General features: G+C 60.4%; 824 protein-coding genes, 15 tRNA genes, 3 rRNA genes, 1 other RNA gene, 16 pseudogenes and 3 riboswitches (1 of these 862 cut by a window edge). Of the genes and pseudogenes, 502 read left to right on the top strand and 357 right to left on the bottom strand.

What is annotated here, in order from left to right; genetic code table 11:
* The 7 genes from ispG to GH769_RS19660 form a co-directional block, all read left to right on the top strand.
* Positions 1-539 carry the end of a flavodoxin-dependent (E)-4-hydroxy-3-methylbut-2-enyl-diphosphate synthase gene (gene ispG / locus GH769_RS19690; protein ID WP_153649877.1) on the top strand. The gene continues 571 nt to the left of window position 1, outside the view, so 539 of the gene's 1,110 nt are visible here — the last part of the coding sequence; the start codon falls outside the window, past its left edge; its stop codon occupies positions 537-539.
* A gap of 23 nt (positions 540-562) precedes the next feature.
* Positions 563-1,852, top strand: coding sequence for a histidine--tRNA ligase (hisS, locus tag GH769_RS19685; RefSeq protein WP_032903674.1), 1,290 nt, complete (start codon positions 563-565; stop codon positions 1,850-1,852).
* Between the two features lie 41 nt (positions 1,853-1,893).
* Positions 1,894-2,535 carry a YfgM family protein gene (locus tag GH769_RS19680; protein ID WP_014719816.1) on the top strand — a complete coding sequence of 214 codons (642 nt, stop codon included), beginning with the start codon at positions 1,894-1,896 and terminating at the stop codon, positions 2,533-2,535.
* Complete coding sequence (gene bamB / locus GH769_RS19675; RefSeq protein ID WP_032903676.1) at positions 2,528-3,679, top strand: outer membrane protein assembly factor BamB; 1,152 nt, start codon at positions 2,528-2,530, stop codon at positions 3,677-3,679. The genes GH769_RS19680 and bamB overlap by 8 nt, the downstream gene beginning before the upstream one ends.
* A gap of 139 nt (positions 3,680-3,818) precedes the next feature.
* A complete protein-coding gene (gene der, locus GH769_RS19670) occupies positions 3,819-5,288 on the top strand; it encodes a ribosome biogenesis GTPase Der (RefSeq protein ID WP_005791167.1) in 1,470 nt (489 codons plus the stop codon).
* A gap of 134 nt (positions 5,289-5,422) precedes the next feature.
* Positions 5,423-6,571 (top strand): pyridoxal phosphate-dependent aminotransferase, encoded by a 1,149-nt coding sequence (locus tag GH769_RS19665; protein WP_020301376.1) that lies wholly within the window; start codon positions 5,423-5,425, stop codon positions 6,569-6,571.
* Positions 6,559-7,350: an amidohydrolase gene (locus tag GH769_RS19660; protein WP_014719813.1), complete on the top strand. Its 792-nt coding sequence runs from the start codon at positions 6,559-6,561 to the stop codon at positions 7,348-7,350. The genes GH769_RS19665 and GH769_RS19660 overlap by 13 nt, the downstream gene beginning before the upstream one ends.
* Before the next feature lie 167 nt (positions 7,351-7,517).
* Here the strand turns inward: GH769_RS19660 and leuA (GH769_RS19655) are convergent, their stop codons facing one another.
* The 4 genes from leuA (GH769_RS19655) to GH769_RS19640 all read right to left on the bottom strand — a co-directional run bounded on the left by leuA (GH769_RS19655) (position 7,518) and on the right by GH769_RS19640 (position 12,725).
* On the bottom strand, positions 7,518-9,197 hold the full coding sequence (leuA, locus tag GH769_RS19655) for a 2-isopropylmalate synthase (RefSeq protein ID WP_014719812.1): 1,680 nt from the start codon (positions 9,195-9,197) through the stop codon (positions 7,518-7,520).
* 425 nt (positions 9,198-9,622) lie between these two features.
* On the bottom strand, positions 9,623-10,444 hold the full coding sequence (locus GH769_RS19650) for a M23 family metallopeptidase (RefSeq protein WP_014719811.1): 822 nt from the start codon (positions 10,442-10,444) through the stop codon (positions 9,623-9,625).
* Between the two features lie 3 nt (positions 10,445-10,447).
* Complete coding sequence (gene xseA / locus GH769_RS19645) at positions 10,448-11,827, bottom strand: exodeoxyribonuclease VII large subunit (RefSeq protein WP_032903678.1); 1,380 nt, start codon at positions 11,825-11,827, stop codon at positions 10,448-10,450.
* Positions 11,828-11,837: 10 nt separating this feature from the next.
* The gene (locus GH769_RS19640; protein ID WP_032903679.1) at positions 11,838-12,725 is read right to left on the bottom strand and encodes a LysR family transcriptional regulator; all 888 of its coding nucleotides are present in this window, start codon (positions 12,723-12,725) and stop codon (positions 11,838-11,840) included.
* A gap of 102 nt (positions 12,726-12,827) precedes the next feature.
* Between GH769_RS19640 and GH769_RS19635 the strand changes: the two genes are divergently transcribed.
* The 4 genes from GH769_RS19635 to guaA all read left to right on the top strand — a co-directional run bounded on the left by GH769_RS19635 (position 12,828) and on the right by guaA (position 17,513).
* On the top strand, positions 12,828-13,595 hold the full coding sequence (locus tag GH769_RS19635) for a sulfite exporter TauE/SafE family protein (protein ID WP_032903680.1): 768 nt from the start codon (positions 12,828-12,830) through the stop codon (positions 13,593-13,595).
* Between the two features lie 137 nt (positions 13,596-13,732).
* Positions 13,733-14,281 (top strand): hypothetical protein, encoded by a 549-nt coding sequence (locus GH769_RS19630; RefSeq protein ID WP_005791157.1) that lies wholly within the window; start codon positions 13,733-13,735, stop codon positions 14,279-14,281.
* A 104-nt stretch (positions 14,282-14,385) separates the two neighbouring features.
* Positions 14,386-15,855 carry an IMP dehydrogenase gene (gene guaB / locus GH769_RS19625; protein ID WP_014719807.1) on the top strand — a complete coding sequence of 490 codons (1,470 nt, stop codon included), beginning with the start codon at positions 14,386-14,388 and terminating at the stop codon, positions 15,853-15,855.
* A gap of 80 nt (positions 15,856-15,935) precedes the next feature.
* A complete protein-coding gene (gene guaA, locus GH769_RS19620) occupies positions 15,936-17,513 on the top strand; it encodes a glutamine-hydrolyzing GMP synthase (RefSeq protein ID WP_014719806.1) in 1,578 nt (525 codons plus the stop codon).
* 154 nt (positions 17,514-17,667) lie between these two features.
* Here the strand turns inward: guaA and treR are convergent, their stop codons facing one another.
* The gene (treR, locus tag GH769_RS19615) at positions 17,668-18,372 is read right to left on the bottom strand and encodes a trehalose operon repressor (protein WP_020301373.1); all 705 of its coding nucleotides are present in this window, start codon (positions 18,370-18,372) and stop codon (positions 17,668-17,670) included.
* A 254-nt stretch (positions 18,373-18,626) separates the two neighbouring features.
* On the opposite strand from treR, the gene treP reads away from it, so the two are divergent.
* From treP to GH769_RS19590, 5 genes are all read left to right on the top strand, one after another.
* The gene (gene treP, locus GH769_RS19610; protein ID WP_032903682.1) at positions 18,627-20,069 is read left to right on the top strand and encodes a PTS system trehalose-specific EIIBC component; all 1,443 of its coding nucleotides are present in this window, start codon (positions 18,627-18,629) and stop codon (positions 20,067-20,069) included.
* 122 nt (positions 20,070-20,191) lie between these two features.
* Positions 20,192-21,838: an alpha,alpha-phosphotrehalase gene (gene treC / locus GH769_RS19605; protein WP_032903684.1), complete on the top strand. Its 1,647-nt coding sequence runs from the start codon at positions 20,192-20,194 to the stop codon at positions 21,836-21,838.
* 165 nt (positions 21,839-22,003) lie between these two features.
* Positions 22,004-23,224: a carbohydrate porin gene (locus tag GH769_RS19600; protein ID WP_019817230.1), complete on the top strand. Its 1,221-nt coding sequence runs from the start codon at positions 22,004-22,006 to the stop codon at positions 23,222-23,224.
* Between the two features lie 209 nt (positions 23,225-23,433).
* A complete protein-coding gene (gene ptsP / locus GH769_RS19595; RefSeq protein WP_032903685.1) occupies positions 23,434-25,968 on the top strand; it encodes a phosphoenolpyruvate--protein phosphotransferase in 2,535 nt (844 codons plus the stop codon).
* Between the two features lie 2 nt (positions 25,969-25,970).
* Positions 25,971-26,249: a PTS transporter subunit EIIB gene (locus GH769_RS19590; protein ID WP_019817232.1), complete on the top strand. Its 279-nt coding sequence runs from the start codon at positions 25,971-25,973 to the stop codon at positions 26,247-26,249.
* Positions 26,250-26,385: 136 nt separating this feature from the next.
* Here the strand turns inward: GH769_RS19590 and mltF are convergent, their stop codons facing one another.
* Entirely contained in the window at positions 26,386-27,846 is a 1,461-nt protein-coding gene (mltF, locus tag GH769_RS19585) for a membrane-bound lytic murein transglycosylase MltF (protein WP_020301369.1), read from the bottom strand.
* 286 nt (positions 27,847-28,132) lie between these two features.
* Between mltF and purL the strand changes: the two genes are divergently transcribed.
* From purL to GH769_RS19560, 5 genes are all read left to right on the top strand, one after another.
* A complete protein-coding gene (gene purL / locus GH769_RS19580) occupies positions 28,133-32,029 on the top strand; it encodes a phosphoribosylformylglycinamidine synthase (protein WP_014719797.1) in 3,897 nt (1,298 codons plus the stop codon).
* Between the two features lie 4 nt (positions 32,030-32,033).
* Positions 32,034-32,345 (top strand): NIF3 1, encoded by a 312-nt coding sequence (locus tag GH769_RS19575; RefSeq protein ID WP_014719796.1) that lies wholly within the window; start codon positions 32,034-32,036, stop codon positions 32,343-32,345.
* Positions 32,346-32,820: 475 nt separating this feature from the next.
* Complete coding sequence (locus tag GH769_RS19570; protein WP_153649876.1) at positions 32,821-33,087, top strand: DUF6124 family protein; 267 nt, start codon at positions 32,821-32,823, stop codon at positions 33,085-33,087.
* A 32-nt stretch (positions 33,088-33,119) separates the two neighbouring features.
* Positions 33,120-33,368 (top strand): DUF6124 family protein, encoded by a 249-nt coding sequence (locus GH769_RS19565; RefSeq protein WP_153649875.1) that lies wholly within the window; start codon positions 33,120-33,122, stop codon positions 33,366-33,368.
* 86 nt (positions 33,369-33,454) lie between these two features.
* Positions 33,455-33,652 (top strand): DUF6124 family protein, encoded by a 198-nt coding sequence (locus GH769_RS19560; RefSeq protein ID WP_256590743.1) that lies wholly within the window; start codon positions 33,455-33,457, stop codon positions 33,650-33,652.
* A gap of 115 nt (positions 33,653-33,767) precedes the next feature.
* On the opposite strand, the gene nagE is transcribed toward GH769_RS19560, so the two are convergent.
* From nagE to GH769_RS19525, 7 genes are all read right to left on the bottom strand, one after another.
* Positions 33,768-35,465 carry an N-acetylglucosamine-specific PTS transporter subunit IIBC gene (nagE, locus tag GH769_RS19555; protein WP_014719794.1) on the bottom strand — a complete coding sequence of 566 codons (1,698 nt, stop codon included), beginning with the start codon at positions 35,463-35,465 and terminating at the stop codon, positions 33,768-33,770.
* 26 nt (positions 35,466-35,491) lie between these two features.
* Positions 35,492-38,002, bottom strand: a complete 2,511-nt coding sequence (gene ptsP, locus GH769_RS19550) for a phosphoenolpyruvate--protein phosphotransferase (RefSeq protein ID WP_032902705.1) — start codon at positions 38,000-38,002, stop codon at positions 35,492-35,494.
* Between the two features lie 30 nt (positions 38,003-38,032).
* Entirely contained in the window at positions 38,033-39,055 is a 1,023-nt protein-coding gene (locus GH769_RS19545; RefSeq protein WP_014719792.1) for an SIS domain-containing protein, read from the bottom strand.
* A complete protein-coding gene (nagA, locus tag GH769_RS19540; protein ID WP_014719791.1) occupies positions 39,036-40,142 on the bottom strand; it encodes an N-acetylglucosamine-6-phosphate deacetylase in 1,107 nt (368 codons plus the stop codon). The genes GH769_RS19545 and nagA overlap by 20 nt, the downstream gene beginning before the upstream one ends.
* Positions 40,143-40,152: 10 nt before the next feature.
* Positions 40,153-40,911 carry a GntR family transcriptional regulator gene (locus tag GH769_RS19535; RefSeq protein ID WP_003193978.1) on the bottom strand — a complete coding sequence of 253 codons (759 nt, stop codon included), beginning with the start codon at positions 40,909-40,911 and terminating at the stop codon, positions 40,153-40,155.
* Positions 40,912-41,173: 262 nt separating this feature from the next.
* Positions 41,174-41,677, bottom strand: a complete 504-nt coding sequence (locus GH769_RS19530; protein ID WP_014719790.1) for a murein L,D-transpeptidase family protein — start codon at positions 41,675-41,677, stop codon at positions 41,174-41,176.
* A 36-nt stretch (positions 41,678-41,713) separates the two neighbouring features.
* Entirely contained in the window at positions 41,714-42,262 is a 549-nt protein-coding gene (locus GH769_RS19525; protein ID WP_003193976.1) for an NUDIX hydrolase, read from the bottom strand.
* Positions 42,263-42,409: 147 nt separating this feature from the next.
* On the opposite strand from GH769_RS19525, the gene GH769_RS19520 reads away from it, so the two are divergent.
* The 5 genes from GH769_RS19520 (at position 42,410) to purT (ending at position 45,649) form a co-directional block, all read left to right on the top strand.
* Positions 42,410-43,012, top strand: coding sequence for a CoA pyrophosphatase (locus GH769_RS19520; protein ID WP_014719789.1), 603 nt, complete (start codon positions 42,410-42,412; stop codon positions 43,010-43,012).
* A gap of 35 nt (positions 43,013-43,047) precedes the next feature.
* Entirely contained in the window at positions 43,048-43,569 is a 522-nt protein-coding gene (locus tag GH769_RS19515) for a gamma carbonic anhydrase family protein (protein WP_014719788.1), read from the top strand.
* The gene (locus tag GH769_RS19510) at positions 43,566-43,781 is read left to right on the top strand and encodes a DUF1289 domain-containing protein (protein ID WP_032902707.1); all 216 of its coding nucleotides are present in this window, start codon (positions 43,566-43,568) and stop codon (positions 43,779-43,781) included. The genes GH769_RS19515 and GH769_RS19510 overlap by 4 nt, the downstream gene beginning before the upstream one ends.
* 148 nt (positions 43,782-43,929) lie before the next feature.
* Positions 43,930-44,397, top strand: a complete 468-nt coding sequence (locus GH769_RS19505) for a preQ0 transporter (protein ID WP_014719786.1) — start codon at positions 43,930-43,932, stop codon at positions 44,395-44,397.
* 70 nt (positions 44,398-44,467) lie between these two features.
* Entirely contained in the window at positions 44,468-45,649 is a 1,182-nt protein-coding gene (gene purT / locus GH769_RS19500; protein WP_032902708.1) for a formate-dependent phosphoribosylglycinamide formyltransferase, read from the top strand.
* Between the two features lie 121 nt (positions 45,650-45,770).
* On the opposite strand, the gene GH769_RS19495 is transcribed toward purT, so the two are convergent.
* The 3 genes from GH769_RS19495 to GH769_RS19485 form a co-directional block, all read right to left on the bottom strand.
* Positions 45,771-47,081: an MFS transporter gene (locus tag GH769_RS19495; RefSeq protein ID WP_003193968.1), complete on the bottom strand. Its 1,311-nt coding sequence runs from the start codon at positions 47,079-47,081 to the stop codon at positions 45,771-45,773.
* Positions 47,082-47,446: 365 nt separating this feature from the next.
* On the bottom strand, positions 47,447-48,685 hold the full coding sequence (locus GH769_RS19490) for a transporter associated domain-containing protein (RefSeq protein WP_003193967.1): 1,239 nt from the start codon (positions 48,683-48,685) through the stop codon (positions 47,447-47,449).
* 12 nt (positions 48,686-48,697) lie between these two features.
* Complete coding sequence (locus GH769_RS19485; protein WP_003193966.1) at positions 48,698-49,510, bottom strand: inner membrane protein YpjD; 813 nt, start codon at positions 49,508-49,510, stop codon at positions 48,698-48,700.
* A 232-nt stretch (positions 49,511-49,742) separates the two neighbouring features.
* On the opposite strand from GH769_RS19485, the gene ffh reads away from it, so the two are divergent.
* The 6 genes from ffh to GH769_RS19455 all read left to right on the top strand — a co-directional run bounded on the left by ffh (position 49,743) and on the right by GH769_RS19455 (position 53,811).
* Positions 49,743-51,119: a signal recognition particle protein gene (gene ffh, locus GH769_RS19480; RefSeq protein ID WP_003193965.1), complete on the top strand. Its 1,377-nt coding sequence runs from the start codon at positions 49,743-49,745 to the stop codon at positions 51,117-51,119.
* 251 nt (positions 51,120-51,370) lie between these two features.
* On the top strand, positions 51,371-51,622 hold the full coding sequence (rpsP, locus tag GH769_RS19475) for a 30S ribosomal protein S16 (RefSeq protein ID WP_003175899.1): 252 nt from the start codon (positions 51,371-51,373) through the stop codon (positions 51,620-51,622).
* A 5-nt stretch (positions 51,623-51,627) separates the two neighbouring features.
* The gene (gene rimM / locus GH769_RS19470; protein WP_003175898.1) at positions 51,628-52,164 is read left to right on the top strand and encodes a ribosome maturation factor RimM; all 537 of its coding nucleotides are present in this window, start codon (positions 51,628-51,630) and stop codon (positions 52,162-52,164) included.
* Entirely contained in the window at positions 52,146-52,919 is a 774-nt protein-coding gene (gene trmD / locus GH769_RS19465; protein WP_153475158.1) for a tRNA (guanosine(37)-N1)-methyltransferase TrmD, read from the top strand. Before rimM ends, trmD begins: the two co-directional genes overlap by 19 nt.
* A 45-nt stretch (positions 52,920-52,964) precedes the next feature.
* The gene (rplS, locus tag GH769_RS19460) at positions 52,965-53,315 is read left to right on the top strand and encodes a 50S ribosomal protein L19 (RefSeq protein WP_003175895.1); all 351 of its coding nucleotides are present in this window, start codon (positions 52,965-52,967) and stop codon (positions 53,313-53,315) included.
* Positions 53,316-53,397: 82 nt separating this feature from the next.
* Positions 53,398-53,811, top strand: coding sequence for an acyl-CoA thioesterase (locus tag GH769_RS19455; protein WP_003193963.1), 414 nt, complete (start codon positions 53,398-53,400; stop codon positions 53,809-53,811).
* Here the strand turns inward: GH769_RS19455 and GH769_RS19450 are convergent, their stop codons facing one another.
* Positions 53,812-55,620, bottom strand: coding sequence for a sodium:proton antiporter (locus tag GH769_RS19450; RefSeq protein ID WP_020301361.1), 1,809 nt, complete (start codon positions 55,618-55,620; stop codon positions 53,812-53,814).
* Positions 55,621-55,727: 107 nt separating this feature from the next.
* Between GH769_RS19450 and xerD the strand changes: the two genes are divergently transcribed.
* The 6 genes from xerD (at position 55,728) to GH769_RS19420 (ending at position 65,769) form a co-directional block, all read left to right on the top strand.
* A complete protein-coding gene (gene xerD, locus GH769_RS19445) occupies positions 55,728-56,624 on the top strand; it encodes a site-specific tyrosine recombinase XerD (RefSeq protein WP_014719783.1) in 897 nt (298 codons plus the stop codon).
* A 148-nt stretch (positions 56,625-56,772) separates the two neighbouring features.
* Positions 56,773-57,504: a thioredoxin fold domain-containing protein gene (locus GH769_RS19440; protein ID WP_005791088.1), complete on the top strand. Its 732-nt coding sequence runs from the start codon at positions 56,773-56,775 to the stop codon at positions 57,502-57,504.
* Positions 57,505-57,632: 128 nt separating this feature from the next.
* Positions 57,633-58,937, top strand: a complete 1,305-nt coding sequence (locus tag GH769_RS19435) for a homoserine dehydrogenase (RefSeq protein WP_005791086.1) — start codon at positions 57,633-57,635, stop codon at positions 58,935-58,937.
* A gap of 67 nt (positions 58,938-59,004) precedes the next feature.
* Entirely contained in the window at positions 59,005-60,414 is a 1,410-nt protein-coding gene (gene thrC / locus GH769_RS19430) for a threonine synthase (protein WP_032902709.1), read from the top strand.
* Positions 60,415-60,678: 264 nt separating this feature from the next.
* The gene (locus GH769_RS19425) at positions 60,679-64,251 is read left to right on the top strand and encodes a transporter substrate-binding domain-containing protein (protein WP_032902711.1); all 3,573 of its coding nucleotides are present in this window, start codon (positions 60,679-60,681) and stop codon (positions 64,249-64,251) included.
* Between the two features lie 273 nt (positions 64,252-64,524).
* Positions 64,525-65,769 (top strand): EAL domain-containing protein, encoded by a 1,245-nt coding sequence (locus GH769_RS19420; RefSeq protein WP_014719780.1) that lies wholly within the window; start codon positions 64,525-64,527, stop codon positions 65,767-65,769.
* On the opposite strand, the gene GH769_RS19415 is transcribed toward GH769_RS19420, so the two are convergent.
* Positions 65,738-66,400 carry a response regulator transcription factor gene (locus tag GH769_RS19415; protein WP_003193955.1) on the bottom strand — a complete coding sequence of 221 codons (663 nt, stop codon included), beginning with the start codon at positions 66,398-66,400 and terminating at the stop codon, positions 65,738-65,740. The two genes, GH769_RS19420 and GH769_RS19415, sit on opposite strands and share 32 nt — an antisense overlap.
* A 207-nt stretch (positions 66,401-66,607) precedes the next feature.
* Between GH769_RS19415 and GH769_RS19410 the strand changes: the two genes are divergently transcribed.
* Entirely contained in the window at positions 66,608-66,892 is a 285-nt protein-coding gene (locus tag GH769_RS19410) for a DUF3509 domain-containing protein (protein WP_020301357.1), read from the top strand.
* Positions 66,893-67,064: 172 nt separating this feature from the next.
* On the opposite strand, the gene GH769_RS19405 is transcribed toward GH769_RS19410, so the two are convergent.
* Positions 67,065-68,264 (bottom strand): CaiB/BaiF CoA-transferase family protein, encoded by a 1,200-nt coding sequence (locus GH769_RS19405; RefSeq protein WP_032902712.1) that lies wholly within the window; start codon positions 68,262-68,264, stop codon positions 67,065-67,067.
* A 137-nt stretch (positions 68,265-68,401) separates the two neighbouring features.
* Between GH769_RS19405 and GH769_RS19400 the strand changes: the two genes are divergently transcribed.
* Positions 68,402-68,944, top strand: a complete 543-nt coding sequence (locus GH769_RS19400) for a YaeQ family protein (protein WP_003193952.1) — start codon at positions 68,402-68,404, stop codon at positions 68,942-68,944.
* A 157-nt stretch (positions 68,945-69,101) separates the two neighbouring features.
* Positions 69,102-70,811, top strand: a complete 1,710-nt coding sequence (recJ, locus tag GH769_RS19395) for a single-stranded-DNA-specific exonuclease RecJ (protein WP_014719777.1) — start codon at positions 69,102-69,104, stop codon at positions 70,809-70,811.
* 135 nt (positions 70,812-70,946) lie between these two features.
* On the opposite strand, the gene GH769_RS19390 is transcribed toward recJ, so the two are convergent.
* From GH769_RS19390 to GH769_RS19375, 4 genes are all read right to left on the bottom strand, one after another.
* Entirely contained in the window at positions 70,947-72,227 is a 1,281-nt protein-coding gene (locus GH769_RS19390) for a virulence factor family protein (protein ID WP_014719776.1), read from the bottom strand.
* The gene (gene mprF, locus GH769_RS19385; protein ID WP_014719775.1) at positions 72,227-74,869 is read right to left on the bottom strand and encodes a bifunctional lysylphosphatidylglycerol flippase/synthetase MprF; all 2,643 of its coding nucleotides are present in this window, start codon (positions 74,867-74,869) and stop codon (positions 72,227-72,229) included. The genes GH769_RS19390 and mprF overlap by 1 nt, the downstream gene beginning before the upstream one ends.
* Positions 74,870-75,149: 280 nt before the next feature.
* Positions 75,150-75,226: transfer RNA gene (locus tag GH769_RS19380), tRNA-Met, on the bottom strand.
* 166 nt (positions 75,227-75,392) lie between these two features.
* Positions 75,393-75,469, bottom strand: a tRNA-Met gene (locus tag GH769_RS19375).
* A 278-nt stretch (positions 75,470-75,747) separates the two neighbouring features.
* On the opposite strand from GH769_RS19375, the gene dinB reads away from it, so the two are divergent.
* Complete coding sequence (gene dinB / locus GH769_RS19370; protein ID WP_032902714.1) at positions 75,748-76,806, top strand: DNA polymerase IV; 1,059 nt, start codon at positions 75,748-75,750, stop codon at positions 76,804-76,806.
* A gap of 129 nt (positions 76,807-76,935) precedes the next feature.
* On the opposite strand, the gene GH769_RS19365 is transcribed toward dinB, so the two are convergent.
* The 4 genes from GH769_RS19365 to GH769_RS19350 form a co-directional block, all read right to left on the bottom strand.
* Positions 76,936-77,889, bottom strand: a complete 954-nt coding sequence (locus GH769_RS19365; RefSeq protein WP_032902715.1) for a hypothetical protein — start codon at positions 77,887-77,889, stop codon at positions 76,936-76,938.
* A 20-nt stretch (positions 77,890-77,909) separates the two neighbouring features.
* Entirely contained in the window at positions 77,910-79,625 is a 1,716-nt protein-coding gene (locus tag GH769_RS19360; RefSeq protein WP_014719772.1) for a proline--tRNA ligase, read from the bottom strand.
* 197 nt (positions 79,626-79,822) lie between these two features.
* The gene (locus GH769_RS19355) at positions 79,823-81,355 is read right to left on the bottom strand and encodes an AmpG family muropeptide MFS transporter (RefSeq protein WP_014719771.1); all 1,533 of its coding nucleotides are present in this window, start codon (positions 81,353-81,355) and stop codon (positions 79,823-79,825) included.
* Positions 81,356-81,398: 43 nt separating this feature from the next.
* The gene (locus GH769_RS19350) at positions 81,399-81,713 is read right to left on the bottom strand and encodes an MGMT family protein (protein ID WP_020301352.1); all 315 of its coding nucleotides are present in this window, start codon (positions 81,711-81,713) and stop codon (positions 81,399-81,401) included.
* A 193-nt stretch (positions 81,714-81,906) separates the two neighbouring features.
* Here GH769_RS19350 and GH769_RS19345 point away from each other — a divergent pair, with 193 nt between their 5' ends.
* From GH769_RS19345 to groL, 5 genes are all read left to right on the top strand, one after another.
* Positions 81,907-82,914 carry a DUF481 domain-containing protein gene (locus GH769_RS19345; RefSeq protein ID WP_014719769.1) on the top strand — a complete coding sequence of 336 codons (1,008 nt, stop codon included), beginning with the start codon at positions 81,907-81,909 and terminating at the stop codon, positions 82,912-82,914.
* A gap of 102 nt (positions 82,915-83,016) precedes the next feature.
* A complete protein-coding gene (locus tag GH769_RS19340) occupies positions 83,017-83,748 on the top strand; it encodes a HugZ family protein (protein ID WP_014719768.1) in 732 nt (243 codons plus the stop codon).
* A 66-nt stretch (positions 83,749-83,814) separates the two neighbouring features.
* A complete protein-coding gene (locus GH769_RS19335; protein WP_003193941.1) occupies positions 83,815-84,291 on the top strand; it encodes an FxsA family protein in 477 nt (158 codons plus the stop codon).
* Positions 84,292-84,538: 247 nt separating this feature from the next.
* Positions 84,539-84,832: a co-chaperone GroES gene (locus GH769_RS19330; RefSeq protein WP_003193940.1), complete on the top strand. Its 294-nt coding sequence runs from the start codon at positions 84,539-84,541 to the stop codon at positions 84,830-84,832.
* A 50-nt stretch (positions 84,833-84,882) separates the two neighbouring features.
* Positions 84,883-86,529, top strand: a complete 1,647-nt coding sequence (gene groL / locus GH769_RS19325) for a chaperonin GroEL (protein WP_014719767.1) — start codon at positions 84,883-84,885, stop codon at positions 86,527-86,529.
* Between the two features lie 342 nt (positions 86,530-86,871).
* On the opposite strand, the gene GH769_RS19320 is transcribed toward groL, so the two are convergent.
* Positions 86,872-87,597, bottom strand: coding sequence for a phosphatase PAP2 family protein (locus GH769_RS19320; RefSeq protein ID WP_019817329.1), 726 nt, complete (start codon positions 87,595-87,597; stop codon positions 86,872-86,874).
* Positions 87,598-87,647: 50 nt separating this feature from the next.
* Complete coding sequence (locus GH769_RS19315; protein ID WP_032902717.1) at positions 87,648-89,597, bottom strand: LTA synthase family protein; 1,950 nt, start codon at positions 89,595-89,597, stop codon at positions 87,648-87,650.
* Between the two features lie 201 nt (positions 89,598-89,798).
* On the opposite strand from GH769_RS19315, the gene colR reads away from it, so the two are divergent.
* From colR to GH769_RS19290, 5 genes are all read left to right on the top strand, one after another.
* On the top strand, positions 89,799-90,482 hold the full coding sequence (gene colR, locus GH769_RS19310) for a two-component system response regulator ColR (RefSeq protein WP_003193936.1): 684 nt from the start codon (positions 89,799-89,801) through the stop codon (positions 90,480-90,482).
* Positions 90,472-91,752 (top strand): HAMP domain-containing sensor histidine kinase, encoded by a 1,281-nt coding sequence (locus tag GH769_RS19305; RefSeq protein WP_032902719.1) that lies wholly within the window; start codon positions 90,472-90,474, stop codon positions 91,750-91,752. Before colR ends, GH769_RS19305 begins: the two co-directional genes overlap by 11 nt.
* A 188-nt stretch (positions 91,753-91,940) precedes the next feature.
* Positions 91,941-92,621, top strand: coding sequence for a class I SAM-dependent methyltransferase (locus tag GH769_RS19300; RefSeq protein ID WP_003193934.1), 681 nt, complete (start codon positions 91,941-91,943; stop codon positions 92,619-92,621).
* A 4-nt stretch (positions 92,622-92,625) separates the two neighbouring features.
* Positions 92,626-93,345, top strand: coding sequence for a lipopolysaccharide kinase InaA family protein (locus tag GH769_RS19295; protein WP_019817333.1), 720 nt, complete (start codon positions 92,626-92,628; stop codon positions 93,343-93,345).
* Entirely contained in the window at positions 93,342-93,569 is a 228-nt protein-coding gene (locus GH769_RS19290) for a hypothetical protein (protein ID WP_003193932.1), read from the top strand. The genes GH769_RS19295 and GH769_RS19290 overlap by 4 nt, the downstream gene beginning before the upstream one ends.
* A 211-nt stretch (positions 93,570-93,780) precedes the next feature.
* Here GH769_RS19290 and GH769_RS19285 read toward each other — a convergent pair whose 3' ends face one another.
* Genes GH769_RS19285 through GH769_RS19275 form a run of 3 tightly spaced genes read right to left on the bottom strand, consistent with a single transcriptional unit; the run spans position 93,781 to position 97,416 of the window.
* Positions 93,781-94,878, bottom strand: coding sequence for a DUF1513 domain-containing protein (locus tag GH769_RS19285; RefSeq protein WP_032902721.1), 1,098 nt, complete (start codon positions 94,876-94,878; stop codon positions 93,781-93,783).
* A 2-nt stretch (positions 94,879-94,880) separates the two neighbouring features.
* The gene (locus GH769_RS19280; protein WP_032902722.1) at positions 94,881-95,945 is read right to left on the bottom strand and encodes an imelysin family protein; all 1,065 of its coding nucleotides are present in this window, start codon (positions 95,943-95,945) and stop codon (positions 94,881-94,883) included.
* Between the two features lie 31 nt (positions 95,946-95,976).
* Positions 95,977-97,416 (bottom strand): di-heme oxidoredictase family protein, encoded by a 1,440-nt coding sequence (locus GH769_RS19275; RefSeq protein WP_020301347.1) that lies wholly within the window; start codon positions 97,414-97,416, stop codon positions 95,977-95,979.
* A 140-nt stretch (positions 97,417-97,556) separates the two neighbouring features.
* On the opposite strand from GH769_RS19275, the gene GH769_RS19270 reads away from it, so the two are divergent.
* On the top strand, positions 97,557-98,120 hold the full coding sequence (locus tag GH769_RS19270; protein WP_003193928.1) for an NAD(P)H nitroreductase: 564 nt from the start codon (positions 97,557-97,559) through the stop codon (positions 98,118-98,120).
* Between the two features lie 135 nt (positions 98,121-98,255).
* Here the strand turns inward: GH769_RS19270 and GH769_RS29490 are convergent, their stop codons facing one another.
* The 8 genes and pseudogenes from GH769_RS29490 to gap form a co-directional block, all read right to left on the bottom strand.
* A complete protein-coding gene (locus GH769_RS29490) occupies positions 98,256-99,011 on the bottom strand; it encodes a methyl-accepting chemotaxis protein (protein WP_371921767.1) in 756 nt (251 codons plus the stop codon).
* Between the two features lie 102 nt (positions 99,012-99,113).
* Positions 99,114-100,253, bottom strand: a pseudogene (locus tag GH769_RS29485) (HAMP domain-containing protein); the annotation flags it as partial.
* A gap of 279 nt (positions 100,254-100,532) precedes the next feature.
* Positions 100,533-100,934 (bottom strand): YbaN family protein, encoded by a 402-nt coding sequence (locus GH769_RS19260; protein WP_014719757.1) that lies wholly within the window; start codon positions 100,932-100,934, stop codon positions 100,533-100,535.
* A gap of 169 nt (positions 100,935-101,103) precedes the next feature.
* A complete protein-coding gene (locus tag GH769_RS19255) occupies positions 101,104-101,712 on the bottom strand; it encodes a biliverdin-producing heme oxygenase (protein ID WP_014719756.1) in 609 nt (202 codons plus the stop codon).
* Between the two features lie 137 nt (positions 101,713-101,849).
* Positions 101,850-104,414: a TonB-dependent receptor gene (locus tag GH769_RS19250; protein ID WP_032902726.1), complete on the bottom strand. Its 2,565-nt coding sequence runs from the start codon at positions 104,412-104,414 to the stop codon at positions 101,850-101,852.
* 115 nt (positions 104,415-104,529) lie between these two features.
* Positions 104,530-105,498, bottom strand: a complete 969-nt coding sequence (locus GH769_RS19245; protein ID WP_019817338.1) for a FecR domain-containing protein — start codon at positions 105,496-105,498, stop codon at positions 104,530-104,532.
* 74 nt (positions 105,499-105,572) lie between these two features.
* A complete protein-coding gene (locus GH769_RS19240) occupies positions 105,573-106,091 on the bottom strand; it encodes an RNA polymerase sigma factor (protein WP_003193922.1) in 519 nt (172 codons plus the stop codon).
* 221 nt (positions 106,092-106,312) lie between these two features.
* Positions 106,313-107,314: a type I glyceraldehyde-3-phosphate dehydrogenase gene (gap, locus tag GH769_RS19235; RefSeq protein ID WP_003193921.1), complete on the bottom strand. Its 1,002-nt coding sequence runs from the start codon at positions 107,312-107,314 to the stop codon at positions 106,313-106,315.
* Positions 107,315-107,535: 221 nt separating this feature from the next.
* On the opposite strand from gap, the gene edd reads away from it, so the two are divergent.
* The 4 genes from edd (at position 107,536) to GH769_RS19215 (ending at position 112,647) form a co-directional block, all read left to right on the top strand.
* Positions 107,536-109,362, top strand: coding sequence for a phosphogluconate dehydratase (gene edd / locus GH769_RS19230; RefSeq protein ID WP_014719752.1), 1,827 nt, complete (start codon positions 107,536-107,538; stop codon positions 109,360-109,362).
* The gene (locus tag GH769_RS19225; protein ID WP_014719751.1) at positions 109,359-110,315 is read left to right on the top strand and encodes a glucokinase; all 957 of its coding nucleotides are present in this window, start codon (positions 109,359-109,361) and stop codon (positions 110,313-110,315) included. The genes edd and GH769_RS19225 overlap by 4 nt, the downstream gene beginning before the upstream one ends.
* Positions 110,316-110,453: 138 nt before the next feature.
* Positions 110,454-111,188, top strand: a complete 735-nt coding sequence (locus tag GH769_RS19220; RefSeq protein WP_032902728.1) for a response regulator — start codon at positions 110,454-110,456, stop codon at positions 111,186-111,188.
* Positions 111,178-112,647, top strand: a complete 1,470-nt coding sequence (locus GH769_RS19215; RefSeq protein ID WP_014719750.1) for an ATP-binding protein — start codon at positions 111,178-111,180, stop codon at positions 112,645-112,647. The genes GH769_RS19220 and GH769_RS19215 overlap by 11 nt, the downstream gene beginning before the upstream one ends.
* Positions 112,648-112,770: 123 nt before the next feature.
* Here the strand turns inward: GH769_RS19215 and GH769_RS19210 are convergent, their stop codons facing one another.
* Entirely contained in the window at positions 112,771-113,700 is a 930-nt protein-coding gene (locus tag GH769_RS19210) for an AraC family transcriptional regulator (RefSeq protein ID WP_003193916.1), read from the bottom strand.
* 327 nt (positions 113,701-114,027) lie between these two features.
* Here GH769_RS19210 and GH769_RS19205 point away from each other — a divergent pair, with 327 nt between their 5' ends.
* Together GH769_RS19205 and GH769_RS19200 are read left to right on the top strand one after the other, a co-directional pair.
* The gene (locus GH769_RS19205) at positions 114,028-114,369 is read left to right on the top strand and encodes an antibiotic biosynthesis monooxygenase family protein (RefSeq protein ID WP_032902730.1); all 342 of its coding nucleotides are present in this window, start codon (positions 114,028-114,030) and stop codon (positions 114,367-114,369) included.
* A gap of 41 nt (positions 114,370-114,410) precedes the next feature.
* Positions 114,411-114,656 carry a hypothetical protein gene (locus tag GH769_RS19200; RefSeq protein ID WP_019817340.1) on the top strand — a complete coding sequence of 82 codons (246 nt, stop codon included), beginning with the start codon at positions 114,411-114,413 and terminating at the stop codon, positions 114,654-114,656.
* A 125-nt stretch (positions 114,657-114,781) separates the two neighbouring features.
* On the opposite strand, the gene GH769_RS19195 is transcribed toward GH769_RS19200, so the two are convergent.
* Positions 114,782-115,414: a flavin reductase family protein gene (locus tag GH769_RS19195; protein WP_014719748.1), complete on the bottom strand. Its 633-nt coding sequence runs from the start codon at positions 115,412-115,414 to the stop codon at positions 114,782-114,784.
* Positions 115,415-115,591: 177 nt separating this feature from the next.
* Between GH769_RS19195 and GH769_RS19190 the strand changes: the two genes are divergently transcribed.
* Positions 115,592-116,347 carry a hypothetical protein gene (locus GH769_RS19190; protein WP_019817341.1) on the top strand — a complete coding sequence of 252 codons (756 nt, stop codon included), beginning with the start codon at positions 115,592-115,594 and terminating at the stop codon, positions 116,345-116,347.
* Positions 116,348-116,487: 140 nt separating this feature from the next.
* On the opposite strand, the gene GH769_RS19185 is transcribed toward GH769_RS19190, so the two are convergent.
* The 4 genes from GH769_RS19185 to GH769_RS19170 all read right to left on the bottom strand — a co-directional run bounded on the left by GH769_RS19185 (position 116,488) and on the right by GH769_RS19170 (position 123,360).
* Positions 116,488-117,807 carry an MFS transporter gene (locus GH769_RS19185; RefSeq protein ID WP_014719746.1) on the bottom strand — a complete coding sequence of 440 codons (1,320 nt, stop codon included), beginning with the start codon at positions 117,805-117,807 and terminating at the stop codon, positions 116,488-116,490.
* A gap of 269 nt (positions 117,808-118,076) precedes the next feature.
* A complete protein-coding gene (locus GH769_RS19180; protein ID WP_014719745.1) occupies positions 118,077-119,402 on the bottom strand; it encodes a sigma-54 dependent transcriptional regulator in 1,326 nt (441 codons plus the stop codon).
* Positions 119,396-121,162: an ATP-binding protein gene (locus tag GH769_RS19175; protein ID WP_032902732.1), complete on the bottom strand. Its 1,767-nt coding sequence runs from the start codon at positions 121,160-121,162 to the stop codon at positions 119,396-119,398. Before GH769_RS19175 ends, GH769_RS19180 begins: the two co-directional genes overlap by 7 nt.
* A 674-nt stretch (positions 121,163-121,836) precedes the next feature.
* Positions 121,837-123,360, bottom strand: a complete 1,524-nt coding sequence (locus GH769_RS19170) for a fumarate hydratase (protein WP_003193907.1) — start codon at positions 123,358-123,360, stop codon at positions 121,837-121,839.
* Between the two features lie 216 nt (positions 123,361-123,576).
* Here GH769_RS19170 and GH769_RS19165 point away from each other — a divergent pair, with 216 nt between their 5' ends.
* Entirely contained in the window at positions 123,577-124,518 is a 942-nt protein-coding gene (locus tag GH769_RS19165; RefSeq protein WP_020302719.1) for an iron-sulfur-binding ferredoxin reductase, read from the top strand.
* Positions 124,519-124,731: 213 nt separating this feature from the next.
* Here the strand turns inward: GH769_RS19165 and pyk are convergent, their stop codons facing one another.
* The gene (gene pyk, locus GH769_RS19160) at positions 124,732-126,183 is read right to left on the bottom strand and encodes a pyruvate kinase (RefSeq protein ID WP_003193904.1); all 1,452 of its coding nucleotides are present in this window, start codon (positions 126,181-126,183) and stop codon (positions 124,732-124,734) included.
* A 173-nt stretch (positions 126,184-126,356) separates the two neighbouring features.
* Here pyk and GH769_RS19155 point away from each other — a divergent pair, with 173 nt between their 5' ends.
* Both GH769_RS19155 and GH769_RS19150 read left to right on the top strand, forming a co-directional pair.
* Complete coding sequence (locus GH769_RS19155) at positions 126,357-126,731, top strand: tol-pal system YbgF family protein (RefSeq protein WP_003193903.1); 375 nt, start codon at positions 126,357-126,359, stop codon at positions 126,729-126,731.
* 221 nt (positions 126,732-126,952) lie between these two features.
* A complete protein-coding gene (locus tag GH769_RS19150; protein ID WP_019821226.1) occupies positions 126,953-127,312 on the top strand; it encodes a PilZ domain-containing protein in 360 nt (119 codons plus the stop codon).
* A gap of 52 nt (positions 127,313-127,364) precedes the next feature.
* On the opposite strand, the gene GH769_RS19145 is transcribed toward GH769_RS19150, so the two are convergent.
* From GH769_RS19145 to GH769_RS19120, 6 genes are read right to left on the bottom strand one after another with little or no spacing between them, the layout of a single operon-like run.
* A complete protein-coding gene (locus GH769_RS19145; protein WP_032902734.1) occupies positions 127,365-128,696 on the bottom strand; it encodes a DUF58 domain-containing protein in 1,332 nt (443 codons plus the stop codon).
* A gap of 7 nt (positions 128,697-128,703) precedes the next feature.
* The gene (locus GH769_RS19140) at positions 128,704-129,699 is read right to left on the bottom strand and encodes a MoxR family ATPase (RefSeq protein WP_032902736.1); all 996 of its coding nucleotides are present in this window, start codon (positions 129,697-129,699) and stop codon (positions 128,704-128,706) included.
* Entirely contained in the window at positions 129,696-130,853 is a 1,158-nt protein-coding gene (locus GH769_RS19135; RefSeq protein WP_014719739.1) for a DUF4350 domain-containing protein, read from the bottom strand. The genes GH769_RS19140 and GH769_RS19135 overlap by 4 nt, the downstream gene beginning before the upstream one ends.
* On the bottom strand, positions 130,850-132,379 hold the full coding sequence (locus GH769_RS19130; protein ID WP_032902737.1) for a DUF4129 domain-containing protein: 1,530 nt from the start codon (positions 132,377-132,379) through the stop codon (positions 130,850-130,852). Before GH769_RS19130 ends, GH769_RS19135 begins: the two co-directional genes overlap by 4 nt.
* Positions 132,366-133,346 carry a stage II sporulation protein M gene (locus GH769_RS19125; RefSeq protein WP_019821231.1) on the bottom strand — a complete coding sequence of 327 codons (981 nt, stop codon included), beginning with the start codon at positions 133,344-133,346 and terminating at the stop codon, positions 132,366-132,368. The genes GH769_RS19130 and GH769_RS19125 overlap by 14 nt, the downstream gene beginning before the upstream one ends.
* Positions 133,343-134,035, bottom strand: coding sequence for an RDD family protein (locus GH769_RS19120; protein WP_014719736.1), 693 nt, complete (start codon positions 134,033-134,035; stop codon positions 133,343-133,345). The genes GH769_RS19125 and GH769_RS19120 overlap by 4 nt, the downstream gene beginning before the upstream one ends.
* 167 nt (positions 134,036-134,202) lie before the next feature.
* On the opposite strand from GH769_RS19120, the gene sbcB reads away from it, so the two are divergent.
* A complete protein-coding gene (gene sbcB / locus GH769_RS19115; RefSeq protein ID WP_019821233.1) occupies positions 134,203-135,630 on the top strand; it encodes an exodeoxyribonuclease I in 1,428 nt (475 codons plus the stop codon).
* 90 nt (positions 135,631-135,720) lie between these two features.
* Here sbcB and mvaT read toward each other — a convergent pair whose 3' ends face one another.
* Positions 135,721-136,095, bottom strand: coding sequence for a histone-like nucleoid-structuring protein MvaT (gene mvaT / locus GH769_RS19110; protein WP_019821235.1), 375 nt, complete (start codon positions 136,093-136,095; stop codon positions 135,721-135,723).
* Positions 136,096-136,446: 351 nt separating this feature from the next.
* Here mvaT and purU point away from each other — a divergent pair, with 351 nt between their 5' ends.
* Entirely contained in the window at positions 136,447-137,295 is an 849-nt protein-coding gene (gene purU / locus GH769_RS19105; protein ID WP_019821236.1) for a formyltetrahydrofolate deformylase, read from the top strand.
* Positions 137,296-137,418: 123 nt separating this feature from the next.
* On the opposite strand, the gene GH769_RS19100 is transcribed toward purU, so the two are convergent.
* The 5 genes and pseudogenes from GH769_RS19100 to GH769_RS29475 all read right to left on the bottom strand — a co-directional run.
* On the bottom strand, positions 137,419-138,528 hold the full coding sequence (locus GH769_RS19100) for a lysylphosphatidylglycerol synthase transmembrane domain-containing protein (RefSeq protein WP_020302714.1): 1,110 nt from the start codon (positions 138,526-138,528) through the stop codon (positions 137,419-137,421).
* The gene (locus tag GH769_RS19095) at positions 138,516-139,268 is read right to left on the bottom strand and encodes a DUF2334 domain-containing protein (protein WP_020302713.1); all 753 of its coding nucleotides are present in this window, start codon (positions 139,266-139,268) and stop codon (positions 138,516-138,518) included. Before GH769_RS19095 ends, GH769_RS19100 begins: the two co-directional genes overlap by 13 nt.
* Complete coding sequence (locus GH769_RS19090; RefSeq protein WP_014719730.1) at positions 139,261-140,382, bottom strand: glycosyltransferase family 1 protein; 1,122 nt, start codon at positions 140,380-140,382, stop codon at positions 139,261-139,263. The genes GH769_RS19095 and GH769_RS19090 overlap by 8 nt, the downstream gene beginning before the upstream one ends.
* A gap of 227 nt (positions 140,383-140,609) precedes the next feature.
* Entirely contained in the window at positions 140,610-141,374 is a 765-nt protein-coding gene (locus GH769_RS29480) for a methyl-accepting chemotaxis protein (protein ID WP_370694806.1), read from the bottom strand.
* Positions 141,375-141,467: 93 nt separating this feature from the next.
* Positions 141,468-142,499 (bottom strand): annotated as a pseudogene (locus GH769_RS29475) (cache domain-containing protein); the annotation flags it as partial.
* A 205-nt stretch (positions 142,500-142,704) separates the two neighbouring features.
* On the opposite strand from GH769_RS29475, the gene GH769_RS19080 reads away from it, so the two are divergent.
* Positions 142,705-144,183 (top strand): helicase HerA-like domain-containing protein, encoded by a 1,479-nt coding sequence (locus tag GH769_RS19080; protein WP_014719728.1) that lies wholly within the window; start codon positions 142,705-142,707, stop codon positions 144,181-144,183.
* A gap of 4 nt (positions 144,184-144,187) precedes the next feature.
* Here GH769_RS19080 and GH769_RS19075 read toward each other — a convergent pair whose 3' ends face one another.
* Positions 144,188-144,643: a DUF721 domain-containing protein gene (locus GH769_RS19075; RefSeq protein ID WP_032902738.1), complete on the bottom strand. Its 456-nt coding sequence runs from the start codon at positions 144,641-144,643 to the stop codon at positions 144,188-144,190.
* A 306-nt stretch (positions 144,644-144,949) separates the two neighbouring features.
* On the opposite strand from GH769_RS19075, the gene secA reads away from it, so the two are divergent.
* The 3 genes from secA to GH769_RS19060 all read left to right on the top strand — a co-directional run bounded on the left by secA (position 144,950) and on the right by GH769_RS19060 (position 149,991).
* Complete coding sequence (gene secA, locus GH769_RS19070) at positions 144,950-147,685, top strand: preprotein translocase subunit SecA (protein WP_014719726.1); 2,736 nt, start codon at positions 144,950-144,952, stop codon at positions 147,683-147,685.
* Between the two features lie 124 nt (positions 147,686-147,809).
* Positions 147,810-149,027 carry a bifunctional glutamate N-acetyltransferase/amino-acid acetyltransferase ArgJ gene (gene argJ, locus GH769_RS19065; protein WP_014719725.1) on the top strand — a complete coding sequence of 406 codons (1,218 nt, stop codon included), beginning with the start codon at positions 147,810-147,812 and terminating at the stop codon, positions 149,025-149,027.
* Between the two features lie 19 nt (positions 149,028-149,046).
* Positions 149,047-149,991 carry a Nudix family hydrolase gene (locus GH769_RS19060; protein WP_032902739.1) on the top strand — a complete coding sequence of 315 codons (945 nt, stop codon included), beginning with the start codon at positions 149,047-149,049 and terminating at the stop codon, positions 149,989-149,991.
* 140 nt (positions 149,992-150,131) lie between these two features.
* Here the strand turns inward: GH769_RS19060 and GH769_RS19055 are convergent, their stop codons facing one another.
* From GH769_RS19055 to GH769_RS19045, 3 genes are read right to left on the bottom strand one after another with little or no spacing between them, the layout of a single operon-like run.
* Positions 150,132-150,710, bottom strand: a complete 579-nt coding sequence (locus GH769_RS19055; RefSeq protein ID WP_014719723.1) for a cob(I)yrinic acid a,c-diamide adenosyltransferase — start codon at positions 150,708-150,710, stop codon at positions 150,132-150,134.
* 2 nt (positions 150,711-150,712) lie between these two features.
* The gene (locus tag GH769_RS19050) at positions 150,713-152,749 is read right to left on the bottom strand and encodes a PAS domain-containing sensor histidine kinase (protein WP_014719722.1); all 2,037 of its coding nucleotides are present in this window, start codon (positions 152,747-152,749) and stop codon (positions 150,713-150,715) included.
* A gap of 46 nt (positions 152,750-152,795) precedes the next feature.
* Positions 152,796-153,713: a putative 2-dehydropantoate 2-reductase gene (locus GH769_RS19045; protein ID WP_014719721.1), complete on the bottom strand. Its 918-nt coding sequence runs from the start codon at positions 153,711-153,713 to the stop codon at positions 152,796-152,798.
* 123 nt (positions 153,714-153,836) lie between these two features.
* On the opposite strand from GH769_RS19045, the gene GH769_RS19040 reads away from it, so the two are divergent.
* A complete protein-coding gene (locus tag GH769_RS19040; RefSeq protein ID WP_003193880.1) occupies positions 153,837-154,322 on the top strand; it encodes a YajQ family cyclic di-GMP-binding protein in 486 nt (161 codons plus the stop codon).
* Positions 154,323-154,458: 136 nt separating this feature from the next.
* Positions 154,459-155,301, top strand: coding sequence for a mechanosensitive ion channel family protein (locus GH769_RS19035; RefSeq protein WP_014719720.1), 843 nt, complete (start codon positions 154,459-154,461; stop codon positions 155,299-155,301).
* 183 nt (positions 155,302-155,484) lie between these two features.
* Here the strand turns inward: GH769_RS19035 and GH769_RS19030 are convergent, their stop codons facing one another.
* The gene (locus GH769_RS19030; RefSeq protein WP_014719719.1) at positions 155,485-156,783 is read right to left on the bottom strand and encodes an OprD family porin; all 1,299 of its coding nucleotides are present in this window, start codon (positions 156,781-156,783) and stop codon (positions 155,485-155,487) included.
* Between the two features lie 740 nt (positions 156,784-157,523).
* On the opposite strand from GH769_RS19030, the gene GH769_RS19025 reads away from it, so the two are divergent.
* Positions 157,524-157,949, top strand: a complete 426-nt coding sequence (locus tag GH769_RS19025; protein WP_020302709.1) for an HIT domain-containing protein — start codon at positions 157,524-157,526, stop codon at positions 157,947-157,949.
* Positions 157,950-157,952: 3 nt separating this feature from the next.
* Complete coding sequence (locus GH769_RS19020; protein WP_005790924.1) at positions 157,953-158,159, top strand: SlyX family protein; 207 nt, start codon at positions 157,953-157,955, stop codon at positions 158,157-158,159.
* Between the two features lie 73 nt (positions 158,160-158,232).
* On the opposite strand, the gene GH769_RS29300 is transcribed toward GH769_RS19020, so the two are convergent.
* Positions 158,233-158,835, bottom strand: a complete 603-nt coding sequence (locus GH769_RS29300; RefSeq protein ID WP_003193875.1) for a cold-shock protein — start codon at positions 158,833-158,835, stop codon at positions 158,233-158,235.
* 427 nt (positions 158,836-159,262) lie between these two features.
* Here GH769_RS29300 and GH769_RS19010 point away from each other — a divergent pair, with 427 nt between their 5' ends.
* The 23 genes from GH769_RS19010 to GH769_RS18900 all read left to right on the top strand — a co-directional run bounded on the left by GH769_RS19010 (position 159,263) and on the right by GH769_RS18900 (position 180,465).
* Positions 159,263-159,736 (top strand): Dps family protein, encoded by a 474-nt coding sequence (locus GH769_RS19010; protein ID WP_003193874.1) that lies wholly within the window; start codon positions 159,263-159,265, stop codon positions 159,734-159,736.
* A 181-nt stretch (positions 159,737-159,917) separates the two neighbouring features.
* The gene (locus GH769_RS19005) at positions 159,918-160,271 is read left to right on the top strand and encodes a ribbon-helix-helix domain-containing protein (RefSeq protein WP_019821251.1); all 354 of its coding nucleotides are present in this window, start codon (positions 159,918-159,920) and stop codon (positions 160,269-160,271) included.
* A 162-nt stretch (positions 160,272-160,433) separates the two neighbouring features.
* A complete protein-coding gene (locus GH769_RS19000; RefSeq protein WP_003193872.1) occupies positions 160,434-160,655 on the top strand; it encodes an FmdB family zinc ribbon protein in 222 nt (73 codons plus the stop codon).
* A 108-nt stretch (positions 160,656-160,763) separates the two neighbouring features.
* Positions 160,764-162,539: an aspartate--tRNA ligase gene (aspS, locus tag GH769_RS18995; RefSeq protein WP_020302707.1), complete on the top strand. Its 1,776-nt coding sequence runs from the start codon at positions 160,764-160,766 to the stop codon at positions 162,537-162,539.
* A 135-nt stretch (positions 162,540-162,674) separates the two neighbouring features.
* Positions 162,675-163,421, top strand: a complete 747-nt coding sequence (locus GH769_RS18990) for a YebC/PmpR family DNA-binding transcriptional regulator (protein WP_003193870.1) — start codon at positions 162,675-162,677, stop codon at positions 163,419-163,421.
* A 171-nt stretch (positions 163,422-163,592) separates the two neighbouring features.
* Positions 163,593-164,117 carry a crossover junction endodeoxyribonuclease RuvC gene (ruvC, locus tag GH769_RS18985; RefSeq protein ID WP_019821257.1) on the top strand — a complete coding sequence of 175 codons (525 nt, stop codon included), beginning with the start codon at positions 163,593-163,595 and terminating at the stop codon, positions 164,115-164,117.
* Between the two features lie 70 nt (positions 164,118-164,187).
* On the top strand, positions 164,188-164,799 hold the full coding sequence (gene ruvA / locus GH769_RS18980) for a Holliday junction branch migration protein RuvA (RefSeq protein WP_003193868.1): 612 nt from the start codon (positions 164,188-164,190) through the stop codon (positions 164,797-164,799).
* Positions 164,800-165,858: a Holliday junction branch migration DNA helicase RuvB gene (gene ruvB, locus GH769_RS18975; protein ID WP_003193867.1), complete on the top strand. Its 1,059-nt coding sequence runs from the start codon at positions 164,800-164,802 to the stop codon at positions 165,856-165,858. It abuts the gene before it with no gap.
* Between the two features lie 139 nt (positions 165,859-165,997).
* Positions 165,998-166,453 carry a tol-pal system-associated acyl-CoA thioesterase gene (gene ybgC / locus GH769_RS18970; RefSeq protein ID WP_014719714.1) on the top strand — a complete coding sequence of 152 codons (456 nt, stop codon included), beginning with the start codon at positions 165,998-166,000 and terminating at the stop codon, positions 166,451-166,453.
* Position 166,454: 1 nt separating this feature from the next.
* Positions 166,455-167,150 (top strand): protein TolQ, encoded by a 696-nt coding sequence (tolQ, locus tag GH769_RS18965; protein ID WP_003193865.1) that lies wholly within the window; start codon positions 166,455-166,457, stop codon positions 167,148-167,150.
* Positions 167,151-167,173: 23 nt separating this feature from the next.
* Positions 167,174-167,626 carry a protein TolR gene (gene tolR, locus GH769_RS18960; RefSeq protein WP_161793227.1) on the top strand — a complete coding sequence of 151 codons (453 nt, stop codon included), beginning with the start codon at positions 167,174-167,176 and terminating at the stop codon, positions 167,624-167,626.
* Positions 167,626-168,699: a cell envelope integrity protein TolA gene (tolA, locus tag GH769_RS18955; RefSeq protein ID WP_003193863.1), complete on the top strand. Its 1,074-nt coding sequence runs from the start codon at positions 167,626-167,628 to the stop codon at positions 168,697-168,699. The genes tolR and tolA overlap by 1 nt, the downstream gene beginning before the upstream one ends.
* Before the next feature lie 17 nt (positions 168,700-168,716).
* Positions 168,717-169,997 carry a Tol-Pal system beta propeller repeat protein TolB gene (tolB, locus tag GH769_RS18950; RefSeq protein ID WP_032874245.1) on the top strand — a complete coding sequence of 427 codons (1,281 nt, stop codon included), beginning with the start codon at positions 168,717-168,719 and terminating at the stop codon, positions 169,995-169,997.
* Positions 169,998-170,052: 55 nt separating this feature from the next.
* The gene (gene pal, locus GH769_RS18945) at positions 170,053-170,553 is read left to right on the top strand and encodes a peptidoglycan-associated lipoprotein Pal (RefSeq protein ID WP_003193861.1); all 501 of its coding nucleotides are present in this window, start codon (positions 170,053-170,055) and stop codon (positions 170,551-170,553) included.
* A 6-nt stretch (positions 170,554-170,559) separates the two neighbouring features.
* Complete coding sequence (gene ybgF / locus GH769_RS18940; protein WP_014719713.1) at positions 170,560-171,390, top strand: tol-pal system protein YbgF; 831 nt, start codon at positions 170,560-170,562, stop codon at positions 171,388-171,390.
* Between the two features lie 164 nt (positions 171,391-171,554).
* On the top strand, positions 171,555-172,202 hold the full coding sequence (gene queE / locus GH769_RS18935) for a 7-carboxy-7-deazaguanine synthase QueE (RefSeq protein ID WP_020302705.1): 648 nt from the start codon (positions 171,555-171,557) through the stop codon (positions 172,200-172,202).
* Positions 172,203-172,325: 123 nt separating this feature from the next.
* A tRNA-Lys gene (locus tag GH769_RS18930) sits at positions 172,326-172,401 on the top strand.
* A 583-nt stretch (positions 172,402-172,984) separates the two neighbouring features.
* A complete protein-coding gene (leuA, locus tag GH769_RS18925) occupies positions 172,985-174,679 on the top strand; it encodes a 2-isopropylmalate synthase (protein WP_032902740.1) in 1,695 nt (564 codons plus the stop codon).
* A 1-nt stretch (position 174,680) separates the two neighbouring features.
* Positions 174,681-175,421 carry a helix-turn-helix domain-containing protein gene (locus GH769_RS18920; protein WP_032902742.1) on the top strand — a complete coding sequence of 247 codons (741 nt, stop codon included), beginning with the start codon at positions 174,681-174,683 and terminating at the stop codon, positions 175,419-175,421.
* Between the two features lie 284 nt (positions 175,422-175,705).
* Positions 175,706-177,208, top strand: a complete 1,503-nt coding sequence (locus tag GH769_RS18915) for a TolC family protein (RefSeq protein WP_032902744.1) — start codon at positions 175,706-175,708, stop codon at positions 177,206-177,208.
* Complete coding sequence (locus GH769_RS18910; RefSeq protein WP_032902745.1) at positions 177,205-178,377, top strand: HlyD family secretion protein; 1,173 nt, start codon at positions 177,205-177,207, stop codon at positions 178,375-178,377. Before GH769_RS18915 ends, GH769_RS18910 begins: the two co-directional genes overlap by 4 nt.
* Positions 178,370-179,917, top strand: coding sequence for an MDR family MFS transporter (locus tag GH769_RS18905; protein WP_020303026.1), 1,548 nt, complete (start codon positions 178,370-178,372; stop codon positions 179,915-179,917). The genes GH769_RS18910 and GH769_RS18905 overlap by 8 nt, the downstream gene beginning before the upstream one ends.
* Positions 179,918-180,003: 86 nt before the next feature.
* Positions 180,004-180,465: an SRPBCC family protein gene (locus GH769_RS18900; protein WP_014719706.1), complete on the top strand. Its 462-nt coding sequence runs from the start codon at positions 180,004-180,006 to the stop codon at positions 180,463-180,465.
* Between the two features lie 36 nt (positions 180,466-180,501).
* Here the strand turns inward: GH769_RS18900 and GH769_RS29185 are convergent.
* The 4 genes and pseudogenes from GH769_RS29185 to GH769_RS18885 form a co-directional block, all read right to left on the bottom strand.
* Positions 180,502-180,588 (bottom strand): annotated as a pseudogene (locus GH769_RS29185) (outer membrane lipoprotein carrier protein LolA); the annotation flags it as partial.
* A gap of 46 nt (positions 180,589-180,634) precedes the next feature.
* The gene (locus GH769_RS18895; protein WP_032902746.1) at positions 180,635-183,058 is read right to left on the bottom strand and encodes a hypothetical protein; all 2,424 of its coding nucleotides are present in this window, start codon (positions 183,056-183,058) and stop codon (positions 180,635-180,637) included.
* A 482-nt stretch (positions 183,059-183,540) separates the two neighbouring features.
* Positions 183,541-188,496, bottom strand: coding sequence for a hemagglutinin repeat-containing protein (locus GH769_RS18890; protein ID WP_032902747.1), 4,956 nt, complete (start codon positions 188,494-188,496; stop codon positions 183,541-183,543).
* A gap of 106 nt (positions 188,497-188,602) precedes the next feature.
* A complete protein-coding gene (locus GH769_RS18885) occupies positions 188,603-190,270 on the bottom strand; it encodes a ShlB/FhaC/HecB family hemolysin secretion/activation protein (protein ID WP_239688376.1) in 1,668 nt (555 codons plus the stop codon).
* A gap of 517 nt (positions 190,271-190,787) precedes the next feature.
* Here GH769_RS18885 and nadA point away from each other — a divergent pair.
* Positions 190,788-191,846 (top strand): quinolinate synthase NadA, encoded by a 1,059-nt coding sequence (nadA, locus tag GH769_RS18880; RefSeq protein ID WP_003193840.1) that lies wholly within the window; start codon positions 190,788-190,790, stop codon positions 191,844-191,846.
* A 135-nt stretch (positions 191,847-191,981) separates the two neighbouring features.
* Here nadA and GH769_RS18875 read toward each other — a convergent pair whose 3' ends face one another.
* The 12 genes from GH769_RS18875 to arcD (GH769_RS18820) form a co-directional block, all read right to left on the bottom strand.
* On the bottom strand, positions 191,982-192,470 hold the full coding sequence (locus tag GH769_RS18875; RefSeq protein ID WP_032902749.1) for an RDD family protein: 489 nt from the start codon (positions 192,468-192,470) through the stop codon (positions 191,982-191,984).
* A 94-nt stretch (positions 192,471-192,564) separates the two neighbouring features.
* Positions 192,565-192,786 carry a cold-shock protein gene (locus tag GH769_RS18870; RefSeq protein ID WP_014719702.1) on the bottom strand — a complete coding sequence of 74 codons (222 nt, stop codon included), beginning with the start codon at positions 192,784-192,786 and terminating at the stop codon, positions 192,565-192,567.
* 392 nt (positions 192,787-193,178) lie between these two features.
* Positions 193,179-194,303, bottom strand: coding sequence for a glycine cleavage system aminomethyltransferase GcvT (gene gcvT, locus GH769_RS18865; protein WP_032902750.1), 1,125 nt, complete (start codon positions 194,301-194,303; stop codon positions 193,179-193,181).
* Between the two features lie 39 nt (positions 194,304-194,342).
* Positions 194,343-195,719: an L-serine ammonia-lyase gene (locus tag GH769_RS18860; protein ID WP_014719700.1), complete on the bottom strand. Its 1,377-nt coding sequence runs from the start codon at positions 195,717-195,719 to the stop codon at positions 194,343-194,345.
* A gap of 160 nt (positions 195,720-195,879) precedes the next feature.
* Positions 195,880-198,717, bottom strand: a complete 2,838-nt coding sequence (gcvP, locus tag GH769_RS18855) for an aminomethyl-transferring glycine dehydrogenase (RefSeq protein ID WP_032902752.1) — start codon at positions 198,715-198,717, stop codon at positions 195,880-195,882.
* Between the two features lie 10 nt (positions 198,718-198,727).
* Complete coding sequence (gcvH, locus tag GH769_RS18850) at positions 198,728-199,111, bottom strand: glycine cleavage system protein GcvH (protein WP_014719698.1); 384 nt, start codon at positions 199,109-199,111, stop codon at positions 198,728-198,730.
* A 406-nt stretch (positions 199,112-199,517) separates the two neighbouring features.
* The gene (locus GH769_RS18845) at positions 199,518-201,026 is read right to left on the bottom strand and encodes a sigma-54-dependent transcriptional regulator (protein WP_032902753.1); all 1,509 of its coding nucleotides are present in this window, start codon (positions 201,024-201,026) and stop codon (positions 199,518-199,520) included.
* 173 nt (positions 201,027-201,199) lie between these two features.
* Positions 201,200-201,562: a DUF5064 family protein gene (locus GH769_RS18840; protein ID WP_032902755.1), complete on the bottom strand. Its 363-nt coding sequence runs from the start codon at positions 201,560-201,562 to the stop codon at positions 201,200-201,202.
* A gap of 18 nt (positions 201,563-201,580) precedes the next feature.
* Positions 201,581-202,510 (bottom strand): carbamate kinase, encoded by a 930-nt coding sequence (gene arcC, locus GH769_RS18835; protein ID WP_014719696.1) that lies wholly within the window; start codon positions 202,508-202,510, stop codon positions 201,581-201,583.
* A gap of 136 nt (positions 202,511-202,646) precedes the next feature.
* Entirely contained in the window at positions 202,647-203,657 is a 1,011-nt protein-coding gene (locus GH769_RS18830) for an ornithine carbamoyltransferase (RefSeq protein WP_014719695.1), read from the bottom strand.
* Positions 203,658-203,669: 12 nt separating this feature from the next.
* Positions 203,670-204,926: an arginine deiminase gene (gene arcA / locus GH769_RS18825; protein WP_014719694.1), complete on the bottom strand. Its 1,257-nt coding sequence runs from the start codon at positions 204,924-204,926 to the stop codon at positions 203,670-203,672.
* 24 nt (positions 204,927-204,950) lie between these two features.
* Positions 204,951-206,378, bottom strand: coding sequence for an arginine-ornithine antiporter (gene arcD / locus GH769_RS18820; RefSeq protein ID WP_014719693.1), 1,428 nt, complete (start codon positions 206,376-206,378; stop codon positions 204,951-204,953).
* 398 nt (positions 206,379-206,776) lie between these two features.
* Here arcD (GH769_RS18820) and arcD (GH769_RS18815) point away from each other — a divergent pair, with 398 nt between their 5' ends.
* Together arcD (GH769_RS18815) and GH769_RS18810 are read left to right on the top strand one after the other, a co-directional pair.
* Complete coding sequence (arcD, locus tag GH769_RS18815; RefSeq protein ID WP_032902757.1) at positions 206,777-208,204, top strand: arginine-ornithine antiporter; 1,428 nt, start codon at positions 206,777-206,779, stop codon at positions 208,202-208,204.
* Entirely contained in the window at positions 208,201-209,064 is an 864-nt protein-coding gene (locus tag GH769_RS18810) for a DNA-3-methyladenine glycosylase (protein WP_032902759.1), read from the top strand. The genes arcD (GH769_RS18815) and GH769_RS18810 overlap by 4 nt, the downstream gene beginning before the upstream one ends.
* An 88-nt stretch (positions 209,065-209,152) precedes the next feature.
* Here the strand turns inward: GH769_RS18810 and GH769_RS18805 are convergent, their stop codons facing one another.
* The 6 genes from GH769_RS18805 to GH769_RS18780 all read right to left on the bottom strand — a co-directional run bounded on the left by GH769_RS18805 (position 209,153) and on the right by GH769_RS18780 (position 214,336).
* Positions 209,153-210,502, bottom strand: coding sequence for a CoA transferase (locus GH769_RS18805; protein ID WP_153649873.1), 1,350 nt, complete (start codon positions 210,500-210,502; stop codon positions 209,153-209,155).
* Positions 210,503-210,539: 37 nt separating this feature from the next.
* On the bottom strand, positions 210,540-211,886 hold the full coding sequence (locus GH769_RS18800; RefSeq protein WP_014719689.1) for a HAMP domain-containing sensor histidine kinase: 1,347 nt from the start codon (positions 211,884-211,886) through the stop codon (positions 210,540-210,542).
* Between the two features lie 64 nt (positions 211,887-211,950).
* Positions 211,951-212,409: an LTXXQ domain protein gene (locus GH769_RS18795; RefSeq protein ID WP_014719688.1), complete on the bottom strand. Its 459-nt coding sequence runs from the start codon at positions 212,407-212,409 to the stop codon at positions 211,951-211,953.
* A gap of 251 nt (positions 212,410-212,660) precedes the next feature.
* On the bottom strand, positions 212,661-213,338 hold the full coding sequence (locus tag GH769_RS18790; protein ID WP_014719687.1) for a response regulator transcription factor: 678 nt from the start codon (positions 213,336-213,338) through the stop codon (positions 212,661-212,663).
* 100 nt (positions 213,339-213,438) lie between these two features.
* Complete coding sequence (locus GH769_RS18785; RefSeq protein ID WP_014719686.1) at positions 213,439-213,738, bottom strand: YciI family protein; 300 nt, start codon at positions 213,736-213,738, stop codon at positions 213,439-213,441.
* A gap of 1 nt (position 213,739) precedes the next feature.
* The gene (locus GH769_RS18780) at positions 213,740-214,336 is read right to left on the bottom strand and encodes a septation protein A (RefSeq protein WP_014719685.1); all 597 of its coding nucleotides are present in this window, start codon (positions 214,334-214,336) and stop codon (positions 213,740-213,742) included.
* Positions 214,337-214,423: 87 nt separating this feature from the next.
* Between GH769_RS18780 and GH769_RS18775 the strand changes: the two genes are divergently transcribed.
* The 6 genes from GH769_RS18775 to rluB all read left to right on the top strand — a co-directional run bounded on the left by GH769_RS18775 (position 214,424) and on the right by rluB (position 219,353).
* Entirely contained in the window at positions 214,424-215,287 is an 864-nt protein-coding gene (locus GH769_RS18775; protein WP_020303140.1) for a PHP domain-containing protein, read from the top strand.
* Between the two features lie 13 nt (positions 215,288-215,300).
* Positions 215,301-215,930: an L-threonylcarbamoyladenylate synthase gene (locus GH769_RS18770; protein ID WP_003193796.1), complete on the top strand. Its 630-nt coding sequence runs from the start codon at positions 215,301-215,303 to the stop codon at positions 215,928-215,930.
* Positions 215,931-216,050: 120 nt separating this feature from the next.
* Positions 216,051-216,749, top strand: a complete 699-nt coding sequence (locus GH769_RS18765) for a ScpA family protein (protein ID WP_164365898.1) — start codon at positions 216,051-216,053, stop codon at positions 216,747-216,749.
* Between the two features lie 12 nt (positions 216,750-216,761).
* The gene (scpB, locus tag GH769_RS18760) at positions 216,762-217,682 is read left to right on the top strand and encodes an SMC-Scp complex subunit ScpB (RefSeq protein WP_014719683.1); all 921 of its coding nucleotides are present in this window, start codon (positions 216,762-216,764) and stop codon (positions 217,680-217,682) included.
* A 126-nt stretch (positions 217,683-217,808) separates the two neighbouring features.
* Positions 217,809-218,000 carry a DUF1289 domain-containing protein gene (locus GH769_RS18755; RefSeq protein ID WP_014719682.1) on the top strand — a complete coding sequence of 64 codons (192 nt, stop codon included), beginning with the start codon at positions 217,809-217,811 and terminating at the stop codon, positions 217,998-218,000.
* A gap of 144 nt (positions 218,001-218,144) precedes the next feature.
* The gene (rluB, locus tag GH769_RS18750) at positions 218,145-219,353 is read left to right on the top strand and encodes a 23S rRNA pseudouridine(2605) synthase RluB (protein WP_014719681.1); all 1,209 of its coding nucleotides are present in this window, start codon (positions 218,145-218,147) and stop codon (positions 219,351-219,353) included.
* Between the two features lie 194 nt (positions 219,354-219,547).
* Here rluB and GH769_RS18745 read toward each other — a convergent pair whose 3' ends face one another.
* Positions 219,548-220,507 carry a hypothetical protein gene (locus tag GH769_RS18745; RefSeq protein WP_014719680.1) on the bottom strand — a complete coding sequence of 320 codons (960 nt, stop codon included), beginning with the start codon at positions 220,505-220,507 and terminating at the stop codon, positions 219,548-219,550.
* A 73-nt stretch (positions 220,508-220,580) separates the two neighbouring features.
* On the bottom strand, positions 220,581-220,718 hold the full coding sequence (locus GH769_RS28870) for a hypothetical protein (protein ID WP_003175756.1): 138 nt from the start codon (positions 220,716-220,718) through the stop codon (positions 220,581-220,583).
* Positions 220,719-221,365: 647 nt separating this feature from the next.
* Between GH769_RS28870 and GH769_RS18740 the strand changes: the two genes are divergently transcribed.
* Positions 221,366-222,784, top strand: a complete 1,419-nt coding sequence (locus GH769_RS18740) for an amino acid permease (protein WP_014719679.1) — start codon at positions 221,366-221,368, stop codon at positions 222,782-222,784.
* A gap of 107 nt (positions 222,785-222,891) precedes the next feature.
* Positions 222,892-223,305, top strand: coding sequence for an alternative ribosome rescue aminoacyl-tRNA hydrolase ArfB (gene arfB, locus GH769_RS18735; RefSeq protein WP_003193787.1), 414 nt, complete (start codon positions 222,892-222,894; stop codon positions 223,303-223,305).
* On the opposite strand, the gene GH769_RS18730 is transcribed toward arfB, so the two are convergent.
* Positions 223,302-224,498: an MFS transporter gene (locus GH769_RS18730; protein ID WP_014719678.1), complete on the bottom strand. Its 1,197-nt coding sequence runs from the start codon at positions 224,496-224,498 to the stop codon at positions 223,302-223,304. The two genes, arfB and GH769_RS18730, sit on opposite strands and share 4 nt — an antisense overlap.
* A 103-nt stretch (positions 224,499-224,601) precedes the next feature.
* The gene (locus GH769_RS18725) at positions 224,602-224,784 is read right to left on the bottom strand and encodes a hypothetical protein (protein WP_014719677.1); all 183 of its coding nucleotides are present in this window, start codon (positions 224,782-224,784) and stop codon (positions 224,602-224,604) included.
* A 14-nt stretch (positions 224,785-224,798) separates the two neighbouring features.
* Between GH769_RS18725 and GH769_RS18720 the strand changes: the two genes are divergently transcribed.
* Positions 224,799-225,137 (top strand): hypothetical protein, encoded by a 339-nt coding sequence (locus GH769_RS18720; protein WP_019819373.1) that lies wholly within the window; start codon positions 224,799-224,801, stop codon positions 225,135-225,137.
* Between the two features lie 10 nt (positions 225,138-225,147).
* Here GH769_RS18720 and GH769_RS18715 read toward each other — a convergent pair whose 3' ends face one another.
* Positions 225,148-225,459 (bottom strand): DUF962 domain-containing protein, encoded by a 312-nt coding sequence (locus GH769_RS18715; RefSeq protein ID WP_014719676.1) that lies wholly within the window; start codon positions 225,457-225,459, stop codon positions 225,148-225,150.
* A gap of 160 nt (positions 225,460-225,619) precedes the next feature.
* Here GH769_RS18715 and GH769_RS18710 point away from each other — a divergent pair, with 160 nt between their 5' ends.
* Positions 225,620-226,678: an AraC family transcriptional regulator gene (locus GH769_RS18710; protein WP_032902763.1), complete on the top strand. Its 1,059-nt coding sequence runs from the start codon at positions 225,620-225,622 to the stop codon at positions 226,676-226,678.
* Here the strand turns inward: GH769_RS18710 and GH769_RS18705 are convergent.
* The 7 genes from GH769_RS18705 to GH769_RS18675 all read right to left on the bottom strand — a co-directional run bounded on the left by GH769_RS18705 (position 226,635) and on the right by GH769_RS18675 (position 234,216).
* Positions 226,635-228,089, bottom strand: a complete 1,455-nt coding sequence (locus GH769_RS18705) for a TrkH family potassium uptake protein (RefSeq protein ID WP_003193780.1) — start codon at positions 228,087-228,089, stop codon at positions 226,635-226,637. The two genes, GH769_RS18710 and GH769_RS18705, sit on opposite strands and share 44 nt — an antisense overlap.
* A 303-nt stretch (positions 228,090-228,392) precedes the next feature.
* A complete protein-coding gene (locus GH769_RS18700; RefSeq protein ID WP_153649872.1) occupies positions 228,393-229,730 on the bottom strand; it encodes an imelysin family protein in 1,338 nt (445 codons plus the stop codon).
* Between the two features lie 126 nt (positions 229,731-229,856).
* Positions 229,857-231,908: a bifunctional diguanylate cyclase/phosphodiesterase gene (locus GH769_RS18695; protein WP_014719673.1), complete on the bottom strand. Its 2,052-nt coding sequence runs from the start codon at positions 231,906-231,908 to the stop codon at positions 229,857-229,859.
* A gap of 185 nt (positions 231,909-232,093) precedes the next feature.
* The gene (locus tag GH769_RS18690; protein WP_032902765.1) at positions 232,094-232,282 is read right to left on the bottom strand and encodes a hypothetical protein; all 189 of its coding nucleotides are present in this window, start codon (positions 232,280-232,282) and stop codon (positions 232,094-232,096) included.
* A 152-nt stretch (positions 232,283-232,434) separates the two neighbouring features.
* Positions 232,435-233,031: a superoxide dismutase gene (locus GH769_RS18685; RefSeq protein WP_014719672.1), complete on the bottom strand. Its 597-nt coding sequence runs from the start codon at positions 233,029-233,031 to the stop codon at positions 232,435-232,437.
* A gap of 178 nt (positions 233,032-233,209) precedes the next feature.
* Complete coding sequence (locus GH769_RS18680; protein ID WP_014719671.1) at positions 233,210-233,809, bottom strand: LysE/ArgO family amino acid transporter; 600 nt, start codon at positions 233,807-233,809, stop codon at positions 233,210-233,212.
* Positions 233,810-233,814: 5 nt separating this feature from the next.
* On the bottom strand, positions 233,815-234,216 hold the full coding sequence (locus GH769_RS18675; protein ID WP_014719670.1) for an ACT domain-containing protein: 402 nt from the start codon (positions 234,214-234,216) through the stop codon (positions 233,815-233,817).
* A gap of 97 nt (positions 234,217-234,313) precedes the next feature.
* Here GH769_RS18675 and GH769_RS18670 point away from each other — a divergent pair, with 97 nt between their 5' ends.
* From GH769_RS18670 to GH769_RS18625, 10 genes are all read left to right on the top strand, one after another.
* A complete protein-coding gene (locus GH769_RS18670) occupies positions 234,314-235,207 on the top strand; it encodes a LysR family transcriptional regulator ArgP (RefSeq protein ID WP_003193773.1) in 894 nt (297 codons plus the stop codon).
* A gap of 52 nt (positions 235,208-235,259) precedes the next feature.
* Complete coding sequence (locus GH769_RS18665; RefSeq protein ID WP_032902766.1) at positions 235,260-236,258, top strand: NAD(P)-dependent oxidoreductase; 999 nt, start codon at positions 235,260-235,262, stop codon at positions 236,256-236,258.
* Positions 236,259-236,385: 127 nt separating this feature from the next.
* Positions 236,386-237,210, top strand: coding sequence for a hypothetical protein (locus GH769_RS18660; protein WP_020303134.1), 825 nt, complete (start codon positions 236,386-236,388; stop codon positions 237,208-237,210).
* 148 nt (positions 237,211-237,358) lie between these two features.
* On the top strand, positions 237,359-238,618 hold the full coding sequence (locus GH769_RS18655) for an AGE family epimerase/isomerase (RefSeq protein WP_014719667.1): 1,260 nt from the start codon (positions 237,359-237,361) through the stop codon (positions 238,616-238,618).
* Positions 238,619-238,722: 104 nt separating this feature from the next.
* A complete protein-coding gene (locus GH769_RS18650) occupies positions 238,723-240,009 on the top strand; it encodes an ABC transporter substrate-binding protein (protein WP_003193767.1) in 1,287 nt (428 codons plus the stop codon).
* A gap of 169 nt (positions 240,010-240,178) precedes the next feature.
* Positions 240,179-241,087, top strand: a complete 909-nt coding sequence (locus tag GH769_RS18645; protein WP_003193765.1) for a carbohydrate ABC transporter permease — start codon at positions 240,179-240,181, stop codon at positions 241,085-241,087.
* A complete protein-coding gene (locus GH769_RS18640; protein WP_003193763.1) occupies positions 241,080-241,925 on the top strand; it encodes a carbohydrate ABC transporter permease in 846 nt (281 codons plus the stop codon). The genes GH769_RS18645 and GH769_RS18640 overlap by 8 nt, the downstream gene beginning before the upstream one ends.
* A 2-nt stretch (positions 241,926-241,927) precedes the next feature.
* The gene (locus GH769_RS18635) at positions 241,928-243,088 is read left to right on the top strand and encodes an ABC transporter ATP-binding protein (RefSeq protein WP_014719666.1); all 1,161 of its coding nucleotides are present in this window, start codon (positions 241,928-241,930) and stop codon (positions 243,086-243,088) included.
* Positions 243,089-243,173: 85 nt separating this feature from the next.
* Positions 243,174-244,520 (top strand): carbohydrate porin, encoded by a 1,347-nt coding sequence (locus GH769_RS18630; protein WP_032902767.1) that lies wholly within the window; start codon positions 243,174-243,176, stop codon positions 244,518-244,520.
* 97 nt (positions 244,521-244,617) lie between these two features.
* Positions 244,618-245,463 (top strand): D-hexose-6-phosphate mutarotase, encoded by an 846-nt coding sequence (locus GH769_RS18625; RefSeq protein ID WP_032902786.1) that lies wholly within the window; start codon positions 244,618-244,620, stop codon positions 245,461-245,463.
* 113 nt (positions 245,464-245,576) lie between these two features.
* Here GH769_RS18625 and GH769_RS18620 read toward each other — a convergent pair whose 3' ends face one another.
* Positions 245,577-246,437, bottom strand: coding sequence for a MurR/RpiR family transcriptional regulator (locus tag GH769_RS18620; protein WP_169856377.1), 861 nt, complete (start codon positions 246,435-246,437; stop codon positions 245,577-245,579).
* Positions 246,438-246,657: 220 nt separating this feature from the next.
* On the opposite strand from GH769_RS18620, the gene zwf reads away from it, so the two are divergent.
* Genes zwf through GH769_RS18605 form a run of 3 tightly spaced genes read left to right on the top strand, consistent with a single transcriptional unit; the run spans position 246,658 to position 249,507 of the window.
* Positions 246,658-248,124, top strand: coding sequence for a glucose-6-phosphate dehydrogenase (zwf, locus tag GH769_RS18615; RefSeq protein WP_014719663.1), 1,467 nt, complete (start codon positions 246,658-246,660; stop codon positions 248,122-248,124).
* Positions 248,111-248,824: a 6-phosphogluconolactonase gene (pgl, locus tag GH769_RS18610; protein ID WP_032902768.1), complete on the top strand. Its 714-nt coding sequence runs from the start codon at positions 248,111-248,113 to the stop codon at positions 248,822-248,824. Before zwf ends, pgl begins: the two co-directional genes overlap by 14 nt.
* 17 nt (positions 248,825-248,841) lie before the next feature.
* Complete coding sequence (locus tag GH769_RS18605) at positions 248,842-249,507, top strand: bifunctional 4-hydroxy-2-oxoglutarate aldolase/2-dehydro-3-deoxy-phosphogluconate aldolase (protein ID WP_019819350.1); 666 nt, start codon at positions 248,842-248,844, stop codon at positions 249,505-249,507.
* A gap of 205 nt (positions 249,508-249,712) precedes the next feature.
* Here the strand turns inward: GH769_RS18605 and GH769_RS18600 are convergent, their stop codons facing one another.
* Both GH769_RS18600 and GH769_RS18595 read right to left on the bottom strand, forming a co-directional pair.
* On the bottom strand, positions 249,713-250,888 hold the full coding sequence (locus GH769_RS18600) for an aminotransferase class V-fold PLP-dependent enzyme (protein ID WP_032902769.1): 1,176 nt from the start codon (positions 250,886-250,888) through the stop codon (positions 249,713-249,715).
* A gap of 11 nt (positions 250,889-250,899) precedes the next feature.
* Entirely contained in the window at positions 250,900-251,136 is a 237-nt protein-coding gene (locus GH769_RS18595; RefSeq protein ID WP_008056784.1) for a DUF3820 family protein, read from the bottom strand.
* Positions 251,137-251,340: 204 nt separating this feature from the next.
* On the opposite strand from GH769_RS18595, the gene GH769_RS18590 reads away from it, so the two are divergent.
* Positions 251,341-251,808: a PA2169 family four-helix-bundle protein gene (locus tag GH769_RS18590; protein WP_020303130.1), complete on the top strand. Its 468-nt coding sequence runs from the start codon at positions 251,341-251,343 to the stop codon at positions 251,806-251,808.
* Positions 251,809-251,942: 134 nt separating this feature from the next.
* Here GH769_RS18590 and GH769_RS18585 read toward each other — a convergent pair whose 3' ends face one another.
* Together GH769_RS18585 and GH769_RS18580 are read right to left on the bottom strand one after the other, a co-directional pair.
* Positions 251,943-252,413, bottom strand: a complete 471-nt coding sequence (locus GH769_RS18585; protein WP_003193747.1) for a MaoC family dehydratase — start codon at positions 252,411-252,413, stop codon at positions 251,943-251,945.
* A 56-nt stretch (positions 252,414-252,469) separates the two neighbouring features.
* Positions 252,470-253,414 (bottom strand): alpha/beta hydrolase, encoded by a 945-nt coding sequence (locus GH769_RS18580; protein WP_032902770.1) that lies wholly within the window; start codon positions 253,412-253,414, stop codon positions 252,470-252,472.
* A 219-nt stretch (positions 253,415-253,633) separates the two neighbouring features.
* Here GH769_RS18580 and fadD2 point away from each other — a divergent pair, with 219 nt between their 5' ends.
* On the top strand, positions 253,634-255,322 hold the full coding sequence (gene fadD2, locus GH769_RS18575) for a long-chain-fatty-acid--CoA ligase FadD2 (RefSeq protein WP_032902772.1): 1,689 nt from the start codon (positions 253,634-253,636) through the stop codon (positions 255,320-255,322).
* A 383-nt stretch (positions 255,323-255,705) separates the two neighbouring features.
* The gene (gene fadD1, locus GH769_RS18570; protein ID WP_014719656.1) at positions 255,706-257,397 is read left to right on the top strand and encodes a long-chain-fatty-acid--CoA ligase FadD1; all 1,692 of its coding nucleotides are present in this window, start codon (positions 255,706-255,708) and stop codon (positions 257,395-257,397) included.
* A 163-nt stretch (positions 257,398-257,560) separates the two neighbouring features.
* On the opposite strand, the gene GH769_RS18565 is transcribed toward fadD1, so the two are convergent.
* Entirely contained in the window at positions 257,561-257,938 is a 378-nt protein-coding gene (locus tag GH769_RS18565; protein WP_020303128.1) for a hypothetical protein, read from the bottom strand.
* 201 nt (positions 257,939-258,139) lie between these two features.
* On the opposite strand from GH769_RS18565, the gene GH769_RS18560 reads away from it, so the two are divergent.
* From GH769_RS18560 to def, 3 genes are all read left to right on the top strand, one after another.
* The gene (locus tag GH769_RS18560) at positions 258,140-258,325 is read left to right on the top strand and encodes a CsbD family protein (RefSeq protein ID WP_003193737.1); all 186 of its coding nucleotides are present in this window, start codon (positions 258,140-258,142) and stop codon (positions 258,323-258,325) included.
* A 180-nt stretch (positions 258,326-258,505) separates the two neighbouring features.
* Positions 258,506-259,456 carry a YihY/virulence factor BrkB family protein gene (locus GH769_RS18555; protein ID WP_014719655.1) on the top strand — a complete coding sequence of 317 codons (951 nt, stop codon included), beginning with the start codon at positions 258,506-258,508 and terminating at the stop codon, positions 259,454-259,456.
* Positions 259,453-259,992, top strand: coding sequence for a peptide deformylase (gene def, locus GH769_RS18550; RefSeq protein WP_014719654.1), 540 nt, complete (start codon positions 259,453-259,455; stop codon positions 259,990-259,992). Before GH769_RS18555 ends, def begins: the two co-directional genes overlap by 4 nt.
* 20 nt (positions 259,993-260,012) lie before the next feature.
* Here the strand turns inward: def and GH769_RS18545 are convergent, their stop codons facing one another.
* Positions 260,013-260,441 (bottom strand): GNAT family N-acetyltransferase, encoded by a 429-nt coding sequence (locus tag GH769_RS18545; RefSeq protein ID WP_019819336.1) that lies wholly within the window; start codon positions 260,439-260,441, stop codon positions 260,013-260,015.
* 302 nt (positions 260,442-260,743) lie between these two features.
* On the opposite strand from GH769_RS18545, the gene GH769_RS18540 reads away from it, so the two are divergent.
* The 4 genes from GH769_RS18540 (at position 260,744) to GH769_RS18525 (ending at position 264,165) form a co-directional block, all read left to right on the top strand.
* Positions 260,744-261,673, top strand: a complete 930-nt coding sequence (locus GH769_RS18540; protein WP_014719652.1) for a fatty acid desaturase — start codon at positions 260,744-260,746, stop codon at positions 261,671-261,673.
* A 9-nt stretch (positions 261,674-261,682) separates the two neighbouring features.
* Positions 261,683-262,474, top strand: coding sequence for a phosphate/phosphite/phosphonate ABC transporter substrate-binding protein (locus GH769_RS18535; RefSeq protein WP_014719651.1), 792 nt, complete (start codon positions 261,683-261,685; stop codon positions 262,472-262,474).
* 108 nt (positions 262,475-262,582) lie between these two features.
* Positions 262,583-263,104, top strand: coding sequence for a sigma-70 family RNA polymerase sigma factor (locus tag GH769_RS18530; RefSeq protein WP_019819328.1), 522 nt, complete (start codon positions 262,583-262,585; stop codon positions 263,102-263,104).
* A gap of 110 nt (positions 263,105-263,214) precedes the next feature.
* On the top strand, positions 263,215-264,165 hold the full coding sequence (locus GH769_RS18525) for an aliphatic sulfonate ABC transporter substrate-binding protein (RefSeq protein ID WP_032902776.1): 951 nt from the start codon (positions 263,215-263,217) through the stop codon (positions 264,163-264,165).
* Between the two features lie 112 nt (positions 264,166-264,277).
* Here the strand turns inward: GH769_RS18525 and GH769_RS18520 are convergent, their stop codons facing one another.
* The 6 genes from GH769_RS18520 to GH769_RS18495 form a co-directional block, all read right to left on the bottom strand.
* Complete coding sequence (locus GH769_RS18520) at positions 264,278-264,739, bottom strand: hypothetical protein (protein ID WP_020303124.1); 462 nt, start codon at positions 264,737-264,739, stop codon at positions 264,278-264,280.
* Between the two features lie 132 nt (positions 264,740-264,871).
* Complete coding sequence (locus GH769_RS18515; RefSeq protein WP_032902779.1) at positions 264,872-266,287, bottom strand: MFS transporter; 1,416 nt, start codon at positions 266,285-266,287, stop codon at positions 264,872-264,874.
* A gap of 218 nt (positions 266,288-266,505) precedes the next feature.
* A complete protein-coding gene (locus GH769_RS18510; protein ID WP_020303122.1) occupies positions 266,506-266,925 on the bottom strand; it encodes a hypothetical protein in 420 nt (139 codons plus the stop codon).
* 153 nt (positions 266,926-267,078) lie between these two features.
* The gene (locus GH769_RS18505) at positions 267,079-267,711 is read right to left on the bottom strand and encodes a glutathione S-transferase family protein (protein WP_032902780.1); all 633 of its coding nucleotides are present in this window, start codon (positions 267,709-267,711) and stop codon (positions 267,079-267,081) included.
* Positions 267,712-267,901: 190 nt separating this feature from the next.
* The gene (locus GH769_RS18500) at positions 267,902-268,141 is read right to left on the bottom strand and encodes a DUF6124 family protein (protein WP_014719643.1); all 240 of its coding nucleotides are present in this window, start codon (positions 268,139-268,141) and stop codon (positions 267,902-267,904) included.
* 391 nt (positions 268,142-268,532) lie between these two features.
* A complete protein-coding gene (locus tag GH769_RS18495; protein WP_161793224.1) occupies positions 268,533-269,564 on the bottom strand; it encodes a LacI family DNA-binding transcriptional regulator in 1,032 nt (343 codons plus the stop codon).
* 225 nt (positions 269,565-269,789) lie between these two features.
* On the opposite strand from GH769_RS18495, the gene GH769_RS18490 reads away from it, so the two are divergent.
* Positions 269,790-270,323, top strand: a complete 534-nt coding sequence (locus tag GH769_RS18490; protein WP_014719641.1) for a gluconokinase — start codon at positions 269,790-269,792, stop codon at positions 270,321-270,323.
* 84 nt (positions 270,324-270,407) lie between these two features.
* A complete protein-coding gene (locus tag GH769_RS18485) occupies positions 270,408-271,760 on the top strand; it encodes a GntP family permease (protein ID WP_032902782.1) in 1,353 nt (450 codons plus the stop codon).
* Positions 271,761-271,913: 153 nt separating this feature from the next.
* Here GH769_RS18485 and alaC read toward each other — a convergent pair whose 3' ends face one another.
* Positions 271,914-273,125 carry an alanine transaminase gene (gene alaC / locus GH769_RS18480; RefSeq protein ID WP_032895593.1) on the bottom strand — a complete coding sequence of 404 codons (1,212 nt, stop codon included), beginning with the start codon at positions 273,123-273,125 and terminating at the stop codon, positions 271,914-271,916.
* Between the two features lie 195 nt (positions 273,126-273,320).
* Here alaC and GH769_RS18475 point away from each other — a divergent pair, with 195 nt between their 5' ends.
* Positions 273,321-273,803, top strand: coding sequence for a GyrI-like domain-containing protein (locus GH769_RS18475; protein ID WP_032902784.1), 483 nt, complete (start codon positions 273,321-273,323; stop codon positions 273,801-273,803).
* A gap of 66 nt (positions 273,804-273,869) precedes the next feature.
* Here GH769_RS18475 and GH769_RS18470 read toward each other — a convergent pair whose 3' ends face one another.
* Positions 273,870-274,361: an N-acetyltransferase gene (locus GH769_RS18470; RefSeq protein ID WP_014719637.1), complete on the bottom strand. Its 492-nt coding sequence runs from the start codon at positions 274,359-274,361 to the stop codon at positions 273,870-273,872.
* 145 nt (positions 274,362-274,506) lie between these two features.
* On the opposite strand from GH769_RS18470, the gene GH769_RS18465 reads away from it, so the two are divergent.
* Genes GH769_RS18465 through GH769_RS18450 form a run of 4 tightly spaced genes read left to right on the top strand, consistent with a single transcriptional unit; the run spans position 274,507 to position 277,032 of the window.
* A complete protein-coding gene (locus tag GH769_RS18465) occupies positions 274,507-274,926 on the top strand; it encodes a nuclear transport factor 2 family protein (RefSeq protein ID WP_019819316.1) in 420 nt (139 codons plus the stop codon).
* 42 nt (positions 274,927-274,968) lie between these two features.
* Positions 274,969-275,322 carry a YciI family protein gene (locus tag GH769_RS18460; protein WP_032902785.1) on the top strand — a complete coding sequence of 118 codons (354 nt, stop codon included), beginning with the start codon at positions 274,969-274,971 and terminating at the stop codon, positions 275,320-275,322.
* 25 nt (positions 275,323-275,347) lie between these two features.
* Positions 275,348-275,824, top strand: a complete 477-nt coding sequence (locus GH769_RS18455; protein WP_020303118.1) for an SRPBCC family protein — start codon at positions 275,348-275,350, stop codon at positions 275,822-275,824.
* Positions 275,821-277,032, top strand: a complete 1,212-nt coding sequence (locus tag GH769_RS18450; RefSeq protein WP_014719633.1) for an RNA polymerase sigma factor — start codon at positions 275,821-275,823, stop codon at positions 277,030-277,032. Before GH769_RS18455 ends, GH769_RS18450 begins: the two co-directional genes overlap by 4 nt.
* A gap of 109 nt (positions 277,033-277,141) precedes the next feature.
* On the opposite strand, the gene GH769_RS18445 is transcribed toward GH769_RS18450, so the two are convergent.
* Complete coding sequence (locus GH769_RS18445; protein WP_014719632.1) at positions 277,142-277,996, bottom strand: LysR family transcriptional regulator; 855 nt, start codon at positions 277,994-277,996, stop codon at positions 277,142-277,144.
* An 88-nt stretch (positions 277,997-278,084) separates the two neighbouring features.
* Between GH769_RS18445 and GH769_RS18440 the strand changes: the two genes are divergently transcribed.
* Positions 278,085-278,522 (top strand): multidrug/biocide efflux PACE transporter, encoded by a 438-nt coding sequence (locus GH769_RS18440; RefSeq protein ID WP_014719631.1) that lies wholly within the window; start codon positions 278,085-278,087, stop codon positions 278,520-278,522.
* Between the two features lie 11 nt (positions 278,523-278,533).
* On the opposite strand, the gene GH769_RS18435 is transcribed toward GH769_RS18440, so the two are convergent.
* The gene (locus tag GH769_RS18435; protein ID WP_014719630.1) at positions 278,534-279,292 is read right to left on the bottom strand and encodes an SDR family NAD(P)-dependent oxidoreductase; all 759 of its coding nucleotides are present in this window, start codon (positions 279,290-279,292) and stop codon (positions 278,534-278,536) included.
* A 106-nt stretch (positions 279,293-279,398) separates the two neighbouring features.
* On the opposite strand from GH769_RS18435, the gene GH769_RS18430 reads away from it, so the two are divergent.
* Positions 279,399-280,295 (top strand): LysR family transcriptional regulator, encoded by an 897-nt coding sequence (locus tag GH769_RS18430; protein WP_020303117.1) that lies wholly within the window; start codon positions 279,399-279,401, stop codon positions 280,293-280,295.
* On the opposite strand, the gene GH769_RS18425 is transcribed toward GH769_RS18430, so the two are convergent.
* Positions 280,292-281,209 carry a LysR family transcriptional regulator gene (locus GH769_RS18425; RefSeq protein WP_014719628.1) on the bottom strand — a complete coding sequence of 306 codons (918 nt, stop codon included), beginning with the start codon at positions 281,207-281,209 and terminating at the stop codon, positions 280,292-280,294. The two genes, GH769_RS18430 and GH769_RS18425, sit on opposite strands and share 4 nt — an antisense overlap.
* A gap of 249 nt (positions 281,210-281,458) precedes the next feature.
* Between GH769_RS18425 and GH769_RS18420 the strand changes: the two genes are divergently transcribed.
* From GH769_RS18420 to GH769_RS18410, 3 genes are read left to right on the top strand one after another with little or no spacing between them, the layout of a single operon-like run.
* Positions 281,459-282,217 (top strand): 5-oxoprolinase subunit PxpA, encoded by a 759-nt coding sequence (locus tag GH769_RS18420; RefSeq protein ID WP_014719627.1) that lies wholly within the window; start codon positions 281,459-281,461, stop codon positions 282,215-282,217.
* A gap of 56 nt (positions 282,218-282,273) precedes the next feature.
* The gene (locus GH769_RS18415; protein WP_020303116.1) at positions 282,274-283,152 is read left to right on the top strand and encodes an allophanate hydrolase subunit 1; all 879 of its coding nucleotides are present in this window, start codon (positions 282,274-282,276) and stop codon (positions 283,150-283,152) included.
* A complete protein-coding gene (locus GH769_RS18410; protein ID WP_014719625.1) occupies positions 283,149-284,123 on the top strand; it encodes a biotin-dependent carboxyltransferase family protein in 975 nt (324 codons plus the stop codon). Before GH769_RS18415 ends, GH769_RS18410 begins: the two co-directional genes overlap by 4 nt.
* Before the next feature lie 464 nt (positions 284,124-284,587).
* On the opposite strand, the gene GH769_RS18405 is transcribed toward GH769_RS18410, so the two are convergent.
* The 3 genes from GH769_RS18405 to GH769_RS18395 all read right to left on the bottom strand — a co-directional run bounded on the left by GH769_RS18405 (position 284,588) and on the right by GH769_RS18395 (position 287,280).
* Positions 284,588-285,607 (bottom strand): transporter, encoded by a 1,020-nt coding sequence (locus GH769_RS18405; protein ID WP_014719624.1) that lies wholly within the window; start codon positions 285,605-285,607, stop codon positions 284,588-284,590.
* A 145-nt stretch (positions 285,608-285,752) separates the two neighbouring features.
* The gene (locus tag GH769_RS18400) at positions 285,753-286,058 is read right to left on the bottom strand and encodes a PepSY domain-containing protein (RefSeq protein ID WP_014719623.1); all 306 of its coding nucleotides are present in this window, start codon (positions 286,056-286,058) and stop codon (positions 285,753-285,755) included.
* Positions 286,059-286,152: 94 nt separating this feature from the next.
* On the bottom strand, positions 286,153-287,280 hold the full coding sequence (locus tag GH769_RS18395) for a glycerophosphodiester phosphodiesterase (RefSeq protein WP_014719622.1): 1,128 nt from the start codon (positions 287,278-287,280) through the stop codon (positions 286,153-286,155).
* 232 nt (positions 287,281-287,512) lie between these two features.
* Between GH769_RS18395 and GH769_RS18390 the strand changes: the two genes are divergently transcribed.
* On the top strand, positions 287,513-287,836 hold the full coding sequence (locus GH769_RS18390; RefSeq protein WP_014719621.1) for a DUF2025 family protein: 324 nt from the start codon (positions 287,513-287,515) through the stop codon (positions 287,834-287,836).
* Positions 287,837-287,966: 130 nt separating this feature from the next.
* Here the strand turns inward: GH769_RS18390 and GH769_RS18385 are convergent, their stop codons facing one another.
* Positions 287,967-288,287, bottom strand: coding sequence for an antibiotic biosynthesis monooxygenase (locus GH769_RS18385; protein ID WP_019819298.1), 321 nt, complete (start codon positions 288,285-288,287; stop codon positions 287,967-287,969).
* The gene (locus GH769_RS18380; protein WP_032902791.1) at positions 288,284-288,991 is read right to left on the bottom strand and encodes a CTP synthase; all 708 of its coding nucleotides are present in this window, start codon (positions 288,989-288,991) and stop codon (positions 288,284-288,286) included. The genes GH769_RS18385 and GH769_RS18380 overlap by 4 nt, the downstream gene beginning before the upstream one ends.
* An 80-nt stretch (positions 288,992-289,071) precedes the next feature.
* Between GH769_RS18380 and GH769_RS18375 the strand changes: the two genes are divergently transcribed.
* Positions 289,072-289,956: a LysR family transcriptional regulator gene (locus GH769_RS18375; protein ID WP_014719618.1), complete on the top strand. Its 885-nt coding sequence runs from the start codon at positions 289,072-289,074 to the stop codon at positions 289,954-289,956.
* Between the two features lie 25 nt (positions 289,957-289,981).
* Here the strand turns inward: GH769_RS18375 and GH769_RS18370 are convergent, their stop codons facing one another.
* The 3 genes from GH769_RS18370 to GH769_RS18360 form a co-directional block, all read right to left on the bottom strand.
* On the bottom strand, positions 289,982-291,301 hold the full coding sequence (locus tag GH769_RS18370) for a PAS domain-containing methyl-accepting chemotaxis protein (RefSeq protein WP_020303112.1): 1,320 nt from the start codon (positions 291,299-291,301) through the stop codon (positions 289,982-289,984).
* A gap of 263 nt (positions 291,302-291,564) precedes the next feature.
* Positions 291,565-292,623 carry a diguanylate cyclase gene (locus GH769_RS18365; RefSeq protein WP_032902792.1) on the bottom strand — a complete coding sequence of 353 codons (1,059 nt, stop codon included), beginning with the start codon at positions 292,621-292,623 and terminating at the stop codon, positions 291,565-291,567.
* A 186-nt stretch (positions 292,624-292,809) separates the two neighbouring features.
* A complete protein-coding gene (locus tag GH769_RS18360) occupies positions 292,810-293,439 on the bottom strand; it encodes a TetR/AcrR family transcriptional regulator (RefSeq protein ID WP_014719615.1) in 630 nt (209 codons plus the stop codon).
* Positions 293,440-293,561: 122 nt separating this feature from the next.
* Here GH769_RS18360 and GH769_RS18355 point away from each other — a divergent pair, with 122 nt between their 5' ends.
* The 3 genes from GH769_RS18355 to GH769_RS18345 all read left to right on the top strand — a co-directional run bounded on the left by GH769_RS18355 (position 293,562) and on the right by GH769_RS18345 (position 297,100).
* Complete coding sequence (locus GH769_RS18355; RefSeq protein WP_014719614.1) at positions 293,562-294,620, top strand: MBL fold metallo-hydrolase; 1,059 nt, start codon at positions 293,562-293,564, stop codon at positions 294,618-294,620.
* 110 nt (positions 294,621-294,730) lie between these two features.
* The gene (locus GH769_RS18350) at positions 294,731-295,423 is read left to right on the top strand and encodes a hypothetical protein (RefSeq protein ID WP_256670073.1); all 693 of its coding nucleotides are present in this window, start codon (positions 294,731-294,733) and stop codon (positions 295,421-295,423) included.
* 231 nt (positions 295,424-295,654) lie between these two features.
* The gene (locus GH769_RS18345; RefSeq protein ID WP_032902795.1) at positions 295,655-297,100 is read left to right on the top strand and encodes an amidase family protein; all 1,446 of its coding nucleotides are present in this window, start codon (positions 295,655-295,657) and stop codon (positions 297,098-297,100) included.
* A 6-nt stretch (positions 297,101-297,106) separates the two neighbouring features.
* On the opposite strand, the gene GH769_RS18340 is transcribed toward GH769_RS18345, so the two are convergent.
* The 7 genes from GH769_RS18340 to argH all read right to left on the bottom strand — a co-directional run bounded on the left by GH769_RS18340 (position 297,107) and on the right by argH (position 303,957).
* Positions 297,107-297,463, bottom strand: a complete 357-nt coding sequence (locus tag GH769_RS18340; protein WP_014719611.1) for a transcriptional regulator — start codon at positions 297,461-297,463, stop codon at positions 297,107-297,109.
* Positions 297,464-297,553: 90 nt separating this feature from the next.
* Positions 297,554-298,504 carry a hypothetical protein gene (locus GH769_RS18335; RefSeq protein ID WP_032902797.1) on the bottom strand — a complete coding sequence of 317 codons (951 nt, stop codon included), beginning with the start codon at positions 298,502-298,504 and terminating at the stop codon, positions 297,554-297,556.
* Between the two features lie 54 nt (positions 298,505-298,558).
* Entirely contained in the window at positions 298,559-299,728 is a 1,170-nt protein-coding gene (locus tag GH769_RS18330; RefSeq protein WP_019819281.1) for an MFS transporter, read from the bottom strand.
* 163 nt (positions 299,729-299,891) lie between these two features.
* On the bottom strand, positions 299,892-300,713 hold the full coding sequence (locus tag GH769_RS18325; protein WP_020303106.1) for an ABC transporter substrate-binding protein: 822 nt from the start codon (positions 300,711-300,713) through the stop codon (positions 299,892-299,894).
* Positions 300,714-300,738: 25 nt separating this feature from the next.
* Positions 300,739-301,503: an amino acid ABC transporter ATP-binding protein gene (locus tag GH769_RS18320; RefSeq protein WP_003193648.1), complete on the bottom strand. Its 765-nt coding sequence runs from the start codon at positions 301,501-301,503 to the stop codon at positions 300,739-300,741.
* Positions 301,504-301,527: 24 nt separating this feature from the next.
* Positions 301,528-302,406, bottom strand: a complete 879-nt coding sequence (locus GH769_RS18315) for an amino acid ABC transporter permease (RefSeq protein ID WP_019819278.1) — start codon at positions 302,404-302,406, stop codon at positions 301,528-301,530.
* Positions 302,407-302,529: 123 nt separating this feature from the next.
* Positions 302,530-303,957 (bottom strand): argininosuccinate lyase, encoded by a 1,428-nt coding sequence (gene argH / locus GH769_RS18310; protein ID WP_032902798.1) that lies wholly within the window; start codon positions 303,955-303,957, stop codon positions 302,530-302,532.
* Between the two features lie 193 nt (positions 303,958-304,150).
* Between argH and GH769_RS18305 the strand changes: the two genes are divergently transcribed.
* The gene (locus tag GH769_RS18305; protein WP_014719606.1) at positions 304,151-305,110 is read left to right on the top strand and encodes a LysR family transcriptional regulator; all 960 of its coding nucleotides are present in this window, start codon (positions 304,151-304,153) and stop codon (positions 305,108-305,110) included.
* Between the two features lie 91 nt (positions 305,111-305,201).
* Here the strand turns inward: GH769_RS18305 and GH769_RS18300 are convergent, their stop codons facing one another.
* The 4 genes and pseudogenes from GH769_RS18300 to GH769_RS18285 all read right to left on the bottom strand — a co-directional run bounded on the left by GH769_RS18300 (position 305,202) and on the right by GH769_RS18285 (position 308,236).
* The gene (locus GH769_RS18300; protein WP_020303103.1) at positions 305,202-305,849 is read right to left on the bottom strand and encodes an HAD-IB family hydrolase; all 648 of its coding nucleotides are present in this window, start codon (positions 305,847-305,849) and stop codon (positions 305,202-305,204) included.
* Positions 305,850-305,921: 72 nt separating this feature from the next.
* Positions 305,922-306,095, bottom strand: a pseudogene (locus tag GH769_RS18295) (HNH endonuclease); the annotation flags it as partial.
* Between the two features lie 66 nt (positions 306,096-306,161).
* Complete coding sequence (locus GH769_RS18290) at positions 306,162-307,412, bottom strand: ribonucleotide-diphosphate reductase subunit beta (protein ID WP_014719604.1); 1,251 nt, start codon at positions 307,410-307,412, stop codon at positions 306,162-306,164.
* A gap of 554 nt (positions 307,413-307,966) precedes the next feature.
* A complete protein-coding gene (locus GH769_RS18285; protein ID WP_014719601.1) occupies positions 307,967-308,236 on the bottom strand; it encodes a DUF2790 domain-containing protein in 270 nt (89 codons plus the stop codon).
* A 398-nt stretch (positions 308,237-308,634) separates the two neighbouring features.
* Here GH769_RS18285 and acs point away from each other — a divergent pair, with 398 nt between their 5' ends.
* The 7 genes from acs to GH769_RS18250 all read left to right on the top strand — a co-directional run bounded on the left by acs (position 308,635) and on the right by GH769_RS18250 (position 316,681).
* On the top strand, positions 308,635-310,590 hold the full coding sequence (gene acs, locus GH769_RS18280; RefSeq protein ID WP_005790645.1) for an acetate--CoA ligase: 1,956 nt from the start codon (positions 308,635-308,637) through the stop codon (positions 310,588-310,590).
* A 696-nt stretch (positions 310,591-311,286) separates the two neighbouring features.
* Complete coding sequence (locus GH769_RS18275) at positions 311,287-312,072, top strand: ABC transporter substrate-binding protein (RefSeq protein ID WP_020302951.1); 786 nt, start codon at positions 311,287-311,289, stop codon at positions 312,070-312,072.
* 91 nt (positions 312,073-312,163) lie between these two features.
* Entirely contained in the window at positions 312,164-312,853 is a 690-nt protein-coding gene (locus GH769_RS18270; RefSeq protein ID WP_003193627.1) for an ABC transporter permease, read from the top strand.
* Positions 312,850-313,548, top strand: coding sequence for an ABC transporter permease (locus tag GH769_RS18265; RefSeq protein ID WP_003193625.1), 699 nt, complete (start codon positions 312,850-312,852; stop codon positions 313,546-313,548). Before GH769_RS18270 ends, GH769_RS18265 begins: the two co-directional genes overlap by 4 nt.
* A gap of 1 nt (position 313,549) precedes the next feature.
* On the top strand, positions 313,550-314,662 hold the full coding sequence (locus GH769_RS18260; protein ID WP_014719599.1) for a succinylglutamate desuccinylase/aspartoacylase family protein: 1,113 nt from the start codon (positions 313,550-313,552) through the stop codon (positions 314,660-314,662).
* Between the two features lie 27 nt (positions 314,663-314,689).
* Positions 314,690-315,454 (top strand): ABC transporter ATP-binding protein, encoded by a 765-nt coding sequence (locus GH769_RS18255; protein ID WP_014719598.1) that lies wholly within the window; start codon positions 314,690-314,692, stop codon positions 315,452-315,454.
* A 246-nt stretch (positions 315,455-315,700) separates the two neighbouring features.
* Positions 315,701-316,681: a GlxA family transcriptional regulator gene (locus GH769_RS18250; RefSeq protein ID WP_032903461.1), complete on the top strand. Its 981-nt coding sequence runs from the start codon at positions 315,701-315,703 to the stop codon at positions 316,679-316,681.
* 7 nt (positions 316,682-316,688) lie between these two features.
* Here GH769_RS18250 and GH769_RS18245 read toward each other — a convergent pair whose 3' ends face one another.
* Positions 316,689-321,737 (bottom strand): dermonecrotic toxin domain-containing protein, encoded by a 5,049-nt coding sequence (locus tag GH769_RS18245; RefSeq protein WP_032903462.1) that lies wholly within the window; start codon positions 321,735-321,737, stop codon positions 316,689-316,691.
* Between the two features lie 301 nt (positions 321,738-322,038).
* On the opposite strand from GH769_RS18245, the gene GH769_RS18240 reads away from it, so the two are divergent.
* The 7 genes from GH769_RS18240 to astE all read left to right on the top strand — a co-directional run bounded on the left by GH769_RS18240 (position 322,039) and on the right by astE (position 329,900).
* Positions 322,039-323,259, top strand: coding sequence for an aspartate aminotransferase family protein (locus GH769_RS18240; protein ID WP_153649871.1), 1,221 nt, complete (start codon positions 322,039-322,041; stop codon positions 323,257-323,259).
* Between the two features lie 212 nt (positions 323,260-323,471).
* Positions 323,472-324,491 carry an arginine/ornithine succinyltransferase subunit alpha gene (gene aruF / locus GH769_RS18235; protein WP_003175655.1) on the top strand — a complete coding sequence of 340 codons (1,020 nt, stop codon included), beginning with the start codon at positions 323,472-323,474 and terminating at the stop codon, positions 324,489-324,491.
* Positions 324,492-324,542: 51 nt separating this feature from the next.
* On the top strand, positions 324,543-325,568 hold the full coding sequence (gene astA / locus GH769_RS18230; RefSeq protein ID WP_003193612.1) for an arginine N-succinyltransferase: 1,026 nt from the start codon (positions 324,543-324,545) through the stop codon (positions 325,566-325,568).
* Positions 325,565-327,034 carry a succinylglutamate-semialdehyde dehydrogenase gene (gene astD, locus GH769_RS18225; protein ID WP_162236637.1) on the top strand — a complete coding sequence of 490 codons (1,470 nt, stop codon included), beginning with the start codon at positions 325,565-325,567 and terminating at the stop codon, positions 327,032-327,034. Before astA ends, astD begins: the two co-directional genes overlap by 4 nt.
* A gap of 189 nt (positions 327,035-327,223) precedes the next feature.
* Positions 327,224-328,570 (top strand): N-succinylarginine dihydrolase, encoded by a 1,347-nt coding sequence (astB, locus tag GH769_RS18220; protein WP_032903464.1) that lies wholly within the window; start codon positions 327,224-327,226, stop codon positions 328,568-328,570.
* Between the two features lie 26 nt (positions 328,571-328,596).
* A complete protein-coding gene (locus tag GH769_RS18215; RefSeq protein WP_003175651.1) occupies positions 328,597-328,884 on the top strand; it encodes a hypothetical protein in 288 nt (95 codons plus the stop codon).
* An 11-nt stretch (positions 328,885-328,895) separates the two neighbouring features.
* Entirely contained in the window at positions 328,896-329,900 is a 1,005-nt protein-coding gene (gene astE / locus GH769_RS18210; protein ID WP_014719592.1) for a succinylglutamate desuccinylase, read from the top strand.
* 133 nt (positions 329,901-330,033) lie between these two features.
* Here the strand turns inward: astE and GH769_RS18205 are convergent, their stop codons facing one another.
* Positions 330,034-330,543, bottom strand: a complete 510-nt coding sequence (locus GH769_RS18205) for a 6,7-dimethyl-8-ribityllumazine synthase (protein WP_003193604.1) — start codon at positions 330,541-330,543, stop codon at positions 330,034-330,036.
* Between the two features lie 97 nt (positions 330,544-330,640).
* A riboswitch (FMN riboswitch) is annotated at positions 330,641-330,810 on the bottom strand.
* A gap of 190 nt (positions 330,811-331,000) precedes the next feature.
* On the opposite strand from GH769_RS18205, the gene ltaE reads away from it, so the two are divergent.
* From ltaE to mgtE, 8 genes are all read left to right on the top strand, one after another.
* Positions 331,001-332,005, top strand: a complete 1,005-nt coding sequence (gene ltaE, locus GH769_RS18200; protein WP_014719591.1) for a low-specificity L-threonine aldolase — start codon at positions 331,001-331,003, stop codon at positions 332,003-332,005.
* Positions 332,006-332,151: 146 nt separating this feature from the next.
* Positions 332,152-334,770, top strand: coding sequence for an alanine--tRNA ligase (gene alaS, locus GH769_RS18195; RefSeq protein ID WP_153649870.1), 2,619 nt, complete (start codon positions 332,152-332,154; stop codon positions 334,768-334,770).
* Positions 334,771-334,865: 95 nt separating this feature from the next.
* Positions 334,866-336,107, top strand: coding sequence for an aspartate kinase (locus GH769_RS18190; RefSeq protein WP_003193595.1), 1,242 nt, complete (start codon positions 334,866-334,868; stop codon positions 336,105-336,107).
* A 174-nt stretch (positions 336,108-336,281) separates the two neighbouring features.
* Positions 336,282-336,470, top strand: a complete 189-nt coding sequence (csrA, locus tag GH769_RS18185; RefSeq protein WP_003175645.1) for a carbon storage regulator CsrA — start codon at positions 336,282-336,284, stop codon at positions 336,468-336,470.
* Between the two features lie 62 nt (positions 336,471-336,532).
* Positions 336,533-336,623 (top strand) — tRNA-Ser (locus GH769_RS18180).
* A 108-nt stretch (positions 336,624-336,731) separates the two neighbouring features.
* Positions 336,732-336,808: transfer RNA gene (locus tag GH769_RS18175), tRNA-Arg, on the top strand.
* 72 nt (positions 336,809-336,880) lie between these two features.
* Positions 336,881-336,957, top strand: a tRNA-Arg gene (locus tag GH769_RS18170).
* 348 nt (positions 336,958-337,305) lie between these two features.
* Positions 337,306-338,748 carry a magnesium transporter gene (mgtE, locus tag GH769_RS18165; RefSeq protein ID WP_032903465.1) on the top strand — a complete coding sequence of 481 codons (1,443 nt, stop codon included), beginning with the start codon at positions 337,306-337,308 and terminating at the stop codon, positions 338,746-338,748.
* 101 nt (positions 338,749-338,849) lie between these two features.
* On the opposite strand, the gene GH769_RS18160 is transcribed toward mgtE, so the two are convergent.
* The 3 genes from GH769_RS18160 to GH769_RS18155 all read right to left on the bottom strand — a co-directional run bounded on the left by GH769_RS18160 (position 338,850) and on the right by GH769_RS18155 (position 339,989).
* Positions 338,850-339,176, bottom strand: coding sequence for an Arc family DNA-binding protein (locus tag GH769_RS18160; RefSeq protein ID WP_003193592.1), 327 nt, complete (start codon positions 339,174-339,176; stop codon positions 338,850-338,852).
* A gap of 394 nt (positions 339,177-339,570) precedes the next feature.
* Positions 339,571-339,750 carry a PA3371 family protein gene (locus GH769_RS29175; RefSeq protein ID WP_081036838.1) on the bottom strand — a complete coding sequence of 60 codons (180 nt, stop codon included), beginning with the start codon at positions 339,748-339,750 and terminating at the stop codon, positions 339,571-339,573.
* Positions 339,751-339,761: 11 nt separating this feature from the next.
* Complete coding sequence (locus tag GH769_RS18155) at positions 339,762-339,989, bottom strand: hypothetical protein (RefSeq protein WP_014719587.1); 228 nt, start codon at positions 339,987-339,989, stop codon at positions 339,762-339,764.
* Between the two features lie 322 nt (positions 339,990-340,311).
* On the opposite strand from GH769_RS18155, the gene GH769_RS18150 reads away from it, so the two are divergent.
* The 7 genes from GH769_RS18150 to GH769_RS18120 all read left to right on the top strand — a co-directional run bounded on the left by GH769_RS18150 (position 340,312) and on the right by GH769_RS18120 (position 347,865).
* Positions 340,312-340,388: transfer RNA gene (locus tag GH769_RS18150), tRNA-Arg, on the top strand.
* 557 nt (positions 340,389-340,945) lie between these two features.
* Positions 340,946-342,482 (top strand): 16S ribosomal RNA (locus GH769_RS18145).
* An 81-nt stretch (positions 342,483-342,563) separates the two neighbouring features.
* Positions 342,564-342,640: transfer RNA gene (locus GH769_RS18140), tRNA-Ile, on the top strand.
* Positions 342,641-342,670: 30 nt separating this feature from the next.
* Positions 342,671-342,746, top strand: a tRNA-Ala gene (locus GH769_RS18135).
* A 247-nt stretch (positions 342,747-342,993) separates the two neighbouring features.
* Positions 342,994-345,885: ribosomal RNA gene (locus tag GH769_RS18130) — 23S ribosomal RNA — on the top strand.
* A gap of 156 nt (positions 345,886-346,041) precedes the next feature.
* A 5S ribosomal RNA gene (gene rrf, locus GH769_RS18125) occupies positions 346,042-346,157 on the top strand.
* The 16S, 23S and 5S rRNA genes sit together here with 2 tRNA genes alongside, the layout of an rRNA operon.
* A gap of 334 nt (positions 346,158-346,491) precedes the next feature.
* Positions 346,492-347,865, top strand: coding sequence for an MFS transporter (locus GH769_RS18120; protein ID WP_014719586.1), 1,374 nt, complete (start codon positions 346,492-346,494; stop codon positions 347,863-347,865).
* A 60-nt stretch (positions 347,866-347,925) separates the two neighbouring features.
* On the opposite strand, the gene GH769_RS18115 is transcribed toward GH769_RS18120, so the two are convergent.
* The 4 genes from GH769_RS18115 to flgA all read right to left on the bottom strand — a co-directional run bounded on the left by GH769_RS18115 (position 347,926) and on the right by flgA (position 350,520).
* Positions 347,926-348,675 carry a flagellar brake protein gene (locus tag GH769_RS18115; protein ID WP_014719585.1) on the bottom strand — a complete coding sequence of 250 codons (750 nt, stop codon included), beginning with the start codon at positions 348,673-348,675 and terminating at the stop codon, positions 347,926-347,928.
* A gap of 96 nt (positions 348,676-348,771) precedes the next feature.
* Positions 348,772-349,242: a flagella synthesis protein FlgN gene (locus tag GH769_RS18110; RefSeq protein WP_014719584.1), complete on the bottom strand. Its 471-nt coding sequence runs from the start codon at positions 349,240-349,242 to the stop codon at positions 348,772-348,774.
* A 48-nt stretch (positions 349,243-349,290) separates the two neighbouring features.
* Positions 349,291-349,614, bottom strand: coding sequence for a flagellar biosynthesis anti-sigma factor FlgM (gene flgM, locus GH769_RS18105; RefSeq protein ID WP_019817214.1), 324 nt, complete (start codon positions 349,612-349,614; stop codon positions 349,291-349,293).
* Between the two features lie 141 nt (positions 349,615-349,755).
* Entirely contained in the window at positions 349,756-350,520 is a 765-nt protein-coding gene (gene flgA, locus GH769_RS18100) for a flagellar basal body P-ring formation chaperone FlgA (RefSeq protein ID WP_014719582.1), read from the bottom strand.
* 74 nt (positions 350,521-350,594) lie between these two features.
* Between flgA and GH769_RS18095 the strand changes: the two genes are divergently transcribed.
* From GH769_RS18095 to GH769_RS18065, 7 genes are all read left to right on the top strand, one after another.
* Positions 350,595-351,527 carry a chemotaxis protein CheV gene (locus tag GH769_RS18095; protein ID WP_003193578.1) on the top strand — a complete coding sequence of 311 codons (933 nt, stop codon included), beginning with the start codon at positions 350,595-350,597 and terminating at the stop codon, positions 351,525-351,527.
* A gap of 42 nt (positions 351,528-351,569) precedes the next feature.
* Positions 351,570-352,397: a protein-glutamate O-methyltransferase CheR gene (gene cheR / locus GH769_RS18090; protein WP_014719581.1), complete on the top strand. Its 828-nt coding sequence runs from the start codon at positions 351,570-351,572 to the stop codon at positions 352,395-352,397.
* A gap of 312 nt (positions 352,398-352,709) precedes the next feature.
* Positions 352,710-353,117, top strand: a complete 408-nt coding sequence (flgB, locus tag GH769_RS18085) for a flagellar basal body rod protein FlgB (RefSeq protein WP_003193573.1) — start codon at positions 352,710-352,712, stop codon at positions 353,115-353,117.
* Positions 353,118-353,120: 3 nt separating this feature from the next.
* A complete protein-coding gene (flgC, locus tag GH769_RS18080) occupies positions 353,121-353,564 on the top strand; it encodes a flagellar basal body rod protein FlgC (protein WP_014719580.1) in 444 nt (147 codons plus the stop codon).
* Positions 353,565-353,580: 16 nt separating this feature from the next.
* Entirely contained in the window at positions 353,581-354,306 is a 726-nt protein-coding gene (gene flgD / locus GH769_RS18075; RefSeq protein ID WP_014719579.1) for a flagellar hook assembly protein FlgD, read from the top strand.
* A 31-nt stretch (positions 354,307-354,337) separates the two neighbouring features.
* A complete protein-coding gene (gene flgE, locus GH769_RS18070) occupies positions 354,338-355,648 on the top strand; it encodes a flagellar hook protein FlgE (protein ID WP_032901920.1) in 1,311 nt (436 codons plus the stop codon).
* A 180-nt stretch (positions 355,649-355,828) separates the two neighbouring features.
* On the top strand, positions 355,829-356,926 hold the full coding sequence (locus tag GH769_RS18065) for a hypothetical protein (protein WP_178128924.1): 1,098 nt from the start codon (positions 355,829-355,831) through the stop codon (positions 356,924-356,926).
* Positions 356,927-357,018: 92 nt separating this feature from the next.
* Here the strand turns inward: GH769_RS18065 and GH769_RS18060 are convergent, their stop codons facing one another.
* Positions 357,019-359,913: a ribonucleoside-diphosphate reductase subunit alpha gene (locus GH769_RS18060; RefSeq protein WP_003193565.1), complete on the bottom strand. Its 2,895-nt coding sequence runs from the start codon at positions 359,911-359,913 to the stop codon at positions 357,019-357,021.
* 860 nt (positions 359,914-360,773) lie between these two features.
* Between GH769_RS18060 and GH769_RS18055 the strand changes: the two genes are divergently transcribed.
* Positions 360,774-361,499: a response regulator gene (locus tag GH769_RS18055; RefSeq protein ID WP_032901916.1), complete on the top strand. Its 726-nt coding sequence runs from the start codon at positions 360,774-360,776 to the stop codon at positions 361,497-361,499.
* The gene (locus tag GH769_RS18050) at positions 361,496-363,106 is read left to right on the top strand and encodes an ATP-binding protein (protein WP_020301728.1); all 1,611 of its coding nucleotides are present in this window, start codon (positions 361,496-361,498) and stop codon (positions 363,104-363,106) included. The genes GH769_RS18055 and GH769_RS18050 overlap by 4 nt, the downstream gene beginning before the upstream one ends.
* Positions 363,107-363,185: 79 nt before the next feature.
* Here the strand turns inward: GH769_RS18050 and GH769_RS18045 are convergent, their stop codons facing one another.
* Positions 363,186-363,905, bottom strand: coding sequence for a 4'-phosphopantetheinyl transferase (locus tag GH769_RS18045; RefSeq protein ID WP_032901914.1), 720 nt, complete (start codon positions 363,903-363,905; stop codon positions 363,186-363,188).
* 138 nt (positions 363,906-364,043) lie between these two features.
* Here GH769_RS18045 and GH769_RS18040 point away from each other — a divergent pair, with 138 nt between their 5' ends.
* The 3 genes from GH769_RS18040 to GH769_RS18030 are packed head-to-tail and all read left to right on the top strand — an operon-like array spanning position 364,044 to position 366,391.
* A complete protein-coding gene (locus GH769_RS18040) occupies positions 364,044-364,352 on the top strand; it encodes a hypothetical protein (RefSeq protein ID WP_020301727.1) in 309 nt (102 codons plus the stop codon).
* Between the two features lie 18 nt (positions 364,353-364,370).
* The gene (locus GH769_RS18035) at positions 364,371-365,048 is read left to right on the top strand and encodes a response regulator (RefSeq protein WP_003193559.1); all 678 of its coding nucleotides are present in this window, start codon (positions 364,371-364,373) and stop codon (positions 365,046-365,048) included.
* Entirely contained in the window at positions 365,045-366,391 is a 1,347-nt protein-coding gene (locus tag GH769_RS18030; protein ID WP_019817208.1) for an ATP-binding protein, read from the top strand. The genes GH769_RS18035 and GH769_RS18030 overlap by 4 nt, the downstream gene beginning before the upstream one ends.
* A 128-nt stretch (positions 366,392-366,519) precedes the next feature.
* On the opposite strand, the gene GH769_RS18025 is transcribed toward GH769_RS18030, so the two are convergent.
* Entirely contained in the window at positions 366,520-367,518 is a 999-nt protein-coding gene (locus GH769_RS18025) for an AraC family transcriptional regulator (RefSeq protein WP_014719572.1), read from the bottom strand.
* Between the two features lie 338 nt (positions 367,519-367,856).
* On the opposite strand from GH769_RS18025, the gene GH769_RS18020 reads away from it, so the two are divergent.
* The 3 genes from GH769_RS18020 to GH769_RS18010 all read left to right on the top strand — a co-directional run bounded on the left by GH769_RS18020 (position 367,857) and on the right by GH769_RS18010 (position 370,889).
* Positions 367,857-369,188: a dicarboxylate/amino acid:cation symporter gene (locus tag GH769_RS18020; protein ID WP_003189258.1), complete on the top strand. Its 1,332-nt coding sequence runs from the start codon at positions 367,857-367,859 to the stop codon at positions 369,186-369,188.
* A gap of 133 nt (positions 369,189-369,321) precedes the next feature.
* On the top strand, positions 369,322-370,308 hold the full coding sequence (locus tag GH769_RS18015) for an XdhC family protein (RefSeq protein ID WP_014719571.1): 987 nt from the start codon (positions 369,322-369,324) through the stop codon (positions 370,306-370,308).
* Positions 370,305-370,889: an NTP transferase domain-containing protein gene (locus GH769_RS18010; protein ID WP_020301724.1), complete on the top strand. Its 585-nt coding sequence runs from the start codon at positions 370,305-370,307 to the stop codon at positions 370,887-370,889. The genes GH769_RS18015 and GH769_RS18010 overlap by 4 nt, the downstream gene beginning before the upstream one ends.
* A 557-nt stretch (positions 370,890-371,446) precedes the next feature.
* On the opposite strand, the gene rne is transcribed toward GH769_RS18010, so the two are convergent.
* Positions 371,447-374,596, bottom strand: a complete 3,150-nt coding sequence (gene rne / locus GH769_RS18005) for a ribonuclease E (protein WP_050587203.1) — start codon at positions 374,594-374,596, stop codon at positions 371,447-371,449.
* 766 nt (positions 374,597-375,362) lie between these two features.
* Here rne and rluC point away from each other — a divergent pair.
* The 3 genes from rluC to GH769_RS17990 are packed head-to-tail and all read left to right on the top strand — an operon-like array spanning position 375,363 to position 377,976.
* Entirely contained in the window at positions 375,363-376,322 is a 960-nt protein-coding gene (gene rluC, locus GH769_RS18000) for a 23S rRNA pseudouridine(955/2504/2580) synthase RluC (protein ID WP_014719568.1), read from the top strand.
* The gene (locus tag GH769_RS17995; protein WP_014719567.1) at positions 376,309-376,971 is read left to right on the top strand and encodes an HAD-IA family hydrolase; all 663 of its coding nucleotides are present in this window, start codon (positions 376,309-376,311) and stop codon (positions 376,969-376,971) included. Before rluC ends, GH769_RS17995 begins: the two co-directional genes overlap by 14 nt.
* A gap of 21 nt (positions 376,972-376,992) precedes the next feature.
* Positions 376,993-377,976, top strand: a complete 984-nt coding sequence (locus tag GH769_RS17990; RefSeq protein WP_014719566.1) for a S49 family peptidase — start codon at positions 376,993-376,995, stop codon at positions 377,974-377,976.
* A 131-nt stretch (positions 377,977-378,107) separates the two neighbouring features.
* On the opposite strand, the gene GH769_RS17985 is transcribed toward GH769_RS17990, so the two are convergent.
* Positions 378,108-378,686 carry a nucleoside triphosphate pyrophosphatase gene (locus GH769_RS17985; RefSeq protein ID WP_032901910.1) on the bottom strand — a complete coding sequence of 193 codons (579 nt, stop codon included), beginning with the start codon at positions 378,684-378,686 and terminating at the stop codon, positions 378,108-378,110.
* Positions 378,687-378,791: 105 nt separating this feature from the next.
* Here GH769_RS17985 and GH769_RS17980 point away from each other — a divergent pair, with 105 nt between their 5' ends.
* From GH769_RS17980 to GH769_RS17885, 20 genes are all read left to right on the top strand, one after another.
* Positions 378,792-379,322 carry a YceD family protein gene (locus GH769_RS17980; RefSeq protein ID WP_003175611.1) on the top strand — a complete coding sequence of 177 codons (531 nt, stop codon included), beginning with the start codon at positions 378,792-378,794 and terminating at the stop codon, positions 379,320-379,322.
* Positions 379,323-379,335: 13 nt separating this feature from the next.
* Positions 379,336-379,518 carry a 50S ribosomal protein L32 gene (rpmF, locus tag GH769_RS17975; protein ID WP_003179396.1) on the top strand — a complete coding sequence of 61 codons (183 nt, stop codon included), beginning with the start codon at positions 379,336-379,338 and terminating at the stop codon, positions 379,516-379,518.
* A 4-nt stretch (positions 379,519-379,522) separates the two neighbouring features.
* On the top strand, positions 379,523-380,533 hold the full coding sequence (gene plsX, locus GH769_RS17970) for a phosphate acyltransferase PlsX (protein ID WP_073454171.1): 1,011 nt from the start codon (positions 379,523-379,525) through the stop codon (positions 380,531-380,533).
* A gap of 126 nt (positions 380,534-380,659) precedes the next feature.
* Entirely contained in the window at positions 380,660-381,598 is a 939-nt protein-coding gene (fabD, locus tag GH769_RS17965; RefSeq protein ID WP_014719563.1) for an ACP S-malonyltransferase, read from the top strand.
* Positions 381,599-381,622: 24 nt separating this feature from the next.
* Positions 381,623-382,366, top strand: a complete 744-nt coding sequence (gene fabG / locus GH769_RS17960) for a 3-oxoacyl-ACP reductase FabG (protein ID WP_005790544.1) — start codon at positions 381,623-381,625, stop codon at positions 382,364-382,366.
* Positions 382,367-382,557: 191 nt separating this feature from the next.
* Positions 382,558-382,794: an acyl carrier protein gene (gene acpP / locus GH769_RS17955; protein ID WP_003175607.1), complete on the top strand. Its 237-nt coding sequence runs from the start codon at positions 382,558-382,560 to the stop codon at positions 382,792-382,794.
* A gap of 111 nt (positions 382,795-382,905) precedes the next feature.
* Positions 382,906-384,150 (top strand): beta-ketoacyl-ACP synthase II, encoded by a 1,245-nt coding sequence (fabF, locus tag GH769_RS17950; protein ID WP_014719562.1) that lies wholly within the window; start codon positions 382,906-382,908, stop codon positions 384,148-384,150.
* Positions 384,150-384,965 carry an aminodeoxychorismate lyase gene (pabC, locus tag GH769_RS17945; RefSeq protein WP_014719561.1) on the top strand — a complete coding sequence of 272 codons (816 nt, stop codon included), beginning with the start codon at positions 384,150-384,152 and terminating at the stop codon, positions 384,963-384,965. The genes fabF and pabC overlap by 1 nt, the downstream gene beginning before the upstream one ends.
* Before the next feature lies 1 nt (position 384,966).
* Entirely contained in the window at positions 384,967-386,103 is a 1,137-nt protein-coding gene (mltG, locus tag GH769_RS17940; RefSeq protein ID WP_014719560.1) for an endolytic transglycosylase MltG, read from the top strand.
* Between the two features lie 19 nt (positions 386,104-386,122).
* Positions 386,123-386,755, top strand: a complete 633-nt coding sequence (gene tmk / locus GH769_RS17935; protein ID WP_014719559.1) for a dTMP kinase — start codon at positions 386,123-386,125, stop codon at positions 386,753-386,755.
* On the top strand, positions 386,748-387,737 hold the full coding sequence (locus GH769_RS17930; RefSeq protein ID WP_032901585.1) for a DNA polymerase III subunit delta': 990 nt from the start codon (positions 386,748-386,750) through the stop codon (positions 387,735-387,737). Before tmk ends, GH769_RS17930 begins: the two co-directional genes overlap by 8 nt.
* Before the next feature lie 62 nt (positions 387,738-387,799).
* Complete coding sequence (locus GH769_RS17925; protein WP_014719557.1) at positions 387,800-388,585, top strand: TatD family hydrolase; 786 nt, start codon at positions 387,800-387,802, stop codon at positions 388,583-388,585.
* A gap of 445 nt (positions 388,586-389,030) precedes the next feature.
* Positions 389,031-389,696, top strand: a complete 666-nt coding sequence (locus tag GH769_RS17920; protein WP_003189287.1) for a TetR/AcrR family transcriptional regulator — start codon at positions 389,031-389,033, stop codon at positions 389,694-389,696.
* 139 nt (positions 389,697-389,835) lie between these two features.
* Positions 389,836-390,804 (top strand): GTP 3',8-cyclase MoaA, encoded by a 969-nt coding sequence (locus tag GH769_RS17915; protein ID WP_019817203.1) that lies wholly within the window; start codon positions 389,836-389,838, stop codon positions 390,802-390,804.
* 111 nt (positions 390,805-390,915) lie between these two features.
* Positions 390,916-391,521: a DUF4823 domain-containing protein gene (locus tag GH769_RS17910; RefSeq protein WP_020301718.1), complete on the top strand. Its 606-nt coding sequence runs from the start codon at positions 390,916-390,918 to the stop codon at positions 391,519-391,521.
* Between the two features lie 16 nt (positions 391,522-391,537).
* On the top strand, positions 391,538-392,098 hold the full coding sequence (locus tag GH769_RS17905; protein ID WP_014719554.1) for a DUF1285 domain-containing protein: 561 nt from the start codon (positions 391,538-391,540) through the stop codon (positions 392,096-392,098).
* A 70-nt stretch (positions 392,099-392,168) separates the two neighbouring features.
* Entirely contained in the window at positions 392,169-392,882 is a 714-nt protein-coding gene (locus tag GH769_RS17900) for a GntR family transcriptional regulator (RefSeq protein WP_014719553.1), read from the top strand.
* The gene (locus GH769_RS17895) at positions 392,879-393,880 is read left to right on the top strand and encodes an ADP-ribosylglycohydrolase family protein (protein WP_032901586.1); all 1,002 of its coding nucleotides are present in this window, start codon (positions 392,879-392,881) and stop codon (positions 393,878-393,880) included. The genes GH769_RS17900 and GH769_RS17895 overlap by 4 nt, the downstream gene beginning before the upstream one ends.
* Before the next feature lie 187 nt (positions 393,881-394,067).
* Entirely contained in the window at positions 394,068-395,534 is a 1,467-nt protein-coding gene (locus GH769_RS17890) for a cytosine permease (protein ID WP_014719551.1), read from the top strand.
* Entirely contained in the window at positions 395,527-396,438 is a 912-nt protein-coding gene (locus GH769_RS17885) for a PfkB family carbohydrate kinase (RefSeq protein ID WP_019817198.1), read from the top strand. The genes GH769_RS17890 and GH769_RS17885 overlap by 8 nt, the downstream gene beginning before the upstream one ends.
* A 117-nt stretch (positions 396,439-396,555) precedes the next feature.
* On the opposite strand, the gene GH769_RS17880 is transcribed toward GH769_RS17885, so the two are convergent.
* The 4 genes from GH769_RS17880 to GH769_RS17865 form a co-directional block, all read right to left on the bottom strand.
* The gene (locus tag GH769_RS17880) at positions 396,556-396,936 is read right to left on the bottom strand and encodes a Rho termination factor N-terminal domain-containing protein (protein WP_014719549.1); all 381 of its coding nucleotides are present in this window, start codon (positions 396,934-396,936) and stop codon (positions 396,556-396,558) included.
* A 48-nt stretch (positions 396,937-396,984) separates the two neighbouring features.
* The gene (locus GH769_RS17875; protein ID WP_014719548.1) at positions 396,985-397,251 is read right to left on the bottom strand and encodes a hypothetical protein; all 267 of its coding nucleotides are present in this window, start codon (positions 397,249-397,251) and stop codon (positions 396,985-396,987) included.
* A gap of 51 nt (positions 397,252-397,302) precedes the next feature.
* A complete protein-coding gene (locus GH769_RS17870) occupies positions 397,303-397,641 on the bottom strand; it encodes a hypothetical protein (protein ID WP_020301899.1) in 339 nt (112 codons plus the stop codon).
* Between the two features lie 85 nt (positions 397,642-397,726).
* A complete protein-coding gene (locus GH769_RS17865; protein ID WP_020301898.1) occupies positions 397,727-398,923 on the bottom strand; it encodes an MFS transporter in 1,197 nt (398 codons plus the stop codon).
* Between the two features lie 188 nt (positions 398,924-399,111).
* On the opposite strand from GH769_RS17865, the gene GH769_RS17860 reads away from it, so the two are divergent.
* The 6 genes from GH769_RS17860 (at position 399,112) to GH769_RS17835 (ending at position 405,171) form a co-directional block, all read left to right on the top strand.
* Positions 399,112-399,591 carry a GNAT family N-acetyltransferase gene (locus GH769_RS17860; RefSeq protein ID WP_010208407.1) on the top strand — a complete coding sequence of 160 codons (480 nt, stop codon included), beginning with the start codon at positions 399,112-399,114 and terminating at the stop codon, positions 399,589-399,591.
* A gap of 237 nt (positions 399,592-399,828) precedes the next feature.
* Positions 399,829-400,650: an SDR family oxidoreductase gene (locus GH769_RS17855; protein WP_014719545.1), complete on the top strand. Its 822-nt coding sequence runs from the start codon at positions 399,829-399,831 to the stop codon at positions 400,648-400,650.
* A 32-nt stretch (positions 400,651-400,682) separates the two neighbouring features.
* Entirely contained in the window at positions 400,683-401,663 is a 981-nt protein-coding gene (locus GH769_RS17850) for a substrate-binding domain-containing protein (RefSeq protein ID WP_014719544.1), read from the top strand.
* Positions 401,660-403,159: an L-arabinose ABC transporter ATP-binding protein AraG gene (gene araG, locus GH769_RS17845; RefSeq protein ID WP_032901587.1), complete on the top strand. Its 1,500-nt coding sequence runs from the start codon at positions 401,660-401,662 to the stop codon at positions 403,157-403,159. The genes GH769_RS17850 and araG overlap by 4 nt, the downstream gene beginning before the upstream one ends.
* A 22-nt stretch (positions 403,160-403,181) precedes the next feature.
* Positions 403,182-404,147, top strand: coding sequence for an L-arabinose ABC transporter permease AraH (araH, locus tag GH769_RS17840; protein ID WP_014719542.1), 966 nt, complete (start codon positions 403,182-403,184; stop codon positions 404,145-404,147).
* A 220-nt stretch (positions 404,148-404,367) separates the two neighbouring features.
* A complete protein-coding gene (locus GH769_RS17835; protein WP_014719541.1) occupies positions 404,368-405,171 on the top strand; it encodes an IclR family transcriptional regulator in 804 nt (267 codons plus the stop codon).
* Here the strand turns inward: GH769_RS17835 and GH769_RS17830 are convergent, their stop codons facing one another.
* A complete protein-coding gene (locus GH769_RS17830; protein WP_014719540.1) occupies positions 405,172-406,224 on the bottom strand; it encodes an NAD(P)-dependent alcohol dehydrogenase in 1,053 nt (350 codons plus the stop codon).
* Between the two features lie 181 nt (positions 406,225-406,405).
* Here GH769_RS17830 and GH769_RS17825 point away from each other — a divergent pair, with 181 nt between their 5' ends.
* The gene (locus GH769_RS17825; protein ID WP_003193483.1) at positions 406,406-407,299 is read left to right on the top strand and encodes an AraC family transcriptional regulator; all 894 of its coding nucleotides are present in this window, start codon (positions 406,406-406,408) and stop codon (positions 407,297-407,299) included.
* 168 nt (positions 407,300-407,467) lie between these two features.
* Here the strand turns inward: GH769_RS17825 and GH769_RS17820 are convergent, their stop codons facing one another.
* Entirely contained in the window at positions 407,468-409,132 is a 1,665-nt protein-coding gene (locus GH769_RS17820) for an electron transfer flavoprotein-ubiquinone oxidoreductase (RefSeq protein ID WP_020301874.1), read from the bottom strand.
* Positions 409,133-409,648: 516 nt separating this feature from the next.
* Here GH769_RS17820 and GH769_RS17815 point away from each other — a divergent pair.
* The 14 genes from GH769_RS17815 (at position 409,649) to GH769_RS17750 (ending at position 421,218) form a co-directional block, all read left to right on the top strand.
* Complete coding sequence (locus tag GH769_RS17815) at positions 409,649-410,398, top strand: electron transfer flavoprotein subunit beta/FixA family protein (protein ID WP_014719538.1); 750 nt, start codon at positions 409,649-409,651, stop codon at positions 410,396-410,398.
* Between the two features lie 2 nt (positions 410,399-410,400).
* On the top strand, positions 410,401-411,330 hold the full coding sequence (locus GH769_RS17810) for an electron transfer flavoprotein subunit alpha/FixB family protein (protein WP_014719537.1): 930 nt from the start codon (positions 410,401-410,403) through the stop codon (positions 411,328-411,330).
* Positions 411,331-411,401: 71 nt separating this feature from the next.
* Positions 411,402-412,217 (top strand): ABC transporter substrate-binding protein, encoded by an 816-nt coding sequence (locus GH769_RS17805; protein ID WP_073454564.1) that lies wholly within the window; start codon positions 411,402-411,404, stop codon positions 412,215-412,217.
* A 9-nt stretch (positions 412,218-412,226) separates the two neighbouring features.
* Positions 412,227-412,589 carry a DUF4398 domain-containing protein gene (locus GH769_RS17800; protein ID WP_014719535.1) on the top strand — a complete coding sequence of 121 codons (363 nt, stop codon included), beginning with the start codon at positions 412,227-412,229 and terminating at the stop codon, positions 412,587-412,589.
* A complete protein-coding gene (locus GH769_RS17795; protein WP_019820595.1) occupies positions 412,586-413,398 on the top strand; it encodes an OmpA family protein in 813 nt (270 codons plus the stop codon). The genes GH769_RS17800 and GH769_RS17795 overlap by 4 nt, the downstream gene beginning before the upstream one ends.
* Positions 413,399-413,662: 264 nt before the next feature.
* On the top strand, positions 413,663-415,102 hold the full coding sequence (locus tag GH769_RS17790) for a PLP-dependent aminotransferase family protein (RefSeq protein WP_003193472.1): 1,440 nt from the start codon (positions 413,663-413,665) through the stop codon (positions 415,100-415,102).
* Positions 415,103-415,196: 94 nt separating this feature from the next.
* The gene (locus GH769_RS17785) at positions 415,197-415,688 is read left to right on the top strand and encodes a hypothetical protein (protein WP_014719533.1); all 492 of its coding nucleotides are present in this window, start codon (positions 415,197-415,199) and stop codon (positions 415,686-415,688) included.
* 162 nt (positions 415,689-415,850) lie between these two features.
* On the top strand, positions 415,851-416,105 hold the full coding sequence (locus GH769_RS17780) for a YkgJ family cysteine cluster protein (RefSeq protein WP_014719532.1): 255 nt from the start codon (positions 415,851-415,853) through the stop codon (positions 416,103-416,105).
* A 41-nt stretch (positions 416,106-416,146) separates the two neighbouring features.
* The gene (locus tag GH769_RS17775) at positions 416,147-416,752 is read left to right on the top strand and encodes an START domain-containing protein (RefSeq protein WP_020302604.1); all 606 of its coding nucleotides are present in this window, start codon (positions 416,147-416,149) and stop codon (positions 416,750-416,752) included.
* A gap of 103 nt (positions 416,753-416,855) precedes the next feature.
* Entirely contained in the window at positions 416,856-417,092 is a 237-nt protein-coding gene (locus tag GH769_RS17770; RefSeq protein WP_014719530.1) for a hypothetical protein, read from the top strand.
* 213 nt (positions 417,093-417,305) lie between these two features.
* On the top strand, positions 417,306-417,647 hold the full coding sequence (locus GH769_RS17765; protein ID WP_003193463.1) for a ribonuclease E inhibitor RraB: 342 nt from the start codon (positions 417,306-417,308) through the stop codon (positions 417,645-417,647).
* 427 nt (positions 417,648-418,074) lie between these two features.
* A complete protein-coding gene (locus GH769_RS17760) occupies positions 418,075-419,484 on the top strand; it encodes a circularly permuted type 2 ATP-grasp protein (protein ID WP_019820591.1) in 1,410 nt (469 codons plus the stop codon).
* Between the two features lie 4 nt (positions 419,485-419,488).
* Complete coding sequence (locus tag GH769_RS17755) at positions 419,489-420,439, top strand: alpha-E domain-containing protein (protein WP_019820590.1); 951 nt, start codon at positions 419,489-419,491, stop codon at positions 420,437-420,439.
* A complete protein-coding gene (locus GH769_RS17750; RefSeq protein ID WP_032901589.1) occupies positions 420,436-421,218 on the top strand; it encodes a transglutaminase family protein in 783 nt (260 codons plus the stop codon). Before GH769_RS17755 ends, GH769_RS17750 begins: the two co-directional genes overlap by 4 nt.
* Positions 421,219-421,363: 145 nt before the next feature.
* Here the strand turns inward: GH769_RS17750 and GH769_RS17745 are convergent, their stop codons facing one another.
* Positions 421,364-422,170 carry a cytochrome c gene (locus GH769_RS17745; protein WP_032874164.1) on the bottom strand — a complete coding sequence of 269 codons (807 nt, stop codon included), beginning with the start codon at positions 422,168-422,170 and terminating at the stop codon, positions 421,364-421,366.
* 646 nt (positions 422,171-422,816) lie between these two features.
* Between GH769_RS17745 and GH769_RS17740 the strand changes: the two genes are divergently transcribed.
* From GH769_RS17740 to GH769_RS17730, 3 genes are all read left to right on the top strand, one after another.
* A complete protein-coding gene (locus GH769_RS17740; protein WP_032901590.1) occupies positions 422,817-424,022 on the top strand; it encodes an acetyl-CoA C-acetyltransferase in 1,206 nt (401 codons plus the stop codon).
* A 16-nt stretch (positions 424,023-424,038) separates the two neighbouring features.
* Positions 424,039-426,186 carry a 3-hydroxyacyl-CoA dehydrogenase NAD-binding domain-containing protein gene (locus GH769_RS17735; protein ID WP_032901592.1) on the top strand — a complete coding sequence of 716 codons (2,148 nt, stop codon included), beginning with the start codon at positions 424,039-424,041 and terminating at the stop codon, positions 426,184-426,186.
* A 94-nt stretch (positions 426,187-426,280) separates the two neighbouring features.
* Complete coding sequence (locus tag GH769_RS17730) at positions 426,281-427,006, top strand: amidotransferase (protein ID WP_032901593.1); 726 nt, start codon at positions 426,281-426,283, stop codon at positions 427,004-427,006.
* Here GH769_RS17730 and GH769_RS17725 read toward each other — a convergent pair.
* From GH769_RS17725 to GH769_RS17715, 3 genes are all read right to left on the bottom strand, one after another.
* Positions 427,003-427,974 (bottom strand): magnesium and cobalt transport protein CorA, encoded by a 972-nt coding sequence (locus GH769_RS17725; protein ID WP_003193449.1) that lies wholly within the window; start codon positions 427,972-427,974, stop codon positions 427,003-427,005. The two genes, GH769_RS17730 and GH769_RS17725, sit on opposite strands and share 4 nt — an antisense overlap.
* A gap of 147 nt (positions 427,975-428,121) precedes the next feature.
* Positions 428,122-428,844 (bottom strand): 1-acylglycerol-3-phosphate O-acyltransferase, encoded by a 723-nt coding sequence (locus tag GH769_RS17720; RefSeq protein ID WP_032901594.1) that lies wholly within the window; start codon positions 428,842-428,844, stop codon positions 428,122-428,124.
* A 212-nt stretch (positions 428,845-429,056) separates the two neighbouring features.
* The gene (locus GH769_RS17715) at positions 429,057-429,749 is read right to left on the bottom strand and encodes a crotonase/enoyl-CoA hydratase family protein (RefSeq protein WP_003193445.1); all 693 of its coding nucleotides are present in this window, start codon (positions 429,747-429,749) and stop codon (positions 429,057-429,059) included.
* 321 nt (positions 429,750-430,070) lie between these two features.
* Here GH769_RS17715 and GH769_RS17710 point away from each other — a divergent pair.
* Positions 430,071-430,160 (top strand) — tRNA-Ser (locus GH769_RS17710).
* Positions 430,161-431,107: 947 nt separating this feature from the next.
* Here the strand turns inward: GH769_RS17710 and GH769_RS29170 are convergent.
* From GH769_RS29170 to GH769_RS17705, 3 genes and pseudogenes are all read right to left on the bottom strand, one after another.
* Positions 431,108-431,232, bottom strand: a pseudogene (locus tag GH769_RS29170) (baseplate assembly protein); the annotation flags it as partial.
* A gap of 46 nt (positions 431,233-431,278) precedes the next feature.
* A pseudogene (locus GH769_RS29165) lies at positions 431,279-431,454 on the bottom strand (phage baseplate assembly protein V); the annotation flags it as partial.
* Positions 431,455-431,467: 13 nt separating this feature from the next.
* Positions 431,468-432,013 carry a hypothetical protein gene (locus GH769_RS17705; protein WP_108538544.1) on the bottom strand — a complete coding sequence of 182 codons (546 nt, stop codon included), beginning with the start codon at positions 432,011-432,013 and terminating at the stop codon, positions 431,468-431,470.
* Positions 432,014-432,558: 545 nt separating this feature from the next.
* On the opposite strand from GH769_RS17705, the gene GH769_RS17700 reads away from it, so the two are divergent.
* The 3 genes from GH769_RS17700 to GH769_RS17690 all read left to right on the top strand — a co-directional run bounded on the left by GH769_RS17700 (position 432,559) and on the right by GH769_RS17690 (position 434,684).
* Complete coding sequence (locus GH769_RS17700; protein WP_003193360.1) at positions 432,559-432,858, top strand: hypothetical protein; 300 nt, start codon at positions 432,559-432,561, stop codon at positions 432,856-432,858.
* 198 nt (positions 432,859-433,056) lie between these two features.
* Complete coding sequence (locus tag GH769_RS17695; RefSeq protein WP_032903085.1) at positions 433,057-434,184, top strand: saccharopine dehydrogenase NADP-binding domain-containing protein; 1,128 nt, start codon at positions 433,057-433,059, stop codon at positions 434,182-434,184.
* Between the two features lie 2 nt (positions 434,185-434,186).
* On the top strand, positions 434,187-434,684 hold the full coding sequence (locus tag GH769_RS17690; RefSeq protein WP_020302613.1) for a DUF2269 domain-containing protein: 498 nt from the start codon (positions 434,187-434,189) through the stop codon (positions 434,682-434,684).
* Between the two features lie 51 nt (positions 434,685-434,735).
* On the opposite strand, the gene GH769_RS17685 is transcribed toward GH769_RS17690, so the two are convergent.
* The 6 genes from GH769_RS17685 to GH769_RS17660 form a co-directional block, all read right to left on the bottom strand.
* Complete coding sequence (locus GH769_RS17685; RefSeq protein ID WP_020302614.1) at positions 434,736-435,104, bottom strand: DoxX-like family protein; 369 nt, start codon at positions 435,102-435,104, stop codon at positions 434,736-434,738.
* Positions 435,101-435,553 carry a thiol-disulfide oxidoreductase DCC family protein gene (locus GH769_RS17680; protein WP_020302615.1) on the bottom strand — a complete coding sequence of 151 codons (453 nt, stop codon included), beginning with the start codon at positions 435,551-435,553 and terminating at the stop codon, positions 435,101-435,103. Before GH769_RS17680 ends, GH769_RS17685 begins: the two co-directional genes overlap by 4 nt.
* A 129-nt stretch (positions 435,554-435,682) precedes the next feature.
* A complete protein-coding gene (locus GH769_RS17675; RefSeq protein ID WP_020302616.1) occupies positions 435,683-436,723 on the bottom strand; it encodes a DMT family transporter in 1,041 nt (346 codons plus the stop codon).
* 69 nt (positions 436,724-436,792) lie between these two features.
* Entirely contained in the window at positions 436,793-437,128 is a 336-nt protein-coding gene (locus tag GH769_RS17670; protein ID WP_003193349.1) for a hypothetical protein, read from the bottom strand.
* A 178-nt stretch (positions 437,129-437,306) separates the two neighbouring features.
* Positions 437,307-437,885, bottom strand: a complete 579-nt coding sequence (locus tag GH769_RS17665; protein WP_003193347.1) for a DUF4337 domain-containing protein — start codon at positions 437,883-437,885, stop codon at positions 437,307-437,309.
* 53 nt (positions 437,886-437,938) lie between these two features.
* Positions 437,939-438,823, bottom strand: a complete 885-nt coding sequence (locus GH769_RS17660; RefSeq protein WP_014719515.1) for a LysR family transcriptional regulator — start codon at positions 438,821-438,823, stop codon at positions 437,939-437,941.
* A 94-nt stretch (positions 438,824-438,917) separates the two neighbouring features.
* On the opposite strand from GH769_RS17660, the gene GH769_RS17655 reads away from it, so the two are divergent.
* A complete protein-coding gene (locus GH769_RS17655; RefSeq protein ID WP_020302617.1) occupies positions 438,918-439,886 on the top strand; it encodes an NAD-dependent epimerase/dehydratase family protein in 969 nt (322 codons plus the stop codon).
* On the opposite strand, the gene GH769_RS17650 is transcribed toward GH769_RS17655, so the two are convergent.
* From GH769_RS17650 to GH769_RS17640, 3 genes and pseudogenes are all read right to left on the bottom strand, one after another.
* Positions 439,873-440,229, bottom strand: coding sequence for a DUF2784 domain-containing protein (locus GH769_RS17650; protein ID WP_014719513.1), 357 nt, complete (start codon positions 440,227-440,229; stop codon positions 439,873-439,875). The two genes, GH769_RS17655 and GH769_RS17650, sit on opposite strands and share 14 nt — an antisense overlap.
* A gap of 51 nt (positions 440,230-440,280) precedes the next feature.
* Positions 440,281-440,607 carry a helix-turn-helix domain-containing protein gene (locus GH769_RS17645; RefSeq protein WP_014719512.1) on the bottom strand — a complete coding sequence of 109 codons (327 nt, stop codon included), beginning with the start codon at positions 440,605-440,607 and terminating at the stop codon, positions 440,281-440,283.
* Positions 440,591-440,842, bottom strand: a pseudogene (locus GH769_RS17640) (type II toxin-antitoxin system RelE/ParE family toxin); the annotation flags it as partial. The pseudogene GH769_RS17640 and the gene GH769_RS17645, both read right to left, overlap by 17 nt.
* A 224-nt stretch (positions 440,843-441,066) precedes the next feature.
* On the opposite strand from GH769_RS17640, the gene GH769_RS17635 reads away from it, so the two are divergent.
* Entirely contained in the window at positions 441,067-441,753 is a 687-nt protein-coding gene (locus GH769_RS17635; RefSeq protein WP_019820575.1) for an HAD-IA family hydrolase, read from the top strand.
* Between the two features lie 126 nt (positions 441,754-441,879).
* On the opposite strand, the gene GH769_RS17630 is transcribed toward GH769_RS17635, so the two are convergent.
* A complete protein-coding gene (locus tag GH769_RS17630; protein ID WP_032903088.1) occupies positions 441,880-442,626 on the bottom strand; it encodes a 3-oxoacyl-ACP reductase family protein in 747 nt (248 codons plus the stop codon).
* Positions 442,627-442,733: 107 nt separating this feature from the next.
* Between GH769_RS17630 and GH769_RS17625 the strand changes: the two genes are divergently transcribed.
* Entirely contained in the window at positions 442,734-443,657 is a 924-nt protein-coding gene (locus GH769_RS17625) for a LysR family transcriptional regulator (RefSeq protein WP_032903089.1), read from the top strand.
* 105 nt (positions 443,658-443,762) lie between these two features.
* Here GH769_RS17625 and GH769_RS17620 read toward each other — a convergent pair whose 3' ends face one another.
* The 3 genes from GH769_RS17620 to GH769_RS17610 form a co-directional block, all read right to left on the bottom strand.
* Complete coding sequence (locus GH769_RS17620; RefSeq protein WP_014719508.1) at positions 443,763-444,491, bottom strand: aspartate/glutamate racemase family protein; 729 nt, start codon at positions 444,489-444,491, stop codon at positions 443,763-443,765.
* A gap of 13 nt (positions 444,492-444,504) precedes the next feature.
* Positions 444,505-446,034 carry an NCS1 family nucleobase:cation symporter-1 gene (locus GH769_RS17615; protein WP_019820568.1) on the bottom strand — a complete coding sequence of 510 codons (1,530 nt, stop codon included), beginning with the start codon at positions 446,032-446,034 and terminating at the stop codon, positions 444,505-444,507.
* 417 nt (positions 446,035-446,451) lie between these two features.
* Positions 446,452-447,186: a phosphoadenylyl-sulfate reductase gene (locus GH769_RS17610; RefSeq protein ID WP_153649869.1), complete on the bottom strand. Its 735-nt coding sequence runs from the start codon at positions 447,184-447,186 to the stop codon at positions 446,452-446,454.
* 151 nt (positions 447,187-447,337) lie between these two features.
* Between GH769_RS17610 and thrH the strand changes: the two genes are divergently transcribed.
* Positions 447,338-447,955 carry a bifunctional phosphoserine phosphatase/homoserine phosphotransferase ThrH gene (thrH, locus tag GH769_RS17605; RefSeq protein ID WP_014719505.1) on the top strand — a complete coding sequence of 206 codons (618 nt, stop codon included), beginning with the start codon at positions 447,338-447,340 and terminating at the stop codon, positions 447,953-447,955.
* Between the two features lie 127 nt (positions 447,956-448,082).
* Here thrH and GH769_RS17600 read toward each other — a convergent pair whose 3' ends face one another.
* The 6 genes from GH769_RS17600 to GH769_RS17575 all read right to left on the bottom strand — a co-directional run bounded on the left by GH769_RS17600 (position 448,083) and on the right by GH769_RS17575 (position 453,559).
* The gene (locus GH769_RS17600) at positions 448,083-448,439 is read right to left on the bottom strand and encodes a type II toxin-antitoxin system HigA family antitoxin (protein ID WP_014719504.1); all 357 of its coding nucleotides are present in this window, start codon (positions 448,437-448,439) and stop codon (positions 448,083-448,085) included.
* Entirely contained in the window at positions 448,439-448,741 is a 303-nt protein-coding gene (locus GH769_RS17595) for a type II toxin-antitoxin system HigB family toxin (RefSeq protein WP_032903090.1), read from the bottom strand. The genes GH769_RS17600 and GH769_RS17595 overlap by 1 nt, the downstream gene beginning before the upstream one ends.
* A gap of 226 nt (positions 448,742-448,967) precedes the next feature.
* Positions 448,968-450,311 (bottom strand): aminodeoxychorismate synthase component I, encoded by a 1,344-nt coding sequence (pabB, locus tag GH769_RS17590; RefSeq protein ID WP_019820564.1) that lies wholly within the window; start codon positions 450,309-450,311, stop codon positions 448,968-448,970.
* 186 nt (positions 450,312-450,497) lie between these two features.
* A complete protein-coding gene (locus GH769_RS17585) occupies positions 450,498-451,484 on the bottom strand; it encodes an alpha-L-glutamate ligase-like protein (RefSeq protein WP_003193326.1) in 987 nt (328 codons plus the stop codon).
* Positions 451,484-453,016, bottom strand: a complete 1,533-nt coding sequence (locus GH769_RS17580) for an inactive transglutaminase family protein (protein ID WP_014719502.1) — start codon at positions 453,014-453,016, stop codon at positions 451,484-451,486. Before GH769_RS17580 ends, GH769_RS17585 begins: the two co-directional genes overlap by 1 nt.
* 18 nt (positions 453,017-453,034) lie before the next feature.
* Positions 453,035-453,559, bottom strand: coding sequence for an ATP-dependent zinc protease (locus tag GH769_RS17575; protein WP_014719501.1), 525 nt, complete (start codon positions 453,557-453,559; stop codon positions 453,035-453,037).
* Between the two features lie 270 nt (positions 453,560-453,829).
* On the opposite strand from GH769_RS17575, the gene GH769_RS17570 reads away from it, so the two are divergent.
* From GH769_RS17570 to prpD, 6 genes are all read left to right on the top strand, one after another.
* Positions 453,830-454,543 carry a GntR family transcriptional regulator gene (locus GH769_RS17570; RefSeq protein ID WP_014719500.1) on the top strand — a complete coding sequence of 238 codons (714 nt, stop codon included), beginning with the start codon at positions 453,830-453,832 and terminating at the stop codon, positions 454,541-454,543.
* Positions 454,540-455,433, top strand: coding sequence for a methylisocitrate lyase (gene prpB, locus GH769_RS17565; RefSeq protein WP_003193320.1), 894 nt, complete (start codon positions 454,540-454,542; stop codon positions 455,431-455,433). Before GH769_RS17570 ends, prpB begins: the two co-directional genes overlap by 4 nt.
* A gap of 42 nt (positions 455,434-455,475) precedes the next feature.
* Positions 455,476-456,603, top strand: a complete 1,128-nt coding sequence (gene prpC, locus GH769_RS17560; RefSeq protein WP_014719499.1) for a 2-methylcitrate synthase — start codon at positions 455,476-455,478, stop codon at positions 456,601-456,603.
* A 183-nt stretch (positions 456,604-456,786) separates the two neighbouring features.
* Complete coding sequence (gene acnD, locus GH769_RS17555; protein WP_020302623.1) at positions 456,787-459,381, top strand: Fe/S-dependent 2-methylisocitrate dehydratase AcnD; 2,595 nt, start codon at positions 456,787-456,789, stop codon at positions 459,379-459,381.
* A gap of 11 nt (positions 459,382-459,392) precedes the next feature.
* Positions 459,393-460,583 carry a 2-methylaconitate cis-trans isomerase PrpF gene (prpF, locus tag GH769_RS17550; protein WP_020302624.1) on the top strand — a complete coding sequence of 397 codons (1,191 nt, stop codon included), beginning with the start codon at positions 459,393-459,395 and terminating at the stop codon, positions 460,581-460,583.
* A gap of 155 nt (positions 460,584-460,738) precedes the next feature.
* On the top strand, positions 460,739-462,223 hold the full coding sequence (gene prpD, locus GH769_RS17545) for a 2-methylcitrate dehydratase (protein ID WP_032903093.1): 1,485 nt from the start codon (positions 460,739-460,741) through the stop codon (positions 462,221-462,223).
* A gap of 130 nt (positions 462,224-462,353) precedes the next feature.
* Here the strand turns inward: prpD and GH769_RS17540 are convergent, their stop codons facing one another.
* The 5 genes from GH769_RS17540 to GH769_RS17520 are packed head-to-tail and all read right to left on the bottom strand — an operon-like array spanning position 462,354 to position 467,876.
* A complete protein-coding gene (locus GH769_RS17540; protein ID WP_014719495.1) occupies positions 462,354-463,082 on the bottom strand; it encodes an alanyl-tRNA editing protein in 729 nt (242 codons plus the stop codon).
* Between the two features lie 2 nt (positions 463,083-463,084).
* The gene (locus GH769_RS17535; protein ID WP_014719494.1) at positions 463,085-464,077 is read right to left on the bottom strand and encodes a serine O-acetyltransferase; all 993 of its coding nucleotides are present in this window, start codon (positions 464,075-464,077) and stop codon (positions 463,085-463,087) included.
* A gap of 37 nt (positions 464,078-464,114) precedes the next feature.
* Entirely contained in the window at positions 464,115-465,029 is a 915-nt protein-coding gene (locus tag GH769_RS17530; RefSeq protein WP_003193306.1) for a PLP-dependent cysteine synthase family protein, read from the bottom strand.
* Between the two features lie 16 nt (positions 465,030-465,045).
* On the bottom strand, positions 465,046-466,908 hold the full coding sequence (moeB, locus tag GH769_RS17525; RefSeq protein ID WP_019820550.1) for a molybdopterin-synthase adenylyltransferase MoeB: 1,863 nt from the start codon (positions 466,906-466,908) through the stop codon (positions 465,046-465,048).
* A 23-nt stretch (positions 466,909-466,931) separates the two neighbouring features.
* Positions 466,932-467,876, bottom strand: coding sequence for a DMT family transporter (locus tag GH769_RS17520; protein ID WP_019820549.1), 945 nt, complete (start codon positions 467,874-467,876; stop codon positions 466,932-466,934).
* A 109-nt stretch (positions 467,877-467,985) separates the two neighbouring features.
* Here GH769_RS17520 and GH769_RS17515 point away from each other — a divergent pair, with 109 nt between their 5' ends.
* The gene (locus GH769_RS17515) at positions 467,986-469,410 is read left to right on the top strand and encodes a PLP-dependent aminotransferase family protein (protein ID WP_032874163.1); all 1,425 of its coding nucleotides are present in this window, start codon (positions 467,986-467,988) and stop codon (positions 469,408-469,410) included.
* Between the two features lie 140 nt (positions 469,411-469,550).
* Here GH769_RS17515 and GH769_RS17510 read toward each other — a convergent pair whose 3' ends face one another.
* Positions 469,551-470,369, bottom strand: a complete 819-nt coding sequence (locus GH769_RS17510; RefSeq protein ID WP_003193298.1) for a pyruvate, water dikinase regulatory protein — start codon at positions 470,367-470,369, stop codon at positions 469,551-469,553.
* Positions 470,370-470,547: 178 nt separating this feature from the next.
* On the opposite strand from GH769_RS17510, the gene ppsA reads away from it, so the two are divergent.
* The 8 genes from ppsA to GH769_RS17470 all read left to right on the top strand — a co-directional run bounded on the left by ppsA (position 470,548) and on the right by GH769_RS17470 (position 478,686).
* Positions 470,548-472,923 (top strand): phosphoenolpyruvate synthase, encoded by a 2,376-nt coding sequence (ppsA, locus tag GH769_RS17505; protein WP_003193296.1) that lies wholly within the window; start codon positions 470,548-470,550, stop codon positions 472,921-472,923.
* Between the two features lie 106 nt (positions 472,924-473,029).
* Positions 473,030-474,019, top strand: a complete 990-nt coding sequence (locus tag GH769_RS17500) for an alpha/beta fold hydrolase (protein WP_014719489.1) — start codon at positions 473,030-473,032, stop codon at positions 474,017-474,019.
* A 229-nt stretch (positions 474,020-474,248) separates the two neighbouring features.
* Positions 474,249-474,740 (top strand): ribonuclease E activity regulator RraA, encoded by a 492-nt coding sequence (gene rraA, locus GH769_RS17495; RefSeq protein ID WP_019820544.1) that lies wholly within the window; start codon positions 474,249-474,251, stop codon positions 474,738-474,740.
* 25 nt (positions 474,741-474,765) lie between these two features.
* Entirely contained in the window at positions 474,766-475,761 is a 996-nt protein-coding gene (locus GH769_RS17490; protein WP_014719487.1) for a zinc transporter ZntB, read from the top strand.
* A gap of 86 nt (positions 475,762-475,847) precedes the next feature.
* Positions 475,848-476,093, top strand: a complete 246-nt coding sequence (locus GH769_RS17485; protein WP_014719486.1) for a hypothetical protein — start codon at positions 475,848-475,850, stop codon at positions 476,091-476,093.
* Between the two features lie 2 nt (positions 476,094-476,095).
* Positions 476,096-476,920, top strand: coding sequence for a mechanosensitive ion channel domain-containing protein (locus GH769_RS17480; protein WP_003193288.1), 825 nt, complete (start codon positions 476,096-476,098; stop codon positions 476,918-476,920).
* A gap of 87 nt (positions 476,921-477,007) precedes the next feature.
* Positions 477,008-477,598, top strand: coding sequence for an RNA polymerase sigma factor SigX (sigX, locus tag GH769_RS17475; protein WP_003193286.1), 591 nt, complete (start codon positions 477,008-477,010; stop codon positions 477,596-477,598).
* 107 nt (positions 477,599-477,705) lie between these two features.
* Positions 477,706-478,686, top strand: a complete 981-nt coding sequence (locus GH769_RS17470; protein ID WP_019820540.1) for an OmpA family protein — start codon at positions 477,706-477,708, stop codon at positions 478,684-478,686.
* A gap of 60 nt (positions 478,687-478,746) precedes the next feature.
* Here the strand turns inward: GH769_RS17470 and cobA are convergent, their stop codons facing one another.
* The 8 genes from cobA to GH769_RS17430 all read right to left on the bottom strand — a co-directional run bounded on the left by cobA (position 478,747) and on the right by GH769_RS17430 (position 490,149).
* Entirely contained in the window at positions 478,747-479,490 is a 744-nt protein-coding gene (gene cobA, locus GH769_RS17465; protein ID WP_019820539.1) for a uroporphyrinogen-III C-methyltransferase, read from the bottom strand.
* 10 nt (positions 479,491-479,500) lie between these two features.
* Positions 479,501-482,209: a nitrate reductase gene (locus tag GH769_RS17460; protein ID WP_019820538.1), complete on the bottom strand. Its 2,709-nt coding sequence runs from the start codon at positions 482,207-482,209 to the stop codon at positions 479,501-479,503.
* Positions 482,209-482,526 carry a nitrite reductase small subunit NirD gene (gene nirD, locus GH769_RS17455; protein WP_014719483.1) on the bottom strand — a complete coding sequence of 106 codons (318 nt, stop codon included), beginning with the start codon at positions 482,524-482,526 and terminating at the stop codon, positions 482,209-482,211. Before nirD ends, GH769_RS17460 begins: the two co-directional genes overlap by 1 nt.
* The gene (nirB, locus tag GH769_RS17450) at positions 482,523-484,976 is read right to left on the bottom strand and encodes a nitrite reductase large subunit NirB (RefSeq protein WP_032903095.1); all 2,454 of its coding nucleotides are present in this window, start codon (positions 484,974-484,976) and stop codon (positions 482,523-482,525) included. Before nirB ends, nirD begins: the two co-directional genes overlap by 4 nt.
* A 233-nt stretch (positions 484,977-485,209) precedes the next feature.
* Positions 485,210-486,877 (bottom strand): bifunctional protein-serine/threonine kinase/phosphatase, encoded by a 1,668-nt coding sequence (locus GH769_RS17445; protein ID WP_032903096.1) that lies wholly within the window; start codon positions 486,875-486,877, stop codon positions 485,210-485,212.
* A complete protein-coding gene (locus GH769_RS17440; RefSeq protein WP_032903097.1) occupies positions 486,877-488,088 on the bottom strand; it encodes a NarK/NasA family nitrate transporter in 1,212 nt (403 codons plus the stop codon). Before GH769_RS17440 ends, GH769_RS17445 begins: the two co-directional genes overlap by 1 nt.
* 272 nt (positions 488,089-488,360) lie before the next feature.
* The gene (locus GH769_RS17435) at positions 488,361-488,936 is read right to left on the bottom strand and encodes an ANTAR domain-containing response regulator (protein WP_003193274.1); all 576 of its coding nucleotides are present in this window, start codon (positions 488,934-488,936) and stop codon (positions 488,361-488,363) included.
* A 13-nt stretch (positions 488,937-488,949) separates the two neighbouring features.
* Entirely contained in the window at positions 488,950-490,149 is a 1,200-nt protein-coding gene (locus tag GH769_RS17430; protein ID WP_014719479.1) for a CmpA/NrtA family ABC transporter substrate-binding protein, read from the bottom strand.
* Between the two features lie 246 nt (positions 490,150-490,395).
* Between GH769_RS17430 and GH769_RS17425 the strand changes: the two genes are divergently transcribed.
* From GH769_RS17425 to GH769_RS17405, 5 genes are all read left to right on the top strand, one after another.
* Positions 490,396-491,127, top strand: coding sequence for a secretin N-terminal domain-containing protein (locus GH769_RS17425; protein WP_032903098.1), 732 nt, complete (start codon positions 490,396-490,398; stop codon positions 491,125-491,127).
* A 15-nt stretch (positions 491,128-491,142) separates the two neighbouring features.
* A complete protein-coding gene (locus tag GH769_RS17420) occupies positions 491,143-491,358 on the top strand; it encodes a FliM/FliN family flagellar motor switch protein (RefSeq protein WP_003193267.1) in 216 nt (71 codons plus the stop codon).
* Between the two features lie 164 nt (positions 491,359-491,522).
* Entirely contained in the window at positions 491,523-491,912 is a 390-nt protein-coding gene (locus GH769_RS17415) for a winged helix-turn-helix domain-containing protein (protein ID WP_014719476.1), read from the top strand.
* Complete coding sequence (locus GH769_RS17410) at positions 491,899-492,366, top strand: transglycosylase SLT domain-containing protein (RefSeq protein ID WP_032903099.1); 468 nt, start codon at positions 491,899-491,901, stop codon at positions 492,364-492,366. The genes GH769_RS17415 and GH769_RS17410 overlap by 14 nt, the downstream gene beginning before the upstream one ends.
* Before the next feature lie 85 nt (positions 492,367-492,451).
* Positions 492,452-493,471, top strand: coding sequence for a quinone-dependent dihydroorotate dehydrogenase (locus tag GH769_RS17405; protein WP_014719474.1), 1,020 nt, complete (start codon positions 492,452-492,454; stop codon positions 493,469-493,471).
* A gap of 121 nt (positions 493,472-493,592) precedes the next feature.
* Here the strand turns inward: GH769_RS17405 and rmf are convergent, their stop codons facing one another.
* Positions 493,593-493,808, bottom strand: coding sequence for a ribosome modulation factor (gene rmf, locus GH769_RS17400; protein ID WP_002553055.1), 216 nt, complete (start codon positions 493,806-493,808; stop codon positions 493,593-493,595).
* A 532-nt stretch (positions 493,809-494,340) separates the two neighbouring features.
* Here rmf and rlmKL point away from each other — a divergent pair.
* Entirely contained in the window at positions 494,341-496,605 is a 2,265-nt protein-coding gene (gene rlmKL, locus GH769_RS17395; RefSeq protein WP_014719473.1) for a bifunctional 23S rRNA (guanine(2069)-N(7))-methyltransferase RlmK/23S rRNA (guanine(2445)-N(2))-methyltransferase RlmL, read from the top strand.
* Between the two features lie 200 nt (positions 496,606-496,805).
* On the top strand, positions 496,806-499,190 hold the full coding sequence (locus GH769_RS17390; protein WP_020302639.1) for a diguanylate cyclase: 2,385 nt from the start codon (positions 496,806-496,808) through the stop codon (positions 499,188-499,190).
* A gap of 129 nt (positions 499,191-499,319) precedes the next feature.
* On the opposite strand, the gene dacB is transcribed toward GH769_RS17390, so the two are convergent.
* The gene (gene dacB, locus GH769_RS17385; protein WP_014719471.1) at positions 499,320-500,780 is read right to left on the bottom strand and encodes a D-alanyl-D-alanine carboxypeptidase/D-alanyl-D-alanine-endopeptidase; all 1,461 of its coding nucleotides are present in this window, start codon (positions 500,778-500,780) and stop codon (positions 499,320-499,322) included.
* A 236-nt stretch (positions 500,781-501,016) separates the two neighbouring features.
* Between dacB and GH769_RS17380 the strand changes: the two genes are divergently transcribed.
* Complete coding sequence (locus tag GH769_RS17380; protein WP_003193255.1) at positions 501,017-501,361, top strand: YggL family protein; 345 nt, start codon at positions 501,017-501,019, stop codon at positions 501,359-501,361.
* 37 nt (positions 501,362-501,398) lie between these two features.
* On the opposite strand, the gene GH769_RS17375 is transcribed toward GH769_RS17380, so the two are convergent.
* A complete protein-coding gene (locus GH769_RS17375) occupies positions 501,399-502,589 on the bottom strand; it encodes a benzoate/H(+) symporter BenE family transporter (RefSeq protein ID WP_020302648.1) in 1,191 nt (396 codons plus the stop codon).
* A gap of 222 nt (positions 502,590-502,811) precedes the next feature.
* Between GH769_RS17375 and GH769_RS17370 the strand changes: the two genes are divergently transcribed.
* Positions 502,812-503,576 carry a GntR family transcriptional regulator gene (locus GH769_RS17370; RefSeq protein ID WP_014719469.1) on the top strand — a complete coding sequence of 255 codons (765 nt, stop codon included), beginning with the start codon at positions 502,812-502,814 and terminating at the stop codon, positions 503,574-503,576.
* A 154-nt stretch (positions 503,577-503,730) separates the two neighbouring features.
* On the opposite strand, the gene guaD is transcribed toward GH769_RS17370, so the two are convergent.
* The 4 genes from guaD to xdhA all read right to left on the bottom strand — a co-directional run bounded on the left by guaD (position 503,731) and on the right by xdhA (position 509,851).
* On the bottom strand, positions 503,731-505,035 hold the full coding sequence (guaD, locus tag GH769_RS17365) for a guanine deaminase (protein ID WP_014719468.1): 1,305 nt from the start codon (positions 505,033-505,035) through the stop codon (positions 503,731-503,733).
* Positions 505,036-505,047: 12 nt separating this feature from the next.
* Positions 505,048-505,887 (bottom strand): xanthine dehydrogenase accessory protein XdhC, encoded by an 840-nt coding sequence (xdhC, locus tag GH769_RS17360; RefSeq protein WP_014719467.1) that lies wholly within the window; start codon positions 505,885-505,887, stop codon positions 505,048-505,050.
* Between the two features lie 123 nt (positions 505,888-506,010).
* Positions 506,011-508,410 (bottom strand): xanthine dehydrogenase molybdopterin binding subunit, encoded by a 2,400-nt coding sequence (xdhB, locus tag GH769_RS17355; RefSeq protein WP_019820507.1) that lies wholly within the window; start codon positions 508,408-508,410, stop codon positions 506,011-506,013.
* A complete protein-coding gene (gene xdhA, locus GH769_RS17350) occupies positions 508,403-509,851 on the bottom strand; it encodes a xanthine dehydrogenase small subunit (protein ID WP_032903100.1) in 1,449 nt (482 codons plus the stop codon). Before xdhA ends, xdhB begins: the two co-directional genes overlap by 8 nt.
* Positions 509,852-510,130: 279 nt before the next feature.
* On the opposite strand from xdhA, the gene GH769_RS17345 reads away from it, so the two are divergent.
* The 9 genes from GH769_RS17345 to GH769_RS17305 all read left to right on the top strand — a co-directional run bounded on the left by GH769_RS17345 (position 510,131) and on the right by GH769_RS17305 (position 523,290).
* Complete coding sequence (locus tag GH769_RS17345) at positions 510,131-510,790, top strand: GntR family transcriptional regulator (protein WP_014719464.1); 660 nt, start codon at positions 510,131-510,133, stop codon at positions 510,788-510,790.
* A gap of 2 nt (positions 510,791-510,792) precedes the next feature.
* Positions 510,793-514,281 carry a chromosome segregation protein SMC gene (gene smc, locus GH769_RS17340; protein ID WP_032903102.1) on the top strand — a complete coding sequence of 1,163 codons (3,489 nt, stop codon included), beginning with the start codon at positions 510,793-510,795 and terminating at the stop codon, positions 514,279-514,281.
* Positions 514,282-514,540: 259 nt separating this feature from the next.
* Positions 514,541-515,404: a cell division protein ZipA gene (gene zipA, locus GH769_RS17335; RefSeq protein WP_014719462.1), complete on the top strand. Its 864-nt coding sequence runs from the start codon at positions 514,541-514,543 to the stop codon at positions 515,402-515,404.
* An 87-nt stretch (positions 515,405-515,491) separates the two neighbouring features.
* A complete protein-coding gene (gene ligA, locus GH769_RS17330) occupies positions 515,492-517,858 on the top strand; it encodes an NAD-dependent DNA ligase LigA (protein WP_020302651.1) in 2,367 nt (788 codons plus the stop codon).
* A 161-nt stretch (positions 517,859-518,019) separates the two neighbouring features.
* Positions 518,020-519,186, top strand: a complete 1,167-nt coding sequence (locus GH769_RS17325) for a putative zinc-binding metallopeptidase (RefSeq protein ID WP_014719460.1) — start codon at positions 518,020-518,022, stop codon at positions 519,184-519,186.
* A 98-nt stretch (positions 519,187-519,284) separates the two neighbouring features.
* Positions 519,285-519,381, top strand: an RNA gene (gene ffs / locus GH769_RS17320) — signal recognition particle sRNA small type.
* A gap of 150 nt (positions 519,382-519,531) precedes the next feature.
* On the top strand, positions 519,532-521,493 hold the full coding sequence (locus GH769_RS17315) for a hypothetical protein (protein ID WP_032903103.1): 1,962 nt from the start codon (positions 519,532-519,534) through the stop codon (positions 521,491-521,493).
* Between the two features lie 158 nt (positions 521,494-521,651).
* Positions 521,652-522,698 (top strand): N-acetylmuramidase family protein, encoded by a 1,047-nt coding sequence (locus GH769_RS17310; RefSeq protein WP_014719458.1) that lies wholly within the window; start codon positions 521,652-521,654, stop codon positions 522,696-522,698.
* A 1-nt stretch (position 522,699) separates the two neighbouring features.
* Positions 522,700-523,290 (top strand): hypothetical protein, encoded by a 591-nt coding sequence (locus GH769_RS17305; RefSeq protein WP_020302653.1) that lies wholly within the window; start codon positions 522,700-522,702, stop codon positions 523,288-523,290.
* Between the two features lie 18 nt (positions 523,291-523,308).
* On the opposite strand, the gene GH769_RS17300 is transcribed toward GH769_RS17305, so the two are convergent.
* Positions 523,309-524,172, bottom strand: coding sequence for a LysR family transcriptional regulator (locus tag GH769_RS17300; RefSeq protein ID WP_014719456.1), 864 nt, complete (start codon positions 524,170-524,172; stop codon positions 523,309-523,311).
* 98 nt (positions 524,173-524,270) lie between these two features.
* Here GH769_RS17300 and GH769_RS17295 point away from each other — a divergent pair, with 98 nt between their 5' ends.
* The 6 genes from GH769_RS17295 (at position 524,271) to GH769_RS17270 (ending at position 530,956) form a co-directional block, all read left to right on the top strand.
* Positions 524,271-525,212 (top strand): DMT family transporter, encoded by a 942-nt coding sequence (locus GH769_RS17295; RefSeq protein WP_032874161.1) that lies wholly within the window; start codon positions 524,271-524,273, stop codon positions 525,210-525,212.
* A gap of 77 nt (positions 525,213-525,289) precedes the next feature.
* On the top strand, positions 525,290-527,371 hold the full coding sequence (dnaX, locus tag GH769_RS17290) for a DNA polymerase III subunit gamma/tau (RefSeq protein ID WP_014719454.1): 2,082 nt from the start codon (positions 525,290-525,292) through the stop codon (positions 527,369-527,371).
* Positions 527,372-527,414: 43 nt separating this feature from the next.
* Positions 527,415-527,753 carry a YbaB/EbfC family nucleoid-associated protein gene (locus GH769_RS17285; protein ID WP_003193199.1) on the top strand — a complete coding sequence of 113 codons (339 nt, stop codon included), beginning with the start codon at positions 527,415-527,417 and terminating at the stop codon, positions 527,751-527,753.
* Between the two features lie 139 nt (positions 527,754-527,892).
* Entirely contained in the window at positions 527,893-528,927 is a 1,035-nt protein-coding gene (locus GH769_RS17280) for an NADP-dependent oxidoreductase (protein ID WP_003193196.1), read from the top strand.
* A 66-nt stretch (positions 528,928-528,993) separates the two neighbouring features.
* Entirely contained in the window at positions 528,994-529,596 is a 603-nt protein-coding gene (recR, locus tag GH769_RS17275) for a recombination mediator RecR (protein WP_014719453.1), read from the top strand.
* A 211-nt stretch (positions 529,597-529,807) separates the two neighbouring features.
* Complete coding sequence (locus tag GH769_RS17270) at positions 529,808-530,956, top strand: acyl-CoA dehydrogenase family protein (protein WP_032903105.1); 1,149 nt, start codon at positions 529,808-529,810, stop codon at positions 530,954-530,956.
* Positions 530,957-531,065: 109 nt separating this feature from the next.
* Here the strand turns inward: GH769_RS17270 and GH769_RS17265 are convergent, their stop codons facing one another.
* Together GH769_RS17265 and fnr are read right to left on the bottom strand one after the other, a co-directional pair.
* Positions 531,066-531,614, bottom strand: a complete 549-nt coding sequence (locus GH769_RS17265) for an adenine phosphoribosyltransferase (protein WP_003193191.1) — start codon at positions 531,612-531,614, stop codon at positions 531,066-531,068.
* A gap of 76 nt (positions 531,615-531,690) precedes the next feature.
* On the bottom strand, positions 531,691-532,425 hold the full coding sequence (gene fnr / locus GH769_RS17260) for a fumarate/nitrate reduction transcriptional regulator Fnr (protein WP_005790290.1): 735 nt from the start codon (positions 532,423-532,425) through the stop codon (positions 531,691-531,693).
* A 155-nt stretch (positions 532,426-532,580) separates the two neighbouring features.
* On the opposite strand from fnr, the gene GH769_RS17255 reads away from it, so the two are divergent.
* A complete protein-coding gene (locus GH769_RS17255) occupies positions 532,581-533,042 on the top strand; it encodes a hypothetical protein (RefSeq protein ID WP_014719451.1) in 462 nt (153 codons plus the stop codon).
* A gap of 6 nt (positions 533,043-533,048) precedes the next feature.
* On the opposite strand, the gene hemN is transcribed toward GH769_RS17255, so the two are convergent.
* The 14 genes from hemN to ccoN (GH769_RS17185) form a co-directional block, all read right to left on the bottom strand.
* Positions 533,049-534,431, bottom strand: coding sequence for an oxygen-independent coproporphyrinogen III oxidase (hemN, locus tag GH769_RS17250; protein WP_020302656.1), 1,383 nt, complete (start codon positions 534,429-534,431; stop codon positions 533,049-533,051).
* A gap of 103 nt (positions 534,432-534,534) precedes the next feature.
* Complete coding sequence (locus tag GH769_RS17245) at positions 534,535-535,218, bottom strand: sulfite exporter TauE/SafE family protein (RefSeq protein WP_014719449.1); 684 nt, start codon at positions 535,216-535,218, stop codon at positions 534,535-534,537.
* Positions 535,211-535,423, bottom strand: coding sequence for a cbb3-type cytochrome oxidase assembly protein CcoS (gene ccoS / locus GH769_RS17240; RefSeq protein WP_014719448.1), 213 nt, complete (start codon positions 535,421-535,423; stop codon positions 535,211-535,213). The genes GH769_RS17245 and ccoS overlap by 8 nt, the downstream gene beginning before the upstream one ends.
* Before the next feature lie 22 nt (positions 535,424-535,445).
* Positions 535,446-537,896, bottom strand: a complete 2,451-nt coding sequence (locus GH769_RS17235; protein ID WP_032903106.1) for a heavy metal translocating P-type ATPase — start codon at positions 537,894-537,896, stop codon at positions 535,446-535,448.
* Between the two features lie 125 nt (positions 537,897-538,021).
* Positions 538,022-538,561 carry a FixH family protein gene (locus GH769_RS17230; RefSeq protein ID WP_014719446.1) on the bottom strand — a complete coding sequence of 180 codons (540 nt, stop codon included), beginning with the start codon at positions 538,559-538,561 and terminating at the stop codon, positions 538,022-538,024.
* A gap of 14 nt (positions 538,562-538,575) precedes the next feature.
* Positions 538,576-539,979, bottom strand: coding sequence for a cytochrome c oxidase accessory protein CcoG (ccoG, locus tag GH769_RS17225; RefSeq protein ID WP_019820489.1), 1,404 nt, complete (start codon positions 539,977-539,979; stop codon positions 538,576-538,578).
* Between the two features lie 429 nt (positions 539,980-540,408).
* Positions 540,409-541,386: a cytochrome-c oxidase, cbb3-type subunit III gene (ccoP, locus tag GH769_RS17220; RefSeq protein ID WP_014719444.1), complete on the bottom strand. Its 978-nt coding sequence runs from the start codon at positions 541,384-541,386 to the stop codon at positions 540,409-540,411.
* Entirely contained in the window at positions 541,383-541,568 is a 186-nt protein-coding gene (locus GH769_RS17215; protein ID WP_003193169.1) for a CcoQ/FixQ family Cbb3-type cytochrome c oxidase assembly chaperone, read from the bottom strand. The genes ccoP (GH769_RS17220) and GH769_RS17215 overlap by 4 nt, the downstream gene beginning before the upstream one ends.
* Positions 541,569-541,573: 5 nt before the next feature.
* On the bottom strand, positions 541,574-542,182 hold the full coding sequence (ccoO, locus tag GH769_RS17210) for a cytochrome-c oxidase, cbb3-type subunit II (protein ID WP_003193167.1): 609 nt from the start codon (positions 542,180-542,182) through the stop codon (positions 541,574-541,576).
* Positions 542,182-543,624: a cytochrome-c oxidase, cbb3-type subunit I gene (ccoN, locus tag GH769_RS17205; RefSeq protein WP_014719443.1), complete on the bottom strand. Its 1,443-nt coding sequence runs from the start codon at positions 543,622-543,624 to the stop codon at positions 542,182-542,184. Before ccoN (GH769_RS17205) ends, ccoO (GH769_RS17210) begins: the two co-directional genes overlap by 1 nt.
* Before the next feature lie 417 nt (positions 543,625-544,041).
* A complete protein-coding gene (gene ccoP, locus GH769_RS17200) occupies positions 544,042-544,989 on the bottom strand; it encodes a cytochrome-c oxidase, cbb3-type subunit III (protein ID WP_014719442.1) in 948 nt (315 codons plus the stop codon).
* The gene (locus GH769_RS17195) at positions 544,986-545,186 is read right to left on the bottom strand and encodes a cbb3-type cytochrome c oxidase subunit 3 (RefSeq protein WP_003193161.1); all 201 of its coding nucleotides are present in this window, start codon (positions 545,184-545,186) and stop codon (positions 544,986-544,988) included. Before GH769_RS17195 ends, ccoP (GH769_RS17200) begins: the two co-directional genes overlap by 4 nt.
* A gap of 3 nt (positions 545,187-545,189) precedes the next feature.
* Positions 545,190-545,798 (bottom strand): cytochrome-c oxidase, cbb3-type subunit II, encoded by a 609-nt coding sequence (ccoO, locus tag GH769_RS17190; RefSeq protein WP_003193159.1) that lies wholly within the window; start codon positions 545,796-545,798, stop codon positions 545,190-545,192.
* 10 nt (positions 545,799-545,808) lie between these two features.
* Positions 545,809-547,233, bottom strand: coding sequence for a cytochrome-c oxidase, cbb3-type subunit I (gene ccoN / locus GH769_RS17185; RefSeq protein WP_003193158.1), 1,425 nt, complete (start codon positions 547,231-547,233; stop codon positions 545,809-545,811).
* A 79-nt stretch (positions 547,234-547,312) separates the two neighbouring features.
* Between ccoN (GH769_RS17185) and GH769_RS17180 the strand changes: the two genes are divergently transcribed.
* Positions 547,313-548,005, top strand: a complete 693-nt coding sequence (locus tag GH769_RS17180) for an alpha/beta family hydrolase (RefSeq protein ID WP_032903107.1) — start codon at positions 547,313-547,315, stop codon at positions 548,003-548,005.
* 102 nt (positions 548,006-548,107) lie between these two features.
* Here GH769_RS17180 and GH769_RS17175 read toward each other — a convergent pair whose 3' ends face one another.
* Together GH769_RS17175 and GH769_RS17170 are read right to left on the bottom strand one after the other, a co-directional pair.
* A complete protein-coding gene (locus GH769_RS17175; RefSeq protein ID WP_014719440.1) occupies positions 548,108-549,673 on the bottom strand; it encodes a PAS domain-containing methyl-accepting chemotaxis protein in 1,566 nt (521 codons plus the stop codon).
* Between the two features lie 108 nt (positions 549,674-549,781).
* Positions 549,782-550,573 carry a CPBP family intramembrane glutamic endopeptidase gene (locus tag GH769_RS17170; RefSeq protein ID WP_019820478.1) on the bottom strand — a complete coding sequence of 264 codons (792 nt, stop codon included), beginning with the start codon at positions 550,571-550,573 and terminating at the stop codon, positions 549,782-549,784.
* A 420-nt stretch (positions 550,574-550,993) separates the two neighbouring features.
* Between GH769_RS17170 and GH769_RS17165 the strand changes: the two genes are divergently transcribed.
* The gene (locus GH769_RS17165; RefSeq protein WP_153649868.1) at positions 550,994-551,854 is read left to right on the top strand and encodes a DMT family transporter; all 861 of its coding nucleotides are present in this window, start codon (positions 550,994-550,996) and stop codon (positions 551,852-551,854) included.
* Between the two features lie 32 nt (positions 551,855-551,886).
* Here the strand turns inward: GH769_RS17165 and GH769_RS17160 are convergent, their stop codons facing one another.
* On the bottom strand, positions 551,887-552,771 hold the full coding sequence (locus tag GH769_RS17160) for a DMT family transporter (RefSeq protein ID WP_014719437.1): 885 nt from the start codon (positions 552,769-552,771) through the stop codon (positions 551,887-551,889).
* Between the two features lie 162 nt (positions 552,772-552,933).
* Here GH769_RS17160 and aceK point away from each other — a divergent pair, with 162 nt between their 5' ends.
* From aceK to GH769_RS17135, 5 genes are all read left to right on the top strand, one after another.
* The gene (aceK, locus tag GH769_RS17155; RefSeq protein WP_014719436.1) at positions 552,934-554,643 is read left to right on the top strand and encodes a bifunctional isocitrate dehydrogenase kinase/phosphatase; all 1,710 of its coding nucleotides are present in this window, start codon (positions 552,934-552,936) and stop codon (positions 554,641-554,643) included.
* Between the two features lie 205 nt (positions 554,644-554,848).
* Positions 554,849-558,760 (top strand): ATP-dependent RNA helicase HrpA, encoded by a 3,912-nt coding sequence (gene hrpA / locus GH769_RS17150; RefSeq protein WP_014719435.1) that lies wholly within the window; start codon positions 554,849-554,851, stop codon positions 558,758-558,760.
* Positions 558,761-558,944: 184 nt separating this feature from the next.
* Entirely contained in the window at positions 558,945-560,066 is a 1,122-nt protein-coding gene (locus GH769_RS17145) for a beta-ketoacyl-ACP synthase III (RefSeq protein ID WP_003193141.1), read from the top strand.
* A 145-nt stretch (positions 560,067-560,211) separates the two neighbouring features.
* Positions 560,212-560,826 (top strand): RNA polymerase sigma factor, encoded by a 615-nt coding sequence (locus GH769_RS17140; protein ID WP_014719433.1) that lies wholly within the window; start codon positions 560,212-560,214, stop codon positions 560,824-560,826.
* Positions 560,820-561,056 (top strand): anti-sigma factor, encoded by a 237-nt coding sequence (locus GH769_RS17135; protein WP_020302662.1) that lies wholly within the window; start codon positions 560,820-560,822, stop codon positions 561,054-561,056. The genes GH769_RS17140 and GH769_RS17135 overlap by 7 nt, the downstream gene beginning before the upstream one ends.
* A gap of 32 nt (positions 561,057-561,088) precedes the next feature.
* On the opposite strand, the gene GH769_RS17130 is transcribed toward GH769_RS17135, so the two are convergent.
* Positions 561,089-562,411 (bottom strand): putative porin, encoded by a 1,323-nt coding sequence (locus GH769_RS17130; RefSeq protein WP_003193136.1) that lies wholly within the window; start codon positions 562,409-562,411, stop codon positions 561,089-561,091.
* 285 nt (positions 562,412-562,696) lie between these two features.
* Here GH769_RS17130 and GH769_RS17125 point away from each other — a divergent pair, with 285 nt between their 5' ends.
* Positions 562,697-563,830, top strand: coding sequence for a GNAT family N-acetyltransferase (locus GH769_RS17125; protein WP_014719431.1), 1,134 nt, complete (start codon positions 562,697-562,699; stop codon positions 563,828-563,830).
* Positions 563,831-563,874: 44 nt separating this feature from the next.
* On the opposite strand, the gene aqpZ is transcribed toward GH769_RS17125, so the two are convergent.
* The 5 genes from aqpZ to GH769_RS17100 form a co-directional block, all read right to left on the bottom strand.
* Positions 563,875-564,576 carry an aquaporin Z gene (gene aqpZ, locus GH769_RS17120; RefSeq protein ID WP_019820470.1) on the bottom strand — a complete coding sequence of 234 codons (702 nt, stop codon included), beginning with the start codon at positions 564,574-564,576 and terminating at the stop codon, positions 563,875-563,877.
* A 175-nt stretch (positions 564,577-564,751) separates the two neighbouring features.
* Positions 564,752-566,584, bottom strand: a complete 1,833-nt coding sequence (locus tag GH769_RS17115; protein WP_003193125.1) for an ABC transporter ATP-binding protein — start codon at positions 566,582-566,584, stop codon at positions 564,752-564,754.
* 82 nt (positions 566,585-566,666) lie between these two features.
* Positions 566,667-567,230, bottom strand: a complete 564-nt coding sequence (locus GH769_RS17110) for a peptidylprolyl isomerase A (RefSeq protein WP_014719428.1) — start codon at positions 567,228-567,230, stop codon at positions 566,667-566,669.
* A gap of 3 nt (positions 567,231-567,233) precedes the next feature.
* A complete protein-coding gene (locus GH769_RS17105) occupies positions 567,234-568,037 on the bottom strand; it encodes an alpha/beta fold hydrolase (protein ID WP_032903108.1) in 804 nt (267 codons plus the stop codon).
* A gap of 14 nt (positions 568,038-568,051) precedes the next feature.
* Entirely contained in the window at positions 568,052-568,975 is a 924-nt protein-coding gene (locus GH769_RS17100) for a LysR family transcriptional regulator (protein ID WP_014719426.1), read from the bottom strand.
* Positions 568,976-569,024: 49 nt separating this feature from the next.
* Between GH769_RS17100 and GH769_RS17095 the strand changes: the two genes are divergently transcribed.
* From GH769_RS17095 to GH769_RS17085, 3 genes are all read left to right on the top strand, one after another.
* Positions 569,025-569,339, top strand: a complete 315-nt coding sequence (locus GH769_RS17095; protein WP_014719425.1) for a 3-phosphoglycerate kinase — start codon at positions 569,025-569,027, stop codon at positions 569,337-569,339.
* Positions 569,340-569,490: 151 nt separating this feature from the next.
* A complete protein-coding gene (locus GH769_RS17090) occupies positions 569,491-570,090 on the top strand; it encodes an FMN-dependent NADH-azoreductase (protein ID WP_014719424.1) in 600 nt (199 codons plus the stop codon).
* 202 nt (positions 570,091-570,292) lie between these two features.
* Positions 570,293-571,162, top strand: coding sequence for a carboxylate/amino acid/amine transporter (locus GH769_RS17085; RefSeq protein WP_014719423.1), 870 nt, complete (start codon positions 570,293-570,295; stop codon positions 571,160-571,162).
* Here the strand turns inward: GH769_RS17085 and GH769_RS17080 are convergent.
* Entirely contained in the window at positions 571,119-572,147 is a 1,029-nt protein-coding gene (locus GH769_RS17080; protein WP_032903109.1) for an NADP-dependent oxidoreductase, read from the bottom strand. The genes GH769_RS17085 and GH769_RS17080 overlap by 44 nt on opposite strands.
* 62 nt (positions 572,148-572,209) lie before the next feature.
* Positions 572,210-572,998: an SDR family oxidoreductase gene (locus tag GH769_RS17075; RefSeq protein ID WP_014719421.1), complete on the bottom strand. Its 789-nt coding sequence runs from the start codon at positions 572,996-572,998 to the stop codon at positions 572,210-572,212.
* A 125-nt stretch (positions 572,999-573,123) separates the two neighbouring features.
* Between GH769_RS17075 and GH769_RS17070 the strand changes: the two genes are divergently transcribed.
* Positions 573,124-573,690 (top strand): TetR/AcrR family transcriptional regulator, encoded by a 567-nt coding sequence (locus tag GH769_RS17070; RefSeq protein WP_032903110.1) that lies wholly within the window; start codon positions 573,124-573,126, stop codon positions 573,688-573,690.
* Between the two features lie 16 nt (positions 573,691-573,706).
* On the opposite strand, the gene GH769_RS17065 is transcribed toward GH769_RS17070, so the two are convergent.
* Positions 573,707-574,999: a mechanosensitive ion channel family protein gene (locus GH769_RS17065; protein ID WP_014719419.1), complete on the bottom strand. Its 1,293-nt coding sequence runs from the start codon at positions 574,997-574,999 to the stop codon at positions 573,707-573,709.
* A gap of 191 nt (positions 575,000-575,190) precedes the next feature.
* On the opposite strand from GH769_RS17065, the gene GH769_RS17060 reads away from it, so the two are divergent.
* The gene (locus GH769_RS17060) at positions 575,191-576,537 is read left to right on the top strand and encodes a DEAD/DEAH box helicase (protein WP_014719418.1); all 1,347 of its coding nucleotides are present in this window, start codon (positions 575,191-575,193) and stop codon (positions 576,535-576,537) included.
* A gap of 64 nt (positions 576,538-576,601) precedes the next feature.
* Here GH769_RS17060 and GH769_RS17055 read toward each other — a convergent pair whose 3' ends face one another.
* A complete protein-coding gene (locus GH769_RS17055) occupies positions 576,602-576,871 on the bottom strand; it encodes a hypothetical protein (protein WP_032903111.1) in 270 nt (89 codons plus the stop codon).
* Between the two features lie 153 nt (positions 576,872-577,024).
* Here GH769_RS17055 and GH769_RS17050 point away from each other — a divergent pair, with 153 nt between their 5' ends.
* The 5 genes from GH769_RS17050 to copD all read left to right on the top strand — a co-directional run bounded on the left by GH769_RS17050 (position 577,025) and on the right by copD (position 581,409).
* Positions 577,025-577,414, top strand: coding sequence for a hypothetical protein (locus GH769_RS17050; protein WP_014719416.1), 390 nt, complete (start codon positions 577,025-577,027; stop codon positions 577,412-577,414).
* A 127-nt stretch (positions 577,415-577,541) separates the two neighbouring features.
* Positions 577,542-579,257, top strand: coding sequence for a copper resistance system multicopper oxidase (locus GH769_RS17045; RefSeq protein ID WP_032903112.1), 1,716 nt, complete (start codon positions 577,542-577,544; stop codon positions 579,255-579,257).
* Between the two features lie 10 nt (positions 579,258-579,267).
* Positions 579,268-580,095, top strand: a complete 828-nt coding sequence (locus tag GH769_RS17040) for a copper resistance protein B (protein ID WP_014719414.1) — start codon at positions 579,268-579,270, stop codon at positions 580,093-580,095.
* 49 nt (positions 580,096-580,144) lie between these two features.
* On the top strand, positions 580,145-580,531 hold the full coding sequence (gene copC / locus GH769_RS17035; RefSeq protein ID WP_003193103.1) for a copper homeostasis periplasmic binding protein CopC: 387 nt from the start codon (positions 580,145-580,147) through the stop codon (positions 580,529-580,531).
* Positions 580,528-581,409 (top strand): copper homeostasis membrane protein CopD, encoded by an 882-nt coding sequence (gene copD, locus GH769_RS17030; RefSeq protein ID WP_003193101.1) that lies wholly within the window; start codon positions 580,528-580,530, stop codon positions 581,407-581,409. The genes copC and copD overlap by 4 nt, the downstream gene beginning before the upstream one ends.
* On the opposite strand, the gene GH769_RS17025 is transcribed toward copD, so the two are convergent.
* The 3 genes from GH769_RS17025 to GH769_RS17015 form a co-directional block, all read right to left on the bottom strand.
* Complete coding sequence (locus tag GH769_RS17025) at positions 581,406-582,272, bottom strand: DUF6279 family lipoprotein (RefSeq protein WP_014719413.1); 867 nt, start codon at positions 582,270-582,272, stop codon at positions 581,406-581,408. The two genes, copD and GH769_RS17025, sit on opposite strands and share 4 nt — an antisense overlap.
* Positions 582,273-582,338: 66 nt before the next feature.
* Positions 582,339-583,061, bottom strand: coding sequence for a TorF family putative porin (locus tag GH769_RS17020; protein WP_019820453.1), 723 nt, complete (start codon positions 583,059-583,061; stop codon positions 582,339-582,341).
* A gap of 212 nt (positions 583,062-583,273) precedes the next feature.
* Positions 583,274-583,453 (bottom strand): hypothetical protein, encoded by a 180-nt coding sequence (locus tag GH769_RS17015; protein WP_003193095.1) that lies wholly within the window; start codon positions 583,451-583,453, stop codon positions 583,274-583,276.
* Between the two features lie 323 nt (positions 583,454-583,776).
* Here GH769_RS17015 and GH769_RS17010 point away from each other — a divergent pair, with 323 nt between their 5' ends.
* Both GH769_RS17010 and GH769_RS17005 read left to right on the top strand, forming a co-directional pair.
* Positions 583,777-584,613: a S1 RNA-binding domain-containing protein gene (locus GH769_RS17010; protein WP_019820451.1), complete on the top strand. Its 837-nt coding sequence runs from the start codon at positions 583,777-583,779 to the stop codon at positions 584,611-584,613.
* 159 nt (positions 584,614-584,772) lie between these two features.
* Entirely contained in the window at positions 584,773-585,171 is a 399-nt protein-coding gene (locus GH769_RS17005) for a DUF2177 family protein (RefSeq protein WP_081036829.1), read from the top strand.
* Here GH769_RS17005 and GH769_RS17000 read toward each other — a convergent pair.
* Complete coding sequence (locus GH769_RS17000) at positions 585,115-586,293, bottom strand: MFS transporter (RefSeq protein ID WP_014719410.1); 1,179 nt, start codon at positions 586,291-586,293, stop codon at positions 585,115-585,117. The two genes, GH769_RS17005 and GH769_RS17000, sit on opposite strands and share 57 nt — an antisense overlap.
* A 104-nt stretch (positions 586,294-586,397) precedes the next feature.
* On the opposite strand from GH769_RS17000, the gene GH769_RS16995 reads away from it, so the two are divergent.
* Together GH769_RS16995 and GH769_RS29155 are read left to right on the top strand one after the other, a co-directional pair.
* Positions 586,398-587,291: a LysR family transcriptional regulator gene (locus GH769_RS16995; RefSeq protein WP_032903115.1), complete on the top strand. Its 894-nt coding sequence runs from the start codon at positions 586,398-586,400 to the stop codon at positions 587,289-587,291.
* A 142-nt stretch (positions 587,292-587,433) separates the two neighbouring features.
* Complete coding sequence (locus tag GH769_RS29155) at positions 587,434-587,556, top strand: PA1414 family protein (RefSeq protein ID WP_003193089.1); 123 nt, start codon at positions 587,434-587,436, stop codon at positions 587,554-587,556.
* A 177-nt stretch (positions 587,557-587,733) separates the two neighbouring features.
* Here GH769_RS29155 and GH769_RS16990 read toward each other — a convergent pair whose 3' ends face one another.
* Entirely contained in the window at positions 587,734-589,116 is a 1,383-nt protein-coding gene (locus GH769_RS16990) for a sodium:solute symporter (protein ID WP_014719408.1), read from the bottom strand.
* Positions 589,117-589,278: 162 nt separating this feature from the next.
* A complete protein-coding gene (gene speB, locus GH769_RS16985) occupies positions 589,279-590,229 on the bottom strand; it encodes an agmatinase (protein ID WP_014719407.1) in 951 nt (316 codons plus the stop codon).
* 186 nt (positions 590,230-590,415) lie between these two features.
* Between speB and GH769_RS16980 the strand changes: the two genes are divergently transcribed.
* From GH769_RS16980 to GH769_RS16950, 7 genes are all read left to right on the top strand, one after another.
* Positions 590,416-591,309 (top strand): LysR family transcriptional regulator, encoded by an 894-nt coding sequence (locus tag GH769_RS16980; RefSeq protein WP_014719406.1) that lies wholly within the window; start codon positions 590,416-590,418, stop codon positions 591,307-591,309.
* A gap of 7 nt (positions 591,310-591,316) precedes the next feature.
* Positions 591,317-591,916 (top strand): tRNA-uridine aminocarboxypropyltransferase, encoded by a 600-nt coding sequence (locus GH769_RS16975; protein WP_032903116.1) that lies wholly within the window; start codon positions 591,317-591,319, stop codon positions 591,914-591,916.
* A gap of 105 nt (positions 591,917-592,021) precedes the next feature.
* Positions 592,022-592,924: a cysteine synthase CysM gene (gene cysM / locus GH769_RS16970; RefSeq protein WP_003193080.1), complete on the top strand. Its 903-nt coding sequence runs from the start codon at positions 592,022-592,024 to the stop codon at positions 592,922-592,924.
* Positions 592,924-594,276 (top strand): 23S rRNA (uracil(1939)-C(5))-methyltransferase RlmD, encoded by a 1,353-nt coding sequence (gene rlmD / locus GH769_RS16965; protein ID WP_032903117.1) that lies wholly within the window; start codon positions 592,924-592,926, stop codon positions 594,274-594,276. Before cysM ends, rlmD begins: the two co-directional genes overlap by 1 nt.
* Before the next feature lie 120 nt (positions 594,277-594,396).
* Positions 594,397-596,640 carry a GTP diphosphokinase gene (gene relA, locus GH769_RS16960; protein WP_005790193.1) on the top strand — a complete coding sequence of 748 codons (2,244 nt, stop codon included), beginning with the start codon at positions 594,397-594,399 and terminating at the stop codon, positions 596,638-596,640.
* Positions 596,641-596,794: 154 nt separating this feature from the next.
* Complete coding sequence (mazG, locus tag GH769_RS16955; RefSeq protein ID WP_014719403.1) at positions 596,795-597,628, top strand: nucleoside triphosphate pyrophosphohydrolase; 834 nt, start codon at positions 596,795-596,797, stop codon at positions 597,626-597,628.
* Positions 597,629-597,653: 25 nt separating this feature from the next.
* Entirely contained in the window at positions 597,654-598,199 is a 546-nt protein-coding gene (locus tag GH769_RS16950) for a DUF2058 domain-containing protein (protein WP_014719402.1), read from the top strand.
* 60 nt (positions 598,200-598,259) lie between these two features.
* On the opposite strand, the gene GH769_RS16945 is transcribed toward GH769_RS16950, so the two are convergent.
* From GH769_RS16945 to purM, 7 genes are all read right to left on the bottom strand, one after another.
* Positions 598,260-600,380, bottom strand: a complete 2,121-nt coding sequence (locus GH769_RS16945) for a TonB-dependent receptor (RefSeq protein ID WP_153649867.1) — start codon at positions 600,378-600,380, stop codon at positions 598,260-598,262.
* The gene (locus tag GH769_RS16940; protein WP_032903119.1) at positions 600,373-601,602 is read right to left on the bottom strand and encodes an MFS transporter; all 1,230 of its coding nucleotides are present in this window, start codon (positions 601,600-601,602) and stop codon (positions 600,373-600,375) included. The genes GH769_RS16945 and GH769_RS16940 overlap by 8 nt, the downstream gene beginning before the upstream one ends.
* Positions 601,592-603,517: an IucA/IucC family siderophore biosynthesis protein gene (locus GH769_RS16935; RefSeq protein ID WP_032903120.1), complete on the bottom strand. Its 1,926-nt coding sequence runs from the start codon at positions 603,515-603,517 to the stop codon at positions 601,592-601,594. The genes GH769_RS16940 and GH769_RS16935 overlap by 11 nt, the downstream gene beginning before the upstream one ends.
* Before the next feature lie 186 nt (positions 603,518-603,703).
* Entirely contained in the window at positions 603,704-603,892 is a 189-nt protein-coding gene (locus GH769_RS16930; protein ID WP_003193064.1) for a hypothetical protein, read from the bottom strand.
* A gap of 364 nt (positions 603,893-604,256) precedes the next feature.
* Positions 604,257-604,970 carry a DUF3108 domain-containing protein gene (locus GH769_RS16925; protein ID WP_014719399.1) on the bottom strand — a complete coding sequence of 238 codons (714 nt, stop codon included), beginning with the start codon at positions 604,968-604,970 and terminating at the stop codon, positions 604,257-604,259.
* 8 nt (positions 604,971-604,978) lie between these two features.
* On the bottom strand, positions 604,979-605,629 hold the full coding sequence (gene purN, locus GH769_RS16920; protein ID WP_003193061.1) for a phosphoribosylglycinamide formyltransferase: 651 nt from the start codon (positions 605,627-605,629) through the stop codon (positions 604,979-604,981).
* Complete coding sequence (gene purM, locus GH769_RS16915) at positions 605,629-606,687, bottom strand: phosphoribosylformylglycinamidine cyclo-ligase (RefSeq protein WP_014719398.1); 1,059 nt, start codon at positions 606,685-606,687, stop codon at positions 605,629-605,631. Before purM ends, purN begins: the two co-directional genes overlap by 1 nt.
* A gap of 341 nt (positions 606,688-607,028) precedes the next feature.
* Between purM and GH769_RS16910 the strand changes: the two genes are divergently transcribed.
* The 5 genes from GH769_RS16910 (at position 607,029) to GH769_RS16890 (ending at position 611,631) form a co-directional block, all read left to right on the top strand.
* The gene (locus tag GH769_RS16910; RefSeq protein WP_019820427.1) at positions 607,029-608,069 is read left to right on the top strand and encodes a DUF2066 domain-containing protein; all 1,041 of its coding nucleotides are present in this window, start codon (positions 607,029-607,031) and stop codon (positions 608,067-608,069) included.
* A 55-nt stretch (positions 608,070-608,124) separates the two neighbouring features.
* Entirely contained in the window at positions 608,125-609,198 is a 1,074-nt protein-coding gene (locus tag GH769_RS16905) for an AI-2E family transporter (protein ID WP_014719396.1), read from the top strand.
* Between the two features lie 205 nt (positions 609,199-609,403).
* The gene (gene hda, locus GH769_RS16900) at positions 609,404-610,108 is read left to right on the top strand and encodes a DnaA regulatory inactivator Hda (protein WP_014719395.1); all 705 of its coding nucleotides are present in this window, start codon (positions 609,404-609,406) and stop codon (positions 610,106-610,108) included.
* A 209-nt stretch (positions 610,109-610,317) separates the two neighbouring features.
* Positions 610,318-610,947, top strand: coding sequence for a C40 family peptidase (locus tag GH769_RS16895; protein ID WP_032903121.1), 630 nt, complete (start codon positions 610,318-610,320; stop codon positions 610,945-610,947).
* A 144-nt stretch (positions 610,948-611,091) separates the two neighbouring features.
* Entirely contained in the window at positions 611,092-611,631 is a 540-nt protein-coding gene (locus tag GH769_RS16890) for a C40 family peptidase (RefSeq protein ID WP_003193049.1), read from the top strand.
* A gap of 123 nt (positions 611,632-611,754) precedes the next feature.
* Here the strand turns inward: GH769_RS16890 and GH769_RS16885 are convergent, their stop codons facing one another.
* Positions 611,755-613,068, bottom strand: a complete 1,314-nt coding sequence (locus tag GH769_RS16885) for a sorbosone dehydrogenase family protein (RefSeq protein WP_032903123.1) — start codon at positions 613,066-613,068, stop codon at positions 611,755-611,757.
* A gap of 99 nt (positions 613,069-613,167) precedes the next feature.
* Positions 613,168-613,415: riboswitch (cobalamin riboswitch) on the top strand.
* A 78-nt stretch (positions 613,416-613,493) separates the two neighbouring features.
* Here GH769_RS16885 and cobO point away from each other — a divergent pair.
* From cobO to GH769_RS16820, 13 genes are all read left to right on the top strand, one after another.
* On the top strand, positions 613,494-614,105 hold the full coding sequence (gene cobO, locus GH769_RS16880; protein WP_005790169.1) for a cob(I)yrinic acid a,c-diamide adenosyltransferase: 612 nt from the start codon (positions 613,494-613,496) through the stop codon (positions 614,103-614,105).
* A complete protein-coding gene (locus GH769_RS16875; protein WP_032903124.1) occupies positions 614,102-615,493 on the top strand; it encodes a cobyrinate a,c-diamide synthase in 1,392 nt (463 codons plus the stop codon). The genes cobO and GH769_RS16875 overlap by 4 nt, the downstream gene beginning before the upstream one ends.
* Complete coding sequence (gene bluB, locus GH769_RS16870; RefSeq protein ID WP_014719391.1) at positions 615,490-616,140, top strand: 5,6-dimethylbenzimidazole synthase; 651 nt, start codon at positions 615,490-615,492, stop codon at positions 616,138-616,140. The genes GH769_RS16875 and bluB overlap by 4 nt, the downstream gene beginning before the upstream one ends.
* A complete protein-coding gene (gene cbiB, locus GH769_RS16865; protein WP_032903126.1) occupies positions 616,137-617,045 on the top strand; it encodes an adenosylcobinamide-phosphate synthase CbiB in 909 nt (302 codons plus the stop codon). The genes bluB and cbiB overlap by 4 nt, the downstream gene beginning before the upstream one ends.
* Positions 617,038-618,027 (top strand): threonine-phosphate decarboxylase CobD, encoded by a 990-nt coding sequence (gene cobD / locus GH769_RS16860; RefSeq protein WP_032903127.1) that lies wholly within the window; start codon positions 617,038-617,040, stop codon positions 618,025-618,027. Before cbiB ends, cobD begins: the two co-directional genes overlap by 8 nt.
* Positions 618,024-619,475: a cobyric acid synthase gene (locus GH769_RS16855; RefSeq protein WP_032903128.1), complete on the top strand. Its 1,452-nt coding sequence runs from the start codon at positions 618,024-618,026 to the stop codon at positions 619,473-619,475. The genes cobD and GH769_RS16855 overlap by 4 nt, the downstream gene beginning before the upstream one ends.
* Positions 619,476-620,025: 550 nt before the next feature.
* The gene (cobU, locus tag GH769_RS16850; protein WP_019818435.1) at positions 620,026-620,547 is read left to right on the top strand and encodes a bifunctional adenosylcobinamide kinase/adenosylcobinamide-phosphate guanylyltransferase; all 522 of its coding nucleotides are present in this window, start codon (positions 620,026-620,028) and stop codon (positions 620,545-620,547) included.
* On the top strand, positions 620,544-621,599 hold the full coding sequence (cobT, locus tag GH769_RS16845) for a nicotinate-nucleotide--dimethylbenzimidazole phosphoribosyltransferase (RefSeq protein WP_032903129.1): 1,056 nt from the start codon (positions 620,544-620,546) through the stop codon (positions 621,597-621,599). Before cobU ends, cobT begins: the two co-directional genes overlap by 4 nt.
* Complete coding sequence (gene cobC, locus GH769_RS16840) at positions 621,596-622,171, top strand: alpha-ribazole phosphatase family protein (protein WP_014719385.1); 576 nt, start codon at positions 621,596-621,598, stop codon at positions 622,169-622,171. The genes cobT and cobC overlap by 4 nt, the downstream gene beginning before the upstream one ends.
* A gap of 2 nt (positions 622,172-622,173) precedes the next feature.
* Positions 622,174-622,902 (top strand): adenosylcobinamide-GDP ribazoletransferase, encoded by a 729-nt coding sequence (locus tag GH769_RS16835; protein WP_032903137.1) that lies wholly within the window; start codon positions 622,174-622,176, stop codon positions 622,900-622,902.
* 42 nt (positions 622,903-622,944) lie between these two features.
* Entirely contained in the window at positions 622,945-623,349 is a 405-nt protein-coding gene (locus GH769_RS16830; RefSeq protein ID WP_014719383.1) for a MarR family winged helix-turn-helix transcriptional regulator, read from the top strand.
* 54 nt (positions 623,350-623,403) lie between these two features.
* Positions 623,404-624,612 (top strand): MFS transporter, encoded by a 1,209-nt coding sequence (locus GH769_RS16825; protein ID WP_014719382.1) that lies wholly within the window; start codon positions 623,404-623,406, stop codon positions 624,610-624,612.
* A 150-nt stretch (positions 624,613-624,762) separates the two neighbouring features.
* A complete protein-coding gene (locus GH769_RS16820) occupies positions 624,763-625,314 on the top strand; it encodes a glutathione peroxidase (protein WP_014719380.1) in 552 nt (183 codons plus the stop codon).
* Between the two features lie 64 nt (positions 625,315-625,378).
* Here the strand turns inward: GH769_RS16820 and GH769_RS16815 are convergent, their stop codons facing one another.
* From GH769_RS16815 to GH769_RS16800, 4 genes are all read right to left on the bottom strand, one after another.
* Positions 625,379-626,656 (bottom strand): OmpP1/FadL family transporter, encoded by a 1,278-nt coding sequence (locus GH769_RS16815; RefSeq protein ID WP_003193026.1) that lies wholly within the window; start codon positions 626,654-626,656, stop codon positions 625,379-625,381.
* A gap of 145 nt (positions 626,657-626,801) precedes the next feature.
* Complete coding sequence (locus tag GH769_RS16810; protein ID WP_032903131.1) at positions 626,802-627,284, bottom strand: hypothetical protein; 483 nt, start codon at positions 627,282-627,284, stop codon at positions 626,802-626,804.
* A 278-nt stretch (positions 627,285-627,562) separates the two neighbouring features.
* Positions 627,563-627,787 (bottom strand): hypothetical protein, encoded by a 225-nt coding sequence (locus GH769_RS16805; RefSeq protein WP_003193022.1) that lies wholly within the window; start codon positions 627,785-627,787, stop codon positions 627,563-627,565.
* A gap of 443 nt (positions 627,788-628,230) precedes the next feature.
* Complete coding sequence (locus GH769_RS16800; RefSeq protein WP_014719378.1) at positions 628,231-628,536, bottom strand: hypothetical protein; 306 nt, start codon at positions 628,534-628,536, stop codon at positions 628,231-628,233.
* 457 nt (positions 628,537-628,993) lie between these two features.
* Here GH769_RS16800 and GH769_RS16795 point away from each other — a divergent pair, with 457 nt between their 5' ends.
* Both GH769_RS16795 and rmuC read left to right on the top strand, forming a co-directional pair.
* Positions 628,994-629,317, top strand: coding sequence for a hypothetical protein (locus GH769_RS16795; protein ID WP_014719377.1), 324 nt, complete (start codon positions 628,994-628,996; stop codon positions 629,315-629,317).
* 175 nt (positions 629,318-629,492) lie between these two features.
* Positions 629,493-630,857, top strand: a complete 1,365-nt coding sequence (gene rmuC, locus GH769_RS16790; protein ID WP_169918249.1) for a DNA recombination protein RmuC — start codon at positions 629,493-629,495, stop codon at positions 630,855-630,857.
* A 48-nt stretch (positions 630,858-630,905) separates the two neighbouring features.
* Here rmuC and GH769_RS16785 read toward each other — a convergent pair whose 3' ends face one another.
* The 3 genes from GH769_RS16785 to GH769_RS16775 all read right to left on the bottom strand — a co-directional run bounded on the left by GH769_RS16785 (position 630,906) and on the right by GH769_RS16775 (position 635,487).
* The gene (locus GH769_RS16785) at positions 630,906-634,376 is read right to left on the bottom strand and encodes a PAS domain-containing hybrid sensor histidine kinase/response regulator (protein ID WP_019818415.1); all 3,471 of its coding nucleotides are present in this window, start codon (positions 634,374-634,376) and stop codon (positions 630,906-630,908) included.
* Positions 634,377-634,495: 119 nt separating this feature from the next.
* Entirely contained in the window at positions 634,496-634,879 is a 384-nt protein-coding gene (locus GH769_RS16780; protein ID WP_019818414.1) for a YbaN family protein, read from the bottom strand.
* A gap of 20 nt (positions 634,880-634,899) precedes the next feature.
* Positions 634,900-635,487 (bottom strand): YecA family protein, encoded by a 588-nt coding sequence (locus tag GH769_RS16775; RefSeq protein WP_003193011.1) that lies wholly within the window; start codon positions 635,485-635,487, stop codon positions 634,900-634,902.
* A gap of 276 nt (positions 635,488-635,763) precedes the next feature.
* Here GH769_RS16775 and recQ point away from each other — a divergent pair, with 276 nt between their 5' ends.
* Positions 635,764-637,893, top strand: coding sequence for a DNA helicase RecQ (gene recQ / locus GH769_RS16770; RefSeq protein WP_014719373.1), 2,130 nt, complete (start codon positions 635,764-635,766; stop codon positions 637,891-637,893).
* A gap of 121 nt (positions 637,894-638,014) precedes the next feature.
* Positions 638,015-638,449 (top strand): MarR family transcriptional regulator, encoded by a 435-nt coding sequence (locus GH769_RS16765; RefSeq protein WP_003193007.1) that lies wholly within the window; start codon positions 638,015-638,017, stop codon positions 638,447-638,449.
* A 120-nt stretch (positions 638,450-638,569) separates the two neighbouring features.
* On the opposite strand, the gene GH769_RS16760 is transcribed toward GH769_RS16765, so the two are convergent.
* Positions 638,570-640,759 carry a patatin-like phospholipase family protein gene (locus GH769_RS16760; RefSeq protein ID WP_032903134.1) on the bottom strand — a complete coding sequence of 730 codons (2,190 nt, stop codon included), beginning with the start codon at positions 640,757-640,759 and terminating at the stop codon, positions 638,570-638,572.
* An 83-nt stretch (positions 640,760-640,842) separates the two neighbouring features.
* On the opposite strand from GH769_RS16760, the gene GH769_RS16755 reads away from it, so the two are divergent.
* A complete protein-coding gene (locus GH769_RS16755) occupies positions 640,843-641,130 on the top strand; it encodes a SelT/SelW/SelH family protein (protein WP_014719371.1) in 288 nt (95 codons plus the stop codon).
* Positions 641,131-641,132: 2 nt separating this feature from the next.
* On the opposite strand, the gene GH769_RS16750 is transcribed toward GH769_RS16755, so the two are convergent.
* Both GH769_RS16750 and GH769_RS16745 read right to left on the bottom strand, forming a co-directional pair.
* Positions 641,133-642,014 carry a DMT family transporter gene (locus tag GH769_RS16750; protein WP_019818408.1) on the bottom strand — a complete coding sequence of 294 codons (882 nt, stop codon included), beginning with the start codon at positions 642,012-642,014 and terminating at the stop codon, positions 641,133-641,135.
* Between the two features lie 100 nt (positions 642,015-642,114).
* Positions 642,115-642,864 (bottom strand): AraC family transcriptional regulator, encoded by a 750-nt coding sequence (locus GH769_RS16745; RefSeq protein WP_014719369.1) that lies wholly within the window; start codon positions 642,862-642,864, stop codon positions 642,115-642,117.
* Positions 642,865-643,001: 137 nt separating this feature from the next.
* Between GH769_RS16745 and GH769_RS16740 the strand changes: the two genes are divergently transcribed.
* The gene (locus GH769_RS16740; protein ID WP_014719368.1) at positions 643,002-643,811 is read left to right on the top strand and encodes a UDP-2,3-diacylglucosamine diphosphatase; all 810 of its coding nucleotides are present in this window, start codon (positions 643,002-643,004) and stop codon (positions 643,809-643,811) included.
* 179 nt (positions 643,812-643,990) lie between these two features.
* Here the strand turns inward: GH769_RS16740 and GH769_RS16735 are convergent, their stop codons facing one another.
* The 3 genes from GH769_RS16735 to phhA form a co-directional block, all read right to left on the bottom strand.
* Complete coding sequence (locus GH769_RS16735; protein ID WP_032903135.1) at positions 643,991-645,184, bottom strand: amino acid aminotransferase; 1,194 nt, start codon at positions 645,182-645,184, stop codon at positions 643,991-643,993.
* Entirely contained in the window at positions 645,184-645,540 is a 357-nt protein-coding gene (locus GH769_RS16730) for a 4a-hydroxytetrahydrobiopterin dehydratase (RefSeq protein WP_003192995.1), read from the bottom strand. The genes GH769_RS16735 and GH769_RS16730 overlap by 1 nt, the downstream gene beginning before the upstream one ends.
* 98 nt (positions 645,541-645,638) lie before the next feature.
* Positions 645,639-646,430 carry a phenylalanine 4-monooxygenase gene (phhA, locus tag GH769_RS16725; RefSeq protein ID WP_014719366.1) on the bottom strand — a complete coding sequence of 264 codons (792 nt, stop codon included), beginning with the start codon at positions 646,428-646,430 and terminating at the stop codon, positions 645,639-645,641.
* Positions 646,431-646,687: 257 nt separating this feature from the next.
* Between phhA and GH769_RS16720 the strand changes: the two genes are divergently transcribed.
* From GH769_RS16720 to flhB, 35 genes are all read left to right on the top strand, one after another.
* The gene (locus GH769_RS16720) at positions 646,688-648,253 is read left to right on the top strand and encodes a sigma-54-dependent phenylalanine hydroxylase transcriptional regulator PhhR (protein WP_032903136.1); all 1,566 of its coding nucleotides are present in this window, start codon (positions 646,688-646,690) and stop codon (positions 648,251-648,253) included.
* A gap of 841 nt (positions 648,254-649,094) precedes the next feature.
* A complete protein-coding gene (locus GH769_RS16715; protein WP_003192988.1) occupies positions 649,095-649,835 on the top strand; it encodes a flagellar basal body rod protein FlgF in 741 nt (246 codons plus the stop codon).
* A gap of 62 nt (positions 649,836-649,897) precedes the next feature.
* On the top strand, positions 649,898-650,683 hold the full coding sequence (flgG, locus tag GH769_RS16710; RefSeq protein ID WP_003192986.1) for a flagellar basal-body rod protein FlgG: 786 nt from the start codon (positions 649,898-649,900) through the stop codon (positions 650,681-650,683).
* Positions 650,684-650,735: 52 nt separating this feature from the next.
* Complete coding sequence (flgH, locus tag GH769_RS16705; RefSeq protein ID WP_014719364.1) at positions 650,736-651,431, top strand: flagellar basal body L-ring protein FlgH; 696 nt, start codon at positions 650,736-650,738, stop codon at positions 651,429-651,431.
* 6 nt (positions 651,432-651,437) lie between these two features.
* A complete protein-coding gene (locus GH769_RS16700) occupies positions 651,438-652,547 on the top strand; it encodes a flagellar basal body P-ring protein FlgI (RefSeq protein ID WP_162236634.1) in 1,110 nt (369 codons plus the stop codon).
* A 4-nt stretch (positions 652,548-652,551) separates the two neighbouring features.
* On the top strand, positions 652,552-653,811 hold the full coding sequence (gene flgJ, locus GH769_RS16695) for a flagellar assembly peptidoglycan hydrolase FlgJ (protein ID WP_032902465.1): 1,260 nt from the start codon (positions 652,552-652,554) through the stop codon (positions 653,809-653,811).
* Positions 653,812-653,821: 10 nt separating this feature from the next.
* Positions 653,822-655,867, top strand: coding sequence for a flagellar hook-associated protein FlgK (flgK, locus tag GH769_RS16690; protein ID WP_032902462.1), 2,046 nt, complete (start codon positions 653,822-653,824; stop codon positions 655,865-655,867).
* Between the two features lie 14 nt (positions 655,868-655,881).
* On the top strand, positions 655,882-657,492 hold the full coding sequence (locus GH769_RS16685; RefSeq protein WP_014719360.1) for a flagellar hook-associated protein 3: 1,611 nt from the start codon (positions 655,882-655,884) through the stop codon (positions 657,490-657,492).
* 276 nt (positions 657,493-657,768) lie between these two features.
* Positions 657,769-658,698, top strand: a complete 930-nt coding sequence (locus tag GH769_RS16680; protein WP_014719359.1) for a ketoacyl-ACP synthase III — start codon at positions 657,769-657,771, stop codon at positions 658,696-658,698.
* 264 nt (positions 658,699-658,962) lie between these two features.
* Complete coding sequence (locus GH769_RS16675) at positions 658,963-660,675, top strand: flagellin (RefSeq protein ID WP_032902460.1); 1,713 nt, start codon at positions 658,963-658,965, stop codon at positions 660,673-660,675.
* A 76-nt stretch (positions 660,676-660,751) separates the two neighbouring features.
* Positions 660,752-661,099, top strand: coding sequence for a flagellar protein FlaG (locus GH769_RS16670; protein WP_153649866.1), 348 nt, complete (start codon positions 660,752-660,754; stop codon positions 661,097-661,099).
* An 82-nt stretch (positions 661,100-661,181) separates the two neighbouring features.
* Positions 661,182-662,549 carry a flagellar filament capping protein FliD gene (gene fliD, locus GH769_RS16665; RefSeq protein ID WP_014719356.1) on the top strand — a complete coding sequence of 456 codons (1,368 nt, stop codon included), beginning with the start codon at positions 661,182-661,184 and terminating at the stop codon, positions 662,547-662,549.
* Positions 662,550-662,677: 128 nt separating this feature from the next.
* Positions 662,678-663,067 (top strand): flagellar export chaperone FliS, encoded by a 390-nt coding sequence (fliS, locus tag GH769_RS16660; protein WP_020302689.1) that lies wholly within the window; start codon positions 662,678-662,680, stop codon positions 663,065-663,067.
* 25 nt (positions 663,068-663,092) lie between these two features.
* Entirely contained in the window at positions 663,093-663,389 is a 297-nt protein-coding gene (locus GH769_RS16655) for a hypothetical protein (RefSeq protein WP_014719354.1), read from the top strand.
* Positions 663,390-663,558: 169 nt separating this feature from the next.
* Complete coding sequence (locus GH769_RS16650; RefSeq protein ID WP_003192966.1) at positions 663,559-665,031, top strand: sigma-54 dependent transcriptional regulator; 1,473 nt, start codon at positions 663,559-663,561, stop codon at positions 665,029-665,031.
* A 110-nt stretch (positions 665,032-665,141) separates the two neighbouring features.
* On the top strand, positions 665,142-666,353 hold the full coding sequence (locus tag GH769_RS16645) for a PAS domain-containing sensor histidine kinase (protein WP_019818388.1): 1,212 nt from the start codon (positions 665,142-665,144) through the stop codon (positions 666,351-666,353).
* Between the two features lie 7 nt (positions 666,354-666,360).
* On the top strand, positions 666,361-667,737 hold the full coding sequence (locus GH769_RS16640; RefSeq protein WP_032902468.1) for a sigma-54 dependent transcriptional regulator: 1,377 nt from the start codon (positions 666,361-666,363) through the stop codon (positions 667,735-667,737).
* 131 nt (positions 667,738-667,868) lie between these two features.
* Positions 667,869-668,198: a flagellar hook-basal body complex protein FliE gene (gene fliE, locus GH769_RS16635; protein ID WP_003192959.1), complete on the top strand. Its 330-nt coding sequence runs from the start codon at positions 667,869-667,871 to the stop codon at positions 668,196-668,198.
* Between the two features lie 16 nt (positions 668,199-668,214).
* Complete coding sequence (gene fliF / locus GH769_RS16630) at positions 668,215-669,990, top strand: flagellar basal-body MS-ring/collar protein FliF (protein WP_014719351.1); 1,776 nt, start codon at positions 668,215-668,217, stop codon at positions 669,988-669,990.
* On the top strand, positions 669,983-670,999 hold the full coding sequence (fliG, locus tag GH769_RS16625; protein ID WP_003192957.1) for a flagellar motor switch protein FliG: 1,017 nt from the start codon (positions 669,983-669,985) through the stop codon (positions 670,997-670,999). The genes fliF and fliG overlap by 8 nt, the downstream gene beginning before the upstream one ends.
* Positions 671,000-671,009: 10 nt before the next feature.
* The gene (gene fliH, locus GH769_RS16620; RefSeq protein WP_020302693.1) at positions 671,010-671,774 is read left to right on the top strand and encodes a flagellar assembly protein FliH; all 765 of its coding nucleotides are present in this window, start codon (positions 671,010-671,012) and stop codon (positions 671,772-671,774) included.
* Complete coding sequence (fliI, locus tag GH769_RS16615) at positions 671,764-673,122, top strand: flagellar protein export ATPase FliI (protein WP_003192955.1); 1,359 nt, start codon at positions 671,764-671,766, stop codon at positions 673,120-673,122. Before fliH ends, fliI begins: the two co-directional genes overlap by 11 nt.
* Before the next feature lie 3 nt (positions 673,123-673,125).
* Positions 673,126-673,575, top strand: a complete 450-nt coding sequence (fliJ, locus tag GH769_RS16610) for a flagellar export protein FliJ (protein ID WP_003192954.1) — start codon at positions 673,126-673,128, stop codon at positions 673,573-673,575.
* A 183-nt stretch (positions 673,576-673,758) separates the two neighbouring features.
* Positions 673,759-674,064, top strand: a complete 306-nt coding sequence (locus GH769_RS16605) for an STAS domain-containing protein (protein WP_014719349.1) — start codon at positions 673,759-673,761, stop codon at positions 674,062-674,064.
* The gene (locus GH769_RS16600) at positions 674,061-675,779 is read left to right on the top strand and encodes a fused response regulator/phosphatase (RefSeq protein WP_014719348.1); all 1,719 of its coding nucleotides are present in this window, start codon (positions 674,061-674,063) and stop codon (positions 675,777-675,779) included. Before GH769_RS16605 ends, GH769_RS16600 begins: the two co-directional genes overlap by 4 nt.
* A gap of 30 nt (positions 675,780-675,809) precedes the next feature.
* Positions 675,810-676,157, top strand: a complete 348-nt coding sequence (locus tag GH769_RS16595; protein WP_014719347.1) for an Hpt domain-containing protein — start codon at positions 675,810-675,812, stop codon at positions 676,155-676,157.
* Positions 676,158-676,241: 84 nt separating this feature from the next.
* On the top strand, positions 676,242-677,546 hold the full coding sequence (locus GH769_RS16590; protein ID WP_032902459.1) for a flagellar hook-length control protein FliK: 1,305 nt from the start codon (positions 676,242-676,244) through the stop codon (positions 677,544-677,546).
* Positions 677,547-677,808: 262 nt separating this feature from the next.
* Positions 677,809-678,309, top strand: a complete 501-nt coding sequence (fliL, locus tag GH769_RS16585; RefSeq protein ID WP_032902457.1) for a flagellar basal body-associated protein FliL — start codon at positions 677,809-677,811, stop codon at positions 678,307-678,309.
* A gap of 9 nt (positions 678,310-678,318) precedes the next feature.
* Entirely contained in the window at positions 678,319-679,287 is a 969-nt protein-coding gene (gene fliM / locus GH769_RS16580) for a flagellar motor switch protein FliM (RefSeq protein WP_014719344.1), read from the top strand.
* 43 nt (positions 679,288-679,330) lie between these two features.
* Positions 679,331-679,798: a flagellar motor switch protein FliN gene (gene fliN / locus GH769_RS16575; RefSeq protein WP_003192941.1), complete on the top strand. Its 468-nt coding sequence runs from the start codon at positions 679,331-679,333 to the stop codon at positions 679,796-679,798.
* A 1-nt stretch (position 679,799) separates the two neighbouring features.
* Positions 679,800-680,234 carry a flagellar biosynthetic protein FliO gene (fliO, locus tag GH769_RS16570; RefSeq protein WP_032902456.1) on the top strand — a complete coding sequence of 145 codons (435 nt, stop codon included), beginning with the start codon at positions 679,800-679,802 and terminating at the stop codon, positions 680,232-680,234.
* Entirely contained in the window at positions 680,234-680,977 is a 744-nt protein-coding gene (gene fliP, locus GH769_RS16565; protein WP_003192937.1) for a flagellar type III secretion system pore protein FliP, read from the top strand. The genes fliO and fliP overlap by 1 nt, the downstream gene beginning before the upstream one ends.
* Positions 680,978-680,981: 4 nt before the next feature.
* Entirely contained in the window at positions 680,982-681,251 is a 270-nt protein-coding gene (gene fliQ / locus GH769_RS16560) for a flagellar biosynthesis protein FliQ (RefSeq protein ID WP_003192936.1), read from the top strand.
* 4 nt (positions 681,252-681,255) lie between these two features.
* A complete protein-coding gene (gene fliR, locus GH769_RS16555; RefSeq protein ID WP_005790062.1) occupies positions 681,256-682,041 on the top strand; it encodes a flagellar biosynthetic protein FliR in 786 nt (261 codons plus the stop codon).
* A gap of 3 nt (positions 682,042-682,044) precedes the next feature.
* Positions 682,045-683,181 carry a flagellar biosynthesis protein FlhB gene (gene flhB, locus GH769_RS16550; RefSeq protein ID WP_019818363.1) on the top strand — a complete coding sequence of 379 codons (1,137 nt, stop codon included), beginning with the start codon at positions 682,045-682,047 and terminating at the stop codon, positions 683,179-683,181.
* Between the two features lie 33 nt (positions 683,182-683,214).
* On the opposite strand, the gene GH769_RS16545 is transcribed toward flhB, so the two are convergent.
* Positions 683,215-684,327: a hypothetical protein gene (locus GH769_RS16545; RefSeq protein ID WP_032902455.1), complete on the bottom strand. Its 1,113-nt coding sequence runs from the start codon at positions 684,325-684,327 to the stop codon at positions 683,215-683,217.
* Positions 684,328-684,610: 283 nt separating this feature from the next.
* On the opposite strand from GH769_RS16545, the gene GH769_RS16540 reads away from it, so the two are divergent.
* Positions 684,611-684,787 (top strand): cold-shock protein, encoded by a 177-nt coding sequence (locus tag GH769_RS16540; RefSeq protein ID WP_020302700.1) that lies wholly within the window; start codon positions 684,611-684,613, stop codon positions 684,785-684,787.
* 385 nt (positions 684,788-685,172) lie between these two features.
* Entirely contained in the window at positions 685,173-685,376 is a 204-nt protein-coding gene (locus GH769_RS16535) for a cold-shock protein (protein ID WP_020302702.1), read from the top strand.
* Positions 685,377-685,488: 112 nt separating this feature from the next.
* Here the strand turns inward: GH769_RS16535 and GH769_RS16530 are convergent, their stop codons facing one another.
* Entirely contained in the window at positions 685,489-685,743 is a 255-nt protein-coding gene (locus tag GH769_RS16530; RefSeq protein ID WP_020302703.1) for a DUF6124 family protein, read from the bottom strand.
* A 401-nt stretch (positions 685,744-686,144) separates the two neighbouring features.
* Here GH769_RS16530 and flhA point away from each other — a divergent pair, with 401 nt between their 5' ends.
* From flhA to yegS, 15 genes are all read left to right on the top strand, one after another.
* Positions 686,145-688,259, top strand: a complete 2,115-nt coding sequence (gene flhA / locus GH769_RS16525) for a flagellar biosynthesis protein FlhA (protein ID WP_019818353.1) — start codon at positions 686,145-686,147, stop codon at positions 688,257-688,259.
* An 11-nt stretch (positions 688,260-688,270) separates the two neighbouring features.
* Positions 688,271-689,587, top strand: coding sequence for a flagellar biosynthesis protein FlhF (gene flhF / locus GH769_RS16520; RefSeq protein WP_019818351.1), 1,317 nt, complete (start codon positions 688,271-688,273; stop codon positions 689,585-689,587).
* Positions 689,588-689,692: 105 nt separating this feature from the next.
* A complete protein-coding gene (fleN, locus tag GH769_RS16515) occupies positions 689,693-690,526 on the top strand; it encodes a flagellar synthesis regulator FleN (protein WP_003192912.1) in 834 nt (277 codons plus the stop codon).
* Positions 690,523-691,263: an RNA polymerase sigma factor FliA gene (fliA, locus tag GH769_RS16510; RefSeq protein WP_003192909.1), complete on the top strand. Its 741-nt coding sequence runs from the start codon at positions 690,523-690,525 to the stop codon at positions 691,261-691,263. The genes fleN and fliA overlap by 4 nt, the downstream gene beginning before the upstream one ends.
* Before the next feature lie 167 nt (positions 691,264-691,430).
* Positions 691,431-691,805, top strand: a complete 375-nt coding sequence (locus tag GH769_RS16505) for a chemotaxis response regulator CheY (protein WP_003192908.1) — start codon at positions 691,431-691,433, stop codon at positions 691,803-691,805.
* Between the two features lie 18 nt (positions 691,806-691,823).
* Positions 691,824-692,612 carry a protein phosphatase CheZ gene (locus tag GH769_RS16500; RefSeq protein WP_003192906.1) on the top strand — a complete coding sequence of 263 codons (789 nt, stop codon included), beginning with the start codon at positions 691,824-691,826 and terminating at the stop codon, positions 692,610-692,612.
* 11 nt (positions 692,613-692,623) lie between these two features.
* On the top strand, positions 692,624-694,828 hold the full coding sequence (locus GH769_RS16495) for a chemotaxis protein CheA (RefSeq protein ID WP_032902453.1): 2,205 nt from the start codon (positions 692,624-692,626) through the stop codon (positions 694,826-694,828).
* A gap of 48 nt (positions 694,829-694,876) precedes the next feature.
* Positions 694,877-696,007 (top strand): chemotaxis response regulator protein-glutamate methylesterase, encoded by a 1,131-nt coding sequence (locus GH769_RS16490; protein ID WP_003192904.1) that lies wholly within the window; start codon positions 694,877-694,879, stop codon positions 696,005-696,007.
* Positions 696,007-696,747: a flagellar motor protein gene (locus GH769_RS16485; protein WP_003192902.1), complete on the top strand. Its 741-nt coding sequence runs from the start codon at positions 696,007-696,009 to the stop codon at positions 696,745-696,747. The genes GH769_RS16490 and GH769_RS16485 overlap by 1 nt, the downstream gene beginning before the upstream one ends.
* A gap of 205 nt (positions 696,748-696,952) precedes the next feature.
* Entirely contained in the window at positions 696,953-697,840 is an 888-nt protein-coding gene (motD, locus tag GH769_RS16480) for a flagellar motor protein MotD (protein WP_032902452.1), read from the top strand.
* 51 nt (positions 697,841-697,891) lie between these two features.
* Positions 697,892-698,680 (top strand): ParA family protein, encoded by a 789-nt coding sequence (locus GH769_RS16475; RefSeq protein WP_014719332.1) that lies wholly within the window; start codon positions 697,892-697,894, stop codon positions 698,678-698,680.
* A complete protein-coding gene (locus GH769_RS16470) occupies positions 698,680-699,471 on the top strand; it encodes a CheW domain-containing protein (RefSeq protein ID WP_032902451.1) in 792 nt (263 codons plus the stop codon). The genes GH769_RS16475 and GH769_RS16470 overlap by 1 nt, the downstream gene beginning before the upstream one ends.
* A gap of 79 nt (positions 699,472-699,550) precedes the next feature.
* Positions 699,551-700,033, top strand: coding sequence for a chemotaxis protein CheW (locus GH769_RS16465; RefSeq protein WP_003192896.1), 483 nt, complete (start codon positions 699,551-699,553; stop codon positions 700,031-700,033).
* Complete coding sequence (locus GH769_RS16460; RefSeq protein ID WP_014719330.1) at positions 700,034-700,426, top strand: DUF2802 domain-containing protein; 393 nt, start codon at positions 700,034-700,036, stop codon at positions 700,424-700,426.
* Positions 700,427-701,432: 1,006 nt separating this feature from the next.
* A complete protein-coding gene (gene yegS / locus GH769_RS16455; RefSeq protein ID WP_019818546.1) occupies positions 701,433-702,353 on the top strand; it encodes a lipid kinase YegS in 921 nt (306 codons plus the stop codon).
* Here the strand turns inward: yegS and GH769_RS16450 are convergent.
* The 3 genes from GH769_RS16450 to GH769_RS16440 all read right to left on the bottom strand — a co-directional run bounded on the left by GH769_RS16450 (position 702,312) and on the right by GH769_RS16440 (position 704,568).
* Positions 702,312-702,971 (bottom strand): response regulator transcription factor, encoded by a 660-nt coding sequence (locus tag GH769_RS16450; RefSeq protein ID WP_014719328.1) that lies wholly within the window; start codon positions 702,969-702,971, stop codon positions 702,312-702,314. The two genes, yegS and GH769_RS16450, sit on opposite strands and share 42 nt — an antisense overlap.
* Positions 702,968-703,861, bottom strand: a complete 894-nt coding sequence (locus GH769_RS16445; RefSeq protein WP_032904200.1) for a sensor histidine kinase — start codon at positions 703,859-703,861, stop codon at positions 702,968-702,970. Before GH769_RS16445 ends, GH769_RS16450 begins: the two co-directional genes overlap by 4 nt.
* 260 nt (positions 703,862-704,121) lie before the next feature.
* Positions 704,122-704,568, bottom strand: a complete 447-nt coding sequence (locus GH769_RS16440; protein ID WP_014719326.1) for a hypothetical protein — start codon at positions 704,566-704,568, stop codon at positions 704,122-704,124.
* A gap of 548 nt (positions 704,569-705,116) precedes the next feature.
* Here GH769_RS16440 and GH769_RS16435 point away from each other — a divergent pair.
* On the top strand, positions 705,117-706,052 hold the full coding sequence (locus GH769_RS16435; protein ID WP_003192887.1) for a chemotaxis protein CheV: 936 nt from the start codon (positions 705,117-705,119) through the stop codon (positions 706,050-706,052).
* A 38-nt stretch (positions 706,053-706,090) separates the two neighbouring features.
* Complete coding sequence (locus GH769_RS16430) at positions 706,091-706,897, top strand: MOSC domain-containing protein (protein ID WP_032904201.1); 807 nt, start codon at positions 706,091-706,093, stop codon at positions 706,895-706,897.
* Positions 706,898-706,946: 49 nt separating this feature from the next.
* On the opposite strand, the gene GH769_RS16425 is transcribed toward GH769_RS16430, so the two are convergent.
* The 8 genes from GH769_RS16425 to GH769_RS16390 form a co-directional block, all read right to left on the bottom strand.
* The gene (locus GH769_RS16425; RefSeq protein WP_014719324.1) at positions 706,947-707,231 is read right to left on the bottom strand and encodes a pyrimidine/purine nucleoside phosphorylase; all 285 of its coding nucleotides are present in this window, start codon (positions 707,229-707,231) and stop codon (positions 706,947-706,949) included.
* A 222-nt stretch (positions 707,232-707,453) separates the two neighbouring features.
* Positions 707,454-707,996: an exonuclease domain-containing protein gene (locus tag GH769_RS16420; RefSeq protein WP_019818536.1), complete on the bottom strand. Its 543-nt coding sequence runs from the start codon at positions 707,994-707,996 to the stop codon at positions 707,454-707,456.
* Positions 707,997-708,070: 74 nt separating this feature from the next.
* On the bottom strand, positions 708,071-709,954 hold the full coding sequence (locus GH769_RS16415; protein WP_032904202.1) for an acetyl/propionyl/methylcrotonyl-CoA carboxylase subunit alpha: 1,884 nt from the start codon (positions 709,952-709,954) through the stop codon (positions 708,071-708,073).
* A gap of 109 nt (positions 709,955-710,063) precedes the next feature.
* On the bottom strand, positions 710,064-710,825 hold the full coding sequence (locus GH769_RS16410; protein ID WP_020302543.1) for an enoyl-CoA hydratase/isomerase family protein: 762 nt from the start codon (positions 710,823-710,825) through the stop codon (positions 710,064-710,066).
* Entirely contained in the window at positions 710,822-711,979 is a 1,158-nt protein-coding gene (gene atuD, locus GH769_RS16405) for a citronellyl-CoA dehydrogenase (RefSeq protein ID WP_032904203.1), read from the bottom strand. Before atuD ends, GH769_RS16410 begins: the two co-directional genes overlap by 4 nt.
* Positions 711,980-712,072: 93 nt before the next feature.
* A complete protein-coding gene (gene atuC, locus GH769_RS16400; protein ID WP_020302545.1) occupies positions 712,073-713,686 on the bottom strand; it encodes a geranyl-CoA carboxylase subunit beta in 1,614 nt (537 codons plus the stop codon).
* A 4-nt stretch (positions 713,687-713,690) separates the two neighbouring features.
* Positions 713,691-714,563 (bottom strand): SDR family oxidoreductase, encoded by an 873-nt coding sequence (locus GH769_RS16395; protein WP_032904204.1) that lies wholly within the window; start codon positions 714,561-714,563, stop codon positions 713,691-713,693.
* A gap of 12 nt (positions 714,564-714,575) precedes the next feature.
* The gene (locus tag GH769_RS16390) at positions 714,576-716,354 is read right to left on the bottom strand and encodes an acyclic terpene utilization AtuA family protein (RefSeq protein ID WP_032904205.1); all 1,779 of its coding nucleotides are present in this window, start codon (positions 716,352-716,354) and stop codon (positions 714,576-714,578) included.
* Between the two features lie 153 nt (positions 716,355-716,507).
* Here GH769_RS16390 and GH769_RS16385 point away from each other — a divergent pair, with 153 nt between their 5' ends.
* Both GH769_RS16385 and GH769_RS16380 read left to right on the top strand, forming a co-directional pair.
* Positions 716,508-717,131 carry a TetR/AcrR family transcriptional regulator gene (locus tag GH769_RS16385; protein WP_014719316.1) on the top strand — a complete coding sequence of 208 codons (624 nt, stop codon included), beginning with the start codon at positions 716,508-716,510 and terminating at the stop codon, positions 717,129-717,131.
* Between the two features lie 92 nt (positions 717,132-717,223).
* Positions 717,224-718,012 carry an ABC transporter substrate-binding protein gene (locus GH769_RS16380; protein WP_032904206.1) on the top strand — a complete coding sequence of 263 codons (789 nt, stop codon included), beginning with the start codon at positions 717,224-717,226 and terminating at the stop codon, positions 718,010-718,012.
* A 514-nt stretch (positions 718,013-718,526) separates the two neighbouring features.
* Here the strand turns inward: GH769_RS16380 and GH769_RS16375 are convergent.
* Positions 718,527-719,078: an RNA polymerase factor sigma-70 gene (locus GH769_RS16375; protein ID WP_032904207.1), complete on the bottom strand. Its 552-nt coding sequence runs from the start codon at positions 719,076-719,078 to the stop codon at positions 718,527-718,529.
* Positions 719,079-719,379: 301 nt separating this feature from the next.
* On the opposite strand from GH769_RS16375, the gene GH769_RS16370 reads away from it, so the two are divergent.
* From GH769_RS16370 to GH769_RS16355, 4 genes are all read left to right on the top strand, one after another.
* A complete protein-coding gene (locus GH769_RS16370) occupies positions 719,380-720,132 on the top strand; it encodes a thioesterase II family protein (protein WP_020302031.1) in 753 nt (250 codons plus the stop codon).
* Positions 720,133-720,183: 51 nt separating this feature from the next.
* Entirely contained in the window at positions 720,184-733,080 is a 12,897-nt protein-coding gene (locus GH769_RS16365) for a non-ribosomal peptide synthetase (RefSeq protein ID WP_153649865.1), read from the top strand.
* 327 nt (positions 733,081-733,407) lie between these two features.
* Positions 733,408-733,701 carry a transposase gene (locus GH769_RS16360; RefSeq protein WP_020300742.1) on the top strand — a complete coding sequence of 98 codons (294 nt, stop codon included), beginning with the start codon at positions 733,408-733,410 and terminating at the stop codon, positions 733,699-733,701.
* Positions 733,698-734,561 (top strand): IS3 family transposase, encoded by an 864-nt coding sequence (locus GH769_RS16355; RefSeq protein WP_020300743.1) that lies wholly within the window; start codon positions 733,698-733,700, stop codon positions 734,559-734,561. The genes GH769_RS16360 and GH769_RS16355 overlap by 4 nt, the downstream gene beginning before the upstream one ends.
* A 541-nt stretch (positions 734,562-735,102) precedes the next feature.
* Here the strand turns inward: GH769_RS16355 and dsbG are convergent.
* Genes dsbG through dsbD form a run of 3 tightly spaced genes read right to left on the bottom strand, consistent with a single transcriptional unit; the run spans position 735,103 to position 738,412 of the window.
* Complete coding sequence (dsbG, locus tag GH769_RS16350; RefSeq protein ID WP_020302229.1) at positions 735,103-735,864, bottom strand: thiol:disulfide interchange protein DsbG; 762 nt, start codon at positions 735,862-735,864, stop codon at positions 735,103-735,105.
* Positions 735,840-736,685 (bottom strand): TlpA disulfide reductase family protein, encoded by an 846-nt coding sequence (locus tag GH769_RS16345; RefSeq protein ID WP_032903748.1) that lies wholly within the window; start codon positions 736,683-736,685, stop codon positions 735,840-735,842. Before GH769_RS16345 ends, dsbG begins: the two co-directional genes overlap by 25 nt.
* Positions 736,685-738,412 carry a protein-disulfide reductase DsbD gene (gene dsbD / locus GH769_RS16340; RefSeq protein ID WP_032903747.1) on the bottom strand — a complete coding sequence of 576 codons (1,728 nt, stop codon included), beginning with the start codon at positions 738,410-738,412 and terminating at the stop codon, positions 736,685-736,687. Before dsbD ends, GH769_RS16345 begins: the two co-directional genes overlap by 1 nt.
* 175 nt (positions 738,413-738,587) lie before the next feature.
* Between dsbD and GH769_RS16335 the strand changes: the two genes are divergently transcribed.
* The 5 genes from GH769_RS16335 (at position 738,588) to GH769_RS16315 (ending at position 743,452) form a co-directional block, all read left to right on the top strand.
* Entirely contained in the window at positions 738,588-739,268 is a 681-nt protein-coding gene (locus GH769_RS16335; protein WP_014719307.1) for a response regulator, read from the top strand.
* Positions 739,268-740,587, top strand: coding sequence for an ATP-binding protein (locus GH769_RS16330; RefSeq protein WP_014719306.1), 1,320 nt, complete (start codon positions 739,268-739,270; stop codon positions 740,585-740,587). Before GH769_RS16335 ends, GH769_RS16330 begins: the two co-directional genes overlap by 1 nt.
* A gap of 123 nt (positions 740,588-740,710) precedes the next feature.
* Positions 740,711-741,484, top strand: a complete 774-nt coding sequence (locus GH769_RS16325; protein ID WP_032903746.1) for an N-acetylmuramoyl-L-alanine amidase — start codon at positions 740,711-740,713, stop codon at positions 741,482-741,484.
* A 260-nt stretch (positions 741,485-741,744) separates the two neighbouring features.
* A complete protein-coding gene (locus tag GH769_RS16320) occupies positions 741,745-743,145 on the top strand; it encodes an aspartate aminotransferase family protein (protein ID WP_014719304.1) in 1,401 nt (466 codons plus the stop codon).
* Between the two features lie 82 nt (positions 743,146-743,227).
* The gene (locus GH769_RS16315) at positions 743,228-743,452 is read left to right on the top strand and encodes an MbtH family protein (protein WP_003192847.1); all 225 of its coding nucleotides are present in this window, start codon (positions 743,228-743,230) and stop codon (positions 743,450-743,452) included.
* Between the two features lie 51 nt (positions 743,453-743,503).
* Here GH769_RS16315 and GH769_RS16310 read toward each other — a convergent pair whose 3' ends face one another.
* The 8 genes from GH769_RS16310 to minC form a co-directional block, all read right to left on the bottom strand.
* Complete coding sequence (locus GH769_RS16310; protein WP_014719303.1) at positions 743,504-744,850, bottom strand: amidohydrolase; 1,347 nt, start codon at positions 744,848-744,850, stop codon at positions 743,504-743,506.
* 16 nt (positions 744,851-744,866) lie between these two features.
* Positions 744,867-747,032: a mechanosensitive ion channel family protein gene (locus GH769_RS16305; protein ID WP_019818612.1), complete on the bottom strand. Its 2,166-nt coding sequence runs from the start codon at positions 747,030-747,032 to the stop codon at positions 744,867-744,869.
* 72 nt (positions 747,033-747,104) lie between these two features.
* On the bottom strand, positions 747,105-747,272 hold the full coding sequence (locus GH769_RS28865) for a hypothetical protein (RefSeq protein WP_014719301.1): 168 nt from the start codon (positions 747,270-747,272) through the stop codon (positions 747,105-747,107).
* A gap of 196 nt (positions 747,273-747,468) precedes the next feature.
* Complete coding sequence (locus GH769_RS16300) at positions 747,469-748,758, bottom strand: M18 family aminopeptidase (protein ID WP_014719300.1); 1,290 nt, start codon at positions 748,756-748,758, stop codon at positions 747,469-747,471.
* Positions 748,759-748,953: 195 nt separating this feature from the next.
* Complete coding sequence (locus GH769_RS16295) at positions 748,954-749,589, bottom strand: RluA family pseudouridine synthase (protein WP_003192838.1); 636 nt, start codon at positions 749,587-749,589, stop codon at positions 748,954-748,956.
* A 106-nt stretch (positions 749,590-749,695) separates the two neighbouring features.
* Complete coding sequence (gene minE / locus GH769_RS16290; RefSeq protein WP_003175252.1) at positions 749,696-749,950, bottom strand: cell division topological specificity factor MinE; 255 nt, start codon at positions 749,948-749,950, stop codon at positions 749,696-749,698.
* 3 nt (positions 749,951-749,953) lie between these two features.
* Positions 749,954-750,766, bottom strand: coding sequence for a septum site-determining protein MinD (gene minD / locus GH769_RS16285; RefSeq protein WP_003192835.1), 813 nt, complete (start codon positions 750,764-750,766; stop codon positions 749,954-749,956).
* Between the two features lie 199 nt (positions 750,767-750,965).
* Positions 750,966-751,703, bottom strand: a complete 738-nt coding sequence (minC, locus tag GH769_RS16280; RefSeq protein WP_014719299.1) for a septum site-determining protein MinC — start codon at positions 751,701-751,703, stop codon at positions 750,966-750,968.
* 119 nt (positions 751,704-751,822) lie between these two features.
* Between minC and GH769_RS16275 the strand changes: the two genes are divergently transcribed.
* Together GH769_RS16275 and GH769_RS16270 are read left to right on the top strand one after the other, a co-directional pair.
* Entirely contained in the window at positions 751,823-752,758 is a 936-nt protein-coding gene (locus tag GH769_RS16275) for a lipid A biosynthesis lauroyl acyltransferase (protein ID WP_032903745.1), read from the top strand.
* A 30-nt stretch (positions 752,759-752,788) separates the two neighbouring features.
* Positions 752,789-753,937, top strand: a complete 1,149-nt coding sequence (locus GH769_RS16270; RefSeq protein ID WP_019818596.1) for a patatin-like phospholipase family protein — start codon at positions 752,789-752,791, stop codon at positions 753,935-753,937.
* A gap of 108 nt (positions 753,938-754,045) precedes the next feature.
* Here the strand turns inward: GH769_RS16270 and GH769_RS16265 are convergent, their stop codons facing one another.
* The 9 genes from GH769_RS16265 to GH769_RS16225 form a co-directional block, all read right to left on the bottom strand.
* Entirely contained in the window at positions 754,046-754,831 is a 786-nt protein-coding gene (locus GH769_RS16265; protein ID WP_003192827.1) for an outer membrane protein OmpK, read from the bottom strand.
* Positions 754,832-754,854: 23 nt separating this feature from the next.
* A complete protein-coding gene (locus tag GH769_RS16260; protein WP_130175205.1) occupies positions 754,855-755,223 on the bottom strand; it encodes a hypothetical protein in 369 nt (122 codons plus the stop codon).
* A 44-nt stretch (positions 755,224-755,267) separates the two neighbouring features.
* Positions 755,268-756,611: a nucleobase:cation symporter-2 family protein gene (locus GH769_RS16255; RefSeq protein ID WP_014719296.1), complete on the bottom strand. Its 1,344-nt coding sequence runs from the start codon at positions 756,609-756,611 to the stop codon at positions 755,268-755,270.
* 195 nt (positions 756,612-756,806) lie between these two features.
* Entirely contained in the window at positions 756,807-758,090 is a 1,284-nt protein-coding gene (locus GH769_RS16250) for a urate hydroxylase PuuD (protein ID WP_003192825.1), read from the bottom strand.
* Between the two features lie 51 nt (positions 758,091-758,141).
* Positions 758,142-758,645 carry an ureidoglycolate lyase gene (locus GH769_RS16245; RefSeq protein WP_014719295.1) on the bottom strand — a complete coding sequence of 168 codons (504 nt, stop codon included), beginning with the start codon at positions 758,643-758,645 and terminating at the stop codon, positions 758,142-758,144.
* A gap of 135 nt (positions 758,646-758,780) precedes the next feature.
* Positions 758,781-759,776, bottom strand: a complete 996-nt coding sequence (gene alc / locus GH769_RS16240; RefSeq protein WP_014719294.1) for an allantoicase — start codon at positions 759,774-759,776, stop codon at positions 758,781-758,783.
* Positions 759,777-759,817: 41 nt separating this feature from the next.
* Positions 759,818-760,333, bottom strand: a complete 516-nt coding sequence (gene uraD, locus GH769_RS16235; RefSeq protein ID WP_014719293.1) for a 2-oxo-4-hydroxy-4-carboxy-5-ureidoimidazoline decarboxylase — start codon at positions 760,331-760,333, stop codon at positions 759,818-759,820.
* On the bottom strand, positions 760,330-761,256 hold the full coding sequence (gene puuE, locus GH769_RS16230) for an allantoinase PuuE (protein WP_014719292.1): 927 nt from the start codon (positions 761,254-761,256) through the stop codon (positions 760,330-760,332). Before puuE ends, uraD begins: the two co-directional genes overlap by 4 nt.
* Positions 761,253-761,549 (bottom strand): hypothetical protein, encoded by a 297-nt coding sequence (locus tag GH769_RS16225; RefSeq protein WP_019818590.1) that lies wholly within the window; start codon positions 761,547-761,549, stop codon positions 761,253-761,255. Before GH769_RS16225 ends, puuE begins: the two co-directional genes overlap by 4 nt.
* A gap of 148 nt (positions 761,550-761,697) precedes the next feature.
* On the opposite strand from GH769_RS16225, the gene uraH reads away from it, so the two are divergent.
* Together uraH and GH769_RS16215 are read left to right on the top strand one after the other, a co-directional pair.
* Positions 761,698-762,051, top strand: a complete 354-nt coding sequence (gene uraH, locus GH769_RS16220; protein ID WP_014719291.1) for a hydroxyisourate hydrolase — start codon at positions 761,698-761,700, stop codon at positions 762,049-762,051.
* 148 nt (positions 762,052-762,199) lie between these two features.
* Positions 762,200-767,485 (top strand): dermonecrotic toxin domain-containing protein, encoded by a 5,286-nt coding sequence (locus GH769_RS16215; protein ID WP_032903744.1) that lies wholly within the window; start codon positions 762,200-762,202, stop codon positions 767,483-767,485.
* On the opposite strand, the gene GH769_RS16210 is transcribed toward GH769_RS16215, so the two are convergent.
* Entirely contained in the window at positions 767,469-768,107 is a 639-nt protein-coding gene (locus tag GH769_RS16210) for a LysE family translocator (protein ID WP_014719289.1), read from the bottom strand. The genes GH769_RS16215 and GH769_RS16210 overlap by 17 nt on opposite strands.
* Positions 768,108-768,173: 66 nt before the next feature.
* Entirely contained in the window at positions 768,174-769,520 is a 1,347-nt protein-coding gene (locus tag GH769_RS16205) for an NCS2 family permease (protein ID WP_014719288.1), read from the bottom strand.
* Between the two features lie 290 nt (positions 769,521-769,810).
* Between GH769_RS16205 and GH769_RS16200 the strand changes: the two genes are divergently transcribed.
* Positions 769,811-770,413, top strand: coding sequence for a glutathione S-transferase family protein (locus GH769_RS16200; RefSeq protein WP_014719287.1), 603 nt, complete (start codon positions 769,811-769,813; stop codon positions 770,411-770,413).
* A 102-nt stretch (positions 770,414-770,515) separates the two neighbouring features.
* Here GH769_RS16200 and GH769_RS16195 read toward each other — a convergent pair whose 3' ends face one another.
* Positions 770,516-771,412 carry a LysR family transcriptional regulator gene (locus tag GH769_RS16195; protein WP_153649864.1) on the bottom strand — a complete coding sequence of 299 codons (897 nt, stop codon included), beginning with the start codon at positions 771,410-771,412 and terminating at the stop codon, positions 770,516-770,518.
* A gap of 125 nt (positions 771,413-771,537) precedes the next feature.
* On the opposite strand from GH769_RS16195, the gene GH769_RS16190 reads away from it, so the two are divergent.
* Genes GH769_RS16190 through GH769_RS16180 form a run of 3 tightly spaced genes read left to right on the top strand, consistent with a single transcriptional unit; the run spans position 771,538 to position 774,474 of the window.
* Entirely contained in the window at positions 771,538-772,830 is a 1,293-nt protein-coding gene (locus tag GH769_RS16190; protein ID WP_032903742.1) for a CitMHS family transporter, read from the top strand.
* Between the two features lies 1 nt (position 772,831).
* Positions 772,832-774,157, top strand: coding sequence for an acyclic terpene utilization AtuA family protein (locus GH769_RS16185; RefSeq protein WP_019818582.1), 1,326 nt, complete (start codon positions 772,832-772,834; stop codon positions 774,155-774,157).
* Positions 774,154-774,474 (top strand): hypothetical protein, encoded by a 321-nt coding sequence (locus GH769_RS16180; RefSeq protein WP_020302240.1) that lies wholly within the window; start codon positions 774,154-774,156, stop codon positions 774,472-774,474. Before GH769_RS16185 ends, GH769_RS16180 begins: the two co-directional genes overlap by 4 nt.
* A 120-nt stretch (positions 774,475-774,594) precedes the next feature.
* On the opposite strand, the gene GH769_RS16175 is transcribed toward GH769_RS16180, so the two are convergent.
* The 5 genes from GH769_RS16175 to GH769_RS16155 form a co-directional block, all read right to left on the bottom strand.
* Positions 774,595-774,966: a glutathione S-transferase N-terminal domain-containing protein gene (locus tag GH769_RS16175; protein ID WP_020302241.1), complete on the bottom strand. Its 372-nt coding sequence runs from the start codon at positions 774,964-774,966 to the stop codon at positions 774,595-774,597.
* A gap of 101 nt (positions 774,967-775,067) precedes the next feature.
* Positions 775,068-775,613: a GTP cyclohydrolase I FolE gene (gene folE / locus GH769_RS16170; RefSeq protein ID WP_014719282.1), complete on the bottom strand. Its 546-nt coding sequence runs from the start codon at positions 775,611-775,613 to the stop codon at positions 775,068-775,070.
* A gap of 78 nt (positions 775,614-775,691) precedes the next feature.
* Complete coding sequence (locus tag GH769_RS16165) at positions 775,692-776,249, bottom strand: Smr/MutS family protein (RefSeq protein WP_003192796.1); 558 nt, start codon at positions 776,247-776,249, stop codon at positions 775,692-775,694.
* A gap of 75 nt (positions 776,250-776,324) precedes the next feature.
* Entirely contained in the window at positions 776,325-776,645 is a 321-nt protein-coding gene (locus tag GH769_RS16160; RefSeq protein WP_014719281.1) for a hypothetical protein, read from the bottom strand.
* 136 nt (positions 776,646-776,781) lie between these two features.
* A complete protein-coding gene (locus tag GH769_RS16155; protein ID WP_014719280.1) occupies positions 776,782-777,372 on the bottom strand; it encodes a cysteine hydrolase family protein in 591 nt (196 codons plus the stop codon).
* A gap of 240 nt (positions 777,373-777,612) precedes the next feature.
* Between GH769_RS16155 and prmB the strand changes: the two genes are divergently transcribed.
* Entirely contained in the window at positions 777,613-778,521 is a 909-nt protein-coding gene (gene prmB, locus GH769_RS16150; protein WP_014719279.1) for a 50S ribosomal protein L3 N(5)-glutamine methyltransferase, read from the top strand.
* A 128-nt stretch (positions 778,522-778,649) separates the two neighbouring features.
* Here prmB and GH769_RS16145 read toward each other — a convergent pair whose 3' ends face one another.
* Together GH769_RS16145 and GH769_RS16140 are read right to left on the bottom strand one after the other, a co-directional pair.
* Entirely contained in the window at positions 778,650-779,453 is an 804-nt protein-coding gene (locus GH769_RS16145) for a hypothetical protein (RefSeq protein ID WP_019818578.1), read from the bottom strand.
* 99 nt (positions 779,454-779,552) lie between these two features.
* On the bottom strand, positions 779,553-780,515 hold the full coding sequence (locus GH769_RS16140; protein ID WP_019818577.1) for an alpha/beta hydrolase: 963 nt from the start codon (positions 780,513-780,515) through the stop codon (positions 779,553-779,555).
* Between the two features lie 143 nt (positions 780,516-780,658).
* On the opposite strand from GH769_RS16140, the gene aroC reads away from it, so the two are divergent.
* From aroC to GH769_RS16120, 4 genes are all read left to right on the top strand, one after another.
* Positions 780,659-781,750, top strand: a complete 1,092-nt coding sequence (gene aroC / locus GH769_RS16135) for a chorismate synthase (protein WP_014719276.1) — start codon at positions 780,659-780,661, stop codon at positions 781,748-781,750.
* Between the two features lie 76 nt (positions 781,751-781,826).
* On the top strand, positions 781,827-782,990 hold the full coding sequence (locus GH769_RS16130) for an MFS transporter (protein WP_020302244.1): 1,164 nt from the start codon (positions 781,827-781,829) through the stop codon (positions 782,988-782,990).
* Entirely contained in the window at positions 782,987-783,517 is a 531-nt protein-coding gene (locus GH769_RS16125) for an acireductone dioxygenase (protein ID WP_032903740.1), read from the top strand. The genes GH769_RS16130 and GH769_RS16125 overlap by 4 nt, the downstream gene beginning before the upstream one ends.
* Positions 783,518-783,726: 209 nt before the next feature.
* Positions 783,727-783,996 carry a response regulator transcription factor gene (locus tag GH769_RS16120; protein ID WP_014719273.1) on the top strand — a complete coding sequence of 90 codons (270 nt, stop codon included), beginning with the start codon at positions 783,727-783,729 and terminating at the stop codon, positions 783,994-783,996.
* Between the two features lie 59 nt (positions 783,997-784,055).
* On the opposite strand, the gene GH769_RS16115 is transcribed toward GH769_RS16120, so the two are convergent.
* Positions 784,056-784,334, bottom strand: coding sequence for a DUF3509 domain-containing protein (locus tag GH769_RS16115; RefSeq protein WP_003172952.1), 279 nt, complete (start codon positions 784,332-784,334; stop codon positions 784,056-784,058).
* A 466-nt stretch (positions 784,335-784,800) separates the two neighbouring features.
* On the opposite strand from GH769_RS16115, the gene GH769_RS16110 reads away from it, so the two are divergent.
* From GH769_RS16110 to GH769_RS16090, 5 genes are all read left to right on the top strand, one after another.
* A complete protein-coding gene (locus GH769_RS16110; protein ID WP_032903738.1) occupies positions 784,801-786,627 on the top strand; it encodes a long-chain-acyl-CoA synthetase in 1,827 nt (608 codons plus the stop codon).
* Between the two features lie 106 nt (positions 786,628-786,733).
* On the top strand, positions 786,734-787,249 hold the full coding sequence (locus tag GH769_RS16105; RefSeq protein WP_060767627.1) for an ankyrin repeat domain-containing protein: 516 nt from the start codon (positions 786,734-786,736) through the stop codon (positions 787,247-787,249).
* 41 nt (positions 787,250-787,290) lie between these two features.
* On the top strand, positions 787,291-787,821 hold the full coding sequence (locus GH769_RS16100) for a hypothetical protein (protein WP_032903736.1): 531 nt from the start codon (positions 787,291-787,293) through the stop codon (positions 787,819-787,821).
* 67 nt (positions 787,822-787,888) lie between these two features.
* Entirely contained in the window at positions 787,889-788,080 is a 192-nt protein-coding gene (locus GH769_RS16095) for a PLDc N-terminal domain-containing protein (protein ID WP_003192770.1), read from the top strand.
* Between the two features lie 409 nt (positions 788,081-788,489).
* Positions 788,490-790,577, top strand: a complete 2,088-nt coding sequence (locus GH769_RS16090; protein WP_032903735.1) for an LTA synthase family protein — start codon at positions 788,490-788,492, stop codon at positions 790,575-790,577.
* A 99-nt stretch (positions 790,578-790,676) separates the two neighbouring features.
* On the opposite strand, the gene GH769_RS16085 is transcribed toward GH769_RS16090, so the two are convergent.
* On the bottom strand, positions 790,677-790,829 hold the full coding sequence (locus GH769_RS16085; protein ID WP_003192767.1) for a DUF3309 family protein: 153 nt from the start codon (positions 790,827-790,829) through the stop codon (positions 790,677-790,679).
* Between the two features lie 329 nt (positions 790,830-791,158).
* On the opposite strand from GH769_RS16085, the gene GH769_RS16080 reads away from it, so the two are divergent.
* Together GH769_RS16080 and csrA (GH769_RS16075) are read left to right on the top strand one after the other, a co-directional pair.
* Positions 791,159-791,974: an SDR family oxidoreductase gene (locus GH769_RS16080; RefSeq protein WP_014719268.1), complete on the top strand. Its 816-nt coding sequence runs from the start codon at positions 791,159-791,161 to the stop codon at positions 791,972-791,974.
* Positions 791,975-792,101: 127 nt separating this feature from the next.
* Positions 792,102-792,305 carry a carbon storage regulator CsrA gene (gene csrA / locus GH769_RS16075; protein ID WP_014719267.1) on the top strand — a complete coding sequence of 68 codons (204 nt, stop codon included), beginning with the start codon at positions 792,102-792,104 and terminating at the stop codon, positions 792,303-792,305.
* Positions 792,306-792,312: 7 nt separating this feature from the next.
* On the opposite strand, the gene GH769_RS16070 is transcribed toward csrA (GH769_RS16075), so the two are convergent.
* The 5 genes from GH769_RS16070 to mnmC form a co-directional block, all read right to left on the bottom strand.
* A complete protein-coding gene (locus tag GH769_RS16070; protein ID WP_003192759.1) occupies positions 792,313-792,540 on the bottom strand; it encodes a YheU family protein in 228 nt (75 codons plus the stop codon).
* 72 nt (positions 792,541-792,612) lie between these two features.
* Positions 792,613-793,797, bottom strand: coding sequence for an osmoprotectant NAGGN system M42 family peptidase (locus GH769_RS16065; protein ID WP_014719266.1), 1,185 nt, complete (start codon positions 793,795-793,797; stop codon positions 792,613-792,615).
* Positions 793,798-793,932: 135 nt separating this feature from the next.
* Positions 793,933-795,678 (bottom strand): N-acetylglutaminylglutamine synthetase, encoded by a 1,746-nt coding sequence (gene ngg, locus GH769_RS16060; protein ID WP_032903734.1) that lies wholly within the window; start codon positions 795,676-795,678, stop codon positions 793,933-793,935.
* 3 nt (positions 795,679-795,681) lie between these two features.
* Entirely contained in the window at positions 795,682-797,454 is a 1,773-nt protein-coding gene (locus tag GH769_RS16055; protein ID WP_032903733.1) for an N-acetylglutaminylglutamine amidotransferase, read from the bottom strand.
* A 136-nt stretch (positions 797,455-797,590) separates the two neighbouring features.
* On the bottom strand, positions 797,591-799,591 hold the full coding sequence (gene mnmC / locus GH769_RS16050; protein WP_032903732.1) for a bifunctional tRNA (5-methylaminomethyl-2-thiouridine)(34)-methyltransferase MnmD/FAD-dependent 5-carboxymethylaminomethyl-2-thiouridine(34) oxidoreductase MnmC: 2,001 nt from the start codon (positions 799,589-799,591) through the stop codon (positions 797,591-797,593).
* Positions 799,592-799,745: 154 nt separating this feature from the next.
* Between mnmC and pap the strand changes: the two genes are divergently transcribed.
* The 3 genes from pap to GH769_RS16035 all read left to right on the top strand — a co-directional run bounded on the left by pap (position 799,746) and on the right by GH769_RS16035 (position 803,711).
* Complete coding sequence (gene pap, locus GH769_RS16045) at positions 799,746-801,260, top strand: polyphosphate:AMP phosphotransferase (protein ID WP_014719262.1); 1,515 nt, start codon at positions 799,746-799,748, stop codon at positions 801,258-801,260.
* A gap of 121 nt (positions 801,261-801,381) precedes the next feature.
* The gene (locus GH769_RS16040) at positions 801,382-802,566 is read left to right on the top strand and encodes a thiolase family protein (RefSeq protein ID WP_153649863.1); all 1,185 of its coding nucleotides are present in this window, start codon (positions 801,382-801,384) and stop codon (positions 802,564-802,566) included.
* Between the two features lie 188 nt (positions 802,567-802,754).
* Entirely contained in the window at positions 802,755-803,711 is a 957-nt protein-coding gene (locus GH769_RS16035) for a DMT family transporter (RefSeq protein ID WP_153649862.1), read from the top strand.
* On the opposite strand, the gene GH769_RS16030 is transcribed toward GH769_RS16035, so the two are convergent.
* Positions 803,708-805,090 (bottom strand): class II fumarate hydratase, encoded by a 1,383-nt coding sequence (locus GH769_RS16030; RefSeq protein ID WP_153649861.1) that lies wholly within the window; start codon positions 805,088-805,090, stop codon positions 803,708-803,710. The two genes, GH769_RS16035 and GH769_RS16030, sit on opposite strands and share 4 nt — an antisense overlap.
* A gap of 196 nt (positions 805,091-805,286) precedes the next feature.
* Here GH769_RS16030 and GH769_RS16025 point away from each other — a divergent pair, with 196 nt between their 5' ends.
* The 7 genes from GH769_RS16025 to GH769_RS15995 all read left to right on the top strand — a co-directional run bounded on the left by GH769_RS16025 (position 805,287) and on the right by GH769_RS15995 (position 812,968).
* Complete coding sequence (locus tag GH769_RS16025; protein WP_014719258.1) at positions 805,287-805,805, top strand: DUF2059 domain-containing protein; 519 nt, start codon at positions 805,287-805,289, stop codon at positions 805,803-805,805.
* Between the two features lie 6 nt (positions 805,806-805,811).
* A complete protein-coding gene (locus GH769_RS16020) occupies positions 805,812-806,105 on the top strand; it encodes a BolA family transcriptional regulator (protein WP_020302252.1) in 294 nt (97 codons plus the stop codon).
* 101 nt (positions 806,106-806,206) lie between these two features.
* Positions 806,207-807,148, top strand: a complete 942-nt coding sequence (locus GH769_RS16015) for a rhodanese-related sulfurtransferase (RefSeq protein ID WP_014719256.1) — start codon at positions 806,207-806,209, stop codon at positions 807,146-807,148.
* Positions 807,149-807,151: 3 nt separating this feature from the next.
* The gene (locus tag GH769_RS16010; RefSeq protein WP_014719255.1) at positions 807,152-807,787 is read left to right on the top strand and encodes a DsbA family protein; all 636 of its coding nucleotides are present in this window, start codon (positions 807,152-807,154) and stop codon (positions 807,785-807,787) included.
* Positions 807,780-809,582 (top strand): ABC transporter ATP-binding protein, encoded by a 1,803-nt coding sequence (locus GH769_RS16005; RefSeq protein WP_019817586.1) that lies wholly within the window; start codon positions 807,780-807,782, stop codon positions 809,580-809,582. Before GH769_RS16010 ends, GH769_RS16005 begins: the two co-directional genes overlap by 8 nt.
* Positions 809,583-809,653: 71 nt before the next feature.
* On the top strand, positions 809,654-812,116 hold the full coding sequence (locus GH769_RS16000) for an EAL domain-containing protein (protein ID WP_020302253.1): 2,463 nt from the start codon (positions 809,654-809,656) through the stop codon (positions 812,114-812,116).
* Between the two features lie 78 nt (positions 812,117-812,194).
* Positions 812,195-812,968 carry a TenA family transcriptional regulator gene (locus tag GH769_RS15995; RefSeq protein WP_178122936.1) on the top strand — a complete coding sequence of 258 codons (774 nt, stop codon included), beginning with the start codon at positions 812,195-812,197 and terminating at the stop codon, positions 812,966-812,968.
* A gap of 44 nt (positions 812,969-813,012) precedes the next feature.
* Here the strand turns inward: GH769_RS15995 and GH769_RS15990 are convergent, their stop codons facing one another.
* Together GH769_RS15990 and lldD are read right to left on the bottom strand one after the other, a co-directional pair.
* Positions 813,013-813,939 carry a GGDEF domain-containing protein gene (locus GH769_RS15990; RefSeq protein ID WP_014719251.1) on the bottom strand — a complete coding sequence of 309 codons (927 nt, stop codon included), beginning with the start codon at positions 813,937-813,939 and terminating at the stop codon, positions 813,013-813,015.
* Between the two features lie 413 nt (positions 813,940-814,352).
* Positions 814,353-815,483: an FMN-dependent L-lactate dehydrogenase LldD gene (gene lldD, locus GH769_RS15985; protein ID WP_014719250.1), complete on the bottom strand. Its 1,131-nt coding sequence runs from the start codon at positions 815,481-815,483 to the stop codon at positions 814,353-814,355.
* 100 nt (positions 815,484-815,583) lie between these two features.
* Here lldD and GH769_RS15980 point away from each other — a divergent pair, with 100 nt between their 5' ends.
* The 3 genes and pseudogenes from GH769_RS15980 to GH769_RS29150 form a co-directional block, all read left to right on the top strand.
* Positions 815,584-816,507, top strand: a complete 924-nt coding sequence (locus tag GH769_RS15980; RefSeq protein WP_032903731.1) for a LysR family transcriptional regulator — start codon at positions 815,584-815,586, stop codon at positions 816,505-816,507.
* Positions 816,508-816,540: 33 nt separating this feature from the next.
* Positions 816,541-816,616, top strand: a tRNA-Asn gene (locus tag GH769_RS15975).
* Between the two features lie 89 nt (positions 816,617-816,705).
* Positions 816,706-816,864: pseudogene (locus GH769_RS29150) on the top strand (transposase domain-containing protein); the annotation flags it as partial.
* Here GH769_RS29150 and GH769_RS15965 read toward each other — a convergent pair.
* The gene (locus GH769_RS15965) at positions 816,795-817,805 is read right to left on the bottom strand and encodes an NAD(P)-dependent alcohol dehydrogenase (RefSeq protein ID WP_014719248.1); all 1,011 of its coding nucleotides are present in this window, start codon (positions 817,803-817,805) and stop codon (positions 816,795-816,797) included. The pseudogene GH769_RS29150 and the gene GH769_RS15965 overlap by 70 nt on opposite strands.
* Positions 817,806-817,988: 183 nt before the next feature.
* On the opposite strand from GH769_RS15965, the gene GH769_RS15960 reads away from it, so the two are divergent.
* Positions 817,989-818,888, top strand: coding sequence for a LysR family transcriptional regulator (locus GH769_RS15960; protein ID WP_103452256.1), 900 nt, complete (start codon positions 817,989-817,991; stop codon positions 818,886-818,888).
* Between the two features lie 191 nt (positions 818,889-819,079).
* On the opposite strand, the gene GH769_RS15955 is transcribed toward GH769_RS15960, so the two are convergent.
* Both GH769_RS15955 and GH769_RS15950 read right to left on the bottom strand, forming a co-directional pair.
* Complete coding sequence (locus GH769_RS15955; RefSeq protein WP_019817582.1) at positions 819,080-819,754, bottom strand: MarC family NAAT transporter; 675 nt, start codon at positions 819,752-819,754, stop codon at positions 819,080-819,082.
* A 93-nt stretch (positions 819,755-819,847) separates the two neighbouring features.
* Positions 819,848-820,753 carry a LysR family transcriptional regulator gene (locus GH769_RS15950; protein WP_014719245.1) on the bottom strand — a complete coding sequence of 302 codons (906 nt, stop codon included), beginning with the start codon at positions 820,751-820,753 and terminating at the stop codon, positions 819,848-819,850.
* Positions 820,754-820,845: 92 nt separating this feature from the next.
* Here GH769_RS15950 and GH769_RS15945 point away from each other — a divergent pair, with 92 nt between their 5' ends.
* The 9 genes and pseudogenes from GH769_RS15945 to GH769_RS15905 all read left to right on the top strand — a co-directional run bounded on the left by GH769_RS15945 (position 820,846) and on the right by GH769_RS15905 (position 830,527).
* Positions 820,846-823,182, top strand: a complete 2,337-nt coding sequence (locus GH769_RS15945; RefSeq protein WP_103452254.1) for a membrane-bound PQQ-dependent dehydrogenase, glucose/quinate/shikimate family — start codon at positions 820,846-820,848, stop codon at positions 823,180-823,182.
* 39 nt (positions 823,183-823,221) lie between these two features.
* The gene (locus GH769_RS15940; protein WP_103452253.1) at positions 823,222-824,859 is read left to right on the top strand and encodes an MFS transporter; all 1,638 of its coding nucleotides are present in this window, start codon (positions 823,222-823,224) and stop codon (positions 824,857-824,859) included.
* A complete protein-coding gene (locus GH769_RS15935) occupies positions 824,852-825,946 on the top strand; it encodes an HlyD family secretion protein (RefSeq protein ID WP_103452252.1) in 1,095 nt (364 codons plus the stop codon). Before GH769_RS15940 ends, GH769_RS15935 begins: the two co-directional genes overlap by 8 nt.
* A 339-nt stretch (positions 825,947-826,285) precedes the next feature.
* On the top strand, positions 826,286-826,846 hold the full coding sequence (locus GH769_RS15930) for a TetR/AcrR family transcriptional regulator (RefSeq protein ID WP_014719241.1): 561 nt from the start codon (positions 826,286-826,288) through the stop codon (positions 826,844-826,846).
* A 697-nt stretch (positions 826,847-827,543) separates the two neighbouring features.
* Positions 827,544-828,098 (top strand): OsmC family protein, encoded by a 555-nt coding sequence (locus GH769_RS15925; RefSeq protein WP_014719240.1) that lies wholly within the window; start codon positions 827,544-827,546, stop codon positions 828,096-828,098.
* 72 nt (positions 828,099-828,170) lie between these two features.
* Positions 828,171-828,944: an SDR family NAD(P)-dependent oxidoreductase gene (locus GH769_RS15920; protein WP_019817523.1), complete on the top strand. Its 774-nt coding sequence runs from the start codon at positions 828,171-828,173 to the stop codon at positions 828,942-828,944.
* A gap of 132 nt (positions 828,945-829,076) precedes the next feature.
* A pseudogene (locus GH769_RS29470) lies at positions 829,077-829,430 on the top strand (TetR/AcrR family transcriptional regulator); the annotation flags it as partial.
* A gap of 3 nt (positions 829,431-829,433) precedes the next feature.
* The gene (locus GH769_RS15910; RefSeq protein WP_014719238.1) at positions 829,434-830,132 is read left to right on the top strand and encodes a DsbA family oxidoreductase; all 699 of its coding nucleotides are present in this window, start codon (positions 829,434-829,436) and stop codon (positions 830,130-830,132) included.
* A 65-nt stretch (positions 830,133-830,197) separates the two neighbouring features.
* The gene (locus GH769_RS15905) at positions 830,198-830,527 is read left to right on the top strand and encodes a co-chaperone YbbN (protein WP_103452251.1); all 330 of its coding nucleotides are present in this window, start codon (positions 830,198-830,200) and stop codon (positions 830,525-830,527) included.
* A 31-nt stretch (positions 830,528-830,558) separates the two neighbouring features.
* On the opposite strand, the pseudogene GH769_RS29140 reads toward GH769_RS15905, so the two are convergent.
* The 5 genes and pseudogenes from GH769_RS29140 to GH769_RS15880 all read right to left on the bottom strand — a co-directional run.
* Positions 830,559-830,889 (bottom strand): annotated as a pseudogene (locus tag GH769_RS29140) (glutathione-regulated potassium-efflux system protein KefC); the annotation flags it as partial.
* A 1-nt stretch (position 830,890) separates the two neighbouring features.
* Positions 830,891-831,097, bottom strand: a pseudogene (locus tag GH769_RS15895) (NAD(P)H-dependent oxidoreductase); the annotation flags it as partial.
* Between the two features lie 107 nt (positions 831,098-831,204).
* On the bottom strand, positions 831,205-831,423 hold the full coding sequence (locus GH769_RS15890) for a 4-oxalocrotonate tautomerase family protein (RefSeq protein WP_014719236.1): 219 nt from the start codon (positions 831,421-831,423) through the stop codon (positions 831,205-831,207).
* A gap of 30 nt (positions 831,424-831,453) precedes the next feature.
* Positions 831,454-832,560: an alkene reductase gene (locus tag GH769_RS15885; RefSeq protein ID WP_108538346.1), complete on the bottom strand. Its 1,107-nt coding sequence runs from the start codon at positions 832,558-832,560 to the stop codon at positions 831,454-831,456.
* 45 nt (positions 832,561-832,605) lie between these two features.
* Positions 832,606-832,938 carry a carboxymuconolactone decarboxylase family protein gene (locus tag GH769_RS15880; protein ID WP_014719234.1) on the bottom strand — a complete coding sequence of 111 codons (333 nt, stop codon included), beginning with the start codon at positions 832,936-832,938 and terminating at the stop codon, positions 832,606-832,608.
* 607 nt (positions 832,939-833,545) lie between these two features.
* On the opposite strand from GH769_RS15880, the gene GH769_RS15875 reads away from it, so the two are divergent.
* Positions 833,546-834,013 carry an SH3 domain-containing protein gene (locus GH769_RS15875; protein WP_256586539.1) on the top strand — a complete coding sequence of 156 codons (468 nt, stop codon included), beginning with the start codon at positions 833,546-833,548 and terminating at the stop codon, positions 834,011-834,013.
* A gap of 379 nt (positions 834,014-834,392) precedes the next feature.
* Here GH769_RS15875 and GH769_RS15870 read toward each other — a convergent pair whose 3' ends face one another.
* From GH769_RS15870 to GH769_RS28860, 5 genes and pseudogenes are all read right to left on the bottom strand, one after another.
* Positions 834,393-835,289 carry a viroplasmin family protein gene (locus GH769_RS15870; protein ID WP_032903718.1) on the bottom strand — a complete coding sequence of 299 codons (897 nt, stop codon included), beginning with the start codon at positions 835,287-835,289 and terminating at the stop codon, positions 834,393-834,395.
* A 236-nt stretch (positions 835,290-835,525) separates the two neighbouring features.
* Positions 835,526-835,876: pseudogene (locus GH769_RS15865) on the bottom strand (conjugative transfer ATPase); the annotation flags it as partial.
* Positions 835,877-835,969: 93 nt separating this feature from the next.
* Positions 835,970-836,539: a type 1 glutamine amidotransferase family protein gene (locus GH769_RS15860; protein ID WP_032903716.1), complete on the bottom strand. Its 570-nt coding sequence runs from the start codon at positions 836,537-836,539 to the stop codon at positions 835,970-835,972.
* A 302-nt stretch (positions 836,540-836,841) separates the two neighbouring features.
* Positions 836,842-837,189, bottom strand: coding sequence for a hypothetical protein (locus tag GH769_RS15855; protein ID WP_032903715.1), 348 nt, complete (start codon positions 837,187-837,189; stop codon positions 836,842-836,844).
* Complete coding sequence (locus GH769_RS28860) at positions 837,170-837,343, bottom strand: hypothetical protein (protein WP_014719228.1); 174 nt, start codon at positions 837,341-837,343, stop codon at positions 837,170-837,172. Before GH769_RS28860 ends, GH769_RS15855 begins: the two co-directional genes overlap by 20 nt.
* A gap of 137 nt (positions 837,344-837,480) precedes the next feature.
* On the opposite strand from GH769_RS28860, the gene GH769_RS15850 reads away from it, so the two are divergent.
* Together GH769_RS15850 and GH769_RS15845 are read left to right on the top strand one after the other, a co-directional pair.
* A complete protein-coding gene (locus tag GH769_RS15850; protein WP_019817535.1) occupies positions 837,481-838,155 on the top strand; it encodes a response regulator transcription factor in 675 nt (224 codons plus the stop codon).
* The gene (locus GH769_RS15845; RefSeq protein ID WP_032903714.1) at positions 838,148-839,458 is read left to right on the top strand and encodes a HAMP domain-containing sensor histidine kinase; all 1,311 of its coding nucleotides are present in this window, start codon (positions 838,148-838,150) and stop codon (positions 839,456-839,458) included. Before GH769_RS15850 ends, GH769_RS15845 begins: the two co-directional genes overlap by 8 nt.
* A gap of 125 nt (positions 839,459-839,583) precedes the next feature.
* Here the strand turns inward: GH769_RS15845 and GH769_RS15840 are convergent, their stop codons facing one another.
* The 3 genes from GH769_RS15840 to GH769_RS15830 all read right to left on the bottom strand — a co-directional run bounded on the left by GH769_RS15840 (position 839,584) and on the right by GH769_RS15830 (position 842,401).
* A complete protein-coding gene (locus GH769_RS15840) occupies positions 839,584-841,446 on the bottom strand; it encodes a DUF3857 and transglutaminase domain-containing protein (protein ID WP_032903713.1) in 1,863 nt (620 codons plus the stop codon).
* A 194-nt stretch (positions 841,447-841,640) separates the two neighbouring features.
* Complete coding sequence (locus tag GH769_RS15835) at positions 841,641-841,913, bottom strand: hypothetical protein (RefSeq protein ID WP_133244161.1); 273 nt, start codon at positions 841,911-841,913, stop codon at positions 841,641-841,643.
* Positions 841,914-841,960: 47 nt separating this feature from the next.
* Positions 841,961-842,401, bottom strand: a complete 441-nt coding sequence (locus GH769_RS15830; protein ID WP_003192702.1) for a hotdog fold domain-containing protein — start codon at positions 842,399-842,401, stop codon at positions 841,961-841,963.
* Positions 842,402-842,535: 134 nt separating this feature from the next.
* Between GH769_RS15830 and GH769_RS15825 the strand changes: the two genes are divergently transcribed.
* The 5 genes from GH769_RS15825 to GH769_RS15805 all read left to right on the top strand — a co-directional run bounded on the left by GH769_RS15825 (position 842,536) and on the right by GH769_RS15805 (position 847,618).
* Positions 842,536-843,153 (top strand): TetR/AcrR family transcriptional regulator, encoded by a 618-nt coding sequence (locus GH769_RS15825; RefSeq protein WP_032903709.1) that lies wholly within the window; start codon positions 842,536-842,538, stop codon positions 843,151-843,153.
* Positions 843,154-844,249: 1,096 nt separating this feature from the next.
* Entirely contained in the window at positions 844,250-845,461 is a 1,212-nt protein-coding gene (locus tag GH769_RS15820; RefSeq protein WP_019817537.1) for a YeeE/YedE family protein, read from the top strand.
* Entirely contained in the window at positions 845,451-845,984 is a 534-nt protein-coding gene (locus GH769_RS15815) for a GNAT family N-acetyltransferase (RefSeq protein ID WP_032902101.1), read from the top strand. The genes GH769_RS15820 and GH769_RS15815 overlap by 11 nt, the downstream gene beginning before the upstream one ends.
* 91 nt (positions 845,985-846,075) lie before the next feature.
* Positions 846,076-846,618: a cysteine hydrolase family protein gene (locus GH769_RS15810; protein WP_032902102.1), complete on the top strand. Its 543-nt coding sequence runs from the start codon at positions 846,076-846,078 to the stop codon at positions 846,616-846,618.
* 4 nt (positions 846,619-846,622) lie between these two features.
* On the top strand, positions 846,623-847,618 hold the full coding sequence (locus GH769_RS15805; RefSeq protein ID WP_032902103.1) for a GlxA family transcriptional regulator: 996 nt from the start codon (positions 846,623-846,625) through the stop codon (positions 847,616-847,618).
* On the opposite strand, the gene GH769_RS15800 is transcribed toward GH769_RS15805, so the two are convergent.
* The 3 genes from GH769_RS15800 to GH769_RS15790 form a co-directional block, all read right to left on the bottom strand.
* The gene (locus GH769_RS15800) at positions 847,590-847,760 is read right to left on the bottom strand and encodes a DUF2986 domain-containing protein (RefSeq protein ID WP_014719217.1); all 171 of its coding nucleotides are present in this window, start codon (positions 847,758-847,760) and stop codon (positions 847,590-847,592) included. The genes GH769_RS15805 and GH769_RS15800 overlap by 29 nt on opposite strands.
* Before the next feature lie 43 nt (positions 847,761-847,803).
* On the bottom strand, positions 847,804-848,829 hold the full coding sequence (locus GH769_RS15795; protein WP_014719216.1) for an alpha/beta fold hydrolase: 1,026 nt from the start codon (positions 848,827-848,829) through the stop codon (positions 847,804-847,806).
* A gap of 95 nt (positions 848,830-848,924) precedes the next feature.
* Positions 848,925-849,755: an alpha/beta fold hydrolase gene (locus GH769_RS15790; RefSeq protein ID WP_032902104.1), complete on the bottom strand. Its 831-nt coding sequence runs from the start codon at positions 849,753-849,755 to the stop codon at positions 848,925-848,927.
* Positions 849,756-849,932: 177 nt separating this feature from the next.
* Between GH769_RS15790 and GH769_RS15785 the strand changes: the two genes are divergently transcribed.
* Complete coding sequence (locus tag GH769_RS15785) at positions 849,933-850,391, top strand: MerR family transcriptional regulator (RefSeq protein WP_014719214.1); 459 nt, start codon at positions 849,933-849,935, stop codon at positions 850,389-850,391.
* 14 nt (positions 850,392-850,405) lie between these two features.
* Here GH769_RS15785 and GH769_RS15780 read toward each other — a convergent pair whose 3' ends face one another.
* The 3 genes from GH769_RS15780 to GH769_RS15770 form a co-directional block, all read right to left on the bottom strand.
* Positions 850,406-851,332 (bottom strand): acetoacetate decarboxylase family protein, encoded by a 927-nt coding sequence (locus GH769_RS15780; RefSeq protein WP_153649860.1) that lies wholly within the window; start codon positions 851,330-851,332, stop codon positions 850,406-850,408.
* A 119-nt stretch (positions 851,333-851,451) separates the two neighbouring features.
* Positions 851,452-852,192, bottom strand: a complete 741-nt coding sequence (locus GH769_RS15775) for a type 1 glutamine amidotransferase domain-containing protein (protein ID WP_032902105.1) — start codon at positions 852,190-852,192, stop codon at positions 851,452-851,454.
* A 190-nt stretch (positions 852,193-852,382) separates the two neighbouring features.
* The gene (locus GH769_RS15770) at positions 852,383-852,718 is read right to left on the bottom strand and encodes a DUF6124 family protein (protein ID WP_032902107.1); all 336 of its coding nucleotides are present in this window, start codon (positions 852,716-852,718) and stop codon (positions 852,383-852,385) included.
* 311 nt (positions 852,719-853,029) lie between these two features.
* On the opposite strand from GH769_RS15770, the gene GH769_RS29465 reads away from it, so the two are divergent.
* From GH769_RS29465 to GH769_RS15745, 6 genes and pseudogenes are all read left to right on the top strand, one after another.
* The gene (locus tag GH769_RS29465; RefSeq protein ID WP_372242385.1) at positions 853,030-853,332 is read left to right on the top strand and encodes a transposase; all 303 of its coding nucleotides are present in this window, start codon (positions 853,030-853,032) and stop codon (positions 853,330-853,332) included.
* Positions 853,329-854,165 carry an IS3 family transposase gene (locus GH769_RS15765; RefSeq protein ID WP_069868358.1) on the top strand — a complete coding sequence of 279 codons (837 nt, stop codon included), beginning with the start codon at positions 853,329-853,331 and terminating at the stop codon, positions 854,163-854,165. The genes GH769_RS29465 and GH769_RS15765 overlap by 4 nt, the downstream gene beginning before the upstream one ends.
* A gap of 295 nt (positions 854,166-854,460) precedes the next feature.
* On the top strand, positions 854,461-854,763 hold the full coding sequence (locus tag GH769_RS15760; protein ID WP_014719210.1) for a type II toxin-antitoxin system RelE/ParE family toxin: 303 nt from the start codon (positions 854,461-854,463) through the stop codon (positions 854,761-854,763).
* 1 nt (position 854,764) lies between these two features.
* Positions 854,765-855,139: an addiction module antidote protein gene (locus GH769_RS15755; RefSeq protein ID WP_019817550.1), complete on the top strand. Its 375-nt coding sequence runs from the start codon at positions 854,765-854,767 to the stop codon at positions 855,137-855,139.
* 306 nt (positions 855,140-855,445) lie between these two features.
* Positions 855,446-856,081 carry a lytic polysaccharide monooxygenase auxiliary activity family 9 protein gene (locus GH769_RS15750; RefSeq protein WP_032904117.1) on the top strand — a complete coding sequence of 212 codons (636 nt, stop codon included), beginning with the start codon at positions 855,446-855,448 and terminating at the stop codon, positions 856,079-856,081.
* 40 nt (positions 856,082-856,121) lie between these two features.
* Positions 856,122-857,123, top strand: a pseudogene (locus GH769_RS15745) (chitinase); the annotation flags it as partial.
* Between the two features lie 196 nt (positions 857,124-857,319).
* Here GH769_RS15745 and gudD read toward each other — a convergent pair.
* Together gudD and GH769_RS15735 are read right to left on the bottom strand one after the other, a co-directional pair.
* The gene (gudD, locus tag GH769_RS15740; protein ID WP_014719206.1) at positions 857,320-858,645 is read right to left on the bottom strand and encodes a glucarate dehydratase; all 1,326 of its coding nucleotides are present in this window, start codon (positions 858,643-858,645) and stop codon (positions 857,320-857,322) included.
* A 19-nt stretch (positions 858,646-858,664) separates the two neighbouring features.
* Positions 858,665-860,014, bottom strand: coding sequence for an MFS transporter (locus GH769_RS15735; protein WP_019817553.1), 1,350 nt, complete (start codon positions 860,012-860,014; stop codon positions 858,665-858,667).
* Positions 860,015-860,350: 336 nt separating this feature from the next.
* Between GH769_RS15735 and GH769_RS15730 the strand changes: the two genes are divergently transcribed.
* The 7 genes from GH769_RS15730 to GH769_RS15700 all read left to right on the top strand — a co-directional run bounded on the left by GH769_RS15730 (position 860,351) and on the right by GH769_RS15700 (position 868,090).
* Positions 860,351-861,064 carry a FadR/GntR family transcriptional regulator gene (locus GH769_RS15730; protein ID WP_014719204.1) on the top strand — a complete coding sequence of 238 codons (714 nt, stop codon included), beginning with the start codon at positions 860,351-860,353 and terminating at the stop codon, positions 861,062-861,064.
* Positions 861,065-861,074: 10 nt separating this feature from the next.
* Positions 861,075-861,770, top strand: coding sequence for a tRNA (adenine(22)-N(1))-methyltransferase TrmK (locus tag GH769_RS15725; RefSeq protein ID WP_032904114.1), 696 nt, complete (start codon positions 861,075-861,077; stop codon positions 861,768-861,770).
* A gap of 220 nt (positions 861,771-861,990) precedes the next feature.
* Positions 861,991-862,617: a glutathione S-transferase family protein gene (locus tag GH769_RS15720; RefSeq protein WP_032904113.1), complete on the top strand. Its 627-nt coding sequence runs from the start codon at positions 861,991-861,993 to the stop codon at positions 862,615-862,617.
* Positions 862,618-862,859: 242 nt separating this feature from the next.
* A complete protein-coding gene (locus tag GH769_RS15715) occupies positions 862,860-864,590 on the top strand; it encodes an OPT family oligopeptide transporter (protein WP_032904112.1) in 1,731 nt (576 codons plus the stop codon).
* 109 nt (positions 864,591-864,699) lie between these two features.
* Complete coding sequence (locus GH769_RS15710; protein ID WP_032904111.1) at positions 864,700-865,437, top strand: BPL-N domain-containing protein; 738 nt, start codon at positions 864,700-864,702, stop codon at positions 865,435-865,437.
* 138 nt (positions 865,438-865,575) lie between these two features.
* Positions 865,576-866,982, top strand: coding sequence for an amino acid permease (locus GH769_RS15705; RefSeq protein WP_032904110.1), 1,407 nt, complete (start codon positions 865,576-865,578; stop codon positions 866,980-866,982).
* A 22-nt stretch (positions 866,983-867,004) separates the two neighbouring features.
* Positions 867,005-868,090 (top strand): GlxA family transcriptional regulator, encoded by a 1,086-nt coding sequence (locus GH769_RS15700; RefSeq protein ID WP_032904108.1) that lies wholly within the window; start codon positions 867,005-867,007, stop codon positions 868,088-868,090.
* 72 nt (positions 868,091-868,162) lie between these two features.
* Here GH769_RS15700 and GH769_RS15695 read toward each other — a convergent pair whose 3' ends face one another.
* Positions 868,163-868,531 (bottom strand): cupin domain-containing protein, encoded by a 369-nt coding sequence (locus tag GH769_RS15695; protein WP_005789834.1) that lies wholly within the window; start codon positions 868,529-868,531, stop codon positions 868,163-868,165.
* A gap of 185 nt (positions 868,532-868,716) precedes the next feature.
* Here GH769_RS15695 and GH769_RS15690 point away from each other — a divergent pair, with 185 nt between their 5' ends.
* Positions 868,717-869,433, top strand: a complete 717-nt coding sequence (locus GH769_RS15690; RefSeq protein ID WP_032904106.1) for a class I SAM-dependent methyltransferase — start codon at positions 868,717-868,719, stop codon at positions 869,431-869,433.
* Between the two features lie 25 nt (positions 869,434-869,458).
* Here the strand turns inward: GH769_RS15690 and GH769_RS15685 are convergent, their stop codons facing one another.
* From GH769_RS15685 to GH769_RS15675, 3 genes are all read right to left on the bottom strand, one after another.
* Positions 869,459-869,824 carry a hypothetical protein gene (locus GH769_RS15685; RefSeq protein WP_032904105.1) on the bottom strand — a complete coding sequence of 122 codons (366 nt, stop codon included), beginning with the start codon at positions 869,822-869,824 and terminating at the stop codon, positions 869,459-869,461.
* Between the two features lie 738 nt (positions 869,825-870,562).
* Complete coding sequence (locus tag GH769_RS15680) at positions 870,563-870,805, bottom strand: hypothetical protein (protein ID WP_032904104.1); 243 nt, start codon at positions 870,803-870,805, stop codon at positions 870,563-870,565.
* A 28-nt stretch (positions 870,806-870,833) separates the two neighbouring features.
* Positions 870,834-871,373, bottom strand: coding sequence for a GNAT family N-acetyltransferase (locus tag GH769_RS15675; protein ID WP_032904103.1), 540 nt, complete (start codon positions 871,371-871,373; stop codon positions 870,834-870,836).
* A 160-nt stretch (positions 871,374-871,533) separates the two neighbouring features.
* On the opposite strand from GH769_RS15675, the gene GH769_RS15670 reads away from it, so the two are divergent.
* Entirely contained in the window at positions 871,534-871,767 is a 234-nt protein-coding gene (locus GH769_RS15670; RefSeq protein WP_020302473.1) for a hypothetical protein, read from the top strand.
* A 6-nt stretch (positions 871,768-871,773) separates the two neighbouring features.
* Here GH769_RS15670 and GH769_RS29135 read toward each other — a convergent pair.
* Positions 871,774-871,941, bottom strand: a pseudogene (locus GH769_RS29135) (GNAT family N-acetyltransferase); the annotation flags it as partial.
* A 68-nt stretch (positions 871,942-872,009) separates the two neighbouring features.
* Between GH769_RS29135 and GH769_RS29460 the strand changes: the two are divergent.
* Both GH769_RS29460 and GH769_RS15660 read left to right on the top strand, forming a co-directional pair.
* Complete coding sequence (locus GH769_RS29460) at positions 872,010-872,312, top strand: transposase (RefSeq protein ID WP_014717988.1); 303 nt, start codon at positions 872,010-872,012, stop codon at positions 872,310-872,312.
* A complete protein-coding gene (locus GH769_RS15660) occupies positions 872,309-873,145 on the top strand; it encodes an IS3 family transposase (protein WP_044483177.1) in 837 nt (278 codons plus the stop codon). The genes GH769_RS29460 and GH769_RS15660 overlap by 4 nt, the downstream gene beginning before the upstream one ends.
* Here the strand turns inward: GH769_RS15660 and GH769_RS15655 are convergent.
* Positions 873,081-873,515 (bottom strand): GNAT family N-acetyltransferase, encoded by a 435-nt coding sequence (locus GH769_RS15655; protein WP_256670066.1) that lies wholly within the window; start codon positions 873,513-873,515, stop codon positions 873,081-873,083. The genes GH769_RS15660 and GH769_RS15655 overlap by 65 nt on opposite strands.
* A 119-nt stretch (positions 873,516-873,634) precedes the next feature.
* Here GH769_RS15655 and GH769_RS15650 point away from each other — a divergent pair, with 119 nt between their 5' ends.
* The 3 genes and pseudogenes from GH769_RS15650 (at position 873,635) to GH769_RS15645 (ending at position 875,425) form a co-directional block, all read left to right on the top strand.
* On the top strand, positions 873,635-874,150 hold the full coding sequence (locus GH769_RS15650) for a GNAT family N-acetyltransferase (protein WP_032904101.1): 516 nt from the start codon (positions 873,635-873,637) through the stop codon (positions 874,148-874,150).
* 241 nt (positions 874,151-874,391) lie between these two features.
* Positions 874,392-874,610, top strand: a complete 219-nt coding sequence (locus tag GH769_RS29130; protein WP_032904100.1) for a hypothetical protein — start codon at positions 874,392-874,394, stop codon at positions 874,608-874,610.
* A gap of 196 nt (positions 874,611-874,806) precedes the next feature.
* A pseudogene (locus GH769_RS15645) lies at positions 874,807-875,425 on the top strand (tyrosine-type recombinase/integrase).
* A gap of 45 nt (positions 875,426-875,470) precedes the next feature.
* On the opposite strand, the pseudogene GH769_RS29125 reads toward GH769_RS15645, so the two are convergent.
* Together GH769_RS29125 and GH769_RS15640 are read right to left on the bottom strand one after the other, a co-directional pair.
* Positions 875,471-875,587: pseudogene (locus tag GH769_RS29125) on the bottom strand (hypothetical protein); the annotation flags it as partial.
* A 597-nt stretch (positions 875,588-876,184) separates the two neighbouring features.
* Positions 876,185-876,418 carry a DUF6124 family protein gene (locus GH769_RS15640; protein WP_032903826.1) on the bottom strand — a complete coding sequence of 78 codons (234 nt, stop codon included), beginning with the start codon at positions 876,416-876,418 and terminating at the stop codon, positions 876,185-876,187.
* A 429-nt stretch (positions 876,419-876,847) separates the two neighbouring features.
* Here GH769_RS15640 and GH769_RS15635 point away from each other — a divergent pair, with 429 nt between their 5' ends.
* On the top strand, positions 876,848-877,411 hold the full coding sequence (locus GH769_RS15635) for a nucleotidyltransferase family protein (RefSeq protein ID WP_032903824.1): 564 nt from the start codon (positions 876,848-876,850) through the stop codon (positions 877,409-877,411).
* 8 nt (positions 877,412-877,419) lie between these two features.
* Here GH769_RS15635 and chrA read toward each other — a convergent pair whose 3' ends face one another.
* Complete coding sequence (gene chrA, locus GH769_RS15630; protein WP_032903821.1) at positions 877,420-878,619, bottom strand: chromate efflux transporter; 1,200 nt, start codon at positions 878,617-878,619, stop codon at positions 877,420-877,422.
* A gap of 164 nt (positions 878,620-878,783) precedes the next feature.
* Here chrA and GH769_RS15625 point away from each other — a divergent pair, with 164 nt between their 5' ends.
* Genes GH769_RS15625 through GH769_RS15615 form a run of 3 tightly spaced genes read left to right on the top strand, consistent with a single transcriptional unit; the run spans position 878,784 to position 880,634 of the window.
* On the top strand, positions 878,784-879,224 hold the full coding sequence (locus GH769_RS15625; RefSeq protein ID WP_014719179.1) for a TspO/MBR family protein: 441 nt from the start codon (positions 878,784-878,786) through the stop codon (positions 879,222-879,224).
* Entirely contained in the window at positions 879,224-880,153 is a 930-nt protein-coding gene (locus GH769_RS15620) for an alpha/beta hydrolase (protein ID WP_032903819.1), read from the top strand. Before GH769_RS15625 ends, GH769_RS15620 begins: the two co-directional genes overlap by 1 nt.
* On the top strand, positions 880,143-880,634 hold the full coding sequence (locus tag GH769_RS15615; protein WP_032903817.1) for a GNAT family N-acetyltransferase: 492 nt from the start codon (positions 880,143-880,145) through the stop codon (positions 880,632-880,634). The genes GH769_RS15620 and GH769_RS15615 overlap by 11 nt, the downstream gene beginning before the upstream one ends.
* Before the next feature lie 152 nt (positions 880,635-880,786).
* On the opposite strand, the gene GH769_RS15610 is transcribed toward GH769_RS15615, so the two are convergent.
* The 4 genes from GH769_RS15610 to GH769_RS15595 form a co-directional block, all read right to left on the bottom strand.
* Positions 880,787-881,551 carry an ABC transporter ATP-binding protein gene (locus tag GH769_RS15610; RefSeq protein WP_020302466.1) on the bottom strand — a complete coding sequence of 255 codons (765 nt, stop codon included), beginning with the start codon at positions 881,549-881,551 and terminating at the stop codon, positions 880,787-880,789.
* Positions 881,548-882,552, bottom strand: coding sequence for an iron ABC transporter permease (locus GH769_RS15605; protein WP_014719175.1), 1,005 nt, complete (start codon positions 882,550-882,552; stop codon positions 881,548-881,550). Before GH769_RS15605 ends, GH769_RS15610 begins: the two co-directional genes overlap by 4 nt.
* Entirely contained in the window at positions 882,549-883,559 is a 1,011-nt protein-coding gene (locus GH769_RS15600) for an ABC transporter substrate-binding protein (RefSeq protein ID WP_032903815.1), read from the bottom strand. The genes GH769_RS15605 and GH769_RS15600 overlap by 4 nt, the downstream gene beginning before the upstream one ends.
* 114 nt (positions 883,560-883,673) lie before the next feature.
* A riboswitch (cobalamin riboswitch) is annotated at positions 883,674-883,867 on the bottom strand.
* 118 nt (positions 883,868-883,985) lie between these two features.
* A complete protein-coding gene (locus tag GH769_RS15595) occupies positions 883,986-884,915 on the bottom strand; it encodes a DNA/RNA non-specific endonuclease (protein WP_032903812.1) in 930 nt (309 codons plus the stop codon).
* Positions 884,916-885,051: 136 nt separating this feature from the next.
* Between GH769_RS15595 and GH769_RS15590 the strand changes: the two genes are divergently transcribed.
* Both GH769_RS15590 and GH769_RS15585 read left to right on the top strand, forming a co-directional pair.
* A complete protein-coding gene (locus GH769_RS15590) occupies positions 885,052-886,125 on the top strand; it encodes a M4 family metallopeptidase (protein WP_032903810.1) in 1,074 nt (357 codons plus the stop codon).
* Between the two features lie 29 nt (positions 886,126-886,154).
* The gene (locus tag GH769_RS15585) at positions 886,155-886,460 is read left to right on the top strand and encodes a protealysin inhibitor emfourin (RefSeq protein ID WP_020302100.1); all 306 of its coding nucleotides are present in this window, start codon (positions 886,155-886,157) and stop codon (positions 886,458-886,460) included.
* A 14-nt stretch (positions 886,461-886,474) separates the two neighbouring features.
* On the opposite strand, the gene GH769_RS15580 is transcribed toward GH769_RS15585, so the two are convergent.
* Complete coding sequence (locus GH769_RS15580) at positions 886,475-887,596, bottom strand: NADH:flavin oxidoreductase (RefSeq protein ID WP_032903809.1); 1,122 nt, start codon at positions 887,594-887,596, stop codon at positions 886,475-886,477.
* A 99-nt stretch (positions 887,597-887,695) separates the two neighbouring features.
* Between GH769_RS15580 and GH769_RS15575 the strand changes: the two genes are divergently transcribed.
* Positions 887,696-888,094 (top strand): helix-turn-helix domain-containing protein, encoded by a 399-nt coding sequence (locus tag GH769_RS15575; RefSeq protein ID WP_019820843.1) that lies wholly within the window; start codon positions 887,696-887,698, stop codon positions 888,092-888,094.
* Positions 888,095-888,105: 11 nt separating this feature from the next.
* On the opposite strand, the gene GH769_RS15570 is transcribed toward GH769_RS15575, so the two are convergent.
* The gene (locus GH769_RS15570; protein WP_032903808.1) at positions 888,106-889,500 is read right to left on the bottom strand and encodes an aldehyde dehydrogenase family protein; all 1,395 of its coding nucleotides are present in this window, start codon (positions 889,498-889,500) and stop codon (positions 888,106-888,108) included.
* Positions 889,501-889,754: 254 nt separating this feature from the next.
* On the opposite strand from GH769_RS15570, the gene GH769_RS15565 reads away from it, so the two are divergent.
* On the top strand, positions 889,755-890,627 hold the full coding sequence (locus GH769_RS15565) for a LysR family transcriptional regulator (protein ID WP_019820847.1): 873 nt from the start codon (positions 889,755-889,757) through the stop codon (positions 890,625-890,627).
* A gap of 102 nt (positions 890,628-890,729) precedes the next feature.
* On the opposite strand, the gene GH769_RS15560 is transcribed toward GH769_RS15565, so the two are convergent.
* Positions 890,730-890,939 carry a hypothetical protein gene (locus tag GH769_RS15560; protein WP_005789784.1) on the bottom strand — a complete coding sequence of 70 codons (210 nt, stop codon included), beginning with the start codon at positions 890,937-890,939 and terminating at the stop codon, positions 890,730-890,732.
* A 106-nt stretch (positions 890,940-891,045) separates the two neighbouring features.
* A complete protein-coding gene (locus tag GH769_RS15555; protein ID WP_032903807.1) occupies positions 891,046-892,242 on the bottom strand; it encodes an amino acid aminotransferase in 1,197 nt (398 codons plus the stop codon).
* Positions 892,243-892,585: 343 nt separating this feature from the next.
* Here GH769_RS15555 and uvrB point away from each other — a divergent pair, with 343 nt between their 5' ends.
* From uvrB to GH769_RS15505, 10 genes are all read left to right on the top strand, one after another.
* Positions 892,586-894,601, top strand: a complete 2,016-nt coding sequence (uvrB, locus tag GH769_RS15550; protein WP_003192575.1) for an excinuclease ABC subunit UvrB — start codon at positions 892,586-892,588, stop codon at positions 894,599-894,601.
* Positions 894,602-894,785: 184 nt separating this feature from the next.
* Positions 894,786-896,267, top strand: coding sequence for a glutamate--tRNA ligase (gene gltX / locus GH769_RS15545; RefSeq protein WP_032903805.1), 1,482 nt, complete (start codon positions 894,786-894,788; stop codon positions 896,265-896,267).
* 147 nt (positions 896,268-896,414) lie between these two features.
* Positions 896,415-896,490 (top strand) — tRNA-Ala (locus GH769_RS15540).
* A 79-nt stretch (positions 896,491-896,569) separates the two neighbouring features.
* Positions 896,570-896,645: transfer RNA gene (locus GH769_RS15535), tRNA-Glu, on the top strand.
* Between the two features lie 50 nt (positions 896,646-896,695).
* Positions 896,696-896,771, top strand: a tRNA-Ala gene (locus GH769_RS15530).
* An 81-nt stretch (positions 896,772-896,852) separates the two neighbouring features.
* A tRNA-Glu gene (locus GH769_RS15525) sits at positions 896,853-896,928 on the top strand.
* A 185-nt stretch (positions 896,929-897,113) separates the two neighbouring features.
* Complete coding sequence (locus GH769_RS15520; protein WP_014719166.1) at positions 897,114-897,653, top strand: TetR/AcrR family transcriptional regulator; 540 nt, start codon at positions 897,114-897,116, stop codon at positions 897,651-897,653.
* Between the two features lie 15 nt (positions 897,654-897,668).
* The gene (locus GH769_RS15515; protein ID WP_019820855.1) at positions 897,669-898,502 is read left to right on the top strand and encodes an alpha/beta hydrolase; all 834 of its coding nucleotides are present in this window, start codon (positions 897,669-897,671) and stop codon (positions 898,500-898,502) included.
* 38 nt (positions 898,503-898,540) lie between these two features.
* Complete coding sequence (locus tag GH769_RS15510) at positions 898,541-898,975, top strand: thioesterase family protein (RefSeq protein WP_020300953.1); 435 nt, start codon at positions 898,541-898,543, stop codon at positions 898,973-898,975.
* Positions 898,976-899,030: 55 nt separating this feature from the next.
* A complete protein-coding gene (locus GH769_RS15505; RefSeq protein ID WP_014719164.1) occupies positions 899,031-899,990 on the top strand; it encodes a tRNA-dihydrouridine synthase in 960 nt (319 codons plus the stop codon).
* 9 nt (positions 899,991-899,999) lie between these two features.
* Here GH769_RS15505 and GH769_RS15500 read toward each other — a convergent pair whose 3' ends face one another.
* Both GH769_RS15500 and GH769_RS15495 read right to left on the bottom strand, forming a co-directional pair.
* The gene (locus GH769_RS15500; protein ID WP_032903804.1) at positions 900,000-903,278 is read right to left on the bottom strand and encodes an EAL domain-containing protein; all 3,279 of its coding nucleotides are present in this window, start codon (positions 903,276-903,278) and stop codon (positions 900,000-900,002) included.
* 66 nt (positions 903,279-903,344) lie between these two features.
* Positions 903,345-904,235 carry a LysR family transcriptional regulator gene (locus GH769_RS15495; protein WP_014719162.1) on the bottom strand — a complete coding sequence of 297 codons (891 nt, stop codon included), beginning with the start codon at positions 904,233-904,235 and terminating at the stop codon, positions 903,345-903,347.
* 140 nt (positions 904,236-904,375) lie between these two features.
* Between GH769_RS15495 and leuC the strand changes: the two genes are divergently transcribed.
* The 5 genes from leuC to asd all read left to right on the top strand — a co-directional run bounded on the left by leuC (position 904,376) and on the right by asd (position 909,656).
* Positions 904,376-905,794, top strand: a complete 1,419-nt coding sequence (leuC, locus tag GH769_RS15490) for a 3-isopropylmalate dehydratase large subunit (protein WP_003192562.1) — start codon at positions 904,376-904,378, stop codon at positions 905,792-905,794.
* 10 nt (positions 905,795-905,804) lie between these two features.
* Positions 905,805-906,449: a 3-isopropylmalate dehydratase small subunit gene (gene leuD, locus GH769_RS15485; protein ID WP_014719160.1), complete on the top strand. Its 645-nt coding sequence runs from the start codon at positions 905,805-905,807 to the stop codon at positions 906,447-906,449.
* Positions 906,450-906,578: 129 nt separating this feature from the next.
* Entirely contained in the window at positions 906,579-907,343 is a 765-nt protein-coding gene (locus tag GH769_RS15480; protein WP_019820862.1) for a class I SAM-dependent methyltransferase, read from the top strand.
* Between the two features lie 53 nt (positions 907,344-907,396).
* Positions 907,397-908,479: a 3-isopropylmalate dehydrogenase gene (leuB, locus tag GH769_RS15475; protein WP_014719158.1), complete on the top strand. Its 1,083-nt coding sequence runs from the start codon at positions 907,397-907,399 to the stop codon at positions 908,477-908,479.
* 64 nt (positions 908,480-908,543) lie between these two features.
* Entirely contained in the window at positions 908,544-909,656 is a 1,113-nt protein-coding gene (gene asd, locus GH769_RS15470; protein ID WP_003192554.1) for an aspartate-semialdehyde dehydrogenase, read from the top strand.
* The last annotated feature ends 93 nt before the right edge of the window (positions 909,657-909,749 follow it).

Here is a 909,749-nt window from a genome sequence, read left to right as displayed (position 1 = left end):
CCTATCGCCTGCTGGCCAAGGAAATCGTGCAGCCGCTGCACTTGGGTATCACCGAAGCTGGCGGTTTGCGCTCAGGCACAGTGAAATCTGCGGTGGGTCTCGGTATGCTGCTCGCCGAAGGGATTGGCGATACTATCCGCATCTCCCTGGCGGCAGACCCCGTTGAGGAAGTGAAGGTCGGTTACGACATTCTAAAATCCCTGCGTTTGCGTTCCCGTGGTATCAACTTCATTGCCTGCCCGAGCTGCTCGCGGCAGAACTTCGACGTGGTGAAAACCATGAACGACCTGGAGTTGCGCCTCGAAGACCTGCTGGTGCCGCTGGATGTCGCAGTGATTGGTTGTGTGGTCAATGGGCCGGGCGAGGCCAAAGAGGCTCATGTGGGCCTGACCGGTGGTACACCAAACCTGATTTACATCGACGGCAAGCCGTCGCAGAAGCTAACGAATGACAATCTGGTGGACGAGCTGGAAAAGCTGATCCGCGAGAAAGCGGCCGAGAAGGTCGCCGCTGACGCAGCGCTGATCGCTCGCGGCTGATTGAACGAATTTAAGGATCTGATGTGAGCAAGTCTCTGCAAGCCATTCGTGGCATGAACGACATCCTGCCGGAGCAGACGCCACTGTGGCGCTACTTCGAGAGCACTGTCGCGCGCCTGCTGGATAACTACGGTTACAAGCAGATCCGTATGCCGATCGTCGAGTTCACCGAGCTGTTCAAACGCTCCATCGGTGAAGTGACCGACATCGTCGAAAAAGAGATGTACACCTTCGAAGACCGCAACGGCGACTCCCTGACCCTGCGTCCGGAAGGCACGGCCGCGTGCGTGCGTGCCGCACTGGAACATGGCATCACCGGTGGTGGCCAGACCCAGAAGCTCTGGTACATCGGCCCGATGTTCCGCCACGAGCGCCCGCAGAAAGGCCGTTACCGCCAGTTCCACCAGATCGGTTGCGAAGTTTTCAACCTGGACGGCCCGGACATCGACGCCGAGCTGATCGTGCTGACCTGGCGCCTATGGGGCCAACTGGGCATCCGCGATGCGGTCAAGCTTGAACTCAACAGCCTGGGCACCAGCGAGTCCCGGGGTCGCTATCGCGAAGCCCTGGTCGAGTACCTGTCGGCCCACCTGGACAAGCTGGACGAAGACAGCCAACGCCGTCTGAAGACCAACCCGTTGCGCGTGCTGGATACCAAGAACGCCGACACCCAGGCCGTGCTGGTCGATGCGCCGAAAATGGCTGATTACCTGGACGACGAGTCCCGCGTGCATTTCGAGGGCCTCAAGGCTCGTCTGGATGCAGCCGGTATTCCCTACGTGATCAACCCCAAGCTGGTGCGTGGCCTCGACTACTACAGCAAGACCGTGTTCGAGTGGGTCACCGACAAGCTCGGCGCCCAGGGCACCGTGTGTGCCGGTGGTCGCTACGATGGCCTGGTCGAGCAAATGGGCGGCAAGCCGACCCCGGGCGTAGGCTTTGCCATGGGCATCGAGCGGCTGATCCTGCTGCTGGAAACCCTGGAGCAGGTTCCGGAAGAGATTTCCCGCCAGGTGGACGTGTACCTGTGCGCTTTCGGCGAGGCTGCCGAACTGGCGGCCCTGGCCTTGAGCGAAAAAGTACGTGACCAGTTGCCCAACCTGCGCCTGCAGATCAATGCCGGCGCTGGTAGCTTCAAGAGCCAGTTCAAGAAGGCCGACAAGAGCGGTGCGCTTTACGCACTGATCCTCGGCGATGACGAGCTGGCCCAGCAAGTGATAGGTTTCAAACCCCTGCGTGGCCAGGGTGAACAACAGAACATTGCCTTTGATGCGCTCGCTGCGCACTTGGCCACCTGCATCGTGCAGGGTTGAAGCTGTCGAACAGCCGAATTTAGCGATTAAGGAGTATTGGGGTGTCGAGTACTGATGATGAGCAACTGGCCGAGTTCAAGGACTGGTGGCAGCGTAACGGCAAGCCCCTGGTCACAGGCGGCCTGCTGGCGCTAGTGGTGGTGTTCGGCTGGCAAGCCTGGACCAAGTATCAGGCCAACCAGTCCCAAGGTGCCTCGATCGTTTATCAGCAACTGCTGGAAACTACCCTGACCCCGGACGGCAAGCCTGACCCTGCGCAGGTGGCGGATCTGGCCGGCAAGCTGAAGAACGAATTCGGCGGTAGCACCTACGCCCAGTACGGCAGCCTGTTCGTCGCGAAAGTCGCGGTCGATACCGGCAAGCTGGATGACGCCGTCACCGAGCTGAAGGCCATTGCCGACAAGCCGACCAACCCGACCCTGGGTGAAATCGCACGTCAGCGCCTGGCACAGGTATTGGCGGCACAGAACAAGGCTGACGAAGCACTCAAACTGCTCGACGGCGATGCTGACAAGGCATTCGTGGCCACTCGCGAAGAGCTCAAGGGCGACCTGTTGGTCCAATTGGGCCGTACCGACGAAGCCCATGCTGCGTACCAAAAAGCCAAGGCGGCGCTGTCTGATGAAGCGGCGGTCGGTGGCTTACAAATCAAGCTCGACGACTTGGCCAAAGGGGATGCGTGACGTGATCCGTTGGAAACATGCAGCATTGCTGGCTCTGGCCGTTTTGGCCGCGGGTTGCAGCAGCAACAGCAAAAAAGAACTGCCTCCTGCCGAGCTGACCAGCTTCAAGGAAGAAGTGGTCCTGCAAAAACAATGGAGCCAATCCATTGGTGATGGGCAGGGCGACCTCTACAACCTGTTGCAGCCGGCGATTGACGGCGACAACATCGTGGCTACTGATTCCACTGGTGTCGTGGTTGCCATGGATCGCATGAACGGCGACGTCAAGTGGAAGAAAGACCTCGAACTGCCGGTTTCCGGCGGTGTGGGCGTCGGCTACGGCATGGTGCTGATCGGTACCCTCAAGGGTGACGTGGTCGCGCTGGACTCCAGCACCGGTGAAGAGAAATGGCGCGCTCGCGTGACCAGTGAAGTGCTCTCGGCACCGGCGACCAACGGCGATATCGTCGTGGTGCAAACCCAGGATGACCGCGTGATCGGCCTGGATGCCTCCACCGGCGACCAACGCTGGTTGTACGACAGCACCCCAGCGGTATTGACCCTGCGCGGTACCAGTGGTCCGATTGTGACCAACAACCTGGCCGTTGCTGGCCTGTCGACCGGTAAAGTGGTTGCCCTGAATACCCAGAACGGCGTGCCGGCCTGGGAAACCCGTGTGGCCATCCCGCAAGGTCGTTCCGAACTGGATCGCGTGGTCGACATCGACGGCGGCTTGCTGCTGTCGGGTGAAACCCTCTACGTCGCCACCTACCAGGGTCGTGTTGCCGCGCTGGACCTGCAAAGCGGTCGCATCAACTGGCAGCGTGATGCTTCCAGCTATGCGGGTGTCGCCCAAGGGTTTGGCAGCGTCTATGTGAGCCTGGCATCCGGCACCGTTGAGAGTGTGGATGAGCGTTCCACCACTGCACTGTGGAGCAATGACTCCCTGGCTCGCCGTCAATTGTCGGCACCGGAAGTCTTTTCCAGCTACGTCGCGGTGGGTGACTTCGAAGGCTACCTGCACCTGCTGAGCCAGGTGGACGGTCGTTTTGTCGGTCGCCAGCGTATCGACAGCGACGGCCTGCGTGCGCGTCCGCTGGTGGTGGGTAACATGCTTTATGTGTATGGCAACGGCGGCAAGCTGGAAGCCCTGACCATCAAGTAAAGGTTTGACTATGCTTGGGGTAACCCCCAGGCGGCCCTGCTTCGGCGGGGCATGCGGCATCTGACGATGCTGCCCCGAGCACCAGCCGCTGCCCTGCAGCGGCTTTTGTATTTTCTGAAATAACGAAGTGGAGAGCCGCATGGTTCCCGTAATCGCCCTGGTGGGCCGACCTAACGTCGGCAAGTCCACCCTGTTCAACCGCCTGACCAGGACTCGCGACGCCATTGTCGGCGACTTGTCCGGTCTGACCCGTGATCGCCAATACGGTGAGGCAAAGTGGCAAGGGCGCTCCTACATTATTGTCGACACCGGTGGTATCTCCGGTGACGAGCATGGCATGGACGAAAAAATGGCCGAGCAGTCACTGCTGGCCATTGAAGAAGCCGATGTCGTGTTGTTCCTGGTGGACGCCCGCGCGGGCTATACCGCTGCCGACCAGATGATTGGCGAGCACCTGCGCAAGCGCAACAAGCGCTCCTATCTGGTCGCCAACAAGATCGACAACATCGATCCTGAGGCCGCCCGTGCCGAATTCAGTCCGATGGGCCTGGGCGATGCGATCCCGGTCGCCGGTGCCCACGGTCGCGGCATCACCCAGATGCTGGAAATCGCCCTGCGCGACTTTCCCAAGGATGACGTCGAGGAAGAAGAGGGCGAGGAAGAGATCGTCGCTGAAGGTGAGGAAGCCAAGCGCATTCCTGGCCCGAGCGAAAAAGACGGTATCAAGATCGCTATCATCGGCCGCCCGAACGTCGGCAAGTCGACCCTGGTCAACCGTATGCTCGGTGAAGACCGCGTTATCGTCTATGACCAACCCGGCACCACGCGCGACAGTATTTACATCCCGTTTGAGCGTAACGACGAGAAGTACACGCTGATCGACACCGCCGGTGTGCGCAAGCGCGGCAAGATCCACGAAGAAGTTGAAAAGTTCTCCGTGGTCAAAACCCTGCAAGCGATCAAAGACGCCAACGTGGTGATCTTCGTAATGGACGCCCGTGAAGGCGTGGTGGACCACGACCTCAACTTGCTGGGCTTTGCCCTGGAAGCCGGTCGGGCCCTGGTAATCGCGATCAACAAGTGGGACGGCATGACGCCGAGCGAGCGCGATTTCGTCAAAATCGAGCTGCAGCGTCGGTTGTTCTTCGTTGAGTTCGCCGATATCCACTTTATCTCGGCACTGCACGGCACCGGCGTGGGCAACCTCTACGCGTCCGTACAGAACTCGTTCAAGTCCGCGGTTACCCGCTGGCCGACCAACCGTCTGACCCAGATCCTGGAAGACGCGGTGGGCGAGCACGCGCCGCCGATGGTCAACAACCGCCGGATCAAACTGCGTTACGCCCACTTGGGTGGTGCCAACCCGCCGATTATCGTGATCCACGGTAACCAGATCGAGAAGGTGCCCAAGTCCTACGTGCGTTACCTGGAAAACACTTACCGTCGAGTCTTGAAACTGGTCGGTACGCCGATCCGTATCGAGTTCAAGGGTGGCGAGAACCCATACGAAGGCAACAAGAACACACTGACCGACCGTCAAGTGAACAAGAAGCGTCGTTTGATGACTCACCACAAAAAAGCCGACAAGAAGCGCCGTGACAAGAAATAACGGCAGCTTTGCGTTGTAAGCGACACGCTGCAAGAGAGGGCTCCTTTAGAGCCCTTTTTTATGCGCGACCGTTTGTGCCTTGACCCGATGCAGTGGGCAGCTTAAAACTTGTGGCTCACCTGCAGGGGCTTCCGATGATCACCAGCAAGCTGCCGAATGTCGGCACGACCATTTTCACCACCATGTCGCAACTCGCCGCTGAAACCGGCGCACTCAACCTGTCCCAGGGCTTCCCGGATTTCAATGGCCCGCAAGGTTTACTCGATGCCGTGGGCAAGCATATCGCCCTCGGCCATAACCAATACGCACCGATGACCGGCCTGCCCGTGTTGCGTCAGCAAGTGGCGGCCAAGATCGCCCGCAGTTATGGCGTCACAGTGGATGTCGACAGCGAAGTGACCATCACCCCAGGCGCCACCGAGGCGATCTTTTGCGCGATCCAGGCGGTCATCCGCAACGGCGATGAAGTCATCGTGTTCGACCCCAGCTACGACAGCTACGAGCCGTCGGTCGAGCTGGCCGGTGGTCGCTGCGTGCATGTGCAATTGAGCCTGCAAGGCTTCGCCCTCGACTTTGACAAGATCAGGGCCGCGCTCTCACCGCGCACGCGCATGATCATCATCAACTCGCCACATAACCCCACCGGCGCGCTGATCAGCCGCGCCGAGCTGGACCAGTTGGCCGAACTGATCCGCGACCGTGATATTTATCTGGTCAGCGATGAGGTCTACGAACACCTGGTATTCGACGGTGTGCCCCACGTCAGCATATTGGCCCATCAGGAACTGTATCAGCGCGCCTTTGTAGTCAGCTCCTTCGGCAAGACCTATCACGTGACCGGCTGGAAAACCGGTTACGTGGTCGCGCCGCCGGCCCTGACAGCTGAACTGCGCAAGGTGCATCAATATGTCAACTTTTGCGGCGTGACCCCTTTGCAGTACGCTTTGGCAGACTTCATGGCCGAACATCCGGAGCATGTCGACGAACTGCCGGCTTTTTACCAGGCCAAGCGTGACCTGTTCTGCGACCTGCTGGCGCCATCGCGCTTGAGCTTTACCCGGGTGACCGGCACTTACTTCCAACTGGTGGATTACTCGCAGATTCGCCCAGACCTGGATGACGTCGCCATGTCCCTGTGGATGACCCGCGAACATGGCGTGGCGACCATTCCGGTTTCGGTGTTCTACCAGCACCCACCCCAAGGCCAGCGCCTGGTGCGCCTGTGCTTTGCCAAACGCGAGGAGACGTTGCGACAAGCGGCGGAAAAACTATGCGCGATCTGAGTGCACTGCCCAATCTGAACATTGCCCTGGTGCAGACGAGCCTGGCCTGGCATGACCGCCAAGCCAACTTCGAACACTTCGAGTTGCTGCTGGAGCAGGCCAAAGGCGCCGACTTGATTGTGCTGCCAGAGATGTTCACCACCGGTTTTTCCATGGAATCAGAAGCCCTCGCCGAGCCGGAAAGCGGCCCCACCCATCATTGGCTCCAGGCCCAAGCGGCAAAGTATCAGGCCGTGATTACCGGCAGTGTGATCATCCAGGCCGCCGATGGCAGCCACCGCAACCGTCTGCTGTGGGCGCGGCCGGATGGCGAGGTGTTGCATTACGACAAGCGCCACCTGTTCCGCATGGCCGGTGAACATGACCATTACACCCCCGGCGAGCGCCAGGTGCAGTTCGAGTTGAAGGGTTGGCGCATTCGCCCGCTGATCTGCTATGACCTGCGCTTCCCGGTGTGGAGCCGCGACGCCCAGGATACGGACCTGCTGCTGTACACCGCCAACTGGCCGGGTGCTCGGCGTCAGCATTGGAATCGGCTGTTGCCGGCACGGGCCATTGAGAACCTGTGTTACGTGGCGGCGGTGAACCGGGTGGGCACCGACGGCAAGGGGTTTGCCTACACCGGCGATAGCCAGGTGTTGGATTTCCAGGGTGAGACTTTGCTGAGTGCAGGGGAGGCGGATGGGGTGTTCCAGGTGATCCTGGATGCGGCGGAGCTGGCGGCTTACCGTACACGATTCCCGGCGAATCTGGATGCCGATAGCTTTCAGTTTGTCTGAGGCTCTGAGATTGTTCCCACGCTCTGCGTGGGAACGCCTCTTGGGACGCTCTGCGTACCGCTTCTAAGGGCGGACGCAGAGCGTCCAGGGCTGCATTCCCACGCAGAGCGTGGGAACGATCAGGCCCCTGGATTCTCACCCAGGGGCCTTTTGCATTACGGCAATGCTTACGCCGCTTTGGCTTCCAACTGGCTCAACGAGCGGTTCAGCGCACTGAACAGCGCCTTGAAGCTGGCGGTAGTGATGTTTTCATCGATCCCCACCCCATGCACCGGGCGCTCACCGTTCACGCGCAGTTCAATGTAAGCCGCCGCCTTGGCATTGGTACCCGCACCAATCGCATGCTCGTTGTAGTCCATGATTTCAACGCCAATCGGCAAGCCGGCCACCAAGGCTTCCAGCGCGCCGTTGCCTTTGCCTTTCCAGTGCAAGTTGGTTTCGCCCTGGCCTTTGCCGGAGACTTCCACCTCGACAAAGCTGTTGCCGTTCTCTTCCTGCAGGCGGTGGCTGACCAGCGCGTACGGCGTGTTGGCTTGCAAGTACTCACGCTGCAGCAAGGCGTAGATCTGTGGCGCGGTCATCTCCAGGCCCACGCGATCGGTTTCGGCCTGTACCACCTGGCTGAACTCGATCTGCATGCGACGGGGCAAACTGATGTCGTATTCCTGCTCCAGCAAGTAGGCGATGCCGCCCTTGCCTGACTGGCTGTTCACACGGATCACGGCCTCGTAGCTGCGGCCAATGTCCGCAGGATCGATCGGCAAGTACGGCACTTCCCACAGCGCATCGTCTTTCTGCTGGGAGAAGCCTTTGCGGATCGCGTCCTGGTGCGAGCCGGAGAATGCGGTATGGACCAGGTCGCCGACATACGGGTGACGTGGGTGCACCTGGATCTGGTTGCATTCCTCGACCACTTTACGTACGCCGTCAATGTCAGAAAAGTCCAACTGCGGGTCCAGGCCCTGGGTGTACATGTTCAGCGCCACGGTGACCAAATCGACGTTCCCGGTGCGCTCGCCGTTGCCAAAAAGGCAGCCTTCCACACGATCAGCGCCGGCCATCAGGCCCAACTCGGTGGCCGCCACGCCAGTGCCACGGTCGTTGTGGGTGTGCAGGCTGATGATCACGCTGTCACGACGGTTGATATGGCGACCGAACCACTCGATCTGGTCGGCATAGATGTTAGGGGTGGCGCATTCAACCGTGGCGGGCAGGTTGAGGATCATCTTGTGCTCAGGCGTGGGGTTCCACACCTCGATCACCGCGTCGCAGACTTCCTTGGCGAACTCAAGCTCAGTGGCGCTGAAGGTCTCTGGGGAATATTCGAAGGTCCACTGGGTTTCCGGCTGCTGGGCGGCGTATTTGACGAACAGCTTGGCGGCGTTGACCGCGATGGCCTTGATGCCGTCCTTGTCCTGGTTGAACACGATGCGGCGGAACGACGGCGAGGTGGCATTGTACAAGTGCACAATGGCTTTCTTCGCGCCGCGCAGAGATTCGAAGGTGCGTGCGATCAAGTCTTCACGACCCTGGGTCAGCACTTGGATGGTGGTGTCCTCGGGGATGTGGTTGTCTTCGATCAGGGTGCGCACGAAGTCGAAGTCGGTTTGCGACGCGGCAGGGAACGAGGCTTCGATTTCCTTTACGCCAACGGCCACCAGGGTCTTCCAGAAGCGCAGCTTTTTCACCGCGTCCATCGGCTCGATCAGCGACTGGTTGCCATCACGCAGGTCGGAGCTGCACCAGATCGGCGCTTGGGTGATGGTCTTCGACGGCCAGGTACGGTCCGGGATGTCGATGGTCGGGAACGCGCGGTATTTCGAAGACGGGTCTTTGAGCATGCTCATCGGAAAATCCTTGGTTGTAGGGGCCGAAAAAAGGCGGCCTGCCGTAGAACTGTTATTGGGGATAAAACTTTAGGACGAGGCAGATCGATTCAGCCTGGCAGTCGTGCGCTGACAAGGCACAGGCTGCGGTGCTGGCGGAGCTGAATGAGGGTGTGAGAGGTTTTCATAAGCTCAACCCTAACCGCCGGGGTGAAAGATGGCAAGCAGTCGAGAAAAATTGAGATAAGTTCTTTTGCTGTCTCGAAAATCGAGATTTTATTGCCGTAATTTCGAGTGGTGTGTGTTTTTGTTGCTGTGGGTTTGTCAGGTGCGCAATTGAGGCGACGGCTTGCACCATCGCAGGAAAGCCAGCTCCCACACTGGGCAGCCTTCCAATGTAGGAGCCGGGCTTGCCCGCGATGAGGCCCGTAGTTTCACATTTGATATCAGGGTTGGAACGCGCCGATAAAGATCGCTGGATCTACACGTGCATCGTTCAGGCTGACGTTCCAGTGCATGTGCGGGCCAGTCGCCCGGCCAGTCGCACCCACCTTGCCCACCACCGCGCCGCGCACCAGTTGCTGGCCCACCTTCACGTCGATTTTGGACATATGGCAGAACATGCTGATAAAACCCTGGCCATGGTCGACGAACACCGTGTTGCCATTGAAGAAGTAATTGCCCACCAGAATGACCTTGCCGTTGGCGGGCGTCTTGATCGGCGTACCGGCCGGCACGGCGAAGTCCAGGCCCGAGTGCGGGTTGCGCTCTTCGCCGTTGAAGAAGCGTCGCACGCCGAACTTGCTCGACAGCGGCCCGCTCACCGGTTTATCCAGCACCAGGTTGCTCGGCAGGTTCGGGCTGAAACTGCGGTAAGCCTTGAGCTGCACAGCCAGTTCGCCTTCGATGCGCTTGAGCTGGGCCGGGTCAGGGTTGACCTGGCTCTTGTTCTTCAAAGTGATGCGCTGTTCCGGATACTTCTTGTAGCCGACGATAAACGGCAGGTTGCGCCCACCGCTGCTGATGCGCTCGTTGCCGGGCTTGACCGTCAACGGGATGCCGACAATGGCCAGCCAGTTGTCCTGCTCCTTGACCACCAGCACCGGCTTGCCCTGGTAAGTGGCTTTCGGCGCCGTGGCCGAAGGGCCCAGCTCGACGACGGCCACGCCGCCAGGCACCGGTTTGTTCAGGGTTCGCGTGATGTAGCTGTCGGCGTGGGCATTAAACGTGAGGCACAACAGCATCAACAGGCTCAGTAGGCGTGGCATCGATCAATCCAATAATGAAAGGGTGACGGGTGTCAGGTGGTTGTCTTCCACCCGCACTTGCAATTGGCCTTCACCCAGGCGCGCGGTGAGGCGCTGGCCGGTGTGGGTTTGCGCGGCATTGCGAATCGCCTGGCCGCGCTCGTCCAACAGGATGCTGTAGCCGCGGCCCAGGGTCGCCAGCGGGCTGACCACCTGCAATGTCTGCACTTGGCTCTGCAGTTGCAGACGCCGAGCCTTGAGACCTTCGCGCATGGCGCGGGGCAGGCGTTCGGCGAGGCTGTCCAGGCGCTGGCGCAAGAGTGCCAGTTGACGGCCCGGGTGCTGGCCGGCGAGGCGGGTCTCCAGGCGGATCAAGCGCTCGCGACGGGTATTGAGGCTGCGCTCAAAGGCACGGCGCAAGCGCGTGTCCAGGTCATCCAGACGCTGGGCCTGCTGGCGCAAGCGCTCGCCCGGATGACGCAGGCGCCGGGCCATGCCTTCCAGGCGCAGGCGGCTGTGGCTCAGGCGGTTGCGCATCAGCATCACCAGGCGGCGCTGCAGGTTTTCTACCTGGCGTACCAGATGGCTGGCGTCGGGAGCCAACAACTCGGCGGCGGCGGAGGGAGTAGGGGCGCGGACGTCCGCCACGAAGTCGCTGATGGACACATCGGTTTCATGACCAACGGCGCTGACGATAGGGGTAACACAGGCATCAACTGCACGGGCCACCGCCTCTTCGTTGAAGCACCACAAGTCTTCAAGGGAGCCACCGCCACGGGCCAGGATCAGCGCGTCGAAACCACGAGCGTCGGCGAGTTTCAGCGCCCGCACGATCTGCGGGATTGCTTCGCGGCCTTGCACGGCGGTAGGGATCAGGGTCAGTTCAATGTTCGGCGCGCGGCGGCGGAACACGCTGATAATGTCGCGAATCACCGCGCCGGTGGGCGAGCTGATAATGCCGATGCGCCGAGGATGCACCGGCAGCGCCACCTTGCGTTCGGCACTGAACAGGCCTTCGGCGCTCAGCTTTTCCTTCAGTGCATCAAAGGCCAGGCGCAGCGCACCGTCACCGGCTGGCTCCACGGTATCGAGGATCAGTTGGTAATCACCACGGCCCTCGAACAACGAGACCTTGCCGCGCACCTTCACCGCCAGCCCGTCCCTCAACGCCTGGCGTACGCGTGCAGCGTTGTTGCGAAACAGCGCACAACGCACTTGGGCCCCGCTGTCCTTGAGCGTGAAATACACATGGCCGGAGGCTGGGCGAGCGAGGTTGGAGATCTCGCCTTCCACCCAGATATTGGTGAACACGTCTTCCAGCAACACCCGCGCACGGCCGTTGAGCTGGCTGACAGTCAGGACTTCGCGGTCCAGGCCCAAACGGGCAAAAGGATCTTTAATCATGGGCGGCAGTTTATAGGCATTCGTGCAGGGTTTGACAGAATTGCTCCACCAGCGGGCTCTGCACTTGCGCGCAGGCCAGGGCCACGGTGCTGTGGCAGTCCGGGTCGGCCAGGGGTAAAAAGTGCAGGTTGGCGGGGGCGATGTCCTGCATGGATTTTGGTAACAAGGCAATACCGAAACCAGCCTGGATCAATTGCAACTGCGTGGTCTTGCGCGACATCACCCGTGCGGCCTTGGGGAAAAAACCTGCACGCATGCACAATTCGGCGGACAGATAACTCAGCCCGCCGCGTTGGGGATGGGGGATCGAGATAAACGCTTGGTCCTTTAGCTGTGCCAACTCCACCGGCGCGTCGCTGCGTGCCAACGGATGATTCGGCGGCACCGCCAGCACCAACGGCTCCGTGTACAACGGCAGCACACGCACGCCGTCGCGCTGGCGCAATACGGGCAAGCGTAGCAGGCCGACGTCCAGGCGACCCTCGGCGATATCCTCCAACTGAGCTTCGGAGGAGAGCTTGGCAATATCCACCGACACGCCCGGACAGCGCTCTAGCCAGTTGCTGATGCCGTGCAATAACGCGCCGCTCATCGGCACGGTGCTCGAGTGACTCAGGCGCAGCGTGCCAAGCTGGCCATTGCCTACGAGGGTCGCCACTTCGCTGGCCTTGAGCAACTCACTCAACAAATTGCGCGCCCGTGGGTAGAACGCTTCACCGGCCGCTGTGAGCCGCGGTTGGCGTGCGGTGCGTTCGAACAATGGGGTTTGAAGTTGATTTTCCAGTTCCTTGATCTGCCGGCTCAAGGCCGACTGCGCCACAAACAGGCGTTCGGCCGCGGCACTGAAGCTGCCGCTCTCGGCGATTTCGACGAAGTAACGCAGTTGCCGCGTGGAGATTACGAGTCATGCCTTTTTGAGATGAGTGGCTGGCTTTGAAGATATTAGTCGCAACAGTAGACAATGGCTAAAGTGAAGGCCATGTCCAACAAGGAATAACCCATGAGCCTGGTTGAGTTGATGAGTCAGTGGTCGTTCGGGGCTGTGGATTGGCTGGTGATCGGCCTGGGTGTGGTGCTGGCCTATGTGGTGTTTGGCATTGCCGGGTTCGGGACGGCCTTGGTCGCCGGGCCAATCCTGATTCTATTCATGCCGCTGTCGAAGATCATCCCGTTGCTGGTGCTGCTGGATTTTGTCGCGGCGTTTGGCGGCCTGCTGCAAGCGCGGCACGATGTGAACAAGCCGGAACTGTTGCGGTTGCTGCCCTGCATGGCCATCGGCTGCAGCCTGGGCGTGGGTTTTTTGCTCAACTTGCATTCGGACTTGTTGCTGTTGTTGATGGGGCTGTTTATCAGTGCCTACGCGATTTACAGCCTGGCGGTGAAAGCACGGCCGACTCAATTGGCGGCGGGCTGGTCGATTCCCATGGGCACTGTGGGTGGCCTGTTTGGTGCGCTATTTGGCAGTGGCGGCTTTTTATATGCGATTTACCTTAACAGCCGTTTACCCAAAGACGCGGCGCGGGCCACGCAAAGCGCGCTGATCAGTTGCAGCACGGTCGTGCGTTTGAGTTTGTTCCTGATTGCCGGGGTGTATGCAGATTTGCCGTTATTGATGTTGGCGGTTTGTCTGTTGCCGGCGATGGCCCTGGGGCTGTGGTGTGGGCGCAGGCTGACGATGCGGCTGTCCCGGGAGGCGTTCGTGCGGTTGGTGACCTGGTTGGTATTGGCCAGTGGTATTGCGTTGATCGGGCGGTATGTGAGTACTTGACCTGATTTTTTCAGGGATTAAGCTGCCGTCCTCCCGGGCGTCATCGCGGGCAAGCCCGGCTCCCACATTGGAATGCGATCAACTGTGGGAGCCGGGCTTGCCCGCGATGGCGCCAATAGCCACACCGCAGGACTCCCATGAACTCCCAAAGCATCCTTGTCCCGAAAATCTCCACCTTGCCCGTCCACGAACCCCGCGCCCGGGCGATTGTGCGCTGGCTGGTGCGCAAGAACATCATCAAGGAAGAACTCACCACTTGCGGGCGTACCGGCAACCGCATGGGCTACGCCCTGGCCGATGGCGCCCGCGCCGTGGTGCTGCACCCCGAGGCGCTGCCGTTCAACGAGCCGGTCAATGGCCTGGAGATCATCTACAAGCGTTGCATCTATACCCCGGCCAAGGGGTTTCTTGAAGAAGCCGGTTGCCCGGAATGCCTGAAGGAAGTTGGTGAGGCGCTGTTCGAAAGCCTGGAAGACTGGATGCCTGGCCACACCGACAACTTCACCTGCCCGCTGTGTGGGCATGAAGATGACATCAACGGTTTTCTGTTCCTGCAGGAATGCGGGTTTTCCAACCTGGGGTTCATCTTCAACAACTGGGCGGAGGCGGGGTTCAAGCAGAGCTTTATCGACGAATTTGCCGATTGGTTGGACCAGAAAATGAGCTGGGTCAAAGTCGAGCTTTAATCCATCTATCAGTATTACCAAGTTTGTCAGAGTTTTACATTGAGCCGGGCAGGGTGCATGTATATAATGGCGCGCTTCCATTTTCCCGCTCGGGAGCCCCCGCGATGCTGCGTATCAGCCAAGAAGCTCTGACATTCGACGACATTCTCCTAGTGCCCGGTTATTCCGAGGTGCTTCCTAACGAAGTCAGTCTCAAGACCCGCCTAACCCGTGGCATCGAGCTGAATATTCCCTTGGTTTCCGCTGCCATGGACACCGTCACCGAAGCCCGTCTGGCCATTGCCATGGCTCAGGAAGGCGGCATCGGCATCATCCACAAGAACATGACCATCGAGCAGCAAGCTGCCGAAGTGCGCAAGGTCAAGCGTTACGAAGCCGGCGTGGTGAAAGATCCGATCACCATCGAAGCTGACGCCACCGTGCGTGACCTGTTCGAACTCACGCGTATGCACAACATCTCCGGCGTCCCGGTGCTGCACGATGGCGACCTGGTCGGCATCGTCACTTCCCGTGACGTGCGTTTCGAGAACCGCCTTGAAGTCACCGTCCGTGAAGTGATGACGCCTAAAGAGCGCCTCGTCACCGTCAAGGAAGGCGCCGACAAGAACGATGTGCGCGAACTGCTGCACAAGCACCGCATCGAGCGCGTGCTGATCGTCGACGACAAATTCGCCCTCAAAGGCATGATGACCGTCAACGACATCGAAAAAGCCAAGGCTTACCCGCTGGCCAGCAAGGATGACCAAGGTCGTCTGCGTGTTGGCGCTGCCGTCGGTACCGGTAAAGACACTGGTGATCGGGTCTCGGCCCTGGTCGCCGCCGGTGTTGACGTGGTAGTGGTCGACACCGCCCACGGCCACTCCAAAGGCGTGATTGACCGCGTGCGTTGGGTCAAGCAGAACTTCCCTGACGTGCAGGTGATCGGCGGCAACATCGCCACCGGCGCTGCCGCCAAGGCCCTGGCCGAAGCGGGCGCCGACGCAGTCAAGGTCGGTATCGGCCCAGGCTCCATCTGCACCACGCGTATCGTCGCCGGTGTGGGCGTGCCGCAGATCAGCGCCATCGCCAACGTCGCCGCCGCCCTTGAAGGCACGGGCGTACCGTTGATCGCCGACGGTGGCATCCGGTTCTCCGGTGACCTGTCCAAGGCCATCGTCGCCGGTGCCTCCTGCGTGATGATGGGCTCGATGTTCGCAGGTACCGAAGAAGCGCCGGGCGAGATCGAACTGTTCCAGGGTCGTTCGTACAAGGCTTACCGTGGCATGGGTTCGCTGGGCGCCATGTCCCAGGCGCAAGGTTCTTCCGACCGTTACTTCCAGGACTCCTCGGCAGGCGCCGAGAAGCTCGTACCGGAAGGCATCGAAGGCCGTGTGCCATACAAAGGCACCCTGAGCGCGATCATCCATCAACTGATGGGCGGCCTGCGTTCCTCGATGGGCTACACCGGCAGTGCCGACATCGAAGAAATGCGCACCAAGCCAGAGTTCGTGCGGATCACCGGCGCCGGCATGGCTGAATCCCATGTCCACGACGTGCAGATCACCAAGGAAGCGCCAAACTACCGTGTAGGTTGAGCCTTCCAGCAAAATGTTAAGTAACCGGGGCTGTTCTTCAGCCCCGAGTTGTTTCTGATTCATTAGACGAGACTGACTTCATGGCCCTCGACATTCACGCCCACCGCATCCTGATCCTCGACTTCGGTTCCCAGTACACCCAACTGATCGCCCGCCGCGTGCGTGAAATCGGCGTGTACTGCGAACTGCACCCGTTCGACATGGACGATGAAGCGATCCGCGAATTCGCACCCAAAGGCGTCATTCTCGCCGGTGGCCCCGAGTCCGTTCACGAAGCCAACAGCCCGCGCTGCCCGCAGGCGGTATTCGACCTGGGCGTGCCGGTGTTCGGCATCTGCTACGGCATGCAGACCATGGCCGAGCAACTGGGCGGCAAGGTTGAAGGTTCCGAGTTGCGTGAATTCGGTTATGCCCGTGTAGACGTGGTCGGCAAGAGCCGCCTGCTGGACGGCATCGAAGACCACATCGACGCCGACGGCCTGTTCGGCCTCGACGTGTGGATGAGCCACGGTGACAAGGTCACCAAAATGCCGGAAGACTTCCACATCCTGGCCAGCACCCCGAGCTGCCCGATTGCCGGCATGTTCAGCGACGAGCGTCGCTACTACGGCGTGCAATTCCACCCGGAAGTGACCCACACCAAGCAAGGCGGGCGCATCCTGTCGCGTTTCATCCTCGACATCTGCGAGTGTGAAGCCCTGTGGACCCCGTCGAAAATTGCTGAAGATGCCATCGCCCAAGTGCGCGCCCAGGTCGGCACTGACAACGTATTGCTTGGCCTGTCCGGCGGCGTTGACTCCTCGGTTGTAGCGGCACTGCTGCACAAGGCCATCGGCGACCAACTGACCTGCGTGTTTGTCGACAACGGCCTGCTGCGCCTGCACGAAGGTGAGCAAGTGATGGCCATGTTCGCCGAGAACATGGGCGTCAAGGTGATCCGCGCCAACGCTGAGGACCAGTTCCTCAACAACCTGGCCGGCGAGTCCGACCCGGAGAAGAAGCGCAAGATCATCGGCCGCACCTTCATCGACGTGTTCGATGCCGAGTCCAACAAACTGGACAACATCAAGTACCTCGCCCAGGGCACCATCTACCCCGACGTGATCGAATCGGCCGGCGCCAAAAGCGGCAAGGCCCACGTGATCAAGTCCCACCACAACGTGGGTGGCCTGCCTGAGGAAATGAACCTCAAGCTGGTAGAACCGCTGCGCGAACTGTTCAAGGACGAAGTCCGCCGTCTGGGCCTGGAACTGGGCCTGCCGTACGACATGGTCTACCGCCACCCATTCCCAGGCCCGGGCCTGGGTGTGCGTATCCTGGGTGAAGTGAAGAAGGAATACGCCGACCTGCTGCGTCGTGCCGACCACATCTTCATCGAAGAACTGCGCAAGGCCGACTGGTACCACAAGGTCAGCCAGGCGTTCGTGGTGTTCCAGCCGGTGAAATCGGTGGGCGTTGTCGGCGATGGTCGTCGTTACGCATGGGTTGTTGCGCTGCGCGCCGTAGAGACCATCGACTTCATGACAGCGCGTTGGGCACACCTGCCTTACGAACTGCTGGAGACGGTCAGCGGCCGTATCATCAATGAGATCGAAGGCATTTCGCGCGTGACGTATGACGTGTCGAGCAAGCCGCCGGCGACGATTGAGTGGGAATGATCCTGCAATAGCAGGTGAGTGCTGAATGACAAAACCCCGGCCACGTGCCGGGGTTTTGCTTTCTGTGTCGCCCGTTGAGCCCGGTGCATGGGGAGCCGCTATTGAGGGGCGTGGGCGCTTTTCAAACCGTCAGACCCAAGCCCGCGCGTAGAATTCACCGCCGCGCAATATCCGAAAAGTAAAACTTATCCAGCGTATGCCGCGACTCGGTGTACTCGAACTGCCTCCCGTCCTGCAAAAACGTCTGGTTACTCACCACGATCACATGGCTTTGCCCATCAAGGTCCAGATGCGCCTGGTCGTCTTTGCTGCGCGGCAGGGCTTCGATGGTGCGCTGTGCGTAGCTGATCTGCAGCTGCAACGTTTGCTCGATAAACGCGTAGATCGACTGCTCGGCAATCGAGTGGTCCAGGCCGGGGATCAGGTCGGCGACGAAGTGGTTGATGTCGAGAATCACGCGTTTGCCACCGATGCGCCGTACGCGTTTGACGCGAGTGATCAGCGTGCCGGGCTCGGCTTCGATGTGTTGCAGCAGGGAACCTTCCAGAGGGATCTGGGTGAATTCGACGACGTCAGTGTGTACGTCATCGCCCAGGTCGGCGTGGGTCTCGTGGAAGCTGACGATACCGCCCAACTGAAACTCGATCGGGTTGGGCGATAGCACGAAGGTGCCCTTGCCATGGATTTTTTGCGCAAAGCCACGCTCCTGCAACTGCTCGATGGCGCGGCGCACGGTGCCACGGCTGGCCTGGTAGGCGTCCATCAGTTCGGTTTCGGAGGGAAGGCGCGTACCGCGTTGCAGGCGCTCGGTGGTGATGCTGGCAAGCAGATCCGTATAGATCTGGTTGTATTTGCTCATGGGATGGCTCTTGCCCGGCGTTATGAAGGTGGACTGCGCGTTCAAGGCAGGAACCATAGTGGCAGAGGTGGGGTTTGTCCATTGGACAGCGGTGCGAGCCGGGGAAAAATCTGACAGAAAGCTCGCAGGCATAAACAAAAATGTAACTCGTACAGACGAGTTGTTGATTTAACTCGTACAGACGAGTACTTTTCCCTCCTCGGCGTGCTGCCAACGACTGCCACCCATAAAAACAATCACAGTGGAAAACGAGCATGAGCCACGACTATTCAACGATTGCCCGCGAGATTCTCGACAACCTCGGGGGCCGCGAAAACCTTGAGCAGGCCGCCCATTGCGTGACCCGCCTGCGCCTGGCGCTCAAGGACCCCAGCCTGGTCAACAGCAGTGCCCTGAACCAGGTCGATCTGGTCAAGGGCTCGTTCTTTACCGGTGGCCTGTTCCAGGTGGTGATCGGCCCCGGCGAAGTGGAAAAGGTCTACGCCGCCCTGCGCGAGCTGACCGGCCTGGCCGCGTCGACCATTGCCGACGTCAAGAAAGCCGGCGGCGACAAGACCAACCCCATGCAGCGTCTGGTGCGGGTGTTCTCCGATGTGTTCATGCCGATCCTGCCCGCGCTGATCATTGCCGGCCTGTTGATGGGCGTGAACAACCTGATGGGCGCCAAGGGCATGTTCATCGAAGGCAAGACGCTGCTGGAGGCCTACCCGAACCTGGATGGTCTGTGGAGCCTGATCAACCTGATGGCCAACACCTCCTTCGTGTTCCTGCCGGCACTGGTGGGCTGGTCGGCGGCCAAGCGGTTCGGCGGCAGTGAAATCCTCGGCATCGTGCTGGGCCTGATGCTGGTGCACCCGGACCTGCTCAACGCCTGGAACTACGGCAAGGCGGTTGCCGGCCTCGACGGCCAGAGCCTGCCGTACTTCGATATCTTCGGCTGGTTCCAGATCGAGAAAGTCGGTTACCAGGGGCAGATCCTGCCGATCCTGATGGCGGCCTTTGTCATGAGCGTGATCGAAAAGTGGCTGCGGGCGCGGGTGCCGAATGCTATTCAACTGCTGGTGGTGCCGATCACCACTATCGTCGTCACCGGCTTGCTGGCCCTGGCGATTATCGGCCCGGTGACCCGTCACCTTGGCATCCTGATCACCGAAGGTTTGGTGACCCTGTTCGAGATCGCCCCGATGATCGGCGGCGCGATTTTCGGCCTGCTCTATGCGCCGCTGGTGATCACCGGCATGCACCACATGTTCCTCGCCGTCGACCTGCAGTTGATCTCCACTCAGGGCGGCACCTTTATCTGGCCGATGATCGTCATGTCCAACCTGGCCCAGGGCAGCGCCGCGCTCGGGGTGTTCTACATGACCCGCAATGCTCGGGACAAAAGCATGGCCTCCACCTCGGCGATTTCCGCTTACTTCGGCATCACGGAGCCGGCGATGTTCGGCGTGAACCTGCGCTTCAAATTTCCGTTCTATGCCGCGCTGCTGGGCTCGGCGCTGGGCAGCATTTTTCTGTCGTTGAACAAGGTGCAGGCCTCGGCCATCGGCGTCGGCGGGTTGCCCGGGTTTATCTCGATCGTGCCGAGCGCGATTCCGATGTTCGTGATCGGCATGGTCGTGGCGATGGTCGTGCCGTTTGCGCTGACGTGCATGTTGAGCATGAAGATCATTCGGCCTGGTTACCGGGTCGCCTGAAGATCGCTATCGCAGGCAAGCCAGCTCCCACAGTGATGTGTGAACACATTCAAGTGTGGGAGCTGGCTTGCCTGCGATGAGGCCGGAAGGGCCAGCACCCAACTCTACTGAAGGAACCCACCATGCAAACCTGGCAACACTCGGTGATCTACCAGATCTACCCCAAAAGCTTCCACAGCCACGCGGGTAACGCCACCGGTGACCTGTTGGGCATCGTGGACAAACTCGACTACCTCAAATGGCTGGGCGTGGATTGCCTGTGGGTCACCCCGTTCCTGCGTTCGCCCCAGCGCGACAACGGCTACGACATCAGCGACTACTACGCCATCGACCCCAGCTACGGCACTATGGCCGACTGCGACCTGCTGATCAGCGAAGCCGCCAAGCGTGGCATCAAGCTGATGCTCGATATCGTGGTCAACCACACCTCCATCGAACACGAATGGTTCCAGCAGGCGCGCAGCAGCCTCGACAATCCCTATCGTGACTTCTACATCTGGCGCGACCAGCCGAACAACTGGGAATCCAAGTTCGGCGGCTCGGCCTGGGAGTACGAAGCGCAGACTGGCCAGTACTACCTGCATCTGTTCGACCATACACAGGCCGACCTCAATTGGGACAACCCCCAGGTGCGCGCCGAAGTGTTCAAGATGATGCGCTTCTGGCGCGACAAAGGCGTGGGCGGCTTCCGCCTGGATGTGATCAACCTGATCTCCAAGCCCGCCGACTTCCCCGAGGACAACAGCGACGGCCGCCGCTTCTATACCGACGGCCCGAACGTGCACCAATACTTGCAGCAAATGCACCGTGAAGTCTTTGAAGGCCATGACCTTATCAACGTGGGCGAGATGTCATCCACCCGCCTGGAACACTGCATTCGCTACTCGAATCCAGCGTCTAAAGAACTGTCGATGACCTTCAACTTCCACCACCTGAAAGTCGATTACCCCAACCTGCAAAAGTGGGTGAAGGCTGACTTCGACTTCCTGCAACTCAAGCAGATTTTCTCCGACTGGCAGATGGGCATGCAGGCCGGCGGCGGCTGGAACGCGTTGTTCTGGTGCAACCACGACCAGCCACGGGTGGTCTCGCGCTTTGGTGACGACGGCCAATACCGCGTGGTCTCGGCCAAGATGCTTGCCACGGCGCTGCACTTTTTGCAGGGCACGCCGTATGTGTATCAGGGCGAAGAGTTGGGTATGACCAATCCAGGCTTCGACAGCATCTCGCAATACCGCGATGTGGAAACCCTGAACATCTTCCGCCTCAAGCGCGACGCGGGAGAGTCCGAAGCCTCGAGCATGGCGGCGATCATGCAGAAGTCCCGCGATAACGGGCGTACGCCCATGCAGTGGAGCACCGAAGCGAACGCGGGGTTCAGCCGCGGTGAACCCTGGATCGGCATTCCCGCGAATGCTGCGCAGATCAACGTCGCAAGCCAGATGGATGACACGGATTCGGTGCTGCATCACTACCGCAGGCTGATCGATCTGCGCCGTCGCGAACCGCTGATGAAGCAAGGCGTTTACCGCCCGATGCTGCAAGACCATCTCCAGGTCTGGGCGTACCTGCGTGAAGGCCACGGCGAGCGCCTGTTGGTACTCAACAACTTCTATGGATCGCCATGCGAGATCCAGCTGCCAGAAAGCGTGATCAACGCCGAGAGCGAGCAACGCCTGTTGATCAGCAACTACCCCGACTGCCCCCTGCGCACGAGCACTGTGCTGTTACGTCCTTATGAATCCTTCGTGCTGCACCTGACTGATTGAAATACCCCCTGCAGGAGCGAGCTTGCTCGCGAAGATCGTCAACGAAAACGCGCCCCTCCAGGTGTTGCGTGGAGGCAGGAAGTTTTTCGCGAGCAAGCTCGCTCCTACAGGGATCGCGTCATGCAAGACAGTAAGAAAAAACAATAAAAATAAAAGGAGCGTTTCATGAAAACAACAATAAAGCTGGGCCTTATTGCCTCCTGCCTCACGGTGCCTTTTGGCGCGCAAGCCCTGGAGTTTGCCGGGTATTTGCGCAGCGGCGTGGGCACGTCAACGGGCAGCGGCAAGCAGCAATGTTTCCAACTGCCGGGTGCGCAAACCAAATACCGCCTGGGTAACGAATGCGAGCAGTACGCCGAGCTGGAACTGCGTCAGGATTTGCTGACCCTCGACGACGGTTCTGTGTTCAGCGTCGATGCCATGGCGTCCCTCTACAACCGGTACGACCGCGCCCTGAAGTTCCAGGGTGAAAACAACGGCTCGGCGCGCATGCCGCAGATGTATGCGCAATGGTCCAACCTGCCCAGTCTCAATGGCGGTTCGCTGTGGGCCGGGCGGCGTTACTACAAACGTAACGACATCCATATTTCCGACTTCTACTACTGGAACCAGAGCGCCACCGGTGGTGGGATCGAGGACGTGTTGATCGGCGGCTTGAAATACAGCTACGCCCTGTCGCGCAAGGACAACCTGTACCAGAAGGAGTACGCCACCCGTCACGACTTCAACGTCGCAGGTTTCAAGACCAACCCCGGTGGCGAGCTGGAACTTGGCTTGAGCTACATCGCCAAGGCCGGTGGGCGTGACACCAACAGTGGCTGGGCGCTGACGGCGCAGCATGTACAAGCGGCCTTCCTGGGCGGCAAGAACAAGTTTGCCCTGCAGTACGGCGAAGGCCCTGGCACCGGCCTGGGTTACACCGGCAATACCACGCTGGACAAAAGCAGCAAAAGTTACCGCGCCGTGGAGTTCTTTGATTGGCAGGTGACACCGCGTTTCGGTGGACAAGTTGAAGCTGTGTACCAGAAAGATGTGCGCCCTGGGCGTCAGGATCAGAACTGGATGTCCCTGGGTGTACGCCCGGCGTATGCGCTCAGCGAGCAATTCAAACTGGTCACTGAGCTGGGGCACGATCAGGTCGAGGCCACCGGCGGTACGCGCAAATTGAGCAAATTTACCTTCGCCCCGACCTGGTCGCCCAAAGGCCCTGAGTTCTGGGCGCGGCCGGAAGTAAGGCTGTATTACACCTATGCGTCCTGGAATAAAGCGGCCAAGCGTGCGGCCAATGAGCTGGCGGCGGGCTCGGCTTTGTCCGACACCGGCGCCTATGGCACGGCGCGGCATGGGTCGAACGTCGGTGTGCAGGTCGAATATTGGTGGAAGTAATCCGCGCTTGTGTGGGAGCGGGATTGCTGTGGCGAGGGAGCTTGCTCCCGCTCGACTGCGCAGCAGTCGCAGGCTTTTGGGGGCGCTTCGCACCCCAGCGCAAGCAAGCTTGCTCGCCACAGCAAGCCCGCTCCCACCTTTGATCTTCGTCATCCTCAACCTTGCATCGACTCAATGATTTTTAAAGAACAACACAAACAGGTGAAGTCATGACCACATCTCAACCCCTGGAACTGCTGGCACCCTTGTCCGGGGTTTTGCTGGCGCTGGATCAGGTCCCCGACCCGGTATTTTCCGGCCGCGTGATTGGCGATGGCCTGTGCATCGACCCCACTTCGCAGACCCTCTGCGCGCCGTTGGCCGGGGTGGTCAGCAACATTCAGGACAGCGGCCACGCCGTCAGCGTCACCGCCGATAACGGTGTGCAGATATTGCTGCATATTGGCCTGGACACGGTGAACCTGGCGGGCCAGGGCTTCACCCGGCTGGTCGAGGAGGGCCAGCGGGTGGAGGCCGGGCAGCCGCTGATCGAATTCGATGCCGACTATGTGGCGCTCAATGCACGTAGCCTGCTGACGTTGATGCTCATTGTAAGCGGCGAGCCGTTTGTGCCGTTGGTGGCCGGTCAGGCGCTGGTCGAGTCCGGCCAGCCACTGTTGCAGGTCTCACCGGGGCAGATACCCGCAGAGGTGGACGAGGAGGAGGGCAATGCGCTGTTCTCCAAGCCAGTAACCCTGCCCAACGCCAGCGGCTTGCACGCCCGCCCTGCGGCGGTGTTTGCTCAGGCGGCGAAGGGGTTCAGTTCAAGCATATTTCTGCACAAGCAAACCCTGAGCGCGAATGCCAAGTCGCTTGTGGCGATCATGGCGCTGCAGACCTCCCAGGGCGACAGCGTGCAAGTGAGCGCGGCGGGGGAAGATGCCGAGGCGGCGATCCAGGCGCTGGTGGCGTTGTTGCTCGACGGCTGTGGCGAGACGCTGCCGGTAGCCGTCGAGAAAATCAGCAAGCCCGCTGCGTCGGCGTCTTCGGCGTCCGTGTTGCGAGGCGTCTGTGCGTCGCCGGGCTCGGCGTTCGGCCAGGTGGTCCAGGTGGCTGAACCGACGCTCGACATTCCCGAAGCCGGTGCGGGAGAAACCTTCGAACGTACCGCATTGGCCCGTGGCCTGCGGGCGGCAAACGAGGCGCTGCAAGCGTTGCAGGCCAAGGCGGCCGGCAGCGCCCAGGCCGAGATTTTCCGCGCCCACCAGGAACTGCTCGAAGACCCGACCCTGCTTGAACAAGCTCATAGCCTGCTGGCCGAAGGCAAGAGCGCGGCCTTTGCCTGGAATACGGCCACGGTGGCGACCGCCAGGCTCTTCGAAGGCTTGGGTAAAACGCTGCTGGCTGAGCGTGCGGCGGATTTGGCCGACGTCGGCCAGCGCGTGCTCAAGTTGATCCTGGGGGTGCCGGAGCGTTCCATGGAGCTGCCGGAGTGCGCCATTCTGGTCGCCGAACAACTGACCCCCTCACAAACCGCCGGCCTGGATACCAGCAAAGTGCTGGGCTTCGTCACGGTCGCCGGTGGGGCTACCAGCCACGTGGCCATCCTCGCCCGGGCCCTCGGCCTGCCATCCCTTTGCGGTGTACCCAGTCAAGTATTGGCCTTGGCCAACGGCAAGCGGGTACTGCTCAATGCCGATAAAGGCGAGCTGCAGCTGGAGCCGAATCTGGCTGAAATCGAGCAACTGCAGGCGGTTCGTCAACAGCAAAAGCTACGGCTGCAGCGTGAAGTGGCACAGGCCTCACAGGCGGCGGTCACCCGCGACGGTCACCACATCGAGGTCACAGCCAACGTCGCCTCATTGCAGGAAGTGGAACAGTCACTGACCCTGGGCGCTGAAGGCGTGGGTCTGCTGCGTTCGGAGTTCCTCTACCTGGAACGCAACCGTGCCCCGAGCGCAGAGGAGCAGGCCGACACCTACAGCGCCATCGCCCGCGCCCTCGGCCCCGAGCGCAATCTGGTGGTGCGTACCCTGGATGTGGGCGGCGATAAACCCTTGGCCTATGTACCGATGGAAAGCGAGACCAACCCATTCCTTGGCCTGCGTGGGATCCGCCTGTGCCTGGAACGTCCCGAACTGTTGCGTGAACAGTTGCGTGCGATTCTTGCCAGTGCAGGTTTGGCGCGGCTGCATATCATGTTGCCGATGGTCAGCCTGCTGTCGGAGCTGCATCTGGCGCGCAAAATGCTCGAAGAGGAAGCGCAGACGCTTGGCCTGAGTGAACTCCCCAAGCTGGGCATCATGATCGAAGTGCCGAGTGCGGCGTTGATGGCGGATGTGTTTGCGCCCCATGTGGATTTCTTCTCCATCGGCACCAACGACCTCACCCAATACACCCTGGCCATGGACCGCGATCACCCGCGCCTGGCCAGCCAGGCCGACAGTTTTCATCCGGCGGTGCTGCGGCTGATCGACATGACCGTCAAGGCGGCCCATGCCCACGGCAAGTGGGTGGGCGTATGTGGTGCGCTGGCATCCGAAACCCTGGCGGTGCCGGTGTTGATTGGCCTGGGCGTGGATGAGCTGTCGGTCAGCGTGCCGCTGATCCCCACCATCAAGGCCACCGTGCGCGAGTTGGACCTGCACGACTGCCAGATCATTGCCCGCCAAGTGCTGGGCCTGGAAGAAGCCGACCAAGTGCGCGAGGCCCTGCGCCTGTACCACGCGGCCACCGTTGAAACCTCACCTATCATGGAGCACTGAGCATGTTCGAGAAATTGCAGCGGGCGTTCTGGAAAGCCCTGACGCCTGATTTGGTGGCCGAGACGGTCACGCCGACGACGCCGAGCCTGTTGTCGGCCGATGTGGTGAGTGCATTGGGCGGGGAGGGTAACGTGACGTCACAGCAGCGCGTGGCACTCACGCGGGTGCGCGTGCAATTGCGCGAGGCGGGGCGTTTGGATGAGTCGGCGTTGAAGGCCGCGGGTATACCCGCCGTGATGGTACTGCCGGGCGGCGTGCTCCACCTGCTCACCAGCCTATAAGGCGACGATGATCAAATGTGGGAGCCGGGCTTGCCCGCGATAGCGGTGTGTCAGGCGCCGAATACCTTGACTGTCAGGCCGCCATCGCGGGCAAGCCCGGCTCCCACAGAGATTTGCTGTGTGCGGGCTGTCGTGATCAGAGTTGCGGGCTGTCTTGCGGTGGCTTGGTCTTGTCCACGCCCGGCACATGCAGGTTGCCTTCCACCACCTGGTTACCTTCCAGCTGCGGCTGGGTTACCCAGGTGAGGATGTCGTAGTAACGCCGGATGTTCGCGACAAAATGTACCGGCTCGCCGCCGCGGGCGTAGCCGTAGCGGGTCTTGCTGTACCACTGCTTCTGCGACAGGCGTGGCAGCATCTTCTTCACGTCCAGCCACTTGTTCGGGTTCAGGCCTTCTTTTTTCGCCAGGATGCGTGCGTCGTCCAGGTGGCCGGTGCCCACGTTATAGGCGGCGAGGGCGAACCAGGTGCGGTCGGGCTCGGCGATCTTTTCGTCCAGCTCATCCTTGATTCTGGCCAGGTACTTGGCGCCGCCCATGATGCTCTGCTTGGGGTCCAGGCGGTTGGACACGCCCATGGCTTGCGCGGTGTTCTGGGTCAGCATCATCAGGCCGCGCACGCCGGTCTTGGAGGTGACCGTGGGTTGCCACAGCGATTCCTGATAACCAATGGCTGCCAGCAGCCGCCAATCGACTTTCTCGGCCTTGGCATACGCACGAAAGTGTTTCTCATACTTGGGCAGGCGCTGTTGCAGGTGCTGGGCAAAGGTATAGGCGCCGACATAGCCGAGTACATCGACGTGCCCGTAGTAGCGGTCCTTCAGGCGTTGCAAGGTGCCATTCTTCTCGACCTTGTCCAGGTAACTGTTGATCTCGTTGAGCAGGCTGTTGTCGTCGCCTGCTGCCACGGCCCAGCTTTGATTGCTGGCATTGCCGAGGTCGAAGGCCACGCGCACGTTGGGGAAGTACACCTGGTTCATGGCCACTTCGTTGGAGTCCACCAGGGTCAGGTCGATTTGCCCTTCGTCGACCATGCGCAGCAAATCCACCACCTCAACGGCATCGGATTCTTCGTATTCAATCGCCGGGTTCTGTTTTTTCAGCGCCGCCAGTTGTTCAGCGTGGGTGCTGCCCTTGAGCACCATGATCTTCTTGCCCACCAGGTCGGCGGCATTGGTGGGACGCGATTGGCCGTTGCGGTAGATAATCTGTGGGGTGACTTCAAGGTACGGGTGGGAGAAGCGCACCTGCTGCTGGCGCTGGTCGCTGCTCACCAGGCCGGCGGCGGCGAGTACCGGGCCATTGGGTTTGCCCAGCCGGCTGAACAGGTCGTCGAGGTTGTCGGCCGTCTCGATTTCCAACTTCACCCCCAGGTCGTCGGCAAAGCGCTTGACCAGTTCGTATTCGAAGCCGGTCTCACCGTTGCGATCCTGGAAATACGTAGCGGGACTGTTGCGAGTGACCACCCGCAATACGCCATCCTCCTTGATTCGCTCCAGTGTGCTGGGTTTATCAACACAGGCACTGAGCATCAGGAAGAGCAAGGTGGCGATGAGCCATTTGACGCATCGCAGGCGCGAAACAGTTGGGAAGAACATCTGCGCAGTATACGCAAACGGCTCACGGCGCCATATCTCGACAGCGGCGCACTTGTCTGCTAGCCAGCGTAAAACTGTGCTGCAGCCCGCAGAAACGGGGCTTGGCGAGCGATTGTGACGGTTAAAATAACTGCGCCCAATGCCCTGCATCACGCCGTGATCGCAGGCAAAGCGTGCCAACTGACGTTCGGCGGCGGCCACCGGTAGCGTTTCGGGTGCCGTTGGCGAAGGTTTACGCTAGAATGCACGGCCTCAAAGCACACCCCTTCCCGAGGCTGTCCCGAAGATGTTGATCCTGCGCGGCGCTCCTGCCCTTTCTGCCTTTCGCCACAGCAAACTCCTTGAGCAACTGAGCCAGAAGGTTCCAGCTGTTACAGGCCTGTACGCTGAATTTGCTCACTTCGCCGACGTAACCGGCGTCTTGACCGCCGACGAACAGCAAGTGCTGGCACGCCTTCTGAAGTACGGCCCAAGCGTTCCCGTTCAAGAGCCGACTGGCCGCTTGTTCCTGGTTCTGCCACGGTTCGGCACCATCTCGCCCTGGTCGAGCAAGGCCAGCGACATCGCCCGCAACTGCGGCCTGGACAAAATCCAGCGCCTGGAGCGTGGGATCGCCTTCTACGTCGCCGGGCAGTTCAGCGACGCCGAGGCCGAGCTGATCGCCAGCAGCCTGCACGACCGCATGACCCAGATCATCGTCAGCCAGCTGGAACAGGCTGCCGGCCTGTTCAGCCATGCCGAACCCAAGCCGCTCACCGCGATTGACGTGCTCGGCGGTGGCCGCGCCGCCCTCGAGAAGGCCAACACCGAACTGGGCCTGGCCCTGGCCGAAGACGAGATCGACTATCTGGTCAACGCCTTCACCGGCTTGAAGCGCAACCCCCACGACATCGAACTGATGATGTTCGCCCAGGCCAACTCCGAGCACTGCCGTCACAAGATCTTCAACGCCAGTTGGGACATCGACGGCCAAAGCCAGGAAAAAAGCCTGTTCGGCATGATCAAGAACACCTACGTGATGCACAGCGAAGGCGTTCTGTCGGCTTATAAGGACAACGCCTCGGTCATCGTCGGCTCCGTCGCCGGTCGCTTCTTCCCGGACCCGGAAACCCGCCAATACGGCGCGGTGCAGGAGCCGGTGCACATCCTGATGAAGGTTGAAACCCACAACCACCCGACCGCGATTGCCCCGTTCCCGGGCGCAGCCACCGGTTCAGGTGGCGAAATCCGTGACGAAGGCGCCACCGGCCGTGGTGCCAAGCCCAAGGCGGGCCTCACCGGTTTCACCGTGTCCAACCTGCAGATCCCGGGCTTTGAACAGCCGTGGGAAGTGCCGTATGGCAAGCCTGAGCGCATCGTCACGGCGCTGGACATCATGATCGAAGGCCCGCTGGGCGGCGCCGCGTTCAACAACGAATTCGGGCGACCAGCGCTCACCGGCTACTTCCGGACCTTCGAGCAGTCCATCACCACCCCGCGTGGCGATGAAGTGCGCGGCTACCACAAGCCGATCATGTTGGCCGGCGGCATGGGCAACATCCGTGAAGAACACGTCAAGAAAGGCGAGATTCTGGTCGGCTCCAAGCTGATCGTGCTCGGCGGCCCGGCGATGCTGATCGGCCTGGGCGGCGGTGCGGCCTCTTCCATGGCCACCGGCACCAGCTCGGCAGATCTGGACTTTGCTTCCGTACAGCGCGAAAACCCTGAGATGGAACGCCGTTGCCAGGAAGTCATCGACCGTTGCTGGCAGTTGGGTGACAAGAACCCGATCAGCTTCATCCACGACGTCGGCGCTGGCGGTTTGTCCAACGCCTTCCCGGAACTGGTCAACGATGGCGACCGTGGTGGCCGTTTCGAGCTGCGCAACATTCCAAACGACGAGCCGGGCATGGCCCCGCACGAAATCTGGAGTAACGAATCCCAGGAACGCTACGTACTGGCCGTCGGTCCTGAAGACTTCGCACGCTTCCAGGCCATCTGCGAACGCGAGCGTTGCCCGTTTGCCGTGGTCGGCGAAGCCACTGCCGAGCCGCAACTGACCGTCACCGACAGCCACTTCGGCAACAGCCCCGTGGACATGCCGTTGGAAGTGCTGCTGGGCAAGGCCCCGCGCATGCACCGTTCGGCCAACCGTGAAGCTGAACTGGGCGATGATTTCGACCCAAGCACGCTGGACCTGGCCAACAGCATCGAACGCGTGCTGCACCATCCGGCCGTGGCGAGCAAAAGCTTCCTGATCACCATCGGCGACCGCACCATCACCGGCCTGGTTGCCCGTGACCAAATGGTCGGCCCATGGCAGGTGCCGGTGGCCGACGTTGCCGTCACCGCCACCAGCTTCGACGTGTACACCGGTGAAGCCATGGCCATGGGCGAGCGCACGCCGCTGGCCCTGCTGGACGCTCCGGCGTCGGGCCGCATGGCCATTGGTGAAACCCTCACCAACATCGCTGCCTCGCGTATCGGCAAGCTGTCCGACATCAAACTGTCGGCCAACTGGATGTCCGCTGCCGGCCACCCGGGTGAAGATGCGCGCCTGTACGACACGGTTAAAGCCGTCGGCATGGAGCTGTGCCCGGAACTGGGTATCACCATTCCGGTGGGCAAGGACTCCATGTCCATGGCCACCCGTTGGAACGAAGACGGCACCGACAAGAGCGTCACGTCGCCGCTGTCGTTGATCGTTACCGGTTTCGCGCCGGTCACCGACATCCGCCAGACCCTGACCCCGCAACTGCGCATGGACAAGGGCACCACCGACCTGATCCTGATCGACCTGGGCCGTGGCCAGAACCGCATGGGCGCCTCGATCCTGGCGCAAACCCACGGCAAGCTCGGCAAGCAGGCCCCGGACGTCGACGACGCCGAAGACCTCAAGGCCTTCTTCGCCGTGATCCAGGGCCTGAACGCCGACGGCCACCTGTTGGCTTACCACGACCGTTCCGACGGTGGTTTGCTGACCAGCGTTGTCGAAATGGCCTTCGCCGGTCACTGCGGCTTGAACATCGTGCTCGACAGCGTTGCCGAGGATGCTGCCGAAATCAACGGCATCCTGTTCAACGAAGAGTTGGGTGCGGTGATCCAGGTGCGCCAGGACGCTACCCCAGACGTGCTCGCGCAGTTCAGCGCCGCTGGCCTGGCCGAGTGCGTGGCGGTGATTGGCCAGCCGATCAACAACGGCGAAGTCAATATCTCCTTCAACGGCGACACGGTCTTTACCGGTCAGCGTCGTTTGCTGCAACGCCAGTGGGCCGAGACCAGCTATCAGATCCAGCGTCTGCGCGACAACGCCGACTGCGCCGAGCAGGAATTCGACGTGATCCTGGAAGAAGACAACCCGGGCCTGAGCACCATGCTCAGCTTCGACGTCAACCAGGACATCGCCGCGCCTTACATCAAGAAGGGCATTCGCCCACAGGTTGCCGTACTGCGTGAGCAAGGCGTCAACGGTCAGGTGGAAATGGCGGCGGCGTTCGACCGCGCCGGCTTCAATGCGATCGACGTGCACATGAGCGATATCCTCGCCGGTCGCGTTGACCTCAATGAGTTCAAAGGCCTGGTGGCCTGCGGTGGTTTCTCCTACGGCGACGTGCTGGGTGCCGGTGAAGGCTGGGCCAAGTCGGCCCTGTTCAACAGCCGTGCCCGCGATGCGTTCCAGGGCTTCTTCGAACGCAACGACAGCTTCACCCTGGGTGTGTGCAACGGTTGCCAGATGATGTCCAACCTCAGCGAACTGATCCCGGGCAGCGAGTTCTGGCCGCACTTTGTGCGTAACCGTTCCGAGCAGTTCGAAGCCCGTGTCGCCATGGTGCAGGTGCAGGAGTCCAACTCGATCTTCCTGCAGGGCATGGCCGGTTCGCGTATGCCAATCGCCATCGCCCACGGTGAAGGCCACGCCGAATTCAGCAGCGAAGAAGCGCTGCTTGAAGCCGACCTGTCCGGCACCGTGGCCCTGCGTTTCGTCGACAACCACGGCAAGGTCACCGAGAGCTACCCGGCCAACCCGAACGGCTCGCCGCGCGGGATCACCGGCCTTACCAGCCGCGACGGCCGCGTGACCATCATGATGCCGCACCCGGAGCGCGTGTTCCGCGCCGTGCAAAACTCGTGGCGCCCGGAAGAGTGGAACGAAGACGGCGCCTGGATGCGCATGTTCCGCAACGCTCGCGTGTGGGTGAACTAAGGCCGTGTACAAGCTCGCCTTCTTCGTACCCGACAGCCATGTGGAGACGGTAAAAACCGCCGTCTTCGCAGCCGGCGGCGGGCGCATCGGCGACTACGACAGCTGCGCCTGGCAAGTGCTGGGCCAGGGCCAATTCCGCGCGTTGGACGGCAGCCAGCCGTTTATCGGGCAGGTCGGCCAGGTTGAAGTGGTTGAAGAGTGGAAGGTTGAGCTGGTGGTGGCGGATGAGTTGATTGCGGCTGTCGTGGCTGCTTTGAAACTCAGTCACCCGTATGAGACACCGGCGTATGAGGTGTGGCAGTTGGCGGATTTTTGATCGGCTGGCTGCATAAACAAGAAACCCGCTGGGCCAGTTTGGTCAGCGGGTTTTTTGTTGGCTGTGAAGGCCTCATCGCGGGCAAGCCCGGCTCCCACAGTTTGATCGTGTTGTCCTGTCATGCATCAACCCACTGTGGGAGCTGGCTTGCCTGCGATGGCGCCGGTGTAGGCGCCTCAGAACTTTCCGACAAGCCTTTCAGGTTGTCCCTCGGAACGGGTACCACTAACCTTCGTCAGTCGCTGCCAATTCAGCGACCGGGACTGCAAGCCCGCCGAAACCTCACCAGTTAGTCACAAGCGCCTTTATAATTGCGGCGCTTTTTCATGGTCGCCATTTATGGCGGCTGTGTGCGGGAGACCTTCGGGTCTACCGAGACTTGCTGGTGATTCTCGGTCTTGCAGGCCCGCACACAGCTGCCACCCATCATCTGCAAGTGATGCTGGTAGTTCTTACTTCACACCAGAGGTTTACCATGATCAAAGACAGCCCAAATCCCCTATCTGATTCCCAGCCCACCGACCAAATCTTCACCATCCTAACCAACCTGAACAGCGAAACCCTGCTCGCCAACGCCTCCCAAGACCTGGCATCCGTGGCACTGGCGGGTCAACTGGCTTTTGATGTCGACGGCCCCCTGCGTGATGCAGTGCTGGGGATTCATCGGATGGTGGAAGGGATCCAGTTGATGGTGGATCGGGTGCTGGATCTTCACGAAGTGTCAGCAGCCACGGCTAACTGATCGTTCCCACGCTCCGCGTGGGAATGCATCCTGTGACGCTCAGCGTCACCCTTGCGCAGGGCGGGACGCAGAGCGTCCGAGGCGGCATTCCCACGCAGAGCGTGGGAACGATCGGTCAAGACCTGGCATCCGTGCAGTCACTGGCGGGTCAACTGGCTTTTGATGTCGACGGCCCCCTGCGTGATGCAGTGCTGGGGATTCATCGGATGGTGGAAGGGATCCAGTTGATGGTGGATCGGGTGCTGGATCTTCACGAAGTGTCAGCAGCCACGGCTAACTGATCGTTCCCACGCTCCGCGTGGGAATGCATCCTGTGACGCTCAGCGTCACCCTTGCGCAGGGCGGGACGCAGAGCGTCCGAGGCGGCATTCCCACGCAGAGCGTGGGAACGATCGGTCAAGACCTGGCATCCGTGCAGTCACTGGCGGGTCAACTGGCTTTTGATGTCGACGGCTCCCTGCGTGATGCAGTGCTGGGGATTCATCGGATGGTGGAAGGGATCCAGTTGATGGTGGATCATCGGGTGCTGGATCTTCACGAAGTGTCAGCAGCCACGGCTAACTGATCGTTCCCACGCTCCGCGTGGGAATGCATCCTGTGACGCTCAGCGTCACCCTTGCGCAGGGCGTGACGCAGAGCGTCCGGGGCGGCATTCCCACGCAGAGCGTGGGAACGATCGGTCAGGCGTTGATAGGGCGGGTAACCAACCGCTCCAAAGCCTCACCCAAACCTAAAGCCTTGTCACCAATCAACAAGTGCCAAACCCCGCTATCCAGCTGGCTCACACCCTTGCAACCCAGCGCAGTGAGGTCCGCTTCAGACAGCACCGAATCATCCCCCAACTCCACCCGCAACCGGGTCATCGCTACCGCTTCCAGTTGGCGCACATTCTCTCGGCCACCCAGGGCATTCAGCCACTTTTCGGCCTCGTGTACATTCACCGCCACCGGCTTATCCACAGGCGCAACCGCTACAGGCGTTGCGGCAACAAACCCCGGCATCGCCAAGCGAATCTCATCAGCAATGCTATCGGCCATCGGCCCAACCACCACCTGCAAACTGCCGCCGTTACCCGGGCGCACTACAGCCATGGCACCCAGCGCTTTCAGTTCAGCATCCACCGCCTTGTTGCGATCCACCATGTCCAAGCGCAGGCGCGTAGTGCAAGCGCCGACACTGAGCAGGTTCTGCGCACCACCCAACGCCTGGATATAAGCCGTCGCACGCTGGTTATCACTCATCGCTTCGGCCTGCACCACCTGGATATCTTCACGCCCCGGTGTCTTCAGGTTGAAGCGGCGGATGCAGTAGCTGAACACCGTGTAGTAGATCACCGAGTAGGCCAGGCCCACCGGTACCACCAGCCAGCCATTGGTGGACTTGCCCCAGCCCAGCACCATGTCGATAAAACCACCGGAGAAGGTAAAGCCGAGGTGGATATTCAGCATATTGGTCACGGCCATCGACAGGCCGGTCAGCAGCGCATGCAGCAAGTAGAGGAACGGTGCGAGGAACATGAAGGCGAATTCAATCGGCTCGGTCACCCCGGTCAGGAACGAGGTCAGCGCCATCGAGAGGAAGATCCCGCCCATGACCTTGCGCCGCTCCGGCAACGCGTTGCGGTACATCGCCAGGCACGCCGCCGGCAGGCCGAACAGCATCACCGGGAACATACCGGTCATGAACTGGCCGCCTTTCGGGTCGCCGGCGAAGTAGCGGGTCAGGTCGCCGGTCACCACCGCGCCGGTTGTCGGGTCGGTAAACGTGCCGAACACGAACCACGCCATATTGTTGAGGATGTGGTGCAAACCAGTGACGATCAGCAGGCGGTTGAATACGCCGAATACGAACGCACCCAGACTGCCGCTTTCCATCAGCAATACGCCGAAGCTGTTGATGCCGTGCTGGATCGGCGGCCAGATCAGGCCAAAGATTACGCCCAGGCCCACCGCCGAAAAGCCGGTGACAATCGGTACAAAGCGTCGTCCGCCAAAGAACGCCAGGTACTCCGGCAGCTTGATGTCTTTGAAGCGGTTATACAGCGCGCCCGCCATCAGGCCGCTGGCGATACCGGCGAGCATGCCCATGTTGATGGACGTGTCCATCACCTTGAGTGTGGAGATCATCACCAGGTAGCCAATCGCCCCGGCCAGGCCGGCGGTGCCGTTGTTGTCGCGAGCAAAACCCACGGCAATGCCGATGGCGAAGATCAGCGCCAGGTTGGCGAAGATCGCCTGCCCGGCATCGTGCATCACCGCGATGTTGAGCAAGTCGGTGTCGCCCAGGCGCAGCAGCAAGCCGGCGATTGGCAGGATCGCAATCGGCAGCATCAGTGCGCGGCCCAGGCGTTGCAGGCCTTCGATAAAGTGTTGGTACATGGCGTGTCTCCCTATTCTTGTTGTTTTCAGCTCAGCGGCCAGTGGTGTTGACAGGCTTGGCGAACGGCCTTGGCGCTGCTCAGGTCGAGCAGCTCAAGGCTCCGTTGCCGGCATTGCGCCGCGTCCAGGTGGCGGACGCGGTCCTTGATTTCGCCGATCTGCGGCGGGCTTACCGACAGCTCGGTGACTCCCAGGCCAACCAGTACTGGCGTGGCCAGCGGATCCGACGCCAGGGCACCGCACACGCCGACCCAACGGCCGTGTTTCGCCGCACCGGCGCAGGTCTGGGCGATCAGCCGCAGCAGCGCCGGGTGCAGCGCGTCAACACGGGCGGCCAAGCCTGCGTGGTCGCGGTCCATGGCCAGGGTGTACTGGGACAGGTCATTGGTGCCGATGGACAAAAAGTCCGCGTGTTCAGCCAACTGTTCAGCCATCAGCGCGGCGGCGGGCACTTCGATCATCACGCCCAGTTCGGGGCGTTGCGTCAGCTCCAACTCCGCGCACAGTTCATCCAGGCGCTGGCGGATCTGCAGCAGTTCATCCACCTCGCTGACCATCGGCAGCAGGATGCGGCAACGCGCCAGCGGGGTAACTTGCAGCAGGGCGCGCAGTTGCTGGTCGAGCAGTTCCGGGCGTACCTGAGCCATGCGAATACCGCGCAGGCCCAGTACCGGGTTGGCCTCGACGGGCAGCGGCAGGTAGTCGAGCTGCTTGTCGCCGCCCACATCGATGGTGCGGATGATCACCGACTTGTCGCCCATGGCATCCAGCACGGCCTGATAAGCCTGGCGCTGCTCTTGCTCATCCGGCGCGGTGCGACGGTCGACGAAGAGGAATTCGGTGCGCAGCAGGCCGACGCCGTCGGCGCCGTTGTCAAACGCCACTTGGGCTTCGGCGCTGGAGGCGACATTCGCCGCGACTTCAACCGTCACGCCGTCAGTGGTGTTCGCCGATTGCCGGGCTTGGACCTGTTGCTGCTGGCGTCGCAACTTCTGTGTTTCGCGAATCTGGTGAACTTCGGCGTGGCGCGCTTCGCTGGGGGCCAGTTCCAGGCGGCCGTTGGCGGCATCGAGCACCACCCGTTGGCCTTGGGGTACGTCGAGCACTTCATTGCCCAGGGCGACGAGACATGGCAGGCCTTTGCCCCGGGCCAGAATCGCCACATGGGAGGTCGCACCGCCTTCGGCCATGCAGATGCCCGCAGCCTGTTGCGCGCTCAATTGCAGGAGGTCCGAAGGTGTCAGCTCATGGGCACTGACAATCGCCCCCGCCGGCAATTCGAAATGCCAGGCTTCACCCAGCAACGCCCTTAGCACCCGTTGTTGCAGGTCGCGCAGGTCGTTGGCGCGCTCGGCAAACAGTGGCTTGCCCAATGCCAGCAGCACGGCGCACTGGGCCTGGATCGCATCCCGCCAGGCGTGGGTGGCGGCGCTGCCCTGTTCGATGGTTGCGCTGGCGGCGTCGAGTAACGTCGGGTCTTCCAGCAGAGCGAGGTGCGCGGCGAAGATCTCCTCTTCTTCGACGTTCTTGCGTTGGCGGGCCAGTTCCAGAGTGTTGCGGATTTCGCCACGCACTTGCTCAAGAGCCACATCCAGTCTTTGCAGTTGTTCGTCGACGTTATGGGGGTCGGTATCTTCCGGCAACTCGATGCCCGCCAGGCGGAACAGCGGCCCACATACCAAGCCCGGCGCGGCGCAGACGCCTTGCAGCACATTGGCTTCGGTATTCGCCCGGCGTGGTGTGGCGGCGACCGGCGTGTGGTGTTCCTCGTGGATCGCCACGGACAGCGCGGCGACCAATGCCTGTAACGCCGCCTCGCCATCCTTGCCGCGACAGCTCACCCGTACCTCGTCACCTTCACCAATACCCAGCCCCATCAGGCCGATCAAGCTGTCGCAAGCCGCCGTCTTATCACCGAAGTGCAGCTGTGACTGGCTGCTGAAACCCTGAGCAGTCTTGCGGATCAGTGCAGCAGGGCGTGCATGCAATCCGCCACGGTGTGTGATGCGCACTGTAGCGCTCACTTGCGCGTCCGAGTTATCCACAGCGGTGTTAACCGGTGCGGATGTGCGCACGGCAATCCGCATCAGCGCGTCACCGACCTTCACCGTCTTGCCTGCAATCGGTTGCAGCTCAAAGCGCTCACTGTTGGTCAGGATGATCAAGCTCACCAGGCTCTTGCACTGGCGCGCAATGCGGTCCAGATCAAACTGCACCAACGGCTGACCCTCGCTCACCCGTGCGCCTTCCTTCACCAGCAAGGCAAAGCCTTCGCCATTGAGTTCCACGGTGTCGATGCCCACATGCATCAGTACTTCGGCACCGTTATCAGCGCGGATGGTCAGGGCGTGCCCGGTGCGGGCGACGTGGATGATCACGCCGTCACAGGGCGCCTGCAGGCAGTCGTTCAGCGGGTCGATAGCGATACCGTCGCCCATGGCGCCGCTGGCGAACACTTCGTCGGGGACGCGGTTCAGGGCCAGCACCGGCCCACTCAAGGGGGCGCTAAGGGTCAATGGATTATTGTTGTTGGGCATGGGCACGGTACTCATCAGGAAAACGCCGCTTTAGTGCGTGCGGGTGACTTTGCTCAGGTGGCGCGGCTGGTCCGGGTCCATGCCCCGTGCCTGCGCCAGGCCGGCGGCCATCACGTAGAAGCTCTGGATCGCCAGGATCGGGTCCAGGCTCGGGTGTTCGGCGCGGCTCAGCGTCAAGTCGCGTTCGGCGATATCGTCCGGCGCGGCCAGCAGCACGCGGGCGCCGCGTTGGCGCATGTCGGCGGCCAGGCTCAGCAGGCCGGCCTGCTCGGCGCCGCGTGGGGCGAACACCAGCAGAGGGTAGTTCTCGTCGATCAAGGCCATCGGCCCGTGGCGCACTTCGGCGCTGCTGAACGCTTCGGCCTGGATCGCCGAGGTTTCCTTGAGCTTGAGCGCGGCTTCCTGGGCGATGGCAAACCCGGCGCCACGGCCGATCACCATCAAGCGCTGGCTGCCTTTGAGGGCGTCGACGGCCAGGCGCCAATCCTGTCTGGCGGCGTCACGCAGGCCCTCGGGCAAGGCCTGACAGGCTTGCAGCAAGTCGGCTTCTTGATTCCAGTGGCCGACCAACTGTGCACTGGCGCTCAGGGTGGCGATGAAGCTCTTGGTGGCGGCCACGCTGAGTTCCGGCCCGGCGCACAGCGGCACATGAAATTCACACGCGGCTTCCAGCGGTGAGTCTTCGGCGTTGACCATCGAGATGCTCAAGGCACCCCGCTTGCGTAGCAGGCGCAGGCTGTTGACCAGGTCCGGGCTCTGCCCCGATTGAGAGAAACCAAACGCCACTTGGCCGCTGACTTTCATCGGCGCCTGCAACAGGGTCACCACCGACATCGGCAGCGACGCCACCGGAATGCCCACGTGTTGCATGGCCAGGTAGGCGAAGTAGCTGGCGGCATGGTCGGAGCTGCCGCGGGCGATGGTCATCGCCACCTGTGGTGGCTGGCGGCGCAGGCGGCCGGCGATTTCTTCCAGCATCGGGTCCAGGCGTTGCAGTTGGGCCGCGACGGCGTCGCAGGAGGCCAGGGCCTCTTCAAGCATTTTTGAAGTCAATGGTGTCTCCTTCGACCATTACGTCGGTGAGTGTCAGGGAGCGGTCCAGGCGCACGCAGTCGGCAAAGCTGCCCGGTTGCAGGCGGCCGCGTTCTTGCAAGCCCAGGTAGTCCGCAGGAAATTGCGACAGGCGTTGTGAGGCTTCACTGATGGGCAGGCCGATTTTCACCAGGTTGCGCAGCGCCTGGTCCATGGTCAGGGTGCTGCCGGCCAGGGTGCCATCGGCCAGGCGCACGCCGCCCAGGCATTTGGTCACGGTGTGGCTGCCCAGCTTGTACTCGCCGTCGGGCATGCCGGCGGCGGCGGTGGAGTCGGTGACGCAATACAGGCAGGGAATCGAGCGCAACGCCACGCGCATGGCGCCAGGGTGCACATGCAGCAAGTCCGGGATCAGCTCGGCGTACTGGGCGTGGGCCAGCGCGGCGCCGACGATGCCGGGTTCGCGGTGATGCAGCGGGCTCATGGCGTTGTACAAGTGGGTGAAACTGGTGGCGCCAGCGGCCAGGGCGGCAACGCCTTCTTCATAGCTGCCCAGGGTATGGCCGATCTGCATGCGCACGCCGCGTTCGCTGAGGGCGCGGATCAGGCCGTCGTGGCCGGCGATTTCCGGGGCGATGGTGATCACCCGGATCGGCGCCAGGCGCAGGTAGGCTTCCACTTCCTGCATCAACGCGGTGTGGGCGAAGTTGGGTTGGGCGCCGAGTTTGCCCGGATTGATGTAGGGGCCTTCCAGGTGCACGCCGAGTACGCGGGCGCTGCCGGCTGGGCGCTGTTCGCAGAACGTGCCGAGCTCACCAAGCACGCGGGAGATTTCTTCCACCGGCGCCGTCATGGTGGTGGCCAGCAGCGAGGTGGTGCCAAAACGCACGTGGGTACGGGTAATGGTCTCGAAGGCGCCCGCACCTTCCATGATGTCCGCGCCGCCACCGCCATGCACATGCAGGTCGATAAAGCCCGGCAGCAGGTAGGGCAGGTCGTTGTCGGCCGGGTCGCACGGCGTGCCGTCAATGGCGACAACCTTGCCGTGCTCGTGCACCAGGCGACCACGCATCCAGCCGCTGGGCGTGAGGATATTGTCTTCAGTCATGGGCAGTTCTCTAAGTTCGCAATTCGGCGGAGTAATCATGGCGGCGCAGTTCTGCGACAAAGTCGTAGTAATCGTTGCGGCAGTAGGTGTCGGTGATTTCAATCGGCGTGTTATCGGCGGTGTAGCCCACGCGGGTCATCAGCAGCATGGCGGTGCCGGGGGCGATGCCGACCAGCGCGGCGAACTCATCCGAGGCATTGATCGCCTGGATATGCTGCAAGGCGCGCACGATGGGCTTGCCGATGCTTTCCAGGTACTCGTACAACGAATTGCCGATGGCCTGGGGATGGGGCAACACCGAGGCCGGCATGGCGGTCATTTCAATCGCCATCACCGTGTCATCGGCTTTGCGCAGTCGCTTGAGGCGCGCCACTTTGTCGGTGGGCGACAGGCCCAGGCGGATCAGTTCTTCATGGGTCGGCGGGGTGATGTCGCGCTCCAACCACTGAGACGTGGGCACAAACCCCTTGAGCCGCAGCATTTCGCTGAACCCCGACAGGCGTGACAAGGGTTGTTCCAGGCGCGGCGTGATGAAGGTACCGGAGCCTTGGCTGCGACGGATCAGGCCTTGAGCCAGCAACACTTCCAGCGCTTTACGGGCGGTGACCCGCGAGATGCTCAGTTGCTCGCTGAGGGCGCGTTCCGAAGGCAGGGCCTGTTCGGATTTCCACTGGCCGGCATGGATCGCTGCTTCAAGGCTGCGGGCCAGTTGCAGGTACAGCGGCGTGGATTGCTTATCGTCGGGGCGCAGGGCCAGGATGGGGTTCATCTGTCAGGTTTCCGATGCGTTATTGGAGTGTTGTCGCCCGGTAATGGCCGAAAACTAATACCACTTAAATACCATGTCAATGCTACCAAAACGGTGCGAATCCCGGTTTCAGGGCGCTTTAATGGGGCTTGGGGTCAAGTGGTATTAGAGAGGTCTTTGTGGCGCGCACAAGTGCAGGGTCCCGCGCGGTGAACTGGTATTCACCGGCAGGCGCTGCCTGGGGCAGGAATTATTTTCGAATTATTTTACGAACGGCACGCGATTACGGCCGAATCTCGATGAGGGTGCCGTCTTTGACCAGATTCCACACTTCGCGCATATCCACATTGCGCATGCCGATGCAGCCGTCGGTCCAGTCCAGGGTGTGGAACCACTGTTCCGGGTAGTCTTCGGTGTCGGGGGTGCCGTGGATCATGATCATGCTGCCCGGCTTCACGCCTTCGCGGCGGGCGCGGGCGGCGTCGCTGATGTTCGGGTAGGAAATGTGCATGGCCAGGTTGAAGCGGTCGCTGGTCTTGCGCCAGTCGATCCAGTAGAGGCCTTCGGGTGTGCGGCGGTCGCCTTCGATCAGCTTGTGGCCCTTGGGGTTCTTGCCCAGGGAAATGCGATAGGTCTTGAACGGCTTGCCGTCGTTGATCAGCTGCAGCTGGTGGGCGGACTTGAGTACCAGGACTTTCTCGACCGTTTTACCGCCAAGGGTTTGCACCGTGGAGGCCGGGGACAGCGTGGCGAACGACAGGCAGATCAGAGCAAGCAACCAACGCATTGAAACGGTATCCCTTTGGCGACATTGGCCGGCTTGTTATTGGGCGGGCTTGGACAGCGGTGGCACAGATTCGCTACGTACCGGGTACGCCTGTTGGCGACGGTCAGCGAAGAAGCATTCTAAGGTACGCCCGACCGTGCGGAAAGCCAGCTCGGACCAAGGGATGTCGGCTTCGTCGAACAGCCTCACTTCCAGGCTCTCCTGGCCAGCGGCGAAGTCCAGGTCGATCAGTTCGGCGCGGTAGAAGATATGCACCTGGCTGATGTGCGGTACGTTGATCAGGGTATAGATGCTCAGGTTGCGCACCCGGGCGCAGGCTTCTTCCAGGGTTTCACGCATGGCGGCCTGTTCGACGGTCTCGCCATTTTCCATAAAGCCTGCGGGCAGGGTCCAGTAACCCAGGCGTGGCTCAATGGCGCGGCGGCACAGCAGCACTTGGTCGCCCCATACCGGCACGGTACCGGCGACGATATTGGGGTTCTGGTAATGAATGGTCGAGCAGTGGTCGCATACATAGCGCAGGCGTGCGTCGCCTTCGGGAATGCGTTGGGTTACCGGTTTGCCGCACTGGCTGCAGAAATTCATGCTGGGGTTCCTGGACAATGGGCACATCTTGGCTCGGTGCCGGGCGTTCCTGCAAGTTGTCGTTTCGCGACAGCGCTGCGGTTTTGGGGTTGGGCGCTCGCACGCTTTGGTGCATGATGCAAGGTAGCCAACAGACCGAGATGACTCATGCTGGACGAGCTACTTCGCCGGGTAAGCAACCACACCCCCCACACTCTGGAAACCGACGGGCGTTTCCCCGAGGCTGCGGTGCTGGTGCCGATTACCCGCAGTGACGAACCGGAGCTGATCCTGACCCTGCGCGCCAGCGGCCTGTCGACCCACGGTGGCGAAGTGGCCTTTCCCGGCGGGCGCCGCGACCCCGAAGACCCGGACCTGATCTTTACCGCCTTGCGCGAAGCCGAAGAAGAAATCGGCCTGCCGCCGGGGCTGGTTGAAGTCATCGGCCCGTTGAGCCCGCTGATTTCCCTGCACGGCATCCGCGTAACGCCCTATGTGGGCGTGGTCCCCGATTACGTCGAATACCTGGCCAACGACGCCGAGATTGCCGCCGTTTTCAGCGTGCCTTTGGACTTTTTCCGACAGGACCCACGCGAACATACCCATCGCATTGATTACCAGGGCCGCAGTTGGTATGTGCCCAGCTACCGGTTCGGTGAATACAAAATCTGGGGGCTGACGGCAATCATGATTGTCGAGCTGATCAACCTGCTCTATGACGATGCCAAGATCAGCCTGCACCATCCGCCCAAGAGCTTCATCAATCTATAAGCCATCGTTTAAATGGCATGCCGTGAGGAAAAACCATGAAATACCGCCTGGGCGACGCCCGCGTCGAGACCCATCCCAACAGTTGGGTTGCACCGAATGCCACGCTGGTGGGCAAGGTCAAGCTGGAGGAGGGCGCCAACGTCTGGTTCAACGCGGTGTTGCGTGGCGATAACGAGCTGATCCTGATCGGCAAGAACAGCAACGTGCAGGACGGCAGCGTGATGCACACCGACATGGGCTACCCGCTGACCCTTGGCACCGGCGTGACCATTGGCCATAACGCCATGCTGCACGGCTGCACCGTCGACGACTACAGCCTGATCGGTATCAACGCAGTGATCCTCAACGGCGCCAAGATCGGCAAGCACTGCATCATCGGCGCCAACTCGCTGATCGGTGAAGGCAAGGAAATCCCCGACGGCTCGCTGGTCATGGGCTCGCCGGGCAAAGTGGTGCGTGAGCTGACCGAGGCGCAAAAGCGCATGCTTGAAGCCAGCGCCGCGCACTATGTGCATAACTCGCAGCGTTATGCCCGTGACCTGGTCGAGCAGGAATGAGCACGATTGAGCGACCGGTCGCCTCGCCCTGCGTCAGCATTTGCGCACTGAATGATGACGATATCTGCACCGGCTGCCAGCGCAATGTGGATGAAATCACGCGTTGGAGCCGCATGGACAACGCCGAGCGCCGGGTGGTGCTGGGGTTGTGCCATGAGCGGGCGGTGGCGAGTGGGATGATGTGGATGACCCCTGGGAAATCTGGCGCCTGACAGGCCGCCATCGCAGGCAAGCCAGCTCCCACCCTTGATGTGTGAATACCCTCACATGTGGGAGCTGGCTTGCCTGCGATGAGGCCCTGCCAGACGACATCCTTGTAATTGTGTACCCTGTGCGGCATTGCCCACAGGTCCATCCTCCATGTTTTTCCTGATCGCCTACATCAGCAGCGTCGTGCTGATCAACTTCGCCTTCTCCACCGCCCCACACCTGGACATCATCTGGTCCGCCTGGGGCGGCCTGGTATTTATCCTGCGCGACATGGTGCAAACCCGCTTCGGCCATGGCGCAATCATCGCCATGCTGGCGGCACTGGTGTTGTCCTATATCACCTCCGACCCGTCCATCGCCCTGGCCAGTGCCACGGCGTTTGCGGTGTCTGAATGCATCGACTGGCTGGTGTTCAGCATCACCAAGCGCCCGCTGCATGACCGCCTGTGGATAAGTTCGGCGCTGAGCATTCCCCTCGATACCTTTATCTTTTTCGGCCTGATCGGCGCACTGACGCCGGCGGTGGCGGGCACGGCGTTGGTGTCCAAGTTCGCCGGTGTCACCGTGGTCTGGCTGATCATGGCCTGGCGCATCCGCCGGCGGGCTGTCGCCAACTGAGGCCAATTTTTACAGTTCATGTAAAATGCCGGCCTTTCTCCCCCATGATCCGCTCCCCTGAGGACCTGAGATGACCCGAATCGGAACTCCATTGTCGCCAACCGCGACCCGCGTTTTGCTGTGTGGCTGCGGTGAGCTGGGCAAGGAAGTGGTAATCGAACTGCAACGCCTGGGCGTTGAAGTGATTGCCGTGGATCGCTACGCCAACGCGCCGGCCATGCAGGTGGCGCACCGTAGCCATGTGATCAACATGCTTGACGGGGCCGCATTGCGTGCGGTGATCGAGGCGGAGAAACCGCACTTTATCGTGCCGGAAATCGAAGCCATCGCCACCGCGACCCTGGTGGAACTGGAGGCCGAAGGCTTTACCGTCATTCCGACCGCCCGCGCCACGTCGTTGACCATGAACCGTGAAGGCATCCGTCGCCTGGCCGCCGAAGAACTGGACCTGCCGACCTCGCCATACCACTTCGCCGACACCTTCGAAGCCTACAGTAAGGCTGTCCAGGACCTGGGCTTCCCGTGCGTGGTCAAGCCGGTGATGAGTTCGTCGGGCAAGGGCCAGAGCCTGTTGCGCAGCACTGATGACGTGCAGAAAGCCTGGGACTACGCCCAAGAGGGCGGGCGTGCCGGCAAGGGCCGGGTGATCATCGAAGGTTTTATCGACTTCGACTACGAAATCACCCTGCTGACCGTGCGCCACATCGGCGGTACCACCTTCTGCGCGCCGGTAGGGCATCGCCAGGAGAAGGGCGACTATCAGGAGTCCTGGCAGCCGCAGGCCATGAGCCCGATTGCCCTGGCAGAGTCAGAGCGCGTAGCCAAAGCCGTGACCGAAGCCTTGGGCGGTCGTGGTCTGTTTGGTGTGGAGTTGTTCATCAAAGGCGATCAGGTGTGGTTCAGCGAAGTGTCGCCGCGCCCCCATGACACTGGCCTGGTGACCCTGATTTCTCAGGACCTGTCGCAGTTTGCCTTGCACGCGCGCGCCATCCTCGGCCTGCCGATCCCGTTGATCCGTCAGTTCGGGCCTTCGGCGTCTGCGGTGATCCTGGTGGAAGGGCAGTCCACCCAGACCGCATTCGCCAACCTCGGCGCCGCGCTGAGCGAGCCGGATACAGCGTTGCGTCTGTTTGGCAAACCTGAAGTGAATGGTCAGCGCCGTATGGGCGTGGCACTGGCGCGGGACGAGTCGATTGAAGCGGCTCGTGCCAAGGCGACCCGTGCTTCCAAGGCTGTTGTTGTAGAGCTCTAAGCCTCCACGCTCGTTCCCACGCTTTGCGTGGGAATGCCTCTTGTGACGCTCTGCGTCGCGCTTGGGGACGCAAAGCGTCCCTAACTGCATTCCCACGCAGAGCGTGGGAACGAGCATGGGGTCAGGCGACCTTGTTCAAATCATTATCCCGCGTCTCTTTCAGGCACAGCACTGCAATCAAACTCAGCAACGCTGCTGCCGATACATATCCCCCGACATAACTCAAACCACCCATCGCCACCAGCTTGGTCGCGAAGAACGGCGCCGCCGAGGCCCCCACGATCCCACCCAGGTTATACGCTGCCGATGCACCGGTATAACGCACGCGGGTCGGGAACAATTCCGGCAGCAGGGCGCCCATCGGTGCGAAGGTCACGCCCATCAAAAACAGCTCCAACGCCAGAAACAGCGCCACGGCCCAGGTCGAGCCATGGGTCAGCAGCGGCTCCATGGTAAAGCCCGACAGAATTGCCAGGACCGCGCCGACAATCAGCACCGGCTTGCGCCCGTAGCGATCACTGGCCAAGGCGGCCAATGGCGTTGCCAGCCCCATGAACAGCACCGCAAAGCACAGCAGGCCGAGGAAGGTTTCACGGCTGTAGCCCAAGGTGGAAACGCCGTAGCTCAACGAAAACGCCGTGGTGATGTAGAACAGCGCATAGCACACCACCATCGACGCGGCGCCCAGCAGTACCGGCAGCCAATGCTGGCTGAACAGTTCCACCAGCGGCACTTTCACGGGTTTTTCCTTGGCCACTGCATTGGCGAACACCGGCGTCTCATGCAGTTTGAGGCGCGCATACAGGCCCACCATCACCAGCGCGGCGCTGAGGATGAACGGAATGCGCCAGCCCCAGCTGCGAAATTGCTCGTCATTCAGGCTCATGGCCAAAATCAGGAACAAACCGTTGGCCGCCAGGAAGCCTATCGACGGGCCCAGTTGGGGAAACATGCCGAACCAGGCGCGCTTGCCCTTGGGGGCATTCTCGGTCGCCAGCAAGGCCGCGCCGCCCCATTCTCCACCCAGGCCGAGGCCTTGGCCGAAGCGCAGAACACACAAGAGAATCGGGGCCCAGGCGCCGATGCTGTCGTAGCCCGGCAACAAGCCGATCAAGGTGGTGCACACCCCCATCAGCAGCAGCGAAGCCACAAGGGTTGATTTACGGCCGATGCGGTCGCCGAAGTGACCGAATAACGCCGACCCCAGTGGCCGGGCGATAAAGGCGATGCCGAAGGTCAGAAACGACGCCAGCATCTGTGCGGTGCCAGAGGTCTGTGGGAAAAACACCGGGCCGATCACCAGAGCGGCAGCCGTGGCGTAGATGTAGAAATCGTAGAACTCAATGGCGGTGCCGACGATGCTCGCGGTGGCGACGCGGGCGGTCGAGTTGGCAGGTGCGGCGCTCGCGGCCTCTTGGTAGGTGGTGCTCATAACGTTATCCCTGACGGTTATTGCGCGTTTGGACGCGGATTATTATTGGTCGAACACCCATGGATCAGGGCTATGCGCGGAGCGGCTCGGGATGGGAGCAAACGCCGGTCGGACATGGTAAGGCGGTGCCAGGACACGCTGAGTGCGGGTAGCACGCGGTCGGGCGGGGCTTGGGTAAGCCGCAGGGATTATAGGAAGGGGGCTAAGGATCCAACAAGGGGCTGGTGAGGATCTATGGCCTGGAACTGGATCAATGTGGGAGCTGGCTTGCCTGCGATAGCATCACCTCGGTTCAACTGAAGGACCGAGTCGCCTGCATCGCAGGCAAGCCAGCTCCCACATTGACCGGGTTGAGCCTGCTGAGGTCAGGCGGCCACTGGCACGTGGCTGGTATGCCAGATCAATACTTTGCTCACCCGGTTGTCCTCGGTCTCGAGAATTTCCAGGCGATAGCGGCCGACTTTCAGGCACACCGCGCAATCGGGGATGGTTTCCAGCGCTTCGGTCACCAGGCCGTTGAGGGTCTTGGGACCGTCGCTGGGCAGGTGCCAGCCCAGGCTTTTGTTCAGTTCGCGGATCGAAGCGGCGCCGTCGATGATGTAGCGGCCATCGGGCTGGGCTTCGATATGCGGGTTATCCACCGCCTGATCGCTTTCGAATTCGCCGACGATCTCTTCCAGAATATCTTCCAGGGTGACGATGCCCAGCACTTCACCGTACTCGTCCACCACCATGCCCAGGCGCCGCTGTTGTTTGTGGAAGTTCAGCAGTTGCAGCTGCAACGGCGTGCTTTCCGGCACGAAGTAAGGCTCGTGGCAGGCGGCGAGCAGGGCCTCTTTGGTCAGGCTGGCGTCAGGCAGCAGGTGTTGGACCTGCCGGGTGTTGAGCACGGCCTGCACCTGGTTGATGTCGCTGTGGAACACCGGCAGGCGTGTGCGCGGCGAGGTGCGCAACTGTTCGATGATGTTTTCTATTGGCTCATCGAGGTTGATGCCGTCCACTTCACTGCGCGGCACCAGGATGTCGTTGACCGTGATGTTGTCCAGGGCATGGATACCGGGCAGGCCGGGAGTGCGGTCGGCGTCGGTATCGGGCTCTGGGTTGTCATCATGGTCGGGCAGGGGCTCGTCGCTGTTTTTCGCCACGCCGGATTTGCGTGCAAACGGGCGCAATAACAGCAGGCTGATGCCATTGAGCAGCCAGGCCAGGGGGTAGAGGATTTTCAGCGGCACGCCCAGCAATGTATTGCCAAAGCCCAGCACTGCCTGAGGGTGACGGGTGGCCAGGGCGCGGGGCAGGTAGTCGGCCAGCACCAGCAGCGCTGCGCAGGAAATCAGCCAGCCTAGCCAGGGCCCGTTTTCTGCCCAGGCATAGATTGCCAGCAGGGTGCAAAGAATCACCACGGCGGCGCGACACAGGCTGTTGCACAGGATCAGGCTATGGCGCGGGAAGCTCAGGCGGGCGGCCGCCTTGTCGCCCTGGCGGGTGCCAGGGCGCAGGGCCAGCAGGTGTTGTTGCGCAGCTTCTATGGCAGTAAACAGCGCCGCCCACAAGATCAGCAGGGCAATTACGGCGAGCATCGGCCCTAAGGGCAAGTTGTCCATGATCACTGCCCGTCAGATATGCAGGATGTATTCGCGAACCAGCTTGCTGCCGAAATAGGCCAGCATCAACAGGCAGAAACCGGCCAGGGTCCAGCGGATGGCCTTGTGCCCGCGCCAGCCGAGGCGGTTGCGCCCCCACAGCAGCACGCTGAACACGACCCACGCCAGGCACGCCAGCAAGGTTTTATGGACCAGGTGCTGGGCAAACAGGTTCTCGACGAACAGCCAGCCGGAGATCAGCGACAGTGACAGCAGGGTCCAGCCGGCCCACAGGAACCCGAACAGCAGGCTTTCCATGGTTTGCAGGGGCGGGAAGTTCTTGATCAGCCCCGACGGGTGCTTGTGCTTGAGCTGGTGATCCTGCAGCAGCAGGAGCAGGGCCTGGAACACCGCGATGGTGAACATGCCGTAGGCGAGGATGGACAGCAGGATGTGGGCGAGGATGCCCGGCTCCTCGTCGATCACCTGTACGGTGCCGGTGGGGGTGAATTGCGCCAGCAGCACCGTGAGCATTCCCAGGGGGAATAGCAGCACCAGCAGGTTCTCCACCGGAATCCGGTAGCAGGCCAGCAGCGTCAGCGCGATGACGGCCGCGGCGATCAGGCTGGCGGCGCTGAAAAAGTCCAGGCCCAGGCCGACCGGGGTCATCAGGTGGGTGAACAGGCTGGCGGCATGGGCTAGCAGGGCCAGCACGCCAAGGCCGACGAGCAGACGTTTGTCCGCTTTGGCGCCTTGGGCCAGACGAGTGCCCTGATAGAGGGTCGCAGCGGCATACAAAATGGCGGCGGCGAGGCTGGGTAGCAAACTGGGTGACAAGGGGAGCATAAATCCTGGTAGGCAAGCCCGAAAGGCGTTGAGTTTGGCACACACCTGCGTTGCACGAAAGACTCCCGGGCCAGACAGCGGGTGTGCATGGGCGCAGTCTTCGCTATAATCCGCGACCTGCCCACGCCGCAGGCTCGGCGAACGCTGTTTTTAATAGCGATTTCCCCCAGCCTGGGCCGCCATTACCTCGGTCTACCTGCATTTCGATGAGTAGGGCCTGAAAGGATCGCGCATGTTTGAAAACTTGACTGACCGTCTCTCGCAGACGCTGCGCCACGTTACCGGCAAGGCCAAGCTGACCGAGGACAATATTAAAGACACCCTGCGTGAAGTGCGCATGGCGTTGCTGGAAGCCGACGTGGCTTTGCCGGTGGTGAAGGACTTCGTCAACTCGGTCAAGGAACGTGCGGTCGGCACCGAAGTGTCCCGCAGCCTGACCCCGGGCCAGGCCTTTGTGAAGATCGTCCAGGCCGAGCTCGAAAGCCTGATGGGCGCGGCCAACGAAGACCTGAACCTCAGCGCCGTGCCGCCAGCCGTCGTGCTGATGGCGGGTCTGCAAGGTGCGGGTAAAACCACCACCGCCGGCAAACTGGCGCGCTTCCTTAAAGAGCGCAAGAAGAAATCCGTGATGGTGGTATCGGCCGACGTGTACCGTCCGGCGGCCATCAAGCAGTTGGAAATGCTCGCGGGCGAAGTGGGCGTGACCTTCTTCCCGTCCGACCTCAGCCAGAAGCCGGTCGACATTGCCAACGCGGCTATTAAAGAAGCCAAGCTCAAGTTCATCGACGTGGTCATCGTCGATACCGCCGGTCGCCTGCACATCGACGAAGAGATGATGGGCGAGATCAAGGCGCTGCATGCCGCGATCAACCCGGTCGAGACCCTGTTCGTGGTCGACGCCATGACCGGCCAGGATGCGGCCAATACCGCCAAGGCCTTTGGTGACGCACTCCCGCTGACCGGCGTGATCCTCACCAAGGTCGACGGCGACGCCCGTGGCGGTGCCGCGCTGTCGGTACGTGCCATTACTGGCAAGCCGATCAAGTTCATCGGTATGGGCGAGAAGAGCGAAGCGCTCGAGCCGTTCCACCCTGAGCGTATCGCCTCGCGCATCCTCGGCATGGGTGATGTGCTCAGCCTGATCGAGCAGGCCGAAGCCACGCTCGACAAGGACAAGGCCGACAAACTGGCCAAGAAGCTGAAGAAGGGCAAGGGCTTCGATCTCGAAGACTTCCGCGACCAGCTGCAACAGATGAAGAACATGGGCGGCCTCGGCGGCCTGATGGACAAGCTGCCCAACATCGGCGGTGTGAACCTGGCGCAAATGGGCAACGCCCAGGGCGCGGCAGAGAAACAGTTCAAGCAGATGGAAGCCATCATCAACTCCATGACCCCGGCCGAACGCCGCGACCCTGAGCTGATCAGCGGTTCGCGCAAGCGCCGGATCGCCATGGGTTCCGGCACCCAGGTGCAGGACATCGGTCGCTTGATCAAGCAGCACAAGCAGATGCAGAAGATGATGAAGAAATTCTCCGCCAAGGGCGGTATGGCCAAGATGATGCGCGGCATGGGCGGTATGTTGCCCGGCGGCGGCATGCCTAAAATGTAAAGTATTCGAGCGCAAGCCTTGCTTGCGCTCCGCCCCACAGGGATGTGGGATCTCCAGCAAACCCGCCGTTGGCGGGCGCTGACTCGCCGTTTTAACCGACGGCTCTATAGCAGATCTGAATGGCACGCTGATAGGCGCCAGAAAAAGACATTTGCAAAAGTCCGGATATTCCTTAGAATATGCGGCCTTTCGGGCACCTATGCCCGCTGTGCATTTAGATTTGCAGCACCGACTACAGGAACGATGTTCACATGCTAACAATCCGTCTTGCCCTTGGCGGCTCCAAAAAGCGCCCGTTTTACCACTTGACCGTAACCGACAGCCGCAACCCGCGTGACGGTTCGCACAAGGAACAGGTTGGTTTCTTCAACCCTGTTGCTCGTGGTCAAGAAGTTCGTCTGTCCGTGAACCAAGAGCGCGTAGCCTACTGGCTGAGCGTTGGCGCACAGCCATCCGAGCGCGTTGCAAAACTGTTGAAGGACTCGGCTAAGGCCGCAGCCTGAGCAATATGAACGCGACGCCAGCTGTTGCTGATGATTTGATCGTTATCGGCAAGATTTACTCTGTTCATGGCGTTCGCGGCGAAGTGAAGGTGTATTCCTTTACTGATCCGACTGAAAACCTGTTGCAGTACAAAACCTGGACGCTCAAGCGCGAAGGGAGTGTGAAGCAGGTTGAGCTGGTCAGTGGACGCGGGAGCGACAAGTTCCTGGTCGCAAAGCTCAAGGGTCTTGATGATCGTGAAGAAGCTCGTCTTCTGGCCGGTTATGAGATCTGCGTGCCGCGCAACCTGTTCCCTGAATTGACCGACGGCGAGTACTACTGGTACCAGCTCGAAGGTCTGAAGGTTATTGATCAACTCGGGCAATTGCTGGGGAAAATCGATCATCTTCTGGAAACCGGCGCCAATGATGTAATGGTGGTCAAGCCTTGCGCTGGCAGCCTGGATGACCGTGAACGCCTGTTGCCCTATACCGAGCAATGCGTGTTGGCCGTCGACCTGGCAGCGGGCGAGATGAAGGTGGAATGGGACGCGGACTTCTAAGCGTGGCTAATTTGCGCATTGAAGTGATCAGTTTGTTTCCCGAGATGTTTTCCGCCATCAGCGAGTACGGCATCACCAGTCGGGCGGTGAAACAGGGGCTGTTGCAGCTCACCTGTTGGAACCCGCGAGACTACACGACGGATCGACATCACACTGTGGACGATCGCCCATTTGGCGGTGGCCCGGGCATGGTGATGAAGATCAAGCCCCTGGAAGATGCGTTGGTTCAGGCCAAGGCAGCCGCCGGGGAGAAGGCGAAGGTAATTTACCTGTCCCCTCAAGGCCGTCAGCTGAAACAGGCGGCGGTACGCGAACTGGCGAATGAGGAAAGTTTGATCCTGATTGCCGGTCGCTATGAAGGCATTGACGAGCGTTTTATTGAAGCTCATGTCGATGAAGAGTGGTCGATTGGGGACTATGTCCTGTCTGGCGGCGAGCTGCCGGCGATGGTCCTGATAGATGCGGTTACACGACTGCTGCCCGGAGCTTTAGGGCATGCGGACTCCGCGGAGGAAGATTCCTTCACGGATGGTTTGCTGGATTGCCCGCACTACACCCGTCCGGAGGTGTATGTGGATCAGCGTGTTCCCGACGTATTGCTAAGTGGCAATCACGCACACATCCGGCGTTGGCGTTTACAGCAGTCCCTTGGTCGGACCTATGAACGACGCGCCGATCTTCTGGAAAGCCGCTCGCTTTCTGGAGAAGAGAAGAAGCTGCTCGAGGAATACATCCTCGCGCGGGACGATAGTTAACAACGTATCGATGGTAGGTCCATTGACTTACCTTAGGAGCACAGCATGACTAACAAAATCATCCTTGCACTCGAAGCAGAGCAGATGACCAAAGAGATCCCTACCTTTGCCCCGGGCGACACCATTGTCGTTCAGGTGAAAGTGAAGGAAGGCGACCGTTCGCGTCTGCAAGCGTTCGAAGGCGTGGTAATCGCCAAGCGTAACCGTGGTGTGAACAGTGCTTTCACTGTTCGTAAAATCTCCAACGGTGTTGGCGTAGAGCGTACTTTCCAGACCTACAGCCCGCAAATCGACAGCATGGCCGTCAAGCGTCGCGGTGACGTACGTAAAGCCAAGCTGTACTACCTGCGTGACCTGTCCGGTAAAGCAGCTCGCATCAAGGAAAAACTGGCTTAAGTCCAGCTTCCCGATGCAGAAAAAAGCAGCCTACGGGCTGCTTTTTTGTGCCTGAAATTTGCCTATCTGCCGGTATTGACCCATGACCACCCGCCTCGAAGAAATCCAGCGCCGCACCGACCTGTCCGTCACCCACGTGACCAAGGCCGTGTTCCCGCCCACCACCAACCATCACAACACCCTGTTCGGCGGCACTGCCCTGGCCTGGATGGACGAAGTGTCGTTCATCACCGCCACGCGTTTCTGTCGCTTACCTTTGGTGACGGTCTCCACCGACCGTATCGACTTCAACCATGCGATCCCGGCTGGCTCTATCGTTGAGCTGATCGGTCGGGTGATCAAGGTCGGCAACACCAGCCTCAAGGTCGAGGTTGAAGTGTTCGTCGAGAGCATGAGCGCTGATGGCCGTGAAAAGGCGATCCAGGGCGTATTCAGCTTTGTCGCGATTGACGCAGATAAACGCCCTGTCCCAGTACTGCCTGGCTTTGTTGACTGATTACTCGGCGGTGCTGGCCTGCGGTTGAATGACCGCCAGCAAGGTCCAGCCCGCTACGGGCTTCAAATTGCTCTCGGGCGAGACCACGTGCACCCAGCCGCTGGTGTCCCTGGCAAACAGCAAGGTGGCGCGCTCGCCGTGCAACGCCTGGTACTGCTCCCAGCCAAAGCCGTCGGTGAGGTTGGTGCTATACAGTTCGGCGCCCTGGCCCAACAGGCTGGCCAGTTTGGTGTAGCTCAAAGGTTGGCTGCCCAGCAAATGGCCACGGTGTTCATGGCTGGCCTTGTGCTTGTCGGTGCGACGGTTTTCCTGGCTGCTGGCCAGGGCGAACAGGCGATGGCCGAAGTCATGGCGAAAACGCATGGTGGCCAAGGCATTCAGTTCGCCAGAAGGCGAGAGGGCGAGCAGGTGCCCCAGGCCGACCAGGTCCAGATGGGATTCGGCATGCTGGGAGGCCGGGTTGCCGAAGTACGTAGGCAAGCCTTCCATACGACTGGCGCGGATGTTTTCCCAGCTGGAATCCGTTAGCAACACGCGGCTGCCCAATTGCTGCAACGCCTTGCCGAGTGCTCGCGCCGGGCCGTTCGCACCCACGATCAAAAAGCCGCTAGGCGCCGGCTCAGCGACTTTGAGCAGGCGGGCCAAGGGGCGTGCCGTGGCGCTTTGCAGCACCACGGTGCCGATGATCACCGCGAAGGTCAGCGGCACCAGCAACAACGCGCCTTCGTGGCCAGCCTCATCCAGGCGGATCGCAAAGATCGCTGACACCGCCGCCGCCACAATGCCCCGTGGGGCGATCCAGGCCAGCAGTGCGCGCTCGCGCCAGTTCAACCCCGAGCCAAAGGTCGAAAGCGCCACGTTCAACGGGCGTGCAATGAATTGGATGATCAACAGCAGGATCAACACGAACGGCCCCAGGGCGATCATGGCGTTCAGGTCCAGGCGTGCCGCCAGCAGGATAAACAGCCCGGAAATCAGCAACACGCTGAGGTTTTCCTTGAAGTGCAGGATGTGCCGTACATCCACGCCTTTCATGTTCGCCATCCACATGCCCATCAGCGTGACCGCCAGCAGGCCGGACTCATGCATCACCTGGTTGGAAGCGATGAAGATACCCAGCACGCCCGCCAGTGTCGCCAGGTTATGCAGGTATTCCGGCAACCACTGGCGGCGCATGATCTGCCCCAGTACCCAGCCACCGGCGATGCCGAACAGGCTGCCGCAGAGGATGACGCCGCCGAAGGTCAGCAGGCTGTGGCTCAAACCATCGCCCGATGCGCTGGCGATGATGAAGCTATACACCACTACCGCCAGCAGCGCGCCAATCGGGTCGATGACGATGCCTTCCCAGCGCAGGATATTGGCGATGGAGGCTTTGGGGCGTACCACGCGCAGCATGGGCACGATCACGGTTGGCCCGGTCACCAGAGTCAGCGTGCCGAACAGCAGCGCCAGCATCCAGTCAAAACCCAGCAGCCAGTGGGTGGCCAGGGTGATCACTGCCCAGGTTGACAGGGCGCCAACCGTGACCAAGCGATGCACCACGCTGCCGATTTCCTTCCACTCCGACAGGTGCAGGGTCAGGCTGCCTTCAAACAGGATCAGCGCCACTGCCAATGACACCAATGGCATCAACAGAGGGCCGAACATTTCCTGCGGGTCGAGCCATCCGAGTATCGGCCCTGCCAGAATCCCGCTCAGCAGAAGAAACAGAATCGCTGGCAGTTTCAGGCGCCAGGCCAGCCACTGGCAGCCGAGTGCGGCCACGCCAATGCCGCCAAAAGCCAACAAAATCTGTTGTTCGTTCATTAAAGCTTCCTGTTCCTTGAATTAGCGGGCTATGAAAGACTAATGGCTCTTGCCACAGTTCACTAAATAATTCGCGTATTGCCTTGTGCTGCGTTGCTTGAGTGCCCATGCCTGCCATTGACCATCCCCTGATCGACCGCTTCCTCGACGCCCTCTGGTTGGAAAAAGGCCTGTCGGACAACACACGCCAGGCCTACCGCAGTGACCTGGCGCTGTTTAACGGCTGGCTGCAGGAGAAAAAACTTGAGCTGAAAAATGCCGGGCGCGAGCTGATCCTCGATCACCTGGCCTGGCGCCTGGAGCAGAACTACAAACCGCGCTCCACTGCGCGATTCCTCTCCGGCGTGCGTGGCTTTTATCGCTACCTGCTGCGGGAAAAACTCATTGCCGTCGACCCGACCCTGCAAATCGACATGCCGCAACTCGGCAGGCCGTTGCCCAAATCCTTGTCGGAAGCCGACGTCGATGCCTTGCTCGCGGCCCCGGACCTGAGCGAGGCCATCGGCCAGCGCGACCGCGCCATGCTTGAGGTGCTGTATGCCTGCGGCTTGCGCGTCACCGAACTGATCAGCCTGACGCTGGAGCAGGTCAACCTGCGCCAGGGCGTGTTGCGCGTGATGGGCAAGGGCAGCAAGGAGCGGCTGGTGCCCATGGGCGAGGAGGCGATTGTGTGGGTCGAGCGCTACATGCGCGATGCGCGCCACGAACTGCTCGGTGGGCGCCCCAGCGACGTGCTGTTCCCCAGCCAGCGCGGCGAGCAGATGACCCGCCAGACCTTCTGGCACCGCATCAAGCACCAGGCCAAAGTGGCCGGGATCGGCAAGGCGCTGTCACCCCACACCTTGCGCCATGCCTTCGCCACCCACTTGCTCAACCACGGCGCGGATTTGCGCGTGGTACAGATGCTGCTCGGCCACAGCGACTTATCCACAACCCAGATCTACACCCATGTGGCGCGCGCACGTTTGCAGGATATGCACGCCAAGCATCACCCGCGCGGATAAAACCGTCAGAAATGGCCCATTTTACCTGTCGCGGTCTGCCCTCCCGCCCAACTGTGGTAGGCTTTGCCGGTTCGCAAAGGGGACGGCATCCATTGTGGTCCAGATCAGTATTCTGCTCCCGTCCCTGCCTCTGCCTTCAGGAGTTCCCATGCGCTTGACCCAGATTATTGCCGCCGCAGCCATTGCGTTGGTTTCCACCTTTGCGGTCGCCGATGATGCGGCCGAGCAGACCATTCGCAAGAGCCTGGCCAACCTGGCGCTCGATACCCCGATCGAAAGCATCAGCGCCAGCCCCATGGCCGGCCTGTATGAAGTCAAGCTCAAGGGCAGCCGTGTGCTGTACGCCAGTGCCGATGGCCAGTACATCGTCCAGGGCTACCTGTTCCAGCTCAAGGACGGCAAGCCGGTCAACCTGACCGAGAAGGCCGAGCGCCTGGGTGTGTCCAAGCTGATCAACGGTATCCCGGTGGCTGAAACCGTGGTGTACCCGGCCATCGGCGAGACCAAGACCCACATCACCGTGTTCACCGACACCACCTGCCCGTACTGCCACAAGCTGCACGCTGAAATCCCGGCACTGAACAAGCTGGGCGTGGAAGTGCGCTACGTCGCGTTCCCGCGCCAGGGCCTGGGTTCGCCGGGTGACGAGCAGTTGCAAGCCGTATGGTGTTCGGCCGACAAAAAGGCGGCCATGGACAAGATGGTCGACGGCAAGGAAATCAAATCGGCCAAATGCGCCAACCCGGTTTCCAAGCAGTTCGCCCTGGGCCAGTCCATTGGTGTGAACGGTACACCGGCCATCGTTTTGGCCGACGGCCAGGTGATTCCGGGCTACCAGCCGGCGCCGCAAGTTGCCAAACTGGCACTGGGTGCCAAGTAAGCATTTATCGTTGAGCCTTTGACGATCATGGCCCGCCGAACCGTCGGCGAGTCATTAATTGAGAGCCGCAGTTGTGCGGCTGTTTTCACGGCCGACCTAGCGTCGGCCGTTTCATGGGGAGTTCTTCAGTGAAACCGGTCAAAGTAGGCATCTGTGGGTTAGGGACCGTCGGTGGCGGTACCTTCAACGTACTTCAGCGTAACGCTGAAGAAATTTCCCGCCGCGCAGGTCGCGGGATTGAAGTGGCGCAGATTGCCACGCGTTCGCCAAAGCCTCAGTTCGAAACGACCGGTATTGCGATTACCAACGATGTGTTCGCCGTGGCCACCAACCCTGAGATCGATATCGTCATCGAACTGGTTGGCGGCTACACCGTGGCCCGCGAGTTGGTGCTCAAGGCCATTGAGCACGGCAAGCACGTGGTCACCGCCAACAAGGCGCTGATCGCCGTGCACGGCAACGAGATCTTCGCCAAGGCCCGCGAGAAAGGCGTGATCGTGGCGTTCGAAGCCGCGGTGGCCGGTGGTATCCCGGTGATCAAGGCGATCCGTGAAGGCCTGTCCGCCAACCGCATCAACTGGGTGGCCGGCATCATCAACGGCACCGGTAACTTCATCCTCACCGAAATGCGCGAGAAGGGCCGTACCTTCGAAGACGTGCTGGCCGAAGCCCAGGCCCTGGGTTACGCCGAAGCCGACCCGACCTTCGACGTGGAAGGCATCGACGCGGCCCACAAGCTGACCATCCTGGCGTCCATCGCTTTTGGTATCCCGCTGCAATTCGACAAGGCCTACACCGAAGGCATCACCAAGCTGACCACCGCCGACGTGAACTACGCCGAAGCCCTGGGCTACCGCATCAAGCACCTGGGCGTAGCGCGCAGCACCCCGGCCGGTATCGAATTGCGGGTGCACCCGACGCTGATCCCGGCCGACCGCCTGATCGCCAACGTCAATGGCGTGATGAACGCGGTGATGGTCAACGGTGACGCCGCCGGTTCCACCCTGTTCTACGGCGCCGGTGCCGGCATGGAGCCGACCGCTTCGTCAGTGATCGCCGACCTGGTGGACGTGGTTCGCGCCATGACCAGCGACCCGGAAAACCGTGTGCCGCACCTGGCCTTCCAGCCGGACTCGCTGTCGGCCCACCCGATCCTGCCGATCGAAGCCTGCGAAAGTGCCTACTACCTGCGCATCCAGGCCCAGGACCATCCAGGCGTGCTGGCCCAGGTGGCCAGCATCCTGTCGGAGCGCGGTATCAACATCGAGTCGATCATGCAGAAGGAAGTCGAGGAACAAAACGGCCAGGTGCCGATGATCCTGCTGACCCACCGCGTGCTCGAACAGCACATCAACGATGCCATCCATGCCCTGGAAGCCTTGCAAGGCGTGGTCGGCCCGGTGGTGCGGATTCGCGTCGAACACTTGAACTAACCGATTTGTTCCAGGGGCCCCGTCCATTCGGCGGCCCCTGTTCGAGAATGTTTTAGAGGAGCCAGTCATGCGTTACATCAGCACCCGCGGCCAGGCACCGGCCCTGAATTTCGAAGACGTTCTGCTGGCAGGCCTTGCCACCGACGGCGGCCTGTATGTGCCGGAAAACCTGCCGCGCTTCACCCAGGAAGAAATCGCCTCCTGGGCCGGCCTGCCGTATCACGAGCTGGCTTTCCGAGTGATGCGCCCGTTCGTCACCGGCAGCATTCCGGATGCGGATTTTAAAAAGATCCTGGAAGAGACGTACGGCGTGTTTGCCCATAGCGCCATCGCACCTCTGCGCCAGTTGAACGGCAACGAGTGGGTACTGGAGCTGTTCCACGGCCCGACCCTGGCGTTCAAGGACTTCGCCCTGCAACTGCTCGGTCGCCTGCTCGACTACGTGCTGGAAAAGCGCGGCGAGCGCGTGGTAATCATCGGCGCCACCTCCGGCGACACCGGCTCGGCGGCCATCGAAGGGTGCAAGCACTGCGAAAACGTCGATATCTTCATCCTGCACCCGCACAAGCGCGTGTCGGAGGTGCAACGTCGGCAGATGACCACCATCTTCGGTGAGAACATTCACAACATCGCCATCGAAGGCAACTTCGACGACTGCCAGGAAATGGTCAAGAACAGCTTCGCTGACCAGAGCTTCCTCAAGGGCACGCGTCTGGTGGCGGTGAACTCGATCAACTGGGCGCGGATCATGGCCCAGATCGTCTACTACTTCCATGCATCGCTGCAGTTGGGCGGCCCGGCGCGTTCGGTGTCGTTCTCGGTGCCGACCGGCAACTTCGGCGACATCTTCGCCGGTTACCTGGCACGCAACATGGGCCTGCCGATCAACCAGTTGATCGTCGCCACCAACCGCAACGACATCCTGCATCGCTTCATGAGCGGCAACCAGTATGTGAAGGAAACCCTGCACGCCACGCTGTCGCCGTCCATGGACATCATGGTCTCGTCGAACTTCGAACGCTTGCTGTTCGACATGCACGGTCGCAACGGCGCAGCCCTGGCCGAGTTGATGAACAGCTTCAAGCAAGGTGGCGGTTTCAGCGTCGAGCAAGAGCGCTGGACCGAAACCCGCAAGCTGTTCGATTCCCTGGCCGTGGACGATGCGCAGACCTGCGAAACCATCGCGCAGGTCTATGCCCAAACCGGCGAAGTGCTCGACCCGCACACGGCTATCGGCGTGAAAGCCGCCCGCGAATGCCGCCGCAGCCTGGATATTCCAATGGTGATCCTCGGTACCGCGCACCCGGTCAAGTTCCCGGAAGCGGTCGAGAAAGCCGGCATTGGCAAGGCCCTGGAGTTGCCGGAGCATTTGACCGACCTGTTCGAGCGCGAAGAGCGCTGCACCGTATTGGCCAATGACCTGAAGACAGTGCAGGCGTTTGTCAGCCAGCATGGCAATCGGGGCAAACCGCTCTAATCAAGAATGGGGTAGCGGGTTTGTGTGGGAGCTGGCTTGCCTGCGATGCAGGCGCCTCGGTACGACTGAATACCCAGGCGTCTGCATCGCGGGCAAGCCCGGCTCCCACATTCAGCTAACTCACCCGCTGACCATAAGGCGGATATCAGGCTGCTACAGGTATGCATTCAGCTTTTTGCAGTCGGCCAAGCCCGTCCTCGTGACGGGCTTTTTCATTCTGGCGAGCCATACTTGCCCAGTCGCCCAATCAAGGAAACCCAACCGGTGCAGGTGTTGATCCAATGGACGTTGAAGCTGGTGTGCCTGTTGTGGCTCATCCAGGTGCCCATGAGCCTGGCCGCCGTCAGCCTGCCGTTCAAACTGGTCCCGGCGTTTATCCCGCTTGAACCTATGCCGCTGGCGCCAACGGAGCAGCAGTGGTTGGCGGCGCATCGGACACTCAAAGTGGGTATCTCGATAGATGACTACCAGCCGATCGATATCACCCGCGACCGCAATCGCTACCAGGGCATCAGCGCCGATTATTTGAGCCTGGTTGGCGCGCGGCTGGGTGTGCCCATGCAAGTGCTGGGCTTCTCCGAGCGCGCCCAGGCGGTCGAAGCGCTGCGCAACGGCACCATCGACATTCTCACCAGTGCCAATGGTTACGAGCGTGACGTACCTGGCCTGCAATTCACCCCGGACTACATGCCCGACCGCTCGGTGGTGGTGCTGCGTCGCGACGATACCCAAGGCGACGATCTGGCCGGCAAGAAGCTGGTGTTGCTCGACGGCTACGCCAACGTGCAGAAGGTGCACGCGGCGTATCCCGACAGCCACATCATGCTCGCCCCCAACCTCTACAGCGGCCTCGAAGCCTTGAAGCAAGGTGACGTCGATGCGTTTATCGGCAACGAAGTGATTGTGCGCGCCTATAAATCGCTGCGGCCTTACCTGGGGTTGCAGATCAAGGAGCAGAGCCGGCTGGCGCCCATCGGTTTTGCCTTCGCCACCCGCCAGGCAGATCCGTTGTTGGGGGCCATGATGAACCGCGCGCTGGCAAGCCTTGACGAGTCGGTGCAGCGTGAAATCCTCGCGCGCTGGACCACCGGGCTCGGCGTCGGTATCAGTGGTGAGCGCGTTGCGTTGTCGGCGTCGGAACAGGCCTGGGTGCGTGAGCATCCCCATGTCGTGGTGGTGGCCCAGCAGATGTCGCCTTACATTTTCAGGGACAAGGACGGCCAGTGGGTTGGCCTGAATGTCGACCTGTTGAATCGCATCTCGCGCATGACCGGTTTGCAGTTCGTCTATGAAGAGGTGGGTTCTACTGCGCAAACCCTGGAATGGCTGGAAACCGGCCAGGCACAGATGAACACGACCCTGGCTGTGAATCAGGAGCGCAGTGCGTTGCTCAACTTCAGTCATGGTTTTGGCGGGTCCGGCTGGGTGTTTATCGAACGTGCCGATGCCTCGCCCCTGACGGGCTTGAAGCAGTTGGACGGCAAGGTGCTGGCGCTGCCGGCACGTCATGTATTGGAAAATGATATTCGCCATGCGCATCCGAACATCACCTTGCGCCTGGTAGACAATTACAACCAGGCCCGTGAGCTGGTACGACGGGGCGAGGCGGCCGCTACCATTCAAACTGAAGTGGAAGTGCAGAGTTACCCGGAAGATGGTCTGCGTATCGGACGCAGTGTCGATGGCAAGTGGTCGTCCAACTGCCTGTCGGTGCGCAAGGACCAACCTGAGCTGCTGAGCATTCTGAACAAGGCCCTGGAGGCGTTGCCGGTGGCTGAGCTGAGTGCGTTGCGCCTGCGTTGGATCGGTGCCGTGGCGATTCCGCTGCCGGCCTGGCAACGCGTACCGCCATGGGCCTATTGGACGGTGGCCACGGCGCTGCTGTTTGTGTTGGTGTCGCTGGTGTGGAACAGCCGGCTCAAGCGCCAGATTCGCCAACGGCTGGAGGCCGAGCAACGGCTCAACGACCAGTTGGCGTTCAAGCGCGCACTGCTCGACGGCATGCCCAACCCGCTGTTCGTCCGCGACCTGGACGGGCGCCTGGTGACCTGCAATAAAAGTTATGAACAGCAATTGGCGACCCGGCTGGAGCTGATCCAGGGCCTGACGCTGATGGAGAGCAAGGTCGTGCCCGACGCCACAGCGGCACGCCTGCACGAAGGCCACATGGAGCAATTGGCCACGCAGCAGCCGTTGTTTGTCGACCGGCAATTGGAACTCAACGGCGGCAGTTATCACGTCTACCAGTGGACCGTGCCTTTTTTTGACGCCCAGGGCCGCCTGCAGGGGTTGTTGGGCGGTTGGATCGATATCAACGAACGCAAAGACCTGGAGCGCCAGTTGATGGACGCACGCCAGGCCGCCGACGAAGCGAACTACGCCAAAAGTGCATTTCTCTCGGCCTTGAGCCACGAGATTCGCACTCCCATGACTGCCATCATTGGCTTGCTCGAACTGGAGCAAGAGCGTTGCCTGGCAAGCGGCCAGCCGGTTTCCGAGGCGCTGCAGGTGGCCCATCGTTCGGCGCGCGAGCTGATTGCGCTGATGGGCGACAGCCTGGACTTGGCCAAGATCGAGGCCGGCCACCTGCAACTGGCGCCACAGACCACCGAGTTGAAGCGTTTTTTCGAGGGCATTCAGAGCCTGTTCGAAGCCACAGCGCAAAAGAAGGGCCTGCACCTGACCCTGGCGTTTGATCCGGCTGCTCAGGGTTATTACTGGTTCGACCCGCTGCGGTTACGCCAGGTGATGCACAACCTGTTGGGCAATGCGCTCAAATTTACCGAGCGGGGCGGGGTTCACCTCAGCGTGACTTGCCAACGGGATGAGACCGATACCGAATACCTGCACCTGTGCGTCAAGGACAGTGGCCCGGGCATCAGCGCCGAGCAACAGCCGCGGGTGTTCAAGCCTTTTACTCAGGTGAGCGCCTTGACCGCTGCGCAACACGGTGGCACCGGGCTGGGCCTGAGTATCTGCAAGCAACTGGTGGAATTGATGGGCGGCAGCATTCACCTCGATAGCGTGGTGGGCGAGGGGACGGTGGTGTGCATTGACCTGCGCCTGGACCGGGTCAGCACCGATGATGTGCCGGCAACGCCCACCGTGACGTTGTCACCGACGGGGCGCAGCCTGTCGATACTGGTGGTGGATGATTTGGCGGCCAACCGCCTGGTGCTGGCGCAGCAGTTGCAGTTCCTCGGTCATCAAGTGGTCGCCCTGGAGTCGGCCGAGGCCGCGTTGCAACGCTGGCGTGAGCAGCGTTTTGACGTGTTGGTCACCGATTGTCAGATGCCCGGCATGTCCGGTTATGCCTTGAGTGCGACGATACGGCGCCTCGAAGCCGAGGAGCAACGGCCTCGTAGCGCGCTGGTGGGTTGCACCGCGAACGCCATGAAAGATGAACAACGCCGCTGCGAGGACGCCGGTATGGATGAACTGCTGGTCAAGCCGGTGACCTTGGAACACTGGACCCAAGTGCTGGCACGCCTGGCACCCCAGCGTTCGTTCGATATCGAGGCCCTGCGCACCATGACCCAGGCCGATGGCCCGGTGCTGCAAAGCATGTTGCAGGAACTGGCCAAGAGCCTGGACCACGAACACGAGGTGTTGGCGGGTGCCCTGGCCGAGCGCGACGTGGCACGCTTGAATGCATCGCTGCACCGGCTCAAGGGCATTTGCTCGCTGGTGGACGCACTGCCACTGGCCAAGGCCTGTGTCGCCCTTGAGCAATGCGCCCGAGAGCAGCGCGGCGCCGAGCTTGAAGAACCCTGGTTGCGCTTGTCCGAGGTGCTCAAGGCTTTTCGTCGCGACCTGCAACCTTATCTGGATGCCTGACACCTTAATGCCGATCAGCTAAGCGAACGCAATGCTCAAGGCAACGACGATCAAATGTGGGAGCTGGCTTGCCTGCGATAGCGGTAGTGCAGTAACAGATGTAGCGACTGACACACCGCCTTCGCAGGCAAGCCAGCTCCCACAGGAGGTCTGCGCTTGACCGACAAGGCTTGCCCCTCCCACATTTAAAGAAGCTTTTAGGACACGTCCTATGGGACACGGCGCAGCGTATGGCTACTGTGCAGGACTTTCTCTGTACCGACACCCTTACCCATGCGATCCCTGAACGTCCTGATCCTCGAAGACAACCCGTTTCAACTGATGGCCTTGCACCAGATGCTCAATGCTAACGGTGTGTTCAATGTGCGGGCCGCGGAAACGGTCGAAATTGCCCGCCAGTCCCTGGACAGCAAAGGCCCGGTGGATATCGCCATCTGCGACCTGTACCTGGAGCAGGGCGATGGCCTGGCGTTGATCCGTGAGTTGGCCGAACGCCGCCTGGCCCAGGTGTTGATCCTGCTCAGCAACGCCGAGCCCGACGTGCTGGAAGGCGTGGCGAACATGGCTCGCCAATTGGGGCTCAAGGTCTTGGCGTGCTTGCCCAAGCCGGCCTCGGCCAAGCTGATCGGGCAAGTATTGAGCGATTGTCAGGAGCACTTGCGTCCAGGGCCAGCGGTGCTGTCCTGGGAGCGCGTCCGTCAACTGCTGAGCTTGAGCGAGCAGGAACAACTGCCGCCCTCGGCGGATGTCAGCCAGGCGACTATCGCAGCCTGTGGCAGGGTCTGGTACCAGCCCATCGTCAGTCAGGCCGGTGTGTTGCAAGGGGTGGAGGCGCTGGCGCGTTGGCAGTTGCAGGACGGTGAGCTATTGCTGCCTGACGAGTTCCTGCCAGTGCTGGAGTTTGCCGGCATGGAAGAGGCGTTTACCTGGCATGTGCTGGAGCAGGCGCTTGGCCTGGCGAACCAGGTGATGGGCGAAAGCGGCCGAGTGCTGCCGGTAGCTGTGAACATTCCCGGGCGTATGCTGGAGCGCGAGCACTTCCCCCAGGTGCTGCAAGGTTTGCTGCAACTTCATGGTGTGCCCGCCCATAGCCTGACCCTGGAGTTGGTGGAAACCTCGACGCTGAAAACCGACAGCGCCCATGTCACTGGGTTGCTGCGCTTGCGCATGTTGGGTTGCCAGTTGTCCATCGGCGACTTCGGCATGGGCGGCACCAGCCTGCAGCATTTGCTGGAACTGCCTTTTACCGAGCTGAAAATTCCCCCGGCGTTTGCCTGTGGGATGGCCAATGATGATCGCAAGGCCGCTGTGGTGGCGGGCGCCATGAGCATGGCGGCGCGCCTGGATGTCGCCGTGGTGGTCACCGGCGTGGAAACCGCCGCCGATTATCACGCCGTGGGCGAACTGGGCGCGGCGTGGCTGCAAGGTTGCTTTATCGCCCGGCCGATGGAGGCCGAGACGCTCAAGCAATGGATCGCGTTCCAGGCTAGGCCAGCCCGTGTTCCTGCACGTAAATAAACAGGGCGGCATCGTTGACCAGCCCCAGCTTGCGCATGGCGCTGACTTTTTGCGCGCTGACGGTCTGCTTGCTGCGGTGCAGGTGCGCGGCGATCTCGCCCACCGTCATGCCACTGGCCAACAGGCGAATCACCTCCAGTTCCCGGGGTGACAGGTGCTCCTGGGAGTGCAGGCGATCAGCGCCGACTTCCCCGGCCAGGCTCAGCGCCTGGCGGATGGTCTGGGCCACATAGGTACGTTGCTGGCGAACCTGGCGGATCGCCTGGGGCAGCTCATCGGCCAGGCTGGCCTTGCTCAGCAAGCCCATCACGCCCAACGCCAGGATGGAATGAAACAACCCGGCATTGTTGAGCATGGTCACCACCACAATGGGCAGGTGCGGATAGTGCCGGCGCAGTTGCTCGATCAAGCGCAACCCGTCGGCTTGGGGCTCGACGGGCATCATGAAGTCGGTCACCACCACATCGCAGGCACAGTGTTGCAACAACGCACTGAGGGCCTGGGGGGAATTGGCCTCGCCGACGATGCTGATGTGCGTGTCACGCTCGAGCACGGCGCGCAGGCCAATCAGGAAAATCGGGTGATCGTCGGCAATCACGATACGCAAGGGCGGTTCAGACGCAGCTCTCAAGGCAGGCTCCCGGGACAATCCAGGGATTCTAGCCTGTGCGCCGTTGTTTTTTCTCTGTCATCTTTTCCGTGCATGCTCGTTTTCCTCAAGCAGTGGATTACACAAAAGGTAGAACTTTCTGCTTTGAGCACGGGTCACTTGAATGTCAGCCTCTTCGTGACATTTTTGTTTTTCGAACCTTTTTCGAATGATTGAGTGGTGATCGAGATGGAAAGTATCAACCTATTGCTCAGCCAAGCACTGAGCCCTTATCAGGTTACGCTGACCTCTGCCGGTATGCGCGACGACTGCCTGGTAACCGTGAAGAACCCCGGTGGCGCCATCGTGGTTGAACGTGAAGTCGATCGTGCGCAATTGAGCGACAAGCGCGCGCTGGTGGATGTGGTGGATTGCCTGCTCCGCGACCTGAAAATCGCCGAAGGGCGCCTGGAACCTTCAGTCATCGCTGCCTTGCGCAACGCCTCCCAAACCCGTGGCGGCGCACTGGCATGAAACATTATTTTTCTTCGGAACCTTCCTACAAGGTGGTCAGTCAGAGTTTGTAACAGCAAGAGCAGGCATTGTGCTCCGGTGTTTGTCGCTTGCTGTGCGGGTCTTTTTGTAGACCACGTTTAACCCCGAGTTGTCTCCCCACTGCTCGGGGTTTCTTTTTGCCTGGGATTTGTCAGATCGCGCCATCCTCGCGCAGGCGAGTGATAGCCGCCGCGTCGTAGCCCAAGGCATTGAGCACCAGGCTGTTGTGTTCACCCAGTTGCGGGCCGACCCATTCGCAGCTGCCCGGTGTGTCCGAGAGCTTGGGCACGATGCCGGGCATCTTGAAGTCCTTGCCGCCCGGCAACTGCGCCTTGAGGAACATTTCCCGGGCCAGGAATTGCGGGTCGCCCAGCATGTCTTCGGCGCTGTAGATGCGGCTGGCGGGCACCTCGGCTTTGTTCAGATGCTCAATCACCTGGGCGAGCGACAGCGAATTGACCCAGCGATCAATCACGCCGTACAGCTCATCGCGGCGAGCGTCACGCCCGTCATTGCTGGCCAGTGCAGGGTCGTTCGCCAAATCGTCACGGCCGATCACCCGCATGAAGCGCTTGAAGATTGCATCGCCATTGGCGCCGATCTGCACATGTTTGCCGTCTGCGGTGGTGTGGATCGAGGACGGGGTGATGCCGGGCATGATGTTGCCGGTGCGCTCACGGATAAACCCGAACACATCGAACTCGGGGATCATGCTTTCCATCATGGCGAAGATGGCTTCATACAGCGCCACATCCACCATCTGGCCCAAGCCGCCGTTGACTTCGCGATGACGCAGCGCCATCAGCGCGCCGATCACTGCCCACAACGCGGCAATCGAGTCGCCGATGGAAATCCCGGTGCGCACCGGCGGGCGGTCCTCGAAGCCGGTGATATAGCGCAAGCCGCCCATGGACTCGCCCACCGCGCCAAACCCCGGCTGGTCCTTCATCGGCCCCGTCTGGCCGAAGCCCGAGAGGCGTACCATCACCAGCTTGGGGTTGAGGGCGTGCAGGGTTTCCCAGCTCAGGCCGAGTTTCTCCAGCACGCCTGGGCGGAAGTTTTCGATCAGGATGTCGGCGTCGGCCAACAGTTGCTTGAGGATCGCCAGGCCTTCCGGGTGCTTGAGGTTGAGGGTCAGCGACTGCTTGTTGCGCGCCTGTACGAACCACCACAGCGAAGTGCCTTCATACAGCTTGCGCCATTTGCGCAGCGGGTCGCCGCCGTCCGGGGATTCGACCTTGATCACCTCGGCGCCGAATTCAGCGCAAATGCGTGAGGCAAACGGGCCGGCGATCAAAGTGCCCAGTTCAATGACTTTCAGGCCGGCAAGTGGTTTGGCAGTGAGCGACATGGGGATCCTTACGAGCGCGGGACGATGATGTCCTGCTTTTTAACATAGGCGAGCCGCCCGGATGCAGCGCAGTATTCGTTCAATGCCCTCGCCATCGGTTAGACTGGCCGCCTTTCCTTGTCTTTAGAAGCCCGTTCATGGCCCAGCCGTCCACGACCTACAAATTCGAACTCAACCTCACCGACCTCGACCGCTCGGTGTACGAGAGCGTCAAACAGACCATCGCCCGCCACCCTTCGGAAACCGAAGAGCGCATGACCGTGCGCCTGCTGGCCTACGCCCTCTGGTACAACGAGCAGTTGGCGTTCGGGCGTGGCCTGTCGGATGTAGACGAACCGGCCCTGTGGGAAAAAAGCCTGGATGATCGGGTTTTGCACTGGATCGAAGTCGGCCAGCCAGATGCCGACCGCCTGACCTGGTGTTCGCGCCGCACCGAACGCACCAGCCTGCTGGCCTATGGCAGCCTGCGCGTGTGGGAAGGCAAGGTGGTGCCGGTGGCCAACAACCTGAAAAACGTGCACATCGCTGCCGTGCCCCAGGAAGTCTTGGAGACCCTGGCCAAGGACATGCCGCGGGTGATCAAGTGGGACGTGATGATCAGCGAAGGCACGATCTTTGTGACCGATGACCGTGGCCAGCATGAAGTGCAACTGCAATGGCTGGTCGGCGAGCGCGGTTGAAAAGGTGGGAGCTGGCTTGCCTGCGAGGGCATCCACTCGGTGTGTCTGATGTACCGAGTCGTATGCATCGCAGGCAAGCCAGCTCCCACACTTGATCTCTGCTGCGTTCACTCTCTGTGTTTAACCGATGTATTAGAAGAGAAGCTCCCGTCACCCCATGCGTATCGATCCCCGCCCATTGCCCGCCGTCCTGCCTTTTCTCGGTGAACTGCCGCCGCTGTTGACCCGCCTTTACGCCGCACGCGGGGTGCAGTCGGAGGCCGAGCTGGACAAGAGCCTGGCGCGGTTGATTCCCTATCAGCAGCTCAAGGGCATCGATGCGGCGGTGGACTTGCTGGTGACGGCCCTGGAGCAACGCCAGCGCATCCTGATCGTCGGTGACTTCGACGCCGATGGCGCCACGGCGAGTACCGTGGGCACCCTGGGCCTGCGTTTGCTTGGCGCGGCCCATGTCGATTACCTGGTGCCCAACCGCTTCGAATACGGCTACGGCCTGACCCCGGAAATCGTCGCGGTGGCGCTGGAGCGCGAGCCGCAGTTGCTGATCACCGTGGACAACGGTATCTCCAGCGTCGAAGGCGTGGCGGCGGCGAAAGCGGCGGGGTTGCAGGTGCTGGTGACCGACCACCACTTGCCCGGCGATGAACTGCCGGCCGCTGACGCCATCGTCAATCCTAACCAGCCGGGCTGCACATTTCCCAGCAAGGCCCTGGCCGGCGTCGGCGTGATCTTCTATGTATTGATGGCCCTGCGTGCACGGTTGCGCAGCCTGGGTTGGTATGACAACAAGCCCCAGCCGAACATCGGTGAACTGCTTGATCTGGTGGCCCTGGGCAGCGTCGCTGACGTGGTGCCGCTGGACGCCAACAACCGCATCCTCGTGCATCAGGGGCTGGAGCGTATTCGGGCCGGTCGGGCGCGGCCGGGGATCAAGGCGATCCTGGAAGTGGCCAAGCGTGATCATGCGCGTATCACCTCCACCGACCTGGGTTTCATCCTCGGCCCGCGTCTGAACGCGGCCGGACGCCTGGATGACATGAGCCTGGGCATTGAATGCTTGCTTACCACGGACTTCGCCGCCGCACGGGAAATGGCCGCGCAACTGGACGGCATGAACCAGGACCGTAAATCCATCGAGCAAGGCATGCAACGCGAGGCCCTGGCCCAGCTCAAGGACCTGCCGGTGGAGTCGATGCCGTACGGTCTGTGCCTGTTTGACCCGGAGTGGCACCAAGGGGTGATCGGGATCCTCGCGTCACGCATGAAGGAGCGTTATTTCCGCCCGACCATCGCCTTCGCCGATGCCGGTGATGGCCTGCTCAAGGGCTCTGGACGCTCGGTGCAAGGCTTTCATATCCGCGATGCGCTGGCGGTCGTCGCCAGCCAGCACCCCAACCTGATCACCAAGTACGGCGGCCACGCCATGGCGGCGGGGCTGACCTTGCCCGAGGCCAACTTCCCGTTGTTTGCGCAAGCCTTCGATGCCGAAGTGCGCCGGCAACTGCGCGAAGAAGACCTCACCGGCCGCCTGCTTTCAGACGGCACCCTGGCGGTGGAAGAATTTCACCTGGAACTGGCCCGCGCCCTGCGCCATGCCGGCCCGTGGGGGCAGCACTTTCCCGAGCCGTTGTTTCACGGGGTATTCCAGTTGGTGGAGCAGCGGGTGGTGGGCGAGCGGCATTTGAAAGTGGTGCTCAAGAGCGAGTGCGGGTCGGTGAAGCTCGATGGCATCGCCTTTGGTGTGGACCGCGAAGTGTGGCCAAACCCGACGGTGCGTTGGGTGGAATTGGCCTACAAGCTGGATGTGAATGAATTTCGTGGCAATGAGACGGTGCAACTGATGATTGCGCACATCGAACCGCGCTAGTTTTCATCAACACCACGTACCACTGTGGGAGCGGGCTTGCCCGCGATGACGGAGTGTCATTCAACGCTACTGTGACTGAGCCAGCGCTATCGCGGGCAAGCCCGCTCCCACATTGGGTCTTAGGTTAAGCTGGAGTTATTCGGCTTTGGCCTGATGCTTGACGATAATATCCACCAAGCGCTTGGCCAGCGCCGGGTAGTTCTCATCGAAGTGATGCCCGCCCGGCAGCTTCATGGCTTCGCCCACGGCGGTCTTGTCGGTGCAGCCACTCTCGTCGACTTCTTCGGCGCCGTAGATGCACACGACTTTCTCAGGCGGCAGCTTGGCCATTTCCGGGCCGGTGGCGGCTTCTTTGCCGGCGTTGCCCAGCCAGCCTTCCACTTCGATTTCAAAGCTGCCGGTACGGGCGAAGGCCAGCAGGATGATCGCGTCCACCCGTTGCTGTTCGTTCTCTGGCATACGGTTGTAGATGGCCGGCAATACGTCGGCGCCGAACGAGTAACCGGTCAGCACGAAGCGCTTGGTGCCCCACTTTTGCCGGTAGTGTTGCATCAGCTCGGTGAGGTCCTTGGCGCTTTGCTCCGGCGTCTTGTGCTGCCAGTAGTAGCGCAGGGTGTCGATGCCCACCACCGGGTAGCCGATCTTCGCCATCTCGCCCGCCACGTCGCGGTCCAGGTCGCGCCAGCCGCCGTCACCGGAGAGGAATAGGGTCACGGTGTCCTTGGCTTGGCCGGCAGGCACTTCTACCACTGGAATCGCCAGGCCGCCGTTGTCCGAACCGACCAGTTGCTTGCGCAGTTCGTTATTCAGCACCTGTGGGTAATGAATGTCGTAGTCGCTGATGCTGGTAGTAGCGCGCGGTGTGTCACGTACGAAACTGGCGCTTTCATCGTCGGGGTTATCGTTCCACGCCACCAGCCAGCTGCCATGGGCGGCGGTTTTCGGCAGCGGGTCGTTGCAGCCTTCCTGTTTCAGGGCGAAGCCCACGGAGATGGCGTTGGCCTTGTCGTCGTTCTGGGTGGCCAGCCAGCGCCAGGCGAGTGCGGCGCCAGGGCCGATGCCGCTGACCAGGGTTGCCGGGCCTTTGAGCTGGGCCAGGGCGCCTTGCAGGGCTTTTTCCTGCAGTGCGCAGTCATCCTTGGGCAGCACCACCTGAACTAGTTGCGCAGCACCGCCCTGGCTCAGGGCAATCAGTTGGCTGTCGGTCAGGGTTTCGTCGGCCATCACCGCCACGGCCACGCGGGCTTTTGCGTTGCTGGCCGGGGTTACGCGGGTCATTACCGAACCGTCGGCCTGGGGCAAGTGCTCCAGGGTCGGTTGCGGGGCGGGGCGGTTCCAGTACCAGAAGCCACCCGCCGCGATCAGCGCAAGCAGCACCACTAAAGCCAATACATACCGCCAGGAGCGTCGAATCATCAGCGTTTCACCAATCCAGTCAAGCCGCCCGCAATCAGGGCGGCGGTATCGGCCAATGCCACCAGCGGATCCAGTCCTGCGGGCACGGCCATGTAACGGGGTTCCCAGTCGGGCTGGAACTTGTCTTTGAAGCGGCGCAAACCTTGGAAGTTATACAGTTGCTCGCCACGGCGGAACACCATCGAGCCCAGGCGCTGGGTCAGCGGTGCGCCACGGCGCGGTTGCAAGCCCGACAACGGCACCATGCCGAGGCTGAAGCGCGCGTAGTCGTGGCTCTTATAGTGTTGAATCAGGCCCACCATCATGAACTCCATGGTCAACTTGGGCGCGTCCGGGTGGGCACGCATCAGGTCGAGGCTGGCCAGGTCATGATTATAGGTTTCGAGCAGATTGGCGAAGGCCACCGGGCGCCCTTCGAAGCGAATGATCGCGATACGAAAGTGCTTGAGGTAGTCATCGCTGAAACGGCCCAGGGAGAAGCCCTTTTCCCGCACATTCTTACCTGTAAGCCAGGCGTCGGAGATGACTTTTAATTCATCCATCGGCGCCTTGCCCGGTTCGCAGATTTCCAGGGACAGGCCGTCCCGGGTGCCACGGTTCCAGGTGTAGCGCAAATCCTTCATTTCTTTGCCCTTGGCTTCCAGGTCAAAGCGTTTCAGGTCGACGCGGGCTTCTTCACCCAGTTTGATCGCGGTGAGGCCGATGTCCATGTAATACGGCAGGTTCTCGGCGCGTACCTGATAGAACACCGGACGGGCGTGGTGGATGTCGCACAGGTCGCGGAACTGCCAGATCATCTCGGCGCGCGGTTGGGTCGGGCCGATCGGGTCGTACAAGGCCACCAGGCTACGCCCGCGACGGGCATACATCAGGAAGGCTTCATCGTTAGGGTGAAACAGCAGCGCCTTGTCGCCGGTGAGCGCCAGGCCGCCGTCGGGTTGGGACGAGGCCATCAGGATCTTGCTGGCGCGCTCCAGTTCTTCCGGGGTCGGCAGGTGGATGACCGGGCGTGCCGTGCGCAGCAGCCAGGTCAGCGACACGATCACCAGTAACACGGCGGCGCCGAGCAGCGAACGCAAGCCACGTGGGGCGTTGGCATCTAGGGTGAACTGCCACCAGAGTTGATGGCTGTAGGGCACGTCCTGGTAGGCAAACAGCAACAGCCAGATCGAAGCGCCGAGCACACAGACACTGGCCACTAGGTACAGCGGCGAAAACGGCAACTCGGTCAGGCGACTGGCGCGGTAGAAGGAGCGTCGGAAGATGGCCAGCAGCACCGCGGTCATGGTCATCAGGCTGGCTTCTTCCCAGTCGAAGCCTTTAAGCAGCGAAAGCAGGGCGCCGACCAGCAGCAACACCATGGTCAGCATCCAGGCGGCCGACAACCGCCGGCGCAGGCCTTGGGCGAGCAACAGGCACAACACACCGATCAGGCTGGCACCGAAGTGCGACGCGTCGATCAGACGATGGGGAATCAGGAAGCCGATGTTTTCCAGGCGTGAGTCGATCTCTGGCGTGGCGCCGGAAAACAGCAGGACCACGCCGGACAAAAAAACCAGGACGGCCAATACTGGCGCTGCCAGCCCCGACGCTACCCGCAGACTTTGCTGGGTCTGGAACAGGCGCTGGGCCTCGTTGACCAGCAGGAATACACAGGCGATCAGCAGCGGCAGCACCACGTAGATCATGCGGTACAGCAGCAAGGCAGCAGCCAGGGGCGCGGCACCAAGTTTGTCGGCAAAGGCCGCCAGCAGGATCGCTTCGAATACCCCCACCCCGCCCGGCACATGGCTGAGCACACCGGCGGCCAGGGCTAGCAGGTACACCAACAGGAACGGGCCGAAGGGCGGAGCTTCCGGCAACAGCAGATACAGCACGGTGGCGGCTGCGGCGACGTCCAGTGCGGTGATGATCAGTTGCAGGAAAGTCAGGCGTCGGCCAGGCAGGCGCAGGGTACGGCGCCCGGCCTTGACCAGCAGGTTGTCGGGGTAGGGCTGTTCCGGCAGGCGGCGGCGATAGATGCCGATGCACAGCAGGGCCGACAACAGCAGCACGGCGCCGGCAATGCCGCCGAGCAGGCTTTGCGATAAATGCAGGTAAGTGGAGGCGGCCGGCAAGTTGCTCAACGTGGCCAGCGCGGCCAGCGGTGGCAGGGCACAGCCCAGGGCCAGGCTGGCGAATACGGTCATGTGCGCCACTTCCGAGGCGCCGATGCCATGGCGTGCATATAAACGGTAACGCACCGAACCCCCCGAGAGCATCGACAAGCCAATGGCGTTGCCGATAGCAAAGGCGGTGAAACCACCCAGGGCCAGGGTCTTGGCGGGCAATTGCACGCCGGCATAACGCGCGCCGGAGAACTCATAGCCGAGCAGGATTACAAAACCGGCGACCGCCGCCGCAAAGGCCCCCAATAGGGCCGGCTTGGGCACTTCCAGGATCGAATCGTGCAGGGCGTAGAGGTCCAGCTCCAGCAGCAGGTGCCGGCAGGCGATCAGGGCGATTGCAAACAGCAGAAGCGTCACGGCCAGGCCGATGGGCTGGCGGTATTTGCTCAACAGGTCCAGCCACCGCAAACGGGTGGGAGTGATCGGTTGTTCTGCTGTAACGGTGTCTTGTGGTTCAGACGAGTTGGCGCGCATCAATCACCTCGTGGATTGTGCGCGACAGGATGGAGGTATCCAGCCAAGTTACCAATCCCTATGGACAAAATAATTACAAATATTAACGCGGATCACCGGGCGCGGCGACTGCGGCCATTGGTCGTAGAGGGGTAGCGCTTGAGCATTGAGCATAGCGTGCAATGAGATGGACTCTGCAAACCGTCTACGGTTTCATGAAAGATGCCATGTCATTGTTTCAGAAGAACTTTTTCGTCAGATACAAAAAAGGCCACTCTTTCGAGTAGCCTTTTTTGATGTTTGGTTGCGGGAGCCGGATTTGAACCGACGACCTTCGGGTTATGAGCCCGACGAGCTACCAGACTGCTCCATCCCGCGTCTGTGGGCGGCATTCTACAGCCCAGCGGCGGGGTGTCAACCGTTAATGAGCTGATCGCTGAAATAAGCGCTAATTATTCTGAAATCAAGGTGTTGGCTGCATTGTGCAGGCAAAAACAAGCGCGCACAAAAAAGGCCACTCTTTCGAGTAGCCTTTTTTGATGTTTGGTTGCGGGAGCCGGATTTGAACCGACGACCTTCGGGTTATGAGCCCGACGAGCTACCAGACTGCTCCATCCCGCGTCTGTGTGTCGGCATTCTACAGAGGAACGCGAGTGTGTCAACCTGTGAATCAAACAAAAGCGCTTGTGGTTCAATCGGTTAGCTCTCCAAAGAGGGGGCGTGAAGTGCTCTGGGCCAGTCAGGCCAAGGCTTTCAGCTCTATCGGAAGCCCGAATTCGATTGAAAAAATAAATTCATCAAGGAAACTTCCTACCACTTGGAAGGAAGAATCAAACTACTGGTGCTATATACAGGTGTGAATGCGATACTGGCCACCCGTTGGTTCACACCCCGTTTATATGACGCAGCGCAAAATCATCCACGTTGACTGTGATTGCTTCTACGCCGCCATCGAGATGCGTGACGACCCGAGCCTGGCGCAAAAGCCCTTGGCGGTGGGCGGTTCGGCGGACCGGCGGGGGGTGATCGCTACCTGCAACTACGAGGCGCGAGCGTATGGGGTGCGTTCGGCGATGTCGTCACGTCATGCCTTGAAGCTCTGCCCGGACTTGACCATTGTTAAGCCGCGCATGGATGCCTATAAAGAAGCGTCGAAAGAAATCCAACTGATCTTCCGCGACTACACCGACTTGATCGAGCCGTTGTCGCTGGATGAGGCTTACCTTGATGTGTCTGACAGCCCGCATTTTGGCGGCAGCGCCACGCGTATTGCCCAGGACATTCGGCGCCGGGTCTCCAACCAGTTGCATATCACTGTGTCTGCCGGCGTGGCGCCCAACAAGTTTTTGGCCAAGATCGCCAGCGACTGGAAAAAGCCCAACGGCCTGTTTGTGATCACGCCGGATCAGGTTGAAGACTTTGTCTCGCAGTTGCGTGTCAGCAAGCTGCATGGCGTGGGCAAGGTCACCGCTGACAAGCTGGCGCGCCTGGGCATCGAAGACTGCCTGCAATTGCGCGACTGGAACAAACTGGCGCTGGTGCGCGAATTCGGCAGTTTTGGCGAGCGCCTCTGGAGCCTGGCCCGTGGAATTGATGACCGTGTGGTGCAAAACGACAGCCGTCGGCAATCGATTAGCGTGGAAAACACCTACGATGTGGACTTGCCGGATCTTTCAAGCTGCCTGGCGAAACTGCCGGAGCTGATGGAGACCCTGGCCGGGCGCATGGCGCGTATCGACAGCAGCTACCGGGCGGGCAAGCCGTTCGTCAAAGTGAAGTTTCATGACTTTACCCAGACGACGCTGGAGCAGGCCGGGGCAGGGCGGGATCTGGAGAGTTATCAGCAGTTGATGACCCAGGCGTTCAATCGCGGGGGCAAGCCGGTGCGGTTGTTGGGGATAGGGGTGCGGTTGCTGGACCTGAGCGGCGGCAACGAACAGCTCGAGTTTTCCTGGTAAAAACCCGAAACAAATGTGGGAGCTGGCTTGCCTGTGATAGCAGTTTGTCAGTCACGAATGCTTTAACTGATACACCGCTATCGCAGGCAAGCCAGCTCCCACAGTTTGATCTTCACAGGTATTGAGCGATCAGCGTGCGCCGGGATCCGCCACCAAGCGCCCCCCATCCTTGGTCAACGCCTGCACAAACTCCTGCTGCAACTCCGGATCATTGCGCGTCAGTTCAATCAGGCTTTGTTCCAGCTCGCTGGCTTCTTCTTCCAGGCCCAGCTCCGACAGGCGTTTGACCCGGTGTACCCACTGGTTCACTTCGTCATCTTCCAGGTCGTCATAGATCAGGGCATGGGCTTCGAGCAGCTTGCTGCGCAGCGTGTTGCTGACCGCCAGGGTCGAGTCGGTATGCACGTCGTCCTGGCCATCCGCCACAGTGATTTTCAGCGTGGTGACGCGGTTCAGGTCCTGCTCGGCAAAGGGGCTGTCCAACAGGTTAAGGCGCAGTATGCCGTTACGGTCGGTGGTCAGCTCGTGGGTCTGCTTGCCGGCGGTGACTTGCACCGGGCGCTCGCTCCAGGGCAGGCTCGAATACTCCAGGCGCTTGTCACGCTGGACTTCATCGATGGCCGCCAGGTTCTGTTGCGCACGGCCGTGGGATTGCACGTTCATGAACGGGTTGATGCCGTCCACGCCATAGCTCAACCAGTCATGGGTCACACTCGTGGGCAGGTTGCCGAGGGCGAAGATATTCACCACGTTAGCACCCACGCCCGCCACCAGCGCCACGGCACCCAGGGGCATCTCATAGAGTTTGCGCCAGGGCTGGTAGGGTGTGTAGCGGTCGTAACGACGGGTGACTTCGAATTCGGTGACCTCGAAGGTCTTCTGCTCATGAATGCGAACCCGGCGTTGCGGTAGCTCCAGCACTTTAGGCTCGCCTACATCGATCTGCAGGCTGTGGTCGAGCAACTTACGCTCGACCCGCTCCTCGTGTTCACTGCGTTGCGACATCTGATTGGCGCAGCCGCTGACCAGCAGGGCGCCGCACAAGGCGGCGCCCCCCAGGGCTCTGGTGTTTCGCTTGAACATGACTTCTCTTGATCTGGTTTTCAGCGACGAATACGCGCCTGGAGGAAAGACAGCACCTCAGCCACCGGCAACGGTTGGGCTTCGGCTTCGGTCCGGCTCTTGTATTCCAGATTGCCATCCGCCAGGCCGCGGTCACTGACCACGATCCGGTGCGGGATGCCAATCAGTTCCATGTCGGCGAACTTGATGCCCGGGCTGGTTTTCTTGTCCCGATCATCGAGCAGCACTTCAAAACCGGCGGCGGTGAGTTGCGCGTACAGTTTGTCGGTGGCTTCGCGTACTTGCTCGGTTTCATAGCGCAATGGCACCAGGGCCACCTGGAACGGCGCCAGCGCGTCACTCCAGATGATGCCTTTCTCGTCGTTGTTCTGCTCGATGGCAGCGGCAACCACGCGGGATACGCCAATGCCGTAGCAGCCCATGTCCAGGGTGATCGGCTTGCCGTTCTCACCCAGTACTTCGCACTTCATCGCCTTGCTGTACTTGTTGCCCAGCTGGAAGATGTGCCCGACTTCGATGCCGCGCTTGATCTCCAGGGTGCCCTTGCCATCCGGGCTCGGGTCGCCGGCCACGACGTTGCGCAGGTCGGCCACGGTCGGAACCGGCAGGTCACGCTCCCAGTTCACGCCGAAGTAGTGCTTGTCGTCGATGTTGGCGCCGATACCGAAGTCGCTCATCAGCTCAACGGAACGGTCGATGATGATCGGCAGTGGCAGGTTCAGCGGGCCGAGGGAACCGGCACCGGCGCCAATGGCGTCGCGCAGTTCGGCATCGGTGGCCATGACCAGCGGGCTGGCTACGCCAGGCTGGTTAGCGGCCTTGATTTCGTTGAGCTCGTGGTCACCACGGATCACCAGGGCGATCAGCTTGCCTTCTTCTTCGGCGCGCACGATCAGGGTCTTGATGGTCTTTTCAATCGGCAGATTGAATTTCTCCACCAGGGCCGCGATGGTCTTGGTGTCTGGCGTGTCGACCAGGCGCAGCTCCTCGGTGGGAGCAGGGCGCGAGGTTTCACGTGGTATGGCTTCGGCCTTCTCGATGTTCGCCGCGTAGTCGGAACCGTTGCTGAACACGATATCGTCTTCGCCAGACTCGGCCAGCACGTGGAATTCGTGGGAGCCGGCACCGCCGATGGAGCCGTTGTCCGCTTCAACCGGGCGGAACTTCAGGCCCAGGCGCGTGAACACGTTGCAGTAGGCCTGGTGCATGCGGTCGTAGGTCGCTTGCAGGGAAGCCTGGTCGGCGTGGAACGAATAGGCGTCCTTCATGATGAACTCGCGGCCACGCATCAAGCCGAAGCGTGGGCGGATCTCATCACGGAACTTGGTCTGGATCTGATACAGGTTGAGCGGCAACTGCTTATAGCTGCTCAACTCGTTGCGCATCAGGTCGGTGATGACTTCTTCGTGCGTCGGGCCGGCGCAGAAATCGCGGCCATGACGGTCTTTGAAGCGCAGCAACTCAGGGCCGTACTCTTCCCAGCGCCCGGATTCCTGCCACAACTCAGCCGGTTGGGTGCTCGGCATCAACACTTCCAGAGAGCCGGCAGCGTTCATTTCTTCACGAACGATGGCTTCGACCTTGCGCATCACCTTCAAGCCCATGGGCAACCAGGTGTACAGGCCCGAGGCCAGTTTGCGGATCATACCGGCGCGCAGCATCAACTGATGGCTGATTACAACCGCGTCGGAAGGCGTTTCTTTCTGTGTGGCGAGCAAATATTGACTGGTACGCATGGTAGGCCGTTGTCGGTTGCTTGGACTTGAAATGACTTGGGATTGTACGGGCGCTTGTCGCCGGAGTACAGGCGTGAGGTGGCGGGGCGTATCTGTCGTAACGGTCGCTTGTGTGGGAGCTGGCTTGCCTGCGATAGCGGCGCTGGGTTCACCACCGCTATCGCAGGCAAGCCAGCTCCCACATTGACTGAGTCGTGTCAGTCTTCCGGCGGGGGATTCAGCCGGGCGCGGCGGTTCTCCTGGAACCAATGCAACGCAATCAGGAGCAGCGTCGGCACGCCCAACAGGCAGGTGATCATAAAGAAGTTGTGGTAACCGAACTTCTCCACCATCACGCCTGAATAGCCGCCGATCAAACGTGGCAGCAACAGCATGATCGAACTGAGCAGCGCATATTGGGTGGCGGAGAACTTGAGGTTGGTGAGGCTCGACAGGTAAGCCACGAATGCCGAGGTGGCCATGCCCGAACTGAAGTTGTCCAGGGAGATGGTGACGATCAACATCTGCAGGTCGGGGCCCATGTCGGCGAGCATCACGAACAGCAGGTTGGTACCGGCCGAGGCCACGCCGCCGATGAACAGGATCGGCAATATGCCGAACCGCACGATCAACAGGCCGCCCATGCCGGCGCCGAGCAGGGTCATGATCAGGCCGAAGATCTTGCTCACTCCGGCGATCTGGTCCTTGGTGAAACCCTGGTCGATATAGAACACGTTGGCCATGACGCCCATCACCGTGTCGGACATGCGATAGGTGGCAATCAGCCCGAGCAGCAGCAGCGCCTGCCAACGGTAGCGCAGGATAAAGTCGTTGACCGGCGTGAGCACGGGCGCCAGGCCCCGGCGGCCCATGGCTGAAAGGCACAGGGTAGTGAGGATGATATAGAGGATGGCGCGCAGGAACGCGCGGTCTTCCATCAGCAGTTCCCACAAACTCACGCCCTGGAACAGCACGCTGGCGAAGTCGGTGTTGTACAACTGGGTGAACATCGCCGGCACTGAGACCAACAGCACGATCAGCACAAACACCGACACCAACTGGTGCATGAAACTGTAGCGGCCGGCCTGCAACTGAGTGCGCAGTGGCACATCAGGTTCACGCATGAGGAAGGTGGTGAGCAACGCCGGCACCATCAACACGCCGAACAGCACATAGGTGCCGGTCCAGGCCGAGTGTTTATAGTTGAAGCCGGTGGAGCCAAAGCCTTCGGCAAAGAACAGCGCACCGGCCGTGGCCAGCAGGGCGGCAATGCGATAGCCGGACATGTAGCTTGCCGCCAGGGCGGCCTGACGGCTGTCGTCGGCGATTTCCAGGCGGTAGGCATCCACGGCGATATCTTGGGTGGCCGACGCGAAGGCGACAATCACCGCGATGGCGATCAACCAGGACAAGTGTTTTTGCGGGTCACAAAAACCCATGCCGATCAATCCGAGGATCACCAGCGATTGGGCCAGCACCAGCCAGGAGCGACGACGCCCCAGTTTGCCAAGCAACGGCAGGCGCCATTGGTCGAGCAGCGGCGACCAGACCCATTTAAAGGCGTAGGCCAGGCCGATCAGGCTCGCATAGCCAATGGTCTCGCGAGCCACACCGGCTTCACGCAGCCACACCGAAAGCGTCGAAAACACCAACATGTAAGGCATGCCGGCGGCGAAACCGAGCAACAACAGCACTAACGTCGAAGGGCTGGCATAGGCGGCGAGCGCGGCGCGCCAGGTTTTACGGGGCATGGGCTGGAGTCTGCCTCAGATTTGCGGAAACAAAGCGCGCACTCTAACCGCTGTGCTCTACCGGGCGCCAGCCATGACGCTGAATATCAACACGATTGTTCAGGATAGTGACGCCTTCGCTACGTAAACGCGCACGTTGTTCGTCGCCCGAGGCACTGCCCACCGGCAGGCTTATCCGACCACCGGCACCCAGCACCCGATGCCAGGGCAACCGCGTGTCTTGCGGCAACTGGCTCAGGGTGCGCCCGACCCAGCGGGCAGCACGGCCCAGACCCGCCAGGTGGGCCAGCTCGCCGTAACTCACCACGCAGCCTTCGGGCACCTGCGATAACGTCAGGTACAAGGCGGTGCGGCGCATCTCGGCAGGGCTTTGTGGTGCATCTGCAGGTGGGATCACTGTGGAGATATCCGTTGAGATCGTCGTTGTTTTGTCAGAAACGTCTGTAAACATGACGATGAGTATTGAACTCAATATAAATCCTTGAGTCAGTTCTAGCCATGTAACACTATAACGCCCCTTTTTTCGCCTATCCTGAGCCCCGTACCTGCTTATGTTGTCCAGAACCCTGTTGTGCCTTGCTGTTTTCAGTGCTTCCACGCCCTTGCTCGCCGATACCGTCTGGTTGAAAAACGGTGACCGGCTCACTGGCAAGATAAAAGTCTTCGACGGTGGCAAGTTGCTGATCCAAACCACCTACGCAGGCTCCATTCCGGTGGACTGGAAGCAGGTCAAAACCCTGGAAAGTGACCAGGAGCTGCTGGTCAAGCAGGACGCCTACAGCGGTGAAAAGGCCAAGTCCTTGCAGGCATCGGATGACGGCAAGGTGGTGCTGGCCAATGGCGAGGCGCCCAAGACGGTGGAACTGGCAAGTATCCAACAGATCATGAAGCCCAAGCCCGTGATCGAAGACCTGGTGTGGAAGGGTAATGTCGACCTGGCGCTGGACTACAAGCGCGCGGACAAAGACACCAACGACTACGACATCGACTTCAAGACCTCGGCCCGTCACGGCCAGTGGCGTCATACGGGCAAGGGCGAATACAACCGCGAGTTCCAGGACGACGTCACCACCACCGACAACTGGGCCCTGGAATACGACCTGGACCGTTTTATCACCGAGCACTGGTTCTGGCAGGGGCGCCTGACCTACAAACGCGACAAGGTCGAAGACCTGGCGCGCCAGCGCACCGTGGGTACCGGTCCGGGCTACCAGTTCTGGGACGATGAGTTGGGCGCGTTCTCCCTCGGATCGCTGGTCAACCGTACCGATTACGAATATGCCGACGGCGGCAAGGACAACTTCTACTCTCTGGCCATGAAGTGGAATTACAACCGCTACCTGGTGGGCAAGACCGTGGAGTTCTTCACCAACGGCGAATTGGGCAAGCCTCTGGACGGTCCGGCCGATTACTCCCTGGATGCCGAGATGGGCCTGCGCTACAAAGTCACCGAATGGGCGTCCCTCAACCTCAAGGCCGAGCGTGACGTCATCAGCGGCGACTCCGACAGCAGCTTGAGCAAGACCCGCTACACTGCAGGCTTTGGCGTGGCCTGGTAAACCGGCGTCGGTCACTCTGGCAACCTGCGCAGATATTGATTACCTTGTGTTGAGATCCATTCCCATATGCCATGGGCCGCGGAACACCCGAGGAGTCATCTATTGAGCACGCAGGTTGCCAAGAACGCCCGAGAGCTGTTGCTCAAGGAATACCGTGGGGCGCTCGCCACACAGTCCAAAGCCATGCCCGGCTTTCCCTTTGGCTCGGTGGTGCCCTACTGCCTGGACGAGCAGGGCCGCCCGCTGATCCTGATCAGCCGCATTGCCCAGCACACCCACAACCTGCAAAAAGATCCCAAGTGTTCGCTGTTGGTGGGTGAGCGCGAGGCCGATGATGTGCAAGCCGTGGGGCGCCTGACCTACCTGGCCGAAGCCGAGAAGCTGGAAGACCCCGCCGCCATCGAAGCTGCGGCCGAGCGCTACTACCGCTACTTCCCTGATTCGGCCAACTACCACAAGGCCCACGATTTCGATTTCTGGGTGCTCAACCCCGTCCGTCACCGTTACATCGGTGGGTTTGGCGCGATCCATTGGGTCGACCAGTTAACCTTGGCCAACCCGTTTGCGGGCAAGGCCGAGCGCAGCATGATCGAGCACATGAACAGCGATCACACCAAGGCCATCGCCCATTACGTCGAGCTGGGCGGCTTGCCGACCACCGAGCCTGCACAGTTGGCCGGCATCGACAGCGAAGGCATGCACCTGCGCATTGGCCAATCGTTACATTGGCTAGGGTTTGCCGAGCCCTGCAATACGCCGACACAAGTGCGTGAAGCCCTGGTTTCATTGGCGCACGCTGAAGTCTGGCCGAAAAAAACCGCGGCTACTGCTTGAATTCACACAACGGCGACGTCATCTAAGGTGAACTGGCAAGGCATTCTTGCGTTGAGGAACCATTTGATGCGCCCTTTTTTATTGCTCTTTCTGCTGTTTCCGGTGTTGGAGCTGTTCGTATTCGTTAAAGTCAGCGGTGCGATCGGTTTCTTCCCGGCGCTGTTGCTGATCATCGTAGGCTCCATGCTCGGCGTCCTGGTGCTGCGTGTCGCCGGCCTGGCCACCGCGCTGCGTGCCCGTGAAAGCCTGAACCGCGGCGAACTGCCGGCCCAGACCATGCTTGAGGGCCTGATGATGGCCCTGGCCGGTGGCCTGCTGATCCTGCCGGGCTTTATCAGCGACGTGCTCGGCCTGGTGCTGTTGCTGCCGTTCACCCGCAAGCTGCTGGCCGGCAAAATGCGCCAGCGTGCTGAAGAGGCCGCGATGCGCCAGCGTGCGTTCGCCGACGACCTGCAACCCCGTGGTGGCCCGGCTCCACGCCAACCCCTGGGGCGTGAAGGTGATGTGATCGAAGGCGAGTTCGAACACCGCGACCCTAAGTAGCCGCTTCACTGGCACGGCACCTTCGGGTGCCGTGTTGCATTTACCCTTGAGCCGACACAAAAAATTTCATCCTCGGCCCCTTGTAATAAGCCTGGGCGCCCTTATGTAACGGTCACCGCAAGGTTTCTGGTGGTGACATCAGACAGACTTCCGCGTCTCGCCCCGCGAGCCGCGACCGGCACCGCCGGAATTTAACCCGCCGGAATTGATACCGGCCGATGAAAAACACAATTAGGAGAGATCGACAATGAAGCTTCGTCCTCTGCACGACCGCGTCGTAATCCGTCGCAGCGAAGAAGAAAAGAAAACCGCTGGCGGGATCGTTCTGCCAGGTTCGGCTGCTGAAAAAGCCAACCACGGTGTGATCGTCGCTGCTGGCCCAGGCAAAACCCTGGAGAACGGTGATGTACGCGCACTGGCCGTGAAAGTGGGTGACAAGGTTGTTTTCGGCCCTTACTCCGGCAGCAACACTGTGAAAGTAGACGGCGAAGACCTGCTGGTAATGGCTGAGAACGAAATTCTCGCCGTTCTGGAAGACTGATTTCCTCGCTCATTTTCCCGTTACTACAAAGTATTTAAGGAATATCGATCATGGCTGCTAAAGAAGTTAAATTCGGCGACTCCGCCCGCAAGAAAATGCTCACTGGCGTCAACGTACTGGCTGACGCAGTAAAAGCGACCTTGGGCCCGAAAGGCCGTAACGTGATCATCGAGAAGAGCTTCGGCGCTCCGACCATCACCAAGGACGGCGTTTCCGTCGCCAAAGAAATCGAACTGGAAGACCGTTTCGAAAACATGGGCGCGCAGCTGGTCAAAGACGTTGCCTCCCGTGCCAACGATGACGCAGGTGACGGTACTACCACCGCAACCGTACTGGCTCAGTCGATCGTCAACGAAGGCCTGAAGGCCGTTGCTGCCGGCATGAACCCGATGGACCTCAAGCGCGGTATCGACAAGGCGACCATCGCCATCGTCAAAGAGCTGAAGAACCTGTCCAAGCCATGCGCCGACACCAAGGCCATCGCTCAGGTAGGCACCATCTCTGCCAACTCCGACAGCTCCATCGGCGACATCATTGCCGAAGCCATGGAAAAAGTCGGTAAAGAAGGCGTGATCACCGTTGAAGAAGGCTCGGGCCTGGAAAACGAACTGTCGGTTGTAGAAGGCATGCAGTTCGACCGTGGCTACCTGTCCCCGTACTTCGTCAACAAGCCGGACACCATGGTTGCCGAGCTGGACAGCCCGCTGATCCTGCTGGTCGACAAAAAGATCTCCAACATCCGCGAAATGCTGCCAGTGCTGGAAGCCGTTGCCAAAGCCGGCCGCCCACTGCTGATCGTGGCTGAAGACGTTGAAGGCGAAGCCCTGGCGACTCTGGTTGTGAACAACATGCGTGGCATCGTCAAGGTTGCAGCCGTCAAGGCGCCAGGCTTCGGCGACCGTCGCAAGGCCATGCTGCAGGACATCGCCGTTCTGACCGGCGGTACCGTTATCTCCGAAGAGATCGGCCTGAGCCTGGAAAGCGCCACCCTGGAAAACCTGGGTAGCGCCAAGCGCGTGACCCTGTCCAAGGAAAACACCATCATCGTTGACGGTGCTGGCGTTGAAGGCGACATCGAGTCCCGTATCGCTCAGATCCGTGCACAGGTTGCCGAGACTTCCTCGGACTACGACCGTGAAAAACTGCAAGAGCGCCTGGCCAAGCTGTCTGGCGGCGTTGCAGTGATCAAGGTTGGCGCTGGCTCCGAAGTTGAAATGAAAGAGAAGAAGGCCCGCGTTGAAGACGCCCTGCACGCAACCCGTGCAGCCGTTGAAGAAGGCGTGGTACCTGGCGGTGGCGTTGCGCTGATCCGTGCTCTGGAAGCCCTGACTGAGCTGACCGGCGACAACGCTGACCAGAACGTAGGTATCGCTGTACTGCGTCGTGCCGTTGAAGCACCGCTGCGCCAGATCGCTGCCAACTCCGGCGACGAGCCAAGCGTTGTGGTCAACGAAGTCAAGAACGGCAAAGGTAACTACGGTTACAACGCTGCGACTGGCGTGTACGGCGACATGATCGAAATGGGCATCCTGGATCCAACCAAGGTGACTCGTTCCGCGCTGCAAGCAGCATCCTCCATCGGCGGTCTGATCCTGACCACCGAAGCTGCGATCGCTGAAGCACCGAAGAAAGAAGGCTCGGCTGGCGGCGGTATGCCAGACATGGGCGGCATGGGTGGCATGGGCGGCATGATGTAAGCCAGCCTACCCGGCGCTATAAAAAGCCCCGCCTGCAGTGATGCAGGCGGGGCTTTTTTATGCACGGCTGTACCCACCCGACGGCGGCCTGACAGCCACGCTTATCTAACTGATGCACGGCGGTCAAAATGTGGGAGCTGGCTTGCCTGCGAAGACGGCCTGCCAGCCTGCAGGAATGTTGGATCAGAGCGCATCCTGCCGGGTTACCCAGGAGTTCAAGCCTGCGTTCGACCAGCGTGGTTATCGAGGTTGTAGTTGCCGTCGACCGCTGCAAAGTTGTGTCGATACTTATGGCCAATCGCAGGCAAGCCAGCTCCCACATTTGATCTTCGTTGCATTCGCTTAACTGACCGGCATTACGGCTTGCCGTGAAGGCCGGTACAGCAACAAGCAATACAGCCCCAGGCAGATCAGCCAGCAAAAGATCGCTGTCCACACATTGTGGGAAAAGAAATGCGCCCCTTGCAGCATACGGCTGACTGAAAACACGCTGCCCAGGCCGACAGCAAAGATGAACGCGTAGCGCGCCAGCCGTGGCCGTCGATCCCGCAGCGCGAAGAACCAGGCGAACAAGGCAAACCCGGTGGCGGCATGCCCGCCGGGCCAGCAGCGGCCGGGTTTATCGGTCGGCGGGCGCGGGCTGAGCAGTTCGCTGTAGGTTTCCTGGCCGCCGAACTCCTTGAGGCTCCAGGGGCATTGCACGGCGGTGATGGTTTTCAATGGCGACACGAACGCCGTCGCCATTCCCAGCGACAGCACCAGGCACACCAGTTCACGGCGGTACGGCTTGAGCCGCTGCAGGATGAAGCTGCCGACCAGGCCCAGAATCGCCAGCACCGAAAACAGGATCACCAGTTGCTTGGCACGGTCATGCAGGATGTCTTCAAGGAAGAAGCTATAGCGGCCAATGAAGCCGCCAGCCTCTGCGCTATAGAAATGCCTGGCCAGGTCCATGTCCAGTGACGTCAGTTCAAGCAACAGCAAGGCCACCGCAGCGCTGGCAGGCAGGCCCAGGCACAGCCAAAAATCAAGCGGTTTGGAAACCGGTAAAGAGGAGGCGGATTTCATCACGAACCTTGGTAGAAAAGCCCCGTGCTCACCTGCACGGGGCTTTTTGATTAGCGTTTGCTTAAGACTGGAGCCTCTTCCTTGGGCGCTTTCCAGCTCAGCAGTTGCTGTTTGTAGTCATAACTGGCGGCCTGGTAGTAGGTGATCGCCCGTTGAATCAAGGGGTCATCGCTACCGACGCGCAGCTCCTGGCTCTCGCCCAAGGCCTGGTCGTGGCGACGCAAGCCTTGGCGCGGGCTGAGGATTGCCAGGTCCTTGCCATCGAACAGACCCAGGTGCTGGTAATTGCCCACCACTACCCGTGCAGGCAATGGGTTGTCTTGCAGCAGGTTGCGGCCAAAGAATGTTGATTCGTAGCTCAGGTTGAGCAGGCCCAGCAAGGTCGGCGCCAGGTCGATCTGGCTGGCCAGTTGGGCGGATTCCCGTGCGTCGATCAGCTTGGGCGCGTAGATAAACAGCGGTATCTGGTAGTTGGTGATCGGCAGGTCTTCCTTGCCCGCGCTGCCGGCCGTGTGGTCGGCGACGAACACGAAGATCGTGTTATCGAACCACGGCTTCTGGCGCGCCGCCTCAAGGAACTGGCCGATGGCGTAGTCGGTGTATTTCACCGCGCCGTCGCGGCCCTTGCCGGACTTGATGTCGATGCGCCCGTCCGGGTAGGTATAAGGACGGTGGTTGGAGGTGGTCATCAGTTGCAGCAAGAACGGCTGTTGCTTGGCGTAGTCGGCGTCGGCCAGTTTCAAGGTCTGTTTGAACAGGTCTTCGTCGGCCATGCCCCAGGCGTTTTTGAACGAGATTTCTGACTCGGGCACGCTGCTCTGGTCCACCACCCGATAACCGTTGCCGCTGAAGAACGCGTTCATATTGTCGAAGTAACCGCGCCCGCCGTAGACAAATACGCTGTCATAACCGATGGCCGAGAGCTGTTGCCCCAGGCTGGCGAACCCGCTTTCGCGGCCGATGCGCTTGACGATCGAACGTCCCGGCGTCGGCGGGATTGCCAGGGTAATGGCTTCCAGGCCTCGGTCGGTACGCGTACCGGTGGCGTAGAAGTTATTGAAGTACAGGCTCTGTTGGCGCAATGCATCCAGATTGGGCGTGAGGTTGCGCGCATCGCCATTGCTGCCCATGTACTTGGCGCTGAAACTCTCGATGGTCACCAGTACGATGTTGGGCTTGCGCAGTGTGCCGGGGTTGGTGATGGCACGGCGAATATCCAGCGGGTCCGGGTCGATAAAGCGGGCGTTGGGCTCACTCAGTTCGGCGCGCAACTGCTTGGCGACGACGTCGGTCGGCAGGCTTTTGTAGAACTGGGTGTAATCCAGTTCGTTGTTACGGAAGGCGGCGAAGAACTGATAAGGCCCGTTGCTGGCCAATTCGTTGTTGTACGCGTTACCGCCTTGGGTGCGTGGGCTGTCCTGGCTGACCAGTTGCAGGCTGAGGCCGGCGAGCACCAGCAGGCCCAGGGCGTTGACCAAACGGCCACGCAGCGCAGGCAAGGGCGCTGCCATCGCGGCATTGAAGGGCTTGCGCAGAGCCACGCTCAGAATCAGTGCAAGCATCGCCAGCAGGCTCAGCAGCTTGCCGATCGGGTAAGACTCCAGCAGGTTGTTCAGTACCTCATCGGAGTACACCAGGTAATCGACAGCGATAAAGTTGAAGCGCACGCCAAACTCATCCCAGAACAACCATTCGGCCACCGAGGTGAACAGCATGGCGAACAGGCTGACGGTCAGCACCGCTTGCAGGAACCAGCGATGGCCACGGCGGCGCCACAGAGCTGGCGGGCAGAGCAGCAAATACAGGCCAAGCGGCAAGGCTGCGTAGGCGAGGAAGGCCAGGTCGTAGAGCACACCTACGCCAAACACCGGCAGCAGGTTGCCGCCGACTTCATCCAGGTGAGTGATGAGCAGCACACTGCGGGTAAGCAGGAAAACCAGTAACCAGGTACCGGTAATCAACAACAAATAGCGCATTGGTGCAGTTTTGAAAAAACCCATGTCTATGTTCCTTAGATCAATGGGGGGCGATCTTCTTCCTGAGGCTGTAGTCAGTTTGTGAAGCTATAGTGAAAAACTTGTTCGGCTCTGCAAACAGTTGAAAACCTTTATCAGCGGGGCTCTGCGCTCTATCCCTGAGCCCCGCTTGGCCTTAAGCTGCGCGAGCCAACACGGCCGTTACCGCGTACGGAGACACTGCCCATGCGAATTCTATTGGTTGAAGACAACCGCGATATCCTCGCCAACCTGGCCGATTACCTGGGGCTCAAAGGCTACACAGTGGACTGTGCGCAGGACGGTTTGTCGGGCCTGCACCTGGCGGCCACCGAGCATTACGACCTGATCGTGCTCGACATCATGTTGCCCGGCATCGATGGCTACACCCTGTGCAAGCGCCTGCGCGAAGACGCGCGCCGTGACACTCCGGTAATCATGCTTACCGCTCGCGACCAACTGGACGACCGGCTGCAGGGCTTCAAGTCTGGCGCCGATGACTACCTGCTCAAACCCTTCGCCTTGTCGGAACTGGCCGCCCGTATCGAAGCGGTGTTGCGCCGTGCCCAGGGTGGCGGGCGTCGTGCCCTGCAAGTGGGTGACCTGAACTACGACCTCGATACGCTGGAAGTCACCCGCGAAGGGCGCCTGCTCAAGCTCAACCCCGTGGGTCTGAAACTGCTCGCCGTGCTGATGCAGAAAAGCCCGCACGTTCTGCGTCGGGAAGTTCTCGAAGAAGCCCTGTGGGGAGACGACTGCCCGGACAGCGACAGCCTGCGCAGCCATGTTCACCAATTGCGCCAAGTGATCGACAAACCCTTCGCCAAGCCATTGCTGCAAACGGTGCATGGTGTGGGTTATCGCCTGGCCGAGGGTCGTGATGGAGTTTAAGCAAAGCCTTGCCCAACGGATCATCATCGCCTTCGCCTTGATGAGTGCGTTGGTGGCGGGGGCCTTCGCCATCGGCATCATCGCGACGGTGCACCTGGTGGAGGAGAAGTTGATCTCGGCGGGCTTGGGCGGCGACTTGCAACGCCTGCTGTTGATGGACAGCGTCGAAGACTGGAACCATCGGCCGGAGCCGGACCAGCTGTTCTATTTCAGCGGCGGGCGTGGCGATTTTGAACTGCCCAAGGACCTGCGCCATCTGGACCCGGGGTTTCATGAGGTGTTTCGCGAGGCGCTGTCGTACCACGCCATGGTTGAAGTGGTCGATGGCCGACGTTATGTGTTGCTGCAAGACCAGAGCGATTTCGAAGAGCGTGAGCGCGTGCTGTTTGCGGTGGTGCTGGTGGGGTTCGTACTCAGCCTGGCGCTGGCGGCGTTCCTCGGCTGGGTGCTGGCCCGCAAGGTGATGGCGCCGGTGGTACGCCTGGCCCGTCAGGTCCGTCATCGTGACCAACTGTTGGGCCTGGCACCGCCCCTGGCGCCGGATTACGCCGCCGATGAAGTGGGCGAACTGGCGGTGGCGTTCGACGCCACCTTGGGTCGTTTACGCCAGGCGCTGTCACGTGAGCAATTGTTTACCAGCGATGTGAGCCATGAGTTGCGCACGCCCTTGATGGTCCTGGCCAGCTCCTGCGAACTGTTGCGCGAAAACCCGGCCATCGATCAGCGCGGTCGCAATCAGGTAGAACGAATTGCCCGTGCCTGTGAAGAAATGCGCGAACTGGTGCAAACCTTCCTGATGCTGGCCCGCGCCAAACACGACGACGCCGCCAGTTCGCCCCAAGGCAACCTCACCCAGGTGGCCGAAGACCTGCTCGGTATCTGGCGCGAGCCCATCGAGAAAAAAGGCCTGACGTTGATCTACCTGCCAGGCAACCCCCTGGACACCTGCTACAACACCACCTTCTTGCATGCGGTGATGGGCAACCTGCTGCGCAACGCACTGCATTACACCGAGCACGGGTTTATCCGCCTGACCCTGGAGCCCAGTGGTTTCACGGTGGAGGACTCCGGTGTCGGCATCCCCGAAGAGAAGCGCGAAGCGATGTTCGAGCCGTTCGTGCGCGGTAGCGAGAAGCGTGGCGAGGGCCTTGGCCTCGGCTTGTCACTGGTGCAGCGGATCTGCGAAAGCCAGGGTTGGAGCGTGAGCCTGAGCACCATGGAGCCTAATGGCTGCCGTTTTCATGTGGAGCTCAACCCAGTCAAAACCTGACCATTCAGTCTGTCGTTTTGCTGATGCAGACTGCGTGCTTTTCGGCGAAGATGGCCCGGTGCTACTGAATGTTTCTGTAAAGTCTTGAAATGTATGCAATTGGACAGGACAAGATTTTCACAACGAGTTGACCTGTTGATCACAGTTCGCTGCTTAAGGTCGTAGGCATCAGTTACTGGAGACGTAAGATGCCTTCCCCGATCAAGCTGGAATTTTCTGATAAGTACGACGATCAACACGCCCAGAAATATTTGCTCAAGCATCAGGACAATCTGGCTCGCCGGTTGTCCCACAAGCGCGACGAGCAGTTGGCGCGCGGTGCGCTGGCCATGGCCGGCGAGCCGGGGCTGGTGTTGGACCTGCCTTGTGGCGCTGGACGTTTCTGGCCGTTGCTGGCCGAAAAACCCAACCGTGTGATTATCGGAGCTGACAATTCGGCGTCGATGTTAAAGATCGCCACCGCTGCGCAACCGGCAGAGGTGGTGAAACGGGTACGCCCTTTGCAGACGTCTGCCTTTGATATCGATTTGCCAGATAACTCCGTCGACAGTATTTTCTGCATGCGCTTGATGCACCACATCGGTGAGCCAGAGCACAGGCTGACAATATTGCGCGAGTTTCAACGTGTTACCCGCGACAGCGTGATTATTTCGCTGTGGGTAGACGGCAATTTCAAGGCCTGGAAGCGCAAGCGCAGCGAAGTGCGTCGTCGCAAAAAAGGTGAGCAGGAAGGTTACCAAAACCGGTTTGTGTTACCGGCTGCTACTGTCGAGGCAGAATTCGAGCAGGCCGGTTTCCGTGTTCAGGAATCCCTGGACTTCATACCGCTCTACGCCATGTGGCGAGTGTATGTATTGCGCAAGAGGTAACAGGATGGCAGTTGAGTGCGTAGTAGGCAGTCATGTAGCTCCCGAAGAACGATTTGATTTTTTCTGGCGTCAACAGGGTGAGTGGGTTGAAGAACCCAACCGCCGACGTGGTGGTGAAAGTGGCGTGCAACGGGTCATAAGCCCTAATGGCCGTTTGCTCTATTGCAAGCGCCAGACCGGCCACATTTACCGCAGCTGGCTGCACCCCTTTGGGCGTCCGACCGTGCTGCGTGAGCGTGATGCCCTCAAAGGCCTGCGTTTGCTGGATGTGCGTGTGCCGGAACTGGTGTTTTGCGAAGCACGTCGCGACCCAGAGCACCAGTGGAAAGCCCTGTTGGTCACCGCGTCTCTGGACGGTTTCGACGAGATTGAAAACTGGTACGCCGCCGGTGGCCGCGAACAGTATGGCGAGGCGGTCCACGAGCGCCTGCTGCAAGAGTTGGCCGGCACCTTGGCCCGTATGCACAAAGGCCGCTGGCAACACGGTTGCCTGTATATCAAGCACATTTTCGTGCGGGTTACCGGTGAGCCTGATGCGGCGACGGTGGAAGTGGCGCTGCTGGACTTTGAGAAATGCCGCCAGCGCCTGACCGCTTATCGGGCCGCGTCCCACGACATGCTGCAATTGCGTCGCCATTCGTCGTGGAATGATACCGACTGGAAAAAACTCAGCTACTTTTACGAGACGGCGTTTGGCAGCGCTATCAAGGGTTTAACCAGATGAAGCTAGAAATCGCACGAGGTTTGTTTCTGGTCGGGGCATTGGGTGTTGCAGCCCTGGCCCTGGCGGTATGGGAACAACCTCGTACACAAGTGTTGAGTGCGGTAGACGGTGGCGGGCAATGCCTGCTGCCACGCATTGCCAAGACGAGTGTGGCGGCCAAGCCCGACCATGAATTGTTGTTATTCATGTTCGGCATGTCTCAAGCGATGAGGCCGCAAAGTTGAAACGATTGACCCCGAAAAGGGCCTTGCCATGCGAGGCCCTTTTTTTATGGTGCGCCAGGCATGATCATTCCCACGCTCTGCGTGGGAATGCCTCTTGAGACGCTCTGCGTCTCGTCCGTTAGCGCCAGTGACGCAGAGCGTCACGGGTTGCATTCCCACGCAGAGCGTGGGAACGATCAAGCCCGCTCCCACATTTTGATGTCGTCGGTCTTTAGACCAAGTGCAGGTGGTTATCCCAGAACCCCGCCGGTAACTCCAGTGGTGTTGCCAGTAACTTTTCCTGGCGGCAGTCATAGAAGCGGCAACGCCCCTGTCCTGATGTCACGACAAACCCATCCGCCACCGCACCCACCCCCGCACAGTCCGGCAAGGGCCCATCCAGGCGCAGTTCGGCGGTGTCCATGTCCCAGATAAAAAAGCGATTGCCACGAGGTGCTGTCAACGCCACCAGGCGCAGTTCGCTATGCACCGCCACGCTGGCGGTGTAATGCCCCATCGCCTGCAACTGTTCATCCGCCACTGGGAACGCCACGAACGGCTGCCCCGGGCGCTTGATCGCCAGCAACTCGGAACGCTCCTGGGACGGGCCCATGAACTGTTGCCCCGTGAGGATGGTGCCATCGCTGGCGATGCCCATGTGCCGCACGCTGTTCATCTGCTGGGCCAGGGTTTCCTTGCTGATCAGGCTGCCGTCGCGCCGCATCAGCACCAGGCTCGGCTCCATGGCATTGAGGTTCATCTCTACCCGGCTTTCGGCTTCGGTGCGAATGCCACCGTTGGCCACGATCAGCGTCTCGCCGTCGGGCATCCACGAGACCTGATGCGGGCCGATGCCGTGGGTAGAGATCTCGCCGCTGTGCACCAGCCGCTCACCTTCAAACTTATACACACCCAACAGGCCGCGGCCAGGGTCGGAAGTGTCGTTCTCGGTGGCGTACAGCCAGTCGCCGCTCTTGTGGATCACCGCATGCCCATAGAAATGGCGGTTGGCGTTGGAGGTGATGGTTTGCAGCAGCCTGCCATCGCGCAGGTCGATCAGGTAGCTCTCGGTGCCTGGTCGACGGGCCACGAACAGCGCAATCGGCAACGTTGGGTGGTTGATGATGTCATGGCAGCGCTGGCCGACCTGGGTGGCAAATACCGGCTTGCCGTCCAGGCGATAGCCGACAGCGTAGTGCTTGCCATCGGCATCATCGCGCGCCGACAGCAGCAGCGGGCCTTTGTCTTTGTGCTTGAACAGCGTCCAGCCACCCAAGGTGATAGCGCTGAGCAGCACGCTGCCCACCGCCAAAGCCTGTCGCCTGAGCATCATCAGTCACCGTCGTTGGCGTTAAAGCCCAGTTGTACACCCAGCGCCTTGGCCAGTTCACCTTCATGCAGGCGATGGACTACGTTGAGGCTGTCGTAGATGTCGTTGAGTTGCTGGCGCCCGGCGTCGTCGTTCAACAGTTCGTTAAGGGTGCGCTGGTTGCTGGCGAACAGTTTCAGCGACGCTGCGTAGGCGGCGTCGATTTTCTCGGCCAGGGGCTTCTGGTCCGCCGGCAGCAGGCCACGCAGGCCTTTGTTATCCACGCCCACCCACACGGTCTGCGCTGCGGCGAGGCTGGCTTCCAGGCTCTGCAGGGACGACTGGCTGCGCCAGGCATCGGCCTGGAACGGTTGCGGGATGCCCTTGGTCTGGCGGCCCATTGGGGTGCCGAGTTTTTTCTTCAGGGTGTCCAGGGCGGTCACTTGCACGCGCAGCAGGTCGGCGATGGCTTCGTGGGAATCAGCGTAGCGCTGGTTCGGAAACTTGGTCATCTGCGCGAGCATGCCGTCGGTGCTGTTCCAGCTGGCCAGGATCTCTTCGGCCAGGACTTTCTGGCGCTCGCCGATGGCCATCAGTAACGGGCAATAGCGGGCTTTCTGGGCTTCGTCGGCGATGTCGGGCTTGGCGTCGTAGAGGATGTATTCGTAGGCCGACAGGCCCTGCACTACCACGCTGGATTTCGCCAGGGCCGCGGCGTCGATCTGCGGCTGGGCACTGACCAGTTGCTCGACCTGGCGGCCGACCAGGTTCTTCTTGTCTGGCCAGAACTGCACCTGCCACGCCCGGTTGCCTTCGGCCAGCGGGCCGATCAACAGCGGTTGCAGCTCGGCCCAGGCTTTTTGTGCGTGCAGGAAGTCAGCGCGGGCGGTGTCCAGGCTTTCCTTGCCTTGGCAGTAGGCCAGGGCGCTGACGGCCAACTGACGGTCGGCCTCAACCCAACGGCTGTAGGTCGGCAGGATCACTTGCTTGGCGATGGCTGCCGAGGTCACTGCTTGCGGGTCTTGGGGCGAGCAGGCGCCCAAGGCCAGGGCGGCGAGGCTGGTGAATAACAACTTGGGACGAAACATGTCGAGCTCCCTTCTGTAAGTGGGGCAAAGCTTATAAAGAATTCAGGAACGCCAGCAACGCGGCACGCTGCTCGGCATTGAACGACAACACATGTTGCTGCGCCGCTTGGGCTTCACCGCCATGCCACAGCACGGCTTCAAGCAGGTTGCGGGCGCGGCCGTCATGCAGGAACTGGGTGTGACCACTCACGGTTTGCGTCAGGCCAATGCCCCACAGCGGCGGGGTGCGCCAGTCGCGGCCAGTGGCTTTGAATTCGCTACGGTTGTCGGCCAGGCCTTCGCCCATATCGTGCAGCAGCAGGTCGCTGTAGGGGCGAATCACCTGGTTGGCCAGTTCAGGTTCGGCTGCATTGGCGGCGGTGGTGAAGCTGGGCTTGTGACAGCCTTGGCAACCGGCCTGGTAGAACAGGTTCTTGCCGGCCAGCACTTGCGGCGTATCAACGTCCCGACGTGCGGGCACCGCGAGGTTGCGGGTGTAGAACAGCACCAGGCGCAGGATGTTATCGCTGACTTCCGGTTCACCCTGCGGGCCATTGCCGTTGGGCGCCTGTTTGCAGGCCACTTGGGCGTCGGTGCAGTCATCGAAGGGTCTCAGGGACGTGGTGAGGCCCATATCACCAGAAAACGCGTGAACGTTTTGTTGATTGAGGTTGGGCTGCCCGGCTTTCCAGCCAAAACGCCCGAGGACAGTTTTGGCCTGAGCGTCATCCCAGACCCAATTGGCGCGGCCGACAATAGCCTCTTTGTCGGCGGTCTTGGGGTCGGTGTTGCGCAGGATATCGGCGTCGCTGATCGCTTCGAGCAGGCCCAGGCCGATCATCGGCGGGGCGATACGCGCCGAGAAGCGTGTGTCAGGGTGCATCGGGCCGTAGCCGAGTTGGGTGATCTGCAGGTCGGGCTTGCGTAATTCAACGAGCGTGCCGTCCTTGAACCTGACGTTGACCGGTGTGTAGTCGACCCGCACCTTGCCTTCCGGCGCAACGCCGGGCACCGCCATGTCCTGGAGTTGCCCGCCGTAGACCGGCTCGGGTACCACGCCGATCTGTTCGATGAGCTTGGCGTAGGCTGGCTGCTCTGTAATAGAGGGATGGATGGACAGGCGCACCAGCATCGACACGGCATTGGGCGCGTCGGGCAGCGGCGGGTGGCCACGGCCATCCTTGATATGGCAGTTCTGGCAGGCGTTGGTATTGAACAGCGGGCCCAGGCCATCGCGCGCCGTGGTGGTGGACGGCGCAATCACCCACGGGTTGCGAAAGAAACTGTTGCCGACGCTGAAGTCCAGGCGCCGCGTCGGCGCGAGGTTGGCCGAGGGCAGGGAAAAGGCGTTCTGGTCGCGCTTGTTTACCGTCGCCGCGCCACCGGCCCGCGATTCACCCGGCTCTGCTTTCGTGAAGCGAGGGGCGTCATCGCAAGCAGTCAGGCTTAAAGCCATTAACGCTGCTGGCAGGTACAAAAGCGCACGGAACATCGAGATTCCTGGACGAGGGCAGAAAATTAAGGCGCAAAGTCTAACAGGGCAGGGCAGATTGAATAAGAGCAATTATCGTTTGGTGGCATCCCGATTCTTTCCCGCTAGAATGGCTGCACATTTTTTTATGGAGGTGGCCAATGCAGGCTCTCGACGCTTTGCTCAACCGTGTTTCCGTGCCCCGTTTGCTCGACCCGGCACCGACCCAGGAGCAGCGCGACCTGCTGTTCGCCGCCGCCATGCGCGCGCCCGATCACGGTCAACTGCGCCCGTGGCGTTTCCTCACCGTCGAAGGCGCAGCCCGTGAACAGATGGGCACGCTGTTGGCCGAAGCCGCCCGCCTGCAAGACGCCGACGCACCGCAAGCCGCCATCGATAAAGCCCAGAACGGCCCGCTGCGTGCGCCGCTGGTGGTGGTGGTGATTGCACGCTTGCAAGAGCATTTCAAAGTGCCCAAGTCCGAGCAATTGCTGGCCGCCGCCTGTGCGGCCCACGGCATTCTGCTGGCGGCGTATGCCCAGGGTATTGGCGCGGTGTGGCGTACTGGCGAATTGTCCTACTCGGCCCATGTCGCCAAAGGCCTGGGGTTGGCGGCGAATGAAGAAGTGATTGGCTTTCTCTACCTGGGCACACCGCAGAACCCACCGCGTACGGCGCCGAAGGAAGACCTGACGCCGTTCGTCCAGGCCTGGCCCGGCCGGTAATTCACCGCTGTTCTGCTCTATGTGAGAGCTGGCTTGCCTGCGATGGCATCGACTCGGTTTCACAGATACACCGAGTTGTCTGCATCGCGGGCGAGCCCGGCTCCCACCCAGATGTTTAGTGTTTTCAGAACCGAGTCAGACCCTGAACTGATCCATCAACTTCATCTGCTGGCTGGCCAGCGCATTGAGCTGGCTGCTGATCGCCGCCGACTCGGTGGCCTGGCCCGTGAGGGTTTCGGTCACGGTGCGAATCGCCGAGACGTTGCGGTTGACCTCTTCGGCCACCGCGCTCTGCTGTTCGGCCGCGCTGGCGATTTGCAGGTTCATGTCGCTGATCACGGTGACCGCGTCGCTGATCTTGCCCAGGGCTTGCACGGCTTGATGGATCTGCCCGGCATTGCTCTGCGCCTGGTGCTGGCTGGAGTGCATGGTCGCCACTACGCCACGAGTACCGCTCTGGATACGCTCGATCACCAGGCGGATTTCTTCCACCGAGTCCTGGGTGCGTTTGGCCAGGTTGCGCACTTCGTCGGCCACCACCGCAAAGCCACGTCCGCTTTCCCCGGCGCGTGCCGCTTCAATCGCCGCATTCAACGCCAGCAGGTTGGTCTGTTCGGCAATGCTGCGGATCACCTCCAGCACTGAACCGATTTGCTCGCTGTTGACCGCCAGGGCTTCGACTTCGCCCACGGCTTTGCTGACTTCGTCGGCCAGGGTGGTGATATCGCGGGTGCTCTGCTCGATGATCGACATGCCTTCGCGAGCCGACTGGTCGGCACCGCGTGCCGCGCTGGCGGCATTGGAGGCGCTGTTGGCCACGTCGTGGGCGGTGGCGCTCATTTCGTTCGACGCGGTGGCGACCTGGTCGATTTCACGGAACTGCACCCGCATGCCTTCGCTGGTCTGGCGCGCAATGGCGGACGACTGATCGGCCGTCCCGCGGGCTTCGGTAATGCTTTGCTTGATCTGCGCAATGGTCGGCTGCAGTTTGTCGAGGAAGCGGTTGAACCAGTTCACCAGCTCGCCCAGTTCGTCTTTCTTGGCGTAGGCCAGGCGTTGGGTGAGGTCGCCGTCACCGCTGGCGATGTCCTTGAGCATGGCGGCCACGCTATTGATAGGGCGGGTCACGCCAGTAGCGGTCAGCCAGATCAACAGCAAGCCCAGCAGGCCAGCGGCGGCGGCCACCAGCAGGGCTTTTAGCGTGCCTGTTGCCTGGGCCTCGTCGAGTACGGCTTGCAGTTTTTCGTTGTCGGCCAGCATCACCGCTTTGGGCAGCTTGATCACCACGCCCCAGGATTTGGCACCGGCAATCGGCTTGAGCGGGTACACGGCACGAATGGTGTCGTCCTGCTCACGGATCACCGGACGGTCATTGGCCAACAGTTGCACGATCTCCTTGCCTTCGGCGCCGATGCTGTCGATCAGGTTCTTGCCGACTTTGGCCGGTTCACCACTGTAGGCGGCGATTAGGCCGGTGCTGGACAGAATCTCCAGGTGGGCGGCACCGTTGAACAGGTCTTTCTGCGCAGCATCGGTGGTCGCTTGCAGGGCGGTGAGGGCGATGTCCACGCCGACGACACCGATGACTTTGCCGTCGACGATCAGCGGCAGGGAAATGGTGGTCATCAGTACCGGTTTGCCGGCCACCGTGTCTTCGTACGGGTCCAGCAGGCACGTACTGCGCGTGTCCCGTGGGCAGGTGTACCAGATGTTGTAGGGCGTGCCGCTGAGGTTGAGGGTGGTCTTGGTCAGGTCATCTTCGACCATGATGGTGTTCTGGCCTTCGCCGCCAGCACGACTCCAGTAGCTGGAAAACCGGCCTTTTTCATTGGAGACGCGGGCCTTGTCGTCGATGAATTCGCTGTCCTTGCCATCCAGCCCGTTGGGTTCGAACGACAACCAGATGCCCAGCACTTTGGTGTTGCGCTCGAACGCGGTTTTGACGCTGCGGTTGAGCTCTTCACGCAGGGCCCCGGCTTCAAGGGCGCGTTGGGTGCCCAACTGACGCAGGTCTTTGATCTGGTCGGCCAGGGCGGTGACCACCAGCAGGTTTTCGCCGAAGGTCTGCTGCAAGTGGCCGGCCTGTTCGGCCGCTTTGGATTGCAGCAACTGCTCAACGCTGGCGGTGAGCATTCGTGAGCTTGAATCACTGACCAACCGATCGTTCTGGTTGGTGTTGTAGATATTGATGCCGACCACCAGTGCAATCACACCCAGCAGGCACAGGCCGGACAGCAACACGATTTTCAAGCGGATGGAGAGGGTGTCGAACATAGGTTCACTCACGAATGGACTTGTTGGAATGCACGCAGAAGAGCCAAGTCCATTCGGCGCCGTACCTGAAACATCGGCGTCACAAATCAATTCATGAGAAATAGGCGATGAGCGGTAGGAAAATGCCTACACCGGCCGTTATACGGGGCGTGCGAGCTGCTCGGGGCGGGACCAGATCCACAGGTTGCCCAGGCTCATCCCGGCAATCGCCAGGTACACCGGCCAGCCGTGATCGAGCATCACCAGCATCAGCACGGCGCACAGCAACATGCTCACCGTGGCGCTGACCTTGGCGCGGCGGGCGATGATCTTGCCATTGCGCCAGTTGGACAGAATCGGCCCGAACAGGCGATGGTTTTCCAGCCAGGCGCTGAGGCGCGGCGAGCTTTTGGTGGCGGCCCAGGCAGCGAGCAAGATGAATTCGGTGGTGGGCAACCCCGGTATGACAATCGCCACCAAGCCGATCCCCAGGCTCACGTAGGCCAGCAGGCCAAAGAGGACTTGGGCGATTTTGGAGGAGGATTGGGGTTTGCCGGTCATGCTGCAGTTTTCTGGTGGGAAGGTTTACACATTATCAGCCATGAAATGCACCCAAGTGTGGGAGCTGGCTTGCCTGCGATGGCGGTGTATCAGGTTAAATATCTGGAGCTGACCCACCGCCATCGCAGGCAAGCCAGCTCCCACATTGAACCGCTGATTACCAGAACACTTACGCCAGTTCTGGGGCGCTAGCGTACGCCTGTTCCAGCAACACGGTGAAGCGCACAAACGCATCAATCGCGCCTTTTTCCACGGCAGCTTCTTCTTCGGCACTGAATGCCAGGCCGTCGAGGGTGCGGGTGAAGCTTTTCCAGCCTTCGGCGCGACCACCGGCCGGCTCGCCCAGGTGGCGGGCACCGAAGGTTTCGCTCAGGCCCAGGCCCACGGCGCGCTTGATCAGGAACGCAGCGCCCAGCTTGGAGCCTTCGGAGACGAACAGCCAGCCCAAAGCTTCGGCTTTGCTGGGGTTATTCACCGCACCGGCAACCGGGGCCGGGATTTCGGTGTCCAGGTCTGCCAGGTCGAGCTTGGCCGCTTCGGCGCGGCAGCGGGCGGCCAGGTCAGGGATGATCTGGTTCAACTCGGCATCGTTGTACAAGGCCACCAGTTCCGATTGGAACAGGTACTGGGCCACCACGAAACGGGCGAAGTTGGCTTGGGTTTCGAACGGCGCGTGAGCTTTCACCAAGGCGTCGAGCTTGGTGTGCGGCGCGTTGGTGATCTGGTTCAGGCGTTGGGAGCGCAGGCTTGGGCGTTCTGCGGTGGAAGAAGCGGTCATGAAAAAAGTCCTTGAGAAGAGAAGCGCCTGGGCGCCCTGAAGAGAGCTGTTATCAACTAGACGAACAAGAAGACGCGGCACAGTAAAAAATCCTCACCTCGCCGCGGCTGCAAGGGCGGCGAGGTGAGGCGGATGGGTCAGATGTCCCAGATCACGTTGATCGCAAAGTTGCGACCGGGCTGGGTCAGGCGGTCGAGGTTGGCCGGGCCGGTCACACCGGCTTCGCCGACGCTGTCGTAGCTGCGCACGTCATCCCAGTTCCAGTACTTCTTGTCGGTGAGGTTGTAGAGGCCGCCGTTGACGGTCACGTCTTTGCTCACCTTGTAGTAAGCGGTCAGGTCGAGGATGCCGAAGCCCGGGGTCTTGAACGGGCCGTCGGTGCCGCCGTCGGGCGCGTGGAAGGTGGTGCTGTCGACGCGGTCCTGTTTTTTCACCACGGTCCAGCTCACCAGGCCACCGTAGTTGTCCTGGTCGTAGCCCAGGCCAAACACGCCCTTGAGCGGGTTGACGCTGTTCAACGGCTCGCCATTGTCGTCGTTGCGACCGTAGGTGTAGGCAACCGAGCCTTGGGTATACAGACCCTTCGGCGCGCCGAAGGTATCCAGGTTCAGGCGGCCCTTGGCTTCCACGCCCTTGATGGTGGCGCGCTTGATGTTGACCGCCTGGAACTGCTCCACGGTGCCGCCGACCACGGCGTTGTCTTCGTCGATAAAGTCGCGGTACTTGTTGTAGTACACCGCAATATCGAAAGAGCCTTCGTCGAATTTGCCGCGAATCCCGGTTTCGATGCCTTTGCTGGTTTCCGGCTTGAGGTCGGGGTTGGGTTCGACGGTGTAGCCCAGGTTGAGGTTTTCGAAGCGACCGTACAGTGCTTTGGCAGACGGCGTGCGGAAGCCCTCGGCGTATTGGCCGAACCAGGTGTAGTTGTCGGTCAGGGCATAGGTGAGGCCGAACTTGGGTGTGACGCGGTTCCAGGTCTTGTCTTTGCCATCGACGGCATAGGCGCCGGTCGGGTTGACGGTGTTGAGGAATTCCTGGGTCAGCTTGGGCTTGAGCCGGGTGTAGTCATAACGCACGGCGGGCAGGAAGGTCCATTTGTCCCAGGTGATCTGGTCCTGGGCGAACAGCGAGTAGGTGTTGATGGTCGGGTCGGGGAAGTCGCTGGCCTTTTTCACGCTGTCGCTGGCTGATGGGCTTGGCGCGCCGATGGCGGTGCAGCCGGCGCCAATGGCCAGGCACGAGGCCGAGCCTTCGCGTGAGCCGGTGACTTTCTGCTGCTTGAGGGTGGTGCCGTAGGTCACTTGGTGGTCGGTTTCGCCGAGGCTGAATGCTTTGTCCAGTTGCGCGTCGAAGACCCACTGTTTTTCTTCGTAAAGGGTGTCGCGGGTACGCAGGACGCGACGGCCGGCCTGGTAGATTTCGGCGGTGGTCTGGTCGGTCTTGGCGATCTGGTAGTTGAGGCTGGTCTTGATGCGGTCGGCAATCGGCGACTCCAGGGCGAAGGTGTTTTCCAGGCCGAAGCGCTCGCGAGTAATGGTGTCGTTACCGCGACGGTCGCGGTACAGGTTCATGCCCCGACCACCGATGAACGGACCGCCCACTGCGTTTTTCAGATTGACGTCGCGGTCATCCTTGAACTTCTCATAGGTCAGGCCCAGGCGGTTGTCATCGCCATAGTTCCAGCCCAGCTTGGCCAGCACGTTGGTGGTGCGCGCATCTTCCGGGTTGGCGCCGGTACGGGCCAGGCCGGTGGCGTTGTTGCCATCGTAGGACTCGGTTTCATGGCCATTGCGCTGGCTCAGGTGCAGCAAACCGTCGAAGTCTTGCACACGCCCGGCGAAGGTGCCGGAGGTCAGCCAGCTCTCGTCGGCGGAGCTGTAGCCGGTCTTCAGGCGGGCGCCGACGTCCTGGCCTGGCTTGATGATGTCATCCGGGTCGAGGGTGAAATAACTCACCGCGCCGCCGATGGCGCTGCTGCCGTACAGGGCCGAGGCCGGGCCGCGCAGGATCTCCACGCGCTTGACGATTTCCGGGTCGACGTAATTGCGGCGGGTCTTGGCGTAAGGGCCGTTGAAGAAATTGTCCGGCACTTCGACGCCATCCACCTGGGTGAGGACGCGGTCGCCGTCGATGCCACGAATGTTGTAGCCCGCGTTACCCGAGCGCGTACCGGCGCCGCCGACGGAGACGCCGGGTTCGTAGCGCACCAGTTCACGGATGTTGTTGACGTGCTGGCGGTCCAGTTCTGCGCGGTCGTGCACGCTGACGGTGCTCGGTACACTGTTCACATCCTGTTCATTGCGGGTGGCGCTGATGGTCACCTGTTGCAGGGCGAGGGCGCTGCCGGCGCTACGTTTTTCCAGCACGATGTTGTTGGTGCCCAGTTTGCGATAGCTCAGGTTGGTCCCCACCAACAGCCGCTCCAAGGCTTTTTCCGCTGGCAGCGGGCCGCGCACGCCAGGGGACGACACGCCCTGGCCCAGTTCGGCCGGCAGGCCGACTTGCCAGCCGGTCACTGCGGTGAAGGCGTTGAGTGCCGACACCAGTGGCTGCTGTTCGATGCTGAACGTGTAATTGGCGTGGCTGCGAGCGGCAGGTTCCGCGGCGGTGGCGCTCATGACGGGCGTACCAGCCAGCAGGATCGCGGCGGTCAGCAAGGACAAAACGGGCGAAGCAGACCGGCGGTTGAAACGAGAGGACATCGAGAGCGCTCCGGGATACGAATCTTATAGTTGCGAACCGAACCGAATAGGAATCAGTTGCATTGGCTATAACGAGACGTATCGCCGGTTAATAACGAGTAAAAATAATTCTCATTTAGTTCAGAATCACCAGCGCCGGGTACTCCGACAGCTTGGCCGAGGTGATGTGGGCCAGGGAGCGCACCACGTCCAGGGGCTGGTCGAGGCGGTAGTTGCCGGTGACGGCGACGCTGGCCAACTGCTCGTTGTTGTTGACAATCCAGCCGGGGTAATAGCGGCGCAGCTCAGCCAGCACTTCGCTCAGCGGGCAGTTTTCGAATACCAGCCGGCCCTGCACCCAGGCCAGATCCTTGCTGGGGTCGAGCTTGGCCGGTTGGCCGAAACCCTTGGGGCCGATGCGGATGCTTTCACCGGCGCTCAGGCGCACGCGGGCATCGTCGAACGTGTTGCTCAGGTCGACATCGCCGCGCTGCACTTGAACCTGGGCTTCGCCATTGAGGTAGCGCACGGCAAAGGCGGTGTCGCGCACGCTGGCGCGCACCGGGCCCGCGTCGATCTCCAGCGGCAGGCCACGGGTGGGCGCTATTTCAAAGTACGCTTCGCCCTGGTAGAGGCGGGCAATGCGCTGGTGGTCCTTGATGGTGCTGGAAAACGCCGAGTTGGTGTTCAGCAGCACCTTGGAGCCATCGTCCAGTTGCAGGCGCTGGCGCTCGCCCACCACCGTCAGATGGTCGGCCTGCAAACGCACCGGCAGGTTGCTGAAACTGAACAGGCCGACCAGTAACACGGCGGCGGTGGCCAGGGGTTTCCAGTGCGGTCTGATCCGGCGCCAGCCGCTGGGCTTGCGCGGTGCGGCGAGGGCCACGGCGGCGCTGTGTACCGGCGCGTCCCCCCAGGCGGCCTGGGCTTTGCTGAAGGCGTGGACATGCGCCGGGTCCTGGGCCAGCCAGGCGTCGAACGCGGCCTGCTGCCCAGGTTGCGGGCACTGCAAGGCGATCAGCCAATCGAGGGCTTGGTCCATGGCCGCGTCTTGCAACACCTCATGAGCCAACGCATGGGGGCGCAGTTTATTCGGGTCCGTCACGGTGTTCCTCGGGTCTTCGCCACGTTTTATTCATTTTTCCTACAGCTTGGATCGACACCTCTGTCGGGTGAAGCTTAAGGCTGATCCAGCCGTTCGGCCACACCCACACAGATAGCCATGATCAATTTGAGTTCCTTTTGCACCGTGCTCAAGGACACGCCCAATTGATCGGCAATCTCTTGGTAGCTGCAACCGTGCAGGCGGCTGAGGATGAAAATCCGCTGCTGGCGGGCGCTCAACTGGCCGAGGCTGACACTCAGGTGCTCCAGCAGCTGCTCTGCCTGGGTAGCTTCCTCCGGCGTGCTGGCCGGCGCGGCGACGCTTTGCAGGACATCCAGCGGGACATCCTCCTGCAGGGTACGCGCCTGAATCCTGCGCGAACGCAAGTGATCCAGCGCCAGGTTGCGGGCTGTTTGGTAGACAAAGGGTTCAAGGTGGTCGATTGGCCGCTCGCTCAGGGCCCGAGTCACGCGCAGGTAGGTTTCCTGCAACAGGTCCTCGGCAGTGCTGTGGTTATGCACCATGCGTTGCAGAGTTCGTAGCAGGATCACCCGTTGGGTGAGGAAGACGTGGTTGAAGCGAGATTGGCTCACAGTGATACCAGACCGATTTGCAGTGAATGATAATGCTTATCATCAACTGAAATGGCAAGTGGCACTTTGAGATGCCTTGGAGATTGTGTGGGAGCCAGGCTTATGTGGGAGCTGGCTTGCCTGCGATAGCATCACCTCGGTTTGACTGAACGACCGAGTCGCCTGCATCGCGGGCAAGCCCGGCTCCCACACAAGCCAGTTCACACAATCCAGCCCGGGGCTTATTCGGCGTTACACAACGCCAGGCAGTTATCCAGCATACGGTTGGAGAAGCCCCACTCGTTGTCATACCACGCGAGCACTTTGAGCAATTTGCCGCTGACCTTGGTGTGATTAGCGTCGAAGATCGACGACAGCGGGTTATGGTTGAAGTCGCTGGAAACCAGCGGCAGGGTGTTGTAGCCGAGGATCTTCGAATGCTGGCTGGCGTGTTTGAGCAGGGCGTTGACTTCATCGGCCGTGGCTTCTTTCTTCAACTGCACGGTGAGGTCCACCAGCGACACGTTGATCACCGGTACACGCACCGCCATGCCGGTCAGCTTGCCTGCCAGTTCCGGCAGCACCAGGCCCACCGCTTCAGCGGCGCCGGTCTTGCTCGGGATCATGTTCTGGGTGGCCGAACGCGCGCGGTACGGGTCGGTGTGGTACACGTCGGTGAGGTTCTGGTCGTTGGTGTAGGCGTGAATAGTGGTCATCAGCCCGCTTTCGATGCCCAGCTCGCGATGCAGCACCTGGGCGACCGGCGCCAGGCAGTTGGTGGTGCACGATGCGTTGGAAATGATCTGGTGGGATTGACGCAAGATGTCATGGTTTACGCCATAAACCACAGTCGCGTCCGCGCCTTTGGCCGGGGCCGAAATGATCACCTTGCGCGCGCCGGCGCTAATATGCGCGGCAGCCTTGTCACGGTCGGTGAACAGGCCGGTGCATTCGAACACCACGTCAATCTTGTGCGCAGCCCACGGCAGGTCGGCGGGGTTGCGAATGGCACTCACGGCAATCCGGTCACCATTGACGGTCAGGCTTTCCTGATCGTGGGCAACCTCTGCGTCGAAAGTGCCGTGTACGGTGTCGTACTTGAGCAGATGGGCATTGATCGAACTGTCGCCCAAATCGTTGATGGCGACGATCTGCAGATCCTGGCGATAGCCTTGGGTATACAGTGCGCGCAGGACATTACGGCCGATACGGCCAAAACCATTGATTGCGATTCGAAGAGTCATCGGAAAGTGCCTGTCGTCGATTTGTTGTAAGAATTACAAGATTATTCGCATAAAAATAGAAAACAAGCCTTTTTAGTGGCAATATTTTGTTCAATCTACAACGAGTGACCTGAATCAACTGGTCCGATGATCCAAACGACCCCCTGCCATCCCATGAGCCGTGGGCGTTTGATCAGCATAGACTCTCAGGTCGCCACATCCGTTAGCCTGGAGTTCTATACATGCATCCCCGCGTTCTTGAGGTCACCGAACGGCTTATCGCCCGCAGCCGCGCCACCCGCGAGGCTTACCTTGCGCTCATTCGCGGCGCAGCCAGCGACGGTCCGATGCGCGGCAAGCTGCAATGCGCCAACTTCGCCCACGGCGTGGCCGGTTGCGGCACCGAAGACAAAAACAGCCTGCGCATGATGAATGCCGCCAACGTTGCAATTGTTTCTTCTTATAACGACATGCTCTCGGCGCATCAGCCCTACGAGCATTTCCCCGAACAAATCAAAAAGGCTCTGCGCGAAGTCGGCTCGGTCGGCCAGTTCGCCGGCGGCACCCCCGCCATGTGCGACGGCGTGACCCAGGGCGAGCCGGGCATGGAACTGAGCCTGCTCAGCCGTGAAGTCATTGCCATGTCCACGGCGGTAGCGCTGTCCCACAACATGTTCGACGCCGCGCTGATGCTGGGCATCTGCGACAAGATTGTTCCTGGCCTGATGATGGGCGCGCTGCGCTACGGCCACCTGCCGATGATTTTCGTGCCAGGCGGGCCGATGCCCTCGGGTATCTCCAACAAGCAGAAGGCCGATGTGCGCCAGCGCTATGCCGAAGGCAAGGCCAGCCGCGAAGAACTGCTGGAATCGGAGATGAAGTCCTACCACAGCCCCGGCACCTGCACTTTCTACGGCACCGCCAACACCAACCAGTTGCTGATGGAAGTCATGGGCCTGCACTTGCCTGGCGCTTCGTTCGTCAACCCGTACACGCCCCTGCGGGATGCGTTGACCCGTGAAGCTGCGCACCAGGTCACGCGTTTGACCAAGGCCAATGGCAACTTCACGCCGATTGGCGAGATTGTCGACGAGAAGTCCATCGTCAACTCCATCGTTGCGCTCAACGCCACTGGCGGCTCCACCAACCACACCCTGCACATGCCGGCCATTGCCATGTCGGCAGGCATCATCCTGACCTGGCAGGACATGGCCGACCTCTCCGAGGTGGTGCCGACCCTGTCCCACGTGTATCCAAATGGCAAGGCTGACATCAACCACTTCCAGGCGGCGGGCGGTATGTCGTTCCTGATCCGCGAACTGCTGGAAGCCGGCCTGCTCCACGAAGACGTCAACACCGTGGCCGGCAAGGGCCTGAGCCGCTATATCCAGGAACCTTTCCTGGTGGATGGCGAGCTGGTCTGGCGCGACGGCCCGATCGAAAGCCTCGACGAAACCATCCTGCGCCCGGTGGCCCGTGCGTTCTCGCCGGAAGGCGGCTTGCGCGTGATGGAAGGCAACCTTGGCCGTGGCGTGATGAAGGTTTCGGCGGTAGCGCCGGAGCATCAGGTTGTCGAAGCGCCCGCGGTGGTGTTCCAGGACCAGCAGGACCTGGCCGATGCCTTCAAGGCCGGCTTGTTGGAAAAAGACTTCGTCGCCGTGATGCGCTTCCAGGGGCCGCGCTCCAACGGCATGCCGGAACTGCACAAGATGACCCCGTTCCTGGGCGTGTTGCAGGACCGTGGTTTCAAAGTGGCGTTGGTAACAGACGGGCGCATGTCCGGCGCGTCGGGTAAGATCCCTGCCGCGATCCACGTCAACCCCGAAGCCCAGAGCGGCGGGCCGCTGGCGCGGGTCCAGGATGGCGATATCATCCGTGTGGATGGCGTTACCGGCACCCTGGAGCTTAAGGTGGACGCCGAAGTATTTGCAGCGCGCACGCCTGCCACGGGCCTGTTGGGCAATAACGTGGGAGCCGGTCGCGAGCTGTTTGCATTCATGCGCTTGGCCGCAAGCTCCGCAGAGCAGGGCGCCAGCGCCTTTACCTCTGCCTTGGAGACGCTTAAGTGAAGCTTGCGCTGGTCGGTGACATCGGGGGGACTAACGCCCGTTTTGCGTTATGGCGGGATCAGGAACTGCATTCGATCCGCGTGCATGCCACGGCGGATCACGGCAGCCCTGAAGAGGCGATCAAGGTCTATCTCAAAGAGGAAGGCCTGGAAATCGGGGACATCGGTGCGGTGTGCCTGTCGGTGGCCGGGCCGGTGAGCGGCGATGAATTCAAGTTCACCAACAACCACTGGCGCCTGAGCAAAACCGCGTTTTGCCAGGCCCTGCAGGTGGATGAACTGTTGCTGGTCAACGACTTCTCGGCCATGGCCCTGGGCATGACCCGGCTCAAGCCCGACGAATTCCGCGTGGTCTGCGAAGGCACGCCGGAGCCCTTGCGCCCGGCCGTGGTGATCGGCCCAGGTACGGGTCTTGGTGTCGGCACCTTGCTGGACCTCGGCGCAGGCCGTTGGGCAGCATTGCCGGGGGAGGGTGGGCATGTCGACCTGCCCCTGAGCAGCCCACGGGAAACCCAGCTGTGGCAACACATCTACAGCGAGATCGGGCATGTCAGCGCCGAAACCGCGTTAAGCGGTGGCGGCCTGCCACGGCTGTACCGGGCGATTTGTGCGGTGGATGGGCATGAGCCGGTGCTCGACACCCCCGAAGCCATCACGGCGGCGGGCCTGGCCGGCGATCCGGTGGCGATGGAAGTATTGGACCAGTTCAGCATCTGGCTGGGCCGGGTGGCGGGCAATAACGTCTTGACCACCGGTGGACGCGGTGGCGTGTACATCGTGGGTGGGGTGATACCGAGGTTTGCCGACTTCTTTATCGCCAGTGGTTTCGCTAAAAGCTTCGCGGATAAAGGCTGCATGAGCGACTACTTCAAAGGTATTCCAGTGTGGTTGGTGACGGCGCCGTATTCCGGGCTGACTGGGGCGGGTGTGGCGCTTGAGCAAGCTTTTGCATAGGTCATAATGGCGCCATCGCAGGCAAGCCAGCTCCCACAGTCCGGAATGCATTCCAAGTGTGGGAGCTGGCTTGCCTGCGATGACGGCCTAAAGCGCACCCGATGATTTAAGCCAGGCCATAACAACAAGGAGGCCCCCGTGAGCGTAATCAGTAAATCCATTCTCCTCGTCGACGACGACCAGGAAATCCGCGAATTGCTGCAAACCTACCTCAGTCGCGCCGGCTTCCAGGTCCGTGGCGTGTCCGACGGTGCGGGGTTCCGCCAGGCAATGAACGAGGCGCCGTGCGACCTGGTCATCCTCGATGTCATGTTGCCAGACGAAGACGGCTTCAGCCTGTGCCGCTGGATTCGCCAGCACCCGCGCCAGGCGCAGGTGCCGATCATCATGCTCACCGCCAGTTCCGACGAAGCCGACCGCGTGATCGGCCTGGAGCTGGGCGCCGATGACTATATCGGCAAACCATTCAGCCCCCGCGAGTTGCAGGCGCGTATCAAGGCACTGCTGCGCCGCTGCCAATTCGGCCAGGAGCGCAGCAGCGGCGGTGATGTGTGGGGGTTCGATGAATGGCGCCTGGATATGATCAGCCACCGCTTGTTTCATGTGGATGGTGAAGAGGTGATCCTCTCCGGTGCCGACTTCGCCTTGCTCAAGTTGTTTCTCGACCACCCGCAACAGATCCTCGACCGCGACACCATCGGCAACGCCACCCGTGGCCGCGACCTCATGCCCTTGGACCGCATCGTCGACATGGCCGTCAGCCGCTTGCGCCAGCGTCTGCGCGACACCGAGAAACCTCCGCGGCTGATCCGCACCGTGCGCGGCAGCGGCTATCAACTGGCAGCCAGCGTGGTTGCCGGCAATGCCCACTGAAGCGCTGAACGAACGTCGCCGCCGCTTCCCGGTACCCCGCTCGCTGCTGGGGCGCATGTTACTGTTGACCTTGCTGGCGGTGCTGTTCGCCCAGGCGCTGTCCAGCGTGATCTGGGTGTCGCAATTGCGCGCCACCCAGCTTGAGGGCTTGGTCACCAGCGCCCGCAGCCTAGCGCATTCAATGACTGCCAGCGTGAGTTACTTCCGGTCGCTGCCGGTGGCCTATCGCCCGTTGGTGCTGGACCAATTGCGCAGCATGGGCGGCACGCGTTTTGTGGTGACCCTCAATGATCGCCCGCTGGACATGCAGCTATTGCCCGAAACCCCACGCAAGCAGGCGGTGCTGGTGGCAGTGGATGAAGTGCTGCGCCAGACCCTGGGTGCCGACGTGCATATCTCGGTGGAGTTCGTCAGCGCCGAAGACCTGCGCATCTTCAATGCCGGCCTGAAGCTCGACGAACTGCCACGCTCCTGGGCCCATTACGCGTTGACCCTGGAGCCGGTGAACCCGCCGGTGCTGGTCACCCAGATCCAACTGGCACCCGGTGAATGGCTGTACATCGCCTCGCTATTGCCCGAGCCCTACACCAGCCTGGAAGAGCAAGGCCTGCCGTCCCAGCAGGTGTGGTTCATCGTGCTCACCAGCGGTTTTCTGCTGCTGTTCATCGGCCTGCTGGTGCACTGGCAAAGCCGACCGCTCAAGCGCCTGGCGCGAGCGGCGCGGGACATGTCCCTGGGCGCCGATGTGGAGCCGGTGGCTGAAGGCGGCGGCAGTGAAGTGGTGGAAGTGGGCCGTGCGTTCAATGCCATGCGTGAACGCATCAGCCGTTACCTGACCGAGCGCAGCCAGTTGTTCAGCGCGATTTCCCATGACCTGCGCACACCCATCACCCGCCTGCGCCTGCGCGTGGAATTGCTGGAGGACGAGAACCTGCAAAACAAATTCGGCCGTGACCTGGATGAACTGGAATTGCTGGTCAAGGGCGCGTTGCAATGCGTGAAAGACACCGACATCCACGAAAACATCCAGCCGGTGGACCTCAACCACGTCCTCGAATGCCTGGTGGAGCCATACCTGGCCCCCCATGGCAATGGCCGAGTGACCCTCGATGGCGCGGCGCTGTCAGCCTACCCAGGCAAGCCGCTGGCGCTCAAGCGTTGCATCGGCAACCTGATCGACAACGCGCTGAAGTACGGGCAGAACGCGCATTTGCATATCGAGGACGATGGCGCGCAGTTCATTCTGCATGTGGATGACGAGGGGCCTGGTGTGCCGCAGCAGCGGCTGGAACAGGTATTTGAACCGCACTTTCGACTGGCCGGCCAGCAGCAGGGTTACGGACTGGGGTTGGGCATTGCGCGCAATATTGCCCATAGCCATGGTGGCGAAGTGAGTTTGCAGAACCTGCGCGAAGGCGGCCTGCGCGTCACCCTGCAACTACCAAGAACCTTGGACTAACAAACACCTGAGATCAAATGTGGGAGCTGGCTTGCCTGCGATAGCGGTGGTTCAGTTGACTCATTAGTGACTGACACACCGCCATTGCAGGCAAGCCAGCTCCCACATGTTGCTCTGCGTACATCAGATGCTCTGGCGCAACCGGGCCAGGTCGCGCAGCGGCGGCGCACCGAACAACCGGCTGTACTCCCGGCTGAACTGGGACGGGCTTTCATACCCCACCCGATAGCCCGCCGCCGAGGCCTCCAGCCCTTCGGCAATCATCAGCCGCCGGGCTTCCTGCAAGCGCAGTTGCTTCTGGTATTGCAGCGGGCTCATGGCCGTGATCGCTTTGAAGCGATGGTGCAAGGTCGAGACGCTCAGGTTCACTTCCTTGGCTAGGTCGTCGATACGCAGCGGCTGTTCATAGTTGCCGTTCAGCCAGGTGATCGCCTGGCTCACCCGATGGCTCTGGCTGTTAGCCACAGCGATTTCATACAGGCGATAACCCTGCGGGCCACGCAGCAAGCGGTAGAGAATTTCACGGTTGATCAAGGGCGCGAGCATCGCGATGTCTTTAGGCGTGTCCAGCAAGCGGGTCAGGCGCAGCACCGCGTCGAGCAGTGCGTGATCGATGCGGTCGACGTACATGCCTCGTGAGGTCGGGCGCGAGGGCACGCCCATCGGCCCGGCCTCTGCGATCAGCGCGGTGAGCTGCGCCGGGTCGATATTGATACGCACCGAGAGGTTCGGGTCCTCGGCGGTGGCGTCAATAATGCGGCCGGCCACCGGCATCGCCACCGAGAACACCAGGTAGTTGAGCGGGTCGTAGGCAAAGATCTCGTCGGCCAGGCGCACTTCCTTACTGCCACTGGCTAGGATGCACAGCGCGGGTTCCACCAGCACCGGCATGAAATCCCGGGGCGCGTTGTGGCGGTTCAGGTACAGCGAGGTGATCGCCGTGCCGTAGGAGCCGTCCTCCCAGGTATGGCGGTGCACGATACTGGCCAGCTCGGCGCGTTGTTTCTCCATCTCGGCATCGAGGGGAACGGGCTTGGATTCGGGCGACGGCATGGGGCGTCCTCTACACGCGGCTTTGATGGGCTCAGCTTAGCGGCGGCTTTTCAAAAAGTGTTACGTCGATTCTGCAGCATCCTTGCCTGATCCTGCGAGATCGCGTGAATCAGGCAAGTACGCAGCCTGTCATCTGCCTGAAACATGGGGCCTGGGCCTGGAATAAATTCTGAGACCGAACGTCCTCCCTACGCTTCTCGCAGGATTGTGCAATAAGCCTGCAGGAATTGACTAACCGCGCTTACCGCCGCGCCGTTATCTTTGATCCTGTGGCAACACGCCCTCATTGTGCTTGCCGAGCATCACTTCTCAACGGGAGAGTCGAACATGTCCACCCCCATTCCCGCGAGCCATATGGCCTTTATCCGCGCCCGTAGCGGGTGCGGCACCGAACTCGGTGCACGCTTGAGCAGTTTGATCGAACCGGGTCGCCAGGCCCAGGGTTGCCTGCAATTCTCGTTGCAGCACTCCCAGGTCGACCCCGATGTATGGCTGGTATCCGGGTTCTGGAGCAGCGAGCAGGCCATGAGCGCCTACTTCAACTCTCCGGCCCTGATGATCTTCACTGAGCTTCTGAACGACATGGTCGTGCGCAGCATGGACTTCCAGACCTTCACCGACGCATCGGCGGCACAGGCCTACGGCGAGTACCTGCAACTGGCCGGTTAACGGTTAGAATGGCCGACTTTCCATTGGCCAGGACTTGCAACATGGCACGTAAACAATTTGCCCACCACGAAGCCGTTTCCGCCGTAGTACCGGGCGAAGGTGGCTACAGCGCCGCCGTCGCCGTCAAGGCACTGGATGGCATGGGCGCACCCAGGTTTCACAAGATCCTTGATGGGCAGACGTTCAAGACAGCGTCCGATGCCGATGATGCGGCGACGTTGCAACTCGAGCATCTGGTCGATGTGGATGCAGAAGGCCAACTGACCTGGGCGACTGCTGAACGCTGAGGCAGCACACCTAACCAATGTGGGAGCTGGCTTGCCTGCGATAGCGGTGTATCAGTCACTCTTGGGTTAACTGACCCACCGCTATCGCAGGCAAGCCAGCTCCCACAGTTTTGATTGCATTGCAGTCAGGGTTTGGTGGCGCCTGGGCGGTACATCTTGAACAGCGCTTCTGGCCCCAGCTGGAAATAATCCGCCGGGCCACCCCCGCGTAAAATCGGCTCGGCGGCAGCGGTGTCGTAGATCCCGTCCTTGAGCAACCATTTGGCGATGTGCACCGCAACCACCTCGCCCAGCACCAGCCAGCTCGGCACCAACTGTTGGTCGGCACGTTGCAGCTGGATGATCTGCGTCACCTTGCACTCGAACGACACCGGGCTCTCGCCCACCCGTGGTACGCCAACGATTTTCGAAGCCACCGGCGTCAAGCCGGAGAGTTCGAATTCATTCACCTCGGGCGATACGGCCGCGCAGCTCTGGTTCATCTGCTCGGCCAGTGGTCGGGTGGCCAGGTTCCAGACGAATTCGCCGGTCTGTTCGATATTGTTCAGGCTGTCTTTACGCCCGACACTGGAAAACCCAATGATCGGCGGAATGTAGTTGAATGCGTTGAAGAAACTGTAGGGCGCCAGGTTCAGGCGGCCTTCGCGGTCGTGCGAGGAGATCCAGCCAATCGGGCGTGGGCCGACGATGGCATTGAACGGGTCATGGGGCAGGCCGTGGCCGTTGGCGGGTTCGTAAAAGTGGATGTCGTCAGGCATGGCCGGGGTTCCTGCTACGCGGTTTGGGAGGCGGTCATAGTGCAATTCATGGCGGTGAATTTCCATCGTGCCCATGGATTTTTCATACATCTGCCACCTATTTTTCACAGTTTCCCCTTCAGTCTGCGCCCAAGGTCAATACCCCCTATAAGACTGAGCCTTGGAGCTATCTACTGCATGAATAAACTTCCTCAGATCACCCTGGCGTTCTGGGTCATGAAAATCTGCGCAACTACCTTGGGCGAAACCGCCGGGGACTTGCTGTCGATGACCTTGAACGTTGGCTACGCCATCAGCTCCATGATCCTCATTAGCGTGTTCCTGGTGACCCTGGTGACGCAACTCTGGTCGAAAACCTACAACCCGGTGCTGTACTGGATCGTGATTTTGTCTACCAGTACTGCGGGTACCACGATGTCCGACTTCATGGACCGCACGCTGGGACTGGGCTACGCCACCGGGTCGATGATCCTGATCGTGATCCTGATGATCATCTTTGCATTGTGGCACCTCAGTGGTGACTCGCTGAACGTGAACAAGGTGCAGACCTTCCGAGGGGAGCTGTTTTACTGGATGGCGATCCTGTTCTCCAACACCTTGGGCACCGCATTGGGCGATTTCCTCGCGGACGATTCGGGGCTGGGTTTCGCCGGTGGCGCATTGTTGATCGGCTCAACCATCGCCGCGGTGGTGGTACTCAAGTACTTCACCCGCATCTCGTCGGTATTGTTGTTCTGGGTGGCGTTTGTACTGACACGGCCGTTTGGCGCGACCTTGGGGGATTTTCTGACCAAACCCCATGAAAAAGGCGGCTTGGATTTCGGCACCATCGGTTCATCCGCGGTATTGGCTGCGGTGCTGGTGGTGATGATTGCTGGCGCGTCGTATGCGCAGCGGCGCTATGGGCGCAATGAGGCCGCAGAGTTGTCCTAACGCTAAATGAGGGAGCGGGCTTGCTGTGGCGAGGGAGCTTGCTCCCGTTCGACAGCGTAGCTGGAGCCAGCTTTTTGGGGGCGCTTCGCACCCCAGCGCAAGCAAGCTTGCTCGCCACAGCAAGCCCGCTCCCACGTTTTTTAGTCGGTGGTGATGCGTGAGTGTTTACGCGTGTCTTTCATGGTCACGTAGACCATCAACGACACGGCGATACACGCGGTCACGTACCAGTAGTAGCCCGTTTCCATACCGATGCTCTTGAACCACAGCGCGATGTATTCAGCGGTACCGCCGAAGATCGACACGGTCAGGGCATACGGCAGGCCCACGCCCAGTGCGCGGATTTCGGTCGGGAACAGCTCGGCCTTCACCACGGCGTTGATCGAGGTGTAGCCGCTGACGATGATCAGCGCCGCCATGATCAGGAAGAACGCGCCCCACCAGCTCTGGATGGTGTGCAGGGTGGTGAGGATCGGCACGGTGAACAGGGTGCCAAGCACGCCGAAGGCGATCAGGATCGGGCGGCGGCCGATTTTATCCGACAGCCCGCCGATGATCGGTTGCAGGCACATGAACAGAAACAGCGTCGCCGCCGAGATGGTGGTGGAGTCGGAGATGCTCATGCCGACCGTGTTCACCAGGTATTTCTGCATGTAGGTGGTGTAGGTGTAGAACGCCAGGGTGCCGCCCATGGTCAGGCCGACCACGGTCATCAGTTCCTTGGGGTGACGCATCAAGGTGCGCATTGCGCTTTCCTTGGCTTTTTCTTTCTTGGTGAACGACTCGGTTTCTTCCATGCCGCGACGCAGGTACAGCGCGACCACTGCGCACAGGGCGCCGATGGCGAACGGGATACGCCAGCCCCAGGCATACAACTGCTCGGTGGTGAGCACCTGTTGCAGCACGATCAGCACCGCCAGCGCGATGAGCTGGCCGGAGATCAGGGTCACGTACTGGAAGCTTGAGTAGAACCCGCGACGTTCCTTGGTGGCCATCTCACTCAGGTAAGTGGCAGAGGTGCCGTATTCGCCGCCGACCGACAGGCCCTGCAGCAGGCGGGCAAACACCAGCAGGATCGGCGCACCGATACCAATGATTTCATAGCCTGGGCTCAGGGCAATCAGCAGCGAGCCGAAGCACATCAGGTACACCGAGGCCATCAAGGCTTTTTTACGCCCGACTTTGTCGGCGTAGAGGCCCATCAGCCAGCCACCGATCGGGCGCATCAGGAAGCCCACGGCGAAGATCGCGGCGGTGTTGAGCAGTTGGGCAGTGGTGTCGCCTTTGGGGAAGAAGGCTTTGGCGAAGTACAGCGAGAAGGCGGCGTAGACGTACCAGTCGTACCATTCGACCATGTTGCCGACCGATCCGCTGAAGATCGACTTGATGCGGCTGGAGGTGGTGCGCTCCTGCGCTTTTGCGGCCGTCGATCCCAGAGGCACGGTGTTGGAGTTATCCATTGAAGGATCCTTCATCTAGTTGTTTTTATGGAGCGGCGCGTGCGCAGCCTGTTGGGGCTATAGCAGGAGCTGTGCCAGGTAGAGGAAGGCCCGCAATAGAAGGGTTGCGGGATTTTATTGAGCGGAAAGTCGCTGATGGTTTTTGGGTGATGAGCGGAAATCCGCTTATGGCTGCCGACGCCATCGCAGGCAAGCCAGCTCCCACACCTGCTGTGTTCACAGACCAAAATGTGGGAGCGGGCTTGCCCGCGATGGTGATCCAAATATCGCTACACAAACATCTCCCTTACCAACCCATGCCTCTGCATCTTCTCATTGAAGGTACGGCGCGGCAGTTGTAACTCGGCCAGCACCGCCTTGATATCGCCCTTGTGACGCGTCAACGCGGCCTTCAGGCAGTGTGCCTCGAACGCTTCTTGCTGCGCTGCTAACGACTGCCCGGCCTCGATCCCTTGCGGTTCCGGCTCGTCCAGCCCCAACACCTGGCGCTCGGCGACGTTGGCCAGTTCGCGCACATTGCCCGGCCAGTCATGGCTGAGCAGGCGCCCCAACTGTGGCCCACTCAAGGGCTCGACCTGGCGGCCCAGACGCTCGGCGGCGCTTTGCGCAAAATGCTCGTACAGCAGCGGAATATCTTCGCGACGTTCACGCAATGGCGGCAGGCGCAGTTGCGCGACGTTGAGCCGATAGGCCAGGTCTTCGCGAAAGCGCCCGGCACGGGCTTCTTCCAGCAGGTCGGGCTTGGTGGCAGCGATGATGCGCAGGTCCACTTGGATACTCTGGTTGGAGCCCAGCCGCTCCAGCTTCTGTTCCTGCAATACGCGCAGCAATTTCACTTGCTGGGCCAGGGGCATGCTTTCGATTTCATCCAGGAACAAGGTGCCGCCGTGGGCATATTCCAGTTTGCCGATGCGTTTGCCGTGGGCGCCGGTGAAGGCGCCGCTTTCATGTCCGAAGAGTTCGGCTTCGAACAACTGCTCGGGGATTGCCGCGCAATTGAGGGCCACGAACGGCTTCTTTGCGCGTGGGCCGAAGTCGTGCAGGCAGCGGGCGACCAACTCCTTGCCGCTGCCGGTTTCACCGCGAATCAGCACATTGACCGGCAAACTCGCCAGGTCCAGCACTTGGCGGCGCAAGCTTTGAAGGCCCTTGGACACACCCAGCAGGCTGGACTCCAACTGCGCGCGATGATCGGCCTGTTGATGCAGGCGGCGGTTTTCCAGGATCAGGCCACGCTTGTCCAACGCCCGGCGCAGGCTGTTGAGCAAGGCGTCGGGGCTGAAGGGTTTTTCCAGGAAGTCGTAGGCGCCGTCGCGCATGGCTTCGACGGCCATTGGCACGTCGCCATGGCCGGTGAGCAAAATCACCGGCAAATCGGCATCGCGGCGCTGCACCTCGGCCAACAGTTCAAGGCCGCTGAGCCCTGGCATGCGCACGTCGCTCAGAATCACCCCGGCAAAGTCCTTGGGCAGTTGCGCCAGGCACTCTTCGGCGCGGCTGAACAGCTGCACGTCAAACCCCGACAGGCTCAGCCATTGCTCGACGGCCGTGCGAATACTGGCTTCGTCATCGACCACAATCACCGCGTTCAACATAGGTCTGGCGTCTCCAGGGCGATAGGCAGGGTCAAGGTGAAAGTCGCGCCATCGCCACGGTTGGCGGCACTCAGGCGTCCGCCCAGTTCATGCACGATAGCGTAGGACACCGCGAGTCCCAAACCGAGCCCGTCGCCCACCGGTTTGGTGGTGAAAAACGGGTCGAACACGCTGCTCAAATGTTCTTCGGCAATCCCGCCGCCGCTGTCGCAGACGCTCAACTGCCACAGCTGCTGATCGGCGTGCAGGCGGATTTCCAGGCGCTTGCGCGGTTTGTCGGCCATGGCGTCGAGGGCGTTGCGCAACAGATTGATCAGCACCTGTTCCAGGCGGATCGCGTCGCCACGTACCCAGGCCGGGCGGGTGAGGTCCAGCACCACACCGATGGCTTCGTCACGCAGGCGCGCGTCGAGCAGGTGCAAGGATTGGTCAACCACCGTCGCCAGGTCCAGCTTTTCGCGCAGGCCACTGGGGCTCTTGCGCGCGAATGTCTTGAGGTGGCCGGTGAGCGCGGCCATGCGCGTGAGCATGTCATCCAATGGCGTGAGCGCCTTGTAGGCATCGTCCACGCGACCATGGTCGAGCAGCAGCCGCAGCGTCGCCAGTTGCATGCGCTGGGCGGTCAGCGGCTGGTTGATTTCATGGGCGAGGGCGGCCGACATTTGCCCCAATGCCGCCAGCTTGGCCGACTGCACCAGGCCATCCTGGGCGGTGCGCAGCGCCTGGGTGCGTTCTTCGACCAATTGCTCCAGTTCTTCACGGCTGCGCTGGCGCAAGCGGGCCAGGCGCCAGCGCTGGCTGAGGAACAGCACCAAGAACACCAATGCCAGCCACGAACCCGCAGCGGCAAGGCCCGCGTTACGTTGGTCTTCAAAGGCAAACTGGGGTTTGCGCAACAGGTGCAGGGTCCAACCTTCGCGCTTGAGCGGCAGCGACTCCCAGATGTAATTGGCGTTGCCGTCGGGGCCGCCGACGCGAATCAAGTGGCTGTTTTCGTCAAAGCGTTGCAGGGGCTGGGTGTCCAGCGGCTGCAGTTGCTTCTTGTCGTATTGGCGGGTGGCCTTGAGTTCAGCCAGGTCATTTTCGGACAACGGCCGCAGGTTGCGATAACGCCAGCCCGGCTGGTTGGCGATAAACACGATGCCCCGCGCATCGCTGACCAACAGCAGGTCATTGCCCTGGGCCCACTCGCGCTCCAGCTCGGGGAACTCCAGCTTGACCACCATGGCGCCGAGGAACTGCTCGTGCTCATCCACGACCGCACTGGAAAGAAAGTAGCCCGGAATACCCGTGGTCACGCCTACTGCATAAAAGCGCCCGGTGCCGTGGCTCAAGGTCTGGCTGAAATACGGCCTGAACGCGTAGTTGTGGCCGACATAACTGCTGGGCAGGTTCCAGTTGCTGGCGGCCACGGCCAGGCCGGTGCGGTCCATCAGTTCCAGGGTCGAAGACTGCGCAGCGCCGTTGATGCGCTCCAGCTTGCGGTTGAGCCGGTCTTGCGTGGTGGCGTCCAGCGGGCCCTTCAAGGCGCTGATCATCTCCGAATCCAGCGCCAGCACGGCGGGCAGGGCACGGTAGCGTTCGATCAGGGTGTGCAGCGAGTTGGCATACAGCGCGAGCTGCTGATTGGCACGGGCGGCGTCGTCCACCAAGGCCTGGCGTTCGGCATGGCGCGTGGCCAAGGCAGCAGCCAGCACCGCACCGGCGATGATCAACAGAGAATAGAAGGTCAGGCGCAGGGGGCGAGGGATCACGATCATACGATGATGAACAGGCACGGTAAGGGGCGAGCACCATAGCATGGGCAGCTCATATCTTGTGACCAAGGAGCTTGTGGGGGAGCTGGCTTGCCTGCGATGACGGCCTGACAGCCGACATCTATCTACCTGACACCCCACGATCCAACTGTGGGAGCTGGCTTGCCTGCGATGACGGCTTGCCAGCCGACGGCTATCTACCTGACACCCCACGATCGCAATGTGGGAGCGGGCTTGCTCGCGAAGGCGGCCTGACAGCCGACCGGGATGTGGGATCAGATTGAGTACATATCCGTTAGTTAGGTAACGGCCACTTAGGGTTCCGCCCTGACGGCGGCTCACTTTGCAAAAGCCGGGATGCCGGCCCAGGCCAAAGTAAGCAAAACGCTCTTGCCCCACCACTCGGCACCTCGCCTAGGCTCGGTGTGCCCGAACGCAGGCTTGAATCCGTGGGCCGCCGCCACGCGCCATCCATGGCGCGGGGCGGCTAACCCGGCGTCCTGCCGGGTTACCCACGAATTCAAGCCTGCGTTCGGCCAGCGTGGTTTAACGGGGCGCCTGAGATCAAGATCAAAAGCAGATCAAGAGCAAGATCAGGAGCAGTCCCTTGCTCCAGGCATAAAAAAGGCGACTGGGCCGTGGGGCCGCAGTCGCCTTTATTCTTTTGGATGAGGTGCTTACTGCACTTCTACCGCCAGGCTGTCACTGATCTTTTTCTGCCAGATGGCAGGACCGGTGATGTGGACGGATTCACCTTTGCTGTCTACTGCAACGGTGACCGGCATGTCTTTGACGTCGAACTCGTAGATGGCTTCCATACCCAGTTCGGCGAAGGCAACCACGCGCGACTTCTTGATGGCTTGGGCCACCAGGTAAGCGGCGCCGCCCACGGCCATCAGGTACACGGCCTTGTGGTCCTTGATCGCTTCGATAGCGGTCGGGCCGCGCTCGGACTTGCCGATCATGCCCAACAGGCCGGTTTGCTCCAGGATCTGGCGGGTGAACTTGTCCATCCGCGTCGCAGTGGTCGGGCCCGCTGGGCCAACCACTTCTTCGCGCACCGGATCAACCGGGCCGACGTAGTAGATAAAGCGGCCCTTGAGGTCCACCGGCAAGGTTTCGCCCTTGTTCAGCATCTCGACCATGCGCTTGTGCGCCGCATCGCGACCGGTAAGCATCTTGCCGTTGAGCAGGACGGTTTCGCCCGGCTTCCAGCTCTGCACTTCTTCCGGGGTCAGGGTGTCGAGGTTGACGCGGCGAGCCGATGGGCCGGCTTCCCAGACGATTTCCGGGTAGGCATCCAACGGTGGCGCTTCCAGTGACGCCGGGCCCGAGCCGTCGAGCACGAAGTGCGCGTGACGGGTGGCGGCGCAGTTGGGGATCATGCACACCGGCAGGGACGCGGCGTGGGTCGGGTAGTCCATGATCTTCACGTCGAGCACGGTGGTCAGGCCACCCAGGCCCTGGGCGCCGATGCCCAGTTGGTTGACCTTCTCGAACAGCTCCAGGCGCATTTCTTCGATACGGTTTTGCGGGCCGCGCTTTTTCAGCTCGTGGATGTCGATGGACTCCATCAACACTTCCTTGGCCATTACCGCGGCTTTCTCGGCGGTACCGCCGATGCCAATGCCGAGCATGCCCGGTGGGCACCAGCCGGCGCCCATGGTCGGAACAGTCTTGAGCACCCAGTCGACGATCGAGTCGGACGGGTTGAGCATGGCCATTTTCGACTTGTTCTCGGAGCCGCCACCCTTGGCCGCCACGTCCACTTCCACGGTGTTACCCGGGACGATGGAATAGTGGATGACCGCAGGGGTGTTGTCCTTGGTGTTCTTGCGGGCGCCGGCCGGGTCGGCGAGGATCGAGGCGCGCAGGACGTTTTCTGGCAGGTTGTAGGCGCGACGCACGCCTTCGTTGATCATGTCGTCCAGGCCCATGGTTGCGCCGTCCCAGCGCACGTCCATACCCACGCGCACGAACACGGTGACAATACCGGTGTCCTGGCAGATCGGGCGATGGCCGGTGGCACACATGCGCGAGTTGATCAGGATCTGGGCGATGGAGTCACGGGCTGCCGGCGATTCTTCGCGCAGGTAGGCTTCGTGCATGGCCTGGATGAAATCAACGGGGTGGTAGTAGGAAATGAATTGCAGGGCGTCGGCAACGCTCTGAATCAGGTCGTCTTGCTTGATCACGGTCATGAGTCGCGCTCCTCTATAAGGGAACATTCAATAAAGATGGCCTCAGTGTTGCATCGGTCGGCTGAAGCCATCTTTCCAAGGCACGCCAGAATGGTGCAGGCGCGACGCTAAAAAGGCGCGGCAGTATAACCCGGCACGGTGGCCGATACACCCGACTATGGTCAAACTGTCGCAGGCATGATTCCCTGTGCGCGCTCCTTATGATCGAGTCTTTATATGCCTGAACTGTATGTCGGCGAACGCCACTGGTCGGTCACCCCCGGCAGCAACCTGCTGGATGCCTTGAATCAGGCCGGTGTGGCCGTGCCCTTCAGTTGCCGGGCCGGCAGTTGCCATGCGTGCCTGGTGCGTTGCGAGGGTGAGGTTGACGACCAGCAGCCCGAAGCCCTGAGCCCGACGCAGCGCCAGCAAGGTTGGCGCCTGGCGTGCCAGTGCCGGGTCATTGCGGACCTGAAGGTCGACGCGTTTGATCCCCAGCGCGATGGCTTGCCCGCCCAGGTGGTGGGCGCCGATTGGCTGAGTTCGACGGTACTGCGCCTGCGCCTGCAACCAGAACGTGCCCTGCGGTACAGGGCCGGGCAGCATTTGGTGCTGTGGGCAGGGCAGGTGGCACGCCCTTATTCCCTGGCGAGTTTGCCCCAGGAGGAGCCGTATCTGGAGTTCCATATCGACTGCCGTCAACCCGGTGCCTTCAGCGATGCCGCGCGACAGTTGAAGGTCGGTGATCCTGTATGCCTGGGCGAACTGCGGGGTGGAGCGCTGCACTATGATCCTGACTGGCAATCACGACCCTTGTGGCTGCTGGCCTCCGGTACTGGCCTGGGCCCCTTGTGGGGCGTGTTGCGCGAGGCACTGCGCCAGGATCATCAAGGCGAGATTCGCGTGATTCACCTGGCCCATGAGGCCGAGGCTCATTATCTGGCTGAACCCCTGGCAGCGCTTGCCGCGCAACATGGGCACCTCACCGTGGAGCTATGGACCGCGGCGCAGTTGCAGCCGGCATTGGCGCAACTGCGGCTGGTTTCCCGGCACACCCTGGCCTTGCTTTGCGGGCACCCTGCCAGCGTCGAGGCCTTTTCCAAGCGCTTGTTCCTGGCGGGACTGCCGCGTAATCAATTGCTGGCGGATGTGTTCCTGGCTCGCCCTTTTACGTTATGAAAAGCCTGGTCAAGTCGGTATCGGAGCTTATCGTCCGGAGCCGATGACGCCATCGCAGGCAAGCCAGCTCCCACAGTAGACCGAGTTGTCTGACTATTGTGGGAGCTGGCTTGCCTGCGATGAGGTCCTGAAATTTTCAACACATTGACCTGCATTGAAATGCAAAAAGCCCCGCCATTCACAGGGCGGGGCTTTTGTTTTTCAGCTTGTCACTCAGACCTGCGGGTCGCCCACATGCAGGATCTTCATGCCATTGGTGCCACCGGTGGTGTGGTAGCTGTCGCCCTTGGTCAGGATGACCCAGTCGCCTTTCTCCACGACGCCGCGTTTGACCAACTCGTCGATCGCCTTCTGGCTGACTTCGTTCGGTGCCAGCGACGCCGGGTCAAACGGGATGGTGTACACGCCGCGGAACATGGCCGCGCGGGCCTGGGCTTCGCGGTGTGGGGTGAACGCGTAGATAGGCACCGAGGAACGGATGCGCGACATGATCAACGGCGTGTAGCCACTTTCGGTCAGGGCGATGATGGCCTTGACACCCGGGAAGTGGTTGGCGGTGTACATGGCAGCCAGGGCGATGCTCTGGTCACAGCTTTCGAAAACCTTGCCGATGCGGTGGCTGGAGGTCTTGCTGGTCGGGTGCTTTTCGGCACCGACGCAGATACGCGCCATGGCCTGCACGGCTTCCAGCGGGTACGGGCCGGCGGCACTTTCAGCCGAGAGCATCACGGCGTCGGTGTAGTCGAGCACGGCGTTGGCCACGTCGGACACTTCGGCACGGGTCGGCATCGGGTTCTGGATCATCGACTCCATCATCTGGGTCGCAACGATCACCGCTTTGTTATGACGGCGTGCGTGCAGGATGATCTTCTTCTGGATACCGATCAGCTCGGCGTCACCGATTTCCACGCCCAGGTCGCCACGGGCAACCATCACGGCATCGGAAGCCTTGATCAGGCCGTCGAGGGTTTCATCGTCGGCCACGGCTTCAGCACGTTCGATCTTCGCTACCAGCCAGGCGGTACCGCCGGCTTCGTCGCGCAGCTTACGGGCGTATTCCATGTCGGCGGCGTCGCGCGGGAAGGACACGGCGAGGTAGTCCACTTCCATTTCGGCGGCGAGCTTGATGTCAGCCTTGTCTTTTTCAGTCAGGGCCGGCGCCGTCAGGCCACCACCGCGACGGTTGATGCCTTTGTGGTCGGACAGCGGGCCGCCGATGATCACGGTGCAATTGAGTTCGGTCGGCGTGGCGGTGTCGACGCGCATGACCACACGGCCGTCGTCCAGCAGCAGCTCGTCACCGACGCCGCAGTCCTTGACCAGGTCCGGGTAGTCGATGCCCACCACGTCCTGGGTGCCTTCGGTCAGCGGGTGGCTGGTGGAGAAGGTGAATTTGTCACCGATCTTCAGCTCGATCCGCTTGTTGGTAAATTTGGCGATACGGATTTTCGGGCCTTGCAGGTCGCCCAAGAGTGCAACGAAGCGGCCATGCTTGGCGGCCAGGTCACGCACCAGCTTGGCGCGAGCCTTGTGCTCGTCCGGGGTGCCGTGGGAGAAGTTCAGACGGGCGACGTCCAAACCAGCCAGAATCAGCTGTTCGAGGACTTCCGGCGAGTTACTGGCCGGGCCAAGGGTGGCGACGATTTTGGTACGACGGACGGACATGCACGGACTCCTGAGTTCAAGCGCTGGGGAAGGCTACTATGCTCTTTCGTTGTAGTCATTGTTCGTTTGCACTACTTATCGACGATTGGCTTGTTTTGGCTGCGGTTGAATGGGCAAACGCCTTGAAGATTTTCGACCAGGGGTCGATACACTGCACAAGACAGGAGAACCCCATGCGAATTTTGCTCGTTGCTGCCCTGGCCGTCAGTGTTGTCGGCTGTACCCGCTGGTCGATGGACCACCATTTGAACAACGCTTACCGCGCCTATGGGGTCGGTGATTGCCAGCGTGTCACCCTGGAGTTGTCCCAGGTCGATCGCGAGAGCCGTACCCGCCGCTACGTGCAACCGGAGGTTTCGATGTTGCGCGGGCAGTGCCTGGAACGCCAGAAACTGTTTGTCGATGCCGCACAGACCTATCAGTTCATCATTGGCCACTACCCCTCGAGTGAGTACGCCTACCGAGCCCGTGCGCGGCTCGATACCTTGCAGCAACTGGGGCATCTGCCGGCTGCAGGCCTGGCAAAACCAAGGCCTGCGTCGTTGTAAGGGTATTTGTCGCTTCATGGCTGGCCTGTCGCCAGTCTTGCGCTATTCTTTGAATGTCTGTTTGTGCAGTACCCATTCGAACGGATGCAATGCCCGGATTCGGCAGCTGTTTGGTGACAAGCGGTAGCTGTTGTCACACCGAGATCCAGGGAGAGCGAGCGGTTGCTTGTTCCGAATCACTGGCACGGCCAGATTTCTGGCTATTGGATGGCGACTTCACCATGTTTACCGAACGACGGATCGAGCGGCATCAACTGCCGTATTTTCTGCAGGTGTTCAATCGTATTACTGACAAGCCAATCGGCTATCTTGGAAATGTGTCTGAAAACGGTCTGATGCTGATCAGCTCATTACCCATGATGACCGAGGTGGATTTCGAGCTGCGCTTGAAAGTGCCGGTGGCGCAAGGCGAGTTCAAGGCAATTGACCTCACGGCAACCTGCTTGTGGAGTCACGAGGATGTCACCCCGCAGCATTACGACTCGGGGTTCAGCGTGCTTGAGGCGCCCGAAGAGTACCGGCACCTGATCAACGCGCTGTTGCAGTACTTCAGCTTTTATCCTTTGCAGGCCTCTGTCTGAATTATGCGTGGGGTCGTGGCCGTTTCCTGGCCATGCCCCTGCGCAGTCATCCTCAGAATACCCCGGCCTTTTTCCACTCCAGATAGCGCGTGACCAGCCCGGCACCCAGCGCCGATGGCAAGGTATCGAGCACCGACAGCCCATGGGCACTCAAACGATCATGGCGTTGGTTGCGGGTGTTGAGGTAATCGATCGTGCCGCTGTAAGCCAGGGCTTCGGGCAATGTCTGCACAGGCGTCTGACGTAGCTGGTCGAGGACCTCTTCCCTCAGGCTGGCCACCAGTACCCGGTGATGCCTGCCGATACGCTGGACGGCAGCCATCAGCGCTTCATCCTCCTCATCCCGCAGGTTGGTGACGATGATCACCAGCGCCCGGCGTTTTTGACGTGCCAACAACTGGCTGGCGGCCGCCTGGTAGTCGGCGGTTTTTCGCGTGGTCTGCAGGTCATAGACCGCATTGAGCAACAGGTTCAATTGGCCACTGCCCTTGACCGGCTTCAGGTAGCGCGGCTGGTTGCTGGCAAACGTGCACAGCCCTACGGCATCGCCCTGTCTCAAGGCAACGTAGCTCAGCAGCAGGCAGGCATTGAGCGCGTGGTCAAAATGGGACAGTTCATCATCCTGGCTGCGCATGTGCTGGCCGCAATCGAGCATGAACACGATTTGCTGGTCGCGTTCGTCCTGGTATTCCCGGGCAATGGGCGTTCGTTGGCGGGCGGTGGCTTTCCAGTCGATCTGGCGCAGGCTGTCACCTTCACGAAACTCGCGCAGTTGATGAAACTCCAGGCCTAATCCTCGCCGCTGATGTTGGCGCACGCCCAGTTGGCTGAGCCAGTTATCCACACCCCGTAACTGCGCCCCGTATAAACGTGCGAAATCCGGGTAAACACGAGTGGCATCGTGAGTCTCGACCCAGCGTCGTGCCGACCACAGCCCCAATGGGCTGGGCAGCAGCAGTTCGCAGCGACTGAAATGGAAGTGCCCGCGCCGCAAGGGGCGTACGCGATAGCCCAGCTCAGCGCGTTCACCGGGGCGTAGTTGAATGGATTGAGGCAGGTTCTCCACAGCCAGGCCATCGGGCACGTGATCGAACACCTGCACGGTCAGAGGTTGCGGGTAGTCGTGCTCCAGGCACAGGCGTATTTCTTCCCAGCGCCCCAGCGCCAGGCTGCCGGGCAGTGTCCTGTATACGCGGACCGAGGGGCGGCGGCGCAAGCGTGCGGCATCCAGCATCGCCAGCAGCAACAGGGCCAGCAGCAGGCCCCAGGCTACCGAATGCAAGGTGGCGGGCACTTTGAACTGCAACGCTGCCGAAGCGCCCAACAAGATGTTCAAGCCGAGCAGAACGCCCAGCCAGGTCAGCAGCAGACGAGTCGGTTTCATGGCCGCGTCATTGCCTTGGTGCCGCAATCTGGTCGAGTAACTGCTGGAGCACCTGGTCGACCTCCAAGCCGTCGATGTCCAGCTCTGGTGCGATGCGTACCCGGTGACGCAGTACCGCCAGGGCGCAGCCCTTGATGTCATCGGGGGTGACGAATTCGCCACCGCGCAACAGCGCACGGGCACGGGCACCGCGTACCAGAGCGATGGAGGCCCTGGGGCCGGCACCGATGGCCAGCCCCGGCCAACTGCGCGTGGCACGGGCCAGGCGCACGGCATAGTCGAGCACCTGTTCATCCAGTGGCAGGTCACTGGCAATTTGCTGCATCGTTACTACGTCCTCGGCTTGCAGCACAGTACGCAACGGCTGTACCTCCAGCATGTCGGCCTTGGACGAGCGCGTCACTTCGCGGACCATATCCAGCTCTTGTAGAGCATCCGGGTAGTCCATTCGCACCTTGAGCATGAAGCGGTCCAGTTCGGCCTCGGGCAGTGGGTAGGTGCCTTCCTGTTCGATAGGGTTCTGGGTCGCCAGGACCATGAAGGGCTGGCCGATGGGCAACGCCTCGCCCTCCAGGGTCACTTGGCGTTCCTGCATGGCCTCCAGCAGCGCTGCCTGGGTCTTGGCGGGTGCACGGTTGATCTCGTCGGCCAGCAACAGGTGGGTGAACAACGGCCCCTTGCGCAGTTTGAACTGTTCGGTCTGCAGGTCGTAAACGGCGTGGCCGGTGACATCGCTGGGCATTAGGTCCGGGGTGAACTGGATGCGGGCGAAATCACCGCCAAAGCAGCGGGCCAGGGCCCGTACCAGCAAGGTCTTGCCCAGGCCAGGCACGCCTTCAAGCAGGACGTGGCCGCCTGCGATCAGGGCGGTGAGCACGTCGTCAATCACCGGGTCCTGGCCAATCACGGCCTTGCGCAATTCCACGCGCAGCGCCTGGGCCTGCTGGCTGGCCTGCTGAAGGTTTTCGGCGGTCAGGGCGGTGGCCAGTGGAGAGTCGCTCATAAGGCATTCCTGAGGGTTTGCAGGTGCGCCACCTGACGGCTGAAGTCGGCGCTGGAAAGCCGCTTCAGCGCAACGGGCTCAAGCGCCTGGCTGATGATGTGAGGGGGTTGTCGCGTAAGGTGTTCCAGCACTTGGCGTTGCTCTGACGCATCGAGGTGTTCGAACCCTGGATGGCGTCGCCGGGCTGCGCGCAGGATGTCGTGTCGCAAGGCTTGCAACAACGTGCCCTGGCCGCTGCGGCGCAATAGGAAGTCCGCGCTGGCCTGCAAGTGTTCCTGCAGCTGGCGACGTGCCTTGGGCGCCGGTGTCTGGATCGGGCCCTGGCGCATGCCTGCCTGCCACAGCCCCAAAGCAAGCAGCGCAACCAGGGCGACGAGGGCCTGGGGGAAATAACGGAGCAACAGAGTAAACAGATCGTCTGTGTCGCTGTTGAACAGCAGGGTGACGTCAGTGCCCTGGTTCAGGTACCACAGCAACCAGGCGTTATCATGGTTGCCGATATCTGTGGTTTTCCATAGGTCGCTGTCGGTGATCACCGTGACGCGACCTTGCCCCAGGTCGAGTTGCATCAGGTGGCTGGACTGGGCGCTGTTGGCGGAAAACTGCGCCAGGTGCTTGGGGTCGGTGAGGTTGAAGTAAGTGTCAAAACTAAAGTACGCCGGTGCGGTTTCGTTGTCGACATAGAGCTTGGTCAGATCCGGTTTGGTTTTTTTACGCGGTGGCACGGGTTCGTCGAAGGTGTCGCTCAAGGTTTGGCGGATAGTGAGGCGATCAAGCAGCAGGTCACCGCTTGTGCCGGCTTCTTCATCCCATAATGCCTCGGCGACCAAGAGCAGGTGGCCACCGGCTTTTGCCCAGCCCAGCAGTTGGTCGACCTGGCGTGGGGTCATGTTGCTGCGCTCTCCCAGCAACAACAGGCTATGGCCTTTGGCGGGCAGTTCGGCGAGTCGTTCAAGGCCCTTGGCGTGTGCCACGACCAAGCCGTGCTGGCGTAGAAAGTGCTCGGCGGCCAGATAGGGATTGGCGCGAGCCTCTGGCGACGGGCCCCGGTCAACCACTTCCTCGTAGGGAATTGCCTTGTGCCAGGCATATAAGCCGCCCGCACCCACCAGGCACGCCAACAACAGCGCTGTCCACAATAGCGCGCGATTCATTGGCCCGCTCCGTCACTGAAAAGAGCACGCCAGTCGCTGCACAGTTTTTGTTGGGCTGAAGAAGGCGGCAGACGGTGACCATAGGCCAGGTTTTGCCAGTGGCGTGTCAGTTCGTCGCTGAACGCCAGTAACTGCGGTTGTTGCAAATGATGAACACGCTCCAGTACCTGCCCCTCGGTATCGGCGCTTGTCAGTGGCAGGTCGAACTCGTGCAACAGCCGGCTGAGCAACCCGCGATACAGCAGGCCTAGGGCTTCCCGTGGATGGGTGGGCCATAGTTGTTCGGCGGTGCTGGCGATGTCTTCGGGCAATGTCTCGGTGCCCAGTTCCAGCCCGAACAACTGAGCGGGAACGGGCGAGGGAGCGGCCGTGCGAGTAGGCCCAAGGCGGCTGACGAACGTGCGCAACCATTCACGGTAACGCCAGCACACCAGGGCCAGGCCGCCAATCACAAGGCTCCAGAGCAGTATTTCCAAAGTTTTGGCGACGTATTTGAAGGTGTCGCTGTTAAGGTTGTCGAGCAGTGCCTGGAGCCAGCCAGGTAATTTGCCGTCGCCCGTGGCCTTGTTTTTAACCGGCGCTTTTTCTTCGCCAAACCGATAGCGTGTGACGGTTTCCGGGTTCTTGAAAGGTGGCTTTTCCAGCAACGCCTGGATGGATTGGCTGGCGGCCTGGGTGCTAAGTGGCTTATGGGCTGTGGTTTCATCTGCCATGGTCGGTGGGCTGATGTGTAGCAACGCCAGGCCAACCACCAGCAACAGCAGCGGTGCGACATTGCTCAGGCGCTGGCGCAGCCGACGGAATACCAGTTCCAGGTCCCAGGCCTCCAGCACTGTGCGGCGGTTGAGGTACAGGCTGAAGCCACAGGCGACGTAGATGGGTTCCCAGAACACCAGGACCAGGGCATAGAAGGCATTGCTCAGGTGCTCAAGCCAAAGCACGTCCGAGGCTGACGCGAATATTAGCCGTTGCCAGTCCCAGTCCAGTTCAACCTGTTGCGGGATGAAGAGATAGAACAGGGTCATGCCGCCAAACCAGAGGCCGATTTCCATGTGCACACCGATGGTCGTCAGCCAGCGTGCGGCGCCAGCGTTACGTTGCAGTAACACTCCAAGGCGTCGTTGACGTGCGTCACCGTCCAGGCCTTCCAGTTGGCTGACGGGCAGGGTGAAGCTGCGGCTCATGCTCAGCCGCCGCCACGTCAGGCTTGCGAACAGTTGCCCCTTGAGCAATTGCGGCCACTGGCGAACGGCCTGTTTGAGGCTGGGGGGCTCACCAAACAGGGCCTTGGACAGAATGTACAGCGGCAAGCGGTCGAAGGCCGGCTTGAGCCACCAGAACAGGAACATGACCAAAGACGGGTAATTCCAGAGCAGCACCGTCAACAGGCTGAATACCGGCAAGCTTACCAGCGCCCAACTGCCCATCAGCAGGACACGGTGTTCCCTGGCCATCAGTACGCCCAGGTCCATGGCTTCCCAGGAAGTACGCGGGCGAATCACCACGCTGGCGTCAGTCAGGCGCATGGCGACTCCGCCCGGCCAGGGACAGGTAAGCGGCCACCAGCAGCCAGAGCGCGGCGCCTACTGCGTATTTGATCCAGGGCTCAATGCGAGTGGTTGAGGACCAGTAGGCTTCGATAAAGGCTGCGATCAACAGGAACACCATGACACCGCAAAGCATCCGTACGCTTTTGCGGGCGGCCAGGCGCAGGGCCTCGCTGCGTGCCAAGCGCCCGGGGGCAACCAGTGACCAGCCCAGTTGCAAACCTGCGGCACCGGCCAGCGTGATGGCGCTCAACTCGAATGCGCCGTGACCAATGACAAACGACCAGAAGGTCTGGCCATAGCCAATGTCGGTAAGGTGCCCGGAGACTGCACCTATGACCAGGCCGTTGAAAATCAGGAAGAACACACTGCCCAGGCCGAACAACAGGCCGGCGGCAAAGGTCTGGAAGGCGATGCCGATGTTGTGCATCACGTAATAGCCAAACATCATCCAGTCTTCGCTGGCGGCCCGTTCGGCAGCACGGCCCAGACGGCTGGCGTCGGGGTTGTACATGCCCTGCATGTCGGCCACCTGCTGGGGGCTGATGATGCTGTAGATAAGATCGGGGAACAGGTACACCAGCAGGGCTATCCCCACCAGGCTGCCAAAGAATAGCAGGCCAGCGATCAGCACGAAGCGCCATTGTTCGCGTACCAGGCGCGGGAAGTCGGCGAGAAGAAACGCCAGTATGTTTGCCGTCAGTTGGCTGCGATGGCGATACAGTTGTTGATGGCCGCGCAGTGCCAGTTGTTGCAACGTGTCGACCAGGTAACTGCTATAGCCGCGTTGCTGAGCCAGGGCCAGATGTTGGCACAGGCGTCGATATTGATGCGGGAAGTCGGCAACATCAGCGGCCTTGGCTTTACCTTGCTCCAGTTGTGTCAACTGCTCGGCGAAGGTATGCCATTGGCGCTGGTGGCGGCTTTCAAAAAGGCTCTGCTTCATGTCGGCCCCAACAAACCACGGGCTACCCCGTTGAGTTGCTCCACGGCGCGCGGCGCAGACACCTGCAGGGGCTCTGCGAGGATGGCGGCCAATTCATGCACCCGTTCGGCCGAGAGTTCGGCCTGGCGTTCGGCGAAACCGAGGATGGCCCTCTGTTCGCTCAACTCCAGTGCGAAGGGTAGGCGCAGGGCGGGCGCTTGAGGGATGCTTGGGCGTACCAGCGGCAATTCCCGGTAGACCACCAGCGTACCGGCGGCCAGGTCGCCGAGCCGCTTGAAGTGCGGATGTTGCAGGCAACTGATCGCGCCCAGGAAATAACCGAAGGGCAGCATGTCGACAAAACGCAGCAGGTTGCGGATCAGCGATGCCGACCAGCCAATGGGCGTGCCGTCATCTTGTACCACGCGCAGCCCCATGACCTGCTTGCCTGGCGAGCAGCCCTGGTTGAGCACTTCGAACAACACCATGTACCACCAGCTCACCAGGAACAGCAGCAGCGAACCCAGGCCGATCCCCACATTGCCGAGCAGCGCCAGCGGCACCAGCAGGATACCCATGATGATCCCGCGCACGCCCAGGTCGAATGCAAACGCCAATGCCCGGGAGGGCAGGCCAGCAGGGCGCAGGGGCAGGTCGATGCCCTCGGGCGTTTCTATCTGATAGTGGGTATCCAGAGGGGTTGATGGCATTGCGATCCTTGGCACTGCGAGGCGACTTGAGAGACACGGATGCTAGCAGTGTCGAGGATGGAAGCAACCACCCGAGGTTTTTCTGGATATTTATACAGTAAGGTATCGCTGGCCCCGGACGCCTTGCAGCGCCTAGACTTTGTCGGTCTTCAGCACAGGAATAGCCCGTGACCTCGATTTTCTGGTACGACTATGAAACCACCGGCATCAACCCGCGCAACGATCGCCCGCTCCAGGTAGCCGGTATCCGCACCGACCTTGAGCTCAATGAGGTCGGTGCGCCGATCAACCTTTATTGCCAGCCCAGCGACGATATCCTGCCTCATCCGGCAGCGTGTGCGATCACGGGTATTACGCCGAGTATCCTCGCTGAGAAGGGCCTTGCCGAAGCCGATTTCATGACTCGGGTGCACGCCGAATTGGCCGCGCCAGGTACCTGCGGCGCCGGCTACAACACCCTGCGATTCGACGATGAAATGACGCGCTACAGTCTGTACCGCAATTTTTTCGACCCCTATGCGCGCGAGTGGCAGGGCGGCAACAGTCGCTGGGACTTGATCGATGTGATGCGCACCGCCTACGCCCTGCGGCCGGAGGGCATCAACTGGCCCGAGCAGGAAGGGCGCGTGACCCTCAAGCTCGAACGCTTGACAGAGGCCAACGGCATAGACCACGGCCAGGCCCATGACGCGTTGTCGGATGTGCGTGCAACCATCGCCCTGGCGCGGTTGGTCCGGGAGAAACAACCGAAGTTATATGAATGGTTGTTTCAACTGCGCAGTAAACAACGGGTCATGGATCAGGTGCGGTTGCTGCAACCGATGGTGCATATCTCCGGGCGTTTCTCCGCCGAACGCCATTACCTGGGCGTGGTCTTGCCCCTGGCCTGGCACCCACGCAATCGCAATGCCTTGATCGTCTGTGACCTGGGGCTCGATCCGCAAGGGCTGTTGGACCTGGATGCGGCGACCCTGCGCCAGCGTCTTTACACGCGCCGCGATGAGCTGGCCGAAGGTGAGCTGCCGGTTCCGCTCAAGCTACTGCATATCAACCGCTGCCCGGTGGTTGCGCCGTTGAAGGTGCTGCGCCCGCAAGATCTTGAGCGCCTGCAACTGGATAAGGAGGCTTGCCTCGCGCGGGCGCTGCGACTAACTGACGCACAGGAAGTTTGGCGGGACAAGTTAGCGGCCATTTATGCCGAGGAAGACTTTGCGTCGAACGCGGACCCGGAGCAGCAGCTCTACGAGGGTTTTATTGGTGATCGTGACCGCCGTTTATGTGAGCAAGTTCGCATGGCAGAGCCCGCGCAATTAGCCCGTCAGCAGTGGCCGTTCGATGATCATCGTTTGCCGGAATTATTATTTCGCTACCGGGCGCGTAACTTTCCTGAAACCTTGAACAATGACGAGCAACAACGCTGGAAACTTTTCTGTCAGCAACGTTTGTCGGAGGCGCAGTGGGGGGCGCCGAATACCCTGTTGGCATTTAAGCAGGCGCGTGAGGAGTTGGCGGTTAGTGCTACATCGTTTCAGTGCCAGGTGCTGGCGCAATGGCAGGACTATGTGGATTCATTAGCGGCGCGCTTGAGTCTGTAAGCGCATAACTACAGAATATTCAGACAATAAAAAACGCCAGCAAGCTGGCGTTTTTCATGTGTGACGTATCGGGTGAACGTCCGACCGGGCTTAGCCCAGCAGGGTTGCCCAACCTTCAACTACGTCACCGCCCCACTTGGCTTTCCACTCTTTCAGAGTTTTGTGGTTGCCACCTTTGGTTTCAATCACTTCGCCGTTGTGTGGGTTTTTGTATTGCTTGACCTTGCGAGCACGCTTGGTGCCGGTAGTTTTCACAGCGCCGCGCGGTGCTTTAACTTTCGACTCTGGATCCAGCAGCGCGATGATGTCACGCAGGGATTTGGAGTATTCACCCATCAGGGTGCGCAATTTGCCTTCGAATTCCAGCTCGGTTTTCAGCTTGTCGTCTTCGGACAGGTTCTTCAAACGGGCTTGCAGCTCTTTGATAGCTTCTTCGGTGGCGCGGTATTCGTTGATCAGTGACATGTGGACTACCTTATGTAGAACGCTGAATGACAGGGTGAGTGGCCTAATAATAGTCAGGCAATTTCATCAAGTAAACATTTAAGACGTTATTCAGGTGAATGACATTGAATGTGTGTGAGAAAACCTGGCCGATGAGTTAATTAGTCAGCGTTAAGCGCAAAGATAATCGCGTTAATTTTTTGCTACTGACCTCAGCATGCCGTTGTACCGTCATATAGCGGTGGTAAAACCTTACACGATTAAGGGGTGTTGCCACGGCCATGCCTCAAGATAAGGTGCAAGGGAATACTGCAGTTTTTCTGCGTAATCGCTAGAATAGCGGCCTTTGTGAAGTTCTGGAGTTTCCCCCTAATGCGCACTTTTCGGCTGGTGATTGCTTGCCCGGACCGGGTTGGCATCGTTGCCAAGGTCAGTAACTTTCTGGCTTCCCATAATGGCTGGATCACCGAGGCGAGCCATCACTCGGACGATCTCAGTGGTTGGTTTTTCATGCGTCACGAAATCCGTGCCGATACGCTGCCCTTTGGCCTGGAAGCATTCCGCGAGGCGTTTGCGCCGATTGCCGAAGAGTTTTCGATGACCTGGCACATCACCGATACAGAGCAGAAGAAACGCGTGGTGCTGATGGCCAGCCGCGAATCCCACTGCCTGGCAGACCTGCTGCACCGCTGGCACAGCGACGAACTCGATTGCGAGATTGCTTGCGTGATCTCCAACCACGATGACCTGCGCAGCATGGTCGAATGGCATGGCATCCCTTATTACCATGTGCCGGTCAACCCACAGGACAAGGAACCGGCATTTGCCGAGGTGTCGCGTCTGGTCAAGCAGCATGATGCGGATGTAGTGGTGCTGGCGCGCTACATGCAAATCCTGCCACCGGAACTGTGCCGCGAATACGCTGGCAAGGTGATCAACATTCACCACAGCTTCTTGCCGTCCTTTGTGGGTGCCAAGCCGTATCACCAGGCTTCCCTGCGTGGCGTGAAGCTGATTGGTGCAACCTGCCACTACGTGACCGAAGAGCTGGACGCCGGCCCGATCATCGAGCAGGACGTGGTGCGCGTCAGCCACAGCGACAGCATTGAAGACATGGTGCGCTTCGGCCGTGACGTCGAGAAGATGGTGCTGGCTCGTGGCCTGCGATATCACTTGGAAGATCGCGTGTTGGTGCACGGCAACAAGACCGTGGTCTTCTGACCCGGCGATTGTGATTGAAAGACACCGGGGCCTGGAGGTAAAACTCTCCAGGCCCTTTTTTATTTCTGTTTCTGGAGATTCCCATGAGCGACCCGCTCGATAAAGCCACCTCACGGGCACCTGCTACCTTGGGCGAGGGCTGTTTGAGCCGTTACGACCCGGACGCGCTGGATGCCGAGGATGGTACTGATTTTCCAGGCGCGGCGCGTTTATGGGAGCAGACACAGGCGCAGGACCAGCCGCCTGCCGCCCCTGAAAAAGACGCTTGAGCAGCGGTTTGCCGACCATCAATAGAAACACTGGCGCACCGGCCAGCAAATAGAAGTAGTAGGTCACCGCGCGCCAGATCAGAATTGCCGCAGCCGCTGTGGATGTGCCCACCATGGGCGCCAGCAGTGCCGCTGACGTCAATTCCGCAGCGCCGGCCCCGCCTGGCGCCAGGCTGAACTGCCCCGCAGTCAGGGATAACATCTGGATCAGAAAGCTCCAGGCCCACTGTACCTCGCCCCCCAACCCGCGTAGCGCCAGGTACAGCACGCTGTAACGCAGCAGCCAATGCAGGCTGGTCAGCGCAAAGACCCCAAGCAAGGTGCTCCGGGGTAGTTTCAGGGTGGCGCTGAACGCCGCAAGAAAACGCAGCAACCGGCGTGCCCAGCGTCGGCGGGTGGTAGCGCCGACCTTCATGGCCTTGAGTGCCAAACCCGCCAGGCGAATCAGCCGCCGGTGAACATGCACCACGGCCCAGCCACTGATTACCCCACCCACCATCGACACGGCGCTAAGCCCCAGCAACCACTCCAGACGCGGGCTGAGGCTATGGAACAGCGCATACAGCAAGATCCCCACCAGTGCGCAGAGAAAAAACACCAGGTCGCTCAATTGGTCCATGGCGAACACTGCGCTGCCATGGGCGGGGCGGATACCATTGCGCGCCAGCAGGGCCATCAGGGTCAACGGCCCGCCGCTGCCGCCGGGAGTTGCACACATGGCGAATTCAGTGGATATCACCACGCCAAGGCTTTTGAGCGGCCCTAACTGGCCGCGATGCTCGCCAAGCAACAGGCGGATGCGCAGGCTGTTGATCAGCCAGCAGCCGATGATCATGGCGAACATCCCCAGTAACTGGGGCAACGGAAACTGGCGCAGGCGCGCAATGCTTTCGCCGCCGCCCAGCCACAATGGAATCACCAGCGCCACCAAGAGCGCCAACACTAACCAGATCAGTCGGCCCATGGCTGCGTCGCCAGCCAGGCGGCCTTGGTTTGGGGGACGCGCCCCGCGTTGAGCAGGCGTTGCAGGGTGTCTAGCCAATAATCGCGGGAAAACCTGTGGCGCATGTCCACCGGATGCAAACCCAGTCGGATCAGCGGGGCGGCCTGCCATCGCTGTTCACGGCGATCAGTGAGGATTTTGGACAATCCCCGGCGCCATGCACTGCGGGCGCTCCACACCAGGCCAGGGGCGTTGATAGGCGTGAAGTCCGGTAGGCGATAAAGATGTTGTGGGTCGCTGGTGTAGCTCAGCGGCAACTGGCGCAATGCCTGCCGGGTGCCATCGCTCATCAACCAGGCTGGCGCAACAAAGCCATGCAGCGGCCAGCCATTGCGCTGGAATACCTCGATGCCGGCGGTCAACCGCCGCAACGCCTCGGCTTCGGACAGCTGGTAAAACTCGCCTTCGTGGGTATAGATGCGTCGCATAAACCATTCTTTTGGCGTACGCGGCCGAGGTTGGTCGTCGCAATGGTAATAACCATGCAAGGTGAGTTCATCGCCCTTGGCGACACGGCTATCGAGCAGGCGCCGAAAATCGCGGTGGGCGGCCAGGTCGTCATGGTGATGGAAGTCCGGCACCACCAGCCAAGTGATGGGCACGTCGCCCAGTGCATCGACGGCCTCGACGAAGGGCCGGTAGTCGGCCCAGGTGTGCGGTGCCACGTCGTGCAGTACCAGCATCAGCGCGCGCTCAGCCATGGGCGAGCATCGGTTCATGGCTGCCCAGCACGGCGCAGTAATGCCCCAGCAGGCTGTCGACTACTGTGTCCCACGCATAATGCTGCTCGACATGGCGCCGAGCCTGAGCACCCAGGCGCCGGCTGTCGGTACTGAACAACTCGCGCACCGCATCGGCCATGGCCTTGGGGTTGTTTGGCGCACACAGCACGCCACAACGCTCGTCGATAATCTCGGTAAAGGCCCCGGCCGCCACGGCGACCACTGGAATACCGCAGGCCATGGCTTCCAGGATCACCAGGCCGAAGGTCTCCTGGTCGCCACCATGCAGTAAGGCGTCGGCGCTGGCCATCAGCCGAGCGACATGTTGGGCGGGCCGGAATCCGTCAATCACGGTGACATTGTCTGGCACGCTGGCCGGCATGCCGGAGCCCACCAACAGCAAGTGGTAGCCTTCCCCCAGGCGTTTCATGCAGTTGAGCAGCACCGGCAGGTTTTTCTCCTTGGAGCCGCGCCCGGCGAAGATCAGTAGTCGAGTGTCTTCGCCAATCCCCAGTTCGGCGCGCAGGCCGGGGTCACGTACCTCAGGGGTGAAGGTTTGCAGGTCTACACCCAGGGGTTGCACGAAGACATTTCTGACGCCAAGCCCGGTGAGCTTGTCGGCCATTACCTGGCTGGGGGCGAGCACTCGGTCGAAATTCCCATAGAGTTTGCGCACATAGGCTTCAACATTGGGGGTAAACCAAGGCCCCATGCGATTGCTCACCAGCAGTGGCAGGTCGGAGTGGTAAAAGCCGATGACCGGCACATCCAATTGGCGTCGGGCATCCAGTGCGGCCCAGGCGGTCAGGTAAGGGTCGCCAACTTCGATCAGGTCAGGCTGTAAATCGTGCAGGACATTTCGCCAAGGCGCCAAACGAAGGGGGAAGCGATAGCCTTTGCCGAAGGGCAGGGCGGGCGCCGGTACTTTGAAGATGCCGTCCTGCTCGCTCAAGTGTGCACCGGGTATCAACAGGCTGTGGCGAATGCCCGGCTTGAGCGCCAGACGCCGGTGCTTGGCGTCAAGGTAAGTGCGTACGCCACCGCTGGCCGGGGCGTAGAACATGGTTATGTCAGCGATATGCACGATGAACATCCCTCCGATCCATTGCTCTCCCTAGATGGACCTGAGGTAAGGATAGATGTTCGATTGGGATTGGTGTGTTATGCCGGTCGGTTAAACGCAGGTCCCCTGTGGGAGCGGGCTTGCTCGCGAAAGCGGTGAATCAGTCAGTGCATCTTCAACTGATAGACTGCTTTCGCGAGCAAGCCCGCTCCCACATTGGATCGCATTGCGTTCGCTGTAATGGTCGGTATTGCCCCTCAGATCCGGAAGCTGCCCACCAATTGCTTCAAACGCGAGGCCTGTTGTTCCAGGTCCGAGCAGGCGCGCAGGGTCGATTGCAGGTTTTCCACCCCTTCCTGGTTGAGGGTGTTGATCTCGGTGATGTCCATATTGATCGACTCCACCACCGAGGTCTGTTCTTCAGTGGCGGTGGCGACCGACTGGTTCATACCGTCGATCTCGCCAATGCGCTGGGTCACGCTGTTCAGGCGCTCGCCGGCCAGGTTGGCGATTTCCACGCTGTCCAGGCTGTGGCGTTGGCTTTCGCTCATGGTAGTCACCGAGTCCCGGGCGCCCACCTGTAGCTCTTCGATCATCGTCTGCACCTGTTGCGCCGATTCCTGAGTGCGATGAGCGAGGTTGCGCACTTCATCGGCCACGACCGCAAAGCCACGCCCGGCTTCCCCGGCGCGCGCCGCTTCGATCGCCGCATTGAGCGCCAGCAGATTGGTTTGCTGGGAAATACTGGTGATCACCTCAAGAATCTGGCCGATATTCACCGTTTTGCTGTTAAGTGCTTCGATATTGGTGCTTGAGGTGCTGATCATGCTGGATAACTGCGTCATCGCCTTGATATTGCGTTCAACCACCTGCTGGCCGTCTTCGGCCAAGTGCCTGGCATCGCTGGCCTGACTGGAGGCTTGGGCGGCGTTGCGTGCGATCTCCTGAGCTGCGGCCCCCAGTTGATTGATGGCCGCAGCGACGCTGTTGGTGCGGTTGGCCTGTTCGTCGGAGTTGACCATCGACGAGTTGGAGGCGCTGACCACCCGCAGGGCCACTTCATTGACGTGCTCGGTGGCTGAAGACACTTCGCGAATCGAGGTATGAATGCGCTCGACGAAGCGGTTGAAGGCATTGCCCAGGGTGCCGAATTCATCATTGTTCTGGATGGTCAGGCGGCGGGTCAGGTCGCCTTCACCGTCGGCAATGTCCTGCATGGCTCGGGTCATCAGGTGCAAAGGTTGCAGCAAGACGCGGATGAGCATGCCGAGCAGGGCGATGATGATCACCACCGCGATGATCGTTGCGATCACCGCCGAGGTGCGAAACTCACTGAGCATGGCGAAAGACTTGTCTTTATCCACCGAAACGCCCAGGTACCAGTTTACCGAGGGCAGGCCCTTGATCGGTGTAAACGTCACGATATTGGTCTTGCCGTTGGCTTGCACTTCGCTGAAATCGCCGCTGATCTTCGGCGTGTCTTTTGGATAAACGTCCGCCAGGGTCTTCATCACCAGGGCTTTATCCGGGTGCACCAGCACTTTGCCGTCGGCGCTGACCAGGAACGCATAACCCATGCCGCCAAAATCCAGCGCGCCGATGTTGTCCACCAGGGTCTGCAGGCTCAGGTCGCCGCCGACTACGCCGATGCTCTGGCCACCCTTGGCGCTGGGCGTGGCGACAGAAATGATCAGTTGCCCGGTCGCCGCGTCGATATAGGGTTCGGTCAGGGTTGAACCGTTGCTGGCCTGGGCGCCCTTGTACCAGGGGCGAACACGCGGATCGAAGCCGTCGGGCATCTTGGTGTCAGGACGAATGGTGAAGGTGCCCTGGCTGTCACCGACGTAGGTGGCCATGAATGACGAGGTCAGCGCTTTCTGTTCCAGCAGGCTGGCGACCACGCTTTGTTCAGGGTTGATGGCGATGTTCTGTGCGGCGTTTTCCACCAGGGCGATACGCCCGGTGAGCCAGGTCTGGATGTTGCTGGCGGTGACGTCGCCCATCTCATGCAGGTAGTTATTGAGGTCGTCACGAATCGCGTTGCGCTGCAGGTAGTCGTTGTAGAGGGTAAACAACGCGAAAGCGGCGATGACGATAAGGGAGGCTGCAAGCAGGATCTTGTGGCTGAAGCGCAGATTTTTGTTCATGGCTTGAAGGGTCCGCTAAGGTCTTAATATCCGAGGCGCATCCTATGCGGGAGGCGCAAAATGGCAGCGTCAAAAAAGGTGTGGTATTTCTGGTGATAGCTCCGTTGGTCCATATCGGAATTATCTGACCGTTTTTTAGTCTTTGTCGGGCTTACATCCGTCTATATCGACCTCGCGGCACTAAAGATTAACCATAGGTGACGAAATGCCTGACTCCACACAACTGCTTATCGGTGCTGGCCTTGACGGCCTGCCCATCGCCCAGTCCATGCGCCTGGCCAACCGTCATGGGTTGATCGCTGGCGCCACGGGCACCGGCAAGACCGTCACCTTGCAGCGCCTGGCGGAAGCCTTCAGTGATGCGGGTGTGGCGGTGTTCGCTGCCGACATCAAAGGCGACCTCTGCGGCCTGGGCGCCGCCGCCAACCCCCAGGGCAAAGTGGCCGAGCGCATCGCCGGTATGCCCTTCCTTAATTACACGGCCCAGGCGTACCCGGTAACCCTGTGGGATATCCACGGCCAATCCGGTCATCCGTTGCGCACCACCATCAGTGAAATGGGCCCGCTCTTGCTCGGCAGCCTGTTGGAGCTCACCGACAGCCAGCAATCGGCGCTCTATGCGGCGTTCAAAGTGGCCGACCGCGAAGGCCTGTTGCTGCTGGACCTCAAGGACCTCAAGGCACTGCTCAATCACCTGCGCTATCACCCGGAACTACTGGGCGAAGACGCCGCCTTGATGACCACCGGTTCCAGCCAGGCCTTGTTGCGGCGTCTGGCAGTGCTGGAGCAGCAGGGCGCCGAAGCCCTGTTTGGCGAGCCGGCCCTGCAATTGGAGGATATTTTGCAGCCCGCCAGTGATGGGCGTGGGCGCATCCACCTGCTGGACGCCAGCCGCTTGGTGCATGAAGCGCCGAAGGTCTACGCGACCTTCCTGTTGTGGCTGCTGGCAGAGTTGTTCGAACAATTGCCGGAACGCGGCGATGCCGACAAACCGTTGCTGGCGTTGTTTTTCGATGAAGCGCACTTGTTGTTCGCCGATACGCCAAAAGCCTTGCAGGAGCGCCTGGAGCAGGTAGTGCGCCTGATCCGGTCCAAAGGCGTCGGCGTGTATTTCGTCACGCAATCGCCGGGCGACTTGCCGGATACGGTGCTGGCGCAACTGGGCCTGCGCATCCAGCACGGTTTGCGCGCGTTCACTGCCAAAGAACAGAAGTCCCTGCGAGCGGTGGCGGACGGTTTTCGTCCCAACCCGACATTCGATACCTTGTCGGTGCTTACAGAGTTGGGCACTGGTGAGGCCTTGGTGGGAACCTTGCAGGAAAAGGGCACGCCGGAAGTCGTCCAGCGCGTACTGGTTGCTCCTCCGCAATCGCGGATCGGGCCGCTCACCGAAGCCGAACGTAAAGCGTTGGTTGCCAGCTCGCCGCTGTTGGGGCGCTATGACAAGCCGGTGGATCGTGAGTCTGCCTATGAAGTGCTGATGGCCCGCAAGGAGCTTGGGCCTGCCGAGCAGGCTGCTCCGGCCGCCGAAGAGCCGAGCTTTACCGACAGGGCCGGTGCCTTCCTGGGGACCACGGCGGGCAAGGCGTTGAAGTCAGCCATGCAGCAGGCCGCCAATCAGATGGGGCGCCAGTTGGTACGTGGTCTGCTGGGTTCGTTATTGGGCGGCAGCAAACGCAAATAACGTTTCAGGCTTTGGGCCGGGCATGGGCGGCCAGCCGTTCCAGGGCGGCGCGCAAGCCCGGGTCGTTGATCCCTTCGGCGGTGGCCTGAAGGGTTTCGGCGGCCGTTTCCGACAGGTCCAGGGTATGCCCCACTGCGCCTTGCGGCACGGTGGGTGGCTGTACCTTGAACTGAATGCGCCTCAAGCCGGCGAATTCTTCAAACGCCATCAACTGGCGCTGCAAGCGTTTTTGCTGATAACGCAAGCGCGTGGCCCAATGACCATCGGTGACGATTAATAGCAGATTGCCTTCTCGCCAGGACGCCACATGACAGTGCTCACGTGCGGCAGGTTGCAGCTGGCTTTCCAGCAGGCGTTGCAAATGGCCCAGGCGTTTGGCATGGCCAAAGATGGCTTTCAACGGCTTGGCTTCGCGAAGCAACACGCCGGGCGCGCGGGCTGTAAGAGGGCGAAATGCCATGTTTAGACACCTTAGGTAACAGAGCGGTTATCTTAACAGAAAGCGCCGGTACACCCCGCGGCCGTGCCTCGGCTGGGCTTTGCCCATGAAATCAATAAGTAACTTCTGCGCTCCATGGGTTGAAGTTCGCGCAAAAGCCCTTATTTTAAACAGGCCCTCTCACAGCGCCGTGCCTGCCTCGGGGAACAACGCCACTTTCCTCACCCACGATTCCGGGTAGAATGCGCGTTCGCAATGCGGCCGTGAGGGCTGCTCGGGCCACTCACGGTGCGCCCTCCATCCCTATGTGTGGAAGAACCTGCCGATATGTTTGCGCCTTTGTTAAAGAAACTTTTTGGAAGCAAGAATGAGCGCGAAGTCAAACGCATGCTCAAGACGGTGCAGCTGGTCAATGCCTTCGAAGAGCAGATGGTTGCTCTGTCGGACGAGCAATTGCGCGCCAAGACCCAAGAGTTCAAGGCCCGCATAGCCAAAGGTGAAACCCTCGACAAGCTGCTGCCCGAAGCCTTTGCGGTCGCCCGTGAAGCCGGTAAGCGCGTCATGGGCATGCGCCACTTCGACGTCCAGTTGATCGGCGGCATGACCTTGCATGAAGGCATGATTGCCGAAATGCGCACCGGTGAAGGCAAGACCCTGGTGGCAACCCTGGGCGTTTACCTCAACGCACTGTCCGGCAAGGGCGTGCACGTTGTGACGGTGAACGACTACCTGGCTCGCCGGGACGCCAACTGGATGCGCCCGCTGTATGAATTCCTCGGCCTGACCGTCGGCGTGGTAACGCCGTTCCAGCCGCCGGAAGAGAAGCGCGCCGCGTACGCCTGCGACATCACCTACGGTACCAACAACGAATTCGGTTTCGACTACCTGCGCGACAACATGGCGTTCAGCATGGATGAAAAATTCCAGCGTGAACTCAACTTTGCCGTGATCGACGAAGTCGACTCCATCCTCATCGACGAAGCCCGTACCCCGCTGATCATCTCCGGCCAGGCCGAAGACAGCTCGCGCCTGTACACCGAGATCAACAAGTTGATCCCGCGTCTTGAGCAGCACATCGAGGAGGTGGAAGGCGTGGTGACCAAAGAAGGTCACTTCACCATCGACGAGAAGACCCGCCAGGTCGAACTCAACGAAGCCGGTCACCAGTTTGTCGAAGAGATGCTGACCCAGATCGGCGAACTGGCCGAAGGTGAAAGCCTGTACTCGGCGCACAACCTGGGCCTGTTGACCCACGTGTACGCTGGCCTGCGCGCCCACAAGCTGTTCCACCGCAACGTCGAGTACATCGTGCAGGACGGCCAGGTGGTACTGGTTGACGAGCACACCGGTCGTACCATGCCCGGTCGTCGTCTGTCCGAAGGCCTGCACCAGGCCATCGAAGCCAAGGAACACCTCAACATCCAGGCCGAAAGCCAGACGTTGGCGTCCACCACTTTCCAGAACTACTTCCGTCTGTACAACAAGCTGTCCGGCATGACCGGTACGGCCGACACCGAAGCGTTCGAATTCCACCAGATCTACAACCTGGCCGTGATGGTCATTCCGCCGAACAAACCGTTGGCGCGTAAAGACTACAACGACCTGGTGTTCCTGACCGCCGAAGAGAAATACGCGGCGATCATCAATGACATCAAGGATGGCATGGCCAAGGGCCGTCCGATCCTGGTGGGTACCGCCACCATCGAGACCTCCGAGCACGTGTCCAACCTGCTCAACAAGGAAGGCATCGAGCACAAGGTACTGAACGCCAAGTTCCACGAAAAAGAAGCCGAGATCATTGCCCAGGCCGGTCGCCCAGGCGCATTGACCATCGCCACCAACATGGCCGGTCGTGGTACCGACATCCTGCTGGGCGGCAACTGGGAAGTGGAAGTGGCCTCGCTCGACAACCCGACGCCTGAGCAGATCGCCCAGATCAAGGCCGACTGGCAGAAGCGTCACCAGGCTGTGCTGGAATCCGGTGGCTTGCAAGTGATCGCGTCCGAGCGTCACGAATCGCGCCGTATCGACAACCAGCTGCGTGGCCGTGCCGGTCGCCAGGGTGACGCCGGTTCCAGCCGTTTCTACCTGTCGCTGGAAGACAGCCTGATGCGTATCTTCGCGTCGGACCGGGTGAAGAACTTCATGAAAGCCCTGGGCATGCAGTCCGGTGAGGCGATCGAGCACCGCATGGTGACCAACGCCATCGAGAAGGCCCAGCGCAAAGTAGAAGGCCGTAACTTCGACATTCGTAAGCAACTGCTTGAGTTCGACGACGTCAACAACGAACAGCGTAAAGTGATTTATCACATGCGTAACACGTTGCTGGCCGCCGACAACATTGGCGAGACCATCGCTGATTTCCGTCAGGACGTGCTCAACGCCACTGTCAGCGCCCACATCCCGCCACAGTCCCTGCCTGAGCAGTGGGATGTTGCCGGCCTGGAAGCGGCATTGAAGAGCGACTTCGGTGTGGACTTGCCGGTTCAGCAATGGCTGGACGAAGACGATCACCTGTACGAAGAAACCCTGCGCGAAAAACTGATGGCCGAGCTGCTGGCGGCGTACAACGAGAAAGAAGAGCAAGCGAGTGCCGAAGCACTGCGCACCTTCGAAAAACAGATCGTATTGCGCGTGCTGGATGACCTGTGGAAAGACCACCTGTCGACCATGGACCACCTGCGTCACGGTATCCACCTGCGTGGCTACGCCCAGAAGAACCCGAAGCAGGAGTACAAGCGCGAGTCGTTCACGCTGTTCTCCGAATTGCTGGATTCGATCAAGCGCGATTCGATCCGCGTGCTGTCCCACGTTCAAGTGCGTCGCGAAGACCCGATCGAGGAAGAAGCACGCCTGCGTCAGGAAGCCGAAGCACTGGCGGCGCGCATGCAGTTCCAGCACGACGAAGCGCCGGGCCTGGATGAGCCTGAAGCATTGGGTGAAGAGGTCGATGTGGCCCTGGCCCAGACCCCGGTTCGCAATGACCAGAAGCTGGGCCGCAACGAGCTGTGCTACTGCGGTTCGGGCAAGAAATTCAAACACTGCCACGGCCAGATCGAATAAGATTTTCGCCTGACGCTGCAACACCCCGCGCCGCGACCGGCCTTTGCCGTCGCGGCGTTTTGCCATTAATTCCCACCGTCGATAGCGACGGCACAGACATCACCTATTTTTAAGGAGCGCATTCATGGCTGTTGGTCTTGGTCCTTTGCCCACGTTGCACCCGGTTGCCGGTTTTGAACTTGGTATCGCTTCGGCCGGCATCAAGCGCCCGGGGCGCAAGGATGTGGTGGTGATGCGCTGTGCTGAAGGCTCGACCGTAGCGGGCGTGTTCACCCTCAACGCCTTCTGCGCCGCGCCGGTGATTCTGGCCAAGCAGCGCGTGGCCGGGTCGATTCGCTACCTGCTGACCAATACCGGCAACGCCAACGCGGGCACCGGCGAGCCCGGCCTGGTGGCGGCGGCGCGCACCTGCGCCAAGCTGGCCCAGTTGACCGGCGTCGATGCCAGCCAGGTGTTGCCGTACTCCACCGGTGTGATCGGTGAGCCGCTGCCGGTGGAAAAAATCGAAGGCGCCCTGCAAGCCGCGCTCGATGATCTGTCTGTGGATAACTGGGCGGCTGCGGCCACTGGCATCATGACCACCGACACCTTGCCCAAAGGCGCGAGCCGCCAGTTCGTGTATGAGGGCGTGACCATCACCGTCACCGGTATCAGCAAAGGCGCAGGCATGATCCGCCCGAACATGGCCACCATGCTCGGCTATATCGCCACCGACGCCAAAGTTTCCCGTGATGTGCTGCAACGCCTGATGCTGGACGGCGCCAACAAGTCGTTCAATCGCATCACCATCGACGGTGACACCTCCACCAACGACTGCTGCATGCTGATCGCCACCGGCCAGGCCAACCTGCCGGAAATCACCTCCACCGAAGGCCCGTTGTTTGCGGCGTTGAAACAGGCGGTGTTCGAAGTGTGCATGGACGTGGCCCAGGCCATCGTGCGTGACGGCGAGGGCGCGACCAAGTTCGTCACGGTTGAAGTCAACGGCGGCGGCAACCATCAGGAATGCCTGGATGTGGGCTACACCGTGGCGCACTCGCCGCTGATCAAGACCGCGCTGTTTGCTTCGGACCCGAACTGGGGCCGTATCCTCGCGGCTGTCGGCCGTGCCGGCGTGCCGGACCTGGACGTGAGCAAAATCGACGTGTTCCTGGGTGACGTGTGCATCGCCAGCCGTGGCGCCCGCGCCGAAACCTACACCGAAGCCCAGGGCTCGGCGGTGATGCAGCAGGAAGAAATCACCATCCGTATCGAACTGGGTCGTGGTGACTGCAGCGAAACCATCTGGACCACCGACCTGTCCCACGAGTACGTGAAGATCAACGCGGAATACCGTACCTGATACCAAGAGGAAACTGGCGGTGAAACGAGTACATGTAGCAGCAGCGGTGATCCGCGGTGTCGATGGCAGGATCCTGCTGGCGCGCCGTGCCGATACTCAGCATCAAGGCGGCCTCTGGGAATTTCCCGGCGGCAAGGTGGAGGCTGATGAGTCGGTTGCCACGGCCTTGTCCCGTGAATTGCAGGAAGAGCTGGGCATCCAGGTCACCACGGCGCGGCCGCTGATCAAGGTGCAACATGACTATCCGGACAAGCAGGTATTGCTGGATGTCTGGGAAGTCACGGCTTTTACCGGCGAGCCCCATGGCGCTGAAGGGCAGCCGTTGGCGTGGGTGGCACCGCGGGACCTGGTCAACTATGAATTTCCGGCGGCGAATGCGCCGATTGTCGCCGCGGCACGCTTGCCCGCCGAATATCTGATCACCCCTGGCGAGCTGGAAACCCCGACGCTGTTGCGCGGTATCCAGAAGGCTATTGCCGGTGGCACCAAGCTGGTTCAACTGCGTGCCCCTAACGGTTACGACCCCAAATACCGCGACCTGGCGGTAGATGCGGTGGGCCTGTGCGCCGGCAAGGCGCAACTGATGCTCAAGGGGCCGTTCGAGTGGCTGGGGGATTTCCCTGCTGCGGGGTGGCATATGACCTCGGCGCAGTTGCGCAAATACGCGAGCAAGGGCCGGCCGCTGCCCAAAGACCGCTGGTTGGCGGCGTCTTGCCACAACGCGGAAGAACTGGCGCTGGCAGAGTTGATGGACGTGGATTTCGTCACGCTGTCGCCGGTGCAGCCGACTCAGACCCATCCGGATGCGCAGCCGTTGGGTTGGGAACAGGCGGCTGAGTTGATCGCCGGGTTCAGCAAGCCGGTGTTTCTGTTGGGCGGGGTTGGGCCGGCGCAGCGGGAGCAAGCTTGGGAGGCTGGTGCGCAAGGTGTGGCAGGTATTCGGGCGTTCTGGCCGCAGGTGTGATGAGCGTTCCCACGCTCTGCTGATCGTGCTGATCGTTCCCACGCTCTGCGTGGGAATGCCTCCTGCGACGCTCTGCGTTACGCTTTGGGACGCGGAGCGTCCGTTGATGCATTCCCACGCAAAGCGTGGGAACGATCTGCTCAGTGTGGCTTGGCCGCCGCCTGCCACAACACTTCCGCAACACCTTGGCGTTTGGCAATCACCCTGGCCGCCACAAACAGCAAATCCGACAACCGATTGATGTACGCCAACCCCACACCCTCCAACGGTTCCACCGCATTCAGGTGCTGACAACGGCGTTCGGCGCTGCGCGCCAGGCTGCGGCACACATGGGCTTGAGCGATCAACGCTGAACCGCCAGGCAGGATGAAATTCTCCAGCGGCCCGACTTCCTCGTTCCAGCGATCAATCGCAGCCTCCAGCCGATCCACTTCCGCCGCATTCAACGCCTTGTACACAGGCATGGCCAGCTCACCGCCCAAGTCAAACAGACGGTGCTGGCAAGGCGTGAGCACTTCAATCACATCCTTCAACCCCGGATGCTTGCCGCTTTGTTCTTCAAGGTTAGCCAACAGCAGGCCGAGTTGGCTGTTCAGCGTATCCACCTCGCCAATCGCTTCCACGCGTGGATGGTCCTTGGGCACGCGGCGGCCGTCGCCGAGGCCGGTCTCGCCTTTGTCGCCGGTACGGGTGTAGATCTTCGACAGGCGAAAGCCCATGGTCAGTGCTCCAGTTGGGTAAGTTCAGTGGGGGGCAATTGGCTGCCGGCCAAAGGCAGGCGCAAGGTAAAGCAGGTGCCCTGGCCCAGGGTGGAATGCACTTCCATCTGGCCCTTGTGGTTGTTGGTGATGATGAAATACGACACTGACAGCCCAAGCCCGGTACCTTGGCCGATTTCCTTGGTGGTAAAGAACGGTTCGAACGTGCGTTTGCGCACGTTTTCGCTCATGCCGATGCCGTTGTCTTCCACCTGGATTTCCGCCCACGGCGGGTTGAGGCGGGTGCGCAGGATGATGCGCCCCGGCTCGCTGTCGTCCTCGCGCAGGTGAATGGCCTGGGCAGCGTTTTTCAGCAAATTGAGCAGCACTTGCTCCAGCTCGTTGGCGGTGCCGGGCACCGGGCCCAGTTGCGGATCGAACTGGCGGATGATCGCCTGGCCCTTGAAATCGAAACCGATGGTCAGGTCAAAGTCGTTACCGGCGATTTCCACGGCCTGGTCGATCAGCGCCGGCAAATCACAGGGCGCCATCTGGCGATTGCTGCGGCGGCTGAAGCTGAGCATGTGGGTAACGATTTTCGCGGCACGCGCCCCGGCCTGCTGAATGCCGTCGAGCAGTTGCGGGACTTCGCGGCCTTGCAGGTATCGGTTGACCGTCTCCAGCTCGATGCCCACCTGTTCGGCAAGTTCAAGGTTCTTGGGCAGCTCGGGGGACAGGCGCCGCCGAATGTTCTGCACGTTATGCAGGATCGCGCCCAACGGGTTGTTGATCTCATGGGCCATACCTGCGGCCAGGCCGCCCACGGAGAGCATTTTTTCCGATTGCACCATCATTTCTTCCAGGGACAGGCGCTGGGTGATGTCGTCGATTCGGATCACCACACCGCGCCCGGCGCCGCCCATCAACGGGTAGAACGTCAGCGCATAATGCTTGGGCTCGTCGTCCTTGATCCAGGTGACCCGTTCTATCCGCTCCACTGTGTGCTGCTCCACGGTGGCCTTGATCTGTGGCAGGTACGGCTTGAGCGGCTGGAAGGCCAGGAACACCGGCTGGTTCAGGGCTTCGTCCAGACGCGTACCGGAGAGGGCGGTAGCTTCCTGGTTCCACTGGGTGACATAGAGTTGTTCGTCCAGGGCGATCAGCGCCGAGGGCATCGAGTCAATGATGCTGTTCAGGTAGTTCTGGAAGCCCGTGAGCTTTTTCTCGATCTTGCTGCGTACCTGGACTTCCAGTTCCAGCTTGCGGTTGGTATGCCGGGTTTCTTCGGCCAAACCCTGGGCCTGGTCATACGCGGCCTGAGAGTCGTCGCGCGCGCGTTTGAGCTGCTGCTCGCGAGCTTCGATGCGCGACAACATGGTGTTGAACGCTTCGGCCAGGCTGCCGATTTCATCACGGTTGCCACGCCCGGCGCGTAAAGCGTAGTTCTCCTCGCGGGTCACCTGGCGGGACAGTTCTTCAAGTTCATGAATCGGTCGTGTGATCAGGCGTTTGATCTGCCGGGCGATGACCAGCCACAGCAACACACTGAAAATCAGGATGCCCAGGCTCGCGGTCAGCGTGCCGGTATAGAACGCCACCGGCAGCTCACTGCTGGCCACCAGCAACAAATGCCCCGAAGGCTGAGTGCCACGGGGCAGGGTGATGATTTGGTTGCTGCGAAATTCGGTGAGGCGCCACGCTTCGATATGCCGGTAGTGGTCCGGCAGGTGCAGGCGGTCGCCGTGCTGCATCTGCGCCAGGCGGTTGCCTTCGCCGTCGTACAGCGCGGCGGCGCGCAACGGTGAATAGCTGGTCAATTCATTGAGCAGCGCCTCGGCCTTGGTCGGGGACTCAAGCGCCTCGGCGGCGAGCGAGGGGTTGGACACCAGTCGACCAATAGCCTGCAAGGCCTGGGGGGCCATGCTTTCCTGGGAGATCCAGTAGGCGGCGCTGATAAACGTCAGGTTGGCCACCAGCAATACGGTGGTGAGAAGCACCAGCAGGGCCGCCAGCAGTTTTTGTCCTACTGGTAGATTTTCAAGACGCTGGCGCAGTGGCATCAGAGTTTTCCCAGGTGATAGACAGGTAGGCAGGGTAGCGCGTGCCTCAGTCGCTGGCCAATCCGCGTGCAAGCAGATGCGCCACCAACCGCGTGTGTACCTGTTGCAGGTGCGGCGCTGCCAACTGATGGCGGGCCGCGGCCTGGCAAGCGTAGCCCAGCAGGTAACTGATCTCGGTGCGTCGGGCGTTGGCGACGTCCTGGTACATGGAGGAATAATTGGCGGCGGTGGCCTGGATCACCCGCTCGACTTCGCTGTGCAAGTCCTGTGCAGCCGCTGGCTGGCCACAGCGCTCCAGCAGTTCGGCCAGTTCGGCGCAGAGCGTGGCGACCTCGCAGTGGTGGGCGCTCAAACCGCCGTTGCGGCAGTGGTACAACACGGTCAGTGGGTTGATGGCGCAATTGAGCGCGAGCTTGCGCCACAGGCGCGTCAGGATATCGGTGGCCCATTCATGGGGGATGCCTGCCGCTTGCAAATCATCCAGCCACAGCGGCGGGGTGGGATGGCTCGCGTCCCCCAGCCAGGTGTAGCCATGGCCGGCAAATACCACCCGCCAATCGCCATCGCGAAATGCGCCCTCGGTGCTGGAGGCAAAGATGCAGCGCGCCGACGGCCATTGCGCAGCCACGGCGTCCTGGCTGCCGAGGCCGTTTTGCAGCAGGATCAATTCGGCGTCCGGCGCCAGTCGATGCTGCAACTGTGCGATGGCGCTTTGAGCGTCGTAGGCTTTGCACGCTACCAGCAGACGCCGAATCGGCTCCGAGCTATCAGGCGTTTCGCCGATGACCGGATAAGTCTGTTCCACGCCGTGCTCCACCAGGGTCAGCCCTTTGCCTGCGCGATAGCTGGCCAGGCGCGCCTGGTTACGCAGGATCAGCCTGACGGGCACCCCCGCGCGTGCCAGCCGCGTGGCCCAGAGGGTGCCCAGGCTGCCAGCGCCAAGAATATGCCAGGGGGTCGACATCAGTGTGTACTCCATAAGGTCGCCAGCGGTGAACGGCGCGAAAGAACCGCTATAATGCCCCGGCATTTTAGCTCGGGCGCGCTCCATCTCTACTGAGCCCGCCCCTTATATTGGAGAAATCACATGCCTTCGTTCGACGTGGTATCTGAACTGGACAAACACGAAGTCACCAACGCCGTCGAGAACGCCGTCAAGGAACTGGACCGTCGCTATGACTTGAAAGGCAAGGGCAGCTTCGAATTCAAGGAAAAGGAACTGACCGTCAACCTGACCGCTGAAGCCGATTTCCAGCTGGAAGCGATGATCGAGATCCTCAAGCTGGCCCTGGTCAAGCGCAAGATCGACGTGCAATGTCTGGAAGTCAAAGATGCCTACGCCTCCGGCAAGCTGATGAAGCAGGAAGCCGTGCTCAAGGAAGGCATCGACAAAGAGCTGGCCAAGAAGATCGTGGCGCATATCAAGGACGCCAAGCTCAAAGTCCAGGCCGCCATCCAGGGCGAGCAGGTTCGCGTCACCGGCAAGAAGCGTGATGACCTGCAAGAGGCTATCGCAGCTCTGCGCGCCAAGACTTTCGACATGCCGCTGCAGTTCAATAACTTCCGCGACTGATGGCACTTTGGGGAACCTGTGGGCACTTTTGACGTCCCACGCCCCAGCATCAGTGCCTACAATTGAGCCCTTCGGGGCTCAATTGCGTTTTCAGGCAGTCAATACAGCCTTATCGCCGCACAACAGGAGAAAGTAGATGGATTTGAACGCTGAAATGGATCACCTGATCAAGACCTCCCAGTCTTGGCTCCCCATGATCATGGAATACGGCAGCCGCGTATTGCTGGCGTTGGTCACCCTGGCCATCGGCTGGTGGCTGATCAACGTTTTGACTCACCGCGTGGGCCGTCTGCTGGCCATGCGTAACGCAGACTTGGCACTGCAACACTTCATCACCAGCCTTGCGAACATCGCGCTCAAAGTCATGCTGGTGGTCAACGTGGCCTCGATGATCGGTGTGGCAACCACCTCGTTCGTTGCGGCGATCGGTGCCGCTACCCTGGCTATCGGCCTGGCCTTGCAAGGCAGCCTGGCGAACTTTGCCGGCGGCGTGTTGATTCTGTTGTTCCGCCCGTTCCGTATCGGTGACTGGATCGAAGCCCAGGGTACCTCGGGTACCGTCGACAGCATCCAGATCTTCCACACGGTGCTGCGTACCGGCGACAACAAGACGGTGATCATTCCCAACGGCAGCCTGTCCAACGGCCTTATCACCAACACCAACCGCCAGCCGACCCGCAAGGTCGTGTTTGACGTGGGTGTGGACTATGAGGCGGACCTGCAAAAGGCCCGTGAAGTATTGCTGGCTCTGGCCGAAGACCCGCGTGTACTGAAGGACCCTGCCGCCGTGGCGGTGGTGTCGACCTTGGGCGACAGTTCCATCACCGTCTCCCTGCGTTGCTGGACCAACACTCCGGATTATTGGGACGTGATGTTTATGCTCAATGAACTGGCGCGTGACCGTTTGAAAGCGGCCGGGATTGATATTCCGTTTCCGCAACGGGTTATTCGGGTGATGCAGGAAAGTGCGCCGAAGTAACTTGGCGCGATGCTATCGAAGTTGGCCGAAAGGTCAGCTTTTAAAAAACTAGTTACTTAGCTTGCTAGTTGTTTTGTTGGTTGAAGTAAAACTGCAATAAAAAAGCCGCTCCCTGTTTAAACAGAGGAGCGGCTTTTTGTTTAAGGCCGAGGCCTCAAGTCATCGTTGTAATTGAACCGGCAATTACAAGATGTTCAGCGGGTAGTTGGCGATCAGACGCAGCTCGTCGATCGACGGCGAACCGTAGTACACGCCATCACCGGAACGGTAAGTCGCTTGACGCAGGCGCAGGCTCAGGTTTTTCGCCGGGCCGCTCTGGATCACGTACTTGGCTTCGATGTCGCGTTCCCACTCTTTGCCGTTCGAGGTGGTGCCGGTGTTGGCGCCGCTACCGGTGACGTAACGGGTCATGAAGCTCAGGCCCGGAATGCCAAAGGTCGCCATGTTGATGTCATAACGCGCCTGGTAGGACTTTTCGCCTTCGGCGTTGAAGTCGGAACGGGCGATGGAGTTGGCCAGGAACACAGTGCCGCCGCCGTCTACGCCGTAACCGTAGTCGCCGTCACCGGTGACTTTCTGGGCTGCCAGGGTGAAGGTGTGAGCACCGATGGTGTACGCACCCTGCAAGCTGAAGGCGCGGTTGTCGAGCTTGGTCACGCCATCTTTCTCTGCGCGTTGCAGGCCGGCGCCGTCGCTCTTGGTGTCGTAGATGTTGAAGTCCAGGGCGAACGACTGATCATCGCTCAGGGCGTGGGTCCAGTTCAGGTTGCTGTAGTACTTGCGGAAGTAATCTTCGGTTTTCGCGTAGTACAGGCTGCCGGTGACTTCTGGAGTGAAGGCATACACACCGCCGACAAAGTCGGTTTTGGTCAGGCCCAGGCTGTCGTGGTAGGTCTGGTTCTGCGCGACGCTGGAAGTGAAGTGACCGCCTTCAAGCTTCAGGCCCTTGATTTCGTTGCTGGTGATGGAGATACCTTGCGGCAGCTCTGGCAGCAGGCGGCTGTCGTCGGAGGCAAACACTGGGGCTGTGGTGTATTGGTCACCGATTTTCAGCACTGTGTTGGAGATGCGGAACTTCACCGCGCCGCCGCCTTTGGAGTAGTCGTCTTGCGAGCGACCATCGGAACCGGTTGGGAACAGGCCGGTGCCGGCGCGGCCCTTGCCGCTGTCGAGCTTGACGCCCATCAGGCCGATCACGTCGACACCGACACCAATGGTGCCCTGGGTGAAGCCAGATTCGTAGAGGGCATTGAAGCCCAGGCCGGTTTCTTCAGCACGGCTTTTACGCTTGCCGTTGACGGTGCTGTAACCGCCCCCTGGCTCATTTCGAAAGTCACGGCTGAAGTACAGCGCGCGAGTATTGATGCTGAACGTGCTGTCTTCAACAAAGCCCTTGGAATCGTCCTGGGCGGACGCCATTGCGAACTGCGAGGTGCCTGCTGAAACAGCCAGGGCGATCATGCTCCACTTCATCACGCGCATCGTGATTTGCTCCTTTGGTTTTAGGAAGAGTACTGCCGTCCCACCTGTATTTTTATCTGGGCGGCTCTTTCTTTTTGTGTCGGCGCAAAGTTAGCTCACGCAGACCCTATTGACGATACTTACTCAACTATCCTTTCAGCTTCTTTACGAGGCTGTCGTAAATCGCTAGATCCATGTCGCAAATTCACAGCCCAAAATGTATCCAGGCTGACAACTTCAATGCTGTTTTCAGACTTCTTTCAAAGTTTGAACACTTCCCTGATACACATTGAAACGCCACTATTTTTATCGCGAAACACCTGTGTCCAAACGGGTGCCGTTGCCGACGATATGGGGGTGAATGCAACAAGCGTGCTCAAACCGCTGACCGAATGTCATTTTTTCGTGAAAAGTGTGATGAACCTGTAAAAACCGCATAAGCACGGGGGTTTTACGCCATTTGGGTTGGGCTTGACGCCAGGGTGTTACCCCGGTTCGGTGGTACCTGAATCCTGTACCGGGGTAAAACGTTACCGGTTGACCCTTATCAGTGGGTAATCGGCGGATCCCTTTGAGGCACAGGTGGGTCATTTTGGTGCATCCCGTTGAGGCCCGGCCTAGCGTTGCTCTCTTGAGTTACTGCCTCTAAAGGGTGCATTTTTTTGCCCGGCTGCCTCAAGGCCGCCAGCATTGCCCGTGAAGCCATGGGCATTCGAAGGTATGCTGGGCACCTGTTACCGACCTGCCGAACGGAGTGCCACGTGTTCGCCTTAGATCAACGCCTGCAACAAGATACCTTGGCCATTGGGGACTTCCCGCTCTGTCGCCTGCTGCTGTCCAATGACGCCAATTACCCCTGGTTCATTCTGGTGCCACGCATCGACGGTATCAGCGAAGTGTTTCAACTGGATGTCGCCGATCAACAAACCTTGTGGCAAGAAACGACAGCCTTGGCGCAGTTGCTCAACGAGGGCTTGGCGGCCGACAAAATGAACATCGGCGCGTTGGGTAACGTGGTCAGCCAGTTGCATGTGCATGTGATTGTGCGCAAGCGCGACGACGCCGCCTGGCCAGCCCCCGTGTGGGGCAAGCACCCGGCCCAGCCCTATACCGAAGAGCAGGTGGCCGCGATTCGCAGCCGATTGCGTGAGCTATTGCCTGCCGACTTCATCTTTACCCAGGACTGAACCATGGACCTGCAAGAACGCGTCACCGACCTGGAAAGCCGCCTGGCCTTCCAGGACGACACCATTGAAACCCTCAATGACATTCTGGTCACCCAGCAGCGGGCCGTCGAACGCCTGCAATTGCAGATGACTGCACTGCTCAAGCGCCAGGAAGAAATGGGCGGGCAATTCGAGTCATCCGAAGAAGAAGCGCCGCCGCCCCACTATTGACTGCGCACGCAATAAAAAACCGCGACCCAGCCAAGGCTGGATCGCGGTTTTTTTTGCTGCGAAAGCTGGGGAATCAGCGACGCGGCAGGGCAGCGATGACGTCTTCGGCTTGCAGGCCCTTGTCACGGTTCATCACCGAGAATTCCACGCGCTGGCCTTCGACCAGTACGCGATGGCCTTCGCCACGAATGGCTCGGAAGTGGACGAAGATATCGTCGCCCGAGTCGCGGGAAATGAAGCCGAAGCCCTTGGAGGTGTTGAACCACTTGACGGTCCCGGTATCCCGGTTGGTCATGTCATAGTTTTGCGACGCGGCCGCTGGAGACGAGCGGTAGAAGCTGATGGCCAGGTGAAGAACGATGGCGACCACAGCAATCACCAGGCTGAGCAGGATGGCCGGATGGCCCCCAACTTCAGGCATGGGCGCCAGGAGGGTGAGGGTTTGTACGACAACAGTCAGCACCAGCAGCGCACTGACCAGGTTTTGCAGTTGATGACGCGTGCCTTTGTTCCAGTAAGGGATTACCGGTGCGAGCGTCAGGTTAAGAAGGCCGAACAAGGCCAGGTACAGGGCGTCGTGTTGTTCCAGATAGGGCAGGCTTTCAGGCTGCAGGCTCGGAATAAAGGACAGCAGCAACGCTGCAACGCCCGTTAGCAGGTGGACGATTTTCAACATTTTGGTTAACTCACGTTAAGACGGATCACAAGGAAGAGCTGACTGGCACGGTTCGCTTCTGAACAATGGGAGGCGTTGAGCACGTGCGCGGGTATCAGCCTATGTGACGTGCCGCAGGAATAAACGGCAGCCACACCGCGTCTATTTAACAGCAAAGGCTGTGCCTACTCAAATCAAGCATTTCGGGGTGTTGCCACGGTCACGGCATTTCTGCGTCAAACGCTTGTCCTAGACAGGTGCGGGATTTTTTCAGTGGCAGCCAAGACCCTTCCTACAGGTAAACAGGCTTGCCAACTCAGATCTCGCAGGCGGTGCGGGGCGATTTGCCGCATGCCGTCCGAGTGTGTCGGGCTGCACGTGGCGCACTCTCTTGCTAGAGTGGAGCTGCACCTGATCAATGAATGCTCGTCAATTGAAGGGGAAACACATGGCAATCGATATTGGTATCAGTGAAGAAGACCGTAAATCCATCGTCGACGGACTTTCCCGCCTGCTCTCCGATACCTATGTTCTGTATCTGAAGACCCACAATTTCCATTGGAACGTCACAGGCCCCATGTTTCGTACACTGCACCTGATGTTCGAAGAGCAGTACAACGAGCTGGCGCTGGCAGTGGACTCCATTGCTGAGCGTATCCGTGCCCTGGGCTTCCCGGCGCCGGGTGCCTATTCGATTTACGCCCGCCTGTCTTCCATCAAGGAAGAAGAGGGTGTGCCGAGCGCCGAAGAGATGATCAAGCAGTTGGTCGCCGGCCAGGAAGCAGTCACGCGTACCGCGCGGGGCATCTTCCCATTGCTCGACAAAGTCAGTGATGAGCCGACGGCGGACCTCTTGACCCAGCGTATGCAGGTTCACGAGAAAACCGCGTGGATGCTGCGCTCCCTGCTTGAAAACCAGTAATCGTCGAACCCTGGCGGCGCCTTTTGGGCGCCGCCTGCTGGTTTCCCTGCGCTTCCTGGCGTTGTCCTACGACTAACAACTCCCCGTCTTCTGGCTGCTCTGTGCTGGCTGCTGTTTTATAGGCCCATCGTCCAATGGGAGAAACCTGTTGGCTGTTGTTTGGCAATGGAGTGTCAGCTGTATGTCACGTGGAGTGGGTAAGGGAGTGATGGAAACCTGTGGTTTTCACAAGATAAAGGTCGACCCTTTTGCCAAGGGTTTTGATATGGGGCTGGCCAAGCCGCTGTCCCGGTCGGTCAGGCTCAATGGGTTTTCTACCTGCCTGCGGCTTGAACAGATCTATTGGAACATCCTGACGGAAATCGCCAGGCTCAATACCTGTTCGGTCAGTGCATTGTTGTCCTACGTCGATCGGGAAGTGCATTTGCGTTACGGAGGCGTGAAGAACTTCAGTGGGCTGGTGAGGGTGGTGTGCGTGGTCCATGTGCTCAAAGGCCGGGACGCCCTCACGTCCGCGGACACGCTCGCGCAGTAGTCCGGTGATCGGTCCGTCATCCCGGCGGGCCGGGCCCTGGGCACAAAGCCGGCTGCGCTGTGTTGATTTACCAGATATAATCCCGCGCTTTGCTGCGCATGCCGGGCTTTAAGCACAGGGCAGGGCGTGGCGCTGTAACGATCTGATCGCCGAGACATCTCCATGCCCATGTACGACTATCAATGCGCTTCCTGTGGTCATCAGTTGGAAGCCATTCAGAAGATCAGCGCCGCGCCGCTGGTCGATTGCCCTGCCTGCCAGGCACCTGAGTTGAAGAAGATGTTGTCCATGCCGGGCTTCCGTCTGAGCGGCAGCGGCTGGTACGAGACCGATTTCAAGACCGGCGCCAAGAAGAACCTGGCGGGCGGCGACAAAGCAGACTGAGTTGAACTCTACGCGCAGGCTCCTGCATTATCCGTCCCCTGCTTTAATGTACGGTGACGAGGCGGGCCTGCCACCGAATTTCGAATTACGAGAAGTGAAACCACGACCATGATGCGCAGCCACTATTGCGGCCAACTGAACGAGACCCTGGAAGGTCAGGAAATCACCCTTTGCGGATGGGTTCACCGTCGCCGCGACCACGGCGGGGTGATCTTCCTCGATATCCGTGACCGTGATGGTCTGGCCCAGGTGGTGTTCGACCCGGACCGCGCCGAGAGTTTTGCAGCCGCCGACCGCGTGCGCAGCGAATACGTCGTCAAGATCACCGGCAAGGTACGCCTGCGTCCGGCCGGTGCCGTGAACAAGAACATGGCGTCCGGCGGCATCGAAGTACTGGGCTATGAGCTGGAAGTGCTGAACGAGTCGGAAACCCCACCGTTCCCACTCAACGAATACTCCGATGTGGGCGAAGAAACCCGCCTGCGCTACCGCTTCCTGGACTTGCGTCGTCCGGAAATGGCCGAGAAGCTGCGCCTGCGTTCGCGCATGACCACCAGCATCCGCCGCTTCCTGGATGAAAACGGCTTCCTGGACGTCGAAACGCCGATCCTCACCCGGGCCACCCCGGAAGGCGCGCGTGACTACCTGGTACCGAGCCGTACCCATGCCGGCAGCTTCTTCGCCTTGCCGCAATCGCCGCAGCTGTTCAAGCAACTGCTGATGGTGGCCGGTTTCGACCGCTATTACCAGATCGCCAAGTGCTTCCGTGACGAAGACCTGCGCGCTGACCGCCAGCCGGAATTCACCCAGATCGACATCGAGACCAGCTTCCTCGATGAAACAGAGATCATGGGCCTGACCGAGCAGATGATCCGCAACCTGTTCAAGGAAGTGCTGGACCTGGAGTTCGGCGAATTCCCGCACATGACTTTCGAAGAAGCCATGCGCCGCTACGGTTCCGACAAGCCAGACCTGCGTAACCCGCTGGAACTGGTGGACGTGGCCGACCAGCTCAAGGACGTCGACTTCAAGGTGTTCAGCGGCCCGGCCAACGACCCTAAATGCCGCATCGCCGCCCTGCGCGTGCCTGGCGGCGCGAGCATGCCGCGCAAGCAGATCGACGATTACACCAAGTTCGTCGGCATCTACGGTGCCAAGGGCCTGGCTTACATCAAGGTCAACGAGCGCGCCAACGGCGTCGACGGCCTGCAATCGCCGATCGTGAAAAACATCCCTGAAGCCAACCTGAACACGATCCTTGATCGCGTCGGTGCGGTTGACGGCGACATCGTGTTCTTCGGCGCCGACAAGGCCAAGATCGTCAGCGAAGCCCTGGGCGCGCTGCGGATCAAGCTCGGTCACGACCTGAACCTGCTGACCTGCGAGTGGGCGCCGATGTGGGTTGTGGACTTCCCGATGTTCGAAGAGAACGACGACGGCAGCTTCAGCGCCTTGCACCACCCGTTCACCGCACCGAAGTGCTCCCCGCAAGAGCTGGAAGCCAACCCTGCAGGCGCGCTGTCCCGTGCCTACGACATGGTGTTGAACGGTACTGAACTGGGTGGCGGTTCGATCCGTATCCACCGCAAAGAGATGCAGCAAGCGGTCTTCCGCCTGCTGGGCATCAACGAAGCGGAACAGGAAGAGAAGTTCGGCTTCCTGCTCGACGCCCTGAAATACGGCGCGCCGCCGCACGGTGGCCTGGCGTTCGGCCTGGACCGTCTGGTGATGCTGATGACCGGCGCCCAGTCGATCCGTGAAGTGATCGCCTTCCCGAAAACCCAGAGCGCTGCGGACGTCATGACCCAGGCGCCGGGTGTGGTGGATGCCAAGGCCTTGCGCGAGCTGCACATCCGCCTGCGCGAGACGCCGAAGGCTGAGTAAGGCTGCAGCGTGAAAGCGCGATAAGGTTGTACGCAGTCAAAAAGGCGCATCTTCGGATGCGCCTTTGCGTTTAAAAGAGGGAAATCTCGCCTGGGGCGAGATTGATAAGGTTTCTAGAGAATTCGGAGTTGTGTTATGGCTGGCCATTCCAAGTGGGCGAACATCAAGCACCGCAAAGAGCGTCAGGATGCCAAGAAAGGCAAAATCTTCACCAAGTGGATTCGCGAACTGACCGTCGCGGCCCGCCAGGGTGGCGGTGACCCGGGCTCTAACCCGCGTCTGCGCCTGGCGCTGGACAAGGCGCTGGGCGCCAACATGAGCCGCGACATCATCGACCGCGCCGTGGCCCGTGGTGCTGGTGCGGCCGACACCGACGATATGGTCGAGCTGACCTATGAAGGCTACGGCCCGGGCGGCGTGGCGGTGATGGTCGAATGCATGACCGACAACCGCAACCGTACCGCGGCAGCCGTACGTCATGCGTTCAGCAAGTGCGGCGGCAACCTCGGCACGGATGGTTCGGTGGCCTACCTGTTCGAGCGCAAGGGGCAGATCACCTTCGCACCGGGCACCGATGAAGACGCGCTGATGGAAGCCGCAATGGAAGCGGATGCCGATGACGTCGTGACCAACGAAGACGGCTCCATCGACGTGTTTACCTCGTTCGCCAGCTTCTACGCCGTGCGCAACGCCCTGGAAGCCGCTGGTTTCAACGGCACCGACGCAGAAATCGTGATGCTGCCGACCACCAGTGCCGAACTGGACCTGGACGGTGCGCAGAAGGTGCTGAAGCTGCTGGACATGCTTGAAGACCTGGATGACGTGCAGAACGTGTATTCGAATGCCGACATCCCTGAGTCTGTGGCCGAGCAGCTCACTTAAGAACGATGAATATCCACTGTGGGAGCTGGCTTGCCTGCGATAGCATCACCTCGACTTGACAGAAGCACCGAGGTGCCCGCATCGCAGGCAAGCCAGCTCCCACAGGGGTTCTATGCTGTTACATAAATGTGTGCCTGGCACATGCCGTTGTAAATCCAACCCGCAGGCGTTATGACTTTAATCCTAGGTATCGACCCCGGTTCGCGCATCACCGGATTTGGCGTGGTGCAGCAGACCCCACGTGGCTGTGTGTATGTCGCCTCGGGCTGCATCCGCACTGGCGCAGGGGAATTGGCCGAGCGGCTGCAGATCGTCTATCGCGGCGTTCGTGAAGTCATCCAGACCTACGGCCCGGTCACCATGGGCATCGAAAAAGTGTTCATGGCCAAGAATGCCGACTCGGCGCTGAAGCTTGGCCAAGCCCGTGGCGCCGCCATCGTGGCGGGTGCCGAGGAGGGCATGGAGATCGCTGAATACACCGCGACCCAGGTCAAGCAGGCCGTGGTCGGTACCGGTGGTGCCAACAAGGAGCAGGTGCAGATGATGGTCATGCACATGCTCAAGCTCACGTCAAAGCCACAGATCGACGCCTCGGATGCCCTGGCCATCGCCATTTGCCATGCCCATACCCGCTCCAGCCTGTTGCCTCACGGCTTGGGCGCAGCACGTAGTCGTGGCGGGCGCCTGCGTCTCTGATAGCATCAGCGCAATCGTTATTTTTGCGGTCAGGCTCCGATCTGACCCCCCAGCTTTAAGGATCTGAACCGTGATTGGACGCTTGCGCGGCACCCTGGCTGAGAAACAGCCGCCGCACCTGATTCTGGATGTGAATGGGTTGGGTTATGAGCTGGAAGTGCCCATGACCACCTTGTATCGCCTGCCGTCGGTCGGCGAGCCGATAACCTTGCACACGCATTTAGTGGTGCGCGAAGACGCGCAACTACTCTATGGTTTCATCGGCAAGCGCGACCGCGATTTCTTCCGCGAGCTGATTCGTCTCAATGGCGTGGGGCCCAAATTGGCCCTGGCCTTGATGTCGAGCCTGGAAGTGGATGAGTTGGTGCGTGCTGTATCGGCCCAGGATACCTCGGCCCTGACCAAGGTGCCGGGCGTCGGCAAGAAAACTGCCGAGCGCTTGCTGGTCGAGCTCAAGGACCGCTTCAAAGCCTGGGAGGTGGTACCGAGCATGTTCGCCCTGGTACCGAACCAGCCGGATATGCCGGCGGCCCAGGTCGCCAGCGCCGAAAGCGATGCGGTCAATGCGCTGATCTCCCTGGGCTACAAGCCTCAGGAAGCCAGCAAGGCCGTATCGGCCATCAAGGACAAGAACCTGAGCGCTGAAGACATGATTCGCCGTGCCCTGAAGGGAATGATTTAAGTGATTGAAGCCGATCGTCTGATCGCGGCCACCGGCCCGCGTGACCGTGAAGAAGTCCAGGACCGGGCCATCCGCCCGCTGAGCCTGGCCGAATACATCGGCCAGCCCACCGTGCGCGAACAGATGGAGTTGTTTATCCAGGCCGCGCGCGGGCGCAGTGAGTCCCTGGACCACACCTTGATCTTCGGCCCGCCCGGGTTGGGCAAGACCACCCTGGCCAATATCATCGCCCAGGAAATGGGCGTGTCGATCAAGTCCACCTCCGGCCCCGTGCTGGAGCGTCCTGGAGACCTGGCGGCGCTGCTGACCAATCTTGAACCCCATGACGTACTGTTTATCGACGAGATCCATCGGTTATCACCGATTGTCGAGGAAGTGCTGTACCCGGCGATGGAAGACTTCCAGCTTGACATCATGATCGGTGAAGGCCCGGCGGCCCGTTCGATCAAGCTCGACCTGCCGCCCTTTACCCTGGTGGGCGCGACCACCCGTGCGGGCATGCTGACCAACCCGCTGCGAGACCGTTTCGGCATTGTTCAACGTCTAGAGTTCTATAGCACCGCCGATCTGGCGACCATTGTCAGCCGGTCGGCGAGTATCCTCGGCTTGCCCCTGGACCCGGAAGGCGCCTTTGAAATCGCTCGACGCGCTCGCGGTACGCCACGAATTGCCAACCGTTTGCTGCGCCGCGTGCGAGACTTTGCCGAGGTGCGTGCCAAGGGCCACATCACCAAGGCCGTGGCGGACCTTGCCTTGAACCTGCTGGATGTGGACGAACATGGTTTTGATCACCAGGATCGACGACTACTTTTGACCATGATCGAGAAGTTCGACGGTGGCCCGGTGGGCGTGGACAGCCTGGCCGCAGCCATCAGTGAAGAGCGCCATACCATTGAGGATGTGCTGGAACCGTACCTGATTCAGCAGGGCTACATCATGCGAACCCCGCGGGGCAGGGTGGTGACGCGTCATGCTTACCTGCACTTTGGGCTAAACATTCCGTCACGATTGGGAGAGATGCCCGTGGTAGACGAATTCCTCGATGCGGTAGACGATTAAAAAGCTTACGCCGGACGATTTATCTGAGCTTTGTGCTGTCCCAGTGTCTGGCGTCGTCATTTGATTCACTGCAAAAGCGTTCAGGAATGAAAAAACAGTTGCCCAGCCAATTGGCAACCTGAGGAGTAAGCACTAGAGTATGCGCGCGCAAAACGGGGATCAGTCGTTCGCACATCGCTGTCGCGTTTATTACGAGGACACCGATGCCGGCGGCATCGTTTATTACGTCAATTACCTGAAATTCATGGAACGGGCTCGAACCGAGCGGCTGCGGGAGTTGGGTTTTGCCCAGTCCGAGCTTGTAGGCGAGGACCTGTTATTCGTCGTGCATTCCAGCGAGGCGCGGTATTACGCGCCGGCGCGACTGGACGATGAGTTGCTGGTCAGCGCTGAAGTCATCGAATTGAACCGTGCCAGCCTGCGTTTCAAACAGCAGGTCAGGCGGGCCACGGATGCAACGCTGCTCTGTGAGGGGCAGTTCCTGGTGGCGTGTGTGCGCACCAACAGCTTGAAACCTCGGGCCATTCCCGAAACTCTACGCGCGGCCTTTGCCGCCGTGAGCGGCGCGGGTCAACAATCAAAGCAGGAGATTTAGCGTGGAACCTACCGTCGTCGACCATTCCTCCATGTGGAGCCTGGTCAGCAATGCCAGTGTCGTGGTTCAACTGGTCATGCTGACACTGGTAGCCGCATCGGTTACCTCTTGGGTCATGATTTTTCAGCGCAGCAACATGTTGCGCGCCGGTCGACGTGCCCTGGAGAGCTTTGAAGAGCGCTTCTGGTCGGGTATCGACCTGTCCAAACTGTACCGCCAGGCCGGCAGCAACCCGGACCCGGATTCGGGCGTCGAGCAGATCTTCCGTGCCGGCTTCAAGGAGTTCTCGCGCCTGCGCCAGCAGCCGGGTGTCGATCCTGAAGCGGTGATGGAAGGTGTGGCCCGTGCCATGCGCGTGGCCATCTCCCGCGAAGAAGAGAAACTTGAGCAGGGCCTGCCGTTCCTCGCCACCGTGGGTTCCGTCAGCCCGTATATCGGCCTGTTCGGTACCGTGTGGGGGATCATGAACTCCTTCCGCGGCCTGGCCCAGGCGCAGCAAGCCACACTGGCCACCGTGGCCCCGGGTATTGCCGAAGCCCTGATCGCCACCGCGATCGGCCTGTTCGCCGCTATCCCCGCAGTAATCGCCTACAACCGTTTCGCCGCAACCAGCGAAACCTTGATCGGCCGTTACTACACCTTCGCCGATGAATTCCAGGCGATCCTGCACCGTAAAGTGCACACCAGCGAAGAATAAGCAGGTAATTCCCAATGGCTTTAATCGCTCGAGCTCGCAAAAAGCGCAAGCCGGTCGCCGAGATGAACGTAGTGCCTTACATCGACGTGATGCTGGTGCTGCTGGTGATCTTCATGGTGACCGCGCCGATGCTCAACCAGGGCGTGAAGGTTGATCTGCCCAAGGTTTCCAGTGAAGCCTTGCCGCAGGACAACAACACTCAGGTCCTGACCATTTCGATCAAGGCTGACAAGACCTATTACTGGAACCTTGGCAGCGAAGTCGACACGCAAAAGCAGCAGGACAAGGCCCTGACGTTGCCGGCCATGACCGATGCGGTGACCAAGATCATTCGCTCCGGCAACGAAGGCGGCAAGCACACCCAGGTGTTTATCCGGGGTGACAAATCGGTCGACTACGGCTCCGTCATGGGCGCCATGGGCGGGCTGCAGAAGGCCGGCGTCGGTAACGTTGGCTTGATTACCGAGGCGCCCTGATGCAGCAACAGCGAGAGCCGTCCGCCTCGGAAAGCTACTTCTGGCCTGGCGTGTGGGCAATAGCCCTGCACGTCCTGGTGTTCGGCATGCTGTTTGTCAGCTTTGCCATGACCCCGGACCTGCCGCCAGCCAAGCCGATCGTGCAGGCGACCCTGTATCAGCTGAAATCGAAAAGTCAGGCCACCACCCAGACCAATCAGAAGATTGCGGGTGAGGCCCAGAAGTCGGCTGCGCGCCAGACTGAAGTCGAGCAGATGGAACAGAAGAAGGTCGAGCAGGAAGCGGTGAAGGCTGCTGCGGAACAAAAGAAAGAAGAGGCGGCTCAAAAGGCCGAGGAATCGAAAAAGGCTGACGAAGCCAAGAAAGCCGACGAGGCGAAAAAGGCTGATGAAGCCAAGAAAGCCGAGAAAGCTGCCGAAGCCAAAAAGGCCGAAGAGAAACAATTGGCTGATATAGCCAAGAAGAAATCGGAAGAAGAAGCCAAAAAGGCTGCCGAAGAAGAGGCCAAGAAAAAGGCCGCTGAAGAAGCCAAGAAAAAGATAGTCGAAGACGCGAAGAAGAAAGCCGCCGAAGACGCCAAGAAAAAAGCTGAAGCAGACGAGGCGAAGAAGAAAGTCGCCGACGAAGCGAAGAAGAAAGCTGCCGCCGACGCCTCCAAGAAGAAGGCCCAGGAAGCAGCACGCAAATCCGCCGAAGAGAAAAAGGCCCAGGCCCTGGCAGATTTGCTTTCCGACACGCCGCAGCGTCAGCAAGCCTTGGCCGATGAGCGTGGCGATGAAGTCGCGGGCAGTTTCGACGACCTGATTCGGGCGCGGGCAGCGGAAGGCTGGACACGTCCACCTTCGGCACGTAAAGGCATGACAGTAGTGCTGCAGATCGGCATGTTGCCGGACGGTACGGTGACTTCGGTCAGCGTGGCCAAGTCCAGTGGTGACGGTTCGTTCGACAGTTCGGCGGTTGCCGCGGTCAAGAATATTGGCCGGTTGACCGAGATGCAGGGAATGAAACCAAGTGACTTCGCTCCCTATCGTTCATTCAAGATGACATTCACACCTGAGGATCTAGCCTTGTGAGAAACCTTCTTCGAGGAATGCTTGTCGTTATTTGCTGTATGGCAGGGATAGCGGCGGCGGATGAAAAGAACATCCTGGTTACCAGCGGCAGTGATCGGGCCACACCGATTGCGGTAGTTCCGTTCGGTTGGCAGGGCGGCAGCGTGCTGCCGGACGACATGGCCCAGATCGTCAGCGACGACCTGCGTAACTCCGGTTACTACGCGCCAATTCCAAAAGGCAACATGATCAGCCAGCCAACCCAGGCCAGCGAAGTCATCTTCCGTGACTGGAAGGCCGTCGGTGCCCAGTACCTGATGGTCGGCAGCATCACGCCGGCCGGCGGTCGCCTGCAGATCCAGTACACGTTGTTCAACGTGGCCACCGAGCAGCAGGTGTTGACCGGCAGCGTATCGGGTACCGCCGAGCAACTGCGCGACATGGCCCACTACATCTCGGACCAGTCGTTTGAGAAACTCACCGGTATCAAAGGGGCGTTCTCGACGCGCCTGTTGTACGTCACCGCTGAGCGCTTCTCGGTAGACAACACCCGCTACACCCTGCAGCGCTCGGACTACGACGGTGCACGTGCAGTGACCTTGCTGCAGTCCCGTGAGCCAATCCTGTCGCCGCGCTTCGCGCCGGATGGCAAGCGTATTGCCTACGTATCGTTCGAACAGCGTCGTCCGCGCATCTTTGTGCAGCACATCGATACTGGCCGTCGTGAGCAGATCACCAACTTCGAAGGCCTCAACGGTGCGCCAGCCTGGTCGCCGGATGGTTCGCGCCTGGCTTTCGTGCTGTCCAAGGACGGTAACCCGGATATCTACGTGATGAACATGGCCTCGCGTCAACTCTCGCGTGTGACCAGCGGCCCGGGCATCAACACCGAACCGTTCTGGGGTAAGGATGGTTCGACCATCTACTTCACCTCCGACCGTGGCGGCAAGCCTCAGGTCTACAAGGCAAATGTGAACGGCGGCGGTGCGGAACGTGTGACCTTTATTGGTAACTACAACGCCAACCCCAAGCTTTCGGCCGATGAAAAGACGTTGGTGATGATTCACCGTCAGGATGGTTTCACTAATTTCCGGGTTGCGGCCCAGGATTTGCAGCGCGGAACCGTAAAAATCCTTACAGATACCAACCTTGATGAGTCAGCCACTGTTGCGCCCAACGGCACCATGGTAATCTACGCCACCCGCCAGCAGGGCCGGGGAGTCTTGATGCTCGTGTCCATCAATGGACGCGTAAGGCTCCCACTTCCTACCGCACAAGGCGAAGTCAGAGAACCATCCTGGTCCCCTTACCTGAACTGACGCGGCGCTACAAAAAGAAGTACTTAACACACTGGGGTTCATTAGGAGTTTCACGATGGAAATGCTGAAGTTTGGTAAGTTTGCTGCTCTGGCTCTGGCTCTGTCCGTAGCCGTTGGTTGCTCCTCTAAAGGCGGCGACAATGCCGGTGAAGGCGCAGCTGTTGATCCAAACGCTGGTTACGGCGCCAACACTGGTGCGGTCGACGGCTCCCTGAGCGAAGAAGCTGCTCTGCGCGCAATCACCACTTTCTACTTCGAATACGACAGTTCGGACCTGAAGCCAGAAGCCATGCGCGCTCTGGACGTTCACGCCAAGGACCTGAAAGCTAACGGCGCTCGCGTTGTTCTGGAAGGTAACACTGACGCCCGTGGTACTCGTGAGTACAACATGGCACTGGGCGAGCGTCGTGCGAAAGCCGTTCAGCGCTACCTGGTACTGCAAGGTGTTGCTCCAGGCCAACTGGAACTGGTTTCCTACGGTAAAGAGCGTCCAGTTGCAACTGGCAACGACGAACAGTCGTGGGCTCAGAACCGTCGCGTCGAACTGCGTAAGTAATTCGTCATGCGAACGTGCCGTCGTGCTCTGACTGTATTGGCTCTCAGCTTCGCACCGCTTGCGGTGTGGGCTGCGGTTCCTGTAACGGATAGCAACTCAGGCTATAACAATAGCGGGAGCAGTTATCCGCCAGCAGGTTATGGCACGAACGGCGCCTATGCGGGGGGAGCGGCTACGTCCGCTCCCTCGGCACAGGGCGAGCTGTTCAACCAGCTGCAACGCATGCAGGATCAATTGGCCCAGCAACAAGGCGCCATTGAAGTGCTGCAGAACCAGGTGAACCAGCTCAAGCAAGAAGGCCTGGAGCGTTACCAGGATCTTGATCGTCGTATTGGAGCCGGTGTTGCACCTGCCGCTACTCCTGATAATTCTGCTGCCGGTGGCGCGCCAAGCGCCGCTGCCGGTGGCGCAGCAGCAGGGGCCGCCGCGGCTGCCCCTGCCGCCAGCAGTGAACCGGGTGATCCGGCGAAGGAAAAACTGTATTACGATGCAGCCTTCGACCTGATCAAGGCCAAGGATTTCGATAAGGCCAGTCAGGCCTTCACCGCTTTCCTGCGCAAGTACCCCAACAGCCAGTACGCGGGCAATGCCCAGTACTGGTTGGGTGAGGTCAACCTGGCAAAGGGTGATTTGCAGGGCGCGGGCCAGGCTTTTGCCAAAGTCAGCCAGCTGTACCCCAAGCACGCCAAGGTGCCGGATTCGCTGTACAAACTCGCTGACGTAGAACGCCGCCTGGGTCATACCGACAAGGTCAAAGGCATTCTGCAGCAGGTGGTTGCCCAGTATCCGGGTACCTCCGCGGCGCAGTTGGCCCAGCGGGACCTGCAACGCTTGTAAGCAATGCAGCCCGTTCAGAAGAAACCCGCGCTTGTCGCGGGTTTTTTCGTTAGAATCCACGCCCTTTTATGAAACACGCTTCCTGGGGTTGACGCGTTGGCGCAATCCCTTGAAGTGCCTGACGGAGGCGGACAGCCTGTTTAGCTGTTACGCCCGTGGCGACTATGCAAGACACATTACGTATTACCGAAGTCTTTTACTCGTTGCAGGGTGAAACGCGCACTGCTGGCCTGCCCACCGTATTCGTACGGCTCACCGGCTGCCCATTGCGCTGCCAATACTGCGACAGCGCCTACGCCTTCAGCGGCGGTACCGTGCGCACCCTCGACGACATCCTGGAACAGGTTGCCGGCTACCGGCCGCGCTACGTCTGCGTGACGGGCGGTGAGCCATTGGCGCAACCCAATGCCATCCCATTGCTCAAGCGGCTGTGTGACGCGGGTTACGAGGTCTCACTGGAAACCAGCGGCGCCCTGGACATCTCTGCGGTCGACCCGCGTGTCAGCCGAGTAGTCGACCTCAAGACCCCGGACTCCAAGGAAGCCCACCGCAACCGCTACGAGAACATCGACTTGCTGACGGCCAACGATCAGGTCAAGTTCGTCATCTGTTCCCGCGACGACTATGACTGGGCGACTTCCAAGCTGATCCAGTATGGCCTGGAGCGTCGTGCGGGCGAGGTGCTGTTCTCGCCCAGCCATCACGACCTGAACGCCCGGGAGCTGGCCGACTGGGTAGTGGCGGACAACCTGCCGGTGCGCCTGCAATTGCAGCTGCACAAGTACCTGTGGAACGACGAGCCAGGGCGCTGATCAGGCGGCTGCGAGAGGCGTTCTACCCACCGAATTACCGTTCAAATGCGTTTTTTCTGATTTATTTCAAATAAGGTGTTGAATAATCCTTAGAAATCAGTATTATACGCGCCACCACACAGCGGGTCGTTAGCTCAGTTGGTAGAGCAGTTGGCTTTTAACCAATTGGTCGTAGGTTCGAATCCCACACGACCCACCATTTTTGGCGGTTTAGAAAATCCGGAAGGCCCACGCAAGTGAGGATTTCCGGGTTTTTTTTTGCCTGTTATTTGGCATCACCGACTGGACGGTGAGCCGTCCCTTGCTCAGATTCCCGCTCTCGTCCAAAAAAAAAGTCCTGTCAGTACTTTGAAAGAGCGAACTATAGAAAAGGGCTCAGCTAATCGGCTGATATGAATAAAGAAAAATAAAAAGGACCGACCTTGATTCACGGTGACCTGTCCCGTCCTGTGCGTAACCCACAGGTATCAAATCACGTGTGTTTAGAAATCCCGAGAGCCTCACACCAGTAAGGCTCTCGGTTTTTTTTTGCCGGCAGAAATGTTTTCCCTGGCTCCTTGCCGGTAACTCGTGCTTTTAAGTCTTCGATTGTTGACTTTCATGCCTTTGCGCAATTTTTTTTGGTTTTTTCAGTCTGCTTGGGTTTTTTTTGGTTTTTCTTATTCCACAAACTCAACAACGCAATTTGTATCAAACTATGTTCGTTTAGTATTGGATCCAATCAGTCGGCATCGCCGACGGTGTGTCTGACACAAACAAACTGCTGAAAAAGGAGAAACGCCATGATGCTCAAGGACCCTTCCCGCAAATATCGCCACTTCACCACGGTCAACCTGCCGGATCGCACATGGCCCAGTACTGTCCAGGTTGCCGCTCCTACCTGGTGCAGTGTGGATATGCGCGATGGCAACCAGGCGTTGATCGAGCCGATGAATGCCGAGCGCAAGCGGCGTTTCTTCGATTTGCTGGTGAAGGTCGGTTTCAAGCAGATCGAGGTGGGCTTTCCTGCCGCTTCGCAGACCGACTTTGACTATGTCCGTGAGCTGATTGAAAGCGGTGCGATTCCTGATGATGTGACGATTCAGGTCATGACCCAGGCGCGCAGCCACCTCATCGAGCGCACGTTTGAGGCGTTGAAGGGCGTGCCTCGCGCCATCGTGCATGTTTACAACGCAACGGCCCCGGTGTTCCGGGACGTTGTCTTCAATGTGGACAAGGCGGGCTGCATCGAGATTGCTACCCAGGCAACTCGGGAGATCAAGCAGCACATGGACGCAAACCCCGATACGCAGTGGACGTTCCAGTATTCCCCGGAAACCTTTTGCTTCACCGAGCTGGATTTTGCACTGCAGGTGTGTGAAGCGGTGACAGATACGTTCGGCCCGACCCCGAGTAACAAGATGATCCTGAATCTGCCTACCACTGTGGAGGTGTCTACCGCCAATGTCTTCGCCGACCAGATCGAATGGTTCTGCCGGCACTTCAGTCGCCGGGACAGTGTGGTCATCAGCGTGCATCCGCACAATGATCGGGGCACTGGGGTCTCCACCGCGGAGCAGGCGTGCCTGGCTGGTGCCGAGCGTGTCGAGGGCACGTTGTTCGGTAACGGTGAGCGCACTGGCAACGTAGATATCCTCACGTTGGCGATGAACCTCTACACCAGCGGCATCGATCCGCAGTTGGATTTCTCCGACATCCTGCACGTCCAGCGTGAGGTGGAATTCTGCAATCAGTTGCCGACCCATCCTCGTCACCCTTACGCCGGTGAGTTGGTGTTTACCGCATTCTCCGGCTCGCACCAGGACGCGATCAAGAAAGGCTTTGCGGCGCGCCAGGCCAATCCACAGGGCATGTGGGAAGTACCGTACCTGCCTATCGATCCTGCCGATATGGGCCGTAGCTATGAAGCGGTAATTCGCGTAAACAGCCAGTCGGGCAAGGGGGGCGTGGCCTATCTGTTGGAGCAGCACGGCATTGTGATGCCGCGTCGCTTGCAGATGGAGTTCAGCAGCCTGGTACAACAGGAAGCGGATGGCTCCGGCCAGGAAATCAGTGGCGAGATGATCCTTGCCTGCTTCACCCGGCATTACCTGGAGCAGGGCAAGCCTTACGCGTTACGAGCCCCCAAACTGGTGAGCGAGGGCGATGTGACTTACCTGGAGGCCACCCTTGAACAAGGCACACAGCGCATCGACTTGAGTGGCGAGGGCAACGGCCCGCTTGCGGCGCTGGTCGATGCGTTTGCCCAACGTGGCATTCATTTTGATATCGCCGATTACCACGAACATGCCACCCGTGACGGTGCCCAGGCTGAGGCGTTGGCCTATGTGGAAATTCGCGTGGGCAACCAGTTGCTGTTCGGCGCCGCTCGTGATGGCAGTAGCCTGCTCGCTTCCCTCAAAGCGGTCACCAGTGCGGTCAATCGTGCATCGCGCCTGGGCTTGCTCAGCCTGGTGAATGCTGCGGTGCCGTCCTGAGATGAACGCGCATACCGCATTGGCGGCACTTGCCGGTAATTATGGCCACGGTGACATCGTGGCCTCGCATCGACATGACGAAGGCCAACTGGTCTACGCCATCAACGGTGTGATGCTTGTGTCGGTGGAGGAGACCACCTGGGTGGTACCTTCCGGGCATGCGCTGTGGGTGCCTTCAGGTTTGGAGCATCAGATCCGCATGACCGGCGAAGTGCGCATGCGCACTTTGTTGATCTCGCCGGGAGCGCACCGTCGTTTGACGGAGGAATGCGAGGTCATCAGGGTTTCACCCTTGTTGCGCGAGCTGATTGTGGCTGCGGGCGATGAGCCTGACAGCCAGGCGGCGTCGTGGCGTCATGTGCAGATTGTGGAGCTGATTTTCTCGGAACTTGACCGTGCGCAAAGGGTGCTGGCTCACGTGCCGATACCGGACGAGCCGAGGCTCAAGTCACTGTGTGCGGACTTTATCGACAACCCTTCTCAGGAGTCGAAACTGGAGAGTTGGGCGGTGCAGCTCAATATGAGTTCACGCACCCTGGCTCGGCTGTTCCAGAAAGAGTTGGGCATAAGTTACGGCGAGTGGCGCAAGCGCACGCGGTTGCTGCTCAGCATGCAGCGGCTGGCCAGTGGCGCCTCCATTTTGGAGGTGGCTTTGGAGCACGGTTACCAAAGCCCGAGTGCATTTACCGCGATGTTCAAGCGCACCCTGGGATACACCCCGAGTCACTGTCGCCTGGTCTGAATTCACAGCGGTAGCCGTGACTGGCACTTTGGCGAGGGAGCGATGAAGATCCAATGTGGGAGCTGGCTTGCCTGCGAAAGCTTTAGTGCAGTAACAGATGCATCGACTGACACACCCCCTTCGCGGGCAAGCCCGCTCCCACATTTCTGAACGAGTTCGACGCGCGATTCGGAAGCGCCGCCCCACCTTGTCCCAATCGAAACGATGGTTGTCCAGAACTCGGGAGATGCGCACCCCGTTGCGCTTTTACCCTGCGTCTCTACTTGGCTTTCTGGATTTCTTCGATGGGTTCGCCTTCTTTTTTCCCACGGCATGGCCGTCTCTCGCTGCTCGGCGTGGCGGTGGCGTTGTTGGCAGGGTGTTCGTCCTGGATCGCCCATACACCGGCCCAGCCACATCCGGAACGCATCAATGCCCTGAGTCACCTGCCCCAAGGTGTCTCGGCCCAAGCGTTACCTGAGCGCTGGTGGCAGTTGTACAACGATCCGCAACTCGACGCGCTGGTGCAAAAGGCCCTGCTGCACAACCGCGACCTGGCGGCGGCCCAGGCCCATGTGCAGGCGATGCTGGCCGGGATCCAGCAGGCCGATGCCGAGCGCTGGCCGTCCACCCAGGCGTCACTGGGTGCCGCTTACGGAAAGACGGCCGATGACCAGACGCTGGCCAAGGCCACCGATAGCCATGCGCCGTCAGAGTGGGCATTCAACCCAGGCTTCGAGCTGGCTTATCAAGTGGATGTCTGGGGCCAGGTTCAGCGCACCATTGAACGAGCCCAGGTGCAAGCCGCAGCGGCGCAGGCTGCCGAGGACTTGCTGCTCATCACGGTCGCGGCGCAAACCACTCGCGCCTATGTGAACGCCTGCGCCCTGGGCGCGCGTGCCAAGGTCCAGCGCCATTCGTTGGACGTGGTCGCGCATAGCCTGGCGTTGTCCGATCGCCAGCGCCAGGCCGGTGTGGTGACAGACCTTGAATACAGCCGCATGCAAGCCCTGCAAGGCGAAACCCAGGCGCTGCTGCCGATGTTGGAGGCGCGTCGACAAGCCGCGCTCTACGAATTGGCCATGCTGACGGGCGTCGCTGATCTTGAACAAGGCTCTGGCGCCGCAACGTGTGAAGTGGTGCCACAACTCAATGCCGAGTTACCGGTGGGCGATGGCTGGCAATTATTGGCACGCCGCCCTGACGTCCGGCAGGCCGAGCGCGCGTTGCAGGCGGCCACGCTGCAAGTGGATATTGTCCAGGCCGACCTGTACCCCAAGGTGACGTTCGGTGCTTCAGTGTCCTCCTCGACCAACAAACCCCATGAGCTGGGGGACAACCGTGCGGTGATGTTCGGCATCGGCCCGCTGATTACCTGGCAGTTCCCTAATTGGCAGGCCAACCGCGCGCGAGTCAAGCAGGCACGGGCACTCGAGCAGGTGGAGGTCGCACAGTTCGAGGCCAGCGTCCTCAAGGCCCTCAAGGAGGTGCGCCAGGCCCTGGCGTTGTACGACGGCGAGCGGCAGCGCCACGCGGCCTTGAGCCGGGCGCTGGACAGCAGCCGCCAAGCCTACAAGTTGGCCCAATTCAACTATGACGCAGGTTCTATCGACTTTCTCGACGTGCTGGACAGTGAGCGAGAACTGATCCGCTTGCAGGCCACGCGCGCCGACGCCGATGGCCAGTTACTGCAACGCCAGATCGGCCTGTTCCGTGCCCTTGGCGGCGGTTGGCAGTCCGGCGCCGTCGAAACCCCGGCCGCTGCGCACACCCATGCGTCCATCCCTTCTTCCGGTACCCAGCCATGAATATCGCCGTTGATGAAAAAACTGCAGTCCAGGACGAGCAGGAGAATGTGCTCGAGCAACTCATGCATGCGCGTAAGCAACGGCGAAAAAGGAACCTGATCCTGCTGGGCGGCGCCGCGCTGTTGATCGCGGCGGTGGTGTTCGGCGTGTATTGGATGACCGTCGGCCGCTACCTGGAGCAGACCGATGATGCGTATGTGCGGGCCGACTGGATTCCCATCAGCCCGAAGGTCTCAGGCTACGTGGCCGAGGTGATGGTAGAGGACGATCAGCCGGTCAAGGCGGGGGATGTGCTGGTGCGCATCGAGGACCGTGACTACCAGGCCCGTTTGGCACAAGCCCGCGCAGAACTGGCCGAGACCCAGGCCTCGGTGGCGGCGCAAGAGGCCAACTTGAAAGTCACTGACAGCCTGATCGCCCAGCAAAAGGCCGGCGTTGCCCAGGCCGAGGCCCACGCCCGCAGCGTGGCCGCCGAATTGCGCCGCGCAAGCCTGGACCAGCGCCGCTATGAAGGCTTGGTGCGCGAACACGCCGCCAGCGCCCAGCGCTTGGAAACGGCCGCTGCCAGTTACACCCAGGCCAGTGCCGCAGTGGAAATGGCCAAGGCCATGCAACGCCAGCAGGAAACCCGCTTGACCGTGGCCGTCACCCGCCGTCAATGGGCCCAGGCCTCGCTCCAGCAACAGATAGCCCGGCGCAGCCAGGCTGAGGCGCAGTTGAACCTGGCGACGCATGCCCTGGAAGACACCTTGATCCGCTCACCCATTGACGGCGTGGTGGGGCAGCGCAAAGTGCGTACCCGCCAATACGTCGCGCCAGGGTTGCCGCTGCTGGCGGTGGTGCCCTTGCAGCAGGCTTACGTCGTGGCCAACTACAAAGAAACCCAATTGCGCGATATGCGTGCCGGCCAACCGGTGGATATCAGCGTCGACAGTTATTCGGGACGCAAGCTCAAAGGCCATGTGGTGAGCTTCTCGCCAGGCTCTGGGGCGGTGTTCGCACTGTTGCCGTCGGATAACGCCACCGGCAACTTCACTAAGATCGTGCAACGCTTTCCAGTGAAAATCGTCATTGATGAGCATGACGAAGGCGGACCTATCCTGCCGGGCATGTCGGTCATCACCACGGTGGACACCCGCCCAGATAAGCAGGGCGCTGCACATGACTGAAGCGGCTGAAAAGAGCGTCTCCTTTCGCGCCTGGGTGGCCGTGATCGGTGGGCTGTTCGGTTGTTTCATGGCCGGCATGAACGTGCACGTGACCAGCGCCGCGCTGCCGGAGATCGAAGGCTCCCTGGGGGCGACGTTCGAAGAAGGCTCGTGGATTTCCACCGCCTACCTGGTCGCGGAAATCGTCATGATCCCGCTGACCGCCTGGTTGGTGCAGGTGTTCTCTCTGCGGCGTGTGATGCTCGTGGGCTCGTTTGTGTTTTTGGTGGCGTCCATTGCCTGCTCCTGGGCGCCCAACCTGCAAGTGATGATCATCATTCGGGTGATCCAGGGCGCCGCCGGCGCAGTGCTGATTCCCTTGTCATTCCAGCTGATCATCACTGAACTGCCGCCCAGCAAGATCGCGATGGGCATGGCCTTGTTCGCGCTGTCCAACAGCGTCGCCCAGGCCGCCGGGCCGTCCATTGGTGGCTGGCTGACCGATGCCTATTCCTGGCGCTGGATCTTTTACCTGCAACTGGCCCCCGGCATTCTCTTGTTGTTGGCGGTGGCATGGTCGATCGATGCCAAGCCCATGCAGTTGAGCCTGCTCAAACGCGGCGATTGGGGCGGGATCATCGCCATGATCGTCGGCCTGGGTGGCTTGCAGATTGTGCTGGAAGAAGGTGGCCGCAAGGACTGGTTTGGCTCCGATTTCATTGTGTGGATGTCACTGGTGGCCGGCGTGGCCCTGGTGTACTTCGTGCTGTCGCAGTTGTATGGCAGTCGCTCCTTCATCAACCTGCGCCTGCTCAAGAGCTACAACTTCGGCGTGGCCAGCGCAGCGATGTTCATCTTTGGCGGGGCGACTTTCGGCCTGGTGTTCCTGGTGCCCAATTACCTGTCCCAACTGCAGGGCTACAACGCCCGGGAGATTGGCATCAGCCTGATCGCCTACGGCATGGTGCAGCTGGTACTGGCGCCGTTCATGCCGCGCCTGATGAAGTGGCTCAACCCGAAACTGATGGTCGCCAGTGGCTTTTTCATTATGGCCCTGGGGTGCTACCTCGGCGCGCACCTGGACGTGGACAGCGCCGCCAACGTGATTATTCCGTCCACCGTGGTACGGGGCATCGGGCAGCCGCTGATCATGGTGGCGCTTTCCGTGCTCGCGGTGTCTGGCCTGGCCAAAGATGAAGCCGGCTCCGCCTCGGCCTTGTTCTCCATGCTGCGCAACCTGGGTGGTGCCGTGGGTACCGCGGGCCTGACGCAGATCGTGGCCATGCGCGAGCGCTTTCACTCTGAGCGGGTAGGGGAGTCGATCACGCTGTTTTCCCCGTCCTTTCAGGAGCGCCTGCGCGCCAGCATGGCTGACAGCGAGGCTTTTATCTTCAACCAGCTATTACCCGCTCAACAGCAGGTCCTTGAGGGCTTGATCCACACCGTGCGTCGTGAGGCGTACCTGATGGCCTACAGCGATGCGTTTTATGTGTCCTGTATTGCGTTGATCGTGTGCGGGGTAGCAGCCTTGGCATTACGGCAGTCAGCCAAGAGCGGATAACCACGCCAAGCAGGTGTTGAACTTGTACAGCCCACTGCATTTGGTAGGCGCCCACTATCCGCCCTTCGGAAAAAAGGAGCTCTCTCATGCAACAACCCGATACCCTGGTCCGTAACCCGGTGGGCAACCCTGTCGTCGCCAGCGTCAGCGTGAATGCCGAAGCTCGCAGTGTGTGGAGTGTGGTCGGAGATTTCGCCGGTTTCGCGAAGTTTATTCCGGCCTTGTCTCATATCGATATGACGGGCGAGGGCGTGCGTTCGGTACGCAAAAAGCTGTTCAAGGACGGCAATGTGGTGATCGAGCAACTCAACAGCCATGACGACCAAGCCATGACCATGACCTGGTCACTGATCTACACCTCGCTGAACATCGGCAACCTGTGGGCGCTGATGGAGGTGGTGCCACAAGGCCCGAACCAGAGCCTGGCGACCTGGACCATCATTGGTCAGCCCTACACGGGCGGCAAGGAAGACGTACCGGCGTTCGAAGCCTTCCTGCAAGGCTTTGCCGATGACGCGATGAAGAACGTACAGGCACTCTTCAACTGACATGACGCGCAGGGTGGCACGCTGAGAATGTGCCTAGGTAGGAGCGAGCTTGCTCGCGAAAAACCTGAGGGCGCCGCGTACTCTCAACATGCCAGCGTCATCGTTAACGTCTTTCGCGAGCAAGCTCGCTCCTACAGTGGGGTGGGCCTTCCCCGACAGTGCCCACCGTTTATGGTTTTGGAAAGGTCTCGGGTTTATAAGTAAAAGCCCACCATTTAAACGGATTCCAATGGGGGTTTTTCTTTGCCGGTTTGAAGTTTCTGTTTTTTGCCATTTCTCGAGAGACGTATTTTTCCGCTTCGGATCTGGCCAATGCCTTATCAGCGTCAGTCAGTGGAGTGTTCTGATTTTTTTTCAGGGTGTCCAGATAGATATTTTCTACTTTTACAATCGCAGCATTTATATCTTCCGGTACTAGGTTGGCGGTGAGGGTGCCGCTATAGCCCTTGACAGGGCGCCCTATGAGCTTCTGAAACTCCGCCGCGAAGGACGCATCTCCACCACTTGCAGAGTCACATGACAGTAGTCTTACGTTGTCAAACGTTTCCGGGTAAATGCCCGAGTCATGAAGTGTCTGAAGTAACTCTTGTGGCGTATTGAGTTTTCCGTTGTATGAAACTTTCGAGATGCCAGTAGCCGGGTCGACGCTTCCGTGCACCAGGATGTTGAGTCGTTCTTGACGGCCGTTTTTGTTGAAGTCGGTAAATGTATAAAGTTTTTCGTCAAGGGAATTTAGCTCGTTAAGCTCTCCACTTAGTACTACGTTTTTATCCACAGTGGAAAAAAGCGCTTCGCCGGTCGGTAAGTTCTCTACGGATGTCAGAAGTGAGCGCTTACTGTTTGGTATTTCGATTGTCGGAGGGACACCTTCACTGACGTGTGGTGTATCCGGTTCGCTTGGTGCGGTATTGGCGACGGAGGACACGTCGCTGTCATTCGCGGCGTTTACTTTCCTCACGAAATCAAAACGGTTGCTTTGCTCATTGTATTTCCAGCCGTAATGTTCGCTGCCAGCGATAGTCGATGCGGAGGGTGCTTCGCCCAACCCAGCCTCAGCTCCAAATGGTGCGAGTTCGTGCGCCAGCTGCAAGCCCGATATCACTGCAGCCGCTGTGCCGCCAACACGATCGTCGGCGGTCATACCATAAATGGAATCATGGGTACCGAAGACAATATTGCCCGCGTTTCCAAGGATGGGCACATAGCCGAAGGTGCGCCCCCATAATTCTTTGGCTTCCTTCCACGTTTGCTTCGAGGAACCAAATACCTCTGTTTGATCGGCCCACACGGCATTGTTGGCGTTGATCTTTTTATAATTGCTGGCAATACCAGAGTTCAGATCTCCAAATTTTAAATGGTAGGTTTTCTTTCGCGATTGAGTGTAATTAAATAACTCTCTAACCGGAATCTGTTTGTCGCTGAGTAGATTTTTGCGTCCCGGATAGTGCGCATGATTACCCTCAATCAAATTTTCGAGCACACTGCTCGCTGATGGCCAATGAGCATCCTTTCCGCCTTGTCTGTCTTCGGCGTTAAAGCTGGCTTTTAAGGCATCACGGTTGTCTTTGGCCCAACGAGCAAAATCATCGTCTCCGCGTATTTCGCTGACTGTGCCGTTCTTCAAGTCGAGCATCAGGCCTTGATTGGGGCGGGTGTCATAATTGCCGTGATAGTTGACATAAGGAATAAACGCATACCCGGCCAGTGGATAACCGTATATGTTGGGTATGACGACATTTCCCTTATTGTCTAGCGTGCGTTCAACGGCTGATCGGCCTTCAGGCGATAGCATTTTATACGCATCTTTGTCGTTACGCAGGCCTTGCAAAGTTCCCAGCACAACATAAGCATCGGCTTTTCCCGAGTGCTTCGCCAATTCGCCCGTCTCGTCGCTCATGGTGGAGGCGACATCATCTTGCCAATGATTTTGTAGCTTCGCACCCAGCGCTTCCAGATCGTTGATCTTGCTCCGGTCTTGCGGCTTGATTTCCATGGTCTGGAAGTTGAGCAGGCCACCTCCCGGTGGTTTATCGTGCTTAAGAGCACCGGCTGCAATTTCCCATGCAAAATAGGTGCGTGTATCGGTGTTGGTCTCGACTTCCGGCTTCCATTTTCCAACGTAACTTTTGAAAGTTACATTGATTTTTTCATGCGGGTCGAACCCGGCAGCCAATAACCCGCCGCTGAAATAACCGGCAGGCTCCAGGAACGGGCGAGTTTTCTGGAACCTGATATTACTTTCGTTTTCTTCACCGCTTTCTTCTATTTTCTTGATTTGCGTGACAACACGGTCGGCGTAAGCGTCAATCCTCTGTAGCTGTTCCTGGTGCGTATAACTTGCTGTGGGAGGGGAAACGCTGACAGAGCCATAAATGACTCCCTTGGCGAAATCTAACTCATGGTCGGGGGCGGGCGCAGGGATCGGTTTTTGTCCCAGCCCCAGCTTTTTATCTTCCGAGGCGCTCGGCGCGTCCGGAAGTGTATTTTTGACTGGCGGTGCATCGTCAATTGCCCGAGTGGAGCGACGGTGTTCAGCATTTGTTGTATGGGGATAGTTGCTGAGTGGCTGTGGCACGGGCGAGAATATATTCATTGCTGGGTCACTTTATTTATATGAGATCAACGATATAGCTTTAAACGCAGTCGTTCGGCGGGCGTGTGTGCACTGCACTAACATGCCATACCCTTTTAACGGGCTCACTGTTTAACCTCTGTTTATGGTTATAGACGCCAAAGGGAAGCGCTGAATTTTCTGGTGCGTCCGTCTGTCGAGCTTATTTTCTCTTGTTTGAAAATATCCGCATGAGGTTAGTTTTTTGTTGGGTGGTTGAGGTCTGCGAAAGGTTCCACTTTCTGGGTGTGCTTTGTTTGTAAGAACGCGATCATAAGGACCAACCTACAGCGACCCGAGAAAAAGCGTACAACTGAGCGCGCCGGCTGGCACGCTGAGAATGTGCCTGTGGAGCGAGCTTGCTCGCGAAAAACCTGAGGGCGCCGCGTACTCCAAGCATGCCAGCGTCATCGTTAACGTTCTTCGCGAGCAAGCTCGCTCCTATAGTGGGGCGGCTTTACCCTTTAGTTGATGGCCTGATCAATCCCCGCCTGCAAGGCCTGGCTCTCACTGTGCCCACCCGCTCGCAGCGGGCCCAGATTTAAGGCTTGGTCCTTGCGCGTGGCGTCGTCGTGTTTCTGGGTCAGTTCGTCCTTGGCGCCCAGGGCCAGGTTGACCGGTGACTTCGAAACGTTCAGCCCGACATCGGCACGGTAGTCGCTGCCGGCCAGTGTGGTTGCAGTCACCTTGGAGCCACCCAGCTCAACCTTGCCATTGGGCGCACTGATCCGCGCGCCCGTGAGCTGCGTATCACCCTTCACCTGCAGGTTGACGCCGTGGCCTGCGCGAATGCCTGACGCCTGGGTGACGCTGTCCTTGACCACATGGCTGACATCCAGATACAGGGTCGGGGTGTAGCTGGTGTTGCCGCTCTTGTCGCCGAACAACACGCTTTCGGCGGTGTTGGCCACCTTGCTGCCGGTGGTGTCTTTGCCACTGACGGTGTAGCTGTCGCTGGTTTTTGGCCAGACCTTATCCTTGAAGCCAGACAGGCGTGTGCCCAGGGCGTCGGTCTTGTCTGCCAGGTAAGCCTTGGCCTTGTCCACGCGAGTACCGAAGGCGCCACGGGGTTGCGGGTTCACGTCGTAGCTGCCACTGCGGGTAAGTTTTTCGCCCAGGCGTTCCTTGGCATTGACCACGCTGTTGACCACGCTGTCCTTGGCCGAAGCCAGGTGCCCGGTGCCTTTGTCTACGACGTTCTCCAGCTTGTCGCGATGCTTGTCGAACGCACCTTCAGCCTTGGCTTGTACCTTGTCCTTCAGGGGGCCGCTGGTTTTGGCCAGCTTATCCACCACCCCCGGCTGGTTCTTCTCGACATCCAGCCTGGCGTCAACATTCACCTGGGTGCTGTTGACGTGGTCCTTGCGGCTTTCGACGACGAGGTCGCCGCCCACCGTGCCGTGCACCTTGTCGGCGTCGATACGCGCTCCGGCCAGATGGGTATCGCCGCCACTGTTTAGGGTGACGTCACCCGCCGTGATCACGCTGTTGTGCTGCGTGGTGCCTTGCAAGTGATCCACATCGACCTTGGCCCGCGCATTGATGCCGCGCTGGGTCTTGGGTGTCTCATGTTCACCGGCGTCGGCCAAGGTGGTTTTGCCGATGCTGGCGCCTGCGCCCAGGGTCACGCCCCAGCTGTTATGGGCCTGGGTCGATTGTGCGGACTCTTGCAGGATGCCGCCGTTTTGCGCATCCAGGCTAACGCTGGCTGCGCTGACCTGAGTGCCCTGCAAGTGGATGGCATCGGTTGCCTCAGCGCCACTGGCGAGGCTGACCTTGCCGCTGCTGTGCAATTGCCCGACGACCGCGCTCTTGTCGTTCTCCGCCACTTTACCAATATTGAAATTGGCGCTGAGGCTGCCGGTCTTGCTGCTGCTTTCGGCGCTGCTGGTCTTGCCGGCACCGAGGGTCAGACCGCCGCCCAGGTTGCTGCCGTTGCTGACGTGGCTGTCGGTGGCGGCTTGCAGGTCCAGCTTGCCGCCGGCATTGAGGCTGATATCGCCAGCCTTTGCGCCCGTGCTGCCGATCTGCGTGCCTTGCAGGGTCATGTCTGCGCCGCTGCTGAACTGAACGGGGCCGCTGCCTTGAATGGTCGCGACCTGTGCCTGGCTGTTCTGGGTGTCCAGGCGCTTGTTATCCAACTGCACGCCGGCACCGAGGTTGATGTTGCTGCCATTCGCACCGGGCGCGGTGCCCACCGTCAGTGAGCCGTTGCCGCGCAGCGTGCTGCTGTTTTTGCTCTGGGTGTTGGTGGCCTGGTTGAGCGCCAGCTCACCGCCGGTCTTGAGGTTAACCCCGGCCTGGCCGCCGTCGAACTGGCTGCCTTCATAACGGGCATCGCCCTTGGCCTCGATGCTCACGCCTTGGCTGGCCACATAGCTGCCGAGCACCGCCGTGCTGGTGGATTCGCGCACATCGCTGCTGCCGCCCAGGCCGCTGCCGCGCACATTCACGTCTTCGCCGGTGGTGGTATAGACCCGCACGCCAGCCTTGGCGTCCACGCTTTGCTCGCTGCTGCTGTGGGTGTTGGCCGCTGCCGTGGCCAGGTGCTCGCCGGCCTTGATGTTCAGCCCGCCCTCGGTGGCGCGGTACTGGGTGCCCTCGTCCTGCAACGTGCCGGCTGCATTGACCTGCACCGCGGCGCCACTGAACTGGCTGACCACGGCGGTGCTGTCTTGCGTTGTGCCGGTTTTGTTCGTGTGCCCGACTTCCACATCCAGGCCGACATTGGGTTGCTCGAACGCGTCCAGCAAACCGGGCTGATGGAACTTGGCCTGGGCCACGCCCTCGACGGCTTTTTCGATCGGGCGGGTAATGCCTTTGTATTCCACATTGGCGCCAACATCGGCGGTCCAGCCGTTTTCCTTGTGGGTGCTGGTCTCGGTGGAATGGGCAGCCTGGTTGTCGATCTGACCCGCGTTGACCTGCAGTTCGGCGCCGGCCTTGGCCTGTGCACCCTCGCTGGTGAAGGTGTTGCCAGCGTTGATGGTCAGCTTGCCGGTCGCGGCCACGGTGCTGGTTTGCGCGGTGGTTTTTTCAGTGGTGTCTTGGCTGCTTTGGTGGCTGAACTGAGCGCCACTGCCTGCCCGATCAATGCCGCCGGTGTAGTAGAAACTGCCGCCGGTGGTGGTGGTGTCGACGGCTTCGGTGCGCTTGTCGTGGGCGGCCAACAGCTCGACGTTGTTGCCGCTCAGGGTGGCATCGCCTGCGGTTGCCTTGAGGTCCGAACCCTGGATGCTCACATCGCCACCGGCCTTTACTACGACACTGCCGCCCTTGAGGCTGGAACCCTGCTGCTGGGTGGTGTCGGTCTTGCGGGTTTGCTGCTGGTCTTCATAGCTCAACCCCGCACGGTACTGGCTGCTGACGCCCTCGGTTTCCTTGGCGTAGCCATCGAAGCCACGGCTATGGGTGCGAGTGGTGTCGTGGGTGGTGTTCTCGGCGGCAACGACCTTGATATCGCCCTTGGCATCCGCTTGCAGTTCACCCGCGGCGGATACCTGGGAGCCACTGACGGTGATGTCCTTGGCACTTTGCAGCTTGAGGTTGCTGTCCGAGCGCAGGTCGCTGGCAACCACGGTGCTGTCCTTGAGGTTCTTGCGGCTTTCATCCTTGGAGAGGCCGAAGAATTTGCTGTCATTGTTGTAGCGGTTGTCGTGGGAGCTGTCCTGCACGCCGTCGATCACCAGCGAACCTTTGTCGCTGATGACATTGGCCTGCTTGCCGCCACGGGCCTGGCTACCGCTGATGCGCACGTCGTCGGCCTTGACGATCAGCTTGCCGTCGGCGTTGACCTTGCTGCCGGTGTTCGACGTCTTGCCCTGGTCACCGTCGCCTTGCTTGCCGAAGAAGCTGCCACCGGTGAGGTCGCCGGAGTAGGCGTTGTCGCGGCTGCTCTGGGTACGGCTGGCGCTGGTGATTTCCACGTGCCGGGCGGCCAGTTGAATATCGCCGGGGGTTTTCAGCTCGGCGCCTTGCACTTGCAGCTTCTGTTGGCTGGTCAGCTCTAGTGTCTTTCCGGCCTTGAGGCTGCTGGTGATGCTGCGTTGTTCGCTGCTGGATTTATCCCAGTTGGCTTTCCACAGGTGTTTGCGATGGTTGCCCTGGTCGCGGCTTTCATGGGTTTCGGTGGCGGCGTTCACCTGAAGGTCTGCGCCGCTGTCGACGCGCAGAGTGTTGCCCGCTTCCACGTGGCTGGCTTTGATCTCGGTGTTGGCGCCGGACGACAGCGCCGCGTCCTGTTGCGCCACGACCTTGTTGCCGTGCTGGCGCGAGTCTTTGTCGGTGGTGGTGCGGTCGTAGGTTTCGTAGGTGAACAAGAAGTTGCTGTTGTTCCACTGCTCACGCTTTTCCTGGAGCTTGCGGCTTTCCAGGCTGCTGAGGGTCAGGTTGCGGCTGGCGTCGAGTTTGACGTTGCGCCCGCTGACGTCGGTGGCGGCCAGGTTCAAGTCCTTGGCACTGTGCAAATCGACATCGCCCTGGCGGCTGTGCACGCCAGCGCGGGTGGCGTCGAGGCTGTCGGCATGCACATGGCCGCTGATGTCGAGGTCGCCGGCCGAACTGATCTTCACCCCGTCAGTGCCTTGCACCTGCACACCGCCCACACGCACACCGGCGCCCTCGGCGGTGCTGATGATGTTGATGCGCCCGGCCTGCATGGCGCCGAACAGGCGTGCGTCGATGCGTTGGTCCTGGGTCTTGCTGGCCGGGTCGACTTGGCGCACTTGCCCGCTGGCGAAATCGACCTGATTACGGCCCACCGTGAGGTTCAATTGATCGCGGGCGCTGAGGCGACCTTCGCTGTCGATGCGCGGCGCGATCAGGTTGATAGAGCCCTCGCGGTTGTGCAGGCCTTGGCCTTGCACTGTCAGTTGGCCGTTGGCATCGCGGGTGCTCAAGGCTTGCAGCTTGCCGTCGTTGAGTTCAGGGCGGCCGACCACCAGGTTGGCATTGGGCGTGTTGATGAAACTGCCGCCATTCACCGAAATGCCGTTAGGGTTGGCCAGCACGTAATCGGCTGCCTGGCCAAAAATCTCCTGGGCGCCATTGAGGGTCGAGGCGTTGCGGCTGATCACTTCATTGAGGATCACGCTCGCCGCCTGGCCCTGGAACTGCGGGTTGGCTGCCAACTGCCCGGCGAGTTGGGACTGGCCAGCCTGCAAGGCGTTGTTCAACACCAGGCCCTGGCGGTCGACGTTGTAGTCCAAAAACTGGTTATGGGACAGGCCACCGGCGTTCGGCGCGACGATGTTGACGATGGGTACACCGCCCTGGTTTTGCAGTTGCGGCGTGCCGCCAGGGCCTTCGACGACGGTCAAGCCTGCGGCGAGCGCGAGTTGCGGCAGCAGGAACAGGCTGGCGATGGCCCAGCGCAGTTTGCCCTGGGGTGAAAGGTGGAAGCTGTGTGGAGTAGTCGGCATAAATAATCTCGCTCTGTGTTGGCTGATCCACGACGCGCGTTGTTCGTTGCAACGCTGCTGGAGTGGCCAGGTACGGCGGTGACTCAGGCAAAAAACGGGTGTGAGCTCATATCTGCACGCTAAGGCGCGTCAGCCAGACCTCCGGCTCCTGGCGAAAACCTGTAGGGGTGTTGAGGTTGCGTTGGTAGTCGACGTCGAGCTGCACGTTCTTCCAGCTCAGGTTGAGCCCCGCGCTGGCGCCGCTCAGGCGTTGGCTCCGGGCACCGTGTTCGTGCTTGACCCAGCCGTTGTCCAGGCCCAGGCGCGGGGTGAGCTTCACCGGCAAGTCAGTATTGAGCGGCAGGCGCAAAGTGTTGCGCCATACCGTGCCAATGGCACCGGAAGTACTGTTTTCGCGGTAGCCGCGCACGGCCGAGTCGTCGGTGATCAGCAGTTGTTCGATGGCGGGCAATGCATCCGGGCTGTACTGCACCGATAACTGGCTTTGCCACTGCCACGGCTGCGCTGCCCATTGGCCGTTGCGCCATTGGGTGAGGTTGGCGCGGTACTTTTGAAACTGCGCCTTGGGCTGGTTTTTCTGCACTTGGCTGGCATCGCGATCGGCGCCGAACCAGGTCAGGCCCTGGGCGTAGTTGACGTCCAGGTTCCACACCGCACTGTTGAGCCAGAACAGGTTCAGGCCCGCTTCGGCCACGGTCAGCGTCGGGCTCTGGATGTCCAGGTGTACCTTTTGCAGGTAGCTGTCGACGTCTTTGTAGGCCAGTTGCAGGTTGGCGCTCAGTTGGTGGCCCTGGTCGCGCCACAGCACACGGTCGCTGCGCAGGCTGACTTGATCGGTGCGGCCACTGTTGTAGAACGTGGCACGGCTGAGCTTGAACGGCGAGCGGTATTCGGCATGGCTGGCGAACAGGCTGTAGGTCCAGTAACCGTAGGGGATCGAGTAGAACAGGCTGTGGCTGCGGCTGTAGCGCGGCCCATGGTTGAGCGTGTCGCTGAAGCTCAGGTTGAGCGAGTCGTTGATTTGCAGCGGGCTGTCCAGGCTCAAGTTGATTGCATTGCGATCCCGCCCGGTGCCGGCGCTGCCGAGGTTATCCACCCCCAGGCCCAGGGCCCAGCGCGAGGCGCTGCTGCGCGTGCGCAGGATGATGCGCGAGGCGCCCGCTGTGCTGCCTGGGGCGATGTCGGCGGTGAGGTCGACCGAGCGCAGGCGATTGAGCTGGTCCAGGCCCTGTTCCAGGTCTCGCAGGTTCAGTGGTTTGCCGAGCATGCCGGGGAATGCCCCGCCCAATGACACCGGCAGGCTCTGGTCGGCCAGCTCGATGGTCTCCAGGTAGCCTTCTTCGACGTGAATATCCAGCGGCTGCCCGGCGGTGGGTGCACTGATCAGGTAGGGGCGGCTGGCGATATAACCGGCCTCGACATACAGCCGGGTGATCTCGGCCAGCAGGCGGTTGATCTGTGTGACGCCCATGCAAGGCGCCACGTAGGGCTCGATGTGTTTGTCCAACTCGGCACGGCTGAACAGCGTGACCCCGGCCAGGCGCGTACCGCTCAAGGGCCAGCAGTGTTCATCCCTGGCGATGTCCGTGGGCAAGGCGGGTGCCGCTGGTGTACCGAAGCTGCCGCGTTGCATCTGGCGTTGGCGCTGCTCCAGGTGTAATTGCTGCAGGTCGCGTTGCTGTTGTTGCTGCAAGCGCAGGGCTTCCTGGCCTGGCTGCGGCACCTCGGCGCCAGCCACGGGCAGCGCCCACAGGCAGAGCAGGGCGATGCCCAGATTACGGATACAACACAAGTGTCCGGTTGAGAGCTGATTTGGCACTCGACATCCTTAACGTAGAAATACACACGATCCATACCGTCTGAGCCAGCGTTGAACTCAGCGGTAGTTGCCCTACTTGAGTGAGTGGTCGACGGTTTGTTACATCGCTGTAGGATTTATTACACAAGACGTAAGAAAAATCGCGTAATTCAGTGCTTAAATGCACAAAATTAGGGCGCGACAGGGTGTGGGGGCCTGATATTCCTGATTTTTCAGGCGTGTGGGAGGGAAAGGGGCGGTTTTGATTGTTGTGCAGGCATCGCCTAATCGGCGTGGCGCGGCCAGGGATCGGGCACTTGGCCGGGTCACTAGATTAGGCTTTTGAATCCATTGGATATTCTGTAGCCTTGCGCAGCTTTAAGCTGTACCCGTGCTTGATGAACAAAAACACTTCGTCCGGCGGCGCCCGAAGGGCTCCGGAGCCGGTGGTACACTCGACTTTCGCGCTACTGCGCCTGCAGGTCTTGCGAACATGACGCACATTTCCGAACGCCTACTGGTTCAAGCCCACCTCGACGCCAAGCAGCCCAAGGTGCTCAGCGCTGCTGAAGAGGCGAGCCTGCGAACCGCCATTGCCGCCGAGCTCAAGGCTCAGGACGCGGTGTTGGTTGCCCACTTTTATTGCGACCCGGTGATTCAGGCCCTGGCCGAAGAAACCGGTGGCTGTGTTTCCGACTCCCTGGAGATGGCGCGCTTCGGTGCCGCCCACCCTGCCAAGACCGTACTGGTGGCTGGCGTGCGCTTCATGGGCGAGACTGCCAAGATCCTTACGCCTGAAAAACGCATCCTGATGCCTACCCTGGAAGCCACCTGCTCCCTGGACCTGGGTTGCCCGGTGGATGAGTTTTCCGCGTTCTGCGATCAACACCCCGAGCGCACCGTGGTGGTGTACGCCAACACCTCGGCGGCGGTCAAAGCCCGGGCGGATTGGGTGGTGACCTCCAGCTGCGCGCTGGAAATCGTCGAAAGCCTGATGGACAACGGCGAGACCATTATCTGGGGCCCGGACAAACACCTGGGCACCTACATCCAGCGCCAGACCGGTGCCGACATGCTGCTGTGGGACGGTGCCTGCATCGTCCACGAAGAGTTCAAGTCCAAGCAGCTCGAAGACATGAAGGCGCTCTACCCGGATGCAGCGATCCTGGTGCACCCGGAGTCACCGACTTCGGTGATCGAACTGGCGGACGCGGTGGGTTCCACCAGCCAGCTGATCGCCGCAGCGCAACGCTTGCCGAACAAAACCTTTATCGTCGCCACCGACCGCGGCATCTTCTACAAGATGCAGCAGCTGTGCCCGGACAAAGTCTTCGTCGAAGCGCCTACCGCCGGTAACGGTGCAGCCTGCCGCAGTTGCGCGCACTGCCCGTGGATGGCGATGAATACGCTGGAGCGCACGTTGCAATGCCTGCGCGAGGGCAGTAATGAGATCTTCGTGGAACCGGCGGTGATTCCGCAGGCCGTACGGCCGCTCAAGCGCATGCTCGACTTTACCCAGGCAGCACGGTTGAAACTGGCCGGCAACGCCTGATCCTCAGGCTGAGACAAATCAAAATGTGGGAGCTGGCTTGCCTGCGATAGCGGTGTAACAGTCACAGGTGTTTTGACTGCAAGACCGCTATCGCAGGCAAGCCAGCTCCCACAGTTGATCTGTGATGCGCTTGAGTTACTTCTTTTGCTTCGGGATTCGCACCAACTGCGTATCCGAATAGATGTCATGCCAGCTGCGTTTGTGTTTATCGAACAACGACCAGATAAACCCCAACCCCACGCACAGCCATGACGCAATCGACACCACAAAACGCAACAGTGCCTGCCACAGGCTGATCCGCGACCCGTCAGCGTTCTGCACGCGCACGCCCCACACCTGCATGCCCAGGGTTTGCCCCGAATGGGTCCAGAACTTGGCGAAGAACCCGAACAGCACGAACAGCAGCAGAGTCGACAGCAACGGGTCACCGTCCAGCGCGCCGGACTCGGTGAGCGTGCGCATCTTCGCTTCGCCCACGAAGGCGATCCACACCAACTTGTAGATAAACGCGGTGACGATCAGCAGGGCGGTGCACAGCAGGAAATCGTAGAACATCGCTGCCAGGCGACGGCCCAGGCCAACGGCGGGGAATTCGCCCTGGGGGCTCAACAGGGGTTTGGACATGGCAGGGCTCTCTGGAGAAAGCACGCAGTTTACGCAATGGCGCCCATAAAAAAGCCCCTGATGTCATATCAGGGGCTTTTTGTCGCAGCAAGGATCAGCCTTCTGCTTGTACTTCGTCAGCCTGCAGGCCTTTTTGGCCTTGTACTGAAACGAAGGTGACCTTCTGGCCTTCCTTCAGGCTCTTGAAACCGTTGCCCTGGATAGCGCGGAAATGCACGAACAGATCCGGGCCGCTTTCAGGAGTGATAAAACCAAACCCTTTCTCGTCGTTGAACCACTTGACGGTACCGCTCTGACGTCCACCTTTATCCGACATTTTCTTCTTTCCTTTGACGCTAAAAATTAATGACAGCCCCTTTCACACGAAAGAGTACTGGGCTGGGTTGCAGGAAAGTAAGAGACGTCGAACGGGTTGTAGCAAACTACTTGAGCTACTGCCCAGGTCCAGGTTCCAAGCGACCCATGCAAACACAGTGGGCAAACTCTACGCCAACTAATATGAAAAAAACAAGCCCTTGTGCAGGCCCTTGTTTTATTGGGTCTCATGACACTTTGTTGAATGTTCTGATACCGGCTTATTCGATAGAGTTATTCACTTGTTATAGGGCGTCAGCTATAAAAAGCCTATCGTGAATGCACTGTTTTATGGCGGTTGCGTTACAGTTCAGTGCACATTAACGCAACCGCGTTACTTATAGAAACAGTCAATCAGCCACGGTAGTAACGTTGCGGAACGAATGGCATTTTACTTACACGCAGTGGCACCTTTTTCCCACGTACCATTGCGCTAACTTCGGTATCCAATGCGACAAATGCGCTGTCCAGGTAACCCATCGCCAGCGGGCCGCCCAAGGTTGGGCCAAAGCCTCCGCTGCACACGCTGCCGATAACCGTACCCTGTGCATCGACAATTTCAGCGCCTTCACGCACCGGGGTACGCTCCTGCGGCAGCAGGCCTACGCGTTTGCGCGCCACACCGGTTTGCTGTTGGGTGAAGATGCGGTCGGCGCCAGGGAAGCCGCCGGCCCGTGCGCCATCGGCACGCCGAGCCTTGGAAATCGCCCACAACAGGCTGGCTTCGATTGGCGTGGTGTCGGTATTCATGTCGTGGCCGTACAGGCACAGGCCGGCTTCCAGGCGTAGCGAATCGCGGGCGCCCAGGCCGATGGCCTGCACTTCGGTTTCGGCCAGCAGGCTGCGGGCCAGGCTCTCGGCATTGGCCGCCGGCACGGAGATTTCAAAGCCGTCTTCACCGGTGTAGCCGGAGCGGCTGACGTAGCACTCCACGCCCAGCAAACGCAGGGTGGCAAATTGCATGAAGGTCATCTGGGTGACTTCAGGGGCCAGGCGCGCCAATACGTTCACTGCCGCCGGGCCTTGCAGGGCGAGCAGGGCGCGTTCTTCGAACAGCGGTTCGATGGTGCATTGGTCGCCGATATGTGTACGCAGGTGCGCCAGGTCCTGGTCCTTGCAGGCGGCGTTGACCACCAGGAACAATTCGTCGTTGCCCAGGTTGGCGACCATCAGGTCGTCGAGGATGCCGCCTTGCTCGTTGGTGAACATCGCATAGCGCTGCATACCCACTGGCAGGTCGATGATATCGACGGGCACCAGGGTCTCCAGGGCCTTGGCGGCATTCGCGCCGGTGAGGCGGATCTGGCCCATGTGGGAAACATCGAACAACCCGGCCTGTTCACGGGTATGCAGGTGTTCCTTCATCACGCCCAATGGATACTGCACCGGCATGTCGTAGCCGGCGAAGGGCACCATGCGCGCGCCGAGTTCGAGGTGCAAGGCGTGCAGAGGAGTTTTCAACAGGGTTTCGGTGGACATATTCAGCTCCTGAAAAACGTGCCGACGCGCTTGTGGGTGTCAGCACTCGATAATGTTGACCGCCAAACCGCCACGGGCGGTTTCCTTGTATTTGCTTTTCATGTCGGCGCCGGTCTGGCGCATGGTGCGGATGACCTTGTCGAGGGACACAAAGTGCTGGCCGTCGCCACGCAGGGCCATGCGCACCGCATTGATCGCCTTCACCGAGCCCATGGCATTGCGCTCGATGCACGGCACCTGCACCAGCCCGCCAATGGGGTCGCAGGTCAGGCCGAGGTTGTGTTCCATGCCGATCTCGGCGGCGTTTTCCACTTGGGACACGCTGCCGCCCAGCACTTCACAGAGTGCGCCTGCGGCCATGGAACAGGCCACGCCGACTTCGCCCTGGCAACCGACTTCGGCGCCTGAGATCGAAGCATTTTCCTTGTACAAAATACCGATGGCGGCCGCGGTGAGCAAAAAGCGCACCACACCGTCTTCGTTCGCGCCGGGGATGAAGCGCATGTAGTAGTGCAGCACGGCGGGAATGATCCCAGCCGCGCCATTGGTGGGCGCAGTGACCACGCGCCCGCCATTGGCGTTTTCTTCGTTGACTGCCAGCGCATACAGGTTGACCCAATCGAGCACCGACAGCGGGTCGCGCAGCGCCGACTCCGGGTTCTTGCACAACTGCCGATGCAAGGCCGCCGCCCGGCGCTTGACCTTCAAGCCTCCGGGCAAGATACCTTCGTTGCGACAGCCGGCATCGACGCAGTCCTGCATGACTTGCCAGATCTTCAACAACCCGCTGCGGGTTTCGGCTTCCGGGCGCCAGGCACTTTCATTGGTCAGCATCACCTGGCTGATAGACAGGCCATAGGTGGCGCAATGGCCGAGCAAGTCCTTGGCGTGTTTGAACGGGAAGGTCAGGGGTGTGGCGTCTTCGACGATACGGTCGGCGCCCGCCGCGTCTTCATCCACCACGAAACCGCCACCGACCGAGTAGTACTCGCGGCTACGGGTCTGAATGCCGGCGGCGTCAAAGGCACGAAAGATCATGCCGTTGGGGTGATAGGCAAGGGGCTTGCGAATCATCGCCAGGTGTTCTTTCTCGTTGAACGCAATGCTGTGTTCGCCGAGCAGGTTGAGGCGCCCGTCACTGCGCATCTGCGCCAGGCGTGCAGCCACGGTTTCGGTATTCACGGTGTCCGGATGTTCGCCTTCCAGGCCCAGCAACACAGCCTTGTCGCTGCCGTGGCCTTTGCCGGTGGCGCCCAGCGATCCATAAAGTTCCACCTTGATGCCGGTGGTGGTGCTCAGCAGGTTGTCACGCTTGAGCCCCTCGACAAATCGAGCGGCGGCACGCATCGGGCCTACGGTGTGGGAACTGGAGGGGCCAATGCCAATTTTGAACAGGTCGAACACGCTAAGGGACATGGTTGTTCTCCGGTTTCTTATTATTTTCTGAGGAGGACTCGGTCAATGTGGGAGCCGGGCTTGCCCGCGATAGCGGTGGGGCAGACAACATCACTGTCGGCTGATACACCGCTATCGCAGGCAAGCCAGCTCCCACACTGGCCGCGTATCTCCCGTCAGATCAGGCGTAGCTCTCGATCGAAGGGCACGCACACACCAGGTTGCGATCGCCAAACACGTTGTCAACCCGGCCAACCGGCGGCCAGTACTTGCCTTCGATCAATGAAGCCACCGGGTACACCGCTTGTTCACGGCTGTATGGGTGGCTCCATTCGCCCACCAGTTCAGCGGCGGTGTGCGGCGCGTTTTTGAGTGGGTTGTCGTCTTTGTCCAATGTGCCGTTTTCCACCGCGCGAATTTCTTCGCGGATGGCGATCATGGCGTCGCAGAAGCGGTCCAGCTCTTCCTTGGATTCACTTTCGGTCGGCTCGATCATCAAGGTGCCGGCCACTGGGAACGACATGGTCGGCGCATGGAAACCAAAATCGATCAGGCGCTTGGCCACGTCGTCCACGCTGATGCCGCTGCTGTCTTTCAACGGGCGCAGGTCCAGGATGCATTCGTGGGCCACCAGGCCATTGCTGCCGGTGTACAGCACGGGGTAGTGCTCTTCCAGGCGACGGGAAATGTAGTTGGCATTCAGGATCGCCAACTGCGACGCACGCTTGAGGCCGGCGCCGCCCATCATGCTGATGTACATCCAGGTGATCGGCAAAATGCTCGCGCTGCCGAACGGCGCAGCGCACACCGCGCCTTCCTTGCGTTCCATGGCTGCGTGGCCGGGCAGGAATGGCGTGAGGTGCGACTTGACGCCAATCGGGCCAACGCCTGGGCCGCCACCGCCGTGGGGAATGCAGAAGGTCTTGTGCAGGTTCAGGTGGGACACGTCGCCGCCGAACTTGCCCGGTGCGCACAGGCCAACCATCGCGTTCATGTTGGCGCCGTCGATGTACACCTGGCCGCCGTTGTCGTGAATGATCCCGCAAATTTCGCGGATACCTTCCTCGAACACGCCGTGGGTGGACGGATAAGTGATCATCAGCGCAGCGAGGTGCTCGCGGTGCTCGATGGCCTTGGCGCGCAGGTCTTCGATGTCGACGTTGCCGCGCGCGTCGCAAGCGGTGACCACCACGCGCATGCCGGCCATGTTGGCGGTGGCAGGGTTGGTGCCGTGGGCTGACGACGGGATCAGGCAGATGTCGCGACGTGCTTCGCCACGGCTCTGGTGATAGGCGCGGATGGCCAACAGGCCCGCGTACTCACCCTGGGAACCGGCGTTGGGTTGCAGGGAGATCGCGTCGTAACCGGTCGCTGCACATAGCATGGCTTCCAGTTCGCTGGTCAGTTGCTGGTAGCCGGCGCTTTGCGCGGCGGGGGCGAATGGGTGCAGGGCACCGAATTCGGCCCAGGTCACCGGGATCATTTCGCTGGCGGCGTTGAGCTTCATGGTGCACGAACCCAGCGGGATCATGGTGCGGTCCAGGGCCAGGTCTTTGTCGGCCAGCTTGCGCAGGTAGCGCATCAGCTCGGTTTCCGAGTGGTAACGGTTGAAGACCGGGTGGCTGAGGATCGGCGACTGGCGCAGCAACGCGCTCGGCAGGGTGCTGTCGGTGGCAGCAAAGGCCGGCAGGGTTTTGCCGTCCGCGAAGAGGGCCCACAAGGCCTCGATATCGGCCTGGGTGGTGGTTTCGTCGACCGACAGGCCAACGCGCTCGCCATCCACCACGCGCAGGTTGATGCGCTGGGCGCGGGCCTTGTCGTGCAGGGCGGCGGTGTGGGCGCCGGTATTGAGGGTCAGGGTGTCGAAGAAGTGTGCCTGCTCGACGTTCTGGCCCAGGGCCGTCAAGCCCTTGGCCAGGATCGCGGTCAGCTGGTGAATGCGCTGGGCGATCTGGGTCAGGCCTTTGGGGCCGTGGTACACGGCGTACATGCTGGCGATGTTGGCCAGCAGCACTTGGGCAGTGCAGATGTTGCTGGTGGCTTTCTCGCGGCGGATATGTTGCTCGCGGGTCTGCATGGCCAGGCGCAGGGCCGGCTTGCCGAAGCGGTCGACGGAAACACCGACCAGACGGCCTGGCATGTCGCGCTTGAACGCATCCTTGGTGGAGAAGTACGCCGCGTGCGGGCCACCGAAGCCCAGTGGCACGCCAAAGCGCTGTGCGCTGCCAATGGCGACGTCGGCGCCGAATTCACCCGGCGGCGTCAGCAGGGTCAGGGCCATCAGGTCGGCGGCTACGGCGACCAGGGCGTTGGCGGCGTGGAAGCGCTCGGTCAGCTCGCGGTAATCGAATACATCGCCGTTACTGGCCGGGTATTGCAGCAGGGCACCGAAGAACGCGCTGACGTCGGTCAGTTCACGCTCATCGCCGACCACCACATCGATGCCCAAAGGTTCAGCACGGGTGCGCAATACGTCGAGGGTTTGCGGGTGGCTGTGCACCGACGCGAAGAACGCGTGGCTGCCTTTGTTCTTGCTCAGGCGCTTGCAGAAGGTCATGGCTTCAGCAGCGGCGGTGGCTTCGTCAAGCAGGGAGGCGTTGGCAATCGGCAGGCCGGTGAGGTCGCTGATCAGGGTCTGGAAATTCAGCAGGGCTTCCAGGCGGCCTTGGGAAATCTCGGGTTGATACGGCGTGTAGGCGGTGTACCAGGCCGGGTTTTCCAGCAGGTTGCGCAGGATCGGCGACGGCGTGTGGCAGTTGTAATAGCCCTGGCCGATGTAGGTCTTGAACAGTTGGTTCTGGTTGGCGATGGCCTTGATCTTGGCCAGGGCCTGGGCTTCGCTCAGGCCGTCTTCCAGGCCGAGCACGCTGGTGCCCTTGATGCTTTCCGGGATCACGCTGGCGCTCAGGGCTTCGAGGGAATCAAACCCCAGGCTGGCGAGCATTTGCTGCTCGTCCTCCTGGCGCGGGCCGATGTGGCGGGCGATGAATTCGTTGGCGGTGGTCAGATTAACGGTCATGGCGCGCTCCTCAAGCTTCAGCGTTGGCTTTGATCAGACGGTCGTACGCATCCTGATCCAACAGCTTAGCCACTGCATCGGCATCGGCGGGTTTAAAGCGGAAGAACCAGCCTTCGCCCATCGGGTCTTCGTTGACCAGTTCCGGGCTGCCATCGAGCTTGTCGTTGACTTCGAGGACTTCACCGTCCAACGGCATGTACACACCACTGGCGGCCTTGACCGACTCCACGGTGGAGGCTTCGGCGCCCTTGGTATAAGCCTGCAACTCTGGCAGTTGCACGAAAACCACATCACCCAGCGCGTTCTGCGCAAAAGCGGTGATACCCACGGTGACGCTGCCATCGGCTTCGGCGCGCAGCCATTCGTGATCTTCAGTGAAACGCAACTCGCTCATGGAAACTCCTCAGGGCCAGAATCGTCTGGTGGACGGGATTGGAATAATGAGGAGTTGCTTAGCAATATCGCGGCCAACGTTATTAAATCGTTATAGATCAAAGGGTTAATAAAATCAGTCATAGGCGTAATGGAATATGCTGTAGCGTTTTCGCTACAGTCGAGTGCGTGAAAAAAAGCCTATGTGGATCAAAGCCTTGCATGGCGCGCAAAAAACAGGCTTGTAGCGATATCGTTACGCTGTAGCGCTTTCAGTACACGGAATGACGTTCTCAGACCAAATCTGTAATGCGGTTTCTGTGGGAGCTGGCTTGCCTGCGATAGCGGTCTACCCGTCACTAAGGCGTTGGATGACCCAACGCTATCGCAGGCAAGCCAGCTCCTACAGTTGAACCGCGTTTATTCCGTCAGGGTTTGTTGGGAATGCCGTATTTGCGCAGGCGATGGGCGATAGCCGTGTGGGAGGTTTGCAGCCGGCTGGCCAGTTGGCGGGTCGAGGGGTAGCGGCTGTAGAGGCTTTCCAGCAGGCTGCGCTCGAAATCTTCCACGGCCTGTTCCAGGCTGTCGACTTCGCCATCGCTCTGGCGCGCTACAGAGGTGCCGGCGATGTCCAGGTCGCCGATGTCCACCAGGCTGCTTTCGCAGATGGCGGCAGCGCGGAAGATCACGTTTTGCAACTGCCGCACGTTGCCCGGCCAGTGGTTACCCAGCAGGGCTGGATAGGTACCCGGGGCCAGGCGGCAGACCGGGCGCTGGATCTGCGCGCAGGCTTGCTGCATGAAGTAGCGCGCCAGCAGCAGGATGTCCTGGCCGCGTTCACGCAAAGGCGGCACGGCGACGTTGAGCACGTTGAGGCGGTAAAACAGATCTTCGCGAAAGGTGCCTTCGCTGACCATCTTTTCCAGGTCGCGGTGGGTGGCGCTGAGGATGCGCACATTGACCTTTACTTCGCGGTCGCCACCCACGCGGCGAAAGCTGCCGTCGTTGAGAAAGCGCAGCAGTTTGGCTTGCAGGTACGGCGACATTTCACCGATCTCATCGAGAAACACCGTGCCCTGGTTGGCCAACTCCATCAGCCCCGGTTTACCACCGCGTTGCGCGCCGGTAAAGGCGCCCGGCGCATAGCCGAACAATTCACTTTCGGCGAGGTTTTCCGGCAACGCCGCGCAGTTCAGTGCCAGAAACGGCGCACTGTGACGCGTGCTGATGGCGTGGCAGGCGCGGGCCACCAGCTCTTTGCCGGTGCCGGTTTCGCCCTGGATCAGCAGCGGTGCATCCAGCGCCGCCACCCGTTGCGCCCGAGCCTTGAGCGTGCGGATCGCCGGGGACTCGCCCAGCAGCGCATCAAACCCTTCGGCATGGTCATGGTGCAGCGCCGACAGTTGTTCGCCGATGCGGTTGGGCTGGTAGAGGGTAAGCAGGGCGCCAGCGTCGGTGATCGGCGTGGCGCCCAGCAGCAAGGTCTGGCCGTTGACGCTGATCTCGCGCAACGGCAAGCGAAAGCCCTGGTCCAGCAAGGTTTCCAGCAAGGCCGGATCCTCGAACAGCTCGGCGATGCTCTCACCGGCCGGTTCACGCCCGTACAAGGCGATCAGCGCCGGATTGGCCAGCAGGATCTTGCCTGCACTGTCCAGGGCCAGCACCGGGTCGGTCATGGCCGCCAGCAGGGCGTCGAGTTGCAAGTGGCGACGCTGGCCCGGAAGGATGTCGACGACCTTTACCGCCTGCACGCCGTGCACGCTGAACAACGCATCGCGCAGCTCTTCAAGCACCTCGGCGCTGAGGGTCGGCGCATCGATATAGACATTGGGCGGCACCATTTCCACCGCATCCAGATTGAGATTGCGCCCACCGAGCAAGGCCAGGACTTCCTGGGTGATGCCGACGCGGTCGATGAAGCTGACGTGGATACGCATGGGGCGGATCTTGATTCTGGAGTGCTGAGGGTGGCCAGTATGCCTTGGAGCCGGTGGAGATCAAAATGTGGGAGCTGGCTTGCCTGCGATGGCGGTGGGTCAGTTACCGAAAATATCGTCTGACAGGTCGCTATCGCAGGCAAGCCAGCGCCCACATTCGATTGGGGGGCAGGTTATTCCAGGTGTTCGGGTTTGACCGGGTCGCCGGATTTCATATCCAACTGGTGGCGCACATCCTCAAACATCAGATCGTAATGCTTGTGCTGTGAACCGACGCTGCTATGGGTCTTGGGAATGCCGTATTTTTCGACAATCTTGGTCACATTGCTGGCGAAGTTGTAGGCCTGGTCCTTGGGCAGGAAAAAGGTCTCTTTCATGTCCTTGCCCTGGATGCTGCCATGCAGGGTGAACTGCATGCCTTTGCCTTCGCGCTCATCCGTGACAACTTCATAGTCCAGGCACAGGTCGTAGCTGACATCGTCCTTGTTCAGCGCGTGTCGCTCGATATGCAGGTGGCCGGGTTCAAAGATAGCCATAGGCGTTTCTCCTCAACTTCACAGGTAGGTGATGCCAGGTTTGGCCGTGCTGATGCGCGTGCCGGCGCTGCCCTGGACGATGGCTTCGATGTCCGAGAGTGAACCGATCACCGCAGTTTTGCCAGTCTGGCGGGCGAACTCGCAGGCGGCCTGGACCTTGGGCCCCATGGAGCCGGCGGCGAAGCCGAGTTTTTCCATGTCGTCGGGGTGGGCCTGGCCGATGGCCTTCTGGGTGGGCTTGCCGAAGTCGATAAAGGCGGCGTTGACGTCGGTGGCGATCACCAGCAAATCGGCCTCCAGTTGCGTGGCCAGCAAGGAGGAACACAGGTCTTTGTCGATCACGGCTTCAATGCCGCGCAGCTTGCCGTCTTCGCCATACATCGTCGGGATGCCGCCGCCACCGGCGCAGATCACGATGGCTTTTTTCTCCAGCAGCCATTTGATCGGGCGAATTTCAAAGATGCGTTTGGGGCGCGGGCTGGCGACCACGCGGCGGTATTTGTCGCCATCGGGCGCGATGGCCCAACCTTTCTCGGCGGCGAGTTTCTCGGCTTCGGCTTTGGCATACACCGGGCCGATGGGCTTGGTAGGGTTCTGGAAGGCCGGGTCCTTGGCGTCCACTTCGACCTGGGTGAGCAGGGTGGCGAACGGCACTTCAAAGTCCAGGAGGTTGCCCAGTTCCTGTTCAATGATGTAGCCGATCATGCCCTCTGTCTCAGCGCCCAGCACGTCCAGCGGGTAAGGCGAGACGCTGGTGTAGGCCGCTGCCTGCAATGACAGCAGGCCCACTTGCGGGCCATTGCCGTGGGCGATCACCAACTCGTTGCCGGGGTGGATCTTGGCGATCTGTTCGGTGGCGATACGGATGTTGGCCCGTTGATTGTCTGCGGTCATGGGTTCACCACGACGCAGGAGGGCGTTGCCGCCCAGGGCTACGACGATGCGCATACAGAATGTCCTTCTAGAATGATCGTTCCCACGCTCTGCGTGGGAATGCCTCACCGGACGCTCTGCGTCCGCTCTTGTGGCGCAGAGCGCCACTGGCTGCATTCCCACGCGGAGCGTGGGAACGATCAGAGTGGGGTTAGATATCCGCCAACGCCGACACCAGAATCGCCTTGATGGTATGCATGCGGTTTTCCGCCTGCTCGAAGGCGATATTGGCCGGCGACTCGAACACCTCTTCGGTCACTTCCACGCCATTGGCCAAGTGCGGATAGCGCGCCGCAATGTCCTTGCCGACCTTGGTTTCACTGTTGTGGAACGCCGGCAGGCAATGCATGAATTTCACCCGAGGGTTGCCCGAGGCTTTCATCATCTTGGCGTTGACCTGGTACGGCAGCAGTTGCTCGATGCGCTCGTCCCACGCTTCCACTGGTTCGCCCATGGACACCCAGATATCGGTGTGGATGAAGTCCACACCTTTCACGGCTTCTTTCGGGTCTTCGGTGATGGTGATGCGTGCGCCGCTTTCCTCGGCAAAGGCCTGGCATTGCTTGATGAAATCTTCATGGGGCCACAGCGCTTTGGGCGCGCCGATGCGCACGTCCATGCCCAGCTTGGCGCCGATCATCAGCAGCGAGTTGCCCATGTTGTAGCGGGCGTCCCCGAGGTAGGCGTAGCTGATGTCATGCAGCGGCTTGTCGCTGTGTTCACGCATGGTCAGGGTGTCGGCGATCATCTGGGTCGGGTGGAATTCGGCGGTGAGGCCGTTGAACACCGGCACACCGGCGAACTTGGCCAGCTCTTCGACGATTTCCTGCTCAAAGCCACGGTATTCAATGGCATCGAACATCCGGCCCAGTACGCGGGCGGTGTCTTTCATGCTTTCTTTGTGGCCGATCTGCGACGACACCGGGTCGATATAGGTGACGTGGGCGCCCTGGTCATGGGCCGCGACTTCGAAGGCACAGCGAGTGCGGGTGGAGGTTTTTTCGAAGATCAGTGCGATGTTCTTGCCCTGCAAGTGCGGGCGCTCGGTGCCGGTGTATTTGGCGCGTTTGAGGTCGCGGGACAGGTCCAGCAGGTAATGCAGCTCGCGAGTGGTGTGGTGCATCAGCGACAGCAGGCTGCGGTTGCGCATATTGAAAGCCATGATGAAATCTCCTTAATAGTCGATAGGGTCGCGGATGATCGGGCAGGTCATGCAGTGGCCGCCGCCACGGCCTCGGCCGAGTTCACCGGCGCTGATGGTGATCACTTCCACACCGGCCTTGCGCAGCAGGGTGTTGGTGTAGGTGTTGCGGTCGTAGCCAATCACCACGCCCGGTTCCACGGCCACCACGTTGTTGCCGTCATCCCATTGCTCGCGTTCGGCGGCGAAGCTGTTGCCGCCGGTCTCGACCACGCGCAGGGCCTTGAGGTTGAGCGCTGCGGCCACGGTTTCGAGGAAGTTGGTTTTCTCGCGCTGAATGTCGATGCCGTGGGGCTTGCTCTCGTCAGGGCGCAGGGTGAAAGGCACGATCTGGTTGACCACTTCGGGGAAGACGGTGACTAGGTCGCGGTCGCAGAAGCTGAACACGGTGTCCAGGTGCATCGCGGCGCGGGATTTAGGCAGGCCGGCCACGATGACGCGCTCCACGGCTTTGTTCTGGAACAGGTTGCGCGCCAGTTGGCCAATGGCCTGGTGGGACGAACGCTCACCCATGCCGATCAACACCACGCCGTTGCCAATCGGCATCACGTCGCCGCCTTCCAGCGTCGCGGCGCCATGTTCCTGATCGGGGTCGCCGTACCAGATCTGGAAGTCCGCGTTGGTGAACTCAGGGTGGAATTTATAGATGGCGCTGGTCAGCAGGGTTTCCTGGCGGCGCGCCGGCCAGTACATCGGGTTGAGCGTCACGCCGCCGTAGATCCAGCAGGTGGTGTCGCGGGTGAACTGGGTGTTGGGCAGTGGCGGCAAGATGAAACTGGCATGGCCGAGAAAATCGCGGAACATCTCGATGGTCTTGCCACCGAAGCTGCTCGGCAGGTCGTCGGCCGATACGCCGCCAATCAGGTACTCGCTGATTTTGCGCGGCTCCAGGCTGCGCAGCCACGAACCGACTTCATCGACCAGGCCCAGGCCTACGGTGTTGGCGGTGATCTTGCGTTCCAGGATCCAGTCCAGCGCTTCGGGGTTGGCGACGATGTCGGTGAGCAGGTTGTGCATTTCCAGCACATCAATGTCCCGCTCGCGCATCTTGGTCACGAAGTCGAAGTGGTCGCGCTTGGCCTGGGCCACCCACAGCACGTCATCGAACAGCAGCTCGTCGCAGTTGTTGGGGGTCAGCCGCTGGTGGGCCAAACCTGGGGAGCACACCATGACTTTGCGCAGTTTGCCGGCTTCGGAATGTACGCCGTACTTCACTTTTTCCGTGGTCATTACAGATCCTCCAGTGAACAACAATTACAGGGTCAGGAAGCCGTCGTAGAGCCCATAGGCCGCCACCAGGGCGCCAATGACCACTGCGGCGAAAATCAGCTTCTCGACGGGGGTGAAAATCGGTTTGCCCAGTTCACGCTTGGCTTTGGCGAACAGGATCGCGCCAGGGGCATAGAGCAGGGCGGAGAGCAGCAGGTACTTGGTGCCGCCGGCGTAGAGCAGCCAGATCGCATAGATCAGGGCGATAGCGCCGATGAACAGGTCCTTTCTGCGCTCTTTGAGGGCGTTCTCGTAGGTCTCGCCGCGCACCGCCAGCAGCAGGGCGTAGGCCGCCGACCACAGGTAAGGCACCAGGATCATCGAGGTGGCGAGGTAGATCAGTGACAGGTAGGTGCTGGCGGAAAACAGCGTGATCACCAGGAATATCTGCACCATTGCGTTGGTCAGCCACAGGGCGTTGACCGGCACATGGTTGGCGTTTTCCTTGCGCAGGAACTCCGGCATGGTGTGGTCCTTGGCGGCGGCGAACATGATCTCCGCACACAGCAGCACCCAGGACAGCAGCGCGCCGAGCAGGGAGATGATCAAGCCCACGCTGATCAGCACCGCGCCCCAGTGGCCCACCACATGCTCCAGCACGGCGGCCATCGACGGGTTTTGCAGTTTGGCCAGTTCCGGCTGGGTCATGATCCCCAGGGACAGCACGTTCACCAGCATCAGGAACAGCAGCACAGTGATAAAGCCGATCACGGTGGCCTTGCCCACGTCACTGCGTTTCTCGGCACGGGACGAGAAGATGCTCGCGCCTTCGATGCCGATAAACACCCACACGGTGACCAGCATCATGTTGCGCACCTGGTTCATCACACTGCCCAGGTCCGGGTTTTTCACGCCCCAGATGTCAGCGGTGAAGATGTCCAGCTTGAACGCGAACAGGGCGATGAGCACGAACAGCAGCAGCGGCACCACCTTGGCGACGGTGGTCACCAGGTTGATGAACGCCGCTTCCTTGATCCCGCGCAGCACCAGGAAATGCACGGCCCATAACAGCACTGACGCAGCGATCACCGCCGTCGGGGTATTGCCCTCGCCAAAGACCGGGAAGAAATAGCCCAAGGTGCTGAACAGCAACACGAAGTAGCCGACGTTGCCCAGCCAGGCGCTGATCCAGTAGCCCCAGGCGGATGAAAAGCCCATGTAGTCGCCGAAACCGGCCTTGGCGTAGGCGTAGACCCCGCCGTCGAGGTCAGGCTTGCGGTTGGCGAGGGTCTGGAACACGAAGGCGAGGGTCAACATGCCGATGGCGGTAATCACCCAGCCGATCAACACCGCACCGACATCGGCGCTGGCGGCCATGTTTTGTGGCAATGAAAAGATACCACCGCCAATCATCGAGCCGACGACAAGTGCGACCAGGGCGCCTAGTCGAAGTTTTCCGGGAGTTTCAGACATTGCATGACTCCAATGCAGGAGAAGAGAGACCACAGAATAATTCCGTGCGCTAATCAAACAGCTGACTCAGATCACTTCATTGGCACATTCCATTGTGAATTAACGACTTAGGGTGAGGTTTTTGCGGACGAACAAGTCCCGCAAAGGCGCTTGATAGAGCGCTCTTTGCTGTGTGGTTAATCATTTGGTCGAGGGCATGGGTGTTGACGCTAGTTCGTATTTGCGAATGTGCAAATTTTTTGTACGTTGTTTGACTATCGCTTCATAATTGACGTATTTAAATTCTAAATAAGCCTAAACTTCCTACCTTTACATATCCTTATGTTATGACAACGTCATTAATCTGAATTACTTATGTGCGCAGTTGTCGCCCAACCGTTTATTTCGAGGGAAGCTGCATGACCCAACCCGCCCAGAAACTCCGGCTCAGTGCCCTGATCGCCCTGGTGGTGGGCTCGATGATTGGCGGCGGCATCTTTTCATTGCCGCAGAACATGGCCGCCCGTGCCGAAGTGGGCGCCATATTGATCGGCTGGGCGATCACCGCCATCGGCATGCTGACCCTGGCCTTTGTGTTCCAGACGTTGGCGAACCGTAAGCCCGAACTGGACTCCGGGGTGTATGCCTACGCCAAGGCGGGTTTTGGCGACTACATGGGCTTTTCATCCGCCTGGGGTTACTGGATCAGTGCGTGGATGGGCAATGTCGGTTATTTCGTCTTGCTATTCAGCACCCTCGGCTACTTTTTTCCGGCGTTCGGCCAGGGCAATACGCCGCTTGCCATCGGCTGCGCGTCGCTGTTGCTGTGGGCCGTACATTTTCTGGTGATGCGCGGGATCAAAGAGGCAGCGTTCATCAATCAGGTGACGACGGTGGCGAAGATCGTGCCGCTGCTGATGTTTATCGTGATCGCCGCCGTTGCATTCGAGGCGGAAATTTTCACCCGCGATATCTGGGGAATGGGTAACCCGCAGATGGGCAGCGTGGTCGAGCAGGTGCGCCACATGATGCTGGTCACGGTGTTTGTATTTATCGGGATCGAAGGCGCCAGTGTGTATTCGGCGCGGGCGCAGAAACGCTCGGACGTGGGGCGCGCCACGGTGATTGGTTTCGTGGGCGTGCTGGCCTTGCTGGTGCTGGTGAATGTGTTGTCCCTGGGCATCATGAGCCAGCCGGAGCTGGCGCAATTGCAGAACCCGTCCCTGGCCGGTGTGTTGGAGCATGTCGTCGGGCCTTGGGGCGCGGTATTGATCAGTATCGGCCTGGCGGTTTCGCTGCTCGGCGCGTTGCTCTCCTGGGCGCTGCTGTGCGCGGAAATCCTCTATGCCACCGCCCAGGACAAGACCATGCCGGCGTTCCTGAAGAAGGAAAACGCCAATCAGGTGCCGGTCAATGCCTTATGGCTGACCAACGTGATGATCCAGGCATTCCTGGTGATCACGCTGTTTTCCGCCAGCACCTACACCACCCTGATCTACCTGGCGTCCTCGATGATCCTGGTGCCTTATTTGTGGTCGGCGGCCTATGCGGTGCTGTTGAGCGCGCGCGGCGAAACCTATGCAGGCTGGCAGCGCCGGCGCATGAAAGATCTGCTGGTGGGGCTGGTTGCCCTCGGCTACGCGATTTGGCTGCTGTATGCGGGGGGCTTGAAGTATTTGCTGCTGTCGGCGTTGCTGTACGCCCCGGGTGTGATCCTGTTTGCCCTGGCCAAGCGCGAGCAGGGCCTACCCTTGTTTACCGCCGTGGAAAAAGGCATTTTCAGCGGCGTGATCGCGGGCGCTGGGTTAGCCGCGTATGGGCTGTATAGCGGGGTATTGTCACTGTGAGATTGGCGTATCAACCGCCCTACGACTGGGCGGCGATGCTGGGGTTCCTATCGGCGCGGGCGATTACCGGGTTGGAAACCGTGGTCGCCGGCGTGTATCGGCGCAGTATCAGTGTGGCGGGCCGACATGGCTGGGTCAGCGTCGAACCGGGCGTGGGGGATTGGCTGGAGGTGACGGTCGACTTTCCCGAGCCTGCAGCGATGCCTGAGATCGAGCGGCGCTTGCGCAGGATGTTTGATCTGGATGCGGTGCCTGAGGTGATCAACGCGCAATTGTCGCAAGATCCCCTGATGGCGCAACTGGCTGCGGCCCGCCCTGGCCTGCGGTTGCCAGGCACCTGGGACGGGTTGGAACTGGCGATTCGTGCAGTGCTGGGCCAGCAGATAACCGTGGTGGCGGCGATTCGCCTGGCGAGCAAGCTGGTGGCTCAGTATGGCCTGGCGCTGGCATCCCCGCACGCCGGTATCACCCACCTGTTCCCGACACCAGAAGTGCTGGCGGCGGCAGACCTGGCCACCCTGGGCATGCCCAAGGCGCGGGGTCGTACGTTGTCCGGTGTGGCCCAGGCGCTGTTGGATGATCCTCAGCTTTTCGAACCCAAGGCCAGCCTCCAGGACGGCGTTGCACGGCTGGTTGCGTTGCCGGGGATTGGAGAGTGGACCGCGCAGTACATCGCCATGCGCCAGTTGCGCGAGGTGGATGCATTTGCGTCGGGGGATATCGGGCTGATCAATGCTTTGGCAGCCTTGGAAGGTGGGCCGGTGTCGGCGCGGCAGTTATTGGCGCGGGCCGAGGCGTGGCGGCCGTTGAGGGCGTATGCGGCGCAGCATTTGTGGACGTCGTTGAACCGCGGGGATTGATAGCGACGGTGATGGCCCCATCGCGGGCAAGCCCGGCTCCCACACTGATCCTGTGGGAGCTGGCTTGCCTGCGATAGCGGTGCCCAGGTCACCACTGAGGTCGGTGTGACCCTAACTCCACCGCCGGCAAATCCCACTGCAACGGCGTGCCACTGATGCTCAGCGGCGCCAGTAGCCGGTGGGCCTGGCCCCAGGCTGTCTGCTCCACGACCAGGCCCTGGTCATTGATGTCTTCCTCACGCAATGCCGCTTGCTGTGACACTTGCCCGGCCGCCACCAGCAACTTCGCCGTGCGCGCCAACGACAAGCGCGCCGAACCGCCGCGTCCGGAGTCCAGGCGCTCGGCCAAAGCCCGGATCGCGCTGGCGGCCATCAAATAGCCGGTGGCGTGATCCAGCGCCTGCACCGGTAGCGGCAGCGGTTTATCCGTCTGTTTCCAGGCCATGCCGGCCTCGGCAATCCCGCTGCTCATCTGCACCAGGCTGTCAAAGCCACGCCGATTACGCCATGGGCCGCTCCAGCCGTAGGCGTTGAGGCTGACGTCGATCAGGCCGGGGGCGATGTGCTGACGTTCGCCAAGGGTATAACCCAGTTGCTCCAGGGCATCGGCGCGGTAACCGTGGAACAGAATGTCGGCGTCCTTGAGCAACGCTTCAAACACCTGCCGGTCGTCGTGGCGCTTTAGATCAAGGCGGGCGCAGCGTTTACCCAGGGTCATTTCCGGGACGACGCCAGGTTCGTTCCAGGTGGGCGAGTCGATGCGCAGTACGTCGGCGCCTAAGCCTGCGAGGAAACGACTGGCCACCGGGCCGGCCAGCACCCGGGTCAAATCCAGCACCTTGATGCCGGCCAGTGGGCGAGCGGCTGAGCCTAGCCAGGGTTTGTCGATGCCGGGTTCGAAGACCTGGCGCTGGATCAACGCTTCGGCGTTTACCGCCAAGCCTTGGGGATGCTGCTGCCAGGCTTGCCAGCTACGCATTTGCGCGGCACAACCGCCCGCATCGACAACCGCCTGTTCCAGTTCGGCGGCTTTCCAGGTCGCGACTCTACTCGCCATGGCGGCGCAATCACCGGCAGGCCCCAATACCCGCTCGGCCGCCGCACGATGATGGGGCGCGTTGGTGTGCAGGCGGATCCAGCCATCGACGCTGGCGTAATCACCCGCTACCGGGTCCCACAAAGGCGGCACTTGCCACCCCACGGGGCGAATCGACGAAGAGAACCACAACGAGGCCAGGCGCCGATCCACGCTGACGCTGGGCAGACGCCCGGTTTGTTGCTCAATCAACTGGGCGATAGCCTGGCCCGCGGCGCCGATGCTGGCGGCCGCCAGGTCAGTCACGGCAAAGGTCGAGGGCAAGGCACCGGCCTGGGTCTGGGGCAGTGGGGCGTGCGGTAACGCGAGTGCGGCTTGGATGGGAGTCAGCAGGTCAGTCATCAAAGGCCCTCCGTAAGAGAAGGGCCACTATAGAAGATCATCCCACTGGTGTGGCAACCCCAGGGATCAAGGGCAGTTCGATGCTGGCGATAAAGCCGCCATCGGGATGGTTGGCCAGGATCAGGTTGCCGCCATGGCGCTCGGCGGCGCGACGGGCGATGGCCAGGCCCAGGCCATGACCTTGGGCGGTCTGGCCCGGCGCCCGATAGAACGGCTCGCCCAATTGGCTCAGGTGCTCGGCTTCAACGCCGGGGCCGTGGTCGCGTACGCTGATCAGAATGCGCCCGCCTTGATGCTGGGCCTGCAATTCAATCGGTTCGCCCACCGGGTTGAAGCGCTGGGCATTGCGCAGCAGGTTGTCCACGGCGCGTTCGATCATGGTCGGCCAGCCTTTAAGCTGCAAATCATTGGCAGTCGTCAGTTGCACCACTTGCTCGGGGGCACTGAGTTGGGCGTCCTTTTGCAGGGTTTTAAGCAACGGGGTGAGGTCGATGTCTTCGGCGCTGGCGTTGTCGGCGTCGACCCGTGCCAACACCAGGATCTCGCTGATCAAGGCTTCCAGGCGATCGCATTCGCGGGTCAGGCGCGGCCAGAGTTTTTCCCGCTCTTCGGGGCTGGCGCGTTCGGCCAGGGCCAGGGCGATACGCAAGCGCGCCAACGGCGAGCGCAGTTCGTGGGAGACGTCGCGCAGCAACTGGCGCTGGCTGCCGATCAGGCTTTGCAGGCGCGCGCCCATGCGGTTGAAGTCGTTAGCCAAGACACCGAATTCGTCGCGCCGGTTGGCCAGTTGCGCCAGGCTGTTTTGTTGATAGGTGGTTTGCCCCAGATCATGCACCGCGCCGCGCAAACGACTGAGCGGGCGAGTAATGGACAACGTCACCAGAAGGCTGAACAGGGTCAGCACCACCAGGGTAATCGCCAGGGCACTGAGCGGCCACAGCAGGCTGCTGCGGTGCCAGGCTTCCAGCTCCGGGTGGGGAATGCGGTAGATCAGCAGGTAGGTGTCGCCGGTTTTGTCGCTGGTGTACTCGGCGGTCAGGCGTCGCCACGGCAGGTGGCCGTCCTGGCTGTCGTTCTGCCGGGCTTCGAAGGCGGCGGCGCGGCGCGGGAAGGTGCCCCGCACCACCGGCTCGCCACTCTCGTTCAGCACTTGCACATCAATGTGGTACTGGCGTTTGCGCTGTTGCAGCAAGTCCTGGGCGGCGTCTTCGCCCTGGGCTTCATAGAGTTGCGTCCACTCTTGGGCCAGGTTGTTGAGGCCAGGGTGGCGGCTCAGAATCCAGGCGTCCTGGTTGAGCATATGCCCAAGCAAAATCGACAACCCGCCTACCAGGGCGATGGCCAGCCAGAAACTCGCCAGGATACGCCAGAACAATGAACGCACAGGAAACCCTCAAACAGGAAAAGCCCAGCGGCGCGAACCACTGGGCTGGGGTGAAGCTAGGCCATTATTGCGCTTTTTGCGCTTGCTGGGCTTTCCAGGCCTGGAACTCTTTCCATTCGGCGCGGCGCTCGGCTTGCTTCTTGACGATCTCGTCGTACTTCTTCTGTTGGTCGGGCTTGAGCACGGCGCGGATATCGGCCTGGGTTTTCTGCTTGCCGGCGGCGATTTCGTCCTGCATCGCCTTCTGGTCAGCGGCCGGCAGTTTGTCCAGGTACTTTTGGGTCAGGTCTTTGCGAGCGTGCCATTGCTCACCCATCAGCTTGCGGATCTGCTCACGCTGTTCCTTGCTCAAGTCCAACTGGCTGAACGGGCCACCTTTACCACGCGGACCGTGTTCACCGTGGCCTGGGCCACCCATCATGTGGCCTTCGTGGCCGCCCATCGGGCCCGGGCCTTCAGGCATGGCCATGGCGACGGTAGGCAGTGCAGCGGCGAGCATCAAAGCGATAAGGGTCTTGCGCATGGTGATTCTCCTGTCTCTATTCCGGTGAGTCCGGATGTGAGTAGGTTACGCAGCGCAAGGTCAGCGGCGGTCAGGGGAGGGTAAAGCTTCGGTAAAGACAGGTTTGACAGGAGCTGACAAAACCCTTGAAGGTGATGAAATCAATGGTGGGAGCTGGCTTGCCTGCGATAGCGGTGGGCCAGTTAGCATAACGGTGGACTGACACACCGCTATCGCAGGCAAGCCAGCTCCCACAGGGTTAAGCGGGATGTTTAGAGGCTGTAGTAGTAGCCACGACTACGCAGCGCCACGATGCGTGGCCGGCCATCCGGGTGTGGGCCGATCTTCTTGCGCAGGTTGCTGACGTGCATGTCCAGGCTGCGATCGTAGAGGGTCAACTTGCGGCCCAGGGCGATCTGAGCCAGTTCCTGTTTGTCCAGGGGCTCGCCGGGCTGACGCAGCAAGGCTTCAAGCAGGCGGCTTTCGGAGACGGTCAGGGTGAATTCCTGCTCATCAATGCTGACCACCCCGCGCACCGGGCTGAAGCACAAGTCGCCCAGTTCCAGCTGGGTCGATACCGCGGCCGGGTGGCTGCGTCGTAACACGGCGCGCAGGCGCGCCGTCAGTTCGCGCGGATCGCAAGGTTTGGCCAGGTAGTCGTCGGCGCCCAGTTCCAGGCCGAGGATGCGGTCCAGAGGCTCGCCCCGCGCCGAGAGCATCAGCACCGGCAACTCCGGGTGGTCGTTGCGCAGTTGCTTGAGCAACTCCAGGCCGCTGCCGTCGGGCAGCATCACATCGAGCACCACCGCCGCCGGGGCGGCTTCGGCCAAGGCTTTGCGGGCGCTCAGGCCGTTGTGGCAGGCGCGCACCTGGAAGCCTTCCTGGCTCAACCAACTGGTCAGCAGCTCACAGAGCTCCTGGTCATCATCTATCAGTAACAGCTCGCTCATGACTCACTCGATTTAGCCATTGTCGACGGCGACGACCCCACCGGTGACGCCGTGAGCCATTAGGAGTGCGCCGAAACGATTAGGTTCGACGCAGCCGGGTTCAAGGCAGGACTTGCTTGAACGGCTTGATCACCACATCGGCATAGACGCCTGCTGCAACGTAAGGGTCTGCCTTGGCCCAGGCCTCGGCGTCGGCCAGGGAGGCAAACTCGGCCACGATCAGGCTGCCGGTGAAGCCGGCGTCGCCCGGGTCATTGCTGTCGACCGCCGGGTGCGGGCCGGCCAGTACGATGCGGCCTTCGGCTTGCAGCTGTTTAAGGCGCTCGACGTGGGCCGGGCGTACGCTCAAGCGTTTTTCCAGCGAGTTGGCAATATCGGTGGCAATGATGGCGTAGAGCATGTCAGTCCTCGGTTTTCGGCGTGGTAGACGCGGTGTCATGCAGGTGGCGCGACAGGTAGATGCCCTGGCCGATCAGGAACAATACGGTCATGCCCAGGCTGCCGAACACTTTGAAGTCGACCCAGTAGTCCTGGAACGTGAAGGCCACGAACAGGTTGGCGGCACCGCAGAACAGGAAAAACACGATCCAGGCCACGTTCAGGCGCACCCACACCGGCTCCGGCAAGGTCAGCGCATGGCCCATGATTCGCTTGATCAGCAGGCGGTCACCAATGAAGTGGCTGCCGATGAACACCAGGGCGAACAGCCAGTTCACCACCGGGGCTTTCCATTTAAGGAAGGTTTCGCTGTGGAAGGCCAGGGTCAGGCCACCGAATACCAGGCAGGCGATAAGGGTCAGCCATTGGCTTTTTTCCAACTTGCGCTGGGAGATGAAGATGGCGCCGTACACTACGATGGAGCTGATGATCAGTACGGCAGTGGCACTGTAGATGCCTCCGAACGATAGCTCGTGGCCGGCGATTTCGATGACCCTGGGGTCGAGTTTGGTAACGATGAAAAACAGCAACAGCGGGATGAAGTCGATGAATTGTTTCACAGTAAGAGCCAGAAGCTGGATGTGACGGCATAATAACAAACATCCTTGGTTGCGATAGCGCCAGCTGACTTGAGGTTACACACTCCCGTGAATGTTGATTTGCACTGCCACAGCACGGCCTCCGACGGCGCCCTGGCGCCCGCGGTATTGGTTGCGCGTGCGTTTGAAAAAGGCGTGCGAGTTTTGGCATTGACCGACCACGACACCCTCGAAGGCCTCGATGAAGCCCGCCAGGCCGCGCATTCCCTGGGCATGCAGCTGGTCAACGGCGTGGAATTGTCCTGCACCTGGGGCGGCGCCACCATCCATGTGCTGGGCTACGGTTTTGATCAAAAGGCCCCGCCCTTGGTGGCGGCGATTGCCCAATTGCACGATGGCCGCTGGCTGCGGTCCGAAGAAATAAGCCGCAAACTGAGCCTTAAAGGTATGCCTGGCGCCCTCGACGGCGCCCGCGCCATCCAGCAAGAGCTGGGCGACAGCGGCAACGCACCGGCCCGTCCGCATTTTGCCGACTGGATGGTGCGCGCAGGCTATGTCAAGGATCGCGCCGAGGCCTTTCGCAAATGGCTGGGCGCCGGCAAGTTGGGCGATGTGAAGCTGCATTGGCCGACCCTGGAAGACACCGTCCAGACCCTGCGGGCCTCCGGGGCCTGGGTCAGCTTGGCGCATCCCTGGCATTACGATTTCACCCGCAGCAAGCGCCGCAAGCTGATCAGCGACTATATTGGTGCGGGTGGCCACGCCATCGAGGTGGTCAACGGGCATCAACCGGCAGAACAGGTCGGCAGCCTGGCGATCCTTGCCCGCGAATTTGGTCTGCTGGTCAGTGCCGGCAGTGATTTTCATGGCCCAGGCGGCTGGTCCGAGATTGGCGAGTATCGTCAGGTCCCGGAAGATCTGCCGCTGTTGTGGGGGCGATTCAAGCATGACCCCATTATTGCCACCGTCTGAACAGGTAGAGCACGTGAGTCAATTCTTCCAGATTCATCCGGAAAACCCTCAGGCGCGCCTGATCAAGCAGGCCGTAGAGATCATCCGCGCCGGTGGCGTGGTGATCTACCCGACTGATTCGTCCTACGCCATTGGCTGCCAGATCGGCGACAAGGGCGCGGTCGAGCGGGTAAGACGCTTGCGCCAGCTGGACGACAAGCACAACTTTGCGCTGATCTGCAGCGACTTGTCCCAGCTCGGCCTGTTCGCCAAGGTCGACACCGGTACCTTCCGCCTGCTCAAGGCCCACACGCCGGGGCCTTACACGTTCATTCTCAACGCCACTCGCGAAGTGCCGCGCCTGTTATTGCACCCGAAAAAACGCACCATCGGCCTGCGCGTGCCGGAACACCCGATTGCCCTGGCGCTGCTGGCCGAGTTGGGCGAACCGCTGATGAGCGTGTCGTTGATCCTGCCCGGCGAAACCGAGCCGTTGTACGACCCTTACGAAATGCGCCGTTTGCTGGAAAAGCACGTCGACCTGATCATCGACGGCGGCTACGGCGGCAACAAGGCCTCCACGGTGATCAACCTGGCCGATGGCGAACCAGAAGTGGTGCGTGTGGGTTGTGGCGACCCGGCTCCGTTCATGGTCGAGGCCTGAATGTCAGCCGTGGAAGCCGCTGATCCCCAGGCTGGCGCCCAGCAAGAACTGCCGTTTGCCATGGTGTATGGCCAGGCGGTCATGGAAATGCCCCTGGACCTGTACATCCCGCCGGACGCCCTGGAGGTGTTCCTTGAAGCCTTCGAAGGCCCCCTGGACTTGCTGCTGTACCTGATCCGCAAGCAGAACATCAATATCCTCGATATTCCGGTGGCAGAAATCACCCGCCAGTACATGGGCTATGTCGAGCTGATGCAGTCGGTGCGCCTGGAATTGGCCGCCGAGTACCTGGTGATGGCCGCCATGCTCGCCGAGATCAAGTCGCGCATGCTGTTGCCGCGCTCGGAGACGGTAGAAGCCGAAGAGGATGACCCGCGCGCCGAGCTGATCCGCCGCCTGCAGGAGTACGAACGCTTCAAGGCCGCCGCCGAAGGCATCGACGGTCTGAGCCGTGTGGGCCGTGATGTGGTGGTGCCCAAGCTCGACGCTCCCGAGGCGCGCGCGCGCAAGTTGCTGCCGGACGTGAGTCTGGAAGAATTGCTGATGTCCATGGCCGAAGTACTGCGCCGTGGCGATATGTTCGAGAGCCACCAGGTCAGCCGTGAAGCGCTGTCCACCCGCGAGCGCATGAGCGATGTGCTGGAACGTCTCAAGGGCGGTGGTTTTGTGCCCTTTGTCGAGTTGTTCACCGCCGAGGAAGGGCGCCTGGGCGTGGTGGTGACCTTTATGGCGATCCTTGAGCTGGTCAAGGAATCCTTGGTCGAGCTGGTGCAGAATGAGCCTTTTGCGGCTATCCACGTGCGGGCGCGAGCCGAATAACGAGCTGAATCGATGAATCTGACTGAACCCCGCGAACTGGCCCCTTTGCTGGAGGCCTTTCTCCTGGCCTCGGGCAAACCGCAATCTTTGGAGCGCCTGTTCGAACTCTTTGAAGAAGCCGAACGCCCGGAGCCGCCGGTGTTCAAGAAAGCCTTGGAGATCCTGCGCAAGTCCTGTGAGGGCCGTGCCTTTGAGTTGCGCGAAGTGGCGTCGGGTTATCGCCTGCAGATCCGTGAGAAGTTTTCACCGTGGGTCGGGCGTTTGTGGGAAGAGCGCCCGCAGCGCTACTCGAGGGCGATGCTGGAGACCATGGCGCTGATCGCCTATCGCCAGCCCATCACTCGGGGCGAGATCGAAGACGTGCGTGGTGTGGCGGTCAACAGCCATATCGTCAAGACCCTGCTGGAGCGCGAGTGGATTCGCATCGTTGGCTACCGTGACGTGCCCGGCAAACCGGCGATGTTCGCCACCACCAAGGTGTTCCTCGATCATTTCAACCTGAAGAACCTCGACGACCTGCCGCCGCTAGCCGAACTGCGCGAAATGGAGGCCGAGCCAGTGCTCGATTTCGACGACGCGCCGGTGCCGCAAAGCCTGCAGGAACTGGCCGATGCCAGCGCCGAGCCGGAGGAGCCCAAGGACGAAACCAGTTTCCATACGTTGTTGCTGGAGCTGGACGACATGGAGCAGGGGATCAAGACCGACTTCGACGATTTGCTGCGTGATGGTGCGGCGGAGCCAGAAACCCAGGTGAACGTTGAATCCGAGCCTGAGGTCGAAGCCCAAGACGATGTGCTTGGCGTGGCCCAGGCCCGGGAAAAGCTCCTGGCCGCCGTCGCCGCCCTCGAACAGCCGCCCCTGAGTGACGAAGAAGACGAAGCCCGGGCGCTGGCCGAGGCCATCGAAAACGAGCGCCGCCAGCTCGAAGACTGACCGGCTCTGAGGTTCACCGCGCAACCCATGTGGGAGCTGGCTTGCCTGCGATGCAGACGCCTCGGTCTCTCAGATGCAAGGAGGTGATGCCATCGCAGGCAAGCCAGCTCCCACAGAGGATCGACCATGAGTGCCCTGAAAGACCCGTGCATCAGCATCTGCAAATTCAGCGACGACATCTGCGTCGGCTGTGGCCGCAGCAAGCGTGAAATCCGTGCCTGGAAGAAACTCGATAAAGCCGACAAGCGCACGGTATTGGCCGAAGCCCAGCTGCGTTTGCTGGCTCTGGGCGCCACCGGTCGGCGGAAAAGCAAATGACTTGGGCGTTATCGGCTAGTCTGTGATGCGCAACACGCGCCATGCGCGTATGATTCGCGACCCCTTGCCGACCTATTCGGCCTAGGCCCCGCTTTCAATACCCCTCAGGCCACGCCTGAATCGACCCACCGGGAGGTGCTTACGATGAATGACCAAGACCAGAAAGACCAGGAAATCGGCCCAGCAGGCGAAAAGCTGCAAAAAGTGCTGGCGCGTATCGGCGTGGGCTCGCGCCGCGACGTCGAAGCCTGGATCACCCAGAAGCGCATCAAGGTCAACGGCGTCGAGGCTACCCTCGGCCAGCGCGTCGACCTGCACGATGCAATCACCATTGATGGCAAGGTCATCAAGCGTGAAGAGGCCGCCGAATCGGTGCGCCGCGTGATCATGTACAACAAGCCCGACGGCGAGATCTGCACCCGTGACGACCCGGAAGGCCGTCCGACCGTGTTCGACAAGATGCCCAAGCCTAAAGAAGGCCGCTGGATCAACATCGGCCGTCTGGACATCAACACCACCGGCTTGCTGATGTTCACCACTGACGGTGAATTGGCCAACCGCCTGATGCACCCGTCCTACGAGATGGACCGTGAATACGCCGTGCGTGTACGTGGTGAAGTCGATGACGAGATGATCGAACGCCTCAAGGCGGGCGTGGTGCTTGAAGACGGCCCGGCCAAGTTCACCGACATCAAGCAGGCGCCGGGTGGCGAAGGTTTCAACCACTGGTACCACTGCGTGGTGATGGAAGGCCGTAACCGTGAAGTGCGTCGCCTGTGGGAGTCCCAGGGCCTGGTGGTCAGCCGCCTCAAGCGCGTGCGTTTCGGTCCGGTGTTCCTGAACTCCGACCTGCCGATGGGCCGCTGGCGCGAAATGAGCCAGTACGAGGTCGATATCCTCAGCGCCGAAGTGGGCCTGACGCCGGTTGCCATGCCGCAGATGAACGCCAAGAGCAAAGACAAGCTTGAGCGTATGCAGCGCAAATCGTCGCGCCCAGTGCCACGTACCGAACGTGTTGCCCGCACCCTGCGCCCTGCGCTGGATGCACCGGCCACCGGCGGTCGTATCTCGCGTCAGCCGCACATTGAAGGTGAACGCCGCCCCACCACGCCATCGCGTCAGGAAGGCGAGCGTGCGCCACGTACGCCGCGTCCTGCTCCGGCGGGTGGTCGTAGCAACCGTGGTGAAGCGGATCGCCCGGCCGACAACGCCAGCACCAAGCGTCCAGCCAAGCCAGCGGCGAACAAGCGCCCTGGCCCGAAACTGGTCGCGGACGAGCCTTCGGGCAAGCGCCGTGGCGCACCGGCCGGTTCCGGCCAGCGTCCTGGTTTTGGTCGCAAGAAGCCGCAGTGATACGTTAAGCGCCGCATAAAAACGCCAACCCTAGGGTTGGCGTTTTTTTTTTGCGATCTACATTTGAAATGCAATCAACTGTGGGAGCCGGGCTTGCCCGCGATAGCGGTGGGTCAGTGAGTAAAAAGGTGACTGACACACCGCTATCGCAGGCAAGCCAGCTCCCACCGGGATCTCTACACGTCTATGATTTTTTAAAAGGCAAAGGCGCCATCAAACACCGGCTTGTCATCCAGCGCCAGCACCCCACTGGCAAAGATCAGGTCCAGGTGATGACTGCCTTTCTGCCCGCCACCCAAGCCCAAGTGCAACCCGCAGTGACGCTCTTCAAACCCGGCATTGCGCGCATACAGGTCCTTGACCCCTTCATTGGTGCCAATCCCCAACTCCTCCACACGACGGTTGGACGGGTTGGCATTCAGGTACTTGTTGAAGTCATCTGCCAGCCCTGGCACTTCGCTGGCCACGCTGCAAACGGTGGAGTTCTCGATCCATAGCTCCAGCGGCAATTGCAGCACGCCGTATTTGCGTGCAAAGGGGATGGTACTGAGGAAGGTGCCGACAAACCGCACCTGGCCGTTGATGGCTTCGCTGTGGGTGGCGATTTCGCCGGGCGCCAGGTCGTGGTTGCCGACGCCGTTGATATTGGTCCACTTCTTGATGCTGCTCATCGGCGCTTCCAGGCGCGAACCGTGTTTGTCGGTAAAGCTCAGCACGTTGGCCTGGGCCATGCGCCGGATCAGTGTGGCGTTGAGGTCGGCGATGCGTTGGGGCTCGACGCTGAAGGTGTCGTAGAAATAGTCGCCGTAATCCTTGAACAGCAGGGATTTTTTCCAGTGCTCGGCCATCACGCCTTGCAGGGCACGGATAAAGTCCGGGCCTTCGGCGCGTGGGTTGGGCAGCGTGGAGGAATCATAGAGAAACAGGTACAGGTCGCAGCTTTGAATGGCCTGGGACAGGGTGTCGCTGGGCGCCAGGTCCAGGCGTTGCAGTTGAAAGTTGAAGCGGGCGGCGCTGCCGTGGGTAATCGCCTGGGCGATGGCGTCATAGCGCTCGGTGTGGCCCAGCAACACGGTGGGGCGGTTCAGGCCGTTGAGGGCGGGGTGGTGTGCCAGGTAGTAGAGAAAATGTTCGACGGCGCGGGCCTTGTCCATGACGGGTGTCCTTCTGTGCCTTGGGTAAGGGGGCAGGCGCCGTGCACAGCGCCTGCCGGATGCCTGCCGGGTATTAGAAAGGCCACATCGCGGTGCCAAAAGGCACAACGGCATCGGCTTGCATCATTTCAACGGCGGCCTCATGGGTCGGCGCTTCAAACCAATCGTCGAGTTGCAGTTCGGTTTCCAGGTCGTTTTCCAGTGCTTGCATGGTGTATCTCCTAGAGGACGTTGTTTGAGAACGGCTTGCCCACGGGCTTCGCGGGCAAGTGCAAAGAACCTAGAAGAGAGTGTTTCGAAATGCAAAAAATTTATTGACACGGTTTCATTTGGATTTTTTCTTCTGTTTTTCAGCAGATTTTTTTATTCAGGCAAAACAGTGAATTGGCTGAAGCGATTCTTCAGGCATTGCTTACCGACAGAATTCCGTTGAGGGTTGCCAAAGTCTGGCTGTAACGCGGATTTTCCGGGGTGTAACGATAGATTTACGCAACTGCCCTGGCTTTGTTGGGGGGCGCGCCGATGTAAGCATTAGCTGACAGAATCGCCCGTGCACTTTCCCGGTGCGTGCCGAAGCTGTCGAGCGGTGTACAATGCGCCGCGTTTTACTGTGACCCCCCTTGCGTACCCACGCAAAAGGCCAAGACCTCAGGGTTTGATCCCCCTGATCACTCCGCCTGGCCACGAGCCGGACGGGTTCGATTTCGTCACAGATAAAAACAAACAGGTGACGCATGACCATTAGAAAGACGCTGTACTCCTGGTGCCTGCGCTGGGGTTTGAGCGGCGCTGCTTGAGTCGGTAATTCAAGGCAGCAACCTGCATTCAACTCTTCAAACCTTGCGTGAGACCCTTTTCATGAGTGGACCCCATTCTTCTTCAGGCGAGCTGAAACGCGGCCTGAAAAACCGGCATATCCAGTTGATCGCCCTCGGTGGCGCCATCGGCACCGGCCTGTTCCTGGGCTCGGCCGGGGTGCTCAAATCCGCCGGCCCTTCGATGATCCTGGGCTATGCCATCTGCGGCTTTATCGCCTTCATGATCATGCGCCAGCTTGGCGAAATGATTGTCGAGGAGCCGGTCGCCGGCTCCTTCAGCCACTTTGCCCACAAGTACTGGGGCGGTTTCGCCGGCTTCCTCTCGGGCTGGAACTGCTGGATTCTGTACATTCTGGTGGGTATGTCGGAGTTGACGGCCGTCGGCAAGTACGTGCACTACTGGTGGCCGGAGATCCCGACCTGGGTCTCTGCTGCGGCGTTTTTCGTGCTGATCAACGCGATTAACCTGGCCAACGTCAAAGTCTTCGGTGAAGCCGAGTTCTGGTTCGCCATCATCAAGGTGGTGGCGATCGTCGGCATGATTGCCCTGGGCAGCTACCTGCTGGTCAGCGGCAGCGGCGGCCCGCAAGCCTCGGTCAGCAACCTGTGGGAGCATGGTGGTTTCTTCCCCCATGGCGTCGGCGGTTTGGTGATGGCCATGGCGATCATCATGTTCTCCTTCGGCGGCTTGGAAATGCTCGGTTTTACCGCCGCTGAAGCCGATCAACCACGCACCGTGATCCCCAAGGCGATCAATCAGGTGATCTACCGCATCCTGATTTTCTACATCGGTGCCCTGGTGGTGCTGCTGTCGCTCACCCCGTGGGACAGCCTGCTGGCGACCCTCAACGCCTCCGGCGATGCCTACAGCGGCAGCCCGTTCGTGCAGGTGTTCTCGATGCTGGGCAGTAACACCGCCGCGCATATCCTCAACTTTGTGGTGCTGACGGCCGCGCTGTCGGTGTACAACAGCGGCACCTACTGCAACAGTCGCATGCTCTTGGGCATGGCCGAGCAGGGCGACGCGCCCAAGGCCCTGGCGAAAATCGACAAGCGCGGCGTGCCGGTGCGTTCGATCCTGGCCTCGGCGGCGATCACTCTGGTGGCGGTGCTGATGAACTACCTGATGCCCCATGACGCGCTGGAACTGCTGATGTCGCTGGTGGTGGCCACGTTGGTGATCAACTGGGCGATGATCAGCTTCTCCCACTTCAAGTTCCGCCAGCACATGAACCGCATTGGCCAGGTGCCGCTGTTCAAGGCGTTGTGGTACCCGTATGGCAACATCATCTGCGTGGCCTTTGTGGTGTTTATTCTGGGCACCATGCTGATGATTCCGGGCATTGACCGCTCGGTGTACGCGATCCCGGTGTGGGTGGCGTTCATGGGCGTTTGTTACTGGGTCAAGAACAAGCGGGCGCAGCAGTCCATGGATATGGCGGTCCCCGCGGTGAAGTAAGCGTCAATGTTGTTAAGCAGACCCGGCCTTGTGCCGGGTTTGTTGTTTGAGGGGATGGCCAAGGTGCATTCGCGTATCCTAGGGCTTCTTCCGGAGGACCGTGTTACATGCTGGTGATTTCCAACAACGTACAGCTGCCCGATGCCGAGATTGAGCTGACCGCCATTCGCGCCCAGGGTGCCGGTGGGCAGAACGTCAATAAAGTGTCGAGTGCGGTGCACCTGCGGTTTGATATTCCGGCGTCTTCGTTGCCGGAGTTCTACAAGGAACGCTTGCTGGCACTGCGTGACAGCCGGATCACCAGCGAAGGCGTGCTGGTGCTCAAGGCCCAGCAATATCGCACCCAGGAGCAGAACCGCGCCGATGCGCTGGAGCGCCTGGTGGAGTTGATCCAGAGCGCCACCAAGGTCGAGAAAAAACGCCGTCCGACCAAGCCTACCCTGGGCTCGAAGAAACGCCGCCTGGAGTCCAAGACCAAGCGCGGCAGCATCAAGGCCGGGCGCGGCAAGGTCGACTTCTAGGCGTCGCGTGTTTCGCGGGCCTTGGGCGCCTGGCGGTACAGGTAGACGCTCAGCAGCAAACCGGCGAAAGCGGCGAGGGCGGCGAACAGGAAGATCGAGGCAAAGCCAAACCCGGCCGCCACGGCGCCCGCCAGCGGCCCGGTGATGCCCAGGGACAAGTCGATAAACAGCGAATAGGCGCCCACCGCCGAGCCACGGCTGGAGGCCGGCACCAGGTTGACGGCCTCCACTCCCAACGCCGGGAACACCAGGGAAAAACCGAAACCGCTCAACGCCGCACCCGCCAACGCCAGTTGGGCATCCGGCGCCAGCCACAGCAACAGCAGGCCCAGTACTTCCACCGACAGGCAGGCGATTGCGACGCGAAAACCACCAATGCGGTTGATCAAATTGCCAAACAGCAAGCGCGCGCCGATAAAACTGGCACCGAACAGGCTCAAGGCCCACACCGCGTTATCCCAGTGCTGGGTGCTGTAATACAACGTGATAAAGGTGGCGATGGTGCCAAAGCCGATAGAGCCCAATGCCAGCGCGCAACCATGGGGGAGCACGCGGCCCAGTACATTCATGAACGGCAAACGGATGCCGGGCACAATCGGCGCGGCTTGTTTTTTCCAGGCCAACACCACACCCAGTACGGCCAACAGAATGATGCTGACGCCCATGCTCCAAAGCCCCAACTGGCTGACCAGCAGCACCCCCAACGGCGCGCCGACCGCCAGCGCGCCGTAGCTGGCGATGCCGTTCCAGGAAATAACCTTGGCCGTGTTCGCGGCGCCGACACGGCCAATGCCCCAGCCAATCGCCCCCGAACCCACCAGGCTTTCAGCGCTGCCCAGCACTAGCCGACCGACCAGCAGGCAGCCGAGGCTCAGAGCCGGCAGGCTGGAAAACCACGCCGCAAACAACATGAACACGCCACTCAAGCCGCAGCCCACCAGGCCGATCACCACGGCGCGCTTGCTGCCCAGGTTGTCGATGATCTTGCCGGCATAGGGGCGGCTCAGCAGGGTTGCCAGGTATTGCACGCTGATCACCAGCCCGGCAATGACGGCGCCATAGCCCAGCTGGCTATGGACATAGCCCGGCAATACGGCCAGGGGGATGCCGATATTCAAATAGCCGATGAAGGTAAACAGCACGATGGAAACAACTTGCAGCGTGACCGCCATGGGGCGCTGGGTATCTGGCATGGGAGAGATCCACTGTCGCAGCAGGTAAAGATAGGCTGCTAATGATACCGGCGCGCAGGCCGGGCAGGGCGGCAAAAATGTAAAACGTCAGCTCTAAAGCCGATCAAGCTTGGGTGGGGGCCAGCAATTGAGTGGTCACCAGGGCAGCCAAAGCGTTTTCCTGGGTGCCAAAGCGCTTGAGCAGTGCTGCTTGCTTGTCGGCACTGAGGCGGTTCCAGACTTCGACCATCTGCAAGGCAGCGTCGAGTACAGCGGCGTCCGGCGTGTCGGAAGGGGAGGTGGTCATAGTGAAGGTCTCGGATGATTCAGGCAGTGTGGAAAGCGCTCAAAGGCGCGCTTTCCACACGGTCTGGTACGGCGTCAGTCCCGGCTTTCGCGCTCGACTGGTTTTGCTTCTTTGGCCTCAGGCTGCTTGTCGCTGGCCTGCTGCGGTGTTGGCTGCTCAGTTGGGTGCAGGCTTGGGAAGGGGAGATTAGGTATCTCGTGCATCGTGGTCGCTCCTCGCAAGGTCTGTTTTTTCAATCGCAGGTGATTCCGCGCTCTCAAAAAGCCTTGGCAGGATACAGCACCGTAAATGACAAAAAGACTTTTATCTCGACGTATGCACAATTTTTAATGGTTCAGACGCAAGTGACATGAGGTCACACCTCTAGAACGGCACCTTGCCCAGAATCATGTCGCGGTACATCACAAAATCTCCCAGCAAGCTGTAGAACGGGTGTTGAAAGGTGGCGGGACGGTTCTTTTCGAAGAAGAAGTGACCAATCCAGGCAAAGCTGTAGCCCGCGAGCGGCAAGGCCAGCAGCAGGACCCATGAACCTCTGCCGATGGCGTACGCAAGAATGCCGATCACCAGGGTGGTGCCGATAAAGTGCAGGCGTCGGCAGGTGCTGTTGCCGTGCTCGGCCAAGTAGTACGGGTAGAACTCGGCAAAACTGTTGTATTTCTTGATGTTTTCCACGGTCACCGGCCCTCTGGTTGTTGTGCCGCCAACGGGTGTGCGGCGGGGAGCTTATTTGAGTCTAGAGTGATCAGTGGTAACAGCCAGTGACAATAGATGCCACTTTAGTATCCTTGGCTTCCTGGCTGCCGTTTGAGCCTGCTTTCAACAAGAAGACGCCATGAGCGAACGAACAACTTCTGCAAGCTGGGCGATGGGCATCGTCAAGGCGCTGGAAATGGATGGCCTGGATTGCCGTGCCTTGTTCAAGCAACTGGGCCTGGATTATGCGGCCCTCAGTGATCCCGATGCGCGCTTCCCGCAAGACGCCATGACCCGCCTGTGGCAACGCGCGGTAGAGGTGTCGGGTAACCCGGCGATTGGCCTGAACATGGGCAAGGTGGTGCGCCCGGCCTCGTTTCACGTTGCCGGTTATGCGTTGATGTCCAGCAACACCCTGGCCGAAGGCTTTATGCGATTGGTGCGCTACCAGCGCATCATCGCCGAAAGCGCTGATTTGAGTTTTCGACTGTTACCCGAAGGCTATGCGTTGATTCTGACGGTGCATGGCGATCACCTGCCGCCCACCCGTCAAAGCGCCGAAGCCTCGCTGGCCAGCGCCCTGGCCCTGTGTGGCTGGCTCACCGGGCGCACCCTGCAGCCCCGCAAAGTGCTGCTGCAGGGCGAACAGCCAGCGGAACTGGCGCCCTACCAACGCGCCTTCCATGCGCCTTTGCAATTCAATGCACCCTATGACGCGCTGATTTTCGAGCAGGCTGACATGGAGGCGCCGCTGCCCACGGCCAACGAAGCCATGGCGCTGTTGCACGATCGCTTTGCCGGTGAATACCTGGCGCGTTTTTCCGAAAGCCGCGTGACCCATAAGGCGCGTCAGGTGCTGTGCCGCCTGTTGCCTCAGGGCGAGCCCAAGCGCGAAGCGGTGGCCCAGACGCTGCACCTGTCCCAGCGCACCTTGCAGCGGCGTTTGCAGGAGGAGGGCACCAGCTTCCAGGCCTTGCTCGATGACACCCGTCGCGAACTGGCCGAGCAGTACCTGGCACAACCCAACATGACCTTGCTGGAAATCGCCTACCTGCTGGGGTTTGCCGACCCGAGCAACTTTTTCCGCGCGTTTCGCCGCTGGTTCGATGCCACGCCCGGCGAATACCGGGCGCGCTTGCAGCAAATGTCGTCGGTCAGTGACGCCAGAACGCCGGAATGCACAACACAAACACGGTGATGATCTCCAGGCGTCCCAGCAACATGCCCAGGGACAGGATCCACTTGGCGGCATCCGGCAGGGTGGCGAAGTTGCCGGCCGGGCCGATGGTTTCGCCCAGGCCGGGGCCCACGCCGGAAACGGTACTGGCGGCGCCGGTCAATGCGGTCATCCAGTCCACGCCCAGCAGTGACAGCGCCAGGGCGATCATGCAGATGGTGATGGCGAAGAAAAACGAAAAAGTCAGAATCGAGCGCACGATCTCCTCATCGAGGCGATGACCGTTGTACTTCTGCTTGATCACCGCGCGGGGATGGATCAACTGATTCAAGTTGGCTTTGAGCAGGATGTAGGCCACCTGGAAACGGAAGATCTTGATACCGCCTGCGGTGGAGCCCGAGCAGCCGCCGATAAAGCCCAGGTAGAAAAACAGCATCAGTGAGAAGTTGCCCCACAGGCTGTAGTCCCCCAGTGCAAAGCCGGTGGTGGTCACCACAGACGTCACGTTCAGCGCCACATGGCGCAAGGCATCGAGCCAATGCAGGTTGGTGGTCCACCAGTACCAGGTGCCGAGTACCAGCCAGGTCACCAGCAACAGGCCGAGCAAGCCTTGCACTTGCTGGTCCTTGATCAGCGCTCGACGGTTACCGCGCAAAGTGGCCACGTACAGGGCGAACGGCAAGCTGCCAAGGATCATCACCACCACCGCGACCCAGTGCACCGCCGGTTGTTTCCAATGGGCCAGGGACTCGTCCGAGGTGGAAAACCCACCCGTGGAAATCGCCGACATCGCATGGTTGATCGCATCGAACACGCCCATTCCGGCCCACCAGAAGGCCAGGCTGCCGAAGATGGTGATGCCCACATACGCCGCCACGATCAGGCGCGCCACCATGTGTGAGCGAGGCATGACCTTTTCAGAGCGGTCCGAGGATTCGGTCTGGAACAGGCGCATGCCACCAATGCGCAGCAGCGGGAGGATCGCCACCGCCATGCCGATAAAGCCGATACCGCCAAGCCAGTGCAGCAACGAACGCCACATCAAAATGCCCGGCGACATGCTGTCCAGGCCGCTCAACACGGTGGAGCCGGTGGCGGTGATGCCGGACATGCTTTCAAAGAACGAGTCGGTGTAGCTGATGTGCTGGGTCAGCAAAAAGGGCAGGGCGGCGAAGATGCACACCACCACCCAACTGCTGACCGTCAGCAGGTACATGTCCCTGGGGCGCAGGTGCACGTGCTCGGGGCGGCCAGGAATGACCAACGCCAACCCGGCGATAAAGGTGATCAGGCTGGCCCACAGGAACGAGGGCAGGTCGCTGGTGCGTTCGAAGATCACCAGGGTCGCCATCGGGATTACCATGGCGACCGCAAGGGTGATCAGGAAGATGCCGATGATGAAACCGATGATGCGCAGGGTCGGCAACGCCATGAAGTTCGCTCGGGTGATTGGGCAGAGGCGCCATTCTACCCGCGGTGCAGGTCTTGTAAACCGAGGGCTGCGGGTTGATGGAGAACCCCTGTGGGAGCTGGCCTGCCAGCCGGCGTATATTCACCTGACGCCCCGCAATCCAATGTGGGAGCTGGCTTGCCTGCGATGGCGGTGTGTCAGTTACAGATTAGTCGACTGAACCACCGCCATCGCAGGCAAGCCAGCGCCTACAGGGATAGACGCGGCAGTTATTGCGCGCATGAAAAAGGCGACCCGCAGGTCGCCTCTTTTAACTGTGCTTGATCAGAACTCGTGATCAGCGCTGTCCGGGTTCAGGTCACTGATACCCAGCTTGCCAGCAGCGGCTTCGATCGAACCGGTCTGCTTGACCAGGGCGGCAATCGAGTCACGCACGATCTGGTTGCCCTTTTCATTGTCAGCGGCGATCAACTGGTCGTAGTGCTCGCCGTTGTTGGCGTGGTCAACCATCACCTGGATCTTCGCTTCGGTGGCTGCCAGGTCAGCCTTGAGGGCTGCGTCGGCTGCCGGGTCGACCTTGGCCACCAGAGACGACAGGCTGGCGCCGGTCAGCTTGGTGCCGTCAACACGGGTGTATTCGCCCAGGTAGACGTTACGGATGCCCTTGGCGTCGTAGAAATGCGAGTAATGGGTGTTGTCGCTGAAGCAGTCCTGCTCGTCTTCCGGCGAGTTGGCTTCCAGGGACACTTTCATGCGCTCCCCGGCGAGTTCGCCCAGGGACAGGCTGCCCATGCCGAACAGCATTTTACGCAAACCGTCGGTGCCCGGTTCCGACTCCAGGGTGGCGCGGTAGTTGTCTTCGACGTTGGGCTTCCAGTTGTCGACCATTTCCTGCAGGTCGCTGACCAGCAGTTGGGTGACAGCACGCAGGTAAGTGCGGCGACGCTCGTTGTGACCGCCGGTTGCACCGTCACCGGTCATGTAGTCCGACGCCGGGCGGTTGCCCGCGCCTGGGCCGGTGCCGTTAAGGTCCTGGCCCCACAGCAGGAATTCGATGGCGTGGTAGCCGGTGGCGACGTTCGCTTCGGAACCGCCCAGCTCATTGAGGCTGGCGAGTTTTTCCGGGGTGATCTCCTTGACGTCGACCTTGTCTTCGCCCACCTGAATCTCGTTGTTGGCGATGATATTGGCGTTGGCACCTGGGTTGCCCAGCGCGTGCTCGTAGGACTTGTCGACGTAGTCGATCAGGCCTTCGTCCAGGGGCCAGGCGTTCACTTGGCCTTCCCAGTCGTCGATGATGGTGTTGCCGAAGCGGAATACTTCGCTCTGCAGGTAGGGTACGCGTGCGGCGATCCAGGCGGTACGGGCCGCTTTCAGGGTTTCGTCGTTCGGGTTGGCGAGGAAAGTATCGATTGCGGTCTGCAGGGTTTTTGCGGTGGATTCGGCATCGCTGTACACCGCAAACACCATGTCTGCGTAGTGCGCGACCACGGCCTTGGCGGCTGCTTCGTCGACCTGGCCTGCCGGGGCAGCCGCCGGTGCGGTAGTGCTGGCGGCAGCGGATGCCTGGGGCGCGGCGGCCTTGTCTTTACCTTCGCCGCAACCGGCGAGAGAAATGGCAATGGCCAGCAGACTGGCGGTGGCCAGGGGCATACGAATCATGGCGAACATCCTGCTTCGGTTGTTGAAAGGGCGCGCGGGGAGCGCAAACGCTGCGACATAATGCGAAAGATTTGCATTTTGTGTAAAGGCTTATACGCGGGAAATATTGAGTATCGAAGTGTAAATTCAAAGACTCACGGCGTTATTACGTTCGGACTGCTTCAGATAAGCCGTCAACTCCCGGGCCTGCAGCGGTTTGCTGTAGTGATAACCCTGCCCTTCATGGCACCCCTCGGAGATGATGTAGGCCTCCTGTTCGGCGGTCTCCACCCCTTCGGCAATCACCTGCATGCCCAGGCTTTTACCCAATTGGATAATGGCGCGCACGATGGTTGCGTCATCGTCGTCGTCCTGCAGGTCCTGGACGAAGCTCTTGTCGATCTTGATCTTGTCCAGTGGAAGGCTTTTGAGGTAACTCAGGGAGGAATAGCCGGTGCCGAAGTCATCAATGGCGATCAGCGCCCCGGAGCGACGCAGGCTCAGCAGATGCTGGGCGGCGGTGCTAATGTCTTCCATCAGGCCGGTCTCGGTGACTTCCAGCTCCAGGCTGCGTGGCGGCAGGCGATAGATCTGCATCAGGTTGTTGACCACCCTCGGCAACTCGGTGTGGTGCAGTTGCACCGTGGACAGGTTGACGGCCATGCGCAGCGCCGTGAAACCCTGGTCATGCCATTCGCGCAATTGCCGGCATGCTTGGTCCAGCACCCATTCGCCAATGGGAATGATGGTGCCGTTCTGTTCCGCCAGCGGGATAAACAAGTCCGGCGGTACCAGCCCATGTTCCGGGTGTTGCCAGCGCAGCAGGGCCTCCACGCCGACCACCTGATGGTCGCGATAGCTGATTTGCGGTTGGTACACCAGGTGGAACTGCTCGCGGCTCAGGGCATCGCGCAGGTCTTTCTCCAGTTCACGGCGCCGGCGCATTTCGCTGTCGACGCTGGCGATATAAAACTGATAGCGGTTGCGCGAGCGGCTCTTGGCCAGGGTCATGGTCTGCTCGGCTTTTTGCAGCAACTTCTCGGTGCTGTCGCCATCTTCCGGAAACAGCGTGATGCCGATGGTGGCGCGCAGGCGGATCAGGTCGTGGTCGAGGGCGAATTCAGCCTCCAGGTCATCGAGGATGCTTTGTGCCAGTTCGGCGGCCTCGTAGGGCTGGTCGATATCGGCTTGCACCAAGGCGAACTGGTCGCCGCCCAGGCGGGCGAGCGTGCCCAGGCGGCCACTATGGGCGCGCAGGCGGTCGGCCAGGGCCAGCAAGAGTTTGTCGCCGGCCTGGTAGGTGAATTGCTCGTTGACGCTCTTGAAGTCATCCAGCCCCACGCATAACACCGCGACACGGCGTTGCCGGCGGCCAGCGTCCGTTAGGATCTTGTCCAGCTGCGCCTGCAACTTCTGGCGGTTCGGCAGGCCGGTCAGGAAGTCGTACTGGGCCATGCGCAACAGGCTGGACTCGGCCTCGTGGCGCAGGTGGGTATTGCGCTCAATGGATTCGAGCAATTGGTTGGCGGTGTTTATCCACTGTCCCAGTTCGTTGCGTTCATGACCCTTGAGCTGAGGGATCTTGTGCTCGCTGGGGCGGTCCGGGTTGATCGAGGTCAGGTGTTGGAGCATCCGCGACAGCGGTTTGGTCAGCATCCAGTGATACACCAGGTACAGCACCAGCCCCATGACCAGGGCGCGCAATACGCCCGAGATAAAGATGATGACCGAGCTGACCAGAAAACTTCGGCCATAGGTGGCGGTGTCGAGGGTGATGCTCAGGTCGCCGTAATATTCGCTGTAGGGGCCCTTGCCGACTAACGCGGTAGTAAAGGATCGTTCCTGGCCAAGAATCAGGTCGGTCAGCCAGCGGCTGGGGGACCGCTGTAAAGGGCGGCTTTTTTCCGCCAACATGGTCTCGTTGGGATGGCCGATAGAGGCCATGCGCACAGCATCGTCCTGGAACAGACCTTCGATCACCTGCATGCCCATCTCGCGATCCAGGCTGTACACGGCCTGGGTCGAGGGGTCGCGAAACATGTCGAGGATGCGCTGGGCATCGCCCGCCACGGCCTGGCGTGTCTTGTAGGCATCAAAAACGATCTGCGCCACGCTCAGCGCCACACCCACGATCAAGGCCGACAGCAGCACAACCCGTAGCAACTTCACCGACAAGCTGTTCTTGAGTTCCAGCTTCAAAGGGGCATTCCTTGTCTCATGCGGGTGGCCGTCAATATGCCATGAGTATTGGCAATCTGGGGAGGGCAGTCAAAGGGACATTACTGTGGGAAGGGGGGTGGCGCTTTGCAGCGACGGTGGGCAGGAAAACGGCGGATGGAATCCGCCGTGAATGTTGCCTTGCGGGGGGGCAAGTGGTTGCTTGATTAAAAATTAATCTGTGGTGGGGCAGATGACTGTGGATCCGCGCCCAGTTGGCCGCCTTGGGCTCCGTCCGTGACACGGTCAATCACGTCCTTGAGTAGATCCATTCCCATCTCGGCCGCTTTTCCTGCAATGGGCAGTGCCACCGAGGCGGCGGCGCCGGCGGCGGCCATCATCGAAGCTGGTTCCATAGTTGACTCTCCTGCGTTGGACGAGAGGTGTATTCCTCTCTTCGACTACGTGGCCGGTTCGTCTCAATGAGTTCCATTTTTTCGGCCGATCCACACTCGTCGCCCAAAAAAAAGCCCGGCAATCGCCGGGCTTTTCCTACTGCAAGCATCGCTTAGGCAGTGAAGGCCTTGCCTTCGAACTGCTCAGCCACGAACTTCCAGTTGACCAGGTTCCAGAACGCTTCCACATACTTTGGACGCACGTTGCGGTAGTCGATGTAGTAGGCGTGTTCCCACACGTCGCAGGTCAGCAGCGGGGTGTCGCCGTTGGTCAGCGGGTTGCCGGCGCCGATGGTGCTGGCCAGGGCCAGGGAACCGTCAGCCTTTTTCACCAGCCAGCCCCAACCGGAACCGAAGGTGCCAACCGAAGTCTTGGTGAACTCTTCTTTGAACTTGTCGAACGAACCGAACGCAGCGTTGATGGCTTCAGCCAGCGCGCCGGTTGGTTGACCGCCGGCGTTTGGCGCCAGGCAGTTCCAGTAGAAGGTGTGGTTCCAGACCTGAGCGGCGTTGTTGAAGATACCGCCCGAGGAAGACTTGACGATCTCTTCCAGGGTCTTGCCTTCGAACTCGGTGCCGGGCACCAGGTTGTTCAGGTTCACGACATAGGTGTTGTGGTGCTTGTCGTGGTGGTACTCCAAGGTTTCCTTGGAGATGTGCGGCTGCAGGGCATCGTGTGCGTAGGGCAGCGGCGGCAATTCGAAAGCCATGATGATTCTCCTAATCAGGTCAGTTGCGGTGAGCGCAAGGCCGATCACGGGCGGCCAAACATGCGCCGGGGAGTTTGTACTCTTTGCGGCGCAGGGGGCTGATCATAGCACCGGGGGTGCGGCATAACCACGCAACAACTGTGTGGGATAGAGGTTCCAGAGCGTTTTGGAATATTGCTCAGGCGCTGATCAGTTGATAGGCCACCCAGAACATCATTACCGCGACCAGCAGGTCCAGCAGGCGCCAGGTGGCCGGGCGTGCCAACCAGGGTGCCAGCCATGCCGCGCCCAGCGCCAGGGTGGAGAACCACAGGAACGAGGCACTGGCTGCTCCGGCTACATAAGCACCCGGTTCGGTTTGTTGCGCGCCCAGGGAGCCGATCAGCAGGACGGTGTCCAGGTAGACATGGGGGTTGAGCAAGGTGACTGCCAAGGCGCTCAGCAGCACGGCGCGCATTGAGCGTGTCTTGAGGCTGTCGCTTTGGTCCAGGCTCTGTTTCGAGCAGGCCCTGCGTAGCGCGCATGCGCCGTACCAAAGCAAGAACGCTGCGCCGCCCCAGCGTGCCACCGCCAGCAGTATCGGGCTTTGCGCCAGCACGGTGGCCAGCCCGAATACCCCGGCGGCTACTAAAATCGCATCGCACACGATGCACAGCGCCGCCACCGGTAAATGATGTTCGCGGCGCAGGCTTTGTGCCAATACAAAGGCATTTTGGGTGCCGATCGCCATGATCAGGCCGAGAGCGACCAGCAATCCGTTCACATAGCTTTGCCACATAGGGTTTACTCCGCGTTCGCTGCCAATTGTCGCAATACGTCCATGGCCCGCTGGGCATCGGCGCGGCCGACGAACAGGTGGTCGTGGTAGTAGCCGGCAATCACGTTGCAACTGATACCGGCTTGGCCCAGCGCGCTGGCGAAGGCGGCGGTCAGGCCCACGGCTTCAAGGGCGGAATGCACATTCAGGGTGATCCAGGCGGCAAGATAGTCGAAGCTCAACCCAGCCTGTTCGGCCTGTTGTCGTTCGACAATCACCGTCAGCCCTTCCTGTTCACGAAAACTGCCGATGACCTCGCAGCCCGCAGGGATACGGTTGTCGGGAAGGGTGCAGAACACATAGTCGCCGTCATTCAACTGCGGGCTCATGCTGCGCAATAAAGTGGTCAGGGCGGTTTCGCCAGCCATGTGAGGTTTCCTTAAGTGGGGAAGCAATGCTGGTCATTTTCACGGGAGAGCCTGTATAAGAAAAACCAATATTGCTGATCGCTCATTAGAGAAACTGATGTTCGACTATAAATTGCTTTCTGCCCTGGCGGCGGTGGTGGAACAAGCCGGCTTTGAGCGCGGTGCCCAGGTGCTGGGGCTGTCGCAATCAGCCATCTCTCAACGCATCAAGCTATTGGAAGCGCGCATTGGCCAGCCGGTGTTGATACGCGCCTCGCCGCCGACGCCCACCGATATCGGCCGGCGCTTGCTCAACCATGTGCAACAGGTGCGCTTGCTGGAGCGTGACCTGCAAAGCCAGGTGCCGGCCCTGGACGAGGAGGGCATGCCCGAGCGTCTGCGCATTGCCCTGAATGCCGACAGCCTCGCCACTTGGTGGGCCGAGGCGGTCAGCGACTTCTGCGCCGAACAGCATTTGCTGCTGGACCTGGTGGTCGAAGACCAGACCGTGGGCCTCAAGCGCATGCGCGCCGGTGAAGTGGCGGCCTGCATTTGCGCCAGCGAGCGTCCCGTGGCCGGTGCCCGCAGCCTGTTGCTGGGCGCCATGCGTTATCGGGCCCTGGCCAGCCCGGCCTTTCTGGCGCGGCATTTTCCTGGGGGCGTGCGGGCTGACCAATTGGCGCGCACGCCTGCGCTGGTGTTCGGCCCGGATGATTTCCTGCAGCACCGCTACCTGGCGTCCCTAGGAGTGGACGGTGGTTTCGAACACCATCTATGCCCGTCATCCGAAGGCTTTATCCGCCTGACAGAAGCCGGCCTGGGCTGGGGCTTGGTGCCTGAATTACAGGTGCGTGACCAGTTGGAAACCGGCGTGCTGGTCGAGTTATTGCCAGATAAGCCCATCGATGTGCCGCTGTACTGGCATCATTGGCGCAGTGGCGGGCAACTGTTGGGCTTGCTGACCGACCATCTGGCCGATGTGTGTGGTCATTGGTTGGTGCCGTTGGAGTGATGGCGCGCGTCAAGGCAAGAGCGATGAAAAACGAAAGAACACGGAGTACGACATGAAAATTCTGGTCACCGGCGCAAGCGGCTTCATTGGCGGGCGCTTTGCGCGCTTCGCCCTTGAACAAGGCCTGGACGTGCGGGTCAACGGGCGGCGCGCCGAGGGTGTGGAGCACCTGGTACGGCGCGGTGCCGAGTTTATCCAGGGTGACTTGAATGATGCCGACCTGGTGCGCGACCTGTGCCGCGATGTCGAAGCCGTGGTGCATTGCGCCGGCGCCGTCGGGCTGTGGGGCAAGTACCAGGACTTCCACCAGAACAATGTGCTGGTCACCGAAAACGTCGTCGAGGCCTGCCTGAAACAGCGCGTCGGGCGCCTGGTGCACCTGTCGTCGCCGTCGATCTACTTTGACGGTCGCGACCATCTGGGGCTCACCGAAGAACAAGTGCCCAAGCGTTTCAAGCATCCCTATGCCGCCACCAAATACCTGGCTGAGCAGAAGGTCTTTGGCGCCCAAGAGTTCGGCCTGGAAGTGATAGCCCTGCGCCCACGATTTGTTACCGGGGCCGGCGATATGAGCATCTTCCCGCGCCTGCTGAAAATGCAGCGCAAGAACCGCCTGGCGATCGTCGGCGACGGCTTGAACAAAGTCGACTTCACCAGCGTGCATAACCTTAACGAGGCGCTGCTCAGCAGTTTGCTCGCCACTGGCTCGGCCCTGGGAAAAGCCTACAACATCAGCAACGGCGCACCGGTGCCGATCTGGGATGTGGTGAACTACGTGATGCGGCAAATGGAGCTGCCCCAGGTGACCCGTTACCGCTCCTACGGTGCGGCCTACAGCGTGGCGGCCCTGAATGAAGCCTTCTGCGCGATGTGGCCGGGGCGGCCGGAGCCGGCGTTGTCGCGCCTGGGCATGCAGGTGATGAACAAAGATTTCACCCTCGACATCAGCCGCGCCAGGCATTATCTCGACTACGAGCCCAAAGTCAGCCTGTGGGCCGCGCTCGACGAGTTCTGCAGCTGGTGGAAAGCCCAGGACCCGGGCCGCCAATAAGCTCATAAGCAGCAACACTTCGGGAACCCAATTCCAGGTTCCGAGTCGATCCATGCGCCGGGAGTGCGGTTTATACTCCTGCCGCTCGGCTTTGCAGCCAGCCATCTCATTGATTCAGGGTAGATTCATGCGTAACGATGCTAAAGACGACTTCGACAACGTTCCCAGCCTGCGGGCCGACCTTGGGGATGACGATGATTTCGTGCCGACCCCTGCGACGTCGGTGCGTTCGCGAACGACGCCTGTGGTCAAGGTCAAGAGCGCCAGCACTGGCCCGTTGTGGGCACTGGTCGGCGCGCTGTTGATTGCCTTTGCAGGCCTGGCCTGGTGGAGCTTCCAGCAGATCTCCCTGATGGGCCAGCAGTTGGTTGCCACCCAGGAAAGCTTTGCCCGCATCAGCGAGGAAGCGGCGGGGCGCCTGCAGGCGATTTCCGGCAAGGTCGTGGCCAGCGAAGCCAATGTGAACAACGGCAGCGAAGCGTTGAAGCTGCAGATCAAGCAACTCGAAGCCCAGTTGCAGGAACAGGGCAAGCAACAGTTGGGCGTCGCGGGTCAAGCCACCGAACTGGACAGCCGCCTGGCCCAGATGAGTGCCAGCACCGCCGAACTGACAGCGGCCAATACCAAGCTGCAAGGCCAGGTGCAGGCCCTTACTGACGCTGTCGCCAGCCTCACGGCAGCACAGGCCGAGACCAAGGGTCTGGTCACCGATGTGGCGGCCTTGAAGAAACAAGGCAACCCTAGCGCGGCCATCGCCCGTCTCGAGCAGGACTTGCTGGTGCTCAAGAGCGCTCAGGAAAACCAGCCGGCCAATATCGACGCGCCGACCAACAAGGAATTCGACGTGTTCCGCATCCAGACCACGCGCAATATCACCACCTTGCAGAGCCAGGTGCAGAACTTGAATCAGCGTCTCAATGCGCCTGCTGCGGCCACACCACTGGGTCAATGAACGCGAAATCGTCCTCTGTAGGAGCGAACAAGCTCGCTCCTACATGGATTGTCACCGCTCGGTGACATTTCTTCTCCCCTTCGTTACTTGCCCATCCCGCGCCCTTGTTTAGACTCCGGTCATCCCAAAAAAACAATAAGGGCCACCCATGACCACCCATCCACTGCCTGCCAGCAGTTGGCTGAATGCACCTGCCCATCACGCTTGGCTCGCCGCAGAAGGCCAGCGCCTGTTGGCGTTCGCCAAGGCATCGCGCCTGCCGGACGGTTTCGGCAACCTCGACGATAAAGGCCAGTTGCCGGCCACTGCCCGCGCCGAAACCATGAACACCGCGCGCATGACCCACAGCTTTGCCATGGCCCATGCCATGGGGTTGCCGGGTTATGCCGAGCTGGTGGCGCACGGTGTGGCAGCGCTCAGCGGCCCGCTGCGTGACAGTGAGCACGGTGGCTGGTTCGCCGCGCCCCAGGCGGCTGATGGCAACACCGGCAAGGCCGCCTACCTGCACGCCTTCGTGGCCCTTGCCGCCAGCTCTGCCGTAGTGGCCGGCGCGCCGGGTGCGCGCACATTAATGAACGACGCCGTCCATATCATCGACCAGTTCTTCTGGAGCGAAGAGGAGGGCGTCATGCTCGAATCCTTTGCCCGAGACTGGAGCGGCGTCGAAGCCTACCGTGGCGCCAACAGCAACATGCACGCCACCGAAGCTTTCCTGGCATTGGCCGATGTCAGTGGTGATACACGTTGGCTGGACCGTGCGCTGCGCATCGTTGAACGGGTGATCCATACTCATGCCGCTGGCAACCAGTTCATGGTCATCGAACATTTCGATACGCACTGGAAGCCGTTGCTCGGTTACAACCAAGACAACCCTTCCGATGGCTTTCGCCCTTACGGCATCACCCCAGGCCATGGTTTTGAATGGGCGCGGTTGCTGCTGCACCTGGAAGCTGCGCGCCTTGAGGCCAAGCTGGCCACGCCGGACTGGCTGGTGAGCGACGCCAAAGGCCTGTTCGCCAGTGCCTGCGAGTACGCCTGGGCGGTGGATGGTGCGCCGGGCCTTGTCTACACTTTGGATTGGAACCAACGCCCGGTAGTACGCGAGCGCCTGCACTGGACCCATGCCGAAGCCAGCGCCGCTGCTCAGGCGCTGCTCAAACGTACCGGTGAGCTGCATTACGAAACCTGGTACCGACGTTTCTGGGAGTTTTGCGAAACCCACTTCATCGACCGGCTCCAGGGCAGTTGGCACCACGAACTCAGCCCGCACAACCAACCCAGCAGTAATATCTGGGGCGGTAAACCTGACCTGTACCATGCCTGGCAAGCGGTAGTGCTGCCTGCACTGCCCTTGGCACCCAGCTTGGCCAGTGCATTGGGCGGCGGATGCTATGTCACCAAGTGGTGACATTTGTGCGTCCCTTTGTTACCTGCGCCCTGAAAATCCATGTTTAAACTCCGTGCAGCGCAAGCTCTAGACTTGCATGCATAACAACAAGAAAAGGTACTCAGATGAACGCGATTAATCGCCTCGCCGTCGCTATTTCCATTGCCTCGTTGTTCCCCCTCAGTGCATTTGCCGCCGACTCCAAAGGTACGGTGGAAGTGGTGCATTGGTGGACCTCCGGCGGTGAAAAAGCGGCTGTGGATGTCCTGAAGGCCCAAGTTGAGAAAGACGGCTTTACCTGGAAAGACGGTGCTGTAGCAGGCGGCGGTGGCGCCACTGCCATGACCGTGCTCAAAAGCCGCGCGGTTGCTGGTAACCCGCCAGGCGTTGCCCAGATCAAAGGCCCCGACATCCAGGAATGGGCGTCGACTGGCCTGCTCGACACCGACGTGCTCAAAGACGTCGCCAAAGAAGAAAAATGGGATTCGCTGCTCGACAAGAAAGTCTCCGACACCGTGAAATACGACGGTGACTACGTGGCAGTGCCGGTGAATATCCACCGCGTGAACTGGCTGTGGATCAACCCGGAAGTCTTCAAGAAAGCCGGCATCACCAAGAACCCAACCACCCTCGAAGAATTCTATGCAGCGGGCGACAAGCTCAAGGCTGCAGGCTTCATTGCGCTCGCCCACGGCGGCCAGCCTTGGCAGGACAGCACCGTGTTCGAAGCGGTGGTGCTCTCGGTGATGGGCGCCGATGGCTACAAGAAAGCCCTGGTCGACCTGGATAACGGCGCATTGACCGGCCCGGAAATGGTCAAGGCCCTCACTGAACTGAAGAAAGTCGCGACCTACATGGACGTCGACGGCAAGGGCCAGGACTGGAACCTGGAGGCTGGCAAGGTCATCAACGGCAAGGCCGGCATGCAGATCATGGGTGACTGGGCCAAGTCCGAATGGACTGCGGCCAAGAAAGTCGCCGGCAAGGATTATGAGTGCGTAGCGTTCCCGGGCACTGATAAAGCCTTCACCTACAACATCGACTCCCTGGCGGTGTTCAAGCAGAAAGACAAAGGCACTGCCGCGGGCCAGCAGGACATCGCCAAAGTGGTGCTGGGTGAAAACTTCCAGAAGGTGTTCAGCATCAACAAGGGCTCGATCCCTGTGCGTAACGACATGCTGACCAAGATGGAATCCTACGGCTTTGATTCCTGCGCCCAGACCGCCGCCAAGGACTTCCTGGCCGACGCCAAGACTGGCGGCCTGCAGCCAAGCATGGCGCACAACATGGCCACGACCCTGGCGGTACAGGGTGCGTTCTTTGATGTCGTGACCAACTTCATCAACGACCCGAAAGCCGACCCGGCCGACACGGCCAAGAAGCTTGGCGCGGCGATCAAGTCGGCCAAGTAACACCCTATGTAGGAACCCGGCTTGCTGTGGCGAGGGAGCTTGCTCCCGCTGGGGCGCGAAGCGCCCCCAAAGACAGCGTCTGCTGCGCAGCCGAGCGGGAGCAAGCTCCCTCGCCACAAAGGCGGGTTCCTGCAGGCTGTAGTCCTTTTTCCCTGTACTGGATTTTCCCATGAGTTCTGTTGCTGTGTTCAGCAAGGCCTCGCCATTCGATGTGCTGCAGCGCTGGCTCCCTAAACTGGTGCTGGCGCCGAGCATGTTCATCGTGCTGGTGGGCTTTTATGGCTACATCCTGTGGACGTTCGTGCTGTCGTTCACCACCTCGACCTTCCTGCCCAGCTACAAATGGGCGGGCCTGGCGCAGTATCAGCGGCTGTTCGACAACGACCGCTGGTGGGTGGCGAGCAAGAACCTGGCCGTGTTCGGCGGCATGTTCATCGGTATCACCCTGGTGATCGGCGTGCTGCTGGCGATTTTCCTCGACCAGAAAATCCGCCGCGAAGGCTTTATCCGCACCATTTACCTGTACCCGATGGCGCTCTCCATGATCGTCACCGGTACCGCCTGGAAATGGTTGCTCAACCCGGGCATGGGCCTGGACAAACTCCTGCGGGACTGGGGCTGGGAAGGCTTCCGTCTCGATTGGCTGATCGACCCGGACCGCGTGGTCTACTGCCTGGTGATTGCCGCTGTGTGGCAAGCCTCCGGCTTTATCATGGCGATGTTCCTCGCCGGCCTGCGCGGTGTTGATCAGTCGATCATCCGCGCTGCGCAGATCGACGGCGCGAGCCTGCCGCGTATCTACTGGAGCGTGGTGCTGCCCAGCCTGCGTCCGGTGTTCTTCAGTGCGGTGATGATCCTGGCGCACATTGCGATCAAGAGCTTCGACCTGGTGGCGGCAATGACTGCAGGCGGCCCGGGCTACTCGTCCGACCTGCCGGCGATGTTCATGTACTCGTTCACCTTCAGTCGCGGCCAGATGGGCATGGGCTCGGCCAGTGCAATCCTGATGCTCGGTGCGATCCTCGCGATCATCGTGCCGTACCTGTATTCCGAGCTGAGGACCAAGCGTAATGACTAGTCTCGCCGCCAAACCTGCCATCAGCCTGAGCCGCATCGCGATCTACGCGGTGCTGATCCTGGCGGTGCTGCTGTACCTGGTGCCGCTGGTGGTGATGCTGCTCACCAGCTTCAAGACCCCGGAAGACATCAGCACCGGTAACCTGCTGAGCTGGCCCACCGTGGTCAGCGGCATCGGCTGGGTGAAAGCCTGGGCCACCGTGGATGGCTACTTCTGGAACTCGATCAAGATCACCGTTCCTGCTGTGCTGATCTCTACCGCTATCGGCGCCTTGAACGGCTACGTGCTGTCGTTCTGGCGCTTCCGCGGTTCGCAGCTGTTCTTTGGCCTGTTGCTGTTCGGCTGCTTCCTGCCGTTCCAGACCGTGTTGCTGCCCGCGTCGTTCACCCTCGGCAAGATGGGCCTGGCCAGCACCACCACCGGCCTGGTGTTTATCCACGTGGTCTACGGCCTGGCGTTCACCACGCTGTTCTTCCGTAACTACTACGTGAGCATCCCGGATGCGCTGATCAAGGCCGCACGCCTGGACGGAGCGGGGTTCTTCACCATCTTCCGCCGGATCATCCTGCCGATGTCGACGCCGATCATCATGGTCTGCCTGATCTGGCAGTTCACCCAGATCTGGAACGACTTCCTGTTCGGCGTGGTGTTCTCCAGTGGCGACTCCCAGCCCATCACGGTGGCGCTGAACAACCTGGTCAACACCAGTACCGGGGCCAAGGAATATAACGTGGATATGGCGGCGGCGATGATCGCCGGGCTGCCGACCCTGCTGGTCTATGTGATCGCAGGCAAGTATTTCGTGCGCGGCCTTACGGCTGGCGCGGTCAAGGGGTAATCATGGCTACGCTTGAACTTCGCAATGTAAACAAGACCTATGGCGCCGGCCTGCCCGACACCTTGAAGAACATCGAACTGTCGATCAAGGAAGGCGAGTTCCTCATCCTGGTCGGCCCGTCGGGCTGTGGTAAATCCACGCTGATGAACTGCATCGCTGGCCTTGAGACCATCACCGGCGGCGCGATCATGATCGGTGATCAAGACGTGAGCGGCATGAGCCCCAAGGACCGTGACATCGCCATGGTGTTCCAGTCCTACGCGCTGTACCCGACCATGAGCGTGCGCGAGAACATCGAGTTCGGCCTCAAGATCCGCAAGATGCCGCAAGCCGACATCGACGCCGAAGTGGCGCGCGTGGCCAAGTTGCTGCAGATCGAACACCTGCTCAACCGCAAGCCGGGCCAGTTGTCCGGTGGCCAGCAACAGCGCGTGGCCATGGGCCGTGCCCTGGCGCGCCGGCCGAAGATCTACCTGTTCGACGAACCGCTGTCCAACCTCGACGCCAAGCTGCGCGTCGAGATGCGTACCGAAATGAAGCTGATGCACCAGCGTCTGAAAACCACCACCGTCTACGTGACCCACGACCAGATCGAAGCGATGACCCTGGGCGACAAAGTGGCGGTGATGAAGGACGGGATCATCCAGCAATTCGGCACGCCAAAAGAAATTTACAACGACCCTGCCAACCTGTTTGTGGCAAGCTTTATCGGTTCACCACCGATGAACTTCGTTCCCATGCGCCTAAAACGCCAGAACGGTGATCTGGTGGCGGTGCTCGACAGTGGCCAGGCCCGTTGCGAGTTGGCGTTGGGCATGAATGACGCCGGGCTGGAAGACCGCGATGTGATCCTGGGCCTGCGCCCGGAGCAGATCGTGCTGGCAGCGGGCGAGGGTAATGGCTCGTCGAGCATTCGTGCCGAAGTCCAGGTCACCGAGCCGACCGGCCCGGACACCCTGGTGTTTGTGCAGCTCAACGACACCAAGGTCTGCTGCCGTTTGGCGCCGGACGTGGCACCGCAAGTGGGCGAGACCCTGACCTTGCAGTTCGACCCGGCCAAGGTATTGCTGTTTGACGCCAAGACCGGTGAGCGGTTGGGCGCAGTGGCTTCATTGCCGGCACAGGGGCATGCCGACAATGTGACCCAGTTCAAGGGCCGTTAAGCAAGATAAGTGATTGTTTTAATTAAAAAATGTAACCCGCGTTAGATAAAAACAGTTTAATAACAATAAAGACGAGGATGTAGGGATGAAAAAGCAACACAACAACACCCGGCTGATCTGCCAACTGTCAGCGGCAGCAGCCCTTGTATTGTCCGCCAATGCGATGGCGGCCGATGCATTCAGCGCTGATTCCAAGTGGATGACCGGCGATTGGGGCGGCGAGCGTACCAAGCTGATCGAGCAAGGTATCGACATCAAGGCCGACTACGTGGGCGAGATGGGCTACAACGCCCACGGCGGCTACAACGACGACAAGACCGGTCGTTACTCCGACCAGTTCGGTCTGGGCGTGGCACTGGACCTGCAAAAACTGTGGGGCTGGGATAACACCCAGGCCAAGATCCAGTTGACCAACCGTAATGGCGAAAATATCTCCAATGACCGCATTGGCGATCCGCGTGCCGGCACCTTGAGTTCGTCGCAAGAAGTGTATGGCCGTGGCCATATGGTGCGTTTGACCCAGTTCTGGATTCAGCACCAGATGTTCGACAACAAGCTGGACGTGAAGCTCGGTTACTTCGGTGAAGGCGAAGACTTCAACACCTTCCCTTGCGACTTCCAGAACCTGTCGTTCTGCGGCTCCCAGGTCGGTAACTACGTCAATACCTGGTACAACTGGCCGGTCGCCCAGGCCGCTATCCGCGTGAAATACAACATCACGCCTGAGCTGTATGCGCAAATCGGTGCCTACAACCAGAACCCGTCGCAGCTGGAGCACGGCAACGGCTTCAAACTCAGCGGCAGTGGTACCAAGGGCACCGTGATTCCGGTGGAATTGGTCTGGTCGCCGAAGGTTAATAACCTGCCGGGCGAATACCGTGTGGGTTTCTATAAAAGTGCGGCCGATGCTCCGGATGTACGTGAAGACGTCAACGGTAACGATGCGGTCCTCAGCGGCGCCGACTTCCGTACCCGCAGCAGCAAGAAAGGCTACTGGTTCGTTGCGCAACAGCAACTCACCACCCATAACGGCGACGCTTCCCGTGGTTTGAACATTGCCGCCAACGCGACCTTCCATGACAAGGAAACCAACCTGGTCGACAACTACCAGTCGTTGATGCTCGTGTACAAAGGCCCATTCGACGCGCGTCCAAAAGATGACGTCGGCATTGGCGTCGCTCGCCTGCATGTCAACAATGATGTGAAGAAAAACTCGGAGCTGCTCAACGACGCCAGGGGCGTGAGCGACTACGACAATCCGCTGTACACGCCGATTCGTGAGACTGAGTACAACGTCGAACTCAACTACGGTTTCCACGTCACCAACTGGCTGACTGTGCGTCCGAACCTGCAGTACGTTGTCCAGCCTGGCGGCGTGGATAAAGTCGACAACGCGCTGGTAGCGGGCCTGAAAATTCAGTCTACGTTCTAACGCTGTTGCGATAAGCTCCTCTCTCTGTGCGCATTTGCGGGTAGCCATGGCTATCCGCTTTTTTTTGCGTGGCACTGTGATATTCGGGACCTGGCACATGCACGAGCAACCGCTGCAACGCTTTTTCAAATCCCTGCGCGAGCGTCCGGTGTTCGCCTGGGAGCGCTTTCAGATGCGCGATGTGTTGGTGATCGACCATCCGCTGTGCCAGGCGGTGTTCAGTCGCCAGGGTGCGCAATTGCTGCACTTTCAACCCACCGGCCAAAAGCCGTGGCTGTGGTGTGCCGCCAAATGGCCGCAAGTCGGGGCTATCCGTGGTGGCGTACCGGTGTGCTGGCCGTGGTATGGCCGTCACCCCAGCGAAAATGCCTGGCCTTCCCACGGTTGGGCCCGCTTGATCGACTGGAAACTGCTCGATAGCAGCACTGACGATGACGGCGTGCGCCTGCACTGGCAATTGCAACTGTGCGACTGGCAAGTGGACTTGCACGCACACTTGGGCGAAACCCTGGAACTGCGCCTGAGCACCGAGCATCACGACGAGCTGCCGTGCCAGTTGAGCCATGCATTGCACGCTTACTGGCGTATTGGTCACGTTGACGAGGTAGCGCTGTCTGGGCTCGAAGGGGCGCAGGGTTATGACCAGCTCAATCGCCAGGTTTGCCAGCAGGAAGGCGAATTGCGGGTCGATGGCGGATGCCAGCGGGTGTTCCAGCATGAGGGCGAACTGCAGCTCAAGGACCACGCCTGGCAGCGTGAACTGTGCATCGACACCGGCGACAGCGCCGACACGGTGGTGTGGCACCCGGGCAGCCGGCCGCTGTTGGGCGTGAGCTTTAACGAAGCGTCGGGGTTTGTGTGTGTGGAGGCGGCGATGGCGGCGGCGAGCCTGGCGCCGGGGGAGAGGGCGCATTTGAGTTTGCAGGCCAGGGCAGCGGTTTAGCGGTGTGGCTGATGGCGCTATCGCAGGCAAGCCAGCTCCCACAGGGGAATGCATTCCAAATGTGGGAGCTGGCTTGCCTGCGATAGCGCCGGTACTGCTGGTAGAGCTGCCTGCTAGTTGAACTCATCCCCCACCGGATATCGGCTGTCATTCAAGCTCTCTTTGATCTTGCGCAAATGCGGCTGGAAATCCACTCCGCGACGCAGGGTCATACCCGTTGCCAACACGTCCAATACCGTCAATTGGATAATCCGAGAAGTCATCGGCATGTAGATATCCGTGTCTTCCGGCAGCGGGATGTTCAGGCTCACCGTACTGGCTTTGGCCAGCGGCGAGTTTTCGGCGGTCACGCCCAGCACCGACGCACCGTTTTCCCGAGCGATACGCGCCACTTCCACCAGTTCGCGGGTACGGCCGGTGTAGGAAATGATCACGAACAACTCACCGGTGTGCGCCACCGAGGCGATCATGCGTTGCATCAGCACGTCGGCGTGGGCGGTCACTGCCAGGTTGAAGCGGAAGAACTTGTGCAACGCATCCATGGCCACCGGGGCTGAAGCGCCGAGGCCAAAGAAGTGGATCTGCCGTGCCTGGATCAACAAGTCCACGGCCTTGCTGATCAGCGCCGGGTCCAGGGCCTGGCAGGCACTGTCCAAGGAGGCAATGGCGCTGCCAAAGATCTTCTGGGTGTAGGCCTCGGGGTTATCATCGGCCTCCACGGCGCGGCTGACATACGCGGCGCCACTGGCCAGGCTTTGCGCCAACTGCAATTTGAGTTCAGGGTAACCGCTGACACCGAACGAACGGCAGAAGCGGTTGACCGTCGGTTCACTGACCGAGGCGGCCTGGGCGAGGGCGGCGATCGAGAAGCGTGTGGCCTGCTGCGGGTTGAGCAGGATCACTTCAGCGACTTTGCGCTCGGCCTTGTTCAATTCTTCGAGGCGGTTCCGGATCTGTTCCAGAAGATTTCGCACGCGGTCCATTCAGTCTTTCCTTCGGGCGACGATGCAAATAAAAAGGCGGCAACCAATCGATGAGTGGCTTTTCGCGGTGGCCTATCCTACTGAGGGTAGCTGAACACCACCACTCGCAATGCGTATTTCGGGAAAATGTTGTGGTTATTACTACATTTTTCCTTGAGTGATGCCTTGAAAAAAGGTATTTGTAGCTTAACTTGATAAAAGAACAAACATCATGCCTTCGATAACCGTGGAACCCTGCACCTTTGCCCTGTTTGGCGCCTTGGGTGATCTGGCGCTGCGCAAGTTATTTCCTGCCCTTTATCAACTCGATGGCGCCGGGTTGCTGCACGACGACACACGCATCCTGGCCCTGGCCCGTGAAGCCGGCTCCGAGCAGCAACACCTGGCCCATATCGAAAAAGAATTGCGTAAATACGTCGGCAAGGAACTCGACGAGGCCGTGGCCCAGCGTTTCCTCGCGCGCCTTTCGTATGTGCATGTCGACTTCATGAAGGCTGACGACTACGTTGCCCTGGCCGAAAAAGCCGGCAGCGATCAACGCCTGATTGCCTACTTCGCCACCCCGGCGGCGGTGTACGGCGCGATCTGCGAAAACCTGTCCAAGGTTGGCCTGGCGGAAAATACCCGCGTAGTGCTGGAAAAACCCATCGGTTCGGACCTGGAGTCATCGCGCAAGGTCAACGACGCCGTGGCGCAGTTTTTCCCGGAAAACCGCACCTACCGCATCGACCACTACCTGGGCAAAGAGACGGTGCAGAACCTGATTGCCCTGCGTTTCGCCAACAGCCTGTTCGAAACCCAGTGGAACCAGAACTACATCTCCCACGTGGAAATCACCGTGGCCGAGCAGGTCGGCATCGAAGGCCGTTGGGGTTACTTCGACAAGGCCGGCCAGCTGCGCGACATGATCCAGAACCACCTGTTGCAGCTGCTGTGCCTGATTGCCATGGACCCGCCGGCCGACCTGTCCGCCGACAGCATCCGTGACGAGAAGGTCAAGGTGCTCAAGGCCCTGGCGCCGATCAGCCCCGAAGGCCTGACCACCCAAGTAGTCCGTGGCCAGTACATCGCCGGCTACAGCGCTGGTAAAGCCGTGCCGGGTTACCTGGAAGAAGACAATTCCAACACCCAGAGCGACACCGAAACCTTCGTCGCCCTGCGTGCCGATATCCGCAACTGGCGTTGGGCCGGGGTGCCGTTCTACCTGCGTACCGGCAAGCGCATGCCGCAAAAGCTGTCGCAGATCGTCATCCATTTCAAGGAACCATCCCACTATATCTTCGCCCCCGAGCAGCGCTTGCAGATCAGCAACAAGCTGATCATCCGCCTGCAGCCGGACGAAGGTATTTCCCTGCGTGTGATGACCAAGGAACAGGGCCTGGACAAAGGCATGCAACTGCGCAGCGGGCCACTGCAATTGAATTTTTCCGACACCTATCGCAGCGCACGCATCCCCGATGCCTACGAGCGATTGTTGCTGGAAGTGATGCGCGGCAATCAGAACCTGTTTGTTCGCAAAGATGAAATCGAAGCCGCGTGGAAGTGGTGTGACCAGTTGATCGCCGGGTGGAAAAAATCCGGTGATGCGCCTAAGCCGTATGCGGCGGGGTCCTGGGGGCCGATGAGCTCCATTGCACTGATTACGCGGGATGGGAGGTCGTGGTATGGCGATATCTGAATTGAAACTGCCTCAGGGCGTCACTGCCCATGAGTACCGTACGCCTGCGCTGCTGGCCGATGGCCTTGCCAATGACGTGGCCGAACAACTGCGCGCGGCCATCAGTGCCCGTGGCGAGGCGACGTTGGTGGTGTCCGGTGGCCGCAGCCCCGTGGCGTTTTTCCAGAACCTGGCCAAGCAGGGCCTGGACTGGTCCAAGGTCATCATCACCCTGGCCGATGAGCGCTGGGTGCCGGTCGAACACGCGGACAGCAATGCCGGCTTGTTGAAGCAACACTTGCTGCAAGGCCCGGCGGCCAAGGCGAAGTTCTTGAGCCTGTACAGCCCTGCCGCCAACCTTGAAGACGCTGCCGAGCAGGCCGATCGCCTGCTGGCCGAGCTGCCTGCCATTGATGTGCTGGTGCTGGGCATGGGCGATGACGGTCACACTGCCTCGCTGTTCCCCAACAGTCCCAACCTGGCTGAAGCCCTGAAGCCCGACGGTACCCGCCGTTGCTGGCCGATGCTGGCACCGACCGTGCCGCACCAGCGCCTGACCATGAGTCGCGCGCTGTTGGCGACGGCCAACTACACCGTGCTGTCGATTTCCGGCAGTTCGAAATTGACCACCTTGAGCGCCGCCCTGGCCAGCAACGATGTTGCTGCCATGCCGATTCGCGCGTTTTTGCAACCTACTCTAGAGATTTACTGGTGCCCATGAGCCAAGGATCAGCCGCTATGAAAAGCCCCCAATCGACCGTGTCCATGGCGGATAAAGTTGCCTTGATCGACAGCCTCTGCGCCAAGGCGCGGATCCTGCCGGTGATCACCATCGCCCGCGAACAGGACATCCTGCCGTTGGCCGACGCCCTGGCCGCTGGCGGTTTGACCGCGCTGGAAGTGACCCTGCGTTCCGAGTTCGGCCTCAAGGCCATTCAGGTCTTGCGCGAGCAACGTCCTGAGCTGTGCACCGGTGCCGGTACCGTGCTCGATCGTCACATGCTCGAAGCGGCCGAAGTGGCGGGCTCGCAATTTATCGTCACCCCTGGCATCACCCGCGACCTGCTGGAAGCCTCGGTGCACAGCCCGATCCCGCTGCTGCCGGGCATCAGCAACGCCTCCGGCATCATGGAAGGCTACGGCCTGGGTTATCGCCGCTTCAAACTGTTCCCGGCTGAAGTCAGCGGTGGTGTTGCTGCCATCAAGGCGCTCGGCGGCCCATTCGGCGAAGTCAAATTCTGCCCGACTGGCGGTGTTGGCCCAGCCAACATCAAGAGCTACATGGCGTTGAAAAACGTGATGTGCGTGGGGGGCAGCTGGATGCTGGATCCGGAGTGGGTCAAGAACGGCGACTGGGCGCGTATCCAGGAAGTCACTGCCCAGGCGCTGGCGCTGCTGGACTGAACGGATTTATCGAATCGTTGTTGCTGTGCTTAACGGCATTTTTGCGGCGCACTTGGTCGGTGTGCCGCTTTTTTTTGCCTGTAGAAAAACCTCAAGCACATCGCCGCTCTGAAGGTGGGAGCTGGCTTGCCTGCGATAGCTATTTATCAGTTAGCCCATCTTTGGCTGATACACCGTTATCGCAGGCAAGCCAGCTCCCACAATTTTAATCGGTGTTTAGTCTGGTGATTGCGTGGACCAGCGCATTGATGTCCGCCGCTGACGTCACCAACCCGGGCGTCACCCGAATACAGGTGCCAAACGCCGCCCCCGTGCGCGTAGTGGTGAACAGGCTGTGCTCCTTGAGCAACCTGTCCGCCATCGTCTGCTGATCACGCCCGATGAACTTGAAGGCGGTGATCCCGCAATACAGTCGTGGGTCATCCGAAGTCAGCACTTCAATTCCCGCCAACGGCCGTACCTGGTTCACCCACAGGTTGCGCAGGTGATTGACGCGTGCGCCCTTGGCCGCGGCGCCACCCAATTGCCGATGCTCTTCAAACACCAGGGGCAAGGTCATTAGTGCTGGGAAGTTCGGCGTGCTGTAGGACGTACGCGCTCGTACATCCGTGGTCGGGTAGTGGAACTCACCCATGTCCGGGTCGATATCGGCCAGGCGCTCCGGTGCGATGTACAAAAAGCCCAGGGTCAGCGGTGCGCCGATCCATTTATGCAGGTTGAAGCCTGCGAACTGAATGCCCAGTTCGGCCAGGTTGAATTCGACCTGGCCCAAGGCGTGGGCGCCGTCGAGGATCACGTCGATTGCGCGTTCGCGTGCGGCCTTGGCAATGGCCGCAACCGGCATGACCAGCCCGGTGCGATGGGTTACATGGGTCAAGGCCATGAGCTTCAGGCGCGGGTACTGCGCGAAGGCGTCGTGGTAAGTGTGCACCAGGCTGTCGAAACTGGCCGGGTGGGTGTGGGCCACCTCTATCACTTCCACGCCGCGAGTCGCTGCCAGCCAGCGCATGGCGCCTTTGACCGTGTCGTATTCCAGATCGCTGATCAGCACTTGGTCGCCCGGTTGCAGGCGGTTGTAGTTGCGGATCAGCGACTGCAAGGCTTCGGTGGCGTTACGGGTAAACGCGACCGACTCCGGGTCGACGTCAATCAACCCGGCCAACTGGCGGCGTAACTCGTTGTTTTCACCCTGCTCAAAGCGCTGGCGCACATGCACCGCGTTGCTGCGGTTGATAAAGCTGATGTGCTCAAGGTACTGGGCCTGCACCGCCCGGCTCATACGCCCGAAGTAGCCGTTTTCCAGGTTGATCGGGCCGGGCTCACATTCATAGCGCTGGGCGATGGCGTGCCAGTGCGCTTCGTTATCAGCATCCCTTGGCAAGGCGAATCTCTTTAGTGGCGGGGGGCAGGTTTACCGTGTTTGGCGCGCAGCGGTTCGAGCAATTCGGACAGGCCGTTGTGGTCGATCTCCTGCATCAAGGCCAGTAAACCGCCCAGTTCCCCGTGGGGGAAACCTTCACGGGCGAACCAATTCAGGTAGGGCCCAGGCAGGTCGGCAATGATCCGGCCTTTGTATTTGCCGAAGGGCATTTGGCGGGTGATGAGCAGTTCGAGTTTTTCGGGATTCATGAGCGTCGCAGGGTTCAGGCCAGGCTTTCGAAAATACAGGCATTCTGCATGAAGGCCAAATGACAGATCATGCAAATAACCAAGATACAGATGGTTCAATAATTCGTAACTTATTGAAATCAATCATAAAAATAATTTTTGAAAACCTGGCACGGGCGCTGCAATAACCAAGTCAACCTTCTAACCCGTACAAGGAATTGAAAAATGACTGATATCAACAAAGAATCGATCTCCGTACTGAACGACCTGATCGAGACCAGCATCGACGGCCAAAAGGGTTTCAAGGAATGCGCTGAAGACATCAAGCATCCAGAACTCAAGGCACTGTTTGCCAAGCGTGCCGTTGATTGCGGTACCGCTGCCGAAGAACTGAAAACGGCTGTGCGTGCCTTGGGTGGCGATCCTGAGGATTCCGGCAGCATGGCCGGCGCCCTGCACCGTGGCTGGGTCGACGTGAAGTCGATGGTCACTGGCAAGGATGAAGAGGCCGTACTGAACGAAGCCGAGCGCGGTGAAGACCACGCACTGAAGGCTTACAAGGAAGCGATCGAGAAGATCAACAAGCACAACCTGGTGGGCATTCGTGACTTGGTTGAGCGTCAGTACCACGGTGTACAGCGCAACCACGACCAGGTAAAAGCCCTGCGTAACCAGGCTCGCGCTCAGTCGTAAGCCCTTTGTTGGAAATGTTCTGAAGAATGTGGGAGGGGGCTTGCCCCCGATGGCGGAGTATCAGTCACTGCAGCTGTGACTTGACTTGCGCTATCGGGGGGCAAGCCCCCTCCCACATTGGTACTGCGTGAATGTCAGCCGATGCTGATCGGCGGCAATTCGGTCAAGGTCACGACTTGCTGCTTACGCGGTGCCAGAATCTCTGCCTCGCCATCTACCACCAACTCATCGCGCTGGTTGAACACCCGAGTGGCAATGCGCACGCGAAACTTCGGCAGTTTCTCGAGGATTTCCAAGCGCACGGTCAGGGTGTCGCCGATCTTCACCGGCTTCTGAAAGGTCATCTGCTGGCCGATGTAAATCGTGCCCGGCCCAGGCAGCTCGCAGGCCACCGCGGCGCTGATCAGTGCACCGCTGAACATGCCGTGGGCAATCCGCTCCTTGAACATGGTCGCCTTGGCGTATTCAGCGTCCAGGTGCACCGGGTTGTGGTCACCCGACATGGCGGCGAACAGCTGGATATCGCGCTCTTCGACGGTTTTGCTGAAGCTGGCAGTCTGGCCCACTTCAAGCGCTTCGTACGGGGTGTTGGTTACCTGGGTCATCTCAAGGTGCATCCTGTGGCTTAACGGTAATTAATCGGCTGATTTTAAAGCAAAAACTATTCGCAGCGGGTGGGCCTGCGCAACGCCAGCGCCTGGTCGAGCCAGGCCAGCAGGTCGGCGGTGACTTCATCGCGGTTGGTTTCGTTGAACACTTCATGGCGCGCCTGCGGGTAGAGCGTCAATTGCACGTCCTGGCAACCGGCTTCACGCAGGGCGTGGGCCAGGTCCTTGAGACGCTTGCCTTCACTCACCGGATCACAATCGCCGCCCATCACCAGGATCGGCAGGCCAGGATCGATCTGCGCCAGGTTGGAGACTTTGCTGATCTGCTGCAAGCCGCCCAGCAGGTCGATCCACAGTTGATTGGTGCAACGAAAGCCACAGAGTGGGTCGTTGATGTAGTTATCCACTTCAACCGGGTCGCGGCTGAGCCAGTCGAATTTGGTGCGGTTGGGCTTGAAGGCTTTGTTGAATGAGCCGAACGACAGGAAGTCGATCAACGCACTGCGCCCTCGCAGGCCTTGGCGCGCTCGCTCGATGCGCGCGATGATTTGCGCTGCACGGTAGAGGGCCACCGGCTGGAAATTCGAGCCGCTGAGTATTGCGCCATGCAAGCTGGCACTGTGATGCAGCAAGTACGCCTGGGAGATATAGCTGCCCATGCTGTGGCCCAGCAGGATGATCGGCAGCCCGGGATGCTGTTGGCCGATGTGCTGATTGAGGCTGGCCAGATCGCCCACTACTTTGTTCCAGCCATCCGTTTCAGCATATAGCCCAATAGTGCCGGCCTCTGCAGTGCGGCCATGCCCGCGCTGGTCCAGCGCATACACACCCAGGCCTGCTGCACACAATGCCTGCGCCAGGCGCGCATAGCGGCCGCCATGCTCGGCCATGCCATGGGAGATCATCACCACGGCCCTGGGTGGCCCGTCGGGCAGCCATTGGTTGACGTACAGACGGGTGTGGTCGTTCGCGGTCAGCCAGAAGGTGCTGTGGTTCATGGCGGCTTCCTTTGCTCAGGGTGGTTGCATTGTATAGCTCATCCGGCGTGGGGCGGGGTATCTGCCTACGCCTTAGGTACAAGATTCATACAATCAATGACACAGTTCAGCGTCTTGCCTGTTTGGCCATAGCTGCTAACTTCCCCAAAGCTCCGCTTCTTATTGCTGCACATCTGCATGGCAGCGGCCGGACACACTCAGGTAAAGAGGACAAGAATAATGCAACCTGATTTCTGGAATGACAAACGCGCGGCGGGAGTCCCCAATGCCATCGACCTCAGCACCTACAAGTCGGTGATCGAGGTGTTCGAGCGTTCCTGCAAGACCTTTGCCGACCGTCCGGCATTCAGCAGCATGGGCATTACCCTCACCTACGCAGAACTTGAACGCCAGAGTGCGGCGTTTGCCGGTTACCTGCAGCAGCACACCGACCTCAAGCCCGGCGAGCGCATCGCGGTGCAGCTGCCCAACGTGCTGCATTACCCGGTGGCGGTGTTCGGCGCACTGCGCGCCGGGCTGATCGTGGTCAACACCAACCCGCTGTATACCCCGCGCGAGATGCGCCACCAGTTCAAGGACGCCGGTGTGCGCGCGCTGGTCTACCTCAACCTGTTCGGTTCGCGGGTGCAGGAGGTATGCACCGACACCGAGATCGACTACCTGATCGAAGCCAGGATGGGCGATTTCATGCCCGCCGCCAAAGGCTGGCTGGTCAACACCGTGGTCGACAAGGTGAAGAAGATGGTTCCGGCCTACCACCTGCCGCGAGCAGTGTCGTTCAAGCGCGCCCTGCGCATGGGCGCGGGCCTTGGGGTGACGCGCCATCCGGTGACCCTGGACGACGTCGCCGTGCTGCAATACACCGGCGGCACCACCGGCCTGGCCAAGGGCGCGATGCTCACCCACGGCAACCTGGTGGCGAATATGCAGCAGGTGCGGGCGTGCATGTCGCAACTGGGCGACGACGGCCATCCGCTGATCAAGGAAGGGCAGGAGGTGATGATTGCACCGCTGCCGCTGTACCACATCTATGCATTCACGGCCAATTGCATGTGCATGATGGTCTCCGGCAACCACAACGTGCTGATCACCAACCCACGGGACATCGGCGGGTTTATCAAGGAGCTCAAGCAGTGGCAGTTCTCCGGCCTGTTGGGGCTGAACACGCTGTTTGTGGCGCTGATGGACCACCCGGATTTCAAGAACCTGGATTTCTCCCACCTGAAGATCACCAACTCCGGCGGCACCGCCCTGGTCAAGGCCACGGCGGAACGCTGGAAGGCGCTGACCGGTTGCGCCATCGGCGAAGGCTACGGCCTCACCGAAACCTCGCCAGTGGCCAGTACCAACCCCTACGGCGGCCTGTCGCGCCTGGGTACCGTGGGCATCCCGGTGCCGGGTACGGCGATGAGGGTCGTGGATGACCTGGGGCAAGAACTGCCGTTGGGCGAGCGCGGCGAGCTGTGCATCCAGGGCCCGCAAGTGATGAAGGGCTACTGGCAGCAACCGGCCGCCACCGCCGAAACCCTGGACGCCGATGGCTGGTTGAAGACCGGTGACATTGCGGTGATCGACACCGATGGCTACATCAGTATTGTGGATCGCAAGAAGGATTTGATCATCGTCTCGGGTTTCAACGTGTACCCCAACGAAATCGAAGACGTGATCATGGCCCACCCGGCCGTGGCCAACTGCGCCGTGATCGGCGTGCCGGACGAGCGCACGGGGGAGGCGGTGAAGCTGTTCGTGGTGGCACGGGCCCAGGGGGTGAGCCTCGAGGAGCTGAAGGCGTACTGCAAGGCCAACTTCACCGGCTACAAGGTGCCCAAGCATATTGTGTTGAGGGAGTCGTTGCCGATGACGCCTGTGGGCAAAATTTTGCGCCGCGAGCTGCGCGACATCGCTTGAGTTGAAACCGGGTACAAAAAATGTGGGAGCTGGCTTGCCGGCGATAGCGGTGTTTCAGTCACCTGTTGAATTGACTGATCCACCGCTATCGCAGGCAAGCCAGCTCCCACATTGTCATATAGCACCCTTGAGAGCTTGTTCTAGAGCCATTTCTGGCGTTATAGAATTTTTGCTCTAAAAGTGACCATTAGATATTCTTGAGTCATGTTTATGACTGTAGGGCCCTCTTTTGGCTCTAGGCGGCCCTTGGCAAAGCTGCTACTCTCGGCGCGCTTTGTGACTTCTAGGCCTGCTTGAAAGCGCCAGACTCACCTAAAAACATACACCAATAATAATCGCATCAAATGCGATGATGAATTCGCGTCGCTGAGGAGTGGGCTTCCATGAATGAAGACTTTTGGAAGGATAAGTACCCCGCCGGGATTGCTGCACAGATCAATCCAGACGAGTATCCGAATATTCAGGCGGTACTGAAGCAGTCCTGCCAGCGCTTCGCCAACAAACCGGCTTTCAGCAACCTGGGCAAGACAATCACCTACGGTGAACTGTACGAATTGTCCGGCGCATTCGCCGCGTATCTGCAACAGCATACCGACTTGAAGCCTGGCGATCGAATCGCTGTGCAACTGCCCAACGTTCTGCAATACCCCGTCGCTGTATTCGGTGCCATCCGCGCCGGCCTGATCGTGGTCAACACCAACCCGCTGTACACCGCGCGGGAGATGGAACACCAATTCAATGATTCGGGGGCCAAGGCCCTGGTTTGCCTGGCCAACATGGCGCACCTGGCTGAAAAAGTCGTGCCCAAGACCGCCGTCAAGCACGTGATCGTCACCGAAGTTGCCGACCTGCTCTCGCCGTTCAAGCGCGTGCTGATCAACAGCGTGATCAAGTACGTGAAGAAAATGGTCCCGGCCTATCATCTGCCCCAGGCCATCAAGTTCAACGACGTACTCGCCAAGGGCCATGGCCAGCCGGTCAACGATGCCAGCCCGGCCAGCGGCGATGTGGCCGTGTTGCAATACACCGGCGGTACCACCGGCGTGGCCAAGGGCGCGATGCTGACCCACCGCAACCTCGTCGCCAACATGTTGCAATGCAAGGCGCTGATGGGCTCCAACCTCAATGAAGGCTGCGAGATCCTGATCACACCGCTGCCGCTCTACCACATCTATGCCTTCACCTTTCATTGCATGGCGATGATGCTGATCGGCAACCACAACATCCTGATCAGCAACCCGCGCGACCTGCCGGCGATGGTCAAGGAACTGTCGAAGTGGAAGTTCAGCGGCTTCGTCGGCCTCAACACCCTGTTCGTGGCACTGTGCAACAACGAAGGTTTCCGCAAGCTGGACTTCTCTGCGCTGAAGGTCACCCTATCGGGCGGCATGGCGTTGCAACTGGCTGCGGCGGAGCGTTGGAAGGCCGTGACCGGCTGCGCGATCTGCGAAGGCTACGGCATGACTGAAACCAGCCCGGTGGCCACGGTCAACCCGATCCAGAACATCCAGATCGGCACCATTGGCATTCCGGTGCCTTCCACCGCGTGTAAAGTCATCGCCGACGACGGTACCGAGCTGGCGCTGGGCGAAACCGGCGAGCTGTGTGTAAAAGGTCCGCAAGTGATGAAGGGCTACTGGCAGCGCCAGGATGCCACCGACGAGATGCTCGACAGCGAGGGCTGGCTGAAGACCGGCGACATCGCGATCATCCAGCCAGACGGCTACATGCGTATCGTCGACCGCAAGAAGGACATGATTCTGGTCTCCGGCTTCAACGTCTACCCCAACGAGCTCGAAGACGTGCTGGCGGGCCTGCCGGGCGTGCTGCAGTGTGCGGCCATCGGCGTACCGGATGAAAAATCCGGCGAGCACATCAAGTTGTTCATCGTGGTCAAGCCAGGGGCCACCCTGACCAAGGACCAGGTGATGGAACACATGCGCGCCAACGTCACCGGCTACAAGGTGCCCAAGGCCGTGGAGTTCCGTGATGCGTTGCCGACCACCAACGTGGGCAAGATCCTGCGGCGTGAATTGCGTGATGAAGAACTGAAGAAACTCGGTCTTAAAAAGTAACCCATAAAAAACCCCGCTGATGCGGGGTTTTTTATGAGGGCGCTGGCCAAACACTTACCTCCTGTGGGAGCGGGCTTGCCTGCGACAGCGCTACACCAGCCACTGCTGTATCGCCTGACTCACTGCCATCGCGGGCAAGCGCGCTCCCACAGGGTTACCGGGCTTACAGCGCGAACTGCGCGAAGCTCACACCCGCACCGGCGGGGCGTACGTCCTTCAAGAACGAGTCCTTATCCGCGCTTAGCTCCAGGGTAATCTCCGGCCTGCGCTTGCCCGCATTGCGCACCACCAGCCCCTCGAGTTTTTCACGCAGGAACACGGTCGGCACCTTAAGGTGCAGCAACTGGTCGGTGTCGGCGTTGTGCATCAACAGATGGATCCACTCGTACTGGCCCACGGCAATACGCCCCACCGGCAGGTCGAACCACCAGATGTTGCGTTTGCGGTCCAGGTCGGTGAAGTGGCAGTTGTTGACGCCGAGTACGGCACCGCCCAGTTCCTGGTTTCTGCGGGCAATGGCCTGTGCTTTATTGAGTTTCATAACCTTCCTACGGGATCTGTTATTCAGCGTTGCAGCCTGAATGTGCCGGGCATTCTCGTGGGTTGGACATAAAACATAAAGCCAAACCTGCCGCTTTCGATGAAATGCTCGTACAAAAATAATTGAAACTCTGCCGTTGCGCTTCAGGTCAACCGCTACGTAGTGACCAAAAACCATTTGATTGTTATCAGGAGTAATACCATGAGCAGCACTTCCGATAAGGTAAAGGGCTTGGCGAACGAAGCTGTCGGTAACATCAAGCAAGGCGTCGGTAAAGTCACAGACAATGACAAACTGCGTGCTGAAGGCGTGATCCAAGAGAAAAAAGGCGAAGCTCAGCAAGCAGTGGGCAAGACCAAGGACGCAGTGAAAAAAGCCACTGAGTAACGCGTCCTGGCGGGCAGCCCCCAGCAGCCCGACGGCCATCCACGGATGGCCGTTTTTGTATCCGGTGTTGCAACTAAACTTTCGAAATTGTTTCAAAGTCGCCAAATGGGCTACTTTGATGTAGAAAACGGCCCCTGAGTCGCCCATGAACTCAATCTCTTTGCGGCGAAAGGAGACGCTATGATTTTTCCGGTACTCGATGGTCTCAAGCTGCACAAGGTGCTGATGCGCACCGTCACTGAATTTCTCGATGACGAGATGCCGACTTACGCCTCGGCACTGGCCTACCAGATGCTGTTCTCGTTGTTCCCCTTTCTGCTGTTCCTGATCGCCCTGATCGGTTTCCTGCACCTGCCTGACTTCTTCACCTGGCTGCGCCTGCAGTCGGAACTGGTGTTGCCGCCCCAGGCGCTAGAGCAAGTCAACCCGGTGATCGACCAACTGCAGCAGTCCAAGGGGGGGCTGCTCTCGGTCGGTATCGTGATTGCCTTGTGGACGGCCTCCGCGGGCGTGCGCCTTATGATGAGCGCCATGAACGCCGCCTACGACGTGGTTGAGGGCCGGCCGATCTGGAAGCGTTTTCCACTGTCGATTTTCTACACCGTCGGCATCGCCGGCATGCTGCTGGCTGCTGCCGCGCTGATGGTGCTCGGCCCGCAGGTCATGGAGTGGCTGGCCGGGCAGATCGGCATGCAGGAATTCGTCGTCACCCTGTGGACTATCCTGCGCTGGCCATTGATCGTGATCCTGCTGATGTTCGCCGTGGCACTCATGTATTACGTGATGCCGGATGTCGAGCAGGAGTTTCGCTTTATCACCCCAGGTTCGGTATTGGCGGTGGTGGTGTGGATCGTCGCCTCCCTCGGCTTTGGCTACTACGTCAAAACCTTCGCCGACTACAACGCCATGTATGGCAGTATCGGTGCGATTATTGTCCTGCTCCTGTATTTCTATATCTCCGCTGCCGTGCTGTTGCTCGGCGCGGAGATGAATGCCGTGATCGAACACATGTCTGCCGAAGGCAAGGACCCCGGGCAGAAGGAAATCGGCGAACCGGCCCCGACTGAAAAACAGCACGTCTCTGGCTTAGGCCGGGACCACTCCAAGCCCATTACCGAGCCTGAACAATGATCCGTGAAATCCTGAAAATGGGCGACGAGCGCCTGCTGCGTATCGCCCCGCCGGTACCGCCGGAGATGTTCGACAGCCCCGAGTTGTGGCAACTGATCGACGATATGTTCCAGACCATGGAACACGTAGGCGGTGTTGGCCTGGCTGCACCGCAGATTGGTGTCGACCTGCAACTGGTGATCTTTGGTTTCGAGGCCAGCGAACGCTACCCGGAGGCGCCGCCGGTACCCCAGACCATTCTGATCAACCCGCTGATCACACCGCTTAGCCCGGTACTGGAAGAGGGCTATGAAGGTTGCCTGTCAGTGCCCGGCCTGCGCGGCGCCGTGAACCGTTACCAGCAGATCCGCTACGAAGGTTTCGACCCCAAGGGCGAGCCGATTGTGCGTTTTGCCGACGGCTTCCATGCGCGGGTGGTGCAGCATGAGTGCGACCATTTGATCGGCCGGTTGTACCCATCGCGGATTACCGATTTCAGCAAATTCGGGTTTATTGAAGTGATGTTCCCGGAGCTGGACCCAACGGCTGACGAATAGCCCACAGTTCAACTGTGGGATCAGTGTTTATTCAGGACTGGGGCATTGAGCCCCATCGCAATCATCGGCTTATTGCGCTTGTAACGCACCAGCCGTTCACTCAGCGATTGCGGCAAAACCGTGTCCTGGCTGAACCCCATGCCCCGATACAACCCTTCCAGGTCCGGATGGCACAGCAACCAGACCGTCCCCTCACAACCCGCCACGGCCTCTTCAACCAGTCGCGCCGCGAGCCCCTGGCCACGATAAGTCGGCGCCACAAACACCCCCGTCAGCCACTGCCCACCCACCACCGGGCTCAAGCACAAGCCCGCCACGATGTCGCTATCGCGCGCCACCCACAAGCGGCCGCCCTTGAGTGCCTTCATCGACGAATTGTGGTTGCGGTAAAACTTGTTCAGCAGTGGCCACAGAGGCTCTGCCAGCGGTTCGATGTGCAATGGGGGCATGGGGTTCAGACAAGCATTATCCAGGGCCGGGGATTATAAGCGCCTTCTGCCGGGCAATAGGTGGTATACCCAGTGCTACATCCCCTGTTAGTGGAGCATGCATCATGGCCAAAGGTATGGATTCAAAGAAAGCCGCCAAGAAAAAACCGGCAAAGACCGCCGATGAAAAACGCGCGGACAAGAAGACCAAAAAATCCGAAGCAGGCCTGTTCGGTCACTGAGTTACACGCTTAGAACTAAACGATCTGCAAGATTTTCCCGCCTCATTGCACAGAGCAGGAAACACCTGCTCTGAGCTGCCGATGGCCAATTACCTTGATCCGACCCAACGCCGGGAAATCGAAGCCCTGGCGACAACCTTCGTGGCAAGAACCGAATGGCCGACCTGGCTACTGTTGATCGGCGTATATGCCGGCTGGTTCGCGGTGATCCTTGGCAGCCGGTGGCTGGGCCTGTGGCTGAGCATGTTGCTGCTGATTCCGCTGGTGACCCTGTGGCTATCGGTGCAGCACGAATTGCTCCACGGCCACCCGACCCGTTCGTTGTTGCTCAATAAACTCCTCGGCTATGCGCCTTTCGCGGTGTGGTATCCCTATACGCTGTACCGCGACAGCCACTTGTTGCACCACAACGACGACAACCTGACCCTACCGGGCATCGACCCGGAAAGCCGCTACCTCAATCAGCAGCAATGGGACGACAGCTCGCTGTTCGAACGTGGCGTGCATTGGCTGACCAAGACCGTGCTTGGCCGCTTCCTGCTGGCTGCGCCGTTGGCCATTGGCCGGTTGGCCCGTCACGAGTTTCAACGCCTGCCCCAGGTATGGCCGATGTGGCTGGCTCACGGCGCCGTTACTGTGCTGATGCTGAGTTTCATTGCCTCCTACAGCGCGCTTGCGGTGTGGCATTACCTGCTGCTGGTCAGCGTGCCAGCGTTGTCCCTGGCTTCGATCCGCTCCTACTATGAGCACCGCCCCCATCTGCGGCCGGAACACCGCACAGTGCTCAACGAAGCGTCCTGGCCCTGGGCCTGGCTGTTTCTCAACAACAATCTGCACCTGGTGCACCACGATCTGCCAAAGTTGCCGTGGTACCTGCTGCCCAGGGTGTACCGTGCCCGGCGCGAGCAGTGGCTGGTGCGCAGCGGTGGCTTCCTGGTGCAAGGCTACGGCCAGTTGATCAGCCGTCACGGCCTCAAGGCCATCGACAGTCCCCGGCACCCGTTTGCCTGAGAGGCGACCATGAGTGAGTACTACGCCGACCTGCGCATGTACGTTGCGCCCGAACCTATCCAGCAGGCCAATCAACACTGGCTGGCGCGCATCCTTGAGCGCTTGAAGCTGCATCGTCTTAACGCCGACCACCTCGACTTGCGCGGCCTGTGGCTGGCGCCACAATTGCTCGTCAGCCAAACCTGCGGCTACCCGCTGATGACCCAACTGCGCGGCCAGGTGCGCATCATTGGGCGCCCCCGTTACGAGTTGGCCCACAGCAGCCACGGCGAACATTGCAGCCTGCTGTTGACCCGCGCGGACAACCCGCGTACCCGCCTGACGCAGTTCTACCAGAGCCGCGGCGTGATCAACGGCCACGACTCCAACAGCGGCATGAACCTGCTGCGTCACTGTCTGGCGCCGTTGCAGCGCGACGGGCGGTTCTTCGCCAGCGTCGGCATCAGCGGCGCCCACCGCGAGAGCTTGCGCTGGCTGCGTGAAGGCCGCGCCGACCTCGCCGCCATCGATAGCGTCACCTACGACTACCTCGCCCGATTCGCCCCCGAAGAGGTCGCGGGCCTGCGCGTCATCACCCGCAGCGCGCCGAGCCCGACTTTGCCTTACATAGGCGCGCTGGGCTTGAGCGATGGGCAGGTGGCGCAGATTCGTGAGGCGATGAACCTGGCGTTGCAGGACCTGCCGCAGGTGGCGCAAACCCTCGGTGTGCGAGCTGTGCTTCCTGCCAGCGAAGATGACTATCAGGTGGTGTTGGATTACCAGCGCAAAGCCGCCAGCATCGGCTATTCGGTACTTCAATAAGGTTATATAAAAATGCGTTTTAAGTATTATTAAAGCATAAGGAGCCTTGCTAGGATTGCTTCACCGGAACACCGGACATACCGCGCAACCTACTCAGAAGGAGCCCCTATGTCCGGCGCCGATCGTGCTCACAGCGACTATGTGGGCTCCCTGTTTCGCATTCATTACCCTTGGCTGTGCAGCCGTTTGCACCGCTACCTCAACTCCCGTGCCCACGCCGAAGACATCGCCGTCGACGCGTTTGTCCAGCTCTTGAGTGCACCTCAGGTAGCGCCGATACGACAGCCCCGCGCATTGCTTACCACCATTGCCCAGCGCCTGGTGTACCAGGTGTGGCGTCGACGTGACCTGGAGCGTGCCTACCTCGCTGCGCTGGATAACGATGCGGCCTGCGCGGAGGGCAGGGCCCGAGTGCTCGAAGCGCTGCAGGCCGTCGAGCAGACGCTCGACCGCTTGCCGGCCAAGGTCAAGGCGACGTTCCTGCTGTCCCGCGTCAACGGCCTGACGTACCCCCAGATCGCCGCCGAACTGGGGATTTCCCAGCGCTCGGTCAGTGACTACATGGCCCGCGCTGTTACCGGACTTGAATCCCACCCCGATCAAATGTGGGAGCTGGCTTGCCTGCGATAGCGGTGAGCCAGCCAACACCTCTGGCCATGACAGGCCGCCATCGCAGGCAAGCCAGCTCCCACACTTCCTGTGCTCACTTTGAATCTGATCGAACCACCAAGAGGCAACTTATGAAAGCAATCAAACACCTGCTGGGCAGTTCGCTGCTGGCATTGGCGGTACTGGCGCAACCCACCTCGGCGGCCGAACCTTCCACGCTGCGCATCGGCTACCAGAAAAGCTCGGTCAGCATGGTGCTCGCCCGTGAGCACAAGCTCTTCGAAGCCGCACTGCCCGGTACACAGGTGCAGTGGACCGAATTCCTCGGTGGCCCGCCGCTGATCGAAGCGCTCAACGCAGGCAGCCTGGACATCGGCAATATTGGTGATATACCGCCGATCTTCGCCCAGGCGGCCGGGATCGACTTGCAGTATTTTGCCGTCGAGCCCAACGAGGGCAAGGCCGAAGCAGTGCTGGTGCCCAAGGCCAGCACCGTGCAGAACGTGGCCGAACTCAAGGGCAAGCGCGTGGCATTGCTCAAGGGCTCCAGTGCACACAACCTGTTCCTCAAAAGCCTGCTGCACGCCGGGTTGCAGTGGAAGGATGTGAATGTGGTGTACCTGTCGCCTTCCGACGGCCGCGCCGCGTTCGAACAAGGCAAGGTGGACGCATGGGTAGTGTGGGACCCGTACTACTCGGCCGCCGTGATCGACGGCTCGGCACGCGTGCTGCGGGACGGGCAAGGGTTGAACCCTGCGGGCAGTTTCTTCGTGGTCAACCACCCGTTTGCCAAGCAGCACCCAGAGGCCATCGCCACGATTATCCAGACGCTTGGCAAGGCGCAGCGCTTGTCGCTTGATGAGCCCGACGCGAGCATCACGCTGATGGCCGGCACCCTGGGCCTGCAACCGGCGGTGGTCAAAAGCTACTTCGAACATCGCTCGCCTGAGCCGATCCGCCCCTTGGAGGCCATCGATATCGCCAACCAGCAACGCACCGCCGACCTGTTTTTTGCCAACGGCCTGATCCCGAAAAAAGTCGACGTGCAGCAGGCTGTCTTCAAGCCCCTTGACCTTCCATGAGCCAGACCGCTAGACCGATCAGTGTGGGAGCTGGCTTGCCTGCGATACAGACACCTCGGTGTATCAGATGAACCGAGGTGATGCTATCGCAGGCAAGCCAGCTCCCACAGGTTCAGATCGCGGCCAGGGTTTCTTTCACTGTCTCGGCTGGCGAAGCAGTGGCCTTCGCCGCAACCTGCTGCTGTTGCTGCTCTTTCAAGCGCTCGGCCACTTGTTTGGCGATGGCGTCTTGTTTTTCCTGGGGCAGCGCCTGCACTTGCTCTTCGGTCAGCCCTTGTTCCTTGAGCAGCTGTTCACGAATACGTTCGGCCGGGGATCTGCTCATGTATTCGGTGAACTCGGTACGTGCCCCGTTAGTCGTGGCCTGTAACTGCACGCGGGTCTTGGCGAAGGCTTCGTCGATGCGATCGCTGGCCTTGTCCAATTCCCTCTGCGCGGCCGGCACTGTGACGCTGTGTTGCGCAGCCTGCAAAGCGCCGCTGTACAGCGCACTGGCGGCGGCGTTGGCGGGGTCCATGTCGGGTCGCGTGATCTGTTGCACGTTCGACGCCGCTTGAGTGTTGTTAACCAGCATGATCGGTCACCTATGAAAACAGACGGTGCGACAGCTGGAGCAAATACTGTGCCGGGTGCCGTTCCCCAGTGTTTACTGGGGCGGGAGTCGTCGGCGCGGCAAGCCTTCTCCTTGTGCGGCCAACCGTTGCCGTCAGTGAGCGATGTTCTCCAGCGCCAGGTTGCGCGTACGCGGCCCGAACCAACTGATGGTAATCATCACGATCAACATGCTGCTGGCGATAAACGCCAACACCCCCGGCGTGCCAAGGTGCTCGAGGATAAAGCCGATCAACAGGCTACTGAACACCGTGGACAAACGGCTGAACGAATAACAGAACCCGACCGCTCGCGCACGGATATTGGTGGGGAACAATTCGCTCTGATAGGAGTGATAACTGAAGCTCAGCCAGGCATTGCAGAAGGTGATCATCACCCCGCAGAAAATCAGCCCTAACGCTGTGGTTTGCAGGGCAAACAGGCTGCCGAAGATCACTGCACCCATGGCCGAGCCGACAATTTGCCATTTGTTCTCAAAGCGGTTGGCCACCTTGACGAACAGCAGCGGGCCGAGCGGGTAGGCGAGGGTGATGATAAAGGCGTAGAGCAGGCTGTGGGTCACGCTGACACCCTGGCCCGAGAGCAAGGCCGGCAGCCAGTTGCCAAAGCCGAAGAAGCCGATGGCTTGGAATACATGGAACACGATCAGCATCAAGGCGCGTCGCCGGTAGGGCGGCTGCCAGATATCGGCGAAACGGCCATTGCCCTGCACGCTGATGGCTTCGGGGTCCGGTTCGTCCAGCGGCTTGCCATGATCCTTTTGGCAGCGTGCCTCCAGGTTGTTCAGGATCGTGTCGGCCTCTTCGAAGCGTCCCTTTTGTGCAAGCCAGCGCGGTGACTCCGGCAGGCGCTTGCGCAGTTGCCAGATAAACAGCGCAAACACTGCACTTGAGAGCACCACCCAGCGCCAGCCCGCGATACCGAACGGCGCCTGTGGCACCAGCCACCACGACATCAAGGCCACAGCCGGTACCGACAGAAACTGGATAAAAAATGCAAAGGCAAACGCCGAACTGCGCATGCGCTTAGGTACCAGTTCCGAGAGATAGGCATCGATGGTCACCAGTTCGATGCCAAGGCCAATGCCCACCAGAAAGCGCATGCAGATAATGCCCACGGCCGAGGTCTGAATGCCCATCAGCACCGTTGCCACCGTGTACCAGACCAGCGCAAAGGTGAAGATCGCGCGTCGCCCGAAGCGGTCGGCGATGGGGCTGAGCAGGCTGGCGCCGAGGAACAGGCCCAGGAATGTGGCCGAGGCGAAAGCGGCCTGGTCCGAGAAGCCGAAAACACCTTCGCTGCCGGTATGAAAAATCCCGTCGCTGATCAGGCCAGGGCTGATATAGGCGGTTTGGAACAAGTCATACAGCTCGAAAAAGCCGCCGATGGAGAGCAACGCCACCAGGCGCCAAATAGTGGCGACGGCGGGCAGGCGGTCGATGCGGGCGCTGATGTGGGCGGCTCGGTGGGGGGCGAGGGTGTCCGTAGCTGAGACGGGGAGTGTGGACATGAATAAATTCCATAGTCGGTCACCTGGAATCTTAACTGGCTAACGGAAAGCGGTGTTTGTTAAGTTGCGGACGGTAGCCCGTACATTCGCCGATTAATTGCGCGCGGCGCCTCTGTTTCAGAGGTTTATCGCGCGAGGGCGCGAAGGCTGTCCTGCCGAAGGTTGCTATCGGCAGGCAGCTTCTGGCGGGAGTGGGGCCCTCCCGCTGCGTGGATGTTCTAGACGTGCTTGAAGTCCTCAACCTCATAAACGCCTTGGGTGAAGCTCATCTTCTTTTGAGGGGCTTGCGCGGTTTGCGCCTCAAAGTGGAGGGACGCTGACAGCATATTGCCTTGCAGTTTCAATACGGTGAATTTGCCACTGGTTGCCATATAGTTGCCGGACTCGCCTTGTCGCGTGTCGTCAAACTCAAGCCTTACTTTTTTATCACTCCCCGTTGCATCGATGTCGTAGGTCTCACCTGCCTTGATATTTTGGTCGATGCTCATTTTTATCAAGCCAGATCCGGACATGATTCCTACTGTCGAATTGAAACCTGACTCTCCGTTCAAATGGGCGACAAAGGACGTGACAAAGGTGGTATCCCACCCATCGATTACGCCGGAAATTTTGTCGTACTCACCGATCTTCTCGCTCATGGCTGCTTCTCCATATTCAGGGATGAGCGAGGCATTGCCTTGCTCTGGCTTATGAATAGGTGAAGATGAAAAACAGGTCTACTGTCAAATATGACAGGTGGTAGTGGTTTTCAGACCAATGGTGATGACCATGCCTGAGGCCCAATAGCTCGCTTAGTCATGGCCGTCGAGGGCGAAGGTCTTGAAGCCGGCATGCTGGCTGAGGCGTTGGTAATACGCCTCGATGGCGGGGTAGGGTGGCCGCTCCATGGGTGTCATCTGCCACCGATGCACCGAAAGGCCTATCAAGATGTCAGCGAGGGTGAACTCTTCGCCCGCGACGTAGGCGCCGGTCTTGGTCAACTGTTGTTCCAGCAAGGCCATCTTGTCATTCCAGGCCTGCACGCCCGCCTGGATGCGTTGCGGGTCCTGATAGTCCGGGTTCTTACGCACCAGTGCGTGGAACACATAGCCCCATGAAGGATTGAGTTCGGTGGCCTGCCAGTCCATCCACTGTTCAACCCGTGCACGCAAGGCAGGCTCAACGGGTAGCAAGTCATGGCGCTGATAAAGGCCGACAAGGTAGCGACAGATGGTATTGGACTCCCACAGCACGCCATGGTCGTCGATCAGCACCGGCACCTGCGCGTTGGGGTTCAAAGCGAGGAACTCGGGGGACTGGGTGGGCTTGAAGCCGATGCCCCAGTCCTCACGCACGTAGTCGATGCCCAGTTCCTGGCAGGTCCAGAGTACTTTGCGCACGTTGATGGAGGAGGTGCGACCCAAAATTTTCAGTGAATGGCCCATGGTGCTTCCCTGGCATTTGGAGAATGACCAATCTAGCAGGCGCCGGGCACAGCGGCGAGGGTGTGAAGCGGGCACGGTCGAAAATGTGGGAGCTGGCTTGCCTGCGATAGCGCTGTGTCAGTCAATGAAGGTACTGCCTGATGCGCCGCTATCGCAGGCAAGCCAGCTCCCACAGGGATCGTGGATTGCCTCAGCAGCGTGGTGTGTGCTGGTCCATGGCCTTGCCCACCAGCAATACGCTCAGCTCGCTCAATTGATGAATGGCCAGGGCCACATCACGGTGTTTGCCGGTGAGGTCATCGGACAGGTCGAGCAGTAAGGTGCTGACGGAGCAGACGGTTTCGTAGCTGTTGGCCAGCAGGGTTTCAGTGGAAACATCGGGGATGAGCGTGAAGAGGGTGGTTAGCGGCGGATCGATTTTTTTGATCATCAGAGCATCCTGGAATGGGCTGCCGCCGTATCGCTACTAAACGAGGGTGGCAGCTGTACGCAGGTTAGTAGACCGGTGGACACTCAAAGCCGGCGCACCCGAAAGTGCCCTACGCACAGCCGCCATTAACGCGGGCAGGCTTATGCACTTAGAGTGACCAAACTCGGGCTACTAAACCCGATCACCGAGAAATTCAGCGACCGGCAAACCTTAGAGACCGTCACCGAGGCGCACAAGCCGGCGGATTCTGACGTAAGCGTAGGCAGCGGAGCAAGGCGCTTACTGCAATGTAAGCCGCTTCCTACGGCTGTCCTACCTATCAAGTGGGCACGGTAGAAAAAGGTGGGAGCTGGCTTGCCTGCTCCCACATTGTGTGCGTTCAGCTCGACGTTCAGGTGCTCTCGCGCACCTGCAACTCAAACCCCATATCCACCACTGGCTTGGCCACCTTGTTGCCCGCCATGATCGTCAGCAAATGCTCCGCCGCCCGACGCCCGATGGCTTCCCGTGGCGTGCTGATGCTACTCAGGCGCGGCACCATGAATGAGGAAGCGGGCAGGTCGTTGAAGCCCAGCACCGCCACACGTTCAGGCACCTTGATGCCATGGCGCAGGGCTTCGAGCAGGGCGCCCTGGGCCAGGTCGTCGTTGCCGAAGAAGATCGCATCCACATCCGGATGCGCTGCCAGCAATTGCAGGAACAGTTCGCCGCCCAGGCCCACGGAGGAGGGACGTGGTGTCAAAAGCTCCAGCGCCGGGTCGTACATGCCCGCCTGCTGCAAGGCGCGGCGGAAACCTTCGCCGCGCAACAACGTGCGCTGATCCAACTGCGCGCCGATATAGGCCAGGCGCTTGCGCCCCCGGGACAGCAAGTGCGCCGCCGCGGTCTCGCCAGCGGCCAGTTGCGAGAAGCCCACGCAGTTCACCCCGGCATTAGGGTCCAGATCCATCATGTACACACAGGGCACATTGCTGGCCTCGACCATTCGTCGCGCGCTTTCGGTGCGGTCAAACCCGGTCAGCAGCAATCCCCGCGGCTGATAGGCCATGTAGTTGCGCAGCAGGTCTTCTTCTTCATCGCGCGAATAATGGGAGTTGCCGATCAGTACTTCAAAGCCCTTGGGCCGCAGTACCTGATGAATAGCTTCCAGGGTTTCGATAAACAGCAGGTTGGACAGTGACGGCACCAGCACCACCACCGAATGGCTCTGCGCCGAGGCCAGGGCGCGGGCGGCGGGGTTGACCACGTAGCTCAGTTCGGCGGCGGCCTGTTGCACCTTTTCTACCAGCTCCGTGGCGACCGTGCTGATACCGCGCAAAGCACGGGAGGCGGTAATCGGACTGACGCCAGCCAGGCGGGCGACTTCGTTCAAGGTGGGGCGGCCCGTCGTGCGGGTATTTTTATCGTTCTTAGAGGTCATCAGGCAGCTTGCCAAACAAAAATCGAGGCACTAAGGTAGCGCTGTCTCCAAAGGGCTGCAAATTCTTGGATAAAGGGTTGCCTGATCCTGTCCAGCTCTTGAAGTCAATCTGTTGGAACGGATGCACGCGTCACTCCATAAAAATGACAAGTCGGCGCGGGAAAAGCCTGTTTTTGCACTAGCCTTACGCTATGCAAAGGTAGCGCTATCTGCGTCCTGAGGTGTTTCATGAGTCAACCTGTTACCGCCCTGGTCATCATGGGTGTTTCCGGCTGTGGCAAGTCCAGCGTCAGCCAAGCCCTGTGCGCCCTTAACGGCGCCACTGCCATTGAAGGCGACAGCTTTCACCCCGCCGCGAACATCGAAAAGATGAGCGCCGGCCACCCCCTCAACGACGACGACCGCGCCGGCTGGCTCGACATCCTGTGCGATGAACTGCGCCGCGCGTTGAAAGCGGGCGAGCATCCTGTACTGACCTGTTCGGCCCTGAAGAAAAAATACCGTGACCACTTGCGCGAAGCCGCGCCGGGCCTGGGTTTTGTCTTCCTGGAACTGACCCGCGAAGTCGCCGCCGACCGCGTGTCTCACCGCCCCGGCCATTTCATGCCGGCAAGCCTGATCGACAGCCAGTTCGCCACCCTTGAATCGCCCAAGGGCGAGCCGCTGACCCTGGCCTTGAACGCCAGTGAAGACAGCGTCGAGGAGCTGGCCGAGCAGACCAATACCTGGTGGCGCAAGCACGGCTTTGAACCTACTCATTAATTTTTTGCCGGAAAAGATAGCGCTATCCCCGGCAGGAAGTTCAACACCCGCTTTAATAACAACAACAAACAGGAGAGACCCCCCATGTTTGGCATGTCCCACGAGTCTTACCTGCTGCTAGATGCAGTAGTCACTATCATCGGGTTGATCGTACTGATCACCAAGTTCAAGGTGCACCCGTTCATTGCACTGATCATCGCGGCCGGTTTCCTCGGCCTGACCTCGGGTATGCCCGTGGACAAGATCATCAAGGCGTTCCAGGACGGCTTCGGCGGGGTGCTCGGCTTTGTCGGCATCATCCTCGCGCTGGGCACGATGCTCGGCAAGATGATGGCCGAGTCCGGCGGTGCCGATCAGATCGCCCAGACCCTGATCCGCGCCTTCGGCAAAGAGAAGGTCCAGTGGGCCATGATGTTCGCCGCGTTCCTGGTGGGCATCCCGCTGTTCTTCGAGATCGGCTTTGTATTGCTGATCCCGCTGGTGTTTATTGTCGCCCGGCGTACCGGCGTGTCGCTGATCAAGATCGGTATCCCGCTGCTGGCCGGTTTGTCGGCGGTGCACGGCCTGGTGCCACCGCACCCGGGCCCGCTGCTGGCCATCGGCGTGTTCGGTGCCGATATCGGCAAGACCATCCTGTACGGTCTGATCGTTGCGCTGCCGACCGCCATCATCGCCGGCCCGATTTTCGGTACGTTCATCGCCAAGTACATCCCGGGCAACCCGTCCCAGGAACTGGTGGACCAACTGGCCCGCGAGCCGGAGAACAAAGACCTGCCGAGCTTCAGCATCACTCTGGTCACCGTGCTGCTGCCGGTGTTCCTGATGCTACTCAAAACCTTTGCCGACATCGCGTTCGCTGAAGGCAACGTGGTGCGTAACTGGATGGACATGATCGGCCACCCGATCACCGCACTGTTGCTGGCGTTGCTGTTGTCGCTGTACACCTTTGGCCATCGCCAGGGTATCCACTCCAAGCAGATCCTCAAGTTGCTCGACGCCAGCCTTGCGCCGACCGCCGCGATCATCCTGATCATCGGTGCCGGTGGTGGTTTCAAACAGATGCTGGTGACCAGCGGCGTGGGCGACGTGATCGGCCATATGGCGGTGAACGCGCAGATCAACCCGATCCTGCTGGCGTGGCTGGTGGCGGCGGTGATTCGGATTGCCACCGGTTCGGCGACGGTTGCGACCATTACCGGCGCGGGCATTGTGGTGCCGGTGGTGGGCATGATCCCAGGGGTTAACCGCGAGTTGCTGGTACTGGCGACGGGCGCGGGTTCGTTGATCCTGTCTCACGTCAACGATGCGGGGTTCTGGCTGGTCAAGCAGTACTTCAACATGACCGTGGCCGAGACGTTCAAGACCTGGACGGCGATGGAGACCATTCTGTCGATCGTGGCGCTGATCTTCATCATGTTGCTGTCGTTGGTAGTGTAAGCCACACCACAAAAGCAGTGGCGGCAACTCGATCAAAATGTGGGAGCTGGCTTGCCTGCGATAGCATCACCTCGGTACATCTGAAACACCGAGGTGTCTGCATCGCAGGCAAGCCAGCTCCCACATTAATTGGGTTTCTTCAGGTAAATCAGGTCAGGCTTTGCTGACCAACCCATCCGCCCTGAACATCCCCCGAATGCCTCGCACCGCCTGGCGAATCCGGTCCTGGTTTTCGATCAGCGCAAAGCGCACATGATCATCGCCATACTCACCAAAACCGATCCCCGGCGACACACACACCTTCGCTTCCAATAACAGTTTCTTGGCAAACTCCAGCGAGCCCATGGCGGCATACTGCTCGGGAATCTTGGCCCAGACGTACATCGACGCCTTCGGGTTCTCCACCATCCAGCCCAGCTCATGCAGGCCTTTGACCAGCACATTGCGACGCTGGCGGTACTGTTCAGCGATGTCCTTCACGCACTGTTGGTCGCCTTCCAGCGCTGCAATCGCCGCCACTTGCAGCGGGGTGAAGGTGCCGTAGTCGTGGTAGCTCTTGATGCGTGCCAGGGCGTTGACCAGTTCCGGGTTGCCTACCATGAAGCCGATGCGCCAGCCGGCCATGTTGTAGCTCTTGGACAGGGTGAAAAACTCCACCGCAATGTCCTTGGCGCCGGGCACTTGCATGATCGAGGGGGCTTTCCAGCCGTCGTAGACGATGTCGGCGTAGGCCAGGTCGTGCACCACCAGCACGTCGTACTGCTTGGCCAGGGCGATCACCCGTTCGAAGAAGTCCAGTTCCACACACTGCGCGGTCGGGTTGGACGGGAAGCCGAGGATCATCATCTTCGGCTTGGGGATCGAGCCGCGAATCGCGCGCTCCAGCTCAGCGAAGAAATCCACGCCCGGTATCAGCGGCACCGAACGTACCTGGGCACCTGCAATCACTGCGCCGTAGATATGAATCGGGTAGCTGGGGTTGGGCACCAGCACGGTATCGCCCTGGTCCAGGGTGGCCAGCATCAAGTGCGCCAGGCCTTCCTTGGAACCGATGGTCACGATGGCTTCGGACTCAGGGTCGATATCCACCGCGTAACGGTCCTTGTACCAGCGCGAAATCGCCCGGCGCAGGCGCGGAATGCCTTTGGAGGTGGAGTAGCCGTGGGTGTCTTCACGCTGGGCGACGGTGACCATTTTCTCCACGATATGAGGAGGCGTGGCGCCGTCAGGGTTACCCATGCTCAAGTCGATGATGTCTTCGCCGCGCCGACGCGCAGCCATCTTCAGCTCGGCAGTGATATTGAAAACGTAAGGGGGGAGTCGATCTATGCGCGCAAAGCGGCGCGGCGAACCTTGGTCTGCCATTGTTGCCTCGAGGTACGTAAGCGCCCGGAACCGTCCGAGCGACGTCGGCCACTGCGGTGGCCTGCGGGGCAGACAATAAGGGCGATGATGGCCAGTTGTCCAGATGCGTAGGAAATTTTTCTACATGGAGTACAACGCGGATATGCCCCTATACTCGATGCGGGTTTGTTCCCTCATAAGAAGGAGACTGTTCGTATGGATCAGCAGACAAAACAACCGTTGGAGTCACGCCTGGAAGCCGGTAAGGCCCTGGTGATCGCCGGGGTACAAGGGCGATATTCGAAGGCCACCGTGGGCGATATCCCACGGCTGTGGGAGTTGTTCGATACCTGCATCAAGGACATCAAGAAGCGCGTCGGCGGTGTGACCTACGGGGTGTGCCATAACCCGCATCACGGCGAATTCGATTACCTGGCAGGTGTTGAAGTCCCGGCCAGGAAAGACGTGCCAAGCAATTTCGAGGTGATCGAAATTCCGCCACTCAACTATGCCGTGTTCCCCCACTACGGGCCGGTGCAGGCGCTTGAGCAAACCTACGAGCGCATCATGTTCGAATGGCTGCCGCACTCGGGCTACAAAGTCATGGGCGCGGATTTCGAGCGCTATAGCGCGGACTTCGATGCCAGGAAGGGCACGGGGACGGTGGAAATCTGGCTGCCGATCGGGGAGCGGGGCTGACACTGCACCCGATGTCACGTAAACACGACATGCACGCTTAAAAGTCATGTTTACGTGACATTGCCGCTATGGATTAAACCTGAAGCTCAACCGGCGCTCATACCCTACGCGACCCTTGTACGCCTCACCGCGATCCACCCATCCTGCCCCCAGATACAACCCCATTGCCGCCAGGTTGTGGGCATCCACCGACAACTCCAACCCCTTGATCTGCGGCCAGGCCTCGCGCGCCACGGCGGGCAACGCCTGCAAACACATCTTGCCGTATCCACGCCCCTGTTGATGCCGGTCTACCTGTAGCGCGTGGAGGGTGGCGCTGTGTTCATCGGCCCAATGAGGCAGGCACGGTGGTCGCTTGAGCAGCAAGAACGCCACAGGAAGGTCGTCGACCAACAGCGCAAAGCCCTTGACCCCAGGGCTCGGGTTGGCGAGCAGGGTATTGAGGGCGCAATACATATCACCGCAAAACGGCAGTTGTTCAGGGTGAACTTCGATGGCGCCGACTTGCTGTTGTTGCACAGCATTCAGCGCCTCGTAGGCAACGAGGCGGGTTGGCATGGGGCTGTCCGAACGGCTGCAAGAGAAGTGGCAGTTTATCGGGTTTGGGCTACGGGAAATTATTTTTCAGGGGGATGTCGATTTCCCTTCGGGCCATTCGACTAAGGGTGTCTTCCGTGATTTTCCACCCCAAGGAGTCATCGCCATGAGCACTGCAATCAAGCGCCTGATCGAGCAATGGAAAGACGCCGTCGTCAGTCGCGATATCGACAAAATTGTCAGCTTTTACGCCGACGATATCGTCTCGTTCGACGCCGTAACCGCTCTGCAATTCAAGGGCAAGGCGGCCTACCGCGCGCATTGGGAGGCGTGCATGGAGCACTGCCCCGGCCCCGGCATCTTCGAGTTTCATGAATTGCATGTCGTCGATGCGCCAGACAGCGCATTCGCCCACTGGCTGGCCCACTGCGGCGGCGCCGGGCCGGACGGCGAGGTAAAGGCCTGCTGGATGCGCGTGACTGCCGGCTACCAGCGTATCGATGGCCAATGGAAGGTGGTGCACGAGCACTGGTCGGCACCGTTTGATATGCAAAGCGGCACGGCGTTGTTCGACCTGAAACCTTGAGCACTGCGAACTATAGTCAGTAGTCCGAAAACGGAGAACGCCATGAAATACCTGTGCTTGATCTACAGCGACGAACAGGCGTTGCACACCTCGCCCGACAGCCCCCACGACTCGGAATGTCTGGCCTACGTCGAGTCCATCCAGGCCAGCGGGCGCATGCTGGCCGCCGAGCCGCTGGAGTCAGTGACCACCGCCACCACCGTGCGCATGCGCAACGGCAAGCTGTCGATCACCGACGGGCCTTTTGCCGAAACCAAGGAGCAGCTCGCCGGGTTCTACCTGATCGACGCCAAGGACCTCAATGAAGCGCTCCAGGTGGCTGGCGGCATTCCGGCAGCCCGGGTCGGCAGTGTGGAAGTGCGCCCCGTGCGCCAATTGAATCTCTCAACACAATAATCAAAAGACTTGAGGAGGTTGCCCCGTGAACATTCAACCCGCCGAATTTGAACTGTCCATCAGCCGCTTGATCGATGCGCCGCGCCGCCGGGTGTTTCGCGCCTGGACCGAGCCAACCCTGCTGCAACAATGGTGGGGCCCCCACGGCATGACCACCCCTGAATGCGAGATGAACCTGTGGGTCGGCGGCTTGTTCCGCACCTTGATGCGTGCGCCCGATGGCAGCGAGTACCCGACCCAGGGCGTTTTCCTGGAAATCGATGCGCCCAACCGCCTGGTGTTTACCGACGCGTTCATGCCGGGTTGGGTGCCCTCGGGCAAGCCGTTCATGAGCGCCGAAGTCACCTTTGAAGATGTCGGCGGCAAGACGCTCTACACCGCCCGCGCCATGCACTGGAGTGCCGAGGACAAGCAGGCCCACGAAGCCATGGGCTTTCATGACGGCTGGGGCCAGAGCCTGGACCGCCTAGTGAAGTTGGTGACCGAGGACATGGTCGATTGACCCAGCAGATCGACGCTATTTACCGCCGCGAATCACGCCGCGTGCTCGCGACGTTGATTCGTGTGCTAGGGGATTTCGACCTGGCCGAGGAGGCGCTGCACGAAGCATTTTTCGTCGCCCTGCAGCGCTGGCCCGAGGATGGCGTGCCGGATAATCCACGGGCGTGGCTGGTGTCCACCGGCCGCTTCAAAGCCATCGATCGCCTGCGTCGGCAGTCGCGGTTTACCCCGTTATTGGAGGAGCAGGCCGAGGCGTTGGAGGCCGCGCCTTGGAGTGATGAAGACGTGGAAGACGACCGCCTGCGCCTGATGTTCACTTGCTGCCACCCAGCGTTGGCAGCCGATGCCCAGGTTGCGCTGACCTTGCGCGAGATCTGCGACCTGAGCACCGAGGCCATCGCTCACGCTTTTCTAGCCACGCCCACCACCATTGCCCAACGCATCGTGCGCGCCAAGGGCAAGATCCGTGAGGCGAGAATTCCCTATCAAGTGCCGTCCCGCGCCGAATTGCCCGAACGATTGGACAGTGTGCTGCGGGTGATTTACCTGGTGTTCAACGAGGGCTATTCGGCCTCAGCGGGTGCCGACCTCACCCGCGAGGACCTGACCTTGGAGGCCATTCGCCTGGGGCGTTTGCTGCTGGAGTTGCTGCCCGAGCCGGAAGTCATGGGCTTGCTGGCGTTAATGTTGCTGCACGAGTCGCGTCGGCCTGCCCGCACTTCTGCCAGCGGCGAACTGGTGCTGTTGGACGCTCAGGATCGTACGCTTTGGGACAGGGCCTTGATCGCTGAAGGCTGCGCATTGGTGGAGCAGGCGCTGATGACGCCACGCTTCGGGCCGTATTGCTTGCAGGCTGCGATTGCCGCCGTGCACGCCGAGGCGCCCAGCGCAGGGGAAACCGATTGGCGGCAGATTGTCGGGCTCTATGATGTATTGCTCAGGTCTGTGCCGTCGCCGGTGATCGAGTTGAACCGTGCGGTAGCGGTGGCGATGGAGCAGGGGCCTTTGGCGGGGCTGGCGCTGGTAGACAACCTTTTGCAGCGCGGTGAGTTGCAGGACTATCACTTGGCGCATTCGGCGCGTGGGGAATTTTGCCGGCAGTTGGGGCGGTTTGACGAAGCTCGCAGCGCGTACGAAAAAGCGCTGTCGCTGACGCAACAGGCGCCAGAAAAACGCTTCATCACGCGACGCCTCGCCGAACTCAAATAGCCAACACGATGTTATGACGCCCCGCGATCCAATGTGGGCGCTGGCTTGCCTGCGATGATGGCCTGACAGCCAACGTCTCTCTAACGGCCCCCTCTACATTGCACTGCGTTCACTCCAGCATCTTGCCCAGCAACCAGCTCCCCGCAGGCCCCGGCGGCTGGTGCCGGGACCACAGCGCATCCACCGCCACCGAACGCGGCCAACTGCGCACCTTGAGTTCAACCAACTGGTTGCCGCCAAAACGCTCCACCAGCCAGCGCGGTATCGGTGCCCAACCAAAACCCAGCTGTGCCATTTCCATCAGCATCAGGTAACTCGGCGCCGACCACACACGTTGCGTGCCGCGGTTTTCATTGGGGCTGATGATGCTCGCCAAGCGCAACTCCCGGTGTTGTTGCAAGGTGTGCGGGTGAACCTTGTCCAGGTTCGCCAATGGGTGTCCAGGCGAGACAAACAGCGCGATCTCCGTGCGCTCTTCCACGGGGGAGAACGTCAGGTCCGGCGGGTAGGCTTCTTGTTTCTCGATAAACGCGATCTGCGCCCGGCCACTTTGCACCAGTGCGATCAAGTCTTCGCATTCCGCGATCAGGCATTCCAGCTCAAGGTCTGGGTAGCGTTGTTCGAAGGCGCTGAGAGCGACCTCGAATCGATCAGACTGATAAGTATCGGACATGGCGAGACTCAACTTCGGCTCCAGGCCTTGCGATAACTGACTGGCTGCCAGCTCCAGGCGGCTACTGGCTTCCAGCACTTGCTCAGCCCGTTGCAGCAACACTTGCCCCGCCGGTGTGAGGGTCGGCTTGCGGCTGCTGCGGTCAAACAGCACCACGTTCAGGTCAATCTCAAGGCTGGCCACTGCCGCGCTCACGGTGGACTGGCTTTTGCCCAGCTTGCGCGCCGCCGCGGAAAACGAGCCTTGGGTGGCAGCCTGGACAAACGCCTGAAGCACTTCATGGGAGGCCATGACTATCGCCTTGATCGATGGTTATTGGTTATGAAGTATCGAGACAAAGCCTGATCATGGCAACCATCGTCACTCACGGAGCCGGGCTATGACCCCTACCAAATCCCTTACTGAACGCGTTTTTCAAGCCCTTGGTTTCGAGGGGTTGGCCTTATTGATTTGCACGCCGCTGTTGGTGTGGATCACCGGCCGGCCCGCGCTGGAGATGGGCGCAGTGACCCTGGGCATCAGCCTGTTGGCACTGAGCTGGAACGTGGTGTTCAACAGCCTGTTCGACCGCCTTAAAAATCGCCTGCAACTGGCCAACGGTGGTTGGACCCGTGTGCTGCATGCGCTGCTGTTTGAAGGCGGCCTGATCCTCTTGGCAGTGCCGTTGATTGCCGCCTTGATGAAGATCAGCCTGTTGGAAGCCTTCATCCTCGACATTGGCGTGTTGTTGTTCTTCCTGCCGTACACCTACGTGTACCACTGGGGTTATGACGTGCTGCGCGAGAAATTCGCCGGTAAAACCCCAGTTACCCCGTAGGCGTGCGTCGCTTATAGGAACATCCCGCCCGACGCCTCGATCCGCTGGCCGGTGATCCAATGACTGCCATCGGCCAGCAAGGTCGAAATCGCCCCGCCAATGTCGTCCGGCAAGCCTACGCGGCCCAGGGCGGTGTTATTGGCAACCATCGCATTCACATCGGTGTTATCGCGCACCGCGCCGCCGCCGAAGTCGGTGGCAATCGCGCCCGGTGCCAGGGTGTTCACGGTAATACCCCGTGGGCCCAGTTCTTTAGCCTGGTAGCGCGACAAGACTTCCACCGCGCCTTTCATAGATGCGTAGGCGGCATACCCCGGCAGGCTGAAGCGCGCCAGGCCGCTGGAGATATTGATGATGCGCCCGCCATCGCTGATCAGCGGCAGCAGTTTCTGCGTGAGGAAAAACGGTGCCTTCACATGGATCGCCACCAACTGGTCGAACTGGGCTTCGGTGGTTTCGGCAAAGCTTGCGTAGGTGCCAACCCCGGCGTTGTTGATCAGGAAGTTGAAATGCTCCTGGGCGAACACATCCTTGAGCAGTGTGCCGATCTGGCCAACGAATGCATCGAAGGTTGCGCTCTGGCTGACGTCCAGTTGCAGCATGGCGGCGCGACCGCCCAAGGCCTCTACCTGGGCAACCACGGCTTGGGCTTCGGCCGCTGCGCTGTGGTAAGTGCCGATGATGTCGATGCCTTGCGCAGCCAGGTGCAGGGCGGCGCTTTTGCCCAGGCCACGGCTAGCGCCAGTGATGAGTGCGATTTTACGGGTCATGGTGCAGTCCTCGAATGGGGTGAGTGGGACTGAGTGTATTTGTCCGGCCATAACGTGATAAACAGGCTGATATCGAAATCACTGGCCGGATAAGGCGAACAATCTAATGAACAAGCTTGAGCTGCTGCGCACCTTCGTACGCGTTACTGAGTTGTCGAGCTTTACCCAGGCCGGCCAAAGCCTGGGCTTGCCGCGCTCTACGGTCTCTGAGCATGTGCAGGCGTTGGAGGAGTTGCTCGGCGCTCGGCTGTTGCAACGCACCACGCGCAAGGTGCAGGCGACCCAGGATGGTCGTGTGTTGTATGAGCGCAGCAAGGATCTGCTGGCGCACATGGAAGAGTTAGAAGGTTTGTTCCGTCAGGACGAAACCCAATTGGCCGGACGCATACGGGTGGACATGCCCAATGTCATGGCGCGGGGCGTGATCTTGCCGAACTTGCCCACGTTCATGGCGCGCCATCCGCTGATCGACATGGAAATCAGCTGTTCGGACCGCCAGGTGGACCTGATCGCCGAAGGTTTTGATTGCGTGGTGCGCGTCGGCGCCCAGCCCGATCAAACTGTGGTAGCGCGGCGGGTGTGCAGCATGCCGATGGTCAACTGCGCGAGCGCGGCGTACCTGCAACGGTATGGCGTGCCCGACACCCTGGCAGACCTGGCGCATCATCAGTTGGTGCATTACGTGCGGCCGCTGGGCGCACGCTCGGCCGGGTTCGAATACCTGGTGGGCAACAAGGTGCAGCGGCTGCCGATGGCAGGCCGGGTGACGGTCAACAGCACCGACGCCTATCAATCGGCGTGCCTGGGCGGGTTTGGCATTACCCAGGTGCCGCAACTGGGGATACACGACTTGTTGGCCAGCGGCGAGTTGGTGGCGGTGCTGCCCGACTACCAGGCGCCGCCCTTGGATGTGTCGTTGCTGTACGCCGGCCAGCGGCATCTGCCGTTGCGGGTGCGGGTGTTCATGGACTGGTTGACCGCCACCCTGCAAGCTCATCTTTAACGGCGTGCCGACAACTGCTGGGGCGCCAGGAACGCGTCGTGGAAGTAATCCCGGAACGCTTGCATCGCGGGGGTAAACGCGCGCTCGCGGTGCCAGGCCAGGCCGACGCTCATGGGGGTGACCGGGTCGGTCACGGTCAGGGTTTCGATGCGTTTGCCTTCCAGGGACCAGGGCCGGTGCACCAGGTCTGACAGGATCGCCACGCCGCTGCCGTTGGCAACCATGCTGCGCACCGCCTCCACCGAGCTGGTGCGCAGCCGCACCTTGGGCGTTTGCCCGGCCTGTTCCCAGTAGCGCATGGCGCTGTGTTCGGCTTCATCGACGGTGAGCAAGATGTAGGGTTCTTGGGCCACGTCGGCCAGGCTCACGGCACCGCGTTCGCACAATGGGTGATGGCTCGGCAGCCACAGGCGGCGTTCAGAGTTGAATAGAATTTCCGAGACGATATCCGCGTGGGTGAGGTTGGCAGTGAGCACCACAGCCATGTCGAACTGGCCGTCGAGCAGGCCCTGTTCGATGGCCTGGCGCTCCTGTTCGAACACCTCGATGGTCACGTCCGGATGCCAATGCTCCATGCGCTGTAAATGGTGCGGCAGGAAATAACCCAGCACGGTGTAGCTGGCCGCCACCCGCAGCACGCCGCTGGCGCGGTAGTCCGGCAACGGGCTGTTGAGGGCATCCTCCACGCTGCGCACAATCACATAGGCACGGTTGAGAAAATGCCGCCCCGCGTCGGTGAGGTTCATGCCTTGGGCCGAGCGCACGAACAACTGCACGCCGAGCATGGCTTCCAGCTCCTTGATCGCTGTGGTCACCGCCGATTGGGAAATATTCAGGTGAATTGCTGCCTGGGAAATCTGGCCGATTTCCGCAGTGGCGACGAAATAGCGAACCTGGCGCAAGGTTAAAGACATATCGCACTCTGCTTATTGATCGTTCCCACGCTCTGCGTGGGAATGCCTCTTGTGACGCTGCGCGTCACGGTCTCAAGTGCGGACGCAGAGCGTCCATGGCTGCATTCCCACGCAGAGCGTGGGAACGATCGGGGGTCGAGGATAAAAAGCTATCTGATTTTCAGAAGATGGGCCATCTGATAATAGATCTTCCCAAGGGGTCAAGCCACGGCCTACTTTGCGGGCATCACCTTTGGCGGAGCGACCTCGATGCAGGCAGTGGATTTCAATTCAGACATGGGCGAAGGCTTTGGCCCCTGGACCATCGGCGACGGCGTCGACGCAGAGCTGATGGCCTATATCAGCTCGGCCAATATCGCCACCGGCTTTCACGCCGGCGACCCAGGCACCATGCGCCGCACCGTCGAGCGCGCCAAGCAACGGGGTGTGGCCATCGGCGCACACCCAGGCTTTCGTGACCTGGTGGGTTTCGGTCGTCGGCATATCAACGCACCGGCCCAGGAACTGGTGGACGACATGCTCTACCAGCTCGGTGCCCTGCGCGAAATAGCCCGTGCCCAAGGCATGAGCCTGCAACACATCAAGCCTCACGGCGCGCTCTACATGCACCTGGCCCGCGATGAAGAGGCCGCCCGGCTGTTGGTGCAAAACCTGCAAATCATCGAGCCCACGCTGATGCTGTACTGCATGCCCAACTCGGTGATCTGGCGCATTGCCAAGGAACTGGGGCAGCCGGTGGTGCGCGAGTTTTATGCCGACCGTGAATACGACCTCAGCGGTTCCATCGTGTTTACCCGCAATGTGCGGGCGCTGGACCCCGCCACAGTGGCCGCGCGCGTCTTGCGTGCGTGTCAGACCGGCCTGGTACGTACCGTCGAAGGCGAAGACCTGGCGATCGAATTCGATTCCATCTGCCTGCACAGCGACACCCCTGGCGCCCTGGAGCTGGTGGGGGCCACCCGTGAAGCCCTGGACCAGGCGGGTATCGACGTCAGAACACCCCGATAAGATCCCCCCCTTACTTTTTTGCCTGCCTTTCTACAATGATTCCAAGAGGAACAGACATGGCTGAAACGTCCCCCATCCGCTACAGCTTCGGCGGTGATGAACACCTGTTTGCCGAGGTCAGCAACAGCATGTCCCTGGAGGCTTTTTTCAAGGGCATGGCGGTGACCCGCGCCGTGGAGCGCCTGGCACTGGAAGGCGTACTGGATGTCTGCCTGGCCAACGCATCGTTCCAGATTCGCTTCGACCCTGACCGCATTGCCCCTCACGCGCTGCTCGACGCCGTGCAAAGCGCCGAAGCCCAGGCCGTGGCCGAACGCACCTTGCGCACGCGCATCATCGAAATCCCGGTGCTCTATAACGACCCCTGGACCCGCGAAACCCTGATGCGTTTTCGTGACCGCCACCAAGACCCCAGCGGCACAGACCTGGAATACGCGGCACGCATCAATGGCCTGGCCGACGTGGACGCGTTCATCGCCGCCCACAGTGGCGCGCCGTGGTTTGTGTCGATGGTCGGCTTTGTCGCGGGCTTGCCGTTCATGTTCCAGATGGTCGAACGCGAGCGGCAATTGCAGGTGCCCAAATACCTGCGCCCACGCACCGACACGCCGAAACTGACCCTGGGCCATGGCGGCTGCTTTGGCTGTATCTACTCGGTGCGTGGCGCGGGCGGTTACCAGATGTTCGGCGTTACCCCGGCACCGATCTACGACCCGGCGCAGCAGTTGGCGTACCTCAAGGAGCACATGGTGTTCTTCCGCCCTGGCGATATCGTGCAGTTCAAGCCGATGGACCGCGAGGCTTATGACCTGGCGGTCGCCGAGGTGGACGCCGGTCGTTTCGACTTGCGCATCCGCCCGGTGGAGTTTTCCCTGGATGCCTTTCTCGCCGACCCCATCGGCTACCCGAAAACCCTGCAGGAGGCGCTGGCATGATCAAGGTCCTCAAACCTGGCCTCGCCACCTCCGTGCAGGACCTGGGCCGCGAAGGTTATTACCACTTGGGCATCCCGCCGTCGGGGGCGCTGGACCAATACGCGTTGAGTGCGGCCAACCACCTGGTGGGCAATCCTGTGGGCGCGGCGGGCCTGGAATGCACGCTGATCGGGCCGGAGCTGGAGTTCCAGCAGGACGCGCTGGTGGCCTTGAGCGGCGCCTTGATGTCGCCGCGCCTGGACGGTGAAGTGGTGCACCAGGACACCGCCTTTGCCGTGCGCGCCGGGCAGGTGCTGCGGTTCGAGTTTCCCAAGGCCGGCGCACGCACCTACCTCGCCGTCGCCGGCGGTATCGACGTGCCGTTGGTGCTCGGCAGCCGCTCCACCTACACACTCGGCGCCCTCGGCGGGTTTAACGGCCGACGCTTGCAGGAGGGCGATCAATTGCCGATCGGTACCGCCAGCGGTATGGGGCGTGCGGGCAACAGCTTGCCGATGGCGTTGCGGCGTTCGGTCGGCGGCGATGTGACGTTGCGGGTAGTGCCGGGGCTGTATTACGAGCGCTTGACTGACGAGGCCAAAAGCAGCTTTTTTGCCGAGCCGTGGACGGTGGGCTCCGAGGCCGATCGCATCGGCTACCGCTTCAAGGGCGGCAGCGCGTTGAGCTTCCAGCCACGGGAACAGCCGTTTGGCGCGGGCTCCGATCCTTCCAACATCGTGGACAGTTGCTACCCGATTGGCTCGATTCAAGTACCGGCGGGGCTGGAGCCGATTGTGTTGCACCGCGATGCGGTGTCGGGCGGTGGCTACGCGATGATTGGCACGGTGATCAGCGCCGACCTGGACTTGATCGGGCAGATGCAGCCCAACCAGCGAGCGGGGTTTGTGGCGGTGAGCCTCGAGGAGGCTTTGGAGGCGCGGCGGGTGTACAAGAAGCGCCTCAAAGCGATGACGGGACTCTTCAATCACTGAATAAACGCAAACTGCTGTGGGAGCTGGCTTGCCTGCGATAGCGGTGGGCCAGCTTGCATTGTGTTGGCAGATACACCGCAATCGCAGGCAAGCCAGCTCCCACAGTTGGGCTCATTTCAATTTGAGAATGTGCGCAATGCCCGGCGATCAGTGGCTGGACGCTTCAAACACTGAATAAACGCAAAACCCTGTGGGAGCTGGCTTGCCTGCGATAGCGGTGGGCCAGCTTGCATTGTGTTGGCTGATACACCGCTATCGCAGGCAAGCCAGCTCCCACAGTTGGGCTCATTTCAATTTGAGAATGTGCGCAATGCCCGGCGATCAGTGGCTGGACGCTTCAAACACTGAATAAACGCAAAACCCTGTGGGAGCTGGCTTGCCTGCGATAGCGGTGGGTCAGCTTGCATTGTCTTGGCTGATACACCGCAATCGCAGGCAAGCCAGTTCCCACCTTTGGGCTTATTTCAATTTGAGAATTTGCGGAATGCCCACCGTCCAGCGATCAGGGTGAAGGTTGCGACTAAGGCCACCAGTATCCAGAAGCCTTCCGGATCCTGGGAAAGCGGCACCCCACCCACATTCATGCCAAAAAAGCCGGCAATGATATTGATCGGCAGCGCCAGCACCGTCACCACCGTGAGGGTAAACAGCGTGCGGTTGCTCTGTTCATTGAGGTTGGCGGCGATCTCTTCCTGCAACAGCTTGATGCGTTCCCCCAAGGCGGTCAGGTCGTTGATGATCAGCGCAAACTCCTCGGTGGATTTGCGTAACTCCTTCACGTCTTCCTTTTGCAGCCATTGCGGCGGGCGATTGAGCAGGCGCAGCAGCGAGCCCGGTTCCAGCGCCAGCAGGCGTTGCAGGCGCACCAGCACGCGGCGGGCGGCACCCAGTTCGGCGCGGTTGGTGGACAGGCGCGAAGACAACAGCTGATCTTCGATATGGTCGACGCTGATACTGGTCTTGCGCACGATCTGCGTCAGCACTTCGCCCTGGTCGCGCAGCAGGTGCACCAACAGCTCCAAGGGGGAGCGAAAGTGTTCGCCGGCCTTCACCGACGAGCGCAATTTATCCACCGAGTGCAAAGGCTGCAGGCGCGCGCTCACCAGCAAGCGGCTGCGAGCGCACACCCATAGCGTGGAAATATCCGACGACACCATGCTGCTGAAGTTGAACACCACATCGTTGACCACTGCCAACAAGGCCGAGTCCACATGCTCGATGCGCGTGGAGCGTGAGCCCTCATGCAAGGCTTCAAAAAACTCTTCCGGCAGCGACAAATGCGCCTGCATCCAGCGCTCGCAGGCGGCGTGCGCCAGGTTCAGGTGCAGCCACAGGAATTCGTCCGGGTCTGGCGGGTGCTGTAAGGCGGCGAGGGCGGTGGCGGAATCAATTTGTTGGCCTTTCTCGCCGGGGCGAAAACGAAAACCGTAAAGCAGGCCAAACAGATCGGAATCTTGATGGCCGTGGTCGATGCTGTGGTTCATGGCGACTCGCAGAGAAAGGGCCTGTAGGACGTTTCACAGGTTCCTGAGCGAATCATTGCAAGGCGGTATGACGGTTATGTGACCGTTTGAGGCGCGCATAAAAAAACGCGCCACCCGAAGGTGGCGCGTTTTTTCAAGGTTCAACTCAGGTGTCTTGCTTGTTTTCCAGCACGGCACCGGTCTTGGCGTCGAGCTTCACATCCCATTTCTTGCCGGTGGTGTCGGTCAGGTCCACTTCGTAGACCAGCTTGCCAGCTTCGTGATCCAACTCGGTATCGTTGATGGTCGCGCCGGCATGTTGGGCGACGGCGGCGGCGTTAAGCTTTTCGAACGCCATCACTTCACCGGACTTGAGCAGGCTAGGAATCTGGTCCGGACGGACATCAGCCTGGGCCAGGCCGGCAGTCAAGGTCAGGGCAGTAGCAGCGAACAGGGCAGTCAAGGTTTTCATGGTGTGTGTCCTTCTTAGGTTGAGCTGTTTAAGTGGCGCCAGATTAACCGGCGCAACTTAACTCATCCTTAATGGCTCACTGACACTAACGCTTTTAGTACTTATGGTCGTTGAGCAGGTCTTGCACGCTGGACGACGGCCAGCGCTTGTAGAACTTCAACAGCTCGGCGGCGCGGTTGGTGAAAATGCCATCGACGCCGGCCTTCATCACTTTCTCGAAGTCCACCGGCTCATCCACCGTATACACATGCACCAGCAGGCCCTTGTCGTGGGTCAGCTTGTTCATTTCAGGCTTCACCAGGTCGGTGTAGCTCTGGTCGCCGTGGTCGGTCAGCTCGGCCGACGGGCCGGTGCCGATGGCGCCGAGGCTTTTGGCTTCATCAACCCATTTTTCGAATTCGGCAGCGTCTTTAGGCTCTTGCTTGGCGTAGTAGGCGGCCTTGGTGGATTCGCCAGACTCGGCGAAGGTCACTTTGGATTTGGGCTCGATGCTGCCTTCACCCACCCACAACAGCAGGATTTTCGGAGTGTTGGGCATTTCCTTCTGCAGCTCTTTGAGGCTGGCGGTTTCGAAGGTTTGCAGCACCACGCGGCCCTTGCCTTGGCCGACACCGGTATTGCTCTTGCCCAGTTTGGAGCCGGCGGAGCTCAGCCAGCCTTTGTCGAGCAGCTTGTTTTTCAGGTCGGCTTCGATACCGGGGAACTGCTTGGGCTCCTTGGTCTCGATGTACAGGCCGGGTTTGTGCGAGGGGTTGCCTTCGGCGATCTTGATGATGTCGTCCAGGCTCAGGATTTTCAGGCCAACGAAACCAGGGCGCGCGCGGTCCGGGTAGGCGGCGTTGAACCAGCTGCCGGCGTCGAGGGTTTGCAGCTCTTTCCAGGTGAACTCGTTGGCAGGCGCGTCTTTGCGCTCGGGGAACTTGGTGGCGACGTCGGTGGTGCGCTGCAGGTTGTTGTCGTGCAGGGCGAACAGCACGCCGTCCTTGCTACGTTGCAGGTCCAGTTCCAGGTAGTCGGCGCCCAGGTCGCGTGCAACCTTGTAGGCAGCGGCGGTGGATTCAGGCGCATCGTAGGAAGCACCACGGTGAGCGATCACGGCAGGGTAGGGAATGCCTTCGTTTGTCGCCAATTCGGCCGGGCTGACCGGCTCGGCAGCCTGTGCCTGGCCAAGGCCGAGCATCAACGCCAGCAGCAAGGCGCTTTTGGAAAACGTGACAGGCATATGCGAAGTCCTTTCGTGGAGGTAACTTTGAGAAGGTGTCCTTTTTAACAATTGATTGCGAACGGCGCTATCACCAAACCGACATTAACGTGCGCACCGGCCAATTTTGTCGACTTTTTTGCAGGGTGTTGCAGTATTCTTACGGGTAGCTGCCCCGCCAGAGGGCGGTATTTTCTGCCACGCGTGTAAACCATCTTTCCAGTCCCTGTGGGACTTTTCAGTGAGGTTTACCATGCGCATCACTTCCGAGCTTATCTGCCAGGCCGCCGACCAACTCCAGGGTTTTGTCGGCCTCAACCGCAAGACCGGCCAGTACATCGTACGATTCAGCGAAGACTCATTCGGCATGGACGTGGCCGATGACGGCATCATCCCCACGGCCGAGTTCGTCTGGCTGCCGGCCGCCGACCACACCATGACCCTGTGCCGAGCGCGCCTGCAGTTGTTGCTCGACCAGAATATCGACGAGCGCATCAACATCACCGAGCCGCTGCGTGTGTATATGCGCCGGGTAGAGATCCCGCAGATCAGCGCGTTGCGTAGTTTGGTGAGCTGAGCGTCCGCGATTGCTAACGATGACGAGCAAATGTGGGAGCTGGCTTGCCTGCGATAGTCTCACTGCGGTTTCACTGCATCACCGAGGTGTCTGCATCGCAGGCAAGCCAGCTCCCACCGGGTTCGGTGATTCAAGTGGAGAAGGTGTAGGCCCGCTCTACCTTGCACACCCGCGTGTGAAACGCCGCATACCAAGTGGCCCGCCCTTGCTCGCGCACCTGCCGATGCTCAGCCTGTTGTTTCCAGGCCAGGATCGCCGCCTCGCTGGCCCAGTAGGACACGGTGATCCCCAGCCCATCCTCCCGCGCCGATTCCACCCCAAGAAACCCCGGTTGTTGCCTGGCCAGTTCCAGCATGCGCGTGGCGGCCTCGCCATAACCCCGGTCGGCGTCGGTGCGCAGCGAGCTGAAAATTACCGCGTAATAAGGTGGGGCGGGTGTTTTGGCAATCATGCCGATACCTCCTGGCAGGCCTTGAGCAGCGCAATCACCAGCGGCGGCGTGATGCCCTTGAGTGCGGCGCGTTCGGGCTGGAACAGGGTGGCGACGAAGAACGGGTGGTCGAGCAGTTCCACCGCGCGCAGATCGCCCGCCGAATCGTGGCCGGTGGGAATCAGGTTGGCGTCCAGCAGGGCGTCGGCAAAGGCGGGGTTGATGCCGTAGCGGCAACGGTAACCCTCGTGGATGTCCAGGCTGCCGTAGGCCTGGGCAATGCGCGTGTACGCGGCCAGGCGCACGGTGTCGTTCACTTCCACCAGGGAGCAGTCCAGCGGCGTGATGACGGCGCGCTCAGCATCGGGCATTAATTCGCCGTGCTGGGCATCGGCCCAGCCGAGCACATGACGGGCATATTCCAGCACGGCATGTTGAAAACCGCCGCAGGTACCGAGGAAAGGGCGACCTTGTTCGCGGGCAAAACGTATCGCGCGCAGGGCGCCGTCGACGTCGCGATAGGGGCTGCCGGGCACGCACCAGAAGCCGTCGAAGTCGCTCAGGGCAGAAGTGGAGGTAAGGGTGTCGGTGGCCAGCCATTGCACGTGGACGCTCAGGCCCAGAGCGTCGGCGGCCTGTTGCAGGGCCATGGGAATGGCTTGGTGGGCGGTCACATCAGGATTGTAGTCACCGATCAGGGCAAGGTGCAGCGCGGGGGTTGGCATCGTGTACGTCCCATGGCTTGTGGTGGGTTGATACCCACTATAGATTGGCGCTCACGCAATCAATATTGGCGTTTGCCCATATGTTCAATGCAGCTACGCACTATCAAATCGACTACGCCGACCTGTCATTGGTCCTGGCCCTGGTGCGCGGCGGTACCCTGGCACGGGCGGCGGCGCTGCTGCGGGTCGATGTGTCCACGGTGTTCCGTGCGGTGCGGCGGCTGGAGGCGGCGCTGGGTCAAACCCTGTTTGAAAAAAGCCGTGCCGGTTATTTGCCCACCAGCCTGGCGAGCAACCTGGCCCAACAGGCCGAGCGTGCCGAGCAGGCGCTGGAGGCGGCGCGCATTGGCGTGGAACAGGGCGGTGAAGTGATCAGCGGCACCGTGCGCCTGACCTGCACCGACTCAGTGTTGCAAGGCTTGCTGTTGCCGGCCCTCGCGCAGTTCATGCCGGCCTACCCGGCGTTGACCCTGGAACTGAGCACCTCCAATGACTTCGCCAACCTCAGCCGCCGCGATGCGGATATCGCCCTGCGCCTGACCACGGCGCCGCCGGAGCATCTTGTCGGACGTTGCCTGGGGGCGGTGGCGTATCAGGTGTGTGCCAGTGCCGACTATGCGCGCCTGCACCCAGACCATGAGTGGGCCGATCTGGCCTGGATCGCGCCGGACGATTTTTTACCCGATCACCCCACCGTCGCCTGGCGCCGTGAGTATTTGCCGGGCGTGCGTCTCCGTTATCGGTGCAACAGCATGCAGTCGGTGGCCGAATTAGTGCGCGCAGGGTTGGGCGTAGCGGCGCTGCCGGATTTTCTAGTCGGGAATGGCGTGCAACCGCTGGGCCCTGCGCTGGCAGGGCACGATACGGCGTTGTGGTTGTTGACGCGGCCTGATTGTCGGGCGTTGCGCTCGGTGGTGACGCTGTTTGATGAGTTGGGGCGGCATGTGCGCTGGCTGCGAAGTTAACCCTCAGACAGCCAGCGCCAAGGGTTCAGCGATTGCCCCGCTCATTGGCAAACGCGCTTACCGCTTGTACCGCCTCGCCGGTACCTTCGCGAATCTGCAGGATCACCGTGCCGGCCTGGTTGGCCAGTTCCACACCCTGGGCAGCGCGGTCGCGGGTGGCGTCCATGCTGTCGATGGCTTGGCGGGTTTCGTCCTGGATCATGGCGATCATGCCGGAGATTTCCGCGGTGGAGCCGCTGGTGCGCGCGGCCAGTTGCCGCACTTCATCGGCCACCACGGCAAAGCCACGTCCCTGCTCGCCGGCGCGGGCGGCTTCGATGGCGGCGTTGAGGGCCAGCAGGTTGGTCTGGTCGGCAATGCCGCGAATGGTGTTGACGATGGCGGTGATCTGTTGCGAGCGTTCGCCCAGCTTGGCGATCAGTTGCGAAGAGGTGTCGATATCCACGGCAATTTCACGCATGCCGCTGGCGGTCTTCTGAATCACCTCAGCGCCTTTTTCCGCCATCTCCTGGGTGTTCAACGACAGGTGATAAGCCTGGGCGGCGCTCTGTGCGTCAGCGGCATGCTGTAGCACGCGGGCGGTGACGTCCGAGGCGAACTTCACCACTTTGCACAAGCGCCCGCTGGCGTCGTAGACCGGGTTGTAGTTGGCTTCCAGCCACACGACCTGGCCGTGTTTATCCACCCGCTCGAACTGGCCATTGAACAGCTCGCCCTGGTTCAAGCGCTTCCAGAACTCGCTGTAGGCCGCACTGTTGGCCAGTTCGGCCGTGCAAAACAGGCGGTGATGCTTGCCCTGGATCTGCGCCAGGCTGTAGCCCATGCGCTGCAGGAAATTGCCGTTGGCGGTGATGATGGTGCCGTCGAGGTTGAACTCGATCATCGCCATGGCGCGGTCGATGGCTGCAAGCTTGGCGTTGGCTTCGCTCTCGGCTTGCAGGCGCGGGGTGACGTCCATGGCGTATTTCACCACTTTGATTACATTCCCCGCTTCATCCCGTACCGGGTTATAGCTGGCTTCCAGCCACACCGAGGCGCCGTTGCCGCCTACTCGTTCAAAGGTGCCCGACTGGAATTGGCCGTTGCGCAGGTGCGTCCATAACTGGTTGTAGTCCGCGCTGCGGGCGAACGCCGGGGTACAGAACATCCGATGGGGCTGGCCCAGAATCTGTTCGGCGCGGTAGCCCATGGTCTTGAAGAAGTTGTCATTGGCGCGCAGCACGGTACCTTGCAGGTCGAATTCGATCACGGCCATGGAGCGCTCGATGGCGTCCAGCAGGCTGGTCTGTTGGGCAAGGCTGTGTTGCAGGGTACTGATGGTTTTCTTGTGAGCGTGAAATAGCATGGTGGAGGGCTCGGGTATGCAAGCGTATGCGGGGTCCATGTATTTGCGCCTGACCCCGTAGGGCCCCTGGCCTTACGGTTGACTTGCTCATTGCCAGCTTCCTGGTGCTGACAGAGGGGGGTAGAACAACGGTCTCAGAGTGATCAATCGGCCTGGAAGTTCGCTCGTCAGGCAGGACTATTTTGGCCAGGCGACCAATGGCGGCATTATGCTATTGCAGCAGGTGGGCGGAGCAAGATTCGGACGAGGTGTCATCAGACAACTCAGGCTGAATGAACGACCGTGCATTCGCTGATCTTGACGCGGTTGCGGCCGCTGTTTTTGGCGGTGTACAACGCGCGATCCGCAGCATCGAGCCACATGACCGCGTCCTTGAAGGACGGGTGGAAATCCGCCAGGCCAATGCTCAGGCTGACGCGCAGGTCTGGGATTTGCGGATGCCGATAGTGACTGAAGGTTTCGCGTAGATGCTCCATTACCTGCGCAGCGGCTTGCAGGGGCATTTTCGGAAGCATCACACAGAACTCATCGCCGCCATAGCGGCCGGCCAGGTCTTCTTCGCGCAAGTGTTCGCGCAGCGCTTGGCTCAACTGGCGCAGCACCGCGTCACCCACGGTGTGGCCATGAACGTCATTGATGTGCTTGAAGTGGTCGATATCGATCAAAGCAATGGTCGCTTGGCCGTGTTGCTGCTGGCACTTGTGAAACTTGAGGTTCAGCAGGTCTTTCCAGGAACCATGGTTGAGCAGGCCGGTGAGGCTGTCGATGCGGCTCAGGGCGCTGAGGGCGCGTTTGTGTTGCGACAGTTTGATCGCCAACTGGTAACAGACCATGCCGATGGCCATCGGGTAGAGCGTCAGCATCGGCAGGCAGGTGTAGACCTCGGTGAGGCTGACGCTGGGGTCGAACTTGATGCCGAACAGGCCCCAGGCCACCGCGATACCGGCCGCCTGTGCCAGCAACCCGCGCAGGAACAGGCGTTTGCCACCGGCTGCGACGTTGTTCATGGCCATCATCGACAGAATAGTCACCGCTGTCAGTGGCGAAAACTGAGTGGCCGCGGCCCAGAATCCGCCCAGCACTGAGTCATACAGCAGGTTGCGTTGTTCGGCCTGGTAGGGAAATGGCGAGTGAGTGGAAATCAGGTACGCCACATGCGGCCAGGCAATGCCGTTGAACAGCAGCAACGCCCAGACCCAACCGGGCATCGACAAGGGATACAAAGCCCCGATTACGCTGATGCTACCGATACCCAGGCCGATAATCCTTGGCGTGTAGATACGCCTGGCAAATGAAAGCCCTTTGCCTCGTCTGTTTTCCATAGTGTCCTGGGTCAACTTTTTTGCGGGTGCAACAGCCCGCGTCAGCGGGCAGAGCCGGTGGTCGGATAAGAAAGGTGGATTGTCGATTATTCCTGTGGGATTAATCAGTGTCCTTCCAGGCCATTTGCGCAAAACAGCGGGCAAAAACGCCATAAACGACCTTAAATGTCGCTCCTGCAACAGGGCTTACTGGGGCGTGCGCTGCGTGCTGGCTTCGTAGCCGGCGAGGAACAGGTCGATGGCCGATTCGATGACGTGGGCCTGGGTGGCAGGGTCGAGGGTGGGCTGGCCGAGGGTGATTTGCGGCCAGAATGCAAAGGCCTTGAGCAGGCTTTGGATCTGGTGGGCGGCGAACGCCGGGTCGGTGCCGGTGAGGCGGCCGTCTTCCTGGGCGGCGCGCACCCATTGGGTAAAGCCTTCTTCCCGCGCACTGAGGCGGTTGACCATGTCTTGCGCGCGCTCCGGCGAATGGATAGTGGCAGCAATGGCCACGCGTGCCAGGTCGAGGAAGTTGGCGTCTGACATCATCTGCATTTTCGCTTCCAGCAACGTGCGTAGTTGGTCGCGCAGTGGGCGGTCACTGGTGTAGATCACGTCCAGTTGGGCAACGCTGCTGGCCCACAGTTGGTGGAGGATCTCGGCGAACAGTTCTTCCTTGCTGGGGAAGTGGTTGTACACGGTGCGCTTGGAAACGCCAGCGCTGGCGGCGATCTTGTCCATGCTGGTGACCTCGAAGCCGTGCTCGCGAAATTCGGCAATCGCCGCCGCCACGATGGCTTCGCGTTTACGCTCGGTGAGGCGTTTGGGGGCAGTCATGGAAGGCATTCGACTCAACAATGAAATTACACCGGGCAGTTTACTTGCTCCGGATTTTGTTGCAATCTAGAAACTACACTGTGCAGTGTAATACTTGAGCGGACCGCAGGAGTCACTTTGTCATGGCTACGATTTCAACCCGTCTCGACCCTGCGCCCTCGGCGCCCAAGCCTGCCGAGCAGGGCCTGGGGCACTTCAGCAACGACACGCCGGTGCAGCACGGTGGCTTGGGCAAGACCCTGCGCATTTTCTGGAACATGCTATTCAACAAGCCGCGAACGACACGGCCGGTGGGGCAGATTCCGGTACAGCCACTGACCCGCGAGCAGTTATTGGCCGCCCCTGATCACAGCGTGTATCGCCTCGGCCATTCAACCGTGCTGCTGAAAATGCGCGGTAAATTCTGGGTCACCGACCCGGTGTTTGCCGAACGCGCCTCGCCATTGCGTTGGGCCGGCCCCAAGCGTTTTCATCAGCCGCCTATCAGTCTTGAAGAGCTGCCTGCGCTGGAAGCGGTGATCCTTTCCCACAATCATTACGACCATCTCGACCGCAAAGCGGTGGTCCAATTGGCCGAAAAGACCCGCTACTTCCTGGCGCCCCTGGGCGTGGGCGACACACTGGTCAAATGGGGCGTGGATGCCAGCAAAGTCCGCCAGTTGCAATGGTGGCAGGGCACCGAGGTCGATGGCGTTCGTTTTGTCTGCACGCCGGCCCAGCACTTTTCCGGGCGCGGCCTGTTTGATGGCAACCAGACCCTGTGGTGCTCCTGGGTGATGATCGACGACACGCGGCGTATCTTTTTTAGTGGCGATACGGGCTATTTCGACGGTTTCAAACGCATCGGCGAGCAATACGGGCCGTTTGACCTGACCCTGATGGAAACCGGCGCTTACAATGTCGATTGGCCCCATGTGCACATGCAGCCGGAGCAGACACTACAGGCGCATATCGACCTTAAAGGGCGCTGGCTGCTGCCGATTCACAATGGCACCTTCGACCTGGCCTTCCACGCCTGGCATGAGCCCTTCGACCGCATCATGGCCCTGGCCTGGGAGCGCAATGTTTCGATCACCACTCCGGCGATGGGCCAGGCTTTTCGCTTGAACCAGCCTGAGCGTGGGCATGCCTGGTGGCTGGAAGTGGAACCTCAATCGGTCAACGAACACGCAGCAGGCTGAGCCAAAGGCCCGTTTGGAAAAGAGCTTTTCAGCGAATTTCAGCCCTGCGACAAAGGCCAAGAGAGAGTGCGATGATCCCCCGGAAATTTTATCTCCGGGAGGATGTTTCGATGGACAGCCATTGTAAGAAACTTTGGAAGATGGGTTTGCCGTGTGCGTCAGCTCAACCGCTGCCATCGCTAATGAACGCCGTCGACGTTCCCGCTTCACCCCACGGTGCCGCTCCCCCTTCTATTGTCTTTGGCACCGAGCAACGTGCCGGCGCCACGCCCATACCTGGGTATAACGCTCTGGCTCCCCATATACGGCCGGTGCGCGATCCCGCGCTATCGCTGATCGCCATCAGCGGCGTTGACCCTACCGAACCGGTGATGGTGGAGGTACCGCTGGTATTGAATAACACCACCTTCACCGCCTCGCTGCCGCTGACGGGATATCGTATCGGCTATGGCGAGCATTATGTGCAGGGCAAGCAGGTTGAACGGGTCGCACGCAGTGCGGCCTTGAACCGAGTCTTCGACACCCTGCGCCAGGCTGGTGCGCAATGCGTGGCAGTGGATATGCAGCGCAGCGGTGATTGTGAGCAGGCTTGTCATGAAATCGACGAGCTGGTGGTAGGTCTTCGCCTTGATGCCTTGGTGTCAGAGGATCCCGAAGCCGCCTTTCATCACGCCTGTAAAAGCGGCTACCCCAGTATGTGTGAAACCCTGGAAGACGGCTCCAAGGTCTGGTTTTACGGTGCGCGCTGGGCGGGTGATCGCTTGGCGGCACTGGTACGAGCTTACCGCGTGCTGCGGCCGTAGGTATTGATGCCTACATCGGGCTGCGAAGGATAGGACGCAGTGGCAGGATTCGCCTGAAATAGTGGTGGGTGGTCGGCTCTTAGACTGGTGCGGCGCTATCGACCGATAGCTCTCACACTCAGTCAAACAGAGGGGCACTTCATGATCGGACCAGTTTCGGCAGGTGGATGGGCCACGGGCCTGCTTCAGGAGCTTTCAAACCCGGTACAAGGTTTCAAGAGTGCCTGCCAGATGTCAGCGGAGATGGCCCAAGGAGGCGGCGTCACCTCAGAGTCACTGTTGAAGGACTCGCTCAAACAAATTGCCAATATTGATCGTGGGCTACAGGGCGGCAATGCGTTTTTGGAAACCAACCCGGATGCCATGAGGGAGGCGAAGGCCCGCGATCAGGAACGTGCCAATGGCCGCGTACGCGGGTACTTGCATGGCGTGCCGATAGCGCTCAAGGATGTCTTTGAAACCAATGACCGCATGCAGACCAGTGCAGGCTCCAAGGCGTTGGTGGGTGCGCCTGCCGCCCGGAATGCCAAGGTCGTCGACAATTTGCTGAAAGCTGGCGTGGTGATTGTAGGCAAAACCAATATGAGTGAGCTGTCCAACTTTCGCTCACTCAAATCGGCGGATGGCTGGAGCTCCCGAGGTGGCCAGACGTTGAACCCACATCGACTCGGAGGGACGGTGGCCGGCTCGAGTTCAGGTTCGGCCGTGGCGGTCGCCCAGGGGCATGTGCCCGTGGCACTGGGGTTGGAAACCAACGGATCAATCATCAGCCCCGCAGCCTACAACGGTGTGTTTGGCCTGAAAACAACGACGGGCCTGGTCAGTACCGAAGGCGTCATGACCAGCACCCGCATGGACGCGGTGGGGACCTTCACCCGCAATATCTGTGATGCGGCAGAAGCACTCAATGCAATGACCGAGACCAACGTCTACACCGAGGGCCTGCACGCTGATGCCTTGAAGGGTAAGCGTATTGGCTATACCCCTTTGCCTGAATTGTCCGCAGAGGAGTCCAAAGACCCGGCCAAGCGCGCAGACCGCAAGCACTATGAGGCGGCGCTCGAAGTGATGAAGGCCCAGGGTGCAATTCTAGTGCCCTTGGAGCGGTTGGACGCCGGTGTCCCCGATGAAGCCTATGAGGGTTATAACGAGGCGATATTCTCGGAGGTCAAGCAACAACTGGAAGACTATTTGGCTGGGCGGGAAGGCTTGCCCGTCAAGTCACTTGCTGAGCTGATTGCTTTTATCAAACGCACGCAGAAACCTGATGAGCCTGACCAGAAATTGCTGGAAATGATCAATGAGCTGGAGACCACGCCGCAAAAGCGCGAGGTATTGTGGGAAGCCATCCTTCCTGTATTTCAGAAGACCATTGATGGCCCCCTGAAGGAGCACAAGCTCGACGCCATGGTGTCGAATTTTCTGACCCACAACTATTTCTATAGTGCAGCCGCCGGGTACCCCGGTATATCTGTTCCATCAGGCATGGATGATGAAGGCATGCCCACGGCAATATACGTGTATGGCTCCGGCAAGAGTGAAGCCACCTTGCTGTCAGTCGCCCATGGTTATGAGCAAGCCTCGCAGGCCATTCAAGAACCGGCTTTTCTCCCAGGTGCTCCTTCTACGCAAACACCAGACAGTCCAGATAAAACGGTTGAGGCCACCAACGGCTGAGTTGAGTCAGCCTCGGCTGGTTGCCACGGTTGAACCCATCAATTGAGAGATAAGGCTTTGTGCAGAAGGTTGCGCCGCCGGGGTATCGAACCGGCGCGCACTCATCCCCCACCCCGGTGCGAACCCCGGGAAAAACACCAGCCCTTCGGCCTCCAGGCGAAACGCCAGGATCAAACGGGTTTCATCGTCCACGTCGCCGTGGTCTTCCAATTGTTCAATGGCTTGCACCGCCACGCCAGCCTGGCGAGCCAGCGCTTCGCGGCTCCAGCCCAGCATGACGCGCGCCTGCGCGCAGTGTTTGGCGGTGAATTGATGCAGGACGATCTGTTGTTCTACGAAAGAACTCATTGCCAGAGAGGACATGGGGTTTCTCCAGGTTCGACAGGGGAGGTGCAACTATACTGTGTTTTTGTACAGTTGTTTCTACCGCTCATCCACTGGCGTTGCAACCCCTTATGATTCCAGCCCCGGTGCCTCACGAATAATCAGGTGATCCAGATTCTCGATCCTGGCGCTGAATACCCCGAACGTCTGCTCGGGGTTTTTCTGGCTGGGCACCTGCACAAGCTGCGGCGTGACCCCATAGAAAAAGCAATACAGCGACCGTTCACTGCTGGCCGCCGCCTTGATCTGCTCCAGGAATGCCGTGCGCTTGCGGTAGTTTTCGATGAGCTTTTTGCTCAGGTAGACGTTCACCGAATAAGGCTTCCTGTCGAGCCACACCTTCTTTTCGAAGTCGATGCGAAAACTGCTGGTGTAGTCCTTGATGGTCTTGATCTTGCCCCAGTAAATCAAACCCTGGTTGTCTTGCAGGTATTCGATCTTCTTGAAGAATGCCCAGTAGGTCGCCGCGTGCTCACCGATCTTCAAAGGCATGGCCTTGAGCTTGTCCTTGTCATCGATGTTGGACACGTAGCACTCCACCGGGTGTGCGAATACGCTGGTTTTGTCCGGGATCGAGTCATTGCTGCCAGAAGAGGTGGTAGCGCGGTTTGCGGGCGCTTTCGTCGGCTCCTGAAGGACGCTTCCAGCGGTGCCGACTACCGGCGTTTTAGGCTCGTACAGTCGCCGCGTCAGCACAAATTCCGATGGGAAATTTTCCTCATGCTCGTCGTCATTTTCACCCGTCGCAGGTTTATGGCTGCCGGCATAGCGGCAGCCGTCGATATGCCGCGTGCCGGGTTTGTTCTTGAAGTGCGGCGTGCGCAGGTAGTTGACGTTCTTGGCGTTGAAAGTGCTCAACGCATTGGTGCTATCGAACGCCGCGCGGCAGGCGTCGTTGGGGCACAGGAAGCTGTCCTTGTCGGAATCGAACGCGGTGGTTTCGTCGAAATTCAGGTCTCGTATGTCATAGATCGACACCTTGTCGTCGAGACTCAGGCTGTAGGCCGTGTCGAATTTCATGGGGCTCGGGTCCTTCAGAGGTTTGGCTATTAATAGCCGGATCTTGCGTAAATATCAGCAAGAACCTGCCACGCGTCGCCCGCTCAAGAAACACAGGGTGCCGCCCATGGCCGTGAGTGCGGCCAAGGCAAAGAACATGCTGGTGGGCGCCGCATTGATCAGCAGATAGCCGCAAATCACCGGGCTCATGGCCCCGCCAAACGCGGCCAGGTTCTGTGCCCCGTAATAACTGCCCCGTAGTGCATCCGGCGCGATGGTGTCGATAAACAGGAACTCTGAGGGATAGATGATCATCTCGCCCAAGGTGAACACAAACATCGCTAGGCACCAGGTCAGCAGACTGTGCGCCTGGCTGAAGCCGACCAACCCGACAATAAACAGCAGGGTGCCCAGCACGATCCAATGGCGCAATTGCTCGCGCTTGAGAAATCGGCCGATTTGGTACTGCATCAAAATCACGGTGATGGCGTTGCAGGCGAGCACCGCAGACAGAATTTTCAGTGCTTGGTCGGGGGTGTAGGCCACCAGCAAAAACTGCGACAGATAAAGGGTGTAGCGCCCATGGACGATGGTGCTCAACAGGCTGCCGCTGGTGAAGAGGATCAGCGTGCGGTCGCTGCGCAAGATGCGCAGGGTGCTGAGGAAACTCTGAGGCTTATGACTGTCGTCGCGCTGGGTCGGCGCAATGCCGATCATCAGGAACAGGCTGCCAAAGGCAATGGCGCTGGCGATCAAAAACGGTGCCCACGGCAATTGGCCGGCAATCACTACGCCCAACATCGGGCCCGTGGCATAGCCGACATTGGTCAGGGTGTAGCGCAGGGAAAACACCTTGGCGCGCTCACCCACCGGCAGGTTCTCGCTGATGATCGCCTTGGAGCCGATCAGGAACAGCGCCGACGCGGCTTCAGTCACAACAAGGGTCAGCGTAGTGAGGTAGAGGTTGCTGGCAAAGGTCAGCAACAAAAAACCGATGGAACTGGAGAGCATGGCCAGGATCAGCAGTTTGCGCTTTTCCAGGCGATCGATGATGTAGCCGCCATACAACCCCATGAGCGTGGCGATGAACACCGCGACCCCCATCAGCAGGCCGATGTCCTGCTGGTTGAGGCCCAGGCGTGTGCTCAGCCAAAGGGCCAGCAATGGGCTGGTCATGGCACGGCTGACCACGATGGTCACCGAGCAGATCATCAGGCGACGGATTACCAGGGAGTAGGTGGCCACGGTGGGGTGGGCTCCTTGTGATTCTTACCTACACGACTCAGATCACCAGCGAACGCAGATTGAGTGTGGGAGCTGGCTTGCCTGCGATAGCGGAGTAACAGCCAACATTGTTTTAGCTGACCCACCGTTATCGCAGGCAAGCCAGCTCCCACATTCGATGGCGTTATTGGCCAGAGTTGATGGTGATTTTTTCTACCGCACCTTGTTCCAGATCCCACTTCTTCAGGATCTTGCCGTAAGTCCCATCATCAATCATGCCCTGCAACGCCTCACTGATCGCCGTGACCAACTCGGTATTGCTCTTCTCAATCCCAAGCCCGGTGAATTGCTTGGAAATCGCCAGCCCCACCGGCTTGTACTTGCCCTTGTCCAGCGACATCAAATAAGGAATGGTCTCGCTGCCCTGCATCGCCGCATCCAGGCGGTTCTGCTGCAACTGCGCCCGCGCATCCGCCGAGCCTTCGGTGCCGATCACCACGATTGCCGGCTTACCTGCCGCCTCGCAGTTTGCCTTGCTCCAGGCGGTAATTTCCGACGGCCAGGTGGTGCGGCGGCTGGTGCCGACTTTTTTACCGCACAGGTCGGTCAATTCCTTGATCTCTTCGCGCTTGGCCAGGGTGTACAGCTGCGGGCCGCTGGTGAAGTAGTCGATGAAGGTCACGGCTTTCTGGCGCTCGGCGGTGTCGGTCATGCCTGACAGCACGATGTCGACGCGCTTGGTGGTCAGACCGCTGAGCATTTGTTCGAAGCCGGTTTCCTGCCATTTGATCTTCACGCCCAGTCGCTCGGCCAGGGCGTTGCCCAGGTCGAAATCAAAGCCGGTGAGTGTGTTGGTGGCCGGGTCCTTGAAGTCCATCGGCGGGTAGTTCGGCACGATGGCCGCGCTGATCTCACCCTTGTCCTTGATGGCTTGCGGCAAGGCCGCGAATACACATGAGGAGGCAATCAGGCCTGCAAGCAAGGTAGGGATAAACATCTTCTTCATGGGGGCGTTCTCGTTAGTTTTTTAGTTAAGTGCGAACGGCAGAAATAAAGCTTTGGGTACGCGGGTTTTGTGGGCTTATTAGAATGTCTTCCGGGCTGCCGGCTTCCACAATCTGGCCGGCGTCCATAAACACCATGCGGTTGGACACTTCGCGAGCGAAGCCCAATTCATGGGTGACCACGATCATGGTCATGCCGGTGGTGGCCAAATCGCGCATCACCGACAACACTTCGCCTACCAGCTCCGGGTCGAGGGCTGATGTGGGTTCGTCAAACAGCATCAACTTGGGGCGCATCGCCAAGGCACGGGCGATTGCCACACGCTGTTGCTGGCCACCGGACAACTCCACCGGGTAAGCATTGCGCTTGTCCGCCAGGCCAACGCGGGCCAGCAGTTCCAGCGCGTCTTCGATGGCTTCCTTGGGCGAGCGCTTGAGCACCTGGCACGGGCCTTCGATGATGTTTTGCAACACGGTCATGTGCGGGAACAAATTGAAACGCTGGAACACCATGCCGGTGGCCAGGCGCTGGCGGGCGATCTGCGCTTCGTTCATCTCGTGCAGCTTGTTGCCGACTACCCGATAACCGACCAGTTCGCCGTCGACCCACAGGCCGCCCTTGTCGATCTTTTCCAGCTGGTTGACGCAACGCAGCAGGGTACTTTTGCCCGAGCCGGACGGGCCGATGATGCACATCACCTCGCCTTGCTCGACCTCGATATTGATGTCACGCAGGGCGTGATACTGGTCGTAATACTTGTTCAGGTTGACAGCCTTGACGATGCTTCTCATGGGGCAAATCTCCTCAACCCAGGCTTACGAACGCTTGCCGGCGCCGCGGGCAAAACGACGCTCGAGGCGGCTTTGACCAAATGAAAGAACAGTCACCACCGCCAGGTACCAGATGCCCGCCACAATCAGCAGCTCCATCACCCGGGCGTTGGCGTAGTAGATGTTTTGCGCGTTGTGCAGCAGTTCCGAGTACTGGATGACACTGGCCAGGCTGGTCATTTTCACCATGCTGATGAACTCGTTGCCTACGGGCGGGATGATCACGCGCATGGCCTGCGGCAGAATGATCCTGCGCAGCGCCTGCAGGCTCGGCATGCCGATGGACTTGGCCGCCTCGTATTGGCCGGTGTCCACCGACAGCAAGCCGGCACGCACCACTTCAGCGGTGTAGGCGCCCTGGTTGATGCTCAAGCCGAGCAGGGCGGCTACGAAGGGCGTCATCAGGTCGACGGTGTCGATGCTGAACAGGCCCGGAATCGCGATCACCGGGAAGATCAACGCCAGGTTGAACCACAGCAACAATTGCAAAATCAGCGGTGTACCGCGAAACAACCAGGTGTAGGTGATGGCCACGTAACGCAGGATCGGGTTGGCCGACATGCGCATGATCGCCGTGATCACGCCGATCACCACGCCCAATGCCATCGCCAGGATCGACATGACGATGGTGTTCACCAGGCCCCAGAGGATGGCTTGCGACGTAAGGAACTGGCCAATGTAGGACCATTCGATCTGGCCATTGGCAAACGCGCGCAACAGCGCAGCCAACACAATCACGATCAACGTGGCAAAAAACATCCGCCCGTAATACCGCCGCGGCACATGCTCGTACTGCGTGATATCGAACTGGTTTTCAGACAACTTGCGCTCGGCTTCCAAGCGCTCGGCCGGGGTTTGATTCATGTTGCTACTCCAAAACTAATGACGCTTTAACCGATGTACACGGTGTTACGGTTGAAACCCGGTCAAATGTGGGAGCTGGCTTGCCTGCGAAAGCGCCGGTGAGCTCACCACACCTACCAAGGCTTAAATCCGAAACCCCTGATAACTCTCAGCCCACTTCTGCTGTTCAGCCAAAGCAGTCTTCAACCGCCCAATCTGCTCCTTCACCCGCTCCGGCGCCGTACCACCCCACCCACTGCGCGCCGCAATCGCCGCCTCCAGGGTCAGGCAATCACGCACGTCCGGGGTGAGCCGCCCATCCACCTCGGCCAACATCGCCGGTGAGGCTTGCCACAACTCAATCTCATGCTGCTCACAGGCCTGCACCAGCGCGCCGGTAATCTCATGGGCCTCCTTGAACGGCACGCCACGGGTGGCCAACCAATCCGCCACCTCAGTCGCCAAGGTAAAGCCCATCGGTGCCTGGCGTCGTAGCTCCTCTACCTGCACCTTCATGGTCGCCACCATCCCGGCCATCGCCGGCAACACCAGCAGCAAGGTGTCCACACTGTCCAACACGCTGTGCTTGTCTTCACTCAAATCGCGGTTGTACGACAGTGGCAACGACTTGAGCGTCGACATCAGCCCGGTCAGGTTGCCGATCAAACGCCCGGCCTTGCCCCGCGCCAGTTCGGCAATGTCCGGGTTCTTTTTCTGCGGCATGATCGAACTGCCGGTGGCGTAGGCGTCGTCTAGCACTACCCAGCGAAACTGGCGCGACGACCACAGGCAAAACTCCTCAGACAGCCGCGAAATATTCACCCCGAGCATTCCCGCCACAAACAGGAACTCCGCCACATGGTCACGGCTGGCGACAGCGTCGATGGAGTTTTCGCATGGCCCGGTGTAGCCCATTTCCTTGGCCGAGTGCTGCGGCTGACGTGCTATCGCCGAACCTGCCATCGCTGCCGCGCCCAACGGCGACAGGGCCGTACGCGCATCCCAATCCACCAGGCGCTGCACATCGCGCAGCATCGACTGCGCGTGAGCCAGCAAATGATGGGCAAACACAATGGGTTGCGCCTGCTGCAAATGGGTGAAGCCCGGGCAGATGCTCTGCACATGTTGCTCGGCCTGTTCAACCAACGCCTGCTGCAGGCCCAACACCTCAGTGGCGATGGTGCGTGCATGGTCACGCAGGAACAGGCGCAGATCATTGGCCGTCTGGTCATTGCGCGAGCGTCCGGCGCGCAACTTGCCGCCCAGGGCACCGAGGCGCTCGGTCAATACGCGTTCGATAAAGGTGTGTACGTCCTCGTCATTCAGGGTGGGATGCAGGCGACCGGCGGCGAAATCCTCACCGATACGGTCCAGGGCTTCGAGGGTGCGCAGGGTTTCCGATTCATCCAGCAAACCGGCGCGCTGCAACTCACGGGCATGGGCGCGGGAGCCGGCCAGGTCGTAGGGCGTGAGGCGAAAATAGCGCTCAGGGCAACGCGACAACGCGGCCAACGCCGCAGACGGACCGGTCTTGAAACGAGCGCCCCAAAGGCGGTCGGTGGGCTGGGACATGGGTGTTCCTCACGCTTGTTTTTAGAAGAGTCGGAGGCAGTTTCAACAGAAGTTTATCGGTGTAGAACCGACGTCTGACGCGCCGTATTCAAGGTTGCCAAGGGCGGATGTTTATGTTCATTATCGCCGCCTGGCTATGTTCAAGGATTGGGTTCAAGCCTGTTGAATATGGCACTCGAGGTCAACGCGCATTATGGAAACCCCACTTTCCACTTCTGGAAACCTGCCGCCAAAACCCGGCACACGAGCGCCGCTGCAACTGAGCGGGCTGGACTTTAAATTGTTGCGGGTATTTATGGCCGTGGTCGAAGCCGGCGGCTTCAGTGCCGCGCAAAACGAGCTGAACGTGGGCCTGGCGGCCATCAGCAAACAGATCTCCGATCTCGAGATTCGCATCGGCATGCGCCTGTGCACACGGGGCCGCGAAGGGTTCGGGCTGACCGAAGAAGGCAAGTTGGTGTATCAAGCATCCATCGAGTTATTTACCTCGGTGGACAGTTTTCGCGACAAGCTTAGTTCGGCGCAGAATGAACTCATCGGCGACCTGAGTGTGGGCGTTATCGATAACACCGTCTCCGACGTTAGTTCCCCACTGATTACCGCCCTGGGCAACTTACATCGCCAATCGCCAAAAATAAGATTGCGCCTACACGCCTCGCAATTGGACGAAGTTGAACGTGGGGTAGTGGAAGGGCGACTGGTCGCCGGCATCGTCCCGGTGTACCAACGCCGTGAAGAATTCGACTACTTCCCACTCTACGAAGAAAAGGCCCACGCCTACTGCGCCGTAGGGCATCCCTTGTTCACTGCGAGCGACATCACCCCCGACGCTCTTCGCCAATACGAAGTGGTCAACCATCGGTATGCGATCCATCGCGACAAGGCCAACTTCGTCAGCCACGACAGCCAGTCCGCCTCGGCTTCACAAGTGGAAGCCGTCGCCATCCTGATCCTCACCGGCCGCTTCCTGGGCTTTCTGCCAGAACACTACGCCACGCCACTGGTAAGGGAAGGGCGCCTGCGCGCACTGTGCCCAGAGCAGGTTCATTTAAGCACCGCGTTCAACCTGATCCTGCGCCACAACGCGCCGAGAAGCCCGATGGTAAAAGCCTTCGCCACAGCGCTGGGTGTAGACTTGAAGACGTCGGCCTAAGCCTCAACAAAGCTCAAATGTGGGAGCTGTCGAGCCCCAGCGAGGCTGCGAAGGGATCGCCTCGGTCTCCCGCCAACCCCACCCACCCGCATCACCGCTGCAACCGAGCCCGCTTTTTCTTCTTCGCATGAAAATGCCGAAAATGCGCATCCTGCGCCGCCGCCAACAACTCCCGATCCCCACGCGTATCGCCCCAGGCCCTGAGCCGATACTCCCCCAGGTCCCCATACACCGCCTCAAGCCGCAGCACCTTATTCTCACAACGGCAATTATTCCCGGTGAGCTTGCCGGTCAGCACCCCATCCACCACCTCAAGCTCAGTACCGATCAAGCGGATGCCAAGCCGGTCGGCAAACGGCTGCAACACCAACGCCGGCGACGCCGAACACAGCGTCACCACCGCCCCGGACTTCACCTCATCCGCTACCGACTGCAAACCGCTCGGGCGCATCAACTTGCTCCAGCGCGCCTGGCAATATTCCTGCGCTTGCTGCTGAACCCAAGCCTTCTCCACCCCGGTCATAAAGGTGCGAATCAACTGCGCCTTCAACTCATCCCGGCTGATCTGCCGCACCAAAAACCGCAGCCCCGGCAGCGCCAGCTTGACCATCCGGCCATAAAACTCGCCGGGGCCAAAGGCAAACTTGAGGAAGGGCACGAAACTGTCGTGGTGGGTGAGGGTGCCGTCGAAGTCAAAGACGGAAAGTACTTTGGCGTCTGCGGGGCCGGCTTCGAGCATGTCTGGGTTCACGGGTTGGCCTCGATCCTATCTGATAGTTTTCAAGCGGGCATCAGCTGTGACAGCAGGAGTCTACTCCCGTGCCAATCTTCCGATCTTGGCGTAAAGCTCTTCGGTGAAAGCTTCCCGAGCGCTTGACCGGTGACAACGCTGATGGCAATTGGGGCACAAGGCTACAGCATTGGGGGGGCGATCCGAACCCTTCCGGGCCAGGTGCTTGAGGTGATGTACTTCAAGAAATGGCAAATTCCTTTTTTACCGACGAAAAAAAGCCCTGAACATGCCAGGGCTTCCTTTAGTGCTTAGTCCGAATCAATCCCAGCTCAGCGCGCCGCCGGTCTGATACTCGATCACACGGGTCTCGAAGAAGTTTTTCTCTTTCTTCAAGTCCATGATCTCGCTCATCCACGGGAACGGGTTGGTGGTGCCTGGGTACTCTTCCTTCAAGCCGATCTGCGACAGGCGACGGTTCGCGATGAACTTGAGGTAATCCTCCATCATCGCCGCGTTCATGCCCAGCACCCCACGCGGCATGGTGTCACGCGCGTATTCGATCTCCAGCTGCGTACCCTGCAGAATCATCTGGGTCGCTTCTTCCTTCATCTCGGCATCCCACAGGTGTGGGTTTTCGATTTTGATCTGGTTGATCACGTCGATACCGAAGTTCAGGTGCATCGACTCATCGCGCAGGATGTACTGGAACTGCTCGGCCACGCCGGTCATTTTGTTGCGGCGGCCCATGGACAGGATCTGGGTGAAGCCGCAGTAGAAGAAGATGCCTTCCAGTACGCAGTAGTAGGCGACCAGGTTGCGCAGCAGTTCCTTGTCGGTGTCGACGGTGCCGGTTTCGAACTTCGGATCGGAGATCGAGCGGGTGTACTTCAGGCCCCAGGCGGCCTTTTTGGCCACCGATGGAATCTCGTGGTACATGTTGAAGATCTCGCCTTCATCCATGGCCAGCGATTCGATGCAGTACTGGTAGGCGTGGGTGTGGATCGCTTCTTCGAAGGCCTGGCGCAGGATGTACTGGCGACACTCCGGGTTGGTGATCAGGCGGTACACGGCCAGCACCAGGTTGTTGGCTACCAGGGAGTCGGCGGTGGAGAAGAAGCCCAGGTTGCGCATGACGATGCGGCGCTCGTCGTCGGTCAGGCCTTCGGGGTTCTTCCACAGGGCGATGTCGGCGGTCATGTTGACCTCTTGCGGCATCCAGTGGTTGGCGCAGCCGTCGAGGTACTTCTGCCAGGCCCAGTCGTACTTGAATGGCACGAGTTGGTTGAGGTCGGCGCGGCAGTTGATCATGCGCTTTTCATCAACGGCGACGCGGGCGGAGGCACCTTCCAGCTCGGCGAGGCCTTCGGCGACGTCGAGTTTGTCCAGGGCGGCCTTGGCGCGCACGATGGCGGCGGAGTCGTTGGCGGTGACGGCGCGGGCTTCCACGGCGGCAGCGGCGCCGGCACCGTCGAGGCGGTCCATGTTGGCTTCGGTGGCGTGGCCGGCGTTGGCGCCTTTGGCGGCTACTTCGCCTTCTTCTTCTTTGTCGAATTCGTCCCAGCTCAGCATGACGTGTCGTCTCCTGCGTGAGGGCTCAAAGGTGCCCGTGTGAAACCGGATGGTTGGATGTTCACACGGCCCTATGGCCGCGGTGGATCTTAAGGAATCGTTTGTTGCAACAGCTCGCGCAGGCAAATAAACGGAATCAGGTTGCGGGTGCTGCATGAGGCTTGAGGGGCGCAGCGATGCGTGCTTGCTGCAGCGCAGGCTCAAGGTCTGGCTCTTTATCCCTGTGTAAAGGGATATTGCAGGCCCGATTTACCCGCGCATTATAGGGAAAAATTCAGGTTTGTGTTGCGGCGGATGGTCACTTGGGAGCGCCAAAATGACGTGGGTTTCGGCCAAAGCGAGTGTTTGCAAGGCTTTGCTGGGCGTGGGGGTTTTTGACGGGCGGGGATGTTTTTTTTGGGGCAGGGGAAGGGGGCGTAAAAAGAGTGGTCGTGGCTGAAATCGCCATCGCAGGCAAGCCAGCTCCCACAGTTGATGCGTGGTGTATTCAAGGGCGGGTTCTTGGCCGCAAGAACGATTTCTTGCGGCAATTAAGAATCCAACTTCAGAAGTTGTTAGCCGTTAGAGCAACCATTGCCCATCACTTGATAGTTAAGAATATGACGCTGGCCTTGCGAATCTTCATATTCCATCTTCACCGGTACAACTTCGCAGACTTCTGGAATGCTGCTCATGGACAAGACTTTGGCCACATCCAGGTGAGTGCTGTAGGTGTAGTCCTCAACGATCGGGGCGTTCTGGCCGGCCAGTTCAGTCGGGGCTTCGTCCGCCAGGGCGGCGGTGGCGCACAGGCTGCTCAGGGCCATCACTAATAACGCTTTCATTGCTTCATTACCTTCTTCAGGGCGAAAGGGGGCACGGGGCCCTTGTGAGGCCACGTGTGTCACTTAAAAGTTGGGAAGTTCGGATTAACGTTGCCTTCGTGGGGGCTGTTGCGTTGTTAATCAGAGTGCCTTGTTGGCGGAGTTGATTTTAGGCGCCTCGGTTATATTCATATACCCGTGGTTTTGATAAACACTTTTGGCGGTTTTTGTAACAATCCCTCGATTAAGCTTTTTTCAGAAAGCTGCCAAGCGCCGCAGCACGCGGGCCAGAGCGGTGAAACGGCATAGCAGGGCAATTTGTAGGGTCTTGTTACTACCATCGTCGAATGGTTCTATAGGCCCACCCCGGCTACAACAGGGGCCATACAACAACAACTATTGTCACCGAGGTAAGAAAGATGAGTGCGGCTTCCCTGTACCCCGTTCGCCCCGAAGTAGCAGCCAACACGCTGACCGACGAGGCGACCTACAAGGCCATGTACCAGCAGTCGGTGGTCAACCCCGATGGCTTCTGGCGCGAGCAAGCCAAGCGCCTTGACTGGGTCAAGCCTTTCACCGCGGTGAAGCAGACCTCTTTCGACGACCACCATGTCGACATCAAATGGTTCGCCGATGGCACCCTGAACGTTTCCTACAATTGCCTGGACCGTCACCTCGCCGAGCGTGGCGACCAGATCGCAATCATCTGGGAGGGCGACGACCCTGCCGAGAGCCGCAACATCACCTACCGCGAGTTGCATGAGGAAGTCTGCAAGTTCGCCAACGCCTTGCGCGGCCAGGATGTGCACCGCGGCGATGTGGTGACTATCTATATGCCGATGATTCCCGAAGCCGTGGTCGCCATGCTGGCCTGTACCCGCATCGGCGCGATCCATTCGGTGGTGTTTGGCGGTTTTTCCCCGGAAGCCCTGGCCGGTCGCATCATCGACTGTAAGTCGAAAGTGGTGATTACCGCTGACGAAGGCATCCGCGCTGGTAAGAAGATTCCGCTGAAGGCTAACGTTGACGACGCGCTGACCAACCCGGAAACCAGCAGCATCCAGAAGGTGATCGTGTGCAAGCGCACCAATGGCGCGATCAAGTGGAACCAGCATCGCGACATCTGGTACGAAGACCTGATGAAAGTGGCGGGCACCGTCTGCGCGCCAAAAGAAATGGGCGCCGAAGAAGCGCTGTTTATCCTCTATACCTCTGGCTCTACCGGCAAGCCTAAAGGCGTGCAGCACACCACCGGCGGCTACCTGCTCTATGCGGCCCTGACCCACGAGCGTGTATTCGACTATCGCCCGGGCGAAATCTACTGGTGCACTGCCGACGTGGGCTGGGTCACCGGCCACACCTACATCGTCTACGGCCCGCTGGCCAATGGCGCGACCACGCTGCTGTTCGAAGGCGTGCCGAACTACCCGGACATCACCCGCGTGGCGAAGATTGTCGACAAGCACAAGGTCAACATCCTCTACACCGCACCGACCGCGATCCGCGCGATGATGGCTTCCGGCACCGCAGCCTGCGAAGGCGCCGACGGCAGTAGCCTGCGCCTGCTGGGTTCGGTGGGCGAGCCGATCAACCCGGAAGCCTGGGACTGGTACTACAAGAACGTCGGCCAATCCCGTTGCCCGATCGTCGACACCTGGTGGCAAACCGAAACCGGCGCCACGCTGATGAGCCCACTGCCAGGCGCCCATGCGTTGAAGCCGGGTTCGGCGGCACGGCCGTTCTTCGGGGTGGTGCCGGCGCTGGTGGACAACCTGGGCAACATCATCGAAGGCGCCGCCGAAGGCAACCTGGTGATTCTCGATTCCTGGCCAGGCCAGGCGCGTACCCTGTACGGCGACCATGACCGTTTTGTCGACACCTACTTCAAGACCTTCCGCGGCATGTACTTCACCGGTGACGGCGCGCGTCGCGATGAGGACGGTTACTGGTGGATCACGGGCCGTGTGGATGACGTGTTGAACGTGTCCGGCCACCGCATGGGCACTGCCGAGATTGAAAGCGCCATGGTTGCGCACCCCAAAGTCGCCGAGGCGGCGGTGGTGGGTGTGCCGCATGACATCAAGGGGCAGGGCATTTATGTGTATGTCACCTTGAAGAATGGTGAAGAGCCTAACGAAGCACTGCGCCTGGAACTGAAGAACTGGGTGCGCAAGGAAATCGGGCCGATTGCCTCGCCGGATGTGATCCAGTGGGCGCCTGGGTTGCCAAAAACGCGCTCGGGGAAAATCATGCGGCGCATTTTGCGCAAGATCGCCACGGCTGAATACGATGGGTTGGGGGATATCTCTACCTTGGCAGATCCAAGCGTGGTGGCGCATTTGATTGAAACGCACAAAACCATGAACGTCGCGTAAGCGGAGTAGGTGGGACAAAGCCCCATTCGGTGCAAGCCGGGTGGGGCTTTTTTGTACGGCCTCAAGACCGCCCAGATTTAGTGTGGGAGCTGGCTTGCCTGCGATAGGGGTATGTCAGGCAAAGGTTGGTTGGCTGAGGCATCCCTATCGCAGGCAAGCCAGCTCCCACAGTTCAGATTGCATTTCATAAGGGGGTATGGATGGCGGTCTGACAGACCTGCATAGCCACCAAACCAATAAATATCGGTTTTCCCCGTAGGACGTTTCTGAATGTTACCGCCTCGCTCAAATGTGTAACCGCCCGCACAAACCTGGGGCGATGGACCACGCCTACGCCCCGAAAAACCGCGTTCTAGACATCCCCACAAATAAGATTAAACGCCAGACTTGCCGTGCTAGAAGGGTTTGCGAATAATAGGCCCGCAATTTGCAGCATCATCAGGTTTAATATCTTTTGTCTCTGCATAAAATTCAGAGGCTGTCAATGAGCTGGAACCGCTTTCTCAGTGCTTCTGTAAATTGTTGTCGCATTGAGGAAATATCGGCCTCCGGCCTGTCGTTAGAATGCCGATCACTCGCTCGTCGTCGCAGGTGTCGCCCGCGCAGGACGCAGCACCGCTATTCGGTTACACCTTCGCCGCATCGTGGGCCATGGCTCATACTGCTGTTTTTGCCCTATACCGATGGAGTCCCAAGATGAAGAAACTCGTGCTGTTGGGCGCCCTGGCGCTGTCCGTGCTGTCCATGCAGGCTTTCGCCGAAGGCAAGCCGCTGAAAATTGGTATCGAAGCGGCTTACCCTCCGTTTGCCTCGAAGGCGCCGGATGGCAGCATCGTCGGTTTTGACTACGACATCGGCAATGCGCTGTGCAAGCAGATGGACGTCAAGTGCACCTGGGTCGAGCAGGAATTCGATGGTCTGATCCCGGCACTCAAAGTGCGCAAGATCGACGCGATCCTGTCGTCCATGTCTATTACTGACGACCGCAAGAAATCCGTGGACTTCACCACCCGCTACTACCTGACCCCAGCTCGTCTGGTGATGAAGGAAGGCACCACCGTCAGCGACAGCCTGGATGAACTCAAGGGCAAGAAGATCGGTGTGCAGCGCGGTTCGATCCACGACCGTTTCGCCCGTGAAGTCCTGGCGCCAAAGGGTGCCGACATCAAGGGCTACAGCACCCAGAACGAAATCTACCTGGACGTGGCTGCCGGCCGCCTCGATGGTACCGTGGCTGACGCCACCCTGCTGCAAGACGGTTTCCTGAAAACCGACGCCGGCAAAGGCTACGCGTTCACCGGTCCGGCGTTTACCGACGTCAAATACTTCGGCGACGGCGTAGGCATCGCGGTACGCAAAGGCGACAAGGAAAACCTTGAGCGCATCAATGCGGCCATCGCTGCAATCCGTGCCAACGGCGAATACAAGAAAATCCAGGACAAGTACTTCGACTTCGATATTTACGGCGCTGACGCCAAGTAACTCATCGCAGCTGTCTGTCCGAAATGGCGCAAGCAACAGTCATCCTGAAGTTTGCGCCATTTTTTCATCCCCCTTTTCGAGGACCTGAATCATGTTGAAAGGCTACGGGGCCGTCATCCTCGATGGCGCATGGTTGACGCTTCAGCTCGCCTTGTCGTCCATGGCCTTGGCCATTGTTCTGGGTCTGATCGGGGTCGCGCTACGCCTGTCGCCGGTACGCTGGCTGGCTTGGCTGGGCGACCTGTACTCCACGGTGATCCGCGGGATCCCCGACCTGGTGCTGATCCTGCTGATTTTCTACGGCGGTCAGGACTTGCTCAACCGCGTCGCGCCGTTGCTGGGCTTTGACGACTATATCGACTTGAACCCCCTGGCCGCCGGTATCGGCACCCTGGGTTTCATCTTTGGCGCTTACCTGTCGGAAACTTTCCGTGGCGCCTTCATGGCCATTCCCAAGGGGCAGGCTGAAGCCGGCCTGGCGTATGGCATGAGCAGCTTCCAGGTGTTTTTCCGGGTGATGGTGCCGCAGATGATTCGGCTGGCGATCCCCGGGTTTACCAACAACTGGCTGGTATTGACCAAGGCCACCGCGCTGATTTCGGTGGTGGGTCTGCAAGACATGATGTTCAAGGCCAAGCAGGCGGCAGACGCCACCCGCGAGCCTTTTACCTTCTTCCTCGCAGTGGCGGCGATGTACCTGGTGATCACCAGCGTGTCGTTGCTGGCCTTGCGTTACCTTGAGAAGCGCTACTCGGTAGGCGTAAGGGCGGCTGATCTATGATCTTCGACTACAACGTCATCTGGGAGGCCATGCCGCTGTACCTTGGCGGCTTGCTGACCACCCTGAAACTGCTCGCTATCTCGCTGTTCTTCGGCCTGCTCGCAGCCTTGCCCCTGGGCTTGATGCGCGTGTCCAAGCAGCCGATCGTCAATGGCGTGGCCTGGCTTTATACCTACGTGATCCGCGGCACGCCGATGCTGGTGCAGCTGTTTTTGATCTACTACGGCCTGGCGCAGTTCGAGGTGGTGCGCGAAAGCTTCCTGTGGCCGCTGCTGTCCAGTGCCACGTTCTGTGCGTGCCTGGCGTTTGCCATCAACACCAGCGCCTATACCGCCGAGATCATCGCCGGCAGCCTCAAGGCCACGCCTAACGGTGAAATCGAGGCGGCCAAGGCCATGGGCATGTCGCGCTACAAACTGTACCGCCGCATCCTGTTGCCGTCGGCCCTGCGCCGTGCGCTGCCGCAGTACAGCAACGAAGTGATCATGATGCTGCAGACCACCAGTCTGGCCTCCATCGTCACGCTGATCGACATCACCGGTGCCGCGCGCACGGTGAACGCCCAGTATTACCTGCCGTTCGAAGCCTATATCACCGCCGGCGTGTTCTACCTGTGCCTGACCTTCATCCTGGTGCGCCTGTTCAAGTTGGCCGAGCGCCGCTGGCTGAGCTACCTGGCTCCACGGAAGCACTGATATGGAACGTATCGATCATCTGCTGCCCTGGGGGCATTTGGGCTGCGAACGCCAACTGAGCGTGTTTCGTTTCGGCAGTGGCGAGCGCAAGGCCTATATCCAGGCCAGCCTGCACGCCGATGAATTGCCGGGTATGCGTGCCGCGTGGGAGCTGAAAAAACGCCTCACCACGCTGGAACAGCAGGGCGCCCTCAACGGCGTGATCGAGTTGGTGCCGGTCGCCAACCCGATGGGGCTCGGCCAGTTGTTGCAGGGCAGCCACCAAGGGCGTTTCGAAGTCGGCAGCGGCAAGAATTTCAACCGCGATTTCGTCGAACTGAGCGAGCCGGTGGCCGAGTTGCTGCAAGGCAAGCTGGGGGACGACCCGCACGCCAATGTGCGCCTGATTCGCCAGGCCATGAGCGATACACTCACCGCCTTGCCCGAGCCGAGCAGCCAGTTGCAAGGCATGCAGCGTATCCTGCTGAGCCATGCCTGCACCGCCGATGTGGTGCTGGACCTGCATTGCGATGCTGAGGCAGCGCTGCATATGTACGCGCTGCCCCAGCACTGGCCGCAGTGGCGTTCGTTGTCGGCACATTTGAATGTGAAGGTCGGCCTGCTGGCGGAGGATTCCGGCGGCAGTTCGTTTGACGAGGCGTGCTCGTTGCCGTGGCTGCGTTTGTCGCGCCTGTTCCCCGAGGCGCAAATTCCGCTGGCCTGTCTGGCGACGACGTTGGAATTGGGCGGCCAGGCCGACACCGGCCGTGATGAAGCCATCTTCCACGCCGAAGGCATCCTTGCGTTCCTCGCCGAACAAGGCTTGATCAAGGGCGAGTGGCCCGCGCCGCAACACGAACCTTGCGAAGGTGTGCCTTTCGAGGGCACCGAACTGCTGTTCGCGCCCCATGCCGGGGTGATCAGTTACCTGCGTAAAGCGGGCGACTGGGTAGAAACCGGCGACGAGATTTTTGAAGTGATTGACCCCCTGACTGACCGCGTAAGCACTATTTGCGCGGGCACCTCGGGGGTGTTGTTTGCCGTTGAACGGCTACGTTATGCCCAAGCGGGTTTCTGGCTGGCCAAGGTGGCGGGGCGCGAAGCGCTGCGTCACGGGCGCTTGCTCAACGACTGACCACCTGTTTTTGTGAGAACCGACCGCATGTACAAGCTTGAAGTCCAAGACCTGCATAAACGCTATGGCAGTCATGAAGTGCTCAAAGGTGTGTCCCTGGCCGCCGCCGCCGGTGATGTGATCAGCATCATCGGTTCCAGCGGTTCGGGCAAAAGTACCTTTTTGCGCTGCATCAACCTGCTGGAGCAGCCCCACGCCGGCAAGATTTTGCTCAATAACGAAGAGCTGAAACTGGTGGCCAACAAGGACGGCGCCATGAAGGCTGCCGACCCCAAGCAGTTGCAGCGCATGCGTTCGCGCCTGTCCATGGTGTTCCAGCATTTCAACCTGTGGTCGCACATGACCGCGATTGAAAACGTGATGGAAGCCCCGGTGCACGTGTTGGGCATATCCAAGAAAGAAGCCCGCGAGAAGGCCGAGCATTACCTGGCCAAAGTCGGCGTGGGCCATCGTAAGGATGCGTTCCCCGGCCACATGTCCGGTGGCGAGCAGCAGCGCGTAGCGATTGCCCGTGCACTGGCGATGGAGCCTGAGGTGATGCTGTTCGACGAACCTACTTCTGCGCTGGATCCGGAGCTGGTAGGCGAAGTACTCAAGGTGATGCAGGACCTGGCCCAGGAAGGCCGCACCATGGTGGTCGTGACCCACGAAATGGGCTTTGCCCGCGAAGTGTCGAACCAATTGGTGTTTTTGCACAAAGGCATCGTTGAAGAGCGTGGCAACCCGCGGGAAGTGCTGGTGAACCCGCAGTCGGAACGGTTGCAGCAGTTCCTCTCTGGCAGTTTGAAATAATCAAGACTGCTTTTGTGCACCGGGATAGTGCATGCTCCGCAGTCTTGAGGTAAGCCCCGATCCCCTGTGGGAGCTGGCTTGCCTGCGATAGCGATGTATCAGCCAATGATGTGTTAACTGACCCACCGCCATCGCAGGCAAGCCAGCTCCCACTGTTGATCTGTGTTTGTTTTGGGATTTGTAGTTGATTACGGGCTAGCATTGGCCCACAGCTTCTTTCACCGTTTTCGCTCCGGATAGCACTCCATGACCGCCCACAAAATTGGTTTCCTGATTTGGCCCAGCACAAAAGCCCTCACGCTTGCGCTGGCTGAGGAGGCCTTGCGCGTTGCCCAGCGGGTGCATCCGGATGTGATCTACGAGTTGTCGTTCCTGCTCGCCGAACCCGCAGTCGCAGGTGCCTGGCAACTGCCGGGCGAGCCGTGGGCCGGTAAGCTGGAGGGTTTTCAGAAGTTGTTCCTGTTGGCCGACGAACCGCCGACGGTCATCGCTTCGCCACTGAGCTCCGCGCTCAAGCAGCTTGTTCGGGCGGGGTGTGTGATCGGCGGCTTGTCAGCGGGGGTGTACCCGTTGGCCCAACTGGGCCTGCTCGATGGCTACCGCGCCGCCGTGCACTGGCGCTGGCAGGACGATTTCGCCGAGCGTTTCCCCAAGGTCATCGCCACCAGCCACCTGTTTGACTGGGACCGTGATCGCCTGACCGCTTGCGGCGGCATGTCGGTACTTGACCTGCTGTTGGCGGTATTGGCCCGTGACCATGGCGCCGAGTTGGCCGGTGCTGTGTCTGAAGAACTGGTGGTGGAGCGCATCCGCGAAGGCGGCGAGCGCCAGCGTATCCCGCTGCAAAACCGCCTGGGCTCCAGCCACCCTAAGCTGACCCAGGCGGTATTGCTGATGGAGGCCAATATCGAAGAGCCGCTGACCACCGACGAAATCGCCCAGCACGTGTGTGTTTCACGACGACAACTTGAACGCATCTTCAAGCAATACCTCAACCGCGTCCCCAGCCAGTATTACCTGGAGCTGCGCCTGAACAAGGCGCGCCAGATGCTGATGCAAACCAGCAAGTCGATCATCCAGATCGGCCTGTCCTGCGGCTTCTCTTCGGGGCCGCATTTTTCCAGCGCCTACCGCAATTTCTTCGGCGCCACTCCTCGCGAAGATCGCAACCAGCGTCGCAGCAGCAGCCCGTTCGAGTTGTCGTCGGTGCCTTCCGAGCGCGGGTGAGCTGCGTCTATTCTTCTCCCTCTGTTTCGGATGACGTCGCAGAGCGTGAGCTGGAGCGGTCTGGCGCGGGTTGTCGGGCTTGCGCTACATCGAAATCCACTGCCGTGCGGTTGTAATAGCGACGCAGAATGGCAAGTGCTACGGGTGAGAAGGGGTTGTCGCTCAGGTCAAAGCCTGCCGCTGAGTCCGGGTCTACTTCAAGCAGGTCCGTGGGCAACTCGGTGATGTGGTTATCGCTCAGGTTCAGTTGGGTGAGCGACGTCAGGTTGAACACCCCGTGAGGCACCTCGGTAAGCCTGGTGTTTTCCATCATCAGGGTTTCCAGGCCGGACATTTTGCTGACGTCGGGCGTCAGCGCCAGCGGGTTATCGCTCAGGTCCAGGTACTCCAGGTCGTGCAGGTCGCTCAAGGCGGCGACGCTGTCAGGGGTCAGTCGCAGATTGCATTGCGTGAGGCTGAGTGTGGTCAACTTGGGCAGCTTGAAGACGCCAGCGGGAATGTCTTGCAGGGCATAGCGGTGGATCAGCAGGCTTTCCAGATTGGGGAAACGTTCCAGAAAACCTTCGGGTATCGAGGTGGTTTCCTGTGCCCTCAGCTCCAGCTTGGAAATATGCTTGAAATCCACATTCAGTCTTGGCAGGTCTCCCCACAGCGGCAAGGTCAATGTCATTTGATGGGACTGCGTCAGCGGGTCATGGCTTAAGTCCAGGCTGGTTTCACGCCGCCAGCCTTGCTCCAGCAGAGCGCGGATTTGCGCTCGAATGAGTTGTTGCTGTGGGCGAATCTGTTCATCCATGGGCAGGTTCGTGACGGGGTGGCTCTCAGGCACATCCACCACCCATTCCTGCAGGTCGGCTTGCAAGCGTTCGTAGTCGGCCTTGAGGCGCACGAGATTCGCCATCGAATCATCCAGCCCGCCCGGTAGCCTGAAGATAAATTGATTGGCCTCGGGAACGTTGTAGGTCGGGTAAAGCGCTTGGACCAGGCGAACCTCATCTGGATTGGCTTGGACGCCAAAATGTTCCCCGGTGCTCTGGCAGTAGGTTTTTATCCGTTCCAGGGTTGCGCGCGTCAGCGGGTTGCCGGAAAGGTCGTAGGCCTTGGCAGCACTGGCGGGCAACGAATACAGGGCTTCTGGCAGCCTGCGCAGGTTATTGTGGCTGAGATTGGCGTTTGCCAGCCGAGGCCGATTGAGCAGGCCTGTGGGAAAGATGGAAATACCGCAGTGGCTCAGGTTGAGTGTTCGCAGGTTGGCCATGTTTTCGAAATTGGGCGCCAGCACCAGCGGGTTGTGGGACAGGTCAAGGGTATGCAGCTCGGTCAGGTTGGCCAGGGCTGCTCGGGTTGGGGTGGTCAGGTTGAGTGCGCAGCCGCGCAGTGTCAGCGCGTTAAGGTGGGTCAATGCACTGATTTCGCCGGGCAGTGTTCTGAGGGTCATGTCGCTGATGGCCAGTCGGCGCAATCCGGGGAAAGATGCCAGGAAGCCCGGCGTGCCGCGGGTGGTCAAGTAACCCTGGAATTCCAGGGTAGTGATGTGCCCAAGGCGGGTATCGAGCGCGGGCAGTTCCCCATAAATGGGCTGGTTGAGTTGCAGCAGGTGACCGTTGTCATAAGCAGGGTCTACGGGGGTGTTGTGGCGCCAGGCGCCGATCAGTTTTTGTGACCAGAGAAAGCGATTTTGCTGTTCCGCAGCAATCCGCCAGCGGCTCAACGGTAAATCTGTACCGACAAGGGTCTGCGGCACATTCTGCTGCCATGTCCGCAGGTTGGTTTCCAGTTGCGAGAACTCTTTCTTCAGAAATTGAAGGGTACCCCAAGGTGTGCCGGGATCGTTTTGCATGGCGGCGAGTACGGCCGTCACCTGGCTGGGGCTCAGTTGTGGGTACAGGGCATGCAACTGACTCTCCAGCGAGACCCCTTCGCTGCTGCCAGCGGTGACCGGGCTGGCGTCGTAGCCCTCCATGCCGCCGGGTAGGCGCACCAATGTCGGGTCATAGGACGGTTTGAGCAGCGGAACTTCGGCCAGCAGGGCGCCAAGTTCGTCATGTGCCAATGTGTGTTGGCGCAAGGTTTCTCTCAAGTGCGGGCCTTGGCCTATCTGCATAGCCAGTGCGTCGCGCTGTGCATCGGGGAGTGCCTGGAGCACGGCGGTGTAGAAATCGGTTTCACCAAGCAGGGTGCCCTTGCTGTCTTCGGGAATGTAATCGCCTTCGATGGTGCGCAGCAGCAGGCGTCGGATGGGCGCCTGGGCGGGGCCGATAGCGTCGCGCAGGTGACCATCGCGCTTGAAGTCGCGAACTTCCAGACGCACCTGAGGCGACCAGCCCGGCAATTTTTCCAGGGAGTGCAGGGCGAGTCGATGGGTGTCGCCGCTCTCCAGCGCACCCATGTACAGGCCTTCATAGGCCCGGCTGATTCTGACCTGATGGGCCGCCCAGCGTGCGCGTTCGACCAGGTGCGAAGGCAGCGTGCCCTGGTCGATGTCGAGCAAGTCCTGGCCGTGGGCACTGAGCAGGACCTCCTCGGCCGCGCTGACGGGCAGGCCCGGTGTGCTGTCGATGAGCTTTTGCACGCGCGCATCGGTGGTCAGCTCCAGGCCTCGATAGCGCGCGTCGAACATCGAAGCGCGTTTATCCTCGGCTCTGCGTGCCAGCTGTTTGCGCAGCTTGGCGGCGCGCACATGCAGTTGGGGGGGCGGGCTACCGAAGTCTTCCTCCAGCACAGTCTTGCGCTCTGACTCGTCGAGGGTTTCCAGCAGGGTCTTGAGCAGGTCGCCGTTGTTCATCTGCGCTTCATGAATTTGCGCTACCGCCGCATTTTCCCTGCCTGGGTGTTCCCATACGGTTTCGCCTTTGGCATTCAGAAAGCGCAGGGTCTTGGATTCCGGCCACAGGCCGGTCTGGCTAAGCAGCCAGAGTTGGGTTTGCGTGTCGGCTTTTGCGTAAACCAGTGGGTCGTCGCTGTTCATCTGGTCGATGAAGTCTTGCAGTTGCTGGTCGATATGGATGCGCTTGAGGCTGTCGGCCAGCAAGGGCGGTGGCGGTTGGCGGTCCATGTAGAGTTTGCGCAGGGCACCATCGTCGGTGCTGCTGATGCGCTGTGCCTGTTCCAGGCCGGTTTCGCTGAGAGCGTTGGCGGGCTCGCCGAGTCTGCGCAACAAGGTGCTGCGATGCCATGTCAGCGGGTGATCCAGTGGGGTTATCCAGGCGCCTTTGCCATTGCCGATAACGGGCGGTTGGTAGGCATGCGCATGGCTTGGGTGCGCCAGCACGGCGTTGCCCGCTTGTTGCTTGACGGCAAAGTGTTGCCCTTCAAGGGGCAGGATCTGCTTGTCCCCGTAGGCATGCAATCCATCGGCCTTGGGGCGCGAGGCGGTGGGCAATTGGAGGTCGTGGGCGTAGGGGCTCAGGTCCGGGTTCCACAGGCGCGTTTTGCCGTCGTCCGAGCTGACCGGATGCAGGCGCTCGAAAAACGCCCAGACTTCCCGAGGCAGTGCCTGGCGTAGCAGCCCTTCGGCAATCGGTGCGCCGACCGCGAACATACCCAATTGCACCATTTGCTCCAGGGTCGACATCAGGTGCCCGAACGCCTGGCGCTTGAGACCCTCGGCCCAATCGACGATGCCTTCGAATACGTCATCGAGCAGTTGATAGGCGGTGTAGCCGAGCATCAGTAAGCCCAGGGGGGGAATGAACGGCGTGGCGATGAAGGCGGCGATTTCGAGCAGGGCCTTACCGATTTTCTGCACGATGGCCCAGCGCTGCCAGCGTGCCTTGCTGTCGGCGTCGGCGGTGGACACGGCGATGCTTCGCGCGTCATTGAGCAGCTTATTGAGTTTGGTTTCATAGAGGTGTTCGTACAGCTCGCCCGTGATTTTCGTCGCGTGCAACTGCAGGTTGGGGTTGGCCACAGGTTCGGCGCGCCAGGTCGGCCTGGGATCGCCGGGGACGGGGTGATGCCAGGTAACCTGGGACAAGCGGTTATGCAGGTTGGCAAAGAAGTAGGCGCGGTGCTCGTGGCTTATAAAGCGGCTGAAGAATGCCTGGTAATCGGCATCGCGCAATTTGCGGATCAGGTCTTGAATGAATGCGATGCCATTTTGGTAATACTTGAGCGGTGCCTGTGGGTCGCCGGGAATGTACGCCACCACGGGCACTGCGCTGTGGTGCAGTTCCAGGTCTGCGGCGAACAGCACAATGCCGGCCAGTGGTGCGTCCATCAGGCTCAGGTCGTGGCTGAGCAGCGTCTTACCGTCGAGTGTCAGGCCGCTGATGCCTTTGAGTTGAGCCTGGAGCGTGCGTAACACCCGCTCGCTGCCGTCCTTTTTCAGGCGCGCCAGGTGTACGGCAGTTTGGGCATCGGCTTTGAGGCTCTCGATGACAGTGCTGCGCAGCGAAGCCTTGCGTTTGGCATCTTTGAAGCCGAAAAATGTCTTGAGGTAGTTCTGGTATTGCGCACCGATGTCCAGTTCACGGCACAGCCCGACGAAGGTCTGGATGCTGACTTTGCTGTTCACTGAGGGCAGGGTGTCGAATTGCCCGGTGGTGGTGGGTTGGGTAATGAAGCTGGAGTCCGCGGTGAAGGCAGTTTTCTCGCTTTCTGCTGCGTCGAAGTTATGCAGCGCGGCGTCCACCAACGACACGGTCCAGACTTTGACGCCGCCAGTTTCTATAGGAAACAGTGGGATCGTCAGGGGCGCATACAGGCGCAGATGGGTGGTGCGGACATCAATCTCCACGCCCCATCTTGTCTTGAACGCCTGTTGCAAAAGCGGCGCGGCGAAGGCCTGCGGTGTCTTGAGGTCGGCCAGGGCCGTGTCTACTTTGTTTTGCGCGGCCCAGCTCTGCTCCACCGCCTGTTTGAGCGGCGCGTGCTGCTGGCGGCTGGCGTCTGCCTGCCAGTTGGCAATGTCCAGTGGCGCATTCTTCAAGGCTTGGCGCTTGTCATCCGAGGCGCTTGCCAGCCAGGCCGGCAGGCGTGTGTGAAACCCGGGGGGTACTTGGGTGGCGGCGACTGCGAGGCGCTGGCTGATGGTCGTGGGGTAGGGCGTGGGCACGAGGCTGATCCTTCAGTGGGAGTGAGTCACTGTCATCACAGCAAGCCTGATGGGTTCACGGGCAGCAGATAGTTAAGGCATTAGGCGAAAATCAGCGGGCCGTGCCTCTGCCTCTCACTGAACGCAGCGTTTACACTGCGCCATTGCGATGCAATATGTCGCATTGCCGTAAACCCGCGTAAAACCGGGGTTGGCGCTATAAGAAGTTGTCGCTTGGCGACAAGGTGGCGCTGAAAACTGTCCTTACAATCCCTGCATCGCCCGCCAGTTCCAGGCAGGCGTTCCTCTTCAGGAGACTCCGATGTCCGTTGAGCAAGCCCCGGTGCAACGTGCCGATTTCGACCAAGTGATGGTGCCCAACTACGCACCTGCTGCCTTTATCCCTGTACGTGGCGCAGGTTCGCGCGTGTGGGACCAGGCCGGTCGCGAGCTGATCGACTTTGCCGGCGGCATCGCGGTCAACGTATTGGGCCATGCGCACCCGGCGCTGGTCGGTGCACTGACCGAACAGGCCAACATGCTGTGGCATGTCTCCAACGTGTTCACCAACGAGCCGGCGTTGCGTCTGGCCCACAAGCTGATCGACGCCACCTTTGCCGAGCGCGTGTTCTTCTGCAACTCCGGCGCCGAAGCCAACGAGGCCGCCTTCAAGCTGGCCCGTCGCGTGGCGTTCGACCGTTTTGGCAGCGAGAAGTACGAGATCATCGCCGCGTTGAACAGCTTCCACGGCCGTACCCTGTTCACCGTCAACGTCGGTGGCCAGTCGAAGTACTCCGATGGTTTCGGGCCTAAAATCACCGGCATCACCCACGTTCCTTATAACGACCTGGCTGCGCTGAAAGCGGCAGTAACCGATAAGACCTGCGCCGTGGTTCTGGAACCGATCCAGGGCGAAGGCGGTGTACTGCCGGCCGAACTGGCTTACCTGCAAGGCGCTCGCGAGCTGTGCGACGCCCACGACGCACTGTTGGTATTCGACGAAGTGCAAACCGGCATGGGCCGCACCGGCCACCTGTTTGCCTACCAGCATTACGGCGTGACGCCAGATATCCTCACCAGCGCCAAGAGCCTGGGCGGCGGCTTCCCGATTGCGGCGATGCTCACCCGTGAAGACTTGTCCAAGCACCTGGTAGTCGGCACCCACGGCACCACCTACGGCGGCAACCCGCTGGCGTGCGCGGTAGCGGAAGCGGTGATCGACGTGATCAACACCCCAGAAGTGCTGGCGGGTGTGAATGCCAAGCACGACCTGTTCAAGGCGCGCCTGGAGCAGATCGGCAAGCAGTACGGCATCTTCACCCAAGTGCGTGGCATGGGCTTGTTGATCGGTTGCGTACTCAGCGATGCCTTCAAAGGCAAGGCCAAGGACGTGTTCAACGCGGCCGAAAAAGAGAACTTGATGATCCTGCAAGCCGGCCCTGACGTGGTGCGTTTTGCACCGAGCCTGGTGGTGGAAGAGGCGGACATCAATGAAGGCCTGGATCGTTTTGAGCGTGCTGTGAAGACGTTGACGCAAGCCTGATAGCGACACATTTTATTGGCCGGACCTGAACAAATGTGGGAGCTGGCTTGCCTGCGATAGCATCACCTCGGTGCCGTTGATATACCGAGTTGCCTGTATCGCCGGCAAGCCAGCTCCCACATGGATCTGCTTACACATTGAGACCGATGTGTATCCGGGGCCTGTGTCCGGCATTTTTTCCTCTGTGAGTTTTCGAGTTAAGGAGTGACACCATGCTGGTGATGCGCCCCGCGCAAATGGCTGATCTGGGCGAGGTACAGCGTCTGGCTGCGGACAGCCCGATTGGTGTCACCTCCTTGCCGGATGATGTGGAACGCCTGAGCGACAAGATCGCGGCCAGCGAAGCGTCCTTCGCGGCCGAGGTGAGTTTCAACGGTGAAGAGAGCTATTTCTTCGTGCTGGAAGACACCGAGACCGGCAAGCTCGCCGGCTGCTCGGCTATCGTAGCCTCGGCCGGTTACTCCGAGCCGTTCTATAGCTTTCGTAACGAAACCTTCGTGCACGCCTCCCGCGAGCTGAAGATCCACAACAAGATCCACGTGCTTTCCCAGTGCCACGACCTTACCGGCAACAGCCTGCTCACCAGCTTTTATGTGGTGCCTGAGCTGGTCGGTTCGCCGTGGTCGGAACTCAATTCCCGTGGCCGACTGCTGTTTGTCGCCAGCCATCCTGAGCGCTTTGCCGACTCGGTGGTGACCGAGATTGTCGGCTACAGCGACGAGAACGGCGATTCACCGTTCTGGGATGCCATTGGCCGCAACTTCTTCGACCTCAACTACGCCGCCGCCGAGCGCCTGTGCGGGCTGAAAAGCCGTACCTTCCTCGCCGAGTTGATGCCGCACTACCCGATCTACGTGCCGCTGCTGCCGGACGAAGCCCAAGAGGCCATGGGCCAGGTGCACCCGCGTGCGCAAATCACCTTCGACATCCTCATGCGTGAAGGCTTCGAAACTGACCATTACATCGACATCTTCGACGGTGGCCCGACGCTGCACGCCCGGGTCTCGGGCATTCGCTCAATCGCCCAGAGCCGCGTGGTGCCGGTGAAGATCGGCGAGATGGTCAAGGGCGTTGGCCGCCAGTACTTGGTGAGCAACGCGCAGTTGCAGGATTACCGTGCGGTGATGCTGGAGCTGGACTACGCGCCCGGCAAACCGGTGACCCTGGACCTGGCGGCAGCCGAAGCGCTGGGTGTTGGTGAAGGCGCCAGTGTGCGCCTGGTTGCGGTTTAAAAAGAGAGTTTCGCGGGTGGCTGACAACAGCGGCCCGTTCGAGGAGATAGCATGATCGTTCGTCCCGTACGCAGCAGCGATTTACCGGCCCTGATTGATCTGGCGCGCAGCACTGGCACCGGTCTCACCACCTTGCCGGCCAACGAAGAGCGCCTGACCCACCGGGTGGGCTGGGCGGAAAAAACCTTTCGCGGCGAAGCCGGGCGCGGCGATGCCGACTACCTGTTCGTGCTGGAAAACGACGAAGGCCGCGTGGTGGGAATCTCTGCCATCGCTGGCGCCGTTGGCCTGCGCGAGCCGTGGTACAACTTCCGGGTTGGGCTGACTGTCAGCGCTTCCCAGGAACTGAATATCTACCGTGAGATACCGACGCTGTTCCTGGCCAACGACCTCACCGGTAATTCCGAATTGTGCTCGTTGTTTTTGCATGCCGATTACCGCAACGGCCTCAACGGTCGCATGCTCGCCAAGGCGCGCATGTTGTTTATCGCCGAGTTCCCGCAACTGTTCGGCAACAAGATCATTGCCGAGATGCGCGGTGTGTCCAACGATGCTGGGCGTTCGCCGTTCTGGGAAAGTCTGGGCCGGCACTTCTTCAAGATGGAGTTCAGCCAGGCCGACTACCTCACCGGCGTGGGCAACAAGGCGTTTATCGCCGAGCTGATGCCCAAGTTTCCGCTGTACAGCTGCTTTCTCTCCGAAGACGCGCGCAATGTGATCGGCAAGGTCCACCCGGACACCGAGCCGGCCCTGAGCATGCTCAAGAGCGAAGGCTTCAGCTACCAGGGCTATGTGGATATTTTCGACGCCGGCCCGGCGGTGGAATGTGAAACCAGCAAGATCCGTGCGGTGCGCGACAGCCAGTCACTGGTGTTGGCCATCGGCACGCCGGGGGACGACGCCACGCCGTTCCTGATCCATAACCGCAAGCGCGAAGAATGCCGTATCACCGCCGCTCCGGCCCGTCTGGCGGCAGGTACCCTTGTGGTCGATCCACAGACCGCCAAGCGCCTGCAGCTGGTGGTGGGTGATCAAGTACGTGCTGTTGCGTTGTCTGCTGCTCGGGAGTCCAAATAATGAATTCGTTGTATATCGCAGGTAGCTGGCTGGCTGGCCAGGGTGAGTTGTTTGAATCGCGCAACCCGGTGACCCAGCAAGTGCTGTGGGCTGGTAACGGTGCCAGCGCTGAACAGGTCGAATCCGCCGTGCAGGCTGCGCGTCAGGCATTCCCGGCATGGGCCAGGCGCCCGCTCGAAGAACGCATCAGCGTGCTGGAAACCTTCGCCGCTACGCTTAAAAGCCGTGCCGATGAAATCGCCCGCTGCATTGGCGAAGAAACCGGAAAGCCCCTGTGGGAGTCGGCCACTGAAGTCACCAGCATGGCCAACAAGATTGCGATCTCGGTGCAAAGCTACCGCGAGCGTACCGGCGAGAAGAGCGGCCCCCTGGGCGACGCCACCGCTGTGTTGCGCCATAAACCCCACGGTGTGGTGGCGGTGTTCGGCCCTTACAACTTCCCTGGGCACTTGCCCAATGGGCACATCGTCCCGGCGTTGCTGGCGGGCAATACCGTGCTGTTCAAGCCGAGCGAGCTGACCCCCAAGGTCGCCGAGCTGACCGTACAGTGCTGGATCGAAGCCGGTTTGCCGGCGGGCGTGCTGAACCTGCTGCAAGGCGCGCGGGAAACCGGCATCGCCCTGGCGGCCAACCCAGGCATCGACGGCCTGTTCTTTACCGGCTCCAGCCGCACCGGCAACCACTTGCACCAGCAATTCTCAGGGCGCCCCGACAAGATCCTGGCCCTGGAAATGGGCGGTAATAACCCGCTGGTCGTGGACGAAGTCGCGGACGTGGATGCGGCGGTGTACACCATCATCCAGTCGGCGTTTATCTCGGCAGGCCAGCGTTGCACCTGCGCGCGCCGCTTGCTGGTGCCGCAAGGTGCCTGGGGCGATGCCTTGCTGGCGCGCCTGGTGGCGGTGAGTGCGAGCATTGAAGTGGGCGCTTTCGATCAGCAACCGGCGCCGTTCATGGGTTCGGTGATCTCCCTGGCTGCGGCCAAAACCTTGATGCAAGCCCAGGAACTGATGTTGGCCAATGGCGCCGTGGCACTGCTGGAGATGACTCAGCCTCAGGCTCAGGCCGCTTTGTTGACCCCTGGCATCATCGACGTAACCGGTGTGACGGAGCGTGAAGATGAAGAGCTGTTTGGGCCGCTGCTGCAGGTGATCCGCTATGCGGATTTTGCCGGTGCCATCGCGGAGGCCAACAACACCCAGTACGGCCTGGCCGCTGGCCTGTTGTCGGACTCCGAAGCGCGTTACCAGCAATTCTGGCTGGAAAGCCGCGCCGGCATCGTCAACTGGAACAAGCAGTTGACCGGCGCCGCCAGTACTGCACCGTTCGGTGGTGTCGGGGCGTCGGGCAATCATCGCGCCAGTGCCTATTACGCGGCGGATTATTGCGCGTACCCGGTGGCGTCGCTGGAGACGCCGAGCTTGGTCGTGCCAGCCACGCTGACCCCCGGCATAACGCTGAAGTAAGGGTGACACCGATCTAATGTGGGAGCTGGCTTGTCGGATCGCCGCATCGCTGCGATGGCATCACCTCGGTTTGGCTGAAAGACCGAGTCGACTGCATCGCAGGCAAGCCAGCTCCCACACTGGGTCGGGTTAACAGATATAGACCTGCAGTTGATGCCTATAAAAACAGATGTTCGTGGAGCCTCGCCGATGAAATCCTGTGAAGTCAATTTTGACGGTCTAGTGGGGCCGACCCATAACTACGGCGGTTTGTCCTTCGGCAACGTCGCGTCCCAAAGCAACAGCCAGCAGTCTTCCAACCCGAAGGAAGCGGCGTTGCAGGGCCTGCAGAAAATGAAAGCCCTGATGGACATGGGCTTTGTGCAAGGTGTATTGGCGCCCCAGGAGCGCCCGGATGTAGCCGCCTTGCGCAGCTTGGGTTTCAGCGGCACCGACGCCCAGGTAATCCAGCAGGCTGCCAGGCAGGCTATGCCTTTGCTGGTAGCGAGCTGCTCGGCATCCAGCATGTGGGTAGCCAACGCCGCCACCGTCAGCCCAAGCGCCGACACCGCAGACGGCCGCGTGCATTTCACTGCCGCCAACCTCAATTGCAAATACCACCGCAGCATCGAGCACCCCACCACCAGCCGCGTGCTGGGGGCGATGTTCGCCGATGGCAAGCATTTCGCTCACCACGCCGCCTTGCCGGCCGTGGCGCAATTTGGCGATGAAGGCGCGGCCAACCACACGCGTTTCTGTCGTGAGTACGGTGAGGCGGGCGTCGAGTTTTTCGTCTTCGGCCGTAGTGCTTTCGACCCTCGTTACCCGGCCCCGCAGAAGTACCCGGCGCGCCAGACCCTCGAAGCCTCCCAGGCCGTTGCGCGCCTGCATGGCTTGAAGGATGACGGTGTGGTCTACGCCCAGCAGAACCCGGCGGTGATCGACGCGGGTGTGTTCCACAACGATGTGATCGCGGTGGGCAACGGCGAAGTGCTGTTCTATCACGAGGATGCGTTCCTCAACACCGAGCAGATGCTCGCCGAACTGCACGGCAAGTTGGGCAAGCTGGGCGGCAACTTCCAGTCGGTGTGTGTGCCTCGCGCGTTGGTCAGTGTCGAGGACGCGGTGCGTTCCTACCTGTTCAACAGCCAGTTGCTGACTCGTCCTGATGGTTCGATGCTGCTGATCGTGCCGGAAGAGTGCCGCGCCAATGAGCGCGTGTGGCAGTACCTGCAAGGTCTGACCGCTTCCGGCGGGCTGATCCGCGAAGTCAAGGTCTTCGACCTCAAGCAAAGCATGCAAAATGGCGGCGGGCCGGCGTGCCTGCGCCTGCGCGTGGCGTTGAACGAAACCGAGCTGGCGGCCGTGAACCCAGGCGTTATCATGACCGCGCCGTTATACGAAACCCTGACCCAATGGGTGGGCAAGCACTACCGTGACAGCCTGCGCGAAACCGACCTGGCTGACCCGCAGTTGCTGCTTGAGTGCCGGACGGCATTGGATGAACTGACGCAAATCCTTAAACTGGGCTCGGTTTATCCTTTCCAGATCAATTAATGCCACACGGCTGAGATATTTTATTTATGACCGACACCCTGAAACTCATCCTTGAAGACACCGACGGCACCCAGCTGGAAACCTCCTGCACCCGCGTCGCCGTGGTCTGGCAGGGCAAGGAGATCTGGATCCAGCACGATGGCCGCGGCCAACTGCTGATTGGCGTAGACGTAGAAGAGGGCGACGCCGAGTACGCCAACCTGCTGATGCGCCCATTGGCCACCAACCTGATGAGCCTGCAACTGGAAATGGAACCGGCCGACGTTGAAGGTGACGACGACGATCATGTCCATGGCCCAGGCTGCAACCACTAAGGAAGCTGCTTATGCTCGCCCTCGGCAAACTGCTTGAACTGACCCTCGCCGGTCGTGAACCGGCGCAAAAAATTCAACTGACTGTCGACGGCGTGCAGATGCGCTGGCTCAGCGAAGGCGCGCTTGAAGTGCGCCCTCCTGAAGCTCTGGACAACGGCAGCGACTTGCTGCTGTCGTCCGGCATCCATGGCAACGAAACCGCGCCGATCGAATTGCTCGACCGCCTGTTGCATGGCATTGCCCGCGGGGAGATCAAACCCCGCACCCGTATTCTGTTCCTGTTCGGTAATACCGAGGCCATGCGCCGCGGTGAGCGTTACCTCGAGCTGGACGTCAACCGGCTGTTCAATGGCCGGCATGAACAAAACATCGGCCCCGAAGCCATGCGCGCCGCCGAGCTTGAGCAATTGGCCCGCAGCTTTTTCAGCCTGCCTGGCCGTTCGCGCCTGCATTACGACCTGCATACCGCGATTCGTGGTTCGAAAATCGAACAGTTCGCGTTGTACCCGTGGAAGGAAGACCGACAGCACTCGCGCCGAGAGCTGGAGCGCCTGAACGCGGCTGGTATGCAGGCGGTGCTGTTGCAGAACAAAACCTCGATTACCTTCACCGCGTTTACCTACGAGCAACTCGGCGCCGAGGCGTTCACCCTGGAGTTGGGCAAGGCCCGGCCGTTCGGGCAGAACGACGGTGTGGACGTGTCGCGCCTGGAAGCGCGTCTGAAGCAGATCATCGAGGGCAACGAGCCTGAGACCGGTAGCCTCGACGGCCTGCAACTCTTCGCCGTTGCGCGAGAAGTGATCAAGCACAGCGACGCCTTCCTGATGCACCTGCCCGCAGATGTGGAAAACTTTTCGGAATTGGAAAGGGGCTACCTGCTGGCCGAAGACGTGGCCAAGACCCGTTGGGTGATCGAGGAGGAGGGCGCCCGCATTATCTTTCCCAACCCAAAGGTGAAGAACGGCTTGCGCGCCGGGATATTGATCGTGCCCACCACGGATGCCGGCCTGGCCTGAGAGCCAAGTCTGGCTCAGTCCAATGTGGGAGCTGGCTTGCCTGCGATAACATCACCTGGGTATCACTGATACACCCAGGTGTCTGCATCGCAGGCAAGCCAGCTCCCACACTGGTTTGCGGTGAGGCTTGGATTTAGACCGCTACCGCACGCGGCTCGCTACGACGGATCGCGCGTACCTTGTGCAGGGTATCGGCGCAGGTGCGCGCCGCTTCCTGGCCCTTGTGCACGAAGTGCTCGTAGAAAAACGTGGTGTGCTCGCTGCCGGCATGGAAGTGGTGCGGCGTCAGGGACACCGAGAACACCGGCACTTCAGTTTCCAGCTGCACCTGCATCAGGCCGCTGACTACCGATTGCGCGACGAATTCGTGACGGTAGATGCCACCGTCCACCACCAGCGCGGCAGCGACGATGCCGGCGTAACGGCCGGTCTTGGCCAGCAACTTGGCGTGCAGGGGCATTTCAAAGGCGCCGCCGACTTCGAAGAAGTCGATGTCCGATTCCTGATAACCCTGGGCGATCATTTCGGCGAGGAAGCCTTTGCGCGATTGGTCGACAATATCCTTGTGCCAGCAGGCCTGGATAAACGCGACGCGCTCGCCGTGATGGTTTTTGCTTTTGCTGTCGATTGCGGTGGGTTGCATGTTCTGACTCCTGTTTAAGAAAAAAACAGGGCGTTATGAATCGAATGGGATTTAAGGGTACGCATGCGCAAACAAGCGCGCGGCCCTTAGGTGCCAATCCCGTTCTCTCTTCATCCGGACTATGACCGTCGGCCCCGGGATCACACCGGGTCTGCTGACCTCGTCGCCGTCCTGCCTGAGCAGTTCGAGGCGCCAAGCGCTCGCGGGCTATGCACATTGCGTGCAATTACCGCCGGTGGGGAATTGCACCCCGCCCTGAGAACGTTGCCACCAGAACCCTGGCGGCGCAGAGTTTTTAACATGGTTTTTCGAAAACTGCACGGCTGCCGTCTCGATAACTTATATCGGTTTGATTGGTTGGTATTCGAATGAATGCAATAGGGGCTTGATATTCCGTGGCTTTGCCCGCAGTAATCACACACAAAAGGACTTATCCACTCCGTTAGAGGCCCCCTTCATGACCGTGATCGACCTGCGCAGCGACACCGTGACCCAACCTACCCCCGGCATGCTCGACGCAATGGCCAGCGCCGTCAGCGGCGATGATGTCTACGGCGAAGACCCCAGCGTCAACCGCCTGGAGGCCGAGTTGGCCAAGCGCCTGGGCTTTGCCGCGGCGCTGTTCGTGCCCACCGGTACCATGAGCAACCTGCTGGCGTTGATGGCTCACTGTGAGCGCGGCGAGGAATACATCGTCGGCCAGCAGGCTCACACCTACAAATACGAAGGCGGCGGTGCGGCGGTGCTGGGGTCGATCCAGCCGCAACCCCTGGAAGTTCAAGCTGATGGCTCCCTTGATCTGAACCAAGTGCTTGCCGCCATCAAGCCCGACGACTTCCACTTCGCCCGCACACGCCTGCTGGCGCTGGAAAACACCATGCAGGGCAAAGTGCTGCCGCTGGATTACCTGGCCAAGGCCCGTGCATTTACCCACGAGCATGGCCTGGCCCTGCACCTGGATGGCGCGCGCCTCTACAACGCGGCGGTCAAGCTGGGGGTGGATGCGCGAGAAATCGCCCAGCATTTCGATTCGGTGTCGGTGTGCCTGTCCAAGGGCCTCGGTGCGCCGGTCGGCTCGGTGCTGTGTGGCTCGACGGCGCTGATCGCCAAGGCTCGGCGCTTGCGCAAGATGGTCGGCGGCGGCATGCGCCAGGCGGGCTCCCTGGCGGCGGCGGGGTTGTATGCTCTGGATCATCAGGTGCAGCGCCTGGCTGACGACCATGCCAACGCGCAATGGCTGGGCGATGAGTTACGCAAGGCCGGCTACAGCGTCGAGCCGGTGCAGACCAATATGGTGTATGTGCAGGTAGGTGATCAGGCGCAGGCGCTGAAGGCCTTTGCGGCCGAGCGTGGGGTCAAGTTGAGCGCCGCGCCGCGCCTGCGCATGGTCACCCATCTGGATGTGAGCCGGGCGCAGATCGAGCAAGTGGTGCAGACATTCGTCGCGTTTTCGCAGAAATGACAGTGCAGGCCGTCTAATTGACTGTTTCTATCACATAAACACGCTGTACCACCGGCAAAGGGCCGATATAATGCGGCCCTTTGCCGTCGCTCCGTCTGATGATGTTGCGCACTGGCCTTTGGCCGCAGCCTCCGTGGAAGAACCTAATGAAAAGCGCAGAAATCCGTGAAGCCTTCCTTCGCTTCTTCGAAGAGCAAGGCCACACCCGTGTAGCCTCCAGCTCCTTGATCCCAGGCAATGACCCAACCCTGCTGTTCACTAACGCGGGGATGAACCAGTTCAAGGACTGTTTCCTGGGCCAGGAAAAGCGCGCCTACACCCGCGCTACCAGCAGCCAGAAGTGCGTACGCGCCGGCGGCAAGAACAGTGACCTGGAAAACGTCGGCTACACCGCCCGTCACCACACCTTTTTCGAGATGCTGGGTAACTTCAGCTTCGGCGACTATTTCAAGAAAGACGCGATCACGTTCGCCTGGACCTTCCTCACCGGCGTGCTGAAGCTGCCCAAGGAAAAACTCTGGGTCACCGTGTACGCGACGGACGATGAAGCGTATGACATCTGGACCCAGGAAATCGGTGTACCTGCCGAGCGCATGATCCGTATCGGTGACAACAAAGGCGCGCCCTACGCGTCCGATAACTTCTGGACCATGGGCGATACCGGCCCGTGCGGCCCGTGCACCGAGATTTTCTACGATCACGGCGACGATATCTGGGGTGGCCCGCCAGGCTCGCCGGAAGAAGACGGCGACCGCTACATCGAGATCTGGAACAACGTGTTCATGCAGTTCAACCGCACCGCCGATGGCGTGTTGCATCCGCTGCCGGCACCGTCGGTAGACACCGGCATGGGCCTGGAGCGGATCAGTGCGGTGATGCAGCACGTTCACTCCAACTACGAAATCGACCTGTTCACCAACCTGCTGAGCGCCTCGGCGGCAGCTATTGGTTGCGCCAATGAAGGCCAGTCTTCGCTCAAGGTGGTGTCGGACCACATCCGTTCCTGCGGTTTCCTGATCGCAGACGGCGTGCTGCCGTCCAACGAAGGCCGTGGCTACGTGCTGCGTCGCATCATCCGTCGCGCGTGCCGCCACGGTAACAAGCTGGGCGCTACCGGCAGCTTTTTCTACAAGATCGTGGCCGCGCTGGTTGCCGAGATGGGCGATGCCTTCCCGGAACTCAAGCAACAGCAAAGCAACATCGAGCGGGTGCTCAAGGCTGAAGAAGAGCAGTTCTCCAAGACCCTGGAGCACGGCCTGAAGATTCTGGAACAGGACCTGGCTGAGCTCAAAGGCACCGTGGTGCCGGGTGATGTGGTGTTCAAGTTGTACGACACCTATGGTTTCCCGATGGACCTGACTGCCGACATCGCCCGCGAGCGTGAGTTGACCGTCGACGAAGCCGGTTTCGAGCGTGAGATGGAAGCCCAGCGCGTGCGGGCCCGTTCGGCCAACTCCTTTGGCCTGGACTACAACACCCTGGTCAAGGTTGACGTACCGACCGAGTTCACCGGCTACAAGGCGACTGCGGGCTCGGCCAAGATCGTCGCCATCTATAAAGACGGTAAGTCGGTCGACGTGTTGAGCGAGGGTGAAGAGGCGGTTGTGGTGCTGGACCAGACGCCGTTTTATGCCGAGTCGGGTGGCCAGATTGGCGATTGCGGTTTCCTGAGCTCGACATCCGGTCGTTTTGACGTGCGCGACACCACCAAGACCGGCGGTGCGTTCCTGCATCACGGTGTGCTGGTGCTGGGCAACTTGACTGTGGGCGCACCGGTAGACACCCAGGTCGATGCCGATGTAAGGCATGCCACGGCGTTGAACCACTCGGCCACGCACTTGCTGCACGCCGCGCTGCGCCAGGTCCTTGGCGAGCACGTGCAGCAAAAAGGTTCGTTGGTGGACAGCCAGCGCCTGCGTTTTGACTTCAGCCACTTTGAAGCGATCAAGCCTGAGCAGATCAAGGCCCTGGAAGACATCGTCAACGCCGAGATTCGCAAGAACACCCCGGTTGAAACTGAAGAAACCGATATCGAGACCGCCAGGAACAAAGGCGCCATGGCGCTGTTTGGCGAGAAGTACGGCGACGAAGTTCGCGTACTGAGTATGGGCGGCAGCTTCTCGGTAGAACTCTGTGGTGGCATCCACGCCAACCGCACCGGCGATATCGGCCTGCTGAAGATCATCAGCGAAGGTGGGGTGGCCTCGGGCGTACGTCGTATTGAGGCGGTGACTGGTGCTGCGGCCCTGGCTTACCTCAATGCAGCCGAAGAACAACTCAAGGAAGCGGCCGGCCTGGTCAAGGGCAGCCGCGACAACCTGATCGACAAGCTGTCCGCCGTTCTGGAGCGCAACCGTGCGCTGGAAAAACAGCTGGAGCAGTTGCAGGCCAAAGCGGCGAGCGCTGCGGGCGATGACCTGTCGGCCGCGGCGGTTGACGTCAAGGACGTAAAAGTCCTGGCGGCGCGCCTGGACGGCCAGGATGGCAAGGCGCTGTTGGCCTTGGTCGATCAGTTGAAGAACAAGCTCGGCCGCGCAGTGATCCTGCTCGGCAGTGTCCATGAGGATAAGGTCGTTCTGGTTGCGGGTGTAACCAAGGACCTGACTGGCCAACTCAAAGCCGGTGATTTGATGAAGCAAGCCGCTGCGACAGTGGGCGGCAAGGGCGGTGGTCGTCCGGACATGGCGCAAGGCGGTGGTGTCGATGCCGCAGCGCTGGACGCGGCCCTGGCCTTGACCGTGCCATTTGTCGAGGCAGGTATTTAAAGCACTGTTAACCGGCCCGTGGTCTAGTCACGGGCTTGTTCAGTGCAGGTGGATTGGATATTAGGCGCCCCTTTACGGGCTGAGGCGGCTTGGAAATGGCTTTGATCGTACAGAAATTTGGAGGCACCTCGGTTGGTTCTGTCGAAAGAATCGAGCAGGTCGCCGACAAGGTTAAGAAGTTCCGCGATGCTGGTGATGACCTGGTAGTGGTGCTGTCGGCCATGAGTGGCGAGACCAATCGCCTGATCGATCTGGCCAAAGCCATCAGCGGTGATCAACAGCCGCTGCCGCGTGAGCTGGATGTGATCGTCTCCACGGGCGAGCAGGTGACCATTGCGCTGTTGGCCATGGCGCTGAACAAGCGTGGCGTGCCAGCGGTGTCCTACACTGGTAGCCAAGTGCGCATTCTTACAGACAGCGCACATACCAAGGCGCGGATCCTGCAAATTGATGATCAGAAAATTCGTACTGATCTGAAAGCAGGGCGCGTGGTAGTTGTAGCGGGTTTCCAGGGTGTGGATGAGCACGGCAACATCACCACGCTGGGTCGTGGCGGTTCGGACACCACCGGTGTGGCCCTGGCGGCAGCGCTCAAGGCGGACGAATGCCAGATCTATACCGATGTGGATGGCGTCTACACCACTGACCCACGCGTCGTGCCCGTGGCCCAGCGGCTGGACAAGATCACCTTTGAAGAAATGCTGGAAATGGCCAGCCTTGGTTCCAAGGTGTTGCAGATTCGTGCGGTGGAGTTCGCCGGCAAGTACAACGTTCCGCTGCGCGTATTGCACAGCTTCAAGGAGGGTCCGGGCACCCTCATTACTATTGATGAAGAGGAATCCATGGAACAGCCGATCATTTCCGGCATCGCTTTCAATCGCGATGAAGCCAAGCTGACGATCCGTGGCGTGCCAGACACCCCGGGCGTGGCTTTCAAGATTCTGGGTCCTGTCAGCGATGCGAATGTTGAAGTCGACATGATCGTGCAGAACGTTTCGCACGATAACACCACCGATTTCACCTTCACCGTGCATCGCAACGAATACGATGCAGCATTGAAAATCCTGCAGAACACAGCGAGCGAGATTGGCGCCCGTGAAGTGGTCGGCGATACCAAGATTGCCAAGGTGTCGATCGTAGGGGTGGGCATGCGTTCCCATGCTGGCGTTGCCAGCCGTATGTTCGGGGCCCTGGCCAAAGAAGGTATCAACATCCAGATGATTTCCACCTCGGAAATCAAAGTCTCGGTAGTGCTCGAAGAGAAGTACCTGGAACTGGCTGTACGCGCGCTGCATACGGCTTTTGAGTTGGATGCTCCGGCCCGACAGGGCGAGTGATGCGTTGCCAGGAAGGCGCGGTTTACCGCGCCTTTCATTTTTTTGTGGGGTACATGGTCTTTTGCATGGGCTCGACAATACTTAGCGAGTAGGGCTACGACCTTTTGGTTGTAGGTCGAATGCTTTTTTTTTGCAGACTGTTGTTCCTGAACTGAAATGCGTGAGGTGAAAGGTATGCTGATTCTGACTCGTCGTTGCGCAGAAAGCCTGATTATCGGTGATGGCGAAATCACCGTGACGGTGCTCGGCGTTAAAGGCAATCAAGTACGTATTGGGGTTAATGCTCCGAAAGAGGTGGCGGTCCACCGCGAGGAAATCTACCTGCGGATCAAGAAAGAGAAGGACGAAGAACCAAGCCTTTAATTTTTATCGTTTTTTATGTTTGCAAACGGGGAGGAACGTGGTTAATATACGCCCCGTGTTGCGGAGAGCTGGCCGAGTGGCCGAAGGCGCTCCCCTGCTAAGGGAGTACACCTCAAAAGGGTGTCGGGGGTTCGAATCCCCCGTTCTCCGCCATTATTTGCTTAGTACGTTGCAATCTGGTTTTTTCGGTAAGTTGTTGAAAATACTCGAAAAAATAGCTTTACATAGAGATTGAACGGCCTATAATGCGCGGCAACAAATGCACTCGTAGCTCAGCTGGATAGAGTACTCGGCTACGAACCGAGCGGTCACAGGTTCGAATCCTGTCGAGTGCACCATTTAAGAGTTAGTTGCAGTGATGCAGGTAGCTTGGCTTCAACCAGTTGTGATCTGGTCTAAAAACACAATCTGCACTCGTAGCTCAGCTGGATAGAGTACTCGGCTACGAACCGAGCGGTCACAGGTTCGAATCCTGTCGAGTGCACCATACAAACAAAAAGCCCGCCTAGTGCGGGCTTTTTGCCGTCTCGGGTTTGTGTGGGTTTTATCCGGCGTCCTCCTTTTTCTCCCTCTTCATGTGTTTTCCCATGCGCCTGCGTCGTCGCAGTTCATAGATGCAGCCAATACTGAGCTTTGGCGTGCAAGCGCTTGTTCTTTCCAGTTTTTTAACGTTTAAAACGTCCGGGCGGTGTATCATGCGCCCGTCAGCCCCGCCGGGGCTTGTGGAATACCTCCATGGACTTACCCAGTAGTTACTCAGTACCCCGCTTTACCAATCATGAATTGACTGATTGATCCTTCCGGCGTGCCCCGCTGCTGGGAGTGGAGTTCGCCTATGACCGAAGTAGAAGTAAAGAAGACACAAGAAAGCCTGCAGGATCGTCTGGCTCAAGTTATCGAGCTGCTGCAGCGCCAGCGCGTGGTCGAAGACCTCACGCACCGCCAGGAAGGTCCGAACCACGACCGCGTCGAAAACCTGGTTCACCGGCAAAACCTCGTCGAGTTGCAACGCAAGCTCGATGACCTGCACTCCGCCGACGTCGCCTATATTCTTGAAGCCTTGCCGCTGGATGACCGACTGACCCTGTGGCAGTTGGTGAAGGCTGATCGTGACGGTGACATCCTTCTGGAAGTATCGGACTCGGTGCGTGAAACGCTCATCGCCGACATGGATGACCAAGAACTCCTGGCTGCCGCCAAGGAGATGGATGCGGACGAGCTTGCTGACCTGGCACCTGAGCTGCCCCGTGATGTTGTCCATGAGTTGATGGAAGCGCTCGACACGCAGCAGCGTGAGCGTGTGCGTTCCGCGCTGTCGTACGACGAGGATCAGGTCGGCGCCCTGATGGACTTCGAGATGGTCACCATTCGCGAAGACGTCAGCCTGGAAGTGGTGTTGCGTTACCTGCGCCGTCTAAAAGAATTGCCCGGCCACACCGACAAATTGTTTGTGGTCGACTATGAGGGGATCCTCAAGGGCGTTTTGCCGATCAAGCGCCTGCTGGTCAATGATCCGGAGAAGAAAGTTGCTGACCTGATGGCCAGCGATACCGTGAGCTTCCATCCGGACGAAGATGCCTACGACGCGGCCCAGGCATTCGAGCGTTACGACTTGATCTCGGCTCCGGTGGTGGATAAGAACGGCAAGTTGATCGGTCGTCTGACCATCGATGAAATCGTCGACTTGATCCGTGAAGAAAGTGAAACCGAAGTCCTCAACATGGCGGGTTTGCGTGAAGAGGAGGATATTTTCGCGTCGGTCTGGCGTTCACTGCATAACCGCTGGGCCTGGCTGGCTATCAATCTGATTACCGCGTTTATCGCTTCTCGCGTGATCGGGTTGTTTGAAGGCTCCATCGAGAAGCTGGTGGCCTTGGCGGCGTTGATGCCGATTGTGGCGGGTATTGGCGGTAACTCCGGGAACCAGACCATCACCATGATCGTGCGCGCCATGGCGCTGGATCAGGTCAGTACTGCCAATTCCTCACGGCTGCTGCGTAAGGAACTGGCGGTAGGCCTCATAAACGGATTGGTGTGGGGCGGTGTGATTGGCGTGGTGGCATACTTGCTCTACGGCAGTTGGTCCCTGGGCGTGGTAATGACTGCGGCCATGACCCTTAACCTGTTGCTGGCGGCCTTGATGGGGGTATTGATTCCCATGACCCTGGCGCGTCTAGGTCGCGATCCTGCCATGGGTGCCAGTGTGATGATCACGGCCATGACTGACAGTGGTGGTTTCTTCATCTTCCTGGGCCTGGCAACGATCTTCCTGCTCTGACCCTTCCAGCGGGGGCAAATCTGCCCTCGCTTTGCTTCTTATTCCCAAACTCCAGGCAAAAAAAAGCCAGCACATGGCTGGCTTCAGCTTTCAGGTGTCAATCAATTGGCTTCTGCGGCCGCCTCCACGTCATGCGCGATAAGCGAGACGAGAGCATTTTGCTGGCGGTGGGAGAGCTGACGAAAACGCTGCAGCAGTTCGCGTTCGTGCAGTGACAGCTCGGGGCTGTCCAGGCGCATGCTCAACTCTTCACCCAAGGCACCTTCCTGAATAAGGCTTTGTTCCAGGCGTGCGATGATTTCGGAGTTCATGCTGCGGTGATGATTGCGAGCCACCTCGGCAATGCGTTCCCGCATTCCGTCTGGCAGACGTACGACGAATTTGTCAGCCGTACGGCTGGAATAAATTGCCTGTTTCAATGGGCGCATATATTTAACCGGTTAGTTCAGGGGAGCGGTTTCTGGAATTGGCCGCAAGATGAGTGTTAAGACAAGGCTCACGACCAAAGTTCAACCCGAATTGCAAAGAGGCCGCATCATGCCTCAGATTTGACATTTCATTGGCGTCAATTCTGTGACAAATATTGAACCGCCTACAGGCTTTATGCCAGTACTGATTTACGTTTTTGCGGACTGGTTAGAAAAAATCCTGCGACTGCAGCGAAGCTCGTCAATCTTCGCCCAAGCCTGCACGGCATCCGGGTTGAAGGGCGCCCGTCCTATAGCGATATGGCCTTTTGCCCTCAAGCTTAAGGTTAGTAGCTGTTCGCCTATTTACGAGTGTCAGGCGACATAAGGTAGGGGAGGGAGATGGGGAAGGGGGTTAGCGCAGGAGCGGATCGAATTTGATTCGGCGACCCTTGATTAGCGTCAGTACCAGTAGGCTGCCCAGCACGGCGCTGGCGACGAAGGCTAGGGTTTGAGTTTGTTGTGATGTAGGTCCCAGGCCTAGCGCAACAGATAGGAGCGTCAAGCACAGAAACAACCAGGCAGATTTCGACATGAATAGTGTTCTCAGAAAACCCAATGCTCGGCCGCTGGCGCTGATTGTGTATCTTGGGTCAGGCGGATGGGAGACTGGGGGTTTGCAGTCATCAGTGCCAACTGAGGTCGTTGTTGCAGATGGTGGGGAATGGCTTGGCTGATTTGCGCGCCGTCTTCAGTACTGGTCGGCTGAAAATGAAACGTCACCACCGTAGCCAGTGCCACAGCGTTCAGTGCTAGTAGAAGGGCGCTGTTCATCATCATAGTCTCCACGGTGCCTGGAACGATTGGTTTTGTGTTTATGACTTTGCAGATGTCGTGCCAATCTATTATTCCAATAAAAACAAGGAGTTAAGATTGTTTTTTGAGGCCGCTGGGTTGCAGTTTGCAATGATGGCATATTGGCGTAGTGCAATTTGCACGATGAGGGTGAAAGTCTTGGCATGCTGAATGAGGCTATGAACGTACGCGCAAGGATTGGCCTACAGTCAAAATGCCAACGGACGACATGACAAAACCAGCCTCGGCCGTTAAGATGCACGCCGTCTGTCGCTAGCCCTTCAGGGTAAGCGTGGCATTTGTCCCAGTAGCTCAATTGGATAGAGCATCCCCCTCCTAAGGGGAAGGTTGGCCGTTCGAACCGGCCCTGGGACACCATCTCTGTAAAGCTTTCCCCTCCTGGTATTCGTCGGTCTCAACAACAGTCATCCTCGTTCCTCGCCTGTGCGGGATCCAGCCGCGCTTCTTTCGGTTGAGATCCAGATGCATTTGTGTGGGTGGGAATAATTCACGTCCCTAGGTTGTGCGCTCCTTCTATATAGAAGAGGCGGTGGGGCACCCTGGTTTTTATAGGCGAGTAAGTGTTTCGCTTTTTTTAAGATAAGGGGGTTGACGTTCATGGCGATCCCTGTAGAATTCGCCTCCCGCTTACGAGAGATCGCAAGCGCAAGTGGTTGAAGTTGTTGAAGAAATCTTCTGAAAATAACCACTTGACAGCAAATGAGGCTGCTGTAGAATGCGCGCCTCGGTTGAGACGAAAGATCTTAACCAACCGCTCTTTAACAACTGAATCAAGCAATTCGTGTGGGTGCTTGTGGAGTCAGACTGATAGTCAACAAGATTATCAGCATCACAAGTTACTCCGCGAGAAATCAAAGATGTAACCAACGATTGCTGAGCCAAGTTTAGGGTTTCTTAAAAACCCAAAGATGTTTGAACTGAAGAGTTTGATCATGGCTCAGATTGAACGCTGGCGGCAGGCCTAACACATGCAAGTCGAGCGGTAGAGAGAAGCTTGCTTCTCTTGAGAGCGGCGGACGGGTGAGTAATGCCTAGGAATCTGCCTGGTAGTGGGGGATAACGTTCGGAAACGGACGCTAATACCGCATACGTCCTACGGGAGAAAGCAGGGGACCTTCGGGCCTTGCGCTATCAGATGAGCCTAGGTCGGATTAGCTAGTTGGTGAGGTAATGGCTCACCAAGGCGACGATCCGTAACTGGTCTGAGAGGATGATCAGTCACACTGGAACTGAGACACGGTCCAGACTCCTACGGGAGGCAGCAGTGGGGAATATTGGACAATGGGCGAAAGCCTGATCCAGCCATGCCGCGTGTGTGAAGAAGGTCTTCGGATTGTAAAGCACTTTAAGTTGGGAGGAAGGGTTGTAGATTAATACTCTGCAATTTTGACGTTACCGACAGAATAAGCACCGGCTAACTCTGTGCCAGCAGCCGCGGTAATACAGAGGGTGCAAGCGTTAATCGGAATTACTGGGCGTAAAGCGCGCGTAGGTGGTTTGTTAAGTTGGATGTGAAATCCCCGGGCTCAACCTGGGAACTGCATTCAAAACTGACTGACTAGAGTATGGTAGAGGGTGGTGGAATTTCCTGTGTAGCGGTGAAATGCGTAGATATAGGAAGGAACACCAGTGGCGAAGGCGACCACCTGGACTAATACTGACACTGAGGTGCGAAAGCGTGGGGAGCAAACAGGATTAGATACCCTGGTAGTCCACGCCGTAAACGATGTCAACTAGCCGTTGGAAGCCTTGAGCTTTTAGTGGCGCAGCTAACGCATTAAGTTGACCGCCTGGGGAGTACGGCCGCAAGGTTAAAACTCAAATGAATTGACGGGGGCCCGCACAAGCGGTGGAGCATGTGGTTTAATTCGAAGCAACGCGAAGAACCTTACCAGGCCTTGACATCCAATGAACTTTCTAGAGATAGATTGGTGCCTTCGGGAACATTGAGACAGGTGCTGCATGGCTGTCGTCAGCTCGTGTCGTGAGATGTTGGGTTAAGTCCCGTAACGAGCGCAACCCTTGTCCTTAGTTACCAGCACGTTATGGTGGGCACTCTAAGGAGACTGCCGGTGACAAACCGGAGGAAGGTGGGGATGACGTCAAGTCATCATGGCCCTTACGGCCTGGGCTACACACGTGCTACAATGGTCGGTACAGAGGGTTGCCAAGCCGCGAGGTGGAGCTAATCCCATAAAACCGATCGTAGTCCGGATCGCAGTCTGCAACTCGACTGCGTGAAGTCGGAATCGCTAGTAATCGCGAATCAGAATGTCGCGGTGAATACGTTCCCGGGCCTTGTACACACCGCCCGTCACACCATGGGAGTGGGTTGCACCAGAAGTAGCTAGTCTAACCTTCGGGAGGACGGTTACCACGGTGTGATTCATGACTGGGGTGAAGTCGTAACAAGGTAGCCGTAGGGGAACCTGCGGCTGGATCACCTCCTTAATCGACGACATCAGCTGCTCCATAAGTTCCCACACGAATTGCTTGATTCATTGAAGAAGACGAAAGAAGCAGCCCGAAATTGGGTCTGTAGCTCAGTTGGTTAGAGCGCACCCCTGATAAGGGTGAGGTCGGCAGTTCGAATCTGCCCAGACCCACCAATTTTGTGTGGGAAACGCCTGTAGAAATACGGGGCCATAGCTCAGCTGGGAGAGCGCCTGCCTTGCACGCAGGAGGTCAACGGTTCGATCCCGTTTGGCTCCACCACTACTGCTTCTGTTTGTATAAAGCTTAGAAATGAGCATTCCATCGTTGTGATGGTGAATGTTGATTTCTAGTCTTTGACTAGTTCGTTCTTTAAAAATTTGGGTATGTGATAGAAAGATAGACTGAACGTTACTTTCACTGGTAACGGATCAGGCTAAGGTAAAATTTGTGAGTTCTCTTAATTGAGAAATTCGAATTTTCGGCGAATGTCGTCTTCACAGTATAACCAGATTGCTTGGGGTTATATGGTCAAGTGAAGAAGCGCATACGGTGGATGCCTTGGCAGTCAGAGGCGATGAAAGACGTGGTAGCCTGCGAAAAGCTTCGGGGAGTCGGCAAACAGACTTTGATCCGGAGATGTCTGAATGGGGGAACCCAGCCATCATAAGATGGTTATCTTGTACTGAATACATAGGTGCAAGAGGCGAACCAGGGGAACTGAAACATCTAAGTACCCTGAGGAAAAGAAATCAACCGAGATTCCCTTAGTAGTGGCGAGCGAACGGGGACTAGCCCTTAAGTGGCTTTGAGATTAGCGGAACGCTCTGGAAAGTGCGGCCATAGTGGGTGATAGCCCTGTACGCGAAAATCTCTTAGTCATGAAATCGAGTAGGACGGAGCACGAGAAACTTTGTCTGAATATGGGGGGACCATCCTCCAAGGCTAAATACTACTGACTGACCGATAGTGAACTAGTACCGTGAGGGAAAGGCGAAAAGAACCCCGGAGAGGGGAGTGAAATAGATCCTGAAACCGTATGCGTACAAGCAGTGGGAGCCCACTTTGTTGGGTGACTGCGTACCTTTTGTATAATGGGTCAGCGACTTATTTTCAGTGGCGAGCTTAACCGAATAGGGGAGGCGTAGCGAAAGCGAGTCTTAATAGGGCGTCTAGTCGCTGGGAATAGACCCGAAACCGGGCGATCTATCCATGGGCAGGTTGAAGGTTGGGTAACACTAACTGGAGGACCGAACCGACTACCGTTGAAAAGTTAGCGGATGACCTGTGGATCGGAGTGAAAGGCTAATCAAGCTCGGAGATAGCTGGTTCTCCTCGAAAGCTATTTAGGTAGCGCCTCATGTATCACTGTAGGGGGTAGAGCACTGTTTCGGCTAGGGGGTCATCCCGACTTACCAAACCGATGCAAACTCCGAATACCTACAAGTGCCGAGCATGGGAGACACACGGCGGGTGCTAACGTCCGTCGTGAAAAGGGAAACAACCCAGACCGTCAGCTAAGGTCCCAAAGTTATGGTTAAGTGGGAAACGATGTGGGAAGGCTTAGACAGCTAGGAGGTTGGCTTAGAAGCAGCCACCCTTTAAAGAAAGCGTAATAGCTCACTAGTCGAGTCGGCCTGCGCGGAAGATGTAACGGGGCTCAAACCATACACCGAAGCTACGGGTATCACGTAAGTGATGCGGTAGAGGAGCGTTCTGTAAGCCTGTGAAGGTGAGTTGAGAAGCTTGCTGGAGGTATCAGAAGTGCGAATGCTGACATGAGTAACGATAATGGGTGTGAAAAACACCCACGCCGAAAGACCAAGGTTTCCTGCGCAACGTTAATCGACGCAGGGTTAGTCGGTCCCTAAGGCGAGGCTGAAAAGCGTAGTCGATGGAAAACAGGTTAATATTCCTGTACTTCTGGTTATTGCGATGGAGGGACGGAGAAGGCTAGGCCAGCTTGGCGTTGGTTGTCCAAGTTTAAGGTGGTAGGCTGGAATCTTAGGTAAATCCGGGATTCTAAGGCCGAGAGCTGATGACGAGTTACCTTTTAGGTAACGAAGTGGTTGATGCCATGCTTCCAAGAAAAGCTTCTAAGCTTCAGGTAACCAGGAACCGTACCCCAAACCGACACAGGTGGTTGGGTAGAGAATACCAAGGCGCTTGAGAGAACTCGGGTGAAGGAACTAGGCAAAATGGCACCGTAACTTCGGGAGAAGGTGCGCCGGTGAGGGTGAAGGACTTGCTCCGTAAGCTCATGCCGGTCGAAGATACCAGGCCGCTGCGACTGTTTATTAAAAACACAGCACTCTGCAAACACGAAAGTGGACGTATAGGGTGTGACGCCTGCCCGGTGCCGGAAGGTTAATTGATGGGGTTAGCTAACGCGAAGCTCTTGATCGAAGCCCCGGTAAACGGCGGCCGTAACTATAACGGTCCTAAGGTAGCGAAATTCCTTGTCGGGTAAGTTCCGACCTGCACGAATGGCGTAACGATGGCGGCGCTGTCTCCACCCGAGACTCAGTGAAATTGAAATCGCTGTGAAGATGCAGTGTATCCGCGGCTAGACGGAAAGACCCCGTGAACCTTTACTATAGCTTTGCACTGGACTTTGAATTTGCTTGTGTAGGATAGGTGGGAGGCTTTGAAGCGTGGACGCCAGTCTGCGTGGAGCCATCCTTGAAATACCACCCTGGCAACTTTGAGGTTCTAACTCAGGTCCGTTATCCGGATCGAGGACAGTGTATGGTGGGTAGTTTGACTGGGGCGGTCTCCTCCTAAAGAGTAACGGAGGAGTACGAAGGTGCGCTCAGACCGGTCGGAAATCGGTCGTAGAGTATAAAGGCAAAAGCGCGCTTGACTGCGAGACAGACACGTCGAGCAGGTACGAAAGTAGGTCTTAGTGATCCGGTGGTTCTGTATGGAAGGGCCATCGCTCAACGGATAAAAGGTACTCCGGGGATAACAGGCTGATACCGCCCAAGAGTTCATATCGACGGCGGTGTTTGGCACCTCGATGTCGGCTCATCACATCCTGGGGCTGAAGCCGGTCCCAAGGGTATGGCTGTTCGCCATTTAAAGTGGTACGCGAGCTGGGTTTAGAACGTCGTGAGACAGTTCGGTCCCTATCTGCCGTGGACGTTTGAGATTTGAGAGGGGCTGCTCCTAGTACGAGAGGACCGGAGTGGACGAACCTCTGGTGTTCCGGTTGTCACGCCAGTGGCATTGCCGGGTAGCTATGTTCGGAATAGATAACCGCTGAAAGCATCTAAGCGGGAAACTAGCCTCAAGATGAGATCTCACTGGAACCTTGAGTTCCCTGAAGGGCCGTCGAAGACTACGACGTTGATAGGTTGGGTGTGTAAGCGCTGTGAGGCGTTGAGCTAACCAATACTAATTGCCCGTGAGGCTTGACCATATAACACCCAAGCAATTTGCGAACTCGAGAGAGACCAGATTGCGGTGTGTGAAGACGCAATGAACCGAAAGTTCGACGCTCACAAAACACCGAAAACTATCACATACCCAATTTGCTGAAGCGAGGCCAACTGGCCACGACTCAGTACCCGAATTTCTTGACGACCATAGAGCATTGGAACCACCTGATCCCATCCCGAACTCAGCAGTGAAACGATGCATCGCCGATGGTAGTGTGGGGTTTCCCCATGTGAGAGTAGGTCATCGTCAAGATTAAATTCCGAAACCCCAATTGCGAAAGCAGTTGGGGTTTTGTTTTGGGCGCTCGAAAAGAACGCCAACTTCCAAAGCCTGCACAGCGTTCCATTGACGCCTTTTGTACAGATACCCCATTACCAGTCGAACCTTGCGTGTTATCAAGGTTCACAGGTGGTGCGCCGTGTATTTATCTCCACGGTTATGTACCTCACAGACACCCACGTATCGTCTGAGCTGTGAAACAAAATAATCCCCGGAAACAGACCCTACCGTCTGTCCGGACTCAACCGCCCCGGACTATCATGCTGATAGCCCTACCCCTCACCGCAAGGAGCCGCTCGGAACGCCGATGCGCCAGATCTGGAAATCTTTTCGAGCCCTTTATTTCGCCTCTTTGATGATGCTGATCGGCTCCGGCCTGCTTAGTACTTATCTGGCTTTGCGTCTGGCAGCAGACAACGTCGACAGCCTGTGGGTGGGTGCGCTGATGGCTGCCAACTATTTTGGCTTGGTGCTGGGCGGCAAGCTCGGGCACCGCTTGATTGCCCGGGTCGGGCATATTCGTGCCTACGCTACCTGCGCCGGGATCGTCGGCGCAGCAGTGCTGGGTCACGGTTTGATTGATTGGCTGCCAGCCTGGATTGTGCTGCGGATGATCGTGGGCCTGGGGATGATGTGCCAGTACATGGTCATCGAGAGTTGGCTCAATGAGCAGGCAGACGCCAAGCAGCGCGGCGTAGTGTTCAGCGGCTACATGATTGCGTCCTACCTTGGGTTGGTGCTGGGCCAATTGATCCTGGTCATGCACCCCCATCTCGGGCTTGAACTGTTGATGCTCGTAGCGCTGTGCTTTGCGCTGTGCCTGGTCCCTGTGGCGATGACCCGACGCATTCACCCGGCCCCACTGCACCCGGCTCCGATGGAGCCGCGCTTCTTTATCAAGCGCGTGCCGCAATCGCTCAGCACCGTGTTGGGCGCTGGGTTGATCGTCGGTTCGTTCTACGGCTTGGCGCCGCTCTACGCCTCTCAGCAGGGCCTGACGACTGAGCAAGTCGGCTTGTTCATGGGTAGCTGCATTTTTGCTGGATTGGTCGTGCAGTGGCCACTGGGCTGGTTGTCGGACCGCTATGACCGCGCGCTGCTGATTCGCTGCTTTGCCTTGTGCCTGGCGATAACGGCCTTACCGTTGGCCATCATGACGCAGGTACCGCTGGAGGTGTTGTTCGTGGCGGGCTTCTTCTGTTCGCTGGTGCAGTTCTGCCTTTACCCCTTGGCGGTGGCCTTTTCCAACGACCATGTGGAAGGCGATCGCCGGGTGTCACTGACGGCCATGTTGCTCGTTACTTACGGGATCGGCGCCAGCGTGGGGCCGCTGTTGGCCGGTGTGGTGATGAAGCTATTCGGCAGCCAGATGCTCTACGCGTTTTTCAGCCTGTGTGCGCTGATCCTGGTGTGGCGCATTCGACCCAAGGCGGTAACCAACCTGCATCAGGTCGACGACGCACCACTGCATCACGTGGCGATGCCCGACAGCATGTCCAGTTCGCCTTTGGTGGCTGCCCTTGACCCACGGGTGGATGAGCAGGTGGTGCAGGAGCAGATGCAAGTCACTGTTCCTGACCCAGAGCCCGTCCCTGATACCGAGGAGCCAACGAGCGAAGAACCGCACGAGCCACCAGACCCGGACGAACATCCCCATGACTTAAGCAGGGCGCGCCCCTGAACGAAAAAACGGGCAGATCCCATCAGGATCTGCCCGTTTTTTTATCTCAGCGTCTAACGCTTAAAGATCGTCGTCTTTATCGAAGCGCCGAGCTTCTCGCTGCAATTGGTAGACAAAGCGTTCCACTTGTCGCTGCACCAAACCACTCATGTTGTGAAAGCGCACGCCGGCAAAGGTGGTGTTGATCTTGTCTTCGAAGTGCAGGTAGCGCAGTTCCACGGAAGTGGTCATGCTGCCGAAGGGCAGGGCAGCAATAAAGCGATCATAGACCTGGCCCAACTGCAGACGTTCGGAGATATCGCCTTCAAAGCGCAATTTGCAGCCGGTTGCCGAGATGTCCAGCAGCTTACCGCTGATAGGTGCCTTGAGCTTCTCGCCACCCAACTGAATGTCCACCAGCTGCGCAAGCTTGAGTGCGGCGCGGAAGGCATTGCGTCGTTGATGGTAAACCACTTCGCCGGGCAGGCTGCCGCTATAGATGCGGTGGCCGCCTTTTTCGCTGATGGTCAAGGTGCCGTTGCTTTCCCAGGCAACCCGCACGCCCTCATGGAAACCTTCGATACGGAAGGCTTCGCCATTCTCAAGATAGCGTTCACCGTCACGGGGAATCATTTCGTCCAGTACCAGCGTCTTGCTGTCGCGGTCAATGTCCACCAGGTAGCTCTGGAACCGCTGGCTGCGTTCGTGGAAAGTGATGATCAGCGGGTCATGGCTTTCTTGCAGCATCCGCAACGTGCTGGCGATTTCCAGAGGCGTGGTGAGCACCTTGGGTGGCTGCGGTGCATCTTCCGCATTAAGGGCGTTGAACACGGTTCTTCCATCTCCAGGCAAAATACGACTACACGCAAGAACCGGCATTTTGCCAGTATGTAGCGCGCCTTGGATAGGTCGCGCTGTAAACCGGTGTCAGGCTTGGCTGCGGGTGCTTGGCTTGACCAGGCGTGAGGTGGAGCCTTGGGCGTTATACAGGGCCGGAGGCTCTCCGCCGTGCAGTATGCGCAGCTGATTGGCGGTCGTGGCTTGCTGAAGCTGGATCGACTGACCGTTGAGCAGGTTGGCTTCCTGGCACTGTGCGAGCAAATGATTGAGTTCTTTGCTCTGTGCCAGCAGTTGATCGCCGACTGAAGAGTGGCTGGCCAGTTGTGCCAGGCCATCGTGGTCGGCAGGCAGGCCCAGGCTGATCAGAATCTCGCTGCGCTTCTTTCCGTGCTGTTCGAGCAAGACAATCAGCGACTGTTTGCGCGCCAGGATTTCTTCCAGCAAGGGCATATCCCGGCCGTACAAGGCCAGGGATTCTTCCTTGAGCAGCTCGAGCAATTGTTGCGTCGGCGCCAGATCATCAATGATCAGTTGGAGCAAATGTTCGTCGTGGTGCATGGCTGGCCTTGGGTTTTAAGCGTCCAAAAGCCCTGCGCAGGCCTTTGCCTAGCGCTCGGCTTCGAAGTTGAGCAGCTTGCTGGCTACACGGTTGCTGTCGACTTTATAGCTGCCATCGGCGATAGCCTGTTTCAACTCGGCCACGCGGGCTTTATTGACGACGGGTTGATCGCGCAGCGAGTCAGTGACCTTTTGCAACTGTTGAGCCTCATTGCTCAGGTGTACCGATTCCCCACTCTGGCTGGCGGCGGCCTGCTCTGCTTTGGCAGGCAAGGGCTGCGGCTTGGCTTCTACGCTGTCCTTGGCACCGCCGGTGCGCGTATTGCCGGGCAAGGCCGGGGTGTTATTCAAACGACTGAAATCAATGACCATGTTGAAAAACCTCTGGGTATTTGGACGCTTGCCATGTTTTCGGCCATACCCGGGCAAACTTTAGGCTCGATTGACAATAAACCTGTTCGGCTCAATATCCAGCACACAGTGTAGGAAAAGCTGGCATTTGATTCCAGTCATCTATAGCGCCACCTCGACTTGGCCTGGCGCCGTGACCCGCGCCTTGATCACGCGATTGGAGTTGAGGTTCTTGACACGGATCTGTTCGCTCATGCCGCCGTTGGACAACGCCTCGCCCGGCATCCTGACGTTCAGGCCGCCACTGCTGGCGGAAATCACCACTTGGTCACCCTTGCGAATCACCTCCGCCTGTTCCAGATGAACCAGTGTGAGGACTTGGTCAGTGACCACGGGGCGGGTGAGTTTTTGCCCGACGGCCTGGTCCAGTGACGTCAGGTAGCCCTGGTTGATCAAGCTGATGTCCCTCTCGCGCAGCGCCACATCGTCGTAGCCGATGATGCCGGTGCGCTTCAATGGCCGCGCCACTACCACTACGTCGCGAAACAGCTTGACCTGCGCCGGCACAAATACCGTCCAGGGCGAGGCGCCCTCACAGCGCACCTTCACGGTCACACGGCCGATAGGCTGGGCGGGGCTTTCCAGGGTGGCTGTCAATTCCTTGTCGCACATTGGCATGCGCAAACGTGGGTCCAACTGGTTGACCTGAATTTCATAACGCCCCGGCGTCTGGGTGGTCGCCAGATAATCTTCTACAGTGAACTCAAGAAAGCCTTGGGTGACGCCGATAAGTAGATCAGGCAGGGTAACGTTGTCGGCGCGGGCCGTGACGCCCAGGCCCGAGACAAGCAGCGCCATCGCGGCGCAGAGCAGTCTGCGGTAGCGTGAGCGGCCAGGGTGTCGGGAAACTGTCGTTTTAATATCCATACTCAGTAAATAGCAAAGCTCGTGCCGTTTAGTGTTGGGTACGCGTCGTACCCCTAGGATTTAGGAGTCTGGGCATGGCAGGTGTAATGGATTCAGTAAACCAGCGCACACAGCTGGTAGGGCAGAATCGCCTGGAGTTGTTGCTTTTCCGCCTGGATGGCAATCAGTTGTATGGCATCAACGTGTTTAAAGTGCGTGAAGTGCTGCAATGTCCCAAGTTGACGATCATGCCCAAGTCCAGTCCGGTGGTGTGTGGCGTGGCCAACATCCGGGGCGCGACCATTCCGATTCTTGACCTGGCCATGGCCACGGGGGCAGCGGGTTTGCAAGACCGCCAGAACCCTTTCGTGATCATCACCGAGTACAACACCAAGACCCAGGGTTTCCTGGTGCGCTCGGTGGAGCGCATCGTCAATATGAACTGGGAAGAGATCCATCCGCCGCCCAAGGGCACGGGGCGCGATCACTACCTGACGGCGGTGACGCGGGTCGATAACCAGTTGGTGGAAATCATCGACGTGGAGAAGATCCTCGCCGAAGTGGCCCCCACCTCGGAAACCATCTCCGTCGGGGTGGTGGATGCCGAAACGGCACACAAGGCGGTTTCGCTGCGCGTGTTGACCGTGGACGACTCTTCCGTGGCGCGCAAGCAGGTCACGCGTTGCCTGCAAACCGTCGGGGTGGAGGTGGTGGCCCTAAATGACGGGCGCCAAGCCCTGGATTACCTGCGCAAGCTGGCGGACGAAGGCAAGAAGCCCGAAGAAGAATTCTTGATGATGATCTCTGACATCGAGATGCCGGAAATGGATGGCTACACGCTCACGGCCGAGATACGTAACGATCCACGCATGCAAAAATTGCATATCATCCTGCATACTTCGTTGTCGGGGGTATTCAATCAGGCAATGGTCAAGAAGGTCGGTGCGGATGACTTTCTGGCCAAATTCCGTCCTGATGACCTCGCATCCCGGGTAGTCGACCGGATCAAGGCAGCAGATCACGGCTAGGGGATGTCCCCCGGCGGTCACACGATTTAAGAGGCGGCATCATTGTCTACGGGTAATTTGGATTTCGAACAGTTCCGGGTCTTCCTGGAAAAAGCCTGTGGCATATTGCTCGGTGAAAACAAGCAGTACCTGGTATCCAGCCGTCTCAACAAGCTGATGGAACAGCAGGGCATCAAGTCCCTGGGTGAGTTGGTCCAGCGGATCCAGGGGCAGCCGCGCAGTGGGCTCAAGGAAATGGTGGTCGATGCCATGACCACCAACGAAACCTTATGGTTTCGCGATACCTATCCCTTTGAAGTGCTCAAGAACAAAGTGTTGCCCGAAGCCATCAAGGCCAGCCCGGGCCAGCGCCTGCGTATCTGGTCGGCGGCCTGTTCTTCGGGGCAGGAGCCGTACTCGATCTCGATGTCCATCGATGAGTTCGAGCGGACCAACATGGGCCAGTTGAAAGCCGGCGCGCAAATTGTGGCCACGGACCTGTCCGGCACCATGCTCACCAACTGCAAGACCGGTGAGTACGACAGCCTGGCCCTGGGCCGAGGTTTGTCCCAGGAACGCCTGCAACGCTACTTCGACCCCAAAGGGGCGGGGCGTTGGGCGATCAAGGCGCCGATCAAGAACCGCGTCGAATTTCGCTCGTTCAACTTGCTCGACAGCTACGCCAGCCTGGGCAAGTTCGACATGGTGTTCTGCCGCAACGTGCTGATCTATTTCTCGGCTGAAGTGAAGAAGGACATCCTGTTGCGCATCCACGGCACGCTCAAGCGCGGAGGTTATCTGTTCCTCGGTGCTTCCGAGGCGCTCAATGGGCTGCCGGATCACTTCCAGATGGTGCAATGCAGCCCGGGGATCATCTACCAGGCCAAGTAGCCTGGGGTATGCAATAAAACTGTGGGAGCCGGGCTTGCCCGCGATGGCGTTGTGTCAGTCGATGAATTGGTCGGCAGGTACTCCGCCATCGCAGGCAAGCCAGCTCCCACATTTTTTTCTCGGCAAGCTGGCGTAAAGCGGCAACTGCCCATTGCCGCTTTAATGGCGCTACGCGGAAATCGCTTGCCGCTTTTCTGGCATAGCCGCCGTCGACTCCCCTCCAAACCCTTGATATAGGGGCTCCCGCAAGATTGGCATGCACCTTGCTATAACCCTGCTAACGAACAGCAGGTCAGCCTAAAGGTTTCCGCCATGAGCATCAGCTTCGATAAAGCGCTCGGTATCCACGAACAAGCCCTGGGCTTCCGCGCCCAGCGTGCCGAAGTCCTGGCCAACAATATTGCCAACGCCGACACCCCGAACTACAAGGCTCGGGACCTGGACTTCTCCGCCGTGCTCGCCGCACAGCAGGACAAGACCAAGAACGGCACCTTCGCCTTGAACATGACCAACAGCCGTCATATCGAAGCGCAAGGCCTGAGCAAGGGTGACGAGTCGCTGCTGTATCGCACGCCGATGCAGCCGTCGATCGACCAGAACACCGTCGACGCCCAGCTGGAGCAATCGAACTACGCCGAAAACTCGGTGAACTTCCAGGCCAGCTTCACCCTGCTCAACAGCAAATTCAAAGGGCTGATGTCAGCCCTGCGTGGAGAGTAAGCCATGTCTCTGTCCAGTGTTTTCAATATTGCCGGCAGTGGCATGAGCGCGCAGACCACGCGTTTGAACACCGTCGCCAGTAACATCGCCAACGCCGAGACCGTCTCGTCGAGCATTGACCAGACGTATCGCGCCCGCCATCCGGTGTTTGCCACCATGTTCCAGGGTGGTCAGGCAAACGGCAGCGATTCGTTGTTCCAGAACCAGGACGCCGCCGGCTCAGGCGTGCAGGTGTTGGGCGTGGTCGAAGACCAGAGCAACCTGGAGGCCCGTTACGAGCCCAACCATCCGGCCGCGAACGAAAAGGGTTACGTCTACTACCCCAACGTCAACGTGGTCGAGGAAATGGCTGACATGATCTCCGCCAGTCGCTCGTTCCAGACCAACGCGGAAATGATGAACACCGCCAAAACCATGATGCAGAAGGTTCTGACCCTGGGTCAGTGATAAGGGGCGCCAAATAATGGCCATCGTTGATACGTCTAACAACACGGCGGTTCAGGACCTTTTCAATTCCAAGGTCAAGACCGCGACGAATAACAGCAGCGTCAGTGACGCTTCCAAGACGGCGACGGGCAACCAGTCGCTGGGCAAGGATGCGTTCCTGCAACTGCTCGTCACTCAACTGAAAAACCAGAACCCGCTGTCGCCTCAGGACAACGGCGCGTTCGTCGCGCAGCTTGCCCAGTTCAGCAGCCTGGAAGGCATCAACACCCTGAATGACTCGGTGAACAACATCTCCAGCAACTTCAGCTCCTCGCAGGCGCTGCAGGCTTCGTCGCTGGTGGGGCGCTCAATCATCATCCAGACCGACAAGGCCATGGTGGATACCAGCAAGAGCATGACCGGTTCGGTGGCAGTGACCTCGGCGGTGGGCAATGTCTCCGTCAAGATCACCGACAAAGACGGCAATGTGGTGCGCACCGTTGACATGGGCGCCCAGAGTGCCGGCACCCAAAGCTTTATCTGGGACGGCAAGAACGACAAGGGCGAGGTCGCCCCAGCTGGCACCTACACCTTCAACGCCACCACCAAGAACGACAAAGGCGACGCAGTGGCCTTGGCCACTTCGCTGCCCGCCACGGTCACCAGTGTGACCCTGAGCAAGACTGGCGGCGAAATGCTGCTCAACCTTGCAGGCGGCATGGGCAGCGTCAAGCTGTCGCAAATTCAGACTATCGGTACATAGAGCCGGCTAAATACGGCAGAAGGAGAGAAACATGTCTTTTAATATCGGCCTTAGCGGCCTCTATGCGGCCAACAAACAACTGGACGTGACCGGCAACAATATCGCCAACGTCGCGACCACTGGCTTCAAGTCATCCCGTGCGGAATTCGCCGATATCTACGCGGCTTCCAAGCTGGGCACCGGCCAGAACAGCATCGGCAACGGTGTGAACCTGGCGGCGGTGTCCCAGCAGTTCACCCAGGGCGATGTCAACGGTAGCGGCGGCATCCTCGACATGGCGATCCAGGGCGGTGGCTTCTTCGTGCAGAAGGGCAGCGACGGTTCGCTGGAGTACACCCGTAGTGGTGCGTTCCGTGCGGACAAGGACGGCTACATCACCAACAACACCGGCACTTCGCGCCTGCAAGGATATGCCGCGGACGATAATGGCAAGATCAGCAAGGGCGGCTTGGTCGATCTGCAACTGAACCTGGCGAATCTGCCGCCCAAGGCATCCACCAAGGTCGACTCCACCAGTAACCTGAATTCCTCGGAGCCGGTGATTGACCAGGCGGCCAAGCCGTTTGACCCGACCAAGACCGAGACCTTCACCACCCAATACAGCACCACCTTGTACGACTCTCAGGGGAACGCGCACCCGATGGTGCAGTACCTGGTGAAAACCGACGGCAACAAGTGGAATGCCTATACCCTGATTGACGGTCGCAACCCTGATGGTTCGGCCCCGACTGGCACCCCTTCGACGCCACCCGTGCCGTCGACATTGACCTTCGATGGCGCTGGCAATCTGACTACTGTCGTCACCAATGGTGTGTCCGACAAGACCCTGACCGTTGCCGGGTGGGTTCCAGGCAAGGTGACTGACGGCGTGTGGAAGGCTAACGGTGCGGATGCCAACCCGGGCGGCATCGCCATCAACATGGCCAACATTACCCAGTACAACTCGGCTACCTACCGTAACCCTCCGGTCACCGACGGCTATGCCACCGGCCAGATCACCGGCCTGAAAATCGACGGCAGCGGCGTCCTGTTCGCCACCTTCAGCAACCAGCAGAGCAAGGCCATCGGCCAGATCTCCCTGGCCAGCTTCAACAACGAGCAGGGCCTGCAGCCAGCCGGTGCGACCACCTGGAAAGAGACCTTCGCCTCGGGCCAGCCGGGTTATGACAACCCGCAAGCCGGCACCCTGGGTTCGATCGTGGCCAACTCCCTGGAGAACTCCAACGTCAACCTGACCAACGAACTGGTGGACCTGATCAAGGCCCAGAGCAACTACCAGGCGAACGCCAAGACCATCTCCACCCAAAGCACCATCATGCAGACCATCATTCAGATGACCTGATACCCCTGCTCAAAAAATACCTGCACACAAAAAGGCCCCTCAATCGAGGGGCTTTTTTGTGCGCGCGCGTTGCTAGTTTACCGCCTGTTTCATCTCGCCTTGCTGCTGGAACGCCCAACGCCCCTTGCGCCACGCACGGGACACGGGCGCATGTCGCCCATGGACCATCGGGAGAGCGGCATGGCGATCTACAAGCAGTGGGAAGGGATGCCAGCAGGCAGCCATTGGTTTGTTCTGAATAACTACAGCGCCGGTCTATACAGACGCAAAAGTCAGTCGGATGAACCCGGGGGAGGCAAGTCCTCTGATGCTGAATCAGTGAGGCAACTGCTCAATGAGTTGAGAGATGCCGAGAAAACATCCAAGAGCCAAACCGTCCAGGACCTTCGTGACAAGTTGAACGAGAAGCGCGAAGAACTGGGTGATGAAAAGTTCAAGGAGATCATGCAGGAGTTGATGGAGAAGGCAGACGTCTCCTGGCTGGAGATGCTGCGGCGCCTGATGAAAGACTGGTTTCCGGAAACGGACGATACATCACCCACACCTTCGCCGCCTTCTCCTGGCCCGTCGCCAGGTGGTGGCGGTGGGGGCGGTGGTGGCAGGCCAAGCCCCGGTGATTTTGGGCCCAGCGAGCCCATGAGTAATCTGCCGATTACGGAAGGCTCCAAGCACTTCAACTACAAGCCTGATCAAAGTAACCCAGGAAAAAAACCGGACAACATCTGGAGTGGATTCAGCCAGGGCCCCGATGGCAATTGCGTCACGGTTTCAGCGATAAAGGGCGCAATGATGAAGTTTGGTCAGAAACCCACTGACGTGTTCAAGGAGGTAAAAGAGACGGCAGACGGTTATCACGTGAAGATGCGCGACGGCTTCGAACTTAATCTATCCAAGGATGAATTAAAGCAGGCGGCCAGGTATGCGCAGTTCAAGGGTGACAATCCGGGCATGCTGACCGATGCCAACTTCATGTTTGCAGCGAGCGCCAAGCGGGCACAGATGGAAGGGAATGGCTTGGACGACAACCCTAGCCAATCAAAAAGAAGCTTCGCCCATGCGATGCAAAGTTTGAATAACGGCGAAATGCCCCGCGAAGCATTGGATCGTCTGGGTTTGAAAGGGCTTTACAGGCAGTCCTCAAGCAGTGAGCTGGCGAGCGGCAAGCTCGGCGTCGTGGCCTACGATCGCCATTCGATGGTGGTCATCGACGGGCGCGTGGAGTTGTGGGGGCGCCGAGGTGGCGCGCCAAAGCAGGGTATTGCGTACGCGTTTCTCTAAGGCAGTCAGCAAAAAGCCCGATAAACCCTATGCAGTCGGGGTCTATCGGGCTTTTTCAATCCAGGGGGACAATATCCCTGGACTGGCTCAGCTTATTGGCAAGCTTCGCAATCCGGCTCGTCAATCGCGCAGGCTTTTGGCACCGGTGCTGGGCCGGCGGGTGCTGCGAGTACCGAGTCATCACCGTGGTTGCCGCTGGACACTGCGTTCAGCTTGCCGGTGTTGATGGTCGACTTCTCGGTGCTGGTCGCAGCCAGGGCACGGAGATAGTAAGTGGTTTTCAGGCCACGGTACCACGCCATGCGGTAGGTCACGTCCAGCTTCTTGCCCGAGGCGCCGGCGATGTACAGGTTCAGGGACTGGGCCTGGTCGATCCACTTCTGACGACGGCTGGCGGCGTCAACGATCCACTTGGTGTCCACTTCGAAAGCGGTCGCGTAGAGCTCTTTGAGTTCTTGCGGGATGCGTTCGATCTGCTGCACGGAACCGTCGTAGTACTTCAGGTCGTTGATCATGACCGAGTCCCACAGGCCACGGGCCTTCAGGTCGCGAACCAGGTACGGGTTGATCACGGTGAATTCGCCCGACAGGTTCGATTTCACATACAGGTTCTGGTAGGTCGGTTCGATCGACTGCGACACGCCAGTGATGTTGGCGATGGTGGCGGTCGGTGCGATGGCCATGATGTTGGAGTTACGAATACCTTTCTGCACACGGGCACGTACCGGCGCCCAGTCCAGGGTTTCGTTCAGGTCGACGTCGATGTACTTCTGGCCACGGGCTTCGATCAGGATCTGTTGCGAATCCAGCGGCAGGATGCCCTTGGACCACAGCGAACCCTGGAACGTCTCGTAGGCGCCGCGCTCGTCGGCCAGGTCGCAGGAAGCCTGGATCGCGTAGTAGCTGACCGCTTCCATGGACTTGTCGGCGAATTCGACCGCAGCGTCGGAACCGTAAGGGATGTGCTGCAGGTACAAGGCGTCCTGGAAGCCCATGATGCCCAAGCCAACCGGACGGTGCTTGAAGTTGGAGTTCTGCGCCTGTGGCACCGAGTAGTAGTTGATGTCGATCACGTTATCGAGCATGCGTACGGCGGTGTTGACGGTGCGTGCAAGCTTTACGGTGTCCAGCTTGCCGTTGACGATGTGGTTCGGCAGGTTGATCGAGCCCAGGTTGCAAACGGCGATCTCGTCCTTGTTGGTGTTCAAGGTGATCTCGGTGCACAGGTTCGAGCTGTGCACCACGCCCACGTGCTGCTGCGGGCTGCGCAGGTTGCATGGGTCTTTGAAGGTCAACCATGGGTGGCCGGTTTCGAACAGCATGGACAGCATTTTGCGCCACAGGTCTTTGGCCTGGATGGTCTTGAACAGCTTGACCTTGCCTGGGTACTCGGTGAGGGCTTCGTAGTACTCGTAGCGCTCTTCGAAGGCCTTGCCGGTCAGGTCGTGCAGGTCCGGCACTTCGGATGGCGAGAACAGGGTCCACTTGCCGTCATCGAAGACGCGCTTCATGAACAGGTCAGGGATCCAGTTGGCGGTGTTCATGTCGTGGGTACGACGACGGTCATCACCGGTGTTCTTGCGCAGCTCGATGAACTCTTCAATGTCCATGTGCCAGGTTTCCAGGTAGGCACATACAGCGCCTTTGCGCTTGCCACCCTGGTTCACGGCGACGGCGGTGTCGTTCACCACTTTCAGGAACGGTACGACGCCCTGGGACTTGCCGTTGGTGCCCTTGATGTACGAACCCAGTGCGCGCACCGGTGTCCAGTCGTTGCCCAGGCCACCGGCGAATTTGGACAACATGGCGTTGTCGTGGATCGCGTGGTAGATGCCCGACAGGTCATCCGGCACGGTGGTCAGGTAGCAGCTCGACAGCTGGGGACGCAGGGTACCGGCGTTGAACAGGGTCGGAGTCGACGACATGTAGTCGAAGGACGACAGCAGGTTGTAGAACTCGATCGCGCGGTCTTCCTTGTTCTTCTCTTCGATCGCCAGGCCCATGGCCACGCGCATGAAGAACACTTGCGGCAGTTCGAAGCGGATGCCGTCCTTGTGGATGAAGTAACGGTCGTACAGGGTTTGCAGGCCCAGGTAGGTGAACTGCTGATCGCGCTCGTGGTTGATTGCCTTGCCGAGTTTTTCCAGGTCGAAGGTGGCCAGGATCGGGTTCAGCAATTCGAATTCGATACCTTTGGCGATATAGGCCGGCAGGGCCTTGGCGTACAGGTCGGCCATCTCGTGGTGAGTGGCGCTGTCGGCGACTTTCAGGAAGCCCAGGCCTTCGGCACGCAGGGTGTCCATCAACAGGCGCGCGGTCACGAACGAGTAGTTCGGCTCACGCTCGACCAGGGTACGGGCGGTCATCACCAGGGCGGTGTTGACGTCGGTCAGGGCGACGCCGTCGTACAGGTTCTTCAGGGTTTCGCGCTGGATCAGGTCACCGTCGACTTCTTCCAGGCCTTCGCAGGCCTCGGTGATGATGGTGTTCAGGCGGCCCAGGTCCAGCGGTGCGAAGCTGCCGTCGGCCAGGGTGATGCGGATCGACGGGTGCGCTTGTACGGCGGCTTCTTCGGCCGGGGAACGTACGGCACGTTCCTTGGCGCGCGAATCACGGTAGATCACGTAGTCGCGGGCCACTTTCTGCTCGCCGGCACGCATCAGGGCCAGTTCGACCTGGTCCTGGATTTCTTCGATGTGGATAGTGCCGCCCGATGGCATGCGACGTTTGAAGGTCGCGGTGACCTGTTCGGTCAGACGGGCAACGGTGTCGTGGATGCGCGACGAAGCGGCAGCGGTGCCGCCTTCAACTGCAAGAAACGCTTTGGTGATGGCGACGGTGATTTTGTCATCGGTATAAGGAACGACAGTGCCGTTACGCTTGATCACACGCAGTTGGCCAGGTGCAGTGGCGGACAGATCCAGATTCGAATCAGCGGCCTGCGGCACGGAGCCCTGCGGGTTCTCGCGAGTTGTGTCGGTTTGCATGAGGGGGTGTCTCCACATTCTATATTTATTTGGGCACCATCACGGTGCCCACCGTTCCGTCCTGAAGCACTTACAGCAGGCCTGGGCCTGGCATAACAACTTCGGGACAGGAGGAAGGGAGCTCATCGCGCCGCTTCCATGCCGAAGTCTTTGGTTTGGGGCCGGGGAGCCCTTAGCCGTATTCCTGGTGGGTGACAGTGGCCCCATTCAAGCCCTGCAACACCCGTACCGTTTTCTGCCAATCGGGCTGGAAAACGGTTGCCATCCGCGTGCGCGGTTTGGGCTTTCAAAAAATGCGTTGGTTCAACCAAGCACGAGCAAGAAAGCGCTTGAGTTTCTTGTCTGATCTGTGTTTGGTCTTTTCGCTGAAAACCCTACATGTAGGGTTTTTTTAGCGCCGAGGTACAAGATAATGCGTTTTCGGGGGCTTAGCAACGCACTACCTGTGGATAACGCTGTGGGTAAAATGTGTATGAATCATGGAACACCCGTGTAGGCCGCATTACTACTGGATTACACCGTTTGTCACCGAATATTCCCGGCTAGAAACTGCCGGCGGGAATTTTGAGGGCGCGAACCCTACCACAAAAAATCGCCATGACCGAATGGATTTCGCGGCTTGTGTTCAAGGGCCGTTGCATGGCTACAATCGGCCTTTGTTATGCCTTCAAAACATGACAAACAGGCTATGCCTGCGGAAGATCAATAGGTGGGAGCTGGCTTGCCTGCGATGGCGGTGTATCGGCCACCAACAGGCGCGCTGACCCACCCTCATCGCAGGCAAGCCAGCTCCACACCGACCGTATTTCACATTCGATTGTGTCGGCCAGAAGAACTTCTTATAAAAACGAGGACAATGCATGGAGCAAGAAGCCTGGCAGATACTGATCGTCGAGGACGACGAGCGACTCGCCGAGTTGACCCGTGAGTACCTGGAAAGCAACGGCCTGCGTGTGTCGGTGGAAAGCGATGGTGCCAAGGCCACGGCGCGCATCGTCGCCGAACAGCCCGACCTGGTGATCCTCGACCTGATGCTGCCCGGCGAAGACGGCCTGAGCATCTGCCGCAAGGTGCGCGAGCGTTATGACGGCGTGATCCTGATGCTCACCGCGCGCACCGACGACATGGACCAGGTGCAGGGCTTGGACATGGGCGCCGACGACTATGTGTGCAAGCCCGTGCGCCCGCGTTTGTTGCTGGCACGTATCCAGGCGCTGCTGCGCCGCAGCGAACCGGTGTTGCCCGTTGCAGTGGAAAACCAGCGCCGCCTCCAGTTTGGTCCGTTGGTGGTGGACAATGCCTTGCGCGAAGCCTGGTTGCATGAGGGCAGCATCGAACTGACCAGCGCTGAATTCGACCTGTTGTGGCTGCTGGTTGCAAACGCCGGACGCATTCTGTCCCGCGAAGAAATCTTCATAGCTCTGCGCGGTATTGGTTATGACGGCCAGGATCGCTCCATTGATGTGCGTATCTCGCGCATTCGGCCAAAGATCGGCGACGATCCGATCCACCCACGCCTGATCAAGACCATTCGCAGCAAAGGCTACCTGTTCGTCCCCGAAGCTGCTGCCGATATGCCGCTGTGAACTCGATCTTCCTGCGCATCTACGGCGGCATGTGCGCGGCGCTGATCCTGGTGGCGTTGCTCGGCGCCCTGGCACTGCACCTGCTTAATGACGTGCGCAGCGGCCAGTACCGTGAGCGCCTGGCCCACGGCACTTTTGCGTTGATGGGCGATAACCTGCAGCCCATGAGCGCCATTGAACGACAGCGCGCCTTGGCGGTGTGGGAGCGTTTGCTCGGTATTCCGCTGGAACTGCGCACGTTCACCGATGCGCAATTGGACCTTGGCCAGCGCAACCGCCTGCAACGCGGCCAGGTCCTGGTGGAACAGACCGGGCCTCATGCGGCGCGGGTGCTGCGGTTGGTCAGCGAGCAAGAGCAATTGGTGCTTACCGGCGAAGTGCAGCAGATCAGCGAGCAATTGGCCCGCGCAACCATTTACCTGCTGGCCGACGAACTGGTGCGCTTCCCGGTGGCCGAACAGCCCCAGCGCCTGGCCGACATCAAGCACGCCAAGGGTTTTGGTTTTGAAATGCACTTGACGGCCCTTGACCAGGCCGACATGGACGAGGACCAGCGTCGCCGCGTGGCGGAGGGCGATACGGTGATGGCGCTGGGCAAGGGCGGCGATTCGATTCGCGTGTTTGCCGGCATGGTCGGCACCCCGTGGGTACTGGAGATCGGCCCGCTGTACCAGATGAATCCGTACCCGGCGCAATGGCTGATCCTGATCACCTTGATCGGCCTGACTTTGATCGGCTTGATCGTCTATTTGCTGGTGCGTCAACTTGAGCGCCGGCTCAAAGGCCTGGAGGCGGCGGCTACGCGTATCGCCAAGGGCAACCTGGAAGTGCGCGTACCCGCTCGCGGTGCAGACTCGGTCGGGCGGCTGGCGGCAGCTTTCAATGGCATGGCCGAGCACCTGCAGCAATTGCTGGCGATTCAGCGTGAGCTGGTGCGGGCGGTCTCCCACGAGCTGCGCACTCCGGTCGCGCGCCTGCGTTTTGGCCTGGAGATGATCGGTGACGCCGCCACGCCCGAAGCGCGGCGCAAGTACCTGGAGGGTATGGATGGCGATATCCAGGACCTTGATGGCCTGGTGGATGAGATGCTCACTTATGCCCGCTTGGAACAGGGTGCGCCGGAACTGAATTTCCAGCGCGTGGACCTTGATGCATTGCTCGACCAGGTGATTGGCGAATTATCGCCATTGCGCCCCCAGGTCACCGTCACCCGGGGTATTTGCCTGTCATCGGCGCATTGGGATGACGCCTGGGTCGACGCTGAACCGCGCTACCTGCACCGCGCCCTGCAAAACCTGGTGAGCAATGCCATGCGCCACGCCAAAGGCCAAGTGTTGATCAGTTATCAGGTGGGGCAGGTACGCTGCCGCATCGATGTGGAAGACGACGGCCCCGGCGTGCCGGAAAGCGCCTGGGAGCGGATCTTCACGCCGTTCCTGCGCCTGGATGACAGCCGTACCCGCGCCTCTGGCGGGCATGGCCTGGGTTTGTCGATCGTGCGGCGGATTATCTATTGGCACGGCGGGCGGGCGTTGATCAGCAAGAGCAACAACCTGGGCGGGGCGTGCTTCAGCCTGAGCTGGCCCAGGGATCAGGATAAGCCCTGACACCGCTGTCGCAGGCAAGCCAGTTCCCACAGGCGAATGCATTCCCAATATGGGAGCCGGGCGTGCCCGCGATGGTGGTCTACCAGGCGCTGATAGCCACCAGGCTCAACAACTGCTCCCCTTGCACCACAAACTGCCCTTCCAGCTCTTTGCCAGGGCCCCACTCTTGCGAAAGATCGGTCAGCAACCGCAACCGCACCCTCCCAGCCGCTGACCACTCCAGCACCTCGGCATGCTCGAAATAAAAGCGCTTGTGCACGATCGGATAGAGCGCCTTGAACAGGCTTTCCTTGACCGAAAACGTCAGCGTCACCAGCAAGGCGAGTTGCTCACGGGGCAGGGTGGCCATGCGCTGTAATTCATCGGCCGTCAGGATTTCCCCGGCCAGGCGTTCGGCCCGCTCCAGTGACAGCAGATGCTCCAGGTCCATGCCCAGCCCGCGCCATTGCGCCTTGTGCCCGACAATCGCCGCAGCGTGCCCGGTGCTGTGGGTGATGGAGCCACTGATATGCCCTGGCCAGACCGGGGCGCGGTCTTCGCCGATGGCCGGGACGCAGCGCAGATGATCGAGTCGTTGCAGCGCTTCGCGCGCGCACAGGCGCCCGGCGAGAAATTCCGCCTGGCGCTTGGCGACCGAGCGCTGGATGCTAGCCGGCGGTGGCACATCGCAGCGCTGGAAATCGCCCGGGCTCAATAAAGCCGGGTCGAATCGCGTGCTCAAAAACACCGTGCCCGGCAAAGAAACCGGCAACGGCCAATGATCATCAAGTGGGGTGCAGCAAGCGGGTAGGGGCGTCATGCGCGGTATTTTGCCGAGTTGGCGGGCCAGTGGATAGCCCGGTGCGGTTCAGCTGCGGTTCAGAGCCTGTTCAGGGGGAGTTCAGGGGCGCCTGCGTAGTCTGGACCCCACAGCCCAAACGCGTATGAGGTAACCACCATGACTGCGATCAAAAAGCTGATGTTGGCCTTGACCATGCTTGGCGCCACTGCCGGCGTGCAGGCGTCCGATGGCACCTTTGCGGCCTTTGGCAGCGAGAAAACCAAGAAATCCAGCAACCTGATCCATCGTGTCAGCTTCGAAGACGCTGGCACTCAGGCTGCGCCGTGGGGCCAGGCCCTGGGCGCTACCCCTGCGCAACCCGACTATCGCAGCGGCTACGCGCACCTGACCGGCCACTACAATGGCATAAAACTGCGCCCCCAAGAGCTGCAGGGCCGCTATGATATCCCCCTGTCGGCTAGTTGAATTGCAGTGGAGAACCTTATGAAATTGCTGGTGGTGGAAGATGAGGCGCTGCTGCGTCATCACCTGTTTACCCGCCTGACCGACAGCGGGCATGTGGTCGAAGCCGTGGCCAATGCCGAAGAAGCCCTGTACCAGACCGGCCAATTCAACCATGACCTGGCGATCATCGACCTTGGCCTGCCCGGCATGGGCGGCCTGGACCTGATTCGCCAGTTGCGCACCCAGACCAAGACCTTCCCGATCCTGATCCTCACCGCCCGCGGCAACTGGCAGGACAAGGTTGAAGGCTTGGCGGCCGGGGCCGACGACTACGTGGTCAAGCCGTTCCAGTTCGAAGAGCTGGAGGCGCGCATGAACGCCTTGCTGCGTCGCTCCAGCGGTTTTACCCAGTCGACTATCGTTGCCGGGCCGCTGCTGCTAGACCTCAACCGCAAGCAAGCCTCCCTGGACGAGCAACCCCTGGCGCTGACCGCCTACGAGTATCGGATCCTCGAATACTTGATGCGTCATCATCAGCAAGTGGTCGCCAAAGACCGTTTGATGGAGCAACTGTACCCGGATGACGACGAGCGCGATCCAAACGTGATCGAAGTGCTGGTCGGCCGCCTGCGCCGCAAGCTGGAAGGCCCGGCCGGGTTCAAGCCAATCGATACCGTGCGTGGCCTGGGCTACCTGTTCAATGAGCGCTGCCGTTGATTCGTTCGCTACGTGTGCGCCTGATGCTGGCGGCCGCCACCCTGGCCGTGCTGTTTATGCTCGGCTTGTTGCCGGCCATGCAAGGCGCGTTCAGCCTGGCGCTGCAGGATTCCATCGAACAGCGCCTGGCGTCGGATGTGACCACCCTGATTTCCGCGGCGCGGGTCGACAATAACCGCCTGCTGATGCCGGCGCAGTTGCCCGATGAGCGTTTCAACCTCACCGACAGTCGGCTGTTGGGCTATATCTACGACCGTGAAGGCCATCTGGTATGGCGCTCGCGGGCGACCCAGGAAGAAAACATCAACTACAAACCGCGCTACGACGGGCGCGGCAACGAGTTTGCGCGCATTCGCGAGGCCAATGGCCAGGAATTCTTCGTGTATGACGTCGAGGTCCGGCTGCTGGGAGGCAAGAGCGCGGCGTTCAGCATTGTCGCCCTGCAGCCGGTACGCGAATACCAACTGACCCTCGAAGGCCTGCGCGAGAACCTCTACCTCGGGTTCGGCGCGGCCTTGCTGGTGTTGTTGACGCTGTTGTGGCTGGGCCTGACCTGGGGCCTGCAAGCCCTGCGACGCCTGAGCCATGAACTCGACCAGATCGAAGGCGGTACCCGCGAAAGCCTCAGCGAAGAACACCCCCGCGAACTGCTGCGCCTGACCGGCTCCCTGAACCGCTTGCTGCACAGCGAGCGCGAACAGCGTGCGCGCTACCGCGACTCCCTCGATGACTTGGCTCACAGCCTGAAAACGCCACTGGCGGTGTTGCAGGGCGTGAGCGAAGACATGGCCCAGCGCCCCGAAGAACGTAGCCAGGCGTGGGTGCTGCAATCGCAGATCGAACGCATGAGCCAGCAGATCGGATACCAGTTGCAGCGTGCCAGCCTGCGTAAAAGTGGCCTGGTGCGCCACCAGGTCCGCCTGGAACCGGTGGTGCAAAGCCTGTGCGATACATTGGAAAAGGTTTATCGCGACAAGCGGGTCACCGTGACCTTTGATTTGCCGCAGGCCTGCGAGGTACCCATCGAAAAGGGCGCGTTGCTCGAAATGCTCGGCAACCTGCTGGAAAACGCCTACCGCCTGTGCCTCAAGCAAGTGCGTATCAGCCTGGTGGAAAACCTCGATGGCATTGAGCTGTGTATCGAAGACGACGGCCCCGGCGTACCACCGGACCAGCGTGCACGGATCCTGCAGCGCGGCGAACGGCTCGACCGTCAGCACCCGGGGCAGGGGATCGGGCTGGCGGTGGTCAAGGACATCATCGAAAGCTATCACGCGCGGTTGACGTTGGGGGATTCAGCGCTGGGTGGGGCGGCGTTCAGGATTCACTTTCCTGCCTTGTGATCTGCACTGGCCTCATCGCAGGCAAGCCAGCTCCCACAGTTGATCGGGTTTACAAATTTTGATGTGTGAATACATTCAAGTGTGGGAGCTGGCTTGCCTGCGATGAGGCCTTCCCAGCCAATACGCCTCTAACTCTCCTGCGCTCTGTAGGCCCCCGGCGTCAGCCCCGTCCACTTCTTGAACGCCCGATGAAACGCCGACGGTTCGGAAAACCCCAACTGCTCGGCGATCTCCTGCAAAGACAAATCCGCCCGCCCCAGGTGGTAAATGGCGATATCCCGGCGTAGCTCATCCTTCAATGCCTGAAAACTCGTGCCTTCTTCGCGCAGGTGGCGGCGCAGGGTCTGTGGGCTGATGTGCAGGTGCTGGGCAACGGCTTCCAGGTCTGGCCAGGGCGTGCGGTCGCGGCTCAGCAAGCGACGCAACTGGCTGCTCAGGCTGTCGCCTTCATCCGGCCGCGACAGCAAGTCGGCAGGGGAGCGCTGCAAGAAGTGCTTGAGGGTGCGTTCGTCCTGCAACAGCGGCAGGCTCAGGTAGCGGCTGGGAAACACCAGGCTGCTGGTCGGCGCGCCGAACACCTGGGGGCAGGGGAACAGCAGGTCGTATTCACCGGCATGGGCCGGCATCGGGTAACTGAAGGTGGCCTGCTGCAGCCGGATACGCTGGCCGATCAACCAACTGCCCAGGCGATGCCAGATCACCAGCAGGCATTCACTGAGGAAGTGGTCCGGGTCCCATAGCTGTGAGTCGTCCAGGCTCAGACGCGCCATGTCGCCTTCTTTGGTCAGTTGCCAGCGTGGGCCTTGGGGGAACAGGCTATAAAACAATAAGCCGCGCTCCAGCGCCTTCTCCAGCGTGCGGCAATGAATCAGCGCATGGCACATCATGGCGAAAGTGCCACGTTTGCTCGGCCCTTCTGCAAACCCCAGGTATTCGTCATCCAACCCCAGCCAGAGCATTTGCAGCAAGCGGGTAAATTGCTCTGGAGCGATGCGTGCGCGGGGTTCGGTCAGCAGTTCCGGGGTGATGCCCACCTGCTGCAACACCCCCGAGTAGTCAAAACCGGCCCGGCGCGCACCGCCGAGGGCCGCTCGGGCGTAATGGCTGGCGATGGTACGTTCACGCATGCAAGGGCCTCATCCATGGAGGGGCGGATGGTAGCCATCGCCCGGCGGGGCGACAAGGCGGATATCCGCCAAATTGTAGGACGAGACAGGATGAGTGGGCGGAAATCCGCCACCCTGTTGCATTCTCCGGAGTCGCCCGTGAACCCCAAGCCCTGATGTCTAAAGGCCTTCAGCGCGTTTAAGCAAAGTGGCACGCTGTTTGCGATAAGGATTACAGCGCAGGCTTGCTCCTACAGGCTTCGCAAACAACAAATCCCTCCAGTGCAGGAGGGTTCGCAATTCAAGTGCCGTGGGCAATGGCGGATATTTGCCACACGGGACGATTGAGGAACTTTGCAATGACGACTCGTCAGCCAATCTACAAATCCCTGTATTTCCAGGTGATCGTTGCAATCGTTATCGGTATCTTGCTCGGCCACTTCTACCCGCAGACCGGCGTGGCCCTCAAGCCACTGGGTGACGGCTTTATCAAGCTGATCAAAATGGTCATCGCCCCGATCATTTTCTGTACCGTGGTCAGCGGCATCGCCGGCATGCAAAGCATGAAGTCGGTGGGCAAGACCGGCGGCTACGCGCTGCTGTACTTCGAAATTGTTTCCACCATCGCCCTGCTGATTGGCCTTGTCGTGGTCAACGTGGTGCAGCCGGGCGCCGGCATGCACATCGACGTCGCGACCCTGGATGCTTCCAAAGTGGCGGCCTACGTCACCGCTGGTAAAGACCAGAGCATCGTCGGCTTTATCCTCAACGTCATCCCGAACACCATCGTCGGCGCCTTCGCCAACGGCGACATCCTGCAAGTGCTGATGTTCTCGGTGATTTTCGGTTTCGCCCTGCATCGCCTGGGTGCCTACGGCAAGCCCGTGCTGGACTTCATCGATCGCTTCGCCCATGTGATGTTCAACATCATCAACATGATCATGAAGCTCGCGCCAATCGGTGCCCTGGGTGCCATGGCATTCACCATCGGCGCCTACGGTGTCGGTTCCCTGGTGCAGTTGGGCCAGTTGATGATCTGCTTCTACATCACCTGCATCCTGTTCGTGGTGCTGGTGCTGGGCGCTATCTGCCGCGCTCACGGTTTCAGCGTGTTGAAGCTGATCCGCTACATCCGTGAAGAACTGCTGATCGTACTGGGCACCTCGTCGTCGGAATCCGCACTGCCGCGTATGCTGATCAAGATGGAACGCCTGGGCGCGAAGAAGTCCGTGGTCGGCCTGGTGATTCCAACCGGTTACTCCTTCAACCTCGACGGTACTTCGATCTACCTGACCATGGCGGCCGTGTTCATCGCCCAGGCGACCGACACCCACATGGACATCACCCACCAGATCACTCTGCTGCTGGTGTTGCTGCTGTCGTCCAAAGGCGCGGCTGGCGTGACCGGTTCGGGCTTCATCGTACTGGCCGCCACCCTGTCGGCTGTCGGCCACTTGCCGGTTGCCGGCCTGGCGCTGATCCTGGGTATCGACCGCTTCATGTCCGAAGCCCGTGCCCTGACCAACCTGGTGGGTAACGCAGTTGCCACCATCGTTGTGGCCAAGTGGGTCAAGGAACTGGACACCGACAAGCTGCAAAGCGAACTGGCGTCTGGAGGTACCGGTATTTCCGAAACCCGCGAGCTCGATGACCTGGGCGTGGCAGAAGGCCCGGCGCCTGTCGTCAAGTAAGTGGCTGCTGGCGTGAACTGACGCCAACGCTATCCGCAAACGCCCCGACTGGTTCGGGGCGTTTGCATTTCTGGGGGGATGCAACGGATATTTTTGGTTTACAGTGAGCGCGACAGTACTTACCGGAGGCCTGATGGACAGTGTGGATCTGAACGTCCTGCGCAGCGTGCTGCAATGGCGCCGCGCCGGGCAGCGCGTGATGTTGTACAGCGTGGTGCAAACCTGGGGCAGCGCGCCGCGCCCGCCAGGCGCAATGCTGGCCCTGCGCGGTGATGGTGTGGTGATTGGCTCGGTGTCGGGCGGTTGCATCGAGGATGACTTGATCGCGCGCCTGCAAGACGGCCGCTTGCCTGCTGACGGCCCGCCCGTGCAGTTGGTGACCTACGGCGTCACTCGCGACGAGGCGGCGCGTTTTGGCCTGCCCTGCGGCGGCACCCTGAGGCTCACCGAGGAGCGCGTGGAGGAGTGGGGTTGGGTCCAAGCGCTGCTGGCGCGTTGTGAAGATCACCAGATTGTCGCTCGCGAGCTGAACCTGGCCACCGGCGAAGTGATCTTGAGCGCCGCCAGCAAGACCGACGTGGTGAGCTTCGACGGCGAACGCTTGCGCGCCATCTATGGCCCGCGCTGGCGCCTGCTGTTGATCGGTGCCGGGCAGCTGTCGCGCTACGTAGCGGAAATGGCACGTCTGCTGGATTTCGAAGTGCTGATCTGCGACCCCCGCGAAGAGTTCGTTTACGGCTGGGAAGACCAGCATGGCCGCTTTGTGCCGGGCATGCCCGACGAAGCGGTGTTGAATATTCATACCGATGAACGCACGGCTATTGTTTGCCTGACCCACGATCCACGTCTGGATGACATGGCGTTGCTGACGGCGCTGAACTCCACGGCGTTCTATATTGGCGCCCTGGGTTCGCGGGTCAATACCCAGAAGCGTCGGGAGAACCTGGCCGCGCTAGGCCTGTCGGCGGAGGCCATTGCGCGCTTGCACGGGCCGATCGGCCTGCACATCGGCAGCCATACGCCGGCGGAAATTGCGCTGTCGCTGATGGCGGAAATTGTTGCGATCAAGAACGGTGTGGCACCGATGCAGAAAAAACCGATGGCAGTGGTGGCCGAGTGACGGTGACGGCGATTGTGCTGGCGGCGGGGCAGGGCAGTCGTTTTCGTGCCGAAGCTGGAGCTGATCAAGACAAATTGCTCGCCGCGTGTGTGGGGCTGGATGGCGTTCGTCGGCCGGTCATCGAGCAGGTGCTGCGCAACTTGCCTGAGCGTGTTGTAACGCGCTGGCTGGTGACGTCGCCGGAGCGCGGGGAGGTTATCCGCCTGGCAGAGGCTTATGGCTGTCAGGTTGTACTGCTGGATTCGAGCGGTATGGGCGACAGCATTGCGGCGGCGGTCAAGGCCAGCGGTGCAGCGGATGGGTGGCTGGTGGTGTTGGGGGATATGCCGTTTATTCAGTCATCGAGTATCGAACGGGTGATCGCCAGCGTGGAGGGCGTCACTGTGCCGGTATCTGCCGGGCAGTACGGGCACCCGGTGGCTTTCCATCACAGGTTTGGGCCGGCGCTGATGGCTCTGAGTGGGGATCGTGGGGCCAGGCCGTTGTTTGCACAAACTCAGGTGCGAGAGGTGCAGGTAGATGATCCTGGTGTGCTTTGGGATGTGGATGTGCCGCAACGGTTGAGTTTTACTGCAGGTTAAGTGTGGCAGCTGGCTTGCCTGCGATAGCCATAGGTATCTACTTAGAGCCGACGTTGGACCTGTGGCGAGGGAGCTTGCTCCCGTAACGGCCTGATAGCCGGCGCATATCTACCTGACGCACCACCGTCCAATGTGGGAGCTGGCTTGCCTGCGATAGCGGCCTGACAGTCAACACAGTTGGATTGTGTACATATCCATTCCTGCGGTAACGGCCACTTAGGGTTCCGCCCTGACGGCGGCTAAACCGGCATCCCTGCCGGTTTACCCCCCAAATCCCTGTCGAATTCCGGCCAGCGTGGTTTGACGGGGCGCCTAAGATCAAAAGCAGTTCAAGAGCGACTCGCTTCGCATCGTGGTTACCGTCTGCCGTTACAGCCCACAAAGTTGTGTAGATACCTATGCTGCGATAGCGGTGTGTCAGTCACCGCCACGCTGGCTGAATCGACGCTATCGCAGGCAAGCCAGCTCCCACAGTGATCGCATTCCAGGTCGAGATAATCAGCCATGAAAAAGCCCCGCCTGATCACTCAGGCGGGGCTTTTTAGTGGCTTATGGAATCAGACGAGGGGTTTAGGCTCGTGCTCTGCTTCCTGGGCCTTGTGCTCTACCGCCTGGGCAGCGGCAGCGGCAGCAGCAGCTTCGGCTTCCTTGCGGCGGCGACGCACTTCACGTGGGTCATTCGGCGCACGGCCGTTTTCGGTGAGGGCGCTTGCAGGCGCAGCTTCAACCACAGGGGCGGCCACTTCGGCAATCACCGGGGCTTCAACTTCAACCACGGCCGCAGGCTCCACAACCGGCGTCGGCTCAACCACTGGGGCTGGCTCGGCGACGACTTCAGCAACCGGTGCCGGTGCTTCTTCTACCACTGGGGCAGGCGTTGGCGCTTCAACCGGTGCAGCCGGTTCGGCAGTCCACTGGAAGGCGGTCTGTTCTTCGCGAACTTCACGCACAGCCGGGGCAGCTTCTTCGACCGCCGGAGCTTCTACAGCCGCTTCGACTACTGGCTGAGGCTCAACCACTGGAGCCGGTTCAACGGCAACCGCTTCAGTTTCTGGCTGTGCGTCGCGAACCGGGGCAACTTCCACTTCCGGAACCACTGGGGCTTCGACAGGGGTCGTGGCTTCAACGACTGGCGCTTCAACAACCGGCGCTTCAACCGCTGGGGTTTCGGCAGCTGGCGCTTCTACGGCAACAGTGTCTTCGACGGCAGCGGTAGCACGTTCGGCTTGCTCGTGAGCCTGGGCTTCAGCAGGGGCGCTGATGACCGAACTGGCAACGGCAGCGGTAACGGCCAAGCCGGCAGCCAGTTCGGCGCCTGTTGGCGCGTTGTTGGCAGCTTCTGCGTTCTCGCCGGTTTCTTCCGAACCTTCGATTACGTTGCCGTTGGCATCACGCTGACGCTCACGACGGTTGCTGCGACGACGCTGGCCGCGGGAGCGGCGGCGTGGACGATCGCCTTCGGCGTTGTCCTGGCCGTCTTCCTGCAACTGCTCTTCGCCGGTCAGTACTTCTTCTTCGGTGGCAGCAGCGGCTTGCTCGGCGCGTGGTTGACGCTCTTCACGTGGCGGGCGCGGTTGGCGCTCTTCGCGTGGCGCGCGTTCTTCACGCGGCTGGCGGGCCGGGCGCTCTTCGGTGCTAACGGCTGCGGCAGCGGCAGGTGCCGCGTCCAGAGGCTCGCGCAGTTCACGCACGCGTTCTTCACGCTCGCCACGTGGCTTGCGGTCTTCACGTGGAGCGCGTGGGGTACGTGGGGCGCGCTCTTCACGCGGTGCACGTTCTTCACGGGCGACGGTCGGGGTGTCTTCACGGGCTTCGCGAGGCGCACGCTCTTCACGTGGTGCGCGTTCTTCACGCGGGGCACGTTCTTCGCGAGGCTTGCGCTCTTCGTCACGGCGGCCGTTGCGGTTACGGCTCTGCTGGCGACCGTTGCGACGTTCTTCGTTGCGCGCCGGGCGCTCGGTGGCAGGTTTTTCAACCACAACCGGGGCAGCAGGCTCTTCCTTGGTGGCGAACAGGCTGACCAGCGACTTCACCAGGCCCTTGAACAGGCTTGGCTCAGGCAGGGCGGCCGGCGCGGCAACCGGGGCGGCAGCTTCGGTCGGTACCGGTGCGTTGGCACGGGCCGGTGCAGTCTTCACCGCGGCTTCCTGGCGAACCAGGGTGCGGGTCGCAGCGGCTGGCTGGACTTCTTCGACTTCGGCGGCAGCCGCGGCGATTTCATAGCTGGACTGCCCGCTATGGGCTTCCGGGCTGTCGTCACGCAGGCGCTGGACTTCGAAGTGCGGCGTTTCGAGGTGATCGTTCGGCAGGATGACGATACGGGCACGGGTGCGCAGTTCGATCTTGGTGATCGAGTTGCGTTTTTCATTGAGCAGGAAGGCGGCAACCGGAATCGGCACTTGGGCGCGAACTTCGGCGGTACGGTCTTTCAGGGCTTCTTCTTCGATCAGGCGCAGGATCGCCAGGGACAGCGATTCAACGTCACGGATGATGCCGGTGCCGTTGCAACGCGGGCAGACGATGCCGCTGCTCTCGCCCAGGGATGGACGCAGGCGCTGACGGGACATTTCCAGCAGGCCGAAGCGCGAGATGCGGCCGACTTGCACGCGAGCGCGGTCAGCTTCCAGGCACTCGCGGACTTTCTCTTCCACGGCGCGCTGGTTCTTGGCAGGGGTCATGTCGATGAAGTCGATCACGATCAGGCCGCCGATGTCACGCAGGCGCAGCTGGCGGGCGATTTCTTCAGCCGCTTCCAGGTTGGTCTGCAGGGCGGTTTCTTCGATGTCGCTGCCTTTGGTCGCACGTGCCGAGTTGATGTCGATGGACACCAGGGCTTCGGTCGGGTCGATCACGATGGAGCCGCCGGAAGGCAGTTCGACCACGCGCTGGAAGGCGGTCTCGATCTGGCTTTCGATCTGGAAACGGTTGAACAGCGGCACGCTGTCTTCGTACAGCTTGATCTTGCTGGCGTACTGCGGCATCACCTGGCGGATGAAGGTCAGGGCTTCGTCCTGGGCTTCAACGCTGTCGATCAGCACTTCGCCGATGTCCTGGCGCAGGTAGTCGCGGATGGCGCGGATGATCACGTTGCTTTCCTGGTAGATCAGGAACGGCGCGGAACGATCCAGGGACGCTTCTTTGATAGCGGTCCACAGTTGCAGCAGGTAGTCGAGGTCCCACTGCATTTCTTCGCTGCTGCGGCCAAGGCCGGCAGTGCGCACGATCAGGCCCATGTCGGCCGGTGCGATCAGGCCGTTCAGCGCTTCACGCAGTTCGTTACGCTCTTCGCCTTCGATGCGACGGGAAATACCGCCGGCACGTGGGTTGTTCGGCATCAGCACCAGGTAACGACCGGCGAGGCTGATGAAGGTGGTCAGGGCTGCGCCCTTGTTGCCACGTTCTTCTTTTTCGACCTGGACGATGACTTCCTGGCCTTCGCTCAGGACGTCCTTGATGTTCACGCGGCCTTCAGGGGCTTTCTTGAAGTATTCGCGGGAGATTTCTTTGAGGGGCAGGAAGCCGTGGCGCTCGGAGCCGAAATCGACAAAGGCAGCCTCAAGGCTTGGTTCGATGCGAGTGATACGACCTTTATAGATGTTGGCCTTTTTCTGCTCGCGTGCACCGGATTCGATGTCCAGGTCGTAGAGGCGTTGGCCATCTACCAGTGCAACACGCAACTCTTCGGGTTGAGTTGCGTTAATCAGCATTCTTTTCATGTTGTACCGTCGGTTTCCGGGCTGCCGGAAACGGCGTTCGGCACACACGACTTCTCACGGTCGGTGTCAGGTGCGTCAAGAGTGGTTGGCCACTCCAGTGTCCAGCAAAATCGGCCAATTGGGCCGGTATCGCGACGGACGCGTCCTGCTCGTTAGCGGTGGTGACAAAGGCACCACTTCAACAAAAGCTAAGGTCAGGAGGAGGAATCAACCGGCGACTGTGGACGAGATGAAGCGTCTAAAACAAGCCTAGTGCTACACAGTCCGACGGTTGTGCATCTCCACCCTACACGTATCCCTGATAATTCGGGTGCTGCCGCGCGCAGAATCCGCAGCGGGTTGGCATTTACCGTGTTCTCCAATGGGGAGTCCACGCTCATGGCTAAACAAGACTAGGTGTGGGCGGTTGCGCTCTCACTCAGCTCTTAACAGGCGTTGTTTCCGAAGCATTCGCCATGGTCTGGCTCAAAACTGACTGCACTTTGTGAACTGGCCGTAAATATCGGCGCAAAAGGCGAGTATTCACTCTGCTTTCTGCACTCGCTTCAGGCCTCATGTCACCTGCGCTTGTTACAATCTTGAGCCTTCCTGGGTGGCGAAAGCCCCGTAGGACGGCCTCGCGTCCTGATGAATTGCGATGGTCAGGGCCGGCAGTTTGCCGCATGTCCTCTGTCCAGGCCGCTTTTGGCGGCGTTCGCGACTATAGCAGTAATGATTAAGTGCTTCAATTCCATAAAAAATTGTTATCATCGCCGCCATGACGACTACCACCCCCCCGACCCCCAGCGTCCAGCTGCTTGAGGTCTCGCCGGAATATGCCGGCCAACGCATCGACAATTTTCTCCTGGCCAGGCTCAAAGGCGTGCCCAAGACCTTGATTTACCGCATCTTGCGTAAAGGCGAAGTGCGCGTGAACAAGGGGCGCATCAAGCCTGAGTACAAGCTGCAGGCGGGCGATATCGTCCGGGTGCCGCCGGTGCGCGTGCCTGAGCGCGACGAGCCGGTGCCGCTGGCCCAAGGCTTGTTGCAGCGCCTGGAAGCGTCGATCGTGTTCGAAGACAACAAGCTGATCGTGATCAACAAGCCCTGTGGCATTGCGGTTCACGGCGGCAGTGGCTTGAACTTCGGCGTGATCGAAGCCTTTCGTCAGTTGCGCCCCGATTGCAAGGAGCTGGAGTTGGTTCATCGCCTGGACCGCGACACGTCTGGCCTGTTGATGATCGCCAAGAAACGCAGCATGTTGCGCCACTTGCACACCGCCCTGCGTGGCGATGGCGTGGATAAGCGCTACATGGCGCTGGTGCGCGGCAACTGGGCCAGCTCGATCAAAAGCGTGCGTGCGCCGTTGCAGAAGAGCAACCTGCGCTCCGGCGAGCGCATGGTCGAAGTGGACGAGGAGGGCAAAGAGGCCCTGACCCTGTTCAAGGTGCTGCGTCGCTTCGGTGACTTCGCCACCATGGTCGAGGCCAAGCCGGTCACTGGTCGCACTCACCAGATTCGTGTGCACACCCTGCATGCGGGCCACTGCATTGCGGGTGACACCAAGTACGGCGACGAGGATTTCTCCAAGGAAATTCGCGATCTGGGCGGCAAGCGCCTGTTCCTGCACGCCTACATGCTCACCGTGCCGCTGCCCGATGGCGGCGAGCTGAAGTTGCAGGCGCCGGTCGATGAGATGTGGGCCAAGACCGTGGAGCGTTTGAGTGTCGCACCTTGACTACAAGCTGCTGATCTTCGATTGGGACGGGACGCTGGCCAATTCCATTGGCCGCATCGTCGAGTCCATGCACATGGCGTCGACCCGCTCGGGCTTTGAATTGTGCACGGACCTGGCGGTGAAGGGCATTATCGGCCTGGGTTTGCCTGAAGCCATTCGCACCCTGTACCCCGACATCAGCGACGCCGAGCTGGTGGCGTTTCGCGAGCACTATGCCGACCACTACATTGCGCTGGAAGCTACGCCTTCGCCGCTGTTTGAAGGCGTGGTGCAATCGCTGGAAGCGTTTCGTGCCCAGGGTTATCACCTGGCGGTCGCCACCGGCAAGGCTCGTCGCGGCCTGGACCGTGTACTCAAGGCCCATGGCTGGGAGGATTACTTTGATATCACCCGCGCTGCGGATGAAACCGCCAGCAAGCCTCATCCCTTGATGCTGGAGCAGATCCTTGCGCACTGTGGCGTAACGCCACGCGAGGCATTGATGGTGGGTGATGCGTCTTTCGACCTGATGATGGCACGCAACGCGGGCATGGACAGCGTCGCTGTCAGCTATGGCGCCCAGTCTGCCGAGGCGTTGCAGCAATACGAGCCGAGGCTGACGATTGATCATTTTTCTGAACTGCAGGCCTGGCTCAGCCGGGCCCTGTAAGTCTTTGCTGGGGTTAATGGCATGAGTGACGAGTGGAAGGCGCCTGAAAAGGCACAGAGCAGTGATGATAAAAGCTGGAAGCTTTTGGAGAAGACCCTCCTGGCCAGCGTCCAGGAGCAGCGACGTTCGCGGCGCTGGGGGATTTTCTTCAAGCTGCTGACCTTTGTATACCTGCTTGGGATGCTGGCGCTGTTCAGTCCGCTGATGGACATGGAAAAGAGCGCCGCCCGTGGCAGTCATTACACTGCCTTGATCGAGGTGCGCGGCGTGATTGCCGACAAGGAGCCCGCCAGTGCCGACAATATCGTCACCAGCCTGCGCGCGGCGTTTGAGGACCCCAAGGTCAAAGGCGTGGTCCTGCGCATCAATAGCCCAGGCGGTAGCCCGGTGCAGTCGGGTTATGTGTATGACGAAATTCGTCGTCTGCGCACCTTGCATCCGGATACCAAGCTCTATGCCGTGATCTCCGACCTGGGTGCCTCGGGTGCCTATTACATTGCCAGCGCCGCAGACCAGATCTATGCCGACAAGGCCAGCCTGGTGGGCTCTATTGGTGTCACAGCGGCCGGTTACGGTTTTGTGGGTGCCATGGAGAAGCTGGGGGTGGAGCGTCGCACCTACACCTCGGGCGAGCATAAGTCGTTCCTCGATCCTTTCCAGCCGCAGAAGGCGGATGAAACCGCGTTCTGGCAAGGCGTGCTCGACACTACCCATCGTCAGTTCATTGCCAGCGTCAAGCAGGGGCGTGGGGATCGTTTGAAAGATAAAGAGCATCCGGAACTGTTCTCCGGCCTGGTCTGGTCGGGCGAGCAGGCATTGCCGCTGGGCCTGATTGACGGCTTGGGCAGTGCCAGCTCGGTGGCGCGGGATGTGATTGGCGAGAAGGAGTTGGTGGATTTTACGGTCGAGGAATCGCCGTTTGATCGCTTCTCCAAGAAACTCGGTGCCAGTGTGGCGGAGAAATTGGCGCTGTACATGGGCTTCCAGGGGCCGTCCCTGCGCTGAAATTCCAAGCTAGGTGTAGATCAACTGTGGGAGCGGGCTTGCCCGCGATAGCGATGGATCAGTCGATATTAGTGTCGCTTGGTACATCGCTATCGCAGGCAAGCCAGCTCCCACATTGCTTTACGAAGGTTTCAAGGGATCTGTACGCCTTCGGTCAGCAGCATGTCCACCAGTCGAATCAGTGGCAGCCCAACCAGGCTGGTCGCATCCGGTCCCTCGGTGCTCCGGAACAAGCTCACACCGAGCCCTTCTGCTTTGAAGCTGCCCGCACAGTCATAAGGCTGCTCGATCCGCAGATAGCGCTCGATACGTTCTGCATCCAGTTCGCGCATGTGTACGGTAAACGTCACGCAGTCGACCTGGTAGTGCCCGGTTTCGCTGTTGAGCAGTGCCAGGCCCGTGAGGAAGCTCACACGCTTGCCGCTGGCAGCCAGCAGTTGCTCGCGAGCATTTTCGAAGGTGTGCGGCTTGCCGATGATCCGGCCTTCCAGTACGGCGACCTGATCCGAGCCAATGATTAAATGGCCAGGATGGCTGGCGGCGAGGGCGCGGGCCTTTTGTTCGGCCAGGCGCTTGACCAGTTCGATGGCGGGTTCATCCGGGCGGTGGCTTTCGTCGATATCCGGCGAGCTGCAGGTGAACGGCAGGTGCAGGCGACTCAGTAATTCCCGGCGATAAACCGAGCTGGACGCGAGTAATAAAGGCAGCATATACGTCTCCTCAAGGCAGTCGCCGATTCTATCGACGTGACCGGCTGACGCACAGGGCTGAATTTCCTTTGACATGGCCGGGTGCATCCCTATAATGCTGCGCCTATGTTGAATGACCCGATTCCACCTCACGTTGACCCGCGCAAATTGGCTGATCGTGGCACCACCCTTCAAGGTGAAGTGCTGCTGGCCGATTTGGAGAGACTCTGCGACCCGCTTTCCGACACTGTCGGTACGGTGCAGGCGAAATTCGTTTTTGAACGAGATGAACGTAAATCTGTGGTAATCCACAGCGTTATCGACACCGAAGTCAAAATGGTTTGCCAGCGTTGTCTTGAGCTGGTCACCCTGCCGATCCACAGCGAATGCAGTTATGCTGTGGTGAAAGAGGGTGCGAATACCCAGTCGTTGCCGAAAGGTTATGACGTGCTGGAACTGGGCGAAGATCCATTGGATCTGCATGCACTGATCGAGGAGGAGCTTTTGCTCGCCTTGCCCATTGTGCCTGCTCATCATCCGGAAGAATGCCAGCAGCCGGAGGGTCTCGATGACGAGGCCGAGCCGAGCGAGGACGAGGTAACGCGGTCCAACCCGTTCAGTGTATTGGCGCAGTTAAAGCGTGACCCAAACGTTTAGGAGTTAATCAATTATGGCTGTTCAGCAGAACAAAAAATCCCGCTCCGCCCGTGACATGCGCCGTTCGCACGACGCTCTCGAGGCTAGCACCCTGTCCGTGGAAAAGACCACTGGTGAAGTTCACCTGCGTCACCACGTATCGCCAGAAGGCGTATACCGTGGCCGTAAAGTGATCGACAAGGGCGCTGACGAGTAATCACTTGTCTGCTCAAGTCATCGCGATTGACGCAATGGGCGGGGACTTCGGTCCCCGCAGCATTGTTCAGGCTTGCATTGCCAGCCTGTCTGCAACGCCCTCGCTGCACCTGACCCTCGTCGGTCAACCCTCCCTACTTGAAGAACTGATTGCCAGCCATCCGGCGGTGGATCGCGCGCGCCTGACGATTACGCCAGCCAGCGAAACCATCAGCATGGACGAAAAGCCGGCGGTTGCCCTGCGTGGCAAACCCGATTCTTCTATGCGGGTGGCCCTTGAGTTGTTGCGTGATGGCAAGGTGCAAGCCTGTGTCAGCGCCGGCAACACGGGCGCGTTGATGGCCTTGTCACGGCATGTGCTCAAAACCTTGCCAGGTATTGATCGGCCGGCGATGGTGGCGGCGATCCCGACGCAGAAGGGCTATTGCCAGTTGCTGGACCTGGGCGCCAATGTCGATTGCAGTGCCGAGCACCTGTTGCAATTTGCCGTAATGGGCTCGGTGGCCGCCGAGGCGCTGGGCGTGCCCCGACCCCGGGTTGCCCTGCTGAATATCGGCACTGAGGACATCAAGGGCAACCAGCAAGTCAAGCTTGCCGCTACCTTGCTACAAAGCGCGCGGGGTTTGAACTACATCGGCTTTGTTGAAGGTGATGGTTTGTACCGTGGCGAAGCTGACGTGGTGGTGTGCGACGGCTTTGTCGGCAATATTCTGCTCAAGTCCAGCGAAGGCCTGGCGACCATGATCGCCACGCGTATCGAAGCTTTGTTCAAGCGCAACCTGGCGTCACGTATAGTGGGGGCCTTGGCGCTGCCCCTGATGCGACGCTTGCAGGCCGACCTGGCGCCCGCACGGCACAACGGTGCAAGCTTTCTTGGTTTGCAGGGCATAGTGGTGAAAAGCCACGGTTCGGCCGGGGTGCTGGGCTTTCAAAGTGCAATTGCACGGGCCTTGATCGAGATTCAAGAGAACCTGCCGCAACGCTTGCACGGCCGTCTCGAGGATCTGTTGCCTTAGGCGAATTGGCCCGGGAGTGCTTAAATGTGACCGGCCAGTTCAATTGACCATCCAATCTGTCAGTTTCGTTCGCTCCCACCGTAGGCGCGAGCATTTTTGACGACCAGATCATTAGGGGCTTGTTACATGTCTACATCCCTCGCATTCGTCTTTCCAGGGCAGGGTTCGCAGTCCCTCGGCATGTTGGCCGAGCTGGGCGCGCAATACCCGCTGATCCTGGACACCTTCAAGGAAGCTTCTGACGCCCTGGGTTACGACCTGTGGGCACTGACCCAGCAAGGGCCGGAAGCGCTGCTCAACCAAACCGATAAAACCCAGCCGGCCATCCTGACCGCCTCGATCGCCCTGTGGCGCTTGTGGTTGGCAGAAGGCGGCGCGCGCCCTGCATTCGTCGCGGGTCACAGCCTGGGCGAATACAGCGCCCTGGTGGCCGCGGGCAGCCTGACCTTGGCTGAAGCGGTCAAGCTGGTCGAACGTCGTGGTCAACTGATGCAAGAAGCCGTTCCGGCCGGGCAGGGCGGCATGGCCGCTATCCTGGGCCTGGACGACGCGGTGGTGATCGAGGCCTGCGCCGAAGCGGCGCAAGGCGAAGTGGTCAGCGCGGTGAACTTCAACTCCCCAGGCCAGGTGGTGATCGCCGGCGCCAAGGCAGCTGTCGAGCGTGCCATCGAGGGTTGCAAGGCCCGTGGCGCCAAGCGTGCCCTGCCATTGCCGGTGAGCGTACCATCCCATTGTGAGCTGATGCGCCCGGCGGCAGAGCGGTTTGCCGAGTCTATCGCTGCCATCAACTGGCAAGCGCCGCAGATCCCGCTGGTGCAGAACGTCAGTGCGGCCGTGGCCGCCGACCTCGACACCCTCAAGCGCGACCTGCTGGAGCAACTGTACAAGCCAGTGCGCTGGGTTGAATCGGTCCAGACCCTGGCCGCCAACGGTGCCACCGAGCTGGTCGAGTGCGGCCCGGGCAAAGTCCTGGCCGGCTTGAACAAGCGCTGCGCCGACGGTGTGTCGACCGCCAACCTCAATACCCCAGAAGCCTTCGCTGCCGCTCGCGCGGCACTGGCCTGAATCCCGTACTTAGGAGAAGCCTGCATGAGTCTGCAAGGTAAAGTTGCACTGGTTACCGGCGCAAGCCGTGGCATTGGCCAAGCGATCGCCCTGGAGCTGGGCCGTCAGGGCGCCGTTGTGATTGGCACCGCCACCTCTGCCTCGGGCGCCGAGCGTATCGCCGCGACCTTGAAGGAAAACGGCGTGCAGGGCACCGGCCTGGAACTGAATGTAACCAGCGATGAGTCCGTAGCTGCCGTATTGGCCGAGATCACTGCACAGTTCGGCGCGCCGGCAATTCTGGTGAACAACGCCGGGATCACCCGTGACAACCTGATGATGCGCATGAAAGACGACGAGTGGTACGACGTGGTCGATACCAACCTGAACAGTCTGTTTCGCCTGTCCAAGGGCGTTTTGCGCGGCATGACCAAGGCGCGTTGGGGCCGAATTATCAATATTGGCTCCGTAGTGGGTGCCATGGGCAACGCAGGCCAAGTAAACTATGCCTCTGCCAAGGCCGGCCTGGAAGGTTTCAGCCGCGCATTGGCGCGTGAAGTCGGCTCGCGGTCGATTACGGTCAACTCGGTGGCCCCTGGGTTCATCGACACCGATATGACCCGCGAATTGCCGGAAGCACAGCGCGAAGCCTTGCTGACGCAGATTCCGCTGGGCCGTCTGGGCCAGGCCCAAGAGATCGCGAATGTGGTCACTTTCCTGGCATCTGACGGTGCGGCATACGTGACTGGGGCTACAATCCCGGTGAACGGCGGGATGTACATGAGTTAAATTGTGACGGATCGCTTCAAAAAAATGTCATACGAGCTGTCTAAAATCCGTTATAAAGCTGCAACTTAATTTATAGGCAGGTGGCCGACCGGGTACAGGGTGAAGCTTTCAGTTGAAAAGCTGAAATGGCTTTCTATACACTTACCCACTGGCCAGCTGCCTGAATTTGTCCATTAGGAGTTAAACAAGGTATGAGCACCATCGAAGAGCGCGTCAAGAAAATCGTCGCCGAGCAACTGGGCGTTAAGGAAGAAGAAGTGGTCAACACTGCTTCCTTCGTAGAAGACCTGGGTGCCGATTCCCTTGACACCGTTGAGCTGGTGATGGCTCTGGAAGAGGAATTCGAGACCGAAATCCCGGACGAAGAAGCTGAAAAAATCACTACTGTTCAAGCTGCCATCGACTACGTTACTAGCCACCAGGCGTAATAGTTTGTAGTCGTCGCTTGCTGTCAGGGAAAAACCGCACTGCTGTAACGGCGTGCGGTTTTTTCTTTAGCGGCGATGAAAAAGTGTCGTCATTAGAAAAAGGAGAGTGCTGTGTCGCGTAGACGCGTCGTAGTCACCGGTATGGGTATGTTGTCGCCACTGGGCACGGATGTGCCAAGCAGTTGGCAGGGCATTCTGGCTGGCCGCAGTGGTATTGGTCTGATCGAACATACGGACCTTTCTGCCTATTCCACCCGTTTTGGCGGCTCGGTAAAGGGCTTCAATGTCGAGGAATATCTCTCGATCAAAGAGTCCCGCAAGCTCGACCTGTTCATTCAGTACGGCCTGGCTGCCGGTTTTCAGGCAGTGCGTAACGCCGGCCTGGAAGTCACCGACGCCAACCGTGACCGCATCGGTGTGGCCATGGGTTCGGGTATTGGCGGTCTGACCAATATCGAAGAAACCAGCCGCACGCTGCATGAGACTGGCCCACGTCGAATTTCACCGTTCTTCGTACCGGGCTCGATCATCAATATGATTTCCGGCTTCCTGTCCATCCATCTGGGGGCACAGGGGCCTAACTACGCGATTTCAACGGCGTGCACCACAGGCACCCACTGCATCGGTATGGCGGCGCGCAACATTGCCTACGACGAAGCCGATGTGATGATCGCCGGCGGCGCCGAAATGGCCGCGTGCGGCCTGGGCATGGGCGGCTTCGGCGCGTCCCGTGCGCTGTCGACCCGCAATGACGAGCCGACCCGTGCCAGCCGTCCGTGGGACAAAGGCCGTGACGGCTTCGTGCTGTCCGACGGTGCCGGTGCGCTGGTGCTTGAAGAGTTGGAGCACGCCAAGGCGCGTGGCGCCACCATCTACGCCGAGCTGATCGGGTTCGGCATGAGCGGTGACGCGTACCACATGACTTCACCGCCGTCCGACGGAGCGGGTGCTGCGCGTTGCATCACCAATGCCCTGCGCGATGCGAAGGTCAACCCCGACCAGGTGCAGTACATCAACGCCCATGGCACTTCGACCCCGACTGGCGACTTGGCGGAAGCCGAGGCCATCAAGTCGGTGTTCGGCGAGCACGCCTATAAGCTGGCGGTCAGCTCCACCAAGTCCATGACCGGCCACCTGCTGGGTGCGGCGGGCGCGGTCGAGGCGATCTTCAGTGTGATGGCCATCAAGGACCAGGTTGCTCCGCCAACTATCAACCTTGATGAGCCGGACGAAGGCTGCGACTTGAACTTCGTGCCGCACGAAGCGCAACCGATGCCAATCGACGTGGTGATCTCCAACTCGTTCGGGTTTGGTGGTACCAACGGCTCCCTGGTGTTCCGCCGGTTCGCCGAGTGATGCACAGCTGGGTCGACGGTCAGCCAGCGGACAGCGTGCCCCTGAAAGATCGCGGCCTGGCCTATGGTGATGGGGTGTTCGAGACCATCGCCGTCAAGGCCGGGCAGCCGTTGCTGCTCGACCGTCACCTGCAACGCCTGGAAGAGGGTTGCAGGCGTTTGGCATTGGTAGTGGATCACGGGTTGATTCGCCACGAAGTGCTGAGCTTCGCCGCCGCCCTTGGCGACGGTATTCTCAAATTGATCCTCACCCGTGGCGACAGCTTGCGCGGTTATGGCATCAACCCTGGCGCCCCGGTGCGCCGTATTTTGCAGGGCAGTGCGCCCGCTGCTTACCCCCTTGCCCACGAAGTCGACGGCGTCCGCCTGTTTGCGTGTGCCACGCGCTTGGCGCAGCAGCCGCTGCTGGCCGGTATCAAGCACCTCAATCGGCTGGAGCAGGTGATCGCGCGTGCCGAATGGCAAGATACCGAACATGCCGAAGGCCTGATGCTGGACATGTCTGGTCGGGTGATCGAAGGCATATTCAGCAACCTTTTCCTGGTACGCAACGGCTTGTTACTAACCGCTGATCTGAGCCGTTGTGGCGTTGCCGGCGTAATGCGCGCCGAAGTGCTGGCCCAGGCACAAGCGCTGGGCGTCCCGGTGGCCGTGGCCGACATCAGTGTTGAGCAGTTGCAACAGGCCGATGAAGTCTTCGTCTGCAACAGCGTATATGGCATTTGGCCGGTGCGTGGTTGCGCTGCGATGAGCTGGCCGGTTGGGCCGCTCACCCGTAAACTGCAAGGCATTGTTCGCGCGCTATTGGATATTTGAGTTGATACGAAAACTGGTGTTACTGCTGCAGATCAGCCTGGTCTCGGCGGCTTTGCTCGTGGGCTTTTCGGCCTGGAAACTCGACTCTGCCCTCAAGCAGCCCCTGAAGCTGCCTCAGGAGCAGTTGCTCGACGTACCTGCTGGCGCTACGCCGACGGGCACCTTCAACCGTCTGGAAGCCGACGGCGTGCTCGACGATGCATTCTGGTTGCGTCTGTACTGGCGCTTCAACCTCGAAGGCCAGCCATTGCACAGCGGCGAGTACCGCATGAGCCCGGGCCTTACCGCCGAGGGTTTGATCGGCCTGTGGCAGCGCGGCGAAGTGGTGCAGTACAGCCTGACCTTGGTGGAGGGCTGGAATTTCCGTCAGGTGCGCACCGCCCTGGCCAAGCATGAAAAGATCGTGCAGACCCTCGCGGGCCTGACTGACAGCGAAGTGATGGATAAGCTCGGCCACCCAGGTGTGTTTCCTGAAGGGCGGTTCTTCCCCGACACCTACCGTTTTGTCCGCGGCATGACCGATGTCGAATTCCTGAAAAAAGCCTACAACCGCCTGGACGATGTACTCGCCCAGGAGTGGAGCAAGCGTGCCGCCGACGCGCCCTACACCGACCCTTACCAAGCACTGATAATGGCGTCGCTGGTAGAAAAGGAGACCGGTGTGCCCCAGGAGCGCGGGCAGATTGCCGGTGTGTTTGTGCGTCGCCTGAAGATCGGTATGCTGCTGCAGACCGACCCCACCGTGATCTACGGCTTGGGTGAGCGCTACAACGGTAAATTGACCCGTGCCCATCTCAAGGAAGCCAACCCCTACAACACCTACATGGTCGCCGGCCTGCCGCCCACGCCCATCGCAATGGTCGGTCGCGAGGCGATCCATGCAGCGCTGAACCCGGTACCGGGCAGCAGCCTGTATTTCGTCGCCCGTGGTGATGGCAGCCATATATTCTCGGATGACCTGGATGCGCATAATGCCGCCGTGCGTGAGTTCCAGCTCAAGCGCCGTGCCGATTACCGTTCCAGTCCGACGCCTGTGGTGAAACCGCTGGAAGATTCGGCACCTGCCAGTGATGCACCCACCCCCGACGCACCGATCGAGCCCGCGCCGGACACTACCGCGCCGCAAAGCCCGCAATGACTCTGACTAAGGACTGCCTGTGACTGGCTTGTTTATTACCCTGGAAGGCCCGGAAGGCGCCGGCAAAAGCACTAACCGTGACTACTTGGCCGAGCGCCTGCGTGCGCAGGGCATCGAGGTGGTGCTGACCCGTGAGCCGGGCGGTACGCCTTTGGCTGAGCGCATCCGTGAAGTCTTGCTGGCCCCGGGTGACGAGCCGATGAACCCGGACACCGAGTTGCTCCTGGTGTTTGCTGCCCGTGCCCAGCACCTGGCCGAAGTGATTCGCCCGGCCCTGGCGCGGGGTGCGGTGGTGATCTGCGACCGGTTTACCGACTCCACCTACGCCTACCAGGGTGGCGGGCGGGGTTTGTCCCTGGAGCGCATCGCCACCCTGGAAACCTTTGTGCAAGGCGATCTGCGCCCCGACCTGACCCTGTTGTTCGACCTGCCGGTGGAAGTGGGCATGGCCCGCGCCAGTGCGCGAGGTCGCCTGGATCGTTTCGAGTTGGAAGGCCAAGCCTTCTTTGATGCAGTGCGCAGCGCTTTCCTGCAGCGCGCCAAGGCTGAGCCCACACGTTATTACCTATTGGACGCCGCTCAGCCGCTGAGTCAGGTGCAACAGGCTATCGACGCGCTGCTGCCCACTCTGTTGGAGCGTAGCCGTGGCTGAGTCCTACCCGTGGCAGGACGGCCTCTGGCAGCAACTGGCAGGGCGCGCCCAGCACGCCCACGCCTATCTGCTGCATGGGCCGGTGGGCATCGGTAAACGCCACCTCGCCGAACGCCTGATGGGCAGCCTGTTGTGCCAACGCCCAGTCAACCTGGAGGCGTGTGGCGAGTGCAAGTCCTGCCTGTTGCTCAAGGCTGGCAGTCACCCGGACAATTATGTGCTGGAACCCGAGGAAGCGGACAAGGCCATCAAGGTCGACCAGGTGCGCGACCTGGTGAGCTTCGTGGTGCAGACTGCGCAAATGGGCGGGCGCAAAGTGGTGCTGATCGAGCCGGTCGAGGCGATGAACATCAACGCGGCCAACGCCTTGCTCAAAAGCCTTGAAGAGCCGTCCGGCGATACCGTGCTGTTGCTGGTGAGCCACCAGTCCAGCCGCTTGTTGCCGACCATTCGCAGCCGTTGCGTGCAGCAGGCTTGCCCGTTGCCCAGCGAGGACATGAGCCTGCAATGGCTGGCGCAGGCGTTGCCGGAATGCAGCGCAGAAGAACGAGGCGAGTTGCTGACCCTGGCGGCCGGTTCGCCTTTGGCGGCAGTGAAGCTGCAGGCTCAGGGCGTGCGCGAACAGCGTGCACTGGTCGTGGATGGCGTGAAGAAACTGCTCAAGCAGGAATTGTCCGCCACGCAACTGGCCGAAAGCGCCTGGAAGGACATTCCGCTATTGCTGCTGTTCGACTGGTTTTGCGACTGGTCCAGCCTGATCCTGCGCTACCAGCTTACCCAGGATGAGCAAGGCCTGGGCCCGGCGGATATGCGCAAGGTCGTGCAATACCTGGCGCAAAAAAGTGCCCAGGACAAAGTGCTGAACATCCAGGACTGGATCCTCGCCCAGCGCCAGAAAGTCCTCGGCAAGGCCAACCTCAACCGCGTGCTGTTGCTCGAGGCATTGTTGGTGCAGTGGGTCGGCCTGCTCGGGCGCCGTTAAATTCCGTGGCTGACGGGTGTATCGTTGGCCCTACCTCTTGTGTGACTTAAGCTCAGATTCCTATGCTCGTAGATTCTCATTGCCACCTTGATCGCCTCGACCTTGCCCAGCACGGTGGCTCCCTCGACGCCGCCCTTGAAGCTGCCCGCCAGCGTGGGGTAGGGCACTTCCTGTGCATTGGCGTCAGCGCCGACAACGCCGCCGACGTCAAAGCCCTGGCTGATCGCTATGCCGACGTAGACTGCTCGGTGGGTATTCACCCGTTGGACCTCAAGCCTGGCGAAGCGCCGGCTCTGGACTGGCTACTGGGCGAACTCAACCACCCGCGAGTGGTGGCCATTGGCGAAACAGGCCTGGACTATCACTACGAGCCTGAAGCTGCCGAGTTGCAGCAGGCCTCGTTCCGCTTGCACCTGCAAGCCGCCCAGCAGACGGGCAAGCCGGTGATCGTCCACACCCGAGGTGCCCGTGCCGATACCCTGGCCTTGCTACGTGAAGCCGCGTTGCCGCAGGCTGGCGTGTTGCATTGCTTTACCGAAGACTGGGACATGGCCAAGGCGGCCCTGGACCTGGGGTTCTATATTTCCCTGTCGGGTATCGTCACCTTCCGCAATGCCGACGCGCTGCGCGATGTGGCCCGCCAGGTGCCTGCCGACCGCCTGCTGGTGGAAACCGACTCGCCGTACCTGGCGCCCATCCCCCATCGCGGCAAACCGAACTTGCCCGAATATGTACGTGATGTGGCTGATTACCTGGCGATGCTGCGCGGCGAGTCGTACGAACGCTTTGCCGAGCAGACTACCGAGAACTTCAAGCGCCTGTTCCCGCTGGCCCACCTAGCCGGTTAGAGCGGCCGAATTCCAGGCAAAAAAAACCCGGGTTCTGGGGGGTGAATCCGGGCTAAGACCATTAGGAGTAAAACAAGGGCACGCAGTCCGTCGGTACCCAGGTCGACGCGTCACTTGGGGGAGATGTCGCGCCGACAGTTGAAGTATTGACCACTATCCTATTCAGTCCAGTCGTGATTGATCGTTTTTTAAACAGATTTGGAATACGCGGCCTTCGCTTGAGTTCTCACTGCGCTGATGGGCAGGTTCAGGTGTTGCGTATTATTTCTGACTGATAACGGCGAAATCGTTGGCGCATTGAAAGTTATGTGCCTGACGGGTTCACATAGACATTGCCCAACGACCGTTCAGTCGGGATAATCCCTCGCACCGGGTAAATCGTATCGCCACGTATCCATGGCCCTGCGCAACCCTCCCTATTTCCGACCTTTGCAGACTCTTCCTCATGCACAAAGAACCCCGTAAGGTCCGTGAATTTCGCCGCCGTGAGCAGGAAATTCTCGACACCGCGCTCAAGCTGTTCCTCGAACAAGGTGAAGACAGCGTCACCGTCGAGATGATTGCGGATGCCGTGGGTATCGGCAAAGGCACGATCTACAAACACTTCAAATCCAAGGCCGAAATCTACCTGCGCCTGATGCTCGACTACGAGCGTGATTTGAACGAGTTGCTGCACTCGGCGGATGTCGACAAAGACAAGGAAGCCCTGTCCCGCGCTTACTTCGAGTTCCGCATGCGTGACCCGCAGCGTTACCGCCTGTTCGATCGCCTGGAAGAGAAGGTGGTCAAAGGTCACCAGGTGCCGGAGATGGTCGAGGAGCTGCACAAGATCCGCGCCTCGAACTTCGAACGCCTGACCCTGCTGATCAAGGGGCGTATCAGCGAAGGCAAGCTTGAAGACGTGCCACCGTATTTCCACTACTGCGCCGCCTGGGCCTTGGTGCATGGCGCTGTGGCGCTGTACCACTCGCCGTTCTGGAGCAATGTGCTGGAAGACCAGGAAGGTTTCTTCCAGTTCCTGATGGACATCGGCGTGCGCATGGGCAACAAGCGCAAGCACAGCCCTGAACTGCCGGGCGCCGAAAAGAGCGGCGAAACCCCTGCCACCTAAGTCATTCGCCACAGTGATGGCGCAATGATTTACTGCCAGGCGCAGTAACCCAGGAATATACTCAGGCAAGGACCTTGCTAAAAGCTGAGTTATGAGTCAGCTTTTAGCGCGCCCGAATTATCCTCTGCCGGAGTGATCCATGATCGTTGATCGTCAAGGCAGGCGTTTTCGCAATTTGCGGATCAGCCTGACTTCAGCCTGCAATTATGCGTGTACCTATTGCGTGCCTGACGGCAAGCGGCTGGTGGCTGCCCAGGATGAACTGTCGGCCGAGGCCATGGCCCGAGGCGTGGCTTACCTGATAGAAGCGGCGGGTATCGAGCGCTTGCGCATTACCGGCGGTGAGCCGTTGGTCAGCCCCAAGTTGGAAGCCTTCATGGGGGCGGTAGGGCAGATGGGCCTGAGCGACATCAGTCTGACCACCAATGGCCAACTGCTGGCGCGTAAACTGCCGTTGCTGGTGGCCGCTGGTATCCGACGCATCAATGTCTCCCTCGACACGCTGGATGCCGACGCTTTCCGCAGCATCGCCCGTGGCGGCGACCTGGCCACCGTGCTCGATGGCATGGACCAGGCCAGTGCTGCCGGGATCAAGATCAAGGTCAATATGGTGCCGTTGCGCGGCCAGAACCTGGACCAGGTGATGCCGCTGCTCGATTACTGCCTGGCGCGAGGCTACGAGCTGCGCTTTATCGAACTGATGCGCATGGGGCATCTGGCCAAAGACTCCAACGCGTTCCTGCAACAGTTTGTCAGCTTGCAACAGCTGCTCAGCTTGATCGGCGAGCAACACGAATACCTGCAAGCCAACGCACCCGTCGATGCGACGGCGGTACGCTACGAAGTGCCGGGCAAGGGCTTCTTCGGTGTGATCGCCAACGAGAGCGTACCGTTCTGCCGCACCTGTTCGCGATTGCGGTTGTCCTCTACTGGTTGGCTGCATGGCTGCCTGTCGTCCAGCAATCGCCATTATGTCGGTGACTTGCTCGATCAGCCGCGCCATCAAGCGTTGCCAGCGTTGCAGGGCTTGTTGATGAAAGCCTTGGCCGACAAGCAGGAAGTGGCGTTCTCCGGCGGTGCCACGATCATGAAGATCATTGGTGGCTAAGGTAGATATTGCGGGTTCACACATTTGATTTGTAGCGCAGCTGACTGGCGCGGATTCTGCATCCCACGCCCCATTCGCCGGTTTCCTGTCACCGGCCTCTGGAGGATTAGGATGCGTAGTCTGGTTTTGCTGCTGGCGTCATTGGCCCTGGGTGGTTGCATGACCGTCAGTGATATGGCCGAAGGCACCCGCTATCAGATGAGCGATGCCGGACTGCTCGATCACAGCGATACGCGCCGTACTGCCTCGGTGCGCATACAGCCGGACTCCTTTGTGTTTATCGCCCAAGGCGCCTTCGTGCCGCCGGGCAGCGCCTACCCGCGGCCCAATGTGGTGGCCGAGGAAGCCTTCAATGGCTTCGTCGAATATTTCCCCATGGTGCGTCGCGCCCGCCAGCCGGAAGGTCTTGAACAGGCCATGACCGAAGCCCGTGCCGCCGGTGCTCATTACCTGCTGTATTGCCGCTTTGCGGCAGCCGATGACCGTATCGGCAACGCCGACGAGTGGACCGACCAACAAGCCCTGGACCGTCTTGGCTTGGACACCGGGGTGATCCAAGTCATGTTGATCGAGACCAGCACCCAGTATTTGATTGATACTGCACGTATTCGCAGTCGTGGCGGTTTACTGACGTTCCACGACACATCGCCACAAGATTTGATCGCCCGCCCCCTCGCGCAATACGCCCGCGGTTTGCTGGGTATGAGTGATCAGTAAGACAGAGGAGCCCGCCATGACCGATTCCGCCAAGGCCAATGATTTATTGGCCCAACTGCCCAAGGGCAAGGGGCCGGCACCGGTGCATCTGTGGAACCCGGATTTCTGCGGCAACATCGACATGCGCATCGCCCGCGATGGCACCTGGTTCTACCAGGGCACACCCATCGGGCGAAAGCCGATGGTCAAGCTGTTCTCCAACATCATCCGCCGCGATGGCGATGATTATTTCCTGGTGACGCCCGTGGAGAAGGTCGGCATCCGTGTGGATGATGCGCCGTTTGTCGCAGTGACCCTGGATGTGCAAGGGCAGGGCGAAAGCCAGGTATTGCGCTTTACCACCAACGTCGACGAACAGCTCGAGGCAGGCCTCGAACACCCGCTGCGGGTGGTGACCGACCCCATCACCCAGGAACCCGCCCCCTATGTGCGCGTTCGCACCAACCTCGAAGCCCTCGTGCATCGCAACGTTTTTTACCAGTTGGTGGAGCTGGCGGTGAGCCGTCCGATCAACGGTCAGAACTGGCTTGGTGTCTGGAGCGGCGGGGAGTTTTTCCCCATCGGCCTGGAGCCCTGAGGCGGTTTTTGTCTTCAGCCTGAAATAATCCTCTTGCGGTAAACGCGGGCTTTCGGTTATCAATTTGTACATGATTAGACATGTTCGATTTGATAAGAAAAAACGCGTCGTCGATGAGCTCATCCGCCGTATCGAAGGTGGCGTCATGGCCGACGGTTTCCTATTGCCGGGCGAGCACCAACTGGCCGAGGAGTTTGCGGTCAGCCGGGGCACGCTGCGCGAGGCGCTGGCCGAGCTCAAGCGTCGCAACTACATCGCCACCCAAAGCGGCGTCGGTTCGATTGTCACCTTTGACGGCATGGTGTTGGACCAACGCAGCGGTTGGGCCCAGGCCCTGGCCGATACGGGGGCCCAAGTAAGCACCGATACCCTGCGTTTCGAGACCGTGACGCGCCCGGATCTGTTCAGCCGTTTCGGCACCGACCAGTTCATTACCCTCGACCGCCTCCGGCGCACGGCTGACGGTATAGCGGTGTCGCTGGAACGCTCGTTGATGCCGGCCGTTGGCGACCTGGAAAACCTGCCCCACATTGGGCTGATCGATAATTCCCTGACCATCACCCTGGCCGCCTACGGCTACGTCGGGGCCGACGGCGACCAGTGGATCGGTGCCGAACCCCTGAGTGATGAAGACGCCGAATTACTCGGGCGCCCCAGCGGTACGGTATTTCTCAAGGCGTCGCGCACCACCTATGATCGTCGCGAGCGTTTCATGGAGCATGTCGAAAGCCTGCTTGACCCGCTGCACTTTCGCCTGCATCTGCAGTTTGGAGCGTCGAAATGAGCCGAGAAAATCGCGCACTTGGCGCCTTTTATGGCCTGGCCCTGGGCGATGCCTTGGGCATGCCCACCCAATCCTTGAGCCGCGAGCAGGTTCAACAGCGCTTCGGTGCTATCACCGCCTTGGAAGACGCCGACGCGGACCAGCCCATTGCGCCCAACATGCCTGCCGGTTCCATCACCGATGACACCGAACAAGCCATCCTGGTTGCCGAGTTACTGGTGCAAGGCCAGGGCCAGATCGAGCCCGCCGTGCTTGCCCAGCGCCTGATCGACTGGGAAGCGGGGATGCGCGCCAAGGGTTCCCAGGACTTGCTCGGGCCGTCCACCAAGCGCGCGATCGACATGATCCTCGCCGGCCATACCCCGGAAGAATCCGGGCGCTACGGCACTACCAATGGCGCGGCCATGCGCATCACCCCGGTGGGCATCGCCGCCGATGTTGGCGACCCGGGGCGGTTTGTCCAGGCGGTGATCCAGGCGTGCCAGGTCACGCATAACACCAGCCTGGGTATTTCCAGCGCCGCGGCCGTGGCGGCGGTGGTCTCGGCAGGCATCAATGGCGTGGACCTGGGGGAAGCCCTGAATATCGGCACCCAGATTGCCCGACAGGCCGAAAGCCATGGTCACTGGATCGCGGGCGGACGCATTTCTACCCGCATCAGTTGGGCTCGTACCTTGAGCGTCGGCAGCGGCGACAAAGCGTTGTTTGCCGACCTGCTTTACGAGTTGATCGGTACTTCGGTGGCTTCCCAGGAATCGGTGGTGGTCTCGTTTGCCTTGGCCCAGCAAGTGGCGTCAGGTGATATGAATGCCTTCGAAGCCCTGTGCCTGGCGGCTAGCCTGGGCGGCGACACCGACACCATTGCCGCGATCCTCGGCGCCATGCTGGGGGCGTGCCTGGGCATGCAGTGCTGGCCTGAGGCGTTGGTTGAACAGGTCAAGCGGGTCAATGGATTGGATGTGCAACCCTTGGTCCAAGGGTTGTTGGCCTTGCGATAAACACAAATCTGATGTGAGAGCTGGCTTGCCTGCGATAGCGGTTTTCCAGTGGCCGCTGGGCGGGTTGCCCCACCGCAATCGCAGGCAAGCCAGCTCCCACATTCAAAAGCGTTGAGTCAGGAAGACTGGATAAAGATTCGACTCGCTGCCACAACCACAACAATACAGGCACCAGGAGCACCCTTTCATGAGCAGTCCCTCTTCCGGCCAAAGCGCCGGGCAACTGGAAACACGCGGCATCGAGCCGGTCCCGGAAGGTGAGTGCAACGGCCATCCGCTGCAACTGTTCTGGGTGTGGTTCGCGGCCAATATCAGCATCCTCGGTTTGCCCCTTGGTGCAACGCTGGTGGCGTTTCGTGGCTTGGCCATCTGGCAGGCGATCATCGTCGCGATTCTTGGCGCCGCTGGCTCCTTTGCCGTGGTTGGCATTATCTCCATTGCCGGTCGCCGTGGTCGCGCGCCCAGCCTGACCTTGTCCCGCGCCATCTTCGGCGTGCGCGGCAATATCGGCCCGACCTTGGTGTCTCTGATGTCGCGCCTGGGTTGGGAAACCGTCAACACCACCACCGCAGCCTTCGTGTTGTTGTCGTTGAGCTCTATCCTGTTCGGCTCGGCAGTGGAGGCCAAGAGCGCGCCGCTGCTCACCCTGATCTTCATTGCCATCTTCGTGCTGCTGACCCTGGCCGTGTCGGGCCTCGGCCACGCCACGTTGTTGGTGATCCAGAAGTGGGCGACCTACGTATTCGGCGGCCTGAACATTCTGGTGGGCGGCTTTCTGTGCGCCACCATCGACTGGAGTGCGGTGTTCAACGCCACCCCGGCGCCGTTGAGCGCGATGATCATTGGCGTAGGCACCATGGCCGCCGGCACCGGCATTGGTTGGGCCAACGCCGGTGCCGATATGTCGCGCTACCAGCACCGCAGCGTCAAGGCTGTACGCCTGGTGGCCAGCGCCGCTTTTGGCGCGGGTATTCCGCTGGTGTTGCTGATTACCTTGGGCGGCCTGCTGTCGGTGGGTAACAACGACCTGGCGTCGGCCACCGATCCGATCATCGCAATCCGCGACATGCTGCCGACCTGGATGGCGGTGCCTTACCTGATCACCGCGTTCGGCGGGCTGTTGCTGTCAAACAACCTGTCGGTGTATTCGGCCGGTCTGACGACGTTGACCCTGGGTTTGAAGGTCAAGCGCGTGCACGCGGTGATTGTCGATATCGTCGCGATCTTTGCTGGCTCCATCTATTTCATGCTGATCGCCGACAGCTTCTATGGCCCGTTCATCACCTTCATTTCGCTGCTGGCGGTGCCGATTACGGCGTGGGTCGGGATCTTCGTGGTCGACTTGATTCACCGTCATTACTACAGCCCCACCGACCTGCTGGACGTCAGCCCCAGCAGTGCCTACTGGTATCGCGGCGGTGTGGAGTGGCGTGCATTTGGCGCCTGGGCCGTGGCCATTGTGCTGGGGTTCAGCTTCACCACCATCGGCACCACCGCCGAAAACATCTGGTTTGCCGGGCCGTTGTCCGACTCCTGGCTGGGCCATAACGGCCTGGGCTGGATCGTGACCTTCCTGGTAGCCGGCGGACTATATGCAGTACTGGGCGGCGCGGCTGACCGTCGTCCTGCTTTAGCAGAGAGCGCCAATGTCTAGATTGCTGCATACCGGCCAGGTCATTGTCGACCTGGTCATGGGCCTCGACACCCTGCCGGCAAGCGGCGGTGACGTGCTGGCCAACTCCGCCAGTTTCCAGGTCGGTGGCGGTTTCAACGTAATGGCTGCGGCGCGGCGCAATGGGTTGCCGGTGGTTTACCTGGGTCGCCATGGCGAAGGGCGCTTTGGCGAGCTGGCGCGCGCCGCGATGCAGGCCGAAGGTATTGAAATGACCTTGGCGGCCAGCGCTGGCAAAGATACCGGGTTGTGCGTGTCGCTGACTGAAGCGAGCACCGAACGCACCTTCATTTCCCATCTCGGCGCCGAGGGTGAGCTGAGCGCCGACGACTTGGCTCAGATCGTCCCGCGTGTTGATGATTACGTGTACGTCAGTGGCTACAGCTTGCTGCTTGAAGGTAAGGCACAGCCGTTGCTTGACTGGCTGCTGGCGCTGCCGCGAGAGATCGTGGTGGTGTTCGACCCAGGCCCGCTGGTCAAGGCGCCGGACTCGGCGTTGATGCGCGCGTTGTTGCCGCGTATCGACATCTGGACCAGCAATGGCCCTGAAGCCCTCGCGTTTACCGGGGCGGCGGATATGAGTCAGGCGCTGCCCATGCTGAGTCAGCACGTGCAGGCACTGCTGGTTGTGCGTGATGGGCCAAATGGTTGCTGGGTAGGGCGTGGGGCACAGACTGAGCATGTACCTGGCTTCAAGGTTAAGGCGGTGGACAGCAATGGTGCGGGGGATGCGCATGCAGGGGTATTTATTGCCGGGTTGGCGAAGGGCTTGAAACCGGTTGAGGCGGCGCGTCGAGCGAACGCAGCGGCGGCATTGGCGGTAACCCGCTGGGGGCCGGCCACTTCACCTGGCACTGCTGAGGTCGATGCATTAGTGACTGAATAAACGAGGCCCAAAAATGTGGGAGCGGGCTTGCTCGCGAATGCGGTGTGTCAGTTAAAGCATGTGCTGACTGATACACCGCATTCGCGAGCAAGCCCGCTCCCACAATGGGTCCTGCGTTTAACCTGCTTTTTTCAGGGCCTGGATCAACTCATCTTTACGCATGGTCGAGCGTCCTGAAATATTCTTTTCCCGCGCCTCTTTCATCAAGCTTTCCTTGGTTTGCGTACTCAGCGAAGCACGGCTGCTGCGTGGGTGGCCTTCACGGCTGGCAGCGGCACGCTTGGCCGATTCCTGCCGGTCCTGGGCCTTCTTGGCCGGCGCCTTGCCTCGACCTGATCCGCCGGCTCTTTCACCACCGCCAGACTGTTTGTTCACGGTGGCCCAGGCGCGGGCTTCGGCCTCGTCCTTGGGCAGTCCCTTGTGCTCATAACTGTCTTCGATATGAGCGGCCTTGCGTTTCTGTTCGTCGGTGTATTTGGCTTTGCTTCCACGAGGCATCGCTAAAACTCCTTCTGGCCCCGGTCGCGGGGCCAGGCCAGAAATGGATTACTCAGTGCTTTGAGCGTCGAGCTTGCGCGCCTCATCCACACCCGAAGCGGTGAGCTTGATCGGCAGGTTCAACGCGTATTCGCCGGCGTCGTCGGTGGTCACATGCCCATCCTTGATCAGACCGCGGTCCTGCAGGAACGCCAAGACACTGGCGACCTCTTTTTCACCGCGGTAATTGTCCAGCACCTCCTTGCCCAAGCCTTGCGGGTGGGCGTGCAGCAGGCGGGTGAGGACTTCTTTTTCAAGGTTTCTATCGACGTTCATGCGTACCTCTTCACGGGGAAATGGTCGGGCGTTGGTCGTACCAAGGGGGCATCAAGGCGCTGGTTGTTTCTGCGCGCCGGGGATGTTCGAGTCGTCGCCCTTGTTGATCTTCGGCTCATTGTTGCTCGTGCCAGGGCCCATCTTGCCGTTGCCCACGGCCGCCGGTGCCTGGCGCTGGGTGTCGTTGCCTTTGGTGCGCGGGTCAGCGCTGTTGTCGATGATCGCGCCACCGTTGGTGTCCATGCCGGTGCCCATCGATTTTTGCGATTCGGTAGTGGCGTCCGGCGTTGGATCGGTGGGGCCAGTGGTCGAGCTAGCCGCGAAGGCGCTCAAGGACGCGGCAGACAACAGGCCGGTGAGGGCGAGGGCAGCAAATTTGGAATGTTTCATCAGGGTGTCTCCATATAATTAATGTCCTTACCCTGTATTGGTCTGCCCGCGATTGCTGATCGTGCCGGGATGGCGACGAACGGTATCAGCTCACCTGTATCACTTTGTGTGCCGATACCCGACGCGCTATCAAGCGCGCCACCGTGATCGCCCAATTGAGTGCGGCGATCACCAGTACGCTCAGCATCATTGTCGCAAGGCCGAAGTCGACGATGATCTTGCCTGCGAGCCAGGGAAACCCGAAGACGCCGATAAAGTACGCCAGGCTGAACAGCAACAACGCCTGAGAAGTGGTGCCGCTGGGCGCTTCGTTGGCCACCAGGCCGTTGATCACCGAATACGTCAGGCCATACCCGATCCCTAGCGTGGCGGCGGCGAGCACATAACTGAGGTTGCCGCTGACACCAAACGCGAACAGCGCGATCGCGCCGAACATTACCCCGGATAACACGCAGGCAGCCTGGTACGCATCGCGCTTGACCACGAAACCGGCGATCAGCAGGCGGCTGGTAATAGCCGCTGTCAGGAAACCCGCGAAGAACAGTGAATAGTCCAGCTTATGGGCCACGGCATAGCTGGTCTGGAACGAAGACAGCCCCCCGAATACGCAGCCGCCCAGTCCGACCATCAGGATCGCGAACGCCGCCTTGGAAGACAGGACGCGGCGGCTTGCGCGCCAGGAAATCCTGGCGGTTGGCACATTCGCGTGCTGTCGCAACCGAGTGCCCATGCGCCAGAACATCACCACCCCGGCGAGGCTGGCGAGCCCGGCGATATAGAACGCGGTTGTCAGGGGCAGGTCCAGCGCAGTGGCGGCGCGTCCCAGCAAAGGGCCGGAACCTATGCCGCTCAACATACTGCCCGAGAGCAAGGCGAAATATTTGGCCCGCTGGCGCGGTTCCACCAGCAGCGTCACGATGATCGGGCCCAGGGTATAAAACACGCCCCAGCCCAAACCAAGAGACAATCCAAACAGCATCAAGCCTTGGCCAAACCCTGGCGTCAGGGCAAACCCCAGGCAGGCCACCACCAACAATACGCCGGTGCTTGCAATGGCCCGCGCCGCGCCCAGCGCGTCAGCCAGATGCCCGGAAAGCACGACCGCTACAAAGGTGCTGAGCATCGCCGTGGCAATGACACTGCCCGCGTCGTGTTCATTACCGCCACGGGCATGGATCAGCAGTGACAACAAAAAGGTCGAGCCGTAAGACAGCGACAACAGAAAACTGGCGAGGCAGAACAGCGCGAATGTCTTCGTGCCCACGGGTGGCGTAGCGTGCATGAGCAGGTCTCTGATCGTTGGATTTATGCTCATTGTTTACCATGGGCGTGCGCAGGCTTTGTTCTGTGGTTGCTGATGCTTGCATCACCCCGCGCCGGAGTGAAACGCGCTCGTCGGCATCAATTGCACTGCAAACGGCCATCAAACCGTCTTAGTATGTGGCCTTTGAATTTGCCCAAGGCTCGCCCATGACCATCGAGATTCGCCCCGCCGTGCCCAGCGATGCTGCGCAGATCCTGACCTTTATCACTGAACTTGCCGAGTACGAGAAAGCTCGGCATGAAGTGATCGCCAGCGTGGTGGACATCGAGCGCAGCCTCTTCAGCGAAGGCGCCACGGCCCATGGCCTGATCTGCTTGCGCGACGGCTTGCCGATTGGCTTTGCGGTGTTCTTTTTCAGTTACTCGACGTGGCTGGGCAGTAACTGCCTGTACCTCGAAGACCTGTACATCAACCCGGAGCAACGCGGCGGCGGGGCGGGCAAGAAGTTGTTGCGCCACTTGGCCAAGATCGCCTTTGACAATGGTTGCGGACGCTTTGAATGGAGCGTGCTGGACTGGAACGAGCCCGCGATCGCTTTCTACAAATCCATCGGCGCCCAGCCGCAGGAAGAATGGGTGCGTTATCGCATGGAAGGCGATGCCCTGCGCGACTTCGCCCTGGGCTGAAACCTCTTTCGTATAGTCACTAAAGATCGAATGTGGGAGCGGGCTTGCTCGCGAATGCGGTGTATCAGTCAGCACATGCTTTAACTGACAGACCGCATTCGCGAGCAAGCCCGCTCCCACATTTTTTCAAGCGCCGCCCATTATATGGGACGATAATTTATATATTGAGATATTTCAGGCGATGGGTTTATAGTCGCCAGCATCAGCACTCACTACAAAAAATAAAAAGGTGAAGCGATGCAGGCGCAACCGTTGTCCCTACCCGCCGTGCCCGAGCCGACTTACGGCGAGCGGCTGAAGAACAAGGTGGTGATCGTCACTGGCGCCGCCCAAGGCATTGGCGAAGCCATCGTTGCCTGTTTCCAGGCCCAGCAGGCGCGGTTGATCATTGCCGATATCCAGGGCGACAAAGTCGAGAAGATCGCCGCTCATTGGCGCGAACACGGTGCGCAGGTTTACGCCCACGCGGTTGATATCACTTCCAAGGATCAGTGGCAGGCATTGGTCAACCTGGCCATCGAGCGCTTTGGCCGTGTGGATGTGCTGGTCAACTGTGCCGGCGTCAACGTGTTCCGTGACCCGCTGGAGATGAGCGACGAGGACTGGCGCCGCTGTTTCGCCATCGACCTCGACGGTGCCTGGTACGGCTGCCGCTCGGTGTTGCCGCACATGATCGAGCAAGGTATCGGCAACATCATCAATATCGCGTCCACCCATTCCAGCCACATCATTCCCGGTTGCTTTCCTTACCCTGTCGCCAAGCACGGCCTGCTCGGCCTAACCCGTGCCCTGGGTATCGAGTACGCGCCCAAAGGCATCCGCGTGAATGCCATCGCCCCCGGCTATATCGAAACCCAGCTCAACGTCGACTACTGGAACGGTTTCCCTGACCCCCACGCCGAACGCCAGCGTGCGTTCGACCTGCACCCGCCCAAACGCATTGGCCAGCCCATCGAAGTGGCCATGACAGCACTGTTCCTGGCGACCGACGAGGCGCCCTTTATCAACGCCACTTGCCTGATGATCGATGGCGGGCGGTCTGTGATGTACCACGACTAAAGCGTTTTTCAATAACAAGAAGGAGGTGGTCCATGTTCAAGCAAACACTCGGTGCCGTGGCACTGGCGATGGCGTTCTGCGGCTGGGTATCGGCTGAAGAAGTGAAGATCGGTTTTCTGGTCAAGCAGGCCGAGGAACCCTGGTTTCAAACGGAGTGGGCATTCGCGGAAAAAGCCGGCAAGGAGCATGGTTTCACCGTGATCAAGATCGCCGTGCCCGATGGCGAAAAGACCTTGTCGGCCATCGACAGCCTGGCCGCCAACGGCGCCAAAGGCTTCGTGATCTGCCCGCCGGACGTGTCCCTGGGCCCTGCGATTGTCGCCAAGGCCAAGGTCAACGGCTTGAAAGTGATGGCCGTGGATGACCGCTTTGTCGATGCCAAGGGCAACTTCATGGAAGACGTGCCTTACCTGGGCATGGCCGCGTTTGAGGTGGGCCAGAAGCAGGGCGCCGCCATGGCCGCCGAAGCGAAAAAACGCGGTTGGGATTGGAAGGACACCTATGCGGTGATCAATACCTTCAACGAACTCGACACCGGCAAGAAACGCACCGACGGCTCGATCAAGTCACTGGAAGAGGCCGGTATTCCCAAGGACCACATCCTCACCGCTGCGCTGAAAACCCTTGATGTTCCCGGCAGCATGGACGCCACCAACTCGGCCCTGGTCAAGTTGCCGAGCGGGGCGAAGAACCTGATCATCGGTGGCATGAACGACAACACCGTACTCGGCGGCGTGCGCGCTACTGAGAGCGCCGGCTTCAAGGCCGCCAACGTGATCGGCATCGGCATCAATGGCACCGACGCCATTGGCGAATTGAAGAAAGCCGACAGCGGCTTCTTCGGTTCCATGCTGCCCAGCCCGCATATCGAGGGCTACAACACCGCGCTGGCGATGTACGAGTGGGTCACCACCGGCAAGGAACCGGCCAAATACACCGCCATGGACGAAGTGACCTTGATCACCCGCGCCAATTTCCAGGAAGAACTGACCAAGATCGGCCTGTGGAAATGAGCGGCGCAGCCCTGCGTTTCAATGGCATCGGCAAGGAGTTTCCTGGTGTGAAAGCCCTGGCGCAGATCAGCTTTGAAGCGCGGCCGCATTCGGTGCACGCGCTGATGGGCGAGAACGGCGCAGGGAAGTCGACCCTGCTGAAGATCCTCGGCGGCGCCTATATTCCATCCAGCGGCACGGTGCAGATCGGCGCGCAGACCATGGCCTTCAAATGCGCCGCCGACAGCATCGCCAGCGGTGTGGCGGTGATTCACCAAGAGCTGCACCTGGTGCCGGAAATGAGCGTGGCCGAGAACCTGTTCCTCGGGCATTTGCCCACGCGCTTTGGCGTGGTCAACCGGAGCCTGCTGCGTAAGCAGGCCCTGGCGTGTCTCAAGGGGCTGGCCGATGAAATCGACCCCGACGAGAAACTCGGGCGCCTGTCTCTGGGCCAGCGCCAACTGGTGGAAATCGCCAAGGCGCTGTCTCGCGGCGCCAACGTGATCGCCTTTGATGAACCCACCAGCAGTTTATCGGCGCGGGAAATCGACCGCTTGATGGCGATCATCACGCGCCTGCGCGACGAGGGCAAAGTGGTGCTCTACGTGTCGCACCGTATGGAAGAAGTGTTCCGTATCTGCGATGCGGTGACGGTGTTCAAGGACGGCCGCTACGTGCGTACTTTCGAGGACATGAGCACGCTGACTCACGACCAGTTGGTGACTTGCATGGTCGGTCGCGATATTCAGGACATCTACGATTACCGCCCGCGAGAGCAGGGCGAGGTGGCGCTCAATGTCGAGGGCTTGCTCGGCCCCGGCCTGCGTGAGCCGGTGAGTTTCCAGGTACGCAAAGGCGAGATCCTCGGCCTGTTCGGGCTGGTGGGGGCAGGGCGCACAGAGCTCCTGCGCCTGCTCAGCGGCCTGGAACGCTCCAGCGCCGGCAGCCTGGCACTCTGTGGTGAACCGTTGCAGTTGCGTTCACCCCGCGACGCCATCGCCGCTGGCGTGCTGCTGTGCCCGGAGGACCGCAAGAAGGAAGGCATCATTCCGCTGTCCAGCGTGGCGGAAAATATCAACATCAGCGCCCGCAGCGCCCACGCCTCGTTCGGCTGGTTGCTGCGCGACGACTGGGAGAAGGGCAACGCCGAGCGGCAGATCCAGGCCATGAAGGTCAAGACGCCGAATGCCGAGCAGAAAATCCTGTACCTGTCCGGCGGTAATCAGCAGAAAGCCATTCTTGGCCGCTGGTTGTCGATGCCGATGAAGGTCCTGCTGCTGGATGAACCCACCCGCGGTATCGACATCGGCGCCAAGTCGGAGATCTACCAGATCATCCATAACCTGGCGGCCAGCGGCATTGCGGTGATTGTGGTGTCCAGCGACCTGATGGAGGTGATGGGCATCTCTGACCGCATCCTGGTGATGAGTGAAGGCGCCTTGACCGGTGAGTTACCCCGCGCCCAAGCGGATGAAGCGCGCCTGCTGCAACTGGCGCTGCCACAGTCGCGGGCTTGAACAAGAATAAGAGGGTTTGGCTATGTCTGAGGTAAAAACAGCAAAGGGCTTCTGGCCAGGTTTCAATCAGCGCAAATTTCTCGATGATTGGGTGATGCTGTTGGCGGCGCTGGGCATTTTTGTGCTCAGCGCGGTGTTCATCGATAACTTCCTGTCTCCGTTGAACATGCGCGGCCTCGGTCTGGCGATTTCCACCGTGGGCATCGCCGCCTGCACCATGCTGTTCTGCCTGGCCTCGGGGCACTTCGACTTGTCGGTGGGTTCGGTGATCGCCTGTGCCGGGGTGGTGGCGGGCATCGTGATGCGCGACACCGACAGCGTGGCACTCGGCGTGTCGGCAGCCTTGGCCATGGGCCTGGTGGTAGGGCTGATCAACGGCATTGTGATCGCCAAGCTGCGCATCAACGCGTTGATTGCCACCTTGGCGACCATGCAGATCGTGCGCGGACTGGCCTACATCTTCTCCAACGGCAAGGCGGTGGGGGTGATGAATGAAGGGTTCTTCGTGTTCGGCAACGGCCAGCTGCTGGGCGTGCCGGTGCCGATCATCATCACCGTGCTGTGCTTTGTGTTCTTTGGCTGGTTGCTCAATTACACCACTTACGGGCGCAACACTATGGCCATTGGCGGCAACCAGGAAGCCGCGTTACTCGCGGGGGTGAATGTCGATCGCACCAAGATCATCATCTTTGCCGTGCACGGTTTGATCGGCGCCTTGGCCGGGGTGATCCTCGCGTCACGCATGACCTCGGGCCAGCCGATGATTGGCCAGGGGTTCGAGCTGACCGTGATTTCGGCCTGTGTGCTGGGCGGTGTGTCGTTGAGCGGCGGCATTGGCATGATCCGCCATGTGATTGCCGGGGTGTTGATTCTGGCGATCATCGAGAATGCGATGAACCTGAAGAACATCGATACCTTTTACCAATATGTGATTCGTGGCTCGATCCTCTTGCTGGCCGTCATCATCGACCGCATGAAGCAACGCTGATGTTCGCCCTGTGAAGATCAAACTGTGGGAGCTGGCTTGCTGTGGCGAGCAAGCTTGCTTGCGCTGGGGTGCGAAGCGCCCCCAAAAGCCGGCTCCAGCTGCGCTGTCGAACGGGAGCAAGCTCCCTCGCCACAGCAAGCCAGCTCCCACCTTGGATCTTCTGTGTTCAGGAGGGCGGTATTTGCCATAATGCCCCCGCTTTCATACTTATAGGCCCGATATGCAGGAAAACGCCCCCACCCCCGTCAAAGACGCCGCCCCCACCGGCACCCAGACCCTGCTGCGCGGCTTGGGGGTGGTGCAAGCGGTGGCGGCTGGTGCGCGGGATCTCAAGGAGATCGCCCGGCGCATCGGCACCACGCGCAGCACGACGCACCGCCTGGCCAGTTGCCTGGTGGACGAGCGTTACCTGCGTGTGGTGCCCCAGGTCGGTTATCTGCTGGGGCCCAAGCTGATCGAGTTAGGGTTCCAGGCCCGTGAAGAGTTGCCCTTGGTGAACCTGGCGGTGCCCTACCTGGATGAATTGTCGGCGCTGACCGGCGATACCATTCACCTGGCGATTCGTGAGTACGACGAGGTGCTTTACCTGCACAAGAACCCCGGCCGCAATGGGCCGGAAATGCGCTCGCGGGTCGGCCATCGCATGCCGTTGGCGCGCACCGGTATCGGCAAGGCGTTGATGCTGGATGACTCGCCGCAGGAGTGGCAGCGCTTGTACGAGGCGAGCTTGCCGACGGCGGGCAAAAGCCTGCAATGGCCGCAGCACCCGGAGCAATCCTGGGCGCAGTTCGAACAACGCATGCATGAGTATGTCGAGGGTGGCTACGCGTTTGACCTCGAAGACAACGAGCCTTCGATCCGCTGCGTGGCCGCACCGGTGCGCGATGCCAGCGGGCGCATCGTCGCCGGCATCAGCATCGCCAGTACGGTGCCCTACATGCCGCTGGAGAAAATGGCCGAGCTGATTCCTGTGATCAAACAGGTCGCAGCCCGGCTGTCAGCGGAGTTGGGCGCCAAGGCCTGATCAGGCTTTCAGGCTTGCCATGTCGATGACAAAGCGGTACTTCACATCACCGGCAATCATGCGTGCGTAAGCTTCGTTGATCTGCCGGATGTCGAGCATCTCGATGTCGCAGGTGATGTTGTGCTCGGCGCAGAAATCCAGGACTTCCTGGGTTTCGGCAATGCCGCCGATCAGCGAGCCGGCCAAGACTTTACGGCCCAGCACCAGCTTGGCGGCGTTGACGGGCGGGTCCACCGGCTCGATCAGGCCGACCAGGATATGCACGCCGTCAAAGCGCAGCACATCGAGGTAGGGGTTCAGGTCGTGCTGCACCGGGATGGTGTCGAGCAGGAAGTCGAAGTGCCCGGCAGCAGCTTTCATCTGCTCGGCATCAGTGGACACGATCACATGGTCGGCGCCCTGGCGACGGCCTTCCTCGGCCTTGCTCGCCGAACGCGTGAACAGCGTCACTTCGGCACCCATGGCTTTGGCGAACTTGATGCCCATGTGGCCCAGGCCACCCATGCCGAGGATCCCGACTTTATCGCCGGCTTTCACGCCGTAGTGCTTGAGCGGCGAGTAAGTGGTGATACCTGCACACAGGATCGGCGCAGCGCTGGCCAGGTCGAGCTTGGCCGGGATCTTCACCACGAAATGTTCGCTGACCACGATGCTGTCGGAGTAACCGCCCATGGTGTTGCTGCCATCCACGCGGTCCGGCGTGGCATAGGTCATGGTCGGGCCTTCGAGGCAGTATTGCTCAAGGTCCGATTGGCAGGCTTCGCAGTGACGGCACGAGTCCACCATGCAGCCTACGCCCACCAGGTCGCCGACTTTATGGGCAGTCACATTGGCGCCGACGGCGGTGACCTTGCCGACAATTTCGTGGCCCGGCATCAACGGGTACACGGCGATGCCCCACTCGTTGCGAGCCTGGTGGATATCGGAGTGGCACACGCCGCAGTAGAGAATCTCGATGGCCACGTCATCGACGCGCGGGCTGCGGCGTTCAAATGACATCGGGGCGAGGGGCGTGGTGGCCGACTGGGCGGCGTAACCGATGGCGGTGTACATAGTAAACCTCACAAAAGCTTGGACTGCAGAGGTGGCGAATTCTGCGCGTCGGCCTGGGGGCGCGAACATGGCAAATGCTCCGAGTCTCATGCCTATTCGTCCGGCAGTGCCTGAGGTTTGGATATATTGGCCGCCAGACCTGCGATGATGCTGTCATCTCTTATTCGCGAAGTTTTTTGCCATGCTGTTGACCCGCCATTTGGACGCCAATGCCACGCTGGTTGCCTTGATCGAAGGGCTCACGCCCCGCGACGGTTTTTCCCCGACTCACTTGCCCGGTGTGCAGGTGCTGCGCGCCAGTTGCGATGTGGCGCGTGGGCCGCAGATCTATGAGCCAAGCCTGATGTTCGTGGCCCAGGGCAGCAAAGTCGCCTACCTTGGCCCCCGCACGCTGGAGTATGGCGCCGGGCATTACCTGATCCAGGCGATGCCGGTGCCGTTCGAATGCGAGACCTTTGCCATGGCCCCCGAGGCGCCGCTGTATGGCGTGACGGTAGGCATCGACCGCGTGGTGTTGGGCGAGTTGGTGATTGCCATGGGCATGCAGGCCGGGCCACCGCCGACCGCGCAGACCTTGGAATCGATGAGTTCGGTGGTGCTGGACGATGCGATGCGCGGCTGCGTCGAGCGGTTGTTGCAGTGCCTGCACGATCCGCTGGAAAGCCGGATCATGGGCCCGGCGCGGGTGCGCGAATTGTTGTTCACCGCCTTGCGTGGGCCTCAGGCGGATGTGTTGCGTGCGCTGGTGGAACAACAGGGGCAGTTTTCGCGCATCGCCACCTCATTGAATCACCTGCATGCCCATTACGCCGAGCCGCTGAATATCGAGACGTTGGCCGGATTTGCGCACATGAGTGCCTCGACCTTTCATGAGCATTTCAAACGCTGCACCTTGTTGTCACCGGTGCAGTACCTCAAGCGCTTGCGGTTATTGAAGGCCCAGCAGTTGCTGCTGGTGGAAGGCATGAGTGTGGCGCAGGCGGCGCACAAAGTGGGGTACCAGAGTACGTCGCAGTTCAGCCGGGAGTACAAACGCTATTTCCTGCGCAACCCAGGTGAAGAGCGGGCCGCCTGACACCACGAGGTCATTGTGGGAGCTGGCTTGCCTGCGATAACGGTGGGTCAGCCATACATTTGGCACCTGAAGGCCGCCATCGCAGGCAAGCCAGCGCCCACATTTTTATCGATGTCGCCCACAAAAAAGGCTCCCATCTCGGGAGCCTTTTTGGGTTAAGCGAACGACTTACATATTCGGGTAAGTCGGCCCACCCGCACCTTCCGGTGTCACCCAGGTGATGTTCTGCGAAGGGTCCTTGATGTCACAGGTCTTGCAGTGCACGCAGTTCTGGGCGTTGATCTGGAAGCGCTTCTCGCCGTCTTCCTTGGTCACCACTTCATACACGCCAGCCGGGCAGTAGCGCTGCGCCGGTTCATCGTAGAGCGGCAGGTTGGTGCCGATCGGGATGCTTGGGTCTTTGAGCTTCAAGTGGCACGGCTGCTCTTCTTCATGGTTGGTGCCAGAGATGAACACCGAGCTCAGCTTGTCGAAGCTCAACTTGCCGTCGGGTTTGGGGTAGTCGATCTTCTGGCTGTCTTTGGCCAGCTTCAGGCAGGCGTAGTCCGGCTTGGTGTCGTGCAGGGTGAAAGGGATCTTGCCGCCGAAAATGTTCTGGTCGAGCCAGTTGAAACCGCCGCCAATGATTGCGCCGAACTTGTGCACGGCCGGGCCGAAATTGCGGCTGGCGAACAGTTCCTCATACAGCCAGCTGGCTTTGAAGCTGTCGACATACGCGGTCAGTTCGTCGCCGCCCTCGGATTCGGCAAACAGGCGGTCGGCCACGGCGTCGGCGGCGAGCATGCCGGACTTCATCGCGGTATGGCTGCCTTTGATCTTGGCGAAGTTCAGGGTGCCCAGATCGCAACCGATCAGCGCGCCACCCTTGAAGACCATCTTCGGCAGCGAATTCAGGCCACCTTTGCAGATCGCGCGGGCGCCGTAGCTGACCCGCTTGCCGCCTTCCAGGTACTGGGCCAGCACCGGGTGGTGCTTGAGGCGCTGGAACTCATCGAACGGCGACAGGAAGGTGTTGCTGTAGGACAGGTCGACGATCAGGCCGACCACCACCTGGTTGTTTTCCAGGTGATAGAGGAACGAGCCACCGGTGTTCTCGTTACCCATGATGTCCAGCGGCCAACCGGCGGTGTGCACCACCAGGCCCGGCTGGTGCTTGGCTGGGTCGATTTCCCAGATTTCCTTCAGACCGATGCCGTAGTGCTGGGCGTCGGCGTCGCTGTCCAGGTTGAAGCGCTGGATCAGTTGCTTACCGATGTGGCCACGGCAGCCTTCGGCGAACAGCGTGTACTTGCCACGCAGTTCCATGCCCGGGGTGTACAGGCCGTCTTTTGGCTTGCCTTCACGGTCAACGCCAAGGTCGCCGGTGATGATGCCGCGTACCACGCCGTTCTCGTCGAACAGCGCTTCCTGGGCGGCGAAGCCTGGGTAGATTTCCACGCCCAGGTTCTCGGCCTGCTGGGCCAGCCAGCGGCACAGGTTGCCCAGGGAAATGATGTAGTTGCCTTCGTTGTGCATGGTCTTGGGCACAAAGAAGTCGGGCACCTTGGTGGAGGCTTCCGGGCTGCGCAGTACATAGATGTCATCGCGCACCACCGGGGTGTTGAGCGGGGCGCCGAGTGCTTTCCAGTCCGGGAACAATTCATTCAGGGCACGGGGTTCAAACACGGCACCGGAGAGGATGTGGGCGCCGACTTCGGAGCCTTTCTCGACCACGCAGACGCTGATTTCCTTACCGGCTTCGGCGGCCTTCTGCTTCAGTCGGCAGGCGGCAGACAGGCCAGCCGGGCCAGCGCCGACGATGACCACGTCGAATTCCATGTATTCGCGTTCCACAGGCTATCTCCTACTCAAGGCTCAACAGGCTTTTTTTTCTAATGGGTGGAGGTTCGGTGTAGTTCTGCGCGAAGGCAGCACCCACCTGTCTCTCTAGGTGGCGCATTATATATAGACCACTGACAGCGTCCAATACAAACGTTTGTTTGAATTGCCTGCAGCCTAGATAAATCAAAGCAACGGGGCTTATGACTGACCATTTTGCCGTATTGACCAGAATAGGCGTTCCGGTCAAGATACGGTCGGTTTTGCGCTTCCCGTAGGCAGACTGCAGGTTTCAAGAGCACGTCCAAAGACAGGCTGAAGGCAATAAAGGTGATGCGCACCCAAACGTTGGGGCGCAGTTTACACGCCGCGATAAAGAATGACCTCTCAGTCACCACTGACGAACGGTCGTCATTTCCCGTGTGCAAGGCCACTGCCGAGGTCTTTGGAGGTGCCCTTGTGTGCCGATGAGCATCAACCGCCAGGTTCGCCTAGGCGACTTTCTTTTCACCGGAGAGTAACGAGGAATCCATGAAGGTTCTTGTAGCTGTCAAACGCGTTGTCGATTACAACGTGAAAGTTCGCGTCAAGGCGGACAATTCCGGCGTCGACCTTGCTAACGTCAAGATGTCGATGAACCCTTTCTGCGAAATCGCTGTGGAAGAAGCCGTACGCCTGAAAGAGAAAGGCGTGGCGACGGAAATCGTCGTGGTGTCCATCGGGCCGACCACTGCCCAAGAGCAGTTGCGTACCGCTCTGGCCCTGGGCGCCGACCGCGCCATTCTGGTGGAGTCTGCTGAAGAGCTGACCTCCCTGGCCGTTGCCAAACTGCTCAAGGCCGTTGTCGACAAGGAACAGCCTCAGCTGGTGATCCTGGGCAAACAAGCCATCGACAGCGACAACAATCAGACTGGCCAGATGCTGGCTGCACTGACCGGTTACGGCCAGGGCACCTTCGCTTCGAAAGTCGAAGTGAGCGGCGACAGCGTTGCGGTTACCCGTGAAATCGACGGCGGCGCGCAGACGGTTTCCCTGAAACTGCCGGCCATCGTCACCACCGACCTGCGTTTGAACGAGCCGCGTTATGCGTCCCTGCCAAACATCATGAAAGCCAAGAAGAAGCCTCTGGAGACGCTGACTCCGGACGCTTTGGGCGTTTCCACCGCCTCTACCAACAAGACCGTCAAAGTCGAAGCGCCGGCTGCACGCAGCGCGGGCATCAAGGTCAAGTCGGTGGCTGAACTGGTCGAGAAACTGAAAAACGAAGCGAAGGTAATCTAATCATGACTATCTTGGTAATCGCTGAACACGACAACAAGGTACTGGCCCCGGCCACCCTGAACACCGTGGCCGCTGCCGCTAAAATCGGTGGGGACATCCACGTCCTGGTAGCAGGGCAGGGCGCTGGCGCCGTGGTTGAAGCCGCTGCGAAAATCGCAGGCGTGAGCAAAGTCCTGAACGCTGACAATGCCGCTTATGCGCATCAGCTGCCGGAAAACGTTGCACCGCTGGTCGCCGAGCTTGGCGCTGGCTACAGCCACATCCTGGCCGCCGCTACCTCCAACGGCAAAAACATCCTGCCACGCGTTGCCGCGCAGCTGGACGTTGACCAGATCTCCGAGATCATCTCGGTAGAAAGCGCCGACACCTTCAAGCGCCCGATCTACGCCGGTAACGCCATCGCTACCGTGCAGTCCAACGCCTCGGTCAAGGTCATCACCGTGCGCGCCACCGGTTTCGACCCGGTTGCTGCCGAAGGTGGCTCGGCTGCCGTTGAAGCCGTCTCCGCTGCCCACGACGCTGGCACTTCCAGCTTTGTCGGCGAAGAGCTGGCCAAGTCGGACCGTCCTGAACTGACCGCTGCCAAGATCGTCGTTTCCGGCGGGCGTGGCATGCAGAACGGTGACAACTTCAAACACCTGTACGCCCTGGCCGACAAGCTGGGCGCTGCGGTCGGCGCTTCCCGCGCTGCTGTCGACGCAGGCTTTGTACCCAACGACATGCAGGTCGGCCAGACCGGCAAGATCGTTGCGCCACAGCTGTACATTGCCGTCGGTATCTCCGGCGCTATCCAGCACTTGGCCGGTATGAAAGATTCCAAGGTGATCGTTGCGATCAACAAGGACGAAGAAGCGCCGATCTTCCAGGTAGCCGATTATGGCCTGGTGGCGGACTTGTTCGAAGCCGTACCTGAATTGGAGAAGCTGGTCTAATCCAGCCACTTCACTTATAAAGAGCCCGGTCTTATGACCGGGTTTTTTTTACTGATCGGGAGAGTCTTGCCATGCAACTGCGCCCCTGGGCCTTACTGTTGGGCCTTACGCTGCTGCCGAGCCTGACGCTCGCCGCCGGCAAGTGCGAGCGCCTGGTAATCACCGGCAGCCCGGACGCACCGCCTTTGCTCTGGCGCGACCCTCAGGACCCTACGCACCTGATCGGCGCGACCGCTGACGTGCTGCAACAAGTGGGCAAGGACCTCGGGCTGAAAATCGACCTGCTCTACGGTGGCAAACGCTCCCTGGCCCTGGATGAAGCGCGTAGCGGGCGCATGGACATTCTCGCCGACGCACCGCTGAATCTGGGTGAGCTGGACCACTTCGACTACATCCATCCGGCGCTGATGCAGACCGACTACCTGGTATGGACGCGCAAGGATTCAGCCGTGGTCTATTCCACCGCCGCCGATTTGCACGGCCACAAAGGCGCAGTCTCGGAACGTGCGCGCTTGAGCGCGGAGTTCGAAACCTTCGCCAGCCAGCAACTCAACCTGCAACGCCTGCCCAATTTGACGCCGGCTTTCCAGAAACTGTTGCTCGGTGAAGTGGACTACGTGCTGGCTGGGCGCTATTCCGGCATGGCCATGGCCCAGACCCTGGGCATGAGTAATGACCTGGTGGCCCATGAGGTGCCTGTCGACCAGCCTGGCCTGTACCTGGCGGTTTCCCACAACTCGGCCTGCAATGATCCTTGGCTTCGCGGACAGCTGACGAAAAAGATGACAGAATTGCCCGCCTCCGGTGCCGCTCAAGCCGCGCTGCAGCGCAATCTGGAGCGTTGGAAAGCGCAACTGCAACAACCTGTCGGCACCCCAACAAAGTAGGGATTTACAGTGATTTTTCGAGCTCTTTTCGCGGCCCTTGCCGTTGTCGCGCTGGCGGGATGCGCAACCGATCCTGCGCCGATCGAACAAATGCGCCTGACCCAGCAAGCCTTGGAACAAGCCACCGCGGTCGGGGCCAACACCGATGAATCCCCCGAACTGAAGCTGGCCGAAGAAAAATTCGCCCGGGCCAAGGGCAACATGGCCGACCAATCCTACAAGCGAGCGCGGATGCGCGCCGAGCAGGCTGAGCTGGACGCACGCCTGGCCGAAGCCAAAGTGCTGACCGGCAAGAGCCAGGAACAATTGAACGTGCTCAATACCCGTATCACTCGCCTGCGTAAGCAACTGCAGTTGGGAGACGCACAATGAGCCCGATGATCCGTAGTTTGAGCTGTGTACTGCTGCTGGGCGGCGCGGCCTTGGGCGGCTGTGCCAGCCAACCCACGAGCGAGCAGGCGTTGCAGCAGGCCGGCGATGACTTTCAAAAGGTCAAGGAAGACGCCAACGTACTGCGCTTCGCCCCCAAGGACGTGATCCGCGCCGGCGAGTCCCTGGCCCGCGCCGATCGCCTGTCCAGCTACTGGGGCAGCGGCGCGGATGTGGTGCATTACGCTTACCTGAGCCAGCGTTACAGCGCCATCGCCCGAGAGCACACCCAGCAGGGCCTGAATGCCGAGCGCGGCACCCAACTGGAGTTGGAACGTCAGCGCCTGCAACTGGCCTTGCGCGAAAACAAGCTGGCCAGCGTGCAACAGCAGGGCAAGTGGGTTGAAGCGCAAATCGCCAGCCTCACCACCCAGACCGACCGTGGCCTGGTGATGACCCTGGGGGACGTACTGTTCGACACCGGCGAAGCTGAACTGCAGAACTCCGCCAACCGCACGGTGCTCAAGATCGTGCAATTCCTGCAACTGAACCCCAAGCGTCGGGTGCGCATCGAGGGCTACACCGACAACACCGGTGGCGAGCAGGAAAACCTGAAACTGTCCCGCGACCGTGCTCAATCGGTGGCCGATCTGTTGATGGACCTGGGTATTGATGACAAGCGCATCGAGGTCGAGGGTTATGGCGACCAATACCCGGTGGAAGCCAATGCCTCCGAGCGTGGTCGTGCACAGAATCGCCGAGTGGAAATTGTGTTCTCTGACGAGAAGGGCCAATTGGGCGCAGCACGCTAAAGTCTGACGCAGATCCAAATTGTGGGAGCGGGCTTGCCCGCGAATGCGGTGGCTCAGTACCGAATGTACTGATTGACATACCGCTTTCGCGGGCAAGCCCGCTCCCACATTTCGTTTCGGCGATGCCCACCCCAGCTCCCCCGCAGTTTTTACTGTCACTCCCGCCCGCGCTCGACTATTGTGGCAACTGTCCCCGTACACTTCTAAACTGTGCCGGTATGTTTCACACAAAAATAAAATACCCGTGAAATCGAGTGCTGCGTCATGACCAATCTGTTGCTTTACCAACGTATTGCCCAGCAACTGGCTGAGGACATCCGGCGCGGTGTCTACCAACCGGGGGAGCGCGTGCCGTCGGTGCGCAAGATGAGTTCCCAGCTCAATGTGAGCCATGCCACGGTGCTGCAGGCCTACGCCAACCTGGAAGACCAGGGGCTGATCCGGGCGCGGCCGCAGTCGGGCTATTACGTGCACCAGACGCCAGCACTCACGGCGCCTACGCCTGATATCGCACGGGTCGAGCGCCCAGGGTTGGTCACCCGTAGCAGTATCATCCAGCAGGTGCTGGTCGAGTCGCGCCGCGAAGGGGTGTTTCCCTTGGGCGCGGCGGTGCCGAGTGTCGACTACCTGCCGGTGCGGGCACTGCATCAGCAGTTGGCCAAGGTCACGCGTTTCCAGAGCCCACGGGCCTTCAGCTACATGTTCAGCCCTGGCTTTGAACCATTGCGGCGCCAGGTGGCGATCCGTATGCGCGATGCGGGCGTGGTGGTGGACCCTTCCGAAGTGGTGATCACCCACGGCTGTGTCGATGCATTGCAAATGTCGTTGCGCGTGCTGACGCGCCCTGGCGACCTGATCGCGGCTGAATCACCCACCTATTACGGCCTGCTGCAATTGGCTGATCTGCTGGGCCTCAAGGTGATCGAGATCCCCAGCGACCCCGCCACAGGCATGAGCCTGGAAGCCCTGCAACTGGCCGCCAACCAATGGTCGATCAAGGCGCTGGTGTTGACCACGCGCCTGAGTAATCCGCTGGGCGGCACCATGCCGGAGGAGCGGCAGAAACAGTTGCTGCGCCTGGCCTCGGACTTCGATATCCAGATCGTCGAAGATGACATTTACGGCGAGTTGATGTTCGAACTCGGCCGCACCAAAGCCCTCAAGGCCTACGACCGCCTCGACCGCGTAATCTATTGCTCAAGCTTTTCCAAGACCTTGTCGCCGGGCGTGCGCATTGGTTGGATGATTGCCGGCAAGTACCAGCAGGAAATCCAGCGCCTGCAGATGTTCAGCACGCATTCTGCTTGCAGCGTCACGCAGATGGGCGTCGCGGCCTATCTGGAAAACGGTGGCTACGACCGTCATTTGCGCTACATCCGCCAGGAATACCGCAAGAACCTCAGTGCCTTCCAATTGGCGGTGCAGCAGTATTTCCCCGAAGGCACCCAGATGACCCGCCCGACCGGCGGCTTTATCTTGTGGGTCAGTTTGCCGGGGCGGGTCAATACTCAGGAACTGCATGTGCGTGCCCTGCAACAAGGCATCAGCATTGCGCCAGGGCTGATTTTCAGTAATACCGAACAGTTCAACCACTGTATTCGCCTCAATTGCGGCACGCCGTGGAACCGCGAGGCGGAGAGGGCGTTGATGACCCTGGGAATGCTTGCCAGCCAGCTGTGCCAGGAGGCCGCAGCGGGTTTTTGAGGCGAGCAAAAGGGCACAAGACTGATCTGTGCCCTTGTCATGCCGCGCACAACAAGCGAGCATATGGCCTTCTGCCGTTAATGCTGTTGGCGATATGACTTCTATTTTTCGCGTTACGTTGATGCTTGGTCTGCTGAGCCTGTGCAATGCCGGGAGCGTACTGGCTGCAGCGCCGGTGGCTGAAGGCAAGCCTGCTGTCGGTGCCGAGCAAAAGACCTCAGCCAAGCAGCCAGCGCCTGCGAAAAAAGCCCCCGCCGCACAAAAGAAAGCCGCCTCGACCAAAAAGCGTGCACCCGTGGCGAGCAAGTCCAAGTCGGCCCATGAAGTCGCCCAGACCAAACTGCCACCGGCACAGTTGGACCTGTCCCTGCCTTCGGACATGGTCAGGCACTTGCAACCCATCGGTACCATGCCCAAGCCCAAGAGTGTGCCCTTGCTGCCGCCAATGTTTGGCGAAAAGCCCACCGACAACAGCGCGTTTCAGATCAACGGCCGCTTGCTCAGCAATGAGATGAAGCTGCAACTGCGTAACGAAGAGCGCCGTGATGTTGAAGGCGCTGCGCTGGATTTCGAATTCAAGCAATAAACTTTCGCACCACAGGTGACCCAGGTCGCCGACCATCTGTCGCAGACTGGTCGGTCACTTTTGTTTTGTGCGAAAAACCCCTGTTGGGCCATTTTAAAACGTCTGTTTAAGGGCGTACTCTAGCCCGGCCATCCCTATTGAGTCGTCGAGGACCTGCTGGTCATGAAATGCCGTGAAGGCTGTGGCGCATGCTGCATTGCCCCCTCCATCAGTTCACCGTTGCCGGGAATGCCCCATGGCAAGCCCGCTGGCGTTCGCTGCGTGCACTTGTCGGTGGAACAACTGTGCCAGTTGTTCGGTCAACCGCAGCGGCCAGCCGTATGCAGTGATTTCAAGCCCGATATTGAGGTGTGCGGCAATGACCAGGCCGATGCCATTCGCCTGATCGGTTGGTGGGAACAGATGACGGCGGCTTGATGGGCTTTACTATCGGAACTTCAACAATAAGGAATACAACGATGGGTTCGCTGAAACGAGTGGCTGTACTGTGCGGTTTTACGCTGTTGTTGGCGGCTACTGCCCAGGCTGAGGATTGGCAAGTCGCCAAGGACGAAGACGGTATCAAGGTCTCCCTGAGCGAGATTGCCGGTTCCAAGTACAAGGCGTATCGCGGTGTGACGGTGATCAAGGCGCCTTTGGCCAAGGTCCAGGCGCTGCAGGAAGATGTGGTCGGTGCTTGCGCATGGATCCATGAATGCAAATCCCAGCAACTCGTCGACAAGAAAGGCGACGAGGCCTGGACCTACACCCAGTTCAAGGCCCCGTTCCCCGTGACGGACCGCGACTCGTACATCCACGTCACCACCACCAAAGCCGCTGACGGCACCGTCACGCGCAAACTGGAAGGTGTGCCGACCTACAAGCCAGAAGCAAAAGGCTACGTGCGGGTTGCCCAGGTGGACGGTTTCTGGAAACTGGTGCCAAAGGGCGATAACCAGACCGAAGTCACCTACCAGGTACACACCGAGCCAGGTGGCAGTGTCCCCTCGTGGCTGGCCAACAAGTTCGTGGTGGAAGCGCCGTTCAACACTTTGAAAGCCTTGAAAGATCACGCTGAAAAATAAGTGCAGTTGATCCGGTGCCTCCGGGCTTGAGCGGAACGTTTTGCGCGCCGCCAAGGTCCAGATACTTGTAAGCCCACCTATGGGTTTTATCGAGGAGGCACCGATGCAAACGTGGCAAATTACCTTCGTTGATGATCACGGTGAAAAGTCCGTGCAGCAGTTCACCTGCGAACAAAAGCCCAGCCTCGAAGACGCTGCGCATATGATTCGTGCGAAGCTGGTGCCGATTGCTGCCGAACTCGATCTCAATGACCTGGAAGGCCGGAAACCCGAGCCGACGGTCAAGATTCTCAAAGACCAGAACAGTATCCAGATTCTCGATATTTCTCCCTCCGTCTAAACATTTTTCACACGCCACACGAGCACCTCTGGTGGAGGTGATAGCTTCGCGCTACTCTGCAATCGAGATCAGCGAATGAATCGCTAAGGTCTGGTCTTGTCAGCTACATGCTTGTTTTCCTGCGGCGTTGTTATGCCGTGGTGCCCACGCCAGCAGGGCGCGGGGCTTCAGGAAGCACGGAAAGTCTATCCATCGGTTTGAGGAGGACGTTTCATGAGCACAGCCTATCAAGAAGACATCAGCACCAACGTACTGCGCCGCATGAAAGAAGGCGGCTTTGATTTCTCGCGTTTTCACCCCATCGAGTTCTACGCCATTTTCCCGGATGAGGAACGGGCGCGCAGGGCGGCGGGTCGATTTCGTGGGGAGTCCCTCAACGCTCAGGTCAGCGCGCGCGACGATGGCGCCTGGTACCTGGAACTGAGCAAAATCATGTTCGCAACCTACGACGGCATAGGAGATTTCGAGCAAGACTTTGAAGCAGTGGTCGAGCCCCTGGGAGGGATCATTGAAGGATGGGGCGTCAAGCAGGAGGTGCGTGGGTTACCCATGTAGTTGGTATTTATGAGCACCACAGCGTATCGGCTGACCTTTGGGTCGGCCGATTTTGTTTGGACGGCGTTTTACGTGCAAAAAAAAGCCACCCGGATAGGGTGGCGGAAAGGGAAGCTCAAGGGAGTAGATCAGTACACAAGTAACACGATATCGCTTGCACAAAAGGTTTCGCTGTAGGACGTCTCCTGTTCAGCCGATGGAGGTGATTATCCGCAGCGCCAGCCGGGCAGTGAAATCAACTCTGGCTATGCTGTTGATAGTCAAAGACCGCATTGCAATGAGGCGCGCGACGTGACCCAAGCCATTGTGCGCACCAGGACGGTGCGAGGAATGCGCTTGGATTATGCAACTGGTTGATTATTAAGTGTTTATGCCGCTGGCACGGGCCTTGCGAAGGTTCTTGCGTCCGGGTGACAAGGAGTACGGCATGATCCGCACTTATTACGATGAAATGTACGATGGGGCAGGGCAGGTTCGCCCCCATTATCGCGAGTTCGCCCGTTGGCTGGCCGACACCCCTGCCGAACTGCTGGCCCAGCGCCGGCGTGAAGCCGATTTGCTGTTCCACCGCGCCGGTATCACCTTCACCCTCTACGGGGACGAACAAGGCACCGAGCGCCTGATCCCCTTCGACACCATCCCCCGCAGCATTCCAGCGAGTGAATGGCGGATTGTCGAGCGCGGCTGCATCCAGCGGGTCAAGGCGCTGAACCTGTTCCTCGCCGACCTGTACCACGATCAACGCATCATCAAGGCCGGCATCATCCCCGCCGAACAGGTACTGGCCAACGAGCAATACCAGTTGGCAATGCAGGGCCTGGATTTGCACCGCGATATCTATTCGCACATCTCCGGGGTCGACCTCGTACGCGATGGCGACGGCACGTACTACGTGCTCGAGGACAACCTGCGCACGCCCAGCGGTGTCAGCTACATGCTTGAAGACCGCAAAATGATGATGCGTCTGTTCCCCGAGCTGTTCGCGGCCCAGCGCATCGCGCCCATCGACCATTACCCCAACCTGCTGCTCGACACCCTCAAAAGCGCCAGCCCCCTGGATAACCCCAGTGTGGTGGTACTGACGCCCGGGCGTTTCAACAGCGCGTTCTTCGAACATGCCTTCCTGGCTCGGGAAATGGGTGTGGAATTGGTAGAAGGTGCGGATTTGTTCGTGCGCGATGACCGTGTGTTCATGCGCACCACCGACGGGCCCAAGGCTGTCGATGTGATCTACCGTCGCCTTGATGATGCGTTCCTTGACCCGCTGGCCTTCAACCCGGACTCCATGCTCGGTGTGCCCGGCCTGCTCGCCGCCTACCGTTGCGGCAATGTGGTGCTGGCCAACGCCATTGGCACCGGGGTTGCGGACGACAAATCTGTGTATCCGTTCGTCACCGAGATGATTCGCTTCTACCTCGACGAAGAGCCGATCCTGCAGAACGTTCCGACCTTCCAATGCCGTAAGCCTGACGAATTGTCCCACGTACTGGCCAACCTGCCCGAGCTGGTGGTCAAGGAAACCCAGGGTTCCGGTGGTTACGGCATGTTGGTTGGACCGGCGTCTACCACGGCAGAAATCGAAGCGTTCCGGGCACGTATCAAGGCCAAGCCACACGCTTATATCGCGCAGCCGACCCTGTGCTTGTCTACCTGCCCGACTTTTGTCGAGAACGGCATCGCCCCGCGCCACATAGACCTGCGCCCTTTCGTGTTGTCCGGCAAGGAGACCCGCGTGGTACCGGGTGGCCTGACCCGCGTGGCGCTGCGTGAAGGCTCGCTGGTGGTCAACTCGTCCCAGGGCGGCGGAACCAAGGACACCTGGGTGGTCGAGGGCTGATGCCATGTTGAGTAGAACTGCCTCGGATTTGTACTGGATGTCGCGCTACCTGGAGCGTGCCGAAAACCTCGCGCGCATGCTCGATGTCAGCTATTCGCTGTCGCTGATGCCTCAGGACGGGCGCGGCGATGGCCTGCACGAGTTGGCCATGCCGCTGTTGATCACCGGCACCCTGGAGGATTACCACGAGCGCCATGGTCCATTGCACGCTGAACGCTTGCTGCACTTTTTTGCCCTGGACGCGGCCAACCCGGCGAGCATCTACAGCTGTCTGGGTGCGGCGCGGGCCAGCGCTCACGCTGTACGTGGGCGAATCACCGCCGACATGTGGGAAAACATCAATGCTACTTGGCTGGACATACGCGATATCGCCCAGCAGGGCCTGAGCCATTACGGCATGAGCCGGTTTTGTGAGTGGGTCAAGGAGCGCTCCCATCTGTTTCGGGGCGCCACTTACGGCACTATCATGCGCAACGATGCCTTCCGCTTTATTCGCCTGGGCACCTTTATCGAGCGCGCCGATAACACCCTGCGCTTGCTCGATGCCCGCTACGAAATGGCCGGCGAACACGCGGCGGTGGTCAGCGATGGCACGGCCCACGCGTATTACCAATGGAGTGCGTTGCTGCGCGCACTGTCGTCATTCGAGGCGTACACCGAGATTTATCGCGATGCCCCGGGGGCTCGGCAAGTGGCTGAGCTGCTGCTGTTACGCGCGGATGTGCCGCGTTCGCTGCGCGCTTGCAGCGAAGAGATCGACCAGATCCTCGCCAGCCTGCCCGGCATCAACGGCCGCCCGGCCCAGCGCCTGGCCGCCGAGATGGATGCGCGCCTGCGCTTTACCGCCATCGACGAAATCCTCGAAGAAGGCCTGCATGCCTGGCTGACCGACTTTATCCCCTTGGTCCGCCAGTTGGGCGACGCCATCTACAGTTCCTACCTGGAGGCGGCATGAGACTCTCCATCAGCCACGACACCACCTACCACTACGAAGACCAGGTGCGCGCCAGCATCCAGTACCTGCGCCTGACGCCCCATGACAGCGAGCGCCAACACGTGCTGAGCTGGCAACTCGACCTGCCGCGCCCGGTGCGGGCTCAGGTGGACCCCTTCGGCAATATCTTGCATGTGCTCACGCTGGACGAACCCCACGACGCCATCATCATCGGCGCCCGGGGCGTGGTGGAGATCGATGAATTGCGCGAGGCCGAACACGAAAGTCAGTCTGCCTTTCCGTTCCTGCGCTCCACTCGCCTCACCGAGCCCGACGACGCCCTGCGCGGGTTTGCCGGGCAACACTGCCATCAGCGTCGTGATCGCACGGCGCTTATCGATTTGATGCACGCGCTTAACCACACCATGGTCTACACCCCCGGTGCGACCGACGTCGATACCTGCGCCGCCCAAGCCTTCGCAGGTGCCGCTGGGGTGTGCCAGGACCACACCCATGCGTTCCTGGCCTGCGCACGCAGCCTGGGGATCCCTGCGCGGTATGTGTCGGGGTATCTGTATACCGAAGACAGCACGCACCTGGCCAGCCATGCCTGGGCCGAAGCCTGGCTGGATGACGCCTGGTACAGCTTTGACGTGACCAACCAACTGGCGCGGCCGGAGCGGCACTTGAAGCTGGCCGTGGGCCTGGACTACCTCGACGCCTGCCCGGTCCGGGGGATGCGCCGTGGCGGTGGGCATGAGCAGATGCATGCCAAGGTATTCGTGGCGCCGCAGCAATGATCGCCCCCGCGCTCTGCGTTGCTTGATCGTTCCCACGCTCTGCGTGGGAATGCAGCCGAGGACGCTCCGCGTCCCAAAGCGTGACGCAGAGCATCACAAGAGGCGTTCCCACGCGGAGCGTGGGAACGATCGATACAGCGCAGGCTCAAGGTTGCTGTTTGCGGCCCGCCATATGCCGCAAATACCCCACCAGCAAGTCCAACTCATTGTCTGGCAATACACTCGCTGTAAACGCCGGCATCTTCGCCTGTGGCCACTGCCTCAGGCTTTGCGGGTCGCGGATGTAACGTTTGAGGAAATCCCCGCTGAAATACTCGGTGGGGTTGTAGGGCACATTCAGGTCCGGGCCCATCTGGGCATCACCGCCGCCATTGAGGCGATGGCACGCCAGGCAGTTCTTCTGGAACAACGCAAAGCCCTGGTTGATCGGGTCGTTCGCCGCCAGCTTCGGGTCGGGCAATAACGCCGGGAAACGCTCGCCAACCGTCTGCAACTGCTTGAGTTTCGATACCTGGAACGGCCACTGTTCGGGGCTGATATGCCCGGCTTGAGGGTTGGTCCAGACCAGATAGAACGGCCCGGCGCTGGGCTTGCCCTGCGCCAGCGGTGGCCATGGATGGGCCGGGTCTTCCACGGCCAGCCAGGCGCGGGCGCCGTTTTTTTCCAGTAACGGCGCGGCGGCAAGTTCGGCGGCAAAACCATCAAGGGCAACGGCTTGCAGGTGGTTCGCAGATTTAAGGCCCGGTAAGAGCACCGCCAGGGGCACCGCACGATAGGTCATAGTGCGCTTGTAGGACACATCATCGACGATCTGCACCGTCTGAGCGTCGGGGTGCTTGAGCAACTCGGCGGTCTGCCAGGTCTTTTGGCTGTGGTCCAACTCGATGGTCAACTGTGCCGCCGCCGCGGGCAGGCTCAGCAGCAGGGCAAAAAGGGCGAGGATCGGTTTCAAGGCACAGGCCCGTTGCGAGAGTGAGGGCGCACACGATAACGGAAAACGGCAGGTAAAAAGACAGCCCCTGCAACAGGAGCGCTAAGCGCAATGTCCTGGCAGGTGCTGCCAAAAACTGCAGGCCTGGTGCGGTGTGTGCACGCAAGCGGGGAGTGTCACCCAATAACCTTGGTTAAATTGGGCAAGATCAGAATCAAGGTGGTGGCGAACAGAATAAGTCCCGCCTGACGTACTTTCGATTGTTTGAACATGGCTGACTGCCTTTTCTTTTGTTGTTATTCCTGAGCGTCAAATGCGTGCTGGTTTATTTCAGTATCGCGAGGTGACGTTGCACTTTTCTTACAACTGTTCCAGCAAAACCCGGCAACAGCGTCTTACAGATTCAACCTTAGAGCGCCCGTTCTTTCTGGCTTAGACTCATTTCATATCAGCTAAGAAGTATTTGCGCTAAAAACGGCATGAGGCTTATTGCCATCTTGGCGCCAGCCCTAGGGCTAGACAGCTAAAACGATTAATCAGGCATTTCCCGTAGGAACCTACCGTTCGTCCGAGCGAGGGGGTCAAAAGCAATGAGCGCATCCGTCATTGAAACCGTGTCAATCGGGCCTAAGGTAGGAGCACACACCCACAGCGGTTCGAGGATGTCATGACCCAAGCTTTGATTTTTGATGCGATACGCACGCCCCGGGCTAAGGGCAAGGCCGACGGTGCCCTGCACAGCGTCAAGCCGGTAAACCTGGTGGCTGGCTTGCTCACGGCGCTGGCGCAGCGCAGCGACCTCGACACCCGCCAAGTGGATGACATCGTCCTGGGCTGCGTCACGCCCGTTGGCGACCAGGGCGCCGATATCGCCAAGACCGCCGCGCTGGTGGCCGACTGGGATGTCAGTGTGGCCGGTGTGCAGGTCAATCGCTTCTGCGCGTCGGGCCTGGAAGCGGTGAACCTGGGGGCGATGAAAGTGCGTTCCGGCTTCGAAGACCTGGTGGTTGTTGGCGGCGTCGAGTCCATGTCCCGCGTGCCCATGGGCAGCGATGGCGGCGCCTGGGTACTCGACCCGCAAACCAATATGCACAGCCACTTCACGCCCCAAGGCATTGGCGCCGACCTGATTGCCACCCTGGAAGGCTTCACGCGCCAGGATGTCGACGCCTTTGCCCTACAGTCCCAGCAGAAAGCAGCCAGGGCGCGGGCAGACGGTTCCTTCAATAAGTCGCTAATCGCGGTGCACGACCAGAACGGCATCGTGCTGCTGGACCATGACGAATTTATCCGCGGCGACTCAACCCTCGAGGGCTTGGGCAAGCTCAAGCCGAGCTTCGAAATGATGGGCCAGATGGGTTTCGACGCCACCGCGTTGCGGGTCTACAGCCACGTGGAGCGCATCCACCATGTGCACACGCCGGGCAACAGTTCCGGCATTGTGGATGGCGCCGCGTTGATGCTGATCGGTTCCGAGGCCAAAGGCCGTGAACTGGGCCTGCAACCGCGGGCGCGTATTGTCGCCACGGCGGTGACCAGTACCGACCCGACCATCATGCTCACCGGCCCCGCGCCGGCCACTCGCAAGGCGCTGGCCAAGGCCGGCCTGCGGGTCGAGGACATCGACCTGTTCGAAGTCAACGAAGCCTTCGCTTCGGTCGTGCTCAAGTTCATCAAGGACATGGGCATCGACGCCGCACGGGTCAATGTCAACGGCGGCTCCATCGCCATGGGCCACCCCTTGGGCGCCACCGGCTGCGCGATTCTCGGCACCTTGCTCGACGAGCTGGAGGCGCGCCAGCAACGCTACGGCCTGGCCACTTTATGCGTCGGCGGTGGCATGGGTATCGCCACCATCATCGAACGTCTCTGAGCCTAAGGAATTTGTCATGACCGATGCCATTCGTTACGAAAAAGGCCAGGACCAGATCGTGGTGCTGACCCTCGACATGCCCGGCCAGAGCGCCAACACCATGAACGCCGCCTACCGTGAAGCCATGGCGGCCACCCTCACGCGCCTGGAAGCTGAAAAGGACGAGATCGCCGGGGTGGTGATCACCTCGGCCAAGAAGACCTTTTTTGCCGGGGGCGACCTCAATGAGCTGATCAAGGTCGATAAAGCCCACGCCAAGGCGTTCTACGACAGTGTCTTGGTATTGAAAGCGCAATTACGCCGCCTGGAAACCCTCGGCAAACCGGTGGTGGCCGCGATCAATGGCGCGGCCCTGGGCGGCGGTTGGGAAATTTGCCTGGCCTGCCATCACCGGGTCGCGCTGGACGACAAGTCCGTGCAACTGGGCTTGCCGGAAGTCACCCTTGGCCTGTTGCCAGGGGGCGGCGGCGTGGTGCGCATGGTGCGCATGCTCGGCCTGGAAAAAGCCTTGCCGTATTTGCTCGAAGGCAAAAAGGTGCGGCCCGCCCAGGCCCTGCAAGCGGGCCTGATTGATGAGTTGGCGGCAGATCGCGAGGCATTGCTGGCACAGGCCCGTGCCTGGGTTCTGGCTAATCCCGACGTTAGGCAACCCTGGGACAACAAGGGCTACGCGATTCCCGGCGGCACGCCGTCCCACCCTAAAGTCGCGCAAATGCTCGCCATTGCCCCATCGATTTTGCGTAGCAAGACCCAAGGCTGCTTCCCTGCGCCGGAGAAAATCCTCTGTGCGGCGGTCGAGGGCGCCCAGGTGGACTTCGACACCGCGCACCTGATCGAAACCCGCTACTTCACCGAACTGGTGACCGGGCAAGTGGCAAAAAACATGATCGGCACCTTCTGGTTCCAGCTCAACCAAATCAACGCCGGCAGCTCGCGCCCGCAGGGCTTCGCGCCTTATGTAACGCGCAAAGTCGGTGTGCTCGGCGCCGGGATGATGGGCGCGGGCATCGCCTATGTCAGTGCCTGTGCGGGTATCGAGGTGGTGCTCAAAGACATCACCCTGGCCGCCGCTGAAAAAGGCAAAGCCCATTCGGCCGCATTGCTGGACAAGAAAGTCAGCCGTGGGCAATTGACCGCCGAACAGCGCGAAACCACCCTGGCGCGCATTCATCCTACTCAGGATGACGCCGGCCTGGCCGGCTGCGACCTGATCATCGAGGCCGTATTCGAAGACCGCGCACTCAAGGCCAAGGTCTCGGCCGCGGCGCAAAGTGTGGTGGGGGCCGACGCGGTGATCGCCTCCAACACCTCCACCTTGCCCATCGGCGGCCTGGCCACGGCGGTGCCCGATCAAGCCAAGTTCATCGGCTTGCACTTCTTCAGCCCCGTGGACAAGATGCCCCTGGTGGAAATCATCAAAGGGGCGCGCACCAGCGACGAAACCCTGGCCCGAGGGTTTGACTTCGTACTGCAAATCAAGAAAACCCCGATTGTGGTCAACGACAGTCGCGGCTTTTTCACCTCGCGGGTATTCGGCACCTTTACCAACGAAGGCATCGCCATGCTCGGCGAAGGCGTGGCCGCGCCGATGATCGAGACCGAAGCGCGCAAGGCCGGCATGCCGGTGGGGCCGTTGGCGGTGTCCGATGAAGTGTCCCTCAGCCTGATGAGCCATATCCGACAGCAAACGGCCAAGGACCTGCAGGCCGAAGGCAAGGCCATGCCGAACCATCCGGCGACGGCGGTGATTGATCTGTTGGTGAACGAATACAAGCGCACGGGCAAGGCGGCCGGCGGTGGTTTTTACGACTATCCCGCTGGAGGCCAGAAGCACCTGTGGCCTGAGCTGAAAACCCGGTTTGAACAGCCCGACGAGCAAATCTCACCCCAGGACGTGCGCGACCGCTTGTTGTTTATCCAAGCCATCGAAACCGTGCGCTGTGTGGAGGAGGGCGTGTTGATGTCCACGGCGGATGCCAACGTTGGTTCAATCTTCGGCATCGGCTTTGCCGCGTGGAGTGGCGGCGCGTTGCAGTTTATCAACCAGTACGGGCTGAACGACTTCATCGCCCGCGCCCGCTACCTGGCAGAGCAGTATGGGGAGCGCTTCTCGCCGCCGGCGTTGTTGTTGGAGAAAGCCGCGCAGGGTGAAGTGTTCCGGTAATCAAAATGTAGGAGGGGAGAGCTTGCTTTGAAGGTGTATTTCAAGGCAGGCTCTGGGGTGTGCAATATTCCCATCGCCGTGTCAGGTATTTTTTATGTCGCTACGCGTCTGCATCCTGGAAACCGATATTCTGCGCCCCGCTTTGATCGATGAGTACCAAGGCTATGGGCAGATGTTCAAGCGCCTGTTCGCCAAGCAACCGATTGCCGCCGAGTTTGTGGTCTACAACGTGGTGCAGGGCGAGTACCCACCGGATGACGAAGTGTTTGACGCGTACCTGATCACCGGCAGCAAGGCCGATTCCTTCGGTACCGACCCTTGGATCCAGACGCTCAAGACCTACCTGCTCACGCGTTATGAGCGCGGCGACAAGCTGCTGGGCGTGTGCTTCGGCCATCAGTTGCTCGCGCTGCTCTTGGGCGGCAAGGCCGAACGTGCCAGCCAGGGCTGGGGCATGGGCACCCACGCTTACAAGCTGGATGCCAAGACGCCATGGATGAGCCCCGAGGTGCCGCAGCTGACGCTATTGATCAGCCACCAGGACCAAGTCACCACCTTGCCAGAAAACGCCACCGTGATCGCCTCGAGCGAATTCTGCCCGTTTGCCGCGTATCACATTGGCGACCAAGTGCTGTGCTTCCAGGGCCATCCGGAGTTTGTTCACGACTATTCCCGTGAGTTGCTGGAAATACTTCAGACAACCCTGGGTGAAAAGGTCTACAGCAACGGCGTGGCCAGCCTGGAGCGCGACCACCACGGCGTGACCGTGGCGGAGTGGATGATGCGCTTTGTGGCGCACCAGCCTGAAGCCAAGGCTTAAAGCCAGCCCGAACGCTTGAAGCTGGCCCATAAACCGGTACAGCCCAAGGTAATAAAACCGAGCACCGCAAAATAGCCGTAGTGCCATTGCAGCTCGGGCATGTTCTGGAAGTTCATCCCGTAAATCCCCGCCACCGCCGTGGGGAACGCCAGGATCGCCGCCCACGCGGCGAACTTGCGCTGCACCACGCTCTGGCGCGACGCCTCCAGCAACACACCGATCTCGATGGTCTGGCTGGCAATGTCGCGCAGGGTGGTGAGGTCTTCCATTTGCCGCGTCACGTGGATTTGCACATCACGGAAATACGGGCGCATGTTCTTGTCGATAAACGGGAAGCTCAGCTTCTGCAACTCCTGGCTGATCTCCACCATTGGCGCCACGTGCCGCTTGAGCCGTAACACATCGCGGCGCAGGCCGTGGAGGTGCTGGATATCGCGCTCGTTGAGCGAACTGCACAGCACGTTACGCTCCAACTCATCAATCTCGGCGTGGATCGCCTCGCTCACCGGCTGGTAGTTTTCAGTGACAAAATCCAGCAACGCATAGAGTACGAAATCTTCCCCATGCTCCAGCAACAACGGGCGCGCCTCACAGCGTTGGCGCACAAAGCCGTAGGACGCCGAGTGACCGTTGCGTGCGGTTATGATGTAGCCGTTGCCGGCAAAAATATGGGTTTCGATAAACTCCAGCTTGCCGTTCTCGCGCACCGGTGAGTAGGTGACGATAAACAGCGCGTCGCCGAAGGTTTCCAGCTTTGGGCGGCTGTGTTTTTCCATCGCGTCTTCAATCGCCAGCTCGTGCAGGTTGAACTGGCGTTGCAGGTTGTTCAATTCCTGGGCGCTGGGTTCTTCCAGGCCGATCCACACAAAGTGCCCAGGTTTGGCGGCCCAGGCCGCGCCTTCATCGAGAGTGATATCCGAGACTTTCTTACCGGCGCTATAGACGGCAGCCGCAACAACTCTACCCATGGTGCTGATCACTTCTTATCAAGAGGACAGATGTTGGGCAGCTTAGCCTGAATGGCGTTCCGTTGTTGCTGGCTGATATCACTGATCGTTCCCACGCTCTGCGTGGGAATGCCGCCCGTGACGCTCCGCGTCACCCTAAGCGGGCGCCTACGCGCGTTGCAGTTCGCGGTCCATCTGTGCGATGCACTCATCCATCTGCGTCTGACACGTCAGCAGCAACTGAGGGATGTCATCCACCGTCAAGCCACAGGTAGGAATCGGCGGCAACGAGCGTATCAGCACACTGCCACTGTCCCAACGATTGAGCTTCATCTGCGTCACGTAATTGCTGACGCACACCTGTACGATAGGCACACCGGCCGCAATCGCCATATGGAACGCGCCTTTCTTGAACGGCAACAACCCTTTGCCCAGGTTGCGCGTACCTTCCGGGAACACCCAGATTGACGTGTCCTCATGCTGCAAGGTATGCGTGGTGGTCAGCATCGCACGCCGCGCCTTGTGTGCATTGCCACGGTCAATCAGCACATTGCCCGCCAGCCAGAACAGCTGGCCGAACAGCGGTACCCATTTCAGGCTTTTCTTGGCGATGCAGACCGTGCGGTGCGGCACTACATTGCCGAGCACAAACAGATCGTAGTTGGACTGATGGTTAGCGATTACCACGCAGGTACCGGGCTTGTTGCGCAGCGAGTCGACGTCGGCCTTCACGTTCAAGCCCAGGATCCGCATGGCCGGCAACGCATAGAGGCGAGCGCAGAGACGGCTGTTGTCCGGGTTGAACGGCCTGCACACACCGACCAGCACACCCAGCACGCCAGCGATCATAAAATGCAGGCTCATCAACAACATACGCAACAGAAAAAGCATCGACACGGCCCATCGGGACAAAAGGTGGCGCAGTGTACGGATGTGCACTGTATTCGGCAATTGCCCCTACAGACGTAGGAGATAGCCGATGTTTAAGCGCATGTTTCCACATGGGCCGATAACGGCTAGCTAGAGCGGCTACGGACGTTTCACACTTATAGGTAAGAAAAAGCCCGACTCAAGGTCGGGCTCAGGCACAGCAGGGGTAGGGCTTAGCTCAGGCTATGGCCCTGATCCTGGATGATTGCATCGTCCAGGGCTTCGAGCAGTGCACGGCGCACTTTCAACTTGGTGTGCTTGTGCGCGTTCATATTGATCTTCTTCAGCTGCCGCGCCGCTTCCAGTGCAGCCGCTTGCAGTTCTTCCGGTGCCACCACCTTGTCGAGGAAACCTGCGTGCAGGGCGCCTTGCGGATCAAACATCTCGGCATTGATCACCGAACGCTGAAACGCCGACTTACGCAGGCGATCCCGCGCCAACTCGATACCGGCATGGTGCATGGTCATGCCAATCGCCACTTCATTCAGACCAATGCTGAACGGGCCTTCGACGCCAATCCGATAATCGGCCGACAACAACAGGAACGCGCCTTTGGCCACCGCATGGCCAGGGCAAGCCACGATCACCGGGAACGGATGCGCCAACATCCGCCGCGCCAGGGTCGAACCCGAGGTCACCAGGCTGATTGCCTCTTTAGGGCCGGCGGTCATCACCTTCAAATCATAACCACCCGACAAAATCCCCGGCGTGCCCGTGATGATCACCACCGCCCGATCCTTCTCGGCCTGATCCAGCGCCGCATTAAACTCACTGACCACCGCCGGAGAAATGGCATTCACCTTGCCGTTGCTCAGGGTCAGGGTCGCGATACCGTCTTCGAAGTGGTAGGCAATCAACTCACTCATGACGCGGTTCCTTGTAGGGCTTGTTATAGAGGTAGATGCGCAGACGTTACTCACCACGCCCGCGCGGGTAAAGCGCCGTGACTGACTACCCAGTCAGGCTTTTGCCCCATCCCCAAGGGTAGACACCCCGCAGCAGGGCGCAGCAAGCGCTCCAGACGCGTGCCGCCGCTGCCTGAGAATGGCACAATCATCACCCCTTGCCGCGCGGTGAATGGCATAACGGTCTAACCGCATGAAAATTCTGAAAAAAACCTTTGCCATCAGAAAGGCTTTCGACTACATTAGCGCGCCTCGACAGACTGAACTGGTTTGACGAGATACGGTGAAGTGTCCGAGTGGCTTAAGGAGCACGCCTGGAAAGTGTGTATACAAGAAATTGTATCGAGAGTTCGAATCTCTCCTTCACCGCCACATTGTTATGAAAAAGCCCCGTTTTTCGGGGCTTTTTTGTGCCTGATGATTTTCTCCCTCCCTTTGTTCCCCATTCGGATTTTTGAAAGGCCGCCTCGCCGCCAGGTGGCTCTCGACGGGGCGCTTTTTCGTATTAGCAATCCACCCTGGCGTCTGTGCGCAGCTCGTTGAGCTGATCTCTATTGATTTCGACCCAATGAGCAACCAGGAAAAATCTGCGACAGGATTTGGTGGCGGTACAGGTGCTGTCCCCTGTTTTGAGTGACCTCCACATGCGTATTACCGACACCTATCACTGATTTATCGATGTTAGTGGTCTAATAGTTTGGCCATGATCTTTGACACGGTCATCCTCGATAACGATTTTGCTGCTGGAGGAGACGTAGTACTCGCTCGTCTGTGCGAGGTCTTGGACGAGCATTAAATAGCCTCTTGAATCGCTACGCGACCACGTGTCGCTATTGCCTTGCTCTATTGAGAAGTAGTCCTCACTGGGGTTGCTATCAGTCTTCCATGAACTTACTGCAACTTTTACAACTCTGCTTGCGCCGTTTGTGATTGTGATAGTCATATTTACATTCCTTTTGGATTTTGAATTCCATGAGTTGGCTCCCTATTTGGAATAAAGCTGCAGACTTGCCACTGCTACAAAAAAACCGTAGTTAGGTTAACTCGCTGATTAAGCCATATCCAAGTGATACTGGAGGCGCTCAATGCTGGCGCCAAGTAAAATATAATGTATTGCATGGGTATATTGTCCGCCTGCTTCCACAGTCAAGCCTACAGATGGGAAAATGCAAGGAGAGGGGGACGGATTTTTTTGATTTTCTTCCTCCTCGTTCAAAGCAAACAACCCCCCCCAGGTTTCGAAAGAAACCTGGGGGTTTGTAATTTTTGAGCTTGGAAAACCTACTGTTCTTAGATCATGCGCACGGCATATCTATTCGTACGCGCAGACGGTTGACGTCGTTGAAGGGTGATCCACCAGCTCTGGCACCAGGCTGTCATATTCGCGGTGCATTCCACGCGTGCCAATGCGTGTGGTCAGAATGTCGGTGATCGCCTGACTGATGTGCTAGCGCTCGCTGATAGCACCGCCGGTATGTCGATTCATGATGGATCGGCACCCCAGACTGGTCGCCGCCGGCCTTGACGCCGGTGTGCGGGTGTTTGACCAAACTGACGCCGGCTGCGATCACATCACTAGATACCTGGACTTGGCCGGTTACGTCTGACTCCTGGTTTGGATATAGTCACCTTTGTGGGTGATGTCGCCTTCTAGGTTGATGCCGCCGAAGCGTCGCGAACTATCGGATAAAAATAGCGACTGCCAGAATTATAATAATCATGCCTAATGAGGCGATCGCAGTGATAATAGAATTAAGTTTTTTATAGAGTTTTTCAATTGTGGTGGTTAGTTTTTTGATTTCTACGTCATGGCAGGTGTGTTTTTCTCTGGAGGCTGCTGAGTCATTATCGAGAGAGCTTTTGTCTGCGTGAGCTGCAATGATACTTCCGCCTGCTCCTGAGCAAGCAAATAATAATACTTGCGAGTAGATATCCAAGTAGTCTTTGTAATGCTGCGGAATGGTATTGGAAGGAACAAAGATGTAAATTATTTTCAAGTATAAAGTTTGAAATAACACGCCAAACATTATAATGAATAACCCTTTGATCACTCTGTCCTGCTTGAGGTCAAGTATCATGATGAGAGCCAAAAAGACACCTAGGATCAATGTTGATATGGCTATTTCTGGCTTGCCGAATATGCCAGCTGTGATAGGTGATACAAACGCTAGTATGAAAGCAGCCACCCACAAGCCTACGATCATTTTGTAGTTTGGCTTTGCCATGTTTTGCTTTCCTTGCATTTTAGTTCTCGATCAAAAAGAGTTTATTGAGTTGGTTTTGTCAGTAAGGCGTCGCGAATTATATCAAGGTCTATGTCTATGAAACCTAATAGTTCAGGTTGCTCGTAACGAATCTCTGGTGCACTGCGCTGAGCACGGTCTTTGATGGCTACGTCGCAATTCCTGGCCGATAGAGCGGGCGAGTTGATTGCGGGCGGCTGGCTGGAGTTGCTCCAGCGGGAAAAGGGGACGAATTTATTTACTTTATGGCCCGCACAGCGTTGTGTTTTATCGCTAACTTCGCCGACGGGAACCCTCTTGTTATTTCCGGCTCAAGGTTGCTATCGAAAGTCCGGAAACAGCAAAGGTGAAACCCGCGTCCAGAATCGACCAAAGCAGTCAAAAGCCAGATCGCCGAGTTGTTGTGTGTGGCGTATGTTGACGCCGTCGGCAATGGGGCGGGTGAGTTTAAGGGATAGGCGTTTTTCGGCACGGCCTGCGCGGTTACGGATAGACTGGACGCCTCAATTTTTCAGGATGCAGCACTCATGTTCAAAGTTGCCCTCGCTTCCTTGCTGTTGACCTGCACTTTTTGCGCTCACGCCGGTACGACGGTAGATGTGTCGAAGATTTACGGCAAGATCCAGTTCGTGGACAGCTATCCCGACTACAAGGTGAAGGTGGTGAATCAATTCCCCGACCTCAAAGTAAAGAAGGTGGATTCTTGGCCGGATTCTGTCGGGAAATGGCAAACCGTCGATAGCTATCCTGATTACAAGATCCAGATTGTCGATTCCTATCCGGACTTCACTATTGAATATGTAGAGAGCTGGCCTGGAGTCAATTGATCGCGGTAAACCGTTGCAGGTGGTCTGAGACGGCTTGTGGGGCGGGCTGGTGATCAGGGCTCTGTAAAACCGTAGTCCTTCTTCTCACTCTCTCTGTTGATCTGGCCCAAGCTGTTAAGCAAATCGGGTATCTTTGCCGCCTCAGCCGCCAGCCTGCCTCAGGCGCAGCGCATGATCGTTTGTTTAGGGAAGAATGGAATGACACTCAGGGTGTTGGTAGTCGGTGGCTACGGCAATTTCGGCAGCATCGTTTGCCGGCACCTGGTGTTGGCGCCGGGCATTGAACTGGTGATCTCGGGTCGCGACCCTCATAAGCTGCAGCGCAAGGTGGATGAGCTGAAAAGCCAGTCGAACACCGCTTGCGAGGGCTGGTGCGGCGATGCCATGGGAGCCGGGTTCGCCTCCGTTTTGCGTTCGATGAACATCACGTGGGTGATCCACACCGGCGGCCCGTTCCAGGGGCAGTCCTATGCTGTCGCCCAGAGTTGCATCGACGCTGGCGTGAACTACTGCGACTTGTCCGACTGCCGCACCTTCGTCAACGGCGTGAGCGTGCTGGATGCACAAGCACGGCAGGCAGGCGTGGCGATCCTTAGCGGGTGCAGCTCCGTGCCGACGCTGTCGTCCGCCATCATCGATCAGTATCGCTATCGCTTCACCCGTATCGACTCGATCGAGCACGGTATTTCCTCCTCGGCCAAGATGCCGGGCCTGTCCACCGTCGAAGGTGTGCTGGCTTACGCGGGCAAACCCATCAAGCAGCTCAGGCATGGCCAGGTGCATGAAGTGCTGGGCTGGCAGGACCTGACGCTGCGCAAAATGCCTGAGCTTGGCACGCGGGTGTTGGCGAATGTGGACGTGCCCGACATGGACATCTTTGCTGGCCGCTATGGTGCCCACACCCTGAGCTTCAAGGCTGGTGCGGGGCTCAAGCTTGGCGGTGTCGCCAACTGTCTGCTGGCCCAGGCGCTGCGGTGGGGCGTGGTGCGTGACCATCTTGCCTGGGCTGCGCGGCTGCATCGGCTGGGTACTTGGTTCGAGCGCTTTGGCGATGGCAAAAGCGCGATGTACATCGACGTGAAAGGCCTTGGTGCAGAAGGGCAACCGCTGTCCCTGGCGGTGCAACTGACGGCGCTGAATGACAAAGGCCCGGAAATCCCCAGCTGCGCCGCCGTTGCTCTGGCCCTTAAAGTCGCCCAAGGCTATGTGCCTGAACCCGGTGCGCGGCCGTGCGTTGGCGAAATCACCGTCGACGAATACATGGCCGCTATCAACGACCCGGCGAACCTCAGCCTGGCCGTGCATTTCTCTGACGGGCAGGGCTGACCATGCTCTATCTGAGCCTGAAATACATCCACATCATCGCGGCGATTTTCCTGTTTGGCTTCGGCATGGGCTCGTATCTGTATCTGATCGCCGCGAGCCGTACGGCCAACCCGCAAGTGATTGCCCATGTGGCGCGGATGGTGGTGCAGTTCGATACCTGGATCACTACGCCGGCGGGCGTCATTCAGATCATTACCGGCTTTGTGTTGGTCAAGCTTGCCGGACTTGGGTTGACCACCGAATGGGTGCTGACTTCGCTGATCATCTTCCTGTGTGTGGGGGCTCTTTGGCTGCCGGTGCTGGTGCTGCAGAAGCGTTTGCAGCAGATGGCGCTCAGTGCGGTTGAGACGTGCAGCGCGCTTGGTGATGGATACCGCGGCGTCTATAGGCAATGGTTCTGGATGGGTGTTTTGGGTTTCTCTGGGATGTTTGTGATCGTGCTGATCATGGTCACGAAGATGACGCCATGGCAGTTGATTGGGCTGTTGCTGTGTGGCTGACATCAGCGCTGGCCGTTGCACTTGAGGCACTCGGGCTGAAATAAATGCCGTTCAGGGCTTGGTATTCCAAGCCACCGCACACAACGCCAAACCCGCCACATTCAGCGACACAGGATTAAACGCTTCCCTGAGCATCGACGGGCTGAACACCGCCACATCCACCAGCAGCCCCGCCAGCGCAGTCGCAGCCACTACAAGCGGCCAGATACTGCGTGGCGAAAGCAGTATCCATATCGCCAGGGCAATTTCCCCAACCCCCGCCAGCGTGGCGAACAACTGCACCTGCTCGATCCCGTGCGCCTGGATCATTGCCCGCTCACCCTGGCTTAGCCACAGCAGCTTTGGCACCAGCCCATGGTAGGCAAACATGAAAGCCAGGCCGCCCCGGGCGATCCAGTTGATGCGCACCAGGGAATTCATGGCTGATCCTTTAAAAAGCGCTGTTCATGATCCGCGTTCGGCAACAGACAGGTATCGTATTTCCCGAACAGCCGATAGCGATTGCGCGCGATGCGGTCGTAAGCCCAATCCCGAAGAAAGCGCGGGATGCCGCGCAGGAGCAGCATTGGGTGCCAGCGGGCAGGCAGTTGCGCAATGATTTCCAACACCGCCTCCGAACGCTCCCAACAGTGCCGATCGCGGATCACTGCGAGGGTGTCGAACTGCTCCAGCGGCAACCCCGCCCACGCCAGCAGCGCCTGACCCTCGGGTGACTGCACGGCGGCTAATCGCAAGCGCCGTTGGTGGTCGTGGCGGATCAGAAACCTTGCCCAACCGTTACACAGCTTGCACACCCCGTCGAACAACACCACGGTTTCACCGGGCTTGAGGAATGGCGCGGGCGTAGGGCGGGTGTCGGAGGCAGGCATGTGTGTAGGTCCAGTCGGGCCGGGTTGGCCTGGATCATACCTGCCTTCGCCTGCACTGTAATGTTTGGAGCCACTCCCACTGGGCTTCAGGATTGGAGAATACCGAAGTCTTTTCGTACCAAACGATCATCAATGCCTATGCCGATGATGCACATCCGGAAAATGCGCGTGGCTGTGGGTCATCACCTTGTGAACATGCACATGACTGTGCGGCTGCGCCGGATCCCACTCAAACCCATGCTCATGCTGGTGATGTTCATCATGCACATGCCGATGCCCATGTTCCGTGGCTTCATGCACATGTTCATGGGCATGCCGCTCCGTCAGGTGCAGCCACACGCCTACGGCCATCAGCGCCGAAGCAATCCAGAACGCCACGGTCACCGACTCGCCAAATGCCAGCAACGCCACTGCGGCACCGAGGAAAGGTGCGGTGGAGAAATAAGCCCCGGTGCGCGCACTGCCCAGCCCGCGTAGGGCCAGCACGAACATCACCAGGCTGATGCCATAGCCGAGGAAACCTACCAGTAGAATCGGCGCCAGTTGCGCCACGCCCGGAATCTGCGCCCCCAGGTAAAGCGCCAGGCTGCAATTCACCAACCCCGCAATCAAGCCCTTGGCCCCAGCGATAAAGAGCGCGTCAGACGCCGACACCTTGCGCGTCAGGTTGTTATCAATGCCCCAGCACAAACACGCCAGCGCAACGGCGAGCGGTCCGGTCCAGTCCTGATGGCTGCTGTCAGCACCGGACCACGACAACACCACGCCGCCCAACACAATGGCAAGCATGCCGAGGACGATGCGTCGGTCGGCGTTTTCGCGGAACACGACCCAGGCGATCACGGCGGTCAGTACCGATTCAAGGTTGAGCATCAGGGAGGCGCTGGCGCTGGTGGTGCGGGTCAGGCCGAACATCAGTGCAACGGGGCCGAGGAGGCCGCCGAAGGCGATGGCGCCAAGTAGCCAGGGCCATTCCGATGGGGTTAGCCCGGTAGGTTTCCAGCCGCGATCACGGATCAAGCGCACACCGGCAAGGCCAATGCCGCTGCCGAGGTAGAGCAGGCCGGCGAGCAGGATGGGCGAGAGGCCCAGGCCAAGACTTTTGGCGAGCGGGGTGCTGGCGCCGAACAGGGCGGCGGCCGCGAGGGCGTAAATGATGCTGAGGTTCATGGGCCATCCTCGAAAGTCAGGCCCATGATACGTCGCTTGCCGGGGTCAGCGCCCTGGCAATTTCGTACTTTATTGCGCGGTTTTCAGCTTGATCACATCACCGGAGATTTTGGTGGTGTAGCCGTTCAATACCCAAGCCCAGAACCACTTTTCCTGCACTTGTGTGTTGATCAACGCGTCGCCGCCCTTGGCCTTGATGGCTGCATCCTGGGCGCGTACGAAGCGGTTGTTCTGGCCGATGGGGATGACGCCCAGCAGCATGATGCCGGTGGCGCTGGCTTCGCTGTGGCCGAGGACGGTGTATTGGCTGGCGTCGTATTGCTGGGTTTTCATGGCGGTGCCGGTGCAACCTGCCAGGGTGAAACCAAGTACGGCTGCTGCAACGACTTTACTGACGTATTTCACTCATAACTCCATAGGTTCAATCTCGAGATTCAATTCTCGGGGGGGCGACACTCTAAGCGCTCAGTTGGCAGATTGAAATCAATCAGCGAGGCTGGGTCGCAGTCTGGCGGGTACTGCGCGGTGATCCCATTGCAGCCTGGTTGGGGCTCGACAGCGCCCACATTTATTCTTCGGCGTGTCAGAGATGCAGCCACGCCAGGCCACCCAACATCACCGCCACCCCGCCGGCGGTGTACGACATGCGTTTGAGCCATTCCTTGCGCGTGAGCAGGGTAATCGCCGCCAATGAAATCGCGATCTGAATCGCCGTCATCGCCTGGGCCCAGCGATGGTGCTGGTGCAGCGCTTCCTCGGATTTGTGGTCCCAGTCCCGTGAAGTGGCCTCAAGCGTTTCGGCCTGTTTACGCACTTCTTCCTTCTGGCGCTTGTAGCGCTCGATCTCCGCCTGGTAATGCGCCGCATCCACGCCGGGAATATGGCTGGCCAGTTCTGCCAGGTTCTGGCGGCTGGATTTGGCCTGGTAGTAGTTCCACTGGTTAGCGGCTTCGGTCTTGATGATGGCGGCGTTGTTCTTGTCCATCGCAGCTTCACTTTCGCTGGAGCCGGCCTGATAGCTGAGCATGGCACCGACGGTCGCCATGATCGCGGTCATCACGGCGATACGACTGGCAAAGCTATCGCCGCGGCCGTGAGCATGCTCGGTGGTGTGTTCAAGGTGTTTTTCGTGGGGGCTGGGAACTTCGAAGGCTTCGGACATGGGGCGACCGCGAACGGATTGAGGTGCGCTGATTGTTCACCAGCGCAGCTGTCTCAAGCCTGTACGTAACGCTGCAAACCTGCCACCAGTGCATCGAATGTCACCCGGCAGCGTGGGCTGTTGCGCAGGTCTTCGTGCATGCTGACCCAAGTGTCCATTTTAAACGCGAAGCCGTCAGGCAGCACTCGGCGCAGACGTGGGTCGCGCTGGGCCAGTTGTACCTGGCACCCACCGATGCCGGCACCGGCGCGGATCATTGCCAGTTGCGCCAGGTCGCTGTCGCTACTGATGGCGAAGGCGTTGCGCTCAAAACCCTTGATTGCCAGGCTGCGGATAAATGCAGTGGCTTGATCAAAGCCGATGACGGAGTGGCCGGCCAGGTCGTGCATGTGTTGGGGGATGCCGTGTTGCTGCAGGTAATCGTCACGGGCATGCAGGCCGACTTCGATCAGGCCGATACGCCGCGCCAGCAGCTGCTCCTGGCTGGGGCGCACCATGCGCACGGCAATGTCGGCTTCCAGCTGCAGCAGGTCGCTCAAGCGGTTGGTCAGCACCAGTTCCACCTTCAGGTGCGGGTGTTCCCGGCGCAATTGCGTGATGATCGGCGGCAGTACCTCCACACCCACCACTTCACTGGCCGATACTCGTACCACGCCGCGCACCTCATCGCCTTGGGACGAGGCGGCGCGTTCAAGGGCGGCGGCGGTACGCGCCATGGTTTCTGCATGCGCCCGCAGTGTGTGGGCGACCGTAGTGGGTAATAAGCCTGAGGGCGAGCGGGTGAACAACACGACGCCCAGCGCCGTTTCCAGCGCGGCGATGTGCCGCCCTACCGTGGGTTGGGTGATGCCGAGCTGCCGTGCGGCCCCCGACAGCGATCCTTCCTTGAGTACACCGAGAAATGACCGGTAAAGCTCCCAACCGATATTCGTAGCCATACATAAATGTATAGCGGCTCGATACCCTTCGGCAATTCCTCTATAGCTGTTCCGCATCCAACATACCCTCATCAACCAACAGTGGGAGAGGGTGATGAGCAAGGTTCTGGTTTTGGGTGCAACCGGTGGCATTGGTGGCGAAGTGGCGCGGCAGTTGAGCGCGGCGGGCTGGGAGGTGCGGGCGTTGACTCGGGATCTGATCAAGGCTCGCAGCCAAAATCCTGTTTTTACGTGGCTAAAAGGCGATGCCCTGAATCGCGACGACGTGATCGCGGCCGCCCGGGGCTGCGCGGTAATCGTGCACGGCGTCAATCCGCCGGGTTATCGCAAATGGGCCGAGTGGGTGTTGCCGATGATCGACAACTCCATTGCGGCGGCCATCTGCGAAGGCGCGACAGTCGTGCTGCCCGGCACGGTCTACAACTTCGGGCCGGATGCATTCCCTGTGCTGCACGAAGACTCACCCCAGCACCCGCTGACTCGCAAGGGCGCGATCCGTGTGCAGATGGAGCAGCGCTTGCGAGCCGCTTCCACTCAGGGCGCCCGGGTGGTGATTGTGCGCGCTGGGGATTTTTTCGGCGCCAGGGTGGCCAATAACTGGTTTGCCCAAGGCTTGGTCAAACCCGGCAAACCGGTGCACACCATCCGCTACCCAGGCGATTACGGCGTGGCCCATCAATGGGCTTATCTGCCGGACGTAGCGCGTACAATGCTTGAGTTGATTGAGCGTCGTGCCAGTCTTGGCGCCTTCGCCTGCTTTCATATGGCTGGGTACATGGATGCGGACGGTACGCAGATGGCTAAGACGATCCAGCGTGTGGTGCTGCGCAGGACGGGCCAGCAACCCAGGGTCGGCGCGTTTCCCTGGTGGTTGTTGAACTGGGCGGCGCCTTTTGTCGTCACCGTGCGTGAGATGCAGGAGATGCGCTACCTGTGGCAAACACCGTTGCGCCTGGATAACCAGCGCCTGCTCGCGACGCTCGGCCATGAGCCCCACACACCGCTGGAACAGGCGGTGGAGGTCACCCTGGTTGGCCTGGGTTGCCTGCCTACTTGCGTTTGATCAGGCGTGCATACACGGCGAGGTTGACCACCACCACCACGGCCCCCAGCACTAATTGAGTATTCGCAGTCAGCCCGGCTGGGTAGATCATCGTCAGAATGTAATGCTCGATAAACCCACCGCCATAACCATCCTGCCCGGCCAAGTGGCGAAACAGGTTTTCCCAACGTGTAAGGGGGCAGGGCAGGTGCAGCACCTCTACCGCGATGCCCCAGGCAACGGCGGGCAGGTGCAGCCACATTACCCGGGGCCACTTCAGGGTGAGCAGGCCGCCGAACAGCACGAACAGGATAAAGGCCAGGTGGAACAGCACAAGGCCGTCGGCGGCTAGGCGGTAGAGCATGTTTGAGCTCGATGTGAGGTGAAGGGGGACGTGAATTTTTGCAGCGCGCCGTTATAGCTCCAGTTGACTGGCATTGATACCGAACGCTTTGGCTATTTTTTCCCGCGTGGTGCGGCGGGGTTTGCTGACCGCTTCCTGCTGGGCAAATGCCGATTGTGAAATACCCAGGCGTTTGGCGACTTCTTCCTGGGTCAGGCTCAGGTGCTCGCGCCACGCGCGAATAGGTGTTGCGCCATCCACCAGGCGGCTGACTACCGCATGGGGGATCAGGTTTGGATCGTTTTGCTGCGCCACATAGTGTTCATAGGGAATCACCACATAGGCTGGCTCGCCCTGCGTATTGTGGATGATCTGTACGGCAGTAGGTTCGCTCGTCACGTTTTTTAACCTCTTGGATGCTGACGACCTGGATGCTGCCGTCCCAGTCGAAAAGGACCCGGTAATGACCTACCCGCAAGCGATAGCTGTGAGGATGGTTAACCAGTGCCTTGACGTTGATTGCATCGGGCATGTGTTCAAGAGCGGACACGGCATCGCGTACCTGTTGCTGATGATACGAATGCAACCGAAGCAATTGTTTGACGGCTTTTCGCGTCCATTGGATTGAATTCATGGGAGGTTAATAAGTCTTTTATAAGGTTTGCAATCGGTATTTTCAGATCCGCGTCAACGGGTCATGACGTTTTCCTCTCAAACCCTAGACGGCCGCCGTCAGCGCCGACGGGTAAAACTGTTGCGTGGTATGAATCAACGGAAGGCCCACGAAGGTTGCTTGCAGGCAACGAGGGCCGTTATTGTGCTGAATCCTTTTAGTCCTCGCCCCAAGGTTGTGTTGTGATGAATGCACCGCGTACCGCTGTCCCGATCAAAGCCGTGATTTTCGATATGGACGGGTTGTTGCTGGATACCGAAGGCATCTACACCGAAGTCACGCAGATCATTGCCGAACGCTATGGTCGTACCTACGACTGGGGCATCAAGCAGCACATCATCGGGCGGGGTGCCCAGGATTTGGCCGATTACGTGGTCAAGGCCCTGGACCTGCCGATCACGCCCGCCGAGTTTCTGGAAATACGCGAACCGCTGATGAGCGAGCGCTTTCCCAAGGCCTTGGGTATGCCCGGTGCCGAGGCGTTGGTGCGGCACTTGAAGGCGCACAATATTCCGATTGCGGTGGGCACCAGTTCATCGCGTAACTCGTTTGGCCACAAGACCACCCTGCACCGTGAATGGTTTGGCCTGTTCGACACCATCGTCACCGCTGACGACCCGGAAGTAGGCGCTGCCAAGCCCGCGCCGGATATCTTCCTCACCGCCGCGCGCCGGTTGGGTGTAGCGCCTGAGGATTGCCTGGTGTTCGAAGACTCGCCGTTCGGCGTGACGGCGGCGAAGGCTGCGCACATGACCGCTATTGCGGTGCCCGATGAGGCGATGGCTGACAGCAAGTACCAGCATGCTGACCAGATTATTCGCAAGCTCGCCGACTTTGATTTGGCCGCCTACGGCTTGCCTCCCATGGCCTGACCCCGCGCGGTCAAAAATGTGGGAGCTGGCTTGCCTGCGAAAGCGGTAGTGCAGTGACAGATGTCGCACTGACACACGCCTTCGCGGGCAAGCCCGCTCCCACATTTGGTGTGCGGTTTTGCAAAATCAGGCGCTGAAACCACCGTCGATGGTCAGGCTGGCGCCCGTGATATAGCCGGCCTCCGGCCCGGCCAGATAGGCCACAAAACTGGCAATCTCCTCCACATGCCCATACCGTCCTACCGCCATCAACCCGATCAGGCTGTCGGCAAAATCACTGTTCGCCGGGTTCATGTCGGTGTCCACCGGCCCAGGCTGCACGTTGTTGATGGTGATGCCCCGTGGCCCCAGGTCCCGCGCCAATCCCTTGGTCAACCCCACCAGCGCCGCCTTGCTCATGGCGTAGGGCCCGCCACCGCCAAAGGGCATGCGTTCGGCGTTGGTGCTGCCGATATTGATCACGCGGCCACCTTCGCCCATGTGCTTGGCGGCTTCCTGGGTGGCGATAAACACGCTGCGCACATTGATCGCCAAGGTCTGGTCGAAGTCTTCCAGCTTGAATTCGTCCAGCGGCGCGATGGCCAGCACGCCAGCGTTATTCACCAGGATATCCAGGCGTCCAAACGCCTCGACCGTGGCGTTGACCGCCGCGCGAATCGCCGTGGCATCGGCGCTGTCGGCGTGAATCGCCAGAGCCTGACCCCCTGCGCTGATCACCTCGTTCTGCAGTGTTTCAGCCTTGGCGGCCGAGCTGACGTAGGTAAAGGCAACCGCTGCCCCTTGGGCGGCGAGGCGCTTGACGATGGCGGCGCCAATGCCGCGGGAACCGCCTTGAATCAAGGCGACTTTGCCGGTGAGGTTATGTGTGGTCATGTCGATCTCCGAGGTAGTTGATGGAGCGAGTATCGACCTCACCCGCGCAGCTCGGTAGCCCGTGGTTGCTATAGTCTGTGTAAACCAAAAGTTTAGAGTGGAGCGATATGGAAAGCTTTGGCAGTATCGAATGCTTTGTGCGCAGCGCCGAGGGTGGCAGCTTTGCCGAGGCTGCACGGCACCTGAGCCTCACTCCCGCAGCGGTGGGTAAAAGCGTCGCCAAGTTGGAGGCGCGCCTCGGTGTGCGGCTGTTCCAGCGCAGCACTCGGCGTCTGGCGCTGACCGAAGCCGGCAAGGTGTTCCTGGAGGAAGTCAGCGGCAGCCTCACCACCATTCAGAATGCGGTCGCCAACCTGGCCAGTGCCGAAGGGCGGCCGGTGGGCACGCTCAAGGTCAGCATGGGGCCAGTGTTCGGCAATCGGTATGTGGTGCCGTTGTTGGGCGAATTCATGCAGCGCTGTCCGGATATCAGCCCGGACTGGCATTTCGATAACCGCCAAGTCGACCTGATCGGGCAAGGCTTCGATGCGGCCATTGGCGGCGGGTTTGAGCTGCCCCAAGGCGTGGTGGCGCGCAAGTTGACCCCGGCGCACCGGGTGCTGGTGGCGTCGCCGGATTACCTGGCGCGACGCTTGCCGGTGCGGGCGCCCGACGACCTGTCGCACTGCCTCGGCATCTTGATTCGCTCGCCGCAGACTGGCCGGGTGCGTTCATGGCAACTGACCCACCGTGAGCGCGAGCACAGCCCACTGGTACTGAAGCCAGCCATGACCATGAGCGACTCCGAAGCCGCCTGCTGCGCCAGTGCCCAGGGTCTTGGCATCGCGCTGGTGAGCATGCCAATGGCCGTGCCGTTCCTGGACAGCGGTGCGTTGGTGCGAGTGTTACCCGATTGGTATGTGGACGACGGTAATATTTCCATCTACTACGCCGAGCATAAGTTGCTGCCGGGCAAGACGCGGGCGTTTGTGGATTTCATTATTGAGCAGTTCGCCGAGCAGAAACTGGCTCAACGATTCAGTGCCATCTGAGCAGGGCCTTGCATCGAGTCGTGGCCATCGCGGGCAAGCCCGGCTCCCACAGTGATCGCAATCCAATGTGGGAGTCGGGCTTGCCCGCGATGCAGGCGCATCGGTCTACCGCCCGAACTTGCCCGGCCATCCAATGACTTTCTTCGGCCGCGGCGCCGCATACGTCCTGATCTTCGAGGTCGACAACCCCAACCGCACCAACGACTCGGCCACCATCACCGCCGCCGTCACTCCGTCCACCACTGGCACCCCGGTGCGCTGGCGGATCTGCTCATCCAGCCCGGCCATGCCGCCGCAGCCCAGGCAGATCACCTCGGCCTTGTCGTCGCGGATGGCCAGTTCGGCCTGGCGCACGATGGCCTCCATGGCGCCCAGCGGGTCTTCTTCCAGTTCCAGCACCGCCATGCCGCTGGCGCGCACCGAAGCACAGCGCTGGTAGAGGCCGGCGAGTTTCAGCCGGTCTTCAATCAGCGGCACAGTGCGGTCCAGGGTGGTCACCACCGAGTAGGCGTGCCCCAGGAACATCGCGGTGCTGGCCGCCGCTTCGGTGATATCCACCACCGGCACATTGAGCAGTTCCTGCAGGCCTTCACGGCCATGTTCGCCGTAGCCGGCCTGAATCACCGCATCAAAGGGCTGGTCGTAGGCCATTACCCGATCCATCACGGCGATGGCTGCCAGATAGCTTTCAAAATTGCCTTCCACCGATTCTGCGCCGAAGTACGGGGTGAGCCCGACAATCTCGGTGCCCGGTGAAGCCACGGCCCGTGCTTGCTGGGCAATGGTGTCGGTGATGGATTCGGTGGTGTTGACGTTGACCACGAGGATACGCATGGAAAGTCCTTGTTTAATGACTGACGTTATCGACGGCAATGCTTTCGCCGCTGACATCGGCGTAGTGCGGTTGACGCTTGGCAATCAGCAGGTACAGCAACCCTGCAATGCCGGCGCCAAACAACCAGGAAAACGGCGAGACGCTGGCAAACCCCGGCAACAGCGCCAGCAGGATGGCGATCACCGCCGCCGGAATGAACGCCGCCACCGCACGCATATTCACCCCCCGGCTGTAGTAATAAATGCCTTGGGGGTCTTCGCTGTACAGCTGCGGCACATCCACCTGGCTTTTACGGATCAGCCAGTAATCGACCATGATCACCCCGTACAACGGCCCCAGCAGCGCGCCGAGGCCAGAGAGGAAATACACGATCACCAGTGGGCTGTTATAGAGGTTCCACGGCAGGATCAGCACGGCAACGAAGGCGCTGATCAGTCCGGCGCGGCGAAAGTTCAGGTACTTGGGCGCCAGGTTGCTTAATACAAAGGCCGGGGCGACGAAGTTGGCCATGATGTTCACCGCCACGGTGACGATCAGGAAGGCCAGGCAGCCGAGCACGAGAAAGAAGGTGTTGGGGATCGCCGCGATGATTTCGGTCGGGCTTTCGATCACGCGGCCATTGAGCTGGAACTGCCCGCCGCACAGCAGCACGGTGATGGCGGCGAACACCAGGATATTCACCGGCAGGCCCCAGAAGTTGCCGACCTGGATAGTCCTGCGGCAGGGTGAGGAACGGGCGAAGTCGCAGAAGTTGAGGATCAAGGTGCCGTAGATGGCCAGCCACAGCGCGCCGCCGGCAAAGATATTGCGCCACATCTCGCCGCCACTCAGGGGCTCGCGGATCGACCAGGCAATTTGCCCGTTCGCCTGGAAGTACATCCAGCCGGCCAGTGCGGCCACGGTCAGCAGAATCACCGGCCCGGCGAAGCCTTCATAGCGACGTACCATTTCCATGCCATAGGCGAGAATCACCAACTGCACCAGCCAGATCGCCACAAAGCACGCCCAACCCAGGGTCGACAGCCCCAGAATCGAGTCGTGGTCATAATCGGCAAAGCCTGGATGAATGGCGGTCAGCAGCACGCGGAAAACTACCGAGGCCAGGTAGGTCTGGATCCCAAACCAGGCAATCGCAATTACCGCCCGAATCAACGCCGGAATCTGCGCCCCATGAATGCCGAAGCTGATACGGCTGATAACCGGAAACGGCACACCGGTCTTCTGCCCCATGTAGCCCGACAAGTTCATAAAGAAGTACACCAGCGCCGCGCCGATCCCCAGGGACAGCAATATTTGCCAGCCGCCCAGGCCTAATGCATAGAGGCCGATGGCGAATGAGTAGTTGGCGATGTTGTGCACGTCATTGGTCCACAACGCGAAGATGCTATAGCGCCCCCAGCGTCGGCCTTCGACCTTGGTGGGCGCCAGGTCCTTGTTGTGCAGGCGCGGGCTGAGTACCAGCGGACCGGGGCCGGCGGCCGCAGGGTTTAACGGGGAGGAGGGCAGATCCAGTGCGAGGGTGTTCGAGAGACTTGTACGCATTCCGGCAGGCTCCAGCGCATCTGCAGCAAAGCGGCGGATGGCAAAGTGTATGTAGGTTTTGTATTGATTGTATACAAAGCGCACTTCTGCCTAAGCCATATGCGTGCCAATTCTCGATATATGAAAATCTTGGCTAATTTCGTTTTTATATAGGTTGAGAATAACTCACTGAATTACGGACACTATAAGTTGACCGTTTGAACAGGTATTTATTTTTTTGTTAATTGGAGGGCTATTTATAGACGGCGCCATTGGCGCAGAGAGATGTTACGTTTTGGTGCGTTGTATATTAAGTTGCACACAAAAATGGCACTTATGGTTACAAGGTTGTGTACAAGATTTACCCGGCCGAAAGGAAATCTCGCTTTCTGTAGGAGCGAGCAAGTTCGCTCCTACAGAGGCGGTGGCATGAGAGGCTCAAGCCTTGCTGATGATATTCCCCGCATGCAGCCCGCATTCCTTCTGCGTGGCTTCTTCCCACCACCAGCGGCCTTCGCGCTCATGCTGGCGGGGCAGTACCGGCCGGGTGCAGGGCTCGCAGCCGATGCTGATGAAGCCGCGCTCATGCAGGCTGTTGTACGGCAGCTCCAGCATGCGGATGTAGCCCCACACCTCTTCGCTGGTCATCTGCGCCAGCGGGTTGAACTTGTACAGGGTGCGTTCCGGCGTGGAGAACGCCGTGTCGATTTCCAGCGCCGCCACCTGGCTGCGAGTGCCGGGGCTCTGGTCGCGGCGCTGGCCGGTGGCCCAGGCGCTGACACCTGCGAGTTTGCGGCGCAGCGGTTCGATCTTGCGGATGCCGCAGCATTCGCCATGGCCGTCCTTATAGAAGCTGAACAGGCCTTTCTCTTTGACGAAGGGCTCCAGCTTGCTCGGGTCTGGCGAGATCAGCTCGATGTCGATCTTGTAGAACTCACGCACCTGCTCGATAAACCGGCAGGTCTCCGGATGCAGGCGGCCGGTGTCGAGGCTGAACACCTTGACGTTCTTGTTCAGCTTCCAGGCCATGTCCACCAGCACCACATCCTCGGCACCGCTGAAGGAAATCCACAGGTCATCGCCGAACTGGCTGAACGCCAGCTTGAGAATGTCCTGGGCAGACTTGTTGGCATAAGTCGTGGCGAGTTCAACGACGTCGAAGGCTTGGTTCATCAGGACGGTTCCTACAGGTCAGTGGCGCTGAGCGCTCTCTAGGAGGGCGATGGTATCAAAAACTGTCCCGCGTTGCGGCGGCTGGCTTGAGTCGCTAGAGTTCGGCAGTCCTTTTGCTCGCTCAACTAACAACATCTAATAGGAGTGTCGTGTGGAAATTGCCTGCCTTGACCTGGAAGGGGTACTGGTTCCGGAAATCTGGATCGCCTTTGCCGAGAAAACCGGCATTGAGTCCCTGCGGGCCACCACCCGTGACATCCCCGACTACGACGTGCTGATGCAACAGCGCCTGCGTATCCTCGACGAGCATGGGCTCAAGTTGGCCGATATCCAGGCCGTGATCGCCACACTCAAGCCGCTGGACGGCGCGATCGAGTTCGTCAACTGGCTGCGCGAGCGCTTTCAGGTGGTGATCCTGTCCGACACCTTCTACGAGTTCTCCCAGCCGCTGATGCGTCAGCTGGGGTTCCCGACCTTGCTTTGCCACCGCTTGATCACCGATGAAAACGACCGGGTGGTCAGCTACCAACTGCGCCAGAAAGACCCCAAGCGCCAATCAGTGCTGGCATTCAAGACCCTCTACTACCGCGTGATCGCTGCCGGTGATTCCTACAATGACACCAGCATGCTGGGTGAAGCTGACCGTGGGATTCTGTTCCATGCGCCGGACAATGTGATTCGCGAATTCCCGCAGTTCCCGGCGGTGCATACGTTTGAAGACTTGAAAAAAGAGTTTATCAAGGCGTCGAATCGGCAGTTGAGCCTGTAAGTTATGCGGCGCGGCTGATTGCCCCATCGCAGGCAAGCCAGCTCCCACCTTCGACCCTGTAACGTCAAACGACGCGGTCAACTGAGGGAGCCGGGGTTGCCCGCGACGGCATCGGCTCCGTCACCGCCTAACCCTCGGCCAGCAAGCGCTCATAAGGAATACGCAAGCCTTCATGCAGGCGTTTGATCATCGCCAGGCTCAGCTTGCGCTTGTGGTTCAGCACCTCTGACACCCGCCCACTGGTGCCGATAAACGGCTCCAGATCGCGGGCGGTCATGCCCAATTGCTCCATGCGAAACTTGATAGCTTCTACCGGATCCGAAGGGGGCATGGGGTAATGCTCGGCTTCGTACTTCTCGATGAGGATTGCCAGGATTTCCAGCTCATCACCTTCAGGCGAGCCGGGTAGTGCTCCCCATATCTGCTCGACTCGTACGAGTGCCGCAGTCAGGTCTTCCTGGGAGTGAATAGGTTTGATGTTCATCACGCAGTCTCCGCGTTGATCTGGTCGTACTGAGCGTGGGTCCCCACGAACCGTATAAACCCTAGTTGTCGCTGGTAGTCGATGGCCATGATCACTCGATACTTGTTGCCGCCGACGTTGAACACGACCCTGCCGCCCTTAAGAATGCTCGCTGTTCTGAGCTCGGCCTTGAGTGCTTGCGGTGTTGGATAATTGGCCTTTTCCATGTGCCGATACCACTCGACCAGCGGTGTTCTGGCGTCGCTATAAGCTGAATGGCTTTCCCAGAATATTCGTAGGGTAGAGAGAGCGATTATCCGCATCGCTTGAACCTCCCGTTTTGGGAGATCATAGGTGCGATTGCGCGGTTAGGCAATCTCGGAAATATTTCCAGACGAGGAGGCAGTCGCTTCATGTGATCCTTCACAGGTGGCGGTGGACGGTCGATCCGGACGCTATCTGCAAGCGTCTATTCCGTCCACAGCGGTTCTGATTCAGGCTTTTTCTATCGCATGGCGTTCTACTCGAACGCTAGGCAGGGGCTGTGCCCTACAGGTTTTCCAACGTTTGTAACAACACCCGCACCTTCGTCAGCGACTCCTGATACTCCGCCTGCCACTCTGAATCCGCCACAATCCCGCCGCCACCCCAGCAACACACCTGCCCATCCTTGACCAGCAAGCTGCGAATCGCGATGGAACTGTCCATCTCGCCGCGCACGTCCAGGTACATCAGCGAGCCGCAATAGAACCCGCGACGGTTGGGTTCAAGCTCGTCGATGATCTGCATGGCGCGAATCTTCGGCGCGCCGGTGATGGAGCCGCCGGGGAAGCTGCCGGCGATCAGGTCGAGGGCGTCTTTGTCGTCGGCCAATATGCCAGTGACGCTGCTTACCAGGTGGTGCACGTTGGGGTAGCTTTCCAGGCTGAACAATTCCGGCACGTTCACCGAGCCGATGCGGCAGCTGCGGCCAAGGTCGTTGCGCAGCAGGTCGACGATCATCAGGTTTTCTGCGCGGTCCTTGGGGCTGGCCAGCAGTTCGGCGGCGTTGGCGGCATCCTCTTCTGGCGTCAGGCCGCGAGGGCGGGTGCCCTTGATCGGGCGAGTCTCGACCTGGCGTTCGCTGATGCGCACAAAGCGTTCCGGCGACAGGCTCAGCACCGCGCCGTCATCCGGCAGGCTCTGGAACCCGGAAAACGGTGTCGGGCAGGCCTCGCGCAGGGCGCAGTAGGCCGCCCACGGGTCGCCGCTACAAGGTGCGCGAAAGCGTTGGGTAAAGTTGACCTGGTAGCAGTCGCCGGCCTGAATGTAATCCTGAATACGCAGGATGGCCTGCTGATATGCCTCCAGGCTGAGGTCCGGCGCCATGGGGCCCTGAAGCTTGAAGGCGGTGGGCGCGCTGCCCGTTGCATGACTGAACAGAGCGACGAGCCGTTGCCGCTCGCTATCGGCCAGCACCGGGTGAAACACCAGCTGGCTGGTGCGCGCCTGGTGATCGCTGACCAGCGCCCAGGCATACAACCCCAGGCGCGCATCCGGCAGGTGCAAGTCGTCCACGGCCAGGCGTGCAACCTGTTCCAGGTGCCGGCCGAAGTCATAGCTCAAGTAACCGATCAAACCGCCGGCAAAGGGCAATTCAACCCCAGCAGGCAGGGCGGCCTCACCCAACTGCGCCAGGTTCTCTCGCAAGCGTTGCAGGAAATCGCCGCCGCTTTCATCCGGCCCAACCGTCAAGGTTGCTTCAGGCCAGGCGCTGAGCAGGTCATAGCGCCCCCGCTCGGCAGCCGGGCGGCCGCTGTCGAGCAGCACCGCGCCAGGCGCATGGCGAATAGCCGCAAAGTACTCGGCGGGGTTGGCCCGGTAGGGTAAGGGGTAAACGGAACAGGTCGACATGCGAGGGTGAATCAGCCAGTGGCGTGGGGGAGGGGATTGTAGTCCTCTGTAGGACTTGCTCCTAGGGGGGATGTCGGTGATAGCTCGATAGAGGGCATAGCCTGGGGGATGGATGGCTTGTCAGAAAGCTATCGCAGGCAAGCCAGCTCCCACCTAGCGAGCCCGGGCTTGCCTGCGATGCGCTGCTTAACCTTCAACCGGCGGAATATGCCCGAACATCTCCTGCACGAACTTCACCCGTTCTTCTGGGGTTTCTGTCACCCCGGCCGCCTTGAGTTCTTCCAGCCGCGCCTCCACCGCATGGGTGCGCAAGGTCAAGCCGCAGTCGTTGGCAATCTGGATGTTCAGCCCTGGCCGTGCGTTCAGCTCAAGGATCAGCGGGCCTTTTTCCTGGTCCAGCACCATGTCCACGCCGATATAACCCAGCCCGCACAGCTCATAGCAGCCGGCTGCGAGTTTCATGAAACCGTCCCAGTTGGGCAGTTGCACGCCATCCACCGCGTTGGTGGTGTCGGGGTGCTTGGTGATGATGTTGTTCAGCCAGGTGCCGCGCAGGGTCAGGCCGGTGGCCAGGTCTACGCCCACGCCGATCGCGCCCTGGTGCAGGTTGGCCTTGCCGCCGGACTGGCGGGTGGGCAAGCGCAGCATCGCCATCACCGGGTAGCCCATCAGCACGATGATGCGGATGTCCGGCACGCCTTCATAGCTGATGCTCTTGAAGATCTGGTCGGGCACCACGCGGTACTCGATCAACGCGCGGTCGCGGTGGCCGCCGAGGGAGTACAGGCCGGTGAGGATGCTGGAAATCTGGTGCTCGATCTCTTCATGGCTGATGATCTTGCCGGACACCGTGCGATAGCGCCCTTCAAAACGGTCTGCAACCACCAGGATGCCGTCGCCACCGGCGCCCTGGGCGGGCTTGATCACGAAGTCGCTGCGCCCACCGATAATCTCGTCGAGCTTGTCGATTTCCTTTTCGGTGGAGATCACCCCGTACATTTCCGGTACATGGATACCGGCGGCCAGCGCCCGTTCCTTGGTAATGATCTTGTCATCCACTATCGGGTACAGGCTGCGCTTGTTGTACTTGAGCACGTAGTCGGCATTACGCCGGTTAATGCCCATGATCCCCCGCGCTTCCAGGGCCTTCCAGGTCTTCCAGAAGCCGAACATCAAGAGTCAGCCTTCAGGAACGCCTTGAAACGCACCAGCTCGGTGAGGCGATAGCCGCGGTAGCGACCCATGGCCAGCATGAAGCCCACCAGGATCAACAGGATCGCCGGGAAGGTGAACACGAAGTAGACCAACTCCGGCACGCTCATGATCAGGTGCGCCAGGGACGCAGCGAACAGCGTGCCAATCGCCACTTTCAGCGCATGGTTGGCGCCACGCTCCTCCCAGGTAATCGACAGGCGTTCGATGGTCATGGTCAGGATCACCATCGGGAACAGCGCCACCGACAAGCCGCGTTCCAGCCCCAGCTTGTGGCTGAACAGGCTGATGGCGGCAATCAGCACCACCACAAAGGTCAGCACCACCGACAGCCTCGGCAACATCTGCAGTTTCAAGTGTTCCAGGTAGGACCTGAGTGATAACCCCAGTGCTGTGATAATTGTGAACAGCACAATCCCGAAGCCCAGTTGCGTCTCGCGGAACGCCAGGGCGATCAGCACCGGTGTGAAGGTACCCAGGGTTTGCAGGCCGATCAGGTTGCGCAGGATCAGAATCACCAGCACGCCAATCGGGATCATCACCATGATCATGAAGGTCTGCTGGGTTTGCAGCGGCAGGCCGTACAGTGAGTATTCGAGGAAGTTGGCGTCGGTGTTTTCGTCCGTCAGCTTGGCCAGGCGGATGGCATTCATCTCGCTGTTGTTCAGGCTGAAGGTCACCATGGCTTTCTTGCCGCCATCGACGGTGATCAGATTTTCATCGCCGGTCCACCATAGCAGGCGGTCGGCGGGCAGGCCCTGTTCGCCAGTTTCCGGGTTGAAGTACAGCCAGTCGTTGCCGTTGAAACTGCGCAGCCACAGTTCCGGGGTTTGCGGCTGGTCGGCCACCAGGCGGATGGTGTGGACTTTTTCTACCGGCACGTGGGCGATGGACAGCAGCAGTTCGACGATCTTGGCTTTGTGCGGCGTCGAGGGGTCGCCGGCCAGCAGCAACTTCACATTGTCGTCGTTGAGGTTGTTGGTGCGCTTGATGGCTTCACTGATAAAGGTTTCGACGTCGGCCGAGTGCTGGCGGATCGGGGCCAGCAAGGCTTCGGCGGCGATCTTTTCCGGGCCTTCCACGGCGATGCTGTCGCGGAAGGTCGGGCCTTTGATCTTGATCTTTTCGCCGCTGTAGCGCTTGGTCAGCACCAGGCGGTAATAGAGGGTCTGGTTGCCCTTGGCCCGGCGCGCCGACCAGGTGACCTTGCGGTTGCCGTCGATGCGGTTGACGCTCACCCCGTAGTTGTTCGAGATAAAGCTCTCATTGAGGCTGACGAAGTCGCGGCTCAAGGGCGGCACGAACATCTGGATCTTGACCGGGTCTTTCGGGTTGGCGACGAACTCGACCTTGGCGTCGATGTTCCACAAGTCGTCGGTGGCATCTTCGGTGACGGGAATTCCCAGCACGAAGATCTGATAGGCGGTGACCGAAATGCCCAGCACCACCAGCAAGGTGATCAGGATTTTCAGGTGCAGGGTCAGAGAGCGCATTCGGTTTACTCGGCGGTATTAAGCGTCGGCGGCGCAGGCGGGTTTGCCTGCTGCATATTTAAGACTGGGGTCGACCAGCGCATCAAAGCGTTTCAAGGCTTCGGAGCCAATCAGCAGCGGGTATTGGAATGCGCTGCGGTCAGTCAAGTTCACTTCGATGCTGCGTAAAGCACTGCCCATGCAAATATCCAACGCAATCACTGGGCGGGCGGTGTAGTTCTTGTCCTCATCGGGGTCGTAGTCGCCGGCGCGGCGCTTGATCTTGCTGACACGCGCCAGGGGCAGTTCGATGGGGTGGGAATGGGCGGTGTCGATGGCCAGGTAGAAGCGTACCCAGGATTCGCCATTGCGCTTGAAGCGCTTGATATCGCGGGCACTCAACGAGGCGGTCTTGGCGCCGGTGTCGAGTTTGGCCGCCACTTCCAGGTCGATACCCGCAAGCTTGGCGTATTCATTCAGGCCGTACACGGTCTTCTCGGCGCCAGCGCCAAGGCTCGGTATGCACAGCAGGCACATCACTAGTAGGTAAGGCTTGAGTCTCATAAATCCTGAGGCAGGGCAGTGCACTGTTCATTTCATGGGGACTGGCATTGCTGCGCAATCTCGGGTGCGCCCTTTCATCATCTGATGTCAGGCAAAAGCGGCGGGCATTCTAACATGATGCTTTTTTGGCGCCAGCGCTGGCAGGCGGCCATGCCTGGGCGGGCGATTGATGGGGTTATTAGACGATTGTCGACAATGTGTATTTATTCTTTGACTATGAGAGGCTTATTGGCTAGTTTTTGCGGCATTGATTTTAAAGGTGTCGACAATATGCTGGAGCAACTGGAAAAACCATCGGTGGCACCAGACGATTCCCAGACCATGTCAGAGAACGTCTTCCGGCGTATCCAGGCCGCCATCGTCAAAGGCGAAATCGCCCCCGGTAGCAAGATTTCCGAGCCGGAGCTGGCGCGCACCTACGGCATCAGTCGCGGCCCGCTGCGCGAAGCGATCCATCGCCTGGAAGGCCAGCGCCTGCTGGTGCGGGTGCCTCATGTCGGCGCACGCGTGGTGTCTTTGAGTCACGCCGAGCTGGTCGAACTGTATGAGATTCGCGAGTCCTTAGAGGGCATGGCCTGTCGCCTGGCCGCCGAGCGTATGACTGACGCAGAGATCGAGGAGCTGCGCCAGGTGTTGCACACCCACGAACGGGATGCGGCGTTCCAGGCCGGTGTCGGCTATTACCAGCAGGAAGGCGACTTCGATTTTCACTACCGCATCATTCAAGGTGCCGGTAACCGCACCCTCACCCAAATGCTCTGCGGCGAGCTGTATCAACTGGTGCGCATGTACCGCATCCAGTTCTCCGCCACCCCCAATCGTCCACGCCAGGCCTTTGCCGAGCATCACCGCATTCTGGACGCGATTGCCGATCGCGACGGTGAACTGGCCGAACTGTTGATGCGCCGGCATATCGGCGCCTCCAAACGCAACATTGCCCGTCACTTCCCGGACGGTGCGCCTTCATCACGAGGTGAGTCATGAGTTCCAACAACAACAGCACTCCCGGCCAGCGTTTCCGTGACGCCGTCGCCAGCGAACAGCCCTTGCAAGTGGTGGGCGCCATCAATGCCAACCATGCGCTCTTGGCCAAGCGCGCCGGCTTCAAGGCGATTTACCTGTCAGGTGGCGGTGTAGCCGCCGGCTCCCTGGGCGTGCCGGACTTGGGCATCACCGGCCTGGATGACGTGCTCACCGACGTGCGTCGCATTACCGACGTGTGCGACCTGCCGCTGCTGGTGGACGTGGACACCGGTTTCGGCTCCTCGGCGTTCAACGTGGCACGTACCGTCAAGTCGATGATCAAGTTCGGCGCCGCCGCCATCCATATCGAAGACCAGGTGGGCGCCAAGCGCTGCGGTCATCGCCCCAACAAAGAAATCGTGTCCCAGCAGGAAATGGTCGACCGCATCAAGGCCGCCGTGGATGCGCGCACCGATGACAGCTTCGTGATCATGGCGCGCACCGACGCCCTGGCGGTCGAGGGCCTGGAGTCCGCGCTGGAGCGTGCCGCCGCGTGCATCGAGGCCGGTGCCGACATGGTGTTCCCGGAAGCCATCACTGAACTGGAGATGTACAAGCTGTTCGCCTCCCGCGTGAAGGCGCCGATCCTGGCGAACATCACCGAGTTCGGCGCCACACCGCTGTACACCACCGAACAGTTGAAATCTGCGGATGTTTCCATTGTGCTGTACCCGCTCTCGGCTTTCCGTGCCATGAACAAGGCCGCCGAGAATGTCTACACCGCGATTCGTCGCGACGGTACCCAGCAGAATGTGATCGACACCATGCAAACGCGCATGGAGCTTTACGATCGCATCGACTACCACACCTTCGAGCAGAAGCTCGACGCGCTGTTCGCCGCGAAAAAATAAACCCTGTGGTTCCCTGAACAACTACAAAATTGGAGAACGAACATGGCTGAAGCAAAAGTATTGAGTGGTGCTGGCCTGCGTGGCCAGGTCGCCGGGCAGACGGCACTGTCCACCGTGGGCCAGGCCGGCGCCGGCCTGACCTACCGTGGCTACGACGTACGCGAACTGGCCGCCGACGCCCAGTTTGAAGAAGTCGCCTACCTGCTGCTGTACGGTGAATTGCCAACCCAGGCCGAACTGGCCGCTTACAGCAACAAGCTGAGCAAACTGCGTGACTTGCCCCAGGCACTGAAAGAAGTGCTCGAACGCATCCCCGCCGACGCCCATCCGATGGACGTGATGCGCACCGGGTGCTCGTTCCTGGGCAATATCGAGCCGGAGAAAGATTTCAGCGTGCAGCGCGATGTCACCGACCGCCTGCTCGCCGCGTTCCCGGCGATCATGTGCTACTGGTATCGCTTCAGCCACGACGGCCAGCGCATCGACTGCGTGACCGACGAGCCGAGCATCGGTGGCCACTTCCTGCACCTGCTGCATGGCAAGAAACCGAGCGAGCTGCACGTCAAAGTGATGAACGTGTCGCTGATCCTCTACGCTGAACACGAATTCAACGCTTCGACCTTCACCGCACGGGTGTGTGCATCGACATTGTCCGACCTGTATTCCTGCGTCACCGCTGCCATCGGCTCCCTGCGCGGCCCGCTGCACGGCGGTGCCAACGAAGCGGCGATGGAAATGATCGAACGTTTCTCCTCGGCCCAGGAAGCGGTTGAAGGCACCCTTGGCATGTTGGCGCGCAAAGACAAGATCATGGGCTTTGGCCACGCGATCTATAAAGACAGCGATCCGCGCAATGAAGTGATCAAGGGCTGGTCGAAAAAGCTCGCTGACGAAGTGGGCGACACCGTGTTGTTCCCGGTCTCCGAAGCCATCGACAAGACCATGTGGGAACAGAAGAAGCTGTTTCCTAACGCCGATTTCTACCATGCCTCGGCGTACCACTTCATGGGCATCCCGACCAAGCTGTTCACGCCGATTTTCGTATGCTCGCGCCTGACTGGCTGGGCTGCGCACGTGTTCGAGCAGCGCGCCAACAACCGCATCATCCGTCCAAGCGCCGAGTACACCGGCGTTGAGCAGCGCAAGTTCGTGCCAATCGAACGTCGCTGAATGGGATGGGCTGTGCCCGCTGGCTCATATGCTTTTTTGTGGGAGCTGGCTTGCCTGCGATGGCATCACCTCGGTGTACCTGTCACACCACAGTGATGCCATCGCAGGCAAGCCAGCGCCCACAGGAAACAAAGCCAGTGTCGACAGTTCACCTTTCGAACTTACCGTGACCGAGTCCTGACGATGAACACTGAATTTCGCAAACCGCTCCCCGGCAGCCGCCTGGATTTCTTCGACGCCCGTGCGGCTGTTGAGGCAATCACCCCCGGCGCCTACGCCACGCTGCCCTACACCTCGCGCGTGCTCGCCGAGAACCTGGTGCGCCGTTGCGACCCGGCCACCCTCGACGCGTCCCTGAGCCAACTGATCGAGCGCAAGCGCGACCTCGACTTCCCGTGGTTCCCGGCCCGCGTGGTGTGCCATGACATCCTCGGCCAGACCGCTCTTGTCGACCTCGCCGGCCTGCGCGATGCCATCGCCCAGCAAGGCGGCGACCCGGCGCAGGTCAACCCGGTGGTGCCCACCCAACTGATCGTCGACCACTCCCTGGCCGTCGAGGCCGGTGGCTTTGACCCGCAAGCCTTCGAAAAAAACCGCGCCATTGAAGACCGTCGCAACGAAGACCGCTTCCACTTTATCGAGTGGACCAAAAAGGCCTTCAAGAACGTCGATGTGATCCCGCCGGGCAACGGCATCATGCACCAGATCAATCTGGAGAAAATGTCCCCGGTGATTCAAGTGCGTGACGGTGTGGCCTTCCCGGATACCTGTGTCGGCACCGACAGCCATACGCCTCACGTAGACGCCCTGGGTGTGATCGCCATCGGCGTCGGTGGTCTGGAAGCCGAGAGCGTGATGCTCGGCCGCGCGTCGTGGATGCGCCTGCCGGAAAGCGTTGGCGTGGAATTGACCGGCAAGCTGCAACCGGGCATCACCGCCACCGATATGGTGCTGGCACTCACCGAATTCCTGCGCCAGCAAAAGGTGGTCGGCGCCTGGCTGGAGTTCTTCGGCGAAGGGGCGTCGGCACTCACTTTGGGTGACCGTGCCACCATCTCCAACATGGCCCCGGAGTACGGCGCCACCGCCGCGATGTTCTACATCGACGCGCAAACCATTGCCTACCTCAAACTCACCGGTCGCGAAGACGAACAAGTCGCCCTGGTCGAGCAATATGCACGCCACACTGGCCTGTGGGCGGACGACCTGAAAGGCGCGCAGTACGAGCGCAGCCTGAGCTTCGACCTCTCCAGCGTCGTGCGCAACATGGCCGGCCCGAGCAACCCTCATGCCCGCCTGGCCACCCGCGACCTGGCGTCAAAAGGCATTGCCGGCCAATGGGATGACGTGCCGGGGCAAATGCCCGACGGCGCAGTGATCATCGCCGCCATCACCAGTTGCACCAACACCAGCAACCCGCGCAACGTGATCGCCGCCGGCCTGTTGGCACGCAACGCCAACAAGCTTGGGCTGACCCGCAAGCCGTGGGTCAAGTCGTCTTTGGCGCCGGGCTCGAAAACCGTGGCCATGTACCTGGAAGAAGCCGGCCTGGGCCATGAGCTGGAAAAACTCGGTTTTGGCGTGGTGGCCTTTGCCTGCACCACCTGCAACGGCATGTCGGGCGCGCTCGACCCGGTGATCCAGCAAGAGATCATCGACCGCGACCTGTACGCCACCGCGGTGTTGTCGGGTAACCGCAACTTTGACGGGCGCATTCACCCTTACGCCAAGCAAGCCTTCCTGGCGTCGCCGCCGCTGGTGGTGGCCTATGCGATTGCCGGTACCATCCGTTTCGACATCGAGAAGGACGTGCTCGGCCTGGATGCCGACGGCAACGAAATCCGCCTGCAAGACATCTGGCCGAGCGATGAAGAGATCGACGCGGTGGTCAAGGCTTCGGTAAAACCCGAGCAATTCCGTGCGGTGTATATCCCGATGTTCGCCATTCACGAAGACACCGGGCCCAAGGTCACGCCGCTGTACGACTGGCGCCCACAAAGCACCTATATCCGCCGCCCGCCGTACTGGGAAGGCGCGCTGGCCGGTGCACGACCGCTCAAGGGCATGCGCCCGCTGGCGGTGCTGCCGGACAACATCACCACCGACCACTTGTCGCCGTCCAACGCGATCATGCTGGACAGCGCCGCCGGTGAATACCTGGCGAAAATGGGCTTGCCCGAGGTCGACTTCAACTCCTACGCCACCCACAGGGGCGACCATTTGACGGCGCAGCGCGCCACCTTCGCCAACCCGAAACTGTTCAACGAAATGGTGCAGGAAAACGGCAAGGTCAAGCAGGGCTCTCTTGCGCGTATCGAGCCGGAAGGCAAGGTCACGCGGATGTGGGAAGCCATCGAGACTTACATGGAGCGCAAGCAACCGCTGATCATCATCGCCGGCGCCGACTATGGCCAAGGTTCGTCCCGCGACTGGGCGGCCAAGGGCGTACGCCTGGCCGGTGTGGAAGCGATTGCCGCCGAAGGCTTCGAGCGCATCCACCGCACCAACCTGGTGGGCATGGGCGTGTTGCCCCTGGAGTTCCTGCCAGGCACCGACCGCCACACCCTGCAAATCGACGGCAGTGAAACCTATGACGTGGTCGGCGAGCGCACCCCGCGTGCGCAACTGACCCTGGTGATCAACCGCAAGAATGGCGAACGTGTCGAGGTGCCAGTGACCTGCCGCCTGGACACCGCCGAAGAAGTGTCGATCTACGAAGCCGGTGGCGTGTTGCAACGTTTCGCCCAGGACTTCCTGGAATCAAAGGCGACCGCCTGAAGAGGATAACCATGGCACACGTAGCGCAAATCAAAATCCCCGCCACCTACATGCGTGGCGGCACCAGCAAGGGCGTGTTCTTCAGCCTCCAGGACCTGCCCGCCGCGGCGCAGGTGCCGGGCCCTGCACGCGACGCCTTGTTGCTGCGGGTGATCGGCAGCCCCGACCCCTATGACAAGCAGATCGACGGCATGGGGGGTGCCACCTCGAGCACCAGCAAGACCGTGATCCTGGCCAAAAGCAGCCGCGCCGATCACGACGTGGATTACCTGTTCGGCCAGGTCTCCATCGACAAGCCATTTGTCGATTGGAGCGGCAACTGCGGCAACCTGTCGGCGGCGGTGGGTTCGTTCGCCATCAGTGCCGGCCTGGTCGATGCGGCCCGCGTACCCCATAACGGCGTGGCCGTGGTGCGGGTGTGGCAGGCCAATATCGGCAAGACCATCATCGCCCACGTGCCAATCACTGACGGCGCGGTGCAGGAAACCGGCGACTTTGAACTGGACGGCGTGACCTTCCCGGCTGCCGAAGTGCAGTTGGAATTCATGGACCCCGCGGCGGAAGAAGAGGGCGGTGGTGGTTCGATGTTCCCCACTGGCAACCTCGTCGACGACCTGGAGGTACCCGGCGTCGGTACCTTCAAGGCCACGTTGATCAACGCCGGTATCCCGACGATTTTCATCAATGCCCAGGACTTGGGCTACACCGGAACCGAGCTGCAAGGCGCGATCAACAGCGACCCCAAGGCCCTGGCGATGTTCGAGACCGTGCGGGCGTATGGCGCGTTGCGCATGGGCCTGATCAAACACCTGGACGAAGCCGCCCAGCGCCAGCACACGCCCAAGGTGGCGTTCGTGGCCAAACCTGCCGATTACGTGGCCTCCAGCGGCAAGGCGATCAAGGCCGGCGATGTGGACCTGCTGGTGCGCGCCTTGTCGATGGGCAAACTGCACCACGCGATGATGGGCACCGCGGCGGTGGCGATTGGCACCGCCGCGGCGATTTCCGGCACCTTGGTCAACCTGGCGGCGGGCGGCGTAGAGCGCAATGCCGTGCGCTTCGGGCACCCGTCCGGCACTTTGCGCGTAGGCGCCGAGGCCAGCCAGGTGGACGGTGAATGGGTGGTGAAGAAAGCCATCATGAGCCGCAGCGCACGGGTGTTAATGGAAGGCTATGTGCGCATCCCCGGCGACGCTTTCTAGCTTGATCGTTCCCACGCTCCGCGTGGGAACGCCGCCTGGGACACTCTGCGTCCTGCTGTGACGCAGAGCGTCACGGGATGCATTCCCACGCGGAGCGTGGGAACGATCAAACCCTGACCCTGAGGATGGAACAACCAACTTTTAGGAGAACCGCCATGAGCGCCAACGTCGACCAGAACAACCGTCCCGACTACGACTCGGTGTTGCAGGACATCGCCGACTACGTCCTCAACTACCGCATCGACTCCCAGGACGCCCTGGATACCGCCCGCAACTGCCTGATGGACACCCTCGGCTGTGGCCTGCTGGCCCTGCGCTTCCCCGAGTGCACCAAGCACCTGGGGCCGATGGTAGAGGGTACCGTGGTGCCGTTTGGCGCACGGGTGCCGGGCACTTCGTTCCGCCTGGACCCGGTCAAGGCCGCCTGGGATATCGGATGCATCGTGCGCTGGCTCGACTACAACGACACCTGGCTTGCTGCTGAATGGGGCCACCCTTCGGACAACCTGGGCGGCATCCTCGCCGTGGCCGATCACCTGTCGCAAAAGCGTCTGGCCAATGGCGACGCGCCGTTGACCGTGCGTGCAGTGCTGGAAGCGATGATCATGGCCCACGAAATCCAAGGTGTGATTGCCTTGGAAAACTCCTTCAACCGGGTAGGCCTCGACCATGTGTTGCTGGTGAAAGTCGCTACCACGGCGGTCACCGCCAAGCTGATGGGCGCCAACCGCGAGCAACTGCTATCGGCGTTGTCACACGCTTTTGTCGATGGCCAGGCGCTGCGCACCTATCGCCATGCACCGAATGCCGGCTCGCGCAAATCCTGGGCCGCAGGCGATGCATCGAGCCGCGGCGTACGCCTGGCAGACATCGCCCTGCGTGGCGAAATGGGCATCCCCGGTGTATTGAGTGCGCCGCAGTGGGGCTTCTACGACGTGCTGTTCAGCCACACCAACAAGGACTTGGCGCTCAAGCCCCAGGATAAGCGCGCGTTCAGCCTGCCCCAACCCTACGGCACCTACGTGATGGAGAACGTGCTGTTCAAGATCAGCTTCCCGGCCGAGTTTCACGCGCAAACTGCCTGTGAAGCGGCAGTCGCCCTGCACCCGCTGGTCAAGCATCGCCTGCATGAAATCGACCGCATCGTGATCACGACTCACGAGTCGGCGATTCGCATTATTTCCAAGGTCGGCCCATTGGCCAACGCCGCTGATCGCGACCACTGCCTGCAATACATGACCGCCGTGCCGTTGGCGTTCGGCAACCTGGTGGCCGAGCAGTATGAAGATGATTTCCACGCGGCCCACCCGATCATTGATCAGCTGCGCGACAAGATGGTCATCGTCGAAGACCCGCGCTACAGCCGCGAATACCTGGAGGCCGACAAGCGCTCCATTGCCAATGCGGTGCAGGTGTTTTTCACGGATGGCACCTGCACCGAGCAGGTGGCGGTGGAGTATCCGATTGGCCATCGTCGCCGTCGGGTGGACGGCATTCCACTGCTGGAAGACAAGTTCAAGGCCAACCTGGCCACGCGGTTCACTGCGCAACGCAGCGCCGAAATCTTTGCGTTGTGCAAGGATCAGGCACGGCTTGAGGCGACGCCAGTCAACCGTTTCATGGACCTGCTCACGATCTGAAAAACAACGCGGTTAATGTGGGAGCTGGCTTGCCTGCGATAGCGGTGTGTCAGCCCCACATGAATTGACTGGATGTCAGCTATCGCAGGCAAGCCAGCTCCCACAGTTGATTGAAGTTCTGCTTCAGAATCTATTCAAACCGCAGTATCACCCGGCGGTTGTGCTTGCTCTTCTTCTCGATCTTTTCGCAGAACACCCGGCCGATTTCCTCGGTATTGAGCACATGGGTGCCGCCGCAGGGCTGGATATCGATGCCGGGGATTTCAATCACCCGGACCGAACCGGAGACCACCGGCGGCGCAACCGCCTGGGTGCGGGTGATCTGCAGCAGGGTCGCGTACTCGGTGGCGGGCATCGACAGAGTTTTGACGGCGTGGGCTTGTTCGATAAGGGCGTTGAGGTCTTGGGTGAGGCGGTCTTTGTCCAAGGTCATTTCTGGCAGGTCGAAATCCAGGCGGCCTTTATCTGCGCTGATGCTGCAACCGGTCACGGGCGCGTCGATGAGCGAACACAGCAAGTGCAGGCAAGTGTGCATCTTCATGTGCTGGTAGCGCCGCTCCCAATCCAGCCCAGCGTCGACCTGGACGCCAGCGGCCAACTGTTCGGGGTAGTGGTCCACCTGGTGCCAGATGATCGAGCGCAACACCGGGTCGCGCACGGTGCCGGTCACTTGCACCCGTGTGCCATCGGCCAGAGTGAGGTGACCGGTATCGCCCGGTTGCCCGCCGCCGGTGGGGTAGAACAGGGTGTGCTCCAGGGCGATACCCTGTTCGCTGATGGCAATCACCCGGGCGCTGAAGGCGTTCTGGTAGGGCGCGCTGTCAAACAGCGCCAGGGTTTCCATGGTATGCACAGACATGTTCAACCTCCGACGATCAATGGGGTGGCTTGCAAGAGGTGGCGCACCAGTGCGCTCAAGCCAGGGGGAGAGAGCAGGGTGATTTCAAATTCCGGCCCGCATACCTTCAGGTTCAGCGGCAGGCGTGGCAGTTGTTCGCCGGTGTCGAGGCGACGCAGACGAAACTGCAGGTGATGCCGCTCTTTCACCGTGGGTTCAAGCATCAGCCCTTGCAGGGGATGAAAGTCGGCGTCCAGCACGGTGACCTTGTGGCCGGCACTCACTTCGCCCACCACGTGCAAGCGCTCATCCAGGGCAAAGGCGCCGAGGTAGTTGCTGTGGTCCGATTCATCGTTTTTTTGCAGTTGGATCTGGTTGACCACCTTGACCTTGGTGCCTGCCGGCACGTCTTGGGTAATCACGCAGGAGGGGCTGATAAACACGTTATCGCCGATCGAAACATAGCCCAGCACCCGGGCGCCGGCGCCGACTTCGACGTTGTTGCCCAGGCGCGGGTGGCGTTTGCCGTCCGGGTTGTTGGCAATACCGCGCGCACCCAGGGTCACGCCGCAGAGGATGTAGCAGTCGTTGCCGATCACGCAGGTTTCGCCGATGACGGTGCCGTAGCCATGGTCCAGCACAAAGCGGCGGCCGATGCGCGCTGCCGGGTGAATCTCGGCACCGGAGAGGATCTTGCCCTGGTTACTCAGCTTGAGGGCCATGCGCGAAAAATCGCCGTTGTCTGGGCCCTGGAAATGCCAGACCAGGTGCGCAAGGCGGTAGAACAGCACGGCCTTGAACGAGGCGTAGGATTCCAGGATCAACTCACCGCGCCCACGGGACGCGGGGTCGCGATAGGCATAGGCAATCAGGTCCTCGGCCACCGCCTGGGCGGCGTTCTGAATCAACGGCGCCAGGTGCGGCTCCAGTTGCTTCATCTGTCTGGGCGTGAGGGTGGTGATGAGATGGGTGAGCAACTCATCGTGCAGCTGTTGCATGTCGATAAAGCCCCCCATGGAGACACCCCCGTATGTTGGATGGTTAAAAACCCGGTTACTCGAAACTGGGCAGGTAGCTGTCGGCATTGTCGTAGACCATGGTCAACACCACCGTTTCAGGCGGCAGTTCGGGGGCGAGTTGGGCGATGGCGACCATGTTGGCGGCCGAAGACAGCCCCAGGCTGATGGCATCGGTGCGCATGATACGTTTGATCATGTCCAGGCAATCGGCGTGCGACACCTTGAGCATGCCGTCGATCACGTCCAGGTTGAGGATGCTAGGGATCAGGCCGATCGACAGGCCCTGGATCCCGTGCGCCGCGTGCCGGTCTTTGAGCAGGTCGCATTCTTCCGGTTCTACGCCCATCACTCGCAGCGCGGGCCAGGCGGCCTTGAGGGTTTCGCCGATACCGGTGATATGGCCCCCGGTGCCAATGCCGCTGACGAAGTAATCCACGCGCTGTTCACCGAAGGCGCGAAGGATTTCCGGGGCGGTGGTGTCACGGTGGGTTTGGGGGTTGGCGCCATTGCGTTGCTGGTTGAGCATCACGTAGTTGGGGTTTTCCAACTGCAGCTCCATGCACTTTTCGCCGTGGGAGTTATTGCCCAGGCGGCTATCGGACAGCACTACCCTCGCACCGTACAGACGCAGCAGCTTCTGTTTTTCCGGGCTGTAGTTGTCAGGGATCACCAGCACCACTTTGTAGCCCAGCACATTGCCGGCCATCACCAGGCCAATGCCGGTGTTGCCGCCACTGGGTTCGATGATGGTCTGCCCGGAATCACGGATCAGCACACCGCGGCGCTCGGCATCCAGGATCATGCCCAGGGCGATGCGCGCCTTGTGGCTGCCACCGGGGTTGAGCGACTCCAGCTTGGCGTAGACCTCGATGCCGAGGTCTTCGGAAAACTGGGCCAGACGCACGATCGGCGTCTGGCCGATCACGTCGAGAATGGAGTTATGCAGCATCAGCACGTCCCCACTCTCAGTAAAGCGGCATGTCAGGTTCGACGTCGCGAACCCAATGTTTCATGCCGCCCTGCAGGACTTTGGTGTTGGCAAAGCCAGCGGCCAACAGGGTGCTGGCGGCTTGCTCGGCGCGGGTGCCTGCGTAGCAGATCAGGTAGTGGGTGTTGTCGCGGCTCAGACTGGCGAGCTGCCCATCCAGTTCTGCCAGCGGGATATGCACCACGCCCGGTAATTTGCACACTTCCAGTTCGCTGGCGTCACGCACGTCCAGCAATACATCGGCGCTGCTAGGGTGTTCGAGCACTTGCTTGAGTACCTGGGGCTTGATGTAGCGTTCCGCGGCCAGGGAGGGCTGGCTCGGTAAGGCATCGGCGCAGGTGGCCGGCGCGACGGTTTCGCTGTGGCGCAGGTCCGAGCAGCAGGGGCAGTCAGCGCGGCGCTTGAAGCGGATCTCGCTGAACTTCATCGCCAGCGCGTCGAAGCGCATCAAGCGGCCGGACAAGGGTTCGCCAATGCCGATCAGTAATTTGATCGCCTCGGTGGCCTGGATCATACCGACCACGCCCGGCAACACGCCGATCACACCGCCCGCGCTGCAATTGGGCGCCAGCTCTGCGGGTGGGGCCTTGGGGAACAGGCAGCGATAGCACGGCCCACCTTTATAGTTGAGCACGCTGATCTGCCCGTCGAAACGGTAGATGGCGCCGTACACCAAGGGTTTACCCAGCTGCACACAGGCGTCGTTGACCAGGTAGCGGGTGTCGAAATTGTCGGTGCCGTCGATCACCAGGTCATAGGCGCCCACCAGTGCCAGGGCGTTGTCGCTGTTGAGCGCGGTGTTGTACGCGTTGATCTGGATATGCGGATTGAGGTCCAGCAGGCGCTGCTTGGCGGACTCGACCTTGGGCATGCCCAGGGTGCTGTTGCCATGCACGATCTGGCGTTGCAGGTTGCTGCTTTCCACCACATCAAAGTCCACCAGCCCCAGGGTGCCGATGCCGGCCGCCGCCAGGTACAGGCTGATGGGCGAGCCCAGGCCGCCGGTACCGATGACCAGCACCTTGGCTTTCTTCAGGTTCAATTGGCCTTCGCGGCCGACGCCTGGCAGGGTGATGTGGCGCACATAGCGCTGCACTTCTTCGTTGCTCAGGGCATCGATGTCCATGCCACCTGAAGTGGCGAGCAACACTTCGATCCGGGCTTTTGCTGGCAGGGGTTCATCGGCGTCGATCAACGCCTCCTCGGCGGTAAACAGGAAGTGTTCCTTGAGCTGGTCGTTCTTTTCATGGAACAGGTGCTGACGCAATTGGGGGTGATGGGTGCAGAGATTTTCAATGACTTCGCGCAATGTCGATCCGGCGCCCTCAAGGGTCGATTCCGGCAGCTTGGCCACGCGAACCAGAATGTCGGGGAAAGAGACAGCGTTCATGGACAACTCCGTGTGCAGGTCGTTGAAAGGTTGAAGGGAGAAATGCTTGCCATCCCAGGCAAACAGCTTGGAGCCCAGGGCCTGGCCCTGGCGGACATCCACCACCAAGTAGCTGACGGGGAAGATCGGCTCGCCCAGGAACAGTGCCTTGTCCTGGTCTTCGTCACTGAAATAGGCGCCCACATCCGGGTGTGAGTGGTAAATCACTACCACCGGGTTGTCACTGCGAAACGCCTTGTTCATCAGCAGGGTGTCGGCCACCGAAAAGGTGTAGCCATTGGCCGCGCTGCGTGGGTACATCTCGGGGTTCTTGCGGTGCAGTTCATTCTGGATATTGCTGCCCAGGTACACGCTGCCGTCGGCGAAGACGAAACCACAGCACTCCTCGGGGTAGCTGCGGCTGGCGTGGGCGTAGATCTGTTCCAGGGCGATGGGGCGGAGGACGTCCATGTTTCTCTCGCGTTGGTTGAGGGTCACTTTTTCTTGGCCATGAGTTTTTCAATCGGCAACTTGGTGATCGCAAAGCCGGCCAGCAGGATCGCCGAGTACAGCATCAGGTCGCGGGAAATTTCCACGCCTTCGTACCAGGCACCGATGATGACCGCGAACACCGGGAAGATGATGAACACGAACGACAGGATGATCGGGCTCAGGCGCTTGAGCAGCATGAAATACACAATGAACCCGCCCACCGAGGCCACCAGCCCCAGGTAGAACAGCGCGCTCCAGGAGCGCAGGGTAATGGCGTCGAACGTCGGTGTTTCAAACCACAGGCCGGCCAGGAACAGCATCAGCCCGGCAATGCCGATGGGCAGGGTGTTGTAGGTGATGACGCTGATGGCGCTGCCTTTTTGCTTGGTAATGACATAGCACAAGGCGTGCATGATCGCGGCGCTCAGAATGGCCAGTACCCCGAAGAACTCGGCGTGGTCCAAGTGCAGGCCCTGGCTCTTGATGATCATGTAAAGGCTGCCGAAACCGATGCCTATGCCGACCACCTGGGAAAAATAGATGCGCTCGCGCAGGAACAGCGCCGAGAAGATCAGGATGAATACCGGCATGCAACTGAACAGCAGGGCGGTGAGGCCCGACGACACATGCATTTCGCCGTAGTTGAGCAAATAGTAGGGAACGCTGAAGTAAGACAGGGTCACAAACACGAAGAACCAGCGGCTTTCCCGGGGAAACAGGATCGGCTCACGGCGCACCATGGCAAAACACAGGAACAGCGGAAACGCGATGAGAAAGCGCAGGCCGGCGGATGTCAGCGGCGGCACGCTCTCGACGGCGATCTTGATGCCCAGCCACGTGGTGCCCCAACTCAGGCACACGATCAGGAACATCACGCTGGTCACCAGCCCGGCGAGCCACTGTTTTTGCGTTTTTGTTTTTGCAGTGTTTTCGAGAACGGCGGACATTGGCATCGTTTATTGCTTCCCTGAGCCGGAATTGAACTCTATATTGAACTTGTAATGAGTTATGTTTATCGGCGATTGAACCCGTAAAAGCACACTATTAGGGCGAAAGATGGCTGTCAAAACAAATATTGACATGGTGTCAATTATGCGTGAGGGCTTGTCCAACGGGCAGGGCGTGAAGTACAAGCGCCTGTCCGATGTGATGGAACGGGGCATCCTCGAAGGCTTGATTGAACCGGGACGAAAACTGCCGCCCCATCGGGTGCTTTCCGACAATTTAGGCGTGACCATCGGCACCATCAGCCGGGCTTACGGTGAATTGGAGCGCCTGGGCCTGGTGGTTGCACGGGTGGGTGACGGCACCTTCGTGCGCAAGCGTGGGATGGAGCGCCAGCGTGATGAGGGCTTTCGTAATTTCAGCGAGGAGCCGCGCCAGTACTTCGACATGAGCCGCAACATGCACATTCCCGGGCAAGAGACGGTGTTTCTCGCCCAGAGCTTTCAAACCCTGTCGAATAATGCCAAGTTCCTCCAGGACATCAGCGCCTACACCCCCGACGCCGGCCTGCCGCGTTACCGTGAAGCGGGCGCGCAGTGGCTGGTGCAGCGCGAGTTTCATCCGATTCCCGAGCAGGTCATTTGCGTCAACGGCGGTCAGCATGGCTTGCTGTGCGCGATGATGGCGCTGCTGCGTGCTGGCGATACGGTGGTCACCGAGCAGTTGACTTATCCCGGGCTGATTACCGCTGCGCGTATGCTGGGGGTGCGGCTGATCGGCCTGGAGATGGACGAGGAAGGTGTGCTGCCCACGGCGCTGGATGAGGTCTGTCGCAATCACCGGATTTCGGCGTTGTATTGCACGCCGACTATCCAGAATCCGACCACCGCCGTGTTGTCGGTGGCGCGCCGCGAAGCCTTGGCCAAGGTGTGTCGCGAACATAACCTGCTGATTCTGGAGGACGAAGCCCACGGTGTGCTGGTGGAGGACCGTCCGCCGCCCCTCAGCTACTTCGCGCCTGAGCGTACGATCTTGATCAGCAGCCTGAGCAAGGCCGTGTCGGCTGGTTTGCGGGTGGGCTACGTGCATGCGCCGCCGGCGCTGGTCAGTCGCATCTCGGCGGCGCTACGTTCGACCTGCTGGATGGCCACACCTGTGACTCTGGAGTTGGCGACCCAGTGGATTGAAAACGGCACGGCGGAATATTTGTTGCGTCAGCAGATCAACGAGATCAGCCGCCGCAAGACGTTAGTCGAAGATTTATTGAACGGCCTGGCCTATCGCACCCACCTCAATAGCCCGCACTTCTGGATCGAAGTACCGGAGCCCTGGCGGGCCTCGGAAATCGAGGCGGAGCTCAAACAGAACAATTACCTGATCGCCACCGCCGAGGCTTTTGCCGTGGGGCAGACGGCGGTGCCGCAGTTTATTCGGGCGAGTATCTGCAACACGTCGGGCGATGATCAGTTATTGCGCGAGGGGTTTGACGCGCTGGCGACGGCGCTGGGGCAGGGGGGCGGGCGGTTTCATCTGTAAATCCGCGTTACCGTTGCTCGTTCCCACGCTCTGCGTGGGAATGCATCTTGCGACGCTCCGCGTCGCTATTGCGGGACGCGGAACGTCCCAGGCGGCGTTCCCACGCAGAGCGTGGGAACGATCAGATCAGGCGACAGAGATCACTTGAAGCGCCGCTCCACACCCTTCTCCACCAGAATCTTCGCCGAAATCTCTTCCACCGAAAAATGCGTGGAATTGATGTGCGCAATATTCTCGCGACGGAACAGATTTTCTACTTCCCGCACTTCAAATTCGCACTGGGCATAGCTGGAGTAGCGGCTGTTGGGCTTGCGTTCGTTGCGGATGGCGGTCAGCCGGTCCGGGTCGATGGTCAGGCCGAACAGTTTGTGTGAGTGCGCGCGCAAGGCGGCGGGCAGGGTCAGGTGTTCCATGTCATCTTCGGTCAGCGGATAGTTGGCCGCACGAATACCGAATTGCATGGCCATGTACAGGCAGGTGGGGGTCTTGCCGCAACGCGACACGCCCACCAGGATCAGGTCGGCCTTGTCGTAGTAGTGGGTGCGGGCGCCGTCGTCGTTGTCGAGGGCGAAGTTCACCGCCTCGATGCGCTCCATATAGTTGGAGTTATGCCCGATGGAATGGGACTTTCCGACGGAATAGGAGGAGTGTTCACTCAGCTCCTGTTCCAACGGCGCCAGGAAGGTAGAGAAAATGTCGATCATGAAACCATTCGACGTTGCGAGAATCTCACGAATGTCTTGATTGACGATGGTGTCGAAAATGATCGGGCGAAAACCGTCTTTTTCAGCCGCCAGATTGATTTGTTGTACCATGGCCCGCGCTTTATCCACGCTGTCTATATAAGGCCGGGTGAATTTGGCGAAGGTAATGTTTTCGAACTGCGCGAGCAGGCTCTGGCCCAATGTTTCGGCTGTGATGCCGGTGCCGTCGGAAATAAAGAAAGCAGATCGTTTCATTTGAGCCCTGGGCCTTAAGCTGATGGCGAATCTTGGATATGATAGGCGCGATTTTGCCGTCCCGCAGTGGGCCGCATTCTCACTTATTTTCCAGGTCCAGGCCACAAGCGCTGGCGTTAGCTCCTACTGAGCAACCCGCGTCCTGAGCTTTTCCAACACAGAAAGTGGAGAGATCACCTTGGTAGAGTACGTAGTTTCCCTCGATAAGCTCGGCGTCCATGATGTAGAGCATGTGGGGGGCAAGAACGCATCCCTCGGCGAGATGATCAGTAATCTTGCAGGCGCTGGTGTCTCGGTGCCCGGTGGTTTCGCCACCACGGCCCAGGCTTACCGCGACTTCCTAGAGCTGAGCGGCCTCAACGCCCAGATCCACGCCGCGCTGGACGCCCTGGACGTCGATGACGTCAACGCCCTGGCCAAGACCGGCGCCCAGATCCGCCAGTGGATCATGGAAGCCGAGTTCCCCGAGAAGCTCAACGAAGAAATTCGCACCGCCTTCGCCACCCTGTCGGCCGGTAACCCGGACATGGCCGTCGCCGTGCGTTCCTCGGCCACCGCCGAAGACTTGCCGGACGCCTCCTTTGCCGGCCAGCAGGAAACCTTCCTCAACATTCGCGGCGTCGAAAACGTGATCCGCGCGGCCAAGGAAGTGTTTGCCTCCCTCTTTAACGACCGTGCGATCTCCTACCGCGTACACCAGGGTTTCGACCACAAGCTGGTGGCCCTGTCTGCCGGCGTGCAGCGCATGGTGCGTTCGGAAACCGGCACTGCCGGTGTGATGTTCACCCTGGATACCGAATCCGGTTTCCGTGACGTGGTGTTTATCACCGGCGCCTACGGCCTGGGCGAAACCGTCGTACAAGGCGCGGTCAACCCGGACGAATTCTACGTACACAAGGGCACCCTCGAAGCGGGCCGCCCGGCCATCCTGCGCCGTAACCTGGGCAGCAAGGCCATCAAGATGATCTACGGCGACGAGGCCAAGGCCGGTCGCTCGGTCAAAACCGTTGAAGTCGACAAGGCCGAGCGTGCGCGTTTCTGCCTGACCGACGCTGAAGTCAGCGAGTTGGCCAAACAAGCGATGATCATCGAAAAGCACTACAAGTGCCCGATGGACATCGAGTGGGCCAAGGACGGTGACGACGGCAAGCTTTACATCGTGCAGGCTCGCCCGGAAACCGTGAAGAGCCGCACTTCGGCCAACGTCATGGAGCGCTACCTGCTCAAGGAAACCGGCACCGTGCTGGTGGAAGGCCGTGCCATTGGCCAGCGCATTGGCGCAGGCAAGGTGCGGATCATCAAGGACGTGTCCGAGATGGACAAGGTCCAGCCGGGTGACGTACTGGTTTCCGACATGACCGACCCAGACTGGGAACCGGTGATGAAGCGCGCCAGTGCCATTGTTACCAACCGTGGCGGGCGTACCTGCCACGCGGCGATCATTGCCCGTGAGCTGGGGATTCCGGCAGTCGTGGGTTGCGGCAACGCCACCCAACTGCTCAAGGATGGCCAGGGTGTGACCGTGTCCTGCGCCGAAGGCGATACCGGCTTTATCTTCGAAGGTGAGCTGGGCTTCGATATCAAGCAAAACTCCATCGACGCCATGCCCGACCTGCCGTTCAAGATCATGATGAACGTCGGCAACCCGGACCGTGCCTTTGATTTCGCCCAGTTGCCGAACGCCGGCGTGGGCCTGGCCCGCCTGGAATTCATCATCAACCGCATGATCGGCGTGCACCCCAAGGCACTGCTGAACTATGACGGCCTGCCGCTGGACATCAAGGAAAGCGTCGACAAGCGCATCGCCGGCTACAACGACCCGGTAGGTTTCTACGTCGAGAAACTGGTCGAAGGCATCAGCACCCTGGCTGCGGCGTTCTACCCGAAAAAGGTCATCGTGCGCCTGTCGGACTTCAAGTCCAATGAATACGCGAACCTGATCGGCGGCAAGCTCTACGAGCCGGAAGAAGAAAACCCGATGCTGGGTTTCCGCGGCGCCTCGCGTTACATCAGCGAAGCCTTCCGTGACTGCTTCGAGCTTGAATGCCGTGCGCTCAAGCGCGTGCGCAACGAGATGGGCCTGACCAACGTCGAGATCATGGTGCCCTTCGTGCGCACCCTGGGCGAAGCGAGCCAGGTCGTGGACCTGCTGGCAGAAAACGGCCTGACCCGTGGCGAGAACGGCCTGCGCGTGATCATGATGTGCGAATTGCCGTCCAACGCCATCCTGGCTGAAGAGTTCCTGGAGTTCTTCGACGGTTTCTCCATCGGCTCCAACGACCTGACGCAGTTGACCCTGGGCCTGGACCGCGACTCGGGGATCATCGCCCACCTGTTCGACGAGCGTAACCCAGCGGTCAAGAAGCTGCTGGCCAACGCCATCCAGGCCTGTAACAAGGCTGGCAAGTACATCGGTATCTGCGGCCAAGGCCCTTCGGACCACCCGGACCTGGCCAAATGGCTGATGGAGCAGGGGATCGAGAGCGTCTCGCTGAACCCCGATTCCGTGCTGGAAACCTGGTTCTTCCTGGCTGAAGGCCAAGCGTCCGCCTAAGATCGCGTGGTCAAAAGTGCCGGTCACTCGTTGCGGGTGACCGGCATTCTTATCTGTACAGGGCGGGAATCCTTGCGGACGCCGCCCTTTTTTGTGCAAGAGCATTATGCAAAGCAGCAGCCATCTGTTTCCTGTCGCCCTGATCAGCGCTGAACGTCGGGGCGACCTGAGTGAAGACGTCTACCGACTCAAACCCGGTAACAGCCCGGACGGCACCGTCGAGCTGGCGGTTACCCGTTTGGGCCTGGCCGATGTCCCGGAAAACCGGGGCACGCCGATTATTTTGTTGCATGGCAGTTTTTCCAATCGACGTTTCTGGTATTCGCCAAAAGGAATTGGCCTGGGGGCTTACCTCGCACGTCGCGGATTTGATGTGTGGATCCCGGAAATGCGCGGTCATGGTTTGTCCAAGCGCAATCACGACTACGCCAGAAACCGCGTCGCCGATTATGCGCGCTACGATTTGCCGGCCGTGGGGGCGTTTGTGTGTGAGCAAAGCGGGCAGATTCCGCACTGGATCGGGCATTCCCTCGGTGCCACCACCCTGGCTGCGGCCTTGGGTGGGCAGCACTTGGATGCATCAGCGGTGGCGTCGGTGGCGTTGTTCGGCTGCCAGGTCAGTCGCACCCACTGGCCGTTGAAAATTCCACCGGTGGAGTGGGGCGCTCGCTTTATCCTCAAGCGCCTTGCCCATCTGTCGGGCCCGCGCTTCAAGCGTGGGCCCGAGGACGAGCCGGCCGGCGTGATGATCGAAGCGATGCGTTGGAACGGCCTGTTCGGCCGGTTTGGCGATGCCGAGCATGACTGGTGGAAAGGCTTGGCGCAGGTCGATGTGCCGCTGTTGGCGGTGAGCGCAGCGGGCGACCGGCAAGACCCGGACTGGGCCTGCCGCAAGCTCTTCGAGCAAGTGGGCAGCGAGCATCGCCAGTACCTGTGCCTGGGACGTCAGCAAGGTTTCAGCGACGATTTCGGCCATGTGCAGATGCTGGTCAGTAAAGCGGCCCAGGCCCAAGTGTGGCCTTTGGTCGAGCGCTGGTTGAACGACCCGCTGACACCCTTATTCGGTACGCAATCCGAAGTGTCCGCAGCGGTTTGACGAAACGCTCTACCAAGGGCGTTTCACTCTTGAATGGTTGCGGCTAAGATATGACGCGCCACGCGGTTCTGGTCATATTCAGTCGCGCAACGTGTATTGCGTTACGCTGAACCGGGTTTGATCATGGCCGCCGCCAACGCCCAGGCACTTAAAGAATGCCTGTCGCGGGGCGTTTTCTTGATGTACACCGTGGATGTTCGACCTCTTCTTTGATGACAGGAGTTTCTCGATGAACCATTACGTGACCCCCGACCTGTGTGACGCCTACCCGGAGCTGGTGCAGGTAGTGGAGCCGATGTTCAGCAACTTCGGTGGCCGAGACTCCTTTGGTGGCGAGATTGTCACCCTCAAATGCTTCGAGGATAACTCCCTGGTCAAGGCGCAGGCTGACCTGCCGGGCGTTGGCAAAGTGCTGGTGGTCGACGGTGGTGGTTCCCTGCGCTGCGCGTTGCTGGGTGACATGATTGCCGAGAAAGCCGCGAAAAATGGTTGGGAAGGGCTGGTGATCTACGGGTGCATCCGTGACGTCGACGTCATCGCTCAGACCGACCTGGGTGTGCAGGCCCTGGCCTCTCATCCGAAAAAAACCGACAAGCGCGGCCTTGGCGACCTGAACGTCCCGGTGACATTCGCAGGCGTGACGTTCCGCCCCGGTGAGTACATTTATGCCGATAACAACGGGGTGATCGTGTCACCCAGCCCGCTGAAAATGCCTGAATAAACTGCCGCAACCGGTCGGGGTGAGGATGTTCGAAGAAGAAAACGCGCAATGGGGGCTGGTGCATGCCCTGGTGCTGGACGGTAAAGGCGGTGCGCGTTCGATTGCCCGGACTGAGCTCGACGATTTGCAGTTGCAGCCCCAGGAAAGCCTGTGGCTGCACTGGGATCGCAGCCATCCTCAAACCCAGACCTGGCTGCGCAAATCCAGCGGCCTGAGCGAGTTTGCCTGTGACCTGCTGCTGGAGGAAAACACCCGTCCACGGCTGTTGCCGCTGCCGGACGCCGAATTGCTGCTGTTTCTGCGCGGGATCAATCTCAACCCAGGCGCGGAGCCGGAAGACATGGTGTCGGTGCGCATTTTCGCCGCCGCCAACCGAGTGATTTCCCTGCGTTTGCGCCCCTTGCGCGCTACCGATGAGTTGCTGGTGCAACTGGCAGACGGCAAAGGCCCCAAGACGGCGTCTGAACTCATCCTTTATATGGCTCAGTACCTGACCAACAAAGTGCAGGATCTGGTCGCCGGCTTGTCTGAAATCGTCGATTCCGAGGAAGAAAAACTCGATGCCGACGAACGGTATACTCCGGAGCACGGCAGCGTTCTGCAGATCCGTCGAAGAGCCGCCGGACTCAAGCGCTTCCTGGCCCCCCAGCGGGATATTTTCGCCCAGCTGACACGAATCAAATTGGCGTGGTTCTGCGACGACGATGCCGACTATTGGAACGAACTGCACAACAGCCTGACCCGTTACCTGGAAGAGCTGGAATTGGCCAGAGAGCGCGTGGGGCTTGTGCTGGAGGCTGAAGACCGGCGCTTGAGCCTGCGCATGAACCGCACCATGTACCGCTTCGGGATCATCACCGGGATCTTCTTGCCGATGAGTTTTCTCACCGGTTTGCTCGGTATCAATGTGGGCGGCATTCCATTCTCTGCCAGCCCTTATGGATTCATGATCGCGTGCCTGTTGATGGTGTCTGTGGCACTGGGGCAATGGTGGTTATTTCGACGATTGCGCTGGGTTTGACCTGAATATGACCTGAACGTAAGAAAGGGCCGATGTGACCCGATGAATTTTACCCTCGTCTTTTAAATCACTTGCGAGAGGTCTCTATGCACGATCCGTTCGAACAGTCTTTGCGTGACATGCTCAATGCTTCGCCATCCAACCGTGATGACGATGCCTGCCTGGGCCGCGTACTGAAAACCGCCAACCGTCAGGTAGGGGCGGGTGACCTGTTCGGTCTGCTCGGGCGTTGGTTGCCGGCGTTGATGATGGCCCTGAACAACGGTTCGGCCCATGTGTCACCGGTTTCCCGTCGTAAACCTCTTGCTAGCACTGCTGATAAGGCTGATTGAATATGGAACTTGATCTCTGGACCCAGAGCCTGGTCACCGCGATGACCGCATTGTGGACCAAGGTGGCGAATTTCATTCCCAACCTGTTTGGTGCCCTGGTCCTGGTATTGCTGGGTTTTGTCGTGGCCAAGCTGCTCGATACCCTGCTGTCCAAATTGCTCGCCAAACTGGGGCTCGATCGCCTGATGGCTGGCACTGGCCTGACCAAATTGCTCGGCCGCGCGGGGTTGCAAGTACCGATTTCGACCCTGATCGGCAAGATCGTCTATTGGTTCGTTCTACTTATTTTTCTGGTTTCTGCAGCGCAGTCCCTTGGACTTGAGCGAGTTTCAGCTACGCTCGACATGCTGGCACTGTATTTGCCGAAAGTTTTCGGCGGCGCGCTGGTGCTGCTGGTGGGGGTTCTACTCGCGCAACTGGCCAACGGGCTGGTGCGCGGGGCCGCCGAAGGCGTGGGGTTGGACTACGCAGCGGGCCTGGGACGAATTGCCCAGGGGCTGGTGATCATCATCAGTATTTCCGTCGCGATCAGCCAGTTGGAGGTCAAAACTGACCTGCTCAACCACGTGATTGTGATTGTTTTGATTACCGTTGGTCTGGCAGTTGCGCTGGCCATGGGGTTGGGAAGCCGGGAAATTGCCGGTCAGATTCTTGCGGGAATCTATGTGCGTGAGCTGTATCAAGTTGGGCAACAGGTGCGTGTGGGCGAGGTCGAAGGGCAAATCGAGGAGATCGGCACAGTCAAGACGACCGTGCTGACCGATGACGGGGAACTGGTGTCGCTGTCCAACCGGATTCTCCTGGAGCAGCAGGTCAGTAGCCGCTAATCCGGCAAATCCTGCTAATGTACGCCGCCGCAAACCCGGGTGACCGGGTTGCAGCGGACATTGACCTGACTGTCGGCACGACTTGTTTTGAATAAAGCCCAAACGCTGTCCACGCGCTATGACCCCCGTGAGCTCTCTGATGAGGAGTTGGTCGCGCGCTCGCACACGGAGCTGTTTCACGTAACACGCGCGTACGAAGAATTGATGCGCAGGTATCAACGCACTCTGTTCAACGTTTGTTCAAGGTATTTGGGGAACGATAGAGACGCGGATGATGTCTGTCAGGAAGTGATGCTCAAGGTGCTATACGGCCTGAAGAACTTCGAGGGCAAATCGAAGTTCAAGACCTGGCTGTACAGCATCACCTACAACGAGTGCATCACGCAGTATCGGAAGGAACGGCGAAAGCGTCGCTTGATGGACGCTTTGAGTCTGGACCCCCTTGAGGAGGCGTCTGAAGAGAAGGCGCCGGCACCCGAGGAAAAGGGCGGACTTGATCGCTGGTTGGTGCATGTGAACCCGATTGACCGCGAAATTCTGGTGCTTCGATTTGTCGCAGAGCTGGAATTTCAGGAAATCGCTGACATCATGCATATGGGTTTGAGTGCTACAAAAATGCGGTACAAGCGTGCTCTTGATAAATTACGTGAGAAATTTGCGGGCGAGACTGAAACTTAGTGCGTAGCAAATATCTCTTACGTGTAGGCAAGTTCTGTTAGACTTGTCGCCGAGTTGTCCCCCGGTTTGTGGGACTGCTTTACAATCACCAGATGGGGATTTAACGGATGAAACTGAAAAACACCTTGGGCTTGGCCATTGGTTCTCTTATTGCCGCTACTTCTTTCGGCGTTCTGGCACAAGGCCAAGGCGCAGTTGAAGGCGAGCTGTTCTACAAGAAGCAGTACAACGATAGCGTTAAGCACATCGAAGACGGCTTCAACCCAGGCGCTCGCATTGGTTACTTCCTGACCGACGATCTGTCGTTGAATCTGTCGTACGACAAGACCAACCACACCCGTTCGAACGACGGCACTGGCAACCAGAAGATCAAAGGTGACACTGGCAGCCTCGTTGCTCAGTACCACTTCGGTCAGGCTGGCGTTGATAGCCTGCGTCCATACGTTGAAGGCGGTTTCGGCCACCAGAGCCGTACCAACGTTCAGGCTGACGGCCACAGCGGTCGCGACCAGACCACTTTCGCTACCATCGGTACCGGCGTGAAGTACTACTTCACCAACAACCTGTACGCTCGTGCTGGTGTTGAAGCTGACTACGGTCTGGACAACGGCAAGTGGGACTACTCCGCACTGGTTGGCCTGGGCGTGAACTTCGGCGGTAACGCTGGCGCAGCTGCTCCAGCTCCTACCCCAGCACCAGCTCCAGAGCCAGTTCCAGAGCCAGAAGCTCCGGTTGCTCAGGTTGTTCGTGTTGAGCTGGACGTTAAGTTCGACTTCGACAAGGCCGTTGTTAAGCCTAACAGCTACGGCGACGTTAAAAACCTGGCCGACTTCATGGCTCAGTACCCAGCTACCAACGTAGAAGTTGCTGGTCACACTGACTCCGTAGGTCCAGACGCTTACAACCAGAAGCTGTCCCAGCGTCGTGCTGACGCTGTTAAGCAAGTCCTGGTTAAAGACGGCGTTGCTCCTAGCCGTGTAACTGCTGTTGGTTACGGCGAATCCCGCCCAGTTGCTGACAACGCAACTGAAGCTGGTCGCGCTGTTAACCGTCGCGTAGAAGCGTCGGTTGAAGCTACCGCTCAGTAATTACTGAGTAGTAAAGAAAAGCCCGGCTCAGGCCGGGCTTTTTTTCGCCTGCGATTTGCCTCAGGCGCTTGCCGCAGCGGCGATGCTAGCCATCTGTGCGGCGCCGGCAACCTGGCCAATCACCAGGATGGCCGGGCTCTTCAGCGCAAAGGTTTTTGCCGCTTCATGCATGGCCGCCAAGGAGCTGCGGCATTCGCGTTGCTGGGGCAATGAAGCGTTTTCGATCATTGCCACCGGCATATCCGCAGCCATGCCGCCGTTGAGCAGCTGTTCGCGGATTTCTTCCAGCTTCGCCACACCCATATACACCACCAGCGTGGTTCCACCCTCCGCCAGCGCACGCCAGTTCAAGCTACTGTCATCCTGGGTATGCGCGGTGACCAAGGTCACTCCACGGCTCACCCCGCGCAAGGTCAACGGGATATCGCACTGGGTTGCTCCGGCCAGCCCTGAGGTGATGCCATTGACCAATTCCACCTCGACACCACGCTCGCGCAGCCAGGTTGCCTCCTCGCCACCGCGGCCAAAAATACACGGGTCACCGCCTTTAAGGCGTACTACGCACTTGCCCTGGCGTGCATAACGCAACATCAGGCGGTGAATGAAATCCTGCGGGGTAGAACGACATCCCCCGCGCTTGCCGACGGTAATCACCCGAGCGCTGGTGCAGTGTTCCAGTACTGCCGGGTTGACCAGATCATCAATCAGCACGACGTCCGCTGCCTGCAGGGCCCGGACCGCTTTCAGGGTCAGCAACTCCGGGTCACCCGGACCTGCGCCTACCAGCCACACTTTTGCGCTCATGTTGTTCCCCTTACACACTGATGGCGATTGGCTGCGAGTTGCTGGCCAAAAGACGTTTGATTTCCGGCACGCAGGAGCCACATTGGGTGCCGCAGCCCAGGGCCTGTTTGAGGCCATCCAGGTCCAGGCCGCTGCCGATACCGGCACATACGGCGTTTTCGCTGACGTTCTTGCAGTTGCACACAATCTTGTTGCTGGCCGTGGTACCGCCCGGTGGCGCGCTCAAGGGCGCCAGCAACCAGCGCCGCAGTTGCTCGTCGGCCCGGCCTTCCAGCCACAGGCTTTGCAGCCAGTGACGGGCCAGGGTTTCGCCGGCCAGGCGCAGGGCGGTGATGCGGCCTTTCTCGATCTTCACGCGCTTGCCGATTGAGCGGCGCGGGTCGTCATAGGCCATTACCGGGCCGTCGTTGAGGCCCAGCAGGTGGTCGATACGGGTCAAGAGTTGCAGGTCGGGCGCCTCGGTATGCGCGGCGCGCACCAGCAGCGCGGGGCGTTCACGGCCAGCCAGGCTCAGGCTGACGTAGGCAAAGGTTTCACACAGTGGGCGCAAGGCTTCGAAGTGTTGCTGTACATCGCCTTCGATCAGCGCAAACAGCTGCCACGGCAGTTGCACGGCTTCCAGGCGCACGCCGCTGTGCTTGAGCTCCGGCTGCTTGGACAAAGGGTCGAACGCCGGTTGAGTGAGGGTATTGACGCCGCCCTTGAGAAAGCGGTCGCCCCAGTGCATGGGCAGGAACGCTTGGCCGGGACGCACACTGTCATCGCTGCCGACGGCGACGATCACGCTGCCGCGACGGCTTTTCAGGCTGACCAGGTCACCCTCTTTGAAGCGGTGGCGGCGTAGCTCATCCGGATGCAGGCTCAACAATGCTTCACTGACGTGCCCGAACAACTGCGCTGCCGTGCCGGTGCGGCTCATCCCATGCCATTGATCACGCAGGCGACCGGTGATCAGGGTTAGGGGAAATCGCGCATCGCGCTGTTCCTTGGCGGCGCGATAAGGCTCGGCGACAAACTGCGCCCGCCCAGTGTCAGTGGGGAAAATGCCGTCGGTGTACAAGCGCGACGTACCCGCTTGCGCACCCTCGGGAAACGGCCATTGCTGCGGGCCGAGCTGGTCGAGCAGGGCGTGGCTGATGCCGGACATATCCAGGTCACGGCCTTGAGTCAGTGGCTTGAATTCATCAAACAGCTGCGCCGCGTGCTCAAAGGCGAACAGGCTCGGCAACCCCGGCCGTAGACGGCGCTCCAGGCGTTGTGCGAAATCCACGGTGATCGCCCAATCCGCGCGTGCTTCACCCGGTGGGTTGATGGCGCGGCGCACGTGGGAAATACGTCGCTCGGAGTTGGTCACCGTGCCGTCTTTTTCACCCCAACTGGCGGCGGGCAGTAGCAGGTCGGCATAGGCGGCGGTTTCGGTGGTACGAAAGGCTTCCTGCAACACCACGAACGGGCACGCTGCCAAAGCGGCGCGCACCGCGTTCTGGTCGGGCAGCGATTGGGCCGGGTTGGTACAGGCGATCCACAACGCCTTGATCTTCCCCGCCTGCACCTGTTCAAACAGTTCGATGGCGGTAAGGCCGGTGGTCGCGGGCAGTTGTTCCACGCCCCAATAGGCCGCCACTTCAGCGCGGTGTTCAGGGTTGGCCGCTTCGCGGTGGCCCGGCAGCAAATTGGACAGGCTGCCGGTTTCGCGCCCACCCATGGCGTTCGGTTGGCCGGTCAGGGAAAACGGCCCGCAGCCCGGCCGGCCAATGGTCCCCGTGGCTAAATGCAGGTTGATCAGTGCACTGTTTTTGGCGCTGCCGGCGGTGGATTGGTTAAGCCCCATGCACCACAGCGACAGAAAGCTGCTGGAGGTGCCCACCCACTGCGCGCACAGGCGCAACTGTTCGACGCTGATGCCGCATAGCTGCGTGACCATCTGCGGCGTGTAGTCATGCACCAGGCGCTTAAGTTCGGCCAAGCCGTCGGTGTGGGCCTGGATAAACGCGCGGTCGACCCAGTCTTCCCACAGCAACAGATGCAAAATGCCGTGGAACAACGCCACATCCGTGCCCGGCAAGATCGCTAGGTGCAGGTCGGCCAAGTCGCAGGTGTCGGTACGCCGAGGGTCAATCACCAGCACTTTCATCTGCGGGCGTTGCGCCTTGGCTTGCTCCAGGCGCCGGAACAATACCGGATGGGCGTAGGCCATATTGCTGCCGACGATCATCACGCAGTCGCTGTTTTCCAGGTCTTCATAGCTGCACGGCGGCGCATCGGCGCCCAGGCTGCGCTTGTAGCCGACCACTGCCGAAGACATGCACAGCCGGGAGTTACTGTCGATATTATTAGTGCCCACCAACGCCCGCGCCAACTTGTTGAAGCTGTAGTAGTCCTCGGTCAACAGTTGCCCGGAGATATAGAACGCCACGCTGTCGGGCCCGTGTTCGGCAATCGTCTCGGCAAACACGTTGGCCGCGTGTTCCAGGGCGGTGTCCCAGTCGGTGCGAGTGCGTGCCAGTGCTTTGCCCAAGCGTAATTGCGGGTACAGGGCGCGGGCGCTCACGTCGCCGGTCAAGTGCAGGCTGGCACCTTTGCTGCACAACTTGCCGAAGTTGGCCGGATGGCTGGGGTCGCCTTGCACCCCCAGGATCTGTTCGCCGTCATGCTCGATCAGCACGCCGCAGCCCACCCCGCAATAACAGCAGGTGGACGCGGTGGTCTGGCGGTTCATCAACCCGCGTCCCGCAGGGCCAGCATCACCCGGCCGTTTTCGACCCGGGCCTGATGATGGTGGGCGCAGCCGATATCCGGGGCCTGGGCTTGGCCAGTCGCCAGGTCAATCTGCCAGTTGTGCAGCGGGCAGGCCACGCGCTTGCCGTAGATCAAGCCTTGGGACAGCGGCCCGCCCTTGTGCGGGCAGCGGTCGTCGAGGGCAAAGACTTCATCGTCACTGGTGCGAAAAATCGCGATGTCACCTTTGGGCCCGCTGATGATGCGCGAGCCCAGGGCGTTGATTTCATCGAGGGCGCAGATATCCAGCCAGTTCATAGCGAGACCTCCAGTTGTTTGACGGGGATCACGTCGAATTCCTTTTTCAGCAGCGGCTGCTCCAGGCGTTCCTTCCACGGGTCCTGCTCGAATGACAACGAGAACTGCAAACGCTCATTGAGGGCTTGGCGGCGCGCCGGGTCTTCCAATACGGCCTTCTTGATATGCTCCATGCCCACTCGCTGCAGGTAGTGCACGGTGCGCTCCAGGTAGAAGGCTTCTTCGCGGTACAACTGCAGGAACGCGCCGTTGTATTCACGCACTTCCTCGGCGGTTTTCACCTTGACGAAGAACTCCGCGACTTCGGTCTTGATCCCGCCGTTGCCGCCGATGTACATCTCCCAGCCCGAGTCGACACCGATAATGCCTACGTCCTTGATGCCCGCTTCCGAGCAATTGCGTGGGCAACCGGACACCGCCAACTTGACCTTGTGGGGCGACCACATGTTGAACAGGTCATGCTCCAGCTCGATGCCCAGTTGTGTGGAGTTCTGCGTACCAAACCGGCAGAACTCGCTGCCCACACAGGTTTTGACGGTACGGATGGATTTGCCATAGGCATGCCCGGACGGCATATCCAGGTCCTTCCATACCCCAGGCAAGTCCTGCTTCTTGATACCGAGCAAGTCGATACGCTGGCCGCCGGTGACCTTGACCATCGGCACGTTGTACTTGTCGGCCACATCGGCGATGCGGCGCAGCTCCGAGGGGTTGGTCACGCCGCCCCACATCCGTGGCACCACAGAATAGGTGCCGTCTTTTTGAATATTGGCGTGGGCCCGTTCGTTGATCAGCCGCGATTGCGGGTCGTCCTTGGCTTCGCCGGGCCAGGTGGAGATCAGGTAATAGTTGAGCGCCGGGCGGCAGGTGGCGCAGCCATTGGGGGTGCGCCAGTTCAGGTAACGCATGGTGCTGTCGATGGTCAGCAGGTGCTGCTCGCGGATGGCCTGGCGGATCTGCCCGTGGTTGAGGTCGCTGCAGCCACAGATGGCTTTTTCACTTTTGGGTTTGACGTCGGCGGCGCCGCCCACGGTGTTGATCAGGATCTGCTCGACCAGCCCGGCACAGGAGCCGCAGGAACTGGCGGCCTTGGTGTGTTTTTTCACCTCATCGACACTGAACAGCCCTTGTTCCTGGATCGCCTTGACGATGGTGCCCTTACACACGCCGTTGCAGCCGCAGACTTCGGCGCTGTCGGCCATGCTCATGGCTTTGTCCTGGCCTTGGTGGCCGACATCGCCGAGTGCATTTTCACCGAACATCAGATGATCGCGGATTTCACCGATGGCGTGGTTCTCACGGATCTGGCGGAAATACCAGCCGCCATCGGCGGTATCGCCGTACAGGCAGGCGCCGACCAGGATATCGTCCTTGATCACCAGCTTCTTGTACACGCCGCCAATCGGGTCGGAGAGCGTGATGGTCTCGGTGCCTTCGCCGCCCATGAAGTCGCCAGCGGAGAACAGGTCGATGCCGGTGACTTTCAGCTTGGTGGAGGTCACCGAGCCCTTGTAAGTGGCAAAGCCCAATTGGGCCAGGTGGTTGGCGCAGACCTTGGCCTGTTCGAACAAGGGTGCCACCAGGCCATAGGCGATGCCGCGATGGCTGGCGCATTCACCGATCGCATAGATACGCGGGTCGTAGGTTTGCATCGTGTCGTTGACCAGGATCCCACGGTTGCAAGGGATGCCGGACTTTTCCGCGAGTTCGGTATTGGGGCGGATGCCGGCAGCCATCACCACCAGGTCGGCCGGGATGATGTCGCCATTTTTGAACTGCACCGAGCCTACGCGGCCATTGCCGGCATCGTGCAGGGCCTGGGTCTGCTCGCACAGGCGAAACACCATGCCGCGACTTTCCAGTTCGGTTTGCAGTAGCTGGCCGCTGGTCTTGTCCAGTTGCCGCTCCAGCAGCCATTCACCGATGTGCACCACCGTCACGTGCATGCCGCGCAGCATCAAGCCGTTGGCCGCTTCCAGGCCGAGCAGGCCGCCGCCGATCACCACCGCATGCTTGTGGGTCTTGGCGGTGTCGATCATCGCCTGTGTATCGGCAATGTCACGGTAGCCAATCACACCCTGCAACGTGTTGCCGGGAATCGGCAGGATAAACGGCGTGGACCCGGTGGCGATCAGCAGGCGGTCATATTCGGCCTCGGTGCCGTCTTCGGCGATGACTTTGCGCTTGACCCGGTCGATCTGCACCACTTTGCGGTTGAGCAGCAGTTTGACGTTATTGTTCAGGTACCAATCCAGGTCGTTGAGCACGATCTCTTCGAAGGTTTGCTCACCGGCCAGTACCGGCGACAGCAGGATGCGGTTGTAGTTGGTGTGAGGCTCGGCGCCGAACACGGTGATGTCGTACAGCTCGTTGCTCAGCTTGAGCAGTTCTTCCAGGGTGCGAACCCCGGCCATACCGTTGCCGATCATCACCAGTTTGAGTTTTTTCATGTCGTTCTCCGCAATGGCTCGACAAATCGTGCGCAAACAAAAAAGGCATCCCCGCTAGTCAGCTAGCGAGGACGCCTTTGTCCTGGTCCCGTTCTCTCGGGAAGCTCGGCCCTTCGTCGTTGAAGGAGCGGCTATATGTGGGGTGTTGGCAAAGCTAATGCAGCAGCTGTGCCAAGTCCCTATAGCCCCAGTTTTACTGGGCGTTTACACAGAGAGTCGGCGGATTCTGCCCGTTAGTGGTGCATCAACCAGTACAACAGCACCAGATTGAGCAAAAGCGAGGCCATCGCCAGGGTCTGCCAGACTTTCAAGGGTTCGCGTTCGAGCAAAGGCCGTGGGCGTAGGCTCAATTCGCGGCGGTCGGCCTGCTCCAGCACCAACAGCCATTCTTCGGCGGTTTCATAGCGTTGGCCCGGGACAGCGAACAGCGCTCGTTCCAGACTGTGCGGCAACCACTCCGGCAAGTCGGGGCGATAACGGCTGGCGCTGACGGGTTGGGAAAACCTGGGCCGTTGGAAGGCCTCGATTTCACCGTAGGGGTAATGCCCGGTCAGCAGGTAATACAAGGTCACGCCGACGCTATACAAATCCTGTTGTACCGTAGGCTGCTCGCCAGCGAACGCCTCGGGTGCGATAAAACTTGGGGTACCGGGCAGCAGGTGGGCACGGTCCTCGGAGAGCCCGGGGCAATAGGCCAGGCCGAAGTCCAGCACTCGCAGTTCGCCATCTTCTCCCAGCAGCAGGTTTTCCGGCTTGATGTCGCGGTGCAGGATCTGCCGGCGATGCAGCAGGCCCACGGCGCGCAGCAAGCTTTCTGCAATCGACTGCCATTGTGCCAACGGAAGAGGGCCCTGTTGTTGGAACAGTTGGGCCAGGGTTTGCCCGGCGTATTCGCGCATCACGTAGTACAAATGCTGACGGCCACTGGCGGCATGCACTTCGGGAAAGGCACGGCCGGCGACCCGGCGCAGAAACCATTCCTCCGATAACAAGGCCTGGGCCGCATCGGTATCGTCGCAACGCAACGGCAAGGTCTTGAGCAGCCAGGGGTGCCCCTGGGCGTCGTGCACGCGGTACAGCAACGACTGCCGACTCTGCGCCAGCACGCTTTGCACCTGCCAGCCTTCAAAGATTTGTCCGACTTTCAGCGGTGGCGGCAGTGGCCATTGCTGCAACTGCACCAGGGCGTCGCCGAGGGTGGCCGCGCCGAGTTGATCGATGCGCACCAGCAAGGCGCTGGCATTGTCTTGGCTACCCGCCAGGTGGGCGGCGCTGACCAGGGTGTTGACGGCCAGGTCGAGGTCGCTTTGCTCGCGCAGGATCGCACCGATGCTGTGATCGCCCAGCGTGGCCCATACCCCGTCGCTGAGCAGCAGGAAACACTCGCCCTCGCGCAATGGACCATCGAGGAAGTCCAGCACCAGGTGCTGATCCAGGCCGAGGGCGCGCTTGAGCACATGCTGCATCCCCGGTTGTTCCCACACATGGTCTTCGCTGATGCGTTGCAACTCGCCGTCAAGCCAACGATACGCCCGGCAATCACCGACATGGGCCAGGGTGAAGCGTTGGCCGCGAAACACCAGGGCGCTGAGGGTGGTGAGCAACGGTTGGCCGCCGCCGTTGGCTTGCAACCAGCGATTCTGCGCGACCAACAGACGTTCGAGCGACTGGGCCACGCCCCAAGTCTGCGGCGTGGCGTAGTAGTCCACGGCCAGCGCCTGCAAGGTCGAGCGTGCGGCCAGGCCGCCGTCGGCGCACTGGCTGACGCCGTCGGCCAGCGCGCACAGGTAGCCTTTGCTCGCGGCCAGTTCCGCCATGGGCGTGACCACCCGCAGCGCATCCTGGTTCTCGCTACGCGGGCCGATGGCACTGGCCTGGGCGATGCTCAGTTGTAAGCTCATCAGACGCGGGCGGCGGTCACGGCGGCCGAACCCCAGGTGGTTCTCCAGCGCCGTTTCACCCCATGCAGGCCGAACCAGGCCAGCACACCGAGGCTGGCGAACAACCACAGGGCCAGTTGATAGCTGCCAGTACTCTGCTTGATGGCGCCCATGCCCGCCGCAAGGGCGAAGCCACCGATGCCGCCGGCCATGCCGATCAGGCCGGTCATGACGCCGATCTCACTGCGAAAACGCTGTGGCACCAGTTGGAATACCGCCCCATTGCCAGCGCCCAGGCCGAGCATGGTGCAGACGAAAAGTGCCAGCGCGGCGTAGGAACTGGGCAAGTTGAACCCCACTGCCGCAATGCAGATCACCGCCACGCTGTACATGCCGAGCAGGGTCTTGATCCCGCCGAACCGGTCTGCCAGGGCGCCACCCAATGGGCGCATCAGGCTGCCACCGAACACACAGGCGGCGGTGTAATAGCCGGCGGTCACCGGGCTCAGGCCGTACTGGTCGTTGAAGTAGCCGGGCAGGGCGCTGGCCAGGCCGATAAAGCCGCCGAAGGTCACGCTGTAAAAGAACATGAACCACCAGCTGTCGCGGTCGCCCAGGGCCTTGAAGTAATCGGCCATGGATTTGGCTTTCGGCCGTTCAGGCGCATTGCGCGCAAGCCAGGCGAATACGATCAGGGTCAGCACCAGTGGGATCAGCGCAAAGCCGAATACATTGCTCCAACCAAAGGCGGCCGCCAGCACGGGCGCCAGCAACGCCGCAAACACGGTGCCGGAGTTACCGGCGCCGGCGATGCCCATGGCCTTGCCCTGGTGCTCCGCCGGATACCACTGTGATGCCAAGGGCAGGGCGACGGCGAAGGACGCACCGGCCATGCCCAGGAACATGCCCAGCAGCAGCGCTTGTTCGTAGCTGTGGATCCCCAGTTTCCAGGCGCAGAACAGCGCCACGATCACAATCACCTGGCCAATCAGCCCGGCGGTCTTGGGCGACAGCTTGTCGGCCAGCATTCCCATCAAAAAGCGCAGCACCGCGCCCGCCAGGATCGGGGTGGCCACCACCAGGCCGCGCTGTTGGGTGGTCAGGTGCAAGTCAGCGGCAATCTGCACCGCCAGGGGGCCCAGCAGGTACCAGACCATGAAGCTCAGGTCGAAATACAGGAACGCGGCAAACAGGGTCGGGGTGTGCCCGGATTTCCAGAAGCTTGATTTCATCACGCACCTCAACGGTTGGGGGTCTAGAAACGAAAAAACGCCGCCACCGGGTTCGCAAGGGCAAACCGGGTGGGCGACGTCTTTGTCGTGAGGGGGCAACCGCCGTTGGCTACCTGTGGTGAATGCTTAGCAAATCCTGCGCCAACCCGAATTATTCACACCTGTCGCTTGGACCTCTGGCGCTTTGCGTCATCAGCGGCGCATGGCGGGACGCGGAGCGTCCCTGGCGGCGTTCCCACGCAGGAGCGTGGGAACCATCAAGCTGAGCCAGATCAGCCGAGCAACTCGCTCATGGCAATAATCTGCTCCGCCACCTGGATCAGTTTCTGTTGACGGCTCATGGCCTGGCGGCGCATCAGGGTGTAGGCCTCTTCCTCGTTACAGCTTTTCATTTTCATCAGCAGGCCCTTGGCCAACTCGATGCGCTTGCGTTCGGCCAGTTGCTGGTCGCGGGCATGCAGCTGGGCGCGCAGGGCCTGGTCACTCTCGAAGCGCGCCATGGCCACATCGAGGATCGGTTGCAGGCGCTGGGCCTGGATGCCTTCGACGATATAGGCACTGACGCCGGACTTGATGGCCTGGCGCATCACATTCGGGTCGTGCTCGTCGGTGAACATCACGATGGGCCGGGGCTGATCGCGGCTGACCAGCACCACTTGCTCCATCACATCGCGCCCGGGTGACTCGGTATCGATCAGGATCACATCAGGACGCACTGTTTCGACGCGTGCGGGCAGGTCGATGGTCAAGCCGGACTCATCGATCACCTCAAAGCCGGCCTCGGTCAATGCGGCTTTGAGGCGCCCGACTTTACGCGGGGTGTCGTTGATCAACAGGATTCGCAGCATCGTCGGGCTCCTGTCAGCGCAGCGCTTGGCGATTGGCGTCATCGGCCAAGGCGTGAAGGTGGAAGCTGCGGGCATAGCCGGCGGGATCGCTGCCGTCCCAGGTCTTGCCGTCGAGCAACTGGCTGCGGCGCATGTCCGAGTTGCCCGGGGTAATGCCCAGCGTCTCGGCCGCCTGGCGGTACAGCGCCAGTTGCTGCACCTGCCGGGCGACGCCCAGGTAGTCCGGGTCTTCACGCAGCAAGCCCCAGCGCCGAAACTGGGTCATGAACCACATGCCATCGCTGAGGTAGGGCAGGTTCACCTCGCCGTCGGCGAAAAAGCGCAGTGCATGGGGATCTTGCCACTGGTTGCCCAGGCCATCGTCATAGTCCCCCAGCAAGCGTGGTTCGATGCAAGCCACAGGCGCATCGAGGTATTCAGGGGCACTGAGCAACTGGGCGGTAGAGCGGCGGTTTTCACGGCTCTGCTCGATAAACCGGCTGGCCTCCAGGATCGCCATGACCAGCACGCGTGCGGTATTGGGGTAGGCGTCAACGAAGGCTTGGGTGCAGCCCAGGACTTTTTCCGGGTGGTCCGGCCAGATCGCCTGGCTGGTCGCCAGGGTAAAGCCCTGGTTCTGTTGCACTGCGCTGGCGCACCAAGGTTCACCCACGCAAAGGCCGTCGATGCGGCCGGCTTGCAGGTGCGCCACCATTTGTGGCGGCGGCACTACTACGCTGTTCACATCCTGCAAGGGATGAATGCCTTGGCTCGCCAGCCAGTAATACAACCACATGGCGTGGGTGCCGGTGGGAAACGTCTGGGCGAAGGTGAGTTTTGTCCGGCTTTGGTGCACATGGCGCTTCAACGCCTCAGGAGTGATCATCCCTTGCTGTTGCAGGCCATGGGACAGGTTGATGCCCTGGCCATTCTGGTTCAGCCCCATCAGCACCGCCATGGGGCTGGGGGCGACGCCGCCGATGCCCAGGTGTACGGCATAGATCAGCCCGTAGAGACTGTGGGCGGCGTCCAATTCACCGCTGACCAGCTTGTCGCGCAGGTTGGCCCAGGACGCCTGGCGCTTGAGGTTGAGTGTGAGGCCGTAGGGTTGGGCGAAGCCCTGGGTGGCGGCGACCACCAGCGAGGCGCAATCGGTCAGGGCCATGAACCCCAGGTCCAGGCTGCTCTTTTCCGGGGCATCGCTGCCGTTTACCCAAGCCAGCGGATCGTTCATCAATACCTGCCTTTTTCTAAAAAAAAGCGCCGTTTCCCTGGTTGGCGTATAGGCCATTGCAGGGGAACGACGCCTTTGTCCGTAGGCCCGTGCCGCCTTTGGTGCGAGCCTGATACAGAGTGCAAAGCAAGGCACATGCCATGGGTGGGGCGGTTGCAACAGGCCGTCAGCTTTCGATCATGATTGAACCTCGTGCGCCTCGCAGTATGGCCGCTTCTTCAGGCCAGACCGCCAGGCATACCCACGGTGCACGCTGATTACCTCGCAACCCTCAATTGCCGCTGGCTGTACAGCGCGCTGCTGTGCGCCGTGCTGGTACTGGGCAGTGCCACGGCCCGTGGCGAGGAGTTGCCGCTCTACGGCGCCGAAGACGAGAGAAGCTCGGCGGTGGTGCTGCGGCATATTTCCGTCAATAGGCTGCGCGGCATCATGCGGCGTGCGGGGCTGGATGAGCCGCGCTACCCCCTGCGTGAAAACGGCGCGCGTACGTTCTATGTAACCGGGCCTTCCCGTTATGTCGACCAGGTATTGCGCCTCGCTCAACTGATGGACCGCCCCCCACGCAAGGTGCCAGAGCATGCGTCGTTATTCGGCGTGGTGAAAGTGATCAACGTCCTCGTGGACGATCACCTGCAGGGCGCAGGTGCCAACAGGATCCTTGTACCGGGCATGGCTTCAATGATCAAAGCTCGGTTATCCCAGGCGCAGAAGGACCAACTGGCCGATGGCCGCCTTGTGTTAATGGCTTATCCGGATACCAACAGTCTGTTGATCAAGGGTTCACCTGCCCAAGTGAAGGTTATCGAAAAACGGGTGGCCGAGTTGGATGTCGCCCAGCCGCTGGATGAAGCCTCGCCGGGGCCGGCGCAGGCTGTCGGTGGAGACGTGCAACTGGTCGGCGCACCTCAGTTGACCGCCGCGCAATATGAGTACGTGCGACGTGCGTTCCTGCGAGCGGACCCTGAGTCTTCCCCCTGAAAAAGGCGTTTGTCCATGCACCTGGAAATATTGCTGCAGGAGCAACTGATCAGCCGCAAGCGTTTGGCCGCATTCGCACCGGGGAAGGTGCTGCCCTTGGACCCAGGCGTCACCCGCTGTGTGGAGGTGCGGGTCAATGGGCAACTGATGGCAGTGGGAGAGTTGGTGCAGTTGGAGGATCGGCTAGGGGTTGAATTGCAGGAAACCTTTCAGGAGTGGCTGCCGCGATAAGGGTGCGAGCGAATTATCTGACCGGCTTCGGCCCAAAAAAGGCAAATGAATGGGTTTTTTCCTAACGCAGGTACGGGGCGCGGTTTTTATAGTCATGCCAATGGCAGATGAATTGGTTCACACAGTATGGATTTGAATGTCAGTAGTCGACTACAGAGGTGCGTATGGCCGTCGTAATGGATGAAACGACGACGTCCCTGGTCTTCGCTCGTTGGACCTTGCATGGCGATGGCCGGTTGACGGGTGTGGAGGCGGATATTCAGTTGGCTCCCAAGGAGGGGCATGTGCTGCGGTTGCTGCTGGCTTCCGGCGGCGCGCTGATGACCAAGGACCGCTTGCTGGAACTGGCCTGGCCTCGGGGGGAAGTGGCCGATGAGTCACTCACGCGGTGTATCTATTCCCTGCGCAAGCACTTGAGGGCCGACAAAGGCTTTATCAAGACGATTTATGGCAAGGGCTATCGCTTTACCTGCCCGGTGCGCACAGGTGATCAACCCAGGGCAGTGGCGCACGTGTGCGCCGTCTGTGGTCAGGCCAGCAATGTCCAGAGTTAAGGCATGGGGCAAAGGCCTGGTGCTCGGGGTATGGATGGGCAGCAGCCAGGCCTGGGCCTTTTGCTGGGAAGAGGCGGCCAGCCGCCACGACCTTGAGCCGGAGTTGCTGCAAGCTATCGCCTCGGTCGAATCGGGTTACCGGGCGCAAGCGATGAACTACACCAACCGCAATGGCACGCGGGATATCGGCTTGATGCAAATCAACAGCATCCATTTGCCGCGCTTGCTCAAGCAGGGCATTACCGAAGAACGGCTGTTGAGCGAGCCCTGCCTGTCGGTAGAAGTAGGCGCCTCGATTCTTGCCGAGTTCATCCAGCGTTTTGGCTATAACTGGACGGCGGTGGGGGCTTACAACGTGGGGCCGGGGCCCGGGCCACAGCGTGAGGCATTACGCCTGCGCTACGCCGAAAGGATCTGGGTGCGTTATGAGGCGTTGACGGCGCAACGTCAATGAGATCAGGTGGCACGCCTCGCATGCAGGCCGCCACCCCGGCTATAATCAGCGTCACCTTTTGCCGCCATCCGAGTCTAGCCCGCCCATGTATACCCTGGCCCGTCAGCTGTTGTTCAAACTCTCCCCGGAAACCTCCCACGATCTGTCCCTGGACCTGATCGGTGCCGGTGGCCGTCTGGGGCTCAATGGCCTGGTATGCAAGGCACCGGCGAAAGTGCCGGTGTCGGTGATGGGGCTCGACTTCCCCAACCCGGTCGGTCTGGCTGCCGGCCTGGACAAGAACGGCGCGGCCATCGACGGGTTTGCGCAACTGGGGTTCGGCTTTGTCGAAATCGGCACCGTGACCCCACGGCCGCAACCGGGCAACCCCAAGCCTCGCATCTTCCGGCTGCCGGAAGCGGAGGCGATCATCAATCGTATGGGCTTCAACAACCTCGGCGTCGACCATCTGCTGTCGCGGGTTCAGGCGGCAAAGTACACCGGCATTCTGGGTATCAACATTGGCAAGAACTTTGACACGCCCGTGGAACGTGCGGTGGATGACTACCTGATATGCCTGGACAAGGTCTACGCCCACGCCAGCTATGTCACCGTCAACGTCAGCTCGCCCAACACCCCGGGGCTGCGCAGCCTGCAATTTGGCGATTCCCTCAAGCAACTGCTCGAAGCCTTGCGCCAGCGCCAGGAAGACCTGGCCGTGCGGCATGGCAAGCGTGTGCCGCTGGCCATCAAGATCGCGCCGGACATGAGCGATGAAGAAACCGTCCTGGTGGCCCAGGCCCTGGTGGATTCTGGGATGGACGCGGTGATTGCGACCAACACCACCCTCAGCCGCGTGGGCGTCGAAGGCCTGGCCCATGGTGACGAGGCCGGCGGCCTGTCGGGCGCGCCGGTGCGGGACAAGAGCACCCATATCGTCAAGGTGCTGGCGGCCGAGTTGGCTGGGCGTTTGCCGATCATCGCGGTGGGCGGTATCACCGAAGGCAAACACGCGGCTGAGAAGATCGCGGCCGGCGCCAGCCTGGTGCAGTTGTACTCCGGCTTCATCTACAAAGGCCCGGCATTGATTCGCCAGTCGGTGGATGCCATCGCTGCCTTGCGCTGATCAGGCAATAAAAAGGGCTCCATAAAGGAGCCCCTGGGCCGAAGCCCGCCGCCCGGATGGGGCGCGCGTGGTTAAGTCGCTACAAGTTCAAAGATGTGTGTGTCGCAATTAAATCCCCTGATTAGCCGACGGCGTGAAGTTCGTTGAGTCTGTGGATGCCCGCAGTGCCAGTCATACCGTCCCAGTTGTCGCCGCGTCCTTCTCGCCAGCCGTTGATCCAGGCTTGGCGTACCGACGGTAGAGTAAATGGGCAAAGCTCACGGGATTTTCCATGAACGCCATATTGATATCCGCGTAAAAATGCTCTTTCCAACGGATCACGCTTAAGTCTTCTCATAGGGTGTTTCCCTCACTTGTTGACTGTCTAGATATCCTTCGGCCTTGTCCAAGGCCGGGCAGAGTTTTTCTGCCGTTGGTGGGCTCGCTGCCGGCGTGGCGAGCCAATGTGTTGGCACCGTTACGGCGCCAACCTGTGTTGAGTTCTAACCAATAGGTCACATGTATTCAATGATCGTTTTGTCATAAGCACGTAACGATAACGATGCTATAGCCATAAGCTGGGCTGGTTATTCGCCCCTTTTATAGGGCAAAGCCAGCTATGATGTGCCCTGTAAAGAGGAAAGGTTTAATTCCTTAGTGAGAATGCCCGCCTATTGCAGTCGGTTATTATTCGACGAAGGGTCGGAATATTTCTTTTTGTTGCGCAACATTCTTCTTCTGCCTCGCCAATAAAGGCTCAAGAGCCCGCCAGACGGGGTGGAACGGCACATTCGTGCCACGCGAGCACTCTTCGAGAAAAGTGCTTGATTGAAAACCGAACCGGCGATGCGTCGCCGGTTCACTTATTGCTGAAAAGCCTGGAATGCCCCATGTCGGACCGTTTTGAACTCTTCCTCACCTGCCCCAAGGGCCTCGAAGGCCTGCTGATCGAGGAAGCCGTCGGGCTTGGCCTTGAGGAAGCCCGCGAGCACACCTCGGCCGTGCGCGGCATGGCCGACATGGAAACCGCCTACCGCTTGTGCCTCTGGTCGCGCTTGGCCAACCGCGTGTTGCTGGTGCTCAAGCGTTTCCCGATGAAAGACGCCGAGGATCTTTACCACGGCGTGCTGGACATCGAGTGGGCTGACCACATGGTCCCCGACGGTACCCTCGCGGTAGAGTTCAGCGGGCACGGCTCGGGCATCGACAACACCCACTTCGGCGCGCTGAAGGTCAAGGATGCGATCGTCGACAAACTGCGCACCCCGACCGGCGAACGTCCGTCCATCGACAAGATTAACCCTGACCTGCGCATTCACCTGCGCCTGGACCGTGGCGAAGCGATCCTGTCCCTGGACCTTTCCGGCCACAGCCTGCATCAGCGTGGCTACCGCCTGCAGCAGGGCGCGGCACCCCTGAAGGAAAACCTGGCAGCGGCGATCCTGATTCGCGCCGGCTGGCCACGTATTGCCGCCGAAGGCGGCGCGCTGACCGACCCGATGTGCGGTGTCGGCACCTTCCTGGTTGAAGGCGCAATGATCGCCGCCGACATGGCCCCCAACCTTAACCGCGAGCTGTGGGGTTTCACCACGTGGCTGGGTCACGTCCCGGCGTTGTGGAAAAAGCTGCATACCGAGGCGACTGAGCGGGCGGCCATCGGCATGAACAAGCCGCCGCTGTGGGTACGTGGCTACGAAGCCGACCCGCGCCTGATCCAGCCCGCACGCAACAACATCGAACGCGCCGGCCTGAGCCACTGGATCAAGGTGTACCAGGGCGAAGTGGGCACGTTCGAGCCGCGCCCGGATCAGAATCAGAAAGGTTTGGTGATCTGCAACCCACCCTACGGTGAGCGCCTGGGTGACGAAGCCAGCCTGTTGTATCTCTATCAGAACCTCGGCGAACGCTTGCGCCAAGCCTGTATGGGCTGGGAAGCCGCAGTGTTCACCGGCGCGCCGGACCTGGGCAAGCGCATGGGTATCCGTAGCCACAAACAATATTCGTTCTGGAACGGCGCATTGCCGTGCAAGTTGCTGCTGATCAAGGTCAATCCGGACCAGTTCGTCACCGGCGAGCGCCGCACCCCGGAACAGCGCCAGGCCGAACGTGAGCAGGCGGCTTACGACCAGGCCCCGAGCGAGCCGGCAGAGCGTCAGTACAACAAGAACGGCAACCCGATCAAGCCCGCCCCGGCCCCCGTGGTGGAGCAGGCGCGCCTGAGCGAAGGCGGGCAGATGTTTGCCAACCGCCTGCAGAAGAACCTCAAGCTGCTGGGCAAATGGGCCAAGCGCGAAGGGGTGGATTGCTACCGTGTGTATGACGCCGACATGCCTGAGTACTCCATGGCGATCGACCTGTACCACGATTGGGTGCACGTGCAGGAATACGCGGCGCCAAAATCCATCGACCCGGAAAAAGCCTCGGCCCGCATGTTCGATGCCTTGGCGGCAATTCCCCAGGCACTGAACGTCGACAAGAGCCGTGTGGTGGTCAAGCGTCGTGAGCGTCAGAGCGGCACCAAGCAATACGAGCGTCAGAGTGCCCAAGGCAAGTTCACCGAGGTCAGTGAAGGCGGCGTTAAGTTGCTGGTCAACCTCACCGATTACCTGGACACCGGCCTGTTCCTCGACCATCGCCCGATGCGCATGCGCATCCAGAAGGAAGCGGCGGGCAAGCGCTTCCTCAATCTGTATTGCTACACCGCCACAGCCAGTGTGCATGCTGCCAAGGGCGGCGCGCGCAGCACCACCAGCGTCGACCTGTCCAAGACCTACCTGGACTGGGCGCGTCGCAATTTCTCCCTCAACGGCTTCTCCGACAAGAACCGCCTGGAACAGGGTGACGTGATGGCGTGGCTGGAAGCGAGCCGCGATGAATTCGACATGATTTTCATCGACCCGCCGACCTTCTCCAACTCCAAGCGCATGGAAGGCATCTTCGACGTGCAGCGTGACCATGTGCAGTTGCTCGACCTGGCCATGGCACGCCTGGCGCCGGGTGGCGTGCTGTACTTCTCCAACAACTTCCGCAAGTTCCAGCTGGAAGACAACCTCAGCGAACGCTATGCGGTCGAGGAAATCAGCGACAAGACCATCGACCCTGATTTTGCGCGCAATGCCAAGATCCACCGCGCCTGGAAAATCACCGCACGCTGATTTTTCTCTGTAGGAGCGAGCTTGCTCGCGAAGATCGTCAACGATAGCGCTGCGTATCCGGTTTAACGCAGCGCTCTCAGGTTCTTCGCGAGCAAGCTCGCTCCTATTGTTTTTGCACTGGTCAAACCCATGACCGATGGCTATAACTTAAGCCCTAGCCAAAGTGACACCCCCGCACACTGGCGCTGTGAGTGTTGCCTATGCCGATGCAAGTCGTTCGCCCGAAAATCCTTGGTTTTATCAGTGAGCAGGCATCGGCTTGGCTGGTGGCATTGGTGGTGTTACTGGTCGGTAGCGCGCTGACGGTGGTCGTCGCGTGGGCGGCTTCGGACCTGTATCAGCAGCAGGTGCGCCAGCGGTTCCAGTTGCTGGTCAACGAACGCTACAGCCGCATCCAGGAACGTTTTGAAGATCAGGAACAACGCCTGGGCAGCCTGCAGCGTTTCTTCGTCAATTCCGCAGAGGTATCCCGCGCCGAGTTCGACGGTTTCGCCAAACCGCTGTTGTTGCATGCCCGTGCCTATGCCTGGGCACCACGGATATTTCGTACGCAGCGCAGCTTGTTTGAGCAGGACATTTCTCGCCAGCGTGGCATTCCCTTCAGTATCCGCGAACTGAATACTGCAGGTGAGTTGGCGCCCGCGGCCGAGCGCGATGAATACGTACCGGTGCTGTACAGCCAGACCCAAAGTTTGCTGGGCTCGCCGCTGGGCTTTGATCTGCTGGCCCAGCCCCTGCGCCGGTCAGCGCTGGCGCGTGCGCAAGAAAGCGGCCAGTTGGCGGTGTCACAGCCCATGCAATTGGTGGGTGTGGAGCCCGCTTATGCGGCAGGCGTGTTGTTGGTGGCGCCCGTGAGCAAAGTCGCAGATGCCGAGCCTTACGGCTTTGTGATGGCGGTGATCAGCATGCGCCAGCTGGTGGCCGAGGGGTTGCCCAGGCCCAACCGGGACAACCTGGTGATGCAGATCGTAGACACCTCCGACACCCAGCAACGGGTGTTGTACGCGTCCAGTAACGCCTTGGGCAGCAGTGGCTTGACGGCTGCACGTCGCCTCACCCTGGGCGATCATGTCTACGCCCTGAGCCTGAGCGCCAGCGAAGTGTTCGACAAGGCCAACCATTCTTCGATGCACGCCATTCTGGCGATGGGCGTGTTGCTCAGCGCCTTGCTCAGTGCGCTGCTTTACATGCTGGTCAGCCAGCGCCAGCGCGCACTGAAACTGGTGGAGCAACGCACCGTTCAATTGCGTGCCCGTGAGCAGGAGTTGCGCGGTGCCCATGGGCAACTGCGCAGCGTGCTGAATGCGGCGACTCAAGTGGCGATCATTGCCACTGACCTGCGCGGTGTGATCAACACCTTCAATGCCGGTGCCGAACAGATGTTGGGCTTTACGGCCGAGGAGGTGCTGGGGCATATGACCTTGGACCGCCTGCACGTGGCCGCGGAACTCGACGCCCGCGCTGAGCCGTTGAGCAGGGCGCTGGGCAAGCGCATTCCAGCGAGCCAGGCGATGCTGGTGGAGAGCCCGGACAGTCAACATGAAGGGCGTGAGTGGACGCTGGTGCGCAAGGATGGCAGCCAACTGACGGTCAACATGTTGCCGACCGTGCTCTTGGATGACCATGGCCTGTGGGTCGGGCACTTGGCGATTTACCTGGATGTCACCGAGCAAAAGCGCGCCTATGAGGCCCTTGCGGTACGCGACCGCCTGCTGAAAAAACTCAGTGCCCATGTACCGGGTGGAATCTTCCAGTTCACTTTGGAACCACAGGACAATTGGCGTTTCATCTATGCCAGCGAAGGCATGCGCGATATCTATGAAATCGAACTGGGCGTGCTGCAGCAGGATGCGGGCAAGGTGCTGGAGCGCATTCACCCTTTGGACCTGGAGCGAGTGCGTGCCTCGATACGCCTTTCTGCGTTGCAACTGAGCCATTGGCGCGAAGAGTACCGCGTGCAATTACCTCAGCGAGGCCTGCGCTGGATTCGCGGCGAAGCGACGCCGGAAGAATTGCCGGGAGGCGGTACGCTTTGGCACGGTTATGTATCGGATATTTCTGATCTCAAACGGGTCGAGGATGAACTGCGCGCACTGTCCATTACCGACTCCCTGACAGGGATCTATAACCGGCGCTATTTCCAGGATCGTCTCAAGGGCGAAATGCTCCGGCTCAACCGTACCTCTGGCGCGCTGTCGTTGATCATGCTCGATATCGACCACTTCAAGCGCATCAACGATCAGCACGGCCATGCTGTGGGCGACGGCGTGTTGCAGGAGTTGTGCAAGCGTATCGGCCAACGCTTGCGCCGTACCGATGTATTTTGCCGGCTGGGTGGGGAAGAGTTTGTGGTGCTGTGCCCCAACACTGATGGCGCACAGGCTTACAGCCTGGCGATGCAGTTGTGGCAGTCGTTGCGTGATGCGGCGATGGAGCCGGTGGGGGTGGTTACCGCCAGCTTCGGCGTGGCCAGTTGGCGGATCGACGAAGGTATCGATGGCTTGCTGCTGCGCGCTGATTCGGCGGTGTACGTGGCCAAGCAGGCGGGCAGGGATCGCGTCGAGGAAGCCCTGACGCTTGAATGATCGTTCCCACGCTCTGCGTGGGATGCATCCTTACACGCTCCGCGTCACGCCTTGAGCGCGGACGCAGAGCGTCCAAAACAGCATTCCCACGCAGAGCGTGGGAACGATCAGACAGGGTGATGTGGTGCTTTAGAGAACCGGTGCGGCTGCAACGGCCTTCGGCTGGCGATACAGGTCCAGCAGCACCTGATCCAACACCGACGAGGCTCCCCAAGGCTTGGAGTCGTTGAGAATCGCCACCACCGCCCAGGTATTGCCATTGTTGTCGCGGCTGTAACCGGCAATGGCGCGCACGGTGTTCAAGGTGCCGGTCTTCACATGGGCTTCGCCGCGCAGGGCGGTGGTTTTCAGGCGTTTACGCATGGTGCCGTCGGTGCCGGCGATCGGCATCGAGCTGATGTACTCCGCCGCATAAGGGCTTTTCCACGCGGCTTGCAGCATGGCCGCCATCTCGCGGGCGCTGACCCGTTCGGCGCGGGACAGGCCGGAGCCGTTTTCCATCACCAGGTGCGGCGCGGTGATGCCTTTCTTGGCCAGCCACTGGCGCACGACGCGTTGCGCGGCCTTGGCATCGTCGCCATCGGCATCGTTGCGAAACTGCGCACCCAGGCTCAGGAACAACTGCTGGGCCATGGTGTTGTTACTGTACTTATTGATGTCGCGGATGATCTCCGCCAGGTCCGGCGAGAAGGCGCGGGCCAGCACCTTGGCATCCTTGGGCACCGGAGCCTGGATGTCACGGCCCTGGATGGTACCGCCCAATTCCTTCCAGATCGCCCGTACAGCACCTGCGGTGTAGGTGGCGTGGTCGAGCAGCGACAGGTAAGTCTGCGAGCTGCAGCCATCACCCAGTTGGCCGCTGACGGTCACGGTCACGCTGCCGTCGGCAGCGGTCACCGGGCTGTAGCGCACGTCACCGGTGCACTGCTTGGCGTTGGTGACTTTCACCTGGTTGTCGATGCGAATGCTGGCAATCGGCGGCTCGACCGATACGATCACCCGCCCCGAATCATTGCGGGTCACGAAGCGCAGGGCCTTGAGGTTGACCAGCAAGGCGTCGGGCTTGACCAGGAACGGCTTGTTCTCATCGTTGCCGTCGTCGTTGAACTCGGGCAATTGCGGCTGGTTGAAGAAATTGCGGTCTAGCACCAGGTCGCCAGTGACTTGCTGCACGCCATTGGCACGCAGGTCGCGCATCAGCAACCAGAGCTTTTCCATGTTCAGTTTGGGATCGCCGCCGCCCTTGAGGTACAGGTTGCCACGCAGCACGCCGCCGCTGAGGGTGCCATCGGTGTAGAACTCGGTCTTCCACTGATGGTTGGGGCCGAGCATTTCCAGGGCCGCATAAGTGGTGACCAGCTTCATGGTGGAAGCCGGGTTCACCGAGACGTCGGCGTTGAAGACCGTAGGGGTACCAGGGCCGTTCAGGGGCAGCATCACCAGGGACAGCGCGGTATTTTGCAGCTTGGCCTTCTGCAAGGCCTGCGCAACGCTGGGTGGCAGGGTGTTATTGACGGGAGCGGCGCAAACGGAAAAGGCCAGGGGCAAGACAACACTGGCAAGTAACACTGAGCGCAAAGATTTGATCATAAGAAATAAAACCCTACTGCTGAGGAGGGTGAAAAAGGCGAGGGGTATGGAAGAAAATCCCTCATTGGTCACGAAAGTGTCGGCATTATGCCCCAAGCTGGCGCCACGTGTAGCTGAACGATAGCTGCTAATCATGGTTTTTTTGCGCGCATTTGCCCGTCGGTCCCAGAGAGTCGGGCAATTGCCGCCTTAAACTGCTAAAGTGCCGCCCGTTAATACTTATGAGGATTGTTCCAATGGCGACTAACCGTTCCCAGCGTCTGCGCAAAAAACTGTGCGTTGATGAATTTCAAGAGCTGGGTTTCGAACTGAACCTGGACTTCAACGAAGGCCTGAGTGAAGAAGCTATCGACGCTTTCCTCGAAGCATTCATCAAAGAAGCCATGGAAGCCAATGGCCTGGGCTATGTCGGCGGCGATGACTACGGTCTGGTTTGCCTGCAAAAGCGTGGCTCGGTCTCCGAAGAGCAGCGTGCTGCCGTGGAAGCCTGGCTGAAAACCCGTTCCGAGCTGACCAAGGCTGAAGTCAGCCCGTTGCTGGACGTGTGGTATCCGGAAAAGCCGATCAACGCGGCTAAGTGATACTGAAAAAAACGGCGACCTGAGGGTCGCCGTTTTTTTATGCCTTGCGCCAATTCAGAATCAGCAGCGTCAACACCCCCGCCACAATCCCCCAGAACGCCGAACCGATGGAAAACAACGTCAAGCCTGACGCCGTGACCATAAAGGTAATCAGCGCCGCTTCCCGTTCCTTCGGCTCATTCATGGCGATGCTCAAGCCATTGATGATCGAGCCAAACAACGCCAACGCCGCAATCGACAGCACCAGTTCCTTGGGAAGGGCTGCGAACAATGCTGCCAGCGTGGCGCCGAATACCCCGGCAATCCCATAGAACACCCCACACCACACCGCAGCGGTGTAGCGCTTGTTGCGGTCTTCATGGGCGTGCGGCCCGGTGCAGATCGCGGCGCTGATCGCCGCCAGGTTGATGCCGTGGGAGCCGAACGGTGCCAGCACCAATGACGCCAGGCCAGTGGCAGTGATCAACGGCGACGCCGGCACGGTGTAGCCGTCGGCTCGCAGCACGGCTACGCCGGGCATGTTCTGCGAGGTCATGGCCACCACGAACAGCGGAATGCCGATGCTGATGGTCGCCGCCAGCGAGAAGTGCGGCGTCGTCCAAACAGGCGTCGCCACCTCCAGATGAAAACCGCTGAAATCCAGCAGCCCCATCAGCCCTGACAAGGCGGTACCGATGAGCAAGGCGGCCAGCACGGCATAACGCGGCGACAGGCGCTTGATGATCAGGTAGGTGAAGAACATCCCCAGCACCAGCCCGGTACGATGCTGGGCGGCGACGAAAATCTCGCTGCCGATCTTGAACAGGATCCCCGCCAGCAACGCCGCCGCCAGTGACGCCGGAATCCGCTTGACCAGTTTCTCAAAGCTGCCGGTCAACCCGCAGAGCGTCACCAGTACCGCGCAGGTGATGTAGGCACCGATGGCCTCGCCATAGCTCACGCCGCCCAGGCTGGTGATCAGCAGCGCCGCGCCAGGGGTGGACCAGGCGATGGTGATCGGTGTGCGATAGCGCAGGGACAGGCCGATGCTGCACACCGCCATGCCGATGGAAATCGCCCAGATCCACGAAGAAATCTGCGCCGTGGTCAAGCCGGCGGCCTGGCCGGCCTGGAACATCAGCACCAGGGAGCTGGTGTAGCCGGTCATCATGGCGATAAAGCCGGCGACGACGGCCGACGCAGAAGTGTCGGCCAGAGGGCGCAAGGGCGCTTGGGTGGCGTCGGTCATGGAGAGGTGTTCCTTATTGCCGGGAATTTGCCGCTGGCGGCTCTGATTCAAGCCTAAACTCAAACTTAACGAGTCATTGCAATACAGCCGAGCCCGCAAACAGCCGTACAGTGTGTTGGCGCAGTGGGTTGTGTACAATGTGCGCTGTTTTTAGGTGATACTTGCCAGCGACACGCTGTTGCCGTATTACCGTTAATTCGCCGTTCTCAAACCCGAGTGCCCATGAACGAACAGTTGCAACCTCTCAAGAAACAACCGCGAGCCGGCAAGGCCGGTCGCAGCGGAACCCAGGACGATATCGTCTATGCGCATATCTTCGAGGCGATCCTTGAACAACGCCTGGCGCCCGGAACCAAATTGAGTGAAGAGGCACTGGGCGAGATCTTCGGCGTGAGCCGCACCATCATTCGCCGCGCGCTGTCGCGCCTGGCCCATGAAAGCGTGGTACTGCTGCGGCCCAATCGCGGTGCGGTGGTTGCCAGCCCAAGCGTCGAAGAAGCACGCCAGGTGTTCATGGCCCGGCGCCTGGTGGAGCGGGCGATCACAGAATTGGCGGTGCAGCACGCCACGGCCGAGCAGTTGGCCGAGTTGCGCCAGATGGTCAACGACGAGCGCGACAGCTTCTCGCGCGGTGACCGTGGCGCCGGTATCCGTCTTTCCGGCGAATTCCACTTGAAGCTGGCCGAAGCCGCGAAGAACGCGCCGCTGATCAGCTTCCAGCGCAGCCTGGTGTCCCAGACGTCATTGATCATCGCCCAGTATGAAAGCGGCAACCGCTCGCACTGTTCCTACGATGAGCACACCCAGTTGATCGACGCGATCGAAGCCCGGGATGCGACGTTGGCGGTGAACTTGATGATGCATCACATGGATCACATCGACAGCAAGCTCAACCTCGATGAAGAGAGTGCGTCGGATGATTTGCATGCGGTGTTTTCGCACCTTTTACAGACTAAAAAACCTGGGCGTTCGTCTGTAAAGTTGTAAATCCAATCAAATGTGGGAGCTGGCTTGTGTGGGAGCTGGCTTGCCTGCGATAGCATCACCGCGGTGTAACTGACATACCGCGGTGATGCTATCGCGGGCAAGCCCGGCTCCCACACAAGCCCCTCCCACATTGGTTTTGTGGGGGGCTCTGAGATCAGCGCTGGTGAACGAGCTGCCCAGCTGCATAGGTCTGCAACACCGTCCGATCATCCCCCAGCGTCATCAGCACAAACAACGTCTCGGCAATGTTATTGGCCTGTTTCAGGCGATAGCTCAGCAGCGGCGTGGCGTTGTAATCCAACACCAGGAAGTCTGCATCGGTGCCTGGTTGCAACGTGCCGATCTTGTCTTCCAGGCGCAGCGCTCGAGCGCCGCCCAGGGTGGCCAGGTACAGCGACTTGAACGGGCTCAGCCGCGCACCTTGCAGTTGCATGACCTTGTAGGCTTCGTTCAGGGTTTGCAGCAGCGAGAAGCTGGTGCCGCCGCCCACGTCGGTGCCCAGGCCCACGTTCAAGTTGTGTTTTTCGGCCATCGGCAGGTTGAACAGACCACTGCCGAGGAAGAAGTTCGACGTCGGGCAGAACGCGACTGCCGAGCCGGTCTCTGCCAGCCGTGCGCATTCGTCATCGCACAGGTGTACGCCGTGGGCAAACACCGAGCGCTCGCCGAGCAGCTTGTAGTGGTCGTAGACATCCAGGTAGCCGTTGCGCTCCGGGAACAGCTCATTGACCCACTCGATTTCCTGCTTGTTTTCGCTGATGTGGGTCTGCATGTACAAATCCGGGTATTCGCCCAGCAACTGACCAGCCAGCGTCAATTGCTCCGGCGTACTCGTAGGGGCGAAGCGTGGCGTCACCGCGTAATGCAGGCGCCCCTTGCCGTGCCAGCGTTCGATCAGCGCCTTGCTTTCCTGGTAGCCGGATTCGGCGGTGTCGGTCAGGTAATCAGGCGCGTTGCGGTCCATCATCACCTTGCCGGCAATCATGCGCAGGTCGAGTTTCTCGGCCGCTTCAAAGAATGCATTCACCGATTGCGGGTGCACGCTGCCGAACACCAGCGCTGTGGTGGTGCCGTTGCGCAGCAACTCCTTGATGAAAATATCCGCGACTTCTTCGGCGTGAGCCTTGTCGGCAAACTGGCTTTCACAAGGGAAGGTGTAGGTGTTGAGCCAGTCCAGCAGTTGCTCGCCATAGGCGCCGACCATCCCGGTCTGTGGCAGGTGGATATGGGTGTCGATCAAGCCAGGGGTAATCAGCGCGTCCTGGTAATGGGTGATGTCGATATCGGCGGGCAGGCTCGGCAGCAGGTCGCTGGCGTGACCAAGGGCGCTGATCTGGCCGTTGTCGATCACCAGCAGGCCGTCCTCGAAATATTCATAGGAGGCTTCGATCCCGACCACGGCAGGGTCGGCGATGCTGTGCAGGATGGCGGCACGGTAGGCTTTGCGAGTCAAAGGCATGATCGTCTCGATTTAGATAGCTTGGCTGCGGCGTGAAGCCGGCAGCAGTTTGGCAATAGGTTCGGCGCCGGCAAGGTGCTGGCCGAAATTGGCGTTATAGGTGGCAATGATTTCGCCGGCGATGGAGATGGCGATCTCCACCGGGAGCTTGCCCTTGACCTCGGGGAGGCCCATGGGGCAGCGCATGCGTTGCAATTGCGCGGCGTCAAAGCCGCGATCACGCAGGCGGTGTTCGAATTTGACCCGCTTGGTTTTCGAGCCAATCAGGCCGAAGTAGGCGAAGTCGTTGCGCTTGAGCAGGGCGGCAGTCAGTTCCAGGTCCAGCGCGTGGTTGTGGGTCATGACGATGCAGTAACTGCCTGCTGGCAAGTCGGCAATTTCGTCGACCGGCTCTTCGCTGACGATTTTACGCACGCCTTGGGGGATGTGCTGCGGGAATTCCTGCTCGCGGGAATCGATCCAGCGCACCCGGCAGGGCAGGCTTGCCAGCAATGGCACCAACGCACGGCCGACATGGCCGGCGCCAAACACGGCGATGTGCGCCTGCGCCTGGCCCATGGGCTCGAACAACAGCACGGTGACGCCACCGCAGCACTGGCCCAGGCTGGCGCCGAGGCTGAAGCGCTCCAGATGAGTGTTCTGCTGGCCGCGCACCAACATGTCTCGGGCGATCTGCATCGCCTTGTATTCCAGGTGCCCGCCGCCGATGGTGTCGAAGGTGTGCGCGGCGCTGATGACCATCTTGGAACCGGCGTTGCGCGGGGTTGAGCCGAGTTCCTCGATGATGGTGACGAGCACGCAGGGTTCGCCCTGGTTGTGCAGGGTGGCGAGGGCGCTGATCCAGTTGTCCATGTCTACCTCAACATTTCTGCTGTTAGTTCGGCCGCTATCGCAGGCAAGCCAGCTCCCACATTTGATCGGGTTAGCACCTCAAAATGTGGGAGCCGGGCTTGCCCGCGATGGCAGCGCCTGGGTCTAGAGCGAAGCCAATTCAGTGTCAGCCTCGACAGCCTTCGCCGCCCGCAACTGCCGCATCTGCTCACACCCCCACAACACCCGCTCGGGCGTGGCCGGCGCATCGATCTTGGGCTGCTGGCGATAGTCAGCCAAACTCGCCACCGCGTCCTTGATCGCACACCACGACGCAATCCCCAGCATGAACGGCGGCTCGCCCACGGCCTTGGAATGGAACACCGTGTCTTCCGGGTTCTTGCGGTTCTCTACCAGCTTCACCCGCAGGTCCAGCGGCATGTCGGCCACTGCCGGGATCTTGTAGCTGGCCGGGCCGTTGGTCATCAGCTTGCCTTTGTTGTTCCATACCAGCTCTTCCATGGTCAGCCAGCCCATGCCCTGGATGAAGCCGCCTTCCACCTGGCCGATGTCGATGGCCGGGTTCAGCGAGGCGCCCACGTCATGCAGGATGTCGGTGCGCAGCATTTTGTATTCGCCGGTCAGGGTGTCGACGATCACTTCGCAGCAGGCCGCGCCGAACGCGTAGTAGTAGAACGGCCGCCCGCGTGACTGGCTGCGGTCGTAGAAGATTTTCGGGGTTTTGTAGAAACCTGTGCTGGAGAGCGATACCTGGGCGAAATACGCCTGCTGGATCAACGCCTCGAAGCTCAGGATCTGCTCGCGCACGCGCACATGGCCGTTGCGAAACTCCACGTCCGCCTCGCTTACGTCGTACTTGCGCGCCGCAAATTCCACCAGGCGCTGCTTGATGGTTTCGGCCGCATTCTGCGCGGCCTTGCCGTTCAGGTCGGCGCCGCTGGAGGCAGCGGTGGGCGAGGTGTTGGGTACCTTGTCGGTGTTGGTGGCGGTGATCTGGACGCGGTCGATTTCTACCTGGAATACCTCGGCCACGACTTGCGCGACCTTGGTATTCAAGCCCTGGCCCATCTCGGTGCCGCCGTGGTTCAGGTGGATGCTGCCATCGGTGTAGATATGGATCAGCGCGCCGGCCTGGTTGAGGAAACTGGCGGTGAACGAAATACCGAATTTCACCGGGGTCAGCGCCAGGCCTTTTTTCAGGATCGGGCTGTGGGCGTTGTACAGGCGGATCGCTTCGCGGCGCTCTGCGTATTGGCTGCTGGCCTCAAGCTCGGCGGTCATTTCTTCGAGCATGTTGTGCTCGACGGTCTGGTAGTAGTGGGTAACGTTGCGCTCGGTCTTGCCGTAGTAGTTGGCCTTGCGCACGGCCAGCGGGTCTTGGCCTAGATGGCGGGCGATGGCGTCCATCACCTCTTCGATGGCGACCATGCCCTGCGGGCCGCCGAAGCCGCGATAGGCCGTGTTGGAGGCGGTATTGGTCTTGCAGCGATGGCCGTTGACCGTGGCGTCGCCCAGGTAATACGAGTTGTCGGCGTGGAACATAGCGCGGTCGACAATCGAGTTGGACAGGTCCGGCGAACAACCGCAGTTACCCGCCAGTTCCAGGTTGATGCCGTGCAGTCGGCCGTTGTCGTCAAACCCTACGTCGTATTCGATATAGAAGGGGTGGCGCTTGCCGGTCATCAGCATGTCTTCGACCCGTGGCAGGCGCATCTTGGTCGGCTGGCCAGTGAGGCGCGCCACCACGGCGCACAGGCACGCCGGGCTGGCGGCCTGGGTTTCCTTGCCGCCAAAACCACCGCCCATGCGGCGCATGTCGACCACGATCTTGTTCATCGACACATCCAGCACTTCGGCCACCAGCTTCTGCACTTCGGTGGGGTTTTGCGTGGAGCAGTAGACGATCATGCCGCCGTCTTCGGTGGGCATCACCGAAGAGATCTGGGTTTCGAGATAAAAGTGTTCCTGGCCGCCGATATGCAAGGTGCCCTGTATGCGATGCTTGGCGCTTGCCAGCGCAGTGGCCGAGTCGCCGCGTTGGTGGGTGTGGCTGTCGAGCACGAAGTGCTTGTTGCGAAACGCCTCGACCACATCCAGCACTGGCTCCAGGTCTTCATATTCGATCACTGCCGCCATTGCCGCCTTGCGTGCGGTCTCCAGGTCGCGGGCGGCCACGGCCAGCACCACCTGGCCGACGAACTGAACGGTGTCGATGGCCAGCAGTGGGTCGCCGGGCATCAACGGGCCGATGTCTTTCAGGCCCGGTACGTCTTCATGGGTGATCGCAATGCGCACGCCGTCGAAGGCGTAGCAGGGCGCGGTGTCGATGCTGATGATCCGGGCGTGGGCGCGGTCCGACATGCGCGCATACAGGTGCAACTGGTTGGGAAATTCCAGGCGGTCGTCGATGTACTGTGCTTCACCGCTGACGTGTTTGGCGGCGCTGTCATGCTTGACGCTGCGCCCGACTCCGGTGGTGAGGTCCTGGGCAAACAGTGCGGCAAGTTCGGCCTGGGTTTTTACCACGGCGTGATGGTTAGACATAAGCGGTCACCCGAGTCTCGATGTGCGGCGTTTGCAGTTCGATGAAGTATTTGCGCAGCAGGTTCTGCGCGCTGAGCAGGCGGTATTCCTTGCTGGCGCGGAAGTCCGACAGTGGGGTGAAGTCGCCGGCCAGGGCGGTGCAGGCTTTTTCTACCGTGGCCGCATTCCAAGTGGCGCCTACCAGCGCAGCCTCGCAGCGGGTTGCGCGTTTTGGCGTGGCGGCCATGCCGCCGAACGCAACGCGCGCTTCGCTGACCACGCCGTTGTCGATCTTCAGGTTGAACGCTGCGCATACGGCGGAAATATCGTCGTCCAGGCGCTTGGACACCTTGTAGGCCCGGAACAGCGTGTGGCCCTTGGGCACGATGATGGTCTCGATGAACTCGCTGTCCTGGCGCGCGGTGACGCGGTAGTCGATGAAATAGTCTTCCAGCGCCAGGGTGCGGCGGGTGTTGCCCTTGCACAGTACGATCTGCGCGCCCAGGGCAATCAGCAGCGGCGGCGAGTCACCAATCGGCGAAGCGTTGCCGATATTGCCGCCCAGGGTGCCTTGGTTGCGAATTTGCAGGGAGGCGAAGCGTTGCAGCAGTTCGCCGAAGTCCGGGTATTCATGGTGCAGCGCGGCGTAGCAGTCGGAGAGGGCGGTGGCCGCGCCGATTTCCAGGCGGTCGTCGAACTGCTCCATGCGCTTCATGGCTTCAATGTTGCCGACGTAGATCATCACCGGCAGGGTGCGGTGGAACTGGGTGACTTCCAGCGCCAGGTCAGTGCCGCCGGCCAGCAGCCGGGCTTGTGGGTAGGCGTCATAGAGGTCGGCCAGGTCGGCAACGGTCAGTGGCACCAGGCAGCGCTTGTCACCACTGTTGAGTTCGCCGGTCTGGGTCGGCGCGATAGCCTTGAGGCGGGCGATGGTTTCAGCCTGGCGGCTGTCGAATTGATCCTGGGGCTTGTTGCAGCAGGCCTGTTCGGCGGCGGCGAGAATCGGGCGATAACCGGTGCAGCGGCACAGGTTGCCGGCCAGGGCTTCATGGGCTTTGTGGCTGTCGGGGGCGTCGCTGTTCTTTTGCAGGGCAAACAGCGACATCACGAAGCCCGGGGTGCAAAAGCCGCACTGTGAGCCATGGCACTCGACCATGGCCTGTTGCACGCTGTGCAGTTGACCCTTGTGCTTGAGGTCTTCAACGCTGATCAGTTGTTTGCCGTGCAGCGACGACACGAACGTCAGGCAGGAATTGAGGCTGCGGTAACGAATCTGCTCGGCGCCTTGCTCGTCGGTGTGCAGCTCGCCGACCACCACGGTGCACGCGCCACAGTCGCCGCTGGCGCAGCCTTCCTTGGTACCGGGTTTGCCCACATGCTCGCGCAGATAGTTGAGCACGGTCAGGTTGGGGTCCAGGGCGTGCTCGCTACGGAGTTCCTGGTTAAGTAAAAACTGGATCACGGAAGGCCTCGCAGACTCATTATTGTTGTTAACCGCTTTGCGCCGAATCTAGTCATGTCTGACTTTTCGGTCAATGGTTTTCTGACCTAAGGGTCAAGAAAATCCGGTCGCAACACTTTCAATTATGGTCCAGTCTTCTGGAACCGGCGTTTTTGGCGGCTTACAGGCTTCAACGTTGCTTATTTCATGCCAAATTCGCCACGGTGGGCGTAGCGCCATCAGCGGGCCAATGCGCTACACTGCCGCGCTTGTACTGATAGAAGATTTTGAAGGGAAAACATGACGTTCAAGGCGCCGGACAGTCTCGCCGAGCAAATTGCTCACCACCTCGCCGAACGTATCATTCGCGGCGATCTCAAGCCTGGGGAGCGGATCCAGGAACAGAAGGTCACGCTGGCGCTCAACGTCAGCCGTGGTTCCGTGCGCGAAGCTTTGCTGATCCTTGAGCGCCGCCATTTGATTGCGATCCTGCCGCGCCGTGGCGCTCACGTCACCGAACTTACCGCGCACAAGGTGCAGAGCCTGTGTACGTTGATGGGCGAGATGTACATCCTGCTCGGCAATGCGGTTGCCGAAGGCTGGCAGACCCAGGCCGACATGGCGCCGTTTCTGCAGATCCAGCAACGCCTTCAATTGAGCCTGGAGCGTGAGGACATCCGCGCTTTCGTCGAAGAAAGCTTCAGCGTGATGCGCGCCGCGTACCCCTTCGCCAACAACCCTTATTTGCAGGAAACCGTCGAAAACCTGCAGCCGGCGATGAACCGCGCTTATTACCTGGCCCTGGATCAGCGCAAGGCGTCCATGAGCGAGTTCCTGGCGCTGTTCGAGCAATTGCTCGCCGCAGTACTGGCCCGTGACCTGGTGCAGATTCGCCTGGTGCTCACAGCCTATTGCCAGCGCAGCAGTTCGCTGGTCATCGCAGCCTTGGCGGACGCCTAAGCGTGCGGCTCAAGTGCATCAAGTTGGCGGGGTTCAAATCCTTCGTCGACCCCACCACCGTCAACTTCCCCAGCAACATGGCGGCGGTGGTGGGGCCCAATGGCTGCGGCAAGTCGAACATCATCGACGCCGTGCGATGGGTGATGGGCGAGAGCTCGGCGAAAAACCTGCGCGGCGAGTCGATGACCGACGTCATTTTCAACGGCTCCACCAGCCGCAAGCCGGTGAGCCAGGCCAGTATCGAACTGGTATTCGATAACTCCGACGGCACCCTGATCGGCGAATACGCCGCCTACGCGGAAATTTCCATCCGTCGTAAAGTCACCCGCGACAGCCAGAACAGCTACTTCCTCAACGGCACCAAGTGTCGCCGTCGCGATATCACCGATATTTTCCTCGGCACCGGCCTGGGCCCGCGCAGCTATTCGATCATCGAGCAGGGCATGATCTCCAAGCTGATCGAAGCCAAGCCCGAAGACCTGCGTAACTTTATCGAAGAAGCGGCCGGCATCTCCAAGTACAAGGAGCGCCGTCGCGAGACTGAAAACCGTATCCGTCGCACCCACGAAAACCTCGCCCGCCTGACCGACCTGCGCGAAGAGCTGGAGCGCCAGCTCGAACGCCTGCACCGCCAGGCGCAGGCCGCCGAGAAGTATCAGGAATACAAGGGCGAAGAGCGCCAACTCAAGGCGCAACTGTCGGCCCTGCGCTGGCAGGCCTTGAATGACCAGGTGGGCCAGCGCGAAGCGATTATTGGCACCCAGGAAGTCAGCTTTGAAGCGCTGGTGGCCGAGCAGCGCAATGCCGACGCCAGCATTGAGCGCCTGCGTGACGGTCACCATGAGTTGTCCGAACGCTTCAATCTGGTGCAAGGCCGCTTCTATTCGGTGGGCGGTGACATTGCCCGGGTCGAGCAGAGTATCCAGCACGGCCAGCAGCGTTTGCGCCAGTTGCAGGATGACTTGAAGGAAGCCGAACGCGCACGCCTGGAAACCGAATCGCACCTGGGCCATGACCGTACCTTGCTGCTGACCCTGGGCGAAGAGCTGGACATGCTCACCCCCGAGCAGGAAATCACCAGCGCCGCCGCCGAAGAGGCCGCCGCCGCCCTGGAAGAATCCGAAGCCACCATGCACGGCTGGCAGGAACAGTGGGACGCCTTCAACCTGCGATCCGCCGAACCACGCCGCCAGGCCGAGGTGCAGCAGTCGCGCATCCAGCAACTGGAAACCAGCATGGAACGCCTGGCCGAGCGCCAGCGCCGGCTGCAGGAAGAGCGCGTACTGCTCGCCGCCGACCCGGAAGACGCGGCGATCATGGCGCTGAGCGAACAACTGGCCGAAAGCGAAATGACCCTGGAAGAGCTGGAGGCCAGCGAAGAGCAGCAAGTGGAGCGCCTGGAGCAACTGCGTCAGCAATTGCACACCGCGACCCAGGCGCAGCAGCAAGCCCAGGGCGACTTGCAGCGGCTCAATGGTCGGTTGGCTTCGCTGGAGGCCTTGCAGCAAGCCGCGCTCGACCCCGGTACCGGCACCGCCGAATGGCTGCGCGACCAGCATTTGGCCGAACGCCCCCGCCTGGCCGAAGGCTTGAAAGTCGAAGCCGGCTGGGAATTGGCGGTGGAAACCGTGCTGGGCGCCGATCTGCAAGCGGTGCTGGTGGATGATTTCGGCGGCTTCGACCTGGCCGGGTTTGCCCAGGGCGATTTGCGCCTGCTCAGCCCGGCGCCCGAGGGTGCGCGGGTGCCGGGTAGTTTGCTGGACAAGGTCGAGGCGGCGATGGATCTGTCGCCTTGGCTGGGCCAGGTCAGGCCGGTGGAGTCTCTGGAGCAAGCCTTGGCCCAACGCGGCCAATTGGCGGCCGGCGAAAGCTTGATCAGCCGCGATGGTTATTGGGTCGGCCGCCACTTCCTGCGCGTGCGCCGCGCCAGTGAGGCGGAAAGTGGCGTATTGGCCCGTGGCCAGGAAATCGTCAACCTGAGCGCTGAGCGTGAAGAACGCGAAGCCACACTGGAAAGCCTGGAAACCGAACTGCAAACCCTGCGTGCTACCCAGCGTCAGCAGGAAACCGGCCGCGAACACCTGCGTCGGCTGTTGCAGGACGAAGCGCGCCAGCAAGGCGAATTGAAAGCCCAGTTGTCTGCGAGCAGGGCCAAGGTGGAGCAATTGACCCTGCGCCGCACCCGTCTTGACGAAGAAGTGGCCGAGATGGGCGAACAGCGCGCCCTGGAACACGAACAGATCGGTGAAGCGCGCCTGCACTTGCAGGAAGCCCTCGACAGCATGGCCCTGGACACCGAACAGCGCGAGTTGCTGCTGGCCCAGCGCGACAGCCTGCGTGAGCGCCTTGACCGCGTGCGCCAGGAAGCCCGGCAGCACAAGGACCACGCCCATCAGTTGGCCGTACGCTTGGGCTCGTTGCGCGCCCAGCATGATTCCACGCGCCAGGCCCTTGAGCGCCTGGAGATGCAGTCCGAACGCCTGACCGAAAAGCGCGAGCAACTGAGCCTCAACCTGGAGGAGGGCGAGGCGCCGCTGGAAGAGCTGCGCCTCAAGCTTGAGGAATTGCTCGATAAGCGCATGACCGTCGACGTCGAACTCAAGACCGCACAGATCGCCCTGGAAGACGCAGACCGCGAACTGCGCGACGCCGAAAAGCGTCGCACCATGGCCGAGCAGCAATCCCAGTTGATCCGCGGCCAGCTCGAACAACAGCGTATGGAATGGCAAGCCCTCACCGTGCGCCGCAAGACCTTGCAAGACCAATTGCTGGAAGACGGCTATGACCTGCACGGCGTGCTCAACACCCTGACCGCCCAGGCCAACGAGAAAGACGCCGAAGAAGAACTTGAACGGATTGCCGCACGTATTCAACGCCTGGGCGCGATCAACCTCGCCGCTATCGATGAGTACCAGCAGCAGTCCGAGCGTAAACGTTATCTGGATGCCCAGGACGCTGATCTGGTTGAAGCCCTGGACACCCTGGAAAACGTGATCCGCAAGATCGACAAGGAAACCCGCAACCGCTTTAAAGATACCTTTGATCAGATTAATGGCGGTTTACAGGCGTTATTCCCAAAAGTTTTCGGTGGTGGCAGCGCCTACTTGGAACTGACGGGCGAAGATCTACTCGATACAGGGGTAACGATCATGGCGCGGCCTCCGGGCAAGAAGAACAGCACCATCCATTTGTTGTCCGGCGGCGAGAAAGCCCTGACCGCATTGGCCCTGGTATTTGCCATCTTCAAGTTGAACCCTGCGCCGTTCTGCATGCTCGACGAGGTTGACGCGCCGCTGGATGACGCTAACGTTGGACGCTACGCTCGGTTGGTCAAAGAGATGTCCCAGACGGTGCAGTTCATCTATATCACCCACAACAAGATCGCCATGGAAATGGCCGACCAGTTGATGGGGGTGACGATGCATGAGCCGGGCTGTTCGCGATTGGTCGCGGTGGATGTGGAAGAGGCGATGGCGATGGTGGAATCCTGAACCACGCCGGGAGAGAGAATTTACAGCACGCTGTAGGGCGATTTACCGGTCTGGGGAAAGTGGCAAATGGACATATTTGTTCAAGGCATTTTGACAGACGGTGTAAAGTTATCTTTGGTCGTGCTAGTTTAATGTCAATTTTTCGTGTGCGTGGGCAAAACGTCAGTCAGAACATAGAGTTGGCGCCACGTTTTAAAGCGGTTTGCACGGTGCTAAACCCCTTATTTTTCAGCATTTTTTATTAGAGGCACGGGATTACATGGAAATCGGTCTGCGCGAGTGGCTGATCGTCATCGGCATCATTGTCATTGCCGGTATTCTTTTCGATGGCTGGCGCCGTATGCGCGGTGGCAAGGGCAAGCTCAAGTTCCGTCTGGACCGAAACCTGTCCAACTTGCCTGACGACGACGGCGCCGCCGAGCTGCTTGGGCCGCCCCGTGTGCTGGATACCCATAAAGAGCCGCAACTGGACGAGCACGACCTGCCGTCGATGAGCGCCCCGCTGCGTGAAGCCCGCGAACCGTCCTCCAAGCGCGGCAAGCGTGGTGGCGCGGCGGTTGCCGAGCCACACCAGGGCGACCTGAACCTCGACGTTGACGACGGCCCGAGCTTCAGCAGCCGTGATGATGATTTCCCGGACGAGACCGCGACCAAAAGCGCGTCGCGCCAATCGGTGAACGATCAGCCGGCTGCCGAAGAAGTGCTGGTCATCAGCGTGATCTGCCGCGACGCCGGCGGTTTCAAAGGCCCGGCACTCTTGCAGAACATCCTCGAAAGCGGCCTGCGTTTTGGCGAGATGGATATCTTCCATCGTCACGAAAGCATGGCCGGTAACGGCGAAGTGCTGTTCTCCATGGCCAACGCGGTCAAGCCGGGCACGTTCGATCTGGACGATATCGACCTGTTCAGCACCCCGGCGGTGAGTTTCTTCCTTGGTCTGCCAGGCCCGCGTCACCCCAAACAAGCGTTCGACGTGATGGTGGCCGCCGCCCGCAAGCTGTCCCAGGAACTCAACGGCGAGCTCAAAGACGACCAACGCAGCGTGCTCACCGCCCAGACCATCGAACACTACCGTCAGCGCATCGTCGAGTTCGAGCGTCGCGCCCTGACACAGAAACGCTGAGGAACGATCTTAAGCGTTGTCTGTAGAATCCGTGCACTAACATATTGAGCAGCTTCGGCTGCTCTTTTGCTTTATGAGAGAACACCCATGACCGCCGCCCATACCCGCATCCTCGAACTGCGCGCTGAACTGGATCAGCATAACTACCGCTACCACGTCCTCGACGAGCCGAGCATCCCGGACGCCGAATACGACCGCCTGTTCCACGAGCTCAAAGCCCTGGAGGCCGAGCACCCGGAACTGGTGACGCGTGATTCGCCGACGCAGCGGGTCGGCAGTGCGGCATTGTCGGCGTTCACCCAGGTCAAGCACGAGATCCCGATGCTCAGCCTGGGCAACGCCTTCGATGAAACCACCATGCTGGAGTTTGATCGCCGGGTCACCGAGGGCCTTGACCTGCCGGTGGGCGATCTGTTTGGCGCTGGCGCGGCGGTGGAATACAGCTGCGAGCCGAAGCTGGATGGCCTGGCGGTCAGCCTGTTGTACCAGGATGGCGAGCTGGTGCGCGGTGCCACCCGGGGCGACGGCACCACGGGCGAGGACATCAGCGTCAACGTGCGCACCGTGCGCAATATCCCCCTGAAACTGCACGGCACGGGCTGGCCAGCCACCCTGGAAGTGCGCGGTGAAGTGTTCATGTCCAAGGCCGGTTTCGAGCGGTTGAACGCCTCGCAACTGGAAGTGGGTGGCAAGACCTTCGCCAACCCGCGCAACGCTGCGGCGGGCAGCCTGCGCCAACTGGATTCGAAGATCACCGCCAGTCGCCCGCTGGAGTTCTGCTGCTATGGCATCGGCCAGGTGACCGCGGATATCAGCGACACCCATATCGGCAACCTCAAGCAGTTGCAGAAGTGGGGCATGCCCATCAGCCACGAGTTGAAGCTGGCCAAGGGCATTCAGGAATGCCTGGACTACTACCGCGACATCGGCGAGCGCCGCAATGCGCTGGGCTATGAAATCGACGGCGTGGTGTTCAAGGTCAACAGCATTGCCTACCAGCGTGAACTGGGCTTCCGTGCCCGCGAGCCGCGCTGGGCGATCGCGCACAAATTCCCGGCCATGGAAGAACTCACCGAGCTGCTCGACGTGGAATTCCAGGTCGGCCGTACCGGTGCGGTCACGCCGGTGGCGCGCCTCAAGCCGGTCAAGGTGGCCGGTGTGACCGTGTCCAATGCCACCCTGCACAACATGGACGAAGTGGCACGCTTGGGGCTGATGATCGGTGACACCGTGATCATCCGCCGCGCCGGTGATGTGATTCCGCAGGTGGTCTCGGTGGTCACCGAACGCCGCCCGGAAAACGCCCGCGCTGTGCAGATCCCGCAAAATTGCCCGGTGTGCGGTTCCCATGTGGAGCGCACGCAGTTGGTCAAGCGCAGTAAGGGCAAGGAAACCGTCAGCGAAGGCGCGGTGTACCGTTGCGTCGGGCGTCTGGCCTGCGGTGCGCAACTCAAGCAGGCCATCATTCATTTCGTCTCGCGCCGGGCCATGGACATCGACGGCCTGGGCGACAAGACCATCGAGCAACTGGTGGATGAACAGCTCATCGGCTCGCCGGCCGATCTCTACAAGCTCAAATACGAACAGATCATCGACCTGGAAGGCTTTGCCGATACCTCCAGCAAGAAGCTGATCAGCGCCATCGAAAACAGCAAGACCCCGACCCTGGCACGCTTTATCTACGCCTTGGGCATTCCCGATGTGGGCGAGGAGACGGCCAAGGTGCTGGCGCGCTCGCTGGCGTCCCTGGAGCGTGTTCAAAAGGCGTTGCCAGAGGTGCTGACGTACTTGCCGGATGTAGGGCTGGAAGTGGCCCATGAGATCCATAGCTTCTTTGAAGACGGTCACAACCAGCAGGTGATTGGCGCACTGTTGTCGCCAGACGAATGCGGCCTGCAATTGCAGGAGCAGGGCGAACTCAGCGCGGAATTCGCCGCCAGCACCACCTTGGGCGGTTTGCTCGACAAGCTGCACGTGCCTTCGGTGGGACCGGGCGCGGCGCAGAAGCTCGCGGACAAGTTCGGTTCGCTGGAGGGCATCATCAAGGCTGACTGGCTCGACATGCGCCAGGCGCTGCCCGAGAAGCAAGCCAAGGCTGTACGGGAGTTTTTCGACAATGCCGACAACGCCAACCATGCCCTGGCCATCGAGCAGCAGCTCAAGGACTTCGGCATGCACTGGCAGAGCGAGAAAAAGGTCGTTGAAGGCTTGCCCGAAGCCGGGCACACCTGGGTACTCACCGGCTCCCTGGAGTTGATGAGCCGCGATGTGGCCAAGGACAAGCTCGAAAGCCTGGGGGCCAAGGTGGCCGGTTCCGTTTCGGCGAAAACCCACTGCGTGGTGGCGGGACCGGGCGCCGGCTCGAAATTGGCCAAGGCCAATGAGCTGGGCCTGAAAGTACTGGACGAAGAGGCCTTCGTCGCCTTCCTGGCCAAGCACAACATCACCGTCTGATTGATCGTCCCCACGCTCCGCGTGGGAACGCATCCTGTGACGCTCCGCGTCACGGCCTTCGCGCAGACGCAGAGCGTCCAAGGCGGCATTCCCACGCGGAGCGTGGGAACGTTCTCTCCCGAGAAATGATCTAGTCTCTGTCACCCCAGGGAGAGATCGCCATGTTCCGCTACTTCGAGCAACTCAGCACGCGCATCGCCGCTCCGTTCATGGCCGAAACCTCGCGCAACAGCAAGGTGTGGCGATGCCGGTGTGGCCAGTCGCTGTTCTTTCGCAACAGCCAATGCCTGGCCTGCCAGGCGGCGTTGGGTTACCAGCCGCAGCAAAGCCGCCTGTCGTCCCTGCAACCTGGGCCGGTGGTCGGTACTTGGCTGGCCGACGACAATCTTGATGCTGGCGCTTTTCGGCGCTGCGCCAACCTCGACTCACCGGCTGCGTGCAACTGGCTGATTCCTGCCCACAGCACCGCGCCGTTGTGCGTGGCCTGTAGCCTGAACCGCACCATTCCTGACCTATCAATTGCGGAAAACCCCGAACGCTGGCGCAAGGTCGAAACCGCCAAGCGCCGCTTGGTGGCGCAACTGATCAGCCTGGGCCTGCAAGTGGTGCCCAAGAGCGTTGACGAAGAGACTGGCCTGGCCTTCGACTTTATCGGTATCGACCTGGAAGGCAACGCGCCCACCACCGGCCACGCCAATGGGCTGATCACCCTGGACATCAAGGAAGCCGATGACGCCCACCGCGAAAAAGTCCGCGTACAGATGCGCGAGCCGTACCGCACCTTGCTCGGCCATTTTCGCCATGAAGTCGGTCATTACTACTGGGACCGCCTGATCGCCAACAGCCACTGGCTCCCTCATTTTCGCAACCTGTTCGGCGACGAACGCGCCAGTTATGCCGAGGCCCTCGACCAGCACTACCAGAACGGCCCGCGCCCCGACTGGCAACTCACCTGCGTGAGCGCCTACGCCACCATGCACCCCTGGGAAGATTGGGCTGAAACCTGGGCCCACTACCTGCACATGATGGACGCCGTGGACACAGCCCTGGGCTTTGGCATGAGCGCCCGCGAGATGGACCTGGATTACCAGCCATTCCCGCTGACCACGCTCTACGACCCGCAACACCCTGGCGGCCCGGCATTCCTTTCCTTCGTCAATGCCTGGATCGAACTGGCCGGCATGCTCAACGAACTGTCCCGCGCCATGGGCCAGCCGGATTTCTACCCCTTCGTGCTGCCGCCCGCGGTGATTGCCAAGCTGCACTTTATTCACCTGGTCATCCAGGAAGAAGGCGGCAGGGCTGATGGGGTTATGGCAAGTGCTTGAGCCTTCTCATTTTTTAATCCGGAACCAACGGTTGTAACTTCCGATGAGATGGGTACAATGGCGCGGCTTGCCGAGAGGCAGCGTCGTTATGGTGACCCCATCGGTCCCCCCGCAACGATTACCCGTGAACCTGGTCAGAGCCGGAAGGCAGCAGCCACAGCGGGAACATTGTGTGCCGGGGTGTGGCTGGTGGGGTTGCCTCCATAACGCTCCCTTCTGCAGTCCCTTCTAAATCTCAAGTTATTTTCAGCCCGTCATCTGTGATGCTTCCTGCACAGTGCATGACGGTCATTTCCCGTCTAGTGGCATACTCCCAAGCGTCTCTTCCCCTGGCTACGAGGCTCTATGCACTCGGAACATTTCAATTTATCCAGCCCTGTTTTCTTGCCGATCACCGAGCACACCTGTGCGGGGTTGTTGGGCAGTGAGGGTTTCGATGCGCTTGTAGCCCTGAGTGAGCCCCAATTGGCGGCGGTGTTGGTGATCCAGAACCTGGCGCAGGTGCCGGAAAGCGACCTTAGCGCCAACGGTGCTGAAAAAGTGTTGGCCAAGCTGATTGACTGGGCAGTCGATGCCCGCCATTCGGCCAGTGTGTCCCTGCTCTCTGAAGCGCAGCGGCTGTTCGATCAGAGGAAGCTGTACTTCGGCCTCAATGTGGTCAAAAGCCTGAAGCTGCGCTTTCTGCTGGAGGAGGAAGTCCAGGCGCAGGACTACCTGTTACCCAGTGGCAAATGGGACGTCGAGTATAAAGTCCGCCATCTCAAGGCCAATGATCCGTTCAGCCAGCAGGTGATCACGCCCAGGCATCGCGAGCGCTGGTTGAGCGCCGAGCAGGACAAGCTGCTCAGAACCTTCCGTGCCAACCTGAACGAAGACCTGCATGTGCAAGGCTACGCAGGCATTGGCAAGAGTCACCTGCTGGTGGCCTTGCTGGAGCACCTGCGCCCGGAAAAGACCTTGCTGCTGGCACGCACCCCGGCAAAACTCGAAACCCTGCGTGCTCGCATGGTGGGAGCGCGGGAGCGTAAGGCCGGGCATACCTTTCAGGACTTCGCCCATGCTCTATTGCATGGCCCCAGGCCAAAGCCGCTGAATGCGCCGGTGAGGGTGCCGACCAAGCAGGCGCTCGCCCAAGAACTGAATATCTTTGGTTTTCGTCGCCTGGAAGGGCAAGCGGTAGTGGAGGTGTGCCTCAAGGTGCTTGAAGCCTACTGCCGCTCTTGGGAGTACAGCTTGTCGGCCCAGCATTTGCCGCATTTCAAGCAACCGCTCGCCGGCGTCGATGCCAGGGTGCTGCTCGAATATGCCAGCCGGTTGTGGGGCTACCTTGAGGCGAACCCGGCCTGGGGCCGGCATACCGGGTTTGAAGCCTTGTTGATGATCAAGCGCGCCAGCCTTGCAGGCTGCGTCGTCCCCGAGCGCTATACCCACGTGCTCATCGATGAGAGCCAGGACATCCCCGCGCCGTTGCTGCAAATCATCGAGCGCGGCCGCCAGGTGCTGATCACTTTGGGGGATGAGTATCAGCAGGCCAGTGGCGGCGTGGTCAAACGCGCCCGTGAGGTTCGCCATACCGACGTGTGCTACTCCGTGCGTTCCGGGCGCAATGTCGAGCGCCTGGTCAACCCGTTGATCAGCTTGCATTCGGAAAAAAGCAAATCGCTTTTCGAGGGCGCACGCGATGCCGATGTCGGCATTGAGTTTTATCCGCAGGGTTTTGTACCCCCGCAAGGTTGCGTGGTGTTGACCGCTTCCCATTGGGACACCATGCAGTGGGCGATCCAACTGAGCCACGCCCGTTGTGCGTTCGGCCTGGCGAGCAAAGAGGCCCAGCAGTCGCTCAAGCATTTCATGGACACGGTCATCGCGTTGTTCAAACCCGATTTCTATAGCAATGAGTTCAATGACCTCGGCCCCCATGCGTTTTTCAGTGACATGGCCGATTGGCAGCAGGTGCGCGAAGCCTGCCAGTTCGATGAGGCGTTTCTGTGGGTCGAGGCCGAACTGGAAAAAGGCTTTAACGTGGCGGATGCCACGCGTTTGAACAGATTGATCGGCCATCCGGACGAGCGCGTCCTGTTGATGCTGGCGCAGGATGCGGGCGGCATGGAGTTCGACCGGGTATTGCTTACGCCGGAACTGTTGACCAACGTGAAGTTCCAGGACGCCTACGCGTTCGATCAACGACTCTGTGCGGTGTATATCGCGATTTCACGAGCCCGGGTGCAGTTGTACCTGCCCTACGATGTGGTCGAGTGGCTCGACTACCACAAGTATCAAAAGGCCCGTGAATCCCACGGTTACTGACGGATTTAATCCGGCTGTTTCACAACTTTCATAAAGCCCTCTGGACAACCCGCAGACCGCCTTGTTAGCTTGCGCCGGCCACTTGTTTCAGAGTATGACAAGGGCATGGATTTGATATTGAAGTGCTATCGCTTCTTTCACTCACAAGGATGTCTGTCATGAAAAGCCTGCAAGGGTTGCCTCGTCTTATCAGTGCTTCGGTAGGGACGCCCGGCAAAGCCCGCAACTTGCCCGCCGATGTTCAGTGCATCCAGTATCTATTCAATTTGATCATTCCCAAGATGGGGTTTGCCTTGCTGGAAAACGGCAAGTGCGACGGCCAGTTGGTGCAGTGCATCAGCCAGTATCAGTTTCGCCATCTCAAGTACGCCCATCCCGATGGCGTGATCGACCCCACCGGGCGAACGTTCAACAGTCTGATCGAAGAGGCGCTGAAGGTGCCGGTGCGGGCTTTTCCTAACACGCGCATTCCGACGTTTCTCAACATTTTCGGCAATAACAACATCGATGCGGTACAGGCCACGGTCAATGTGTACCTGGACCGTGTGCGTGCGGTGATCGAGGCCGAGCGGCGTAACCGGCAGTTGATGATGCAGTCCACCTGCGACGGCGGGACGACCTTGAGCGATACGGATTTCCAGAACGCCGCCAAGCAATTGGGCAACGGTATTTCGGTGAATGTGGTCAAGGCGTTCGCCACGGTGGAGTCGGGCGGGAAAGTGGGGTTTGGGCCGGCCAAGTTGCCGATCATCGCTTTTGAAGGGCACCACTTTCGCAAGTACACCAAGCACATCTACGACCAGTCGCAGCCGCTGCTGTCGTATGTCTACAAGAAAAAAGCCGGCCCGCAATGGCAGACGAACAACAAGGATCAGGTCAAGGCCTGGGAGACCATGGCCACTGCCTTTGCGCTGGACCAGGAAGCGGCCTTGATGTCGGCCTCCTGGGGCATGTTTCAAATCATGGGGTTCAATTTCGCGGCGTGCGGATTCAAGACGGTGTTTGAGTTCGTGGCGTCATTGAAGGTCAATGCCGGTAATCAACTCAAGGCCTATCTCAGCCTTTGCAGCCACAACTCGGCCTTGTTGAGCGCGATGAAAAACAAGGATTTTACCGCCATGGCCCGAAACTATAATGGCGACGATTACGGCAACTATGACGTCCTGATGAAACAAGCCTACGAAGCCTTTGAAGGGAAGAAATAAGATGATTCGTTATCTGGCGATGGGAGTGTTGTCGTGGTGCGCCGTGGCGCCCGCGTTGGCCGGCTCGGCGGCGTTGCATTCAGGTAAATATGAAGGGCTGATGCTGGCGGTGACGCCTGGGCATCAGGTCGAGGGGTTCTATCAGGAATCGATGGGCGAGGGTGTGGCCCGTGGTTGCACGTTCTACCTGCAAGGCAAGCCCGAAGCGCTCACCACCTGGCGGGACGCTGCCTACCCAGGCAGTTTGGCCGCGGCGCCCGACGGGGTGACCCTGACCGTGGCGCAGGGCCGCCAACACCCTGGCTGCATCAATGTGCTGATGCCGGAAATCGCCACGGGCCTGGAGCTGAGCCAGACCGCCAGCAAACAATGGATCGGCTTGGTGACGGTGTCTGCCGACAAGGCTTACCTGCTTAAAACGCCGGGCGCCAAAGCGGCAAAGCGGCCCTACATCGTCAAGCATGACGTGGTGGGCGTACTGGCGTTCAAGGACGGTTGGGCGCAGGTGGAATTCATCAACGCTGACGACCGCTCTTTCACGGGCTGGATCAGCCAGGGCCAGTACGCACGGTTGGCTGCCCCGAAGCCCTAAATTGTAGGAGCGAGCAAGTCAGCCAAAGGTCTCGCGCAGTAGCCCGGCGAACGCATCTCGCGCCAGGTGCCGCTGGGTGTCCGTATGCCAGAACAACAGGTTGTCCACGGGCGTCAGCGCTTCAAAGCGATAAGACGCCAACTGATTGGCCTGTTCATAGCGCGCCAGGATCCCCTCGGGTGCCAACGCCACGCCAATCCCCGCGCTGACGCAACCGATGATCGTGCCCCAGCTTGCATAGCTGGCAATCGCTGGCTTGACGTTATGGGGCTTGAGCCAGTTTTCCAGGGCGGCGCGATAAGGGCAGCCCGGCGGCCATACCAGCAATGTACGGCCGGCCAAGTCCTCGGCGCTATTGATAGGCGCGCTGCACGCGCTGGCGATCAGCACCAGGCGTTCGCTGTAGACCACGCTCTGTTCCAGCTTCGTGCGTTTGCCGCCGGCGGCCACCAGCGCCACGTCCAGGCGGTGGTGCTGCAGGTCGTCCAGCAGTTGCGCCCAGGCACCGGTGACCAGTTCCAGGCTGACATTGGGATAACGCCGGTGGTATTCCGCCAGCAGCGGCGGCAAGCGCCCGCTGGCACTGGATTCCACCGCACCGATGCGCAAGGTGCCACGGGGAATGGCGCTGGCATCCACCGCGCGTTTGGATTCATCCACCAAGGCCAGGATACGTTCGCAGTAATCCAGGAAGATTTCTCCCGCAGCGCTGATCGCCAGCCCTCGGCCAGCACGGATAAACAGCGGCGTGCCCAACTCGCTTTCCAGCTGCTTGATGCGCGTGGTGATGTTGGACGGCACACAGTGCAATTGCAGTGCCGCCTGGGCCACGCTGCCGGTTTGCGCCACGGCTCGCACCATTTTCAGTTGGGCCAGTTCCATTGCTCAGTTCCAATGATTTCAGAAGTCAGAAACGCTTAATTGTCCTATGCCTGGCCTGGGCCAAGACTGGCAGCATTCCTTTTGCGTGGATGCTGTCGATGAATACTCCGTCACCTCTGAAGCTTACGCTAGTCATTGCCAGCGTCATCCTCTGCTGGGCGTATTCGCCCATCGGCGTACACATGGGGTTGCACAGTTATAGCCCCGGCCAATTGGCGCTGCTGCGGTTTTTGATCGCGTCGGTATTCATGGGCTGCGTGGCCTGGGGGGTGGGAATTGGACGGCCACCATTGCGCGACCTGCCGTGGTTGTTGGTGCTGGGCTTTTTCGGGGTGTTCCTGCACCACACTAGTCTCAATCATGGGCAGCAATGGGTGACGGCGGCAGCGTCGAGTGTGTTGGCACAGTCGGCGCCGTTGTTCAGTGTGTTGATCGCGTTTTTCTGCTTGAAAGAGCAGGTCAGCGCCTGGCGCTGGGGTTGCGTACTGTTGGGGTTGGCTGGCGTACTGGTGGTGATCTGGGGCGACCAGGGCATGGGCGATCTCAACCCACGGGGTTTGCTGATCTTGTTGGCGGCCTGCTCATGGAGTGTGTACTTCGCCATCCAGCGACATTACGCCCATCGCTACAGCCCGTTGACGATGGCGTGCTACATGGTGTGGTCCGGCACGCTGATGCTGTGCGTGAACCTACCGGGACTGCCCGCCGCCATCGTGCAGGCACCGATGGGGGAGAATCTCGCCGTGCTGGTGCTGGGTATTTTTCCCAGTGCCTTGGCCTATCTGGCCTGGGGTTACGTGTTGAAGCACGTCGAGGTCAGTCGTGCGTCGGTGGCGATGTACCTGATTCCACCGGTTGCCATGCTGATGGCCGCCACGCTGCTTGGCGAGCACGTCACCCTGCAGGTGATGCTGGGCGCAGTGGTCGTGCTGGCCAGCGTCGCCGCTATCAGTCTGGAAGGGCGTTGGCGCTCCAAGGTGCCAGCAAAACGTCCTCAGGTGCCCTCTGGGAGGCCAATCGAACAAGCTTCGTCAGATTAGACGAGCGTGCCGGATGCAATTTCCCCCTTGCTCCGCTAGCATTACCGGCTTCTGCTTCCCAGTTGCGACGGTTTTCGATGAGTTATCAGGTTCTTGCACGTAAATGGCGCCCGCGCTCGTTCCGCGAAATGGTCGGCCAGACCCATGTGCTCAAGGCTCTGATCAATGCCTTGGACAGCCAACGGCTGCACCACGCCTACCTGTTCACCGGTACGCGCGGGGTGGGCAAGACCACGATTGCGCGCATCATCGCCAAATGCCTGAATTGTGAAACCGGTATTACCTCGACGCCTTGTGGCACCTGTTCGGTGTGCCGTGAGATCGACGAAGGGCGTTTCGTCGACCTGATCGAGATCGACGCCGCGAGCCGTACCAAGGTCGAAGACACCCGCGAACTGCTGGACAACGTGCAGTACGCGCCGAGCCGTGGCCGCTTCAAGGTCTACCTGATCGACGAAGTGCACATGCTGTCCAGCCACTCCTTCAACGCCTTGTTGAAAACCCTGGAAGAGCCGCCGCCCTACGTCAAATTCATCCTGGCCACCACCGACCCGCAGAAACTTCCGGCAACGATTTTGTCGCGGTGCCTGCAGTTCTCCCTGAAAAACATGACCCCCGAGCGTGTGGTCGAGCATTTGACCCACGTGCTGGGCGTCGAGAACGTACCGTTCGAAGACGACGCGCTGTGGTTGCTGGGCCGTGCCGCCGATGGTTCGATGCGCGATGCCATGAGCCTCACCGACCAGGCCATCGCGTTTGGTGAAGGCAAGGTCATGGCCGCCGACGTGCGCGCCATGCTCGGTACCCTGGACCACGGCCAGGTGTTCGACGTGCTGCACGCGCTGATCGAGGGTGACGCCAAGGCGTTGCTCGAAGCGGTGCGCCACCTGTCGGAGCAAGGCCCGGATTGGAATGGCGTGCTTTCGGAAATCCTCAACGTATTGCACCGCGTCGCCATCGCCCAGGCCCTGCCGGAAGGCGTGGACAACGGTCATGGCGACCGTGATCGCGTATTGGCCCTGGCCCAGGCCTTGCCGGCCGAAGACGTGCAGTTCTACTACCAGATGGGCCTGATCGGTCGCCGCGACTTGCCCCTGGCACCCGACCCGCGGGGTGGCTTTGAAATGGTGCTGCTGCGCATGCTGGCGTTCCGGCCGGCAGATTCGGCAGACGCACCGAGACAGCCGCTAAAGCCAGTGGGGATCAGCCAGGCCACAGTTGATTCCGCCAAACCCGTGGCTGGGGCGGCCGTTGTCGCGCCAGTAGTTGCAGCGCCTGCGGTTGCTGTGCCTGAGCCGGTTGCGCCGGCACCTGAGCCTGAACCTGCGCCGGTTGCCGTCGCACCGGTGGTCGAGCCCGAGCCGGTCATTGAGCCCGAGCCCGAACCCGTGGTCGACTTGCCCTGGAATGACCCGGTCGAAGCGCAAGTAGAGCCCGAGCAACAGCCCGCCGTGGAGCCCGTGCTGGAAACCACCGGCGAGCAACCCGAGCTGACGCCGATGCCTACGCCGACTCCGGACAGCGTGGTGCCGGATGCCCCTGAGTGGGTATCGGCGCCCGTTCCTGAACCGACGGTCGCCCAGGTCGACGCGGCCACGCCGGGCATTGACCTGGATGACGAACCGCCGCTGGACGAAGACTACATCGAGCCGGACATGGATTCGGCCTACAGCTACCTGGACGAACTGGCCAGCGAGCACACCGCGGAACCGGCGCCCGAGCCCGAGGCAGAACCTGCCGCGGCCCCGGCTACCGGTCTGGCCCTGCAATGGCTGGAATTGTTTCCGAAATTGCCGATCTCCGGCATGACCGGCAGTATCGCCGCCAACTGCACCCTGATTTCCATCGAAGGCGACCACTGGCTGCTGCACCTGGACCCGGCCCATAGCGCCTTGTTCAACGCCACCCAGCAGCGCCGGCTCAACGATGCGCTCAACCAGTACCATGGGCGCACGCTGACCATTGCCATCGAGCTGATCAAGCCCGAGCAGGAAACGCCGGCCCAGGCCGCGACCCGTCGGCGCCTTAACCGCCAGCGCGAGGCTGAGGATTCGATCCACGCAGATCCGCTTATCCAACAAATGATGCAACAGTTCGGTGCGGTCGTCCGCCACGATACTATTGAACCTGTCGAAGCCCCGGTGCCCCAAGCGTCATGACACCGGGCTATTCATTGATCCACGTACTTTTGAGGTGATTCCCATGATGAAAGGTGGCATGGCCGGCCTGATGAAGCAGGCGCAGCAGATGCAGGAAAAAATGGCCAAGATGCAGGAAGAGCTGGCCAACGCCGAAGTCACCGGTAAAGCCGGTGGCGATATGGTCAGCGTGGTGATGACCGGTCGTCACGACATCAAGCGTGTCAGCATCGACCCAAGCGTATTGCCGGGCGTGGGTGAAGATGACCTGGAAATGCTCGAAGCGCTGTTCGCCGCAGCCGTCAACGACGCTGTGCGCAAGATCGAAGCCAACAGCCAGGACAAAATGTCCGGCGTGACCGCTGGCATGCAACTGCCACCGGGCATGAAACTGCCGTTCTGATACACGCTTTAGCTAGACTCAAATGCCAGGCATCGTGCCTGGCATTTTTTTCGCCGGTCGAAACATCGAACCCCAAGCCTTCACCGATGGTCTGCACCCTATACCGTTGAAACCACTCACCGATAAAGGAGCCCCGCTGATGCCTCAAGAAATGACGCTCAACCAACGCATCGTTCTGGTCTCACGCCCTCAAGGCGCCCCCACGCCGGAAAACTTTCGCCTGGAACGTGTCAGCCTGCCGGACCTGGCAGACGGCCAGGTGCTGCTCAAGACCCTGTACCTGTCTTTGGACCCCTACATGCGTGGACGCATGAGTGACGCGCCGTCCTACGCCGCACCCGTGGAAATCGGTGAAGTGATGACCGGTGGGGCTGTCAGCCGTGTCGAGCAATCGCGCAACCCGAAATTCGAAGTGGGCGACCTGGTGGTCGGCGCCACTGGCTGGCAAAGCCACTGCATTTGCGAAGGCCATAACCTGATCCCGCTGCCCAAGGGTCTGCCGAGTCCGTCGATGGCCCTGGGCGTACTGGGTATGCCGGGCATGACGGCCTATATGGGCCTGATGGATATCGGCCAGCCCAAGGCCGGGGAAACCCTGGTGGTGGCGGCTGCGTCGGGCGCGGTGGGGTCGGTGGTGGGCCAGGTGGCCAAGCTCAAGGGCTTGCGCGTGGTGGGCATCGCCGGTGGCGCGGACAAATGCCGCTATGTGGTGGATGAGTTGGGCTTTGACGCCTGTATCGACCACAAGAGCGAAGACTTTGCCCATGAACTGGCCCTGGCCTGCTTCAAAGGCGTGGACATCTACTTTGAAAACGTCGGCGGTAAAGTCTTCGATGCTGTGCTGCCTTTGCTCAACCCCAAGGCGCGCGTGCCGCTGTGCGGGTTGATCGCCGGCTATAACGCCCATGAAGCGCCCAGCGGCCCTGACCGTTTGCCGGCGCTGCAACGCACCTTGCTGACCAAGCGGGTGCGGATCCAGGGCTTTATTGTGTTCGACGACTATGGCGACCGCCAGCCGGAGTTCCTCAGCGCTATGGCGCCTTGGGTGCGCGAGGGCAAGATCAAGTTCCGCGAGGACGTGGTCGATGGCCTGGAGCAGGCGCCCGAAGCCTTTATCGGCCTGCTCGAAGGGCGCAACTTCGGCAAGTTGGTGGTGCGCGTCGCGCAGGATTGAGTATTTGACGCTAATCCGGGGCGCGGGTATAAACCGCGTCTCGTTGTTTTGTCGGACCCTTCGCCCATGAGCTTCAGCCCCCTGATTCGCCAACTGATCGACGCCTTGCGCACTTTGCCCGGCGTCGGCCAGAAAACTGCCCAGCGCATGGCGCTGCAACTGCTGGAGCGTGATCGCAGCGGCGGCACTCGCCTGGCCCAGGCCCTGAGCCAGGCCATGGAAGGTGTGGGCCATTGCCGCCAGTGCCGCACCCTTACCGAAGAAGAACTCTGCCCGCAATGCGCCGACCCGCGTCGCGACGACACGTTGCTGTGCGTGGTGGAAGGGCCGATGGATGTGTACGCCGTGGAGCAGACCGGTTACCGCGGGCGTTACTTCGTGCTCAAGGGCCACCTGTCGCCGCTCGATGGCCTGGGGCCGGAAGCCATCGGTATTCCACAACTGGTGGCGCGAATCGAAGAGCAGGGCACCTTTACTGAAGTGATCCTGGCGACCAACCCGACGGTGGAAGGTGAAGCCACGGCTCACTACATCGCTCAGTTGCTGACCAATAAAGGTTTGATTACTTCACGGATCGCCCATGGCGTACCGTTGGGTGGCGAGCTGGAATTGGTGGACGGTGGCACCCTGGCGCACTCGTTCGCAGGCCGCAAACCCATCGCGCTTTAAAACCCACTGCAGTCCCAATGTGGGAGCTGGCTTGTCGGGTCGCCGCATCGCTGCGATAGCATCACCACGGTGTACCTGAAAAACCGAGGCGTCTGCATCGCGGGCAAGCCCGGCTCCCACATTGGTTTTGTGTGACGGTAAAAAATGTATTCGGCTTGATAACCAAGCAAGCGCTTGGTAAGTTCGCTCCATCCCGCCATGGAGCTTGCCGATGTCTGCCTTTCAGGAATACTTCGATCCCAGCCACCAATTGGTCCGCGACAGCGTGCGCCGCTTCGTCGAACGCGAGATGTTGCCCGGCATCGAGCAATGGGAGGAAGCGGAAAGTTTTCCCCGCGAGCTTTACCTCAAGGCCGGTGCGGCGGGCGTTCTGGGCATCGGCTACCCCGAGGCGCTGGGTGGCAGCCACGAAGGCGATCTGTTCGCCAAGGTCGCCGCCAGCGAAGAGCTGATGCGGTGCGGCTCCGGTGGCCTGGTGGCCGGGCTCGGCTCCCTGGATATCGGCCTGCCGCCCATCGTCAAATGGGCCCGGCCCGACGTGCGTGAGCGCATAGCGCCTCTGGTGCTCGCCGGCGAGAAGATCATCGCCCTGGCGGTCACCGAGCCCAGCGGCGGCTCGGATGTAGCCAACCTGCAAACCCGCGCCGTACGTGAAGGCGAGCATTACCGCGTGAGCGGCGCCAAGACCTTTATCACCAGCGGCATTCGCGCTGATTTCTACACCGTGGCCGTGCGCACAGGTGGGCCGGGCTTTGGCGGTATCAGCCTGCTGCTGATCGAAAAAGGCATCCCGGGTTTCACCGTCGGCCAGCCGCTGAAGAAGATGGGCTGGTGGGCGTCGGACACCGCCGAGTTGTTCTTCGACGATTGCCGCGTGCCTGTGGGCAATCTCATCGGTGTCGAGAACATGGGCTTTGCCTGCATCATGGGCAACTTCCAGAGCGAGCGCCTGGCCTTGGCCCTCATGGCCAACATGACCGCGCAACTGGCCTTGGAGGAAAGCCTCCAGTGGGCCGCCCAGCGCGAAGCATTCGGCAAACCCATCGGCAAATTCCAGGTGCTCAAGCATCGCCTGGCGGAAATGGCTACCGCCGTGGAGGTTTCCCGCGAGTTCACCTATCGTCAGGCCGCGAAGATGGCCGCTGGCAAGAGTGTGATCAAAGAGATTTCCATGGCCAAGAACCTGGCCACCGATACCGCTGATCGGGTGACGTATGACGCGGTGCAAATATTGGGGGGGCAGGGGTATATGCGTGGCAGCCTGGTGGAACGGCTTTATCGCGATAACCGGATTCTGTCGATTGGTGGCGGGACGCGTGAAGTGATGAATGAAATCATCAGTAAACAGATGGGGTTGTAAACCGGGGTGTTCTTTCGGGCCTCATCGCGGGCAAGCCCAGCTCCCACAGGGGAATGCATTCCAAGGTGGGAGCCGGGCTTGCCCGCGATGACGGCAGTACTGCCGACCTTTATCTCTCGGTCAGCCCAAATTGCGTCAGGCAAAACGTCGGAATCCCCATGTCTGCCAAGCGCTGCGAGCCACCCAGCTCTGGCAAATCAATAATCGCCGCAGCCTCAAAAATCTTTGCCCCCATGCGCCGCACCAGGTTCGCTGCAGCAATCAGGGTGCCGCCGGTGGCGATCAGGTCATCGAACATCAGCACCGAATCGCCTTCGCACAGGCTGTCGGCGTGCACTTCCAGGAAGGCTTCGCCGTACTCGGTCTGGTAACCCTCGGCCAGCACGTCCGCCGGCAGCTTGCCTTGCTTGCGAAACAGGATGAGCGGCTTGTTGAGCTGGTAGGCGATGATCGAGCCGATCAGGAAGCCACGGGCATCCATCGCACCGATATGGGTGAAGTCGGCTTCGACATAGCGTTGGGCAAAGCTGTCGGCCACCAGGCGCAGGGCGCGGGGCGATTGGAACAGCGGCGTGATGTCACGGAAGATCACCCCAGGCTTGGGGAAGTCGATGACGGGGCGAATCAGGGATTTGATGTCGAACGAATCAAAAGTCATCGTCGAGGAGTCCAGAGCGGAAAACGGACTCGAAGTATACCTGCGGCCTCGCCGATTGGCGCGGCCGCAGCCTGGATCAGACCTCCAGGGAACCGCCAGCCAATGCACACAGCTGGATCGGGTCGAGGATATGCACCTCTTTGCCCTCGGCGGCGATCAACTGGTTCTGCTGGAAACGAGTAAACACGCGGGACACGGTCTCAACCGCCAGGCCCAGGTAATTACCGATCTCATTGCGCGACATGCTCAGGCGGAACTGGTTGGCCGAGAACCCACGGGCGCGAAAGCGCGCCGACAGGTTGACCAGGAAGGTGGCAATGCGCTCATCGGCGGTTTTCTTCGACAGCAGCAGCATCATTTGCTGGTCGTCACGAATCTCGCGGCTCATCACGCGCATCAATTGGCGGCGCAATTGCGGCAGTTGCAGGGCCAGTTCATCCAGGCGCTCGAATGGGATTTCGCACACCGAGGTGGTTTCCAGGGCCTGGGCCGACACCGGGTGAATCTCGGTGTCCATCCCCGACAGCCCGACCAACTCGCTTGGCAGGTGGAAACCGGTGATTTGCTCTTCGCCGCCGTCGCTGAGGCTGAAGGTCTTCAACGCGCCAGAGCGTACTGCATAGACGGAATCAAACTTGTCGCCCTGGCGAAACAGAAACTCGCCTTTTTTCAGCGGGCGGCCGCGTTTGACGATGTCGTCCAGCGCATCCATGTCTTCCAGATTCAATGAAAGTGGCAGGCAGAGGGGAGCCAGGCTGCAATCCTTGCAATGGGCCTGGCTGTGAGCGCGCAGTTTGACTGGCTCGGACATTTCTTAAATCCTTGTGGGAAAACACACATAAGACGTAAGGGTAACGCACTGGGGGGCACGGAGGCCAGCGTGTACAAAAAACCGACCGGTATATAAAGATTTGGCTAAAACCGCCGATAGTACTGCTATCGACTACAAATACGGCGGCTCAGACCATGTTAGCCCTCACTGCTCAACTCGCTTCGCGCACTCAGATCCAGGCACTGCCCGAACCCAAGAAAGCTGCCGAACCGGATGTTGCCGCGATCCCGACGACCGACGAAGCCAAGCCTGCCGTTTCGGTGACCATCTCCGGCGCCGCGATGAAAGCTGCTGCGGCGGAAAAAGCCACAAACAGTGACATCGACGACAGCGGCCTGGCGGACAACGTCAAGAATCTGCTCAAGATGATTCGTGAGATCAAAAAGCAGATTGCCGAGAAACAAGCCGAGATGGCTGCGGTAATGGCCGACAGAAATCTCAGCCCAGAACAGGCCCGTGCCCGACTCTCCGGGCTGCAGTCAGCGTTGAGCGCACTGCAAGCCAGCTTGACCAGCGCCCAGGCGTCCCTGACCAAGGCGATGAAAGACATGAGTGCCGGTGATGCAGTCAAGGCTGCCAGCCTGGCCATGAAGTAAGTACGTCTAGATGACCCGCGAAAATCGTTGCCTGTTCTGGTGCTCCAGGTAGGCATCGAACACCATGCACACTGAACGCACCAGCAAGCGCCCGGCCGGGAGCACACGAATGCCGTGGGCGTCCAACGCGATCAGGCCGTCGGCGGCCATCGTTTCCAGCTGCGGCCATAACTCGGCAAAATAACCGCGAAAATCGATGTTGTACGCCTGTTCGATCCCCTCGAATGCCAGGCTGAAATTGCAGATCAAATGCTGGATTACAGCCCGTCGCAACCGGTCGTCCGTAGTGCAGACCAGGCCGCGGCTGGTCGCCAATTGCGCACCCGCCAAGGCATTCTGGTACTGGTTCAGATCACTGCTGTTCTGGCAATACAGGTCGCCGATCTGACTGATCGCTGACACCCCCAGCCCAATCAAGTCGCAGTGCCCGTGGGTGGTGTAACCCTGGAAGTTGCGCTGCAGTTTGCCTTCTTCCTGGGCGACGGCCAATTCGTCGTCCGGCAGGGCAAAGTGGTCCATGCCGATGTAGCGGTAACCGGCTTGGGTCAGTTGTTCGATGGTGGTTTGCAGCATCAGCAGTTTTTCCGCTGGTGAGGGCAGCTCGTCAGTGTTGATCCGCCGTTGGGGCATGAAGCGTTCCGGCAGGTGCGCGTAGTTGAACACGGACAGGCGGTCAGGCTGTAAGCGGATGACTTCTTCCACGGTGCGCGCAAAGTTCAACGGCGACTGCTTGGGCAGGCCGTAGATCAGGTCGATATTGATCGAGCGAAATTGCAAGGTGCGCGCTGCATCGATCACGGCGCGGGTTTCTTCCAGGCTTTGCAGGCGGTTGACCGCCCGTTGCACCTCGGGGTCGAGGTCTTGCAGGCCGATGCTCACGCGGTTAAAGCCCAGTTCGCGTAGCAGGCCCATGGTGGCCCAGTCGGCTTCGCGCGGGTCGATTTCGATGCCGTAGTCGCCCGAATCGTCATCCAGCAAATTGAAATGCTGGCGCAGGCATTTCATCACCTGGCGCAGTTCATCGTGGCTGAGAAATGTGGGCGTACCGCCGCCCAAATGCAGTTGCTCCACGGGCTGCTGCGGGTCGAGGTGGCAGGCCACCAGCTGGATTTCCTGCTCCAGGCGCTGCAGGTAGGCCTGGGCGCGGCCACGGTCCTTGGTGATCACCTTGTTGCAGGCGCAGTAGTAACAAATGTTGGCGCAGAACGGCACATGCACATACAGCGACAGTGGCCTTACGGCCTTGCGGCTGTCACGCAGGGCGTGGAGCAGGTCGAAAGTACCGACCTGGCTGTCAAATTGTACGGCGGTGGGGTAGGACGTGTAGCGCGGCCCCGCCAAGTCGTAGCGGTGAATCAGATCTGTGTCCCAACGAATGGCGTCGAGCATGCGGGCGGTCCCCCGGATTGGCTAGTGGGCCGAGTCTAGGGGGAGGGCGGTGCAGGCATCTTGATTTGCATCAACGGGGAGCGGCGCTATGCCACAGGGCCTGTTAATGCCCCATTAGCCAGTGCTGATGGGGGCCGGGCAAGGTCCAGAGGCCGAAGATCATCACCAGCACCCCACCGGTCACCCGCACGCTGCGCTTGCGCAATAACGCCGTCACCCGTTCGGCGGCCAGCCCGGTGGCCAGTAACACCGGCCAGGTGCCCAGCCCGAACGCCAGCATCAGCAAGGCGCTGTCCAGTGCATTGCCCTGGCTCGCCGCCCATAGCAGGGTGCTGTAGACGAGCCCGCATGGCAACCAGCCCCACAGCGCGCCTAGCAGCAAGGCACGGGGCAGGCTGGACACCGGCAGCAAACGGTTGGCGACCGGCTGCAGATGCCGCCACAGGCCGCGTCCCAGGCTTTCGATACGGGTGAGGCCGCTCCACCAGCCGGCCAGGTACAGGCCCATGCAGATCAGCAGCAGCCCGGCAAGCACTCGCATGAACATCGCCGCCGGGCTGTTGGCCACCGCCCAACCGGCCAGGCCGATCAATAAACCGGCGGTGGCATAGCTGAGGATGCGCCCCAGGTTGTACGCCAGCAGCAGGCGAAAACGGCGGCTGCGTTGTTCCTTGGGGATCGCCAGGGTCAGCGCGCCCATCAGTCCGCCGCACATGCCCAGGCAATGGCCGCCGCCAAGCAGGCCTAGGATCAGCGCCGAGACCAGCAAGGGCGCCAGCTCAAGCATGGGGCGGCTCTTTGGGCGCTTGCTCAGGGTTGTTGGCTTCATCGATGGCGGCCAGGTGGTTCGGGTCCTGGTCGTCGAACAGCACGCTGTGGGCCGGGCCATCGAGGTCTTCGTACTGGCCGCTGTCCACGGCCCAGAAGAAGATGTAGATGGCCACGCCCACTAACAGCAGTGCCGCCGGAATCATCACGTAGAGAGCTGGCATCTGTACTCCATGCCCACGCGGCTCAGGCCGGCAGCGGGCGGGTTGCTGGGGCGGTCCCCGGCGCTTGCGCGCTCGGCAGGCGAGTGAGGCGCAACGCGTTGAGCACCACGGTCAACGAACTGAGGGACATGCCGATCGCCGCCCAGATCGGAGTGATCCAACCCAGGGCCGCAAACGGCAGCATAAGCCCATTGTACAACCCGGCCCACAACAGGTTCTCGATGATCACTCGGCGAGTGCGCCGCGCCAGGCTGAAGGCCTGCACCAGCGCATCCAGGCGGTTGGACAACAGCACCGCATCGGCGCTGGTTTTCGCCAGGTCCGTGGCCGAGCCCATCGCCACGCTGATATCAGCGGCGGCCAGCACCGGCACATCATTGACTCCATCGCCCAGCATCAGCACTTTGCGACCTTCTTTGTGCAGGTTTTGCAGTACCTTCAGCTTGTCGTCAGGGCGCAGGCTGCCGTGGGCTTCGTCGATACCCAGCTCAGAGGCGACACTGGCCACCATCGGCGAACTGTCGCCGGAGAGCAACAGCGTGCGCCAGCCCCGCGCCTTGCATGCGGCGAGCAAGGCGGGTGCGTCGCTGCGCAGGCGGTCATCCAGTACGAACCAGGCCAGCGCCCCGCTGCGGTCGCCCAGCAGCAGCCATTGCCCGGCTTCGTCCGGTGAGGCGGGAATCGCACAGCCACTGAGTTCACAGACAAAACCCGGCTGGCCGATGCGCAACAAACGTTCGCCCACACGACCTTCCAGGCCCAGGCCTGGGGTGCTCAGCACTTCATCGGCGGCCAGCGGCGCACGGCCGAAGGCACGGGCAATCGGGTGTTCGGAACGGTTCTCCAGGGCGGCGGCCAGGCCCAGGCATTGGTCGCTGTCCAGCGCACTCAAGGGCCGAATGGCGCGCAACGCCAGGCGCCCTTCGGTGAGGGTGCCGGTCTTGTCGAAAATCACCGTATCAACCTGGTTCAGGCCCTCCAGCACATGGCCGCGGGTCAGCAGCAACCCGAGACTGTGCAAGGTGCCGGTGGCGGCGGTGAGCGCGGTGGGCGTGGCCAGGGACAGAGCGCACGGACAGGTCGCCACCAGCATCGCCAGCACAATCCAGAACGCCCGCGACGGGTCCAGCTCCCACCACAGCAGGCCGATCAGCGCAGCGGCGATCAGCGAGCACAACAGGAACCACTGTGCAGCGCGGTCGGCGATCTGCGCCAGGCGCGGCTTCTCGGCCTGGGCGCGCTCCAGTAGGCGCACGATGGCGGACAAGCGCGTGTCATGCCCCAGGGCGCGCACCTGAACGGTCAGCGCGCCTTCGACATTCAGCGTGCCGGCCGTGACGTTGTCGCCCGTGCGCCGAGGTTGCGGCAGGTACTCGCCGGTCAGCAGGGATTCATCGATGCTGGATTGGCCGTCGAGAATCACGCCATCCGCCGGCAGTACGGAGCCGGGGTGTACCAGCACGCGATCACCCAGCGCCAATTCGCTAAGCAGGATGCGCTCGCTCTGGCCATCGTCTTTGAGGCGCAGGCAGGAGGCGGGCAACAGGTTGACCAGTTGGGCGGTGGCTGCGGCAGTGCGCTCCCGGGCGCGGCGCTCAAGGTAGCGCCCGGCCAGCAGGAACAGGGCAAACATGCCCACGGCATCGAAATACAACTCGCCTACGCCAGTGATCGCGGTCCAGATGCCGGCCAGGTACGCGCCGCCAATCGCCAGGGACACCGAGACGTCCATGGTCAGGTGGCGTGTGCGCAAGTCACGCAGGGCGCCTTTGAAGAAGGGCGCGCAGCTGTAGAACACGATGGGCGTTGTCAGAAACATCGCAACCCAGCGCAGGATGACGTGCAATTCCGGGCTCAGGTCGATATTGAATTCCGGCCAAGTGGCCATGGTTGCCATCATGGCCTGGAACCACAGCAAGCCGGCGACTCCCAGTTGTCGCAGGGCCAGTCGATTCTCGCTGGCCAATTGTTCGGCTGCGCGGTCGGCCTGATAAGGATGGGCGGCGTAACCGATATGGCGCAGCTCGCTGAGCAGTTGGCTCAACGGCAATTGCCCATCGGCCCAGCGCACGTGCAGGCGGTGGTTGGACAGGTTCAGTCGCGCTTCGGCCACGGCAGGCAGGCTGCGCAGGTGTTTCTCGATCAACCAGCCGCAGGCGGCGCAACTGATGCCTTCCATCAGCAGGGTGGTTTCGGCCAGCTCGCCCTGATGGCGTACAAAGGGTTTTTGCACATCGGCGCGGTCGTACAGCGCCAGCTCGTCCACCAACTGCACGGGCAGCGCCTCGGGGTTGGCCGAGGCTTCGCTGCGGTGTTGGTAATAGCTTTCCAGCCCGCCGGCCACTATCGCCTCGGCCACGGCCTGGCAGCCCGGGCAGCAGAGTTCACGGCGTTCGCCGAGGATCTGGGCGGTGAACCGACTGCCGGAGGGGACGGGTAGGGCGCAGTGGTAGCAGGGGGTGGGTTGGGTCATTGCTCAGTTCCGTAGATCGTTCCCACGCTTTGCGTGGGAATGTTGCCCGTGACGCTCTGCGTCACAAAGCAGACGCAGAGCGTCCAGCAAGGCGTTACCACGCAGAGCGTGGGAACGATCATCGTCTACTTCTTCAGGTCTTCAGCGCCCTGCAACGGTTCGTCACCCAGCAGCAAGTCCTTGTCGTGGCTGACCTCTTCTTCTTCGAACAGGCGCCAGGTGTTGCCGCCCTCCACGCCAAGCAGTTCCACGAAACGGCGACCTTCGACCTTGTCGGTGACCTGGCCGATGTAGCGACCGGGCTCGCTGTCGCTGCGGGTGAGGTTGATCTTGCGATCCTTCTCTGGCTGGGTCGGGGAGATCAGGTTCAGCTCCAGAGTATTTGGATTGCTGTAGCCAGTCAGTTGCAGCTCGACCTCGCCGGTCAGTTCGTCCAGGTGCAGCTTGCCGCGCAGTTGCAGGGTCTGGGCCAGGCGCTCGCGGTCCAGGGAACGGTTGATGCCTTTGCCGGCCTCGTAGTAGTTGTCGTTGACCAGGTTGTCCGGGTTGTTCACTGCGATGGTCACCATGGACAAGGTCAGGGTCACTGAGCAGGCCAGAATCGCGATGATGATCCAGGGCCAGAGGTGTTTGTACCAAGGGCTGGCGGCAGTAGTTGCGGGCATGCGTATGTTCCCCGTTAACGAACTTGTGGGCCGATGAATCGGCTCTTGGCTTCAATATGAACGCTGGTGTCATCGGCGTCCTTGAGGATGAAGGTCACCTCGTTGGTGCTCGACGGCAACTGCTCCGGCGCACTCGACAACTCCACCGGCATGCTGACGATATCGCCCGCGGCCACTTTGATCTCACGTCGGCCTTGCAGCTTGAGGTCTGGCAGGCCAGCGGCGTCGAGCACGTAGGTGTGGTCGCGCTGGTCTTTGTTCATGATCTTCAGGCTGTAGACGTTTTCGATGCGTCCTTCGGCGTTTTCACGGTACAGCACGCGGTCCTTGCTGACGTCGAAACCCACCAGCGAGCGCATGAAGAAGGCCGCCACCAACAGGCTGATCATCGCCAGCAATACCAGGGCGTAACCGATCAGGCGCGGGCGCAGCTTATGGGTTTTCTGCCCCGAAAGGTTGTGTTCGGTGGTGTAGCTGATCAGGCCGCGTGGGTACTCCATCTTGTCCATGATGTTATCGCAGGCATCGATACAGGCGGCGCAGCCGATGCATTCGATTTGCAGCCCGTCGCGGATATCGATACCGGTAGGACACACCTGCACGCACATCGTGCAGTCGATGCAGTCGCCCAGGCCCTGGGCCTTGTAGTCGGTACCCTTTTTACGTGGGCCACGCACTTCGCCACGGCGGGGGTCATAGGACACGATCAAGGTGTCCTTGTCGAACATCACGCTCTGGAAGCGCGCATAGGGGCACATGTAGATGCACACCTGCTCACGCAGCCAGCCGGCGTTGCCGTAGGTGGCGAGGGTGAAGAAACCCACCCAGAAATACGACCAGCCATCGGCCTGGCCGGTGAAGAAATCGAATACCAGTTCACGGATCGGTGAAAAGTAGCCGACAAAAGTGAGGCCGGTGGCAAAGCCGATCAGCAGCCACAGGCTGTGCTTGCTGAATTTGCGCAGGAATTTGTTGGCGCTCATGGGCGCCTTGTCGAGCTTGATGCGCTGGTTGCGGTCGCCTTCGGTGACCTTTTCGCACCACATGAAGATCCATGTCCACACGCTTTGCGGGCAGGTATAGCCGCACCACACGCGCCCGGCGTATACGGTGATAAAGAACAGGCCAAAGGCCGCGACAATGAGAATGCCCGACAGCAGGATGAAATCCTGAGGCCAGAACGTTGCACCAAAAATAAAGAATTTACGCTCCGGCAGGTTCCACCATACCGCCTGGTGACCGCCCCAGTTCAGCCACACGGTGCCGAAGTACAGCAGAAACAGAGCGGCACCGCCGACCATGCGCAGATTGCGGAACAAGCCAGTGAAGGCGCGGGTGTAAATCTTCTCACGCGAAGCGTAGAGGTCGACGGTTTTGGCAGGCGGGGTAACGTCATGTACCGGTATCTGGTCGCTCATCATTGCATCCCACGGCGGTGGAGATTTGCCTCGGCCAGTACGTGCCAGCCGGGGTCAAATTAAGGGTGTTGCAGTGGCCTAATGATACGCCCCCGATGGTGCGCAAAGGGTGCGACCTTTGGTCGCGTTGGGGGAAATCAATTGATGGTGTACGTGACCTGGATCAATTGACTTGGCAAGTATGGACGGTTTTTGTGGTTGTGGTGACGCGGCAGGTCTCAAGGCCATCCCGTCAACAGGCCCGGTCTTGAATGTGCAGGAGGACAAATGTGGGAGCTGGCTTGCCTGCGAAAGCGATGGGCCGGTCAGCCTATTTGTGACGGACAGAGCGCTTTCGCAGGCACGCCAGCTCCCACCCCGGATCTAAGCTTTTCAAGAAATGACCCCGCCGCTCTCTCAGTGGCGAGGCCATGGCGTGCTCAGCTAACTTTACTGCTCCTCAGCCTTCTTATCCCCATGAGACAAGCTATACACATACGCCGCAAGCAAGTGCACTTTGTCATTGCCCTGCAACTGCTCCTGCGCCGGCATCTGGCCCTGGCGGCCATAACGGATGGTCTGCTGCAGTTGCGCGAAGCTTGAACCGTAGATGAACGCACCCGGATGCGTCAGGTCGGGCGCGCCCATGGCTGGGGTGCCTTTACCAGCCGGGCCGTGGCAGGCCACGCAGTTGGCGGCGAAGAGTTTCTCACCGTTGGCCACATCGGCCTTGGCGCCTTCCGGCAGTTTGCGGCCATCGAGTTGGGTCACCACAAAGCCTGCTACGTCAGCCACGCCTTGCTCACCGATGACTTCGGCCCAGCCCGGCATCACCGCGTGGCGGCCCTTCATGATGGTTTCCTTGATGGTGTTGGGTTCACCGCCCCAGCGCCAGTCGGCGTCGGTCAGGTTGGGGAAGCCGTAGGCGCCTTTGGCGTCGGAGCCGTGGCACACCGAGCAGTTGGAGGCGAACAGGCGGCCGCCCATCTTCAAGGCTTGCGGGTCCTTGGCGACTTCTTCAATCGGCATCGACGCGAATTTGGCGAAGATCGGCCCGAACTTGGCCTCCGACCTGGCCATTTCCTTTTCCCACTCGTGCACGCCGGTCCAGCCGGTCTGGCCGTTGGCGAACGGGGTTTGCTTGTCGTTGTCGAGGTAGTTGTAGCCTGGCAGCAGGCCCTTCCAGTTGCCGAGGCCAGGGTAGAGCACCAGGTAACCAAGGGCGAAGACGATGGTGCCGACAAACAGCATGAACCACCACTTGGGCAGCGGGTTGTCGTACTCCTCGATGCCGTCGAACGAGTGGCCGACGGTCTCGTCCGTCTGCTCGGTGCGCTGGCCCTTGCGGGTCGACAGCAGCAGCCAGGTCAGGGCGAAGATGGTACCCAGACTGAGGACTGTGACGTACAGACTCCAGAACGTAGTCATTCTTTGTTACTCCTAGAAGCTTGCTCGACGTGCTTGATGGCTTCGGGGTCATCTGCGAAGGGCAGCATGGTCGCGTCGTCAAACTCCGACTTGCGCCGTGGGCTGAACACCCACAACGCCAGGCCGATAAAGGCCACCATCACCACAACGGTGCCCAGGCCACGAATCATCCCGATATCCATGTAGGTCACCGTTTGCTTTTGATGATGGTGCCAAGGCCTTGCAGGTAGGCCACCAATGCGTCCATTTCGGTCTTGCCCTTCACGGCGGCGGCCGCACCGGCGATGTCTTCGTCGGTGTAGGGCACGCCCAGGGTGCGCAAGACTTCCATCTTCTTCGCGGTGTCCTTGCCGTCGAGCTTGTTTTCCACGAGGAACGGGTACGCCGGCATTTTCGACTCAGGCACGACGTTGCGCGGGTTGTACAGGTGCGCACGCTGCCAGTCATCGGAGTAACGCCCGCCCACACGGGCCAGGTCCGGGCCGGTGCGCTTGGAACCCCACAGGAACGGGTGGTCCCACACGCTTTCACCGGCGACCGAGTAGTGGCCGTAGCGTTCGGTTTCGGCGCGGAAGGGGCGGATCATCTGCGAGTGGCAGCCCACGCAACCGTTGGCGATGTAGACGTCGCGGCCTTCCAGTTCAAGGGCGGTGCGCGGCTTCATACCTTCGACCGGCTTGTTGGTCACGTCCTGGAAAAACAGTGGGACGATTTGGGTCAGGCCGCCAATGCTCACGGCGATGACCATGAAGAAGGCCAGCAGGCCGATGTTCTTCTCGACGACTTCATGCTTCATCAGTGAGCTCCCACAACGGCGATCTTGGCGGCGGCTTCGGCTTCTACAGGGTCGCTGGCACGCACGGTGCGCCAGACGTTGTAGGCCATCAACAACATGCCACTGGCAAAGAACGCACCGCCCAGGGCACGTACAATAAAGCCCGGGTGGCTGGCTTGCAGCGCTTCGACGAAGGAATAGGTGAGGGTGCCGTCATCGTTGATCGCACGCCACATCAGGCCCTGGGTGATGCCGTTGACCCACATCGAGGCGATGTAGAGCACGGTGCCAATAGTGGCCAGCCAGAAGTGCGCGTTGATCAGCCCGACGCTGTGCATCTGCACGCGGCCGAACAGTTTGGGGATCATGTGGTACAGCGCGCCGATGGAGATCATCGCTACCCAGCCCAGAGCGCCGGCATGTACGTGGCCGATGGTCCAGTCGGTGTAGTGGGACAGCGAGTTGACGGTCTTGATTGCCATCATCGGCCCTTCGAAGGTCGACATGCCGTAGAACGCCAGGGACACCACCAAAAACCGCAGGATCGGGTCGGTGCGCAGCTTATGCCAGGCGCCCGAGAGGGTCATCATGCCGTTGATCATGCCGCCCCAGCTTGGCGCCAGCAGGATGATCGACATCGCCATGCCCAGGGACTGTGCCCAATCCGGCAAGGCGGTGTAGTGCAAGTGGTGAGGGCCGGCCCAGATGTACAGGGTGATCAGCGCCCAGAAGTGCACGATGGACAGGCGATAAGAGTAGATCGGACGCTCGGCCTGCTTGGGCACGAAGTAGTACATCATCCCCAGGAAACCGGTGGTGAGGAAGAAGCCTACGGCGTTGTGGCCGTACCACCACTGGATCATCGCGTCCGTTGCGCCGGAATAGGCCGAATAGGACTTGAACAGGTTCACCGGCAGGGAGGCGTGGTTGACGATGTGCAGCATCGCAGTGACCACGATAAAGGCCCCGTAGAACCAGTTGCCTACGTAGATGTGCTTGGTCTTGCGCTTGACGATGGTGCCGAAGAACACCAGGCCGTAGGTCACCCACACAATGGCAAGCAAAATGGCGATCGGCCATTCCAGCTCAGCGTATTCCTTGGTGGTGGTGTAGCCCAGGGGCAGGCTGATGATGGCGCCGACGATGACCGCCTGCCAGCCCCAGAAGGTGAAGGCGGCAAGACCATCGGAAATCAGTCGCGTCTGGCAGGTGCGCTGCACGACATAGTAGGAGGTGGCAAACAGTGCACATCCGCCGAAGGCGAAGATCACCAGGTTGGTGTGCAGCGGGCGCAGGCGGCCGAAGGTCGTCCAGGGCAGGTCGAAATTCAATTGCGGCCAAACCAGTTGCGAGGCGATGAACACCCCGAGCCCCATGCCAAGGATCCCCCAGACCACCGTCATGATGGCGAACTGGCGGACTACCTTATAGTTATAAGCAGTCGGACTGATTGCTGTGCTCATTCTAAGGTTCCACGGTTTAGGTTTTTTTATAGGTAAAATCGGCCGCAAGTATGTAGAAACCGAGGGGCCATTGCAACGCAATGGCTGACCTGTATCAATGCGTTCCACGCCAGATTCTGCGCCCTTTCCATGTTTGGTGTAAGGATAAAGACCGAAATAGAAAGCTGATCAAGTGGACAGGAATTTTAGGGGGCGCAACGAATACCGTCGCCTACGCCAGAATTGCTCCACTGTGGGAACAAGCGTAGACCCGAATAGGAGGAGGGGAAAGTTGGGTTTGGACGGGGTGCGACACTTGGTCGCGACTTGTGCCTGTGGCGAGGGAGCTTGCTCCCGTTGGGCTGCGCAGCGGCCCCAAAATCGTGGGAGCGCTTCGCACTCCAGCGGGAGCAAGCTCCCTCGCCACAGGTAGAGCTTTTACTGCGGTTGGCTATCTGGCGTTGCACCATCAGCGTTATGGGACAGGCTGTACACGTAAGCCGCCAGCAGGTGCACTTTGTCATTGCCTTGCAGCACGTCCTGGGCCGGCATCTGGCCCTGGCGACCATGGCGGATGGTCTGCTGCAACTGTGCCAGGCTGGTGCCGTAGATAAACCCGGCAGGCTCGGTCAGGTTGGGCGCGCCCATGGCTTCCACGCCGTGACCTTGCGGACCATGACACGCCACGCAGGTGGTGCTGAAGGCGGCTTGGCCGGCTGCCAGGTCGGCGGTGTTGTCGGCGGGCAACGGCAACTTGGCCAGGTCGTGGCGCACGTAAGCGGCGACGTTTTTCACCCCGTCCTCGCCCAGCACTTCACCCCAGGCCGGCATCGCCGCATGGCGACCGTTCAGGATGGTGGCCTTGATGGCCTCGGCCGAACCGCCCCAGCGCCAGTTGCTGTCCGCCAGGTTGGGGAAGCCATAGGCGCCCTTGGCGTCCGAGCCGTGGCATACCGCGCAGTTGGAGGCGAACAGGCGACCGCCCATCTTCAATGCTTGCGGGTCCTTGGCCACTTCTTCTACCGGCATGGCCGCGAACTTGGCGAAGATCGGCCCGAACCTGGCGTCGGCCTTGGCCATTTCCTTGTCCCATTCCTTGGTCTGGGTCCAGCCGTCCTCATAGCCCGGCAGTACACCTTTCCAGTTGCCCAGGCCCGGGTAGAGAATCAGATAGCCGACGGCAAACACCAGGGTGCCGGCGAACAACATGAACCACCACTGGGGCAGCGGGTTGTCGTATTCCTCGATACCGTCGAAGGCGTGGCCCATGGTCTGGTCGACGCTGCCCTTGGTCTCGCCCTTGCGAGTGCCGACCAACAGCCAGGTCAGGCCGATGAGGCTGCCCAGGGTCAATACGCAGATCCATGTACTCCAGAACGTAGTCATGGCCGAGTGCTCCTTGTGGCTGGCTCTGCTTGAGCGTCGGGTGGGGAAGGTTCATCGGCAAACGGCAGCAGGCGCGCCTGCTCGAATTCCGCGTTGCGGCGGTTGTTGAACACCCACAGCGACAGGCCGATAAAGGCGATGGCGACCACCAGCGTGCCAAGGCCGCGGATGGTGCCCGCATCGAATTCAAATCCCATGGCTCACCTCTTGCTCTTGATGGCAGTGCCGAGCACTTGCAGGTAGGAAACCAGCGCGTCCATCTCGGTCTTGCCCTTGAGGCTGGCGACGGCGCCGTTGATGTCGTCGTCGGTGTACGGCACGCCGAGGGTGCGCATCACTTTCAACTTGGTCTCGGTGTGGCTGCTGTCGACGGCGGCGGTGACCAGCCATGGGTAGGCCGGCATTTTCGACTCTGGCACCACGTTGCGCGGGTTGTACAAGTGCGCGCGGTGCCAGTCGTCCGAGTAGCGCGCGCCAACGCGGGCCAGGTCCGGCCCGGTACGCTTGGAGCCCCACAAGAACGGGTGGTCCCACACGCTTTCGCCAGCCACCGAGTAGTGGCCGTAGCGCTCGGTCTCGGCGCGGAACGGGCGGATCATCTGCGAGTGGCACTGCACGCAGCCTTCGCGGATGTAGATGTCGCGGCCTTCCAGTTGCAGCGCGGTGTAGGGCTTCATGCCTTCGACCGGCTTGTTGGTCACGTCCTGGAAGAACAGCGGGACGATCTGGGTCAGGCCGCCGATGCTCACGGCGAGCACCATCAGCAGCATCAACAGGCCGACGTTCTTTTCAATCGTTTCGTGTTTCATCATCGACTCCTCAGGCCATCTGCGCGGCAGCGGTGACTTCGGCAGGTTGCGCCGAACGCACGGTGCGCCATGTGTTGTAAGCCATCAGGAACATGCCGCTGAGGAAGATCGCACCGCCCACCAAACGCACGATGAAGCCAGGGTGGCTGGCCACCAGGGTTTCGACGAAGGAGTAGGTGAGGGTGCCGTCTTCGTTGACCGCACGCCACATCAGGCCCTGGGCGATGCCGTTGACCCACATCGACGCGATGTAGAGCACGGTGCCGATGGTGGCCAGCCAGAAATGCGCGTTGATCAGGCCGAGGCTGTACATCTGCTCGCGACCGAAGATTTTCGGGATCATGTGGTACAGCGCGCCGATGGAGATCATCGCCACCCAGCCCAGCGCCCCGGCGTGTACGTGGCCGATGGTCCAGTCGGTGTAGTGGGAGAGGGCGTTGACGGTCTTGATCGCCATCATCGGGCCTTCGAAGGTCGACATGCCGTAGAAGGCCAGGGAGACAACGAGGAAGCGCAGGATCGGGTCGCTGCGCAACTTATGCCAGGCACCCGAGAGGGTCATCATGCCGTTGATCATGCCGCCCCAGCTTGGCGCCAGCAGCACCAGTGACATCACCATGCCCAGGGACTGCGCCCAGTCCGGCAAGGCGGTGTAGTGCAAGTGGTGAGGGCCGGCCCAGATGTACAGGGTGATCAGCGCCCAGAAGTGCACAATCGACAAGCGATAGGAATACACCGGGCGTTCGGCCTGCTTGGGCACGAAGTAGTACATCATGCCGAGGAAACCCGCAGTGAGGAAAAAGCCTACCGCGTTGTGCCCATACCACCACTGCACCATGGCATCCGTCGCCCCGCCGTACAGCGAGTAGGACTTGGTCAGGCTGACCGGGATTTCCAGGTTATTGACGATATGCAAGATGGCCACGGTGATGATGAACGCGCCGAAGAACCAGTTGCCCACATAGATATGCTTGGTCTTGCGCTTCATGATCGTGCCGAAGAACACGATGGCGTAGGCGACCCAGACGATGGTGATCAGGATGTCGATCGGCCATTCCAGCTCGGCGTATTCTTTGGAGCTGGTGTAGCCCAGTGGCAGGCTGATCGCGGCCAGCAGGATCACAAGCTGCCAGCCCCAGAAGCAGAACGCGGCGACTTTCGGCGCGAACAGCTGCGTCTGGCAGGTGCGTTGCACCGAGTAAAAGGAGCTGGCGAACAGCGCACAGCCACCGAACGCGAAGATCACCGCGTTGGTGTGCAAAGGGCGCAGGCGACCGAAGCTGGTCCAAGGCAAATCGAAGTTGAGCGCAGGCCAAACCAATTGGGCAGCGAGAAAAACCCCGAGCCCCATGCCGACGATGCCCCACACCACCGTCATAATGGCGAATTGGCGGACCACCTTGTAGTTATAGGCGGTACTTAAAGTAGTGTTCATGGTTCCCCATCCACGGTTCAACCCAAGCAAGTGCGGCACTTGGGCTGGAGTTATAGGCAGACTAAAAAGCGAGGCAAGCATGGGCAAAGAGCACAAGGCCAGTATTGACGGGGATCAATGGGCGCAGTGTGTACGGGAACATGGCTGGTTGTGGGATGTCGCCACCGGCGCGACGTCGGGTGAGCCGGTCACGCTGATCCTGGCCCACGGCGCTGGCGCACCGATGGACTCGGCGTTCATGAACGATATGGCCGCACGCCTTGCCGGGCATGGCGTGAGCGTGTTGCGCTTCGAGTTTCCGTACATGGCCCAGCGTCGCGTGGACGGCGGCAAACGCCCCCCGAATCCGGCGCCGAAACTGCTGGAGTGCTGGCGCGAGGTGTATGCCGAGGTGCGACGTCATGTCGCTGGGAAACTGGCGATGGGTGGCAAGTCCATGGGCGGGCGGATGGCCAGTTTACTGGCCGATGAACTGGGCGCCGATGGGTTGGTGTGCCTGGGCTATCCGTTCCATGCGGTGGGCAAGCCAGAGAAACCCCGGGTGGAGCACTTGGCTGCGCTTACGACGCCCACCTTGATTGTGCAGGGCGAGCGCGATGCCTTGGGCAATCGTGCGGCGGTGCAGAGTTATGACTTGTCAGAGAGCATTGAGGTGATGTGGTTGGCGGCGGGGGACCATGACTTGAAGCCGCTGAAGGCTTCGGGGTTCAGCCATGAGCAGCACTTGGAGGCGGCGGCGGTGCAGGTGGCTGAGTTTCTCCGGACCTGTTAGCGCCCTATCGGGGGCAAGCCCCCTCCCACATTGGGCTGGGTTCACCTATTTCTATCGGTGAATACCGTCCAGTGTGGGAGCTGGCTTGCCTGCGATAGCAGTTTATCGGTTAAAACGCTCTACCAGCGAATACTGGGTATTGGCGGTATGCGTCAACTCTTCACTCAGTTGCGCCGAGTTCATCGCCTGCTCCGAGGTCTGGTCCGCCAACAGCGCAATGGTGCTGATGTTGCGGCTGATCTCCTCGGCCACCGCACTTTGCTCCTCGGTTGCGGCTGCGATCTGAGTGGTCATGTCGGTGATATTGGCCACCGCCTCACTGATACCTACCAAGGCCTGGTCTGCTTCCATCACCCGTGCCACACCTTCTTCGGCTTGGCGGTGCCCGGCGTCCATGGTTTGCACGGCCGCAGCCGCGGTGTGTTGCAGCTTGGCGATCAGGGTATGGATCTGCCCGGTGGATTCGGCCGTACGCTGCGCCAGTTGGCGCACTTCATCGGCGACCACTGCAAAACCACGGCCCATCTCACCGGCACGCGCGGCTTCGATAGCGGCGTTAAGTGCCAGCAGGTTGGTCTGGTCGGCAATGCCTTTGATCACATCAACCACGCCGCCGATTTCATCGCTGTCTTTGGCCAGTTGCGTGACGGTCACACCGGTCTCTCCAACGGCTGCCGAAAGACGCTGAATCGCCTCGCGGGTTTCCCCGGCGATATCGCGGCCGCGGCCGGTCAGGCGGTTGGCTTCCTGGGTGGCGTCGGCGGTGCGCTGCACGTGGCTGGCCACTTCTTGGGTGGTCGCCGCCATCTGGTTTACCGCAGTGGCCACCTGTTCGGTTTCCACGCGCTGGCGTTCCAGGCCGCTGGAGCTGTTGTGCGCCAGGGTGTTGGATTGCGCGGCCTGGTCGTTGAGGTGCTCGGCGGTGTCCTGCAGGCGGGTAAGACAGGTCTTCAGACGCGCTTCCTGGCTGAGGATCGACATTTCCAGGCGCGCTTGTGCGCCACGGCTGTCGGTGTACATCTGCGCGATCAACGGGTCGGACGTGGTCTGTTCGGCCAGGCGCAGCAAACGCTTGAGACCGCGCTGTTGCCAGCTCAAGCCCAGCAGGCCCAACGGCACCGACAGCGCCGCTGCCAGGGCAAAGCCCCATTGGGAGGTGAGGGTGGCGCCGATCATGAAGCTTAACTGGCTGACCAGGATAAACGGCAGCCAGTCCTGCAACACCGGCAGCCACTTGTCCCGTTGGGGGACGGCCGACTTGCCTTGGTTGATGCGTTGATAGAGCGCTTCGGCCCGGCGGATCTGCTCGGCGGTGGGCTTGATGCGCACCGATTCGTAGCCGATCACCTGGTTACCGTCGAAGACCGGCGTCACATAGGCGTTAACCCAATAGTGGTCACCGGTCTTGCAGCGATTCTTGACAATGCCCATCCATGGCAAGCCTTGTTTGAGCGTGGACCACATATGCGCGAACACGGCCGGCGGCACATCCGGGTGACGCACCAGGTTGTGTGGCGCGCGCACCAGTTCTTCGCGGGTGAACCCACTGATTTCGACAAAGGCGTCGTTGCAGTAGGTAATCACACCCTTGGCATCTGTGGTGGAGATCAACCGTTGCTGAGCGGGGAAGGTACGTTCGCGCTGGGTAACGGGTTGGTTATTACGCATGATTGTTCAATCCGCAAGGCTTTCAGGGGGTATCGGCCATGCGGGGCATTTATTTAACTTATTTTTGCAACAATCCTGCGAACAGCGTTGCCTCTGTAGAAGGCAGGCTTAGCCGGCGAGCATCGGGTAGGTAAACAACCCGAAGTGCAGCAGATTCAAGCCAAAATGCGTGGCAATCGCCGCGCCTAGCCCGCCGAACCGATACGCCAGGCCGTAGCCCACGCCCGCAATACCCGCCAGCAGCATCCACTGCCAACCCGCAGCAAAATGCACCAGGCCGAATAACAGCGAGGCCAGCAGCAGCGCGAGGTTCTCGCCATAGGGCAGGTGTTTGAAGCGTTGGCTCAGGCCGCCCTGGATATACCCGCGAAACAGCGCTTCTTCGACCAACGTCACCAGCAGCAGGTTATTCAACACCCACAGCCACGCCTCGTCCGGCCACTTGGGTGCCCAACTGATCATCCCCAGCAGGGCCGCGCCACCCAAGGCGGCGATGGCGGCCAGAGTCAGGGCCATGGCCGTGACGCAGATCGACAGGCGCAATGAACGCCGCGCCACAATCCACGGGCAGGCCAGCAACAGCCAGAAGCCGATCAGGGGTTTGTCCTGGTTCAGGTACATCGAGAAGGGCACGGAGTCCGGAGTAAATCGCTGGGGCGCAATACCGCGGCCGTTATAGAAGCCCGGTAGCCAGTGCATCGCCAGGCCCAGGGCCAGGACAATAAACAAGCCGTGGCCAAGGTAGCGTGCCCAAGGGTTGCGTTGCTGGCGTACGGCATACCCGGCCACCAGCAACAGTGCGATGGAGACCGCCGCCAGTACGCCCAGTTGGCCGTAGATCAAAGCCACGACATAGCCAATGGAAAGTAGGGTGAGGTACAGCCAGGGCAAAGCAATCATGTGAAATCCTTGGAAAAAAACTGGGCGGCATTATAGCGAGCGGTCTGCCTGGACGGCATGAAAACTCCTCCACCCACAGGGTGAGGTGAAAGGATTGCAAAATGTATTTGCGGCTGGTTATAGTCGTCGCGTCTTCATCCCTTCAAAAAGATCAGCACATGCCAGCTTCCCAGCGCATAGCGGTAGTCGATTCAGCGGTCAACGCTGTGGTCGTGCCGTGCCGTGGCAAGCAGCCTGCGCAGATCAGTCACTACCCCCCACCTGTCAGTAGCACGCCGGTGTACGCAGTCGTATCACCGCCGGGTGTTGGCATTTCGGGCTGATCAGCGATTCGCTGTTGCCCCGTGCCTGCCTGAAAAAAACCTACTGAAATTCAGTTTTTACTGAGTCGGCTTTTTAGCCTGATAACAGGTGGTAACCATGTCTGTGCTTTCGAAACAATCCGTGGCCGCGGCGGCCTCGACGAGCGTGTTTGTCCTGCTGTGGAGCAGCGGGGCGATCTTCTCCAAGTTGGGCCTGGCCCATGCTTCGCCCTTTGCCTTTCTGCTGATCCGCTTTGCCATCGCCCTGATGGGGTTGGTGATGTTGGTACCCATCCTCAAGTTGAAGCTGCCTCGTCCCGGCAAACCCTTGCTGTATGCGGCGGCGACGGGCCTGGTTTTGCTGGGGGCCTACCAGATTTTCTATCTGCTGGCCCTGGACCTCAACGTCACCCCCGGGGTGACGGCGACCATCATGGGCGTGCAGCCGATCCTTACCGTGGTACTGATGGAGCGCCAACGCTCCTGGCGCCGGTTGTTCGGCCTGGGGTTGGGGTTGGCGGGCTTGATCATGGTGGTGTACCAGGGCATCGGGTTGGCGGGCATGTCCCTGGCCGGGATGGTGTTCGGGCTGCTGGCGCTGGCGAGCATGACGTTTGGCTCTATCATGCAAAAGCGCATCACCGACAACCCCTTGGGCACGCTGCCACTGCAATACCTGGCCGGGTTGCTACTGTGCGCGGTGTTCGTGCCGTTCCAGCCGTTCCACTTTGAACACAGTGCGCGTTTTTACCTGCCGGTCCTGTGGATGGGGCTGGTGGTGTCCGTGCTGGCGACGTTGTTGCTGTACCGCCTGATCGCCCGGGGCAACCTGGTGAATGTCACCAGCCTGTTCTACCTGGTGCCAGCAGTGACGGCGGTGATGGACTACCTGATCTTCGGTAATCGCCTGGCCTTGTTGAGCGTGCTGGGAATGGCGTTGATCATCGTCGGCTTGGTGTTTGTATTCCGTAAGCAATAAACCCACCCCTGTAGGAGCGAGATTGGTCGCTCCTACAGTTTTTGCGGGCGCAGCACCAACCACAACGCCCCGGCAATCAGCACACCGCCATACAGGTGGGCCATGGACAGCGGCTCATCCAACAGCAACGCACCCCACAACACGCCGAACGGCGGAATCATGAAGGTCACGGTCATCGACTTGACCGGGCCGATGGACGACAGCAGGCGGAAGTACAGAATGTAGGCGAACGCCGTACATACCAGCCCCAATCCCAGCAGCGACGACCACACCTGCCAGCCGCCCCAGCTCGCCGGTGGATGGCTGATGGCGCTGTAGGCAAAGAACGGCAACAGAAACAACGTCGCCCCCAACATGCTGCCCAAGGCCGAGAGACGGCTGTCCAACCCGCCGCGCTGGTCCAGCCAACGCCGCGCCAGGAAACCGGCAAAGCCATAGCACGTGGTTGCCAGCAGGCACGCCAGTGCGCCCATCAATAATTCCAGATCAAAGGCCACCGGCCCCGCACGCGTGAGCACGGCAACGCCAAACAGCCCCAGGGCGACCCCTGCGATTTTCGATGGCGTCAGGCGCTCACTGAAGAACAGCCCGCCAATCAGCACGCCCATCAGCGGCGTGGTGGCGTTGAAAATCGCCGAATAACCCGCCGGCAGTACCTGTGCCGCCACCGAGTACATCGTCGCGGGAATCCCCGAGTTGATCACGCCCAGCAACAGGACCGTCTTGAACTTGCCCTTGAAATCCCAGCTCACGCGCATCATCGCCAGGATCACTAATAAGCCCGCGGCGGCAATCGACACGCGGAAAAACGCGGTGGGCACTGTGCCGATTTCCGGGGCGATGATGCGCATAAACAGGAAACTCGCGCCCCAAATGGCGGCCAGCCCCAGCAGATACAGGGTGTCAACAGGTCTCACGGAAAACTCCTACGCCAAATGGGGCGCAGAAGTGTTGCCCAGCGGGCAGGTCGGCACAATGGCTAATTGCAGTCAGTTCACCCCTGCGCAAAATCATTCTTCTCCTGCCTCGGTTCACTGGCTAAGCTCTGGGCTTCCAGATACCCGTTCGAGGTTTCCCGCATGTCGCAGTCCGCCCTCGCTATCGCCCGGATGATCCTCGACGGTTTCGACGATTACCGTGAACACTTCCGCCAGATCACCGATGGCGCCCGTGAGCGTTTCGAGAAGGCCCAGTGGCAGCAGGGGCAGGCCGCGTCGGCCGCGCGCATCAACCTCTATGAAGAGAAAGTCGCTGAGGTCACGACCCGCCTGCGCGCCAGTTTTGACCCTGCGCCGTTGCATGACATCGGCCAGTGGCCCCTGGTAAAAAGCGCCTATATCGGCCTGATCGACCTGCGCTTTGACGATGAACTGTCCGAGACCTGGTACAACTCGATCTTCTGCGGCCTGTTCAGCCATGACCTGATCAGCGACGGCTGCATGTTCATCCACACTACCCGGCCGAGCCTGCGCCGGGCGCGGGCGGCGCAAACCCGTATCTACACGCCGGCCGGTAAAATAGCGGACATGCTCGCGCAGGTTTTCTCTGACTACCGCTTCAGCGAGCCCTACGCCGACCTGCCCGCCGACCTGCGCCGCCTCGAAGCCCAGTTGCGGGAAAACCTGCCGGATTGGGTGTGCAAGGACCCGGACCTCAAGGTCGAGTTGTTTTCCTCGGTGCTGTATCGCAACAAAGGCGCCTACCTCGTGGGGCGCATCTACACCCGCGACGAACAATGGCCGTTGGTGATTCCGCTGCTGCACCGCGAAGGGCGTGGCATTCAGATCGATGCGTTGATCACCGACGAAGCCGACGTGTCGATCATCTTCTCGTTCACCCGTTCCTATTTCATGGTCGACGTGCCCGTGCCAGCGGAATTCATTGGCTTTCTCAAGCGCATTCTGCCGGGCAAGCACATTGCCGAGCTGTACACCTCCATCGGTTTCTACAAGCACGGCAAATCCGAGTTCTACCGCGCGCTGATCAACCACCTGGCCACCACCGATGACCAGTTCATCATGGCCCCCGGCGTGCGCGGCATGGTCATGAGCGTGTTTACGCTGCCGGGTTTCAATACGGTGTTCAAGATCATCAAGGACCGCTTCTCGCCGTCGAAAAACGTCAACCGCGCCACGGTGATCGAAAAGTACCGCCTGGTGAAAAGCGTCGACCGGGTAGGGCGCATGGCCGACACCCAGGAGTTCGCCGACTTCCGCTTCCCCTTGAGCAAGTTCGAGCCCGAGTGCCTGGCCGAGCTGCTGGAAGTCGCCGCCGGTACTGTCGAAGTGGAGGGCGACACCGTGCTTATCCGCCACTGCTGGACCGAGCGACGCATGACCCCGCTCAACCTCTACCTCGACAACGCCAACCCCGCCCAGGTGCGCGAAGCATTGGAGGATTACGGCCTGGCGATCAAGCAACTGGCGGCAGCGAATATCTTCCCCGGCGACATGCTGCTGAAAAACTTTGGCGTCACCCGCCACGGCCGCGTGGTGTTCTACGACTACGACGAAATCTGCTTTCTCACCGAAGCCAACTTCCGCCATATCCCCGCGCCGCGCACCCCCGAGGATGAAATGGCCTCCGAGCCCTGGTACTCCATCGGCCCGCTGGATGTGTTCCCCGAGGAATTCCCGCCGTTCCTGTTTGCCGACGCCGGCCAGCGCAAGTTGTTCGACGAGTTGCATGGCGAGTTGTACAACGCCGATTACTGGAAGGGCCTGCAGGACGCGATTCGTGCCGGTAAGGTGATCGACGTATTCCCCTACCGCCGCAAAGACCCGCTATAACCTATTGCCCCTGTGGGAGCGGGCGTGCTCGCGAATACGGTGGTTCAGTTGATACATCTGTGACTGACACACCGCTTTCGCGAGCAAGCCCGCTCCCACATTTTGGTTCGGTTTACACCCGTTGAAGCTCAACTGCCTGCCAGATGGGCTGCTTTTCTGCCACACTTGCCGGCCGTGCATAAATAGATGACCGTCGAAATAGCTGATGACAGACCAAGCACCCACCCTCGACCAACTGCTCAAAGCCCTCGATCACGCCATGCTCGCCGACCGCCACCGCTTGCGCCGGCAGTTGCTTGAGCTGCGCAAGAAGCCCGATGAGGACAAGCTGGCGCAGTGGGTGGCGCGGATGCAGGCATCCTGTGCACAGGTCACGGCGCGGCGCGCCAGCCTGCCGGTGATCCGCTACGACGACAGCCTGCCGATTGCCGCCAAGCGCGATGAGATCAAGGACGCGCTGCTCAAGCACCAGGTGCTGATCATTGCCGGTGAGACCGGTTCGGGCAAGACCACCCAGTTGCCGAAAATCTGCCTGGAAATCGGTCGCGGCCAGTACGGTCTGATCGGCCACACCCAGCCACGCCGGATCGCAGCGCGCAGTGTCGCCAGCCGTGTCGCTGAAGAGCTGGCCACGCCATTGGGTGCGCTGGTCGGTTACCAAGTGCGCTTCGAAGACCAGAGTGACTCCAACACCCTGATCAAGCTGATGACCGACGGCATCCTGCTGGCCGAAACCCAGAACGACCGTTACCTCGAGCGCTACGATACGATCATCGTCGACGAAGCCCACGAACGCAGCCTGAACATCGACTTCCTGCTCGGCTACCTCAAGACCCTGTTGCCGCGCCGCCCCGACCTGAAGGTTATCATCACCTCGGCGACCATCGACCTGGAGCGCTTTTCCAAGCACTTCGACGATGCGCCAATAGTCGAGGTGTCGGGCCGTACCTTCCCGGTGGACACCTGGTATCGCCCCCTCACCCTGGAACAGGACGAGGAGGGCAACCGCGTCGAGGACGACCTGACCGTCGACCAGGCGATCCTCGCCACCCTCGATGAAATCGCCGCCTATGAGCGCAGCGAACGGCGCAGCCCTGGCGACGTGTTGGTGTTCCTGCCCGGCGAGCGCGAGATTCGTGATGCGGCCGACATGCTGCGCAAGGCCCAGCTCAAGCACACCGAGATTTTGCCGTTGTACGCACGGCTGTCACCGGCCGAGCAACAGCGCATTTTCCAGTCCCACCCAGGCCGGCGCGTGGTACTGGCGACCAACGTTGCGGAAACCTCGCTGACGGTGCCGGGCATTCGCTATGTGATCGACAGCGGCACGGCACGCATCAGCCGCTACAGCTACCGCGCCAAGGTGCAGCGCCTGCCCATCGAGGCGATTTCCCAGGCCAGCGCCAACCAGCGTAAAGGCCGTTGCGGCCGGGTTGAACCGGGTATTTGCGTGCGCTTGTACAGCGAAGAAGATTTTATCGGGCGCCCGGAATTTACCGACCCGGAAATTCTGCGCACCAACCTCGCGGCCGTGATCCTGCAGATGCTGCACCTGCGCCTGGGCGAGATCACCGATTTCCCGTTTATCGAACCGCCGGATGGCAAGGCCATCAGCGACGGTTTCAACCTGCTGCAAGAACTCTCGGCGGTCGACCGCAACAGCCAGCTCACGCCGTTGGGCCGCCAGCTCGCCCGCTTGCCGGTGGACCCGCGCATGGGCCGCATGTTGCTGGAAGCGGCCAAGCTCGGCAGTTTGCAGGAAGTGTTGATCGTCGCCAGCGCCATGTCGATCCAGGACCCGCGCGAGCGCCCACCAGAGCGTCAACAAGCGGCCGACCAAGCCCACGCACAGTGGAAAGACCCGGATTCGGACTTCGCCGGGTTGGTCAACCTGTGGCGCGGTTTCGAGGAGCAGCGCCAGGAACTGACCGCCAGCCCGTTGCGCAACTGGTGCCGCAAAAACTTCCTCAACTACTTGCGCCTGCGCGAGTGGCGCGACTCCCATCGTCAATTGAGCCTGATCTGCCGCGACATGCAGCTTAGCCTCAACAAAGAGCCCGCCGACTATCCGAAGCTGCATAAAGCGGTACTGTCCGGCCTGCTCAGCCAGATCGGCCAGAAGACCGAAGACGGCGATTACCTCGGGGCGCGCCAGCGTCGCTTCTGGATTCACCCGTCGTCGGGCATCGGCAAGAAGCGCCCGCAATGGCTGATGACCGCCGAACTGGTGGAAACCACCAAGCTCTATGCACGCATGGTGGCGAAGATCGATGCCGACTGGATCGAGCCGCTGGCGGGGCATCTGATCAAGAAAAACCACTTCGAACCCCATTGGGAGAAGAAGCGTGGCCAGGTGGTGGCCTTTGAGCAGATCACCCTGTTCGGGCTGATCGTGGTCGGGCGCCGGCCGGTGCATTACGGGCCGATTGACCCGGTGGTGTCCCGTGAGTTGTTTATCCGTGAAGGCCTGGTGCGCGGCGAGATTCAGTCCCGGGCCAAGTGCCTGACGGCCAACCAGAAACTGCTGGAGCAACTCGACGAGCTGGAAGCCAAGGCCCGCCGTCGCGACATCCTGGCCGACGAAGAAACCCTGTACGCCTTCTACGATGCGCGCCTGCCCGCAGAAATTCACCAGACCGCCACCTTTGACAGTTGGTACAAGGTCAACAGCCAGAAAGACCCGCAACTGCTGATCATGCGTGAAGAAGACGTACTGGCCCGCGAGGCCAGTGAAGTCACCGCCGCGCATTACCCGGACACCTTGCACCTGGGCGATCTGGCCCTGGCCTTGAGTTACCACTTCGAACCCAACCACCCCCGTGACGGCGTGACCCTGCGGGTGCCGGCGCCGTTGTTGCCGGCGTTGCCAGCCGAGCGCCTGGAGTGGCTGGTGCCGGGGTTGATCGAAGCCAAGTGCATCGCTCTGGTGCGCAACTTGCCCAAGGCGCTGCGCAAAAACTTCGTGCCGGTGCCGGACTTCGTCAAGGCCGCGCTGCAACGCATCGAATTCGGCCAGGGCTCGCTGCCCCAGGCGCTGGGGCGTGAATTGCTGCGCATGACCGGTGCGCGGGTCAGCGATGAGGCGTGGGCCGAGGCGGCGCAACAGGTGGAAAACCACCTGAAGATGAACCTGGAAGTGGTCGACGGCCAGGGCAAGTTCCTCGGCGAAGGCCGTGACCTGGCCGAGCTGACCGCACGGTTCGCCGAAGCCAGCCAGGCCGCCTTGGCGGTGCCGCAAACCGCGAAAAGCCAGCAGCCGGTAGAGGCCAAGGTGTTTGCGGCGGTGGCGGAAAAAACCCAGCAGAACATCGCCGGCCTGTCGATGACGGTGTATCCGGCACTGGTGGAAGAGAACGGCACGGTCAAGGAGGGGCGCTTCTCCACCGCTGCCGAAGCCGAGTTCCAGCACCGTCGCGCCTTGCAGCGCCTGCTGATGCAGCAATTGGCGGAGCCGGCGAAATTCCTGCGCGGCAAATTGCCGGGCCTGACCGAACTGGGCTTGATGTACCGTGAACTGGGGCGAATCGACGCGCTGGTGGAAGACATCCTGCTGGCCAGCCTCGATACCTGTGTACTTGAAGGCGAAGCCAGCCTGCCACGCGATGGCGCTGGCCTGGCGGCCTTGGCTGAACGCAAGCGCGGCAGTTGGACTGAGCACGCCGAACGCCTGGCGCGGCTGACCCTGGAAGTGCTGAAACTTTGGCACGGCCTGCAAAAACGCTTCAAGGGCAAGATCGACCTGGCCCAGGCCGTGGCCTTGAACGATATCAAGCAGCAACTGAGCAACCTGGTGTATCCAGGTTTTGTGCGGGAAACCCCGGCCCAGTGGTTCAAGGAACTGCCGCGTTTCCTCAAGGCTATCGAACTGCGCCTGGAAAAACTGCCGAGCCAGGTGCAAAAGGACCGCGTGTGGAGCAGCGAATTGGGCGGCCTGTGGGCGCAGTACCAGAACCGCGTGAACAAACATACCCAGGAAGGCAAGCGCGACCCGCAGTTGGAGCTGTACCGCTGGTGGCTGGAGGAGTACCGGGTGTCGCTGTTTGCCCAGCAGTTGGGTACCAAAGTGCCGATTTCCGATAAACGCCTGAGCAAGCAGTGGAGCCAGGTAGAGCCCTGAAGCCCTTGCCGCAAGGTGTTTGTTTGGCCTATAGCGCCAAATCCCCGGTGTTGTGGCAAACTTCGCGGTCACAAGATTGAATAAAAGCATTGCCAGTTTGATGCCCGCTGGATGACATCAAACGACTTTAATTTTGGTACGACGGTACCAATATCTTCTGCCTGACAGATTTAGAGGAACGACCGTGCATAACGTCGTCATCAGCGGCACTGGCCTGTACACCCCGGCCAACAGCATTTCCAACGAAGAGCTGGTGCAGTCTTTCAATGCCTACGTACAACAGTTCAACGCCGACAACGCCGCCGCTATCGAACGTGGCGATGTGCAGGCGCTGACCGAGTCGAGCGCGGCATTCATCGAAAAGGCATCCGGCATCAAGAGCCGTTTTGTGATGGACAAGGACGGCATCCTCGATCCACAGCGCATGGCTCCGCGCCTGCCCGAGCGCAGCAACGACGAATGGTCGGTGCTTTGCCAGATGGCCATCGGTGCCGCCGAACAAGCCCTGCAGCGCGCCGGCAAGACCGCCGCCGACATCGACGGCGTGATTGTCGCCTGCTCCAACCTGCAACGCGCCTACCCGGCGATCGCCATTGAAGTCCAGGAAGCCTTGGGTATCCAGGGCTTCGGTTTCGACATGAACGTGGCGTGTTCCTCGGCCACCTTCGGCATCCAGAACGCGGCCAACAGCATCCAGTTGGGCCAGGCCCGGGCGATCCTGATGGTCAACCCGGAAGTCTGCACCGGCCACCTGAACTTTCGTGACCGTGACAGCCACTTCATCTTCGGTGATGCCGCCACGGCGGTGATCCTGGAGCGTGCTGACCTGGCGACGTCCGAACATCAGTTCGACGTGGTGAGTACCAAGCTGCTGACCAAGTTCTCCAACAACATCCGCAACAACTTTGGCTTCCTCAATCGCACGGCGGAAGAGGGCATCGGCGCCCCCGACAAGCTGTTCGTGCAGGAAGGCCGCAAGGTGTTCCGTGATGTCTGCCCGATGGTGGCCGAATTGATCGGCGAGCACCTGGCAGAAAACCAGCTGAGTGTTACTGATGTGAAGCGTTTCTGGCTGCACCAGGCCAACCTGAGCATGAACCATCTGATCGTGAAGAAACTGCTGGGGCGCGACGCGTCAGTAGAAGAAGCACCGGTGATCCTCGATACTTACGCCAATACCAGCTCGGCCGGCTCGGTGATTGCGTTCCACACTTATCAGGATGACCTGCCCAAGGGCGCGGTTGCCGTACTCAGCTCCTTTGGCGCCGGGTATTCGATTGGCAGTGTGATCCTGCGCAAACGCTGAGTATGTGGCCGGACGCGGTCAACTGTGGGAGCTGGCTTGCCTGCGAAGGCATCGGCTCGGTGTGCCTGAATCACCGAGTTGTCTGGATCGCAGGCAAGCCAGCTCCCACATTGAGCGTATTTCCACGGCAAGATTGAGGTAAACGATGGCCGCAGCGGACGATGCGCACCTGCTTGAACGCCTGCTCAAGGGTGAGCAGCGGGCTTATAAGGATTTGGTCAACACGTACCAGAGTGCGATGCGGGCAGTGGCGTATGCCATCGTCGGCCAGCGCCATGCCGATGAGGTGGTGCAAGATGCCTGGCTCTCGGTGGTGCGCAACCTGGCCAAGTTCGAAGGGCGATCTAGCCTCAAGACATGGTTATTGACGATCACTGCCAATTCCGCAAAGAGCCGTTACAAACAAAATCGTCGGGAAGTCCTTCTCGACGATTTACCCTCGCCTCACGGCACTATCGGCGATGACCGCTTCAGCCCGGATGATGGCCATTGGGCTGTCGCCCCTTACGCTTGGCACCAGGACACCCCGGAAGCGCTGCTGACCGAAGATGAATTGCGCAAGTGCCTGGAGCATACGATTCTGAGTTTGTCCGAATTGCAAAGCAGTGTGCTGGTACTGCGTGAACGCCAGGGCCTGGAATTGGAAGAAATCTGTAATCTTCTGACCCTTTCACTCTCCAACGTCCGTGTGCTGTTGCATCGAGCGCGGCTTAAAGTCTTCGCCACGGTGGAGCATTTTGAGGAAACGGGCGAATGTTGACCTGTAAAGAACAAGTAGCGCGTTCCAGTGACTACCTCGATGGGCAATTGACCTTTCGGGAGCGTCTGCTGGTGCGTCATCACTTGATGTTCTGCCCGAACTGCCGGCGCTTTATCCGTCAGATGCGCCTGATGCAGGCAACGCTCAAGCGTATGCCGCAGGAGCCGGTGGAGGGGGTTGATGCGCTGGCCGAACAACTGGCCGCCGAGCGGCTTAAAGACATCATGTAGGAGCGAGCTTGCTCGCTCCTACATGTTAAGCGTTAGAACTTGGCTTCAGCATCCAACTGCAAGGTGTTGGTGTCGGCATCGCGCTGGGTCCGGCTGGCAAAGTCAGCCTTGGTCAGGAAGTAGGTGGCGCCGATGGCGAAGTTCTTGTCGATGTCGTAGCTGACTTTCATCTTGTGACCGCGCGAGCCGGTGGTGCCGTTGGCGAAGTCCGAATCGGTGAAGGCGCCGACGACGGCATTACGTTGAACGTCGCGGTAGTTGTAGTCCAGGTTCAAACCGAACACCTTGGACTTGGCACCCAGCAACCAGGCGGTGTCCTGGTCGGTCACCGCATCGTTGTTTTTTACGTACTGGCCGTAGAACGACAGCGGCACGGCCAGGCCACCGATGTCTGCTTGCGCAAAGCCTTCGTACAAGCGGAATTCGTTGTTGGCCGAGTTGCCGTTGACCGCCAATGCGCAAGGCGTGGTGGTGGTTGTGCAGCGGCTGTCTTCGTCGTTCTTGTAGGCGTAGATGCTGCCGCCCAAGGTCATTTTCAGGTTGTCGGTGACCGAGAAACGCGTACCCAACTGGCCGGACGTCAGGCGCAGGTCATGGCGAAATTGCACGCCGTCACCGTCGACGTTGTCCTTGAGGTTGTAGTTACCCAGGCTACCGAACAGCTCCGCGCTGCTACCCAGTGGGTATTTGTAGGTGACGGCCAGGCCTTCAGGGTTGATGTCGCTATCCCAGATCACATCGCCCATGTTCACCCACGGCTGCAGCATCTTGCCGCCGATCACGTGCAGGTTCTTGATCTGGTCCGGGTGGTAGTCGATGTAGCCGAGGTCCAGCCAGATCGACTTCTTATCGAAGTAGCCATCCTGGTCCTGGTTGGTGGAGCGTGCATCATCGCCGCCGCCGGTGGCGATACGGATACCGGTGTCCACCTGCGGGTTGATTTCGGTGTAGGCACCCAGGCGGGCACGAATGCGTTGACGGTCCTTGTCACGCCCACCGTTGTTGGGTTCGCCGTCGATCTTGATGGTTTCCTGGCGGAAGCGCACGTCACCCTTGAACTGGGTCTTGGCTGCCCAAGCCAATTTCTGGTCGAAGCTGCTCAGCTCGTTGGTTTTTTTCGCGGTGGCCGCGATCTGCTCGTTGGTCTCTTGTTGAGCCTGGCGTGCGATCTGCTGCTCTTTCTGATCCCTGGCCAGTTCCATTTGCAGTTCGGTGTACTGCGCCGCGGTGATCTGGCCGTTGGCCTTGAGCATGTCGAGCAATTTAGCGTCGACTGCAGCGCTGGCCGGAACGCTCAGTGCCAGCAACAGGCCGCCACACAGGACCGCCGCAGTTTTAGTGGAAGCAAGACGCATATCAATCTCCGAAAGTGAGGAGGGAGGGCAACACCCTCCAGGACACAACCGACCCATGACGGACGGAAAAAATGTCGCCCGGTAGACCCGGACGCTCTAAAAACTGGCGTCAGTATCGCGACCGTTTATGACGGAGTAGTGGCTAAGTGATTTCATCTAGATGACAAATCGTTACGCTACGGAACTAAGGGTTTTGAGCCCTGTCCGCGTGTTTTGAGGATGTGCGCGCGGCTGTGATCAGCGATACTCGCCAGGTTTTCATGCCAAGAAACAATGAGGATGCCGATGCCGCTGCAACGCCTGGACAGCTTGTCCGATATCGCTGCGCACACGTGGGATGCCCTGATGCCACAGGCCCAGCCGTTTATGCAGCATGGGTTTCTGAGTGCGCTGGAAGACAGCGCCAGCATCGGCCCGCATTCGGGCTGGCAGACGGAGCACTTGCTGCACTGGGAAGGCGACCGGTTGATGGCGGCATTGCCGGGTTATCGCAAATGGCATTCTTATGGCGAGTACGTGTTCGATCATGGTTGGGCCGACGCCTGCGAGCGCGCCGGCATCGACTATTACCCCAAGTTGCTGACGGCCGTGCCGTTCAGCCCGGTCGGTGGGCCGCGGGTATTGGCTGCCAGTGCCGCCGACGCTTTTGAGTTGCTCAATAGCCTGCCGGGTTATCTGCAGATCGAAGGCCTGTCGAGCGCCCATATCAACTTTACCGATGCCCTCGCCGATCAAGCCATGGCCCAACACCCCGGCTGGTTGCAACGCTTGGGTTGCCAGTTTCATTGGCAGAACCGAGGCTACCGCGACTTCCAGGATTTCCTCGACGCCCTGAGTTCACGCAAGCGCAAACAGATGCGCAAAGAACGTGAACAAGTGGCAGGGCAGGGTATCGAGTTCGAGTGGTTGCAAGGCCATGAGCTGAGCGAAGCCCAGTGGGATTTTGTCTACGCCTGCTACGCCAACACCTACGCGGTGCGTCGGCAATCGCCCTACCTAACCCGCGCATTTTTCAGCCTGCTGGCTGAGCGCATGCCCGCAGCCATCCGCGTAGTCTTGGCCAAACAAGGCACGCGCCCGGTGGCCATGGCCTTCAGCCTGCTTGGCGGCGACAGCTTCTATGGCCGCTACTGGGGCTGCCTGGCTGAATTCGACCGCCTGCATTTCGAAACCTGTTTCTACCAAGGCATGGATTACGCCATCGCCCACGGCTTACAGCGCTTCGATGCAGGTGCCCAGGGGGAGCACAAATTGATTCGCGGGTTTGAGCCGGTGATTACGCGGTCATGGCACTACTTGCGCCACCCGGGGTTGAAGAGTGCCGTGGAGGATTTTCTTGAGCGAGAGCGGGTGGGGGTTCTGGCGTATGCCGAAGAGGCGAGGGCGGCCCTGCCTTATCGGCACTCTGACGGCACGTGAAACACCCTGTAGGAGCGAGCAAGCTCGCTCCTACAGGGATTGGGTCAAGCTGTTTTTTCTGCACCCAACCATCGGTACGTAATGCCGCCGATCACCGCGCCGAGGATCGGCGCGAGCCAGAACAGCCACAATTGTTGCAGCGCCCAGCCGCCGACAATCAACGCAGGCCCTGTGCTGCGGGCCGGGTTGACCGAGGTGTTGGTCACCGGGATGGAGATCAGGTGGATCAGCGTCAGCCCCAGGCCAATGGCGATGGGCGCGAAGCCTGCCGGGGCTCGACGGTCGGTGGCGCCAAGGATGATCAGCACGAACATCGCCGTCATCACCAGCTCACAGACAAAGCCTGCCGCCATTGAATAACCTCCGGGTGAATGCTCGCCATAACCATTGCTTGCCAGCCCGGAGGCCAGTTCGAACCCGGGTTTGCCGCTGGCGATGAAGTACAGCAGTGCGGCGGCGATGGCGCCACCGATCACTTGCGACACGATGTAGGCCGGCAACTCCCTGGCCGGGAATCTGCCGCCCACCACCAACCCCACCGAGACGGCCGGGTTAAGGTGACAGCCGCTGATATGCCCGATGGCAAATGCCATGGTCAGCACCGTGAGCCCAAAAGCCAGGGACACCCCGAGCAGGCCGATGCCAACGTTGGGGAACGCTGCGGCCAATACCGCACTCCCGCAGCCACCCAACACCAGCCAAAACGTACCCAGTCCTTCCGTTACGGAACGTTTGAACAGTGACATGAACACTTCCTTAGAGTGCTCTATCTGATTAACGGTCTGTGTGGCTTCCCTGCCGCCTTAAATCAGGGCCCTCCTGGGGCCTGATTGCAGTACAGCAGGATTGTGTCGCAAGACCAGCCAGATAGAGAAAGCTGTCAGAATTGTTCGGAATTGAGCGGGGCTTTACCCAGCGAAATCAGTCTATGCCGACAAAACCCCCGGTCTGATGCTGCCATAACCGCGAATAAAGCCCGCCGTATGCCAGCAACTCGGAATGGCTGCCGCTCTCGGCAATCTGGCCTTTTTCCAGCACCACCAGGCGGTCCATTCGTGCGATGGTCGACAACCGGTGTGCAATTGCGATCACCGTCTTGCCCTGCATCAAGGTTTCCAGGCTCTCCTGGATCGCCGCTTCTACTTCCGAGTCCAGCGCGGAGGTGGCTTCGTCCATGATCAGGATCGGCGCGTCCTTGAGCAGCACGCGGGCGATAGCGATACGCTGGCGTTGCCCGCCGGAGAGTTTCACCCCGCGTTCACCCACATGGGCATCCAGCCCGGTGCGGCCCTCGGAATCCGACAGCAGCGGGATGAACTCATCGGCGCGGGCCTTGTGCACCGCCGCCCAGAGTTCTTCGTCAGTTGCGTCGGGCTTGCCATACAGCAGGTTGTCGCGGATCGAGCGGTGCAGCAACGAGGTGTCTTGGGTGATCATGCCGATCTGCGCGCGCAGGCTTTCCTGGGCCACTTCGGCGATGTCCTGGCCGTCGATGAGGATGCGTCCGCCCTGCAGGTCGTACAGGCGCAGCAGCAGGTTGACCAGCGTCGACTTGCCCGCGCCGGACGGGCCGATCAAGCCGATCTTTTCCCCGGCCTTGATCTCAAGGTTGAGGCCGCCAATGATTCCGCTCTTCTTGCCGTAGTGGAAGTCCACCTGCTCGAAGCGCACCTGGCCGTGGGGCACCGTCAGGCGCGGAGCGTTTTCACGATCGACCACGGCCAGTGGCTGGGCGATGGTCTTCAGGCCGTCCTGCACGATACCGATGTTTTCGAAGATGCCGTTGACCACCCACATGATCCAGCCGGACATGTTGACGATGCGGATCACCAGGCCGGTGGCCAGGGCAATCGCGCCCACGGAAATCAGCGACTGTGTCCACAGCCACAGGGCCAGGCCGGTGGTGGTGACGATCAGTAGGCCGTTCAGAATACAGATTACGGTGTCCATGCTGGTGAGCACGCGGGCGGCCAGTTGGGTTTTTTCGGTCTGCTCGATGATCGCTTGCTTGGCGTATTCCTGTTCATTCTGGGTATGGGCGAACAGCTTCAAGGTGGTGATATTGGTATAGCCGTCAACAATTCGGCCCATCAACTTGGAGCGCGCCTCCGAGGAGACCACCGAGCGTTCTTTCACCCGAGGCACGAAGTAACGCAAGGCCAGGCTGTAGCAAACGATCCAGGTGATCAGCGGAATCATCAGCCGCCAGTCGGCCTCGGCAAACAACACCAGGGCACTGATGGCGTAGATCGACACGTGCCAGATAGCTTCTGCGGTCGCCACCGCCGAGTCACGCAAGGAGTTGCCGGTTTGCATGATCCGCTGGGCGATGCGCCCGGCAAAGTCGTTCTGGAAGAAATTCAGGCTCTGTTTGAGCACGTAGCTGTGGTTCTGCCAGCGAATCAGGCTGGTCATGCCGGGATTGATGGTCTGGTGCACCAGCAAGTCATGCAGGCCGTTGAAGAGCGGGCGCAACAACAGGGCCACCACGGCCATCCAGATCAGCTCGGCGCTGTGGATCTGGAAGAAATTCGCCGGTGGCGTGCCCTGGGCCAGGTCGATGATGCGGCTCAGGTAGCTGAACAACGCAACTTCGATCAGGGCTCCGACCAGTCCCACTACCAAGAGCGCGGCGAAGCACGGCCACACCTGACGCAGGTAATAGAGATAGAAGGGCAGGACTTTTTCGGGAGGGGCCGCGCTGGGGGCGTCGCGGAAAATATCGATCAGTTGTTCAAAACGACGATAGAGCATTAGGTTTGACGCCCGCCGGGCGGGCTCTCCTTTCAAAGGTGCACGGTGCCATGCGGGCACCGTGCAAAGCTGCCTGCGGACCTCAGTCGATGCGCTTGGCCGACTTGATGATCACAGGATCGATAGGCACGTTCTGCATGCCTTGCTTGGTGGTGGTCTGGGAGTTGACGATGATGTCGACCACGTCCATGCCCTTGACCACTTTGGCGAACACGGCATAACCGGCATCGCGGCCCGGATCGAGGAAGGCATTGTCGGCCACGTTGATGAAGAATTGGCTGGTGGCCGAGTTCGGGTCATTGGTGCGAGCCATGGACAAGGTGCCACGCACGTTATGCAGGCCATTGCTGGCTTCGTTCTTGATCGGTGCTTCGGTCGGCTTTTGTGACATTTGCTGGGTGAACCCGCCGCCCTGGACCATGAAGCCCGGGATCACGCGGTGAAAGATCGTATTGGTGTAGAAGCCCTTGTCGACATAGGCCAGGAAGTTCTTGGTGCTGATCGGCGCCTTGACCGGGTCCAGTTCGATTTCAATCTGGCCGTTGGTGGTGTCGAGCAAAACATGTGGCGCCTTGGCCGGCTCAGCTGCCATCAGGTTGGCAGCAAACAAGGCGGAACCGGCAAAGAAGGCGATTTTTTTCAGCATGGGTCAGTGGTCCTGGGTAGTGGTTTCGACGGTCTTTAGAAAGTCGAGCAAGGTCGCGTTAAAGACCTCGGGTTGATCCAAGGGCGTGGCATGGCGGGAATCTTCGATGACCACCAGCCGCGCATCGGGCAGCAGTTTTACATAGATTTCTTTCTGCGCCACGGGGGTGTAGTCATGGTCGGCGCTGATGACCAGGGTTGGACAGGTAATTCTCGACAGTTGTTCCTGCACGCCCCAGCCCACAATGGCGTCGAAGCTGGCGAGATAAGCACGTTTGTCGTTTCTTGCCCAGCGCTCGGCCATCTTGCGGCGCAGGTCGGCCTGCTCAGGTTTGGGGAACAGCCGATCGCCCAGGGCCTTGCCGATGGTGCCCAGGCTGAGCACACGGGCCAGGGTCCAGCGTTTGGCCCACTGCCAATAGTCATCGGCACTGCGCACCTTGACCTCAGGCGTGCTGTTGACGATGCACAGGCTCTTGACCCGCCGGGGTTCATCCACCGCCAGTTGGAAGGCGATCATGCCGCCCATGGATAAACCCACCACGTGGGCCGCTGGCAGGTCGAGGTGTTCGATCAGCGCGATCAGGTCGAAGGTAAACCCCTTGATGCTGTAGCGCTCCCGGGGTTTGGCCGAGCGACCATGGCCGCGCACGTCAACCACGATCAGGTGGTAGTGTCGGGCGAGTACCGGTACTTGCAGTTCCCAATCCTGGCTGCTGGAGCCCAGGCCGTGGATCAGGATCAGCGGGTTGCCATGGCCATATTCTTCGTAATGCAGGCTGCAGCCTTCATGGTCGAACCAGGCCATGGATGAACTCCGTTTCAGGCTTGTTGAGGAGCGGCGAAGGGCGCGTCCAGGGGAGCGGTGTCAAAGGTGCGCAGCAATTCCACGAGGATCTGCGTGGCGGGCCCCAAGGGTTTGTCTTTGTTGGAGTACAGGTAAAACGTCGGGTTGCGACTGCCACCTTTTTCCAGGGGAAGCTGCTTGAGCACGCCCTCCTTGAGTTCGCGCTCGATCATGTGCCGGGGCAGCCAGGCAAAGCCCAGGCCGCTGGCGACGAAGGTGGCCGCGGTAGCGAGGCTGCCGACGGTCCAGCGCTGTTCGGCGCCGAGCCAGCCGACGTCGCGCGGTTGTTGGCGGCCGGAGTCACGGATCACCACCTGCATCTGGCTCTCCAGGTCGTGGAAACTCAGCTCACGGTTGAGGCGATGCAGCGAGTGATCGGGGTGGGCCACGGCGACGAACTCCACATCGCTCATTTCCGTGCCCAGGTAGCCCGGGATGATAAAACCGCAAATGGCCAGGTCCGCCATGCCGTCGAGCAGCAACTCTTCGACGCCGGACAGTACTTCTTCGCGCAGGCGCACCCGGCAGCCACGGCTTTGCGGCATAAAGGCGGTTAATGCGCGAACGAGACGTGCGCTGGGGTAGGCGGCGTCCACCACCAAGCGCACTTCGGCTTCCCAGCCCTGTTCCATATGATGAGCGAGGTCTTCCAGCTGGCTGGCGTTTTTCACCAATTGGCGGGATCGGCGCAGCAGCACCTCACCGGCCTCGGTCAGCACCGCCTTGCGCCCGTCGATACGCAGCAAGGGGACGCCGAGTTGGTCCTGCATGCGCGCCACGGTGTAGCTCACTGAAGATTGCGAACGATGCAGCGCTTCGGCGGCTTGGGCAAAGCCGCCATGGTCGACCACGGCTTGCAAGGTGCGCCATTGATCGAGGGTAACGCGGGGCGCTTTCAAGATGAGCTCCTCTTGTCCTAAGCTGGCGGTCCTTATTGGAGACTGCCGAATGAGAAAATTGTGTTGTGTGTTGCTGGCGCTGCTGCCGATGAGCGCGTTTGCCTATCCTATCGACGTGACGAAAAAGATCGATGGCGTGAGCATTGATTACACCGCCTCCGATGTGGACGGCGACATCAGTTCGATCCAGCTGAACAACTACGGCGCCCAGGACGCGGTGTGCAAGGTCACCTTTACCAACGGCCCGGAATCGCCACGCCGTCGTACCGTGACCGTGCCTGCTGGCAAAAGCACTAACACCACGGTCAAGTTCAACCGCGCCATCATCAAGATGCGTATTGCCCTGGACTGCGCGCCAAAATAAAGCAACAGCGGAGCGTGCTCACAGGAATACTCCGCTTATAAACAAATTTCTAGATGGGTTGTAGCAGTTTTTTGCGCTTTTTTATCGAATAGGCCCTGGTTAACCTTCTCTCCATCGACTTACAGCAATTACCGATGGAGCCTACGAAGCCATGTCCAATGTCCTGATCATCGAAAGCAGTGCGCGCCAGCAGGATTCCATTTCCCGCCAGCTCACCCAACAGTTCATCAGCCAATGGCAAGTCGCCCATCCGGCAGACCGCATCACCGTGCGCGACGTAGCGCTCAATCCGGTACCCCATCTGGATGCCAACCTGCTGGGCGGCTGGATGAAACCGGCGGAGCAGCGTAACGACGACGAACAGGTGTCCCTGGACCGCTCCAACGAGTTAACTGACGAACTGCTGGCCGCCGACGTGTTGGTGATGGCCGCGCCGATGTACAACTTCGCCATTCCGAGCACCCTTAAAGCCTGGCTGGATCACGTGTTGCGGGCGGGTGTGACCTTTAAATACACCGCCACCGGGCCCCAGGGTCTGTTGACCGGCAAGCGCGCTATCGTGCTCACCGCACGCGGTGGTATCCACACTGGCGCCACCTCGGATCACCAGGAACCGTACCTGCGCCAGGTCATGGCATTTATCGGCATTCATGACGTTACCTTCATTCACGCCGAAGGCGTCAACCTGGGCGGCGACTTCCAGGAGAAGGGCGTCAATCATGCCAAGGCGCAACTGGCCCAGGTCGCCTGAGGCGTTAATCGTCAGATAATCCCGTGCTGCTTATATAGCGCCACGCAAACCCTTCAAGTACGCGTATCGAACCTCCCTTTGCACTTTTGCTCCTGAGTGCTCCCGCCCGACTGCCGCTTTAGCGAGGTCGGGTTTTTTTTGCGCCGAGTTTCTTCAAAAACCAAAAAGCTTTAATGTCGCGCCCATTCGAAACGAGGCGCGCATGGGCTATCTACTGGTTGTCACCCTGATTCAGGCATTTTCCTTCAGCTTGATTGGCGAATACCTCGCCGGTCACGTCGACAGTTACTTTGCGGTGCTGGTGCGCGTGGTGCTGGCCGGGCTGATCTTTATTCCGCTGACGCGCTGGCGCTCGGTGGAGCCCGCGTTCATGCGCGGCATGTTGGTGATCGGTGCATTGCAGTTCGGCGTGACCTACGTATGTCTGTACCTGAGCTTTCGTGTGCTGACGGTGCCGGAAGTGCTGCTGTTCACCATCCTCACGCCGCTGCATGTGACCCTGATCGAGGACGCGCTTAATCGCCGCTTCAATCCCTGGGCGCTTGTGGCGGCCCTGGTGGCGGTGGGCGGTGCGGCGGTGATTCGTTTCGATCAGATCACCCCGCATTTCCTGATGGGGTTCTTGCTGCTGCAATTGGCCAATTTCACCTACGCCGCCGGGCAAGTCATGTACAAGCACCTGGTGGCGCGTTATCCCAGTGACCAGCCGCACTTCCGGCGTTTCGGTTATTTCTACCTGGGCGCCTTGATGGTGGTGTTGCCGGCGTTCCTGCTGTTCGCCAAGGCTGACTTCCTGCCGCAAGCGCCGCTGCAATGGGGCGTGCTGGTGTTCCTAGGAGTGGTCAGTACCGCGCTGGGCATGTACTGGTGGAACAAGGGCGCCTGCCTGGTCAATGGCGGCACCCTGGCGGTGATGAACAACCTGCATGTGCCGGTGGGGTTGCTGCTGAACCTGCTGATCTGGAACCAGCACGAACCGCTGGGTCGTTTGGCCCTGGGCGGTCTGGTGATTCTGGGGGCGGTGTGGATCAGCCGGCTGGGTGTGCGTCGGGCGGTGCCGTCTCCATCGTGATCACCACTTTGCCTTTGGCACGGCCTTGTTCGACGTAGTCCAGGGCCGCGGCTGTGGATTCGAAAGGGAAGGTTCGGTCGATGACCGGCCGGATAATCCCCGACTCGACCAGCGTGGTGATTTCATCCAGTTGCGCGCCACTGGCGCGCATGAAGACAAAGTCATAGCTCACGCCTTGCTTGCGCGCTTTCCTGCGGATACCGCTGCTCAACACGCCCACGACCAGGCCCAATACCCAGGGCAGGTTCTGGGCGCGGGCGAAGGCGGGTGTCGGCGGCCCGGAGATGGAGATGAGCTGACCGCCGGGCTTGAGAATCTTCAGTGACTTGGCCAGCGCATCTGGGCCCAGGCTGTTCAGCACCACATCGTAATCCCGCAGCACGGTCTCGAAGGCTTGCTGTTTGTAGTCGACCACCACATCTGCGCCCAACGCTTTGACCCACTCCACATTGGCGGTGCTGGTGGTGGTCGCGACAAAAGCGCCCAAATGCTTGGCCAACTGGATGGCGATACTGCCCACCCCGCCTGAGCCCGCATGAATGAACACTTTCTGGCCTTTCTTCAGCTTCGCGGTTTCCACCAGCACCTGCCACGCCGTGAGCGCGACCAGGGGCAGGGCCGCGGCTTGCTCCATGGTGATGTTGTCGGGTTTGCGCGCCAGTGCGTCTTCGTGCACGGCAATCCGCTCGGCGAAGGTGCCGATACGTTGCTGGGGCGGGCGAGCGTAGACTTCGTCCCCCGGCTTGAAGCGTCGTACCGCCGCGCCGACGCTGAGCACCACGCCGGCCAGGTCATTGCCCAGTGTCAACGGCAACGCATAGGGCAGGATCAGTTTGAATTCGCCCTTGGCGATCTTTGCATCCAGCACATTGACGCTGCTGGCCCGCACCTGAACCAGCACGTCATGCTCACCCACAACAGGCGCGGGGGCCTCGGTGAGGCGGCCGGGCTGTTTGCCGTACCGTTCGATGGAAAATGCCTTCATGGTTCAACGCTCGTTGCTTCGGTGAGAAGGGGCAGGCGCGCAGCACGCCTGCTACCGGTTGTTCAGGCGTTGGCCAGGTAACGCTCGGCAACCTGGGACTGCTTGATCTGTGCCAGCAAGCCTTGCCGCGCAGCCTGCAACGCGTCCCAACGGGCGCCGTCCTGCAACGGCGGAATGGTCACCGGCTCGCGGCGATCAAAACCCACCAACGCCGCGTCCACCAGATCGCCCACTTCCATCACGTCCGTGAGGGTGTTGATGTCAATGCCCGCCCGCTCCCAGATCTCGGTACGCGTGGCGGCGGGCAGCACGGCTTGCACGTACACGCCTTTGGGCGCCAGCTCCAGGCTCATGCCCTGGGACAGGAACAGCACGAACGCCTTGGTCGCGCCGTATACCGTCATGCCGAATTCCGGGGCCAGGCCCACTACCGAGCCAATGTTGATGATAGCGCCGTTGCCCGCTGCCGCCAGGCGCGGGGCGATGGCACTGGCCAGGCGCACCAGTGCAGTGGTGTTGAGGGCGACCAACTGCGCGACGCTGTCGGTGGACTGTTCGATAAAACCGCCAGACTGCGCGGCGCCGGCATTGTTGACCAGGGTGCCAATGTTGGCGTCCTCGCGCAGGCGCGCTTCAACTGCTGCCAGGTCAGCGGTCTGGGTCAGGTCGGCGGGGAGGATATCAATGCTGACGGCATGCTGTTCGCGCAGTCGGGCAGCGAGCGCTTCCAGGCGCGTGATGTCACGGGCGACCAGTACGAGGTCGTGGCCGCGTGCGGCAAAGCGTTCGGCGTAGGCGGCGCCAATGCCGGTCGAAGCGCCAGTGATCAGAACGGTGTTGGAAGTACTCATGGTGTGATGCTCTGTGAGTGCGAGGAGGTTTTATGATGTCGATCATAATCAAAGCTGTCAACGGTTTTGATTATGATCGACATCATAGTAATATGCCTATCTCGCACGCTGTCAGGACCACAGACATGAAGATCACCAAGGCGCAGTCACAGAGCAATCGGGCCCATATCGTCGCGACAGCTTCCGAGTTGTTTCGCGAGCGGGGTTTCGATGGGGTGGGCGTGGCCGAGTTGATGGCTGCGGCCGGTTTTACCCAAGGCGGCTTTTACAAGCACTTCGGTTCCAAGGCGGACTTGATGGCGGAAGCAGCCGCTAACAGCCTGGCGCAGTCACTGGTCGACAGCGCGGAGAGGGAGGTGGAGCAGTTTTTCGAGGTTTACCTGTCCAGGCAGCACCGCGACCATCGCGGCGGCGGATGCACATTGGCGGCGTTGTGTGCCGATGCCGCCCGTCAGTCGGACACGCTGAAGGCGACCTTTGCCGACGGTTTGGAAAATACCCTGCAGGCCCTGGAGGCAAAGTACAACGCGGCTCATGACGGGCCAAAAGAAGACGTGCGGGCGAAAATGCTCGACAGCATGGCCCATGCCATCGGCGCAATCATGTTGTCGCGGGCGTGCCCGGATGATTCCGCCCTGGCCGATGAAGTGCTTGAGGTGTGCCGCAAGGAGATTACGGCATCACTGCCGTAATCCCGCGTGCATCACCTCATGCCGTTTCGGCCACGGGTACCTGAGTGGCCCCGGCCAATGCAGGCAGCACGCCGGCCCGCAGGTCGTTGCCGCTCGGCTGTTGATACAGGCTCAGCCCGAACTCCGGCAACACTGCCAATAGATAATCGAAGATATCGCCCTGGATCCGCTCGTAATCGCCCCACGCCGTGGTGCGGGTAAAGCAGTAGATCTCCAGCGGCACGCCCTGGGCGGTGGTTTGCATCTGGCGCACCATGCAGGTCATGTTCGGCTGGATGTCCGGGTGGCTTTGCAGGTACGCCAGGGCGTAGGCGCGGAAGGTGCCGAGGTTGGTCATGCGCCGACGGTTGGCCGACAGTTGCGCGCTGTGGCCCTGGGCCTCGTTCCAGGCCTTGAGTTCGGCCTGTTTGCGGCTGATGTAGCCGCTGAGCAAGTGCACCTGGGTCATGCGCACTTCTTCCTCATCGTTCAGGAAGCGTACGCCGCTGGCGTCGATGTACAGGCTGCGCTTGATACGGCGCCCACCGGAGGCCTGCATGCCACGCCAGTTCTTGAACGACTCGGACATCAGGCGCCAGGTGGGGATGGAGACGATGGTCTTGTCGAAGTTCTGCACCTTCACCGTGTGCAGCGTGATATCCACCACATCGCCATCGGCCCCGACCTGGGGCATTTCGATCCAGTCACCGACGCGCAGCATGTCGTTGCTGGTCAATTGCACACTGGCGACGAACGACAGCAGGGTGTCCTTGTACACCAACAGAATCACCGCCGACATCGCACCCAGGCCTGAGAGCAGCAACAGTGGCGAGCGGTCGATCAGGGTGGCGACGATGATGATCGCGCCGAACACGAACAGCACCATTTTCGCCAATTGCACATAGCCCTTGATCGAGCGGGTGCGTGCGTGTTCGGTGCGTGCGTAGATATCCAGCAGCGCGTTGAGCAGGGCACTCATGGCCAAAACCATGAACAGAATGCTGATCGCCAGGGCGACGTTGCCGATGAACAGGATGGCGGTCTTGCTCAGGTCCGGCACCAGGTACAGACCGAACTGGACCACCAGCGACGGCGTCATTTGCGCCAGGCGATGGAAGACTTTGTTATGCCGCAGGTCGTTCAGCCAGTGCAGGGCCGGCTGCCGGCCGAGCAATTTGACCGCGTGCAGGATGAGGTAACGGGCGACCCGTCCCACCACCAATGCCACCACCAGCAACACCAGCAAGCCGAGGCTGGAATGCAGGACCGGGTGTTCATCTAGGGCGCCCCAAAGGTCTTGGACGTTGAGCCAGAGCTGTTTGATATCCATGCGTGAACCGATTCTTCTGTAAGACAACACGGGGCGATTAGAGCATTTAAGTGCAACAAAGTTGACGCTCTGGACAAAATCGCTGACAAAAAAGCAGCTGATTAGCCCCGTTCGCGTAAAGAAACTCGGTTTGGGCGCCCGAAACCGGTAACCTATGCAGCTGATATTTGTATTTCTTCGAGGTAGCACCCGTGTTTTCCCAATTCGCCCTGCACGAACGCCTGCTTAAAGCCGTGGCCGAGCTTAAATTTGTCGAGCCTACGCCTGTGCAAGCAGCGGCCATCCCGCTCGCGCTGCAAGGGCGTGACCTGCGGGTGACGGCGCAAACCGGCAGCGGCAAGACCGCCGCTTTCGTCCTGCCGGTACTTAACCGCCTGATCGGCCCGGCCAAGGTGCGCGTCAGCATCAAGACCCTGATCCTGCTGCCGACCCGCGAGCTGGCCCAGCAAACCCTGAAGGAAGTCGAACGCTTTTCGCAGTTCACCTTCATCAAGTCCGGCATCATCACCGGTGGCGAAGACTTCAAGGTCCAGGCCGCGATGCTGCGCAAGGTGCCGGACATCCTGATCGGCACCCCAGGGCGCATGATCGAGCAACTCAACGCTGGCAACCTTGATCTCAAGGAAGTCGAAGTGCTGGTGCTCGACGAAGCCGACCGCATGCTCGACATGGGCTTTGCCGATGATGTGCAACGTCTGGTCGGCGAGTGCGTCAACCGCCAGCAGACCATGCTGTTCTCCGCCACCACCGGTGGTTCGACCCTGCGCGACATGGTCGCCAAGGTGCTGAACAACCCTGAGCACTTGCAGGTCAACAACGTCAGCGACCTGAACGCCACCACGCGTCAGCAGATCGTTACCGCTGACCATAACGTGCATAAAGAACAGATCCTGAACTGGTTGCTGGCCAACGAGACCTACCAGAAGGCCATCGTGTTCACCAACACCCGTGCCGCCGCCGACCGTATCTACGGGCGCCTGGTTGCGCAGGAATACAAGGCGTTCGTGCTGCACGGCGAGAAAGACCAGAAGGACCGCAAGCTGGCCATCGACCGTCTCAAGGCGGGCGGCGTGAAGATCCTGGTGGCCACCGACGTTGCCGCGCGCGGCCTCGACGTGGACGGCCTGGACCTGGTGATCAACTTCGACATGCCCCGCAGCGGCGACGAATACGTGCACCGCATCGGCCGTACCGGACGGGCCGGCAACGATGGCCTGGCCATCTCGCTGATCTGCCACGGCGACTGGAACCTGATGTCGAGCATCGAACGCTACCTCAAGCAGTCGTTCGAGCGCCGCACCATCAAGGAAGTCAAAGGCACTTACACCGGGCCGAAGAAGGTCAAGGCGTCGGGCAAGGCCGTTGGCGTGAAGAAGAAAAAGACCGACGCCAAGGGCGACAAGAAGAAAACCGCCGCCAAGTCGCCGACCAAGCGCAAGATCGCCAACCGGCCGAAGACCGACAACCTGTCGCTCGTCAGCAAGGACGGCATGGCCCCGCTCAAGCGCCGCAAGCCAGAAGCGCCGGCTGCCGAATAAGCAGGCGGGCCTAAAAAAACCGGACGACGTCCGGTTTTTTTTCGCCATCAGCGTCGCGCTGTGCTCAACGCTTCCCCGCAGCTTCTCTGAGCTCCTTGAGCCGCGCATCGATCAACTGGCACTTGTCGGGAAACTCGGCGCTTTCGGTATCCAGGTCCATCTTCTGTAACTGGTCATTCATCTCCTTGGCCTTGGTCGGGTTCTGCTCGGTGAGCTTGGTCACTTCCTTGGCCAGTTCCTCCCGCTTGGCCGTGGCCTCCTCGGGCGTGCAGCCCCAGGCGGGCAGGGCGCTTATCAGCGTGGCGGCGAGAGTCAGCTTCATCAAGGTTTTCATGGTCGGACTTCCTTGGCAGTGATGTGCAGTTGAGGTGGCAAACCTCTGCAAAGTTCAGAGAAATGACGCCCGTCCGTTTGGTTGAACGGCCCGTGCCGGAACGTGTCACTCCCTAAGACGGGCTAACTCCATCGGCCTGCAGGAGGAATCAGGATGACGACTTACAATTGGGATCTGATCGAACGTCTGCTGCATGAAGTGCAGAACGGCGAGGGCAGCTTTGCCCCGCGCAAATACGCCGAACAGGAAGCGGCCGAGAAGGCGACGGCCGGCGAGGACACTGGCAACCTGGACGCGCTGAAGAAGACCGCTGCCGACTACGAGGCGCTGCTGTTCAAGCGTGGCTTTATTGAGTCGCGGCCTGAGGAAGAGGGCGGCAATGGCGAGAACTTCATCCTGACGGCGCTGGGGGCGCAATTGCTGGCGCTGATCGACAGTTCGATTCCGGGCAATGATCATCCGCGTCAGGTGTTGGATGAACAAGCGGATGCGCTTGATCCGGCAACGTTCGCGGAAGTGGCCTCAAAAGCCCAGATCGCCTGATCCTCTTATGCCCCCGGCGCCCCTGAGGGTGCCGGGTGAACCTGTCGAATCGGTAATCTGCCGCTAAGGTTGCTGACAGCCGGCGACTCCTAATCTGCTGCCATTCAACTCACGGACTTGAATCGGCATGCACTCCACAACCTCCAGACGCACATTCGTCAAAGGCCTGGCCGCAGGCGGCCTGTTGGGCGGGCTCGGGCTTTGGCGCCCCCCTGTGTGGGCACTGATCAGCCCCGGCCAGCCCACGGTGCTCGCCGGCAGCGAGTTTGACCTGTTTATTGACCAGACCCCGGTCAACCTGACAGGCCAACCGCGCACCGCGTTGACCGTCAACGGCAGCCTGCCCGGCCCGCTGTTACGCTGGCGGGAGGGCGACACCGTGACCCTGCGCGTGAAAAACCGCCTTGGCGAGCCCACTTCGATCCACTGGCACGGCATCCTGTTGCCATCGACCATGGACGGCGTGCCCGGCCTGAGCTTCAAGGGCATCGAACCGGGCGGCCTTTACGTTTACCAGTTCAAGGTCAAGCAGTACGGCACCTACTGGTACCACAGCCATTCCGGGCTTCAGGAGCAGCAGGGCGTGTACGGTCCGCTGGTTATCGATCCCAAGGAACCCGAGCCTTATAGCTACCAGCGCGATTACGTGGTGATGCTGTCGGACTGGACCGACGAAGACCCCGTCGCCCTGATGAAAACCCTCAAGAAGCAGTCCGATTACTACAACCTGCACAAACCCACCCTGGGCGATTTTATCCGGGATGTGGGCAAGCAGGGCTGGTCGGCCACGGCTGCCGACCGGCTGATGTGGGCGCAAATGAAGATGAACCCCACCGACCTTGCGGACGTCAGCGGCGAGACCTACACCTACTTGCTCAACGGCCAGCCGCCTGGACAGAACTGGACCGGAGTGTTCAAGGCGGGGGAAACGATTCGCCTGCGTTTTATCAATGGCTCGGCGATGACCTATTTTGATGTGCGCATTCCAGGGTTGAAAATGACCGTCATCGCCGCGGATGGTCAGCCGGTAAAGCCGGTAAGTGTCGACGAGTTCCGTATCGCCGTGGCGGAAACCTACGACGTGCTGGTCGAGCCTGTGGCAGAGGCTTACACCCTGTTTGCTCAGTCCATGGACCGCACAGGCTATGCCCGTGGCACCCTCGCCCGGCAGATGGGAGCGACCGCCTCAGTTCCACTGCTTGATCCGCGCCCGTGGCTGACCATGGAGGACATGGGCATGGGCGGCATGGACCACGGTGCCATGGCCGATATGCCGGGCATGGAAGGCATGGATCACAGTGCCATGGGCGCGATGGCCATGCAGAAACACCCCGCCAGCGAGCAGAACAACGCGCTGGTAGACATGCAGGCGATGAACCCGGTGCCCAAGCTGGACGACCCTGGAATCGGCCTGCGCCACAATGGCCGCCGGGTGCTCACCTATGCCGACCTGCGCAGTACCTTCGAAGACCCCGATGGCCGCGACCCCTCCCGCACCGTCGAATTGCATCTCACCGGGCATATGGAAAAGTTCGCCTGGTCGTTCAGTGGCGTGAAGTTTTCCGATGCCGAGCCCTTGCAACTGACTTATGGCGAGCGCGTGCGGGTGGTGCTGGTCAACGACACCATGATGGCCCACCCGATTCACCTGCATGGCTTATGGAGCGACCTGGAGGACGAAAACGGCCAGTTCCTGGTGCGCAAACACACCATCGACATGCCACCGGGCTCCCGTCGCAGTTACCGCGTCACCGCCGATGCCTTGGGGCGCTGGGCCTATCACTGCCACCTGCTGTACCACATGGAAATGGGCATGTTCCGCGAGGTGCGCGTGCATGAATAAGGAAGCGAGCATGAACCGTTGCGTCTCGTCCCTTTGCATCGCTTTCGCCACGCTGGGGTTCGCCCCATGGGCGTTGGCGGCCGAGGATGAACTTCAGGGCATGAGCCCGGCGACGCCAGCGCTGGCGCAAAGCCGTACGCCGATTCCGGCGCTGACCGACGCAGACCGTGCAGCGGTCTACAACGCGCCGGGAGGGCATCAGGTGCACGACAGCGGCGTCAACTCCATGCTACTGGTCAACCAGTTGGAATGGCAGGGCGGCGACGGCAACGCGCAGACTTGGGACATCAAGGGTTGGGTCGGCGGTGACATCGACCGGTTGTGGCTACGCAGTGAAGGCGAACGCAGCGCCGGCCGCACTGAAAGTGCCGAAGCCCAAGCGTTATGGGGGCACGCAATCAGCCCGTGGTGGGATGTGGTCGGCGGCGTGCGCCAGGACTTCAAGCCCGGTGCCAGCCAGAGCTGGGCGGCCTTTGGCCTACAAGGCATGGCGCTCTACAACTTCGAGGCCGAAGCCACGTTGTTTGTCGGCGAATCGGGGCATACCGCCGCACGCCTTGAGGGTGACTACGACATTCTGCTCACCAATCGCCTGATCCTGCAGCCGACCGCCGAACTCAACTTCTATGCGCAGAACGATCCGCAACGCGGCGTTGGTTCGGGCTTGGCGGAAAGTGAACTGGGCCTGCGCTTGCGCTACGAAGTTCGCCGCGAGTTTGCGCCATATGTCGGTCTCAGCTGGAACCGCACTTATGGCCAGACCGCGCAATACGCACGGGACGAAGACGAAGACATCAATCAACTGCGCTGGGTCGTCGGCGTGCGCTTGTGGTTCTGACGGGTTTCCCTTTTTATTATTCGCCGCCTGGCGCGGCCTGGAGTCTTGCATGTCTATGTTGAAAACCACGCTGCTGGGTGCTGCGCTGTGGGTAGGTTTAAGTCTTAGCCTGCCCGCTTCGGCCCACCCCAAGCTGCTGTCATCCATTCCGGCGGCAGGCGCACAGGGCGCCGCTCCCGCAGTGATTGAATTGCATTTCTCAGAAAACCTGCTGACCCAGTTTTCCGGGGCCAAGTTGATCATGACCGACATGCCGGGCATGCCCAATTCGCCGATGCCGGTGAAGGCCAGCGTGTCGGCGAGCAGCGACCCCAAGGTGATGTTGATCAAGCCGGTCTCCGCACTTACCACCGGCAGCTATCGGGTGGATTGGCGTGCCGTGTCGTCCGATACACATCCGATCACCGGTAATGTGGTGTTCAGCGTGCAGCCATGAGTGAGCTGATCTCCATCGCATTGCGCTTCGCGCTCTATCTCGACCTGATGATGCTATTTGGATTGGGACTGTTCGGCCTTTATGGTCTGCACGCTGAGCAACGTAGATGGCTCAATCTAAGGGCATGGATGGGATTGACGGGCGGCTTGGGGCTGGCGTTTTCGGTGGCGTCGCTATTGGTCATGACCCAATCCATGAGCGGCGCCACTGATTGGCAGGCGCTATGGCCGCATGTGCAGATGATGCTGTGGCAGACCGACTTGGGGCTGACGTGGTGGGTGCGTATCGCGGCGCTGGTCCTGGCGGCACTGAGCACTCATCTGGCGCTGGCCACGCTGTCGGCTGGCGTGGCGTTGGCCACCCTGGTGTGGACAGGGCACGGCGTAATGCACGAAGGCGTGCAAGGTGTGTGGCATATCGTCAGCGACAGTGCACACCTGTTGGCAGCGGCGGGTTGGGTGGGGGCGTTGGCGGCATTCGGTTTGTTGTTGATGCCTGCGCCGTTGCCACAGGATGATCGAGTGCAGGTTCTGGCCAGCGCATTGGCAGGCTTTGAGCGCATTGGCGCGGGATTTGTCTTGGTGCTGATCGGCACTGGCGTTGCCAATTATCTGTTTGTTGTCGGGCCGAATCTGGGGGGCATCAACGGCGGAGTCTACGCGGTGCTGCTATGCCTGAAGCTGGGGTTGTTCGGCGTGATGCTGGCCTTGGCGGCGCTCAATCGCTTTCACCTGACGCCGCTTCTGCAACAATCTATCGCGGCGGGCGATTATAACGTGGCGATCCGTGCGTTACGGCGCAGCATGGCCCTGGAGTTTGGCGCTGTGGTGCTCATCCTTGGCCTGGTGGCCTGGCTGGGCACCTTGGCGCCTGACTAAGACTGTGCGCTTTTCAGGCATTTAAGCGTCTGGAAGTCGCTGCGGACCTTGTCGATTTTCTGGGTGAGTTTCACGCGCTGCGCTGGGGAGCTTTGGGCCATCACGTCCACGAGCAAGCCGCGCGCGGCGGCTTCGGTCTGTGCGTAGGCGGCGCGGTATTGCGGGGTCCACAGGCTTTCGCGATCCACCAGCAGTTGCTGGATTTTCTGCGGGAAATCGGCATTGTGGCGTTGTTGCAGCGCCTCGATAAATTGCGCCTGCCAATGGGCGCGGTTGCCGATCCACGCTTGGTTTTGCGCGCCCAACTCGGCCGACCAGGCCGTGACGCGGTTTTGCTGGCCTGGGCTCAACGGGCCGATCCAGGCGTCCAGGCGCTTGCTCATACGCTCGGCGCGTTCCTTGATTTGTTGAGCCAGTGGTGGCTTGAGGTATTCGTCCTGGCGCTTGCGCAGGTCCTTGGCCAGAGCATCGCTCATGTCTTTGACCTGCTGATCGTCCAGGCCTTGCAGCAATTGCACAGCTGAGGGCGTGATTTCCCGAGCAATCTCGGCAATTGCCTGTTTGGCTTCGACAGTACGGGTTTGCAATGCGGCGTCGGTGACCTGGTTACTGTCGACCATCTGCTGCAGGCGGTCGAGCCAGTCCAGGTAGCCAGGCAATTGCGTGGTGCAGTGCCAGGCCAGGTGTTCCTTGAGGGTGTCGTTGAACCAGCTCTTTTGCCCGGCATTCATGTCCAGGTAGTCGTTGAGGGTCCAGGGGATGATCACGTCGAGGTTACGGTAGGCCAGGCCCACGCGATTGCAGCCGGCGAGCACCAGGCTCAGAGTCAGCAGTACCATCAGGAGTTTGAGCCGGCGCAACATGGGCAGGTCCTTGCATGGAGGGCGTTAATGCATGTGAACCTGCGCGGGGTGCGACAGTTCAGCCCATCAATAAAACGACCGCGCGGCCTTCAAGGTCAACAGCCCATCACATTGCGAGTTGTGTCCGGAGTAGGCCGAGCAGTCACTGCCGCTGAGGCTGGAGCCGCTGTAGATCAGGTCCAGGTCAATGCCTTTCCAGGCCCGGGAAAACTGCACCGACCAATCGCTGAAACTGCTGATGGCGCCGTTCTCTACCGAGACCGGTGTGCCCAGTTGATGGGTGGTGTACTTCATGCTGACGCCGATGCCGAAAGGCTGGGTACCGCCCAGGTCGGCAAACAGGGTACTGTCCTGGCGGTCGGGGTCGTTGCTGAAGGACACGCCAAAGCGGTTGCCCAACAGGTTCAGCCCGCCGTAGAACTCCTGGCTGTCGAGGGGGCTGACCTTGGGGTAGCTGTAGTGGATCAAGCCGACTTCGTAGCCCAGGGTCTGGTCGAACGGACGCTTGAAGCCCATGTAGGAGTCGACTTCAAGGTTATTGGCCGACGACAGGCCCATGTTTGGGGAAAACTGGCCGAAATACAGGCCGCTGTCGTGGGTAAGGTCCAGGCCACCGTGGAACGAGTCGCTGCCAGGGGCGGTCGGCTTGACCAGGCCCTGGGCCATGGTGCGGCTGGGGGTGGTGCCTAATTTCAGGTCGAAGTCACCCAGTTCACGCTGGAAGATATGCGCTTGGGCCAAAGGGCTGGCGACCAGGAGGCTGACCACGAAAATACAGCGTTTAAGCATGCTTCACTCCATGAAAAGCGAGGAGCAGTAACGGAAAGATTCAGGCGGATGCCCGTGCTAGACGTGTGCAAGGATACCGGCGAATGCCTGGCGTTGAGGCCCGTTCGTCGATTAGCTGCGTATTGAAGGTGTGAGCAGGGGGTTGCAACTCTAGTCCTAGCGCCTTGAAGGCAAGACGCTTAGGGACCAGATGCAGTGCGAGGGTATGACTATTACTTCTTGCCCAGGCTGATCTGCTTGGACGGGCCGAAAGTCTGGCCGCTCACGCCCTTGGCAATTTGCTGGATTTCGCCGCCGGACTTGAGGAACGCAGCAATCTGGCTATTGATCGATTCGCTGGTTTCAACGGCGGGAGCTGGCTTTGCTTTGCTGTTGGATGCTTTTACACGCATGGCGGCCACTAACCTGTAGAAAATTAACTTGGCCAGGCATCGTACAGGAAATACTTGACAATTGCTTGGCAAATATCCCTCAGGATTAATATCCAGCGCTGGAAATAGCCGAAGTTCAACGCCGAAATAAAGCGCTAACTTACTGTTTTAGCTGGAAACCACAGGCCGGGTGGCCCGCTGATGGCCTGCTCAAAGTGAACCGAACGATCAGACGAGTGGGGCGCTGCCATTGGAACGCCATGCCAGCCCGCGATTTTTCAGGCGCGCGCGCGTGCAGGGCCCAACTCGGGTAGAATGCCGCCCACGCAATGAGGGTATTGGAAATGGCTTTAGTCGGGCGCTACAACAGCTTGCAAGTGGTCAAGCACACTAACTTTGGTTTGTACCTCGATGGTGCGCAAGATGGGGAAATCCTCTTGCCTAATCGGTATATCCCTAAAGATATTCCCAGTGAAGATGAAGACTGGCTCAACGTTTTCATTTATCTGGACAGCGATGACAAACTTATCGCCACCACCGAAAAACCCAAAGTTCAAGTCGGTGAATTCGCCAGTTTGAAAGTTGTGGAAGTCAACAGCATTGGCGTATTCCTTGATTGGGGTTTGCCCAAGGATCTGCTGCTGCCGTATTCGGAAGAAAAACGCCAGCTGACCGCAGGTGAGTATTGCGTGGTGCACGTCTACCTCGACAAGCACACCAAGCGCATCACCGCCACCGCTCGCCTTGACCGTTACCTGGACAAGACGCCAGCCAACTACCAGGTGGGCCAGGAAGTCGACCTGCTGGTGGCCGAAGCCACCGACATGGGCTTCAAGGCGATCATCAACAACAAGCACTGGGGCCTGATCCACAAGAACGAAGTGTTCAAGTTCCTGCGTCCGGGCAAGGAAGAGAAGGGTTTCATCAAAGAGATCCGCGCCGATGGCAACATCAGCCTGAGCCTGCAACCGGTGGGCCAGGAAGCGGCCTCCAGCCTGAACTCGAAGATCCTCGCCAAGTTGCGTGACAACAACGGCACCCTGCCGGTCAGCGACAAAAGCGACCCGGCGGTGATCAGCAACTTGTTCGGCGTGAGCAAGGGCAACTTCAAGAAGGCCATTGGTGCGCTCTACAAGCAAGGGCAGATCGTGATTCATGCGGACCGCATTGAACTAAGCTGAGTACGCTTCGCTCTCCTGTAGGAGCGAGCTTGTTGTGGCGAGGGAGCTTGCTCCCGCTCGACTGCGTAGCAGTCGCAAGCTTTTTTGGGGGCGCTTCGCACCCCAACGCAAGCAAGCTTGCTCGCCACAACAAGCTTGCCTTCACAGTAGGGCTTGCTCATGTCCAGAAAGTCGTTGTATGCCTACCTCGGCACCTTGCTCGCCTTCCTGGTCCTCGACGGCCTCTGGCTTGGCGTGCTCATGGGCTCCACCTATAAATCCCTGCTCGGCACGCTGATGCTTGATCAGCCACGCCTGTTGCCTGCGATATTGTTCTATCTCCTGTATGTCCTCGGTTGCGTGGTGTTGGTGATCTTGCCCAGCGCCAGTTGGCAGCGCGCTGCGCGTTTGGGCGCCTTGCTTGGCTTGGTGGCCTATGGCACCTATGACCTGAGCAACTGGGCCACGCTTCAAGGCTGGTCCGCCGGGTTGGCGCTGATGGACATGGCGTGGGGCACGTGCCTAACCGCCATTTGCTGCACCGCTGGCCACTTGTGTGCAAATCGGCTGCGGCGGTAGAGGGCGGTTGATCAGTACTGAACCGGCTAATAACAACCCGGTACCGGCAGCGACCAACGCCGGTTGCAGGCCGCCACTGAGGTGGCTGCTGACCGACGCCAATAGTGGCCCGCTCAATTGGCCGACGGCGAAGCTGGCGGTCAGCAGCCCCGTGCTGCGTTGGTAGCCATGGGGTGCGACCTCCCTTAATCGCGCCATCACCAACTGCATGCAGGCCAAAAATGGCGCACCGCACAGCAACACGCCCAGCGCCAAGCCCCAGCCATTGCCCAGCAGGCAGGCAAATACCCCGGCCGCTTGCAGCCATAAAGTCGCCATCAGCCAGCGACGGGTGGTGTTCGGGTGCTTGCGGCGCAGGCTGGCCACCCCCACTCCCAGCGCGGCCGCCAGGCCAAAGCAGGGCCAGAACAGATCGGCCTGCCAGGCCCCGTTGAATTGAGCGCTGGCCATCTGCGACAGAAAAGTCGCGGGGATGATGTAGCCCAGGCCGTACAGGAAATAAATCCAGCACAGGTGCGCGATGCTGCCGTTGCTCCCCGCGCTGGAGACCTGGGTAACAGTGACGGCCGGCTTGGGTAAAAACGGCAGGATCGCCAGCAGCATCACCAGCGCTACCGTCCCGTAGAGCAACCACAGCGTGGCAGAGCTTTGCCCTAATAGGTTGGAAACCAACGCCAGCAGCCCCGTCAGCACAATCCCCAACCCCGGCCCGGCAAACACCAACGCACCCAGGCGCGGGCGGCCGGCGGCAGTCGCCAGTGGCTGGCTCAGGCTGGTAATCATCACCAGGGCCCAGGCACTGGCGACCCCGGTGCCAAAGCGCAGCAACAAGTGCGGCCAGAACCCGTTAGCCCAGTAGGACGCCAGGGTCAGCAATACGCACAGCCACAACCCGCCGTAGAGGCGCCCGCGCACATGCTGATGGCTACGGGCAAAGATCGAGTCCACCGCGCCGACGAAATAACCGAGGTAATTGGCGGCAGCGAGCAGGCCGGCGCCGGTCAGGTCGATCTGGCCTTCACTGAGCAAATGCGGCATTTGCGGAGTCAGGGCGAAGCGGCCAATGCCCATGGCCATCATCAGGGCGACGGAGCTGGCGAGTAAACGAATCAGCGGGGACATGTTCAGGTTTCCTGCAAAGAAGCGAATGCCTTGCAGGCTAAGACGGATTGACTTTCTGTAAAATTGAATAATAGTGAGTAACTTGTTCAGTTTTGGAGAAAGTAATGGAGTTCAGTCAATTGCGCATTTTCCAGGCTGTGGCGGAAGAGGGCTCCATTACCCGTGCCGCCGAGCGCCTGCACCGCGTGCCGTCCAACCTGTCGACCCGGCTTAAACAAATGGAAGAGCAATTGGGTGTCGACCTATTCGTGCGCGAGCGCCAGCGTTTGCAGCTTTCTCCGGCGGGCAAGGTACTGCTGGACTACAGCACTCGCCTGCTGGCGCTGCATGATGAAGCACACGGCGCCGTACAAGGCGGGCAACCGGCCGGTGATTTCGTATTGGGCAGCATGTACAGCACCGCCGCAGTTCATTTGCCGAAGCTGCTGGCGCGCTATCACAAGACTTACCCCATGGTGAACCTTCAGGTGCAGTCGGCACCCAGTGGGGAGTTGCTGGAAGGGCTGATTACCGGGCGCTTGGACGCAGCCTTCGTCGACGGCCCGCTGACCATCACCACCCTGGATGGCGTACCGCTGTGCGAAGAGCGCCTGGTGCTGATTTGCGAGGCCGATCATCCGCCGGTGCGTGGCCCTCAGGATGTGGCGGGCCGTGCGGTGTTCACGTTCCGGCGCAGTTGCGCCTACCGCACGCGCCTGGAAACCTGGTTTTCCCATGAGCGAGTGGCGATGGGGCGGGCGATCGAGATCGAGTCCTACCAAGGCATGCTCGCTTGCGTGATCGCAGGTTCCGGCGTGGCGTTGATGTCTGAATCCATGCTCGCAAGCCTTCCCGGCAAGGACAGCGTGTCCGTTCATCCGCTGACCGGGCCTTTTGCCACTGCGACCACCTGGCTGATGTGGCGAAAGGGTATGCTCGGCGCTAACCTCAATGCATGGATCGACCTGCAGCAAGACGGCAACCCACTGTGCGTGCAAGACACTCGCGCGATTGCTTGAACGATCCGTCAGGATTCGGATCAATTCAGTAATAGTTCGTTGTGGTTTCCTTCAAGCATTACCTAGGACTTAGGGCTACTATCACTGTAGGAAACGGCGACAGAACTCACGCCGGCCAGCACTACCCTCAAAGGGGGCAATCATGAAAGAGAAAATCCAAAACTGGCTCCACGACCTTGGCGTTGCGTTGGGCTTGATCGAGCCTCCGCTGCAACCGGTGCCGATTCGCACGGATGACGAGCAACGTCGGCCCCGTCGCCGCTAAAGAATGTGGGAGCGGGCTTGCTCGCGAAAGCGGTGTATCAGCCAACGGAAAGGTTGAATGACACACCGCTTTCGCGAGCAAGCCCGCTCCCACAGTTGTATTGCACTAGGCGAAAAAAACGGGCGCGACCTCCGACGTCGCGCCCGCTGAAGAAAATATCCTCGTCCCTGTTATAGCTCAAACCACCGCAGCCGCCACCTTGGCCGGCCGACGCGACAGCAAACTCACCAGTACAAAGCTCACCAGCGCCACTGCCAGGCTGTAGTAGATCGGCGTGTTTGCATCCAGCCCATCCTTGAACATAAACACCAGCGCGGTCACAAAGCCCAGGCTCATGGACGTGATTGCGCCCGAGGTGGTCGCGCGCTTCCAGAAGATCGCGCCGATCAAGGGTACCAACATACCGCCCACCAACAGGTTATAGGCCAGGGTCAGGGCGCTGATCACATCGTTCACCACCAATGCGATACCCAGCACGGCAATGCCGGTCAACAGGGTGAACAGCCGGTTGATGCGCAGGCTCGACGCCTTGCCGCCGCGCAGGCGGGGCAGCAGGTCTTCGGTCAACACAGTGGAGGCGGCGAGCAGGCCGGCGCTGGCGGTGGACATCATGGCGGCCAGCGCGGCGGCGATGACCAGGCCGCGAATGCCGTCCGGCAGCGAAGCTTTGACGATCGCGGCGAAGGCATTGTTGACGTTGTCCAGGTCCGGGATCAGCACATGGGCAGCCATGCCGATCAGCGCACAGGCCAGGCCGTACAGGATGCAATAGAAGCCGGCGAAAGTGCCTGCGTACTGGGCGACCTTTTCGTCACGGGCGGTGAAGACCCGTTGCCAGATATCCTGGCCGATCAGGATGCCAAAGAAGTAGATCATGAAGTAGGTGATGATCGTGTCCCAGCCGATAGCGGTGAAGCTGAAGTTCGACGCCGGCAGTTTGGCCACCAGTTCATCCCAGCCACCGACGCGGTACAGGCAGATCGGCAACAGGATGAACATCAGGCCGACGGTCTTGATCACGAATTGCACAATATCAGTGAGGGTCAGCGACCACATGCCACCGATGGTCGAATACACCACCACCACGCCGCCGCCCACCAGTACCGACATCCAGAACGGCAGGTCAAACAGCACTTGCAGCACGGTGCCAATGGCCAGGATCGAGGTCACGCCGATCATCAGCGCGTAGGCCAGCATGATCACCGCGCTGGCCTGGCGGGCCATGGGGTTGTAGCGTTTTTCCAGGACCTGGGTGACGGTGAAGATTTTCAGCTTCAACAGCGGCTTGGCCAGGAACAGGTTCAGGGCAATGATGCCCGCGCCGAGCGCGGCGCACAGCCAGAAACCCGAAATACCATGCACATACCCCAGGCGCACGGTACCGACGGTGGAGGCACCGCCCAGCACCGTAGCGGCCATGGTGCCCATGTACAGTGACGGGCCGAGGTTACGGCCGGCGACCAGGTAGTCTTCGTGGGTTTTGGCGCGACGCATGCCGTAGTAGCCGAGCACCAGCATGCCGGCGGCGTAGATGAGTACGACGAATAAATCCAAAGCCATGACGGCGGTTCTCCGATTATATTTTTTATGGGCGATCAGGCGGCAGCTGGCTCGGTAAACACGCGAGCGAAAGTCAGGTACATCGTTGTCGGGGATCTGTGCGATCCCCTTGGTTGTGAGTGTGAAGACGCGGTTTTTATTGTTCTCAGCGCATTCGCCTTATCAGCGATGCGCGACGCCAGGCAGTACGCAGAGCATCTCGTACAGCAAGTTGGCGCCCAGCAACGAGGTATTGCCTGTGGTGTCGTAAGGCGGCGAAACTTCTACCAGGTCGCAACCAATCAGATCGAGGCCCTGGCAGCCACGGATGATTTCGATGGCCTGGATGGTGGTCAGCCCGCCGATTTCAGGGGTGCCGGTGCCGGGCGCCCAGGCGGGGTCGATGCCGTCGATGTCAAAGCTCAGATACACCGGGCCGCCGCCGACTTTTTCCCGCACTTCGGCCATCAGCGGCGCGAGGGAGTGATGCCAGCATTCTTCGGCCTGGACCACACGGAAGCCTTGCTTGCGGCTCCAGTTGAAGTCTTCGGCGGTATACCCCTGGGCGCGCAGGCCGATCTGCACCACGCGGTCGCAATCGAGCAAGCCCTCTTCCACGGCGCGGCGGAAGGTGGTGCCGTGGGCAATTTTCTCGCCGAACATATGGTCGTTGACGTCGGCGTGGGCATCGATGTGCACCAGCCCGACCTTGCCATGTTTTTTGTGGATCGCCCGCAGGATCGGCAGGGTGATGGTGTGGTCGCCACCCAGGGTCAGGGGGATGACATTGTGCTCGAGGATCTCGTCGTAGGCTTCTTCGATGATGCGCACCGCGTCGAGCAGGTTAAAGGTATTGATCGCCACGTCGCCGATATCGGCCACCGACAATGAGTCGAAGGGGGCAGCGCCGGTGGCCATGTTATAGGGGCGGATCATCACCGACTCGGCACGGATTTCCCGTGGGCCGAAGCGCGTACCGGCGCGCAGCGAGGTGCCGATATCCAGAGGCACTCCGACGAAGGCGGCGTCCAGGCCCTTGGCGGTTTGCAGGTGGGGAAGACGCATCATGGTGGCGATGCCGGCGAAGCGCGGCATTTCGTTGCCGCCCAGTGGTTGGTGGAAAATCTTGTCCACGGGATTGCCTCATCGTTGTTTTGTTTGTTGATGGCCGATTCTGCGAAAAGCCTGGCTTAGGAAGAATCGGCAGAGGCAAATACTTAGTTCAGATTTTTCTAAACTAAAGCCTGGGGTAAACTCCATTCAAATGTGGGAGCAGGCAAGCCAGCTCCCACAATTTAGTGTGCCCCCCCTGGAGCCCCCATGGCCAACGCCTTGCCCGACCTGAAACTCCTGCGCATCTTCGTCAGCGTCGTGCGCCACCAAGGGTTTGCCAACGCCCAGCACGAGCTCAACCTGTCGACGTCGGCCATCAGCACCTACATGAGCCAACTCGAGTCAGCCTTGGGCCTGGTGCTGTGCCATCGTGGCCGTGGCGGCTTCAGCCTGACCAGCAAGGGCGAGCTGTTTCATCAGGAAACCCTGCGCCTGTTGGGCGAACTCGAAGGTTTCGAGCAATACGCCGCTGCGTTGAAAGGCGAATTGCGCGGCACCCTCAAGCTCGGGGTGCTCGACTCCACCGTCAGCGACAAGGCCTTGCCGTTCGCCGAAGTGATTGGCGCCTACAGCCTGGAGCACCCGGCGGTGCATTTACACCTGTCGGTGATGAGCCCCTACGAATTGCAACTGGGGGTCCAGGACAATCGCCTGGACCTGGCCATCGGTGCGTTCTCCAACCGCATGAGCGGGCTGGTCTACATGCCGCTGTACCGCGAACAGCACTGGTTGTATTGCAGCAACCGGCACCCATTGTTCAACGAGCGGCGCATCCCGGAACAAGTGATCACCCAGCAACGCATGGTCGGGCGAGGTTACTGGAGCCAGGCCGAGCTGGCGCGCCACGGCTTCAAGCACAGCGCTGCCACGGTGGAAAGTATGGAGGCGCAACTGATTCTGGTGCTGTCGGGCGCTTATATTGGCTACCTGCCCGAACACTACGCCCAGGCCTGGGCTGACAAGGGCGACCTGCGCGTTTTGCTGCCGGCCACCTTCGGCTACCAGGCGCCGTTTTCGCTGATCATGCGCCGTGGCCGCAGCCGCGAGCCCCTGATCCAGACCTTCCGCGATTTGCTCAAGACCCAGCTCAACCAGGCCTGAACACACCATGTCCCGACCCCATTGCCCGCGCTGCCTGCGCCCGACCACGCACTGCCTGTGTGCGCTGATCCCCCACCTCGACAGCCGCACCCGCGTGTTGGTGTTGCAGCACCCGAGCGAGGTCGGCCATGCGCTCAATACTGCGCGGCTGGCGGCGTTGGGCCTGAACAACGCGCAGTTGGTGGTGGGGGAGGTGTTTGATGACCTGGCGACGCTATTGAACCCGCCTGGCTATCGGGCACGCCTGTTGTTTCCGGCGGATGAAGCCGAGCCGCTGCACGCCTACGCACCTGACGATCAGCCACTGCTGCTGGTGGTTCCCGATGGCACCTGGCGCAAGGCGCGCAAACTGCTGCACCTCAACCCCTTGCTGGCGGCGTTGCCCCGGGTGACATTGGCCGAAGGCGGCGTTTCCCGCTATCGCTTGCGCAAGGCGCCGGGGCCTGGCGCCTTGTCGACGGTCGAAGCGATCACGCAAGCGTTGCAGGTATTGGAAGCGCCGACGTCGTTTGAGCCACTGCTCAAACCCTTTGAAGCGCTGATCGAAGGGCAGATTGTTGCGATGGGCGATGAAGTATTCCAGCGCAACCATGGCGACCCGACATAAACCCGGCTTATGCCTTTAAGCCATAAGCACCACACTTTGCGTGATATGGCCCGCCGGCCTTTCCCGGTATGATGTGCGCCCCGCAGTCTGGATTGCGAATACGCCATGACCTTGCAGTACCCAACAATCGCCGATTGTGTCGGCAACACGCCCCTGGTCCGCTTGCAACGCATGGCGGGTGAAACCAGCAATACCCTGTTGCTCAAACTCGAGGGCAACAACCCGGCCGGCTCTGTCAAAGACCGCCCGGCACTGTCGATGATCGCCCGCGCCGAGTTGCGTGGGCAGATCAAACCCGGCGACACCCTGATCGAAGCCACCTCCGGTAACACCGGGATCGCCCTGGCCATGGCCGCAGCGATCAAGGGTTACAAGATGGTGCTGATCATGCCCGACAACGGCAGTGCCGAGCGCAAGGCGGCGATGACCGCCTATGGTGCCCAACTGATCCTGGTGACTCAGGAAGAAGGCATGGAAGGCGCCCGCGATCTTGCCGAGCGCATGGCCGCCGAAGGCCGTGGCGTGGTGCTCGATCAGTTCGCCAACGGCGACAACCCCGAGGCGCACTACACCAGCACCGGCCCGGAGATCTGGCGCCAGACCCAGGGCACCATCACCCACTTCGTCAGCTCCATGGGCACCACCGGTACCATCATGGGCAACTCGCGCTACCTCAAGGAGCAGAACCCAGCGATTCAGATCGTCGGCCTGCAACCGATGGAAGGCGCGGCCATCCCGGGTATTCGTCGTTGGCCCGAAGAATATTTGCCGAAGATCTACAACGCCACGCGGGTAGACCGCATCATCGACATGGCCCAGCGCGAAGCCGAAGACACCACGCGCCGCCTGGCCCGTGAAGAAGGCATCTTCTGCGGCGTGTCCTCCGGTGGCGCCGTGGCCGGTATGTTGCGCTTGTCCAAAGAAGTGGAAAACGCGGTGATCGTCGCGATCATCTGTGACCGAGGCGACCGTTACCTGTCGACCGGCATTTTCGACGAACCCAACTGATGGCCAAGCACGAGAGAGGCTTGCGCTTCCAGCCAACGGGCGGCAGCCGGGCCCCACAGATACCCGTGGGCAAGAAACAGCGCCTGACCATCGAGCGCCTGGCCAATGACGGCCGGGGCATCGCGTTCTTTGAAGGCCGCACCTGGTTTGTGAATGGTGCGTTGGCCGGCGAAGAGGTGGAAGCACGGGTGTTGGGCGCCCATGGCAAAGTGGTCGAGGCGCGCACCGAGCGGGTGTTCCAGGCGAGTGAGCTGCGGCGCCCTGCGCCCTGCGCTCATGTTGGCCGCTGTGGCGGCTGCAGCGTGCAGCATCTGCCTCATGACCAGCAACTTGCCCTGAAACAGCGCATGCTCGCCGAGCAACTGTCGCGGGTGGCAGGTGTCGAACCGCAAGAGTGGGCCGCGCCGTTGAGCGGGCCGGAGTTCGGTTATCGGCGCCGCGCCCGCGTAGCCGTGCGTTGGGACGCCAAGGCGAAGCAACTCGAAGTGGGTTTTCGCGCTGTGGCCAGCCAAGACATCGTCGCTATCGATGATTGCCCGGTGCTGGTACAGGCCTTGCAACCGATCATGCAGCGTTTGCCAGCGATGCTGCGTCGCTTGAGCAAACCGCAGGGATTGGGGCATGTCGAGTTGTTCAGCGGTTCGTCCATCGCCGTGTTGCTGCGGCATATGGCGCCGTTGTCCGAGGCTGACCTGCAGATCCTCAAGGAATTCTGCACCTTCCATGACGCCCAATTGTGGCTGCACGGGGAAGGGCAGCCGGAGCCCGTCGAGCCGGGTCAGGCCCTGGGCTTCCGTTTGGAGGCGTGGGATCTGGAGCTGGCGTACCGTCCGGGCGACTTTGTGCAGGTCAACGCCGGGGTCAACCAGGCGATGGTCGCCCAAGCCCTGCAATGGCTGGCGCCACAAGCCGACGAACGGGTACTGGACCTGTTTTGCGGCCTGGGCAATTTCGCCCTGCCACTGGCTCGCCACGTACGCGAAGTGGTGGCGGTGGAGGGCGTACAGGCCATGGTGGACCGTGCGGCCCTCAATGCCGTCAGCAACCATTTGCATAACGCACAGTTTTTTCAGGCCGATTTGTCCCAGCCTTTGACCGACGCAGAATGGGCCAAACAGGGCTTTTCTGCGGTACTCTTGGACCCACCCCGCGATGGTGCCCTGGAGGTTGTGCGCAAACTCGCCGCCTTGGGGGCCAAGCGCCTGGTGTATGTGTCCTGCAACCCAGCCACGCTGGCGCGGGACACGGTTGAGTTGGTCAAGCAAGGCTACCGGCTAAAGCGTGCCGGGATCCTCGACATGTTTCCGCAGACCGCGCATGTCGAGGCCATGGCGTTATTTGAAGCGGGCTAGGATGCCCGTTTAATCCGACTGGCCTGCGTTCTCCAGGGCCTGAACACTGCCACGGAGCTCGCAGTAAAGTCGGCGATGATTTTGGCGCATCGAAGGTGCGTCGTAGGGAAGGTAAGCAAGATGGTACAGGTGAGAGCACACCAGCCGATCAACACCGACGGCAGTATCAATCTCGAGGCATGGCTGGATCATGCCGTCAGTGTCGACCCGGCACTGGACCGTGAAGCCTTGAAAGCAGCCTGCGAGTTCGCTCGTGAGTCTGAACAGCAAGACAATGCGGCCAAGAACCTGTGGGCCGAAGGCACTTCAAGTTTTCGCACTGGCCTGGAAATCGCCGAGATCCTGGCCGATCTCAAGCTGGACCAGGATTCGCTGATCGCCGCCGTGCTCTATCGCGGCGTACGCGAAGGGCATATTCCGTTGGCCACCGTTGGCCAGCGTTTCGGTTCGGTGGTGGCCAAGCTGATCGACGGCGTGCTGCGCATGGCGGCCATTAGCGCCAGCCTCAGCCCGCGGCAGTCGATGGTGCTGGGCACCCAGGGCCAGGTAGAGAACCTGCGCAAAATGCTGGTAGCGATGGTCGACGACGTACGCGTCGCCCTGATCAAGCTGGCCGAGCGTACCTGCGCGATCCGTGCGGTGAAGACCGCCGATGACGAAAAGCGCAACCGTGTGGCCCGCGAAGTCTTCGACATCTACGCGCCGCTGGCCCATCGCCTGGGCATCGGCCATATCAAGTGGGAGCTGGAGGATTTGTCCTTCCGCTACCTGGAACCTGACCAGTACAAACAGATCGCCACGCTGCTGCATGAGCGGCGCCTGGACCGCGAGCGCTTTATCAGCGACGTGATGGGCCAGTTGCGTTCGGAGCTGCAGGCCACCGGCGTGGACGCGGACATCAGCGGCCGCGCCAAGCACATCTATTCCATCTGGCGCAAAATGCAGCGCAAGGGCCTGGCCTTCAGCCAGATCTACGACGTGCGTGCGGTGCGCGTGCTGGTGCCGGAAATGCGCGACTGCTACACCGCGCTGGGTATCGTCCACACCCTGTGGCGCCACATCCCCAAGGAATTTGACGACTATATCGCCAACCCCAAGGAAAACGGCTACCGCTCGCTGCACACCGCCGTGATCGGCCCTGAAGGCAAGGTGCTGGAAGTGCAGATCCGCACCCACGCCATGCACGAAGAGGCCGAGCTGGGGGTGTGCGCGCACTGGCGCTACAAGGGCACCGACGTCAAGGCCGGGTCCAACCAGTACGAAGAGAAGATCTCCTGGCTGCGCCAAGTGCTGGAATGGCACGAAGAACTCGGCGATATCGGCGGCCTGGCCGAGCAACTGCGGGTGGATATCGAGCCGGACCGGGTCTATATCTTCACGCCTGACGGCCACGCCATCGACTTGCCCAAGGGCGCCACGCCGCTGGACTTTGCCTACCGCGTGCACACCGAAATCGGGCATAACTGCCGCGGTGCCAAGATCAACGGGCGCATCGTGCCGCTCAACTACAGCCTGCAAACCGGTGAACAGGTCGAGATCATCACCAGCAAGCACGGTACGCCGAGCCGCGACTGGCTGAACCCGAACCTGGGTTACATCACCACTTCGCGGGCGCGGGCGAAGATCGTCCACTGGTTCAAGCTACAGGCGCGTGACCAGAACGTCGCCGCCGGCAAGACCTTGCTTGAACGCGAACTGGCGCGCCTGGGCCTGCCTCAGGTGGACTTCGACAAGCTGGCCGAAAAGGCCAACATGAAGATCGCCGAAGACATGTTTGCCGCCCTCGGCGCGGGCGACCTGCGCCTGGCGCAACTGGTCAACCTGGCCCAGCAACTGGTCGAGCCTGAGCGCGGCAACGAACAGCTGGAGCTGATCCCGCGCAAAGCCACTGGCTACAAGCCGGGCAAGCGTGGCGATATCCAGATCCAGGGCGTGGGCAACCTGATGACGCAAATGGCCGGCTGCTGCCAGCCGTTGCCGGGCGACGCCATTGTCGGCTACATCACCCAGGGCCGTGGCGTAAGCATTCACCGCCAGGACTGCGCCTCGGTGCTGCAGCTGGGCGGGCGCGAACCGGAGCGGATCATCCAGGTCAGCTGGGGGCCGGTGCCGGTGCTCACGTATCCGGTGGACATTATCATCCGTGCCTACGACCGTTCCGGCTTGCTGCGTGACGTCTCGCAAGTGCTGCTCAACGAGCGGATCAACGTGCTGGCGGTCAACACCCGTTCGAACAAGGAAGACAACACTGCGTTGATGTCCCTGACCATCGAGATTCCGGGGTTGGACGCACTGGGACGGTTGCTGGGGCGGATTTCCCAGTTGCCGAACATCATCGAAACCCGGCGCAACCGCACCCCATGAATAGCTGGATGGGCGCGAACTGAATTGTGTTAGCTGCTTCATGTGGGAGCTGGCTTGCCTGCGATAGCATCACCTCGGTTTAACTGAAGCACCGAGTCGCGAGCATCGCAGGCAAGCCAGCTCCCACATTGGATTTTCAGCGGAAAGAGATACGATGTATTCACTCGAAGACCTGCTGCACCTGATGAGCCGTCTGCGCGACCCGCAATACGGCTGCCCGTGGGACATCAAGCAAACCTACGCGACCATCGTCCCGCACACGCTGGAGGAGGCCTATGAAGTGGCCGACGCCATCGAGCGCGGCGATTTCGATCACCTGCAAGGTGAGTTGGGCGACCTGCTGTTCCAAGTGGTGTATTACAGCCAACTGGCGCGGGAAGAAGGGCGCTTCGAATTTGCCGGCGTGATCGACGGCATCACCCGTAAGTTGATTCGCCGGCATCCTCACGTGTTCCCAACCGGCGACCTGTACGCACCGCTGGATATCCCGCAGTTGAGCGAAGAACAGGTCAAGGAACGCTGGGAGCAGATCAAAGCTGAGGAGCGCGCAGAAAAGTCCGACGCTCCCGAGCAACTCTCCCTGCTCGATGATGTGCCCACCGCCTTACCGTCGTTATCCCGTGCCGCCAAATTACAAAAGCGCGCCAGCCAGGTCGGTTTCGACTGGCCGTCCGCGTTGCCGGTGGTGGATAACGTGCGCGAAGAGTTGGACGAAGTGCTCGAAGCCATGGCCGATAACGACTCGGCAGCCATCGCCGATGAAGTCGGCGACCTGCTGTTTGCCGCGGTCAACCTGGCCCGTCACCTCAAGGTCGACCCGGAAACCGCCTTGCGCGGTGCCAATGCCAAGTTCGAACGACGTTTCCGATTTATCGAACAGGCATTGCGCGATACGCACCAACCCATAGAAGATTGCACCCTCGAAGAGTTGGACGCCCTGTGGGGCGAAGCCAAACGCCAGGAAAAGAATGTGTCCAGCTGCGGTTGAGCAGCTGCCTAAGTGAGTAAGCACCATGAGCCTTTCCCTTCGCGACCAGTTGCTCAAAGCAGGTCTGGTCAACCAAAAGCAGGCCAAACAGGTCGGCAAAGAGAAGCAGAAACAGCAGCGCCTGGTCCACAAGGGCCAGGCCGAAGTCGATGATACTCAGGCGCGCCTGGCCGCTGAGGCACACGCCGAGAAGGTCAAGCGTGACCAGGAGCTGAACCGTCAGCAGCAGGAAAAAGCCGAGGCCAAGGCGCGTACCGCCCAGGTCAAGCAACTGATCGAGACCTCGCGCCTGCCCAAGCTGACCACCGAGGACTACTACAACTTCGTCGATGACAAGAAGGTCAAGCGCCTGTCGGTCAACACGCTGATGCGCAACAAGCTGAGCAACGGCTCCCTGGCGATCGTGCACCACGGTGGCGGCTACGAGGTGATCCCGCGCGAAGCGGCGCTCAAAATCCAGGAGCGTGCTCCGGAGCGTATCGTGCAGCTCAACATCCTCACCGAAAGCCAGGTGCCGGATGAAGACGATCCGTACGCCGCTTACCAGATCCCTGATGATCTGATGTGGTAAGCCGCTAGAAACGACAAACCCCGCCAAACGGCGGGGTTTGTGTTTTAAGCGTGCAGCCTGTTACCAATCCACTGCGTAACTCAGGCTGAAGGTACGACCTTCGGCATTCGGGTACGGTGCGCGGGCGTTGGCCTGGGCGAACATGTTCTGGTAGGTGCGGTTCGTGAGGTTGTACACCGCACCTTCGAGGCGGCCTACCGGTAGCCTTACCGAGCCCAGCAAGTCGACCAGGGTGTAGCCCTGGATATCGCGGCCGTTGTTGTCTTTGGCCGCCGCGTCATAATTGGCCAGGCGCATACCCTGCAAGCGCAGGCTGTAGTCGTCACGCTCATAGCCGACAAAGGCTGTGGTCTTGGCGGGGGAGATGCGGGTGGCAGGCAGGTCGATCCACTTGCCGTTCTGCTGGGTCTCGCCTTTGGCGTAAGCGTAAGTACCGCCGACGGACCATTGGTCGCTGATGTTATAGGTCAGGCCGGTTTCGACGCCACGTACGCGTTCTTTCTGATTGATCAGGCGCAGCACACGATCATTGGCATCATAGAACTGTGTGACATCCGAGGTGTTTTCGTACGCGGTGACACTGGCCTGCCACTTGTCCCAGTCGCCACGCCAGCCCAGCTCGTAACTATCGACTTTCAAGGCCTGGGCATTGAGGTCCTGGATATCGTATTTGCTGTTCACGTCACGCAGGAAGCGCTGGATATCCGGTAGGGAAAAGCCCTGGCTGAAGTTGACGAACACATCCTGGTTGTCGGTCAGGTGGTACACCGCACCGAGGTTATACAGCGTGTCATCGTATTTGAGCGTGCCACCGGGCAGTGTCGCGCGGTTGCCGGTCTGGACGATTTCGCCATACGCGATGCTGTCGGAGACTTTACTCTCAATCCATTCGCGACGTACGCCACCGCGCAAGGTCCAGTTGTCGATGTCGTAGGAGAGCTGGCCAAAGATGGCTTTGGTGGTGGTCTCGATATCTGGACCCAGTTCGAACGTGGTACCGGTTTTCGTGTAGGTCAGGCCATTGACCCGGTATTGGTCGCCACGCTGGCGTGAGGTTTCATGGTCGTAGTCCGCGCCCCATACCAGGTTGCCCGTTGCCGGGCCGATGTCCGGCATCTGGGTCTCGATCGCCGCACGCAGGCCGTAGACGTCCTGCACGCTGTTGTTATCTGACACGCCTGCCCGGCCTCGGGACAGGTCTGGAAAGAACAGGGCGTCGGCCCGCCGCCAGTAGCTTTCGATCTGCAGGCCCTGGCCGTAGAAATCCTTGTCGGCGTAGTTGAGGTTGACCGCCTGGTTGTGGGTGTAGGGCTGGTCGCCCAGGTCCAGGCCTTTTACGGCGACTGCGTTGCTGGTGATGCGGGGGTTCTTGGTGTAGCGGGTGTCTTGTTCGTCCTTGTAGTCTTGCAGCGACAGGCTGATCTTCTTGTCGTCATCAAGCTCATAGCCGAAGCGACCTTGCAGGTCGTAGGTATCGGTGTCCATGTTGCTGCCCTGGGACGTGTCCTGGGGAATGCGCTTGCCATTACCGTCGAACTGATCGTTGCGCTGCACGGTGTTGCCCGAGAGGTACCAGTCCACCGGGCCCTTGCGCCCGGTGGCGCTTTGGAACGCCTGGTAAGCGAACCCCTTGTGGCTGAGGTTGTTACCGGCGGTCATGCCGATCTTGCTGCTGAACGCCAGGTCTTCACCTTGGTTGCGTTTGGTGATGATGTTGATGATGCCGCCCGATGCGCCTGCGCCGTAGACACTGCTGGCACCGGAGATCACTTCGATACGCTCGATGCTTTCCGGTGCCACGCTGTTGAGCTGGCGGAAGTTATCGCGCGTGGCGTTTTGTGAAACCCCATCGATCAGGATCAGGGTATTACGCCCGCGAAGCGTCTGGCCGAAGTTGCTCATGCCGCCGCTGGAAGGGGCAATGCCAGGCACCAGTTGGCCGAGGATATCGGCGACCCGACGTCCTGCCCCGGTCTGCTGGCGGATTTGCGCTTCATTGATCACCTGCACTGAGCCTGGAATCTGCGCAATGCTGGTTTCGCTGCGCGTGGCCGATACGACTGTTGCCTGTAATTGCAGGCTGGTCGGGGCTGCCTGTGTCTGTTCTGTCTGATCGGCCCAGGCGGGCGCACTCATCGAGCCGAGAAGCGGCAGCAGAACGGCCAATTGCGATTTATTCATGGTTTGTCTCAGAGTTATTAGAAGTATTGACAGAAAAATCGGGTGTCTCAGGCGCTCGCGTATATGAACGGATCGCGCGGATACTCACTGCGGCCAATGCATAGGTCAGTGCGACCAGCCAGAAGCTGTGCGCCAGGCCCACCCACCCCATGCCGATACCGCCTATCAAGGCGCCGCACAGCGCACCTGCTTTGGCGGCGCTGTTACCCATGCCCAGGGCAAAACCCTGCTGGCTGGACGCGACGGTATTGGCGATCAGCGTGTAGGCCACGGGCAGCAAAGCTCCCTGCCACACGCCCCACAGCAACCGGCTGGCGATGAACCCCAACCATTCACTGGCCAGCGCCGTGCAGGCCAGCGTGAGGGCGCAGGCCCAGGTGACCCATTCGATGATGCGCAGCGTATGTGCTGGCTGATGTCGATCGAACAGGCGGCCCCATAACGGCGCAGACAGTGCCAGGGTCAAGGCGCTGGCGCCATAGCTGGCGCCGATCAGCCACGCGGGCGCCTGCAAAACCTCGGCAACATATAAAGCGTAAAACGGTTGCGGCATCATCCTGGCTGCCTGGATCAGTACGATGATCCCCAACATCGCGCCAAGCCAGCCTTTGGGCAGTGCGACAGGCTTCGATGGGCGGGCAGGTCTGGATCGTGGTGAGTCGCTGGGCAAGAACGCGCTGATTATCGCGCACAACAGGCAGACGGCGGTGGCGCTGTAGCACAGCAATGCGAAACCGGATATGTCCATGAGCCAGCCGCCCAATACCGGCCCGGCCAGGGAGCCTACGGCAGTGGCTGATTGCAGCCTGGCAAGAATGTGACCCCGTCCGCCGTCGCCGCAGCAGGCCAGTGCGTAGGCTTGGGCAGCTGCAATGAAGCCGGCCAACGCACCTTGCACCACGCGGATGACCACCAGCCACCACGGATCAGGCGTTATCGCAGCCAGCGCCTGACACACCGCCAGTGCCAGCAACGCGCGGATGATCATGGGCTTATGGCCGGTACGGTCGCCCAGCTTCCCCCACATGGGCGTGAGGATCATCGCTGCCATCATCGGCCCGGCATACACCAGCGAAGACAGCAGGCCGGTGTACTGAGCATTGGCAACGCCCAACAGCTTCTGGATTTGCAGCGGCCAGAACGGGCCGCTCATTTCCATCGCCCCCATCGACACCAACTGAATCACCACCAGCAGCCGCAGCGCGGTGTTGTTAGTCGGCATTGGCGGCCGCGCTCAACGGGTTGGGCAGGCGCCCGACGATATCGGCATGACTCTCCAGCAGACGCATGCGCATGAACGACTTGGCCGGCCACGCGTGCTCCAGCAGTGCTTCGCGCTCGGTGGCCCAGCGCTGCGGATCAACCTGCGAGCGCAGGTCGTCAAAACACTGGCTGACCTGAGCCGACAGTTCATTCCAGAGCAGCGCCTGGGGGATGTCGAAGTGGCGCGCGGCAAGCAGGATGAGCTCGCCCAGATGGCACATGAATACGGTGTGCAGCAGCTTGTCCCTTACGAAACCTGCGTCGTCGTACAGCGTCATCTTCGGGTCGTGCAGTTCAATGTCCAGGCCGTGGGCGTGCAAGGTTTTGCGGTCGATACGGATATCGCCGAAATCGCGTAACAGCAGGCGGCTCAATTGCCGGTCTGCGGCCATGACCATAAAGGAGTTCTGCTGATGGGCCTCGAATGCAACGCCGTAGCGCAAATACATGCCCAGCAGCGCCGGCACACTGATCGCCGCGTACTCATGGAAGAAGGCGAGCATGGCCGCCGCGTCATCCTTGCCTTGGCTCAGGCGCACCCATTGGCGCAGCAGCGGCTGGCCGTGTTGATCAATGGCAAACAGGCTGCCCACCGGCACGGCCATTTCCCCGGGCTGGAGCTGGCTATGGGGATTGTCGCGATAGAGCACCGCCAGGTGGCGGGAGTGCTCGTCATTGGCCGGCTGTGGCTTGAAATGCACACCGATACGCTCGGGAACGATGCTGAGGATTTTCTGAATCGCAGGCTCGCGCTCCAGAATGGCCAGCAGCAAATGGCTGATCCGTGGGCCCATGCGCGCCGAGCGCGGTGAGACGGTGCGCTGCACGCTGGTCAGTCGCAGCGACACGGGCAATTTGACCATAGGCGCATCGCAACGCCCTTCAGGCAATACGGTTCTGAATGACATGGTGGGGTGGGCGGTAAACGCGACGATATCGGTCAGCACCAGCAGTTTGTCGCCGATTTCGTTGGCGAACAGTTGGGGCAGTTCCTGGCGTGCCTGCCAAGGGTGGGCGGGCAATGGCAGATAATCGCCTGCCTGAAGGCCTTGTGCTTGCAGGACTGCGGTCAATTGCTGTGCCGCTTGCGGGAAGTGCTCGCTCCACCACTGCCAGTAATCGGCGGTACCGGCCAACTTTTCGACATGGGCAAATTGGCGATGCAGCGCGCACAGCAATACCGGAAAGCGTGCTTCGAATTCCGGCGAGTAGTCGATGACTTGCTCGGTATTCAGGCCTAGCTTGGTCTTGTAGTTGGGGTGCCATGGGTGACCCAGTGTTCCCCACTGTTCAAGCACGGAAGTCGGGTTGATAACGCTCGGGCTGTTCTTGAGATGACTGAGGAGATTGTCTTGATACACCGGGTCCATGGACGCATGCAGCTTGAGCGTCCATTGCTCATGGAAGGCCAGGCACAAGGTGTCGTTGATGAAGCTGTCGTCGATCTCGACGTTGAGGCGGTTGAGCACTTCCCGGTCAGCAGGCGACTCAAGGCTGGCGTTAAGTAACGTCAACAATTGTGAGGGGAATTGGATTTTCTGTTCGGGCTGGCCTTCGCGCAACAGGATGACTTCGCCGCGCAGGTCCCAGCTTGCCATGCGGCCAGGACGCAAATGTTCGAAACGTAGTCGGGCTTGGCAAGGTAGTGTCAGCGAGCAATGCCCCTGTTCGTCATAAAGGAGGGTGCTGGGGGCCAGCAGGCTTTCACGAAACAAAGCTTGGATCAGGCGTTGGAAGCTACGTTCGGCGGCGGGTGCCAGCGTATTGATCAGGGCTTGGAGGCTGACGTGGCTGGCCTGAAATTGCGCAGTGGCAAGTGCTTCGCTCCAGCGTTCCAGTAACGCGTTTTCTGGCTTGCTGCTATTTCCATGCATCTAATTGATTCCCTGATTCGTGAGCCTGAATGAAAAGCGAACGAATGATATCGAGAATCATTATTTGTGTGTGTTTTTGTTACATTAATTTATGGCGATTATTGACAAAAAAACCGCGCTCCAAAGGCGCGGTTTCTCGTAAACGGCCCGGCTGCGTGGGCCGGGCGTCCACATGATTTCAGAGCTTCAGGAGCTTTTTGCCTGGCGTTGCAGTTCGAGAGTTTCGAGCTCGTTTTTATAGTTGTGGGCGTCGCTCTCGTTGTGAAACATGCCGACCAATACGTCTTGCTGATGGACATCCCAGATGTGAATCCCGTGGCCTACTGCTTCATGGGACATATGTTCATCGTCGCGTTCAGTTACTTTTACAGTCATCTGCTTGCTCCAATCTCTGGTTGATCTGCGGCAAGTCGTCGCAGGCCTCTGTTATATGATTTGTTAGCTTGCTAAGTAAACTGATTTTGCGCGCAATAATTCATTGCGGGGAACGCAACAATGCTGCAGGCCTTGTAAACCAAGGCATTGCGTCGCCAGCGCAGCGGCTTTATGACAAAAGTTTCATGTTCAGGTCGGCTAGGTTGACCTCGGCACCGCTATCGCAGGCAAGCCAGCTCCCACCTTGGAATGCATTCCACTGTGGGAGCTGGCTTGCATGCGATAGCGGGAGTGGCGTCCCCTAAAAATCCCAGGCAAAAAAAAGCCCCGCATTCAGCGAGGCTCTTTTCCGGTGCATCAGCAATCAGCTGCCTTTGACAGCCTTACCGTCAACGGTGCCATCCTGCAGCATGATGTTGTATTCCTTGCCGTCAGTCTCGACCTGACGCAGGGCAACCAGGATGCCGCCCTGGTCCTTGGCAAACCACATCTGTGTGATGCGCTTGCTCTGCGACGGGTCGCGCACGCGCTCGACCTTGATCGCGTCGATCGAACCGACCTTGGTCTGGACCTTTTCCGAGCCGATCACGCGGAAGTCGTAGGTATCGGTATCAGTACCCTCAACCACGCGGTAGCTCATGCTCTTCTTGCCGGCGGCAACATCGCGTTGCAGAGCAAGCTGGTAGGTGGACTTGTCGAGCATGCCGCTTTCGAGAGTGACATTGACCGGGTCTTTGTTTTCAAAGCCGGTGACTTTTTTAGCGCTCTGGTCAAAGTCCAGGTTGATCTTCTTCGCCTTGCCCAGGCCGCCGCGTTCGAAGCTGTAGCTCTTGGGTTGCAGGGTGTCCTTGTCGAACAGGATCACGCTGGTTTCGGTCAAGCTGGCAATCATCATCGAGGCCTTGAAATTCAAGGTCCAGGTACCGTCGCCATTCTTGCTCAGGCTGCGTTCAGCCGAACCGCTCATGGGCAGTTGTTTCCAGTCGGCGGTGTAGCTGACGGAGAAGGGGTGAAGGTCTGCCGCTTGTACGGCAGGCAAAGCGAACAGCGCAAAAGCGAAAAGCAGGGCGCGACGCATAAAATCTCCTAGGTTCGAATCAAGTGGCCGCTGGCCGCGAGTAACTGGCCGTCCAATAATGCACCCTGGTCGCCAAGAATCAACCGTCCTTCGGCAAACCAGCGAACAGCCAGCGGGTAAATCCTGTGTTCCTGGGTATGAACCCGTTGCGCAAGCGTCTGCGCCGAGTCGCCTGACTCTACCGGAACCACTGCCTGTACGACCAGAGGCCCGCCATCGAGTTCCTCGGTCACAAAATGCACGCTGCAGCCATGCTCACTGTCGCCGGCGTCGAGGGCGCGCTGGTGGGTGTGCATGCCTTTGTACTTGGGCAGCAGGGAAGGGTGGATATTGAGCAGGCGCCCTTCGTAGTGCCGGACGAAATCTGCGCTGAGGATGCGCATGAAACCGGCAAGGACCACGAGTTTGGGGTTGAAGGCGTCGATCAGTTCGATCAAGGCGCTGTCGAAGGCCTCGCGACCGTCGAACGCCTTGTGATCCAGGGAGCGAGTATCGATACCCGCGTCACGGGCGCGTTGCAGACCGTAGGCGTCGCTGCGGTTGGAAATCACCGCAGCGATGCGCACCGGGCTGTCGCCGGTGCGCGTGCTGTCGATCAGGGCCTGCAAGTTACTGCCGGTGCCGGAAAGCAGCACCACGACATCACAGGTCTGGGGCATCAGTGAGCCTTGAGGTTCTTCAGTTCAACCTGGGCTGCGCCTTCGGCAGCAGTGGCGATCTGGCCAATCACCCAAGGTTGCTCGCCGGCTTCACGCAGCACGTTCAGTGCGGTTTCAACGTGTTCCTGCGCAACGCAGATCACCATGCCCACGCCGCAGTTGAGCACGCGGTGCATTTCGGTTTCGTTGACGTTGCCTTTTTCCTGCAGCCAATCGAAGACAGCCGGGCGCTGCCAGCTGGCCACGTCGACAATCGCCTGGGCGCCTTTTGGCAGTACGCGCGGGATGTTGTCCAGCAGGCCGCCACCGGTGATGTGGGCCATGGCCTTGACGGCGCCGGTGTCCTTGATCAGCTTGAGCAGTGGCTTGACGTAGATGCGGGTCGGCGCCATCAGCAGGTCGGTCAGTGGCTTGCCGTCGAGCTGGATGTTCTCGATGTCGGCGCCGGACACTTCGATGATCTTGCGGATCAGCGAGTAGCCGTTGGAGTGCGGGCCGGACGATGGCAGGGCGAGCAGGGCGTCACCAGCGGCTACTTTGGAGCCGTCGATGATCTCGGCTTTTTCCACCACGCCGACGCAGAAGCCGGCCAGGTCGTAGTCTTCGCCTTCGTACATGCCTGGCATTTCAGCGGTTTCACCGCCGACCAGGGAGCAGCCCGACAGTTCGCAGCCAGCACCGATGCCGGTTACGACCTGGGTCGCGGTCTCGACATTGAGCTTGCCGGTGGCGTAGTAGTCGAGAAAGAACAGCGGCTCGGCGCCGCACACCACCAGGTCGTTGACGCACATGGCGACCAGATCGATGCCGATGCTGTCGTGCTTGTTCAGGTTCAGGGCCAGACGCAGCTTGGTGCCCACGCCGTCGGTGCCGGACACCAGTACAGGCTGCTTGTAGCCGGCCGGGATTTCGCAGAGGGCGCCAAAACCGCCCAGGCCACCCATGACTTCAGGGCGCGCAGTGCGCTTGGCGACGCTCTTGATGCGTTCGACCAATGCTTCACCGGCGTCGATGTCTACACCGGCGTCCTTGTAGCTCAGGGAGGGTTGCTTGCTCATGATCCAGGCCTTTAGGGGGGATTTCTGGGTAACGACCGGGCGGGCGGGGGCTTTTGGAAAGGGCCCTGCCGTTGACGGTCTGCGAAGGCGCGCGATTTTATCAGGCTTGAGGGGCAGCGGCCATCCTCGGGCCGACGGGCAGGGCATATGAGTTCAAAAAAATGCAAATCGGGCCGGTAATCGTGCGTATTAAGGTATAGCCTTGAGCTCGCTAGCGTTATGACAGTATGAAAACTTACCGGGACCTTGTGAATGTTTTACCGGTCGCTGTGTCACAGCCTTGCCAAACCGAGATCACGCGGTCTGTTCCAACCGCTAAATTTGTCGTTCGGGAATCTTCCATGCGTCTGTGTAAATTCTTCTTTGTAGGCTGCTTGTCGTTGGTCAGCCTGGCGAGTCATGCCGAAACCCTCAATGGCCTCTATCAAGTACTTGAACCGGTCAGCAGCCAGTCGCCCCAAGAGCGCGACCAAGCCACCCAGCGTGCTGTGCAGACCCTCGTGATCCGCCTGACCGGCGACGCCAAGGCCGCCGATGGCCCTGGCCTGGCGGCGATCCGCAAAGACCCGCAACAAATCATCAGCCAGTACGGCTACGACGCCGGCCCGCCAGAAAGCCTGCAAGTGGACTTCGACCCGGTCAGCACCGACCGCGCCTTGCGGGATGCGGGCCTGTCGATCTGGGGCAGCAACCGGCCATCGATCCTGGGTTGGTGGCTGAACGATTCAACTGAAGGCAGCAGCCTGGTCGGCGATGGCCAGGCCGTTGCCCAGGCCCTGCGCCGGGCCGCGCAACACCGGGGTCTGCCGCTGCGCTTGCCGCTGGGAGACCTGGATGAACAGGTAGTCGCCACCGCGCCGAACCTTGAAAGCCCGGACGCCACGCCTTTGCGCGCAGCCTCCGAGCGTTACGGTGCCGATGCGTTGCTGGCAGTGCATGCGCGTCAGGAGGGTAGCCAGTGGCAGGCAAAATGGCGCTTGTGGCTGGGCGACAAGGCTGAGGAGGGTACCGCTCAAGGCGCTGACACTGCCGCGCTTGCCGACGCGGTATTGCTGGCGGTCAGCCAAAAGCTGGCGCCGCGCTTTGCGGTCAAACCTGGGGTGAGCAGTGAGCAACTGCTTGAAGTGCAAGGCATGAACCTGGAGCGCTACGCCGCCCTGGGCCGTTTGCTGGAGCCCTTTGGCGGCCAGCCGCAGTTAGTGGATGGCACCCGGATCGTGTATCGCGTCAATGGCAGCGCCGAACAACTGCGCACCCAACTGATCCTGGCCAAGCTGCAGGAAATTCCTGCTGGCGAAGCCCCGGCCCAGCCAGCCGTGATCGATGGCACGCAACCGGCTGTTGCACCTGAGCCCCAGGCGCAACTGCGTTTTCGTTGGTAAATAGTGTTCCTCCTTCTATATAGAAGAAGGGCGTAAAAAACAGATGGAGTGGTTTATGGCGGATACGCGTCGTTGGGTGTGGCTTGGCGGGATTGTCCTGCTGTGCGGTTTTGTGTTCTTGCTGCATTCGATCCTGACGCCGTTCCTGGTGGCGCTACTGCTCGCCTATCTGTTCGATCCCGTGGTGGATCGCCTGGAAAAAGTCGGTATGTCGCGCACCTGGGGCGTGATCACGGTGTTTGCGCTGTTCACGTTGATCATCACGGCGCTGGTGTTGATATTGGTGCCGATGTTGGCCAAGCAGCTGTTTCGCCTCTATGAGCTGGCGCCGCAGATGCTCGACTGGTTGCAGCACACGGCCATGCCGTGGGCCCAGTCCAAGTTCGGGCTGGCCGATGGCTTCTGGAAGTTCGACAAGGTCAAGGCAGCTATCAGCGAGCATATGGACAAGACCACCGATATCGTCACGGTGGTGCTCAGCCAGGCGACTGCGTCGAGCCTGGCGCTGATCGGCTGGTTGACCAACCTGGTGCTGATCCCGGTGGTGGCGTTCTACCTGCTGCGAGACTGGGACATCATGATGGCCAAGATCCGCAGTCTGCTGCCTCGTGACCGCGAAGAGCGTGTTGTTTCCCTGGCAGCGGAGTGTCATGAGGTATTGGGTGCGTTCGTGCGTGGCCAGTTGCTGGTGATGCTGGCCCTGGGGGTGATTTACGCTGCTGGCCTGATGGCGATCGGCCTGGAGCTGGGGCTGTTGATCGGCTTGATCGCGGGCTTGGCTGCCATCGTGCCGTACATGGGCTTTGTGATCGGCATCGGTGCGGCGCTGGTGGCCGGGCTGTTCCAGTTCGGCGGCGACCTGTACCCGATGCTGGGGATTGTCGCAGTGTTCATGGTGGGCCAGGCCTTGGAAGGCATGGTGCTGACGCCACTGCTGGTGGGCGATCGGATCGGCCTGCACCCGGTGGCAGTGATCTTTGCGATTTTGGCGGGTGGCGAGCTGTTCGGCTTTACCGGCATCCTGTTGGCGCTGCCGGTGGCGGCGGTGATCATGGTGTTGGTGCGCCATGTGCACGACCTGTACAAGGATTCGGACGTGTATACCGGGGTGGATGAGCCCGAGTTGTAATCGCGGTGTCACAAACCCGGCCCTGGCCGGGTTTGTTGTTTCTGGCGCCGGGGTGCGTCAAACAAACTGCGTAAAACCCCCGGGTTAACGCAAACCTTTGATTTTGCTTGTGGTCTGCTGCATTGTGCGCCCGGCGTCACGGGTATAAACTTTGCAAACTTTACATAGAGGCCACTAACGGTTCGATGGGAGCCGTTCAGTCAGCATGAAACCGATTCAGCTGCCCCTAGGTGTGCGTCTGCGTGATGACGCTACCTTTATCAATTACTACCCAGGCGCCAATGCCGCTGCACTCGGCTATGTGGAGCGGCTTTGCGAAGCCGACGCCGGGTGGACTGAAAGCCTGATCTATCTGTGGGGCAAGCATGGCGTGGGGCGTACCCACCTGCTGCAGGCCGCATGCCTGCGTTTCGAGCAGACGGGCGAGCCGGCGGTCTACCTGCCCTTGGCCGAATTGATGGACCGCGGGATCGGCATCTTCGATAACCTTGAGCAATATGAACTGGTGTGTCTCGACGACCTGCAGGCAGTGGCCGGCAAGCCGGAGTGGGAAGAGGCGCTGTTTCATCTGTTCAACCGCTTGCGCGACAGCGGCCGGCGCTTGCTGATCGCTGCGTCCACCTCGCCGCGTGAACTGCCGGTGAAGCTGGCTGACCTCAAGTCGCGCCTGACCCTGGCGTTGATCTTCCAGATGCGTCCATTATCCGATGAAGACAAGCTGCGTGCGCTGCAACTGCGCGCTTCCCGTCGTGGCCTGCACCTGACTGACGAAGTCGGGCACTTTATCCTCACCCGTGGCACCCGCAGCATGAGCGCGCTGTTCGATTTGCTTGAGCAACTCGACCAGGCTTCCTTGCAGGCACAAAGAAAATTGACGATCCCTTTCCTGAAAGAAACTTTGGGCTGGTAAGGTCTTGATTTTCCGTGTAACGGCATTTTCAAGGCGTCAGAAAACCTGCGTTTGAGCCCGAAGGGTTACGCAACTCAAGCGAGAAATGGAATCACGGCTTAGATGGCATAGTCGAAACGATAAGTCACATAGATCGCGATTGAATTTGCAAATCGATGTGATAGAGGGCATAGTCTCGGCTTCTTTACACATCAGCCACGGTCGTGCCCATGCTAAATCGCTTCGCACCCCTCGTGCCTCTCGCACTCGTTACCCTGTTGTTTGGTTGCGCCTCCCACCCTCAGCAGGTGGCAGAACAGCAAAAACCACAGGTTCAAAATCAGGCAAAGTTCGTTGCTGCACAGTCTGCTTCTGTTTATGAAGAAGAGGTGGCAACCGAAAAAGAACTCGCCGAGTTCTCTGACAGCAAGCCTTACCAACTGCCTCTTCTGGCCGACAGCATCCTTGAGCGCGGCATGTCCTTGATCGGTACCCGTTACCGTTTCGGCGGCACCTCGGAAGCCGGTTTTGATTGCAGTGGGTTCATTGGCTACCTGTTTCGTGAAGAAGCTGGCATGAATCTGCCGCGCTCTACGCGCGAGATGATCAACGTGAATGCACCGTTGGTCGCGCGAAACAACCTCAAGCCCGGTGATCTGCTTTTCTTTAGTACCAGTGGTCGCGGTCGTGTCAGCCACGCCGGTATCTACCTGGGCGATAACCAGTTTATTCACTCCAGCAGCGGCCGCAGTGGTGGTGTTCGGGTCGATAACCTCGGTGACAGCTACTGGAGCAAAACCTTCATCGAAGCCAAGCGTGCACTCGCCATGGCTCCGACTACGGTTACCGCTAGTAAGTAAAGTTAAAGTGATACTTGAAGTTTGACGTGTAAGCGCTAGAATCCCTGGACATTGTTGTCATCCGTTCGCGCGAGCTTTGCTTGCGCGTTCTGGTTTTCAACGTTCGGCAGCGAAAGCCGCATCCAGACCAGGATTGTTCTGCACATGTCGACCTCGGCCCGCCTGATGCTTATTGTTTGCGCCGCGCTGCTCAGCGCCTGCGCCAGTCGTACACCGCCGCCCGCGCCCGTCGCGGTCAAGCCTAAGCCGGTGTTCAACTATGCCACCCAAAATTTCTCGCCTGCTGCCGAAGACGTGCTCTTTCGTGCGCTGGGCCTGGTCGGCACGCCATATCGCTGGGGCGGCAACACACCGGACTCGGGGTTCGATTGCAGTGGCTTGATCGGCTTTGTATTTCGCGACGCTGCCGGCATCTCATTGCCGCGCACCACCCGTGAATTGATCGTGATGCGTGCCCAGGACGTCAGCGAACAAAACCTGCAAACCGGCGATCTGCTGTTCTTCGCCACCGGTGGCGGTTCGCGGGTCAGCCATGCGGGCATCTATGTGGGCGAAGGGCGCTTCGTGCATGCACCGCAGACCGGCGGTACGGTGAAGCTGGATACGCTATCCAAAGCGTATTGGCAGAATGCCTACCTGAGTGCCAAGCGCGTGTTGCCAGGGAATCTGGCGCGTAACCCCTGAATCAATAAAACTCCAAAATGTGGGAGCGGGCTTGCCCGCGAATGCAGTGTGTCAGTCAACGGCTTAGTTGGCTGGGCCACCGTAATCGCGGGCAAGCCCGCTCCCACATGGGTATGTGGTTATTTACTTAACAGCCGACACCCGCCAAACCTTATTGCCCACATCATCGGCCACCAGCAAATCACCCTGCTGATCTATCACCACGCCGACTGGCCGGCCCATGGCTTTCTCATCGCTATCAAGAAACCCCGTCAGCACATCCACCGGTTGCCCTTTCGGCTGGCCCCCTTCGAAGGGAACGAAAATCACCTTGTAGCCACTGTGCGGCTTGCGGTTCCAGGAACCATGCTGGCCGATAAATGCGCCATTACTGAAGGGAGCGGGCAGTTTGCTGCCCTCGGCGAAGGTCAGCCCCAGCGACGCAGTATGAGGGCCTACCGCATAGTCGGGAGCGATGGCCTTGGCGACCATGTCCAGGTTCTGCGGGGTGACACGCACATCCACATGCTGGCCGTAATAACTGAAAGGCCAGCCGTAGAAGCCGCCATCCTTGACCGAGGTGATGTAATCCGGCACCAGGTCACTGCCGATCTCATCGCGTTCGTTGACCGCCGTCCACAGCTTGCCGCTCTGTGGCTCCCACGCCATGCCGTTGGGGTTGCGCAGGCCGGAGGCAAAAATGCGGTGTTGGCCGCTGGCGCGGTCGACTTCCCAAATGGCGGCGCGGCCCTGTTCGGCTTCCAGGCCGTTTTCGCCGACGTTGCTGTTGGAGCCGACGCTCACGTACAGCTTGCTGCCGTCCTGGCTGGCCACCACATTTTTGGTCCAGTGGTGGTTCAAGGGGCCACCGGGTAAATCCACCACCTTGGTGCCTGGGGAGGTGATTGTGGTTTCACCTGGCTGATAGGGGAAGCGCAGCAACTTATCCGAATCGGCCACGTACAGGTCGTTGCCCATCAGGGTCATGCCAAACGGCGAATTGAGGTTTTCCAGGAACACCGTACGAGTTTCTGCCACACCGTCATGGTCGGCATCGCGCAGCAAGGTAATGCGGTTCGGGCTCGGCACGCCGGCGCCAGCGCGGTCCATGACTTTTTCCATCACCCAGCCGCGCACGCCTTTGGCATCGTCCGGCTTGGGCGGTGCATTGGTCTCGGCCACCAGAACGTCGCCGTTGGGCAGCACGTAGAGCCAGCGCGGGTGGTCCAGGCCTTCGGCGAATGCGGCCACTTGGGTGCCGGCGGCGGCGACGGGCTTGGCGCCTTCGGGCCAGCCGATGGCCGGGGCGATATTGACGGTGGGGATCAACGTCTTGTTCGGCTCCGGCAGCCGGGGCGAGGGCCCGGTGCCGTCGGCGACCTGCAGGGTCGAGCTTTCGCCGCACGCAGCGAGGCTTCCGGCGAACATGATCAGTAGGGCAAGTCGGGTTTTAGGCATGGTTTTCTCCTTGATACCTGTAGGGGTAGAGAAGCACGAACGGCGGATGGTTCAAGTACAAGGCCAGCTTTAATTGACGCTCCACCCCCAACCCACTAACCTTCGCGGCTTGTTCCAGGTGCTCTGTGGCGTACGCGTCGACGGAGTGAAACAGGGAAGCCGGTGAGCGAGCGCACTTGTACACAGTGCTGCCGCGATTCCGGCGCTGCCCCCGCAACGGTAAATGAGTCAAGACGGTGCTGTTTGCCACTGTGTCGCGTGCGATATGGGAAGGCGCGCCCTCGGCTGCTTGCTATCAAAAGCGCCACTCATGAGCCCGGAGACCGGCCTGGATCATCCAACAGCATCACGGTGGGCGATGCTTGGCTGTCTGTTGTTTCTTTTTCCTGCCCGCCGTTTTTGTCCAGCCCCAACGGAGAGCTGCCATGACTGATTCCCCCGACCGCGACGAACGCCACCTGGCGCGCATGCTGCGCAAAAAAGCCGTGATTGACGAGCGCATCGCCAATTCCCCGAACGAGTGCGGCCTGCTGCTGGTGCTGACCGGCAACGGCAAAGGCAAGAGCAGTTCGGCGTTCGGCATGTTGGCCCGGGCCATGGGCCATGGCATGCAGTGCGGTGTGGTGCAGTTCATCAAGGGGCGTAACAGCACCGGCGAAGAATTGTTTTTTCGCCGCTTCCCCGAGCAGGTGCGCTTTCACGTGATGGGCGAAGGTTTCACCTGGGAAACCCAGGATCGCCAGCGCGATATCGCCGCTGCCGAAGCGGCTTGGGCAGTGTCCCGGGCCATGTTGAATGACCCTTCCATCGGCTTGGTGGTGCTGGATGAACTGAACATCGCCCTCAAGCACGGTTACCTTGACCTGGACCAGGTACTCAGCGACCTGCAAGCCCGCCCGCCCATGCAGCATGTGGTGGTCACCGGCCGTGGCGCCAAGCCTGAGCTGATCGAAATGGGCGACACCGTCACCGAAATGGGCATGCTCAAGCACGCGTTCCAGGCCGGTATCAAGGCACAGAAAGGCGTCGAACTTTGAATCAGCCCCGTCATTGCCCGGCCGTACTGATCGCCGCTCCGGCGTCCGGCCAGGGCAAAACCACGGTCACCGCCGCGTTGGCGCGTTTGCACCGCAACCTGGGGCGCAAGGTGCGCGTGTTCAAATGCGGGCCGGACTTTCTCGACCCGATGATCCACGAGCGTGCCAGTGGCGCGCCGGTGTACCAGTTGGACATGTGGATGGTGGGCGAGCAGGAAAGCCGCCGCCTGCTCTGGGAGGCAGCGGGGGAGGCCGACCTGATCCTCATCGAAGGCGTGATGGGCCTGTTCGACGGCACGCCTTCCAGCGCTGACTTGGCGCGGCACTTCGGTGTACCGGTGCTGGGCGTGATCGATGGCACGGCTATGGCCCAGACGTTCGGCGCCCTGGCCCTGGGGCTGGCGCGCTATCAGCCCGACCTGCCATTCGCCGGCGTGCTGGCCAATCGCGTCGGCACCCTGCGCCATGCGCAATTGCTTGAAGGCAGCCTCACTGAGGGCTTGCGTTGGTACGGTGCATTGTCCCGCGAGACCGGCATCGAACTGCCCAGCCGCCACCTGGGCCTGGTGCAAGCCAGCGAACTGAATGACCTTGATATACGCCTGGATGCCGCCGCCCAGGCGTTGGGCAGCAGTTGCGAAGTGGCCCTGCCGCCGCCGGTGACCTTTGCCGCGCCGCACGTGATCGAAACCGAACCCTTGCTGGCCGGTGTGCGGATTGCCGTGGCCCGTGACGAAGCCTTTGCTTTTACTTACGGCGCCAGCCTGGATCTGTTGCGGGCAATGGGCGCGGAGCTGAAGTTCTTCTCACCGATCCATGATCGCCAATTGCCTGAAGCGGACAGCCTCTATTTGCCCGGCGGGTATCCGGAACTGCACCACCAGGCATTGTCGGCCAATACCTCGATGCTGGACGCCATTCGTGCTCATCACGCCGCTGGCAAACCGCTGCTCGCCGAATGCGGTGGCATGCTCTATCTGCTCGACTCGTTGACCAATGTGGAGGGTGAGCGCGCCGAACTGGTTGGCTTGTTGCAAGGCGATGCGGTGATGCAGAAGAAACTCGCGGCCCTGGCGCTGCAAAGCGTCGAGCTGCCGGAGGGGACCTTGCGTGGGCATACCTATCACCATTCCCTGACCAGTACCGAATGGGCGCCGATTGCCCGTGGCCTGAGCCCTAACGGCGGGCGCGGAGCTGAAGCGGTTTACCGACAGGGTCGTTTGACCGCCTCCTATGTGCACTTTTATTTTCCGTCGAATCCTGGCGCGGTGGCCGCGTTGTTTGCGCCCGACCTTGAGACCGCTATCGCAGGCAAGCCAGCTCCCACAGTTGACCCAGTTGCAAACCAATCCAATGTGGGAGCGGGCTTGCTCGCGAAGAGGCCATGACTGACAACGCTTTCCCCCAAGCCGACCGCGAAGCCGTCTACCGCGCCATCGCCGAACGCCGCGACATGCGCCACTTCCGCGGTGGCAGCGTCGCGCCTGAACTGCTGCAGCGCCTGCTCCACGCTGCGCACCAGGCGCCCAGCGTCGGCCTGATGCAGCCGTGGCGTTTTATCCGCATCAGCGATCGCTCGTTGCGCAGCCAGATTCAACAGTTGGTAGAAGAAGAGCGCGTACGCACCGCCGAAGCATTGGGCGAGCGCTCCGATGCGTTCATGAAGCTCAAGGTCGAAGGCATCAACGATTGTGCCGAGGTATTGGTCGCCGCCTTGATGGACGATCGCGAGCGCCACATCTTCGGGCGCCGCACCCTGCCGGAAATGGACATGGCCTCGCTCTCCTGCGCCATCCAGAACCTGTGGCTGGCGGCGCGCGTGGAAGGGTTGGGCATGGGCTGGGTTTCGCTGTTCGACCCCCAGGCCCTGGCCGAGTTGCTGGGTTTGCCACCCGGCGCAAAACCCCTTGCAGTGTTGTGCCTGGGGCCGGTGGCCGAGTTTTACCCGGCACCGATGTTGCAGCTTGAAGGCTGGGCCGATCCGCGACCGCTGAGTGACATGCTGTATGAAAACACGTGGGGAGTGAGTCAATGAGTGTGGCCTTGCTGTGTGTGGCTGCGGTGGCGCTGGATGCGCTGCTCGGTGAGCCCAGGCGCTGGCATCCGCTGGTGGCGTTCGGCAATTTCGCCGGGCGCATCGAGCAACGTTTCAATACTGGCGGGCGTGGCTGGCGCAGCCATGGTGTGACCGCGTGGTTTATTGCGGTGGTGCCGCTGACCCTGCTGGCCACGGCGTTGTCGTGGGCGCCTTATATCGGCTGGCTGCTGGAGATCCTGGCGTTGTACTGCGCCCTGGGCATGCGCAGCCTGGGCGAGCACGTGATGCCGGTGGCCCAGGCCCTGCGCCGTGATGACCTGGACGAAGCGCGTACACGTGTGAGTTACCTGGTCAGCCGTCAGACCAGTGAACTGGACCGTACTGAAGTGGCCCGCGCAGCCACCGAATCGGTGCTGGAGAACGGCAGCGATGCGGTATTCGCCGCGTTGTTCTGGTTTGTGGTGGCCGGTGTGCCGGGCGTGGTGCTCTATCGTCTGAGCAATACCCTGGACGCCATGTGGGGCTATCGCAATGAGCGCTTTGAGCGCTTCGGTTGGGCAGCCGCCAGGATCGATGATGTGCTCAACTATATTCCTGCGCGCTTGGTGGCTTTAACCTACGCGTTATTGGGTAAAACCCGCCTGGCGCTCAAATGCTGGCGCACTCAGGGCCCGACTTGGGACAGCCCCAACGCTGGCCCGGTGATGGCGGCGGGGGCCGGTGCCTTGGGTGTGGAGCTCGGCGGCGCGGCGATTTATTACGGCGAGGTGCATCAGCGCCCGCCATTGGGCGAAGGCCCGCCGGCCGACGCCGATTCCATTGATCGCGGCTGGCAACTGGTGCAGCGCGGCGTGTGGCTGTGGCTGCTGGTCCTGTGCGTGGGGGCGCAAATCTATGCTTGAACATGGTGGTCGGCTGCGTAAGGCCGCGATTGAGTACGGCATTGCCGAAGCGGATTGGCTCGACCTGTCCAGCGGCCTGGCGCCCTGGCCGTGGCCGATTCCCGAGATTCCCTTGCGTGCCTGGGCGCGCTTGCCGGAAACCGATGACGGCTTGGAGAAGGCTGCCAGCGAGTACTACGGCGCCGGCCCATTGCTGCCGGTGCCGGGCTCTCAGGCCGCGATCCAACTGCTGCCGCGCTTGCGTCGTTCCGGCAAGGTCGGCGTGCTTTCGCCCTGTTACGCCGAACACGCCGAAGCCTGGCGCCGCGCCGGTTATGTGGTGCGCGAAGTGCAGGAGCAGGAAGTCGACTTCTTTCTCGACAGCCTCGACGTGCTGGTCGTGGTCAACCCCAACAACCCCACGGGCTTGAGCCTGAGCCCGCAACGCCTGCTGGACTGGCATGCGCGGTTGGCCCAGCGCGGTGGCTGGCTGGTGGTGGACGAGGCGTTCATTGACGTGACCCCGGACTTGAGCCTGGCCAGCCATGCCGATCAGGTCGGCTTGATCGTACTGCGCTCATTCGGCAAGTTCTTCGGCTTGGCCGGCGTGCGCCTGGGCTTTGTGCTGGCCGAGCGCAAGTTGCTCAAGCTGTTGGCCGAACAGGTCGGGCCCTGGGCCGTCAGTGGGCCGACGCGGGTGTTGGGCCAAGTGTGCCTGCGCGACACCGACGGGCATGCGCGCCAGCGCAGTCGTTGCATCGCAGCCGGCCAGCGTCTGTTCGAGTTGCTTGAGCGCCGTGGGCTTCAACCGCACGGCGGCTGCGCATTGTTCCAGTGGTTGATTACCCCCCACGCTGAACGGCTGTACGAATTCATGGCCCAACGCGGCATCCTGCTGCGCCTGTTCGTGCACAACAGCAGCGTGCGCTTGGGCCTGCCCGACACCGACGCCGACTGGCTGCGCCTTGATGAAGCCCTGGCCGCCTACAAGGACGCCACATGACCACGTTGATGGTGCAGGGCACCACCTCCGACGCCGGTAAAAGCACCCTGGTGACTGCGCTGTGTCGCTGGCTGGTACGCCAGGGTGTCGCGGTGGCGCCGTTCAAGCCGCAGAACATGGCGCTCAACAGCGCGGTGACCGCCGAAGGCGGCGAGATCGGCCGCGCCCAGGCGGTGCAGGCCCAGGCTGCCAACCTGGCGCCCCATACCGACATGAACCCGGTATTGCTCAAGCCCAACAGCGACACCGGCTCCCAAGTGATCATCCATGGCCGTGCGGTCACCAGCATGAATGCCGTGGCCTATCACGACTACAAAGCCATTGCGATGCAAGCGGTGCTGGCCTCCCACGCGCGTTTGAGCCAGGCCTACCCGGTGGTGATGGTCGAAGGCGCGGGCTCACCGGCCGAGATCAACCTGCGCGCCAATGACATTGCCAACATGGGCTTCGCCGAGGCGGTGGACTGCCCGGTGCTGTTGATCGCGGACATCAACCGCGGCGGCGTGTTTGCCCATCTGGTTGGCACCCTGGAGCTGCTGTCGCCCAGTGAACAGGCGCGGGTCAAGGGCTTCATCATCAACCGTTTTCGCGGCGATATCGCGTTGCTGCAACCAGGGCTGGACTGGCTCGAAGCGCGCACCGGCAAACCGGTCGTCGGCGTGCTGCCCTACGTGATGGACCTGCACCTGGAGGCGGAAGACGGCATCGACCAGCGCCAGATCGACAAGGCCGCCCAGGTGCTCAAGGTGGTGGTGCCGGTGCTGCCGCGCATCAGCAACCATACCGACTTCGACCCGCTGCGCTTGCACCCCCAGGTGGACTTGCAGTTCGTCGGGCCGGGCCAGGCGATACCTGCCGCTGACCTGATCATCCTGCCGGGCTCGAAAAGCGTGCGCAGTGACTTGGCCTATCTGCGTGCCAATGGCTGGGACACCGCCGTGGCGCGGCATCTGCGTTATGGCGGCAAGGTACTGGGGATCTGCGGCGGCTTGCAGATGCTCGGCGAGCAGGTCCATGACCCGCTGGGTCTGGAAGGGCTCGCGGGCTCCAGTGCCGGCCTTGGGTTGCTGGCGTTCAGCACCACCCTGGAACAAGAGAAACAACTGCGCAATGTGCGTGGGCGTCTGGTATTGGAAGATGCCGACGTCAGCGGTTATGAAATCCATGCGGGGGTGACCTGCGGCGCTGCCTTGGCAAGCGCTGCGGTCCTGCTGGACGATGGCCGCAGCGATGGCGCGCAGAGCCCTGATGGGCAAATTCTAGGCACCTACCTGCACGGCCTATTCGAGACCCCGGCTGCGTGCAGCGCGTTGCTGCGTTGGGCCGGGTTGCAGGAGGTGCAAGAGGTGGATTATCACGGCTTGCGCGAGCGCGATATCGAGCGGTTGGCGGACTTGGTGGAGCACCACTTGGACACCGATTTGTTGCGCAAGCTATGTGGGATCTGACGGTGTTCACACCATCCAACTGTGGGAGCTGGCTTGCCTGCGATAGCCATGTGTATCTACACAACGCTGTAGTGCTCAACGGTAACCACGATGCGAAGCGAGCCGCCCTTGATCTTGATCTGCTTTTGAGCTTGATCTTAGGCGCCCCGTTAAACCACGCTGGCCGGAATTCGACAGTGATTTGGGGGGTAAACCGGCAGGGATGCCGGTTTAGCCGCCCCGCGCCATGGATGGCGCGGGGCGGCGGCCCCCCAAATCACTGGCGGATTACGGGCACACCGAGCCTGGGCGAGGTGCCGAGTGGTGGGGCAAGAGCGTTTTGCTTACTTTTGCGCTTTTCAAAAGTGAGCCGCTGTAAAAGCGGAACCCTAAGTGGCCGTTACCGCAGAAATGGATATGTACACGGTCCAACTGTGTTGACTGTCAGGCCGTCTTCGCAGGCAAGCCAGCTCCCACATTTGGGGCGCGGTGCGTCAGCTGGATCAGCGTCGGCTGTCAGGCCGTCACGGGAGCAAGCTCCCTCGCCACATCGTTTGCCAGGGGCCTTTGCATGTATCAATTGATCCTCGGCGGTGCCCGTTCGGGTAAGAGCCGCCTGGCCGAAAAGCTTGCCGCAGAGAGCGGGCTTGCCGTCATTTATATCGCCACCAGCCAACCGCTCGACGGTGAGATGAGCGAGCGCGTCGCGCTGCACCGCCAGCGTCGTCCCGACCATTGGGGCCTGGTTGAAGAGCCCATCGACCTGGCGCGTGTGCTACAGGAAAACGCCGCCACTGATCGCTGCCTGCTGGTGGATTGCCTGACCTTATGGCTCACCAATCTTCTGATGCTCGAAGACCCGGCTCGCCTTGCATCCGAGCGTGATCAACTGTTGCAAACCCTGGCCTCGCTGCCGGGGGAGATCATTTTTGTCAGCAACGAAACCGGTCTGGGTGTCGTGCCGCTGGGCGAATTGACTCGCCGTTATGTGGATGAAGCCGGTTGGCTGCATCAAGCCTTGGCCGAGCAATGTCAGCGCGTTGTGCTGACGGTTGCCGGCCTGCCCCTGACTTTGAAAGGTACTGCGTTATGACCGATTCCTGGTGGCTCAACCCCTGCAAGGCGGTGGATACCACGACCCACGAACAGGCGCTGGCGCGTCAGCAGCAGTTGACCAAGCCCGCCGGTTCCCTCGGCCAGTTGGAAGCCCTGGCGGTGCGGCTGGCGGGTTTGCAGGGCCAGGTCAAACCGACGGTAGATCACCTGTGGATCGCGATTTTTGCCGGCGATCACGGTGTGGTCGCTGAAGGCGTGTCGGCATTTCCCCAAGAGGTCACCGGGCAGATGCTGCAAAACTTCGTCACCGGTGGCGCGGCGATCAGCGTGTTGGCGCGGCAACTGCAAGCGCAATTGGAGGTGATTGACCTCGGCACGGTCACGCCGTCCCTGGATTTGCCCGGCGTTCGTCACCTGAACATCGGCGCGGGCACGGCTAATTTCGTGCATGGCCCGGCGATGACCCAAGCCCAAGGGCAGTTGGCCTTGCAAGCTGGACGAGACAGCGCACGCCGTGCCCTGGAAAGCGGCGCGCAACTCTTTATCGGCGGTGAGATGGGCATCGGCAATACCACTGCCGCCAGTGCCTTGGCCTGCGCATTGCTGGATTGCCAGGTCACTGACCTCACAGGCCCTGGCACCGGTTTGAATGCCGCAGGGGTCAGCCACAAGGTCGCGGTCATCGAGCGCGCCCTGGGGTTGCACGCCGGTCAGCGCAGCGATGCGTTGCAAACCCTGTTCAATCTCGGCGGTTTTGAAATTGCTGCCTTGGTTGGCGCCTACCTGGCCTGCGCCCAGGAAGGCATCGTGGTGCTGGTGGATGGGTTCATCTGCAGCGTGGCCGCGCTGGTGGCGGTGCGCTTGAACCCGGCGTGCCGCGAATGGTTGGTGTTCGGCCATCGGGGTGCCGAGCCGGGCCATCGCCATGTGCTGCACAGCCTCGATGCGCAACCGTTGCTGGAACTGGGCCTGCGCCTGGGCGAAGGCAGCGGCGCGGCGTTGGCGGTGCCTTTGTTGCGCCTGGCGTGTGCGCTGCACGGGCAGATGGCGACCTTCGCCGAAGCCGCCGTGGCGGACCGCCCCGCATGACCTTGCGCCTGGACCTGCTGCGTCACGGCGAAACCGAACTGGGCGGAGGCCTGCGTGGCAGCCTGGACGATGCGCTGACCGCCAACGGCTGGCGGCAGATGCGCGACGCAGTGGTGGGGCAGGGGCCGTGGGATCGGCTGATCAGCTCACCGCTGCAACGCTGCGCTCTGTTCGCCCAGGAGTTGGGGGCACAGCTCGATGTGCCGGTGACTCTGGAGGCCGATCTGCAAGAGCTGCACTTCGGCGCGTGGGAAGGGCAGAGTGCGGCCGCGTTGATGGACACCGATGCCCAAGGGCTGGGCTTGTTCTGGGCCAACCCCTATGAATTCACGCCGCCGGAAGGCGAGCCGGTCATCCAGTTTTCCGCGCGCGTGCTTGGCGCTGTCAGGCGGCTGCATCAGGCCTATGCTGGCCAGCGCGTGCTGTTGATCAGCCATGGCGGTGTAATGCGCCTGCTGCTGGCCCAGGCGCGAGGGTTGCCCCGTGAGCAACTGCTGAATGTCGAAGTGGGCCACGGTGCCCTGTTCGGCCTGCAGGTTGCGGCCGATGGCGTGTTGAAGGAAGGGCGCTGATGATGCTGCCGTTCTGGATCGCCCTGCAATTTCTCAGCAGCCTGCCCATACGTTTGCCGGGCATGCCGCAGCCTCAAGAGCTGGGCCGTTCGTTGCTGTTTTATCCGCTGGTAGGGTTGCTGTTCGGCGTGCTGTTATGGGGCCTCAACCAGGTGTTGCAGGGTACCCCGTTGCTGTTGCACGCCGCGTTGCTGCTCACCGCCTGGGTGCTGCTCAGCGGTGGCCTGCACCTGGACGGGCTGGCCGACAGCGCCGATGCCTGGTTGGGCGGTTTTGGCGACCGGGAGCGCACCCTCAGCATCATGAAAGACCCGCGCAGCGGCCCGATTGCGGTGGTCACCCTGGGGCTGGTGCTGCTGCTCAAGTTCAGCGCGTTGGTGGCGTTGATCGAACAACACAATGGCGCCGCCTTGATCCTGGCGCCTTTGATCGGACGTGCTTCGATGCTGGCGCTGTTTCTCACCACGCGCTATGTGCGGGCGGGCGGATTGGGCCAGGCACTGTCAGATCATCTGCCGCGAATTGTCGGCCAACAGGTGCTGATCCTCAGCGGGTTGGCCTGCATCCTGATCGGTGGTCTCAGCGGCGGCATCGCGGTGTTGCTGGCGGCCCTGTGTTTCGTGTGGCTGCGCCAGTTGATGGTCAAGCGTCTGGGCGGTACCACGGGCGACACTGCTGGCGCACTGCTGGAGCTGCTTGAAGTCGCGGTGCTGGTCGGGCTGGCGTTGTAACGCTTTCTTGCAATTGGTTAACTCCGGGTATATACACGCTCTATGCTTGCCTCCCAATGTTTATGCACCAACCTGCGACGTGCCGCCCGTGGCGTCAGCAGGCACTACGACGGCGCTCTCGACGGCTTCGGGATCAACGTTGCCCAGTATTCTCTGTTGTGCAACCTGCAGCGTCTCGACCAGCCGAGCATTTCCAGCCTGGCGGACGCCATGGGCTTGGATCGCAGCACCCTGGGGCGCAACCTGCGCGTCCTGGAAGGTGAAGGGCTGGTGCAGTTGGTGGAGGGCGACGATTTGCGCAACCGCCTGGTGGTGTTGACTGACGCCGGCCATGAACGGCTAGGCGCTGCGTTGCCGGCGTGGGAAGCAGCGCAGCAGAAACTGATTGATAAGCTCGGCGCCGAAAAGCGCGAAATGTTGTTGGCCTTGCTGGATGAACTCGCCTGAACGGCGGTTTGTTCGACTATAAGCGGGTATATACCCGCGAACGGAGAATAAGAAATGACCTCGATGTGGCGCACCAGTGGTTGGGTTCTTTTAGGCAGTGCGCTGATCCTGGCGTTGTCCTTGGGCGTACGGCATGGCTTTGGCCTGTTCCTGGCGCCGATGAGCAGCGAATTCGGTTGGGGGCGTGAAACCTTTGCCTTTGCTATCGCCTTGCAGAACCTGATCTGGGGCTTGGCGCAGCCATTTACCGGGGCCTTGGCCGACCGTTTCGGCGCGACCAAGGCGGTGTTTGTCGGCGGGGTGTTGTACGCCGTCGGCCTGGTGCTGATGGGCATGTCCGACTCTGCCTGGTCGCTGTCGTTGAGCGCAGGTTTGCTGATTGGTATTGGCCTGTCCGGCACCTCGTTCTCGGTGATTCTCGGCGTGGTTGGCCGCGCCGTAGCGCCGGAAAAACGCAGCATGGCCATGGGCATTGCTAGCGCCGCCGGCTCGTTCGGCCAGTTCGCCATGGTGCCCGGCACCCTGGGCCTGATTGGCTGGCTGGGCTGGTCGGCCGCCTTGCTGGCGCTGGGCTTGATGGTGGCGCTGATCCTGCCGCTGGTCGCCATGCTCAAGGACCGGCCGCTGGCGGTCACGGTAGGCCAGCAAACCCTGGGCGAAGCGCTGAAAGAGGCCTGCTCCCACTCCGGCTTCTGGCTGCTGTCCTTCGGCTTTTTTGTGTGCGGTTTCCAAGTAGTGTTCATCGGTGTGCACTTGCCGGCATACCTGGTCGACCAGCACCTGCCGGCCACGGTGGGCACCACGGTGCTGGCCTTGATTGGCCTGTTCAACGTATTTGGCACCTACACGGCGGGTTGGCTCGGTGGCCGCATGTCCAAGCCGCGTCTGCTCACCGGCTTGTACCTGTTGCGGGCGGTAGTGATTGTGTTGTTCCTGTGGGCGCCGGTCACCGAGGTCACGGCGTATCTGTTTGGCATGGCGATGGGATTCTTGTGGCTGTCCACGGTGCCGCTGACCAATGGCACCGTTGCGACCCTGTTTGGGGTGCGCAACCTCTCGATGCTCGGCGGGATTGTGTTCCTGTTCCACCAGCTTGGCTCGTTCCTCGGCGGGTGGCTGGGCGGGGTGGTCTATGATCGAACCGGTAGCTACGATTTGATCTGGCAGGTGGCAATTTTACTCAGCCTGCTCGCCGCCGCGCTGAATTGGCCGGTGCGTGAGCGGCCGGTGGCACGTATTCAGGCGCAGATGGAGGCGGCATGAGCATGACAGCGCGTCTTATGCTGGTGGCTGTGGGGATGGTGTTATTGCTGCTGGCCTGGTGGGGCTGGCATCAGGGCGGCCTGGCATTGATGCAACTGGGCATGGCGATCTGCTAAGTTGTGGGTCTGAACTGACTCAAGGACTTTTGACATGCAGATGCGCTGGCTCGCTGTACCCGTCCTGATGGCTATTGGCAGCGTGGCGATGGCCGCCAGTTGCCCACCGTTGCTTGCGGGCCAATTGCCCAAGCTGCGGGCCAAGGAATCCATCGACCTGTGCCAGCAATTCGCTGGCAAGCCCTTGGTGATCGTTAACACAGCGAGCTTCTGCGGCTTTGCCCCACAGTTTAAAGGTCTGGAAGCGTTATATCAGCGCTACAAGGGCCAGGGCCTGGAAGTGATCGGCGTGCCGTCCGATGACTTCAAACAGGAAGCCAAGACCGGGGAAGAAACCGCCAAGGTCTGCTACGTGAACTATGGCGTGACCTTCACCATGACCGAGCCGCAGAAGGTCAAGGGGCCGGATGCGGTGCACCTGTTCAAGGTGCTTGCACAGCAGGCCGACGCGGCGCCGAAGTGGAATTTCTACAAGTATGTGGTGGATCGCCAAGGCAATGTGGTTGCCAGTTTTTCCAGCCTGACCAAGCCGGACAGTCCGGAGCTGATCAAGGCGGTGGAACAGGCATTGGCTTCCAAACCCTGACCGCCAGCCAAACAAAAGCCCCGCCTCCTTCACAGGAGAGCGGGGCTTTTTTATACGACTGCGGTTAGAACTTGTAGGTCATGCCCAAGCCGAAACCGTTGGCGCTGTTTTCATACTTGGCGTTGTAGCTGGCCAATTGGTTGGAGCGTGAAATCTTGACGTCCTCTTCCTTCAGGTAGGAGTAGGCCAGGTCGATGGTCATGTTATCCATGACCTGGTAGCCCAGGCCCAGGCTGAAGATAGTACGGTCGCCGGTCGGGATGCGCGGTGAGCGATCCGTGTTGTTGGTAGGCGACTGGTCGAATGTCAGGCCGGTACGCAGTACCACTTGCTTGGTGAGCTGGTACGAAGTACCCACGGCGTAGGCCCAGGTGTCGTGCCAGTTCTGGTCTTCCTTGATTGTGCTGACCAGGCCTGGGGCAAGCGCGCCGCCAGTAGCGCCGCTGACGCCTTCGTTCTTGACGGTGATGTCTTTGAGGCGGCTCCAGCGTGTCCAGGTTGCACCGGCGTAGAGTTTCCACGCGTCGGTCAGGTCTTGAGTGACGGACAGGTCGTAGGACTCAGGTGTGTCGATTTTCAGCGAGGCGTCATAGCGGTTGCTGCGCAGGAACGGCGAGGTCGCGGTCGGTGCGGTGACTTCGGTGTGGCCGTCCAGCTTGTAGCTGACCTTGGAGTGGTAGGTCAGGCCGACACGGGTGGTATCGGTGGCCTGGACCAGTACGCCGATGTTGAAGCCCAGCGCGGTGTCGTCACCCTTGATCTTGATATTGGTGTCTGGCGCGCGAGGGTTCAGCGTCAGGTCCGATTCCAGGGTGCCGGCGATGCGGTTGATGGTCGGGCCAAAACCCACGGAAACGCGGTCGTTGAAGGCGTAGCTGACAGTCGGTTGCAAGGTGATGACTTTCACTTCGCTCTTGCTGCCAAAGCCACGGCCCTGGAAGCCGCTTTCGTAGTCGGTCACCAGGCCGAACGGCGCATAGACGCCGAAGCCGACAGCCCACTGGTCGTTAAGTTTATTGGTGTAGAAACCGAAAGGCACGGCGGTGAAAGGCACCATATCGCCTTTGTTGCTGCCAGCGGAGCGGCCGCTGACATTGCTGATATCGGTGGAGGCATCAATGGCTGCAACGCCACCGGTGATCTGTTGGCCTTCCAGACGTGCCATACCGGCAGGGTTACCGAACACAGTACTCGCATCATCGGCAGAAGAAGAGCGACCTGCGAAACCGGTACCCATCCCGCTCACGCTCTGTTCGTTGAGCGCAAAGCCGCTGGCGAACAGTTGGGAGGATGCCATGGCAACGGCGAGGCTAAGTGTGGTCTTGAGCATTACTTTTTTCATTATTAGAACTCCGTGTGATCACCGCTGCGGAAAGTATCAATAAATTTCACATCGCGCTATAGGCTGTAATGCGGGAGATAGAGCGTTTTTGTAGGACAATCAGACCAAAATCGCCGTTTTTTGGCGAATCTTGCAATTTGCCCGGTCAGCAAGCTGCCTGTTTCATTGGGATTACACAGGTTTGCCAGGCTTGGGTGAAATCTCGCAGGCGGCCCTGAGGGTGGAATATTTCTTTCCAGATACGCGCCATGGCCAGTACATCGCCGGGCGCGGGCAGGGCAGGACGATGTTGTTCCACCAGCAACCAGGCGATCGCGGTGGCGTAGCGCAGGTTTACCGTCAGCTCCAACTGGGGCGCGCTGAGGAACGCATGTTGGCTGGCCAGCCCGCGCACCAGGCTGGCGCGTTCCGGGTCCAGCGCCAGGTAGTTATCCCAGAGGGCGCGGTGGCGTGGTTCGGTGATGCTATAGAGGCCATGGCCGCGGCGGTCATGCAGCGCCGAGCCCAGTTCTGACTGGCTGGCGGCAATGCCCAGCAGCAGGGATTCGGCTGTCGAGCTGTGGCGGCCGAGGTACATCAGCGTCGGCCTGATCACATAACGACACAATTCACTGGCGGCAATACCCATACGAGCCTCAGTCCTTGCAAAGAGTGGACGAGCCTGAGAGGGGGGGCTTGGCAGCGGTGAATCGGATCTCAGGCCCGTCGTAAGCGGATCACGCCGCTTGAGTTGAAGTGTAGTGTCATATTCACGATGTAAAGGACTGTTTTTAAAACATCTTCTGCAACTGGTTATAACGTTTATATCCATTTGTACTTAGCCCGGCGAACTCAGGGCCAAATTCCAGGCAATAAAAAACCCTGTTATTCAAACAGGGTTTTTGAGGTTTCAGCGACGCGGGTCGATCAGGCAGTCAGTGCCTGACGGGTACGATCGATCACGGCCTGCAGCGGTTCTGCGCTGGAGTATTGATCGGGGTACAGGCGTTCGCTGTGACGAGCGATGCCGTGTTCGTTGACCAGGGTGAAGCTGAAGCAGCCTTTGCGAGCGGCCATGATCAGGCAGTTCATTGGGGCAAAAGCGTTGGTGAGGGTGCGAATGGCATCCTGAGTGTGGATTTGAGCGTTCATATTATTGGTGTTCCTACAAATGACACGGATAAGAACCGTGCAACGTTAAAACGTTCCAGTAACGCTGATCACCATTGATCAAACGAAGAACCCGACTGGAACAAAGCAGCCAGTTTGAAGCGCAATTAAATTTGGCGCGCTTGGGCTGGCAGGTAGGTACTTAGGAGGGCAGGCAACACAACAAGGGCAAAGGTTCTGGGCCCAGGGTGGAGATCCTGATCAATTTGCAGGTTGGTTCGGTCAGAGTATTGGAACTTCGCGCCACCCTTTGCTTGTTCAAAGGCAGTGTCGTCGCAAGGAATACCTGGAAACCATCGAGGTGGCCGATCCCATGTGGTTCAGGGGACGTGTTCGACCAGAATTGACTTTCAGCTTGGTACTAACGCCGCGGATAGTAACGGATTGAAACAGGGAAGGGAAGGCCGATTGCAAAAAAACTTCGTTCAGCCGCCGAGTAACTCGCAATAGACCAGCACGGTCATGGATGCGGCCAAGGCACAGCCCAGACCGTAGGCGGCGAGCGTCAGCCGCAAGGACTGGCCGGTCTCGATCATGCGGATCACATCGCCCATGTCGTTAATTCTGCCATCACTGAGTTCGATGCACAGAATCACGGCGGTAAAGGCGGCCGATAGCAGGATAGCAATAGCAAACAGTGCGCCGTCCGGCGAGGGGAGCGCGGCATTGATCCCAAGCGAGGTCGCGCAGATGGCCAGCAGCAGCCCGGCGAATAACAGAATTCCTTTCATCGGCCCTACTGGTTTGCATTGGCGGTGGCGCAGTGTGGCGAGCCGAGGCAGATTTGAAAAGCCCTCGGGTTTGCGCGCTTAGTAACATGTTTAACCGGTGTTGAATCAAAAAACGCCGACGATATAACCAGCCGATCGGGACTTGTGCACATTTGTGGCCAAGGGTGTAACCCTGCTGCCACGGGTGTGCAAGTGCGCCCATTTGCCTGTAATCAAAATTTAAGTCAATGAAAAATCTCGCTTTTTTTTATTGGTGAAAAAATCGTCAGTTTGACCGCGGCCCCCGTTCCATGGGGCTTTGCGCCTGTTCAAGGGGGGTTGTCCACTGAGTTATCCACAGCTTCTGTGGATTGTCCCGAGCGCTTGCTCTAGGACGGGCGTGCACGGTTTTTTCAGCTTTACCTGTACGAAAAAAAGAGTAGAGTGGCGCGCCTTCCGTTCTGCCCCACAGTGCTTTATGAAGTTTCGCTCAGTATCACCTTCTGTTACCGACACGCCCCAAACTGTTACCGCGCCCAAGCGTTTTTCCTTGAAGGTTGCTTTGTGGCTGCTCGACAGCCCGCGCCTGGGGCAGAGCAACAATATCAAGCATCTCGCCGGACGCTTGCTCAAGCAGCCCGCCCGCGAAGGCGTGGTGGCCGCTCAGAGCCGTCTTGGCCAACTGATGTGCCGCGAGTGCGGAAATGCCCGTGACCGGCGCATCGGCCACGATTTGTTGCGTTCGGCTGCTCGCGCCGGCGACCGTCGCGCCCAGCGCGAACTGGGGCAGGTCGAAGACTGAGCTGTCCTCCGGCCTTAGGCTTGGTTACCCTTGATCTTTTTCGGTGATGGCAGAAATGGCTATGGTGTTTGACTGGACCAGTATCGCCTTGGGTCTTGTGGGCGCAGCCGTGCCGCTACTGGCGCTGTGCTGGCAACTCCAGCGGCGCCTGACCGCACGCACCACCGGCTGGGAGTTGCTGGAGGAGCGCCTGGCGACCGCACAACTGGCCCAGGAAGGGCTCGCCGCGCAACTGGACGCCAGTCGCGATGAGATCAGTGACCTCAGCCAGGCCAATGCCGCCAAACAAGCCGACCTGGCGGCGCTGCGCCGTGAAGTCGAGCTGTTGCAGATCGACCGCGATAACGCCCGCGATGCCGCGCACGCCTGGAACCTCGACCGTAGCGCCAAGGAAACCGAACTGCGTCGCCTCGACGCCTTGGCCGCGGCCTTGAGCGCCGAATTGCGTGAGCAGCAAGAGAGTCATCAGCAACGCCTCACCGACCTGCAAGGCTCACGAGACGAACTGCGTGCGCAATTTGCCGAGCTGGCCGGCAAGATCTTCGACGAGCGTGAGCAACGCTTCGCCGAAACCAGTCAGGAGCGCCTGGGCCAACTTCTGGACCCGCTCAAGGAACGTATCCAGTCCTTCGAGAAGCGTGTCGAAGAAAGCTATCAGAACGAAGCCCGTGAGCGCTTTTCCCTCGCCAAAGAGCTTGAGCGCCTACAGCAATTGAACCTGCGTCTGTCGGACGAAGCCACTAACCTGACCCGCGCTCTCAAGGGCCAGAAAACCCAGGGTAACTGGGGTGAGCTGATTCTTGAACGAGTGCTGGAACACGCGGGCCTGGAGAAGGGCCGTGAGTACCAAACCCAGGTCAGCCTCAAAGGCCCGGATGGCGAGCGTTTCCAGCCCGATGTGCTGATCATGTTGCCGGGCGACAAGCAGGTGGTGGTCGACTCCAAGGTCAGCTTGACCGCCTATCAACAGTACGTGGCGGCGGATGACGAGGTGATTGGCCAGGCCGCGTTGAAGCAACACGTGCTGTCCCTGCGTAATCATGTCAAAGGCTTGGCCGGCAAGGACTACAAGCGCCTGGAGGGTTTGCACAGCCTGGATTTCGTCCTGCTGTTCGTACCGATCGAGGCTGCCTTTTCTGCGGCATTGCAGGCCGAGCCCAACCTGTTCCAGGAAGCCTTCGACCGCCATATCGTAATCGTCAGTCCCACGACCTTGCTCGCCACCCTGCGCGTGATCGACAGCCTGTGGAAGCAGGAGCGCCAGAGCCAGAACGCGCGGGAAATTGCCGAGCGTGCCGGCTGGCTGTATGACAAGTTCGTGCTGTTTATCCAGGACCTGGACGAAGTGGGCAACCGGCTACAACAGTTGGACAAGGCCTACAGCGCGGCGCGCAACAAGCTGACGGATGGGCGTGGGAACCTGGTCAGCCGTACCGAGCAGCTAAGGTTGCTCGGCGCCCGCGCCAGTAAGAGCTTGCCGGCGGATCTGCTGGAGCGGGCGATGACCGATTCGGATGGCGTGGCGCATCTCCCGGAATAATAGATAGGGGTCTAAATTGCTCCCACAAATAGCTCGAATACAGCCCCGTTACAGGGGCAAATGCCTGCTCAACAGCGCCCGCAACGCCGCCGGCTTCACCGGTTTGGCCAAGTAATCCAACCCCGCCCCGTGCACCTCGGCCACCATCTCCGGTCGCCCATCGGCACTGATCACCACACCGGGAATCGGCTCGGCCAGTTGCGCACGCAGCCAGCCCATCAACTCGGTACCGGTTTCGCCGTGGTCCAGGTGGTAATCCACCAACGCCAGTTGCGGGCGGATACCGTCGGCCAGCAGTGCCGCGCATTCGGCCTGGTTGGCGGCCGTCCAGACTTCACAGCCCCAGCGCGTTAGCAGGCTGCGCATGCCGATCAGGATGCTGTCTTCGTTATCCACGCATAGCACCCGTGCGCCACTCAAGGGCAGGCCGGTTTCTGTGGGCGGCTTGGGTTGCACGCTGGCCTGGTTGCGGGCCAGCGGCACGCACACGCTGAAGACGCTGCCTTTGCCCGGCCAGGAGCGCACGCTCAGGCGATGGCCCAGCACGCGGCACAGACCGTCGGCAATCGCCAGGCCCAGGCCCAGGCCCTTTTCGGCACGGGTCTGGTGGCTGTCCAGGCGCTTGAACTCTTCGAAGATCACCTTTTGTTTATCCGGCGCAATGCCAGGGCCGCGGTCCCAGACCTCCAGGCAGAGTTCGCCCTTGCGGCGACGTACGCCTAGCAGCACCGGGCCGTCGGCATAACGGAAGGCATTGGTCAGAAAGTTCTGCAAAATTCGCCGTAAAAGTTTGATATCGCTGTCGACCCGCAAACGGCTGCCGCGCCAGCGGAAGCGCAAGTGTTGATCCTGGGCCAGCGCCTTGAATTCTGCACCCAGGGTGTCGAACAGCTCGTTGAGGACAAAGGGTTGGCGTTGTGGGTTGATCTTGCCGTTTTCCAGGCGCGAAATATCCAGCAAATCACTGATCAAGTCTTCAGCCGAGCGCAGCGAGCTGTCCAGGTGCTGCACCAATTGCCGTGCCTCACTGGACAGGCCATCGGTCTGGTGGGAGAGGGCGGCGGAAAACAGCCGCGCAGCGTTCAGCGGTTGCATCAGGTCATGGCTCACGGCCGCCAGGAACCGCGTCTTCGACTGGCTGGCGGATTCGGCCACGCCCTTGGCGTCGGTGAGGGCCACGTTCAGTTGCGACAGTTCATGGGTGCGCTCGGTCACCCGCTGCTCCAGGCCCTCGTTGGCTTCGGTCAGTGCTTGTTCGGCTTCGCGGAAGGCGGTGATGTCGGTGAAGCTCATGACAAACCCGCCGCCGGGCATCGGGTTGCCGATCAACTCGATCACCCGGCCATTGGGGAACAAGCGCTCGGAGGTGTGCGCACGCCCCTGGCGCATCCAGTGCAGGCGACGCGCCACGTGCACTTGCGCTTCGCCAGGGCCACACAGGCCGCGCTCGGCGTTGTAGCGAATGATGTCTGCAATGGGCCGGCCGACGCTGATCAAGCCGTCCGGGTAGTTGAACAGTTCCAGGTAACGCCGGTTCCAGGCCACCAGCTTGAGCGACTGGTCCACCACGCTGATGCCCTGGGTGATGTTCTCGATGGCGCCTTGCAGTAGGGCGCGGTTGAACTGCAGCACTTCCGAGGCTTCGTCGGCGATACGGACCACGTCCTCCAGTTGCATTTCCCGCCCTTCGATTGCCGCTTTCACCACCGCCCGCGTCGAGGAGGCCCCGAGTACGCCGGCCAGCAAGCGTTCGGTGTGGGCGATCCAATCGTTATCGGCATTCTGGTTGGGGTTGAAGCCTTTGCCTTGGCGGTAGGCGAAGCGAATAAAGCTCTGCTGGGCCCGTTCTTCCCCGACGAAGCGCGCCGCGAGGCTGAGCAGGTCGCTGATCTGCACCGACAGCATGGAGCGCGCACTCGCACGCTGGTTGATTTCCTGGCCGATAAAACGGCCTGCCTGCCAGTGCTCGGAAACCCGTGTGCGCGACAGCATCGACACCCACACGAAGAGGGTGAAATTCCCCGCCAGGGAGAACACGGTGCCCAAGGTCAGCGACGTGACCGACAGCCCGAACGGGTGGGAATGCATCCAGGTCAGGCCGGGGAAAAGGCTGAGCGACCAGCCCAGACTTTTCGCCGTCACTGGCAAGACCAAGGTGTAGAACCACAGGAAGGTACCGGCGGCCAAACCGGCAAACACCCCACGCCGGTTGGCCTGCTTCCAATAGAGTGCGCCGAGCATCGCTGGGGCCAGTTGGGTCACAGCGGCAAAGGCGATCTGGCCGATGGTCGCCAGGCTGGCAGTGGAGCCCAGCAAGCGGTAGCTCACGTACGCCAGCAGCAGGATGATCACAATGCTCACCCGGCGAACCGACAGCATCCAGTGGCGAAAGACTTCGAATGGCCGCTCGGCGCTGGATCGGCGCAACAGCCACGGCAGCAGCATATCGTTGGAGACCATCGTCGACAGTGCAATGCTCGCCACGATCACCATGCCAGTGGCCGCTGATGCACCGCCAATGAATGCCAGCACGGCGAGGGCAGGATGGGCCTCGGCCATTGGCAGGCTGATCACATAGGAGTCCGGCAGCACCGAGCTGGGCAACAGCATCTTGCCGCCCAAGGCGATGGGCACCACGAACAGTGCCGCGAGGATCAAATAAGCCGGGAACACCCACTTGGCCAGGCGCAAATCCTGGGGGTCGATGTTCTCCACCACCGTCACATGAAATTGTCGCGGCAGGCAGATGATCGCCATCATGGCGACGCCGGTCTGTACCACCATCGAAGGCCAGTTGATGGTCTCTTTCCAGTATTCCTCCAGGCGCGGGGCGAGCATGGCCTGGCTGAACAGATCGCCGAAACCGTCGTACAAGCCGTAGGTGACAAACGCACCGACGGCGAGAAAAGCGAACAGCTTGACCAGCGACTCAAACGCAATCGCCAGCACCATGCCGCGGTGGTGTTCGGTGGCGTCGAGGTTGCGTGTGCCGAACACGATGGTAAACAGCGCCAGCACCAGCGACACGATCAAGGCCGTGTCCTGGGCGCGGGTGCCGGTGGTGTCGGGGCCGGCGCCGATCAGCAGGTTCACGCCCAGCACGATGCCTTTGAGCTGCAGCGCGATATAGGGCAGCACGCCCACCAGGCAAATAAGTGCCACCACCACCGCCAGGGACTGGGACTTGCCGTAGCGGGCAGCGATAAAGTCGGCGATGGAGGTAATGTTTTCCTGCTTGCTGATCAGGATCATTTTCTGCAACACCCAGGGTGCCAGCACCAGCAACAGCACAGGTCCCAGGTAGATCGGCAAGAATGCCCACAGTTGTTCGGCGGCTTGGCCTACGGCGCCGAAGAAGGTCCAACTGGTGCAGTACACCGCCAGTGACAGGCTATACACCCAGGCACGCACGCGCGGTGGCAGCGGCGCATGGCGGCGGTCACCGTAAAAGGCGATGGCAAACATAGTGGCCATATAGGCCAGGGCAACGGCGGCGATCAGCCCGCTGGACAGCGTCATGGTAACTCCGAGCATAAGAACACCCGGGCATTCCAGGCCCGGTTGGACAGTCTCGCATGATGCCTGGTGTTAGTCAGTGTCGACCAAGGTCGTGTGGGATCGAATGTCGCAGGTGGCGCTCAGCGTGGCGGCAGGGTTTTCTGGCGCAGGATGTAGATCGTCACCAGCACCGCACTGGTCAGCATAAAGCCCCGTGCCCATGGCAGCGGCACCAGGTAGCAGGAAATCGAGATGCTCAACCACATCAAGCCAATGGCGTAGACCTTGCCTTTGAGCGGGATGCCATTGCCGTCCAGGTAATCGCGCACCCAGGGCCCCAGGCGCGGGTGTTCCACCAGCCAGTGGTAGAAGCGCGGGGAGCTGCGAGCGAAACAGGCGGCGGCGAGTAACAGGAAGGGCGTGGTCGGCAGCACAGGTAGGAAAATGCCGATGACTCCCAGCGCTACGCTTAGCCAGCCGATGGCCAGCAGCGCGTAGCGCAGGAGCAGTGGACGGTTGCCCATGGGTGCCACGGGCAAGCGACTCAGTGGTGACGTGGCTTGAGGATCGCCGGTTTTTCGTCAGGCGCGTTGCACAGCAGGTACAGCGCGGTGAGGGCTTCCGGGATCTGCACGATCATGTCGTCCATCAGGTTGGCGTCGGCGGCGATGTCGGAGAACTCTGCTTCCTCTTCGAACAGGCCTGAGCCGACCATGATCGGCAGCAGCATTTCGCTGACTTCTTCTTCGGCGGTTTCGAACCAGGCGGCTTCGCGCAGGAACACGCCTTCCATGAAGCCGATGCACCAGCCGCGCAGGTCGGAGTCATCAGGGTCGTCGCCCAGGTCCAGCTCGCACGGCAGCTCGAACTCTTCGTCGGAGGCCAGTTGGCGGGCGATGTGGGCCTTGAGGGCGACCAGGGTGGATTCGATTTCTGCGCGCTGGGCGTCGTCGCTGTAGTGAGGCTCTTCAGCGAACAGCGCGTCGATCCATTCACGGTCCGGAACGGGGTCGGAGCAGATCGACAGGGCGGTCAGGTAGCCGTGGGCGGCCACGTAGTCCAGCGCCTCGTCATGCAGCTCATCGGCGTCGAGGAAGGCTTGCAGGCGGGTTAGTTGCTCAGCGAAGGACATTGAAGGGCTACCTTGGGAATAAACGATGCTGAATTCTAGGCTTTCTTGAGCGCCCAGGCCAGCCGCACGGCATATTTGCCCGGTTTTAGCCTGGTGCGTCTATTCGTCAGTCGCGCCCTTTGGTGGATAACGCTCGGGTATACTGCCGCGTTTTGTGATGCCCCTACAGGCCCAGCGCCAATCCGGGAAAACTTCGCTTACGGATTATTTTTCGTGAACGGGGATTTTTTCGGCCAGCCTGTATAGAGGGATTTCGGCACCATTTTGGAGTTTTACATGCTCGAGCAGGCTCAACGCGTCCTCAAGGACATCTTCGGCTACGACAGTTTTCGTGGCCGCCAGGGTGCGATCATTGAGCGCGTGGCCAGTGGCGGCGATGCCCTGGTACTGATGCCTACCGGTGGCGGCAAGTCGCTGTGCTTCCAGGTGCCGGCGCTGTTGCGCAATGGCCTGGCCGTGGTGGTGTCGCCGCTGATTGCGTTGATGGACGATCAGGTCGCCACCCTTGAAGAACTCGGTGTCGCCGCCGCGTCGTTGAACTCCACCCTCAGCGCCGAGCAGCAGCGCGACCTGGCCGCACGCATCAAACGTGGCGAGGTGAAAATGCTCTACCTGGCGCCGGAGCGCCTGGTGCAGCCACGCATGCTGGCTTTTTTGCAGAGCCTGGAAATCGCCCTGTTCGCCATTGACGAAGCCCACTGTGTGTCGCAATGGGGTCACGATTTCCGTCGCGAATACCTGCAGCTTGGCCAATTGGCCGAACTGTTTCCCGATGTGCCGCGTATCGCGCTGACCGCCACCGCCGACAAGCGGACCCGCGAAGAGATCGTCGAGCGCCTGCATTTGCAGAACGCCGAGCGCTTCCTGTCGAGTTTTGACCGGCCCAATATTTTCTACCGCATCGTGCCCAAGGAGCAGCCACGTAAGCAGTTGCTGGCGTTCCTGTCCGAGCGGCGCAGTGACGCGGGCATCGTGTACTGCCTGTCGCGCAAGAAAGTCGACGAGGTCGCGGCGTTCCTCTGTGAACAAGGCTACCCGGCACTGCCTTACCATGCCGGCCTGCCCAATGAAACGCGATCAGCGCACCAGAAACGCTTCCTGAACGAGGAAGGCCTGATCATGGTGGCAACCATCGCCTTTGGCATGGGCATCGACAAATCCAACGTGCGTTTCGTGGCGCACATGGACCTGCCCAAGTCCCTTGAGGCCTATTACCAGGAAACCGGGCGTGCCGGCCGCGATGGCCTGCCGGCGGATGCCTGGATGGTCTACGGACTGCAAGACGTGGTGATGCTCAAGCAGATGCTGCAGAACTCCGAGGGCGACGAGCGCCACAAACGCCTGGAACAGCACAAGCTCGATGCCATGCTCTCGTTGTGCGAAGAGACCCGCTGCCGCCGCCAGACCCTGCTGGCGTATTTCGACGAAGACATGCCTGAACCCTGCGGCCACTGCGATAACTGCATCGACGGCGTACAAACCTGGGACGCCACCGAGCCGGCGCGCCAGGCGTTGTCGACGATCTATCGCACCGGCCAGCGTTATGGTGTGGGCCATCTGGTGGACGTACTGCTGGGCAAGGACAATGAAAAAATCCGCAGCTTCGGCCACGAGAAACTCTCGGTGTACGGTGTCGGCAAAGCTCGCGCCGAAGGTGAGTGGCGTTCGCTGTTTCGCCAGATGGTTGCCCGTGGGCTGGTCGACATCGATATCGAAGGCTACGGCGGGCTGCGCCTGAATGACAGTTGCCGGCCCTTGCTCAAGGGCGAAGTGAGCCTGGAACTGCGCCGTGACCTCAAGCCGCAGACCACCGCCAAAAGCAGCAGTACTAGCCAGGCCAGCCAACTGGTGCGGGGTGAAGAACGCGAACAGTGGGAAGCCTTGCGCACCCTGCGGCGCAAACTGGCGCAGGAGCACAGCGTGCCACCCTACGTTATCTTTCCCGACTCCACCTTGCTGGAGATGCTCCGCGAGCAGCCCACCACCATGGCCGAGATGGCCCGGGTCAGCGGTGTGGGCGCGCGTAAACTGGAACGCTACGGCCAGGCCTTCCTGGAAGTGCTCGGCGGCCAGGCCGAAGCGCCGAAGGAAATCGCCGATATTCGCCACGAACTGATCAGCCTGGCCCGCGCCGGCATGACCCCGATCCAGATCGCCGGCCAGCTGCAATGCTCGGAAAAAAACGTATACACCTTGCTCGCCGAAGCCATCGGCAAGCAGCAATTGTCCCTGGAGCAGGCCCTTGATTTGCCTGAGGATTTGCTCGGTGAAATCCAGGACGCTTTTCTCGATGGAGAAGGCGAATTGCCAGCTGTCACGGAGATTGCGCCGTTATTTACCGGGCGTGTTCCGGAAGGCGTTTTGTACTGCGTGCGTGCTGCTTTGCAGTCGGAATTCGAAATTTAGTGTGCCAATTACGACAATGTAACGAATCAGTACATAGCGGGCCTTGCCTACTGACAGGGCTCATGCTTAGCTGACTAATAATTAGCCATACTTTATTTTCAGTCTTAAACATGAGTTTTTTATGCCGTTAACCGATCAACACCGTTTTGGCATGCAGTTGGCGCAAATGTCCCGAGGTTGGCGCGCCGAACTGGATCGCCGGCTGGCGGGGCTGGGCTTGTCCCAGGCGCGCTGGCTGGTGCTGCTGCACCTGGCCCGTTTTGTCGAAGCACCCACCCAGCGTGAATTGGCCCAGAGTGTCGGCGTAGAAGGGCCCACCCTGGCCCGTCTGCTCGATAGCCTGGAAGGCCAGGGCCTGGTGCAACGCCAAGCCGTGGTGGAAGACCGCCGCGCCAAACGTATCCTGCTGTGCGATACCGCCCAACCGCTGATCGACCAGATCGAAACCATCGCCACGGCGTTGCGCCATGAGTTGTTCGTGGGCGTGAATGAGGAAGACCTGCGGGTGTGCATGCGGGTGCATGAGCACATCCTGGCGAACCTGGAAAAGTCCTGATCTAAATAGTGTGGGAGCTGGCTTGCCTGCGATGACGGACATTCAGTCAAGGGATTAGCTGGCTGACGCACCGCTATCGCAGGCAAGCCAGCTCCCACATTGGGTTTAGTGTTCGGCTTCTTAGAACGTCTGGCCCAGGTTCAAGTACACCGCCTTCTGATTATCATCATTGAACCCATAGCTGAAATTCAGCGGCCCCAAGGGTGTATCAAACCCCAGGAAAATACTTGCAGCGTTGATATAGCCGCTATCGAACTCGTTATCGTTGTTCCACGCCCGACCCCGTTCCAGGGATGCACCCAGGTACAACGGGAAGTCCAGTGGCAGGTAAGAGCGGGGGGTGAGCCTGCGGTAGTACACCGCGCGCATCAGGCTGATGTTCTGCCCCGAAATCGCATCCTGGCGGAAGCCTGATAATTGCCGTGCGCCTCCTAGCAGGAAGCTGGAAATCACCACATCCGAATCGTCCAGGGTGCGCCCATAGCGGCCGCCCAGTATCAGGGTGTCCGGGCCGTGGCTCATGGCCTTGTCCAGCTTGAATTCCCACTGGCGGTAGCGCTGGTCCGAGCCCAGGCCAGGTTCGAACTCGCGAAAGGCCAGGCCGATGTCTTCGCCGCTGTGGGGGAAGTACACGTTGTCCAGGGAGTCGAAGGAATATTTGAGTTCATAGAAGCCTTCGCTGAAGCTCACGCTTGGCAGGTCGCGGTCGCCAATGCGCACGTCCGCCTTGCCCCAGGCTTCGCCCACGCCAAAGCGGATCTCGCCGCTGTTGCCGATCTGCCGGCCCACGTTCAAACCGAAGCCATAGCGTTCCAGGCGGTATTCGGAGATGGGGTCGTTATCCAGGATCAGCTCGACGTTCTGCGCCTCGGCCCTGATGTAGGGGGCCACAAAGTAACGTGAGCCGGTGTCCATGGGTTGGTAGAACTCGCTGTAGAGCTCCTGCCGATCACCGATCTGCACCCGTGTGAGCCATTCCGCGCCGAGGCGGTTGATGCCGTTCACGCGGTAACTGGCGCCGAGGTTGAAGGCGCTGTCGCCGCGCATGTCGTCCGAGAGGTTCAAGCCCAGGCGCAGGTAGTCGGTGCCGCTGCGCTTGCCGCGTGCGCTGATCACCAGGGTGTTGTCCTGGCCTTTTTTTACCACGCGGTATTGCACCTGCTCGAAGTAATCCAGGCCGTACAGAGTGCCCATGTCTGATTGCAGGCGGCCCAGGTTCAACGGTTCTCCCAGCCCCTGGCGAATGTAATAGCGGATAACGTCATCACTGACCTTGGAGTCGTTCTCCACCTGGATTGCGGTGATTACCGGGGTGCGTTCGCCCGGTGTGCGGGCGGCTATCAGGTCGGCGTCGATGGGTTCGGCAGGGCGCAGGTGTGCCAGGCGTACGTCGAGGGCACGGGTGGCGCGGTAGCCGGCATCGATCATGTCCTTGGCGCGGCCAAAGTCGGTGACGCCATAAGCGGCCAGCGGCGGTTGGATCAACACGTCCTTGGGGTTCAGGGCCTTGAGTTGTTCCTCGGAGTTACGCCGGGTCATCAGGGTGATGGACTGGTTGAGCACGTCCACCACGGTGGCCAGTTGTTTGCGCGAGCGCAGCGGGGTGCCGATGTCGACCACGATAGCAATATCGACGCCCATCTCCCGCGCCACATCCAACGGGATGTTGTCGGTCATACCGCCGTCCACCAGCAGGCGGCCATCCAGCTCCACCGGGGCGAACACCGCGGGAATCGACATGCTGGCGCGTATCACCTGGGGCAGGTGGCCTTTGCTGAAGACTACTTTTTCGCCGGTGGTGATGTCGGTGGCCACGGCGCGGAATGGGATCGGCAGCTTGTCGAAGTTACGCGTGTTGCTGCTGTGGGCGAACATGCTTTCCAGCAGCAACGCCAGGTTCTGGCCCTGGATCACGCCCAGCGGCAGGCCGAGGCTGCCATCGTCGCGGAAACTGAGTTTTTGTTTGACCAGGAAATCCCGGTCGTCCTGTTTGCGCCGAAACGGTACATCTTCACGCGGTGGCGCGTCGGACAGGGCCTGCTGCCAGTCGATCCCCAGCGCCAACTTCTCCAGCTCGTCAATTTTGTAGCCCGACGCATACAACCCGCCAATCACCGCGCCCATACTGGTGCCGGCAATCGCATCGATATGAATACCTTGCTCTTCAAGCGCCTTGAGCACGCCGATATGCGCCAGGCCACGGGCGGCGCCGCCGGACAGCACCAGGCCGATTTTCGGGCGGGGGGCTTCTACCGCGTCGGCAAGTAGGGGGACAAGGCACAGGAACAGGCAAGACAGCAGGCGGCGCATCATCAATCTCGTGGCTGGGCGACAAAGGCCGCTATTATAGCCACCCGATTCGCTGAGCCTGTTACGCCAGGAGCCGCTTAATGATGTCTGCATGCAAACCCGAGATCGTGATCACCTATTGCACCCAGTGCCAGTGGTTGCTGCGCGCCGCGTGGCTGGCCCAGGAGCTACTCAGCACCTTTGCCGATGACTTGGGGCGCGTGGCACTGGAACCGGCCACCGGCGGGGCCTTTCGCATTACCTGCGATGGCGTGCAGATTTGGGAGCGCAAGGCCGATGGCGGTTTTCCCGAGGCCAAGGTGCTCAAGCAGCGAGTGCGCGACCAGATCGACCCGCAGCGCGACCTCGGGCATAACGACCGTACCGTCTGAAGTCAGGCCGGCGCCGGTTGCTTGGCCTGGCTGGCGCTGCCCATCAGGCCGGAGAGCACGATGGCGACGATGATCAAGGCGCCGCCCAGCAGCATGCGCAGGGTCGGGGTTTCGGCAAACAACAGCCAGGCCACGGTGATGCCGTAGACCGGTTCCATCGCAAACACCACCGACGCGGTGCGCGCCTTGATCACCGCAAGGCTGGCAACAAACAGGCTGTGGGCCAAGCCGGTACAAAACACCCCCAGCAGCCCGATCCACAGCCAATCTATTCCACGCACATCTGCCAGCCCCGGCGCGGCCACGGGCAGCAGGAGCGCGGCGACCACGACGTTCTGGCACAGCGCGGCCTGTACCGCAGGAATGCGCCCTGAACTGGCGCGATTGTTCAGCGACAACAACGAGAACAACAGCCCCGAGGCGATGCCCCACAGCAGCCCGCCCGTGGCTTCGCTGGCGAGATTGAAATCCGGGGTCACAAGCACCAGGCCAACGGTGACCAGCACCACCAGCAGTACTTCATTGGCCCGAATACGCTCGCGGAAAATCAGCCCCTCAAGGATTACGGTAAAGGCCGGAAATGCGGTGAACCCCAGGGTCGCCACGGCCACACCCGCGACTTTGACAGCGATAAAGAACGTCACCCAATGGGCGGCCAGCACGACGCCGCTGACCAGCAGGCGACGCCAGTCACGCATCTCCAGTTTTTTCCAGGGAGCGTTGCTGGCAAAGCGGGCGAATACCGCCAGGGCCAGCACGGCAAACGCGGCCCGGCCGAATACGATGATGGCAGGGGAGGCCGCCGCCAGCTTGCCGAACACGCCGGTGAGGCCAAACATCAATGCGCCGATATGCAGGGCGCCAAGGGCTGAGCGGGGAGTCATTGCGATCCTTGATCCAACAGGGGGTGACAGCCTCGCAGTCTAGAGGGTTGGAGAATGGGCGTCTGTCGCGGGCCGGGTGATTTTTAGCGCAAGACTCTTGCTAGCCCGCCCGACGCAACGCCCCGGGTGAGGCGCCAAACGCCCGTAGCATGGCCGCGCAAAATGCACTTTGCGAGGCGTAGCCGACGCGCTCGGCAATCTCGCCGATGGGCAGGGAGGTTTCGCGTAAAAGCCTGAGCGCCATGTGCAAGCGACGACTGCGTAGATAGTCCATCGGCGTTTGCCCGCACTCCGCCATAAACCGCGCATGCAGGCGCGGCACGGACAAATCGGCAATCCGTGCCAGGTCGGCCACCTGGAGCGGACGCGCCGCATGGCGCTCGATATGGCTATTGAACGCGGCATAAGGCAGACGCCGGCCAGGCAGCGGTTGACCCTGAGGGTGGTTGAGGCTGGCCAGTAACAACACGGCGCCTTGCTGGACGATCAGCGGGTCGTGCACCGGGCTTTGTGCCAGCCACTGCACCAACTGGTGTTGCCGGGCATCCAGCGCTAGGCGTGCGGGTTGGTCGAGCAAGCGGCGGCTGGCATCGGCATGTTCGCCCAAGGATTGCACCACCCAGTGCTCGGTCGGCACATCCAGCACCAGGCAGCGGCTGCCATCGCGGCTGATGCAGGCGTGGTGGGTGGAGAAGGGCAGCACCATCACGCTGCTTTCGCGCACCTGGCTGCCACGGCCATCGACTTCCAGGTCCAGGTGCCCGGAAAGGCCGAACACCAACTGCGCATGGTCATGGCTGTGGGCAATGGGCGCTTCGAGGTAGTGGCGTAGCGTGAGGGTCGGGCTCATCGCGGTCTCCAGGGCGGCAAGCTGTCAGTCTACAACGCTTGGCGAGCGACGGGCGCTGTCATCAGACTGACGCACGCTTGTCATGCACTATTAATCGCCAAGGCGCAAGCTCGCCAAAACAGCGTCGAGGGATGCCCATGACCCGTGCCGAGTTCACCAAGCCCAGCCGCAAGCAACGGGTGCGAACCCTGTGGATTTCCGACGTGCACCTGGGCACTCGGGATTGCCAGGCCGAACACCTGTCGCACTTTCTCAAGGGCTACCATGCCGACAAGGTCTACCTGGTCGGTGACATCATCGACGGTTGGAAACTGCGCGGTGGCATGTATTGGCCCCAGGCTCACACCAACGTGATCCGCCGCTTGCTGACCATGGCCAAACGTGGCACCGAGGTGATCTATGTCACCGGCAACCATGACGAGTTCCTGCGTCGCTATTCCAAGCTGATCCTGGGCAATATCCAATTGGTCGATGAGGCTGTACACGTCACCGCCGATGGCCGCCACTTGCTGGTGATTCATGGCGACCAGTTTGATGTGATCACGCGCTATCACCGCTGGCTCGCCTTCCTCGGCGACTCGGCCTACGAATTCACCCTGACGCTGAACCGCTGGCTGAACCACTGGCGTGCGCGGTATGGCTACGGTTATTGGTCGCTGTCGGCGTACCTGAAACACAAGGTCAAGACGGCAGTGAGTTTTATCAGCGATTTCGAAGAGGCGATTGCCCACGAGGTGACCAAGCGTGAATTGCACGGGGTGGTGTGCGGGCATATTCACCATGCCGAGATTCGCAAGGTGGGCGAGGTGGATTACCTCAACTGCGGGGATTGGGTGGAGTCGTGCACGGCCTTGATCGAGCACTGGGATGGGCATATCGAGTTGTATCGGTTGGCGGATGCGCAGGCCAAAGAGGCACTGCTAAAGGCCGAAATGGTCGCTGGCTGAACCTGTGGCGAGGGAGCTTGCTCCCGTGACGGCCTGACAGCCGACGCTGATCTACCTGACACCCCACGATTCAAATGTGGGAGCGGGCTTGCCCGCGATGGCGGCGGGTCAGGCAATTGATCTGCAACTGAACCACCGCCATCGCAGGCAAGCCAGCTCCCACAGTTAATCCTGTTGCTTCAGTTGGAAACGTCGGCGATGGCTTGAGCCAGCAACGTCAAGCGCGTTGCATCAACACCGGCCACGTTAGCCCGCCCCGAACTGACCATATACACACTGTGCTTTTCGCGCAGTTGCTTGACCTGCTCGGCACTCAAGCCGGTATAGGAAAACATCCCACGCTGCGTGCCGATATGTGCGAATTTCTCGGCCAGGCCATGGGGCGCAAGCGCTTCCACCAATCCTGCGCGCAGATGGGCGATCCGCGAACGCATGGCCTCGACTTCCTCGCTCCACTGCTTTTTCAGCTGTGCATCACCGAGGATGGTCGCCACCACGGCAGCACCGTGATCCGGCGGTGTCGACCACAGGTTGCGAGCGATATTCGCCAGTTGGCTGCGTACATCGGTGAGCTTTTCGGCATCCGCCGCACAGACGATCAATGCACCCACGCGGTCGCGATACAGGCCGAAGTTCTTCGAGCAGGAGCTGGTGATCAGCACTTCCGGCAGCTCGGCGGCAAACAGGCGCACCGCCCAGGCGTCCTGTTCCAGGCCATCGCCAAAGCCCTGGTAGGCGAAGTCGATCAGCGGCAGCAACTGGCGTTCAAGCACGATCTGCAAGACCTGACGCCAGTCATCCTGGGACAGGTCAAAGCCGGTCGGGTTATGGCAGCACGCGTGCAGCAATACCACGTCGCCCTTGGGCACGCTGGACAGGGTTGCCAGCATTGCCGTCACATCCAGGCGGTTGTCGCTGCCCACGTAAGGGTAATGACTGACCTTGAGCCCGGCTTTGGCAAAAATGGTTTCGTGGATCGGCCAGGTCGGGTTGCTCAGCCACACGCCACGGCCCGGCAGGCTGTGGGCGATAAAGTCGGCACTCAAGCGCAGGGCGCCGGTGCCGCCTGGGGTTTGCGTGGCGCCAGCGCGGCGGTCACGCAGCAAGGCCGAGTCGGCGCCGAGCACCAGTTGGCTGATCAGGCTGCCGAACGCTGCATCGCCATGCCCACCGATATAGGTCTTGGTCACTTGGGTGTCGACCAGGCGCTGTTCCGCCAGCTTCACCGAGTGGGGAATCGGCGTCAGGCCTTGCTCGTCCTTATAGACACCTACGCCCAGGTCGAACTTGTTCGGGTTGGCGTCCTGGGTATACAGGTCCATCAACCCGAGAATCGGGTCGCCGGGCACGCGGTCGATGGCATCGAAATGCATTACTTGCGGCCCTCGGCAGTCTTGGCCACTTCGTCGGTGCGCGCGGCCATGATGAAGTCGTTGCGGTGCAGGCCCTTGATGGAGTGGCTCCACCAGGTCACGGTGACTTTGCCCCACTCGGTGAGCAGGCCAGGGTGATGGCCTTCGGCTTCGGAAATTTCACCCATGGCGTTGGTGAAAGCCAGGGCGAATTTGAAGTTCTTGAACAGGAAAACCTTTTCCAACTGCATCACGCCGTCGCGCACTTCGATGTTCCAGTCAGGGATCTGCTTGATCAGCACCGGCAGTTCTTCATCGCTGACTTGCGGGGCATCGGCGCGGCAGGCTTCGCAGTGGGCTTGGTTCAAGGTGGTCATGGAAGGTGTCCTGAATTCGAATGATTGAAGGTCAGTGGCGTTACCCTAAAGCAACGCGGGGCCAGGGAACAGACTCACCTGGCCTTAAAACGTGAGGTTCACGCGGCTTTGGGTTTGGGCGGAAATTTCGGTGCGTGCAGACCCAACTGCATGCCGCGCTCGACCATGCCCATGATGTCTTCCTGCGCCACGTCGAACAGGCGCTTGAGCTCGGGCAAGACGAAGTACAGCGGTTGCAGGATGTCGATGCGATAGGGGGTGCGCATCGCTTCCAGCGGGTCGAAGGCCTGGTGCTCGGGCTCGTCCGACAGGCAATACACACTTTCTTTAGGCGACGACAAAATGCCGCCACCGTAGATACGCCGGCCCTGAGGCGTGTCCACCAGGCCGAACTCGATGGTCATCCAGTACAGGCGCGCCAGGTACACCCGTTGCTCCTTGGTGGCCGCCAGGCCGAGCTTGCCGTAGGTGTGGGTGAATTCAGCGAACCAGGGGTTGGTTAGCAGCGGGCAGTGGCCAAAGATCTCGTGAAAAATATCCGGCTCTTGCAGGTAGTCCAGTTCTTCACGGGTGCGGATAAAGGTCGCCACCGGAAACTGCTTGCTGGCCAGCAATTCAAAGAAGGTCTGGAAGGGAATCAGCGCCGGCACGCGGGCGACTTGCCAACCGGTGGTGTCGGCCAGCACCTTGTTGATCTCGCCCAGTTGGGGGATGCGGTCCAGGGGCAGGCCGAGCTTGTCGATGCCGTCCAGGTATTCCTGGCAGGCGCGGCCCTCAATCACCTTCAACTGACGAGTGATCAGGGTATTCCACACCGCGTGTTCTTCTGGCGGGTAGTGGATAAAACCTTGCGCATCGGGCTCGCGGGCCACGTACTGCGTCTGCTTCATACGGCTCTCCTGCTAGGCATTCGTTCTTGTTATGTCCTGGGATGCCTCTATTGATAACCGGATAGGCGCAGGATTCCATCAGCCTTTAGCCAATGCGTGTAGGAAAAATTACCGATATTCGTAAAGAATTCGTTACGATAGGCTCGCTTCTCGCAGCTATGGGCTGGGAATAGCTGCCGTACTGTCACATAATCTTGACGACTATCTGCGCCTAGCGACAAAAAGAGGCGGCGCCTACTTCTTTTTCGAGTTTTTCCATGCGTATCAAAGTGCACTGCCAGAACCGCATCGGCATCCTGCGGGACATCCTCAACCTGCTGGTGGAGTACGGCGTCAACGTCGCCAAGGGCGAAGTCGGCGGTGAGCATGGCAATGCCATCTACCTGTTCTGCCCCAACCTGGTGAACATGCAATTCCAGGCGTTGCGCCCGCAGTTCGAGGCGATTGCCGGAGTGTTCGGGGTCAAGCGGGTAGGGCTGATGCCCAGCGAGCGGCGGCATATGGAACTCAATGCGTTGCTCGGTGCCCTGGAATTCCCGGTGCTGTCCATTGATATGGGCGGCTCCATCGTGGCCGCCAACCGGGCGGCGGCGCAGTTGCTTGGCGTGCGGGTAGATGAAGTGCCGGGGATTCCCCTGTCGCGTTATGCCGAGGATTTTGACCTGCCGGAACTGGTGCGCGCCAGCAAGTCGCGAATCAATGGCCTGCGGGTCAAGGTCAAGGGCGACGTATTTCTGGCGGATATCGCGCCGCTGCAATCCTCCGAGCACGACGACAGCGAAGCCATGGCCGGCGCCGTGCTCACCCTGCACCGTGCCGACCGTGTCGGTGAGCGTATCTATAACGTGCGCAAGCAAGAGCTGCGCGGTTTCGACAGCATCTTCCAAAGCTCCAAGGTCATGGCCGCAGTGGTGCGTGAAGCGCGGCGCATGGCGCCGCTGGATGCGCCGCTATTAATAGAAGGCGAAACCGGCACCGGCAAGGAGCTATTGGCCCGGGCCTGCCACTTGGCCAGCCCGCGGGGGCAGTCGCCGTTGATGGCGCTCAACTGCGCGGGGTTGCCCGAGTCGATGGCCGAGACTGAACTGTTTGGCTATGGTCCCGGCGCATTTGAAGGGGCGCGGGCGGAAGGTAAATTGGGCCTGCTTGAGCTGACGGCGGGCGGTACCTTGTTTCTCGACGGCGTGGGAGAAATGAGCGCGCGCTTGCAGGTCAAGCTGCTGCGCTTTTTGCAGGATGGTTGTTTTCGCCGGGTGGGCAGTGATGAAGAGGTGTACCTGGACGTGCGGGTGATCTGCGCGACCCAGGTAGATTTGTCGGAACTCTGCGCCCGGGGTGAGTTTCGTCAGGACCTTTATCACCGGCTGAATGTGCTGTCGTTGCATATCCCGCCGTTGCGCGAATGCCTGGATGGCCTCGCGCCGTTGGTCGAGCACTTTCTCGACCAGGCCAGCCGGCAGATCGGTTGCCCACTGCCCAGGCTGGCCCCTGCGGCCATGGACAAACTCAGCCACTACCACTGGCCAGGCAACGTGCGGCAACTGGAAAACGTGCTGTTCCAGGCGGTGTCGTTGTGCGAAGGCGGCACGGTCAAGGTTGAACATATTCGCTTGCCCGATTATGGCGTGCGTCAGCCGCTGGGCGATTTTTCCCTGGAGGGGAGCCTGGAGGATATCGTCGGGCGCTTTGAGAAGGCGGTGTTGGAAAGCCTGTACGCCGAACACCCGAGCAGCCGCCAGTTAGGCAAGCGCCTGGGGGTGTCGCACACCACCATTGCCAACAAGCTGCGTGATTACGAAGTGCTCAAGGCCGATCGCAGTTAAAACGGTGGGAGCTGGCTTGCCTGCTATAGCGGATTGTCAGTTGGCATATCAGTGCCTGCCCAACCGCTATCGCAGGCAAGCCAGCTCCCACATTGGTTGGGTGTTGCCCACGCAATCAGCGCCCGGCCTCAATCCCCTGTGGGAGTGGGCTTGCCCGCGAAGGCGGCGTGTCAGTCAATGATTCTGTCGCTGAACTAACGCTATCGCAGGTAAGCCAGCTCCCACATTGGTTGGGTATTGCCCCCGCAATCAGCGCCCGGCCTCAATCCCCTGTGGGAGCGGGCTTGCCCGCGAAGGCGGCGTGTCAGTCAATGATTCTGTCGCTGAACTAACACTATCGCAGGCAAGCCAGCTCCCACATTGGTTGGGTATTGCCCCCGCAATCAGCGCCCGGCCTCAATCCCCTGTGGGAGCGGGCTTGCCCGCGAAGGCGGCGGGTCAGTCAATGATTCTGTCGCTGAACTAACACTATCGCAGGCAAGCCAGCTCCCACATTGGTTGGGTATTGCCCCCGCAATCAGCGCCCGGCCTCAATCCCCTGTGGGAGCGGGCTTGCCCGCGATGGCGGCGGGTCAGTCAATTAATCTGCAACTGAATCAGCACGATCGCAGGCAAGCCCGCTCCCCCTTTGATCTCTACCGGTTTGAAGGCCGGTGTTTGCCGCAGGCGGCAGTAGTCCGCCGTTTTTTCGACTGTTTCTCCCATCACCTCTTTCAGCTACCTCCACGAAACCCCCGCCCAGCCTGGACTTTCGCCTCTTTTGAAAAGTTGGTTCGCAAATTGCTTAAGCCTCCTCAGTACAGCGGTGGGCGGCAAGCGTCCGTCAGAAAGAGGATAGAGCGTGGACAAGTACCTTTATGTGGCAATGACCGGCGCCAGCCAGAATGCACTGGCGCAGAAGGCCCATGCCAACAATCTGGCGAACATTTCCACCAACGGCTTTCAGCGCGACCTGGAACAGGCGCGTTCGATGCCAGTGTTCGGTGACAGCTTTCCGGCGCGGGCGTTTGCCATGACCGAACGTCCGGCTACCGACTTTTCACCGGGCGCGATGATCGAAACCGGCCGCGACCTCGACGTGGCCGTCAGCGGCGACGGCTGGATGGCGGTGCAAACCCCCGATGGCGGCGAAGCCTACGTGCGCAGCGCCAGCATGAACGTGGATGCCTTGGGCGTGCTGCGGGCCGGCAACGGTATGCCGATCATGGGCAACGGTGGCCCGATTGCCGTGCCGCCCCAGCAGAAAATCGAAGTGGGTTCGGACGGCACCATCAGCATCCGTGCCATGGGCGAAGGTCCGCGGGTGATGGCGGAAGTGGACCGTATCAAGATGGTCCAGCCTGACCTCAAGAACATGACCAAGGGCCTGGACGGCACCATCCACACCAAGGATGGCCAACCGGCCCAGGCCGACGCGAATGTGCGGCTGACCTCGGGTTTCCTGCAGGCGAGCAACGTCAATGCCGTGGAAGAAATGACCGCGGTGCTGGCGCTGGCCAAGCAGTTCGAGCTGCATATCAAGATGATGAACAGCGCTAAAGAAGACGACCAGGCCATGACGCGCGTCATGCAGATGAGCTGATCCAAGCCCATTAACTAATTTGCAACGCAGCGCCAACCATCCGGCGCACGAAGGAGAACAGCATGCTTCCGGCTCTATGGGTTGCCAAGACAGGCCTGTCCGCCCAGGACACCAACCTGACGACCATTTCCAACAACCTGGCAAACGTGTCGACCACGGGCTTCAAACGTGACCGCGCCGAGTTCCAGGACTTGCTCTATCAGATCAAGAAGCAACCGGGCGCCCAGTCGACCCAGGACAGCGAACTGCCGTCGGGCCTGCAACTGGGTACCGGTGTGCAGATCGTCGGCACCCAGAAAAACTTCAGCGCCGGTAACCTGCAGCAAACCGGCCAGCCCCTGGACATGGCGATCAATGGCCGCGGCTTTTTCCAGGTACTGCAACCGGATGGCACCACCTCTTACACCCGTGACGGCACCTTCCACCTGGACTCTAACGGCCAGATCGTGACCGCCAACGGTTTCGCCCTGGAGCCTGCTGTCGTGGTGCCGCCCGACGCCAAGACCTTCACCGTCGGCAACGACGGCACCGTGTCCATCACCGTCGCTGGCAACCCAGCGTCCCAGGTGATCGGCAACCTGCAAACCGCCGACTTCATCAACCCGGCCGGCCTGCAGGCGATGGGCAACAACCTGTTCCTGGAAACCGCCTCCAGTGGCGCGCCGCAAATCGGCACCCCTGGCTTGAACGGCTTCGGCACCACGCTGCAAAGCACCCTGGAAACCTCCAACGTCAGCACCGTTGAGGAGATGGTCAACATGATCACCACCCAGCGCGCCTACGAGATGAACTCCAAGGTGATTTCCACCGCCGACCAGATGCTTTCGTTCGTTACGCAAAATCTGTAATCAGTCTATGGGGCGCCCTTGAGGGTGCCTGCAACACCGTGAGGTTAGGGTCATGAATCGCTATGTTTGTGTGTTGGCATTGAGTGGGATCGCCGTGCTTGCGGGCTGTGTCGCCCCCACGCCAAAGCCCAATGACCCGTACTACGCGCCGGTGTTGCCACGCACACCGCTGCCGGCGGCGGCCAACAATGGCTCGATCTACCAGGCCGGTTTCGAGCAGAACCTGTACAGCGACCGCAAGGCGTTCCGGGTCGGTGACATCATCACCATTACCCTGAATGAGAAGACCCAGGCCAGCAAGAACGCCAACTCGCAGATCGGCAAGAACAGCAAGACCAGCATCGGCCTGACCTCGCTGTTCGGCGGCGGCCTGAACACCAACAACCCGCTGGGCAGTGGTGACCTGAGCCTGGACGCCGGCTACAGCGGCGACCGTGCCACCAACGGCAAGAGCGCGGCAGGGCAGGGCAACAGCCTGACCGGTTCGATCACCGTGACCGTCGCCGACGTATTGCCCAACGGCATCATTGCCGTGCGTGGTGAAAAGTGGATGACCCTCAACACCGGCGACGAGTTGGTGCGCATCGCCGGCATGGTCCGCGCCGATGACATCTCCACCGACAACACCGTGCCGTCGACGCGCATTGCCGATGCACGCATTACCTACTCGGGCACCGGTTCGTTTGCCGATGCGAGCCAGCCGGGCTGGTTCGACCGCTTCTTCCTCAGCCCGCTGTTCCCTTTCTAGGTGGCCATTTTGAAGTTCAAACAGCTGATGGCGATGACGCTTTTGCTGGCCTTGAGCGCTGTGGCCCAGGCCGAGCGCCTGAAGGACATCGCCAGTATTTCCGGCGTGCGCTCCAACCAGTTGATCGGCTATGGCCTGGTCGTGGGGCTTAACGGCACGGGTGACCAGACCACCCAGACGCCGTTCACCCTGCAAACCTTCAACAACATGCTCTCGCAGTTCGGCATCAAAGTGCCGCCAGGCTCGGGCAACGTGCAGCTGAAGAACGTCGCAGCGGTGTCGATCAGCGCCGATCTGCCCGCGTTCGCCAAGCCGGGGCAGGTGGTGGATATCACCGTGTCGTCCATGGGTAACTCCAAGAGCCTGCGCGGCGGCACCTTGCTGATGACGCCGCTCAAAGGTATCGACGGCAACGTCTACGCCATTGCCCAGGGCAACCTGGTGGTCGGCGGTTTTGACGCCGAAGGCCGCGACGGCTCGAAGATCACCGTCAACGTGCCGTCGGCCGGGCGTATCCCCGGTGGCGCCACGGTTGAACGCACCGTGCCGAGTGGTTTCAACCAGGGCAACAGCCTGACCCTGAACCTCAACCGCTCCGACTTCACCACCGCCAAGCGCGTGGTCGACAAGATCAACGACATGCTCGGCCCTGGCGTGGCCCAGGCCATCGACGGCGGCTCGGTTCGCGTCACTGCGCCTCTGGACCCAAGCCAGCGTGTGGACTACCTGTCGATCCTGGAAAACCTTGAGGTGGACCCAGGCCAGGCCGTGGCTAAAGTCATCATCAACTCGCGCACCGGCACCATCGTGATCGGCCAGAACGTCAAGGTTTCGCCAGCGGCGGTGACCCACGGCAGCCTGACGGTGACCATCACCGAAGACCCGATCGTCAGCCAGCCTGGGCCGTTGTCCGGTGGCCAGACGGCCGTGGTCCCGCGCTCGCGCGTCAATGCCCAGCAAGAAGCCAAGCCGATGTTCAAGTTCGGCCCCGGCACCACCCTGGACGAGATTGTCCGTGCGGTGAACCAGGTGGGCGCTGCGCCCGGCGACTTGATGGCGATCCTCGAAGCTTTGAAGCAGGCCGGCGCGTTGCAAGCCGACCTGATCGTGATCTGAGGCCATGGCCATGGATATGCGCAAGAGCGGTATCAGCAGCACGGCGGACTCGGGGTCTTACTCCGACCTGAACCGGCTTAACCAGCTCAAGGTCGGTGCCGACAAAAACAGCGAAGGCAACCTGCGCAAAGTGGCGCAGGAATTCGAGTCGCTGTTTTTGAACGAGATGCTCAAGTCCATGCGTTCGGCCACCGAGGCCCTGGGCAAGGACAACCCGCTGAACACCCCGGCCGCCAAGCAATACCAGGAAATGTACGACCAGCAATTGGCGGTGTCGATGTCCCGCGAAGGTGGTGGTATCGGCCTGGCCGATGTGCTGATGCGCCAGATGCAGAAGAACAAGCCGGTGGAGGCCCAGGCCGCCACCTTGCAAGGCCCGGCGGCGGATGCGCCGGTGAAGAAAGTCGATGTGCCGACCGAGATTGCCGCCGGTACCCAGGCCGAAGGCCCGTTGGGCCGCTCCAATGGCCAGCGGCCTTTGTGGGCGTATCGCGTGGCCGTGCCTGAGGGCGCCAGCACCCATGCCAACGACATGGAACTGATGAACCAGCGCCGTATCGCCTTGCCCAGCAAGCTGGCCGACCGCCTGCTGGCCGGCATCGTGCCGAACGCTCCGGTCGAAGCCAAAGCCGCGCCCCTGCGTAACAGCGCTGCCGACGACACGGTCATCAACAGCAGCGCGCGTAGCTTTGCCGTGCCGAGCGGGCGCATGCAGGTGTATGGCCGCGCCATTGCGCAGCCACCGCTGGCGCCGGCCAAGAAAGCCTTCAGCTCCCAGGATGAATTCGTCGCCACTATGCTGCCGATGGCCAAGGCCGCCGCCGCACGTATCGGTATCGACCCCAAATATCTTGTGGCCCAGGCCGCGCTGGAAACCGGCTGGGGCAAATCGGTGATGCGCGCCGAGGACGGCAGTAGCAGCCACAACCTGTTCGGCATCAAGGCTGGCCAGAGCTGGCAGGGCGGTCAGGCCCGGGCGATCACCAGCGAGTTTCGCGATGGTGCGATGGTCAAGGAAACGGCGCAGTTCCGTTCCTACAGCTCGTATCAGGACAGCTTCCACGACCTCGTGACTTTGCTGCAAAGCCATGATCGCTATAAAGAAGTTGTGAAATCAGCCGACAACCCGGAACAGTTTGTACGCGAGTTGCAAAAAGCCGGTTATGCAACCGACCCGGATTACGCCAGCAAGATTTCGCAGATCGCAAAAAACATGAACAGTTACCAGAACTACGCTGCCGCTGGCGCAACCACACATTTATAAGGTCTGAACCATGAGTTTGCTCAGTATCGGGATGTCAGGGCTCAATGCCGCTCAAGGATCGTTGTCGGTCTTGAGTAATAACATCGCCAACGTGAATACCCCAGGGTACTCGCGTCAGCAGACCACGCAAAATACCAACGCATCAAACCCGTTCGGCGGCGTGTACATCGGCAGCGGCACCACCCTGGCCGATGTGCGCCGGGTGTACAACGAGTACCTGGACACCGCTTACCAGAACAGCACGGCGCTCAATAACGACGCCAAGGCGTACCTGGACCAGGTGGGGGCCGTCGACAAAGTGCTGTCGGACAAAACCACCGGTCTGTCCTCAGTGCTCAGTTCGTTCTTCGCCACCCTGCAAACCGCCGCGTCCAACCCCAGCGACCTGTCGGCCCGCCAATTGCTGGTGACCAACGCCCAGACCCTGAGCAGCCGTTTCAACTCGATCTCCACGCAGTTGACCCAGCAGAAAGAGACCATCAACAACCAACTGAGCAGCATGACTGATCAGGTCAACCAATTGACCGCCTCGATTGCCTCGCTTAACCAGCAGATCTCCCAGGCCCAGGGCAGCTCCAATAGCGCCCCAGCCAACCTGCTGGACTCGCGTAACGAGGCAGTACGCTCGCTCAATGAGTTGATCGGTGTCACGGCCACCGAGAAAAACGGCCAGTTCAGCGTGACCACCGGCAGCGGCCAGTCCCTGGTAGAGGGCGGGATCTCCAACAAGATTTCCGCGGCACCAAGCAAAACCGATAACAGCCAGTACACCATCCAGTTGGACATGAACGGCACCAGCCTGGACCTGGGCTCGGTGATCAGCGGCGGCAGCATCGGTGGCCTGTTGCGCTATCGCAGCGATGCCTTGATGCCGGCCATCAATGAGCTGGGGCGTATCGCCATTGCCACCGCGGACACGCTCAACAGCCAACTGGGCCAGGGCCTGGACCTCAATGGTGACTTTGGCGTTTCGCTGTTCAAAGACATCAACAGCGCGGCCGCCATTGCCTCGCGCAGCCAGGGTGCCTCGGGCAACAGCGCCGGCGCGGGCAACCTGAACGTGACGATCAAGGACAGCAGTCAGTTGTCCACGTTTGACTACACCGTGACCTTCAGCGACAAGACCGATCCTAACAAAATCACGGTGTTGCGCTCGGACGGCAAGGCCATGGGCACCTTTGACATGAGCGCTACACCGCCGCCGACCCTGGATGGTTTCACCCTGGCGCTGGACGGCAAGGGCACCATGGCGTTTGGCGACAGCTTCAAGGTCAGCCCCACCGCCACGGGCGCCAGCGGTATTGGCGTGGCGCTCACCGATGCGAACAAGCTGGCGTTTGCCGGCCCGTTGGCAGGTACCAGCAGCAAGACCAACAGTGGCACGGGCACCTTTACCCAGCCGGCTTTGACAGTGCCTTTGGATATCCATGGCGGCACTGACACTGCCCAGTTGCGCGCCGGTATTGAAAACTCGATGCCGGTGAAGATGGTGTTCGGCAAGCCTGCCGCCGACGGAACGCAGTCGTATACGATCAGCGACTCCAAGGGCAACCCGATTGGCACCGGCTCGATCATTCCGGGGCAGGGCAACAAGATCACCGTGGACGTGCCAATGCGCGACGCCAGCGGTGCCGCCATTCCCGGCAAGAGCTTCAAGTTCGACACCACTGTCAACGGCTCCCCGGCAGACGGCGACAGCACCACCTTTGCCTTCAACAGTGGTGGCAAGTCCGACGGCCGCAACGCCCAGGAACTGCTGAACCTGCAAACCAAGGCCACCGTCGGCATGGGCGAGGGCAACGCGGGCACCAGCCTGGTGGGTGCCAACAGCAAGCTGGTCTCGACCGTGGGTGCCAAGGCCAGCCAGGCCGGGGTCGACACCGCCGCCACCGGTGCGTTGCTCAGCGCCAACAAGGAAGCACGCAACTCGGTATCCGGGGTCAACCTGGATGATGAAGCGGGCGACATGATCAAGTTCCAGCAGTACTACACCGCGTCGTCGCAGATCATCAAGGCTGCGCAGGAAACCTTCACCACACTGATGAATGCTCTTTAAGGGAGGCTGGGACGATGCGTATTTCTACACAGCAGTATTTCGAGACCAGCTCTGCCAAGTACCAGAGCAACTATTCCAGCGTGGTCAAGGCCCAGGACCAGGCCAGCTCCGGCGTGCGCGTGCAAACCGCCGCAGATGATCCGGTGGCGGCGGCGCGGTTGTTGATGCTGCAGCAGCAGAAAGACATGCTGGCGCAGTTCAATGGCAACATCGACACCCTGAAAAACTCGCTGACCACCCAGGACGGCGTGCTGGAAAATATCAATATCGCGATTCAACGGGCCAGTGAGTTGGCGCTCAAGGCGGGTAACGTCGGCATCAGCGACGCTGACCGCAAGTCGACGGCCGCCGAGATTGGCGCCATTGAAGACCAGATCCTGGGCCTGCTCAATACCAAGGACGCCAGCGGCAATTACTTGTTCTCCGGCAGCAAGACCGATACGCCGCCCTACGCCCGCAACAATGACGGCACCTACAGTTACCAGGGCGATGACACGCCGTTGAGCCTGCAGATCGCAGAGAACCTGTCGGTTGCCATGGGCAATACCGCCAAGAGCATGCTTGAAAGCTCAGCGAATACGGGCCGTACGCAAACCGCGCCGATCCTCGTGCCGCCAGCGGTCGACGATGGCAAGGTCACCGTATCTGCCGGGCTGATCGCGGCCAACAGCAGCTATAACAGCAGCTTTTCCGATGGTCAGCCGTATAAGCTGACCTTCACCAGCAGCACCCAATACGTGGTCACGGACAATGCTGGCAAGGACATCACTTCGGAGATTCCAGGCAACGGCACTTTCGATGCCACCAAGGAAGGCGGCTCGACTATCAACCTGCGCGGGGTCAAGTTCGACATTGGCTTGAACCTGGGCAAAGACGCACTGGGCAAAGACATACTGCCAGGCGCGCCGTCGGACGCCATCGTCAAGGATCGCGAGTTCAGCCTGTCGGTCAAGCCGGACACCTTCAGCGTTTCGCGCACCCCGAGCAATCCGTCCACCGCGCAACTGAGCGGCGGCACGGTGAGCGATCCGGCGGCGTACGCCAGCACCTTTCCCAACTCGGGCGTGATCGTGAAGTTCGGTGCCGCCGGCGCCTATGACCTGTATGCCCAGCCGTATAGCGCAGACAGCAAATCCATCGCCAGTGGCACCCTGGCGGCCGGCGCCACCACCATCACGGCGGCAGGGGTGACCTTTGATGTCACCACCGCACCGGCACCGGCAGCCGGCGACCAGTTTGCGATCAGTGCCACCAGCAACAAGAACGAGAACGTCCTCGACACCCTGAGCCATCTGCGCAAAATCCTGGAAACGCCGTCAGACGGCAACCCGGCGGCGCAGAAGGAGCTCAAGGATGTGGTGGCCAAGTCCATTGGCAACCTGACCAATGCCTACGGCCAGATCGACCAGGCGCGTGGCTCCCTGGGCGCGCGCCTCAATGGCCTGGACATTCAGTCCAAGGAAAACGTCAGCCTGGACCTGGCCAATACCACCACCATGAATGCCCTGGGCAATGTCGACTTCGCCGAAGCCGCCATCAACCTGAGCTTGCAACAAACCATGTTGCAGGCCTCGCAGTTGGCCTTCGTGAAAATCTCGCAGTTGAGCCTGTTCAACAAGATGTAAACGGCGTTCAGTCAAGCGGCCCGCTCTGGAAACAGGGCGGGCCGTTGTCGTTTCGGGGGCTTAATTGTTGAAACGTTTTGCATAAACCACGCAAAATTGAGTGACCTGTGAGTCATAAAGCGCATCTTCACTGTATCGTGTGAAAAGGATAAGTCGTCACAGGGCCTTCATCGGGCGGCTTTCAGCGGGATTTTTATGGGGTTATCCCCTTTATTGTCAGCACTTCCGGCATAGCCCGAGGGGTGTTCTCCAGCTATTTAGTATTGGGAAGCCACAATGATTGGCATAAAAAGCATCGCCAGTTACGTGCCGGCGGACGGGATCGATAACTACGCCCAGGGTGCCAAGTTCGCCAAGGATGAAGAGTTCATCATCGGCAAGATCGGCTCGGCGTTCCTGCCGCGCAAGGAAGCGGCACAGGAAACCTCGGATCTGTGTGTCGAGGCGGTCAACGCCTTGTTTGCCAACAACCCGCAATTGAAGCGCGAATCCATCGACGCGCTGATCGTCGTCACCCAGAACGGCGATGAAGAGGGCCTGCCTCACACGGCCGCCATCGTGCAGGACAAACTGGGCCTGCCAACTCACGTGGCCGCCTTCGACATTTCCTTGGGCTGCTCCGGCTACGTCTACGGCATCTACGCGATGAAGGGCTTCATGGAAGCCGCTGGCCTGAAAAACGGCCTGCTGATCACCGCCGACCCGTATTCCAAGATTGTCGACCCGGAAGACCGCAACACCACCATGCTGTTCGGCGATGCCGCCACCGCCACCTGGATGGGCGAGGACGCGCCATGGCTGCTGGGCAAATCCAAGTTCGGCACCGACGGTTCCGGCGCACCGCACCTGAAGGTCAGTGACGGCGTGTTCTTCATGAATGGCCGCCAGGTGTTTAACTTCGCTTTGCTCAAGGTGCCTGCGCACTTGCACGAGCTGCTCAAAGAGTCGGACCTCAAGGCCGATGACATCGATGCGTTCTGCATCCACCAGGGCAGCGCGGCCATCGTCGACGCCGTGGCGCGCCGTTTTGAAGAAGCGCCGGTGGACAAGTTCATCAAGGACATGGTCGAGACCGGCAACACCGTGTCGTCGAGCATCCCGCTGCTGCTGGAAAAGCACGTGATGGACGCCACCTGGAAGCGCGTGGCAATCAGCGGCTTTGGCGTGGGCCTGTCGTGGGGCTCGGCGATTCTCTATCGTCCGTGATGCATTAGCCGTTGCACAAAAAACGCCGATGATCGAATGATCATCGGCGTTTTTTTATTGGCGCCAGAAAAGCCAATGAAACCGGGCTTCTGCGCCTGCATAAGCCCTTGAAATACAAGGGCTGGCACAGGGCTACTAAAAAAAATCAAAAAAATCCTCAAGCAACCGGCTACCACGACGATAACTATTACGTAGGTTCTCTAGGCCACACCCGGCGGTCGCCAGGGCCGGAAGCCGCAGTATCCAAACCACGAGGATTTCGTCATGGCATTATCAGTAAACACCAACATCACCTCCCTGGGTGTCCAGAAGAACCTGAACAAAGCTTCCGACGCTCTGAGCCAGTCGATGAACCGTCTGTCCTCCGGCCTGAAAATCAACAGCGCCAAAGACGACGCTGCCGGCATGCAGATCGCTAACCGTCTGAACAACCAGGTCAAAGGTCTGAACGTTGCCATCGCCAACGCCAACAACGGCGTGTCGATTGCCCAGACCGCTGAAGGCGCGATGCAAGAATCCACCAACACCCTGCAGCGTCTGCGTGAACTCGCCCTGCAAGCGGCCAACGGTGATAAAAGCGACGCTGACCGTGTTTCCCTGCAGCAAGAATTCACCGCTAAAGTGGGCGAGCTGAACCGTATCGCCAGCACCACCACCTTCGGTGGTCGTAACCTGCTGGACGGCTCGTTCAGCAACGTAGCGTTCCAGATCGGCGCCAATGCCAACGAGACTATCTCGTTCGGTATGACCGATATCAGCTCGACTGCGCTGAAGGGTAACTACAAAGAAGCTGCTGTAGATGGCGTTGCGATGAAAGGCCTGGCCGCTACCGCTACTGGTTCGGTATTGGGCAATAGCGCAATGAAAATTGGCGCAGCCGCAGCAACCGCTACCGTTGCTACCGACGCGTTCACTATCAACGGTACTGAAATTGCTCTCGGTGTTGCCGCCGCTGGTGTTCCGGCAGCTACTGCTGCACTGACTGCCATCAACGCTCAAACCGCAACCACTGGTGTTACCGCTACTGCCGATGCCGCTGGCGTCGTAACCCTGACCTCGAAAAACGACATTGTCCTGGGCGCTTCGGCTACCGCTGGCGCGACAGACGGTTTGGCCAAGCTCGGTCTGGGTGCAGCAGCCACCGTTCCATCCAACAGCAACCTCAAGGCTGACGGTGCCATCTCGGTCAATGGCACAGCCGTAACTTGGTCTGCTACTGACACCATGGCTTCTGTGTTGACCAAGCTTGAAAACGCGGCTGGCGGTGCGGCGACAGGCGCTTCGGCCACTTTCACTGATGGCCGTGTCAAATTGACTTCGGGTGACGGTGCGGACATCAAGCTGTCCAACACTTCGAGCGGTTCGCTTTCCCAGTTGGGTCTGTCGGCCGGTACTACCCAAGCCAAACTGACCGCTGACACTTCGATTGACGTGAACGGCGTCGAAGTGAAGTTCAAGAAGGGTGACACTGCTGATGCAGTAGTAGCCTCGATCAACAGCGCCAGCACCGGTGTTCAAGCCAGCAAAAACGCTGACGGCACCCTGAACCTGTTCGCTGACAAAGACATCACCATCAAGGATGGTAGCGCCGGTACTGGCCTGGCTGCACTGGGTCTGACCGCTGTTGCAGCGGCCGGCACCAAAACCGCCGTCACCATGGAAACCAGCGTTTCCGACCTGAACATCCTGACTGCCGCTTCTTCGCAGCAGGCCATCCAGGCTCTGGACGATGCTATGCAGCAGATCGACAGCCAGCGTTCGCAGCTGGGTGCCGTACAAAACCGCTTCGCCAGCACCGTGGCCAACCTGCAGAGCATTTCGCAGAACTCCTCCGCTGCCAAAGGCCGCGTAGAAGACGCTGACTTCGCTTCTGAAGCCGCTGAGCTGACCAAGCAACAAACCCTGCAACAGGCTTCCACTGCGATCCTGTCCCAGGCCAACCAACTGCCATCGTCTGTTCTGAAGCTGCTTCAGTAATAGCGCTAGCGGTTAAATAACGGGAGGGTGCGTTTAACAACGTGCCCTTCCGTTTTTTCAGTTTGGAGGTGGTGACATGGACATGAGCATCAAGCTGACCTCGTCTTACCCCGCAGCCACGGCCCCGGCCAACCTTGGCGCAGTGGTGACCCAGGCCAAGCCTGTGGCCAACAATGAGCCGATCAAAAGTGAAGAGCCGCAGCGCGTGGCGCTGGAAAAGGCTGTTACCGATATGCGTGAGTTTGTGCAGGCTTCACAGCGCAACCTGGATTTTTCCATCGATGACTCTACCGGCAAGGTAGTGGTCAAGGTGATCGCCACTGACAGTGGTGAAGTGATTCGACAGATTCCATCGGAGACCGCGCTGAAATTGGCGCAGAACCTGAGCGATGCCGGCAGCCTGCTGTTTGATAGCAAGGCTTGAGTTGGCACGAAACATGTTTCTGATTGCGGTCTAGGCGTATAAGCGCCAAAAAACGGCCGCTGCAGGACAAGGAGAATGGCAAATGGCTAGTTCAACGATTTCCGGCCCAGGTTCGGGCTACGACACCCAGGCTATCGTCAAGGCGCTGGTAGGTGCCGAGCAGGCGCCCAAGCAGGCTCAGATCACCAACGAGCAGAAGAAGGCCACCGTGCAGTTGTCTGCCGTGGGCTCGGTCAAGACGGCGTTGGAAGCCTACCAGGCGGCGATCACCAAGTTGAACAATGCCTCGGCCTTCAACGGGCTGGCGGCGACTTCTTCGGAAGAGAAAAACGCCAAGGTCACCCTGACCGACGGTGCGTCCAGCGGCAAATACCTGTTGAAGATCGCCAACCTTGCGACCGCCTCGAAAGTCACCACGGCGGTGAATGCGGACGGCGCGTCGGGCAAGGCCAACAGCACGGACGAAGACCAGACGCTGACCATCAACCAGTCGGGCAAAAGCTACGACGTGGTGATCCCAGGCGGCGCGACCTTGCAACAGGTGCGCGAGTCGATCAATACCCAGCTCTCGTCCCAAGGCATCAGTGCCAACGTACTGAGTGACTCTAATGGCGCGCGTCTGGTATTGACTTCGACCACCATGGGCGAGGGCACCGACATCACCCTCAGCGGTGATTCGCAGCTGGCTGTCGGCTACGACAAAGGCAAGGCGCCGACCAACGCCAAGTACTCCATTGATGGCATTGAAATGTCATCGAACAGCAACAAGATCACCTCGGCGATCAGCGGCGTGACCCTGGACCTGTTGGACACGGTAGACATCACCAAGCCGACCACCATCACCGTGGCCAGCAACACCGATACCTTGAAAACCTCGGTGCAGTCCTTCGTCAGCGCCTACAACACGCTGATGACGGCGATCAACACCCAAACCAAGGTCACTGCAACCGGTGATGCCTCCACCACCACCGCAGGTGCGTTGACCGGCGATGCGTCGATGCGTCAATTGGTGAACAGCCTGCGTTCCGAATTGGTCAACGGCTCCGGCGCGGGCACCATGACCAGCCTGGCGCAGATGGGCATCACCACCGACCAGAAAACCGGCCTGCTGAGCCTGGATGACAAAACCTGGGACAAGGCCGTGGTCAAGGGCGCTGGCGACATTGCCAAGCTATTCACCGGCGACACGGGCTTGATCACCCGCATGAACAAGGCGACCAACAGCTACGTCGGCACTACCGGCACCCTGGCGACACGTGCCACCGATCTCAACAACAAGTTGACTGACTTGACCAAAGAGACCGACGACCTGACGCGGCGCATGGATGCCTTGCAGAAGTCCCTGACCGCCAAGTACACGGCGATGGACACCATGATCGCGCAGATCAACGCCAGCAGCTCCAGCATCCTGACCACCCTCAACTCGCTGAACAATCCTAAGTCGAACTGATGAGCGGTGCGCGCCAGGGCCCTGTCCAGGGGCCCTCGCGCAGGGTGCTGGATTAAAGTTTTTATCGCCGTGGTCGAAAAACTGGTTAAGCAAACCTATTCGATTGTCGCCAGTAACGAGGTAGCAACATGAACCCGATGAGAGCCCTTCGCCAGTACCAGAAGGTCAATGCCCACGCTCAGGTCTCCGAAGCCAGCCCGCACCGCCTGGTGCAGATGCTGATGGAAGGTGGCCTGGATCGCATGGCCCAGGCCAAGGGTGCGTTGAGCCGCGGGGACATCGCGCAAAAGGGCCTGATGCTGGGCAAGGCGATCGAAATCATTTCGGGCCTGCGCGATGGCCTGGAGCCTGAGAAAGCCGAAGATCCGGCCGCGATCCAGCGTCTGGATGCCCTGTACAACTACATGGGCAATCGCTTGGTCGAGGCCAATCGCGTCAACGACGCCGAGATGATCGACGAAGTCGCCCGCCTGCTGATCACCGTCAAGACCGGCTGGGATGCCATCGCTCCACAATAAGGCCGATTGCCTTGAGGTACACATCATGAGCCACGCACTGCAACGCATCGACGAAACCCGCGAAGCCCTTCTCGGCGCGCTGGCTGAGCGCAATTGGGAAGCCGTGGGCGAGTTGGACCTGGGTTGCCGCGCGGTGATTGATGAGGTGCTCAGTGAGGCACCGGTAGACGAGGGCGCATTACGCGAGAAGCTGGAAAGTTTGTTGGTGGTGTACCAGCAGTTGCTGGAGGTGACGACCGGCGAACGCCAGGCGATTTTCGAAGAGATGTCGCAGATCAACCAAGCGAAAAATGCGTCAAAGGTTTACCATCTGTTCGGTTGAACGGGCGCAGTTAATCCGAACGGCGCGTCATATATTTGACTGTGCCAGCATTTTTGACTTAACTAGTGCTGTTTTCAGATTTCAGACGTCTAGAAGGTAAGAAATCTTACAGACGTCTAGATTGCCCTCATTCCGGGGCAGGAAGTTTTACTAGGGAAGTTGCTATTGCATGTGGCGTGAAACCAAAATTCTGCTGATCGATGACGATAGCGTCCGCCGCCGCGATTTAGCGGTGATTTTAAATTTTCTCGGTGAAGAAAATTTACCCTGCGGCAGCCACGATTGGCAGCAGGCGGTCAGCTCGTTGTCGTCGAGCCGTGAAGTCATTTGCGTATTGATCGGGACGGTAAACGCTCCTGGCGCAGTTCTGGGCCTGTTAAAGACACTGTCTACCTGGGATGAGTTCCTTCCGGTGTTGCTAATGGGCGATATTTCTTCCGTGGACCTGCCGGAAGACCAGCGCCGCCGTGTGTTGTCCAACCTGGAAATGCCGCCTAGCTACAGCAAATTGCTCGACTCCCTGCACCGTGCCCAGGTCTATCGCGAGATGTACGACCAGGCCCGCGAGCGCGGCCGTCACCGTGAACCCAACCTGTTCCGCAGCCTCGTCGGCACCAGCCGTGCCATCCAGCACGTGCGCCAGATGATGCAGCAAGTGGCCGACACCGACGCCAGCGTGCTGATCCTCGGCGAGTCGGGCACCGGCAAGGAAGTGGTCGCGCGCAACCTGCACTATCACTCCAAGCGTCGCGACGGGCCCTTTGTGCCGGTCAACTGCGGGGCGATCCCGGCAGAGCTGCTGGAAAGCGAATTGTTCGGCCACGAGAAGGGCGCCTTTACCGGGGCGATCACTAGCCGTGCCGGGCGTTTTGAGCTGGCCAATGGCGGCACTCTGTTCCTCGACGAAATCGGCGACATGCCGTTGCCGATGCAGGTCAAGCTGCTGCGCGTATTGCAGGAGCGCACCTTCGAGCGCGTGGGCAGCAACAAGACCCAGAGCGTGGACGTGCGCATCATTGCCGCCACCCACAAGAACCTCGAAAGCATGATCGAGGTCGGCAGCTTCCGCGAAGACCTGTACTACCGCCTCAACGTATTCCCTATCGAGATGGCCCCGCTGCGCGAGCGCGTGGAAGACATCCCGCTGTTGATGAACGAACTGATCTCGCGCATGGAGCACGAAAAGCGCGGCTCCATTCGCTTCAACTCTGCGGCAATCATGTCCCTGTGCCGCCACGGCTGGCCGGGCAACGTGCGCGAGCTGGCCAACCTGGTGGAGCGCATGGCGATCATGCACCCGTACGGGGTGATCGGCGTGGTCGAACTGCCGAAGAAATTCCGCTACGTCGATGACGAAGACGAACAGATGGACAGCCTGCGCAGCGACATGGAAGAGCGCGTGGCGATCAACGGCCATACTCCAGACTTCGGCGCCACCGCGATGTTGCCGCCCGAAGGCCTGGACCTTAAGGACTACCTCGGCAACCTCGAACAAGGGTTGATCCAGCAGGCCCTGGACGATGCCCATGGCATCGTGGCCCGCGCCGCCGAGCGCCTGCGTATCCGCCGCACCACCCTGGTGGAGAAGATGCGCAAGTACGGTATGAGCCGCAAAGAAGGTGATGAACAGGCGGATGATTGACGCCTGTTTTTCAACTATTTGATTTATAGGTAGATTTTTTTCGGCACGGGTATTGCTACAGCCCTCGCAACGTTCCGTTTAACTGACGGTCAGCCAAGCGAGAGAGCATCATGCCCCACGCCGCCCAACTATCTTCGGCCCCTGCCATCCAGGGGCTGGTTTCGCCTGTAGAACCGCCGACCCGCCAGGGCCTGGAGCACGCGTTCTCGCAGTTCAATCAGATGTCGAGCCAGCTGACCGACTCCTACAGCCTGCTTGAGGCCCGGGTTTCGGAGCTTAAAGGCGAACTGGCGGTGGTCAGCGCCCAGCGCATGCAAGAGCTGGCCGAGAAAGAACGCCTGGCCAACCGCCTGCAAAACCTGCTGGACCTGTTGCCCGGTGGCGTAATCGTCATCGATGACCAGGGCCGCGTGCGCGAAGCCAACCCGGCAGCCTGTGATCTGCTCGGCCTGCCGCTGGAAGGCGAGCTGTGGCGTGAAGTCATCACCCGCTGTTTTGCCCCCCGTGAAGACGACGGCCACGAAGTCTCCCTCAAGGACGGGCGTCGGCTGTCCATCGCGACCCGTTCCCTGGACGCCGAGCCGGGCCAGCTTGTGCTGCTCAATGACCTGACAGAAACCCGGCACCTGCAAGATCAACTGGCGCGCCATGAGCGGCTGTCGTCCCTGGGGCGTATGGTCGCTTCCTTGGCCCATCAGATTCGTACGCCGTTGTCGGCGGCATTGATCTACGCCAGCCATTTGACTGACGAGCAATTACCGGCGGCCACCCACCAACGCTTTGCCGGGCGCCTCAAGGAGCGCCTGCATGAGTTGGAGCACCAAGTGCGCGACATGCTGGTGTTTGCCCGTGGCGAACTGCCGCTGACCGATCGCGTTACACCTGCCGGCTTGATGCAGTCCCTGCAAGCGGCAGCGGCCATTCATGTGCAGGAGGCCAACCTGCGCTGGCAGTGCGACAGCCATCAGGGCGAATTGCTGTGCAACCGCGACACCCTGGTGGGCGCGCTGCTCAACCTGATCGAAAACGCCACCCAGGCCAGTGGCCCCGGGGCGCGCCTGAAAGTGCACCTGTACACCCGCGGGCAAACCCTGCGCCTGTGCGTCAGCGACAGCGGCAGCGGTATCGCCCCGCAGGTGCTGCAACGTCTGGGCGAGCCGTTTTTTACCACCAAGACCAACGGCACTGGCCTGGGCCTGACTGTGGTCAAGGCAGTGGCCCGCGCCCATCAGGGACAATTGCAGCTGCGTTCCCGCCTGGGGCGTGGCACCTGTGCATTGATGACCTTGCCGCTGTTTTCCAGCGCGGCAAGCGCGGAGTAAGAGGATGATGGCTATCAAGGTTTTATTGGTGGAAGACGATCGCGCCCTGCGTGAAGCATTGGCTGACACGCTGCTGTTGGCGGGCCATGACTACCGTGCGGTCGGCTCTGCCGAGGAAGCCTTGGAGGCGGTCGAGCAGGAAACCTTCAGCCTGGTGGTCAGCGACGTCAACATGCCTGGCATGGACGGCCACCAATTGCTCGGCCTGCTGCGGGTGCGCCAGCCGCAGCTGCCGGTGCTGCTGATGACCGCCCATGGCGCGGTGGAGCGGGCGGTGGATGCTATGCGTCAGGGCGCGGCGGATTACCTGGTCAAACCGTTCGAGCCCAAGGCGCTGATCGAGCTGGTGGCCCGACATGCTCTGGGCGTAGCGTCGGCGGGCGAGGGCGATGGCCCGATTGCCTTTGAGCCGGCCAGCGCGCAATTGCTGGAACTGGCCGCGCGGGTGGCGCGCAGTGATTCCACTGTGTTGATTTCCGGTGAATCCGGTACCGGTAAAGAAGTGCTGGCGCGCTACATCCACCAGCAGTCCAGCCGCGCCCAGCAACCGTTCATTGCGATCAACTGCGCGGCGATCCCCGACAACATGCTCGAAGCCACCTTGTTTGGTCATGAAAAGGGCTCGTTCACCGGCGCCATCGCGGCCCAGGCCGGCAAGTTCGAACAGGCCGACGGCGGCACCATCCTGCTCGACGAAATTTCGGAAATGCCCCTTGGCCTGCAAGCCAAGTTGCTGCGCGTATTGCAGGAACGTGAGGTGGAGCGCGTGGGCGCGCGCAAGCCGATCCAGCTGGATATTCGCGTGGTTGCCACCACCAACCGCGACCTGGCGGGCGAAGTGGCGGCGGGGCGCTTCCGTGAGGACCTGTTCTACCGGTTGTCGGTGTTCCCGCTGGCCTGGCGCCCATTGCGTGAGCGCCCGGCGGATATCATCCCCTTGGCCGAGCGCCTACTGAACAACCACGTCAAAAAAATGAAGCATGCCCAGGCGCGGTTGTCGCCCGAGGCCCAGGCGTGCCTGGTCAATTACCCATGGCCGGGCAACGTGCGCGAGTTGGATAATGCCATCCAGCGTGCGCTGATTTTGCAGCAGGGCGGCTTGATCCAGCCGCAGGATTTCTGCCTGGCCATGGGCACTGGCGCTGCGCCGTTGCCGAGCCTGGCTCCGGCTCCAGTGGTCGCCGAGGCGGAATCGGCAGGCGCCCTGGGTGATGACCTGCGCCGCCGTGAATTTCAGATGATCATCGACACCCTGCGCGCCGAGCGCGGCCGTCGCAAAGAAGCGGCCGAGCGCCTGGGCATCAGCCCGCGCACCTTGCGCTACAAGCTGGCGCAGATGCGCGACGCCGGTATGGATGTGGAAGCGTATCTTTTCGCCACATGACCGGTAACAAGTTCGACAAGCTTTGTCGCCTTTTCTTACGAGTTGTCACAGAGCTGGCACCCTTGTTGCTACCACCCCTAGTAACCGCTGCGTAGTGTCAAAAAATTGCGGGTCGTCGGAGAGAGAAGGTCATGAGCCAGGGTATTGAGTTCAATCGGTTGATGTTGGATATGCGCGCCATGCAAATGGACGCCATGGCTCAACCGAAATCCGTCGCGCCAGCGCCGGAATTGGGCCAAAGCAATTTTGCCGACATGCTCGGTCAGGCAATCAATAAAGTCAGTGATACCCAGCAGGCGTCCAGCCAGCTGGCGACGGCCTTCGAGATCGGTAAAAGCGGCGTGGACCTCACCGATGTGATGGTCGCCTCGCAAAAGGCCAGTGTGTCCTTCCAAGCCTTGACCCAAGTGCGTAACAAGCTGGTTCAGGCGTATCAAGACATCATGCAGATGCCGGTTTAAGGACGAGATTTAAGTCATGGCTGAAGCAGTCTCCGACAACCTCCCCGCCAAGGCCGACGGCAAACCGCCGTTGTTTGGCCTGTCGTTCCTGGAAAACCTCTCGGAAATGACCATGCTGCGTCAGGTGGGCCTGATGGTGGGCCTGGCAGCCAGCGTGGCGATTGGTTTTGCCGTGGTGCTGTGGTCGCAGCAACCCGATTACCGCCCCCTGTACGGCAGCCTGTCGGGCATGGATTCCAAGCAGATCATGGAAACCCTCGCCGCCGCCGACATCGCCTACACCGTGGAGCCCAACTCAGGTGCCTTGCTGGTCAAGGCTGACGACGTAGCCCGCGCACGCATGAAATTGGCCGCCGCTGGCGTGGCGCCGTCCGACAGCAATATCGGTTTTGAAATCCTCGACAAGGACCAGGGTCTGGGCACCAGCCAGTTCATGGAAGCCACCCGTTATCGTCGTGGTCTGGAAGGCGAACTGGCGCGCACCATTTCCAGCCTCAATAACGTCAAGGCCGCCCGTGTGCACCTGGCGATTCCGAAAAGCTCGGTGTTCGTGCGTGACGAACGCAAGCCCAGCGCCTCGGTCTTGGTCGAGCTGTTTGCTGGCCGCTCCCTGGAGCCTGGCCAGGTACTGGCGATCGTCAACCTGGTGGCAACCAGCGTTCCCGAATTGAGCAAGTCGCAAATCACCGTGGTGGACCAGAAGGGCAACCTGCTGTCCGACATGGCCGAAAACTCCGCGCTGACCCAGGCCGGCAAGCAGTTCGACTACAGTCGCCGCATGGAAAGCATGCTCACCCAGCGCGTGCACAACATCCTGCAACCGGTACTGGGTAACGACCGCTACAAGGCTGAAGTCTCCGCCGATGTGGATTTCAGCGCTGTCGAGTCCACCTCCGAGCAGTTCAACCCGGACCAGCCAGCGTTGCGCAGCGAGCAGTCCACCAGCGAACAACGCACCGCCAGCAATGGCCCCCAAGGTGTGCCGGGCGCCCTGAGCAACCAGCCACCCGCGCCGGCCTCGGCACCGCAGACCACCGGTGGCGCTGCCGCCACGGCGGGCGCGATCCAGCCTGGCCAGCCATTGCTGGACGCCAACGGCCAGCAGATCATGGACCCGGCCACCGGCCAGCCGATGCTTGCGCCGTACCCTGCGGACAAGCGTAACCAGTCCACCAAGAACTTCGAACTGGACCGTTCCATCAGCCACACCAAGCAGCAACAGGGCAAGATCAATCGTCTGTCGGTGTCGGTGGTGGTCGATGACCAGGTCAAGGTCAACCCTGCGGACGGCGCGGTGACCCGTGCACCCTGGACGGCTGACGAACTGGCCCGTTTCACCCGCCTGGTGCAGGACGCCGTTGGCTTCGACGCCAGCCGTGGCGACAGCGTCAGCGTGATCAACATGCCGTTCTCCGCCGAGCGCGGTGAAGTGATCGCTGACCCTGCGTTCTACACCCAGCCGTGGTTCTGGGACATCGTCAAGCAAGTGCTGGGCGTGTTGTTCATCCTGGTGCTGGTGTTTGGTGTACTGCGCCCGGTGCTCAACAACATCACCGGTGGCGGCAAGAAGCAACTGGCACTGGCCGGTGGCGACGTCGAGTTGGGTGGCATGGGCGGCCTGGACGGCGAACTGGCCAACGACCGCGTCAGCCTTGGCGGCCCGCAAAGCATCCTGTTGCCAAGCCCGAGCGAAGGCTATGACGCTCAGTTGAACGCAATCAAGAGTCTGGTGGCAGAAGACCCGGGCCGTGTGGCTCAGGTCGTGAAAGAGTGGATTAACGCTGATGAATGATCGAGCCGCTGTGGCCAAGCTGTCCCGGGTCGACAAAGCCGCTGTGTTGCTGCTGTCCCTGGGTGAAACCGACGCTGCCCAAGTGCTGCGCCACATGGGCCCCAAAGAGGTCCAGCGTGTCGGCGTGGCCATGGCGCAGATGCGCAATGTGCACCGCGAGCAAGTCGAGCAGGTGATGAGCGAGTTCGTCGAGATCGTCGGCGACCAGACCAGCCTGGGCGTCGGCTCCGACAGCTACATTCGCAAGATGCTCACCTCGGCCCTGGGCGAAGACAAGGCCAACGGCCTGATCGACCGCATCCTGCTGGGTGGCAACACCAGCGGCCTCGACAGCCTCAAGTGGATGGAACCGCGGGCAGTGGCCGACGTGATCCGCTATGAGCACCCGCAGATCCAGGCGATCGTGGTGGCCTATCTGGACCCGGACCAGGCCGGTGAAGTGCTCGGCCACTTCGACCATAAAGTGCGCCTGGACATCATCCTGCGTGTGTCATCGTTGAACACCGTGCAGCCGGCGGCGCTCAAAGAACTCAACACCATTCTGGAGAAGCAGTTCTCCGGCAATTCCAACGCCTCGCGCACCACCCTGGGTGGCATCAAGCGCGCAGCCGACATCATGAACTTCCTCGACAGCTCGGTCGAAGGCCAGTTGATGGACTCGATCCGCGAGATCGACGACACCCTGTCCGGCCAGATCGAAGACCTGATGTTCGTGTTCAACAACCTGGCCGATGTCGACGACCGTGGCATCCAGGCGCTGCTGCGCGAAGTTTCCTCGGACGTGCTGGTGCTGGCGCTCAAGGGCTCGGACGAAAACGTCAAAGAAAAGATCTTCAAGAACATGTCCAAGCGCGCCTCGGAGCTGTTGCGCGACGACCTGGAAGCCAAGGGCCCGGTGCGCGTCAGCGACGTGGAAACCGCCCAGAAGGAAATCCTCACCATTGCCCGCCGTATGGCCGAAGCCGGAGAAATCGTTCTCGGCGGGAAGGGCGGCGAAGAAATGATCTAAGGCGCCTTGCATGTCGAATAAAGATGAGGCGCCCAGCGATCTGATTCGCGCGCGGGATGTCGGTGGTTTCGACATCTGGTCGCTGCCCAGTTTCGACCCCCATGTGCCGGAGCCTGAGCCTGAACCGGTTGAAGAACCTCCGGCAGAAATGGAAGAAGTGCCACTGGATGAAGTCCAGCCACTGACCCTCGAAGAGCTGGAAACCATTCGTCAGGAGGCCTACAACGAAGGCTTCGCGGCGGGGGAAAAAGACGGTTTTCGCAGCACCACCCTCAAGGTTCGCCAGGAGGCCGAAGCGGCGCTGGCCACCAAGTTGGCTAGCCTGGAGCGCCTGATGGGCAACCTGTTCGACCCTATCGCCGAACAGGACTCGCAGCTGGAAAAATCCATGGTTGGCCTGGTGCAGCACATCGCGCGCCAGGTGATCCAGCGCGAACTGGTGCTCGATTCCAGCCAGATCGAAGGCGTGATGCGCGAAGCCCTCAAGCTGCTGCCCCTGGGCGTCGGCAATGTGCGGCTGTACATCAACCCCCAGGATTTCGAACAGGTCAAAGCCCTGCGCGAGCGCCATGAAGAAACCTGGCGCATCGTCGAAGACGCTTCGTTGCAGCCCGGTGGTTGCCGTGTCGAAACCGAGCACAGCCGCATCGATGCAACGGTGGAGACCCGCATCAGCCAGATCATGGCCAAGTTGTTCGATCAACTGCATGAACAAGCCCTGCACCCCGCCGAGCCGGACCTGAGCGTTGACCTGGACGCCACCGATGCGCCTTGATCGCACCAGCTTCGCCAAGCGCCTGGGCAGCTACGCCGAGGCCACCGAGTTGCCCGGCCAGCCGATCCTCGAAGGGCGCCTGTTGCGCATGGTCGGCCTGACCCTCGAAGCCGAGGGCCTGCGCGCCGCCATGGGCAGCCGCTGCCTGGTGATCAACGACGACAGCTACCACCCGGTGCAGGTCGAAGCCGAGGTGATGGGCTTTTCGGGCAGCAAGATTTTTCTGATGCCGGTCGGCAGCCTCGCCGGCATTGCCCCCGGCGCCCGCGTGGTGCCGCTGGCCGACACTGGCCGCCTGCCCATGGGCATGAGCATGCTGGGCCGCGTACTCGACGGGGCCGGCCGTGCGCTGGACGGCAAGGGCGGCATGAAGGCCGAAGACTGGGTGCCGATGGACGGCCCCACCATCAATCCGCTCAAGCGCAACCCCATCAGCGTGCCACTGGACGTGGGTATTCGCAGCATCAACGGTTTATTGACGGTCGGTCGCGGCCAGCGCCTGGGCCTGTTCGCCGGTACTGGCGTGGGTAAGTCGGTGTTGCTGGGCATGATGACGCGCTTTACCGAGGCCGACATCATCGTGGTGGGGCTGATCGGCGAGCGGGGCCGCGAAGTGAAGGAGTTCATCGAGCACAGCCTCGGTGAAGAAGGGCTCAAGCGTTCCGTTGTCGTCGCTTCTCCGGCAGACGATGCACCGCTGATGCGCCTGCGTGCGGCGATGTACTGCACGCGCATCGCCGAATATTTTCGCGACAAGGGCAAGAACGTCCTGTTGCTGATGGACTCGCTCACGCGTTTCGCCCAGGCCCAGCGCGAAATCGCCCTGGCCATCGGTGAACCGCCCGCGACCAAGGGTTACCCGCCATCGGTGTTCGCCAAGCTGCCCAAGCTGGTGGAGCGTGCCGGTAATGCCGAAGCCGGCGGTGGCTCGATCACCGCGTTCTACACCGTGTTGTCCGAAGGCGACGACCAACAGGACCCGATTGCCGACTCGGCGCGAGGTGTGCTCGACGGCCACATCGTGCTGTCGCGCCGCCTGGCCGAAGAAGGGCACTATCCGGCCATCGACATCGAAGCGTCCATCAGCCGGGTGATGCCGGCGGTGGTCACGCCGGAGCATATGGCCCGTGCCCAGCAGTTCAAACAGTTGTGGTCGCGTTACCAGCAAAGTCGCGACCTGATCAGCGTCGGCGCCTATGTGGCCGGTGGTGACCGCGACACCGACCTGGCCATCGCCTTGCAGCCGCAACTGGTGACCTACCTGCGCCAGGGTCTCAACGACAAGATCACCATGGGCGAGAGCCAGTCGCACTTGCAGTCCATCTTCGCCCCGGCGCCGGGCGGCTAAGCCATGGCCAACAGCCGCGCCGCCCGCCTGGCTCCGGTGGTGGACATGGCCGAAAAGGCCGAGAAAGCCGCCGTGCAGCGCCTGGGCTACTTCCAGGGCCAGGTGCGCCTGGCCCAAAGCAAGCTGGGCGACCTGGAGCGCTTTCGGGGCGAGTACCAGCAACAGTGGATCGAGCGCGGTAGCCAGGGTGTATCCGGCCAGTGGCTGATGGGGTACCAGGGCTTTCTCAATCAGCTTGAAACCGCCGTTGGTCAGCAACGCCAGAGCCTGGCCTGGCACGAGGCCAACCTCGATAAAGCGCGCGAGGCCTGGCAACAGGCGTTTGCCCGGGTCGAGGGGCTGCGCAAACTGGTGCAGCGCTACATCGACGAAGCGCGAGCCATCGAAGACAAGCGCGAGCAAAAGCTGCTCGATGAATTGTCCCAACGCCTTCCCCGCCCAGAACAGTTCTAACCGGCACCACAAATCCAGTATGGGAGCCGGCTTGCCTGCGAACGCGGTGGTTCAGTTAAAGATTCAGTGGCTGACACGCCGCCACCGCAGGCAAGCCAGCTCCCACAGTTGATTCACTGTGTTGCTCAGATGCGGTTCAGCTGCTACACCTTGTGTCTAGTGCAACGACAAGGAAGCAGTCACATGACAGTCGAGTCAGAAGTATCCCTGGACGGGAAGAAGTTGACGATCGCAATCAAGGGTCGGTTCGATTTCGGCAGCCACCAGGCGTTTCGGGAAGCCTACGAGCGTTTCTACAAGGTGCCCGAGACCTATATCGTCGACCTCAAGGATGCCACCTACATGGACAGTTCAGCCCTTGGCATGCTGCTGTTGCTACGGGATCATGCTGGAGGTGATGACGCCGAAGTTCGCGTGACGAACAGCAACTCCGACGTGCGCAAGATCCTCGCCATCTCCAACTTCGACAAACTGTTCGATATCAATTGAGCGCCCTGGCCCCTGTCCTGGAGGCGCTGACCATCCTGATCGCCGAAGACAGCGCCGCCGACCGCCTGTTGCTGGCGAGCATCATCCGCCGTCAGGGCCACCAGGTGCTGACTGTCAGCAACGGCGCCGAAGCGATTGAGGTGTTTGCCCGTGAGCGCCCGCAACTGGTGTTGATGGACGCGCTGATGCCGGTGATGGACGGCTTCGAAGCCGCACGGCAGATCAAGCAACTGGCGGGGGAGGCGCTGGTGCCGATCATCTTCCTCACGTCGCTGCGCGAAAGCGAAGCCCTGGCCCAGTGCCTGGACGCGGGCGGCGATGACTTTCTGCCCAAGCCCTATAACCCCTTGATCCTGGCAGCGAAGATCAACGCCATGGACCGCCTGCGCCGCCTGCAGGCCACGGTTTTGCAACAGCGTGACCTGATCGCCAGGCACCACGAACACCTGATGCATGAGCAGCGGGCGGCCAAGGCGGTGTTCGACAAGGTCGCCCATTCCGGTTGCATCAACGCCGCGCCGAATATCCGCTATCTGCAATCGCCTTATGCGTTGTTCAATGGCGACTTGTTGCTGGCGGCTTACACGCCATCGGGTGACATGCATGTGTTGCTGGGTGATTTCACCGGCCATGGCTTGCCGGCCGCCATCGGCGCCATGCCCCTGGCCGAAGTGTTCTACGGCATGACCGCCAAGGGCTACGGCCTCACGCAGACCCTGCGGGAAATGAACGCCAAGCTCAAGCGCATCCTGCCGGTGGACATGTTCTGCTGCGCCACCTTGCTGTGCCTGAGCGCCCAGCGGCGGGCGGTGGAGGTGTGGAACGGCGGCATGCCCGAAGGCTATGTGCATGAAGTCGCCACGGGCAGGCGCACGCCATTGATGTCGCGGCACCTGCCCCTGGGGGTGTTGTCGGCAGAGGCGTTCGATGACAGCACCGAGGTCTGGCCCATGGCGTTGGGCGACCGGGTGTTTTTGCTTTCCGACGGCGTGCTCGACACCGCTGACGCCAACGATCAACTGTTCGGCGCCGAGCGCTTGCAGCAGGTGTTCGCCGCCAACCGCGAGCCCGACCGCCTGTTCGAGGACATCGAGCAGGCCCTGGCGGCCTTTCGTGGCCAGGCGCGCGATGACGTCAGCATGGTCGAGATCACGTTGCAGGCGGGCCAACCCTTGCGAGCGGCCGAACCGATGTATGCCGACAGCGGCCGGTCGTGCCCGCTGGATTGGTCGGTGAGTTTCGAATTCCGCGCCCAGACGCTCAGGACCTACAACCCGTTGCCGTACCTGCTGCAACTGCTGTTGGAGATCCATGGCCTGCGTGCGCAGAGCGGGGCGCTTTACAGTGTGATGGCCGAGTTGTATTCCAACGCGCTGGAGCATGGCGTGCTGGGCCTGGACTCACGGCTCAAGCGCGATGCCCAGGGGTTTGCGCAGTATTATCGCCAGCGCCATGAGCGCCTGGCGCAGTTGGACAGCGGTTACGTGCGCGTGCATGTGCAGGTGGTACCCACCGACAAGGGCGGCAAACTGACCTTACGCCTCGAAGACAGCGGGCAGGGTTTTGATGTGGAGCAAGAGCTGGCGCGCCCCGTGGACATCGACCGTCTGTCTGGTCGGGGCCTGAGCCTGGTGCGTCAACTGAGCAGCGCTGTAGGCTGGTCCGATGGCGGGCGCACTGTCTGCGTGGAGTTTTGTTGGGCGGCTCTGGCATAATCCGCCGATTCTTGATCAAGGAGCGAGCAAGTGGCTGAGATTCATATGGACCCCGAGGTGTTGTCGGGTTTGCAGGAAGTCATGGAAAGCGAATACCCCACGCTGCTGGACACCTTTCTGCATGACTCTGAAGAGCGCGTGCAAGCGCTGCGCAAGGCGCGGGACGACGCCAAGACGTTGGGGCGCATCGCACACAGCTTCAAGGGCAGCAGTGGCAACTTGGGGGCGCTGCGCTTGGCAACGTTGTGTGAGCGGTTGGAGACCGAGTCCTTCAAGTCTGCTTCCGACTTGGGGGCGTTGGTGGATCAGATTGATCGTGAGTTTGCGCTGGTTCGGCCGCTTTATGAGCATGAGCGGGAGCGGTTTTCTGGGGTTTGATATTTTATCGGCCTGACTTGGCCCGACTCTTGCTCTACCTCCATAGACTGCATCCCCGACCCCATGCAGTGGAGACCCTAACTTATGCCAGTCGTCCCCAATTCGCTTCTTCAGGCTGCCACTGCGGCCAAGCCTCAAGCGCCGGCCGCCACGCCTGCGGTAGCGCCTGCGGCCCCGCGGGACAAGGGCGCTGGCTTCGCTCAAGTGTTTGCCAAGCAAGCTGCCAAGCCGCAGGCCAAGAGCGACGACGCGCCAGCCAAACCCGTGCGCGACAAGGCTTCTGATCCCAGCGCCAAACCGGCCGCCGGCGACGATAAACCTGCCGCCAGCGCGCCAGCGGTTGCCGATAGCGGCAATCCCTTGCCTGCCAAGCCGGCCAAGAGCGACGACCACGCTGACAGTGAAGGCGAGCCACCTGCCGACCCGTCCCTGGCGCAGCAACCGGTGGCCGACCCGGCGCTGGTCGCCGCCGTGACGCCCGTGGCAGCCCCTGTGTCCGTACAAGCGCCTGCCGTTACTGCCGAAGATGACCAGGCCCAGCCGCTCATTGCTGTGACCGAGGAGCCCAAGCAGCCGGCCTTCGACCCTGAGGCCGACCCGCTGGATTCGATGCCGGCCGTGCGCCTGGCGATGGAGCAGGGCGGTCACGTCTCGGCCAGCAGCCAGGCGCCGCAGAAAGCCGCGCCCACCCCCCAGGACCAGCCGACCGCCGCGCAGAGCTTTGCCGCCGGCCTGGCCAGCATGGTCGACCAGCAAGCCACCAAGGACAGCACCGACCAGGGGGGCGACAAGGCCTTCGGCGCGCTGATCGATGATGGCCTCAAGGACCTCAAGAACGCCAGCAGCGACACCCGCGTGGACGACTTCGCCAACCGCCTCGCCGCGCTGACCCAGGCCGCCACGCCCAAAACCGCCAACGCCTTGCCGCCGGTTGCCAACGCGCCGCTTGCCATGCATCAGAGCGGCTGGACCGAAGAGGTGGTCAACCGCGTGATGTACCTGTCCAGCGCCAACCTCAAGTCGGCCGAGATCCAGTTGCAGCCCGCTGAACTGGGGCGCCTGGATATCAAGGTCAATATGACGGCGGACCAGCAAGCCCAAGTCAACTTCATGAGCGGCCATGCGGTGGTGCGTGAAGCGCTGGAAAGCCAGTCTGGCCGTTTGCGCGAGATGTTTGCCCAGCAGGGCATGGGGCAGGTGGATGTGAATGTCTCCGACCAGTCGCGGGGCCAGGAGCAGCAGCAACAGCAGGGCCAGGCGCGGGGCGTCAGTGGCAGCGGCAGGCGTGCTGACAGCGGCGACGCCGGTGGCCCTGTGGACGTGGCCGAAGTGGCAGCGCCCGTGAGCCAGAGCGTGATCGGCTCCAGCGCCGTCGACTACTACGCCTGACTTCCTGCTCAAACCCGGTCAGTGTGGGAGCTGGCTGATCGTTCCCACGCTCTGCGTGGGAATGCCACCCCGGACGCTCCGCGTCCCGAAGTCGGCGATGTTTTCGACCGTTGCGCACGGTGACGCGTAGCGTCACAGGATGCATTCCCACGCAGAGCGTGGGAACGATCATCTTCCTGCGCCTGCCAGCCAACTCTGGCATAACACTTGCTCTTGCCTTGCCATAGATCTACGAATCCCCGAATAGTGACGGATTATTGGCATGGCGAAGAGCGACGACGCAGCAACTCCCCCCGCAGGCAAAGGCAAGCTCAAGCTGATCCTGATGATTGTGCTGGGCCTGCTTCTGGCCATCGGTGCGTCGGTGGGCGGCACCTGGTACATCATGCACAGCAGTGCGAGCAAACCGGCGCCCACCGCCGAAACTGCCACGAACGTCAAGCAACCGGCAATCTTCGAGCAGATGCTTCCGGCCTTTGTCGCCAACTACAACCAGAATGGTCGTCAACGCTACCTGCAGGTGAGCATCACCTTGCTGGCGCGCAACCAGGCGGACCTGGATGCCCTCAAGGTGCATATGCCGGTGATCCGCAACAACCTGGTGATGCTGTTCTCCGGGCAGAGCTTCGACAGCCTTGCCACGCCAGTCGGCCAGGAAATGCTGCGCCAGAAGGTCACTGCCAGCGTGCAGGAAGTGGCCCAGAAAGAACTCGGCAAAGTTGTGGTCGAGCAGGCGCTCTTCACTAACTTCGTATTGCAGTAGGATCACGACATGGCCGTGCAAGACCTGCTGTCCCAGGATGAAATCGATGCGCTGTTGCATGGCGTGGACGATGGTCTGGTACAGACCGAAATGGCTGCCGAACCCGGCAGCGTCAAAAGTTATGACCTGACCAGCCAGGATCGCATCGTGCGGGGACGCATGCCGACCCTGGAGATGATCAACGAACGCTTTGCCCGCTACACCCGCATCAGCATGTTCAACATGCTGCGCCGCTCGGCGGACGTGGCCGTGGGCGGTGTGCAGGTGATGAAGTTCGGTGAATACGTACACTCGCTGTACGTGCCCACCAGCCTCAACCTGGTCAAGATCAAGCCGTTGCGCGGCACTGCGCTGTTCATCCTCGACGCCAAGCTGGTGTTCAAGCTGGTGGACAACTTCTTCGGCGGCGACGGCCGTCACGCCAAGATCGAAGGGCGTGAATTCACCCCCACCGAACTGCGCGTGGTACGCATGGTGCTGGAGCAGGCCTTCATCGACTTGAAGGAAGCCTGGCAGGCGATCATGGAAGTCAACTTCGAGTACATCAACTCGGAAGTGAACCCGGCCATGGCCAACATCGTCGGGCCGAGCGAGGCCATTGTGGTGTCGACCTTCCACATCGAACTCGATGGCGGTGGCGGCGACCTGCACGTGACCATGCCGTACTCGATGATCGAGCCGGTGCGCGAAATGCTCGACGCCGGCTTCCAGTCCGACCTCGACGACCAGGACGAACGCTGGGTCAAGGCCCTGCGCGAAGACCTGCTGGACGTCGACGTGCCGCTGAGCGCCACCGTGGCCCGCCGTCAGTTGCGCCTGCGCGATATTTTGCACATGGCGCCTGGGGACATCATCCCCGTCGACTTGCCGGAAGAGTTGATCATGCGCGCCAACGGCGTGCCGTCATTCAAGGTCAAGCTCGGTTCCCACAAGGGCAACCTGGCGCTGCAAGTGGTTGAGCCGATCAACCGCCGCTGATTCAACCCCAATTCATGATTGTTTGCTGCGCCGAGGACATGTAATGGCTACCGAACACGAAAACACTTCCGCCGAAGACCAGGCCCTGGCTGACGAGTGGGCTGCGGCCCTGGAAGAAACCGGCGATGTTGGCCAGGACGACATCGACGCGCTGCTGGCCGCCGACGCCGCCACCGCGCCGGCCGGCAACCGCCTGGCCATGGAAGAATTCGGCAGCGTGCCGAAGAACAACGACCCGGTGAGCCTCGATGGCCCGAACCTGGATGTGATCCTCGACATCCCGGTGTCGATTTCCATGGAAGTGGGCAGCACCGAAATCAACATCCGCAACCTGTTGCAGCTCAACCAGGGCTCGGTGATCGAGCTGGACCGCCTGGCCGGCGAGCCGTTGGACGTGCTGGTCAACGGCACCCTGATTGCCCATGGCGAGGTGGTGGTGGTCAACGAGAAGTTCGGCATCCGCCTGACCGACGTGATCAGCCCGAGCGAACGCATCAAGAAGTTGCGCTGAGATGAAGTACTTGATGGCGGGACTGTTGCTGGCGCTGCCATTGAGCGCCCTGGCGGCGGAACCGGTGGCGCAGGTGGCTGCGGCGCCAGCGGTCGGCAGTGTCAGTGGGCAGTTGACGCAACTGGTGCTGGGCCTGTTGCTGGTGATTGGCCTGATCTTCGTGCTGGCCTGGTTGATGCGCCGCGTGCAGCGCATCGGCCCGGGCAACGGCCAAGTGATCGAGCTGGTGGGCTCGCGCGCCCTCGGCCCGCGTGATCGGCTGGTGCTGGTGCAGGTGGGCGAGGAGCAGATCCTGCTCGGCATCACCCCCGGCCGCATCACCCCGCTGCATGTACTCAAGACCCCGGTGGACGCGGTCAAGACCGAAGCCGCCACGCCAGAATTCGCCCAGCGCCTGATGGAGTTGCTGGGCAAGGATCAGAAGGATAAGAAGTAATGCGCGTTTTGTTGACGCTCATGCTGTTGCTGGCCGCACCGATGGCCCTGGGCGCCGACCCGTTGTCGATCCCGGCGATCACCCTGGGCACCAACGCGGCGGGCGCGCAGGAATATTCGGTCAGCCTGCAGATCCTGCTGATCATGACGGCGCTGAGTTTTATCCCGGCGTTCGTCATGCTGATGACCAGCTTTACGCGGATCATCATCGTCTTCTCGATCCTGCGCCAGGCCCTGGGCCTGCAGCAGACGCCATCGAACCAGATCCTCACCGGCATGGCGCTGTTTTTGACGCTGTTCATCATGGCGCCGGTGTTCGACAAGGTGAACCAGCAAGCCCTGCAACCTTATCTGGCGGAAAAGCTCACAGCCCAGGATGCCATCGACAAGGCTCAGGGCCCGATCAAGGACTTCATGCTGTCGCAAACCCGCTCCAGCGACCTTGAGCTGTTCATGCGCCTGTCCAAGCGCACCGACATCGCTACCCCGGACCAGGCGCCGCTGACTATTCTGGTGCCGGCGTTCGTCACCTCCGAACTGAAGACCGCGTTCCAGATTGGCTTCATGATCTTCATCCCGTTCCTGATCATCGACTTGGTGGTGGCGAGCGTGTTGATGGCCATGGGTATGATGATGCTGTCACCGTTGATCATCTCGCTGCCGTTCAAGATCATGCTGTTTGTGCTGGTGGACGGCTGGGCGCTGATTATCGGCACCCTGGCCGGCAGTTTCGGAGGGGTATAGCGCTATGACGCCAGAAGTCGCCGTTGACCTGTTCCGTGAAGCGCTGTGGCTGACCACCCTGATGGTCGCCGTGCTGGTGGTGCCCAGTCTGTTGGTGGGCCTGCTGGTGGCGATGTTCCAGGCGGCCACCCAGATCAACGAACAAACCCTGAGCTTTCTGCCGCGCCTGCTGGTGATGCTGGTGACCCTGATCGTCGCCGGCCCGTGGCTGGTGCAAACCTTCATGGAATACATCCTGCAGTTGTACGGCAGTATTCCGCAGTTGATCGGCTGAGCCGATGCAATCCTTGCTGGCCTTGACCGACACCCAGATCAGTACCTGGGTGGCCTCGTTCATCCTGCCGCTGTTTCGCGTCACGGCGATGTTGATGGCCATGCCGGTGTTCGGCACCACGTTGGTACCGCGTCGTGTGCGCCTGTATTTCGCTGTGGCGATCACCGTGGTGATCGTGCCGGGCCTGCCGCCGATGCCGCCGGTGAACGCACTGGACCTTAGCGCCTTGTTGCTGATTGCCGAACAGATTCTGATCGGTGCCATGCTGGGGTTTTCCCTGACCCTGTTTTTCCAGGCCTTTGTGGTGGCCGGGCAAATTATTTCGATCCAGATGGGCATGGGCTTCGCGTCCATGGTCGACCCCACCAACGGCGTGTCGGCGGCGGTGATCGGGCAGTTTCTGACCATGCTGGTGACCTTGCTATTCCTGGCCATGAACGGTCACCTGGTGGCGTTCGAGGTGCTGACCGAGAGTTTCACCACCTTGCCGGTGGGCGCAGGCTTGGTGGTCAACCACTTCTGGGAACTGGTGGGGCGCCTCGGTTGGGTGCTGGGCGCGGCGCTGTTGCTGGTGTTGCCGGCGATCACGGCGCTGCTGGTGGTCAATATCGCGTTCGGCGTGATGACCCGCGCGGCGCCGCAACTGAACATCTTCTCGATTGGTTTCCCGCTGACCCTGGTGTTGGGTATGGGGATTTTCTGGGTCGGCCTGGCTGACATTCTCAATCAGTATCAACCGCTGGCCACCGACGCCTTGCAGTTCTTACGTGACCTGGCACGGGCGCGCTGAGCCATGGCCGAGAGCGAGAGTGGTCAGGACAAAACAGAAGACCCCACGGAGAAACGTAAAAAGGACTCCAGGGAAAAGGGCGAGATCGCACGCTCCAAAGAGCTCAACACTTTCGCCACCATGATCGCCGGTGCCGGGGCCTTGTTGATCTACGGGGGAGGCCTGGCGCTGGACCTGCTGGAGATGATGAAGCACAACTTCAGCTTGCCCCGCGAAGTGCTGCTCAACCCCGACGCCATGGCCCAGTACCTGCTGCACTCAGGCAAAATCGCCCTGTTGGCGGTGCAGCCGATCTTGATCACTTTGCTGCTGGCCGCGCTGATCGGCCCGGTCGCCCTCGGCGGCTGGTTGTTTGCCGCGGGCAGCATGGCGCCCAAGTTCAGCCGCATGAACCCGGGGGCGGGGCTCAAGCGCATGTTCTCTGCCAAGGCCCTGATTGAATTGCTCAAGGCCCTGGCCAAGTTTTTCCTGATTCTGTTCGTGGCGTTGGCGGTGTTGTCATCCGACATCGACGACTTGCTGCGCATTGCCCATGAACCGCTGGAATCGGCGATCATCCACAGCGTGCAGGTGGTGGGCTGGAGCGCACTGTGGATGGCCCTCGGGCTGATCCTGATCGCCGCCGTGGATGCGCCGATCCAACTGTGGGAAAGCCACAAGAAACTGCTGATGACTAAGCAGGAAGTGCGCGACGAGCACAAGGACCAGGAAGGCCGCCCCGAGGTCAAGCAACGCATCCGCCAACTGCAGCGGGAAATGTCCCAGCGCAAGATGATGGCCTCGGTGCCCGACGCCGATGTGATCATCACCAACCCGACCCACTACGCCGTGGCGCTCAAATACGACCCGGAGAAGGGTGGCGCACCGATGCTGCTGGCCAAGGGCAGCGACTTCACCGCGTTGAAAATCCGCGAAATCGCCGTGGCCAACGACATTCTGTTGCTGGAATCGCCGGCGTTGGCGCGCTCGATTTTCTATTCCACCGACCTCGACCAGGAAATCCCGGCCGGCTTGTACCTGGCCGTTGCACAGGTACTGGCCTACGTTTACCAAATCCGCCAATACCGCGCCGGCAAGGGCAAGCGGCCTGATCCGCTCAAGGATTTGCCGATTCCGCCGGATTTGCGTCGGGATTCCTGAGGCTCAATGCGCCGCGGCTGTGGTAAACCGTAGTTATTTAAGTCGCTCGGGAGTATCGCTTTGGGGTGCTTCGACTTTCGATAATTGCAGCACGTACACCTGCTCTACAAGTGTAGGGTCTGGTTTACCGCCACGGGTTCCAAAGAGCTCTTGCCGGCCATCCACTACCAAAAAATTGTGGCCTGGAGCGCTGGCAACCCCGATTTCACCCGGAGTTTCCAGCTCCTTCAACTTCGCGTTACTATCGCGGCCGGGTTTAATGTGATCCTTTAACCCAAGGAGTTCATACCCTTCCCAGGGAGAAGCTCCATCGTTAAGGCTTTTCACGCCATTAGCGTAGCTCTGTCCAACACGATCATAGCTATTTACCAGTTGTGCTCGCTTGGCAGCCACTGCGAACATAAAGTTAGCGTCGGTGAGCATCACCGGATCATCGCCTTTATACCCTGAATTGCGGGCTGCCAACTGTAACTCGCCTTTTGACAGGTACAGTTTGAAACCGTCGCGCATGGTCACGAAATAACCCTGAGCGACTTCCTTTACCGCTTCAAAGACATCCTTTTGACCAAACAGCGCCATCCCTGCCTTGATCCAGGAAGTAATTACACAGTTATCTTCATAACCTTGGCTGAAACCACTATAGATATTTTCTGGCTTTTTTCCGGGTTCAGACCCACCAGGATGATAGTGATAGAAGCTGTCCGCCTTCATCAGGGGCTTGTCACTGATGACCTCGCCCGCGGGGTAAAGGCTCATGTCGACGTTTTGGGAATTGCTGCCACCATCACCTGGAATCCCGCGCGGGTCAGATGTCCAGCCTCCTCTTACCAAATTAAGATCGTCCTGCAGGCGTTTGAATCGTTCAGGTGACAGGGCTGATTCAAAACGCTGTAGATAGGCTTTCAGATCTTTTTGCGGCATCACCTTGAGTTTTTCGATCAACTTATCGAACGCTGCGGGTGAATCCACTTCATTGCCTAAAATCTCGAATAGCGTTTTTTTCAGATCTGGTACCAGTTTAGTTTCGCCCGTCGACGGCGCTGGCGCCCAAACGTACTCAGCTTTAGGGGGCCCTGATTCAACCGTTTCAGCCTCTGAGGAGGCAAAGCGAAAAAAGGTGTTTAATGCGTTTAAATTTAAGTCCATGGTTTCGCCGCTATTTTTTAATCGCTTATCCACCCTAGGGAAGGGTGATTTTAAAGAGCTGATCGCTCAGCGAGTTGAGTGACAAAAAATGTCGTACCGGTTCCACAAAATCTTTATCCCTAGGCCCGATAGCGTTTTCGCAGGCGTCGAAGTACCTATCATGATGACTTCATCAGGATTCAAACCCGGTCTTACCTGTCAACTTTGACAGTAGCCATTACGCCGCCTTCACTGTTTGATACAGCGATGAGGCGCGCAGCCATGCGCGGCTCGGGAGGCGGTGATGGATAGGGGTACGGTCAGGTGGTTCGATGCGGTCAAAGGCATCGGCTTTATTGTGCGGGATCGCGATGGCAACGAGGTTGCCGTCCAATCGATGAATGTCACATGTGCTGAAATCCCGCAAGCGCCTGCCAAGCAGCGCAAACCGCGCAAACGCAAAAAATCAGCGGATGCATGATCCGCAACGTTGCCATGCCTATCACCCATTGAAAGCCCGCGTCTACCTGTCAACTCTGACAGTAGCCAACGGGCGCTGCCCGCTGTTTTATTACCCACCATGCACTGCGCGTATGTAGTAACGAGATGCAGGGAGAGCGGTTGTGAAGGTGGCTACGGGTACGGTCAGGTATTACGTCTGGCTCAGAGGCGATTGGTTGATCAAGCCCGATGGCGGGGGAGAGGATGTGTTTATCAATGGCAGAGACTGGCGTTGCACCGCGCTGTGGTTTGGCAAGCGCATGGAGTTCCAAATGGTCCATCGACCCGAGGGTATTTATGCGTTGCCTATCAAACGGTGCAACCCAGGTGAACCGGGTCTCAAGTGAAGTGTAGGGAGAATGGCAATGGCAACTGGCACGGTGAAGTGGTTTAACGCGGAGAAGGGATTTGGTTTTATTACCCAAGATGATGAAGGGCCCGATGTGTTTGCCCATTACTCGGCAATTGCGACGGCTGGGTACAAAAGCCTGGAGGAGAATCAAAAAGTAGAGTTTGACATCACACAAGGTCCAAAAGGCCCACAGGCTTACAATATACGGCCAGTTTAAAAACTGAATCACAGGTGGGAGCTGGCTTGCCTGCGATGGCTGACTCACAGCCAATATCCCAGTGGCTGACACACCGCAATCGCAGGCAAGCCAGCTCCCACCCTTGCCCGTATTATCCGCTGCTTGCTTTGCCCGCCATTGTGGCGCCAACGTGCAGGCGATCAGCCAGTAACTGCGCGAGTTCGATCAACTGCGCAACGCCGAGCAATTCCTCTCGTTTCGAACCTTCCAGGTCAAAGGCCAAGTCGCAGCTCAGCGCATTGGCCGAAGCAAGTGTTTCACTGAGGTTGACCAGCAGGTCTTCGCTGCTGATGCCGTCGGCTACGGTAAACAGCCGGGTGGGGGAATTTGAGGCGTGTTTGATCACTGTGAAGCTCCTTTTAGAAAGGGAGAGGGTGCTTTTGCTCCTAGGTAATCCGGGCCGCGACGCCCGTCCGCTGCGTTTGCAGCGGTGTACGGAGACTAGAGAGCGAGTTTCCTAGGGGCAACCCCAAATCCTTATCGGAAATTTCCTCGATATCCAAGGTGCACACAAATCCAAATGTGGGAGCTGGCTGGCCTGCGATAGCTGATTTACAGCCAATATCTCAGTGGCTGACACACCGCAATCGCAGGCAAGCCAGCTCCCACACTTGAATCGGCTAGCACTCGAGAATCATCCCAAAACCAAAGTTGGAAGGCTTCTTGCAACCCCGCCTCCAAGTCGCCCTCCAGCGTCAAAACTTTGCTTCAAGGACCCGAGGAATACCGGTGGTAGATCGCTCTCAAATGCTCAACACGGCCCGTGGCACCCTGACTGACCTGTCGCGGGGCAATCTGGGTGTGCCGTTGTTGTTGCTGGTGATGCTGGCAATGATGATGTTGCCGATGCCGCCCTTCCTGCTCGACGTGTTCTTTACCTTCAACATTGCCCTGTCTGTCGTGGTCTTGCTGGTGTGCGTGTACGCCTTGCGGCCGCTGGATTTCGCGGTGTTCCCGACGATTCTGCTGGTGGCGACCCTGCTACGTCTGGCATTGAACGTCGCCTCCACGCGGGTGGTGATGCTCCACGGCCAGGACGGCCATGCCGCTGCCGGTAAGGTGATCCAGGCCTTCGGTGAGGTGGTGATCGGCGGTAACTACGTGGTCGGTATCGTGGTGTTCGCGATCCTGATGATCATCAACTTTGTGGTGGTGACCAAGGGCGCCGGGCGGATTTCCGAGGTGAGCGCGCGGTTTACCCTCGACGCCATGCCCGGCAAGCAGATGGCCATCGACGCCGACCTCAACGCCGGCTTGATCGACCAGAACCAAGCCAAGTCGCGCCGGGCCGAAGTTGCTCAGGAAGCCGAGTTCTACGGCTCCATGGACGGCGCCAGCAAATTTGTGCGCGGTGACGCCATCGCTGGCCTGTTGATTCTGTTTATCAACCTGATCGGCGGCATGGCGGTCGGTATCTTCCAGCACGGCATGACCTTCGGCGATGCCGGCAAGGTGTACGCCTTGCTGACCATTGGTGACGGTTTAGTGGCGCAATTGCCATCACTGTTGTTATCCACAGCGGCGGCCATCATGGTTACCCGTGCTTCGGGCTCCGAAGACATGGGCAAGCAGATCAGCCGGCAGATGTTCGCTTCGCCCAAGGCCCTGGCCGTGGCGGCGGGCATTATGGCGATCATGGGTATCGTGCCGGGCATGCCGCACTTCTCGTTCCTGAGCATGGCGGCCCTGGCGGGTGGCGCGGCGTACCTGTTCTGGAAGAAGCAGAACCAGGTCAAGGTCCAGGCCGAGCAGGAGATTGCCCGTCAACAGGATCTGCTGCCATCCCCGGCCCGTGCCCAGGAAACCAAGGAACTGGGCTGGGACGACGTCACGCCCATCGACATGATCGGCCTGGAAGTCGGCTACCGCCTGATCCCGCTGGTCGACCGCAACCAGGGTGGGCAACTGCTGGCGCGAATCAAGGGCGTGCGCAAGAAGCTGTCGCAGGACTTGGGCTTCCTGATGCCCACTGTGCATATCCGTGACAACCTCGACCTGGCCCCCAGCGCCTATCGCCTGACCCTGATGGGGGTGATCCTGGCCGAAGCCGAGATCTACCCGGACCGCGAACTGGCGATCAACCCCGGCCAAGTGTTCGGTACGCTCAACGGCATCACCGCCAAAGATCCGGCTTTCGGCCTGGAAGCGGTGTGGATCGAAGTCAGCCAGCGCAGCCAGGCGCAGTCCCTCGGTTACACCGTGGTGGATGCCAGCACCGTGGTCGCCACGCACCTCAACCAGATTCTCTACAAGCACTCCCACGAGCTGATCGGCCACGAGGAAGTCCAGCAATTGATGGGCTTGCTGGCCAAATCGTCGCCAAAACTGGCCGAAGAGCTGGTGCCTGGCGTGCTGTCGTTGTCGCAGTTGCTCAAGGTGTTGCAAGCGCTGTTGGCCGAACAGGTGCCTGTGCGCGACATTCGCAGCATTGCCGAGGCCATCGCCAACAATGCCGCCAAGAGTCAAGATACTGCCGCTCTGGTGGCGGCGGTGCGTGTCGGGGTGTCCCGCGCAATCGTGCAAAGCATTGTAGGGACTGAGTCCGAGCTGCCTGTGATCACCTTGGAACCCAGGTTGGAACAAATATTGCTCAATAGTATTCAGAAGGCAGGGCAAGGCCAGGAAGAGGGCGTTTTACTGGAGCCAAGCATGGCTGAAAAGCTGCAGCGTTCGTTGATCGACGCCGCACAGCGCCAGGAAATGCAGGGCAACCCGGTGATCCTGCTGGTGGCCGGCCCGGTTCGCGCGATGTTGTCGCGGTTTGGACGCCTGGCTGTACCGAATTTGCACGTGTTGGCTTACCAGGAAATTCCTGACAATAAGCAAGTGACTATCGTCGCGACAGTTGGGCCCAATGGCTGAGGTAGTGGGTTATGCAAGTTAAGCGTTTTTTCGCCGCCGATATGCGTCAGGCCATGAAGTTGGTCCGCGATGAGCTGGGCGCCGATGCCGCGATTATCGGTAACCGTCGGATTGCCGGCGGTGTCGAGCTGACGGCTGCCCTGGATTACACGCCCCAGGCGCTGGCCCCGCGCGTGCCGAACATGGAACTCGAAGACGAGCTGCGCAAGACCGCCTCGCGCATTGTGTCGGCCCAGGCTGAACTGAGCATGCGCGGTGACAGCGATGCCAGCACCAATCGCCAATTATTCGCCGGCCTGCCGCTGACCGCCGCCGAGCCGCTGGTTGAGCCCACCTTTGTCGAACCGCCGCGTCCTGCAGCGCCTGCCCCGGCCGCCGCAGTTGACCAGCGTGTGATCGACTCGATGCGCTTTGAACTCAATGGCCTGCGTGAATTGCTCGAAGTGCAGCTGGGCTCGTTGGCCTGGACTCAGTTGCAAGGCAGCAAGCCCCAGCAAGCCAACCTGTGGCGCCGCTTGCAACGCATCGGCTTGTCCGGCCCGTTGTCCCGCGACCTGCTGGCCTTGACCGCCGAAGTCGAAGAACCTCGTCAGGCCTGGCGCATGTTGCTGGCGCATCTGGCGCGCATGATCGCCACGCCGGAAATCGAACCCCTGGAAGAGGGCGGTGTGATCGCCATGGTCGGCCCCGCCGGCATGGGCAAGACCACCACCCTGGCCAAGCTGGCCGCCCGTTATGTGCTTAAGTACGGCGCACAGAATATCGCGTTGGTGAGCATGGACAGCTACCGCATCGGCGCCCAGGAGCAGCTCAAGACCCTGGGCCGCATTCTCAACGTGCCGGTGACCCATGTCGACCCGGGCCAGTCCCTGGCCAATGCCCTCGAGCCGTTGCTGCGCAAGCGCGTGGTGCTGATCGATACCGCCGGCCTGCAAGCCAGTGATCCAGCGCTGCGCATGCAGCTCGAAAGCCTGGCCGGGCGTGGCATCAAGTCGAAAAATTACCTGGTGCTTGCAACCACCAGCCAGAAACAGGTTCTTACCGCTGCCTATCACAGCTACAAGCGTTGCGGCCTGGCCGGCTGCATCCTCACCAAACTCGACGAAACCGCGAGCCTGGGCGAGGTATTGAGCCTGGCCATCAGCCATGAATTACCGGTTGCCTACCTCACCGACGGGCCGCGGATCCCGGATGATCTGCATCTGCCGCGCCGTCATCAGTTGGTCAGCCGTGCCGTGAGTGTGCAAATGCAAGACGAGCCTAGCGAGGAAGCGATGGCCGATATGTTCGCCGACCTTTACCACCACCCGGCTAAACGGGTGGGTTGAGGCAGGATGAACACCGTGAAATGTACCTACATCGATGGTCTGCAAGCGATTCACGCGGCCAAGCCATGTAGCCTGCGTCTAAGCAAGACAAGGTAAAGAAATAAAATGGGCAGCATGCATCCCGTACAGGTGATCGCGGTGACCGGCGGCAAAGGTGGCGTCGGGAAAACTAACGTGTCAGTGAATTTGTCCCTGGCCCTGGCAGAGCTTGGCCGTCGCGTCATGCTGCTGGATGCTGACCTGGGCTTGGCGAACGTGGACGTCCTCCTGGGGCTGACACCCAAACATACCCTGGCCGATGTGATCGAGGGCCGCTGCGAGCTGCGCGATGTGCTGCTCCAGGGCCCTGGTGGCATTCGCATCGTGCCGGCGGCCTCGGGCACCCAGAGCATGGTGCACCTGAGCCCCGCGCAGCATGCCGGGCTGATCCAGGCGTTCAGCGACATCGGCGACAACCTCGACGTGCTGGTGATCGACACCGCCGCCGGGATCGGCGAGTCGGTGGTCAGCTTTGTGCGCGCAGCGCAGGAAGTGCTGTTGGTGGTGTGCGACGAGCCCACCTCGATCACCGATGCCTACGCGCTGATCAAACTGCTTAACCGTGACTACGGCATGAATCGCTTCCGCGTGCTGGCCAACATGGCCCAGAGCCCGCAGGAAGGGCGCAACCTGTTCGCCAAGTTGACCAAGGTCACGGACCGCTTCCTCGATGTGGCTTTACAATACGTCGGCGCAGTTCCCTATGACGAGTGTGTGCGCAAGGCCGTGCAAAAGCAGCGTGCGGTCTACGAAGCGTTCCCTCGTTCGAAATGCGCACTGGCGTTCAAGGCCATTGCCCAGAAGGTCGATACCTGGCCGTTGCCCGCCAACCCGCGGGGGCATCTGGAGTTTTTCGTCGAGCGTTTGGTGCATCAGACGAGCGCAGGACCGGTGCTATGACATCCAGCGGCTACAACCTTTACAAAAAGTCGGCACGTGACAGCCAGGGCGAATTGATCGAGCGCTATGCGCCGTTGGTCAAGCGCATTGCCTATCACCTGTTGGCGCGCCTGCCCGCGAGTGTGCAGGTTGAAGACTTGATCCAGGCCGGCATGATCGGCCTGCTTGAAGTCTCGACCAAATACGACGCCAGCAAGGGTGCCAGTTTCGAAACGTATGCGGGTATCCGTATCCGTGGCGCGATGCTCGACGAGGTGCGTAAAGGCGATTGGGCGCCGCGTTCGGTACACCGCAATACGCGCATGGTCAGTGATGCAATTCGAGCAATTGAAGCAAAAACCGGTCGTGACGCTAAAGATCATGAAGTTGCGGCCGAACTCCAATTGAGTCTCGACGATTATTACGGGATTTTGAACGATACCTTGGGCAGCCGCCTGTTCAGTTTTGACGACCTTTTACAGGACGGCGAACACGAAGGGCTGCACGAGGACGGCGCGAGCGCGCATACGGAGCCGTCACGCGACCTGGAAGATGAACGTTTCCAGGGCGCGTTGGCCGATGCAATCGCCAACTTGCCGGAGCGTGAGCGGCTGGTGCTGGCGCTGTACTACGACGAAGAGCTGAACCTCAAGGAAATCGGTGAGGTCCTGGGGGTCAGCGAATCGCGTGTCAGCCAGTTGCATAGCCAGTGCGCAGCCCGCTTGCGGGGGCGATTGGCCGAGTGGCGCGCGCGCTGACAGGCAGTGTGGGGGCACTGCAGACGCTGCCGTGAGATCGCAAGGTTTCGCGGCTGTGTGCCGTGGTGCCCTGGGCAGTCCTTTTTGTGTAACGCCTGTTGATTGAAATGGCGCGTCCAGGTGCTGGGCGCGTTTAAGACTGCTTGGAGGTCGAATTGGACAAGAACATGAAAATCCTCATCGTTGATGACTTCTCAACGATGCGGCGGATCATTAAAAACCTGTTGCGTGACCTTGGGTTCACCAACACGGTCGAGGCGGATGACGGCCTGACGGCCATTCCGATCCTCAACAGCGGGAGCATCGACTTTCTGGTAACCGACTGGAACATGCCGGGCATGACCGGTATCGACCTGCTGCGCCATGTGCGCGCCGATGAAAAACTGCGCAGCTTGCCTGTGCTGATGGTGACCGCCGAAGCCAAGCGCGAACAGATCATCGAAGCCGCCCAAGCCGGGGTCAACGGTTATGTGGTCAAACCATTCACGGCACTGGCCTTGAAAGAGAAGATCGAGAAAATCTTCGAACGCATCCACGGCTAATGCCATCGCGGGGGAGCTATGGAGCATAACGAAACGTCACAGGGCGACTTTGAGTCGACCCTGAAAAAACATGCTCACCAGTTGGTCGACAGCCTGGAAAAAGGCCAGTTCGCCGATGCGGTGCAGTTGATCCATGAGCTTAACCAGACCCGTGACCGCGGCCTGTACCAGGAAGTGGGCAAGCTCACACGCGAGCTGCACAGCGCAATCGTCAATTTCCAGATTGACCCGCGCATGCCCCAGGCCGAAGAAATTTCCCAGATTACCGACGCCACCGAGCGCCTGTCCTATGTGGTCAGGCTGACTGAGGCGGCGGCCAACCGCACCATGGACCTGGTGGAAAACGCCACGCCCCTGGTCAACGGCATGGCCACCGAAGCCCAGGCCTTGAGCCAGGACTGGGGCCGCTTCATGCGCCGCGAAGTGGGCGCTGAAGAGTTTCGTGAACTGGCGCGTCGCGTCGACGGGTTCCTGTCGCGCAGCGAACAGGAAAACCGCACGGTGGCCAGCAACCTCAACGACATCCTGCTGGCCCAGGATTACCAGGACCTCACCGGCCAGGTGATCAAGCGCGTGACCCAGTTGGTTACCGAAGTGGAAAGCAACTTGCTCAAATTGGTGCTGATGGCCGGCCAGGTCGATCGTTTTGCCGGCATCGAACATGACCGTGAAGCGATCCTCTCTGAAAAAGATCCACAAAAACATCTCGCCAAGGGTGAAGGTCCGCAGATTCATGCCGATAAACGTGAAGACGTTGTGTCAGGTCAGGATGACGTAGATGACCTGTTATCCAGTTTAGGCTTCTAAGGAGCACCCACATGAGCTTCGGCGCCGATGAAGAAATCCTTCAGGATTTCCTTGTAGAGGCCGGCGAAATTCTAGAGCAACTGTCCGAACAACTGGTCGAGCTGGAAAGCCGACCGGATGATGCGAACCTGCTCAATGCAATTTTTCGCGGTTTTCACACTGTAAAAGGGGGCGCCGGCTTCCTCCAGCTCCATGAGCTGGTGGAGTGCTGTCACATCGCCGAGAACGTTTTCGACATCCTGCGCAAGGGTGAGCGTCACGTCGACTCGGAACTGATGGACGTGATTCTCGAAGCACTGGATGCGGTCAACGGCATGTTCAGCCAAGTGCGTGAACGTGCACCGATCACTGCCGCCACGCCGGAACTGCTGGCCGCCCTGGCGCGCCTGGCCGAACCTGCCGATACCGCGGCTGCGCCGGTGGTCGAGGCCGCACCGGAGCCGGTGGCGCAAGCCGAGCCGGACGTGACCGACAGCGAGTTCGAACAACTGCTCAACTCCCTCAGCGCGGTCAAGGCCGAGGCTGAAGCGCCGGTGCAGCCTGCCGCGACGCCGAGCAGTGAAGACATTACCGACGCCGAGTTCGAGTCGTTGCTCGACCAGTTGCACGGCAAAGGCCAGTTCGCGGCGGATGCCGTGGCACCTCCTGCGGCGACGCCAGAAGCACCCGCTGCCAACACCAGCACTGACATTACCGACGACGAATTCGAGGCACTGCTCGACCAACTGCATGGCAAAGGCACCTTTGTGGCCGAAGCCCTGCCCGAGGTTGCAGCGACTGCCGCCGCCGCTGCGCCAGCGGCCAGTACCGCACCGGCCGGTGACGGGTTGATCTCGGATCACGAATTCGAAGCCTTGCTCGACGAGCTGCACGGCAAAGGCAAGTTCAGCGAAGTTGCCCCGGCCGCGGCCGCGCAGGTTGCAGCACCAGCCATTGCGGCACCGGTTGCTGCCAAACCTGCGCCGGCAGCCAAGCCAGCACCTGCCGCCGCCCCGGCCCCTGCGCGTGCAGCGGCCCCAGCGGCAGCGGAAAAACCTGCCAGCGAAGCCGAAACCACCGTGCGTGTGGATACCGCGCGCCTGGACGACATCATGAACATGGTGGGCGAACTGGTGCTGGTGCGTAACCGCCTGGTGCGCCTGGGCCTGAACAGCGGCGACGAAGCCATGCAGAAGGCCGTGTCGAACCTCGACGTGGTCACCGCCGACCTGCAAACCGCGGTGATGAAAACGCGGATGCAGCCGATCAAGAAAGTCTTCGGCCGTTTCCCGCGCCTGGTTCGTGACCTGGCGCGCCAGCTCAAGAAAGAAATCAACCTGGAACTGGTGGGCGAAGAAACCGACCTCGACAAAAACCTCGTCGAGGCTCTGGCTGACCCGCTGGTCCACTTGGTGCGCAACGCGGTCGACCACGGCGTAGAAACTCCGGAAGAACGCGAAGCTGCGGGCAAGTCCCGCAACGGCAAAGTGATTTTGGCGGCGGAGCAAGAGGGCGACCACATCCTGCTGTCGATCACCGATGACGGCAAAGGCATGGACCCGACCATCTTGCGCAATATCGCGGTCAAGCGCGGCGTGATGGACAAGGACGCCGCCGACCGCCTGACCGACACCGAGTGCTACAACCTGATCTTTGCCCCGGGCTTTTCGACCAAAACCGAGATCTCCGACGTGTCCGGGCGTGGCGTGGGCATGGACGTGGTGAAGACCAAGATCAGCCAGCTCAACGGCTCGATCAATATCTACTCGACCAAGGGCCAGGGCTCCAAGATCGTCATCAAGGTGCCGTTGACCCTGGCGATCATGCCGACCCTGATGGTGATGCTGGGCAACCAGGCGTTCGCCTTCCCGCTGGTCAACGTCAACGAGATCTTCCACCTCGACCTGTCGCGCACTAACGTGGTGGACGGCCAGGAAGTGGTGATCGTGCGTGACAAGGCGTTGCCGCTGTTCTACCTCAAGCGTTGGCTGGTGGCCTCGGCCGCCCATGAAGAACAACGCGAAGGTCATGTGGTGATTCTGTCCGTGGGTACCCAGCGCATCGGCTTTGTGGTCGACCAACTGGTGGGCCAGGAAGAAGTGGTGATCAAGCCTTTGGGCAAGATGCTGCAGGGAACCCCAGGCATGTCGGGCGCAACCATTACCGGTGACGGTCGCATCGCACTGATTCTCGATGTTCCGAGCATGCTCAAGCGTTACGCCGCACGGCGTATTTGATTCTGGTGGGGCAGGGCGGTCATGCCCGCCCCGCCTAACGGAGTGTTTATGGCAGTCAAGGTCCTGGTGGTGGACGATTCGGGTTTCTTCCGCCGCCGCGTCTCGGAAATTCTTTCCGCTGATCCAACGATCCAGGTGGTCGGCACGGCCACCAACGGCAAAGAGGCGATCGATCAAGCCATTGCCTTGAAGCCGGACGTGATCACCATGGACTACGAGATGCCGATGATGGATGGCATCACGGCCGTGCGCCACATCATGCAACGCTGCCCTACACCGGTATTGATGTTTTCCTCGCTGACTCACGAAGGCGCGCGGGTGACCCTCGACGCTTTGGATGCCGGCGCGGTGGACTTTTTGCCGAAGAATTTCGAAGACATCTCGCGCAACCCCGACAAGGTCAAGCAGATGCTGTGCGAGAAGGTGCACAGCATTTCCCGCAGTAACCGTCGCAGCCTGTTCAGCACACCTGCGCCAGCCCCTACGCCTGCGCCCGCCGCAGCGGCGCCCAGTTCGTCGTTTGCGCGCCCGGCCCCGGCGCCCGTGGCCCGGCCTGCGGTCGCGCCGGTGCGTGCCGCCGCAGCGCCGAGTGCGCATTCGCCGGCACCCAAGCGCAAGGCTTACAAGCTGGTCGCCATCGGCACCTCCACCGGCGGCCCGGTGGCCTTGCAGCGGGTATTGACCCAACTGCCGGCCAACTTCCCTGCGCCGATTGTGCTGGTGCAGCACATGCCGGCGGCATTCACCAAGGCGTTCGCCGAGCGCTTGGACAAGCTGTGCCGTATCACCGTGAAGGAAGCCGAGGATGGCGACATTCTGCGTCCTGGCCTGGCACTGCTGGCGCCGGGCGGCAAGCAGATGATGGTGGACGGGCGTGGCGCGATCAAAATCCTGCCGGGCGATGAGCGCCTGAACTACAAGCCGTGTGTGGACATCACCTTCGGTTCGGCGGCCAAGTCCTATGGCGACAAAGTTCTGGCGGTGGTGCTCACCGGCATGGGCGCCGATGGCCGTGAAGGTGCGCGCCTGCTCAAGCAGGGCGGCAGCGCCATCTGGGCCCAGGATGAAGCCAGTTGCGTGATCTATGGCATGCCCATGGCCATCGTCAAGGCTGACCTGGCCGATGCGGTCTACAGCCTGGACGACATCGGCAAGCACCTGGTGGAGGCCTGCCTCTGATGGATGTGTTGAGCCTGATCGGCATCACCATGGCGTTTGTCGCCATTATTGGTGGCAACTACCTGGAAGGCGGCCACCTCGGCGCCTTGGCCAACGGCCCGGCAGCGCTGATCGTGATCGGTGGCACCGTGGGCGCGGCGTTGTTGCAGTCGCCCCTGAGCTCATTCAAGCGTGCCATGCAGATTCTGGTGTGGATCATTTTTCCGCCACGGGTCGACCTGGCAGGCGGCATCGACCGCGTGGTCAATTGGAGCCTCACCGCCCGCAAGGAAGGCCTGCTGGGCCTGGAAGGCGTGGCCGATGCCGAGCCTGACAGCTACGCGCGCAAAGGCCTGCAACTGTTGGTCGATGGCGCCGAACCGGAAGCGATCCGCAGCATCCTCGAAGTGGACTTCTACACTCAGGAAAGCCGTGACATCAACGCGGCCAAAGTCTTTGAAAGCATGGGCGGCTACGCGCCGACCATTGGCATCATCGGCGCGGTGATGGGCCTGATCCACGTGATGGGCAACCTGGCCGACCCTTCGCAACTGGGCAGCGGCATTGCCGTGGCGTTTGTCGCGACCATCTACGGCGTGGCCAGTGCCAACCTGGTGTTGCTGCCGGTGGCCAGCAAGCTCAAGTCGATTGCCATGCGCCAGTCGCGTTATCGCGAAATGTTGCTCGAAGGCATCCTGTCGATTGCCGAGGGCGAGAACCCGCGCTCCATCGAATTGAAGCTTCAGGGCTTCATGGATTGATGGGTATGCGCATTGACCTGTGGCCAGTGAGCTTTATGTGGCGAGCGAGCTTGCTCGCGCTGGGCTGCGAAGCAGCCCCAAAACCAGGCACAGCAATTTGTCTGAACAAATGCGTTGCCTGGATGGGGGCCGCTTCGCGCCCCAGCGCGAGCAAGCTCGCTCGCCACAGTAAAGCGGCCAATAGCGGTCAGGGAGGTATTTGCCTGTGAGCCGTCGCCGTCGCGAGCCTGAAGAACACGTCAACCACGAACGCTGGTTGGTGTCCTACGCGGACTTCATCACCTTGCTGTTCGCGTTTTTTGTGGTGATGTACTCGATCTCGTCGATCAACGAAGGCAAGTACAAGATCATTTCCCAGGCGCTGGTGGGCGTGTTCAACGATGCCGAGCGGTCGCTCAAGCCGATCCCTATCGGCGAAGATCGGCCCAAGACCGTGACCCCGGCCAAGCCTCTGGTCAATGACAGTGATGAAACCGCTGCCGGTATCCAAGGCACCAGCGACCCGCTCAAGAGCATCGCCGACGATATCAGTGCCGCCTTTGGCGACCTGATCAGCTCCAACCAGATGACGGTGCGTGGCAATGAGTTGTGGGTGGAGATCGAGCTGAACTCCAGCCTGTTGTTCGCTAGTGCCGATGCATTGCCCAGTGACCAGGCGTTCACCATCATCGACAAGGTCGCGGCGATCCTCAAACCGTTTGAAAACCCGATCCACGTGGAAGGCTTCACCGACAATTTTCCCATCAGCACTGCGCAGTACCCGACCAACTGGGAACTGTCCTCGGCTCGCGCGTCGAGCATCGTGCGCATGTTGGCGATGCAGGGTGTGAACCCCCAGCGCCTGGCGTCGGTGGGCTATGGTGAATTCCAGCCGGTGGCCAATAACGCCACGGTCGAAGGCCGCGCCCGTAACCGCCGGGTGGTGCTGGTGGTCTCGCGCAACCTGGATGTGCGTCGCAGCCTGACCGGAACCGGCACCGCCAATGCCACCCCGGATGCGGCGTTGAAGCGTGCTGGCACACAAACTGCACCGCCCGTTGTCAAACCGCCGGTCCGACCGAGTAACGTCAATTCTCCGTCGCTGGCTCAATAACCGTATGCAATGTCTCGGTCGCGCCTGTGCCCGCCGGGAGGAACCAACCGAATGAGAGTCTGGGCAGTTGCCAATCAAAAGGGTGGAGTCGGCAAGACCACCACTTCCATCGCCTTGGCCGGTTTGCTGGCCGAAGCGGGCAAGCGTGTGGTCGTGGTCGACCTGGACCCCCACGGTTCCATGACCAGCTATTTCGGCTACGACCCGGATGCGCTGGAACATAGCTGCTATGACCTGTTTTTGCACAAGGGCAGCGTGCCGGCGGATCTGCCTGGGCAACTGCTGTTGCCCACCAGCAACGAAAGCATTTCCCTGCTGCCGTCGAGCACCGCCCTGGCCACGCTGGAGCGCCAGTCGCCAGGCCAGAGCGGCCTGGGCCTGGTGATCGCCAAGACCCTGGCGCAGCTGTGGCAGGACTTCGATTACGCGATCATCGACAGCCCGCCGTTGCTCGGCGTGCTGATGGTCAACGCGTTGGCGGCCAGCCAGCAATTGGTGATCCCGGTGCAGACCGAGCACCTGGCGGTCAAGGGCCTGGAGCGTATGGTCAGCACCCTGGCGATGATCAACCGTTCGCGCAAGCAGGCGCTGCCGTTCAGCATCGTGCCGACCTTGTTCGACCGTCGCACCCAGGCGTCCCTCGGCACCTTGCGCGTATTGCGCGATGCCTACCCGGACACCATCTGGAACGGTTACATCCCGGTGGACACGCGCCTGCGTGACGCCAGCCGTGCCGGGCTCACACCGTCGCAGTTCGACGGCAAGAGCCGTGGCGTGCTGGCCTACCGTGCGTTGCTCAAGCACCTGCTGTCGCAACAACTTGTGGCGCAGGTGGCGTGATGAACCGTCCTGTCGAATTCAAGACCCGCCCGCAACTGGCACTGGAATCCTACCTGGATGCCTTGCTGCAGGATGCGACGGCCGAGGAACTGCCAGAACCGATTCTGGTACTTGAGCCTGCTGTCGAACCCGAAAGCCCGCTGGATGAATTCCAGCAGGCGGTGATGGAAGAGCAGGCACGGGATGCGCAGGGGGTGGAGGCGCCCGTGGTGGTGCCGAGCGCCCCGGCAGTGGTGGCGCCGCCGGTGGTCGAACCGCTGGTGGACGTGCACCTGCCGCCCAGCATCACGCCGCCACCGGTGACGGGCGACGGTCGCCCCTCATGGGCTGCCGAGCCGTTCGAGTGCCTGCTGTTCGACGTCGCCGGGTTGACCCTGGCGGTGCCGCTGGTGTGCCTGGGCTCGATCTATTCCCTGGAAGGCCAGGAGCTGACGCCGCTGTTCGGGCAGCCGGAGTGGTTCCTCGGCATCCTGCCCAGCCAGGCCGGCAACCTCAAGGTGCTGGATACGGCGCGCTGGGTGATGCCCGACCGCTACCGCGATGATTTTCGCCAGGGCCTGCAATACGTGATCTCGGTGCAGGGCTACGAGTGGGGGCTGGCGGTGCATCAAGTCAGCCGCTCGTTGCGCCTGGACCCCAATGAAATCAAATGGCGCAGCCACCGCGGCCAGCGGCCGTGGCTGGCGGGCACGGTGATTGAACACATGTGCGCGTTGCTGGATGTCGCCGAACTGGCCGAGTTGATCGCCAGCGGTGCGGTGAAGGCAATGCCACAGAACAAACGCAGTTGATTGAACAATAAGGGCCGTGCGGTTGCGCGGCCTACGTGCACACACGCCGTCGATAGCGGCATTTGAAGGGGTCAGATGAATGAACAAGTCAGCGTCCGCACAAGGTTTGGATGATCCGATCCTGCAATGGGTGACCTTCAAGCTGGACAACGAAACCTACGGCATTAACGTGATGCGCGTGCAGGAAGTGCTGCGCTACACCGAGATCGCCCCGGTTCCAGGCGCGCCAAGCTACGTGCTGGGCATCATCAACCTGCGTGGCAACGTGGTGACGGTGATCGACACCCGCCAGCGGTTCGGCCTGGACACGGTTGAAGTCAGCGACAACACCCGTATCGTGATCATCGAGGCCGACAAGCAAGTGGTCGGCATCCTGGTCGACAGCGTGGCCGAGGTGGTTTACCTGCGCCAATCGGAAGTGGAAACCGCACCGAACGTCGGTAACGAAGAGTCGGCCAAGTTCATCCAGGGCGTGTGCAACAAGAACGGCGAACTGCTGATTCTGGTTGAGCTGGACAAGATGATGAGCGAAGAAGAGTGGTCGGAACTGGAGAGCATCTGATTGTTCCTTGAGGCAGCGGTGATTGTCCTGGCCCTGTTGTGGGCCGGGACCTTGGCGTTTGTGCTGCGCTATGTGCGCCAGCAGCGGGAGTTGGCCTTGCAACAGGCCGAGCGCGATGCGGTGCGTGACCGGCGCATTCTGGAACTGGTCAAGCGCGTTGATCATTACCAGCAAAGTGCGGTGCGGGTGGGGGATGAGGTGCATGAACTGCGTGCGATTCTTGCGCCGTTGCCGGACAGGTTGGTGCAGTTGGAGCAGCGTGATCCGTCGAACCTGTCGTTTGCCCAGGCGGCCAAGCTGGTTGGCATGGGGGCGACGGTGGATGAGTTGACCCAGTCGTGCGGGCTGACCCAGGCCGAGGCGCAGTTGATGAGCAAGTTGCACAAGGGCTGATTCTCGACGCGGCTTGGCCGCCGCAGCGATCAACTGTGGGAGCTGGCTTGCCTGCGATGACGGCCTACCAGCCGACACCTCTCTACCTGACACCCCCGATCCAACTGTGGGAGCTGGCTTGCCTGCGATGACGGCCTACCAGCCGACACCTCTCTACCTGACACCCCCGATCCAACTGTGGGAGCTGGCTTGCCTGCGATGACGGCCTACCAGCCGACACCTCTCTACCTGACACCCCCGATCCAACTGTGGGAGCTGGCTTGCCTGCGATGACGGCCTACCAGCCGACACCTCTCTACCTGACACCCCCCGATCCAACTGTGGGAGCTGGCTTGCCTGCGATGACGGCCTACCAGCCGACACCTCTCTACCTGACACCCCCCGATCCAACTGTGGGAGCTGGCTTGCCTGCGATGACGACCTATCAGCCGACACCTCTCTGCCTGACACCCCACAATCCAACTGTGGGAGCGGGCTTGCTCGCGAAGGCGGCCTGACAGGCGACGCTGTTATAGCGAGTACATATCCATTCCTGCGGTAACGGCCACTTAGGGTTCCGCCCTGACGGCGGCTCACTTTCGAAAAGCGCGAAAGTAAGCAAAGCGCTCTTGCCCCACCACTCGGCACCTCGCTTAGGCTCGGTGTGCCCGAACACAGTCTTGAATCCGTGGGCCGCCGCCACGCGCCATCCATGGCGCGGGGCGGCTAACCCGGCGTCCTGCCGGGTTACCCACGAATTCAAGCCTGCGTTCGGCCAGCGTGGTTTAACGGGGCGCCTGAGATCAAAAGCAGAGCAAGATCAAGATCAAGAGCGGCTCGCTTCGCATCGTGGTTACCGTTGGGTGGCAGATTTGAAGTCTTTGTCGATTGAACCGCCGCCATCGCAGGCAAGCCAGCTCCCACTTCTTGATCTGTGTTCTTCAATCAATTTTCTCCAGCCACAGACTTTTCCTGTTCCCCAAAGGTCAACATCCTTCAAGCACCTTGACCCAGGAGATTCTCCCAAATGACCGCCCCCAAAGCCCTGTTGATCCTTCACGGCAAACAAGCCCTCAACGAGGATGTGCGCGCTGCCGTGCTGGCCCGGCGTGAGCAGGGTGGGGAGCTGGCCGTGCGGGTGACGTGGGAGGGCGGCGATGCCCGGCGACTGGTCAATGAAGCGCTGGCCGAGGGGTACACCCATATCATTGCCGGCGGTGGTGACGGCACCTTGCGCGATGTGGCCGAAGCCATGGCCCATGCCAACACCGACGCCAGCCTGGTGCTGATGCCCCTGGGTACCGCCAATGATTTCGCCAAGGCCGCCGGCGTGCCGTTGGAGCCGGCTGGCGCCCTGGCCTTGCTGGATGTGCCGCCCAAGGCGATTGACCTGGGCCAGGTCGGTGGGCAAATCTTCCTGAACATGGCCACCGGTGGTTTTGGCAGCCAGGTCACGGCCAACACGTCCGAAGACCTGAAGAAGGTCCTGGGCGGTGCCGCGTACCTGTTTACCGGTTTAACCCGCTTCAGTGAATTGAAAGCCGCCTACGGTGAATTGGAAGGCCCGGATTTCCATTGGAAAGGCGAGTTGCTCGCGCTGGGCATCGGTAACGGTCGCCAGGCCGGTGGCGGGCATGTGCTGTGCCCCGGTGCATTGGCTGATGACGGGCTGTTGGATGTCAGCATCTTGCCGGCGCCTCAAGAGGTGGTCGGCACGTTGCGTGAGTTGATGAACAACGGCTGGGGCCTGGACACCATGTTCGTGCGCGCACGCCTGCCCTGGGTGAAGATCAAGGTCGCACAAGGCTTGTACATCAACCTCGACGGCGAGCCGCTGGAAGGCGACGACCTGCACTTCGAGGTGCTGCCCAAGGCCCTGCGCGTGCACTTGCCGCTGGGTTCGCCGTTAGTCGTCCAGGCTGATGATCTGCTCACGCACGGCAAATAACACCAGGCCCGCCACGTCAAAAATCTGCAAGCGCTTCATGATCTGCGAGCGGTGGGCTTCGACAGTCTTGATGCTCAGGCCCAGGCCGTGGGCAATTTCGCGGGTGGATTTGCCGCGCACGATCAAGCGCAGGATTTCCAGTTGCCGCGCCGTCAGGCTGTGGCTGTGGGCGACAGGCGCGCTGGGGGCCTGGCTACGGATCAGCGCCTGGTTGATCACTGTGTGGGCGATGGCGGGGCTCAGGTAGCGTTCGTTGTTACGCAGGGCCAGCAGGGCATGTTCCAGCTCGTTGGCGGTGGTGTCCTTGAGCAGGTAGCCGTGGGCACCGGACTCCAGTGCGCGCATGATCAGGTCCGGCTCGGTGTGCATCGACAGAATCAGCACCTTGCACGTGGGGTAAAAACGCTTGAGTTGCTGCAAGGCATCCAGCCCGCCGGTGTGCTTCATCGACAGGTCGAGCAGCACGATATCTGGCTGCAAGGCACTGTATTGCTCCAGTAGTTGCGCGCCATCGCTGGCTTCGCCGATGACGCTGTAGCCGGGAATATCCAGAATCAGCGCGCGCACGCCGGCGCGAATCAGTGCATGGTCGTCTACCAAGAGTAAATTGCAGGTCACTCGAGAACCTTAGGGGCGCTGGCCCGTTCGAGAGCGCGGGGCGCCCAAGGGAAAAGTGCGTTGATGCGTGTACCTTTGCCGGGCTCGCTGCTGACGGAAAAGGTGCCTCCCAGTTGGTGTGTTCGTTCGCACATACCGGCCATGCCCCGTTGGCCTTCCCGGCCCGGATCGGGGGCAGGCAAGAACCCCTGGCCGTCATCGCAGATTATCAACGACAAGCCTTCAGGCAGGCGTTGCAGACGCACCAGCAGGTTGCGAGCCTTTGCATGGCGAAGCATGTTGGTCACCGCTTCCTGAGTGACGCGAAAGGCCGCCACGGCCATTTCTTCGGGGATGCCGGTGAGCCGTTGCTGGCACTCCAGGCTCCAGCACACCTGGGTGTTTTCCAGGGTCTTGAGCAGGTGCGCGCGCAGGCTGGCTTCCAGGCCCAGGCTGGTCAGTTGGCGCGGGTTGAGGATGGCGCAGACGTCACGCACCTTGGCCAGGGTTTCATTGAGCGTATTGCACAGCACCGAACAATGGTTTTGCAGATCCTGGGGCAGGCGGCGCTGCAGCCATTCACTTTGCAGCTTGGCGGCTGTCAGTAGCTGGCCGATGTCGTCATGCAGTTCGCGGCTGAGTCGGTGACGTTCGTTCTCCTGAACTTGCAATAAGCGGGCGGCCAGTTCCTGAGGCTCGAACTTGATGGCTGTGCGCGAACGCCACTGTTGCAGCCCGACCACCATCAGCGTGGCGAGGTTGAGCAGCACGATCAGCAACGGCAGTGGCGCGTCCAGCAGATAGACCCACAGGCTCGCCACCAACGAGCACACGCATAGCGAAAGGGTAAGGCGGCGTGCGTGGCTGGGGGACACGGACCTGGCGATAAGTGACTTGAAACTGGCGTACATAGCGGATGGAGCCAATGAGGGTTCACTGCGGGGAGGCCGGTTGACCGGGCTCTGTTTGGAGTGCGCTGCCAAATCGTTTTTAAGCCTGTTGAAGTTAAATCACTTCGGGGGGCGCATAGTAACACCCCTATTAGCGTTGGTCGTCTGATTGGGTTTATGGCCCACGCGAATACTCTGGGCAGGCACCCCAGAGTTCAACATGGAAAGTTGTATTAACAAAGTTGGTTTGTATCGTTATTGCATTGATAGCTAATTGATATTTATTGTGCGCGCCGATCATGCTGCGGAGTGTATTGGGGGGCTTTTTGCGGGATCTGCAAGCTGACCGCCTCAATCAGCGACGACTGCTCTTCTTCATCCAGACTAAGCTTGCCAGTACGGATATCGATCAGTTCCAGTTGCCAGGCCAGTAGCGTCAAGCAGTCATGCAAGGCATGCAGCGCCTGGTCATGCAATTGCACCGGGCTCACGGCATTGGCAATCAAGTATTGAATCTGCCGAGAGAACTCGCTAATGGCCTGCAATGCGAGGCAGTCTGCGCTCTCGGCGAGCTTGTTCAGGCTGGCTTTCATGCAGTCGATAGCGTCACTGTCGTTTCGAATCAAATGCAGGTGGTTCAAGCACTCTTCTGACCTGATCAGCAGCTTTTCAGCCTCGTGCAGGAACTCGGGAAGTGCAGATTGCCACTCGTTACCGTCGTTCATCATGCAGGTCTCCGCAACGTAGGGTCGGATGATGAGATGTCGCACCGGGTGAATGACGTAAAACTAGCGCTGAAATACGGCTCGGACTTGTAGGTCGATTCTGATAATCCAGTAGGACGTTTAGCGAAGTGCTCACGAAAGTCGTATGTAGCCCCGGTTGTACGGGATGACACGACTTCAGTTGCCGATACGTGAGTGCCTGAAAGGCCCGTGGGCCAAGGGCTGGGGATGGCAAACAAAAGCCTGACTCCATTCATGCAATGAGAATGGCGTCACATTAATGGCTATTAGATATCGCGAATATCAGGTTGGGCCTGATTGCGCATAGGGGAATCCCCTATGTGGTGGAACTGCACGTCAATTCGACTGTCGCGCAAGGCGGCTTGAAAGAGCATCAGGGGCCTAGGCAGTAAAGCATGATGTCAGTGTGACATCAATGGATTTACATGGCATTTTATTCGGGTCAAGGTCCGGCGCTTGCCGCCGATAACGTGCTTATACAGTTGCACACCCTTTCAACGCGCCTGCGGCGTGTACACCAGGAGCTTTTAATGGCCGGCATTCTCGACACGGTAGATCAACGCACGCAATTGGTGGGTGAGAATCGCCTGGAAATTCTCATGTTCCGCCTCTTCGGACGGCAGTTGTTCGCGATCAACGTGTTCAAAGTGCAGGAAGTGCTGCAGTTGCCCAAGCTGACCCTGATGCCCCAGCGCCACCCGTTCGTGTGTGGGGTGGTCAACCTGCGTGGCCAGACCCTGCCGGTGATCGACCTGTCCCAGGCCATCGGTATGCGTCCTTTGGTGCCGGGCCCCAACAGCACCATTATCGTCACCGAATATAATCGCTCGGTGCAGGCGTTCCTGGTGGGCGGCGTCGACCGCATCGTCAACATGAACTGGGAAGCCATCCTGCCGCCGCCGACCAGCGCCGGTCGCCAGCACTACCTCACCGCCATCAGCAAGGTCGATGAGCAACTGGTGGAAATCATCGACGTGGAAAAAGTCCTCGCCGAGATCGTGCCCTACAACGCCAAGGTCTCCCGGGACAAACTTGAAGACCCGGTGCTGGAGCGTGCCCGTGGCCGCGAAGTGCTGCTGGTGGATGACTCCAACGTGGCGTTGTCGCAGCTGCGTGACACCCTGGGCCAGTTGGGTGTGAAGATGCACATTGCCAGCGACGGCCTCAAGGCATTGAACATGCTCAAGGCCTGGGCTGACAGTGGCCAGGTCATGACCGACAAACTGCTGATGATCTTTACCGACGCTGAAATGCCCGAGATGGATGGCTACCGCCTCACCACCGAGATCCGCAACGACCCACGCCTGCGCGGTCTGTACGTGGTGATGCACACCTCGCTGTCGGGCAGCTTCAATGATTCGATGGTCAAGAAGGTCGGCTGCGACAATTTCCTCTCCAAATTCCAGCCGGACAAGCTGGTGGACGTGGTGCGCCAGCGACTGATGTTGGACGAAATGCCCGCCTGACTTTAGGATGACACTTTGTTTCCTAGGAAGGCAGGCCCATGCTGCGTCTCAGCGCGTTGTACCGTTACCCCTTGAAGTCCGGCAAGGCCGAAACTTTGCAGCAGATTGGGCTGGATAAACTCGGGTTGGACGGGGATCGACGCTGGATGCTGGTGGATGAAGCCAGCGGGCGGTTCCTGACGCAGCGGGCCGTGGCGAAGATGAGCCAGCTCTCGGCGTTATGGAACAGCAGCGGGGGCCTCACCCTGAGCTCGCCGGGCTACGCGCCGCTGGATGTAGCGTTGCCGGGCAGCGCCAGCGAACTGCGCGGTGTGACCATTTGGCGTGACACGCTGCGCGTGCCGGATGCTGGCGATGAGGCCGCGGCCTGGGTCAGCGCGTTCATTGGCAAGCCGACGCGCCTGGTGCAACTGCCCCTGGAACGTGCGCGCACCACCGAAGCCGGTTATGGCAAGGATGACGACAAGGTCGGCTTCGCTGACGGCTACCCCTTGCTGTTGATCGGCCAGGGCTCCCTCGACGACTTGTGTGTAAAGATCGGTCGCCCGATGGAGATGCTGCGTTTTCGTCCCAACCTGGTCATCGAAGGCGCCGAGGCCTTCGCCGAAGACGGCTGGAAGCGCTTGCGCATCGGCGATGTGGAGTTTCGGGTGGTCAAGCCGTGTTCGCGGTGCATCCTCACCACCATCGACCCCCAGACCGGTGAGCGCAGCCCCGATCGCGAGCCCTTCACGACACTGGAAACCTACCGCAAGACCGAAAAGGGCGCGATGTTCGGCCAGAACCTGGTCAACGATGGCATCGGGCGCCTGGAAGTCGGCATGCCGGTAACGGTGTTGGAATAAAAAAAGCCCGTCTGGTGGGAGACGGGCTTTTTTGTGTGCCGGGTACCGCTTAGCCGCGGTATTCACACAGGTAGGCGGTGTCCACCGCAACCTTCAATTGGAACTTGCTGTTGGCCGGTACGTGGAACTGACTGCCGGCGGCGAAGGTTTCCCAGTCGCTGCTGTCAGGCAGCTTCACGGTCAGGGCGCCGGAGACCACGTGCATGATTTCACGTTGGGCGGTGCCGAATTCGTATTCACCCGGAGCCATCACGCCGATGGTCGCCGGCCCTTCTGCGGTGCCGAAAGCGATCGACTTGACGGTGCCGTCGAAGTACTCGTTGACTTTGAACATGGGTGAATCCTCGGAAAAGATGGATGCTTACGCTCATCACTGCAGGCGCGGGCTTCTGTGGCGAGGGAGCTTGCTCCCGTTGACTGCGTAGCAGTCCCCGTTTTTTGGGGGCGCTTCGCACCCCAGCGCAAGCAAGCTTGCTCGCCACAGGATTTCGTTGGTGCAGGTGGGTAGCAACAAAGGAAAATGGCTGGCCAGTATGCCCAAGGCTGCAAGCGCTGCCTAGACCGGCAAAATCAGCGGCAGCAGCCGCGCGGTGTTGCGTGCATCCTCCAGGGCGCGATGCTGCTGGCCATTGAACTGCATTCCGGCCAATTGCAGCGCACCATTGAGCCCCAGCGGCTTGTCCAGGCGCCGGGCCTTGGCAAAGCGTTGCTTGAGGTTCACATGCGGCGTGTCGCCCAAGGCGCTGGCGAGGCCATGGCGCTGCCACTCCAGCTCAAGCTGCACGCGATCATAGTCACCCCAGCTGGCCCAGCCTTCCAGGCGTGGCTGATGTTGGCCCAGCCAGCGCTCGAACAGCGGCCACACCTCGGTGATCGGCGCGGCCATGTCGATATTGGCCTGGGTGATATGGGTGAGTTTGCGGCAAAAGGGTGTCAGCAATGGCCGGCGCAAGGGCCGCACAAAGCGCTGGAAGTGGTCCAGTTCGCGGCCCTGGCGGTTGACCAGGCTGGCACCGATCTCGATGACTTCCATCTCCGTCACGGGCCAGCCGCCGTCATCCGTTGTGGCTTCAAGGTCAATAATCAGCCAATGAGGCATGTGCAGGTTCCCGTACTCGTCCCTTCCTGATGGGGATAGAGCGTAGCCCGGCCCTGTAGTTCCGCCTAGGGGCGTTATTCGATCTCCAGCAAAACCTGACGGTTGCGCACCTGATCGCCCGTCATGACGCGCATCTCCTTGACGGTGCCATCGATGCCGGCCTTCAACGGGTGCTCCATTTTCATCGCTTCGAGCACCAGCAACAGTTGGCCTTTGCTGACGGCCTCACCGACGCACACCCGTATATCGACGATGGCGCCGTCCATGGGCGCCTGGACCGTACCGCTGCTGGCGTCGGCCTGGCGGCTGGCGACTTGCTGGGTGCGGTCGGTGACGGTCAGCCCTGGCAGCCATAGCCGGTTGCCGTCCAGGTGATAGGCGATGCGGCGGCGGATACCGTTGATGACCAGGCTGGCGTGGCGGCCGTCGGTGGTGAGTTGCAGGTCGTCAACGCTGACACTGTGGAGTTGGCCGTTGACCTCCAGGCGGTACGTTACGGGGACACTCGCCGTGTTGCGCCAGCGCGCGAGTGTTTGGGGGTGCTGGTTGGCGCTGTGTTGATAAAACAGCGCGGCGGCCAGCTTGAGCTGTTCAGCGGTCGCCGTCTGCTGTGGGATGACGCTGAAGTGTTCGGCGATCAAGCCCGTGCTGAAGTCGCCGTTGATAAAGTCCGGGTGCTTGAGCAGGTCGATGAGCAAGCGCTGATTGGTCGCTACCCCCAGTAATACACTGTCTTCCACGGCCCGCAGCAGTTTTCGCCGGGCTTCTTCGCGGCTGGCGCCGTGGGCGATGATCTTGCCCAGCATTGGGTCGTAGAACGGGCTGACGGTTTGGCCTTCAAGCAATCCATGGTCGATGCGTACGCCGGGGGCTGGTTCCCAACGCAACACGTCACCGGTTTGCGGCAGGAAACCCTGGGCCGGGTCTTCGGCGTACAGGCGCACTTCCATGGCGTGGCCGGTCAGGGTCACCTGTGATTGGGTGAGTGGCAGCGGTTGGCCGGCGGCGATCTGCAACTGCCAGTCCACCAGGTCGAGGCCGGTAATCATCTCGGTGACGGGGTGTTCGACTTGCAGGCGTGTGTTCATTTCCAGGAAATAGAACTGGCCGTTGCGGTCGAGCAGAAACTCCACGGTGCCGGCACCTACATAGTTCACCGCCCGCCCGGCCTTGAGCGCGGCTTCGCCCATGGCCTGGCGCAGATCGGCCGTCATCACGGGGCAGGGCGCTTCTTCAATGACTTTCTGATGGCGGCGCTGGATCGAACAGTCGCGCTCGCCGAGGTAGATGAGGTTGCCATGGCGGTCGCCGAACAGTTGCACTTCCACGTGGCGCGGGTCGATCAACGCCTGTTCGAGGATCAGCTCGTCGCTGCCGAACGCATTCATGGCTTCCGAGCGTGCGGTGCGCAGTTGCTCCAGCAGCTGTTCGCGCTGATGCACCAGACGCATGCCTCGTCCACCGCCACCGGCGCTGGCCTTGATCATCAGCGGGAAGCCGATGCGTTCGGCTTCCTGTTGCAGGGCGGCATCGTCCTGGGCACTGCCTTGGTAGCCGGCGATGCAAGGTACGCCGGCGTCGAGCATGGCGAGTTTAGCCAGGCGTTTGCTGCCCATCAGTTCGATCGCTTCGGCGCTGGGGCCGATGAAGGTGAGCGTGGCCTGCAGGCAGGCGCGGGCGAAGTCGGGGTTTTCCGAGAGGAAGCCGTAGCCGGGGTGAATGGCGTCGGCGCCGGTCAGTTGGGCGGCGGCGAGGATGGCCTCTGTGTTCAGGTAGGACTGGTGGACGGGCGCCGGGCCGATGTGTACGGCTTCGTCGGCCATCTGCACGTGCAGGGCATCGGTATCGGCGTCGCTGTACACGGCCACGGTGCGGTAGCCGAGGGCCTGGGCAGTGCGCTGGATGCGGCAGGCGATTTCGCCGCGGTTGGCGATCAGGATCTTGGTGAATGCGGGCATTGGGTTATCCCTTGGTGGATGTGGCGTGTGTTGGGGCCTCTTCGCAGGCAAGCCAGCTCCCACATTTGAAATGTGTTCCCCTGTGGGAGCTGGCTTGCCTGCGATGGCGTCATCGAGACCAACTCGGCTTTCGCTTCTGCACAAACGCCTGCGTCCCCTCAACCCCTTCCTCACTCCTCACCGCCTCGGCAAACCACTGCGCCCCGCGATCCAGCACGGTCTCAAGGGGCTCATCCACACTGGCCAACAACAAGGCTTTGGTTCGTGCATTGGCCCCCGGCGCACACTGCAACACCTGCCCCAACACCTCATCCACCCGCTGCGCCAATGCCTGGGCGTCGTGCTCGACAAAATGCACCACCCCCAACCGCCCAGCCTCAATCCCATCAAACCGCGCCGCCGTCAGCGCCAGGCGCCGCGCCTGGGTCAAGCCAATACGCTTGACCACAAAGGGCGCAATCTGCGCCGGCAACAAGCCCAGGCGGGTTTCCGGCAAGCCGAATTGCGCCTGGCCCTGTGCAATCGCAATATCACTCACGCACGCCAGCCCGAACCCACCGCCCAGCACCGCGCCTTGCAGCACCACGATCACCACCTGCGCCAGCGCCTCCACCTCTTGCAGCAAGGTCCCAAACGCGCGGTTCAACGCTTGCAGTTGATCCCCCGCGCCGACCAGATCCTTCACATCGGCCCCCGCGCAAAAATGCCCGCCCGCGCCGCTGATCACCACGGCGCGCACCTGGCTGTCCAACTGCGCCAGTACCGCACGCAGCTCCTTGACCATTTCAAGGCTCATTGCATTGCGGCATTCGGGCCGGTTGAGGGTGATATGCAGCACGCCGTTGTGGGTTTCTAGCAGCAAGGTGTTCATGGCTTTTTACCGGGCAGGGTGCCCATCAGTTTGCAGATGATGCCCAGCATGATTTCGTCGGCACCGCCGCCAATCGACACCAGGCGCACGTCGCGATAGGCGCGGGCCACCGGGTTGTCCCACATGAACCCCATGCCGCCCCAATATTGCAGGCAACTGTCGCTGACCTCACGGCCCAGGCGCCCGGCTTTGAGCTTGGCCATGGAGGCCAGTCGCGTGACGTCCTGGCCTTTGATGTATTGCTCGGTGGCCTGGTAGACCAAGGCGCGCAGGCATTCGATTTCGGTGGCCAGTTCCGCCAGGCGGAAGTGGATCACCTGGTTGTCGATCAACGCCTTGCCGAAGGTCTGGCGCTCCTTGCAGTATTCGATGGTGCTGTCGATGCAGTACTCCAGGCCCTTGATCATATTGGCCGCGCCAAACAGGCGTTCTTCCTGGAACTGCAACATCTGCATCATGAAGCCCGCGCCCTCGTGGCCGATGCGGTTGCGTTGCGGCACGCGCACGTCGTCGAAAAACACCTGGGCGGTCTCGGAGCTGTGCATGCCGAGTTTTTCCAACGGCGGGCTGACACTGATGCCGGGGCTGTTCATCGGCACCATGATCAGGGATTTGTTGATATGCGGCTTGTCGTCCGAGGTGTTGGCGAGCAGGCAGATGAAGTCGGCGCTGGGCGAATTGGTGATCCACATCTTGCTGCCATTGATCACATAGTCGTCGCCATCCTTGCGCGCATGGGTCTTGAGCCCGGCCACGTCGGAGCCGGCGGCGGTTTCCGAGACGCCGATGCAGCCCACCTGTTCGCCGCTGATGGCCGGGCGCAGGAACTCTTCGCGCAGTTCATCGGAGCCGAAGCGCGCCAGGGCCGGGGTGCACATATCGGTCTGCACACCAATGGACATGGGGATGCCGCCGCAGCGGATGGTGCCGAACTCTTCGGCGGCGACAATGGAGTAGCTGTAGTCCAGGCCCATGCCGCCGAATTTTTCCGGTTTGGAGATGCCCAGCAGGCCGAGGTCGCCGGCTTTGCGGAAGATCTCGTGAATGGGAAAGCGCCCGGCTTTTTCCCATTCATCCACGTACGGGTTGATCTCGCGGTCGACGAAGGCGCGCACGGTGCGGCGCAGTTCCTGGTGTTCCTGGGTGAAGATCATTTTTATTGTTCTCCCTGTTGGGACGCGGAGCGTCCTGGTTTGCATTCCCACGCGGAGCGGGGGAGCGATCACCCACGTGGAGCGTGGGAACGATCAGCGCGCTACGCCGAAGGTGTTCGGTTGCAGTTGCCGCAGTTCGGCTTCGTGACAGATATCCAGCAAAAAACCGAGCAAGGTGCGGGTGTCCCGTGGATCAATCAGCCCGTCGTCCCACAGGTTGGCGCTGCCGTAGAGGGCGGTGGACTGGCTGTCGAGCTTCTGCGCGGTGACCTGTTCGAGCATGTCGAGCACTTTGGGGTCGGGCACCAGGCCGTCCTTGAGTTGCTTGGCCTCGGTGACAATGCGCAGCACCTTACCGGCCTGTGCGCCGCCCATCACTGCCGTGCGGCTGTTGGGCCAGGCGAAGATAAAGCGTGGGTCGAGGCCGCGGCCGCACATTGCGTAGTTGCCGGCACCGTAGGAGCCACCGACCACGATGGTGAGTTTAGGCACCCGGGCATTGGCCACCGCCTGGATCATCTTCGCGCCGTGCTTGATTACCCCTTGCTGTTCCGACTCGGTGCCCACCATGAAGCCGGTGGTGTTGTGCAAAAACAGCAGCGGCGTGCGGCTTTGGTCGCACAGCTGGATAAACTGCGCGGCCTTGCTCGCGCCCTTCGGCGTGATGGGGCCGTTATTGCCGATCACTCCCACGGCGCGCCCCTGGATATGCAGATGGGCACAGACGGTGTGGGGGTCGAACTCGCCCTTGAATTCCAGCAGGTTGGAACCGTCAGCCAGGCGCGCCAGGATCTCGCGCACGTCGTAGGGTTTTTTCGGGTCATCGGGGATCAGCCCCAACAGCTCTTCAATCGGATACAGCGGTTCGCGATAAGCGCGTTGTGGTGCGTGCGGCAAGCGATCATTCCAGGGCAGCAGGCCCACAATTTCACGCACGATGCGCACGCCGTCGGCATCGTCTTGGGCCAGGTACTCAGCGGTGCCGGCGGTTTGCGCGTGCATCTGCGCACCCCCCAGTTCTTCATCGGTGGCGACTTCGCCAGTGGCGGCCTTGAGCAACGGTGGCCCGGCGAGGAACAGCTTGGCCTTGCCGCGCACCACCACCACGTAATCCGACAGGCCCGGCTGATACGCACCGCCGGCCGTGGCCGAGCCGTGCACCACGGTAATCTGCGGCAAGCCCATGGCGGACATGCGGGCCTGGTTGGCAAAGCTGCGCGCGCCTTCGACGAAAATCTCGGCGGCGTAGTTGAGGTTGGCGCCGCCGCTTTCGGCGAGGGTCACCACCGGCAGTTTGTTCTCCATGGCGATCTGTTGCAGGCGCAGAGATTTCTTCAGCCCGGAAGGGGAAATGGTGCCACCTTTGATCGCGCTGTTGTTGGCCACCACCAGCATGCGCACGCCGCTGACATAGCCGATGCCGGCGATCAGCCCGCCACCGGCGGCGCTGCCGTCCTTGTCGTCGTGGAGCTTGTAGCCGGCCAGGCTGGCCAGCTCCAGGAACGGCGCGCCGGGGTCCAGCAGCAGGTTGAGGCGCTCACGGGGCAGCAATTGGCCGCGCTTGTCGAACTTGGGCTTGGCTTCCTGGGCCTTGGCCAGCAGGGCGTGTTCCAGTTGGCGCAGTTGGGCGATGCACGCCAGCATGGCTTCACGGTTTTGCGCGAAGGCTGGGCTGTCAGGGTCGATCAGGGTTTCAATGACTGGCATGGCGTTATTGCTCCGCCTTGAGCACATCCGGTAGATAGGCGCGGTGGAACCCATTGAACGGCTCGCTTGGCGCCTGCGCCTTGTGCAGCGGCCATGCGCGGCTGCCCAGGCTGGCGGCGCCGTCGATGCGCAGGGTGCTACCGCTGATAAAGGCCGCAGCCGGGCTGAGCAAAAAGACGATGGCCGCGCTGACTTCCGACTCGGTGCCGATGCGCTTGAGCGGCACATGCTCACGCAGGGTGGGAATCACCGCCTTGAACGCGCCTTCGTAGGTGTCCATGCCGCTGGAGGCAATCCAGCCAGGCGCCACGGCGTTGACGCGCACCCCGGCATAGCCCCACTCAAACGCGGCGGTCTTGGTGAAGTTGTCCATGCCGGAGCGCGCCGCGCCGGAGTGGCCCATGCCAGGCATGCCGCCCCACATGTCGGCGAGCATGTTGACGATCGCGCCACCGTGCTTGCTCATCGACTGGTTGAACACTTCCCGCGCCATCAGGAAACCGCCCACCAGGTTGGTGCGCAGTACGGTTTCAAAGCCCTTCTGATTGATCGCCGCCAGTGGCGACGGGTATTGGCCTCCCGCGTTATTCACCAGGCCATGGATGGGGCCGTGGTCGTGCAGGATCTGCGTGACCAGCGCTTTCACCGCCTCTTCCTCACGAATGTCACAGGCATGCCAATGGGCCACGCCGCCATCTTCAGCAATTTCCGCCGCGACCTTCTGCAGTTTTTCTGGCTTGCGCCCCACCAGGATCACGCAGGCACCAAGGGCCGCCAGCTCATGGGCGGTGCAGCGGCCAATGCCACTGCCGCCTCCGGTGATAATCACGGTTTGCCCCTTGAACAGGTCGGCTTTGAAGATCGAGTCGAAGGCCACGGCGACGGTCCTTTAGGTGAGTTGGTCGGCAATGTGTTGCGGCACGGCGATGGGGATTTCCAGCAGTTGCTGAGCGAAGGCTTTGCCTTGCGGGTCGATGCGCAGGCTGGCGATACCGCCGCCGCCCAGGGCATTCTCCAGCAGGAAATTCAGGCTGTGGCTGCCGGGCAAATACCAGCGTTCGACGCGGCCATGGATCGGGTCGAGCACGTGGTCCATCCAGTCGACGATTACCTCCGGGGTCAGGGCTTCGGCGATCCACGGCAGGTAGTCAGGGTGGCGAGCGATCACGCCGATATTGCTGTGGTTGCCCTTGTCACCTGAGCGCGCCACGGCGAGTTTCACCAGCGGCACACTGGCATCGGCACGGCCCTCCGGCTTGGCCGGCTCGATGGGCACAGCCGGCGTGAGCAGAGGCGCGGAGGCGGGCAGCTCGACGGCATGACGTTGGTCTTGGTACTCGATGGCGACGCTACACCGTGATTTGTCGACCAGGAACGAAAACAGCCGAATCAGCGGATACACCGTCGGCCGCCCGCCCACAATGCCGGTCAGCCCCGGTGCCATGCCGGTGGCCGCCTGGGCGATCTCGCGAGCGAACAGTACCAGCGCCTGCTTGTTCGGATGCCGCACCGCCAGCTTCACCACCACTTCGCGGCAATCCGCACGCCGGGCGTGGGCGCCGTAGGTGGCTTCGCTGCCGAGCAGTTCGATGTTGACGTCGGTGTAGGGCGCCCAGCCGCGCTGGCTGAACAGCTCCGAAGTCTTGTTGATGAGCGCCTGGCTGACCCGCTCGGCCTTGGCCACCGCGTCGATGCCAGCGAGCAGGCAACTGGCGGTGCAGCGAAAGCCATCGGGGTAGGTGGCGCTGACCTTGTACTGGTCGGTGGGTGGCAGGCCCCTGGCGCCGTGCAGGCGCACCGCGTGTTTGCCTTGTTGCTGCAGTTTGACCTGGCTGAAATCGCAGATCACGTCCGGCAGCACATAGGCGCGCGGGTCACCGATTTCATACAGCAGTTGTTCGGCCACGCTGAGTTCGCTGATCAGCCCCCCGCTGCCTTCGACCTTGTTGACGGTGAACTGGCCGTCGGCGCTGACTTCGACGATAGGGAAGCCGATGTGTTCGTAGTCGGGCACGTCACGCCAGTCGGTGAAGTTTCCGCCGGTGCATTGGGCGCCGCATTCGATGATATGCCCGGCCAGGGCGGCCTGGGCCAGATGATCGTAGTCCTGCCATGACCAATTGAATTCATGCACCAGTGCCGCGCTGACCACTGCGCTGTCGACCACCCGGCCGGTGATGACAATATCAGCGCCGAGCCCCAGGGCCTGGGCAATGCCCGGTGCGCCGAGGTAGGCGTTGGCGGACACGCACAGAGGCGGCAGCGGAGCGCCGTTGTACAGGTCGGTGACAGGTGGCAGCTGTTTGAGTTGAGGGTGCAGGTCATCGCCGAGCAACACGGCGATTTTCAGCGGGATGTGCGCGTTATCGCAGGCCGCTTGCAGGGCGGCGGCGCAGGCTTGGGGGTTGATACCACCGGCATTGCTGATCACCCGGATGCCCTGGCGCTGGATATCCGCCAGCAGGGGTGTCAGCACCTCGACAAAATCCGTGGCGTAACCGGCCTTGGGGTCTTTCAGGCGGGCACCGGCGAGGATCGACAGGGTGACTTCCGCGAGGTAATCGAACACCAGGTAATCCAAGGCACCGCCCTGCACCAATTGGGCGGCGGCGGTGCAAGTGTCGCCCCAGAAGGCGCTGGCGCAGCCGATACGTACCGTCTTGCTCATGAGAAATCCTTCCTCTAAGGGCTGGTGCCGAGACTACCAAGCAAGCGCTTGGTTTGTAAACTCCAGTCACAAGTTTTACCCAAGCGCTTGCTTGGGTGGCAGTCACGGCCTAAATTGCCGGCCAAGACGACAGTAGACGTGAAGGAGAGCAGCATGGATGAGCACAAAGCCCTGGGGGTGATGCGCACCATGGTCGACAGTGGCCAATTGACCGACCCCGAGAGCGCCCGCGGCAAGTTGCTGCAAACCGCGGCTCATCTGTTTCGCAACAAGGGTTTCGAGCGCACCACCGTGCGAGATCTGGCCAGCGCCGTGGGCATCCAGTCCGGCAGCATCTTTCATCACTTCAAGAGCAAGGATGAGATATTGCGTGCCGTGATGGAGGAAACCATCCATTACAACACCGCGATGATGCGCGCTTCACTGGAGGAGGCGAGCACGGTGCGCGAACGCGTGCTGGCGCTGATCCGCTGCGAGTTGCAGTCGATCATGGGCGGCAGTGGCGAGGCCATGGCGGTGCTGGTCTACGAATGGCGCTCGCTGTCGGCCGAAGGCCAGGCGCACGTGCTAGCCCTGCGTGACGTGTATGAGCAGATCTGGTTGCAGGTACTGGGCGAGGCCAAGGCCGCTGGCTACATCCGGGGCGATGTGTTTATTACCCGGCGCTTCCTCACGGGGGCCTTATCCTGGACCACCACCTGGTTTCGTGCCCAAGGCAGCCTGACCCTTGAGGAGTTGGCCGAAGAGGCCTTGTTGATGGTGCTGAAGTCGGACTGAGGCGCAAGTTATTAATTTGCTGGCGAAAGTTGTCTCCCCCAGTAAAAACGCCTAGCTTATCGGCATTGAACTCTTCAACGGTGTGTGCCTCGATGTTTTCGCCATGGCGGCTGGCTGCAGGACTTACTTTATGGGCACTGGGCACCGCCGCGTGGACGCAGGCTGGTGCCGCGCAGTTGGTGAGAATCGGCGCGGCGCATTTTCCGCCCTACACCGTACGCCCTGAACAAGGCGCCGACACCGGGTTGCTGCCGCAATTGGTCGAGGCGTTGAACGCTGCGCAAACCGATTACCAGTTTGTGGTGGTGCCTACCTCGATACCTCGGCGTTTTCGTGACTTCGAGCAAGGCCGGGTCGACATGGCTATCTTCGAAAACCCTTCCTGGGGTTGGCAGAATATTGCCCATACCAGTGTTGATATGGGGCTGGAAGATGCGGAAATCTTCGTTGCCCAGCGCCAACCCGGGCGTGACCAGAGCTACTTCGCCGACCTCAGCGGCAAGCGCCTGGCGGTATTCAGCGGGTATCACTATGCCTTCGCCGACTTCAATCCCGATCCCAAGAACATGGCCGAGCGTTTCAACGCGACGTTGACCTATTCCCATGACAGTAACCTGCTGATGGTTGCTCGTGGGCGTGCAGATATTGCGCTGGTTACCCGCTCGTACCTGAGTGATTTCATGGTGCGCAACGCGGACATGGCGGGGCAGTTTTTGGTGTCGGAGCGTATTGATCAGGTGTATCACCACTACGCGTTGTTGCGGCCAAAGACACCGATCACGGGGGAGGCGTTTTCGGCGTTGCTCAAGGGGCTACGCAGCAGTGGGCAGATGCTGAGGATTTTTGAGCCGTATCGTATTGATGTGACGCCACTGCCCTAGATCGCAGTAAATAAGATCCTTTGGGCTCAGTGGGGTCAACTGTGGGAGCTGGCTTGCCTGCGATGACGGCCTGCCAGCCGACACCTATCTACCTGACACCCCACAATCCAACTGTGGGAGCGGGCTTGCTCGCGAAGGCGGCCTGACAGGCGACACAGTTGGATTGTGTACATATCCATTCCTGCGGTAACGGCCACTTAGGGTTCCGCTCTGACAGCGGCTCACTTTTGAAAGGAGCCCAAAAGTAAGCAAAAGGCTCTTGCCCCACCACTCGGCACCTCGCTTAGGCTCGGTGTGCCCGAACACAGGCTTGAATCCGTGGGCCGCCGCCACGCGCCATCCATGGCGCGGGGCGGCTAACCCGGCGTCCTGCCGGGTTACCCACGAATTCAAGCCTGCGTTCGGCCAGCGTGGTTTAACGGGGCGCCTGAGATCAAGATCAAAAGCAGATCAAGAGCGACTCGCTTCGCATCGTGGTTACCGTGGGCCCTTACCCAGAATGTCCTCGCTGTGCTCAAACCCGCCGCGCAAACGTATCGCTATGACTGCCCGACACCTTGCGGCAATGCACCAGCGCATCGCGAATCATGAAGTTCACCAAGGTCGGAGACACCCCAAGCTCCTTGGCGATGTCTTTTTGCGGCACGCCATGCAAGCGGTACATCTCGAACGCGTAGCGGGTGCGCTGGGGCAGTTGCGTCAGGGCGTCGGCGATGTTTTCCAGGGTGTTGAAATTGATGTGCGAGGTTTCCGGTGAAGCGCCGTGAATAACCACATTCAAGCCTTCCTCTTCGGTCCCGGAGTATTTGAGCTCCAGGGCCTGCTTGCGGTAATGATCGATCGCCAGGTTGCGTACGATCTGAAACAGATAACTCAGTTGGGCCTTGAACGATGAGGTGATGGTCGGCGCCGACTGCAGCCGGAAGTAGGCGTCCTGCACCACGTCTTCGGCGCGGGAGCGGCACCCGGTGATACGGGCCGCGATCTTCACCAAAATCAGTCGATTGTCGACGAACGCCTGGAGAAGGGGTGAATCGCACCTGCCTGTGGATACTTGTTCCGTCATGGAAATCACCTTGCTGCGAATAGGTTAGGGGAGGGCATCCCTGCTGAGGCCTCCTACATATCGGGCAACAAATTATGCTTAATGATAATGATTGTCAAATGAGAAGACGAACTAATCTTATGCCTTGGGCAAAGGTGTGAACCATGTCTCGCTCGCCCCCGGCGACTAATTATTTGAAGGCTCCGTCCGTTCTCATGGGTGACAGGTTCGTTAGTACAACGGCCAAGGACCAGCACCCGCAGGAGGACCAGATGGGTTTTTATCGTGCATTCAGCGTGTTTCAGTTCGGAGTCCTCGCGGGATGAGTACGTCCCTGCGGCTGCGCCTGTTTTGCCTGCCCCACTCAGGCGCCAGCGCCTCGGTCTACGCTCGCTGGCGCCGGGTGCTGCCGGACTGGCTGCAAGTGTGCCCGCTGGAATTGCCGGGACGCGGCATGCGCATGGACGAGCCATTGCAGCGCGATATCAAGGCCTTGGCCGCGCAGCTTGCTGAAGAAATCAGCCGTGATCTGGATGGTCCCTATGCCTTGTTCGGCCACAGCCTTGGCGGGCTGTTGGCGTTTGAATTGGCTCACGCTCTGAACGCGCGCAATCTGCCCGCGCCCCTGGCGTTGTTCGCGTCCGGCACGGCGGGCCCGGCGCGTCGTGATGTGAGCGAGTACGCCGTCGAAAAGACCGATGCCCAACTGATTGCCCGCCTGCGCGAATTGCAGGGTACCGCCGAAGAAGCCCTGGCCAACCCCGAGCTGATGCAACTGATGTTGCCGATCCTGCGCGCCGATTTTCTGCTGTGCGGCAGTTTCACCTATGGCGAGCGCCAGCCCCTGGCGCTGCCGATCCATGTGTTCGGTGGCAAGCAAGACAGCGTGCGTGCCGACCAGTTGCTCGACTGGCAACTCGACGCCGCCAGTGGGTTTTCCCTGGACATGTTTGACGGCCATCACTTCTTCCTCGTGCAGCACGAAAGCGCCGTGCTGCGCTGCGTGCGTCGCTATGCCGACGAGCACTTGGCGCGCTGGCGCATTGGCGCGGCGCGGCAGCTCGTCGCCGGCTGAACCCCACCGACTTCCCGAATTTCCCGTAAGCCGATTTCAGGCAGGAACCCCATGATGGACGCCTTCGAACTCCCCCGCACCCTGGTCCAGTCCCTTCAACAGCGTGCTGCGCAGACGCCGGACCAGGTGGCGTTGCGCTTCCTCGCCGAGAGCGCCGAGCACAGTGTGGTGCTCAGTTATCGCGACCTCGACCAACGCGCCCGCACCATCGCCGCTGCCTTGCAAGCCAACGCTGGCCTGGGCGAGCGTGCGGTGTTGCTGTTCCCGAGTGGCCCGGACTATGTGGCGGCGTTCTTTGGTTGTCTGTACGCCGGGGTGATCGCGGTGCCGGCGTATCCACCGGAATCCACGCGCCGTCATCACCAGGAGCGCCTGCTGTCGATCATCAGCGATGCCGAGCCGCGGCTGCTGTTGACCATTGCCAGCCTCAGCGAGGGCCTGGCGCAGATTGAAAACGCGCCCAAGGTGTTGAGCGTCGACACCCTGGAGGCGCAGCGGGCCGACCAGTGGGTCGAGCCCGACCTCAAGGCCGACGACATCGCGTTCTTGCAATACACCTCCGGCTCCACTGCATTGCCCAAGGGCGTGCAGGTCAGCCACGGCAATCTGGTGGCCAACGAAGTGCTGATCCGCCGTGGTTTTGGCATCGACCTCAACCCCGATGACGTGATCGTCAGCTGGTTGCCGCTGTACCACGACATGGGCCTGATCGGCGGCCTGCTGCAACCGATCTTCAGCGGCGTGCCCTGCGTATTGATGTCGCCGGCCTACTTCCTTGGCCGACCTTTGCGCTGGCTGGAGGCGATCAGCGAATACGGCGGCACCATCAGCGGTGGCCCGGACTTCGCCTACCGCCTGTGCAGCGAACGGGTCAGTGAGTCGGCCCTGGAGCGCCTGGATTTGAGCCGCTGGCGCGTGGCCTATTCGGGTTCCGAACCGATCCGCCTCGACACCCTGGAACGCTTCGCGGAAAAATTCGCCGCCTGTGGTTTTACCCCGAATAATTTCTTCGCCTCCTACGGCCTGGCCGAAGCCACCCTGTTTGTCGCCGGCGGTACCCGTGGCCGTGGCATTCCCGCCCTGCGCCTGGACGAACAGGCGCTGGCCGCCAACCGCGCCGAACCGGGGCAGGGCCCTGCGATCATGAGTTGCGGCACCAGCCAGCCGGACCACGCCGTGCTGATCGCCGACCCGCACACCCTCACCGAGCTGCCCGACCAGTGCGTCGGCGAACTCTGGGCCACGGGCCCGAGCATCGCCCACGGCTACTGGCGCAACCCGCAAGCCAGCGCCAAGACCTTCGTCCAGCATGCTGGCCGCACCTGGTTGCGCACCGGTGACCTGGGTTTTATCCGCGACGGTGAGGTGTACATCACCGGGCGCCTGAAAGACCTGCTGATCGTGCGCGGCCACAACCTTTACCCCCAGGACATCGAACAGACCATCGAGCGCGAAGTGGAAGTGGTGCGCAAGGGCCGAGTCGCCGCGTTTGCGGTGAATGACCAGGGCCTGGAAGGCATCGGCATCGCCGCGGAAATCAGCCGCAGCGTGCAGAAAATCCTGCCGCCCGAAGCGCTGATCAAAGCGATCCGCCAAGCCGTGGCCGAGGCCTGCCAGCAAGCCCCGAGCGTGGTGGTGCTGCTCAACCCCGGCGCCTTGCCGAAGACCTCCAGCGGCAAAGTGCAGCGTGCGGCCTGTGCGATTGGGCATGCCGATGGCAGCCTCGACAGCTACGCGCAGTTCCCCGGGCAGCAGGGGCAGGCGAGCGAAGTGGCGCTGGAATCGGACCTGCAACAGCGGATCGCGGCGATCTGGTGCGAGCAACTGCAACTGGCCCAGGTGGCGGGCGACGACCACTTTTTCCTGCTGGGGGGCAACTCCATCACCGCGACCCAAGTGGTCGCCCGCCTGCGCGAAAGCCTGGGGCTGGAGCTGAACCTGCGCCTGCTGTTCGAAGCGCCGACACTCGCGGCCTTTGCTGCGGCTGTGGCGCAACTGCAACAGGACGGCGGCGTGGCCCAAGGCGCAATGCACGCCTTATCGCGTCAAGAAGACCTGCCCCAATCCCTGGCACAGAACCGCCTGTGGATCACCTGGCAATTGGACCCTCACAGCAGCGCCTACACCATTCCAGGCGCCTTGCACCTGCGCGGCGAGCTGGATGAAGACTCACTGCGCCACAGCTTCCAGCAACTGATCCAGCGTCACGAAGCCCTGCGCACGCGCTTCTACGAGCGCGATGGTCAGGCGTTTCAGCGTGTCGAGGCTACGGCGGATTTCGAACTGCCGGTCATCGACCTCAGCGACTTGCCAAACGCCGTGCGCGAAGCCCGTGCGCAACAGGTTCGCGAAGACCAGGCGCGCAGCCCGTTCGATCTGGAAACAGGCCCGTTGCTGCGGGTTACCCTGGTGCGCCTGGGCGATGAAGAGCACCAACTGCTGGTGACGCTGCACCACATCATTGCTGACGGTTGGTCGCTGAATATCCTGATCGACGAGTTCTCGCGCCTGTACGCCGCTGCCGCCCAAGGCCAGTCCCTGGAGTTGCCGCCGCTGGCCTTGCAATACGCTGACTACGGCAGCTGGCAGCGCCAATGGTTGGCCGAAGGCGAGGGCCAGCGACAGCTGACGTACTGGACAGCGCAGTTGGGTGACGAGCACCCGGCCCTGAACCTGGCCACCGATCACCCGCGTGCCGCCCAGCATCGGCACAGCGCCTCGCGCCATCGCCAGCGCCTGGATGCGCGCCTCAGTGCGGCGATCCGCCAGACCGCCCAGGCCCATGACTCAACGCCGTTCATGCTGCTGCTGGCGACGTTCCAGACCTTGCTCTATCGCTACAGCGGCCAGCGCGACATCCGTATCGGCGTGCCCAATGCCAACCGCCCACGCCATGAAACCCAGGGCCTGATCGGCTTCTTTATCAACACCCTGGTACTGCGCGCCGAGCTGGACGGGCGCCTGCCGTTCAATCAGTTGTTGGCCGCCACCCGCGAGACCACATTGGCCGCCCAGGCCCATCAGGACCTGCCCTTCGAACAACTGCTGGAAGCCTTCCCCCAGGCCCGCGAACAGGGCCTGTTCCAGGTCATGTTCAACCACCAGCAGCGCGACCTCAGTGCCTTGCGCCGCCTGCCGGGCCTGCTGGCCGATGAGTTGCCCTGGCACAGCCGCGAAGCCAAGTTCGACCTGCAACTGCACAGCGAAGAAGATCGCAATGGGCGCTTGAGCCTGTCGTTCGACTACGCCGACGAGCTGTTCGATTGCGCGACCATCCAGCGTCTGGCCGAGCACTTCATCCATCTACTTCACGCTGTGTGCGCGCAACCACAACACGCCATCGGCGATCTGCCGTTGATGCAGGCTGACGAACAGCAACCCTGGAGCGAAGCCCCCTGCGCGCCGGCCCGGCACTGGCTGCCCGAGCTGCTCAACCAACAGACGTCGGACGCCACCGCATTGGTCTGGCAGGGCGGCAGCCTGACCTTCGCCCAATTGCACACCCAGGCCAACCGCCTGGCCCATTACCTGCGCGACAAAGGCATCGGCCCGGACGTGTGCGTGGCCATCGCCGCCGAGCGTTCGCCGCAACTGCTGATCGGCCTGCTCGCCATCATCAAGGCCGGTGGCGCCTACGTGCCGCTGGACCCGGATTACCCCGCTGAACGCCTGGCCTACATGCTCAAGGACATCGGCGTGCAACTGCTGCTCACCCAGACCGCGTTGCTGCCCCAACTGCCTAGCGCCGAAGGCGTGTGCGTGATTGCCATGGACAGCCTGCACCTCGACAGCTGGCCGACCCAGGCGCCAGGCTTGCACCTGCACGGCGATAACCTCGCCTACGTGATTTACACCTCCGGTTCCACCGGCCAACCCAAAGGCGTGGGCAACACCCATGGCGCCCTGGCCGAGCGTTTGCAGTGGATGCAGGCCACCTATCAACTGAACGAAACCGATGTGCTGATGCAAAAGGCGCCAATCAGTTTCGACGTGTCGGTGTGGGAATGCTTCTGGCCACTGATTACCGGCTGCCGCCTGGTATTGGCCGGGCCGGGCGAACATCGCGACCCGCACCGCATCGCGCAGCTTGTGCAGGAACATGGGGTGACCACGCTGCACTTCGTGCCACCGTTGTTACAGCTGTTTATCGATGAACCCCTGGCAGCCGAATGCACCAGCCTGCGTCGCCTGTTCTCCGGTGGCGAAGCCTTGCCCGCCGAGTTGCGTAACCGTGTACTGGCGCGCTTGCCCGCGGTGCAATTGCACAACCGCTATGGCCCGACCGAAACCGCGATCAACGTCACCCACTGGCAGTGCGCCGCCTCGGATGGTGAGCGCTCGCCGATTGGCCGACCATTGGGCAATGTGATCTGCCGCGTACTGGACGAGCAACTCAACCCGCTACCGGCCGGTGTGCCGGGCGAATTGTGCATCGGCGGTATCGGCCTGGCGCGGGGTTACCTGGGCCGTGCCGGGCTGACGGCCGAACGTTTTGTCGCCGACCCGCTGGGCGCGGCGGGCACCCGCTTGTATCGCACCGGTGACCGTGCGCGCTGGAACGCCGATGGTGTGCTCGAATACCTCGGACGCCTCGATCAGCAGGTCAAGCTGCGGGGTTTCCGGGTGGAACCGGAAGAAATAGAAGCGCGCCTGCTGGCCCAGGCAGGCATCGCCCAGGCCGTGGTGCTGGTACGTGATGCCCAGTTGATCGGCTACTACACCGCCGACGCCGAACTGGATGAGCAAAGGGTCAAAATCGCCCTGGCTGCCGAGTTGCCGGAGTACATGGTGCCCGCGCTGCTGATGCGCCTGGACGCCATGCCCCTGAGCCCCAGCGGCAAGCTCGACCGGCGTGCCTTGCCAGAGCCGGTATGGCAAACCCGCGAACACGTCGAACCGCATACACCTTTGCAACTGCACATCGCCGCGATCTGGCGCGAGGTGCTTGGCTTGCCACGCATCGGCCTGCGCGATGACTTTTTCGCACTTGGCGGGCACTCGTTGCTGGCCACGCAAATCATCTCCCGCACCCGCCAGGCCTGTGACGTCGAACTGCCGCTGCGCACCCTGTTCGAAGCCAGCGAGCTGGGCGATTTCGCCGAGCAGGTCGGGCTGATCCAGGCGGCGGGCCAGCGCAACCAACAGACGGCCATCGCCAAAGTCGACCGCAGCCAGCCGGTCCCCTTGTCCTATTCCCAGCAGCGCATGTGGTTCCTCTGGCAGATGGAACCGGACAGCCCGGCCTACAACGTCGGCGGCATGGCGCGCCTGCGCGGCGTGCTGGATGTGGGACGTTTCGAGGCCGCCTTGCAGGCCTTGATCATGCGTCACGAAACCCTGCGCACCACTTTCCCCAGTGTCGATGGTGTGGCCTGTCAAAAGGTCTCGGCGCAAACCAATGTGCGCATGGACTGGCAGGATTTCTCCGCGCTGAATGAGCCGCAGCGCCAGCAGCGTTTGCAGCAACTGGCCGATGTCGAGGCGCACACGCCGTTCAACCTGGAAACCGGGCCGCTGTTGCGCGCCTGCCTGGTCAAGGCCGGCGAGCAGGAACATTACCTGGTGCTGACCCTGCACCATATCGTCACCGAAGGCTGGGCCATGGACATCTTTGCCCGTGAACTCAGCGCCTTGTACGAAGCCTTTATCGACGAGCGCGACTCACCGCTGCCAGCGTTGCCGGTGCAGTACCTCGATTACAGCGTATGGCAACGCCAGTGGATGGAAGCCGGTGAGCGCCAGCGTCAGCTGGACTACTGGACCGCCCAACTGGGCAACGAACACCCGTTGCTGGAACTGCCCGGCGACCGTCCACGGCCACCCGTGCAAAGCCACCGGGGCGAGCTGTACCGCTTTGATTTGAGCGATGAGCTGGCCGCCCGCGTGCGTGCCTTCAACGCCCAGCACGGCCTCACGCTGTTCATGACCATGACCGCGACCCTGGCGGTGTTGCTCTACCGCTACAGCGGCCAGACCGACCTGCGCATCGGCGCGCCAGTGGCCAACCGTATCCGTCCGGAAAGCGAAGGCTTGATTGGCGCGTTCCTCAATACCCAGGTGCTGCGTTGCCAGCTCACTGGGCAGATGCGGGTCAGCGAGCTGTTCGAGCAGGTGCGCCATACCGTGATCGAGGGCCAGTCCCACCAGGACCTGCCGTTCGACCATCTGGTGGAAGCCCTGCAACCGCCGCGCAGCGCGGCGTACAACCCGTTGTTCCAGGTGATGTGCAACGTGCAGCGCTGGGAATTCCAGCAAAGCCGCCAACTGGCTGGCATGACCGTGGAGTACCTGGCCAACGATGCGCGGGCGACCAAGTTCGACCTCAACCTGGAAGTCACCGACCTCGACCATCGCCTGGGTTGCTGCCTGACCTACAGCACCGACCTGTTCGACGAGCCGCGTATTGCGCGTATGGCCGAGCATTGGCGCAACTTGCTTGAAGCGTTGGTCGCCGATCCTGGCCAGCGCCTGAGCGAATTGCCGTTGCTGAGCGCAGATGAACAACGCGCCTTGCAAGACAGCCTGGGGGTGGAGAAGGGCGAGCATCGCCTCGACCAGTGCATCCATCAACTGTTCAGCCAGCAGGCCAGCCAGCGGCCGGAGGCCCCGGCGCTGACCTTTGCCGGTGTGACCCTCTCGTATGCGCAACTGGATGAGCGCGCCAACCGCCTGGCCTGGATGCTGCGCGAGCGTGGCGTGGGCCCGCAGGTGCGCGTGGGCCTGGCGCTGCCGCGTTCGCTGGAAATGGTCATCGGTTTGCTGGCGATCCTCAAGGCCGGCGGTGCCTATGTGCCGTTGGACCCGGAATACCCGCTGGACCGCCTGCATTACATGATCGAAGACAGTGACATCGGTCTGCTGCTCAGTGATGCGGCCCTATTCGAAGCTCTTGGTGAGTTGCCGGCGACGGTGGCGTGCTGGTGCCTGGAGGATGACTCGCCGGTGCTGGCGAATTACCCCGCCGAAGCGCTGCCGTTCGTGAGTCTGGCGCAACACCAGGCGTACCTCATCTACACCTCGGGTTCCACGGGCAAGCCCAAAGGCGTGGTGGTGTCCCACGGTGAGATCGCCATGCATTGCCAGGCAGTGATCGAGCGGTTTGACATGCGCCCGGATGACTGCGAACTGCACTTTTACTCGATCAACTTCGACGCTGCCACCGAACGTTTGCTGGTGCCGCTGCTGTGCGGGGCGCGGGTGGTATTGCGCGCCCAGGGCCAGTGGGATGCCGAAGAGATCTGCGCGCTGATCCGTACCCATCGCATCAATGTGCTCGGTTTCACCCCCAGCTACGGCAGCCAGTTGGCGCAGTGGCTGGCGACCCAGCAACAGACACTGCCGGTGCGCATGTGCATCACCGGTGGCGAAGCCTTGACCGGCGAACACCTGCAACGCATCCGTGCGGCGTTTACGCCCCAGCTGTTCTTCAACGCCTACGGCCCCACCGAAACCGTGGTGATGCCCCTGGCCAGCCTGGCGCCCGAGCAGTTGGAGGAGGGCGCTGGCAGTGTGCCGATCGGTAGCATCGTCGGCGCGCGCGTGGCCTACATTCTCGACGCCGACCTGGCGCTGGTGCCCCAGGGCGCCAGCGGTGAGCTGTATATCGGTGGCGCCGGCCTGGCCCAGGGTTACCACCAGCGGCCGGGGATGACGGCGGAGCGCTTTGTCGCAGACCCGTTTGCTGGCAAGGGCGGGCGCCTGTACCGCACCGGCGACCTGGTACGCCAACGCGCCGATGGCCTGGTGGAGTACCTGGGGCGCATCGACCATCAGGTGAAGATCCGCGGTTTTCGCATCGAACTGGGCGAAATCGAAACGCGCTTGCTCGAACATGACGCTGTGCGCGAAGCGGTGGTGCTGGCACTGGATGCGCCGAGCGGCAAGCAATTGGTGGCGTACCTGGTCAGCGATGCCGAGCACGCCGCCTTGCGCGACGCGTTGAAGGCGCACCTCAAGGCGCAACTGCCGGACTACATGGTGCCCGCGCATCTGATCGTGCTGCAGAGCATGCCGCTGACCGCCAACGGCAAGCTCGACCGCCGCGCCTTGCCTGAGCCGGACCCAGAGGCCAATCGCCAAGCCTACGTCGCGCCCCGCAGCGAGCTGGAACACAGCCTGGCCGCCATCTGGTGCGCGGTGCTGAACGTGGAGCAAGTGGGCCTCGACGATAACTTCTTTGAACTGGGCGGCGACTCGATCCTGTCGATCCAGGTGGTGAGCCGGGCGCGCCAGGCCGGGATTCATTTCAGCCCCCGTGACCTGTTCCAGCACCAGACCGTACAGAGCCTGGCTGCCGTGGCGACTCGCTCGGAGCTCATCATCGCCGAGCAAGGATTGCTGACCGGCCCCTCGGGCCTCACGCCGATCCAGCACTGGTTCTTCGACACCGACATCCCGGCGCGCCAGCACTGGAACCAGGCATTGGTGCTCAAGCCACTGCAACTGCTCGATGCCCATCGCCTGGAGCAAGCGCTGCTGGCGGTGCTGGAACACCACGACGCGCTGCGCTTGAGCTTTACCCCGCGCGATGCGCAATGGCATGCCAAATACCTGGGCGTGCCGGAAGGCGGCGTGCTGCTGCAGGCGCAGGTGCGCGACATGCAGGCGTGCACGGCGTTGTTCACCGACACTCAGCGCAGCCTCGACCTGGCACAGGGGCCGCTGTTGCGCGCCTTGCTGGTGGACGGGCCGCAAGGCCAGCAACGCTTGCTGATCGCCATCCATCACCTGGTGGTGGACGGCGTGTCGTGGCGCGTCCTGCTGGAAGACCTGCAAAACGTTTACCGCCAACTCAGTGAAGGCCAGTCCGTCAGCCTGCCGGCCAAGACCAGCGCGCTGCGCGATTGGGCTGCGCGCTTGCAAGCCTATGCCCACAGTGAATCCCTGCGCGAAGAGTTGAGTCTGTGGCAAGCCCTATTGGCTGGCCCCGCCGTGACCTTGCCGGTGCAGCGCCCACACGGAACATTGCGAAACTGCGATGCCGACACGGTCAGCGTGCGCCTGGATGCCGAGCGCACCCGGCAGTTGCTGCAACAGGCGCCGAGTGCCTATCGCACCCAGGTCAACGACCTGTTGCTGACCGCCCTGGCCCGCGTACTGTGCCGCTGGAGCGGGCAGGCCTCGGCACTGATCCAGCTGGAAGGCCATGGCCGCGAAACCTTGTTCGATGACATCGACCTGACCCGCAGCGTGGGCTGGTTCACCAGTGCCTATCCGTTGCGTCTGACGCCGCAGGCCGAGCAAGGCGACTCGATCAAGGCGATCAAGGAGCAACTGCGTGGCGTGCCGCATAAAGGTTTGGGGTATGGCGTGCTGCGTTACCTGGCCGATGACCTGTGCAAACAGAGCATGGCCGCATTGCCGAGCGCGCAGATCACCTTCAACTACCTGGGCCAGTTCGACCAGAGCTTTGGCACTGACGCGCTGTTCCATCCGCTGGAGGAATCCGCCGGTCAGGCCCATGACCCGGATGCGCCGTTGCCCAACGAACTGAGCATCGACAGCCAGGTGTATGGCGGCGAGCTAGTGCTACGCTGGACCTTCAGCCGTGAGCGGCATGATCAGCAGGTGATTGGCGATCTGGCCGAAGCTTACCTGGCCGAATTGCACAGCCTGATCGCCCATTGCCTGCAGGACGATGCCGGCGGCCTCACGCCGTCCGACTTCCCCCTGGCGCGCCTGAGCCAGGTGCAACTGGACGCCTTGCCGGTCCCGGCCAGCGCCATCGAAGATGTCTACCCGCTGACCCCGATGCAGGAGGGCTTGCTGCTGCACACGCTGCTGGAGCCCGGCACCGGCCTGTATTACATGCAGGACCGCTATCGCATCAACAGCGCCCTGGACCCGGAGCGTTTTGCCCAGGCCTGGCAAGCGGTGATCGCCCGCCACGAAGCCTTGCGTGCCTCGTTCTGCTGGAACGTCGGCGAAGACATGCTGCAAGTGATCCACAAGCCCGGCAGCACGCCGATCGAGTACCTGGACTGGAGCACCGACCCGCAGGATGAGCAGGAGCCGCGTCTGCAAGCCTTGCTCAAGGCCGAGCGCGAAGCCGGCTTTGACCTGCTCAATCAAGCACCTTTCCACTTGCGCCTGATCCGCGTGGCCGAGGCGCGCTACTGGTTCATGATGAGCAACCACCACATCCTGATCGATGCCTGGTGCCGTTCGCTGCTGATGAATGACTTCTTTGATATCTACACAGCCCTGGGCGAAGGCCGCGATGCGCAACTGGCCGCGCCGCCGCGCTACCGCGACTACATTGCCTGGCTGCAACGCCAGAACCTCAACGAAGCGCGCCAGTGGTGGCAGCAAAACTTGCAAGGCTTCGAGCGCGCCACGCCGATCCCGAGCGACCGCCCGTTCCTGCGCGAACACGCTGGTGGCAGCGGCGGCATGGTGGTGGGCGACTGCTACACCCGCCTGGATGCCCGCGACGGTGCGCAACTGCGCGAACTGGCCCAGGCGCATCAGCTTACCGTCAACACTTTCGCCCAGGCGGCGTGGGCCCTGGTGCTGCGGCGTTTGAGTGGCGATCGCGACGTGCTGTTCGGCGTCACCGTGGCTGGTCGCCCGGTGGACATGCCCGAGATGCAACGCACTGTCGGCCTGTTTATCAACAGCATCGCGTTGCGGGTAAAACTGCCCGAGGACGGCCAGCGCTGCAGCGTGCGCCAGTGGTTGAGCGCCTTGCTCGACAGCAATATGCAACTGCGCGAGTACGAATACCTGCCGTTGGTGACGATCCAGGAACACAGCGAATTGCCCAAGGGCCAGCCGCTGTTCGACAGTCTGTTTGTGTTTGAGAACGCGCCAGTGGAAGTCTCGGTGCTGGACCGTGCGCAAAGCCTGAACGCCACCTCGGATTCTGGCCGTACCCACACCAACTTCCCGCTGACGGCGGTGTGCTATCCAGGCGATGACCTCGGTTTGCACCTGTCCTACGACCAGCGTTATTTCGACGAAAGCACCGTGCAAGGCATGCTCGCTGAATTCAAGCGCCTGTTGCTGGCGCTGGTGCAGGGCTTCCATGGTGACATGGACGAGCTGGCGCTGATGGGTGAGCAGGAACGTGAATTCCTCGTGGAAGGCTGTAACCAGAGCGCACATGCCTACCCGCTGAAACGCAGCTATATCGAGTTGTTCGAGGCGCAGGTCGCGCAGCATCCGCAGCGTATCGCCGCCAGTTGTCTTGACCAGCAATGGAGCTACGAGGATCTGAATCGCCGCAGCAATGGCCTCGGCCACGCGCTGATTGCGGCGGGTGTCGGCCTGGACCAACCGGTGGCGTTGTTGGCTGAACGTGGGCTGGATTTGCTCGGCATGATCATCGGCAGCTTCAAGGCCGGCGCCGGCTACCTGCCGTTGGACCCGGGCCTGCCGGGCCAGCGCCTGAGCCGCATCATCGACCTGAGCCGCACGCCGTTGCTGGTGTGCACCGAGGCGTGCCGTGAACAGGCCATCGAGTTGCTCGAAGGTGTCGATTGCCAGTTGCTGGTGTGGGAGCAAATTCCCGCCCGTGGTGAAAACCCAGGTGTCTACAGTGGCCCGGACAACCTTGCTTACGTGATCTACACCTCAGGCTCCACCGGCTTGCCCAAGGGTGTGATGGTGGAACAGCGCGGCATGCTCAACAACCAATTGAGCAAGGTACCGTACCTGAACCTGAGCGATGCCGATGTGATCGCCCAGACCGCGTCGCAAAGCTTCGATATTTCTGTGTGGCAGTTCCTCGCCGCGCCGCTGTTTGGCGCGCGTGTGGACATTGTGCCCAATACCATCGCCCATGATCCGCAAGGGTTGTTGGCCCACGTTCAAGCACAGGGCATCACCGTGCTGGAGAGTGTGCCGTCGCTGATCCAGGGCATGTTGGCCCAGGAGCGTATCCGCCTCGACGGCCTGCGCTGGATGTTGCCGACCGGGGAGGCCATGCCGCCGGAGTTGGCCCATCAGTGGCTGCTGCGTTACCCGCAAATTGGCCTGGTGAATGCCTACGGCCCGGCGGAATGCTCCGATGATGTGGCGTTCTTCCGCGTCGATCTGGCGTCGACCCGTGGCACTTACCTGCCGATTGGTACGCCGACCGACAACAACCGTTTGTACCTGCTCGATGGCGCATTGGAACTGGTGCCCCAAGGCGCCGTGGGCGAGTTGTGCGTCGCTGGCACCGGTGTCGGTCGCGGTTACGTCAGCGATCCGTTGCGCACCGCCCAGGTGTTTGTACCCAACCCCTTTGGCGCGCCTGGTGAGCGCCTCTACCGTACCGGCGACCTGGCACGGCGTCGCAGCGATGGGGTGCTGGAGTATGTCGGGCGTATCGACCACCAGGTGAAGATTCGCGGCTACCGCATCGAACTGGGTGAAATCGAAGCGCGCCTGCATGAACAACCCCTCGTGCGCGACGCGGCGGTGGGTGTGCAAGAGGGGGCCAATGGCAAACATCTGGTCGGCTACCTAGTGGCCGCCGATGCCACGCTGGAACCGAGTGAACAGCTGGAGCGCGTCAAGCAACGCCTGCGTACCGAACTGCCGGAATACATGGTGCCACTGCATTGGCTATGGCTTGACCGCCTGCCCCTGAATGCCAACGGCAAGCTCGACCGCAAGGCCCTGCCGGCCCTGGAGATCGGCCAGTTGCACAATCAGGACTATGTGGCGCCGCGCACTGAACTGGAAACTACGTTGGCGGGTATCTGGGCCGAGGTGCTGAAGGTCGAGCGGGTCGGGGTGCAGGACAACTTCTTCGAACTGGGCGGGCACTCGCTGCTGGCCACGCAGATTGCCTCGCGGGTGCAGAAGACACTGCAGCGCGATGTGCCGTTGCGGGCGATGTTCGAGTGCAGCACCGTGGCGCAGTTGGCCGAGTATATCGAGGGGGTGGCGGGCAATGAGATCAGTGCCGAGAAGGTGGATCGGTTGAGTGATTTGATGGCAGAGTTGGAGGGGCTTTGATCTTCGTTGTCTGTCAGGGCCTCATTGCAGCATAGGCATCTACACAGCTGGACCTGTGGCGAGGGAGCTTGCTCCCGTGACGGCCTGGCAGCCGACGCTGATCGAGCTGGTGCACCGCGATCCAAATGTGGGAGCTGGCTTGCCTGCGATGGCGGCCTGACAGCCGACGCAGTTATACCGAGTACATATCCATTCCTGCGGTAACGGCCACTTAGGGTTCCGCTTTTACAGCGGCTCACTTTTGAAAAGCGCAAAAGTAAGCATGGGCCTGTCCCGTGACAACGGACGCCAAGAAGCGATACTTAAATCGTTCTCTTGGAGGTTGCCATGTATCCATCCACTCGCCGTAACTACACCGATGAGTTCAAGACTCAAGCGGTTGCGTTAGCTGAAAGCGTTGGCAGAACCGAAGCTGCCCGCCAGCTAGAGATGTCCGTCAAAACGCTCGATAACTGGGTGAACGCCACGCGCAAGGGTCAACCGTTGAGCTCGCCCGAGCGCAAGCCCATCACTAAGGAGGACAGCGAGCTTGCCCGCCTGCGAGCCGAGGTTGCCGAGCTAAAAATGGAGCGTGAAATCCTAAAAAAGGCGGCGGTATTCTTCGCCAGAGAGTCCAGGTGAGATACGCCTTCGTCGCTGCTGAACGGACTCAATACCCGGTACGTATGTTGTGCCGGGTGATGGAAGTCTCAACTTCAGGTTTCTACGATTACACGCACAGGCAGCCTCGCCCTGATCCTGACGCTCAGATTCGCATTGAGTTGCGCAGCGTCTATGCGGCCAGTCGACACACCTACGGTCGGCCACGGTTGGTCGCAGCCTTACGCCAGAAATCGTATGCAGTGGGCCACAAGCGAGTCAGCCGGTTGATGCAGGAGGAGGGTATTCACGGCAAGTCCAAACGCGGTTTCAGGCCCTGTACCACTGACAGCAACCATTACTTGCCGGTCGCGAACAATGTGGTGGCGCGGCAGTTTGCCATCGATAACCCCACTCCGACTTGGGTCAGTGATATCACCTATCTCCCAACCAGAGAGGGTTGGCTGTATCTGGCCGTAGTGTTGAGCATCCAGACCCGCCAGATCTTGGGCTACAGCTTGTCAGACCGCATGCCAGATGGCCTGGTGGAAAGTGCGTTTCTGAATGCCTGGAGCGCCTGTTCTGGCACTAGCGGAGCAGTATTTCACTCCGATCAGGGCCGTCAGTACGCAAGCAGTAAGTTCCGTCTAGCGTTAGCTAAGAAGGACTTCAAACAGAGCATGAGTCGAAAGGGAAATTGCTGGGATAACGCAGTGGCGGAGAGTTTTTTCGCTACGCTGAAAAGAGAGGAGGCTTTTGGGGTCTACCCCACCAAAAAACAGGCACAGCTATCGATCGCCAGCTATGTGCATGGGTTTTACAACAGCAGTCGACTGCACTCAGCTCTGGGGTATCGTTCTCCGAACGAATATGCAAAGAGCTTGAGGCAGAAGACTGGATAACCAGCTTCATGGCGTACGCTGCCGGGGGACAGGCCCAGCAAAACGCTCTTGCCCCACCACTCGGCACCTCGCTTAGGCTCGGTGTGCCCGAACGCAGGCTTGAAGTCGTGGGCCGCCGCCACGCGCCATCCATGGCGCGGGGCGGCTAACCCGGCGTCCTGCCGGGTTGCCCACGACTTCAAGCCTGCGTTCGGCCAGCGTGGTTTAACGGGGCGCCTGAGATCAAGATCAAAAGCAGATCAAGAGCGACTCGCTTCGCATCGTGGTTACCGTCTGCTGTTACAACCCACAAAGTTGTGTAGATACCTATGCTCATCGCAGGCAAGCCAGCTCGCACATTGGATCGCGGGGCATCAGTTATATCTGTGTCGGCTGCCAGGCCGTCACGGGAGCAAGCTCCCTCGCCACAGATTTAGCGTCGTGCCGAAGTTGTGTAGATACCTATGCTCATCGCAGGCAAGCCAGTTCCTACATTTTGAGTTGTGAATACATTCAAATGTGGGAGCTGGCTTGCCTGCGATGGCGCCCGCGATGGCGGCGCTTATTTTGGTCCGAGAATCTTCACTAACTTATCCGGCGAAGGCGCCCCTTGCTGCTGCTGCAACCCACCCTTGTCATCCAGATAGAAGATCGCCGGCGTCGCCGACAACTCCAGTTCATCCATCAGCTTCATATTGGCATCAAGCTTGGCCTCGACCTCGGCCGGGATCTTTTCCAGCGCCTTGAGCTTGCTGCCCTTGCCGGCGGCTTCGTGTTCTTGCAGGGCTTTTTGCGGGTCTTTGGCGGCGAGCAGGGCCGCGGATTTGCCTGGGCTGTCTTCGCGGATGATGCCGACCATGATGTGGCGCAACTGCACCTTGCCGGCCTTCACCCACGGGCGGGCCTGTTCCCAGAACATGTTGCAGTACGGGCAGTTGGGGTCGCTGAACAGGTAGACGGTGCGCGGGGCATTTTTGTCGCCGTCCTGGATCCAGCTGCTGTTTTCCATCTTGGCCCAGACTTCCTTGGCCATCGGCGCGTACACCAGTTTTTCCAGGGGCGCGGTGCTCAGGTCATTGCCTTGGGCGTCGTACAGGTTGCCCGCGATCACGTGCTTGCCGTCGGCGGTCAGGTACAGGGCCATGCCACGGTTCTGGTACTGGGCGGCGTAGCCGGTGAGGCCGCTGGGGGCATCGAATTTGCCGATGATCTTGGCACCTTTGGCTTCGATCTGTTTGATCGGGGCCGGCAGGTCTTCGGCCTGGGCCAGCGTAGCGGCTAGCGTCAAAGGCAGCAGGGTCAGCAGGTGGCGGAGGCGAGGCATGTCGGTTTCCTTGTCGTGGTGTTGTCGAAGGGTTCCATGGCACGAGCCAGGCTGGCTTCGGAGAGTTCGCCCAGGTGGCTGTTGATCAGGCGCCCATCGGCTTGGTAGAACAGCGTAGTCGGCAAGGCCATGGAACCCACGGCCTGGCCGAGGCGGCCGCTGGCGTCGAACAGCACGTTGTCGAGGTTCAGGCCCTGGGTGGCCAGGTAGGTGCTGACGCTTTGCATGCTTTCGGCCTGGTTGACGAACAGGAAGGTCACGTCGGGGCGCATGCGCTGGGCGTTTTCCAGTACGGGCATTTCGCGTCGGCACGGCGGGCACCAGGTGGCCCACAGGTTGATCACCAAGGGGCCGCCCTGATAATCCGCCAGTTGCACCACCTCGCCATTGGCATTGCGCAGGGTGATGTCCGGCAGGCGTGTGCCTTTTTCGTACAGGCTCAGGGACAGGCTGGTCATGCCCCAGAACAACAGGCCGGTGATCACCCCGGCGCTGAGCGGCTTGCGAAGGGCCGGGCGACGCCAGCCGTACGCCAGCGCGCCGAGGATCAGCGCGATGATCCCGGGCCAGGCGAGAAAGCCGCCGTCACGCAGGTCGACCATTTCCACCCAGTCGTTGCTGTAATAACTCCAGTACATCAGCACAAAGCTGACCCGGGCGGCGAGCAGGCCCAGCAGAAACAGGCTGAACAGCACCGACTCCGGGTTTTCGCCGCCGCGCTTGGCCACGCGCCAGCCCACCAGGGTGGCGAGAATCAGCGCGCTGATCAGCAGCAGGTGATTCAGGGCGATGGCGAAGGTGCCGATGGTAAGGGTCAGCATCAGAGAGCGTCCCGCGTCTGGGTCCAGCGTTGCAGGAAGGCGGCGGCGTCTACTTCCCCGGTGATGCGTTGGGCGCGGCGTTCTTCACCGTCCGGGCCGATCCACACGAAGCTCGGTGGCCCTGGCACTTTGTAGCGGCCCAGCAGCTCGCGGCTGGCAGCGTTGTCGGCGGTGACGTCCAGGCGCAGCAAGCGCACGTTTTTGAGCGCGTCCATCACCTCGGGTTTGCCGAACACCTGTTTTTCCATGATCTTGCACGACACGCACCAGTCGGCGTAATAGTCCAACAGCACCCACTGGCCCTGGGCCTTGGCGCTGTCGAGTTGGCTTTGCAGTACGGCCGGGTCGTTGATCGTGGTGAAGGCATCGTGGGCGCTCGGTGCACCGGCGACCTTTGAGCCGCTGTAAACCTTCAAGGGTTGCCACAGCTCATCGCTGCCACCGGCCGCCCCCACCACCAGCACCGCGCCCCACAGGCCCAGCACCAGGGAACCGGCGCCGAATACCTTGGCCGCCAGGCCGGACTCACGGGCCAGCGCCCAGCCGCAGTACGCCATCACCAGCGCCAAGGCGCCCCACAGGCCGATCCACAGGCTGTCGCCGACTACCGGGCGAATCATCAGCACCGCGGTGCCCAGGAACAGGAAGCCGAAGATGCCCTTGAGCACGTTCATCCAGGTACCCGGCTTGGGCAGGAAGCGGTTGCCCACAGTGACCAACAGCAACAACGGAATGCCGATACCGATGCCCATGGCGAACAGGATCAGGCCGCCGTGCAGCGCATTGCCGCTTTGAGCGATATACAACAGGGCGCCGGCCAGGGGCGCGGTCATGCACGGCCCCACCAGCAGGCCGGACAATGCGCCGAGCACACCGGCACCCACCAGGCTGCCACCGCTTTGCTGGCGGCTGACGTTATCGAGGCGGTCGCGCAGGAAGGCGGGCAGTTGCAGTTCAAAGAAGCCGAACATCGGCAGGGCGAGCAGCACGAACAACGCCGCAAAGCTGCCAAGGATCCACGGGGTTTGCAGCAACGCCGCCAGGTTGGCGCCGAGCAACGCGGCCATCACCCCCAGGGCGGCATACACCAGCGCCATGCACACCACGTAACTGCCGGCCAGGGCAAAGCCACGGCGCGGGCTGGCGCCACTGCCCACCACCAGGCCGGCGAGGATCGGCAGCATCGGCAACGAGCAGGGCGCAAACGCCAACAGCAGGCCCAGGCCGAAGAACACCAGCAGGCTCCACCCCAGGCTGCGCTGTTGCAGGCCGCTGGCCAGGCTTTGGTCCTGGGCTTGCGCGGTCGCGGCGACGGCCGGGTTGCCGCCCAGGTCCACGGTGATCGACTGCGGCGGATAGCACAGACCCGCATCGGCGCAGCCCTGCCAGCCGAGCTTGACCTGGCCGGTGGTGCCGGCGGGGATCTTCACCTCCAGGCCCTGGCGATAGACTTGCTGCTCGCCAAAGAACTCGTCGCTATGGGCTTCACCCTCGGGCAGCACGGGTTTTTCGGCCAGGCCGTCGAACTTCATGCGTTGCTGGTACAGGTAATAACCGTCGGCAATCTGCCAAAACAGCTGGGTTTCGCCGCTCTCAAGACGTTCGGAGGTAAAGGCGAAGGCTTTGCCCACCGGGAGGAAGTCGGGTTTGGTTTCGAAGGGGCTGCCCGGCGCTGCCTGGGCGAATCCCGCGAACAACGCCAGCAGAAAGGTAAACAGATGCCGCATGGTCAAGCCTTAGTTCGATGCAAGTGAGGCACACAATGTGTGGCGTTGATTAACCGATGATTAACCGCCGCTATTCTAGAGCGTAGGGATTATCCGGTGTTGCGAACTTTAGCGGCATAATGCGCGCTTAATCCGTGGCTTTTCTAATCGCGCCATCTTTTATGAAGGGTTAACCATGCACGTACTGGTCTGTGAAGACGACGAACTGATCGCCAGTGGCATCGTGGCCGGCCTGACTGCCCAGGGCTTCACCGTGGAGCGCGTGGCCACGGCCTCGGCTGCGCGGGCGATGCTCAAGGCCGCGGCCTTCGACATTATGGTGCTCGACCTTGGCCTGCCCGACGAAGACGGCCTCAAGCTGCTGCAACAACAGCGCAGCCAGGGGTTGGACATTCCGGTGCTGATCCTCACCGCGCGGGACTCGGTGACCAACCGCGTCGACGGCCTGCAAGCCGGCGCCGACGACTACCTGCTCAAGCCCTTCGACCTGCGTGAACTCGCTGCTCGCCTGCAAACCCTGCTGCGCCGTGTGGCGGGACGCAGCGTCAATCTGATCGAACATGGGCGCCTGGCCTACGACCCCAGCAGCCGCGAGACCTTCCTCGGCGGCCAGCCGGTAGATTTGTCCCGGCGTGAACAGGCGTTGTTGCAGGCGCTTTTGCACAACAAGGGCCGCGTACTGTCCAGTGAACAGCTCAAGGACAGCGTCTACGGCTTCAGCGACGAACTGGAAAGCAACGCCCTCAACGTGCATATCCACCACCTGCGGCGCAAGTTGGGCAATGGCATCGTCGAAACCGTCAGGGGGCTGGGCTATCGCCTGGGCACCGCTGATGGGGGAGAAAACACGCCGTGATGAGCTTGCGCCTGCGCCTGACGTTCAAGCTGGGCGCCGCTTTTGTACTGATCTGGGTGCTGGCGGCCGCCTGGATGCTCAACGATTTGCGCAACCAGATGATGTTTTCCCTCGACCAGCGCCTGGTGGCTTCGGCGCGCATGGTAGCCGGGCTCACCGAGCAGATGCCGGGCCTGGCCAGCGTCAGCGGTGGCGCGCATTTGCGTACCGAACAACTGAATGTGCCGGGCGGCATGGCCTGCCAGGTCAGTTCGTTGCGCGGCGAGATCCTGGCGCGCAGCCATACCACGCCGGAGGAAGGGCTGGAGTCGCGCCGCAGCGGTTTTCGCGACCAGATCATCGACGGCGTGGGCTGGCGCAGCTTTACCCTGTCCCGTGGCGACTTGCTGATCACCACCGCCGACCGCCAGGTGGAGCGTGAAGCCCTCAACCTGTCGATCCTGCTGGCGGCGTCGGTGCCGGTCGGTGTGGCATTGCTGGGCTGCCTGTGCCTGCTATGGCTGGGCATCGGCCAGAGCCTGGTGCCGCTCAACCGTATGCGGGATGCCTTGATGCGGCGCAGTGCCGATTCCCTGGAACCCTTGCAGATTCACCCGCTGCCCAGTGAACTCAAGCCGTTGCTTGACACCCAGAACCAACTGCTGCAGCGCATCGCCAAGACCATCGAGCGCGAACGTCGCCTGACCGGCGACGCCGCCCATGAGCTGCGCAGCCCGTTGACCGCGATCAAGACCCACCTGCAAGTCGCGCGCATGACCGAGGGCGCGGCCCGCGACCAGTCCCTGGCGCACGCCGAGGAGGGCGCCGACCGCTTGCATCGCACCCTGGAGCAACTGTTGTTGCTGGCGCGGGTGGAGGGCAGCCTGTCGTTTGACGATGGCCTGCAATCCAGTGCCGAGGAAGTCGCCCGGTTGGCGATCCAGGATGCCAACGCTGGCGACAATTCACGCATTGATCTGATCCTGGCGCCGGATCTTTCCCCTGTTCCAGTGGCAATGCCCGTTGGCCTTGCCGTCGCGGCCTTGCGTAACCTGCTGGACAACGCCTTGCGCCATACCCCCGCCGATACCCGCGTGGAACTGCAGGTGTTTTCTACCCCGGATAACGTGGTGTTCCGCGTGCGTGACCATGGCCAGCAGATCTCCAGCGAAGACCTGCAATACCTCACCCAACGCTTTTGGCGCAATGGCAGCAGCGAAGGTTGTGGCCTGGGCCTGGCGATTGTCCAGGCGATCGTGCAGCGTTGCTCCTGCTCGCTGCACTTCGACAGCCAGCCCGATGGTATGCGGGTCGACCTGGGCATGCCGTTGCGGCGCTGAGCTGCCCTTTTCACGTGGCAAATAATTACCGCCCGCCTGAGGCTCAAGTCTTCAGGATGGCGGTAATTTTTTTGTGCTTGAACGGGCCGAATGAGTCGGCCTGAATTGAAAAGGACTGTTCTTATGTTGGTGATCGACACCAGTTTCCCTGCCAGGGATTTCAACGACCGCCGCGGCGAATCCGTGCAGCAGGTGATTGTGCACTACACCGCAGCGCCCTTTGCTTCATCGCTACGCACCCTAACTCAAGAGGGCGTCAGCGCCCACTACCTGCTGCCCGACCCCGATGAGCCCAGCTACTGTGCTGCCGGTTATGAAGAGCTGCGCGTGTTTCGCCTGGTGGACGAGGGCCAGCGCGCCTGGCACGCCGGCGTGAGTTATTGGGCGGGGAAGGCGGATCTCAACAGCCGCTCGGTGGGCATTGAAATCGTCAACCTGGCGCGGGATGACGCGGGCGTCTTTACCTTTACGCAATACGCACCCGCGCAGATTGACCTACTGATTGCATTGCTTCGCGACCTGCTGGAGCGCTATCCGCAGGTCGGCCCTACTGACTGGCTCGGGCATTCGGACGTGGCCTACTGGCGCAAGAGCGATCCGGGGCCTCGGCTGCCCTGGCGTCTGCTGCATGAAGCCGGCATTGGGGCTTGGTTTGATGAGCAGACGCGGGCGATGTACCAGCGCCGCTTTTGTCTCGGCTTGCCGCCGGAGGTCGAGGTGGAGAGGGCGTTTCAGCGTTATGGGTATAAGCCGGCGCAGAATCGCCGGGCCTATGAGCAGCGCACCCGGGCGTTCCAGATGCACTTTCGGCCACGGGATTATTGTGGATTCCTGGATGCAGAGACGTGCGCGATTCTTTATGCGCTGAATGAAAAATACCGCGGGCTTCGGAGCTGAGCGCTGTTCAAATGTGGAAGCTGGCTTGCCTGCGAAAGCGGTAGTGCAGTAACCGATGCAGCGACTGACACACTGCCTTCGTGAGCAAGCCCGCTCCCACATTTTAATCTCCCCACAATCGGTAAATATCCGACCAACTTCCTAAATCCCCGTGCACCTGAAGCGTCTCCACAACAGGAAATCCGTGCGCATGCCCTTGGGCCAGACGCCAACGGATCGGCAGTTTGGTCACGATCAACAGCGTATTGAGGGATCCAGAGATGTCAGTCGCTACCAGCCGTATCGAAGACGCCCCGGTGCAGGCCGCGGAAACGCTCTATCAGTTTGACGAAAGCCCGCTGCTGGCCCGCCAGCGCCAGCAGGAATCCAACGCCCGCAGCTACCCTCGGCGCATCCCCTTGGCGCTCAAGCGCGCCAAGGGGATCTACGTGGAGGACGTCGAGGGGCGTCGGTTCATCGATTGCCTGGCCGGCGCCGGAACCCTGGCGCTGGGGCATAACCACCCGGTGGTGATCCAGGCCATCCAGCAAGTGCTGAGCGACGAACTGCCCCTGCACACCCTGGACCTGACCACGCCGGTCAAGGATCAATTCGTGCAGGACCTGTTCGGTTTGCTGCCTTCGGAGCTGGCGCGAGAAGCGAAAATCCAGTTCTGCGGCCCCACCGGCACCGATGCGGTGGAAGCCGCGTTGAAGCTGGTGCGCACCGCCACCGGGCGCAGCACCGTGCTGTCGTTCCAGGGCGGCTATCACGGCATGAGCCAGGGCGCGCTGAGTTTGATGGGCAGCCTGGGACCCAAGAAACCCTTGGGCGCCTTGCTCGGCAATGGCGTGCAGTTCCTGCCATTCCCGTATGACTACCGTTGCCCGTTTGGGCTGGGTGGCGCCGAAGGTGTGCGGGTCAACCTGCATTATCTGGAGAATCTGCTCAACGATCCGGAAGCCGGCGTGTTGCTGCCAGCGGCGGTGATTGTCGAAGTGGTCCAGGGCGAGGGTGGCGTGATCCCGGCGGACCTCGACTGGCTGCGTGGCCTGCGCCGTATCACCGCGCAAGCGGGGGTGGCGCTGATCGTCGATGAAATCCAGAGTGGTTTTGGGCGTACCGGCAAAATGTTTGCCTTCGAACACGCCGGCATCATCCCGGACGTGGTGGTCATGTCCAAGGCGATTGGCGGCAGCCTGCCCCTGGCGGTGGTGGTGTATCGCGACTGGCTCGACACCTGGCTGCCGGGCGCCCATGCCGGGACCTTCCGTGGCAACCAGATGGCGATGGCGGCAGGCTCAGCGGTGATGCGCTACCTCAGGGATCACGACTTGGCGGGCCATGCGGCGGCCATGGGTGAGCGCCTGGGCGAACACCTGCGCATCCTGCAGCGCGACTTCCCGCATCTGGGGGATATCCGTGGGCGTGGGCTGATGCTGGGGGTGGAGCTGGTAGACCCGACTGGCACGCCGGATAGTCAGGGCCACCCACCGGTGCATCGCCAGTTGGCGCCGCTGGTGCAGCGCGAATGCCTCAAGCGCGGGCTGATCCTGGAACTGGGCGGGCGCCATGGCAGTGTGGTGCGTTTTCTGCCACCGCTGGTGATCACCGCTGGCGAAGTCGACCAGGTGGCCGAGATTTTCGGGCGCGCCTTGGCGGCGGCCGTGGCCAGCGTCTAATTTTCCAGGCCCTTGGTACGTTTCTACAGATATCAGTGCTGCGCGTGGTGCGCAGCCAGCCTTTGAGCGACGGAGAACAGCAATGACCTCAGTATTTGACCGCGACGACATCCTCTTTCAGGTAGTGGTCAACCATGAAGAACAGTATTCGATCTGGCCCGACTACAAGGCCGTGCCGGAAGGCTGGCGCACCGTGGGCAAGAGCGGCATGAAGAAAGAATGCCTGGCCTACATCGAGGAAGTGTGGACCGATATGCGCCCGCTGAGCCTGCGCCAGAAAATGGACGGCGCGGCCCTCGCCAACTGATTCACCTGGGTTCAAATGTGGGAGGGGGCAAGCTCCCTCCCACATCAAGCATTACAGTGATGTGTGGGTGTAGAGGTAATCCGTCGCCAACGACGCCAGCGTCCTCACGCCCACCACCAACGCCGACTCATCCACAAAGAACCCAGGGTTGTGATTCGGCGCCGCCTTGCTCATGTCCTGGTCCCTTGGGGTCACCCCCAGGAAGACAAACAGCCCCGGCGCCTCCTTGGCATAGAACGAGAAGTCTTCGGCGCCACCCACCAACGGGCCTTGCACCACATCATCCTGAGCCGCCCAGCGCAGGCTCGGCAGCATTTTCTCGGTCAGCGCCGGATTGTTGATGGTGGGGTCGTACTTCTCGATGATCGTCACTTCGGCCTTGGCGCCACCGCTTTCGGCGATTTTCTCTACGGTCTGGCGCACATCCCCATGCAGCTTCTGGCGAATGCCGTAGTCGTAGGAGCGAATGGTGCCGCTCATGTCCACCGACTCGGGGATGATGTTATAGCGGGTGCCACCGTTGATGGTGCCGATGCTCACCACAGAGGGGAATGACGAAATATCGGTACGGCGGCTGACTACGGTCTGCAAGCCGACAATGGTTTGCGCGCCGACGGTGATCGGGTCGATACCGTCCCAGGGGCGGCCGGCGTGGGTCTGTTTGCCGAGGATCCTGATGCGCAGGTCATCGGAACTGGCCAGGGTCGGGCCAGGGCGATAGGCGATTTGCCCGGCAGGCACACCGGCCCATACGTGCAGGCCAAACACCGCGTCAGGCTTGGGCGCTTTCATTACGCCTTCCTGCACCATCATCTTCGCGCCCCAGGTGTTCTTGCCGTCGGGGATAAAATCGCTGGGGCCTTCTTCGGCCGGTTGGAAATAAAACACCACGGTGCCGGGCAGCCGCTCGCGCATCCCGGTAAGAATCTTCGCAGTGCTCAGCAGGATAGCGGTATGGGCGTCGTGGCCGCAGGCGTGCATCACGTCGACTTCTTTGCCCAGGTAGGTGCCCTTGGCTTTGGAGGCGAAGGGCAGGTCGGCGACTTCCTTGACCGGCAGCGCATCCATGTCGGCGCGCAGGGCCACGGTCGGGCCGGGCAGGGCACCTTTCAAGATGGCGACGACGCCAGTGCGGGCCACCCCGGTCTTTACTTCAAGGCCGAGTTCGCGCAACTGTTTGGCGACCAACTCGGCGGTGCGGGTTTCGGTATTGCCCAGTTCGGGATGGGCGTGGATATCGCGGCGGGTTTCCAACAGGCTGGGTTCGAGGATTTTTGCCTGGGCGGCAATGGTTTCCCGGGCACTGTCCTGGCCGCTGCTGGCGGCGATCACTGCACTGCTCGCGACCGCGCCGAGCAGACCCAAAACCCATTGGTGTGTCAGACCGTTCATTCGCATACCAACCTCTCCTTGCCTATTGTTGTGGATCTTTCTCCTGCACGCTCCCGGCAGTCTGCACCTGCACGCTCAAGCGCGGTGTCGCCAGGTCAAGCCCGGCTTCATCCAGGTGCCGCTTGAGCGACAGGTTGAATGCCCGCGACACTTCCCACTGCTTGATCGGCGCGGTCTTGAAGCGTGCGCGCAGGATCGCGCTGCCGGACTCGAAGCTTTCCACGCCCTGGATCTCCAGCGGCGACCAGATATTGCGGCGTTGCAGCGGGTCGTTGCGCATGGCATGGCCGACCTCGCGCATCAGTTTGATCGCGTCGTCGATTTCCATGTTGTAAGGGATCGCCACCCGGAAGATGGCGTAGCCGAACTCGCGGGAGTAGTTCTTGATGCTCTTGATTTCGCTGAACGGGATGGTGTGCACGATGCCGTCGATATCGCGCAGGCGCACGGTACGGATGGTCAGGCCCTCTACGGTACCGAGGTGGCCGCCGACGTCCACGTAGTCGTCGATGGCCAGGGAGTCTTCGATGATGATGAACAACCCGGTGATCAAGTCGGCTACCAGCGATTGCGCACCAAAACCGATGGCGATACCGATCACACCCGCACCGGCCAGCAAGGGCGTGACGTTCATGCCCATGTTCGCCAGGGCGACGATGGCGGCGATGATGAAAATGGTCACGAACAGCACGTTGCGGATCAACGGCATCATGGTTTGCGCGCGGGCGTTGGCCAGGCCTTTGCGCGAGCGGGTCAGGGCGTGGTGAATCGCGGTGTCGCTGAGGATCCAGATCAGCCAGGCAAACAGCAACGTGCCCCCGAGGCCGAACAGCTTCACGGCTATTTCATGGCCTTCACCTTCGGTAAAGCGAATCATCGACAGGCCCCAGACCCGCAGCCCCAGTTCGATAAATACCAGCCACACCACCAGGTGCACCAGGGTGTAGACAAAGCCTTTGAGGCGTTCGGAGTACAGCGCATGGCGCTTGTGCCCGCGGTGCGGCTTGAGGGCGTGGCGGCGCACCAGGCCGTTGATCACCATGCACAACACCAGCAACACCGTGCACAGCAGCGACTGGCGCAGGGCGGTGCTGGTGTCGCCGGCCGACAGGAAGGTGGCGAACAGTGAGATGCCCACCAGCAGAAGAGCCGGGATGTACCAGAAGGTGCCGATGATCGACAGGGTATCGGTGAGCGCTCGGCGGTTGAGGCGGCGCGACAGCGGTTGGTTGCGGATCAGGTGCGCAATCGGACGGCGGAACCGCAGGATAAACACCCCGGTGGACAACGCCGCCATGACATTGGCTACGGTCGCGGCGGTGTGGGCCAGATGCTGGCCGAGCGCGGCAACCAGGCGCGGGTCGCTCAAGGCTTCACCGAAGGCGGCAAAACTGCCGATCCACCACAGCGGGCGGAACGCCTGATGGCGCAGGATATACAGGGCACGGTGGCGGTGCGGGCCGTCGAGTACGGAGAAGGCAATCACGCAGATGGCCGAGAAACAGGTGCCGACCACCAAGGCATAGGCCAGCACCATGGCCAGGGATTTGCCCAGGGAGGAAGGCAGGGCGTAGCTCAGGTAAACCGTGATCACCAGGGCAATCAACCAGGGGCCCAGCTTGCGCAGGGCAAAGCGCAGCATGTCCCAAGTGCGCGGGTGCTGCGGCAGCTCTTCGGGCAGGCCGAAACGCTCGCGCACCCGATGGCTGAGCCAGATCAGCGCAGCGGCCAGCAGGCTCCACACAGCCAGGATCACAGCAAAACCGAAGATGATCGGCAGCCATTCGCTGGCCGGCAACATCAGGGCGGCGAGTTCATCCTTGGCCAGGTCGACTTCATTGGACCAGCGCCCCAACGGGCTGTCGGCGCCGGAAAACTGCTGCTCAAAGCCCGACAGCGTACTGCCGATCAACCCGAGTACGCCGAGTTCGGCGGCGGGCTGGGCCTTTTGTGTGGCGGCGCGCAGCTTCTTCAGGTCGCTGAGCAACTGGGTGCGTTGCTGGTCGTTTTCCAGGGTCTTGATCACTTCGTCCAGCGACTGCCCCAAGGGCACTTCGGCCTGAGGTTGGGTCTTGCTGGAGCCGCCCAGCATCCCGGGCAAGCCCACGGCTTGGGCGGGCATCACTGGCAGCAGCGTGAGCAGGGCGATCAGCAGGTAGCAGGGCAGGGCAAACAGACGGGAAAGCACGAGGCGGTCAACCTTGAAAACGACGAATTGACCGAGTGTACGAGGCCGCTATGCCCAATGCGAGCGCATTTGTCACTGCGCCAGTTTGGCGAGGATCTTGTAGAGCACGGTGCCGAGGATCAACAGCATGCCGATCCACATGCCAAACACGCCCAGAGGCTTGTCGCGAAAGTTGAAGCCGACCGCGAGCATGATCATGCCGATCAGGATGGGGATCAGCATGGCGTGGAATGAGGACATTGAGATCATGGCGAGGGGCGGCCTTGTCGGACTGGAAGTTCTGACAAGTCTAGGCCGGATTGGCAGAAGTGCAGTTGATGTGAGTCAGATAGCCTTATATCTGTTTGGAAACCCATCGCGGGCAAGCCCGCTCCCACACTGAAATGCATTCACAGATCAAATGTGGGAGCGGGCCCGCGATGGGCGCGCTTCGGTCTCAGGGTAAATCGCGGCTGGCGTAGAACGCCCCCAGCACCTTGACCAGATGCGCCAGGTCATGGCTGCCGCACAGCTCGCGGATCGAGTGCATGGCAAAGGTCGGCAAGCCGATGTCCACCGTGCGCACGCCCAGGTGGCTGGCAGTGATGGGACCGATGGTCGAACCACAGCCCATGTCGCTGCGCACCACGAAGCTCTGCACCGGCACTTCCTGGGCCATGCACAGGTGGCGGAAGAACCCGGCGGTTTCGCTGTTGGTGGCGTAGCGCTGGTTGCTGTTGACCTTGATCACCGGGCCGGCGTTGAGTTTCGGGCCGTGGTTGGCGTCGTGTTTGTCGGCGTAGTTGGGGTGCACGCCGTGGGCGTTGTCTGCCGACACCAGCAGGGATTTCTGAATGGTGCGTACGAATTCTTCACCTTCGGGCAGCAGGCGACGCAGGGTCTGTTCCAGCATCGGGCCATCGGCACCGCAGGCCGAGCAGGAGCCGACTTCTTCGTGGTCGTTGCACACCAGCACGCAGGTTTCATCGGTGTCGCTGGAGAGCAAGGCTTGCAAGCCGGCGTAGCACGACAGCAGGTTGTCCAGGCGTGCACCGGCAATGAAGTCGCCATTGAGGCCGATCACGGCAGCACTTTGGGTGTCGTAGAAACTCAGCTCGTAGTCGAGCACCACATCGGCATTCAACCCATGCTCGCGGGCCAACTGTTCGGTGAGCACGGCGCGAAAGTCCACGCGTTCGTCACCGGCAAACTGCGCCAGGATCGGCGGCAGCTCGGTCTGGGCATTGATCGCCCAGCCCTGGTTGGCTTCACGGTTGAGGTGAATGGCCAGGTTGGGAATGATAGCGATCGGCAGCTTGAAGTCGATCAGTTGGCTCTCGACCTTGCCATCGCGACGGAAGGTGACACGCCCGGCCAGGGACAGGTCGCGGTCGAACCAGGGCGCCAGCAGCGCGCCGCCGTAGACTTCCACACCCAGTTGCCAGAAGCCGTGGCGTTGCAGCTCCGGCTGGGGCTTGACCCGCAGGCATGGGCTGTCGGTGTGGGCGCCGACCATGCGGATACCGTCCTGCAGCGGCGATTGGCGGCCGAGCTTGAAGGCGATGATCGAGGAATCGTTGCGGGTCACGTAGTAGCGACCGTTGGCCTCGGTGGCCCAGGTGTCGCGCTCGTCGAGACGCTGGTAGCCGGCGGCTTCCAGGCGCTGGGCCAGGGCGGCAGTGGCATGAAAAGGAGTAGGGGAGGCCTTGAGGAAGTCGATCAGGCCTTGATTCAACGCTTCGCGCATAAATAGCTCCAGACAGCAGTGGCGAGAGTTTACCGTATTGGCCAGATATTTGGAGTGAGCGTGCATGGCCGAGAACCACATCAAACCCTGTGGGAGCTGGCTTGCCTGCGATAGCGGTCTTTCTGTGCCAGATGTATTGGCTGGCACGCCGATATCGCAGGCAAGCCAGCTCCCACATTTGACCGCATCAGCCCTTCAAAAAGGCGCAGGGCACTCGAAGCGCAGGCGCTCGCCGCTTTGCGGATGGGTGAAGCTGAGCATGCTTGCATGCAGGCACAGGCGCGGCCAGGCGGCCAGGGCTTGTTCATGGGCGTACAGACCATCGCCCAGCAACGGATGCCCGATGGACAACATATGCACGCGCAACTGGTGCGAGCGCCCGGTGATGGGTGTCAGCTCTACGCGGCACCAGTCGCCGCAACGCTCCAGGACTTTCCAGAAGGTCAGTGCATGTTTGCCGAACTCATGGTCGACCACATGGCGGGGCTTGGTCGGCGGGTCGTAGCGCAGGGGCAGGTCAATGCTGCCGCTGTCCAGTGCCGGTTGGCCCCAGGCCAGGGCGGTGTAGGCCTTTTCGGTCTCGCGGTCGTGAAACTGGCGGGACAGTTCGCGGTGGGTGTCGGCGTCCCGGGCCAGCAGGATGATCCCCGACGTTTCCCAGTCCAGGCGATGGACGATGCGGGCTTCGGGGTAGCCGTTTTCCTGCAGGCGAGTGATCAGGCAGTCCTTGTTGTCGTCGGCGCGGCCAGGCACCGAGAGCAGCAGGGTCGGCTTGTTCACCACCAGGACAGCGTCGTCCTGATGCAGGATGTGGATATTGGACAGCGGCATTAAACAGCCTCGTAACAAACGCCAACGGCGGCTCCACTGACGGCCCCCTCACCCTGTAGGAGCGAGGGGGCCGTCAGTGGAGCCGCCGTGGCGACCGCCCGTTCGATCAACGATCGGGCAGGGTGATATTGAGTTCCAGAATCGAGCAGCTGCCGTCATTTTCCAAGGCGACATGCACGTCATCGTTGCCGATATTGACGTACTTGCGGATCACCTCGACCAGTTCCTTCTGCAAGGCTGGCAGGTAGTCCGGGGTGCTGCGTTGGCCGCGTTCGTGCGCCACGATGATCTGTAGACGCTCTTTCGCGACCGATGCGGTACTGGGTTTTTTGTTGGCGCGAAAGAAGTCGAGAAATTTCATTGTTTAGTTGCCTCCAAAGATACGCTCGAAGAATCCCTTCTTCTTGACATCGAGGAAGCGGTGTTCCACGGTCTTGCCCAGCAAGCGATCGACGGCATCGCTGTACGCCTGGCCGGCGTCGCTCTGGTCGTCGAGAATCACCGGTACGCCCTGGTTGGATGCCTTCAGCACGGCCTGGGATTCCGGAATCACGCCCAGCAGGGTCACGGCGAGGATTTCCTTCACGTCTTCAACACCCAGCATTTCGCCGTTGTTGACGCGCTCCGGGTTGTAGCGGGTGAGCAGCAGGTGCTCCTTGATCGGGTCCTGGCCTTCTTCGGCGCGCTTGGACTTGCTGGCCAACAGGCCGAGCATGCGGTCCGAGTCACGTACCGAGGAGACTTCCGGGTTGGTCACCACGATGGCTTCGTCGGCGAAGTACATCGCCAGGTGAGCACCGGTTTCGATACCAGCCGGGGAATCGCAGACCACGTATTCGAAGGTTTCCTTGAGCTCGGCGAGCACTTTGCCGACGCCCTCTTTGGTCAGCGCGTCTTTGTCACGGGTCTGGCTGGCAGCCAGCACGTACAGGTTCTCAAGGCGCTTGTCCTTGATCAGGGCCTGTTGCAGGTTGGCTTCGCCGTTCACCACGTTGACGAAGTCATACACCACGCGACGCTCGCAGCCCATGATCAGGTCAAGGTTACGCAGACCGACGTCGAAGTCGACGATGACTGTCTTGTGGCCGCGCAGAGCGAGGCCGGTACCGATAGCGGCGCTGGTGGTGGTCTTACCCACACCACCCTTGCCGGATGTAACCACGAGAATCTTGGCCAAGGTGTTTCACCCCTAAGGAAAAAGGACTTTCGGTCCCTGAAAAACATCTCTTGGAACTCGCCGCAGGCGGACAGCCTTTGCAGGAAAAAGACGGGGTTTCCATGGGGAAACACCAACTTCCAAAAAGTCCTACACAAGTCTTGCCGGTTTCGCTTTGCTATCAGAGTCTAGAGATGCTTGGAAAATGCGGCAGTATCCGTTAAAGACGGATGATGTTCAACACATCGCCCGACAGGTTGACCTGTACCGAAGCGCCCCACAGTGGATCGCGGCGCAAATCTTCGGAAACCTTGTACTGACCTGCGATGGAAACCAGCTCAGCGGTCAACTGCTGGCAAAAAATACGCGCCTTGGTATCACCCTTGATGCCGGCCAGGGCGCGTCCGCGCATCGGGCCGTATACATGGATGTTGCCATCGGCAAGAAGTTCCGCCCCCGGGCTGACCGAGGAGACCACCACAAGGTCGCCGCCTTGGGCGTAAATCTGCTGCCCGCCGCGTACCGGCGAAGTGATGATCTTTGTAGGCCTGATCGCAGGCTCCGGTGGTTTTTCCGGTTTTTTCTTTTCTTCGCCGACCAATGGTTCCAGAGGGCGCTCACGGGCGCCCGACGGTGGCAGTACTGGCAGTTCAATGGCGATGGCGGCGGCAATGTCTTCGATGCGGCTGGCGCGAATCGCCAGGGTGCGCAGGCCATGGGAACGGCATACGCGCATCAGGCCGGGCAAATCAATCACGCCCTGGCCGGCCGGCAGCTTGTCCAGCGCCAGCACCAGCGGGGCGTTGTTGAAGAAGTTTGGCGCCAGGGCGACCTTGGCGGCCAGTTGGCGGTCCAGGGCGTCGAGGTCATTGCGGGCCAGTTCCAGCACGGTAATGGCGAGCATGCTGCCTTTTAGCTGGAACACGGGATCTTGGTCTAGCGGTTCGGTTTGGCTCATGGTCGGCGAAAGCGGCTTGTCACGAAAAGTGTCGAGACTTATAACGAGAACACTCACTCGCCGCAAGCCGAGTCGAACCGTTGTAGAATGCGCGGCCCTTGTCTTTACCGGAATCTGTAATGGATCGCCCGCGTTTTCGAGCTGTATTTCTTCACCCGCGTTTTTGGCTGCTATGGCTGGGGCTCGGCCTGCTGTGGCTGGTCACTCAATTGCCGTATCGGGCGCTGTTGACCATTGGTCGCTTGCTGGGCGCGGGCATGTACCGCGTGGCGGGCGATCGTCGCCGTATTGCGGCGCGCAACCTTGAGCTGTGCTTCCCGGAAAAATCCGCCAAGGAACGTAAGCGCCTGCTGAAGGAAAACTTCGCTTCCACCGGCATCGCCTTCTTTGAAATGGCCATGAGCTGGTGGTGGCCCAAGCCGCGCCTGGCGCGCCTGGCCCATGTCGAAGGGTTGGAGCACCTCACGCAGGCGCAGTTGGACGGCAAGGGCGTGATCCTCATGGCGCTGCACTTCACCACCCTGGAAATCGGCGCGGCGCTGCTGGGGCAGAAGCACACCATTGACGGCATGTACCGCGAACACGGCAACCCGCTGTTCGACTTTATCCAGCGCCGTGGTCGTGAACGCCACAACCTCGATTCCCTGGCCGTGGAGCGTGACGACGTGCGCGGCATGCTCAAGCTGCTGCGCGCCGGCCGGGCCATCTGGTACGCGCCAGACCAGGACTACGGCGCCAAGCAAAGCATCTTCGTGCCGTTGTTTGGCATCCAGGCTGCTACCGTCACCGCCACCAGCAAGTTCGCACGCCTGGGCAAGGCGCTGGTGGTGCCGTTTACCCAGGAGCGCCTGGCTGACGGTAGCGGGTACCGCCTGGTGATCCATGCGCCGCTGACCGACTTCCCGGGTGAAACCGACGAAATCGACTGCCTGCGCATCAACCAGTGGGTCGAAGCCTCGGTACGCGCATGCCCCGAGCAATACCTGTGGACCCACCGCCGCTTCAAGAGCCGACCGCCGGGTGAGCCCAAGTTGTACGAAAAGCGCCGTCGATAAGCCCAACCCTTTCTCACATGGAGTGACGCAATGCGCCCAGCTGAACCGGTCACAGGCTTGATTCTTTCCGGCGGCGGGGCGCGAGCGGCGTATCAGGTGGGGGTGCTGGCGGCGGTTGCCGAATTGCTGCCTGCGGGGGCAGCGAATCCTTTTCCGGTGATCGTCGGCACCTCGGCTGGTGCGATCAATGCGGTGAGCCTGGCCAGCGGCGCCAGTGATTTTTCGGCAGCCATCCAACGGCTGACGGCCTTCTGGCAGGGCTTTCGCAGCCATCAGGTGCTGCGCAGTGACTGGCCGGGGGTGATGCGCCAGGCCAGTCGTTTCCTGATCCATAGCCTGTTGGGCCTGGGTAGCCAGGTGCCGGTGGCGTTGCTCAACAGTTCGCCACTGCGCGACTTGTTACAAGAGCGCTTGAACCTGGACGGCATCGACGAGGCTATCCGCCGCAAGCACTTGCAGGCTGTGGCGGTGACGGCCTTTGGCTATGAGTCCGGGCAAGCGGTGACCTTCTATCAGGGCGGCGGCACCATCGATGCCTGGTTGCGTCATCGGCGCATTGGGGTACCGACCCAACTGACGGTAGAGCACCTGCTGGCCAGTTCGGCGATCCCGCTGCTGTTTGCCCCGGTCAAGCTCGGTCAGGAGTATTTCGGCGACGGTGCGGTGCGCCAGTCCGCGCCCATCAGCCCGGCCTTGCACCTGGGCGCCAGTCGCGTGTTGGTGGTGGGGGTAAGCGGCAACCCACGGGGCAATGAACCTTCGGTGCAACGCGCCTACACCGGCCAGCAACCGACCCTGGCGCAAATCGGTGGGCATATGCTCAACAGCACGTTCATTGATAGCCTGGAAAGCGATATCGAGCTGCTGGAGCGCTTGAATCAGTTCAGCCGTGTGGTGCCTGTGGATGCGGCGGTGCAGGGCCTGGCACCGGTAGAGGTGCTGGTGATTGCCCCCAGCCAGCCCATCGATGAAATCGCCGCACGACATCGCCAGGAGTTGCCGGCGGCGTTGCGTGTGTTTTTGCGCGGGCCGGGGGCGACCAAGACCAGCGGGGCAGGGGTGTTGAGTTATCTGTTGTTCGAGGCGGGGTATTGCAGCGAGTTGATCGAACTGGGGCGCAAGGATGCGCTGGCCAAGCGCGAAGAAATCACTCGTTTCCTCGGCCTGACGTCAAACTGAATGTGGGAGCTGGCTTGCCTGCGATAGCGGTATGCCAGCCAACACTGCTGGCACAGACACATCGCGATCGCAGGCAAGCCAGCTCCCACAGGGAACCGCGATCAACCTTTAGAAGTGGTATTTGACCAGGAAGCTTGCCGTGTCCTGGGTTGTCTTGAAGGCGCCGCTGTCTTCAATCCCGTACTTGTTCTTCCAGTAGTCGTATTCAAAACCCACATACAACTGCTTGTCGCCCCAATGCAGCGCCTTGCCCAAGTCGTATTTGACCTGCGGGTTGAAGTGCAGGTTGGCGTGATAAGTGCCGCGGGCGTTCTTGTCGTTATCCACCACCCAGTCCATGAAACCGTCGATCAGCACGTCGGAATTACCCACGGGAATGGTGTACGACCAGACCGGAGTGATCTGCCACACGCCGTCACCCGGGCGATTGCCCTCGGTCTGGCGCTGGTAGAAGTTCAACTGGAAGTAGTCGAAACCGGGGATGTTCAAGTCGAACGCCGGACCCAGCAGGTAGGACTCGTTATCGCCCTCGCCGAACTCATAGGTGAAGGCCAGCAGCACGTCCTTGATCGGGCCGAACGACAGGTCCTTGTCCAGGATCTTGCCGAACGACAAACGCGGGCTGAACTCGCCGTAGTAAGTATTCGGGCCGACATTGCCGTCTTCCTTGCCGTTGTAAAAGATACGGTCGAGGAAGAAGAAGTTGTCGCCGTACTTCCATGCGTCGGCATGTTCGAAGGTGACGGTTTGCTGGATCTGCGGGTTGACGGTAAAGCTCTTGCCCCACAGATAAGTCAGGCTGTTGTTTTGCCATTGCAACAAGTCACCGGCTACGGCCTGGCCACCGGCCAACAGTGATCCAGCCAGCATCAGGCCTTTGAACATAGGTTTCATTCGGTTGCTCCCGAGTTAAAATTTTATGGTTTTTCTTCTACGCAGGCGCTCTGGTGTGGCGCCTTTTGGTTCGCTGCAAAAATCGTCTGTTCGGTCAGCTTTGATGCTTTTAGCAAGAGCTGCGCCAAGGTGTTGAAAAAGCCAAAAAATCCCCGTCGGCTGCAGCGGATGCAGTCGAATTCAGGGGACTTTTGTGCACTTTGGCAGCAAACATCAGGCCGGGATAAGTTGGCCTTGAGGTCAGCTTTTACATTCGCTGTTTTTTTTTGAGTCGATTCGAGCGGGCGCGGAGAATACTGGCTCCCAGGCCTGGGCTCAAGTGCGCTGTAACAGAGCGCGAGGGGCAAGAATGGGGCGCGGCGTGTGGCCGGCCCCATGTCAAGGTTGTGCATGTGGGGGTTCCCTGTTCGTTGTTATTTTTGTACTAACAAAGGAATCAATGCGTATGTGCGACTTCGGGGCGCTCAGCGCCGCCGAGAATGTTGAACAGGATGTTCAGCGACAGCGCGCTGAGGGTGGCCATGGCGATGCCGCTGTGGGTAATCGGGCTCATCCACAACGGCAGTTGTGCGAAGAACTCCGGGCGTACCACGGGGATCAGGCCCATGCCGATGCTCACCGCCACCAGCAACTGGTTACGGCGGTCGGCGATGTCGGCTTCCTGCAGAATCTTGATCCCGGTTGCCGCCACCATCCCGAACATCGCAATCGCCGCGCCGCCGAGTACCGCAGGTGGAATCGATGCCACCAGATAGGCCGCCTTGGGTAACAGGCTGAGCACGATCAAGAACGCGCCGGCCATGAGCGTGACCGAGCGGCAGCGCACGCCGGTCATCTGCACCAGGCCGATATTCTGCGCGAAGGAGGAGTGGGTAAAGGTGTTGAAGAAGCCGGCAAAGAACGACGCGCCGGCATCACACAACAGGCCGCGTCGCAGCATCTTCGGCGTGACCTCCTGGCCGGTGATCTTGCCCAGGGCGAGGAACATGCCGGTGGACTCGACAAAAATGATCACCACCACCAGGCACATCGACAGGATCGGTGCCAACTCGAACGTGGGCATGCCAAAGTGCAACGGCGTCACCACCTGCACCCACGGCGCCTGGGCCAGGCCACTGAGGTCGACCATGCCGATCACACCACACAGGGCGTAACCCAGGCCCATGCCGATCAGCACCGAGATGTTCACCCAGAAGCCGCGCATGAAGCGGTTGATCAGCAAGATAGTGCCCAGCACCAGGGCGGCAATCGCCAGGTAGACCGGCGAGCCAAACGTGGCGGCGGCGCTGCCCCCGCCGGCCCAGTTCACCGCCACGGGAAACAGCGAAAGGCCGATGGCGGTGATCACCGTGCCGGTCACCAGCGGCGGGAAAAAGCGCACTACCTTGGACATGAACGGTGCGATAAGCATGCCGAAGAACCCGGCGGCGATGGTCGCGCCGAAGATGCCCTGCAAACCGATGCCGGGCATGCCGGCCATGGCGACCATGCTGCCCACGGCGGCGAAACTGGCGCCCATCATCACCGGCATGCGGATGCCCATGGGGCCGATGCCGAACGACTGCACCATGGTGGCGATACCAGCCACCAGCAGGTCGGCGTTGATCAGAAAGGCGATTTCTTCACGGCTCAAGCCGGCGGCCTGGCCAATGATCAGGGGCACGGCGACGGCACCGCCGTACATCAGCAAGACGTGTTGCAGGCCTACCAGGATCAATTGCAAGAGGGGCAGCCGCACCATGGCGGGCGCGGCAGGAGTCTGCGTTTCTAACTGGGACATGCAACACCTCGAATCTTTTTATTTTTGTGTTGTTTGGCATTCAATTGCCGGATGAAACTTAATCTTCAAACCATCACTGATCTCCCTTGTGGGAGCTGGCTTGCCTGCGATGGCGGTGTGTCAGTCACCGAAAATGTTGGTGATCTGCCGCTATCGCAGGCAAGCCAGCTCCCACATTGGTCCTGTGTGAAACAGTCAGTTGGTGCGGGCCCCCTGATTGATCCAGGTGCCAATCAAATCCCTTTCCTGCTGGGTCATCTGGGTAATGTTGCCCAGCGGCATGATCTGGCTGGCCACGGCCTGCGCTTGAATGCGCGCCGCCTGCTGCTGGATCTGTGCCGGTGTGTCGAACATCACCCCAGCCGGAGCGGTGCTGAACAGCGGGCTGGTGGGCTTGGCCGAATGGCACACGGTGCAGCGTTGCTCGATCACGTGGTGCACCTGACCGAAGTCCGTGGTGGCCTGGGCTGGTGCCGGTTCAGCGGCGGGTGCGGCAGGCGCGGCGGGTTTCAAGCCACCGCCCAAGGCGGTTTCCGGCAGCGGCTGATACTCAATCGCCGCCGGTGCCTTGGCAATCGGTTCAGCCGGCTTGGGCCCGGTCACGTAGGCCAGGCTGATCATTGCCAACGCGCCCACCGGCAAGGTCCACGCATACTTCTGGCTGTCATGCCGGGTGTTGAAGTAATGGCGCACCAACACTGCTGCCACCGCGATCCCGGCCAGGATCAGCCAGTTGTATTGGCTGCCATAGGTGCTCGGGAAGTGGTTGCTGATCATGATGAACAGCACCGGCAAGGTGAAGTAGTTGTTATGCCGTGAGCGCAGCAAACCCTTGGCCGGCAGCGCCGGGTCCGGTGTGCGGTTCTCGGCGATGGCCGCCACCAGCGCACGCTGGGCGGGCATGATGATGCGGAACACGTTACCGACCATGATCGTGCCGATCACCGCGCCCACATGCAGGTAGGCGCCACGGCCGCTGAACACCTTGCTGAAGCCGTAGGCCGCCGCAATCAACAGCACAAACAGGATCAAGCCGAGCAGGGCAGGGCGTTTGCCCAGGGCCGAATCGCACAGGAAGGAGTAGATAAACCAGCCGGCGAACAGTGAACCGATGCCCAGCAATACGCCTTCGGTGCCGCTGAGGCTGCTGCCGGGGGCGAGCAAGTACAGCGTCGGGTTGAGGTAGAACACCACGCACAGCAGCGCGACGCCTGACATCCAGGTGAAATAGGCTTCCCATTTGAACCAGTGCAGGTTGTCCGGCATGGTCGGCGGGGCCAGTTTGTATTTTTCCAGGTGGTAGATACCGCCACCGTGGATCGCCCACAAGTCACCGGCCAGGCCGTTCTTGGGGTTGACGCGATTAAGGTTGTTTTCCAGCCAGACGAAGTAGAAAGAAGCGCCGATCCAGGCGACGCCAGTGATCATGTGAACCCAGCGCACGCTCAGGTTCAGCCATTCCAACAGATGTGCTTCCACAGTCTTTACCTCTCGCCTGTCACCCTTGTTGTCGGGTGATCAGACCTTCTCTTATTGGTGGGGGGCGAGGATCAAACGCTCATCCTCTTTGAAAAAATGCTCATCGCAGTTATTGCCTGTGCCACTGCGATCAACCACCAGGAAGTCATCCCGCTTTTCGATCGTCAGCACCGGGTGGTGCCAGACGCCGCGATGGTAATTAATGCCCTGCCTGCCGTTGGTGACGAAGGCGCGGACCAAGCCCGATACAGGTTCATCGCCAAGTGGCGCGACCACGATCAGAAAGGGGTTGCCGAGCAGCGGAATGAAAGCCTGGCTGCCCAGCGGGTGTCTCTCCAGCATGCACACGGTCAGCGGCATGTCCTGCGCGTCGGCGCGGAAGATGCTGATGATGGCGTGGTCTTCCGGCTTCGCGGTGTCGACCGTGGCCAGTTTGTGAAAGCGCATGGTCGACCCGTTGTTGATCATGAAGTGATCGCTGCCATCGGTTTCGATAACGTCTCCGAAAGGGGCGAAGGCTTCTTTGGTCAGGGGTTCGATCATCAGTGTGCGCATGGCTGTCTTCTTATCTTGTCTATAGATCGTTCCCACGCTCTGCGTAGCAACGCTGCCCTGGACGCTCTGCGTCCGCTGTGTGACGCGGAGCGTCACGGGATGCGTCCCCACGCAGAGCGTGGGGACGATCGGGTGTTATTTCGAGACTTTGCCCAGGACACGCAGGCGACTCACACCACCATCCGGGAACACGTTCAAGCGGATGTGGGTAATCGGCCCCAGCGCCTTGATCTGCTCGGCGAAGGTGTGTTCGGCGTGCATTTCCAGCTTCTGCGCCGGCAGCAGTTCGCGCCAGAACAGCGACTGGGTTTCGATCTGGCTGTCGGTGCCGCCTTTCACGAAAGCGCCCTGGATCGAGCAGGTATCCGGGTAGTTGCCCTTGAAGTGCAGGGTGTCGACCACGATTTTCTCGATCTCGCCCGGGTGGCCCAAGGCGACGATCACCCAGTCATTGCCCGGTGTACGACGACGCGCGGTTTCCCAGCCATCGCCCATGTTGATGCCACGGCCCGGGTTGAGGATGTTGCTCATGCGGCCGAAGTGTTCATCGGAGCAGGCCAGGGCACGGCCGCCATTGAGCGCGGCAGCCAGGTCGACCTGTTCGTTGTCGCCCACCGAAGACCAGTCGCGGAACGGCACGCCGTACACACGCAGACGGGCCACGCCGCCATCCGGGTAGATGTTGAAGCGCAGGTGGCTGAACGCCTGGTCGTTGTTGATCTCGTGGTAGTGGTGGCTGTTGCCTTGCAGCTCGACGGCTGACAGCACTTCCACCCACTGAGTGTTGGCATCCGGCTCGCCCGAGGCCAGGAAGCAGGCTTCCAGGGAGGCCGACGGCGGGAAGTTGCCGGTGAAGAATGAAGTGTCGATGTCCACGCCTTTGATCGAACCCGGCACGCCCAGGCGGATCACTGCACTGTCGTAGCCTTCGAAGCGCTTGCGGCGTGACTCCCAGCCGTCCATCCACTTGCCGTTGTCATCGAAAACGCCCTCCTTCCACACGGCCGGGGTCGGCTGGAACAGGCGGTTGGCGTCAGCGAACCAGTCATCGGTCACCGAGATGATCTTGGTGCCCAGGCGGGCGTCGGCCAGGTTGACGAACTTTTCGAAAGGTACGGCGTAAGCTTTCATTCTTCTTGTCTGCCTTAGATAGAGTGGCTGGGGATGGACTGCTAGAGGGTCAGTAAACGGAACAACGCGATCTTGTTGATCTCGTCCAGCGCGCACTTGAACTCGGTGTCTGCCGAATTGTGGATGCGCGTTTCGAACGCGGCGAGGATCTGATGCCGGTTGCTGCCTTTTACCGCCATGATGAAGGGAAACTTGAACTTGGCTTTGTAGGCCTCATTCAGCTCGGTGAAGCGAGAAAACTCTTCGGCCGTGCATTGGTGAATACCCGCGCCCGCTTGTTCATCGGTGCTGGCTTGGGTCAGTTGGCCCTGGACGGCAGCTTTTCCGGCCAGGTCCGGGTGAGCATTGATCAGCGCCAGTTGCGAGGCGTGATCAGCACTCAACAGGATATCGCTCATGCGCTGGTGCAGGGTTTCGATCTGGTCGATCGACGCGTCCTGGCCCAGGTCGAAGGCCTTTTCGGCCACCCATGGCGAGTGTTCGTAGATATCGGCAAAGGCCTGGACGAAGGCGTCGCGGCTCAAGGTCGAAGGTTTCAGGGTCTGGAACGCAGTCATTTCGCCGCTCCCGGGAAAGGGTGGGTTTGGTGCCAGTGACGGGCGATGTCCACGCGGCGGGTGAACCACACCTGGTCATGGCCTTTGACGTATTCAATGAAGCGCTTGAGCGAGGCCAGGCGTGCCGGGCGGCCGATCAGGCGGCAATGCAGGCCGATGGACAGCATCTTTGGCGCTTCGGCACCTTCGGCATACAGCACGTCGAAGGCGTCCTTGAGGTATTCGAAAAAGTCGTCGCCCTTGTTGAAGCCCTGCACCTGGGTGAAGCGCATGTCGTTGGTGTCCAGGGTATAGGGGATCACCAGGTGCGGCTTGCCGTTGGGGGTGTTGGGTTCCCAGTAGGGCAGGTCGTCGTCGTAGGTGTCGCAGTCGTACAGAAAGCCACCTTCCTCCATCACCAGGCGACGGGTGTTGGGGCCGGTGCGGCCGGTGTACCAGCCCAGTGGGCGTTCACCGGTGAGTTCGGTGAGGATGCGGATGGCTTCGAGCATGTGCTCGCGCTCCTGAGCCTCGTCCATGTACTGGTAGTCGATCCAGCGGTAGCCGTGGCTGCAAATCTCGTGGCCGGCGGCGACCATGGCGCGGATCACGTCCGGATGCCGCTGGGCGGCCATGGCCACGGCGAAGATGGTCAGCGGGATGTCGAACTCTTTGAACAACTTGAGGATGCGCCACACACCGGCACGGCTGCCGTACTCATACAGCGACTCCATGCTCATGTTGCGCTCGCCTTGCAGCGGTTGGGCCGAGACCATTTCCGAAAGGAAGGCTTCGGACTCTTTGTCGCCATGCAGGATATTGCGCTCGCCGCCTTCTTCGTAGTTGAGTACGAACGACAGCGCAATGCGTGCCTTGCCCGGCCAGTGGGGGTGAGGAGGGTTACTGCCGTAACCGATCAGGTCGCGTGGGTAGTCAGCGCTCACTGCAGTCTTCCTTCTTGTTCGTGGTAGCAGGTGTGTGTGGCGTCCGGGCAGTGGAATGACTGAGTGGCGTCACAGCGATGAGTGATTGTATACAACTTATCGCGAACTTTGTAAGCCTGCATTTCTGCATTTTTTCTGAACGGGCTCTCTACGGGTCTCTGCAAGAAACTTGCCTGAATGGTCAGGTTAAAATGAAAAAGCCCGCTGTAGGAGCGAGCTTGCGCGCGAAAAACCCGAGCGCGCCACTTTTCATCCTGAAAGCGCGCGTCATCGTTGACGTTTTTCGCGAGCAAGCTCGCTCCTACAGGGGATTGGAAGGCTGTGGAATTTATTGTGTACAATTTTCATAAAAAGTGTCTTAATCGGTCATCGCCGGCTTTTTCAACGCTCTGAAAAGGTGCGGGTTTCTCAATCACTGACTTCCGGAGGCGCATAGAAGCCATGGGACGTTTGACCACACACGTTTTGGACGCTGCACACGGCTGCCCTGGCAGCGCAATCAAGGTTGAGCTCTACCGTGTCGAAGGCACGCAGCTTGAGCTCGTCGCTACCGCCACTACCAACGGAGACGGTCGTTGCGACGCGCCGCTGCTGCAAGGCGACGACTACCGCAGCGGCGTGTACCAACTGCAGTTCAGCGCCGGTGATTACTACCGTGCCCGCGGTGTGCAATTGCCTGAACCTGCCTTCCTCGACGTGGTGGTGTTGCGCTTTGGTATCAGTGCCGAGCAAGACCACTACCACGTGCCTCTGCTGATTTCGCCTTACAGCTACTCCACTTATCGCGGTAGCTGAGTCGTCACCTCGCTTCACACCCCCAAATGCTCTTCGTTGGTTTCGCCCGCGCACACTGCGGGCTTTTTTTCGCTCAACTATCTAGCCCCTCTTGCTCATTGATGGGCCCTAGGCTGGTTTTTCCTCAGTGCATAGAGAAGAAAACACCATGACCTTGCCCCCTGATCAGCTCGGCGTTACAGCGCCCTCCAGTGACCCTGACGACACCCTGGAGGAGGACGCGCCGCCCTTTTTCGTCGATGCCGATTTACAGGCCCTACGCACTCCGTTGCGAGAACGGATCAACGCCTATCCCCATCCCAGCCGCCTGATCAATCAGATCGGGCTGGCCGACGCGAGATGCCGCGAGTCGACACGGGCGCTCACACGCCTGATAGGGCGCTCACCCAGGATCTTGAAGGTGATCCGCGCCCAGTTGCAGAAGGCGTTCGAGATTGACCCGGACAGTCTGCTCTTCACCGAACCCATGCCTCCGCGTTTACCGCAGAAAGTCGACACCTTGACTGATCGTGCGTTGTTGCTGCTGGTCCGCCCTTCGGTGCCTTTCAATATCAATCAATACACCCTCCTCAGCGTCAAGGGCGCGCCTGACCGTCGGTTGCCCTATACACCGCTGGAAGCGCTGCGGCGGGTTATCGCGTTGGGGCTGTTTGAGCGGTTGGGTCGCGCAGCCAATGAATATTGGGACGCGCTGGAGTACGGCTCCTGGCTCACACGCCGGGAGCGTTGGATCGAGCTGCACCAGGCGCTTTTTGCTGACCGGGCCTTTATTGCCAGGCAACTGAACGAGCTATCACGGGCTGGATTGGCCATGGTTCAGGCCGTGATCGATGCACCAACCGCTGAAGCACGTCTGCGTGCGGGCGGACAGTGGGCCGATGTGCGAGTAGGCCCGTTGATGTGGCCGGGTAACCCTGCGGTGGCTATTGCGGGCGCGTTGCATTTCTATCGTGAGGGCGATCCCGATGATGTGCCTCATGTTGTCTATTTACCGGGTGTGGCTCGCAATTTTTACGAGTACCCGTCTTTCGTCGCCCTGGCGTGCGGCGTGCAGGCGCTGGGCAGGACTCGTCTACACGAGCTCTGGCAATGTTTGCCATTAAGTCGTCGCTCTGTGTTGCTTCCACCTGCAACGTTCTCCTCGGTATCCACTGTCTCTCGAGGCGTGGAGCTTATGGAGGATGCGCTGGCGTCAAGCGCGCAGGCGTTGTTGGAAGGGCAATGGGCCAATGAATTGGCGTGTACGGTAAAAAGCAACCACGCCCATGTGTTTGCCGCCGGAACGTCACAGCCTCTGGAGTCAGCAGTTGTTCTCGCACGAGTGGAGCGTAACCGGCAGCAGTTGATTGGCGGGGCCCGACTTGGCCCGCTTCGAGAGCAGTTGCTCAAATGGGACCAGCAACGACGACACGCCGAAATAATCTTTGGCAGCACTGCGCCAGGCTTGGCCGAATACACCGTAGAACACCGGATCAAACGCTACGAAAAAGGGCTGGTTGCGTTGCTCGATCCCGATGATTTGAGTAACGATACGCCCGCATACCAGGCATTTGTATCGCTGGTATCCCAGCTCAACGCCCATGCCCAAACGATGGACAGGTGGGTGCAGGATGCCCAGCAACGGCTGTTCGAGGTGGCATTTTGGGCTGAGCGCCCTGGTGGAAAGGGTACGCTCAGGCGCGGCACGTTGTTTCTTGACGCCCAGACTGAGGCGCTACGCTGTGAGGTGCAATTGCAGCATCGACTCAAGTTGATAAGCACCGCGCATCGGGACCTGATCATCGAAGTGCTCGATCAGCCTTTGCCGTCAAAACGTCCAGACAGTCAAACCCGAGTGCTGTCAATTGCGATTGGCAATGACCCGGATGCCTTCTATCCGCTCCATAACATGTGGGTGGTGACTACGGCGGCGGCGGTACGGGTGCCGCGGCGCCAGCATGCGGTAGTCCTGTGCGGTTTCGGAGCGGAAGGTGGGGTGCAGGGGTTTTCCGGACTGGACGCCCTGACCCGAAGTATCAAAGCCAGCCTTGATAGTTGGGATCGCAGCGCGCTGTGGGACTATGTCGAGCACGACAAGCGTAACGACTTGCGCTCACACGCGGCGCGTGGAACGCTGGCTGTGCGCTACGTACCGATTAATGGCAAGCCCGCCCTGGCTGCGATCAAGACATTGCTTGGGTGTTATCAGCGCCTGCACAACAGTCCAGAAGACATCACGCGCATATTCAACGGCGTGAAAGATGCGCAAATAAGTCGCGCCTTGCTGCTGGCAGAACTGCAAGAGCAGCTCAAGGCACCTGTCAGTGACGCCCAGAGCCGCGCCCAGGCCAATGTCGAGTTGTTGCGCAAAACCGCACTGCAAGCGAAGAAACTGCCAGCTTGGCTGGAGCACGCATCCCGTTACCAGCGTAAGAAGTTCAGGCGATCGCAGCGCTTTTACCTGAGCAGTACTTTTGCATTCAAGACAAGGCTTGAAGACCAGTTGCCCGGTCTGGAAACCTTCGCTCGCCGTGCCCTGATCGATCGCTTGCGGTTGGACGGCATACCTGCGCAGTTTGATATCGACCAGCCCTTCATTGATATGCCCGATGATGTTCAAGGCAGTTATTGTGGATGGACAAGCGGTTGTGCCATTGGCGACCGCGCCATAAAACTTACCCCGACCCTGAAGCGCACCACCTACAGCCTGTTACAACTGGCGCAGCATAACCTGGACCCACTGGCGCCCTGGACGCAGTGGCGACTCAATCGCGCCCGCTATTTGCAACCTGAATGGAAAAATCAACTGAATGCCGCTTACTTGATCCGTACGATTTCCTCGCTGGATGTCGGCGGTCAGTACGACGCGTTGATCAACCAGGTTTTTTACCCGCCTGGCGATACCCTCCACACGCTCAGCAAAGGGCGCATTCCCGAGTTACTGAACCGGACGTTGCTTGCCGGCACTGAGCAACATCTGTTGTTGGCCACGCAACAAGGCTTGACGGCAACCGCGCAAAGTATCTTCACCACGGCGATGGCCGCACGAACGCCGCAAGACTTGTTGAAAAACCAACATGAGCTGCAACTGCATGTGCTTCATTTAGTGGGCCACACGATGCAGCATGACCGCTATATCGCGGGCCTGGTGATCGTGCGAGACCTGCGGTCGGGGCATTGCGTGATCTATTGGCCGAATGCTTCGCCCGCGTTGGTTCTCACCGAGTACTGCAGTTTGCAACAAGCCCAGGATGCATTGAACCGCCTTGGCGCACGGCCTGAAAACACCCAGATGCTGGCGAGGCAGATCGCACCCGGCTGGGCATTTCAGGCAATTACCCATCACCCGGTCAGGGTCGATAGGCTCGGTGCTGCCGTCAGTTACCTGGACGCTATACCTGCGTTTGCCATGGTCAAAGGGATATGGCAAGCGGTTGAGTTTGTTCGCTCCTTCGGTATCAAGCACTTGGAGCCGACGGTGCTGCCGGATGAGGTTGAGCAGGTAATCCTTGAGCAGATTGCCAGTGAACCTGAGGCTTGGCTGGCAATTGTCCCCACGTCCCACAGTGATGCCCAGGCATTGCTTTACGACGCCCCGGTGCTGGAGTTGAAACGTCAGACCCAGGCAGCCAGCCATTCCGGCAAAGCGCTGGATGAGTATCGCACCCGTCGGCTGGGCGAGCAGGGCGAGACACGCAGGCGCCGGTTGATCGCTTTTTTCTCTCCGTTATTCGGGATGTTCAATGATGCCTACGAGTTGCTGCTTGTGGCGCGGCGCTTTCATCGCTATGGGGACCCTCATGATGCCGTTGACGTGGGTTTTATGAGTGCGTTTATGGCGGCTGACCTGCTGACAAACTTTATACCGGGGCCCAAGGGGCGCGGCAGTGCTGTGGCCAAGGTGACGCGTCCTGCGCCGAGGGCTTTACTGGCACGCATACACCGCATGCGCATGGCCGTGCGCGATAGCCTTTCGCGCGTGAAGGTGCCCGTTGTAACTCAGCTCAAGGTGTTCGACCGGTTCAAAATCAAGGCGATTGCTGACGACGCCGTGGCGCTGAAAGGCCCGGGCAAAAAGGGGATCCATGTCAAAAAGGGTGAGCTGTTTCTGACAGACGATACGCACCATTACCCGATTTACCAGCGCGAAAACGAACAGGTATTTCGACTCAAAAATACCCGGCAGCCGGGCGAAGACGAGTTGATCTTGCACATCGATCAGCCCGGTGAACGCTTGTTGGGCTCGGGCGACCCTCAACCGGGGCCCAGCTCGGGGGTGCTCAACCCCTGGCGCGTAGAAGTAGAGGCGCTACGGGATTGGTTCCCACCGACTGTGCGTTCTGCTACACAAAGCACCATTGTCCAGTCCTCAACGGTCGCCACCCACTGGTTCGATTGGCGTATCCGAGCCCAGGCCATTGAGCTGTCGGACTCATCGATACCTGGCGTTTTACGTGTGCAATCGACTCCTCAAGGAGCCTTCTACAATGCCATCTATATCGGCGCGAGGTATGACACACCGAGCGCTGGATCGGGAATCGGATATTACAGGCTACTGGACACGGGGGATCAGGCGCCATTGACCGACATTGCGTTTATTACCAGGGATACGCAGCAGGTTTCATTGGCTCGCACTGATATTGAGCGCTGGACAAGTACGGCAATCAACGATCAGCCCATTCCGGTATCACGCACTTCGACGGGCGAGTGGCAGCTGCATGCGCCGCTGTTCGACAGGCCACTGGAACGCTATGTGGGCAGTGCTTTTCCCACCCTGACAAATACAAGCCGAGCGTTGGCAGTCGCCAGGCTGATTGAGTTGTCAGGCCCGCCACAACTGGCAACGGCCAGTCATTTACTGAATATTCGCGCAACGCTCGACAAGTGGTTGCTTGCTGTAAACGGCCGTGTTGGCCAGACGGATGATTTGCTACAGATGTTGCGGCCCAATGAGCGGCGCAAAGAAATGGTGTACATCGGGTACGATGGCAAGGCGCCAGGCTTCACGCGTGTTGACTTCACGCCGCCTCACCCGTTGGATCCGCACCTTCAATTTGGTGTCACACCGGTCAGGACGCAGCGGCTTGACGCAGAGCGCTCTGCCGTCAGAACCGTGCTGGAGCAGCAGGGCTTCGCCGTCCAGGATTTGTCTTTGCGGCGGCAGGGGACAACCGCTGGAGAATTCAGCCACGAATCAGTTGTGACGCATCGCCATTCGAACAAAATTTACTATGTCGCCTATCAATGGCTTGAGACGGGGCGAATGACATTGAGAACCAAGCTGACGGACAAGTGGATTCGGTTCGCAATTAAATTACACCCCGACTCTCTTCTATTGAAAGCGGTCGACAGCGCGCTGCAAGAACAGCGCTTGGTGCGAATCGTGGCGGGTATCCAATGGGCGACGAAGGGCAATCTGAACCCCAGCGTCTACTTCGTCAAATTGGCCCCCTAGCGTTGACGAGTGCCGCTGCTGCGGCGCCACCAAACAGTGCGGCACTGATCCGATTGAACCAGCTCTGGCCCGAGCCGCTGCGCAAATAGCGCGCAGCGCCATGGGCGCCCAAGCCGTAAGCCAACTTGCACAGCAGATCAAGCAGCGTCCAGGTGACGATCATGACCAGCAACTGCGGCAGGAACGGTTGCTGGCTGCTGAGAAATTGTGGCAGGAAGGCAGCGAAAAACAGGATGTCCTTGGGGTTGCTGGCGCCCAGTACAAAAGCCCGGCCAAACAATGCACGAAAGCGTGGTACTGGCGCAGCGTGCGGAACTTCAGCGCCTGCATTGGGCAGGCGCGATTGCTGCCAGCTCTGCCACGCCAGGTAGAACAGGTAGAGTGCGCCGACAATTTTGAGCGCGCTGAACAGTTGTTCGGACGCCAGTAACAGCGCGCCCAGGCCCAGGGCCGAGGCGCTCAACAGGCAGATCGAGGCAAACACACCACCGAGAAACGCCGGGTACGAGCGGCGCAGGCCATAGTTAAGGCTGTTGCTGATCATCAGCAATGAGAGCGGGCCGGGGATCAGGATCACCACCAGCGCAGCGCCGCTGAACAGCAGCCAGGTTTCCAAGGTCATTTACATTCCTCCCTTTCATGCAAAAGCCTCACCCGAAGGTGAGGCGGTTTTTCAGCCCTTCCCGAACTACAGAAAGATGAACTTGGCGATAAAGATCGCGCACAGCACCCAAAGGCTGATGGAAATCTCGCGGTACTTGCCGGTGCCGGCTTTCAACGCCACGTAAGTGATAAAACCCAGGGCGATTCCGTCGGCGACCGAAAACGTCAACGGCATCATGATCGCGGTGACGATTGCAGGAATGCTGTCGGTGGCTTCATCCCAGTTGATATGGGCCATGCTCGCCATCATCAGCATCGCAACGTAAATCAACGCGCCCGCGGTGGCGTAGGCGGGAATCATGCCGGCCAGCGGCGCAAAAAACATCGCCGCCACGAACAATATGCCCACGGTCACCGCGGTCAAACCCGTACGGCCGCCAGCAGCCACACCGGCGGCACTTTCTACATAGCTGGTCACCGGCGGTACACCGACCATGGCGCCGAACACGCTGGACGCACTGTCAGCCTTCAAGGCGCGAGACAGGTTGTCGATCTTGCCATCGGCATTCACAAGTCCTGCGCGTTGCGCAACGCCCATCAGTGTACCGGCAGTGTCGAACATGTGTACAAAAAGAAAGGCAAATACCACGCTGATCATGCTCACATTGAACACACCCATCACGTCCATGGCCATCCAGGTCGGTGCCAGGCTCGGTGGAGTGGCGAGAATGCCGTTGTAGTGCACCAGGCCCAGGCCCCAGCCGGCCAGGGTCACGGCGATGATGCTGATGAGAATTGCGCCGAATACGCGGTGATAACTGAGGATAGCAATCAGCAGGAAGCACACCGCCGCCAGCAACGGCGCGGGCTCATGCAGGGAGCCGAGCTTGATCAGCGTAGCCGGGCTGTCGACAATGATGCCGGCGGTTTTCAGGCCGATCACCCCCAGGAACAAACCCACGCCGGCGCCCATGGCATGGCGCAGGCTAACCGGAATACTGTTGAGCAGCCATTCGCGGATGCGCGACAGCGTCAGGATCATGAACAGCACGCCGGAAATAAACACCGCGCCGAGGGCGGTTTCCCAGGTGTAACCCATGGTGCCGACCACGGTGTAGGTGAAAAACGCGTTCAAGCCCATGCCCGGCGCTAGGCCCACTGGCCAGTTGGCATACAGGCCCATCAACAGGCAGCCCAGCGCGGCGGCGATGCAGGTGGCGACGAAAGCCGCGCCGTGATCGATACCGGCATCGGCCATGATGTTGGGGTTGACGAAGATGATGTAGGCCATGGTGATAAAGGTGGTGAGGCCGGCGATCAGCTCGGTCTTCACTGTGGTGCCATGCAAGCGCAGTTTGAACAGGCGTTCCAGCCAACCGCCTCGGGGCGCGGCCAGGTCCAACGTAGGGGCTTCGGTTTTGCGGCTATCCACAGCGAGTACTCCTCAATCGTTTTATTGTTATTTCCAGCGCCGGTCACATGAGTGGGCAACAGCGCTTTGAGGTACCGGCGGGTTTGTTGACCAAAAGGTCAGGAACTCGCACGAAGCGAATTATGCTTTTGTATACAAATAAAGCAAATAATGTTTTCGATTGTCTCGGCGAAAAGGGATGAAAGGCGCAGGCCAAGGGATTTATTCTGCGCAACGCCTTGAAACAAGCCTTCGATACCCGCACCTTGTGGGCGCAAGCATTCGGTCAGCGCGGCGAAAAGGGGAGCCCCATGTACAAGGTTTATGGCGATTACAAGTCGGGCAATTGCTACAAGGTCAAATTGATGCTCAATCTGTTGGGCATCCCGTATGAATGGATCGATATCGATATCCTCAAAGGCGATACCCAGACCCCTGAGTTCCTGGCCAAGAACCCCAATGGCAAGGTCCCGGTATTGGAGCTTGAAGACGGCACCTGCCTGTGGGAGTCCAATGCGATTCTCAACTTCCTCGCCGATGGCAGTGAATTCCTGCCGACCGAACCGCGCCTGCGTACCCAGGTATTGCAGTGGCAGTTTTTCGAGCAGTACAGCCATGAGCCTTACATTGCGGTGGCGCGGTTTATTCAGTTCTACCTGAACATGCCCGAGGATCGGCTGGAAGAATACAAGACCACCCACAAAGGCGGTTACAAGGCCTTGAGAGTGATGGAGCGTCAGCTTCAAGCCACGCCTTATTTAGTGGGCGAGCAGTTTTCCATTGCCGATATTGCGTTGTATGCCTACACCCATGTGGCCCATGAAGGCGGCTTTGACCTGGCGCCGTATCCGGCGGTGCAGGCGTGGTTGCAGCGCGTGGCCAGTCATCCCAAGTACGTGGCGATGCTCGACTGACTCCCTCGGTCCAATGTGGGAGCTGGCTTGCCTGCGAGAGCGTCACCCTGGCGCCCTGGCTAAACCGAGGTGTCTGCATCGCATGCAAGCCAGCTCCCACATTTAGCGCGGCGGCGTGTCAGGCAGTGCTTTGTTGAGCAGTTCAAAGCAGCGCTGCGCCGCCGGGCTCAAGCCCATCCCGCTACGGCTGATCAACCCGATCTCTCGATTCACCCCGGGATGATCGATGCTGATCCGCTTCAAACCTTCCAGGCTATCGGCCGCTGACTCCGGCAACACACTGATGCCCAGGCCCTGGCGCACCAAGGCCAATACGGTCGACATGTAGTTGGCCTCCATGCCGGCGTTCAGCGTCAGCCGTGTCTCATCGAACAGCGTGTCCACTTGCTCGCGCACACTGCTGTCGCGGCCGGTCAGGATGATCGGCTGGTCCGCCAATTGTTCCAGAGTCAGTTGGCGATGGCGGGCGAGCGCATGGCCCGATGGCACAAATGCGCACAGCCGATCATTGAGCACCGGCACGAAGTCCAGCCCGTGGCTCAGGCGGGCGCGCACGCCGATGCCGAAATCCACTTCGCCGTTGCGAACCTTTGCATGAATGCGCTGGGCCACCAGGTCATGCAGGCGCACTTCGATGCCGGCGAAGCGTTGGCGAAACAGGCGCAAGGCCGGGGGCAGAGCGCCTGCGCAGACTGAGGGCAGGGCGGCAATGGTCACCACGCCGCGGCGCAAGGCGGCGAGGTCGCGGGAGCCGGTGACGATGTTGCCCAGGTCCAGCAGCAGTTTTTCCATGGGCCCGCGCGCCTCCTGGCCCGCAGCGGTAATGCTCACGTGGCGCGGGCTGCGGTCGAGCAGGGCGACGCCGAGCCAGTCTTCCAGTTGTTGCACCTGCACGGTGAGGGCCGACGGCGACAGATGCAGTTCGTTGGCCGCCTTGGTGAAGCTGCCTGTGCGGGCAACCGCAAGGAAAGCTTGAATGTGCTGGATGCTGTTTTTCATGCGCGTCGCTTCATTTTGTTTTTCCGAACGCTGGTGGCTGAATATTGCAATTTACAAAGCCTAGCGCGATTCCAATACTCCAGGGAAAACAATAACCGGCCAACCAGGCCGCCCTGGAGTAACCCATGCTCGCAACCCTGGGTGTCATCACCATCCTGTGCCTGCTCGCTGCCGTCATGAGCAAGCGCCTCTCGCCGCTGGTGGCCTTGATCGCCTTGCCGATCATTGCCGCGCTGATCGGTGGATTTGGCCTGCAAACCAGCGCCTTCATCATTACCGGTATCAAGAACGTCGCCCCTGTGGTGGGCATGTTTGTGTTCGCGATCCTGTTTTTCGGGATCATGACCGACGCGGGCATGCTCGATCCCATCATTGATCGCATCCTGCGCACGGTCGGGACGCGTCCTACACGAATTGTGGTGGGTACTGCGACCCTGGCGTTGCTGGTACACCTGGACGGCTCTGGCGCTGTGACTTTCTTGGTGACGGTGCCGGCGATGCTGCCGCTGTATACGCGCCTCGGCATTGATAAACGCATCCTCGCCTGCGTATGTGCGATGGCCGCCGGGGTCAACTTCCTGCCCTGGACCGGCCCGGTGCTGCGTTCGTCGGCGGCCTTGCATGTGCCGGTGGCCGACCTGTTCCAACCATTGATCCCGGTTCAGATCGTCGGGCTGATCTTTGTCTTCGCCTGCGCCTGGTGGCTGGGCCATCGCGAAGAAAAGCGCCTCGGCCTGGGCGCCGGTTCCAGCGTGGAGGCGGTGCCGCAACGAGTGCTCAGCGATGACGACATCACGCTGCGTCGTCCACGGTTGTTCTGGGTCAACCTGATGCTGACCGTGCTGGTGATGGTGGTGATGATCGCCGGCTGGGTGGACCCGGTGGTAATGTTCATGCTCGGCACCGTGGTTGCGTTGTGCATCAACTATCCCAACGTGGACGCCCAGCGTGCGCGCATCGACGCCCATGCGAAAACCGCCCTGACCATGGCCAGTATCCTGCTCGCCGCCGGGGTATTTACCGGCATCATGCAAGGCACCGGCATGCTCAAGGCCATCGCCGAAGCGGCGGTGGCGCAGATCCCGGCGGGCCACGGCAAGTTGATCCCGGCCGTCGTGGGCTTCTTGTCCATGCCCCTGAGCATGTTGTTTGACCCCGATTCCTACTATTTCGGCGTGATGCCGGTGATCGCCGAAGTCGGCAAGGCCCTGGGCGTCGACCCGCTTCAGGTGGCCCAGGCTTCGCTGCTGGGCGTGCACACCACCGGCTTCCCGGTCAGCCCGCTGACGCCTGCGACCTTCCTGCTGGTGGGCCTGTGCAAGATCGAGTTGGCCGATCACCAGCGCTTCACCATTCCTTTCCTGTTTGCCGCCTCGGTGTTGATGACCCTGACGGCGTTGCTCCTGGGAGTGATTTGAGATGAACACCTTGCGCATCGGCTCCGGCGCCGGCTACTCCGGCGACCGTATAGAACCTGCGGTGGAACTGGCCGAACACGGCGACCTGGATTACCTGGTCTTCGAATGCCTGGCCGAACGCACCATCGCCCTGGCGCAACAGGCGCGCATCAGCGACCCGCAGGGCGGTTATGACCCGCTGCTGGCTGAGCGCATGCGCCGTGTCTTGCCCTTTGTGGCGCAGCGGGCGGGGCGTCGACGCCTGCGGGTGATCACCAACATGGGGGCGGCAAACCCGTTGGCGGCGGCCGGGGAAGTGCGGCGCATTGCCGGCGAGCTGGGCCTGGGCCTCAAGGTTGTGGCGGTGGTCGGGGATGACGTGCTGCATACCTTGTCTGCCGAGCAGTTGCTGGATAATGGCCAGACCGTAGGCGCATTGGGCGAGCGGCTGATTTCCGCGAATGCCTACTTGGGTGTGGAGGGCATTCTTAACGCGTTGCACGCCGACGCCGATGTGGTGATCACCGGGCGCGTGGCCGACCCTTCGCTGTTCCTGGCGCCGCAGATGTTCGAGTTCGGCTGGGCCTTCGATGATTGGCCGCGACTGGGCCGGGGCACGTTGGTGGGGCATTTGCTCGAGTGCGCGGGGCAGGTCAGTGGCGGTTATTTCGTCGATCCAGGCTTCAAGGATGTGGAGGATCTGGCGCGCCTGGGCTTTCCCCTGGCCGAGGTCGACGCCGACGGCAATGCAGTGATCACCAAGGTGGCAGGCTCCGGTGGGCGGGTCAGCCGCGCGACCTGCGCCGAACAACTGATTTATGAAGTTCACGACCCGGCAGCCTACTTGACCCCGGATGTGACGGCCGACTTTTCCCAGGTCGGGTTTGTCGAGGAGGGCGTGGACCGGGTGCGTGCCCAAGGAGCCAGCGGGCGTGCCCGGCCTGAACAGCTGAAGGTCAGCGTCGGTTATCTGGACGGTTGGATTGGTGAAGGGCAGATGTCTTACGGCGGTCCCGGTGCTGTCGCACGGGCTGAGTTGGCGCGGGAAGTGGTGCTCAAACGTCTGGCGTTGATCGGCGTCAACATGCAGGACCTGCGCGCCGAGTTGATCGGCATGGACTCATTGCACGGCCTGCGCAGCAGCGTCGAGCCTTGGGAAGTGCGCCTGCGGGTCGCTGCCCGGTGTGACGAGCGCAGCGACGCCGTGCGGATCGGCAATGAAGTGGAGACCCTCTACACCAACGGCCCGGCCGGCGGCGGTGGGGCGAGCAAGAGCGTGCGTCAGGTGGTGGCGGTGGCGTCGTTGCTGTTGCCCCGTGAATCGGTCAAACCGAGGATTGAAGAATGAAACTGCACAGGCTGGCCCATTCCCGCACCGGGGATAAGGGCGACACGTCGAACATCTCGATCATTGCCTATCGCGCCGAGGATTATCCGTTGCTGTGTGAACAGCTGACGGCTGAGCGCGTGGCCGAGTTCTTTGCCGATTTACGCGATCCCGATGCGGCACCGGTTCAGCGTCATGAGTTGCCGAACGTGCAGGCGCTGAACTTCGTCCTGCCGGGAATCCTGCGCGGCGGCGTAACCCGCTCGCTGGCCCTGGACGCCCACGGCAAGTGCCTGGGTTCGGCATTGCTGGATCTCGACCTGACAATACCGACTTAATAGCACCGCAGCGCAAATGTGGGAGCTGGCTTGCCTGCGATGCGGGCACCGCGGTGCAGCAGATGTACGGCGGTGATGCAATCGCAGGCAAGCCAGCTCCCACATTGACCGCCGTGGGCTTCAGATCGCAGCGAAGCGCTTGTCCAGGTAGTCAATGATGACCTTGGAGTCATACATCCAGGTGGTCTGGCCGTTCTCTTCGATGCGCAGGCACGGCACTTTGATCTTGCCGCCTTGCTCCAGCAGGGTCTGGCGGTCCTGCTCGTTGTTCTTCGCGTCCTTGAGCGCCACCGGCACATTCAGGCGGTGCAGGGTGCGACGGGTCTTCACGCAGAACGGGCAGGCGTGGAACTGATACAGGGTCAGGTCCTTGGCTGCAGCATTGACCTTGGCCTGTTGCTCCGCCGGGCGTTGTTTTTTACGTGGGCGGGTAAGAAAGTCGCCCGCGATGATGACGTGGCCGAGGCCCACTCGAAGTGCTTTGACGAACATGGCTGAAACCTCTTGCCCATGACTGAGGGGGCGCAGCTTACCTGATTTCTGCAGGCGAAAAAAAACCGGCGATGAACGCCGGTTTTTTCCTGCCTGGCCGGTTACTTGATCAGGCTGAGAAATTCGCTGCGGGTGGCCGCGTTCTCGCGGAACTCACCCAGCATCACCGAGGTGATCATCGACGAATTCTGTTTCTCGACACCGCGCATCATCATGCACATGTGCTTGGCCTCGATCACCACGGCCACGCCTAGGGCGCCTGTGACTTCCAACACGGCGTCGGCGATCTGGCGGCTGAGGTTTTCCTGGATCTGCAGGCGGCGCGCATACATGTCGACAATACGCGCGACCTTCGACAGGCCCAGCACTTTGCCGCTCGGGATATAGGCCACGTGGGCCTTGCCGATAAACGGCAGCAGGTGATGCTCGCACAACGAGTACAGCTCGATGTCTTTGACCAGCACCATTTCGCTGTTGTCAGAGCTGAACAAGGCACCGTTGGTGACTTCTTCGAGTGTCTGTTCATAACCGCGGCAGAGGTACTGCATTGCCTTGGCGGCACGCTTTGGCGTGTCGAGCAGGCCCTCGCGGGACACGTCCTCGCCGAGTTGGCCGAGGATCGCGGTGTAATTCTGTTCCAGGGACATGAAACTACCTGTGGGATTTTCGCAAAGCGCAAGGTTACGGTGGCGGACACATCGCTGCAAGCCTGACGATGGCACTTGTTACTCGTCGCGCCCTTCCATCATGGTGCGCTTGAGCATCACATACACCGCGCCGGCGCCGCCGTGACGAGCCTGGCAGGAGGTAAAGCCGAGCACCTGGGCATGCTGGCGCAGCCAGGTATTGACGTGGCTTTTGATCATCGGCCGCTTGCCGTCCAACCGCACCGCCTTGCCGTGGGTGACGCGCACGCAGCGGATTTCGAATTTGGTCGCTTCGGCCAGGAAGGCCCAGAGGGTTTCCCGGGCTTTTTCCACGGTCATGCCGTGCAGGTCGAGGCTGCCTTCGAACGGGATCTGGCCAGCCTTGAGCTTGCGCATCTGGCTTTCCTGCACGCCGTCGCGGGCCCACATCAGTTCATCTTCGGGGCCGACGTCGATCACGAACTGGTCAGACAGGCCATCCACGGTGGTGGCATCGGTGCGCACGGTCGCGGCCTGGCGCAGCTTGGCGATCTGCGCCCGGTCAGTCTTGGGTTTGCCGGTGTCGGCGCGGTCGTGCTTGATCGGCTTGACGCCGCGCAGCTCGTTTTTGAACAGGGAAAAATCGTCGTCTTGCATGTCAGCCTCCGCGAAGGGCGGGCAGTTTACCTAAATCGCGGCGGCCAGGGCGCAGGAAACGCTATCCAAGCGCCATCAGTCGTGCTTTTTCATCAGGTGAGAGGCGATATTCAACGACAGCGGCTGGCGCATTTTCCGACGGCTGCGACGCCATAGCCACACGCCCAACCACAGCACCAGCAAGCCGATCCCCAGCAGAAGTGCCGAGCCGCCCGGGCTGGCATTCAGTTCGCCCAGGGCGGGCGAATGCCCAAACAGGCCGGCGCCACCAGCGCCCGCCAACAACAAGCCTACTATCGCCAGCAACGCGGCCATGCACGCTACCAGGCGCAGACGCCAATTGCTCGGGCCCTTGGGGCGCAAGCGACGAGCATCAAAACCATCGGATATCTTCATTCCGACCTTTCCTCCAGGGTATCGGCCCTTCGACCGGAAGATACACAGGTTGTTCCGGGGGGAGAGGTAAATGCGCCAAATGAAAGGGCTTTGCGGATGAGCGGAGCAATAAACACGCCGCTCACCGCCAGCAGGATCAGATCAAGTCTTTGGCCAGCGCCAGGGTGGCGAAGTTGTCTGCCATGATGGCCATTTCGGTTTGCTGCACATGCTCGGCGCTCAGGATACCGCCCTTGTAGGGCAGGTCGCGGGTGGCGCAGGCGTCTTCCACCAGGGTGCAGCGAAAGCCCAGGTTCTTGGCCGCGCGCACGGTGGTGCTGACGCTGGAGTGGCTCATGAAACCGCAGACGATCAGGTCGAGGGAGCCGAGGTCTTGCAGGTGCTTTTCCAGGCCGGTGCCATGGAAGGCGCTGGGCAGCAGTTTGCCGATGATGGTTTCGTCACCCTCAGGCTCAAGGCCCGGAATGAATTCGCCGCGCTCGCCCTGGGGGTCAAACAGGCCGCCCACGGTACCCAGGTGGCGCACATGCACAATCGGGCGCCCGGCACTGCGCGCTGCGGTCACAAGCTGCTTGATGTTCTCTACCGCCGCGTCCATGCCCGAGAGGGCGAGCGGGCCGCTGAGGTATTCTTTCTGGGCGTCGATGATCACCAGGGTCGCATGATTGAGGTTGGCTGCTGCGTAACCGCGACCGCTGAGTTGAAACATCGTCTTTGGAACGGACATTCTGGGGCTCCTGTGAGTGGGGCTTTTGCGACATTGTCCACTGGCTGAGCGCTTCTGTGAATCGCTACTATCGTAAGGTACGCCGTTGCTGGCGTGCAGCCATGTCAAGAGGCAGGCCTGTTTAACACAATGCGGGCAAATTGGATGAAATCCGACGTACGGCGCCAGGTTTTTCGTACATCGTCGGTACAGGTGAAGGCTGTTAGAATCGCCAGTCGTTTTTTCCAGGAGCTTGCCCCCGTGATCACTTCCCGCCTGCGCACCTTGCGCGACCATATCCGTTGGGCTGTCAGCCGTTTCCATGGGGAAGAGCTGTTTTTTGGCCATGGCACCGATAATGCCTGGGACGAAGCCCGACAGTTGGTGCTGGGCGCCTTGCACCTGCCGTGGGAAATCGCCGACAGCTATTTGGATTGCAACCTGGAAGAAGAGGAAATCTCCCACGTGCAGCGCTTGCTGCATCGCCGTATCCATGAGCGAGTGCCGACGGCCTACCTGTTGAACGAAGCCTGGTTTTGCGGCATGTCGTTTATCGTCGATGAGCGCGTATTGATCCCGCGTTCACCCATAGGCGAGCTGATTGAAGACCGCTTCGAACCCTGGCTGGCCCAGCCGCCGGCACGCATCCTCGACCTGTGCACCGGCTCCGGTTGCATCGGCATCGCCTGTGCCTATGAGTTCCCCGAGGCCGAAGTGGTGCTGGGAGACTTGTCCTTCGAAGCCCTGGAAGTGGCGAACCAGAACATCGAGCGCCATGGCGTCGACGAGCGCGTCTACACCGTGCAGGGCGATGGTTTTGACGGGTTACCCGGCCAGCGTTTCGACCTCATCGTGTCGAACCCGCCCTACGTGGATGCCGAAGATTTCGCCGACATGCCCGATGAATACCAGCACGAACCGGAACTGGGCCTGGCCTGCGGTGAAGACGGCCTGAACCTGGTACGCCGGATGCTGGCCGAAGCGGCGGACCACCTGACCGAGAAGGGCTTGCTGATTGTCGAAGTGGGCAACAGCCAGGTGCATGTCGAGGCGCTGTACCCGGAAGTGGACTTCGCCTGGCTGGACTTCAAGCGCGGTGGGCATGGGGTGTTTATGTTGACGGCTGAGCAGTGCCGCCAACACCAGGCCGTTTTCGCTGCCCGGATATAACTGCAGAAACTCGGTCAATGTGGGAGCTGGCTTGCCTGCGATAGCGGTGGGTCAGCTTGCACTTGTGCTACTGATACATCGCTATCGCAGGCAAGCCAGCTCCCCCATTTTGATTGCATTTCAATCTATCAGCGGTGCGTGGCAATCCAGATCAACAACCCCGCCTGGAACACCGTAAACGCCACCAGACAAGTGATGGTAAAGCGCAGCCCGCTGTCCTCACGCTTGAACTTGGTGACTTTCTCCTCTTCCTTGCGCAGCTTCACTTCCTGCTCCGCCAGGTTCTGCTCGGCCTGTTGCAGCATCTGTGCGGCTTCCAGGATCTCCACGAATTGCACTTTCTCGGTGTTCCAGCTGTCCAGCACCTCGCTGACCTTGCCGGGCTGCACATTGCCTTTGAGGTGCTGCACATCGGCGTAGGCCACATCGAAACCCTGGATACGCAGGAAATGATCGCGGCGCAGGCGCGTGGCTTCGTTGAGGGCGTCCTTGTTGGCCAGGTCCACGCCGTCGACGCGGTAGTGGGACCACTTCTTCTTCGCCCAGGCGGCGCCTTGAGCCACCAGGAAACGCCCGATACCGCGGTTGGCCGGCTCGATTTCCAGACTGTTGCCGGGCCCGAAGTGCACGCGGTGTTTATCGTGATCGACCCAGATATCCAGGTGGTTCTGCTCGCGCCGTACTCGCTGGCCCGGTAACTGGATGACCATGCGCAACAGGCTGTGGTGTTTATCATGGCGCTCGGCATAGCCGAACTGCACAAAGCGCAACGGCCGTGCGCCGGTCGCGCGGTCGGTGGCCAGCGGGGCCAGGCGCAGCATCTTGAAATGTTCGGCGTGAACGTCGGCCCACGGCAGGGCCGCTGCGGCGCCAGCTTCGGTTGCGGCCGGGGTCTCGGCGGTCGATTCGGGTGTTGTTTCGGTGGTTGTCATGCGGCGCGATCCTGTCCAAGCCCTGCGAGCCGACAGTCTTTTTACTGTCGACTCTGGACTTATCGGCCGTTTTTCCCAGGACTGGAGGCCAATTGCCGCTTAACGGGGTTGAAGTCCTTCGATAAAGCTGACGATACGTTGGCCCAGCTCCGCAGCCAGCGGCAGTTTCGGGTCGTTGTAGGAGGCCAGTTGCTGCTTCACGTTATTGGGCACGATGCGCATCACGTGGTTCATGCCTTCGATCACCGTCAACTGCGCGTCGGGCTTGGCCTGCTTCAGTTGCCGGGCATCACCTACGCCAACCTGGATATCGTTGGTGCCTTGGATAATCAGCGCCGGCATGTCCAAGCGCGCAAAGGCGGCCGACGGATCGGCGCGGAACAGGCTGATCAGATACGGCTGCACGCTGGGTCGGAAAATGCCCTCCAATGGGCGCGGCACGTCGGCGTCCACCTGGCCGGCCTTGAGGTGATCGAGTATTTCATTGCTGCGCAGCAGCAGGGCAGGGGGCAAGTGATCGGCCAGTTGCTGACGGATCACCTGGTCCACCGGGCGGGCGCTGCCAGACAAGGAAATGACCCCGGCCGGTTCAAGTTGCGGCGCGGCGAGGGCGGCGACCAGCGCGCCCTCGCTGTGGCCCAGCACAATCAGCGGGCCCATGCGCTTGTCGGCCTTGAGTAACTTGCCCCAGGCCACGGCGTCGGCCACATACGCCTCTAGGGTCAGGTTGCGCTCATCCGGCGTGGCCGCCAGGCTTGCAGCCACGCCGCGCTTGTCGTAGCGCACGCTGGCGATGTTATGCCGGGCCAGTACCCAGGCCAGGCGCTTGAGGCTGTCGTTGCGCGCGCCGTCGGCGCTGTTGCCGTTGCGGTCGGTGGGGCCGGAGCCGGCGATGATCAGCACCACCGGCACCGGTTTATCCGATTGCGGCAACAGCAGCGAGCCAAAGAGTTGGCCGCTGCCGGTGTCCAGGCTGATCGGGCGTTGCAAGACGACAGGGGAGGCGGCCTGGGCCACGGCGGTGAACAGGGTGAGGGTGAACAGCAGAACTCGCAGCATCATAGCGCCATCATTGGAGAGGTGCCGGTTGGACCAACGTCTACCGGTAAGGTTTCGAGGATGAACTAGTCGGTTAGCCTGCGTATACTGGCCGCCTTAAGTTATTACGGTTGACTTGATTCAACTGATTTCACGGAGCGCCCTGCATGTCCGGCAATACCTTCGGCAAGCTGTTCACTGTCACCACCGCGGGCGAAAGCCATGGCCCGGCGTTGGTCGCCATTGTCGACGGCTGCCCGCCAGGCCTGGAGCTGAGCCTGGACGACCTGCAGCGTGATCTCGACCGCCGCAAGCCCGGCACCAGCCGCCACACCACCCAGCGCCAGGAGCCGGACGAAGTCGAAATCCTTTCCGGGGTGTTCGAGGGCCGCACTACTGGCTGCGCCATTGGCCTGTTGATCCGCAACACCGACCAGAAGTCCAAGGACTACTCGGCGATCAAGGACCTGTTCCGCCCGGCCCATGCCGACTACACCTACCACCACAAATACGGCGAACGCGACTACCGTGGCGGTGGCCGCAGCTCGGCGCGTGAAACCGCCATGCGCGTGGCCGCCGGCGCCATCGCCAAGAAATACCTGGCCACCCAGGGCATCGTCATCCGTGGCTACATGAGCCAGTTGGGGCCGATTGAAATCCCGTTCAAGACCTGGGACAGCGTCGAAGACAACGCCTTCTTCTGCCCCGACCCGGACAAGGTGCCGGAACTGGAAGCCTACATGGACCAGTTGCGCCGCGACCAGGATTCGGTCGGCGCGAAGATCACCGTGGTGGCCGAAGGCGTGAAGCCGGGCCTGGGCGAGCCGATCTTTGATCGCCTCGACGCCGAACTGGCCCATGCGCTGATGAGCATCAACGCGGTGAAAGGTGTGGAAATCGGCGCCGGCTTCGCCTGCGTATCCCAGCGCGGTACCGAGCATCGCGATGAGATGACCCCTGAAGGTTTCCTCAGCAACAACGCGGGCGGCATCCTCGGCGGTATTTCTTCCGGCCAGCCGATCGTGGCGCACCTGGCGCTCAAGGCCACGTCGAGCATTACCACGCCTGGCCGTTCGATCGATGTGCACGGCAACCCGGTGGACGTGATCACCAAAGGCCGCCACGACCCGTGCGTCGGCATCCGCGCCACACCGATAGCCGAAGCCATGATGGCCATCGTGCTGATGGACCACCTGCTGCGCAACCGCGGGCAGAATGCCGATGTGCGCGTGAGTACCCCGGTACTGGGCCAACTGTGATCGCCTGGGGCAATGAGCGCGCTTATTGTGGTGAGCGAGCTTGCTCGCGCTGGGCTGCAAAGCAGCCCTGAATAAAATGAACCCAGCCCTCCCATACTGGCGCCTCTCCAGCTTCTACCTGTTCTATTTCGCCCTGCTGGGGGCGACAGCGCCGTTCCTGGCGCTGTACTTCGATCACCTCGGTTTCTCCAGCGCGCGCATCGGCGAACTGGTGGCCATTCCCATGCTGATGCGCTGCGTGGCCCCCAACCTGTGGGGCTGGATCGGCGACTACACCGGCCGGCGCTTGGCCATTGTGCGATTCGGCGCGGTGTGCACCCTGGCCAGCTTCTGCCTGATTTTTGTCAGCAAGACCTACGCCTGGCTGGCGATGGTCATGGCCATGCACGCTTTCTTCTGGCACGCGGTGCTGCCGCAGTTTGAAGTCATCACCCTGGCCCACCTGCACAAGCAAACCTCGCGCTACAGCCAGATCCGTCTGTGGGGCTCCATTGGTTTTATCCTCACCGTGGTGATCATGGGGCGCCTGTTCGATTGGCTGAGCCTGGATATCTACCCGGTGGCGGTCGTGGTGATCATGGCCGGCATCATCGGCGCCAGCCTTTGGGTACCGAACGCGCAGCCGGCCAGCCACGGCAACCGCATGGCCGGCGATGGCTTTCTCAAACAATTGCGCAGCCCCGGCGTGCTGGCGTTTTATGCCTGCGTGGCGCTGATGCAAATGAGCCATGGCCCGTATTACACCTTCCTGACCCTGCACCTGGAGCATTTGGGCTACAGCCGCGGCGTAATCGGCCTACTGTGGGCGCTGGGGGTGGTGGCGGAAGTGCTGATGTTCCTGGCCATGAGCCGTATTCTTGCGCGCTTTTCGGTGCGCCGGGTGCTGCTCGCCAGTTTCCTGCTGGCCGCGCTGCGCTGGTGGCTGCTGGGTTCATTTGCCGAAGTTTTCTGGCTGCTGCTGGTGGCGCAGTTGATGCACGCCGCCACGTTCGGCAGCTTTCACGCGGCGGCAATTGCCTTTGTGCAACGCAGCTTCGGTGACCGCCAGCAAGGCCAGGGTCAGGCCCTTTATGCCGCGCTGGCCGGCACCGGCGGCGCGCTCGGCGCCCTCTATTCCGGTTACAGCTGGAACCTGCTGGGGCCCACCTTCACGTTCAGTATCGCCAGCCTCGCGGCCCTGGCCGCCGCCATTATCATTGGCCTTCGATTGCAAGAGCCGAACCAAGGAACCGTGCAATGAGCTATGTAGCCGTCTACTCCATCGCCTCCCCGGACACCCCGAACAAAGTGTTGACCCATGCCGACGACATCCAGTCGACCCTGGCCGAGCACGGCGTGCGTTTTGAGCGCTGGCAGCCCAGCCCGATAGAAAAGGGCGCCACTGATGCTGAAATGATTGCAGCCTACCAGGCTCAGATCGAAGCCCTCGGCTACGCCGCTGTGGAAGTGGTCAGCGTGACCCAAGACCATCCGCAGAAGGACGTGGTACGTGCGCAGTTCCTGGGCGAACGTACCTACAGTGAAGACGAGGTGCGTTTCTTCATCGCAGGCCAGGGGCTGTTTACGCTGCACATAGGCGACTATGTGTACAGCTTGCGCTGTGAGAAGAATGACTTGCTGATCATCCCGGCCGGTGTGCCGCACTGGTTCGACATGGGCGAGAACCCGCACTGTGTGACACTGCGTTTGTTCAACACGGCCCAAGGCGTTGTGCCCTCGTTGACCTGTGATGCGATTGCCACTCGCTTTCCAGGACTGGATGACTAAGCGTAGATAACTGAATGTTCAACCCTGGGAAGTTGGAAGTTGCTGTGGGAAGAAACTTAATTATTTGTAGGGTAAAGCTGTTTGTTCTCTGCCGTGCGCTTTGATTCCACTCGTTATGTAACTCTCTGTTCAGCGTAAATGTTTATGCCATCTGTCAATAGGAGGAATCCGAAAGATGGCAGCGCATCAGCAGATATAAGGAGAGAACAATGAGTGGCCCCGAGGAGACGTATCGCCCGTCGGTTATTGTGCCCACGGCTATCAGAAAACGCCGGAGCTTGTCCGGCAAGCCCCTGACTCCCACGGAGCTGGAAATCCTGCGATGGGCCTCCGAGGGCAAGACTGTCTGGGAAATCAGCCAGATTCGCGCCACCTCTGAAGCCACGGTGAAATTTCATCTGCGCAACATCTACGGCAAGTTGGATGTCACCAACCGTGTGCAGGCAAAGAATGAGGCGGTTCGGCAGGGCTTATGTTAATGGCATGAAAAAGGGCCGCGACGCTGAGTAGCGTCGCGGCCCTTTTTCAGAGGTGTAGATTAGGCCGAGTGATAGGTCGGCAGCGCAAAGCGGTTCTGGCTTTGCAACATCGAAATCTGCGGCAGTTCGCTGGCTTGTTCGGCCAGGTCACGGCGAATGGCGCTAATCACCCAAGTCAGTTGGTCGGCAGTGTGCAGCTGCTGATAAGAGATCGAGCGCTTGACCTGCTTACCTTCGCTGTTGCGCAGGGTCAACAGGATACCGCCGTCCGGACGTGGCTGGGTGGTGACGTCGTAGTTGGAGAATACTGAAGCGAATTTATCTTGGATCAGGCTCATGTCTATCAGCTCCATTGGCTCAAGTTGGCAAGCATGGAGTGATAGGTGCAGTGATTGTGCCAGTATTGAATATTCTAAAAAATCGTTATAAATCAGCAAGTTATAAATTTATAGGATTTTCGTTTTCGTGCAATTTGCATGAAGGGCCATCGTGCATCCTGCATTTTGCGCTATCTGCCCGGTGATTTTTCCGGCAGGAAGGGGGAGGGCTGTAATGATACTGACCGTCTTTTGCTCGGAAAAATCCCGGTCGGCTGGGAGGTCGTCATCGCAGCGATGCGCCGACCCGACAAGCCAGCTCCTACATTTGAGGGTGGGGTGTCAGGGAGATAGCATCGGCCGGCCGCCACGAGATACAAAACTTTTCAAATCCCGCGTGTACAGCCAAAGAACCGCTGACGTATTTTCCGCTACACCAGTCGATGTACCTGGACCAGACCAAGAATAAGAAAAGGGACGTCCCGCCATGACTCATCAGCAAGTCGACATGATCACCTGGCGCATGATGCTGCGTAAGGTACCTGCCATTGTTCGGGCGCTCCCACGGGTGGTGCGCGGCATGCGTGCGGCCAACGTCACCGACCCCAACCAACCCTGCGGCCTGGGCTGGCATTTCGAACAAGCCACCTTGCGTAACCCTGACGGTGCTGCCCTGCTGTATGGGGACAGCGTGATCAGCTACCGCGACGCCAATCAGTGCGCCAATCGCATTGCCCATCACTTGCAGGCCCAGGGCATCCGCAAGGGCGATGTGGTAGCGCTGTTTATCGAGAATCGCCCCGAGTTGCTGCTCAACGTGCTGGCCGTGGCCAAGCTGGGCGGCATCTGCGCCATGCTCAACACGGCGCAAATTCAAGGGGCGCTGGTACACAGCCTGACCCTGGTCAAGCCGGTTGCCATTGTGGTCGGTGCCGAATTGCTGAGCCCTTACGCAGCAGTGCGCGATCAAGTCCAGATCCCTGCCGAGCGCACTTGGTTCGTGGCCGATCAGCCGGGCAGTAGGGTGCCCGACGGCTACATCGACCTGATGGCCGCCAGTGCCGAAAGCCCGGTGGACAACCCGGCGAGTTCCGCGCAGGTGTTCTTCCACGATCCCTGCTTCTATATCTACACCTCCGGCACCACCGGCTTGCCCAAGGCCGGCATCATGAAGCACGGGCGCTGGACCAAAACCGCCGTGAGCTTCGGCAGTATCGCCCTGGACATGGGGCCACAGGACGTCCTCTATTGCACCTTGCCGCTGTACCACGCCACCGGCCTGTGCGTGTGCTGGGGGGCGGCGATTATCGGTGCGTCCGGCTTTGCCATTCGGCGCAAATTCAGCGCCAGCCAGTTCTGGGACGATGCACGCAAGTTCAAGGCGACCACACTGGGCTATGTCGGTGAGTTGTGCCGCTATCTGCTCGACCAGCCCGCGAGTGCGCAGGACCGTGATAACCAGGTGACCAAGATGGTCGGCAACGGCCTGCGCCCCGGTGTGTGGGCGCAGTTCAAGCAGCGCTATGGTGTGGAGCATATCTGCGAACTGTATGCCGCCAGCGACGGCAATATCGGCTTTACCAACGTGCTGAACTTTGACAACACCATCGGCTTTTGCCTGCAGCATTGGGCGCTGGTGGACTACGCCCATGATACTGGTGAACCGCTGCGCGGCAGCAACGGGTTCATGGTCAAGGTGCCCACCGGCGGGCAGGGCCTGTTATTGGCGCGCATTGATGATAAGTCGCCCTTCGACGGTTACACCGACCCGGAAAAGAACCGCAAGGTGGTACTGACCGACGTATTCGAAAAAGGCGACCGCTATTTCAACACCGGCGACCTGGTGCGCAGCATCGGTTTCGGGCATGCGCAATTTGTCGATCGCCTGGGGGATACCTATCGCTGGAAGGGCGAAAACGTCTCGACCACCGAGGTGGAAAACGTCCTGCTGAAACACCCGCAGATCGCTGAAGTGGTGGCCTATGGCGTCGAGATCGACAACACCAACGGCCGCGCCGGCATGGTCGCCATCACCCCCAGCGAATCCCTGGCCAGCCTGGACATGCGCGAACTGCTGCAATTCGCCCACGGCCAGTTGCCCCCTTATGCGGTGCCGTTGTTTTTGCGGATCAAGGTGAAGATGGAAACCACCGGCACGTTCAAGTACCAGAAAGTGAAGCTCAAGGAGCAAGGGTTCGACCCGGACAAGGCTGGCAATGACCCGGTCTACGCCTGGTTGCCGGGTTCGGACAGCTATGTGCCGGTGACCGGGCAATTGCTGGCGCAGATCCAGGGCGGCCAATTCCGTTATTGATTCTGGCTATGGCGGCTTTTGACAAAAAAGCCATGACACCGGGGAACTCCATCGCGACACTGGGCGCCTTAAACAGTTATGTCCGTCGCCTCAGCAAGGAGCCCCCATGTCAGATCAGCCTAAACAAATGACCGAAGACGAAGCCGCCGAGTTTGCCGAGCAAGTCTTTGACGTCGCCCGACGCGGCGACGCCGCCATGCTTGCCGCATTGTTGGCGAAAGGCCTGCCGGCCAACTTTCGTAATCACAATGGCGACACCCTGTTGATGCTTGCGGCGTACCACGGCCATGCCGAGGCGGTCAAAGTGCTGCTGGAGTTCAAGGCCGACCCATTGATTGCCAACGACAAGAACCAGTTGCCGATTGCCGGGGCGGCGTTCAAAGGCAACCTGCCGGTGGTGCAGGCGTTGATCGAAGGCGGCACGCCGGTTGAGGCGGCCTCCTCGGACGGGCGTACGGCCTTGATGATGGCGGCGATGTTCAACCGCGTTGACATGGTTGATTACCTGCTCGGTAAAGGCGCAAACCCCAAGGCCACCGATGCACAAGGCGCGACGGCACTGGCCGCGGCGCAGACCATGGGCGCGGTGGATACGGCGGCGCAGTTGCAGAAACTGGTGTAGGCTACGCGCCCTTCAAAACTTGCCCGTTACAGGATCGCCCCATGAAAACCGCCCTCGTCGAACTCATCAGCAAAATCAGCGCCGGCGTCATGGGGGAGGATGAAGTAGCGCGTATTGCCGACGAAGCGGCCCAGGCCTACGCGGACCCGGCGGCGTTCCTGGCGGCCAATCCGGATATCAACTACGACGACAGTTTCCCGATTCCGCTGGGAGAGTGGGTGGTGGTCGGTAGCCTGCCAGACACGGTGTTGTTCCAGGCCGATACCTATGGCGACCTGTTTGCCCAGATCGTCGCGTCGTTCGGTCCGGGCGTGGCGTTCAACCTCAAGCCCAAGCAACTGGCCAAGACCGAAGACCTGACCGCGCTCAACCGCATCCAGATCCAGATGAGCGCCCTGAGCCCGGAAGACGGCGGTTATGTGCTGATGAACTTCAGCCAGTTGCTGGACGACGAGATCCAGGCAGTGCTGGTGTTCGGCAACGACCTGGCGCGGGTACTGGAACTGTGTGCCGAAGTCGGCATCAAGGCCGAACCATCATTGGAAGCCTTGAAGATTGCCGTACACGTCTGAAATAAAACGGAACCCGCGCCAAGGCTGACTATCCTACAAGTGCATGCCCTCACTTAGGAGCGACACCATGGGTTCCACGTTTAATAGTCTGATTGGCCTGATCATCCTCGCGCTGGATATCTGGGCAATCATTAACGTGTTCAAAAGCGGCGCCAGCACCGGCGCCAAAGTGCTGTGGATCCTGTTGATCCTGCTGTTGCCAGTGCTGGGCCTGATCATCTGGGCTATCGCCGGGCCGCGCGGTAACGTGCGGATCTGACGACCCACCCGATTTGGAGCGGGCACAGTCAATGTGGGAGCTGGCTTGCCTGCGATAGCGGTGGGTCAGCTTGCATTGTTTTGGTTGACACACCGCTATCGCAGGCAAGCCTGCTCCCACAGTGGGGTTTACGGCGTTAATTAAATTTGTGTGTCGAAACTATTCGCCGCACGAAATTTTCACATCCCATCCAAGACAATTCGCCGGCTTTATCCGGCTGCCAGGGCTCTATCTCCAGTGCCCTTAAAGGCAGGGTCGTGCCTTACGTTCAGTAATTAATAGCCTTGCCGGCCTCGATCGGGCACCATTTGTGCCACCGCGTTAACCGCCTACCCCAGCCAGCCTGGGCGAGGGACGGACGCCACTGCATTATTTCGCAACTTAAACTTCCAATGGGTCCTAAAACGACATGGCAAACCCGGACGCCCTGAATCAGCAGCGAGCTTCAAATCGCCTGCTGCAACCGACCGTCAAATCCCATCTGGCGTACACGCTGCTCTGCGCATTGGTCATGATGGTGATGTTTTCCCTGCTGCGCCTGGCGTTGCTGGTCTACAACCGCGAGATGATCCTCGATACGCCGGCCTCGACGTTCCTTGAAGCGTTTGCCAACGGCCTGCGCCTGGACATTCGCCTGGTGATGTACCTGCTGATTCCGCTGCTGTTGGCGCTGTTCAGCGTGCGGGCCATGGCGGCGCGCGGGTTCTTCCGTTTGTGGCTGACCGTCGCGTCCAGCATCGCCTTGTTCCTGGGCTTGATGGAGATGGACTTCTACCGCGAATTCCACCAGCGCCTCAACGGCCTGGTCTTCCAGTATGTGAAGGAAGACCCGAAAACCGTGATGAGCATGCTCTGGTACGGTTTCCCGGTGGTGCGTTACCTGCTGGCCTGGGCCGTGGGCACGCTGATCCTGAGCATGGCCTTCAAGGGCGCTGACCGCGCAACGCGCCCACGGGGCCCGTTCAGCGGCGGCACTGTCAGCACCCGCCAAGTGGCGCCGTGGTACAGCCGCATCGCAGTGTTCATGGTTTGCCTGCTGGTTGCCGTGGTTGCCATCCGTGGCACCCTGCGCCAAGGGCCACCGCTGCGTTGGGGTGACGTCTACACCACTGACTCGAACTTCGCCAACCAGTTGGGCCTCAATGGCACCTTGTCGCTGATCGCGGCGGCCAAGGCGCGCTTCGGTGAGGACCGCGCCAACATCTGGAAGGCGACCCTGGAACAACCACTGGCCACCCAGACCGTGCGCGACATGCTGGTGCTGCCGCAAGAGAAGCTGGTAGACACCGACACCGCTGCCGTGCGCCGTGACTTCACGCCACCGGACGAGAAAACCCTGCCGATCAAGAACGTCGTGGTGATCCTGATGGAAAGCTTCGCCGGTCACTCGGTTGGCGCATTGGGACGTCCGGGCAATATCACCCCGTACTTCGACAAGCTGACCCAAGAGGGCCTGCTGTTCGACCGCTTCTTCTCCAACGGCACCCACACCCACCAGGGTATGTTCGCCACCATGGCCTGCTTCCCGAACCTGCCGGGTTTCGAATACCTGATGCAGACCCCGGAAGGCAGCCACAAGCTGTCGGGCCTGCCGCAGTTGCTCAGTGCGCGTGATTTCGACGATGTGTATGTCTACAACGGCGATTTCGCCTGGGACAACCAGTCGGGCTTCTTCAGCAACCAGGGCATGACCAACTTCATCGGCCGCAATGACTTCGTCGACCCGGTGTTCTCCGACCCGACCTGGGGCGTGTCCGACCAGGACATGTTCAACCGTGGCCTGGAAGAACTGAAGGCGCGCGAAGGCGGCAAGCCGTTCTACGCACTGCTGCAAACCCTGTCCAACCACACGCCGTACGCATTGCCGACTCCATTGCCGGTTGAGAAGGTCACCGACCGTGGCAGCCTCAACGAGCATTTGACGGCCATGCGTTACTCCGACTGGGCCTTGGGCCAGTTCTTTGAAAAGGCCCGCAAAGAGCCGTACTTCAAGGAAACCCTGTTTGTGATCGTCGGTGACCACGGCTTTGGCAATGAGCAGCAGATCACCGAGATGGACCTGGGTCGCTTCAACGTGCCGATGCTGATGATTGCACCGGGCATGCGCGAGAAGTTCGGTGAGCGTGACCACACTGTGGGCACCCAGATCGACATCGTGCCGACCATCATGGGCCGCCTGGGCGGCGATACCTTGCACCAGTGCTGGGGCCGCGACCTGCTGAACCTGCCCGAAGGTGACAAGGGTTTCGGCGTGATCAAGCCATCGGGCAGCGACCAGACCGTGGCCTTGCTCACCGGCGACCGCGTACTGGTATTGCCCAAGGAAATGCCACCCAAGTTGTGGGAATACACACTGGGCGCCGAGCCGACTGGCAAGGTGATTCCGGAGTCGCCGGACGAAGCTGCACTCAAGCAGAAACTCGAGTCGTTCCTGCAGACCGCGACCAAGAGCTTGTTGGATAATACCGCAGGTGTCGTGGACGGTAAGCCGGACTAACTGACCGACAATAAAAAAGAGGCCTTCTAGAAGGCCTCTTTTTTTGCTTCTCAATTGTAGGAGCGCTTGCTCGCTCCGACAAACACCGTAGCGCGGTGTTTATATCTTGCCGAGCAACAACAGCACCAGCAGAACAACCAGTACCACACCCAGGATACCCGACGGTCCATAACCCCAGTTACGCGAGTGCGGGAACACCGGCAGACCACCGACCAGCAGCAGGATCAGGATAATAATCAGAATGAGGCTCATGGTTTTATTCCTTATAGGTTCTTTGCAAAAACCGGCTGTTTAACCGTTGGTTCGTCCATGTACAGTGGGACGCCTTACCCATTCCGACTCTGCCACTTCGTAAAAAATTCATTGTTTTTATAAAACATTTTGATGGGTCGCTTATTTCTTTTAACGCGTGCGCAACTTGAACTAATCAGTTGAAAAAAATTGAACTTAATCTATAGGCACGCCTGCGACCGAGCCCACGGTTTGCCCGGGGCATTCATCACCCTGATGGTGCGTGGGTAGAGCAAAAACCTTCGCTACACTGCCGGTCACTTCTTTCGTGAACCACAAGGCTACTTCCTATGCAAAACCGCATGATGATCACTGGCGCCGGGTCTGGCCTGGGTCGCGAAATCGCTCTGCGCTGGGCCCGTGAAGGCTGGCAGTTGGCGTTGTCTGATGTCAGCGAGCCCGGTTTGCAGGAAACCCTCAAGCAGGTTCGCGAAGCCGGGGGGGATGGCTTTACCCAGCGCTGCGACGTGCGTGACTACAGCCAGCTAACGGCCTTTGCCCAGGCCTGTGAGGTGAAGCTCGGGGGCATCGATGTGATCGTCAATAACGCCGGCGTGGCCTCGGGCGGGTTCTTCGCTGAACTGTCCCTGGAGGATTGGGACTGGCAGATCGCAATCAACCTGATGGGCGTCGTCAAAGGCTGCAAGGCGTTCCTGCCGCTGTTGGAAAAGAGCAAGGGGCGCATCATCAACATCGCGTCAATGGCAGCGCTGATGCAGGGCCCGGCCATGAGCAACTACAACGTGGCCAAGGCGGGTGTGGTGGCGTTATCCGAAAGCCTGTTGGTGGAACTCAAGCAACAGGAAGTGGGCGTGCATGTGGTGTGCCCGTCGTTTTTCCAGACCAACCTGCTCGACTCATTCCGTGGGCCAACCCCAGCCATGAAGGCTCAAGTGGGCAAGTTGCTTGAGAGTTCGCCCATCTCGGCGGCGGATATTGCCGACTACATTTACCAGCGCGTGGCCGAAGGCGAATTCATGATCCTGCCCCACGAGCAAGGCCGCATGGCTTGGGCGTTGAAGCAAAAAAATCCGCAACTGCTGTATGACGAAATGACCCTGATGGCCGACAAGATGCGCGCCAAGGCGCAGGCTGTTAAGGCCTGATTTGACTGGGGTCTGTCAGGCAAATTACCTACCTGTGTAGGAGATGCCTGATTTGCCCGCAAGCCATTGTCGGTCCAGCGCGAAGGGGGCATGGTCGAGGTCCTGTTACTGGAAAAGGACTACCGCCATGCTGGTCTTAAGCCGTGCTATAGGCGAAGCCATCGCCATTGGCGATGACATCACCGTGCATATCCTTGAAGTGAACGGTACTCACGTGAAATTCGGCATCGAGGCGCCGGTGGGCGTCAACGTGTACCGTGCCGAGGTGTACCGCAAGATTCTCAAAGGCGAGGGCCAGGCTACCCACCCCGTGCCGGTGCCCAACCCTTAGGCAGGCTTCAGTCGAACAGGTGCTTGGGCACATCGTGCTTGAGCATCAACTGGCATTGCTCGCTCTCGGGATCGAAGACGATCAGCGCCTGGCCTTTGGTCAGCGCCTGGCGCACGCGCAGCACGCGGGTTTCCAGGGGCGTGTCGTCGCCATTGTCGGTGCCGTCGCGGGTGACGAAGTCTTCGATGAGGCGGGTCAGGGTGTCGACTTCAAGTGCATCGTAGGGAATCAGCATACAAGCCTCAGGTGTCAGGTCCCGGCGATGCTACTGTGCCGGGACCTTTGTTGCCAGTATCAACTCACCGCGTCAGGACTTCTGGCCGACCAGGCTGTCCACCGACGGCACGCGGGTGTCGCTCTCCATTTGCGTTTCATGCTCGATCTGATGACTGAACCGATCCAGTGAGCCCTGGGCCGGTTGCGCATCGCTGGCAAACACCGGCGGGCTGAGGATATAGGCGCCCAACAAGCGGCTCAGGGCGGCGAGGCTGTCGATATGGGTACGCTCGTAACCATGGGTGGCGTCACAACCGAAGGCCAGTAATGCAGTGCGAATGTCATGGCCGGCGGTGACCGCCGAGTGCGCATCGCTGAAGTAATAGCGGAACAGATCGCGGCGTACCGGCAGGTCGTTGTCCGACGCCAGGCGCAGCAAGTGGCGGGACAGGTGATAGTCATAGGGCCCGCCGGAGTCCTGCATGGCCACGCTCACCGCATGTTCGCTGGAGTGCTGGCCGGGGGCGACCGGGGCGATATCGATGCCGACAAACTCACTCACATCCCAGGGCAGGGCGGCCGCTGCGCCACTGCCGGTTTCCTCGGTAATGGTGAACAGCGGGTGGCAGTCGATCAGCAAGGGTTCGCCACTGTCGACGATGGCCTTGAGCGCGGCGAGCAGGGCGGCGACGCCGGCCTTGTCGTCCAGGTGGCGAGCGCTGATATGCCCGCTCTCGGTGAACTCGGGCAGTGGGTCGAACGCCACGTAGTCACCCACACTGATGCCCAGGGAGTCGCAGTCGGCACGCGTGGCGCAGTAGGCGTCCAGGCGCAGCTCGACATGGTCCCAGCTCACCGGCATTTCATCCACGGCGGTGTTGAATGCGTGCCCGGAGGCCATCAGCGGTAATACGCTGCCGCGAATCACGCCGTTGTCGGTGAACAGGCTGACCCGGCTACCTTCGGCAAAGCGGCTCGACCAGCAGCCCACCGGCGCCAGGGTCAGGCGCCCGTTGTCCTTGATCGCACGCACGGCGGCGCCGATGGTGTCCAGGTGGGCGGAGACGGCGCGGTCAGGGCTGTTTTTCTGGCCCTTGAGGGTGGCGCGAATGGTGCCGCGCCGGGTCATTTCAAACGGGATGCCGAGTTCTTCCAGGCGCTCGGCGACGTAGCGCACGATGGTGTCGGTAAAACCGGTGGGGCTGGGAATGGCGAGCATTTCCAGCAGCACTTTTTGCAGGTACGCGAGATCGGGTTCGGGAATGGTTCGGGTCATGGAAACTCCTGATGAGTTGAGGGCGATCGTTCCCACGCTCTGCGTGGGAACGCCTCAGGGACGCTTTGCGTCCGCTGTGGTGACGCAGAGCATCACAGGCTGCATTCCCACGCGGAGCGTGGGAACGATCGGTAGTCAGGTAGCTGGCTGACTGTGTGGGAACAACAAATCCACAAACTTCTCAGCCGTGGGTTGCGGTTCATGGTTGGCCAGGCCGGCCCGTTCGTTGGCTTCGATAAACACATACTCTGGCTGGTCGGCCGCAGGTACCATCAGGTCCAGGCCGACCATAGGGATATCCAGGGCACGGGCCGCACGTACGGCTGCGTCCACCAGTGTCGGGTGCAGGATCGCCGTGACATCTTCCAGGCAACCCCCGGTGTGCAGGTTGGCGGTGCGTCGCACGGCCAGTTGCACGCCACGGGGCAGGATGCTGTTGTAGTCGTAACCTGCGGCTTTGAGGGTGCGCTCGGTTTCTGCATCCAGCGGGATTTTGCTCTCGCCGTCGGTGGCCGCCTGGCGACGACGGCTTTGCGCCTGGATCAACGCGCGAATCGAATGCTGGCCGTCGCCGATCACTTCGGCAGGGCGACGAATCGCTGCCGCGACCACTTCAAAACCGATCACCAGAATCCGCAGGTCCAGGCCTTCGTGGAAGCTTTCCAGCAACACGCGGCTGTCGAACTGGCGCGCCGCTTCGATCGCCTGCTGCACGTCTTCGATGCTGCGCAGATCCACTGCGACGCCATGGCCTTGCTCGCCATCCAGCGGCTTGACCACGATGCGCTGGTGTTCGTCGAGAAACTCCAGGTTGTCGTCGGCACTGCCCGCCAACTGTTGCACCGGCACCTGCAGGCCCGCCGCCTTGAGCACCTTGTGGGTCAGGCTCTTGTCCTGGCACAGGGTCATGCTGATGGCGCTGGTCAGGTCGCTCAGGGACTCACGACAACGCACGCGACGCCCGCCGTGGCTGAGGGTGAACAGGCCCGCATCGGCGTCGTCAACGTGCACATCAATACCGCGTCGGTGGGCTTCTTCGACAATGATGCGCGCGTAAGGGTTGAACTCCGCCTGCGGCCCCGGGCCCAGAAACAGCGGTTGATTGATGCCGTTCTTGCGCTTGATTGCAAAGGTGGTCAACGCCCGAAAGCCCAGCTTGGCGTAAAGGCTCTTGGCCTGGCGGTTATCGTGCAGCACCGACAAGTCCAGGTAGCTCAAGCCTCGGCTCATGAAGTGCTCCACCAAGTGGCGCACCAACACTTCACCGACGCCAGGGCGGGTGCATTGAGGGTCGACGGCCAAACACCAGAGGCTGCAACCGTTCTCCGGGTCGTGGAAGGCCTTGTGATGGTTGAGGCCCATCACGCTGCCAATCACCGCGCCGCTGTCTTCGTCTTCGGCCAGCCAGTAAACCGGGCCGCCTTGATGACGTGGGGTGAGGCGTTCCGGGTCGACAGGCAGCATCCCGCGGCCCTGGTACAGGTGGTTGACCGCTTGCCAGTCGGCCTCGCTCTGCACCCGGCGAATACGAAAGCCGCGAAACACCCGGGTGGCCGGGCGGTAGTCGGTGAACCACAGGCGCAGGGTGTCGGACGGGTCGAGGAACAGTTGCTGCGGGTCAATGCCCAGGATTTGCTGGGGCGCTGCCACGTACAGGGCGATATCGCGCTCGCCAGGCTGCTCGTTGAGCAGTTCCTGGGCCAGGCTTGCCGGGTCGGGAAAGGTGTGGCCAATCAACAACCGGCCCCAGCCGCAATGCACGGCAATCGGGTCGGCGGCCAGTGCGCTGCCATCTTCGGCCAGGCGCGCTTGCAGGCGCTCGTAGGTCGGCGCCTGGCCCTTGAGTAAGCGTTGGCTGTAAGCCGCGGCATTCGGTTTCATGGATCAGATTCCTTGTTCGCTCAGCCACAGGTTCAGCGCCGCCAGCTGCCACAGCTTGGAGCCGCGCAGCGGGGTCAATTGGCCTTGCGGGTCGGTGAGCAAGCGGTCGAGCATGGCCGGGTTGAACAGCCCGCGGTCCTGGCTCGGGTCCAGCAGCAACTCGCGCACCCAATTCAAGGTATCGCCCTGCAGGTGCTTGAGGCCGGGCACGGGGAAGTAGCCTTTCTTGCGGTCGATGACTTCGCTGGGGATCACCCGACGCGCCGCTTCCTTGAGCACCTGTTTGCCGCCGTCGGGCAGCTTGAACTGGGCCGGCACACGGGCCGACAGTTCTACCAGGCGGTAGTCGAGGAACGGTGTGCGCGCTTCCAGGCCCCAGGCCATGGTCATGTTGTCGACGCGTTTGACCGGGTCGTCCACCAGCATCACCGTGCTGTCCAGGCGCAGGGCCTTGTCCACCGCCGCCTCGGCGCCCGGCATCGCGAAATGCTCGCGCACGAAGTCGCCGGCAGCGTCGTTGGCGGTCAGCCATTGGGGCGCGACGGTCGCCGCGTAGTCGTCGTAGCTGCGGTCGAAAAACGCCTCGCGGTAGGCCGCGTACGGGTCGCTGGCACCGTCCACTTGTGGGTACCAGTGGTAACCGGCGAACAGTTCATCGGCGCCCTGGCCGCTCTGCACCACTTTGCAATGCTTGGCCACTTCCCGCGACAGCAGGTAGAAGGCGATGCAGTCATGGCTGACCATCGGCTCGCTCATGGCGCGGAAGGCGGCCGGCAGTTGCTCGATGATCTCGCTTTCGGCGATGCGCAGTTGGTGGTGATGGGTGCCGTAGTGTTTGGCGATCAGGTCTGAGTACTGGAACTCATCGCCACGTTCGCCGCCGGCGTCTTCAAAGCCGATGGAGAAGGTCGACAAATCCTCCACGCCCACTTCACGCAGCAGGCCGACGAGCATGCTCGAATCGACGCCGCCTGACAGCAGCACACCCACATCCACCGCCGCACGTTGGCGGATGGCCACGGCTTCGCGGGTGCTGTCGAGCACGCGGTCGGTCCAGTCTTCCAGGGTCAGGTGTTTTTCGTCCTCATGGGGGCCGTAGGGCAGGGTCCACCAGGTTTTCTGTTCAGTCTTGCCGCTGGCGTCGATGCGCATCCAGCTGGCGGGCGGCAGCTTTTCGATGCCGGCCAACAGCGTGCGCGGCGCGGGGACCACGGCGTGGAAATTCAGGTAATGGTTGAGCGCCACCGGATCGAGGATCGGGTTGATGTCGCCGCCCTTGAGCAACGCGGGTAGCGCCGAGGCAAAGCGCAGGCGTTGGCCGGTGCGCGACAGGTACAGAGGTTTGACCCCCAGACGGTCGCGGGCGATGAACAGGCGCTGCGCATCACGCTCCCAAATGGCAAAGGCGAACATGCCGTTGAGCTTGGGCAGCAGCGCTTCGCCCCAGGCGTGGTAGCCCTTGAGCAGCACTTCGGTGTCGCCACCGGAATAGAAGGCGTAACCCAGGGCTTCCAATTCTTGGCGCAGCTCCGGGAAATTATAGATAGCGCCATTGAACGCCAGGGACAGCCCCAGATGGGCGTCGACCATCGGTTGGGCAGAGCCGTCCGACAGGTCCATGATTTTCAGGCGGCGGTGGCCCAGGGCAATCGGCCCTTGGGCATGAAAACCCCAGGCGTCGGGGCCTCGGGGGGCGAGGTGATGGGTGATGCGTTCTACGGCTGCCAGGTCGGCAGGTTGATGATCAAAGCGTAACTCGCCAGCTAATCCACACATAAGTTCCTTACCGGTTTTTCCGTTGGGGAGGGGTCAACACTCAATACGCCCAAAAGGGCGCGTACCCAGAAACTGACCCAGTGCTATGCGTGGAGTTTTAGACCGATAAGTTATAAGCCAGATCGCCGCCTTGCCTTTAATCCGGCTTTTTTTGTGCAGCGCCCTGGCCTCGCACCAACGCGCGCAGGGCAAATCGATTGGGGTGGCAAGCCTCGGCCACGCTGGTGGGCACGGGCAGGGGCTCATCACTCAGCCATGCAGCCAGCAGTTCGCCGCACAACGGCGCAGTGATCAGGCCACGCGAGCCATGGCCGCTATTGAGAAACAGCCCCGGCAGCCACGGGCAGGGCGTTTGCGGCACTTGCCGGGCGTCTTTGCCCAGTACCGCATAAGCCTGCTCAAACGCCGCATGGTCAGCCAGTGGCCCAACGATGGGCAGGTAGTCAGGGCTGGTACAACGAAACGCGGCACGGCCCTCCAGCTGTTCGGGTGTCAAGCGATCAGCACCCAGGCGTTGCAGCAGGTCGGTAGAAATCTCACCCAGCATCTGCAGGTTGCCATGGTGTTCGGCGGGCGTGGGCGTGAGGTCTTGATTGTTGAAGTCGAAACTCGCGCCCAAGGTGTGTTCGCCAAGCCGGGCCGGCGCGACGTAGCCTTCGGCACAGACCACCGTGGCCAGCGCTTTACTCGCGCAGGTTTGCGCCAGCCGAGTGATCTGCCCACGGATGCGCTTGAGCGGTATGTCTGCACTGAAGGGGAAACGCTTGATCTCCGCAGCCCCGGCGAGCACCACGACACCGGCGCTGGCCAGTACGCGGTCACCGGCGCGGGCTTGCCATTGGTCGTCGAGCCGGTGCAGTTCCAGTGCCTCGTGGTGGGTGAGCACTTCAATCAGTGGATGTTTGGCCTGCCACTGGCACAGCGCGGGCGGATGCACCCAACCGCCCTGTGGAAAAAACAACCCGCCGTGGGCCAGTTCGATTCCCGCCTTTTGCTGCGCTTGCTCGCGGTCCAGCAGATGCAGCAGGTCCGGAGCAAAGGCGTTTGCCAATTGAGCCTGACGCTGGATCTCTTTGGCGTCAAACGCCAGTTGCAACACGCCACAGCCGTCCCAATCGACACCTCGGTGCAAATGTTCCAGCAGGCGTCGGGTGTGGCCAAAACCGCTGACTATCAGTTGGGACAAGGCCGTGCCATGGGCCGAAAGCTTGAGGTACAACACACCCTGTGGGTTGCCCGAAGCTTCCTGTGCCAGGCCGGCGTGGCGCTCCAGAAGACTGACACGCCAACCCCGGGCGGCCAGGCTGGCGGCAGTCGCGCAACCGGCCAGGCCACCGCCGATGACCAGGGCGTGGCGTTCATCCTTGATGGCGGGTGGTCGGGCGAACCAGGGTTTACGTGGGGCCAGCGCGGGTAAGTCGGCGGGCCAACCGACAAACTCCCCACGCAGGATCTCCCATTTATGGCCGATGCCCGGCGTGCGTTTCATCTTGAACCCGGCGGCATTGATCAGCCGCCTTACCCAGCCGGTGCTGGTGAAGGTGCTGATGGTCGAGCCCGGTGCCGCCAGGCGCGCCAGTTGGGCGAACAGCTCAGCGGTCCACATGTCGGGGTTTTTCGCCGGGGCGAACCCGTCGAGAAACCATGCATCGACCTGGGCGTCCAGTTGCGGCAACTGTTCCAGCGCATCGCCGATCAACAGGGTCAGGGTCACGCGGCCATTGTCCAGTACCAGGCGCTGGAAACCCTGGTGGATGGCAATGTATTGCGTCAGCAGTTGCTCGGCCAAGGGTTGCAGTTCGGGCCAGAGGGCGAGGGCGCGTTGCAGGTCGGCATGGCTGAGGGGGTATTTTTCCACGCTGACAAAGTGCAGCCGCGCACCGGCGACTGCGTGCTGTTCGAACAACTGCCAGGCGCAGAGGAAGTTCAAACCGGTGCCGAAGCCGGTCTCGCCAATCACCAGGCGCCCACCTGTTGGCAAGGCGGCGAAGCGTTCCTGCAAGCGGTTCTGCTCCAGGAACACGTAGCGGGTTTCTTCCAGGCCCGACTGGTCGGAAAAATACACGTCGTCGAATACCCGCGAATGCGGGCGGCCTTGATCATCCCAGTCGAGCTGGGCGTGGGTGATGGGGTTCATGGCGGCTCATAAAATGAAAGCGGGCAAAGACAAGGCGGCCATTCTAGCCGATCAACAGGCGTTGAATTGATCCATGGCAAGGCTGGGGTGTATTTCCTTGCGCGTGTCTTGGCCCAATCCGCTAGTCTTGAGCCATCTTGAAACGGAGCTGCCCATGTTCGAATCCGCCGAAATCGGTCACGCCATCGACAAAGACACCTACGACGCCGAGGTGCCAGCCCTGCGTGAAGCCTTGCTGGAAGTTCAGTACGAGCTGCAACAGCAGAAGCGCTTCCCGGTGATCATCCTCATCAACGGCATCGAGGGCGCGGGCAAGGGTGAAACCGTCAAGCTGCTCAATGAATGGATGGACCCGCGCCTGATCGAAGTGCGCACCTTCGACCAGCAGACCGACGAAGAACTGGCGCGCCCACCGGCCTGGCGCTACTGGCGGCAACTGCCGGCCAAGGGCCGCATGGGCATTTTCTTCGGCAACTGGTACAGCCAGATGCTCCAAGGCCGCGTGCATGGGCAGATCAAGGATGCGCGGCTGGACCAGGCCATTGCCGGCGCCGAACGTCTGGAAAAGATGCTCTGCGATGAAGGTGCGCTGATCTTCAAGTTCTGGTTCCATCTGTCCAAAAAACAGATGAAGGCGCGCCTCAAGGCTTTGGCCGACGACCCGCTGCACAGCTGGCGCATCAGCCCATTGGACTGGCAGCAGTCCAAGACCTACGACAAGTTCGTGCATTTCGGTGAGCGTGTGCTGCGCCGCACCAGCCGCGATTACGCGCCGTGGCATGTGATCGAAGGCGTCGACCCCCATTACCGTGGGCTGACCGTGGGCAAGATCCTGCTCGATGGGCTGCAAAGTGCCCTGAAGCAGGCCAAGGTCAAGGCCAGCGGCATGAACCCGGCGCCGTTGCTTGCCTCGGTGGACCAAAAGAGCCTGCTCGACAGCCTCGACATGACCCTGCGCCTGGACAAGGATGATTACGAAGAACAACTGATTACCGAGCAGGCGCGCTTCTCTGGGCTGATGCGCGACAAACGCATGCGCAAGCACGCGTTGGTGAGTGTATTCGAGGGCAACGACGCGGCAGGCAAGGGCGGGGCGATCCGCCGTGTGGCGGCAGCACTGGACCCACGCCAGTACCACATCGTGCCGATTGCCGCGCCCAGCGAAGACGAACGGGCCCAGCCTTATCTGTGGCGGTTCTGGCAGAAGATCCCGGCGCGCGGCATGTTCACCGTGTTTGACCGTTCTTGGTACGGTCGCGTGCTGGTGGAGCGCATCGAAGGCTTCTGTACCCCAGCGGACTGGATGCGCGCCTATGGCGAGATCAATGACTTCGAAGAGCAACTGCGCGATGCGGGCGTGATCGTGGTCAAGTTCTGGCTGGCCATCGACAAGGAGACGCAGCTGGAACGCTTCCAGGCCCGTGAAGAAATCCCCTTCAAGCGCTTCAAGATTACTGAAGACGACTGGCGCAATCGCGACAAGTGGGACGACTACCGCGCGGCGGTGGGCGACATGGTTGACCGCACCAGCACCGAGGTGGCGCCTTGGACTCTGGTCGAGGCCAACGACAAGCGCTGGGCGCGGGTCAAAGTGCTGCGCACCATCAACCGTGCGCTGGAAGAAGCATTTGATAAAAGCGACAAGCACGACAAGAAGAAAAAGAAATAGCCTGAGGGGCTTACCGTTTCCCACGTCGGTCCATGCTTTTGCATCCACGCAGTGAATGATCATCGCGGTCGGCCAGGCCTGGATCTATCCTCGATCCACAACCACAAGATCGAGGTAGCCCATGCGTGAAGTAGTGATCGTCGACAGCGTGCGAACCGGCCTGGCCAAATCCTTTCGCGGCAAGTTCAACCAGACCCGCCCCGATGACATGGCGGCCCATTGTATCAATGCGCTGCTGGCCCGCAACGGTATCGACCCTGCGACGGTAGAAGACTGCATCGTCGGTGCCGGCTCCAACGAAGGCGCCCAGGGCTATAACATCGGGCGTAACGTGGCGGTGCTCTCGCAACTGGGCACCGGTACGGCGGGCATGACCCTCAACCGCTTCTGTTCGTCGGGCTTGCAGGCGATTGCCATTGCCGCCAACCAGATCGCTTCGGGCTGCAGCGACATCATTGTTGCCGGTGGCGTGGAGTCCATCAGCCTGACCATGAAGAGCGTCAACACCGATAACCTGATCAACCCGCTGCTTAAGGAACAGGTGCCGGGCATTTACTTCCCCATGGGCCAGACCGCCGAAATCGTTGCGCGCCGCTATCACGTCAGCCGCGAAGACCAGGATCTTTACGCGCTGCAAAGCCAGCAGCGCACCGCCCAGGCCCAGGCTGATGGCTTGTTCAACGATGAAATCGTGCCGATGGCGGTCAAGTACAAGGTCGAGGACAAGAACACTGGCACGGTGCAGATCCTGGATGGCGTGGTCGACCGTGACGACTGCAACCGCCCGGACACCACCCTGGCCAGCCTCAGCGGCCTGAAGCCGGTATTTGCCGAGGATGGCTCGGTGACGGCAGGTAACTCCTCGCAGCTTTCCGACGGTGCGTCGATGACCTTGGTGATGAGCCTGGAAAAAGCCTTGGCACTGGGGCTCAAGCCCAAGGCGTTCTTCCGGGGCTTTACCGTGGCCGGTTGCGAACCGGATGAAATGGGCATTGGCCCGGTGTTCTCGGTGCCCAAGTTGCTCAAGGCCAAGGGCTTGCAGGTGGCGGACATCGACGTGTGGGAACTCAATGAGGCCTTTGCTTCCCAGTGCCTTTACGCACGCAATCGCCTGGAGATCGATAATGCCAAATACAATGTCAACGGCGGCTCGATTTCCATCGGGCACCCGTTCGGCATGACCGGCTCGCGGCAGGTGGGGCACCTGGTGCGCGAGCTGCAACGGCGCAACCTGCGTTACGGGATTGTCACCATGTGCGTGGGGGGCGGGATGGGCGCCACCGGACTCTTCGAAGCCGTACGCTGAGTCGGCTTGGAATACGGCCAATGTGGGAGCTGGCTTGCCTACGATAGCGGTGGGCCAGCGACAGATTGGGCACAAATAAACCGCCATCGCAGGCAAGCCAGCTCCCCCATTCAAGACTGTGACGTATCCGAACTCAGTGACTTGCCCCTAGAATGCCTGCTCCACTTCCTCTGGCATCTGGGGCACTCATGCACATCTCTTCCGGCCGCTGGGTCTACGGTTTCTTCCTGACCCTGCTGACCGCGTTTCTGTGGGGCATTCTCCCGATCAAGCTCAAGCAAGTGTTGCAGGTGATGGACCCGATCACTGTGACTTGGTTTCGCCTCATGGTAGCGGGCACGTGCCTGTTCGTTTACCTGGCCGCCACCAAACGCCTGCCCAGCCGCAAAGTGCTTGGCCCCAAGGGTGGGTGGCTGGTGGGCATGGCGGTGTGTGGCCTGGTGGGCAACTACGTGTTGTACCTGGTGGGCCTGAAAATGCTCAGCCCGGGCACGGCGCAGTTGGTGGTGCAGATGGGGCCGATCTTTCTGATGGTAGCCAGTGTGTTTGTGTTCAAGGAGCGCTTCAGCCTGGGGCAGGGAGTGGGGTTGTTGATGCTGATCGCAGGCTTTGGTTTGTTCTTCAACCAACGTCTGGTGGAATTGCTGACGTCCATGGGCACCTACACCGCCGGTGTGCTGACGATCCTGCTCGCCACCACCATCTGGGTGTTCTATGCACTGGGTCAGAAGCAGTTGCTGACGGTGTGGAATTCGCTGCAGGTGATGATGGTGATCTATCTGTCGTGCGCGCTGTTGCTCACCCCTTGGGCACATCCGCTGGAGGCGTTGCAGTTGAGCCCGCTGCAAGGCTGGCTGCTGCTGGCGTGCTGCATGAATACGCTGGTGGCCTACGGCGCATTTGCCGAAGCCCTGGCGCATTGGGAAGCTTCGCGGGTCAGTGCAACCCTGGCGTTGACGCCCCTGGTGACCTTCGTAGCCGTGGCGGTAGCGGCGTGGCTATGGCCGGACTATGTGCAAGCCGAAGAGATCAATGCCTTGGGGTATGTGGGGGCGCTAGTGGTGGTGACGGGCTCGGCGATGGTGGCGCTGGCGCCTTCGCTGCTCGCCGGGCTCAGGGCCCGGCGGCTGCGGATGTCGGTTTAAGCGCCGAGCATGTTTTCCGGGCGCACCCATTGGTCAAACTCGGCATCGGTGAGGTAGCCCAGCTCCAGTGCAGCCTCACGCAGTGTCAGCCCTTCGGCGTAAGCCTTCTTGGCGATTTCGGCTGACTTGTCGTAGCCGATATGCGGGTTGAGGGCGGTGACCAGCATCAGCCCGCGTTCCAGGTGCTGGGCCATTTGCTCGGCGTCGGGTTCGAGGCCGGCAATGCAATGCTCCTGGAAATTGTTGCAGCCATCGGCCAGCAGGCGGATCGACTCCAGCAGGTTGTGGATGATCACCGGCTTGTACACGTTCAACTGCAAGTGCCCTTGGCTGGCGGCCATGCCGATGGTCACGTCGTTGCCCAGTACCTGGCAGGCCAGCATCGACAGCGCTTCGCACTGGGTCGGATTGACCTTGCCGGGCATGATCGAACTGCCCGGTTCGTTGGCCGGCAACTTGACTTCGGCCAGCCCGGCGCGAGGGCCCGAACCCAGCAGGCGCAGGTCGTTGGCGATTTTTATCAGCGCCACGGCCAGGGTTTTCAGCGCGCCGTGCAGGGTCACCAGCGGCTCATGGCCGGAGAGGGCGGCGAATTTGTTCGGCGCGGTCACAAAGGGTAAACCTGACAACGCGGCCAGTTCGGAAGCAATCGCCTCGCCAAAGCCATGAGGGGCATTGAGGCCGGTGCCGACGGCAGTGCCGCCCTGGGCCAGCTCGCACACCGCGGGCAGGGCGCTGCGGATCGCACGCTCGGCGTAATCGAGCTGGGCGATAAACGCCGAAAGCTCCTGGCCGAAGGTGATCGGCGTGGCATCCATCATGTGGGTACGGCCGGTCTTGACCAGCTTCATATGCCGCGCGGCCAATTCCGCCAGGCCACCGGACAAGGTGGCGATCGCCGGCAGCAGTTGCTTGTTCACCGCTTGCACCGCAGCAATGCTCATGGCAGTAGGGAAGCAGTCGTTGGAACTCTGGGAACGGTTGACGTGATCGTTGGGGTGCACCGGGCTCTTGCCGCCGCGGTTGTTGCCGGCCAGTTCGTTGGCGCGGCCAGCGATCACTTCGTTGGCGTTCATGTTGCTCTGGGTGCCACTGCCGGTCTGCCAGACCACCAGCGGGAACTGGTCGTCGTGCTGGCCGTCCAGAACCTCGTCGGCAGCTTGCTCGATCAGGCGGGCAATATCGGCGGGCAGGTCGCCGTTACGGTCGTTGACCCGTGCCGCAGCCTTCTTGATCAAGGCCAAGGCATGCAATACCGCCAGCGGCATGCGCTGTTCGCCAATCGCGAAATTGACCAGCGAACGTTGGGTTTGCGCACCCCAATAGGCGTCATCAGGGACCTGTACTTCCCCCAGGCTGTCGGTTTCGATACGGCTCATCGGTCACCCTCCTTATCCAGTCGTGATTGGTCAGTTTAGGCCCTGGCGGCCAGCGTGGGTTCCCTAAAAGCGCATTTGTGCCCTCGCGCCCCGTGAAACCAGGGCTTGCCGAGGGGTGGGGTTGAGCCGCGAGGTTTTTTAGGCGCAGAATGGTCGCCCTTGGGGTCTTACCTCGCCTGCTAGAAAAGGAAACTCGATGACTCGTCTTCGTGCCATCTGTACCGCGGTTGCTCTGGTTTGCGCCAGCGGCCAGGTTCTTGCCGATACCGCCAGCCACAACGCCAGTGCCGAAGCCTTCCTTACCCTGGCCCATGCTGACAAGCTGGGGACCCCGGTGTACATGCAAGTGCAGCAAATGTTCGCCCAGCGTTTCGAACAGACCAAGGCGCCTGCCGCCAAGCAGTCCGTACTGGACAGCTACCAGGCCAAGGCCAACGCCGCTCTGGACCAGGCCATCGGCTGGCCGAAGCTCAAGCCCGACATGGTCAAGCTCTACACCACCAACTTCAGCGAATCCGAGCTCAAGGACCTGGTAGCGTTCTACCAGTCGCCACTTGGCAAGAAAGTCCTGGAAAAAATGCCCCAGCTGACCCAGCAATCGGCCCAGATGACCCAGGCCAAGCTGGAAAGCGCCGTACCGGTGGTGAACAAGCTGTTGGAAGACATGACCAACGAGCTGGCGCCAAAAGCCGCCGCACCGGCCAAGAAGAAGTAAGCAGGAATGACCATGCAACAGCGTATCGAAACGGCCCTTGCCGCCCTGGTCCCGGAGCATTTGAGCGTGCTGGATGAAAGCCACATGCACAGTCGTGGGTTGCAGACCCACTTCAAGGCCGTGCTGGTCAGCCAGCAGTTCGAGGGGCTTAACCGCGTCAAGCGCCACCAGAAGGTCTACGCCACCCTGGGTAGCCTGATGAGCGAATTTCATGCGCTGGCGCTGCATACCTATACGCCCGAAGAATGGGCGACAATCGACGCAGCCCCGGCCTCGCCGACCTGCGCCGGCGGACATTGATGGGGTAACCCTGATAGAATCCGCAACGCGCCGCTTAGCCGGCGCGTTTTTTTTGCATCCGGTTCACCCCTTACGAGGGTAGCCACCTGGAGATAACACCCATGACTCAACCGATTGTCGTGGCGGCACTGTACAAGTTCGTCACCCTCGAAGATTACGTCGCCCTGCGCGAGCCCCTGTTGCAGGCGATGGTCGATAACGGCATCAAAGGCACCTTGCTGATCGCCGAAGAAGGCATCAACGGCACCGTTTCCGGCAGCCGCGAAGGCATTGACGGCCTGATGGCCTGGCTCAAGAAAGATCCACGCATGGTCGACATCGACCACAAAGAGTCTTACTGCGACGACCAGCCGTTCTACCGCACCAAGGTCAAACTCAAGAAAGAGATCGTGACCCTGGGTGTCGAAGGCGTGGACCCGAACAAAAAGGTGGGTACTTACGTCGACCCGCAGGATTGGAACGCGCTGATCAGCGACCCGGAAGTATTGTTGATCGACACCCGTAACGACTACGAAGTGTCCATCGGCACCTTTGAAGGCGCAATCGACCCGAAAACCACCAGTTTTCGCGAATTTCCCGACTACATCAAAGCCAACTTCGACCCGGCCAAGCACAAGAAGGTCGCCATGTTCTGCACTGGCGGCATTCGCTGTGAGAAGGCGTCGAGCTACATGCTCAGCGAAGGCTTCGATGAGGTCTACCACCTCAAGGGCGGTATCCTGAAGTACCTCGAAGAGGTGCCCCAGGAAGAAACCAAATGGCAGGGCGACTGCTTTGTGTTCGACAATCGCGTGACCGTGCGCCACGACTTGAGCGAAGGCGACTACGATCAATGTCATGCCTGTCGCACACCGGTGAGCGTAGAAGACCGCGCCTCCGAGCATTATGTGGCCGGCATCAGTTGCCCCCATTGCTGGGATAAGCTGCCGGAGAAGACCCGTCGCAGTGCGATCGACCGCCAGAAGCAGATCGAACTGGCCAAGGCCCGCAACATGCCGCACCCGATTGGTTACAACTACAAGCAAACCCCTTCCGAGGCCTGAGCCATGTCTGCGCGCCTGCTCTATGTAATGGACCCGATGTGTTCCTGGTGCTGGGGCTTTGCCCCGGTGGCACAAGCGCTGGTGGAGCAGGCCCAGGCGGCCGGCGTGGACGTGCACCTGGTGGTGGGCGGCTTGCGCACCGGCAGCGGCGCGGCGCTGGAGCCGACGACCCGGCGCTACATCCTTGAACACTGGCAGGCCGTCACCGACGCCACCGGCCAGCCGTTCAAGCGAGAAGGCGCATTGCCCGACGGGTTTGTCTATGACACCGAGCCTGCGTGCCGCGCTATCGTCACCGCACGCAGCCTGGCGCCGGATTGCGCCTGGACGCTGCTGGGGCTGATCCAGCGCGCGTTCTATGTCGAAGGCCGGGACGTGACGCTCGCCCCTGTGCTGGTGGAGCTGGCCGAACAGGCCGGTATTCCACGTATCGAGTTTGCCGGCGAGTTCGACCGTGCCGATCAGCACGCGGCCACGGCGGCCGATTTCACCTGGGTGCAGGACCTGGGCATTGCCGGGTTTCCGACCCTGCTGGCCGAGCGCAACGGCCAGTTGGCTTTGCTGACCAATGGTTACCAGCCGCTGTCCGAGCTGTCGCCGTTACTCGCTCGATGGTTGGAGCGAGCTGCCTGTGTATGAACAGCCTCCACGCACCGACCGCCTGACCTGGGCGGAAATTCGCCGCCTGGCCCTGCGTCACAAAAAATCCCTGTGGGTCGCCAACGGTGTCGCCGTGCTCGCCACCCTGTGCAGCGTGCCTATCCCGCTGTTGTTGCCGTTGCTGGTCGACGAAGTGCTACTGGGCCATGGCGATGCCGCCCTCAAGGTGATGAACCACGCGTTGCCCCTGGGCTGGCAAAAAGCGGCTGGCTATATCGGCCTGATGCTCTTGGTCACCCTGGCCCTGCGTTGCGGCGCGTTGGTGTTCAACGTGGTGCAGGCGCGGCTGTTTGCGCGCTTGGCCAAGGACATCGTGTACCGCATCCGCGTGCGCCTGATCGAGCGTCTCAAGCGCATCTCCCTGGGTGAGTACGAAAGCCTGGGCAGCGGTACGGTCACCACCCACTTGGTGACCGACCTGGACACCCTGGACAAATTCGTCGGCGAAACCCTCAGCCGCTTCCTGGTGGCGATGCTGACCCTGGTCGGCACCTCGGCGATCCTGGTGTGGATGCATTGGCAACTGGCGTTGTTGATCCTGTTGTTCAACCCATTGGTGATCTACGCCACGGTGCAGTTGGGCAAGCGCGTCAAGCACCTCAAGAAGCTGGAAAACGACAGCACCTCACGCTTTACCCAGGCGCTGACTGAAACCCTGGATGCCATCCAGGAAGTGCGCGCCGGTAACCGCCAGGGCTTTTTCCTCGGGCGCCTGGGCCAGCGTGCCCAGGAAGTGCGTGACTACGCCATTCATTCCCAGTGGAAAACCGACGCGTCGAGCCGCGCCAGTGGCTTGCTGTTCCAGTTCGGTATCGACATCTTCCGCGCCGCGGCCATGCTCACCGTGCTGTTTTCCGACCTGTCCATCGGCCAGATGCTCGCAGTGTTCAGTTACCTGTGGTTCATGATTGGCCCGGTGGAACAACTGCTGAACCTGCAATACGCCTATTACGCGGCGGGCGGCGCGCTGTCGCGCATCAACGAGCTGCTGGCGCGTGCCGATGAGCCGCAATACCCAGGCGGCGCAGACCCGTTCAGCGGGCGCGAGACGGTCGGCATCGAAGTGCGTGGCCTCGACTTCGGCTACGGCGAAGAGCTGGTACTCAACCAGTTGAACCTGGCCATCGCACCGGGTGAAAAGGTGGCAATTGTCGGCGCCAGCGGCGGCGGTAAAAGCACCCTGGTGCAACTGTTGCTGGGGCTCTACACGCCGCAGGCCGGCAGCATTCGTTTTGGCACTGCCACCCAGCAGGAGATCGGCCTGGAGACCATCCGCGAAAACGTCGCGGTGGTGCTGCAACATCCTGCGCTGTTCAACGATACCGTGCGCGCCAACCTGACCATGGGCCGCACCCGCACCGATCAAGCCTGCTGGCAGGCGCTGGAAATCGCCCAACTGGATGCTACTGTCAAGGCATTGCCCTTGGGCCTGGACAGCGTGGTCGGGCGTTCGGGGGTGCGCTTTTCCGGTGGCCAGCGGCAACGCCTGGCCATTGCCCGCATGGTGCTCGCCGAGCCTAAAGTGGTGATTCTGGACGAGGCCACCTCCGCATTGGACGCGGCGACCGAGTACAACCTGCACCAGGCACTGGCGCGGTTTCTCAGCGGGCGTACTACACTCATCATCGCCCACCGGCTGTCTGCGGTGAAGCAGGCTGACCGAGTGCTGGTGTTCGATGGCGGGCACATCGCCGAGGACGGCGACCATCAGCAGTTGATTGCCGATGGCGGGCTGTACGCCAAACTGTACGGACACTTGCAACAAGTGCGTTGATTTAGCTTAGGCTGTGCTATCGGGAGCGGATTTTCGCGTGCGTATCAAGCTGTGCATGTGTAAGGGACTTCATGAAGCAAAAGCGGACTCTCGGAACGCCACGCCTGCTGGGTATTGTCTGGCCCTTTATCGCCGTCGTGTTGTTCCAGGCATTGTTAGGCTGCGTCAGTCTCTACGTGCTTTCGGCAGTGCGGGGCTATGTGGCGGGCGAAAGCCTGTGGTCCAAGGGCCAGAAGGATGCCATCTACTACCTGACCCTCTACGCCGATAACCGCAACGACGCCACCTACCTCAAATACCAGCAGGCCATTGCCGTGCCCCAGGGTGGGCATGAATTGCGCATTGCTCTGGACCGTCCCACCCCCGATACGGACGCGGCCCGCTTGGGCATTCTCAAGGGCGGTAATCATCCGGACGACGTTTCCAGCCTGATCTGGCTATACCTCAACTTCCGTCATTTCAGCTACCTGGAAAAAGCCATTGAGCTGTGGACGGTGGGCGACGGCTACCTCGTGCAGCTCGATGAGCTGGCTCAGGAGATGCACGGCGCCATTACCTCCGGCTACGTCAGCAGTGACGATGTCCATCATTGGAAGGCGCGCATCACGGCCATCAATGAAGGGGTGACGCCCGCTGCCAAGGCGTTCAGCGATGCCCTGGGCGAAGGTTCGCGGATGATCCTGCGCCTGTTGTTGATCACCAACCTGGCGACTGCCTTGGGCCTGATCGTGTTGGCGCTGCTGCGCACCCACAAGCTGCTGGCCCAGCGTCATGCCTTTGCCGATGCGCTGCAAGCGGAGAAGGAGCGGGCGCAGATCACATTGGAGTCGATTGGCGACGGGGTGATTACCACCGACGTCGACGGGGCCATTGCCTATATGAACCCTGCAGCCGAAGCGTTGACCCACTGGCGCTCGGAGCAAGCCCAGGGCCTGCCGCTGGCGGCGCTGTTCAAGCTTTTGAATGAAAACGCCGAGCCCGACGGTTTCACACTGATTGAACACATCGTCAAAGGCCAGTTCAGCGGCGGCAGCGAGCATTCCAAGCTGATCCAGCGCCTGGACGGCAGCACCGTCTCGGTCACCCTGGTGGGCGCGCCGATCCGCAGTGCCGGCAAGGTCAGCGGTGCGGTCCTGGTGCTGCATGACATGACCCAGGAACGCCAGTACATCGCCAACCTTTCCTGGCAGGCCACCCACGACGCGTTGACTGGCCTGGCTAACCGTCGCGAGTTCGAGTTCCGCCTTGAACAGGTGCTGCAACAGGTCGCGCGCCAGCAAAGTGGGCGACATGCCTTGATGTTCCTCGACCTCGACCAGTTCAAGCTGGTCAATGACACCTGTGGCCATGCCGCGGGCGATGAACTGCTGCGCCACATCTGCGCGTTGCTGCAGTCGGACCTGCGCGAGGGCGACACCCTGGCTCGGTTGGGCGGCGACGAGTTTGGTATCCTGCTGGAGAACTGCCCGGCGCCGGTGGCGGAAAAAATCGCCGAGAGCCTGCGCCACACTGTGCAGAACTTGCACTTCGTGTGGAAGGGTCGGCCCTTCATGACCACCGTCAGCATCGGCCTGGTGCATATCTCGCAAACCCCGACCACCCTGGAAACCTCCCTGCGTGCCGCCGACATGGCGTGCTACATGGCCAAGGAAAAGGGGCGCAACCGGGTGCAGGTCTACCATGTCGACGACTCGGAGTTGTCTCTGCGGTTTGGCGAGATGGCCTGGGTACAGCGGCTGCATATTGCGCTTGAGGAAGACCGCTTTTGCCTTTACGCCCAGGAAATTGCGCCTTTGGGCCCTACCGACGCCGGCAGTGGGCACATCGAAATTCTCCTGCGCCTGCATGACGAAGCGGGGCGGATCATTTTGCCCAACAGTTTTATTCCGGCGGCCGAACGCTACGGGTTGATGACGTCCCTGGATCGTTGGGTAGTGGAAAACGTATTCAAGATTATCGCCCGTTGCATGCATGAGCGCCCGGGCCGCCCCATGGCCATGTGTGCGATTAATCTGTCAGGCATAACCATTGGCGATGATGACTTTTTAGGTTTTTTGCGTCAGAAATTCGATACTTACAACATTCCACCGGAAATGATTTGTTTTGAAATAACTGAAACCAGCGCTATAGCCAATTTGGGCAGCGCGATTCGGTTTATTAATGAACTCAAAGCGTTAGGGTGCCATTTCTCACTCGATGATTTTTGCGCCGGAATGTCCTCATTCGCATATTTGAAACATTTACCTGTAGACTTCCTGAAGATCGATGGAAGTTTCGTAAAGGATATGCTGGACGACCCGATTAACCGCGCCATGGTCGAAGTGATCAACCACATCGGCCACGTCATGGGTAAGCGCACGATTGCCGAGTTTGTTGAAACACCCCAGATCGAACAGGCTTTACTTGAGATAGGTGTGGATTACGCTCAGGGCTACCTGATTGAACGCCCGCAATTGTTTACCTTTGATAGCTTGCAGTGCCGACCTGAGCGGCCGCAGCCACTGTTATTCAAGGCGCCCGGCACTTTCCGCTGAAACATTTGCTGGTCTGTACAATCACACTTGAAAAGGAGCCCCACAGTGATCGACACATTCAACAGAACCGGCCCGCTTATGGAAGCCTCCAGTTACCCCGCCTGGGCGCAGCAATTGATCCAGGACTGTAGCGAGAGCAAGCGTCGGGTTGTCGAGCACGAACTGTATCAGCGCATGCGTGACAACGCCCTCAGCGCCAAGACCATGCGCCACTACCTGATTGGTGGTTGGCCGGTGGTGGAACAGTTTGCCTTGTACATGGCGCAGAACCTGACCAAGACCAAGTTTGCCCGTCATCCTGGGGAGGATATGGCGCGCCGTTGGCTCATGCGCAATATCCGCGTGGAGCTCAACCATGCCGACTATTGGGTCAATTGGGCGCGGGCTCACGGCGTCAGCCTTGAAGAACTGCAAGCGCAGGAGGTGCCGCCTGAGTTGCACGCCCTGAGTCATTGGTGCTGGCACACCAGCTCGGCGGATGCGTTGATCGTCGCGATTGCCGCCACCAACTACGCGATCGAGGGGGCGACGGGGGAGTGGTCCGCCGTGGTCTGCTCTACCGGTGTGTATGCTGCCGCCTTCCCTGAGGAAGATCGCAAGCGGGCGATGAAGTGGCTGAAGATGCACGCCCAGTACGATGACGCCCACCCTTGGGAAGCCCTGGAAATCATCTGCACGCTGGCCGGGACCAACCCGAGCAAGGCCCTGCAGGAAGAGTTGCGCCAGGCGGTATGCAAGAGCTACGACTACATGCACTTGTTCCTGGAAAGCTGCATGCGTCTAGAGCATACAGAGAAAGACAAGGCGCCAGCCGTTCGCGAGCGCCCTGTGCGCATCGCCAGCGAGGCGTAGCGGTAACTGTGGCGAGGGAGCAATCTCCCTCGCCACAATTGACTTTACCCCGCCATCGCCAAGCGGTTACGACCTTCGCGCTTGGCCACATACAACGCATTGTCGGCCCGACGCAGCAGGCTTTCAGCCGACTCGGCCGCCAGCAGCGTCGAGCAGCCGAGGCTCACGGTCAGTTCTATTCGCGTGCCCTCCACCCAGTAGTCCTGGGCTTGTGCCGCCTGGCGCAGGCGCTCTCCCACCATCCTCGCGGCATCGCGACCGGTGTTGGACAGCAGGATCAAAAACTCCTCCCCGCCAAACCGGAACACCATGTCCACGTTGCGCAGCTGGCGTTTGATCGCTCCGGCCACGGCGCGCAGCACGCTGTCGCCCGCGGCATGCCCATGGGTGTCGTTGATTTTCTTGAAGTGGTCGATGTCCAGCATCAACAACGACAGCGGGTGCAAATGCCGGCGTGCCATGTCGATTTCTCTCTGCAGCGTCTGGTCCATGGCCACACGGTTGCCGGTTTCGGTCAACGGGTCACGCAGGGCGCTGCGGGTGGCGGCGCGGTAGAGCAGGGCGTTGCGCATCGGATAAAGCAAGGTCACCAGCAGGAGTTCGAGCTGGCTCAGTTCTTCTTCAAGCAACCGCTGGTTGCGACGAAAGACCAGTTCCCCCAGGTGCTCGCCTTCATGGCTCAGGGTGTAGCTGACGGAGTGATGACCCCGGTGGCCAAACTCCAGGCGCAGGTCGCTGGCGGCGTGACGGTATTGCAACGCGTCCAGCGGCACCAGGCGCTGAACCTCACGAAAGAACAGGCCCAGGATGCGCTCCGGCTCCAGGCTGGTCTGCAACTGCTGGTTCAGTTGCTGGCGAAGTTCGGCAAGGGTGGCGGGGCGACGTGGGCGTAAGGATGGCTGGCCAAATCCCAGGCGTTGCAATTTGGCACTGTCAAAGTCAATTGCGTTGGTCTGGGTGGGGGTTTTCATAAGCGGGTGGCCTCTAAGCACTGGGCTGTCTTACAGGCGGGATGAGAGTGGCGAGTGCCAAGCGTCTTACTGATCCTTCAGTTCCGTAAAACATTGGAAACAGTTTAAACCGCTTTTCTTTGGGTTATAACCCCGGGGCACTGCCGCACGTCTTGTCATCGCCGAACCTGCTTGAACAGTACTGGAGCGAGATTCATGCCAAGTGTATTTGGTTGGTAAAAATCCTTATAAATCAATTAACTAATTTTTAAGTAAGAAAAGTCTGTTAAAGCATGGCGCCAGTTATTTGGCTGATTGGGGCCGGCATTACTGCCGGCCCGGTTAACCTTACTGTTTCGGTGGGGCGAGTTATTTGTCGCAAATAAACAACGCTTCGGTTATCCGCACACAACGTACACCATCCCTCATCACTACTAGACCAAGGTGGTACGGTCGATCTGCGCGATGGAGGTGACCCCGGTCAGGGTCATGGCCACGCGCATTTCCTTGGCGAAGATGTCCAGCAGGTTCTCTACCCCATGCTGGCCCTCGGCGGCCAGCGCATAGGCGGTGGCACGCCCTAGCAGGCACGCCTTGGCACCCAGGGCTAGCATGCGCACCACGTCGAGCCCGGAGCGAATGCCCGAGTCCACCAGCACGGTCAGGTCATCGCCTACCGCTTCGGCAATCGGCGGCAACGCCTTGGCCGTGGAGAGCACCCCGTCGAGCTGGCGGCCGCCATGGTTGGAGACCACGATGCCGTCGGCCCCGAAACTCACCGCGTCCTTGGCGTCCTGCGGGTCGAGGATGCCCTTGATGATCATCGGGCCTTTCCAGAATTCGCGGATCCATTCCAGGTCTTTCCAACTGATCGACGGGTCGAAGTTGTTGGCCAGCCAGCCAATGTAGTCCTCCAGGTGGGTGGGTTTGCCCAGATATTTGGAGATATTGCCCAAGTCGTGGGGGCGGCCCATCAAGCCCACATCGAAGGCCCATTGCGGCTTGGTCACTGCCTGCAACATGCGCCGCTGCGCCGCGTAGGGGCCGGACATACCGGAGTGAGCGTCACGGTAGCGTGCGCCCGGTGTCGGCATGTCAACGGTGAACACCAGCGTTGTCACCCCGGCGGCCTGCGCCCGCTCCAGGGCGTTGCGCATGAAGCCGCGATCCTTGAGCACATACAGCTGGAACCAGATGGACTGCGGGCTTTGCGAGGCCACTTCCTCAATCGAACACACCGACACTGTCGACAGGCAAAAAGGGATGTTTTTGTTGGCCGCCGCCTTGGCTGCTTGCACTTCACCGCGTCGCGCATACATGCCGGTCAGCCCGACGGGGCTGAGGATGACCGGCATCGCCAGTTCCGTGCCGAACAAATGGGTGCTCAGGCTCAGGTTGTCGACATTGCGCAGGATGCGTTGGCGCAGGCTGATCTCGGCCAGGTCCGAACTGTTGGCGCGCAGCGTGTGCTCGGCGTAGGCGCCGCCGTCGATGTAATCGAACAGAAAGCGCGGCAACTTGCGCTTGGCCGCAGCGCGGTAGTCGGAAGCGGACGAGATGATCATCGACGGTGTCTCCACAGGGCAAAGTGCTACACCCTAAGCAAAGTTATGCCATGATGAAAACAACTTTTATCACTGCCATCCAGTCGTTACAGGAATACTGATGAACCTACGAACACTGCGTGCGTTTGTCGAAGTGGTGCGCCAGGGTGGGTTCTCCCAGGCGGCCGAAGTGGTTGCCCTGACCCAGTCCACCGTCAGCAAAGCGGTCAAGACCCTTGAGGACGAATTAGGCATGCCGCTGCTCAATCGCCTTGGCCACAAGAACGAACTCACCGCCGCCGGCGAAATTGCCTACCGCCGCGCCTTGGTAATGCTCGCCGAACGCACCGACCTGATGGCTGAAATCAACGACCTGCGCGGTCTCAAGCGCGGCGTGCTGCGCATCGGTCTGCCGCCGGTAGGGTGCGGCGTGCTGTTCGCGGCCATGTTTGCCACTTACCGCAGCCGCTACCCGGGCATCGACATCGAACTGACCGAATACGGCAGTAAAAGGCTGCGCGAATGCCTGGAAGCGGGGGAGGTTGACCTCGCCGCCTTGCTGCTACCGGTTGATGAAGGCTTCGACTACCAACCGGTGCGCAACGAGCCATTGATCGCCGTGTTGCCCATGGGCCACCCATTGGCCCGGCGCAAGCGCATCGACTTCACCGACCTGGCCGACTCGCCGTTCATCCTGTTCGAAGCCGGCTTTGCCCTCAACGCCAAGATCCTCAGCGCCTGCGAACGTAAAGGCGTGACACCTAAAGTCACCGCTCGCAGTGGGCAAATAGACTTTATCGTCGACCTGGTCACCGCCGGGCTGGGCGTCGCCTTCCTGCCCCGGATGCTGGCGCACAAACACCAACACCCCGGCATCGCCTTGATCCCCCTGGACGAGCCCCACACCGATTGGCACATCGCCCTGGCCTGGCGCGCCAGCGCCCACCTGCCACCGGCAGCGCGGGCCTGGTTGGAACTGGCCAGGGAACCGTCGTATTCAAGCGAACAGGGGGACGATTTGCGGAAAATATCTGAGGACGCTTGACTTCTTCTTTTTAATCAGTAACATACGGCGCATTCCGCGATAGCTCAGTTGGTAGAGCAAATGACTGTTAATCATTGGGTCCCTGGTTCGAGTCCAGGTCGTGGAGCCAGATAGAGAAAAGCCTGCAGAGATGCAGGCTTTTTTTTGCTTGGGAGTTGACCCAGCAATCCAGACGCTTAGCGCGCTTCCTATGACGCCATCAATGGGCATGATCCGTATGCTTATTTGAAGGACGTGCTCACGCGCCTGTCGTCGCAGCGGGCGAGTGAGATTGAAGCGGCTGGGTCCTACGCGATTTTGATTACTACCTTACCAAAGGCGCCTCTGGCCAGATGTTCGTACGCTTCGCGTGCTTGATCGAATGGATACACGTGGTCGATTACCGGGCGAATCTTGTGCTCGTTCAAGAATTCGTTCATTCGGTCAAATGACGAGCGTGGAGCAACGGCTATGCCGCGAATCGTTGTTTGCCGGAAAATCATAGGCATCAGGTTCAAGGCGGAGGTCTGGCCTGTCAGAAAGCCGATCTGTGCAATACGTCCACCTGCCTTTGTCGCAGCAATCGATTGGTTGATGCCGTCCCCGCCCGCCACATCCAGCAGCAGATCCACTCCCTTGCCGTCAGTGAGCTTCAGAACTTCCTCTGCCCACTCAGGGGTGGTGCGATAATTCACACCCGCAACCGCGCCCAGTTTTTTTACAGCTTCCAGATTGTCATCACGGCTGGAGGTGACGATAACCTTGGCTCCCAAAGCGGTAGCAATTTGTGCTGCAAAAACAGAAACACCTCCAGAGCCCTGAACCAAAACGGTTTGGCCGGCCTCTATCTGGCCATAGTCGACGAGCGCATACCACGCCGTCAGAGCAGCAATTGGAAGGGTCGCTGCTTCCTCATCAGACATATTGTCGGGGGCACGTACTGCGCTGTCTTCATGGATGATCATGTATTGCGCCAGACCACCAGGCAATGGCGAGCCGAAACAGTAGTTGGGTTCATCTGGCCCAGGCATGCCGTCCAACCAACGGGAGTAGAGGTGTGAGTTGACCCGATCTCCGATAGCAAAGCGGCTGACACCTTCACCTACTGCCACGACAGTTCCCGCCGCATCGCTGACGGGGATCAGCGGCTTGGGCACCATGTGAGGTTCATAGATGCCGTCAACGATGGCCTTGTCCCGGAAATTGAGTGATACAGCGCCTACTTTAACCAGCAGCTCACCCGCTCGGGGCACGGGGGTTTCCGTTTCGCCCTGCACGAGATTATCCAAGCCGAAATCTTTTAGAAGCCACGCTTTCATTTTCTGTCTCCAACAATTTTGAATGTGCAGGGGAGCAAAGCTCCTCCTTTACGCTGAGGACATTGTTAAGGTTTCGCGGCCCTAGATAAATGTGCAGAAACGAACAGGATTGTTATCCTGATCAGCAATAATCATCCCGTTAACACGCTTCCCGAGAAGAGACTTATGGAGCTTCTACAGTCGATGCAAGTATTCGCCAAGCTAGCGGAGTTGGGGAGCTTCACCAAAGTCGCTGAGGCAATGCAGGCCGGGCGACCGCACGTCACACGCACCATTCAGGATCTGGAAGCCTCGCTGGGTGTCCGTCTGTTCCAGCGCACTACGCGTAAAGTAAAACTGACTGCTGAGGGAGAGCGGTTTTACGAACGCGTCAAAGAGATTTTAGCAACCATCGCAGAAACCACTTCCATGTTCGACCGTAGTGGATCGACGTTGCGAGGGCGGCTTCGAATTGACATCCCTACTGCATTTTCCCAGCACAGCTTCATGGAAAGCCTTAGGAGGTTTACCGAGGCATTTCCCGAAATCGAGCTTGTGCTAGGCGTGACCGACCGTACGGTAGATCTCGTAGCCGAGGGCATCGACTGTGTATTGCGAATGGGTGAACTTCCGGATTCAAGCATGGTGGCTAGAGAAATTGGCACCGCCACCATGGTGACCTGTGCGTCTGCAGGTTATCTCCAAGCCTGCGGTGCACCCATAACCCTACAAGATCTAGTAGACCACCAATGTGTCAGCTTCCTTTCCGGTCAAAATAACAGACCGCTGCCTTGGCACTTCTCGGTAGACGGCGAAGATCGTCCACATACGCCTCGGCGTGGAATCACCGTGAATGAGTCGAATGCCTACGTTCAATGCGGTGTTGCAGGCTTCGGCATTGTTCAAGCGCCTGGAATCGCCGTTGAGACATTCCTCGCAAGCGGAGAACTGATCGAAGTGCTCAAGGCATTTCGTCCAAAGCCTCGCCTGGTTTCCGTGCTTTATCCAAGCAGAACGCATCTTGCGCCTCAGGTCGAGGCATTTGTGGATTGGCTGAAGGAACATTTTCCGGTGCTACACCCCAACTGGTTCACAGCGCACTAACCATTGTTTTGTAGTGGGGCTAGTCGTAACTGGCCAATGTTGATTTTGTCCGAGTCTGGCCCCCTAGCTTCCTGAGGGCGGCAGGGCGTCAGTTCTCCATAGGCGTAGGAACACCCATTCACCTGGTGCTAGCGAATGTGGCCGCGGGAATATCAACGGCCTTTAATAATTCACTATTATGAGAACTATGATCAGTGCATAGGTGTAGACGCTAACTCAAAACCACCATTGATAACGAACTGAACGCCCATACAAACCAGTAGAAAACCAACGACTCGGGAAATTGCATCGATTCCTGACTCACCAAGCACTTTCATGATTCGCCCCGAACATCGTAAAGCTATCCAGAAAATAAGCGCAGTAATAATGAATACGGTTGCGGCTGCAAGGTGAATGACGAGTGGCAGGGTCTGGTAGGTCGACTGCAGGGTAGAGGCGGAGCTGATAAGCAACGCTATCGTGCCGGGGCCTGCTGCACCAGGAAGAGCTAAAGGTACAAATGACAGATCGCGGAAATGTGGGGTTGATTTCTCTTTCTCTGAAAGGAAATCTTTCTGAACCTCTGTTTCGTCAGGTGTCGTTGCTGGAAAAAGCATGGCGAAACCGATGTAGGTAACGATCAGGCCTCCGGCTATTCTCAAGCCGGGGACAGATATTCCGAATACCTGCATTACCAGGCTGCCTCCGTAGAAGCTGACAAACATAATCAGAGCTACATATAAGCTTGCCTTCAGGATTTGCCGGTTACGCTCTACTGTAGGCAGCTTTCCTCCAAGGCCTAGTAAAAGGGAGATGCTAGTTAGAGGATTGGCCATAGGAAGCAGGGCCAATAGTCCGACAAGAACATGATGAAAGTAATTGCCCATAGTGTTTTTACTCGGTTATGCAACGAATAGGAGGCTATAAGATTATTAAGGTCGTACGTCATCTGCCCTAACGAACCGATATCAAGTCAGGACTCAATCGGGAAAGTATTTTTTTGCCTCTTCCGTGGTATAGCGCAGAAAGATCTGCACCGCCTGCGGAATCAAGCGTCGTGACAGTAGAAAAGCATACAGCGACATGTTCTGGAGGGTATAGCCAGGTAAAATACGTACCAGTTTTCCGCTCTCAACGGCCTCATTGGCGCTGGGCAAATTGAACTGCGCGATGCCAAGTCCGCGCAGAGTAAGATCCATGCGCGCATCGTTCGGTGTGGCAAGCAGGATGGCTTGCACCGGCATCAGGTGTTTATGTCCTTGGGGGTCGATGAGCTCCCACTCGGGTTCTCCCTGACGCCCAAGGCAGGGCCATTGCAGGAGATCGTCCGGTACACGGGGAGGTTTCCTGCCGGCCAGTAACAGGGGAGAAGCGAATAACCCTTGTGGCATTGAACAGATTGGCCGAGCAACCAGCGACTTGTTAATCACTTCGGCGCGGCGATGACTGAAGTAGACATCCACTGGCTCTTCAATGGGGTTTGGCACGCGTGTGCTGGCCTCCACTTCAAAATGAATTTCGTGCTGTTCTTCCAGCATTCGAGCGATAGCCGGGTTGATAAACCAGTGCACAACCTCGGGCGATCCGACGACCCGGATACGTCCTCTAATTTTTCCATCATCCGACTTGATCGCGCTTTCAACCTCCTGAAGGCCTTCGAACAAGGGCGCGATTTCGCTATAGAGCCGCTCGCCCGGGTCCGTCAATCGCATAGAGGGCATCCGATTGAACAAGCGCAGACCCAGGTGCTCCTCCAGCCGGGTCACGGCGCGACTGATGCTTGAAGTGTTCTGCCCAAGCCGTTCAGCCGCACGGCTGAAGTTCAATGTTTGCGCGGCAACGAGGAAGGTGTGGTATTCGCTCCACATGGCGTTGCTTTTATGCAATGTATAGTTGCTCCATATGGCATGGATAAAATTAATAGACTAACACTATCATCACCAAGTCTGAGAGCCATTTAGCGTATAGGAGTTCAACTGTGACCTCGATAAATCGTATTTTTGCCAGCCTAGTTGCCTTGATGGGGCTGGGGCTATTGTTAGGTGGAGCTTACCTCTTAACCCTTGGCGGATCGTTTTATTACGTGCTGGCCGGATGGGCCTATCTGAGCGCTGGCGTCATGCTTTGGCGTAGGCAAGTTTGTGGAGTATGGCTGCTGGTAGCGGTTGCCGTGCTGAGTGTTCCGTGGGCGCTCTGGGAGTCAGGCACGTTCTATTGGGCGCTGTTTCCACGCCTGCTCGTACCGGCAGCGATGGCGAGCATCGGCTTGCTCCTGTTATCCACTTGGTCGCCTGCGGACTCCCGGCGCCGGATACGCGGCCTGGGTGTACTAGCGCTATTAGGGACGGCTGTGTTCTTTGGGTTTGCCTTTACTCCACATGGTGTCGTCTCGCCTGTCTCGGGCACACCTTTTACTGCAGCAGCCACAAACACCACGCCTTCAAATTGGTCCGCATATGGCCGAACCACTGCGGGTACGCGCTACGCGCCCTTTACGCAGATCAACCGTGACAACGTTCAGGACCTGAAAGTGGCCTGGACCTATCGTACCGGCGCGAAGATCCAGTTGGACAAGGGCGCCGTGGATTCGAACACCCCATTGCAAATTGAAGATACGTTGTTCACTTGCACACCCGATGATCGCATTGCTGCCATCGATGCAGATACGGGGGTAGAACGTTGGAAATTCGATACCCATAGTGCATCTCCTATCTGGAACCGTTGCCGCGGCCTGGGTTACTACAAGCTCAAGGAGGCGCCGGCTGATGGCGTCTGTGCGGAACGAATCGTCAATTCCACCATCGATGCGCGCCTGATCGAACTAGATGCCAAGACCGGCAAGCAGTGCCCAGGTTTTGGCAGCGACGGCGTCGTCGACCTGAAGCAGGGCATGGGCGACGTTAAGCCTGGGTTCTACTTTCAGACTTCCGCGCCGCTGGTGGCGCGCGACTACATTATTATCAGTGGCTGGGTAGTTGATAACTACAGCCGCGGTGAGCCGTCAGGCGTGATCCGCGCCTTTGATGCCCGCACCGGCGCACTGGCATGGGCGTGGGACCTGGGCAACCCGGACATAACCGGCTTGCCACCGGCGGGGCAGACCTACACGCCCGGCACGCCCAACATGTGGACCGCCGCTGCCTATGACGACCAGTTGGGTCTTATCTATGCGCCGCTGGGAAATGCCACGCCGGACTTTTTCGGCATGGAGCGACCACCGCACTCGGATGAATACAACTCTTCCCTTGTCGCCCTCGATATCATGACGGGCCGCCCGAAATGGAAATTCCAGACCGTCCATCACGACATCTGGGACTACGACTTGCCTTCTCAACCCGCGCTGGTCGATTTGCCTGACGGCCAAGGCGGAACCATCCCCGGGGTATTGCAAACCACCAAGCGTGGCCAGCTTTTCCTGCTAAATCGCGCCACCGGGGAGCCGATTGCGGACGTCGTCGAAAAGCCCGTGCCTACGGCCGGTGCGGTACCTGAAGAAAAGCTTTCGTCTACACAGCCTTATTCGGTAGGGATGCCGACTATCGGTGCCGAACACCTCACCGAGAAGAAGATGTGGGGGGCAACCATGTTCGACCAACTCATGTGCCGCATCATGTTCAAGCAACTGCGCTACGAGGGCGACTTCACGCCGATCGGTCTGACCAAGGCGCTGGATCAGCCCGGCAATATCGGAGGATTCAACTGGGGTAGCGTTTCCTACGACCCCGTTAATCATCTGGCTTACATGAACGATATCCGGGTGCCGAACATCTTTTGGCTGATGCCTCGTGATGAATTCAATACTTGGACAAAAACCCACCAGATCGAGGTGAGCGGACATGGGCCGTCACCGCAGTTGAAAACACCTTACGGTCAAGCCATTTATATCTGGATGTCATCCCTAGGGGTTCCGTGCAACCAGCCGCCCTATGGGACCGTCACGGCGGTCGATCTGAATACGCACAAGGTGGCCTGGCAAGTGCCGGCTGGCACCACAGAGCAATTGGGGCCACTGGGTATCGCATCACACCTGCCCATGCCCATGGGCATGCCAACTTATGCAGGAACGATGACCACGGCAGGCGGCCTAGTATTCTTTGCCGGTTATCAGGACTACTACATCCGGGCATACGACGGGCAAAGTGGCAAACTCGTCTGGGAACATGAATTACCGGTCGGCGCCAGCGCCACGCCGATCTCCTACGTCTCGCCGACGACGGGCAAACAGTACGTTGTCATTTCCGTAGGCGGGGCAGCGCATTCTCCCGACACCGGTGACTATGTAATGGCCTTCAGCCTTCCGACATCCCAACCGTGAAGCATCTGCAGCGACAGCAAAAGAAGGCGTTACCTGTACATGGCCAGCGTTGAATACGTGTTCAAAGCTGACGAGAAACCGGCGATGGCGGGCAGTCCTTATAAGCCCAGGCTGTCGCCGGCCAGGCGTGGCATATATTTTGTCGTAGGCTTATTCCTCGGGACCTGCACGACGCTGTGCAACGGCCTGGTGGCGAGCAATCTAGGCGTAATCTCTGGCTCTATTGGCGAGTACACGGCTCAGGTCTCGTGGTTGGTGGCAGTTTTTTTGGCGATCAATGCCAGCGCCAACCTGACCTTGGTCAAGGCCCGGATGCAGTTCGGAATCCCTTTGGTCACGGCAAGCATTGTCGGTACCTACATCGCTGCCTGTGTGCTGCAGTTACTGTGGCCCACTTTGACAACTGCGGTCATTGCCACGGCGATCAACGGCTTGATGTGCGCGACGTTGATCGCCTTGAGTACCTATTATCTGATGCAGGCCATAGCCCCATCGGCCCAGCCGATGGCCCTGATTATCAGCGTAGGGCTTACCCAGATAGGATCGCCGGTGGCGCGCATGATTCCCGTGGAATTTCTCGCCTCGGAACATTGGCTGGGGCTGCACTTGTTGAATCTAGGCATTGGTATGGCGGTGTTGGGTGTGACGTTGGCGGTGCCTTTGCCACGCAGTGATAGGGCCAGCGTGTTTGCTGCCTCGGACGCAGTGGTGATTGTATTGCTGGTTTCATCCTTCCTGCTGTTTGCCGGTGTGCTTGGCCTCGGCCGGAGCTATTGGTGGACCGACGCGCCCTTTCTCGGCTGGATGCTGGTGGCGGCTATCTCGTTGCTGGTGACGGTGGTGTTCATTGAACGACGTCGGCGTCAGCCGCTGTTGCAATTGGAATGGCTGGGCAGTTTCGACTTGATGCGTTTTGTTGCGATTGCGCTGCTGGTTCGGCTATCGCTGGCCGAGCAGACTTTCGGCTCGGTAGGTTTGCTATCAATGGGCGGGCTCAATAACGATCAGTTGCGTGTCCTGTTTGCGTGCGTACTGGTGTCGATGCTGATGGGGATCGTCGTCGCTTGCCTGACGTTGTCGCCCAAACGTATCCCCTGGCAGGTCATGGTCGCGGCGTTGTTTATCGCAACGGGAGCGTATCTGGACTCGCAATCCACCAGCCTCACGCGTGCGCCGCAACTGTACCTGAGCCAGTGTTTGATTGGGTTCGGTGCGACGCTGTTCATCGGGCCTGCCTTGATCTTTGGCTTTCTCAAACTGTTCGCGAAGGGACCTCAGTACATGATCACGCTCGTGGTCCTGTACGGGGCGAGCCAGAGTATCGGCAGCCTGGCAGGGTCGGCTGTAATGGGCAGCTACGAGTTCATCAGAACCCAGTCCCATATCGCTAGCCTGGCGGACAGTGCGCCGATCACCAATCCCCTTGTCGTAGCGCGCCTCGGCATTGGCGAGGCGTTGCTTTCGAGTCATATAGCCGACCCGGAACAGCGCCAGAAACAGAGCAGCAAGCTGCTAGGACAAGCGTTGCAGCAACAGGCTAGCGTACTGGCATTCAATGACGTCTTTCGCATCGTGTCAGTGCTGGCTTTTGGCACCGCGATGTATGTGTTTTATCTGCAGATGTCGGCTTTTTTCCTCTCGCGCATCCGTCGCGAGCCTGAGAACGTAAATGACTGATTCCATGACTGTTCCATCGGATGTTGAACACACTGCTTCTCATTGGTCGCCCCCGCCCCGGGGCCGTTTGCAAGGCATCATCATGGTGCTGGCTGCGATTGGCGTTATTACGATCGTCCTGTACATCTGGAAGTTGCCGCCTTTTGACGCAGGTCTGCAACAGACAGATAACGCCTATGTGAGGGGGCGAACCACGGTGATTGCCCCTCAGGTCAGCGGCTATATCGTCCAGGTGGCCGGGCAAGATTTCGCGCAGGTCAAGCGAGGCGAGGTCCTTGTGCGTATTGACGATGAGGTCTATCAGGCGCAGGTAGATGAGGCGACGGCCAATCTTGGCGTCGCCAATGCCGACCTCTCCAACAACCAGCAGGCGCACGCTGCTCGCATGGCGGGCATCGAGAGTCATGTTGCAGCTATGGCCGGTGCGCAGGCGCGCTTATTGCGTGCCCGCGCTGACATGCAGCGCGCAAACGCGTTGGTCATGGATGGCGCCATTTCTACGCGCGAGCGCGACCAGGCACGAGCCGATTTCAGTCAAGCCCAGGCCGAGGTACAGCAGGCGGGTGCGCAAGAGTCGATTGCTCGGGAGGAGTTGCGTACCGTGGATGTCGGCCGTGAAGGTCTGGAAGCCCAGGTGCGGGTGGCACAGGCAAAACTGCGTGCGGCTCAGATTGATCTTAATCACACGGTCATCCAGGCGCCGGAGGATGGCGTGCTCGGAGAAGTGGGCGTGCGGTTGGGCCAATTCGTGACCCACGGCACACAATTGATGTCGGTAGTGCCCGCTGATCACTGGATAGTCGCGAACTACAAGGAGGCGCAGACTAAGGCTATTGCGCCCGGCCAGATCGCGACGCTCAGGATTGATGCGTTAGGAGGGGCGACGCTAACGGGGCATGTCGAGCGGCTCTCACCAGCGACGGGCTCGGAATTCGCGGTGCTCAAGCCGGACAATGCAACGGGCAATTTCGTCAAGGTACCGCAGCGTATCGGGGTGCGCATATCTGTTGATCCGGACCAGCCTTTCGAGTCTTCGCTGCGCCCGGGCATGTCGGTTGAGGTCGATGTCGATACGCGTCATCGGTGAGGAGGCGGGTAGTGGGCCATCAGCATTCAGTTGCTGTTGAGAGCCCCCTGGAGCGTATGGACAGGTAGTGGGTCCCAGGTCCGGCTTTCCCGTAGGGCACACGTGCCCCGTAATCTGAGGGTGCTTTACTTTGCCACGACGTTGTCCCGTGTAAAAATATGCGAGCGTGCCGAGGTTGAGAGCGTTTCAAGATTGGCTATTCGAGGAGGTTCATGCGGCTTAGGGCATGCACACGAAATCGGCAATCACATCGGTAGCTCAGTTCAGCGTTCGGCGAACGCTGTCTTATGAGGTGTGACTAATTTATGATGCCAGGATGATAAATTTGGATGCAGCATCATGAGTACACGTTCAGACCTTTTGACCAGCGCCGAGGTTCTGCTGCGCACGAAAGGCTATGCGGCCTTCAGCTATGCCGACCTTGCGGACGACATCGGCATTAAAAAGGCGAGTATTCATCATCACTTCCCCACCAAGGAAGGCTTGGCAATTGCCATCGTCGAGAGCTACCTGTTCCGGTTTAAAAAGCAGCTGGACGCTATCAATGATGAACACGTCAGTGTTGTCGACCGGCTGAATGCCTTCGCCTTGATGTTCGCTCACAGCAGCCTGAACGGGATGCTTCCACTCTGTGGAGCCTTGGCCGCAGAGCTTATGGCCCTGCCTGAAAGCCTCAAAGAAGTGACAAAGGAATTCTTTGAGATCCATCTCACTTGGCTCCAAGAAAATATTAAGCAGGGTCAAGATCGAGGAGAGCTTAAAGCCGAACTGGATGTAATCAGGGTTTCAAGGTTCATATTGAACACTTTAGAAGGTGCGAGCTTTGTTTCTTGGGCGATGAGCGATGATTACGAGAGATCTTCGGGATTTGATTTGATTTTATCTACCCTTCGTCACTAAAGACGTAGCAATTACGTTTATCGACTCTACCGCTGCACTCTCTGCCCGGGGGCGTCTTTCATCGCTGTATCTTTGGTACATATTCCAATAGTCTCCCGACTTGATCGCCTGCCAAGAGCAGGCGGCCTTGAATTATTTGATTCGGGGTCGCGAGCCAATCTACGCTGTTTTAATTAGCGCAGACTAAAACCACCAGATAGATCACTCGGTATTATCTGGTGTGCGGTAGATTTGCATCCAATAACGGGGAGGTTTGCTTGTAGGCGGCGCTTTTTCCTGACCGCGAATTGTACAGTATCGCCCATGTTTAGCGGCGACCGCGCTCTTGGCTGCGTTCAAAGTGACCTCTTGAAACGAAGCTCCATCTCGTCCCAATACGTGGCCTGGGGCATAAACAGCGATAAACCTCCTTGATTTTATATCTATGCGGAGACGGTCTTGTGCCATCAATTCGTACAGTTATATAAAACAAACCTGATGCTTAGAGCTGTGAGATGACCTGTGCTGGCGTCACTCTCGGAGTGATTCTGTCGGTCACGACTCCCACTGTGTTGTCATCAATATTCCCAAATCCTCTATGCAGCCTAGCTTTTCGAAGCTGTTGGTATCGTCATCTTCCTTGTAAGCCAACCTACTACTTGGTAGGCTTGTTTCTCTTCCGGTCGAATCGTCCGGCTTATCTGAAGAGGAACGTCCAATGAGCAGCAATCTGAATGGTATCGATGTCGCCGCACTCCAGAATTTCGCCGAAGGCGTTGCTGGTGATGCGACTAAGCGCCACGCAAGCTTCAACGTTAAGACTGCTTGGAAGGGTCAGACCCGTTCTGTAGCCAAAGTCAGCCGTTACAGCTTGGCTGGTGAAACCTATTCCCGCGATTTTGAAATTGCAGCCGATGAGCCGAATGAATTGCTTGGCGAGAACACCGCGCCCAACCCTCAGGAGCTGCTGATGGCTGCTCTCAACGCCTGCATGTCGGTCGGCTATGCCGCCAATGCCGCGATGATGGGCATCAAGATTCACAGCCTGGAGATCGAGACTGACGGCACCCTCGACCTGCGCGGTTTCCTAGGCATCGACGAAAGCGTTAACCCAGGCTACGACGAGGTGAGTGTCGTCATTCGCCTGCAAACCGACGCCTCCCGTGAGCGTGTAGAGGAGCTGCACAACGTAGTGCTCAAGACTTCGGTCAACTACGCAAACTTCTCTAAAGCCATTCGCATGCTCCCTAAGCTCGAAGTCATCGAAGGCTAACCGTTCTGGCCATAGGTCAGCGCGGCACCTTGCCGCTGGCGACCTCTTACGAATCTAATACCGGAGTCTGTAATGAGCGATTTTTTTGCAGGTAAAAAACTGTTGGTTGTTGGCGGCACGAGCGGCATGGGCCTGGAAACAGCGCGCCAGTTTTTAAAGGCAGGTGGCAGCGTGGTTCTCACCGGCAGCAAACAGGATAAAGCCGATGCTGTGCGCGCCGAGCTGAGTCAGTTGGGGACCGTATCAGTGATCGTTGCCAACCTCATGACCGAGGAAGGGATGAATCATGTACGCAACGAAATCAATGCCAACCACAGTGACATCGGCTTCATGGTGAACTCTGCAGGCATATTCATTCCGAAGCCTTTCATCGAGCACGATGAGGCTGACTACGACATGTACTTGGATCTGAACCGCGCCACATTCTTTATCACGCAGGCCGTGGTCAAGAATATGCTTGCTGCCAAGCGCGAAGGCTCCATTGTTAACGTCGGTTCGATTGGCGCGCAGGCCGCGCTGGCCGGCTCTCCAGCAACCGCTTATTCGATGGCCAAGGCGGGCCTGCACGCAGTCACCCGAAACCTGGCAATTGAATTGGCTCCCTCAGGTATCCGAGTCAATGCCGTTTCGCCAGGCATCGTTCACACCTCGATCTATGAAGGTTTCATGGATAAGGACGCGATCCCGGATGCGATGAAGTCGCTGAACGACTTCCACCCACTGGGTCGAGTCGGTGTTCCTGAAGACGTCGCCAACACCATCCTCTTCTTACTCTCCGATAAAACCTCCTGGGTGACTGGTGCTATCTGGGACGTCGATGCAGGGGTGATGGCGGTGCGTGCCTAAACACCGAGGCAAGCTCTGCGTGTAGCGCCTCTCATTGGGGCGCTCTGCAGCACGCCGCTCCGGTGACAAGGGTGCTGGTTGTAGGAGTTTCAAGTGTCCATCAAAAGCCGCGCTGCTGAGCTACGCGGAAACCGCTCACAGGCTTTTTCCCGACTTTTTGTGATCAGCGCGAATGAGGGGCTGCTGCCGTTATGCGGCGCCTTGGCGGCGCAAATCGCTGCGTTGCCTTTGTCGCTCCAAGGGCTCACAAGGGAATTCTTCAATTCGCAGCTCACTTGGCTCCAAAGCACCCTCAATGACGCCGTCCGGCAGCACAGCTGATCGCTGGGAACATCTGTTGAGCACTTCGCTTTCATGCTTCTGAGCATGTTGGAGGGAGCAAGCCTCATTGATTGGACATTGGGTCGCTCAGCCGACCCGTTGGCTGGCTTTAACCATTTGCTTGAAATGGCCGCAATGCAATCTTCACTTCTCCGTGCAGGATAAAATATGCAAACCCCTTCGAAAAAATATGTAGTCGATATCTGGTCTGATTATGTGTGTCCCTGGTGCTGGATTGCCAAGCGTCGTTTTGAAAAAGCACTCGAAAACTTACCGCAGAAGGACGATGTACAGGTCAACATTCGGGCCTATCGACTGGCTGCAAATCACGCCCCTGAACCGATGATCGCGGCACTGAAACGTAAACTCGGCAACCCAGACTCCGCAGCGGCGATGATGAGTACGGTCAGTAAATATGGCCAGGCTGACGGGCTGGATTATCGCTTCGACACCATGATGTTTGGTGACACAGCGGATGCTCATATCCTGGTGAAAGCAGTTGAAGACACGACAGTGAAAAAGCGCCTTGTTGAGGCGCTGTACGAGCAAAGTACCAGTCACGGCAAGTCGCTTTTTGATCGCGTCAATTTGGAGGCGATTGCGAAGGAGGCAGGTGTGCCCGATGAATCAATTCAGTTGGCGCGGTCATCCGTGGAGCTGCGTGTTGAGATGCTAGAGGACGAGCATTTCGCAGCCCAACTGGGTTCCGGCGTGCCACTTTTTGTCTTCAACAACGCGTTCTCGGTGTCAGGTGCTCAGCCAGAAGCGATCTTTCTTGAAGCGCTGGATCAAATGGTTGCTAAAGCGAGAACCGGGGATAGCTCATTGATGGGTCAAGTCTGCGGCATTGATGGCTGCGAAATTTGATGGACAACGGAACGGGGGTACTCAGAAGGTGCCCCCTTTTCCTTAACACAACATGTGAGATCCCAATGAGCCGTATCGTTGAATTGAGCGCTCCCCAATTTGCCCGCTTCGTAGCCAAAGGAAGCAGTGTCGTAATGTTCTCAGCCTCTTGGTGCAAACCCTGTAAAGAAATGAAGCCAATCTTCATTGAGCTGGAGGAAAAGCTCCACTCTCTAGCAGTTTTTGGGAAGATCGATATCGCGGCGTCTCCGACAATCGCGCAGATGTACGGCATCCGCTCTGTGCCGTCGTTGGCGGTGTTTCATGAAGGCCGACTGTTGAAAGTCTTCGCTGGGTCTAAATCGGTCTCGGCCTTGAAAAAAGCAATCATCACTGAGCTGGAAGATGTTAGCTAACCAAGCATCCCTCCGCGACCTATAAGCCAAATCAGCTACCTGTCTCCCTATGCGCAAGGCTCACTTTTCCTGGGCCAGCATCACTTGGATGAGCGCGGTCTTCATTGAATATTTCCGTTAGTAAAGCGTTGGCTCGTTTGTAAGCGTCATACTTGAATTCGGTATCGTCCTGGGCCTGAGCGGCCATCTCCTCTAGCATCTCCAAACTCAGGCGGCGGAATCGATCCGCACGCTCACGAGCTTCGTAGCGTCCTATCCCGAGTTGCTCCAAAACCCCGGCGCCCGAGGGGCAATGCGCTTTCAAATGTTTCTCGCTCGACTTCTTCCACACCCATCTGACGTAGGGTAATGATGTGCCCCATAGCTATACCAGTACAGCGGGTGTTGCAGAGCGAGGAGATCCGCCTGTTCCACCGCTCTCTGCTCAGCTTGAACGTCGATATTGAAACCGGGGTAGAGGTCGTACAGCGAACGGATTGCGACAGCGGGATTGCTGGCTGCCAGATTGAGCATCAACATGTTGACGTTGGATTTGTCAGGGTAAGGATGGGCGTAAATGATCAGAATCACGGAGTAGTCCCCACAAACCTGGCGTTCTCCAAGAACGGAAAAGCTCCCTGTTCGTTGAGCATGGCCGCACTCAAATAACAGGAAGCTAATGATCTGAAGGTGAAGCCTTACTCGCCGGCTTGCAGCTTCAATACTTCTTGGGTGGTCACAGGTTTGCCACCAATACCCCAGTCTCCACTTTTTACCTCTTCGAAGATGACCCACGTGAGAGCGCGCATGTTTTCGCCTTCAACCGACACCATAGCGTCAGTCACTTTGCGAATCACCTCAGCTTTTTGCTCGTCGGAAAAAACGCCTTCAATCCCTTTGATAGTTACGAGTGGCATGGTGTTCTCCTAGATGTTTGTGAAGGAATATCAGGCTTTGGCCGCTGCGTATTCCGGATAGTCGGTGTAGCCCTTATCAATCGAACCGCTTACGCCGTAGTAGGTCGCGCGATCACCCTCGGCCAATGGCCAATTGTTCTGCATGCGCTCTACCAGATCAGGGTTGGCAATGTAGGCGGTGCCAAAGGCAATCAGATCTAGCTCGCCTTTGGCCAACTCAGACTCTGCAATCTCTTTGGTGAAGCCGCCCGCAGCCATCAAGGTGCCCTTGTACGCTTCACGGAATGCAGCGCCGAAACCTGGTGGCGTTTGCGCGGCGAGGATGGTCGGTTGGTAGTTCAGGTGAACAAATGCCAGCTCTCTTTCGTTGAGGGCAGCCGCCATACTCATCCAGGTTTCTTCTTCGCCTTCGTACACACCGAAGTCATACAGTCGACCAAACGGAGAGAAGCGAACGCCAATCTTCGATCCGCCGATTTCAGCAGCAATCGCATCAATGGTCTCCAGCAGGAAGCGTTGGCGGTTCGCAATAGAGCCTCCGTACTGATCAGTACGAGTGTTCAGGGCGCTGCTCAGGAATTGGTCGAACAGGAAGCCGTTGGCTGCCATGATTTCGATACCGTCAAAGCCGGCGTCAATGGCCATCCTTGCGGACTTCACGAAGTCGGCGATGACGCGTTTCACTTCTTCAGTTTCCAGCGCACGTGGTGTGCTTGGCTGTACCGGGCCAGATTTACCGGGCTCGATCCAGGCATACACCGTGGTATCTACCGCAGGCACCGTGCCCGAGGAGACTGGCACCATGCCGTGTACCGAGGTGTGGGACATACGGCCTACGTGCCAGAGCTGCGCAAAAATCTTCCCGCCCTTGGCGTGCACCGCGTCAGTCACTTTGCGCCAGCCTGGTAAGTGCACATCTTCGTAAATGCCAGGGGTGTACAGATAGCCGCGAGCCTCATCGGAAATAGGCAGGCCTTCTGTGATCAGCAAGCCGGCGGAAGCTCGTTGCGCGTAGTAAAGCGCGTTGGATTCATTCGGAATGTTGTTCAAGGTTCGGGTGCGAGTCATTGGGGCCATGACAACACGGTTTTTCAGCGGAGTACCGGCCAGATCGTAAGGTGCGAACAGCGTATTCATAATTAATCTCGACGTCGTTGAAGGGGAAGAACATCGGCGTTTGAATTAGGACTTATCGAACGCGTCGAGTACGTGGGTGCTGTACACCAGCGCGGCACCGGCATTCATGTTGATAGCTACACCCAGTGCTTCGGCGACCTCTTCACTGGTTACACCGAGCTTCTTTGCTTCAGCGGCGTGAAATGCAATGCAGCCATCGCAGCGAGTCGTCACGGCCACTGCGAGGGAGATGAGTTCGCGAGTCTTGGCGTCTAGATGATGGGTTTTGCTTCCGGCGGCACCGAGAGCAGCCATACCCTTCATGGTTTCAGGTGACAAGCCATTCAGCTCTATCAAACGAGTGTTGATGTCTTTTCGGGTTTGCTTCCAGTCTTGCATGGGATTCTCACAGGGATGTCGTTGGTTGCAGATATTTAAGATCTGAAACAAAGCTACCATCCAGTTGGTAGGGTTTCAACGAGTCTGGGGTGATTTTTAATATCAATGCAATTTAATAGGCGGCTTTACGCTGTTTTTTTGGAAGGAGAGTTCGAGTGAGAAATATCGCTTAGCTAGCTGGAGGCTTGTTTAGCAACTCAACCATGCCATGCCACTGCGTTTTCTGGGTGACACCAGCTTCACTGATGCGACCGAGCAATTGGGGATTTTCAAAGGGCATCAGACCTTCATAGCTGACCACCACATAGCTGCGGCGGACAGGGTGGTGAATGGGCGTTGAGCGATCCAAAACACTGCAACGCAGAAAGAGCCAAATGGTTTCTTTCTAATGATGCGATGCAGCGTCTGCTCGAGATACTGGATCAGGGAAAAACCAAGCTTTCGAAATTAGGTTGACTGCAAAAAACGGAAGATTGGCTAAGCTCGCAATAGGTGATGCGTCAGGTTGGTCAGGAAGACACCCGTTGTAATACGTGCCGAATGAGAGCAATAGAAGTCCCGGTCATGGTTTGTCCCGCTCCTGCTTGTTTTTGCCGTCCTGTGGGCAGTGGGGAAGAAGGACACGCCTTCAGCCCCCGCACAGTCAGGCGTTCTGAGCGCGCCGAGTACGTTTGAGTCGACCTCTCCATCACCCTCAACGCCGGCCCCTGTCTCTGCGACTGAGCACTTTGTAAGCGCTGATAATCTCAATGTCCGGAATCAACCAAGCGGTAAGGTCGTCTCGAAGCTGAAGCGCGGGGAAAAGGTTCAGGCTTTCGAGACGCGCAACGATTGGGCACGCATCAGTATTGATGGTCAATCACCGAAGTGGCTTTCGTCAAAAAGCCTGTGCAGCGGGTCGGGCTGCTACTTCGTTTCGAAACGCAAACCAGTGACTCAGCCAGTACAGCCTGCTCGCCAACAGACTCCAGCTTACGGCTCCTCGTGCCCCTGTTCCTCTGGAAACGTGTGTATAGGGCCTAGGGGTGGTCGATACTGCATTACCTCTGGCGGTAACAAGCGGTATGGCGTATGAGCGATTACCGTCTGCTTTTCCTACAGCCCAATGAGTTACCCTGCTTTGACAAGCTAATCCAACGCGACTAACTTTCATGGCGTGATGCGTTCATGCGCTCGCGCTACACAGCGTTTCTATGTCTCTACCACGTTTTTCGTGGCACCGGTTTGACTAACAGGTAGCAAATGACTGTTAATCATTGGGTCCCTGGTTCGAGTCCAGGTCGTGGAGCCAGATAGAGAAAAGCCTGCAGAAATGCAGGCTTTTTTACAAAGTGTTTCAACTGCCTCTCCTTTTGAACTAAATTAGTCGCTCTGTTGCAGTGCTACTGCGGAAGCCAGATGAGCTCCCGTGAACCAAGAAGGTAGCGCGTCACATGGGTATTAGTGGCACGCTTTTAATCTCCACGGATTCGGTCTATCGCTGCCGTATAGTCGAAATCGACAGTGATGCCATCGATGACCGCATGCAGTCGTCGATGCGGATGACCAGGTACAACCCAGAACTCGCTCGCAGGACCGCTCTGCTTTGTTGTACCCCATATCAAGCTGAGTTTTTCGATCGCTACAGGGTGCGCGACTCGGCCGAATGGTTCTCCCGAAAGGTAGCGGCGTAACTTGGTCTTGAGCTCAAATCGAGAGGGATAGTGATGGCGGCCTAGGTTAATAGGACCGTCTCCTATTATTTTATCCATGGGTGTCTGGGGCGCGCTATGGAGCTCCTGGATCTCACGGTGTTCTCTTAAGCGATTCCAGACGGTGTACCCCCTCTCGACATAATGTTTGATCCACTTAGTCTCGGCTTCTAGCGCCGCCATTTTAGAGTCACAAAACTCAATAGCCTTGAATGCAGGTACTTGGCCCTTTGCCAGAATTTGCGCGATTTTCGCTGCGGCTCGTTTTGTTTTTTCATGTGCGGTTCTTAGGTGGGCTTGCTGACGACGAGCAAAATTTCCGGTCTCGCCAACATAAAATGGCTCCTCAGTCTCAGGGTCCACGATTGCGTAAACGATGATTCGTTTCGGACTGGTGCCGTCTAGCGCTTTTTGAAAGGGTACGTCGCTCGATGCAGCTCCTAAGATTTCAGAGTTAAAGTGGTAGATGGGAGAGTGGCAGGAGTGTGGATTGCGTGTGTTCTGCCGGTACCATTCTTCTGCGAGCTCAAGTGATCTGAAGGCTCGATGATCAGCGCCCGGAAAGTGATCGATAGCAAGGCGGGCACCGCCTTCCCATTTGTTGAAAATGCCCGTCTGGCGGCCATGCACCACTGCGTAAAAACGAGGTTTTTTTGCCATGAGGAGCAACCTTCTTCAGTCTTCTTCCCTGTTTTACGTATAGCTATTCGTCCATCCATTGCCCTTGGACGAAATAGATGCTGTCCGGTAAAGGCGGATCAGCACGATCGACGATACGATGGCGAGCCTTGCCCCTGCAATTGATACTTCCCATGAGCCGGAATTATGAGATTTGGCTGGACGATAATGTTTAATGCCTCGCTCCTGAAGTTCTAGGTCTGCTACTGAACTCCACCTTAAAAGAGCATGCCGCGCCTGTGGTGAATGGCTCTAGCCACTGCCATAGCGGCGTCCAGCTCGCTCATTCCATGCACATTCATCAGTCTGAATCGCTAAGCTTTCTCTTCTGGCCCAGTCATCGCCATCGCCAAGTAAAGGCTCGGCGGTACCGCCCGAAACAGCACCTCCGTGGAGTTCGACAGAATAACCCCCTCCGTGAGTTTCCCTGACTCCTTACGAGCTGAAAGCATCAGCGCTTTTTGAGCATCATTGAGTTCGCGGAACCGGGCGATTTTGTTGACCTCGTCAGGCGGCATGTCCAGACATATCCACCACTCAATCATGTTCAGCAACGGTTCTGCCGCTTTGAGTATTGGAGGGGCGGTTCAACGGTGACGCGCGCTACGGCCCGGTAACTGGCCGCAGCGCCGAGGTGAGGGGGAGAGATAGAGGGAAAGGGTTCAGCCGTGAATATGTTCAGCCGCATGCATGGCCAGGTAGGCATCCAGCTTCTTGTCGTTCAAACCCAAGGTGTCGAGAATTTGCGCCATGAAACTGACCGGCGCGCTGCCAGGAGCCGTGACCACACCCTGGTCGGCAACGGCGTACGGTACGTCCTGGTAATAATCTGCTCCGCGATAATGCACCTGCTTGAGGTTGTCAGCGGAATTGGAGGTGTGCTGCAAGTGATCCAGCACTCCAGCCTTGGCGAGTACGCGGGTACCGTCACAGATTCCCGCCACGACGATGTTCCTGGCGTGAGCCTCACGGACCAGCGCCTCGATGGCGGGGGCGTTGTCTGTTCTCCAGATCGGGCCTCCCGGCACAATCAGCAAGTCGACATCGTCCAGCCGAATGGCCTCGATGGCCAGGTCGGGAATGATGGTCATGCCTCCGGATGATGTTACTTGCTTGCCACCGGGAGCGGCAAAACAAGTCTCGAAGCCATAGTAGGCGCGGCCCGTGGAATTGATCAGCGCGGGCTCCCAGTCAGAAAAATTCTCGGTGAGAATAGTAACGGCACGTACCATTTGAGTGTCCTTCTCAAGTTTCCATGATAATCAGCAGCAACCTGCCCAGCAGGGTTGTCCTGGTGGGCATTGCCGTCGAGTGTACTCGCCAGCGGGGGTGATGGGTGGTGTGGTGGAGGATTGGCAGTATGTGTTTCAACTAACAATGACAGTGATCAACGCGGCGGTATATTCAGGCGTGAAAGGTTGAGAGGGTGTTCTGGTGCGCTGCGCAGCTCGCCGTTGCGCAGCAAGTCTGCCTCCAGCGCAGCGGCTCTAGAGCGGCCCAGCGCCTGCACTGGGTAAGCATAAAGGCCGTGCATCTAAAACGTGCGCGGTGATTGAACTGCAGGCAGGAGGTAGTCGAACCGTTGTGCAAGGTTCCAGGCTGATAGCCGCTGCAGCTCATCGACATCGATCGACTCATCTTCCTGCGCGGTGTAGCACTCGTCACCACTGCGCCTGTCATCGGGATAGACCATAAAACCACCACGGCCGTCAGGGCAGTCGGGCAGATACACCGAGGACAGGTCGCGTTGCTCATCGAGGTGCGCATTCAAGCGCGCGATATAGACACCCATCGAAACCGCCACGCCAATAACCAGCACCACACAGGCGACCAACTGGCCGGTATAGCTGGCGCCAATCTCATCACGACGCACGGGCGACATGACACGACCCTGTCTGCTCAACATTCTGGCCAATCAGAAACCAGCCACTGCCTCCCATGCGTACCAGCTGAGTTTGCTGTGGAAGGATGCCCACCATCAGCGCGAGGAAAATCACGGCTAACAGCACCCCTTTGATCATCGAATACAGGTTCATGACGGTGACGAGCTCTGGATAAGAAGAGCCTTAGCCTAAGCAGCACCAGGTTAACGCCAGGTAAACATCGGGGGATAAAGCCCGACTTCCGCTATTCTTCACACCGCTGCGCACTGCCTGCCCGAGGGGTTTTTTCCGTGCATATTCATCTGCTGCTGGTCGAGGACAATCTGGACCTGGCTACCACCGTCATCGAGTACCTGGAGATCAGCGGCATCGTCTGCGATCACGTCAGTAATGGTCAGACCGGACTTAACCTGGCCCTCAATCAGCATTACGACGTTATTCTCCTGGATATCATGCTGCCGCGACTGGATGGCCAGCAGGTATGCGATCGGTTGCGCCAGCAAGGCATCCAAACGCCGATCCTGATGCTGACCTCGCTGGACGCGTTATCCGACAAGCTCGCCAGTTTTGCCGCTGGCGCCGACGACTACCTGGTCAAGCCGTTCGAACTGGCCGAACTGGTCGCCAGGATTCGTGCCCTGAGCCTGCGTCGCAGCGGCCAGACCAGTCGGCTGCAAGTGGACGACCTAGTGATGGAACTGACCACGCGTAAAGTCAGCCGGGCAGGGCAGGAGCTGCATTTGTCGCCCATCTGTTGGACCTTGTTGGAAAACCTGATGCGCGCAAGTCCTCAACCGGTCTCTCGGGAGCGCCTGGAGGCGAAGATCTGGGGCGATGAGCCGCCCGACAGTAATTCGCTCAAAGTACATATGCATCGGCTGCGCAAGACGGTAGACAAACCCTTTGGCCGGCCGTTGATTCATACCCTGGCGGGTGTCGGCATTCAGGTAAAACCCCATGCGTAACGGCCTGAGTCTGAAGTGGGTAATCAGCGGCAGTTTCCTGTGTCTGATTGCGGTGGTGCTGGTGATCTACAGCAAGCTGCTGCCTGAATTCACCGTGCGCGGCCTGTTCTACACGGCCAGCGCGATGATGGAGGAGGAAGCTCAGTATTTTCTCCGGCATTACAAACAGGACCCGACCACGCCGACGCCGCACAATTACTTCTACACCAGCGTCATCGGCAAGGAGGCGTTGCCGCAGGACGTGCGCGAGTTGCTCACTACATCGCCGAGCCTGTCCTTCGGCGCGGTGAATATCTTTGGCGATCTCTATTCCGATGACGACGACGAGCCCTTCCAGATCATCCTCGAACAGCCCCTGGGTGACGGCAAAATCCTCTACATGTACGACATCGATCACGATAAGGAAGCAGGGGGAGAGGTCGAGACGCCGTTGTCTGACGCCTATTTCGATCAGGTCATAGAGAGTGTCAAGTTCATCAGCCTGGCGGTCTTCGTGCCGGCGCTGATCATCATCGCCTTGCTGGTCTGGTGGCTGGTTCGGCCGCTGGGGCGCCTGGTGCAATGGTCCGGCACACTCAAAGACCCTGAGGCACTGACCGGCACACGGCCGGGTTTCAGTTTCAAGGAGTTCAACATGCTGGCTGATGCCCTGGCCAAAAGTGTTGAGCAGGTGCAGGCCGCCAGCCAGCGCGAAGGCCGCCTGTTGCGCTACACCAGCCATGAACTGCGCACGCCCCTGGCGGTGCTCAAGGCCACTATCGAATTGTTGGCCCTGCAATCGGGCGGTGTGCTGCCACCCTCATTGCAGCGCATAGAGCGCTCGGTGCTGAATATGCAACTGATCGCCGAGACATTGCTGTGGATGAGTCGCGAGCGTCCAGAGCCGCTGCCGGAAGAAGACGTTGACCTGAGCGAGCTGGTGGGCGACCTGATTGAAAAACACCGCTACCTGATCGGTCACCGAGATATTGAGCTGAGCATCGGCATCCACAACGAACCTTGCCGATTGCCCCCTACGGCGTGTCGTATCGTGATCGGCAACTTCCTGCGCAATGCGCTGCAATACGCGGAAGAGGGCACGGTGGAAATCAGTTTCAAATACCCCCGGCTGGTGATTGCCAATTACATCAACGAGGCCAAGCCGCGGCAGGAATCCGACGACTATGGATATGGTCTTGGGTTGCAGTTGATGCGGCAATTGTGCGCAAAGCTGGGCTGGCAGATTGAGGTGATCCGTGAGCAACAGAGGTTTACGGTCATTCTTGATTTTACGAGCGGGCGGGCTGTCGAGTCAGAACGTTAAGGCTGATAGCGCCTCACAGAAGCGCCAACCGGGTTAGGAACGGTTTTATAGCTGCGCCTCAGCATGCAGTCCCCGCTTCCCGCGCGCCAGTGCATAACCACTGACACGCAAGAAGGGCCAAGGCGTTACAACGTCTGCACAATCACCTGGCTTTTCAAATCGTTGACCATGCCTTCAATCGCCGGCTGCATGGCCGCAAAATCCTCCGGGCTGCAGAGAATCTCTGGCTTGCTAAACACATATTGGCGCGTGATCAGCACCGTATTGGCCTTCTTCACATAGGTCGAGCGGTAGTCGAAGCCCGCCTGTTTCACCGACACCGCCTTGGGCACCGCGAGGATCTTCACCTTGGCGGGGAACTCCAGGCGCGCTACTTCTGATATCTCACTCGAAAGGCAGGAGAAGTTCTGAGTGCGTTCCTTTTCGGCCATCAAGGAAAACACGCTCTGGCCAATACCGCCGGCCAGGCTGGAGAGGGTAGGCACCCCGGTCGGGCCAGGCAGGTTGACCAGATTGCTGGTGTGGCCTTTGAGGGTGAACTTGAAGGTATTGGCAGTACTGTCCAAAGCGTCAGTTTCGATCACGCCGCTACCGGATTGCCCAAACATGCTCAGGACCTGTTGCACCAACTGATTACGGTCGGCTGGCTGCATGGCCTTGAGCATGAAGCGGTTAAGCTCCGCGCCCCAACCGTCGATGGTGGAGTCGTTGGTAAAGTCTGCAGCGCCTTTGGTGTTGACCTTGAACACCATGGTTGTGTCCACTTTGCCAGGCTGGCGGGACGGTGTCTGCTTACGTTCACCGGTCTGTGTCAGCAATACCGGTTTGCCGAGTTCGGGCAGAGGCAGGTAGCCAGCGGAGATGGGGGTCGCGGTGGAGTCCAGGTACAGATCGAGGCTGGGTACATAAGTGATTACATGGTTGAGCACGCCCAGGGTCGGCACCTGGGGCAGTACGTAGGCGTTGCCGGCGTTGATCAGTGCGGGCGAGCTTTCAATGGCGACGGCTTTGAGCAGCGCTTCAAGCAGGGCTACATGGTCTTTGCAGTCGCCATAACGGTTATCCAGCACCGCCTGCGCTGAATGCGGCACCACGCCACCGGCACCGACGTACACGGCCACATAGCGAATGTTCTTGCGTACCCAGTCACTCAGCACCAAGGCCTTGCTGCGTGGGTTGTCGAGGTTGGCGGTGAGTTCCTTGGCCAGTTGGGTTATGGCCGGGGTCACTTCTACCTGTGCGCGTGCGGCGTAGGCCTGGGCAAACTGTTTGTAGTCGGTGAACGTCGATACGGCCAGCAGTTGCCCGTAGTCGGTGTAGGCAACGGAGCCATCTTCCACGCGATTTTTCTTGGTTTGTTCCACGTCCCAGCGGTACACCGTTCGCCCGTTGGCGTTGGCTGGCGTGGACGCTTTGAAACCCCGTGAGTCGGCGTACAGCTTCATTTCGGCGGGCATGTCGTAGCTCAGGCGCACCTGCTCATTCTGGTAGAAATCCGGCGAGAAAAGGTCTTCGAACTGCCCCGCAAACAACGGCGTATTGCGATGGCGCTGGTACCGCAGAACCATGCGATCACCCACTTGCAGCTCCGGGAAGATCACCACTTTGACCCGCGAGTCCTGAAACATCGGCGCCTGGGCAGACTCCAGTTCCTGCTGCTCCTTGATCCGGTCTGGTGTTACCACGACTTTGCGGCCATCGGATTTGAGAGTGTAGGCCTCGACAATATCCAGAGTTTCCAGGGTGCGATTGTAGGTCACAGAGCGCTGGGCGTTGGAGGTGATCGCGCGCTCTTCATTGATCCGCATAACCCGTTCGACATCCAGCACAAAGCTACCGTCGGGGTTCACGACGTAGGACTGGATGTTTTTTTCGTGGGTCAGGGAGAGGTCGGTGTAGTCGGCACGGGCTGGCGTCGTCAACAGCACGCAGACCATGACTGCCAGCACACCGAGCAGGCGTAACGCAGAGAACGGCAGGCTTTGCATAGAGATCCTTCTGAACTAGGGCGCGCCGTTTCACCGGGGCGTATGTTCCTGAATAAGTCGATGGATAGGACTCGCGAGCGCTTCGCCTACTCAATTGGCTGACGTTCAGGGGTTATGAAGATTTTTTAGGTTTCTCTCGTACGCTATGCGTGCCGAGACTTCCCATTGAGTAAGACGTTTTCGAAGGATTTTATTTAGCGCTGGTTAATCAGAAAGTTAAAAGCCTTGATCCATGTCTCTTGGGTGAATAGGTGTTTTTTTGACGGCTGATGATCTTTTCCCGTCTTCTTATTTGATATGCCGATAAGGCGTTCGCCCTTGATACCTTCGCCCTGGAAAGGACCGATGCAGCTCGCCGTTGGCGGTATTGCCGATGCGCAATTGATGCCGCATATCGCCGGCGATACCACCACGGCAATCCGCACCGCTTCGCAGTGCATCGTCGACCGCACCAGGCGTCCAGTCACGCATTGCAGATGCTGCGTAGCTGATACTGCCTGGGCCGGCCGATTACCTAAGCGAGCTTCACATTCATGGTGATGTGGGCGGTGAAGACCTTGACGCCACCCGCATCGAAAATCTCGACCGGCACGATCTTGTCCCCCGCAGTCTGCCAATCGATAGCGCTGCCATCGGCCACGGCGCGGATATCGGTTTTCGCCTTGGCCAGGTATTCCACAGTCATGCCTTTGGGAATCCAGCGTGCGCCTGCGGGGATCGACGCGTCGGTCATCATGCCGCCGGCCAGTTCGGCGGCGTTGCACAGTGCGATGGCATGCACCGAGGCCAGGTGGTTGGTGATTTCCTTGCGAAACGGCACGGTGACCACCGCATGGTTGGGTTTGAGCTCCGCGATCTCGGGAGTGATGGTGCTGAAGTAGGGCGCCATTTGGCACGCCAGGTTGCTGAATGCGGCGGGGCCTACGCTATTGAACATGCTCAGGGCTTGGCTCATCGGAATATCCTCAAGGGGTAGTTGCAGAATAATATTCTGCAACAGAACAATATTCTGTAGATTCCATGGCTGTCAACCTGAGCTTTCTCTGCTGGGCGCTCAGCCTATAAACTGTTTCGATTTGGCGTTCTCCCATGCACTCCATCGATCTCATTGAGCGCACCTTCCCCGGCAGGCGCAGCGACCTCAAACGCACCATCCTGCGTGAGGCGCTGGCCTGTTTTAACGAGGCAGGCATCGAGGCGACCAACATCGAGACCATTCGTGCGCGCTGCGACACCAGTGTGGGGGCTATCTATCACCACTTCGGCAACAAGGAAGGGCTGGTCGCCGCGCTGTTCTTCGCTGCGCTGGAAGACCAGGCCGCCCTGCGTGACCACTACCTGCAAGCGGCGGATACGGCCCATGCCGGTGTGGTCGGCCTGGTGTACAGCTACGTTGAGTGGGTCACCGCCCAGCCGGACTGGGCGCGGTTTGTTTTCCAGAGCCGTTTCGCCGTGTCCAGCGGGCCGTTCAAGGACGAGTTGATTGCCCGCAACAAGCAGCGCAACCAGCAGTTGAAGGAGTGGATGGGCGGGGAAGGGCGCAAGGAGCACTTCAGTCATTTGCCCGCAGAACTTATCCCTTCGCTGATCATTGGCGCGGCCGAAAGCTACTCGCGTGCGTGGCTGTCGGCGAAGGTCAAAAACAGCCCCTTTGAGTACCGCGAACTGCTGGCTGAAGCCGCGTGGAAGTCGATCAGCCTGGGTTAGTCAGTCCTCCATTCCCTGTGGGAGCTGTCGAGCTTCAGCGAGGCTGCGAAAGCGGTGGTTCAGGCGCTGAAGAGGTTGCCTGTGCCGCCGCCTTCGCAGCCTCGCTGGGGCTCGACAGCTCCCACATTTGGGCGGTGTTGCTGTCGAGAGTTGTGTTTGGCGCAATGGCCCTGCAAACCGATATTCCACATACACCGCCGATCTCCTGTGGGAGCTGTCGAGCTTCAGCGAGGCTGCGAAAGCGGTGGTTCAGGCGATGAAGAGGTTGCCTGTGCCGCCGCCATCGCAGCCTCGCTGGGGCTCGGGAGCTCCCACATTTGGGCGGTGTTGCTGTCGAGAGTTGTGTTTGGCGCGATGGCCCTGCAAAGCGGTATTTCACATACACCGCCGATCCCTTGTGGGAGCTGTCGAGCTTCAGCGAGGCTGCGAAAGCGGTGGTTCAGGCGCTGAAGAGGTTGCCTGTGCCGCCGCCTTCGCAGCCTCGCTGGGGCTCGACAGCTCCCACATTTGGGCGGTGTTGCTGTCGGGAGTTGTGCTTGTCGCGATGGCCCTGCAAAACGGTATTCCACATACACCGCCGATCCCTTGTGGGAGCTGTCGAGCTTTAGCAAGGCTGCGAAAGCGGTGCTTCAGGCGATGAAGAGGTTGCCTGTGCCGCCGCCATCGCAGCCTCGCTGGGGCTCGACAGCTCCCACATTTGGGCGGTGTTGCTGTCGAGAGTGTGTTTGGCGCGATGGCCCTGCAAACCGATATTCCACATACACCGCCGATCTCCTGTGGGAGCTGTCGAGCTTCAGCGAGGCTGCGAAAGCGGTGGTTCAGGCGATGAAGAGGTTGCCTGTGCCGCCGCCATCGCAGCCTCGCTGGGGCTCGACAGCTCCCACATTTGGGCGGTGTTGCTGTCGGGAGTTGTGCTTGTCGCGATGGCCCTGCAAAGCGGTATTCCACATACACCGCCGATCCCCTGTGGGAGCTGTCGAGCTTTAGCGAGGCTGCGATAGCGGTGGTTCAGGCGATGAGCCTTTCGGCAATGCCGCCATCTGATCAAATTCCGTCTAGGGCTATACTTGCCTCCTTCCAACCAATCGAGAACCCCATGAGCACCTCTCTTTCCCTGACGCCTGCGCGCAAGCCGCTCGCGCCACTGATTGCCTTTATCATCCTGGTGGCGGGCGCGCTGTTCCTGCAAAACATGGTCGGCGCACGCCAGGTGTTGCTGCTGGTGGTCGGCGCCGCGCTGGGCCTGACGCTGTATCACGCGGCCTTCGGCTTCACTTCGGCCTGGCGTGTGTTCATTAATGATCGGCGTGGCGCTGGCTTGCGTGCGCAGATGGTGATGCTGGCGGTGGCGGTGCTGTTGTTTTTCCCGGCGTTGGGCGCGGGCACTTTGTTCGGTCAGCCGGTCGTGGGGCTGGTGGCGCCGGCCGGTGTGTCGGTGGTGTTCGGGGCGTTCATCTTCGGGATCGGCATGCAGCTGGGTGGTGGTTGTGCGTCGGGTACTTTGTTCACCGTGGGCGGCGGTAATGCCCGGATGTTGGTGACGCTGCTGTTCTTTATCTGCGGCTCGTTGATCGCCACCCACCATGTCGACTGGTGGTTTGCACTGCCATCGTTCCCGGCGGTTTCCATTGTCAAAAGTTTCGGTGTGCTGCCGGCGCTGGTCTTGAGCCTGGCGGTGTTCGCGCTGATTGCAGTGGTGACAGTGCGCCTGGAAAAGCGCCGTCACGGCCAGCTTGAACAAGGCGTGCAAAGCGAGCACCAAGGGCTACGCCGCTTCCTGCGCGGACCCTGGCCGCTGGTGTGGGGCGCGATTGGCCTGGCGCTGCTCAACTACGCCACCCTCGCCCTGGCCGGACGGCCGTGGGGCATCACCTCGGCGTTCGCGCTGTGGGGCGCCAAGGTGGCGAGCGGGCTGGGCGTGGATGTCGCCAGTTGGGCATTCTGGCAGATGCCGGGCAATGCCAAGGCCCTGGCTGCACCGGTGTGGGAAGACATCACCAGCGTCATGGACATCGGCATTGTCCTCGGCGCGTTGCTGGCCGCAGGCCTGGCCGGGCGTTTCGCGCCCAGCCTGAACATCCCGCTGCGCTCGTTGATCGCGGCGGTGATCGGCGGCCTGATGCTCGGCTATGGGTCGCGCCTGGCCTATGGCTGCAACATCGGCGCGTACTTCAGTGGCATCGCCTCGGGCAGCCTGCATGGCTGGGTGTGGCTGGTGGCGGCCTTTATCGGCAACGGCGTGGGCGTACGTTTACGGCCCTTCTTCTTTGCGGGTGAACGGCCCCAGGTGGCATTGAGTGGCTGCTGAGCAGTCCACCCACATTCGCCTGGCGCGCGCGCAAGATGCCGGTTTGTTGCCCGCCATCGAGCAGTGCGCAGCCCAGGCATTTCGCGCAATCGAAGGGCTGGCTTGGCTGGCGGATGCGGCGTCGATCAGCATCGAACGCTATCGGCAATGGATCGCGCTATCGACCTGTTGGGTGGTGGTTGATGACCACGATCACCCTCAAGGCTTCCTCAGCGCAGAACGCTTTGGCGACGACCTGCATATCCATGAAGTGTCGGTTGCCCAGCCGCTGCAAGGCCAGGGCTGGGGGCGCAGATTGGTGGAAACGGCGATAGAGCATGCCCGCGCCCAACACCTGCGTGTGGTGACGCTGACCACTTTCAAGCATGTACCCTGGAATGCTCCGTTCTACCGGCGCCTGGGCTTTGCAATTCACGTCGATCCGCGTCTGGAAACAATCCTGGCGGATGAATACGCCCATGGCTTCGAACCCGGCAGCCGTTGTGCCATGGCGTGCCCGGTGACATGTCCGAATCCGTCCTGAAGTAGTCCGCCTTGCGTCTGTCGCGCACTGTGGGTGGTCCTTACCATGGCGTGCATCGTTTACCCACTGATGCAAGCCACAAGGACTGTCCATGACCCATAAAGCCCTGATCGTGATCGACGCCCAACATTCCTTCCGCCATTCAACCTACTGGTCCGAAAATGACCTGCCCGACTATCTGGAAAAACAGCAGGCCCTCATCGATGGTTGTGTTCAGCGCGGCATCCCGGTGGTACAAGTCTTCCATGTTGAAGACCAAGGGCATTTCTCCATGCAATCGGGCAACGTCAGGGCCTTGAGCGAGCTGTCGATCAATCCACAGTTGGTGATCCATAAGCGTTACCACAGTGCCTTCGCCGGGACGCCCCTGGCCGCTCGCCTCACGGAGATGGGCGTCACCACGCTGATCGTCAGTGGCATCCGGACCGAGCAATGCTGCGAGACCACCACGCGGCAGGCGTCGGACAGCGGCTTCAAGGTGGACTTTGTCAGTGAAGCGACATTGACGTTCCCCATGACCCACCTGCGTAGCGGCCGGGAGTACACCTCTGCGCAAATCCGCGAACGCACGGAGCTGGTGCTGGAAGAGCGTTTTGCGCGCATCGTCACGGTCGAACAGGCCTTGGAAGGATGAACCTGTGAGCGTACCGGTGCTGTTCGTGCTGTTGCCCCATGTGCTGATGCTCGACCTGGCGGGGCCTGCCGAAGTGTTGCGCCTGGCCGCGCAAGCCGAGGACCCGGCGGCGGTGGATTTCGACCTGCAGTACGTCAGCCCGGTGGAGTCGCTGCACAGCTCCATCGGCTTGCCACTGACCGGGCTGGCGCCCCTGCCGCAGACTCTGGAACCCGGCACGCTGGTGGTGCTGGTGGGCTCCACGATGAACGTATCAAAGGCCCACCAAAAGGCTTTCGAATCGGCCAGCCATCAGCTCACCCTGTGGTTGCAAAACGTCTTCGCGCCCTCGGCCGGACGCCTGGTGTGCGTGTGCGCCGGCGCGTTGAGTGCCGCCAGGGCCGGGCTGCTCGATGGGCGCCAATGCACCACGCACCATTCGCTGTGCGCCACCTTGCAAGCCCTCGCACCCAAGGCCCGGGTCCTGGAAAACCGGCTGTACGTCACCGACGGCCCGGTCAGTTGCAGCGCCGGTATCACGGCGGGTATCGACCTGATGCTGCACCTGGTTGCCGAACTGGCCGGGCCACGCTTGGCCTGCGCCGTGGCGCGGGACATGGTGGTGTACCTGCGCCGCAGCGGCAGCGACCCGCAGCTATCGCCTTGGGTGACCGGGCGCAATCACCTGCACCCAGCGCTCCACCGTGTGCAGGACGCCATCGCCGCCGCCCCCTGCGAGGCCTGGACACTCACCCGCATGGCAAGCCTGGCCTGCACCAGCAGCCGACACCTGGCGCGCCTGTTCCAGAAACATGTGCAGATCAGCCCACTGGATTACCTGCATCGCCTGCGCCTGGCGGTGGCGCGGGAACTGCTGGCCGAGTCGGCCCTGGACATTGAAGCCATCGCCGAGCGCGCAGGCTTTGGCTCGGCGCGGCATCTGCGGCGTATCTGGGGCAAATACGAAGCGGCAACCCCTTCAGCCATGCGCCTTACTCAGCAGGCGTCTCGCCAGCCGTGACCGGCTCTTGGCCGGCCTCGGTCGCCAGCTTCAAGCGGTCCGCCTTGCTGATGTATTTGTCTTTGCTTTTTGGCGCCAGCTTGGCGCTGGCCTTTTTCGCTTTGGCTTTGAAGAGCTGCTGAAGTTTTTTCTGGCGGTTCATGTTTCGTTGCCTGAAGGGGAAAGGCGCGGATGATACTACCGGTTCAGCGCGCCAGGAACTCGCTGATCAGCGTGATCACTTGCTGCTGGATCACGGGCCGTGGCCGCGCGCCTTCGCCGTCCTGGCAAATCATGCTGTCGCCGGGCACATCAGCGTCAAGCACCGCTGCCGCGCCCGGTTTGCACTGAGACATAAAACTGAAGTGGTTGGCGTCCTGGATCTCCACGTACTGAGTCGACATTTTTGGCAGCCGCTTGGCCATGTCAGCCGATTCCATTTGCGCCGGCAAATCCGCTGACGGCACACCGGCAGCGATTACCAACGCCGGCACCGGCAATGCCGCTAGGCTCGCATCGGTAAAGCCGCGCGACAGGCCCAAGTCCAGAGACACCACAGCGGTCACGCGCTTGTCGCTCAAGTCCGCGGCCACTTGAGCCTTCCCGCTCGGCGTACCTTCAGGGTTCATCTCACGGTAAGCCTTGCACGCCACCAACGTCGGATGGGCGTCGCAGTCCCGGGCAAACAACGCCGGGTCAAAACGCGCCCCCGCGCTCTCCATGACCGTCCAGCCCCCCAGGGAATGGCCTATCACCGCGATCCGGCCACTATCCGCCGCGCCAAATGGCGTGGCCTGCGCCAGCAGCGCATCAATGGCCCGGCTCAAATCCTTGGGCCGTTGCCACAACTGCGCGGCGGCTTGCGCGCTGCGATCCTGGCTGGTGGTGCCAGGGTGATTCACTGCCGCCACGATATACCCCTGCCGGGCCAGCGCACTGGCCAACCACGCCTGCTTGCCCCAATTGCCACCGTAGCCGTGGGAGAGCACCACCACCGGATGTTTACCGGGCGTCGGTGCGGCATCAGGCACCGCAAGCACACCGATGAACACCAGGTTGTCAGCGATCAGCTTGGGTTGGGCGGTGCTGGTGGAGGGGTACCACACGGCCATTTCCAGTGGGCGAATGTTGTGAGTGTCAGGGATGGTGGTGGTTTGGAAACCGATGGGGTCGTTGGCGAGTGCAGGCCCAGTCAGGCTGATCAGGAGCAGGGCGGCGAGGGGGGCTTTCATTGTTTTTATCGTCCTTGAAATGAAGGACGCAGCATGACCTGAAACGAGCGGTTCAGGTAGAGGGGAGGCGGTCACCCGCCCCCCCCAATAATCAATCAGCTCCTTATAAACGCCAGCAAATCCGCATTAATCGTATCGGCATGGGTAGTAGGCATGCCATGCGGGAAGCCCGGGTAGATTTTCAGCGTGCTGTTTTTCAACAGTTTGGCGGACAGCACCCCGGCATTTTCATGGGGGACGATCTGGTCATCGTCGCCATGCATGACCAATACGGGAATCTGGATGCGTTTCAAGTCTTCGGTGAAATCGGTCTGGGAAAACGCCACGATCCCGTCATAGTGCGCCTTGGCACAGCCCATCATGCCTTGCCGCCACCAGTTCAGGATGATGCCCTCGGACGGCTTGGCGCCTGGGCGGTTATAGCCGTAGAAAGGTCCGGCGGGAACGTCCTGATAGAACTGTGCGCGGTTGGCTTTCAGCTGCGCCTGCAAGTCGTCGAACACTGACTTGGGCAGGCCACCAGGATTGCTCGGGGTCTGGACCATCAAAGGAGGGACGGCACTAATGATGGCGGCCTTCGAGACGCGCTCTTCACCGTGGCGGGCGATGTAATGAACCACTTCACCGCCGCCGGTGGAGTGACCGACATGCACCGCAGTTTGTATACCCAGGTGCTCGACCACCGCCGCAACGTCGTCGGCATAGTGGTCCATATCGTGCCCGTCCCAGACCTGGCTGGAACGCCCGTGGCCACGCCGGTCGTGGGCAACGACCCGGTAACCTTCGCCCAGGAAAAACAGCATTTGCGCGTCCCAATCATCTGCGCTCAGTGGCCAGCCATGATGAAAGAAAATGACCTGGGCATCGCGTGGGCCCCAGTCCTTGTAGAAAATTTCAACACCGTCTCGCGTGGTGACGTAGCCCATGTTCGCCTCTCCCAAATGAAATGATGGCCTGATCGAATCGCGATCATGGCGCTGGATTGACCCACTGCAGCCCATTCGTGTCTGGCAAGCGTGCCGTCTACGAATCGCCGCCTTGGCCGCCCAATGACTTTAGGTTTAAAGTCAACTTTAAGGTCAATGGTTTTTTGTGGGTGGTACATGAGAATAGGCGAGTTGGCAAAAATCAGCGGGTTGGCGGCCTCACGCATCCGTTTCTACGAAGCGAGCGGCCTGATCCAATCGGTTGAGCGTAAATCCAACGGCTATCGGGACTATGCACCCGGCACCGAGGCGGTGTTGGAGATCATCAAGGGTGCCCAGGCAGCCGGTTTCTCTCTGGAAGAAATCCGGCAGTTAATGCCCAGAAGTGCCGGTGGTTGGCAGCATGACGAGCTGCTCAGCGGGCTCAAGCACAAGGTCGAGGAAATCGAGGTGCTGCAACAACGGCTGGCCCAGAACAAGGCTCAGTTGCTGAACGTCATCAAGGGCATCGAAGGCAAGCCCGAGGGCATGGCCTGTGCGGAGAATGCGCAGATGCTGATTAACCGTCTGCGCGAGGAAGGGGGCGCTCCAGCCTCATCCACAAGAAAAAGCGCCCGCCGGGCCCCGAGGGCCTGACCGGCGCACAAGGGTCAGCGTTCGCCAATCAGGTTGGCGAGCGGCTCTGGCGCATAGAGTGCGCTCTGGAACTCGGGTACGTATTCGTACTTCAGCATTTTCCCCAGCTTGAGGTCGCGCAGGTAATTGGACAGGCTGCCATCGCCCAGCGTGAGGGTGGCTGAGTCTGCGTCACGGCTGGAGCCATGGCTGAGCTGGCGGGAAACCGCGTACCCGTAGGCCAGTTGGCCATGGTGATCGAGATTGGTGAAACTGCTGGTGACCAGGTCCGCATCATGGGACAGTTTCTCAAGCTTTTTGGCCTTGAACGACACGTCCAGCTTGCCGGTCTGGCTGTCGGTAATGTCATACACCACCGAGTGCCCATCCTCTTTGCGATCAATGCCAGTCAGCCATTTCGGCAGGTTGTAACCGACCACGCCGCGCACCCGCGCCAGCTCGGTATTCACCGGCAGCTTGAGCACATAGCCCCAAAAATCCTGCGACATCGACTGGCCCACCAGCGTGAAGGGGCCCAGGTTGGCTTTGCCAGGTTTGTTAGTGATGATCGACACGGCGACTTCGTTATAGGCGTCGTTATCGCAATGCTCATAGGTGTACGCAGTAAACGCGATCAGTCCGCGACCCGGCCAGACTTGCAAGGGTTGCACGGCGGCCAGTACCTGCGGTGGCATCAACGCCCGAAGCTTATCGATGTCAGCCGTATAGACCGCTGTTACCCGACTGTTCTGATAGTAAAAATTGGGCGAGTAGGATTCAAAACCGATGTCGACCTTGTGCTTTTGCAACCCTTTGAACCAGCTTAAATCAACCTCTGGTAATTCTGCTGCAACCACCGACAACGGCGGGTTGGAGCGAAAGCGGTCGTACAAGCCGCCCTTGACGAAGGGCACCTGCTGGCCGGCGATATCGATGTGGGTTGTGTCGTTGGGGCTGGGCATCTCGGGCGTTCCCGCCAACGCAAGGTTGGCAAAAGGGGTGAGCAGCAATCCGGTTAAAACGGCGCTTGGAATGTTCAATCGGTCTTCTCCAGGGAGGGGCTACGGGTGGGGCCTAGGCTCTATCGTTCGTGGGACAGCTCGGTTATCACGGCGAGTGCGACGGCCCTGGGCGATTGCGGGTTCTGGCCCGTGATCAGGCGGCCATCGGTGATGACAAATGAGGTGAACGGCACCCAGCCCTTGCGGTAACGCGCCCCTTGGCTCAGCAGCCGGTCTTCAAGCAAGAACGGCACCTCACGCTTCATGCCCGACAGCAGTTCTTCGCGGTTGGAGAAGCCGGTGATGTTTTTACCCTTGATGATCGCGTTGCCCTGTTCATCCTTCAGGTCCAGCAGGCCCGCCACACCGTGGCACACGGCCGAGACGATGCCGCCCTGGTTGTAAATGGTTTGGGCGACACGTTGCAGGTCGAGGTTGCCTGGGAAGTCCCACATGACACCGTGGCCGCCGGTGAAGTAGATCGCGCGAAATTGCGACGGATCGACATTGGCGATGGGCAGCGTGTTTTGCAGCCGGGCGCGAAAGGCTGGGGACTGCAACTGCTCACGCGCCGGCTTGTCCATGTACAGCCAACCGAGGCTGCGCTCGTCCAGAGGCACAGCACCTCCTTTGGGGCTGGCAAATACCGTCGTGTAGCCAGCCGCTTCCACGACCTCGGTGAAATGCGTCAGCTCTGTCAGCCACAGGCCCGTGGTATCGGGCCTTGAGGGGTAGCTGGCGTGGTTGGTCATGATCACCAGGATCTGGCGATTGTTTGCAGCGGCCGTGGAAGGGCCGGGTTCAGCCTGTGCAAATGTCATAAGCGCGCCACCTATCGCTACCAACGCAAAAGAAATAAGGGTTTTGAGCATGATCCAGGGTCCAGTAATCCTGTCGGTTGGTGCATGCTCACCTTAAACCTCGCTTTAAGGTCAACCCCTGCTTTGGCAAAAAAAAAACCGAGTCGTCTTGGGGCGCGACGGCTCGGCTTTTTTTGGGCGTGTTGAACGTTTAGCCAGCTGCTACAGCCGCCTCGCGCTCCATCAACTTATCGACCAACAACATTCCCAGCTCACTTAACTGATGAATCGCCAACGCGACGTCGCGCTGTTTACCGGTCAGTTCATCCGACAGGTCGAGCAGCAGGGCGGTTACTGAGGAAAAGGTTTCATAGCTATTGGCGACGAGCATTTCATTGCTGGCATCGTCGGCAACGCTGAACAGCGGTGTCGAGGGTGGAGGAGAGGGTTCGGCGTTGGGGTTGAGGGCGTGATCGATCGCACGACGGGCTGCCTGATCAAGCTTCAGGTTTGGATCGTTTGGAGGGTTTGGGGTGACTTTGTACATATGCGTAATTCCTGAATGGGGCCGACACCGTTTCGCTACTAAACGAAAGGGTGGCAGCTGTACGCAGGTTAGTAGACCGGGGAATTACACAAAGCCGGCGCGCCCGAAGGCGCCCTACGCACAGCCACCATCAGGCACAGACAGGAACGTCTGATAGATGAAGCTCATGCACTAAGTGTAATTGACCCTCGGGCTACTAAACCCGATCACTGAGTTGTCAGCGACCGAGCCACCTTCGAGTGAACTGGCCTAATGATTTTGGACACTTCAATCGGGCGTTATGATAGCGCCCAAATCTGAGGTGTTTGGATATGCGTAAATCTTATTCGAGTGAGTTCAAGCTCAAGGCTGCCAGCATGGTGCTGCATGAAGGCCAGCCGGTTACTGAGGTCTGTGCCAGCCTAGATATCGGCCCCACTGCTCTACGCCGCTGGGTCGATCAAGTGCAAAAAGAACGCCTGGGTTCGACCCCGGTAGGGGCCAAGGCGATTACCGCTGATCAGCGAGAAATCCAGAGGCTCAAAGCCCTACTCAGGGAGAAAGACCTGGACATTGAAATCCTAAAAAAGGCCAGTGCTCTCCTGCTTTTGGACGCCAAAGATCATTCACGCTGATCGATGAGCTGGACGAGCAATACGGCGTTAAAAGGTGTTGCCGGGCGTTTGGGATCAACCGTAGTAGTTTCTACGCCTGGCGCCAGCGCCAGGGCAGAGCAAATCCTGAACGGGACAAGCTCAAAGCCGCGCTGGTCAAGCACCACAGGGCGTCCAGAGAGTCGGCCGGCGCACGTACTTTGTCCAAGGAGCTAAAAGCCAAAGGGCATCGTATCGGACGTTATATGGCTCGCAGTTTGATGCGCGAAGCTGGCATCGCTAGTCGTCAGCGCAGGCGCCATAAGTACAAGTCGCCGGGCGTTGAGGCATTGGTTGCGCCGCACGTGCTCAAGCGAAAATTTGATGTAACGGCGGTTAACCAGGTGTGGTGTGGCGACGTAACTTACATCAAGGTCGGCAAGCGATGGATGTACTTCGCCGCCGTGCTGGATTTGTACGCTCGGAGGATCGTGGGTTGGTCGTTCTCGATGATTTCTGATGCCAATCTGACCTGCGAAGCGCTACGCATGGCGGTTGAGCTACGCGGCCGCCCCCAGGATGTGTTGTTTCATTCAGACCAAGGTTGTCAGTACACCAGTCATAAATTCCGAAACGAGCTTGTGAAACACGGATTTAGACAAAGTATGAGCCGTAAAGGCGAGTGCTGGGACAACGCCCCCATGGAGCGTTTCTTTGGTAGTTTGAAATCAGAGTGGGTTCCTGAAACGGGCTACAAACTGGAACATGAGGCCCGGGCAGACGTGCAGCGCTATGTCTCGCGCTACAACATCAGCAGGCCTCACAGCTACAACGACTACCGGTCGCCGGTCGCGAAGGAAAGGTTGGCGGCGTGAACCTTAATCGGTGTCCAAGATTACTTGACCAGTTCAGCTTGCTCGCGAAAAACCATAGGCGCCGCGTTCATTCTGGATGAACACATTATCTTTACGTTCTTCGCGAGCAAGCTCGCTCCTACAGAGAGGATGCCTCAGTCGCGACGCAACGTTTCGGTCTTGAGGACACAAGCGCTAATAGTATTGCTCGGCTGCCTGCGCGGCGGCTGGACTAGGATTTTTTCTGGCGGTGCACACCGACATTAAAAATTCACTGGCATCTACAAGGAGTAGCCAGTAGGCTACATTTGAATCTGTGACCAATACGATCGGCAGGACGCCCGAGTTCGATACATGGCTCGACGGTATGAAGGATGTGTGGGGTAAGACGGCTGTACTGATCCGCCTGGATCGAGCCGAAGAAAACAATTTTGGCGATTGCCAGCCTGTAGGCGATGGCATGAGTGAAATGCGTGTGTTTGTCGGGCCCGGCTACAGGATTTACTTTGTGCGCACGGGCATCACCGCTTACCTGATGCTGTGGGGAAGCGATAAAACCGACCAGAAACGAGGAATCAAGCGGGCAAAAGAGATTCTTGATGCCCTGAGAGGTCAATGACATGAGTCAGTCAACATTCAAACCAGAGGACATGCCGATCCTCGAGCTGGATACATCCGGCACCAGCGCCTATGAGGCTTCACGTTTCCTTGATAGCCCGCAAACTATCAGTGCCTATCTTGCGCAAAGCATGGCGTGCCACGACCCGCAAGTCCTTATGAAGGCGCTGGCCGAGGTTGCCAAGGCCCAGGGAGTGAACAAGGTTGCCGAAGCGGCGGGGGTGAATCGGGAGAGTCTGTATAAAACCCTGAAAGGCGGCTCAAAGACGCGATATGAGACGGTCCAGAAGCTGATGTTGGCATTAGGGGTGGAACTGACGGTGCAACCGATTGCCGCGACCGCAATTAATAAAACGGTCGTCATTGGCAAAACGTGATGAACCAAAAACAGGACGGTTTATTTGCTTGAAAATAGATACGTCCCTTTTTGTCGACAGAGCGCCCATTCGCCATTTACGCGAGAAGGCGTGTTGATGTGCGCCTGGTCTTGTAGGAAATCGACCTCTAGCAGCGTAGGGTTTCCTCCATGATACTGGTTATATATCCAGTATTTGCAGGTCGGCGCGCTCCTGAAACGAAAATGAGTGAAAAATGGGCCTGTGGCAAAAAAAAGCAACTCCGTTAGGTTGAGGTCCTCTCCTTCAAGAAAGGAGAGTTCTTAATCAAATCAATGGAGTCACAACATGAACAAACCACAAACCCACACACCTCTTCGCCATGGTCGTGTCACATCCCCTTCCAGCCGTGGCGCAGTCGCCGTGGATCTTGGCCTGCTGGAAACCTGGCAGGTCAATGAAATGGAAGGCGGCAAGAACTTCCCGGCACTGACGGCCGGTCCGTTTCCGGCGCCTTATCAAACCGACAGTGACAGCGTCACTCCACCCGCCGACGGCGTCATCCTCAGCGGTGGCAAGACCGATGCCCGTGACTGCGTCAACTTCACCCACGAGGAAATGGCCAAGAAACTTGGTCGCGCCTTCACCTGGCCGTTGCTCAATGTCGAGCCGGGTCAGACCTTCAAGGTCACCTGGGCATACACCGCGCCGCACACCACCCGTGGCTATCGCTGGCTGATCACCAAGGATGGCTGGGATCCGAAACAGCGCATCACCCGCGCACAGCTGGAAGCCCAGCCGTTCGCTGAAGACTTCTATGCCCAGGTGCCGTACTACAGCCATGCAGGTGAACTGAAGGCCAAGGTCAATCATGAAGTGAAACTGCCGATCCACAAAAAGGGCCAGCATGTGATTGTGTTGATGTGGATCGTCGCCAACACCGGCAACGCCTTCTATCAAGCCTTCGATGTGGACTTCAAATAAGCCCGCACCGTTAAACCCACACGTTCTGAAGGATTAGAACATGTCAAAGATTGACTTTACCTCACTGCAATCGCCGCTCAACGATGCCGCTTCGCTGATGCCGAGCATTGCCGGCAAAAAGATCCTCATGGGCTTCTGGCACAACTGGCCTGCCGGCCCGAGCGATGGCTACCAGCGTGGCCAGTTCGCCAATATCAGCCTGGCGGATGTCCCAAAGGATTACAACGTGGTGGCCGTGGCCTTCATGAAGGGCAACGGTATCCCAACCTTCAAACCGTACAACCTGTCCGATGCCGAGTTTCGTCGCCAGGTGGGCGTGCTGAACAGCCAGGGCAGGGCGGTGCTGATTTCCCTTGGCGGCGCCGATGCACACATCGAACTGCATAAAGGCAACGAACAGCCACTGGCCAGCGAGATTATCCGCCTGGTGGAAACCTATGGCTTTGATGGCCTGGATATCGATCTTGAACAGAGCGCGATTGATTTCGCCGACAACAAGACTGTCCTGCCCGCCGCCTTGAAACTGGTCAAGGACCACTACGCGGCTCAAGGCAAACACTTCATCATCAGCATGGCGCCGGAGTTTCCGTACCTCACCACCGCCGGCAAATACGTCGGTTACATCCAGGCGCTGGAAGGCTATTACGACTTCATCGCCCCGCAGTATTACAACCAGGGTGGCGACGGCATCTGGGTGCAGGAGGTCAACAGCGGCAACGGCGCCTGGATTGCCCAGAACAACGACGCGCTGAAGGAGGACTTCCTGTTTTACCTCACCGAAAGTCTGGTGAGCGGAACGCGCGGGTTTACCAAGATCCCGGCAGACAAGTTCGTCATTGGCCTGCCTGCGAACGTCGATGCGGCTGCCACCGGTTATGTGATCAACCCGACAGCCGTGACCAATACATTCAAGCGTTTGCACGACAAAGGATTGTCGATCAAGGGCCTGATGACCTGGTCGGTGAATTGGGACAACGGGATCAGCAAAGACCATGTGCCCTACAACTGGGAATTCAGCCGCCGTTATGGGCCGATGATCAATGGCACTGCTCTCTCTGGCCTGGAGCAGGATGAGGCGGATCTGGAGGTCGCCAATCGGCAGTAGCGCAAAGGGGCCTCTGGCAGACGTGCCAGAGGTCAAACCGCTAAGCTTCTGATCTGACTAAAATCCGATGCCTGTTTGGGCATCGGATTTTTTGCGTCACGCTCACATTGCGCTGAGCGTTCCTCAAACCGAGTTACCGCACCAAACAAGGCCGCTTGTTATCAAAGCCCCAACCCGGGATCAGAAACTGCATCGCCACACTGTCATCCCGGGCTCCAAGGCCCATGCCTTTGTACAGCTCATGGGCCTGGGCTACGGCGTCCATATCAATATCCACACCCAGGCCAGGCTTGGCCGGCACCTTCACATAGCCCCCTTCAATCTTCAACGGCTCCCGCGTCAGGCGCTGGCCGTCCTGCCAGATCCAGTGGGTATCGATGGCGGTGATCTCGCCGGGGGCGGCCGCCGCCACCTGGGTAAACATCGCCAGGGAAATATCGAAGTGGTTATTGGAGTGCGAGCCCCAGGTCAGGCCCCACTCGTTGCACATCTGCGCGACGCGCACCGAGCCCTGCATGGTCCAGAAGTGCGGGTCGGCGAGGGGGATGTCCACTGATTGCAACTGGATGGCATGGCCCATTTCACGCCAGTCGGTGGCGATCATGTTGGTGGCGGTTTTCAGGCCCGTGGCGCGGCGGAATTCGGCCATGACTTCGCGGCCCGAGTAGCCGTTTTCTGCGCCGCAGGGGTCTTCGGCGTAGGCCAGCACATGATGCTGGTCGCGGCACAGGCGGATGGCTTCTTTTAAGGACCATGCGCCGTTGGGATCAAGGGTGATGCGCGCATCGGGAAAACGCTCGGCCAGCGCAGTGACGGCTTCGATTTCCGCGTCGCCACTCAATACGCCGCCCTTGAGCTTGAAATCGTTGAAACCGTATTTGGCCTTGGCCGCTTCGGCCAGGCGCACTACCGCGTCGGCGGTCAGGGCTGTTTCATGGCGCAGGCGGAACCAGTCGTCATCGGCGTCGGCCTCGTTGCGGTAGGCCAGGTCGGTGGCGTTGCGATCCCCCACATAGAACAGGTAGCCGAGCATCTTCACTGCGTCGCGTTGCTGGCCTTCGCCTAGCAAGGCGGCCACCGGCACTTCGAGGAACTGGCCCAGCAGGTCGAGCAGTGCGGCCTCCATGGCGGTGACGGCGTGGATGGTGATGCGCAGGTCGAAGGTTTGCAGGCCGCGGCCCGCGCTGTCTCGAGACGCAAAGGTACTGCGCATCTGGTTGAGAACGCGCTGGTACTGGCCAATCGGCTGGCCGACCACCAGGCTGCGGGCGTCTTCCAGGGTTTGGCGAATGCGCTCGCCGCCGGGCACTTCGCCCACGCCAGTGTTGCCACTGCTGTCCTTGAGAATGACGATATTGCGCGTGAAGTAGGGGCCGTGGGCGCCGCTGAGGTTCAGCAACATGCTGTCGTGGCCGGCGACGGGGATGACTTGGAAGTGGGTGACTACAGGGGTATTCATGGCGCGTTCCTGGCTGAGTTCAAAGAGGTTTGCTGATGGCGGCACCGTCGGGCACGGCCAACACGGCAGAGGGAGAGGTCTTGGCAAAGAACACCAGAATGGCCGCGAGCACCGAGGTACAGGCCAGGCCATACAGCCCGCCCTGGATCGAGCCGGTGGTTTGTTCGAGAAAGCCGAAGGTAGTCGGCGCCACAAAACCGCCCAGGTTGCCAATGGAGTTGATCAGCGCGATCACCGCGGCGGCGATGCGCACATCCAGGTAGCCCTGGGGGATCGGCCAGAACAGCGACGACGCGGACTTGAACCCTATGGCGGCAAAACAGATCGCCACGAAAGCGAAGATCGGCCCGCCGGTGGTGGACATGAACATGCCGGCCGCCGCTATCAGCAGGGCCGCCGCGACCCAGGCTTGCTGGAACTTGAACTTGCCCGACAGCGACGCGAAGGCGTACATGGCAATGATCGAGATCAGCCAGGGGATCGAGTTGAAGAAACCCACCTGCACATCACTTAGGTCGCCCATTTTCTTGATGATGCTGGGCAGCCAGAAGGTGGCGGCGTAGATCGTCAATTGAATGCAGAAGTACAGAGCGCAGAACAGCAGGATCTGGCGGTCTTTGAGCAGCTTGCCGAGGGTGGGTTTCACCGTGGTCAGGGCTTCGCGATCACGTTGCTCCTGATCGATGGCGCCCACCAGCGCATCCTGCTCTTCGCGGCTCAACCACTTGGCGTCGTGGGGTTTGGAGTCGAGCCAGAACCACACGAAGAAGCCCAGCGCCACCGAGGCCAGGCCCTCGATGCCGAACATCCATTGCCAGCCATGCAAACCAAAGCCTTCGATCTGCAACAACGCGCCCGACAACGGCCCGGAGATCAACGACGCCACCGCCGAGCCACTGAGGAAGATCGCGATGGCCTTGCCACGCTCCACGCCGGGCAACCAGCGCGTGAAGTAATAGATCACGCCCGGGAAGAATCCTGCTTCCGCCACACCCAGCAGGAAACGCAGGATGTAGAAGTGGGTTTCGTTCTGGATAAACGCCATCAGCGTGGCGACGATGCCCCAGGTGAACATGATGCGGGTCAGCCAGATACGCGCGCCGACTTTTTGCAGCAGCATGTTGGACGGCACTTCGAACAGCGCATAGCCAATGAAGAACAGCCCGGCGCCGAAGCCGTAGGCCGCTGCGCCGATCCCCAGGTCATGCTCCATGTGCGTGCGCACGAAGCCGATATTGACCCGGTCGATGTAGTTGAGGATGAACATGACCACGAACAGTGGGAGCACATGACCCTTCACTTTGCTCACGGCGCGGGCGAGCGCTGAATCACTTTCGGGTACGGCAGATGCTGGGCTTGAATGCTTCACGAATGAAAACTCCCCCTGATTATTTTTATGCGGGTTTGGTGTTTTGTTGACAGACATCATACAAGTTGTTTTTTGAAGGCCGCAATCCTGTGAGGGCTGTTTTTGTTCTTATAAGCCGGTATTGAGATTGGCTAGTTTGGTTATTTGCCAGATTTTATTGGGTTTTGCCCCGCTGGTGACGGCTCGGGGTGTGCGCTTCTCTCAAAGCGAAGACAGGGTCGGGTGAGGTGGGATGAGTGTGTTGTCATACAAGTTGGGTGTTTTTCGCCACCACCCATCGCCCCGTGCGCTCAGGGTGATAAGCTCCCCCCAGCCCAACCCCGTGGACCCGTCTCGATGCCGATTAAAAGCACACCGCCTGTGCGTAAACGTTCCGCCAACCTGGCACAGGGTGTGGTCGAGGCACTGACCCAGCGCATCCAGTTGGGACAACTCAAGCCGGGTGAAAAACTGCCGTCCGAATCCACCATCGTGCTTGAGCATGGGGTGAGCCGTACCGTGGTGCGTGAAGCCTTGTCCAAGCTGCAGGCGTCGGGGCTGGTGGAGACGCGTCACGGCATCGGCACCTTTGTGCTGGAGCAGCACACGCAGCCGGGCCTGCGCTTGCATGTGGACACGGTCGCCAGCGTGCGCAACATGCTCGAATTGCGCCTGGGTCTGGAAGTGCAAGCGGTGGCGTTGGCCGCGCTGCGCAGGAGCGAGGCACAACTGGCCCACATGCGCCAGGCACTGGACGACTACCAAGCCTCCCTGGCCAACAACGACAGCTGTGTGGAGGAGGACAAGCGCTTTCACCAACTGATCGCCGAAGCCACCGGCAATACGTTTTTCACCGACATCATGCAGCACCTGGGCACGGCGATGATTCCGCGCACCCAGGTGAATGCCGTCGAGCGCGGCGGCGCGGACTTTGCCCAACTGGGGCAGTTGGCGAGCCTGGAACACGAGGCCATCTACAACGCTATCAAGCGCCAGGACCCGGACGCCGCACGGGCGGCCATGGTGCTGCACTTGACCAACAGCCGGGATCGATTTTCCGGGCACTCTTAAGGAATCACCGTTGAACGAACACACCTTGTCCCAGCGCCTGGAGCGCGTTGCCACGCACATACCGACGGGTGCCCGCCTGGCCGATATCGGCTCGGACCACGCCTACCTGCCGGTGGCCCTGATACACCGCGGCGCTATTGCGGCGGCCGTGGCGGGGGAAGTGGCCGCGACACCGTTTCAGGCGGCCAGCCGTACCGTGGCCGACAACGGCCTGAGGCAGCACATCACCGTGCGCCTGGCCGATGGTTTGGCGGCGATTCAAGCCGGCGATGACATTACCGCCATCAGCCTGTGCGGCATGGGCGGCGAGACGATCCGCGACATTCTCGACAGTGGCAAGGCGCACCTCAATGGCCGGGAACGCCTGATCCTGCAACCCAACGGCGGCGAGCAGCCCCTGCGCCTATGGTTGATGGACAACGGCTACCGGATCCTGCACGAGGAGCTGCTGCTGGAAAACCGCTTCTACTACGAAATCATCGTTGCCGAACGCGCCGAGGCGGTCACCTATACCGCCGAGCAACTGTACTTCGGCCCGCTGCAAATGCAGGCCCGCAGCCCGGCGTTTGTGGCGAAATGGCAACGGATGTTGCGCCAGAAGCGCAAGACATTGGCCAGCCTCGAACAGGCGCGGCAGGCGGTGCCCGAGCAGAAAGTGCAGGAGATCGTGCAGCAGGTGAAGTGGATCGATCAGTTGCTCGCCTGACCGCCACCGGTCCAGTGTGGGAGATGTGGAGCCTTAGCGAGGCTTCGAGCGGTGTATCAGGCAACATCCATGTCGTGAATGCCGCAGCCTTCGAAGCCTCGCTAAAGCTCGACATCTCCCACATTCGATCGTGCAGGCTGGTGCTGCCTGGCGACATTCGCGGCACTTCACCGCTACGCTGTAGTCTTCTCTTAAATCCCCCCCCCAAGGTGTTGCCTCGATGATCACTGTTCACCACCTCAACAATTCCCGCTCACAACGTATCCTGTGGGCGCTTGAAGAATTGGGCCTGCCCTACCACATCAAATGCTACCAGCGCGACGCCAAGACCAACCTGGCGCCGCCTGAACTCAAGGCCATTCACCCCCTGGGCAAATCCCCGGTGATCGAAGACGGCTCGCGTGTGCTGATCGAGTCCGCCGCGATCATCGACTACCTCATCCGTCGCCACGGCAGCGGCCAACTGCAACCCGACCCGGCCACCGATGCCTACGACAGCTATGTGCAATGGCTGCATTTTGCCGAAGGCTCGGCCATGCTGCCGCTGATGCTCAACCTCTACGTCGGACGCCTGGGTGACGCAGGTGCGCCGCTGCATCCGCGGATTGAATCGGAGCTGGCCAACTACCTGGGCTACCTGGATGATGTGCTGGGCCACACGCCGTACCTGGTGGGCGACGCACTCAGCGGCGCGGATATCCAGATGAGCTTTATCGGCGAAGTCGCCCAGGCCCAGGGCAAATTGCAGGCCTACCCGAACCTCGCGGCGTGGCTGCAAAAGCTCCAGGCGCGGCCGGCTTATCGCAAGGCGGTGGAGCGGGGTGGGGAATACGCGTTTGCCAAATAGCCAGAAGCCATGTTGGAGGAGGCTTGCCCTAATGCCAGTCAGTTAAGCGCAGATCTCCTGTGGGAGCGGGCTTGCTCGCGAAAGCGGTGGGTCAGTCAGCCTCGATGTTTGCTGGGCCGACGCCTTCGCGAGCAAGCCCGCTCCCACATTTACAGCCTTAGACCCAGGTTCAACAGGTGAACCTTCGAATCTCCCTGCGCTCACTTGAAACGTGGCACTGGCTTTTCTCGAAAGGAATCTGCATGCACTCCACCTCGTCAATCGCGCCCGTAGAGCGCGAACTGAGCCTGCGGGCAGTCATCACCGGGATCGTGCTGGGCATCCTGCTGACCCCTTCCAATGTGTACGCAGGCTTGAAGATCGGCTGGTCGTTCAATATGTCGATCATCGCCTTGCTGATCGGTTATGGCCTCTGGCAAGGCCTGGCCCAGCGTTCCGCTGAACACCTGCCGTGGACCCTGCACGAGAGCAATATCAACCAGACCGTGGCCTCTGCCGCGGCGTCGATTATTTCCGGCGGGCTGGTCGCGCCCATCCCGGCTTATACCTTGCTCACCGGCAACCAACTGGCCGCGCTGCCGATGATCGCCTGGGTGTTTTCGGTGAGCTTCCTGGGGATCTGGATCGCGTGGTACCTGCGGCCTTCATTGCTCAATGACAAGGCGCTGAAATTTCCCGAAGGCATGGCCACCCTGGAAACCCTGCTGCACATCTACAACCATGGCAGCGAAGCCGCCACGCGCTTGAAAGTGCTGCTCGGCGCGGCGCTGTTGTCGGGGCTGGTCAAGTGGGTGGATACCTTTATATGGGCCTTCCCGCGCTGGTCGCCAAGTGCCCAGTTGGAGCGCCTGACCTTCACCGCAGATCCTTCTCTACTGTTGCTGGGGTTCGGCGGCATTATCGGCATTCGCGTGGGCCTGACCCTGTTGCTCGGCGCTTTGCTGGCATGGGGTGGGTTGGGCCCGTGGTTGTTGGCGAACGGGCTGGTGAGCCTGCCCGCCGGCAGTAGTGGCCCGCAGTTTGCGGTGTTGGTGGAATGGCTGTTGTGGCCGGGGGTGAGCCTGATGGTGTGTTCTACCCTGGCGTCCCTGGCGATTCGCCTGTGGGCATTGCATCGCTCGACCCGGGCCGCTGGCGGTACGCCGTGGACGGTTCCCAAACCTGGGCCTGCCGCCGGTTTTGCCCTGGCGATCGTGCTGGTGGTGAGCCTGCAGGCGCTGCTGTTCGGCATCAACCTGGGCATGGCGCTGCTGACCATTCCCCTGGCGATCTGCCTGGCCGCTGTGGCGGCGCGGGTAGTGGGGGCTACTGGCATTCCACCGATTGGCGCCATTGGGCAACTGTCCCAGCTCAGTTTTGGCATCGTTGCGCCCGGCCAGGTACCGATCAACCTGATGAGCGCCAACACCGCCGGCGGTTCGGCGGGGCAATGCACCGACTTGATGAATGACTTCAAAGTGGGCAAGGCGATTGGCGCTACACCGCACAAGCAAGTGATCGCCCAGATCCTGGGGATTTTCGTCGGCAGCATCGTCGGCGTGTTCGCTTACCTGGCCTTGATTCCTGACCCTCAAACCATGTTACTCACCGAAGAGTGGCCGGCCCCGGCGGTCGCCACCTGGAAAGCCGTGGCCCAGACCCTGACCCATGGCCTGGATTCACTATCGCCGAGCATCCGTTGGGCCATCGCCATCGCCAGCCTGTTCGGCGTACTGCTGGGCATACTCGACAGCACGCTACCGGCTCACCGCGCGCGCTATCTGCCGAGCGCGGCAGCCTTGGGGCTGGCCTTTGTCCTGCCCGCCTCGGTGTCGCTGATGATGGCCCTGGGCGCGGTGATCACCTGGGCGGTGAGTTGTCGCTGGCCGAGCGTGACGCAACGCTTTGCGATCACGGCAGCGGCAGGGTTGATCGCCGGGGAGAGCATTACTGGCGTGGGCGCGTCGTTGTGGCAGATGCTGGGAAATGGATGAATGGCCCACGTGGATTTACAACTCTTCACCACTTCAAAAGGCTCACCGTTATAGGCTTGGCGCTGCGACGTCTGGATCACGCCCCGTCAACGACCGTTGAGCCTACCCCATGAAACTGCCCGCCATCGCTGCCACGTTGCTCGCCTTCGCTACGCTGCATCCGCTACCCGTACACGGCACGCCCATCACCCATGTCGCCATCTACCGAGGCCCGGCAGGCTGCCCGGACTGCTCGGAAAACGTGAAAACCGCCTTGCAGCGTCTCAACCCGAATTACCAGATCGACTTCGTGGGTGCCGACGAACCCATCGACATCACCCCACACACCCTGGCCCGCTACGACCTTTATGTACAACCCGGCGGCGGCCAGGACATCCCCGGCGCCCTCGACAGTCTCGGTGATGAGCGTGCCGAGGCTATCCGCGACTATGTTGCCAAGGGTGGCCGTTACCTGGGCCTGTGCATGGGCGCCTACCTGGCGGACGACAACAATCTCGGGCTGATCCCCCAGGCGCTGGACACCGAAGCCGGCCGCCCCGGTTTTGAAGTGACCGGTATCGACGACGCTGCTGTGCGGGTGACGTGGGACGGCCAGGCTGATCATGTGTTCTATCAGGACGGCCCGTACTTTCCCAAGGCCAGTGCCGCCGCGCCCTACAGGACCCTCGCCACTTACCGCAATGGCGATGTGGCAGCGGCGCGCTATGCCTACCAGAAAGGCGTTGTGGTGCTGAGCGGGCCGCATCCGGAAGCCGGCCAGGAGTGGTTCGAGAATGCCGGTATCCCACTGGACAAGATGCCGCGTGGGGAGCTGTTTGGCTCGCTCATACGCAGCGTTCAAGAGTAAGGCGTGACGCTCGGTAAACCCGTGCACCGCCATGACCAATGTCGATATCAGACTCGATGATGGCGTAACCAGGCTACTTGTACCGGGCCCCGCGCACTTAAGGTGAGGGTCATTGGCCGCCTGAGCACAACAAAAACAATGATTAGCCTGACTCCCAACGATTCTAACGGTCAGCTGGCGCAAGGCTTCAAGCCCCGCCACGTGACTATGTTGTCCATCGCCGGCATCATCGGCGCGGGGCTGTTTGTCGGCTCCGGACATGCCATCGCCGCAGCGGGGCCAGCGGTGTTGCTGGCTTACCTGTTTTCCGGCCTGCTGGTGGTGCTGGTCATGCGCATGCTGGGGGAAATGGCGGTGGCACGCCCGGACACCGGCTCGTTTTCCACCTACGCCGACCAGGCCATCGGCCCTTGGGCGGGGTTCACCATCGGCTGGTTGTATTGGTGGTTCTGGGTGCTGGTCATTCCCATCGAAGCCTTGGCCGCCGGGCACGTGCTCAACCAGTGGTTCCCTCAGGTTGATGCGTGGCTGTTTGCGTTGATCTCAATCGTGTTGCTGGTGATCACCAATCTGTTCAGCGTGGCCAAATACGGCGAATTCGAATTCTGGTTCGCCATGGCCAAGGTGATCGCCATCGTCGGCTTTATCGGCCTGGGCTTCAGCGTCCTCATGGGCTGGATCCCGGATCGCGAAGCCAGCGGCTTGAGCCGCTTGATGGAAGAACACGGCGGTTTCGCCCCCAACGGCCTGTCGGCGGTGGTAGGCGCGTTCATTACCATCATGTTCAGCTTCATCGGCACTGAGGCGGTGACCATCGCCGCAGCGGAATCGAGCAACCCGGCGCAGAACATCGCCAAGGCTACCCGCTCGGTGATCTGGCGCATTGGCGTGTTCTACCTGTTGTCGATCTCCGTCGTGATTTCCGTGGTGCCCTGGAACGATCCGCTACTGGCGTCCGTGGGTTCCTATCAGCGTGCACTGGAAATTATGAACATCCCCAACGCCAAGTTCATGGTCGATGTGGTGGTGTTGATCGCGGTAGCCAGTTGCATGAACTCCTCAATCTACATTTCCTCGCGCATGTTGTTTTCCCTGGGCAAACGCGGCGATGCGCCACCGGCACTTAAAATCACCTCAAAGGCGGGCGTGCCCAGGGCTGCGGTGATCGCCAGCACCATCATCGGTGCGGGCATTACGTTGCTGAGCTACTTCATGCCGGCCGGTCTGTTCCAGTTCCTGCTCGCCAGCTCCGGCGCCATCGCGTTGTTGGTGTACCTGGTGATCGCTATCTCGCAACTGCGTATGCGTCGCTTGCTGCTTCGGCAGAACGTCGAGTTGACCTTTCGCATGTGGCTGTTTCCCTGGCTGACTTACCTGGTGATCGTGTTCATCTGCCTGGCCCTGGGGGTGATGATGGTGACGCCGGAACACCGCACCGAAGTGTCCTCGACCATTGGCCTGGCGTTGGTGATTTCCTTTATCGGCCTGGTCACGTCGCGCCAGCACAACCGGGCACCCAAGCCGGTGGCGCTGGAACAGTCCTGATCACGCCCGTGGGGTAGCGGTGATGGAAACCGAGGCACCTGTTTGCCAGACCATCGGCTTTTTGCTGCTGGACCAATTCACGCTGATATCCCTGTCGTGTGCGGTCGAGCCGCTGCGCATGGCCAACCAATTGGCGGGCGAAGAGCTCTACCGTTGGCAAACCCTGAGCCTGGACGGCCAGCCGGTGTGGGCCAGCGATGGCGTGTCGGTGACCCCGGATGCGTGCGCGCAGGACCAGCGCGGTTTTGATGCGGTGATCGTGTGCGGCGGCGTCGGCATTCAACAGGCTATCAGCCCTGCGCTCATCGCTTGGTTGCGCAGCCAGGCGCGCCTGTACTGCAAACGTCTCGGCGCGGTATGCACCGGCAGTTGGGCGCTGGCCCAGGCGGGGTTGCTCGATGGCTTCCAGTGCAGCGTGCATTGGGAGCTGATGGCGTCGATGCAGGAGGCGTTTACCCGCGTCAAGGTCAGCTCCAGCGTGTTCACCCTCGACGGCAACCGCTTTACCAGCTCTGGCGGCACTGCGCCGCTGGACATGATGCTGCACCTGATCGGCCGCGATCACGGGCACACGCTGTCGGCGGCGATTTCCCAGATGTTCGTGTACGAGCGCATTCGCAACGAGCGCGACCACCAACGCGTGCCGCTCAAGCACCTGCTCGGCACGCAACAGCCCAAGCTGCAAGAAGTGGTCGCCCTGATGGAAGCCAACCTGGAAGAACCCATCGACCTCGACGAACTGGCCGCCTACGTGCACGTGTCCCGCCGCCAGTTGGAGCGTATGTTCCAGAAGCACTTGTACTGCACGCCATCGCGCTATTACCTCAAACTGCGCCTGACCCGTGCCCGCCAGTTGCTGATGCAGACGCCCATTTCGATTGTCGAACTGGCGGTGATTTGCGGCTTTGTCTCCACGCCGCATTTTTCCAAGTGCTACCGGGATTTCTTCGGCGTGGCGCCCAGCGATGAGCGCTCGGACATGCGCCTGCATCCGCCGCCTGCGTTACGGCCAGAGGGGCAATCCCTGGCCCCGCAACAGCCCAGAAATACACTGGAGCAGGCGCGCGACGAGCCGACGTTTGCTACGGTGCAGATTCAAAGGCGATAGGGCTTGGGGCTTGCCCGAATGCCAGTAGGAGCGAGCAAGCCCGCTCCTACAAAAGGCAATAAGCCTCAGCGCTCAAATCCACTGGTCATTCAACGCGGTACGCTCACCGCCTTCATGCCCGGTATTCAAAATGCCCCTTGGCTCGATCATCATCAGCCTGGCTTCACCTTCGGCGGCGGTCCTGTGCTCAATGCCACGCGGCACCACATACAACTCACCCGGCTTCACATACACCGGGCCATCCGGCAGGTCGATACGCAACGTGCCTTCAAGCACCAGGAACGCTTCATCGGTTTCGGGGTGCGAATGCCAAATGAATTCACCCTCGATACGCACGACCTTGAACTGGTAGTCGTTCATTTCGGCGACCACTCTTGGGCTCCATTGCTGGTCGATGAGCGAGGCTTTTTGAGCAAGGTTTACAGGCTGTGCTTGAGTCATGCGGGATCTTCCTTTCGATGAGAAGGCCAGACTATCCAAGCAAGCGGTCAGCAGGCTTGTACGATCCTGCAACCTCTCCACTCGTACGCTCCCGCATTCCCCACGGGAATGCAGCACATAAAATTAATGCATTTTTCTTACTGCCACGGTTAACGTAATTTGCGTCAAGGCCACGGAGAACCGCCTTGAACTCATCCTCATCCAACCCTGCTGACAAATTCGATACCTCAAGAGCCAACGAGTACGCGCGACAAAGCCGTATCGCGTTGGCGGGCTATGACGCGTGCCAGGACCTGGCAGCCTGCATGCTCGCGGCAAGCCTTGGTGATGCCCCTTCGGCCAAGGTACTTGTGGTCGGCGCCGGCGGTACGGCGCAGGAGATCATCGCCATGGCCAGCCTTGAACCGGAATGGCGCTTCATGGCGGTTGATCCCTCCCAGCCGATGCTCGACGCGGCAAGGCAGCAGTTGGAAGCCAACCACTTGCTTGATAGAACCACCCTGCATCTCGGGACGCTTGAAGACCTGGCAGCAGACGCATCATACGACGCCGCCACCTTGATCGGTGTGCTCCACCATCTGGAGGGTGACGACGCCAAGGCCCGAATGCTGCGATCGATTCGGGCGCACCTGAAACCGGGGGCACCGCTGATCGTCGCGGGCAATCACTATGCGTATGCCAGCCAGCCGTTGCTGCTGGCGGCATGGGGCCAACGGTGGCGTCAGCATGGCGCCACCCCGGACGAAGTGAAGGCCAAGCTCGGCAAAATCCTTCAAGGCGCCGACCCGCCACATTCCGAGGCCGCAGTGCAGAAGCTGTTGCACGACGCTGGCTTCGGCGACGCGACCCGTTTCTTCAGCAGCCTGTTCTGGGGGGCTTGGCTGACGTGTAAGGTGCAATAGCGAAGTCAGCAACCCGTGGCACGATTCAGATCGCCCGGAGAGTAGCCAGCCGCCGACGCCAATCGCCGCCATGCCGAAGGTGGCATTCCTCTTCGGAGTCGAAACTGACGCAGCGGGCGCTGTTCGGGACGTGCACGTCAGCGTCATCCAGCGCGGCGGTAGTCAGCTCGCGCATACGGGCGTCCGTGCCGGTCGCGAGGGCGTGAGCCTTGCTCGCAACGCTGTCGAACACCCAGATCACCCGCAGGCTTTGGGGGAAGGCGCGGTAGTCGACGGTGTGGGTCAGCCATTCGAAGCCCGTGATTTCGGCTTTTGCGATCTCGCAGGCGTCGGTCAGGGCTGCGATGAGGCGGCGTTCGATACGGGCGTGGTCGCGTGAGGCCGGGGGCATAAAGGAAGTCCGTGAATCCTGGGAGTGGGTTGGGGCGCTGATCAGAGCATAGCTATCTACACAACTTCGGCACGACGCTAAATCTGTGGCAAGGCAGCTTGCTCCCGTGACGGCCTGACAGCCGGCGCATATCCATCTGACGCTCCGAAATCCAAATGTGGGAGCTGGCTTGTCGGGTCGCCGCATCGCTGCGAAGACGGCCTGCCAGCCGACGCCAATCTACCTGACCCCCCACGATCCAACTGTGGGAGCTGGCTTGCCTGCGATGACGGCCTGCCAGCCGACGCCAATCTACCTGACACCCCGCAATCAAACTGTGGGAGCGGGCTTGCTCGCGAAGGCGGCCTTATAGGCGACACAGCTATACCGAGTACATATCCATTCCTGCGGTAACGGCCACTTAGGGTTCCGCCCTGACGGCGGCTCACTTTCGAAAAGCGCGAAAGTAAGCAAAGCGCTCTTGCCCCACCACTCGGCACCTCGCCTGGGCTCGGTGTGCCCGAACGCAGGCTTGAATCCGTGGGCCGCCGCCACGCGCCATTCATGGCGCGGGGCGGCTAACCCGGCGTCCTGCCGGGTTACCCACGAATTCAAGCCTGCGTTCGGCCAGCGTGGTTTAACGGGGCGCCTGAGATCAAGATCAAAAGTAGATCAAGATCAACAGCGGCTCGCTTCGCATCGTGGTTACCGTTGAGCGCTACAGAGTTGTGTAGATACCTATGCTGATCAGAGCGGGCGCTATTGAAGCGAGGGACGCAAGCGTTGCCACTCATTCCAGCAATCCTCGGCAACGATATCCGGGTAACCCCGTTCTTGTGCCATCGCCAACGCGGTGGAGAAGGTTACCGCAATGCAAGTGGCCTGGTCGCGGATATTGCACACTTCGACTTCGCTGAGCGGGGTGCCTTTTTTCGATTCGGCGGCGGTCAGCAAGGCGGCCAGGGCGGGTACGAAAACCAGGCAGAGGGGCTCGGTAGACATCAGCTTTTTCCTGAGTGGGGTGGGGCGCTTATTGTTCAGGGTTGATCAACGATCTCAACGTATGGTCCTCCCAAACGCCAGCGATTTTCAGATAGGCCCGCGCATGTCCTTCCTTCTCAAACCCCAGCGACTCCAGAAGGCGTTCACTCCGCACATTGCGGGGCAAATGATTGGCCATGATCCGGTGAAGACCCAACTGCTCAAAACAGTGTCGGTTAGTGACCTGAAGCGTTTTATTCATCAAGCCGCGACCTTGGGCAGATTCCGCCAACGAAAAGCCGAGATGACAGGCCTGAAAAACGTCCCTCACAATGTTCGTGTAGTTACACCGCGCTAGAACCTCTCCGCTTTCGGCAAGCAAGAGGAAACACAGAGCGTTGTCAGCCTGCATATTGTTGACCTGCTGCTCGACCCTGGCCTTGGCGTTGCCCGTGGTGAAGTATTCCTCGTCCCTGAGCGGCTCCCAGGGTTGCAGATGCTTGCGATTGACGCGTTCGTAACGGCTGATCCGCTCGAAATCGTCACATGCCAATGGCCGAAGGCAGTAGCCCTCAACGCAATACTCCATAAGCCCCTCCAGATTTACCAATGGCCCCATCTCACTGCGTAGCCGCAAAGAATAGCGCCGCTGCGCGTAAAGCGACCCCTTTCATGGCAAACAGGTCTACCATGCCAGCCCCGGCAGTGGTTTCACTCGCTCCCGAACTCCATTTTTCAAGGTAGCGATAATGTCCATCGACCAAATCTCCCTCCCCAAAGGCGTCGGCCCCCACGCCGCCAAGCTGCTTGACGCCATTACTGGCGCCTCCACCCATGAAGAACTCAACCGTGCTGGCGGTAAAGCCGAGGGTTTTGTGCTGGGGCTGGAGGCCACAAAGGCGATCAAAAGCCAAATCGCAGAGTCGTTGTACGTAGCGTATGACGACGCGGCGAGCAATCGGGCTAGTGAGCTGAAGGGCTAGTGCCAGTCAGCCCATGGTTCCGGAATGAGCGCCAATCGCTGGAATAGGCTGGCGAACATAATAATTGTCGAAGTCACTGCTTTCGATGAACTGGAAGCCATGGCGGGTATAAAAGCGATTCGAAGCGCTTTCTTTGAGAGCCCCTACTTTGATAGGCAGCGCAGCCGCATCTGAACTGGCCTAATGATTTTGGACACTTCAATCGGGCGTTATGATAGCGCCCAAATCTGAGGTGTTTGGATATGCGTAAATCTTATTCGAGTGAGTTCAAGCTCAAGGCTGCCAGCATGGTGCTGGATGAAGGCCAGCCGGTTACTGAGGTCTGTGCCAGCCTAGATATCGGCCCCACTGCTCTACGCCGCTGGGTCGATCAAGTGCAGAAAGAACGCCTGGGTTCGACCCCGGTAGGGGCCAAGGCGATTACCGCTGATCAGCGAGAAATCCAGAGGCTCAAAGCCCTACTCAGGGAGAAAGACCTGGACATTGAAATCCTAAAAAAGGCCAGTGCTCTCCTGCTTTTGGACGCCAAAGATCATTCACGCTGATCGATGAGCTGGACGAGCAATACGGCGTTAAAAGGTGTTGCCGGGCGTTTGGGATCAACCGTAGTAGTTTCTACGCCTGGCGCCAGCGCCAGGGCAGAGCAAATCCTGAACGGGACAAGCTCAAAGCCGCGCTGGTCAAGCACCACAGGGCGTCCAGAGAGTCGGCCGGCGCACGTACTTTGTCCAAGGAGCTAAAAGCCAAAGGGCATCGTATCGGACGTTATATGGCTCGCAGTTTGATGCGCGAAGCTGGCATCGCTAGCCGTCAGCGCAGGCGCCATAAGTACAAGTCGCCGGGCGTTGAGGCATTGGTTGCGCCGCACGTGCTCAAGCGAAAATTTGATGTAACGGCGGTTAACCAGGTGTGGTGTGGCGACGTAACTTACATCAAGGTCGGCAAGCGATGGATGTACTTCGCCGCCGTTCTGGATTTGTACGCTCGGAGGATCGTGGGTTGGTCGTTCTCGATGATTTCTGATGCCAATCTGACCTGCGAAGCGCTACGCATGGCGGTTGAGCTACGCGGCCGCCCCCAGGATGTGTTGTTTCATTCAGACCAAGGTTGTCAGTACACCAGTCATAAATTCCGAAACGAGCTTGTGAAACACGGATTTAGACAAAGTATGAGCCGTAAAGGCGAGTGCTGGGACAACGCCCCCATGGAGCGTTTCTTTGGTAGTTTGAAATCAGAGTGGGTTCCTGAAACGGGCTACAAACTGGAACATGAGGCCCGGGCAGACGTGCAGCGCTATGTCTCGCGCTACAACATCAGCAGGCCTCACAGCTACAACGACTACCGGTCGCCGGTCGCGAAGGAAAGGTTGGTGGCGTGAACCTTAATCGGTGTCCAAGATTACTTGACCAGTTCACATCCGCCTCTTTGAAAATCTGAGAGAGAACAGCAGACCCTACCCCTGACCCTTGCGCGCTCGGCCTTACATACAAGTGGTCGAGCAAGAGTTCATTGGAGTGATGTTTGACCACTACGAAACCCACCCGCTCTCCAGATGCCTCGATATAGCGTGTATCGCGAGCTTCAAAGCCGCCAAGAAACCGCTCCCGCGCACGCACTGGGTCAAATCGCCCAACACGCTCCAGACTTTCGCGCATGGCCTCAATTCGAATGGCTACCAGATTATCCAAATCGCTTTGTTGAGCCGGGACCAAAGTGATGGGGGAATTTTGATTGGGTGCGACGGGCATATTGGGTGCTCTAGCTACCATCCTGGGGGCTCAGTATAGAGAGCCTGATACTGATGACGCGACCTGCGTGGTATGTTCACGGCATACATGGAGTAACGGACCCCAGGAAGGAAATGGCCATGCCAGTGGACACCCACCCAATCCGCATTCTCTCGCAACGCCTGAGCATCGAGCCCTTCTGCGTGCAAGACGCTGTTGAGTCTTTCGCTTGTATCACGCCGTCTTTGACTCGCTACATGTCCTGGGAACCGCCTGCCTCGCTGGAAGATCACGCGCAAGTCTGGGGGCGGTGGCTGCCTGCGATAGCGGATGGCAGCGACATCGTGTTCACGGTCAGGGAGCGGGTAGGTGCTCGTTTTACCGGCTTGGTCGGGCTGCACCATACCGGCAGTGAAACACCGGAGTTGGGTATCTGGATCCGTGAAGATAAACATGGGTTGGGCTTTGGGGGGGAAGCGGTGCGGGCGGTTGTTCAATGGGCTAGCCAGTGGGTGGCGGCAGAGAGTTTCATCTATCCTGTTGCGACGCAGAATCGTGCGAGTCGACGTATTGCCGAAGCTTTGGGGGGAGTTGTCATTGAGAGGCGGATGACGGAGAAATATGATTCGGTTGTGTACCGTATAGCGGTGGTTTAGCTCTGGGTATCAGGTTGGCCGATTCCTGTCCTTCGCGAACGGCAGAAATCGACCCATTGCTGCTTTTCAGAGCACCTGAATAAGTACGTAAGGGACGACCTCTGCCGGTTATAACGTATGAACGTACAGGTCAAATTCGGTCCAAAGGAGCGTCAGATCGAACCCAAATAGCTGGGTAGATCTGGGAAGGCAACGGCGAGATGAGCTAGGCTTCCGGCATCATTACTCAAGGACGACAATCATGCCCGATAACTCAAATTGCAAAATCGCCACAGCGGACGCTCTGACATTGCTCCTCCACAACCAGCACGCCCTATGTGCAGCGATAGAAGAAATAACCAAGTGGCTGTCAGAAAATGGGGGCGACAGTGTCGCCGCTAATGCGATATCGGCAATGGAAACGCTGGACACAAATGCTCGAGCCATCACAGAGTCCATTATGAGGGTACGCCAGCCTTAGATCACTCAGTGAGGTCCAGTACTGCCCTGTAAGTTGAATGGTCCCTGACTTTGTAGACACAATTGGCCGGTAGCGGTCGTTTGTGAGCGTCCGCTAATGCCCGAAAGCTGACCAGTCTTGAGCGTACGCTTTTGGCCGGTTAGCTACCATTGCTCCGATTAGCCATCCCTGTCCTTCCACACATGGAGGACTTGTCATGAACATCATCGCTACCTGCAGACGTCAGCCCTGGAACAAAGGAAAACTGGTCGGGCAGAAAACCCCGCTCCGACTGAGAGATATCTGGGCCATCCGAGTAAGGCTTCAAATTGCGGAAAGAACCCGAGATCTGGCTCTCTTCGATCTGGCCATCAACAGCAAGCTTCGAGCCTGCGACTTAACCAAGCTCCGCGTGCGCGATGTTGCTCATGGCGAGCACCTATCATCACGAGCCATGGTGATGCAGCAGAAAACGCAGCGGCCTGTGCAGTTTGAGATCACTGATCAAACACGACCTGCTCTCGAGGCCTGGATACATCGGGCCCAGCTACGCAGCGAGGACTACCTTTTTCCTAGCCGGCTGCATACTTCAGGGCATCTATCTACTCGTCAATACGCTCGTATCGTCAAAGGCTGGGTGAAAGCCGTGGGCCTTGATCCAGCCATGTATGGCACACGCAATGAGACGTACGAAGGCATCACTGATCTATCGCAGGACGAAGAACCTGCGGGCGGTTCAGTTGCTGCTCGGCCATACGAAGCTGGAGAGCACTGTTCGATACCTGGGGATTGAGGTCGATGACGCCCTGGAGATGGCGGAACAGACTGAGGTTTGACCATGCATAGCGACGGTCGAAATTAGACTGTCGCTAACCGGCCCGCTCTTCGACAAAGACGTCGACTACGCGAACCGGATTGGTATCACTGGCGTAGTCGTCAAGGCTTTCGGGAAGCAGAGTGCTTTGTCCGCGATAGTCACCTTGGATGAAATGTTTCATAGGCAATCCTGCGTTATCACTTTGGGCAATCGTAGCAACGTTGGAAGGCTCTTGATGTACTCTAATGCAAGAAAGTAATGCTAGTAAATTTGGAGCTTAAGGACCTGCCCATGGATGTGATTTCAGCGCACCTATTTTCTACAAATCACCGTACTCAAATTGAAGTAAGCGATCACTGTGGCTGTTTTTACTGTTTAAGTGTGTTTTCGCCCTCAGAAATCACAGAGTGGGTTGATCTAGATAGCACCGCTCTGTGTCCGAAGTGCGGGATCGACTCGGTCATCGGTTCAGCATCCAGTCTGTCGATTACCCCTGCATTTCTTTCGAAGATGCACGAACACTGGTTCTAGTAGATTCCGTCATTCGCGGGCATCCCTTCGGTTTCAGATCTACAGACTAGCTTTACCTCAGTGCCGCACGTTCCTGCTAAGTATTTACACACTCTGGGCCGAAAGCAGTCGCCGCTCTCCTCATCGCAGAGGGCTTTGTGCCGAGGCTGAATCCACCAAAGCCATCAAGCGCCAACTCGCCGAGTCGTTGTACGTGGCTTACAACGACGCGGCGAGTTATCGAGCTATTGAATTAAAGGGCTAATCATCACCCAGGGCAGGGCGCTTCGCGATCGAGGAGTCTGGCGGTGAGGAGTACGCCCAGTTCGCTCAGTTGGTGGATCGCCAGGGCGATGTCGCGGTGTTTGCCGTTGAGGTCTTCGGACAGGTCGAGCAGCAGGGTGCTGACGCTGGTGAAGGTTTCGTAGCTGTTGGTGATGAGGGTTTCGTTGCTGGCGTTTGGGGCAACGGTGAAGAGCGTGGTTGAATCTGGTTTGAGCATGTTTGAATTCCTGTTTAGGGCCACCATCCTTTAGCTACTAAACATAAGGGTGGCGGCTGTGCGCAGGTTAGTAGACCGGGGAATCCAAACGAAGCCGGCGCACCCGAAGGTGCCCTGCACACAGCCACCATCAAACACAGACGCAATGCCTGATCGGTGAAGCTTGTGCACGTTGTTTGGATTAACCTTCAGGCTACTAAACCCGATCACTGAACAATTCAGCGACCGAGCCACCTTAGAGACGGCCACTCCAGCGCACAAGCCGGCGGATTCTGACGTACGCGTAGGCAATGGAGCAAGGCGCGGTGTGGGAATCGGATTTTGCCTTCAGGCGCTGCGTTATCGTTCGGGTTTTTCGCGAGCAAGCTCGCTCCTACAGAAGTGCCATATTCCGGTGTTATGGTTGGCGCTGACGATGGAGGACTGAACATGACATTGACTGTCGACACCTTGCTCGAATTGGCCATGGCCAACCCTATCAATGCGCACATCACCGCGCGCCTGCCGGAGCTTGGTGTGCAGCAGTGCTTGCTCACGGCGGGCTGTTTGTTCCAGGCGGTGTGGAACCATCAGACGAATCTGCCGGCGGCTCAGGGCGTGAAGGACTATGACGTTTTTTACTTTGACGAGGACCTGTCCTACGAGGCGGAAGACGCGGTAATTCGTGCGGCGCAGGTGCTATTCCAAGACCTGGGGGTGAATGTGGAGGTCAGGAATCAGGCGCGGGTGCACCTTTGGTATGGGCAGCGGTTTGGCCGGCCTTACCCGCAGTTGCATTCGGCTCGGCAGGGGGTTGACCGTTATCTGGTGGCGGGTACGTGCATTGCGCTGGATATTGCCTCGGGCGAGGTGTATGCGCCATATGGTTTGGAGGACGTGGAGCAGGGGGTGTTGCGTATCAACCCTTTGCATCCGGAGCCGGCGCTGTTTTTGCACAAGGCCAGGAGTTATCAGGCGCGTTGGCCGTGGCTCAAGATTGTCGAGCCGGGCTGAGCCCCCGCTCACAAATCCAGTAACCCCCCGAGTACGCCGCAGCCTAACACCACCAACCATGGCGGCAGCTTCCACACCGTCAGCGCGATCAGTGCGAGCAACGCCAGTGCGGCGTCATAGCCAGTGAAAACCGCACTGGTCCACACCGGCTGGTACAGCGCCGCCAACAACAGGCCAACCACCGCCGCGTTCACCCCGGCGAGCGCCGCCTGGGTACGCGGGCTTTTGCGCAGGTTGGCCCAGAAGGGCAAGGCGCCGAAGATTAGCAGGAACGACGGGGCGAAGATCGCCAGCAGCGCGATCACCCCGCCAGGCCAACCGCTCGGGGCGTGGGTCATGGAGGCGCCGAGGAAGGCGGCGAAGGTGAATAGTGGGCCGGGCACAGCTTGAGTGGCGCCGTAACCGGCGAGGAATACATCGTTGCTGACCCATTGGCTGGGCACCACTTCGGCTTGCAGCAATGGCAACACCACGTGGCCGCCGCCGAATACCAGCGCGCCGGTGCGGTAGAAGGCGTCCACCAGCGCCAGCGTGGGGTTGAGCGCCCATGCGGCGAGGAGTGGCAAGGCCACCAGCAACAGCAAAAACAGCATCAACCACAGGGCTCCGGTGCGGCGGCTGATGGCGATGGGCAGGGCGTCGGGCTCGGCACTGCTCTCGGGCTTGAACAACAGCAGGCCAGCCACGCCTGCAGCCACCATGACCCCGACCTGAGCCCAGGCGGAGGGTTGCAGCAGCACCACGCAGGCGGCGATCAACATCAACGCCACCCGTAAAACGCCTCGGCACAGGTTGCGTGCCATGCCCCACACGGCCTGGGCCACCACCGCCACGGCGACAACCTTGAGGCCGTGCAGCGCGCCATGGGGGAGGGCGCCGCCGTAGTGGGCCAGCCCCAGGGCAAACAGAATCAGGGCGATGGCCGACGGCAAGGTGAACCCGGCCCAGGCTGCCGCCGCGCCCCGGTAACCTGCTTGGGACAGGCCCAACGCGATACCGACCTGGCTGCTGGCCGGGCCTGGGAGGAACTGGCACAGGGCGACCAGTTCGGCATAGCTGCGCTCGCTGAGCCAGCGGCGGCGGGTGACGAACTCTTGGCGAAAATAGCCCAGGTGCGCAATCGGCCCGCCGAAAGAGGTGAGGCCCAGGCGCAGGAAGATCAGGAACACTGACCAGGGGCGGCTGCGGTGATCGGTAAGCTGGGGCAAGGGGATGTCTCGGGCAACGGTGCTGGATTTCGCCGACCATAACCAATTTTCATGACGCGTAGAAGCGCGGGTATTTTGCCGCCCCCATTGAATTTATCCGCGGTTGCTTGAGTCACTTAAAAGCAGTGTACTGTTTTCCATCCACTGGACCTCAAGGACCGATCATGACCTTTTTCATCTTCCTGCTTGCCTGCGCCGCCGCCGCCAGCACTGGCGTGATCTTCAAACCCGGCGCCTGGTACGAATCCCTGGTCAAGCCCAGTTTCACCCCACCCAATTGGCTGTTCCCAGTGGCCTGGACGATCATCTACCTGCTGCTGGCCTGGGCCGGTTACCGCTTGACCCTGATCCCCGGCAGCGAAATGGTGTTGGCCCTGTGGGCGGCGCAAATTGCGTTGAACACCCTGTGGACGCCGGTGTTCTTTGGTGCCCATCGGTTGTTCGCCGGGATGGTGATTATCGTGCTCTTGTGGCTCACCGTGGCAGCGATGGTGCTGCTGGCCGTGCGCCTGGATTTGATTACCGGCCTGATCCTGTTTCCGTATCTGGTGTGGCTGTGCGTGGCCGCGGCGTTGAACTTCTCGATCCTGCGTAATAACCGCTGATGGCCTACCAGCATTGGCCTGCCAGCGAGCCCGAACTGGCCCAGATGCGGCGCTTCAATCGCAAACTGGCGTGGATGCCGCGCTTCAAGGTCCGCAACCGCGTGATGCCGCGTCTGATCCAGGCGCTGTTGCGTGCCAGCCAGACCTTCAAGAAGGCGCCCCTGGCGGAACGCAAAATGCTCGGGGCGATCCCCTTGCGCATCCTGCGGCCCGCTGGCCCGCCCAAAGGCGTGGTGCTGGATATCCACGGCGGTGGCTGGGTGATCGGCAATGCGCAAATGGATGACGACCTTAACCTCGGCATGGTGAATGCGTGCGACGTGGCGGTAGTGTCGGTGGATTACCGACTGGCGGTGGATACGCCAATTGAAGGGCTGTTGGATGACTGCCTGACGGCTGCGCGCTGGCTTTTGGCGGACTGCCCGGAGTTTGCCGGCCTGCCGGTGTTTTTTGTCGGTGAATCGGCCGGCGGGCACCTGGCGGCGGCCACTTTGTTGGCGCTCAAGCAATGGCCCGAGTTGCTCCAGCGGGTGAGCGGCGCGGTGCTGTATTACGGCGTCTACGATTTGACCGGCACGCCCAGTGTGCGCAAGGCCGGGCCGGACACCTTGTTGCTGGACGGGCCGGGCATGGTTCAGGCGCTGCGCCTGCTGACGCCGGGGATCAGCGACGAGACGCGCCGGCAGCCGCCGTTGTCGCCTTTGTATGGAGACTTTGAGGGGCTGCCGCCCGCGCTGATGTTCGTGGGCGAATTGGACCCGCTCAAGGACGACACCCTGCTGATTGCCGAGCGATGGCCAACGGTGGAGGCTCATTTGCTGCCGGAAGCGGCCCACGGGTTTATTCACTTTCCGGTGGCGATGGCCGATCGCGTGTTGGCTTACGCTCGCCAGTGGATAACGAGCCGCATCCTTGGCGATGAGCGTTAGTATCGAGGCGGTGCAGGCCGCTGACATTCCCGATGTGCTGAGCTTCGCTTTGCAGGCGCGGGATGAACTGTTTCCCACGCTCAGTGCCACCGGTGTTCCCCACGATCTGGCGCAGTTTGAAGCCATCTACCTTGAGGGCGGCGGGCGGTTTTTGATTGCTCGTGCCGAAGGCCGGATCGTTGCCTCGGTGGCTTATCGGCCCTACGACGGCCGCTTCCCGCAGTTGAACTACCAGGGGCGCAAGACGGTGGAAGTGGTGCGCCTGTATGTGCTCCCGGCAGCGCGACGCTTGGGCCTGGCGGGCCGGTTATACCGCTCGCTGGAGGCGCTGGCGCGGGCCGATGGCGTAGAGATGATGTACTTGCATACCCATCCGTTTCTGCCCGGTGCGATTGATTTCTGGCGCAGGCAGGGGTTTGAGGTGGTGGATGTCGAGGCCGACCCGATATGGCAAACCACCCACATGCATCGGCCTCTGTAGGTGAAGTGTGGGAGGGGGCTTGCCCCCGATAGCGGTGGGCCAATCACCGATGTATTTGCTGACACTCCCTCATCGGGGGCAAGCCCCTCCCACATTTGGACCACAGTTGGCCGTCAGACCGTCACCAGAGCAAGCTGCCCCAACCTACGGATTCAGTTGGAGCGCAGGCGCAGGATTTGCGCGCCGTCGAACGGGTCCGTCAGGTAATGCCCCTGCACGCCGAAGGTCTCCTGCAAGCGCTGTGGCGTCAGCACTTGCAGCGGCGCGCCCAGCGCCACCAGTTGCCCGCGATCCAGCACGGCCAGGCGATCACAGGTCAACGCCTGGTTCAAATCATGCAGCGCAATCAAGGTGGTCACTGGCAAGCCTTGCACGCCTTTGAGGATCGCCAGTTGATGTTGGATATCCAGGTGATTGGTCGGCTCATCCAGCAATAAAATCTGCGGGCGTTGCGCCAGGGCGCGGGCGATGTGCACGCGCTGGCGTTCGCCCCCCGAGAGGCTGCGCCAGGCGCGTTGGCTCAGGTGGGTGGCGTCTACGTCATGCAGGGCCTGGTGCACGATGGCGTCGTCTTCACGCGACCAGGGGCTCAATGCCGACAGCCACGGCGTGCGACCCAGGGCCACGGCGTCGAACACGCGGATGGCGTCGTCGGTGTCGGCCTGTTGCTCCACAACCGCCAATTGCTGCGCGATGGTGCGGCGCGACAACTCACCGAGCCGCTTGCCACCCAGGCGAACTTCGCCGCTGGCCGGCACACGCAAACCAGCCAGCAATTTGAGCAGGGTGGATTTGCCTGAACCATTGGGCCCGACGATACCCAGGGTCTCACCCAACTGCACGTCCAGGTCAATGTCGCGCAGCAACTGCGCGTCACGCACTTTGAAGCCCAGGCCGCTGCAACTGAGCACGCTCATCGGGCGTTCCTCCGGCCAATCAAAATCAACGCAAACACCGGCGCGCCCACCAATGCCGTGACCACCCCCACCGGAATCACCTGGCCCTTGATCAAGGTGCGCGACAGCACATCGGCGGCGATCAGAAACAGCGCGCCGCCCAAGGCGCTGGCCGGCAGCAAGCGCGAATGCCCGGTGCCAAGCAACAGGCGCACCGCATGGGGAATTACCAAGCCGACAAACCCGATGGAGCCGACGATGGACACCATCACCGCCGTCACCAGCGCGGCGCAGGCCACCAGCACAAATTGCACGCGGCGCACCGGGATGCCGAGGGAGGCCGCTGAGTCGCTGCCGAAGGTGAACGCATCCAGTGCACGCCGGTGCCACAGGCACACCGCGAGCCCCACGACCGCCACCGGCACCGCCAACCACACCGACGGCCAGCGTACGCCGCTGAGGTTGCCCAGCAGCCAGAACATAATGCCGCGGGCTTGTTCGGAACTGGCCGACTTGGTGATCAGGAAGGCCGTCAGGGCATTGAACAACTGTGAACCGGCGATACCCGCGAGGATGATCTGCCCGGTACCGCTGGACGATCCGCTGGCCCGCGCCAGCAGCGTCACCAGTGCAAAGGCCGCCATCGCCCCCACAAACGCGCCCGCCGACAACGACACCAGGCCACCGCCCACGCCGATCAAGGCGACGAGCACCGCGCCGGTTGACGCGCCGGCGCTGATGCCCAGCAGGTACGGGTCGGCCAGCGGGTTACGCAGCAGCGATTGCAGGATCACCCCGCACGTTGCCAACCCTGCGCCGCAAGCTGCGGCCACCAATGCACGGGTGAGGCGGTAGTTCCACACCACGCCTTCGTCGATGGGGTCCAGTACGTATCCGGCGCCCCAGAGTTTATTGGCGAGCACCTGCAGCACCACCTGCGGTTCGATAGCGGTTTCACCGATGGCGACGCCAGCGAGCAGGGCGAGCAGCAGCAACGCCAGGGCGAGTAGGGTGCGCATCATTGGCCCAGGTGGTAGCCGTCAATGGCGGCCGCCAGTTGTTCAAGGCCTTCGAAGGTGCGCAGGCTCGCCTGCAAGGCCAGAGCGTCGAGGATGATGATGCGGTTGTTCTTCACCGCGTCCATGTTGCGGGTCACGGGGTCGCTGCGCAGGAAGGCGAGTTTCTTTTCATGGTCGTCGGCCGGGTAGCGGCGGCGGTCCATGCGTGCGATCACCAGGAAGGTGGGGTTGGCCTTGGCGATGGTTTCCCAGCCGACGGCAGGCCACTCCTCATCGGACTGCACCACGTTACGCAGGCCAAGGGTTTGCAGCATGAATTGCGGCACGCCTTTGTGGCCGGCTACGTAAGGGTCGCTGGCCATTTCGGCGCTGGAGAACCACACCAGTGCACTGGCTTGCTGCAAGCCCTTGCCCTGGGCCGTGGCGACGGACTTGGCCAGGCGCGCCTTGAGTTCGTCGGTCAGTTGTTGGCCGCGATCCTGCACGTCGAAAATCTGCGCCAGTTGCTGGAGGCTCTGGTAGATCGTCTCGATGCGAAAGGGCTCCAATCGCGTGCCGTCGGCACCCACCAGGTTGTCCTTGCCTTCGCAGTCGGACGGCAACAGGTAGGTGGGGATCTTCAGTTCATGAAACTGCTCACGGGTGCCGACCACGCCTTGGGGGCCCACCACCCATTCCAGCTCGGCGGCCACCAGCTGCGGGCGCTTGGCGAGTACGGCTTCGAAGCTGGGCTCGTTGTTGGCCAGGCGCTCGATGCGATCGTCCTGGGCCTTGTACTGCGCCGCCACGTTGTTGAACCACAGCGAAGTGCCGACCACCTTGTCGCCCACGCCCAGGGCGTAGAGCATCTCGGTGGCGGCCTGGCCGATGGTGACGCTGCGGGCGGGGGCGTGCTGGAAGGTCAGGGTGCTGCCGCAGTTTTGCAGGGTCAGCGGGTACTGAGTGGGCGCGGCTTGCGCCAGGGCACACACACTCAAACCTGCGATCAGGGCGGTAACGCGTGGCAGCATGAGGCGATCTCCTTGTGAACCGTAGGTGCAGCAGGGGAGGTACGGCTCGGAAATACGCCCATGGAGGCTGCTGAAGCGCAGGGCCAGGATGTCCTTCCCGGACACCCCGCCGGTTAGTGAATTAGCTGGGCCGGCAGGTCTCCTGACTGATGCGTCGTCGCCATGCCCCGCCTTCCCGGACGTGGTCCAGTGGCATTCGAGGGCAGGCTCGGCATCTACAGTTGCGGGGGCAGTTTCGGTTCACGCCGCGTGCGGCGTTTCGAATTCCCTGTTAGTCCCATACGGGAACCGGCGGCCGTATGGTAAGCGATCATCCCTGTAGGAGCGAGCTTGCTCGCGAAGGTCGTCAACGATAACGCTGGGCACCTGATGCCCCGCGGCGCTTTCCTGTTCTTCGCGAGCAAGCTCGCTGCTACAAAAGAAGCGTCAGAGCCGAATATCCTGGGGGCCGCGGATCAGCGCTTCGATCCGGGTGCCTGTGGCGCGCTCTTCGTTGCTGAAGCCGTCGTAGTCGGCCAGGTTGGCGAAGCGGATGCCGGTCAATTGTTCGATCGCAATCACACTGCGCTGGTAGGTTCGCAGCGGGCCGAATACCAGGTCGAGTTGGCCCAGTTCGCGGCTCTGGTCAATCATGTAGGCGCTGGCGGACGGCTTGCCCTCGTCGCTGAGGTAGGCCACCACTTTCCAGAACGCCTTGGGGATTTTCACGCCACGGTAAAGTCGGTCGTCATCGGCGAACACTGGTCCGGTAAATACCGTGGCCCGGGCTTTCCAGCGCTGGGTGTTGTCGAGGATGTAGTCTTCGAGTTCCAGCCACGTCTTCTGGTTGAAGCCGCTCATCTGTGGCGAGCAGTTGGTGAAGTGAAAGGTGTCGAAGTTGGCGGTGGTCGCCTCGTCGCCCCAATTGGGATCCTGGCGCCGTACCAGGTGGCCGCGGTCCAGGCCATTGCCGGCATAGCGCTCTTCACCTACCTGCGCCTCCAGGGGTAGGCGACCATCGTAGGCCCAGGTGTCGTTGCTGCGGGTGATGTCTACATGCTTGGCGCCGTCGATATTCACCCCCACGTACAGCGCCAGTCGTCGAGAGCGCGACAGGGTGATGGAGAAATGCGTGTAGTCCAGTCGCTTGGGTTGCACGTCGCCTGCCAGTGGCTGGTCAACCGTGGGCCATCGCACCACGAAGTCGCTGAGGAAGTCGTCGGCATAGCCCGCGCGGTTTTTGAGGTCCTTGGCTGCTGTGACACGCGGCGTCGCGGCTCTGGCTTCCAGCAGGCTGGGGCTGGCTGCGACCAATGGGCGCAGGTCGGCGAGCCTTGGGCGATGGGAAAGGTCGATGTTAGCTGTGCGGGCAGGCATGGGCATGTTCCTTATGGGCCTCGGATAAACACCACTGAAACACAAACTCATGACAATTTGGCCCAGGTGGCGAACTCAGGACTATCCTGAAAACCGTTACCCGGACGTTCATCACACGCCAAAAAGGAGCCAGCTCATGTGTGTTCGCCAACTGCGCAACCCGATTTTTTGCCTGATCCCGCCGTACATGCTCGACCAGATCGCCCGCCACGGGGATAAAGCCCAACGGGAGGTCGCATTACGCACGCGCGCCAAAGACAGCACGTTCCGCTCGTTGCGTATGGTCGCGGTACCCGCCAAGGGCCCGGCCCGCATGGCACTGGCCGTGGGCGCCGAGAAGCAACGCTCGATCTACAGTGCCGAAAACACCGACAGCCTGCCCGGCAAGCTGATTCGCGGCGAAGGGCAGCCCGCCAGTGGCGATGCCGCGGTGGACGAAGCCTATGACGGCCTGGGCGCAACCTTCGACTTTTTCGACCAGGTCTTCGACCAGGTCTTCGACCGCAACTCCATCGACGATGCGGGCATGGCGCTGGACGCCACGGTGCACTTCGGCCAGGACTATAACAATGCGTTCTGGAATTCGACCCAGATGGTGTTCGGCGATGGCGACCAGCAGCTGTTCAACCGCTTCACCGTGGCACTCGACGTCATTGGCCATGAGTTGGCCCATGGCGTGACCGAGGATGAAGCCAAGCTGATGTATTTTAATCAATCCGGTGCGCTGAACGAGTCGCTGTCGGATGTGTTTGGTTCGCTGATCAAGCAGTACGCGCTGAAGCAAAAGGCCGAGGACGCCGACTGGTTGATCGGCAAGGGGCTGTTTACCAAAAAGATCAAAGGCACCGCTCTGCGTTCGATGAAAGCGCCGGGCACCGCGTTTGATGACAAGCTGCTGGGCAAAGACCCGCAGCCTGGGCACATGGATGATTTTGTGCACACTTACGAGGACAATGGTGGGGTGCATATCAATTCCGGCATTCCCAACCACGCGTTCTATCAGGTGGCCACCCGGATTGGCGGGTTCGCCTGGGAGCGTGCCGGGCGTATCTGGTATGACGCACTGCGCGATTCGCGGTTGCGGCCCAATTCCGGGTTCTTGCGTTTTGCGCGCATTACCCACGATATTGCCGGCCAGCTTTATGGCGTGAACAAGGATGAGCAGAAGGCGGTCAAGGAAGGCTGGAAAGCGGTGGGCATAAACGTTTGACGAAGCCGCCTGAGCGGCGAGGAAAAACCATGCGAATTTCAATCAAGGAAAGCGGCGGACCGGCGTTTTTTCCGGGGTTGGCCAAGCCGCGCACGGTAGAGTTGGACGCGCTGCCCGAGCCTGATCAGCAGGAGTTGCGGCAACTGATTGAAGCGTCGGACTTTTTCCAGTTGCCGCAAAGCACCGATCCCGAGCCTGGCAACCCAGGCCGGGTGCATTACACCCTGACAGTTGCGGAAGGCAAGCGCGAGCACACGGTCTGTGTGCTCGCGCCGGTGAATCCCCCGGCACTGGACGGGTTGGTGCAGTGCGTGCGACGGCATAGTCGGGGCTGACTTGGGCCTATTGGCTAGATGAGCTCAGCAAGATCCGATGGGCTGAAGGCTTTCAGGCTGGAGGTCTCTCCCGTGCGAATTTTGCTGGCCCACTGTGGGTCGCTCAGTAATGCGCGGCCAACGGCGATGAGGTCAAATTCTTCGCGTTCAAGCCTGGGCACTAGATTATCCAGGCTGGCGGGTTGAGAGCTTTCGCCTCCGAAGGCGGCAAGAAAGTCCCCGGACAGGCCGACCGAGCCCACGCTGATGGTCGCCGCGCCGGTGAGTTTCTTGGCCCAGCCGGCGAAGTTCAGCCCCTGCTCGCCATCCAGTTCGGGAAATTCGGCTTCCCAGAAACGCCGTTGTGAGCAATGCAGGATATCGACACCCGCTTCCACCAACGGCACCAGCCAGTCCGACATGGCGTTCGGCGTGGTCACCAGGCGCGCGCTGTAATCCTGCTGCTTCCACTGGCTCACCCGCAATATCACGGGGAACGCCGGGCCTACTGCTGCACGTATCGCCTTGACCACCTCTGCGGCGAAACGCGAGCGCTCCTTGATGGATGCGCCATTGAACTGGTCGGGACGCTGATTGGTGCCTTCCCAGAAGAACTGATCGAGTAAGTAACCGTGTGCACCGTGTATTTCAACGGTATCAAACCCTAACCGTTTGGAGTCGGCAGCCGCCTTGGCGTAAGCCGCAATCGTATCGGCGATGGCTTCATCACTCATCGCGTCACCGCGTGGCGTACTGGGTGCGGCGAGGCCGGAAGGGCCTTCGATACCTGTCTCGGGCGCCCAGTCGTTGAAGGGATTGCCCACCGATCCGACATGCCAGATTTGCGGCCCCATTTTGCCGCCTGCCGCATGCACGCCGTCGATGACCTGTTTCCAGCCCGCCAATGCCCGGTCGCCATGGAACAGCGGGACGCCGGGGTCGTTACGTGCGCCGGGGCGATCAATGGCGGTGCCTTCTGAGAGAATCAGCCCGACGTCGTGTTCGGCACGTCGGCGATAATAGGCGGCGACGTTTTCTTCTGGTACACCGGTGGGGGAAAACGAACGGGTCATGGGTGCCATGACGATGCGATTTTTCAGGGCCAGGGATTTCAGCGCAAATGGCTGAAACAAAGCATCCAGATTCGTAACACTCATTGCCAGAGACTCCATTTGAAATGAGTCTTGATAGTATATTGTGTATACCTAATATCAATTAGGCACTTTAAAGCTATCAGGTATCCCAGAGGAAACCACATGCTCGATCATGACCCGGCGCTGACTCAAGACGGTACCGTGAAGGTATTCAAAGCCGATTGCTCCAGCCGATTATTGCTTGATCAGATCACCGACAAGTGGTCGGTGCTGATACTGGGCTCTTTGTGCGAAAAACCGTTGCGCTTCAATGAAATCAGGCGTCGCCTGGACGGCATCACGCAAAAAGCTCTGACCCAGAGCCTGCGCCGTCTTGAGCGCAGTGGCATTCTGGCGCGCCGGGTCATCGCGTCTTCGCAGGTGGCGGTGGAGTACAGCATTACGCCGCTGGGGGGGACGCTGGAAGAGCCGTTCAAGGCGCTTTACGCCTGGACGCTCAGCCATTCGGAAGCGGTGCTGCAGGCGCAGGCGGCGTTCGATGCGCGCACCGACGATGCCTAGCCGTTGCAGCTTTACTTGCGATCCAGCCACACCGTCTGCGCATTGCAGAACTCGCGTACGCCGAAGTGCGACAGCTCGCGGCCGAACCCGCTTTTCTTCACGCCGCCAAACGCCACCCGCGGGTCTGAGACGCTGAACGCGTTGACAAAGACCCCGCCGGTTTCCAACTGATCGGCAATAGCCCGCGCCTTTGCCGAGTCGCTGGTGAAGATGCTCGCGGTCAGGCCAAACTCGCTGTCATTGGCCAGCGCCACGGCGTGCTCGGCGTCGCGGGCGGTGATGATCGAGGCCACGGGGCCGAACAGTTCCTGTTTGAACGACGTCATTTGGTCGGTAACGTCGGCCAGTACGGTCGGTTCGTAGTAATTGCCCGCGCCCGCGACTTTATGGCCACCCAACAGCAGCGTGGCGCCTTCTTCCAGGGTCGCCTGGACCTGGCCGTGCAGTTCGTCACGCAGATCAAAACGCGCCATGGGGCCGATATAGGCGGCGGTCGAGGTGGGGTCCCCCATTACCAGGGCGCGGCTGGCTTCGAGGAATTTGGCGGTGAAGGCTTCAACCACGCCCGCTTCGATGATCAAGCGCTTGGCGGCGGCGCAGACTTGGCCGCTGTTCTGGAAGCGGCCGATGACGGCGGCTTGTACGGCGGCGTCGAGGTCAGCGTCGTTGAGCACGATAAAGGGGTCGGAGCCGCCCAGTTCCAGCACGCATTTCTTCAACGCGGCCCCGGCCTGTGAGCCGATGGCGATGCCGGCACGCACGCTGCCGGTGAGCGTCACGGCGGCGATGCGTGGGTCGGCGATGGCGGTGGACACGCCGTCCTGGGTTACGTTGATGACTTCAAACACGCCTTCGGCAAAACCGGCTTTGCGCAACGCTTGCTGGATCAGGTAGGCGCTGCCCATTACGTTGGGCGCATGTTTGAGCACGTAGGTGTTGCCGGCAAGCAGGGTCGGCACCGCGCCGCGCAGTACTTGCCATACCGGGAAGTTCCACGGCATTACCGCGAGGATCGGGCCCAGTGGGCGGTATTCGATCCGGGCGCTGCCGTTGTCCACCAGGGTGGGCTCCGGGGCGAGCATGGCCGGGCCGTGGGCGGCGTACCATTCGCTCAGTTGGGCGCACTTTTCGATTTCGGCGCGGGCCTGGGCGATGGGTTTGCCCATTTCCAGGGTGATCATTTGCGCCATGTCTTCAGCTTGCTCACGCAGGGCGGCAGCCAGGGCCAGCAGGTATTCGGCGCGCTGGCTCACAGGCGTGCGGCGCCAGGTGCGGAAGGCATCGGTCGAGCGGGCGAGGGCGGCGTTCAGCTGTTCTGCGCTTTCGTAGGGGTAGCTGCCGACTGTTTCGCCGCTGGCGGGGTTGATCGACAGGGCGTGGGTCTGGTGGGAGATAGCATTGTTCATGGCACCGTCCGGCTGAATGAGTGGAATGGGGCCAGCGTACGGGGCTGTATGTTTTCTTGAAACTGAATAATATTAAGCAATATATTCTCATTACGAGAATGTTTGGCCTAAGCTCGTCCCCACGCTCTGCGTGGGAATGCATCCCATGACGCTCCGCGTCAAAGACCTATGCGCCAACGATCGGACGCGGAGCGTCCGAGGCAGCGTTCCCACGCAGAGCGTGGGAACGATCATGTACATGATTGGAGAATGATTTGGATCTTGTGCAACTGGAAATCTTCAAGGCCGTTGCCGAGCAAGGCAGCATCAGCGCCGCCGCGCAGTTGATTCATCGCGTGCCATCGAACCTCACCACGCGCATCAAACAACTGGAGCAGGACCTGGGCGTGGAGTTGTTTATCCGCGAGAAAAGCCGCTTGCGCCTGTCGCCGGCCGGGTGGAATTTCCTTGGCTATACGCGGCGCATTCTCGACCTTGTGCAAGAAGCCCGTGCGACGGTGGCGGGGGAGGAGCCCCAAGGCGCCTTTGCCCTGGGCTCGCTGGAGAGCACGGCGGCCGTGCGTATACCTGCGTTACTGGCGGCGTATAACCAGCAATACACCAAGGTCGAGCTAGACCTGAGCACGGGTCCCTCGGGCACCATGATCGAAGGTGTGCTGTCGGGCCGGCTGACGGCGGCCTTTGTCGATGGGCCGGTGCTGCATTCCACGCTAGAGGGTGTGGCGGTGTTCGAGGAAGAGATGGTGGTGATTGCGCCACTGCATCACGCGCCGATCACCCGCGGCCAGGATGTGAATGGCGAGAACATCTATACGTTTCGCTCCAACTGCTCTTACCGGCATCACTTCGAACGCTGGTTCTCACAGGATGGCGCGGTGCCGGGCAGGATCTTCGAGATCGAGTCGTACCACGGCATGTTGGCCTGTGTCAGCGCCGGGGCCGGGCTGGCGCTGATGCCACGCAGCATGCTGGAGAGTATGCCGGGGTGTGCGGCGGTGAGTGTGTGGCCGCTGCCCGACACATTCCGTATCTTGAATACCTGGCTGATCTGGCGGCGGGGCACGGTGTCACAAAGCTTGAACAGCTTCGTAAAACTGCTGGAAGAACGCAATCTGCCAGCATCCTAGATCAAATGTGGGAGCTGGCCTGCGATAGCGGAGTGTCAGTCAATGAATCTTTAACTGAACCGCCTCTATCGCAGGCAAGCCAGCTCCCACAGGTGTCGTACATCAGCCGCCGAACTGCAGGGTGCCCATGGCCAGTTTGGCCATGATTGCCGTCGCGCCCAGTTGTACCAGCCATAACGCCAACCCACCGAGGAATACTCCCAGCGCAACCTGCAACACCAGGCTCTTCTGGCGCTTGGCTTGCGGTGCGCGTGGGGCGTAGTCGTGCAGTTCGTCGCGGTCGGCGCGCAGGTCCAGGTCATCGTTTCTCATTAGGGTTCTCGCAGCAAAGAGGCAGTCGGCGTTCAGTCTAGTGTGTTCGCCAATAAAAAGGGGGAAGCCAGTGGCTTCCCCCTTCGTCTTACGTTTGCCGGCTTGCTTACAGCACCTCGACAATCGCCTTGGTCACGGCACCAATGTTCGATTGGTTCAGCGCCGCTACGCAGATACGGCCGGTATCCAGTGCGTAGATACCAAACTCGCTGCGCAGACGGGTGACTTGCTCAACGCTCAAACCGGAGTAGGAGAACATCCCGCGCTGGCGACCGACGAAGCTGAAGTCATGGCCTGGAGCCGCCTTGGCCAGTTCGGCCACCATCTGCTCGCGCATACCGCGAATGCGCAGGCGCATCTCGGCCAGCTCGGCTTCCCACTGGGCGCGCAGCTCAGGGTTGTTCAACACTGCGGCAACGATGGCTGCGCCGTGGGTGGGCGGGTTGGAGTAGTTGGTGCGGATCACACGCTTGACCTGGGACAGGATGCGCGCGCTTTCTTCCTTGGACTCGCTGACGATCGACAGCGCGCCTACGCGTTCGCCATACAGCGAGAACGACTTGGAGAACGAGCTGGACACAAAGAAGGTCAAGCCTGATTCCGCGAACAAGCGCACCGCGGCGGCGTCTTCGTGGATGCCGTCGCCGAAGCCCTGGTAGGCCATGTCGAGGAACGGCACCAGGTTCTTGGCCTTGACCACGTCCAGCACGTTTTGCCAGTCGGCCGGGCTGAGGTCGACGCCGGTCGGGTTATGGCAGCAGGCGTGCAGCACCACGATGGACTGTGGCGGCAGGGCGTTGAGGTCTTCGAGCAGGCCGGCACGGTTCACGTCGTGGGTGGCGGCGTCGTAGTAGCGGTAGGCCTGCACCGGGAAACCGGCTTTTTCAAACAGCGCCTGGTGGTTTTCCCAGCTTGGGTCGCTGATGGCGACGACGGCGTTGGGCAGCAATTGCTTGAGGAAGTCGGCGCCGATTTTCAGCGCGCCTGTGCCGCCCACGGCCTGGGCGGTAATCACACGGCCGGCGCTCAACAGCGGCGACTCAGCGCCAAACAGCAGCTTTTGCACGGCCTGGTCGTACGCCACGATGCCGTCGATTGGCAAGTAGCCACGGGCGGCATGTTGCGCCACACGAATGGCTTCCGCTTCGGCAACGGCACGCAAGAGTGGAATCTTCCCCTCCTCGTTGCAGTAAACGCCCACGCCAAGGTTCACCTTGGTGGTTCGTGTGTCGGCGTTGAATGCTTCGTTGAGGCCCAGGATTGGATCGCGTGGTGCCATTTCGACAGCGGAGAACAGGCTCATTTTTGCGGCAGCTCTATGGGGGGTAGGAGGGACGTGTCGCGCTCCAGCCGAATGCACTAGAGCGGTGCACAAACGGGGAGCTAGTATAGAGGCCATCACGGCTGAGAGCGACAACGGAAACGGCTTTTCGGCCATGTTTTTCGGTTTATTTGCTGACCGTTAGTCTTATTGCAACATTGGCGAGCAAGGTCGTGTAGGACGACGGCCTTGAAACCCGTCACATTTGACACCACTTCTACAGCTATCATGGTTTTTTCCTGCAACCTGCGATGATTATTCGCGGGTTGCTGAGCTATTTCGTCCCTGGCGGTGTCGAGTCTGGGGTGACTTCACGAGGTACGTTATGTCGGATTTCCAGCTCGTTACCCGTTTTGAACCCGCCGGCGATCAACCGGAAGCCATTCGTCAGATGGTCGAAGGCATTGAAGCCGGCCTGGCGCACCAGACGCTGCTTGGGGTGACCGGGTCCGGCAAGACCTTCAGCATCGCCAACGTGATCGCCCAGACCAACCGCCCGACCCTGGTGCTGGCGCCGAACAAAACCCTGGCGGCGCAGCTCTATGGCGAGTTCAAGGCGTTCTTCCCGAACAACGCGGTGGAGTATTTCGTTTCCTACTACGACTACTACCAGCCCGAAGCCTATGTGCCGTCGTCCGATACCTTTATCGAGAAGGATGCGTCGATCAACGACCACATCGAGCAGATGCGCCTGTCGGCCACCAAGGCACTGCTGGAGCGCAAAGACGCGATCATCGTCACCACGGTGTCGTGCATCTACGGCTTGGGCAGCCCGGAAACCTATCTGAAGATGGTGCTGCACGTCGACCGTGGTGACAAACTCGACCAGCGCGAATTGCTGCGGCGCCTGGCGAGCCTGCAGTACACCCGTAACGACATGGATTTTGCCCGCGCCACCTTCCGGGTGCGCGGCGATGTGATCGACATCTACCCGGCGGAATCCGACCTGGAAGCGATTCGCATCGAGCTGTTCGATGATGAGGTCGAAAGCCTGTCAGCCTTCGACCCGTTGACCGGTGAAGTGATCCGCAAGCTGCCACGCTTCACCTTCTACCCCAAAAGCCATTACGTGACCCCACGCGAAACCTTGATGGGCGCCATCGAGGGCATCAAGGTCGAGCTGGCCGAGCGCCTGGAATACTTGCGCTCCAACAATAAGCTGGTGGAAGCCCAGCGCCTGGAGCAGCGCACTCGCTTCGACCTGGAGATGATCCTGGAACTGGGTTACTGCAACGGCATCGAAAACTACTCGCGTTACCTGTCGGGCCGTGACTCCGGGGCGCCGCCACCGACGCTCTATGACTACCTGCCGCCGGACGCCTTGCTGGTGATCGACGAATCCCACGTCAGCGTGCCGCAGGTGGGCGCCATGTATAAGGGCGACCGTTCGCGCAAGGAAACCCTGGTGGAATACGGTTTCCGCCTGCCGTCGGCGCTGGACAACCGGCCGATGCGCTTTGACGAGTGGGAAGCCATCAGCCCGCAGACCATCTTCGTCTCCGCTACGCCCGGCAACTATGAAGCCGAGCACGCGGGCCGCGTCATCGAGCAACTGGTACGTCCCACTGGCCTGGTGGACCCGGAAATCGAAATCCGCCCCGCGCTGACCCAGGTCGACGACTTGCTCTCGGAAATCAACAAGCGCGTGGCCCTGGAAGAGCGGGTGCTGGTCACCACTCTGACCAAGCGCATGTCCGAAGACTTGACTGATTACCTGGCCGACCACGGCGTGCGCGTGCGTTACCTGCACTCGGACATCGACACTGTGGAACGCGTGGAAATCATCCGCGACCTGCGCCTGGGCACCTTCGATGTGCTGGTGGGGATCAACCTGCTGCGCGAAGGCCTGGACATGCCGGAAGTGTCGCTGGTGGCGATCCTGGATGCGGACAAGGAGGGCTTCCTGCGCTCCGAACGCTCGCTGATCCAGACCATCGGCCGAGCGGCGCGTAACCTCAATGGGCGGGCGATCCTGTATGCGGACCGCATCACCGGTTCCATGGAGCGTGCGATTGGCGAGACCCAGCGTCGTCGCGACAAGCAGATCGCGTTCAACCTGGAACACGGCATCACCCCCAAGGGCGTGTTCAAGGACGTTGCCGACATCATGGAAGGCGCCACCGTGCCCGGCTCGCGCAGCAAGAAGCGCAAGGGCATGGCCAAGGCTGCCGAGGAAAGTGCCAAGTACGAGAACGAACTGCGCTCGCCGAGTGAGATCACCAAGCGGATTCGGCAGTTGGAAGAAAAAATGTACCAGCTGGCGCGGGATCTGGAGTTTGAAGCGGCGGCGCAGACGCGTGATGAGATTGGCAAGTTGCGTGAGCGTCTGTTGGCTGTTTGATTTGCGTAGATTGGGCTGGCTTCATCGCGGCCAAGCCCGGCTCCCACATTGATCTGTGAACACGGTCAATGTGGGAGCTGGCTTGCCTGCGATGGCCGCGCCTCGGTTTTCCAGAAATCACCCAGGCTGTTACCATTCGCCCCTTGTTTCAATTTTCAGTTATATCGCCCATTCGAGACCTGCCATGACCACCGTCCGCACGCGCATTGCGCCATCGCCTACTGGGGATCCCCACGTCGGTACTGCTTACATCGCCCTGTTCAACTACTGCTTTGCCAAGCAGCATGGCGGTGAGTTCATCCTGCGGATCGAAGACACCGATCAACTGCGCTCCACCCGTGAGTCCGAACAGCAGATTTTCGATGCCCTGCGCTGGTTGGGCATTACCTGGGCTGAAGGTCCGGATGTCGGCGGCCCGCATGGCCCGTATCGCCAGAGCGAGCGCAGCGACATTTACAAGCAGTACACCCAGCAACTGGTCGATATGGGCCATGCCTTCCCGTGCTTCTGCACCGCCGAAGAACTGGACCAGATGCGCGCCGAGCAACAGGCCCGTGGCGAAACTCCGCGCTACGATGGCCGTGCGCTGCTGTTGCCCAAGGAAGAAGTGGCTGCGCGCCTGGCCGCCGGTGAGCCTCACGTCATTCGTATGAAAGTGCCAAGCGAAGGCGTATGCGTGGTGCCGGACATGCTGCGCGGTGACGTCGAAATCCCGTGGGACCGCATGGACATGCAGGTGCTGATGAAGACCGACGGCTTGCCGACGTACTTCCTGGCCAACGTGGTCGATGACCATCTGATGGGCATCACCCATGTGCTGCGCGGCGAAGAGTGGCTGCCATCGGCGCCGAAACTGATCCTGCTGTACGAATATTTCGGCTGGGAGCAACCGCAGCTGTGCTACATGCCGCTGCTGCGTAACCCGGACAAGAGCAAGCTGTCCAAACGTAAGAACCCGACGTCGGTGACGTTCTACGAGCGCATGGGCTTTATGCCTGAGGCGATGCTCAACTACCTGGGTCGCATGGGCTGGTCTATGCCGGACGAGCGCGAGAAGTTCTCGCTGCAGGAAATGGTCGACAACTTCGACCTGTCCCGCGTCTCCCTCGGTGGGCCGATCTTCGATATCGAGAAGCTGTCGTGGCTCAATGGTCAGTGGCTGCGTGACTTGCCCGTGGAGGAGTTTGCCTCCCGTGTGCAGCAGTGGGCATTGAACCCCGAGTACATGATGAAAATTGCGCCGTTGGTGCAGGGCAGGGTAGAGACGTTCAGCCAGGTCGCACCCTTGGCCAGTTTCTTCTTTGCTGGTGGCGTGAATCCCGATCCCAAGCTGTTCGAGTCCAAGAAGCTTTCCGGTGATCAGGTGCGCCAGCTGATGCAGTTGATTCTGTGGAAGCTTGAAAGCCTGCGTCAGTGGGAGAAGGATGCGATCACCGCGACCATCCAGGCGGTGGTGGAATCCCTGGAGCTGAAACTGCGCGATGCCATGCCGCTGATGTTTGCCGCAATCACCGGGCAGGCCAGTTCGGTGTCGGTGCTTGATGCGATGGAAATTCTCGGCCCGGACTTGACTCGTTTCCGTCTACGCCAAGCCCTTGATTTGCTTGGGGGTGTATCGAAGAAAGAAAACAAGGAATGGGAAAAGCTGCTGGGCGCTATCGTTTAAGCAGGCCGCTTAGGGCACGAAACCCCGGTTTTTCGGGGTTTCGTCGGTAAGTGATTGTTATCCCGGCAAAAAATTTTGGAAATTGTTGAAAATAAATTTGACACGTTTCCAAACCGCCATTAAGATTCGCCCCGTCCTCACCGATGAGGGGCTATAGCTCAGCTGGGAGAGCGCTTGCATGGCATGCAAGAGGTCAACGGTTCGATCCCGTTTAGCTCCACCAATTTACAGGTTCAAGGTTCCGGCCACACCGTCCTTGAATTGATCAGGTCTCAGCTCTGATCAGATGTACAGAAGGTTTTGTCCCCTTCGTCTAGTGGCCTAGGACACCGCCCTTTCACGGCGGTAACAGGGGTTCGAGTCCCCTAGGGGACGCCAGTTTCAACAAGCAGCTCGAAAGGTCTGCTGCGTCGCGAGACGAAAAATCCGGGGCTATAGCTCAGCTGGGAGAGCGCTTGCATGGCATGCAAGAGGTCAACGGTTCGATCCCGTTTAGCTCCACCAATTTTACAGGTTCAAGGTTCCGGCCACGCCGTCCTTGAATCGATCAGTTCTCAGCGCTGATCAGTTGTATAGAAGGTTTGTGTCCCCTTCGTCTAGTGGCCTAGGACACCGCCCTTTCACGGCGGTAACAGGGGTTCGAGTCCCCTAGGGGACGCCACGATTACCCGCTCTGCGGGATTTTTAAGGGTCATTCAATTATTGAATGGCCCTTTTGTTTGTCTGGCGTTTGGCCAATTCCCTCCTTTATTACCCATTTTTCTGTTCTGACCGGCGGTCGTGCTTGTCGCTTGCCAAATATTATTATGGTAATAATATTAAACCCCATGAGAGACGGAGGCTTCGATGAGCGATAAAAAAGCGCAAACCCGCGAACGTATTTTGCAGGCTGCCAGCGCGGCGTTGATCCAGCGTGGCCCGGCTGAGCCCAGTGTGGGCGAAGTGATGGGGGCGGCTGGGCTGACGGTAGGAGGCTTCTACGCGCATTTTGAAAGCAAAGACGCACTGATGCTGGAAGCGTTCAACCAGTTGTTGGCGCAGCGCCGCGCCTCCATCGATGACTTGGATGACCAGCTGACCGGCGAAGAGCGTCGCACGTTGGTCGCCGCGTTTTATCTGTCACGCAAGCACCGCGACTCCACGACCCAGGCCTGCCCGTTGCCCGCGACGGTGGGGGAGATGGGGCGCTTGCCGGATGCTTTTCGCGAGGTCTTGAACGAGCACGTCGAGTTGATGGCTGCGCAACTGGCCGGCAGCCCTGAAGAGATCGACAAAGCCCTGGCGGACATGGCCTTGATGGTCGGGGGGCTGACCCTGGCGCGGGCGCTGGGGCCGGGCGAGTTATCGGATCGGGTGATACGTGCGGCCAAGTCGGCGGTACGCTGAAAAAGGGGACGCGAGATGGGCGCATTGACCTGGGTTCGTGGTTTCAATGGCACGGTGGGGCGCCTTGCGCCGCATGCGGTCGCCAGCAAGATGCGTCGCACCTTCATGACCCCGCGCGATCTTCCGCCGCGTGACTGGGAGTTGCCGCTGTTGGCCCAGTCGGAGCGCATCACCCTGCGTTTCGGCCTGTCGGCGTTGCGATGGGGGCATGGCCCGGCGGTGCTGCTGATGCATGGCTGGGAAGGCCGGCCCACCCAGTTCGCTAGCTTGATCACGGCGTTGGTCGACAACGGCTATTCGGTAATTGCCCTGGACGGTCCCGCTCACGGCCGGTCGCCAGGGCGTGAAGCCCATGTACTGCTGTTTGCCCGCGCCATGCTTGAGGCGGCGGCCGAGCTGCCGCCGCTGTATGCGGTGGTCGGCCATTCCATGGGCGGCGCCAGTGCGATGTTGGCGGTGCAGTTGGGGTTGCGTACGCAGGCATTGGTCAGCATTGCCGCACCGTCGCGCTTTCTGGATGTGCTACGCGGGTTCACCCGCATGGTCGGCTTGCCGCCACGGGCGCGCTCAGCCTTTATCCAAGAGGTGGAGTTGAGCATGGGCATGGCGCTCAAGCATTTGGACGTGGCCCACTACCAACTGAACATTCCCGGCCTGATCGTCCACGCCGAAGACGACACCTTTGTTCCGGTCAGGGCGGCTCAAGCCATTCACGAAGCCTGGTTCGACAGCCGCCTGCTGCGCCTGGAGCAGGGCGGCCACCAGAAAGTGCTCGCCGACCCGCAGGTCATCGATGCTGTGCTCGCCCTATTGGCCGGCTGCCGTCTACAGGAGCGCCAGATCGCCTGATACACTGCCCCGCCGACATCAATCGACTGGAGCAAGGCATGGGCTGGGATTTGGCAACGCCGTTCATCATCGATCTGCAGGTTGCGGCTGAGGACATCGACGGCCTGGGGCACGCCAATAATGCGGTGTACGTCTCATGGCTGGAGCGTTGTGCCTGGCGCCATTCCCAGCGCCTGGGGCTGGACCTCACCGAATACCGCCGCCTCGACCGCGCCATGGCCGTGGTACGCCATGAGATCGACTACCTGGCGGCAGGCTATGAGGGCGATGAGTTACAACTGGCCACCTGGATCGTCGACTGGGACCAGCGCCTGAAGATGACCCGCCGTTTCCAACTGGTACGCCCCCGTGACGGCGCGACCCTGCTGCGCGCGCAAACAACCTTCGTATGTATTGAGTTGTCCAGCGGCAAGCCCAAGCGCATGCCCGCCGAGTTTATTGAAGGTTACGGCCCCGCCCTGACAGGGGGTTAACGGTTGCCGCTGGAAACCCAGTAAACTGCGCCACGATTTTTGTTGAGTGTTTTCCATGCAAATTGCTTTGGCGCCCATGGAGGGGTTGGTCGACAACATCCTGCGGGACGTGTTGACCCACGTGGGCGGTATCGACTGGTGCGTGACCGAATTTATCCGGGTCAACGACCGCCTGCTCACGCCTGCCTATTTCCACAAGCTCGCGCCTGAACTGCTGCACGGTGCCCACACGGCGGCGGGTGTGCCGTTGCGGGTGCAGTTGCTCGGTTCTGACCCGGTGTGCCTGGCGGAAAATGCCGCCCTGGCCTGTGAGCTGGGCTCTGAGGTCATCGACCTGAACTTCGGGTGTCCGGCCAAGACCGTGAATAAATCCCGAGGTGGCGCGGTGCTGCTCAAGGAGCCGGAGCTGCTCAACCAGATCGTCGAGCATGTGCGTCGTGCCGTACCGGCGCATATTCCCGTGACCGCCAAGATGCGCCTGGGCTTCGACAGCCCGGATGGCGCGCTGGTGTGCGCCACGGCCCTGGCCGAGGGCGGCGCTGCGCATATCGTGGTGCATGCACGCACCAAGGCCGATGGCTACAAGCCGCCGGCTCATTGGGAGTGGATCCCGCGGGTGCAGGACGTGGTCAAGGTGCCGGTGTTTGCCAATGGCGATATCTGGAGCGTCGAAGACTGGAAACGCTGCCGCGAAATCAGCGGCGCCGAAGACATCATGCTGGGCCGTGGCCTGGTGGCGCGGCCCGATCTGGCGCGGCAGATTGTGGCGGCCAAGGCCGGCGAAGAGGTGGTCGAGATGACCTGGGCGCAGATGCAGCCGATGCTTCAGGAGTTCTGGCGTCAGTCGGTGGCGCAACTGACGGAGAAGCAGGCGCCCGGCCGCTTGAAACAGTGGCTGGCGATGCTCACGCGCAACTACCCGCAAGCGGTGGAGTTGTTCACGGCCCTACGCCGGGAGACGGACTTGAACCAAGTCAGCCGCCTGCTGGGTATGCCGCATCCAACAGCCGTTTAACCGGCAGCCTTACTCCAGCAGTTGCCTGAACCCCTCGATCGGCAACGGTCGGCTGTGCAAATAGCCCTGGAATAAATGGCAGCCGAGCTTTTGCAGGAACGCCAGTTGCTCCAGGGTTTCCACCCCCTCGGCGATGACTTCCAGGTTCAGGCTGCGCGCCATGGCCACAATGGCGCGGATGATTTCTGCATCATTGGGGTCGTGGGTCGCATCGCGCACGAACGACTGATCGATCTTCAGCGCATCCACCGGCAAGCGCTTGAGGTAGGTCAAGGATGAGTAGCCGGTGCCGAAATCATCCATTGCAAAGCTCACGCCGAGTTTTTTCAGGCGACGCATCTTCACCACGGTATCGTCCAGGTTCTGGATCACGATGCCTTCGGTGATTTCCAGTTTCAGCAGGCTGAACGGCAGGCCGTGTTGCTTGAGGCTGTGCTCCACCCGTTCCACAAAGTCGTTCTGGCGAAACTGCCGGGGGCTGATATTCACGCACAGGCTGAAATTGAGCGGGTCTACCAGGCCATCGGCAATCAACTGGGCAAAGGCGCCGCAGGCTTCATCGAGAATCCAGGTGCCGACCTCCAGGATCAGGCCGCTGTCTTCCAATACCTTGATAAATTCCGCCGGTGACTGCGCGCCCAATTGTGGGTGCTGCCAGCGCACCAGGGCCTCGGCGCCGACTATCCGGTTGCCGCGCGCATCCACCTGGGGCTGGTAATGCACGCTGAATTCGCCGCGTGACAAGGCCAGGCGCAAGTCAGTCTCCATGCGCAGGCGTTCGCTAGCGGTTCTTTGCATGCTGTTGTGGAACATCTGCGTGGTGTTGCGCCCGGAGTCCTTGGCGCGGTACAGGGCGATGTCGGCGCGCTTGAGCAAATCGGCGGGTGTGGTGCCGTGGTCGGGGATCAGTGCCACGCCGATGCTGGGTGTGACCTGCAGCCGATGACCGTCGAGAAACATCGGCTCCGAGAGCAATTCGCGCAGGGTATCGGCCAGCGCTTGCACTTGGCTGCTGACCGTCTGGCGGGTGCCCTCCAGGCCGCTGAGCAATACCACAAACTCATCGCCGCCCAAGCGCGCCACGGTGTCCTCCATGCGCACGCTGGCTTCCAGGCGCGCGGTGACGATTTTCAACACGGTATCGCCAACGGGGTGGCCGAGGGAGTCGTTGATGTGCTTGAAGTGGTCCAAGTCCAGAAACAGCAGGGCGCCGCGCAGGTTGTGGCGCTTGAGCAGGGCGATCTGCTGGCTCAGGCGGTCCATCAGCAGTGCGCGGTTCGGCAGGTTGGTCAGCGGGTCGTGATAGGCCAGGTGCCGGATTTGTGCCTGGGCGTTCTTCAATAGGCTCACATCCCGTGCGGTCAGCAGCAGGCAGGGGGTTTCATTCAAGGTGATCGGCTCCACCGAGACCTCCACCGCCAGTACCTCGCCACGCTTGTTGCGCCAGAGCATTTCCAGGTGGTGAATGCGCCCCTTGATCTGCAACTCGGCCAACAGTGCGGCGCGTTGGTTTTCGTCGGCCCAGATGCCGATCTGGTACAGGGTCAGGCCGATGGCCTCTTCGGTGCGGTAACCGGTCAGGCGGCAAAAGCCATCGTTGACCTCCACATAGCGGCCGGTGTCGCGCTCGGTGATGGAAATCGCATCGGGGCTGGAGTGGAACGCCTTGGCGAACTTCTCTTCGCTGGCCTTGAGTGCGGCTTCCGAGCGTTGCTGTTGGGTAATATCGCGCAGCGTGGTGACGATGCACGGCTGGTCGCTGACCTTGATTAAACGGCTGGAAATCATGCAAGTCAGGCTTTGGCCGTCCTTGTGATGCACCACGATGGCCACATTGCTCAGGGCCTGCTCGCGAATCACCTGCTCGATGCGTTGCAGGCGCTTGCTGGAGTCGTCCCACAGGCCGATTTGTTCGGCGCTTTTGTCGAGTACTTCGGCGGCTGTAAAGCCAAACGTCTGGGTAAACGCCGGGTTGATCTCGATGAACGCGCCGCTGTCCAGGCAGGTGACGCAGATCGGGTCGGGGCTGGCCTGGAACAGGCTGGCGAACTTTTCCTCCGAGGCGGTCAGCCGTTGCTCGCGCTCGACCTGGTCGGTGATATCCAGCAAGGTGCCGGCCATGCGCAGGGGCTTGCCTGACTCATCGCGATACAGGCGTGCGCGGCTCTCCAGGTAACGCGGGCTGCCGTCTTCCATTTGCACGCGGTAGGTCAACTGATAGTTGCCGTCCGGGCCTTCGCGCAAACTGCGGTACGCATGGCGCATACCCTCGCGGTCTTCATCGGACATGCCCTCAAAAAACGCATCGAAGGATTCATGGAACGGCGCGGGTTCCAGCCCGTGCAACTGGGCGGCACGCGCCGAGCCGTAGAGCATGCCGCTGGGGATGTGCCAATCCCAGGTGCCCAGTTGCGCGGAATCCAGAGCCAGGTCCAGGCGCTCCTGGCTGTCCTTGAGTGCTTGCTCGGCGTTTTTACGTTCGGTGGTGTCCAGGAACGTGCTGATCAGGTACGCCTCGCCGTCCAGTTCGACCTTTTGTGCGCTGAGGGTGCCGTCATGGATCTGGCCGTTGCTGGCGCAGAACTGCACTTCCATGGTGATGGGTTCGCCTTTGCGCTGGGTGGCCTTGACCAGCAGCGCCCGCTGTTCCGGATGGCACCACAGGCCCAGTTCCAGGGTGGTGCGGCCGATGGCATCGGCCACTGGCCAGCCGAACAGCATCTCGAAATACTGGTTGGCTTCGCTGATCAAGCCGTCGGCCTGACGCGTCAGCAGCACCATGTTCGGGCACAGGTGGAAGAGTGTGGCGAAGCGCTTTTCAGAATGGCTGAGGGCATGTTCACGGTCGCGTTGGTGGGTGATCTCGCGGATCACCCCGATCATGCGTCGCCGTCCGGCTTTGTCGGGGGCCAGGTTGCCGCTGATTTCCAGCCAGTGCAGGCTGCCATCGGGCCATTGGATGCGGTGGTGCATGGCGCGGTCGAAGGGCTCTCCGGCGAGCACCGCATGAAAGCCGCGCACCACCCGCGCGCTGTCTTGCGGGGCCAGCAGGTCGAGGTAGTCCAGGTCCTTGGGCAGAGGCTGGCGCGGGTCAAAGCCGAATAGCGCCTGGGTGCCCCGTGACCAACTGATTCTTCCTGTGTCGATTTCCCAGCACCAGGCACCCAGCCGCGCGGCATTGAGGGCCGCCAGCAGCTGCGGGGCACTGTCCCAGCTTTGTTCCGCCGCTTGAGGGTCCAGGGCGTAGATGCGGGGCAGGGGTGGAATCGGGTCAAGGGGGTTGCGCATTATCAAAGGGCCTTGGCTCATTGAGAAAACCGCGCGGTTTGACCCAAACCCTTGGCCCGCACGGTGTCATGCCGATAACCCTGGCAGATCGACCTGTGCATCCAACAGGCTCATGAAAGCCCGCGCAGCGTTCGACAGCGTCCTTTCGGTGTGCACGATATAGCCTAGCTGGCGACTGAGCTGTATGCCCGGCAAAGCGATACTTGCCACCTGATCGTCGAGCATGGTGCGTGGTAACACACTCCAGGCCAGACCGATGGAGACCATCATCTTGATGGTTTCCAGGTAGTTAGTACTCATCGCGATATTGGGCATCAGGCCCTGCGCCTCGAACAGGCGGCTGACAATATGGTGGGTAAAGGTATTGCCTCCGGGAAACACCGCCGGATGCCCGGCTATATCCGCCAGGCTGACGGAACCGTTGCTGATCAGGCTGTGTTCCGGCGCCACCACAAAATCCAGCGGGTCGTCCCACACCCGGGTGGCGCGTACCAGGTTGTGGGGCTCTGGCGCCAGGGTGATCACTGCGACTTCCGCACGGCCGTGGAGGATTTCTTCGTAGGCCACTTCTGAATCCAGAAACTGAATATCCAGCGCCACATTCGGGTATTGCCGGGTGAAGGTGCGCAGAATCGGTGGCAGGCGGTGCAGGCCGATATGGTGGCTGGTGGCCAGGGTGAGGCGGCCGCTGACTTCGCCGGTGAGGTTGGTCAGGGCCCGGCGGGTGTCGTCCAGCACGTTGAGGATTTGATAGGCGCGGGGCAGCAAGGCCCGCCCGGCTTCGGTCAGGCCGACTTCGCGGCCCAGGCGGTCGAACAGTCGTACCTTCAATTGTTGTTCCAGACCGGCGATGCGCTTGCTGATGGCCGGCTGGGTCAGGTGCAGGCGTTCGCCGGCGCCGGAGAAGCTGCCGGTCTCGGCGATGGCGATAAAGGCGTTTAGGTTGGCCAGGTCCATGGTGCTATTCCAGTTGGTAATCCAAAGCATAAAAAATATGAATTTGAGTTATTTAATGTAGCGCCATACCATCAGCCTCACAAGCCAAAGGGTTATTGAAAAGCCCGGCGTATAGAAGCACCGCTGATGAGGACCGACTGATGGCCGGCAAAACGCTTTACGACAAGCTTTGGGATTCCCATGAAGTGAAACGTCGCGATGATGGATCGTCGCTGATCTATATCGACCGTCACATCATCCATGAAGTGACCTCGCCCCAAGCGTTCGAAGGCCTGCGACTGGCCGGGCGCAAGCCTTGGCGCGTCGACTCCATCATCGCCACGCCGGACCACAACGTGCCGACCACTCCTGAGCGCAAAGGCGGCATCGAAGCCATTGCCGACCAGGTCTCGCGGTTGCAGGTGCAGACCCTTGACGACTATTGCGACGAATACGGCATCACCGAATTCAAGATGAACGACGTGCGCCAAGGCATCGTCCACGTCATCGGCCCGGAGCAGGGCGCAACCTTGCCGGGCATGACCGTGGTCTGCGGTGACTCCCATACCTCCACCCACGGCGCGTTCGGCGCTCTGGCCCACGGCATCGGTACTTCCGAGGTGGAGCACGTGTTTGCCACCCAGTGCCTGGTGGCCAAGAAAATGAAAAACATGCTGGTGCGCGTCGAAGGCCAATTGCCGTTTGGCGTGACCGCCAAGGACATCGTACTGGCCGTGATCGGCAAGATCGGCACCGCAGGCGGCAACGGCCATGCCATCGAGTTCGCCGGCAGTGCTATCCGCGACCTGTCCATTGAAGGCCGCATGACCATCTGCAACATGTCCATCGAAGCCGGTGCCCGCGTGGGTATGGTGGCGGCGGACGAAAAAACCGTCGAATACGTCAAAGGTCGCCCCTTCGCGCCGCAAGGCGCCGATTGGGACGCCGCCGTCGAAGCCTGGAAAGACCTGGTCTCCGACGCCGATGCGGTGTTCGACACCGTGGTCGAACTCGACGCTGCGCAGATCAAGCCGCAAGTCAGCTGGGGCACTTCGCCGGAAATGGTCTTGGCCGTTGACCAGAACGTGCCGGACCCGGCCAAAGAGGCCGACCTGGTCAAGCGCGGCTCCATCGAGCGCGCCTTGAAATACATGGGGTTGACCGCCAATCAGGCGATCACTGATATCCAGTTGGACCGTGTATTTATCGGCTCCTGCACCAACTCGCGGATCGAAGACCTGCGCGCCGCGGCGGTGATCGCCAAGGGCCGCAAGGTGGCCTCGACTATCAAGCAAGCCATTGTGGTGCCAGGTTCCGGGCTGGTTAAAGCCCAGGCGGAAGCCGAAGGGCTGGACAAAATTTTCCTCGAAGCCGGTTTTGAATGGCGGGAGCCGGGCTGCTCGATGTGCCTGGCGATGAACCCGGACCGCCTGGAGTCGGGCGAGCATTGCGCATCGACCTCCAACCGTAACTTCGAAGGGCGTCAGGGCGCGGGTGGGCGTACCCACCTGGTGAGCCCGGCCATGGCCGCCGCTGCTGCCGTCAACGGTCGTTTCATCGACGTTCGCGAATTGATCTGAGGAAAACCCGATGAGAGCTTTTACCCAACATACAGGCCTTGTAGCGCCGTTGGACCGTGCCAATGTGGACACCGACCAGATCATCCCCAAGCAATTTTTGAAGTCGATCAAGCGCACCGGTTTCGGCCCCAACTTGTTCGATGAGTGGCGCTACCTGGACGTGGGCTACGCCTACCAGGACAACTCCAAGCGCCCCCTGAACAAGGACTTTGTGCTCAACGCCGAGCGTTACCAAGGTGCCAGCGTGTTGCTGGCCCGGGAAAACTTCGGTTGCGGCTCCAGCCGTGAACACGCGCCGTGGGCCCTGGAAGAGTACGGCTTTCGCAGCATCATCGCGCCGAGCTACGCCGATATCTTCTTCAACAACAGCTTCAAGAACGGCCTGTTGCCGATCATCTTGAGCGACGCGGAAGTGGACGAGTTGTTCCAGCAAGTGGAGGCCAATGTCGGCTACCAACTGACGGTGGACCTGGCTGCGCAGACCGTGACCCGCCCGGACGGCAAGGTGTACCACTTTGAAGTGGATGCCTTCCGTAAGCACTGCCTGATCAACGGCCTGGACGACATCGGCCTGACCTTGCAGGACGGCGATGCGATTGCTGCGTTTGAAACCAGGCACCGGGCGAGCCAGCCCTGGTTGTTTCGCGATGCCTGATTTGCGGTAACCGTGCGGGCCCCATCGCGGGCAAGCCCGACTCCCACATTGGAGTGCATTCCAACGGTGGGAGCTGGCTTGCCTGCGATAGCGCCAGTGCAACCACCACAAACCCCAAGGAAAGCCACCATGACCACCACCGCCCACACCCAAGTCGTGCAAAAACAATTCGGCGAGCAAGCCTCGGCCTACCTGAGCAGCGCCGTACACGCCCAGGGCACCGAATTCGCTGTGCTACAGGCCGAGCTGGCCGGGCAGGGCGCTGCACGCTTGCTGGACCTGGGCTGCGGTGCCGGTCATGTCAGCTTCCATGTGGCGCCTCTGGTCAAAGAAGTGGTGGCCTACGACTTGTCCCAGCCTATGCTCGACGTGGTGGCCGCCGCCGCCAAAGACCGCAACCTGGACAACATCCGCACCGTGCACGGCGCCGCTGAGTGCTTGCCCTTTGCCGAGGGTGAGTTCGACTTCGTATTCAGCCGTTATTCGGCCCATCACTGGAGCGACCTCGGCCTGGCCCTGCGTGAAGTGCGCCGGGTGCTCAAGCCGGGCGGCGTGGCGGCATTTGTGGATGTCTTGTCACCGGGCAGCCCCCTGTTGGACACTTACCTGCAAACCGTCGAAGTGCTGCGCGACACCAGCCACGTGCGTGATTACTCCGGCGCCGAGTGGATGCGCCAGTTGAGTGAGGCTGGCCTGCACGTGCGCAACAGCAGTCGCCAGCGCTTGCGCCTGGAATACACCTCGTGGGTCGAGCGCATGCGCACGCCAGAGGTATTGCGTGCGGCAATCCTTAAGCTGCAACAGGCGATGGGCCAGGAAGTGCGCGATTATTACGACATTCAAGCCGACGGCACCTTCAGCACCGATGTGCTGGTGGTCTTCGCCGAACGCTGATTGATTTTTCCCGACCTGCCCACGGGCGGGTCGCTTGATGAAATGAGGAACGCATGAGCAAGCAGATTCTGATTCTCCCTGGCGACGGTATTGGTCCGGAAATCATGGCCGAAGCGGTCAAGGTCCTTGAGCTTGCCAACAGCAAGTACAACCTGGGCTTCGAGCTGAGCCACGATGTGATCGGCGGCGCCGCCATCGACAAGCACGGCGTGCCGCTGGCCGACGAGACCCTCGACCGCGCCCGGGCTGCCGATGCCGTGCTGCTCGGCGCCGTGGGTGGGCCGAAATGGGACAAGATCGAGCGTGACATCCGCCCTGAGCGCGGCCTGCTGAAAATCCGTGCGCAACTGGGCCTGTTCGGCAACCTGCGCCCGGCCATCCTCTACCCGCAACTGGCCGACGCGTCGAGCCTCAAGCCGGAAGTGGTGGCGGGCCTGGATATCCTCATCGTGCGCGAGCTGACCGGCGGTATCTACTTCGGCTCGCCACGGGGCGTGCGCGAGTTGGAAAATGGCGAACGCCAGGCCTACGACACGCTGCCGTACAGCGAGAGCGAAATCCGCCGTATCGCCCGTGTCGGTTTCGACATGGCGCGGGTGCGCGGTAAAAAGGTCTGCTCGGTGGATAAAGCCAACGTGTTGGCTTCCAGCCAGCTGTGGCGTGAAATCGTCGAAGAAGTCGCCAAGGATTACCCGGACGTCGAACTGAGCCATATGTACGTCGACAACGCCGCCATGCAGTTGGTGCGCGCACCCAAGCAGTTCGACGTGATCGTCACCGACAACCTGTTCGGCGACATCCTGTCCGACCAGGCGTCGATGCTCACCGGTTCCATCGGCATGCTGCCGTCGGCGTCACTGGACACCAACAATAAAGGTATGTACGAGCCGTGCCACGGTTCGGCGCCAGACATCGCGGGGCAGGGCATTGCCAACCCGCTGGCGACGATTTTGTCGGTGTCGATGATGCTGCGCTACAGCTTCAACCTGGGCGATGCGGCGGACGCCATCGAGAAGGCTGTCAGCCTGGTGCTGGATCAGGGCTTGCGCACGGGCGATATCTGGTCCCAGGGTTGCACCAAGGTCGGGACGCAAGAAATGGGCGACGCAGTAGTCGCCGCGCTGCGGAATCTGTAATCTCTCGGGCCCGCTTGCAGTTGTTGCTGCAAGGCGGCCCACTTTTTAACAAGGTGTAGTTGCGATGAAACGTGTAGGTCTGATCGGTTGGCGCGGTATGGTCGGTTCCGTGCTCATGCAGCGGATGCTGGAAGAGCAGGATTTCGATCTTATTGAGCCGGTGTTTTTCACCACTTCGAACGTAGGTGGCCAAGGGCCGTCTGTGGGCAAGGATATTGCCCCGCTCAAGGATGCCTACAGCATTGAAGAGTTGAAGAGCCTCGACGTGATCCTGACCTGCCAGGGTGGCGACTACACCAGCGAAGTCTTCCCCAAGCTGCGCGAAGCCGGCTGGCAGGGTTACTGGATCGACGCCGCTTCGAGCCTGCGCATGCAGGATGACGCGGTGATCATCCTCGATCCGGTCAACCGCAAGGTCATCGATCAGCAACTGGACGCCGGCACCAAGAACTACGTGGGCGGCAACTGCACCGTGAGCCTGATGCTGATGGGCCTGGGTGGCCTTTTCGAAGCGGGCCTGGTGGAGTGGATGAGCGCCATGACCTATCAGGCGGCCTCCGGCGCCGGCGCGCAGAACATGCGCGAACTGATCAAGCAGATGGGCGCGACCCACGCCGCTGTCGCCGATCAACTGGCTGACCCGGCGAGTGCGATTCTCGATATCGACCGCCGTGTGGCCGAGGCCATGCGCAGCGACGCTTACCCGACCGAGAACTTTGGCGTGCCATTGGCCGGTAGCTTGATCCCGTGGATCGACAAGGAACTGCCTAACGGCCAGAGCCGTGAAGAGTGGAAGGCCCAGGCCGAAACCAACAAGATCCTGGGTCGCTTCAAGAACCCGATCCCGGTGGATGGCATCTGCGTGCGCATTGGCGCCATGCGTTGCCACAGCCAGGCGCTGACCATCAAGCTGAACAAAGACGTGCCGATCGCCGATATCGAAGGCCTGATCAGCCAGCACAACCCCTGGGTCAAGCTGGTGCCGAACAACCGCGATATCAGCATGCAGGAGCTGAGCCCGACCAAGGTCACCGGCACCCTGAATGTACCGGTGGGCCGTCTGCGCAAGCTGAACATGGGCAGCCAGTTCCTCGGCGCGTTCACCGTCGGCGACCAACTGCTGTGGGGCGCGGCTGAGCCGTTGCGTCGCATGTTACGGATTTTGCTGGAGCGTTGATCGCTTGAAGCAATAACAGAAACCCGCGTTCTGGTGACAGGCGCGGGTTTTTTGTTGCCTTTGTGATCATTCCCACGCTCTGCGTGGGAATGC

This window comes from Pseudomonas sp. CFSAN084952 (genome assembly GCF_009648855.1).
Classification (GTDB): domain Bacteria; phylum Pseudomonadota; class Gammaproteobacteria; order Pseudomonadales; family Pseudomonadaceae; genus Aquipseudomonas; species Aquipseudomonas paracarnis.
The sequence above is the reverse complement of the archived record's forward strand: the minus strand, read 5'-3'. Positions and strand labels throughout refer to the sequence as shown.

What these genes read in the sequence shown, in the direction of transcription:
- bamB (WP_032903676.1), top strand. Translation starts at nt 2,528, where the DNA reads ATGCGTGACGTGATCCGTTGGAAACATGCAGCATTGCTGGCTCTGGCC.
- der (WP_005791167.1), top strand. Translation starts at nt 3,819, where the DNA reads ATGGTTCCCGTAATCGCCCTGGTGGGCCGACCTAACGTCGGCAAGTCC.
- GH769_RS19665 (WP_020301376.1), top strand. Translation starts at nt 5,423, where the DNA reads ATGATCACCAGCAAGCTGCCGAATGTCGGCACGACCATTTTCACCACC.
- GH769_RS19660 (WP_014719813.1), top strand. Translation starts at nt 6,559, where the DNA reads ATGCGCGATCTGAGTGCACTGCCCAATCTGAACATTGCCCTGGTGCAG.
- leuA (WP_014719812.1), bottom strand. Translation starts at nt 9,197, where the DNA reads ATGAGCATGCTCAAAGACCCGTCTTCGAAATACCGCGCGTTCCCGACC.
- GH769_RS19650 (WP_014719811.1), bottom strand. Translation starts at nt 10,444, where the DNA reads ATGCCACGCCTACTGAGCCTGTTGATGCTGTTGTGCCTCACGTTTAAT.
- xseA (WP_032903678.1), bottom strand. Translation starts at nt 11,827, where the DNA reads ATGATTAAAGATCCTTTTGCCCGTTTGGGCCTGGACCGCGAAGTCCTG.
- GH769_RS19635 (WP_032903680.1), top strand. Translation starts at nt 12,828, where the DNA reads ATGAGCCTGGTTGAGTTGATGAGTCAGTGGTCGTTCGGGGCTGTGGAT.
- GH769_RS19630 (WP_005791157.1), top strand. Translation starts at nt 13,733, where the DNA reads ATGAACTCCCAAAGCATCCTTGTCCCGAAAATCTCCACCTTGCCCGTC.
- guaB (WP_014719807.1), top strand. Translation starts at nt 14,386, where the DNA reads ATGCTGCGTATCAGCCAAGAAGCTCTGACATTCGACGACATTCTCCTA.
- guaA (WP_014719806.1), top strand. Translation starts at nt 15,936, where the DNA reads ATGGCCCTCGACATTCACGCCCACCGCATCCTGATCCTCGACTTCGGT.
- treR (WP_020301373.1), bottom strand. Translation starts at nt 18,372, where the DNA reads ATGAGCAAATACAACCAGATCTATACGGATCTGCTTGCCAGCATCACC.
- treP (WP_032903682.1), top strand. Translation starts at nt 18,627, where the DNA reads ATGAGCCACGACTATTCAACGATTGCCCGCGAGATTCTCGACAACCTC.
- treC (WP_032903684.1), top strand. Translation starts at nt 20,192, where the DNA reads ATGCAAACCTGGCAACACTCGGTGATCTACCAGATCTACCCCAAAAGC.
- GH769_RS19600 (WP_019817230.1), top strand. Translation starts at nt 22,004, where the DNA reads ATGAAAACAACAATAAAGCTGGGCCTTATTGCCTCCTGCCTCACGGTG.
- ptsP (WP_032903685.1), top strand. Translation starts at nt 23,434, where the DNA reads ATGACCACATCTCAACCCCTGGAACTGCTGGCACCCTTGTCCGGGGTT.
- GH769_RS19590 (WP_019817232.1), top strand. Translation starts at nt 25,971, where the DNA reads ATGTTCGAGAAATTGCAGCGGGCGTTCTGGAAAGCCCTGACGCCTGAT.
- mltF (WP_020301369.1), bottom strand. Translation starts at nt 27,846, where the DNA reads ATGTTCTTCCCAACTGTTTCGCGCCTGCGATGCGTCAAATGGCTCATC.
- purL (WP_014719797.1), top strand. Translation starts at nt 28,133, where the DNA reads ATGTTGATCCTGCGCGGCGCTCCTGCCCTTTCTGCCTTTCGCCACAGC.
- GH769_RS19570 (WP_153649876.1), top strand. Translation starts at nt 32,821, where the DNA reads ATGATCAAAGACAGCCCAAATCCCCTATCTGATTCCCAGCCCACCGAC.
- nagE (WP_014719794.1), bottom strand. Translation starts at nt 35,465, where the DNA reads ATGTACCAACACTTTATCGAAGGCCTGCAACGCCTGGGCCGCGCACTG.
- ptsP (WP_032902705.1), bottom strand. Translation starts at nt 38,002, where the DNA reads ATGCCCAACAACAATAATCCATTGACCCTTAGCGCCCCCTTGAGTGGG.
- nagA (WP_014719791.1), bottom strand. Translation starts at nt 40,142, where the DNA reads ATGACTGAAGACAATATCCTCACGCCCAGCGGCTGGATGCGTGGTCGC.
- GH769_RS19535 (WP_003193978.1), bottom strand. Translation starts at nt 40,911, where the DNA reads ATGAACCCCATCCTGGCCCTGCGCCCCGACGATAAGCAATCCACGCCG.
- GH769_RS19530 (WP_014719790.1), bottom strand. Translation starts at nt 41,677, where the DNA reads ATGCGTTGGTTGCTTGCTCTGATCTGCCTGTCGTTCGCCACGCTGTCC.
- GH769_RS19525 (WP_003193976.1), bottom strand. Translation starts at nt 42,262, where the DNA reads ATGAATTTCTGCAGCCAGTGCGGCAAACCGGTAACCCAACGCATTCCC.
- GH769_RS19520 (WP_014719789.1), top strand. Translation starts at nt 42,410, where the DNA reads ATGCTGGACGAGCTACTTCGCCGGGTAAGCAACCACACCCCCCACACT.
- GH769_RS19515 (WP_014719788.1), top strand. Translation starts at nt 43,048, where the DNA reads ATGAAATACCGCCTGGGCGACGCCCGCGTCGAGACCCATCCCAACAGT.
- GH769_RS19510 (WP_032902707.1), top strand. Translation starts at nt 43,566, where the DNA reads ATGAGCACGATTGAGCGACCGGTCGCCTCGCCCTGCGTCAGCATTTGC.
- GH769_RS19505 (WP_014719786.1), top strand. Translation starts at nt 43,930, where the DNA reads ATGTTTTTCCTGATCGCCTACATCAGCAGCGTCGTGCTGATCAACTTC.
- purT (WP_032902708.1), top strand. Translation starts at nt 44,468, where the DNA reads ATGACCCGAATCGGAACTCCATTGTCGCCAACCGCGACCCGCGTTTTG.
- GH769_RS19495 (WP_003193968.1), bottom strand. Translation starts at nt 47,081, where the DNA reads ATGAGCACCACCTACCAAGAGGCCGCGAGCGCCGCACCTGCCAACTCG.
- GH769_RS19490 (WP_003193967.1), bottom strand. Translation starts at nt 48,685, where the DNA reads ATGGACAACTTGCCCTTAGGGCCGATGCTCGCCGTAATTGCCCTGCTG.
- GH769_RS19485 (WP_003193966.1), bottom strand. Translation starts at nt 49,510, where the DNA reads ATGCTCCCCTTGTCACCCAGTTTGCTACCCAGCCTCGCCGCCGCCATT.
- ffh (WP_003193965.1), top strand. Translation starts at nt 49,743, where the DNA reads ATGTTTGAAAACTTGACTGACCGTCTCTCGCAGACGCTGCGCCACGTT.
- rpsP (WP_003175899.1), top strand. Translation starts at nt 51,371, where the DNA reads ATGCTAACAATCCGTCTTGCCCTTGGCGGCTCCAAAAAGCGCCCGTTT.
- rimM (WP_003175898.1), top strand. Translation starts at nt 51,628, where the DNA reads ATGAACGCGACGCCAGCTGTTGCTGATGATTTGATCGTTATCGGCAAG.
- trmD (WP_153475158.1), top strand. Translation starts at nt 52,146, where the DNA reads ATGGGACGCGGACTTCTAAGCGTGGCTAATTTGCGCATTGAAGTGATC.
- rplS (WP_003175895.1), top strand. Translation starts at nt 52,965, where the DNA reads ATGACTAACAAAATCATCCTTGCACTCGAAGCAGAGCAGATGACCAAA.
- GH769_RS19455 (WP_003193963.1), top strand. Translation starts at nt 53,398, where the DNA reads ATGACCACCCGCCTCGAAGAAATCCAGCGCCGCACCGACCTGTCCGTC.
- GH769_RS19450 (WP_020301361.1), bottom strand. Translation starts at nt 55,620, where the DNA reads ATGAACGAACAACAGATTTTGTTGGCTTTTGGCGGCATTGGCGTGGCC.
- xerD (WP_014719783.1), top strand. Translation starts at nt 55,728, where the DNA reads ATGCCTGCCATTGACCATCCCCTGATCGACCGCTTCCTCGACGCCCTC.
- GH769_RS19440 (WP_005791088.1), top strand. Translation starts at nt 56,773, where the DNA reads ATGCGCTTGACCCAGATTATTGCCGCCGCAGCCATTGCGTTGGTTTCC.
- thrC (WP_032902709.1), top strand. Translation starts at nt 59,005, where the DNA reads ATGCGTTACATCAGCACCCGCGGCCAGGCACCGGCCCTGAATTTCGAA.
- GH769_RS19420 (WP_014719780.1), top strand. Translation starts at nt 64,525, where the DNA reads ATGCGATCCCTGAACGTCCTGATCCTCGAAGACAACCCGTTTCAACTG.
- GH769_RS19410 (WP_020301357.1), top strand. Translation starts at nt 66,608, where the DNA reads ATGGAAAGTATCAACCTATTGCTCAGCCAAGCACTGAGCCCTTATCAG.
- GH769_RS19405 (WP_032902712.1), bottom strand. Translation starts at nt 68,264, where the DNA reads ATGTCGCTCACTGCCAAACCACTTGCCGGCCTGAAAGTCATTGAACTG.
- GH769_RS19400 (WP_003193952.1), top strand. Translation starts at nt 68,402, where the DNA reads ATGGCCCAGCCGTCCACGACCTACAAATTCGAACTCAACCTCACCGAC.
- recJ (WP_014719777.1), top strand. Translation starts at nt 69,102, where the DNA reads ATGCGTATCGATCCCCGCCCATTGCCCGCCGTCCTGCCTTTTCTCGGT.
- GH769_RS19390 (WP_014719776.1), bottom strand. Translation starts at nt 72,227, where the DNA reads ATGATTCGACGCTCCTGGCGGTATGTATTGGCTTTAGTGGTGCTGCTT.
- mprF (WP_014719775.1), bottom strand. Translation starts at nt 74,869, where the DNA reads ATGCGCGCCAACTCGTCTGAACCACAAGACACCGTTACAGCAGAACAA.
- dinB (WP_032902714.1), top strand. Translation starts at nt 75,748, where the DNA reads ATGACGCAGCGCAAAATCATCCACGTTGACTGTGATTGCTTCTACGCC.
- GH769_RS19365 (WP_032902715.1), bottom strand. Translation starts at nt 77,889, where the DNA reads ATGTTCAAGCGAAACACCAGAGCCCTGGGGGGCGCCGCCTTGTGCGGC.
- GH769_RS19360 (WP_014719772.1), bottom strand. Translation starts at nt 79,625, where the DNA reads ATGCGTACCAGTCAATATTTGCTCGCCACACAGAAAGAAACGCCTTCC.
- GH769_RS19355 (WP_014719771.1), bottom strand. Translation starts at nt 81,355, where the DNA reads ATGCCCCGTAAAACCTGGCGCGCCGCGCTCGCCGCCTATGCCAGCCCT.
- GH769_RS19350 (WP_020301352.1), bottom strand. Translation starts at nt 81,713, where the DNA reads ATGCGCCGCACCGCCTTGTACCTGACGTTATCGCAGGTGCCCGAAGGC.
- GH769_RS19345 (WP_014719769.1), top strand. Translation starts at nt 81,907, where the DNA reads ATGTTGTCCAGAACCCTGTTGTGCCTTGCTGTTTTCAGTGCTTCCACG.
- GH769_RS19335 (WP_003193941.1), top strand. Translation starts at nt 83,815, where the DNA reads ATGCGCCCTTTTTTATTGCTCTTTCTGCTGTTTCCGGTGTTGGAGCTG.
- GH769_RS19330 (WP_003193940.1), top strand. Translation starts at nt 84,539, where the DNA reads ATGAAGCTTCGTCCTCTGCACGACCGCGTCGTAATCCGTCGCAGCGAA.
- groL (WP_014719767.1), top strand. Translation starts at nt 84,883, where the DNA reads ATGGCTGCTAAAGAAGTTAAATTCGGCGACTCCGCCCGCAAGAAAATG.
- GH769_RS19320 (WP_019817329.1), bottom strand. Translation starts at nt 87,597, where the DNA reads ATGAAATCCGCCTCCTCTTTACCGGTTTCCAAACCGCTTGATTTTTGG.
- GH769_RS19315 (WP_032902717.1), bottom strand. Translation starts at nt 89,597, where the DNA reads ATGGGTTTTTTCAAAACTGCACCAATGCGCTATTTGTTGTTGATTACC.
- colR (WP_003193936.1), top strand. Translation starts at nt 89,799, where the DNA reads ATGCGAATTCTATTGGTTGAAGACAACCGCGATATCCTCGCCAACCTG.
- GH769_RS19305 (WP_032902719.1), top strand. Translation starts at nt 90,472, where the DNA reads ATGGAGTTTAAGCAAAGCCTTGCCCAACGGATCATCATCGCCTTCGCC.
- GH769_RS19300 (WP_003193934.1), top strand. Translation starts at nt 91,941, where the DNA reads ATGCCTTCCCCGATCAAGCTGGAATTTTCTGATAAGTACGACGATCAA.
- GH769_RS19295 (WP_019817333.1), top strand. Translation starts at nt 92,626, where the DNA reads ATGGCAGTTGAGTGCGTAGTAGGCAGTCATGTAGCTCCCGAAGAACGA.
- GH769_RS19290 (WP_003193932.1), top strand. Translation starts at nt 93,342, where the DNA reads ATGAAGCTAGAAATCGCACGAGGTTTGTTTCTGGTCGGGGCATTGGGT.
- GH769_RS19285 (WP_032902721.1), bottom strand. Translation starts at nt 94,878, where the DNA reads ATGCTCAGGCGACAGGCTTTGGCGGTGGGCAGCGTGCTGCTCAGCGCT.
- GH769_RS19280 (WP_032902722.1), bottom strand. Translation starts at nt 95,945, where the DNA reads ATGTTTCGTCCCAAGTTGTTATTCACCAGCCTCGCCGCCCTGGCCTTG.
- GH769_RS19275 (WP_020301347.1), bottom strand. Translation starts at nt 97,416, where the DNA reads ATGTTCCGTGCGCTTTTGTACCTGCCAGCAGCGTTAATGGCTTTAAGC.
- GH769_RS19270 (WP_003193928.1), top strand. Translation starts at nt 97,557, where the DNA reads ATGCAGGCTCTCGACGCTTTGCTCAACCGTGTTTCCGTGCCCCGTTTG.
- GH769_RS29490 (WP_371921767.1), bottom strand. Translation starts at nt 99,011, where the DNA reads ATGCGGGTGCAGTTCCGTGAAATCGACCAGGTCGCCACCGCGTCGAAC.
- GH769_RS19260 (WP_014719757.1), bottom strand. Translation starts at nt 100,934, where the DNA reads ATGACCGGCAAACCCCAATCCTCCTCCAAAATCGCCCAAGTCCTCTTT.
- GH769_RS19255 (WP_014719756.1), bottom strand. Translation starts at nt 101,712, where the DNA reads ATGACCGCTTCTTCCACCGCAGAACGCCCAAGCCTGCGCTCCCAACGC.
- GH769_RS19250 (WP_032902726.1), bottom strand. Translation starts at nt 104,414, where the DNA reads ATGTCCTCTCGTTTCAACCGCCGGTCTGCTTCGCCCGTTTTGTCCTTG.
- gap (WP_003193921.1), bottom strand. Translation starts at nt 107,314, where the DNA reads ATGACTCTTCGAATCGCAATCAATGGTTTTGGCCGTATCGGCCGTAAT.
- edd (WP_014719752.1), top strand. Translation starts at nt 107,536, where the DNA reads ATGCATCCCCGCGTTCTTGAGGTCACCGAACGGCTTATCGCCCGCAGC.
- GH769_RS19215 (WP_014719750.1), top strand. Translation starts at nt 111,178, where the DNA reads ATGCCCACTGAAGCGCTGAACGAACGTCGCCGCCGCTTCCCGGTACCC.
- GH769_RS19210 (WP_003193916.1), bottom strand. Translation starts at nt 113,700, where the DNA reads ATGCCGTCGCCCGAATCCAAGCCCGTTCCCCTCGATGCCGAGATGGAG.
- GH769_RS19205 (WP_032902730.1), top strand. Translation starts at nt 114,028, where the DNA reads ATGTCCACCCCCATTCCCGCGAGCCATATGGCCTTTATCCGCGCCCGT.
- GH769_RS19200 (WP_019817340.1), top strand. Translation starts at nt 114,411, where the DNA reads ATGGCACGTAAACAATTTGCCCACCACGAAGCCGTTTCCGCCGTAGTA.
- GH769_RS19195 (WP_014719748.1), bottom strand. Translation starts at nt 115,414, where the DNA reads ATGCCTGACGACATCCACTTTTACGAACCCGCCAACGGCCACGGCCTG.
- GH769_RS19190 (WP_019817341.1), top strand. Translation starts at nt 115,592, where the DNA reads ATGAATAAACTTCCTCAGATCACCCTGGCGTTCTGGGTCATGAAAATC.
- GH769_RS19185 (WP_014719746.1), bottom strand. Translation starts at nt 117,807, where the DNA reads ATGGATAACTCCAACACCGTGCCTCTGGGATCGACGGCCGCAAAAGCG.
- GH769_RS19180 (WP_014719745.1), bottom strand. Translation starts at nt 119,402, where the DNA reads ATGTTGAACGCGGTGATTGTGGTCGATGACGAAGCCAGTATTCGCACG.
- GH769_RS19175 (WP_032902732.1), bottom strand. Translation starts at nt 121,162, where the DNA reads ATGATCGTGATCCCTCGCCCCCTGCGCCTGACCTTCTATTCTCTGTTG.
- GH769_RS19170 (WP_003193907.1), bottom strand. Translation starts at nt 123,360, where the DNA reads ATGACCGTGATCAAGCAAGACGACCTGATTCAGAGCGTTGCCGACGCC.
- GH769_RS19165 (WP_020302719.1), top strand. Translation starts at nt 123,577, where the DNA reads ATGCCTGAACTGTATGTCGGCGAACGCCACTGGTCGGTCACCCCCGGC.
- pyk (WP_003193904.1), bottom strand. Translation starts at nt 126,183, where the DNA reads ATGTCCGTCCGTCGTACCAAAATCGTCGCCACCCTTGGCCCGGCCAGT.
- GH769_RS19155 (WP_003193903.1), top strand. Translation starts at nt 126,357, where the DNA reads ATGCGAATTTTGCTCGTTGCTGCCCTGGCCGTCAGTGTTGTCGGCTGT.
- GH769_RS19150 (WP_019821226.1), top strand. Translation starts at nt 126,953, where the DNA reads ATGTTTACCGAACGACGGATCGAGCGGCATCAACTGCCGTATTTTCTG.
- GH769_RS19145 (WP_032902734.1), bottom strand. Translation starts at nt 128,696, where the DNA reads ATGAAACCGACTCGTCTGCTGCTGACCTGGCTGGGCGTTCTGCTCGGC.
- GH769_RS19140 (WP_032902736.1), bottom strand. Translation starts at nt 129,699, where the DNA reads ATGAGCGACTCTCCACTGGCCACCGCCCTGACCGCCGAAAACCTTCAG.
- GH769_RS19135 (WP_014719739.1), bottom strand. Translation starts at nt 130,853, where the DNA reads ATGAATCGCGCGCTATTGTGGACAGCGCTGTTGTTGGCGTGCCTGGTG.
- GH769_RS19130 (WP_032902737.1), bottom strand. Translation starts at nt 132,379, where the DNA reads ATGCGCCTGACTGACGCCAGCGTGGTGATTCGCCCGCGTACTTCCTGG.
- GH769_RS19125 (WP_019821231.1), bottom strand. Translation starts at nt 133,346, where the DNA reads ATGAAGCAGAGCCTTTTTGAAAGCCGCCACCAGCGCCAATGGCATACC.
- GH769_RS19120 (WP_014719736.1), bottom strand. Translation starts at nt 134,035, where the DNA reads ATGCCATCAACCCCTCTGGATACCCACTATCAGATAGAAACGCCCGAG.
- mvaT (WP_019821235.1), bottom strand. Translation starts at nt 136,095, where the DNA reads ATGTCACTGATCAACGAATACCGCGCCACCGAAGAAGCTATCAAAGAG.
- purU (WP_019821236.1), top strand. Translation starts at nt 136,447, where the DNA reads ATGCGCACTTTTCGGCTGGTGATTGCTTGCCCGGACCGGGTTGGCATC.
- GH769_RS19100 (WP_020302714.1), bottom strand. Translation starts at nt 138,528, where the DNA reads ATGGGCCGACTGATCTGGTTAGTGTTGGCGCTCTTGGTGGCGCTGGTG.
- GH769_RS19095 (WP_020302713.1), bottom strand. Translation starts at nt 139,268, where the DNA reads ATGGCTGAGCGCGCGCTGATGCTGGTACTGCACGACGTGGCACCGCAC.
- GH769_RS19090 (WP_014719730.1), bottom strand. Translation starts at nt 140,382, where the DNA reads ATGTTCATCGTGCATATCGCTGACATAACCATGTTCTACGCCCCGGCC.
- GH769_RS29480 (WP_370694806.1), bottom strand. Translation starts at nt 141,374, where the DNA reads ATGGTCAACTCCGACGAACAGGCCAACCGCACCAACAGCGTCGCTGCG.
- GH769_RS19080 (WP_014719728.1), top strand. Translation starts at nt 142,705, where the DNA reads ATGCCTGACTCCACACAACTGCTTATCGGTGCTGGCCTTGACGGCCTG.
- GH769_RS19075 (WP_032902738.1), bottom strand. Translation starts at nt 144,643, where the DNA reads ATGGCATTTCGCCCTCTTACAGCCCGCGCGCCCGGCGTGTTGCTTCGC.
- secA (WP_014719726.1), top strand. Translation starts at nt 144,950, where the DNA reads ATGTTTGCGCCTTTGTTAAAGAAACTTTTTGGAAGCAAGAATGAGCGC.
- argJ (WP_014719725.1), top strand. Translation starts at nt 147,810, where the DNA reads ATGGCTGTTGGTCTTGGTCCTTTGCCCACGTTGCACCCGGTTGCCGGT.
- GH769_RS19055 (WP_014719723.1), bottom strand. Translation starts at nt 150,710, where the DNA reads ATGGGCTTTCGCCTGTCGAAGATCTACACCCGTACCGGCGACAAAGGC.
- GH769_RS19050 (WP_014719722.1), bottom strand. Translation starts at nt 152,749, where the DNA reads ATGCCACTGCGCCAGCGTCTTGAAAATCTACCAGTAGGACAAAAACTG.
- GH769_RS19045 (WP_014719721.1), bottom strand. Translation starts at nt 153,713, where the DNA reads ATGTCGACCCCCTGGCATATTCTTGGCGCTGGCAGCCTGGGCACCCTC.
- GH769_RS19040 (WP_003193880.1), top strand. Translation starts at nt 153,837, where the DNA reads ATGCCTTCGTTCGACGTGGTATCTGAACTGGACAAACACGAAGTCACC.
- GH769_RS19035 (WP_014719720.1), top strand. Translation starts at nt 154,459, where the DNA reads ATGGATTTGAACGCTGAAATGGATCACCTGATCAAGACCTCCCAGTCT.
- GH769_RS19030 (WP_014719719.1), bottom strand. Translation starts at nt 156,783, where the DNA reads ATGCGCGTGATGAAGTGGAGCATGATCGCCCTGGCTGTTTCAGCAGGC.
- GH769_RS19020 (WP_005790924.1), top strand. Translation starts at nt 157,953, where the DNA reads ATGGACCTGCAAGAACGCGTCACCGACCTGGAAAGCCGCCTGGCCTTC.
- GH769_RS29300 (WP_003193875.1), bottom strand. Translation starts at nt 158,835, where the DNA reads ATGTTGAAAATCGTCCACCTGCTAACGGGCGTTGCAGCGTTGCTGCTG.
- GH769_RS19010 (WP_003193874.1), top strand. Translation starts at nt 159,263, where the DNA reads ATGGCAATCGATATTGGTATCAGTGAAGAAGACCGTAAATCCATCGTC.
- GH769_RS19005 (WP_019821251.1), top strand. Translation starts at nt 159,918, where the DNA reads ATGTCACGTGGAGTGGGTAAGGGAGTGATGGAAACCTGTGGTTTTCAC.
- GH769_RS19000 (WP_003193872.1), top strand. Translation starts at nt 160,434, where the DNA reads ATGCCCATGTACGACTATCAATGCGCTTCCTGTGGTCATCAGTTGGAA.
- aspS (WP_020302707.1), top strand. Translation starts at nt 160,764, where the DNA reads ATGATGCGCAGCCACTATTGCGGCCAACTGAACGAGACCCTGGAAGGT.
- GH769_RS18990 (WP_003193870.1), top strand. Translation starts at nt 162,675, where the DNA reads ATGGCTGGCCATTCCAAGTGGGCGAACATCAAGCACCGCAAAGAGCGT.
- ruvC (WP_019821257.1), top strand. Translation starts at nt 163,593, where the DNA reads ATGACTTTAATCCTAGGTATCGACCCCGGTTCGCGCATCACCGGATTT.
- ybgC (WP_014719714.1), top strand. Translation starts at nt 165,998, where the DNA reads ATGCGCGCGCAAAACGGGGATCAGTCGTTCGCACATCGCTGTCGCGTT.
- tolA (WP_003193863.1), top strand. Translation starts at nt 167,626, where the DNA reads ATGCAGCAACAGCGAGAGCCGTCCGCCTCGGAAAGCTACTTCTGGCCT.
- tolB (WP_032874245.1), top strand. Translation starts at nt 168,717, where the DNA reads ATGCTTGTCGTTATTTGCTGTATGGCAGGGATAGCGGCGGCGGATGAA.
- pal (WP_003193861.1), top strand. Translation starts at nt 170,053, where the DNA reads ATGGAAATGCTGAAGTTTGGTAAGTTTGCTGCTCTGGCTCTGGCTCTG.
- ybgF (WP_014719713.1), top strand. Translation starts at nt 170,560, where the DNA reads ATGCGAACGTGCCGTCGTGCTCTGACTGTATTGGCTCTCAGCTTCGCA.
- queE (WP_020302705.1), top strand. Translation starts at nt 171,555, where the DNA reads ATGCAAGACACATTACGTATTACCGAAGTCTTTTACTCGTTGCAGGGT.
- leuA (WP_032902740.1), top strand. Translation starts at nt 172,985, where the DNA reads ATGATGCTCAAGGACCCTTCCCGCAAATATCGCCACTTCACCACGGTC.
- GH769_RS18920 (WP_032902742.1), top strand. Translation starts at nt 174,681, where the DNA reads ATGAACGCGCATACCGCATTGGCGGCACTTGCCGGTAATTATGGCCAC.
- GH769_RS18915 (WP_032902744.1), top strand. Translation starts at nt 175,706, where the DNA reads ATGGGTTCGCCTTCTTTTTTCCCACGGCATGGCCGTCTCTCGCTGCTC.
- GH769_RS18910 (WP_032902745.1), top strand. Translation starts at nt 177,205, where the DNA reads ATGAATATCGCCGTTGATGAAAAAACTGCAGTCCAGGACGAGCAGGAG.
- GH769_RS18905 (WP_020303026.1), top strand. Translation starts at nt 178,370, where the DNA reads ATGACTGAAGCGGCTGAAAAGAGCGTCTCCTTTCGCGCCTGGGTGGCC.
- GH769_RS18900 (WP_014719706.1), top strand. Translation starts at nt 180,004, where the DNA reads ATGCAACAACCCGATACCCTGGTCCGTAACCCGGTGGGCAACCCTGTC.
- GH769_RS18895 (WP_032902746.1), bottom strand. Translation starts at nt 183,058, where the DNA reads ATGAATATATTCTCGCCCGTGCCACAGCCACTCAGCAACTATCCCCAT.
- GH769_RS18890 (WP_032902747.1), bottom strand. Translation starts at nt 188,496, where the DNA reads ATGCCGACTACTCCACACAGCTTCCACCTTTCACCCCAGGGCAAACTG.
- nadA (WP_003193840.1), top strand. Translation starts at nt 190,788, where the DNA reads ATGACGCACATTTCCGAACGCCTACTGGTTCAAGCCCACCTCGACGCC.
- GH769_RS18875 (WP_032902749.1), bottom strand. Translation starts at nt 192,470, where the DNA reads ATGTCCAAACCCCTGTTGAGCCCCCAGGGCGAATTCCCCGCCGTTGGC.
- GH769_RS18870 (WP_014719702.1), bottom strand. Translation starts at nt 192,786, where the DNA reads ATGTCGGATAAAGGTGGACGTCAGAGCGGTACCGTCAAGTGGTTCAAC.
- gcvT (WP_032902750.1), bottom strand. Translation starts at nt 194,303, where the DNA reads ATGTCCACCGAAACCCTGTTGAAAACTCCTCTGCACGCCTTGCACCTC.
- GH769_RS18860 (WP_014719700.1), bottom strand. Translation starts at nt 195,719, where the DNA reads ATGTCCCTTAGCGTGTTCGACCTGTTCAAAATTGGCATTGGCCCCTCC.
- gcvP (WP_032902752.1), bottom strand. Translation starts at nt 198,717, where the DNA reads ATGACCGTTAATCTGACCACCGCCAACGAATTCATCGCCCGCCACATC.
- gcvH (WP_014719698.1), bottom strand. Translation starts at nt 199,111, where the DNA reads ATGAGCGAGTTGCGTTTCACTGAAGATCACGAATGGCTGCGCGCCGAA.
- GH769_RS18845 (WP_032902753.1), bottom strand. Translation starts at nt 201,026, where the DNA reads ATGCGTATCCACGTCAGCTTCATCGACCGCGTCGGCATCACCCAGGAA.
- GH769_RS18840 (WP_032902755.1), bottom strand. Translation starts at nt 201,562, where the DNA reads ATGGCTATCTTTGAACCCGGCCACCTGCATATCGAGCGACACGCGCTG.
- arcC (WP_014719696.1), bottom strand. Translation starts at nt 202,510, where the DNA reads ATGCGCATCGTCGTAGCCCTGGGCGGCAACGCCCTCCTGCGTCGTGGT.
- GH769_RS18830 (WP_014719695.1), bottom strand. Translation starts at nt 203,657, where the DNA reads ATGGCTTTCAATATGCGCAACCGCAGCCTGCTGTCGCTGATGCACCAC.
- arcA (WP_014719694.1), bottom strand. Translation starts at nt 204,926, where the DNA reads ATGACCACGGAAAAAGTGAAGTACGGCGTACATTCCGAAGCCGGCAAA.
- arcD (WP_014719693.1), bottom strand. Translation starts at nt 206,378, where the DNA reads ATGTCTGAAACTCCCGGAAAACTTCGACTAGGCGCCCTGGTCGCACTT.
- arcD (WP_032902757.1), top strand. Translation starts at nt 206,777, where the DNA reads ATGACCCAACCCGCCCAGAAACTCCGGCTCAGTGCCCTGATCGCCCTG.
- GH769_RS18805 (WP_153649873.1), bottom strand. Translation starts at nt 210,502, where the DNA reads ATGACTGACCTGCTGACTCCCATCCAAGCCGCACTCGCGTTACCGCAC.
- GH769_RS18795 (WP_014719688.1), bottom strand. Translation starts at nt 212,409, where the DNA reads ATGCGCAAGACCCTTATCGCTTTGATGCTCGCCGCTGCACTGCCTACC.
- GH769_RS18790 (WP_014719687.1), bottom strand. Translation starts at nt 213,338, where the DNA reads ATGAGCGAGCTGTTACTGATAGATGATGACCAGGAGCTCTGTGAGCTG.
- GH769_RS18785 (WP_014719686.1), bottom strand. Translation starts at nt 213,738, where the DNA reads ATGCTCTACGCCATCATTGCCACCGATATTGCCAACTCGCTGGAAAAA.
- scpB (WP_014719683.1), top strand. Translation starts at nt 216,762, where the DNA reads ATGAATCTGACTGAACCCCGCGAACTGGCCCCTTTGCTGGAGGCCTTT.
- GH769_RS18755 (WP_014719682.1), top strand. Translation starts at nt 217,809, where the DNA reads ATGAGTGCCCTGAAAGACCCGTGCATCAGCATCTGCAAATTCAGCGAC.
- rluB (WP_014719681.1), top strand. Translation starts at nt 218,145, where the DNA reads ATGAATGACCAAGACCAGAAAGACCAGGAAATCGGCCCAGCAGGCGAA.
- GH769_RS18745 (WP_014719680.1), bottom strand. Translation starts at nt 220,507, where the DNA reads ATGGACAAGGCCCGCGCCGTCGAACATTTTCTCTACTACCTGGCACAC.
- GH769_RS28870 (WP_003175756.1), bottom strand. Translation starts at nt 220,718, where the DNA reads ATGCAAGCACTGGAAAACGACCTGGAAACCGAACTGCAACTCGACGAT.
- GH769_RS18740 (WP_014719679.1), top strand. Translation starts at nt 221,366, where the DNA reads ATGAGTGGACCCCATTCTTCTTCAGGCGAGCTGAAACGCGGCCTGAAA.
- arfB (WP_003193787.1), top strand. Translation starts at nt 222,892, where the DNA reads ATGCTGGTGATTTCCAACAACGTACAGCTGCCCGATGCCGAGATTGAG.
- GH769_RS18730 (WP_014719678.1), bottom strand. Translation starts at nt 224,498, where the DNA reads ATGCCAGATACCCAGCGCCCCATGGCGGTCACGCTGCAAGTTGTTTCC.
- GH769_RS18725 (WP_014719677.1), bottom strand. Translation starts at nt 224,784, where the DNA reads ATGACCACCTCCCCTTCCGACACGCCGGACGCCGCTGTACTCGACGCT.
- GH769_RS18720 (WP_019819373.1), top strand. Translation starts at nt 224,799, where the DNA reads ATGATTCAGGCAGTGTGGAAAGCGCTCAAAGGCGCGCTTTCCACACGG.
- GH769_RS18710 (WP_032902763.1), top strand. Translation starts at nt 225,620, where the DNA reads ATGAGCGAACGAACAACTTCTGCAAGCTGGGCGATGGGCATCGTCAAG.
- GH769_RS18705 (WP_003193780.1), bottom strand. Translation starts at nt 228,089, where the DNA reads ATGGCGTTGCCGACCCTGCGCATCATCGGTTTCATCATCGGCATCTTC.
- GH769_RS18700 (WP_153649872.1), bottom strand. Translation starts at nt 229,730, where the DNA reads ATGATTCGTATGCCCCTGGCCACCGCCAGTCTGCTGGCCATTGCCATT.
- GH769_RS18690 (WP_032902765.1), bottom strand. Translation starts at nt 232,282, where the DNA reads ATGGAACCAGCTTCGATGATGGCCGCCGCCGGCGCCGCCGCCTCGGTG.
- GH769_RS18685 (WP_014719672.1), bottom strand. Translation starts at nt 233,031, where the DNA reads ATGGCTTTCGAATTGCCGCCGCTGCCCTACGCACACGATGCCCTGCAG.
- GH769_RS18680 (WP_014719671.1), bottom strand. Translation starts at nt 233,809, where the DNA reads ATGTGGCAAAGCTATGTGAACGGATTGCTGGTCGCTCTCGGCCTGATC.
- GH769_RS18675 (WP_014719670.1), bottom strand. Translation starts at nt 234,216, where the DNA reads ATGGCTGGCGAAACCGCCCTGACCACTTTATTGCGCAGCATGAGCCCG.
- GH769_RS18670 (WP_003193773.1), top strand. Translation starts at nt 234,314, where the DNA reads ATGTTCGACTATAAATTGCTTTCTGCCCTGGCGGCGGTGGTGGAACAA.
- GH769_RS18665 (WP_032902766.1), top strand. Translation starts at nt 235,260, where the DNA reads ATGAAAATTCTGGTCACCGGCGCAAGCGGCTTCATTGGCGGGCGCTTT.
- GH769_RS18660 (WP_020303134.1), top strand. Translation starts at nt 236,386, where the DNA reads ATGCGTAACGATGCTAAAGACGACTTCGACAACGTTCCCAGCCTGCGG.
- GH769_RS18655 (WP_014719667.1), top strand. Translation starts at nt 237,359, where the DNA reads ATGACCACCCATCCACTGCCTGCCAGCAGTTGGCTGAATGCACCTGCC.
- GH769_RS18650 (WP_003193767.1), top strand. Translation starts at nt 238,723, where the DNA reads ATGAACGCGATTAATCGCCTCGCCGTCGCTATTTCCATTGCCTCGTTG.
- GH769_RS18645 (WP_003193765.1), top strand. Translation starts at nt 240,179, where the DNA reads ATGAGTTCTGTTGCTGTGTTCAGCAAGGCCTCGCCATTCGATGTGCTG.
- GH769_RS18640 (WP_003193763.1), top strand. Translation starts at nt 241,080, where the DNA reads ATGACTAGTCTCGCCGCCAAACCTGCCATCAGCCTGAGCCGCATCGCG.
- GH769_RS18635 (WP_014719666.1), top strand. Translation starts at nt 241,928, where the DNA reads ATGGCTACGCTTGAACTTCGCAATGTAAACAAGACCTATGGCGCCGGC.
- GH769_RS18630 (WP_032902767.1), top strand. Translation starts at nt 243,174, where the DNA reads ATGAAAAAGCAACACAACAACACCCGGCTGATCTGCCAACTGTCAGCG.
- GH769_RS18625 (WP_032902786.1), top strand. Translation starts at nt 244,618, where the DNA reads ATGCACGAGCAACCGCTGCAACGCTTTTTCAAATCCCTGCGCGAGCGT.
- zwf (WP_014719663.1), top strand. Translation starts at nt 246,658, where the DNA reads ATGCCTTCGATAACCGTGGAACCCTGCACCTTTGCCCTGTTTGGCGCC.
- pgl (WP_032902768.1), top strand. Translation starts at nt 248,111, where the DNA reads ATGGCGATATCTGAATTGAAACTGCCTCAGGGCGTCACTGCCCATGAG.
- GH769_RS18605 (WP_019819350.1), top strand. Translation starts at nt 248,842, where the DNA reads ATGAAAAGCCCCCAATCGACCGTGTCCATGGCGGATAAAGTTGCCTTG.
- GH769_RS18595 (WP_008056784.1), bottom strand. Translation starts at nt 251,136, where the DNA reads ATGAATCCCGAAAAACTCGAACTGCTCATCACCCGCCAAATGCCCTTC.
- GH769_RS18590 (WP_020303130.1), top strand. Translation starts at nt 251,341, where the DNA reads ATGACTGATATCAACAAAGAATCGATCTCCGTACTGAACGACCTGATC.
- GH769_RS18585 (WP_003193747.1), bottom strand. Translation starts at nt 252,413, where the DNA reads ATGACCCAGGTAACCAACACCCCGTACGAAGCGCTTGAAGTGGGCCAG.
- GH769_RS18580 (WP_032902770.1), bottom strand. Translation starts at nt 253,414, where the DNA reads ATGAACCACAGCACCTTCTGGCTGACCGCGAACGACCACACCCGTCTG.
- fadD2 (WP_032902772.1), top strand. Translation starts at nt 253,634, where the DNA reads ATGCAACCTGATTTCTGGAATGACAAACGCGCGGCGGGAGTCCCCAAT.
- fadD1 (WP_014719656.1), top strand. Translation starts at nt 255,706, where the DNA reads ATGAATGAAGACTTTTGGAAGGATAAGTACCCCGCCGGGATTGCTGCA.
- GH769_RS18565 (WP_020303128.1), bottom strand. Translation starts at nt 257,938, where the DNA reads ATGAAACTCAATAAAGCACAGGCCATTGCCCGCAGAAACCAGGAACTG.
- GH769_RS18560 (WP_003193737.1), top strand. Translation starts at nt 258,140, where the DNA reads ATGAGCAGCACTTCCGATAAGGTAAAGGGCTTGGCGAACGAAGCTGTC.
- GH769_RS18555 (WP_014719655.1), top strand. Translation starts at nt 258,506, where the DNA reads ATGATTTTTCCGGTACTCGATGGTCTCAAGCTGCACAAGGTGCTGATG.
- def (WP_014719654.1), top strand. Translation starts at nt 259,453, where the DNA reads ATGATCCGTGAAATCCTGAAAATGGGCGACGAGCGCCTGCTGCGTATC.
- GH769_RS18545 (WP_019819336.1), bottom strand. Translation starts at nt 260,441, where the DNA reads ATGCCCCCATTGCACATCGAACCGCTGGCAGAGCCTCTGTGGCCACTG.
- GH769_RS18540 (WP_014719652.1), top strand. Translation starts at nt 260,744, where the DNA reads ATGGCCAATTACCTTGATCCGACCCAACGCCGGGAAATCGAAGCCCTG.
- GH769_RS18535 (WP_014719651.1), top strand. Translation starts at nt 261,683, where the DNA reads ATGAGTGAGTACTACGCCGACCTGCGCATGTACGTTGCGCCCGAACCT.
- GH769_RS18530 (WP_019819328.1), top strand. Translation starts at nt 262,583, where the DNA reads ATGTCCGGCGCCGATCGTGCTCACAGCGACTATGTGGGCTCCCTGTTT.
- GH769_RS18525 (WP_032902776.1), top strand. Translation starts at nt 263,215, where the DNA reads ATGAAAGCAATCAAACACCTGCTGGGCAGTTCGCTGCTGGCATTGGCG.
- GH769_RS18520 (WP_020303124.1), bottom strand. Translation starts at nt 264,739, where the DNA reads ATGCTGGTTAACAACACTCAAGCGGCGTCGAACGTGCAACAGATCACG.
- GH769_RS18515 (WP_032902779.1), bottom strand. Translation starts at nt 266,287, where the DNA reads ATGTCCACACTCCCCGTCTCAGCTACGGACACCCTCGCCCCCCACCGA.
- GH769_RS18510 (WP_020303122.1), bottom strand. Translation starts at nt 266,925, where the DNA reads ATGAGCGAGAAGATCGGTGAGTACGACAAAATTTCCGGCGTAATCGAT.
- GH769_RS18505 (WP_032902780.1), bottom strand. Translation starts at nt 267,711, where the DNA reads ATGGGCCATTCACTGAAAATTTTGGGTCGCACCTCCTCCATCAACGTG.
- GH769_RS18500 (WP_014719643.1), bottom strand. Translation starts at nt 268,141, where the DNA reads ATGATCAAAAAAATCGATCCGCCGCTAACCACCCTCTTCACGCTCATC.
- GH769_RS18490 (WP_014719641.1), top strand. Translation starts at nt 269,790, where the DNA reads ATGAGTCAACCTGTTACCGCCCTGGTCATCATGGGTGTTTCCGGCTGT.
- GH769_RS18485 (WP_032902782.1), top strand. Translation starts at nt 270,408, where the DNA reads ATGTTTGGCATGTCCCACGAGTCTTACCTGCTGCTAGATGCAGTAGTC.
- alaC (WP_032895593.1), bottom strand. Translation starts at nt 273,125, where the DNA reads ATGGCAGACCAAGGTTCGCCGCGCCGCTTTGCGCGCATAGATCGACTC.
- GH769_RS18475 (WP_032902784.1), top strand. Translation starts at nt 273,321, where the DNA reads ATGGATCAGCAGACAAAACAACCGTTGGAGTCACGCCTGGAAGCCGGT.
- GH769_RS18470 (WP_014719637.1), bottom strand. Translation starts at nt 274,361, where the DNA reads ATGCCAACCCGCCTCGTTGCCTACGAGGCGCTGAATGCTGTGCAACAA.
- GH769_RS18465 (WP_019819316.1), top strand. Translation starts at nt 274,507, where the DNA reads ATGAGCACTGCAATCAAGCGCCTGATCGAGCAATGGAAAGACGCCGTC.
- GH769_RS18460 (WP_032902785.1), top strand. Translation starts at nt 274,969, where the DNA reads ATGAAATACCTGTGCTTGATCTACAGCGACGAACAGGCGTTGCACACC.
- GH769_RS18445 (WP_014719632.1), bottom strand. Translation starts at nt 277,996, where the DNA reads ATGGCCTCCCATGAAGTGCTTCAGGCGTTTGTCCAGGCTGCCACCCAA.
- GH769_RS18440 (WP_014719631.1), top strand. Translation starts at nt 278,085, where the DNA reads ATGACCCCTACCAAATCCCTTACTGAACGCGTTTTTCAAGCCCTTGGT.
- GH769_RS18435 (WP_014719630.1), bottom strand. Translation starts at nt 279,292, where the DNA reads ATGACCCGTAAAATCGCACTCATCACTGGCGCTAGCCGTGGCCTGGGC.
- GH769_RS18430 (WP_020303117.1), top strand. Translation starts at nt 279,399, where the DNA reads ATGAACAAGCTTGAGCTGCTGCGCACCTTCGTACGCGTTACTGAGTTG.
- GH769_RS18425 (WP_014719628.1), bottom strand. Translation starts at nt 281,209, where the DNA reads ATGTCTTTAACCTTGCGCCAGGTTCGCTATTTCGTCGCCACTGCGGAA.
- GH769_RS18420 (WP_014719627.1), top strand. Translation starts at nt 281,459, where the DNA reads ATGCAGGCAGTGGATTTCAATTCAGACATGGGCGAAGGCTTTGGCCCC.
- GH769_RS18415 (WP_020303116.1), top strand. Translation starts at nt 282,274, where the DNA reads ATGGCTGAAACGTCCCCCATCCGCTACAGCTTCGGCGGTGATGAACAC.
- GH769_RS18410 (WP_014719625.1), top strand. Translation starts at nt 283,149, where the DNA reads ATGATCAAGGTCCTCAAACCTGGCCTCGCCACCTCCGTGCAGGACCTG.
- GH769_RS18405 (WP_014719624.1), bottom strand. Translation starts at nt 285,607, where the DNA reads ATGAACCACAGCATCGACCACGGCCATCAAGATTCCGATCTGTTTGGC.
- GH769_RS18400 (WP_014719623.1), bottom strand. Translation starts at nt 286,058, where the DNA reads ATGAAAACCTTGACTGCCCTGTTCGCTGCTACTGCCCTGACCTTGACT.
- GH769_RS18395 (WP_014719622.1), bottom strand. Translation starts at nt 287,280, where the DNA reads ATGCCTGTCACGTTTTCCAAAAGCGCCTTGCTGCTGGCGTTGATGCTC.
- GH769_RS18390 (WP_014719621.1), top strand. Translation starts at nt 287,513, where the DNA reads ATGCGCATCACTTCCGAGCTTATCTGCCAGGCCGCCGACCAACTCCAG.
- GH769_RS18385 (WP_019819298.1), bottom strand. Translation starts at nt 288,287, where the DNA reads ATGATTGCCAAAACACCCGCCCCACCTTATTACGCGGTAATTTTCAGC.
- GH769_RS18380 (WP_032902791.1), bottom strand. Translation starts at nt 288,991, where the DNA reads ATGCCAACCCCCGCGCTGCACCTTGCCCTGATCGGTGACTACAATCCT.
- GH769_RS18375 (WP_014719618.1), top strand. Translation starts at nt 289,072, where the DNA reads ATGTTCAATGCAGCTACGCACTATCAAATCGACTACGCCGACCTGTCA.
- GH769_RS18370 (WP_020303112.1), bottom strand. Translation starts at nt 291,301, where the DNA reads ATGCTATTTCACGCTCACAAGAAAACCATCAGTACCCTGCAACACAGC.
- GH769_RS18365 (WP_032902792.1), bottom strand. Translation starts at nt 292,623, where the DNA reads ATGGAAAACAGACGAGGCAAAGGGCTTTCATTTGCCAGGCGTATCTAC.
- GH769_RS18360 (WP_014719615.1), bottom strand. Translation starts at nt 293,439, where the DNA reads ATGACTGCCCCCAAACGCCTCACCGAGCGTAAACGCGAAGCCATCGTG.
- GH769_RS18355 (WP_014719614.1), top strand. Translation starts at nt 293,562, where the DNA reads ATGGCTACGATTTCAACCCGTCTCGACCCTGCGCCCTCGGCGCCCAAG.
- GH769_RS18350 (WP_256670073.1), top strand. Translation starts at nt 294,731, where the DNA reads ATGGACAGCCATTGTAAGAAACTTTGGAAGATGGGTTTGCCGTGTGCG.
- GH769_RS18345 (WP_032902795.1), top strand. Translation starts at nt 295,655, where the DNA reads ATGTCAGCGGAGATGGCCCAAGGAGGCGGCGTCACCTCAGAGTCACTG.
- GH769_RS18340 (WP_014719611.1), bottom strand. Translation starts at nt 297,463, where the DNA reads ATGTCCTCTCTGGCAATGAGTTCTTTCGTAGAACAACAGATCGTCCTG.
- GH769_RS18335 (WP_032902797.1), bottom strand. Translation starts at nt 298,504, where the DNA reads ATGAAATTCGACACGGCCTACAGCCTGAGTCTCGACGACAAGGTGTCG.
- GH769_RS18325 (WP_020303106.1), bottom strand. Translation starts at nt 300,713, where the DNA reads ATGAAGAAGATGTTTATCCCTACCTTGCTTGCAGGCCTGATTGCCTCC.
- GH769_RS18320 (WP_003193648.1), bottom strand. Translation starts at nt 301,503, where the DNA reads ATGAGAAGCATCGTCAAGGCTGTCAACCTGAACAAGTATTACGACCAG.
- GH769_RS18315 (WP_019819278.1), bottom strand. Translation starts at nt 302,406, where the DNA reads ATGAATCAAACCCCGGCCGAGCGCTTGGAAGCCGAGCGCAAGTTGTCT.
- argH (WP_032902798.1), bottom strand. Translation starts at nt 303,957, where the DNA reads ATGTCCCAGCCCACCGACCGCCTTTGGGGCGCTCGTTTCAAGACCGGT.
- GH769_RS18305 (WP_014719606.1), top strand. Translation starts at nt 304,151, where the DNA reads ATGGAAACCCCACTTTCCACTTCTGGAAACCTGCCGCCAAAACCCGGC.
- GH769_RS18300 (WP_020303103.1), bottom strand. Translation starts at nt 305,849, where the DNA reads ATGCTCGAAGCCGGCCCCGCAGACGCCAAAGTACTTTCCGTCTTTGAC.
- GH769_RS18290 (WP_014719604.1), bottom strand. Translation starts at nt 307,412, where the DNA reads ATGCTGAGCTGGGACGAATTCGACAAAGAAGAAGAAGGCGAAGTAGCC.
- GH769_RS18285 (WP_014719601.1), bottom strand. Translation starts at nt 308,236, where the DNA reads ATGAAAGCGTTATTAGTGATGGCCCTGAGCAGCCTGTGCGCCACCGCC.
- acs (WP_005790645.1), top strand. Translation starts at nt 308,635, where the DNA reads ATGAGTGCGGCTTCCCTGTACCCCGTTCGCCCCGAAGTAGCAGCCAAC.
- GH769_RS18275 (WP_020302951.1), top strand. Translation starts at nt 311,287, where the DNA reads ATGAAGAAACTCGTGCTGTTGGGCGCCCTGGCGCTGTCCGTGCTGTCC.
- GH769_RS18270 (WP_003193627.1), top strand. Translation starts at nt 312,164, where the DNA reads ATGTTGAAAGGCTACGGGGCCGTCATCCTCGATGGCGCATGGTTGACG.
- GH769_RS18265 (WP_003193625.1), top strand. Translation starts at nt 312,850, where the DNA reads ATGATCTTCGACTACAACGTCATCTGGGAGGCCATGCCGCTGTACCTT.
- GH769_RS18260 (WP_014719599.1), top strand. Translation starts at nt 313,550, where the DNA reads ATGGAACGTATCGATCATCTGCTGCCCTGGGGGCATTTGGGCTGCGAA.
- GH769_RS18255 (WP_014719598.1), top strand. Translation starts at nt 314,690, where the DNA reads ATGTACAAGCTTGAAGTCCAAGACCTGCATAAACGCTATGGCAGTCAT.
- GH769_RS18250 (WP_032903461.1), top strand. Translation starts at nt 315,701, where the DNA reads ATGACCGCCCACAAAATTGGTTTCCTGATTTGGCCCAGCACAAAAGCC.
- GH769_RS18240 (WP_153649871.1), top strand. Translation starts at nt 322,039, where the DNA reads ATGTCCGTTGAGCAAGCCCCGGTGCAACGTGCCGATTTCGACCAAGTG.
- aruF (WP_003175655.1), top strand. Translation starts at nt 323,472, where the DNA reads ATGCTGGTGATGCGCCCCGCGCAAATGGCTGATCTGGGCGAGGTACAG.
- astA (WP_003193612.1), top strand. Translation starts at nt 324,543, where the DNA reads ATGATCGTTCGTCCCGTACGCAGCAGCGATTTACCGGCCCTGATTGAT.
- astB (WP_032903464.1), top strand. Translation starts at nt 327,224, where the DNA reads ATGAAATCCTGTGAAGTCAATTTTGACGGTCTAGTGGGGCCGACCCAT.
- GH769_RS18215 (WP_003175651.1), top strand. Translation starts at nt 328,597, where the DNA reads ATGACCGACACCCTGAAACTCATCCTTGAAGACACCGACGGCACCCAG.
- astE (WP_014719592.1), top strand. Translation starts at nt 328,896, where the DNA reads ATGCTCGCCCTCGGCAAACTGCTTGAACTGACCCTCGCCGGTCGTGAA.
- GH769_RS18205 (WP_003193604.1), bottom strand. Translation starts at nt 330,543, where the DNA reads ATGCAACCCACCGCAATCGACAGCAAAAGCAAAAACCATCACGGCGAG.
- ltaE (WP_014719591.1), top strand. Translation starts at nt 331,001, where the DNA reads ATGACCGTGATCGACCTGCGCAGCGACACCGTGACCCAACCTACCCCC.
- alaS (WP_153649870.1), top strand. Translation starts at nt 332,152, where the DNA reads ATGAAAAGCGCAGAAATCCGTGAAGCCTTCCTTCGCTTCTTCGAAGAG.
- GH769_RS18190 (WP_003193595.1), top strand. Translation starts at nt 334,866, where the DNA reads ATGGCTTTGATCGTACAGAAATTTGGAGGCACCTCGGTTGGTTCTGTC.
- csrA (WP_003175645.1), top strand. Translation starts at nt 336,282, where the DNA reads ATGCTGATTCTGACTCGTCGTTGCGCAGAAAGCCTGATTATCGGTGAT.
- mgtE (WP_032903465.1), top strand. Translation starts at nt 337,306, where the DNA reads ATGACCGAAGTAGAAGTAAAGAAGACACAAGAAAGCCTGCAGGATCGT.
- GH769_RS18160 (WP_003193592.1), bottom strand. Translation starts at nt 339,176, where the DNA reads ATGCGCCCATTGAAACAGGCAATTTATTCCAGCCGTACGGCTGACAAA.
- GH769_RS29175 (WP_081036838.1), bottom strand. Translation starts at nt 339,750, where the DNA reads ATGTCGAAATCTGCCTGGTTGTTTCTGTGCTTGACGCTCCTATCTGTT.
- GH769_RS18155 (WP_014719587.1), bottom strand. Translation starts at nt 339,989, where the DNA reads ATGAACAGCGCCCTTCTACTAGCACTGAACGCTGTGGCACTGGCTACG.
- GH769_RS18120 (WP_014719586.1), top strand. Translation starts at nt 346,492, where the DNA reads ATGCGCCAGATCTGGAAATCTTTTCGAGCCCTTTATTTCGCCTCTTTG.
- GH769_RS18110 (WP_014719584.1), bottom strand. Translation starts at nt 349,242, where the DNA reads ATGCACCACGACGAACATTTGCTCCAACTGATCATTGATGATCTGGCG.
- flgM (WP_019817214.1), bottom strand. Translation starts at nt 349,614, where the DNA reads ATGGTCATTGATTTCAGTCGTTTGAATAACACCCCGGCCTTGCCCGGC.
- flgA (WP_014719582.1), bottom strand. Translation starts at nt 350,520, where the DNA reads ATGGATATTAAAACGACAGTTTCCCGACACCCTGGCCGCTCACGCTAC.
- GH769_RS18095 (WP_003193578.1), top strand. Translation starts at nt 350,595, where the DNA reads ATGGCAGGTGTAATGGATTCAGTAAACCAGCGCACACAGCTGGTAGGG.
- flgB (WP_003193573.1), top strand. Translation starts at nt 352,710, where the DNA reads ATGAGCATCAGCTTCGATAAAGCGCTCGGTATCCACGAACAAGCCCTG.
- flgC (WP_014719580.1), top strand. Translation starts at nt 353,121, where the DNA reads ATGTCTCTGTCCAGTGTTTTCAATATTGCCGGCAGTGGCATGAGCGCG.
- flgD (WP_014719579.1), top strand. Translation starts at nt 353,581, where the DNA reads ATGGCCATCGTTGATACGTCTAACAACACGGCGGTTCAGGACCTTTTC.
- flgE (WP_032901920.1), top strand. Translation starts at nt 354,338, where the DNA reads ATGTCTTTTAATATCGGCCTTAGCGGCCTCTATGCGGCCAACAAACAA.
- GH769_RS18065 (WP_178128924.1), top strand. Translation starts at nt 355,829, where the DNA reads ATGGCGATCTACAAGCAGTGGGAAGGGATGCCAGCAGGCAGCCATTGG.
- GH769_RS18060 (WP_003193565.1), bottom strand. Translation starts at nt 359,913, where the DNA reads ATGCAAACCGACACAACTCGCGAGAACCCGCAGGGCTCCGTGCCGCAG.
- GH769_RS18055 (WP_032901916.1), top strand. Translation starts at nt 360,774, where the DNA reads ATGGAGCAAGAAGCCTGGCAGATACTGATCGTCGAGGACGACGAGCGA.
- GH769_RS18045 (WP_032901914.1), bottom strand. Translation starts at nt 363,905, where the DNA reads ATGACGCCCCTACCCGCTTGCTGCACCCCACTTGATGATCATTGGCCG.
- GH769_RS18040 (WP_020301727.1), top strand. Translation starts at nt 364,044, where the DNA reads ATGACTGCGATCAAAAAGCTGATGTTGGCCTTGACCATGCTTGGCGCC.
- GH769_RS18035 (WP_003193559.1), top strand. Translation starts at nt 364,371, where the DNA reads ATGAAATTGCTGGTGGTGGAAGATGAGGCGCTGCTGCGTCATCACCTG.
- GH769_RS18025 (WP_014719572.1), bottom strand. Translation starts at nt 367,518, where the DNA reads ATGCGTGAACGTACCATCGCCAGCCATTACGCCCGAGCGGCCCTCGGC.
- GH769_RS18020 (WP_003189258.1), top strand. Translation starts at nt 367,857, where the DNA reads ATGACGACTCGTCAGCCAATCTACAAATCCCTGTATTTCCAGGTGATC.
- GH769_RS18015 (WP_014719571.1), top strand. Translation starts at nt 369,322, where the DNA reads ATGGACAGTGTGGATCTGAACGTCCTGCGCAGCGTGCTGCAATGGCGC.
- rne (WP_050587203.1), bottom strand. Translation starts at nt 374,596, where the DNA reads ATGCTGATTAACGCAACTCAACCCGAAGAGTTGCGTGTTGCACTGGTA.
- rluC (WP_014719568.1), top strand. Translation starts at nt 375,363, where the DNA reads ATGACGACTACCACCCCCCCGACCCCCAGCGTCCAGCTGCTTGAGGTC.
- GH769_RS17990 (WP_014719566.1), top strand. Translation starts at nt 376,993, where the DNA reads ATGAGTGACGAGTGGAAGGCGCCTGAAAAGGCACAGAGCAGTGATGAT.
- GH769_RS17985 (WP_032901910.1), bottom strand. Translation starts at nt 378,686, where the DNA reads ATGCTGCCTTTATTACTCGCGTCCAGCTCGGTTTATCGCCGGGAATTA.
- GH769_RS17980 (WP_003175611.1), top strand. Translation starts at nt 378,792, where the DNA reads ATGTTGAATGACCCGATTCCACCTCACGTTGACCCGCGCAAATTGGCT.
- rpmF (WP_003179396.1), top strand. Translation starts at nt 379,336, where the DNA reads ATGGCTGTTCAGCAGAACAAAAAATCCCGCTCCGCCCGTGACATGCGC.
- fabD (WP_014719563.1), top strand. Translation starts at nt 380,660, where the DNA reads ATGTCTACATCCCTCGCATTCGTCTTTCCAGGGCAGGGTTCGCAGTCC.
- fabG (WP_005790544.1), top strand. Translation starts at nt 381,623, where the DNA reads ATGAGTCTGCAAGGTAAAGTTGCACTGGTTACCGGCGCAAGCCGTGGC.
- acpP (WP_003175607.1), top strand. Translation starts at nt 382,558, where the DNA reads ATGAGCACCATCGAAGAGCGCGTCAAGAAAATCGTCGCCGAGCAACTG.
- pabC (WP_014719561.1), top strand. Translation starts at nt 384,150, where the DNA reads ATGCACAGCTGGGTCGACGGTCAGCCAGCGGACAGCGTGCCCCTGAAA.
- GH769_RS17925 (WP_014719557.1), top strand. Translation starts at nt 387,800, where the DNA reads ATGCTCGTAGATTCTCATTGCCACCTTGATCGCCTCGACCTTGCCCAG.
- GH769_RS17920 (WP_003189287.1), top strand. Translation starts at nt 389,031, where the DNA reads ATGCACAAAGAACCCCGTAAGGTCCGTGAATTTCGCCGCCGTGAGCAG.
- GH769_RS17915 (WP_019817203.1), top strand. Translation starts at nt 389,836, where the DNA reads ATGATCGTTGATCGTCAAGGCAGGCGTTTTCGCAATTTGCGGATCAGC.
- GH769_RS17910 (WP_020301718.1), top strand. Translation starts at nt 390,916, where the DNA reads ATGCGTAGTCTGGTTTTGCTGCTGGCGTCATTGGCCCTGGGTGGTTGC.
- GH769_RS17905 (WP_014719554.1), top strand. Translation starts at nt 391,538, where the DNA reads ATGACCGATTCCGCCAAGGCCAATGATTTATTGGCCCAACTGCCCAAG.
- GH769_RS17900 (WP_014719553.1), top strand. Translation starts at nt 392,169, where the DNA reads ATGATTAGACATGTTCGATTTGATAAGAAAAAACGCGTCGTCGATGAG.
- GH769_RS17895 (WP_032901586.1), top strand. Translation starts at nt 392,879, where the DNA reads ATGAGCCGAGAAAATCGCGCACTTGGCGCCTTTTATGGCCTGGCCCTG.
- GH769_RS17890 (WP_014719551.1), top strand. Translation starts at nt 394,068, where the DNA reads ATGAGCAGTCCCTCTTCCGGCCAAAGCGCCGGGCAACTGGAAACACGC.
- GH769_RS17885 (WP_019817198.1), top strand. Translation starts at nt 395,527, where the DNA reads ATGTCTAGATTGCTGCATACCGGCCAGGTCATTGTCGACCTGGTCATG.
- GH769_RS17880 (WP_014719549.1), bottom strand. Translation starts at nt 396,936, where the DNA reads ATGCCTCGTGGAAGCAAAGCCAAATACACCGACGAACAGAAACGCAAG.
- GH769_RS17875 (WP_014719548.1), bottom strand. Translation starts at nt 397,251, where the DNA reads ATGAACGTCGATAGAAACCTTGAAAAAGAAGTCCTCACCCGCCTGCTG.
- GH769_RS17870 (WP_020301899.1), bottom strand. Translation starts at nt 397,641, where the DNA reads ATGAAACATTCCAAATTTGCTGCCCTCGCCCTCACCGGCCTGTTGTCT.
- GH769_RS17865 (WP_020301898.1), bottom strand. Translation starts at nt 398,923, where the DNA reads ATGCACGCTACGCCACCCGTGGGCACGAAGACATTCGCGCTGTTCTGC.
- GH769_RS17860 (WP_010208407.1), top strand. Translation starts at nt 399,112, where the DNA reads ATGACCATCGAGATTCGCCCCGCCGTGCCCAGCGATGCTGCGCAGATC.
- GH769_RS17855 (WP_014719545.1), top strand. Translation starts at nt 399,829, where the DNA reads ATGCAGGCGCAACCGTTGTCCCTACCCGCCGTGCCCGAGCCGACTTAC.
- GH769_RS17850 (WP_014719544.1), top strand. Translation starts at nt 400,683, where the DNA reads ATGTTCAAGCAAACACTCGGTGCCGTGGCACTGGCGATGGCGTTCTGC.
- araG (WP_032901587.1), top strand. Translation starts at nt 401,660, where the DNA reads ATGAGCGGCGCAGCCCTGCGTTTCAATGGCATCGGCAAGGAGTTTCCT.
- araH (WP_014719542.1), top strand. Translation starts at nt 403,182, where the DNA reads ATGTCTGAGGTAAAAACAGCAAAGGGCTTCTGGCCAGGTTTCAATCAG.
- GH769_RS17835 (WP_014719541.1), top strand. Translation starts at nt 404,368, where the DNA reads ATGCAGGAAAACGCCCCCACCCCCGTCAAAGACGCCGCCCCCACCGGC.
- GH769_RS17830 (WP_014719540.1), bottom strand. Translation starts at nt 406,224, where the DNA reads ATGTACACCGCCATCGGTTACGCCGCCCAGTCGGCCACCACGCCCCTC.
- GH769_RS17825 (WP_003193483.1), top strand. Translation starts at nt 406,406, where the DNA reads ATGCTGTTGACCCGCCATTTGGACGCCAATGCCACGCTGGTTGCCTTG.
- GH769_RS17815 (WP_014719538.1), top strand. Translation starts at nt 409,649, where the DNA reads ATGAAGGTTCTTGTAGCTGTCAAACGCGTTGTCGATTACAACGTGAAA.
- GH769_RS17810 (WP_014719537.1), top strand. Translation starts at nt 410,401, where the DNA reads ATGACTATCTTGGTAATCGCTGAACACGACAACAAGGTACTGGCCCCG.
- GH769_RS17805 (WP_073454564.1), top strand. Translation starts at nt 411,402, where the DNA reads ATGCAACTGCGCCCCTGGGCCTTACTGTTGGGCCTTACGCTGCTGCCG.
- GH769_RS17795 (WP_019820595.1), top strand. Translation starts at nt 412,586, where the DNA reads ATGAGCCCGATGATCCGTAGTTTGAGCTGTGTACTGCTGCTGGGCGGC.
- GH769_RS17790 (WP_003193472.1), top strand. Translation starts at nt 413,663, where the DNA reads ATGACCAATCTGTTGCTTTACCAACGTATTGCCCAGCAACTGGCTGAG.
- GH769_RS17785 (WP_014719533.1), top strand. Translation starts at nt 415,197, where the DNA reads ATGACTTCTATTTTTCGCGTTACGTTGATGCTTGGTCTGCTGAGCCTG.
- GH769_RS17780 (WP_014719532.1), top strand. Translation starts at nt 415,851, where the DNA reads ATGAAATGCCGTGAAGGCTGTGGCGCATGCTGCATTGCCCCCTCCATC.
- GH769_RS17775 (WP_020302604.1), top strand. Translation starts at nt 416,147, where the DNA reads ATGGGTTCGCTGAAACGAGTGGCTGTACTGTGCGGTTTTACGCTGTTG.
- GH769_RS17770 (WP_014719530.1), top strand. Translation starts at nt 416,856, where the DNA reads ATGCAAACGTGGCAAATTACCTTCGTTGATGATCACGGTGAAAAGTCC.
- GH769_RS17765 (WP_003193463.1), top strand. Translation starts at nt 417,306, where the DNA reads ATGAGCACAGCCTATCAAGAAGACATCAGCACCAACGTACTGCGCCGC.
- GH769_RS17760 (WP_019820591.1), top strand. Translation starts at nt 418,075, where the DNA reads ATGATCCGCACTTATTACGATGAAATGTACGATGGGGCAGGGCAGGTT.
- GH769_RS17755 (WP_019820590.1), top strand. Translation starts at nt 419,489, where the DNA reads ATGTTGAGTAGAACTGCCTCGGATTTGTACTGGATGTCGCGCTACCTG.
- GH769_RS17750 (WP_032901589.1), top strand. Translation starts at nt 420,436, where the DNA reads ATGAGACTCTCCATCAGCCACGACACCACCTACCACTACGAAGACCAG.
- GH769_RS17740 (WP_032901590.1), top strand. Translation starts at nt 422,817, where the DNA reads ATGACCCAAGCTTTGATTTTTGATGCGATACGCACGCCCCGGGCTAAG.
- GH769_RS17735 (WP_032901592.1), top strand. Translation starts at nt 424,039, where the DNA reads ATGACCGATGCCATTCGTTACGAAAAAGGCCAGGACCAGATCGTGGTG.
- GH769_RS17730 (WP_032901593.1), top strand. Translation starts at nt 426,281, where the DNA reads ATGTCGCTACGCGTCTGCATCCTGGAAACCGATATTCTGCGCCCCGCT.
- GH769_RS17725 (WP_003193449.1), bottom strand. Translation starts at nt 427,974, where the DNA reads ATGGGTAGAGTTGTTGCGGCTGCCGTCTATAGCGCCGGTAAGAAAGTC.
- GH769_RS17720 (WP_032901594.1), bottom strand. Translation starts at nt 428,844, where the DNA reads ATGCTTTTTCTGTTGCGTATGTTGTTGATGAGCCTGCATTTTATGATC.
- GH769_RS17715 (WP_003193445.1), bottom strand. Translation starts at nt 429,749, where the DNA reads ATGAGTGAGTTGATTGCCTACCACTTCGAAGACGGTATCGCGACCCTG.
- GH769_RS17705 (WP_108538544.1), bottom strand. Translation starts at nt 432,013, where the DNA reads ATGGCAAAGCCAAACTACAAAATGATCGTAGGCTTGTGGGTGGCTGCT.
- GH769_RS17700 (WP_003193360.1), top strand. Translation starts at nt 432,559, where the DNA reads ATGTTCAAAGTTGCCCTCGCTTCCTTGCTGTTGACCTGCACTTTTTGC.
- GH769_RS17695 (WP_032903085.1), top strand. Translation starts at nt 433,057, where the DNA reads ATGACACTCAGGGTGTTGGTAGTCGGTGGCTACGGCAATTTCGGCAGC.
- GH769_RS17690 (WP_020302613.1), top strand. Translation starts at nt 434,187, where the DNA reads ATGCTCTATCTGAGCCTGAAATACATCCACATCATCGCGGCGATTTTC.
- GH769_RS17685 (WP_020302614.1), bottom strand. Translation starts at nt 435,104, where the DNA reads ATGAATTCCCTGGTGCGCATCAACTGGATCGCCCGGGGCGGCCTGGCT.
- GH769_RS17680 (WP_020302615.1), bottom strand. Translation starts at nt 435,553, where the DNA reads ATGCCTGCCTCCGACACCCGCCCTACGCCCGCGCCATTCCTCAAGCCC.
- GH769_RS17675 (WP_020302616.1), bottom strand. Translation starts at nt 436,723, where the DNA reads ATGAACCTCAGCATCATTTACGCCCTCGCGGCCGCCGCCCTGTTCGGC.
- GH769_RS17665 (WP_003193347.1), bottom strand. Translation starts at nt 437,885, where the DNA reads ATGTCCGAAGCCTTCGAAGTTCCCAGCCCCCACGAAAAACACCTTGAA.
- GH769_RS17660 (WP_014719515.1), bottom strand. Translation starts at nt 438,823, where the DNA reads ATGGCTACGAATATCGGTTGGGAGCTTTACCGGTCATTTCTCGGTGTA.
- GH769_RS17655 (WP_020302617.1), top strand. Translation starts at nt 438,918, where the DNA reads ATGAGCAAGGTTCTGGTTTTGGGTGCAACCGGTGGCATTGGTGGCGAA.
- GH769_RS17650 (WP_014719513.1), bottom strand. Translation starts at nt 440,229, where the DNA reads ATGCTCTACCGCCTAGCCGCCGACGGCCTTGTGCTGTTCCACCTGGCC.
- GH769_RS17635 (WP_019820575.1), top strand. Translation starts at nt 441,067, where the DNA reads ATGAATGCACCGCGTACCGCTGTCCCGATCAAAGCCGTGATTTTCGAT.
- GH769_RS17630 (WP_032903088.1), bottom strand. Translation starts at nt 442,626, where the DNA reads ATGACCACACATAACCTCACCGGCAAAGTCGCCTTGATTCAAGGCGGT.
- GH769_RS17625 (WP_032903089.1), top strand. Translation starts at nt 442,734, where the DNA reads ATGGAAAGCTTTGGCAGTATCGAATGCTTTGTGCGCAGCGCCGAGGGT.
- GH769_RS17620 (WP_014719508.1), bottom strand. Translation starts at nt 444,491, where the DNA reads ATGCGTATCCTCGTGGTCAACGTCAACACCACCGAATCCATCACCGAC.
- GH769_RS17615 (WP_019820568.1), bottom strand. Translation starts at nt 446,034, where the DNA reads ATGCGTACAAGTCTCTCGAACACCCTCGCACTGGATCTGCCCTCCTCC.
- GH769_RS17610 (WP_153649869.1), bottom strand. Translation starts at nt 447,186, where the DNA reads ATGAACCAAGCCTTCGACGTCGTTGAACTCGCCACGACTTATGCCAAC.
- GH769_RS17600 (WP_014719504.1), bottom strand. Translation starts at nt 448,439, where the DNA reads ATGAACATCAAACCTATTCACTCCCAGGAAGACCTGACTGCGGCACTC.
- GH769_RS17595 (WP_032903090.1), bottom strand. Translation starts at nt 448,741, where the DNA reads ATGCGGATAATCGCTCTCTCTACCCTACGAATATTCTGGGAAAGCCAT.
- pabB (WP_019820564.1), bottom strand. Translation starts at nt 450,311, where the DNA reads ATGTCGACCTGTTCCGTTTACCCCTTACCCTACCGGGCCAACCCCGCC.
- GH769_RS17585 (WP_003193326.1), bottom strand. Translation starts at nt 451,484, where the DNA reads ATGTTCGGCTTCTGGAAGACCTGGAAGGCCCTGGAAGCGCGGGGGATC.
- GH769_RS17580 (WP_014719502.1), bottom strand. Translation starts at nt 453,016, where the DNA reads ATGCGCTCTCTGACCCTGCACCTGAAAATCCTGATCACCTTGCTGGTG.
- GH769_RS17575 (WP_014719501.1), bottom strand. Translation starts at nt 453,559, where the DNA reads ATGAGACTCAAGCCTTACCTACTAGTGATGTGCCTGCTGTGCATACCG.
- GH769_RS17570 (WP_014719500.1), top strand. Translation starts at nt 453,830, where the DNA reads ATGCTGGAGCAACTGGAAAAACCATCGGTGGCACCAGACGATTCCCAG.
- prpB (WP_003193320.1), top strand. Translation starts at nt 454,540, where the DNA reads ATGAGTTCCAACAACAACAGCACTCCCGGCCAGCGTTTCCGTGACGCC.
- prpC (WP_014719499.1), top strand. Translation starts at nt 455,476, where the DNA reads ATGGCTGAAGCAAAAGTATTGAGTGGTGCTGGCCTGCGTGGCCAGGTC.
- acnD (WP_020302623.1), top strand. Translation starts at nt 456,787, where the DNA reads ATGAACACTGAATTTCGCAAACCGCTCCCCGGCAGCCGCCTGGATTTC.
- prpF (WP_020302624.1), top strand. Translation starts at nt 459,393, where the DNA reads ATGGCACACGTAGCGCAAATCAAAATCCCCGCCACCTACATGCGTGGC.
- prpD (WP_032903093.1), top strand. Translation starts at nt 460,739, where the DNA reads ATGAGCGCCAACGTCGACCAGAACAACCGTCCCGACTACGACTCGGTG.
- GH769_RS17540 (WP_014719495.1), bottom strand. Translation starts at nt 463,082, where the DNA reads ATGTCTGTGCATACCATGGAAACCCTGGCGCTGTTTGACAGCGCGCCC.
- GH769_RS17535 (WP_014719494.1), bottom strand. Translation starts at nt 464,077, where the DNA reads ATGGGGGGCTTTATCGACATGCAACAGCTGCACGATGAGTTGCTCACC.
- GH769_RS17530 (WP_003193306.1), bottom strand. Translation starts at nt 465,029, where the DNA reads ATGCTGCATAACTCCATTCTCGACGTGATCGGCCAGACGCCGATCGTG.
- moeB (WP_019820550.1), bottom strand. Translation starts at nt 466,908, where the DNA reads ATGGACGTCCTCCGCCCCATCGCCCTGGAACAGATCTACGCCCACGCC.
- GH769_RS17520 (WP_019820549.1), bottom strand. Translation starts at nt 467,876, where the DNA reads ATGTCCGCCGTTCTCGAAAACACTGCAAAAACAAAAACGCAAAAACAG.
- GH769_RS17515 (WP_032874163.1), top strand. Translation starts at nt 467,986, where the DNA reads ATGGCTGTCAAAACAAATATTGACATGGTGTCAATTATGCGTGAGGGC.
- GH769_RS17510 (WP_003193298.1), bottom strand. Translation starts at nt 470,369, where the DNA reads ATGAAACGATCTGCTTTCTTTATTTCCGACGGCACCGGCATCACAGCC.
- GH769_RS17500 (WP_014719489.1), top strand. Translation starts at nt 473,030, where the DNA reads ATGCAAAGCAGCAGCCATCTGTTTCCTGTCGCCCTGATCAGCGCTGAA.
- rraA (WP_019820544.1), top strand. Translation starts at nt 474,249, where the DNA reads ATGAACCATTACGTGACCCCCGACCTGTGTGACGCCTACCCGGAGCTG.
- GH769_RS17490 (WP_014719487.1), top strand. Translation starts at nt 474,766, where the DNA reads ATGTTCGAAGAAGAAAACGCGCAATGGGGGCTGGTGCATGCCCTGGTG.
- GH769_RS17485 (WP_014719486.1), top strand. Translation starts at nt 475,848, where the DNA reads ATGCACGATCCGTTCGAACAGTCTTTGCGTGACATGCTCAATGCTTCG.
- GH769_RS17480 (WP_003193288.1), top strand. Translation starts at nt 476,096, where the DNA reads ATGGAACTTGATCTCTGGACCCAGAGCCTGGTCACCGCGATGACCGCA.
- GH769_RS17470 (WP_019820540.1), top strand. Translation starts at nt 477,706, where the DNA reads ATGAAACTGAAAAACACCTTGGGCTTGGCCATTGGTTCTCTTATTGCC.
- cobA (WP_019820539.1), bottom strand. Translation starts at nt 479,490, where the DNA reads ATGAGCGCAAAAGTGTGGCTGGTAGGCGCAGGTCCGGGTGACCCGGAG.
- GH769_RS17460 (WP_019820538.1), bottom strand. Translation starts at nt 482,209, where the DNA reads ATGAACCGCCAGACCACCGCGTCCACCTGCTGTTATTGCGGGGTGGGC.
- nirD (WP_014719483.1), bottom strand. Translation starts at nt 482,526, where the DNA reads ATGAACTGGCTGGATATCTGCGCCCTCGATGAAATCAACGCCCTGGGC.
- nirB (WP_032903095.1), bottom strand. Translation starts at nt 484,976, where the DNA reads ATGAAAAAACTCAAACTGGTGATGATCGGCAACGGTATGGCCGGGGTT.
- GH769_RS17445 (WP_032903096.1), bottom strand. Translation starts at nt 486,877, where the DNA reads ATGAGCTTACAACTGAGCATCGCCCAGGCCAGTGCCATCGGCCCGCGT.
- GH769_RS17440 (WP_032903097.1), bottom strand. Translation starts at nt 488,088, where the DNA reads ATGAAATCAAGCTTCTGGAAATCCGGGCACACCCCGACCCTGTTTGCC.
- GH769_RS17435 (WP_003193274.1), bottom strand. Translation starts at nt 488,936, where the DNA reads ATGCTGCGAATCCTGTTGATCAACGACACCCCGCGTAAAGTCGGGCGC.
- GH769_RS17430 (WP_014719479.1), bottom strand. Translation starts at nt 490,149, where the DNA reads ATGAACGATCCGCTGGCTTGGGTAAACGGCAGCGATGCCCCGGAAAAG.
- GH769_RS17420 (WP_003193267.1), top strand. Translation starts at nt 491,143, where the DNA reads ATGCACCTGGAAATATTGCTGCAGGAGCAACTGATCAGCCGCAAGCGT.
- GH769_RS17415 (WP_014719476.1), top strand. Translation starts at nt 491,523, where the DNA reads ATGGCCGTCGTAATGGATGAAACGACGACGTCCCTGGTCTTCGCTCGT.
- GH769_RS17410 (WP_032903099.1), top strand. Translation starts at nt 491,899, where the DNA reads ATGTCCAGAGTTAAGGCATGGGGCAAAGGCCTGGTGCTCGGGGTATGG.
- GH769_RS17405 (WP_014719474.1), top strand. Translation starts at nt 492,452, where the DNA reads ATGTATACCCTGGCCCGTCAGCTGTTGTTCAAACTCTCCCCGGAAACC.
- rmf (WP_002553055.1), bottom strand. Translation starts at nt 493,808, where the DNA reads ATGAGAAGACTTAAGCGTGATCCGTTGGAAAGAGCATTTTTACGCGGA.
- rlmKL (WP_014719473.1), top strand. Translation starts at nt 494,341, where the DNA reads ATGTCGGACCGTTTTGAACTCTTCCTCACCTGCCCCAAGGGCCTCGAA.
- GH769_RS17390 (WP_020302639.1), top strand. Translation starts at nt 496,806, where the DNA reads ATGCCGATGCAAGTCGTTCGCCCGAAAATCCTTGGTTTTATCAGTGAG.
- dacB (WP_014719471.1), bottom strand. Translation starts at nt 500,780, where the DNA reads ATGATCAAATCTTTGCGCTCAGTGTTACTTGCCAGTGTTGTCTTGCCC.
- GH769_RS17380 (WP_003193255.1), top strand. Translation starts at nt 501,017, where the DNA reads ATGGCGACTAACCGTTCCCAGCGTCTGCGCAAAAAACTGTGCGTTGAT.
- GH769_RS17375 (WP_020302648.1), bottom strand. Translation starts at nt 502,589, where the DNA reads ATGACCGACGCCACCCAAGCGCCCTTGCGCCCTCTGGCCGACACTTCT.
- GH769_RS17370 (WP_014719469.1), top strand. Translation starts at nt 502,812, where the DNA reads ATGAACGAACAGTTGCAACCTCTCAAGAAACAACCGCGAGCCGGCAAG.
- guaD (WP_014719468.1), bottom strand. Translation starts at nt 505,035, where the DNA reads ATGCCTTTGACTCGCAAAGCCTACCGTGCCGCCATCCTGCACAGCATC.
- xdhC (WP_014719467.1), bottom strand. Translation starts at nt 505,887, where the DNA reads ATGGACAACTGGATCAGCGCCCTCGCCACCCTGCACAACCAGGGCGAA.
- xdhB (WP_019820507.1), bottom strand. Translation starts at nt 508,410, where the DNA reads ATGTCTAACCATCACGCCGTGGTAAAAACCCAGGCCGAACTTGCCGCA.
- GH769_RS17345 (WP_014719464.1), top strand. Translation starts at nt 510,131, where the DNA reads ATGACGTTCAAGGCGCCGGACAGTCTCGCCGAGCAAATTGCTCACCAC.
- zipA (WP_014719462.1), top strand. Translation starts at nt 514,541, where the DNA reads ATGGAAATCGGTCTGCGCGAGTGGCTGATCGTCATCGGCATCATTGTC.
- ligA (WP_020302651.1), top strand. Translation starts at nt 515,492, where the DNA reads ATGACCGCCGCCCATACCCGCATCCTCGAACTGCGCGCTGAACTGGAT.
- GH769_RS17325 (WP_014719460.1), top strand. Translation starts at nt 518,020, where the DNA reads ATGTTCCGCTACTTCGAGCAACTCAGCACGCGCATCGCCGCTCCGTTC.
- GH769_RS17315 (WP_032903103.1), top strand. Translation starts at nt 519,532, where the DNA reads ATGCACTCGGAACATTTCAATTTATCCAGCCCTGTTTTCTTGCCGATC.
- GH769_RS17310 (WP_014719458.1), top strand. Translation starts at nt 521,652, where the DNA reads ATGAAAAGCCTGCAAGGGTTGCCTCGTCTTATCAGTGCTTCGGTAGGG.
- GH769_RS17305 (WP_020302653.1), top strand. Translation starts at nt 522,700, where the DNA reads ATGATTCGTTATCTGGCGATGGGAGTGTTGTCGTGGTGCGCCGTGGCG.
- GH769_RS17300 (WP_014719456.1), bottom strand. Translation starts at nt 524,172, where the DNA reads ATGGAACTGGCCCAACTGAAAATGGTGCGAGCCGTGGCGCAAACCGGC.
- GH769_RS17295 (WP_032874161.1), top strand. Translation starts at nt 524,271, where the DNA reads ATGAATACTCCGTCACCTCTGAAGCTTACGCTAGTCATTGCCAGCGTC.
- dnaX (WP_014719454.1), top strand. Translation starts at nt 525,290, where the DNA reads ATGAGTTATCAGGTTCTTGCACGTAAATGGCGCCCGCGCTCGTTCCGC.
- GH769_RS17285 (WP_003193199.1), top strand. Translation starts at nt 527,415, where the DNA reads ATGATGAAAGGTGGCATGGCCGGCCTGATGAAGCAGGCGCAGCAGATG.
- GH769_RS17280 (WP_003193196.1), top strand. Translation starts at nt 527,893, where the DNA reads ATGCCTCAAGAAATGACGCTCAACCAACGCATCGTTCTGGTCTCACGC.
- recR (WP_014719453.1), top strand. Translation starts at nt 528,994, where the DNA reads ATGAGCTTCAGCCCCCTGATTCGCCAACTGATCGACGCCTTGCGCACT.
- GH769_RS17270 (WP_032903105.1), top strand. Translation starts at nt 529,808, where the DNA reads ATGTCTGCCTTTCAGGAATACTTCGATCCCAGCCACCAATTGGTCCGC.
- GH769_RS17265 (WP_003193191.1), bottom strand. Translation starts at nt 531,614, where the DNA reads ATGACTTTTGATTCGTTCGACATCAAATCCCTGATTCGCCCCGTCATC.
- fnr (WP_005790290.1), bottom strand. Translation starts at nt 532,425, where the DNA reads ATGTCCGAGCCAGTCAAACTGCGCGCTCACAGCCAGGCCCATTGCAAG.
- GH769_RS17255 (WP_014719451.1), top strand. Translation starts at nt 532,581, where the DNA reads ATGTTAGCCCTCACTGCTCAACTCGCTTCGCGCACTCAGATCCAGGCA.
- hemN (WP_020302656.1), bottom strand. Translation starts at nt 534,431, where the DNA reads ATGCTCGACGCCATTCGTTGGGACACAGATCTGATTCACCGCTACGAC.
- GH769_RS17245 (WP_014719449.1), bottom strand. Translation starts at nt 535,218, where the DNA reads ATGCTTGAGCTGGCGCCCTTGCTGGTCTCGGCGCTGATCCTAGGCCTG.
- ccoS (WP_014719448.1), bottom strand. Translation starts at nt 535,423, where the DNA reads ATGCCAGCTCTCTACGTGATGATTCCGGCGGCACTGCTGTTAGTGGGC.
- GH769_RS17235 (WP_032903106.1), bottom strand. Translation starts at nt 537,896, where the DNA reads ATGACCCAACCCACCCCCTGCTACCACTGCGCCCTACCCGTCCCCTCC.
- GH769_RS17230 (WP_014719446.1), bottom strand. Translation starts at nt 538,561, where the DNA reads ATGCCCGCAACTACTGCCGCCAGCCCTTGGTACAAACACCTCTGGCCC.
- ccoG (WP_019820489.1), bottom strand. Translation starts at nt 539,979, where the DNA reads ATGAGCGACCAGATACCGGTACATGACGTTACCCCGCCTGCCAAAACC.
- ccoP (WP_014719444.1), bottom strand. Translation starts at nt 541,386, where the DNA reads ATGACTACGTTCTGGAGTCTGTACGTCACAGTCCTCAGTCTGGGTACC.
- GH769_RS17215 (WP_003193169.1), bottom strand. Translation starts at nt 541,568, where the DNA reads ATGGATATCGGGATGATTCGTGGCCTGGGCACCGTTGTGGTGATGGTG.
- ccoO (WP_003193167.1), bottom strand. Translation starts at nt 542,182, where the DNA reads ATGAAGCATGAAGTCGTCGAGAAGAACATCGGCCTGCTGGCCTTCTTC.
- ccoN (WP_014719443.1), bottom strand. Translation starts at nt 543,624, where the DNA reads ATGAGCACAGCAATCAGTCCGACTGCTTATAACTATAAGGTAGTCCGC.
- ccoP (WP_014719442.1), bottom strand. Translation starts at nt 544,989, where the DNA reads ATGACTACGTTCTGGAGTACATGGATCTGCGTATTGACCCTGGGCAGC.
- GH769_RS17195 (WP_003193161.1), bottom strand. Translation starts at nt 545,186, where the DNA reads ATGGGATTTGAATTCGATGCGGGCACCATCCGCGGCCTTGGCACGCTG.
- ccoO (WP_003193159.1), bottom strand. Translation starts at nt 545,798, where the DNA reads ATGAAACACGAAACGATTGAAAAGAACGTCGGCCTGTTGATGCTGCTG.
- ccoN (WP_003193158.1), bottom strand. Translation starts at nt 547,233, where the DNA reads ATGAACACTACTTTAAGTACCGCCTATAACTACAAGGTGGTCCGCCAA.
- GH769_RS17180 (WP_032903107.1), top strand. Translation starts at nt 547,313, where the DNA reads ATGGGCAAAGAGCACAAGGCCAGTATTGACGGGGATCAATGGGCGCAG.
- GH769_RS17175 (WP_014719440.1), bottom strand. Translation starts at nt 549,673, where the DNA reads ATGCGTAATAACCAACCCGTTACCCAGCGCGAACGTACCTTCCCCGCT.
- GH769_RS17170 (WP_019820478.1), bottom strand. Translation starts at nt 550,573, where the DNA reads ATGATTGCTTTGCCCTGGCTGTACCTCACCCTACTTTCCATTGGCTAT.
- GH769_RS17165 (WP_153649868.1), top strand. Translation starts at nt 550,994, where the DNA reads ATGTCTGTGCTTTCGAAACAATCCGTGGCCGCGGCGGCCTCGACGAGC.
- aceK (WP_014719436.1), top strand. Translation starts at nt 552,934, where the DNA reads ATGTCGCAGTCCGCCCTCGCTATCGCCCGGATGATCCTCGACGGTTTC.
- hrpA (WP_014719435.1), top strand. Translation starts at nt 554,849, where the DNA reads ATGACAGACCAAGCACCCACCCTCGACCAACTGCTCAAAGCCCTCGAT.
- GH769_RS17140 (WP_014719433.1), top strand. Translation starts at nt 560,212, where the DNA reads ATGGCCGCAGCGGACGATGCGCACCTGCTTGAACGCCTGCTCAAGGGT.
- GH769_RS17135 (WP_020302662.1), top strand. Translation starts at nt 560,820, where the DNA reads ATGTTGACCTGTAAAGAACAAGTAGCGCGTTCCAGTGACTACCTCGAT.
- GH769_RS17130 (WP_003193136.1), bottom strand. Translation starts at nt 562,411, where the DNA reads ATGCGTCTTGCTTCCACTAAAACTGCGGCGGTCCTGTGTGGCGGCCTG.
- GH769_RS17125 (WP_014719431.1), top strand. Translation starts at nt 562,697, where the DNA reads ATGCCGCTGCAACGCCTGGACAGCTTGTCCGATATCGCTGCGCACACG.
- aqpZ (WP_019820470.1), bottom strand. Translation starts at nt 564,576, where the DNA reads ATGTCACTGTTCAAACGTTCCGTAACGGAAGGACTGGGTACGTTTTGG.
- GH769_RS17115 (WP_003193125.1), bottom strand. Translation starts at nt 566,584, where the DNA reads ATGCTCTATCGTCGTTTTGAACAACTGATCGATATTTTCCGCGACGCC.
- GH769_RS17110 (WP_014719428.1), bottom strand. Translation starts at nt 567,230, where the DNA reads ATGCTGAAAAAAATCGCCTTCTTTGCCGGTTCCGCCTTGTTTGCTGCC.
- GH769_RS17105 (WP_032903108.1), bottom strand. Translation starts at nt 568,037, where the DNA reads ATGGCCTGGTTCGACCATGAAGGCTGCAGCCTGCATTACGAAGAATAT.
- GH769_RS17095 (WP_014719425.1), top strand. Translation starts at nt 569,025, where the DNA reads ATGAGAAAATTGTGTTGTGTGTTGCTGGCGCTGCTGCCGATGAGCGCG.
- GH769_RS17090 (WP_014719424.1), top strand. Translation starts at nt 569,491, where the DNA reads ATGTCCAATGTCCTGATCATCGAAAGCAGTGCGCGCCAGCAGGATTCC.
- GH769_RS17085 (WP_014719423.1), top strand. Translation starts at nt 570,293, where the DNA reads ATGGGCTATCTACTGGTTGTCACCCTGATTCAGGCATTTTCCTTCAGC.
- GH769_RS17080 (WP_032903109.1), bottom strand. Translation starts at nt 572,147, where the DNA reads ATGAAGGCATTTTCCATCGAACGGTACGGCAAACAGCCCGGCCGCCTC.
- GH769_RS17075 (WP_014719421.1), bottom strand. Translation starts at nt 572,998, where the DNA reads ATGAGTACTTCCAACACCGTTCTGATCACTGGCGCTTCGACCGGCATT.
- GH769_RS17070 (WP_032903110.1), top strand. Translation starts at nt 573,124, where the DNA reads ATGAAGATCACCAAGGCGCAGTCACAGAGCAATCGGGCCCATATCGTC.
- GH769_RS17065 (WP_014719419.1), bottom strand. Translation starts at nt 574,999, where the DNA reads ATGGATATCAAACAGCTCTGGCTCAACGTCCAAGACCTTTGGGGCGCC.
- GH769_RS17055 (WP_032903111.1), bottom strand. Translation starts at nt 576,871, where the DNA reads ATGAAAACCTTGATGAAGCTGACTCTCGCCGCCACGCTGATAAGCGCC.
- GH769_RS17050 (WP_014719416.1), top strand. Translation starts at nt 577,025, where the DNA reads ATGACGACTTACAATTGGGATCTGATCGAACGTCTGCTGCATGAAGTG.
- GH769_RS17045 (WP_032903112.1), top strand. Translation starts at nt 577,542, where the DNA reads ATGCACTCCACAACCTCCAGACGCACATTCGTCAAAGGCCTGGCCGCA.
- GH769_RS17040 (WP_014719414.1), top strand. Translation starts at nt 579,268, where the DNA reads ATGAACCGTTGCGTCTCGTCCCTTTGCATCGCTTTCGCCACGCTGGGG.
- copC (WP_003193103.1), top strand. Translation starts at nt 580,145, where the DNA reads ATGTCTATGTTGAAAACCACGCTGCTGGGTGCTGCGCTGTGGGTAGGT.
- copD (WP_003193101.1), top strand. Translation starts at nt 580,528, where the DNA reads ATGAGTGAGCTGATCTCCATCGCATTGCGCTTCGCGCTCTATCTCGAC.
- GH769_RS17025 (WP_014719413.1), bottom strand. Translation starts at nt 582,272, where the DNA reads ATGTTGCGCCGGCTCAAACTCCTGATGGTACTGCTGACTCTGAGCCTG.
- GH769_RS17020 (WP_019820453.1), bottom strand. Translation starts at nt 583,061, where the DNA reads ATGCTTAAACGCTGTATTTTCGTGGTCAGCCTCCTGGTCGCCAGCCCT.
- GH769_RS17015 (WP_003193095.1), bottom strand. Translation starts at nt 583,453, where the DNA reads ATGCGTGTAAAAGCATCCAACAGCAAAGCAAAGCCAGCTCCCGCCGTT.
- GH769_RS17010 (WP_019820451.1), top strand. Translation starts at nt 583,777, where the DNA reads ATGGCTTTAGTCGGGCGCTACAACAGCTTGCAAGTGGTCAAGCACACT.
- GH769_RS17005 (WP_081036829.1), top strand. Translation starts at nt 584,773, where the DNA reads ATGTCCAGAAAGTCGTTGTATGCCTACCTCGGCACCTTGCTCGCCTTC.
- GH769_RS17000 (WP_014719410.1), bottom strand. Translation starts at nt 586,293, where the DNA reads ATGTCCCCGCTGATTCGTTTACTCGCCAGCTCCGTCGCCCTGATGATG.
- GH769_RS16995 (WP_032903115.1), top strand. Translation starts at nt 586,398, where the DNA reads ATGGAGTTCAGTCAATTGCGCATTTTCCAGGCTGTGGCGGAAGAGGGC.
- GH769_RS29155 (WP_003193089.1), top strand. Translation starts at nt 587,434, where the DNA reads ATGAAAGAGAAAATCCAAAACTGGCTCCACGACCTTGGCGTTGCGTTG.
- GH769_RS16990 (WP_014719408.1), bottom strand. Translation starts at nt 589,116, where the DNA reads ATGGCTTTGGATTTATTCGTCGTACTCATCTACGCCGCCGGCATGCTG.
- GH769_RS16980 (WP_014719406.1), top strand. Translation starts at nt 590,416, where the DNA reads ATGGCCAACGCCTTGCCCGACCTGAAACTCCTGCGCATCTTCGTCAGC.
- GH769_RS16975 (WP_032903116.1), top strand. Translation starts at nt 591,317, where the DNA reads ATGTCCCGACCCCATTGCCCGCGCTGCCTGCGCCCGACCACGCACTGC.
- cysM (WP_003193080.1), top strand. Translation starts at nt 592,022, where the DNA reads ATGACCTTGCAGTACCCAACAATCGCCGATTGTGTCGGCAACACGCCC.
- rlmD (WP_032903117.1), top strand. Translation starts at nt 592,924, where the DNA reads ATGGCCAAGCACGAGAGAGGCTTGCGCTTCCAGCCAACGGGCGGCAGC.
- relA (WP_005790193.1), top strand. Translation starts at nt 594,397, where the DNA reads ATGGTACAGGTGAGAGCACACCAGCCGATCAACACCGACGGCAGTATC.
- mazG (WP_014719403.1), top strand. Translation starts at nt 596,795, where the DNA reads ATGTATTCACTCGAAGACCTGCTGCACCTGATGAGCCGTCTGCGCGAC.
- GH769_RS16950 (WP_014719402.1), top strand. Translation starts at nt 597,654, where the DNA reads ATGAGCCTTTCCCTTCGCGACCAGTTGCTCAAAGCAGGTCTGGTCAAC.
- GH769_RS16945 (WP_153649867.1), bottom strand. Translation starts at nt 600,380, where the DNA reads ATGAATAAATCGCAATTGGCCGTTCTGCTGCCGCTTCTCGGCTCGATG.
- GH769_RS16940 (WP_032903119.1), bottom strand. Translation starts at nt 601,602, where the DNA reads ATGCCGACTAACAACACCGCGCTGCGGCTGCTGGTGGTGATTCAGTTG.
- GH769_RS16935 (WP_032903120.1), bottom strand. Translation starts at nt 603,517, where the DNA reads ATGCATGGAAATAGCAGCAAGCCAGAAAACGCGTTACTGGAACGCTGG.
- GH769_RS16930 (WP_003193064.1), bottom strand. Translation starts at nt 603,892, where the DNA reads ATGACTGTAAAAGTAACTGAACGCGACGATGAACATATGTCCCATGAA.
- GH769_RS16925 (WP_014719399.1), bottom strand. Translation starts at nt 604,970, where the DNA reads ATGCGTCGCGCCCTGCTTTTCGCTTTTGCGCTGTTCGCTTTGCCTGCC.
- purN (WP_003193061.1), bottom strand. Translation starts at nt 605,629, where the DNA reads ATGCCCCAGACCTGTGATGTCGTGGTGCTGCTTTCCGGCACCGGCAGT.
- purM (WP_014719398.1), bottom strand. Translation starts at nt 606,687, where the DNA reads ATGAGCAAGCAACCCTCCCTGAGCTACAAGGACGCCGGTGTAGACATC.
- GH769_RS16910 (WP_019820427.1), top strand. Translation starts at nt 607,029, where the DNA reads ATGCGTCTGTGTAAATTCTTCTTTGTAGGCTGCTTGTCGTTGGTCAGC.
- GH769_RS16905 (WP_014719396.1), top strand. Translation starts at nt 608,125, where the DNA reads ATGGCGGATACGCGTCGTTGGGTGTGGCTTGGCGGGATTGTCCTGCTG.
- hda (WP_014719395.1), top strand. Translation starts at nt 609,404, where the DNA reads ATGAAACCGATTCAGCTGCCCCTAGGTGTGCGTCTGCGTGATGACGCT.
- GH769_RS16895 (WP_032903121.1), top strand. Translation starts at nt 610,318, where the DNA reads ATGCTAAATCGCTTCGCACCCCTCGTGCCTCTCGCACTCGTTACCCTG.
- GH769_RS16890 (WP_003193049.1), top strand. Translation starts at nt 611,092, where the DNA reads ATGTCGACCTCGGCCCGCCTGATGCTTATTGTTTGCGCCGCGCTGCTC.
- GH769_RS16885 (WP_032903123.1), bottom strand. Translation starts at nt 613,068, where the DNA reads ATGCCTAAAACCCGACTTGCCCTACTGATCATGTTCGCCGGAAGCCTC.
- cobO (WP_005790169.1), top strand. Translation starts at nt 613,494, where the DNA reads ATGACTGATTCCCCCGACCGCGACGAACGCCACCTGGCGCGCATGCTG.
- bluB (WP_014719391.1), top strand. Translation starts at nt 615,490, where the DNA reads ATGACTGACAACGCTTTCCCCCAAGCCGACCGCGAAGCCGTCTACCGC.
- cbiB (WP_032903126.1), top strand. Translation starts at nt 616,137, where the DNA reads ATGAGTGTGGCCTTGCTGTGTGTGGCTGCGGTGGCGCTGGATGCGCTG.
- cobD (WP_032903127.1), top strand. Translation starts at nt 617,038, where the DNA reads ATGCTTGAACATGGTGGTCGGCTGCGTAAGGCCGCGATTGAGTACGGC.
- GH769_RS16855 (WP_032903128.1), top strand. Translation starts at nt 618,024, where the DNA reads ATGACCACGTTGATGGTGCAGGGCACCACCTCCGACGCCGGTAAAAGC.
- cobU (WP_019818435.1), top strand. Translation starts at nt 620,026, where the DNA reads ATGTATCAATTGATCCTCGGCGGTGCCCGTTCGGGTAAGAGCCGCCTG.
- cobT (WP_032903129.1), top strand. Translation starts at nt 620,544, where the DNA reads ATGACCGATTCCTGGTGGCTCAACCCCTGCAAGGCGGTGGATACCACG.
- cobC (WP_014719385.1), top strand. Translation starts at nt 621,596, where the DNA reads ATGACCTTGCGCCTGGACCTGCTGCGTCACGGCGAAACCGAACTGGGC.
- GH769_RS16835 (WP_032903137.1), top strand. Translation starts at nt 622,174, where the DNA reads ATGCTGCCGTTCTGGATCGCCCTGCAATTTCTCAGCAGCCTGCCCATA.
- GH769_RS16830 (WP_014719383.1), top strand. Translation starts at nt 622,945, where the DNA reads ATGCTTGCCTCCCAATGTTTATGCACCAACCTGCGACGTGCCGCCCGT.
- GH769_RS16825 (WP_014719382.1), top strand. Translation starts at nt 623,404, where the DNA reads ATGACCTCGATGTGGCGCACCAGTGGTTGGGTTCTTTTAGGCAGTGCG.
- GH769_RS16820 (WP_014719380.1), top strand. Translation starts at nt 624,763, where the DNA reads ATGCAGATGCGCTGGCTCGCTGTACCCGTCCTGATGGCTATTGGCAGC.
- GH769_RS16815 (WP_003193026.1), bottom strand. Translation starts at nt 626,656, where the DNA reads ATGAAAAAAGTAATGCTCAAGACCACACTTAGCCTCGCCGTTGCCATG.
- GH769_RS16810 (WP_032903131.1), bottom strand. Translation starts at nt 627,284, where the DNA reads ATGGGTATTGCCGCCAGTGAATTGTGTCGTTATGTGATCAGGCCGACG.
- GH769_RS16805 (WP_003193022.1), bottom strand. Translation starts at nt 627,787, where the DNA reads ATGAACGCTCAAATCCACACTCAGGATGCCATTCGCACCCTCACCAAC.
- GH769_RS16800 (WP_014719378.1), bottom strand. Translation starts at nt 628,536, where the DNA reads ATGAAAGGAATTCTGTTATTCGCCGGGCTGCTGCTGGCCATCTGCGCG.
- GH769_RS16795 (WP_014719377.1), top strand. Translation starts at nt 628,994, where the DNA reads ATGAAGTTTCGCTCAGTATCACCTTCTGTTACCGACACGCCCCAAACT.
- GH769_RS16785 (WP_019818415.1), bottom strand. Translation starts at nt 634,376, where the DNA reads ATGACGCTGTCCAGCGGGCTGATCGCCGCCGTTGCCCTGGCCTATATG.
- GH769_RS16780 (WP_019818414.1), bottom strand. Translation starts at nt 634,879, where the DNA reads ATGGGCAACCGTCCACTGCTCCTGCGCTACGCGCTGCTGGCCATCGGC.
- GH769_RS16775 (WP_003193011.1), bottom strand. Translation starts at nt 635,487, where the DNA reads ATGTCCTTCGCTGAGCAACTAACCCGCCTGCAAGCCTTCCTCGACGCC.
- recQ (WP_014719373.1), top strand. Translation starts at nt 635,764, where the DNA reads ATGCTCGAGCAGGCTCAACGCGTCCTCAAGGACATCTTCGGCTACGAC.
- GH769_RS16765 (WP_003193007.1), top strand. Translation starts at nt 638,015, where the DNA reads ATGCCGTTAACCGATCAACACCGTTTTGGCATGCAGTTGGCGCAAATG.
- GH769_RS16760 (WP_032903134.1), bottom strand. Translation starts at nt 640,759, where the DNA reads ATGCGCCGCCTGCTGTCTTGCCTGTTCCTGTGCCTTGTCCCCCTACTT.
- GH769_RS16755 (WP_014719371.1), top strand. Translation starts at nt 640,843, where the DNA reads ATGTCTGCATGCAAACCCGAGATCGTGATCACCTATTGCACCCAGTGC.
- GH769_RS16750 (WP_019818408.1), bottom strand. Translation starts at nt 642,014, where the DNA reads ATGACTCCCCGCTCAGCCCTTGGCGCCCTGCATATCGGCGCATTGATG.
- GH769_RS16745 (WP_014719369.1), bottom strand. Translation starts at nt 642,864, where the DNA reads ATGAGCCCGACCCTCACGCTACGCCACTACCTCGAAGCGCCCATTGCC.
- GH769_RS16740 (WP_014719368.1), top strand. Translation starts at nt 643,002, where the DNA reads ATGACCCGTGCCGAGTTCACCAAGCCCAGCCGCAAGCAACGGGTGCGA.
- GH769_RS16735 (WP_032903135.1), bottom strand. Translation starts at nt 645,184, where the DNA reads ATGCATTTCGATGCCATCGACCGCGTGCCCGGCGACCCGATTCTCGGG.
- GH769_RS16730 (WP_003192995.1), bottom strand. Translation starts at nt 645,540, where the DNA reads ATGACCACCTTGAACCAAGCCCACTGCGAAGCCTGCCGCGCCGATGCC.
- phhA (WP_014719366.1), bottom strand. Translation starts at nt 646,430, where the DNA reads ATGAAGCAGACGCAGTACGTGGCCCGCGAGCCCGATGCGCAAGGTTTT.
- GH769_RS16720 (WP_032903136.1), top strand. Translation starts at nt 646,688, where the DNA reads ATGCGTATCAAAGTGCACTGCCAGAACCGCATCGGCATCCTGCGGGAC.
- flgG (WP_003192986.1), top strand. Translation starts at nt 649,898, where the DNA reads ATGCTTCCGGCTCTATGGGTTGCCAAGACAGGCCTGTCCGCCCAGGAC.
- flgH (WP_014719364.1), top strand. Translation starts at nt 650,736, where the DNA reads ATGAATCGCTATGTTTGTGTGTTGGCATTGAGTGGGATCGCCGTGCTT.
- flgJ (WP_032902465.1), top strand. Translation starts at nt 652,552, where the DNA reads ATGGCCATGGATATGCGCAAGAGCGGTATCAGCAGCACGGCGGACTCG.
- flgK (WP_032902462.1), top strand. Translation starts at nt 653,822, where the DNA reads ATGAGTTTGCTCAGTATCGGGATGTCAGGGCTCAATGCCGCTCAAGGA.
- GH769_RS16685 (WP_014719360.1), top strand. Translation starts at nt 655,882, where the DNA reads ATGCGTATTTCTACACAGCAGTATTTCGAGACCAGCTCTGCCAAGTAC.
- GH769_RS16680 (WP_014719359.1), top strand. Translation starts at nt 657,769, where the DNA reads ATGATTGGCATAAAAAGCATCGCCAGTTACGTGCCGGCGGACGGGATC.
- GH769_RS16675 (WP_032902460.1), top strand. Translation starts at nt 658,963, where the DNA reads ATGGCATTATCAGTAAACACCAACATCACCTCCCTGGGTGTCCAGAAG.
- GH769_RS16670 (WP_153649866.1), top strand. Translation starts at nt 660,752, where the DNA reads ATGGACATGAGCATCAAGCTGACCTCGTCTTACCCCGCAGCCACGGCC.
- fliD (WP_014719356.1), top strand. Translation starts at nt 661,182, where the DNA reads ATGGCTAGTTCAACGATTTCCGGCCCAGGTTCGGGCTACGACACCCAG.
- fliS (WP_020302689.1), top strand. Translation starts at nt 662,678, where the DNA reads ATGAACCCGATGAGAGCCCTTCGCCAGTACCAGAAGGTCAATGCCCAC.
- GH769_RS16655 (WP_014719354.1), top strand. Translation starts at nt 663,093, where the DNA reads ATGAGCCACGCACTGCAACGCATCGACGAAACCCGCGAAGCCCTTCTC.
- GH769_RS16650 (WP_003192966.1), top strand. Translation starts at nt 663,559, where the DNA reads ATGTGGCGTGAAACCAAAATTCTGCTGATCGATGACGATAGCGTCCGC.
- GH769_RS16645 (WP_019818388.1), top strand. Translation starts at nt 665,142, where the DNA reads ATGCCCCACGCCGCCCAACTATCTTCGGCCCCTGCCATCCAGGGGCTG.
- GH769_RS16640 (WP_032902468.1), top strand. Translation starts at nt 666,361, where the DNA reads ATGGCTATCAAGGTTTTATTGGTGGAAGACGATCGCGCCCTGCGTGAA.
- fliE (WP_003192959.1), top strand. Translation starts at nt 667,869, where the DNA reads ATGAGCCAGGGTATTGAGTTCAATCGGTTGATGTTGGATATGCGCGCC.
- fliF (WP_014719351.1), top strand. Translation starts at nt 668,215, where the DNA reads ATGGCTGAAGCAGTCTCCGACAACCTCCCCGCCAAGGCCGACGGCAAA.
- fliG (WP_003192957.1), top strand. Translation starts at nt 669,983, where the DNA reads ATGAATGATCGAGCCGCTGTGGCCAAGCTGTCCCGGGTCGACAAAGCC.
- fliH (WP_020302693.1), top strand. Translation starts at nt 671,010, where the DNA reads ATGTCGAATAAAGATGAGGCGCCCAGCGATCTGATTCGCGCGCGGGAT.
- fliI (WP_003192955.1), top strand. Translation starts at nt 671,764, where the DNA reads ATGCGCCTTGATCGCACCAGCTTCGCCAAGCGCCTGGGCAGCTACGCC.
- fliJ (WP_003192954.1), top strand. Translation starts at nt 673,126, where the DNA reads ATGGCCAACAGCCGCGCCGCCCGCCTGGCTCCGGTGGTGGACATGGCC.
- GH769_RS16605 (WP_014719349.1), top strand. Translation starts at nt 673,759, where the DNA reads ATGACAGTCGAGTCAGAAGTATCCCTGGACGGGAAGAAGTTGACGATC.
- GH769_RS16590 (WP_032902459.1), top strand. Translation starts at nt 676,242, where the DNA reads ATGCCAGTCGTCCCCAATTCGCTTCTTCAGGCTGCCACTGCGGCCAAG.
- fliL (WP_032902457.1), top strand. Translation starts at nt 677,809, where the DNA reads ATGGCGAAGAGCGACGACGCAGCAACTCCCCCCGCAGGCAAAGGCAAG.
- fliM (WP_014719344.1), top strand. Translation starts at nt 678,319, where the DNA reads ATGGCCGTGCAAGACCTGCTGTCCCAGGATGAAATCGATGCGCTGTTG.
- fliN (WP_003192941.1), top strand. Translation starts at nt 679,331, where the DNA reads ATGGCTACCGAACACGAAAACACTTCCGCCGAAGACCAGGCCCTGGCT.
- fliO (WP_032902456.1), top strand. Translation starts at nt 679,800, where the DNA reads ATGAAGTACTTGATGGCGGGACTGTTGCTGGCGCTGCCATTGAGCGCC.
- fliP (WP_003192937.1), top strand. Translation starts at nt 680,234, where the DNA reads ATGCGCGTTTTGTTGACGCTCATGCTGTTGCTGGCCGCACCGATGGCC.
- fliQ (WP_003192936.1), top strand. Translation starts at nt 680,982, where the DNA reads ATGACGCCAGAAGTCGCCGTTGACCTGTTCCGTGAAGCGCTGTGGCTG.
- fliR (WP_005790062.1), top strand. Translation starts at nt 681,256, where the DNA reads ATGCAATCCTTGCTGGCCTTGACCGACACCCAGATCAGTACCTGGGTG.
- flhB (WP_019818363.1), top strand. Translation starts at nt 682,045, where the DNA reads ATGGCCGAGAGCGAGAGTGGTCAGGACAAAACAGAAGACCCCACGGAG.
- GH769_RS16545 (WP_032902455.1), bottom strand. Translation starts at nt 684,327, where the DNA reads ATGGACTTAAATTTAAACGCATTAAACACCTTTTTTCGCTTTGCCTCC.
- GH769_RS16540 (WP_020302700.1), top strand. Translation starts at nt 684,611, where the DNA reads ATGGATAGGGGTACGGTCAGGTGGTTCGATGCGGTCAAAGGCATCGGC.
- GH769_RS16535 (WP_020302702.1), top strand. Translation starts at nt 685,173, where the DNA reads ATGGCAACTGGCACGGTGAAGTGGTTTAACGCGGAGAAGGGATTTGGT.
- flhA (WP_019818353.1), top strand. Translation starts at nt 686,145, where the DNA reads ATGCTCAACACGGCCCGTGGCACCCTGACTGACCTGTCGCGGGGCAAT.
- flhF (WP_019818351.1), top strand. Translation starts at nt 688,271, where the DNA reads ATGCAAGTTAAGCGTTTTTTCGCCGCCGATATGCGTCAGGCCATGAAG.
- fleN (WP_003192912.1), top strand. Translation starts at nt 689,693, where the DNA reads ATGGGCAGCATGCATCCCGTACAGGTGATCGCGGTGACCGGCGGCAAA.
- fliA (WP_003192909.1), top strand. Translation starts at nt 690,523, where the DNA reads ATGACATCCAGCGGCTACAACCTTTACAAAAAGTCGGCACGTGACAGC.
- GH769_RS16505 (WP_003192908.1), top strand. Translation starts at nt 691,431, where the DNA reads ATGAAAATCCTCATCGTTGATGACTTCTCAACGATGCGGCGGATCATT.
- GH769_RS16500 (WP_003192906.1), top strand. Translation starts at nt 691,824, where the DNA reads ATGGAGCATAACGAAACGTCACAGGGCGACTTTGAGTCGACCCTGAAA.
- GH769_RS16495 (WP_032902453.1), top strand. Translation starts at nt 692,624, where the DNA reads ATGAGCTTCGGCGCCGATGAAGAAATCCTTCAGGATTTCCTTGTAGAG.
- GH769_RS16490 (WP_003192904.1), top strand. Translation starts at nt 694,877, where the DNA reads ATGGCAGTCAAGGTCCTGGTGGTGGACGATTCGGGTTTCTTCCGCCGC.
- GH769_RS16485 (WP_003192902.1), top strand. Translation starts at nt 696,007, where the DNA reads ATGGATGTGTTGAGCCTGATCGGCATCACCATGGCGTTTGTCGCCATT.
- GH769_RS16475 (WP_014719332.1), top strand. Translation starts at nt 697,892, where the DNA reads ATGAGAGTCTGGGCAGTTGCCAATCAAAAGGGTGGAGTCGGCAAGACC.
- GH769_RS16470 (WP_032902451.1), top strand. Translation starts at nt 698,680, where the DNA reads ATGAACCGTCCTGTCGAATTCAAGACCCGCCCGCAACTGGCACTGGAA.
- GH769_RS16465 (WP_003192896.1), top strand. Translation starts at nt 699,551, where the DNA reads ATGAACAAGTCAGCGTCCGCACAAGGTTTGGATGATCCGATCCTGCAA.
- yegS (WP_019818546.1), top strand. Translation starts at nt 701,433, where the DNA reads ATGACCGCCCCCAAAGCCCTGTTGATCCTTCACGGCAAACAAGCCCTC.
- GH769_RS16445 (WP_032904200.1), bottom strand. Translation starts at nt 703,861, where the DNA reads ATGTACGCCAGTTTCAAGTCACTTATCGCCAGGTCCGTGTCCCCCAGC.
- GH769_RS16440 (WP_014719326.1), bottom strand. Translation starts at nt 704,568, where the DNA reads ATGATGAACGACGGTAACGAGTGGCAATCTGCACTTCCCGAGTTCCTG.
- GH769_RS16435 (WP_003192887.1), top strand. Translation starts at nt 705,117, where the DNA reads ATGGCCGGCATTCTCGACACGGTAGATCAACGCACGCAATTGGTGGGT.
- GH769_RS16430 (WP_032904201.1), top strand. Translation starts at nt 706,091, where the DNA reads ATGCTGCGTCTCAGCGCGTTGTACCGTTACCCCTTGAAGTCCGGCAAG.
- GH769_RS16425 (WP_014719324.1), bottom strand. Translation starts at nt 707,231, where the DNA reads ATGTTCAAAGTCAACGAGTACTTCGACGGCACCGTCAAGTCGATCGCT.
- GH769_RS16420 (WP_019818536.1), bottom strand. Translation starts at nt 707,996, where the DNA reads ATGCCTCATTGGCTGATTATTGACCTTGAAGCCACAACGGATGACGGC.
- GH769_RS16415 (WP_032904202.1), bottom strand. Translation starts at nt 709,954, where the DNA reads ATGCCCGCATTCACCAAGATCCTGATCGCCAACCGCGGCGAAATCGCC.
- GH769_RS16410 (WP_020302543.1), bottom strand. Translation starts at nt 710,825, where the DNA reads ATGAACACCTTGCTGCTAGAAACCCACAACGGCGTGCTGCATATCACC.
- atuD (WP_032904203.1), bottom strand. Translation starts at nt 711,979, where the DNA reads ATGATCTTCACCCAGGAACACCAGGAACTGCGCCGCACCGTGCGCGCC.
- atuC (WP_020302545.1), bottom strand. Translation starts at nt 713,686, where the DNA reads ATGCCAGTCATTGAAACCCTGATCGACCCTGACAGCCCAGCCTTCGCG.
- GH769_RS16390 (WP_032904205.1), bottom strand. Translation starts at nt 716,354, where the DNA reads ATGAGCAAGACGGTACGTATCGGCTGCGCCAGCGCCTTCTGGGGCGAC.
- GH769_RS16385 (WP_014719316.1), top strand. Translation starts at nt 716,508, where the DNA reads ATGGATGAGCACAAAGCCCTGGGGGTGATGCGCACCATGGTCGACAGT.
- GH769_RS16380 (WP_032904206.1), top strand. Translation starts at nt 717,224, where the DNA reads ATGTTTTCGCCATGGCGGCTGGCTGCAGGACTTACTTTATGGGCACTG.
- GH769_RS16375 (WP_032904207.1), bottom strand. Translation starts at nt 719,078, where the DNA reads ATGACGGAACAAGTATCCACAGGCAGGTGCGATTCACCCCTTCTCCAG.
- GH769_RS16370 (WP_020302031.1), top strand. Translation starts at nt 719,380, where the DNA reads ATGAGTACGTCCCTGCGGCTGCGCCTGTTTTGCCTGCCCCACTCAGGC.
- GH769_RS16365 (WP_153649865.1), top strand. Translation starts at nt 720,184, where the DNA reads ATGATGGACGCCTTCGAACTCCCCCGCACCCTGGTCCAGTCCCTTCAA.
- GH769_RS16360 (WP_020300742.1), top strand. Translation starts at nt 733,408, where the DNA reads ATGTATCCATCCACTCGCCGTAACTACACCGATGAGTTCAAGACTCAA.
- dsbG (WP_020302229.1), bottom strand. Translation starts at nt 735,864, where the DNA reads ATGCCTCGCCTCCGCCACCTGCTGACCCTGCTGCCTTTGACGCTAGCC.
- GH769_RS16345 (WP_032903748.1), bottom strand. Translation starts at nt 736,685, where the DNA reads ATGCTGACCCTTACCATCGGCACCTTCGCCATCGCCCTGAATCACCTG.
- dsbD (WP_032903747.1), bottom strand. Translation starts at nt 738,412, where the DNA reads ATGCGGCATCTGTTTACCTTTCTGCTGGCGTTGTTCGCGGGATTCGCC.
- GH769_RS16335 (WP_014719307.1), top strand. Translation starts at nt 738,588, where the DNA reads ATGCACGTACTGGTCTGTGAAGACGACGAACTGATCGCCAGTGGCATC.
- GH769_RS16330 (WP_014719306.1), top strand. Translation starts at nt 739,268, where the DNA reads ATGAGCTTGCGCCTGCGCCTGACGTTCAAGCTGGGCGCCGCTTTTGTA.
- GH769_RS16325 (WP_032903746.1), top strand. Translation starts at nt 740,711, where the DNA reads ATGTTGGTGATCGACACCAGTTTCCCTGCCAGGGATTTCAACGACCGC.
- GH769_RS16320 (WP_014719304.1), top strand. Translation starts at nt 741,745, where the DNA reads ATGTCAGTCGCTACCAGCCGTATCGAAGACGCCCCGGTGCAGGCCGCG.
- GH769_RS16315 (WP_003192847.1), top strand. Translation starts at nt 743,228, where the DNA reads ATGACCTCAGTATTTGACCGCGACGACATCCTCTTTCAGGTAGTGGTC.
- GH769_RS16310 (WP_014719303.1), bottom strand. Translation starts at nt 744,850, where the DNA reads ATGCGAATGAACGGTCTGACACACCAATGGGTTTTGGGTCTGCTCGGC.
- GH769_RS28865 (WP_014719301.1), bottom strand. Translation starts at nt 747,272, where the DNA reads ATGTCCTCATTCCACGCCATGCTGATCCCCATCCTGATCGGCATGATC.
- GH769_RS16300 (WP_014719300.1), bottom strand. Translation starts at nt 748,758, where the DNA reads ATGCGCGAAGCGTTGAATCAAGGCCTGATCGACTTCCTCAAGGCCTCC.
- GH769_RS16295 (WP_003192838.1), bottom strand. Translation starts at nt 749,589, where the DNA reads ATGCCGCTGTCCAATATCCACATCCTGCATCAGGACGACGCTGTCCTG.
- minE (WP_003175252.1), bottom strand. Translation starts at nt 749,950, where the DNA reads ATGAAATTTCTCGACTTCTTTCGCGCCAACAAAAAACCCAGTACCGCA.
- minC (WP_014719299.1), bottom strand. Translation starts at nt 751,703, where the DNA reads ATGAGCCAAACCGAACCGCTAGACCAAGATCCCGTGTTCCAGCTAAAA.
- GH769_RS16275 (WP_032903745.1), top strand. Translation starts at nt 751,823, where the DNA reads ATGGATCGCCCGCGTTTTCGAGCTGTATTTCTTCACCCGCGTTTTTGG.
- GH769_RS16270 (WP_019818596.1), top strand. Translation starts at nt 752,789, where the DNA reads ATGCGCCCAGCTGAACCGGTCACAGGCTTGATTCTTTCCGGCGGCGGG.
- GH769_RS16265 (WP_003192827.1), bottom strand. Translation starts at nt 754,831, where the DNA reads ATGAAACCTATGTTCAAAGGCCTGATGCTGGCTGGATCACTGTTGGCC.
- GH769_RS16260 (WP_130175205.1), bottom strand. Translation starts at nt 755,223, where the DNA reads ATGCACAACCTTGACATGGGGCCGGCCACACGCCGCGCCCCATTCTTG.
- GH769_RS16255 (WP_014719296.1), bottom strand. Translation starts at nt 756,611, where the DNA reads ATGTCCCAGTTAGAAACGCAGACTCCTGCCGCGCCCGCCATGGTGCGG.
- GH769_RS16245 (WP_014719295.1), bottom strand. Translation starts at nt 758,645, where the DNA reads ATGCGCACACTGATGATCGAACCCCTGACCAAAGAAGCCTTCGCCCCT.
- alc (WP_014719294.1), bottom strand. Translation starts at nt 759,776, where the DNA reads ATGAAAGCTTACGCCGTACCTTTCGAAAAGTTCGTCAACCTGGCCGAC.
- uraD (WP_014719293.1), bottom strand. Translation starts at nt 760,333, where the DNA reads ATGACTGCGTTCCAGACCCTGAAACCTTCGACCTTGAGCCGCGACGCC.
- uraH (WP_014719291.1), top strand. Translation starts at nt 761,698, where the DNA reads ATGGGACGTTTGACCACACACGTTTTGGACGCTGCACACGGCTGCCCT.
- GH769_RS16215 (WP_032903744.1), top strand. Translation starts at nt 762,200, where the DNA reads ATGACCTTGCCCCCTGATCAGCTCGGCGTTACAGCGCCCTCCAGTGAC.
- GH769_RS16210 (WP_014719289.1), bottom strand. Translation starts at nt 768,107, where the DNA reads ATGACCTTGGAAACCTGGCTGCTGTTCAGCGGCGCTGCGCTGGTGGTG.
- GH769_RS16200 (WP_014719287.1), top strand. Translation starts at nt 769,811, where the DNA reads ATGTACAAGGTTTATGGCGATTACAAGTCGGGCAATTGCTACAAGGTC.
- GH769_RS16195 (WP_153649864.1), bottom strand. Translation starts at nt 771,412, where the DNA reads ATGAAAAACAGCATCCAGCACATTCAAGCTTTCCTTGCGGTTGCCCGC.
- GH769_RS16190 (WP_032903742.1), top strand. Translation starts at nt 771,538, where the DNA reads ATGCTCGCAACCCTGGGTGTCATCACCATCCTGTGCCTGCTCGCTGCC.
- GH769_RS16185 (WP_019818582.1), top strand. Translation starts at nt 772,832, where the DNA reads ATGAACACCTTGCGCATCGGCTCCGGCGCCGGCTACTCCGGCGACCGT.
- GH769_RS16180 (WP_020302240.1), top strand. Translation starts at nt 774,154, where the DNA reads ATGAAACTGCACAGGCTGGCCCATTCCCGCACCGGGGATAAGGGCGAC.
- GH769_RS16175 (WP_020302241.1), bottom strand. Translation starts at nt 774,966, where the DNA reads ATGTTCGTCAAAGCACTTCGAGTGGGCCTCGGCCACGTCATCATCGCG.
- folE (WP_014719282.1), bottom strand. Translation starts at nt 775,613, where the DNA reads ATGTCCCTGGAACAGAATTACACCGCGATCCTCGGCCAACTCGGCGAG.
- GH769_RS16165 (WP_003192796.1), bottom strand. Translation starts at nt 776,249, where the DNA reads ATGCAAGACGACGATTTTTCCCTGTTCAAAAACGAGCTGCGCGGCGTC.
- GH769_RS16160 (WP_014719281.1), bottom strand. Translation starts at nt 776,645, where the DNA reads ATGAAGATATCCGATGGTTTTGATGCTCGTCGCTTGCGCCCCAAGGGC.
- GH769_RS16155 (WP_014719280.1), bottom strand. Translation starts at nt 777,372, where the DNA reads ATGTCCGTTCCAAAGACGATGTTTCAACTCAGCGGTCGCGGTTACGCA.
- GH769_RS16145 (WP_019818578.1), bottom strand. Translation starts at nt 779,453, where the DNA reads ATGACAACCACCGAAACAACACCCGAATCGACCGCCGAGACCCCGGCC.
- GH769_RS16140 (WP_019818577.1), bottom strand. Translation starts at nt 780,515, where the DNA reads ATGATGCTGCGAGTTCTGCTGTTCACCCTCACCCTGTTCACCGCCGTG.
- aroC (WP_014719276.1), top strand. Translation starts at nt 780,659, where the DNA reads ATGTCCGGCAATACCTTCGGCAAGCTGTTCACTGTCACCACCGCGGGC.
- GH769_RS16130 (WP_020302244.1), top strand. Translation starts at nt 781,827, where the DNA reads ATGAACCCAGCCCTCCCATACTGGCGCCTCTCCAGCTTCTACCTGTTC.
- GH769_RS16125 (WP_032903740.1), top strand. Translation starts at nt 782,987, where the DNA reads ATGAGCTATGTAGCCGTCTACTCCATCGCCTCCCCGGACACCCCGAAC.
- GH769_RS16120 (WP_014719273.1), top strand. Translation starts at nt 783,727, where the DNA reads ATGAGTGGCCCCGAGGAGACGTATCGCCCGTCGGTTATTGTGCCCACG.
- GH769_RS16115 (WP_003172952.1), bottom strand. Translation starts at nt 784,334, where the DNA reads ATGAGCCTGATCCAAGATAAATTCGCTTCAGTATTCTCCAACTACGAC.
- GH769_RS16110 (WP_032903738.1), top strand. Translation starts at nt 784,801, where the DNA reads ATGACTCATCAGCAAGTCGACATGATCACCTGGCGCATGATGCTGCGT.
- GH769_RS16105 (WP_060767627.1), top strand. Translation starts at nt 786,734, where the DNA reads ATGTCAGATCAGCCTAAACAAATGACCGAAGACGAAGCCGCCGAGTTT.
- GH769_RS16100 (WP_032903736.1), top strand. Translation starts at nt 787,291, where the DNA reads ATGAAAACCGCCCTCGTCGAACTCATCAGCAAAATCAGCGCCGGCGTC.
- GH769_RS16095 (WP_003192770.1), top strand. Translation starts at nt 787,889, where the DNA reads ATGGGTTCCACGTTTAATAGTCTGATTGGCCTGATCATCCTCGCGCTG.
- GH769_RS16090 (WP_032903735.1), top strand. Translation starts at nt 788,490, where the DNA reads ATGGCAAACCCGGACGCCCTGAATCAGCAGCGAGCTTCAAATCGCCTG.
- GH769_RS16085 (WP_003192767.1), bottom strand. Translation starts at nt 790,829, where the DNA reads ATGAGCCTCATTCTGATTATTATCCTGATCCTGCTGCTGGTCGGTGGT.
- GH769_RS16080 (WP_014719268.1), top strand. Translation starts at nt 791,159, where the DNA reads ATGCAAAACCGCATGATGATCACTGGCGCCGGGTCTGGCCTGGGTCGC.
- csrA (WP_014719267.1), top strand. Translation starts at nt 792,102, where the DNA reads ATGCTGGTCTTAAGCCGTGCTATAGGCGAAGCCATCGCCATTGGCGAT.
- GH769_RS16070 (WP_003192759.1), bottom strand. Translation starts at nt 792,540, where the DNA reads ATGCTGATTCCCTACGATGCACTTGAAGTCGACACCCTGACCCGCCTC.
- GH769_RS16065 (WP_014719266.1), bottom strand. Translation starts at nt 793,797, where the DNA reads ATGACCCGAACCATTCCCGAACCCGATCTCGCGTACCTGCAAAAAGTG.
- ngg (WP_032903734.1), bottom strand. Translation starts at nt 795,678, where the DNA reads ATGAAACCGAATGCCGCGGCTTACAGCCAACGCTTACTCAAGGGCCAG.
- GH769_RS16055 (WP_032903733.1), bottom strand. Translation starts at nt 797,454, where the DNA reads ATGTGTGGATTAGCTGGCGAGTTACGCTTTGATCATCAACCTGCCGAC.
- mnmC (WP_032903732.1), bottom strand. Translation starts at nt 799,591, where the DNA reads ATGAACCCCATCACCCACGCCCAGCTCGACTGGGATGATCAAGGCCGC.
- pap (WP_014719262.1), top strand. Translation starts at nt 799,746, where the DNA reads ATGTTCGAATCCGCCGAAATCGGTCACGCCATCGACAAAGACACCTAC.
- GH769_RS16040 (WP_153649863.1), top strand. Translation starts at nt 801,382, where the DNA reads ATGCGTGAAGTAGTGATCGTCGACAGCGTGCGAACCGGCCTGGCCAAA.
- GH769_RS16035 (WP_153649862.1), top strand. Translation starts at nt 802,755, where the DNA reads ATGCACATCTCTTCCGGCCGCTGGGTCTACGGTTTCTTCCTGACCCTG.
- GH769_RS16030 (WP_153649861.1), bottom strand. Translation starts at nt 805,090, where the DNA reads ATGAGCCGTATCGAAACCGACAGCCTGGGGGAAGTACAGGTCCCTGAT.
- GH769_RS16025 (WP_014719258.1), top strand. Translation starts at nt 805,287, where the DNA reads ATGACTCGTCTTCGTGCCATCTGTACCGCGGTTGCTCTGGTTTGCGCC.
- GH769_RS16020 (WP_020302252.1), top strand. Translation starts at nt 805,812, where the DNA reads ATGACCATGCAACAGCGTATCGAAACGGCCCTTGCCGCCCTGGTCCCG.
- GH769_RS16015 (WP_014719256.1), top strand. Translation starts at nt 806,207, where the DNA reads ATGACTCAACCGATTGTCGTGGCGGCACTGTACAAGTTCGTCACCCTC.
- GH769_RS16010 (WP_014719255.1), top strand. Translation starts at nt 807,152, where the DNA reads ATGTCTGCGCGCCTGCTCTATGTAATGGACCCGATGTGTTCCTGGTGC.
- GH769_RS16000 (WP_020302253.1), top strand. Translation starts at nt 809,654, where the DNA reads ATGAAGCAAAAGCGGACTCTCGGAACGCCACGCCTGCTGGGTATTGTC.
- GH769_RS15995 (WP_178122936.1), top strand. Translation starts at nt 812,195, where the DNA reads ATGGAAGCCTCCAGTTACCCCGCCTGGGCGCAGCAATTGATCCAGGAC.
- GH769_RS15990 (WP_014719251.1), bottom strand. Translation starts at nt 813,939, where the DNA reads ATGAAAACCCCCACCCAGACCAACGCAATTGACTTTGACAGTGCCAAA.
- lldD (WP_014719250.1), bottom strand. Translation starts at nt 815,483, where the DNA reads ATGATCATCTCGTCCGCTTCCGACTACCGCGCTGCGGCCAAGCGCAAG.
- GH769_RS15980 (WP_032903731.1), top strand. Translation starts at nt 815,584, where the DNA reads ATGAACCTACGAACACTGCGTGCGTTTGTCGAAGTGGTGCGCCAGGGT.
- GH769_RS15965 (WP_014719248.1), bottom strand. Translation starts at nt 817,805, where the DNA reads ATGAAAGCGTGGCTTCTAAAAGATTTCGGCTTGGATAATCTCGTGCAG.
- GH769_RS15960 (WP_103452256.1), top strand. Translation starts at nt 817,989, where the DNA reads ATGCAAGTATTCGCCAAGCTAGCGGAGTTGGGGAGCTTCACCAAAGTC.
- GH769_RS15955 (WP_019817582.1), bottom strand. Translation starts at nt 819,754, where the DNA reads ATGGGCAATTACTTTCATCATGTTCTTGTCGGACTATTGGCCCTGCTT.
- GH769_RS15940 (WP_103452253.1), top strand. Translation starts at nt 823,222, where the DNA reads ATGGCCAGCGTTGAATACGTGTTCAAAGCTGACGAGAAACCGGCGATG.
- GH769_RS15935 (WP_103452252.1), top strand. Translation starts at nt 824,852, where the DNA reads ATGACTGATTCCATGACTGTTCCATCGGATGTTGAACACACTGCTTCT.
- GH769_RS15930 (WP_014719241.1), top strand. Translation starts at nt 826,286, where the DNA reads ATGAGTACACGTTCAGACCTTTTGACCAGCGCCGAGGTTCTGCTGCGC.
- GH769_RS15925 (WP_014719240.1), top strand. Translation starts at nt 827,544, where the DNA reads ATGAGCAGCAATCTGAATGGTATCGATGTCGCCGCACTCCAGAATTTC.
- GH769_RS15920 (WP_019817523.1), top strand. Translation starts at nt 828,171, where the DNA reads ATGAGCGATTTTTTTGCAGGTAAAAAACTGTTGGTTGTTGGCGGCACG.
- GH769_RS15910 (WP_014719238.1), top strand. Translation starts at nt 829,434, where the DNA reads ATGCAAACCCCTTCGAAAAAATATGTAGTCGATATCTGGTCTGATTAT.
- GH769_RS15905 (WP_103452251.1), top strand. Translation starts at nt 830,198, where the DNA reads ATGAGCCGTATCGTTGAATTGAGCGCTCCCCAATTTGCCCGCTTCGTA.
- GH769_RS15890 (WP_014719236.1), bottom strand. Translation starts at nt 831,423, where the DNA reads ATGCCACTCGTAACTATCAAAGGGATTGAAGGCGTTTTTTCCGACGAG.
- GH769_RS15885 (WP_108538346.1), bottom strand. Translation starts at nt 832,560, where the DNA reads ATGAATACGCTGTTCGCACCTTACGATCTGGCCGGTACTCCGCTGAAA.
- GH769_RS15880 (WP_014719234.1), bottom strand. Translation starts at nt 832,938, where the DNA reads ATGCAAGACTGGAAGCAAACCCGAAAAGACATCAACACTCGTTTGATA.
- GH769_RS15870 (WP_032903718.1), bottom strand. Translation starts at nt 835,289, where the DNA reads ATGGCAAAAAAACCTCGTTTTTACGCAGTGGTGCATGGCCGCCAGACG.
- GH769_RS15860 (WP_032903716.1), bottom strand. Translation starts at nt 836,539, where the DNA reads ATGGTACGTGCCGTTACTATTCTCACCGAGAATTTTTCTGACTGGGAG.
- GH769_RS15855 (WP_032903715.1), bottom strand. Translation starts at nt 837,189, where the DNA reads ATGTCGCCCGTGCGTCGTGATGAGATTGGCGCCAGCTATACCGGCCAG.
- GH769_RS28860 (WP_014719228.1), bottom strand. Translation starts at nt 837,343, where the DNA reads ATGAACCTGTATTCGATGATCAAAGGGGTGCTGTTAGCCGTGATTTTC.
- GH769_RS15845 (WP_032903714.1), top strand. Translation starts at nt 838,148, where the DNA reads ATGCGTAACGGCCTGAGTCTGAAGTGGGTAATCAGCGGCAGTTTCCTG.
- GH769_RS15840 (WP_032903713.1), bottom strand. Translation starts at nt 841,446, where the DNA reads ATGCAAAGCCTGCCGTTCTCTGCGTTACGCCTGCTCGGTGTGCTGGCA.
- GH769_RS15830 (WP_003192702.1), bottom strand. Translation starts at nt 842,401, where the DNA reads ATGAGCCAAGCCCTGAGCATGTTCAATAGCGTAGGCCCCGCCGCATTC.
- GH769_RS15825 (WP_032903709.1), top strand. Translation starts at nt 842,536, where the DNA reads ATGCACTCCATCGATCTCATTGAGCGCACCTTCCCCGGCAGGCGCAGC.
- GH769_RS15820 (WP_019817537.1), top strand. Translation starts at nt 844,250, where the DNA reads ATGAGCACCTCTCTTTCCCTGACGCCTGCGCGCAAGCCGCTCGCGCCA.
- GH769_RS15810 (WP_032902102.1), top strand. Translation starts at nt 846,076, where the DNA reads ATGACCCATAAAGCCCTGATCGTGATCGACGCCCAACATTCCTTCCGC.
- GH769_RS15800 (WP_014719217.1), bottom strand. Translation starts at nt 847,760, where the DNA reads ATGAACCGCCAGAAAAAACTTCAGCAGCTCTTCAAAGCCAAAGCGAAA.
- GH769_RS15795 (WP_014719216.1), bottom strand. Translation starts at nt 848,829, where the DNA reads ATGAAAGCCCCCCTCGCCGCCCTGCTCCTGATCAGCCTGACTGGGCCT.
- GH769_RS15790 (WP_032902104.1), bottom strand. Translation starts at nt 849,755, where the DNA reads ATGGGCTACGTCACCACGCGAGACGGTGTTGAAATTTTCTACAAGGAC.
- GH769_RS15785 (WP_014719214.1), top strand. Translation starts at nt 849,933, where the DNA reads ATGAGAATAGGCGAGTTGGCAAAAATCAGCGGGTTGGCGGCCTCACGC.
- GH769_RS15780 (WP_153649860.1), bottom strand. Translation starts at nt 851,332, where the DNA reads ATGCCCAGCCCCAACGACACAACCCACATCGATATCGCCGGCCAGCAG.
- GH769_RS15775 (WP_032902105.1), bottom strand. Translation starts at nt 852,192, where the DNA reads ATGACATTTGCACAGGCTGAACCCGGCCCTTCCACGGCCGCTGCAAAC.
- GH769_RS15770 (WP_032902107.1), bottom strand. Translation starts at nt 852,718, where the DNA reads ATGTACAAAGTCACCCCAAACCCTCCAAACGATCCAAACCTGAAGCTT.
- GH769_RS29465 (WP_372242385.1), top strand. Translation starts at nt 853,030, where the DNA reads ATGCGTAAATCTTATTCGAGTGAGTTCAAGCTCAAGGCTGCCAGCATG.
- GH769_RS15755 (WP_019817550.1), top strand. Translation starts at nt 854,765, where the DNA reads ATGAGTCAGTCAACATTCAAACCAGAGGACATGCCGATCCTCGAGCTG.
- GH769_RS15750 (WP_032904117.1), top strand. Translation starts at nt 855,446, where the DNA reads ATGAACAAACCACAAACCCACACACCTCTTCGCCATGGTCGTGTCACA.
- gudD (WP_014719206.1), bottom strand. Translation starts at nt 858,645, where the DNA reads ATGAATACCCCTGTAGTCACCCACTTCCAAGTCATCCCCGTCGCCGGC.
- GH769_RS15730 (WP_014719204.1), top strand. Translation starts at nt 860,351, where the DNA reads ATGCCGATTAAAAGCACACCGCCTGTGCGTAAACGTTCCGCCAACCTG.
- GH769_RS15720 (WP_032904113.1), top strand. Translation starts at nt 861,991, where the DNA reads ATGATCACTGTTCACCACCTCAACAATTCCCGCTCACAACGTATCCTG.
- GH769_RS15715 (WP_032904112.1), top strand. Translation starts at nt 862,860, where the DNA reads ATGCACTCCACCTCGTCAATCGCGCCCGTAGAGCGCGAACTGAGCCTG.
- GH769_RS15710 (WP_032904111.1), top strand. Translation starts at nt 864,700, where the DNA reads ATGAAACTGCCCGCCATCGCTGCCACGTTGCTCGCCTTCGCTACGCTG.
- GH769_RS15705 (WP_032904110.1), top strand. Translation starts at nt 865,576, where the DNA reads ATGATTAGCCTGACTCCCAACGATTCTAACGGTCAGCTGGCGCAAGGC.
- GH769_RS15700 (WP_032904108.1), top strand. Translation starts at nt 867,005, where the DNA reads ATGGAAACCGAGGCACCTGTTTGCCAGACCATCGGCTTTTTGCTGCTG.
- GH769_RS15695 (WP_005789834.1), bottom strand. Translation starts at nt 868,531, where the DNA reads ATGACTCAAGCACAGCCTGTAAACCTTGCTCAAAAAGCCTCGCTCATC.
- GH769_RS15685 (WP_032904105.1), bottom strand. Translation starts at nt 869,824, where the DNA reads ATGCCCCCGGCCTCACGCGACCACGCCCGTATCGAACGCCGCCTCATC.
- GH769_RS15680 (WP_032904104.1), bottom strand. Translation starts at nt 870,805, where the DNA reads ATGTCTACCGAGCCCCTCTGCCTGGTTTTCGTACCCGCCCTGGCCGCC.
- GH769_RS15675 (WP_032904103.1), bottom strand. Translation starts at nt 871,373, where the DNA reads ATGGAGTATTGCGTTGAGGGCTACTGCCTTCGGCCATTGGCATGTGAC.
- GH769_RS15670 (WP_020302473.1), top strand. Translation starts at nt 871,534, where the DNA reads ATGTCCATCGACCAAATCTCCCTCCCCAAAGGCGTCGGCCCCCACGCC.
- GH769_RS29460 (WP_014717988.1), top strand. Translation starts at nt 872,010, where the DNA reads ATGCGTAAATCTTATTCGAGTGAGTTCAAGCTCAAGGCTGCCAGCATG.
- GH769_RS15655 (WP_256670066.1), bottom strand. Translation starts at nt 873,515, where the DNA reads ATGCCCGTCGCACCCAATCAAAATTCCCCCATCACTTTGGTCCCGGCT.
- GH769_RS15650 (WP_032904101.1), top strand. Translation starts at nt 873,635, where the DNA reads ATGCCAGTGGACACCCACCCAATCCGCATTCTCTCGCAACGCCTGAGC.
- GH769_RS29130 (WP_032904100.1), top strand. Translation starts at nt 874,392, where the DNA reads ATGCCCGATAACTCAAATTGCAAAATCGCCACAGCGGACGCTCTGACA.
- GH769_RS15640 (WP_032903826.1), bottom strand. Translation starts at nt 876,418, where the DNA reads ATGCTCAAACCAGATTCAACCACGCTCTTCACCGTTGCCCCAAACGCC.
- GH769_RS15635 (WP_032903824.1), top strand. Translation starts at nt 876,848, where the DNA reads ATGACATTGACTGTCGACACCTTGCTCGAATTGGCCATGGCCAACCCT.
- GH769_RS15625 (WP_014719179.1), top strand. Translation starts at nt 878,784, where the DNA reads ATGACCTTTTTCATCTTCCTGCTTGCCTGCGCCGCCGCCGCCAGCACT.
- GH769_RS15620 (WP_032903819.1), top strand. Translation starts at nt 879,224, where the DNA reads ATGGCCTACCAGCATTGGCCTGCCAGCGAGCCCGAACTGGCCCAGATG.
- GH769_RS15615 (WP_032903817.1), top strand. Translation starts at nt 880,143, where the DNA reads ATGAGCGTTAGTATCGAGGCGGTGCAGGCCGCTGACATTCCCGATGTG.
- GH769_RS15610 (WP_020302466.1), bottom strand. Translation starts at nt 881,551, where the DNA reads ATGAGCGTGCTCAGTTGCAGCGGCCTGGGCTTCAAAGTGCGTGACGCG.
- GH769_RS15605 (WP_014719175.1), bottom strand. Translation starts at nt 882,552, where the DNA reads ATGATGCGCACCCTACTCGCCCTGGCGTTGCTGCTGCTCGCCCTGCTC.
- GH769_RS15600 (WP_032903815.1), bottom strand. Translation starts at nt 883,559, where the DNA reads ATGCTGCCACGCGTTACCGCCCTGATCGCAGGTTTGAGTGTGTGTGCC.
- GH769_RS15595 (WP_032903812.1), bottom strand. Translation starts at nt 884,915, where the DNA reads ATGCCTGCCCGCACAGCTAACATCGACCTTTCCCATCGCCCAAGGCTC.
- GH769_RS15590 (WP_032903810.1), top strand. Translation starts at nt 885,052, where the DNA reads ATGTGTGTTCGCCAACTGCGCAACCCGATTTTTTGCCTGATCCCGCCG.
- GH769_RS15585 (WP_020302100.1), top strand. Translation starts at nt 886,155, where the DNA reads ATGCGAATTTCAATCAAGGAAAGCGGCGGACCGGCGTTTTTTCCGGGG.
- GH769_RS15580 (WP_032903809.1), bottom strand. Translation starts at nt 887,596, where the DNA reads ATGAGTGTTACGAATCTGGATGCTTTGTTTCAGCCATTTGCGCTGAAA.
- GH769_RS15575 (WP_019820843.1), top strand. Translation starts at nt 887,696, where the DNA reads ATGCTCGATCATGACCCGGCGCTGACTCAAGACGGTACCGTGAAGGTA.
- GH769_RS15570 (WP_032903808.1), bottom strand. Translation starts at nt 889,500, where the DNA reads ATGAACAATGCTATCTCCCACCAGACCCACGCCCTGTCGATCAACCCC.
- GH769_RS15560 (WP_005789784.1), bottom strand. Translation starts at nt 890,939, where the DNA reads ATGAGAAACGATGACCTGGACCTGCGCGCCGACCGCGACGAACTGCAC.
- GH769_RS15555 (WP_032903807.1), bottom strand. Translation starts at nt 892,242, where the DNA reads ATGAGCCTGTTCTCCGCTGTCGAAATGGCACCACGCGATCCAATCCTG.
- uvrB (WP_003192575.1), top strand. Translation starts at nt 892,586, where the DNA reads ATGTCGGATTTCCAGCTCGTTACCCGTTTTGAACCCGCCGGCGATCAA.
- gltX (WP_032903805.1), top strand. Translation starts at nt 894,786, where the DNA reads ATGACCACCGTCCGCACGCGCATTGCGCCATCGCCTACTGGGGATCCC.
- GH769_RS15520 (WP_014719166.1), top strand. Translation starts at nt 897,114, where the DNA reads ATGAGCGATAAAAAAGCGCAAACCCGCGAACGTATTTTGCAGGCTGCC.
- GH769_RS15515 (WP_019820855.1), top strand. Translation starts at nt 897,669, where the DNA reads ATGGGCGCATTGACCTGGGTTCGTGGTTTCAATGGCACGGTGGGGCGC.
- GH769_RS15510 (WP_020300953.1), top strand. Translation starts at nt 898,541, where the DNA reads ATGGGCTGGGATTTGGCAACGCCGTTCATCATCGATCTGCAGGTTGCG.
- GH769_RS15505 (WP_014719164.1), top strand. Translation starts at nt 899,031, where the DNA reads ATGCAAATTGCTTTGGCGCCCATGGAGGGGTTGGTCGACAACATCCTG.
- GH769_RS15500 (WP_032903804.1), bottom strand. Translation starts at nt 903,278, where the DNA reads ATGCGCAACCCCCTTGACCCGATTCCACCCCTGCCCCGCATCTACGCC.
- GH769_RS15495 (WP_014719162.1), bottom strand. Translation starts at nt 904,235, where the DNA reads ATGGACCTGGCCAACCTAAACGCCTTTATCGCCATCGCCGAGACCGGC.
- leuC (WP_003192562.1), top strand. Translation starts at nt 904,376, where the DNA reads ATGGCCGGCAAAACGCTTTACGACAAGCTTTGGGATTCCCATGAAGTG.
- leuD (WP_014719160.1), top strand. Translation starts at nt 905,805, where the DNA reads ATGAGAGCTTTTACCCAACATACAGGCCTTGTAGCGCCGTTGGACCGT.
- GH769_RS15480 (WP_019820862.1), top strand. Translation starts at nt 906,579, where the DNA reads ATGACCACCACCGCCCACACCCAAGTCGTGCAAAAACAATTCGGCGAG.
- leuB (WP_014719158.1), top strand. Translation starts at nt 907,397, where the DNA reads ATGAGCAAGCAGATTCTGATTCTCCCTGGCGACGGTATTGGTCCGGAA.
- asd (WP_003192554.1), top strand. Translation starts at nt 908,544, where the DNA reads ATGAAACGTGTAGGTCTGATCGGTTGGCGCGGTATGGTCGGTTCCGTG.